A 742,811-nucleotide genomic window follows, 5' to 3' on the forward strand; every position below is an offset into this window, starting at 1 on the left:
CTTCTGATCTCCCGCACCGGAAATCGCATGCGATTCTCGGTGCGGGAGATCAGAAGTGGTGCGGGAGCGACTCAGCCGGCGGACTCGCCGCGCATGAGTGCGCCGAGGGATTCGCGGTCGGTGACGTCCATTTTGATGCAGGCACGGTAGAGGTGGCCTTCCACGGTGCGTACGGAGACGGTGAGGCGGTCCGCGATCTGCCGGTTGGACAGCCCGGCCGCCACAAGGTTGGCGATCTCCCGCTCGCGGGCGGTCAGCGGCAACGGCTGGGCGGCCTGCCGCAGCGCGGGGGTGCTGGCGCCGCCGCAGGCCGCGGCCAGACGATTGGCCGAGGCGGCGGACTCCAGCAGACGGCGCCGGTCGCCCGCGCGCTCGTGCGCGGACGCCGCCTGCGCGGCCGCGTCGGCCGCGGACAACAATGCCCCGATCCGTTCGAATTCGGCTGCGGCAGCATCGAGTCCGGGCCCGTCGTGCGCAGCCAGCGCGACCGCGTGCTTGGCCTGCGCCTGCACCAGCCTGCCGTCCACCCTGGCCGCGAGATCGGCGAGCCTGCCCGCCACGGACTGCTCACCGAAGCGGGCGGCGGCGTGCAGCGCCATGGCCTCGATCGCGTGCTGGTTCGACCGGGCGGCCGCGTCGGCCGCGCTCATCGCCAGCCGGATGGCCGGGGTGACGGTGCCCTCCGCGGCGGCATGCCAGGCCCGCGCGATCTCGAGCTGTGGCTCGTAGACCGCGCTGTGCCTGCCGCCGCGTGCCGTCGCCTCCGCGATGGCCTCGGCCGCCTCGGTGGATCGGCCGAGCGCCGAATACGCCTCGGCCAAACGGATTCTCGCGGGAAACATCCATGCGGCCGCCCCTTCGGCGGCGAGCGCGGCCAACGCCTGTTCCAGGTTCTCGATGGCGTCCGGGAAATGCCCCTGCGCCACGTCGACGGTGCCCTGCAGGATCTTCGACATGCCCCAGGCCAGATACTGGCCGGGCGCCGAGTAGCCGAAATACGCTGTGGCACAATGCCGGGCGGCCTCGAGGTCGCCGGTGAGCAACAGCGCGAGCACCTCGGCGTGCGTCGACATGAACCGGTTGAGCCCGTCGATCTCGCTCTCCACCGCGTGGCCACGGGCCGCGTACTCCAGCGCGGCCGCGCCCTTGCCCATCAGGGTCAGCGCGAGCCCACCGCCGAACGACGCCCACCAGATCGCCCAGGCCGGTGCGCCGTTGAGCGCCATGACCTTCTCCGCCTCGGTGATCGCGATGTCGATCTGGTTCTCGTTGACCGCGCAGGCGGAGGCCAGCCCGTCGAGAATGGCCGCGATCTTCGGGTGCTCGACCTTGCCGCGCACCAGCTTCAGCACCTGGTCGGCCTGATCGGCATCGCCCATGGCCCACAGCAGATTCGCCACCCTGGTGCTACCCCAGCGGGCCAGCTGCACCTCGGTGAGCTGATCCGGGTCGAAGCTGGCCAGTGTGCGTTCGGCCTCGATGCGATGGCCCTGCCACAGCAGCGCCCTGGCGAGCAGGTCGGCCGATTCCACCCCGCCGCGACGTTCCACCGCCGCCCGCGCGAAACGTTCGCCGAGCGGCAGGTTCGCCAGGCCGATGGCGTCTGCGGCGGCCGCCTCGAACAGCTCGAGATCGGCGGATTTGTCGCTGTCCAAAGCCAATTCGGCCAGCCGGATCCGGTCGGCGGCGGAGTTGATCGGCCGCTCCTTGAGCGAGGAATACAGCCGGCCACGCAACCGGCGGGCCGACGCGATCCCCAGCCTGCGCCGGATCACCTCGCCGAACAGCGGATGGTTGTAGCGCACGGACAGCTGGTGCCCGTTCTCGACAACCCGGATGACGCCACGGGTTTCGGCGGATTCCACCGCCTCCTCGCCGGACAGCTCGGACAGCACGTCGAGGTCGATCGGCTCGCAGAAGGTGAGCAGCTCCAGCACATGCAGCACGTCGTCGGGTAGCTGCTCGACCCGATCCTCCAGCAGCGCAGCCAGTTCCGAGGTCACCGCCGCGCGCCCGCGCAGCTGCCAGACACCGTTCACCTGGCGCAGCGAGCCCGCCTCCAGCGCGCCCTCCACCAAATGCCTGAGGAACAACGCGTTTCCGCCGGACGACTCCCACATCAGGTTGGCGGTGAACCCCTCCAGCTGCCCGCCGAGCATCGACTCGACCAGGTCGACGCTCTGCCGCTGGGTGAACGGATTCAGATCGATGCGCAGCAGGTGGCCGTCTTTCCACAGCGAGGTCACCGCGTCGGGCACCGGCACCCCGCTGCGCACGGTGGCCACGATGTGCGCCGCCTTGTCGATGGCCAGCTGCAAGAGCAGCGTCGCGGACAGCTGATCGAGCAGATGCGCGTCGTCGACCCCGATGATGGTGTGCCCGTCCGCGAGCAGCGCCTCCCTGGCCGCGGACATGAACGTCACCGGATCATGCGCCGTATAGACGCCGACCATGTGGGCGAACACCCCGAGCGGAATACTGCGCGCCGATTCGGTGCCCGCCACCCAGCGGATATTGCCGCCGACCGCAGCGGTCGCCTGCCTGGCCAGCGTTGTCTTACCGACACCGGCATCACCGGTGAGCACCGTGCCGACGTGTTCCGTGCCGGTGAGGGCCGCGCGGATCGCCTCGAACTCGGTCACGCGCTCGACCATCGGCCAGTTCCGAGCCATAGCTCTTACTCTAGATGTAACCGATCATGTAACCCACCCATCGAACGACGAACGGCCACAATCATTCAGCGGGGCTATAACTTTCCGGTCTCAGCCGAGCACGTCGTGCCGCACGATGGTCTGATCGCGACCCGGCCCGACGCCGATGCAGGAGATCCGCGCACCGGACAGCTCCTCCAGCCGCAGCACATACGCCTGCGCGTTGGCGGGCAGCTCCTCGAAGGTGCGGGCGCCCGAGATGTCCTCCCACCAGCCCGGCATCTCCTCGTAGATCGGCTTGGCGTGATGGAACCCGGTCTGCGTGGTCGGCATCTGCTCGACCCGCTCGCCGTCTACGTCGTAGGCGACGCAGATCGGCACCGTCTCCAGGCTGGAGAGCACGTCCAGCTTGGTGAGGAAGTAGTCGGTGATTCCGTTGACCCTGGTCGCGTAGCGGGCGATGACCGCGTCGAACCAGCCACAGCGCCGGGCCCGGCCGGTGGTGACGCCGACCTCGCCGCCGGTCTTGGCCAGGTAGGTGCCGAACTCGTCGAACAGCTCGGTCGGGAACGGACCCGAGCCGACCCTGGTGGTGTAGCACTTGAGGATGCCGAGCACCGCGTTGATCTTGTTCGGCCCCACGCCCGCGCCGACCGCCGCGCCGCCCGAGGTCGGGTTGGACGAGGTGACGTACGGGTAGGTGCCGTGGTCGACGTCCAGCAGGGTGCCCTGCGAACCCTCCAGCAGCACGGTCTCGCCGTTCTCCAGGGCGACGTTCAGCTTCAGCCTGGTGTCGGCGATGCGATGCTTGAAGCCCTCGGCCTTGGCCAGCACCTCGTCGACCACCTGCTGCGGGTCGAGCGCGCGCCGGTTGTAGATCTTCACCAGCACCTGGTTCTTGAACTCCAGGGCGGCCTCGACCTTCTGGGTGAGGATCTTCTCGTCCAGCACATCGGCCACCCGGACGCCGACCCGGGCGACCTTGTCCTGGTAGCAGGGGCCGATGCCGCGACCGGTGGTGCCGATCTTGTTATTGCCGAGGAAGCGTTCGGTGACCTTATCGATGGCCACGTGGTACGGCATGATCAGGTGCGCGTCCGCGGACAGCAGCAGACCCGAGGTGTCGACGCCGCGATCCTCCAGCCCGGCCAGCTCCTCGAGCAGCACACCGGGATCGATCACGACGCCGTTGCCGATGACGTTCGTCACGCCGGGGGTGAGGATGCCGGACGGGATGAGATGCAGGGCGAAGTTGTCGCCGTTGGGCAGCACCACGGTGTGGCCCGCGTTGTTGCCACCCTGGTATCGGACCACCCATTGCACCCGGCCACCGAGCAGATCGGTAGCTTTGCCCTTACCCTCGTCGCCCCACTGGGCGCCGATCAGGACGATTGCCGGCATGGTTGTATCTCCTACGGTTCGACGTGCAACGCCCTGAGCGATGGCAGCCGGAAACAGACCGGCGGGGCGCGATGAGCGCCCGCGTTGCAGCTACTGCCGTGTCGAGGCGGTGGCCGGGAGCACAGTCTAGTAGACGCGTCGGCGGCGGCATGGGACCGCATCTCTGCGTAGGCTGATTAGCGGCTCGACACCCTGTGGCCGGGGCCGTGCGGGGCTATGGTTGCAGCCGTCGGGACCGGGCAGGGTTCGGCGGAACTGGCGAAGGGCCCGACGGAGTGTCGGCTCGAACCGAGGAGGGTGTACGGCAGTTTGAGTACCCACGTTCTCCGTTGCGACGGCGCACCGGTACCTATCGCCCTCGCGGCGCTGCCGACCAGTTCGACGGCTGCCGTCCCCGATACCACCGAGATCGACGAATTGCTGCCCGTGCTGGCCGCCGACAGCCTTCCCCGGCTCATCGTGCTCGGCGACGACGCGGCGCTGGCCACCGTGCTCACCCACCTGATGCGCACCGAACGGCTGCACGTGGAGATCGGCTACGTGCCGGTCGAGAAGACCTATGGCTCCCGCGCCTACCAGACGGGCACCGGCAATGCCGCGGCCAAGCGAGCCATCGACGGCAAGGCCACCCCGGTGCCGCTGATCCGCGACGACACCGGCCAGGTGCTGGTCGGCCGGGCCAGGATCACCGGCGTGGCCGACGAGAAGCTGGAGGGCGAGGCCTACGTGGACGACGTGCAACTGTTCTCCGGCAAGGTCACCGCGATGCTGGTCTCGCCGACGCTGCACCAGCCCGGCGTGCGCGCCGCCGCGCCCAAGGGCATGCGCAAGCGCCGCTGGGTCGAGGGCCGGGCCGCCCAGCTCGGCACGCCGGGCGCGGTGGTGACCAGGGACGGCATCCGCACCGAGCGGACGGTGCCCCGGTCGAGCTTCTACCGGCATCACGAGCCCTGGTTGCTGGTCCGATGACCGACCGCTTCTCCGCCGAACGCCGCGCCCGCGCGATCCGGCCGAGCCCGATCTTTCTGCTGGTGGTCGTCCTCACCGCGCTCGGCGGCGGACTGGCCTGGGACGCCGAGGTGGACTCCACCCGGGCCAAGGTCGGCGTGTTCGTGCTCGTGGTGTTCGGCTGGATCATCACGCTGTGCCTGCACGAATTCGCGCACGCGTTCATGGCCTGGCGGGCCGGCGATCGCGAGGTCGAACTGCGCGGGTACCTCACGCTGAATCCGCTGAAGTACAGCCATCCGTTGCTGTCCATCGTGCTGCCGATGGTGTTCATCGCGCTGGGCGGCATCGGGTTGCCCGGCGGCGCGGTTTACGTGCACACGCACAACTTTTCGCCGCGCACGCAGCGGATCATCAGCGGTGCGGGCCCGGCGGTGAACGCGCTGTGCGCGGTGCTGCTGCTGGTGATCGTGCGGGTATTCGGCACCGCGAGTTCGCATCCCGCGCTCTGGTTCGGGCTGAGCTTCCTGGCCTTCTTGCAGATCACGGCGACATTACTGAACCTGATCCCCTTGCCGGGACTGGACGGTTACGGAATTCTCGAACCCTCGCTCAGCTATCAGACGCGACGCGCGCTCGATCAGTTCAAGCCGTTCGGCATGTTGATCCTGTTCGCGCTGCTGTTCACCCCTGCGATCAACCAAGTCTTCTTCGACGCGGTGTACGCATTGTTCGAAGTATCTGGGGTGCCGTCCAATTGGTCACGTTACGGCAGTTTCCTGACCCGTTTCTGGACCTGACCCGGCGCACCGTCGACCGCCCGCGGGACTCGATGATCAATTCGGGCGGAATGGGGTATTCAGCCGTACGAGATCGGTAGTGACCACGATCGTCGTATAGCAGACGTTGGAGCAGGATTTCCATGACCAACACCGCCCCGGCGACGGTTCTGTCCGTCGTGATTCCCGCATTGAACGAAGCGAAAGGCATTGTGCGCACCCTGGACCGCCTCGTCGTCCAGGACGCGATCGACGAGATCATCGTCGTGGACAACGGCAGCGAGGACGGCACCCGGCAGATCGTCCGTGACTACGCGCTCGAACACCCGGCGGTCACCCTCATCGAGGAACCCGAACCCGGCATCCCCGCGGCCCGCAACGCCGGATTCGACCGCGCGCGAGGCGATTTCCTCGCCCGCACGGACGCGGACACCCTGGTCGGGCCGGACTGGGGCGAGATCATCCGGCACACCCTGACCGAGCAGCCGGACACCGCCGCCGTCACCGGCATCACCACCTATCACGACTCGCCGATCGGCTTCTTTCTGAAATTCGGCCTCTACCTACAGGATCGGCGCGGCAAGCTGGGCGGGCCGGTCGGCAACATGCACGGACCCAACATGGCCATCCGCCGCTCCGCGTGGCACGCGGTGCGGGCGGAGACCACCACGCGCTCGGATGTCGCCGAGGATCTGGATCTGGCGTTGTGCCTGACCAAGCGCGGGTTGCGGATCGACCAGCTGAAGAACATGCGCGCGGAGACCTCGGCCCGGCGTCGCCGGACCGGCCCGCGCGATTGGTGGCGCTTCCAGTTGACCGGCCTGCGCACCATCACCGATCAGGGTTACCAGGTGCGGCCGTTCCATCGCGCGGTCATCGTCGGCGCCTGGCTGACCCACACCGTGCAGTGGCCGATCTATCGATTCTGGGACTTCGACCGCCGCCGCTTCACGCTGCGCCCCGCACCCGCCCGGGTCTCCGCGGTCGGCGAGGTCGACGCCACCTGACAGTTGGTGCCCCCAAGCATTGGGGATTCTGTCTGAGTACCAAGACAACTAGGGTCGAGACAGTGATCGGCGCGGGCCGGGCCCGTTCGTGCCGCGCGCCGTTTCCGGACTCAGGGCTGAGTCCGACCCACTCCTCTCGCAAGCCGCGCGTCTGTTCTGGGCAGATAACAGACCCTCCCGGCGGTACTCAGTCATGCCCGAACCCAGATTTGGAGCAGCACCCCGCATGAACACCCCCGATGGGGCGACGGTGTTATCGATCGTCATCCCCGTGTTGAACGAGGCTGCCTGCATCACGCAGACCCTCGACCGCCTCGTCGCGCAGGACTCGATCGACGAGGTCATCGTGGTCGACAACGGCAGCGACGACGGAACCCGCGAACTGGTCAGCGATTACGCCCTCGACCACCCGAAGGTCGAGCTCGTCGACGAACCGCAGCGCGGCGTCGCCCGGGCCCGCAACACCGGATTCGACAAGGCGCGTGGCGATTTCATCGGCCGCACCGACGCCGACTGCCTGGTCGCGGCCGACTGGGGCGCGACCATCCGCGAGCACCTGACCGAGCATCCCGAGGTCGCCGCGGTCACCGGCATCACCACCTACTACGACTCACCGGTCGGCTTCCTGCTGAAATTCGGCTACTACCTGCAGGATCGGCGCGGCAAGCTCGGCGGCCGCGTCGGCAACATGCACGGACCAAACATGGCCATCCGCCGCACCGCCTGGCTGGACGTGCGCGACGACACGGTCACCCGGCCGGACGTGATCGACGACCTCGACCTGGCGCTGTGCCTGACCAAGCGCGGCTTGCCGATCGATCAGCTCATCGATATGCGGGTGCAGACCTCGGCGCGGCGCCGCCGGACCAGTCCGCGGCGCTGGTGGCAGTTCCAGCTGAGCGGCCTGCGCACCATCACCAACCAGGGCTATCTGGTGCTGCCGTTCCACCGGGTCGTCATCGTCGGCGCCTGGCTGGCACACACGGTGCAGTGGCCGATCTATCGATTCTGGGACTTCGACCGGCGGCGCTTCACCCTCCGCCCGGGCCGGGCCAGGATGTTCCCGCTGAGCGAGGCAGCATCCGGGGACTGACGAACGTAGAGCCGCCCGACCGGACCCCGGATCAGGCGGCTCCACTCCTCGCAGCGGGCGAACTGCCCTTAACCCGCCGGCCACCACACCTATGGCCGTTCAGGCAGTTCGCTTGTGTGCGAAGTGGTCGACCGCGACACCCCTCGTTCGATCGCGGTCACCTCTTCAAGGTATGGGCGCGCGCCCCCCGGAACACGAGTAGCGGACTACCCAAAGTTCTCCACGACCGACCCCGCGCCGACGCGAGTAGTCGGTCCGCGGCAGCACTCAGACGAGCCGATCGACCTCGAGCACCGTCTCGTCCCATCGCTGTCCGTAGGACCCGCGCTCGGTGTCCCACAAGGCCTTGAACCAGAGGCCGGTGAATCCGGAATCCTCGAACTCGCGCACGATCTCGTCGGTATAGAAGATATCGCCGTTGTACACCGCCTGCGGGATCTTGAACACGGCCCGAGCCGGAATGCGGTCCGGGCGGAACACGTGAGACTCGACCATCATGATCTCGCCGGACTCGAACCGGGCGATCTCGGACGCCTCCTCGTCCAGTGCGTCCAGGACGTTCACGACGTTCAACACCGCGAGCCGCGAGCCGGAGAATCGTGCGGGCAGCAGCTCACCGAACTCGCCGAGTCCAGGACCGAGGACATCGATCGCCCGGTCCTTCAACAGCAGGGTCGAGGAAAGGCTCCAGGGAAAATCCGACGGTGCCTCGCTGCCCTCCTCCCGTACCGACTCCATCTCCATCGGCTGCCAGGAATCCAGCTTCGGAACGCCGTCGAAACTCAGCCGTTCGTTGTCGTCGTTGTCGACCGGTACCGCCCATTCGAAGCCTGCGCGGGGGGCTCCGACGTAAATCTTCATGCACTCTCCTCAGCCGAGATCAGTCGCCGACACATCCGCTGTGCGGGTCTGGCGATCAGTCTCTACCTAGTGACCGACATGTTCGGCCGGGCGCCGACGCGAGTAGTCAGTCCTCGGGTGTGACGAACGGCTTGGGCACGGTCGGCGGCAGCAGTGCGATCGCGGAGATCCGCTTCACCCCGCAGACCTGCATCAGGTCGACCACGATCGAGCGGGTCTGGGCGAAGACGACGTGGGCCGAAAGTCCGGCGCCCTCAACCAGTTCCGGCCGCGCCTCCTTGGCGACGGTGCGCAGCACGCGGGCGGCCTCGGCCTGGTCGGGCTGCTCGCCGGGATCGGCGAGCATCATCCGGCGCACCACCTCGGTGGCCTGACCGAGCCGTTCGACCTCATCGATCAGGCGCGGGTCGAGTATCTCGTCGTCCTGCACCAGGGTGAGCGAGCGGCGCAGCAGCACCCTGGTGTTGCGCACCGCGTTGTCCAGCGGGTCCGCGGTGGCCTTGATCCGCTCGAGGCGGGCGCGAGAGTTCCAGTACAGCGGGGAGATTCGGCTGATCTCCTTGCCGCCCTCCAGGGTGGCGCGCAGCGAATCCAGTTGCGGTTGCGTCGCACGGACCGCCGCGAGCGCGGCGCGCAGCTTGTCCGGGTCCTGCGCGAGCAGGCCGTCGCCGCACTCGGTGAGCGACTTGCTCATCACCGCAAGGATTTCCGCCGCCTGCTCGCGCGCCCGCCGCACCGGGTGCAGCGGAATCGACGCCACCACAACGACTCCCACCAGACCGCCGACCAGCGCGTCGATCATCCGGGAGAAGCCGCCGCCCGCCGAGGGCGGCAGCAGCGTCGCGACCAGCACCGCCGAGCCGGCGGCCTGCATGGTGATGATCGATCCGCCGTCCAGGAACACCGCCGCCGCCATGGCGACCGCGACCACCAGCGCGATCTGCCACACGCCGGTGCCGGCGCGGGTGATGAACAGGTCGCCGATGCCGATGCCGACGGCCACGCCGACCACCAGCTCCACCGACCGCCGCAGCCGCGCGCCGAACGAGATGCCGATCGACACCACGGCCGCGGTGGGCGCGAAGAACGGCTGCGGGTGGCCGACCAGTTCGCGCGCGATGAACCAGGCCAGGGCCGCGCCCACCGCGCATTGCAGGATCGGCAACGCGGACAGCCGCAGGCGCGCCCAAGAGGCGCGCAGCCGATCCATGCTGCTCGCCCGGGCGACTCCTACCCGCGGCCGGATATTGAGGTCGAGCCCACCCGTCACCCGACTACCACCCCCCACGGAATCACTTCGCGATACTGCTTCACCACGTCTCAGTCGAGGCCGAGCTCAGCAGCGGCCCGCGGGTCGCAGTCTTCGAGCAGATCGAGGCAACGCGCGTACTCCTCGGTCTCACCGATCGCCTTGGCCGCCCGAGCCAGCGCGCCGACGCTGCGCAGGAAGCCCTGATTGGGTTCATGGCTCCACGGCACCGGGCCGAAGCCCTTCCACCCGTTGCGCCGCAGCAGGTCGAGGCCGCGGTGGTAGCCGGTGCGGGCGAACGCGTACGCGGCGACGATGTCGTGATTCACCGGTTCGTCCTGGGCTTCGCCCCTGGTCAGCGCCGCCTCGGCCAGGTAGGCCCAGGCGATCGACGCCGACGGATGGTCGGCCGCGACGCGCACCGGATCGGCCTTGTCGAGCAACGCTTCTTCCGCGTCGGGGATTTCGGGGAGGAGTACCGGTTGCGGGCCGAGCAGATCACCGAACGAGGTCATGGGCTTCATTGTGCACCGATGTCCGATTACCTCCGCATTCACTCCGGACAACGGCGGAACAGTCGCCGCGGCCATGCGCGCTCTGAAGTCGGGCTTCGTCCGGGTGTGCCCGTTAAGCTGGCCGTCGAGTTCAACTGTTCCGCCTGAGCGAGGGGTAGTGCGTGTCCGACCCGAACGACGACAAGAACCCGGCGCGGGAGAGCGCCGGCCCGGCAACCCCGGCCGGTGCCGACGCACGCCCCGACGCCACCACGGAACGTAACCCGGTCGCCGGTTCCGGTCCGGACACCGCCGCGCCCACGCGTCCCGTTCCGGCCGGCCGCGGTTCGTCGGGGAGCGCGGCCGCCAAGGATTCGGCGGACCAAGGCTCGGCGAAGTCCGCCGCGGCGGAGCCCGCGAAGCCGGAGAACGCCGGCGCGGCCGCGTCGAAGAACCCGAACTCGGGCCAGGCTGCCGGGAACCCCGCGGCGGCGGGTGGCGGTGCCGCGGCGCAGCGCCCGAATGCCGGTGCGGCGTCCGCGAATACCCCCGCCGCGACCTCGCCCGCGCCCGGCACCACCGAGCCGGCCGGATCGCCTTCCGGGCAGGCCGCGGGTTCCGGGCAGGCGGTGGAACAACAGCCCGGTTCGGCAGACCCCAATGCCATTCCCAAGGTCAGCGCGCCGGCCCAGCCCGCGAGCCCGTCCGGCGCCCGGCCCGGGTCGGCGGACGCGACGGTGAAGCAGGCGTCACCCGCCGCGAGCGCGAAGCCGGGGACAGACCAGAAGAACGGGCCTGCGGCCGACGCCGAGACCGAGGTGATCAAGCGCGGCAAGCAGCGCGAGTCCGCCGCGGCGGCTCCGGCCGAGTCCGCCCCCTCCGAGCCGAAAGCCGCTGCGGCGCAACCAGGTAAGCCCGTCGACGTGGTGGCCGACATCGCAAAGGGTGGCGCGGCGACCGCGGAGACCGTGGCGATCGCACGCGACACCAAGGACCAGCCCGGCGCGGCGGGCACGAAGCCGCCGACCCCGAGCGCGCCCGACCGGTCCACGCAGCAGTCGAAAACCGCTCCGGCACAACCGAAGACCCCTGCACCGGGCAACGCCGCGAAGACCGAGCCCGACCTCGCTCGCCCCGGCACGCCCGCCGCACCGGCCGCCGGTGCCGCCCAGAGCGGAACTCCCAGTGGCCCGGCCGCAGCCGATGCCAGGACCGAGGCGATCAAGCGCGGCCTGCGCGATCATCAGGCGGCCAAGGCATCCGGCAAGGCCGCACCGGTGAAGTCCACGCCGACCGCGAAGGCGACCACGGAACCGGCCGCGCCCCAGCAGGACAGCACCGCCGAGGAAAGCGCCGCCGCGGCGCCGGGCACCGCGGCGGCGAAATCCGCCTGGTTCGGCGGAGCGAAACCCGGTGCGGCCCAAGACGACGCGTCCGGGCAGCCCGACGCCACCGACACACCGGCGCAGTCGGCGTCGAAGGAGGACGTCCCCGACGGTGATGCGCCGACCACGGTGATGCGGGTGCAGCAGCGCCCCACCCCGGCGGCGGCCGAGGACGCGGCCCCCGAGGCCGACACCGTCAAGATGCAGACCCCGGCCCAGAGCACACCGGCTCCGCCCGGGTCCGAAGACGTGACCATGGCCATGCCGGTGATCAAGCCGGACGACGCGCAGACCGTCGCGCTGCCGGTCCAGCGCCCCGCCGACGCGCCGAAGCCGGCCGGCACCGACCGGGTCACGCCGGGCGCGGGCCGGGTGCCGATCACCAAGCCGCCGACCACGCCGCGCCCCGCCGCCGGTCCGAAACAGCCGGGCCTGCAAGGACCTTCGTCGCCGCCGCAGAGCGGACCGGCCGAGGACGCCCGTCCGGCCCCGCCGCAGCCCGGCCTGCCCCGGCCGGGAACCGCGCCCTCGCCCGCGGACACTCAGCTGACCATGCCCGCGCAGCAACTCGGCGGACCGCGCCCGCCGCAGCCGCGCCCGATCGCCCCGCCGCAGCGGATCACCCCCGCCGCGCAGGCGCCGGTCGACGCGGTCGAACCGGCGGCCGCGCCGGGCCGCTCCAAGCGGTGGCTGCTCGCGCTGGCGGGTGCCGCAGTGGTCGTGGTCGTTCTGATCGGCGTCGCCGTGGCGGTCATGGTCAACTCGACGGACAATTCGCCGGAGACCAAGGTGCGCGCCGCCATCACCGATTACACACAGGCCTTGAAGACCGGTGACCTGAACACCCTGCGCAGCACCACCTGCGGTCCGCTGCACGACTTCTATCAGGGCATCGCGGCGGACCAGTTCGCCGGCGTGCACCAGCTGTCGATGGACCGGCGCACCATCCCGGTGGTGGACGAGGTCGATGCCGTCCGGATCACCGACAAGACCGCGATCGCGCAGGCCACCGTCTACACCGAGGCGGATCCGAACAAGCGCTCGGCGCGCACCTTCGACCTCCAGCAGACCGACAACGGCTGGAAGGTGTGCGACCCGCCGACCAGCGGCCAGTAATACACCGTCGAACGTGAAATAGGCTGCCCGCGCACCGGGCAGCCTATTTCTGTTTCATAGCCATTGCGCATCACCGATACTCGGCGGTAAAAGTGCATTTCGGGCCCGCACATGAAGACCAGGCAAACTCGATAGCAATTCCATATCGATCGACGGTAGCGGTGGTCACACTCAGCTGGTCAACGGTCCGGTTCATTAGTAGCGTGGCCGCATCATGGGCAGGGAACAGACGATGGCGCTCGATATTGATGACGTGCAACAAACGGCGACGCTGGCCGGGCAGCGGTTTCGCGTCCGGGACCACTACGAGGTCGGCCGGGAAAAGATCCGGGAATTCGCGCGGGCGGTGCAGAATCACCACGGCGCGCATCATCAGGAATCCGATGCGCATCGGCTCGGCCACGCCGGGGTGCTCGCGCCGCCGACCTTCGCCTCGGTCATCGGCTCGTCCGGCACCCGCTCGCTGCTCGAATCGGTGCTCACCGAATACGACCTCTCCCAGATCCTGCAGACCGATCAGGTCTTCCAGGCCTACCGGCCGATCCTCGCCGGTGATCGGCTGACCAGCGAGATCCTGATCGAGTCGATCCGCCAGTTCGGCGACAACGATTTCGTCGTGGTCCGCTCCGCCCTGGTCAACCAGCACGGCGAGCTCGCGCTGATCGGCTCCACCACCATCGTGGCGCGCCGCGGCGCCGAGGTGGACCCGGGCCTCACCGACGTGGTGGACAACATCATGATGCACGGCCAGGTGGTCGAATTCCCCACGGCCGACCAAGGATTGGACGACAGCTCGGCGCTGATCCCGCTCGGCCTCGGCGACCTGCCCGCCCCGGCCGCGGATCGCGCGATCGCGCCGGTGCACACGCTGCCCGACTTCGATCAGCTCTCGGTCGGCGATCAGCTGCCCGCCGGTTCGTTCCGGCTGGCCCGCGGCGACCTGGCCAATTACGCCGGAGTCTCCGGCGACGCCAACCCCATTCACTTCAGCGACCACGCCGCCCAGCTGGTCGGCCTGCCGACCGTGGTCGCACACGGCATGCTCACCATGGGCCTGGCCGGCGGCTACCTGACCGACTGGCTCGGCGATCCGACCGCGATCGAGAAGTTCAGCGTGCGGTTCTCCGGCTTCGTCCCGGTGGCGGCGAACGCGGCCAGCACGGTCGACTTCACCGGCCGGATCAAGTCGCTGGATCAGGGCACCCGCACCGCGACCGTGGTGCTCGGCGGCACCTCGGAGGGCCGAAAGTTGTTCGGCCGGGCCATCGCCGAGGTCCGGCTGACCTGAGTTCGCGGTTTCACAGGTAATCCACACCCCACGGCGCCGCGATTTCGGCGCAGGATGGATACCGTGAGCAACTCAGTACTGCGCCGCGTGACCCCGGCGATCGGCGCCGCCTGTCTCGTGGCCGGCGCCCTCGCCCTGGTGCCGCCGGCCGCCACCGCCGCCCCCGCCACCGTCATCAGCAGCCCCAACGATTCGTGGCCGACACCGGACCGCGACGGCAAGGGCGACGACGATCGGAAGAAGCGCTCGGCAAGGATCTACACCGACTGCGATCAGGTGCGCGCCGAGGGCGCCGGGACGATCTACCGCGGCGACCCGCGCTTCAATTCGTTCCTCGACCAGGACGGCGACGGCATCGCCTGCAACGGCTGACCGAAGCCGGGCGCTACTGCACGGCCAGGAAGATCAACATCGTTGCCCCGATCCGGATCTGGTCGCCGTCGGCGAGCAGCGCGCCGTTCTCGATCGGGTCGTCGTTGACGTAGACGCCGTTGGCCGAGTGCAGGTCCTTGATCAGCAGCCCGGCCCGGCTCGGCATGATGTGCGCGTGGTACCGGCTGGCCTTCGGGTCGTCGAGCACCAGATCGTTGTCGGTCATCCGGCCGATCCGCAAGCCGCCCTGGGCGATCGGGACCACCCGGCCGTCCGGCATGCGCAACTTGCCGCTGCGCACCGTGCTCGGCGCCTCGGTGACCGTCTCGGTCATCGCCGCGGCCATCCGTTCCACCTGCCGGTGTTCGGCCGCGCCGAGCGGTTCCTGGCGCAGCACCCGATGTTCGAGCTCGATCAGCGCCGGGCCCGGATCGATGCCGAGCTCGTCGGCGAGCACGGCCCGCACCCGGCGGCACGCGTCCAGCGCGTCGGCCTGCCGGCCGGAAAGGTAGAGCGCGGTGATCAATTGGCCCCACAGCGGCTCGCGCAGCGGATGCTCGCCGGTCATCGCGACCAGCTCGCCGATCACCGAGGCGGCGCGGCCCAGCGCGATTTCGGCATCGATCCGGGCGGAGGCGACGGCGAGCCGTTCCTCGTCCATCGCGGTGGCGAAGCCGTCGGCGAACTGCAGGCCGCTCAGATCGGCCAGCGCGCGGCCGCTCCATTCGCGCAGCGCGGCACCGAAAAGCTGTGCGGCACCGGCGTGGTCGCCGAGCGCGGCGGCCCGGCTACCGGCCTCCCTGGTCGCCTCGAAGCGGCCGAGATCGCAGGCGGTCTCGGCCACCTCGAGGCGATAGCCGGAGGATTCGGTGCGCAGCACCGTCGCCGGATCCACGCCCGAATTACGCAGCGCCTTGCGGATATTCGAGACGAACACCTGCAGGCTGGCGGCGTAGGAGTCGGGCGGATCCTCGTTCCACACCATGTCGGCCAGCGCGGCCGACGACACGGCGCGCCGCCGATTCACGGTGAGCGCGGCCAACAGAGCCCGCGGCTTGGGCCCGCCGACCGCCACCGGCTCACCGCCGACGAGCAACCGGACGGGCCCGAGCACGCGCACATCCAGACACATGAGCTGTCGAGCCCCCGGTGGGTTGATGAGTGGGTCAGGCGCTGATCGACCTTCCCGCGGACTTCAGATCATTGCATGCCTCGGTGACACGTGCCGCCATCGAGGTTTCGGCCTTCTTCAGGTAGCTGCGCGGGTCGTAGACCTTCTTGTTGCCGACCTCGCCGTCGATCTTCAGCACGCCGTCGTAGTTGGTGAACATGTGCCCGCTGATCGGCCGGGTGAACGCGTACTGGGTGTCGGTGTCGACGTTCATCTTCACCACGCCGTAGCGCAGCGAATCCTCGATCTCCGACTTCAGCGAGCCGGAACCACCGTGGAAGACGAAGTCGAACGGCTGCGCGTCCTGGCTCAGGCCGAGCTTGGCCGCGGCCACCCGCTGCCCCTCGGCCAGCACCTCGGGCTTGAGCTTCACGTTGCCCGGCTTGTAGACGCCGTGCACGTTGCCGAAGGTCGCGGCGAGCAGGTACTTGCCGTTCTCGCCCGCGCCGAGCGCGTCGATGGTCTTCTCGAAGTCCTCGGGCGAGGTGTAGAGCTTGTCGTTGATCTCGGCCTCGACGCCGTCCTCTTCGCCGCCGACGACACCGATCTCGACCTCGAGGATGATGTTCGCCTGGGCGCACGCCTTCAGCAGTTCCTTGGCGATTTCCAGGTTCTCGTCGATCGGGATCGCGGAACCGTCCCACATGTGCGACTGGAACAGCGGCGCCTGACCCTTGGTCACCCGCTCCTGCGAAATGGCGATCAGCGGCCGGACGAATCCGTCCAGCTTGTCCTTCGGGCAGTGGTCGGTGTGCAGCGCGATGGTGATGTCGTACTTCGCGGCGACCACGTGCGCGAACTCGGCCAGCGCGACCGAACCGGTCACCATGTCCTTCACGCCCAGGCCGGAGCCGAATTCCGCACCGCCGGTGGAGAACTGGATGATGCCGTCGCTGCCCGCGTCGGCAAAGCCCTTGATGGCCGCGTTGATCGTCTCCGAGGACGTGCAGTTGATCGCGGGAAAGGCGAAGGAGTGCGCTTTGGCCCGACCGAGCATCTCGGCGTAGACCTCCGGAGTCGCGATGGGCACAGTAAGACCTCCGTGATTGTTGCGGCAAAGACCTATTTTGTCAGCCACCACACTAGGACAGCGGTGTTTCGCCTGGTATCCAGGGAGGGCGGTGCCGGGACGCGCGGAGTGACCAGCCGGTTGTCCGCGCGGAACCAGCAGGTGACCGCTGGGTAGTTTCGCGCACAGCACGGGGTTTCTCAGCTGAACCCGGTACTGTGGGGCCGGTAATTACGCTGGCAGCTTCCCGATGCGACGGCAAGCGATCAGGCCGGCCGTATCCAGAACAGGAGACCGCGTGATTCTGCTGGCAGCGACAGAATCGGTGACGAGCAATCTCGCTCTCAAAGAGTTGCTCGACCCGATGCACCTGCTCACGGAGACGTGGCTCAAGAACGCGGTGCTCCCGGCCATCCTGGTGATCGTCTTCATCGAGACCGGCCTGCTGTTCCCGATCCTGCCCGGCGATTCGCTGCTGTTCACCGGTGGCCTGCTCGCCGCGCAGACGAATCCGCCGGTGTCGATCTGGCTGCTGCTGCCCGCCGTGATCGCGATCGCCTTCGCCGGCGACCAGAGCGGCTATTGGATCGGCAGGGCGATCGGGCCCGCGCTGTTCCACAAGGAGGACACCCGGTTCTTCAAGAAGCACTACGTGACCGAGACGCACGAGTTCTTCGAGAAGCACGGGCCCAAGACCATCATCCTGGCCCGGTTCGTGCCGATCGTGCGCACCTTCATGCCGGTGCTCGCCGGGGTGTCCAAGATGGACTACCGCAAGTTCGTCGCGTTCGACATCGTCGGCGCCATCCTGTGGGGCGGCGGCGTGACGGTGCTCGGCTACTTCCTCGGCAATGTCGCCTTCATCCGCGACCACGTCGAGGCGATCTTCCTGCTCATCGTGCTGATCTCGATCCTGCCCGGCATCTTCGCGGTGGCGAAGAAGCTGCTCAATCGTGGCGCGGAGCCGGCGGCCCGGCAAGCAGCCGAGCTGACCGTCTCGACGAACGAGCCGACCCGCTGAGCTCGTGATCGCGGCGTCCTCGCCCCTAGCAGTGGGCAATTTCGATCCGTTGATGTCAGCGGGGCCCGCGCTCGTCTGGACAGTGGTACTTGCCTTTGTCTTCATCGAGTGCGCGGTCATTCTCGGGCTCTTCCTACCCGGCGACTCCATGTTGATCACCGCGGGCATCGTGATGGCGTCCAACGCCTCCGGCGAGGCGCAGGTGTGGGCGTTGTCGGTGGGCACGATGCTCGCCGCCATCGCGGGTAACCAGGTGGGTTACGTGATCGGGGCGCGGACCGGGCATCGCCTGGTGGCGCGCAAGAACGGCCGCTATATCAACACGAAGAACCTGCAACGGGTCACCGAACTGCTGGAGCGACACGGGTTCGTCGCCGTGCTGGTCGCCCGCTGGATTCCCTGGGTGCGCACGCTGTGCCCGACGGTCGCGGGCGCGGCGGGCATGGACCATCGCAAATTCACCATCGCCAGCACGATCGGCGCCATCATCTGGGCGCCGGTGCTGTTGCTCATCGGGTATTACGCGGGCGGCTTCCTCGATCGGGTGCCGTGGTTGATGCCCATCGTGATCGGCACGCTGGTGCTCGGGCTGATCATCGGGACGGTGCTCGGCATCCGGCACTACCGGCAGGAGATGGCCAAGCCCGCCGAGGAGTTCGAGCTGGAGACCTCGCCGAGCGGGATCGGCGAGCCGGAGAACTGAACCCGGGGGCGGCCGGCTCTTGCGCTTACAGGCCCGCCGCGCTGACCAGGTAGGCGGCCTCCATCAGCAGCCAGCCCGACAGCTGTACGGACAGGTCGCGTTCGGGCACCCGGGACGAGGTCACCGAGCCGCCCGGGGTGAACCGGCCCGCCCCGGCGGTGCCGCCGGGCAGCGTCGCAGGCTTGCTCCAGTCGTGCCCGAACAGCGGCTCGCCCTCGACCTCGAGCCGGTTGGCCCAGGCGGCCGTCGCGGAGGCGCGGACGATGTCGGCCGCGAGGCGTCGGTCGTTCTCCTGTTCCTTGTCCTCGCCGGGCAGCATCAGCGCGACCACCGCGAGGTAGCGGGCCAGGATGCCGTTGAACAGCCCGCCGTCGCCACCGCCGCCCCCGCTGACGATGCCCTTGGTGGTCAGGTGTGCTTCGACGGCCGCGAGTAATCGGTGCACCCGCTCGCCGTGCCGCGGCTCACCGGTGTGCACGGCCAATTCGGTTTCCACGCCCAGCACCACGCCCTGGCAGTAACTGAACACCGGGCGCTCGATCTCACCGGCGGGCAGGTGGATTCCGTCCAGGATCAGCCCGGTCTCCGGATCGCGCAGCGTCCGGTCCAGCCAGTCGGCGATCTCCTGGGCGCGCCCGGTCCGGCCGAGCCGCAGCAGCGCGATGGCGGCCGGGCCGTTCGCGGGTGCGTTGTAATAGTCCGAGCCGATGCGCCAGGGCAGGGCGCCGATCGCCGGATCGAAGCCCTCGTAGAGCGGCTTCTCCAACGCGATCAGTCCGCTGCGCGCCTCGGTGACACCCGCGGTCCGCTCGGCCCGTTCCAGCGCGATGGCCAGCCAGGCCATGTCGTCGTAGTACCGGTTGGTCCAGCCGGTGAGGTTGCGTATCCGATGCGAGCGGGCGATCGCGGCGATCCGCTTGCGCCGCACCGGAGTCGGCATCCGGTTGGCCGCGTCGACCGCGCAGTCGATCAGGTGCGCCTGCCACCAGTAGTGCCAGGACCCGAAGGCCCGCTCCCGCTTGGTGGCCGGCCAGCCGACCACGCCCAGCTGGGTCCTCGGCAGCGCCCACAGTGCCCGCAGGTGCCGGGACACGATCGCCGATTCGGCCATGTCCGCCCGCTCGGACCACAGTGCGGGCGTCGCGACGGCGCTCTCCGAGCGCTCACCCAGCGACCGCGGCGTCGAGCGCCGCGGGTCCTGTGCCCTCCGCGTGGTCATGCGTCAATGGTGCCAGCCGAGCCCGGATTCCCGCGCCCGATTTGTTACACAAGCGATGTGTATTTGTACTCGCACCAGGTCGACAGGGTGCGAAGTGGCGTGTCCGTTACCAAGCGGCGTCGAGGTCCGCGTGCTGGCGAACCCAGGCGTGCATGGCGATTCCAGCCGCGACGCCCGCGTTGATGCTGCGGGTCGAGCCGAATTGAGCGATCGAAACCGTCATCGCCGCAGCGTCTTTCGCGTGCTCGGTGACGCCGGGACCCTCTTGACCGAAGAGCAGTAGGCAGTTTCGCGGGAGGTCGGCGGTCTCCAGCGGGACCGAGCCGGGCACGTTGTCCACGGCGACCACGGTGAGCTCCGCGCGTGCGGCGAATTCCAGCAGCTCGGCGACGCTCGCGTGGTGCTCGATGTGCTGGTAGCGGTCGGTGACCATGGCGCCGCGGCGGTTCCACCGCTTCCGGCCGACGATGTGCACGGCCGCGGCGGCGAAGGCATTGGCGGTACGGACCACCGTGCCGATATTGGCGTCGTGGCCGAAATTCTCGATGGCGACATGGAACGGATGCCTGCGCCGGTCGATGTCGGCGACGATCGATTCACGCGTCCAGTACCGGTAGGCGTCGACCACGTTGCGGCGGTCGCCCGCGTCGAGCAGTTCGGGGTCGAGCCGGGGATCGTCCGGCGGCGGCTCGGCGTGCTCGGTGGCCCACGGGCCGACGCCGTGCGGGTGCTCGCCCCACTCGGTGGGCCCGGCCGGGTCCTGCTCCGCCGCGTCCGGCACTGGGTGATTCACTCCGACGATGCTAATTCCGCCCGCGGTCGCGCGATCACGCGGCCGGACCGGCGGCGGTCAGTAGCTGCTGGTACTGCTCCAGACGCCGACCAGGCCGAGCAGGACGAACAGCACGATGAGGACGATGCTGAGAATCGCCAGCGCCGAGGCGATGATCCCGCAGACATAGCCGACCATGACGTTCGAGCGGCCGCCCAGCGCGCCGCCGGAGGCGTCGATCTCGTTGAGCGCCCGCTTGCCCATCACCCAGGCCACCGGACCGATGACCTGGCAGAACACCAGGCTGAGGATGCCGAGGATCAGGATCATCGTGGCCTGCGGGTGTTCCTGCGGTGGTCCGTAGGCCCCGTAGGCTGGGTAGCCGTACGGCGGCTGCTGCGGCGGATAGCTCATCAGCAGGATGGTAGTTGGTGTAGCTGGCTACACCACACATTCGGCGGACAGCTCCATCGAACACCGCCGCCACGCCGACAACCATGGAAGCCATGACCGAGACACACGTCGAACCCACCCTGGTGCTCGACCCGGCGCCCGCACCCGCCGGGAGTTCCGCCGGGCTTTCCGCCGGGCGGGTGGCCCGCGCCGTGCTACGCGCCCCGTTCCAGGCCAGGACCTGGAAAGAACTCGTCTACGTGTTCACCGTGTTCGTCCTCGGCTGCATCGCCCTCGCGTACATGTACGTCGGCTGGGGCGGCGGCCTGGTGATCTCCCTCACCATCGTCGGGCTGCCGATCCTGGCGGTGATCCTGCTCGGCGGCCGGACCTGGGCCCGGATCTACCGGGCGCTGGCCAAGGACCTGCTCGACGCGCCGCTGACCCCGCCGCCGCCGTTCCGGCCGGAGCCGGGCCTGATCGGCTTCGTCAAGGGCGCGTTCACCGACCGGGCCAGCTGGCGGGCCGCGCTGTACCTGCTCGCGCAGGCCGTGCTCGGCGTCGCGGTCGGCTGGTTCGTGCTGCTCGGCATCGCGATGACGGGGTTCGTCGCGCTGTCCCCGCTGGCGTGGTGGCTGTTCGATCCGATCAACGTCGATGCCCAAGGCGTGGAACATCATTCGATGGCCCAGTTCGGCGACTTCTACATCGACAGCTGGCCGCGGGTGCTCGGCTTCGCCGCGCTGGGCGTGCTCGGCTGCTTCCTGCTGCCCTGGGTGCTGCGCGCGGTCTGCTGGATCCACCGGCTGCTCGCGCTCGCCTTGCTGACCGCGACCGCGGGCGATCGGCGGATCATCGAATTGCAGCAGGGCAGGCAGGCCGCGGTCGACGACTCGACGGCCACCCTGCGCCGGCTGGAACGCGATCTGCACGACGGCACCCAGGCCAGGCTGGTCACCATCGCGATGGCGCTGGGCCGGGCCGAGGACCGGTTGTCCGCGGGCGGCGACCCGCGCGACCTGATCGCGGACGCGCACGCCAGCTCCAAAGAGGCACTGACCGAACTGCGCGAGCTGGTCCGCGGAATCCACCCGCCCGCACTGGAACTCGGGCTCGGCCCGGCGCTGGAAACGCTGTCCGCGCGCTGTTCGGTTCCGGTGGAATTGCGCGTGCACCTGCCCGAACGGCCGAGTCCGGCGGTCGAGGCGATCGCCTACTTCTCGGTCGCCGAGCTGCTCACCAACGTGGTGAAGCACGCCGAGGCCACCAGGGCGTGGATCTCGGTGGTGCCGACGGACTCGCGGACCATCGCGGTCACCGTGCGGGACAACGGAATCGGCGGCGTACTCCAACCCGCCCCCGGCGAACTCGCCGCGGGCAGCGGACTGTCCGGCCTGGCCGCCCGCGCGTGCACCGTCGACGGCAGCCTCACCGTGCAGAGCCCGACCGGCGGACCCACCGTGGTGACCATCCTGCTGCCGAAGGACGGCTCGCGGTGACCGAGTCACTACGCATCGTGATCGCCGAGGACAGCGCGATCCTGCGGGACGGGCTCGCCGGTCTGCTGACCGAACGCGGCCACGAGGTGGTCGCCATGATCGGCGACGCGAGCACGCTGAGCGACGTGGTGGGCCTGCACAATCCCGACGTCGCCGTGGTGGACGTGCGGATGCCGCCGAGCTTCACCGACGAGGGCCTGCTGGCCGCCATCGAACTGCGCCGCAAATACCCGATGACCGGCGTGCTCGTCTTCTCCCAGTGGGTCGAAACCCGGTATGCCACCGAGCTTCTGGCCGGCGGCGCGAGCGGCGTCGGTTACCTGCTCAAGGACCGGGTGGCCGACGTCCGCGATTTCGTCGACGCACTCCATCGGGTCGCCACCGGCGGCACCGCCCTGGATCCGGAAGTGGTGAGCCAATTGATGGGCGCGTCCCGCCAGCAGGATTCCCTGACCCGCCTCACCCCGCGCGAACGCGAGGTGCTCGAGCTGATGGCGCAGGGCCTGTCCAACAACGCCATCGCCACCTCGCTCACGGTCACCGAACGCGCGGTGGAAAAGCACATCGGCAACATCTTCACCAAGCTCGACCTGCCCCCGTCGGACACCCACCACCGCCGCGTCCTCGCGGTGCTGCGGCTCAAGGGCTGAGACCGAACGCCCGTTTCGATCAGCTGGCTGCGAGCCGATTTGCGCACGTCAGGGTCGGCGCGCGCCTATCCTGGAGATCCGACAGTCGGGGTGGAGGCTGGGATGGATCACGGGCGTATCTTGCGTACGGTGCTCGGGGTGACCGCCGGGTACCTGGTTGTGCTCGGGGTGTGGCTCGGGTGGGTGGTGCAGCACACGCCGCCGGGGACGTTGCCGTATCAGATCGTGGCGTTGGTCGGGGTGTTCGGCACGTGCGTGGGAATCGGGATGATGCTGGCGGGGCGACCGTCCAAGGCGGACCGGCGGTTGTGGCGCGACGGGCTGGAGGGGTGGGCGACGGTGCACGGGGTGCATCCGTTACGGCGGACGGACCACCACACCGAGTTGACCGAGCTGGATCTGGAGTTGACCATCCCGGGGGCGGAAAGTTACCGGGGGACAATCGTTTTCGACGTGACGCCGGCGGACAAGCCGCGGCTCGCGGTCGGCGAGACGATCTCGATCCGGGTCGATCCGGCGAATCGCGATCGGATCATCGTGGTGCTGTAGCCCCGCACCACTTCTGCTGTCCCGCACCGAGAATCGCAGGCGAATTTCGGTGCGGGGAATCAAGAGTGGTGCGGCTGAGCGGCTTTCGCGTGGGCGGCGGGGTCGGCGAGCAGGAACTGGGCGGCGGCGTAGGTGGCGAGGATGATGCCCTCGGTTATCCGGCGGCTGCGGTCGGTGCGCGCGAACAGGCGGCGGAGCACGATCAGGCCGTCGGAGGCGGTGAACAGTAGTGCGCCGAGGCCCCATCGGCTGCGTGGATCGGCGTTGGGGAGGTTAACGCCCGCAACGGATTTCGCCCCTGGCGCCAGCGCCGGATCCGAGGCCAGCACACCCGCGGTGCCCAGCGTCGCGCCGTACGCGGTCAACGGCATCGCCACGCCCGGCGCCTTCGCGCGCAGCAGCACCGCCGCGCCGAGCCAGGCGACCAGCCGCGGCACCGCCACCTCGGCGTGCGGCCGCGCGCCCTTGCGCAACCACAGCGCCGAGTACCCGGCCTGCATCACCGCGAACGACGACGCCCCGGCGATCAACCGGCGATCGTCGTCCGGATCGATGAGCAGGATGTCACCGAGCGTCGCGGCGCCGAGCGAACCGAGCAGCACCGCACGATCCGTGCGCTCGATATCGGTCCCCTCGGTCACCACATCGGCCGCCAGCAGCGGCATCATCAGGGGTTTCGCGACCCACTGCACCCTCTCCCTGCCGGTGACGCCGGCATAGACGGTGGCAGCGGCCGCGGCGAGAAACCCGGCCCGGAACAGGCGCATTACTTCAGAAGCTCGGCTCGACCGGCTTGGGTGGCAGCGTGACGACCTGGCCCGCGTAGCTGAGCCCGGCGCCGAACCCGAGCAGCAGCGCCAGCTGACCGCCCTTGGCCTTGCCGGTGACCAGCATCTCCTCCATCGCCAGCGGAATCGACGCGGCGGAGGTGTTGCCGGTCTGCACGATGTCGTTGGCCATCGGGATGTCGTCGGCCAGGCCGAGGTTCTTCTTCATCAACTCGTTGATCCTGGCGTTGGCCTGGTGCGGGATGAAGACCTCGATGTCTTCCTTGGCCACCCCCGACACCTCCAGCGCGGTGGACAGCGCGCGCGGCAAAGTGACCGCGGCCCAACGGAAGACGCGCGGGCCCTCCATCCGCAGCGACATCCGGCCGATCGGCTCGACCGCCGGGTCGGTGCCCTGCATGGCCTGCGCCTTCTCCATGTAGTCGAGGAAGTTCACGTCCTGGGCGATCGCGGAGGCGTTCTCGCCGTCGCTGCCCCAGACCGTCGGCGAGATCCCGTTCTCCTCGGCCGGGCCGATCACCACCGCGCCCGCGCCGTCCCCGAAGATCATCGCGGTGCCGCGGTCGGTCGGGTCCAGGCCGACGGTCATCGTCTCCGCGCCGATCAGCAGCACGTACTCCGCCGAACCGGCCCGGATCAGGTCCGCCGCCACGCCGAGGCCGTAGCCGAAGCCGCCGCAGCCGGAGGTCAGGTCGAACGCCGGGATCCCGTTGATGCCGAGGTCGTGCGCGACCGACGGGGCGCCGTGCGGGGTCAGCATCAGCCAGCTCGACGTGGCCAGGATCAGCGCGCCGATCTTCGACCGATCGATGCCGCTGTTGACGATCGCCCGCTCACCGGCCGCGGCCGCGATCGACTGCAGGGTCTCGTCGCCGCTGATCCAGCGCCGGGTCTGGATGCCGGTGCGCTCGAAGATCCACTGCGGGGTGGAGTCGAGGACTTCGCACACTTCTTCGTTGCTGACGATTCGCTGCGGTCGATAGGCACCGATACCGAGCATCGCAACGTTGTCGCGATTTTTGTTGATTGCAATGCTCACCACTGGAGATGACCCTTCACCTTTGAAGAACTTGACCGCTGTCCAGGCTAGCTGAGGGCCAAATCCTTCAGCCCGAGGATGGATCGATACTCCAGGCCCTCGGCCGCGATCACCTGATCGGCCCCGGTTTCCCGGTCTACCACGGTGGCCACGCCGACCACGGTCGCGCCCGCGTCGCGCAGCGCGCGCACGGCCGTGAGCGGGGAGTTTCCGGTGGTCGTGGTGTCCTCGACGACCAGCACCCGCTTGCCGACGATGTCCGGCCCCTCGATCTGGCGCTGCATGCCGTGCGCCTTCGCCGCCTTGCGCACCACGAAGGCGTCGATCGGCCTGCCCGCCGCGTGCATGACCGCGAACGCGACCGGGTCGGCGCCCATGGTGAGCCCGCCGACCGCGTCGAAGTCCCAGTCCGCGACCAGCTCGCGCAGCAGCTTGCCGATCAGCGGTCCCGCGCCGTGGTGCAGCGTCGCGCGCCGCAGGTCGACGTAGTAGTCGGCCTCTTTGCCCGAGGACAGGGTGACCCTGCCGTGCACGACGGCCAGCTCGCGCACGAGCGCCGCCAATCTGTCTCGGTCCGAACCGGCCGCGGTACCCAGCGCCGACTCCTTGGTGGTTGCCTCGTCGATCATTCCTAAGTCCTTCCGCGTGTGTCGAACAAGCCGCGATTCAGTCGGGCCGCCAGGGTTCGCGGGATCATCCCGGCGACGGTTCTCAGCGTTGCGTACTGCAGGCTTCGGCAGCGACGACGTGTCGATACCGGCTCGCTCATTGGGATTCGGTGCGCGAATCCCGGGCACCGGGCCTGGACCTGTTCGGCCAGTCCACCTGCCAACCCTTCCGTGAAGGATACGACCTGGGTCGCGGCCGCCGGACCCGTCGAACCGCGCCCGGAACGCACCCCGGCCACGCTGTCGGGGGTTGACCGACCGATCCGTCGGCCGCGGCGATCATAGACGGACGCGGGGGACGCCGGTTACTGCGGCACAGGTCCCTGGTACGGACGGAAGCCGGGATGGAACGGGCCGCCGGGCGGTTGGGCCGCCGCGTCGTCCGCGCGGGCGGCCGGGCGACGGTCGGGCTCCTCGGCCCAGTCGTCGTCGGCGGGGCGCTCGTCGCGCTGCGCGGGCATCCACTTGTCGCGCGGTTCCGGAGCCTGTTCGCGTGGTTCCGGCGACCATTCCTCGCGTCGTTCCGGCGTCCACTCGTCGTCGGTCTTGCGCTCCTCGCGGACCCGGGCCCGTGCGTCCGGCACCACGGCCAGCGACGGGCGGCGCGGCGGTTCCGGTTCGTCCGGCGCGGACAGCGGGGCGCGGTCCGCGCCGTAGTCCTGCTCGGCGAACGGGGGTTCGTCGAAGTCCTCGTCCTTGCGCAGCCGCGGCGGCTGCACCCTGCCGCCGCCGAGCGGTTCGTCCAGCTCGTCGCCCTCGGACTCGTCCGGGCGCTGCCTGCCGCGCGGCCGCGGGCGGCCGGGGTCGTGCCCGCCGTTGTCGAAGCGCGGCTCACTCACCGGGGGCAGCACGTGCAGCAGGCCGGACAGGCGCAGCACCGCGTCGATCGAGGTCTCCCACTCGCGCGAGGAGGTGCCGACCGACAGCATGCCCAGCGTCCAGTTGCCCTCGCTCCAGAGCATCTGCACGGTGTCGGGCAGCGTCTCGATGAACGCCACCATCCGCTGATCGACGGCGTGCCTGGCGATTTCCGGATTGGTCGCGAAGACCACCCGGTCGCCGATCGCGCCGAGCAGTTCCAGGTCGGCATCCTTCGGCGGCGACGCGGTCTTGAGCCGCATGTCGACATCGATGTCCGAGCCGATCTGCCTGCGCACCGCGATCAGCGTCGCGGAGTCCTCCAGATCGAAGAGCACGAACTTCTCGCCCTTGCGGATACCGGACACCACATCGACCGCGGAGAGGTAGCCGAGCTTGGCCAGCGCACCGCGACGCCAGGTCGATGGCAGCGCGGGCTCCACCGACACATACGTGTAGCCCTGGGATTTCGCCCAGACCTGCCGCGCGTGACCGGTCCGCTGTCGCTGGATCCGATCGAAATACAGCAATACGATCGCACCCACGAGTGCGATCGCCGCCAAGCCGAACCACATTGCCGTCATCGGTGTCTAGCCTATCCAGCTCGGGGGGCGAATGCCCGTCGCCACCCGGCGTCGGTGCTGCGGGTCGTTCATCGTCCGCCGCCGGGCAGTGCGGTACTGATGATCACCTTGGCCTGAATCGATCCGTCCGCACCCTTGTCACCCTGGATCAACACGATGTCGCCCGCGGGCAGATCGGACACCTTGGTGCCGGACATCGAGATCACCTGGGTGTTCGCGTCGGTGCGCACGGTGACCGTGGCGCCGAGCAGGGTGCTGATGGTGAGCGTGCCGCCGTCGTTGGTGTTGATGGTGCCCATGGTCGCACCGAGGTTCTCGATGCCACCGCCGAGACCGGGCACGCTCGGAATCCCGCTCGGCGTGGGCCGCGGTGAACCGGGCAGCGGCCGCGCGGTCGGAACCGCCGAGGTGCTCGCGGCACTGGTGGACGACGAATCGTTGTTGGCCAGCAGCACTCCCCCGATGACGCCGACGACGGCGATCAGCGCGACGCCGCCGAGGCCCAGCGCGATCCACAGACCCGTGTTGCGCCGCCGCGGGGGTTCCGGCGGCGGCATGCCCGGCCCGGGCGGGACGCCGTCGACCGGCGGCGCGCCCTGCCACTGATTGCCGTAGGCGCTTTCGTACGCACCCCACTGGTTGTCGTGCGGCGGGAACTCACGGGTGGCGTTCGGCGGGGGCGCTGACCACGGCTCGAACTGCTCGGTCGCCGGATACGCCGAGGGCGCGCCGGACCCGTACGCCTCGGAGTACTCCGTGGTGTGCAGCGGCTGCTCGAACCCGGACTTGCCCGCCAGGTGCTCGGTCGGAGCATCCTCCGGCCGCTGCCCCCACGGATCGTTCGGGTTGGTCATGGCTTCCAGGTTAAGCGTTCCGGGGAGTCGGCGGTCGATACCCGAGGCATCGACCGCCGACTCGCCAGTACCTAACTGCCGACGATCAGCCCGTCACCGTCCGGCGAGACCGTCACCTTCACCGTGTCGCCGTCGGTAATCTCGCCGCCCAGTAGCTCTTTGGCGAGGGTGTCCCCGATCGACTGCTGGACCAGCCTGCGCAGCGGTCGCGCACCGTAGACCGGGTCGTAACCGCGCACCGCCAGCCAGAACCGGGCCGAGTCGCTCACGTCCAGCTTCAGCCTGCGCTGGGCCAGCCGCTTCTGCAGCTGGTCGAGCTGGATGTCCACGATGTGCTCGAGCTGCTCCTCGTTCAACGCGTGGAACATCACCACGTCGTCGAGGCGGTTCAGGAACTCCGGCTTGAACGCCGAACGCACCGCGTTCATCACGAACTCGCGATCGCCACCCGCACCGAGATTGGAGGTCAGGATGAGGATGGTGTTGCGGAAGTCCACCGTGCGACCCTGGCCGTCGGTGAGCCGTCCCTCGTCGAGCACGGCGAGCAGGATGTCGAACACATCCGGGTGCGCCTTCTCGATCTCGTCGAACAGCACCACCGTGTACGGCCTGCGCCGCACCGCCTCGGTGAGCTGACCGCCCTGGTCGTAACCGACGTATCCGGGCGGGGCGCCGACCAGGCGGGCCACCGAGTGCTTCTCGCTGTACTCGCTCATGTCGATCCGGACCATGGCGCGTTCGTCGTCGAACAGGAAGTCCGCCAACGCCTTCGCCAGCTCCGTCTTACCGACGCCGGTCGGGCCGACGAACATGAACGAGCCGGTCGGCCGGTTCGGGTCGGCGACCCCGGCGCGCGCCCGGCGCACCGCGTCCGACACCGCCTGTACCGCCTCGGTCTGGCCGACCACGCGGCGGCCCAGCTCCTGCTCCATCCGCAGCAGCTTCTGGCTTTCGCCCTCGAGCAGCCTGCCCACCTGGATGCCGGTCCACGCCGAGACCACCTCGGCGATGTCGTCGGGCCCGACCTCCTCCTTGAGCATGACCTCGCCGTCGGCGGCGGTGCCGGAGGCCTTTTCGGCCTCGACGAGTTGCTTCTCCAGCGCCGGGATCTTGCCGTAGCGCAGCTCGGCGGCCTTGCCCAGATCGCCGTCGCGCTCGGCCCGTTCGGACTCCCCGCGCAGCGACTCCAGCTCCTCCTTGAGCACGCGGACCTGATCGATGGCGCTCTTCTCGTTCTGCCAGCGGGTCATCAGCTGGTTCAGCTTCTCCCGGTCGTCCGCGAGTTCCGAACGCAACTTCTCCAGCCGCTGCTTGGAGGCCTCGTCGGTCTCCTTGCTCAGCGCGACCTCTTCGATCTCCAGGCGCCGCACCGCGCGCTCGACCTCGTCGATTTCCACCGGGCGCGAGTCGATTTCCATCCGCAGCCGCGAGGCCGACTCGTCGACCAGGTCGATCGCCTTGTCCGGCAGGAACCGGGAGGTGATGTAGCGGTCGCTGAGCGTGGCGGCGGCGACCAGCGCGGAGTCGGTGATGCGCACGCCGTGGTGCACCTCGTAGCGCTCCTTGATGCCGCGCAGGATGCCGACGGTGTCCTCCACCGACGGCTCGCCGACCAGCACCTGCTGGAACCGGCGCTCCAGGGCGGCGTCCTTCTCGATGTGCTTGCGGTACTCCTCCAGCGTGGTCGCGCCGACCAGGCGCAGCTCACCGCGGGCCAGCATGGGCTTGATCATGTTGCCCGCGTCCATCGCGGACTCGCCGGTCGCGCCGGCGCCGACGATGGTGTGCAGCTCATCGATGAACGTGATGATCTGTCCCGCACTGTTTTTGATGTCTTCCAGCACGGCCTTGAGCCGTTCCTCGAACTCGCCGCGGTACTTCGCGCCCGCGACCATCGCGCCGAGGTCGAGCGAGACCACGGACTTGCCGCGCAACGACTCCGGCACGTCACCGGCCACGATGCGCTGGGCCAGGCCCTCGACGATGGCGGTCTTGCCGACGCCGGGCTCGCCGATCAGCACCGGGTTGTTCTTGGTGCGCCGGCTCAGCACCTGGACCACGCGCCGGATCTCGGTGTCGCGCCCGATCACCGGATCGAGCTTGCCCGCGCGGGCGGCCTCGGTGAGGTTGGTGGAGTACTTCTCCAGCGCCTGGTAGCTGCCCTCGGGGTCGGGGCTGGTCACCCTGGCGCTGCCGCGCACGGCGGTGAACGCCTCGCGCAGCGCGTCGGCGCTCGCGCCGTACTTCTTCAGCAGCATGGTCACATCCGAGTCGCCGGCGGCCAGGCCGACCATGACGTGCTCGGTGGAGACATACTCGTCGCCCAGTTCGGTGGCCAGGCGCTGGGCCGCGGTGATCGCGGCCAGCGCCTCGCGGCCGAGTTGCGGGGTGGTGGTGGCGCCGGTCGCGCTGGGCAGCCGGTCCACGATGTCCTGGGCCTCGCGCCGGACCGTCGCCGGATCGACGCCGACCGCCTTGAGCAGCGGGGCGGCGATGCCGTCGGTTTGATCCAGCAACGCCACCAGCAAGTGGGCCGGACGAATCTCCGGGTTGCCCGCAGCTGAGGCCGCCTGCAGTGCGGCGGTCAAGGCCGCCTGAGTCTTGGTGGTGGGATTGAACGAGTCCACAGTTACCTTCCTACTAGTCGATTCCCGCGGCATCGAGAGCATTCGGTCAGTGCAGTGACGACCTTGGTCGACTCGTCCGCCCGACGCGTTCGCACGCGCCTCGTTGCCGTTCTGTACCGTCCAACGCACGAAAGGTTGAGTCTGTTCCGCTCAAGTTTGGTTTTCTCGCCGATCCCGAACCGCCCGCTCCCGCGCGGCGCGTGCGCAGGTAGAACGCTACGCCCGACACCGCGCCAATGCGATGAATCACAGCGTCGATGGGGTATGGATGCATACGATGACGTTTGCCGTTAGTTGATGCATCAAAGAGCGCTTGCCGGCACGCAGGTGCGAGGCCGCACTCTTCAGCCCGATTCAAGGAGCGAATGGATGCGCGCGATTGTCGTACGGAAGTTCGGAGCCCCGCCGGAGTTGACCGACATGCCGGTCCCCGAACCCGGGCCGGGGGCGGTGCGGGTGCAGCTGGAGGCCGCAGGCGTCAACCCGTTCGACGCGAAGATGGCCGACGGATTCCTGGACGGCAAACTGCCACACGACTTTCCGATGATCCTCGGGGTGGACGGCGCGGGCGTGATCGCCTCGGTCGGGCCCGGCGTCACCCGGTTCGCCGTCGGCGACCGAGTGGTCGGCAAGTTCCTCACCCCACCGGCCGGCCACGGCAGCTTCGCCGAATACGCGGTCCTCCCGGAGGCGGCCACCCTGGTGCGGATCCCCGAGGGCGTGCCGACCGCGGCCGCCGCGGCCCTGCCCACCGCGGGCGTCACCGCGCAGGACATGGTGGACGCCACCAAGATCGAGCCCGGCCAGACCGTGCTGATCGTCGGCGCCACCGGCGGCGTCGGCTCGTTCCTCGTGCAACTGGCCAATATGGCCGGCGCGAACGTCATCGCCACCGCCCGCGCGGCGGTCGCCGACCAGATGACCAGGCTCGGCGCGGCCGAGACCGTCGACTACACCGCGGGCTCGATCCGCGACCAGGTCGGCGCCGCCCACCCCGACGGCATCGACATCCTCTACGACCTGGTCGGCCCGCCCGCGGCGGTCGCCGAACTGACCACCCTGGTGCGCGACGGCGGCACCGTCTACTCCACCGTCTTCGCCGCCGACGAGGACGCCCTGCGCGCCCGCGGCATCCGCGGCGGCAACCTCGAATCCAGCGGCCGCGCACCGGAATTGGCCCGACTACTGGACCGGGTAGCGGAGGGCGACGTGGTCGTCCCGATCGACGCCACCCTGCCGCTGGCCGACGGCGTCACCGCCCTCGGCGCCACCGGCGCCCGCGGCAAAACGGTGCTCACCATCTGAGCAACCTCCCGCGTCGTGCATAAAACGCCTTCAGCAAACATTTGCCCAAGCCACGAGCTACCATCTGGCCAGGCAACCTGTCCGGGATGATCCGACCTCCCGCGCGAGCGCCGGCGAGTATGCCCCACGGACACCGGGCGCTCGGGTTCCAGCCGAGCGCAAGCTCGGCGTCGACCCGGGCGAGCTGAGTTTCGGGGATACTTATCAGCGGAGGACCGCCGGTTACGGATATGTCCCCGGGCAGAACTGAGGGAAAGGAAGCTTCGCGTCGTGGATGCGCGTTCGGCTGCGCTGGTCCGCGCCAACTTCCGTGCGGTGATCGAGTCCCCGCACGGCCCCGAGCGGTTGGTCAGTGCGTTCTACGGTCACTTGTTCGCCGAGAACCCGCAACTGCGTGACCTCTTCCCGCCTGCGATGGAGATGCAGGCCAAGCGGATCGTCACCGCCATCCAGTACGTGCTCGATCACCTGGAGGACTGGGGCCGGGCGCAGAAGTTCCTGGAGCAATTGGCCCGCGATCATCGCAAATACGGAGTCGACGCGGCGCACTACGACGCCGCGGGACGGGCCCTGCTCTCGGCGTTCCGCGCGTACAACGGCATCGGCACCTGGCATCGCGGGCTGGAGGAGGGCTGGCGCGACATCACCATCCTGATCTCCGCGTCCATGGCCATCGGCGCGAACTCGGACAAATCCCAGCCGTACTGGGAGGCGACCGTGGTCGGCCACCGCCGGGTGCTCGAGGACCTGGCCATCGTGCGGCTGCAATCGGAGAGCCCGATTCCCTATCAGGCCGGGCAGTACGTGCCGCTCACCGTGCCGCAGCGGCCGAAGATGTGGCGCTACTTCTCCCCCGCCATCCCGGCGAACCCGTACGGCGAGATCGAATTCCACATCCGCAAGATCCGCGGCGGCTGGGTCAGCCCGGCCATCGTGAACGAGACCAGGGTCGGCGACCGCTGGCAGATCGCCGGACCGCTCGGCGGCCTGCACGTCGACCGGGACAGCGGCCGCGACGTGCTGCTGATCGGCGCGGGCACCGGGATCGCGCCGCTGCGCGCGCAGTTGATCGAGATGGGCCAGCGCGGCATCAACCCGCGGGTGCACTTCTTCATCGGCGGCCGCTACCCCTGCGATCTCTACGACGTGGAGAACATGTGGCAGCTCTCGCAGAGCAACCCGTGGCTCACCATCGTCCCGGTCTGCGAACAGAAGACCAATCCGTGGTGGTACCCGCATCCACCGCAGGAAGAGCCATACGGCATGCACCGGCGGCTGATCGGTAATCTGGGCGCGGTGGTCGCGAGCTTCGGCGCGTGGGCGGACCGGCAGATCCAGATCGCCGGGTCGGCGAAGATGATCGCGGATACCCGGCGCGCGTTGATCGCGGTCGGCACTCCGGAGCACATCATCAGCTCCGATCCGGTTTGACGAAGGAGGGCCCCATGGGGGATGGCAGCGGACGGAGTCCGCGGGGTGGGTAGAACGCCGGAAGACTCCGGTGCGCTGGGGAATGGCGCACAATTTCCGACCGAGTGGACATCCACCGTGGTCGGGCACCATCGAATCCGCCACGATCTGGCGGTGATTCGGCTGATCGGCGAGTTCGTCCCGTTCCTCGCGGGGCAGTCCGTCGAGGTCACCGTGCCGCAGCAGCCGAGCATGCGACGCAGGCTCTCCCCGGCGCTGCCGCCGTCGCTGGACGGCAAGCTCGAGTTCCACGTGCGCACGGTGCCCGGCGGCTGGTGCAGCGGCTCCATCGTGGCCGACACCAGGCCCGGCGACGAATGGCAGATCCGGGCCCCGTTCGGCAGTTTCGCGGTCGACCCCGCGGGTGCGGAGATCGTGATGATCGCGGGCGGCACCGGCCTGGCCCCGCTGCGCGCGCAGATCCTGGACCTGGCCCGCGAGCCGGAACCGCCGCCCACCTATCTCTTCTTCGGCGGCCACACCCCGCGCGACCTGTACGCCTCGGACATGCTGTTCCTGCTGGCCGGTGAATTGCCTTGGCTCACCGTGATTCCCGTGGTCGAAAGCCCGGACGATCCCAGCTGGGTCGACGAGTGGTACGAGCGCAGCCGGGTGAACATCGGCTTCCCGCCGGACGAGATGCTGTTCGGCACGCTCGCCGAGGTGGTCGGTTCGCACGGCGCGTTCGACCACCATCAGGTGCTGGTGTGCGGCTCCCCCGCCATGGTCAATGCGACCGTGGATCGGTTGCTCGCCACCGGGACTCCACCGGAGAGCATCCAGTTCGAAGGTCTGTGAGCGGAGCGCGGCGAGCGAGCCATAGGCACCTCGCCGGAATCCGGCCGCGGTACTGGGCGCGACCGGATTCCGACTGAGCCCGGGATTACGGGAGGGGTCGAAATCCCGGACGGCCGGTCAGAACAGGGGGTCGTGGCGGATGTTCTTGGCGAGCGTCCCCGCGGCCATCATGCGGAACTTGGTGGTCTGCACCATCGATGGCGAGCCGACGATCTGCACGTCCCGGTCGGCCCAGGCGCCGAAGCTGGCGACCACCTTGCCGATCTGGCCGGTCAGCCGCGGCTCCAGGCCCGCGTACGCGGGCCTGAGCTCGCCGGGATCGGTGTACCACCAAGGGTTTTCGACGTGTTCGGTGACCGGGGTGACGGTCAGCCAGCGGTTGGCCACGGCCAGGCTGTTCAGCGTGTCCAGGTCGTAGAGGTCACACGGGTGGTGCCCGCCGACGAACAGATGCACCTTCGGGTTGGTCCGTCGCTGCGCCATCGCCATCAGCTGGGCGCGCAGCGGCGCGATGCCGGTGCCGCAGCCGACCATCAGCATCTTGCGCTTGGTGTTGCGCGGGATGCCGAGGCCACCGAGCGGTGAGCCGAGCAGCCATTGGTCACCGATCGCGGTCTGCCCGACGATGGACGAGCTGACCCAGCCGCCGAGCACGCCGCGGACGTGGAACTCGATCTCCCCGTTGGCATTCGCGGGCACGGCGGGCGACATGTAGCGCCACATCCGGGGCCGGGACGGCACCTGCACGCTGAGGTATTGGCCCGCGGCGTATTGCATCGGCTGGTCCAGCTGCAACCGCAGCACGGTCAGGTTGCGCAGCACGTTGCGGCGTTCGACCACGGTGCCGGTCCAGACCGGCGGCGTGGTTTCCTTCTCCGCGGCACCGATCATGGTGTCGCCGATGATCTTCAGGCCTTCGTCCCAGGCCTGGTCGACCTCGTCGGTCCACATCTCGGTGCCCGCGTACACCCGCATCGCGGTCTTCAGCGAGACAGCGACCGCGGTGTAATGCGCCGGCTGCGCACCGTATTTGCGATGATCGCGCCCGAGCTGAGCGAGGAACGGCAGGAGCTTGTTCGGCTCCTCCAACCGGTCCAGGACATAGGCGATGGCCTTGACGAGGCGATCACGCTGTACGTCCATGGCTGCTGGAAAGAAATCGCGGACTTGGGGGTAGTCGGTGAATAGGATCGCGTAGAACGATCTCGCTAATTTCTCCGGCCCCCCTTCCTCCGCAGCAACCGCCTTGAACGTCGTTCTGATCAAAGCGACAGTCCGCGAATCCATTTGTGTCACAACCCCATTTCGCACTCGAACACAAACTGTGCCGGCGAGTGAGGTGCTGCGGGACACTCGTCAGCAGCCGTTGCCAAGGAGTGTAGGCGAGGTTTGCCAGCAGCGGAATCCTCCGTTTAAACAACAAGCATGTAATTCCTCGGAAACGAGGAGGCACAGCGCAAAACACTCGCGAAACCGACTGGCAGACCGTAAAAACCGAGGGAAATCAGTCACGGATACACTGAATTTGCATGACTCGTTCTGCAATCCTCGTACCGACAGTGATCTCAGAGCGACCGCGCGGCAACATCACTGGGCGATCGACCGACTGAGTCGGTCCACGCCGCACGCCACGCCACCGGGGCCTGCGATGAAACTGACCAGTCGGCTATAGACCGAAAGCGGCAGCCTCGATGCCCAGTCCCGCACCGCGTCTCGGCTTACGGTTGGCTATCCTGCGAAATCCCCAGTTGAACCAGACTTCGGGCCGCCGGCCTCGGAGCACGATCAATTCTCCGAGGCCGGCGGCCCGATAGTTAGCCAGCCGTATTCAGTATTGTTGCGGGACTGCTATTCGCTCAAATACCACGGCGATTTCGCGGTTGCCAGACCACGAGCGCGGTACTGCGTTGCGGCGGCGAAAGATCCGGCCGATAGCCGGACCGCAGCCGATCCAGCTCGGCCGCCAGTTCGGCGACCCGCTGCTGCAACTCCTCCACCTGGTTGGTCAGTTCGATGATGCGTTTGATGCCCGCCAGGTTGACGCCCTCGTCCTGGGACAGCCGCTGCACCTCGCGCAACAGCTCGACGTCCCTGGCCGAGTAGCGTCGCCCGCCGCCCGAAGTGCGTTGTGGCGTAACCAGTCCCAGACGGTCATAGGTGCGCAGGGTCTGCGCGTGCATGCCCGCCAGCTGGGCCGCCACCGAGATCATGAAGAACTCGGCTCGCGACCCGCCGGACGCCTGCTTCGGATCATGGGACATCAAGCACCTGCCCATCCAGCCCGTGGATCGAATCCGCTTGCCTTCTCCGCCTCCGCATAGCGCCGGAGCGCTTCGGCGGCGTTGTCGTCCAACTTCTGTGGCACCGCGACCTTGACGGTGACCAGCAGGTCACCAGCGCCGCCGCCGCGCTTGGGCACGCCGCGGCCGCGCACCCGCAGGATGCGGCCGTCCGCGGTGCCGGGCGGCACCTTGACGCCCACGCGCCCTTCCAGCGTCGGCACCGAAACCGTGGTCCCGAGCACCAATTCGCTGTAGCTGACCGGCAACACCAGGGTCAGATCGTCGCCGTTGCGGCCGAAGACCTTGTCCTGGCTGACGTGCACGCTGACGAACAGATCGCCCGACGGCGCGCCGCGCAGGCCCGCCTCGCCCTGTCCGGCCAGCCGAATCCGTTGTCCGTCACTGACTCCCGGGGGAATCCGCACCGTGATGGTGCGCGTGCGGTTCTGAATGCCGCTGCCGTGGCAGTCGACGCACGGGTCGTCGATGATCGAGCCGGTGCCCCGGCAGTCGTCGCACGGCTCGCTGAAGCCGAACGCGCCCTGGTTGCGGCTGATGACGCCGGTCCCGTTGCAGTGCGGGCAGACTCGCGGGCTGGTGCCCGGCTTGGCGCCGCTGCCGTGACAGGTGGTACACGGCGACGGACTGGTCATCCGCAGCGGAACCGTGACGCCCTGGGCGGCCTCGCGGAACCCGAGGGTGGTCTCGGTCTCCACGTCCGCGCCGCGGCGCGGCCGGCTCGTGGTGCGGGTGCCGCCCCGGTTGAACAGGCCGCCAAGCAGGTCACCGAGGCCACCGTCGCCCGCGTTCGCGGTGCCGAAGATGTCGCCGATGTTGAAGTCCTGCGAAAAGCCGCCGCCCGCACCGGGAGTGAACCCGCCGCGTGGATAACCGCCGCCCGCGAACAACTTGCGGGTCTCGTCGTACTCCTTGCGCTTGGCCGGATCCGACAGCACCGCGTGCGCTTCGCTGACGGTCTTGAACCGCTCCTCGGCCTTGGTGTCACCGGGATTGGCGTCCGGATGCAGGTCCCGCGCGAGCTTGCGGTACGCCTTCTTGATCTCGTCCTGCGTGGCGCCGGAGGAGACACCCAGTTCCTTATAGAAGTCCTTTTCGATCCACTCCCGTTGACTCACCGGATATCTCCTCCTCTCGCAGTATTCGTTGGGCGGCACTCGCGGGGCCCTGCGTGTGCGCCCCTACTATGCGAGGAATACACTCGCGGCCCTCCTCAGGTGCCTCCGGGCCCGACGCGCGCGCCGCGGAATTACTGTTTGTTCGCGCCGGCATCAGCGTCCGATGCCTCGGTCGACTCTGCCGTGGCCGCACCGGCCACCCCATCGGTTACCCCGACCAGCGCGTGCCGAAGCACTCGTTCGCCGAACCGATAGCCCTTGCGCATGACCAGCCCGATCACCGGGTCGTGCCCGGAACCCTCGTGCTGCACGGCCTCGTGCAGGGTCGGGTCGAAAGGCTCGCCCTCCGAACCGAATTCCTCCAGGCCCTGCTTGTGCAGCGCGGTGGACAGCTTGTCCGCCACCGACTTGAGCGGTCCGTTGTCCAGGTCGCCGTGCGCCCGTGCCCGATCGAGATCGTCGAGCACGCCGAGCAATTCGGTGACCACGGCGGCCTTGGCGGTGTCGATCGCGGTCTTGCGATCGCGTTCGACGCGGCGCCGGTAGTTGGCGTACTCCGCGGTCAGCCGCTGCAGGTCGGCGGTGCGCTCGGCGAGCTCCTTGCTGATGGCGTCGGCCAGCAGCTCGGCGCCCTGCGCGGTGCCGATGATCGACTCGGTGCCGTTCCCGGCGTCCGGGCCGGGCCCGGCGGCGGATTCCGCCGCCGGCTCCCGTACGTCACCGGTCTCCGGGTCGATCTTGCGGTTGTCGACGAAGGTGACCGGCTCTTGCTCGGAGTTGCGCTGCTCCGAATCGTTGCCGTTGGTCACTTCTTCTCCGTGTCCACCGGCTCGTCCACGACCTCGGCGTCGACGACCTCGTTATCGGCGTCGGTGGCCGAGGATCCGTTGCTGGACGCGGCCGACTCGTTGGCCGAGGACTCGTAGATCGCCTGGCCGAGCGCCTGCGACTCGGTCGCCAGCTTCTCCACGGCCGCCTTGACCGCGGCGATGTCGGTGCCCTTGAGCGCCTCGTTCGCCTCGGCGATGGCCGCCTCCACCTTGGACTTGATGTCCGCGGGGACCTTCTCCTCGTTCTCCTTGATGAACTTCTCGGTCTGGTGCACCAGGGACTCGGCCTGGTTGCGGGTCTCGGCCTCCTCGCGGCGGGCCTTGTCCTCGGACGCGTGCTGCTCGGCGTCCTTCACCATCCGGTCGATCTCCTCCTTGGACAGGCCGGAGCCGTCCTGGATCTTGATCGTGTTCTCCTTGCCGGTGCCCTTGTCCTTCGCGGTCACGTGCACGATGCCGTTGGCGTCGATGTCGAAGGTGACCTCGATCTGCGGCACGCCGCGCGGGGCCGGCGGGATGCCGGTCAGCTCGAACGAGCCGAGCAGCTTGTTGTGCGAGGCGATCTCGCGCTCACCCTGGAACACCTGGATCTGCACCGAGGGCTGGTTGTCGTCGGCCGTGGTGAAGGTCTCCGAGCGCTTGGTCGGAATGGTGGTGTTGCGCTCGATGAGCTTGGTCATCACGCCGCCCTTGGTCTCGATGCCCAGCGACAGCGGGGTCACATCGAGCAGCAGGACGTCCTTGACCTCGCCCTTGAGCACACCGGCCTGCAGCGCGGCGCCGACGGCGACGACCTCGTCCGGGTTCACGCCCTTGTTCGGCTCACGGCCGCCGGTCAGTTCCTTGACCAGCTCGGAGACGGCGGGCATGCGCGTGGAGCCACCGACGAGCACGACGTGGTCGATGTCGGCGACGTTGATGCCCGCGTCCTTGATCACGGACTGGAACGGCGCGCGGGTGCGGTCGAGCAGGTCCGAGGTGATCTTCTGGAACTCGGCGCGGGTCAGCTGCTCGTCGAGGAACAGCGGGTTCTTGTCCGCGTCGACCGTGATGTACGGCAGGTTGATCGAGGTGCTCTGCGAGGAGCTGAGCTCGATCTTCGCCTTCTCGGCCGCCTCACGCAGCCGCTGCAGCGCCATCTTGTCCTTGGTCAGGTCGATGCCCGCGCTGGCCTTGAACTTGTCCACCAGCCAGGTGACCACGCGCTCGTCCCAGTCGTCACCACCGAGGTGGTTGTCGCCGGAGGTGGCGCGGACCTCGACGACGCCCTCGCCGATTTCCAGCAGCGAGACGTCGAAGGTGCCGCCACCGAGGTCGAAGACCAGGATGGTCTGTTCCTTGTCGCCCTTGTCCAGGCCGTACGCCAGCGCGGCCGCGGTGGGCTCGTTGACGATGCGCAGCACGTTCAGGCCGGCGATCTGGCCGGCTTCCTTCGTGGCCTGGCGCTGAGCGTCCTCGAAGTACGCGGGCACGGTGATGACCGCGTCGGTGATCTCCTCACCGAGGTAGGCCTCCGCGTCGCGCTTCAGCTTCATGAGCGTGCGCGCGCTGATTTCCTGCGGGGTGTACTTCTTGCCATCGATCTCGACGGTCCAGTCGGTGCCGATGTGGCGCTTGACCGAGCGAATGGTGCGGTCGACGTTGGTGACGGCCTGGTTCTTGGCCGGCTGGCCGACCAGCACCTCGCCGTTCTTCGCGAAGGCGACGATCGACGGGGTGGTACGCGATCCTTCCGAGTTGGCCACGACGACCGGTTCTCCGCCTTCGAGTACGGCGACGACCGAGTTCGTGGTCCCGAGGTCGATTCCGACCGCACGAGCCATTGTTGTTCCTCCTATTTGACGTACTTACTGGTGTCGGGTGCTGGGCGGATGTCGCCCTGCGGCCAGGTCACCCTGTGCCGCGAGACCTCGCCCCAAACACCTGGCGGAGCACGGTCCCAGCAACGCTGAGCGTGGTCGGCTCAATCCTGCACCCAATTATCATCGGGAGTCAACTCAAACTTGAGCCCGACACACTCAACGTTGTCGAATAGCTCAACGGACGACCGCCGAGGATCATTCCCGAACCCCGGCATCGATTTCGGCCGTTCGCGATTCTCGTCCCGCGAACCCGGCGTGGCTACCCGTGGTGCAATAGCCTGCGCGGCGGGCGCGAGCCCGGCGGAAAGGAGTCACGGTGCCGGCGAAGACGCGGTCATGGTGGGGTTGGGGCAACGTCGAGGACGCGGTCGGCGGCACGGAGCGGGCGGCGCTGACCGAGCGGGTCGCGGCCATCCTGCCGGGCGCCGACCTGACCGTGCACGAGCCGCCCGCCATCGAGTCACTCGCCCTGCCCGAGCCGCGGATCGCCGCGCCGGACGCGCTCGCCGAGCTGGTTTCCGTCGATCCCGCCGATCGCGCGGCGCACGCGCACGGGCAGGCGTTCCGCGACGTGGTGCGAAATCTGCTCGGCGAGCTGGGAACTCCGCCCGACCTGGTGATCCGCCCGCGCACCGAGGCGGACATCGTCGACGTGCTGGACTGGGCGAGCCGGGCGAATATCGCCGTAATCCCGTTCGGCGGCGGCACTTCCGTGGTCGGCGGCGTGGAGCCGCGGCTGGACGGAGACTTCGCCGGTGCGGTGAGCCTGGACCTCGGGGCGCTCGACCGGGTGCTCGAGCTCGATCCCACCAGCCGGGCCGCGCGGATTCAGGCCGGCGTGTTCGGGCCCGCGCTGGAAGACCAACTGCGCGAAGCGAATCTCACCCTGCGGCATTTCCCGCAGTCGTTCGAGTTCTCCACGCTCGGCGGGTGGCTGGCCACCCGGGCGGGCGGGCATTTCGCGACGCTGTACACCCACATCGATGACCTGGTGGAGTCGATGCGGGTGGTGACGCCCGCGGGCGTCAGCGAATCCCGCAGGCTGCCCGGTTCCGGCGCGGGGCCCGCGCCCGATCGGATGTTCCTCGGCTCCGAGGGCGCGCTCGGCGTGATCACCGAGGCCTGGATGCGGCTACAGGACCGGCCGCGGTGGCGGGCAACGGCTTCCGTGCACTTCGAGGACTACGGCCGGGCGGTCGCCGCCACCCGCGCCATCGCCCAGTCCGGCCTGTACCCGACCAACTGCCGGCTGCTCGATCCCGCCGAGGCCTTCCTCAATGCCGGTGCGGCGACCGCGGGCGGGGTGCTGGTGCTCGGCTTCGAATCCGCGGACCACCCGACCGGGCCGTGGCTGGAACGCGCCGTCGAGCTCGCCAGGGACCACGGCGGCACGCTGCCCGAACCGGTGCGCTACTCGGACTCGGACTCGGACACGGCCACCCACGGCGGCGCCGCCGATACCTGGCGCTCGTCGTTTCTGCGCATGCCCTATCAGCGCGACGCGCTCGCGGCCCAGTCGATGATCACCGAGACCTTCGAAACCGCCTGCACCTGGGACAGATTCGACGCGTTGCGGGCCGCCGTGACCACCGCGGCCAACGACGCGATCCGGGCGGTGGGCGCGACCGGCGTGCTCACCTGCCGATTCACCCACGTCTATCCGGACGGGCCCGCACCGTACTTCGGCGTCTACGCCGCGGGTCGCTGGGGCAGCACGGTCGCGCAGTGGGACGAGATCAAAGCCGCTGTCTCCGAGGCGCTCTCGGCCGCGGGCGGCACGATCACCCATCACCACGCGGTCGGCCGGGACCACCGGCCCTGGTACGACCGGCAACGCCCGGAACCGTTCGCGCTCGCGTTGCGCGCGGCCAAGTCCGCCCTGGATCCGGCGGGCATCCTGAATCCCGGTGTGCTCCTGTGAATTACGTCAGCAGGGGCGCGTTCGCTCATGCGTGAGTCCGGGATGGATCCCCGGCCGTAACCCGTTGCTCGCGGCCGTGCGCTGCAACAACCGCAGCAGTGTCGCCCGTTCCTCGGGGTCGAGCCCGGCGAACAGCTCGCCGTCGAGGGCGGTCACCGCCGACTGCGCACGACGCAGTACGTCGTCGGCGGCAGGCAGCAGATACACGGCGTGGGCCCGCCGGTCCGTCGGATGCCTGCGCCGTTCGACGAGCTCTCGCTTCGACAATTCGTCGACGAGCCCGACCATCACATTGCGATGGATGCCGAGCGTCTCGCACAACTGCTGCTGCGTTTGCCCGTCGTGCTCCCGCAGCACCCGCAGCATGCCGAAATGCCGGGGACCGATGCCGAGCGGAGCGAGCAGGTCGCCGAATCGGCCACCGGTGTAGGCCCCCAGCTGACCGAGCAGGAAGGCCGGCTGGTCGGCGAGTGGCACGAACGTCGAATCAGCTTCGGTCACCCGCCCAGCATATCGTTAACGCACATGAAATGATTGCCATATTGTGTGATCATCACTTCAGGTGCATAGTTTGAGGGTCGCCACGCCCATCGAGTCGAAGAGAGCCGCCGTGGACCACGACCCCCACCCCACCGACACCACACCCCCACCGAATCTCGACCCGCGCCGCTGGATCGCCTTCGCGGTCGTGCTCGCCGCGGGCTTCATGGACCTGCTCGACGTCACGATCGTCAATGTCGCCGTCCCGAGCATCCAGTCCGACCTCAAAGCCCAGTACGCCCAGATCGAATGGATCGTCGCGGCCTACGTGCTGGCGTTCGCCGCGGTGCTGATCACCGGCGGCCGGCTGGGCGACCTCTACGGGCGCAAACGCGTATTCCTCGTCGGCATGGCCGGATTCACCCTCGCGTCCGCCGCCTGCGGGCTCAGCACGGACCCGGCGATGCTCATCGCGTCGCGCTTCGCGCAGGGCGCGATGGCGGGCCTGATGGTGCCGCAGATTCTGGCCATCATCCGGGTCACCTTCCCGGAACACGAACGGGCCAAGGCGATCGCGCTCTACAGCGGCGTCGGCGGATCCGCGTCCGCGGTCGGGCTCTCGCTCGGCGGGCTGCTCGTGCAGTGGGATCTGTTCGGCCTCGCCTGGCGGCCGATCTTCCTGGTCAACCTCCCGGTGGGCATCGCCGCGCTGTTCGCCGCGGCGGTCGTGATGCGGGATTCGCGCTCGCCGGCGCCGCCGCGGCTGGATGTGACCGGCATGCTGCTGGCCGTCGGCGCGGTGCTGCTGCTCGTCTATCCGATCACCGAGGGGCGTCGACTGGGCTGGCCCGCTTGGACTTTCGGGTCGATCGTCGCCGCCTTGCTGACCTTCGGCGCGTTCGTCGGCTACGAACGGCGGCGGATGCGCACCGTCGGCTCGCCGCTGATCGACCTCGGCCTGTTCCGCTCCCGGCCGTTCGCGATCGGGCTCGGCAGCTGGCTGTTGTTCTGGATCGGGCTCGGCGGGTTCTTCCTGGTGTGGACGCTGTTCATGCAGTCGGGGCTCGGCTGGTCGCCGATGCGGGCCGGGCTCACGGCGGTGTTCTTCGCCGTGGGAGCCGGGGTGGGGGCGGGCATTTCGGTCGGGGTGCTGGCCGCGCGGTTCGGCAGGCGGGTGCTGATCGCCGGCGGGGTCGTGAACGCGCTCGGGTTCGGTTCCTACGGTTGGCTCGCCGCGCACTACGGGGCCGAGATCACCTCGTGGCAAATGGTTTTCCCGCTGCTGGTCACCGGCATCGGATTCGGCATGGTGGTCGCGCCGACCATCGACCTGCTGCTCGGTCAGGTGCCGGCGAGCGCGGCGGGCGCCGCCTCCGGACTGCTCAATACCGGGCAGCAACTCGGCACCGCGCTCGGGGTGGCGCTGGTCGGCGTCGTGTTCTTCACTCAGCTGGACCATGATTCGGACCGCGGGGTGGATGCGATGACCCCGCGGATCCGGTCCGAACTCGCCGAGGCCGGATTGCCGGTGCCTGCCCAAGACGAGATCCTCGCCAATTTCCGCGCCTGCGTGCGGGATCGATCCGCGCAGATCGACCCGACCGTGGTGCCGGACAGTTGTGCCGCGCCGACCGGCGGCGCGGAGGTCGGCGAGGTACTGACCGCGGCCGGTGCGGACGCCAACGCGGTGAACTTCGCCACCACCTTCGACCACACGCTCTGGTACGGCATCGGCATGCTGGTGCTGATGGGCCTCGGATTCCTCGCACTGCCGCGAGACGCCAGGCTGCAGCCACCCGAAAGCACCCGCGCCACTGCGGATCCGACACCGGTAGGAGTATGAGGACAATGGACATCCTGGGTCATCGGCCGCGGCCGGAACGTCGTGGACTCGGCGATTCCGCAGATCCAGGCGCAGGGGTTCACCGCGCACGGGACGTGATCTCGACACCTACCTCGAGCAGGAGGTATTCCCCGCGCTGCGCGCCCGGCGGGTGAGATCCGAACGGGCCGGAGTGGTTTCACCACTCCGGCCCGCTGGCCAGGTTCAGGCACGCGCCGGCTCCGGCACTTCGACGGCCTCGGCGATCGCGCCCCGCCGCAACCCGGTCGCCGCGATCACGCCCGCCAGCACCGCGGCCACCACCGGAACCACCAGCGCGGTCCGCAGTCCGTCCATCCCACCCGTGCCCGCGTCGACCGCCGCGACGTTCACCGCGGTGACCACCGAGATCCCCAGCGCCGCACCGAATTGGATTCCGGTGTAGAGCAATCCGCCGGCCAGGCCGTGCTCTTCGGCCGCGATGCCGTCGGTGCCCGCGATGGTCAGCGGTCCGTACACGAGCGCGAAGGCGACGGCGAGCAGCACCATCGTCGGCAGCAGTGCGAGGTAGGCCCGGTCCAGATCGGCAGGCAGGAACAGCGCGTAGGCCAGCGCCGCGAGCACCACGCCACCGAAAACCACCCGGACATTGCCGAATCGACGCACCAGCCACGGCGTCAGCAGCGGCGCGAGCAGCGCATCCAGACCCATCACCGCCATCGCCAGGCCGGTCTGCACCGTGCTCCAGCCACGCAGCTCCTGGAAATACAGCGTCGCGAGGAACTGGAAGCCCATGAACGAGCCGATGAACAACACCGCGACCAGGTTGGTGCGGACCAGCGGGGCCGAGCGCAGGATGCCGAGCCGGACCAGCGGGGTGGCGGTGCGGCGTTCGTTCACGACGAACAACCCGAGCAGTGCCGCCCCCGCGACGAAGGTCACAACGGTCAGCGCCGGTCCGTCGCCCGGATGCTCCAGCCGGACCACGCCGTAGACGAGCAGCAGCATCGCACCGGTCACGGTCAGCGCGCCGAGCAGATCGAAGCCGCCCCGAACCCGTTCCGGCACACCGGAATCCCGGACCAGCACGAACGCGGCCAGCAGCAGCCCGGCCGAGACGAGCACCGGCACGAAGAACACCCAGCGCCAGCCGAACGCGGTCAGCAACCCGCCGACCACCATGCCGAGCGAGAACCCGCCCGCCGCGACGCCCGCGTAAAACAGCAGCGCCTTGTCGCGCACCCGCCCCTCGGCGAAGTTCGTGGTGATCAGCGACAGCCCGGCCGGGGCGAGGAACGCCGCGGCCACCCCGGTCACGAAGCGCGCGGTCAGCAGCATCCAGCCGGTCGTGGCGAAACCGCCCAGGCCGGAGAAGACCAGGAAAACGGTGAGCCAGCACAGGAACATCCGCCTGCGGCCGAGCAGGTCGGCGGCCCGGCCGCCGAGCAGCACGAACCCGCCGTAGCCGAGCACATACGCGGACACCACGCCGCTGAGCATCCCGGTGGACAGGCCGAGCTCGGCCCGGATCGAGGGCAGCGCCACATTGAGCATCGCGACGTCGATGCCCTCCAGGAAGATCGCGCCGCACAGCACCGCGAGCACGCCCAAGGCGCGGCCGGACATCTCCGTGAAGACCTCGACCGCTCTGACTTTCACCATCACGACTCCCCAAACAGACTCGGTTCCCGACGGTGGGGTCGGTTACCTCTTGATACCGAGGGAAAGTCTCGGGCAGAATCGGCAACCATGGAAGACGGCACATCAAGGTCACCGGGGCACTGCGGGGATACCGCCGCCGACTACGACGTTCTCCAGTGGGACACCCGCGTCGACTGCGAGGTACGCCAGATTCTCGACCGGGTCGCGGACAAATGGTCGCTGCTGGCGATCGCGCTGCTCGATCAGCGGAGCCTGCGATTCACCGAGTTGAAGCGCAAGATCGACGGCGTGAGCCAGCGGATGCTCACCCGCACACTGCGCCAGCTCGAACGCGACGGACTGGTCTCGCGCACCGTCTACCCGACCGTTCCGCCGCGGGTCGACTACGCGCTCACCCCGCTCGGCGCGAGCCTGCACACCACCATCAAAGCCCTCGTCACCTGGACCGAAGGACACCAGAACGAGATCGCCGCGGCCCGCGACGACTACGACCGCCGCACCGCCGCGGAAGCACTCGTCACCGCCGGATCGCCGTAGCCGGGCGGCCGGACGCAGTAGCGTGGACGGACTGCCGATTCGAGGAGTTCACTATGCGGGCCGCCGTCGTCACCCACTCGAAGTTCGAGGTCGTCGACCTGCCGACCCCGGTACCCGGGCGCGGGCAACTGCTGATCGAGGTGATCCGCTGCGGCATCTGCGGTTCCGACCTGCATGCGCGCAGCCACGCCGACGAGATGGCGGATCTGGCCGTGGCCACCGGCTACGACGCGTTCATGCGATCGGACCAGCGGGTGGTGCTCGGCCACGAATTCAGCGGCGCGGTGGTCGATTACGGGCCGGGGTGTCGCAAGCGGTGGGCGGCGGGCACGCCGGTGGTGGCGCTGCCGATCGTGCGGCACGGCTCGAAGCCGCAGCTCACCGGGCTGTCGGTCGAGGCGCCCGGCGCGTACGCCGAGCAGGTGGTGGTCCAGGAATCGATGACCATGCCGGTGCCCAACGGATTGTCCGCCGAACACGCGGCACTCACCGAACCGATGGCGGTGGCCTGGCACGCGGTGCGCAAAGGGCGAGTCGGCAAGGGGCAGAACGCCTTCGTGATCGGTTGCGGCCCGATCGGCCTCGCGGTGATCAGCATGCTGAAGGCCGCGGGTGTGCGCACCGTGGTGGCCAGCGACTTCTCCCCGCGCCGTAGGGAACTCGCGACCGCCTGCGGTGCCGACATCGTGGTGGACCCGGCCACCGACTCCCCCTGGACGGCCGCTCCCAAGCGCGGCCGGATCAACGGCGTCACCGACATTCTCAGCCTCGGCTTCGACACCATGGACCGCCTGCGCCGCGTCCCGAAATTGCCCTGGTGGTATGTCTTCCGCCTCGCGCACACCCTGAACGCCGGCCCGTCCGGCCCGGTCATCTTCGAATGCGTCGGCGTCCCTGGCATTCTCGACCAGATAATCGCCGCCGCGCCCCCGCTGTCCCGCGTGGTCGTCGTCGGCGTCTGCATGGAATCCGACCGCATCCAACCCGCCATGGCCATCAACAAGGAACTCGAACTCCACTTCGCCTTCGGCTACGACCCCGGCGAATTCCGCGACACCCTCCACCTACTCGCCGAAGGCAAAGTAGACCCCACCCCGTTGATCACCGGCACCGTAGGCCTCGCCGGCATCGATTCCGCCTTCACCACCCTCGCCAACCCCGACCACCACGCCAAAATCCTCATCGACCCGACGAGTTCCGCCACGACGCCTCAGGACGTGCGGGCAGAAGTCTCGTAGGGGCGGTAGTCCTTGATCCGGATTGTGCGGGCGACCTTTTGGGGGGCGCCGCCGATGAGGCCGCGCCAAGGGAGGTAGGGCAGGAGGCGGACGTTGAGGTTGCGCAGGCGGATCATCCACTTGGTAGGGGGCGCATACCATTTGCCGACGCCCTCGGCGAAGGTCTGGCAGGCCTTGACCAGGGGCAGCAGCTCTGTGCGGTAGCGGGGGAAGGCGACGGTGTGGTCGCCGTGGGCGGCGGCCAGTTCGCCGGCCAGGACGTAGGCGCCGACCAGGGAGAGGTTGGTGCCCTGGCCGGATAGCGGGGCGGCGCAGTAGCCCGCGTCGCCGACCAGCGCGACGCGGCCCTTCGACCAATCGTCCATGTGGATCTGCGCCATGGCGTCGAAGTAGAAATCGTCGGCGGCGGTGAGGTGTTCGAGCAGGCGCGGCACCTGCCAGCCCGCGTCGGCGAAGGTGTCGGCGACGATTCGCTTCTGCTGCTCGATGTTTCGGTAGTCGTAGTCGATCGGCTCCGACTCGAACGCGAAAACGGCTTTGGCTCGGTTGTTCTCGCGGGCGCTGTAGCTACCCGCGATCTTGCCGGGGACGTTGTAGTCCTGCTCCCAGTGATCCAGCGCGAGCAGGTTGGGGGTGGTGTAGATGCTGATGTAGTAGCCCATGTGCCGGAGGAAGTCGCTCTCCGGGCCGAAAACCAGCCTGCGCGTGTGGGAGTGCACGCCGTCGGCGCCGATGACCAGGTCGAAGCTGCGCGGTTCGGCGTGCGAAAACGTGACGTGCACGCCCTTTTCGTCCTCGGTGAGGGCGGTGATGCTGTCGCCGAAGAGGTATCCGCCATCGTCGCGGGTCGCCTCGTACAGCACCCTGGCCAGGTCGCCGCGCTGGATCTCGCAGTCCCCGCCCGCGCCGACGCCGTTGAACACCTCGCTGCTCATGCTCGCCCGCGCCCTGCCGGTGGCATCGACGTAGGAGGTGCCGCGCTTGCCGGTGCTGAACTCGTGCACCTGACCGAGCAGGCCCATCTTGCGAATCACCTCGGTCCCCGCGCCGAGCACGTCGACCGCCTGACCGCCGACGCGCAGCGCGGGGGCGCGCTCGACGATGGTCACCGCGAAGCCGTAGCGGTTCAGCCAGAAGGCCAGCGTGGGTCCGGCGATGCTGGCGCCGGAGATGAGGACGGTCATCGGTCGGTTGCTCATGCGGAAACTGTACATTTGTCTTAGGCGAGCGCGCAAGACAAATGACTGAGGCGATCGCGCTACCATGGTGACCATGGGAAACCGAGAAGATCTGCTCGCGGGCGCACGGCAGTGCCTCTTCGAGAAGGGCTACGCCCGCACCACCGTGCGCGATATCGCCACCGCCGCCGGCGGGGTCAGCATGGCCGCGATCGGCTACCACTTCGGGTCCAAGGAGGCGCTGCTGAGCGAGGCGCTCGCCGAGGCGAATCGGGAATGGGGTGTGGAACTCGAGCGCGCGCTGAGCGATGCGGCGCAACCGGATTCGACGCCGCTGGAACGTTTCGCGGCGCAGTGGACGGCGGTGATCGAGTCGCTACGCCGTCATCGCGGGCTGTGGGCGGCCACCTTCGACACCATCGCGCAGGGCGGCCATGATGCCGCGACCAGGGAGGGGCTCGCGGCCGGCCTGGCCGAGGCGCGCGCCGGACTGGCCCGGCTCTTCGAGAACATCGGCGCGGACGACCCGGAGCAGGGCCGGCTGTTCGGCACCTTCTACCAGGCCCTGCTGACCGGCCTGGCCGCGCAGTATCTGGTCGACCCCGAGCACGCGCCGTCCGGCGCGGAGCTGGCCGAGGCGATGCGCCGGATCACCGCGTAGCCCAGCCTACTCCGGGAGCAGGCCGAGGGTGCCTTCCGCGCTGCGGGCCGCCGTGAGGCAGGCGGTGGTGGTGAACTGGTCGGCGAGTGGATGGCGGGCGCGGGATCGCCATTTGCGCACCGCGGCCACCGCCTGGTCGCGCTGGACCGCGGGCGCGGCATCGACCGGGAGGCCGAGGCGCAGGTGCGCAGCGATGCCGGCACCACCGATCAGCCGGTGCAGCTCGGCGAGATCGTTTGGCGGCAAGGTCAATTCGTCGGTGCGGAGGCGACCGAGCAGGCGCAGTTCGGCGAAGCCGTGCACATCGGCGAGCAGGGTACGCACCCGGGGCAGCAGGGCGTCGGCCTCGCTGCCCGGGTAGGCGGTGAGCACGCGGGCGAGGGCGGTGAGCGCGGAGTGCGCCTTGAGTTGGTCGGCCCGCTGGCCGAATTGGACGTCGAGCACCGAGCGCAGCTCATCCACACCGCTGCGCTCGGTCAGTTCCGCTGCCAGCGTGGCGGAATCGCGCACACCCAGCCGGATCAGGGTGACGGCCATCCGAATGCCGAACAGGCCGAACCGTTCCGCGAGCTGCGCCCGCAGCTCCGGAGCCACCGGCAACGCCACATCGGGCCGCGCGAAGCGGTCCGCGGACAGCAGTGCCGTGCTCAGTTCGTCGACCGGCACCCCGGCCAGCGCTTCGAATGCCGCGTACTCCTGTTGCCGCAACGTGGCCGCGGCGAAGGCGAGCAGTCCGGCGACCGGAATCACGGCCTGGCACAGGCCCGTTCGCTCCAACTCCCCGGCGAACCGGGTCGCGACATCCCGCGCGGAATGCAGGGCGTCGATTCGGCCCGCCCCGATCTCGTCGGCCCTGGACACCACCCCGACGACCCCGAGCGGACCGGAGACGCCGTGTGCCGCACCGGTTCCGGCACCGACCCGCTCGAGGAACCGGACGTCGGCGGCGTCGAGCCTGCGCAGCAGGTACACCACCGCGTCGGCACCCGGAACCGCGATGTTCTGCTCGGCCTGCTCCGCGCCCGGCGTCAGCAGCCTGGCCGTGCGCAGCGACACCTCGCGCGACAGTGACGAGGTGCCCGGCGTATCGATGATCGTGGTGTGGGCCAGCGCGGCGGCGGGCCATTCGACCTCGAGGTGGTCGACCTCGCGCGGCGCGGGGGCGTTCCAGTTCAGTCGTTCCAGATCGAAGGTCAGCCCGTGCGTTCCGCCGCCGCGGCGCACCACCACGTTCGCGCGAGCGCCGTCGCCCGCGTGCGCGGTCACGCTCGGCGTGGATCCGTAGCGATACCAGGTGACCACCCGGGTACACTCGGTCGCGTCGGTCGGTGCGATGTCCTGTCCGACAAGGGAATTCAACAGCGTCGACTTACCGGCCTTCAACGATCCGGCGAGCGCGATGCGCAACGGCTGATCCAATCGACCCGCGCAGTCGGCCAGCAGTGCCCGCGGCCGCGGCTCGCTCGCCAGCGCCGCCCGCGCCGCGCCGACCAGCCGATGTGCCTCGGCCACAATCCCCGGCGCCGCGCCGACCTCTCGATTCACGGGGCAACCGTACCGGCGGGCGCGCTCGGCAGCGCGGCCTGCATGGCTTCGGCGTATCGTCCCAGCTCGGCGACCACGTGCAGCTGCCGCTCCAGCACCGCGCCGCGCTCGGCCCGGCGCGCGTTGGCCATGGTCGCGGCCTCCTGCGCGGCCCGCAGCGAGTCGTCGATCGAGCGCAGGCTCCGCTCCGCCACCCCGGCGTAGTGATCGCGCAGCGCCCGATGGATGCGATGCAGCCGATCCTTGGATTCCTTGCCGGTCTGGAACGCCACATCGTCGACGAACCGGCGGACGGCGACCTTCGCCTCGCTGCGCCGCCGCGCCAGCCTGGCCTGCTTGTCGTCCCGGAAAGCCTTGCCGCCCACCACCAGTCCGGCGCCGATCGAGATCGGATTGAGCAGCGCGAGCCCGGCGAAGGTGCTGGCCAGGCCGACCATCAGCACGCCACCGTAGGAGCCGCGCATGCCGACCAGCAGCTTGCTGCCGAAACCGATGTCGGGCTCCAGGTCGGCCAGGGTGCCCGCGCCGACGTGGCTGCCCGCGACGGCGGCGTCGGACCGCACGTCCGGCAGATCGGCGGTGCCGACCTCGGTGAAGTGTTCCGCGACCCGCTTCGCGAGCTGCAGCGCGCGCGAATGGGTCCACAGCAGGTTGTCCCCGATCGCGGTATCGATGGTGCCGGTGAGGTATTCGGCGATGCTGTCCCAGTGCCGGCCCGGATCGTGCTCGTCGATCCACTCCTCGGTGGTTCTGGCGATGCCGCGCAACCGATCTCGCAGATCGTGGTCGACGTCCCCGGCCAGGTCGGTGATGCCGTCGGCGAGGGTCTGCTGCCAAGCGGCGGTGCGGCGATGCAGTTCTTCGGCCGAGGTCCGCGCGGACTGGAGTTCGCGCACCGCGGCCGCGCCACGGGCCGGATCGCGCACCGCGACCAGTTCGCTGCCCAGCGCGAGCGCGAGATGTTCGGCGACGGAACGGATGTCACGGGCCACCGCGCTGCGCGTGGCCAGCTGATCACGGGCGACCACCTGGTCGCGCAGGAACTGGTAGAGCAAGCCGAAGCCCGACTCCAGGCCGAGCTGCTGGTCTTGCAGGCGCAGAGCGTGGCTGCGCAGCAACGCGGAGACCGCGATCATCGGCACGTCCATGCCCGCCGTGGTCAGGTGGCGCTGATCGGCCTCGAATACCTGACGCCAATGTGGGTACAGGTCGGTCTTGGTGATGAGCAGCGCTACGGTGGGGCACAATTCGCGCACCTGGCGCAGGAACGCGAGCTCCGGCTCGGTGAGCTCGGTGGACGCGTCGGAGAGCACCAGTACCGCGTCGGCGGCGGGCACCATGGTCAGCACGCTTGCCGCGTACGAACTTCCGTGCCCGCCGACGCCGGGGGTGTCGACCAGCACGATGCCATCGGCCAGCAAGGCGTTGGGCACCTGGATCTCCAGCCGCAGAATCCGCCGCCCCTGCGCCAGCGGGGAATGCGCGGTGATCGAGCCGATCGCCTCGATCGGCACCGGTACCCGGGCCTCCGGGCCACCCTGATCACCGCCGGGCGCGGTCAGCACCAGTTCCGCCTTGGGTTCGGGACCGTAGGCGAGCAGCGTGGTGACCGTGGTGGTCACATCGTCGCCCACCGGGCAGAGCTCGAGGTTCAGCAGCGCGTTGACGAACCGGCTCTTGCCCTGATCCAGTTGCCCCGCAATGACAATGCGCCGCCGCGGATCCCGCACCCGGTCGGCGGCTACCTCGAGCCGGCCGACCAGATCGTTGCGGCCGGCGGCGCGCGCCGCCGCGATGGTTTCGCCGAGTACCGACAGCAGCGGTACCGCCGGTGGCGTGGCGTTCGGTGCGGGCGTCCCCATCGCGGTGTCGACCTCTTCCAGTGGAGCGGGCATTGTCAGTGCGGCGGCGGCGCGATCAGTGCAGCATCGCGTCGCCGGTGAGATCCGCGCCGGCGCTGCCGGCCAGATCCGTGCCCGCGTGCGCATCGCCGAACAGGCCCGAGTCGCCGTGCACCCCGGCGGTGCTGTCCAGCCCCGACCCGAACGCGTTCGAAACATCCAGCGACGACCAGGCATTCGCGGTCGAACCGACCTCGCCGCTCAGCCCGGCACCGGTATCCACCGCGCCGTGCGTGGTGCCACCCACCGAACCACCGAGACCCGCAGCGGCATCGACCGCACCATGCGTCGTCCCACCGAGCGAACCACCAAGTCCCGCAGCGGTATCGACCGCGCCGTGCGTGGTGCCACCGAGCGAACCACCGAGACCCGCAGCGGTATCGACCGCGCCGTGCGTCGTCCCACCGAGCGAACCACCGAGACCCGCGCCGGTGTCGACCGCGCCGTGGGTAACGCCGCCGAGCGAACCACCAAGTCCCGCACCGGCATCCACGGCACCACCGACTCCGGTGGACAGATCACCACCGAGACCCGTAGCCGCATCGATCCCGGTCGACAACCCGGTCTCCAGGCCGGTGGCCGCGTGACCACCCGCGTCGAGGCCACCACCGAGACCGGTCCCGACCTGCGCCCCGATCCCGGCCGCACCGTCGAGCCCGGCGGAAAGTCCACCACCGAGACCGGCGCCGGCGTCCGCCGCCGCCCCGATCCCCGTGGACAGGCCCGTCTCCAGCCCGGTCACCGCGTGCGAACCCGCATCGAGGGCACCACCGAGACCCGTGGACAACCCGGTCTCCAGGCCCGAACCCACCTGCGCCCCAGCGTTGATCGAACCATCCACGGTCGAACTGAGCCCGGTGCCCAGATCGGCACCCACCTGCGCACCCGCGCCGAGGGCAGCACCCGCGGTACCCGACAGCCCGGTCTCCAGACCCGACCCGACCTGCACGCCCGTATTCACCGCGCCATCCAGCGCCGAGGACAATCCGCCGCCGACGCCGGTGCCCGCGCCGATCGCCGCACCGAGTCCGGTTTCCAGACCCGCCGTGGCCTGCGCCGCCGAATTACCTACGGCGCCAACGCTGGTGGACAGTCCGCCGCCGAGCCCCGCGGAGAGGTCGGCGTTCAGATCGGCCGCACCCTGAGCGAGACCGTTCAGCCCGGAGGTCAAGCCACCGGCCAGCTGCGCCCCGGTGGCGTTCAGACCGGCGGTCACACCGGCACCGAGATCGGCACCCGCGCCGACTGCCGCGTCGAGGCCGGTGGTCGCACCCGTCACCGCATGCAACGCACCCTGCAGCCCGGTGGAGACGTCGGCGCCCACCTGCGTGCCCGCGCCGAGCGCGGCATCGAGCCCGGTGGAGATCCCGGCTGTGGCCTGCCCGACCGTCCCGAGGGCGCCGCCGATACTCGTTTCGAGCCCCGTCCCGGCATGTGCTCCGGCATCCACGGCACCCTGCACAGCGGCACCGATGCCGGTTACCGCCTGCCCCGCCACACCGAGCGCGCCGCCGACCGCCGCCGACAGATTCGCGCCGATGTCGGCCACCGTGCCGAGCCCGGCGGAAAGCCCGGCCCCGATATCCGCGCCGACCTGAAGCCCGGTGTCGATCGCGGTGTTCAACCCCGCGTTGACGTCGAGACCCGTCCCGACCTGGGCGCCGAGGTCAACCCCCAGATCAGCACCGATATTCAGCCCGGCATCGGCCGCCGCGGCGGCACCGACGGTCCCCGCCGCACCGATCACCGCGGCAGCGCCGGTCTGGGCGCCGGCGGCGACGATCGCCGACAGCTGCGAACCGCCCGCGACCAGCGCGGACTCGGCGACCATCGGGGCGACGGCCGCGATGTCCTCCGGCGTGACCGCAGGCAAACCCGCCGCCACCAGCGCCTGCGTCGGATTCGCGCAATAGCCGACCGCCGCTTCGTGATCGCGCAGCAGGTTGAGGATGAACTCGAGAATCGCGTTGGGTGTCATCAGAAAATCTCCTGAGAGCCGGCGGACCTTCGCGATCCGCATCGTTGGAATGCATTTCACGCTAGGGGCGCCGCTCGTTACGCGTAACGGGGCCGACCCCCACAACTCACCCGATCCCGCCCTTAGGGGCATCCCGCGCATTAGGGGAATTTCCCCGGAAGTTCCCCGGCGGCGGTAACGGCGGACGGCCAGCAACCGAAACAACGAGTGCGTCGGCGTGCTCCTCCCGCCTTCCGCACTCGGACTACACAGCAGCGACATCGGACCACAGAGTTTTCGAACGGGGTTCTCGAATGACAGAGCGTCTGGCGCTCGGCATCACTGTCGGGTCGTCGAATTCGGTCGCCGTGGCGGCAGCGGGGAACGGCGGCGACGACGTCGTCACCCAGCCCAGCGTGCTACGCCTCGCGGCCGACGCGCCGCCCGCCCTCGGCGCCTCCGCCAGGGCCGGCGGACGGCATTCCAGCGACGTGCTGCTGGAGGGATTTCTGGCCAGGGTCGGCGATCCGGTGGACATGCTCGCCGAGGACGGCAGCGCACATTCCGCCGCCGACCTCGTTTCCGCGGCCATCGGCTGCCTGATCGACGAGATCGGCACGCGGGCCGGGGAACCCGGTTCGACGGTCGCCTGCCATCCGGCGTGGTGGCCCCGGCACACCGTCGACATCCAGCGCGCGGCGCTCGATCGCGCGGGCCTGCGCGAGGTGACCCTGGTGCCCGAGCCGACCGCCGCGGTCCGCTGGCTCGAATCCGCGCACGGCCCGCTCGGCGACGGCGCGGTGATCGTCTACGACCTCGGCGCCACCGGCCTCACGGTCTCGGTGGTGCGCACCGGCGATCACGCGGGCGTGCTCGGCACACCGCTGCGGACCACGGACATCGCCGGTGCCGAATTCGATCTGCTGACCATGCGCTACGTCCTGGCAAACGCCGTACTGGCAAATGATTTCGACCCGTTCGACCCGGTTGTCGAGCAGAAATTGGCGGCATTGCGCGAGCAGTGCCGAACGGCCAAAGAAGAGCTGTCGATAAATACGGCCACCGTCGTCCCGGTGCGGTTGAATCCGGCGGACACGCACAGCGGCAACGTCCGGCTGGTCCGCGGCGAACTGGAAGACCTGCTGCGCGGCCCGCTGCTGACCTCGATCGAACTGATCCGCGACGCCGTGCACCGGGCCGGGCTCGACATCGGCGATATCGGCCGGGTACTGCTCACCGGTGGCGGCGGCGCGATTCCACTGGTCGCCGAGCTGATCTCGACCGAGTTCGGCCTGCCGGTGGTGGCGGCTCCCGACCCGGCCGAAACCAGCGCCCGCGGCGCCGCCGTGCTGGCCGCGGACCTGGCCTCGGTGCGGACGCCGATCGCGCCTCCCGCGTCGCTCGAGCCGGCGACCAAAGAACTTCCCTCGGTGGCGATCTCGGCGCTGCCGAGCGGCGACCCCGCGCGCAAGCCGCGGTTCAGCGGCAGGCAGCGCGCCGCCATCGTCGCGGGCGCCGCGGTCGTCATCGGCTTGCTGGCCACCGGCACCGTGGCGATCGGCACGGGCGCCCAGCCCGGCCCGAACCCGGCCTCGACCGAACACTCGTCCCCGGCCCGCGCGGCGGAGATCGCCGCGACCACCGGCGAGCAGACCGGTGACCCCAATCTGCCTGCCGCCGCCACAGATCCGGCCACCTCGGCCGCCGGACGCCCGAAAATCGAAGCGGGCCAACCCGGTTCCCCCGCCGCGACGACGGTGGCCGTGGTGAACAGCCAGCCCGCGGGCCAGCCCGCCGCGCCGCCCGCGGAACCCGGTGCGCCGCAACCGGCCCCGCAGCCCGCGCCGGCGCCCGGGCCCACCCCCGCGCCGGCCCCGGCACCGGGCAACTACCCCGCGCCGCCGACGCCGCCGCAGGCCCCGAGCCTGCCGACCGGCACTTTGAAGGACCCGATCGATACCGTCGGCAACACCGTCGGCACCGTGCTGCGCGCGCCCGGCCAGATCCTCGGAGGAAACGGTGGCTGACATCGCGTTCGACACCCTGCCGTCGGCCCGCGAAATCCTCCGGGAACTGGACTCCGCCGACCAGGAACCGATCGTCTATCTGATTCGCGGCCGCTCCCAGACCGGTAAATCCACCCTGCTCAACGAGATCCGCAATCGCCTGCGCACCCGTGGCATCCCGATGCAGGACACCCTGACCGTGGCGACCGCGCACACCGGCAACGGCGCCACCAACGGGTTCGGCACCCGCGTCGCGCCACCCACCGAACTGCCGGCGCTGATCGTGGACAACGCCCACACGTTGAATCAGGCCGAGCTCGAATACCTTTGCGCGACCGTCGAATCCGGGCAGCGCACGGTCGTGGTCGCGACCCAGCCGCGCCCGCACGACCACCGGCTGCGCGCGCTGGCCGACACGGTCGCCCGGCGCGGCCGGGTGGTCGAGTTGCGCGCGCTCGGCGTGGCCGACATCGCCCCGTTCGCCAGGGAACTCGGCATGATGGTGCCGCGCCAGGTGTCCCAGCACATCCACCGGCAGACCGACGGCATCCGCGGCGGCGTGGTCGCCGCGCTGACCGCCGCCTGCTCGGCCCGGCTCGACGCAGGAATCGGCGCGGTTGACGCGGCCGTCGCCGCCTGGGCCCGTTCGCTGCTGGACAACCTCGCACCGGACCTGCTGGAAACCCTGGTCGTCGCCACCACCGGCGCCGGCCTGGACGCCAGCGAGCTCACCGAGGTGCTCGGCGTGGAACCCGTTGCCGCACAGCACCTCATCGATCGGGCCAGGGCCAGCGCCCTGGTCACCGACGCCGATCTGCTGCTCACCCCGGCCGTCGGACCGCTGCGCACGCTGCTCGGCGACCGCCGGTTCGTCGCGGTCCAGCGCAAGTTGCTCGGCGCGCGCCTGGACGCGGGCCTGCTGCGCGATCACACCGCGCTGCTGCTCGCCGAATCCGGCGTCCGCGACCCGCGGCTGGCCGAATTCCTCTCCGCCGCCGCGGAAAAGGCGGGCCGCGAGGCGGTGCGCTACTACGCGGCCGCCGCGGCTACCGGCGCCGACCCCGATCTCATCGCGCTGCGCTGGGCCGAGGCGGCCGGGCGCAACGGCGACGGCGAAACCGCCATGCGGCTGGCCGAGCCGGTACTGGCCCGTTCGGGTGTCTCCAGCGCCGAACTCGCCGACGCGGTGCGGATCTGCGCCGCGGCACTGACCCGGCGCGGGCTGGTTGCCCGTGCGGCCCAACTGTATTCGTGGCTGGGCGCGCAACGCGTCGGCGCGGACTGGGCCATCGGCGCGACGGTCCTCGCGCTGGCCGGCGACCTGCCCGGGGCCGCGGAGATATCCGAATCGGCAACGCAGTGGCCGCCGACCGAGGCCAACGCGCACGCCCGGCTGATCGCCACCGCGCTGACCGGTTCGCTCAACGGTCGCGAGGCCGCACACGGAAACCCCACCACGCCAACACGGTCCACGAACGGCACCGCCTCGTCGGTCTCCGCGCTCGTGCAGGCCGCGCACGCCGACTCCGGTGTCGACCGCTTCCTGCCCTGCACCGCGGTATCCATCGCGACCCTGCTCTGCCTCGGCACCGGCGAGCCCCGCCGGGCCGGCGACGCGCTGCGCCGGGCCACCGCCAGCGGCCTGCGCTGCCATCAACTCCAGGTGCTGGCGGCCTGGGCGGCCATGCTCGGCGGCGATGAACGCACCGCCGCCGCGACGGTCGCCGCGCTCGACCACGACTCGCTCGACGTCCGCGACCGCCTGCTCGCCCACGGCGTCGCGGTCGGCCTGGCCAGGCGCACCGGCGACCACGCCGCGTTGTCCCGGGCCTGGCAGGCGGCCCACCTGATGTTCGACGACGTCGAGGCCGACCTGCTCGCGCTGCTCCCGATCGGCGAATTGTGGCTGGCCGGAATCCGATTGCGGGACGAGGGCCGGATCGCGCCGCTGGTCGAGGCGGCACAGGCGCTGCTGCGCCGGCTGGACGACCCGCCCGCCTGGGCGAACGCCTTCCACTGGTACGGCGTGCAGGCCGCGATCCTGCACGAGAGCCCGCAGGAACTGCTCCCGCACGCCCGCCCGCTCAAGGCCGCGGCCGAGGCGGGCGATCGGCACGCGGCCGTGCTCGCCGACGCGGGCCGCACCTGGGTACTGGTGCTGCGCGGCGAGGTGTCGGCCGCGCCCGTCGAGGCGGCCGTGGCCGGCCTGAGCGAGATCGGCATGACCTGGGACGCCGCCCGGCTGGCCAGCGAGGCCGCCCTCGCCGCGGCCGACTCGGCGACCGCGACCGCGCTGCTCAAGCTGGCCCGCACGGTCCGCGCGGACGCCAAACCGCAGGATCCGATCCTGCCGCCGGCCACGCCATCGCCGCAGCCGGGCGCCCGGCCCACCCCCGATCCGGCGGTCGGCGAGCAGGCGGCGATCCTCAGCGAACGCGAACGCGAGGTCGCCGAACTGGTGCTACTCGGGCTGACCTACCGGGAGATCGGCGCTCGCCTGTACATTTCCGCCAAGACGGTGGAGCATCATGTCGCCCGGATCAGGCGGCGGATCGGTGCACGGTCCCGATCGGAGTTATTGTCGATGCTCCGCGCCATGGGACACGGCTCTCTGCTGGTGTGACAGAGTACGGATTCGTACGCCGGGAAGCCGAAGCGAGGTACTGAGGATGGCCACAGGGGTGGGCCTACGCATCGCCGAGGACGAGTGCACGGCGGCGGTCGTCACCGACGGCGACGAGGAACCGTTGTTCATCGTCCGCGAGTCGCTGCTCTACATGTCCGACGACGGTGATGCCACGCTCGGCGGACCGCCGCCGGACGAGAACGCGCACGCCATCACCGGCTTCGCGCTGGCGGTCGGCGATCCGGCGGGCATCTCGGTCGACGACGGCGAGGCCTACCGGGCCGAAGACCTGGTCGCGACCGCACTGTTCTGCCTGATCAACCTGACCGCGGACCACCTCAACGGCCCGGCCGAGTTCTACGCGACCCACCCCGGTGATTGGCCGCGTGAATACATCCAGGCGCTGCGCGACGCGCTGGACTACCTGGGGCTGCGGTCGGTGCTGCTGGTCAGCGAGGCCGACTTGCCGAGCGCCGAGACCGGCGAACCGGGCAGCACGTTCGCCTATGACGCCGCCCGCGCGGCCCTGGCGGCGGTGCTCTCCACACCGGCGGGCAGCACCCCGCCGGACCCGACGCACGCCGAGAACTCGACCGTGGACACCGTCGTCATCCCGGCCGTGCCCGCGTCCGAGCCGACACCGCAGGCGTATTCGGCGGCCATCCCGATGGCCGAGCCGGTACCCACGGAAGCGACCGCGGTTCCGGACGCACCTGCGCGCACGGCCGAACCGGCCAAGGACCGCAAACAGCTCCCGCTGCTGATCGGCGCCGCCGCCCTGATCGGACTCGTGCTCGGCGGCTTCGCGGTGGCCGTGCTGTTCCGCGACGACGGCCAGACGCCGGTGCCGCCGATGCGCGACGCCAAATCCGATCAGGTCACGGTGAGCCCGACCCCGCCGGCCCCGCCGATCAACTTCCCGACGGTCCCGTCCACGCCGCCGACCACCGAGGCGCCGGAGACCACGACAACGCCGCCACCGCCGCCACCGACCACCGAGCCGCCGCCCCCTCCGCCGACCACGGAGCCGCCGACGACGCCGCCGAGCACCACGCGCCCGCGGCCTACCACCACGACGCCGTACAACCCCCTTCCGCAGATTCCGACGATCCCTGGCCTGCAGATACCGGGCAGTCGGTGATTAGTAGAGACCTTCCCCGGTTTGTGCCTTAAAGTGATGCGCTGACCGGTGTTGTCGGATGAATTGCAGGCGCCCGGTTTGTTGCTGGAGGACGACTGTGAGCCAACGGATTCCAGGCCCGTTGCCGCGGATTGAGCTGGCACGTGCGTGCCAACGAAGGGATTTCATGCGCAAGTTGGTGGCGCGCAGCGCCACGGTCAAAGCTGTCGCCCTCGCTTCGACCGTTTTCCTCGCACCCTTGCTCTGCACGACCACCGCCGCGGCGGCACCGGCGACACCTATCCAGTTGAACGCCGACGCCCTGCCGCAGGAACTGGTGCAGGCGATCGCGCGTGATCTGAAGATGACCCCGACGGAGTACCTGGACCGTGCGGCTCGCGCCCAGCAACTGCGCGACTACGCCCGCGACTTCCGCTCGGAACGCCCGGAGGCCTTCGCCGGCGCGTGGATCGGCACCGACGGCAAGCCCGTCGTCGCGGTCACCTCGCTCGACGCGGCCAAGATCGCCGCGTCCGACGGCTACCAGACCCGGCTCGCCCCGGTGTCCGCGGACGGCCTGGAGGGCTCGCTGATGCAGCTGAATCAGTGGATCACCAGCCTGCCCAAGGAGATCTCCACCGCGATCAACTCGGTCGCCATCGACTTCCTCAACAGCCAGCTGGTGCTCAGCGTCGCCAACACCCCCGCGGGGCACCTGCTGAACCTGCCGACCCTGATCGCCAACATCAAGGTCATCCTCTCCCCCGGCAGCGGCGGCGCGATCGAGCGCAGGCCGATGGGCGGCGACACCTACATCAGTGCCCCGATCCCGCTGCACGACGCCGCGCTCAAGGGCGTCGACGTCTGCTCGTTCGGCTTCAACAGCGTCGACGCGGCGGGCAACGCGCTGAATATCAGTGCGGGCCACTGCGATCCGAACATCGACAAGGGCAACCAGGACGCCACCGTCTACTTCCCCAACGTCAAGGACATCCCGAACAGCCCGGAGCTCGGCTCGTTCGTCCAGGCCAAGCTCGGCGGCCAGAGCGCGCTGGACTACTCGGTGATCAAGCTGAACGAGCGTGCGGTGCGCGCGGGCATGGATCAGCCGACGGTGCGCGGGGCCAACGGCACCACGATCGCCATCACCGGTACCGCCGACCCGATCACCGGTGCGCCGGTGTGCAAGTCGGGGCAGTCGTCCACCTTCACCTGTGGCTTCGTGGTCGCCGATCGGGTCGAGACCCAGCTCTACACCGCGGAGGGCGTCAGCAAGACCGTGCGCGGCTTCGCCAGCTCGGCCTGCACCCTCGGCGGCGACAGCGGCGGCGCGATCGTGTCCGGCACCCTCGCGCTCGGCATCACCAGCGGTTCCAACGCGGCCGAGGCGCCGGATTGCAACGAGGCGAACATCGCGTTGGCGCAGTACGGCGGCACGGCCAGCCTGGGCATTCCGATCCGGCCGATCCTCGCCGATATCGACGCGTCCGCCGGTGGCGGAGTCGGCAGCGGCATCGCGGTACGCACCCGGCCCAACGCCGGGTGAGGCGCGTTGAACAGTGCCGTCAAATCAGTGCTCGTTATAAGTAGGCATCCCGGGCTCCAGCCCATATAGTCTGGGCATGCTCCTGCCACGTATAGGTCCTCTCCGATCAGCTGCGCGACAGACCCTGGTCCGAAAATCAGCGATCGCCGCTTCGGCGGCGATACTGCTGTTCGGACCCACAGCGGCAGTAGCGACGGCGCAACCCGATCCGGCCCCGAGCCTGCCCGCCGAACTGGTGACCGCGCTCGCCCGCGATCTGAAGATCTCGCCGGAGGAGTACCTGCATCGCGCCGACGTGGCCCAGCAGGTCGCCGCGTTCGCCACCACCGCGCAGCGGCAGTTCCCGGCGGTGTTCGGCGGCTCGTGGCTCGACGACAACGGCAAGGCGGTCGTCGCGCTGGCTCAGGGCCCGGGCGCCGACGAGGCCCGAAAGGCCGCGGAGTCAGCCGGTTTCGAGGTCCGCAACGTGGCCAAGAGCGAGTCGGCGCTGCGCGGGGAGAAGACCGCGTTCCAGCGCTGGCTCGACGGGCAGCCCGAGGCGGTGTCGGCCCTGGTGCGTGGCGTCGTGATCGATACGGTCAACAACAGCATCGCGGTCCGGGTGGACAAGCCCGGCTTGCCGATGCCGAACTTCGTCGACCCGGCCAGGGTCATCGTGATGGCCCCGCCGGTGGCCGGTGAGCAGGGCACGTTGCAGGCCACCGAGATCGCCGGCGCCGCCAACGGCGTGCTCGCCGGCGGCGACGGTTACGCCTCGGTCGCGGGCCGCATGTCGCTGCGCTGCTCGCTCGGCTTCAACGGCACCGACCGCAACGGCAACATCGTCAATGTCACTGCGGGCCACTGCAACCCGGACATCCCGTCCGCGGGCAACGACAACGCCGCGCGGATCCACGAGCTCAACGGCGACCGCCTCGGCAACGAGCTCGGCCGATTCGAGAAGTCGGTGCTCGGCGCACAGGACTACTCGATCGTCCGGATCGCCGACCAGGCGCGGGATCGGTTCAGCAACAACGAGGTCCGGGTGCCCGGCGCCGCGTCGGTGCGCATCGAGGGCGTCGCGACTCCGGTCGTCGGCGCACCGGTGTGCAAGTCGGGTTCGCGGACCGGCTTCAGCTGCGGCGTGGTGAACGCGGTCGACCAGACCGTGCAGGTCGGCGAGCGTGAGCTCACCCAGGCCTTCTCGGCCAACATCTGCGCGCTGCCCGGCGACAGCGGCGGCCCGATCGTCACCGGCCGGCTCGCCCTCGGCATCTCCAGCGCGTCGTCGGTGGCCGACTACCCGATCTGCGAGATCCCCAACCTGATCGGTGCCCTGACCGGCAACGCGCCGCAGCTGTTCGCACAGCCGGTGAGCGTGGTGCTCTCGGACAACCCGGGGCTGAAGATTCGCACCAACTAGTTCCACCAGTCGAGCAGGCCGGCCGCATTGCGGCCGGCCTTTTCGCTGTCTCGGGGCGGTTTCCACTGGCCTTGCGCGGCCCATCCCCCGACCGATGCGGTGCGGCGGCGGGCCAGGTTCGGGCATCCTGAACCGATGTGTTTGGTGTTGATCGGCTGGCGGGCGCATCCGGAGTATCGGTTGATCCTCGCGGCCAACCGCGACGAGTTCTACGCCCGGCCGACCGAATCGCTGCGCTGGTGGCCGGAGGTGCCCGGCCTGCTCGCCGGGCGCGATCTGGGGGCGAAGCACACGGCCGCGGGCGACCCGCCGGGCACCTGGCTCGGGCTGCGCCGAGAAGACAAGGGCCGCAATCGTTTCGCGGCGGTGACCAACGTGCGGGCGCCGAAGGACGAACGCGGTGACGCCCGTTCCCGGGGCGCGCTGCTGATGGACTTCCTGCGCGGCGCCTCGGATCGGCAGCCGGGCGCGGATTTCCCCGGCCCGGAGAAGTACGTGCTCGATGTCGCGGGCGCACCGGACGACTACAACGGCTACAACCTGGTGGTGTCCGACCTGGAATCGCTGTGGTGGCATTCCAATCGCAGCGCCACGCCGCCGCACGAACTGGCTCCGGGCTTCCACGGCCTCTCCAACGGCACGTTCGTCAGTTCGGCAGGGGTGAACCCGGATAACCCGGATTTAACCGCCCCACAGCCCATCTGGCCCAAAGTACGGACCGGTCTGACCGAGCTGCGGGCGGTGGCCGAGTCGGATCCGGGTGCGGTGGAGCGCTATTTCGCGGTGCTGGCCGACCGCACCAAGGCCCCGGACGCGGAATTGCCGAGCACCGGGGTGCCGAAGCTGATGGAACGCAGGCTGTCGTCCCGGTTCATCGCGGACGCCGCGCACGGCACCAGGGTGAGCACGGTGCTGCTGGTGCGCGAGGACGGCACGTTCCAGATGACGGAGCGGTCGTTCGGGCGATTCGGACGGCGCAAGAACACCGTCGCGTTCGACGGAGCCATGGATTTGCCCGCCTGAAACGCACACTGGCCCGCTCTCCGAGGAGAGCGGGCCAGTGGTCGGTACCAGGTGCTTACTTGGCCGGGAGCGGCTTGTCTGCCCACTTGGTGGTGCCGTCCGCTGCCTGGAAGGTGTTCATCAGCTCGATGCCCGCGGCGATCAGGGCCGGGCCACCGACGGCGATGGTGCCGAGGATGCCACCGATGCCTGCGCCGGCCACCAGGCCGGGGAGGCAGAACGCGGGGATCGTGATGATGCAACCGATGGTCGCGCCGATCGCGGTGCCGACGAAGCCACCGATCGCGGTCGCGATGCCGAAGTTGCTCGCGAACTCGTTCTGCGCGCGCTGGTTCTCCATCGGGGACGCGATGTCCTGCGCGACGGACGGCTTGGCGACGACCGGCTTGTCCGTGACGACCAGATCCGCGGGCTTCTGCGGGGTGACCTCGAGGACGGTTCCGTCCTTCTTCACCTCGGTCTTGACTGGCACCAGGCGACCGTCGACATCGACGTCGAGCGGGAAGGAGACGAGGGTGTTGCCCTGGCCGTCCTTCACGTTGGCGACGGAGAGCTTCGGATCGGCGGCGGTGGCGCCGTCCTTCTCGGTGACCGAGAAGGTTCCCCCCTTGAGCGACGCGACGACCGTCTTGTCGACCAGCTTGACGGAGTAGTTGAGATCAGCCGGAGCCGCGACAGGCTCGGCATGCGCGGTCCCGAGGCCGATGGTCATCGCGCCGATGACCAACGCGGCACCCGCGGTGGTTCTGCGGAGGTTCATTCAGTTTCCAATCCATCATCAGGTTGCCTGCCCGCCGATCCCCGCACGCGAGAGCGCTCTTCATCAAATCCGGGCGGTCGCCCCGGATCCTCCCCGAGCAGTGTGAAGACAGGCACAGCAGACAGAACGTCGTGAGCGTAATCCACCGGCGAGCCATAAGCGAGAAGCATTACGCCCCTTGAGGACTAAGCCTGTCCTTACCGATTAGGCCGGATGCCTCGGCGTTTACGGTGTATTGACCTGAACACGCGCTTGGATGGACAAACCGGGTGTGAGGTTCATCACAGGTGAATTTTGCGTCAAGCCCCAGCAAGAGGGGGCATAGCTCAGCTGCAAATGGTACGACGGATAGCATATGTTACCGGTGGGTAACTTACTGCCGGTTAGGATACGAGCCAATCGGGGCGGCCCGACCGCCCCCGCTCGTGTTGCCTCTAGAGAAAGGTCGCGACATGAATGCCCTGACAGTGACGCTGGGCACGATTGGGGCGACGCTCAGCCTCCTGTGTTGGGCGTCGTTCTTCGGCGGCGTCCGCAGCATCGTCCGCGCCATCATGGTCGGACAGCCCGCACCGGATCGCTGGCGACCGTTCTTCCCGCGTTTCAAGCAGATGGTCATCGAGTTCCTCGCGCACACCAGGATGGCCAAGTTCCGCACCGTCGGCTGGGCGCACTGGCTGGTGATGATCGGCTTCATGGGTGGCGCCATCCTGTGGTTCGAGGCCTACGGTCAGACCTTCGACCCGTCGTTCCACTGGCCGATCATCGGCAACTGGCCGATCTACCACCTGTGGGACGAGATCCTCGGCATCGGCACCGTGGTCGGCATCGGCACGCTGATCATCATCCGCCAGCTGAACCACCCGCGCCTGCCCGAGCGGCTCTCCCGGTTCAGCGGTTCGAAGTTCGGACCCGCGTACGTGATCGAGCTCATCGTGCTGATCGAGGGTCTCGGCATGATCTTCGTGAAGGCGGGCAAGATCGCCGCCTACGGGCATTCCGACCCGTACACCGACTTCTTCACCATGCAGGTGGCCAAGCTGCTGCCCGCGAGCACCACCATGGTCGCGCTGTTCGCGTTCGTGAAGCTGATGTCCGGCATGGCCTTCCTCTACCTGGTCGGCCGCAACATCACCTGGGGCGTGGCCTGGCACCGGTTCTCCGCGTTCTTCAACATCTACTTCAAGCGGGAGGACGACGGCGGTGTCGCGCTGGGCGCGGCCAAGCCGATGATGTCCAAGGGGCAGCCGGTCGACATGGAGACCGCCGACCCGGACACCGACACCTTCGGCGCCGGGCGGATCGAGGACTTCTCCTGGAAGGGCTGGCTCGACTTCACCACCTGCACCGAGTGCGGCCGGTGCCAGTCCCAGTGCCCGGCCTGGAACACCGGAAAGCCGTTGTCGCCCAAGCTGCTGATCATGTCGCTGCGCGACCACGGCAACGCGAAGGCGCCCTACCTGCTGGCCGGCGGCCGCAAGGACATGGGCGGCGACGAGATCGGCCTGGTCGACGCCGAGGGCAAGCCGAACGAGGCGGCGCTGGCGAAGATCTCCGACGCGGCCAAGGCCGAGGCCGAGCGTCCGCTGGTCGGCGGCGCCGAGGTCAACGGCATCATCGACCCCGAGGTGCTGTGGTCGTGCACGACCTGTGGCGCCTGCGTGGAGCAGTGCCCGGTCGACATCGAGCACGTCGACCACATCATCGACATGCGCCGCTACCAGGTGCTCATCGAATCGGAGTTCCCGTCCGAGCTCGCGGGTCTGTTCAAGAACCTGGAGAACAAGGGCAACCCGTGGGGGCAGAACGCCAAGGACCGGCTGAATTGGATCAATGAGGTCGAGTTCACCGTTCCGGTCTTCGGGCAGGATGCCGACAGCTTCGACGGCTACGACTACCTGTTCTGGGTGGGCTGCGCCGGCGCCTACGAGGACCGGGCGAAGAAGACCACCAAGGCGGTGGCCGAGCTGCTCGCCACCGCGGGCGTGAAGTTCATGGTGCTCGGCCAGGACGAGACCTGCACCGGCGACTCGGCCCGGCGCGCGGGCAACGAGTTCCTGTTCCAGCAGCTCGCCGCGCAGAACATCGAGACGCTGAACTCGGTGTTCGAGGGCGTCGAGGAGAAGAAAAAGAAGATCGTCGTCACCTGTGCGCACTGCTTCAACGCGCTCAACAACGAGTACCCGCAGGTCGGTGGCAGCTACGAGGTGGTGCATCACACCCAGCTGCTCAACCGCCTGGTGCGGCAGAAGCAGTTGATCCCGGTCGCCTCGGTGTCGCAGAACGTCACCTATCACGATCCCTGCTACCTGGGCAGGCACAACAAGGTCTACAACGCGCCGCGCGAGTTGATGGAGGCCTCCGGGTCCACGTTGATCGAAATGCCGCGCCACGGTGAGCGGTCCATGTGCTGTGGCGCCGGCGGTGCGCGCATGTGGATGGAAGAGCAGCTCGGTAAGCGGATCAACGTCGACCGGGTCGACGAGGGATTGAACACGCTCGCGGCGAACCCGGGCGCCACGCCCGGCAAGATCGCGACCGGCTGCCCGTTCTGCCGGGTCATGCTCAACGACGGTGTCACCGCTCGCCAGGAAAAGGGCGAGGGCGAGGGAGTCGAGGTCGTCGACGTCGCGCAGCTGATGCTCGATGCCATCGATCGGGTGGACGCGGCGAAGCTCACCGAGAACCTCACCGTGGTCCAGCAGCCGAAAGCTCCTGCGGTCGAAGAGGTTTCCGAGCCGGAACCGGAGCCGGAGACCGCCGCGCCCGCGGCCAAGGCGGCGCCGACCGGTGGCGGACTCGCGATGAAGGGTCCGGGCAAGAAGCCGGGCGGCGGACTGGGCATGAAGGGCGCCGCCAAAGCACCCGGAGCCAAGGCGGAAACGCCTGCGGCCGAAGCCGAATCGGCGACCGAGGCACCTGCGGCGCCGGTCAAGGGTCTGGCCATGAAGGGACCGGGCAAGAAGCCGGGCGGCGGACTCGGCATGAAGGGCGCCGCCAAAGCACCCGGAGCCAAGGCCGAAACGCCTGCGGCCGAAACAGAATCGGCTCCGGAGGCGCCTGCCGCGCCGGTCAAGGGTCTCGCGATGAAGGGTCCGGGCAAGAAGCCGGGCGGGCTCGGCATGAAGGGCGCCGCCAAGGCACCCGGAGCCAAGGCGACTCCTGCTCCGGAGGCCGATGCCGCGCCTGCGGCCGAAGCCGCGGCGGAGGCGCCGGCGCCCAAGCCCGTCAAGGGTTTGGGGATGAAGGGCGCGGCCAAGGCGCCCGGTGCCAAAGCGCCGGGTGCGAAGGCACCGGCCGCGAAGGCCCCTGCTGCACCGGCGGCTCCCGCGGCGAGTGATTCCGACGCGGAAACCGCGACCGCCGAACCGGTTTCGGAGACCACCGAGACCAAGCCGACGGTTCCGGCCAAGGGATTGGCGATGAAGTCCGGGTTCAAGCGTCCCGGTGCTAAGGCGCCGGGCGGCTCCGCGCCCGCGACTCCGGCCGAACCCGCCGCGGATTCCGCTCCGGCGGAGTCCACGCCGACGGAATCCAGCGCCGACTCGGCTGCCGCAGAGCCGGATTCGGATCAGCCGGCGAACGGCAACGGTGCCGCCGAGGTGACTCCCCCGGCAGCCAAGCCGGGCGGTCTCGGATTCAAGTCCGGGGCGAAGGCTCCCGGCCGCAAGAACTGATCGGCACAACTCCATAGTTATCCAGTTCGACCCGGATCCGCCCGATGGATCCGGGTCGAACTGTTTCCGTCGATCAACTGGGCGTGCGGTTTCCGCGGGTCTGGGGATACCCGCAAACCGGCGTTCTGATCAGCGAATCCGAGCACCCCCGCACCGCTGTATTCAGCGAAACACGTGTGGGGAGGCACTGGGGAATGCTTTGCATATAGCGCAATAGTCACCAGTTCCCTTACGCCACTGTCGATCCCGGCACACGAATAGCTGGAAACTGCGACACGCCCGCAGTGCCGGCGCCTCGGCGCCTTGCCCCCATTCCGGTCCGCGCCCTATCGTTTTTGGCACATTAGAGCTCGAAATGTTCTCTCTGCCAAAAAGTTTGATACTGATCAGTTAGCCGGCCACTGCTGCTCAGGCTATTAGGAGCGCAATGATCAACAAACGAAAGCTGACAGTTCTCGGGGCCGCAATAGGAATCGCACCCATCCTCGCGGTTCTGGTCCCGGCAGGCACCGCTAGCGCGCACGGATACATCTCGTCACCGGCGAGCAGGCAGGCCCAATGCGCGGCAGGCACCGTGTCCTGCGGACCGATCAAGTACGAGCCGCAGAGCGTCGAAGGACCGAAAGGTTTGCGCAACTGCCACGGCAACCTTTCCCAATTCGCCGAACTCAGCGACGACAGCAAGCCGTGGAAAGTGCACACCGTCGGCAATTCCGCGTCCTTCACGTGGACCAACACCGCTCGGCACAGCACTTCCAACTGGGAGTACTACATCGGTAACACCCGGGTCGGCGTCGTTCCGGGCAATAACCAGCAGCCCGGCCAAACCGTCACGCACACCGTGAATTTCGGCAGCTTCACCGGACGCCAGAAACTATTGGCCATCTGGAACATCGCCGACACGGCCAACGCCTTCTACGCGTGCGTAGACCTGAACATCGGCGGCACACCGCCCACCTCCACCCCGACCCCCACCACCACGGTGCCGCCCACCACGACGGTCCCCCCGACCACCACCAACCCGCCCACCACCACCCCACCCACCTCACGCCCCTGGGCCGCGGGCACCGCCTACACCGCCGGCAACGAGGTCTCCTACGACGGCCTGCGCTACCTCTGCCGACAAGCACACACCGCCGCCACCGGCTGGGAACCCCCGAACACCCCCGCCCTGTGGCAAAAGCTCTAACCCCCACCCGTCCCGGACCCCGACCAACCGTCGAGGCCCGGGACGCTTGCGTGCGATGCCCTCGGGCCAACCCGCCAACAAGTGCTGGCACCTGACATCAGTTTTGATACAGTGCGGGAGACACGACTTGGCTCTGTCTCGCTTCGGCCGCCCGCCGGACGCGATGCACAGGCACGCACCCTCCGGGAGGGCAGATGGATTACGACTGGTCAGCGCTGGATCTAGCGTTCCGGGATGAGGTGCGGGAGTTTCTCGACGCGAAGCTCACGCCGGAGCTGCGGCGGGCGGGGCGACTGGCGACGAGCGTGTACCCGGACCACGAGGCGAGCATGGCGTGGCAGGGGATTCTGCATGAGCGGGGCTGGGCGGCGCCGGCCTGGCCGGTGGAGTTCGGCGGGTGCGATTGGAGTTTGACCCAGCACTACATCTTCAATCGGGAGTCGACGCTGGCGGGCGCGCCCGCGCTGTCGCCGATGGGGATCAAGATGGTGGCGCACGCCATCATCGCGTATGGGACGGCGGAGCAGCAGGCGTTCTATCTGCCGCGGATCCTGACCGGGGAAGTCTTTTTCTGCCAGGGGTATTCGGAGCCGGAGGCGGGGTCGGATCTGGCGTCGCTGACGATGGCCGCCGTCGAGGACGGCGACGACCTCGTGTGCACCGGCAGCAAGATCTGGACAACCCATGCCACGGAGGCGAATTGGATCTTCTGCCTGGTGCGCACGTCGCGGACCGGGAAGAAGCAGCAGGGCATCACGTTCCTGCTGATCGATATGAACACGCCGGGCATCGAGATCAGGCCGCTGGTGATGACCTCGGGCGAGCAGGTACAGAACCAGGTCTTCTTCGACAACGTGCGGGTGCCGAAGAGCAACGTGCTCGGGCAGATCGACGAGGGGTGGACTGTCGCGAAGTACCTGCTCGTGCACGAGCGCGGCGGCGCGATGGCACCGTTCCTCCAGGCGATGGCGCAGGAGATCGCCGTCGAGGCGGCGAAACAGCCTGGTCCGGATGGGAATTCGCTGATCGACGACCCGGCGTTCGCGGCGCGGCTGGCGGAGGCGCGGATTCGCACCGAGGTGCTGGAAATCCTGGAGTACCGCACGATTTCGGCGATGTCGCGGGGGCACAACCCGGGTCCGGCCTCGTCGATGTTGAAGATTCTGGCGACCGAGCTGAGCCAGAAGCTGACCGAGCTCGCCTTGGCCACGGCCGGTCCGCGCGGACGCGTGTATCAGCCGCATGCCACGAAACCGGGCGGGCCGATCGCGGAGTTCACCCCGCCTGCCGACGACTACCGCAGCGGTGCGCCGTGGCAGGCCGTCGCGCCGCTGCGCTACTTCAACGACCGAGCGGGCTCGATCTACGCGGGCAGCAACGAGATTCAGCGAAACATCCTCGCCAAAGCAGCATTGGGGCTCTGATGGACTTCACCCTTACCGACGAGCAGGAACTGCTCCGCACCGCGATCGCCGGATTCCTCGGCGCCCGTTACGAATTGGCGAAGAGCCGGACCGCGGCGAAGGTCGGCGCGGGTTGGCAGCCCGCGGTGTGGCGCGGATTCGCCGACGAGCTCGGCATTCTCGGCGCGACGCTGCCCGAGCGGGTGGACGGGATGGGCGGCGGGCCGGTCGAATTGATGGTGATCGCCGAGGAACTCGGGCGGGCGCTCGTGGTCGAGCCGTTCGTGGACACGGTCGTGGTCGGTGCCGGATTGCTCAACCGGTCCGGTGGTGAGCGCGCCGACGCGCTGCTGCGCCGGATCGTGTCCGGCGACGTGCGCACAGCTTTCGCCGCGCTGGAACCGACTTCGGGCCAGACACTGCACGACGTGTCGACCTCGGCACGGCGCGACGGCGATTCGTGGATCATCGACGGCGCCAAGACCGTCGTGACCAGCGCGCCGCTGGCAACCCACCTGCTGATCACCGCCCGCACCTCCGGCGGTCGCCGCGAGGAGCACGGTATCTCGTTGTTCTGCACCGACTTCGACGCGGACAACCCACCCGCCGGCGTCGAAGTGCACTCGTACCGGACCATCGATGACCGCGTCGCCGCCGACCTGGTCTTCACCGGCTTCCGTCTGCCCGCCGACACCTTGCTCGGTGTCGAAGGCGCCGCGTGGGTCGCCATCGAGCCGACCATCGACGACGCCATCGCGGCCATCGCCGCCGAGGCGGTCGGCTGCATGCGCAAGGTCCTCGCCGACACCCTCGAATACGTCAAGCAGCGCAAGCAATTCGGCCAGCCCATCGGCAGCTTCCAAGTCCTGCAACACCGCTTGGTCGACATGTATATGGAACTGGAGCAGGCCATCGCCGCCGTCTACCTGGCGATCCACTCCCTCGGGGCGGACTCGCCGACCAGAGCCCGCGCCGTCTCCGCCGCAAAGGTCACCGTCACCCGAGCCGCTCGATTCCTCGGTCAGAACGCCGTTCAGCTACACGGCGCGATGGGCATGACCGAGGAACTGGCCATCGGCCACTACTTCAAGCGCCTCACCGCCATCGAATACGAATTCGGCTCCGACGACCACCACCTCACCCGCTACGCGGCCATGACCAGGCCGTAACTACTGCCCCTGACCTGAGGAAAGGAGCAGGTGACTCGACATCAGAACTAGTTCTGACATACTGACCTCATGAGCGCAACAGCCACCTGGTCGGAGTTCCTACGCGATCCGAACCGGGTCATCGAGGCGATGGAGGAGAACGGCGACGTTATCCTCGTTCGCCGCGCCGCGCCGCCCGTACGACTCTCCGACGCGGCCGAGTCGGCGGCCACCGAGGAGACCCTCGGTGCGCTGACCCAACTGCTGGCGATCGCGCTCGACGACGAAATCCTCGAACGACTGGTGGGTCGGCTCACCATCACTTTCCCCTGGATCGAACTGCTGCCCGAGTCGGAACGAACCGAGTTCGTCGCGGACTTCCTCAACCACGCGCGGGGCGGGCTGGCCGTCGGCCGCCTCGCCGGCCTGACCGCCACCTTGGCCGCTTGGCGGGATACCGCTGCGGCACATGCCGATCCGCGGATCCGGATCGACGGCACCGACCTCAACTTCCTCGACAAGCCGGTGGTGGTGCGCGACCCAAGGGGCGGTGAGTGAGCAAGCGGCAAGATGTGCCCCGACCACTCAAACGATCCGAATACGAGCTCGCCTTCATCACCAGCGAGGCCCAGAAGGGCTGGATAGATTGTCTCGCTGCCGCCCGCAACGCGATGGTCGACGCCTGGGACACCCTCACTCGCGCACCAGAGGTCCAGTCCCCACGTCTCTATTCACTCAAGGGCGAATTGCGATACGGCACCTATCAGGGCCGAACCTACGAGCGCTACCAGTACAAATTCACCGACGGCGGCCGACTCTGGTACTTCGTGGAACACGCGCCGAAGGGAAGCAAGACCGCAGGCCGAGTGCTGCTCGAACGATGCCTGCCGGGGCATCCGAAGGAAACCGAGTAGCCAGCAGACCCGGTATGGCGCGGCCGACAACCTAGCAGGGGTTACGCTCGCCGATCTTGACTACGGATAGGACCGCGTCGCCCTCACCGATCAGGACACCCGGTGCGGGGGATTGTGCGACGACGATCCAATTCGCGTCAAGCACCTGCCTGCGCCCTTTTCCAGTGGCATCGGTCGACCTCGAGTACCAGACGCCACTTTCTTGGATCTTGTTCTGTGCCGCCTGCAGGTTCATGCAAACTACGCTCGGCATCGGCGCCCGCACCGCAGGTGCGGGTGGAGGCGCGGATTGCACAGGGGCGGGAGACGGCGGAACCGGCCGTTGGACAGATGTTTTGGGGAGCTCGATAGTTGGCGTGGCAAGGACGGAACTCACCGGCGCCGCAACCGACGTGCTCGCGGCGGCAACCACGGCTTTACCTTTTTCACTGTCCGCCGCGCACCCGGCCGCGGCTACCAAGACCAGCCCGCACATACCCACGACCACCAGCCCGCTTACCGGCGCCCACTTGTTCCGTACGACCAGGCACTCGCGCTGCGCCCCATAGATATTCGAATGCGCCGGTCCATACGAACTCATGTTGTGCCTGCTCCCCGGTAGTGAATGAGAAGGCAAACCTACGCCGAACCACCCACCAGCGGTGTCCATCGATTACTCGACATAGCCCGATAACCACAAAACGCACCCCGTCTAGCTGCGGCGATTTACACATATGGTCGCATAAGAGACCTATTCTGCACGCCACCCCAGATCTGTTATGACGCGTCGATGGACTGTCGAAATTCGGTGTGGCGGCGCAGGTTCGGGGGTCTGGATTGGGTCGGTTCTGGACTGAGAGGGAATCGACGGGGTCGTGATGAGTGTGGTGGGGTTTGTGCTCGAGGGGGTGGATGAGCCTGCGGTCACCGATGTTCCGGCGATGGATGCGGAGGCGGTGATGCGGGCTTAGGGGCAGGTGTTCCGGCGGCGGGTGCCTGCGGAGCACGTGCTGGCGATCCATGCGGAGTGGGAGCTGATCCCGAACCAGCTGTACCTACTGGCGGCCAGGGTCGCGCCGACCCCGCGCGGGACCTTGGGCATGAGCTGGGTGATGCGCAATCAGGTCGACACCTTCATGCCTGCCGCCGCGATCGCCGCACCGGACTTCCACGACCGGCTGGTCGAACTGCTCGGCGGCGATCGCTTCGTGGCCGGTATCTCCTGCCATGACAAGTTGCACGTGGTGCGCGCGGACTCGGGCTGGCTCGGCGACTTGGAGCAGATGGTGTTCGCGGCCGATCACCTCGAGGAGGACCTGGTCCCGACGCTGCTGGCGATCGAGCCCGGGGGTATCCGCATCATCAAACAGAACGGCACACCCCTGATGTGATCCGCTAGCACCCCTCGACGGCGGCCTTGAGATAGCCGGCGGATTGATAGAAGTAGTCGTAGGCCCAGCGCGCGAGGGACAGGCGCGGCTCCGGATCGACGAAGAGAAGCTCTCCGCCCCAGCACTTTCCGAGAATGTAGCGGGCCCGGGAAATGTGCGGGGTGAAGGTGACCACGATGACCCGGCGCCAGCCACCGGCCCGCGCCATGCGGGCGAGTTCACGTCCCTCACCCCGGGTGGTGCGCGGCGACGGATCGAAACACACCACCTCGAAGCTGTAGCCGCCGTGGCAGATTCGATTGATCATCGCGCTGTGCTCGTACGGATTGGAGACCAGGACGCGCGGGGCCAGACCGTCGTGGGCCAGCCGAAGGGCCAGCCGCTCGCGCCCGTCATGCGCCCCACCGAGCACGAGAATGGCGTCGGCGGCGACCGGGGTATCGGTGCGCGGACGGACGTAGACGGGCCACAGCGCGGTCACCGCGACGGCCACCACGAGGACGAGCACGAAGCAGGCCCAACCCCATCGGCGACGTCGCATCCGATCGATGCTAGCGGGATCGGCGCAGGTCAGAACGTCCAGCCCGGTGAATGTCGCCACATGTACACCTACCGTTGCCGTGACCCTTGCCTCGGTGACGCGGGGTGGCCACCGGCGGGGCTTATCAATCGATCATGCGATGCACAGTCTTCGGAACCGGGTACCTCGGGGCCACGCACGCGGCGTGCATGGCCGAGCTCGGGCACGACGTCATCGGGGTGGACGTCGACCCGGGCAAGGTCGCGAAGCTGTCCGATGGCGTGGTGCCGTTCTACGAACCCGGACTCGAGGATGTGCTGCGGCGCAATCTCGACACCGGCAGGCTGCGCTTCACCACCTCCTATGCCGAGGCGGCGGACCATGCCGACGTGCACTTCCTCGGCGTGGGCACGCCGCAGAAGAAGGGCGAGTACGCCGCCGACCTGAAATACGTGCACGCCGTGGTGGACACGCTCGCGCCGATGCTGGAGCGGCCGTCGGTGATCATCGGCAAGTCGACGGTGCCGGTGGGCACGGCCGCCGCGCTCGGCGTCCGGGCCCGGCAGCTGACGCCGGCGGAGGTCGAGGTGGCCTGGAACCCGGAGTTCCTGCGCGAGGGCTTCGCGGTGAAGGACACGCTGCGTCCGGATCGTCTTGTGCTGGGCGTGGATCGGGAGCGCGCGGCATCGGGCTGGGTCGAGGACATGGTGCGCGAGGTCTACGCGGACCTGATCGCCGACGAGGTGCCGTTTCTCCTGACCGATTTGGCCACCGCCGAATTGGTGAAGGTGTCGGCGAATGCCTTTCTGGCAACGAAGATTTCCTTCATCAACGCGGTATCGGAAGTCTGCGAGGCGACCGGCGCCGATGTGACGATGCTGGCCGACGCGCTCGGCTACGACGCGCGCATCGGCCGCCGATTCCTCAATGCCGGACTGGGTTTCGGCGGCGGTTGCCTGCCCAAGGATATTCGGGCGTTCATGGCGCGCTCCGGTGAACTCGGCGCCGACCACGCGGTGGCATTCCTGCGCGAGGTCGACAACATCAACATGCGCCGCCGCACCAAGGTGGTGGACATGGCCGCGCGCGCCTGTGGCGGTTCACTGCTCGGCGCGAATGTCGCGGTGCTCGGCGCGGCGTTCAAACCGGAATCCGACGATGTTCGCGATTCGCCCGCGCTGAATGTGGCGGGCATGATCCAGTTGCACGGCGCAGTAGTGACGGTGTATGACCCTAAGGCGCTGGAGAATTCACGCCGGGTGTTCCCGACGCTGAACTACGCGACCTCGGTCGCGGAGGCGTGTGAGCGAGCCGACGTTGTGCTTGTGCTCACCGAATGGGACGAGTTCACCGCACTGCGGCCGGAGGATTTGAATCGGGTAGTTCGGACAAAGTCGATCATCGACGGGCGGAATTGTCTCAATCGTGCCAACTGGCGAGCGGCCGGATGGGTGTACGCGGGACTCGGTACGCCGTAGAGTTGCGTCGCGAAGGCGGGCCTACGTCGGGATGAATAGTCCTGCCGTATGCACAGACGCTCGTCGACGGTATGGTCCGGGGAGCGGGCCTTCGCGCTGGCTCGCATGTCGTGATGTGTGAACGAGATGGGCAGCTGATGAGTTCGGTATTGGGAGTTTCGGTGGGGGCCGGCGCTGTCCGTATGGCGCGACCACACACCGCGAACCCCCACGGGCACGTCGAGGCGCATTCGTTCGACTTACAGACCATTCCGGTGGGCGAACAGTCCGTCGAGGAACTGGCCGCCGAGGCCATCGGCGTCACGCTGGAGACCACGCCCGGCATCGCCGCGACCGCCATCGCCTACCGCAGCGAGCAGCACGCGCGCGCGGTCCGTGCGGCCATGGCGCGCCAGCAGCTGACCAACTACGAACTGGTCCCCGAGGTCGTCGCCGCGCTCGAATTCGCCCAGTCCACCGGCGATATCCGCGGCATCTCCTCGCTGGTCGTGTACGACCTCGGCAGCTCCGGGCTCACCGTGAGCGTGGTCGACACCCAGTCCCGCGAGGTGCGCCACAGCGAACGCACCAGCGACATCAGCGGCGACTATCTCGATTCGCTGATCCGCGAGCAGCAGATCGCCTCCGGCCGGATCGCGCATCCGCCGGACGCGGCGGGATTGGCCGTGCTGGACGGACTGTGCCGCGAGGCCAAGGAACAGCTGTCCTCGAACACCGCGGTCGCGCTGCCCAGCGAGCAGGGCCTGGTCTTGCTGGCGCAGGAGAACTTCGAGTCGCTGATCATGCTGGCGATCGAGTCCTCGGCGCGGATGGCGCGCGACGTGATCACCCGTTCCGACCGCCCGGTGCACGGCGTGCTCGCGATCGGCGGCTGCGCCCGGATTCCGCTGGTGGCCAGGGTTCTCGAACGGTGGATGGGTGTTCCGGTGATCGTGCCGGAGAGTCCGGAGACGGTCGTCGCCCGCGGCGCCGCGCTGCTGGCCCGGCCGGTGCTGCCGGAACCCGTGGCCGCGCCCACCACGCTGGACCCCGAACTGTCGCCCGCGTGGCTGTCCGCCCCACCGAAGCGCCGCAAGCGCGAGATCAGCGGCGCGGTGCTCACCGTCAGCGCCCTCGCGGTGGTCGCCGCGATCGGACTCGGTCTCGGCTACGGCCCGCAGGTCCTGCAGCGGGATTCCCACAGCGAAGGCTCACCCTCGGCGCCGACCACCACCGCGCCCCGCACCACCAGCCTCGCCCCGCAGATCGCCGTCGCACCCGCGACCCCGACCGAGTCCGCCGCCGAATCGGTCGCCGCACCTCCGCCCCGCCGGCAGACCACCACCGAGCCGCCGCCGCCAGCGCCCGGCCCGAACACCATTGTCGTGCCCGGCCTTCCACCGATCGTGGTGCCGACCATCCCACCCGAGGTGTTCCCCTTCCCACCCCCACGCTGAACACCAGTTGAACAGTCGCCAACCCCGCTGTGCCCTCCACCACAATGAGTACGTCGCACTAAGCTGCGCGTTCCCGCACGCTTTCTGATTTCCCGCACCGAGAATCGCGTGCGAATTCAGGTGCGGGAAATCAGAAAGCGTGCGGCGCGGGGTAGGACCCGAATCAGTTGCGCGCGTGCCGGGCCCGGCGCGGCGCCTCGACGTGGTCACGCTTGCCGAACGGTTTGGCCAGGACGACCGCGATGGCCGTGGTCAGCGGAACCGACAGGGCTAGGGCGATACCGCCGACCGACGAACGGGCGATCTCGATGGCCACCGCGTCCCCGGTCAGCACATCGCGGATAGACCGCCCGGCGACGCTGAACAGCATCAGCAGCGGCAACGCGCCGCCGGCGTAGGCGAGCACCAGGGTGTACACGGTGCTCGCGATGTGGTCCCGCCCGACACGCATGGCCGCGGTGAAAACCTCACGCCGAGTAGCCGACTCGTCGATCGCCGCCAGCTCGAACGCGGCCGACGCCTGCGTGATGGTGACGTCGTTGAGCACACCGAGCGAGCCGATGATGAACCCGGCCAGCAGCAGCCCGGTGATGCTGACGTGCTCGATATAGGTGGCGACGTTGGTGTTCTGCTCCTCGGACAGCCCGGTCAGATGGGTCATCTTGATGGCCACCCAGGACAGCACGGCCGCGACGATCATCGAGGTCAACGTCCCGAGCAACGCCGAACTCGTCCGCAGATTCACCCCGTGCGCGAGGTACAGCACGGCATAGAGAATCAGCGCACCCGAGACCAGCGCGACCGGAATCGCCGGTTTGCCGTCCAGCAGCGCGGGCAGCAGGAACATCACCAGCACCGCGAAGGCGAACACCAGCCCGAGCAGCGCACGCAGGCCGCGCCAGCGCGCCACCACCACGATCACCACGACGAAGACCGCCACGATCAGCAGCAACGGCAGGCCGCGCGAATAGTCCTCGAACGAATACATCGGGGTGCCGCTCGGATCGGCCTGCCGCACCAGCCGGAGCTTGTCACCGGCGTGCAGGTCGGGTTGTCCTGGACCGGGCGGGATTTCGAGCAGCGTCCGGTTGCCCTGGTGCGGCCCGGACTCGATGTCGATCACGCTGCGCTGGCAGGTGTAGGCGTTGACCGGCGGCGCGGTCGGCTTGTCCGCGAACACCTTGCCGATCGAGGGGCTGCCGCACGGTCCGATGTCTTGCAGGACCACCGTGCCCGCCTCGGTCTGCACCGCGCCGCCGCCGGCGTTCTGCATCGGCAGCGGGATGTCGATGTGCTGTTTGCTCGGCCACAGCAGGACCGCGCCGATTAACACGATGACGCCGATGACGGTGAGCAACCCGACGACGACGCGGGCGGCGTTGTCACCGATCGCGATCGGACCGGAGTGATCGTGGTGATGGTGATGCTCGGTCATGGCTGCGCGGGGCTCCTACCCTGTCCGTCGAAAATCGCTGGGTGGTTCCCAGCGGGCAGGAACGGCGGCTGTTCAGCCCGAGTCGGCTGCCCGCAGCAGAGCTTAAAGGATTTCATTTTCAAAAGCGGGGTGGCGACCGGAAAGACGGGCCGGAGTCGGCAAGGAGGCCGGAAAAGGGCTCGGAGGGGGCGGCGGAGAGCAGGGGGATGTCTCCGCCGCCCACAGGCCGGCGGCCCAGGGGGGTAGGCGGCCGAACCCGAGACCGGGTTAACCCAGGGGGGTAGGCAACCCGGCCGGGCACTCGAAAGTGCCGAGTCCTACTGTACACAAAAGTACTTCTAATGCGCTAGCTAGTCTCCAAACTTCGCGTATATCCATACATTCGGTCGGTTTAAGAGCTATAAGCGGGGCGACTCAGACGGTAGGACCGTTCTACAGACTATTGCCGATAGCTCGACAGGAAGTTGCCGAACCGTTCGATGGCCACCGCGAGGTCCCTGGCCCACGGCAGCGTGACGATCCGCAGATGATCATGGTCGGGCCAGTTGAACCCGGTCCCCTGCACCATCAGGATCTTCTCCTGCAACAGCAGATCGAGGATCAGCTTCGAATCGTCATGGATCTCATGAACATTCGGGTCCAGCCTGGGGAACGCGTAGAGCGCGCCCTTCGGCTTCACGCACGACACACCGGGAATCATGTTCAGCCGCTCCCACGCGACGTCGCGCTGCTCCAGCAGTCGCCCGCCGGGCAGGATCAGATCCTCGATGCTCTGGTGCCCGCCGAGCGCGACCTGAATCGCATGCTGCGCAGGCACATTCGGGCACAGCCTGGACGAGGCGAGCAGATCGATGCCCTCCAGCAGACCGGACGCGTGATCCTTCGGGCCGGTGATGGCCAGCCACCCCGCGCGATACCCCGCCACCCGGTAGGCCTTGGACAGCCCGTTGAACGTGAGGCACAACAGATCTGGCGCCACCGAGGCCAGCGAAATGTGCTTGGCGTCGTCGTAGAGGATCTTGTCGTAGATCTCGTCGGCGAGCAGCAGCAGCTGATGCTTGCGCGCGATATCGACGAGTTGCTGGAGAATTTCCGCAGAATATACGGCGCCGGTCGGATTATTCGGATTGATCACCAATAGCGCCTTGGTTTTGTCGGTGATCTTCGATTCGATATCGGCGATGTCGGGCTGCCAGTTGCTGGACTCGTCGCACAGATAGTGCACCGGCGTGCCGCCGGCCAAACTCGTCATCGCGGTCCACAGCGGATAGTCGGGCGCCGGGATCAGCACCTCGTCGCCATTGTCGAGCAGGGCCTGCATGGTGATGGTGATCAGCTCGGAGACGCCGTTGCCGAGGTACACGCTGTCCACGTCGAGTTCCGGGAAGCCAGGCACCAGTTCGTAGCGGGTGACGATGGCCCGCCGGGCGGACAGGATGCCCTTGGATTCGGAGTAGCCCTGCGCATACGGAAGCGCGGCGATGATGTCGCGCATGATCACGTCGGGGGCCTCGAACCCGAACGGGGCCGGGTTGCCGATGTTGAGCTTGAGGATCCGGTGGCCCTCTGCCTCCAGCCGTGCCGCCTGCGCGTGTACCGGTCCACGAATCTCGTAGACGACATTCTGCAGCTTCGTGGACTGCTCCAGAACGCGCGGCGGGCGATGCGGTAGATGACTTGGGCTCACCCGTCCTATGGTGCCACCCGTCGCAACCGGATATAGCCCCGCTCGGTACCAATTGCCCGCATTTCACCGGCACAACGCACGCGTGTCGGGCGTCTTGCCTGCCATTGTGATGAGGACCTCAGGAAGCGGGGTTGCCGGGTGGTATCCCTTTCGCGGCCGTCGCGCCGCAGAATTCCTCGATTCGCTCGTCCAGGGAGCGCGCCTCGATCACGTCCCGGAAGTCCGGGCCGGCGATTCGGCGGCGCACCCCGGTCAATCGCTCCTCCAGCGGGGCGATGCGTTTGTCCTCGGCGAGGCCGAGCACGGGGCTCAGCGCTTCGGCCGCGCCCTCCAGGCTGCCGTTGATCAGGTGCGCGGCCGCGCAATCCACGCGCGCCAGCGACTCGGCGCCGTACGACCGCTGCTCGGACGGGCCGCTCGAGTACAGCTCGATGGCCCGCTGCGTGGCCGCGAGCGCGGGTGCCGCGAGCCCGAGGTGAATGTAGGTCGCGCCGGCGTAGTACTGGGCCTTCGCCGCGTTGAAGCCGAACACGCCGCCCACCTCGTCGTGCAGGGTGTCGGTCCCGGCCACCTCGCGGGCGTCGTCGGCGGCGCGGATGCAGCGGTCGGCCTCGGCCGAACTGCCGAGCTTCGACCAGATCCGGGCCTCGATATTGAGCAACCGCACCTTTGCCGTCGCCGATTCCGCGAACTCCTGGCCGCTCTGCGCCAGCAGCACCCCGCGCCGCGGTCGTTCCGACCAGTATTCGATGAGCGCGTGCATGCCCCGGGTCCACGCCCGTAACCCGTTGTGCTCGCACAATTCCGAGTAGGCCCAGGCCGCTCTGATCTGTTCGCCCGCCGCGTCGTAGTAACCGAGGTCGGTACTGGCATTGGCGAGCAGACCCGACAGGGTGCCTGCCACCAGGTACAGGTGGCTGGTATCCGCCGGGCGCTGGTGGCCCTCCAGCAGCCGGTAGACCCGGCGCCGCACCCGCAACATCTCGACCATCATGGGCACCGGGGGGACATGCACATAGTCGTTCGCGATGCGGGTCACATCGGCGTCGAGCTGTTCCAAGGTGGTCGCACCCACATTCGTGCTCTCCGCCTGGCCGGCGTGCTCGCTGGCCTCATGGGCAGCCGCCATGATCAGATCCCTCTCCGAAATCTCTGCTAACGCATCACCTCTCATCGCACCGGCGTCTATGAGAGCCAAAAGGTCCGCGTCGCTCGAATATTGGGCGCGCGCCGAGGAATCGGCGGGCGCGTCGAACTCCGGTGCGGTCGGTCGATCGGCCACCGGCTGATCGACCATTGCCGCAAACCGTGCTCGCACAACATCGTCCGACCTGGCCAGGGAAGTATCGAGAGCGGCTTGGTTGATCGGACGTGGATGGACCCGGACGCCGCCGGCCTCCCACTTCGACACCAGGCGTTCGTGCACCCCGAGATGGGCCGCGAACTGCCGGATGCTCATGCGTTTGGCATCGCGAAGGGCACGGGCCTCTTTACCTGACCATTGCCGGACCACGATGTCATCCCTTCCGAACGAACTCTTTCCCAGGGTACGAGGGGTTTGTGAGCACGGCCACATACGAAATAGAGCTGGTATCAGAGACATCCGAAACGACACCGCTTCCCAGAGGCAGCGGAAGGGCAGCAGAAGGCGGGCGTGCGGGCAATACCGCATCGGGCCTGTGCCCTGGACCCTGGAGAGCGGGAGGCAAGGAGTTCGCCGTGAATGTGGAGAAACTCAGGACTGTCGACGATTGGGTGGCGTTCTACCGGCATGAGTTCGGGCTACCGGTAGCGGAGCGTGGCGGGTTCGTCATGCTGCCGATCACCAGCCGCGTCTGCGTCGTCCACTTGCCGACCGCCCGTGCCGAAAAAGTGCGGGACGCACTGGATCAGCAAGGGACCAGGGGGCCCATGCTGGCCAGGCAGATCCGGTGGAGCTTTCTCGCCGAACCGGACAGCCGGCCGGGATCGCAGGTATTAGAGGTGCTCAATCGTCTCGATATCGGCATTCCCGCCATCGGCAGTGCCGTGATGTTGCCGACCGGCCTCGGACGGTGGACCCGGGAAGGGTGCTTCTGGGTATCCCCGCCGAGACGCGGCGACACGCTGCCACCGCTATCCGTCATCATCACGACGGCGCTGGCGGTGGGAGCGGGTGGCGGGGACTGATCACGCGCCGCGATCGGTTCCCGTTGCCGCCCGGTGCCGGACCGGGCCGAGTCCGCCCCTTTTTTCGGCAGTCGACGGGGCGGACTCGGACCGGTGTCACTCGGCCGGTCCGATCCCCTTCCGCACGCTGGAGCGAGCCACGGCGAGGAAGTCGCTTTAGTGTGGAGCGATGGGGAGCGATCGGTTGAGCGACCTGCGTGGGACGTACCAGGTGCGTGCGCACCAGGTCGTCCCCGCGCCGGCCGCCGCCTTCGCCGGCCTGGCTGTGGTGCGCTGCTTCGGGTTCGACGTGCTGGAGCCGGAACCGGTGCGGCGCAGGAAGATTCCGGGCGGGACGGTGAAGATCGTGTTCGCGCTGGAGGGCACCTTCGAGGGGCGCAGCCTGGATCCCACCGCGCTGGTCGTCGGGTTACACGACCGGGCGGGGACGGCCGGGCATGCCGGGCGGATGCGCAGCGTGCAGGTGCAACTCGACCCGCTGGCCGCGCGGCGGTTGCTCGGGGTGCCGATGGACGAATTGCGCAACGGGGCGGTGGAACTCACGCAGCTGCACGGGCCGGCGGTGCGGCGGCTGACCGAACGGCTCGCCGAGACACCCACCTGGGGTGAACGATTCACGCTGGTGGCCGACTATTTCCGGGCACGATCCGGCGACGACAGTGCGGACCGGGCGATCACGCACGCGGTCCAGGAATTGCGGCGGTCTCGCGGGATGCTGCCGATCGCCGCGCTCGCCGCCGAAACCGGTTGGAGCGCAAGGCATTTCCGGCGGCGATTTGCCGACCAGGTCGGACTGCCGCCGAAGGACTACGGTTCACTGCTGCGCTTCTCGGCGGCGCTCACCGCGTTGACGAACGATCCCCGGCGCGACATATGCCGTCTCGCCGGCGATTTCGGCTACTACGACCAATCGCATCTGATCCGGGATTTCCGCCGCTTCGCCGGGGCGCCACCGGGCAGGCTGCTCGGCTGAGCATGTCCTATTCGTCCAATACCGCGGCGATCGGCGCGCCGTAGCGTTCCTCGCACCCCGACCGCGAAGGAACACCCACGATGTCCGCTGCACCGATCACCGTGCGGGTGGCCGCCCTCGGCATTGCCATCCACGCGATCAACCATGTTCTCGTCCTGGCGTTCTCGCCGTTCAGCTGGAACGTCGGCACCGTCTTCCATCTCATCCACGCGCCGCTCTACGCCGCGCTGGTGTGGCCGGTCCTGCTCGGCAAGAACTGGGCGCGGATCCTCATCACGTTTTTCCTCGGCGGACAGTTCGTCGGCCGGTTCGTGGTGTGGGTCATATTTCCCAGCGCCGGCGCACATCTGGCGTTGATCGGCGGATGGGCGCTCTCGATCGTCGTGCTCACCATGCTGTGGGCGCCGAGTTCGAGCCGGCGGCACTTTCGGCGGGTACCCACCCGGGCGGATACGCCGGCGGCCGCGGAAGTGACCGAGTAACAGCCACTCTCGCCGAACCGGCTACCGCGATTCCGCGGCGTCCACCACCTCGGCGGGCAACGGGAAGTTCAGGTACGACTTCGACGGCGTCGGACCGCGTTGCCCCTGGTACTTCGAGCCCGCGATGGCGCTGCCGTACGGGTGCTCGGCCGGGCTGGTCAGCCGGAGCAGGCACAGCTGGCCGATCTTCATGCCGGGCCACAGAGTGATCGGCAGGTTCGCCACGTTCGACAGCTCGAGCGTGATGTGGCCGCTGAAGCCGGGATCGATGAAACCGGCGGTCGAGTGGGTCAGCAGGCCGAGCCGGCCCAGACTCGACTTGCCTTCGAGGCGGCCGGCCAGATCGTCCGGCAGCGAGCACACCTCGAGCGTGGAGCCGAGCACGAACTCGCCGGGGTGCAGCACGAACGGCTCGCCGGGCGCGGGCTCGACCAGGCTGGTCAGCTCGTCCTGGCGTTGCGCGGGATCGATATGGGTGTAGCGGGAGTTGTCGAACACCCGGAACATCCCGTCCAACCGCACGTCGATGCTCGACGGCTGGATCAGGCTCTCCAGGAGCGGCTCGACGCCGAGACGCCCAGCGGCGATCTCCGCACGGATGTCACGATCGGAAAGCAGCACGCCGAGCAGCGTAGCGCCTGCTCGTGCGCGCTCGGCAGGCGCTACGCGGGTGCCCGCCGTTTCGGCGCGCGACGAGTCAGCGAGGCCGATACTCTCGCATTCGTTCGGGCGCTGGGGCCCGCGACCGAAGGGATCAGCACATGACCGAGGCAGCACTGTTCGATCTGACCGGCCACGTGTCCGTCGTCACCGGCGGCAATTCCGGCATCGGCCTCGGCTTCGCCCGCGGACTCGCGCGAGCCGGCGCCGACGTCTGCATCGTCGGCCGCAACTCCGAACGCAATGCCGATGCCGCCGAGATCCTGCGGGCCCACGGTGGCCGGGTGCTCGCGCTGTCCTGCGATGTCGGCGACGAGCAACAGGTGATCGACACCATCGCCCGCGCCGCCGACGAGCTCGGCCGCATCGATTCGTGCTTCGTCAATGCCGGCGTGCCCCAGGGTGTCACGCCGTTCCTGGAGATGGAGCTCGCCGAATTCCGCAGGATCACCTCGATCAACCTCGACGCCGCGTTCGTCACGCTGCGCGAGGCCGCGAAGGTGATGGTGGCGCAGGGCGACGGCGGCAGCCTCGTCGGCACCGCCAGTCTCGCTGCCCGGCAGGGCGTTCCGCGCGGGCAGGGGTACGCGGCGAGCAAGGCCGGGCTGATCGCCGTCATGAACTCCATCGCCGTCGAACTCGGCAAGCACGGCATCCGAGCCAACTCGGTGCTGCCCGGATGGGTCGAAACCCCCATGACCGACGGCATTTTCGGGTGGGACCGGTTCCGCGATCGGGTGCAGCCGCGCATCCCCGCGAAGCGCTGGGGACGGCCGACCGACTTCGAATCGGTCGCGGTGTACCTGGCGAGCCCGGCCAGCTCGTACCACACCGGCGACACCCTGCTGATCGACGGCGGTTACAGCATGTTCTGACGCGCGGGTCGCGGTCCTCAGCCAATCCTCAGCGTCGGGATGGGATCGTGGGATGGGTGACCACGAATCCCCCACCGGGCCGGAGCTGGAACCTGGTCCACGTCCTCGCCGTGCCGGCCGCGTCGCTGGCCGTTTTCGCCGTCGGAGTGACCGCTAACGTCATCGGGAAGGACGGACTCACCGCGATCGACACCCCGGTCGCGAACTGGGCCGTCGCGCATCGCAACGGCACGCTGACACCGCTGGCGAAAATGGTCAGCAACCTCGGCGGCACCGTCGCGATGACCATCCTGGCGACGGTCGCCGTCATCGCCTTCGCCCTGCGCGGATACCGCCGGGAGGCAGCGGTGGTCACCGTCGCCGGCCTCGGCGCCTGGGTGCTGGTGGACGGCGGCAAGAACTTGATCGCCCGGCCGCGGCCGCCGATCGTCGATCACGTCGTGGTCAAGACCAATTTCGCCTACCCGTCCGGGCACAGCCTCGGTTCGATCGTGGTGATCGGCATCCTCGCCGTCCTGCTGATCCCGCGGCTACGGCGCCCGGCCGCCCGCTGGATCGCGGCCGGCGCCGCCGCCGTATTCGTTGCCGCGGTGGGGCTTTCCCGGATCTACCTCGGGGTTCACTGGTCCACCGATGTGCTCGGCGGCTGGTCGCTCGGCGCGCTCTGGGTCATCCTCTGCTTCGGCGCCTACCGATACCTCGCGCAACGGCGGGAATTGGTCGCTGTTGGTCGCTAGCCGTGCGAGATTCCAGCCGGTGCGCCGGGTGCCGAACACGGCGCCCGCACCGTTAGCCTTCACGCTCGTGCCTGCACCCATCCCACGCCCTGATCACCTCTGCGCGGTCGTCTTCGACTGGCGGGGCACCCTCGTTTCGGAACTGACCCCGCAAGGCTGGGCCCGCGAGGCGCTACGCCGGATCGACCGCGACGACAGCGACGAGGCGGTCAGCGCGCTCCTGCGCGATATCCGGACGGCGGCGGGCGAACCGAACCGGCTTCAGTCCCCGCACGGCAACACCAGCTACGAACGGCACAAAGCGACCTTCGACGCGGTGTTCGCCGACGCCGGGCTCGACCCGCGCCTCGCCGAGGAACTGTTCGCGGTGGATTCCGATCCGGCCTACAACACGTTCGCCGTTGACGCGGCCGACACCATCGCCGCGCTGCGCGACCACGGTTGCAAGATCGGCATTCTGAGCAACATTCACTTCGATATCCGCCCCGAGTTCGCCGAAGCGGGATTGCTTACATCGATCGACGCCTTCGTGCTGTCGGGCGAGCGTGGAATCCAGAAGCCCGATCCCGCGATCTTCGAACTGATGCTGAAGGAGCTCGGCACCCCCGCGGAGCACACCCTCATGGTCGGCGACCGTTTCACCCGCGATGGGGCGGCGGCCGTCATCGGAATGCCGACGCTGCTCGTTCCCGCACTGACCGACCATGAAAAGCGTCAGCTCCATCTGGTGACGAACACCGTCGGGCTCCCGCAGGGCCGGTCTGTCCAGGCCGTCGGCTGATTCATCGAATAATGTCTTGGCGTAGCGTGGGTTTCACGGTGCCCCGCCGGAGTTCGTCGAGGAGGGCATGGTCGTGGTGGACGGGTTGGTCGAGCACGGGTTCGAGGGGGTTCGTGCGGCGTTCGCGCAGGCGCAGAGCGGTGACGAGGGTGCGGCGCAGCTGTGTGTCTATCGGCACGGGCGGGTTGTCGCCGACCTGTGGACCGGGCAGGACCCGGAGTCCGGGATGACGTGGGACGGGGACTCGCTGTCGGTGCTGATGTCGGTGTCGAAGGGGGTGACGGCGACCTGTGTGCACATGTTGATCGAGCGGGGGCAACTCGAGCTGTCGGCGCCGGTGCGCGAGTACTGGCCGGAGTTCGCGGCGGGCGGTAAAGCCGACGTCACCGTCGCCGATCTGCTGGCGCACCGGGCGGGCCTGCCCGGCTTCGACCCGGCGGCCGGCATCGGGGCCCAGGAGCTGACGGACTGGGCGCTGTGCGCGGACACGCTCGCCGCGATGACTCCGCTGTGGCAGCCCGGCACCGCGTTCTACTACCACTCCATCACCTGGGGTTATCTGGCCGGCGAGCTGATCCGGCGGGTCAGCGGCAAGGGCGTCGGCGACTTTCTCGCCGCTGAAATCGCCGGTCCGCTCGGACTGAGCCTGTGGATCGGGCTGCCGGAAGCCGAGGAGCATCGCGTCGTTCCGCAGTTCAGCCGCAAGGTGCAGCCGACCGCTGAGCAAGTGGCATCGGTACTGGCCAACATCGGGATCGACGTCGAAGCACCCTTGATTCGCACCCTCCTCGCGACCGTGGAGACCCGGGAAGCCGGTGTCGCGCTGCTCAATACCCGCGAGGGGCACGCGGCCGAGGTCCCGGCGGGCAACGCGATCGCCAACGCTCGCTCTCTGGCCCGCCTGTATGCCGCGACAATCGGCGAGGTCGACGGCGTCCGCCTGCTCGCCCCCGACTCCGTCGACCGAGCCCGCCAACCACAGACCGACGGCCTTCGCGGCCCCGCACCCCTGGACATCCTGCCGATAACCCACCGCTTCGCCAACGGCTACGAAATCACCGGCCCCGCCCACGCCATGCTCGGCGACGGCTCCTTCGGCCACGTCGGCACCGGCGGCCGCCTCAGCTTCGCCCACCCCGAATCCGGCACCGCCGTCGCCTACACCTGCACCAACATGATCTGGGAAGACGTCCCCGGCCCCGACCCCCGCTGGTTGCCCTGGATCGCGGCGCTACAGGAGGCAATCGCCTGATCAGGAAAGTTTCACTCGGTCGAGGATGGACTCGAGCAGTGGCTGCTGGGCATCGCAACTGGCGGTCGAGGTGTCATCCAGGTCGACTGCCCGCTTGGACGTGGCCGGAGCAACCGTCACGCTCAAGCGGGCATCGGTGTAGAAAACGGAGGCGTTGCAGACGCCGCCCTTTTCCTCGGTGACCAGCACCGACCTTCCACCGACAGCCATCGCGCGCACGGTCGGCAGCATGTTCGGCTCCATCCGCGCCACCGGCGAGCCCGCGCCATAGTTCCGATCGATCAGGCTCACCGTCACGTAATCGCCCCAGCGACAACCAATGCTGTCCACATCCGCGGCCGCGGTCTTGGTCCGATCCACGCGTTGCGGCGCCGTCACCTCACCACTCGACGTGAAAGACAATGCGGCCACCTGCGCGGTCGCGACCAGTGAACACGGATCTATCGCACGCCAATCATGCTCCGCTGCAACATCTTTGCCGCAGCCCGGCAGCATCGAACACATCGTCAAGAGACCCACGCCCCAGGCAATCCGCTGCATCGATCAACCCCCACGTCGTCGTAGTACAAGTCCGGGCGTGCGGCGATGCGACTGCCCCCTCCGGCCGGAGCCTACGGTCGGCCGCACTTGGGCCGCAAGGGCGGCTGGGTGGCACGCTTGTTCGCGGCCCCCTCGCGCTATGCGCCGTATCCGCCGTCGATTCGCAGCACTGCGCCGGTGACATAGGACGCCTGCGGGCTGGCGAGGAAGACAACGCCTGCGGCGATCTCCTCCGGCCTGCCGTATCGCCCCAGCGCCGTCGTCGGCAGGAACGCGGCCGCGGCCGGGCCGTCGGCGGGGTTCATCTCGGTGTCGACGAATCCGGACTGGATGACGTTGACGGTGATGCCGCGGTGGGCCAGATCGCGGGCCGCGCCCCGGCTGTAGCCCTCGAGCGCCGACTTGGTGCCCGCGTAGTCGGTCATCCCGGGGAAGCCCACCCGTGTCCCCACACCCGAACTGATACTGACGATCCGCCCGCCATCGGGCAGCAGCGGAAACGCCGCCCGGATCGCGGCCACCACACTGGTGTAGTTGATGGCGAGCTGACGGTCGAAGGCGGACTCGTCGGCGTCCTCGCCGTCGATCGGGGCGGCGACGGTGACGCCCGCGTTGTTGACCAGTATGTCCAGCTTTCCGAACCGCTGGACCACGCTGTGGATCAGGCCCGCCGCCTGCGCCGCGTCCGACTGGTCGGCCCGGAACGCCGCCGCGCGCACCCCCTTTGCCTCCAGCTCGGCGACCACCTTGTCGGCCTGATCCGCCGAGGCCGAGTAGCTGATCGCGACGTCGGCTCCCTCATCGGCCAGCGCCAGCGCCGACGCCGCCCCGATCCCCCGCGACCCACCGGTCACGATCGCCACCTTGTTGTCCAACTTGCCCATGCGCTTCCTGCTTTCCTAGGTGCCACGTGCCGCGGAGTTTTTGACCGCACGGTCCACCATAGGCAGTAATGGACTGTGCGGTCAAGAACCTCTATCCTGGATCTCATGGCACGTCCACGAGCATTCGACGAGAAGCAGGTCCTGAACGCCGTCCGGGAGCAGTTCTGGGACGCCGGTTACGCCGCGACCTCGCTGGAAGACCTGATGCGGGTCAGCGGGTTGGGCAAAGGCAGCCTCTACGCGGCGTTCGGCGACAAACGCCAACTCTTCCTCCGGGCACTGCACAGCTACACCGACGACAGCCATGACCACCTCCGGCAGGCCCTCGCCGAGGCTCCGCGGGCCGTGGACGCCTTACGCATGCTCCTCGAAGCACCGATCGACGCCGATACGCGGCGCGGCTGCCTGATGGCCAACAGCACCTGCGAACTCGGCAATGCCGATCCGGAGGTGCTCGCCCACGCCCACCGCACCTACGAGACGTCCACCGCGCTGATCGGCGACTGTGTTGCCCGCGCCCAACGCGAGGGCGACCTGCCTGCCGCAGCGGATCCGACAGCACTGGCGCGGGCACTCCTGGCCGCGCAACAAGGGATCGTTTTCATGGGCCGGACCGGGTTGGACACAGCCACACTCACAGCCACCGCACGATCGCTCGCGGCGCAACTCCTGCCGAACCCCTCCGGCGACCGAACCGACAGTCGCTGACGGACTTTTCGCATTTCGAGACCTGCCCACCCGGTGTCCGACATCTGGATCCAATGGGTCGGGACCGGCACGGCCCCAGGGTTGGACCAGGCTCGATCCGGACCGACCGAGAGGGAAGTTGACCGACGCAGTGGCGGGTCTGATAGGCTCGCGGACGCGCTGACGCGCAGGCCGATGTAGTTCAATGGTAGAACTTCTGCTTCCCAAGCAGACAGCGCGGGTTCGATTCCCGTCATCGGCTCTTGGTAGCGAAAGCCCTGGCCAGGGTTCCTGGTGCGGGGCTTTTTCTTTGCCTTGGGCCGGGTGCGCAGTACCGGAGGGGGAGGTGGGGTGGCTCGGTGGGGGGATGTGGGCGCGGGTGAGGTGGGCCGACGATCTGGGGCATGTTTCGTCGCACTGTAGTGGTTGTGGGGTTGGCCGCCGGGCTCGGTTCGGGAGTGTTGGCCGGATGTACGTCGGAAGGTACGCCGGGTGCTTCGCTGAGTTGGCAACCGTGCCTGGAGAACGCTGAATTCGATTGCGGGACAGTCACTGTGCCGATCGATTGGGGGCGGCCGGAGGGGGAGACGATCGAGGTCGCGGTGGTGCGGGATCGGGCTGACGATCCGGCGAAGAAGGTGGGGACGTTGATTTCGTTGCCGGGTGGGCCGGGATCGTCGGGGGTGGACGAGATCCTCAGAGGGGGAAAGTTTTCCGCGGAGCTGCGGGGGCGGTTCGATGTCGTCAGTATCGATCCGCGCGGGGTGAAGCGGAGTCATCCGGTGCAGTGTGACGCGGGGCTGGTCAAGTATCGGCCCAACCTGATTCCGGAGCTGGGCGGGCGGATCGATGAAGTGCATTCGTATGCAAGGGATCTCGCGGCGAGCTGCCGGCAGTACACGGGTCCGCTGCTGGATCACCTCGATGCGGTGAGCATCGCGCGCGATGTCGAGGCGGTGCGATCGGCGCTCGGGGTGGACCAGATCAGCACGTACAGCCGGTCTTACGGGACGATGCCCGCGCAGGCGTACGCCGAACTGTTCCCGAAACACCTGCGCGCCATGCTGTTGGACAGCGTGGACGATCACAGCCTGGACGGACGCGCCTTCCTGGCCAGCGAAGCACGCGCGGGCAAGGACACTTTCGGCGAGTTCGCGGCGTGGTGCGCGCGGGATACGCAGTGCGCGCTGCACGGGATGGCCGCCGATCAGGTCTTCGGCGATGTGTACGCCAAGGCCGCGCGCGGCGAGTTGCGCGATCCGAGCGATGCGAGCAAGCCGCTCGGCGTGTTCGACCTGAACGCACAGATCATCCAGCGCCTCTACCGTCCCGAATGGTCCCGCCTCGCAACGGATCTGCGCGCGCTGACCGACCAACCCGCAGGCAGCCCACTGCCGCCCGCAACGGCACAACCGCAAGGCAAACCCGCGCCGATGCCGGAGATCACCGCCTGCTCGGACTGGCGCTTCGACATCGCGGACCAGGACCAGTGGACCCGGCTGTGGCGCGAACAGAACGCCAACTCCGCGCCGCTACGCGCCCATTTCGCTTGGGGCGCAGGCTCGTTGTGCTCCGGCTGGCCGATCCCGCCGGCCAACCCGGCGCATCGCCCGCGGATCGTGGACGGGCCGCCGGTGCTCATCATCAACTCGCTGCACGACCCGGCGACCCCGCACGAATGGGCGGAGGGCGTCGCGAAGAACACGCCCAACGCGACCCTCCTGACCTACGAAGGTTGGGGGCACGGCGTCTACGACCGCTCGCCGTGCACGACCACCGCCGCCGATCAGTACCTCATCGATCTCACGATCCCGCAAACCCGCTGCCCCGCAGCCTGATCGAGGTTCGCGCTACAGCGAGACCACCAGCCGCCAGAGCGAGGTGACTTCGGCGCCTCGCGCGGCATGCAGCGGGTCGGCGGCATCGCGCGCCCGCGGATGCCGCGGCGTCGTATCGATCCTGTCGATGACGTGCAATCCGGCCGAGTCGATCATGGCGAGCAGGTCGTCCCGGGTCCGCAAGCCGAGGTGTTCGGCCAGATCGGACAGGATCAACCAGCCTTCACCGGCCGGCTCGAGCCGGTCGGCCAGACCAGCAAGGAAATCGCGCAGCATGGCACTGTCCCGGTCGTACACCCCGTGCTCGAGCGCGGACGTCGGCCGGGCGGGCAACCACGGCGGGTTACAGACGATGAGGTCGGCGCGGCCTTCCGGAAAGAGGGTGGGGCCGACGATGTCGACGGTTCCGGCCAGGCCCAGCCGATCGACGTTCTCGCGCGCACAGGCCAGCGCACGCGGACTGTCGTCGGTCCCGACAACGCGCCCGACACCGCGACGAGCCAGCACCGCCGCCAGCACCCCGGTGCCGGTACCGAGGTCGAACGCGGTGCGGTGGGTCGCCGGAAGCGTCGTGCGCGCGACCAGGTCGACGTATTCGCCGCGAATCGGCGAGAACACGCCATAGTGCGGGTGGATATGCGCGTCCAGGAACGGGATCCGCACGCCCTTTTCCCGCCACTGGGCCGCGCCGAGCACACCGAGCAACTCGGTGAACGCGATGAGCATGGGCTCGCCGGACGCGCCGTACACGTCGTCACACGCTTTACGCACATCGGGCGCGCGACGCAGCGCGAGCGCGTGATCACCCTCGAGCTGAACCAGCAGCTTCCCGAGTACCCGTGCACGATGATTGCGCGCCCTGCGCTGCGACCGGAACGATTCGGCCGGACTATCGCCCGGTCCGGGCGCTTTCCGGTCGACGCGGCGGCTCATCGCCTGCAGCAGTTGTCGTCCGTTGTGATAGTCACCGCGCCACAGCAGCGCCGTGCCCTCACAGGCCAGGCGGTACGCCGTCTCGGCGGTCATCCGGTCGTCGGCGACCGTGATCCGGGCCGGCATCGGCACGGCGCTTTCGGAATGCCAGGGGGCGGTTCGGACAGTATCGGCTTCGGTCCAGGTCAACATGGACATCGGCGACTCCTCGTGATCGAGCAGGCAGGGGCACGGAGTGCACCGCGACGAGGAGTTGTGCAGGTCGAGAGTTCCTACCGCGTCGCAGTGCGCGAGGAAACGTCACCGAGAACCATGCCCAATGTCATGACCGACCCTTCCGAATAGATGCATTTCAGTTTCGCACAGCCGTCGAGAACCGCCACGACCAGGGCCGATCAAACCCAGGATTCAGCCGGCGAGCTCCCTTGCCTCCGCGTCCAGCCGACGGAATCGACTGCCGTGGAACACGAGTGGATCGACATCGGTGCGAGTGGCGATGCGATGGATGCGCAGGATGACGACCGCGTGGTCGCCCGCGGGCACCTGCGCCTCCGGCACGCCCTCGATCCACGCGGACGCACCGTCGATGAAGACCGCCTCACCGGTCCCCCGGTGCAGCGTGGTACCGCGGAACCGGTCGCCGTCGCGCGCACCGAGCGTCCGCGCGGCCTCCTGTTGGTCGGTGCCGAGCAGGCTCAGGCCGAGGTGACCGGCGGCGGCCAGCTTGGGCCAGGTGGCAGACGAATTCTGCACGCAGAACGACACCAGCGGCGGATCCAGCGACACCGGCACGAACGTGCTCACCGCGAGACCGTGTGGCGTGCCGTCGATTTCGGCGCATACCGCGACCACGCCGCTGGGAAAGTTGGCGAAGGCGCTGCGTAGTCCGCTGCCGTCCGCGGGAAACTCGAAGAGCTCATGCATGATTCGGCACCCCCGCGGTGACGGCGAGCGCCTGCGCGACGGAGCGCCAGCGGTCGCTGTAGCGATCGATCGCGCCGTCTTCCTGGAAGGTGCGATCCGACAGGTACAGACCGGGCAGCGCCGCGGTGGCGCCCAACTCGACCAGGACCGGCTTGAGCAGCAGGTCCGGCGCAAGCGCGTGCACCGGTCCCGCGCCGAGCATCACCGGAACCCCGAGCACGCCGGCCAGTCCGGTACCGCCGTCGAACTGCTCGAGGAACAGTTTCAACAACCCGGTGTAGGTCGCCTTGAAGGTGGGGCTCGCGAAAACGACCAGCTCCGAATCGGATACGGTGCGCACCGCCGCCGCGACCGCCGGATCACCCCAGCCGAGCAGGGCGGCGCCGAAGTCGACCAGGTCGATCACGGTGGGCTCGACCTCGGGGCGCAACCCCTTCGCGACCAGTGTGGCCGCCGTCAGGGTGCGCGAGGCGGGCTTCGGGTTGCCTACTACGACCGTCACTGTCACTGTTCGTATCCTTTTCGATCACTTGCTGTTTCGACCGGCATCCCGGTCAGATCACGCCGTGCAACGGTGGCGCGGTACCGTGCAACAGCGCACGGCCGAGATGCTGGTACTTCCATCGGATCGGATCGTGCAGGGTATGTGTCCTCGCGTTGCGCCAGAAGTGATGCAGGTTGAGCTCCGCTGCGGCACTCCGTGTTCCGCCCACCTCGAACAGCGCACTTGACACCTCGATGGCCGCTCGGTCGGCAAGCACCTTCGCCGCGGCAACCGCCAGCGATGCCCGACCGGCGGCATTCTCCTGTTCGCTGTCTTCCACTGTGCCACGCGATTCGAATCCGGCAAGCCCCTGTTCGGGGGGTTGCGCAACGCCCACGGTGGCCGCGTCGACGGCGATACCGGCGGCGGTGAGGGTCGCCTCGGCGGCGGTCACCGCGACGGACAGCTCGCCGAACCGCTGGATCACCAGGGGGTCGTCGACGGCGTTCGTCACCTTCGCCTCGAACCACGGGCGGCTCGACGTGCGCACGAACTCCGTTGCCGCGCTGAGCGCGCCCCTGGCGATCCCGGCATCGATGGCGGTGTGCAGCAATTGCGCGAACGCGCCGTAACCGGTGGGCGCCTGCACCGCGGCCGAACGGCGGATCAACTGATCCCGCTCGACCAGCACCTCCTCGAACACGACGGTGCCGCTGCCGGTGGTGCGCTGGCCGACGCCGTTCCAGTCATCGATGATCCGCACACCCGCGGAATCGGCAGGCAGATAGGCGATGTACTCCCCCGGCTCCAGTCCGCTGCTCCCGTCGGGATCATCCAACCTGGTCAGCACGGCGAGCAGATTCGCGAACAGCGAACCGGTGCAATAGAACTTGCGTCCGTCGACGCGGAACCGATTCCCGGCGGGGCGGACCGTGGTGGCGATGTCGGCGATCGTCGCGCCGCCGCGCTCGGACTGCGCGTTGGCGATCCGCCCGCCGTCGAGCACCTGCGCGAAGTACCGCTTGCGCTGTTCGGCGGTGCCGGCCAGGCGCACCAGATTCACGTAAACGAAGTGACTGTGCGGAATCTGGGCGATATTCGGATCGGCGGCCGCGAGGATGCGCACCACCTCCGCCACCGCGCTCGGCGGCAGGTCCGCGCCGCCGTACTCGGCGGGCACGGTGATGGCGAGCAGCCCGCTGGCCGCGAGCCGCCGCACCTGCTCGTTCGGCAGTATCCGGTCACGGTCGCGGGCGGCCGCACCCGATGCGAACTCGGCCGCCAGCTGCTCCGCTACCGAAAACGCTTGCGTCGCCGAGGTAATCCGATCGGCGGCGAACGCGACGACCCCGGAGGGTGACCACGCTGAAGCCCGGGAGCGCCGCCCATCGGCGACGGTCATCAGCCGACCGCCGCGACCGGCCGTCGCGCGGCCTCCAACTCCCGAACCAGCGGAAGCACTTTCGCACCGAAGTACTCGACCTCCTCCTGAAAGTGCAGGAAGCCGCCGAGAATCAGGTCGACGCCGAGCTCCCGGTAGGCGACGATGCGCTCGGCGACCTGTTCCGGCGTGCCGATCAGCTTGGTGCGGAACCCGTCGTTGTATTGCACGAGATCCTCGAACGACGAGTCGGCCCACATGCCCTTGCGATCCTTGGTGGACGCGCCGGCCTGCTGCACCGCGTCCCGGAACCCTTCCACCGCCGGCTTGTTCGCCTTCTCGACGATCTCGCGCAGGGTGTCCTGCGCCTCCTTCTCGGTGTCGCGGGCGATGATGAAACCGTTCAGGCCGAACTTCACCTCGCGCTTGTTCGCCCTGGCGACCTCGCGCAGGTCGTCGAGCTGCTCGGTGACGCCGTCGAAGTCCTTGCCGTTGGAGAAGTACCAGTCGGCGTAGCGGCCGCCGTTGCGCCGGGCGGCGGTCGAGTTACCGCCTTGGAACAGTTCGGGATTCGGGCGCTCGGGGGTGTTGAGCGGCTTCGGCTTCAGCGTGAAGTCACGGATCCGGTAGAAGTCGCCGCCGTAGTTGACGTCGTCCTCGGTCCAGATCTTGCGGATCACCTCGAGGAATTCGGCGCTGCGCCGGTACCGTTCGTCGTGCTCCAGCCACGGCTCGCCGAGCGCGGTGAATTCGCCCGCGAACCAACCGGATACGACATTGATGGCGAAGCGGCCGTTGGACAGGTGGTCGGCGGTGGCGCCGAACTTCGCCAGTACCGCCGGGTGCCAGAGGCCGGGGTGGATGGCCGCGATCACCTTCAGCCGCTCGGTCGCGCCGAGCAGCGCGAGGCTGAACGAGGTCGATTCGTGCTGGAACTCGGCGCCGTAGGAAGCGGTGTAACGCACCTGGGACAACGCGTAGTCGAAGCCGTTGTTCTCCGCGGTCTGCGCCAGTTTCTTGTTGTACTCGAAATCCCAGCCGGTGCGCTGTTCGATATCGCTGGTAACCAGACCCCCGCTGACATTGGGCACCCAGTAGGCGAATTTGATCTCTTCGGCAATCTGCTCCGTGGTCATTGTGTGCTCCATGGGGTCGGGGGTAGCCGTCGATCTCCTCCCACTCCAGCACCGCGATGAGACCGGCACGAGGGTTTGAATCTGTGCGATCGGATCGCGGTGCTGGGAATGTTCGGGTCTCAGGCGTTGGCGAGGGTGTTGGCGTAGGTGGATCGATCGAACTTTCCGGCGGGCGCGAAGCGGCCGAGCAGCGCCTCCGCGTCTTCACCGGTGACGCTGGTGATGAAGGCGTTGGCCGCGGCCACCGAGTCGACCGCGAGGAACGGCTGCGGGTGATGCAGCAGGCCGACCAGGGCGGCGGCGAACTTCGGCTCGACGGCGGCGGCCGCGAACAATGTGTTGCCGATGTCGGCCAGCTCGGGGTCGCCGAGGAACAACCGGGTCACCTTGTTGGCGGCGTCGCCGCGCACCGCGAGGAAGCCCGCGTACTGCTCGCTGAGCCACGCCTCGTCGAACGGGCCGTCGTGCACGGCGGCCGCCGCGACGAGCCGCTGCGCCTGGATCAAACCGCTCTGCGCGCCCTGGCCCGCGATCGGGTCGTAGGCGGCCGAGGTGTCGCCGAGCGAGGCCACCACGTGACCGCCCGCGGTCCGGCCGACACCGGCCCGGACCACCGGCCGCACCGCGCCCTTCAACCAGGAGTGCGGATCGTCGGCGATCACCCGGGTGGCCAGCACCTCGGGCAGGTCCCAATCGATGAAGTCGCGGTACAGGTCCTGCACGATCCGGTGCGCGGATTCGGCGGAATCCGCTGCGGCGAAACGGGTTTCCCATTCGCTGCCGGGCCGGGCCCAGCCGAGGAACGCCCAGCTCGGTCCCGCGTCCTTGTGCAGGTACGGACCCCACCACGCCTCGCCCTGCTCGGCGAGGATGGAGAAGCCGCTGTGCCCGCCGCCCGCCGGGCTGCGATGCGCGAAAACGTCCTTGTCGTAACCGATTCCGGTCACCGTGACGGTGAGCAACGACCGTTGCGGCGCGTCGTACGGGGTGCGCGTCTCGTCGATCGGAAACAGGTCGGACAGTCCGCCGCGACCGGTGGCGACCAGGGTGAGGTCGTTGGCGGCGGCGATCGTGTCGAGCGATTCCGGGGTCACCGGCTCGACGACGAACCGGCCGCCGCGCTCCAGGAAGGCGGTGAGTCGTTCGTCGGCCTTCAGCCGGGTGTCGACGGCGATACCGACATAGCCGTCGAAATTGCCGTCGAATTGGATCAATTCGGCGCGATCCGGTCCGGCAATGCGGACGCTGAGTCCGGAGTGCCGCGGCGCCCGCGCGGTGTAGGTGTCCAGCCCGAGCGCGGATTCGGCCTGCTGGGTGATGCCGAATTCGAGGGCGGTGCCGGTGGCAGGTACATCGTCGCGCAGTGCGCGTTGATCGCGGTCGCTGTAGAGGGTGACGTCGAATCCGGCGTCGAGCAAACCCAATGCCGCAGTGACGCCGGTTTGGCCGGCACCGATTACCGCGGCCGAACGGGTGGAACGGGGAACGGAATTCTGCGTTGTCATGTTCGGATCATCCGGGCTGTGACGTGGCCCTCGTGAGTGTTGCGATCAGCGAGAATCAATGAGCAGACAGGAATTCTCCCTGGCGTACCATTCGGGCCATGTCGTTCACCGTTGCCGATCTGACCGGAGACCGGACCGAGCAGTACCAGCAGCTCGTCGCGCAGGCGGAAGCGCTGGTCGGGGGCGAGCACGACCGCGTCGCCAACGCCGCCAACCTGTCGTCGCTGGTATTCCACGCGCTGCCCGAACTGAATTGGGTCGGGTTCTATTTCTCGGACGGAAAAGAGCTCGTCGTCGGGCCGTTCCAGGGCCGGCCCGCGTGCGTTCGCATCGCCATCGGTAAAGGCGTGTGCGGGACCGCGGCCCAGACCAGGGAAACCCAATTGGTCCCCGATGTGCACGCGTTTCCCGGGCATATCGCGTGCGACGCGGCGACGCGTTCGGAGATCGTCATTCCGCTGGTGCACAATGGCGAACTCGTCGGCGTCTTCGATCTCGACAGTCCGCAGCCGGATCGGTTCGATGAAATCGACCGGGCGGGACTGGAATCCGTCGCGCGGGCTTTCCTCTCGGCGCTCCCTTCCTGATGTTCCGGCGAGCACCTGAGTGCTCGCCGGAAGCGACTAGGCACTCGGCGTAGCTACCTGCGCACCCGGGCGCGAGACCTCATCCGGCAACGCGGTGGATCCGGGCGCACCGAGGCGGTAGCGGGCACCGCGATGCTCGTCGGGTAGCCGGTCGCCCGCTTCGAACAGCGCGTTGCGGAGCGTGCCGGGAACGTAGCCGGTGGCGTAGGCGCCCCGCTCGGTCAGCACCGGAACAACATGCCGCACAACATCTTCGAACGAACCCGGAGTGATCGCGTAGGCCAGGTTGAAGCCGTCCAGGTCGGTGTCCTCGACCCATTCCTGGAGCCGGTCCGCGACGGTGACCCCCGATCCGACGAACACCGGGCCCATCCCGCCGATGCCCGCCCACCGGCCGATATCGCGCACCGTCCACTCGCGGCCGTCGTCGTCGAACTCCTGGAACGCGGCGACGGCGGACTGGATGGCGTTGCTCTCCACCTGCCCGATCGGATCGTCGAGGTCGTAACCGGACAGGTCGATTCCCATCCAGCCGGACATGAAGACCAGGCCGCCCTCGATGCTGGCGTAGGACAGGTATTCCGTGTGCTTGCGCCGCGCCGCCTCATCGGTGGCGTCGGTGATGACGGTGGCCAGCGCGTAGATCCGCGCGGAGTACGGATCGCGGCCTGCCTCCCGCAGCGCACCGCGGATCCGGGAAACAGTCTGAGCGAGAAGGCGTTTGGACGGCGCGGCGATGAAGATGGCCTCGGCGTTCTCCGCGGCGAACCGCACGCCGCGGGTCGAGGCGCCCGCCTGATAGATCACCGGCGTGCGCTGCGGCGACGGCTCTGCGAGGTGGATGCCGGGCACGGTGAAGTGCTTACCCCGATGCCCGATGTGGTGCACCTTCGCCGGATCGACATAGACACCCGCGGCGGCGTCGCGGACCACCGCGTCGTCCTCCCACGAGCCCTCCCACAGCTTGTACAGGACCTCCAGATACTCGTCGGCCTGGTTGTAGCGCTCGTCGTGGTCGAGTTGATCGTCCGCGCCGAAATTCCGTGCCGCCGAGGGCAAGTAACCGGTCACCACATTCCAGCCGATACGGCCGTTGGTCAGGTGGTCGAGGGTGGAGAGGCGGCGGGCGAACGGGAACGGATGCTCGAAACCGGTGCCGGTGGTGATGCCGAACCCGAGGTGCTCGGTGACCGCGGCCATGGCCGAGACGAGCAGCAGCGGATCGGCCACCGGGATCTGCGCACCCTGCCGCAGTGCGGCGATATCGGTACCGCCGTAGACGTCGTAGGTGCCGAGCACGTCGGCGATGAAGATGCCGTCGAATCGCCCCTGCTCCAGCAGCTTCGCCAGTTCGGTCCAGTAGCTCAGTTCCTTGTACCGGTGCGACTGATCGTCCGGATGCCGCCACAGGCCGGGCGATTGGTGGGCGACGCAGTTCATGTCGAAGGCGTTGAACCGGATTCGGCGGGTCACTGCTGAGCCTCCGCCGCCGGCTTGCGTTCGCCCGCGCTCCAGGCGAACGGCAGATCGGCGCCGTTCAGCAGATGATCACCGATCGCCCTGGCCTTTTGGATGGCCGGGTTGTGCACCGAGATGGTCCTGGCGTTGCGCCAGTGCCGGTCCAGCCGCTGGCGCTCGGAAACGACCGACGCGCCGCCGACCTCGAAGAGCAGCGTGGTGGCGGGCAGCACCAGGTCGATCACCGCCAGCTGGGCCTGCGCGGCGGCGAGTTCGGCGGCCACCAAGGACTTTTCGTCCTTCGCACCACCGGAGAGGACCTGGTCGAGGAGGTCGGCGACGGCCAGCACGCTCGACCTGGCGGCGAAGGCGGCGGCGGAGAGCCGTCCGATCACCTGCTGCACCAACGGATCCTGGCGCGGCACACCCGCGGCGGAGTGCGAGTAGCTGCGCGTGCGGCCCGCCACCCACTGCCTGGCGTCCAGTTCCGCGCGCTGCGCGATGCCGGCCAGCACGGCGAGCTGGACCAGTTGGAGATACGACGTCGCGTAGGTCGGGCCGGGCGCACCGTAGCCAGGGCCGAGGATGCGTTCTTCGGTGACCACGACATCGGTGAATTCCGTTGTGCCGCTGGCGGTCAGGCGCTGACCGAAGCCGTCCCAATCGTCGTGCTGGCGCACGCCCTCGGCGTTCGCGTCGACCAGCACGCCCACCCGCTCACCGTCGCGGTCCGCCGCGGCCAGGATGTAGTCGGCGTACAGCGAGCCGGTGCTGTAGTACTTCACCCCGTTGAGCAGCCAGCGGTCACCGTCCTTGGTCAACCGGGTGCGGTAGCGGTCCACCGCGCCCACCCCCGGCTCGGTGATCGCGTTGCCGACCAGCGTGCTCGTCACCGTCCGCAGCCACTGCTCGCGGCTCGGCCCCGGCTCGGCCAGCAACTGATCCTCGACGAAGGAGAAGTGCACGCGCAGCGCCTGCGGCAGATTCGATTCGGCGGCCGCCAGCTCGATCAGCAGCCGGAACAGCTGGCGCACGGTGACCCCGTACCCGCCGAACTCGACCGGCACCCGCAGCGCGCCGAACTTCGCCTCGCGCAGCCAGCCCACCTCCTCGAACGGCAGGCGGCGGTCGACCTCGCGGGCCACCGCCCCCTGCGCGATGCGGTCGAAGATCGGTCCGAAGACCGCATCCAGTTCGGCGTCGGTGGCGGATTTGGCTTCGAGGGATGTCATCATCCCACGATCGCGCAGCGCCGTGCTCGGCTCACGGGTTGCGCGCACCGCGATCGAAATAATGGTTCGCCGGAGTTGTCGGTGGGTCCCGCTACAGTCGCGACGTGGCTGGATCGCAGTACTCGTTCACGGCGGAGGTGTGGGAACACTCCGGTATGGGGTCGTGGCATTTCGTCTCCTTGCCCGAGGAAATCGCCGACGAGATCGAGGAGCGGTATGCGCAGCTCGCGGGCGGGTTCGGCGCCGTACGGGTGCACGTCACGATCGGGACGAGCCGCTGGTCGACCTCGCTGTTCCCGGACAAGTCCCGGGCTACCTACGTGCTGCCGGTGAAGAAGGCGGTCCGCGCCGCCGAGGAACTCGGCGCCGGGTCGCGGGCGCGGATCGAGTTGGTTGTCGCGATCTGACGGTCAGTACTCGCGCGGACCGTACGGCACCGGGCCGGGCGGATAACCGCCGCCCGCCTGCGCCGCTCTGCGCTTACTGCCGCTGCGCTTGACCGCGACGACAATGATCACCACGAGGCCGAGGATCAGTCCGCCGCCGCCGATACCGAACGCCGCGAACAACTGGAAGACGAACGAATCACCGAGTCCGCGGCCGACGGCGACGGCACCGCCCGAATCGCCCTTCGTCGTCAGGTGATAGGTGCCCGGCTGCTTCGCTTCGAACGAAAAGGCCGCTTCGCCACTGTGTTTGCCGAACGAGTAGTTGACCGCCGCGTCGTACTTGGTCAGCGGCACGGCCGACCCGCCGGGATCGGTGATCACGATATTCACCCGGCCCGACAGACCTTCGAAATAGACGGTGTAGCCGCCGGTTTCGGTCAACCGCACATCGCCGGAACCGGGCACCGCGACCCGCTGGAAGTCATCGATCTTGCCCGCGGTCTGGGTGATGCCGAAGATGCCGAGCCCGAGGCCGCCGAACACGCCGATCGCGATGAGTAAGCCACCGAACGCGAACCACCACACCGACGGCGTGATCCGTTGCGGCACGGGCGGATACGGCGAATTCTGCTCGTACGGTCGCATGCCGGCCTCAGCTCCCCCGCCGACCCACATCGACGCGACCTCAGCATAGAACGAATGCCGCGGTCGCGCCGATCAAAATCGCGACGTGGATCAGCGCGGGGCGGTCATGCATTCGGTGGCGATGCGGGTGCTCGCGGTGCGCGCCTTTTCCGCGTCTGCCTTGCTCATGCCGAGGGTCTCCTGGTCGGCGGCCTTGGTGTCGTATTCGTCGCTGACCATGACCCGCAGGCCGTCCTGCGAGATGCCCTGGTCGATGAAGAGCTTCGCGGCGCAGTCGGCGAGCTGCTGACTCTTGAGCCCCTTGTCCTGCAGGGACTTGGCGAGGTCCGCCTGCGTCACCGTGGGCGCTGCCGCCGCTTTGTCGTTGCCGCATGCCGCGAGCACCGGCAGCGCGATGAGCGCCGCGGCGATCAGGGAAATCCGCACCTGAATCCCTATCTGTCGAAGTGGACACTGTCGTCGAATGGACGCTGTGGGACGTCGGCCACGATGGTACCGATCAGCCTGGAAACGTTCGTACGAAGCGAATTTTCACAAATCCATGGCGGCGCGCAGCGCGGTATCCAGGCGTTCCAACGACTCCGTTTCCATTTCGTCGACGCGTTCGGCGAGCCAACCGCGGAAGATGCGGCCGATATTGCCCGCGTGCACCCAGCCGTGCCGCTCCACCGGCACCGCGAGGATGTCCTTGGGATCGTCCTCGACCACCTCGGCGGCGATCAGCCAGGGCCTCGGCGACTCGTTGATGCCGTCACTGCTGATGAGCACGACCGTGCGGCGTCGCGGCGAACCATGCGGGTTGTAGATCCACAGTTCACCCCGCCGCACGCATCGCCTCCTCGGCGGCGGCCATCTCGGCCGCGTCCGCGGCGGCCTGAGCCGTCACATCGGGTGCCGGACCGCAGCCGGTGCGCACGGCTTCGCGCCGCGCGGCTTTCGATATCCAGGCCGACGGCGACATGCCCGCGCGGGCCGCGGCCTGCTCGGCGAAGGACCAGGCGGCCTCGTCCAGCGAAAGGGTGACCTTACGCGTTGCCATACCATTTATCGTACCGACTTTTCCGGCCGCTGCCAGCGGAAATTGTCCGGTTCCGCCCGGAAGATCGGCAACTGAGGGCTGGTGACTGCTGTTACTGTGGGCGCACGGCCGGACGAGAGTGGGGATGACCATGTTGAACCATCACCGGGTCGGCAAGGGCGAACCGCTGGTGCTGGTGCACGGCATCGGCAGCCGGTGGCAGGTGTGGGAGCCGATCATCGACACGCTCGCCGAGTCCTACGACGTGATCGCCGTCGATCTTCCCGGCTTCGCCGGATCCGCTCCCCTCGCCACCACGACCGTCGACACGCTCACCGACGCGCTCGCCGATTTCCTTGCCGCACAGGGGATCGAGCGGCCACACCTGGCGGGGAACTCGATGGGCGGGCTGATCACCTTGAACCTCGGCGCCCGCGGCCTGGCCCGCTCGGTCACCGCGTTCTCACCGATCGCGTTCTGGGACACCGCCGGTCGCGTCTGGTGCCAGCAGTCGCTCGGCAAGTCACGGATGCTCGTCGGGCCGATGAAACGTGCGCTGCCTGCCATTCTCGGCACCGCGGCCGGCCGAACGGTGTTCCTCGGCTTGGTCTTCGGCAAACCGTGGGCCGTGAGCACCCGGATCGCGGTGGATACCGCGAACGGTGCGGCCGACGCCCCCGGGTTCGAGCCGGCCCTCGCCTCGTTCGACACGGCGAAGCTGCACGAGATCGGCGCTCTGGCAGACATTCCCGTCACCATCGCCTGGGGCAATCGCGACATCCTGCTCACCTACCGCACGCAGAGCCGCCGCGCCCGCGCCGAACTGCCGAACGCCGAACACCGCACCCTGCGCGGCAGCGGCCACACGCCGTTCTACGACGACCCCGCCGCGTGCGCGCGGGCGGTGCTGGACACCGCAGGCCGCTAGCTAGCGCGGCGACCGCGGCTCGGTCAGCGTGTCCGGGTGCGCCGTCCCCAGCAGTATGCGCACCGCATTGCGCCAGCGGTGCTGGACGATTCGGTTCCGGTCCACCTCACCGGTCAACAGCACCCGCAGGGCCAGACCGGTCATGATCTCGATGGTGAACTCGGTGATCGTCGGCACCCGCGGGTCATCCGGGAACTCCGCACGGAAGACGTCGCGAATGCTGTTGTGCATCAACTCGAACAGCCGGTGCTCCAGCGGCAGGAACGCGGCGAGCAGCTCCGGATCGGTGCGCGCGCCGACCCACATCTCCAGCGCGGCCCAGAACGACGGCCCGCTGAGCATCCGCATGGTCAGCTCGACGGCGGTCTCCAACCGGTCCGCTGCCTCGGGCAACTCGGCGAATTCCCTGGTCAGCTGGTCGAATCGGCGTGCCGCAAGATGTTCGACCGCCCCGGCGAGCAGGTCGGCCTTGGTCGGGAAGTGATGCTGGAGCGTGCCGCGCGGCACCCCGGCCCGCTTCTGCACCGCGAGCGTGGTGGTGCCCGCGTAACCGGCCTCGATCAGGCTCTCCACCGCCGCGTCGAGCAGCCGGGCGCGCATCCGCGCCCGGCGCTGTGCCTGGGTCTCCCTGGCGCGTTCGCCCGCGGCGGTCAGCGGCCCTGCCACCGGGGTTCGCGCTTCTGCGCGAAGGCGAGCGCGCCCTCCGCGGCATCCTTGGAAAACAGTGCGGGCAAGGCGATTTCACCCTGCTTGGCGAACGCCTCGGTCACCGGCCAGTCCGGCGACTCGTCGATGATCCGCTTGCTCGCGGCGACGGCCAGCGGTGCGGCGGTGGCGATTTCGGCGGCCAGCTCCAGCGCGGCGGCCAGTGCGGCGCCGGGCTCGGTGACCCGATTGACCAGGCCGAGCTGGTAGAGCCGGTCGGCACCGATGCGCCCGCCGGTGAGCGCGAGCTCGGCGGCGATGCTGCGGGGCAGACGCTGGGTCAGGCGTAGCACGCCGCCGCCGGCCGCGACCAAGCCGCGCCGCACCTCCGGGATGCCGAACTGCGCGTCGGCGGCGGCGACGATGAGGTCACCGGAGAGCGCCAACTCGAAGCCGCCGGCCAGCGCGAACCCCTCGACCGCCGAGATCATCGGCTTCACCGGGGGTTTCGCGGCGATCCCGAGCGGCCCGCGACGCTGCGTCATCGGCATCTCGCCCTTCGACGCGGCGACGAGATCCATTCCGGCGCTGAAGGTTCCACCCGCGCCGGTCAGCACGAGCACCCGCGCGGTGGCGTCGGCCTCGAACTCGTCGACCGCGGTCTCGATGGCCTGCGCGGTCGCGAGGTTGATGGCGTTGCGCGCCTCGGGGCGGTTGACGGTCAGCACGGTGATGGCATCGCGCCGTTCGACCAAGATCAGTTCGGTCATTTGCCGGTCCTTTCGAGCAGGGTGAGCTTGTCGGCGGCGACGATGTCGGCGGTGGCGCCGAGCGGATCACCGTCATCGAACGCGGCGACCGTCTCGGCGTCGGACGCCCGGACAAGTATGCGGGCACCGGCCGGAGTCAGGGCGCTCACCACGACGGCCTCGGGTTCATCGGCGTGGTCGGGCGCGGGTCCCTTGCGATAGGCGACGGTGTACGCCTCGACGGTGGCCGGTCCGGTGTAGCCGGGGGCGGCGTCGCGCCGGGCGGTGGGCACCTCGGCTTCGATCGAATGGAACAGGCGCGCAGGCGGTTTCGCGGAGTACACGCCCACGCCGTGCTTGGTGATGTACCAGCCGAGCGCGGTCGTCAGGCCGTAGGCGGCCGAATCCTCGCGCAACAGACCGACCAGCGTCGCGATCGAATGCGTCGTGTAGTTGTTCCCGGGGCCGCCGCCGAAGGTGAGCCCGCCGGTGACCGACAGCGGCCGCGCCGGATCATCGATCGGCAGGCCGAGTGCCTCGGCCGCGACCTGCACCGCGACCGGAAAGCAGGAGTACAGGTCGAGGTGCGCCACCTCGTCGATGCCGATACCGGCCGCGCCGAGTGCGGCCCGGCCTGCCGCCGCGATGGCCGGCGACGCGGCCAGATCCGCGCGTTCGGAGACGAACCACTCATCGGTCGCGGTGGCGCCGCCGTGCGGGAACACCCAGCGGTCCCGCGGCACCCCGGCCGCGGCGGCCGCCGCCGCGCTGCACAGGATCAGCCCGGCGCCCTGATTCACCGATAGGTTCGCCACGAGCAGCTTGGGATACGGCGTAGACACCAGCCGATTCGCGGGCGTCGGCGTGACCAGATCGGCGGCCGACCGCGGCGTGGGCTGCCACGCATAGGGATTGTTCGCCGCCACCTCGGACAGTCGCGACCACAGCCCGCCGATGCGCGCCCGATGCTGGTCCTCGGTCAGTCCGAGCCGGCCGCGCAGCGCGGTTTCCATCAGCGCGTAGAAGTAGACCGGGCCCCACAGTCCGGCCGCGGTTTCCATGTCCGAGTTGGGTGCGCGGTCCGAGCCGACGAGCTCGGTCGGCCGCAGGTCCTCCGGCTGTTCCGGCCAGTCCAGCGCGGCACCGGTGCGGGTGGCGGCGTTCCACGCGGCGACCGCCTCGGCGCCGGTGATCAGCGCGATGTCGGAGCGGCCGTCGGCGATCTCCTGCGCGACCGTATTGAGCAGGCGCTGCGGTGCGTCACCACCGAATCGCACGGACTGGAACGTGCGCTTCGGCGTCGCGCCCAGCTCGCCGGCCACCAGCGCGCCGAGGTCCGCGTACGGCTTGCTGACCGGTGCCGCGGCGGCGATCAGATCGGCGGAGCGCAGCAGTCGGTCGCCGGTATCGCTGTCGGCGCCCGCGCGGCGCAGGGCCTCGGCGGCCAGTTCGACCGGACCGGGCAGACCCGGCTCGCCGCTGCGGTGCACGGTCTGTCCGGCACCGACCAGCACGGGCGTTCGGGGATCCATTCCCGCTGGCAGCATTGTTCCTCCGAATGATCTCGCGGGCCGTCGACGCGGTTTTCACACGGCCGCCGACGCAGTTACCGTCAGCATTGACGGTAACCCGAGTTCGATTAGAACAGAGTCCCCACGGCCGGGCAATGGTCCCCTGCCCAACAACTGACTCGCGGGTAAGATCCGAGCATGGGCTCCCACATCGCGCTGCGCTTCGACGGCGACCGCGCCTACGTCACCCTCGACCGGCCGGACAAGCACAACGGCCTCACCATCGACATGCTCGGCGACCTGATCGACACCGCGCGCACCATCGCGGGCCGCGACGAGGTGCGCGCGGTGATCCTGTCCGGCAACGGCCCGAGTTTCAGCAGCGGACTGGACATCGCGAAGGCCACCGGCGACCCGCTGTCCATCGTGCGCAGTTTCGTTCCGCTGCCGTGGCGCGGCACCAACACCTTTCAGGAGGCCTGCTGGGCCTGGCGCAGGCTGCGGGTACCGGTGATCGCCGCGGTGCACGGCCGCTGCTTCGGCGGCGGGCTGCAACTCGCGCTGGCCGCCGACTTCCGCTTCGCCACGCCGGATTCGGAGTTCTCGGTGATGGAGGCCAAGCACGGCCTGGTGCCCGACATGACCGGCGCGGCCACGCTGTCCCGGCTGATCGGCGTGGACAAGGCGCTGCTGCTGGCGATGACCGCGGACACCGTCGACGCCGCGTACGCCGAACGGATCGGCCTGGTCACCGAGGTCACCGCGGATCCGCTGGCCGCGGCGGAGAAGCTCGCCGACCGCATCGCGACCCGCTCGCCACACGCCGTCGCGGGGGTCAAGCGACTGTTCGACAAGGCCTGGGAGGCTTCGACACGCCGCACGTTCGCAGTGGAACGCGCGACGCAGCTGCCGCTGATCATTCGGCTGGCCACGACGCGAGGCAAGCCCACCGAGAGTTAGCGGTCAGCGGCCCCTTTTGTCCCACGCACCACATTTTCGACGAGTTCGCTGCTAGCATTTCCCACAGATTTGCCAGCCAGTCGAATGTGGTGCGTTGCACACCGCGAATGGTCTGTGTATCGCGGGAATTCTGTGTTTCGTATCGCTCTCGGCGCGGACACGGAGGGCTCACAGACTTTGACCAAGACGGCATCCATCTTGCTTTCGGCGTTGGCGGGTGCTTCAGCCTTGCTTATCAGTGCATCCACCCCCGCCTGCGCAAACCCGAACACCATCAATCCCATTCCGGTGCTCAACGGAAGCAACGGCCTGCCCAATCTGGTCGGGCGCACCAAGGCTGTGTTCCAGATGACCGGCATGGCCAGCCCGAACAACACCCAGGCCTACAACGTGCTCGGCACCGATCTCGGCATCATGTGGGACAACGGCAACGGCGAGTTGCTGACCGCGTTCGGCGATACCGCGGGCATCGGTTTTCCGAACCTGCTGGCCGGAAGTATGTGGTCTTGGCGGTCGAATATCCTGACCCGCAGTCATACCCAGAACCCGTCCGGCGGCATCTATTTCGACAGCGTTGTCCGGGATGTCTTCGGCCAGGCACGGGACCTTATCCCCAGCCCAAAGATCCCTTTTCTGGAGATTAGCCGCATTCCTACCGCGGGCATATCGGTGGGCGGCGTCCAATTCATGAGCCTCATGTCCGTGCGCAGCTGGGACGAGGTCGGGCAGTGGACCACGAACTACTCCGGGCTCGCCGCCTCCGGCGACAACGGCGAGACCTGGGGCGAACTGCCCGCCACCCGGCGCCCGGATGAGGGCGGCAACAGCAACTTCCAGATGAACGCCTTCCTCAAGGACGGCGGATTCGTCTACGAATACGGCACACCCTCCGGGCGCAACCAGTCCGCGTACGTCGCTCGGGTACCGGAAGCCCAGATCGCCGATCTCGGCGCGTACGAGTACTGGGACGGCGGGGCGTGGAAGCGCGGCGACGTCAATGCCGCGGCGCCGATCATGTGGGGCGTCGGTGAACTGTCGGTGATGTACAACGCCTATCTGGGCCAATACATCTCGCTCACCACCGACCCGTTCAACTCGGTGGTCATGCGGCGCGCCTCGGCGCCGACCGGTCCATGGAGCGACCCCGAGGTGCTGATCGACACCAGGGAGCTGCCGAGCGCGTACGCGCCGTCGATCTTCCCGTACCAGACCGGGCGTGATCTGTACTACCTCACGACCGTGCACAGTCAGTACAACGTGCTGCTCATGCGCACGCCGCTGTAGCGGGATCCCAGCTCCGAGTTCCGCGCGATCCAGCACGGCCTTGACCTCAACAACGCTTGATGTATGAGGCTCGGCGGTGTTGGATCGTCGTCGTTCAGGAGGAACCATGGGAACCGTCGCACCCGAGATCGCCACCGTGCGTGCGTGGCTCAGCGCCAACGCCCGTCCGATCATCGATACCGATCCCGGCCACACCGGACCCGATCTCGACCCGCTGATCGATCGACTCGCGACCGCGACGGTGGTCGGGCTCGGCGAGTCGACGCGGTTCTCCCGGCAGATCTACGGGGTGCAGGAACGCGTCTTCCGCGCGCTGGTCGAGCGGCATGGGTTCCGCGGGTTGGCGATTCAGGACAGCGCCGGCTCCGGCGAACGGTGGGATCGGTACGTGCGCACCGGCGCGGGCGATCCCGAGTCGGTGCTCGCCGGATCATGGCGACCGTGGCGGACGGCGGAAACCATTGCGGCACTGGAGTGGATCCGCGCGTTCAATCAGACGCATCCCGACGATCAGGTCGAGGTGTTCGGGGTGCAGCCGCCCAGCGCGGAGCCCGCGGACTACGACCTGGTGCTCGACCATGTGCGGCGAATCGCGCCGGATCGGTTGGCCGCCATGGAAACTCACCTGACGCCGATCCGCACCGCGCATCAGCTGGACGAGCATGTCCAGCGTCATCAGGGAATTCACCCGGGGCGCCCGTTCGCCGAAGACGCACGCGACGCCTTCACCTTGCTCGAAAGCCTGCCGACCACAACGGAATACGCTCAGGTCCGCACCCATATGCAGCGCATCCTCGACTTCCACGAGAACAGCGTCGCCGGACAGGGCGGATTCGCCCGCGACGAGCGGCTCTCCGGCCTGCGGGTCATCGACCGGCAACGCGAGACCGGCGCGAAGATCGTCTACTGGGACGGCATCGCGCACACCACGAACCTCCGATCGGGCATGGGCACGGCGGAATTCCGCGGCGTCGGCGCCTATCTGCACGAGGAGTACGGCGCCGGCTACGTCTCCGTCGCCCTCGGCTTCCACCACGGCGACCTCGGCCGGACCACCGCGCCCGATCCGCTGCCCGATCTGCTGGACGCGCTGCTCGGCTCGGTCGACCTGCCCGCCTACTACGTAGACCTGCGCGCCGAGGCGCCCGAAGCGGTGCGGGTATGGCGCAGCGGCCCGGCCAAGGCGCGCGTCATCAGCGGCATCTACGATCCCGCCGAGGACGCCGAGGCCAATATCGCCGTCGCGTCGCTGACCGGCGCCTTCGACGTGCTGGTGCACATCCGGGAAACCTCGCCGGTCCATTGGCTACCCGTCGGCGATCAATAGACTCACGAGCATGGATGCGACCGAGTGGGACGAGCGCTACGCGCAAACGGAATTGGTCTGGGGCGCACCGCCGAACAACACCATGGTGGAACACGTCTTCGGGCTGGACCGGAGCACGCCGCTGCGGCCGGACACACCCGGCGGCGAACCGCCCGAACTCCCGCGCGCCCTGGACCTGGCCTGCGGCGAAGGCCGCAACGCGCTCTGGCTGGCCACGCACGGCTGGCAGGTGCACGCCGTCGACTACTCACAGGTCGGCGTCGACAAGGGCCGCACCGTCGCCACTCGCCTGTCCCGTTCGGTGCGCAGCCGCATCACCTGGCAGTGCGCCGACGTCACCGATTTCGACGCCGCCGCGATCACCGGCCCGTACGAGCTGGTCCTGATGGTCTTCCTGCATCTACCCGCCGACCAGCGCACCGAGGTGGTCCGCCGCGCCGCCGACCTGCTCGTTCCCGACGGAACCCTGCTCGTCCTCGGCCACGACACCACCAACCTCACCGACGGTTACGGCGGCCCCAAGGACCCCTCGGTCCTCTTCACGCCCGACGACATCGTCGCCGACCTGCAAGAGGCCGTCGCGGACAACCGCATCCGCATCCGCCTGGCCGAACGCGTCCACCGCCCCACCGAGGGCCGCGACGCCATCGACGCCCTGGTCATCGCCACCCGGCCGGAGCCGGGGCCGGACGAGATCGAACCGGCGTCGTGAGCTCACGGCAGGAGTAACTGCCAGTACAGCGCCCAGGGAACGAACCCGACTCCCGCGAGGATCAGCAGCGCGAGCCTGACCCGGATCGCCCCGTGCACCTGGTCTCGCGCCCGCCACCAGTTCACGGCGGTCGCCGCGGTGGCGAGAAGCACTGCGGCAGTGCAGATTTGCAGCAATAGCCAGGGCAGGGTGCGGCCGGCGGCGAAGGCCGCGGCGCCGCGGCCACCGGAGGCGAAGATCCACAGCAGGTAGGTCATGGTTCCGGCGACCGCGACGAGTCCGCTCGCGGACAACAATCGAGCCGGCCAGCGCGCCGGCCTTCGACCGTCCGCGCCGCGGCGCCCGGTCCAGGCGGTGAGCGGGTAGCCGGCGAACCCGATCAGCAACAACGCCAAGGCGCCGTTGCGCACCGCGGCCGCCTCGTACCAGGCTCCGCGCGACGGGGACCGACTCGTATCCACCTGCGCGGGAACAGGTTCGGCACTGGACAACGGTGCGCGACCGGCGGCGACCGACTGCACCCAGGACGTCATCACGTCGGCATAGGCAGGCCCCAGCGCACCCAGCGCCTTGCCGCCCACGACCGGACCACCGACCTTGTCGAAGCCATCGGTGCTCGCGTGCCCGGTATGACCCGCGCCCGGCACGAATCGAACGGTCGCGTGCCGATTACCGGCCCGGTCCAGCGCTGCCTCGAACACCGCGGCGCTCTCCGCGGGCGGGCACAGGGTGTCGTGCTCACCCCATAGCGCCAGCACCGGCAGCCGAAGCCGTTCGAGCACCGGCACCGGGTCGTAACCGGCCGCCGGGAACAACCCGGTTTCGGCGATCAGCAGGGCCCCCGGACCCGCGACCGCACGCCGGAACGCTGCCGAAACCCCGCGGTGGCGCAGCTGATTTCCCAGATTCCAGGTCTGCGTGCGCAGGGGATCGAAGCCGGACGCGCCGATCGTGATCAGAAAGGCCACGTCCGGCGACTTCGCGGCGGCCAGCGGCGCCACCCAGCCGCCCTCGCTCAACCCCCACAGTCCCACCTTCGCGGGGTCCACGTCCGATCGGGCCCGCAGGGCGGCCAGACCGGCGAGCGCGTCGTCGGCGAGCAGGTCGAAGTCCCGTTCCATCAGGGAGTAGCCGTCCGCGCGCTTGTCGAACGCCAGGGCGACGATGCCTGCCCGCGCAAAGGTTTCGGCCTCGGGGACGTAATCGGCCCGCGGGCCCGGCCCGGAACCGTGCACCAGGACAATGCCGGGACGTTGTCCGCCGACCGCGGCTCGCGGGATGAACACGGTGCCGTGCAGGGTCAGCCCGTGGCTCTGGAAGGAGATCGCCTCCTGGATCGGCGCGTCGTCGCCGGGAACGGCACCCGCCGGGCCTGCACTCGCGCCGAAGCAGGCGAACATGGCGATCGCGACGGACAACGGACCGCGGCGAAACGTCCGACGGGCCACCCGCCGGGCGATCAGGGGAATTCGCATGTCGCGGACGCTAACCGCGAAAACGTCGTCCTACATCCGGCTGCGGTTCTAGAACCACAGTCCTACAAGCACTTTCGACCTACCTCCACCGGGGGATGCCGCGCCAGGAGACCACCGCCGAAACTGCGGTCAAGGACATTGGGGGCGTGTCCATCACCGCCGGCTTGACTAGCGTTGCGGGCGATCCATCCGCGATAGAGGAGCTGCCCGATGAGCCGTACCGTGCTGAAAATCGTTGCCGCCGTGGCGATCACCCTGACCGCCGGAGCCGGCGCGGCGAACGCGACGCCGGGCGGACTTCCGCTGGAGCCGAGCAGCCAGGCGGATCCGGTCGGCGCGGAGGCGAGCCCCATCGGCGTATCACCCGGGTCCAGCAGCGCCGCCGCCCTGGCCTGCCTCGTGCAGTCGATCTCCTCCGGCGCCAAGTACTGCCTGTAGCCCCGCTAGCTACTCCACCGCGCCAACCAGGGCGTCACCGTCTCGGCGATGACGTCGAATCCGGTGCGGAACGAGTGCGGCTGACCCGGGATCACCCGCACCTCCGCCGCGTCGGCGGCATCCGGGATGCCGAACGGGTCGCTGCCGCCGTTGATCACGACAACCTCGATGTCCCCCGGCTCGAGCAACTCCTCGCGCCGCGTCTTCTCCGGCTTTCCCGGCGGATGCAGCGGGAACGACAGCGCGATCACCCCGCGCGCCTGCACCGCGATCGCCGTGCGGCAGGCCACCCGCGCCCCGTTGCTGCGCCCACCCTGGATCAGCGGCACCCGCTTGATCCGCGTGCGCAGGTCGGCCACGATCTCCAGCCACGCCTCGTCCTGCTTCACCGCCGACCCCGGCGCGCGGCGCCCGGCGACCCGATAGGGCTGGGTCACCCTGGCCACCGCGCCGCCCAGGTCCAGCGCCGCGTCCCGCACGGCCAGGATGTCTTTCGCGTCGACGCCGCCGCCCGAGCCGTGGGTCAGTACCAGCAGAAACGCGGGTTTGCGTGGCCGGTCGAGCTCGATGTCGGCCGGTCCGGCGCTCGTCTCGATTCGCACGCCTCACGGTAACCCGGGTCGGCGGGTCGACCGGCGATCCCGCGCTCGGCGCTGTTTTTCGCGTCACATTCCCGCTCGAGCCTTTGCCAGTCCATTACCGACCGGTAATATAGGTCGTAAGTTACCCGCGAGTAGCATGCGGAAAACCGGCTAACCGGTAGACGAGAAACGGGCGGGAACGGTCAACCAACCGACCGCACCAACTCAACGGAGAGTGAGTACTGACATGGGTCACTACAAGAGCAACGTCCGCGACCTGGAGTTCAACCTCTTCGAGGTCCTCGGTCTCGGGTCCATCATCGACGGCGACGCCTACGGCGACCTCGACACGGACACCGTGAAGGAGATGCTCGCCGAGGTACGCCGCCTCGCCGAGGGCCCCCTCGCCGAGTCGTTCGCCGACGCCGACCGCAACCCGCCGGTCTTCGATCCGGAGACGCACACCGTCTCGATCCCCGAATCGTTCAAGAAGTCCTTCCGCGCGCTGCAAGAAGGCGGCTGGGAGAAGCTGGGCATCCCCGAGGAGCTCGGCGGACTCGGCGTCCCGCGCACCGTGCACTGGGCGATCAGCGAGCTGATCCTCGGCGCCCAGCCGGCCGCGTACATGTACGCCGCGGGCCCCGGCTTCAACACCATCTTCCACAACAACGGCACCGACGAGCAGAAGAAGTGGGCCCAGATCGCGATCGACCGCGACTGGGGCGCCACCATGGTACTCACCGAGCCCGACGCGGGCTCCGATGTCGGCGCCGGCCGCACCAAGGCGATCAAGCAGGAAGACGGCACCTGGCACATCGAGGGCGTGAAGCGCTTCATCACCTCCGCCGATGCCGACGACATGTTCGAGAACACCATCCACCTGGTGCTGGCCCGCCCCGAGGGCGCAGGCCCCGGCACCAAGGGTCTGTCGCTGTTCTTCGTGCCCAAGTTCCACTTCGACCACGAGACCGGTGAACTCGGCGACCGCAACGGCGTCTTCGTCACCGGCGTCGAGCACAAGATGGGCCTGAAGGTTTCGGCCACCTGTGAGGTCACCTTCGGCGGCAACGGCATTCCGGCCAAGGGCTGGCTCGTCGGCGAGGTGCACAACGGCATCGCGCAGATGTTCGACGTCATCGAGAACGCGCGCATGATGGTCGGCACCAAGGCCATCGCCACCCTGTCGACCGGTTACCTGAACGCACTGGAGTACGCCAAGGAGCGCGTGCAGGGTGCGGACCTGACCAAGATGACCGACAAGGCGGCGCCCCGCGTCACCATCACCCATCACCCCGATGTGCGTCGCTCGCTGGCCAGCCAGAAGGCCTACGCCGAGGGCCTGCGCGCGATCTACCTCTACACCGCCGCGCACCAGGATCCCGATGTCGCCCTGCAGGTTTCGGGCGCCGACGCCGATCTCGCGGACCGGGTCAACGACCTGCTGCTGCCGATCGTCAAGGGCGTCGGTTCCGAGCGGGCCTACCAGTACCTGACCGAATCGCTGCAGACCCTGGGCGGCTCCGGCTTCCTCCAGGACTACCCGATCGAGCAGTACATCCGCGACGCGAAGATCGACTCGCTGTACGAGGGCACCACCGCGATCCAGGCGCAGGACTTCTTCTTCCGCAAGATCGCCCGTGACCGCGGCGTCGCGCTGGCCCACGTGGCCGGCCAGGTGCAGAAGTTCATCGACACCGAGGCGGGCAACGGCCGGCTCAAGGGTGAGCGCAAGCTGCTCGCCACCGCGCTCGAGGACGTCCAGGGCATGGCCGCCACCCTCACCGGGCACCTGATGGGCGCCCAGGAGAACCCGACCGAGCTGTACAAGGTCGGCCTCGGTTCGGTGCGCTTCCTGCTCGCCGTCGGCGACCTGCTCATCGGCTGGCAGCTGCTGCGCCAGGCCGAGATCGCCATCAAGGCGCTCGACAACGGCGCGACCGGTGCCGACGAGTCGTTCTACCAGGGCAAGGTCGCGGTCGCGCAGTTCTTCGCCCGCAACATGCTGCCGGAGCTGACCGCGGTCCGCACCATCCTGTCCAACCTGGACAACGACATCATGGAGCTGGACGAAGCGGCGTTCTGATCCCCTGAATACGACGAAAACGGCCCGGATCGCTCCGGGCCGTTTTCGCGTTTCTAGGTCAGCGTGGACGCGACCGGTTCGTCCACGACCACCATGTTCCCGCCGCGTTGTTTGGCCTCGTACATCGCCTCATCGGCCCGCCCGAGCATCGAGTAGGGCATCGGCAGCTCGCACGGTCCGTCGAACAGCACCACCCCGATACTCGCGGTCACCGAGATCGTCTCCGCAGGCTCGTTCGCGTCCCGCCGCACCACCTGCGGTTCGGACACCGCCAGCCGCACCCGCTCGGCCACCGCCTGCGCTGTGCGATCGCCGACCGGCCCGAGCAGCACGAATTCCTCACCGCCCGTGCGCGCGACCACCATTCGCGAGCCGCGCACCGCGAGCAGGCGCTGCGCCGTGCGCAACAGCACCTCGTCACCCACCCCGTGGCCGAAGCGATCGTTGATCGCCTTGAACCGATCGAGGTCGACCGCGATCGCGCACATCGTCCCGCGACAGCCCGAGCCCGCCATCGTGGCCAGGTGCAGTTCCATCCCGCGCCGATTCAGCAACGTGGTCAACGGATCTCGGACCGCGTCCTGCCGCAGCACCCAGAAGCAGAACTGCATCGCCGGCATCATCACCACGCCGCAGGCCGCCGTCATCAACACGATCACCGCGCCGATCATCGGATCGCCACCGCCGGCCACCATCCGCCCGGTCAGCAGCACCACCGAGAACACCGACCACGCCGCATGCACGGCAAGCACTTTCGCGTTGTGCATCACCGCCAGGTAGCCCCCGGTGATCACCAGCAGGGTCAGCCCGAGCGCGCCGTACAGCCGATTCGATTCCTGCAGATTCGCCACCGTGATCGCCACATCCGCGGCCCCGAACAGCACCAGCGATTCGACCCTGGACGGCCACGGCAGCAACCACCAGCGCAACGCCCAGTACACCGCGAACCCCGCGATGGCCCAGTCGATCGCCAGGCCGAACCCACGCGGCGGACCACCGTCCGAGGACGAGGCCAGCACCGCGATGCCCGCCAAGAAGACACCGCCCATCCCGACGACCACCTTCAGCCAGCGCACCGCCGTATAGGAGTCGAGCGCGCGGGCAAGCCACGCGTAATCAGCCGGATCCCGCCACCAAGCCCTGAACATCGCGCCGCCTTTGGCCACGGTCACCACCTAGTGCAGAGGAATCCTCACCCTTGCTGACGACAGGCGCGGGATTGCGTCATCGAAATCCCACCAGCTACTTGGTCGAGTGTATGACTGGGATCGCGCGGATGCACGTATCCGAGCGGCAGGACAGGTGCGGCCCGCCGAGCGGTTTGTCAGAAGACATACCTGATCAGAGCATGTTTTGTGCATATGACCAAGGCGGTAGCCGGAGGCATCCACCAGACGCCGCCCACTTGGCCATCACTTCGCACATTCCACGCATAACCGTCACCGTGAACCTTCAGCAAACATCGCGAGACGGCTTTCGCCGCGAGATGTGACCCAGCCGCGGAAACGACAAAAGCGGCCCGGATGCCTCCGGGCCGCTTCGCCGAATTCAGGACGCCCCGCCGTCCATCCCCAGCAGTAGCGTGGGGCGATCGCACTGGGCGAGTTACTTGGCGCCCGCCGAGCCGGTCGTCAGCGACTTGATGATGTCGACCAGCGCCGAGCTCGACCCGGTCCCGCTCGGATCCGGCTCACCGACGCCGATCACCGGCTGCACCGAAATCCCCGGCTGCACAGTCACACTCGGAGCCGCACCGGCCGTAGCCAGGCCCGACCCGGCGATCGCCACACCGGCCGCCGCCGCCAGCACAACCCCGAACACACGCATTTTGCTCATTCAGCTGTTTCCTTTACCGAATCTTCTGATCGAAAACCCCGTTGGTATCGACCGAGGCAGTTCTATCACGCAGATTCAGCATCCAGCGACCGTTCAGCCATCGCATATCATCACCCTTGGTTGCCCATCGATTGCATGGCAGCTGCGGTGCAACTTTCAAACTGTAAGCTGGCCTTTAACCAGGCCGCGCCCCGATTTCCACCGGCAAGACTTTTGGCGGCACGCATCACAACCAGCGGCGACAGCCCGACATCCGGGCCGATAGGAATCCGGCATGACAGGATCGGAGACGAATCAAAATACGCATGGCAAATTCCGGGCATACGAATCTGGGCGCGTCAATTCGCCAACCGCATCACTTACATACAACCAGCAATCAAAGGGCTAAGCTGTGATTCATCGCATACGGCGTAAATGTAACATCGGTGATCGATTCGCCGAATGCCCCGCTACGCCGATCGACTCCAGCAGACCGGGTAGCCGCGGTTTCTTTTCACAGCGCCAGCTTCTGCACACCGTATTCATCGGCCACCAGGACGGCATTATCGATCACCGCAATGCCGCGCGGGTTGTGCAGCGCGCCGGGACCGGACGGGACCACCGATTGGACCCCGTCGGGCGTCATCTTCTACACGCGGGGTCGAGCTCCGACACCCGGCCTGCACGACATAGATGTTTCCAGCCGAATCGATGTCCAGGCCCATCAACCGATCGAGACCGGTGAAGGGCAGCGTGGTCTGATTGCCCGCAGCGTCGAGCCGCACGATGCCGATCCGGTCCTCACTGTTCGAGACGGTGATCGCCCCCGCGGCATCGACGAAGATGCCGAACGGGAAGGCCAGATTCCCGGGCGGGATCGTTTCCTGGGTGCCATTCGGCCGGACTCGAACAATGCGATCGTTCCAACTGTCGACCACATGCAGGTTGCCGGCAGTGTCGACATGAACGTCCGCGGGGTTCCGCAGCTCAGGAATCGCGATAGTAGTTTCTACGCCCTCCCGATAAACAAACCCGTGCCGATATTTACTGTCATACGGCGAAGCACCTGGGCCGAATTCCCAGAATCGCGGCATTGCCGCCGCCGGCATCAACTCAATTGCCGTCGTCGGTGAACAACCGGAGGTACACAATTTCGCCTTCAGGCCCGTTGGTCCAGAAGTAGAGCGTCTTCGCTTACTTCAACGGGATGTTCGACTTCTCACCAGCCTCGATCGGAAACCCGGCGACAGTACCGATCGGCGATAGCGATACGTAAGCGATGCGACCGGAATTATCCGCGTACCGAAGCAGAATCCCGGGAGCATGTGTCACAAAAGTATTCGGCGTGCCAGCCGTCGCCCAGACAGCATTATATTGCAGTGCCGAGGCATCGAACGCGATACGCAACGATGCGCCGCAGCGGATTCATAAGGCGATCGACTGGGTATTCGCTCGGAACTATCAACTGCGGTCGTCCACCAGAGCCGGAAGCCTGAAATCGGATTGCCGACGAAGCAGCACCTTTGCACCACTGACACCGGATATCGTGCTAACGCAGTAATGAGATAATCGGAACGCTGTCACTCAGGCAGCCTGCGCAGGCCGAGCATCTCCCGTGCGGCAAGGTGGGCGCGATATTCAGATACACTAGGCTTGGTTCCGTCGAACCAGGCCGACACGCTGCTCCAGCCTTGGTAGACCTCGTCCGGTTCTTCCACCTCCCAAACCGGGGGGTCTTCCAATGCCAGGTCAGCTCCATCTATTACGTGATACGAATAGCCTTGATGCGCTGCCAGCACCAGCATTCCCGCTGGGTCACGAAGTTCATGATCCACATCAGACAAAAGCGCCACTACCTGACGCTTCGTCCCGGCACCTACGGAATCCACACCAAACGCTGTACCTGCGAACCAAATTCCTGGCCGACGACCGACGAGCCGAAGCACCTCCCGAACCGCTTCTGGCACACAGACGACACCCTGCGCAGCAGCGAAACGGTCAATATCTGAATCCGCCGCACCTGTTACAGAGCCGGGATCGAGGCCCTCTCGAACCACCTGCTCGAAAACCGACTTTATCGGACCACTTGTTTCGTCATGAAGTTGGTTCAATGCCATATATCCTTTCCCCCGGCAAGTTAAGCACCTCCATACGCATGCGCGGAAATGCGGTTTCGAAGGCAAGCATAACATTCTGACACGAGGTGCACACCTGATAGTAGGGCGGAGCACCCGAAGTCCTCGCCGATGGTAGATGTACAACCAATCGAAGGTCGCCAGAGAGATCCGCAGCCTTGAAGGGCTTGTAGGCCGACCCGTACAACTGAGTTCCGCGCTCATTCAATCGATCGATCGCTATATGCAACCGCTCACGCGTCCGGATCGCCATGGCCGCAATCTCTTCGGGGCTGTGCACCCTCTTCTCTCGATACTCTTTCATCAGTTCGTGATCGCGGGTAAAAACCTGCCTATACGCCTCTCGGATCGCCGCATCCACTTCGACGGCAGATAAACCACTGCGCTTGCCGAGTTGAAAACGAGCTATCTCCTCGAACAACTTAGGCTCCGAGTCATGCGCTCGATAACCTCCCTGGCTATCACGAAATCGGCCGGTCTCCGGATTATACGTTGAAGCACGCGAGGTCTCGTAGAGTCTTTCCTCTTCGACTGGACGTCTGGGGACTTCGGACGCAGGAGTCCAGTCATGTGCCACACCACTGAAGTTGAAAGAGTCGTACGCTGTCCCGTAGTCATTGTCAAGCCGAAGGCGACTCGTAGTCAGCGTCCGGTCCAGAGGGTGGCGTTGATCTTTGGCGCTCGGATTTTCTGCCGCTTTCTCAGTTGCGGAACGATAACCGTCGGCTCGCTTCTGAATATTATCTCGTGCCAGCTCAGCAAAATCTACATCCCGAACAGTTGGATGCCGGAAGCCTTGACTCAATTCGGTCAGATCCAGCATTTTACCGAATTGCGGAAAGCTTGAAGGGCGGAAAGGATCGATCAATGGAGCGAAAGCACCGTACTGATGCCACCCGTCGAATTTAGACAAATCCGGAAGCCTGAGACCCTCACCTCTCGGATTCGGAATATCGCCCCATTCGATTTCGACCGCTCGCTCGACTACGACAGCTTCCCTTACGTTGGCCGAACGAGGGCCGCGGCCGATACGCAATCCGGCCGCGTTGACCGCCACATTGAAGCCGAGTAGACCGGACGATTCCCATGGATTCTCTCTCATTTCTTTTGGCGTGACCCCGATAAGATCGCCCATGAGTGCGTTCTCGCGATCCGGCCTCTGATAGGCGGAGCCAATACCATTAGTTCCGACTCGAATCGAACTTGTCGTCGCCATGAAGTCGGCTAGATTCCCGGCTAAGTATTCGACGCTGCCCACCACGGGGCGTACAAAAGCCCCTCCGATCTCCGCCAGTCGCTCCTCCCGATCAGGCGGCTGATATGTCGTCATAATGCCGTTCTGGGTTGCTTGAACCGATGACAGGCCTGCCATACCGTCGGCGACTTTCCGGAACGGGTAGGCTACAATATCGAATATTGCGCCACCGAATGCTGTGGCACCCTTGATAACACCACCACCGAGTTTTTCCCACGCCATTCGATCGTCGGGCGCCGCATTATGACTGATCCGCTTACCGGTGGCGTCGAAAATCGACTCAGATTTATCCGCATAACGCCGCGTCCGCGTGCCGTCGGCGTTATAGGTATCTTCATACCAATCGTTGCCCTTGCCGCGGTATTCGTCGACTACGAGACCGGCCTTGTTCGTGTGCAACCAGTGTAGACCGTCTTTTGCCTGCTCCATACGACTGAGATAAGTGTTGCCTTGACCGTCGTCCGATACAGACCAACGCTTTCCTGCCTTGTCTAGGTGCCATCGACTTCCGTCACTATCAATGCCACCGACAAGCGTGCTTTCGACCCCGCCTTTGCCGTTGGGCACCGCCGCCGTGATAAGTACATTTCCGTAATTGTCATGGTGATAGTTGTTATATAGACCTTGCTCATTCAATACGCCGACATCGGTACCTACCCTTTTGCCGTTCGGGTCGTACGACGGTGTCTCCACACGTTTACCGTCCGCGCTGATATCGGCCTCCATGGGGGCGGGGGCGGACGGATCCGCACCTGCCGGCACGGTATAGATCTTTGCCTGTCCATTTTCGGCCCCATTAGTTCCGTCCGGGTAACGGACCGAATACGAACCGTCGGCATTTGCTGTCCAGGTAGTCACACCTCCCCTGCCATTGGAGACGGACCGCATCTGCGTGATGGTGCCGTCAGCGTTACGGATCGTGGTGTCGATCGTTTGCCCGCCGGTGCCGGCAACGATCACGCTCGTTGCCACAGCGCCGTTATTTGCCCTCGTCTCCCAAGGCACGCCCTCAGCAGGCAACGCCGGAGCCGGTTGCTGCCCGGCACCATCGACCGGCTTGTCAGTACCCGGCACCGCATCGCCCGGTACCTGCTGCGGATTCTGCACCGGCTGCGTCTGTGCCGGCTTCTGCTGTTGCGCCGGATTAGGTTGCGGCACCGAGTTATTCGCTGGCTGGCCAGAGGTCCCCTGCACCGGTAGGTTGGCTCCGGGGACTGGCGGACGCTGCGTCTCTTCCTCTCGCCTGGCCCGGTTGGCAGCCTCCTGTTCCTCCCTGGTCATCGGCTTGTCGCCCAGACCTGTCTGGTAACCGACCGGCTTGATCACCGGCGGCGACAGGAATGGCGCACCCACAGTTGAGGTCGGCCCCGAATCCGGCATTGCAGGACGCGAATCGCTGACCGGCCGAACCGACTCCATTAACTCTCTACCCGCGAATATGCGAGCGAGCTTCTGACCAGAGGACGTGGCAGTCATCCCATGAAAGTCATAGGTGCGACCGACACCACTGCCAGCTCCCGACGAATCATCGAGCGGCACAACATCGGTCGACAACGATGCCAAATGCGCGATACGCGCCGACGCCCACGGCGCTACCTCGCTTTGCGGCGGCCACGCGGAATCATTCACCACAACAGACCTCGATCAGAATCAGATTTCAAGAAGCGGAACCGGGTGCATAGACGAAAAAGCGGCCCGGAACTCTCCAGGCCGCTTGCCATTTTTGGTTGGTCTAGCTGATGATCAGAGTCCCTGTGTCGGAACTTCGAGCTGAATGACATTCATCGGAACCCGGGGATGCATCTGTTCATGCGGACTAATTGCTGCCAGATCCGGCGAGGCGATATGGATCCGCGCTCGTACCAGAATGGCATGAACTAAGTACCATAATATCTGAATATCCGTGCAAGTGTGCTCGGCGGCGGACCGCAGGCAAGAAACTCGACTCACCTCCGCGGATGCCCAATGCTTTTCGCATGCGCGTGCGGATTCCTTCAAGCAATGAGTACCGAATAAAGTCACTCGTCGGACCTCAAGTCGAGAACAGCGGGGAGGACATCCTGGAGATCGACCACTTCATCCGCATTGCTCCTTGCCGTCACTCCTTTATCTGAACGCCGTAACCAGCGACCCGGCGCATCCCGCTCAACCATTCTGCCGCCCGACACCGGGTGACTCATTCCCAAATTACCTCGAAATCAGGAATTGAAGCCGTAGCCAATATATCGCTGACCGGAGTCGAGATGGGCATAACTTCGAATTCGCTCGGCACGTTCATTCGAGATAGCGAGATACCGAACAGGCACGTGTCACACCACAGCAGACCGCTTCCGGCACTCATTCCGGGAGGGCCGATGAAGGCGACCCGGACCGGCACAGCCGCACAGTTCGGGCAAGGCGTCTGCGGCAGACTCTCCGGATTATTGATAATTCCGGCAAAGACCTCCAACCACGTAGCCCGATCAGCACGATTCCGTCGGCCGCCAGCGGGAGTATTCTCGATCATCATTTTCCTGTCGCATCATGTATGTACTTGCCCACAGACTCCCACCATTCGTTCTCGGCGGCCCAAGCCCTGATCTCGAACTGAAGCACCTCCTCCGCGTTTCGGGGAGGCCTTTTCATACCCAGCTGCTTGAGCTCGTCAGCGTGGAACTTCTCATGATACAAGGTACGCGCCAATCTGGCCTCGCCGGTAAGATATATGGTTTCCGGAATCACATCCATGTGACCGTTGGCAATAACCTTGATGAACTCTGCACCCTTCCTGAATGCTTCGGGATACAGCGTCACGTCATGCGGTGAGGTGGTCTCACCATAACCCAGTCCGCGTATGTTCCCGCGATAGTGCACGAATCGAATATCGCTAATATCAATGCCATACTTCTGCGCAATCGCGATAGTCGTTTCCTCACTGAACATCAGATCCCCCTTCAGCGGAGGCAGTTTCGGAAACTTCTGCGGCTTCCCACCCTTCCGCATCAATCTCGTCGGTCCCGCGGCTACAGGTTCAGCCGCAACGTGACCTGCGCGCGCCAGTTCGGCACCGCGGCCGACGGTGGAGGTCGGTCCTGCCGGCGGACGAGAGCGACTGGTGCTCGCGCCGAGTTCGGTCTCGACCTCGAGTTCAGCGATCCGCGGGGCCGGCACCCCGGCTCGTGGCGCAGTCGAACCTGCGCGCGACGGCAGGTCCGACCAGGGCTCAGCGCCCTGCCTCGGGACAGACGCTCCATGATCGGGGAATGTCGTGTGTGGGTTGGCCGCCGGGGCTTCGATCCGGGGCGGCGGTCCGACTCGAGCCGTGCCCGGGGCGGGTGCCTGGCTGACCTTCGGCACTGACGGCGAGGCGGCTGAACCACCCCAGGAAGCAGGCGGCTGTTCGGTGGGGAAGGCGGCTCTCGGCGACGCGGGTGAGGCTGCTGAGCCACGCCATGAGACCGGCGGTTGCTCGGTGGGCAGACCGGCCCGCGGGACGGGATTCGCGGCTGACGAACCTCCCCAGGAGAATGGGGCGGTGGAATCTGGGATTCCGGCGCGGCCGGTGTTCGCCGCGATACCCGGTGCGGCCTTCTGTGCGGCGGCAGCGGCTGCGGCTTCACGAGCCAGAGCTGCGGCCTCGCGCGCTTTGAAGGCAGCGACAACTTTGGCACCGGCGCGGAAGGCGATGCGACCCGCGCCATCGAGAACAGCCAACGTCGCCAATTCGAATGCCAGATCTTCGAATTGTTCTGCGACACTCGGCCCGTGCCCAGGGTCTGTTGCCCAATGGAAACCACTGCCGTCTTTGAACAATACACCGCCGCCCGCAACTTTATACATCTTGTCGGCTGAAACACCTGGCGGCATGAGAACTTCGGTGATTTCGGCATTTACCCCCGTATCAGGGCGCTGCACAAATCGACGATTGCTTGTATTTTCGAATGCCTTCGGCTCTACCTCGAATTCATACTTGCCGCCGACCGCAATACTGTATTTGACGATGGAAGGTTTCCGGGCTTCACTGCTGTTCGGAATTACCGGCTTGCCATCTGGACCATAGCGAATGATCGAGTCACCGACTTGCACCAGATGATTTCCGTTGGCGTCGATCATCGACCCGTCAGGATAGCGGTCGAATTGCAAGAACCTGTTCGGGTCCGACGCTTTGCCCGGTTTTTCACCAATCGAAACGACGTGGTCTACACCATTTTTACCAGCAATACTGACCTGAACTAGTAGGCCGTCTTTCCAGACAGTCTTGATCAACGCATCGCGGTCGCCGTGTAATTGGCCGAGCATGTCGGACAACTGCCTCGCGGAAATGTAATCCTTGCTCGAAGTGTCGACAGTCTTGCGATCGCGGCTGAGCGCTATCGCCGCCATGACCGCACGATTCATCTGATCATCGGCCTGCTTTCGCACATCGATAGCCCGGCCGGTGATTATCTGCACGCCATCTTTGAGTGTCGAGCCGGAAATCAATGATCCAGTCGGGTCGTATAGCTGGCTACTGACCAGGTGTCCGTACTTGTCGAAGATCTTCTCTCGGAAGTTGTCGCCTTCCTTCTCTTGTACATGCAACTCGAGAGCTTTGTGATCGAAGCCTTCCCTGGAGGTCGGCGTCACATCCCAACGAATTCCGTTGTCGTCGGTGTCGTAGCCATAACCATTGGCATCGATATCGCTGATAAGCGTGGTGTTTATGGCACCGTTTGCGCCGGGTGTGGCGACCGTGCTACTCGTCGAGCCGTTCGGATTGACGTGATCGGTCCGGATCGTGCCGTCGTCACGCACCTTGGAATCGGCCTGCGAGACTGTTCCGTCAGGGTTCACCGATTCGGTATGCGTGTTCTTTCCATCGGCACTGATATCGGTCGAGATCGGGGCCGGGCCGGATGGGTCCTGGCCGGCCGGGACCGTGTAGATCTTCGCCTGGTTAGGTGGTGCTCCGTTGGTTCCGTCGGGGTACCGCACTGACAACGAACCGTCGGCGTTGGCCGTCCAGGTCGTCACTCCGCCGTTTCCGTCGGAGACCGAACGCACCTGGGTGATCGTGCCGTCGGCATTGCGGATCGTGGTGTCGATCGTTTGCCCGCCGGTACCGGGAACGATCACACTCGTCGCGACAGCTCCGTTGTCCGACCTGGTCTCCCATGGCACGCCCTCGGCCGGCAGCGTGGGGGCAGGCGCCGTCGAATCGGCAGGGTTGGGCTGCGCCGGTGCCGGGGCGTCGACCGGTTTAGCGGCACCAGGGGTGGTGGTTGCGGGAACCTGTTGCGGCTGCTGGTTCTGGACCGGCTGTGGATTCTGATTCGGTTGGGCAGGCTGGGTATTCGCACCCGGCGACGGCCGATTACCACCGGGCACCGGCGAAAACTGCTGCTGCTCATCCCGTCTCGCTTGATTTGCCGCCGCCTGTTCTTCCGGCGTCATCGACCGATCACCAGGACCGGTCTGGAAACTCACCGGCTTGATCACTGACGGCGACACCACGGGCACGTCCCCGGCCGGAGCCGAATCCGCCGCTACCGACTGCGAATTCGCGGTCGGCCACGCCGCCTCGACCAGATCCTTGCCCGCGAAGATCCGGGCGAGCTTCTGCCCAGAAGAGGTCGCGGTCATTCCATGGAAGTCATAGACACGGCCGTCGCCAGACCCTGCTCGGGTCGAATCATCCGACGCCCCACCGGCCGACAATGAGGCCAGGTGGGCGGTACGCGCCGACGCCCATGGCGCCACCTCGTTTTGTGCCGGCCAAGCCGAATCACTCGCCATAACAGACCTCAATCGCAATCAGAATCCGAGAAATCGAGAAGGAGCCGCGGTTTCAACTCGAAGGAGCAGACGGCTATACGACAAAGCGGCCCGAAGGATCCGGACCGCTTGTCATTTCAATTGGCAGATATGTTTGATTTATGCCTGAATCCGACTCATACGTTGCGAGTCGATATGGCATCTCTCGTGGAGAGAAGTTTGATCAGGCCAGCCATTAGAGAGAGGGCCTGCTGATCGGGCAACATTTACGGATCCTCGATATCCGCTGCCCAACTCGGAACAGGCCTACCGATTTCCCGCTTACGGAATAACGCCTGATACACGTCCATAAGCTGCTCGCAAGACCTACAGCTGTCCGGACGAAACCGCGGTCTTGCCACACCGGACCGCGGGAACGACAAAGCGACCCGGATAACTCCGGGCCGCTTGTCGTTTCGGGATGTTCAGATGTGTTCGCCGACAGCTTGTTCGGCTTCGCACGGGCTATGTGACCGGCGCGTCGACCGCAATCCAGGCACCGTTGCGGAAAACGTGGTGCTCGTAGTACATGATCTGCCTGCCGTCGCGCATCTTCTGGACGCCCAGCTCCCAGTAGCCGTTGAACTGTTCCCCACCCGCGCCGATCCGCAGCCGGTGGACCTCGACGCTGTCCATTTCATAGCGAATGATCAGCCGGGCCGTGTTGGAACGTTCATCGCATTCGACCGCCTGGATTCGCTTGAACCCGGGGATGTGGATGGTGTCGCCGTTCAGCGTCGGCTGTACCTCGACGACCATAAAACTCTCATACATAGCTACTTCGCTTTCTGTGCTGCCCGCGGTGAACGGGTTGCCCTGCTTCAGATTTCCTCTTGCAGAGAGGACGGGATCTTGTAACGGGCCTTGGGGGGCTCTTGACCGGGAACATGCAAGCGCAGGAACCCACGCAGCTCGTCGATGTGCTGCTGGAGCGCGCGGATCAGGCGGATCGCCTCGCGGAACCGCTTCTTGTCGTCTGCCGCTTGGGTTTCCAACACATCGACGCGAGTGCGGAGTTTGCCTACCTCACGCGCCTGCCAGGCGGTGATCGCCCCGATGACGGTGGCGACCGCGATCCCGAAGGCTTGCACCAGTTCGGGATTCATCCAGTGTTGAGTCATTCATAGCCTGCCTTCCTGCCGGTCGACCGGGGTCACCGCCGGTCGAATGAGCAGGCCGGCGAGCACGGGGGTAAGCAGGCCGTATACGGCGAGTACCGCCTCGATCCACGCGGTATCGATCTGATGCCCCGCGATGAAGGCGATGACTCCGGTAACGGCGACGAGCACCGAACGAATCAAGGCGGGCTCGGGAATCCGGTGTAGTGGCATCAGATTCGCCTTTCCGCGGCGGCAAGCAGTCGGTCGAGCTTGAGTTCGAGTGCTTTGAGCCGCTGCTCGGTGCGGTAGTCGGCGGCGTCGGAGTTGAGCACATAGCCCGCCACCGTGTCTCGGTACTCCGAGTCCGCGACCCGGGACTGGAAGCCATAGGTGAGCTCGAAGTGCACCCGGCGCAGCTTGTCGAGCAGCTCGCGCTGCTCGGAATCCGAAAGTGCCATCAGTGCACTGCCTTTCAATCGCTCCGCGATGTCAGCGCGGAATTGGTCCATGTCCATGCAGCCGGGATCCCACTTGCCCTGCTTGGGCCCGGCCCATTCCTTATGACCGATCACCCGATCGGCCCCGTGGCCGAGCTTGCGCAAGATCGCCGCGCAACAGCCGACGTAGGCGTCGTATTGCGCGTCCGACCACCCCTCGGTGCCGTTGTTGGCGGCCTCGATACCGATGGTGTGGAAGTTGGCGTTGTCCTCGGGCAGTCCTGGCCACGAACCGGCGCCTGCGTGCCAGGCCACACCGGCCGCGACCACGGTGACCGTGCCGTCCTGAGCGAGATGGATCTGCGACAGCGGACCGTCCAATGTCGGTATGCCGTAGGCGATTTCGGATGGCGGCGCCTGCGAGCTACCGGTGTGATGGGCCACGATGCCCCAGATCTCACCGAAATCCCCGTGGCCACGCTCACGCCACCCCGGGAATTCGACGACCCGCAGTCCCTCGTCGCGAAGCACGTCCGCGAGCCATACCGGATCACCGGTCCACGACATAGTTGTCCTACTTTCCGAATGAGATTCGGCCGCGGCGGCGTCCGTGTGCGTCAGGTGATCCGCACGTAGCCGCCGGCCGAGATGGTTCCTTCCAAACCGCCCGGCGACACGGAGGCGAGCGCCTCTACGGTGACTACGTCACCAGCAGCGATATCGACGGTCGCGCTGACCGACAATGTTCCGGACGGGCCCTCGACGGGCGGGTCGATGGTCGCGACGATCTTCGAGTTGACCCGCAGCCGGGCCTGCAACTGGGTGGCGCCCCCGAAGCCAGTGGTCGCGTCGGTGAACGGAATGGCCGCGAGCACCTTGGCAGATGTATTGTCGGCCAACGCCTTCAGGCCGTTCTTGGTGGTGCCGACGACTACGGAGCCCGGATATCCGGCGGTGTCGGCGACCCAGCCGGTGATTTGCCCCCAGTCACCCGTCGGCATCGACTGGGTACCGCTCTTTTTCATGCCGGATGGCAGAAATACCACCGCGACGCCGGCAACGATGACGAACGACATCAGATCCTCCGAACGAGATGAGAGATTCGCTAGTTGAGGTCGAAGTAGAGGTAACTGTTCACACCGGCCGCGACCGTGGTGGCGAACGAGCCGAACGACGAACCGGTCATGCGCACCCACAGCCGGTCGCCGCGCGCCAGGGTCACCACCTTGGCCGGAATGTTCACCGACCCGGCCGTACTGGCAAAGGTCTGGATCGGGCTGTCGTTGAGCATCACGTCGAAACTGCGTTGCTCAGTGGCGGTCAGGTTGCCGGATACCTCCAGCCGGCACCGCACCGTCGCCGTCGCCGCACCGCTGGAGATCAGTTCGTGGTTCGCACTGATTACGGTGTCCGCGTAACCATTGCGGATGGTCCACCCGGTCAGTTTGACGTTCGAGGTGCCACCGGGGACGGATTGCACGCCGTTCTTGTTCATACCCATCGGTGCCGCGGCCGCGGTCGTCCCGGCCGCAACAATGAATGCCATTACAGCGCCCCCACCGAAGCCGAAGTGTCCGTGCCACTTCCGGGCTCGGCCGGCGCCGGGTCCGGCATAGGCGGGTCCGGCGGCTTGGGCACCGTGCCGGATCCGGTGCCGACCGGCAACTCATTGACTTCCTGCTTTGTGGCGGAGAGCGGCCAACCGAGATACATCAGACCGTCACCCCCTTGATGCTGGCCTGCAGTCCCTTGCCGGCACCGGCATCCAGCGTGGTGATCGAGACGGTCAACCGGTCACCCGGATTGAAGGTGTATGTCAGCGGAATAGTCGTGTCACCAGCCTGATTCGCGGGCGTGATGGTCGCCGACGAGCCGGTGACAGTCGCGGCGCCGTTGACCTTCAGTTCGACGACCAGGTTGCCAGTGCCTGCGGTCTCGCCCCGATAGGTCACCGAACTGATGGTGACCTTGCGCTCGATCCGCAGCCCCTCGGGCATCACATTGCCGACACCGGCGGCCCGGGTTCCGCTGTGCGACTTGAACGCGATGTCGTAGATCTGGCCGGTAAGGGTGGGCGTGCGAGCGTCCGACAACCGCGCATCCGTGCTGACGATCGTGTCGATAGCGGCCCGCACATCCGCCGCGCCGGCCGCGTTGAGCAAGGTCCGGCCGAGTGCGGTCGAATCGGTGATCTGGTTCGCCGGATGGGTGTGCGCGATCGGCGCGCGCGCATTGGTCAAGCGCGGATCGTCGCCGGCGACCGCGGTGGTCGCGGTGCTGCCGATCGCCGGCGGGAAAGTCGCCGGCTTCCCGGTGATACCCGCCCAATCGGTGGTGCCTGCTTGACCGCGAATAACCACACCCTGACCGTTCGGCAACCAGCCACCCGTCGCCGCGTGATAGACGTACAGCAGTCCATCCGCCTTGACCACATACTGGGCGCCTTCGGGCGGCGTCGCGGGCAGCTGTGTGTAGGTACCGACCTGCCCATCGATCCGAATGCCTTCACCACGCGGTCCCATGACGACCGCGTTGCCCGTGGAGGCAGGGACCGGCGAGACCAGCGTCAGGTCGATCAGGCCGGTCGAACCGACATCCGGAGTCTGCGGATCCGCACCCGGAACATACTCGGGCACAGCGAAACTGAACGATTCCATCGGAACACGTTCACCGTCATAGGACAGGTCGAACGACACCCGCCAGGTCCACTGGGACGGATTCGTGGCGGCGCTCGGCGCGACGAGCCGCACACCGCGCCGGCCTCGCCAGGTGATGAAACCCCACTCGTCCAACTGGCATTCGTAATGACTCGGCAGCTGGACGTATGTCGCCGGCCCCAACTGCGCACCTGGGACAAGCACCTTCGGCGCGTCTGCGGCGAAAGTGATCGAGCCGGTCAGCGGCGGGAACTCAGGGGTGTCCCCGACGTCGCCGTCGTCGATGACGTTCGCGAGGAAGCGCCCGACGACTTTGCCGTACTTCAACGGGGGCAGATCGGCCATGGATCAATGCCTTTCGGACAGCAGGCAGCCGGAGACGGCATACCGTTTTGCGGAAAATGAGAGCGGCCGTTCGATCAGCCGTAAGAGTTGCGGTCCCGGCTACACAGGAAGCGCGCGAACGTTGACATGCGAATAGCTGGAGTAGATGTTGTAGCTTCCGGTGCCCTCGACTCGATGCGCGAGGACATAGAGGGTGACCGTCTGATTGGCGGGTACCACACCGAATGTCGCGTCGGGCTTCATCGGATACTGGAAGCCCGGCGAGATGAGCACATAAGCGATGCGCGAAACTCGATGGCTCCAGCCGAGTCCGACGAGATCACCCTTGGGGCTGCCGATGCGAACCTCGATATTGCAGCGGGTCGGCTGTTCCGTCTGCACCTGGACACCACCCTCGACGATCGGCCGCCATGCCGTGGGCTGCGCCGGAATCGTAATAGCGGCAAATGTTTTCGTCTCTTCGGTGACGTTCTGTGCGGCCGAGATCTGCTTCTCCCCGATCACCCACGGCCCGTTCGGCCGCGGGCTGGGGGCCGGACGGAACTTCTGCGCGGTGGCATCCCAGGTGAGCACATGATCCTGACCGAGCGGGCGCTCCTCATTGATCAGGACATCGGAGGCATCCTGGATCCGGCCGCTCGCCCCCGGATCGCCGGCGTCGCCGGTCACGCCCCGGGGAAAGGTGATCTCCAACCGCTGGGCCGGCGCGGTCCCGGTGATCCGGGCCGCCGCGGCCGAGCCGGTGGCGCCTGCGACGGCCGCACCGGTCAGCCGGTTCGGCGCGCCGCGACGACCGCGCGCGCGGAAGGCATCGCTGAACGCGACAAACCCCATCCCGGTCCAGTAGTAGATGCTGTTGTCCGCAACAACCCGCCATGCTTTGCGTGCGTCGGCGGTGGTGAGCGGGAGCCGGCCCAGCGCGGCCGCATCGGCGATGTCGCCCTGCCACGACCACGGCCATGCCGCGTCGCCTTCCGGACCGACCGCACCCTGGCTACCTTCCCGGAGCTCGATCAGCGCTTCCCGATCGACCACCTCGAACGGGTTCACCGTGTAGGGCAGTCCGATCGAGTCGGCAACGCCACGCATGGTGATCATGATGTCGTCGTCGTAGACGACGGCCGGTTCGCTGGTCACAGCGTTATCGTCGGTCACAGCGCCCCCACGGGTCGGGCCATGCACACGATCTGCGCGTCGGCCATGGAGTATTCGTAGCTGGCGGTGCCGATCGCGCGGCGTAGCAGCACATACAGCGTCACCGGCTGTCCGGCAGGTACCACACCAACGGTGCTGGCCGGGGTCATCCCCCGCACGCCGTAGAAGGGTTGGAATCGGGCCCGGGTACTGACACCGGTCACCAGGCCGGTGCCCAGGGCGACGATCTGGCCGGTCGCCGAGCCGATGCGTACTTCCGCCTCGATGCGGGTGGTGAATTGGTTCCAATTCTCGTCGGGACGCACGACGACGCCACCGGTGATCATCGGACGCCAATCGGTGTCCTGCGCCGGGATATTCAGCTGGGCAATGTTTTTGGTGACGGCGGTGATGCCGGCCTCCGAGCCGGCGAAGCCCGGACCGCCGTCCCAGGAACGGCCCTCGAGGATGGTCCACGGGCCACGCAGGCCCGGATACGGCCGCGGCTTCCATTTCCCGGTGGCTGGATCCCACGCCGGTACGGCTCGATCGATATGCGGACCGTCGGCGTAATCGGACGCGTTGCGGATCGGCCCAGGGCCACCGGCCTCGCCCTTGCGCCCCTTTTTGCCGCGCGGCACCGTCAGGTTCAGCACGAGGTTCGGCGCGGTGCCGGTCACCGTCGCCTGGAGCTCGGACCCGACGGGGCCGGTGTCCACCGTACCGATGGTGAGGGTGCACGACTGCCCATCAGGGCCCGCAGCACCGAATGCGGCAGTGAACTCGTCGAATCCAGTGCCGTTCCAGTAGACGAGCGTGCCGGTCGACATGATTCGCCATGCCTTGCCCGCATGGGCCAGCGTCAACTTGGGGGTCAGCGCCGCGAGCGCGGCCTGGTCGGCAATGTCGCCTTCCCAGCGGAACGGACGAGCGGGCTCACCGGGCAATCCGCGCACTCCCGGCGTACCGGTCATCAGCTCGAGCGAACCGTTCCGGGGCGTACCGTGCATAGACTGCACCACACCGGGCACACCGATCCCCTCGTCGATGCCGCGGATCTGTGTGGATTCGAAATACTCTCTTACAGTAGACATCTCACCTCACTCGACAGGTTCTGCGAAGACGACGATCGACGCGCGATCGGGCGAGAGCCCGATCTTGCCGCCGGCGGAACCGACCTTCTCGGCCGCGACCACCAGATTCGCGGGCTGTCCGGCGGGAACCGTGGCGAAGTCCGAAGTCGGCGACAGCACCTTCGACGTGGTGCCGTCGCGATAACACGGTGTGACCGGCAGGTACATCCAATCGCCGCTGGCGGCGATCGACGTCGCGACGATCTCGCCTTGCGAATGATGCAGTCGCACAGTCGCCTCCGCGGAGGTGCCGGCGTCCGCGCGGGTATAGATGTGCCCATAGACGATGGGCCGCCAGCGGAAGGGCAGCGGCGGGATGGCGAACGTGGCGCCCTCGATCCGGCCGGTGTCCTCCTGCCGTTCGGCCGCGAAGTCTTCTTGGAACCACGACCATGGGCCGACTCCGAGGGGCGTGGCAGCCGAGCGAAACTTCCGGGTGGACCGGTCGTAGGCCAGGATGCTGCCTGCGCCGGGGGCCCGTACCTTGTCATAGTCCGGCGACTCGGTGATCTGTCCGGAGGCGCCAGGCGGCCCCTTCGGACCACGCAGCCCCGAGGGGACGGTGACCTTCAGATTCTGGTTCGCCCCCGCGCCGGAGAACTCGACGGAGGGCTCGGTCAGGTTCTCCAGGCTCACCGTGTCCGTGACGGTGATCGTGGTCGGTTCCGCGGCAGCCCCCCGCGGTCCGACCGCATCCGGTGAATGCCGCCACTCGGTGCCGGTCCAGACGTCCATGCCGTTGTCATCGATCCGATGCCACCAGCTGCCGCGATCGTCCGGCCCGAGCCCGGTCGGCCGCGCCGCCGCGTCGGCGATCTCGCCCATCTTCCGGAACGTGGTGCGGGGCCGACCCCGGCCGCCGGGCGCGCCGCGCGGGCCGGGCGGCAGGTCCAGCATGGCGAAGCCGTCGGAGACGGTCGCCTGCGCGGTCAGGATGGGTAACCCGTCCACGTCGGGCGCCCGCGTGATGGTGATGTGAGCGGGAAAAGATATGTCCGCCATGGTTTCTCCTCTTCGAAAGGCTCAGAAGATGAGCAGGTCGAGATCGGCGCCGACGTCGGTAGCGAGATCCTTGATCGCGGCGGCCACGCGGCCGAGCCGCTGCCATGCCTTGACGATCGAGTCCTCTTCATCGGATCCGTCGCCGACCACGATGTGCCACTTCGCGGCGGTCTCGCGGTCATCGGTGAAGGTCAGCTCGGTCACGTAGTCGGTGAAGATCTGACCGTCCAGGGCGAAGCCGATCTGATCGCCGAGCCCGTAGTCCTTGCCCAGAATGTAAGGGGCGTTGTCCTCGACGGTCACCCGCTTGCTGGTGTAACCGCGGGTCAGATGCATGCCCTGGCGCGCGGCAACCAGGCCGTCCAGGTTGAATGCCTTGTCGCTACCCGAGATATACAGCTCGCGGAAGGCGTAGGGGCCGGCCCGGTGCACCCGGTCCATGTTGCGGTAGACGTTCCAGGCGAGGAATACGTCGTTGAGCTGACCGCGATACAACCAGCCGAGCCCGATCAGCGACAGCAAACCCTTGATCACGAACTCGATGCCCGCGTTCACCCAGCCGGGCGACCGGCCGCCGACGATTATGTCGGTGGCGGTGGGCTTGTGCAGGGCGATCTCGGACTTTCCGATCCCGGAGTACTCGCCTTCGAAGTACCACACCCAGGGGAAGTTCCGGAATGTGCCCGCGCTGAGCCGCTCGCCGTACACCGCCTCGTATTCGGTGGTGGAGTCCAGGTTCGGGTAGCGCATGGGCGTGGTGCCGTCGCCGTTGAATTCCTCTATCCAGGAACGGATTCCGTCGAGCAGCGTGCCGGTAGCGCCGGTCACGCCGGACTTGTCCACCGTCTCCAAGACGACCGTCGGCCGATCCAGGTAGAACCATTCCGGCGCGGGCTGTTCGTCCTCGCCAGGCAGATAGAATCGAGCGGTCAGCATCACGCCGGAGTCTTCGAGCATGGGGGCGAACAGCTTGTCGGCCATGTCGAACCGCGCCGATGCCGCACTCCATTTGCTGGTGTCGTGCAACGGATCCACTGGGACGACGGCGATCGGGAAGAGCATGTTGCCGGTGCCGCCCCACTCGGGCTTCTCCGCATCCTGCGGTGGCACCCAGCCCGGGGCCTGCAAGCGCATCAGGTTCGCCGTCAGGTAGTTGGTGATGATGGTGCGAACCGGGCCGAACTGGATCATATGCCGCGGGAACTGCGCGAGAATCGGCGCGAACGGGCTTGCCCAGCAACAGATCGTCGCGATGTGGTTCCAGCAGTGGATAGCCTCGATGTCGACGGTTTCGACACCGAACTCGTCTCGGACGATCGACGCCTTGGTGATATAGCCGTCCCAGCGGAACCCCTTGGTGTTCACCGTAATCGGGATGGTGGCGTCTTCGTGATCGTCATTGTTGAAGAGATGGTCGAAATGGACCATGTCGCGCGGGCAGATCATCTTGAGGCCACCCGGCGCGTTGCGCGGATAGGTGAACTCCAGCGAGAGGTAGTTGTGCTCTTCGCCGACCTCCTGCATCCACTTGTCCCAATAGCGCACCAGGACTTCGGGATCGCGTAGCTGGTCCTGTTCGTCCTTGTACGCCTTGTCCATGCGCAGGGCTTCGCTCTGCGGGTCCCAGGCAGGCATGCTCATCAGAACGGCCTCGACGATCGCGGCGTGACCGAGACGACCAGGCTCGATTGCAGGTTGCCGCCGTCGACCTGCACGACGATGTCGGTGGCACTCCATGGCGGCAGCGCGGCGAGCCAACGCCGACCGGCCAACTGTCCCCAGACATTCTGGGCGATCGCGGAGTTCCCCGAGTACAGGCGGGCGGTCCGGTGCCGCGGATGCGTATCTATCCGTAGCGTCTGCCCCGCGGTGAGCCTGGGCGTCTGCACCATCCGGGGGATCTCGCTACCGGTCGGGTCCAGGATCGCCCAGCGTCCGGGACCATTCATCGTGTACCGCGGCCAGGCCGGCTGGTCGGCGGCGTTGCGTGCCCGCACCTTGCCCTCGTTGAGCGCCGAGGTGTTCGTCCACACAGCGGTTTCGTCGAAGTGTCGCTCCAGCGGATCCATCGCCGTCGCCGACATCTTGTACAGCGCTAGCGCATTTCGTGCCGGATCGATCTCGCCGACGGCTTCCGGGGCGGCATCCAGCTGCACCTGCTGAAATCGCCAGCCCTGATGCCGAGTGAAAAACCCGATAGTAGAAGGCTTGTCGGTGGACCAACCGCGGAACCAGGCGTCGTGCACCGCGTAGAACTCGCGGATCGGGTCCGTACCAGATCGTTTCGCGGACTGGGAGATCACGGCGATGAAGTCCCATTCCTTCTTCGCCCGGATCGAACGCTGGAAGGTCGCACCGTCCTGGCGAGCACCCTCGTTGACGAGCAGTTGCACCGGCGCGAACATGTAGCCGGTCTGGTTGGACAACCGGACGCCTTCCCGACCGGCATTCGAGCCGGACAGGTGCCACACCCGGCCGTTGACGTCCCACAGGACGACCTTCGTATTCTGGCTGTCCAATAGCTGGTGGGTCATCGACCGAGCCCTCCTCCGCGTTGTTGCGCCACCGTGCGGCGCCGGCGAACCCGCTCCACCGCGATGGCGGCGCTCTTGGGGTCCATGCCGTTGAAGTTGTAGATGTCTCCCCGGGCGGTGCGCCCGCCCGGACCTTTGGCGAGGTTGGTCAGGCCGAAACCGGATCCGAGCTCCTCTTTCACCCCACTGGCCACGAGCTCGATCGGTTTGGTGACGAACTCGGCGGCGGTGCCGGCGACCATCGAACCGATCATCGATCCGACCGCAGGCGCCAGCGCGCCCAGCGGGCCCAGGAACGGAGCGACCAATGTCCCGGCTGCGGTACCGAGCGTGCTACCGATCGTCGACGCCGCGCCTTTGATCGCGCCGGTGACCCCGCCGACCAAGCCGTGCTGTTGCAGGCCGCTCAGGCCACCTTGCAAGGCGGCGAGTCCGGCCTGCTGATCACGGGTCATCTGCGGAGTCGGGCTCTGGGTGCCCGTCGGGCTCCAGTCGATACCGGTGTACTCCTTGACGACGGCGGCAATGCTCGACGACCACTTGCCTTCGGGGTCGACGCTCTTGTAGAGATCACCTAGCGTGTCACCTTGCGCGGCACCGAATTGGGCTCCGGCCTCGATGATTTGATTCCCGTTGGCACCGAGCAGCGGTGCGATCGCGGAGGCCGCGTCCCCGCCGAGCTTGCCACCCGCGACATTGAGGAAGTCCTTGAAGCTAGCGGTTTTCGGGTCATAGATCTCGTCGTAGAGCGCGAGCGACTGTGCGCCGAATCCCGCCGCACCGACCGATGGCGTTCCATCGACGGGCGAATCACCCTGTGGAGCGACGTCATTCGCTCCTGGCGCGACGGAGGCGGCACCTGGAGTCACGGCCCCGTCGCCTTGCGACTCGCTTTTCCTCGGGCGGTTGCGAACCAGGTACGAACCTGCCTGCGATGGCTGCGCCGCCGACGGACTGACGCCGTAGGTGTAGCCCGATCCTGCACCGCCCGAATACGAGGCGCCCGAGCCGGTCGCATCAACTCCCGAAGCAGTTTGCGGCGCAGCCGAACTCTCGCCCTCAGCCCCACCGCCAGGGTCCCCGGCACCGAGGCTGGTCGGCCCGCTGGCGCCGAGGCCGGACTCGCCGGTCAAGGTCATCGACGCCGACAGGCTGCCACCGAACTTCGAGCCGATCAGACTGCCGAGCTGCGCACCGATCACCGGAGCCAGCGATCCGTCGGGACCGAGGGCCGGCGCGAGCACCGTGCCCAACGCGGCACCGACCCGGCTGCCCGCCTCGGTTGCCGCACCGACTATTCCGTGCGCCAAGGCGGTGGACAACGAACCCATCGGGTTGATGCCCGCGGCGCGCACCGTCTCCGACTCGACGGCCGCGCCACCGGTCGGCACCGTTCCGATCGGCGCCTGATACGCGCGACCGAAGCCGAGTCCGCCTGGCGTGCCTTCGGTCCGCACCCGCAGGGCGGCACCCAGCGGATCGGGTTCGCCCAGGTCGGACGCGTCCGCACCGGTCGTCGAGGCCGAGGACGGGGCACCTGCCGTACCACCGGAACCGATCGCCGAGCTCAGCGCGCCGCCCGGCCCGAAGGCAGGGGCGACTATCGAACCCAGTGCCGCGCCGGCGGCACCGCCCGCGTTGATGGCGGCATTCCCGATGCCGCCCAATACATCTGCCACCAATCCGAACAGGCCGAAGTCCTGCGGCCGGAAGGGAGCGCCCGCGTCCACCGGAGCGATAGGGCTGCGCAGCAGGTCCCGCCAGGACTGTGCCGCCGAGCCCGCACCACCGACCAGGCCGCCGTCGGCGAAGCCCTGCACCATGGCGCCCAGATAGGACGGGGACGGCACCCAGCCGCCGTTGATCGCGGCCAGCAGCGGCAATGCCTTCGCCGTGGCCGCGGCGTTGACCACGAACTCACCATGCGACAACCGAGCCGGGATGAGGTCTTGGCGCGATCCACCGGGCCCCTGCACCATCCCGCCGGCCGCGAAACGCTGCGGCGTCCGACTCTCGATCCCGGCGCCGGGCACACCCGGCTCCTCGACCACCTCGTCGCCGGAGTCGTTGCCACCCTCGTGTGCTGCCCGAGCGGACAGGGTCGTTTTCGAGCTGACCCGGACGATCCGGGTCCGAGTCCTGACCCCGTTCGCATCCGGGTCGTAGCGGTTGAGTGCGCCGGTCGTGATCCAGTTGGCGAAGAATCTCGGCACCGCACCGAGGATCTCTTGGAAAGCCCTTGCCAGCGAACCCATTTGGACACCGTCACCGGTGATACCGTTCGCCGACACCGATGAATCGCCGGCGACCAGGACCGGATCATCACCGGGCAACGTAATGATCGAGGTCCCGGTGACCTTTCCGCCCTCCCAGACCGCTCCGCTCGGCAGCGAGACCTTCTGGCCGGGAGCGGGCTGACCGCTGCTGGCCATGGCCAGGATATCCGGCATCGCCATGACCGGTGGGCGAGTGGCCGAAGAATGCTTCGAGTCCTGCGGCGCCCGCACATCGGAGCTCATTTGTTCCTCCACATTCGCATCTACTTTCTGGCCACTGGCGCGGGTCAACACCCGCGAGCTGTTACTCGTCCCAGTCGAGGAACTTGTTCATCTCGCCGATTCCGGTGGCGGTGCCGATTCGTTCGCGACCGGACTGCACGCCGGGTCGCGGGACCAGTTCCGGACGGTTTCGCCCGTTCCTGGCGTCATCGGTCTTGGCCCACACGAGCCAGCGCAGTGAATCGGTGATATCGGCGAGCAAGAACTGGTCGAGTTGCCAGCGGTGGCTTTCGGGGTTCATCGCGCGAAAAAGCGCGGATTCGGTGGGCAGCCATCTGATGATCGCCTTCAGCTCGCGCCAGCCGAGCACCTCGGTGCCGAGCTGATGTACCCGCAAGCCGAGCGTTATCAGGTCGTATTCGATTGCCTCGCAATGCTCTTCGAGAAGGGCATCGAGGCTCAGGATTCCCCCAGGTTGACTCCCGAATGGGTGCGCCACGCGTCGAGCAGTTCGTGGTAGGCATCCGGGTCCATCTCGTCCAGCACCGCGAGCGACTCAGCGGACAAAGTCAGCTCCAGCAGTGTGTACATCGCGTCGACATCACCGAGGCGGCGAATACGGCGGATCAGACCCGGCTTCAGATAAGACAGGGATGGCAGGTGCAACTCGACACCATCCACCTGATACACGAATTCATCCTTCACCTGGATCGGGCGATGGAGGGTGATCGGAGCTTTCGGGGAAGTCATTGGTTCGCAGACCCTTTCATAACTTTTTCTCGGTGCGCAGGTAGTAACGGAAGTTCGACAGATTGGGCCCAGCGGCGGCGGGCGGGCCTGCGCATAGGTGTTTGACCCGCCGCCACTGGGGGCTTAATCAGGCGGCGGTCTTGATGCCGTCGTCGAGGTAGCGGAAAGCCTTGACGCCGTCGTCGTTCTTGAACGCTTCGACGGTGATGTTGAAGCCGGCCAGCTCCTTGGACACGAACTTGCGCTCCTGGACCTGCGAGATCGAGGCGTTCGGCAGCACGATGCGCATCTTCTTGTCCTGGCTCAGCATGTCGAACACCCAGGCACGACGCGGCAGCACCGAGCCGGTCTCTTTGATCGTGTACAGCTTGCCGGAGGTAGCCGTCGCGGGGGTGGGGACAACATTGCCCTCACCGAACACCTGGGTGAGGACGTCCTCGTCCCACACCGCGTACAGGGTGAGGCCGAAGCGGACCGAGTGCTCGGTCTGCAGGTTGGCGATGATGTCGGCGTTCCAGTCCTTGATCTGTTCGATCTTGCGCTCGCCCTTGGACTCGATACCGTCCTCGGACACGTAGCCGAGCGGCTTGAACGCGTCGACCGGCTTGACGCTCGCGCCGACCGGCAGCAGGGTGTTGGTCGGGGCGACCAGCACACCGCCGGAGACGGAGACCGGAGTGCCGGCACCGATGTACTTGCTAGAGGGTGCAGCCATTGTGATTCTCCCTTGGGATTGTTGCGCAGGCCCATGGGATTTCGGTATTCAGTTGTGGCTCCCATGCGGGGGAGTCAGGCGAGGACCATGCCTCGCACGCCTTATTCGAGGTCAGGAATGGGCCGGCCGGTCATCGGGGACCGCGAAACCGCCCCAATCGACGATCTCGTAGCCGCCCCCGTAGACCGCCTCGGCGAGCTCCGCGACCAATAGCTGCTTCACCGTCCGGTCACCCCACCAGGAAGAGCCCACCGAGCGGTACAACTGCCGGTCGGTGCCGTTCACCAGATTCGTTTCGTAGTAGTCCCGTTGAAACGAGACCTCGACCTGCGGGTACTGCACGCGGTTGTAGTCGAGGGCCGGATGGAGGTCGAAGACATAGACGCGAGGGAAGCGATCGGAGACCGCGCGGACCAGCCGCGCGTAGCGGAACGGCTCCGCCATCCAGGTCACCAGCAGGGATTCGTCCTTCTTCAAGCTGATCTCACGCTGCACCATTGCGGTTCACTCCTTGTCAAACGATGAGTTATGTTGCTCGGCAATATGTTTCAGACGACCGAGCCGCGCACGATCAGGTCGGCGATCATCACCTGTCGCGGCGCGGCCGTAGCCGGGTCGGTGTCGTTCTGGAGGCCGACGTCTTCGAAGTACTCACACCACACGGAGCCGAGGTAGCCCGGTGCGGCGGCCGAGAGGATGGCGCGGACGCCACCGGCCAAACCCGCTGCACCACCGGCATCGTCGGTGAATTCGAGGACCACGCGGGGGCGATCGAGGATCAGGCTCGGGCCACGGCGGCCTTCTCGGTCTTCGATGTCCTGCCGCAGGATTCGGTCGTTACGTTTGACCCGCACCATGCGTGGCGGCCGCGGGTCCGGAATCCGGGTGACCACCTTCGCGGTGTCGGACGCGGCGGCGAGTTGCGCGGTCAGGTATTCGACCAGAGTCTTTTCGATGTCGGGGTACACGATCCGTTCGGTCATCGCGCTACCACCCTTTCGTGGCTATGGCTCTTGCCGGGCTTGCTCGATCCGCTGGCGCAGTTGATCGACGACTCCCGCATAGGCCTCGGTCTTGGTCGCGGCCTCGAAAGACAGGCCGCGGGGATGGACGGCGTACCAGTGGCCGTCGTCGGTCTGGCTGACCTGGATGTCGTCGAGGTCGTAGAAGGACTCGGGATCCGGTACGGGCCACTGCCCGTTCTCGTCCTTGGTGACGTGGAGGCCGGTATCGAATGCGCCGGGCGCGCCGCCTGGCGTTGCGGCCCAACGGATCTCCTCCAATTCGGGATGCACTCGCACCCCGCGTTTCACCAGATACTCGGCGACCCTGGTCGCCTGTTTGATCCCGGTAACGGTCGGTTCCGCCACCTTCGGTGACTGCTTGCTCTGCCACTGCGGCAGATGGATCACCGACAACTCCTCAGCGAGCGCCTTCACCTGCGGATCCAGCTCCGCGGTCTCCGCGGATTCGGCGAGCTTCCCGCTCAGGGCCTGCTGGATGAATGCGAGAAACTCCGGCGTGACCAGTTGTCCGGCATCGGTCTTCAGGTACTCCGGCGGAGGCTGATGATTGGCGAATTGGATGGATTCAACGACTTCTTTGTCAGACACGGTGTTCTCTCGCGATCATGGATTGCCTTCGAGTGTGGGTAGGAAACGCTCACTTCTGCAGGAGGATCGGGTTCAACTGACGCCCGTGAATCAATTCGCGGTGTACTCCAGGCGCTGCACCGAACCCTGCCAATCGGCGACGGTGACGCTGCCCGAGGCTTCGACTACGACACCGACCGGGCGCAGGATGCTCAGGAACCGGAACGGCAAGACGGATTGCCCGCCGGCCGGGGTCAGCTTCAAAACGCGAGCGCCGTTGGAGGTTTGGCCCGAGTTGGCCACATAGGTGTTGCCCGCCGAGTCGACATCGACACCGGCGGGGGCGTCGAGGCCGGTGAAGGGCAGTTTGGTCTGCACGCCCTGTGGGCTCAGCCGGACGATGCCGCGCCATTCGGTCTGATTAGACACGGTGACGTTGCCGGTACCGTCCACCGCGATACCGAAGGGCCGATCCAAATCCTGGAAAGGCAACGTGGTTTCGGTGCCGTCGGGGCCGAGGCGGAGCACCCTGCTGTTGCCGCCGTCGACGACGTAAATGTTCCCGGCTGCATCGACGTCGACGCCGGTGGGGAAGCGCAGCCCGGTGAACGGCACCGTGGTCTGCACCCCGTCGTTACCGAGTCTGACGACGCGGTGGTTCCCGTAGTCGACAGCGAGCACATTGCCCGCGGCATCGACCTTCACCGCGTACACCGCGCCTAGCCCGTCGAACGGCAGGGTGGTTTGGACACCTGTCGCGCTCAACCTGAGGATGCGGTTGTGGTCTGCGACGTAGGTGTTCCTGGCGGTATCGACGTCGACACCACGCGTGCCATCGAGGCCGGTAAATGGCACTTTCACCTGTGTGTAGGTCACGAGTTAGCGCTCCGATCAGGATTCGATATCGACGAGGGACACACCGACGCGCGGTCGGCAATCGACCGGGATCACAGGCCGAGGAGCGGCAGAATCACCGGGAGAACAAGGGGGGCCAGGTGGCAGGCCAGTTCGAGGAGGTCGAGGGCGATGGTGAGCATGGATTCACCTCCTCTCGGTCTGGTCAGTAGCGCCGGGATGAGTCCGGCACGATGCGGCCCGCGGCGATCAAGGTGTTGAAGGCCAAGGCTTTTCGGCGGCAGTGGTCGGTGGAGCAGGCGCGGTGGACGCGCATCGACTCGTGGGCCTTGGCGATGGTGAGCGGGGCTGCGGGGGTGGCGTGGTCGGCCAGCTCGAGCAGTTCCAGGACGGTGTTGTCCATGTCAGACCTCGGTCGTCGAAAAATGTTTAGCGCCAACGTGTTTGCGGTGCTGCGGGGGAAGTTGAGCCCCACCCCCGATCAGGGGGTGGATCGGGGGTGGGGCGAAACGCCCCGGTCGCTTCTTCCGGCTACGACCGCGAGCGAGAGGGTCGGCGGGAGACGGGAGCGGAAACCGGGGCGGGTATGTGGCAGGCTCGTGCCCGCTTGTCGTCGATCTCGAAGAGGTTTCGGGGGCATGCCACACGTGCGGGGCGGAGCGGATGTGCTCTGCGGCTTCGATGTCGGCGGCCCCGCCCACTGAAGTGGACGGGGCCGCGACGAAGTCGAGTATGAAAGTTATTGGTAGTGAAGAAGTTTCCCGGCGAGTCCCGGAAGAGGGCGCAGCTCTGGCGCTGCACAAAGCTTCACCTAAAGCGCGCCGGATGTCAACCCCCGGATACGGATTCGCGTCGAAATCGCAGGCAGATAGCTACTTTTGGGCGGACGCGGTGGGGCCGGAAACGACGATTGCCCCACCTCCGGACGAGGTGGGGCAATCATGTCTTGTCCTCCGAGCGGATATGTCACCTGATGCGGGTCAGGACATATCGATGCTTGGGATTACTCGGCCGAGCCCGTGGCCAGCAGCTTGAGCAGGTCGACGAGCAGCGTGGCCGAACCGCTGTCCGCATCGCCGGAGGTGCCGGTCTTGGCGGAGCCGGTGCCCGAACCCTCGCCCGCGGTGGCGCTGGGCTTGGCCGAGCCGGTGCCCGAGCCGTCGCCCGCGCCGGCCGAGGCCAGGCCCGAACCGGCCAGAACGATGCCGGCGGTAGCCGCGAACACAACGCCGAACACGCGAATCTTGCTCATTATAGGAATCTTCCCCTTGAAAGAATTGGTCCCTCCATCGGCGACCTGCTGGTCGTCGAGCAGGATTTTTCTATCACAGGGATTCGCCGGCCAGCGACCTTTTAGCCACACTCGCCGAATGGGTGTATTGCTCATCGATAACGGGTCATGCACGGCGAGGGTTTCGTAACAATGTCCACAGATCCGCTGTCTTGCCGAGACTTCTACGGTCAGGCACCCGGAGTGGCCGCGATGTCGACATACGAGCACGTTGGCAGGCCGTCCGTAATGATGGGCCGACCAAGCGATTCCGACCTGCGACCCTCGCTCCAGCAACTTCGGAGCATGAATCCTCGGACAGCCGCCGGCAATCGTGCGCATCCAGCAATTCAGAGGTTATGATGTGATTCATTTCATATGAAACATCTGTAACTTTCGGACGCCGTCTCCGATTGTTCTCCGGAATTTGTTTCGAGACACGTCAATTCGAGTCTGTCACGTCGGCCCGCGCGCGCCGCCGGGTCGGATAGGCCAGATGTTCGTCCAATACCGCGCCCACCGTGTACAACTCCGGCCAACCCGGCGCCCACGGCCCGGGCTGCGGCGCGATTTTCCCCGCGTTCCTGAGTGTTTGGATCCGCCGCACGGTCAGCCCCCGATACTGATCGCCGAGTTCCTTTGCCAGGGAGGCGATCCCGGACGCGTTGAGCCGATGCCGGCGCGCCTGCTCCAGCATGCCCTGGTCCAGCACCACCGGCGCGGCGGGCGGACAGACGATCCACAGCGCGGCCTGCACCACGGTGCGGATGTCCTCGGGCGCGCCGTCCGCGCCCTCGGTCATGGCCAGCGCGATCAGGTTTCGGTCGAGCCACCGGGCCAGGCCTGGAGTGGACGAGGACCCGGTGTAGTCGAGGCCGCGCTGCTCGCAGACCAGCCGCACCCAGGACCCGAGCACCGCGTGCAACTCGTCGGCGGCGCGGGAGGCGGCGGGGTTGTAGGGCAGTGGCTGTTCACTCGGACGGCGGTTCATCCGGTAGTCGCCCCGGGTGCTGAGCCGGGACTGCCGGGTCAGCGAAATGGCGAGATCCTCGGCGAGGTCGGGGATCTCGCGCAGCAACTCGGCCAGCGCCCGGAGTTCTGCGCGATCGAGGTAGAGGTGGTTCGGATGCTCGGTGGTCATGGGGTCGCTTCCGCTTCGGTGGAGTGCCAGTGGTCGAGCGAGGTCACCGTGTGGTGGTCGCAGCGGAGCACGGGCGGATCGGGATTGACGGCGAGCAGCTCGGCGGGCGGATGCCGCCAGCCCGCGTCGTCGCACATCACGCAGTGCCGGGCGGCCGCGCGGCGCTGCGCCGCATCGGCGCGCAGGTCGTCGCCGTGCGCGGCGTCCCAGCGCTGCCTTGCGCGCCGGGCGTCGCCGCAGGCCCCGCAGGGCGGCGGTGCCGGATGCGTGCGATGAACGGCGCATTGCCGATCCGGCGGGACGGATCGTGCTCCCCTGGAAGCATTTCCAAGGTCATGGGCAGGGACAGGGGTTCGGGTTCGCTCGGGCAGTTGTTCGACGGCGAGCCGGGCAGCCGCTGAAGCCGCAGGGGCAGTAGATGTTCGGGCAGGTGGTGCAGCATTTGCTTGCGCGCGTAGCTGCCGGGCCTGGCCGGAAACCTGCCCACCTTTGCGGCCGGCGTCGGCCCGTTTGCGGCGGCGGTCCTCGATCTCGGCCTTGGACATCTGCCGTTCGCCCCAGTCATGGAACCGGTAGCCGCCCTCGGCGACGGTCCAAAGCCCCGCTTCCACAAGCTTTTTCGCCTGTGCCGCGGAGCCGAGACCGCGCACGATCGCGGCGGGGACGAAACCCTCGGTGAGCTGCTGCATCGACCACGAGCCCGCCCGCACCCACAGCCCCATCGCGGCGTTGCCCGCGGCGACTGCCTTGGGGTGGAATCCGAGCTGGTCGTCGACCTGAAACCAGGGCATCGCAGCGGGCTCAGCTCGGGTGCTGGCCGCGCGCGGCCGCCCGCACGACCACCTCACGGTTGATCGTCTCGGCGAGCAGCCGGGCGTGGCCGTGCCGGATGTAGTCCTCGGTGTGCCGCCCGTCGAACAGGTAGCCGCGGGCGTAGGCGACGGCGCCGCCCCAGGACCGCCAGTGCTCCGGCGACCACCAGCGTTGCAGCTGACGGCCGGTCGCTCGGTCGATGATGCTCTGCCCCCAGCGCACCATGGCTTCTGGACTGGACAGGCAGAAATAGGCGCTCAGGTCGGCGATCAGCCGCAGGGGATTGCCTGCGGGCAGGGAGGTGATCGGATCACCTTCCGCGGCAACCCAATACGTCGGAATCCTGGTGATATCCCGCTGCCCGACAACGCCGTAACCGCCGGGATCCTGGCCGAGGCACCGACCGGCCGGACGCAACGGATCCGCGATCAACGCGCAGGCAACCACCTCCACGTGCGGGAACAGGCCCCGTCCGATGTCGGCGGCGAGATCACCCGCAATGCCCGCTCCCTGCGAATAGCCCGCCAGCAGAACACGATTGGGAGTTGCCTCGATCGCCTCGAGCAGCGCTCGCCGACCGGCGGCCACACTGTCGGCAAACGCGACGTGCCGACCGTAATCCGCCGGATAGGGCACCATGCGCAGGACAAACCGCCGCGGATCGAGCGCTTCGGCGAACGCGGCGGTGACCCGATCACCGCTCGGGTTCCAGGTGCCCCCGACCATCAGCACATCGATGACCTCGCCCGGAGCTGGCAACTTGCCGAATAAACGGCGGCCGAAAATGGCCACGGGGCCGTTTCCTTTCGTCGACGACGAGACCGGATGAGCCCATGCCGGAGCCACACCCGATCGGGTCGGAAAATGGGAATCGCGAAGCGCGGGTTCAGCGCGGCGCGAGAAATACCGGACCGGGGCGGTCTGCCGCGGTGCCACAGTGATCGCAGGACGCTGCCGCTGCGACAGTGGTTTCCAGTCGAAGATTCGCCGGGTGGGTGGCGATGGCATTGCCTAGTTCGGCATTGATCGGATTGGGGTAGCCGTAATCGACGTACACCATCCGGTGGTCGACGTCGACGATGACGCCGTGTTCGACGCCGCCACGTTCGGCGGTTGTCCCGGTGCAGGTGACGCGCGCACCGATATTGCGCCGGAAGGGTTCGAGGGCGGGGTCCGCGCGACGGATTCGCGCCGGCTTTGTCACCGGGGCCGCAATTCGTCGTCGGCGGCGGGCTGCGGAGCCGCGATGAGCGTCGCACTGCGCACCCGGGCATCGCGCGGATCGTGGATGAGAATCACTGCGACGGCATGCGGTTCGTCGCCACCGAGGTACGGAATGCCGGAGATGCCTGGGCTCCAGGCACCGAATCCGGTCAGCCGCGGCACATTGCGCGCAACCTGATCGAGTGCCATCGCCGCGGTAGCTGATCGATCGCTCAACGCGGCTCTACCGCCTTGCGGCACAATGTGATTCACGTCACTAAATGTTTGATACGACACGCCGGAATCCGGAAGACGAGGCGCGCCGGGCGACCGGGGTCCGCCACTGACGGTCATCGCGACTCCACATCGGGCAGTAGGTCGACAACGCGGCAATCCACTGCCGCTGCGATCCGAACGAGCTCGTTCACGGTGAACGACCCGTGCGCGGCGAGCAGGCTGCGCAGATCGGAGGCAGGCAACCCGGAACATGCGGCCAAGTCCGCGAGACAGAGTCCCGCGTCGGACATGGCGCGCCGCACTTTCCCGGCAACCATACGGTCTAAATGTTCCATACGGAGCACATTAAGGTCCGTTCGGACCTGTTGCAACTCGCGACAGACCTTTATGGGCGAAATGCCCGGTAGCTGCGGTGATCCTCGGCGGTTTTCCGGCATGTCGTTTGCCAGGTAGCCATTCGGACCTCAGAATGGTCCGTATGGGTGTGGAAAAGGTACCTTCGGACATCAATCGTGCGGTCGGGGCAGAGCTCAGGGCGGCCCGGGCCAGGCGGGCGCTGACGCGCCCGCAACTCGCCGCGCTGACCGGACTCGGGGTCAGCACGATCCAGCGCTTCGAGAACGGCGATCGTTCGCCGGACATGCAGCAGCTGCACGCGCTGTGCACCGCGCTCGACATCCCGATGCGCGAATTCGTCGCCGCCGCACTGCGGGACGTCGAACGCCCGGAGGAGTAGCGCGGCTACAGAGCACCTCGCCAGAACACCGCCGGAGTCGTGGCGGTGCGAAAGCTGGTGCGCGGGACAGTGAGTCGATGCGACTACCGGCGAGCTGTTGCGGCGCAGTACTTCACGCCCGAAATCGGCGCTACGCGCCGTGAAAAGAGCCGTGCGGATGCGCGAGGCCGCTCGAGCCGCTCGCGAGTCGCGAATGCGCGAGGCCGCACGGTGAAACGCCTACGCGCAGCGCGGATCCGCGCCGTCCACCACCACCATGTCGTCGACGATCACCCCGGTGGCCGCCTCGGCGTACTGCAGCACCGCCTCGACCGGATCGACACCCATCGCCCACGCGGTGACCACGACGTCGCACAACGTGCCGTTGCCCTGCACCACGCGCAGGGCGACTTCGTCTCCGATAGCCGTACCCAGCGTGACTGCGGCGTTGTTTCCCCGCCCCGCCGCATACGGTCTTACTGAGTCGATCTGGTCCACGACGGTATCCCCTTCACACTTCGCTCTACCTCGAGCCCCACTCCGAGACGGAACCGGACTGGCGTCCCGGAATCTGGCGTAGTTATATCCCATTCGCCGGGGGGTCGCCCACCAAAGTCACCGTGCCGCAGAATGATTCGTCGCTCGCCGGGCCAACCAGCGCGGCGCTACGGGTTAGCCAGGAGTTGGCTCTGATCTCCGGAGTCGTTGCGCTCACTCACATTTCACGACGGGGATCGGGTCGTACTTGACCGTGCGGGTGTGCCGGGAGATCTCGCGGCCCGAGCGCTTGTCGGTGATGATGCGGGTGTCGGAGGTGGTGAAGCCGGGCGCGCCCTCGGAGGCGATGCAGTCCTTGCCCTTCGGCAGCTTGATCGTGGTCGGCTCGGTCGGCTTGCTCCGGTCCCCGGTCACCGATTCCACCTCGACCGTCTTGGTGCCCCAAAGCCGAACGGTCACTTCGGAATCCGTGGTGACGGCCTCGATGTAGACACCGGTGGGCGCATTGTTGCGGAAGCGCAGATCGATCGCGCCGTCGAAGACCGTCGCCTCCCGCGCGGCCGGGTAGCGGGAGATGTAGTAGCTGTGCTCGGTGTGGCCCTCGTCCTCCATGCCGGCGAAGTATGCGGCGTTGTAGAGGGTGGTGGCGAACTGGCTGATGCCGCCGCCGACGGCGGTGCCGGGCCTGCCGTGGTCGATGATGCCGGACTCGACATAGCCCTCGGCGGCACCGCGCGGACCGGTGAAGTCGTTGAGCGAGAAGGTATCTCCCGGCTTCACCACCGCGCCGTTCACCTTCCTGGCGACCACCTTGATGTTCACCCCGGACGGACCGCTGAAGCCGTTGGTGGTGAACGAGCCCATGGTCTCCACGATGCCGAGGCCCTGCGCCGCCTCGGTGGTCAGCTTCGGCTCCACCTTCTCGTAGATCGCCTGGCCGGTGCGCTCCTGCGGCGCGGCGAGCAACGCGGTGAGCTGCTCGAAGGTCTTCGGCCAGTTGATCTTGTCGCCGACCACCGCGGGCACCACCGTCGGCTTACCGCCGCTCACCGCGAACGTCGCGTCCTTCGGTTCGATCTCGGTGGCCACCAGTTGCGGCCCCAGCAAACCGACCGCGACGTTCTGATCGATGGACGGAGCGAGGCCGCCCTGGCCGTCGGGCACGAACGACAGCACGCCGGCGATCTGCTCGGGGTCCAGCTTGGCGGACGCGCCCTTGCCCGCGAAGACGATCGGCGCGCGCACCGCGGGCTCGGCCACCGTGCGCAGGGCCTGGTCGACCGCCTCCGGGCGGACGGTGAGCGGCGCGGGGTGCACCGGGAGGTCGAGCGTGATGCCGGTGATCCAGTCGTCGATCAGCTCGGCCCGCGCGGCGGAGATGTCGAGCACCCGGCCCGGGACCGGGGCGACGGCGACCGGTCTGGCCTTGTCGAAGGCGATGGTGCCCTCGACCGACGGGCGGTCGTGCACGCGCAGCGCGGTCAGCTGGCGCTCGAGCGCGACGTCGTCGACGAGGCTGGCCACCTTGACGTCGCGGGCGCTGAAGAACGAGGTGAACCGGGTGAGCGGATTGAGCGGCTGGGTGCCGATGCGGTCCCAGGTGCCGTCCCAGTCCACGGACAGCCCCGCGGTCGCCGGAACGACCCTGGTCTGCACGTCACCGATGCGCAGCGGTAGTTCGCGGTCGGCGCGCGGCGCGAGTTCCGCGCGCAATCGCGCGTCCGCGGTGGCCCTGTCCAGGCCGCCGACCTCGATGCCGGAGACGACCGTGCCGCGCGGGACCTCCCCCGCGGATAACACCCAGTCGACCGCGTAGCCGAGGCCGGCCACCGCGAGCACCGCACCGACGGTGATGCCCGCCCGCTTCAGCACGGTGCGATTCAGCCGCTGCGGCGGCGGGCCGGAGATCGGCCGCCGCACGGGACGCTCGCCGGGCTTGGCCCGGTGGGTCGCCCGCGCGGCCGGCGTGACCTTGATCGGAACGGTGGGCGCCGAGTCGTCGCCCCACTCCGGCGCCGGCGGCGGTCCCGGCGCCGGGGGCGGGTTCGTCCCTTGGGCCTGGGCCGATTCGAGCAGCTGGCGTAAACCGACCTCGCCTGCCGGTTGGTGGCCACGACGTCCGGTGCTCGGCTGGCTCGTCACGAACCGTCCTCCCCGTTCGGTTGAGTTGGGGCTCACACGACGCGAGCCTCCGCCAACGATAGTGCGCGACGCCGACAACCTCCGGCGAGCACCGATGTACAGCAAATCCCGTGCAAAGGACCCGGTCGTACACGCAAAGGGCCCCGCGCAGTTGCCGGGTCGGGGGTCTGGCAACTACGCGGAGCCGATCTGATTATCGGTGCGGCGCACCGTGCGTTACACAGCCGAACAGACCAGTATCGGACCGAAGCGGGACAATCGTGGACGAACGAGTGTCCGGCCACCGCACACACGAGGGAGATGGATGGCATGCAGCTGGGAATGATCGGCCTCGGGCGGATGGGCGCCAACATCGTGCGCCGCATCGTCAAGGACGGGCACACCGCCGTCGGCTACGAACGGCGCCCGCACCAGATCGACATCCTGCGCGACGAGTTGGGCGACGACTTCCAGGGCAGCACCGACCTCGCAGAATTCGTGCAGGCGCTCGCGACTCCACGGGTGGTCTGGGTGATGATCCCGGCGGGCGCCACCGGCGCCGTGATCGACCAGGTGGCCGAGCTGCTCGAACCCGGCGACATCATCATCGACGGCGGCAACAGTCGCTACCACGAGGACATCAAACGCGCCGAACAGCTGCGGCCCAAGGGCATTCACTACGTCGACATCGGCACCTCGGGCGGCGTCTTCGGGCTCGATCGCGGCTTCTGCCTGATGATCGGCGGCGAGACCGAGCAGGTGAAATACCTGGATCCGCTGCTGAAGTCCATCGCACCGGGCGTCGAGGCGGCCGAGCGGACACCGGGACGCACCGGCGAGCCGTCACCGGCCGAGCAGGGCTACCTGCACTGCGGGCCGGCCGGCGCGGGGCACTTCGTCAAGATGGTGCACAACGGTATCGAGTACGGCGCGATGGCCGCCTACGCCGAGGGCCTGAACATCCTGCACAAGGCCAACTACGGCGCCGAACACGACGGCGAGTTCTCCGCCGAGGAGACGCCGCTCGAGCATCCCGAGTACTACCAGTACGAGATCGACGTGCCCGAGGTCACCGAGGTGTGGCGCCGCGGCTCGGTGGTCGCCTCCTGGTTGCTGGACCTCACCGCGAGCGCGCTCTACGCCGATCCGAACCTGGATTCCTACAGTGGCCGGGTCTCCGATTCCGGCGAGGGCCGGTGGACGCTGGACGCCGCGATCGACACCGGGGTGCCCGCACCGGTGCTGGCTTCCGCGCTGTTCCAACGGTTCTCCTCGCGCGGTGAGTCGCTCTACGCGGACAAGATGCTGTCGGCGATGCGCAAGGCGTTCGGCGGGCACAACGAGCTTCCCGGTTCGTAACCGAAAAGACCGCGGCTCCCGCGCGATGCGGGCGCCGCGGTCCTCAGCGACCGGTCAGAAGCCGGCCGCCTGGGCCATCAACTTCGCGACCGCCAGCGGGCCGTACCAGAACAGATAATTGATGCCGTAGAGAAATGCCATGGCGGGTAATCCTTTTCACTCGAAATTGCGGTCGATCCAGTCGATCGTCTGCATGCCGAACAGGTCGGTGCCCCAGCCGTAGATGTCGGTGAGCATGCGCACCATGCCGCAGTCGGTGGGCTGGTAGGTCACGTCGGCGCCGCCGGCCCGATAGGTGTCGGCGAGGTCCCGTGCGTCCTTGGCGGGCACCAGCGACATCGGCGAGTCGTCGGCGACGCAGGAGGTGATGGCCACCTTCGCCTTCGGGGTGCCGGAGCGGCCGAGGATGTTCTCCTCGAACGCGCGCTGGAACGCGGGCTCGTCGGCCGGGCTCAGGCCCGAGTTGAACAGGGTGTTGAGCGGCAGGAAGGGCAGCCCGAAGTAGGCAGGCGTCTGGCACTGGGTGCGGAAGGCGTTGGCCAATCCGACGCCCGCCGGGTTCAGCTTGGCGTTCACCGCCATCTCCGGGTAGGCGGGCTCCAGGCCGAGCAGCGTGGCCAGGGCGAAACCGGAGCCGACCGAGCCGTCGGCGACCCGCATGAAGTTGCGCGGGTTGACCACCATCCCCTCCAGCACAGCGGATTTCACGTCGAGCTCCGGCGCGTAGGTGGGCTGGAGCTCGGCGGAGAAGGCCGCGCCGACCCCGCCGCCGGCGATGCCGAACAGGCCGATCTGTGCCTTCGGGTCGAGTCCGGCCGCGCGATGCGCCAACGCGGCGCGGACGCCGTCGAGCTGGGCGTGCGCGGCGAACTTGCCCGCGAATACGCCGTGCGGCCTGCGATCTCCGTCGTTGCCGACGTCGGAGATCATCACGGCGTAGCCCTTGTCGAACATCAGCGCCAACGGGCCGAGCGCCGACCACGACGAACCGTCAAGCGGATCGCCGCCGGTCCACTGGGTGCTCGGGTGGCAGGACCAGCCGACGCTGTCGTTGGCCTCCTGATAGGAGATGACCTTCTTCTCCCCCACGGGCGCACCGTGATTCGGAATCATCAGGATGCCGGTGCTGATCACCGGGGTGACGCCGTCGATGCCCGTGGTGACGTACATCAGCTTGTAGGCCTCGACGTCCGGCGGGGTGATGCCGAGGAACATCACGTCGACCTTTTTGGCCTTCAACAGCGTTCCCGGCGATTCGGCACCGGTCAGCGCCGGCTCCTGATAGAACGGGTCATCGGCGAGCAACGCCTGGAACGCCTGATCCGGCGGAACCGGTTGCGCGCCTTGGATTTGGCCGACGACGAAGCCGTTGAACACCCAGTCCAGTCCGGGTGTCGGCATCTCCCCCTGCGCTGCTGCGGTGCCCGCGGACAGCAGCATCGCGGTGGCCGTCGCGACGGCCGCGGTGAGCAGTTTCATCTAACGCACCGCCATCGTGTCGATCGGAGTTACCTGGATCTGCCGGGCGGCCGAATCCAGCAGCTGCGGGATGTTGAACAGCGGGCGGTGCGATTCCATCTGGACCTCGTACGGGGTGCGCATCACGGCTTCCAGTGCGGGCCAGTTGTTTTCGACCTGGAACTTGTATTTCGGCAGCAGCTCGGTGGTGATGTAATCCCAGCGCGAGTCGAATTCCGACCAATTCCATTCCGGGAGTGGCAAAGTCACCAGCGCGGGACGTCCGTCGGCCATGGTGACCTGCATCCGCACCGGATCGAATTCCCGGGGCGGCGCGACACCGGCCACCGACGGCGAGCCGGCGGCGCCGCTGACGTAGGTGATCGCCTCGCCGACGCTGCCCCGGTAACCGCGCACCGAATCCCACTGGTCGCGAATCACCCACTCTTGTTCCCGGCGCAGCAGAGTGCCGTTGCCCGAGGCGATCCGGTCGTGATCACCGGAGGCGACCCCACGCCAGGCGTCCATGATGTCCGCGCCGAACAACCCGGCCGACTGGAACTCCTCCAGTGCCGGAAGGCCTTCGGTGACGTAGGCGTCGTGCATCGGCATCAGATCGGAGAAGATGTTCTTCTGCATCACCAGGATCATCCCGATGATGTAGCGCAGGTCCTCCGGTGAGATCCGCGAACCCGCCTCGGCCAGCGCCATCAGCCCGCGCGGCAGCTGGGCCACCGCCTGCGGTCCGGCGGCCTGCTCGACCGCGGCGATGACGCCGCGCGCGGACTCGGACAGCCCGGGCAGTCCGTAGATGTTGCCCATCAGCTCGAAATCGATGAGCCCACCGCCGAAGTCGGCGCCGACCTGACCGCCCATGCCCGCCCATTGCAGTTCACGATGGTTCAGTTGCAGGTCTTCGTAGTAGCGGTAGGACCTGGTGAGATTCGTGCGGTTGGCCTCGACGCCCGCGCGCGGATCCCACGAGCGCAGGTCGATGCCGGCCTTGTTCGTCGCGTCGACCAACCAGTACTGGTAGAGCAGGGCGGCGTAGCGAGTCGGCGCGACACCCTGGGCGCGCGCCTCGTCGAGCAGCCCGCGCAGCTCGGCCGCGTCGTAGGGCAGTTCCGGGTTGACGCCGCCGGGACCGCTCGCGGCGTCCCGGTTGACCAGCGGCAGATCCAGGTAGCGGTCCACCTCACCGGCCGCTCCGGCGGGGGCCGCCGCCGCGAGTCCGAGGCCGACCGCGGCCGCGAGGGCGAGGGCGGTGGCCCGCAGCGCTGTACCTATTCGCATCAGCTGTTCAGCCTTCCTCTCTGCTAGCTCGATTCGAGTAATTCGTTAAGCCGAAGAGATGTCCTGCCGGTAGCTGCAAGTCGATTAGACAGCGCTATAAAGCCGTGTCGATTGCCGAGTACCGGTAGCACAGTAGGTGACGTGCAGGTAAACACACAGATCAGCCCCGCTGCAAGAAACGATGTGACGAGCGTCGAGCAACCGGAGAAAACCTGTAACACATAAGTTGCCTGCTAGTAGCTGCTAAATAGCCTCGATGACATCGCACAATGCTTCCCAGATGTGAGTCGATATTCATGAGAAAGCTCACAGCGATTTCGGGCGGGTCATCACCGGGCGGGGACTACCCGAATCCAACCGTCTCAGACAGAATGGGCACCAGCTACGTCCACGGACCGCGACCGCCGCGGCCCGGATAGTGGGGTGAATCCATGGCCGAGAAGCATGTGGTCCGCAACGGCGAGGTCGAGCTCGCCGTCTATGAGCAAGGCAACCCGGAGGGGCCGACGATCCTGCTGCTGCACGGCTGGCCGGACTCACATCACCTGTGGGACAACGTCGTGCCGGAGCTGACCGAGCGATTCCGGGTGTTGAGCGTGGACAACCGCGGGCACGGTGAGTCGTCCAATCCGCCTGGCACCGCGGCCATCTCGACCACGACGCTGGCCGCGGACTACGTCGCCGTGATCGAGGCGCTCGGCGGGGGCGCACCCGTGCACGTGCTCGCCCACGATTGGGGCAGCGTCGCCACCTGGGAGGTCGTCTGCAGGCCCGACGCGGCCCGGCTGATCGCGTCGTTCACCTCGGTCTCCGGGCCGAGCATCGCGCATGTGGGCGCATGGGCGCGCGCACGCCTGTCCCGGCCGACGCCGCGCAACATCGCGCTGCCACTGGCCCAGTTGGGCTCGTTCGCCTACTCGGCCTTCCTCGCGCTGCCCGGCCTACCGAAGGCCGCGATCAAAGCGGGTATGAGCGAACAGCGCTGGCGCTCCGCACTGTCCGCGGCCGAGGGCGCGGCGCCGGAGAACATCCATCTGGCGCCGACGTTCAAGCAGGACATGGCGAACGGCCTGCGCATCTACCGTTCCACCTGGGCCGCGAATCCGCTCCGGTCCAGAGACGAATTCACCACGGTGCCAACCCAGATCATCATCGGCACCCGCGATCCCGCGGTGCGGCAATCGAGTTACGCCGACGAGGACCGATGGGCCGACCAGGTCTGGTTGCGCGTGGTGCAGGGCGGGCACTGGCTGCCGTTCTCGCATCCGCGGCTGCTCGCCGCGGCCACCGTCGAATTGATCGACTCGGTGTCCGGTACACCGCAGGCCCGGGCCTTGCGCCGTGCTCGAATGGGTGTGGCGCGCAGTCCGTTCGAGGATCAGCTCGTCGTGATCACCGGCGGCGGCAGCGGTATCGGGCGGGCCACCGCGCTGGCGTTCGCCCGGGAAGGGGCGGAGGTGGTGGTGTCCGACGTCAACGGCATCGCGGCCGAGGCCACCGTGGCGTTGATCGGCCAAGCCGGTGGCACCGCGCACGCCTACCAGCTGGACGTGTCCGACGAGTCCGCGGTGGGTAAGCACGCCGACGGGGTGATCCGCGAACACGGCGTGCCCGACGTGCTGATCAACAACGCGGGCATCGGCCAGGCCGGGCGATTCCTGGACACCTCGGCCGAGGATTTCGACCGGGTGCTCGCGGTGAACCTGCACGGCGTGATCAACGGCTGCCGCGCGTTCGCCGGCGCCATGGCCGATCGCGGGCTCGGTGGGCATATCGTCAACCTGTCCAGCATGGCGGCCTACACGCCGCAGCAGGCGTTCAGCGCGTACTCGACCAGCAAGGCCGCGGTGTTCATGTTCTCCGACTGCTTGCGGGCCGAATTGGCCGGCCGCGGAATAGGTGTCAGCACCATCTGCCCCGGCATCGTGCACACCGATATCGTCGTGCATACACGGATGTCCGGCGTCTCCGCCGAGGAGGAGCGGCGCCGGCAGCAGCTCTACGACCGGCTCTACCGGCTGCGCGGCTACGGCCCGGAGAAGGTCGCGAAGCAGATCGTGCGCGCGGTGCGGCAGAACAGGGACGTCGTACCCGTGACGCCGGAAGCCAGGTTGCAGTATGTCTTCGGCCGATTCGCGCCGAGCGTGGTCCGGTTCGCCGCCGCCCGCGGCAGTGTGCTGCGCTGACGGCGAAAGGTGGCATCAGGCCGTGGTTTACGACCGGATGCCACCTTTCGGTCAGTACTTAACGCTCGACGATCGCGACGACGCCCTGGCCGCCCGCGGCACAGATGGAGATCAGCGCGCGGCCGGATCCCTTCTCCGCCAGCAGCTTCGCGGTGGAGGCGACGATGCGGCCGCCGGTCGCGGCGAACGGGTGACCGGCCGCCAGCGACGAGCCGTTGACGTTGAGCTTGCTGCGATCGATCGAGCCGAGCGCGCCGTCCAGGCCGAGCCGCTCCTTGCAGTACGCGTCGGACTCCCACGCGGACAGCGTGGCGAGCACCACCGAGGCGAACGCCTCGTGGATCTCGTAGTAGTCGAAGTCCTGCAGGGTCAGGCCGTTTCGGGCGAGCAGGCGCGGCACCGCGTAGGTCGGCGCCATCAGCAGGCCGTCCGGGCCGTGGATGTAATCGACCGCCGCGACCTCGCTGTCGACCAGGTGGGCCAGCACCGGCAGGTTGCGCTCGGCGGCCCATTCCTCGCTGGAGAGCAGCACCGCGGAGGCGCCATCGGTCAGCGGGGTGGAGTTGCCCGCGGTCATGGTGGCGTCGCCCGCCTTGACGCCGAACACCGGCTTGAGCGTGGCCAGCTTCTCGATGGTGGAACCGGGACGCAGGTTGTCGTCGCGGGTCAGCCCGAGGAACGGGGTGATCAGGTCGTCGAAGAAGCCGCGGTCGTAGGCGGCGGCCATGTTCTTGTGCGACAGGTAGGCCAGTTCGTCCTGCGCCTCGCGCGGCACGCCGAATTCCTTGGCGGTGATCGCGGCGTGCTCACCCATGGACAGCCCGGTGCGCGGCTCCGCGTTGCGCGGGATCTCGATGCCGAGCATGCTCGGGCGCAGCTGGCCGACCAGCTTGAGCCGGTCCTTGTTGGACTTGGCCCGGTTCGCGTCCAGCATCCACTCGCGCATGCCCTCGCTGACGCCGATCGGGGCGTCGGAGGTGGTGTCGGTGCCGCCGCCGATGCCGGCCTCGAAGCGGCCCTGGGCAATTCCGTCGCCGACGGTGACGATGGCCTGGAGGCCGGTGCCGCAGGCCAGCTGCAGATCGTGGGCCGGGGTGTACGGGCTGAGCTTGCTGCCGAGCACGCTCTCGCGGATCATGCCGTGCTCGCCGACCCGCTTGAGCACGGCGCCGCCGACCACCATGCCGAGCCGCTCGCCCTGCAGGCCGAAGCGGCTGACCAGGCCGTCCAGCGCGGCGGTGAACATGTCCTGGTTCGAGGCGTGCGCGTACGCCTTGTCGGAGCGAGCGAACGGAATCCGGTTGCCGCCCACGATCGCGACCGGGCGGGTGGTCTTACCGGTCTTGGCGGTGCTCTTCGCCGAACGGGATTTGGTTGTCACTCGAGTCTCCAGGTCTCGTTGGGGATGTCCGGCGCTCCGGAGTCCGCGTGGAAGTCTCCACTGATCGGCGCCCCGTCGCGGTTGGTTTACATTAAACTTACTCTGGAGTAAGTTTGTTGTCGACACCGTACCCCCGCAAATGTGCGTGAGCAGACCAAACGCGGGGGTGAGCGGCAAACCCGAGAACAGAATCGCGGCGTGAGCGACAGTCCCGGCGGCGGTAGCTTGGCAGGGACCGTGCACGCCGCCGACCACACAGAAAAGGCAGGGACCGTGGCAGCCAGCAAGAGCAAGGGTGCGCCCAACCTCTACGGATCGTTCGTACACTCCTCCCCGGGTCAGTTCCTGGCGAGCAAGCTCGGGCTGCCGCAGCCGGAGAATCTGCGTCGCTACAAGGCGGGCGAAGCGCCGCTGCCCGGGCCGGTGCTGCTCGGCGGTAAGGGCCGGGTCGCCGAGCCGCTGCGCACGCTGCTGACCGACTACACGTTCGCCGATTCGGCCAGTGCCGGAACCAAGTTCGGCGCGCTGGTGTTCGACGCGACCGGCATCGGTTCGATCGAGGATCTGGCGCAGCTCTACGAGTTCTTCCAGCCCGTCATGCGCAGCATCGCGGCGTCCGGCCGCATCGTGGTCATCGGCACGACGCCCGAGCTCGCCTCGTCGGTGGACGAGCAGATCGCCCAGCGCGCGCTCGAGGGCTTCACCCGCTCGGTGGCCAAGGAGCTGCTGCGCGGCGCCACCGCACAGCTGGTCTACCTGCACCCGGCGGCCTCGACCGGCGCGACCGGCCTGGAGTCGACGCTGCGCTTCCTGCTCTCGGCCAAGTCCGCGTTCGTCGACGGCCAGGTCATCCGGGTCGGCAAGGACGACGCCACCGCGCCGGCCAGCTGGGACCGCCCGCTGGACGGCAAGGTCGCCGTGGTCACCGGCGCCGCGCGCGGCATCGGCGCGACCATCGCCGAGGTGTTCGCCCGCGACGGCGCGACCGTGATCGTCGCCGACATCCCGGCCGCCGGTGAGGCGCTCTCGCAGACCGCGAACAAGGTCGGCGGCACCGCGCTCGCGCTGGACGTCACCGCGCCCGACGCCGCGGAGAAGCTGGCCGAGTTCGCCACCGAGCGCTTCGGCGGCATCGACATCGTGGTGCACAACGCGGGCATCACCAGGGACAAGCTGCTCGCCAACATGGACGAGGGCCGCTGGAACTCGGTGCTCAACGTGAATCTCGCCGCGCCGCACCGGATCACCGAGGGCCTGGTGGCCAGGGGCGCGCTCAAGGACGGCGGCCGGGTCATCGACGTCTCCTCCATCGCGGGCATCGCGGGCAACCGCGGCCAGACCAACTACGGCGCGTCCAAGGCCGGGGTCATCGGCATGGTCAACGCCGAGGCGCCGAAGCTGGCGGAGAAGGGCATCACCATCAACGCGGTGGCGCCCGGCTTCATCGAGACCGCGATGACCGCCGCCATCCCGCTGACCACCCGCGAGGCGGGCCGGCTGATGAGCTCGCTGCTGCAGGGCGGGCAGACCGTCGACGTGGCCGAGACCATCGCCTACTTCGCCAGCCCGGCGTCGAACGCGGTGACCGGCAACATCGTTCGCGTCTGCGGGCAGAGCCTGATCGGAGCATGATGTCGCAAGTGATCTCCTTGAAAGAGACACCGAAGAACGGCCCGCTGTACCTGAAGGCCGCGCTGGGCGCGATCCCGCTGCCGCTGGTCTCGGGGCGCAAGTCGACGCTGCCGGATCGGTCGAGCCGGCTCGACGGCCTGCGCGTGGATCCGGATCATCTGGCCGCCTACTGCCGGGCGACCGGGCTCCGGTTCGGCGATGCGCTGCCGTTGACCTACCCCTTCATCCTCACCTTCCCGATCGTCATGCAACTCGTTGTGCAGCGCGACTTTCCGTTCGTCGCGGTGGGCGCGGTGCACGCGGAGAACGTGATCGAGCGGACCCGCGAGATCTCGGTGAGCGAGCCGCTGGACATCAAGTCGCACATCGAGAATCTGCGCGAGCACCCGAAGGGGCTGCTGGTCGACGCGATCAGCGAGATCAGCGTCGGCCGGGAGCTGGTCTGGCGGCAGGTCACCACCTTCCTGCACCAGCAGCGCACCTCGCTGTCCGGCGGGCCGAAGCCGGAGCCGAAGCCGGAGGAGGCCGCGCCGCCGCCGCTGCGCACCTGGCGGATCGATCAGAAGACGATCAACCAGTACGCCGCCGCGTCGGGCGACCACAACCCGATCCACATCTCCTCGCTGGGCGCCAAGGCCTTGGGTTTCCCCAAGCCCATCGCACACGGCATGTGGTCGGCCGCGCACATCCTCGGCACGATCGAGGGCCGGGTGCCGGCCAAGACCACCTACTCGGTGAAGTTCGGCAAGCCGATCTTCCTGCCGTCGACGGTGAACGTGTACGCGGATCAGGTGGCGGGCGGCTGGGATCTGGCCGTGCTGAACCCGAAGAAGGGGTTCCCGCACCTCACCGCGTCGCTGCGCTGACGCATTGCCGATCAGGAGCCGCACCCGAATCGGGTGCGGCTCCTGTCGTTTCCGAGAATCGCTGCGCGGCAAGCAGTTTCAGCAGCTGCAATCGCAGCAGCCACAGCAGTCGCCGCAGCCGCAGTCACAGTCGCCGCAACCGCAATCGCAGCCGCCGCAATCGCAGTTGTTGATCCACGGCTGCTTGCGTTCGCCGGTGCACGGCTGGGTGTGTTCGGCGCAGCAGGCATAGCCGGTGCAGTACGAGCCGAGGATCAGCGTGAGGGATTCGCCGAGGCCGGGGCGCTGACCCGTGCGCCGTGAGTCCATGCGCACATCGCCGTGGTCGTGCGCCATGCCGCAGGCGTGACCGGCCACGGTGCCGATGCCCCGGCCCAGCTTGCGGAGCACGGACGTCAGCGGGTCGAGCAGCATCCAGCGGACGGTGGGAACCGCGTCCAGCTCGGCCTGCGCGACCGCGTCGCGCAGGCGCGAATCCGATTCCCGCAGTAGGTCATACGCCTGCGGCATGGTGGTCCCGGTGGCGGCGAGCGGATTGAACCGGCCGCGGGTGAGGTCCTGGTCGTAGTCCTGCACCGCGTCAGCCAGGTGCGCGATTCGGCCGAATTGCCAACCCGCCGTGCGCATCGCGTCGACGTTGTCCGGGCGTTCGGCCAAAATCGCGGTCTGCGCGAAGAACTCGGCGGCGCAGAGCTGGGTCGGCGCGGTCAGCCGCGCGAGCGCGTCGGTCCCCTTGCCCGCGGAGTGCTCCAACCGCGTCTGCGAGTTCAGCGCGGCGACAAGCGGTTCCACATCCAGACCGATCCGCTGGGCACTCGTTCGCGCCTGGCCGGCCCATCGGCTCGCGGCCTTCGCCAGCGGCGTACGGGCCAGGGCGGAAGCGTCGCCGTCGTCCACATGGTCCCGAACCTTGGCCGAGGCCAGCAACAGTGACGCCGTCGCGGCCAGCCGCACCCCTGGCGAGTTCGCCGAGGCCACCGACGTGCGCTGCATCCCCCGCAGCGCACACCGTCCCGCCTGCGTGCGCTCGACCGCGCTCGCGGCCTGCGCCTCGGTCAGCACGCTCAACACGATCGCGTCGACATTCGTTGTCGCCCTGGCCAATTGACCGTGCCCGTCGCGTAACCCCAGACACAGCCCGCACATGTGCGTGCGCCACTCGGCCGCATCGATCCCGTACTTCGCCGCGCCGTGCGAACACGGCCTGAGCAACCCGAACAATTCCGCCCCGTTCTCCCCGGCTCGCCCTGTTCGGAGCCGGTCTGTGCTTGGTGATCTCCGCACTCTGGCAGGCCGTTAACCGCGCGGCAACCGCTACCCGCGGGTCACCCCGCCCGGGGTGCCGAACCCTGACCCCGCGGCTACTCCGCCTTCTTGCGCCCCGCCAGACCGCGCCACGCCAGATCGTCGAGCAGGTCGACCGCCTCGGCCACCTCGATGCGGCCGCTGGCCACCCGGTCCGCGATGGCCTCGCCCGCGCCGATCACGGCGGCCGCGACGATGTCGAAGTTGGTGCCGGGCTCGGGGTGCTTGGCGCTGGATTCCAGCAGCTTGGCGGTCAGTTCGATGACCCGCTCGCGGGCGTTCTCGATCTCCGAGGCGAACGCCTGCTGGCCGATGGCCTGGCGATAGAGCACCTGCCAGGAGCGGCGGTTGCGGTCGACGAAGCCGAGGAAGCCCTCCAGCGCGACCCGTACCTGTTCGTGCGGGGACAGCTGCGGGTTGCCCGCGGGCACCACCGATTCGATGAAGCGCAGGCCCTCGCGCTGGATGCAGGCGCGGAACAGTTCGTCCTTGGAGCCGTAATACAGATACAGCATCGGCTTGGAAATCTTCGCCTCGGCGGCAATGGCATCCATCGATGTATCGTGGAAGCCCTTGCGCGAGAACACCTCGACCGCGGCATCGAGCATCTGCTGCTCACGAACCGCCCGAGGAAGTCGCTTCGTTCCGCCCGCCATCCACTCTCCTACCGCATGGTGAAGTTCATATATTACTCCAAGGTAAGTTCCGTGGGTCGCATTTGCTCCCCAGTCGCGGAAACAATGCCTCAGCAGCGCGGAAGCGCGCCCTTGAAGGTCGCCATGCGCAGCACGGACGCGTCCACCCTGGCGGCGGGCAGGCGGCCGGCCGCCACCGCCTGCTCCAACTGGTCGAGCACGCTGGACACGGCGTTGGTGCTGATCCACAGCGCGTTGTCGGCACCGGCGACCAGCGCGGCCTCCACCGCGTCCGCGATGGACAACCGGCTGGTGATCGCGGCCATGCCGCTGAGATCGTCGGTGAAGATCGGGCCCTCGAACGGCGCGGCGCCGTACCCGCTGCCCTCGCGCAGCAGGGCCATGACCTGCGGGCTGATGCTGGCCGGCACGTCCGGGGTGGTGAGGCCGGGGACGTCGAGGTGGCCGACCATCACGCCCGCGCCGGAGGTGATCAGGTTGCGGAACGGGACCAGGTCGACGTTCTGCAGATCCGCCAGCGGCGGCGTGCGGACCGCGCCGCGATGCGAATCCCCCGAGCCGGAGCCGTGGCCGGGGAAGTGCTTGAGCACGGTGCCGACGCCGACCTCGCGCATGGCCCGGATGTAGGCGTCGGCGTACTTGGTGACCACCGCCGGGTCGTCGGAGAACGAGCGGTCGCCGATGACGGAATCGTCGGGCTGGCCGCTCACGTCGCTGTCCGGCGCGAAGTCCACCGTGACCCCGAGGTCCTTCAGTGCGCGCCCCCTGGTCAGCGTGGCGTCGTGGAACTGTTCGGGGGTCATGGTCTCGGCCGTCACCCGGGCCGACGGCGCCTTGCCGATCAGGTTGCCCACCCGGGAGACGCGGCCGCCCTCCTCGTCGATGGTCACCATGAGCGGCACCTTGGCCGATTGCTTGACCTGGTCGAGCTGGCCCGAGGTGAGCAGCGTGAGATCGGTCCAGCTGCCGACGAAGATGCCGCCGACCTGTTCGGTGCTCACCACGTTCGCCGCGTCGGCGTCGCCGGTGATGCCGACGGTCAGCAGCTGGGCCAGCTTCTGCCGCGGGGTGAACTGCGCGAGATAGTCGGCCCGGCAATCCGGTTTCGCGGATGTCGTTGCCCGCGTGGACGATCCGGTCGTCGACGCGGGACCCGCCGCCGGCGACGGCGCGGAGTCGCCGCCACCGCCGCTCGAGCAGGCGGTGGCGACGGCGGCCAGCACGGCGAGCATGAGCAGGGGCGTCTTCCGCATGGACGTCAACCGTACAGAGCGCTTGCGACGCGCCAAGGCGCGAGGCCGCACCGAGCGCTAACGATTCCGCGCGGCAGCAAGTGTGCCCAGCCATACCAAGGTAGCCTTAATCAACAGCCGTGAGTCTCCCACCAGGAGGTCATCGTGCCCTGCGATCTGATGCTCATTGCCTACGACGGGTCCGAGAACGCCAAGCGGGCCATCGAATACGCCGGCCGGTTCCTCAGCGCCGACAGGGCGATCGTGCTGACCGCGTGGGAGCCGATGGTGCGCCAGGCCGCCCGGCTGTCCGGGTTGTCCGGGGTGATGCAGCCGGAGTGGGTCCCCGACGAGGAGATCGAGGACGTCGCCTACGTCGACGCGCGCACGATCAACACCGAGGGCGTCCGGCTGGCCAAACTCGCCGGGCTCAATGCCGAGGCGCGCACCGCGGAGTGCACCACGACCATCTGGAACGCCATCGTCGAATGCGCCGACGACCTGGACGTCGACATCATCGTCGCGGGCACCCGCGGCGCCACCGGCATCCGCGCGCTCATGCACAGCAGCGTCGCCGACGCGGTGCTCAAGCACTGCCACCGCCCGGTCCTGATGGTCCCGCCCGGCAAGGAACCCGCGGCCAGAACCGGCTAGCCGGAAGCGCGGTCGTGAGGGCGCTCACGGGTGGGTCCCGCGGGGCGGGCGCGGGGTTAGGGTCGAAGGACTATGGACGGATTCCTGCTTGCTCAGCCGGATGGGGTGGTCCGGGCGTTCGGCAGCCGGGCCGCCTTCGCCGAGGCCAATCGGGCGGTGGCCGCGCTGCGGGACGGAGCGGCGGAGATGATCGTCGGTGCGCTGCCGTTCGATCCGCGCGAACCCGCCGCGTTGAGCGTGCCCGAGCGGGTCGAGCACACCGCGGGACCGTGGCGGCCCGCCGCACTGCCCGATCTGCCCGCCGTGCGGTTCGTCACCGAGATCCCCAGTGCCGCCGAACATATCGCGCGGGTGACGAAACTCGTCGAACAGCTGAACGACCCGGCTCAGCCACTGCGCAAGGTGGTCGCGGCCCGGTCGGTGGTGGCCGAGGCGGCCGACGCGCTGGAGCCCGAACTCGTCGCGGCCCATCTGCTCACCCGGCATCCCCAGGCCAATGTGTTCGCGGTCGATCTGACCCCGGCCGGGCGCACCGGCGCGACGCTGGTCGGCGCCACCCCCGAGGTGCTCATCGCCCGGCACGGCGACACCGTCACGCTGCGTCCGCTGGCCGGCACCGCGGCGCGCCGCGCCGATCCGGAGGCCGATGCGGCGCAGGCCCGAGAGCTGTTGGCCAGCACCAAGAATCGCGACGAGCACGCGTTCGTCATCGAATGGATCCGGGACCGGCTCGGCCCGGTCTGCGCCGAACTGTCCATCCCCGACGGTCCGGAACTGATCAACACGCACGAGGTCTGGCATCTCGCCACGCCGATCACCGGACGACTGCGCGACACGTCGATCACCGCCCTCGACCTGGCGTTACTGCTGCACCCCACGCCTGCCGTCTGCGGCACTCCGACCGCGCTGGCGCTGGACACCATCGCCGACCTGGAAGAGGACCGCGGCTTCTACGGCGGCGCGGTGGGCTGGTGCGACGGCGACGGCGACGGCGCGTGGGTGGTCGCGATCCGCTGCGCGGAGTTGTCCGCCGACCGGCGCACCGTGCACGCCTACGCGGGCGGCGGCATCGTCGCGGCGTCCGATCCCAAGGCCGAACTCGACGAGACCACCGCCAAGCTCCGCACCCTGCTCGGCAGCCTGCACTGCGCCGTCCCGGCGCACTGACGGCCCTGCCGTCCGCGCGCACGACCGATAGCGCCGCCGAACCGCTGTGTGCACCGCCTCATCCGCATAACCCGCCGGGAATCGGCGGGCTGAACGCACCGGATACGGGAGCGGGCTGCTAGGTTGACCGGGAATGTGCCTGCATCGATGTATTGGAGTGCCGCAATGAAGTTTGCTGTTCCTGGTGTTGCGAGTGCTGTCGGCGGCGCCGTGCTCGGCGTGATCGCGGTGCTCCTCGTCACGGTGGCGGTGCAGCAGAACTCGCGGCCGGACATCGACCGCAGCGGCGACAAGGACTCCTCGTTGCTGAACAACGTCGAGTACGGCAGTCGCTGAGCTGACCCCCGCTTCACCTGCCGACTCGCTCGAACCGGCGGCGCGGCGGCACTCGACTGCGCCGCTGGGTAGACGCTGGTTCGCCGGGACGGTGCTCGCGGCGTTCCTGCTGACCTTCCTGCAGACGCCGGGGCGCACGGTCGCCGATACCAAATACGACCTGGCCCAGAATCCGCTGGGTTTCCTCGCGCGGGCCGGCCACCTGTGGAGCAGCCAGGCCCCGATGGGCCAGGTGCAGAACCAGGCCTACGGCTACTTCTTCCCGCACGGCGCGTTCTTCTCCCTCGGCCACCTGCTCGGCCTGCCCGCCTGGGCCACCCAGCGCATCTGGTGGGCGTTGCTGCTGCTCGCCGGATTCTGGGGCATCATCCGGCTCTGCGAGACCCTCGGCATAGGCACCCGCGGCTCGCGCATCATCGCCGCGGTGACGTTCGCGCTGTCGCCCAGGGTGCTCACCACGCTCGGCTCGATCTCCTCGGAGACGCTGCCGATGATGCTGGCACCGTGGGTGTTGCTGGCGCCTGCGGCGCTGGGCGTTCGTTACCGACGGCATCGCCGACCGGATCGACCGGAAGCAGACACCGACCGACCCGCGGGACGCGAACGGCGCGGTGGCGCCGAGTCCGCGGCGGGCAGCGCGCTGGCACTCGCGCTCATGGGGTCGGTCAACGCGGTGGCGACGGTCGCCGCGTTCCTGCCCGCGCTGCTGTGGTGGGCCGCGTATCGGCCGAATCGGCAGTGGTGGCGGTTCACCAGGGCCTGGGTGCCGTTGCTGGTGCTGGCCACCTTCTGGTGGGCGGTGCCGCTGCTGCTGCTCGGCAAGGTGAGCCCGCCGTTCCTGGATTACATCGAATCGTCCGGGGTGACCACGCAATGGGCCTCGCTCGCCGAGGTGCTGCGCGGCACGGACAGCTGGACGCCGTTCGTCTCGCCGGAGCGGATCGCGGGCGCGGTGCTGGTCACCCAGCCAGCGGCGGTGCTCGCCACCGGGTTGCTGGCCGCGGCGGGCATGGCCGGATTGGCGATGCGGTCCATGCCGTATCGCGGGCGGCTGACGGTGATCCTGTGCGTCGGGCTGGTCGGCATCTGCGCCGGATACGTCGGCGAACTGGGCGGACCGTTCGCCGAGTCGGTGCGGGTGTTCCTGGATTCCGGCGGCGCGCCGCTGCGCAATGTGCACAAGCTGGAGCCGCTGATCCGAATCCCGTTGGTGCTCGGCCTGGCTCAGCTGCTGGCCAGGGTGCCGCTGCCCGCCTCGGTGCCGATGCCGGTGTGGCGCAGCGCGTTCGCGCACCCGGAGCGGGACCGTCGCGTCGCGGTGGCCGCGCTGATTCTCACCGCGCTCGCCCTGTCCACCTCGCTGGCCTGGACCGGCAAGCTGGCTCCGCGCGGCGCCTACGACGCGGTACCCGCGTACTGGCAGCAGACCGCGGACTGGTTGCGGCACAACGCCGCCGAGACCCGTGCGCTGGTCGTGCCCGGCGCGCCGTTCGGCAGCCAGGTGTGGGGGCTGACCCGCGACGAGCCGTTGCAGGCGTTGGCCGGTACGCCCTGGGCGATCCGCGACTCGGTGCCGCTGAACCCGCCGGGCACCATCCGCGCGATGGACTCGGTACAGCGGCTGATCGCCGACGGCAGGCCGTCGGCCGGGCTGGCGGCGACCCTGGCCGGGCAGGGCATCGGAATTCTGGTGCTGCGCAACGATCTCGACCCGGAGACGTCGCGGTCGACCCGGCCGATGCTGGCGCACAGCGCGATCGACGGTTCGCCCGGCCTGGCGAAGGTGGCGGAGTTCGGCGATCCGATCGAAGCCAAGGTCATCGCCGAGGATCTGGTCGCGGACGGCGATCTGCGGCCCGCGTACCCCGCGGTCGAGATCTACCGGGTGCAGACGCCGACGCCGGGAACCCGGGCCGAGGTGCGCAGCGGAACCGGTGCGCCGCCATCGTTCCCCGGCGCCTACACGGTGCCGCTCGACTCGGTGCCCGTGGTGCAGGGCGGTCCCGAGGTGCTCGAACGTCTGCATCGCGATCCGGGAACCAGCGATACCCCCACCCTGCTCGCCGCCGACGCGGCCCGGGCCGGCTTGCCGCGCGAACCGTTGACCGTCACCGATACCCCGATGGATCGGGAGGCCGACTTCGGCCGGGTGGACAACCACAATTCCGCCCTTCGCGCGCCCGACGACGCGCGCCGCACGCACAACCTGGTGCCCGACTACCCGGTGGACGGCGCCGACCTGGTGCGCGGGGAGTGGTCCGGCGCGACCATCACCGCGTCCAGCTCGGCCGCCGACGCCACCCAGCTGGGGGGCGCCGCGCCGGGCAGCTCGACCGCGGCGGTGGTCGACGGTGATCCGGCGACCTCCTGGATCAGCAACGGCTCCGAATACGCCCTCGGCCAATGGCTTCGGCTCGACCTGGACCAGCCGATCCGGGTCGGGCAACTGACCTTCAGCACCAGCGCGGCCGCCATCGGCGATCCGGTGAAGTGGGTGGAGGTCCGCACCGCCAACGGCACCGTGACGACACGCATCCCCGAACCCGGTAAACCCGTGTCGGTTTCGCTGCCCGCCGGTTCGACGCAGTGGGTGACCATCACCGCGATACGCACCGAAACCGGCAAGCGCGGTGGGCAATTCGGCATCAGCGAGCTCAGCCTGGACGACTACTCGGTCCGCGATCAGCCGGTCCACGTCGACATCCGGCACCGGACAGTGCTGCCGCCGACCCCCCTCGGCGCACGGATCAGGGGCTGGGACCTCGGACAGGAATTCCCCGGGCGCAGCGCGTGTTTCGAGTCGCCGGATCGGGTGCGGTGCAGCAAGGGGCTCGGTCTCGCGCCCGAGGAGCCCGGCACCTTCCAGCGCACGCTGACGGTGCCCGAACCCATGTCGGTGACGCCCCGGCTGACCGTTCGGACCAGGCAGGGCCCGGCACTGGAGGCCCTGCTCACCGATCGCGACCAGCCGATCGCCAGGGGGAAGGCCGACGTCGGTGACGTACGCGGCGCCGCGTTCGCCGCGACCGACGGCGACCCGCGCACCAGCTGGACCGCGCCGGAGGACTCGGTCCGATCCCTGACCGGCGCCAAGCCGACCCTCACGATCGAACTGCCCGAGCCCGCGCTGGTGAGTGGCCTGGAACTGACCCCCTCGCTCGGTGGGCTGCCCGCTGCGCCCACCTCGGTCGTGGTCAATCTCGGGGACGGTCCACAGGTGCGCGAACTGGACCCGGGTGAGCACGGCACGCCGGCCCGGATTTCCCTGCACCCCACCGTGACCGATCGCGTCGAACTCAGCATCCGGACCTGGAAGCCGGTCCTGGACATGACGGCGCTCGGCTTCGTCCAGTCGCAGCCGCCGGGCCTGGCCGAGGTGCGGGTGCTCGGCCCGGACTACCCCGCGCCCGCGGCGCTGGATCGGGAGATAACGGTCCCGTGCGAGATCGGACCCACGATCAATGTCGACGGACAGCTGCGGCGCACGTCGGTCACCGCCACCGCCGACCAACTGCGTTCCGGCGCACCGGTTCCGGCACAGCTCTGCGCGGATGACGCGCTCCAGCCCGATGCCGGCGACCTCGCCCTTACCCAGGGCAGCGCCGATGTCACCGTCGGCCCGACCGATCTGTTCTTCGTCGACCGGCTCCGCCTCGACCGCACCGGATTCGCGGCGCCACCGCCGTCGACGTCCGGCGCCCGCCTGCTGGTGCTGCCGCTGAGCACGAATGTCGGCTGGCGCGCAACGACTTCCGCCGGGCACCCACTGGATCCCGTGGTGGTCGACGGCTGGCAACAGGGCTGGCTGCTCCCGCCCGGCGCCGACGGACCCGTCACCGTCTCCTTCCCCGCCGACCGCTGGTATCGCCTCGGCATCTTCGGCGGCCTCCTGTTGCTCCTGCCCTTGATCGCGCTGGCCATCCCGCGACCCGCACGCGCCGCGAAACCGGTTGACGCCGAGGCGAATACCGCGCATGACCAGGAGGAAAGCACGGCCGTCGAGCCGAATGGGATTGCCGCCGTGCCGGATTCCGCACCGGCGACCTGGGGACCCCGCTGGCTCGGCGCGATCGGCCTCGCCGCCGCCGCGACCATCATCGCCGGCCCGGTCGGAACCCTCGCCGCCGCAGCCACACTCGCCGCCGTCCGATTCATCCCCAGGTTTCCCCCACGCGCGCTGGTCATCGTCGCCGGACTCGGCACCGCCCTCTCGGCGGCAGTCCTGTCGACCGGCCCGTGGCGCGCCGCCGGTGGCTACCTGGGCGGGTCACTGTGGGCCCAACTGCCCGCCGTGCTCGCGGTGATCGCGGTCGGCGTCGCCGCGCTGCCCGCCCATCGGCCATTCGGGCTGCGGCGCAACGGACCTCGTTGATAGTGTGATGTCGCGTGAGCGAGCGCCTGCGAGAGAACCGAAATTACAGCGTGCCGGTGCGCGCGACGGAACCGAGCGCCAGCGAGGTGGAGTCGTGAGTACCTGTGCGGAATGCGGTTTCGTCTACGACCTGACCCGCGCGACCGAGGTCGCGTCGCTGGCCAAAGAGCACGCGGTGGAATACGCGGATCTGCTCCTCACCGACTCACCGAAACTACGGCAGCGACCCGGCCCCGACACCTGGTCCCCACTCGAATACGCCTGCCACATGCGCGATGTGCTGCTCATGCAGCGCGAGCGGGTGCTCGCCGCCCGCCGCACGGATACCCCCGAGACCACCCCGATGGGCCGCGACGAGCGGGTCGAGCACGACGGGTACGCGGACCAGAAGCCCTCCGATGTCGGGCGCCAACTCCGGGACGCCGCACTGCTGTTCGCCAATGTGCTCGACCGGCTGGACGCGGACGACTGGGAACGGACACTGATCTTCAGTTATCCGGAGCCGGAGAAGCGTTCACTGCGCTGGCTCGCGCTGCACACCCTGCACGAACTCCGCCATCACCTGCTCGACATGCACCGGCAGCTGGATACCTGACCCGTCAGGGCGCCGCGAGCCGGTCCGCGTCCTCGACCTCCGCTTTCGGCTTCGCCCGGTCCCGGCCGCGGGCCCACCGCCGCATCGGTTCCTCGATCAGCGCGTAGCTCGCGGCCGCGACGGGCAGGGTCAGCGCGACCGTGAGCACCAGGACGTAGCCGAAGTCTCCGCTGAACGGCACGATCCCGAACACCGGAAACACCACCCACAGCACCGCGAGGTGCCAGAGGAAGATGCCGTAGGACCAGCGTCCGATGGTCGCGGCGACCCGCGACCGCAGCCAGCGATGCGGCCGGCCGGGATCGCCGAGCACCAGCGGCGCGAGCAACGCGAAACCGATGATCGCGCCGAGTGCCATCTTCGCCGCGTACTGCCACGGCTCGGCGTGCGTCAGTCCGCCGGGGCCGCCGATATCGGTGGCCGAGATCAGGAATGCGGCCAGTGCGACGGTCCACATCACCCATTGATTCCCGGCCTGCCGACGCCACCACGATAGCCGTTCGCTATCGAAAGACAGTTCGGCGAGCACCATTCCCATCGCGAACCACGGCAGATATCCGGGCAGCCAATTGTCGGAATGGATCGCGTCGGGCGTCGGCACCGGAATGAAGTTCCAACTCAGCGACACCGCGGCCACGCCGAGGAGCACCGGCACCCGCCACCGAGCGGCATTGCCGCGCAACCACATCGCCGCGAACGCCAGCAGCGGCAGCACCAGATAGAAGGCCACCTCGACCGAAAGACTCCACATCTGGGTCAGTCCGTCGGTCAGGGTCAGTGGCACGAACACTTGCAGCAGTGCCAGATTCGACACCCACACGCGCAACCCGGCGGTGCCCGCCGCACTCGGCAGCAAGACCAGAACCGCGCACACCACAGCCCAATACGCGGGCAGGATGCGGGCCGCGCGATGGCGCAGGTAGTACCCGAGCGACGGCGCACGACCGAGGCCGCGGGCCGCGGCGGCATGCGGGCGCCAGAGCAGGAACCCGGAGAGCGCGAAGAACACCGCGACCGCCATGTCGAATCGGCCGAGCACCCGCCCGATCACCGGCGTGCCCGCGGCTCCGGTTTGAAATGCGACGTGGGTCAACAACACTCCGAGCGCGGCCATTCCGCGCATTCCCTCCAGTGCGGGCAGGAAGGCGCGGGTCCGCACCGATGGGGATACCGGGGCGACCGGAGTGGTGGAGGTCGCGGTCATCGGGCTCCAGTCTGCCTTGCCAATTCTCAGGTGATAACTCGGCGTTTCACATTCCACGCTAAACTCGGGCGATTTCTCGGCCGTTTCCGGCCTCGGCACCGCATGGTACGACACCGGACTGTTAGTGTCGGGGCTCACGAGTGCCGCGGGAGGCCCGCCGTACTCGCCGGAACGACCCTGTTCTACGACGAGGAGAGTTTGCATGGCACTGAGTGCCGGAACCAGAAGGACGGTGGCCTGCCTGCTCGTGGGTCTCGGCGCGTTGCTGATTGTCGCCGCGCTGCTGATCCCGACCTACACCGTCGGCAAACTGGCGAAGACTCCCCTCGATCTCGAGATCACCACCATCGCGACCAACGCGCCGGGCGAGGACAGCCTGGTGCTGGACTCCAAGTCGCTCAGCGCGCCGGAGGGTGCCGCGAAGATCGACTCGAACGTGCCCCTGGTCTCCCAGCGCTTCGTCACCGTCGAGGAGCCCTCCGACGCCGACGAGATGACGGTGCAGGCGGGCCAGACGTTGCGGCGCATCGACAAGCAGGGCGACACCGGCCTGCTCACCGCGACCATCGACCGGGTCACCATCGACCGCAAGACCGGTGAGCCGGTCGCGAAGGAGCCCAACGGCTCCATCGCGGTCACCGTGGACAAGGAAATGAAGTCGGTCGCGGAACCGGTGCAGCACACCGGGTTGCAGTACCGCTTCCCGATCGGGACCGAGAAGAAGGACTACCCGTACTTCGATCTCAACGCGCGTAAGACCGTCGACGCCAAGTTCGTCGAGGAGTCCGAGATCAACAACATGAAGGTCTACCACTTCCAGCAGTCGATCCCGGCGACCAACCTGTACGACGTGGTGAAGGCCCCGACCAACAAGCTGACCTTCCCCGCCGCGAAGTGGGGCGTGCCCGGCGACGGCGACGTCACCATGGCGCGCTGGTACACCAACACCCGTGACCTGTGGGTCGAGCCGAAGACCGGCACCGTGATCAAGGGTGGCGAGCAGATCCACCTGTACTACGGCCGCGATGCCAAGCCGGAGGTCACCGCGCTGAAGTCGCACATCGTGTTCGACGAGAACACCATCGAGTCGCAGATCTCGGTGGCCAAGGAGAACATCGACAAGCTGTCGCTGTACGGGCGGATCATGCCCATCATCCTCGGCGTGGTCGGTGTGATCGCGCTGATCGTCGGTGTGGTGCTCGGCATCCGCGGTGGCGGTTCCGGGCCCGCTCCGGCGGGTGGCGGCGGGCCGCTGAGCCAGGGCCGGGGCGCGCGCCGGGCGGACACCGATCCGCCGACCGAGCAGATCAAGATCACCAAGCAACCCTGAGTCAGCTGACGATTCGGCCCCCGGTCCATGGACCGGGGGCCGAATTCGTTGTCGGCCCTCAGGTTCCGAGCGGATGGGCGAGCGGGTGCCTGGGCTGATAGAGCAGCATCGTGCCCGCCCCCGGAATGCCCAGGTCGATGCACCGGCCGAACGCGCGATCGACGATCTCGCCGGCGAATCGCGCTCCCCGCTCCCGCAGTTCGGCGATCGTCCGCTCGAGGTCGTCGCACATCAGCGAGATCTCGTGGCGCGGTGCGCCGTCGGCGGGATGCACGCCGAGTTCGCTCGGACCCGTGCCGAAGATGAGCCAGCCCTCGTGCGCGTCGACATTCGGCCAGCGCAGGACGTCACGGAAGAATGCCCTGGCGGCGTCCGGGTCCGCTGCGTAGACCAGCGTGTGTACCGCAGTGATCATGCGTCCGAGCGTAGGCTTTTCGCCTGCGGTCAGGGGCAATAGCCGACTCGCGCGCACCGATTGGGCCGCTGCGCGGGATTCTCCGGCGATATCGTGGCGTCGGGCAATTCGGTACGCGCCCGGGTGTCGCCGGGACTGGGCACCCGCTGACCGGGTGGCCGCGGATCGACGAGGGTTACTACGGCAGCCGCTCGGGTTGGCGACCGCGCACACTGCTGTCCCGATCGGCGGTGCGCAGGACGATCACCGCCACCACGACTGTGGTGACGGCCGCTACCGAGGCGACGGTGCTGATCAGGGCCGGGATCGATCGGGCGAACGAAACCATCAGTGTCACTTCGACGGCCAGGCCGAGCCAGGTCAGTGCGGCGAGGGCGGTGCGGTCGACCGCGATCGCGGACAGCATCGCGCCCTGCAGCACCGCGAGGATCGCGCCGTGCAGGGCGAACAGCCACAGCAAGCCTTGAATGGGTGCGTAATCCTGGCCGGCCAGCAGCGGAGCCAGCGGCGCGGCGAGCGCGGCGCAGGCAACCGCCACGATGCCGATGCCCGACAACACCGCGAGCGCGGACCTGATCGCGCGCGCGGAATGCGCGGGCTGGGCCATCCGCGGGTAGAGCACCACGCCGACCGCCTGCGGCAGCCAGAACGCGATCTTCGCGGCGATGGTGCCGAGCGCGTAGCGGCTGGCGTCCGCGTCGTCGAGGACCATGCGGACCACGATCAGATCGGTGGACGACAACGCCATCAGCGCCGCCTGCACCTGCGCGGCGCGCAGCACCGGCAGCACCCCGATGGCGTGGACCAGCTCGTCCTCATCGGTTCCGGTGCGGGTCCGCGCGGGCGGCGTGCCGGCGACGAAACGCGCGAAGACCGCGGCGACCACGATGCCCAGCGCGGCCGCGCACAGGGCGAGCGCCGCGCCGCCGCCGACGGCGAGCAGCACCAGGGCCGGGGCCACTCGAAGGATTCCGGCGGCGCCGAGCACGACGCCCAGTGCCCGGAAACGCCTGCCGCCCTGCAGAACTCCCTGCTCCCCGGAGAGCAGCACCAACGCCGGGGCCGCGCCGAGCGCCGCCGCGCACGCGGCGACTCCGACGTTCAGCGCGCTGGTCACCACAGGCACCAGCACCGCGACGACGACCGCGACGATCACCGCGCAGCGCCACTGCAACCCGCGCAGCACCGCGACGCTCGCGCCCCGGACCAGCTCGCGGGCCACCACGTTCTGCAACGCCAACGCGGGTACCGCGCACAGCAATTGCACCGCCAGCAGGCTCGCGAACTCGCTGTACCCGGAGACCCCCAGCCACCGTCCGGCCAGCAATTGCAGCAGGTACCCCGCCACATTGGCGGTCATCGCGCCCGCCGTGACCAACGTCAGATCCGCCACCACAGGAAACCGACGGACAGCAGACACGCCCGCCATCGTCCCACCTGCGCGTCGGCCGCTACGGCCCGCCCCGCCGCGACCGGCTGCCGCAGAGGTCTCAGTCCGTACCCGCGGGAGAAATCAGCCGGCCAGCCGTCGACCGAGCTGCCAGCGGACGTGCTCGCCGAGCGGGAGGTCCGGTCGTTTCGCGAACGCCTTGGGACGGCGTCCGCGCAGCCGGACCTCGGCCGCGTCGGAAGCCTCGACATCGACCGGTCCGGTCGCGCTGTGCAGATCCGTGTGCGCTTGGTGCCGGTTGGCGCGGTGCACCCGCGCGCGTTTACGCGGCAGGTTCTTGCGCGACGCCTTGTCGTTCTCGCCGTAGCAGTTGCGGCAATCCTTGGCGTAGCTGAGCTGCTTCTTCTCCTGCGGGGATCTCCGGGCCACGGGATCAGGGTATTGCCGCGCGGCATCGGTGCCGAGTTATTTTCCGGCCGTCGCGCCACGGTGGGGGTGGGTGACGCGGGCGGCCGGACCGTAGGGTGCACAAGCGTGACGGAGAACGGGCGGCGACGGGACCGGTGGGTGCGGCTTGTCCCGGCCGGGTACAGCGCGGTGCTCGCGCTGCTCATCCTGGGTCCGCTGCTCGGGTCCGGGTATCTGCTGCTGCGCGATGCGGTGAGTACGCCGCGGTCCTATCCGACCGATTCGGCGCTCGGGCTCGGTGCTGCCGCGCCGCGGGCGGTGCCGCAGGACGCGGTGCTGGCGGCGCTGTCCCCGGTCATCGATGGCGGCCTGATCGTCAAGGCGATTCTGCTCGTCGCGCTGTGGGCGGCCGGCTACGGGGCGGCGGTGCTGGCGCGCGAACTCCTCGGCGCGTCGATCGGAGCGCAGCTCGTCGCCGCGACGGTGGCGCTGTGGAATCCGTATGTCGCCGAACGTCTTTTGCAGGGGCACTGGAGCCTGCTCGCCGGGTACGCCGCGCTGCCGTGGGTCGCGTTGGCCGCGTATCGGATTCGGGCCGGCGGTACCGCGGGCACGTGGGCCGGCCTGGCGGGCTGCCTTGCCGCGGCGGGGCTCACACCGACCGGCGCCCTGCTCGCCGGCGCCACCGCGTTGTCGCTGGCCGGACGGCGGTATTTCGCCGGTGTGCTGGCCTTGCTGGTCGCCGCGTCCGTGCCCTGGTTGACCGCCACCGCGTTGTCCGGGGCGGCCGGCGAACCGTCCGATCCGGCGGGCATCGCCGCGTTCGCGGCGCGCGGCGAGCCCGGTCTCGGCACGCTGGGCAGTCTGGCGGGACTCGGCGGCATCTGGAACGGCGACGCGGTACCCGGTTCGCGCACAACGCTTCTCGCGTTGATCGGCACCGTTTTGCTGCTCGCCATCGTGGCGACGGGCGTGCGTTCGGTGATCTCCGACGGCGACGAACGATACGTTCGCCGGGCACTCGTCGTCCTCGCGGTGCTTGCTGTTCTGCTCCCCGCGCTCGGTGCGACGCCGTGGGGCATGCACGTGCTGGAGTGGCTCGTCGCGCACGTGCCCGGCGCGGGCTTGCTGCGGGATACGCAGAAGTATGTGGCGCTGGCGATGCCCGCCTATGCGTTGTGCGCGGCCGCGGGTTGCGGGGTTCTCGCCGAACGATTCTCGATGGCCGCGGCAGCTGACCATGCACAGCGCACCGTCGATACCCAGCCCGCGCGATCCTTGGCGCAACGAGAGACTGGTTCCTCGACGACCGACATCGCCGGCGACACCTCCTTGCCGAGCGCGAGTTTCGACCGGGTGCCGAAGTTATCCACAACTGTGACGGGCACGGTCGCGACGATTCTCATCGCCCTGCTGGTGCTGCCGTTACTCGATCTCGCCTGGGGGGTCGGTGGTGCGCTGCGGCCGGTGCACTACCCCGCCGGATGGCAGCAGGTCGCGGACCGGATGGACGATTCCGGCGAGGTCGCGGTACTGCCCGGCGGGATGTTCCGGAAGTTCCGGTACAGCGGGACGGCGCCGGTCCTCGACCCGGCGCCCAGGCTGCTGCCGCGCGACGTCCTGCAAACCGGCGAACTCCCGGTACGCGGCCGCACCGTATCCGGCGAGGGCACCCGCGCCCGCGCGGTGGAAACCCTACTGCTGCACGGGGGTTCCGCCCGGGAACTGGCCGACCACGGTGTCGGCTGGGTGCTGCTGGAACGGGGCACGCCCGGGCCCCTCGGCGAATCGAAAACCACCCTCGCGCAACTCGATCCGGTATTCAGCGACGCCGATCTCGCGCTGTATCGGGTCCCCGGCACGATCCGGCAGTCCGCCGGATCGGCAATGGATCGCGGCATTGCCATTGCGGCGCACGCGATCTGGACAGCGCTTCTGGTCGGCGGACTACTCCTCGCGGCAGGCGCCCGCCGCACGCGCTGACCAGCGACGAGTCGAGCAGGATCAACGCGCTCAGCGGGACACGACCGAGACATTTTCCGAGCGGCGGCCCGATGGTGTCCCGTTGGCACGGATGGCCACGGTTGCCGACGGGGCGGGCTCAGTGACCGGAGCGGGGGGCGATGAGTCCGGCGGAGTGTTCGCCGCGGGCAACCGCGGCCAGCACTTCGTACACACCGTTTCCCGTTTGCTCCCAGGAGAATTCACGCGCCCGCGAGCGCGCCTTCTCGCCCATGACCGTGCGCGCGGCGCGGTCGTCGAGCAATTCGCCTACCGCGTCGGACAATTGGGCGACATCATCGACCAGCAGGCCGGTGACCCCGTCGACGATGGAGTCGGTGAGCCCGCGCGAACTGCGGTAACCGATCGTCGGCACGCCGTGCTGGGCGGCCTCGATGACCGCCAGACCCCAGCCCTCCTTGCGCGAGGGCAGCACGTGCACCCAAGCGCGGGAGAGCAATTCGTGCTTACGCCGTTCGTCGACGTGCCCGTGGAAGGTGACGGCGTCGGCGATGCCGAGGCTGTGCGCGTCGGCCTTCAGGTTCGCGGCCCACCATCCGTCGCCGATCACGTCGAGATGCAGCCCGGGCACGCGGGTCCGTAGTCGCGCGACCACGGCGAGCGCGTCCTCGATCTGCTTGTGCGGCACCAGCCGCGACAGCACCACGATGCGCGGGTTCTCGGTGCGCGTTTCGGTGGCCCCGGTCGGCGCGTCGGCGGGCACCGGCTCGGCGCCGTTGCGGACCACCGCGATCCGGGACCGGTCGACGCCGAGCGTGGCCAGTTCCTCGGCCGAGGGCAGCGAGACGGTCAGGTACTGGTTGCGCCGATGCACCCGCGGCGACAGTCGCGACTCGATCCACCAGCCGATCCGGCCGACCAGCCGGCCTGCCACCGGCCACTGTTCCCGGTGCCCGTGGTGCACCAGCACCACGGCGGGCGCCTTGGTGGCGGCCGTGGCGAAGAACGGGATGCCGTTCTGGGTGTCGATCACCGCGTCGGGGCGCAGGCCGCGCAACGGACCGAGGCCGAGCCGGCCGAGGGCCATCGCGCCCAGCGCCCGCGGGTAGACGGAGAAGCGCCCGCCCGCCCGGCTGATGTCGATGCCGTCGAGGCGTTCGCGCTTCGGCGCCCCCGGGTAGCGGGCGGTGCGCAGGGTGACCTTGACCCCCCGTGCGGCGAGCTGCGCGCCGACCTGTTCGAGGTATCGTTCGCTGCCGCCGCCCTGCGGGTGCCCGGTGTCTCGCCAGCACAGCAGGAGGACTTCGCGCACGGTCGAGCTTCTCTCGGTCAGGTGGTCCCGGACGGGATCGTCGGATATCGCGCTACACCCTAACCCGAGCACCGCCGCGCGAGCCGATCACCGACCGGTGCGCATCGCGGTCCGCCGCCGTTATGCGAGACTCGGCGCCGTGTTGAAAGCCGAAGAAACGCCCGCCGACGGTTCGCGCGCGCCGCGGTTCGCGCGCCGGGCGACGCTGCGCCGGTCGCTGCGGTTGCTCGGAAGTTTTCGGTTCGAACAGACCGATCCGGCGGTGTTCTACGGCGGCCTGGCCGAGGACAGCGCGGCAATGATCGGCGATTTCTACACCGATGTCACGGGCGCGGACCTGGCGGGGGCGACGATCCTGGATGTGGGTGGCGGTCCGGGGTATTTCGCGGACGAGTTCGCGCGCACCGGTGCGCGATACATTCCGGTCGAGCCCGACCCGTCGGAGATGCACGCGGCGGGGTTGTCGGTGGCGGGCGCGGTGCGCGGGTCGGGGATGGCGTTGCCGTTCCGCGACGACGCGGTGGACATCTGCTTCTCGTCGAATGTGGCCGAGCATGTGGCCGAGCCCTGGCGGATGGCGGACGAGATGGTGCGGGTGACCAGGCCGGGCGGGCTGATCGTGCTGTCCTACACGGTGTGGCACGGGCCGTTCGGCGGGCACGAGACCGGACCGTGGCACTACCTCGGTGGCGAGTACGCCGCGCGCCGGTACCGGCGCAAGCTGGGGAAGGAGCCGAAGAATCGGTTCGGCACGTCATTGTTCGCGGTGCGCGCGTCGGACGGGTTGCGCTGGGCGGCGGGCACTTCCGCCGACGTGCGGACCGTCTTCCCGCGGTATCACCCGCGCTGGGCCTGGTGGCTGGTCCGTATTCCGCTCGTGCGAGAGCTACTGGTGAGCAATCTGGTCGTGGTGGCTACCAAGAAGTAGCTCTACCGCTCCAGCCAGCCTCGGCGCCAGGTGCGCCTGCCGCACGGCTCGCGCAGCGGCCGGGACCATGGCGATTCCTGAATGGCCAGGCCGACGGTTTCCAGCGTGGTCAATCCGACTTGATCGGCCAGCGCCCCGACGGCGGCGACGGCCTCGGCTGCCTGCATGGCCGCGGTGGCTTGCTCGATGGTCAGCGTGCGACCGGGTAGGAAGGAGACCACCCATCCGCCCGCACCAACGCTCTTCGCTTGATGCTCGGTTTGATCGCTGGTCATCAACGATCGGTCGACCACTTGCACCGCCATGACTCGGGCTCCCCAATGGTGGTATCGGTTCAGGAATCGAGCGAGCTGATCAGTAGCTACAGCATCCTCTTTCCAGCAACAGAACGCAATAGTGCGTTCTGCGAAAAGCGAACCGACAGGTTGGAATTCGTCCTGCTCAGCGAGACGGCTCGAGGGCAAAACTGAAACATGTTACAGACAACCCGGTGGCAAAACTGTAACGTGTTCTCATGCATTACGACAGCTTGTTCATCGGCGGCCGCTGGACCGCGCCAGCCACCGCCGAGCGCGTTCAGGTCATCTCGCCGGCCACGGTCGAGCCGGTGGGCAGCGTCCCCGCGGTCACTCGCGCCGACGTCGACGCCGCGGTCGCCGCGGCCCGCCACGCCTTCGACCACGGCCCTTGGCCGTCCACCCCGCCCGAGGAGCGAGCCCAGGTGCTGACCAGGGCCGCCCGGTTGATCGAGGAACGCTCGGCCGACCTGGTCGCCGTGCTCACCGCGGAAATGGGCGCTCCGCAGATGATCGCGATGACGCTCAACCAGATACCCGCCGTGGCCGCGCTCGACGCCTGCGCCGGCCTGGCCAAGTCGTTTCCCTGGCACGAAACCCGGACCGGGCTGTTCGGCACCTCGCGGGTCACCCGGGAACCGCGCGGCGTCGTCGCGGCGGTCACCGCCTGGAACGTGCCGCTGTTCCTCGCGGCGAACAAGCTCGCCCCCTCGTTGCTGGCCGGCTGCACCGTGGTGCTCAAACCGGCTCCGCTGACCCCGATTACGGCCAACCTGCTCGCCGATATCTTCACCGAGGCCGGCCTGCCCGAGGGCGTGCTCTCAGTGCTGCCCGCCGAGGCCGAGGCCGCCGAATACCTGGTCTCGCATCCCGGCGTGGACAAGGTCACCTTCACCGGCAGCACCGCCGTCGGCAAGAAGATCGGCGCGATCGCCACCGGCCAGCTCAAGAGCGTCTCGCTGGAGCTCGGCGGCAAGTCCGCGGCAATCCTGTTGCCGGACATGGACATCGCGGGCATCCCGGTGCTCGCGTTCTCCGGTTTGATGAACAGTGGGCAGGGCTGCGTCGCGCAGACCAGGATCCTCGCGCCGCGCAGCCGGTACGACGAGATCCTGGACGCGCTGGTCGAGCACGTGCAGACGATGAAGGTCGGCGATCCCAACGATCCGACCGTGCAACTGGGCCCGCTGATTTCGGAGCGCCAGCGCGACCGGGTCGAGGGGTACATCGCGAAGGGCAAGGCGGAGGGCGCGCGGGTCGCGCTGGGCGGCGGCCGTCCCGAAGGGCTGGATCGCGGCTGGTACGTCGAGCCGACGATCTTCGCCGACGTGGACAACAAGTCGACCATCGCGCAGGAGGAGATCTTCGGTCCGGTGCTGTCGGTGATCCCGTACGAGACCGAGGACGAGGCCGTGGCCATCGCCAACGATTCGGTCTACGGTCTGGCCGGCTCGGTGTGGACCGCGGACATCGAGCACGGCGCGGAGATCGCCGCGCGCGTGCGGACCGGGACCTACGCGATCAACTGGTACGCGTTCGATCCCAGCTCGCCGTTCGGCGGCTACAAGAATTCCGGCCTCGGCCGCGAAAACGGCCCGGAGGGCCTCGACTCCTTCTGCGAGCAGAAGTCACTGCTCATGCCCATGGGCTGGGCAGGCTGATCAGTCGGTCGGCATGACCACCCGCAGGACGGGCTCGCTGTCGCGGCCCGTGAGGCTCGGCGCGTCGACGATCTCGACGCGCCAGCCCGGGGGCAGGACGGCCTGCAAACGCCCGGCAGCGCGGCGTAGCGGGGTGCTAGCGGTTGCCAGTTCGAAGCCGGCAACCAGGGGCGTGATGGACGCCCCGGTCTCCAGATCGGTCATGCTCCAACCACCTCTCGCGCGTCGATCTCATCGTTCGCCGCGAGCCTCGCGGAAACCCGATGTCGATAGGGAAGTAGTTCAGTCGATCAGTTAACAGTTAGCAATCGGACTGGTAGGTCATGAGACCAAGAACACGGCAAGCATAAGCCACTTGTGCGCAAATCTCGCACACCGGGCAACTACCCCATATCGAGCTTCGGCAAACCTATGGTGCTCGCGACCTGTGCACACCGACCATTACCAATAGCACCACAACAATGGGTGCGCGCGGCGGGAAACACGCCATAACGGCGAATGATGATCCGTCATGAAAGGTAAGGCGGGTCAGCGGCGTGGTCGCGACTGGTTGGTATACACCGGAATTGGCGACCATCGTGGTGAAAGTTTGTGCGCCGCTACATTCTCCTGCCCTGAATGCCGCGCACCGAACGGTCAGTGGCGCAATGCTCGGCGATAGTCCGCCGGGGTCGAACCGGTCGCCGCCCGGAGATGCGTGCGCAACGCGGTCACGCTGCCGAAGCCCGACCGGGTCGCGATTACTTCGATTGGCAGGTCGGTGGTTTCGAGCAGCTCGCGGGCGCGCTCCGTGTGCTGCGCGTCCAGCCAGCGGCGCGGGGTGGTGCCGACCTCCGCCTTGAATCGGCGGATGAACGTGCGCTCGCTCATCAGCGCGTGCGCGGCCAATGCCGAAACGTCCGGCGCCGCAGCGGGGTTCTCCACCGCCCAGGCCATGGTCGCGGCCAGTGCGCCGTGGAAGCCGCTGCCCGCCAACGCATCCGGAATGTATTGCGCCTGGCCACCGGATCGGTGCGGCGGGGTCACGTTCCATCGCGCCAATTCCGCCGCCGGGCCGGCACCTAGTTCCCGGCGGGCGATGTGCAGGCACAGATCCAGTCCCGCCGACAGACCCGCGGAGGTGAGGACGTCACCGTCGTCCACATAAAGAGCGGTCGGATCCAGCTTGACGGCGGGGAACAGATCGGCGAATTCGGCGCAGTAGGCCCAGTGTGTCGTGGCGGGCCGATCGTCCAACAACCCCGCCCGCGCCAGAATGAACGCGCCGACGCAAATGCTCACCATGGTCGCGCCCCGAGCCGCCGCGGCACGCAGTGCCGCGAGCGCCTCCTCCGGCGGCGGCAACGTCGGCACCGCGATGCCCGGCACCACCACGATGTCGGCGGACGCCAACGCGTCCAGACCGTGTTCCACCTCGAGCCCGAACCCATTCGGCGTCCACACCGGCCCCGGCCGCAACCCACAGGTCTCCATCCGGAACCCCACCGGCTCGCCGAACTTCCCAGGTCCATGCCGGAACACCTGGACGGCGCAGGCGAGGTCGTAGGTCATGACGCCGTCCAAGGCGAGGGCGACAACCTGCTTCACTCCACCAGTTTGGCATGAATCCGAGGGTTACTGGCATGCCTGCCACTTACGGTCCAGTGGCCGCCCGCGATTCACTGGAACTCGAGTTACGAGCGAGCGAGAGGGACACCGATGAGCGCCGGTATCGATGGGGACTGGGCTACCAGGACACGTGGCGCGCTTTCGCGCGAACAGCGCCGTCAACTCATGGTCACGGTCACCCGCTCGCTGCCCGCCCTGCTCGCCGACCGGGCTCGCCTCGCCGTCGGCCGCCGCGGCGCGGGCCGCCTCGACTTCGCCGGCCTCCGCCTGCCCGACTCCGCCCTCGCCCGCGCCGCGGAAACCGAAGCGCGCGAATCGCTCTCGATCCACGTCCGCGCCCACTCCTACCGCACCTACTTCTTCGGCCGCGTCCTCGCCGACCTCGACGGCGCGCGCTACGACGACGAACTCGTCTATGTCGCCTGTCTCCTGCACGACCTTCACCTCGAACACCCCACGCCCGGAAGCTGTTTCGCCGTCACCGGCGCCGAACGAGCAGCCCGCTTCGTCGCGGCCGCCGGCGCCACTCCCGCCCGAACCCAGGCCATCGCCACCGCCATCACCACCCACATAACCCCCGGCAACGGCAACGACGACCTGAGCATCCCCGGCCGCTTCATCTACGCGGGCGCCTCGGCCGACGTGATCGGCGCCCGCATCAGCGAACTCGACCCGACCTGGGTAACCGAACTCTGCCGACTCCACCCCCGCCACAACTTCAGCACCCACATGATCAACGCCCTCACCAACGAAGCCAAAGCAATGCCGCAAGGCCGAACCCATTGGCTGAACACCCGGACCGCCCTACGCCAACTGATCCGCTTCGCCCCATTCCCCGAATAGACCACTCGCCCAGGTGCTGAGGAATGTCTTCCACCAACCGGTCAACGCAGCGCAGACCTGCCGCTCCCGGTTCTGGAGATGCGGTACGCGCGCGGTCGACCCGTCGTCGGCGTACCGGCCACGCACCGTTTTCTGCGATCACCTCCGCGGTGGAGGGGTACTAACTCGGCAACGTACGTCGCAGACGTTCTGCATCAACTACCGCGATTCATCCGGTAGCGCAGCACACTGTTGCGGAACACCCCTTTCGGCAAGTGAGCTTAATCGGTTGCTGCACAAACGAATCCGTCGACAATAAGTCGCAAGGTAAGCAACGAGTGGCACATGGGTGCAACAAGAAGTCACAGGAGCCCCACTCCGCCATGTGCCACTCGCCGGTGCCCAAAGTTGGCCGTAGGCACACGATCCGGATATCCGATGGCTCGCGATCCAAACGGCGTAGGTGGGTAATCAGTGGAAATTGTTGGGATATAACCAAACCGCCCGCAGCGTCGGGGGACGGTGCGGGCGGTCGGAGGGGTCGGGCGATCAGCCGAGGCGTTCTTTCAGGGCCTCGAACTCGTCGCGGACGCCGGAGGGGAGCTTGTCGCCGACGAACTCGAACCACTCCTCGATGAGCGGGATCTCCTTGCGCCATTCGTCGGCGTCGACCTTGAGCGCCTCGTCGACGTCGTCGGGGTCGACCTTCAGACCGTCGAGGTCGAGGTTGGCGGCGACGGGGACGTTGCCGACCGCGGTGGCGGTGGCCTCGGCCGAACCCTCGACGCGGCCGACGATCCACTCCAGCACGCGGGAGTTCTCGCCGAATCCGGGCCACAGGAAGCGACCGTCGGCGCCGCGCCGGAACCAGTTGACGTAGAAGATCTTCGGCAGCTTGTTCGCGTCGGCGTTCTTGCCGAGGGTGATCCAGTGGTTCAGGTAGTCACCGACGTGGTAGCCCATGAACGGAATCATGGCCATCGGGTCGCGGCGCACGGTGCCGACCTTGCCCTCGGCCGCTGCGGTCTGCTCGGAGGAGAGGGTGGCGCCCATGAACACGCCGTGCTGCCAGTCGAAGGACTCGGTGACCAACGGGATGGTGGTCTTGCGACGACCGCCGAACAGGATGGCCGAGATCGGCACGCCCTGCGGGTCGTCCCACTCCGGTGCCAGCGTCGGGCACTGCGACATCGGCGTGCAGTAACGCGAGTTCGGGTGGGCGGCAAGGGTTTCGGTCTCCCGCAGGAACCAGTCGTTGCCCTTCCAGTCGATCAGGTGATCGGGCTCGCCCTCCAGGCCCTCCCACCACACGTCGTTGTTGTCGGTCTGCGCGACGTTGGTGTAGACGGTGTTGCCCGCCTCCATGGTGGCCATGGCATTCGGGTTGGAGCTGTGGTTGGTGCCGGGCGCGACGCCGAAGAAGCCGTACTCCGGGTTCACCGCGTAGAGCCGGCCGTCCTTGCCGAACCGCATCCAGGCGATGTCGTCACCGAGGGTCTCGGCGCGCCAGCCGGGAACGGTCGGCTGGATCATCGCGAGGTTGGTCTTGCCGCAGGCGCTGGGGAACGCGGCGGCGATGTAGTAGGCCTTGTTCTCCGGGGAGATGAGCTTGAGGATCAGCATGTGCTCGGCCAGCCAGCCCTCGTCGTGCGCCATGGCCGAGGCGATGCGCAGCGAGTAGCACTTCTTGCCGAGCAGCGCGTTGCCGCCGTAGCCGGAGCCGTAGCTCCAGATCTCCCGGTCCTCGGGGAAGTGGGTGATGTACTTGGTGTCGTTGCACGGCCACGGCACATCCGCTTCGCCCTCGGCCAGCGGTGCGCCGACCGAGTGCAGGGCCTTCACGAACGGGCGATCGGTGCCGAGCTTCTCCAGCGCGGCCTTGCCCATCCTGGTCATCACGCGCATCGAGACGACGACGTATTCGGAGTCGGTGATCTCCACGCCGAGCTTGGGGTCCTCGGCGCCGAGCGGGCCCATGCAGAACGGCACCACGTACAGGGTGCGGCCCTTCATCGAGCCGCGGTAGAGCTCGGTCATGGTGGCGCGCATCTCGGCGGGGTCGACCCAGTTGTTGGTCGGGCCCGCGTCGGCCTCGCTCTTGGAACAGATGTAGGTGCGCGACTCGACCCGGGCCACATCGGACGGATCGGAGAGCGCTAGGAAGGAATTGGGCTTCTTCTTCGGATCGAGCTGCTTGAAGGTGCCCGCCTCGACCAGCTGCGCGGTCAGGCGATCCCATTCTTCGTCGGACCCGTCGGCCCAGACCACTCGCTCCGGCTGAGTGAGTTCGGCGACTTCCTGTACCCAGGCGAGTAGTTCGCTGTGTTCGGTCGGCTGTTTACCGTCGGATCCACGAAGACCAGGAATGGTCGCTGAAGTCATGAAAACTCTCCTGAGATGGGCGGTCCCTACGATGCGTCGCCGCCTGGCCCCAAGGCCCGTTGACCAGCGCGAACACACCGAGCGCCACCATTGGCGGGAAGGCACCCGCTACGACCAGTCGAAAGCGCGCCCCGGCTGGACGGCGGACGAGGACTTAGCGGACGCCCAAGTTCCTGATTAGAGGTTAACGCGATGTGACGACCGGTACTGAATCGGGTTCGTCACTATGTACCCATTCTTATGAGTTAATCAACCCGTGATCCAACCATCGAGGATCGCGATATCCCGTTCGCATGCCGCCAGCTGCCCGGGTTGTTCGGCGACCATCCGCCGTAACCGGGCTTCGAGTTCGGCCACCCGGCGATCGGTTTCCACCATGCGGGTGGTGCTCACCTGCACCACCCGATCGGCCAGCACCGTCTCAGTTTCCACCAGTGCGGTCGCCACTCGCTGCTCGAGCTGGGCTTTTACATTGATCAGCGCGTCGGACACCCACTGGCGCACGTGCGCGCGATCGGCCAGTTGCCCGCGCGCCCGTACCACCCAGCCCGCCGCGCCCGCGCCGAGCAGCAGGGTCACCGGCACGCTCGCGAAATCCAGCGCGGGCACCAGGGAAAGTGGCGAAACCAACAGCCTGCCGAGGCCGACACCCGCCGACGCGCCGAGCGCGATCATGAGGTGATCTTCGACACCCCGGTGCCGCGGGTCGGGGTCGGGTCCGACCCGGGGTGCGGGGTCGCGGCGGCGCAGCGGCTGGCTGCTTCCCGGTTCGAGGACGCCGTCGATGTGCGCGGTGAGTTCGGCCAGGCGCTGGTCGATGGCGAGGTCGACGGCGCCGGTCAGTTCGGTGGCGGCGTGCTGCAACCGCTCGGGGTAGGTGCCGAGCTCGCCGCGGCGCAGGCGGTCGAGGTCGGCGCGGGTTGCGGTGTGCAGCGCCCGAATTCGGGCGCCGACCTCGGTCATCAGGTCGACCCGGGCCAGGTGCAGCTGGCCGCGCAGGGTGGACATGGCGGTGGCCCGGCCGCCGTCGCGGCCGGCCAGCAGCACGGCGCGCTCCTCGCGCAGCCTGGCCGTCTCGGCGCCGGAGTGCAGCGCGATCACCTGTTCGGTCACCCGCTGCCTGGTGTCGGCGAGCACCCGCGCGGTGACCGCCGCGAGCCGGCCGCCGCCCTCGGCCTCCGCGCCGGCGGCGGCCGCGGTCAAGGCCGCGTGCAGCGCGCCGAGCCCGGAGCGGTCCAGCAGGCCCGCGTCGCCCGCGGTGCGGGCCGCCGCCGCGAGCCGTGCGGACACCGGCAGGATGTCCAGTTCGACCGCGCCCTGCGCGGCGAGCAGTTCCAGGTTGCGCGCCCGCACCGAGCGCCAATCCTGATAGGCGTGAATGCCGTTCATGGCGAGCAGGATCCGGGTCCCGTCCGAGCGCAGGCGGTGCACGATGCGCAGGGTGTCGGCGCCGATGGTGGTGCCCGCGTCCAGCAGGATCAGCGCGACCGGCGACGGCGCGGTGCCCGACGGTGCGGTGGTCTCCACCGCGGCGTTCGCGTCGGCCACCGGATCCGCGAGACGGATGCGCGGCTCGAACCGCGCCAGCTCGGTGCGCAGCAGCGTGGTGTTGGCATCGGCGGGTCCGATCAACATCACCGCACCGGCCGCGCCCGCCCCTTCGACCGCGCGCAGCAGCGCGATACCTTGCGGATTCCACCGTGCCACAATGGCTTCCACCTCGGGCGGCGGACTGACCAAGCGGTCGGCGGGCTCGGGCGGGACCGAGTCGGCAGGCAGCTCGAGCGGTCGGTCCGCCCCGACCGGCGGGCCGGGCGGGGAGTCAGAGCCCGGCACTGCTCATCCGTTCCCATAGTCGGATGTAGCCGTTGTGCACGCGCAGCGCGGCCCGCCGGGCGGTCGGCGGCATGTCGCTGGAGACGACGGCACGCCAGCGGGCGGCGCGGGCCAGCGCGTCGTCGGCGTCGGCGGGCGCGGGAGCCGGGTAGCCTGCCGCGAGATGTGCGACGGCGGGATGCGCCAGGCCCGCACACAGGCCGAGCCAGCGCGCGTCGTCGCCGAATAGATAGGCCTCCAAGATGTCTCGGGCGGTGCTGCCCTGCTCCGGAACCGCGCGGGCCGCGAGCCGGGTGAGTTCGTCGAGGAGTTCGCCGCCGCGCAGCGCGGAGACCTGCTCGTAGCGGCGATGCAGCAGCTGATGCAACGCGTCGATTCCGCTGGCGGCGTGCAGGATTTGCAGCAGTGTCTGCGGGGCGAGGTCCGGATCGCCGGCCAGCGCGGCCAGCGCACAGCTCACCCCGTACAGGTCCCAGCGCTGCAACAGTTGTTCACGACCGGCCAGGTCCGGACCCGGTCCGACGAACAGATCCGGCGAAAGCATCAGCGCGGCATCGGTATTCGCGGCCAGTCGGCGCAGCGAGGCCAGATCCGCGTCGGTCATCGCGCCCGCACGGGTGCGCAGGGCGAGCGAGGCCACCACCGGAAGCACCGGGGTGCCGACCTCGCGGCCGTACTGGTCGGCGGCGGCGACCGCGTCGGCCCAGCGCGCGCCGATCGCGTCGGCCTTGTTCAGCACCACGATGGTGCGCTCCGGCGGCAGCGTGGCGAGCACCCGGCGATCCGCGGGCGAGGGCGCGGCGGACAGCACGTAGATGACGATGTCCGCGTCGAATTCCGGGTCGGGCATGCCCGGTTCGTCGACCGGACCGGTCTCCACCGCCGACATCAGCGCGAGCGCCTGCGACACCGTCGTGCGGCCCGCGCGCGCCCGGCCCATCACCTGGATCCGCGGCGGTGTGCGCCAAGCGCTGACGGCGTTACCCGCGGCGTAGCCGATCTGCTTGTCCCGCCCCGTCCCGAACCGCAGGTCGGCGAGCAGCCGGTCGAGCTGGTCGTGTTCGCGCGCGGGCACCCCGCGTTCGCGCAGCGGCCCGTCGGACTCCGTCGCTGTCGGCATGTTGCACCCCCTTTACGGTGCGCAATTCTTGCAGAAGACGCGCCGCCGGAGGTGGCGACCGGTCAGGTACCGCTGAAGTATTTGTTGACGGTGCGCACGGCCCAGTTCGGCGCGTACTTCGCGGCGGCCGCCAGGACCTTGGCCTGGGCGCCGATCTCGTAGTGCACCCGCGGCAGCCGGCCGCGCCTGCGCGTCGCGTCCCAGATGCCCGCGGCGACGTCCTCGGCGGTGAGCCGCACGCCGAGCGACTTGGTCGTCCCGGTCTGCACGCCGTCGACCATCGCGGTGTCGACGAACAGCGGCCAGATGGCGATCACCCGGATGTCGTGCCGTTCCCATTCGAGATCCAGTGCCTCCGTGAGGCTTTTGACCGCGGCCTTGCTCGCGCCGTAGCTGGCGAGCTCGGGCTGGCCGTAGATCGCCGACGCCGAGCACAGGTTCACCACCTGGGCACCGGGGGTGTCGCGCAGATAGCCGAACGCGGCATGCGTGCCGGTGAGCACACCGCCCAGGTTGACGTCGATGATCGCCCGGTGGGCGGGCAGCGCGATGGCGTCGAACGGACCCGCGCGCAGGATGCCCGCGTTGTTGATCAAGATGTCCAGCCGCCCGGCGGCGGCGTGGAATTCGGCGAGCCGCTCGGCCCACTGGGTGGCGTTCGTCACATCGAGGACAGCGGTGTGCACGCTGCCGCCCGAGCCGGTGATCTCGGCCGCGAGCCTGGTCAACCCGACCTCGTCGATGTCGAAGGCGCCGACGTGATAGCCCTGCGCAGCGAAAAGCAGCGCCGTCGCCTGGCCGATTCCGGCCGCGGCACCGGTGATGAACACTGACGGTCTGCCCATACCGCGCAGTCTAGTGCGACCGGCCCCGAACGAGCGGGCTTCCCAGACCCGCTACCGGTCATTTACCCTGCATTCAAGTGGTCGGCGCCATAGTTGGTGCGCAACATTGCTTTTCGAATACGGCAACCGACCTCACTGCTGAGGAGGTCGCGATGACTGCCGATGTCATCGGCACTGCCGATACGGAGCCCGCCCTAGCGGACGGGAAACCGCTGCTGCCGAGTAACGACCCGTTCCACCGCCCGCCCAAGGGTTTCGCGGCCAAGCCGCCCGGCACCGTCCTGCGCAGCCGCAAGATCGAGCTCGCACTGTTCGGCGTTGTGCCCCAGCAGGTCTCGGCCTGGCAGCTGCTCTACCGCAGCTGCGATATGCACGGGACGCCGGAGGCGGCGATCACCACGGTGCTGCTGCCGCTGGACGCCGACCCGCGAGAAGACCGGCCGCTGTTGGCCTTTCAAACCGCGATGGACGCGGTCACCGAGAAATGCGCTCCTTCTTATGCTTTGCGCTACGGCGCCCGCGCGCTCGGCTCGGTCACCCAGTTCGAGTGGCTGCTCGTCGCGAACGCGCTGCGCCGCGGCTGGGCGGTCAGCATCGCCGATCACGAGGGCCCGCGCGGAAACTTCGGTGCGCCACGCGAACCCGGCTATCGCGCGCTCGACGGCGTGCGGGCGGCGCAGCGGTTCGCCCCGCTCGGCCTCGGCCCGCGCACTCAGGTCGCGGTGTGGGGGTACTCCGGCGGCGGCATGGCCAGCGCCTGGATGGTGGAGATGGCACCGGCCTACGCACCGGAACTCGACATCGTCGGCGCGGTGCTCGGCGCCCCGGTCGGCGATCCCGGCCAGGTTTTCGCCCGGTTGAACGGCAGCAGCTACGCGGGCCTGCCCGCCATCGTGATCGCGGCGCTGCGCAGGCTCTACCCGGTGCTCGGCGCGATGCTGCAGAACGAACTCACCATGGACGGCCGCCGGTTCGTCGCGCGGGCCGAGACCGCGACGCCGTTCGGCGCCATCTTCGGCCTGGCCGGTCAGCGGATGGACGACTTCCTGAGCCGCCCGCTGGACGAGTTGATCGCGACGCCGGAATTCCAGGCCATGTTCGACGATCTGCGCCTCGGCAATTCGACGCCGACCTGCCCGCTGCTGGTGGTGCAGCCGGTTCACGACCAGGTCATCCACATGGACGGCATCGACGGTCAGGTCGAGCGCTACCGCCGCGGCGGCGCGCACGTGACCTATGTCCGCGACCGGCTGAGCGAGCATTTCTCGCTGTTGCCGCTGGCCACCCCGATCAGCCTGGAGTGGCTGGCCGACCGGTTGGCCGGGCAACCGGTGAGCGACGCGGGCGACCGCACCGTGTGGTCGGTCGCCGCGTCCCTGACCGGCGCTCGCGGGCTCTACGAGATGCTGGTGACCGCGACCAAGGTCGCCCTCGGCCGCCCGCTCCGGCAGGAGAGCGCGCCGGTGGCCAGGATCGACCGCGCGCGCGCCGCCTGACCTCCCGTTGGACGGCAAGCAACAGTCGATTGCCGCACCACTGCGCCGATGCTGGACAATGGACGCCGTGAACGACGCCGCGAACAATACTGCCGAGTCAGTTCCGGGCCCGCCGTCCACAGGTTCGGCCCGGACCGAGCGTGAGCCCCGGAGCAAAACCGGCTCTCGCCTCTACCCCCGCGTAACCAGCTTCCGGTCGCGCCGGGGTGCGCTGACCGCGACCCAGCAGCAATCGTGGGCCCGCATGTGGCCTGCGATCGGCCGCGAGGTCGCCGACGAACCGCTGGACGCCGCCGCCTGGTTCGGCCGGGAAGCACCCCTGGTCGTCGAAATCGGCTGTGGCACCGGCACGGCCACCGCCGCGATGGCACAGGCCGAACCGCACCTGAACCTGATCGGCATCGAGGTGTACCGGCCCGGCCTCGCCCAGCTGGTGCAGCGCATCGAGCGCGAGCGGATCGACAACATCCGGCTGCTGCGCGGCGACGCCGTCGACGTGCTGGAAAACATGGTTGCTGCCGAATCGCTGACCGGGGTCCGAGTCTTCTTTCCCGATCCGTGGCCGAAGGCGCGCCATCACAAACGACGCCTGTTGCAGCCCGCGACTTTTGCGTTGATCGCCAATCGACTAAAACCGGGCGGTGTGTTGCATGTCGCGACGGACCACGCGGACTACGCGGAACACATTGCCGCGGTAGGCGCGGAAGAACCGCTGCTCAAAGGCCTGAATGAGGCCACGGGCGGGGTCAGTGCGGACCATCGGGACAACGCCCCGATCGGTTTCGAAAGGCCCGTCACGAAATTCGAAGGTAAGGCACATCGTGCCGGTAGCGCCATTACTGAGCTCATATGGGGGAAGATCGAATTATGAGTGTCAGTGAGATGGCCCACGAGGTGGTCGATGTTGCCGGGGAGGTGCAGGGCACCGGAGCCGAGGGTCTGGGTGGCGCTACGCCGGACGTGCGCAGGGTCCTGCTGGTGTGGGACGCCCCGAACCTCGACATGGGCCTCGGGGCCATTCTCGGCGGCAGGCCGACGGCGGCCTACCGCCCCCGGTTCGACGCACTGGGGCGCTGGCTGCTGGCCCGCACAGCCGAACTGTCGGTCGGCAGCGTGCACCGGGTCGAGCCGGAAGCGACCGTGTTCACCAACATCGCGCCCGGTACGGCCGATGTGGTGCGTCCGTGGGTCGAGGCGCTGCGCAACGTCGGCTACGCCGTCTTCGCGAAGCCGAAGATCGACGAGGACTCCGATGTCGACGCGGACATGCTCGCGCACATCGAACTGCGCAGTCGCGGCGCCGGACTGGCGGGCATCATGGTCGCCTCGGCCGACGGCCAGGCCTTCCGCGAGCCGTTGGAGGAACTCGCCGCGAGCGGAATCCCCTGTCAGGTACTCGGCTTCCGCGAGCATGCCAGTTGGGCCGTCACATCCGATACCCTCGAGTTCATCGATCTCGAGGACATCCCGGGCGTGTTCCGTGAACCGCTGCCCAGGGTCAGCCTCGACTCGCTGCCCGACGAGGGCGCCTGGCTGCAGCCGTTCCGGCCGCTCACGGCGCTGCTCACCTCTCGCCCAGCGCAAGGAGTCGCTTAAGTGTTCACACGCTGGGGCGATCTGGTCTACAAGCTGCGCTTCGGCGTCATCGGCATCGTCGCGGCCGCGCTCTTAGCGCTGGGCGGGTACGGCCTCGGTTTGGGCGACCACCTCAGCTCCAGCGGGTGGGACGATCCGACGTCGGAATCGTCGCAGGGTGCGCGGATCGCGGACGGCGCCTTCGGGCGCGACCACAACAGCGATGTCATCGTGCTGTACACCGCACCGGACGGTAAGACGATCGATGATCCGGATTTCCGGGACAAGGTCGTCGGCAGCCTGAATCGACTGCCGCGCGACTACCCGGAGATCACCCAGGTCAACGGCGCCTACTGGAAGACCGACACCGGCCAGGCCGTGCCGCAGACGTTCGGTTCCAAGGACAAGAAGTACACGTTCGCCTCGATTGCCATCAAGGGCAACAACGACACCGAGATGCTGAACAACTTCCGGAAGGTGAAGGACGTCTTCACCATTCCGGGGGTGGACGTGCAGGTCGCCGGCCTGCAAGCGGTGGCGGGCACGCTGAACGACACCATGGCCGAGGACCAGCACCGGATGGAGATCCTGGCCATCCCCGCCGTCGCGGTGTTGCTGTTCTTCATCTTCGGCGGCCTGGTCGCGGCCGGACTGCCGCTGATCGTCGGCGGTCTCACGGTGATCGGCGCCCAGGGCATCGTGCTGTTCATCACCAGATTCACCGAGGTGAACTCGTTCGTCGCGCCGGTGGTCTCGATGATCGGTCTCGGCCTGGCGATCGACTACGGCCTGTTCATCGTGAGCAGATTCCGTGAGGAACTGGCCGAGGGTTACAGCACCCCGGCCGCGGTGCGCCGATCGGTGATGACCGCGGGCCGCACGGTCGTGTTCTCCGCGACCATGATCATCGCCAGCCTCGGCGGCATGCTGCTGTTCCCGCAGGGCTTCCTGAAATCGATCGCCTACGGCTCCATCGCCACGGTCTCCCTCGCGGCGCTCACCTCGATCACCATCCTGCCCGCGATGCTCGGCGTGCTCGGCCCGCGCGTGGACATGTTCGGATTCAAGCGGTTCCGCAAGACCAAGACCGCCGACGAGGTGGAGAACGGGTTCTGGGGCAAGTCCACCCGCTGGGTGATGCAGCATCCGCTCAAGATCGCGATCCCGATCTGCATCCTGTTGCTGCTGTTGATCATTCCGGTCAAGAACCTGGCGTTCGGCGGCATCAACGAGCGCTACCTGCCGCCGGACAACTCGACCCGGCTCGCGCAGGCGAAGTTCGACTCGATCTTCCCGCTGCGCAAATCCGATCCGATCCAGCTGGTGTTCGTCTCGGACAGCAGCACCGACGTCGGCAAGGCGTGGGCCGAGGCCAAGCAGGCGCCCGGGCTCAACGGCACCTTCGACGTACCGTCGCGCTCCAACACAAACAATCAGGTGTATCGCACCAGCGCGACCCTCGCCGACTCCGAGGACGCCGATCCGACCATCGACTATCTGCGCTCGATCGACGTGCCCGACGGCGTGACCATGTACGTCGGCGGGCAGCCGGTGATCCAGAAGGACAGCATCGACGCGCTGTTGCAGCGGATGCCGTTGATGATCGGGCTGGTCCTGCTGGTCACCACGCTGCTGATGTTCCTGACCTTCGGGTCGCTGGTGCTGCCGATCAAGGCCGCGCTGATGAGCGCGCTCGGATTGGGTTCCACGCTCGGCATTTTGACCTGGATCTTCGTCGACGGGCACGGCGCCGGGCTGCTGAACTTCACCCCGCAGCCGATCATGTCGCCGGTGCTGGTGCTGATCATCGCGGTGATCTACGGCCTGTCCACCGACTACGAGGTCTTCCTGCTGTCCCGGATGGTGGAGGCGCGCACGCAAGGCGCGTCGACCACCGAGGCGGTCCGCATCGGCACCGCGCAGACCGGCCGGATCATCACCGCGGCCGCGCTCATCCTGCTCGTGGTCACCGGCGCGTTCGCGTTCTCGGATCTGGTGATGATGCAGTACCTGGCGTACGGCATGATCGCCGCGCTGTTCATCGACGCCACCATCCTGCGCATGCTGCTGGTGCCGGCGACGATGAAGCTGCTCGGCGACGACTGCTGGTGGGCACCCGCCTGGATGAAGAAGATCCAGCAGAAGATCGGGCTCGGCGAACCGATCCTGGACGACGAACGCCCCGGCGGCGGTGAGGTGGTCGACCTGGTCAAGACCACGCCGATCACCGACCCGGTGACCATGCAGATCCCCGCCATCGACAACGGCAATCGGCCGCGCAAGCCGCGACGCCCGCGCACGGTGGAGGAGATCGAGGCCGAGGCGCCCACCAAACATCTCAACAAGGTGCCGCCCACCGCGCCCAAGCCGCCTGGGACGCCCGCGCCGGCGCCGCTCGATCCGACGCGGCAGCGGCCGACGCCGCCGTCGGGTTTCGGGTTGGACCCGAACCTGCCGCGGCCGGCCGGGCCCGTGGGCACCGGAATCCCGAACGCGCAACCGCCCGTGGTCTTCCCGGCGACCCCGCACGATCCCACCGGCCCTCGGCCGACCCCGCCCTCGCTGCCGTTCGACATCGGTACCGCGCGGCCCGACTCGGGGTCGTCGTTCTCGGCGTTCGAGTCCCCCGTGGCAAGGCCGTTCGAGCGGCAGGCACCGCCCGCCTTCGAACCGCCCGCGGCCCCGGCGCCTCGATCGGTTCCGTCCGACGGCGCCCGGCGGCCCGAGGCCAAGTTCGAGCCGACTCAGCCGACACCGGCACTGGCCCCGTTGGATCCGCCCGCATACACCGAATTCATCGCGCCGCGGCAAGACGCCGCGCAGTCGGCCGAACGACCCACCCACCACGCCGCACCGGAACCGGCTCCCGCGGAACCGGCCGACGCCGATCCCGGCGACCCGAACCGCAACAGCATCGAAGACTGGATGGCCGGACTCCGCTCGTCCCGTCGCCCCGGCAAGCCGGACGAGGGCAGGCACTCCAGCGCGGACGGCCGCACCGTCAGCGTCAACGAACTGCTCCGCAGGCGCGACCGGGAGTAGTCCGGCGCGAGTCTCGCACCAACCTGCGGATTCGCATGGGCAACAACAGATCTTGTTGCCTGTTGAGTGCGCTGATCGCCGGCGGAGTCGGTGCGGGCGGAGCCGCGGCCGGCCCGGCGAACGACCTTCCGAGTCGGCTTGGTCAGGAAGTCGGTGCTCGGCCTGATTCCTTGGCGTTCGCACCTGCCTCAGCGAACGCTCGGGCGTATCGGGTGCCGACGACGAGCAGCAGGACGCCGACGGCGAGGAAGGCGGCGACGCGGACCAGGCCGTCGAGGGTAGCGAGGTCGAACAGGAACAGTTTGGCCAACGCGGCTGTGGTGACCAGCAATCCGGAGCCGAGGGCGAGTTTGGCGACCGCGGTGGCCTTGCCGATATTGCGGAGCCCGTAGAACAGGGCGGCGGTGGCGCCGGCCATCCACAGGATGGTCGCGGCGCTGTGGCCGATGACGAATCCGTCGGGCGCGCCGGTGGCGACGCCGATCGAGACGGTCGCGGCGGTCACCGCGTACAGTCCGGCGATGCTGGCCACGATCCACTGCAACTCGGCAGTGCCCTGCCAGCCCGGCAGCCTGCGCGCGCTCCACACCGCCACCGCGACGACGGCGAGCGCGAGGACCGCGCCGAGCATCGTCGAGACGCTCAGGTTATCCACCGAACGGCGTTGCGAAGCAAGGACATCCGGACCGGCGACGGCCAGGAAGGCGAAGGCGCCGAGGGTCGCGAAGGCGGCACCGATACCGGCCGCGACGCCGGAGCGTCGTTGCCCGGCGACGCCGAGATAACCCGCGGCCACCAGGAACCACGCGATCGGCAGGCTGCGCGGATTCGTCACCGTGACACAGACTTCGAGCAATGCGATCGAGCCGGCGACGGCGGCGACCACCGCGGTGTGCGCCGGAAGTCGCACCAGCGCGGCCACTTTCGGAATCAACGCGGTGGCGGCGAGCGCGAGCAGCACGAGCGCGAAGAGCCCGGCGATCGTCGACGCGACCGGCCGATCCAGCTTGTACATCCCCGGCGCGACCAGCAGCGGCACCGTCGCCAGGGCGAACATCAGCGAGGCGGTGAGGTCGGCGTGCCTGCGGCGAACCACCGGCACGGTCCCGGCCAGTCCCACCACCGCGACCGCCACGGCGGCGAGCAGCAGCAGCGGCCGATCCGAACCACCGCCGACGATCGCACCCGCGACGAGCAGGAACGTGGCCAGCACCGCGGGCAACGTCCGCGCCACATGCAGATACGGCCAGTCCTTCAGCAATTGCACTGGCACACAGGCCAACTGCAACACGATCAGGAAGGCAGGCAGCGCAGGCCCGGTGGTCAGCACCGGCGACAACACCGCCGCACCGATCACCACCAGCACCGCCAACGGCTGCGACTGCCACCGCATGGCCAACGCGACGCCGATGGCCGCGACGCCGAACGCCACCGCGAACCCGATCACCGGATGCAACCAGTGGTAAATCGAGGTGACGGCGACGACGTCCAGGTACGCGCCCGCGATGCCGGTGGCCGCCAGCGCGATTCCGCCGACCCGGCCGCCGGCCCGATCGAACACCCGCATCCCGGCCGCCACCAGGGCCGCCGAGAAGGCCGCGCCCGCAACCACCCTCGGCACCGGGCCGAAGAACCCCGCCTGCGCGGCGAGCACCAGCAGCATCACCACACCGATCAGGGTGACCGCGACCCCGGCCACCGCGAGCATCCGGCTGATCACTCCGTCCCGCTGCCACCACGGCGTATGCGGCACCGGCGGCGTCCGCCGCGGCGGCACCGGCGGCCGCATCCCCGGCTGCGGCATCGGGATCCCCATGGGCGGCATCCCCGCGGGCGGCATCGGTCCACGCGGCGGCACCGGTCCGGCCTGCGCCGCGAGCGGAGGCGGCATCAGCGCGCCCTGCGGCGCACCCCACCCGGATATCGGTGGAGCCGGCGCGAACCGCGGCACATACGCCGGAGCCTGCGGCACCGGCGCTACCGGACCGGCCGGCGCCGAGGCCCCTTCGGCCGAAACCGTCTGCGCCCCAGCAGACTCCCCCAGCACCTGATTCCGCAGCAACGCCAAATCCTGCCCGAGCAACCCCATCTGCGCCCCCAGCGCAGAGAATTCCCCCGAGATGCGCGAAATCAGCGCCGGATCGATAGATGTGGTCATAACTCAATGCTGTCCACCCCACCCATCCACGGCATGAGTAATTCCCCCCGATAGACCCGCAATATCTACCCGACTTCTCCCGCCGACCGACCCCCACCCCGGCGCGGCGGGTGGGGGCCGGTCCGGGCGGGTGGTCAGGTGGTGCTGGTCTGAAGGGTGGTTACTTTGTGCACCGCGTTGATCACGGCTTGGCGCGGTGGCATGGCCAGGACGCCGGGGGCCGGTTCGCCGGCCCAGTGCCAGCCTAGGGTGGAATCGGTGGTGGGCAGCAGGATGTGGTGGCCGCCGGGAACGACGGTCACCTGGTGCGCGGCGAGGCTGCGCCGGACGGGGACCTCGACGGGACGGGCCGGGGTCGGCGGGGTGACGAGGAAGGTCCAGTTGCGGTCGCCCGGATCGGCGATCACCGGGGCGGTGTGCGTGCGGTCCAGCGTAGCCAGGACCTTGCGGCCCAGATCAGGCGGCATGACGATGGCGCCGAGGATGGAGCCGGTGGTGACCATCGGGCGGCCGGCCAGCAGTTGGACCGGCAGGCCGTAGAGGTCGCGAAGCAGATGCGCGATATCGAGGGGAGAGTGACAGCGCTCGAACATGGTTTTACCCTTCGGCGAGAACAGCGGATCGGATCGCGGAGGTTCTCGTTCGGCGGAGCGGGCCGTGCTGGTCGTGTACGCGCTGCAGGTGGCGTGTGGTGACGCCGCGGTAGATGTTCGGCATGGTGTTCATTTGCCGCCGCCCTTTGCTATGAAAGTTGCAGAAAGGCAACGGTATTCCATCCAGCGGTAAACGAGTCGTACGTAATGTCCCACTTCGGCCGAGTGCGGTGACTTAGCGTCGTACCCTGAAACCCAGATGTAACAAAAGGAATTGGGTACATGGACGATTCGTCGATCGGCGTTCGGATCCGTATGTTCCGCGGCAAGGCGCTCACCCAGCGTCAGCTCGCGGATCAGGCCGGGGTCAGCGTCGACCTGGTGCGCAAGCTCGAGCAGGGCGGCCGGCAGACCGCCTCGATCGCCAGCCTGCAGAAACTGGCCCGCGCCCTGGATGTGGACATCGCCGACCTCATCGGCAAACGCGCGGGCGTGCCGTCCACCGACCCGGAATCCGGCATCGTCGCCATCCGCCGCGCGCTGACCCCGGTCGACGATCTGCTCGGCGAGACGAACGAAGAGGCGGCGATCAGCCTCGACGAAGGCAGGCGCGCGGTCGACTACGCGTGGGGCGCGTACTGGGTCGGCCGCTACGAACTGCTCACCGCGATCCTGCCGTCGGGGCTCACGCAGCTGCGGTCCACCGTGCATGCCGCGCGCAACGGCTCGGTCGCGGTGGCGAACGAGCTGCTGGCGCGGATGTACTGGGTGACCGGCTGCACGCTGGTACACCTCGGCCAGACCGATCCGGCGTTCCTGGCCATCCGGCAGGCGCTGGCCGCGGCGGAGGACGGCAACGACCCGCTGCTGCTCGGCACCATTCGCGGGTCGGTCGCCTGGCAGCTGCTCGTGCAGGGTCGCTACGACGAATCGCGGCGGGTGGCGCTGCGGGCGGCGGCGAGCCTGGAGCCGGCCGGCGAGGTCACCCCGGCACACCTGTCCTCGTACGGCTCACTGATGCTGCTCGGCGCGACGGCGGCGGGCCGGGCGCAGAACGTGCCGGAGGCGTTGGCGCTGGTCGAAGCCGCGGGCGAGGTCGCGTTGCGGATCGGCGGCGACCGTCGCGACTACGAAACCTATTTCGGCCCTTCCCAAGTCGTCATGCAGACGGTGGACGTCAACGTGTCCTCCGAGCGGTACCCCGAGGCGTTGGCGGCGGCCAAGGCCATGCCGGTCAACGGCGGTCTCCCGCAATCCTCGCGGGCCCGCCACCTCACCGACACCGCCGTCGCGCTGACCCGCACCGGCCAGCACCAGCGCGCGCTCGACACCCTGCTCACCGCCGAACGCGTCGGCGGCCAGGACTGGCTCAAGTACCAGTCCCTGCCCCGCCACATCGTCTCCGAGCTGCTCGATCACGACCGGCGAGTCCCGTTGCGCGCCTTCGCCCGGCGGATCGGCGTCAATACCTGACCGGTCCGCCGGGACCTATCCGGTCGCCGGGAACGGCGCCGCGGCGCGGTCGATCACCTCGTCGAGGACCTGACGCGAGCGGATGAGGTCGTCGATGGTGCGGTCGATCCGCCGGCGTTCGATCGTCAACTGGGCCACCAACTCCGGCGTCGCCGACTCGTTCGGCCCACCGTCCACGTCCCGCATGCACGGCAGGATCTGACCGATGGTCTTGCTGTTCAGCCCTGCGGCGAACAGTTCCTGGATGTGGATCACCCGATCCACGGCCCGCTCCGAGTAGTCGCGATGCCCGCCCGGCGTCCGCTCCGACACCAGCAGCAGCTGCTCCTCGTAGTACCGCAGCGACCGCTCACTCACCCCGGTGCGCTTGGCCAGCTCCCCGATGCGCATCCGCCACCCCGTATCTCACCACTCGAGTTGAACCTCACATGGACGTGAGGTTTTACCGTACTCACCTGCCGAACACGACAGCAACCGCCGACCTCTTCGCCCCTACCGAACTCAGGCCCCGCTCGCGCTACCCAACCGCCGGTAATCGCGCCGATGACGCGCAACCGAGCGCACGCCGACAACGGCACGGACGCGGCCGGAAATTGCCCGACCTGACGCGGATCAGTGGCCCATCATCCGGCGCCAGTGCGCCATGAAGGTGTGCTTGGCGGTGATGGAACCGAAGCGGACGCGGCCGCGCACCACCAGGTGCAGCGGGCCGATCGGCGGTCCGGTGCGGACCTTGTTGTTGACGCTGGAGCCGATCAGCTCGACGTCGTTGAGGTCGACGGTCGCCTCGGCGGGGACGATCAGGGTGAGCGAGCTGCAGTAGTCGTCCACGGTCAGCTCGACCACCTGGGTCGACATGATCGCCTCGGTGAAATCCAGGGTCACCCCGGAGAGCATGCTGTTGAGCCGCAACGACGGCGCGACATGCCAGGGCCCGCGCCGGTTCACCCCGGACAGGCGGGAGCGGATCACGCCGCCGGGCGCCGGCTGCCCGCCGAGCGGCGACGGGGCCGGGCGGTGCTGCTTCACGAACGAGGGCGCGGTGTTCACGAAGGTCGACGGCGGCGCGGCGGGCTGCCCCACCAGACGCACACCGGGCAGATCGATGAGCACGGCGTTCAGCTCGCCGCGGGTCTTCGCGGCCAGCGCCGTATCCATCCGCTCGGTGAACTCGCCGAGCGAGAGCATGCCGAGTCCGACGGCGCGCTGCAGCAGCTGGCCGACGTGCTCGCGCTCGACGTCGGATACGCGTAGATCCCGGTCGCCCACCGCGTCCCCGGAGCCGACGCCACTGGATTCCGATTCGGGTCCGCCCATGTTTCGAGATTACCGATCCGCGGGCCGACGCGGATCAGGGCGATCCCGGATAGTGGTGTGCGACTTTCCGGTGGCGATCATTCGTCGAGGCCCTGCTCGATCGCGTAGCGGGTGAGTTCGACCCGGTTGGCCAGCTGGAGTTTGCGCAGCGTCGCCTGGACGTGGTTCTCCACGGTCCGGTGACTCAGTCCGAGACGTGCCGCGATCTGCTTGGCGGACAGGCCTTTCGCCACCATCCGCAGCACCTCGGTCTCCCGATCGGTCAGTGCCGGGCGATGCGGTTCGTCAGGTTCGGCCGGCGTCGTGGCCATCCGCCGGTATTCGCCGAGGACCAGTCCGGCCAGGCCGGGGGTGAACACCGGCTGGCCGGCCGCGGTGGCGTGCACCGCCTCGATCAGTTCCGCGACCGACGCGCTTTTCACCAGGTAACCCGAGGCACCGGCCTTGATCGCGTCGAGCACATCGTCGCGTTCCGCGGACGCCGAGAGCACCAGCACCCGGCTCTCCGGCGAGACGCGCAGCACCTCCGCGGTCGCCTGCGCGCCGTTCCCGTCGGGCAGTTGCATATCCATCAACACCACCGCGGGCCGCACCGCGGCCGCCCGCCTGGTGGCGGCGCCCACCCCGTCGGCGGTGGCGGCGACGTGGAAACCCGCCTCGGTGAGGTCGCGCGAGACGCCGTCCCGCCACATCGGATGGTCGTCCACCACCATTACCGAAACGCCTTCGTTCGCAGCATTATCGGTCACCACGCGCCTCCTCGGTCCTGGCTCGGTCTCATGTTCTCGGCACCCGGAATTCCCACTCGGTGCCGAAGCCGACGCCGCCGTCGGCCTCGGCGAGCACCGTGGCGGTCCCGCCGAGGGCCTCGATCCGGCCGATGATGGAGCGGGAAACCCCCAGCCGCCCTTCGGCTTCCGCCTCGGCCAGCCGCCCCGGCGGGATGCCGACCCCGTCGTCGCGCACGCTGATCACCAGTTCCGCACCGGTGTCCTCCAGCAGCACATAGGCTTTCGCGTCGGGTCCGGCGTGCAGCTCGACATTGGACAACGCCGTCGCCACGGCCGCGGCGATCTCGGTACCCGCCCACCGGCCGATCGATATCGGATTGCCCGGCGTGGACACGAATACCGACGGTGTCGCGTGCACGGTGAGCAGCGGACGCAGATCGACCTCGGCCCCGCCGGAGTCTCCGCGATCGGCGGTCTCGGTGATCAGTACCCGCAGCGCCACTTCCTGTTCCCCGGCTCGCCGCGCCAATTCCTCGGTGGGCCCGCCGATCTCGGTGCCGCGTCGCTTGATGTAGCTGAGCACTTGCAGCACCCCGTCGTGCACCTCGCGCGAAAGCCGTTCCCGCTCTTCGGTCGCCGCGGTCAGCCGCACCGCGCGCTCGAGCTGGTCTTGGGCCCGGCGCGCGGTATTCGCGGCCAGCCCCAGGGCCAGGCCGACCGAAACCAGCACCGGCACGGTGGCATCGGTCCACACGTCCTGCCCCCACTGATCGCGCACGGTCAACGCGACCGACGCGATCAGCACACCGGAGAGCACCCCGGCGATCGGCCCGCGCAGCACCCCGGCCCCGATCACCGCGTTGGCGGCCCACAGCGTCGTCGGCAAGGTCTGATGCCCGTGATACCAGTCGTAATCGGCGACCAGCCGGGTCGCCGCCATCAACGCGATCACCACGACGTGGTCACCGAGCACCACCCAGACGCGCACCCGCCGCACATCGGGAAACCGCCACTGCGACAACATGATCGCCGACGCGCCGGACCAGACCGCCATCAACGCGATGAGCACCCAGCTCAACCGCTGATTCTGGTAATAGGGCGCGGACGCGAACTGTTGCAGCACCGCGTACAGCAGCGTGACCAACCGCAGCGCCTGCGCGGCTCGCCACAGCGGCGTGGTGGCCACATCGGCGGAATTCGGCTCAGCCCCGCGCGCCATCGAGCCCCCTCCCCCGCGGCTCAGCCCTTCGGCGCGCCGTCATCGGATTCCGGTTCGGCGATCCGGGTTTCGCTCGTCTCGTGCTTGGCCAGGGTCGCCGCCACATCGAACCGGCCGGGTTCCGGATCGTCCGGTTCGACCTCGCCGGTCTGTAACTCCTCGAATATCTCTTCCGGGCCGTCCGCGAGCAACGATCGAATGGCGGTGTTCATCACGGCGACGAACGGCACCGCGAGCAGACCGCCGGCGATCCCGCCGAGCACCACGCCCGCGGTGATCGCCAGCACCACCGCCAGCGGATGGATGCTCACCGCGCGCCCAAGCAGCAGTGGTTGCAGCACATGCCCTTCCAGCTGCATCACCGCGATGATGATGCCGAGCACGATCAGCGAGGTGATCAGCCCCTTGGTCACCAGCGCGATGAACACCGCCACGAACCCGGCGACGAACGCGCCGATGATCGGGATGAACGCGCCGATGAACACCAGCGAGGCCAGTGGCAGCGCCAGCGGTACACCGAGAATGCCGAGCCCGGTGCCGATGCCGATGGCGTCCACCGCCGCGACGACCACGGTGGCGCGGACGAACCCGACCAGGGTGCCGAACCCGAGCTGTCCCGCGGTGCGCACCTTCTCGCGCTGCTCGGTCGGGATGATCCGGGTGACGAAGCGCCAGATCTGATCGCCGCCGTAGAGGAAGAAGATGAGGATGAACAGGGTCAGGAAGGTGCCGGTGAGCAGCTCGGCGATGACCGTCGCGGTGGTCAGCGCCCCGCTGGTCAGCCGGTCCTGATTGGACTGGATGGTCTTGATGATCTGGTCACCGACATTGCGGATCTGATCGTTGCTCAGATGCGGCGGGCCGGTGATCAGCCAATCCTGAATCTTGTGAATGCTGTTGGTGAATTCGTCGGACAGCTGCGGCACGCCGGCGATGAACTGCTCGACGACGAACGTCATCACCCCCGCGACCAGCCCGAGCGAACCGACCAGCGCGACGAACACGCCGACCGAGCGCGGCACGCCCAGGCGTTGCAGCCAGTCGACCAGCGGTGCCAGCAGCGCCGCCGCGAGCAGCGCGATGGCCAGCGGAATGACCACCGTTGCGAGCTTCTGCACGATCGCGGCCAGCGCGATCGTCACAGCGAACAGGATCAGCAGGCGCCAGCCCCACTCGGCCGACACCCGGACGATCGGATGTACCGAGTCAGCGGCTGGCCGGGATAGCGAGGCATTCCGCTTCGAGCTTGGCTTGGGGTCCGTCACCTGGCCGAGCATAACGAGCGTACGGCTCTGTTGTCCGGCTCCGGCCTGCGCCGGGCGTGGGCGAGTGTCAGGGGGCTGAACAGCGCCGCGGGGAGGCGCACATGATCGAAACGCTAGATTGTTGGTTGTGTCAGCGCCCTTGGAAGCGGTCAAACAGACCATGCGAACGCGCTGGCCGCTGTACCTGACCTCGATGCTGCTGGCCAACGCCTTCGGAGCGGTGCTGGTGTGGGCCTTCATCCAGTACGGCCTGCCGGTGCCCGAGGGCGCGCACGACGGCGCCCGGAGCACCGGTCTACTCATCCCGGCCCTGGTCTTCCTGACCGGCGGCCTGCTCAGCATGGCCGCGTCCGCGCTGATGCTGCGCCCGGTGATGCGCTGGCAGATGCGCGGCGGGCCGCCGAGCCGTCAGGAGCAGATGGCCGCGCTGCATGCTCCGCTGCGGCAGGCCATCCTGCATCTGGCGCTGTGGCTGATCGGCGGCGCCATTCTCGCGTTGCTGATCATCACCGACGAACCCAAGCTGGCCGGCGCGGTCATCGTCACCCTGTGCATGGCCGCCACCATCGTGTTCGGCTTCACCTACATGCTCGGCGAGCGCATCCTGCGCCCGGTCGCCGCGGCCGCGTTGACCGCGGGCACCTTCGATCACACCCTGACCCCCGGCGTCGGCACCCGGATGGCAATGACCTGGGGCATGGGCACTTTCGCCCCCACCATCGCCATCGTGCTGCTGTGTATCACGCAGATCTCCTCGGACGTGAAGTTCTCCGCCCAGTCGCTGGCCATCTCCATCCTGCTGCTGTGCGGCGTGGTGATCCTGCAGGCGCTGGCGCTGTCCATGCTCACCGGCTCCAGCATCTCCGACCCGGTGCGCCAGCTCAGCCAGGCCATCGACCGGGTGCAGGAGGGTGCGCGCGACGTTCAGGTCGAGGTGTTCGACGGCAGCGAGATCGGGCTGCTGCAGGTCGGTTTCAACCGGATGATGGAGGAGGCGGCCAAGCGCCGCCAGCTGCAGGAGCTGTTCGGCCAGCACGTCGGCGAGGAGGTCGCGCAGCGCGCACTCGACTACGGCACCGAGCTCGGCGGCGAAACCCGGTTCGTCGCGGTGCTGTTCGTGGACATGGTCGGTTCCACCGCGACCGCCGCCGAGCGCCCGCCGACCGAGGTGGTCAGCCTGCTCAACGAGTTCTTCCGGATCGTGGTCGACGTGATCGACCGGCACAACGGCTTCGTCAACAAGTTCGTCGGCGACGCGGCGCTGGCCATCTTCGGCGCGCCGCTGGACCGGCCGGACGCGCCGACCGCGGCGCTGGCCGCGGCCCGCGAACTGCGCGAGGTGCTGCGCGAAGTACCCGGACTGGATATCGGTATCGGCGTCTCGGCGGGGCTTGCGGTCGCCGGAAATATCGGAGCGGCAAATCGTTTCGAATATACGGTGATCGGCGATCCGGTCAATGAGGCCTCCCGGCTGACCGAGCTGGCCAAAGACCAACCCCGGCGCACCCTGGCTTCGGGCAGCGCGCTGTATTTCGCCGATGAAAGCGAGCAGGACAAGTGGGAGACCGGCGACGAGGTACAGCTGCGCGGACGGCGCCGAAAAACGCTGCTCGCCTATCCGAAAGACAGCGTCGACCTGCCGGATGCTACAGACAGCGAAACGGTGCGTTCGTTAGGCTGACCTGGTGACGGCCGACGGGGAACGGGCAGGAGGACCTGCGTCGCCACCCACCAGCCGAAGCAAATTCTGGTGGGTCAAATGGCTGCTCGGCATCGCTCTGCTGGCATTACTGATCGCCGAAGGTATCTATCTGTGGCCGCGACTGCACGAATCGTGGCGAAAACTCAGCGACATTCACTGGGGGTGGGTCGCCGCCTGTATTTGGCTACAGGCATTGTCGATGAGCGGATTCGGGCGGGTGCAGAAACAACTGCTCAACGCCGGGGGTGTCGAGGTAAGTCAGCGGAAATCCGTCGCGGTGGTCTACGGGGCGACCGCCATGTCCGTCACCTTGCCTGCGGGGCAGGTGTTTTCCACGGCATTCACCTATCGGCAGACCCGGCGCTTCGGCGCGAGCCCGATCGTCGCGTCCTGGCAGCTGGTGTTCTCCGGCGTGGTCGCCGCCGCGGGGCTGGCGCTGCTCGGGGTGGGCGGCACGCTGCTGTCCGGCGGCACCATCGGCCCGTTCAAGTTGATCCTGTCGCTGACCGCGGTGGTCGCGGTGGTGTGGGGCGGCAACTACGTCTCGCGCAATCCGGGATCGCTGGAAGCGCTGCTGCGCAAGGCACTCGCCGCGGTCAACCGGCTGCGCAAGCGGCATGCCGACCAGGGCGCGGGCAAGATCGCCGACGTGCTCGGGCAATTGGAGTCGGTCGATCTCGGCAAGCGCGACGGCGCCCTGGTCGCGCTGTGGGCGCTGGTGCACCGGTTCGCCGACGTGGCCTGCCTCGGCGCCGCCTGCTACGCGGTCGGCGCGGACCCGCGGCTGGCCGGGCTGCTGCTGGCGTTCGCCATCGGCAAGGCGGTCGGCTCGATTCCGTTCGCGCCCGGCGGGATCGTCTACGTCGACGCCACGCTCATCTACGGTCTCACCGCGGCCGCCGGGCTGCCCGCGGCGCAGGCGGTCGCCGCCGCGTTCGTCTACCGGCTGGTGAGCTTCATCCTGGTCGCGATCGTCGGCTGGATCGTGTTCCTGTTCCTGTTCCGCACCCCGCAGGACGACGACGCCGAGTTCGAGAAGGAATTCTCCCAGCGCCGGTTCTGAATTCGGCCGCGAACGCCGCTCGCCGGACGAGCGGGTGGTGGCAACGGATGGCCGAACACGCAGCGCGGGCGCTTCACATCTGGTTCGGCCCACCCCACTACGCTGGCGCCCGTGAAGAAACTGGTGCCGTTGGTGGTAGATGCGCTGCTGGTGATTCTGTTCTGCGCGATCGGCAGGCGCAGCCACGACGAAGCGGTGCTCACCGGACTACTTCGCACACTGTGGCCGTTCGCGATCGGGCTGGCGATCGGCTGGACCGTCGCGGTGGCCGCGGCGAGCCGGATGTTCGGCGACGCGGGCCGCGACGCCCGGTTCGACGGAACCGCCCTGTGGCCCACCGGGATTCTGGTCTGGCTCGGCACCCTGTGCGGCGGCATGCTGCTGCGCGTGGTCAGCGGTCAGGGCACCGCGTTCAGCTTCATCGTGGTCGCGACCGTGGTGCTCGCGCTGTTCCTGCTCGGCTGGCGCGCGGCCATCAAGGCGTTGAATTGAGCAGGCAGGCTTAAGTCTCCGGCGCGGCCAGCGATTGCAGCATCCGCACGGCCATCCGCGCGGTGGCGTCGCCGCTGTCCACGTCGTTGATGTGAATGGCGAAGGCCAGATCGCCCATGATCGCGATCAGCCAGCCGTCGCGTCCCGCGGTCGCGCTGAAGCCGTTGACGTCGCGGTAGCCGCGCAGGCTGGCCAGCTCCGGCGCGTTGGTGGAATCGCGCAGCATGCCGTGCAGCCGATCGGCGATCTCGGGGGACAGCGAGGCGAGCTGGGCGTCGGTGGTGCTCGGGCGCGCGACCTCGATCATCGGCGGCGGCACCTCGCCGCGCGCGATCGCGGCGGCCGCGATCGCCATGCCGAACGGGCTGGCCAGCACGGCATCCGAGCCGCCGCCCTGCTTGACCTGCTCGGCGCTGCGGCCGGCCACGGCCAGCCGCCCGGTCACCTCGTCCAGCCCCGGCACCTTGAAATCGACGCCGACGCCGAGCGTGGTCGCGGCCTCGGCCGCCTCCTGGGCCGAGATCTCGTGCGGGGCCTTGCCTTTGCTGACCGCCGCGATATTGCGGAACAGCTCGATATTGCCGCCGACCGGGTAGAGGCCGGTGAAGGCGACCGGTCCGTGCTCGCTGGCCTGGGTGTTCTGCGCGACCGCGACGACCGCGCCACTGGAGGGCTGGATGGCCACGATCGAGGCCGGGGTGGCCGCGCTGACCACCGCGTCCTCGGCCGCGCGCTGCAGCCGCTGGTCCATGGTGCCCGCGATGTCCGGTCCGGGCGGGCCCTGCATGCCGGCCAGCTGGCCGACGAAGCGGCCGTCCTGCTCGAAAATCTGCACGCCCCAGCCGGAGTGCTGCTGCTGACTTTCCTGCTGCACCTTGCGCAGCGCGTCGAGCATGGGCGACCAGACCCGGCGGTCGGCGGAGATCAGCCGGGGCTGCTTCTCCATGACCACGCCGGGGATCGGCGCCATGTCCTTCTCCAGGATGGCGAAGTCGGGCTCGCGCAGGTTCACCGCGACCACCGGCTTGCCCTGCGAGGTGGCCACCTGCTGCATCAGCGACGGCCCGGTGATCAGCGGGGCGACCGGTTCGATCGCCTTGGCCAGCGCGTCGGTCGAGCCGACCGGGTCGGGCATCTTCGCCGGGTCGAGCTTGATCACGTTGATGGTCTGCTCGGTCATCAGGGGTTGGCCGGCGATGTCGTTCACCCGCGGGGCGGGCGCAGGCTCGGTACGCACCAGGCGCACGGTGCGGTTGTGGTCGAGCTGCGGCATGACGATGGCGGGGTCCCAGGAGATGCGCCAGCCGATGGCGAGCTTGCGCACGTTGCCCTGCACGCTGTAGGTCCAGTTTTTGCCGTCGCCGAAGTTCCAGTCGGCGTCCATGCTGAAGATCGCCGCCTCCGAGTCGAGGCCGATGTATTGCGTCTTCTTGTAGTCCGCCTTGCCGGGCTGCAGGCCGGCAAACATTTGCTTCAGCGTTGCCGAAGCCGCCGAAGGGTAGGACGTGAGCTCCGAAGCATGGACGTAGTCCTGCTTGTCCAACAGCTCGGTGAAGCGCTCGACTACGGCTTCGGCCTCATTCTTTCCCTCGTGTACGCCGCACGATCCCATCGCGATCGCGAGCGCCGCCACCCCCGCGAGTGCCATAGCGCCCCGGACGCGAAAGCGGCGGGATCCCCAGACATCCATGTCGCCCACTCTTCACTCTTGTCACTCCAGTAACAAGACCACCGTACCTGAAAAAGACCTGTCTGCGGTGCCTACGCCGCAAGGACGTTACCCATGCTCAGCATCTCAATTGTGCCCGAAATCTCCCGTCTCGGGGGACCCGTCACGATCGTTGTCCAGTGCTACGGCGACAACCGGCGCCGCTACCGTACCGGGGCCTTGCGCAAAGTTGTGCACTTACTGCCCGACTCGGCGTTTCGGATCAATGAGTACCCAGAGTGAGCGTCTACGAACCGCGAATCACCCCCGTTAACCAGTGGCGAACTCCGTTCGCACAGAGCGGAACCATTGGCATCAACTACGTCGTAATCTTGTAATCAATGTAAGCAACACTGAAAAGTAAGTAGGTGATCCCCTCATGAGACACGAACACCGGGGACGGGGTTTCGGACGACCGGGCGGCTGGCAGCAGGCCGACCTGCCGGATCCCGCGGACGCGCCGGACTGGTTCGCGGGCAGGTTGCCCGCGGACTGGTTCGCCGGTCCACCTGTCATCGAGATCGACCGGGACGAGATCGTGGTCATCGGCGAACTGCCGATCAACCGGCCGGAGAAGACTCCGGCCGACGCCCCTGCGGAAGGCGACACGGACGCGCCGACCGAGGAAGTTCCGCAGGCGACGAAGGAAGGCGCCATCTCGCGCTTCCGCGAATCGACCCGCTCGGCCCGCATGCAGATCGCGGACGAGGCGCAGCGCCGGTACGGACGCAGCGTCGCGTGGGGCGTGTCGGTGGGCGAGGAGCGGGTGCTGTTCACCCACTTGGCCGTTCCGGTCATGACCAGGCTGCGGCAGCCCGAACGAAAGGTTCTGGATACGCTCGTCGACTCGGGCGTGGCGCGCTCGCGGGCGGACGCGCTGGCCTGGACGGTGAAACTGGCGGGTAAGCACGCGGAATCCTGGCTGGAGGAACTGCGCGGCGCCATGCGCAAAGTCGACGACCTGCGCGCCGAAGGGCCGCAGGGACTCTAGCGGTATGCGTGACCGGGCGCCGGGCATGCCGCACAGCCGGCACTGACTAGAGTTGCCGACATGTCCGCACCCGGTCCGATCCTGGTTCTCAACGGCCCGAACCTGAACATGCTCGGCACTCGTCAGCCGGAGGTCTACGGGTCTGCGACGCTCGACGACGTGGTCGAGCTGTGCAGGCAGACCGCGCACCGCTACGGCCGCGAGGTCGCCGCCTTCCAGTCCAATTCCGAAGGCGCGCTGATCGACCGGATCCACGCGGCGCGCGGCGTGGAATCGGGCATCGTGATCAATCCCGGCGGGCTCACCCATACCTCGGTGGCCCTGCGGGACGCGCTGGTGATCCCGGAACTCCCCATCGTGGAGGTGCACATCAGCAATGTGCACGCGCGGGAGGAGTTCCGGCAGCACTCCTACATCTCGCCGATCGCGACCGCGGTGGTCGCCGGGATGGGGATTCAGGGGTACGCGGCGGCCATCGAATTCCTGGTGCGCTCGGCCTGATCGCCCCCGGCCCGTTGCTCAGTCGATCTGAAAGACCGGGAATCCCGGTGCGATGGCGGCCAATTCCGCGTCGGTCGCGTTCTTGGTGACGCCCTCGAAGAACTTGCCCACCTCCCAGCCCCACTTCTGCAGGTAGAGCCGCAGCAGCGGGACCTTGTCCGCGTCGGCGATCTCGGTGGCGCGGAACTCCTCGACCTTGCGGCCGAGGCGCAGTTCGCCGCCGCCGGCGACGCGCAGGTTGCGCACCCACTGCGTGTGTCCGCGCGGGGCGACCAGGAAACGCGCGCCGTCCTCGCGGACCATCAGGTTCACCATCGTGGTCCGCCACTCCCCGCTCTTGCGGCCGCGGACCGCGAGCAGCCGCGAACCCATGACGCCGATTCCGAGCCGGGGCAGCCAGTTGACGATCCGGTTCATGATCGGGTCCAGGCCGGCCGGGCCGATGTAGCGGGTGCTGTGTTCCATCGTCTAACTCCTCTTAGTGAGCACTGCTCTCTGTTGCGATAAGTGTTCCACTTTTGCGAGGGCAAAGTCAAGAGCACTGCTCTCTTTTCCGTTCGCGCAGTTCGGCCCGGCCGACGCGCGGTAGACCGCGACGCCCCCGACAATGTGGGGATGACGCGCGAGGGTGTTCGCCGGGTTGTGCTTGCCCCGGACAAGTTCAAGGGGTCGCTGACCGCACCGCAGGTGGCCGCGGCCCTCGCCGACGGCATCGCGGGGGTCGTGCCTGCGGTGCGGATCCGGCAAGTTCCGGTGGCCGACGGCGGCGACGGGACCGTCGACGCGTTCGTGGCGGCCGGGTGGACCCGGGTCGAACTGACCGCGCCCGGCCCCACGGGGGTGCTCGGCCACACCTCGTATGCCAGGCAGGAAGCGACCGCCGTGCTCGAGCTGGCCACGGTCGTCGGCCTGGCGAAACTGCCCGGCGGCCGACCGGATCCGCTCGGCGCGAGCACCTTCGGCCTGGGCGTGGTCATCGCGCACGCCCTCGACCACGGCGCCACCGACATCGTCATCGGGCTCGGCGGCAGCGCCTCCACCGACGGTGGCGCGGGCCTGGCACAGGCCCTGGGCGCCCGCGTTCGCGACCGGGATGGCCGCGAATTACCGCACGGCGGTGCGGTGTTGGCACACGCCCATCGATTGGACCTGGCCGGCCTGCACCCCGGAATCGCCTCCGCTGCTTTCACCTTGGCCTGCGACGTGGACAACCCGCTGCTCGGTCCATCCGGTGCCGTCGCGGTCTACGCACCCCAGAAAGGCGCGGGCACAGCCGATCTCGAAACCCTGGAGTCCGCACTCACCACCTGGGCACGCCTGGCCGGACCCGACTTCGCGAACCAGCCGGGCGCCGGCGCCGCGGGCGGCACCGGTTTCGGCGCGCTCGCCCTGCTCGGCGCGCGGGTCCGCAGCGGCATCGAGGTGATCCTCGAACTCCTCGATTTCCCCGTCCTGCTCGACGGCGCCGACCTCGTCGTCACCGGCGAAGGTTCGCTCGATATCCAGAGCCTGCACGGCAAGGCGCCCATCGGCGTCTGCGAGACCGCACGCAAGGCCGGCATCCCGGTGATCGCCGTCGTCGGTCGCACACTCCTTGCCGCCGAAGAGATTCGGGCCGCGGGCTTCGCCGCCTGCTATGCCCTCACCGACCTGGAGCCGGATCCCGCCCGTTCGATCGCCGACGCGAGCCTACTGCTGCGGCGCGTCGGCGCACAGCTAGCAGAGCAGTACCTGACCAGATAAAGTCACTGTGACGCAACCGATTACGGCGCTAGCTCGCTGACGCGAGCAGATTGCCGAGCAGTTCGGCGCGATGCTTGTCGCCCCACTGCTCGAGTGGGCGCAACGCGACGGCCAGCTCCTCGCCGAGCGGCGTGAGCGAGTACTCGACGCGGGGCGGAACCTCCGGATAGATCTCCCGGTGCACCACGCCGCTCGCCTCGAGCTGGCGCAGATTCTCCGCGAGCACCTTCTCGCTGACCCCGGTCAGCAGCCGCCGGAGCTCGCCGAACCGGATCGGATCGGCGCTGAGCGCCCACATCAGGTGCAGCTTCCATTTGCCGCCGACGACATCGATCGCCACGGACATGCCGCACACGTCGTGATCCGCGTCACCACTCATGCCCACCGCACTCCTTCTGACCTCATTTCGAACCTCCAGGTAAGCAACCACACCTGAACGTTCGGTCTTCCCGACTCTACCTGCGGCAACGCACCATGAATCCGGCGCCGACACCACCACATCGAGAACCGAAGGGACACACCATGTCCGATCAGACCACCCCCCGCTCCGTCTCCGTCGTCGGCCTCGGGCCGATGGGCCAGTCGATGGTCCGCGCCTTCCTCGACGCAGGCGTCGAGGTGACTGTGTGGAACCGCAGCACCGACAAGGTCGACGCGATGGTCGAGCTCGGCGCCAAGCGGGCCGCGACGGTCGCGGAGGCGCTGGCCGCGAACGAGGTGACCGTACTGAGCCTCACCCATTACGCCGCCATGTACGACGTGCTCGGCCAGGCAACCGATCAGCTGGCCGGCAAGGTGATCGCCAACCTGTCCTCCGATTCGCCGGACAAGGCCCGCAAGGGTGCGGAGTGGGTTCGTTCCCGTGGCGCGCAGTTCATTTCGGGCGGCGTCATGTCGGCGGGTGACAATATCGCCCATCCCGCGTCGTACATCTTCTACAGCGGACCGCGCGAGGTCTTCGACGCGCACGCCGAACTGCTGCGCCCGCTGAGCCCGCAGGAGTACCTCGGCCCGGACGACGGTCTCGCCCAGGTCTACTACCAGGCGCTGCTGACCATCTTCCATCCGTGGCTGCTCGCGTTCGACCAGGCGACGGCCATGATCGACCGTTCCGGGCACAGCATCGCCCAGTTCATTCCGTTCGCCGTGCGCTCGGCCGCCGCGTTCCCCTACTTCATGGAGGAGTTCTCGGTGGCCAACCAGAACGGCGGCTGGGCCACGCTGGCCGGCCTGAAGATGATGGACGCGGGCGCGCAGCACATCATCGACGCCAGCGAGGAGGTCGGCGTGGACGCGACGTTCTCCCACACCGCACAGTCGTTGTGGCGCAAGGCGATTGCCGCCAGCGAGGAGAAGGGCGCGGTGGTCTCGACCTACGCGCTGCTGCACGGCGGGCAGGCGTAGTCAGCCGGTTTCGGTGGCGGAGCCGAGCCGTGGGAAGGGCTCGGTGGCGAAGACGACCTCCACCGCTACTTCGAAGTAGGCCGAGATCCGCAGTGCGAGATGCAAACTCGGACTGTACTCGCCGCGCTCGAGATAGCCGACCGTCTGATAGTGCACGCCGAGCGCCTCCGCCAACTCACGCCGGGAGATGCCGCGCTCGGCGCGCAGCATCGCGATGCGATTGTAGATGACCTCAGTAGGCACGCTGCATCGCTTTCTCCCGGCGCTGGGCGACGCTGGAACCGGACTCCCGCCGCGCCATCCGGCGCAGCATCACCGGCGCGGCGAGCAGTCCCACCACCGCCCAGACGCCCAGCACCCCAACGGTTTCCAGCGTCCGCCAGGATTGCCCCAGTTCGGCGACCACCGCCTCGTCCGGCAGCATCGCCGAGCGCATGCCGAGCCCGAGCCAGTACACCGGAAACACCTGGGCGGCGCCCTGCACCCAGCCGGGCATCGAGGTGATCGGATAGAAGATGCCGGACACGGCGATCAGTCCCATGATCGGGAAGGTCATCATCGCGAAGTTGCGCGGGTTGGCGAACATCGACCCGAACACGGCCCCGGCCGGCAAGGTGGCCAGCAGTCCGAGCACCATCACCCAGATCAAGGTCAGCCACGCCTCCGCGTCGTCGAGCGCGAGCCCGTCGACGATGAACGAGCCGACCACCAGGATGACGGCTCCGGGAATGAGCACGGTGCCGGACACCTGGATGATCTTGCCGACCAGATAACCGATCATGCCGTTCGGGGTCGCCTTGGCCCGCAACAACGTTCCGTCCTCGCGGTCGATGGTGAGCTGCTGGCCCATGCCGACCATCCCGTTGAGCGCGACGAGCATACCGATCACGCTGGGCAGGGCGAGCGAGCCGAGCAGCAATCCGCTCGACTGGAACGACGTGTGCCGCATGAAGAACAGCACGATCAGCACGAGCACCGGCCAGAACAGCAGCCCGAAGAGGTCGGGGCCGTGGGTGATCATCTGCCGCAGCTCGATCCTGCCGCGGATCCCACCCTGCCGGACCGCCACCGCGATCGGATTCATCGCACTACCTCCTCGATCGTGTGCACCTCGGCATCGACCTGACCGGATTCGAACCGGCGCACCAGCGTCATGTACGTGTCCTCGAGCGAGGCGCGGCGGACCTCCAGGTCGCCGATCGCGTCGCCGTATTGCTTGAACAGGTCGTAGACGAACGCGGTCGATTCGGTGGTCGAGTGCACGAACCGTCGCCCGTCGTTGGTCCAGCTCACCTCGGCCGCACCGGCGATCCGGCGGGAGAGCTCGTCGGCCGAGCCGTCGGCGATGATCCGCCCGCCGGCCAGGACCAGGATCCGGTCGGCGAGCTTCTCCGCCTCGTCGAGATCATGCGTGGTGAGCAGGATGGTGGTCTGCTGGTCGTCAGCGAGCCGATGCACCAGGTCGTGGAATTCGCGCCTGGCTTCCGGGTCGAAACCCGCGGTCGGCTCGTCCAGGAACAGCACCTCCGGGCGGCCGACGATGCCGATGGCGACGTCGATGCGGCGACGCTGTCCGCCGGACAGATCGTTGATCTTGCTGGACGACTGCTCGGTGAGACCCACCGCCTTGATGAGTTCGTCGGTGTCCCAAGGTCGGTGGATCCGATCGGAGCCATAGGGCGCGTAGAAGGCGCCGAGATAATCGAGTAGCTCCCGGACCCGCCACTTCCCGTGATCACGCCACGATTGCAGGACGACGCCGACGCGCGCCCGCCACGCCTCGCCGCCGTGCGCCGGATCGACGCCGAGCACCTCGACGCGGCCCGCCGACCGTGCGCGGAAGCCCTCCAGAATCTCGATGGTGGTGGTCTTGCCCGCGCCGTTCGGTCCGAGCAGCACCAGCACTTCGCCGTGTCGCGCCTGGAACGTCACCTCGTGCAAGACGTCGGTGGTTCCGTAGCGCATTCGCAATTTCTCGACGTCGAGCGCGACGTCCTGCCCCACTGTCATGCGGCCCTCCCCGTTGCGGGTTTCCATCTTTTCGTAGCATACCTACTACATTTCGCCGCGACAATGCTTTTGCCTGGCTCGGTCTTTCTTGACATGCAGCCATCCGGCTGCCTATTCTCGCAACATGCAGCCGTACGGCTGCATAAATCGAGAAGGTGACATGGACGAGGTATTCAAAGCACTGGCCGATCCGCATCGGCGGCGGCTGCTGGACAGTCTCAATGCCCGCAACGGGCAGACCTTGCGCGAGCTGTGCGCGGGGCTGGAGCTGGCGCGGCAGTCGGTCAGCAAGCACCTCGCCGTGCTGGAGGCCGCCAACCTGATCACCACTCGCCGCAGCGGCCGGGAAAAACTGCACTACCTCAACGCAGACCCGATCAACGCCATCACCGAACGCTGGATCAACCACTACGACCGGGCACGTGTGCACGCGCTCGCCGACCTCAAGAAAGTTCTGGAGGCAGAACCCATGAGCGACAACACATTCGTCTACACCACCTACATCAAGACCACCAGGGAGAAGCTGTGGCAGGCCCTCACCGACTCGGCCTTCACCAAGCGCTACTGGGGCGCCTGCTTCGATACCGACTGGCAGCCGGGCTCCGAAATGGTCTGGCACCAACAGGATTGGAGCAGTAAGGACCCGGAGCAGGTGGTGCTGGAGGCGGACCCGTACAACAGGTTGTCCTACACCTGGCACACCTTCGATCCCGCGTTCGCCGCGGCGTTCGAGATGAACCCGGACGACGTCGCCGCCTGGCGCCGCGAGCCGCGCTCCCAGGTGTCCTTCGAACTCGAGCAGGTCGGCGACAGCGTGGTCAAACTGACCGTCGTGCACGATGGTTTTCCGCCGAACAGCGCTGTCCGGGAAGGGATCAGCGGCGGCTGGCCGAGCATCCTGTCCAACCTCAAGTCCCTGCTGGAGACCGGCGCGGTACTGCCCGAGCTGAGCATGTAGGTTCCCCGGTAAGCTGCACGGGTCCGAGTCCAGCTCGGTTGGAGCACGCGCCCGTCGGGGGCGACTGCGGGACTGAGCCTGTCGCACGAAGTGGGGAATTCATGGTCAAGGTCCTGCTCCGAACCTCCATGGGTGACATCGAGCTCGAACTCGACGAGACGAAGGCGCCCAAGACCGTGCGAAACTTCCTGACCTACGTCAACAGTGGTCACTACGACGGCACCATCTTCCACCGCGTGATCGACGGCTTCATGATCCAGGGCGGCGGACTGGACCGGACGATGCGGGAGAAGCCCGCGCCCCACCGGGTCGAGAACGAGGCCAAGAACGGGCTGCGGAACCTCACCTACAGCGTGGCCATGGCCCGCACCTCCGACCCGCACTCCGCCTCGGCGCAGTTCTTCATCAATACCAGCGACAACGCCTTCCTCGACTACCCCGGTCAAGACGGTTGGGGCTACGCGGTATTCGGCAGGGTCTCGCGCGGCAACGATGTCGTCGACCAGATCGGCAAGGTCAAGACCGGTGACCAGGACGTGCCGATCCAGCCCGTCGTGCTCACCTCGGCCACCGTGACCCGCTGACCAGGCCCGTTGCCGATCCACCGGCCCGGGTATATTGCGGAGTCCGACTTTTGAGGGGTCCGCGGTGGCAGTGCAGAGTGACGAGTTCGTTCGGGTGGTGCACCAACTCGCCGACGTGCAGAGCACCAAGGGCGAGCGGTACACGTCCTACAAGGTGCGCGGCAAACTGTTCGGCTACTACTGGCCGCGCACCCAGACCGTCGGCCTGAAACAGACACTCTCCGAACAAAAAGCCCTGGTCTCCGAACGCCCCGAAGTCTTCGAAGAACAGTTCACCGCAGGCGGTTTCGGCTGGGTGGTCGTCCACCTGGCCGGCCTCGATCTGGACGAACTGGCCGAACTGGTCTTCGAGGCCTGGCGCCTGTCCGCCCCCGCGGATCTCGCCGAAATGCACTCACCCCCATCGTGATCGGGGGCGGAGACCGAATCGAGGATGCGCCGTCCCGGCCGGCGCCTTCGGTATATGCACCGCAGGCACCGGGCATTTCGGGACAGCGCCGCATCCTGTCGAAATTGCCGAAATTCGGCTGCGCGCCGGTCACGCTATTCGAGCAATTTCCATAATTGAATCAGGCGGACGGCCTTGAATTCTGTCCGGTTTCAGCCGCGGTAGATCTCTACGTAGGCGTTGGTGGCGAGGGCGACCACGCCGGGGCCCACACCGGTGCAGGCGGTGGAAACGCGCTGGCCGTCCGGGGTGAAGGGGTAGCTGAGCACCTTGTAGGGGCCGACGCCGTAGAGCGGGAACGGACCGCTGGCATAGAGGCCGAAGCAGTCGACGTGCAGGACGTAATTGCTGCCGCCGTCGGGCTGGCAGACGGCGGACGCACCGAAAAGGTCGCGCTGAACGGCGCAGTCCTGCGGCGCTGCCTGGGCGCTACCGGAACCGATAATCGCGACGAAGGCGAGGCCCGAAACTCCGGCGGCCGCGACCCGGGCGGCGGCGGTAATTGTCTTCTTCATATGAACTCCTCCTATTCCAGTGTGCTGTCGGTACGGCGCGCTGGAATGTTACGGGAGCCCACTGAATTCGCTGCCCCCAAATCAGGGGGCATCCGCTGCGGCGCGCTCAAATTCGGACGAGGACCTGGTCCATTGTCTTGCGCACCAGATCGGGGACCATGGAATCGTCGGCGGGATAACCGATGGGAACCACGGCGAACGCCTTCTCGTTGCGCGGGCGATTCAGCACCTCGGCGAGGAACTTCATCGGGCTCGGAGTGTGGGTCAGGGCGGCCAGGCCGGACATGTGCAGGGCGGTGAGCAGCATGCCCACCGCGATCCCCACGGATTCGTCACCGTAGTAATGCTTGTAGGTGGTGCCGTCGGGGCGCAGGCCGAAGCGCTGCTGGAAGACGACCAGCAGATATGGCGCATCGGTGAGATGCGGCTTGTGCTCGTCGGTGCCGAGCGGCCGCAACGCGGACAACCACTCCTCGCCGAGCCGCCCGTTATAGGAGATCCGCTCCTCCGCCTCGGCTGCCGCGCGGATCCGGGCGCGCACGTCTGGGTCCTCGACGAGCACGAAGGTCCACGGCTGTTGATGAGCGCCGGACGGCGCGGTGTTCGCCACCGCGATCGCGTCGAGCACCAACTGCTCCGGCACCGGGTCGGTGGAGAACATCCGCACGGTACGGCGCTCGTCCATCCTGGCCCGGAATGCGGCCGACGTGGCCAGCGCCTCCGTGACCGGAATCCGGTTCGGGTGGTAGGGAATTGGCGTATACGGGCGGCCGTGCAGCGGCATCCAGGTGGTCATGGTTTGCAGTGTGATCCGCGCCGACTGGGCAGGCAATACCGAGACGGACTTACCGTCCACCCAGCCAGACAAAGCACGATCCACACCCATCCCCGCCGCGGCCGACCACGAATACAGAGGTGTTCGCGCCGGTGGTCCGGCGGGTAACGCGATGCGGGGCAAGCGCACTCGGTGTGCGCGTTCGTTGTGGGTTCCTGGTGTGGGCGAGCGCAGGTACCCGGCTGGTGTACGAGGGTGATTCGACCGAGAAATAGGGGTTCTTTGGCATGGGTGTTTCACGATCTACCGCCGTCCGGTGGTCCGGTGTCGCCGCGATCGTGTTGGCGGCGTTCGTTGTTCCGGCGGAGGCCGCGGCATTGCCCGCGGTGTGCGTCACCGATCCCTGCGCGGACGTTCCGCAGGGCGACCCGACCGCGCGGATCGACGACGGCGCGGCCTCCGACGATTCGGGCACGACCGCGACGGACGAGGCCATCGACGAGGGAGCGCTCGACGGCGACATCCAATCCGATGACGTGCCCAACGAATTCGTCACCGAGGCGGAGATAAACGCCGGCGATCCGGCCGACGGGGACAGCGATCCGCTGATAGATGATTCGACCCGGAAATAGCGGCCACGGGTATGCGCGTATCGACAAACATGGTGTGGCGCTGGTCGTGCGCACCCGCGCTGACCGTACTGGCGCTGGCCCTCTGGCCGGTTCCGGCGCAGGCCGCGGCGCCCTTGCCCAAGGGGTGCACCGCCGACGGAAACACCATCACCTGCGGCAATTTGACCAGCGGCGACATCGTCGAGGGCACGGACGGCGACGACACGATTCTGATCAAGGGTGACGTACCGGAGGGGGCGGCGGTCCGCGCGGGCGCGGGCAACGACACCATCACCGTCTACGACGTCGGCAAGTTCATCTGCACCGGCAGAGTCGGCGCGGCGGCCGAGAAGGGCGGAGTGGTGGAAGGCGGCCCGGGCAACGACACCATCACCATCGGTGGCGGCGTGCGGGATTCGGCCTGCCAGAACAAGGTGGGCGGCGATGTTCCGCTGGGCAATGTGAGCGAGCGCGGCAAGGTCAGCGGCGGCCCGGGCAACGACCGGATCACCGTCGGCACCCTCGGCTTCGTCCGGAACAACCAGGATCACCCGGAGCAGAGCGTCGAGGTCATCGCCGGTCGAGTCGCGGGCGACGACGGCGACGACAGCATGGACGCCGGCTGGGTGGCGACGGGCGCGCACTTCGACGACCCGGAGACCGCCGACGGCATGTACGGCGGCGCGGGCGCGGACACCATGCACGCGGGCAACGTCAACGGCCTCGGCCTGATGGCCGGTGGACCCGGTCCGGACACCCTGACCGTCGACGGTATGAACACGGGATACGTCGAGGGCAACGAGGGCGACGACAAGATCTTCGCCACCAAGGGACCGATCACGGGTCTCGGGAAACTCAGGGGCAATCAGGGAAACGACGAACTGACGGTCACCGCCCTGGAGGGCGCGACGGCGGCCATGGGCGACGAGGGTGCCGACATCATCAAGGTCACCAGCATCAACGGCCCCGGCGAGAAGAATCCGTTGCGCGGCCTATCCGCCAGTTCCGCCGACGGCGGGTCCGGCAACGACACCATCACCGTGGACATGGTCGGCAATTCCGGTGGCGTACTGGGCGATGACGGTGACGACATCATCAACGTCAAGAGCGTCAACGGCCCGGAGGACGTCGTCCGCGGCGACGGCGACGAGCTGAAGTGGCACAACAGCATCATCAACGGCTGGGGTGGCAACGACAAGATCACCGTCGGGTTCGTCGGCAAGATGGGCCAGGTGTGGGGCGACGGGTATCCGGACGCACCGGTCCAGGGCAAGGACATCATCAAGGTCACCGACCTCGACGGCCAGGCCAAGGTGCGCGGCGGCCCGTTGGCCGATCGGATCACCGTCAACAACCTGAAATCCAAGCAGAACTCGGTCAACGGGGAAGGCGGCAACGACGTCATCACCGTCACCGGCACGAACAACGGCACGGTCATCGGCGGCGCGGGCACCGGCGACAAGTGCACGGCCAAGGGCTCGAAGAAGTCGTGCGAGCTGCCGAAGCCGAAACAGAAAAAGAAGAACAAGAAGTGAAGCGGACTCCGCACGTCACCGAGTAACCGCGAAACCCCCTGTCACTACCAGCAAAGGGAGAAAAGACGATGGGCTCGATGAATTTCGATTGGATCCTGGCCGGTCAGCGTAACGGAGATCCGTTGGCGACCGCGCTGTACGGTCCATTGTTCTTGGTACTCAACGCACTTCAGGTCTTTCAGGGTGGCGGCACGTACTGACCTGCGGCGCTGCGTGCTTCGCGGAAGCCGAAGCACGCAGCGCGAGTGGAGTTTCAGCGCGCCGGCAGCGGCGCCTCCGCGGCCTCGGTGATCGTGACCTGACCGGTGTCGAGGTAGGTCAGCACCGCGTCGTCGACCACCCGGTTGCCGCGGCCGAAGTTCCCGTGATCCCCACCCTCGACGGTGATCAGCGAACCGTTCAGCGCACGGGACATCGCCGGTCCTCCTTCGTATTTGGTGAGCGCGTCGTGGCGACTCTGGAGCACGAGCGGTCGCGTCGTCAGCCCGGCCCCGCTGATCGGAACCGGCGCGGTGACGGGTTTCCAAGCCCCGCAGGCCATTCCGGACCGGACCAGATCGGCGCGCGCGTCCATGGCGTCACCACCGGAGGCGATGGTCGCGATTGCCGAGCCGATCACCTCGAGTCGCCCGGGAATCGCGTTCTCGTTGCAGGTGATCGCCGCGAATACGAACTGCCCGGTGGAGTCGGTCGAGGTGACGCCCTCGATGGTGCGCAACCGTTGCACGTTCGACGGATCGGCCATCGCTTCGGCCATCGCCCGCGCGAAAGCGGGCCAATAGGTGCGGGTATAGCTGGCGACCGAGGTCGCGCCGAGTAACGGACCCTGCGTGGTGGCGCCGCGAGAGATCAACGTGCGCAACAGATTCTGCAGTTTGCCGGCCTGCTCGAGGCTGCCGGTGTACCCGTCGCGGGCGATCTCGGCCAGCGGCTCGGGCAACGAGCCGGGCAGGTCGGCGAGACTGGCCGGCGGCGGCGTCAGGTTGGCGTACCAGCCCCCGCCCTGGTCGACCGCCATCCGCACCCAGTTCTGGTAGACCTGCAACGCCGTGTCGCCGAGGTGGTATTCGCCGCTGTGCGCGGCGATCCAGGCGAACAGATCGTCGAGCCGCTGCTTGCCCGCGATCTGCTGCTGGGCGAATTCCTCGGTCCAGACCCAGTCGGGATTGACATTGGAGTCCAACACCATTCGCTCGACCCGATCCGGAAACAGCGAGGCGTACACCGCACCCAGGTAGGTTCCGTACGAGGTGCCGAGATAGCTGATCCGGTCCAGCCCGAGCGCGGCGCGCACCGCATCCATGTCCCTGGCGGTGTTCTCGGTGGTGATGGTGTCCAGATAACCGGGATGCGCGGTATCGCAGGCTTTTTTGATGGCATTGCGATCGCCGCCGCCGAGCGAGACCCGCCCGCCGTTCTCGGTCGCGCACTCCAGCGGAGTGGCCCAGCGCAATCCGCGCGGCTGCACCGCGAGCCGGTCGTAATGCGCGTTCAGCTCGGCAGGCAGCACATCGGTCCGCTGACCCCAGAAGTCCAGCCCATCCGCGCCGGGCCCACCGGGATTGGCGAAGATCGCGCCGCGCCGCTCGCCCGTCGCGGCGATCCGGCTGACGGTCAGCTGAATCCTCGCCCCGTCCGGATCGGCGTAATTCATCGGCACGTCGACGACAGCGCACTGCACACCGTGCCCCGCCACCACCGAACCCGCCGGACAGGCCCCGAAGGCCGGCGCGGCATCGGCCGGGCCGGACACGATCGATCCGCCGAGCAGGCACCCGGCCATGGCGGCCGCCGCCCGCGAAAACAGCCGTACCTTCATCATGTTTCGTACCTCCACGGGCCGCCGCCACGCGTGCGTGCGCGACCCCGATCAAGAGCATTCTGCGCAGGGCGCGAGCGACAAACAAGTCGATCGCCCGATTCCGCCGGTCAGGCCCGCCCCGGCGGGCCCTTCCCCGGCCACGGCCGGGCGCGGCGATATGTGTCGTGGAATGCGCGGATGCCGTCGCACGGGAGTAGCGTCGAGCCATGTCGACGGAGGTCCGTATCAACACCGCGCTGGAACGCTTCGAGCTCTATGTCGACGGTGACGACGCCGGGTACGTCGAATACCAGGACACCCAGTCCGAACGCGCGTTCGTGCACACCGAGATCTACCCCCGCTACGAGGGCCAGGGCTATGGCCGCGTGCTGGTCGAGGCGGCGTTGAACAGCACCGCCCAGGACAAACTCGGCGCGCTGCCGATGTGCCGGATGGTGCACCACTTCATCGAGACCCGCCCCGAATATCTGGTGATGGTCCCGCACTGGGCGCGCGACAGCCTGAACCTGCCTCAGTAGGCGGCGACCGCCCCGTCCAGGGCCCGTTGCAGATCGGTGCGCACCAGCCGCGCGATATCGCCCGGTTTGGCCGGCAGTTCGGTGATCGGCACGCCGAAATAGAAGCTGGCCGACTTGGCCTCCTCCTTGTCCGGCTGCACCGCCGGGTCGGCCCGCGGCCCGTAGCTCAGGCCCATCGAGACCAGCACCGGCTCGACGCCGAGCTTCATCGCGCGAAACGCGATGTGCCCGATGCCGCTACCGACCGGCTGCACCTGGGTCGGGTCGACCTCGTTGCAGGTCCCCTCCGGGAACACCGCGACCCCGTCGCCGCGCGCGATCCGCTGCGCGCAGATGTCCATCATCCGTTGACCAGCCGCATTGACGGCCCGAATCCCGTGGTCCTTGCCGCGGAACACCGGGATCCCGCCCATCATGTCGATCTTGCGCCGCTGCTCGGGTTCCTCGAACAGCTCGTCCTTGGCCAGCACCCGCACCCGGCCGATCACCGGACGCAGCGCGCTGCGCCACGCCGCCGCCGCGACCGTGTACGGATCGTTCTCGGAAAGATGATTGATCGAGATCAACAGCGGCCTGCCCTGCCGGATCGCCGCCCGCAGACCGGCCCGCGCACCCTCGGCGTAGGCGACGCGGGGATAGTAGCGGCGCCCCAGAATGGCGTACGCACCCCAGGCTTTCAGCCGATTCTGCCGATGCTCGAGATAGAAGTCGTACACGGTGTCGCTGTTCTCGAGGCGCACCTCGGGCGGTTCCATGACACGGACTCTACGACGCGCACAAGCACCCAGCATCGGCCCCTGAGCCAAATTCAGCACACCGAACTGGTCAGCAGAAGCGCATATCGCCCGAACAACTGCGATGATGTCCGAGTGGCACGCGCAGACGACCCGGATGATCGGAAAACTCGCGGCGGGCACGGCGACCGCAAGCGGCGCGATTTCCGGCACGGCGAGCAGGTGGTGCGCGCCGGCACCCTGCTGGTGTCGGCGACCGAACTGGCCGAACCCACCTTCCGGCGCACCGTGGTCTACATCATCGAGCACAACGAGGCGGGCAGCCTCGGCGTGGTGCTGAACCGGCCGAGCGATACGGCCGTGCACGACGTGCTCCCCCGCTGGACCGAGGTGGCGGCCGCGCCGCGCACCCTGTTCATCGGCGGTCCGGTCAAGCGGGACGCGGCGCTGTGCCTCGGCACCGTGCGGGTCGGCGCGAGCATCGACGGCATCTCCGGCCTGCGTCGCATCGACGGCCGCGTGGTGCTGGTCGACCTGGACGCCGACCCCGAGGAGATCGGGCAGCTGGTCGAGGGCATCCGCATTTTCGCCGGTTACGCGGGCTGGACCTTCGGGCAGCTGGAGGGCGAGCTGGAGAACGACGACTGGATCGTGCTGTCCGCATTGCCCTCCGACCCGATCAGCACCGGCCGCGCCGACCTCTGGGCGCACGTGCTGCGCCGCCAGCCGCTGCCGCTGTCGCTGCTGGCCACCCACCCGATCGAACTCGAACGAAATTGAGATGTGCGCTCTCATTGAACCGTTTGCCCCCGCTGATTCGTGGGATGAGCGGGAGGTGAGCAATGCCCGACAACCGAACCGAGTTGTTGCGGGTCCTGTACGACGAACACGCGGCCGCGCTCTGGCGGTACACGCTCGGCTTGGTGCGCGACCCCGGACGGGCCGAGGACATCGTGCAGGAAACGTTGCTACGGGCCTGGCAGCGCCCGAACGTCTTGGATCAGTCCGATACTTCGGCGCGCGCGTGGCTGTTCACGGTGGCGCGCAATCTCGCCGTGGATGAGCATCGCAGCGCCCGCAACCGGCGTGAGTTCCGCACCGATGCCCCGCCGGAGCAGGCAACGCCGGACCAGGCCGACCGGGCCCTGGACGGCTGGGTGGTAGCGGACGCGTTGGGCAGGCTCAGTCCCGATCACCGCGAGGTGATCGTGCGGGCCTACTATCGGGGCCTTTCCACGCATCAGATCGCGGCGGAACTCGATATTCCGCCGGGCACGGTGAAATCCCGGATGCACTACGGCATGCGGGCCCTACGGCTGGCACTACAGGAGATGGGGGTGACGAACCAATGACCGATATCGCTGACGACTACACCACGTGGGATGCGCCCTACGTGCTCGGCTCCCTGACGCGAACCGAGCGCCGGGAATACGAGGAGCATTTGTCCGGCTGCCCCGCCTGCCAGGCCGCGGTGGCCGAACTGGCCGGGATGCCGGGCATGCTCGCGATGGTCGAACCCGCGACCGCGCTCGCGATGATCGACCTGCCGGAATCCGTTGCGCCGCAACCGGGTTCGGCGGCAACCACGGCCGGGCCGCCGGTGCCGCAGCTGCTGCCCAGGCTAGCCGACGCGGCCGAGAAGCGCAGGCGCCGGAGCCGGTGGGTGGCCGTCGGCGCCGCGGTCGCGGCGGCCGCCGCCGCGGTGGCCATCGCGATCCCGGTGGTCGCGACCGTCACCTCGTCGGGCAATACCGGCACCGAGCAGGTGGTCGCGGAACGCAGTATGCAACCGCTCAGGCCGAATCCGGTGACGGCGAGCTTCAAGGTCGTGCAGGACAACGGCAAGACGCGGATCGTGATGAGTTGCCGCTACGGGGCGAGCAACCAGCAGTACAACTGGAATCTGAAGCTGTTCGTGCTCGGCACGGACGGCAGCCAGACCGAGCTCGATCAGTGGCCGGCCGGGCCGGGCACCGAGCTGACCATCGACCGGACCATCGACAAGGCGCCGGACCAGATCCGGGCCGTGGAGATCCGGCTCGCGTCGACCGGCGAGACGCTGCTGTCCGGCACCGTCTGACGACACAGCGATCCCCCGCCGAGGGTTCGGCGGGGGATCGCTACCCCTCATCGCGTGGTCGAACTAGCTGGTCTGGCGACGGAAAATCGTGTTGGCCCAGAGGAATCCGGCGATCGTGAGGCCGGCGCACCAGGCCAGCGCGAGAATGCCGTCGGTGCCGATCTCGGTGCCCATCAGCAGCCCGCGCACGGTCTCGGTGATCGGCGTGAACGGCTGGTACTCGGCGAACTGACGCAGCCCGGCGGGCATGGTGTCGGTACTCACCAGCCCGCTGCCCAGGAACGGCAGCATGATGATCGGGAAGACGATATTGCTCGCGCCCTCCGGACTCGACGACAGCAGGCCCAACGCGACCGCGAGCCAGTTCAAGCCGAAGATGGTGAAGGCGAGCAGGCCGAACGCGGCGAGCCATTCGACGACGTTGGCGTCCGGGCGCCAGCCGATGAGCAGCGAGACCACGGCCATCAGCACGATGCCACCCAGCGCTTGCAGCAGCGCACCGACCACGTGCCCGGTCAGCATCGATGACTGAGTGATCCCCATGGTGCGGAACCGATTCACGATGCCCTTGGACGCGTCGGTCGCGATGGACACCGCCACCGACGCGGTGATGTAGGCGGGCACCATCAGCAGCATGCCGGGCGCGAGATAGTCGATGTAGTTTCCGCCGGACGACTTCTCCAGCGCGCCGCCGAAGACGAACTTGAAGATCAGCAGCAGCACGGTCGGCATCACGATGATGCCGACGCTCATGCTCGGATAGCGCTTGGCGTGGGTCAGGTTGCGCCGCAACATCGTTGCCGAGTCGGCCAGGGCGTAGGACATGGTGCTCATCAGACGGTTTCCGTTTCGCGGGTGGGCTGGCCGGTGAGGGTGAGGAAGACATCGTCGAGGTTGGGCGTGTGCACGGCGAGCCCGTCGACCTCGATCTGCTCGTAGTCGAGCCGATCCAGCAGGGCCCGCAGCGATTTCACGCTGCCGTCACTCGGCACCGCGAGGGTCAGGTCCGCGTCGTCGTCGGCCTCCTCGGCCATCCGCGCGGCGACGCCGAGCGCGGCGGACGCGGCGAACAGGGCGGTGCGGTCGGCGAACTGCAACCGGATGTGCCCGCCGGGCACCAGCCGCTTCAGTTCCGCCGCGGTGCCTTCCGCCACGATCCGGCCCTGATCGAGCACCGCGATATGGTCGGCCAGGTTATCGGCCTCCTCCAGGTACTGGGTGGTGAGGAAGACGGTGACGTTGTAGTCGTCGACCAGGCCGCGGATGAGCTCCCAGATGACCCGCCGGCTGCGCGGGTCGAGGCCGGTGGTCGGCTCGTCCAGGAAGATGATCCGCGGATCGCCGACCAGGGTCATCGCCAGGTCCAGGCGCCGGGTCATGCCGCCGGAGTAGGTGGAGGCCGGCTTGTCGGCGGCCTCGGCCAGATCGAAGCGGGCGAGCAGATCCGCGGCCAGTCGCTTGCTGTCGCGCCGGGGCAGATGGTGCAGATCGCCCATCAGGATCAGGTTCTCCCGGCCGGTGAGCAGCTCGTCGACGGCGGAGAACTGACCGGTGACCCCGATCGCGTCGCGCACCTCGTCGCGTTCGGCCTCGACATCGTGGCCGCCGACCCGGTTCTCGCCGCCGTCGGCGTGGATCAGCGTGCTCAGGATCTGCACCGTGGTGGTCTTGCCCGCGCCGTTCGGGCCGAGCAGCGAGTAGATGGTGCCCTCGGGGACGACGATGTCGATGCCGTCGAGCACCACCTTGTCGCCGAACGATTTGCGCAGGCCCACTGCCGAAATGGCGGGTGCGCGATGGCCGTTGACCATGACGGTCCTTTCGCTGGATTTCATAGTTGAATGCGCATGTGCGCATGTTTATGCGACACCACCCCCAGGGGGAGTGGGTTCTCGGTCGAGCAGTGGCTGTTCAGTTGTGCGGGAACGATCTTCGGCTAGATGTCGAGGTCTTCGATCTGCGGCCGCTTGGCGATGTCGACCACCCGCTCGTACACCTTGTCCGGCAGTTTGTCTTTCAATTCCTCGATCGAGTCGACGATCTCCAGGATGAAATCGCCCCAGTCCTGCTCGCCGACGCCGAGCATGCGCCGCCAGTTCTTCAAATCCTTGATCCAGTTGGCGGATTGGGGATAGTCGTCCCAGCTGGCGTAGTGCGCGTGCAGCACGAACTTGCCTTTCCGGCTGCGGAACACCCGGACGTGTTCCATCCGGTGGTCGTTGACCTCGTTCGTCTCGAACAGCAGGGCGCCGGAGAATCGGACCTGCCGGACACCGTTGTGCCCGACCCGGACGATGACCTCGTCGTACCCTTCTTGCCGACCCTCTTCCAATTCGATGAACCGGCGCAGCGCCGTGGTCACCGCCCCGGACAGATTGCCGCCAACCAGTTCCTGGGCCCGCTGGAACAGCGGCAGATCGTCATCGGCAACATAGATCGTCTTGTTGGGCATGACCCAACTATACGTAGATGTATACGTACACGCAAGCCCGATGGACAACACCCGCCGAAATGCGGCAATTCGGGATCGACCCGAACCGAGCGGCCGCCGGCCCATTCCCCGTTGAACCACCCTCCCCGCTGACCCGTATCACTTCTGTACGCAGGAAGTGATCTCGCGTGTGCCCAGCGCACAGGTGGACACCCGCGGGAAGGAGCGCCGGATGCAAAGCCGGGTCGTGGACTATGTGGTGCAGGCGGTTTCGGCCCTGGGGGTCCGGCACATCTTCGGCGTCGACGGAGCGAACATCGAGGACCTGTACGACGCCGTCTTCGACGCCCCGTCCGATGTCACCGGGGTGATCGCCAAGCACGAGTTCGCCGCCGCGACCATGGCCGACGGCTACGCCCGATCGACCGGCGGGCTCGGCGTCGTCGCCGCGACGTCCGGCGGCGGCGCGATGAATCTCGTTGCCGGACTTGCCGAATCGTATGCGTCGCGGGTGCCGGTGCTGGCGCTCGTCGGTCAACCGCCGACCGCGCAGGAGGGCAAGGGCGCCTTCCAGGACACCAGCGGGCACGCGGGCACCATCGACGCGGTCCGCATGTTCGACGAGATCACCCGCTATTGCGCGCGGGTCGAGCACGCGGCCGATCTGCCCGAGCACCTGGCCAGGGCGGTGGGCGCCGCCCGGCGCGGCGGACCCGCGGTGCTGCTGCTGCCCAAGAATGTCCAGCAGTCGAGCATCGCGGCGCGGCCGATCCGGTTGCCCACCAAGGTGTATCGGCGCGACGAGGCGGGCCTGGCCCGCCTGCGCGCCGCGCTGACCGCGGCTCGGCGCACCGGGAAGATCGTGATCATCGCCGGGGACCAGGTCGCTCGCGATGACGCGCGGGACCAGCTGGCCCGGCTGGCCGCCGTCCTGGACGCCGCGGTGGGCGTCGCTCCGGACGCCAAGGACACCTACGACAACACCGATCCGGGCTTCTGCGGGGTCGCGGGCACCATGGGCCATCGCGAACTCGGCGCGGCCCTCCGATCGGCGGCGCTGTGCCTGCTCATCGGCACGCCGATGCCGGTGACCACGCGCACCGGACTGGACGAACCGCTGGCCGGAAGCACGGTGGCGAGCATCGGGGTGACGCCACCGTATCTGCCTGCCATCCATGCCACCAGCACCGACCTCGCCCGCACCCTGGGCGAGCTGGCCGACGAATTCGCCGGTGCCACGGCGACATCCGAGCGGCGCGCGGTCGCTCCGCTCACCCCGCTGCGGGTTCCGCCGTCGTCGGGTCCGGGCCTGCGCTATCGGCAGCTGGTGGAGACCATCGACGCGGCGCTGCCCGGCGGCACCGATGTCTTCGCGGACGCGGGCAATACCGGTGCGGCCGTGGTGCATCACCTGCGGGTGCCGCGTGGCGGCCGGTTCGTCGTCGCGCTGGGGATGGGCGGCATGGGCTACGCGTTCGGCGCGGGCATCGGCTCGGCGTTCGCCCGCAGGCACGGCCCGGACGGGGTGCGGCGCACCGTGGTGGTGGCCGGCGACGGCGCGTTCTTCATGCACGGCATGGAGATTCACACCGCGATCGAACACGCGCTGCCGATCACCTTCCTCGTGCTCAACAACAACGCGCACGCGATGTGCGTGACCAGAGAACAGCTCTACTACCGGGATCGCTACAGCTTCAACAGATTCCGGCCTTCACACCTGGGCGACGGCGTCGGCGCCATGTTCCCCGAGCTGCCCGCGTTCTCCGTGCGCGCACCGGCCGAGCTGGCCGCAACCCTGCGGCACTGCCTGGGAACCGAAGGGCCCTCGTTCATTTCGGTCGACGTGGACCCGGACGAGGTGCCGCCGTTTCTGCCGTTCCTGACGACCATCGAACAATCCGGGAGTACGAAATGACCTTATCGCGTAGCGATTCCATCACGGGTGGTGGCCGGACGGCGGGCGAGCCGACCAGCGCTCTGCCCGCACTCAGCGATATCCCGGCGGATGCCCTTCCGCCCGGCGTGCTGCGGATCGAGAATTCCGACAAGGACGCGACCACGCCGATCATCATGGACATGCTGCGGTCGGTCTACCCGCACGACCAGGTGTTCGGCGAATACTGCCCGGTGCAGGCGTATATCGCCGCGCCGCCGCAGCAGGTCTACGAGTATCTCGCCGACACCCGGTCACTGGAGGAGTGGACCTACAGCCTGCGCGGATTCGTGCCGACCGAGGAGCCGGGCCTGTGGCTGGCCTACGACCGGCTCGGCGACGAGACGCGGATCTTCACCCGCACCGTCGCGCATCCGGAGGGGATGACCGTCGACTATCACTGCGCCTGGGATCAGTCGCGGCACCTGTGGATGATCTACCTGCTACGCGTCGTCGACGCGCAGGTGGTGTTCGACAAGCCGGGATCGGTTGTGCTCTGGGTCAATTGCAAGCACCCGTTCTACGACGAGAACCCCTACCCCGAGACCGCGCCGGCCGGGCGCCCGGTGTGGGTCGGGGACTTCTGGGACATGTTCTCCGCGGGGCATCAGCTGGAGATGGACAACCTCAAGGCGATCTGCGAGTACCGGGCGGCCAACGGCCTGCCCATCAAGCCCGACTGGATGAAGTGAGACCCGGATGAACCCCACCAATCCCGACGCCGCCGCCCTCCCCTCGGTCAGCCTGGTCGACGTGGCAAGCTACCTGCCGGGAGAGCCGGTCGGCACCGAGTATTTCACCCAGTTCTCCCGTTCGGACCGGATGGCCAAGAACGTGATGTTCCGCTCGCCCAGGGGCCGCCACCACGTGGACCGGGACGAGACGGCGGTGGACATGGTCGAGCGCGCCGTCGCACCGTTGATCGAACGCCATGGCGCGCGGTTCATTTCGGATATCGACGTGCTGATCACGCACACGCAGCTGCCGGACAATCCGGTCATGGGCGCCGGACCGGAGGTGGCCAAGCGGCTCGGCGCGCGCCCGGCCTTCGTCTACGACGTGCACAACGGCGGGTGCGCGGCGTTCGTGCACATGCTGTCGATCGCCCGAATGGTGTTGCAGACCACCGCCGCCCGCACCGCGCTGATCGCGGCGACGCAGAACTGCGCGGGCCCGGTGTTCACCCAGCCCGACATCCGCAAGCTGGCGCAGGCGCCGGTGCCCGGTGACGGATGCGGGGTGGGGCTGCTGGTCAAGGACGACAGCGCGCCGATCCTGGACATCGAATGCCGCACCTATCCCGAATTCGCCGGGGACATGGAGTTCTCCACCAATGGCGAGCGCAAGTACTGGGAGCCGGGCGAAGGCCAGGGCTGCGTCAGCTTCACCGAATCGAAGATCACCAAGGTGTTCGCCCGCGGCAACCGGCTGGTGCCGGAGGTGGCGCTGGCCGTGTGCGACCGGATCGGGGTGAAGGGGCGCGACATCGACACGTTCGTCACCAATCAACCGAACCGATTGTTCCTGCGCAACTGGCACGACGCACTCGAACTGCCCGCCGAACGGCACCCGGACACCTTCGACACGTGCGGAAACCTCTTCGCCGCAGGCATTCCGGTGACCCTGGACGCGGAGAACCGGGCGGGCAGGCTGCGCAACGGCTCGGTGGTGCTGCTGTCGGCGTTCGCGCACGCGGGTGACTTCGCCGGCGCCGCGGCCATCCGGTGGGGCGCGGCGCGATGAGCCTGCGCGTCATCGACGAGACCACGCCGTCGCGGCGGCGGGGCAGTTCGTCGACCCCGCCCCGGTTCGACCTGACGCTCAGTGAAAACCCGTTCCCGCCTTTGCCTTCGGTGCTGCGTGCGGTGAACAGCGTGCTGGCCCAGGCGAATCGCTACCCGGAGTTCCTGCCGCGGCGGCTGCCCAGCCTGATCGCGCGGCACCTGGGCGTGCAGCCGGATCAGGTGGTGGTCGGGTCGGGCGCGACCGGAGTGGCGATGCAGATCATCCAGTCGCTGACCACACCCGGCGCCGGAATGGTGTTCGGGACGCCGACTTTCGACGGGTACCCGATCATGGCCGAGATGGCCGGGGTCGAGGTGGTTCCGGTGCCGTTGGACGCCGACGGCAACCAGGACCTCGGCGCGATGGTCAAGGCCGTGGACAAGTGGACCGGGCTGGTGGTGGTGTGCCGCCCGCACAACCCGACCGGCACGGTGGCCTCGGCCGGCGCGTTGAGAGCGTTCCTGAGCAGCGTGCCCACGCGGGTGCCGGTGATCCTGGACGAGGCCTACGTCGAGTTCCTCGGCGCCGCGGACTATGTCGACCCGCTCGCGCTGCTGAACCGGCATCCGAATCTGCTTGTGCTGCGCACCTTCTCGAAGGCCTACGGGCTGGCCGGACTGCGCATCGGCTACGCGTTCGGCCGGCGCGAGCTGACGGCCAAGGTGCGCAGGCTGCAATTGCCGTTCGGGGTGAGTTCGGCGGCGGTGGCCGCGGTGTCCGCGTCCTACGCCGCCGAACCCGAACTGGCCGTGCGGACCATGCGGATCACCACCGAGCGGGAGGCGCTGCGGGACGCGCTGCGGCGGCGCGGAATCGCGGTGCCGCGCAGTCACGCGAACTTCCTGTACCTGCCGGGGCCCGGCGTGTCGACCGCGCTACGCCGGGCGGGCATCGCCGCCAAGGCGTATCCCGATGGAAGCGCGCGCGTTTCGGTCGGCGATCCCGAGGCCGATCACGCCGTCCTGACGGCCCTGGCGACGCTGCGGTAGCCGCTCGCCGCGCTAGGCGGCGGGCCGCAGCTCGCCGGCCTCGCCGGACTCATCGGCCTGCTTCGCCCAGCGCTGGGCCAGCGCGGCGCAGGTGATCAGCTGGATCTGATGGAACATCATCAGCGGCAACACGATCAACCCGACCGGCTGGCTGGCGAACAGCACGGTCGCCATGGGCAGCCCGGTGGCCAGGCTCTTCTTCGATCCGCAGAATACGATCACGACCCGGTCCGGCATGCTGAACCCGAAGATCCGGCCCATCAGCAAGGTCGCGGCGATGACCAGCGCGAGCAGCACACCGCACACCGCGGCCAGCGCGAGAATCCGCCACGGCGAGAGCATGTGCCAGATGCCCTCGACCATGCCCGCGCTGAACGCGCTGTAGACGACCAGCAGGATCGAGCCGCGGTCCACCAGCTTCGTCGGCTCGGCGTAGCGGCTGAGCCAGCTGTGCACCTTCGGCCGGATCAACTGGCCGATGGCGAACGGCACCAGCAGCTGCAGCACGATGTCGCCGATCGAGGAGAAGTCGACGCTGGCCTGCCCGGTGGTGTTCATCAACAGGATGACCAGCAGCGGCGTCACGAAGACGCCGATCAGGTTCGACGCCGTCGCGCTCACGATCGCACCGGGCACATTGCCCTTCGCGATCGAGGTGAACGCGATCGAGGACTGCACGGTGGACGGCACCAGGCACAGGAACAGCAAACCGGTGTACAGGTCGTCGGTCAGCACGCTCGGCACCAGCAGGTGCGCCGCCAGCCCGAGCAGCGGGAACAGCACGAATGTGGTCGCCAGCACGACGGTGTGCAACCGCCAGTGGGTGAGCCCGGCCAGGGCCTCCTTCGGCGCAAGCCGGGTGCCGTACAGCAGGAATAGCAATGCGATGGCAATCTTCGTCAGCACGCCGACTACATCGGCCGCGGTACCCCGGGCGGGAAACACGCTGGCCAGGGCAACCGTGGCGAGGATCGACAGGATGAAACCGTCGATATAGAACTTGCTGAGGAATCGCACACCACACGCTAACGCCGAGCGTGTTCCCAGATGGAACCAGAACCTACGTAATTCGTCACACCATGGGACCTCTGCGCATACTAGAGAAATACGAACGATCGTCCGTACACTTCGATGAGGTAGTGCGATGAAGGGATGACCATGAAGATCCGCAGACTCGGCTGGGCCGGCGTAGAGCTCGAATTCGACGGCGCCACACTGGTGATCGACGCCGTGCAGGACAGCGAGCCGCTGCGCAGTTCGCTACCGGGGGACGCGCTGACCGCCCCGCGGCAGCCGAATGCCGCGGCGGCCCTGGTCACGCACCTGCATTCGGATCACGCCGACCCGTCCGCGTTGCGCCGCGTGCTGGCGCCGGACGGGATCGTCCTGCGTCCCGCGCCGATAATCGGCACCGGCGCCGACCTCGCGTGGACCGCGGACACCGAAAAGGGTTTCACCGCAAGCGGTCTGACCACTCGAGTGATGTCGGAATGGGAGACCACGGTGATCGGCCCGTTCGAGATCACCGCCGTTCCCGCCGTGGACGGGCTCGGCGATCCCCAGCTGAACTGGGTGGTCGGCGCGGGCGGCCGGCGGATCTTCCACGGCGGTGACACCACCTTCCACGGACTGTGGTGGCTCATCGCACGCCGCTGCGGCCCGTTCGACGCGGCCTTTCTGCCGATAAACGGTGCGGTGGTGCGGCTTCCGCACCTGCGACCGGCCAGCCCGCTGCCCGCGGTGCTCACGCCGGAACAGGCGGCGACGGCGGGGCACATCCTGGGCGCGCGCACGGTCGTGCCGATTCACTTCGGGCTCGACCGGCCGCCGTACTACGTGGAGGTCGACGAGTCGCTGGCCGAATTCCAGGCTGCCGCCGGCGAACTCGGCGTGGACGTCACCGTCTTGGCGCCGGGCGAATCGCGGGAGCTCGCGGTGTTGGCGGGCGGATAGTTCCGCTAGCGCCGCCGGCGCGGAAATGATCGGCGGCCGCGCGCCGACGCGCCGCGCACGGGCGGCGCGAGGCCCGCATGCTCGGCGAAAGCTGTTGCGTCCGCGGCGGTGGTCGTCTTCGGCCGGTCGGCGGCCCAGGCGACGAAACGCGCGGTGAAGTCGTCGCCGCAGGCGTGCGCGAGCAGCGGGAAGCGGTGCGCGACCTCGCCGGCGCGCTTGTGCAGCAACGCGCGGGCGGCCGCGGCGACGGCGGCGGTGTCGAAACCGTCCGGCACCGGGCTTCCGGCGACCAGGGCGCGAACCAGTGCCGCTTGCCGCGCGGCGAGCGCGTCGAATTCCGGCCGGGTCATGCGCGTGCCGGTCGGGCGCGACCGGTGACGCTCGGGCGGTGCGCGGCGGCGGCGATGGCGTCGAGTTCGTCGAGGAGCTCGGCGGCGGGCGGGTAATTGCCGTCGCGTTCCAGCATCAGCGGCACCGGCCGGCGTTCGGTGAATTCGCTGACGAGGGTGAGGACTTCGGCCGGAATGGGATCGGTGTGCGTGTCGTGATAGCGGCCGCCGGCTTCGTGGCCGCCCGCGACGTGGCAATAGGCGACGCGTTCGGCGGGCAGGCGCCGGAGTTCGGCGAGCGGGTCACGAGAACGGTTGCGGGCGTTCGCGTACACATTGGCCAGGTCGAGCAGCAGGTATACGCCGGTGCGGTCGACGAGTTCGGCGAGGAATTCCGACTCGGTGTATTCCTCCTCGGGCCAGTCGAACAGCGCCGCGATGTTCTCCACGGCCAGCGGCACGTCGAGTTCGGCTTGGGTGCGGGATATGTTGCGCGCCAAGACATCCAGGGAGGTCTTGGCACGCGGCACCGGTAGCAGATGTCCGGCTTCGACGCCACCGGCGCGGACGAAGGCCACGTGCTCGCTCACCAGCGGTGCGCGCGCCGCCGCGGCGCACGCGGCCAGCTGGTCGATCCGGCGTTGGTCCACCGGTTCGGCGCCCCCGAGCGACAACGAAATACCATGCGGCACAACGGCGACTCCGCGTTCGATCAACGCGGACAGCTCGGCGGGAAGCACCACCTCCGGCTTGCCGAGCAGCCGCGCCCGCACCGGCAGCGACTCCGCGATCACCTCGCAGAACCCGAGCCCGGTCAGCTCCGCGATCACCCCGCAGATCTCCGGCCGCCAGCCGATGCCGAGCGCTCCGTCGGCCAACGGCCCGCGCGCAGGCAACGCCGGTTCAGCCACCACAGCCACCACCGCAGCCGCCGCCACCGCCACATCCGCCGCCCCCGCTGTCGCCGCCGCTGCCGCCGTCGCCGCCCGAAGCGCTCGGTGGTTCAACGGCACTGGCGAGACCGGGGTCGAGCGTCATCAGCGCGGCGCCGCCGAAGATCGCGGCCGCTAGCGCGGCGCTCTCGACGCCGTAGGTGGCGTAGGCAGGCGAGTTGGACGGCCGCAGATGCGCATTGCCGCTCAGCGCGTTCTTGCGGGCCAGCCGGCCCAGCGGCGTCAGCCGGGGCTTGGCCACCACCAGCCAGTAGCAGAACCCCTGCACCACAAGGGCGATGACCAGGAACGCGACCGGCCTGCTGTTCAGCGTTCCGGCGACGAACCGCACCACGCCGACCAATCCGACGATCAACAGCGGCATTCCGGCGTCCCACAGCCTGCGCCGGAACGTCGCGTCGGGAAAGTAGCCGCGCTTGATCATCGAGTCCCGCAGGGGTCCGAGGGCGGCGGCCGAATCGGTGGTCAGCGCCGCGACCGTCGGCTTCGCGCCGCCCGCGATCCGGTCGTAGACGGACCTGGTGAACGGGTCGAGCCGGTGCCTGTCCGCGTCGGTCAGCGGGCGGGCCGGCGCGGCCGCCGAGTCGATCAGGTCGTGGCTGCGCAGCCGGGCCAGCGCGGTCAGCACCGCCCGGCGGTCGTCGAACAGCATGGCGATCTCCGGCAGCGACAGATCCAGGCCAGGACGCTCGATGCCGCGGGTATCGGCGCCGCCGCGGGTGACCCGCAACCGCATGATCACACCGATCACCAGCGCGAGACCGACGAACGGCCAATACCAGGCCATGAAGTCGGGACCGGAGATCCCCCACGTGTCACCGGCGGCGACAAGGTCGAACGTTTTCATTTCCACCCCGGAAATCAAGCTGGTACCGCAACGCCCCAAGTATGGACCGCCGTCAGCGCCGCTGACAGGGTTCGACCCGAAACGTAACTCGCCCGATTCAACCCGGCCGGACACCGTCGATGGTTACGCGGGCCGCACCGAAATGGTTCGATGAAACTCGTGACGCGACGCGAATATCAGGTGAATGCGGCGCCCGCACACGGCACGGCGAGCCGCGTGCTGTTCCGGTTCGTGCTCGGCCGCCGCGAATTCGTGCTGCGCCAAACAATCATCGAGCCCGGCGGCAGCAGCGGCTGGCACTATCACGACGGGACGCTGCTGGTCGTCGTCACGCGCGGCACCCTCGATCACCCCGGCGCGGACTGTGCACCGGTGACCTACCGTCGCGGGCGCGTGTTCCGGGAACCGAGCGGCCCGGGTTATCCCCATGTCGCACGGAATACCGGTGCTGTGCCGGTCCGGCTCTGCGTGCTGTATCTGAATCCGGCCGGAAGTCCGCTGTCGCGCGGCGTGCCGGCGCCGGACTGCGCCGAATAGCGGATCAGGTCGCGGGCTGGCAGGCGTCGCGCAGCGAGCACGCGCCGCACGCACTGCCGCAGCCGCCGACCTCGGCGGGCGGGGCGATGGCGGCCGCGGTCGAGGCCGCCGCGTTGGCGCCGGCGCCGAGGGTGAAGAGGGCGACGACAGCCGCGCCCGCGCCGACGATCAGGGCGACGATGCCGCTCGCGGCGAGGGCGACGAGACCACCGGCGAACAACAGCGCACCGGCCGCCAGCGAGGTGGGGGCGGCCACGCGATTCGCGATGCGGAAGGTCTCGTCATCGGACAGAGCGGCCTCGGTGTGCACCCCGACGAAGCGGTTGCGCGGCAGCTTGCCGATCAGTCCGAGAGCGCCGGTCGCGATGGCGACCAGGGCCAGCGCGAACAGGACGAGAGCGACGACGAGCACCAATGCAGGTTATCGCATCGGTGCCGGCCGCCCGGCGGGAGCTACCCGCAACTGTTCAGCACCCCACTCCCCACCACCCCGGACAGGCGTGTTCCACACCGTGTGGCACCAGCCGGCAGGCGTAGCAACCAAACGCACTGTTGGGACCGCTCGGATGGGAACGACAAACCGGGAGTAACGCGAAGCCGGTGCGGCGCAGGCGCGTTCCGACGGGCGGGTAACTTCGTCCCAGACGCGGACGCGGACGCGTCGAGCAGATGAGCACAGCCCGATTTTCGGTACTGCGGTCCGCACGTTCTACCCTGATAGACGAAGTTTGTCGGGGATCGGCGATCACAAGAAGGCAGGACCGTGCAGGACACTCGTGCAACCGATAGCGATGTACCCGAGCACCGGTACACCGCGGAGCTCGCGGGCCGCGTCGAACGTCGGTGGCAGCGGACGTGGAGCGAGCGCGGGACCTTCCATGCGCCGAATCCGGTCGGTCCGCTGGCCGGCCCCACCCCCGCGGACAAGCTGTTCGTGCAGGACATGTTCCCGTACCCGTCCGGCGCCGGTCTGCACGTCGGGCATCCGCTCGGCTACATCGCCACCGACGTGTTCGCCCGCTACCACCGGATGCACGGCCGCAACGTGCTGCACGCGCTGGGCTACGACGCGTTCGGCCTGCCCGCCGAGCAGTACGCGGTGCAGACCGGCGCGCACCCGCGCGACACCACCGAGTCGAACATGGCCACCATGCAGCGCCAGCTCGATCGGCTCGGGCTCGGGCACGACCGGCGGCGTTCGTTCGCGACCACCGACCCCGAGTACTACCGCTGGACCCAGTGGATCTTCCTGCGTATCTACAACGCCTGGTACGACCAGGAGCTGAACCGGGCCCGCCCGATCGCCGAACTGGAAGACCAGTTCGCCTCCGGCGCCCGGCCCGCGCCCGACGGCAAGGACTGGGCGGCGCTGACCGCCGCCGAGCGCGCGACCGTGCTCGACTCGTATCGCCTGGTGTATCAGACCGATTCGGTGGTCAACTGGTGCCCCGGCCTCGGCACGGTGCTGTCCAACGAGGAGGTCACCGCCGAGGGCCGCAGCGAGCGCGGCAACTTCCCGGTGTTCCGTAAGCGGTTGTGGCAGTGGATGATGCGCATCACCGCCTACTCCGACCGGCTGGTCGACGATCTCGATCGGCTGGATTGGCCGGAGAACGTGAAGGCCATGCAGCGCAACTGGATCGGGCGCTCACGTGGCGCGCAGGTCGAGTTCGACGCGAACGGCGAACGGATCGAGGTCTTCACCACCCGTCCGGACACGCTGTTCGGCGCGACGTATGTCGTGCTCGCGCCGGAGCACGAGCTGGTCGACCGGCTGACCGCGGCGGCCTGGCCCGAGGGCACGGACGCCCGCTGGACCAACGAGGGCAGCGCGAACCCCGCGGATGCCGTTGCCGCCTATCGCAAGTCGATCGCGGCCAAGTCCGATCTGGAGCGCCAGGAGAACAAGGAGAAGTCCGGCGTCTTCCTCGGCAGCTACGCCACCAACCCGGCCAACGGCGAACCGATGCCGATCTTCATCGCCGACTACGTGCTGAGCGGCTACGGCACCGGCGCGATCATGGCGGTGCCCGGCCACGACCAGCGCGACTGGGACTTCGCCACGGCACTCGGCCTGCCGATCAAGGAGGTCGTGGCGGGCGGCGACCTGACCGCCGCGGCCTACACCGGCGACGGCCCGATCGTGAATTCCGGTTACCTGGACGGGCTTTCGATCGAGGAGGCGAAGGCGACGATCGTCGCCCGGCTGGAGGCCGACGGCCACGGCAAGGGCACCATCCAGTACAAGCTGCGCGACTGGTTGTTCGCCAGGCAGCGCTACTGGGGCGAGCCGTTCCCGATCGTCTACGACGAGGACGGCGCGCCGCACGCGCTGCCGGAATCCATGCTGCCGGTACGGCTTCCGGACATGGACGACTTCGCCCCGGTGACCTTCGATCCGAACGACGCGAACTCCGAGCCGTCGCCGCCGCTGGCGAAGGCGACCGACTGGGTGAACGTCGAACTGGATCTCGGCGACGGGCCGAAGCGCTACCGGCGCGACACCAACGTCATGCCCAACTGGGCGGGCAGCTCCTGGTATCAGCTGCGCTACGCCGACCCGACCAACTCGGAAGCGTTCTGCGCCAAGGAGAACGAGCAGTACTGGCTCGGTCCGCGTCCGGCCGAGCACGGCGCGAACGATCCCGGCGGCGTGGACCTGTACGTCGGCGGGGTCGAGCACGCGGTGCTGCACCTGCTGTACGCGCGGTTCTGGCAGAAGGTGCTGTTCGACCTGGGCGACGTGTCCGGGTACGAGCCCTACCGGCGGCTGTTCAACCAGGGCTACATCCAGGCCTACGCCTACACCGACGAGCGCGGCGCCTACATCCCCGCGGCCGAGGTGGTCGAGCGCGACGGCAAGTTCTTCTGGACCGACCCCACCGGCACCGAGATCCCGGTGAACCAGGAGTACGGCAAGATCGGCAAGTCGCTGAAGAACGCCATCTCGCCGGACGAGATGTGCGATCTCTACGGCGCGGACACCTTCCGCTTCTACGAGATGTCGATGGGTCCGTTGGACACCTCGCGGCCGTGGGCGACCAAGGACGTCGTCGGCGCACACCGCTTCCTGCAACGGGTCTGGCGGCTGGTGGTGGACGAGGAGACCGGCGCGGTGCGGGTCACCGACGCCGCGCCCGCCGACGAGACGCTGCGCCTGCTGCACAAGACGATCGCGGGTGTGGACGAGGATCTGGCCGCGCTGCGCGACAACACGGCAGGCGCGAAGCTCATCGAGCTGACCAACCACCTCACCAAGACCTACCCCGACGGCGCACCGCGCACGGTGGTGGAGCCGCTGGTGCTGATGCTGGCGCCGCTGTCCCCGCACATCGCCGAGGAACTGTGGGAACGGCTGGGGCACACCGCATCGCTGGCCCACGGCCCGTTCCCGGTGGCCGATCCGGCGCTGCTGGTCGACGAGTCGGTCGAGTACCCGATTCAGGTGAACGGCAAGGTGCGCAGTCGAATCCAGGTTCCCGCCGACGCCGACACCGCGGCGATCGAGGCGGCCGCCCTGTCCGACGACAAGATCGCCGCCCTCCTGAACGGCGCCGCCCCCCGCAAACTGATCGTCGTCCCCGGCCGCCTGATCAACATCGTCGCCTGACCCAGCCGATCTCCCCAAGATACGCACTCCCCCTTGGGATTCGCACCGAGAATAGGGCCTGAAGCCAGTGCGTCTCCCGAGCGGGAGTGCGTATCCCAGGGGTCAGTGCGGGGGGAGGAGGACGTCGTTGAGGGTGACCGTGGCTAGGTTGCGTTCGCGGATGATGTCCACCAGCTGGCCGTAGCAGTGGGTGACGGCGGGGGCGTTGGCGTGGCCGATGATGATGGTTTGCGGGTGGAAGTACTTGCGGGCGCACTCGATCAGGTAGTCCTCGGTGATCACGCCGGAGTCCGAGAGGGAGCCGTACCACATGGTCGGCACGGTGTAGCCGAGGTCCGCGGCCACCTTGTCGACGGTGGCGTTGTGCCGGCCGAACGGCGGGCGGTAGTACGGCGTGCCGTCGACGCCGAAGTTGTTGTGCAGGTAGGCCTTCGCGCGTTGCAGTTGATCGGCGACCGCGCCGGCCGACAACTTGGTCAGGTCGGGGTGGTCCCAGGTGTGGTTGGCGAGCTGGATCTGTCCCGCATCGACCAGGGGACGCAACGCGTCCCGGTGCACGACCCACGAGTCGTAGTAGGCGGTCACGAAGAAGGTGAACCGGGCCCCGGTGTCCTTGGCGAATTTGATGTACGCGCCGACCACCTCGGGACTGGCCCCGTCGTCCACGGTCAGCGCCATGCTGGTGCCGGGCCCGGGCAGCGCGGTGATGGTCGCGGCCGGAATCGGCGTCTTCGGCCCGCCGGGCGGCGGCGGTAACAGGGGCGGGCGCGGCGGGGCGAGCGGTCCGCTACCGGCCGACCCACTGGTGATCGGATCTCCCTCCGCGACCGCGCATCCGGTCAGCGCGACCGCGGTACCCGCGGCAAGCATCAACATCCGGCGTCTATCCACTGCTTTGAACCCTTAGCTCTGGTCGAACGAACCGTCCCCCGCACGCGGCGGGACGGAGCACAAACAGCGCCAGGCTACCGATCGAATCTGTCCACAACCTGAACCGTCGCACACACAGCGACGACGACCTAGCGCGGCGTCGGCCGCAGCACGATCTCGGTCGGATGCCCGTCCCTCGGCGTCTCGATCGCGGTGCGCACCGCGCCGGCCACCGTCTCCGCACGCAGGAACTGTTCCGGCCGGTACTCCCGGCCCTCCTGCGCGATGATCTCGCGCTGCATGTCGGTGTCGATGCGGCCGGGATGGATCGAGGTCACCCGCAGCGCAGGCTCCTCCAGCCGCAGCGCGTCGGCGAACGCGCGCAGCCCGAACTTGCTGGCCGCGTAGGAGGCCCAGCCCGCGTTCGCGCGCAGCCCCGCGCCCGAATTGATCAGCACCACATGCCCACCGGCCGCGCGCAGCGCGGGCAGCAGCAGCCTGGTCAACTCGACCACCGCGATCAGGTTGGCCTCCAACGTGTTTCGCCACTGATCGACGGTCGACTCGGCGATCGAGGCGAGGTCCTGGATGCCCGCGTTGTGCACTAGCACGTCCAACTGCCGGATCGGCTCGACCGCCGCGGCCACGGCGGCATAGTCGGTCAGCTCGACCGGCCAGCCGGTCGCCGCGGGCAGCTCGGCGCCGATGTCGCGCAGCGCGTCGGCGGAACGGGCGCCTAGCAGCAGGTCGTGGGTCGGCGCGAGCTCACGGGCGATGGCGGCACCGAGGCCGCGGCTGGCTCCGGTGATCAGCGCGGTCGGCTTCGGAGAGCTGGTCACGGCATTGGTCATGCGCCCCACCGTAATAGCCCGCGAAAGTCGAGCGATGCACGCATACATTGAACGAACAATCTCGAGCAGCGAATCATGGACGGGGCATTCCAGCGTGAGAACCGCCGAGCACGAGCCACCCACCGGCAGCTGGGACCAGGCCGAGTCGGACACCGCTGAGCGGGCGTACTTGCCGGTGACATCGCAGAATAGGGGGATGGCACACCCGGGTTTCACTCCGACACAGCTCGCGGCCCGCGCCGCCTACCTGCTGCGTGGCAACGACCTGGGCACGATGACCAGTGCCGCGCCGCGCCTGTATCCGCACATGTGGAGCTGGGACGCCGCGTTCGTCGCGGTCGGGCTGGCCCCGCTGAGCGTGGAACGGGCCGTGATCGAGCTGGACACGCTGCTGTCCGCGCAGTGGAAGAACGGGATGATCCCGCACATCGTCTTCGCCAACGGGGTGGACGGTTATTTCCCCGGCCCGGCCCGCTGGGAGTGCCGCAAGCTGGCCGCCAACGCCCCCGACGGCCCGGACACCTCGGGCATCACCCAGCCGCCCGTGCACGCCATCGCGGTGCAGCGCATTCTCGATCACTCCCGGCGGCACGGCCGCAGCACCCGCGCGGTCGCCGAGGAATTCCTGAACCGGCGCTGGCCGGACCTGGTGCGCTGGCACCGCTGGCTGGCGCACGCCCGCGATCCCAAGGAGACCGGGCGGATCACGCTGTATCACGGCTGGGAATCCGGCATGGACAACTCGCCGCGCTGGGACCGCGCCTACGAGAACGTGATCCCCGGCGACCTGCCGCCGTACCACCGCGAGGACGTGCGAGTGGTCGCCGATCCGACGCAGCGGCCGAGCGACCGCGAGTACGACCGCTACCTGTGGCTGGTCGAGCAGATGCGCCGGGCGGGTTACGACGACTATCAGCTGGCCTCGACCATGAGTTTCGCGGTCGAGGACGTGTTCGTCACCGGGATCTTCGCCCTGGCCTGCGAGGTGCTCGCGAACATCGGCGAGGAGCACAAGCAGCCGCACGCCGACGTCCGCGACCTGTACGCGTGGGCCGACCGGTTCCGGGCCGGCGTGGTGGCGACGGCCGATGCCAGGACCGGCGCGGCCAGGGATTTCGACGTGCGGTTGCAGCGCTGGATCAGCACCGAGACGCTGTCCATGTTCGCGCCGCTGCTGTGCGGTGGGCTGCCCCGCGACACCGAGCGCAGCCTGCTGCGCACGTTCGAGGGACCGCGCTTCTGCGGGCATCCGGACCTGCGCTACGCGCTGCCGCCGTCCACCTCGCCGGTGTCGCGCGACTTCCGCTCCCGCGAGTACTGGCGCGGGCCGGTGTGGCCGGTGATGAGCTGGTTGTTCTCCTGGGTGTTCGCCCGGCGCGGATGGGCGGAGCGATCGTTCATGCTGCGTGCCGAGGGACTGCGCCAGGCCAGCGACGGCAGCTTCGCCGAGTACTACGAGCCGTTCACGGGGGAACCGCTCGGGAGCATGCAGCAGTCGTGGACGGCGGCCTCGGTGCTCGATTGGCTCGGCTGAGCGCGGTCAGTCGGGGGTTCGGGTAAACATTGCGCAACCGTATCTTGTGCAACATTGGTCACAGGAAGATCAAATAGCTATCGTCGAACACCATGGACACCTCTCGATGGAGCTCGACCATCCGTCGCCGCGGCACGGCGCTGTCGCTGATCGCGCTTTCGGGCATCCTCACGGCTAACCTAGCCGCGCGGGCGGAGGCCACCCCGACGGGCCCGGACGTCTCGTCCTGGCAGCACATCGACGGGCGGCTGATCGACTGGTTCGCGGTCAAGCGGTCCGGTCACGCCTTCGCCATGGTCAAGGCCACCGAGGGCGTGAGCTACATCAATCCGTACTTCGTGGCGGACAGCCTGCTGATGCGCGCGGCCGGCGTCGCCCGCGGGACCTACCACTACGCCAGGCCGAATCTGCCGCCGGAACCGCAGGCCGCCATGTACGCCGCGGTGGTGCTCGGCCAGAACGGCGCGCTGGACCTGCCGCCGGTGCTCGACCTGGAGACCACCGGCGGACTGCCGCCCGCCGCGCTGATCGACTGGACGCACCGGTACCTGAACGCGGTGCAGGCGCTGACCGGACGGACCCCCATCGTCTACACCTACCCGAACTTCTGGAAGACGGCCATGGCCGACACCACCGAGTTCACCCGCTACCCGCTGTGGATCGCCGACTACCGCGGCAACGACGCACCCGAGGTCCCCGGCGGATGGCCGACCTGGACGTTCTGGCAGACCACCGACAGCGGCGGCATCGACGGCATCGCGGGCAACACCGATTTGAACGTATACAGCGGCGCCCAAGGCGATTTCGCCCGCTTCGCGAACATGTGACCCGCCGGGATCACGATGGCGTCCTCCCGCTCGGCGAGACCGCAGAATGCCGCGCTGTTCGAGAAGCTCGAAGCAGCGCGGCATTCGGTGCGGGCTAGGCATTCACCGCAAGGGCGATGACGACCTCGTGCTCGTTCTCCGGCAGGTAGTGCACCCGCAGGATGCGACCGACCTGCACCTGTCCGACACTGCTTGGGGCGAGGAACTTTTCGACGCGGGTGCCGAAGGTCGACCCGTCCGGGCGGGTGACGACCAGGCCGAGCTCGATCTTGGAATGCCCGTCGCGGATCTCGCCGGGCACCGAAAGCGATTGCACCACAGCCTGCGCCGCGACCCCGCGCTCGGCGATGTCCAGCTTGTGCCGGGTGGTGATGCCCTTGCGGATCATCGACTCGTTCAGCGCCCGCTGCGCGGTGGCCGGATCGCCGGACCTGTCGACCTCGACCTTGTCGGTCCGGCCGGGCAGGTAGCGCACCGGCAGCACCACGCCCGGTTGCAGCAGCGCCAGTTCGGTAAGCGGCACAATCATTTTCGCGGCGGCGGTGAAGATCTTCCCGTCCACCCCCTCGACGCTGAACTCGATGCGGACCTGCGGTTGATCGTTGACGGTCAGGCCGGTCTGCGCGAACGACCGGATGGTGCCGAGACCGACCGGGCCGTCCCGGAATTCGGCGCTGTTGCGGCCGGTGAAGGCGGCGACGATGCCCTCGCCGGTGAACGCGAAGACGATGGGGACCAGGGTGAGAGCGGTGATCGGCAGCGCCATCTGCCAACCGACCCAGGCCATCGCGGCCGGCTCGTATTCATTGGTGCTGACGTAGGTGAGGCCGTGGAAGAGGTAGTAGCCGATGGCCAGTGCGGCGAGCGCGGCGGTGATCCAGCGGACGGATTTCATGATGTTCCTCGATGTTTCGAAAGGTGGTGCCTGCGTTGTCGGCCCGCTCGAGCGAACTCGAGCGGGCCGCGGACGGTTCAGCCGCCGACGACGGTCGAGCAGGCGAAGGTGACGTCGAACTTGGACGACTTCGGGCCGGCCAGCGGGTTGGTCAGATCCGCGCTGACGCCCTCGCCGGTGACCTTGTAGGTGTTGCCGTCCTTGGTCACCGTGGCCGAGCCGCCGGGCATCCCGTTGCCGAAGCCGATCGCGTACGGCTGGCCCGCGTCGCCGCCCTTGGTGCCCGCGATGCCGACCGCCTGCACGGTGTCGGTGCCGGTGATGGTGGCGCTCACCGAGAGGTTGCCGTACGCGGCGTTGGCCGCGTCGGTCAGCGCGAGCGCCAGCGTGCCGCCCTGCTTGGCGCAGGTGGTGGTGAACTTGGCGTCGAACGCCTTGCCGTCGACCGACGCGGTCGACGAACCCGCGGGCGCCGAGCCGGTCTGCGGGGCGGCGGTGGCGGCCGAGGTCTTGGGCGGGGTGCTGCTCGCATTGTCGCTGCAACCGGTGAGGAAGCAGGCGGCCGCGGCGGCGGAGGCGACCAGGGCGGCGGTGACGGACTTGGTGTTCATGGTTTCTCCTGTGTTCGCTGGCCCCGGGTGTCTGGGCCGATACGAGAAACCTAGGAACGGTTCGCGGCCTACCGATCCCAGGTTTTGCCAGGGTCGAATCGGATAAAAGTCCGTTAACCTGGTCGAATGCGACGACCGCGCGCCATGGTGCTCGACGAGGTGTGGCGCAAGCTCGACGGCGTGGAACCGCTCAGCGGTCCGCACGGCGGGCCGTTGCGCCGCACGGTGAAGCTGATCCTCGATCCGCTGGTGATCCGGCCGGTCCAGCACCCGGCGTGCGCGGGGCCGATCGTGACCGCCGACGGCGCGGTGCTGCTGGCCGCGCGGGTGCACGCCGCGGCGGACCTGCTGCGCGCGACGGCGGCCTGGTTCACCGTGCTCAAGCAGGTGCGGCGGGCGCTGCGCATCACCGAGGGGCATCCGCAGGATCTGTATTTCCAGCGCTGTTTCGAGCTGGCGACGACGTCGGGCATGCCGGATCCGTTGCGGGACCGGGCCGTAGCCGAGGCGACGCTGCGCGACCTGCACGAGTACGCGGCGGGTCGCACCACGCAGGCGTTGAAGGAGTATGTCGCGCAACGGACTCCGGAGCTGGCCGCGCTGGTCGACGTCGCGTGGCGGCGACGGCCGTTGACCGGTCCGGCGGGCGGTGATCCCACCGGGACGCTCGCCGAGCTGCTCGACGCCTGTGCCGCCGCCCGATTGGCGCAGAGCCGCGACAACGGGCAGGCGGCATGGGACGAACTGGTCGGCGCGCACGCGGGGACGCACGCGGGCATTCGACTGTGGCGGGACGAAACCGGTTACTCGGCAGCCGAACTGGGGCTCACGGCGCATCCGGTGCCGCGACCGCCCTCGGTCGGTGCGTCGGCCTCGAAAGCCACGCTGGGGCTGCCGTTCGATCGAACCGTGTACGAGCGGGTGTTCACGGCACTGCAGGCCTCCACCGAACGCGCTGAGCTGCCGCCGATTCCGGAGCTGGTGGCCGCCGAGATCGCCCGGAGTTGCTCGCCGTGGGCGCTTTTGGACGAGACGCTGCGGGTCGCGGCGACGGCGGGCGTCGCGCTCGCCGGCGGACTCGCACCGATCGGCACGGCGGTTCACCGTCCGCGTTCGGACCTCGGTGTGGCAGTTTTACCGGGTACACCGGCGACCACCGCGCACCGCGTCATCAACGGCCGCTGGCAGCGGGAGGCGTATGTGTTGCAAGCCCGGCGGCTGGCGGTGCAGGCCGGCACCGAGTCACCGCCGGCCGGGCCGCTGGGCGCGATCGCCGCCGAGTTGTGCACGCCGTGGCGGCCGTACCTGCGGCGGCTGTGGGTCCGGCTGCACGGGCGCGATGTCCGGGAGTTCGCGGTGGACGACCCGGACGAACTGTGGGATCTGCTCGACGGTGTAGCGCGCTCGGTCATCCTCGATCACCGGACGCGGGTCAAACAGGCGCTGAGTGCGAGTGCGGCCGAATCGGATTCGACGGAATCGAGGGCGAGCTGATGAGCGGGACGGTGCGGATCCGGCAGGCCGCCGACGGGCTGTGGGTCATCGCGCCCGACGGTGCGCCGACCGTTCTCGATGGCGCGCCCGAGCTCGATGTGCTGGTGCTCGAGGCGGCGGGCGGGCATCTGACCTGGAGTCTGCTGGACGAACAGTCGATTCCGGCCGCGGTGATCGATGACGTGAAACTCGCGCAGGAGTGGTTGTGGGCGGTCTACGGCGAGGAAATCGCGCTGGCGCTCGACGGCGGCGAAACCGGCGAACTCGTCGTCGCGCCCGGGCTGCCGGAGCTGGTCGCGAGCGCGTGGCGGCTCGGTTACGCGCACTGGGCGGCGCGGTGGTGGCCCGCATCGGCCATCGATGACATTGCGCCGCTGGATGATCGGCTGCTGCTGGACGAGATCGCCACGCTGGCCGAGACCTGCGAGATGATCGTCGACGGCGCGGGCGAGGCCCTCGACGTGGCCGCGCCGTACACCGTCGGCCTGCCGGACGGGCGCGGCCGCGCGGAGGACTACGCGCTCGCGGCCGGCCCGGCGACCTCCGTACCGCCGGGCGCGATGGTGCTGGCCAGGGGTAGCGGCGGCTGGGATTGGCGACGCTGCCCGCCCGGGCTGCTCGACGCATCGGAGCACGCGGTGTCCTGGGAAGTGCTGCGCCAGGCGGGAATCACGACCGTCGTGGTGCGGGTGGTCGCCCTGCCGCGGCGCGACGTGCCGGCCCACCTCCATCCCCAGGCCATGGTGCGCACGGCGGCGGGCTCCGCCAAGGCGACGCTGACCCTGGACGGTGACACGTGGATCGCCGAGGCGCCCGCACCGGAGGGGGCGGAATCCGCTGTGTCCGTGGAGATATACGTCCCCGGCGTCGGCGATGCCGAGCGCAGCGACCCGGGGGTTCGCCAACAGCTGCGCGACTTCGCCGCCGCCCGCCTCCGCCGCGCCGCCGACCCGGCCGACGACGCCCCCCTGCTCGCCGAAATCGCGGCCGCCGCCGGGGATTCGGATTTCTGACATGACCGACGGAACACCCGATGAAGGCCGCGCCCTGCTCGCCGCGGGCGCCGACGCGTACGGCCGGGGCGACACCGCGGGCGCCCTGCGCATCTTCGAGAACGCCGCCCGGACCACCACCGGCGACGTTCGCATCGGGGCCATCGTCAACGCGGCCAGCATGGCGGACGAACTCGGCGATCACGCCAGATCGCTGAGCCTGTACCGCGAAGCGCTCGCCGCCATGCCCGAGGACGCGCCGAAGCTGCGGCCGAACGCGCTGGTCAACATGTCCCAAGCCTTGCAGCATCTCGGCGAACTGGACGAGGCCCAAGCCGCGCTGGAGCAGGCGCGGGAGTTGCTCGCCGACGCCACCGACCAGGGTGTACTGCGGGTGGCCTGCCTGCTGTCCTTGACCGCCGTCGCCCTGCACCGCCAGAACTGGGCGTACGCCGCCGAACTCGCCACCGAATCCCTGGATGCGGCATGGCGTTTCGCCCCGCAGCTGGCCGGGCACCCGCTGCTGAACCTGGCCGCGACGTATTTCGAGACCGGACGCCACGATCTGGCCGTGGACTTCACCCAGCAGGCCCTGGCCGCGTTCGAGTCGGCGGGCGACCGCAACGCCGTCGCCGAGACCCAGCAGAACCTCGCCACCATGCTGGTCCGCACCGAGCGCCTCGACGAGGCCGAGGCGCCGCTGCACGCCAGCCAGCGGTACTTCGAACAGGCCGGTCTCGGCTATCGCGCCGGAATCGGGCTCAAGACCATGGCTTTCCTCGCCGAGGGCCGCGCGGACCTCGCGCAGGCGCAGGATCTCTACGCGCGCAGCCTGGCCTACTTCGTCGACTCCGGTGCCGTGCTCGACGCCGCCGACCTGCGCATGCGCCTGGCCACCGTGGCGTTCAAGAGCGGCCGGTTCGAGGAGTGCGAGGCGTTGCTGGCCGAGGCGTTCGGTGCGTACGCCGAGCGCGGCCTCGGCTTGCACTGCGCCCAACTCGATTACTGGCATGCGTCGCTGCTCGAAGCCGTCGTCGCCGACTCCCCCGAGCTGCTCCCCCGTGCGGTCGGCATCGCCGTGCCTGCCGCGCTCGCCATCGACGCCGTGCGCTACACCCTCCCCAACGGCAGCCAGCGCGATCAGTGGAACCGTCAGATCGCCGACCCCGCCATGCGATTGGCCTTCCGCTTCGCCTACCTGTCCGGGGACGGGCTGCTGCTCGCCGACCTGATCGAAACCCAGTGCGCGGGTACCACACTGGACATCGACCGATCCGACGACGGCCGCCCCGCCCGGCTGCCGCTCGAACTCCTCGATCCGCAGGCCGATCTCGCCGAGCACCCCGGTGCCGCCGCGCTCCAGCTCGGCGCGGCGCTGGCCGAGGTCGCCGCAGGCGCTGGGCTCCAGGTTTCCCCGCCGCCCCGCCTCGAGCTCGCCGCCGAGGGGCGAATCGCCTTGGCCCCCTACATCACTGCCGCCGAGCAACGCTACGGCCGGGTGATCCGCGACGATCGGGTGCTGACGGTATGACACAGGAACAACCGACCGTCGTGGTCCGCATGGCGGACGCGGGGGATGTGTACATGTCCTGGCGCTGGGTCGGGGAGAGCGCGCCGCGCGGCGCCGCCATGGTGCCGGGCGCGCCGGTGCTGGATGCGGTGCGGCGGCTGTCGGACGCGCTGCCGCATCCGGCCGAGCCGGGCGGGCTCGAACGCGCCATGACCACGGGGGCCTTCGCCGACTCGCACGCCGAATACCTGGTCGCCCAGGCGCTTTCCCGCGCGCTGCTGCCGCAGGGACTGGCGGCTCAGCTCTATGAGCTGTATCGACGCGGCGTCCGCCCGCACATCCGGCTCCAGCCGTCGCCGCGCGTCGCCCAGGTCCCGTGGGAGATCCTCGCCCCCGGGCCGGAGGTCCGGCTGATCGACATCGCCGACGTCAGCCTGCTCGCACCGGCCGGCCTCGTGCACGCGCCGGACCGCGTCGCCCGCACCTGGACCGAGTCACACGACAGACCCGTTGTCGCCGTGCTGGATCCGCGCGTCCCCGGCTTCCGCGCGGACTCCCTGCTCGGCTCGGTGCTCGGCCGCATGCCCGCGGACGCCCCGCTCGCCCGGCGGATGGCCGGCTACGCGGCACGGAATCGGCTGCGCCCCGCGATATCCGACCCGGCGCAAGCCTTCCGCCGGACCGACATCGACCGCACCTGGCTGAGCACAGCGTTACGCGACGGCGCGAGCCGCCTGATCTACGTCGGCCACGTCACCGCCGCGCCGCCCGAATCCGGCCGGAGCGAGTCCGCCGAGCTCCATCTCGCCTGCACCGCCGGCACGCTCGGCTTCGCCGCCGCGCACCGCACCCATCGTCCGTTGTCCGCCAAGGACTTCCTGCTCGGCACGCACACCCTCGTACCGGAACCCGTTGACGGCAAGGACCTTTGGCCCATCCCCAGCCGGGTCGCCCTGATCGCCTGCGAGAGCGGCGGCGACATGCGCTTCACCGAGGCGCTCGGACTGACCGCGGCGATGATCAACGGCGGCGCCGAGCTGGTGACCGCCAGCCGCTGGCCGCTGCCCACCGACCTCGCCTTCCACCGCATCGCGGGCGCACCGGCCACGGCACACCCGCTACAGCAGGCCATCTGTGCCATCGACGCGGCACACGAGCAACCGGACCCGGTCGCGGCGCTCGCCGCATGGCAGCGCGAGCGGCTGCACGCCTGGCGGACCGAACGCACCATCGAGCACTCCCCGCTGCTGTGGTCGGCGTTCGCCACCCTGCGCACCTGAGTCAGCCGCGTAACCCGCGGTCCACCGTCGGGTGCACGCCGAGGACGTCGAGCATCTCCGAGATGGACATGGCGCGGAACTCGGTCGCGCCCGCGTAGCCGGGGCGGGCGGCGTCGGCCAGTTCGGCGTACAGGTGCAGGCGGTCGTAGTCGGCCATCGACATGATGACCGCCACCTCGGTGCCGCCGTCGGTGATGACCGCGTCTTCGCCGGTCGCGATGACGTCGCGAACGACGGCGGTGATGTCCGCGGACAGCTCGTGCAGATTGCGCGTATTCGTGTTGGGCATGCTCCGCATTCGGAGCCGAGTGCCTATTCGGATCGGGTTGTCACCGTCTTGTTAGCGAGACGATCGGAATTACCCGGTCGGTTTTGGTTTCGTGGTCGGCGAAAAACGGATATGCCAGCTTCAACATGGTCCACATATGGTCGCGTTCGACGCCCGTGATCGGGGTGGCGAGCGCCGCGAAGGTCTCGTCGCCGACCTCGACGACGACCGCGGGATCGCGGACCAGGTTCCGATACCAGTCCGGGTGCCTGGGTGCGCCGATGTTCGACGCGATGACCAGCAGACGGTCGCCGTCGAGGTGGAACATCATCGGCGTCGTATGCGGGGTGCCGCTGGTCCGCCCGGTGGTGGTGAGCAGCAGCAACTTCTCCCGGTGCAGGCCATCGATCGGACCGCCGGCGCGGAATTGGTCGATGGTTTTGCGGTTGATTTCCTTGACGTCCATGAACTCGCCTCCGGTGCGTAGACCTTGTGGTCCACAATTCACCCCGGCGGGCGCCGTGTCCGGGGAACGGCGACGTTATGTGCGGTGCGCGAGCAGGTGCTGCATGATCAGCCGGGTCAATTCCTCGGGCGCCTGCTCGGGGATCCAATGCGATACCTCCTCGAGCATTTCGAAACGATAGGGTCCGGTCACGTGCTGCGCGGTGGCCATGGCCGCGGTGGAGCCGATGGTGCTGTCGTCGGTGCTCCACACGTACAGCGTCGGCACCGACACGGGGCCGGTCGGGCCGGACAGGTGCATCGCCCGGTACCAGTTCAGCGCCGCGGTCAGCGCCCCCGGCTGAACGAACCGGTGCACATAGTCGTCGATGCGCTCCTCCGGGATCTTCCAGTCGAAGATCTTCCGCAGCCCGGCCCCGTTGTCCGCGAGCAGCGCGCGCTCGGCCACGCGCGGCTGGCGCAGCAGCGAAAAGTATTGCGACCGTTGGGCCTGATCCTCGTCCTCGGTCATCGAGCGCAGGAAGGCGGCGGGGTGCGGCAGCGACACCGCGGTCAAACTGCGGATCCGTTCGGGCATCTCCGCCGCTGCCGCCCACCCGACATACGCCCCCCAATCGTGCCCGACCAGATCGAAGCGCTGCCAACCCAATTCGTCGGCCAGCGCGGCCACATCGCCGACCAGGTCGGCGAGCCGATAGTCGGCGACCTGAGCCGGTCGCACACCCGGCGAGTAACCCCGCTGATCGGGCGCCACCGCGTGGCACCCACCGCCACCGAGCGCGTGCAGCTGGAACTCCCACTCGATGGCCGCCTCCGGAAAGCCGTGCAGCAGCATGACTTCCCGTCCCCCGGCGTCCCCGCTGGACAGGGCGTCGAACGTGCCGGCAGCGGTAGGAATCTCGATGGGCTCGATCACGGGGTCGACTCTAGAACCTCACCCCGACCTCAGTGCTCGTCGTAGTGCCCGTCGTGCGCGGCGTGGCGGTGGCCGTCGTGCACGTAGTCGACGTGATCGCCGTGCTGGACGGTGTCGTGGCCGCAGCCGGGACCGTGTTCGTGCGCGTGGTCGGTGTGCTCGGCGTGGCCGGTCGGCTCGCACTCGTCGTAGTGGCCGTCGTGCTCGCGGTGCAGGTGGCCGTCGTGTGCGTAGTCGACGTGGTCGCCGTGCTCGATCACCGCGTGCCCGCAGCCGGGGCCGTGCGCGTGGTCGTGCTCGGTGTGCTGCATATGTGCCGTTGTCATCAGATCTCCCTCTTTCCAAGCGTGGACAGATGGATATGTGAGCGCAGACACATTAGCAGATGCGCATCAATGCAGTTAGCCAGGGGTGCGCTAGAGCACCTGGGAAAGGAAGCGCTGCAGGCGCGGGGTCTCGGCGTTGTCGAACAGCGCGTCGGGCGTGCCGGTCTCCACGACCTGGCCCTCGTCCATGAAGACCACGCTGTCGGAGACCGTGCGGGCGAAGCCCATCTCGTGGGTCACCACGATCATCGACATGCCGCCGGCGGCCAGGTCGGCCATCAGCGCGAGCACGCCCTTGACCAGCTCCGGATCCAGCGCCGAGGTGGCCTCGTCGAAGAACATGACCTCCGGCTTCATGGCCAGGGCGCGGGCGATCGCGACCCGCTGCTGCTGGCCGCCGGACAGGTTGGCCGGGCGGGCATCGAGCTTGTCGGACAGCCCGACGATCTCCAACTGCTCCGCCGCCACGGCGCGCGCCTCGTCCTTGGACAGCCCGCGCAGCTTGCGCGGGCCGAGCGCGACGTTGTCCGCGACCGTCTTGTGCGGGAACAGGTTGAAGTGCTGGAACACCATGCCGATGCGCTGGCGCAGCTTGTCCGGGTCCTCGGTGAGCACCGATGTGCCGTCGAGCAGCACATCGCCCTGGTCCGGCTCGTGCAGCCGGTTCAGCACGCGCAGCAGCGTCGACTTGCCCGAGCCGGACGGGCCGATCACCGTGGTGGTCTTGCCCGCGTCGACGTGGATGTCGATGCCGCGCAGCACGTGGTTGTGCCCGAGCCTGAGGTGCAGTCCGGTACCGGTGAGGGAGGCACTCATTTATCCGCGCCCTTCCGTGATCGTGGCGGCCTCGACCGGATCGATCGGGCGGTCCGGTCGCCCGGTGCGCATGCGTCGGTCGATGTAGTTCACCAGGTGGGTGAGCGGGATGGTCAGCAGCAGGTAGACCAGGCCGGCCGCCACCAGCGGGGAGAGGTTGCCGGTCTGCGCGTTGAGGTCGCGGCCGACCGCGAACAGCTCACGCTGGGTGGCGAGCAGGCCGAGGAAGTAGATCAGCGACGAGTCCTTGATCAACGCGATGAACTGGTTCATCAGCGCGGGCAGTACCCGCCGGACGCCCTGCGGGATCACCACCAGCGTCATTGCCTGCCGGTAGCCGAAGCCGATGGCGCGGGCCGCCTCCAGCTGACCGGCCTCCACGGACTGGATGCCGGAACGGAAGATCTCGCCGATGTAGGCCGACGCCAGCAATGCCAGCGCTACCGCGCCGAGCCAGTACGGGTTGCTGCCGGTCACGTTGCGCACCACCGGACCGATGCCGAGCCCGATCAGCAGGATGATCACCACGGCGGGCAGGCCGCGGAAGATGTCGGTGTAGACCCGGGCCGGCCAGCGCAACCAGCGGGTCCTGGCGATGCCCGCCACCGCGAGCAGCATGCCGAGGATGGTGCCGAGCACGCCCGAAACCACCGCCAGGATCAGGGTATTCGGCAGGCCGGTCTTGAACAGGTCGGGAAAGGCCTTGCGGTACAACGACCAGTCGAAGAACGTGTCCTTCAGCTGTTGCACCGTGGATTTCGGCGCGACCACCGTGGCGTCGGCCGGTGCGCGCTGCGCGGCGAGGGCGGCGAAGTCCGGCAGCTCGGGCAGCGGCGCCGCCTTGGAGCCCGGCTTCCAGCCCGGCGGCAGCTGCCTGGGCACCCAGTCGCTGTAGAGCTTGGCGTAGGTACCGTCCGCGATCACCGCGTCCAGCCCGCTGTTGAGCGCGTCGGTCAGCGGCTGGTTGTTCTTGGCGACCGCCCAGCCGACGAAGTTGTCCAGGCTGAAGGTGTTCTGCACCACCGCGGTTCCGTCGCCCGGCTTGATCGCGCCCTCGGCCTGCGCCGACGGGGCGACCCAGGCGTCGACCTGGCCGGACTTCAGGTTGGCGTAGGCGGTGTTGTAGTCGGGGAACTTCACCGGGTCCAGGTGCAGCGTGTTGACCACGTACTCGTCCTGCACCGTGCCCTGCACGACCGCGATCCGGGTGCCCTTGTTCAGGTCCGAGAAGCCCTTGATGCCGCCGGAATTCGGGGCGACGAGGGAGAAGTAGCCGAAGTCGTAGCCGTTGGTGAAGCCGACCAGTTGCCTGCGCGCGTCGGTGGTGGTGATGCTGGACGAGCCGACGTCGAACCGGTTACCCGCGACCTGGGCGAGCAGGCCGGCGAACTCGGTGCCCGAGAACTCCACCTGCAGACCGAGTTTCGCGGCGACGGCCGTCAACAGCTCGTTGTCGAAGCCGGTGAAGCGGCCCGCGCCGTTCACGCAGATGCTCGGCGGGGCGTCGGACAGGGTGCCGACGCTGAGCTTGCCCGGTGTGATCAGCCCGAGCTTCGAGGTGTCGATCGAGGACACCGGCGCGGTGCTCGCCGTCGTGTACTTGTCCGTGCCCGCGGACTGCGCGGACGCCAGGTTGGTCGGCGCGGCCGAGGCCGCGCTCACCCCGGGCGGGGAACACAGGTTGCGTTCCGAGGACGCATCATCGGAGCCGGAACCGCACGCCGTGGCCGCGAGGCCGACGGCGAGCAGTATCACGGCGATCAACGCACGAGACCGCACAGCGGGCAGACCAGCCATGATGAAGAACCCTAGCCGCGGCGCAAGTGTTAACCCGCAGCTACCCCGCCCGGCGGCACGCCGCCACCTGGCCCGTGCCGATACGGACCAGGACCGACAGAGTTCGGATCAGCGTGATCCGAATTCGGCCCGCGCCGCCGCGACCGGCGCCGCAATCCGGGCGCGGACCGGCGGGCCGTGGTTCAGGCGAGCCCGCTGACCGGCTCCGGGTTCACCTCGTCGCGCCAGCGGATGGCCCGCTCCACCTCGCCGAGGTCGTAGTCGGGGCCGCTGACGCCGACGGTGAACAGCGATACGCCGGCGTCGACGAAGGCCGGGGCCTGGTCCAGGCCGGGCCAGGGCACCGAGCGTTCGATGCGGGACTGGTCGCTGCCGACCGCGGCGCAGTGCTCGGCGAGCACCTTGTTCTTGTGCGCGAGCACGTCCAGGTCGGCGAAGGTGTGCCACAGATCCGCGTACTCGGCGGCCAGGCGCAGCGTCTTCTTCTCGCCACCACCGCCGATCAGGATCGGGATCTCCCTGGTCGGCTGGGGGTTCAGCTTCTTCAGCCGCGCGGTGAGCCTGGCCATGTTGTCCTTCAACAGGGCGAGCCGGGAGCCCGCGGTGCCGAACTCGTAGCCGTACTCGACGTAGTCCTTCTCGAACCAGCCCGCGCCGATGCCGAGGATGAGCCTGCCGTCGCTGATGTGGTCCACGGTGCGGGCCATGTCGGCGAGCAGGTCCGGATTGCGGTAGCCGCCGCCGGTGACCAGCGCGCCGATCTCCACCCGTTCGGTCTGCTCGGCGAACGCGCCGAGCATGGTCCAGCATTCGAAGTGGGCGCCGTCGGGGTCGCCGGTGAGCGGGAAGAAGTGGTCCCAGTTGAAGACGACGTCGACACCGGCGTCTTCGGCGCGCAATACCGCGTCCCGGATGAGCCGGTACTCGGGCGCGTGCTGCGGTTGGATCTGAACTCCGATACGAACTGCTCGGGTCATGAAATGCTCCTCGTCGTCCGGATTGCCCCCGATCGAGGCTACCGGCGCGGCGGAGGCCGAGCCCGGCGATCCGGCACAGACGTGACCGCCGCACGGCCGCGCCCCGAACGCACGCTCCGGCGGCCGAGGGAATGAATTGGGGTATTGGCAATCCCCGGCTCGGCTCGCATACTGACCGGCGTGCGCGGCCTCGGGCCACGATCGGCAGGTGCCCGGGGAGGTTCGGCATGGCGTTACGGGTGGGCGAGGTGTTCGCCGGTTACCGCGTGCTTCGCCAGCTCGGCGCGGGCGGCATGGGGGCGGTGTATCTGGCCCAGCATCCGCGGCTGCCGCGCCGGGACGCGGTGAAGGTGCTCGCTGAAGGGCCGAGTGCCGACGGCGAATTCCGGGCCCGGTTCCTGCGCGAGGCCGAATTGGCCTCCCGGCTGGCACATCCCAACGTGGTCGCGATCTATGACCGGGGCATGTTCGAGGACAGCCTCTGGATCGCGATGCAGTACGTGGAGGGTTGCGACGCCGCGGAATTGGCGCAGCAGGGGCCGCAGGCGCTGCCGGTCGAGCGGGCGCTGCACATCGTCGGCGCGGCCGCGAGCGGGTTGGACGCGGCACATGCCGCCGGGCTGCTGCACCGGGACGTGAAGCCCGCGAACATCCTGGTCTCGCCGAAACCCGGTGCGCCCGACCGGGTGCTGGTGACCGACTTCGGCATCGCCCGCGCGGCAGGCGAATCGGCGACGATCACCGCCGCGGGCGAGGTGCTGGCCACCCTGGCCTACGCGCCGCCCGAGCAACTCAACGGCGCCGCACTGGATCACCGCTGCGACGTGTACGCGCTGGGCGGCACCCTGTACTTCCTGCTCACCGGATCGGTGCCGTTCCCACGGGCCACCCAGGCCGCGGTGATGTACGCGCACCTCGTGGAGCCGCCACCGCGCCCGAGCGCAACCAACCCCGCACTGCCGCCGCAACTCGACGCGGTGATCGCCAGGGCCATGGCGAAGGATCCGGGCGACCGCTACCCGAGCTGTGGCGCGCTGGCCGCGGACGCGTTCGCCGCGCTGCGCGGCGAATCGCGCACCGACGCGGTGCCGCAGCGCGGTAATCGGCGCGTGATCGCCGTCGCCGCAATCGTTTTCGTGCTCGCGCTCGCGGTCGGTGTGGCGACCTGGACCGCCTACTCGACGAACAACAGCACGATCGCGACCCCCGTCGCGCCGACCACCTCGGTGACCCGCACCCCCGTCGCGGACAACGCGGGACCGTGGGGTGAGTTCGGCTACATCATCGCGGCCTTTCCGGACCTGCTGCCGAACGCCCCGTTCACCAGCGGATATCGGGGCCTTCGCTGCATCAGGAGCCAGGTGAACGCGACGAACCTGCCTGCGACGGTGGCACCGGACTTCGACGCGCTGAGCTGCACCGGCGACGGCAACCCGCTCGCGGCGCTGACCCTGACCTGCAACGCCAGTCACCTGCCGTTCCCGGTGGTCCCACTCGCCGGCGTCACGAAAGCCGGTGCGCAGCAGTGGCATCGGAGCTCGGGCAGCGGCAGCGTGAGCTGGGGCGACGGCCGCGACGCGGACGGCCGCACGCAGGGCGTGCTGCAGCTCGTCTTCGACAGCCCGGCCAGGACCTTCTGCAACCTGGTGGCCTACAGCTACACCGGGTCGGGACAGACGCTCTACGAGAGGTGGTGGCCGGATGCGCCGGTCTAAGCGAATAACGGTCGGCGCGGCGGTATTCGCCAGTGCCGCACTACTTGCCGGCGTGCTGTCCGGCTGCGAATCGGTGTCCGGGACCGCGGAGTCCACGGCCCCCGATCTGTCCGGGCTCGACGTCGGCGCGTTCGGTGGTGACCCGGTCGCGGAGCCGCACGACGGCACCGAATCCTACGGCCGGATCATCGAATCGGTGCGGATGGCCGAGGGGGTGCTCAATCCGTACGACATCGATCCGGCGTTCGCGTTCGGGCATCCGTCGCTGCTGCCCACGCCCGGCGACACCACCGGGATCCTCGCCGAGGTCGCGCGCCCGGTATTGACCGCGCGCGGCATGATCAGCGGCTACACCGTGGGCGGCGCGGACCGCGTCGACCCGGCCTTCCAGCCGATCATCGGCCAGTCCAGGTCGCTGCGGATCACGGTGGTCCGGCTGCCCGACGAGGCCGCGGCCCGCACGGCGGCCACGGAGATCGAGGCCGCCGACTTCGCCGTCAGTCTGGACAACATCGGCGTGCCGATCCCCAAATACGGGAAGGCGCTGAGCCATTGGCGGCCACAGCTGCCCACGCTCGGGGTCACCATCGCGCACGGGGCGTATGTGGTCACCCTCTTCATCACGCATCCGACCACCGACCTGCCCGCCATGACGGCCATCGCCGCCGCCACCCTGGACGCCGAACTGCCGCGCCTGGACCGATTCGTGCCCACGCCGGCGGACAAGCTGGCGGCGCTGCCGTTCGACACCGACGGCATGCTGCGGCGGGCCCTGCCGAGCCGGCCGGGGCACTGGCCGTATCCGTCCATCACCGCGCTGGACCGGGGCACGATCGCGGGCTACGGCGGCGTGCACGGCGCCAGCGGAGTGGTGTATGGGGCCAGCGGGGCCGATCAGTGGACGCGGGACGTCTCGGGCAAAGGCGCCGAGCCGGACCATCCGGTGGTCGACCGGATGGCCGTGGTCGACGACCGATGGCTGCTGCGCCTGCAAGACCCGGTTCGGGCCCGGCGGTATTTCGACACGCGCGCAGCGGAATTCGCGCAGACCGACGAGGCTTTGCCCGCGGTGCAGGCGATTCCGGACGCGACGTGCTTCCGCAGTCGGGACCCTCGCCTGCAGTACTACTACTGCCAGGTGCTGGACGGCCGGTACCTGGCCAACGTCTACGCGCCGGACGACAAGACCGTCCGGCAGCTGGCCGCCGCCCAGTACGCGCTGCTGGTGAAGACCCGATAAGCGCTGGGTAATGCGAACTTTGGCGCCCGGGACGGTCGTCGCGGGCTATCGGATCGAGCGCAAGCTCGGCACCGGCGGGATGGGCAGCGTCTATCTGGCGCGGCACCCCCGGCTGCCACGGCGGGACGCGGTGAAGATCCTGTCCGAAACACACGGCGCGAACGAGGCGTTCCGGGCGCGATTCCGGCGCGAGGCCGAGATCGCCGCGCGGCTCGATCATCCGAACATCGTCGCGGTCTACGACTGCGGCGCCGACGACGACCGGCTGTGGATCGCCATGCAATTCGTCGCGGGCTACGACGCGGCAGAGTTGATCGCGCGGGGCCGGGAGGCGGTGCCGCCGCAACGCGCGATCGACATCGTCGCCGGGGCGGCGAGCGGGCTGGACGAGGCGCACCGGGCCGGACTGCTACATCGGGATGTCAAGCCCGCCAACATCCTGATCGAGCCGGGCGGCGAAGGACCGGACCGGATCCTGGTCACCGACTTCGGGATCGCCCGTGCGGCAGACGATTCCGCGAGCCTGACCACGGCCGGCTCGGTGCTGGCCACGCTGGCCTACGCGGCGCCCGAGCAGATCCGCGGCGACGCACTGGATCATCGCGTCGACGTCTACGCGCTGGGCTGCACGCTGTACCAATTGCTCACCGGCACAGTGCCGTTCCCCCGCGAGTCACCCGCGGCGGTGATGCAGGCGCAGCTGAGCGCGACGCCGCCACGACCCAGCGCCGCCGGGCCCGCGGTGCCGCGCGCGTTGGACGCCGTCGTCGCGCGGGCGCTGGCCAAGGATCCGGACGAGCGATACCAGAGCTGTGGCGAGCTGGCGCAGGCCGCCGCCGCGGCGCTACTGGCGAAGCCTCGGTGGCGCGGCCGGACCAAGGTCGCGATGGCCACCGGGGCAACCGTGGTGGCGCTCGCCGGGTTTCTGCTCACCAGGCTCGGCGGTGCACCCGGGGATCCGGTCACCACGACCGCGCCGCCGCCGTCGAGCACTCCGGCGCCCGTTGCGCCCTGGGGCACTTTCGGTTTCATCGTCGACGCGTTCCCCGGCCTGCTGCCCGCCACCCCTTCGGCCAGTGGCGACCGCGGGCTGCGCTGTAGTCCGACGGACAGCGGAACGGCGGTCCCGACCGACACGGTGGCTCTGGTGCCCGAACTGCTGTGCATGGGCGACAACAATCCGGTCACCACGCTGGTGGTGCACTGCAACGCCGACCGGTCACCGTTCGCCCGATCGGCCCGCCGCGGCGGTGACGACGATGACGAGACCTGGACCCGCCCATCCGGGACCGGGCAGACGACCTGGGGATCCACCACCAAGCAGAGCGGGACCACGGCAGGCCGGCTGGAGGTCCGGTTCGACGACCCCGCCCGAAACTTCTGCACCCTGCGCCTGCTCGGCGCGTCGAGCGGCCGGGAGTTGCACGATCTGTGGTGGCCGACCGCCCCGATCTAACCGGTCTCGCGCGCGAACTCGAGCATTTCGAGCGCGAATCGAGCAGACATAGTAATGTCGCCGGTCAACCCTTACTCGGATCGTCCGGCACGTTCCTGCCGGTGATGGGATGTGATTTTGTCATGGCCACGGTGACCTTCGACCGCGCTACCCGGCTCTACCCCGGATCTACCAAACCTGCCGTCGACCAGTTGAATCTGGAGATCGAAGACGGCGAATTCCTCGTTCTGGTCGGCCCCTCCGGCTGCGGCAAATCGACCTCGCTGCGCATGCTGGCCGGCCTGGAGGACGTCAGCGACGGGCGCATCCTGATCGGCTCGAACGACGTGACGCACGCCGAGCCCAAGGAACGCGATATCGCGATGGTGTTCCAGAACTACGCGCTCTACCCGCACATGACCGTCGCCGAGAACATGGGCTTCGCGCTGAAGCTGGCCAAGGTGGCCAAGTCGGAGACGCAGAAGCGGGTGCTCGAGGCGGCGAAGCTGCTGGACCTGGAGCCGTACCTGGATCGCAAGCCGAAGGCGCTGTCCGGCGGCCAGCGCCAGCGCGTCGCGATGGGCCGGGCGATCGTGCGCCAGCCGCAGGTGTTCCTCATGGACGAGCCGCTGTCCAACCTGGACGCCAAACTGCGCGTGCAGACCCGCACCCAGATCGCGCAGTTGCAGCGCAGGCTCGGCACCACCACCGTGTACGTGACCCACGACCAGGTCGAGGCGATGACCATGGGCGATCGCGTCGCGGTGCTCAAAGACGGTCTGCTGCAACAGTGTGCGACGCCGCGCGACCTGTACCAGGACCCGGTCAACGTGTTCGTGGCCGGCTTCATGGGCTCGCCCGCGATGAACCTGTTCACCCTGCCGGTGGCCGACGGCGCCGTCTCGCTCGGCGGGCACGTGCTGCCGCTGCCGCGCTCGGTCGTCGACTCGGCCGAGGGTTCGGTGTCGGTCGGCATCCGGCCCGAGCACTTCGAGCTCGGCAACGGAACCGGTGCGGGCATCGAGATGGAGGTCGACGTCGTCGAGGAGCTCGGTTCCGACGCCTACATCTACGGTCGCACCACCTCCGAGGGGCAAACCATTGTGGCCAGGGCGGATTGGCGTAACCCGCCGGCCAAGGGCACTCGGGTCCGCCTGTCCACCGATCCGCAGCACACCTACTTCTTCTCCGCCACGGATGGGCGTCGCCTGCACTGAGGCACTCCGATACCGACGAGCCCGGTCCGGCACGGACCGGGCTCGGTCTTTTTCCTCGCGGCGGCCAACCGTTGTCAGCGGGACAGCCAGTCGGCGAAGCGACGGGTGAGGAACGGCATGATCACCCACACCATGGCGGCCACCGCAACGGGCAGGATGCCGGCCAGGCGCACCGGGGCCGGCAGTGATCCCAGCAGCGGGCCGGTCACCGTCACCAGCGCGGTCAGCAGCGGGTAGAGGCCGGCCATGGTCAGCAGCCAGATCTTCCACTTCGCCGGACGCGGTGCGGCGGTTGTCGCCGCGGCGTGATTCGCGGGCCCACTGAGCCCGGTTGCCGCCTCGCCACCTGCGATTTCTTTGGAAATAGACACTTTTCGCTCCCAACTTCCGCGCCGCGGTGATCCGCTCGCACAGAGCAGACGACGCGACCGCCGCGATTGTGACATCGGTTCCGCGAAGCGCGGGTCGGGGGTTTCGGTCAGGTGCACAATCCGCCAGGTGTTCAGCGGTCGTTCCGCGGTGCCCGCGGCGCCGTGCTCGACGTGGAAGATCGGCTGTTCCATACCGGCGTGCAGGAGTTCGCCTGTGGGGCCGGGCAATTCGGCCGCGCCGATGAACGTGACAACCCGGTTCGCGTGATCGAGGTGGGTCCGTTCGAGGACCGGGCCGCCCGCCTCCGCGAACTGGAACGCCGAGGGCTGCACGAATGACTGATCAGTCCTTGGACTTTCGGGCGCGGCGAGCGTTGAGGTAGTCGTCGTTGACGCGGATGGCCAGTTGTTCGAGGGGGATTTCGTGGCCGGAGTCGCTGCGGACTTGGACCCGGACGGGGGAGCCGGTGGATTGTTCCACCAGGAGCAGCGGGGGTGGGCCGGGCTGGAGGTAAGCGTCGCCCCATTGCATGAGGGCCAGGACTACGGGGAGCAGGTCGCGGCCCATGGGGGTGAGGATGTACTCGTTGCGGGTGCGTTTGCCCTGCTCCTGGTACGGCTGCTTGGTGAGCAGGCCGGCCTCGGTGAGTTTGCGGAGTTGGGTGGCGGCGGCGGCGTCGGTGATGCCGACGCGCTGGGCGAAACCGTCGAATCGGGTGGTGCCGTAGTAGGCCTCGCGCAGGATGAGCACGGCGGAGCGGGTGCCGACGAGTTCGATCGCCTTGGCGATCGAGCAATCCGTGGGCTGCCACGAGCTCAGATCGGCCAACGGTCCTTCCATCACTGCTGCCATGACCAACATCATAGCCATGCTGGCTTGCCTCGACTATTGCCAGGTGTAACCTGACTATGTGTTGATAGAGCCAGGCAAGGCCGCCCGGTTCTCGGTCCGAGAGGAAGCACGATGAGAGACGCGGTAATTGTCGAAGCGGTACGCACTCCGATCGGCAGAGGCAAGCCGAACGGCGCATTGCACGACGTGAACGCGGTAGACCTGCTCGCGCACAGCCTGCGCGAAGTGATCGAGCGCAGCGGCATCGATTCGGTGCTCGTCGACGATGTGATCGCGGGCATCGTCACCCAGGTGGGCGAGCAGGGCGCCAACATGGCCCGGCGCGCGGCCCTGGCCGCCGGCTATCCCGAATCCGTGCCCGCGACCACCGTGGACCGGCAGTGCGGCAGCAGCCAGCAGGCGATCCACTTCGCCGCCCAGGGCGTGATCTCCGGAGCCTACGACGTCGTCGTGGCCGCCGGTGTCGAATCGATGGGCCGGATTCCCATGGGCGCCAACCTGATCGGTTCCGACGATGTCTCGGGCGTCGGTTTCGCCGCACGCTATCCGGAAGGCCTGGTGCCGCAGGGGATCAGCGCCGAACTGATCGCCGCCAAGTGGGGCCTGACCCGCACGCAGCTCGACGAGTTCGCGCTCGGCAGCCACGAAAAGGCCGCGCTGGCAACGAAGAACGGCCTGTTCGCCGGCGAACTGGCGCCGATCAACGGCCTGAGCACCGACGAGGGCATCCGCGTCGGCAGCACCCTCGACACCCTGGCCAAGCTGCGCCCCGCCTACTACGACGAGGCGATGGCCGCCCGGTTCCCGCAGATCGGCTGGGAGATCACCGCGGCGAGCGCGAGCCAGGTGAGCGACGGCAGCGCGGCGGTGCTGATCATGACCGGTGAGCGCGCGAAGGAGCTCGGCCTGAAGCCGCTGGCTCGGCTGCACAGCTTCGCGGTGGTCGGCGACGACCCGCTGCTGATGCTCACCGCCGTCATCCCGGCGACCCGGAAGGTGTTGCAGCGCGCGGGACTCCAGATTTCCGACATCGATCTGTTCGAGGTGAACGAGGCCTTCTCCCCGGTCGTGCTCGCCTGGGCGCAGGAGACCGGCGCCGATCTCGGCAAGGTGAACGTCAACGGCGGCGCGATCGCCATCGGTCATCCGCTCGGCGCCTCCGGCTCCCGCCTCGCCACCACGCTGGTGCACGCCATGCAGGATCGCGGCGCCCGCTACGGACTGCAAACCATGTGCGAGGCGGGCGGTTTGTCGAACGCGATGATCCTCGAACGCCTCTGATGCCGGCCGACGCGGTGCCCAGCTCCGGGTGGGCACCGCGTCAGATCGCGGCGAGCACCACCGCGACCAGGAATCCGGCCACCCATGATTCGATGATCAACGGCACCGCGATCAGCGGCGTCCAGGCGATCGGCCTGCGCGCCCGCGCCTTGCGCAGCATGACCGTGACCGCCCAGATCACCGAGGCCGCGATGCCGCCCCAGCCGACGAACTGCGCGATCGACAGGTAGCGCCACGCTCCACCGTCCGCGTCCGCGTGCGCGACCACCTCGTACAGCGGCACGAAGGACGCGATGAACCAGGCGAACGCGACCGTGATCAGCGAGCCGCACACCGCGCGAACGAGGTTCGAGCCTCGGTCCGGTCGCTCCCACGCCATACCTCAGGATTACCCGCCGGGAAACGTGGCGCACGCCGCAGGCCTCAGGCAGCGGTGTAGACGTGGGAGGCGAGGGCGACGCCGGCGGCGAACGAGGCGACGATGAGGAGCGCGCCCAAGATCGGCCAGTACCACATGTACCAGCGCTTCAGGCCGGCCACGACGATCATCACCAGCGAGCCGATCAAGGCCAGGGCGGTGCCGCCCCAGGAGACGATGAAGGCGGCGCCGAGGTAGCCGTCGTTGCAGTTGTTCGTCCCGCAGGCGTCGGCGGCGAAGGCGAAGAAGATCGTGGCGTAGGCGGCGAGCATGCCGAGGACCGCCGCGCACGAGTACAGCACGATGGTGAGGACCAAGTCCCAGGTCCGCTGCTGTGGCCGCGGCGCGGGCTGCTGCCACTGCTGCTGCGCTGCCGGGTAGTAGGTCATGCACTCAGCATCGCGGCGCGGCGGCCCGCGCGGGACCGCAAAACTACTCAGTCCACCCGGGGAGAATTCGGCAAATGGCTGGTCAGGCGGTACCGGGTAGCGCCGGTTAAGCTGGCGGCGATGACCGATCACGTTGTTGAGAGCATCGTCTACGCGATCCCGATGCGCACCCGATTCCGTGGCATCACCGTGCGCGAGGGGATGCTGATCCGGGGTCCGCTGGGCTGGGGGGACTTCTGTCCGTTCACCGAGTACGACGACCGGGAGGCGGCCGGCTGGCTGGCCACCGCGCTGGAGCAGGTGACGGTGGGCTGGCCGGAGCCGGTGCGGGAACGGATTCCGATCAACTGCACGGTGCCCGCGGTCGATCCGGAGCGGGCGCACGCGATCGTCGCCGGGTCGGGTTGCGGGACCGCGAAGGTGAAGATCGCCGATCATCCCGACTCGCTCGCGGAGGATCTCGCCAGGGTCGAGGCGGTGCGGGACGCGCTCGGACCGGGCGGGGCCGTGCGGGTGGACGCCAACGCGGTGTGGGACGTGGCGACCGCCGTCGCGCACATCAACCGAATCGATAAGGCCGCAGGCGGTTTGGAGTACGTCGAACAGCCGTGCCGGACGATCGAGGAGCTGGCCGCGGTGCGCAGGCGCGTCGATGTGCGCATCGCCGCGGACGAGTCCATCCGGCGGGCCGAGGACCCGATGCGGGTCGCGGTCGCCGGGGCCGCGGACATCGCGGTGCTGAAATGCACTCCGCTGGGCGGAGTCCGCCGCGCTCTGCAGGTGGCCGAGGCCGCCGGGCTCCCCTGCGTGGTCTCCTCGGCGCTGGAAACCAGCGTCGGCCTGGCCGCGCAACTCGCGCTCGCCGGCGCGCTTCCCGAACTCGACTTCGCCTGCGGGCTGGGCACATTGTCGCTGCTCACCGGCGATGTAGTGGTCGATTCGCTGCGTCCGGTCGACGGATTCCTCCCGGTGCCGGGGGCGGCACCGCTGCCCGATCCGGCCCTCGCCGAGGAGTACCGGCAGCGGGATGTCGATCGGACCGCGTGGTGGGAGGAGCGGCTGGCGCGGGTCCTGCGGCTGGTCGAGTCACCGCGGAAGCCGGTCTGAACGGACAATGTCCGCGGCGATCCCGCCGGAATAGCCGCTACGGCCGCGATTTTGTCCGCGTAGACCGGTACGTCACCCCAGCCGCACCCCGCAACCCAGCATCGTCGCGCGCAACACCAGCGCCGCCTCCGGCCCGATGACGCCGTCGACCAATTCCAGGTAGCGGCTGCAGAATTCGGGTCCGTGCGGGGCGACCGCGCCCGCGTTCGCCTCCAGATGATGCGCCAGCTCGTGCAGGATCACGAGTTCGCGCAGCGCCCACGCCCGGCTGCCGGTATGCAGCGGTACGGCGAGGACCGCGTCCTCGGCCTCATAGTGCGCGGCGGTCGTGCCCGCGCGCGACCGCACCCGCACCGCGGTTCCGGCGCGATCCCATTGCCCCCGAACCCAATTGAGCGCGAGCACCTTGTCCGCATAACTCTGCACCGACTCGACCGAGGCGAACCGCCGCTCGATCGGCAACGTGAGGTGCGAACCGTACAGCTCGACCGTCCGGCTCCCGTGCTCATCGGCCCGATCGAACATCCCCCGCACCAGCTGCTCGGCGTCATACACCTTGGCGCGCTGCGTATCCCGGACGTTCACGCGGAACCGTTGCCCGCCCCCCGCGACTTCCGCGAGGTCAATTGCCCACGGGGCGCGCCGAGTTCCGGCGAATTACCCAGCCGGGCCGCCTTGCCCGCCCGGTCCCCCGCCCGCCGCGCCGCCGCCGAGTGCCCGGCCGAGGCCTGCGGCCCACGCCAGGTCCCGCGCGCCTCGGAGGTGCTGGCGTAGAAGTCGGTCAGCTCGATCTCCTTGTTGCGCAACGCGAGCGCGGTGCCGGTGGCCGAGTCGTCGCCGGGCACCACCTCGGCCTCGACCTCCGCCTTCACCGCGGCCAGCCGCTGCCCGATCCGCGCCGCGAAGGCCATCTGGAAGTTCAGCCGCGCCGTCACGCCGGCCACCGGCGCCTGCACCCTGCGTTGTACCCTGCGCCCCCAGCGCTTTTCGGTGACCACCTTCTCCACCGTCGCGGTGCGGTACTGCCCGGACTTGATGTAGTGATCCGACGCCCGCACCATCTGCACGAGCAGACTCGCGTACAACGCCTCGCACGTGTCGATATCGGAATCGAAACCGTAGGCGTACACCTGGGTGGAGGTGCGAGCGACATCGCAGCGCACATCGTTGGCATGCGCGATCGCGACGAACAACTGCACGTAGGTGCGCAGCCCGCGCTTGCCCGGCTCGCCGATCGGAATGATCCGCTGGATCGGCGTCGGCCTGCGTTCACGGCCCGCGACGTGCGCACGGGCCACCGTCAGGTCGATCGACGAGCGGGTCGCCAGCCGCTGGGCGGCGGCGAGGAACGCCTCGGCCTCGTGCTCGTTGTCGGTGGATTCGGCCTGGCGCAGCAGCCCGCCGATGCGGGTCAGCATCCGCTCGGGAACCGGGTTCGGCGATGTCATCACACGCCAGAGTAGCGAGGACTTCCCGCCACAATCCCCCGAGTCACTCCCCCACCATGTATCTTGCGTTGTGCAACCGGCAGGGTGTGCTAATGCTCACGATCGACTTGGAGTGTCCGCGATGGCTGTGAAAAAGGTGTCGTCCCTACGTACGTCGCTGGTACCGAAGGCAGCGTTCGCGGCCGTCTCGGTCGCGCTGCTGACGGCGACGTTCACCAGCTCCTGCTCCAGCGACAGCGGCGGGAGTCCGGCGAGCCAGAACCTCAGCGGGCGCGGGCCGATCACCTACGTCGAGGGCAAGGACACCACCGAGACCGGTGCGGTCAAGCAGCTCATCGAGCGCTGGAACGCGTCGCACCCGGACGAGCAGGTGACGTTCAAGGAACAGTCGAACGACGCGTCGCAGCAGTACGACGACCTGGTCGAGCACATGCGCTCCAAGCAGTCCAACTACGACGTGGTCGCCCTGGACGTGCCGTGGACCGCCGAGTTCGCCGCGAAGGGCTGGATCCAGCCGCTGAAGGATTCCTTCGCCATCGACACCTCCGCGCTGCTCTCCCCGCCGGTCGCCAGCGCCACCTACAACAACACGCTGTACGCGGCGCCCCGCAACACCAACGGCGGCTTGCTGTTCTACCGCAAGGACCTGGTGCCCAACCCGCCCAAGACCTGGAGCGAACTGATCTCGCAGTGCCCGGTCGCCAAGGCGCAGAACATCGGTTGCTACGCCGGGCAGTTCGCGCCGTACGAGGGCCTGACGGTGAACGCGGCCGAGGTGATCAACGCCTACGGCGGCAGCTTCGTCGGCGCCGACGGCAAGACCCCCACGGTGAACAGCCCGCAGGCGCGCGCCGGACTCAAGGTCCTGGTCGATGCCTACAAGGACGGCAACATCCCGCAGGAAGCGATCACCTTCAAGGAGCCGGAGAGCAGCAACGCGTTCGCGCAGGGCAAGCTCATGTTCCTGCGTTCGTGGCCGTCCACCTACGGTGACGTCGGCGGCGACGCCTCCTCGGTGAAGGACAAGTTCGGTGTCGCCCCGCTGCCCGGCGAGAACGGCGTCGGCGCGTCCACGCTCGGCGGCTACAACGCGGCGATCAGCGCCTACTCCAAGAACAAGGCGACCGCGCTGGACTTCCTGCGGTTCCTGATCAGCGAGGACGCCCAGCACATCGTGGCCTCGGGGGCGCTGCCCTCGGTGCGCGCCTCGATGTACGACGACCCGGCGCTGATCGCGAAGATGCCGTACCTGCCCGCGCTCAAGGATTCCATCGCCAGCGCGGTGCCGCGGCCGGTCACGCCGTTCTACCCCGCGGTGTCGAAAGCCATCCAGGACAACGCTTATGCTGCGCTCAAGCAGAACAAGTCCGTCGACGACGCGATCATCGGGATGCAGAAGGGCATCGAGACCGCGGGATCGTAGGCGAATAGCGCAACGGACCCGACGAGACCCGTAGGAGAGAGAGAAACGGTGTCGGATCCTTCGGGAGCGGCCAGCACTGTGCCGAGTGACGAGTTCCTGCCACGCAAGCGTGGCCTCGGCGAGACCCTGGCTGTGGAAATGCGGCGCTCGGGCAAGGCCTGGCTGTTCGTCACGCCGGTGCTGCTGGCGCTGGCGGTGGTCATCGGCTATCCGGTGATCCGGGCGCTGTGGATGTCGTTCCAGAAGGATTCGGGTCTGGACCCGGCGACGGGCATGTTCGTCGAGGGCGGCAGCGCCGGCTTCTCGAACTACACGCACTGGCTGCTGCAGCAGTGCCAGGCGGGCGGCGAGACGGTCAGCTGCCCGACCGGCAATCTCGGTTCGCAGTTCTGGGTGGCGATCGGCATCACGCTGTTCTTCACCGTGATCACGGTGACGCTGGAGGCCACGCTCGGCCTCGGCTTCGCCATGGTGATGGGCAAGTCGTTCAAGGGCCGCGCGCTGCTGCGGGCCGCCGTGCTGATCCCGTGGGCGATCCCGACCGCGGTCACCGCGCGGTTGTGGGAGTTCATGTTCCAGTACGACGGGGTGGTGAACCGGGTCCTCGGCACGCACATCCTGTGGACGTCGGACGCGTGGCCCGCGCGGTTCGCGGTGATCGCCGCCGACGTGTGGAAGACGACGCCGTTCATGGCGCTGCTGCTGCTGGCCGGCCTGCAGGTGATCCCGGCCGACGTGTACGAGGCGGCCAGGGTGGACGGCGCGTCGGCCTGGCAGCGGTTCACCCAGATCACGCTGCCGCTGCTGAAGCCCGCGCTGCTGGTCGCGGTGCTGTTCCGCACCATGGACGCGCTGCGCATGTACGACCTGCCCGCGATCATGACGCTGAGCAACCCGTCCACCCGGGTGGTGTCGATCCTGGTGGTCGACCAGGTCCGGCAGGGTCCCAACAGCGCCGCCGCACTGTCGACGATCACCTTCCTGATGATCTTCGCGGTGGCCTTCGTACTGGTGAAGGTGTTGGGCGCCAACGCAGTCCGCACGCAGGAAGAACAGCGGGAGGCGCACTGATGTCGATTCGGACTGCGGAAAAGCCTGCCGCGCAGAAGGTTGCGTGGCTGCAACGATTCCGGTCGGTGCGGCTCTACGCCGGTGTGGCGATCGTGCTGGTCTGGGGACTCGGGCCGTTCTACTGGATGACCGTGACCGCGTTCCGCGACCCCGACTACACCTTCGACAGCACGCCCTGGCCCACGCACCTCACCTTCGAGAACTTCCGCAACGCCTTCGACACCAGCCGCGGCAACAACTTCGGCAAGGCGCTGGCCAACAGCGTCATCATCGGATCGGTGACCACGGTGATCGCGCTGGTGCTCGGCGTGCTCGCCGCGTACGCGCTGGCCCGGCTCACCTTCCGGGGCAAGTACATCGTGTCCGGGCTGATCCTGAGCGCGTCGATGTTCCCGGTGGTCGTGCTGGTCACCCCGCTGTTCCAGCTGTTCACCAATATCGGCTGGATCGGCAAGTACCAGGCGATGATCATCCCGAACATCTCGTTCGTGCTGCCGATGACCGTCTACATCCTCGCGTCGTTCTTCGCCGAACTCCCCTGGGAGCTGGAAGAAGCCGCGCGGATCGACGGCGCCACCAAGGCGCAGGCGTTCCGGCTGGTGATGCTGCCGCTGGCGGCGCCCGCGGTGTTCACCACGGCGATCCTCGCGTTCATCGCGGCGGTGAACGAATACCTGCTGGCCCGACTGCTTTCCAGCGGCGGCACCGAACCGGTGACCGTCGCGGTGGCCCGCTTCTCCGGCAACAATCCGCTGGTCGAGCCGTACGCGGCGATCATGGCCGCGGGTGTCATGGTGTCGATTCCGCTGGTCATCATGGTGCTGCTGTTCCAGCGCCGGATCATCTCCGGTCTGACGGCGGGTGGCGTCAAGAGCTAGAAACACCGCTCATCGCGGCTCACCCACGGCGCGAGTAAAGTCGGGCGCGTGGGGTAGGTCCTTTTCCGATCGTTGTTCGTGCGGGTGAGTTTCGGCCGACGCTCCGGGAGGAGATGATCGTGAACGAGCGCCACCGGGGACGCGTTGCGCTTGGCCGCGCGCGGGTGCCGAGCGTCAGGGAGACGCGGTCGTGAGCTCGTTCGGGCGGCGGCGCGGCCGCTCGCGGAAGCAGCCGGAGACCCCGCCGTACGCCTCGATCGCGGGCTTCAACGAGCTGGAGACCGTCCCCGCCCGCGGCAAGCGGCGTGCGCGCGCCGCGCGGGAGCCGAAGCCGCCGCGCCCGGTGCCCGACCCGAATCGCCCGCCGCGCACCCGCGGCGAGCGCTTCCGCCGCCTGGTGCTCGCCCTGTTCATCATCTTCGGCGCGGTCCCGGCGCTGCTGTTCGTGCTCGTCTACTGGAGCGCGGAGATCCCCGGCCCGGATTCGGTGCAGACCAATCAGATCGCCACCGTGCTGGCCGCGGACGGCAGCACGGTGATCGCGAAAGTGGTGCCGCCCAACGGCAATCGCACGCCGATCCCGCTGGCCGAAGTGCCGCAGTCGACCCGCGACGCGATGCTCTCCGCCGAGGACCGCAACTTCTACACCAACCCCGGCTACTCCACCTCCGGCTTCCTGCGCGCCGCCAGGGACAACCTGCTCGGCCGGGACAACGCGGGCGGCGGCTCCACCATCACCCAGCAGTACGTGAAGAACGCCTTCCTCGGCTCCGAGCGCACGCTCACCCGGAAGATGCGCGAGCTGATCATCTCGGCCAAGATGGCCCGGCAGTGGAGCAAGGACGACATCCTCGCCGCCTACCTCAACACCATCTACTACGGGCGCGGCTCCTACGGCATCGCCGCGGCGGCCAAGGCCTACTTCAACAAACCGGTGAACCAGCTGACCCTCGCCGAGGGCGCGGTGCTGGCCGCGCTGGTGCGCACGCCGTCGATCCTGGACCCGGAAACGCATCTGCCCGATCTGACCGCGCGCTGGAAGTACGTGCTCGACGGCATGGTCGAGATGGGCGTGCTCTCGCCGGGCAACCGGGACGCCACGGTCTTCCCGCCGATCATCCCGCTCAACGAGATCCCGGACGACAACGTGGCCCGCGGCCCCGAGGGCCTGATCCGCGCCCAGGTGGTGCGCGAGCTGCGCTCCGCAGGCATCAGCGACCACGAACTCGATACCGGCGCACTGCAGATCACCACCACGATCGACGCGAAGGCGCAGCAGGCGGTGCTGGACGCGGTGCGCGAGCGGCTCGGCGGGCAGCCGCCCGAGCTGCGCGCCGCGATCGTGTCGATCGACCCGCGCTCCGGCGCGGTGCGTGCCTACTTCGGCGGCAACGACGGCATCGGCTACGACTACGCGCAGGCGCCGTTGCAGACCGGGTCGGCGTTCAAGCCGTTCGCGGTGATCGCCGCGCAGCAGCAGAGCGTTCCGCTGAATCGGATGCTGGACAGTTCCCCGGTCACCGATCGCGGCACCAAGATCACCAACGTGGACGGCGAGACCTGCGGCCGGTGCAGCATGGCCGAGGCGCTCAAGCGGTCGCTCAACACCAGCTTCTACCGGTTGACCATGTCGATGTTCGACGGGCCCAAGGCCATTGCGGACGCGGCGCACGCGGCGGGCATTCCGGAAGAGATCCCGGGCGTCGCGGGCAAGACCCTCACCGAGGACGGCGGGCGACCGCTGAACGGAATCGTGCTGGGGCAGTACCTCGTTCGCCCGATCGACATGGCCTCGGCGTACGCGACGATCGGCGCGTCCGGCGTGTATCACCCGCCCTATTTCGTGCAGCGCGTGGTGACCGGCGACGGACGCGTACTGCTCGACCGCGGCGCGCCCGAGCAGCGGACCGGCAAGCAGCTTCCGGAGGGGCAGCAACGCATCCCGCGCGCCATCGCCGACAACACCACCCAGGCGATGGTCCCGATCGCCGCGTACTCCAACGGCCACGGCCTGGCCGGCGGCCGCCCGTCCGCGGCCAAGACCGGCACCACCCAGCTCGGCGAGTCCAAGCTGAACAAGGACGCCTGGATGATCGGCTACACACCGTCGCTGTCCACCGCGGTCTGGATCGGCACCGAACAGTCGCAGCCGATCCACACCGCCCGCGGCACCGACATCTACGGGTCCGGCCTGCCCGCCGACATCTGGAAGCAGGTGATGGACGGCGCCCTGGCGGGCACGCCGAACGAGCAGTTCCCCGGCGCCCCCGCGGCGGCGGACGTCGCGGCCACGCCGCCGTCGGCGAACAAGCCGTCCGGCGGTCCCTACGACATCTTGAATCCACCGCCGGGGCCGCAGCGCGAACCGATCGTCATCATCCCGCCGGCGCCGCCGACGCCTAAGGAAGTGGAAATTTTTCCCGGACTGACCATCCCGGTGCCTGGATAGCGATGATGCTGTGACCTTCCTGCACCCAGGGGAACGGATGACATGGCAGCATCGTTTGCCAGAGTGAGAGCGAACAGCGAGTGTGTCGGACAAGGCCGACGCCGACGCCGCGGGATCGATGCGGAAGGATATGCGCTCGAGCGACGACGCCGCCAATTGGAGACAGACGAGACATAGGGGCTACGCCGGTGGATTTCAATGTCGTTGACCAACCCGAGACGCTGGTGGCGGGAACAGTACTTCGCAGCCCGGCGCTCGCGGTCGAAGGACCGCGCCGCGCGAAAGTCGAGGAGGCGTGGAAGCGCAATCTGGCCCGCCAGCTGCCCGGGCCGCCGACGACCGCGTACGTCGACCACGCGCCGGAAATCAATTCGTATTTAACCCATATCGTCGGCTACCGCTGCCGCAGCGTGGACGACTTATTACCCGGCGACGTGCTCGCTCGGGTGCCCGCTGGCCGGTTCGCCCGGTTCATCGCCAGCGGTGACAACCTGGGCGACACCATCGTGCACATCTGGCGCTCGGTATGGGACGCCGAGGCCGCGGGCCGGTTCGTGCGCGCCTACACCGGCGATTGGGAGCACTATCCCGATGCGCGCACGGCCGAAGTCTTCGTAGCGCTGGCAGACGATCAAGTCGACGGGTAGGAACAACACTGTGGACTTCGAGATTGTCACGTTGGACGAAAGCCTGGTCGCCGGACTGACCGTCCCGCTCGCCGGACGCGAGGTGACCGCGCGCGACCTCGACCTGGTGAACTTCACCTGGGACCGCTACCTGGCGCGAGAGAAGAGCGTGCCCAGGGTGGCCGCCTACATCGGCCAGAACGATCACGCCGTCGCCGTGCTCGGCTACGAGGTGGCGTCGATGGACGAGATGGACGCCGGCGACGTGCTCACCCGCGTGCCGCACGGCCGCTATGCCAAGTTCGTCGTCTCCGACAAGCCCTACGACCTGCTGCGCACCGCGTGGGCACAGGTGCGCAAGGCGGAGAGCGCGGGCACCATCACCCGCTCACACACCGCGGAGATCGAGCGCTACACGGGGCCGACCTCGGTCGAGGTCTACGTCTCGCTGGACTGAACCCCGGCACCCCGCGAACGAGCCGGGCCCCACGAAAGTTCGTGGGGCCCGGCTCATCTCGTTGGCAGAACTACTCGGTGCTACTCGGCATCGATGATGAAGGCTTCCAGCTGCGCGCGGGCGACGTCGTCGGCCAGCTGCTGCGGCGGGGACTTCATCAGGTACGCCGAGGCCGGGATGACCGGTCCGCCGATGCCGCGGTCCTTGGCGATCTTCGCCGCGCGCACCGCGTCGATGATGATGCCCGCCGAGTTCGGCGAGTCCCACACCTCGAGCTTGTACTCCAGGTTCAGCGGCACGTCGCCGAAGGCGCGGCCCTCGAGCCGGACGTAGGCCCACTTGCGGTCGTCGAGCCAGCCGACGTGGTCGGACGGGCCGATGTGCACGTCCTTGGCGCCCATCTCCTTCTTCAGGTTGCTGGTGACAGCCTGGGTCTTGGAGATCTTCTTGGACTCCAGCCGCTCGCGCTCGAGCATGTTCTTGAAGTCCATGTTGCCGCCGACGTTGAGCTGCATGGTGCGGTCGAGCTGCACGCCGCGGTCCTCGAACAGCTTGGCCATCACCCGGTGGGTGATGGTCGCGCCGACCTGGCTCTTGATGTCGTCACCGACGATGGGCACGCCAGCCTTGGTGAACTTCTCGGCCCACACCGGGTCGGAGGCGATAAACACCGGCAGCGCGTTGACGAAGGCGACGTCGGCGTCGATGGCGCACTGGGCGTAGAACTTGTCCGCCTCCTCCGAGCCCACCGGCAGGTAGGAGACGAGGACATCGACGTTGTTGTCCTTCAGGACCTTGACCACGTCCACCGGCTCGGCCTCGGACAGGTCGATCGTCTCGGCGTAGTACTTGCCGATGCCGTCGAGCGTCGGACCGCGCTGCACGACCACGTCGCTGGGCGGCACGTCGGAGATCTTGATGGTGTTGTTCTCGCTGGCGAAGATGGCCTCGGCGAGGTCGAAACCGACCTTCTTCGCGTCGACGTCGAACGCGGCGACGAACTTCACGTCCCGGACGTGGTACTTGCCGAACTTGACGTGCATGAGCCCGGGCACGGTCGCGGTCTCGTCCGCGTCCTTGTAGTACTGCACACCCTGGACCAGCGAGGAAGCGCAGTTACCCACGCCTACGATGGCGACGCGAACTTCTGTGGCGTTGTCAGCCTTCTTGTCATCACTCATGGCCGATATTTCCCTCTTTCTGTGGTGCCGCCTTCGTCGATTGCTCCGCCGCAATCAACTCGTTGAGCCAGCGCACTTCGCGCTCGCTTGATTCGAGTCCGAGCTGGTGGAGCTGCCGGGTGTAGCGATCGAGCGACCCGCTGGCCTTCTTGATCGCCTCCCGGAGTCCTTCTCGGCGCTCCTCGACCTGGCGCCGCCTGCCTTCCAGAATCCGCATCCGCGCGGCGGCGGGGGTGCGGCTGAAGAAGGCGAGGTGAACGCCGAAGCCGTCGTCGGTGTAGTTCTGCGGTCCGGTGTCGGCGAGCAGTTCGCTGAACCGCTCGCGTCCCGCCGGAGTCAGTTGGTAGACGCGGCGGGCTCGGCGCGTGACCACGCCCGCCGGGATCTCCTCGGCGATCAGCCCGTCCGACTGCATGCGACGCAGCGTCGGATAGAGCGATCCGTAGGAGAAGGCCCGAAACGCGCCGAGCAGGCCGGTGAGCCGCTTGCGCAGCTCGTAGCCGTGCATGGGCGATTCGAGGAGCAGCCCGAGGATTGCCAGCTCGAGCACCGGGCTTCACCTCCCTGACGATGGACAGACCTTACCGATGGATGCGACTCCAAACTATATCGGAGCGATATAACCGTGCACAGTCCTGGGCGATATAAAGACCGATCTACCCGGCGTCTCATACCCCTGAGCCGGGGCGGCTCCTCGGCAACACCGCTACTCTGGTTCTCGTGCGAATCCAGCGGCAAGTGGTCGACTACGCCCTTCGGCGTCGGTCGTTGCTGGCTGACGTGTATGCGGGCCGCGTCGATGTCGCCTCGGTATGTGATGCGAATCCCTACCTGCTGCGTGCGGCGAAGTTCCACGGTCGGGGGAGCGAGGTCACATGCCCGATCTGCCGGAAAGAACAGCTCACGCTTGTATCTTGGGTCTACGGCGACGGTCTCGGGCCGGTGGCGGGTTCGGCCCGCACCCCGGAGGAGCTGACCCGCCTCGCCGAGACTCGTGAGGAGTTCTCGGTCCATGTCGTCGAGGTATGCCGCAGCTGCAGCTGGAATCATCTGGTGCAGTCCTACGTCCTCGGTACCACGCCGGCGCCAACGCGGCGCCGCACCGGGACCCGGCGCACCGCAGCCGAATGAAGTGCCTGGTCATCTGCCCGTCGGATGACTCGCGGAGCCAACACGTGTCCGCTGCGGTCGAGCTGACCGCCCCGAGCCATCCGCAACGTTACGAGTTATGGAGATCTTGTCAGTGAATTCGCCCTACGAGACTTCCCCCTACGGCGATGAACCGCATGGCGGCCGTCCTCCACGGAGTTCACATCCTGGTCCCAACCCGTATCAGAGTCCCCGCCCCGGGCCGCCGCCGCCACCGCCGGGTGCCCGGCCCGGCCCGCCGCCGGCCCAGCGCCCCGCCCCCTACCCGGGAGAGCTGCGCGGCCCGCAGCCCCAGCGTCGTCCGGGACCGCCCCCGCCGCCGCACCAGCGGCCGCCGCAGGGTAGGCCCAACCCCGCCCCGCCGCCCGGCGCGCAGGCGACCCAGAAGATCGAGCGCAACTCGCTGAGCGACGTGGTCGCCGACCGCGGCAGGCGCGGCGGTCCGCCCACCGGACCGCGACCGAGCGCCGAACGCGCGCGCCGCGTCGGCGATCCCGGCACCGGCACCGGCGAACGCAGGCAGACCGCGGGCGGCCCGCCGTCCGGCCCGCCCCCGCGCCGCAACGGCGGCAGCGGTGGCGACGGTTCCGGCCCGGGCAAGCGCAAGCCGGGCGCGAAGAAGAAGTCGCCGTGGCGGATCGTGCGCCGGGTCATCTACGTGATGATGGCCATGGCCATCCTGATTCCCAGCGGCGTCTTCCTGATCGCGTACACGACTGTTTCGGTACCCCAGCCCGGTGACCTCAAAACCAATCAGGTGGCGACCATCCTGGCCGCCGACGGCGAGACCGTGGTCAGCAAAGTCGTTCCGCCGGAAGGCAACCGGACCGACGTCACGATCGAGCAGATCCCGGCGCACGTGCGCAACGCGGTGATCGCGGCCGAGGACCGGGACTTCTACTCCAACCCCGGCTTCTCCATCTCCGGCTTCGCCCGCGCCGCGCGGGACAACGTGCTCGGCAAGGAAAGCGCGGGCGGTGGTTCCACGATCACCCAGCAGTACGTGAAGAACGCGCTGGTCGGTGACGAACGCTCGCTCACCCGGAAGATGCGCGAGCTGGTCATCTCGGCCAAGATGGCGCGCCAGTGGAGCAAGGACGAGATCCTCACCGCGTACCTGAACACCATCTACTTCGGTCGCGGCGCCTACGGCATCGACGCCGCCGCCAAGGCCTACTTCGGCAAGCCGGTGACCGAACTGACCCCCGCCGAGGGCGCGGTGCTCGCCGCGACCATCCAGCAGCCGTCCGGCCTGGACCCGGAGAAGAACCCCGAGGGCGCGAAGACCCGCTGGAACTATGTGCTCGACGGCATGGTGTCCGGCGGCAATCTGCCCGCGGCCGAGCGGCAGGGCATGCAGTACCCACAGGTGGTGCCGGTGCAGGCGGCCGCCAAGGACAAGACCCTGGACAGCGGCCCGGAGGGCCTGATCAAGACCCAGGTGCTCAAAGAGCTGTCCGCCGAGGGCATCAGCGAGCAGCAGATGAACACCGCGGGCCTGTCGATCACCACGACCATCGATCCGAAGGCGCAGAAGGCCGCCGTGGACGCCGCGCAGAAGAAGATGCAGGGCGAGCCGGAGAAGCTGCGCGCCGCGGTCGTCTCGGTCAATCCGAAGACCGGTGGCGTCGTCGCCTACTACGGCGGCGACGACGGCCAGGGCTGGGACTACGCCAACGCCGGCCTGCAGCCGGGCTCGTCGTTCAAGGTGTTCGGCCTCGCGGCGAATCTCGAACAGGGCGTTCCGCTTTCGCAGCTGTACGACAGCTCGCCGATCACGGTCAACGGCATCAAGATCACCAATGTCGAGGGCGAGGGCTGCGGCATGTGCACCATCGCCGAGGCGCTGAAGCGGTCGCTGAACACCAGCTTCTACCGGATGCAGATCGATATGGGCAACGGCCCCAAGAAGATCGCCGACATGGCGCACAAGCTCGGCATCCCGGAGAACATCCCCGGCGTCGGCCCGTCGCTCACCGAACCGGACGGCAGTGGCCCGAACAACGGCATCGTGCTCGGCCAGTACGACTCCCGCCCGCTCGACATGGCCTCCGCCTACGCCACCCTGGCCGCCTCCGGCGTCTACCACAAGCCGCACTTCGTGCAGAAGGTCGTCGCGGCCGACGGCTCGGTGCTGCTGGATCGTGGAGAGGTCGCGGGCGAGTCCCGGGTCTCGGCCGCGGTGGCGGACAACGTCACCGACGCGATGAAGCCGATCGCGGCCTGGTCGCGCAATCACAACCTGGCCGGCGGGCGCGAGTCGGCCACCAAGACCGGCACCGCCCAGCTCGGCGATTCCGGGGAGAACAAGGACGCCTGGATGGTCGGCTACACCCCGTCGCTGTCCACCGCGGTATGGGTGGGCGCGGTGGACAGCACCGCGCTGCGCAACTACCAGGGCGGCATGATCTACGGTTCCGGCCTGCCGTCGGATATCTGGAAGGCCACCATGGACGGTGCGCTGGAGGGCACGAAGAACGAGACGTTCCCCAAGCCCGCGCCGATCAAGGGCCAGGCGGGCGTGCCCGCGTGGTCGGCGCCGTTCACCCCGCCGTCCACCACCGACGCACCGCCGCCGCTGATCCCGCCGATCATGCTCCCGCCGCAGATCGACACCCCGTTCGGCCCGATCCAGATCCCGGGCGGGCAGCCGCGGCCGCAGGCCCAGCAGCAACCGCAGCAGCAACAGCAGCCGCGCGAGGACGGCCCGACGCCGCTGCCGGGACAGCCGATGGCGACCGAGGCGCCGACGTCCGGCTCGCCACGGCCCGGTCAGGCGGAGAGCAACGGCGCCCCGCCCACCACTCGCAGCAGGTAGACCGATGGCGTCGTCCCCACCCAGCCGAGTGGGGACGACGCGATCCGAACCCATGGCCGAACTCAAGGTAGCGTCGGGTGCCGTGACCGATCAGGAACTGGTGGACCAGCGAACGAACGGGAGCGTGCCGCAAGCGGGTGGGGCGTCTTCCGGTGGCGCGTACTACGTCGCCCCCGGCCCGCTCGCGCCGGATCTGCGGTCGGCCGACGCGCGAGATCGGCCCAGCCGCAATGATTCCCTGACCGCGCAGCTGTCCACGGTGATCGGCGGTCCGGTCGGTGAGCACGCGCTGATCGGGCGGGTGCGGTTCTGGACGCCGATGCGGGTGCTGCTCGCGTTCACCGTGGTGTTCCTCGCGTTCGGCTGGTTCGGCAAGGCGGGCTGTATTCAGCAGACCACCACCGCGGACGGCTCGCTCACGCTGGACTGGAACAACGGCCGCCAGTACGTGGCGATGTGTTACTCGGATACGGTCCCGCTCTACGGCGCGGAGCGGTTGAACGAGGGCGCGTTCCCGTACAAGAAGGACTGGACCGAGCAGACCGCGGACGGCGGCCGGGAAACTCGCTACATGGAATACCCGGTGTTATCCGGTCTGTACCAATACCTTTCGATGCGCATCGCCAAGGCCTGGGATGCCTCGCCGCTGCCCGGCGCGCTCCAGGTGGTGATCTATTTCAACGTCGTCGCGTTCGGTCTCGCGCTGGCCTGGCTGGTCACCGTGTGGGCGAGCGCGCAGCTGGCCGGGCGCCGGGTGTGGGACGCGGCACTGGTCGCCTGCTCGCCGCTGGTGATCGTGCACATCTTCACCAATTTCGACGCCCTGGCAACGGCTTTGGCCGCGACCGGCCTGCTCGCCTGGGCGCGCAGGCGCCCCGCGCTCGCGGGTCTGCTGCTCGGCCTCGGCGGCGCCGCCAAGCTGTATCCGCTGCTGCTGCTCGGCCCGATCGTGGTGCTGTGCCTGCGCGCCGATCCGATGCAACGGATGCCGAGCACCCAGCTCGGGCTGCGGCTGCGCGATATCAACAGCTGGTCCACCGCGCTGGACTGGATTCGCGAAACCCCGTACCGGGTGCACTTGCTCAGCACCCGCCCGCTCGGCGCCGCGGCCGTCACCGTCTCGGCCGCGCTCGGCACCTGGGTCGCGGTGAACCTGCCGATCGCCGCGCTGTACCCGAACGGGTGGCGGGAGTTCTTCCGGCTCAACACCTCCCGGCACGCCGACCCGGACTCGCTGTACAACGTGATCACCTCGTTCACCGGCTGGCCCGGCTTCGACGGGGTGCTCACCCACGACCAGCAACCGGTCATCCTGAACGCGGTGTCGCTGCTGGCGTTCGTGCTCGCGTGCGCGGTGATCGGCTACATCGCGCTCACCGCACCGCAACGGCCGCGGCTCGCGCAGCTGTGCTTCCTGGTGATCGCCGCGTTCCTGCTGACCAACAAGGTGTGGAGCCCGCAGTATTCGCTGTGGCTGGTGCCGATCGCGGTGCTCGCGCTGCCGCACCGGCGAATCCTGTTGGCCTGGATGACGATCGACGCGCTGGTCTGGGCGCCACGCATGTTCTACTACCTCGGCCTGGACAAGAAGGGCCTGCCCGAGCAGTGGTTCACCGGCGCCGTGGTGCTGCGCGACCTCGCGGTGGTCGCGCTGTGCGCCCTGATCGTCCGGCAGATCTATCGCCCCGGCGAGGACCTGGTGCGGCGCGACTATGTCGACGATCCGATCGGCGGCATCGTCGATCGGGCGCCGGATCCGTTGCTGGCCTGGCTGCCCGAGTTCCTCCGGCCCCGGGTGGCGCCGGCCCGCGAGTGGAACGCGCAGGCCGGCGATGCCGCCCGCGGCGCGGGTAATCACGCGGAGGCGGCGAACCCGGGTCAGTGGGTGCGCAGATAACGCGCGAGCAGCGCGGGTTCCTGGGGTAGCAGGTCCAGGTCCAGCTGCCACGGGCTGCCGGTCCACGGATCGAACAGCGGCGTCCCGTCCACCGTCGGCAGGTGCCTGCACGACTGGGACAGCATGGCCACGGTCGTGTCGGTCGAGTCGGATTCGTCGCTGCCGATGATCACCGTCGACAGCCCGATCAGATCGCCCCGCATGATCAGCGAGCCGATCCGCTGCGCGTCCGAACTCTGGTAGCCGTGCGGGAAATCCGCGGCGACCAGGATCCGATGCTCCGTGGGCGGGCTGCCCATGCCGCTGGTGAAGGCCAGCTCGGCCAGCTCGGCGGCCTGGACCAGCGCCTGCAACCGCTCGGAGATCTCGCCGTGGTCGGTGATCGGCGGTCCGTTCAACACCGGCGCGAGCAGCCCGGTGAAGCCGCTGAACGCCCCGGTCAGATCGATGATGTCGACCAGCGTGCGCCGGCCCGGCGTCGAGGTGAGCAGCCGGGCGAGCAGCGCACCCACCACCGGCGCGACCGCGCGCGTGGATTCGGTATCTATCCACAGCGGCCGATTCAACGGCACCGGAACGCAATACGGCACGCGCAGCGTCCCGCGTTCGCGGGCATACAGTTCGCCGAGGCGGATGCCGTCGCTCGGGGTGATCGGCTTGTCCCAGACCGGCGAGTCCCAGGACGCCAGCGCGGGCGGCAGCATCAGGTCGGCGTCGGCGAGCTCGCGCACGAGCTGCGCGCTGTCGCGCTCGTGGTTGCGTTCCGCGGTGGCGATCAGCTCGTCGTTGCGTTGCTGCGCGGCCCGGCGTGCGGCGTCGGCGGCCGGGGTGTTGCGGGTCGCGGGATCGGACACCGCGGCGGACAATTCATGATCGAGTCGCTTGGCCGCGTAGTCCCTGGCGGAGACCAGCGCGGCGGCCGAGCGAGCGGCATCCTCGAAAATCATCCACAGGCGTTCCAGCCCGTGCCCGACCTCGATCGGCGCCGCGCCTGCCGAGCGGGCCTCGCCGGCCAGCGGTCCGGACATGGTGTGCACGCCGGGGCCCGGCGGGTGCACACCGCTCGGCTGGGCCACGTCGCCGGTCTGCGCCGCCGAACCAGTCTGCGCCGCGGGGTCCGCCGGATCGTCCTCGACGTCGACGCCGTGCGCGGTCAGCAGCACGCCGAGCCCGCCGGAGTAGCCCTGTCCGACGGCGCGCAGCCGCCAGTCGGCGCCGCGCCGGTACACCTCCAGGCAGATCAGCGCCGCCTCGCCGGAGGACGGCGTGACCACGAATTCCGCTGTCGCCTCGTCGTTTTCGGACAGGGTCGCGGTCACCGTGCCGAGGCCACCCGGCCGGCCCGGCACCGCCGGATCGGCGCTGACCACCAGCAGCACCGATTTCGCGTCACCGCGCACCTCGGCCAGGGTGACGGTCACCCGGTCCGCGTCCAGCCGGACGCCCCGCGTGCTCGGCTGGTTGTAGAAGACGAAGTCGTCCGGACTGAACACCCTGAGGTTCTCCGCCACGACCAGCGCCGAGACATCCAGCGCCGCCTCGGCTTTCGCGCCGAACCGGACGACGCCACCGGCCAGGGGCATATTCTGGCCGGGCTTCAGTTGAATCACGTTGTCTGCCTTGCTGTTCGCGCCACCTCGATCAGTGCTGCAAGAACCGGCCGAGGTGGGGCACCGCCTCGCCGGGGTGCTTGGCCGCGAAGCCCTCGCCGATCGCCTGCAGCTTCCAGTCGCCGCCGACCCGGAAGACCTTGGCCATCGCCATCGCGGTGAACGGCATGCCGCCGGCCAGGGTGTAGCGGGCCAGCTCGGCGTTGGTGGTGCCGTCGACCAAGCGGCAGAACGCATTCTGGATCTGCTCGAAGGTGTGCCCCTTGTACGAGGTCACGATGAACACCAGCGTGCTCACGTGCGCCGGGATGCGGGTGAGGTCGACCAGGATCACCTCGTCGTCGCCCTCCCCCTCGCCGGTGAGGTTGTCGCCCTGGTGCCGGATCGAGCCGTCCTTGGAGGTCAGCTGGCCGTAGTAGGCGACGTCGACCGGGTTGTTGTCGGCGAACATGACCACCGACGCGTCGAGATCCACGTCGACGGTGCGGTTGCCGAACATGCCGCGGTTCTTCACCGGGTCCCAGCCGAGGCCCATCTTGACGAAGGTCAGCGCGGCGCCGCCGTCCTTGCGCAGGGTGACCCGCTGGCCCTTGACCAGGCTGACCGGGCGGTCCTTGCTGAGGCTGACCTCGGCGGGCGGCTGCTGCGGCGGGGGCGGCTGGCCGGCCGGCGGGTAACCGCCCTGCGGGGGCGGCGGGTAACCGCCGGGTCCGGGCGGCGGCGGGTAACCCGGGCCGGGCGGCGGGTAGCCGGGTCCCGGCGGCGGGTAGCCACCGGTGGGCGCGGCCTGCGGATTCTGCTGCGCCGGGTACGCGGGCGTGGTCGGCGGCGGGTAGTTCGGCGCGGGCTGCGTCGGGTAGGCCGGGGCCTGCTGGGGCGGTGGCGGGGGCGCGGCCTGCGGTGCGGGTGCGGCCTGCGGGGCGGGCGAGTCGTCGACGGTCACGCCGTGGTCGGTGACCAGCGCGGCGAAACCGCCCGCGTAGCCCTGCCCGACGGCGCGCACCTTCCAGCTGCCCTGGCGGCGGTACAGCTCCAGCGCGATGACGATCGACTCGGTGCTCAAGCCCTCGATCTGGTACTCGTACAACCGGTTACCGGTCGCGTCGGACACGATCGCGGTGGGCGCGGGGAACCGGCCGAAGTTGCTGGTCGCGTCGTCCAGGGTGATCACCGCGCGAATCTGCGCGATGTCGGCGGGCACCGCGTTCAACGACACCGCAAGCGAGGCGGGTTGCCCGGCGGGTGCGGGCTGTAGGTTGACCCCTGGTCCGCTCGGCTGGTTGAAGAAGACGAAGTCCGCGTCGGTACGGACCTTGCCCTGCTCGGTGACCAATAGTGCGGACAGATCCGCGGGCGCCGTGAGCTGGATGGAGACCACCACGTCGTTCGTGGCCAGCGGACCGTTTTGGCCCTTGGCGAGTGTTGCGGACAAGTTAGACCCTTCGCTTGTCGGTGCGTTCGATGCCACTCTACGAGAAACGCTCGGGCCACGGTTCCGGTAAACGAGCCGATGATCGCGGCGGGCGCGGGAGTGATCGGTTAATGTGTCGGCACGCAGTTGGAATGTGGCGGTTTTCCATGTTCCCGATCGAGACAGCAGGCAGAACACCCTCATGGCGCAACTGTTCGAACAATCCAAGAAGGTGATCGAGGCGCATCTCGCCGGGACCAGCCTGCGCGCGATTTCCGGCTCGATGATCGCCTACGAAGGCAACGTCCAGTTCAAGGCGGCCGGTTTCGGCGGCGGGGACGGCGTGCTCGCCGGGCTCAAGCGCCGCGCCACCGGCGAGAAACTTGCGCTGATGGAATGCTCCGGCAACGGCCGGGTCTTCTTCGCGGTGAACGGGCAGCACGTCACCGTGGTCGACCTGAACAACGAGACGTTGCAGGTCGAATCGCAGCAACTGCTCGCGTTCGCCGGGAACTTGCGCACCGATGTGCGCTTCGCCGGCCTGCGCGGCGCGTCGACCGGAGCCGGGCTGTTCACCACGACGGTGACCGGGCAGGGCCAGGTCGCGCTGCTGTCGGCGGGCGGGCCGCTGATCCACCTCGAGGTGGCGCCGCAGTATCCGCTGGTGGTCGACCCGGACGCGTTCGTCGCGGCGCGCGGCAACCTCAACCAGTCCTTCGTCACCGACGTGTCCCGGCGCACGTTCGTCGGCCAGGACGCCGGCGAGGCGTTCTCGCTGCGCTGGGACGGCCAGGGCGTGGTACTGATCCAGCCGGCGGAACGGTAAGGGCGAGCGGATGTTCGAGAAAGTCAACGGCAAGGTCGTCAAGGTCAATGTCGGACTCGCGGGTGGGGTGGCCGCCCGCACCGGCGCGATGCTGTTCTATACCGGCGACGTTTCCTTTGCGCCGCACCAGATTCCGGGCGGCCAGGGCATGGGCGCAGGCGGTGGCGGGCTGATGCGGATGGCGGGCCGGATGATGGCGGGTGAGCACGAGCGCACCATGCTCGCGCAGGGCACCGGCGAGGTGCACTACGGATTCGCGGGACTGGAGGTCCACGTGGTGCACCTGCAGCCCGGCGCGGTGCTGCGGGTCGAGGCGTCGCGGCTGCTGGCCAATACCGCCGGGTTGCAGAGTTCCATTGTCTCGGTGATGAGTTCGGGCGGCGGGGGTGGCGGCGGTGGCGGCATCATGGGCGCGTTGCGCGGGGCCGCGACCGGCGCGCTGACCGGACAGGGCATGTTCACCACGCAGCTGTCCGGACACGGCGCTGCGGTGCTGCTCGCGCACGGCGGATTCCTGGAATTGCCGGTCGGCGGGCCGAATCCGATCGTCGTCGACCCGCAGGCGTTCGTCGCCGCGTACGGCAATGTGCAGACCGAACTCAAGACCGCGCTCAGTTGGCGCGACGCGGTGGGGCGCGGCTCCGGCGAGGCCATGCAATTGCATTGTGTCGGACAGGGAGTCGTGTACGTGCAGGCCTCGGAAGAGAAGTTGTGACCATGCCGGAAATCCTGAATCCGATGAATCTCGGGGAGAGCGACAATCTTCCGGGAAACAGCTACGCCTACTGCATCGACCTGAACAAGCCGTGGTTCATGCGCAAGGGCGCGATGATCGCCTACTACGGCGACATGCGATTCCAGATGCTCACCCACGGACTGCAGGGCGGGCTGTTGCACATGGTGTCGCAACAGTTCTCGGCCCCGCTGTTCACCGGCGACTACGTGGTGGCCGAGGGGCACGGCAAGCTGATCATCGGCGACCGCGGCTACGACATCAATTCCTACGACCTAGAGGACAACGGCAACCTCACCATCCGCGCCGCCAACCTGCTGGCGTTCGAGCCCGGCCTGTCGCTGAACCAGTCGATCGTGCCCGGCTTCCTCACCCTGATCGGCACCGGGAAGTTCCTCGCCTCCTCCAACGGCCCGGTCATGTTCGCCGAGCCGCCGCTGCGGGTGGACCCGGAGGCCCTGGTCGGCTGGGCCGACTGCCCATCCCCCAGCCACCACTACGACCAGCGCTGGATCTCCGGCTTCCTGGCCGCCGGCGCGGCCCGGTTCGGCGTGAACTCCGGCGAGGAACGTCAATTCGACTTCACCGGCGCGGGCACCGTGCTGATCCAGTCCAGCGAGAAGGTGCTCAGCGACGCCATGCTGGTGCGCACCATCGAGGGCCAGATCCAGAGCGGCATCACGCCGGGCGGGCTGCAACGCCTGCAGGCCGTCATCACCCAGCAGCTGGGTGGGCAGCAGGGGTACTGAGGACCCCGGAATCATCCGTCCGGTCCTACGTTCGACGGACTCAGGGGCGGTGGCGGCGGCGTTAGTTTTCCCGGCAGGACTTCTTGCTGGGAGGCATCATGAGCGTCGGGTTGGTGTTCGCGATCATCGTCGGGGCGATCGTGTTGATCGTGAAGCGGTTCCTGGGCGAGCCGGTCGATGCGCGGGATACGTTCCTGACGCCGCTGATTCTGGTCGGGATCGGTGTCTACAGCGTGACCAAAGTCGACGATCTCGGTTGGATCGATATCGTCTGGCTGGTCATCGGCGGTGTGGTCGGCCTCGCGTTCGGCGCGGTGCGCGGGACGACCACGGTGCTGTTCGATCGCGACGGGCAGCTGTGGCAGCGCTACACCGGCAAAACCCTTGTCGTCTGGGGAACGTCGATCGTGGTCGGCTTCGGGATCAGTCTGCTCGGCGCCGCCACGGGGATGCATCACGATGCCAAGCCGATCACACTGTCGATCGGCATCAGCATGCTCGGGGAGATGCTCACCCTGGGGTTACGGGCGATCTCGACCGGGGTGCCGTTCGCGCCGGACAAGAAGGCGGCCGCGGCCCGGGCCAAGGCGTATGGCGTTCGCGGCGAGGATAATTCGTATCTCGATCGTTTCCTGCACAACCTCGGGCATCCGGGAACGGCGCAGCCGCGGGACGCGCACGACAGCGGCTACGGGCACCCCGACGCGGCGCCTCGCGACCTGCCCGATCGAGACCGGTATCTGCGCGAGCCCGCCGCCCCGGCAGAGGACCGGCCGCGGCGAGAGCAGCCGGGAATCGATCGCTCGCCGAGCCTGCGCGACGGCATCGACTGGCTCAATCAATTCCGCGATCGCAGGCCGTGACCGGGCCGGTCAGGCAATCGGCCGCGCCGCCCATCCACTGCGGAGAATCGTCGCTATATCCGAACTTCGCGCGGCCCAATGCAATTCACGGCGCGCCAGACCGCTGTCGCTGACCAGGCGCGGCGGCTCCGCCACCGCGGGCAGATGCTCGACGGCGATCGGCCGGCCGGTCATTCGAGCCGCCTCGGCAACGAGTTCGTTGACGCTGGTGCCGTTTCCGCTACCGATGTTGTACCGCGCGCACTCTCCCGGACCCGGCAGGTGTGTGAGTGCGGCGACGAAAGCCGTTGCGGCATCGTCGAGATGCACATAGTCCCGAACCGCGCTGCCGTCCCCATTGATCGCCAGCCGTGCATTGTTCCCAGCCGCCACCGCGAGGATCCGCGGCACGATCCTGGTCGGATCCGGATCCGCGCCACCCGCGACGTTGAACAGCCGCAAGACAACCGCGGCCAACTGCCCGGTCGCCGCCTGCGCGGCGATCACCGATTCGGCGGCCTGCTTGCTCGCCGCGTACGGATGCGGCGGACGATCCGGCAGCTCCTCCGACATCGGCTGCCGCTCCGGCGTGCCATAGATCGACGCGGTCGACGCGAACACCAGCCTGCCCACCTTCGCCGCGGCCATCGCCCGCAGCAACGAAACCGTCCCGCCCGCATTGACTTCGAAGAACCGCAACGGATCGCCGAACGATTCGCGGACCCGAGTGCACGCCGCCACATGACACACCGCGTCGACACCGTCGAGCGCCGCGCTCAGCGCCCCGGTATCGAGCAGATCGGCGACCCGGACCGGCACCCCGTGCGGCACCCGCGTCCGCGCACGACGCACCGAACCGACCACGTCGTGGCCGTCGCCGCGCAGTGCCTCGATGACGGCGCCGCCGAGATACCCGTTCGCCCCGGTCACCAGTACCCGCATCCGAGCATTGTCGGTCACCGGAACTACTCGGCGTGCTGCGGTGCGCCCTTGATGAACCAGTTGATGATTTCCTCGCCGGCCAGGATGCCGGTGGCGCGGGTGACGGTGAGGTTGGGGTGGGTCCAGTTGAGGTGTTCGAGTTCGCCGTGGCGGGGCCGGATGGCATAGTCGGCGCTGCGCAGCATCTCGGCGTCGAGCGCGCCGTCGCCGGCCGCGAAAGTGTGTGCCTCGGTGGCGAGTTCGCCGGAGTCGAGCAGCCGGCGGCGGACCTCGGCGACCGCGTGGCTCTTGCAGACGACGTCGGGCATCGAGTAGATCTTGCGTCCCTGCTGGGAGGCGGACCAGCCGCGGGCCCGGCACCAGGCATCCCATTCGGCGAGGAAGCCGGCCGGCACCTCTTTGGGGCGGACGACGAGATAGCAGAACAGGTCGTCGGCCTCGCGGAACTTGGTGACCCACGAATCATCGATCCGGGTGCGCAGTTCGGCGGTGACCGCGGACAGGGTCGCCCCGCCCGCGCGGACCTTGGCGTCGATGTCGATGCGCCAGCGCAGGTCCGGCACGCCGTCCACGAGGATGTTGCCGCCGTTGCTGGTGATGGCGTAACGCCATGGAGCGCCGGGCAATTGGATGCGATTGAACTGTTTGATGGTCCGCGTGGTGGTCGGGATGACCGCGGCGGGCTGGGTGAGGGTCTGCATGCGCAGCGCCGCGGCCGTGGTCATGAATGACAGCGGCGCACCCTCGAGGTGCTCCACGCAGACCGTCGGCACATCGGTGTTCGCGCTGAACGCGTTGCGCGAGTAGATCATTGTTCGATCCAGGTCGGTGGCGACCAGCGTGTGTCTTCGTAGCCTGCGTAGGTCCATCATGTCTGCTGCACGTCCTTGATCAGTCCCATACACGAGTAGGCCAGGTCGGGCACGACCTCGACCGGCACGCCGCGGGCCGCGGCGAGCAGGCGGATATGCGCGTGTTCGGGCGCCTCGGCCGCCCGGACCAGCACCAGCCACGGCATCCGCCGCAGCAGCACCCGGGTGGTCTCGCCGACCCCCGGCTTCACGAAATTCACGCTGGCGATGCCGTATTCGGCGCGCACCTGCTCGACCGACGCCCAACCGGACCAGGTCGGCGTGCGGTCGCTGTCCTGGACGGCGGCCACTTCCGCGGGCACCCGGGCACGCACCGCCGCGAAGGCGGCACTCACGGTGTCGAGCAGGCGGAGCGAGACATCGTCCTCGGCGAGTTCGCGATAGAACTTGGCCCCGTGGAACTCTCCCGGCCCGATCAATGTGTCGTTCAGCACGGTGCGCGAAACCAGGCCGGACACGGTGGAGTTCAGGCAGGCCGAGGCGATGAGGAAGTCGTCGCGCGTGCCGTAGGTGCGCACGCAGTGGCCGGGATCGGCGAGCACCGCGAGTTCCGGGTTGAACCGGGCGCCCCCGGCCGCGTGATAGGCGTCGAGCGCCGCGGTGAGCTCATGCGTGATGGCACCCTTGCCGGTCCAGCCGTCCACGAACACGATCGTGCTCGGATCATGATGCCGGGCAAGGTAATCGAGCGCGACGGCGTCGATGCCGCGGTCCCGCACGATCGACACCGCGTAGTGCGGCACGTCGAGGCTCGGCCGTCCGGCACCGCGCCCGGACTGCAGCCATCGCCGCATGAGCACGCCGATCGGCGTGCCCGCCCGCGCCAGCGACACCAGCACGACGTCGTCCCCGCGTTCGGCGACCACGAGTTCCGCGACGGTCGCCACCGCCAGCGCCAACCGCTCGGCGCTGTCGGCGAGCACCTCGTCGAACAGCGAACGGTAGGCGGCGTCGGGCTGATACTCGATCGGCAGCGACTCCGCGTAATGCGCGACACCGGCCTGGATTCGCCGTTCCCGGACGGCCACGTCGGCCTCCAGGTCGACGTCGGACAGATCCTTGAGCAGCCAGGAAACCTCGTCGGCCGCATACGATCCGAACGCGGGTCCGTGCAGCGGCTCGGGCAGCGGGGTCGCGCTGCGCTCGGCGTGCAGCGTGCGCGGGTCGGCGCCGGGGAGCACCGCGAGCAGTACATCCGCCCCGGAGGCGGTCAGCACGTCGACCAGTCCGCCGCCCGCGACGAGTTCCTCGGTGTCGGCCGGCGGATCGATGACCACAACCAGCACCGGATCGACCGCGGCGGGCCGCACCGCCTCGCCCTGCTGTCCGGCGAATTCCGCCGACCAGTGCGCGTTGTACAGATAGCGCGGCTGTTCCTGCCCGGATTCCGGTGCGGTGAACCGGAATCCACGACGCAGCGGATAACCCGGCTCATCCAGCACATAGGCCGGCGACCGCGTGGTGGTCTGATAGCGGGTAGGCGTACCGGAATCGGCCAGCTCCGCCGCCAACCGCAGCGGCAGATACATCAGTTCCTCGTGCGCGAGCACGATCACGGGCCGGCCCGCGAAGTCCGCGTCCAGCCGGGCCCGCAGCGCGTCGTTCGCCGCGCCGACGGCCGCGTCGAACGCGGCGAAATCCGAACGCAGCACGCCGTGCCTGCCGCCCTCCGGCACCCAGGCCGGCCACGGCAGATCGATTCGGGTGAACGAACCACGCTGTGCGGCAACCGGGTTCAACGCGGGTTCGGGCAGTTCGGCAACCGCGTCCACCAGTCCATCCGGCAGCACGGTGTGCCCCGAGGCCAGGCAGACGGTATCGATGCTCGCGCCAAGCTCCGCCGCCGCCTGCTCGAAGGCGGTGCGATCCGCCGCCAGCCGCATGTCCACCAGCGAGGCCAGCACGTAATGCGAGCGCGGCGAGAACGCGTGCAACGCCCGGATCGCGTCGAGCGCGGTCGCGCCGGTGGAGATCTCGTCGTCGACCAGCACCAGCGGCAGATCGTTGACGAAGATATCGGCGGGCATGGGTTGCAGCTGATGCGAGGTGGCGTGCGAGTGCCCCTCCTCGAACCCGGTCAGCGTTTCCGCCGCGTCGACGTCGCGCCGCGTCGAATGCAGATAGCCGACCGCGTCGATCCGCGCCGCGACGCAATGCCCCAGCCCTGTGGCGGTTTCGGCGAACCCGAGCACGAGCGCCTCGCGGCCGCCGAGCACCTCGCGCACCAGGTCGCCGAGTCGGTTCCCGCCGTCGAGCACCACCCGGGGGTCGGTCGGCAGGTGTTTGCCGAGCACGGTGGACACCAGTAGATGCACCCGCTTCGGATTACGCCGCAGCCCAGGCTGAATCAGCTCCGCGATGGCCAGTTCCGCGGGCAGCACACTGCCCGGCTGCGCCACGCCATAGGATTCCTCGTGCTGCAGTCGGAGACCCAGATTCTTTGTCGCCCAAGGAATTCCGATCACATCGAGCGCGGCGCCGCTCATACCGTCACCAACGCCGTCAGCAGATCCACGAACGAAACTCCCTTGTTGGCCACCCCGAACACCCGCGCCCGCAGCAGCGTCTGCCGCGCCCAGCTGCGGTGTGGGCGCATCTCATTCATCTTGTTCCGATATTCCGAGGCCGCGACCCCGCCGACATCCACCTGCAGGATGTCCAGCGCGTCCGAGTACTCCTCGTGCGTCACCACCGACAGCGCGTGCACCGCCGCGACGTGCGACGGATGGATCACCGTCTTGCCCTGGATCCCGTTGGCCCGGTCGAGGGTGATCTCGCGCAGCAGGCCGTCCAGATCCCGGCTCACCAGGTACTGCCGGAACGGCACCGCGTCGGACTCCTCGAACGGCGCGGTGCGCAGCAGCGGCCGGAACATCCGCTCGTGATCGGCGAAGTACTCCCAGACCGGCCCGGTGATCACGAAACCGGTCCCGTCCGCGCGCCCGAGGTAGTTCACGATGTCGGCGATCACGTCGGCGACCACCCGCACGTCGTAGATGGTCAGGTCGCGGTCGCGCCGGATGCCGAAGGTCGAGCACATATCGGTCGCGCCCACCCGCACCGCGAGCACCCGCTCCCGATGCTCGGCCAGCAGCTCCGCGATCCGGGTCAGCTCCTGATCCCTGGTCTGCCGGTGCACCAGCCCCGCCGATTCGAGCACCGGCATCCCGTAGATCGGCCGTCCCAGCCGCCGCACCGCCGCGTCCAGCGCGTTCAGGTACTGCGGACCGGTCCTGCTGTCGAACTTGGGGAAGACGAACCCGGTCAGCACCGAGGCGCCCGCACCCAACTGGTCCACGATCTCGGTGATCGTGGCCGCGTCGCGCACCCGGACGAACAGCAACGGGTTCGAATCACCGTTGGCGGCAAGCAGATCCAGTGTTTCCACGGTCTGTCGCTTGGCGAATTCGACCTCGTGATCGGCGACCGCGTCCTCCAGGTCGATCACCATCGAGCACACCCCGCGCTCGGCGCGTTTGCTGATGGTCAGCGCCAGGTCCGGCCGGGTGGCCGGCGCGTACAGCGTCGCGCCGAGCCCGACGGCCAGCAGTTCTCGATCGGTGTAGTCGTCGCCGAACGGCTCCGGCGCCCGGTGAAACAGATTCCGTGCCTCGGGGCCGTGCAGCTGCCGGAAGTGGCGCAGCGGCATGCGCTTCCGCAGGGAAACTTCCCGCTGGACGGCGATGCCTGCGGTCATCGTTATCCCACCCTCATTCTCGTCGTGGTCCTGCTTGTTTTCTCATGCGATCCACCACCCCGGCGATGAAGTCGGTGATGGTATCCAGCTCGGCCACATAGGCCCAGTAGTCGGGGTGCCGCCCCGTCAGCGTTTCGCTGATTCGATCGATCCGTGCGGCCTGCGCGTCCAGCACAGAGCCCCATTCGGTGACGAGCCCGCGACTCACCGCGAGCATTTGGGCGTCCCGCAGCCGAAATCGTACGGCCTTGGCTTTCTCTTGCGGGTCGGACCTGACCTCGCGCAACGTGGCCAGCCGTTTGGTGACGGCGTCGACCTGGTGCTCGGCCTCCGTGAGATACCCGCGAGCGGATGTGGTCAGATCAAGTGCAATCTCCGGGTTGTTCTCCGCCGCTGCCGCACGCGCGCGGCCAAGAGCCGCATCCGCGGCGTCGATGGCTCGCTGACTTTCCCGCTCATTGTCAGCTAAATCCGCGGAACTCGCAGCGTTGAATTCGCGCAGCAACGCCGAGTAGGCCGGGGCGAGCCCCTCGGCCCTGGTGCGCGCCGCGGCCAGCCGGGTGCTCACCGAGGAGATCGCGGTCTTGGCGGCCGCGGCCCGAGATGGGGCCTGCGCCAACGCATCCGCCAGTCGCTTGGTCGCCGCCTCCAGCCGGTTCGCGCCCGCCCTGACCACCGCCGCCGACGCGCCCGGACCCGCGGCCTCCAGTGTGATGAGAGCCTCATCCACGGCCGCGGCGTGTTCGCGCACCGAGGGGTAGTCCGCGTACTCGGATTCGGCCGCCTGGCCGCGCACCGCCGCGGCCGCGACCTTTACCTGCTGGGCCAGTTGCGGCACGGTGCCGAGCACCGCGACCGCGTTCTCCAGTTGCCCCTGGTTGCCGCGATAGAACGCGTCCACCGCGCGGGCCGCGTCGGTCAACTGTCTGGTCACCGATTCGGCCTGCTGCGGTCCCTGCGGCATCGGGGTTCCGTCGCGTTCGGCCTGCTCGAGCTGCTCGGTGAGCGCCACGTACGCCCCAGCAGCGTCGTAGCAACGGCTGCGCACCGGCTCCCAGGCCGCCGCCATCCGGCGGTCCGGGAACACCTCCTCGGCCGCGTGCACCGCCGCCTCGGCCGCACTCTGGCGCTGGTCCATATCGAGGAATGCCGAGGCCAGCGACTGTCGCGCCGCGCCGATCCATTCGTTGTTCCCGGCGGACCGGAACCATCCACGCCTGCGACCTACCACGCCCCGATCTTAGAGATCTCCCGTGTTCACCGGGGGTTCTGCCGGTTCCTACGCAAGTTCGCGGAAACCTACTACTGTCGTAAGGCGTACCCGGCGATTCGGACATGCTGGGAACCAATGACGGACTATTGAAAGGGAATCCCGCATGGGTGTCAGTTTGTCCAAGGGCGGCAATGTCTCGCTGACCAAGGCGGCGCCTAACCTCACCAACGTCGCAGTCGGCCTAGGGTGGGATGTGCGGACCACCACCGGTACCGACTTCGACCTCGACGCCAGCGCGATCGCGACCGGCGCGGACAAGAAGGTGCTGTCGGACCAGCACTTCGTGTTCTTCAACAACCTGAAGTCGCCGGACGGCGCCATCGAACACGCGGGTGACAACACCACCGGCGAGGGCGAGGGCGACGACGAGGTCATCAACGTCGACCTGGCCAACACCCCGCCGACCATCGAGAGCATCTTCTTCCCGGTCTCGATCTACGACGCCGAGACCCGGCAGCAGTCGTTCGGTCAGGTGCGCAACGCCTACATCCGCGTGGTCGACCGCAGCAACAACAACGAGCTCGCCCGCTACGACCTCACCGAGGACGCCTCGACCGAAACCGCCATGGTGTTCGGCGAGCTGTACCGCAACGGGGCCGAGTGGAAGTTCCGCGCGATCGGCCAGGGCTACGCCTCCGGACTCGCCGGCATCGCCCGTGACTACGGCGTGAACGTCTAAGGAACCCTTCGAGGTTCGCCAGGGGGCCCGGCAACGGGCCCCCTCCGCATGCGCCCGGGCCGCCCCGGGAAGACTTCAACCCGCCCGCCGCGGCGGCGCGACACCGTTGGACATCCGACGGTGCAGCGGCCACGCTGGTAACAGCGGCGTCAGAACGGTTTCATCGAACTAGCGCTCGGACGGATCCACGTCCGGCCGACGCAAACGAAAGGTCCCCGCGTGGTCCTGCGCATTTTCGGCATGTCAATAGTCGTGACGGTGCTGTCGCTCGCCGCCGCGCTGCTCTACGGAGGACCGACCGCGCTGGCGCTGGCCGCGATCCTCGGCATCCTCGAAGTGTCGTTGTCCTTCGACAATGCCGTCATCAACGCGACCGTGCTGGAGCGGATGAGCGCGTTCTGGCAACGGATCTTCCTCACCGTCGGCGTGCTCATCGCCGTGTTCGGCATGCGGCTGGTCTTCCCGCTGGCGATCGTCTGGGTCACCGCCGGGCTGAACCCGGTGAAGGCCTTCGATCTGGCGCTCAACCCGCCCGCCGACGGCGCCGCGTACTTCGCCAACGGCGACCCGAGCTACGAGACGCTGCTCACCGACGCGCATCCGCAGATCGCCGCGTTCGGCGGCATGTTCCTGCTCCTGCTGTTCCTGAACTTCATCTTCGAGGAGCGCGACATCACCTGGCTGTCCTGGCTGGAGCGCCCGCTGGGCAAGCTGGGCAAGCTGGACATGCTCTCGGTGGTGGTCGCGGCGGTCGGACTGGTGCTCACCGCGGAACTGATCGCGGCCGACGACGAGCGGGCCACCGTCCTGGTGGCCGGCCTGCTCGGCATGGTCACCTACATCGTGGTGGACGGTCTCGGCTCGATGTTCCACACCGAGGAACACTCCGGCGACGGCCCCTCTGAGCTGGTCAAGGCGACGGGCAAGGCCGGGTTCTTCCTGTTCCTCTACCTCGAGGTGCTCGACGCGTCGTTCTCCTTCGACGGCGTGATCGGCGCGTTCGCCGTGACCTCCGACCCGATCATCATCGCCCTCGGCCTCGGCCTGATCGGCGCCATGTTCGTCCGCTCGATCACCGTGTACCTGGTGCGCAAGGGCACGCTGTCGGAGTACGTCTACCTCGAGCACGGCGCGCACTGGGCGATCGGCGCGCTGGCGGTCATCCTGTTCGTCTCGATCGGCGTGCACATCAGCGAGCTCATCACCGGCCTGGTCGGTGTCGCGTTCATCGGTGCCGCGTTCATCACCAGCGTGCTGCGCAACCGGCGCGAAGACGACGAAAAAGTGGACAGCGAACGAGAGCCGACCCCGGTAGGCTGATTTTCGGCAAGCAAGCCGAAGACTCGTGCGGCAGCGGCCACTCCCTCGCGGAGCCCGCTGCCGTTTCCATATCTGTGTCATGCACACTGCCCGAGGGGGACCATGCCGATGGCGAACGACAGCAACGCCGGTGGGGTCAACCTGGCCAAGGTGACCCTGTCCAAGGCGACCCCCAGCATCAACCTCACCAAACCGGGTGAGCAGCAGGGGACCATGCGGGTCAACCTGAACTGGTCCACCGGTTCGAAGGGTTTCTTCCGCCGGTCCAAGCCGGTCGATCTCGACCTCGGCTGCCTCTACGAACTGGCCGACGGCAGCAAGGGCGTGGTGCAGGCGGTGGGCAACAACTTCGGCGCACTCGACGCCCCGCCGTACATCCAGCTCGACGGCGACGACCGCAGCGGCACCTCGGCCGGCGGCGAGAACATGCACATCAATCTCGCTCGGCCCGAACTGTTCCGGCGCGTGCTGATCTTCGCCTTCATCTACGAGGGCGTGCCGAACTGGGCCGCCGCCGACGGTGTGGTCACCCTGTTCCCGACCTCGGGTCCGCAGATCGAGGTCCGCCTCGACTCCCCCGTGGACGGCGCCCGGTCCTGCGCGATCGCGTTGTTGCAGAACCAGGGCGCGGGCATCACCGTGCACCGGGAAGTGCACTACATCAACGGGGCGCAGAAGGAGATCGACGAGGCCTACCGCTGGGGCATGAACTGGCACAGCGCCCGCAAGTAGCTCAGTCGGCACCGCGCCCGCAAGTAGCTCAGTCGGCACCGCGCCCGCAGGTAGCTCAGCGCACCGCGACCGCCGGACGCGGCACGACCGCGGGCACCGGCGACGGTTTGCGGGAGGCGAAGACCAGGCCGATCAGGCCGACCGCGAGTCCGGCAATGGTCAACGGCCGCAACGGCTGATCGATCAGCACCCAGGCGAGCAGCGCGGTCACCGCGGGCGTGGCGAAGAACAGGCGGCCGACCCTGGTGGCGTCCCAGCGGCGCAGCATCGAGTTCAGCAGCAGGAACGCGACCATCGAGTTCACCAGCACCATCCAGGTGAGCGAGCCGGCGAACCTGGCCACATCCGTCACGTGGATCTGGCCGGTCAGCCAGGCGAGCAGGCCGGCCACCGGCGCGCTCACCACCACGTGCACCGCGGTGGACGCCCGGGAATCGACGTCGGGCACGAAGCGCTTCTGATACACCGTGCCGATGCTCAGGCCGAGCAGCCCGATCACGCACAGCAGCAGGCCGATTCGGGAAAAGTTCGACTGATCCATGACCGCCATCGCGACGCCGACCCCGCCGATGCCGAAGCCGAACCACTGCCGCGCCGTGACGGTCTCGCCGAGCACCCCGGCGAACAACGCGATGACCACCGGGTTCAGGCCCTGCACCAGCGCGATCACCGCGCCGGACACGTGCTCGCCCATCGCCGTGTAGAACGCGCCGAACTGCACCGCCTGCATCAGCAATCCGGCGACCGCGACGTGCCGCCACTGCCGCCCACGCGGCCAGGTCGCGCGGACCGCGAAGGCATAGCCGACCAGCAGCACCCCGGCGATGGCGTAGCGCGCGAACAACACCATCATCGGCGGCGCCGCGCCGACCCCGATGATCCCGGCGATGAACGCGCTGCTCCACAGCACGACGAACAGCGGCTGCGCGGCCACCGACATGAACTGAGTCTTCACGGACCCTCCTGAAAATAACCGCCTTGGGTGGTTATTACCGTCTCAGTTGACCGCATAACCTGTCAAGGTGGTTACTATGAGAAGGTGTTCACCTTCGTCAGCGGCAACCTAGCCTTGGATTTCGCGGGTACGGTCAAGGCCCGTACCGAGACGTTCGACGACGCGCTCGACGGGCCGGTCGCGCTCGCGGACTGGCTGGTCGCCGCCGAATTGCTCGACCGCGCACCCGATTGCGACGCGTCGACCTTCGATCGGGCGGTGCGCCTGCGGGAGGCCGCGTACCGGATGGCCGTGGCCGTGTCGCAGGGCAAACCGGTCGCCGAGGCCGACCGCAGGCTGATCAACGACTGCGCGAAGGGCGAACTACCGGCAATCAGCTTGCGGCTCAACGGCACCATCGCCCGCTCGGGCACCCCCGACGCCGCGCTCACCGCGATCGCCCGTTCCGCCATCGAACTGCTCGGCAGCGCCGCCACGATCAAGGAATGCGGCCGGCCCGAATGCACCCGCCTCTACGTCGACGCCTCCCGCGGCGGCACCCGCCGCTGGTGCGACATGACCATCTGCGGCAATCGGGTCAAGAGCGCCGCGTTCCGCGCGCGGCACGCCGACTAGGTCGCTGAACCGCGCGTTCACCGAGCCGCCGAGCTCAGCGCGCGGACCGCTCGGCACTGGACCGCGCCGTCAGCCGTTCGACCCGCCTTCGGAGCGCACACCGAGCAGACCATCGATTATCTCGAGATACCTTGTGGCGCCGATCGTTTCGGCGTGGGAGCGGGCTTCCCGGCGCAGTTCGCCTGCCCGCTCGGTCTCGCCGTTGTCCAGGCCGGCCGCGGCCAGTTCCAGCAGGGACGGGATCAGCTCGACCGGTGAGCCGTACCGGCGCAGCAGGCCGACGGCCTGGTCGAGCAGGTCCGCGTCGATCCCGCCCGGTGCCGCCAAAGCCGTTGCGCGCAAAGCCCTTCCGATGGTGCCCGGGGTATCCCACTGCCGGGCCAGGTCGAGTTCCGCCGCGGCGAGTTCATGGGCTTGCTCGCGCTCGCCGAGGCGCACGAGTTCGATAGCCGCGGAGCTGCGCCACGGGATGTGGGCCGGGTTGCGGATACCCACCGCGGCGACGCGCCGGCCGCAGTCCATGAAGTGCGCCACCGCCTGACGGGAGTCGCCACGGGCGGCGCGGACCAGCCCTTTGACGTGGATGACCACGGTCCATTCCCAGGTTTCGGGGTTGGCGTGGTCGGTCACACTGTCGAGCCACCGCTCGGCCTCGGTCAGCCGGCCGAGGCCGAGCAGGGCGTGCGCGTACTGGGCGACCAGCGCCAGCGGCGGGCGGATGGACTCGTCACCCAGCGTGCCGACCATCGGCGCGACCTCGCGCAGCGCCTGCCGGTAGTCGCCGCAGCGCAGCAGCACCTCCGAGCGCAGGATGAGGCGGTAGACGTCGATGGTGCCGAAGTGGTGATCGTTGCGCTGTTCGCTGAGCTGCCTGGCGAGCGCGAGATCGCCCGCCCACATGGACAGGTGCGCGAGCAGTCCGATCAACGGCCGCGGCAACACATCCCAGCCGCGGGCCGGATCCGGTTCGGCGGGGAAGCGAGCGATCGTCGCGCGCGCGGAGCGGCGCACGCCGAAGGCGTCGTCCCAGGTGAGCACCGCCGTGGTGATCTGATCGGTCGACCCCGTCGCGCGCAGTCCGGCGACGAAGTCGCGCCAGGTCGCCGAGGTGAGCCCGGCGACCGCCCAGGACGCGGATCGAATGTTCTTGGCCGCCAGCGGGTCCCGGGCTTCCGTCTCGGCCAGCACCGCGCCGAGCATGGCCATCGCCGCGCCGGCCTGCCAGCGCGTCGACATCGTCCAGGCCAGCGGGATGAGGGCGGTCGGGGCGACCCGGCGGTCACGCTGGCTGTGCAGCGCTTCCTCGAGGTGAGCGCGGGCCGCGGCCGGGTTGGTCCACAGTTCGAGCTGGCCGAGCCGGACGAGGATGTCGTCGCGGCCTTGCGGTGCGGTGATCCGCAGTGCCGCCGCCAATTGCCGTACCGCCTCGGCGATCAGGCCCTGACGCAGGCATTCCTCGGCCGCGTCCAGCAGCACGACCGTCCAGCGGGAGTACTGCACGCCGACCAGGTCACCCAGGTAGGCCGCGACCTGCCTGGCCGAGTATCCGGCGCTGCGTGCCTGTTCGGCGGCGGCCAGCCGGAAGCGATCGGTCTCGGCGCGCCCGCCGAGCCGGCGAATCGTGTTGCCGATCAACGGATGACGGAGCACCGGCGGTGTCGCCGTGGCCAGAATGCCGCTGGCGGCGAGCAATTCACAACGATCGCGCACCACGCCCACCGGCTCGCCGCAGGCGGCGGCCAGCACCTCGATGGTCGGGGCGAGACCGTGCAGCACGGCGAGGGCGCGCAGCATGGCGGCACCGCTCGGCGAGTACCGGTCGAGCAGAAGGCGGACCGAACGCGAATAGCAGCCGTCGGGCAGGTATTCCGGAATGTGGCCGTGGTCGCGGAGGGCGGCGAGGTCGGTGATCAACGCACCGGCCAGCAGCGGGATATCGGCGGTGGCCTGCTGGATGTCGACCGCCAGTCCCGGCGGGCACATCGTGCCGGTGCGTCGTTCGTACAGGGCTTCGATGGCGGCGCTGCTGAGCCCGCCGGGGCGCAGTATCGCGACAGCCAGCGGTTCGATTCGGGTGTGCAGATCGAGAATGGCCGGTTCCCAAGAGCTTTCGTCCAAGGCCAAGACGAAAAGCACGGGCATCCGGCGTAGTCGTGGGGCCACGGCGGTCAGGATCCGGACGGACCGCTCGTCCAGCTGTTCCGCGTCGTCCACCAGCACGATCAGCGGGTCCCGCCGCGAATCTTCGATCAGCTTGGCGCACAAGGCTTCTACTACCTGGGCATCGGTGTCTCGGGCCGCGAGCGCGGAGCCCATCAGCTCGCCGAGCAGGTCGACCCGCGGGGCGCCCGCGCAGGGCGGCAGCAGGTCGATCCGCCGCGCACCCGGCACCCGCCGAGCCACCTCGTCGAGCAGTTGAGACTTGCCGTAACCGGGGCGCGCCGAGATCACCACCAGCCCACCGTTGCCCGCGGCCGCGGCCGCGACCCACGCCGCGATTCCGGTCAACTCGTGATCGCGCTCGAAGACCAGCGGCGCGGTCGAATCCGGCGCCGGCGCGGCCACCATGCCGAGGCGGGCATCATCTGACCGCTCCGCTGAGGTCAGAAGTCCAGGTACGGCAGTATCTTCCGACGACAGCACGGCTTCTGCCGAAGCGGGCCGGGCCGGGCTGTTCGTCGCAGCACCGACCGGGTCGGATGCCGTCCCGCCGGCCATCGCCGCCTCGGTCGAGCCGGGCACTTCGCCGACGACCGTGGGCAAGGTCATCGAAGCCGGCCCGCGTTCTGGCCTTCTCCCCGAAATGCCCTGGCGCTCTTCGGCTCCGCCGCGGATCGGCGCCGGCTGAACCAAGCCGTCCAGGATCTGTTTGTGCAGCGCGCGCAACTGTTCACCCGGCTCCACCCCCAGCTGCTCGACCAGCTGATCCCGAGTTTCGCGGTACACATCGAGCGCCTCGGACTGGCGGCCGCGGGAGTACAGCGCGCGCATCAGCACCGCGCGGGGGCGTTCGCGCAGGGGATGTTCCGCGGTGAGCACGCGCAGGCGATCGATCACCTCGTCCGAACGGCCCAGTGCGACAGCGACCTCGAGGCTGTCCTCGACCACGGCCAGGCGCCGCTCGGCCAGTGCGGACCGTTGGCGTTGTGCGAAGGGACCCGGCAGTCCGGCCAGCGGTTCACCCGAAGACAGGGCGAGCGCCTGCGCGTAAGGGGCCTCGGCCGACGCCCAGTCACCCGCTTCGCGCGCACGGCCGGCCTCCCCGACCAGCCGATCGAAGACGCCGAGGTCGGTCTGCTCGTCATCGATCCGCAGCTGATATCCGCCGTGCCCGGACAGCAGCACGGCCGGCGGCGTACGCGGCTTGCGGTCCGGCTCCAGCACCCGGCGCAGGGCGGACACATAGGTCTGGATCACGCCGACGCCGCTGGCCGGCGGCACACCCTCGTACAACGCGGCGAGCAGGCTCGACGCCGACACCCACTGCCGCCGCCGGAACGCCAGCACGCACAGCACCGCACGCCGCTGCGGCGGGCCGAGCGGCAGGACCTCGTCGCCCAGGTGCGCTTCGACCCCGTTGAGCAGCGTCAATCGCAGCGCGGCGGGCGAGGGGGTGCCCGCGTCCGCCTGGTCCATCCGTTCTCCACTCGCCTCGTCGCGTCGCCTAGCCCGACCAGGGTAAACGGACCCGCGTCCGGTGCGGACGGACGGAGACTCCGCGCTGTCGCGCCGTCACCGCCGAGCACAGCGGCCGAACCGGCGTCCGAGCTGGGGCGATGGATACCACCGAGCAGTTGGCCGATGGCTGCCGTCCGGCTGCACGCCCAGTCGGGTAGTGACGCACCTCGCAGGGTAGAACTCGGACGAAGTCAGCGGGAAGATCGTGGTCCACGTCGCGATCCACGGCCGCGCGCCGCTCCGCGAGCGCGGCGTGGGTCAGCTCAAGCCGAGCCGGTGGGCCTGGGCGATCGCTTGCGGGCGATCGCGGACATGGAGTTTGGCGAACAGCGAGTTGATGTGGCTCTTGACCGTGCTGACGCCGATGAACAGTTCCTCGGCGATCTCGGAATTGTTGCGTCCCTTGGCCATCAAGGTGAGCACGTCGAGTTCCCTTGCGCTGAGCCCTGATTCGGCGATCGAGGCAGAATTCCTCGATTCGACCGCTGGTGTCCGCAGCGAAGCGACCAGCCGCTGACCGACCTCGGCGGCGAACGTCGCCTGCCCGCCCGCGACCGCGCGAATGGCCGTGGCGATCTCCCGGCGCCCCGCGTCCTTCGTCAAATACCCACGCGCACCGGCCCGCAACGCGCCCGCGATCGATTCGTCGTCGGCATAGGTGGTCAGCACCAGGACCGCCGTCCCGGAATGCTCGGCGACGATCGCGGTCGTGGCGGCCACACCGTCGAGCACCGGCATCCGCAGATCCATCAGCACGACATCGGGCGCGAGCCGCTGCACCAACTCGAGCGCCTCGGCGCCGTCGCGCGCCTCGCCGACCACCTCGATGTCCGGCAGCAGCGACAGCACGGTGGTCAGCCCCTCCCGCACGATGGTCTGGTCATCGGCCACCACCACCGTGATCACCGCCGCGGCACCGTCATTCGCACCGTCCACCGGTCACCCGCCTTTCCCGCCTCGACCGTGCCGCCCAGCGCGCCGATCCGCTCCCGCATCCCGAGCAGCCCGGCACCCATCCCGGAGGCCGACAGTAGCCCGAGCCGGTCGGACAGTGGATTCGAGGCGACCAGCTGCACCTGTTCCGCACCGATCGACAACCGCAGCTCGACCAGCGTGCCCGGTGCGTGCTTGCGGGCGTTGGTCAGCGACTCCTGCGCGCCGCGCAACAGCGCGACGCGCACCTGCTCGCCGAGCTGCTCGGCCTCGCCCGTTACCTGTAGGTCCACGCGGCCGCCGGCCTGGCGATGCTCGGTGGCCATCCGTTCGAATTCGGCAGGCAGGTCTATCCTTTCGGCCCGCAGTGCGCCGACGACCTGCCGCGCGTCGCCGAGCCCGGACGCGGCCAGTTCCCGCGCGGCCCTGACCTTGGCCGCGGCCCGATCCGGCTCGCCCGCCTCCAGCAGCGCGTCCGCGGCGTCGAGCTGCAGCACCAACCCGCCGAGGGTGTGCGCGAGCACATCGTGCACCTCGCGGGCGATCCGTCCGCGTTCGGCCAGCGTGGCGGCGCGATCACGCTCCGCCCGGATCTCCCGGCTCTGCTCCACCAGCAATCGGTTCTGCTCGGCCGTCACGCGAAACTGCCTGCGGCTCAACCCCATCAGCGCCACCAGCACCACTCCGGCAAGCAGTCCCAGATAGGCGCTCGGCGGATGGTGCGCCGCCACCGACGACACCCCCACGGCGATCGCCTCGACGCCGATGATCAACGCCCCGAACGTCATCGAGTGCTGTACGACAGCGACACCGGCGAACGCGGCGGCGAGCAACGGGACCAGCGACCCGCCCACCTGGGCGACGGTCAACCCGCCGAAGACCGCCATGATCCCGAGCACGGTGTGGCTCACCCACGGCCGGCCCATCGGGCCCACCGCCCACACCAGCAGCGCGAACCCGGCGATACCGACCATGACCAGGACCGGCGTCCCCTGCCGAGCGAGCTGATCGTCACGCAGCAGCACGACCATGGCGACGACCCCGGCCAGGCGCAACAGCCTGTTCGGGGTCGTCGGTGCGAGGTACGCGCCGGGCGGCATCAGCTCAGTGTGCCCGAACCATGGGCCGCGAACCGGTCAGCCGTTCGGCCCGCGCCGCGATGACCAGCATCCGGCCGAGCCGGTTGACCGCGAGCAGCACGATGATTGCGCCGGCCGAGACCGCGGCCTGCGCACCGATGCCGACCGCGACCACGTCCACACCGACGCGCACCGCGATCAGCACCACCCACAGCGCCGAGGCCAACGCGCCGGTGCGCACCATCAGCTGCCCGTCCTGCCGGGCGAACTTCGACAGCTTGCCCATCAGCGCGCCGACCGCCAGCCCGAGCACACCCTCGAAGACCAGCAGCGCGATATCCACGGTGTGCACCGCGGGGGCTTTGTCCGCGGACCCGAGGAGCAGCACGCCGACGACGCCGAGCATCAGCGGTCCCCGCCACATCCGGGCGGGATCGAAGGGCCGCCACTGATTCTGCCGATAGACGATCCAGCCGAGTATCGCCAGTGCCAGCACGGCGGTGAGCACATCGTTCGAGGTCATGCCCATAACCCTCGGGGAAGCGCCGATTCGGCGGCACCACCCCGGGGTGGAACCGCAGGTGGAATCCGCGGACTAACCGACCGGAATCAACTCACCCGGCGCAAACCGCGGCACCGCGGGCGGCACGGGCCGAAACCCACGCGGCACGGCCCGCAGGAACAGGAAGAACAGCGCGACCAACAGCACCGCCCGGCCCCACACCCCGAACTGGACAAGCTTCTCCATCTGCTCGGCGGGCCTGCCGGTGCCCAGCGCGTAGAAGTACCGGAACACGCCGATCCCGAGCGCCGCGTCGGCGACGAGGTACGCCCCGATCGCTGCCCACGGCACCTCGAGCAGCACCAGGAACGGCACCAGCCACAGCGTGTACTGCGGCGAATGCACCTTGTGGAACAACAGGAATCCACACAGCATGGCGGCGCTGACCCCGACCCACGGGAACACGCCCGAGGCGAGGTACCGCTTCCAGCCCAGCCACATGGCCAGCGCGAACGCGGCCAGGATCAACGTCGGCGACGCGATCGACACCACCTGCTGGAACAGCGCCTCGCTCTGCGTGTCCGTCCCGAACAGCTGCCGAAGTCCCCAGTACCAAATGGAATTCGTGGTGATGTCGGCTTGGCGCAACTGCTGGAAGGTGATCGACGCGCGCCAGCCCTGGTAACCCGCCAGCGCGAACGGCAGGTTCACCGCGACCACGGTGGCGACGGCCGCGCCCGCCGTCATCAGCGCGCCGCGGACATCCAGACCCGGTTCGTCGCGCTCGGGTTCGGCGCCGCCGGTGAGCACGTACGCCAGCAGCGGCAGCACGAAGATCCCCGGATAAAGCTTGAGGCAGAAACCGAGGCCGAGCAGGATCGCGGCCAGAATTCCCCTGGTACGCAACGAATACCGGGTCAGCGTCGCGACCACGTACACCGCGGCCACCGCCGTGCAGACCACCGGGAGTTCCCAGTTGTGGAAGGCATAGAGCACCAGCGGCGGACCCACCGCCCAGAGCAACGCCGCGCGACCCGCGAGCCGGGCCAGCATCCAGGCGGTCAGCAAGGCGAACGGCGCGAGCAGCAGCGCGGAGTGCCGCAGGAAGTCGGCGTCGTTGTGCGCACCGAGCGCGCCGAGCCACATCAAAGTGCCGCTGAGCACCGGGTATTCGACCGCGCCGCCGACCAGCGCGCCGTCCTCGGTGATGCCGCCCCGCACATAGGGGAAGACGTGCTCGTTGATATCGCGGCCGAGCCAGAGGAACTGGATATCGGAGTAACAGACATCCGAATCCTTGCTGGTGTCGAATACCGTACTGCGGCCGTCGGCGGTGAACGGCCCGCCCGCACAACGCGCTTTGTTCGCGTACCCGAGCGCGAGCGTCAGCCCGCACAGCACCAGCACGACCGTCGCCAGCGCCGCGCGACGAGTCACGCGGCGCGCGATCAGGTCGCTGGTGGCGCGTCCGGTCGGCATGTGGACCACCCTAAGCGGCGGGCTACGCCGACGCCCGCGTTCCCTCGCCGATGGGATCGATTTCAGTGGTCAGGGGCGGTTCATGTAGCCTTGTCGGGTTGCTGACGCAACGACCCTCCTGCCACGGAGAGCCCGTGGCCGTTTCCTAGTCCACAGGAGGTGATTGGTCCGTGCGTCATTACGAAGTGATGGTTATCCTCGATCCCAGTCTGGACGAGCGCACCGTAGCCCCGTCTCTCGAGACGATGCTCACCGTGGTTCGTACCGAAGGCGGCAAGGTCGACAAGGTCGATATCTGGGGCCGCCGCCGGCTCGCCTACGAGATCGCCAAGCAGGCCGAGGGCATCTACGCGGTGGTCGATCTGACCGCGGAGCCCGCGACCGTGAGCGAACTCGACCGCCAGCTCGGCCTGAACGAGTCGGTGTTGCGCACCAAGGTTCTGCGCCACGACAAGTAGTCCCGCGACCCTCGATTGCGTCGGTGTCTATCTCTAGGCTCTAGCGCAAACAAGCGAGATGCGGACTGCACCCCGAGCAGGAGGAACCACATGGCAGGCGACACGGTCATCACCGTCATCGGAAACTTGACGGCCGACCCCGAGCTTCGATTCACGCCCGCGGGAGCGGCGGTGGCCAATTTCACCGTCGCGTCGACACCCCGTGTGTTCGATCGTAATTCGAACGAATGGAAAGACGGCGAAGCGCTGTTCCTGCGCTGCAATATCTGGCGCGAAGCTGCGGAAAATGTCGCCGAAAGCCTGACCAGGGGCTCCCGGGTCATCGTGAGCGGACGGCTCAAGCAGCGCTCCTACGAAACCCGCGAGGGTGAGAAGCGCCAGGTCGTCGAGCTCGAGGTCGACGAGGTCGGGCCCTCGCTGCGCTACGCCACCGCGAAGGTCAACAAGACCAGTCGTGGCGGCGGTGGCGGCGGCTTCGGGTCCGGCGGCAGCGGTGGCTCCGGCGGCGGCAGCAGCGCCCCGGCCGGCTCCGGTGGCCGTTCCGGCGGCGCCGAGGACGATCCCTGGGGCAGTGCGCCCGCGGCAGGCTCCTTCGGGGGCGGCGGCCGCGTAGATGACGAACCGCCGTTCTGATAACGGCAACTCATAGGTCTGCCTTTGCGTGGACCATCACTGATTACGGAGTAAAAGACCATGCCTAAAGCGCCAGCGCGCGAAAAGGTGCTCAAGAAGAAGGCCTGCGCATTCTGCAAGGAAGCCAAGTCCGGAATCGTCAACATCGATTACAAGGACACGGCCCTGCTGCGTAAGTACGTCAGCGATCGCGGCAAGATCCGCGCCCGCCGCGTCACCGGCAACTGCGTGCAGCACCAGCGTGACATCGCGGTTGCCGTCAAGAACTCGCGTGAGGTGGCCCTGCTTCCTTACGTGTCGACGGCTCGCTGAGTAAGGGAGACACGCAAATGAAGTTGATTCTGACTGCTGACGTGGACAACCTCGGTGCGCCCGGCGACACCGTCGAGGTCAAGGACGGCTACGGCCGCAATTTCCTGCTGCCGCGCGGACTGGCGATCGTGGCCAGCCGTGGCGCCGAGAAGCAGGTCGCGGGCATCCGCCGGGCGCAGGACGCCCGCAAGGTGCGCGACCTGGATCACGCCAACGAACTGAAGCAGGCCATCGAGAACCTCGATGCGGTCTCGCTGTCGGTGAAGACGGCGGGCACCGGCAAGCTGTTCGGCTCGGTGACCCAGGCGGATGTCGCCGCGGCCATCAAGACGGCGGGCGGGCCCGTGGTCGACAAGCGCAGCATCGAGCTGCCGAAGTCGCACATCAAGACGACCGGCAAGCACGGCGTCGTGGTGCACCTGCACCCGGACGTGGTGGCCAAGTTCGACCTGACGGTCGCTGCCAGCTGATATAGCACCACTTCGAAGGCCACTCCCGTGTTCGGCACGGGGGTGGTCTTCGGCTGTGCAATACAGCCCACTTATCTGGATAACTCATAGTTTGCCAGCTGGGCGGTCCTGCCATTCGGAACATTCTCGGCAAATCCGTGCTGGTCATCGGGTTTTCGGTGACCGGCCTGTGGATTATCCAGAAAACCGACCGGTGGCAATGTGATTCAGCTCATAGCCGTCGCGCATGCTGTTAACCCAACACGCCCGGCTGTTCAACTTGGTCGACACGCCGCGACTTTATTCATCCACACGTGGATAGCCGCGGAAATCGATATCTATCAGCGGGTTTTGGCTGGATGACCTGGGTTTTCCCCACGTTGTCCACAGGGGGTGCACACGGTTAGGTGAACACTCCCCAACTTATCCACAGCTGTGTGCACAGTACGGTTTGTTGACCGCCCTCGGGTCGCCTAGGTTCGTCCCTACGTCGTGGTAGACGCGGCCCGAACGTCCGGAATTCATGGATCTCGCAACGGTAGCTGAAACTCGCAGGTGGCCTCGGCCGGCCTGCGAGCGGCGGGCGCTGCCGCTGCGCCGTACGTGTCGGAGCCGGAGAGTAGGACCAATCATCAATAGGGTGAGCCCGGTAGGTGGAGAGAGGACGGTCGAGTCTCATGGCAGTCGTCGATGACCGCGGGCATGCGAACTACCCGCCGGAGCCGCCCGGCGAGGACTTCGGGCGTCAGCCACCGCACGACATGGCGGCCGAGCAGTCCGTGCTCGGCGGCATGCTGCTGAGCAAGGACGCGATCGCCGACGTCATCGAGGTGATGCGGCCCGGCGACTTCTACCGCCCCGCCCACCAGCTCATCTACGACACCATCCTCGACCTCTACGGTCGCGGCGAACCCGCCGACCCGGTGACCGTCTCGGCCGGCCTGGACCGCCGCGGCGAACTCAAGCGCATCGGCGGACCCCCCTACCTCGTCACCCTCACCCAGACCGTCCCCACCGCGGCCAACGCCAGCTTCTACGCCGAGATCGTCGCCGAGAAGGCCATCCTGCGCCGCCTCGTCGAGGCGGGCACCCGGATCGTCCAGTACGGCTACGCCGGCGCCGACGGCCAGGACGTCGCCGAGGTCGTCGACCGCGCCCAAGCCGAGATCTACGAGGTCACCGACAAACGCACCACCGAAGACTTCCTCCCGCTCGAGGAACTCCTCCAGCCCACGATGGACGAGATCGACTCCATCGCCAGCCGCGGCGGCATCTCCCTCGGTGTCCCCACCGGCTTCACCGAACTGGACGAACTCACCAACGGCCTGCACCCCGGCCAGATGATCATCGTCGCCGCCCGCCCCGGCGTCGGGAAATCGACCCTGGGAATGGACTTCATGCGCAGTTGCTCGATCAAGCATGGGTTGCCCAGCGTTATCTTTTCGCTGGAGATGAGTCGTACGGAAATTGTCATGCGTCTGTTGTCGGCCGAGGCAAAGATCAAGCTCGGGGATATGCGGTCGGGGCGGATGAGCGATGACGACTGGACCAAGTTGGCGCGGCGGATGAGCGAGATCAGTGAGGCGCCGCTGTTCGTCGACGACTCACCGAACTTGACCATGATGGAGATTCGGGCGAAGGCGCGCAGGCTCAAACAGCGCCACGATCTGAAACTTGTTGTGGTGGACTACCTTCAGCTGATGAGCTCGGGTAAGAAGGTCGAATCCCGGCAGCAGGAAGTCTCGGACTTCTCCCGAAGCCTGAAGCTGCTCGCCAAGGAACTCGAGGTTCCGGTGATCGCGATCAGTCAGCTGAACCGCGGTCCCGAACAGCGAACCGACAAACGCCCCATGGTGTCCGACCTTCGTGAATCCGGCTCCCTCGAGCAGGACGCCGACATGGTCATCCTGCTGCACCGCCCCGACGCCATCGAACGCGACGACCCCCGCGGCGGCGAAGCCGACCTGATCGTCGGCAAGCACCGTAACGGCCCCACCGCCACCATCACCGTCGCCCACCAACTCCACCTGAGCCGGTTCGTGGACATGGCCCGCGGCTAGCGAGCACAGGTAGGGTCCCACTTGGTGCCCGGTTCGGGGTCGTCACCGCCGTCGTCCACTACATAAGGGCACATAGCTGCCGCAACTCCCAATCCTTGGGTCATGGATTTGGTGTCCAATTCTGGCAAGGTTGCCGGCATGCGAACAGTATGGAGATCATTTGCAGCCTGTGCCGCCGCACTGGTTGTGGTCGGGGCGGTCGCGGGCAACGCAAGTGCCGAGGGCATGTTTATCGGCGAGTACGAGACTCAGTCGGCGTGCGTGCAGGCGGGGGAAAAGTGGCAGGCGTGGTACGGCAGCTCCGACACCCGGCCCGACTGCGTCTATGGTCAGCAAGGTAGCGGCTGGCAACTGTGGATCCGCTCGATCTGAGCGGTAGAACTCGCCTGCGAACTCCCGAGTAGGTCAGCGACGCGTCGCTGCATACAAGCCTCACGCCGACATAACCACGATTTCTGGGACCCTACAGCTCAGTCGAGGATGGCGTAGGCCTCGACCTCGACCAGGACGTCGGGCTCGAAGAGGTAGTCGACGCCGATCGCCGAGACGGGGGGTAATGGCTGGGGTATTCCCAGCTCGGCTGTGACGCGCTCGATGCCCTCGACGAAGGCGGGGTACTTGTCGGGGGTCCAGTGGGTGACGAAGAAGCGGAGGCGGACTACGTCGGCGAAGGTTGCGCCGGCTCCGGCGAGGCCGCGCGCGGTGCTGCGTAGTGCGTGCGCGACCTGGCCGGCGAGATCGCCGGTCGCGACCGGGTGGCCGGTGGCGTCGCGGGCGATCTGGCCGGCCACGTGCACGTGGCGAGTGCCGGTGCCGATCGAAACATGGTGGTAGGGAACAGGACTGAACATGCCCCCGGGGGTCAGCAACTGTACGGCCATGGGTGCCTCTTTTACTGTCGGAGTTGGTATCCGATGTCTACCTGGTAACCCGAGGGCACTTCAACGAGACTAGGTGTCGTGCAGGAAACCGCTCCCCTACCTCCGGACAGCCCGCAGCTCACCGAACAGCATCGTGAGCTGCTCGACCACGTGCTCGACAAGTGGTCGCTCCAGATCCTCGACGCGCTGTGCGAACGAGGTTCGCTGCGCTTCAACGAACTCCGCCGGACCATCCCCGCCGTGACACAGAAGTCGCTCACGGCCGCCCTTCGGCGCCTCGAGCGCAACGGCATGATCGAGCGCGTCGTCACGAGCACCCGTCCCGTCGCGGTCGAGTACCGCCTCACCGATCTCGGCCGCTCACTGCAAGACCTCATCGACGCACTCCTGCGCTGGACCACAACCACCCTGCCCGATGTCGAACGCGCCCGCAGGCGGTTCGACGCCCAGGACCCCGCCGAGGAAGCGGTCGCTCGGCACTGAGCACGCTCAGGACTGCGGCGATACTCGGTAGACGATCTCCACCGCGCCCCCGGCCAGCGGTCGCGAACTCTCGAATTCCAGACCGGTTCGCGCATTGAGCGATTCGGTCAGGCGCAGGCCGCCGCCGACGAAGAAGGGCAGGATCACGAGCTCGAGTTTGTCGAGAACGCCGAGGGCTCGATAGGTCTCGATCGTGCCGGGTCCGCCGATGAGGTGGACGTCACCGCCCCGATTCGACGCGCGGATCTTCTCCAGGAGCCGCACGGGATCGTCGTCGACGGTGACGTCGTCCGGGGTGCCCTCCGGCCGGGTCGAACCCAGCACGAAAACCTTCAGATCCGGCCATGGCCAGCGATCCGCGGTGAGCGCGGGTTCAAAGGTGGTGCGGCCCATCAGAGCGGCTTCGCAGGTGCGCAGGAATTCAGCGATGCCGTGACTGCCAGGCCCGTGTGTCGGATCGATGACCTGCGGCGGCCAGCCATCCGGAGTCGTCACATAGCCGTCGGCGGACATGCATAGGCGCGCCAGTATCTGCACGAGTTCATCCCTTCTGTCGAGTCACTGACGAGACGCCGTTGACCAGCGAAATTCATCGGTGTTCTGCCGATTCAGGTTCGCGCCGCCGGCGCCTGTCGGGCGAGGTCGCGGGCGACTTCGACGGCGATCTGGATGGTGCGGGCAAGCAGGGGGGACTGGGCGCTGCGGCCGGGCGGGGAGTGCAGGTAGATGGTGCGGGTGGGGGTCGGTTCGAGGTGGTGGACCTGGAGGTCGGGCCATCCTTCCGGCCCGTGGATCGCGCCGCAGGAGCGGCAGATCACATGGTGGATCGTCAGCCAGGGGAGGACGGCGAGGCCCATGCCGGCGCGGACCATGGAGAGGATCGTTTCGTTGCCGGCGGAGCGAAACACTATGTGCGGCTGGGCGCCTGCGTTCGCGAGGGATTGTTCCAGCCTGGGCTGGTCGCAGGTCGCGGGCCAGGCCACCATCGCTTTCCGGTCCAGCATTCGCGCGGGAACCGGGCCGGCCGGCAGGTCACCCGGAAGGGCCACGGCCAGATAGGGATCCGCCATGAGTAGAACGGATTCCGTTGCGTCGCTGAGCAATCCGTCGTAGAACAACAGATCGAGTTCGCCGATCTGCGCCGCGTCCGGTTCCGCCTCGGTCAGCCGGATATCGCAGCGCGGCTGTTCGTCTCGGAGTCGGCGCAGCACGGTGGGCAGGATCGCGTGCGAGACGCTCTGCAGGGTGCCGATGTCGATGCGGCCGTCGCCTGCCTTGAATCGATCGACCGCGTGCCCCAGCGCCTCGGCTTTCGACAGCAGCGCGCGGCCTTGCTCGAGCACCACGGCGCCGAGCGGGGTTATCCGCACCGGTCTCGGTCCGCCCGGCCGATCGAAGACAGCGCCACCGACCGCCTTCTCCAGGGCGGCGATGTGCTGACTCACGCTGGACTGGGTGTAGCCCAGGCGATTCGCCGCCCGGGAGAAGGTCCCCTCTTCGGCGATGGCGATCATCGTCGTCAATTGCCGTAAGTCGAACTCGGCCATGCTCTATATATAACAGATTACGATGAATACCATCGTAAATGATCGCTTTTCTTGATGCCTCGCAGCTCATAGCGTCGAAGTCATGACAACAATCGCCGACACCGGCACGAAGAACTACACCCGGCAGGCGCTCGGATTGCCGACCCTGGCGTGGACCTTGGGGGCATGCCACCTCATCGCGCGGGCCGGCGGCTTCGTGCAACCGATGTTGGTGCTGTATCTGACCCAGGAACAGCGAATGACCCCGATGGCCGCGGGGGCCGTGGTAGCGGCCGTTGGCATCGGCGATTTCGGATCACAGCTGCTCGGCGGCTGGCTCGGGGACCGGTTCGGGCGCAGGCAGACGATGCTGCTGGGATTCCTCGGCACGGCAATCGCACTGGCCGCCTTGGGATCTGCCGAGACGGCGCCGGTCATCTGGGCCACGGCAGTCGGCTACGGCCTCACCGCCGGGCTGTTCCGCCCGGCCGGCTCGGCGGCCGTGGCGGACCTCCCGCCCGAACAGCGGGTGCGGGCCTACAGCCTGCTCTACTGGGCGGCGAACCTCGGATATGCCGTCGCCGCAACGGGTTCCGGCGTGCTGGCCAGCCACGGCTACAACCTGCTGTTCTGGTTGAACGCACTCGCCATGCTGGCCGCGGCCTCGATCGTGGTGACCGCGGTGCCGGAGACGCACTCGACGACGAGCCGCTCCCGTCGCGCGCTGCTGCCGACGTTGCTCGGTGACCGCCTGATGATCACCATGGCACTGCTCCACGTCGTCTACTTCACCCTGAACATGCAGGCGTTCGCCACGTTGCCGCTGCTGATGACCGCACAGGGGTACGGCCCCGGCACGTATGGCGCCGTGATCGCCGTCGACGGACTCGCCATCGTCATCCTGCAACCGCTGGCCGTCGCCGTGCTGGCGCACCGCGACCGCGGAACCGTCCTGGCCGGCTCGATGCTGTTGGCCGGCCTCGGTGGGGTTCTGGCGACCGTCGCACAGGGCCCCGCCGGCTATGCCGCCGCGGTCCTGGTTCTCGGCCTCGGGCAGATCGGAATGGCGGTCCAGTTCAGCGCCACATTCGCCGACCTGGCGCCCACCGAACTGCGCAGTGGATACCTGGGCGTCGCGTCCAGTACCTGGAGCCTCGGCACCATCCTCGGCCCGCTGGTCGGCACGACGCTGCTGCAGCACACCGACCGAATCTGGCTGGGGGCAGGCGCACTCGTCACCGGGCTCCTGCTCTTCACCGCACTGAAAGCCGTCGCCGGAGCCCTGCGCGAACGACAGGCAGACCCGGCTCATGGAAAGAACGGAACACAGCGATGACCGCCCCGGATCTGACCTGAAACACCAACAGCGGCACCCGAACCCGGGTGCCGCTGTCAGGCATCGATGCGGCGTCTCCGCAGATCAGACGCGCGCTAGCAGATCCCCGGCACCTCGCCGTGGATGAGAACCTGGATCAGGCACTGCAGGTTCGCGCTGCCCGAACTCGGAGCGGGCGCCGGATCCGCGCTCGCCACCGGAGCGGCCACCAGCGCCGTAAGGACAAAAGCGGCAGCCGAGATCGCCACAGCCACACTGTTTCTGATACTCACACCAATCTCCTTGTCTAGGAACCGGACCACGGTACCGACGCCCACCCGATCCCTACAGCCCCCACTTCTCGCTGCACTCGGCACGGCGCGTCGCACAATCGACGCCCTTCGGGTCAACTTCGACTTCCCTGGTCGGCGGCACTCCCTGGATCGCGCGTCGAGAATTGCTTGCCGAGGTGCCGTTAGAGTCATAGCCCGGAGTCGGTTTGCTGGAGGGGTGGGTATGGGGCGGTCTCGGGAGTTGATCGGGCCGATGTCGCTGGTGTGGGCGGTGGGGGTCGCGGTGGCGGCGGTGGTGTTCATGGGGGGTGTGCTGAACCTGGTTATGGTGCTGGCGCGGTGGAGTGGGTCGCAGGTCGCCATGGCGCTGTTTCTGCCGATAGGGCTGCTGGCGGGCATGGGTGGGTGGATGCTGGTGCTTGCCGCGGCGTGGCGGGTGCGTCGGAATTATCTGCGGCGCAGGGGGATTGCCATGGACGCGGTGGTGGTCGAGTCGGATCTGGGGATCAAGCATCGGTCGGGCACGCTCAGCTTCGACCTGTGGCGAGTGCGGGTCGAAGCACGATTCCCGCATCCGGATTCCGGCACGGAAACTCGTGTGCGGAAACAGTTCCTCTACCCGAAGTACCGCGCGGGGAAGGCGCGGGCGTTGGCCGAGCGACTGAGTGCCGGCTCTTCGGTTCCTATTGTGGTGCGCAAGAATTCGGCGTTATTCGACATTCCCGAACGGCCCGTCTGGATCGATATCTGGTGATCGCTCCGGCCCGGCGTCGATACCAACTCTTCGCCGATGGCGGTGACGCTGAGAGTGCCTTTATGCGGTCTACTCGCAGCGCCACCGCGACGGGTCAAGCGCCCGGCGGCCGCCAGGTCTGGGTGGAACTGCACTCGGCGGGGACGGTGACTTCTGCTGCCCAACTGGCCTTCTCGTCCTCCAGCAGAGTCCCTTTCTGCACGAGGTACTGCGCGAGTTGCGGGAGCAGGTCGCCATCCGGCTGCGCTTTGTATTCCTGCTTCGTTATGGCCTCTTGGCAGTTCAGCTTCGTCGCGAAGAAGTAGCCCAAACCCTTCTCGGTCGTGTAGGCGTCGAGCAGGGTGCCTTTGAATTCGTTGGCGTGGAGTTTGAGCCAGTCGGCGTACTTCTTTGTTTCTCCGCAGTATCGCTGGCGTGTGTCGGGATTCCAGGCACCGTCGTCGAATACCGCTTTCCGCGCGGCCTGGGCGGCGTATTTGGAATTCTCGGTATCCCAGATGGTGTGCTCTTCGATCGTCCGCCACTTGGAGTACCAGTCGTCGCTGAACGGTGCCAACCCGCCATCCGGCTCCCAGCACACCATGTAGTACACACGCAACGCCTGCCGCGAGTGCTTCGCCTCTTCCACTTCGGGATTCGGCTCGTTGGTTTTCGTCTGCACAGGCGCGATGGTGTCCAGCTCCGGACCCTTGAACGCGGTGACGACCGCGTCGGCCGCCTCGTTCTCCGCATCCGCTGCCGCGTTCAACGCGGTGAGATCCGTTGGCGCCTCGGCGGCGGCTTTAGCCTTGGCGGCGGCGTCTTCCGCGGCTGCGCTGACGGTCTCGATACCGTTGCGGGCGTTTCGTACTTTTGCGCTGTCGTTATCCGGATCGTTCGCGAAGTCGCGTGCCTTGGCGGCCATCTTCGCGGCGTCGGCGGCCGCCGCTTCGGCGGCTGCGGCGGCCTCCGAAGCGTTGCCGGCCTTGTCCGCCTTGCCGGTATTCACGACCTCGAGGGAGTACGCGGCAAAGTCCTTTGGCACAGCGGAGACTTCGCCGTCCAGGTATTCGACGATGTACTTGCCGGTGACGGCGCTGCGTGCGGCGGCACTATAGGTGCGTTGGCAGCTCTGGACAACGCTATCTCGTTCTGCTCTTCCGACGGAGTCGGGCAGCTGGTTGCCGGTGCAATGCTCGCCCCAGGCTGGGGTTTGGGCTGCCCCGCGCGCGGTGGCGGCGAGCGGTGTGCCGAAACCGGTCGCGATGCATACCGCGGCGAGCCCGACCACGATCGGACCTGCCCCTTTCGCGTGTCTCCTGCGCATATCTCGAGCCTCTCCCTTCGTCCCAGGATTCCGGCCAGTCATTCGGCACCGCAGGGGTCGAGGATGGGTTGACGCGAAACCAGCTGCGTCCCTGACGGATTTGCCGCCACGCGCGGGACACGCGGTAGAGCGGTCGGCTATCGACGATCCGCCCACCCGCCGCGCGCATCCAGTTACCCTGAGGTGATGCGATTCCGGTTTCGTCGTTATACCTCGACCGTTCTCGCCGCCGCCGCGTCGACGATGCTGCTGTGCACGCAGTCGTCCGCGGCCCCGATGATCCGGCCGGTCGCCGCCGCGGCGCCGCTGGATTCGGGATTCCTGTGGGGTGTCGCGGCTTCCGGATTCCAGTCCGAAGGGCACGCGCCCGACAGCAATTGGACGAGATATATCGCCGCGCGGCCCGACTACGACGGGTTACAGGATTCGGTCGACTTCTATAACCGCTACGCGTCCGACATCGATCTGGCCGCTTCGCTCGGCGTGCGGGTGTTCCGGATCGGGATCGAATGGGCCCGGCTGCAACCCGCGCCGGGCGTGTGGGACGAGGGCGCGTTCCGTTTCTACGACAGTGTCATCGGGCAGATCGAGCGGGCCGGGATGCGGCCGATGATCACCCTGGACCACTGGGTGTACCCGGGATGGGCCGTCGATCGCGGCGGCTGGCGCAATCCGGGGATGGTCGGCGACTGGCTGGCAAACATGCGGGCGGTGGTGGATCGGTACGCGTCCCGTAATCCGCTGTGGGTCACGGTGAACGAGCCGGTCGCGTATATCTCCCAGGAGGTGGGCCGGGGTGGCGCCGACCCGGGCCAGATGCTGGATCGAGTCGCGCAGGCGCACAACGAGATCCACGACTACATTCACCAGGTCCAGCCCGGCGCCATGGTTACCGGCAATGTCGGCTACGTCGCGGGCGTCGAGGGCGAGGTCAACGGCGGATTCATCGACCGGGTCGCGGCCCGGCTCGACTACGTCGGCATCGACTACTACTTCGGCTACGACCCCGCCCAGTCGCTGCTCAGCGCCGTCACCAGGGCCATCGGCTCCGCGGTGCCGAACCTGCCCGGCATGAACATCTGGGATCTGCCCCTGCGCACCGAGGGCATCTACTATGCGCTGCAATTCTATTCGCGTCGCCTGCCGGGCAAGCCGCTCTACATCGTGGAGAACGGCATGCCCACCGACAACGGCCGTCCCCGTGCGGACGGGTACTCCCGCAGTGATCACCTGCGCGACACCGTCTACTGGATCCAGCGGGCGAAGGCCGACGGCATGAACGTCATCGGCTACAACTACTGGAGCCTCACCGATAACTACGAGTGGGGAAGCTACACACCACGATTCGGTCTCTACACGGTCGACGTGCGCACCGATCCCGGACTCACCCGCCGTCCCACCGACGCGGTCGCCACCTACACCCAGATCGTCAACGCGGGCGGCGTCCCGGACGACTACCGGCCGACCCGCGCCCCCTCCTTCTGCGTCCTGGTCGACCCGCCCGCCAGCTGCCTGAACCCGGTCGGCGTCCCCTAGGCGCGCCGGGCCGGGGCAGGTGGATGCGCCACGCGCACATGGTCCAACATGGGGTGATGTCGCTCAGCACGCAAGAAGCCGATCTATTCGAGAGCTATCGGGGTCGCCTGGAGGCGATCGCCTACCGGCTGCTCGGGTCGGCGGGCGATGCCGAGGACGCCGTGCAGGAGACGTTCCTGCGCTGGCACGCGGCGGACCGGACGCTGATCGAAACGCCGGTGGCCTGGCTGACCAAGGTGCTCACCAACCTCTGCCTCAATCAGCTCACGTCGGCCCGGGCCCGGCGGGAGACCTATGTCGGGCAGTGGCTGCCGGAACCGGTGCTGGCCGGCGACCCCATGCTCGGCCCGGCCGACACCGCCGAGCAGCGCGAATCGGTCTCCTTCGCGATGCTCACGCTGATGGAGCGATTGTCGCCGAACGAGCGCGCGGTGTATGTGCTGCGCGAGGCGTTCGGGTACGCGCACCGCGAGATCGCGGAGATCCTCGACCTCACCGAGGCCAACTGCCAGCAGATCTACCGGCGGGCCAAGCAGCACGTCAGCACCGGCGAGGCGCGCACCGAGGTCGACGCGGCGACCGCGCGCGAGATCGTCGAGCGGTTCCTCGCGGCGGCGCTCAGCGGGGAGACCGAACCGCTGATCCAGCTGCTCACCGACAGCGCGGTCAGCGTCGCCGACGGCGGCGGGCGGATTCCGGCCCGCAAGATCCCGGTCGTCGGCGCGTTCGATATCGCGCGGTACGTGCGGAATCTGTTCCGGCCGACCGATGCCCGGCGCGCGTTCGTCGGGGACGACGTGGTCTTCTACGCCGACGTCGTCAACGGTGCGCCCGCCGTGCTGGTCGTGGCCGGCGAGCGGGTCTACGCCATCTTCGCCCTCGATCCGGCCCCCGGTGGCGTCGCGACGATTCACATCCAGGTCAACCCGGAGAAGCTGGAACGGATCACGCGTCAGTGGACGGCCGCCGGTCCGCATCGCCCGCTCGACCTGGCGTGGTGACCCACATCACCTAGCCGCGGTGTCAGGGATCGGGCGGCTGCCCGGTTCAGGAGGTGAGTGCAAGCAGATAGGAGCTCACCATGAAACATCGCATCGTCGTCCTCGGAGGAGGATATGCCGGCGGTATCGCCGCCGGGCGCCTGGCCAAGCGGCTGCACCGCGACGACGTCGAGATCACCCTGGTCAACACCGATTCCGAGTTCGTCGAACGGGTCCGCATGCACCAGCTCGCCAGCGGGCAGGAGCTGCCGCGGCGCGCGCTGCGCGACGTCTACGCGGGCAACGGCGTCCAGGTCCGGGTGGCCAGGGTCGTCGCCGTCGACGTCGACCGCAAGCTCGTCGATCTACTCGGTGAGCACGACGCCGAAACCCTGGGCTACGACACCCTGGTGTACGCCCTGGGCAGCACGGTCGCCGACTACGGCGTTCCCGGCGTCGCCGAGTACGCCTATAACGTCGCAGGAAAACAGGCCGCACTGCGGTTGCGAACGCGGTTGGACGAGCTGGCCTCCGGAGCGTCCGTGCTGGTCGTCGGTGGCGGCCTGACCGGTATCGAAGCGGCCGCCGAAATCGCCGAGGCCCGCCCGGACCTGGCGGTCACGATCGCCGCCCGCGGTGGCGTCGGCGACTGGCTCAACGAGAAGGCCCAGCGCCATCTGCGCACCGCCTTCGACCGGCTCGGCATCACGGTTCACGAAGGCGCCGAGATCACTCGCGTCGAACCGCATGGCGTGGTCACCCCGGCAGGCGATATCCCGGCCCACCTGACCGTCTGGACAGCGGGTTTCATGGTCGACCCGATCGCAGCGGCCAGCACCCTGGAGGTCTCCGGCACCGGCCGCATCGTCGTCGACGGCACCCTGCGCTCGGTCTCGCATCCCGACGTCTACGCCATCGGCGACGCCGCGTTCGCCGCGGGCATCGGCGGTAAGGAACTCCGAATGGGTTGCGCGACCGCGATTCCGATGGCCTGGCACGGCGCCGACGCGCTCGCCGCCCGCCTGACCGGCCGCGAGGTCCCCGAATCCCCGATCGGCTACGCCACCCAGTGCATCAGCCTCGGCCGCCGCGACGCCATCGTCCAAAGGGTCACCCCCGCAGACCAACCCACCCCCACCGTCCTCACCGGCCGAACCGCCGCCCTGGTCAAGAACTTCATCTGCGCCTCCGCCGCCTGGAGCGTCACCCACCCCACCACGCTCATCCCCAGCCGTCGCCGCCACCTCACCCCCACCACCCCGACACCAGCCATGACGTAAGCACACCGCGCACAACCGGCCGGCTCGTTCGGCCGGTATCGGGTGCGGCTCTAGTGGGGTGGGGGTAGGTGGGCCACTTGGATTAGTTGGGGGGGCTGGGTGCGGGTCAGGAGGGTGCCTCGGCCTGGGGGGAGGGGGGTGGCGCGGAGGGTGGGAGTGAAGGGTTTTCCGGCTTCGGTGGGGGCGCTCATGAGGAGGGTGGTGGCGGAGATTTCGTGGAGGCGGCCGAGGAGGGTGCCGGTGAGGGCTCGGGCCAGGTTGGTGGCTCGGCGGGCGATGACCAGGTGCAGGCCGATGTCGTGGGCGGTGGGGAGGAATTCGAGGAGGGGTTCGAGGGGGTCGTCGCCGTCGGTGACGATGAGATCGTGATCGTCTACCACGACGTAGAGTTCGGGGCCGGTCCACCAGGTGCGCTCGCGCAGTTGGGCCGGGCCGATGTCAGGGCCCGGGATGCGGGTGGCGAGGGTGCGGCACAGGTGCTCGACGGCGTCGGGCACGGATGCCGCGGCCGCGCAGTAGGCGGTCAGGTAGGCCGGGTCGACGGCGTGCCGCAGGGTGCGGCGGTAGTCGACGAGCAGGATCGCGGCCTGGTCGGGAGTGGCGTTCTCGGTGATGCCGAGCAGGATGTTGTGCAGCAGTGTGGTTTTGCCGCACCCCTGATCGGCGAAGGCCATCAGATGCGGCTGGGCGTCGAAATCCAGTATCAGTGGCGACAATTCGTTCTCGCCGAGGCCGACGGCCAGGTGCGTCGCATCCTGGGTGAGGCCCGCGTGCAGGGCCGCGCGCAGGACGTGCGCGCGCGGAATCTCGGTGGGCAGCAGGCGAATCTCGGGCGCCTGCCGGGAGCCGTAGATCGTGCGCAACTGCTTGGCGGCCGCCGCCATACCGCTCGGCAACTGCTTCGGATCGGTGTCGGAGTCCAACCGCGGTAGTGCGATGAGCAGGTGGAGTTTGTCGGGGGACAGACCGCGGCCGGGACGATCGGGCGGCACGGTCCCGGCCGCCGCGCGGTCGAGCTGGGAGTCCGCGGGGTCGCCGAGGCGCAGCTCGATGAGGGTGCCGATCATGTCGGGCGACGCGAGCCGAGTCCTGGTCCACGGCGGCAGCGTGACCACGACGTGGATCCCGTACCGAGGTCCCTGCGTCGCGACGGTGAGGATCGTCGCTTCCAGCGCCGGGTAGTCCTGCTGCACCACATCGAGCCCGTCGACGATCAGGAAGACGTCGCCGTAGCGATCCGCCGAGATCGGATCGGCCGCTTGCTTTTCCGTCGACAGCCGATCCACCCGCGCTTTGCGGGAACGGAATTCGTGCATCGAGGCCAGGCCGAGTTCGCGAAACCGCTGTTCCCTGCGGCCGACCAGGGTCGCCAGCTCGGCGACGGTGCGCCGCACCCGATCCGAATCGCGCCGCCCGGCAACCGATCCCACATGCGGGAACTCGGCCAGGCCGGCCAGCGCGCCACCGAGATCCAGGCAGTAGAACTGCACCTGTTCGGGTGTGTGCGTGGCCGCGGCGGACACGATCAACGTGCGCAGCGCCGTCGACTTCCCCGACCGCGGGCCGCCGACGATCGCCATATGCCCGGAACTGTCCGACAGATCGGCGCACAGCACCTCGCGGTAATGCTTCCGCGGCACATCGACGACACCGATCGGCAGCCGCAGCAGTCCGGGCCCCTCTGCCGAGGGTGAGGAATTCCACTGCCGCAGCAGCATTCCCACCGTCGGCGAGGTGCGCAGGGGCTCGGTCCACACCTGATGCGCGGCGGACCCGTGTCTCCCGAGGGCGACGGCCAGCGACTCCGACACCGGACGATCGACGGGCCCGGCACCGCCGCCGCCGGGGACGGACGGCCCCGGACCCGACGCGTACGCCGCCCGGAAGCGCGTCGCGGTACCGGTACCGATCCGCAGATACCCATAACCGGGTATGCGCGGCAGATGATAGGCATCGGTCGTGCCCAGCACCAGCCGCGACTCGGCCGCCGAAAACGTCCGCAGCGCAATGCGATACGAGAGGTAGCTGTCCAACGCGCGCAACCGCCATTCGTCCGGCCGCTGCGTACCGAGTAGCAGATGCATGCCGAGCGAACGACCGAGCCGCCCGATCCGGACCAGCACATCGACGAATGTCGAAGTGCCGGAGAGCAATTCCACGAATTCCTCGATCACGATCACCAGCGCGGGCAGCGGCGGCAGCACCGCCCCGGCCGCGCGGGCCTGCTCGTATTCCCCGATGGTGGTGTACGGCCCGCTCTCCTCGAGCAGCCTGCGCCGCCGGTCGATCTCGCCGTCGAGCACCTCTTGCAGCCGTTCGCGCAGGTAGAGATCCTGTTCCACGTCGCGGACGTGACCGGCCAGGTGCCGCAGGCTGGTCAGCGGCTGGAACGTCGCGCCGTTCTTGAAGTCGACGAGCAGGAAGTTCACCTGGTCCGGGCCGTGATGCAGGGCCAGCCCGAGCACGATGGTCCGCAGCAGCTCCGACTTTCCGGCACCGATCGCACCGACCACCAGGCCGTGCGGACCCATGCCACCCTCGGCACCCTGCTTGAGGTCGAGCAGCACCGGATCGCCGGGACGCGTCGCGCCGATCGGGATGCGCAGCAGTTCCCGCACGGGCCGCTCCCGCCACCAGTGCTCGATATCGAACTCCGAGACATCGTCGAGGCCGTGCAGCGCGGCGAAGTCGGCCTCGACATCGGGCCCCGCCGATCCGGCACCGGTCCCGGCCGCCGCGTGCCGCGCACGCATCCGAGCGACCAGATCCGCTGCGCCGTCGGTCATATCGTCCATCATCGCGGGATCCGCGGGTGGCTCCCGAATGTCGGGCACGGCGATCCGGAACGGCTGCAGCTGATGCAGCCCCCACCCCGGCCCCTCCGGGAGACGTATCGCGAGCTCCGGATCGATGCGCGAATCGCGCGGCTGATGCATGCGCAGCTCGATCTGGACGGCCAACAGCCTGCTCATCCAGTCCGGCACGTCGTTCCAGTCCCGCACCGTGGCCACCACGTGCACCGCGTACTCCGGCCCGGCATCGGCGATGCGGCGCACCGTATCGCCCACCTTGGGCAGCAGGTCGGCGAAATCGTCCCAGCGGTCCAGGACCAGGAACAGATCCGGCACCGGCCGCTCGGGGAGCGCGTCGCGAGCCGCGCGCAAACTGGCCGGTGAGTCGATATTGTGCTTGCGATACAGCCGCTTTCGATTGCTGATCTCGTCCAGCAGACCCTGCAGCAGGGCGGCGACCCGCTCGGGCTCGTCGTCGCAGACCACGTCGCCGACGTGCGGCAGCTCGCGCATCGAGCCGAGGCGATTGCTGGACTCCAGCACGTGCACGCGCGCCTCATCCGCGGAATGGGTCAGCGCCAGTGCCGCCACCAGCGTGCGCAGCAGGGTGCTCTTGCCGGAACCGGCGCGCCCGACGACGAGCAGACCGTTGTCCGGCCCGGCGAACTCGAGCTGCACGATATCGCCGACGGTGCCGTCCGGTCGCCGCTGCCTGCCGATCGGCACGGCCAATCTGCCGGTGCCGCACCAGCTTTCCGCGCGCAGGCCGGCGTCCTCCACCTGCTCCAAACGACCGAGCAGGCTGCCGAGCAGCACCCGATCCCCGCCGTCACTGGCGCCCGCGGGGCGTCGCCGCGTGCGCGCGATGAACACCTCGTCGTTCAAGAAGCCGTAGTGACTGGGTGTTTGGCGGTCGGTGCGCCGCCGTACCTCGTCGCTCACATACGTCCACAGATCGTGGGTGCTGATCTCCCCGGTCCCGTTGCCCGCCAGCCCGGTGGTGGTGATGCCGTTGACGATCGCCGAGGTGAACATCGACAGCGGCACGGAGTCGTCCGCGGCGGAACGAATCCCGTCCTCGGCGATCTGCACCCCGGTGCACGCCGTCATCACGCAGATCCCGTCCCCGGTGACCAGATGCTCGCCGACGCCGTCATCGATGCCGCCGACCGCCTTGATCACGTCGTTGCCGAGAAACGCTCCGCTGTAACAACAATCGAGCAGAATGATCTTCGCCGCGGCACTGGACTCGCGGATCAGTTCCTTGATGAACGCGGACGACACCGCGGAACTGCTCGGCAGATTCGGATCGGTATTGCAGGCGGCCAGATACAGATTCCGGCTGGTCCGGAATCCGTGGCCGGAGTAGTAGAACAGCACCAGGTCCTCCGGACCCGCGTTGCGGAACAGCCGCTCGATGCTGCGCTCGATCTCGGTCTTCGACTCGTTGACCAGTATCTCGGCGGGCTGGAACGCACCGATGCTGGGGTCGTGCAACAGGTTTCGCAGCTCTCTGGCATCCGAGACCGGGGCGTAGAGCTGCGAGATCGACGTCGAGTAGAAGGTGTCATTGGCGACGAACAGCGCGATCCGGCGTCCCCGGGGGCTAGTCATCGGCGAATAGGCTCCGCAACTGATCGACGACGCCGTCGACCTGTCCATCGGTCGGCCGGACGATGGTGATGTCGCGATCGCCGTGGCGCACCGTGACGGATTCCGCCCGGCCGCGGGCCAGGAATCGGAGGACGATATCGCGAATCGCCCAGGCCGCGGTGCTGAGCGCACCCCCGGACACCAGCAGCTGCCCGATCTCCACCGCGGTACCGGATTTGGTGCCCGGCGTGGCTGCCGTGGTCGCCGCCCCGACGGTCACCCCGGAGATTTCCCGTAGCTCGTCGGCCAGTTCCTCGGTCAGGCGATCGAGCCGCTGTGTGTCCTGCGCACCGGCCGTGACGATGAACAACACGTCGGCCATGGCTTGCCTCCCCGTCGCACCCCGCCGCATGATGCGGCACAACCACATTCTAACTAGGCGCCCATCGCTGAACACGGCAAACGATGTGCGGTCTTGCACCTCGAAAAGAACGTCGGCTCAATTGTCGTATCGCGTTATCGTGACGGTGCGCCGAGAAAACGACGTCGATGGTGGGGCTGCGGTGGATGAGCAACAACAGGATTCGCATTTCGCCCGCTCCATGTTCACCCGGGTTGACCGCCACGCCAAGGCCTATACCGACGTGGACCTGTTTCCCTTCTTGGCGAAGAACTGGGCCGAACGCAGGCGCGAGGGGGAACAGGATCTGCTGGACTCGTTCAACCGGCACGTCGAGGCGGTCATCGCCGGATATGACCCGCCCGGCATTCGACGACGCAGCGACAGTCTGCTGTTCGCCCGCGGCTACGCGGATCTGGGCAAGGCGTCCGACGCGGACGCGCAGGTAGCACCGGAAGTCCTGGTCGCGTTGTTCGCCGCCGAGGTCGAATACCGTGGCCCGCTGAAGTTGAGCCGCACGCAGAGCCGGCGGCTGGCCGAGGTGTACGAACAGATCGGCGGGCGGCTGGCGCTGGTGCTGCCCGGGCACGCGGCGCTGTCGTTCCGGCGGGCGTGGAGCCTGTACCGCCAGGACGGGGACACCGATGCGGAGGACCGCTGCGGCCTGAGTCTGGCGCGGGCCCGGCGCTGTGGGCAGCCGATCCGCTGGCGGCGCTGCGTCGGCTATTTCTCGGATCTGGTGTGCGGCTACGGATATCGGCCGTATCGGATGCTGCTGTGGATCTTTCTCCAGGTCGCGTTGTCGATCGCGGTGGTGCGTTCGCTGTCCACCGCGTCGACCCTGTCGATCGTCTACGACTGCGCCATGAACTACCTGAACCCCCTCGGCCCGGCGGATACCGCGGGGCTCGAGGGCACCGATCAGCTGGTGTTCGTGGTGGAGGCGTACGCGGGGGTGCTGTCGACGTCGGTGTTCTTCGCACTGCTGGTACGCCGCTGGTTTCGGCTCTGAGCGGTCACCAGTCGTGGCTGATGATCTTCGAATGACGCAACGCCTTGAGCGTCGCGGTGGTCATCCGGTCGCGCAATTGCCCGACCCGCGCGGTCCACTGCCGGGTGAAGCCAGGGTCCGATTCCAGATCCGTCCACAGCCTGCGCAACTCCGGCGCGGTGTGCGCACCCGGCATCCACAGCGGCACAAGCTGATCCAGCAGCGGCACGAGCTGATCCAGCAGCGTGTCGGTGTCGTGATCGTTTCGCCCGGCCCGCTCGGCCACCTGGCTGATGGTGGTGAGCAGCCAATCGTGGATCGCGAGATCCTCGCAGAACCGTTGCGCCGCAGCGACATCCTCGGTTCCCAGGGTGAGCCGCACCGTGCGCAGCGTGTTACCGGCGAGATGAAAGGCGAAGCGGGGCAACTGGGTCGGCTCCGCACCGACCTCGACCGCCCAGCGCAGCCGGGTGGTGCCCGCGCGGAACGGCATTTTCTGATCCAGCCGGGGATCCACCCTGGCGAACGTCGACATCCGCTGGCTGATCGAGGTCAGGTCGAGCTTGTCGTCGCCGTGTGCGCGCAGATGCCCGTCCACCAGCCGCCCGGCCGGCTCGTTGCCGAGCCTGCTCACCGCGTCCACGGTGCCCGGCCTGCTCAGGTAGTACGACCAGGCCTGCCGTTCCGGCGAAGGCAGCACCCTGGTCTGCGACGATCCCTGCAACACCCGGCCGCCGATCACCACGGTGCGCGACGCGACGGTGCCGATCACGTGAATGTGCTTGCCCGACAACGGGATAAGGTCACAGTCGACGCCCTCGTACCGGTTCGGCGAAATCACCAGCGGCATCGGCCGCTCGCGGGAGGTCACCGTGAGGCCGCGCTGCACCGCGCTCAGCAGCTCGATACTCGCCGCGGTGTCGAGCACGTGCTGCGACGGCAGCAGACAGGTGTGTATCTCGCCGAGCACGACCAGCGGCGGGTCATCCGAATTCGCAGCGGTGTCGGCCATGTCATGCCCGCTCGGCGCGCGGACGCTTGACGACCTCGTCCACGAACATGTGCGACAGCCGGCCGGTGACCTCGCGCGGAATCGAAATGCCCTCGCCCTCGGCACGTGTGATCGCCTTCGCCAGGACTTCCTGATCGATCACGATGTGGTCGAGGATGGTCTGCACCGCGTGCTCGATCTTCAGGTATTCGCGCGGCAGAATGGACAGCGCGCGATACGCCTCGAACGGCGCGGCCTGCGGGTTCAACTTGATCACCGACGGCATCTCCCACCAGCTGGCCGGCCAGCGCTCGCCGGGAGGCTGCGGCTCGACCACCGCCCTGCCCTCGTAACGCACCATGCCCAGCCGCAGCAGCTGCCAGATCGACGCCAGGAACGGGCAGGACCAACGGGTGTGCTCCTCGCCGTCCTTGTTGACCAGCGTGTTCCACAGCTCGATGTCGAGGAAGATCGTGTGTTCCCTGCGCGCGAACTCCTCTGGCCGGCGATAGGCCTCCGGCACCTGCATCGCCTGCTCCGAGTCATGTTCGGACGAGCGCCGCCCGTTGCACAGCCAGCCGGACTCGACATCGGGCGGACGCCGCCCGGTGGTCTGCTTCAACGGCTCGGCCACGACCCAGGACGCGACCATTTCGGCCAGCGGGATCTGCTGCCCGGTCAGGCGGCCGTCGACGTACAGCGGCGTCTCCCAGCAGCCGGCCTCCCGCGCGAGATAGTCGATGCGCAGCCCGCATCGGTCCGCGATGCCGAGCACCTTGTCCAGCACCTCGGTGGGGTTGGTGTCCGACCCGAAGTAGTCATCGATCAGGAAGCAGGTACTCACCCGGGCGGAGGAACCGTACTCGGCCTTGGCCTCCGCGGTGTGCAGGTCGACCAGCCTGGCCACCCGCTCGAAATGCGCGCGGATCTTGTCCTCCCCGTCGAGCAGGCTCTTCATGTAGAAGTGCCCGGTCTCGATGGACAGGTGCGCGAAACTCACCCCGGCGACCTGGACCTGCTCGGCCGCCTCGCTGTACACAGTGGCACCGTTCATCGTCAGAAGAGCCTCTCCCACGTCGCGTCGTCCATGAGTTCAACTGCCAACTCCTTGAAGGCGGTGACCGTCTCCTCGTTGGCGATCTTCGCGTCGACGTCGGCGTCGAGGATCAACTGTTCGCGCCACTGGAGCACCGGCTCCATCGGCGTCGTACCGAGCTTGACACTGGAACCCAATTGATTGGCCAGGGCGAGCTGTTCCAGTGCCTCGTTCTGTTTGCGCAGCCAAGCCCATTGCGGCCCACGGTCTTTGTCGCCGGATCCCTCGTTCGTCGACGGCACCGCGGTGCGAATGTAGCGCACCGACTCGAGCAGATCGCCGACGTCGTGGCCGCATTTCTGCCCGGCCTCCAGCAGACCGTTCGGACCGTGCACCAGGCCGTTCGCCGCGAGAATATGCTGGCGGGTCCACCGATGGAAAACCAGCCATCTGGCCGGCACCTCGCGCAATGATTCGGCGGCGGTGGCGCGCAGCACTATCTCCAGCGCCGCCGAGCGGCCCGCGCTGAGATCGACGAACGTGACATCGAATTCCTGCTGGCAGATCATCAGCAGCTCGACACACTGCTTCACCACCTGCGCGGTCGCCGGGAACTCCCCGCCGCCGCGATCCCCGGGGAAAAGCGTGAGCTGATAGGGATGCCGGAGCGCGTGCAGGTCTTTGCGATTGGTCTCCGACCGGATGTCACACCTGGCCGGAATGGTGATCCGGTTGTTCAGGTATTCGTGCAGCCCCTGCTTGCCGGAGACACCGCGATCCATCTTCTCGATCTCGAACAACGCGCCGGAGGTCGGCGAACCGAAATCGAAATCGAGATAGGCGACGCTCTTGCCGTCCACGCTCAGCCGGTAGGCGATATTGCAACTGGTCACCGAACGCCCGGTGCCACCCTTGTCCGAGGTGGAGAAAACCAGTATCCGCTCGGTCAACCTACTCACCTCTCATAGCGTCGAGGCCGGCGACTTCGAGCCCGTCCAATTCGCGCAGCGCGTCGACGCAGAGACTGAATGCCGTGCCCGGGCGCTCATCGATCAATTTGGTGGCGCGCACGAGATTCTTTTCAATGTTCTCCAGCGCCCGGCGATTCGGCGTGTTGTCCCGCTCGCTGAGTTCCAGGAATTTCTGATTGAGCAGGTGGTCCGCCTCGTCCAGCAGTTCCAGCGCGCGGGTCAGCGACGTCGGCGACCGGAACGGTGGATTCTGGTAGCTCGATTCCGCGACGACCAGACATTCGATGATGCGCTCGGTGAAATACCAGGAGGGTTCCTGCGGTTCGTCCGTCGGCTCCGGCTCCGGCCGGGCGGTCACGGACGGCTCCACGAAAACCCGTGCCGCGTCGTCCCACAGGCCCCTGGCCGGTGCGTGCTGGAAGGCGCGCTGTTCCAGATGATCCATGGTCGCCTGCGCCAGTTCCAGCAGCTGCCTGCGGGTGGACAGCGTGCGCGACAACTGCGCCGCCTGCAGTATCCGCTTCAGCAGCATCGGCGCGTAGTCCGACACCGCCCAGTACAACAGGGGGCCGCCGTCGATGCCCTCGGTCCCGTTCAACCGCAGCAGCACGCCCGGAATGTGCAGCGCGCGTGCGGGATCGTGCTCGGTCAGCCTGCGGGTGATCCGGCCCCGGCGGGCCAGCTCGTCGAAAATGCGGGTGGCCCTGGTGAGGTCGTCGTCATCGGCTTCCCTGGCGATCAGGTCCTGGATCAGCAGGCCGGACACGCAGAGGCTGAAGTAGTCGGATTCCTCGCCGTCGGAGGTGCGCCAGGGGATGTCCTCCAGCGGCCAATCGCCCTCACCGAAACGGGCCATCGCCGACCAATAGCGTTGGGCCAGATCCCAGCGCAGCTGCAGCGCGTCGGCCAGCCTGCGCTGGTCCGCGTCGAGCAGGTCGAGCTCGCGGGTGCGGGGCTGGGTCAGGTCGTTGATGCCGTCGAGCGCGGTGATGGTGAAGTACAGGTACGGCCGGCCGGCCGCGAAACCCTCCGACTTGGCGATCGGCACATCGAGGAAGTCGATGACCTCGGCCCCCTCGACCACGCCCCAGCTCCAGCCACATTCGAACATCAGCGCCGGGCTCGCGAGGTCGGCCTGCGGCGTCTTGTTCAGCGTGACGTCTCGGAGCAGCCGGCTGCGGACGCGTTCGAGCCGCTTGGCCACGCCGCCGACGATCGCCTCGTTTTCCGCTCCGGTCTGATTGAACATGCTGAGCATGTGCAAGCCCGTGTCGGTTTCGGGATCCACCGACTGCACGACGAAGCTGCGCACCAGTCCGACCATGGCCGCGGTGAGCCGCCGGTTGAGCCGCAACTCCACCGGTTTGATCAACCGTTCCAGCCGTTGCTGGTCGCCGGCGCCGGTCGAATCCTGGAGTGCGCGAAGGTATTGCAGCCCAGCCAGGCAGACCGTCAGCGACATCGAGTACGAATCCACCACATCGACCGCGCGCTGCCGCTCGGTCGCCTCGGCGCCCTCGGTGGCTCGCAGGTAGCTGCCGCCGGAGAAGACCGGTTGATCGTCGCGTTCGTAGCGCCGCAGGTACTCGTCCATCACCTCGACGATCTTCAGGCCGATGCGGCGTTCGCGGCCAAGCGGTTTCAGTGTGGTCCGGACGTCGTCGGCGATCCGGTCCGGGTTGTGCAGCGCGAAGCTGCCGATCTGGGTGGCCGGGTAGAGCAGGCACAACAGTTGTTCGGCGTCGCTGATGGAGTTCGACCCGTCCCGCCCACCCCAGTTCCAGGTGTCGTCTTGATAGCAGGCCGCCAGCAATGAACTCCAGACATTCAAAATCTGGCGCCGTGGCTGGATTCTCATCGATCGCAGCCTTTCTGTCGTCGATGGCGATAACTCGCATGAGAACAGAGCGCCCGGCAATAAAGCCGACCGCCCAGTTCGCTTATCTGGTTAGCCTGTACGCGGACAACATCGTTCGCGGCCACGAGATGACCAGTGCAACACCTATTGCCTGCAACAGAAGCGTATCGCGCTACCGCGGGACACGTACGATTAACCCGGGGTTCGGGCAAACGGCACCGGGGGCGCGGAACCGGCCGGAAACTTTGCTAAAGATTTGCGATCGACAATGGTAAACACGCGATTTTCATCAATGGTGGGTCGTTGCCGAAAGCGTTGCCTGACAATCCATCCGGCTAGCCGGCCGACGTGGCCAATTCGATGACCGCGGCCGAGTCGACCAGCAACACGTCGGGCGCCTGCCGGCCGGTGCGCGCGAGATACGCGTCGACGAGCCGGTTTCCGACGGCATAGCCCGCTCCGGTCGGCAATCCCACGGGGGTGCCGCCGAATCGGGCCGCGATCGCGTCGCCGTGCACGTAGGCGGCGAAGTTTTGCATGCCGCGCACGCCGAGGCCCGCGACCACCTTGTCGTACACCGCGTCGTCGTGCAGCGACGCGACGCCGATGCGGGTGTAGCCGAGATCGCCGTACAGGTGCCTGGCGAACGCGTCGGCGAGGCCCTCGCTGATCACGTGCTCGCCGACGGTCACGGTCTCCGGATCCCAGCGCACCGTGCTGTAGCGCAGGTTGTGGTTCAGCTCGTGCACCGCCGTCGACTCCAGCCGGGCCAGGTTCTCCGCGCTCGGCCAGATGGTGAGCGAGACGTACCCGGAGATGCCGCCGCTACCGGTCACGCCGAGGGCGACGTCCATGAAGTGCGGGTCGGAGTGGTCGCCGAGCACCAGCATCACCTGGATGTCGGGGACCTCGATGTCCGGCGTGGCGTTCAGCTGGACTGCCAGCGCCGCGTTCATGGCGGCTTCGATCCGATCCCAGGCGCCGGCGTCGTGCAGCGCCTCGAGTCCGGCCAGCGCGCCGTCGACCTCGCGATCCACCCGGAACGCGCCGCCCATGTGGTGCAACTCCACCAGGTCCGGGGTGCCGGGGAAGTAGCGGTACATGCCCGCCGTCGGCTCGAGCATCCGGCGCAGCAACCCGGGTCGTTCGGCGAGCGGCGCGGTCAGTGTGGCGCGCATCTCGGTATAGCTGTCCAGCACGGTGATCGTCACGAGCGACCACGATAGTGATTGCCCCAGCGGCAAGGTCAACGGATTTTCGCGAGATAACAAAGCACCATTGCCTTTACGGCGTAATTCACCAGGTGAAGCCGACCTCAAACGGATGTAGATCGGGAATGGTCAATGCCCCTGTTACTGGGGGCAATTGCCGTTCCCGCGGCGCGACCGGTCCACGCCGGGCGGCGTATTCGGACTCGGCAGCGTAACGCGCGCCTCCCCTTTTCCGACGTCTCTGGTGACGCATGGCCTCGGGGGGCCAGGCCCGTCCAACATGCCGGTAATTGGAATGGGGATCAGGACATGGATTTTCGCGGGTTCTTTGCCCGACATCGTATTGCCTCCGCTGTCGCCGCGCCCGCGGCGCTCGGCGTCGCGGCGATCGTCGCCACCACGTTCGCGCTGACCTCGTCGCCGCAGACCAGGGATACGCAGCTCACCTCCTCGGTGACCGAGTGCCACGACATGGTCAGCATCTCGGTGGCCGGGCGCAACGACACACCCCGGCAGGGCACGACAAAGCTGCTGGTAGACGCCAACGGCAACGAACTGCCCGCCGCGCTCTCCGGCGATCACAGCAGCGAATGGGTCGACCCGGTGGTCAATCCGGCCGCAGGCGCCGTCGAACCCGGTTCGTACGCCGCCGTCTACATCGCCTACCCGGCGAACATGGCCACCTACGAGGACGCGGTCAACGCCGGTGCGGCCAACACCGAGAAGGTCATGCGGGAAATCGCGCAGGCCTGCCCGGACACCAAGTTCTCCATCGTCGGCTACAGCGAGGGCGCCGACGTGGTGCGCCGCGTCGCGATGAAGGTCGGACATCAGGAAGCCGGTGCGGACGGCCAGTACGGGATCGTCGACCCGGACAAGGTCGTCGGCGTGGTCATCCTCGCCGACGCCGGTCGCTCCGCGGGCGACGGGCCGTTCCCCGGCGCGAAGGACCCGAACCATCCCGACGGTTTCGATCAGAACTACCAGAACGGCAAGAACCCGACGCCGGGCCAGGGCGCATTGCCCGGCACCAGCGGCGATTTCGGCAGGCTGAACGGCAAGATCGCCTCGTTCTGCTCCGACGGTGACCTGACTTGCTCTGCCCCGCAGAACATTTCGCTGCTGCAACTGGTGGTGAACGTGGGCAGGCAGATCAATGTCGACGCGCTCGAGCGCGACGGGCTCACCCCGGCGACCGGACAGGACGTCGCCGTCGTGCTCGGTCGTATCGCCCTCGCCGCGTTCGCGGACATCTCGTCGAACCCGAACTGGCTCAAGAGCGACGAGACCTTCCTCCAGGTGCTGCTGAAGGTTTCCGACCCGGCCTACAAGCCGGGCCAGGCGCCGAAGCAGCCGGTGGCCAAGGCCGACGCGATCGCGGCCGACACCATGTCGCCGCTGGCCTACCTGCCGCAGAAGATCCTCAACGAGATCATCGGCCTCATCGTGACCAACCAGAACACCATCCCGGTGATCATGAGCGACCCGTACAAGCTCACCCTCGGCCCCGACCACACCGGTCACCACTTCGACTACTGGCACGACGCCGACCCGGCCAACGGCAAGCCGATGACCTCCGCCGAATACGCCGCCGCGTGGATCACCCACCTGGCCCAGCAGGCGCAGCAGGGCAAGAAGGTCGACACGACCGCCAAGCCCACCGAGGCCGACCTCGCCGCCGCCTACAAGGCCGCCGCACCCACCACCACATCCACGAAGACCACCACCCCGACCACCACCAGTGCCGCCCCCACCACGAGCAGCACCACCACCCCATCGCCGACCACCACAACGTCGCCGACCACCACCAGCACCACGACGACAACCACCCCGGCTCCGACCACGGTCGCACCGACCGAGACCACCAAGCCGGCCACCACCACCACCGCCACAGTCGGCTGACCGAACCCGAAAAGCCCTGCCCGGCACATCCCGTGCCCGGCAGGGCTTTTCGCTGTTCAGGTCAGCGCCAGGCGCATCGGATACGACCCTGCGAGGCGCCGAATCGGGGCGCGAGCGCCCGCCGAATAATCGAGTGCTCCCGATCGACCGCCGAATTAGTCTCAGGTGCATGCGTTTTCTCGTGCCCTACCATCTCGACGAGCTCCGGCCCGGGCTGGACGCGCCGCTCACCCCGGACGAGGTGATCACCGCCGAACTCCCGGCCGTCGATGATCCCTGGGCACGCATGGCGGTCCTGTACGACGCGGTGGCCGAGCGGGTGGCGGCGTCCATCCGCCGCGCCGACCACCCGGCGGTGGTCGCGTCCGGCGACTGCACCACCTCGCTCGGCGTGATCGCCGGACTGCAACGCGCGGGGCTCGACCCGTCGATCGTCTGGTTCGACGCGCACGGCGACGTCCAGACCCTGGAGACGTCTACCTCCGGTTACCTCGGCGGAATGCCGCTGCGGATGCTCACCGGTTACGGCAGGCACCTGATCGCCGACCGCATCGGCTTGCGCGACATCCCCGAGGAACGCGCCATCCTGGTCGACGGCCGCGACCTCGATCCACCGGAAGTGGAATTCCTGCGCACGGCCCGCATCCGGCAGCGCACGGTCGGCGACCTCGGCGACCTCCCCGAGGGCCCGCTCTACCTGCACCTCGACTGCGATGTGGTCGACCCAGGCGACGTGCCCGGCCTGCTCTTCCCCGCGCCCGGCGGTCCGAGCCTGCGCTCGGTCACGGCCGCGATCCGCGGCATCGTCGACACCGGGCGGGTCGCGGCGTTCGGTCTGGCCTGCACCTGGCGCGACGATCGAGGCGCCGCCGACCGCATGCGCTCACTGGTCGACTCGGTCTGAGGCCGAAAATCGCCGACGCCCGGCGCGGGGCGGGCAAAGTGGCCTGGTCCAAGCCCCGAAAAGTGGATCTGTCGGATGATCAGACCTTCGGTCTAAGCTCCCGTTTGATCGAAAGCGAGTGGAGCATGCCAGTTAGTCACACCTCCCCCATTGTTCTGTGCCGACGGGCGGTCGTGCGATGACGCGGCGCGGCTGGTTGCTCTTCCTCGCGATGGGCGTGATCTGGGGCGTGCCGTACGCGATGATCCGGATCGCGGTGGAGGACTTCGACCCGGTGGTGGTCGCGTTCGGCCGGACGCTGCTCGGCGCGCTGGTGCTGATGCCGATCGCGCTGTACACCAAGGCATTGGGGCCGGTGTTCCGCCGGTGGCGGCCGCTGCTGTTGTACACGGCGGTGGAGATCGTCGGGCCGTGGTTGTTCATCGGATTCGCCGAGACCACGCTGAACAGTTCGACCGTCGGGTTGCTGATCGCGGCCGTGCCGTTGATCGCGGTGGTGATCGTGACCAAGCTCGGCCAGGACCGTTTCGACCGTCGGCGCGTCACCGGGCTGCTGGTCGGCTTCGCCGGTGTGGCCGCGCTGGTCGGCCTCGACATCGATCTGTCCAATCCCGCGGCGCTCGGCGCGATCGCGCTGACCACCATCGGTTACGCGGTCGGCCCGATCGTGATCAACCGGGCGCTGGCCGATCTGCCGCCGCTCGGCGTGGTGACCGCGTCGCTGATCATCGCCGCGGCGGTCTACGCGCCGTTCGCGGCCCTGCGCAGGCCGGACAGCTACCCCGCCGACGCCACGCTGTCGGTGCTCGGCCTCGCGCTGATCTGCACGGCCGCCGCGTTCCTGCTGTTCTTCGCGCTCATCTCCGAGGTCGGCCCGGCCCGCGCGACCGTCATCACCTACATCAACCCGGCGGTCGCCATCGTGCTCGGCGTCGCGGCCCTCGGCGAACCGCTCACCGCGGGCATGGCGATCGGCTTCCCGCTCGTCATCCTCGGCTCGATCCTCGGCACCGCCCGCGGCCGCGAGACGCCGGCGGAGGACCTGTGCACCACGCCGGCGGCGCCCGAGGCGGCCACCATCACCCGCGAGGTGATCGATCGCGGCCAGAAGGACGATCGCGCCGCGCCCGCCGGGTTGGATCTGGTCGATGACGTCCGCGACCACACGTGACCCGGTGACCGAATCGTCGCGGTGCGCCGAGGCCGATCCCCGACCCACCCTGGTGCTGTGGATGATGTTGGGGTGGTTGGAAATCGGAACGCCCCTGCCGACGTGGACATCACCCGCACCGCCTACGACGACATCGCCGACGTCTACGCGGAATTCGCCAAGGATCATCTGGCCAGGCAGCCGCAGGACCGCGCCATGCTGTCCCTGTTCGCCGAACTCCTGCCGACCGGCGGCTCCGGCGGAGTGGCCGACATCGGTTGTGGCGAAGGAAGACTCACCGCACACCTGAACGCGCTCGGCCTGCCCGCCTTCGGTATCGATCTGTCCCCCGCGATGATCGCCATCGCCCGGCGGCAGTATCCGGAGCTGTCCTTCGAGGTGGGTTCGATGGAGCGGCTGGCGCTCGCGGACGCCGGCCTGCGCGGGCTGATCGCGTGGTATTCGTTCATCCATCTGCCGCCCGAACGCATGCCGGAGGTGTTGACCGAGTTCTATCGGGTACTCGAGGTGAAAGGGCACGCGCTACTGGCCTTCTTCGCGACCGACGCACCCGACACGGTAGAAGCGTTCGACCACAAGGTGACTCGCGCCTACCGCTGGTCGCCCGAGCGGCTTGCCGCACTGTTGCGGGACGCCGGGTTCACGGTGCACACGCGGATGATCCGGGAGCCGGATCCGGGCGAACGATTCCAGCAGGCCTACTTACTGGCATCAAAGCTTCGCTAAAGACCACGCGGTGGCCGTCCGGACCAGGTAACTTAGTGGTGTCGCGCAGGATTCATGGCTGCGCGCGGGCCCGCCCGACAACGTGGTCGATTCGCTTACACACCACCACCTGTCGTCAGGGGGCGACCACACCATGGATCTCATAGCACCCATCGATGCTGTCTTCCTGCTCGCCGAATCCCGCGAACACCCCATGCACGTCGGCTCGCTGCAGCTGTTCGAAGCACCCGAGGACGCCGGACCCGACTTCGCCGGGCAGACCTTCGAAAAGTTGTTGTCCTGCAATGACATCGACTCGACCTTCCGGAAACGCCCGGCCACCCTGTTCGGCGCGCCGCAGATGGCGTGGACCAGGGCGGACGACGTCGAACTCGACTACCACGTCCGCCGCCTGGCACTGCCGCGTCCTGGCCGGATGGATCAGCTGGTCGAACTCGCGTCCCGACTGCACAGCAACCTGCTCGACCGGCACCGCCCGCTGTGGGAGGTCTACCTCATCGAGGGGCTCGCCGACGGCCGGTTCGCCGTGTATTCGAAGATGCACCACGCCCTGATCGACGGCGTCTCCGCACAGCGGGTCATTCAGCGGACGCTGACCAGTGAACCGGACGCAGTCGAGGCGAAGGTCCCGTGGAACCTGCCGCGCCCGCCCCGCAAACCCGCGCCCGAGTCCCCATCCGGACTGCGCGGCGCGGCACGAAACCTGTTGTCCGCGGCCGCTTCCGGGCCGACCCTGCTGCGCACCGCCCGCCAGGTGCTGCTCCAGCAGCAGCTGACCATGCCGTTCGAGGCGCCGCGCACCATGTTCAACGTGCCGATCGGCGGCGCTCGCCGCGCCGTGGTCCGGTCCTGGCCGCTGGAACGGATCAAGCAGGTGAAGAAGGCGACCGGCTCGACCGTCAACGACGTGGTGCTCACCATGTCCGCCGGCGCGCTGCGCTCCTACCTCGCGGAGCGAGACGCGTTGCCGGACAAGCCGTTGATCGCCATGGTGCCGATGTCGCTGCGCGCGGCCGACGACGTGGAGACCAACGGCGTGAAGGTCGGCGCGGTGCTGTGCAACCTCGGCACCGACATCGCCGATCCGCTGGATCGACTACGCGTGGTCAGCGAGTCGATGCGCAAGAGCAAGGACGTCTACAGCTCGCTGTCCAGCCTCCAGACGATGGCGTTGTCCGCGCTGATGCTCAGCCCGATCGCGCTGAGCCTGCTGCCCGGCCTGATCCCGCTGACCAATCCGGCGTTCAACATCGTCATCTCGAACGTGCCCGGCCCGCGCGAGCCCATGTACTGGAACGGCGCCCGCCTCGACGCCAGCTACCCGATGTCCATCCCGTTCGACGGCCAGGCGGTGAACATCACGCTGACCACCAACGCGGGCAATCTCGACTTCGGCGTGGTCGGCTGCCGGCGCAGCGTTCCGGAACTTCCCCGCCTGCTCGACCACCTGGAAACCGCCCTCGGCGAGCTGGAGGAAGCCGCCGTCTGAAAGACCCCTGCCGGTCAAAACTAGAACGTGTTACTGTCGGATAATGGTGCACCGACCAGTCGAGTCCGCCGCGGCCGTGTCCTGGCGATCTCTGCGGCTCGCGGCGAATTCGACGGGTCGGGGGCCGAGCATGCTCCGGCGCGCACCGCGGACATCTATGTAACTCGTTCTAGGACAAGCTGCCGATCGTCGTTCGCGGCGGCGCGGCGGCGAGGGAGACCAGCACGCCATGCGTACCGAAATCTGCGAACGGCTCGGGATCGAATTCCCCATCTTCGCGTTCACCCACTGCCGCGACGTGGCGGCCGCGGTCAGCAATGCCGGCGGTCTCGGCGTGCTCGGTGCGGTCGGCTTCACCGCCGAGGAGCTGGAGGTCGAGCTCGCCTGGCTCGACGAACACGTACACGGCGTGTACGGCGTCGACCTGGTGATCCCCAGCAAGTACGAGGGCAAGGGCATCGACGGCCTCACCCCGGACGAGCTGGAAAGCAAGCTGGCGGAACTGGTTCCGCACGGCCACCGGGATTTCGCGGAGAAGATCCTGGCCGACCACGGCGTGCCCGCGCTGCCCGACGGCGAGCGGCACAACCAGCTGCTCGGCTGGACCGCGACCACCGCGGCCCCGCAGGTCGAGGTGATCCTGCGGCACCCGAAGGCCAAGCTGGTCGCCAACGCCCTCGGCACCCCGCCGGACGACGTGATCAAGCAGGTGCAGGACTCCGGCCGGCTGATCGGCGCGCTGTGCGGCTCGGTGAAGCACGCGCTCAATCACAAGAACGCCGGCCTGGACTTCGTCGTCTGTCAGGGCACCGAGGGCGGCGGGCACTGCGGCGAGATCTCGTCGCTGGTGCTGTGGCCGCAGGTGATCGACGCGGTCGGCGACCTGCCGGTGCTCGCGGCCGGCGGGGTCGGCAACGGCCGCCAGGTCGCGGCGGCGATGGCGATGGGCGCGGCGGGTGCGTGGACCGGCTCGCTGTGGCTGACCGTCGAGGAGGCCAATGTGCCGCCCGCACAGATGCAGACCTACATCGAGGCGTCCAGCCACGACACGGTGCGCTCGCGCTCGTGGACCGGCAAGCCGTGCCGGATGCTGCGCAACGACTGGACCGATGCCTGGGAGCAGGCCGACACCCCGGACCCGCTGCCCATGCCGTTGCAGATGATGGTCGCGCTGGACGGCGTCAAACGCGGTCACCGCTACCCGGAGGCGGCCAAGGACGTGAACTTCAATCCGGTCGGCCAGGTGGTCGGCATGATGACCAAGGTCGAGCGGTCCGCCGACGTGGTGAACCGGCTGATCCAGGAGTACGTCGAGGCCTGCGATCGGCTCAACAAGCTCAACGGCGGGCTGTAGCTCAGCCCGGCCAGGGCGCGGCGCCGCGCTTCAGCACCGGGTCGGTGATGCCGCCCCAGCAGGCGAGCTGGTCGGTGTCCCATCCGGCCAGCTCGGCGCCGTTCGCGTAGACGGACTGGAAGAACTCGAGGGCGGCGCCCACCGGATCGGCGGTCCGGCGGGCGGCGTCATACGCGTAGTACGCCGAGTGACCCGCTCCGGACGCGACCCAGTGCGCCTCCGCCGGGGTCAGCGCGCGTTCGGCCAGGCCGGCCGGTTCGGGTGCGGTGTAGGAGTAGAAGGTCGGCTCGGGCACCTTGTCGTCGCCGAACCAGAATCCGGAGCTGATCACCTCGCGGGAGTAGGCCTCGCGGGTCACCGAATCCACCGTGCCGGGCATTTCGATGTGCCGCGGCGAGAATCGCTGTACCGCGATATCGAAGGTGTGCCAGAACAATTGGACCGGGCTGATCTTGCCGGAGTAGGTCGCGCTGAACTCCTCGAGTATCCGTCCGACCTGGCTCTGCACTCGAAAGGCGTGGCGCGCCTTATCCGGGTCGTAGTCCCGGTGTTCGTCGTCGTCCTCGAACGGGCGCTGCGCGTCGGGGAGGTCGAACGGGTGCGGATGGGCGAGCACGACCTCGATGTCGAGGTCGCGCAGGCCGTTCATCACGTCGCCGTAGAAGGTCGCCACCGATTGATCGATGAGGTCGATCTCGACCTGCGTGCCCAGATCCGTCGCGATCCGCAGCACGTGATCGAAGAAGTCGAACGCGCAGGTGAACACCGGTCCGTTCCGGGCGGAACCGAGCGGGACCGTGGTCCAGCCGCGCGCGGTGAGCCGGTAGGTCATGTGCCACCAGTGGTTGCGCCGCACGCCCTTGGTCAGCGCCACCTTGCCCACGATCTGGGCGAAACGGTGCAGTGTCTCCTTGGTCGGTCGCCAGGATTCCAGCGGGATCGCGGGCAGCGGCTCGAATGAGACGGTCATGGACGAAACGGTACGCCGCCTGGTCCGTGATATCTCGGATCGGCCGTCCGATCCAACTGTCTGAGACAGTGTATGCTGTGCCGGTCACGCTCGATCGGGTGCGGGACGGGCAACAGACGGAAGTGACTGGATGACAACCTTTCTCACCATCATCGGGATAGTGATCGCGGTCGGCGGGATCGCCGGCCTGGTGACGCTGATCGTCTCGCGGCGCTGGGCCAAGGCCCTGCTCGCGGGCGGCGGCCATCCACTGAAGCCGATCGAGGCGGGCACGTTGCGTGCGTTCGTCGACGACCGGGCCGCGTTCGTGGTCACCGCCGAGCAGACGTTCGACGCCGAACCCGCTGAGGTCTGGGCCGCGCTCGACACGAACGGACTGTTCTCCTGGCTGCCGCTGATCAACGGCATGCGCTACCGCGACGGTGCGCGCGACGTCGGGTCGACGCGGGTCTTCGACGGCCTGCTCGTCGCGGGCGAGGAGCAGGTGATCACCAGGGACGCGGGGCACCGGCTCGCGCTGACCGCGACCAAATCGTCGGTGCCGTTCGTGATGAAGTCGATCGCCGAGGAATACGTCCTCAGCACAACGGATTCCGGCGCGACCACGCTCACCTGGACACTCGCCGTGCAGCCGCGTTTCGGCCGACTGCTGCCGGTACAGATGTTCGCCCCACTGGCGCGGCCGGTGGCACGATGGAGTCTGCGCGGGCTCAGCACTCGCATCTGATTCATCCGGAGGTGGCATGTACCCGTGCGCGAATCGTCGCTGTGTGGACTCGGCACACGAGTCCCCCGAGTGCCCGAACCTGGTGCGCTCGGACGCGCCCGCGCGCCGGGATCTGGTGATCCTCGCGGCGCTGGCCGTGCTGATCGTGGCCGGGCTGGTCATCGCCGCTTCCGCTGCCGTCCATCACTGACCCCGGTCCGCCGATCCGATTGCGGCGGAACCGATCTCACCCCACCGGGATGGTCAGGCGGCAGCGCCGTCTTCGCCGAAACCCGGCAGCCAGCGGGCGACCAGCTCGACGAACGGACCCTCGGCGTCGAGCTGGGCGCACACCCCGACGACGCCGGCGAAGACCCGGCCGAGCATGGCGAGCTCCGGAATCTCGGCCGGCGCCCGCACCGCCCTGGTGTTGGTCAGCGACACGTTCTTCGGATCGAGCGCGCGAGCGGTGTGCCCCTGCAACAGTTCTCGGCTGATGCGCACGCTGTCGCCATTGAGCTGCGCCACGATCGGCGCGACCAGTCGCTCGATGGGAGCGAGCTCGAGCGCGTGGCCCGGCTGGACGAAACCATTGTCCCGCAGCAGGATTGCCAGCCGCTCGTAGTCTTCCCGCATCGCGCAGCGGGCCAGCTCGCCGATCACCACCGGAATCCCCGCGGGCAACGCGATGGACGCGCCGAAGTCGATGATCCCGAGGCGCCCGTCCGCGAGCAGCTGGAAGTTTCCCGGATGCGGGTCGCAGTGCAGGTAGCCGGCCCGGACCGGCGAGGACAGGGCGAATTCGACGAGCAGCCGGCCCGCCCGGTCGCGCTGCGCCCTGGTGCCGTCGACGATGATCCCGGCCAGCGGGGTGGCCTGCATCCATTCGGAGACCAGCACTTTCGGCGCACTCGCGATCACCCTCGGCACCTGGAAGTCCGGGTCGCCGGCGAACGCCTGCGCGAAACGCCGCTGGTGATCCGCCTCGATCCGATAGTCGAGTTCGTCGGCGGTACGGTCGATGAACTCGGCGATCAAGGCCTTGGCGTCCGCGCCGGGCAGCACGAGACCGAAAGCGCCGGAAAACATCTGGAGCATCTTCAGGTCCGACATGAGCGCCGTGTCGGCGCCGGGATACTGCACCTTCACCGCGACGGTCCGGCCGTCCCGCCACACCGCGCGGTGCACCTGCCCGATGCTCGCCGCGGCGACCGGCTGGTCGTCGAACTCGGTGAAGCGCTCGCGCCACCGGCTGCCGAGCTGTTCGGCCAGCATGCGCCGCACCGAACTCGCCGGCATCGGCGGCGCCTGGGACTGCAACCGGGTCAGCGCGTCGCGATAGCGGTCCGCGAACCGCGGCGGAATGCCGGCCTCGGCCACGCTCAGCGCCTGGCCGAGCTTCATCGCCCCGCCCTTGAGCTCGCCCAGCACCGCGAACATCTGATCCGCGGCCTTGTCGATGAGCTCGTCATCGAGTTCGCCGCGCGGGGTCCCGGTCATGATCGCGCGACCGGTGGCGGTGACCCGGCGGGCCATGATGCCCATCGGCAGTCCGGCCAGTTTCGCCGACCGCGCCAATCCCTTACGCCTGCTGCCTGCCATGGCTACCTCGCTTCGCTGCGTAGCGCCCAGCCTATTCCGTCTGAGACAGTGAGGCAATGGGGCGCTACGCCACCTCGAGCCGAATTCGGTGCGCGCGACAGCGCCGAATGCCGAACCGGGAAGCGTGCGGCGGAGTGTCAGGCGGTGGCGGCGTGCTCGGCGTCGGCTTGCTCGGGGGATGCCCCGACCAGCTCGTCGAAGCGAAGCACGACCCGCTCGTGGTACATCCCGAACAGATCCTCGAACAGCGCCACCTGGGCGTCGGACGGCCCGGAACCGGAGTCCCACACCGCCGCCAGCGCCCGCCAGACCAGCACGTGCAGGTCCGGTGCGCCGGCGAAGAAGGCCTCGACCGCCTCCGGCACCTCGAGCACCATCTCGCCGATCGAGTTCATGATCGCCCGCTGCATGGTGAGCCCGAGCGCGGTCAGCAGGGTACGAACCAGGCCGACCTCGATCGCCAGGATCTGGCGCAGGTCCGGATCGTCTTGGCGGGCAATGGCTTCGAGCTTGTCGATCTCGGCCTTGAGCACCGCCTGATCGATCGCCTGATCGCTGCCCGTGTAGGCGAGCAGCGTCTCCATCACGATGCCGCGCTCGACATCGACGATGTCGCGGAACATCTCGATCGCGATGTCCGGCATCGGAATCGAGAAGCGGAACAGCTGCCGATACACGTCGACGCCACCGGCCTCGCGGACGTCGCGGATGGTGAAGCCCTTACCGCGGCGCGCCTCGACGAATCCGTTCGTTTCCAGCCTGCCCAGCGTCAGCTGCGCGGTCGCCCGGTTCATATCGAACTCTTCGGCCACCTGGCGCACGGACGGCATGAGATCCCCCGGCTGATACTCCCCCGCGGCAACCCGGCGTGCCAACTCATCGGCAACGTCGGCGACTACCGTCTGGGATCCCATCGAAGTCACCTTTCGACTACGTTAGTTTACGTCCCAGACAGTCTAAGCCCTACTGTGCCAGACTGCACGTGTGCAACACTGGTCCGCGCACAGTGTGAGGTGAGTCATGGCTATCCGGCGCAGCGGCGACAGTTCTGGCGAGGGTTCAACGGGCAGGCGATCCCGCCTGTTCGCGTCGAGGTCCGACGGCAAACCCCCAGTTCGCGCCTCTGTTCGCAATGCCAAGCTGGCCGCGCTGCCGCTGGCCTTCGCCGGACGGCAGGCCGCGGGCGTCGGCAAACGGGCGCTCGGCAGATCGTCCGAAGAAGTCAATCGGGACATCCAGTTGCGCACCGCGCAGCACATGTTCGAGGTGCTCGGCGAGTTGAAGGGCTGCGCCGCGAAACTCGGTCAGCTGCTTGCCATTTACGAGTTGGCGCTGCCGCCGGAGATCGCCGAGCCCTACCGGATCGCCCTGAGCCGGCTACAGGACGCGGCGCCGATCATGCTGCCCGGCACCGTGCACGAGGCGATCGCGGCCAGCATGGGCGAGGACTGGCGCGCGCAGTTCCAGGAATTCGACGATCGCCGGGCCGCGGCCGCCTCGCTCGGCCAGGTGCACCGCGCGGTGTGGCACGACGGCAGGCAGGTCGCGGTCAAGGTGATGTATCCCGGTGGCCGTCAGGCCGTCGAGGCCGACCTGGAGCAGCTGCGCCGGATCTCGCTGCTGGCCACGGTCTTCCTGCCCGGCGCCGACGTCAAGGCGGTCACCGAGGCGATCTGCGACAGCGTCCGCGAGGAACTCGACTACGCCGCCGAGGCCGAATACCAGCGCACCTTCGCCGCCGCCTACGCCGGCGACCCGGACTTCTATATTCCCCAGGTGATCGCCCAGCGCGGCGACGTGTTGATCACCGAGTGGGTCGAGGGCACCCCGGTCACCCGCATCGTGGCCGCCGGCGCGCAGGCCGAGCGGGACCGGGTCGGCATGCTCATGCTCCGGTTCATCACCTCGGGCTGGGGCCTGCACGGGCTGCTCTACGCCGACCCGCATCCCGGCAACTTCCGCGTGCTGCCGGACGGGCGGCTCGGCGTGGTCGACTTCGGCGCCTGCTGCCCGTGGCCGCCGGAGGGCTTCGACGAACTGGCGCTGGACTATTGCAAAGTCTTCTTCAGCGCGGGCGGCCCGTCCGAGCTGGCGGCCGCGACCAGGCGGCACGGCTTCGTGGCATCCGGGCGCACCTTCGATACCGAAGCGCTGTACGCGGCGGTCGAGCCGTGCAGTGAACCGTTCAAGCATTCGACCTATCGCATGACGACGCCGTGGCTGCGCAGGCAGGTGCTGCGCACCACGAATCCGCGGCTGTCGAACGTCATCCGCGAGATGACCATGCCCGCCTACTTCACCCCGTTCGCCAGGGCCGTGCTCACCCTGGTCGGCGTGCTGAGCCAGCTGGAGACCGAGGGGCCCTACCGGGACGAGATCCTGCGCTGGCTACCGGTGCTCGCCGAGGCGCTCGGCGCCATCGAGGATCCGGACCCGGATCGTCCGGTGGACCTGGCCGCGGTGCGCAAACGGCGGGCCGACGAGCAGGACCGCCAGATGTCGGTCGGCTGACCCACCGACCCCCACGAACCCGCAACCACCTGCGGTTTCTCCGGGTGCGGCAACCCTGGCCAATCTGTCCCAGACAGTGCTATCGTCGCCTGTAGCCCTACCAACGGAGGTACACCGTGTCGATAGCACCTGCGCAGGCGGCGCATTCGCGTTCGATCGAGCAGCCCGATTTCGAGGTCGTCGTCATCGGCGCCGGCTTCGGCGGCATCGGGATGGGCGTCGAACTCCGCCGGGCCGGAATTCACAACTTCCTGATCGTCGACAAGAACAGCGACATCGGCGGCACCTGGCAGGCGAACACCTATCCCGGTGTGGCGGTGGACATTCCGTCGGTGTACTACAGCTTCTCCTACGAGCCGCCGCAGGTGTGGTCGCGGATGTTCGCGCCGGGCGCCGAGGTGAAGGCGTATGCCGATCAGGTGGTCGACAGGTACGGGTTGCGGCCGCGAATCCTGCTGAACACCAAGGTGGTCGGCGGTGAGTGGGACGAACGACACCACCTCTGGCGCGGCAAGCTCGACACCGGCCAGGAAGTCACCTCGCGGTTCGTCGTCGGCGCCGTCGGCGGCCTGGAGGTGCCGAAGATGCCCGATATCGCGGGCATCGACACGTTCGGCGGCAAGATCGTGCACACCGCGAAGTGGGATCACGACTTCGACTACGCGGGCAAGCGAATCGCGGTCATCGGCACCGGAGCGACTGCGCTGCAACTGATTCCGGAGATGGCCGATATCGCGGCGAAGCTCACGGTGTTCCAGCGCCGACCGATCTGGGTCGCGCCGAAGCCGGACTTCCCGATTCCGGCGTTCGCGAAGCACATCATGGTCAATGTGGGTCCGCTGCGCCGGGTGCTGCGCGCCGCGGTGACGCTCGGCATCGATTTCGGCATCTCCGGTGTCGGGGTGTTCCACCGCCGGATACCAGGCGCGGTCAAGCTCGCCCAGCGCGGCGGCGGGGCGCTGTATCGGGCCCAGCTGCCGGGGAATGCCGAACTGGCCCAACGGTTGACGCCGGACTACGCGCCGGGCTGCAAGCGGCCCTCGGTGTCGAACCGGTACCTGCGCACCTTCACCAGGGAGCACGTCGAACTGGTCACCGACCCGATCAGGGAGGTCACCGAGACGGGTGTGGTCACCGCGGACGGCGTGCGGCGCACGGCCGATGTGCTGGTGTGCGCCACCGGATTCCGGGTGATGGACAAGGGCTACACGCCGCCGTACCCGCTGTACGGCCGGGACGGCCTGGAACTCGGCGAGTTCTGGGATCGCCACCGCTACCAGGCCTATCAGGGCGTGACGGTGCCGAAGTTCCCGAATCTGTTCCTGATCACCGGCCCGTACGGTTTCGCGGCCGGCTCCTATCTCGCGATGATCGAGTGCACCACCCGGCACGCGGCGCGGGCGATCAAGGAGGCGCGCAGGCGCGGCGCCACCGCGGTGGAGATCAAGCAGGAGCCGCACGAGGCCTACCACCGGCAGTGCGTGCGGCGCGGTTCGCAGACGATGTGGCTGTCGGACGCGTGCGCCGGTTCCAACACCTACTACGTCAACTATCAGGGCGACCCGGCGGCCATCCGGCCGAGTACGCACCACGAAATGTGGTGGGGCAACAAGCACTTCCCGTTCGACCACTACACATTCAGCAGAACGGCGGGCGATACCTCGGCCACGTACACCGGCGGCAGCGAGTCCGGCCGCCCGGACGCGATCACCGCTGACGACCTGGCCGAGTTCTTCCGCAGCCGCAGGCTGAGCGTCCGCACCTAGCGCCCCACCGAGGAGAGACATCATGGGCAGCAGAATCATCGGCCGTCGCAGGCGGCGCAGGGCCGCTCGGGCGCTCGCGGCGGGCAAACCGCCGCAACACCCCGTGGTGCGCACCGCGCGGACTCCGGACAGCGCGCGGGCGCGGGCCTTCGGGCTCGGGCTGGCCGGGACCGGGGCGGCGCATTTCACCGCGCCGCGGGCCTTCGATCCGCTCACCGCGCGCGCCTTTCCGCACGCCACCCGGCGCTGGACCTACCGCAACGGATTCACCGAGATGGTGCTGGGCCTGGCGATCACCTTCCGGCGCAGCCGCCCGATCGGATCGGTCGGCTTCATCGCCTACCTCGCGTTCCTCGCCGCGCGCCTGTCCGGTGCGCGGCCGGCCGGCGAATCCGGGGCGGGCGGCTGGTAGTCGCGCCGGACCCGCCCGTTCGCACCTCTGCCCCGACGCCCGCGCACAAAACGAACACCACCTGCGCGCAACGATGACCGGGCAATATGATCGCCAGAGGTGCGACGGGAGGGAGTGGTGTGACCATCGAGTCGATGCCGCAGACGCAGGCGCGGCCGGAGCGATTCGCGGATCTGTTCGCGCACCGGCGGTGGATCCGCCGCAGTCAGCCGTTCCCGCACGTGTACGCCCGGGATGTGTTCGTGCCCGAGTACTACCAGCGGATGACCGACGACCTGGCCCGGGTGCGGCGCGACCGGCCGGAATTGTTCGGGCAGGTGGCGACGAACTACAGCGCGGTCGGCATCCGGCTCGCCGATCTGGCCGACACCTCGCTCTCGGTCTTCACCTCCCGCGACTGGCACGACCTGATCACCGGGATCGCGGGCGTCACCGGGACCGGCGACGTCGAGGGCTCGGTGCACCATCACGCGCCGGGCGCGCCGTACGGATGGCCGCACAACGATCTCAATCCCGCGTGGTTCCCCGGTGAGCCACCGGGACCCGGCGAAGTCCGGCTGCCGGACGGCACGGTGGACACCAAGACCGGCGCACGCGCCGACGGCGTGGTCGCCCGCGAAACGATCCGCGCGGTGGCGGTGCTGTTCTATTTCGGCAACCCCGGCTGGCAGCCGGGTGACGGCGGCGAGACGGCGCTCTACGACAACGTCGCCGACGGCGAGAAGCTGCCGGAGCTCACCCTGGTTCCACCGCTGGACAATTCGCTGATCCTGTTCGAGGTGACGCCGCGCACCTGGCACACCTTCGCCGGCGGCAACACCAAGGACCGCAACAGCGTGGTCATGTGGGCACACCGGACCAAGGACGAGGCGCTGGAGCGCTGGGGAGGGGATCGCATTGTCTACTGGTGAACGCCGGGTCTGCCTGATCACGGGCGCGGGCGGGACGCTCGGCAACGTGTTCTGCCGCTCCTATTACACCGACTACGACATCGTCGCGGTCTGCCGCACCCGCACGCCTGCGGTGCCGTCGCAGCTGGAGTGGTTCGTCGATCCGCTCGACCCGAAAGGGCCGGTGCCGGAGAACAATTCGCGGGTCTTCGTGATCCGCGCCGACCTCACCGCGCCGGGCGAGGTGGAGCGGGTGGTCGACCTCGCGCTGGCCAAGTTCGGCAAGGTCGACCTGCTGGTCAACAATGCCGCGCACGTTCAACTGCAACCGCGCGGCATCGTCGACGGCGACGCCGCGCTGGAGCAGTTCGATCCGCATTTCACCCTGAATGTCGGCGTGCCGCTGCGGCTTTCGGCGCGGCTGGCGCAGCGGTTCTGGCTGCACAACGGTGCGGAGAATCGCGCGGCGAACCGCAACATCGTCAACGTCTCCAGCATCTCCGGCTCGGAGGTGTACCCGGGACAGACGCTGTACTCGGCGTCGAAGGCCGCGCTCAACCAGCTGACCCGCAACACCGCCGACGAGTTCGCCGAGTTCGGGGTGCGCGCGAATGCCATCGCGCCGACCAGCTTTCCCGCGCTGGTGTCCACCGAGCAGGTGGCGCAGGCGATCGTCGAACTCGACGGGAACGACTTCAACGGCGGTGTGTTCGGCGTCGGGCCGGAACCGAGCGCGGCGGACAACGCCCACCACGATCGGCTCGCCGAGGCCGACCGGTAGCTACCCGGTGATCCGCTCGGACAGCTCCCACAGCTGTTGGGCGAGCGCGGGGTCCACCGCCTGCCGGTTGCTCGGCGGCTCCAGCTTGAAGCGGTGGAAGTACAACCCGTTGATCTCCGCCGACGTGGTCGCCAGGTGCACCAACGGTTCCGAGCCCCGATCCGGCCGGATGAAGAACGGCCTGGCCAGCGGCGAGCGGATGAGCCGGCCGAGGCCGAGCGGCGCGTGGTCGTACACGTGAGTGGCGACCGCACCCGGATGGAAGGCCGCGGTGGTCAACCCGGTGCCCTCGGTGCGGCGCGCTAGTTCCCTGGTGAACAGGATGTTCGCTAGCTTCGACGCGGCGTAGGCGCCCATCTGGTTGAACGAACCGGTGGTCGCGTTGACGGTGTCCAGGTTCAGCCTGGCCATCCGGTAGGTCATGCTCGCCGTGTTGATCACCCTGGCCTGCGACTGCACCAGCCGGTCGAGCAGCAGGGTGGTCAGCAGGAACGGGGACAGGTGGTTGACCTGGAAAGTCAGCTCGTTGCCGTCGGCGGTGGCGGTGCGCTTGGGCCAGGAGCCGCCCGCGTTGTTGGCGAGCACGTCGATGCGCGGGTAGCGGTCGAGCAGTTGGCCCGCGAGCTTGCGCACCTCGTCGAAGCGGGCGAAGTCGGCGAGGAACGGCTCGGCCCCCGCCTTGGCCGCCACCTCCGCCGTTCGTTCCGGCGACCGGCCGACCACCGCGACGGTGGCGCCCCGCGCCACCAGCGTCGCGGCCGCCTCGGCGCCGATGCCGGAGCTCGCGCCGGTCACCACCATGGTCTTCCCGGTCAGATCCTGGGCCTGCACAGCCATTCCTGTCTCCTGTTCCCAGCCTGCGCGTCGCGGGTGCGCGAGGCCGCAGGTCGATTCAGCTGACCTGATCGTCTTCGGCTCGGGCGGATTCGGCAACAGCTGCGCCTGCCTCGAAGTGCGCGGCAATCTCGTCGGTGGTGGTCAGCCACACGCCGGGATGGTTCACCACATACTCCAGTGCCTGGTCCAGATACTTCGCCCGGAACGGCTGCCCGATGACGAACGGATGCAGCGCGAGCGCCAGCACCCGGCCGCTGCCCGCCGACTCCGAATACAGCTGATCGAGCTGATCCCTGACGATCCGGACGAAATCGGGACCGCTGGTGCCCTTGCCGAGGAACAGCGTGTTGTCGTTCAACTCGACCGTGTACGGAACGCTCAGCATCCCCGGCACATTCAGCCGATACGGCTGATCGTCGTTGGTCCAGTCGAGCACGTAGTTCAGGCCGAGTTCGGCCAGCAGCGCCGGGGTGTCGAAGGTTTCGGTGAGCGCAGGACCCATCCAGCCGCGCGGCCTGCGTCCGGTGGCGCGCTCGATGGTCTCGACCACCTCGGTGAGGTACGCGCGCTCCTGCTCGATCGACATGTCGGCCTGGAAGATCGAGTTGTTCTTGCCGTGCGCCAGCCAGGCCCAGTCCCGGGCCAGGCCCGCCGCGATGATCTGCGGATTGTGCTGGACCACATCGGAATTGAGCAGCGCGCTGGCGCGAATGCCGTGCCGGTCCAGGATTTCGGTCACCCGCCAGATGCCGACCCGCGGGCCGTAATCGCGCCAGCCGTAATTCAGCGGATCCGGGGCGAGACCGGCCGTGCCGGGAAAGATACTGGTCGAGGGCCGATCCACCTGATAGTGCTCGACGTTGAGGCCGACGTAGAAGGCGACCCGCGCGCCGCCGGGCCACTGAATCGGCGCACGCTCGGTGATCGGGCTGTAGTCGTAGAGCTCGTTGTCCATGCCGTGATTCTCGAACTTGACACCAATGTCAGATTCAACCTCCGCACGCGTGACATACCGCACAGACGAATGTGGCCGCCGACATTCGGTCACGGCGGTCGCGGCGGGTGGGTGTGTATTCTCCCCCGCGGACAGATCAACTGATTTCGAACGCACAGGGGTAACTCGCCGGGTACGCCCAGAACTCAGCCTGCCCTGAACCGCCGGCCCGCGACGGTACGTTTAACGCACCCGACGACCGGCAAGAGGCGCGGAGAGGCGGAGGAGCACATGCGAGTCGACGGGCGGGAAATCCCGGTAACGGGGAACCTGCTACAGCCGCTGTTCCGGCGGACGAGTGACATCATCCGCGTCGTGCTGGCCGCGGTGTGGGTGGCGATTGTCGTCGCGGCCTCGGTGATCACCCGGCCGGAATGGCTTGCGCTGGAACGCTCGGTGTCCAACATCGTCGGGTTCCTGAATCCCGACCAGTCGAATCTGGTCTACCTCGTCTACGGCATGGCGATCCTGGCCTTGCCGTTCGCCATCCTGCTCGAGCTGATCATCGGCAGGCAGTGGAAACTGCTCGCCGGGTACGCGGCGGCGGGGCTGACCGCGGGACTGCTGCTCTCCATCACCGGCACCGGCCTCTCGGCCCCGAAATGGCATCTGCAGGTGCCGGATCGACTCGACACGTTCCTGTCCCAATTCCTGGACGACCCGCGCTGGATCGCCATGCTGGCGGCCGTGCTGACGGTGTCCAGCCCGTGGCTGCCCAACCGGCCGCGGCGGTATCTGTGGTTCCTGCTGCTCGCCTTCGCGCCGATCCACCTGGTGGTCAGCACGGTGGTGCCGGCGCGGGCAATGTTCGGGCTGGCCGTCGGCTGGCTGGTCGGCGCGATCATCGTGCTCGTCGTCGGCACGCCCGCGCTGGAGGTGCCGCTCGACGCCGCGGTGCGGGTGCTGGCCGAACGCGGGCACACGGTCACCAGATTCACCGTGGTGCATCCGGCCGGGCGCGGGCCGCTGGTGCTGGCCGCCGCCATCGACGGCCCCGAACGCGGGCTGGTCATCGAGATGTACGGCAAGAATCAGCGCAGCTTCGGCGCGCTGCGCCAGCTGTGGCGCTGGCTCACCTTCCGCGCCAGCGAGACCGCGGCCATCCACGGATCCATGCACCGCGCGGTCGAACATCGTGCGCTGATGGCCCTCGCGATCGGCGACCTCGGCCTGGCCAGCAGCACGCCGGTGGCGGTCGCCGCGCTGGACCGCGGCTGGATGCTGCACGCGCACACCATGCCCAAGGGCACCCGGCTCAGCGAGGCGCCGGTCGAGCAGCTGGCCGGGGTGTGGAAGTCGCTCGACGAGCTGCACCGGGGCCAGATCTCGCACGGCGACCTGCGCCCGACCGAGATCCGGATCGACAACGGCACCACCCGGTTCGGTGGCTTCGCCAGCGCCGAATACGGCGCCTCGCGCAAGCAGCAGCAGTCCGACATCGCGCAGCTGCTGGTGTCGACGACCGCGATCTTCGGCAAGGAGCCCGCGGTCAGCGCGGCCATCAAGACGCTCGGCGAGCAACCGGTCCTCGCCGCCGCGAGCCGGTTGACCAAGTCCGCCATGCCCGCCGGACTGCGGAAAACGGTGCCGGACTGGAAGGACGCGCTGTCCGCCGCGCGCGACGAGGTGCGCAAGCAGACCGGGCAGGACCGGATCCAGGCCGAGCAGATCACCCGGTTCACCCGCAACCAGATCATCCAGCTGGTGCTGCTGATCGCGCTGGTCTACGTCGCGTACCCGTTCATCAGCGCGGTGCCGACCTTCTTCACCCAGCTCAAGACGGCCAACTGGTGGTGGGCGCTGCTCGGGCTCGCGGTCTCCTTCCTGACCTATGTCGGTGCGGCGGCGGCACTGTGGGCCTGCGCGTCCGGCGCGGTGAGCTTCAAGAATCTGGTGATCATGCAGATCGCCAACACCTTCGCCGCGACCACCACGCCGGCCAGGGTCGGCGGGCTCGCGCTCAGCGTGCGCTTCCTGCAGAAGGGCGGCGTCGGCACGGTGCGCGCCACCGCCGCGGTGGCGCTGCAGCAGGCGGTGCAGGTGATCACGCACCTGTGCCTGCTCGTCGTGTTCAGCGTCGCGGCGGGCACGTCGGCGGACCTTTCGCACTTCGTCCCCGACGCCACGGTGCTGTATCTGATCGCCGGGGTCGGCGTCGGCATCATCGGCACCTTCATGTTCGTGCCGAAATTGCGGCACTGGCTGAACAATTCGGTGCGCCCGCAATTGCAGGAGGTGCTCGGCGAGCTGGCCGATCTGGCCCGCGATCCGAAGCGGTTCTCGGTGATCATTCTCGGCTGCGCCGCGATCACCCTCGGCATGGCCGGGGCACTGTGGGCCAGCGTGGAGGCCTTCGGCGGCGGCACCACCTTCGTCACCGTCACCATCGTCACCATGATCGGCGGCACGCTGGCCTCCGCGGCGCCCACCCCCGGCGGCGTCGGCGCCGTCGAGGCCGCGCTGATCGGTGGCCTCGGCGCGTTCAACGTGCCGTTGGATATCGCGGTCCCGTCGGTGCTGCTCTACCGGGTACTCACCTGCTGGCTGCCGGTGCTGTGCGGCTGGTTCACCATGCGCTGGATGGCCGCGAAGGACATGATCTAGCCGCGGATTTCCTTGGTGGCGAGCAGAACTCCGGTCGCGGGCCGCACCGCGCTGAATGTCACGTTGCCGAATCCGGCCGCCTGCACCAGGTCCCGATACCGGCGAATGTCGACCGCTGCCACCGGGTCCGCCGCACGGCCCGGCCCCGTCTCCCCCGGTGTCCGGCGGGCGGCGGCGCGGGCCATGATCCGAACCACGGCGGGCAATATCCGGCCCGTCGGATGCGTATCGGCCAGTAGCAACGTGCCACCGGGGCGCAGTATCCGGAACATCTGCGCGATGGCGGCGCCGCGTTGTGCCTCCGGGATATGGTGCATGGCAAAGGTGGAGGTCACCACATCGAAGGTGGCATCGGGCAGCGTCAGTGCCTGAGCGGCGCCCAGTTCGAATCGGCAATTCGTCACAGTATTGGAATGTTGGGTCGCGTAGTCGATCATTTCCACGGCCGGATCGATGCCGATTACCCTGCCGCCGGGGCCTACTCCGGACGCCAGCTCCACAGCGAGATCACCTGGGCCACAACCGATATCGACGACGTTATGGCCGGGTGCCGCGCCGCTGAGCGCGACCAGCCGAGCGTTGAGCCGTGCCCCGCGGCCGAGCAGAAATAGGGCCTTGAAAGCGCGGTAACTCCGCGGCTTGGTAAGCAGAACACCCGTTTCGGTGTCATGGTGGCCCTGTCGAATGGAAGACTGGGGTGCGTTTTTGGTCATGTGTTCATGGTCGGGAGGGGCCGCCACTTCGACCAGAGGCAAAACCACGGAAACCGTTCCATTCGGGACGGATTCGCGACATTTGTACGGGAGGCACATTGTCGTCGGAAGTGAAAAGACTGACGGGCAGCACGGATCGCCGGGTACGGCGGACGAAAAGCCTGCTGCATCGGGCGTTGATCGAACTCATGCTGGAGCGCGGCTACGACCGAATCTCGGTGCGGGACATACTGCATCGCGCCGACGTCGGACGGTCCACGTTCTACGCGCATTTCCGCGACAAGGACGACCTGCTGCTGGTGAGCAGCACCGACTATCTACGGGCCGCGGTGACCGCGCCGGACAGCGAGACCGGAGCCGACGCCGCGACGCCACTCGCCCCGGTGCACACGCTGTTCCAGCTGGCCGCCGCGAATCCCGAGGTGTACCAGGCGTTGCTCGGCCGCAAGAGCGGTGCGCTGCTGCTGCGGACCACGCGGGAGATGGTCGCCGAGATCCTCGCCGAGCGGCTGACCGAACTGCTCGACATGGACGAGGCCGAATTCGATTCGACGGTCACGTTCCTGTCCTGGGGGGTGGTCGGCGTGCTCGGTGCGATCGCCGACGCGGACCCGCCGCTGCCGCCCACCGAGGCGTACCGGCGACTGGAACAACTGATCGGACCCGGTCTGTCCGGCCGGGTCCGCGCGAGCTGAGTCAGTTTCCGTATTGCGCGGTCTCCGGACGCTCGATCAACAGGGTGTGCGCGGGCCGCTCGGCGACCGGACGGTGCCGAACCCCCTTGGGCACCACGAAGAGTTCGCCCGGGCGGAGGGTGACCGGATCCTGCCCCGCCAGCTCGATCCGGAACTCGCCGTCCCAGCACAGGAACAGTTCGTCCTCGTCGTGGTGGTGCCACGGGAATTCGCCGGCCAGCTGGGCGACGCGCACGACGGTGTCGTTGACCACGGCCAGTTCGCGCTGCTGAAAGGGGCCGGGCAACTCGGCGACCACGTCCTGAATCGACACCGGAGCGGTGATTCTTGCTGCTGTCATGGCGATCATCGTCGAACGGACCGGGTCGCCAGGCCATGGCCAATCGGGCAGAATTGGTTTGGCCATGGAACCAATCGATGTCGCCGAACGTCTCGGACGCTGGTCCGCGGGCCGGGGCACGCTGTACACGCTGCTCGCCGCGCGGCTGCGCCGCCTGATCGATGACGGCGAATTGCCCGCGGGCACACCGCTGCCGCCGGACCGGGTGCTGGCGACCACGCTCGCGGTCGGGCGCAGCACCGTGGTCGCCGCGTACGACCTGTTGCAGTCGGAGGGCCGGATCGTCCGGCGGCAGGGCAGCGGCACCCGGGTGGCCGGGAATCCGCTCGCCCGGCCCGCCGACACCACCAGCGCGCCGGTCTTTCTCGACCTGCTCGAGCCGCGTCCCGATGTGATTCCGCTGGCCTGTGCCGCGCCGGATACCCCGCCGGCGGAGCTGACCGAGTGCTACGCCCGCATCCTGCCCGAGCTGGCGGCGACCACCGGCGATATCGGGTACTACCCGACCGGACATCCCCGGCTACGGCATGCGCTCGCCGAGTACTACCGGAATCGCGGGGTGCCGACCACTGCCGAGCAGATTCTGGTCACCACCGGTGGGCAACAGGCGCTTTCACTGCTGGCGCGATGCTTTCTCCAGCCCGGCGACCGGGTCCTGATGGAATCGCCGAGCTCGCCGCCCGCGCTGGAGACGTTCCGCGCGGAAGCCGCCGTGGTCGAGGGCATTTCGCCCGGACTGGCCGGATTCACCGCGGCCGCGCGGGCACATCGTCCTGCGCTCGCCTATGTGATTCCCACCTTTCAGAATCCCACCGGGTCGGTGCTGTCCGCGCTGGCCCGCAGGCGATTGGCCGAAACGGCGGCGGCGCAGGATGTTCCACTCATCGAGGACGAGGTACTCGCCGAGCTCGGCTTTCCCGGATTCAGCACCCCGCCGCCGCTGGCGGCGCACTCGGACACCGTGCTCACCGTCGGCTCACTGAGCAAGACGGTGTGGGGCGGGCTGCGCATCGGCTGGGTGCGGGGCGCGGGGCCGACCATCGCCCGGCTGGCCAGGATCCGCGCGGTGCACGATCTCGGCGGCGACGTGCCCGCGCAGCTGGCGGCGGCCGAGCTGGTGCCGCGCGTGGCCGACGTCTGCGCGCGGCTCGCGCCGGAACGCGCGGCCAGGCACGACCACCTGCGCGCGGAACTGGCCCGGCTGCTGCCCGATTGGGCGGTGCCGGAGGTCGCGGGCGGCCAAACCCTGTGGGTACGTTTGCCTTACGGCGACGGCACCTCGTTCGCCCAGGCGGCGCTGCGCCACGGTGTCGCGATTCTGCCCGGCAGCGGGCTGGATTCGACCGGCGGCAGCGCGGACCACATCCGCGTGCACTTCCTGCATCCGCTCGAGACGCTCACCGAGGCGGCCCGCCGCCTCGCCGACGCGTGGCGCACCTACCGGCCGCCGGCCAGGGTGGTTCCGTCGCCGCCCGCGCTCGCGATCTAGGCAGCGTTAAGCCACAACGACTTCCGCGAGTCGCGCGGTGATGAGCGCTTCGGCCTCATCGACCATGCGGGTGATGAGCTCCGCGCAGGTCGGGATGTCGTGGATGAGGCCCTGGACCTGACCCGCGCTCCAGATGCCCGCGTCCAGATCGCCCTCCTCGAAGACGCGACGGCCGCGCGCACCGGCGACCAGGTCGCGCACGTCCTCGAAAGTGCCGCCCGCCTTTTCGATTTCGACGACCTTGCGGCTGATCTCGTTGTCCGCGACGCGGGCGGTGTTGTGCATGGTGCGGAAGATCAGCTGGGTGTCCCGCTCGGTGTGCGCGACGATCTGCTCCTTGACCTTCTGATGCACCGCGGACTCCTGCGTGCACAGGAAGCGGGTGCCCATATTGACCCCGTCCGCACCGAGGGCCAGCGCGGCGACCAGGCCGCTGGCGTCGGCGAATCCGCCCGACGCGATCATCGGAATGTCCAGCACCCTGGCGGCCGCGGGGATCAGGATCAGGCCGGGCACGTCGTCCTCGCCGGGGTGGCCCGCGCATTCGAAGCCGTCGATGCTGACGCCGTCGACGCCGATCCGCTGCGCCTTCAGCGCGTGCCGCACGCTGGTGCACTTGTGCAGCACCTTGATGCCCGCGTCCCGGTAGTACGGCAGGAACGGCTCCGGATTGCTGCCCGCCGTCTCGACGATGGTGACGCCGCTGTCGATGATCGCCTGCACATACTCGGCGTACGGCGGCGGGTTGATCGACGGCAGGATGGTGACGTTCACGCCGAACGGCTGGTCGGTCAGCTCCCTGGTGCGGGCGATCTCGCGGCGCAGGTCGTCCGGCGTCGGCTGGGTGAGTGCGGTGATGAAGCCGAGCCCGCCCGCGTTGGCGACGGCCGCGACGAGCTCGGCCCGGCCGACCCACATCATGCCGCCCTGCACGATCGGGTGTCGCACACCGAAGGTCTCGGTGAACCTGGTCCGCAGCATTGCGCTCTCCTCTGCCTCGCGCGGGCGTGCCAGTCGCCCGAAGACCTGAATAGTGACACGAGGATCCATCGGTATTCAACCCATAAGTAAGCCGAAATTCGCATCCTATCGACGCGCTGCCCTGCTCCTTACTGCGCTCGAGCAACCGAAAGTGTGCCTAAAACACAAGCTGGGAGTGGGTCTATCCGCCTCGACGCCGATCGGCTCTGATTAACGACGATTCATCCGGCAGACCCTTGCCGTCCAAATAAGTTAGTTGATATTCTGCGCTCAGTTCAGCCCGTCACAGCGGTCGGCCAGCCCGGCGGACGCACGTGCCGGCCCGAGAGGAGTTCGTGGCATGACCACCCGGGTACATGGGGGACGGCAGCAGGCGGAGTCGGCGCGAGCCTCGCTCGACGAGCCGCTCAGGTCGCGGCGTAATCACTGGAACAACCAGATCGCCGTGCACGCGCAGATGCGCCCGGACGCGGTCGCGCTGCGGTTCCGGGGCGCGGACACCACCTGGCGGCAACTGCACGAGCGCTCGCTGAAGTTCGCCGACGCGCTCGCCCGCCGCGGCGTCGGCTTCGGCGACCGGGTGCTGATCCTGGCGCTGAACTACCCCGAGTACGTCGAGGCGGTGTTCGGCATCAACGCACTCGGCGCGATCGCGGTCCCGGTCAACTTCCGCCTCACCCCGCCCGAGGTCGCCTACATCGTCGGCGACAGTGGCGCGAAGGCGATCGTCACCGACACCGTGCTGCTGCCGCTGGCCACCGCGGTGCAGGCGCAATCCAGCACGCTGGAAACCTGTTTCGTGATCGGCGGGCCGAGCGCGGACGGCGCGTTCGGCTTCGACGACGTGCTCGCCGAGGGCGGCGAACCGCACACCCCGCTCGACATTCCCGAAGACACCCCCGCGCTGATCATGTACACCTCGGGCACCACGGGCAGCCCGAAGGGCGCGATCCTGTCCTACGCGAACATGAATTCCCAAGCGCTGACCGTGATCCGGGCGCTGGCGACCGAACAGAGCTCGATCGGGTTCTGCACCTCGCCGCTGTTCCACATCGCTGGACTCGGCAGTCTCGCACCGTGTTTTCTGCTCGGCGCGAAGACGGTGCTGCATCCGCTCGGCGCCTTCGATCCCACCGAATTCCTCGACGCGGTCGAGCGGGAGCAGGCCACGAGCGCGTTCTGCGTGCCCGCGCAGTGGCAGGCCATCTGCGCCGAACCGCGGGTGAAGGAGCGGAAACTGGCGCTCACCGCGCTCAGCTGGGGCGCCGCGCCCGCCTCCGACACGGTGCTGAAGGCGATGGCCGACTGCTTCCCGAACGCGTTCAATGTCGCGGTGTTCGGGCAGACCGAGATGTCGCCGATCACCTGCGTACTGGAGGGCAAGGACGCGCTGCGCAAGCTCGGCTCGGTCGGCAAGCCCATCCCGACCATCCAGACCAGGATCGTCGACGACGAGATGAACGATGTCGCGCCCGGCGAGGTCGGCGAAATCGTCTACCGCGGACCGACCCTCATGCAGGGGTACTGGAACAAGCCGGAGGCGACGGCGGAGGCCTTCGCCGGCGGCTGGTTCCACTCCGGCGACCTGGTCAGCCAGGACGAGGAGGGCTTCATCTGGGTGGTGGACCGGAAGAAGGACATGATCATCTCCGGCGGCGAGAACATCTACTGCGCCGAGGTGGAGAACGTGCTGTTCGCCCATCCGAAGATCCGCGAGGCCGCGGTGATCGGGCGCGCGCACGAGAAGTGGGGCGAGGTGCCGGTGGCCGTCGTCGCGCTCAATACCGCCGAGGACGAGCTGACGCTGGACGAGCTCACCGCGTTCCTCGACGCGAACCTGGCGCGCTACAAGCACCCGAAGGATCTGGTGCTGGTCGCCGAGCTGCCGCGCAATGCCAGCGGCAAGGTGGTCAAAGTTCAACTGCGCAAAGAATATTCATCCTGACCACGCTGGGCTGACGTAGGGTCGGGGGATGGCGATCCCCCGTCTCCGCGCGGCCGTACTCGCACTGCACTGGCAGGTGAACGTGATCGAGCCCGAGGGCTTCTTCGGGCCGATGCTCGCCGCGCCGGTCGCGGCGAGCGGAGTCGTCGCCCGGGCGGTGGAGTTCCACAAAGCGGCTGCCGCGCAGGGTTTTCCGGTGATTTTCACCCGCTTCACCATCCCGGTCGGCGAGGGCGAACTGGTGCGCAATACCGGTTTCATGCGGTCGGTGGGCGCGGCGCAGACCGAGTTCCGGCCGGATTCGCCGGGCAGCCAGCTTATTCCGGAGATGGCCGGACAGGCGAGCGAGGTGTTCGACAACCAGAAGCTGTCCGGGCTGGCCGGTAATGAACTGGCGCGGTGGTTCACCGAGCGGAACATCGACACGTTGTTCGTCACCGGGGTCGCGACCAACCTGACCGTCGAGCAGACCGCGAGGCACGCGACCGATCTGGGTTTCACCGTGCATCCGGTGGCCGACTGCGTCGCCGCGGCGAGCACGCAAGCACACGAGGCGGCGCTGGCGAACCTCGAACTCGTCACCGCCGGATCGCTGACCGCCGCGCAGGCGATGGAGCTGCTGGTCCGCCGCTGATCTCGGTCCTGGGCCGCTGCCGCGTGCTTGAATGGATGTCGGCAACATGACAGCTACGGCCGAATCACGCTGCACCTGCGCCGATTCGGCCGCTTCGCCTAGAGATCAGGAGCCAACTCGGTGAAAATCCTCCACCTGACGGCAGTCGCCGCCACCGCGTTCGCGGTAGTGGCAGGCACGGCAGGCTGCGGCGGCAACGACGAGGCGGACCACTCGGCCCACGCCATGTCGACCGCTCTGCAAGCCCCCTCCGCCGCCGTCAACCCGACCTCGGCGATCGCCACGTCCCCGGCGATCGCCACCTCCCCCGCCGCGGTGGCGGACGTCAGCTGCGGACCGGTCACCGACGCGGGCGGCGGCACCCGCACCGTCATCGCCGTCGGCACCGCGGCGGGCCGGGTCGGCTGCACGGAAGCGATCAACGTCGCGACGAAATACGCGACCACGGTGAGCAATACCGACGCTCAGACCGTCGACGGCTGGCAGTGCAACGCCCAGCCGGACCCCGCCACCCCGTCCAGGTGCACCAAGGACGGCCTGATCATCGGCCTGCGCGCCACCTGATTCACCGATCGAACGCCGGCCCCGCGCTGCCGCCGGGTCCGGCGTTCGCCGCCTGCCGATCGCGTCAACTCGCCCGGACCGCGCGGGCCAGCACCGCGTCGTAGTCGTGACTGGCGATGACCTCGATATCGTCCGGAAGGGCGTGCAGCCGCTGGATGGTCCGGAACGCGGCGTCGCGGTCGGCGTCGAACAGGTTGCCGGGCATCGGCGCCTTCTCCCGGATCAGCTTGACCTGCAGGGTGTTCCACACCGCGTCACCGGCCAGCAGTACCCGGGTGCCGTCGTCCACCGCGAGGAGCACGCCGACGCTGCCGGGGGTGTGCCCCGCCAGATCGACCACGACGACGGAACCGTCGCCGAATACGTCGTGGCTGCGCGGAAAGGTGAGCACCGGCGGGCCGTCGAGCTCGACCGGCGCGATGGACTGGCCGCGCAACGGTTCCCGGATCACGCCGATCGGTGCGGTTTCGCCGCGCATGGCCCACGCGTATTCGACCGCGGGGACGCGCAGTTCGATCGAGTCCGGCAGCTCGAGCAGGCCCGCGACATGGTCCCAGTGCAGGTGGGTGGCGAGGGTGAAGTCGATGTCGGAAGCGGCGAGGTCGCGGGCGGCGAGCGCGTCGCTCAACCCGAGCACCGGCTTGTCCGGCGTGACCAGTTTGCCGATCGGGAACGGATGTCCGGGCAGGACTCTGGTGTGCACGTCGGCGCAGATGGCGGGATCGACGAGGAACCTCGCCCGCGGATGCTCGACCAGGAACGCGCCCATCGACATCGGCAATTCCCGCAGGCTGCGCACGCCCTCGGCGACGATGGTGGCCGGCGCGGCCATGGTGGCCTGCGGCAGCGCGATCAGCCGGACCGTCGCGGTCGCCGTCGGCGCGGGCGCGGCGGCCAGACCCGCGAGAAAGGCCTGATCGGGTCGGCGCGGGCGGAGTAGCCGGCCCGGTGTGGCGGCCAGTGCGGCGCAACACCGCACCAAGGTGCCGAGGGTTCCGGGGCGGCCATCGGCGAGCCGTGCGGGGTTTTCGCTCACCTCGCCACGGTAGGCGATCGGCCGTGTCGGCGCAGGCCACGCAAAAGGCTCTTCTCCATAGTGCGATATCTCGGCATAATCGCGGGTGGTACCTGGGCGGTAGAGACGAGCCGCCGATTTCGGGGGTAGGCACGTCTCGGGATGGATCGGAGCTCGATGGTACGCAGTCGTGCGGCGCTCACGACCACGGCGGTGACGGCCGTGGCCGAGCTGCTCGGCGTCGACGTGACCGCCGTCTGCACCGACGCGCCGTTCGCCGACCTGGGCCTGAGCTCTACTCAGCTGGCCCGGCTGACCGCGCGACTCGAGGATGCCATGGGGTTCGAGGTCTCGCTGACCGCGATGTACGACTACCCCGACATAGACCAATTGGTCGAGTATCTCGCGATGCGATGACCGGGGTATCCATCGTCGGGATCGGCTGCCGGGTGCCGGGAGCCGACGGCGGCGACGAATTCTGGCGAATGCTGCTCGCCGGGTGCGACGCCACGGCGCCGCCGGCCGGGCGACCCGGCGGATATCCGACGACCACCGACGCGTTCGACCACGAGTGGTTCGCCCTCACCGAGCGGGAGAACGCGCTGCTGGATCCGCGGCAGCGACTGGCGATGGAGGTCGCGGTCGAGGCGATCGATGATGCGGGGATCGGTTACCGCACAAAGGGTTCGGGCGCGGCGGTGGTGTTCGGCGCGTGCGGCTACGAGCTCGGCGCCACGGTACTCGGCCGGTCTGGATTCGACGCGCCCTACGCCGTACCCGGCGCATCGCTCGGCGGCGTCGCCAATCGCCTGTCTTACCTGCTGGATCTGCGTGGGCCGAGTCTTGCGCTGGACAGCGCGGCCGCGTCCTCGCTGGCCGCCGTCGACCTGGCGGTCCGGCTGGTCGCCGACGGCACCGCGCCGTTCGCGATCGCCGGCGGGGTCGATCTCCTGCCGCTGCCGTCGAACTGCCTGACGGACGGCGGTTTCCCCGCGTCCGACGGACGAGCGAAACCGTTCGACGCGGCCGCCGGCAGATACCCGCGCGCGGACGGCTGTGCGGTGGTGGTCCTGCAACGCACCGAAGACGCGGTGCGCGAGGGTAATCGGGTGTACGCGGAGATCGCCGGGACCGCGGTCGGCTCGGCCGGACGCGCCGGCGGGCTGCGGACGCCGAACCGCCGGACACAGCAGGAAACGGTGCGCGCCGCCTGGTCCCGCGCCGGGCTCGATCCGCGTGGCGCCGGGTACTTCGAATGTCATCGCAGCCGAACGACATCGGCCGACGCCGTAGCGGTCGGCGCGCCGGCCGCCGGTGTCGCACGGGGCACTTCGGCACCCGGGGACCCGAGCGCGAGCGGCTCGGCGGAGGCCCCCACCGGGCAGCTGGAAGCGGCCTCGGGCGTGGTCGGTGTGCTCGAGGCGGCGTTGTCCATCCACCACGGTGTCATCGCGCCGATGGCCCGCGTCCGGACCGAGAGTCCGCTGCTGCCGCCGGCCGAGCGCGGTCCGCGGGTGCCGACCGCGGCCGTCGACTGGAGCGCCGTCCCGATCGGCGAACGTCACGCGGGGGTCGGCGCTTTCGGCGTCGGCGGCGCCAGCGCGCACGCGGTACTGCGCGGAGTCGACCAGCCGCGCGCGGTCCGCGGGGACGAACCGCCGGTGCTGATCTCGGTGACCGGGCGCGATACCGCGGAGCTGACGGCGGCGGCGGGCCGGTATGCCGGGCGGCTCGAGGCCGGCGGCGAATCGTTGCGCGAGTTCGCCTCCGCGACCGCCAGATTGCTGCCGCAGCGGGCGCGGGCCTGCGTGCTGGCGCACGATCGTGCCGACGCGCTGAAGCAGCTCCACGCTGTCGCGCAGGGTGATTCGAGCGCGGCGGTGATCGGCCCGTCGGCGACCCGGCGCCGCGGTGGTGTGCTGTTCCTGTTCCCCGGGCAAGGTGGGCAGCACCTCGCGATGGGACGCGCGCTCGCGGCGCGGCACGGCGCGTTCGCCGCCGCGTTGGCCAAGGTCGCCGACGCGATCGTCGCGGCGGACGGACCGCGGGTCTGGACACCGCGACACGGCTTCGCGCTGACCGGCTCGGGCAACGGAACCGGTTCCCGCGCTATGGCACTGGTCGCGCCGGCCATCTTCGCCTTCCAGGTGGCGATGGCGGAATTGCTGGCGGCGTGGGGCATCCGGCCGGACGCGGTGGCGGGGCACGGGCTCGGTGAGGTCGCGGCGGCCGCGGTCGGCGGCGCGTTGTCGTTGGCCGACGCGGCGCTGATCGTGGTGCGGCGCAGCCGGATCGGAGCGGAGCCGGCCGACCGAACGGCCGTGGCGCTGCTGACCGCGGCACCGTTCGAGGCGGCGAAGCTGGTGGAGCCGATGCGGGCGCAGGTCGGCATCGCGGCGGTGAATGGTCCGCGTTCGGTGGTCGTTTCGGGTATCCCGCGCTACATCGATACGCTCGTCCGGCGGGCCAGGCGCCGCGATCTGCCCGCGCTGCGGATCGCGGACGATGCCACCGCCTACCGCCCGCTCGCCGCCCCGGTGCCGCCCGAATTCGTCGAGGCGCTGGCGGATCTGCGGCCGACGCCACCGCGCACCCCGCTGTACTCCACCACACGCCGCGCGGAAGTGATCGCCACGGCGACGATGGACGGCGCGTATTGGGCAGAGAATGCCTCGGGCACAATCGAACTCGCCGCAGCGCTGGAACGCGCCGCCGCCGACGGGCTTTCGACGGTGCTGGAGATTTCGCCGCAGCCCGTGCTGGCCCCGGCGGTGCGTGAGTATCCCGAGTTCCGCGACGCGACGCATCCGGTGGCGGCGCGCGACGACGAGGCGGGTGCGTTTCTCACCTGCGTCGCCCGGTTGCACCTCGAGGGGCGGCCGATCGACTGGTCCGCACAGGGGCCGTTCAGCACTCCGCCACGCCGCACGTGGCGAAGGCGCACCTTCCCGCCGATCACGTCGAGGACTGAGCCGGACAGTCTCGAAACCGCCTTTGCCGCTGACGATCTCACCGATTACGTGATCCACGGCGAACCGGTCGTGCCGACCGCGTTCTGGTTGCGCAGGCTGTTGCATTCGGCACGCGCCACGGTGCTCACCGATTTCGTGGTGCACGAACGGACCGCGCTCTCGGCGCTGCCGGAGGTCGGCTATCGCCGTGACGGCGATGCAAGTGTACGGGCGGAGGTCACGGAGGCCGCAGCGCTGGCATCGGCTCGGCCCGCCGGTGACCCCACACCCGCGGATATCGTCGCATGGATGCGGGTGGTGGATGCCAACCGGGCTGGGCGACACCGGATGCGACTCATCGCGCCGGCCGCGTTCTATGCCGATCTGCACCGGTTGCGGCTGGAGTACGGGCCGCGGTTCCGGGTGCTGCGCGGCATCGCGACCGGGCCGGACAGCGCGATCGGCCTGTTCGACGTCGCCGAATTGCACAGCACCGCAACGCTGAGCGGCTGCCTGCAAGCGTTGACGGCGACCGTCTACGCCGAGGTGCCCGCCGACGTGCTCCCGCTGCCGGTCGGTATCGCCTCCGCGTGGTTGTCCGCCGAACCGAATCGGACGGTCCTCGAGGTACACGCGTTCGCCCGCGAGCGCACGGCGACGGGGCTGGTCGGCGACGTCATCGCGACCGACCAGCACGGTGTGCCGTGCCTCGCGTTGTCCGGCGTGCGCATCCGGTTCGTCGGCTCGGACGCTCCGGCGCGGTCTGCCGCGGTGCCGCGAAAGACCGATCGCCCCATGCTCTTTCGCGAGCCGACCTGGCATACTGTCGATCCCGAGTTCGTCGCCGGACCGCACGATGGGATGGCCGGGCGCGCCTTGGTAATCGGCGATTCGGACCTTGCCCACCGGGTAGCCGACGCGCTGGCGGACCGCATCCCCACCGACCGGGTGCCCCGCGATCCGGATGCGCCGCGGCCGCTCATCACCGATCTGCCGCTGGACGGCTCCGCGCGCACCGCGGTGGTCCTCGTCTGGCCTGCCGAAACAACCTCGGCGGCAACCCACTCCGACCCCATCGGCCCCGGCCGGAGCGCCGCCGCGACGACCGGCCGGGTCCTCGATCTGCTCCAGCGGATACACGCCGACGCCGGTACCGCCTCCCTGACGGTCATCCTGCCGGAGCCCACGGCCGTCGACCCGCATCGCGTCGACCCCGATGTCCTGGCCGCGCCGCGGGCGATCGCCGGCCTGGTCCGCTCCCTGCAACTCGAATCCGGCCGCCCGGTGCGCCTGATCTGGACCGATGCGGACCCGCGAAGCGTGGCACTGCTCCGCCGCTGCGTGACGGAGCTGCCCCGCACCGCCTGCACCGACGAATTGCGCTGCTCGGCAGGCACTCTCGCCGTCCGACGGTTCGCTCCCGCACGACTGCGTTCGGCCGGCACCGCCATCGATGCGGCCGGAACCTACGTGGTCACCGGCGGATTGGGCACCGTCGGCGCCGTCGCGGTGCGCTGGCTGCTCGATTCCGGGGCCCGCGACGTGGTGATCCTCACCCGCGCACCGCGCCCGGTGCCGCCGCTGCTCGACGGGCTGGAGGACCGGATCGTGGTGGTCCGCTGCGATACCGCCGACCGGCGCGATCTGGCCAACGCGCTCAACGACATCCGCGAATGCGGCTCGACCATTCGCGGCCTGGTGCACGCGGCGGGCTCGACCACCGAGGTTACCTTCGATGCCACCACACCCGACCAGCTGACCACGGCGTTCGCCGCCAGGCTGACCGCGGCGGACAACCTGATCGACCTCACCGCGGCCGACCCGACCGACTTCATCCTGCTGTTCTCCCGCGCCACCGGCGCATTCGGCGCACCCGGCCGGGCCGCCGACGCCGCCGCCGACGCGGCGATGGATTCGCTGGCCCTGACCTACCCGGGACGGGGTGTGCTCAGCGTCGGCTGGGGTCGATGGGCGACCGGCTCGTCCGGGCCGGTCCGGCGGGCGGGTATCGCGGCATTCGATCCACGACACGATGCCGCGCTGCTGTCCGACCTGTTGCGGTATACCGGGACCTACCTCTCGGCAGTGGACTACGCACCGACCGCCGACACTTCCCGCTTGGCGGTGCGCCTCTCGAATCTCCTCGGCGCCGGCCCGGTCGATCGGCTCGCCGCACACCCCAGCGAGGTCTCGTGACAGCCTGCAACAGCCTCGCCGCGCGCATCGCCGAGCTGGCCGCCACCCGGCCGGACGAGATCGCCTTTACCGAGCTGCGCTATCGCATGCACGAACGGCTGCCCGTCTCGATGACCTACGCAGGCTTGCACTCCGCCGCAGGCGGACTCGCCGAGCGGCTGCGGGACGGGAGTGCGCCGGGCGACCGGATCGCCATCCTCTGCGCGCACGGACTCGACTACGCCGTCGCCTTTCTCGCCTGCCTGTACAGCAATCGCATTGCGGTGCCGCTGTTTCCGGCGAGCGGCGCGCGCAACAAGGAGCGGCTGCTCGCGGTGCTGGCCGACGCGCGACCGACGCTCGCCCTGCTGTCCCACGGCGACTCGGCCCGCGCGTCGCTACTCGGTCCGGTACTCGGCGCGGCGATCGAACTCGACGCGGATGTCACTGTGCCCATGAGGGATACGCCCGCGCCGGTCATCGATCCGATCCGGGCCGAACTCGCCTATCTCCAGTACACCTCGGGCTCGACCCAGTCCCCCGCCGGCGTCCGGGTCACCCACGCGAACCTGACCACGGCGCTGGAACAACTGTGCCAGGCCCTGCGGCCGACGCCCGGCAAACCCATCCTGACCTGGCTGCCGTTCTTCCACGACATGGGTCTCATCCTCGGCCTGTCGCTGCCGCTGTATTGCGGCGTACCCGGCTTCACCATGTCCCCCGCGGAGTTCGCGAAGCGGCCGATCCGGTGGCTGCGCGCCGTGAGCGACTATCGCGCGGGCATCACCGGCGGACCCAATTTCGGCCTGGGCCTGATGGTTTCCGCGACCACGCCGGAGGAGCGCGCCGGGCTCGACCTGTCCGGCCTGGACATGCTGCTCAACGGCTCCGAGCCGGTCCGGGCCGACGCGCTCGCCGAATTCACCGCGACCTTCGCCGAATACGGCTTCCGCCACCAGGCGCACACCCCGGGCTTCGGCCTGGCCGAGGCCACCCTGACCGTGACCGTCGGCGACTGGCGGACCGACCCGGTGGCACAGTATTTCGACCGGAGCGCGCTCGCCGAAGGCCGGGCGGTGCGGCTCGCGCAGTCGCTCGGCGGCACACCGCTGGTCGGCTGCGGCGCGCCGGTCGGACAGGACGTGCGCATCGTGCACCCGGTGTCCTGCGCCGAGCTGCCCACCGGCCGGGTCGGCGAGATCTGGGTGGCAGGCGCGAATGTCTGCGACGGCTACTACGGCAGGCCCGATGCCACCGCCGAGACCTTTCACGCCACCCTGCGCGGCAGCGACGCCGACTGGCTGCGCACCGGCGACCTCGGCTTCTGGTTCGACGGTCAGCTCTACATCGCGGGCAGGCGCAAGGACGTGATCGTCGTCGACGGCCGCAATCACTTCCCGGCCGACATCGAGGCGACGGTCGAGGCCTGTGCGGTGCAGATCCGGCCGGGACACGTGACGGCGTTCGGGTACGACGACGGGCGCCGCGAGGATCTGGTGATCGTGGCCGAGCTGCGCGTCGCCGAGGCCACCGAGCCCGCCGAGCTGTCGGTGCTCGCCCGCCGGATTCGCGCCGAGGTCGCGGCCGCGCACGAGGTGATACCGGGTTCGGTGATGCTGGTCGAGCCGGGCCGAATCCCCAAGACCACCAGCGGCAAGCTGCGCCGCGGGGAGTGCCGGGCCCGGTACATCGCCGGCCAGCTCGCCCCGGTGGCGATGATCTGAACCGTTCCGAAACACCGTCGAAGTCCCGCCGATCCGGGCTACGGGCCGCGATGATGAGGTGCATGGCGACCGACAACATCTCCGTGCGGTGGAAAGCCGAGCCGGAGGAGCACGACTACCCGGCAGCCGCCGACTATCTGGAGTTGCTGGCCGGACCGAAGGTGGTCAGTGCCGTGCTGGACGACCTGCGCGCCGGTCCCATCGTGCACAAGAAGGCCAAGGACATTCTGCGCGCGGCCGGGCTCGCGCTGTTGCCGCCGGAGAACCCGCACGTCCGGCGGGACCTGATCAAGATCAACAACGGCAGCTCGCTGTCCCCGATTCTGCTGGTGCGCGGTGATTTTCGCACCGGGACACCGCTGGTGATCGCCGATGGCTACCACCGGGTCTGCGCGATCCACTGGGCCGACGAGAACATCGCCATTCCGGCGAAGATCGCCGCCATGCCGTGACCTTCTCCACCCTCGCACTCGTCCTCGCACTCGGCCTGTTCGGGCCGCTGCTCGCGCTGCGCGCCGCGTGGCACGTGCCGGTCATCCTCGGCGAGGTGCTCGCCGGAATCGTGTTCGGCGCCACCGGATTCGGCGTACTGCACAGCGCCGACCCGGTCTTCGCCTTCCTCGCGGACATGGGCTTCGCGGTAGTCATGTTCGTCGCGGGAACCCATGTGCCGGCGCGGGATCCGGCGGTGCGGTCCGCCCTCGGGGTCGGCGCTGTGCGCGCGGTGATCGTCGGATTGCTCGCTGTTGCAGCAGGATTCGGTATCGCGCACTGGTTCGATACCGGACATGGCGCCATGTACGCGGTGCTGCTCGCCTCTTCGTCGGCGGCGCTGGTGCTGCCGATCATCGACTCGCTCGGGCTGGCGGGTAAACCGGTGCTCGCGTTGACCGCGCAGGTGGCGATCGCCGATACCGCCTGCGTGGTGGCGCTGCCGCTGGCGATCGATCCGGAGCACGCGGGGCGGGCGGCGCTCGGCGCGCTGGCGGTCGCCGCCTGTGGAGTCGTGCTCTTCGTGGTGCTGCGCCGGCTGGAGCAGTCGGGCGTGCGACGCCGCGCCCATCGGTTGTCCGAGGATCGCAAGCTCGCCCTCGAACTGCGGGTGAGCCTCGCGGTCCTGTTCGCGCTGTGCGCGGTGGCCACCCAGACCCGGGTGTCGATCATGTTGGCCGGCTTCGCCACCGGGCTCGCGGTGGCCGCGATCGGCGAGCCGCGGCGGGTGGCCCGGCAGCTGTTCGCGATCAACGACGGCTTTCTCGGGCCGCTGTTCTTCGTCTGGCTCGGTGCCCGGCTCAATCTGCGTGACTTCGGCGACCATCCGCGCCTCATCGCCCTCGGTCTCGCGCTCGGTGTCGGCGCGGTGCTGGTTCACCTGATTCCGCGGCTGGTCGGTCAGCCCGTCGGCTACGGGGCACTCGCGGCGGCGCAGATCGGCGTTCCGGTCGCCGCGGTCACGGTCGGCACCGGACTGCACGTGCTGGTGCCGGGGGAGGCGGCGGCGTTGATGCTCGGCGCGCTGTGCACCATCGCCGCGGCGGCGGTGGCGGCGAATAGATTGGCCGCCAGGGCATCGGCGACAACGACCTCGGCGTAGCTCAGCCTTCGGTGCGGCCGAGGAGTCGATCCGTTTCGCGCCGTTCGCGTTTGGTGGGCCGGCCGGATCCGCGGTCGCGGCGCGGCTGAGCGGCGAGGATCTCGCGCGAGGGTGGCGGTGGGCTGCGATCGATCAAGCATTGCGCGGCGACCGGTGCGCTGACTCGCTTGGTGATGATCTGCTCGACGATGACGATGCGTTCGACGCCGCTCAGGCGGATGCGCACCTCGTCGCCGGGTTTGACCGGCTGGGCGGGCTTGGCCGCGACGCCGTTGACGCGGACGTGTCCGCCCCGGCAGGCCTCGGCGGCAGCGGATCTGGTTTTGAACAGGCGCACGGCCCAAGTCCATGAATCGACTCGGGCCTGCGTCGCGGTGCTCTTTCCGTTCGCACGGATGCCGTTTTCGGCGGGGGTCACTCGTTAGACGATACGGCGTGCGGTGACCACATCGCCGGCGCGGAGCGGAGTGTAGGAGACGGGCGAGCCGGACTGAACGGCGTTGAGCAGCTTGCCGTCACCCGCGTAGATGCCGACGTGGCCGCCGCCGTTGGTCACGACGATGTCGCCGGGCTGCAGGTTCTGGAAGGCCACCGGAGCGCCGACGTGCGACTGCTCGAAGCTGGTGCGGGGGAGTTCGACGCCGGCCTGCCGGTAGGCCCACTGGACCAGACCCGAGCAGTCGAAGTTGGAGGGCCCTGCGGCACCCCAGGAGTACATCGCGCCGACCTTGGTCTTGGCCGCGTCGAGCGCGATATCGCTGGCACTGGGAGCGGGGTTGAACAGGCCGGGCATGTTCGGCGCGAAGTTCGGAACGCCTGGCGCCGCCTGCTGCTGCGGTGCGCCGGGAACCTGCGCGTTCGGCATGGCCGACACGGCCTGCTGGATCTGCTGGTTGAGTTGCTGGACCGGCGCCTCGTATTCCTGGGGCACAGGAACATCGAAGTTACCCAGTCCGGGGAGGTTGATGGTTGCCGCCATCGCCGGGATCGCGGGCATCGCGCCGGTTGTCGCGGCCACCGCGCCCATGACGAGGGCACCCTTGACGGAATTCGGCAAGCGCGAATCCCGCTGCATGCTGTGTTTACCCACCGAGCTACGTCTCCGATCTTCGTACTCTCCCGCCGACCGGTGAGCGACCGTCAAATGGCCGCAAGGAATCACCCAGTCGAACACTGTGGGTGTTCCCGGCACGGCAGGCGGGAAGATGGCCCCGACGGCCGCTAAGGCGGTAACTGCGTGGCGCCGCTTCTCTTTCGAAACGACAGGACTCCACTAAGTCACGAAGAGATTACGATGCCGACGCGGTGTTGTCCAGCGCACAGACCTGGTAGTTTTCCGGTCCCGCCAAACTCCCTGGACGATCGCCCGGAATCGCGACACGCCCACTGGGTCACGACACGATATCGACGAATAAGTGTCTGTTACCGATCGGCGGCAAATGTCCGAATCGTCCTTTGGGAATTCAGGATTCGCGGCCGTTGGCCGCCTCGCCGTCGCGTTCGCCGAGCGCCTGCTCGAGTTCGGCGATCCGGCGCCGGGCATCGGCCAGCCCGACCTCCAACTGCCCGAGCGCCATCACCAGCGGCCCGACCGCGAGGTCCGCGACGAGCTGCGGATCGTCATAGCCCTGCCCTATCGCCGTCAAGATGTTGGCCCGGATGCGGTGCGCCACCGTCGCTCCCGTCGGCACGTTCCAGGATTGGACCACCTCGGCGGTGGTCGGGGTGGGTTCGTCGGACATGACCCTCCGATACTCGCTGGAAACGCCAGCAGCGTAATGACTTCCGTGCCCATCTCAATCGGGCGAGAGCCATCGTGCAATACCGGCCGCTAGCAATATCTAGGACACGCCGTAGATACCGGCAGATTTCGCGGACATAACGGGCTACGGTGTTAGGGCATGGACCCCGTGCGGAATCCGTATGCTCCCGGAGCCGGACAGCGCCCACCCGAATTGGCCGGGCGCGACAAGCAACTCACCGCTTTCGACATCGTGCTGGAACGCATCGCGCGCGGCAGGCCGGAACGCAGCGTCATGCTCACCGGCCTGCGCGGCGTCGGAAAAACGGTGCTGCTCAATCAACTTCGCTCGGCCGCCATCTCGCGCGGCTGGGGCACCGGCAAGATCGAGGCGCGGCCGGATCAGGAACTGCGTCGTCCGCTGTCCTCCGCGCTGCACATGGCGGTCCGCGCGATCGCCATGGCGCACCGGAACCCGGAACGGGTCGACGACTTCCTCGGCATCCTCAAGGCCTTCGCGCTGCGCGCCACCGCGGACAAGGGAATGCGCGAACGCTGGCAGCCGGGCATCGACGTGCCCGCGGTCACCGGCCGGGCGGATTCCGGCGACATCGAGATCGACCTGGTCGAGCTCTTGGTCGAGGCGGCGGCGCTGGCCAGCGAAATCGGGGTCGGCATCGCGATTTTCATCGACGAGATGCAGGATCTGAGTCCGGCCGACATCTCCGCGATCTGCGGGGCCTGCCACGAATTGAGCCAGGACACCGCGCCGTTGATCGTGGTCGGCGCCGGCCTGCCGCACCTGCCCGCGGTGCTGTCCGCGTCGAAGAGTTACTCCGAGCGCCTGTTCAGTTACCACCGCATCGATCGGCTCGACCGCGAAGCCGCCGACCTCGCGCTGATCGCGCCCGCCGAGCGCGAGGAAGTGAAGTTCACCGACGAGGCGCTGGACGCGCTCTACCACAAGGCCGATGGTTATCCGTACTTTGTGCAGGCCTACGGCAAGGCGGCCTGGGATCAGGCGCCGGAGAGTCCGATCTCCGCGGAGGATGTCGAGGTGGCCGCGCCGACCGCGGAGGAGGAGCTGGCGGTCGGCTTCTTCGGCTCCCGCTACGAACGGGCAACGCCCGCCGAGCGCGAGTACATGCGGGCCATGGCCGATCTGGCCGGCGACGACGGTCCGGTGGCGACCTCGGCGGTGGCCAGCGAACTCGGGCGCAAACCCGCCTCGCTGTCGCCGGCCAGGGACGGGCTGATCAAGAAGGGCCTGATCTATTCGGCCGAGCGCGGCACGATCGGATTCACCGTGCCGCATTTCGGTCGTTACCTACGCAGTGTGTGAGGACGGAACCGGGCAATCCGAACATCGGTTATTAGCTCCGTATTAGCTTGTCTACCAAGATCATTAGAGATCGATAGAAATCAATCGACCTGCGGCCCTACCGGCGGGTAACTAAAGTTCCTACACTCGAATGTGATCCTGATCACGTCCGAGGAGGACATCATGGCGACAGCCGCGAAAGTCGACGCCACCGAAGAACAGGCCCGAGCACTGGTCGAGGAATCTCGCGAAACCACCTGGGCCAAACCATCCTTCGCGAAGGAGATGTTTCTCGGCAGGTTCCGGCTCGATCTGATCCACCCGTACCCCCAGCCGGGGCCCGAGGACGCCGCCCGCACCGAGGCCTACCTGGCCAGGCTGCGACCGTTCTGCGAATCCATCGACGGCCGGGTGATCGAGGCGGAGGTCCGGATCCCGGACGAGTACGTCAAGGGGCTGGCCGAGCTCGGCTGCTTCGGGCTGAAGATTCCGGAATCCTATGGCGGGCAGGGTCTTTCCCAGTTCGGCTACAACCGTGCGCTGATGCTGGTCGGCTCGGCGCACCCGAGCCTCGGCGTGTTGCTGTCGGCGCATCAATCCATCGGCGTGCCCGAGCCGCTGAAGCTGGCCGGCACCGACGAGCAGAAGGCGGAGTTCCTGCCGCGCTGTGCCGCGGGCGCGGTCAGCGCGTTCCTGCTAACCGAGCCCGACGTCGGCTCCGATCCGGCCCGGATGGCCAGCACCGCGACCCCGATCGAGGACGGAACGGCCTACGAGCTCAACGGCGTCAAGCTGTGGACCACCAACGGGGTGGTCGCCGAGCTGCTGGTGGTGATGGCCAGGGTGCCGAAGAGCGAGGGGCATCGCGGCGGCATCTCCGCGTTCGTGGTCGAGGCCGATTCGCCGGGCATCACGGTGGAGCGGCGCAACGCGTTCATGGGTCTGCGCGGCATCGAGAACGGCGTCACCAGGATGCACAACGTGCGGGTGCCGCGGGCGAATCTGATCGGCCGCGAAGGCGACGGCCTGAAGATCGCGCTCACCACGCTCAACGCGGGCAGGCTCGCCATCCCGGCACTGTGCACGGCATCGGCGAAGTGGTCGCTCAAGATCGCCAGGGAGTGGAGTACCGAGCGGGTGCAGTGGGGCAAGCCGGTCGGCGAGCACGAGGCGGTCGGCCAGAAGATCTCCTTCATCGCCGCAACCACTTACGCGCTCGAGGCCGCGCTCGATCTGTCCGCCGCCATGTGCGACGAGGCGCGCAACGACATCCGCATCGAGGCGGCGCTGGCCAAGCTGTGGGCCAGCGAGATGAGCTGCACCATCGCCGACGAGCTGGTGCAGATCCGCGGCGGTCGCGGCTACGAGACGGCCGCCTCGCTCGCGGCGCGCGGCGAGCGCGCGGTCGGCGCCGAACAGCTGGTCCGCGATCTGCGGATCAACCGGATCTTCGAGGGTTCCAGCGAGATCATGCGGCTGCTGATCGCCAGGGAGATGGCCGACGCGCACATGGCCGCGGCGGGCGCGCTGGTCGACCGCAATGCCGAGTTCAAGGACAAGGCGAAGGCCGCGGTCGGCGCGACCGGCTTCTATGCCAAGTGGTTCCCGCAGCTCGCGGTCGGCTCGGGCACCGTGCCCGCGGCCTATACCGAATTCGGCACGCTGGCAAAGCATCTGCGGTTCGTCGAGCGCAGCTCGCGCAAGCAGGCCAGGTCGCTGATGTACGCGATGGGCCGCTGGCAGGCGGGCCTGGAATACAAGCAGAACTTCCTCGGCCGGATCGTCGACATCGGCGCCGAACTGTTCGCCATGTCCGCGTCCTGCATGCGCGCCCAGGCGCTGCGCACCGCCGGCGCACCGGAGGCCACCGCCGCGACGGAACTCGCGGACGCCTTCTGCAAGCAATCCCGGGTCCGCGTCCGCCGGCTGTTCGACGCACTCTGGGACAACACCGACGACGACGACCGCACCCTCACCCGCGGCGTGCTCACCGGCCGCTACACCTGGCTGGAGGAGGGCGTCTTCGACCCGAGCGAAGGCACTGGCCCGTGGATCGCCGAATGGCAACCCGGCCCCTCCACCGAACAAAACCTCCTCCGCCCCTTCCTCCCCTCCACCCGCACCCCCGCCACCCCCTGACCCAAGACAGTCGGCCGCCCACCGAACGCCACGCCCCTCCACGACGTGCCGTCCGGTGGGTGCCTCGTCCGCCAAATATCCCCCCAATATTGGCAATCACTAGATAGTCATAGATTTTCCTCGCGAGTGGCGACACCCCTCCCCCGCGCCGAACGCTTGCGCGCCAACAGGTTTGACAATTCCGGCCGACGCCGGAGAAGGTGGGCACGACCGCTTGGCGTGCGGTAAACGCGAATGGGGGATTCACATGGACTCACGGTCCTCGAGCTTCAGCGATCCGTCGACGGGCAGGGGATTGGAGTCCGGCCGGAAGATGCCCCAATGAGCGCGGAGCGCACTCCGGAGGCGGCTGCGTGGGAGCCGCGGGTTCGATTGTTCGGGCTTGCCGCTCTAGCGGTTGTGCCGGTCTTGATCGGGTGCGGGCTACTGTTCACGTTCGTCGGGGAGTATGCGGGAGTCGGTGTGGCGCAGCGCATTGCGATCGGCGCGGCGTTGGCGGTGGCACTGTCGGCGATCGTGGTCTGCCGACGGCGGCCGCCCGAGGGGCATCTTCTCACTGCGGTTCGCATCGCGTTTTTCGCGACATATGCGGCGGTGGCGCTAGCCGCGGCTCTCACCGCGCGCAATGAGAATTGGGAGATCTTGTCGATCCCGATCTACTTGATGCTGATTTTCTCTCTCCATGCCTTGTACGAACGATGCACCCGGCGATTCGAGACGTTCGGCGGCAGACCGAGCGCAGAGGGTTGACAGAAAAATCTTCGCGGCTATACCGAAGATGCTAGATAGAGATAGATATCTGCATCGCGCGACCATCCTCGCACAACGGAGGGGGCCCCTAGGACCCCGATCGACCGTTCATCAGGAGTCTCTACCGGAATCTAGCACTTTGCCTAGCAAACCGTAGATTCCTCGATGGAGGGGCGGACATACATCCCATGCATCGGTTGGGCAACTTGTGCGTAACGCCGGGTATGGGCTGGTAACGCGGGGGAAATGTATATCGACAACCGGGCAAGAACGCTCCGCAAGGATGCACCCTCCTAGGAGGACGTCATGTCCACGACGATCGCCCGCTGCGCCGCCGATTACGACGGTCACCGTGTCACGGTGTCGGCCGAGGACGGGATCCCCATCTCGGTTCGCACGTTCGGGACCGAGGCCGCGTCTCTGACCGTGGTTTTCGTGCACGGCCACTGCCTGCGCACCGAATCCTGGTCATTTCTGCGTGATCAACTGCTGCGGCAGTGGGGCGCCGAGACGCGGATGGTCTTCTACGACCATCGTGGGCACGGCGAATCCGGGCAGGCCGATCCGTCGACGTACACCATCGACCAGCTCGGTCGCGATCTCGACACCGTGCTGCGCACGGTCGCGCCGACCGGGCCGGTGATCCTGGTCGGGCATTCGATGGGCGCGATGGTGGTGCTCGCCTACGCCCGGCTGTTCCCGGAGACGATCGGCACCCGGATCGTCGGCGTCGGCCTGATCGCGGGCGCCGCGAACGGGCTCACCGAGGTGGGGCTCGGCCGGTTCCTCAAGCGGCGGGCAGTGAACTCGCTGCAGGTGGCCGTGGTCCGCGCGCCGCGGGTCATGCAGGGCTCGAAGCGGATGTCCCGCCGGATATTCGAGCCGATCATGCGCGCGGCGAATTCCGGTACCCGGCGGGTGAATCCGCGGATGGTCGCGGTCGCCACCGCCATGCTGAACGACACCCCGCTGCTGACCATGTCGAGCTTCCTCGCCTCGCTGATCACCTTCGACGAGACCGCCACGCTGCACCGGCTCGGCGCCATCCCGGCGCTGGTGCTGGCCGGCACCGCGGACATCGTGGTGCCGTTCACCCACTCGGTGGTGCTCGCCTCGCAGCTGGCCGGATCGCGGCTGGTGCCGCTCGAGGGGGCGGGGCACAGCGTGATCTTCGAGCGGGCCGAGGAGGTCGCGCTGTCCATCGTCGGCTGGGTCGATCAGGTCGTCGGCGGGCTGCGCGGGCAGGGGCCGGAGTACGCCGTCGCCGGATGAATGCTGGGCGGCGCGCGATCACCGAAGTTGACCGATCGGTGGTTCACACCAAGCGCGCCGGCCGGCTTCGGGCAACACTTGGGCGAACTGCCGAAGATTCGCAGCTGGCGAGCCAGATCCGAATTCTTTCTGTACTGTGTTAAAGATCACGTTGTGTGGTGAGTCACACGGCTTGGTGCAGCGCGCTTCCAGGCAGACCATGGAAGTACCCGTTACCCACCGAGTTCGCATGTCTGCCAGGAACACAGGAGGTATCGATGACACGCAGCGAAATCGCGGAACTCCGCTACACGGTCGGCCAGCTCCGGCAATCCATCGGCGCATTGCGCAGCCACTACGGCGACGCCAATATGGTGCGGCGGCTGGAGAACGATCTCGAGCGGCTCGTCATCGACGCCGACGAGCTCGAGCAGTCGCCGCCGCCGGAGATCCGGCGCCGCCCGCAGGACACCATCTACGTCCCGGACAGCAAGTCCGACGAGGCGGCCTGGATGGGTGCGCAGGACGAGGGCCTGGGCTTCCACTCGCGCCCACGGACCGAATAACCCCGAACCGACTTCGCGGGCCCACGCCGTGCCGGTGGGTCCGCGAAGTTCTGTCTGTGGTCAGGCGCGATGCTTGCCGAACCGGCGATTCGGCCGAGCACCGTGGAACCGGGCGCCGCGCGGGGTCTCCACGATCGGCGCGGACCCGGCCGACTCGAACAACGCCGCGATGCCGTGATCATGGCCGAGGGCGATCGCTTCCAGCCCGTAGTTGCCGCCGGTGCGCGCGAGCTCGTGCAGCATCGTGGTCATGATCCGCAGGCCGGTGGCGCCGACCGGGTGACCGAGGGCGATGGCCGAGCCGTTCACGTTCAGCCGCTCGCTCGGATCGAAATCCCATTCCTTGGCCAGCGCAAGCACTTCCACCGCGAAACCCTCGTTGATCTCGACCAGATCGATGTCGTCCAGGTCGATGCCGGTACGGCCGAGCAACTTCGCCACCGCGGGCGCCGCGCCCAGCGCGGCGGTCGGCGAATCGCAGCCGGCCGCGGCCCAGCCGACCAGATACGCCATCGGGGTCAGCCCGAGATCGACGAGTCGATCCTCCGCGACCACCAGGCAGGCCGACGCGCCGTGCCGGTGCGCACTCATGTTGCCCGCGGTGACCACACCGTTGACCAGCAGCGGGCGCAGCGCCGCCAAGGTATAGGTGGACACGTCGTCGCGCAGGCCCTCGTCGCGCAGGATCCGGTGTCCCCCGGTGCTTTCGAGGCCCGGTTCGGCCCACCCCGGTTCGTCCACCACGCCGACCGGAATCACCTCGGCGGCAAAGGTGCCCTGCCGCCAGGCGCGCGCCGCCTTGCGGTGACTGGCCACCGCGAACTCGTCGGCCTCGGTCCGGCTGATGCCGTAGTAGCGAGCCACGTCCTCGGCGTTCAGCAGATCGGACCGGCTGACCGATTCCCCATGGCAGGCAGCGGCATCCGCGGCACACTCCACGCCGCCGGCCACCACCACATCGGCCGCGCCGGTCTGCACCATCATGGCCGCGGTGATCACCGCCTGGAGCCCGCTGCCACAGCGGCGATCGGTCAGAAAACCGGGCACCGCGAACGGCAGACCCGCGCCGCGCGCGGCCAGCCTGCTCAGCTCCGGGCCGGTAGCCAGACCGCCGTCGATACACGCCATCGCGACATCCTCGATGCGCATCGGGTCGATTCCGGAGCGTTCGATCACCGCGGACAGCACCGTCGAAGCCATCCACTCCGGCGGCATCCCGGACAGCGCACCCCCCTCGATCCCACTCGGCGTACGCACCGGCGCAACGATCGCGGCTCTTCTCATCTTGGTGCTCCTTCCCCCGGCCGGGCGCTGCGTCCGATCAGCGACGCTCGCGGGTCCCTCCGTGGTTACGCAGGCTGCCGCCTCCGGGACTGACGCTCACGCCGCCGACGGACGTGGGTATCAGTGCACGTCAGCGGGTACATCTCGGGAGAAGATCACCACAAATATGTTGCCTCCGTGTGACAACCGGCGCGTCGCTATTTCGACTTCAGGTTTCGTTCAGCCGGACGGTCCTCGAATGCTGTTCTGTTTTAGTCGAGTTCGAAGAGTTTGCGGTCCGTTCACCGCTCGACGGCGACAGTTGAAACTTCGGCCAATGTGGCGCAAATCACGGGCATTCACCCCGACCCGGTATGCCGGGACCCCGCTCGAGCGATAGCGGGCGTGTCGTATGGTGCTGGGCATCACATTCGAATTGCGGAGGTATCGATGACCAACCGCACAGCAGATCAGCGAGGCATCCACCTGTGAGTGCCGCACCGACCACCAGCCCCGAAACGGGGACCGGTGTCTTCAGCAAGACCAGGGCCCGAATCTCCGAACGCACGCTGCGCACCGACCGATGGTGGGTTCCACCGCTGGTCACGGTGCTGGGGCTGGGCGCGTTCGTCATCTACGCGACGGTCAGATCCTTTGTGCGCACGGCATATTGGGTCCCCGACTACCACTATCTGACGCCGTTCTACTCGCCGTGCCTGAGCACCTCGTGCGTCGAAGGCTCCAGCCACTTCGGCACGCCGTTCGGCGATCTGCCCACGATCATCCCGCTCGGCTTCGTGGTGCTGCCGTTCCTGCTCGGCTTCCGGCTGACCTGCTACTACTACCGCAAGGCCTACTACCGGGCCGTGTGGTTCTCCCCGCCGGCCTGCGCGGTCGCCGAGCCGCACGCCAAGTACACCGGCGAGACCAGGCTGCCGCTGATCATCCAGAACGCGCACCGCTACTTCTTCTATGTGGCCGTGGTGGTTTCGGTGATCAACACCTACGACGCGGCCGTCGCGTTCCACGGCAAGGACGGCGGCTTCGGGCTCGGCCTCGGCAACTTCGTGCTGTGGCTCAACGTGATCCTGCTGTGGGCGTACACGTTGTCCTGCCATTCCTGCCGGCACATCGCGGGCGGACGGCTCAAGCACTTCTCCGCCCACCCGGTGCGCTACTGGTTCTGGACCCAGGTCTCCAAACTGAACACCCGGCACATGGCCCTGGCCTGGACCACCCTCGGCACGCTCGTGCTGACCGACTTCTACGTCATGTTGGTTGCCAGCAAGACGATTTCGGACTTGCGGTTCATCAACTGATCCGCCCCAACCCCAGGAGTATTCGCGGCCATGCCAGAAGTGGAACGGCACAAGTACGACGTCGTCGTCATCGGGGCCGGTGGCGCAGGATTGCGCGCGGTGATCGAGGCCAGAGAACACGGCCACTCCGTCGCGGTGGTGTGCAAATCCTTGTTCGGCAAGGCGCACACCGTGATGGCCGAGGGCGGCTGCGCCGCGTCGATGGGCAATGCCAACGAAAAGGACAACTGGCAAACGCATTTCAAGGACACGATGCGTGGCGGCAAGTTCCTGAACAACTGGCGGATGGCCGAACTGCACGCGCAGGAGGCGCCCGATCGGGTGTGGGAGCTGGAAACCTATGGGGCGCTGTTCGATCGGACCGCCGACGGCCGGATCAGCCAGCGCAACTTCGGCGGCCACACCTACCCGCGGCTGGCGCACGTCGGTGACCGCACCGGCCTGGAGATCATCCGCACCATGCAGCAGAAGATCGTCTCGCTGCAGCAGGAGGATTTCGCCGCGACCGGCGACTACGAGGCCCGGATCAAGGTCTTCTCCGAATGCACCATCACCGAACTGCTCAAGGACGGCGACCGGATCTCCGGCGCGTTCGGCTACTGGCGGGAATCCGGCCGCTTCATCCTGTTCGAAACGCCCGCAGTGGTTTTGGCCACCGGCGGCATCGGCAAGTCGTACAAGGTGACCTCGAATTCCTGGGAGTACACCGGTGACGGCCACGCGCTCGCGCTGCGCGCGGGGGCCACGCTGATCAACATGGAATTCCTGCAGTTCCACCCCACCGGCATGGTCTGGCCGCCCAGCGTCAAGGGCATCCTGGTCACCGAGGGGGTGCGCGGCGACGGCGGCGTGCTCAAGAACACCGACGGCAAGCGGTTCATGTTCGACTACATCCCGCCGGTGTTCAAGGGGCAGTACGCCGAGACCGAGGAGGAGGCCGATCAGTGGTTGCGCGACAACGACTCCGCGCGCCGAACCCCTGACCTGCTGCCCCGCGACGAGGTCGCGCGCGCGATCAACGAGGAGGTCAAGGCCGGTCGCGGTACCCCGCACGGCGGCGTGTTCCTCGATATCGCCTCGCGCATGCCCGCCGAGGAGATCAAGCGCCGCCTGCCGTCCATGCACCACCAGTTCAAAGAGCTCGCGGACGTGGACATCACGGCGGAGCCGATGGAGGTCGGCCCGACCTGTCACTACGTGATGGGCGGGGTCGAGGTCGATCCCGACACCGGCGCGGCGACGGTGCCCGGCTTGTTCGCCGCGGGCGAGTGTTCCGGCGGCATGCACGGTTCCAACCGGCTCGGCGGCAACTCGCTGTCGGACCTGCTGGTGTTCGGCCGCCGGGCCGGCCTGGGCGCCGCGGCGTACGTCGAGCAGCTCGCGGAGCGCCCGACGGTCACCGACGCCGACATCACCGCGGCCGCGAAGATCGCGCTCGCGCCGTTCGATCCACCCGCCGAGGGTGCGGGCGAGAACCCCTACACCCTGCACACCGACCTGCAGCAGACGATGAACGACCTGGTCGGCATCATCCGCAAGGAGCACGAGGTGCAGGAGGCCCTGACCAAGCTGGCCGAGCTGCGCGAGCGGTTCAAGCAGGTCACCGTCGAGGGGCATCGCCAGTTCAACCCGGGCTGGCACCTGGCGCTGGACCTGGAGAACATGCTGCTGGTCAGCGAGTGCGTGGCGAAGGCGGCGTTGCTGCGCACCGAGAGTCGCGGCGGGCACACCCGCGACGATCATCCGTCGATGGATCCGGACTGGCGGCACAGGCTGCTGGTCTGCGCGGTGGATCCGAGCACGGCGGGGGAGACCATCCCGGCGGTCACGGTGACGCCCAAGGATCAGACCCCGATGCGGCCGGAACTGCTCGCCCTCTTCGACCTCGGCGAGCTGGAGAAGTACTACACCCCGGCCGAAATCGCCGGGCATCCGGCGCAGGCCGGGAAATCGACTGAGCGAGAGGCGTAGCGATGGGTTACGACGCCAAATTCCGCGTGTGGCGCGGCGACCTCGACGGCGGTGAACTGCACGACTTCACCGTCGCGGTGAACGAGGGTGAAGTCGTGCTCGACATCATCCACCGGTTGCAGGCCACCCAGGCGCCCGATCTGGCGGTGCGCTGGAACTGCAAGGCGGGTAAGTGCGGCTCCTGCTCGGCCGAGGTGAACGGGCGCCCGCGCCTGCTGTGCATGACCAGGATGTCCACCTTCACCGAGGCCGACGTCATCACGGTGACCCCGATGCGCACCTTCCCGGTGATCAAGGATCTGGTCACCGACGTGTCCTTCAATTATCAGAAGGCGCGCGAAATTCCGTCGTTCACCCCGCCCGCCGATCTCAAGCCGGGCGACTACCGGATGCAGCAGATCGATGTGGAGCGCTCGCAGGAATTCCGCAAGTGCATCGAATGCTTCCTCTGTCAGGACACCTGTCACGTGGTGCGTGACCACGAGGAGAACAAGACCTCGTTCGCCGGGCCGCGGTTCCTGATGCGGATCGCGGAGCTGGAAATGCATCCCCTGGACGTCGCCGATCGGCGGGACCTGGCGCAGGACGAACACGGGCTCGGCCTCTGCAACATCACCAAATGCTGCACCGAGGTCTGCCCCGAGCACATCAAGATCACCGACAATGCGCTCATTCCGATGAAGGAGCGCGTCGCGGATCATAAATACGATCCGCTGGTGTGGTTGGGTAACAAGCTGTTTCGGCGCTGACCGGTCGGCTCGGCACCGATGATCTGCCCTCCGGCAAGGCCGGAGGGCAGATCCGTTTACAACATGGCCACCACCGCGACGGCGACAACGCCGACCAGCAGGCCGATGACCAGCGACGACATCAGCGATCCGGTGAGAATGAACAAGCCGATCGCCGTCACGGCAAACAGCAACGCGACGATCAGCCATTCGACCCAATCCCCGGGTCGCAATTTCTTGTACCTGGAGTGGGAACCTTTGAGCCCACGGTCCACAAAGAGTGGGCTACCCCATTGTTATAGAAGCGAAACTATTCGGGGCGGTCGAACTCGCCGTCGTGCACGCCCGCGGTGAACGCGGCCCATTCCGACGGCGTGAACACCAGCGCCGGACCGTCGGGATTCTTGCCGTCACGCAGGCCGACGTGGCCGTCTGCCAGCAGGGCTACCTCGACACTGTCCTTGCCCTCGCCATTGCCGGCCTTGCGCCAGGTCGCCCCGGAAAGATCGACATTCGCGCCATTGTCGATGCTCACGACTCCGCCTCGCCAACGCTCGGCTCCGTCGTGCGCGCGCTGGGCCGGTGATTCACTCGCGGCCGCTCGATCATGAACAACTCCTTTGCTGGAGCCAGGAGTCGGCAAACGGGTGCCATAACCCCGGGCGGTGAACGAAAACTATTGCACCTCAATAAGTTGACTACTCATGCCGCGAACTCTTTGGCCACCTGCCTGAGCAGCTGCCGACTGTTCTGGATATCCAGCGCGGCCCGCTGCAGGCTCTCGTGTGCCCGATGGTACCGCCGCACGTCCACCGGGCGTTCGAGATACAGATCGCCGGTGAAGCCCTCCACGTACACCACCGGCGGCTCCACCGGCTGCCCCTTGCTGTCGGTGCCGAACTCCAGCACGGTGAACGGCCCGGTGGAATCGCCCAGCGGTATGCCCGCCGCGAACGGCAGGATGCGCACCGAGACGTTGTCGCTGGTGCTCAGGTCCGCGAGGTGACGTAGCTGTGCCGCCATCACCTTCGCGCCACCGACCACCCGGCGCAGCACCGACTCGTGCAACACCACGGCAACCGTCGCGGGGGAGCACTTGCGGGTGATCAACGCCTGTCGCTGCAACCGCAGCTGCACGCGGCGCTCCAATTCCGCCGCCGAATCGTCGGGGTAGCCGAGACGATGCAGAGCCCTCGCGTAGTCCGCGGTCTGCAGCAGACCGAGCACCAGTTCCGGGTGGTAGGAACTCAGTTGCTGGGCCGATGCCTCCAAACCCACATAGACGTCGAAGTTTTCGGGAATCAGATCGCCGTAGGCGTGCCACCAGCTCTTCACCGCGGCCTGCTGGGCCAGGCCCTTGAGCCCGTCGGCGAGCTGCTCGTGGATGCCGTAGATGCGGCACAGTTCCTGGATGTCGATGGTGCGGATGCGGTCGGCCTGCCCCTTCTCCAGCCGCTGCAAAGTGCTTGCGCCCCATTCCATCAGCCGCGAGGCCTCTGCGATGGTGAGCCCCGCCTGGGTCCGCCAATCGCGCAGATATCTGCCCAGTTGCCTGCGCGGTAGCGTAGAGGAGGCACTGTCGGTACCGGTCGGTTTGTCGAACCCCCCTGGCGCTCGCTCCGCACTAGCTGACGTTCTCGCCGAACTCGCTGACACAGCACGCTCCGTTCTGTGTTCTGCTGCTCACCTGCGATTTTGCGGGGGCAACCAGCAAGCTCGGTTCCCCGTCACTTCGCTTGGGCAGCGGGCTCTTTCGTCCACTATGGAGAATCCTCCCCTCCCGGCTGGTTTTCGTGCTGGGAATTCGCGCGAAATCTTTGGATATCCATCGCGGGCGTTGTTCCGGGCCCCCGGCAATGGTGTGCTGGAAGTATGCCCGGACGGATCGAACGCCCTCCCCGGCGTCCGCTCCGCGAAACTTCCGGGCACTCGGCAAGAGTCGTCCGCAGGAACGAGGAGTCATGGCTGTACATGTCATTGCGTCGTCCTTGATGACCAGCGATCGCACCGCGCAGTGCTCACCCACCCCGCCGGCCGCCGTCCACGGGTGCGCGCGCAGCGTCGGGGACGAGGGCTGGTCGGTTTCCTACCTCCCCGGCCGCACCCTGACCCGCGCGCAAGCCGTTGCCGCACAGCGGGTTGCCGAGGTGGTGCCGTCGCTGCTCGGGCTGATCGGCGAGCTGGTCGACGAGGTCGGGCTCACCGCGCTGGAGGCGGTCGGGATGGCGGTGCGGCAGTCCACCCCGCCGGCGGGGGTCGCCTGATGCAACTCACGAACCTGAACATGCACGTGGCCGCGATGCTCGCCTGTGGCGCCGATCCCGGCGTGCTGAATGTCGAACAGGCCCATGCGGCAATGCAATTGCACCTCGACTGCACCGTGGACCGGTGCCGGGTGCGGCGGCGGGCGCGGGCGACGCTGGTAGAGGCGGGCAAGTGCGTGCTGGACGAGCGCGCGCTGCCGTCCTGAGGAATCGGTACGCCTGACCGAAGCCGAGCCGATCCGCTACCGTTCTCTCGCGACGAGGTACGGGAGAGGCGAGTCTGTGTGGGTGCGGGTGTTCCGACGGTCGGTGACGGTAATCGCGATGTCGGTGCTCGCCGCCGTACCGATCTCCGGCAATGCCGTGCCGGGCGACGACGCGCGACCCGCCGGCCTCGACCGGTTCTACGGCCAGCAGCTGCACTGGCAGCCCTGCGAGATCGAGAACCTGGACAAGGCCGGCGGCGCGTGCGCGGATGTGCTGGTGCCGCTGGACTACGGACACCCGGACGGGCGGACGATGACCGTGCGGATCTCGCGGGTCGCGGCCGCCGATCCGGCTCGGCGCCAGGGGGTTCTGCTGGCCAACCCGGGCGGACCCGGCGGCGAGGGACTGGACAGTATCGATCTGCTCGGTGATGTGCTGGCGCCCGACGTACTGGCGACGCACGACCTGATCGGAATGGATCCGCGCGGGGTCGGGGAGTCGGGGCGCAGTCCGCGCTGCGGGTGGCCGGTCGGCGAGATGATCCGTTCGGCGGGGCTGGATCCGCTCGGCTTCGTGCACGACACGGTGCAGTCGGCGGGCATGGCCGCGGGCTGCCTGGTGCACGACCCGGAGATGATGCGGCAGTTCACCACTCGCAATACCGCGCGGGACATGGATGTGGTGCGCGGGGTGCTCGGCGAGCAGACGATCGACTATTACGGCGTGTCCTACGGCACCTACCTCGGCGCGGTGTTCACCCAGATGTTCCCGCAGCGCAGCGGGCGGATCGTGCTGGACAGCGCGATCGACCCGGGCCGGTATTGGGAAGGGCTGGTTCAGGATTGGGGTCCGGCGGACGAGCGGGCGCTGGACGACTGGGCGAGCTGGGCGGCGACGAAGGACGACACCTACCGCTTCGGCGCGACGCCGCAACAGGTGCGGGCCACGGTGGAGGGTTTGGTGCGGACGGCGGCGCGGCAGCCGATCGTCATCGACGGCTTCGCGATCGACGATCACTGGCTGCCGTTCGTGCTGCACGGGATGCTGATGAACTTCCGGCTGAACGAGGCCCTGGCCAATACCGTGCGCGAGATCGCCGATGCCGCCGGTGGTCCGCCGGCCACGGCGCGCTCACCTCGGCTCACGGCCATTCTCACGGCATTGCGCGATGGCGAGAATTCGACCCTGGCGCAGATCGCCTGCGGCGACGCCGGCGTCCCCCGGGATCCCGGCTGGTACTGGCGCAACATCGAGGAAAACCGTTCCAGCCAGCCGGTATTCGGGGCGATGGCGAGCAACATTCAGCCGTGCGCGTTCTGGGCGGGGCCGGTCGAGCCGGCCACCGTGGTGCGTAACGCGGTGCCCGCGCTGATCCTCAATTCGAGCGGCGATCCGCGCACGCCGTACGCCCATGCGGTTCGGCTGCACGCGGACCTGTCCGGGTCGCGACTGGTCACGTTGCAGGATGTGCGTATTCACCTGACCTTTCGGCCCGGGCTCAGTGCGTGTGTGAACGACGCGATCAACGCCTACCTCGGTTCGGGCGCGTTGCCCGCGGCGGACACGACCTGTTACGCGGACCCGCCGAGTCGGTAGGTCAGCGCGAAACACTCACCTCGGCGGCGGTATAGGGATTGTCGTCGATCCAGGGGCGTCCCTCGGCGAACCTGGTCGATCGAAATGGCGTGAGATCCACCAGTTTCGGTGCGCCCTCGGTGATCCACTCGGCCAGGCAGATGCCGATCGCGGGGGCGGTTTTGAAGGACGTGCCGCTGTCGCCGGTCATCAGCCAGAGACCGGGGACGGCGGGTATCTGATCGATGATCGGGTGGCCGTCCGCGCTGCGCATATACGTGCCCGCCCAGCCGCCGCGCATCGTCGCGGCGGCGAAGCCGGGGAAGCGGTGGGCCATGACCGTTCTGGCGCGGGCGATCGCGGCGGCGTCGATGGTCTCCTCGGCCCGGTCCGGGTCGGTCGGCCGAGCCGCCGTGCCGAGGCCGACCAGGGTTGCGGCGTTGGCCTCGGGCCGGAACCAGGAACCTCGCGTGGAATCGACGACGACTCGGTGCTTGCGGCCGAGATCGACGGCGGCGGGCCAGCGGAAGATCACCACCTGGGTGCGCACCGGGACCAGGCCGAAGCCGAGTCCGAGCGGGCGCAGGAGTTGATCGGACCAAGCGCCTGCGGCGAGGACAACGGTCCTGGTCGAGATCGGTCCCGCCGATGTGACGACGCCGGCGACCCGGTCGCCGCTGGTCACGATCCGCGCCGCCGGGGTCTCAGTCAGAATCTGCACGCCGAGTTCGGCTGCCGCCCCGGCGAGTCCGTAGAGGGCACCGTTGGGATCGGCGACGCCCGAGCCGGGTTCGAACGCCGCGACGGTCAGGTCGTCGGTGCGGATCAGCGGTTCGATGGCGCGCAGTTCGTCGGCGGTGACGACGGCCGTATCGATACCGATCGCCTGCTGCGCCGCGACATTCGCGCGCAGCCGCGCTTCGTCGCCCGGTACCACGAGGCGGAGGAAGCCGACCGGATCGAAACCGGGTGACCCCGTGCCGATCTCGTCGTCCCACTCGCGGAAGATGCGCAGGCTCGCGTGGGCGAGACGGGCCTCGGGCACGTTCGCGTAGTGGCAGCGAATGAGGGCGCCCGATTTCCCGGTCGCCCCCGCGCCGAGCTGGCGTCGCTCGACCACGACGACATCGCGAATGCCTCGTTTCGCCAATTGCAGAGCGGTGGAGATCCCGACGATGCCGCCGCCGATAATCACGACCTCGGCCGTTTTCGGCTGCTTTATCGTCATTGCCGCCCTTTCGCTCATCGTCCGTAATCGTCGATCGCAAAAGAACTTACGCGTGGCCGATCAGCCTATGCAGCACCCCAATGTTTCATGCTATTCGGTGTGTCGTGAAACTAGACGTCGCACCGCCAGTTGTAGGCGGTCGACCCACCGCGCGCATGCAGGCCGTACGCGTACTGGCACCAGGATTCGATATTCACTCCCGGCCGGCCTCGCTCCGGATGGCTCGGCAGCCAGCACCGCCAGCCGAATCCCCCCTGGTTCGGGTAGTCGAGACTGGCGCGCCAACCGATATTGCCCTGGTTGTATTGGCAGGCAAGGCTGAGTTGCCCCTGATCCATGGTCACCGCCGCATCAGCAGTCGGGGCTATCGCGATGCTGACGCCGATCGATGCGGCGCACCCCAGCAGTGCGACCGCAATCCTTTGACGCATTTTGTTTCCTAACTCAAATCAACTGCGGCAGAATTACTTTGCCTTTTGAGAATAGGTAGCGCGAAGCGGGCACGGGATCCCTCGAACGACGGACAAAATCGGGGCGGCGCAGATGTTTCGGTCAGGCGGCGGCCGTGACCGACTCGTCGGCGAACTGGGTGCGGTACAGCTCGGCGTAGCGGCCTGCTTCGGCCAGCAGTTGCGTGTGCGTGCCGCGCTCGATGATCCGGCCCTGCTCCATGACCAGGATCTGGTCGGCCGCGCGGATGGTGGACAGGCGGTGCGCGATCACCAGGGCGGTCCGGCCCGCGAGGGCCTCCGACAGGGCCTCCTGGACAGCGGCTTCCGAGGTCGAGTCGAGCGAGGCGGTGGCCTCGTCGAGGATGACCACGCGCGGCTGCTTGAGCAGCAGGCGGGCGATGGTGAGGCGCTGGCGTTCACCGCCGGAGAGGCGGTAGCCGCGTTCGCCGACCACGGTGTCCAGACCGTCGGACAGCGACTCGACCAGGTCGCGTAACCGGGCCCGCTGCAACGCGTCCCACAGCTCGGCCTCCTGCGCCTCCGGGCGGGCGAGCAGCAGATTCGCCCGGATCGTGTCGTGGAACAGGTGCCCATCCTGGGTGACCAGGCCGACGGTGTCCCGGATCGACTGGCTGGTCAGGTCGCGCACATCGGTGCCGTTCAGCCGCACCGCACCGCCGTCCACGTCGTACAGGCGGGAAACCAGCTGGGCGACCGTGGATTTGCCGGCGCCCGACGAACCGACGAGCGCGATGAGCTGGCCCGGCTCGGCGCGCAGCGACACGTCGTGCAGCACGTCGACGCCGCCGCGGGTATCCAGGGTCGCGACATCCTCCAGCGAGGCCAGCGACACCTTGTCCGCGGACGGGTAGCCGAAGGTCACGCCGTCCAGCTCGACCGCGACCGGTCCGTCCGGCACCGCGACCGCGTCGGGCGCGTCCTCGATCAGCGGCTTGACGTCGAGCACCTCGAAGACCCGCTCGAAGCTCACCAGCGCGGCCATGATCTCCATCCGGGCGCTGGCCAGCGCGGTCAGCGGCGTGTAGAGCCTGGTCAGCAGCAAGGACAGGGCTACGACGGCGCCCGCGTCCAGCTGTCCGCGTAGCGCGTACCAGCCGCCGAGCCCGTAGACCAGGGCGACCGCCAGCGCGGAGACCAGGGTGAGCGAGGTGACGAAGATGGTTTGCAGCATCGAGGTGCGCACGCCGATATCGCGCACGCGGCGGGCGCGCAGTTCGAATTCGCTGGATTCCTGCTGCGGCCTGCCGAACAGTTTGACCAGCGTCGCGCCGGGCGCGGAGAACCGCTCGGTCATCTGGGTGCTCATGGCGGCGTTCAGCTTGGCCGCCTCGCGCTGCATGTCGGCCAGCCGGTTGCCCATCCGCCGGGCGGGCAGCACGAACACCGGCAGCAGAACCAGCGCGAGCAGGGTGATCTGCCAGGAGATGCTGAGCATCACGCCGAGCGTGAGCGCGAGGGTGACCAGGTTGGCGACCACGCCGGAGAGCGTGTCGCTGAACGCGCGCTGCGCGCCGATCACGTCGTTGTTCAACCGGCTGACCAGCGCGCCGGTCCGGGTGCGGGTGAAGAAGGCGATCGGCATCTTCTGCACGTGATCGAACACCGCGGTGCGGAGATCGAGGATCAGGCCCTCACCGATGCGGGCCGACAACCAGCGGATGACCAGCCCGAACGCGGCATCGAAGATCGCGAGGGCCGCGATGAGCAGGGCCAGCTCGACCACGATCCGCGGCGCGGCCCCGCCGACGATGTTGTTGACCACCCGGCCGGCCAGCACCGGCGTGGCCACGGCCAGCAGCGCCGACAAGACGCTGAACAGGAGGAACACACCGATCCGGCGCCGGTGCGGCGCGGCGAATCGGAGAATGCGCCGCGCGGTGGCCAGGCTGAACTGCCGCCGCTCCTGGGGCGCGTTGGCCCGCCGGTACATCTGGCTCCAGGCCACCGATTCGATACTCACGTTGTTTCTCCCTCTCGCTCCCCACCCATCAAAGCCCTCGGCACCGACACTAAGACCTCAACAATGGTTGAGAGCAAGTCCATCCGCCGCATCGCGATTCCGCGCACAGCGAAATTTCGGTGCCCACGCCTAGGCTGGCCGGGTGACCAAAGACCGGGTGGTGCAGGCGCTGAGCGGCAGGCTCGACGGTGTGGTCGACGCGTCCGAGCGGCGGCGGGCGGAGTATTCGTCGGACGCCTCGAATTATCGCGTGCTGCCGCGGGCGGTGGTATTTCCCCGGTCCGACGAGGACGTGGCGGTCACGCTGGAGATCGCCGGGGACCACGGCCTCCCGGTGACCGCCCGCGGCGGCGGAACCTCGGTGGCGGGCAACGCGATCGGGCCGGGGCTGGTCCTGGATTTCAGCAGGCACCTGAATCGGATCCTGGAGCTGGACCCCGAGGCGCGGGTGGCCAGGGTGCAGCCCGGCGTCGTGCTGTCGGAATTGCAGCGCGCGGCGCGGCCGCACGGGCTGCGGTTCGGGCCGGATCCGTCCACCCAGAACCGGTGCACGCTGGGCGGGATGATCGGCAACAACGCCTGCGGGCCGCGCGCGGTGGCCTGGGGGCGGACCTCGGATACGGTGCGGCAACTGCGGATTCTCGACGGGACGGGGGTCGAGCGGACGCTGGCGAACGATCTGGCGGTAGTGCCGGGGCTGGCCGAGTTCACCGCGGCCAATCTTGCGGTGCTGCGCACGGATCTGGGGCGCTTCGAGCGCCAGGCCTCGGGTTACGGACTCGAACACCTGCTGCCCGAACGTGGTTCGGCGGTGGCCAAGGCGTTCGTCGGATCGGAGGGGACCTGCGGGTTGCTGCTGGACGCGACGGTCGAGCTGGTCGAGCTGCCGAAGGCCGCGGTGTTGACGGTGCTCGGCTACCCCGATATCGCCACCGCCGCGGACGATGTCGCGGCGGTGCTGGCGTGCCGGCCGACCGCGGTCGAGGGCATCGATGCGCGGCTGGTCGACGCGGTCCGGACCCATCGCGGCACCGTGCCGGAGCTGCCGCGCGGAGGCGGGTGGTTGTTCGTGGAAACGTCGGGTGATACGCCCGCGGCCGCGTTGGCCGTCGCCGAGCGACTGCGCCGGTCCGTCGACGCACTCGACTCCCGCATCGTCACCGATCCCGCCGCGGCGGCGGCACTCTGGCACATTCGCGCGGACGGCGCAGGCCTGGCCGGCCGCACGCCGGACGGGCAGCCGGCCTGGCCCGGCTGGGAGGACGCAGCGGTGCCGCCGGAACGGCTCGGCGCCTACCTGCGCGATTTCGCCGAGCTGACCGCTGAGCACGGTGTGGACGGACTGCTGTACGGCCATATCGGCGACGGTTGCATACACGTGCGGCTGGATCTCCCGATCGCCGACGCACCGCGACGGTTCCGGCGCTTCCTGTTCGACGCCGCCGAACTGGTTGTCCGGCACGGTGGTTCACTGTCCGGCGAGCACGGGGACGGGCGGGCGCGCTCGGAGTTGCTCTCGCTCATGTACTCCCGCCCGGTGCTCGACGTATTCGCCGGGTACAAGGCCCTTTTCGATCCCGCCGACCTACTCAACCCGGGAGTACTCGTCGCGCCACGACCGATCGACGCCGATCTGCGACTGGCCGGGCTGCCGCTGCTGCCCGCCGCGGGCGGCTTCGCCTTCCCGCACGACCACGGCGACCTGAGCACCGCGGTGCACCGCTGCGTCGGCGTCGGCAAGTGCCGGGCCGATACCCGCGCGGCCGGCGGCTTCATGTGCCCGTCCTACCTGGCCACCAGGGACGAGAAGGACAGCACCCGCGGCCGGGCCAGGGTGTTGCAGGAGGTGGTGCGCGGCGCGCTGCCGTGGTCGTCCGACGCGGTCGCCGAGTCGCTGGATCTGTGCCTGTCCTGCAAGGCCTGTCGCTCGGACTGCCCGGCGGGTGTCGACGTGGCGGCCTACAAGGCCGAGGCGCTGTATCGCCGGTACCGGCGCCGACCGCGACCGATCGACCACTACTCGCTCGGCTGGCTACCACGCTGGCTGGCGCTGGCGACCCGACTGCCGCACGCCGCCAACCGGCTGGCGGGCAACCCGGTACTGCGCCGAATCGGGTTGCGGGCGGCGGGCATTGATCCCCGTCGCGAAGTACCCCGGCTGGCGGAACGCAGCTTCCGCCGGATGTGGCGTGACCTCGACGGAGTGGTCCCGCCCGCGGTGTCGAGCCGCGATGCGCGTGCAAACCCGGCCACCGCAGCGGAAGTCGATGCGGAACGCCCCGAAGTGATGCTGTGGGTCGACACCTTCACCGACGCCTTCGACCCTGAGATCGCCCTGGCGGCGGCGCGATTGGTGCAGTCGCTGGGCTACCGGGTGCGCATTCCCGCTGAGCGCGTGTGCTGCGGGCTCACCTGGATCAGCACCGGCCAGCTGGACGGCGCCCGCGCGCGCCTGCGCGCCACGGTGGACGCGCTCGAGGAACACGTTCGCGGTGGCGGCATCGTGCTCGGGCTGGAACCGTCCTGCACCGCGGTGTTGCGTTCGGACCTGCCCGAGCTGCTGCCGGACGACCCGCGCGCGGCCGCGACCGCCGGGGCCGTGCGCACGCTCGCCGAGTTCCTGACCGCACAACCGGGCTGGCGGCCGCCACAATCGCAGGGCCGGACAGTCGTGGTTCAACCACATTGTCACCAGCACGCGATTATGGGATTCGACACCGATCGCCAGTTATTAGCCACAATGGGAATCAATGTGACTGAAATCACCGGATGCTGCGGTCTGGCCGGAAACTTCGGAATGCAGCGCGACCATTACGACATTTCGGTCGCGGTGGCCGAGAACGGCCTGCTACCCGCGCTGCGCACCGCGGGCGAAGAATCGATCCTGCTCGCCGACGGCTTCTCCTGCCGCACCCAGGCGGCGCAACTGATCGGGCGCCGGGGCCGCCATCTGGCCCAATTCCTGTTGGAGCAGTGAGACTTTCGCGCGCTCGCCGGACCACGGTCGCGGCGAGTGCGCGATACCGGTCAGCTGCCGAACGGCAGGGTGCCGGGCGGAATCTGATAACCCGAACTGCCTGCGGAAACACCGCCCCAGGCGTTGAGCAACCAGTTGAGCAAGTTGGTGATCATTCGATACCTCCATGTGGCGACTGCCAGCTGTTTGCCGATCGGAACGAATATCGCCACATCCATTCTTCGCGTTACAAAATACCGAAGACCTGCGATCATGCATATCCGGTATCGAATAGCGCCGAATTGCGTTGGGCGCGAGCAGTTTCTCGCGCGAGCGTGGCCTGACCCACATTCCGGGACACGGCATCGGGCAGAATGGACCGATGCGTAACGCGATGGCCGAACCGGTAGGCGACCCCACCGGTCTGGCCAGGACCGTGACGTCCGACCGCCCGATCGACCTGGCCGCCACCATCGCCCCGCTGCGCCGCGGCGCCGGCGATCCGTGCCATCACACCACCCGCGACGGCGCGCACTGGCACGCCTCCCGCATGTCCTCGGGTCCGGTCACCTACCGGCTCACCCAGGCCGGACCGGCCGCGGTGCAGGCCAAGGCCTGGGGCCAGGGCGCCGAGGAATTCCTCGACGGGCTCGACCACATGCTGTGCCTGGACGAGGACGTGCACGGCTTCGTCCCGGATCACCCGAAGCTCATCGAGGCGCATCGCCGCTTCCCCGGATTGCGCATGCTGCGCACCGGCCTGGTCTTCGAGGCGCTGGTCCCGGCGATCATGGAGCAGAAGGTGCACAACATCTCGGCCCGCGATTCCTGGCGAAAGCTGGTGCGGCAGTTCGGCGATCCCGCGCCGGGACCGGCCCCGGCGAGCCTGCGGCTGCCACCGGAGGCCGACACCTGGCGGCGGGTGCCGTCCTGGGCCTTCCATCGGGCCAATGTGACCCCGCAGCGGGCGCAGACGATCGTGCGGGCGGCCAGGGTGGCGAGCTCACTGGAACGCGCGGCGGGCGTCGACCCCGCCGAGGCCGCGCGCAGGCTCCGGTCGATCCCGGGGATCAGCGTGTGGACCGCCGCCGAGACGGCGCAGCGCGCGTTCGGCGACGCGGACGCGCTGTCGGTCGGCGACTACAACCTCGCGCCGATGATCGGCTGGACCCTGCTCGGCCACCCGATCGACGACGACACGATGGTCGAATACCTGGAACCGCTTCGGCCGCACCGCTATCGGGCGGTGCGGCTGCTCGAGGTCAGCGGGCAGGCGTTCAAGCCGAAGTTCGGCCCGCGCACCCCGATCACCGACCACACCTGGCACTGACGCCTCAGCCCAGGCGAGCGCCGAGCCCGTCCAGCACGCGGTCCAGGCCGTAGCGGAACTTCCGGTCGCGCCGCTCGACCGGGTCGGAATCCCAGTCCGCGTCCTGCTGGAATCGGGGGTAATCCTTCGCGGCCTCCTCGGCGGCGGGCCGCAGCTGCGCGACGAACTCCTGCTCGGTCTGCCCGGAGCGGGCGAGGATCGCCAGCCAGGCGGCTTCGGCGATACCCATCCCGACCACGTAGCTCATGACGGCGCTGATCGCGTCGCCCGTCTCCGCCGCCGGAAAGCCGCCGGCCTCGAACAGTCCCACCAGGCCGTCGTTGAGGCGCATGACGTTCGGGCCCAGGTAGGACAAACCGACCTGGCCGAGGGTCGAGGCCATCCACGGGTGCCGCAGGATCATCGCGCGCAGGCTGTCCGCGCAGTCCGCGGTGGCCGAGCGCCAGGCCGCCGGGTCGGTGATCGCCGGCACCCGGATCTCGCCGTAGACCTCGTCGACGACCAGCTCGATGAGCTCGTCGCGGTTGGCCACGTGCCGGTAGAGGGAGGTGGCGCCGGCATTGAGCCGGGCACCGAGCTGGCGCATGGTGAGCGCCTCCATGCCCTCCGCGTCCAGCAGGGCGACCGCCTCGGCGACGATCTGCTCCCTGGTCAGCGCGGGCTGCTCCCTGCCTTTGCGCGGACGCGTCCATACCGATCCGACCTGCTGCTTTTCGACGGCCACGTCGACTCCCTTCGATTGCCACCACAGTAGCGCACGATGTTCGCACTTGCGAACGTCCGATATCAGTGCGTACATTGTTCGCAACCACAGAACGTTGTACGCACGCCGTGAGAAGAGAGTTACCGATGGACGCGATGGACACCCGCAACCCGAAACGCTGGTGGATTCTGATCGTGCTGTGCCTCAGCACGCTGGTCCTGGTCATCGACAATTTCGTGCTGGCCGTCGCGGTGCCTGCGCTGGCCGCGGATCTGCACGCGAGCGCCCAGGACATCCAGTGGATCCTGGACTCCTACATCTTGGTCTTCGCGGGCCTGCTGCTCACCTCGGGCAGCCTGGCCGACCGGTTCGGCAGGCGCCGGGTGATGCTCGTCGGCCTCGCCCTGTTCGGGGTCGCCTCACTCGGGGCCACCCTGGCGTCGAGTCCGGTCGAGCTGATCGTGGCCCGCACCGTGATGGGCATCGGCGGCGCGCTGGTGCTGCCGAGCACGCTGTCGATCCTGATCACCGTGTTCGACGCCGAGGAGCGGCGCAAGGCGATGAGCTTCTGGAGCGCCGCCTCGGTGCTCGGCCTGGTCGGCGGGCCGGTGCTCGGTGGCGTGCTGATCGCGCACTTCTGGTGGGGCGCCGCGTTTTTGATCAACATCCCGGTCGCCGCGGTCGCGATCATCGCGGCGCTGGTGCTGATGCCGGAATCCAAAGGGCCGTGGACCGAGCCGGATGTGCCCGGCGCGGTGCTCTCCATGGTCGGGATGACCGCGCTGGTGTGGACCATCATCGAATTCCCCAAGGGCGGTTTCGATCACGCGTCGACGGTGGGCACGCTCGTCGTCGCCCTCATCAGTCTGGTGGCATTCCTCGGGTGGGAGAAGCGGGTCGAGCATCCGATGGTGCCGCTGGAGTTGTTCCGCAACCGCGACTTCGCCGGCGGCAGCCTCTCGCTGACGCTGGTTCAGGTGGCCAATGGCGGTCTGCTGCTGGTGCTCACCCAGTATCTGCAATTCGTGCTCGGCTACTCACCGACCGAGGCGGGGCTGGCGTTCATTCCGATGATGGCCGCGTCCATCGTGTTCAACGGGCTCGGAGCCGGTCTGGGCGGCAGGGTCGGCAACCGCACGCTGGCCGTGACCGGCATGCTCGTCTCCACGGTCGGGCTCGGGCTGCTGGCCGGGCTGTCCGCGGACAGCGGGTTCGGGGTGCTGGCCGGCGCCCTGGTCGTGCTCGGCGCCGGGGCCGGGCTCGCGCAGCCTGCCGCCATCGCCGCGCTGATGGGGGCGGTGCCGCCGGAGCAGGCCGGCGTCGGGTCCGCACTGAACGACACCATCCAGCAGGCCGGTGCCGCCCTCGGCATCGCGGTGCTCGGCAGCATCCTGTCCAGCGCCTTCACCAGCGGCATGCCGGACTCGGCCCCGGCGGCGGCCCGGCATTCGATCGGCGACGCGCTGGCCGCGGCGGCGCAGACCGGCGACAACGCCCTGCTCGGCACCGCGCGGGACGCGTTCACCCACGCCATGTCGGTCAGCTTCGTCGCCGGCGGCGCGGGCATCCTGGCCGGGGCGATCGTCGCCCTGTTCGTCATGCGCAACGCCAAGACCGCAACGGCCGCCGCGGTCGAGCCCGCACTCGCCGAGTAGCACCACGAACACCGCGAGACCGGCCCCATCGTGCGCTTCGGGCCGGTCTTCCGGTATGTGGAACTAGTTCTGCCCGTTCAGAATTCGCCCAGGACGGTGAAGACGGTGCGCCCGGTGTGGGTGCCGCCCTGGATGGAATGCAGCACCTTCTCCGCATCGGTGATCGGCGCGAACTGGGTGAGCGCCGAAAGGTGTTGCGGCCGCAGCTCGTTGGCCAGCCGGGTCCACAGCTCGCGGCGCTTCTCGATCGGCACGAACACCGAATCGATGCCGAGCAGGTCCACCCCGCGCAGGATGAACGGCAACACGGTGGTCGGCAGGCCGGAACCGCCGGTCAGGCCGCTGACCGCGACCGCGCCGCCGTAGCCGATGGCGCTGAGGATATAGGCGAGCGACTTGCCGCCGACACTGTCGACCGCGGCCGCCCAGCGAGCCTTGTTCAACGGCCGCGGCTTGGCGTCGGGGTCCTCGGGCAGCCGGCCGATGACCTCGTTGGCGCCGATTTCACCGAGCAGATCGCTCGCGTCGGTCTTGCCGGTGGAGGCGACGATCTCGAACCCGAGGCCGGACAGGATGTCGATGCTCACGCTGCCCACGCCGCCGGTCGCGCCGGTGACCAGCACCGCGCCCGTCTCCGGGGTGATGCCGCGATCGAGCAGCGACTGCACGCTCAGGGCGGCGGTGAAGCCCGCGGTGCCGAGCGCGGCGGCGTCCCTGGGGCTCAGGCCGTCCAGCTTCACCACCCAGTCGGCGGGCACCCTGGCGTACTCGGCGAACCCGCCGTTGTGCGAGACGCCGATGTCGTAGCCGTGCGCGACCACCAGGTCACCGGGGGTGAAGTCGTCGTCCTCGGAGGCGACCACCTCGCCGGTGAGGTCGATGCCCGGCACGATCGGGTACTTGCGCACCACCCCGCCGCCGGGGGTGATGGCCAGCCCGTCCTTGTAGTTCGCGCTGGAGAAGTGCACCTTGATGGTCACCTCGCCAGGCCCGAGGAAATCGTCCCCGACCTCCTGCTTGGTCAGAACGATCCCGCTGTCCGATTCATGCGCCACCATCGCCCAGAACTCCATGCGACGAGCATACGAGCGTCTGTCCCAGACCGCGCAGCTCTCGGGAGCTCTACTCCGGGACCAGTTCGAGGCGGACGCCGAGCAGGCGGATGGGACGGTCGAGGGTGAACCGGTCGATGATGCGCAGCGCGGCCTCGGTGATCTCGGCCGGGTCGATGGTCGGCGCGGGCAGTTTCTCCTGTTTGCTGCGGGTGTAGAAGGTGTTGGTCCGGACGGTGACCGACACCCTGGTGCCGACCCGGCCCGCCTCGGCCATTTCCTCGGCCACCTCGGTGGCCAGGCGGGCCACCTGGGCACGGATCTCGGCGGGGTCGGTGAGGTCGTGCGGGAAGGTCTCGGATTTGCTGCGGCCCAGCGGGACTCGCGGCTCGGTGGTGACATCGGTGTCGCCCTTGCCGTGGCCGAGGACCCAGAGGTAGGGGCCGGTGTTCGGGCCGAATTCGGCGGCGAGGCGCTGCCGGTCCGCGGCCATCAGGTCGGCGACGGTGCTGATGCCGAGGTCGGCGAGCCGGGTGGCGATCCGGCTGCCGATGCCCCACAGGGCATTGGTCGGCCGGTGGGCCATCACCTCGGTCCAGTTCGCGGCGGTGAGGCGGAAGACGCCGGCGGCCGCGCCCACGTCGTCCGCAGGTCCGGCGTCGGACTTGCCGGTCGATTTGGCGAGGCCGGTGGCGAGTTTGGCGGTGAGCTTGTTGTCGCCGATGCCGATCGAGCAGGACAGTTCCAATCGCGCTATCGCGGAGCGGATTTCGGCGGCGAGGGCTTCCGGGTCGTCGGTGTCGGCGGCGAGGAAGGCCTCGTCCCAGCCCCACACCTCCACCCGGCCGGGGAAGGTGCGCAGCAGCGACATGACCTCGTCCGAGGCCTCCTCGTAACTGACCATGTCCAGGGGCAGGAACACACCTTCCGGGCATTTGCGCTGCGCGCTGCGCAGTGCCATCCCGGCCCGGACGCCGAACGCGCGGGCCGGATAGGACGCGCAGGTGACGACCTTGCGCGGCTCGGCCGGGTCGCCGTTGCCGCCGACGATGACCGGCAGGCCGCGCAGCTCCGGATGGCGGCGGAACTCCACCGCCGCCTGGAACTGATCGAGATCGACATGCAACAGCCACCTGGCCATATCACCGTCTTACCGCACCGGTGTGACAGGAGGCGGGAAGTCGGCCCTGATCGGCCGACGACGAGCGCCTGCGGCCGGCACTTGGTTGGTGCGCCGCGGTCTGGCCGGATCGAGTCGTGCGAGGCTATTGCCCCGTCCCCGATACAGAACTAAATTCTGGTTGTGAAGATTCGAGATCGGTTGCTGCTGGCGGCCGAGCGGCAGTTCGCGGAACGGGGCGCGCTGGACGCGACGCTGGCCCAGATCCGCGAGGCGGCCGGGGCCAGCGTCGGCGCGCTCTATCACCACTTTCCGGACAAGGCCGATCTGTATCGGCAGGTATGGGCGAACGCGCTGGTCGACTACCAGCGGCACTTCTGGTCCGCGGTCGGCGACAGTGCCGACGCGCGAGCGGGGGTCACGGCCGGGGTGCGCGAACACCTGCGCTGGGTCGCCGAGAATCAGTACCGGGCAAAGGTTTTGCTGTCCACGCGGCCGCCGGGGGTGCGGGAGAGCGACAGCAACCGCGAGTTCCTGCGCAACGTCACCCGCTGGTGGCGCACGCACGCCGGATACGGTGCGGTGCGCGATCTTTCGCTCGACCTCGTCTACGCGCTGTGGCTCGGACCGGCGCAGGAATACGCACGACAGTGGTTGGACGGCGACCTGGTCGCCGCGCCGACCGACATCGCGGACGAACTCGCCGACGCGGCGTGGCTGACCCTGAGGACAAGCTGATGACCATCGATATCGACCTCGCCAAGCAGGTCCTCGCCGCCCAGCCCTTCGCCAGGTTGGTCGGCACCGAGATAGCCGAATTCGGCGACGGCACAGTCACCCTGGTGATTCCCATTCGGCCCGAACTGGGCCAGCAATTCGGCTTTGTGCACGGCGGCGTGCTGTCCTACGCCGCCGACAACGCGCTCACCTTCGCCGCCGGCACCGCACTCGGCGCGAACGTGCTGACCGGCGGCTTCACCATCACCTATCTGCGCCCCGCCAAGGGGATTCGGCTGCGGGCCGTGGCCACCGTCACCGGCGCCACCCGGCGACAGGCCGTGGTGCGCTGCGAGATCTATACCGAGGATGCCGGCGGCGAGACCGCACTGTGCGCGGTGGCGCAGGGGACGGCGCGCAGCGTCGAGCGGGAGCTGGCCGGGCACGCGTGATCGGTTGTCCGCCTCGCGGTCCCGGAGCCGGCGAGTTCGTCCGGCCCGGTTTCGCCTACCACGCGGCGGCCGTCGGCTCTTCGAGCATGTCTGCGCCGCAAGCGGACTCACCCACAAGGTGGCGCAATGCCGCGGTGAGCGTATGCGCAGCGAGGTCCACGTCGGAGCGGCCCGCGACGATCCCGTCCGGGCGGACCAGCAGTGCGCCGCCCTCGGGCAGGCCGGTGCGCGTCGCCCATTCGGCCATCGGCAAGGCGTGCACGATGATGTCGATCCCGGTCTCCCACTGCGCTTCGGCGACCGCGTCGCGCCACGCGGCCGACGTGCCCGTGACCAGCAAGGCGAAGCCGGGGCCGTTGAGGTCGAGGGTCGAGATCTGCTGTGACCGATCGATCCACACGTGCGGAACCCTGGTGCCGACCTGGCCGGTCAGCTCGTCGACATGCGGTGTGCCGGTGCTGCTGCCGCCGAGCAGTGCGGTGGAGGTGTACCGGTAGCGGGTCATGACCGTGTCATTGGCCAGTTGCCGGGCGAGATCCGCTGCGTTGTCCGGTGTTTCGACGCCGTAGCGGGTGGCGAAATCGGTCCCGAGCCGAGCCTGTTCGGCGGCGACGATCGCGCGCGGCTTGCGCTCGGGCTGGTAGCTGTCGAGCAGCGCCGGACCGGCCGTGCCGGACAGCACCGAGGCCAGTTTCCAGATCAGGTTGTGCGCGTCCGCGATTCCGGTGTTGGCGCCGTAACCACCCCACGGCGCGTGCCGGTGCGCGGCGTCGCCGACCAGGAAGATGCGGCCGCGGCGGTATTCGTCGGCGACGAAAACGCCGGTGTCCCAGGTGGACTTCGCCAGCACCTCGACCTCGAGATCGGGCACGCCGATCGCGGCGCGGGTCAGGTCTACACAGCGTTCGACGGGGTAGTCGGCGAGACCTTCGCGCGCGGCATCGTATTCGAAGTGCAACGACCACTCGTCGGTGTTGTTCTTGGTCAGCACCAGGCCGCGCACCTGGTCGTTGACGATCTCGCACTGACTGAAGGTGCGGCCGTCGAGCACCTCGGTGAGGTCGGTCCGCACGAAGACATTGATGTAGTGGTGGGTCGGCGGCAGCGCCCAGCCGGTGATCCCGAGCTCGCGCCGGATCGGGCTGCCCGCGCCGTCGGCCGCGATCAGGTAATCCGCCCGAATGATCGAGACGTCACCCGCCGGATCCCGCACCGTCGCGGTGACGCCGTTCCGGTCCGGGGCGAACTCGGTCAGCTCCACCCCGAATCGCAGGTCACCGCCGCGCTCGCGGGCCAGGTCGGCCAGCAGCGGCTCGAGTTGCACCTGCGGCAGGAAGCAGAAGCCGGACGGGCTCGGCTCGCGATTCGCCAGGCTCTGCATCAAGTTGCCGAGATCGAGCTGCTCGGAGGTGGTCAGCGTGGCACCGCGGCGCGCGCCGCCGAACTGGCCCGCCTTCAATGCGGTCGCCGCCGCCTGCTGCACCCGCTTGTCGATGCCGATCTGCCGGAACAGTTCGACCGTCCGGCTGTGCACACCACGTGAGCGCGGCAGCACCGACGTACCCGTCCGCTTCTCCACGAGCACGAACGGCACCCCGTGATACTCGAGGAAGAGCGCCGCGGACAGACCGACCAGGCCGCCGCCGACAATGAGCACGGGCACTCGTTGCGTCGAAGTCATGCACCGATGGTGTGCCCGGCCGCTTGCACCGCCCTTGCGTGCCGATTACACGACAACGGGCCGGGCACCCTGCGGTGCCCGGCCCGTTCGCCCGGGTCAGGCGGTGGCCGCGAAGGTCCGTCCGTCCAGGGCCGGTTCCGCGACCGGCTCGATGGCGTAGGCCAGAATGTCGGCCACGTCACCGACGGGGCGGACATCCAGTGCGGCAAGCACTTCGGCGGGGACGTCGTCCAGGTCCGGCTCGTTGCGGGCCGGGATGAACACCGTCTTCAGGCCGGCCCGCTGGGCGGCGAGCAGCTTCTGCTTGACGCCGCCGATCGGCAGCACCCGTCCGTTCAGCGTGACCTCGCCGGTCATGCCCACGTCCGCGCGCACCTGCCTGCCCAGGGCCAGCGACACCAGCGCGGTGACCATGGTGACGCCCGCCGACGGTCCGTCCTTCGGGACCGCGCCCGCCGGGAAGTGCACGTGGATGTTGCGATCCAGCACCGACGGTTCGATGCCGATCTCCTCCAGGTGCGAGCGCACGTAGGTCAGCGCGATCTGCGCGGACTCCTTCATCACGTCGCCGAGCTGACCGGTCAGGGTCAGCGAGCGCTCGCCCTCCGCGACGTTCGCCTCGATGTAGAGGACGTCGCCGCCGAGGCCGGTGACCGCCAGTCCGGTCGCCACACCGGGGACCGCGGTGCGTTCCACCGAGTCGGGGGTGAAGCGGGGACGCCCCAGGTAGTCCTTCAGCTCACCGAGGTCGATGATCAGCGACTGCTGTTCACCGGCTTCGGATTTCGCCAGCGCGTCGTAACCCAGCTCGGCGTCGTAGCCGAGATCGGTTGCCGCCGAGCCGGTTCCGGTCTCGGATAGGCGAGTCGCGGCCTTGCGTAACGCCTTCGCGATCAGGCGCTCCATCTGCCGCACGCCGGCTTCCCTGGTGTAGTTGGCGGCGATCTCGCGCAGGGCCGCGTCGGTGATGGTCACCTCGTCGGCGGTCAGCGCGTTGCGCTCCAGCTGCCGGGGCACCAGGAAGTCGCGGGCGATGCCGACCTTGTCGTCCTCGGTGTAGCCGTCGACGGTGATCAGCTCCATCCGGTCCAGCAGCGGGCCGGGGATGGTGTCCATGACATTGGCGGTCGCGATGAACAGCACGTCGGACAGGTCGAGGTCCAGATCCAGGTAATGATCGCGGAACGTGTGGTTCTGCGCCGGATCCAGCACCTCGAGCAGCGCGGCCGCAGGGTCACCGCGGAAGTCCGAGCCGACCTTGTCGATCTCGTCCAGCAGGACAACGGGATTCAGCGAACCCGCCTCCTTGATCGCGCGGACGATGCGGCCGGGCAGCGCACCCACGTAGGTGCGCCGATGCCCGCGGATCTCCGCCTCGTCGCGCACGCCGCCGAGGGCGACCCGGACGAACTTGCGGCCCATGGCACGGGCCACGGATTCACCCAGCGAGGTCTTGCCGACACCGGGCGGACCGACCAGCGCGAGCACCGCGCCGGAACCGCGGCCGCCGACGACCTCGAGCCCACGCGAGGCCCGCCGGGAACGCACCGCCAGATACTCGACCATCCGGTCCTTGACCTCGTCCAGGCCGTGGTGGTCGGCGTCCAGCACCGCGCGGGCGGCCGAGACGTCGGTGCTGTCCTCGGTTTTCACCGTCCAGGGCAGCTCGAGCACGGTGTCCAGCCAGGTGCGGATCCACCCGGTTTCCGGGCTCTGATCGCTGGCCCGCTCCAGCCTGCCGACCTCGCGCAGCGCCTCGGCGCGCACGTTGTCGGGCAGGTCGGCCTGTTCGACCCGGGTGCGGTAGTCGTCCGCGCCGTCCGGCTCGTCCTCGCCGAGCTCCTTGCGGATGGCGTTGAGCTGCTGGCGCAGCAGGAACTCGCGCTGGCTCTTCTCCAGGCCCTCGCGGACGTCGTCACTGATCTTCTCGGTGACCTCGGCCTCGGCGATGTGGTCCTTGGTCCACTCGATCAGCCGGTTCAGCCGCTGGACGACGTCGGGGGTCTCCAGCAGTTCGCGCTTCTGCTCGTCGGTCAGGTAGGGCGCGTAGCCCGCGGTGTCGGCGATGGCCGACGGGTCGGTCAGCTGATTGACCGCGTCGATGATCTGCCAGGCCTCGCGGCGCTGCAACGCCGACACGACCAGCTTCTTGTATTCGGCGGCCAGTTCCTTCGTCCGGCCGTCCGGCGTCGGGATCTCGACCGGCTCGGCCTCGACCCACAGCGCGGCTCCCGGCCCGGTCACCCCGTGCCCGATCTTGGCGCGCCGCTCGGCCTTCAGCACCGCCGCCGGGGCGCCGCCGCGCATCCGGCCGACCTGTTCGATGGTGGCGACCACGCCGTAGGAGGCGTAGCCCTCGGTCAGCCGCGGCGCCAGCAGCACCGCGTCGGTCTTGGCCGCGCGCGCGGCGTCGATGGCAGCCTGCGCCGATTCGTCCAGTTCGATGGGCACGACCATGCCCGGCAGCACGATCGGATCGGTCAGGAACAGCACCGGCAGGTTCTGTGGTGTAGTCACGTGTTCGACCCTTCCAAAAGTTGAGCGATACCAACTCAACCCCACCCCATCTCTGTTTGTTCCGGCTACCGCCCCACGTTCGCTGTGGGCGAAGAATTGCGACCCGGCTTCGGCATGGTGGCCGCGGCTGGAGGTAGGTAGCGGGCGGGCTACCGGGACGGGCGATGGGCGTGTTCCGAGGTAAACGAGGATGGTCGGCATATCGTTGGGGTGGCTGCGCCGCTGGTCGGTGGTGGTTTCTCGGTAGTTCGCAGGTAGATCGCCGAGGGGAGAATCGGTATGAGTCGGCCGTCCCGCACCGGGCACGACTGGAAAGCGGCCGGGCTGGTGCTCGGGGTGATCGCGGCGTTGGTCGTGGTCCCGGCGGTGCTGGTCGCGCTGGTGCCGACCCGGGAGGTGGCGGTAGCGCCGGGCACGCGGGTCGAGGTGACCGCGCCGGGGGAGGAGCCCGACACGGTGAGTTTCGGTGGGGTCGATGGCTGGCAGCGCAGGCCTACGGGGGATCAGACGACGGCGGTGCTGGTCGCGCCGGATGGGTCGCGGCTTGCGGTCAGTGTGATCGGCGGGGTCACCGACTTCGACGATGCGGCAGCGTGGCGGCTGAAGGTGCTCGGTGCGCAGGGGTTCGACGCGGAGTTCGACGGGGAGATCCGGACGCCGAACGGGTTCAGCGGGCGGACCTGCCGTGGCACGGATCGCGCGGGGGTGTGCGCGATCGTGGGCAACGAGAAACTGGCGGTCACGCTGGCGCTGATCGGTGACGACGCCACGTTCCCCGAGCTGACGCCGGTGCTGGAGACGCTGGCGGTGCGCCGATGAGATGGTTTCAGCCGAGGTCGGCGCTGTTCTGGACCTACTGCCTGATCGCGGTTCTCGGGCTGGCCGGACTGATCCTCCAGCTGGCCCCGGTCGCCGCGCTGACCTGGCGCGACATTCTGGTCGGACTACCGTTCACCCTCGCGACGCTGCTCGTATTCGGTTGGCTGGTACTGCATTTGGATCGGCTGCGCGCGCGTCGGCGGATCCGGACGCCGCTGGTGATGGGTTTTCTCTGGGGTGCGCTGGCCGGGCCGGGGATCGCGATGTTCGCCAACGACCACAACATGCGCATCATCCAGAATCTGGCCGGTGACGCGTTCGCGATCGATTGGCAGGCACCGATTTCCGCGGCGATCGTCGAGGAGGCGGTCAAGGGGGTCGGCGTGTTCGCGGTCGCGTGGCTCGCGCGTCCGATGCTGAACCGGCCGGTCCACGGGCTGCTGCTCGGCGGTTGCACCGGGCTCGGCTTCCAGGTCGTCGAGAACATCACCTACTCGGCGAACGCCGGATTGCTGTCCGCACAGGACGATCCGGCGACCGCGATCGTCGTCGGCCTCGTGCGGCTGCTCACCGGCCTCACCTCGCACTGGATGCTCACCGCCCTCGCCGGCATCGGCATCGTGCTGGCGGTGGCGCGCACGGATTGGCCGGCCGGGCGGCGCGCGCAGGTCTTCGTGATGTTCTATTTACTCGGCGCCGCACTGCATTTCGGCTGGGATGCGCCGAGCCCGGCGGACATCCCGGTCGGGTCGATCATCGCCAGGACGGTGCTGTACGTCCTGATCTTCGCCGTCGTCTACACCTGGGTGGTGCGGACCGAACGGCAATGGTTCCGCGCGGTCGTCGACTGGGCGGTCGCGCGTGGGATCGCGCCGGCCGGCGAGCTGAGCACGCTGATCTCGCGGCGCAGCCGGCGCCGGGCCCGGCAGGCCGACCGGATGAGCGGTCGGCAGCACCGCCGCGGGCAGATCCGGCGGCAACGCGTTCTGCTCGACTGGGTTCAGGCAACCGGAGCGGGATCGGGCATTCGTATTCCGGCGTGAGGGCCTGCCTGCGGCGACGCCGGCGGTCCGGTACCGCGCCGCGTTGACACTCGCTCCGGCGCAATGACAATGTGGGGGCCTTGATACCTCATACCGGCGGTTCCGCCGGTTCAGCCTAGGGAGATCCATCGATGAGTTCGCTCGCCGGCGGCGTGTTCATCGATTGGGAAGGTCTCACCGGTCAGTCCAAATTCGTGGTGGATCTGGTGACGTTTCCGATCTTCAGCGCGCTGGCGGGCTGGCTGACCAACTGGACCGGCGTGCTGATGTTGTTCTGGCCGGAGCGATTTCGCGGATTCCGGATCCCGGGGCTGTATCTGCTGTACCCGTACTTCCCGCGCCGGGTGCAGGTGCTGCCGACGTTTTCCGGGGACGGACAGCAGCTGGGGTTCCAGGGGTTCATTCCGGCGCGGGCGGAGAAGATGGCCAGCATCTGCGTAGACAAGGCGCTGATGCGGATCGGCAGTCCACGCGACTTCATCCACGAGCTCGACCTGGACGGGATCGCGGACTACGTCGCGGTGCTGGCGCGCAAACAGGTGCAGCCGCTGGTGGACGAGCTGATGAACCGGGAGAACCCGGACCTGTGGCGCACGGTGCCGAGGGCGGCCAAGCAGATCATCTACCAGCGGGTGGACCGGGAGCTGCCGGCCCTGTCCCGGCGGGCGTTCGAGTCGCTCGGCGACAATGTCGATCAGCTCATCGATATCAAGAGCTTCGTCATCCGGTACCTGCAGGACAATCCGGGGATTCTCAAGGATCTGACCACCACCATCGCCGCACCGGAGCTGCGCTTCATGGTCCGGATCGGCCTGCTCGGCGCGCCGTTCGGGCTGCTGCTCGCGCTGTATATGCATGTGCACCAGCACATTCCGGTGTTCGGCTGGGTGCCGGGCTGGGTGATCGTGCTGCTCGCCTCGGCGGCGATCGGCGTGATCGTGAATGTGATCGCGGTGAAGATGGTGTTCGAGCCCGGCGACCCGCAGCCGAGGTACAAGTACCTGTGGAAGCAGGCGCTGCTGGCCAAACGGCAGCCGCAGGCGGCCACCGATCTCGCGAACATCCTGGCCTACCAGGTGCTCACGCTGCCGAACCTGTCCAGGGAACTGCTGGACGGGCCCAACGGGGACAAGACCCGGCAGCTGCTGGAACGGCTGGTTTCCGACGAGATCCACCGCCAGCTCGGCCCGACCACCTCGTTCGTGCGCGCGGCGCTGGGCCGTCGCCAGTTCGACAACCTCAAGGCCGGCGCGGCCGGGGCCGCTGTTGGTCTCGCGCCGAGTCTGGCCGAGGACGAGGAATTCATCCTGGAGCAGGCCAAGACGATCGATGTGTTCGCGGCGCGCAAGCTGCGGCAGCTGACGCCGGGGGAGTTCATGGAGATGTTCTATGCCTCGGTCGAGCAGGACGCGTGGCTGCTCTACCTGCACGGCGCGGTGCTCGGGCTGGCGGTCGGCGCCTCGCACCTGGTTATTTTCGGCTGGTGAACGCCCCGCCGAACGGGTGGGCGCAAATACAAGCACGCGTGCTTGCATTTTTCTCCGGCCGCTGCGATGCTGAACCGCGACGGCACACGCGGTGGTGTGCGTTCGACTGATCGGCAGGGGACCCATGGCTGACCTCGAAGCGCTGCTCGACGACTTCGCCGAGGAGTGCGCGGATCTGGAACGCATCGTCACCCCGCTCGCCGCCGCGGACTGGTCGCTGCCGACCCCCGCGGCCGGCTGGACCATCGCCCATCAGATCGGCCACCTGGCCTGGACCGACGAGATCGCGACGGTGGCGGCCACCGATGCCGCGGGCTTCCAGCAGCTGGTCACCGACGCCGGACCCAGGGCCTTCACCTTCGTCGACGACGCCGCCGAGGAGGCCGCGACCGCGCCGCCCGCCGAGCTGCTCGACCGGTGGCACCGGGGTCGCAAGTCCCTCGCCGACGCGCTGCGCGCGGTGCCCGCGGGCGCCAAGCTGCCCTGGTTCGGGCCGCCGATGAGCGCGGCCTCGATGATCACTGCCCGGATCATGGAGACCTGGGCGCACGGCCAGGACGTGGCCGACACGCTCGGCGTCACCCGCACCCCCACCGCCCGGCTGCGCACCGTGGCCCACATCGGCGTCCGCACCAGGAACTTCGCCTACACCGTGCACGAATTGCCCCCGCCGGCCGAAGAATTCCGGGTAGAACTCACCGCACCCGACGGCACGATCTGGTCCTGGGGTCCCGCGGACGCCGCACAGCGGGTGACCGGACCCGCCGTCGATTTCTGCCTGCTGGTGACCCAGCGCCGCCACCCGGACGACCTCGCGATCGAGGCGACCGGCCCGGACGCGGCGCAATGGCTCACCCTGGCACAGGCTTTCGCGGGACCGACGGGATCCGGGCGCACAGCGGGTCAGTTCGCCTGAAAAAGCAGCGACGGCCGGATGCGTACATCCGGCCGTCGCCCACCCGACCCGATCCAAAGATTCGGGAGCGGGCGAGCGCCACACTTGGGTGCGCCGTTCGTGTCGGCCGGACGCCGTTGGCCGGGTGTCTCGATGTGGCAGTCGAGGATGACGCTCGCCAGCTAGAGGAATGTTTACCCGCCCATGAGGTGCTGGAAACATAAACGACCCCACGGATTCGGCAGGCGTTCGTCGGCCGGACCCGCGCGGGACTGTGATTCTGATCTCCCCGACGCAATGCCCACTTGGACCACGCCGTAACCTGGACAACTGTACGGCTTTCGACGATGCGGGCCGCGCTGCCAGGGGAGCAGGGGCACAGGAAGGAACGCATCGTGAGCAGAAGCAAGCACGTCCAGATCGCCAAGCATGCCGCGATCGTCCTCGCGGCTGCCACCAGCCTCAGCCTCACCGTGGTCGCGGGCGCCTACGTCGTGCGTCAGATGGCCGAACTCAACCGGCCGGCCGAGGCCGCGGCGCCGCCCGCGCGGTCGGTGCCGGAATCGACGAGCGAGCGCGGCTGGACGGACACGCGACTGACCGGCGGCAGCTTCGAACTGCCCGTGGTGTTCGCCCGGACTCCGTGGGAGCCGGTTGCTCCGGTCCCGAAAGCGGTTGTTCCGCACGCTGATTCGACCGTGGTGTCGCACCAGGGCAGCGTCGGCGGGAAGCTGCGTCTCGGTGACGCCTACCTCGACGCGCAGGTGGGCACCGTGCGCACCGACACGATCGCGCTCACCGTCGGCACCAACGCCTTGACCGTGCTGACCGGTCATCAGCCGTCCGGCGCGCCGGACGAGCGCGCCGACCTCACCCAGTTGCGCACCGAATTCGACACGCGCACCGGGGAAGTGGTGCTGATGCTGACCGATCCGTCGCTCGGCGAGCACGCCCTGCGACTCGACCGGCACCCGGCGCCGAACCCGAAACCCGCGCCGGACACAAGCGTGTCGGCCACCGCGCCCGCGCCGACCGTGACCGACCCGGCGGCCCCGCACCGCGGCCCGGAACCCGCCGTGGCGGTGTAGATCTCGGCCTACTGTGCTCCTATGCCGAACAGTACGTACGACTTCTGCGTGATCGGCGGTGGCATCGTCGGCGTGGCGACGGCCCATCGGATCCTGCACCGCCACCCCGGCGCGACCCTCGTGCTGCTGGAAAAGGCGAACGCGCTGGCCACCCATCAGACCGGGCACAACAGCGGCGTCATCCACTCGGGCATCTACTATCCGCCGGACAGCCTGAAGGCGCGGCTGTGCCGCCGCGGCGCGAGCTGGACCAAGGAATTCGCTGCGGCGCACGGGATTCCCTATGCGGTGTGCGGCAAGCTGCTGGTCGCCACCGATGCGGCCGAGCGAAGCAGGATGCTGGCGTTGCACGAGCGTTCGGTGCGCAACGGCGTCGCGGTCGAGTTGCTCGACGCCGCCGAACTGCGCCGGCGCGAACCGCGGGTCACCGGCGTCGGCGCGTTGTTCGTGCCGGACACCGGCATCGTCGACTACCCCGCGATCACCGCCGCGCTGGCCGACGAGGTGCGTTCGGCGGGTGGGGACCTGGTCTTCGGCGCGGAGATCACCGCACTCGCCGAGACCGACGCCACGGTCACCGCGACCGGACCGGCCGGCTCGTGGACGGCCCGCACACTGGTGGTGTGCGCGGGCCTGCAGGCCGATCGGCTGGCCCGAATGGCCGGGCTGCGCAACGACTTCCAAATCGTCCCGTTCCGCGGCGAGTATTACCAGCTGCCGCCGGAACGAGCCGGGCTGGTGCGCACGCTGATCTACCCGATCCCCGATCCCACGCTGCCGTTCCTCGGCGTGCACCTGAGCCCGACCATCGACGGCACGCTCACCGTCGGGCCGAACGCGGTGCTCGGACTGGCCAGGGAGGGTTATCCCAAGGGCAGTTTCGACGCGAAGGACGCGCGGGCGATCCTCGGTTTCCCCGGCGTGCACCGGGTGGCCGCGGCCAACGTGCGGACCGGGCTGCGGGAACTGCGCAATTCGTGGTTCAAGCGCGGATACCTGGCCGAGTGCCGGCGGTACTGTCCCGAGCTGACCCTGGCCGACCTCCGGCCACGGGAGGCGGGCATCCGCGCGCAGGCGGTGCTGCGCGACGGCACCCTGGTGCACGATTTCCTGATCGAACGCACGCCGCGCTCGGTGCACGTGCTCAACGCCCCGTCGCCGGCGGCCACCTCCGCCATGCCGATCGCGGAGCACATCGTCGATCAACTCTGAGCCGTTGAACCAGACCGATTGGTCTTAATAGGTCGCTGACCGGCCCTGAGCAACCAAGCAACCGCCCGGTAGCGATGTGGAAAACCCGCACACCAAATACCGCGCAACCCCTCCAATAAAGAGGAGAGCTGTAGTACTTTTAACGCCAGTCGTGGAACAGGGAGGGCCTGATGGGCCACATCAAGTACGCGAGTGACGTCGGGGCACCGGTCGAGGTGGCCTTCACCTACACGGACAACCATCTGTTCGTGCCGGACTGGATGTTCGCGGTCGCCGACTTCGAGCCGACCGGCGAACTGGACTCCGGCCTCGGCGCGACCTTCACGACCACCGCCCGGCTGGTGGTCTGGCGGCCGACGATGACATGCGAGGTCACCGAATATCGGCGCAACGTGGTGATCGGGTATACGCTGCGTGGGCGTTTGTCCGGGACCCTGACGCTGCGCTTCGATCCGCTCGGATACGGGCGGTCGGTGCTGACGTCCGAGGCGGAGTACAGCCCCCCGCGCGGCTTGGCCGGGCGGCTCTGCGTCGGTTTGGTGGATTCCGCCGTGAAATCGGCGCTCCGCCGCACCGAGTCCCAATTGCGAAGGGAGATAGAAGAATTCCACGGTACCGATCTTGTCGGTCGGATTGCGTAGGGTGCCAGCCATGATCATCGTGAGCACCGACGGATCCTGCCTCCGCAACCCCGGCGGCGCCATCGGCTGGGCTTGGGTCAATCATCAGGGCTCCTCGCTGAGCGGCGGAGCGGCGTCCGGCACCAATCAGGTGGCGGAGCTACGTGCGGTACTGGAGGCGATTCTCGGTCATCCCGGCTCGGAACCCCTGCTGATCGAAAGCGATTCGCTCTACGCGATCAAGTGCGCGTCGGAGTGGATCTCCAGCTGGCGGCTCAACGGCTGGCGCACCTCGACCGGGGGCGCCGTGAAGAACGTCGAACTCATCCGGCAGATCGACAAGTCGATCGCCAGCAGGCCCGGCCCCGTCCGGTTCCGTTGGGTCCGTGGACATGTCGGCAACTACTTCAACGAGCAGGCCGATGCGCTTGCCGGTGAGGCGGCTCGGAAGGCTGCCGCGACAGCGGCCGTCGCCGAGGCGAACACCGCGGAGATTCCCGCGGTGACTGTGGAGGAAACGCCGGCGGCGCCGGAAGCGCCGATCGACCAGGCCGCGGGGAAGGCGGCCGCGCCGTCGGCGCCGCAGGCATTAACGCTGTTCTGATCCATCCGGAGCAAGACCGACTGCCTGAATGACCTCCGGCGGTGGTGGCTCGGCCCACCGCCGGAGGCACTTCGTTCGGCTAGTTACCCGGCTGCGGGGCAGGCGCGGGCGTCGCCGGAGCGGGCCCGCCCGGCGTGGGGGCACCGGGACCGGGAGCGCCCGGCGCACCGGGCAATCCGGTGCCCGCACCCTTGAGCATCGGCGAATCGAGCTTCTCGACCAGCCACTTGTCGCCGGACTTGGTCAGCTGCGCGATCACCACGACGAACTGCCGCTCGGGCGTCGTCTGGGTGAAGTTGGTCCGGTACTGGGTGAGCGTGACCAGCACCTTGGCTTCGGTCTTGTCCCCGGACTGGTAACCACACTGCACGTCGTCGACCCAGGACTTCACCTGCGCCTGCACCATGGCGTCCTTGAGCGCCTTGGTCGCGTCGTCGAACTCCTTGAGGAATTCGCCGCTCGCACCGGACTTCACCTTGGTGAAGTAGTCGTCGAGGTTCTTGGTGTAGTCGTAGATCGAGACGTCCTTGCCGAAACTGCAGCCGGCCGCCGTCGAATCCCGGATCGCGTCGAGCTTTTCGCCGCGGTCCTTACCTTGCAGGAAGAACACCACCACGGCGGTGATCGCGGCCACCGCGAGCACCCCGGCCACGAACGCGGCGATGATCGGCACCGAGGTGGACCGCCCCGAGGCGGCGGCGGAACTGCCCGCGGCCTTGGCCGGATCGGTCTTCGGCGCCGGCTTGCCGACCTTCTCGGTCGCTACCTTGTCGGCCGTGGACGGCTCGGAATCTGCCTTCGGCAGTTCTGTTTTCGCCGTCGCGGCGTCCTCCGCCGTGCCGCCCTCTGGCACCGTGGTGTCCTCAGCGGTCTCGGCGTCTTTGCTGGTCTCGGCGTCGTCGGTGGACATCGATACAAACCTGCACTTTCCCGGCGCGCGGGCGCACCGATCGACTGACGGGCCCGCATCTCGGGCGAACCGTACGCGTTCTCTCGGCGAGTATGCCCGGAGCCACGGTTTCGCCGCGGGACCGGGTACAACTCACCGCACCGGGGGCAGGGTCCGCTCGTTCGGATCCACACCCGGCGGCATGTGCGCGCCGTTGTTCGGCACATCGGGTCGCGGCGCGTTGGCCGCACCCCGGATTTCCGAGCCAGGCGGCGGATTCTCGCAGTAGTTCCACTTGCGAATCGTGCCGTCCTGGACGACTTCGTTGCGTAGCTGCGTCACGTTGTACGTGCAGTACGGCCGGGGCCAGATGTCGATGATCGCGTGGAACTCACCATCGTGCGCGGGCACACCCAGCGCGTCCGCGCCGAGCGCGAGCGAGGGGAACAGCGCGCGCAACGCGGGCAGGCGCAGCTGTGCGGCCTTGGTCATCGCCGCGAAGTTGGTGGCCAGGCTGGTGATCGGATCGCTGGTCTTGTCCAGCACCGCGCCGAGGCTGCTCAGCTGCCCCGGCGCCTTTTCCAGGATGCCCTGCAGCTCGGCGTTGGCGTTGTTGAACTGGGTGAACAACGCGCCGGAGTTGCGGGTCAGGGTGCCGAGATCGGGCTGGGCGTTGGACGTGGTGTTGGCGATGGTGCGCAGGTTGGCGATCAGGTTCGTGGTCTGCGGCAGCAGATTGTCGAAGCCGGCCATGGCCAGGCTGATGCCGTTCACCAGGCCGCGCAACTGATCCGGGCCGCCGCTGAGCGCGGTGTCCAGTTCGCGCAGGATGACGCCGAACTTGTCCGGATCGACCTGCGCGATGAGCGCGCTGGAGTTGTCCAGCACCGACCAGATCGGGGTCGGGGTCTTGATCCTCGCCGCGTCGTACTTGATCACCGCGCCGTCACCGAGGAACGGGGCCTGCTCGCTGGCCGGGCGGAAGTCGATGTACTGCTCGCCCGCGCCGGAGAGCGCCTGCACCGAGATCGCGGTGTCGACCGGGATCTTGTACTTGCTCTCGATCTCCGCCGCCGCGGCGATCGCCTGGCCGCGGTCGGTCAGCTTGATCGAGGTCACCTTGCCGACCCGGTAGCCGCGCAGCGTCACGTCGTTGCCCGGCTGCAGGCCGCCCGAGCGGTCCAGGTTCACCGTGACGGTGTAACTGGACTTCAGCGGATTGACCCGCATGATGCTGATCATCAGGTAGGTCGCACCGATCAGGAACACCAGCACCAGGCCGATACTCGACAGCACCAGCTTGTGCTGCCTCAGTTTCGCCATCATCGGTGACCCCCCTGCACTCGACCCTGCACGATCTGCAGGACCTGGATCAGGCTGCCCGCGAGGTCCTGGATGTCGCGCAGGTCCTGCAACCCGCCGTGTTGCGGATCGGTCAGCGCGCTGAGGTCGAGGTTGGTCGCGGTGGCGTAGACCGCGAAGCTCTTGCCGCGGAAGGTGGCATCGACCTTGGGCCGGATCACCTTCAGCCGGTCGAGCAGGATGCCGAGGTTGTCGCCGGTGTTGGCCAGCGCGTCCATCAGCTGGTGGGTGTTGTCGAGCAGGCTGCCCAGCTGCTGGCCGGAGGTGTCGGCGTAGTCGCCGAGCGCGGCGCTGGTGGTGGACACCTTGGTCAGCAGATCGCCGATGGCCCGGTTGTTCTCGGCGATCGCGCCGATCATCTGCGGCAGCGTGTCGGCCACCTGGCCGAGCTCGCCGCGGCGGGCCTCGATGGTGTTGGCCAGCGTGCTGAACTCGTTCAGCACGCCGTCGACCTTCGCGCTGTTGTCGTTCAAACTGCCGACCACGCCGGTCATCTCGGTGATCAGGTGGGACAGCTGGCCGCCGCGGCCGCCGACGATGGAGTCCAGCTCCGAGGTCAGCTTGCTGAGCGCGGCGACGCCACCGCCGTTGAACAGCATGGAGATCGAGATCAGCAGCTGCTCGACGGTCGCGCCGGCCGAGGTCTTGTCCAGGCCGAGGGTGTCGCCGTTGTGCAGCATGGCCGCGCCCGGCTCGGTCTTCGGCTTGGACACGGCGACGAACACGTCACCGAGCGGGGTGGCCTGGCGCAGCTCGGCGGTGCTTGCCGCGGGCAGCTCGATGTCCTTGCTGATGGTCAGGTCGACGACCGCCTGGAAGTTCTTGGTCTTGATGTTGGAGACCACCCCGACATCCGAGCCGCCGATCTTCACCTTGGCCTGATCCGGCAGGTTCAGCGCGTTCTCGAAAACCGCGTGGATCGTGTAGGTTTCGCCGGAAACGCCGGGCTTGGGCAGCGGCAGCTTCTCCACCGTGAGTCCGCAGCCCGAGGTGATGCCGACACCGGCCACCGCCGCGACGGCGATCAGCGCGCGGCGTGCCTTGATCGTCATTCGGTACGTCATTTCGTCAGTCCGAGCAGCGCCGCGGTCAGACCGTAGTCGGGCCCGAAGTCCTGCATTTTTCCGGTTCGGCAGCCGTCTGCCTTCATCTGGATCCGCTCGCAGAACAGGCTCACCAGCTCACCGCTGAGCGCGGTGCCGATGAGCGCGCTCAGCCGGACGTAGCCGTGCTCGCGGTTCATGATCCGGTCGACGTTCTGGAAGACCATCGGTGCGACGTCGACGATTTCGGTGATGCCGTACGCGTTGTCGCGCAACTGCTGGGTGACGTTGGTCAACCCGGCCAGGCTGCTCGCCAGCTGATCCTGATGCTGGGCGAGGGTGGTGCTGGTGTTGTTCAGGAAGTCGTTGATCTGGTTCAGCGTCGCCTCCAGGCCGGGCGCCTGATCGGCGAGCAAGCCGGTCATCTGGGTCATCCGGTTGCTGAAGTCACGCACCGACTGGTCGTTGTCGGCCAGCATCGTGGTCAGCTCGTTGAGCTTGACGATGATGTTGGAGACCGCGTCCTTGTTGTCCACGCCGACCTTCAGCGCGCCGGAGAGCGCGTTGAGCGTGTCGCGCATCTTCTCGCCGTTGCCGTTCACCATCGGGTACAGCACCCGGCCGGACAGCGGGCCGATGCCCTCGCTGCCCGGTTCCGGCTTGAGCGCGGCGGCGAACTGGTCGATGGTCTTGATCATCGTGTCGAGTTCGACCGGCGTCTTGGTCTTGGCCAGCGGCAGGTGCGCGCCGTCGGCCATGGTGTCGCCCCTGGTGTAGACGGGGGTGAGTTCGACGTGCCGGTCGGTCACGATGGACGGCGAGATGATCGCGGCCATCGCGTCTTTGGGGATCTTCACGTCGTTGTTGATCGACATGTGCACCTCGATGTAGGTGCTCTTCGGCACGATCTTGTCGACCTTGCCCACGTCGAGCCCGAGCACCGTGATCGGGTTGCCCTCGTAGATGCCGGCGATGTTCTCGAAGTCGGCGGTGATCTGCATCGTCTGGCCGAGCGCGTTGTTCACCGAACTCGGCACCAGCGAGCAGCTGCCGACGGCCAGTGCCGCGGCGCTGACCACGATCATCTTGGCGATGGCCCGTACCTTGACGGCCTTCGGGAAGGTCATCCCTGGCACCCCTCTATGACTTGGGCGAAGCACAGCCAGTTGTCCGGGAAGATCCACGGCAGTCCGACGCTGCCGTACGGTCCGTTGCCACCCCAGGAGTTGGCCAGGTAGCGCACGGTCGGCGGCATCAGCGACAGCAACCGATCGAGGTTGTCCTTGTTCTTCTGCAAGCCCTCGGACATGGTGTTGAGCTGCTCGATGGTCGGGCCGAGCTGGTTGTCGTTCTGCGCGCCGATCTCTTGGAGCTGCCTGGTCAGCGACGCGACGTTGTCGAGCAGCTGGCGCAGCAGGCCCTGGCGTTCCATCACCCGGTTGGCGATGGCCTCGCCCTGGGTGATCACCAGCAGCACGCTGTTGCGGTTGTCGCCGAGGATCTGGGTGACCCGGTTCAGATCCTTGAGCAGGCTGTCCACCTCGGCCTTGCGGGTGTCCATCACCTTGGCCAGCGCGCCGACGCTGTCCAGCGCCTGCGCCATCAGCTGCGGGGAGTCGCCCATCTGCTGGTTGATCAGGTTCAGCGACTCGGACAGCTTCTTGGTGTCGAGCGCCTCGAACTTCGGCGTGCCCTCCTGCACCACGTCGGCCAGGTTGTACGGAACCGCGGTGTTGGACACCGGGATCCGGCCGCCCTTCAGGCCGGAGCCGTCGCCGGGGTCCAGGTCGACGTAGCGGGCGCCGAGCAGCGTGGCCATCTTGATCGAGGCGCGCGCGTCCGGGCCGAGCTTGACGCCCTTGTCGATGCTCAGCGTCAGCAGCACGTGGTCGCCCTCGAGCTTGGCGCCGTCCACCCGGCCGCTGGTCACGCCGGCCACGTTGACCCGGTCGCCGACCTTGATCCCGGCGGCCTGCACGAACTCGGCCTTGACGCTCTGCTCACCGACGCCGATCAGCTTGACCAGGCCGGACGCGAGCAGCAGCACCACGATGAGCGCACCGCCGAGGATGCCGAGCCAGAAGTAGCGGTTGGCGGCGAATCTCGCCTTCAGTTTCGTCATCACGGGCGGCACACCGCCGAGTGCGAAGTGCCACCGATCTGGGAGAACAGGCCGCGGGGGAACAGCACGCCGTAGAGCGAGACGTCCAAACCGCAGAGGTAGGCGTTGGCGTAACCGCCCTCCTCGGTGTGCCTGCCCGCCGCCGAGATGATGTTCGGCAGGTCGATCGCGGCCTGATCCAGCTTGGCGCCGTTGGCGAGCAGCAGGGTCAGCGCGGCACTGGTGGAGTTCTGGGCGGCCTGCAACTTCGGCTGGATCTGACCGACCATGTCCACCAGCGAGCTGGTGGCGTTGGCGATCTGCACCGTCGAGGTCTGCAGCGACTGCCCCTGTTCGTACAACCCGCCGATCAAGGCCCGGGTCTGGGTCACCAGGGTCTCCAATTCATCACCTCGTCTGGCCAACCCCGCCATCACACCGGAGAGGTTGGAGATCACATCGGACAGGATCGCATCCCGGCGCTGGAAGTCGGTCGCCAATTGCGCGGCCTGAACGATGAACGCGCTCAACGAGACTCCGTCACCCTGCAATGCCTGGATGAACGTCTCGGACAGGCGGTTCACCTGTTCGGGCTGCAGCGCCTGGAACAACGGCTGAAAACCGTTGAGCAGGCCCGAGACGTCGAACGACGGCTCGGTCCGGTCCAGCGGGATCGACGCGTTGTTCTTCAGCTGCGCCGGGCTGGAGGACTTGCCCGGCGCCAGCGCGACATAGCGCTGGCCGATCAGGTTCTGGTAGCGGACAAGGGCTTTGGTGTCGTCGAACAGGGTCTGGTCCCGCTGCACGACGAAGGTCACCTTGGCCACTTGCTTTTTCGACTTGGCGTCGCGGTCCAGCTCGATCTTCTCGATCTTGCCGACCCGCACGCCCGCCATCCGCACGTCGTCGCCCTCGTGCAGGCCGAGCACGTCGGAGAAGGTCGCCGAGTAGGTGTTGGTATCGCCGTTCACGATGCGCGCCAAGGTGTTCCACACGACGACGGTCACCAGGATCGAAACGATCGCGAAGATACCGAACCCGATCAGCGGTTTACGAATACTCATCGGCTGACCCGGTTTTCGGCCACGTGCATGGTCCCGCCCTTCAAAATCGAGCTCAGCAGCAGATATTCGGCTGTGGTCGGCTGGCGGCCGAGCAGCTTCGCGATCGCCGCGTCACCCCGGTAGGAGATCTCGCCCGCGGCGGGGGTGCCCGCCGGTGCGGCGGCAGGCGCCGCCGGAGCCGGAGCGGGCGCCGGGGCCTGCGGTTGTCCGAGGCCGGGCAGCATCGGGAACAGCCCCTCGAGCGGAGTGCCCGCGAACGGGCGGGGCGCGCTGGGCACGAGGGCCTCGGCGGGCCGCGAGTCCGGCGTGGTGACGCCGGGGATCAGCGGCAGGCCGGGCATCGGCACCACCGGCGGCAGGCCGGCCGCCGACTCGAGCGCGCGCGGCTTCAGGTTGTCCGGCAGCGGCGGCAGCTCGTTCACCGCGGGAGCGGTGGCACAGCTGGGTCCGGCCAGGTCGTCGTAGCGCGGGCAGTCGGCCACCGTGTACGGCTTGTACGGGGTGAGCGTGATGCCCGCGTCCCAGCGCTGCTGTTGCTGCGGGCCCCAGGTGAAGGTGGAGTCCATCTTCCTGGTCATCTCGCTGAGGTTGAGGATCGTCCGGGTGATCGCGCTCGGGTCCGCGGCGACCGCGCCGAACATGTCGCTGGTGCCCGCGGTCACCTGCTTGCCCACGTCGCCGTTGCGGGCGAACAGATCGTTCACCGTGTCGACCGTGCTGCCCGTCCCGGTGATCAGCGCGACCAGCTCGCTGCGCCGGTCGGCGATGGTGCGCGCGGTCTGCACCGAGGTGCCGAGCACATCGAGCAGTTCCGGCGAGGACTCGTTCAGCGCGTGGAACGAGGCGGAGAAATCACCGAGCATCACACCGAGATTCGGGATCGCGTCGTCGACCGACTGCAACCAGCGGTCGAGCCGCTCGACGGTCGAGCCGGGCATCCGGCCGCTGCCGTCGAGCGCCTGGGACAACGTGCCGAGCACCCGGCCGAACTGCATCGGATCGATCCGGTCGAGGATGTTGCGCACCGTGGTGAGCGTGTCCTGCAGCGCGAGCGTGCCCTTGCTGCGGTCTTCCTCGATGATCGAGCCCTCGTGCAGGTATTGGTCCGCGGGGCCGTTGAAGACCAGCTCGACCGAGGTGACGGCGAACAGGTTGCTCGGCACCACCCTGGCGGTGACGTTGGCCGGCACGCCCTTGGCGAACTCCGGCTTCACCTCGATCTGCACCTTCTGCAGCTCGCCCTTGGCCGCGACCTCGACCTCCTTGACCGCGCCGACCAGCACGCCGCGGAACTTGACGTCGGCCTGCGCGGGGAGTCCGTCACCGGTGGTGGTCAGGTTGGCGGTGACGTTCACCTTGTCGACGAAGTAGCCCTTGTACCGCAGGGTCAGGAAGCCGAGCACGAGCGCGAGCACGATCAGGCCGGCCAGACCGGCCACGATCAACTGACGCATCGTGGGCCCGCGCCCACTGGGATCGATGATCATCTGGTGCTACCCCGAGATCCTGATGCCGGGGTTGATGCCCCAGATCGCCAATGTCATGAACAGGTTCGCGAAAACGACCGCGATGATGCACACCTTGATCGCGCGGCCGGCCGCGACGCCGACGCCTTCCGGACCGCCGGAGGCGAAGAAGCCGTAGTAGCACTGGATGAACGTGGTGATCGCGACGAACAGGATCGCCTTGAGCAGCGAGTAGATCACATCCGTCGGGACCAGGAATTGGTAGAAGTAGTGCTGGTAGGTGCCGCTCGCGGTGCCGCCGATCAGCTGCACGGTCAGCGAGCAGGAGATGTAGGCCATGGCCAGGCCCAGGCAGTACAGCGGGATGATGGCGACCATGGCCGCGAACATCCGGGTGCTGATCAGGTAGGGCAGCGGCCGGATCGCGATGGACTCCAGCGCGTCGATCTCCTCGGAGATGCGCATGGCGCCCAGTTGGGCGGTGAACCGGCAGCCGGCCTGCGCGGCGAACGCGATCGTGGCGAGCAGCGGGCCGAGTTCACGCGTGGTGGCGAAGGCGGAGATGGCGCCGGTGATCGGGCTGAGCCCGAGCAGGTTCAGCGAGTTGTAGCCCTGGATGCCGACGGTCATGCCGCCGAACGCGCTGAGGATGACCACGACGCCGATGGTGCCGCCGCCGACCACCAGGTTCCCGTTGCCCCAACTCACGTCGGAGAGCAGCCGCCACACTTCCTTGGGATAGTGCTTGAGCGCCAACGGAATCGAGCCGATCGAGCGCAGCAGGAAGAAGACCTGGTGGCCGAGCCGGGCGAGCAGATCGATCGGCGCGTTCGCGGTTTTGCGAAGCTGCTGGAACGGCCGCAGCAGCGGGGGAACATAAGTCGACGACACTCAGACCACCTGTGACGGGAACAGTGCGTTGTACACCTGGGTGATGACGAGATTCACGCCGAACAACATGATGGCGGAACTCACCACCGCGGAATTCACCGCGTTGGCCACGCCGCCCGGACCACCGCGCGCGTTCAATCCGTTGTCGCAGGCGATGATTGCGGCGAGCAACCCGAAAATCAGCGATTTGACCAGTGCGACAAAGAGATCGGTAGTTACCGCGAACGACGAGAACGTGCCGATGTAGGAACCCGGCGTACCGTTCTGCGCGAAAATGTTGAAGATGTAACCGGTCAGGAATCCGACGAAAACGACGAAGCCGCACAGCAGCACACTGACCAGCATCGCCGCGCCGAGCCGGGGGGCGACCAGCCTGCGCATCGGGTCGACGCCCATCACCTTCATGGCGTCGATCTCTTCCCGGATGGTGCGCGAGCCGAGGTCGGCGCACACCGCGGAGCCGACCGCGCCGGCGATCATCAGCGAGGTGACGAGGGGAGCGCCCTGCTGGATGATGCCGAGGCCGTTGGCCGCGCCGATGAACGAGGTGGCGCCGACCTGACCCGCGATCGAGCCGACCTGGATGGAGACGATGACGCCGATCGGGACGGCGACCAGCAGCGTGGGCGCGGCGGAGACGCTGGCCATGAACGCGCACTGGCGGATGAACTCGTTGAACGGGAAGCGGCGCCGGAAGATCGCGATGAACAACTCGGCGACCGCGGCGATCCCCATGGTGATCTGGCGACCGAAGGTCTCCAGCGAAGCCTTCGGATGGTCGGCCCAGTAACCCTTGGTCCAATCGACCGCATCACTCATCCGTGATCCTGTTGGAGGACTCTTGGTCGACTGCACTGGCTAACCCCTCTCGACGCCGGTTGGCTGCCCCGACGACTTGTTTGCTTGACGCACCTTACTACGTAGTAAGCCAGAACACACCACCCTCCTGTGATTGCAGTCATAGACGACGGTCACTGTGTCCTAAACGCTATGGCGGCGGCCACCACCATTGGGTCGGCGCCCAAAACGGAGGGTGGATTCTCTGGAACAAGTTACAGGTCAGCACGATGAATCGGCCGCCCAGACGCGATCATCACACTAATTTATTCGGATAGAGTTCATTCAAAATCGCATTTGTTTCCGGAACCGAACAGAACGGGCTGTACTACTGTTCGAGTACAAACTCGAAACGGGCAACGGCTATTTTGATAGCCTGTCGCTATTACGACAAATAAGAGACGAATTCGTCCTTATGTCTGAAACGGGGTCGAGGCTCGCCCGTTGTGGACACCCCGCAAGAGATGACGCGCCCGGGCCCGAATACTGACACGATGGGTGCGACAGATTGATATCGTGCGGGCTTCCGACGTCTGGAGGGACATGTTCAGCAAACTCGCCAAGGTGGCCACCGCCGCCTTCGCCGTAGCCCTCGGTGCGGCGCTACTCGGGACGGGCGCGGGGGCCGCTCAGGCCGACCCCGGCCCGCCGGTTCTGGGCGGCGGTTCCGGCATCATCATCGACAACCAATTCGAATGCACGGTCACCACGGTCGGCCACGACAACGCGGGCAGGCTCGTCGGCCTCACCGCCGGCCACTGCGGCGATCCCGGTGCCGAGGTTTTCGCTGAGGCCAACCGCGGTGCCGGCGTGATCGGCCGGTTCGTCTACTCCAACCACGATCTCGACTACGCCGTCATTCAGTTCGAGCCGGGCAAGATCATCCCGGTGAACCGGATCGGCAATGTCACGATCACCGGGCTCGGCGCTCCGGCGGCGTTCCCGAACATCGTCTGCAAGGAGGGCCGGACCACCGGCAACACCTGCGGCATCAGCTGGGGCGACGTCTTCGGGTCGAACATGGAGACCTGGAGCCAGATGTGCGTCGTGGAGGGCGATTCCGGTGCGCCGGTCGTCATCGGCACCACCCTGGTCGGCATGGTGAACGCCTACCTCGCCATGGCCTGCTTCGGCCCCGAGGTCGGCACCAACATGAGCACGATCATGGACGACATCAACGCGCGCGGCGGCGTGGGCGCAGGTTATCTGCCTATTTAGCCGTCTCACCAGACACGCGAAGTGAGCGGGCGCCCGGTCGATCGAACCGGTTGCGCCCGCTCATTTCTCGTTATGGCGTCAGTTTCTCGTGCGTTGGCGGCGTGAGCGCCGGACCGGCGACGCCGCACTGCGGCAGGCAGTCGACGCTGTCCGGACTGGCCGGGCGGCGCGGTGCGCGCAGCAGGGCGGCCGCGAGCAGCGAACCGGTGATCAGCAGGCCGACGCAGATCCACACGGCCTTGCCGAACCCGCTGTTGAACGCGACGGGATCGCCGAGGGCACCGGAGATTCCGGCCAGGCCGGGCAGCGCCGCGACGGCGAGCAGTTGCGCGGTCCGCGCCACGGCGTTGTTCACCCCGGACGCGATGCCCGCCTCGCTGGACGGCACCGCGCCGAGCACCGCGCCGGTCAGCGGGGCGACCAGTGCCGCGAGGCCGAAACCGAAGACGAGCACGCCGGGCAGTACGTCGGTGAAATAGACGGTGTCCGGCCCGATGCGCAACAGCAGAACCAATCCGCCGGCGGCGAGCAGCGGACCGATCGTCATCGGAATGCGCGGTCCGTGCATTTGCGCCCAGCGCCCGGCCGGCGCGGAGAGCACCAGCATGATCAGGGTGATCGGCACCGTCGCCACTCCCGACATCAGCGGTGAATAGCCCGCCACCAACTGCAATTCCAGCACGAGCAGGAAGAAGACGCCGCCGAGCGCCGCGTAGACCGCCAGGGTGACCAGGTTGGCCGCGGTGAACACGCGGGAGGCGAACAGCACCGGCGGCACCAGCGGATGGTCGCTGCGCAGCTCGATCACCACGAACGCGGTGAGCAGCAGCACGCCCGCGACCAGCAGCAACGGCATGGTCTCGATCAGGCCGAAGGTCAGCGCGCCGAGCGCAAGCGCGACCACCACCGCACCCGGCACGTCCAGCCGCGCCTTGGCATCCGGATCATGGCTCTCCGGCACGTGTTTCAGCGCAACGAGCACCACGACCAGGGTGAGCGGCACATTGATGAAGAAGATGGAGCGCCAGCCGGCCAGCTCGATCAGCCAGCCGCCGAGGAACGGCCCGAACGCGCCGGCCACCCCGCCGAAGCCGGACCACAGGCCGATCGCCGCGCCCTGATCGCGGCGATCGATGGAGGAGGAGATCAGCGCGAGACTGCCCGGCGTCAGCATGGCGCCGGCGACGCCCTGCAGGATGCGGGCGAAGATCAGCATCTCGATGTTCATCGCGGCACCGCACAGCACCGAGGCCAGGGCGAAACCGATGGTGCCCCAGACGAACACCTTGCGCCGGCCGAGGCGGTCGCCGAGCGAGCCGCCGAGCAGGATGAACGAGGCCAGGGTCAGCGTGTACCCGTTCAACGTCCACTGCAGCCCGGCGACGTCGGTGTCCAGGGACTCGCCGATCCGCGGCAGCGCGATGTTCACCACGGTCGCGTCGAGCGAGGCCACCGACGAACCGAGGATGGTGGCCAGCAGAATCCAGCGGCCGGTGGCCGATTTCAGCCGGGGGAGATCAGTGGTGCTCACCGGCTCAACTTAGCCGTCCGCTGTCCGGTTGCCCGGCAGTTCATCGCTGGGCGGAAAGTGTCAGCTCAGGACGGTCGGAACGGGGTGGTCAGAGCTCCTGGACGCAGACGACGAAATGGCGCTGCTCGTAGACGTATCCGGTGCCGCTGCCGCAGACGTTCACGTCATCGGCACCGTCCACCCGCTTGACCACCTTGACGCCCTTGACCGGCGAGGACCCGGTGCAGTCGATCCGCTTGGGATCGTCCCCGCCGACGTCCATGCAGCCGCCGACGACCCAGTCGATGTCCAGGCAGTACGCGCCCTGCTCGATGCCGTTGAGCGTCTCGGCGTAGTAGTTGTCGGCGTCGCCGACGCACTGGGTGCTCTTCGGCGCCTTGCCGATCACCTTGTAGTTGGCCGCGCGGCTGCCGCAGGACGCCTTGGTGATGGTGGCGTTGGAGGTGGTGCCGCCGAGCGTGACGCAATCGCCCTCGTTGGCCTGGAAGTCGGTGTTGCCGCCCTTGCTGGTCGGCGTCGGCTTGGTGGTGGTCGGCCGGCCCGACGACGGCTTCGGCGTGCTGGTGATCGAGACGGCGTTGATCGTGCCGTTGTCCACCGCGGGTTGCGCGTGACCGCTCACCGTCGAACTACAGCCGACCAGCGCGAGCGCGGGCGCCGCGACGAATGACGCAAACGCGACACGACCCCAGGTCAGTTGACCAGACACGAAACAGTCCTCCCGAGCTGTCACGCTCCGAACTCACGCCCCCGTAAGAATCCGAAGTAAACAAGATATAGCTGCGCTTGCAAATACACGCCATGCATACACCATCGAACGCGCACACGTCGACTCGACCGCGGAATCGAGGTTCCAGCAACCGATCTGAGTACAGTGGGGTTTCAGAGTTGGAGAGGAGTTGCCCGTGAAGCTGATCAGCGTGATCGTCTGCTCGGCCGCCGCGGTGCTTGCCTCTCTCGCACTGCCCGGCGTCGCCTCAGCTACCGATGTGCACTGCACCTCGGAAAACGGCACCGACATCACCATCATCGACGGCCGCACCGCCTGCCGGGCCGCGACCGACCTGCTCGGCCAGGCGAAATCGTTCGGCATCGACGGCGTCGGCTACGCGAACGCCACGGCGGGAGCCACCGCGATCGGCATCGGCGTGCGCGGCGGAGTCGGCGCCAGCGACGGCGCGGGCGGGATACCGATCGCGCTCGGCGTGGGGCAGGACGCGATCGCTCTGAGTTCCATTGACAACGAAGAGGTTTCACAGAGCCCGGGGGTGCCGATCGTCGCGATCTCGGTCGCGCTCGACGGCTCGCGCGCGAGCGCGCAGACCGCCGAACAGTCCGTGGTCTGCCTGGGCGGCGGCGCGTTCGCCTGGAACTCACGCACCGGTGACACCTGCCTGAGCACGCCTTTCGGCCGCTGGCAGACCCCGGTCCACCAGCTACCCTGAGGAACGCACCGCGATCGGTGGGCAGGAGGTGACCCCATGGTTTCGGCAATGGCGACGGGCGGCTTCGATGCCGCCGACCCGGCCGGCGGCAAGTTCGCCGCGCCCAAGGAGATGCTGGTCGACCCGCGGTTCATCCGCCTGGCCGATCAATTCTTCGGCATGTTCACCCAGCCGAATCGCGGCGGCGGCGCCCTGGCCGTCTACCTCGACGGCAAGCCCGTGGTGGACATCTGGGGCGGCTGGGCGGGCAAGGACCGGCGCTGGAACGGCGACACCGTCGCGCTGACCTTCTCCACCGGCAAGGGCGTCGCCTCGACCGTGGTGCACCGGCTCGCCGAGCGCGGCCTGATCGACTACGACGCACCGGTCGCCCGGTACTGGCCCGAATTCGCCGCGCACGGCAAGGACGAGATCACCGTGCGCGACGTGCTCGCCCATCGCGCCGGCCTGCACCGGGTGCGCGGCCTGGTCCCCGGCCGCGAGGGCATCCTCGACTACGACGCGGTGATCGAGGCGCTGGCCGACAGCCCGCCGGACCCGCGCCGCATCCGCACCTCGGGGTATCACGCGATCACCTTCGGCTGGCTGGTCGCCGAGATCGTGCAGCGGGTCACCGGCGATCCGTTCGCGGATGTGGTGCGCCGGGAGATCGCCGAACCGCTCGGCCTGGACGAGTTCTGGTTCCGGGTGCCGGAATCGGAGCGCTATCGGATCGCCAAGATCTTCCCGCACCTGAGCCCGCCGGGCATCCGCTGGAACACCGCCTCGTCGGTGCTGTCCTGGGTGCGCCCGATGCGCGGGCTGGCCGAGGCGGGCATGCCGGAGAGCTTCGACGAGCTGGTCCGCGACCCGCGGGTGCACGACGCGGTGATGCCCGGCTGGAACGGCGTCTTCTCGGCGCGCGCGCTGGCCAGGATGTATGGCGCGCTGGCCAACGGCGGACTGGTTGTCGTGCCGCGCCCCGGCGGCGCCGAGACCGTGCGGTTCCTGCGGCCGGAGACGATCGAGACGATCAACCAGGTGCAGCCCGCCGAGAGCCGCGACTACGTGCTCGGGCTGCCGCTGCGGTTCACCCTCGGATATCACCGCCCGGTGCTGATGTCCAAGCAGCAGCCGCGCAAGGCATTCGGCCACTACGGCGTCGGCGGGTCGGGCGCCTACGCCGATCCGGAACTCGGCATGTCGATCGCCTTCGTCACCAATCGGCTCGGCAACGCGGTGACCGCGCTCGGCGACGCCAGGCTGGCCCGGCTGGCGGCGACCGCGCGGAATACCGTGCGCCGGGCCAAGCCCGCGGTGGTCGTCGACGAGACGGATTCCTAGCGCATCGAACCTACTGGCCGGTGAGTTCGTATCCATAGATATGGACGTGGGCGCAGCCGAGCCGCGCGTGGGCACGGCACCGCGCGCACCGCGGCCGATCGTGCTGCACGCGCTGGCCGCGGGCATCGATTTCGACCGCTACTTCCGCTGGCGCCGGGCGCGCGAGGGCGACCCGTTCTTCGTCCGCTTCCCCGGCTTCGGCTCGGCGCTGTTCACCGGCACGGCCGTGGGGGCGCGGGAGGTGTTCCGCGCGCCGATCGACGCGCTCGAACCGCCGCGGCCCAATCCGATCGAGCCGCTGGTCGGCCCGGCCTCGCTGATCCTGGCCGCGGGCGAGCGGCATCGCCGCGATCGCGCGCTGCTCGCCCCGGCCTTCCACGGCGCGCGGATCCGGATGTACGGGGACATCATCCGGGACTCGGTGGCGCAGGAGCTGGCCGGCGCGAACGGTCAGGCGTGGCGGCCGGGCGCCCGGATAGATTCGCGCGCGGCGGCCAGGGCGATCACGCTGCGGGTGATCCTGGAGGCGGTGTTCGGCGTGGACAGCCACGAGCGACGGGCCGAATACACCGCGGCGGTCGCCGAATTCCTGACCGCGTTCTCCGGGCCGCTGATGTTGGTGCCGCTGCTGCGGCACGGACTGTGCGGGCAGGCGCCGTGGGATCGGTTCGTCGCGGCCCGCGCGCGGCTGGACCGGCTGATCCTCGACGACATCGGGTACCGGCGCACCGGTACCGGAGAGCTGGCCACCGACATCCTCGGCATGTTGCTGAGCACGAACTACGACGACGGCACCGCGATCACCGACGCCGAGCTGTGCGAGCAGCTGCGCACCCTGCTGGTGGCCGGGCACGAGACCACCGCGACCACCCTGGTCTGGGCGCTGTTCCACCTGCACCGGGAACCGTCCACGCTGGACCGGCTGCGCGCGGAGTTGCGCGCGGCCGGACCCGAGGTCAGCCCGGTCGAGCTGGCCCGGCTGCCCTACCTGGACGCGGTGTGCCAGGAGACGCTGCGCCTGCATCCCGCGGTGCCCATCGTGGTGCGCAGGCTGACCGCGCCGTACCCGCTGCGCGGCGTACCGCTCGCCGCGGGGGACACGATGGGGGTCGCGGTGCCGTTGCTGCACTCGGATCCACAGGTGTGGCCCGACCCGCGGCGGTTCCGGCCGGAGCGGTTCCTCGAGCGCAAGTACGGCCCGTTCGAGTTCGCGCCGTTCGGCGGCGGGCACCGGCGCTGCGTGGGCGCCGCGCTGGCCGACTACGAACTTCGAATCGCGTTGGCTACCATCGTGCGCCGGGTGCGGTTGCGGCTGCCCGCGCGGTACGCGCACGGCCGTGCGCCAATCTCGGTGCCGCACAACATAGCAACCGGTCCGCATCGCTCGATTCCGTTCGTCGTCGAGGGTGATTTACATCACGAAGGCGTTTGACCACGCCCGCGCACCGGCCCACCAGCGACATCGATCGACGCACCGGACTCGCCGACGTGACCGGTACCTTTCCGGAAGACGGACAACCGCCGACCGGTTATGTGACGGCTACCACACCGCACGGTCTGAACGAATCACTATGAAACGCAACTGGCTTCGGGCCGCACCGGGACGGTAGGAAGGATGAGGGTCGGGCCGTCAATACCCGTGGGGTGAGCTCTGCCTGCTCCACGCCGATGAGAGATCTCGGGTCACGCGTGCGTCCGCACGGGTGTGCTGAGAGATGGAATGGACGAGAAACCTATGCATGTCGCTTCGCACACCGGGTCGCTACCTGCCCATCGCAGGGGAGCTCAGCTAACCCGCAGGCTGCGGGCTGGCGCCCTGTTGTCCGCGACGATCGCGGCGGGCGTCCTGCTGGTCGCCCCCGCCGACGCCGAGCCGTTCCCGTTCGGCTCCGGATCGGCCGGTTCCGCACAGGACCCGGCGCCGCAGCAGCCGAATTTCGCGCCGCCGTCGATCAACATCGCCGACGGCGAGGAGGTCGGCGTCGCCCAGCCGATCATCATCAACTTCAAGGACCCGGTGCCCGATCACGGCGCCGCGGAGAAGTTCATCAAGGTCACCTCGTCGAAGGCCGCGCCGGGTCACTTCTACTGGCGCGGAGACAAGCAGGTGCGCTGGCGGCCGAACGAGTTCTGGCCGGCCAACACCGACGTGACGGTCGAGGCGGGCGGCACCCGCAGCGCCTTCCGGATCGGCGACGCGTTCGTCAGCACCGCCGACGACAACACGCACACGATCACCATCACCCGCAACGGTGAAGAGGTGAAGACGATGCCGACCTCGATGGGCAAGACCAAGCACGAGACGCCGAACGGCACCTACGTGGTCGGCGAGCAGCTGCGCAAGATGATCATGGATTCGTCCACCTACGGGGTGCCGACCACCGACCCCGAGGGCTACAAGCTCGAGGTCGAGTACGCGACCCGGATCTCCAACAGCGGCATCTTCGTGCACGCCGCGCCGTGGTCGGTCGGCCAGCAGGGCGTCTCCAACTCCAGCCACGGCTGCCTCAACGTGAGCACCGAGAACGCCAAGTGGTTCATGGAGAACTCGCGCAAGGGCGACCCGGTGGTCATCGTGAACACCAAGGGCGGCTCGATCGGCACCAGCGACGGCCTGGCCGGAGACTGGAACGACTAGCTGGTCCGCACAACTCGAGACACGTCATCTAGCCGAACATTACGATCAATTAGCTGAATTGCTGATCGTGATGTTCGGCTTCTTGATTCACTGGGCGCGTGCTCGAGAAGTTCAGCGTTCGTCCGGACAGCGTTAACCGACTGTTTGCTCCTGTCCGTAGAGTGCGCGACGTGCGAGCGAAGCCGGAACGAGTACTACCCCAACCGCGCGGACGCGGTTTGCGGAACCGGCCCTGGCAGGACTACGTCCTGTTCTTGATCCTGGTGGTACCCAATCTCGCGCTGCTGACCGTGTTCGTCTACCGGCCGTTGATCGACAACATCCGGCTGTCGTTCTTCGACTGGAACATCTCCGATCCGGTGGCCACCTTCATCGGGGTGGACAACTACACCGAGTGGTGGGGCCGGTCGGACTCCTGGGACATCGTCACCAACACCGTCGTCTTCACCCTGGCCGCGGTGGTCGGCAGCATGGTGCTCGGCCTGGCGCTGGCCCTGCTGCTGGACCGGAAGTTGTTCGGCCGCAATGTGGTCCGCTCGGCGATCTTCGCGCCGTTCGTGATCTCCGGCGCGGCCATCGGCGTGGCCTTCCAGTTCATCTTCGATCCGAGCTTCGGCCTGGTCCAGGACGTGCTGGGACGGCTGGGCGTGGACAACGTGCCGGACTTCTACCAGAACCCGCACTGGGCGCTGTTCATGGTGACGGTGACCTACATCTGGAAGAACCTCGGCTACAGCTTCGTCATCTATCTGGCCGCGCTGCAAGGGGTTCGGGCCGAGCTTATGGAGGCGGCCGAGATGGACGGCGCGAGCCGCTGGACCACCTTCACCAAGGTGCTGCTGCCGCAACTGCGGCCGACCACGTTCTTCCTGTCCATCACGGTGCTGCTGAATTCGTTGCAGGTCTTCGACATCATCAATGTGATGACCCGCGGCGGGCCGCTAGGCACCGGCACCACCACGATGGTCTACCAGGTGTACGAGGAGACCTTCCGTAACTTCCGCGCCGGGTACGGCGCGACCGTGGCCACCATCATGTTCGTGGTGCTGTTGGTGGTCACGCTGGTGCAGGTTCGCGTCATGGATCGGAATGAGCAGTGAAAAGCGCAGGCGCTGAAACGAATTCCTACCAGCGGCGCCAGCTCGGGGTGAAGCTGCTCGGCTACGCCGCGATGGTGTGCGTGCTGATCATCGTCGGCGTTCCGCTGTTCTGGATCATCATCACCTCGGTCAAGGACCGGCCGGACATCTACGTGCAGCCCGCGGTGTACTGGCCGCACAGCTTCCACCCGGAGAACTATCAGGACGCCACCACCAAGCTGCCGTTCTGGACCTTCTTCCGCAATTCGGTGATCGTCACGGCGGCCATCTCCGCGGTGAAGTTCGTGCTCGGTGTGCTCAGCGCGTACGGCCTGGTGTTCCTCCGGTTCCCCGGCAAGTCGGTGGTGTTCCTGGTGATCATCGCGGCGCTGATGGTGCCCAACCAGATCACCGTGATCTCCAACTACGCGCTGGTCGCCCAGCTCGGCTGGCGAAACACGCTGGTGGGCATCATCGTTCCGCTCTGCGGCGTGGCGTTCGGCACCTTCCTGATGCGCAACCACTTCCTGTCGCTGCCGTCGGAGGTGATCGAGGCGGCCAGGATGGACGGCGCGAACTGGTGGCGGCTGCTGGTCAAGGTGGTGCTGCCGATGTCGGGGCCGACCATGGTCGCCTTCGCGGTGGTGACGCTGGTCAACGAATGGAACGAGTACCTCTGGCCGTTCCTGATGGCCGACGGCCCCGAGGTGGCCACGCTGCCGGTGGGCCTGACCCTCCTGCAGAACACCGAGAATCCGAGCGTCACCAACTGGGGGCCGGTGATGGCGGGCACGCTGCTGACCATGCTGCCGATTCTCGTGGTGTTCCTGCTGCTGCAACGCCACATGATCAAAGGCCTCACCTCTGGTGCGGTCAAGGGTTAGATACAGGAGAAACCACGTGTCCACTAATCGATTCCCGGCGCTGTCCCGGCGCGGATTCATCGGGCTGGCCGGCGCCGTCGCCGCGGGCGCGGCGCTGACCGCGTGCGCGGGCAGCGGCGGTGGCGCCAAGCAGACCGGCGACGCCAACACCATCAACTTCTGGTCCAACCACCCCGGTAGCTCGAAGGATCAGGAAACCGAGCTGATCAAGCGCTTCCAGGAGAAGTTCCCCGAGCTCAAGGTCAACCTGATCGATGCGGGCCGCAACTACGAAGAGGTGGCGCAGAAGTTCAACGCGGCCCTCACCGGCGGCGAGCTGCCGGATGTGGTTGTGCTGTCGGATGTCTGGTGGTTCAACTACGCGCTCAACGGCACCATCGAGCCGCTGGACGGGCACTTCGGCGACGCGGGCGTGCAGCTGAACGACTATGTCGACTCGCTGGCCGCCGACTACCTGTTCAACGGCAAGCACTACGCGCTGCCGTACTCCCGCTCGACGCCGCTGTTCTACTACAACAAGGACGTCTGGGCGAAGGCAGGCCTGCCGGACCGCGGCCCGAACAGCTGGCCCGAGTTCGACGAGTGGGGCCCGAAGATCCAGGCGGTGGTCGGCGACGGCAAGCTCGCGCACGGCTGGGGCGACGCGAAGAACTACCTGGCCTGGACCTTCCAGGGGCCGAACTGGACCTTCGGCGGCGCGTACTCCGACCAGTGGAAGCTGAAGTTCACCGAGCCGGGCTCGATCGCGGCGGCGCAGTTCTTCCGGGACATGATCCACACCAAGAAGTACGCGGGCATCAAGCCGCAGATCGCCGTCGATTTCGGCACCGGCGTGATCGCCTCGACCATCGCCTCCACCGGTGACCTCAAGGGCATCAAGCAGAACGCGGAAGGCAAGTTGCAGTTCGGCACCGCGAACCTGCCGCACCCGAACGGCCCCGGCGTCACCACCGGCGGCGCCGGTCTGGCGATCCCGGCGCGGATCTCCGATCAGCGAAAGGTGAACGCGCTCAAGTTCATCGAGTTCATCACCAACGCCGCCAACACGGCGTACTTCTCCCAGGCCACCGGGTACATGCCGGTGCGCAAGTCGGCGGTCGCCGATCCGAGCGAGCAGGACTTCCTGGCGAAGAACCCGAACGCGAAGGTCGCCATCGACCAGCTGCCGCTGACCAAGTCGCAGGACTACGCCCGGGTGTTCGTGCCCGGCGGCGACCAGATCATCGGCACCGGGCTGGAGCAGATCGGGCTGCAGAACGCCGACCCGGCAACGGTGTACGCCAATGTCACCAGTCAGCTGCAGGCGATCATCGACCGGCAGATCACCCCGAAGCTGCCCAAGTAATACCCGCATCGGTGGCGGCCGCCGCGGGCGCCCGCCACCGTGAGTTCCACACGAGGAGATCGACACCCATGGCCACAGTGCAGTTCGACGGTGTGACGCACCTGTACCCCGGTGCGCCGGCACCCGCCGTCGACAGCCTGGACATCGACATCGCCGACGGGGAGTTCATCGTGCTCGTCGGCCCGTCCGGCTGCGGCAAGTCGACCAGCCTGCGCATGCTGGCCGGGCTGGAATCGGTGGAACAGGGCCGAATCCTGATCGGCGGCAAGGACGTCACCGCGCTGCCGCCGCGGGCCCGCGATGTGGCGATGGTGTTCCAGAGCTACGCGCTGTATCCGAACATGACCGTCGCGGAGAACATGGGCTTCGCGCTGCGCAATGCCGGAATGAGCAAGGCCGACACCCTGGTCCGGGTGCAGGAGGCGGCGAAGATGCTGGAGCTGGAGCAGCTGCTCGACCGCAAACCGGCGAAACTGTCCGGCGGACAACGGCAACGGGTCGCGATGGGCCGGGCGATCGTGCGCAGGCCGCAGGTGTTCTGCATGGACGAGCCGCTGTCCAACCTGGACGCGAAGCTGCGGGTGAGCACCAGGTCGCAGATCGCGGCGCTGCAGAAGCGGCTCGGCACCACCACGGTGTACGTCACCCACGACCAGGTGGAGGCGATGACCATGGGCGACCGGGTCGCCGTGCTGCTCGACGGCAAGTTGCAGCAGATCGCCGCGCCCCGTGAGCTTTACGACAATCCGGTGAACACCTTCGTCGCCGCGTTCATCGGCTCGCCGGGGATGAACCTGCTGGAGGCGCCGGTGCGCGACGGGGCGGCGGTGCTCGACGATCTGCGTATCCCGTTGCCGCGCACGGCGGATGCCGGCGATCGGGTGATCGTCGGCATCCGGCCGGAATCGTGGGAGGTGACCACCGAGGACGGTGCGCTCACCGTCGCCGCGGAACTGCTCGAGGAGCTGGGCTCGGAGTCGTTCGTCTACAGCCATGGCGTCGCAGCGGACTGGAACAGTCGCTCCGGCAAGGTAGTCGCCCGGGTGGACCGACGGTTCCAGATCGCTCTGGGTGATCAGCTACGCCTGCGGCCCAAGCTCGACGACGTGTTCTTCTTCGACGCGGCGACCGAGGAACGCCTGCGCTGAGCCGTCCCTCGGTCCGCGCGTCTACCAGATCTTGACCCGCTCGGCCGGGTCCAGATACAGCGCGTCGCCCGGCTTCACCTCGAAGGCCTCGTGGAAGCTGTCGATGTTGCGCACCACCGCGTTGCACCGGAATTCGGGCGGCGAGTGCGGGTCGACGGTGAGCCGGCGGATGGCCTCCTCGGTGCGCGCCTTGGTCCGCCAGACCTGGGCCCAGCCGTAGAAGACACGTTGCAGGCCGGTGAGTCCGTCGATCACCGCGGGCTCCCGGCCGGCCAAGGAGATTTTGTAGGCCTGCAGTGCGATGGACAGCCCGCCCAGGTCGCCGATGTTCTCGCCGATGGTGAACTCGCCGTTGACCGTATGCTCGTCGGGCAGTGCCTTCGGCGAGAGCACGTTGTACTGGTCGATCAATGCCTTTGTGCGCTTACCGAATTCGGTGCGGTCGTCGTCGGTCCACCAGTCGACCATGTTGCCGTCGCCGTCGTACTTGGCGCCCTGGTCGTCGAAGCCGTGGCCGATCTCGTGGCCGATCACCGCGCCGATGCCGCCGTAGTTGGCGGCGTCGTCGGCGTTCATGTCGAAGAACGGCGGCTGCAGAATCGCGGCGGGGAAGACGATTTCGTTCATGCCGGGGTTGTAGTAGGCGTTCACCGTCTGCGGCGTCATGAACCATTCGTCCCGGTCCACCGGGCCGCCGAGCTTGTTCAGGTCGCGGTCGTGGTCGGCGGCGTAGCCGTTGCGGTAGTTGCCGACCAGGTCGGCCGGGTCGATCCGGACGTCGGAGTAGTCGCGCCACTTGTCCGGGTAGCCGATCTTCGGGGTGAACTTCTCCAGTTTGGCCAGCGCGGCCGCCCTGGTGTCCGGGCCCATCCAATCCAGCTCGGCGATGTTGCGCCGGTAGGCCTCCTGGAGGTTCTCCACCAGCTCCACCATCCTGGCCTTGGCATCCGGCGGAAAGTGTTCGGCCACATACAGTTTGCCGACGGCCTCGCCGAGCAGATCCTGCACCAGCGAGACGCCGCGCTTCCAGCGCTCGCGGATCTCCTCGGCGCCGGTGAGCGTGTGCCCGTAGAAGGCGAAGTTCTCCGCGATCAGGTCGTCGGTGAGATACGGTGCGCGCGCACGCAATACCCGCCAGGCCGCCCAGGCCTGCCAGTCGGCCAGGGATTCCTCGGTCCACACCCGGGCGAAGGTGTCCAGGTAATCCGGCTGCCGGACAACGACTTCGGCGAGCACCTCGGGACCGGACGCGGAGACGTTCTCGGCCAGGGCGGAAGCCCAGGCCGCCCAGTCGAACTCGGGATGCGCGGCGACCAGCTCGGCGAACGTGGTCAGGTTGTAGCTCAGTTCGGCGTCGCGGCGGCGCACCACGTCCCAGTGGCCTGCGGCCAGCTTGCGCTCCAGCTCGAACACCCGCTGCCCGACGGTGTCCAGGTCCTGCGGCAGCAGGTCGGCGATCCGCGGGTCGGCCGCGGCGAGGGCGAACATGCGGCCGATGTGCGCGATGTATTCGGCCCGGATCTCGGCGGATTCGTCCTGCCGGTAGTACGACTCGTCGGGCAGGCCGAGGCCGGACTGGGTGGCGTGCACCAGGTAGCGGGTGGAGTCCTTGTCGTCGGTGTCCACGTAGAAGTTGACCGCGCCGCCGACGCCGGTGCGCTGCAGCCTGCCCAGCAGGGCGGCGAACGCGCTGCGGTCGGCGATCCGGTGGATCGCGGCGAGCTCCGCCGAGATCGGGGCCAGGCCGGCCGCCGCGACGGTCTCGGTGTCCATGAAGTTGGTGAACAGGTCGCCGATCTTGCGGGCGTCGCTGCCCGGCTCGGCGGCCTGGGCGGAGGCCCGTTCGATGATCACCTGGACGTCGCGTTCGGCCTGGTCGTAGAGCGTGCGGAAGGCGCCGTCCACCGCGCGGTCGGCCGGTATCTCGTAGTCGTCCAGCCATTTGCCGTTGACATGCGCGAACAGGTCGTCCTGCACCCGTACGGCCTGGTCAAGGTAGGACAGATCAATACCGGAGGGACTGTTCAGCTCGGAAGTCACGTTGTCCAGTATGCCGACGCGCGCAGAATTCGGCCCCCGGCCGCGGGCAGCCGGGGGCAACGGTCATGGATTTGGCAGTGTGCCGGTCAGACGGTGAGCGCGACGCGATCGAACTCGCCGTCGCGGGCGCCGGACAGGAAGGCGTCCCACTCCTGCGGGGTATAGCCGAGAACGGTGCTGCCGTGGCGCAGCGTGGTGTGCCCGTCGGCGGTGGTGTGCGCGATCAGCGCGCCGGGCGTCTGCCCGGACGCGCACACGCTGTCGAGGAACGTGGTCCACTCGCCCGCCGTGACGGTGATGATGGGTTCATCGGTGGGGTGATTGGCTGGATTGCGGCGGTACTTGCTGTCGCGTATGAGCACCGCGTCACCATCGAAGCGAACCTCGACACATTGATTGCCGTTGTTCGATCGAGTCGACCGGAACCAGTCGGTGCGAACCGACGGGGAAGTAGCGGTGGTGGCCATGGGCCGGATTTTACACTCGCGCATACGTTCTGATCAGGGTCGATGATGCGACACGGTCCAGTGACTGCTCCTGCGCGCGCACGTAGGCGAAGCTCAGATCGCGGACCAGTTCCGGGTCGTCGACCGCCCCGCCGAACACCGCGCTCTCCGCCCAGCCGAAGGTCGGGAGCTGCTGGCCGGCGAAATCGATCAGGTGAAAACTGGACCCGCCGAGCACCGCGCCCGCGGTCGCGGTGAACGGGATGACCCGCACCGCGACGGTGTCCAGCTCCTCGATCAGCTCGGCCAAATGGGTCAACTGCGCGCGCAGCACCTCCGGGCCGCCGGTCTGCTGCAACAGCGTGCCTTCGCCGATCACGGCGGTCAGCTCGACCGGTTCCGGACCGCGCAACCGTTCCTGCCTGCGCATGCGGATCGCGACCAGCTGGTCGACCTGCACCGGGCGGATCATCACGTCGGAACTGATCAGCGCGCGGGCGTAGTCCTCGGTCTGCAGCAGGCCGGGCACCACGAGGCTGTCGTAGCTGCGGATGCTCTGCGCGCCGTACTCCATGCCGTAGAGACGCTGCAATTCCGGGCCGATCAGCGCGGACGACTTGGTCCACCAGCCGCGCTGCTTGCTGGCCTCGAGCAGGGCGAGCAGCTCCGCGCGTTCCTCGGCCTCCACCTCGAGCAGCGCGAGCACCGGGCCGATGGTGTTGCCGGTGAGCACCCGCCGGCCCTTCTCCACGTGCGACCAGTTGGCCGGGGTGAAGCCGACCCGCTCGGCGAAACCCGCCGAGTCGAAGCCGCGCTGTTCGCGCAGCTCACGCAGCCGCAACACCAGTTCCCAGCGGGCAACGGTAGGCGAGACGGGTGCCATGACTGGCGATCGTACGCGCGGGATCGACTCACCGGCGTGTGACTATTGTCAACCCAGATGCGCGGCATTAGGGTCGGGGCTCAGCGGTCGATTCTCTCCCCCTTCACGCGATCCACCCGCATCGAGGCGAGGAACGTCATGAGTTTGTCCCGCACTGAATCCGGCAGTTATCCCGCGGCTTCCGATTACACGACGATGCAGGACGCCATCGCCCGCTGCCGCAGATATCGCAAGGACCACGGGCTCTACGGCGTCGTGGACCCGGCGCTCGGCCGGATCATGCTGGAGGTGGGCGCGGTCGGGGCGGTGGTGATGCCCGCCGCGCTCGGCCGCCGGGTGCGCGCCCGGCTGACCGCGGCGGCACCCGACGACCGGGCGGGCCCGATCATCGCGCATCCGCGTTCGGACCGGTGGACGTTCCTCACCGGTCCGACCGACAACTCGTACCTGGACACCGAACTGTTCGCCGACCTGTTCCGGGTCTGTGCCTCGGTCGCGCTGCCCGGCAGCCACATCGTGCTGCCCTCGCCGACCGACGAGGGCAGCGGCTACCGCAGGTGGATCGCCGCGCCCGAGCGCGACTTCCGCCCGGACATGGTCGACGTGCTGGCCGCTACCCGGGCCTGCGCGGTCAGCGGGGAGTAGGCGTCGGCGGCGGCGTGAGGGTCACGCTGAACTTGTCCTCGAGCCGCTGATTCCAATCGCGCTCGCACTGATCGATCTTGGACTGATCGCCGCCCGCCTTGTTCACGCAGTCGACGAAGTCCTTGCCGCCGCTGTTGACGAAGAAGCTGTAGCCCACGACGGTGACCACGATGGCGCCGATCAGGCCCAGCGCGCCGAGGATCAGGCCGGTGATCGCCATACCCGCGCCGCCCGCCCGGCCGGACCGGGTCTTCACCAGCGCGACGATGCCGAAGATGAGGGCGAACGCTCCGAACAGGTAGCCGCCGACCAGCGTCCAGAAGCTCAGCAGCGCGAGGATGCCCAGCACCAGCGCGGTGATCGCCAGGCCCTTGCCCTTCGGTGACTCCTGCCAATACGCGGGCTGACCGGGCTGACCGCCGGGTGGCTGGCCGTATCCGGGAGGCGGCGGATATTGGCCGGGAGGCGGGTATTGCGACATGGACTTCCTCTCCGTCGGTGCCTCGCGCCGCTCGATCCGGACCAGGTGGGCCGGCGGGTACGCGGGGATCGCCTACTGATCGCATGCGCTACGGGCGGATGTTAATGCGAGGTATGCCCATTTTGTCGCAACCCAGCGGCTCGCGGTGCCTGGACGCGCGCGGTGCGCTCGAATCAGGCCGATCGGCTACTGCGCGCCGAGCCGCGCGTGCATCTCCCAGACCAGGATTTCCGCGGGGCCGCGCGCGATCACCCGCTGGCCGCCGGTCCGGGTCAGCCGGACCGCGTCGCCCTCGTCCAGGGTGCCGACGCCTTCCATCTCCACCTCGCCGCTGGCGACGAAAACGTGCAGGTAGGGAGCGTCGGGCAGGTCGATGACGCGCTCCGGGTCGCCGCTCATCCTGGCCACGTGGAACGCCGCGTGGCTGCTGTTGATGGCGATGGCGGTGCGATCGCGGTAGCGCGGCAGGCCCGCGGCCACGGTCACCAAACCGCCGGCGGCCAGCTCGTCGTCGATCTCGAGCTGTTGATAGCCGGGTGTGAGGCCCGGCTCATCGGGGACCACCCACATCTGCACGAAATGCACCGGCTCGTCGTGCTGGGCGCCGTCGATGCGCCACGCGTCGTTCTTCTCCGAATGCAGGATGCCGGTGCCCGCGCTCATCCGCTGGGCCAGACCCGGATAGATGATGCCGCTGTGGCCGAGCGAGTCCTGATGGACCAGGCTGCCGCCGAGCACCCAGGTGACGATCTCCATGTCCCGGTGCGGATGCGTGTCGAAGCCCTGGCCGGGGGCGACCACATCGTCGTTGTTGACCAGCAGCAGGCCGTGATGGGTGTTGTCCGGATCGTAGTGCTCCCCGAACGAGAACGAGTGCTTCGAATCCAGCCAGGAGACCCGGGTCTTCATGCGGTCGCCTGCTCGATGGACGTCGATGTGTGGTGTCGTGAGTGTGGACATCAGGTCCTCCTCTCGGGACCGTGCACCGATCACCTTTCAGGGTAGGAGCACAGACGTCGCGGTACTCCACATTCCTAGTAAATTGTCCTGCACTCGGCATTTTACGCGAGCGACCAGCGGGTGAACGTCAGGCGAGCAGAACCGGCCGGTCCGGCGACCAGGTGGGGGATCGCCGCCCGCGCCCCGGCCGGATTCGTAAAATGATGCGCCGCAATGCAACCGGAGGTGACGACCAGATGCGACCGGAGGCTCTCGCGCGCGTCGAGCGACAACTCCGCAGCGAGGCGCGCCGCGACGGCATCAGTCACTTCGTGGTCGGCGTCGCGGTGTTCCGCGACGGCAAACTCCTGGTGGTGCGCCGGGTGCCGGACGACTTCCACGGCGGCATGTACGAACTACCCGGCGGCGGAGTCGAATCCGGCGAAACCTTCGCCGAATGCGTCGAACGCGAGCTGTTCGAGGAAACCGGCCTGCACGTGCGCCGGATCACCGACTTTCTCGGCAGCATCGACTACGCCACCAGAACCAAGGCCCGAGTGCGTAAATACAGCTTCCTGGTCGACGTCGAACCGGGCGAGGTGGCCCTGGAACCCGGCGAGCACGACGCGTTCGCCTGGATCGATGCCGGCGCCCTCGATCACCTGCCGATGGCGCCGGACACGCGCGCCGCGGTCAGCGCGCTGGTCGCCGACGCGCACTGATTCGGCGCGATACGGCCGCAGCCAGTAACCTCGCGGCGTGTCCACTGGTCGCTCGGAGAGCTCCATTCCCTCGGACGAGCGGCCCGAGCCGCTGTGGACGGCGTTGCGCGAGAGCCCGGGCGTGCTGCGACTGGCGCTGGTGCGGTTCACCGGTCAGTTCGGCGACGGGATGTTCCAGGCGGCGCTGTCCGGGGCGATTCTGTTCAACCCAGAGCGGCAGACCGATCCGCTGGCGATCGCCGCCGGATTCGCGGTGCTGCTGCTGCCGTATTCGCTGATCGGGCCGTACGCGGGGGCGCTGCTGGACCGCTGGGATCGGCGCACGGTGCTGCTGGTGGCGAATCTGGCGCGGGCGGTGCTGATCGCGCTGGTCTGCGCGGGTCTGCTGGCCGGGGTCGGGGAGACCCCGCTGCTCTTGCTCGCGCTGGCTGTGGTCGGGATCAGCCGGTTCGTGTTGTCGGGCGTGTCGGCGGCCCTGCCGAAGGTGCTGGCCAAGCACTGGCTGGTGCCGATGAACTCGGTGCTGGCCACGGTCGCCTCGGGCTGCGCTGGGCTCGGTGCGGCCGCCTCGGTGGCGGTGATCGGGGCGATCGGCGCGGGCGATTTCGCCTCGGCGGTGGCGGTGGCGATCAGCGGCTTCGGACCGGTGATCAGCGCACTGCTCGCGGCGGGGTTCGCGCCGCGGGTGCTCGGTCCGGACGCGGGGGCGACGGCGGGCGAGAGCACGGTGCGCGCGATCGCCACCGGGCTGCGCACGGGCGCGACGGCGGTGTGGGAATCGGTGCAGGTGACCACCGCGATGCTCGGCATCGGTACGCACCGAATCGTGTTCGGGATCAATACCTTGATCATGGTGCTGGTGCTGCGGCAGGGGCCGGCCCATGGTTCCGCGTTGAGCAGCGGGCTGCTCGGCTTCGGCGTCGCCATTGCCGCGATCGCCGCGGGCATGCTGGTGGCGGCCGTGGTCGCGCCACTGCTGATTCCGCGACTCGGCCGATCGAAGACGGTGGTGGCAGGCCTGTTGACCGCGACGGTGGTCCAGTTGACGCTGGTCACCCCGATCGCCATCGTGGACGGGGGCGCGGCGGTACCGCACGCGCACAAGCTCTTGCTGGTGGGCGCGTTCCTGCTCGGGCTGGCCGGGCAGACGATCAAGCTGACCGGTGACGCGACCATGCAAATGGATATCGATGACGCGCGGCGCGGGCAGGTATTCGCGTTGCAGGACACGGTGTTCAATATCGCGTTCATCCTGGCGATCGCCGCGGCGGCCCTGGTTATCCCGGACGACGGACGGTCATTGCCGGTGATCGTGGTGGGTGCCGGAATCTATTGCGCGGGAATTGCCGCCATCGCGATCAATATGCGGCGGCGGAAGATCGGCTGAGGATATTCGGCGCGGCGAATTCAGGTGATGACCGGATCGTCGTCGAGGTGACGTCCCGTCGGGTTCATCCGCTGCGCCAGATAGTCGGGTAGGTCGTCCGGCGGCCGGTGCGACGGTGGCGGGTCTTTGAGCACTGGATGATGCGGCGACGGATCATCGGCATTCGACAGCCCGGGGCTCGAATCCTGCGGTGCGACATCGGCGGCGGTGTGCTGGTGGGCCTCCAGGTGATCGGTGCGCACGATCCAGTCCAGCGGTTCGCTGAGGGCGTCGGACGCCGCGCCGGTGATGTGGTGATTCCAGGTGCCGAGCCCGGTCGGGTCGGTATAGAAGTGGTCCAGGACGCCGTCGTTGTCCACGTCCAGTGCGGCCACGTCGGCGATGCCGGAACCGCAGGTGTCCCACATCGCGTCGTCGGCCAGACCGTCGCCGTCGAAGTCGAGCTGGACCGCGTCGGCCGTGGCCGAGGCCGGGCCCGCCAATTCCAGATCGGCTTGGCTGTGCCAGACGTGCACCGTGCCGTCGCCCGTGCCGAACACGTACTCGATCTCGTTCATATGTGTTTGGACGCGCGCGACCGACATTCGGTTCCCTATTTCCCCCAGGCCATTCCGGTAGGTTGCTTTTCACTTCGGCCCCGATTCGATAGGAGTCAGCGACACATGGGTTTTCCGGCGCGGAACCGTGATACCTGATGCGCCGCTTCGGAAGCCGATCCGCCGGATTACCGGCATTGCTCGCCGCGGTGCTCGGCGGGCTGTGCGGCCTGCCCGGCCCGGCCGCGCAGGCGGCGCCGTTTCCGTGGGCGCCCGCGCCGGTGAACAGTTGCGGCGAGACCGGTTTCGATCCGCGCAATCGCGAGCGCGATCCCGCGCTGCCGCCGCTGCCACCGCTGGTGCTACCGGAGCGGATCGAGATCCCGGTGCCGATCCCGCAGCTCACGCCGATCACGGTGCCCGGCCCGGAGCCGGACAGAACCAGGATCGACCCCGGTCCGCCCGCCGCCGATCCGTGCCACACGCCCTGCCCCGAAATCCGCGATATCGCGAAACCGCCCGCGCCGAACCCCGATCCGAGCCCGTTCCCGGATACCGGGACACCGCCGGGCCCGGGCTCGGCGGAACCGATCAGGGTGCCGCGCATCGAATTCAAGCCCGAGATCGAACCGATCCCGGTGCCGGTGCCCGGCGGACCCGGCCTCGCGCCACAGCCCGCGCCGCCCGTGGTGATACACCCCGCGGAACCCGGACCGCTCGCCGCGCCGGTGGCCGAACCCCGCGTCCGGTCGGTCGACCTGGCGGGCCAGATCACCGGGCACGGCTCGCAGAATCGCACCGACCTGCGCTGGCAGGTGGACGGCACCGACCTCGGCGTCATGTGGGAGACCAGGCCGGGCGAGGTCGCCGTGGTGTTCGGCGACACCTTCGGCAAGGGCTGGCAGGCCGGCGGCGCCGGGCGCGACGACCAGGACTGGCGCAGCAACGTGCTGGGCTACAGCACCGATCACGAACTGTCCGACGGCATGTCGCTGGACGCCATGGTGCAGGACAGCCGCTGCCACGCCGCCGAGATCCTGGACAGCCGCAAGCTCAAGAACTGGGAGACGACCACCATTCCGACCTCCGGCTTCGCGCTGGGCGATCGGCAGTATCTGAGCTACATGTCGGTGAATCGGTGGAGCCGGATCCCGGGCCTGTGGTCGAACAACTACGGCGGGCTCGCCTACTCCGACGACAACGGGCGCACCTGGACCAAGGATCAGCATGCCAAGTGGGACAACCTGTTCGGCGTCGGCCGGTTCCAGGTCGCGGCGATGGTGCCGCAGGGCGACTACGTCTACATGTTCGGCACGCCCAACGGACGCGTCGGCGTGATCGGTCTCGCCCGGGTGCCGAAGGACGAGGTGCTGAACACCTCGGCCTACCAGTACTGGGTGAACGGAACCTGGGCCCCTGCCGCCGAGAATCAGGCCACCCCACTGGTTCCCGGCCTGGCCAGCGAGGTGTCCGTGCGCTACGACCGGGACAACGCGCGGTGGCAGATGGTGTACCTGGACTCCGGGCGCGGCGCGATCGTGGTGCGCAATGCCGCGGAACCGCAGGGTAGTTGGACCGAGGCGGCACCGCTGCTGTCCACCGCCGACTATCCGAAGTCCTATGGCGGCTTCATTCATCCGTGGTCGACCGGCAGCGATCTGTACTTCACCATCTCGTCCTGGGACAGCTACAACGTGTATCTCATGCACGCTCAACTGGATTCGGCGAACTGACTCAGCCCTCGACGAATCGCACGAAACCGCCCGCGCGGATCAAGGCGGGCGGATCGCGGTGCACGTCCCACATCCGCAGGTCGGTGGCGCCGATGAGGTGCCAGCCGCCGGGCGTGCTGCGCGGATAGACGGCCGAGTAGCCGCCGGCCAGCGCGACCGAGCCCGCCGGGATGGTGGTCCGGGACTGCGGGCGGCGCGGGACGGTCAGCCGGGCGTCGGGAGACTCCAGATAGCCGAAGCCGGGGGCGAATCCGACGAACGCGCAGCGCCAGATCGTTCCGGTGTGTTCGGCGATCACCTCGGCCTCGGTCAGTCCGAGCAGCCGGGCGACCTCGGCGAGATCGGCGCCGTCGTAGCGCACCGGGACGACCAGCGGATCGTCCGGAGAGTCGTTGTCCGCCAGTGTTCCACGGGAAACAATGCCCGAATCCTGTGCTGCCGTTGACTGTTGCAGCTCGCGCAGCAGGACGGCCAGGTGACGCCGGACGGATTCCGCGTGCTCCGGCGAAAGCAGCGTGACGAGAACGGTTTCCGCGGCGGGCAGAATGTCTTGCGCACCATCCGGCGGGCGATGGCGGAGCGCCGCAACCAGTTTCGCGACGTCGTCGCGGTGCGGCGGCAGCACCAGCAGCGCGCGGTCACCGGCCGCCCGGATCCGCCGATCCGGATCAGCCGCGGCCGGTTCGCTGTCGGTCATGCTCAGCCGAACGATTCGACCGGCACCCCGACCTCGTCCAGGGCGGTGCGGATGAGCCGCGCCATCTCGACCGCGGCGGGGGTGTCACCATGGACGCAGATGCTGGCCGCGCGCACCGCGACCTCGCCGGACCCGTCCACCGTGCGCGCCGTGCCGGACATGGCGATCGAAACCGCCTGCTTGACCGCCTCATTGGTGCCGAGAACGGCGCCGGGCAGTCCGCGCGCGGCGAGCGTGCCGGCCGGCGTGTACGCGCGATCGGCGAATCCCTCGCCGACGAAACGCACCTTCGCCGCCTCCGCCGCGTGCTCCAGCTGCGAGCCGGCCGGACCGAGCAGGGCCAGCTCGGGGTCGTAATCGACCAGCGCGCCCAGCACCGCGTCCGCGAGCTGCCGGTCTCGCGAGGCCGAATGGTAGAGCGCACCATGCGGTTTCACATAGCGCACCCGATCACCGGCCGCCTTGGCGAACGCGTCGAGACTGCCGATCTGATACAGCACCTCGTCGCGCAGCTCCGCCGGAACCATGGCGACCTCGCGCCGGCCGAACCCGGCCAGGTCGCGGTAGCCGACGTGCGCGCCGATCCGGACGCCCTTCTCCACGGCGAGCCCGCACGCTCGGCGCATGATCGAGGGGTCGCCCGCGTGGAACCCGCAGGCAATGTTGGCGCTGGTCACGATGTCGAGCATGGCCGCGTCGTCGCCCATCGTCCACGGCCCGAAGCCCTCGCCGAGATCACTGTTCAGATCCAGCGGCATATGCACCCTTTCCGTGGCGGTGTCGGAGACAGCACCCGATTGTGGTTGTGACGGGGTCTACAAGCAAGAATGCCCGGTCAGCGCGGGACCCTCACCGGCGAACGCGACCTGGGTCACAGGACGATGGTCCAGTTCAGCACCGGCAAGTACGCTCGGATCAATCATGGCCACGTATTTCGATCCGAAGTCCTGGTCGCCGCTACGGGCCGTCGATCTCGGCAAGCGCCTGTTCGAGCAGTCCTGGCTGGAACAGTGGATCACCGTCACCACCTCCTGGGTGGACGCGGGCGCCGACCTCGGTGCGGGCACCGTCACGGCGCTGATGCCGGACGCCCTGATGACCGTGCTCAGCGAAGGCATCCTCAGCCGCTTCGGCGGGCAGGAGGTCAGCGCCACGCTGCTCGGTCACGACCTGCACGCCACCCTGCAGGTGCTGAAGGTCCGCCGCAGGGGCGCGCATTTCCAGACCAAGACGGTGTTGTCCCGGCTGCGCTGGGACGACCACCCGATCGAGGCCGTGACGGTGATCGCGCACGGCGTCCGCCTGATTCCGGGCGTGCCGACGAAGGTGCGGACGTCGCAGCTCGATCTCGAGGGCACCGTCACCACTGCGGCGCTGGTCGGCTGGATCAACAGCCAGCCGCTGGACTGGGTGCTGGACATCGCGGACAGCGGGCTGATCCGGGCCAGGCACCGGCACAGACGACTGACCGCGCTGGTGGACGCCTCCGTCACGGACAACCGGGTGACCGTCGACCTGCGCCGCGCCTCCTGGCTGGGCCTGCGGATACCGCGCCGGATGATCGGCACCCCCGCGCTGCTGCTGGAGCAGTTGCCGAACCGGGCGCGCATCGTGCACGCCACCCGCGACGGCGACCTGGTCCGCTTCCGGATCGAGCTGCCGGAGATCACCGGATCGTTCGATCTGGCCCAGATCCGCTCCGCCATCGTCACCGGGACGACGCTCATCGTCTTCTAGGCCTGGGCTTTCCACCACTCCTGCAGGGCCGCCTCGGCCTCGTCGCGGGTCATCGGGCCGCGATCCAGGCGCAGCTCCTTGAGGAACCGCCACGCCTTGCCGACCTCGGGACCCGGCGGCAGGCCGAGCAATTCCATGATCGCGTTGCCGTCCAGGTCCGGGCGGACCTTGGCCAGATCCTCCTGCTCCTGGAGTTTCGCGATACGCGTCTCCAGGTCGTCGTAGGTGGCACGCAACGCGGCGGCTCGCCGCTTGTTACGGGTGGTGCAGTCGGCACGGACCAGTTTGTGCAGGCGGGGGAGCAGTTCGTCGGCGTCGGTGACGTAGCGGCGCACCGCGGAATCCGTCCACTGGCCCTTGCCGTAACCGTGAAACCGCAAGTGCAGGAACACCAGCCGGGCCACGTCCTCGGTGAACTGCTTCGGGTACTTCAGCGCCCGCATCCGCTTGCGCACCATCTTCGCGCCGACCACCTCGTGGTGGTGGAAGCTGACGCCGCCGCCCGGCTCGTTGCGCTTGGTGTCCGGCTTGCCGATGTCGTGCAGCAGTGCGGCCCAGCGCAGCACCAGGTCCGGGTCACCCTCCTCCAGGTCGATGGCCTGCTGGAGCACGGTGAGCGAGTGCCAGTACACGTCCTTGTGCTGGTGGTGCTCGTCGATCTCCAGCTTCATCGCGGGTACCTCGGGCAGCACCCGCTGGGCCAGCCCGGTCTCGCACATGATGTTGATGCCGTCGATCGGGTGCGCGCCGCCGATCAGCTTGTCCAGCTCCACCCGGACCCGCTCGGCGGTGATCCGCTCGATCTGCCCGGCCATCGCGGTGATCGCCGCGTGCACCCGCGGATGCAGCTCGAAACCGAGCTGGGCGACGAACCGAGCCGCGCGCAGCATGCGCAACGGGTCGTCGTTGAACGAATCCTCCGGCGCCGCAGGCGTATCCAGCACACCGGCCAGCAGCGCGTCCATCCCGCCGAGCGGGTCGATGAACTCCAGCGCGCCGTCCGCGCCGATCCGCACCGCCATCGCGTTGACCGTGAAGTCGCGGCGGACCAGGTCGTCGTCGAGGTTGTCGCCGAAGGTGACCTCGGGATTGCGCGAGACCCGGTCGTAGTTGTCGCTGCGGAAGGTGGTGATCTCCAGCTGCTGGCCGCTCTTGGACCCGCTGACCGTGCCGAACGCCAAACCGCCGGTGTCCCAGAGGTGATCGGCCCAGCCGCGCAGCAGTTGCTGCACCTGCTCCGGGCGCGCGTCGGTGGTGAAGTCCAGATCGGTGCCGAGCCGGCCGAGCACCGCGTCGCGCACGCTGCCGCCGACCAGATACAGCTCGTGACCGCTCGCCGCGAACATCTCGCCGAGCGGTTCCAGTACCTCCGACAGCCTGCCCAGCGTCACCGCCGCGGCAGCCAGCAATCGGGTACGTCTATCCAGCTCTGCGTCCTCGGACTCGGTCGAAACCACGAAATAGCAGCTTACCGAGCCCTACCGAGCGGGATTCCGGCGCAGTGCCGGTTGCGCGGGGCGTGCGTCAGCGCAAATCCAACACAGTAGGATTGCTTGGTGTCTCCGGCCGATCGTGCGAACAGTCGACGCCGCCAGCCTCGGCGCCGCGGTTCGGCCGCCAATGCGGCGAAACCGCGCATGCGCACGGTCCGCGAAACCTCGGCCGGTGGCCTGGTCGTGGACGGTTTGGACGGCCCGCGAGACAAGCGCAGCGCGGCCCTGATCGGGCGCACCGACCGGCGCGGCCGGCTGCTGTGGTCGCTGCCGAAAGGGCACATCGAGGAGGGGGAGACCTCCGAGCAGACCGCGATCCGTGAGGTGGCCGAGGAGACCGGGATCAACGGGGTGGTGGTCGCCGAACTCGGCAGCATCGATTACTGGTTCGTCACCGATGGCCGGCGGGTACACAAGACCGTGCATCATTATCTCCTGCGTTCCACCGGCGGCGAACTGTCCGATGCCGACGTGGAGGTCACTCAAGTGGCGTGGGTGCCGTTGAGCGAGTTGAATTCCCGACTGGCGTACGCGGACGAGCGACGCCTGGCCGAAGTGGCGAACAAGCTGATCGACCGGATGGAGACCGGCAAGCGATGAGGCGAGCGATGGCCCCGTTCCGGATCATCGTGGCGGTCCTGATCATCCTGGGTTCGGCGACGACCCTGCCGATGCTGGTTTCCTCCGCGCACGCGCAGCCCACCGGCACCGGGTCGGAGTCGGGGCCGAAATTCCTGAAGCTGTCCCTGGATTCGGTGACGCCGACCGCGGTGACCACGACCAGCGATTCGACGCTGACGGTGTCCGGCTCGATCATGAACATCGGGGACCGCAAGGTCAAAGACCTCACCATCCGGGTGCAGCGGGCGGCCGCGGTCGCGGTGCCGCGCGATCTGCGCGCGACGTTGCAGCAGGACCAGGTCAACTACGAGGTCAACGGTGATTTCGAAGACGTGGTGGCGCAGCTCGACAAGGGCGAGCGCACCAAGTTCACCGTCACCATTCCGCTGCGTCCGGGCGGCAGCACCGGCAAGAGCACGCTGAATATCACCGAACCCGGCGTGTATCCGCTGCTGTTGAACGTGAACGGCAAACCGGACTACGGCAGCCAGGCCAGGCTCGACGACGCCAGGTTCCTGCTGCCGGTCCTCGGCGTGCCGCCGCCGACGGCGAAGAGTACCGACGCGCCGGACGCGAGCCAGGCGGTCACCGCGCCGACCGACGCTCCGGTGGCCACCACCCTGCTGTGGCCGCTGGCTGACCGTCCGCGCCTGGTCGCGGGCCGGCCGGGAACGGTGGACGAGCCGGTCGAACTCACCGACGACGAGCTGGCCGCCTCGCTCGCCAAGGGTGGGCGGCTCGATCAGCTGCTCGGCGCGCTGGAGACGGTGTTCGACACCACGCCGACCCGCGATCGCGCCCTGGCCGCCTCGGTGTGCCTGGCGATCGATCCGGACCTGCTGGTCACGGTGCAGCAGATGACCAGGGGCTATCGGGTGCTGGCCAGTCCGTCCGATCCGGACGGCGCGACCCGCGCGGGAACCGGTGCGGCCCAGGCCCAGACCTGGCTGGACCGGCTGCGCGCGCTCGCCCAGACGATGTGCTCGGTGGCGTTACCGTTCGCGCAGACGGACCTGGACGCGCTGGCCGCGGTGAACGATCCCGACCTCTCCGCCAGGGCGATGAACGCGCCCGCCGAACTGGTCGACTCGATCCTGGCCACCAAGTCGGTGCGCGGGGTGAGCCTGCCGGACTCCGGCAGCATCGACAACGGCGCGGGAATCCTGTTGCGCAGCCATGGTTTCGGCACCGCCGTGCTCGCCGACTCGGCCATCGCGCCGGAAGGCACGGCGGGCGCATCCGAGGCGACGCAGACATCCACCGGACGCGGGGACAGCAAGAAACTGCCGGCGCAGACCGCGGTGACCACAGAGGACCCGCACCCGGGTGTCGTCCGGTTGCCCTCGGTCACCGCGCCGGTGCCGCCACCTGCCGCGCCCGCGCCGCCGGCCGCCAATCCGGCCGTGCCGAACGGGAATTCGACGGGCACCCCGGTCACCGATCCGTCGCTGCATGTCGCGACCTTCGACATCTGGTCCGCCACGGCGCTCGCCGCGCTCGGCTCCAACCCGCCGACCCCCTCGTTCACCCCCACCAAGGTCCGCTACGAGGTCAGCAACGACTCCAGGGTCGCCCGGTTGCAGGACGCGCTCGGCGCGATCTCCTGGTCGGCGCTGAACCCGCAGCCGAATCAGCCGCGCTCCTTATTACTCGTCCCGCCGCAGCAGTGGAGCGCGAGCAAGGACGAGGGCACCGCCCTGCTGCGGCAGATCGAACTGCTGGTGCGCAGCAATCTCGCGACGCCCCGGCCGTTCCAGGAGCTGGTCGCCCTGCCGCCGGACCCGCAGCCCTACGAGCTGGACTATCTGACCCAGGCCGCCGCGGACGCGGTGCCGGACCGGTTCGTCACGCCGGTGCGTGAGCAGGGCCGCCGGATCAGCGAGCTGATGCGCGCGCTGGTCGAGGTGCCGGAGGCGGAGCCGACTCCCCGCGAGTTCCTCGACCCGTTGCGCGACGATCTGCTCCGGGTGCTCAGCCTGTCCGATCGCCGAACCGGCGACGCCGCCCAGGCCGACACCTTCGCCCAGCGCCGGATCGACCAGAACACCCGGGCGCTGGACACCATCTATCACTCGGTGACCGTCCTTCCGCCGGGCGGCGTGTACACCCTGGCGTCCGAGCAGAGCCCGTTGCTGCTGGTCGCGCGGAACAACCTGCCGGTGTCCATCCGGATCAAGTTCCGCATCGAGGCGCCACACGAGGCGAAGATCACCGACCTGGGCGAACAGCAACTGCCGCCGAACGGGACACGCTCGTTCCAAATCCCGACCGAGGTGAGCGACAGCCGTAACCTGGTGATTCCGATCTCCCTTACCACACCGGACGGGATTCCGCTGGGGAATGCCACCTCGGTCTCGGTGCGCTCCAACGCCTATGGTCAAACCCTGGCCATAATTACCGCATGTGCCGGAGTACTGCTGTTTCTGTTGGCCGGGCGCCGCTTGTGGCGCCGGTTCCGCGGCCAGCCGGACCCGGCCGACGAAGGTTTCGATCCGAGCACCAGGCGCCGGGTGAATCGATACCGGCGGGCCAAGAACCGCGCCATACAGCAGGAGCATCAGGAGGCACAGTGAGGGACGGTGAGCTAGCGCCCTCTGTTGTGTCACCGGCCGCGTCTACCGGATTTGGACGTCCGACAAACCACAGTGGCAGAGTGGAGGACAATCGCGGAAGGCTCGCATCGGCGCAGGGGCGGTGTGAGTAATGGGCAGTACCAGGAGGAACGGTGAGCGATTCAGCGTGGACGCCGCTCGCCGAGCCGACCGGGTTACACCGCCCAGCCGGGCGCAGGAGGCATGATGAGCGACGATGACTCATCGGCGCATCGGCCTCGATCCGATCGGCGAGACGGGCCACCGGCCCGTCGGGCGCCGGTTGCGCCGTGGGAACGGTTACCGCCGCAGGCGGAGGCCGACCCGGACATGAATCCCGGCCCGCACGAACCGCCCTCGCCCCGAGTGCCGCAGGTCAGCCGCCCCTCGGCGCCGCCGCAGCCGTGGCCTGGGCAGCGCATGCCGCCCGGACCGCCCCAGCGACCGCCGGGTCCGCCGCAACGGCCCGCACCCGCACCGCACCCGGGGCAGCGGCAGTATCCGGCGCCGCCGCCCGCGCAGCCGCGTCCGATTCCACCGGGCCAGCGGCCCGGACCGCCGCCGGGTCAATCCGGCGCTATCCCGGCCGGCCCGCCGCGCCCCGCGCCCGGTCAATCCGGCGCGATTCCCGTCAGCCCGCCGCGTCCGGCACCTGGACAGCCAGGCCAGCTGCCACCCGGTGGCCCGCGTCCGGCACCCGGGCGACCCGCGCCGGGTCAGTCCGGGCCGATCCCGACCAGCGCACCGCGGCCAGGGCCCGGTCAATCCGGCGCGATTCCCGCGACGCCGCCGTCCAACCGGATGCCACCGCCGCGCTACGCCCCGCCGCAGGCCCGGCCGGAACCGGCGCCGCCGCCGCACCGCCGCGCTCCCGTCGCGGTCGCCGAGGCGGGTAACCGGCCGCGCACCCAGGAGTGGCCCGCCGACAAACCGGCCGAGCCGAAGCCGAATTCGAGCTCCAGGCTGCTCAGCGACTCCGGCTCGATCGCGTTCGCGACGCTGATCAGCCGGGTGACCGGGTTCGGCAAGCAGCTGCTGCTGCTGACCGTGCTCGGCCCGGCCATCGCCAGCGCGTTCACCGTGGCCAGCCAGATCCCGAACATGATCGCCGAGCTGGTGCTCGGCGCCGTACTCACCGCGATCGTGGTGCCGACGCTGGTCCGCGCGGAGCAGGAGGACCCCGATCACGGGGAGGCCTTCGTCCGCCGGCTGGTCACCGCGGCGTTCGTCGTGCTGGCCACCGCGGCACTACTGGCCACCGCCGCCGCACCGCTGCTGACCACCTATGTCTTCCTGTCCGACGACGGCAAGGTCAACACCGGGCTGACCACGGCCTTGGCGTTCCTGCTGTTGCCCGCCATCCTCTTCTACGGCATGTCGGCGTTGCTGACCGCCATCCTGAACACCCGCCAGCAGTTCAAGCCTGGCGCCTGGGCGCCGGTGTTGAACAACCTCGTCGTGCTGACCGTGCTCGGGCTCTACGTGCTGATGCCCGGCGAGATCAGCCTGAACCCGGTGCGGATGGGCGAGCCGAAACTGCTGGTCCTCGGTGTCGGCGTGACGCTGGGCGTCGTGGTGCAGGCGCTGAGCCTGGTGCCCGCGATTCGCCGCGAGCACATCGACCTGCGCCCGCTCTGGGGCGTCGACGCGCGGCTCAAGCAGTTCGGTGGGATGGGCGCGGCCATCATCCTGTACGTCCTGATCAGTCAGGCCGGGTTCGTCTTCGCGACGCGTATCTCCTCGCATGCCGATGCCGCGGGCCCGGCGATCTACAACAACGCGTGGCTGCTGTTGCAGCTGCCGTACGGCGTCCTCGGCGTCACCGTGCTCACCGCGATCATGCCGCGGCTGAGCCGCAACGCCGCCGCCGACGACACCCCCGCGGTGGTCGACGACCTGTCCGCCGCGACCCGGTTGACCATGATCGCCCTGCTGCCCGTGGTCACCTTCCTGACCCTGGCCGGACCGCAGGTCGGGCAGGCGCTCTACGGCTACGGCAACTTCGGCAGCGACGACGCCGCGCGGCTCGGGCTCGCGGTCAGCTGGTCGGCCTTCTCACTGATTCCCTACGCGCTGGTGCTGATTCACCTGCGCGTGTTCTACGCCAGGGAACAGGCCTGGATCCCGACCTGGATCATCCTCGGGATCACCGCCGCCAAGATCGTCTTCTCGGCCATCGCGCCGATGATCACCGATGCCGAGCACGTGGTGATCGCGCTGGGTGTCGCCAACGGACTCGGCTTCGCGGTCGGCGCGGTGGTCGGCGGCTTCCTGCTGCATCGCAGCCTCGGCGATCTGCGCATGTCCAACGTCAGCCGGACCATCACCCGGGTGCTGTTCGCGTCGGTGGCCGGTGGCGCGGTCATGTGGATCGTGGACCGCGTGCTCGGACTAGAGCGCCTGACCTCCGCGTTCGGCGGTCCCGGCTCGCTCATCCGGGTGGCGATCACGGCGATCGTCATGTTCGCGGTCGCCTTCGGCCTGATGCGCCTGGCCGGGATACCGGAGGTCGTCGCGATCACCGTGGCCATCTCCCGGCGGCTCGGCTGGACGCCGCCCGCGCCCGACCTCGATCTCGACGGTCCGGTCGACGACCAGTACGCCACTCGAGTACTGCGCAGGCCGGATCCGTATCTGGCATACGCTGGGTACGACCCGCACATGGATGCTCAGACCATGGTCTTGCCCGTGATCCGAGCCGATGCCGTTGACATCACCGGCATGGGCGAGTTCCCGTACCCTGTTCGGCAGAGAAGCACAAGTGGCGAAATCGCCGGAACCTCGAATTACCAGGGCGAAGGAGGACCGAGGGTGAGCGACGACGCGGTGGGCGGCGTCCCAGCCGCTGATTCTTCTGCGACCGCGGCAGGCGGGTTGTCCACGGACGCCCCGCCCCCTGCTGGAGAGCCGTCGGATCCCGCGTACGCGAACCGCGAGACCGGCACCGGTCCGCCGGATCACGACGCGGATGCGCCGGATCACGAACAGGCCCAGCCGGGTCCGCACGAGCGCCAGAGTCCGGTACCGGCACGCGATCCGATGTACGACACCGGGATGATCCCGATCGGATCGCCGGAGATGCCGCCGCTCGGTGGCGAGAACCTGGGTTCGCGGCGCACGCCGCGCGGCCCGAAGCTGATTCCCGGCGCGTCCGTGGCCGGTGGCCGTTACCGGCTGCTCGCCGGGCACGGCGGTGCGCGTGGCCTCAAGTTCTGGCAGGCGCTCGACATCAAGCTCGACCGCGAGGTCGCGCTGACCTTCGTCGACGCCGATCAGACCGCCGGCGATAACTCCGGGCACGACGGTCCGCAGGCCATTCTGTCCCGCACGCTGCGGCTCGGCCGGATCAACTCACCCGGCCTGGCCCGGGTGCTCGACGTGGTCCGCGGCAGCTCCGGCGGCATCGTGGTCGCCGAGTGGACCCCCGGTCGCTCGCTGCGCGAAATGGCCGAGACCGTGCCCTCGCCGATCGGTGCCGCGCGGGCCATCCGCGCCTTGGCCTCGGCCGCCGAGCTGGCCCATCGCGGCGGCGGCTCGCTGTCCATCGATCACCCGGACCGGGTGCGGATCAGCGCCACCGGTGACGCGGTGCTGGCCTTCCCCGGCACCCTGGGCGATTCGGACGCGCAGTCCGACGTCCGCGGCCTCGGCGCCATGCTCTACGCGTTGATCACCGCCCGCTGGCCGATCCGTTCCGGCGGCGTCACCGGCACCGCCGCGACCGTCGGAGGGTTGCGGCTCGCCGATTTCGGCCCGGACGGCACCCCGGTGGAACCGCGCACCATAAGACCCGAGGTGCCCTTCGAGATCTCGGCGGTCGCGGTGCGCTCGCTGGAGTCGAACAAGGGCGTACGTACCGCCGCGACCGTGCAGCACGTGCTCGAGCAGGCGTCGGTGGTGGATCAGAAGACCGATTTCATCCCGGTGCTGCGGCTCGGGCAGCGTCCGCCGGCGGCGCCCGACGAGTCGCTGGCCGACCCGGAACTGCTTGCCGCGGAACGGGAGAGATCCCAGCGGATGATGTGGATCATGGTCGGCCTCGGCATCCTGGCCGCCCTGGTGGTCGGCATCGTGATCTGGTGGATGGTCAGCGTGTTCGCCCCCGGCGCCTCGGACGCGCCGCTCAACGAACAACGCAATATCGGCCTCACCACGAACAACAGCGCACCGGCCACCCCGGCCGCCGCCGGGCCGGTCGCCCCGTCGGGTGGCGTGCCGGTCCCGGTGACCGGTGTGACGGTGTTCTCCCCGGAGGGCACCCCGGACGGGGTCGGCAACGTGAACGCGGTGCTCGATCAGAATCCGGCCACGCTCTGGCGGACGGATCAGTACTACCAGCAGTTCCCCGCGCTCAAGAAGGGCGTCGGACTGCTGGCCACGCTACCCAGCCCGGCGAAGTTGACGAATATCTCGATCAACTCGCCGAGCCCGGGCACCGCGGTGGAGATCCGCACCTCGCCGACCACATCACCGACCCTGGATCAGACCCAGCTGATCGGCTCGGCAAAGCTCAACGACGGGGTCACCGACATCCAGGTTCGCACCGATCAGGCCGCCCGCTACGTGCTCGTCTGGATCACCGGACTCGGCAACTCGGGTGGTCAGTTCCAAACCTCGATCGCGGATATCCGCTTCGACGCCGCTCCCTAGCCCCACCGCTCGACTGCCCGCCGCACGTGAAGTGAACCGTGCAGGCCATTCTCCGACGCCCTTCGGCCGCGTCACCTCGTGAATCCCGATCGCCCCGGTTTGGTTGCTGTGCAATCGCGAGTAACGATATGATCTCCTCGCGCTCTCAGCACAGGGGAGCTTCCCGGGTTCTGGTTTTTCGATCCTGGATGCTGCGAAATTTCGGTGATGGTCGACCGTGTCCGTCACCACCGTGAGCGCTGTCCAAGGGGTTGGCATTGTCGTCGGAACTGAACGAGGATTTCCGCGGGGGGACATCGCGGTCCGCCGCGTACCGCGAACGCTCGTTCGTGGGCGCTGACTACACCGATGTCGAGCTGTTGCAGGCGCACGTGCGCGGCCAGCGGCACGCCTTCGCCGAGCTGCTACGCCGGCACAACGATCATCTGTGGCAGACCGCGCTGCGCACCTCCTACACCCGCGAGGACGCCGCGGATTCCCTGCAGGACGCGCTGCTGTCCGCGCACCGCACGGCCCATTCGTTCCGGGCCGAGGCCGAGGTGCGCAGCTGGCTGCACGCCATCGTGGTGAACGCCTGCCTGGATCGGATCCGGCGCAACAAGATCCGCAAGGCGGTCTCGCTCACGCCGGAGAGCATGCCGGAACCCCGCGACGACCGGGACGCGGTCGCCGAATTCGAGATGTCGCTGGTCGTGGATCAGGCGCTGTTCTCGCTGCCGCCGGATCAGCGCACCGCCCTCGTTGCCATCGATCTCGAGGGGTATAGCGTGGCCGAAGCCGCCGCTATGCTCGGTGTTCCGGAGGGAACGATCAAGAGCCGCTGTGCCCGCGGGAGGCAGCGTCTGCAAGAACGATTGGAATTTCTGCGCGATCCGGGGAACCGGAGGTAGTCGAGATGCGTCATTAACAGTGACGAACCCGTAGACGATGTCCATGTAGCTCCCCGGCCCGAGGGGACCCCCGCGATGTCAGACGAGAACACTGGAGGTGCGATGGCAACCAGGTCCATGCCGCAACCTCCGTTCTCGGCGGAGTTGCTCGCCGACCTGCACGCTGACAACGTGGCGCCCGAACTGCGCGAGCACCTGTGGCCCGTGGTCCGGCAGGACGGGGCGGCACTGCGCTTCGTGCACGCGCTGGACGACGTCAGCGCCGAATTGCGCGCGCTCGGCCGCAGCGATCGCATCATCCACTCGATGCCCGACGACGTCGCCGCCCGGCTGGCCGAGTTCGTCGACGGATTCGACCTGGACGAGGCGCCCACCGAGACGGGCGCGACCATCTACCGGCTTCCGGTCGCGTCGACGCCCGAGACCGACGACGAAACAGTGCGTGCCGTAACTCCTCTTGCCGCACGATCTGTTAGCGACGAGGAGACCGTTCGGGCTCCGGTCGCGGCGGAGTCTGTTGCCGATGACGCGACGGTTCGGGTTACCGGAAGTCCGGTCGCAGCGGAGTCCGTTGCCGATGACACGACAGTGCGGGTTACCGGAAGTCCCGGCGCGGCGGAGTCCGCCACCGACGATCAGACTGTGCGGGTCATCGGAACTCCGGTCGCGGCAGCGCCTGCGCCCGATGACGAGACGGTCCGCGTCGTCCGCACTGCCGCCGCCGAATCCGACGACGAGACCGTGCGGGTACTCCGTACGCCGCACGCCGAGGACCCGGAAGCCGACGTGGACACGGTGCGCGGCACCCGGCCCGCCGCACCGATCTCGCTCGACGACCACCGGCGCAGCCGGCTGCGCTGGATCACCGCCGCAGCCGCCGCCGTAGCGGTCGTCGCCTGCGCCTCCATCGCGCTGACCGTGGTGCGCGGCAACGACGCCACCCCGACGGCCCAACCGACCTCGGATGTCGCCCAGCTCGGCGAAGATCTCAGCGCACCCATGATGCTCAGCGCACTCGGCCGCAACGATGCCACCGGCCTGCTCGGCAACCCGGCCGCCCGGGAACGCTGCATGCGCGCCAACGGACTCGAACGCACCATCCTCGGCTCCAACAACGTCCGCCTACAGGGCAGGGACGCGGTCCTGATCCTGCTCACCGGGCCGCGCACGCCGAAGATCACCGCGTTGGTCGTCGGAACCGGTTGCACCACAGACGATCCCCAGCTCATCACCGTGCAAGACATCGGTTGAGTGACGCACGCGACAATCGCCCGCGCGGATACCCGAACACCACCCCCGCGGCACTGAGCCGAACCTCACGGAGGACCCGGCCTGCCCAGGAACAATAGCCATTACCCTGTTGTTGACCGAGACGTCCAATCGTTTTCTCCCCCCGGAAGGGCCTCATGAGTGCGCCAGTTCGCGACCTGATCATCGTCGGCTCCGGACCTGCCGGCTACACGGCCGCCGTGTACGCGGCCAGGGCCGAGCTCCAGCCGCTGGTGTTCGAAGGCACCCAGTTCGGCGGCGCCCTGATGACCACCACCGAGGTGGAGAACTTCCCCGGCTTCCGCGACGGCATCATGGGCCCGGACCTGATGGAGGAGATGCGCGAGCAGGCCAAGCGTTTCGGCGCCGACATCCGCACCGAAGACGTGGACGCCCTCGACCTCAGCGGCCCGATCAAGACCGTCACCGTCGGCGACGAGACCTACCAGGCCTACGCGGTGATCCTGGCCATGGGTTCGGCCGCCCGCTACCTCAACGTGCCCGGTGAGCAGGAGCTGCTCGGGCGCGGCGTGAGCGCCTGTGCCACCTGCGACGGCTTCTTCTTCAAGAACCAGGACATCGTCGTGGTCGGCGGCGGCGACTCCGCGATGGAGGAGGCCACCTTCCTGACCAAGTTCGCGGCCAGCGTCACCATCGTGCACCGGCGCGAGGAGTTTCGCGCCTCGCGCATCATGCTGGAGCGGGCCAAGGCCAACGAGAAGATCAAGTTCCGGCTCAACGCCGAGGTCATCGAGGTGAAGGGCGACAGCAGCGTGACCAGCCTGGTCCTGCGCGACACCCGCACCGGGGAGACCTCGGAGCTGGCCGCGACCGGGCTGTTCGTCGCGATCGGCCACGATCCGCGCAGCGAGCTGGTCCGGGACCAGGTCGAACTCGACGACGAGGGTTACGTGCAGGTGGTGCACCCGTCCACCGCGACCAAGGTGCCCGGCGTGTTCGCTGCGGGCGACCTGGTCGACCACACCTACCGCCAGGCGATCACCGCCGCGGGCACCGGCTGCCGCGCGGCCATCGACGCCGAGCGCTGGCTTTCCGAGCAGGGCGATATCAGCTCGAACACCCTGGATCACGCGGGCCACACGGTCGCCGTGCCCGCCAACTGACGTCGTCTCCACCCCGCCGCCCGCACCGCGAGCGGCGGGACCGGAGCGATTGGTAATTCAGCAAGGAGAACCCATGTCCGACAGTGCCACCAAGAACACGATCACCGTCACCGACGCGACCTTCGCCGACGATGTGCTGCTCAGCGAGAAGCCCGTCCTGGTCGACTTCTGGGCCACCTGGTGCGGCCCGTGCAAGATGGTCGCCCCGGTGCTGGAGGAGATCGCAGGCACCCACGCGGACAAGCTGACCGTCGCGAAAGTCGACGTCGACGCCAATCCCGGCACCGCCCGCGATTACAAGATCCTCTCGCTGCCCACTATGATGCTGTTCCGCGGCGGTAAGCCGGTGAAGCAGATCGTCGGTGCGAAGGGCAAAGCCGCCCTCCTGCGCGAACTCGACGGCGAAATCTGACACCTGTCGCGCAAATGCCGTAGGCGCCAAAGGCCGTCGAGATCCATCGACGCGCCGTAGGATGCCTGGACCCGGGAATGCCGAATTCCCGTCCGGGTCTGAGACAATCGACCGACGCCGGTCGTGCGCAGGGTGTATCCCATCGCATGAGTGGGTACCCGGATTGACGGAAGGAAAGGGCTCTCACGCATGCACCGACTTCGTCACGGCGATAGCGGTCCAGCCGTAGCAGAGGTTCGGAGCACCCTGGCAAGTCTCGGGTTCTTACACGCGCACGTCGACACCGATCACGCCGACGCCCGCGAGTACTGGAAAGACACCGAGGCCTCCTTCGACCACCGCCTCGATTCAGCCGTCCGCGCCTTCCAACAGCATCGCGGGCTGCTCGTCGACGGTGTGGTCGGCCCGGCCACCTACCGGGCGCTGAAAGAGGCGTCCTACCGCCTCGGTGCCCGCACACTGATCTATCAGCTCTCCGCGCCGCTGTACGGCGACGACGTCGCCACCCTGCAACGCAAGCTGCAGGACCTCGGCTTCTACGTGCACCGGGTGGACGGCTACTTCGGCCCGCACACGCACGAGGGACTCACCTCCTTCCAGCGCGAGATCGGCCTGGCCGCCGACGGCATCTGCGGGCCGGACACGCTGCGCTCGCTCGACCTGCTCGGCGCCCGCGTCACCGGCGGCAATCCGCACCGGATCGCCGAGGAAGAGGTGGTGCACCGGGCCGGGCCGCAGCTGACCGGCAAGCGGATCGTCATCGACCCGGGCCTCGGCGGACCCGACAAGGGCCACCCCGTGCCGACCGAATACGGCGACGTGTACGAGTCGGAAATCCTGTGGGACTTGGCCAGTCGGCTCGAAGGCCGGATGGCCGCGACCGGCATGGAGACGTTCCTGTCCCGGCCGTGGGGCGCCAACCCGACCGATGCCGAGCGCGCCGACACCTCGAACGCCTTCGACGCCGATCTGATGATCTCGCTGCGCTGCGCGACCAATCCGAGCCCGCTGGCCAACGGTGTGGCCGGCTTCTACTTCGGCAACTCGCACGGCTCCGCGTCGATGATCGGTCAGGTACTGGCCGGATTCATCCAGCGTGAGGTCGTCGCGCGCACGTCCCTACAGGATTGCCGCACCCATGCCAGAACCTGGGATCTGTTGCGGCTCACCAAGATGCCGACGGTACAGATCGATATCGGTTATCTGACAAACGATTACGATGCCGCGGTGCTCACCAATCCGCGCATGCGGGATGTGATCGCCGAGGCGATCCTGATCTCGGTGAAGCGGCTCTACCTGCTCGGGCAGGACGATCAGCCAACGGGCACATACACTTTCGCGGAACTGCTGGCGGAGGAACTGGCCGCCGCGGACCGCATGTAACCGAAACGCCCCTGCCGTTCTCGTCGGCGGGGGCGTTTCGCTGTCTCGGGTTCAGCGAACTCCGACGCGCGCCGGGGGAGTCATCGCCGCGGCGGCGAGCAGCTGATCGAGCGCGCGCTCCACGTCTTCCTTCCACCCGTGGTCGGAATCGAGCTCCAGGCGCAGCCGCGGAAAACGGTGATGCGGCGCGATCACCTTGAACCCGACCTCCTCCAGGAAGTCGGCCTCGATCATGCAGGTCTCCGGCGAACACTCGGCCATCGAACCGGGGGAGTTCGAGCCGGGACTCTTGATCGGCGAGATGATCCGCTCCATCAGCGTCATCGAGCCGAACCGCTCGGACAGCGCCTGCGACGGCGGATCGGATCGGATGCCGAACGACTCCAGCGCACGCACGCCGCGACGCACCAGATCGGCCACCACGGCCTGCATCAGCTGGTGGGCAACCTCGTTGTCCTGGTACGGGAATTCGGCCTGCAGCGTGGTCAGCAGGACCGCGTCCGGGCTCACCGGTGAGGTGGGGAACAGCGACGCCCGCGGCACCGCGCTAGGCGGCGAATACAGGGCGCAGCCCGCGACATTGCCGTCCACGTTCGCCACCTGCCCGCAGGAACCCCACTCGAGCAGCACCGTGGACAGCCAGGCCTCCTTTTCGAAGACCGGATCGCTGAAGCCGCGGGAGTCCTCGGCGACGGCCGGATCCATCTCCCAGAACACGCAGCGCCGGGAGTGCGCGGGGAGCTTGTCGAGCCCGCCGAGGGTAAGTGCTGTGACGCTGGTCGACACTGCTCTGCTCAGCCTCCAGCTGTCCGATTCGTCCACACTCATGTCCGCGCCTCGCCTGTGCTCGACGCCGGCCCGCGTGCGGCACCCTGGCCCATGGTTCGCGTTTCAGTCACACCGCATCACTATGTTCTTGCCAGCAAGAATAAGCGATCAACAGAACCCGCCTCATTCCACGTCGCTGTGCTGTTGGTTGAGAACTTGTGCCGGTTCGCCCGGGGGCCGACGCGCTCCGCTAATTCGCGGAAAACGCGCGTCCGTCACAGTGACGTTTCGGACCCAAGGGCTTACCTGTCGCATTCACAAGTCTATTTCTGTCACTTCTGTCACATGTCGCGCTTGCTCTGCTCCATGAGGCTGACGATCCGCTCGAGGTCGTCGACCGAGCCGAACTCGACGACAATCCGGCCTTTGCGCTTGCCCATGCTCACGATCACCCGGGTGTCGAACGACCCGGACAACCGATCCGCCACGTCCTGCAAACCGGGCATGTGAATCGGCTTGCGCTGCGGGGTAGGCGGGGCGGCCGGATCCGGCGCCGGTGCGGTCTCCTGATTGGCCAGGATCACCGCTTCCTCGGTGCTGCGCACGGACAGCCCCTCGGCGACTACGCGCTTGGCTAGCTCCTCCTGCGCGTCCGCGCCCGCGGTCAGTCCGAGCAGTGCTCGCGCGTGGCCGGCCGACAGCACGCCCGCCGCCACCCGGCGCTGCACCGAGATCGGCAACTTCAGCAGGCGGATCATATTGGTCACGGCGGAGCGGGACCGGCCGATGCGATCGGCGAGCACCTCGTGGGTGACGCCGAACTCTTCGAGCAGCTGCTGATAGGCGGCCGCCTCTTCCAGCGGATTGAGCTGCACGCGGTGGATGTTCTCCAGCAGCGCGTCCCGCAGCATCGACTCGTCGGCGGTCTCCCGGACGATCGCGGGGATCGCGGACAGGCCGGCGACCTGCGAAGCGCGCCACCGGCGTTCACCCATGACGAGCTGAAACTTGTCCACCCCCGGCTCGACCCGACGCACCACGATCGGCTGCATCAGACCGAATTCCTTGATCGAGTGCACCAGCTCGTCCAGCGCCTCGGCCTCGAACACCTGCCGCGGCTGCTTCGGGTTCGGCTCGATCTGCTCCGGCGGGATCTCGCGGTAGACCGCGCCGCCGGGGGAGAGGTCGTCCTCGGCCGGGTCCGGGACCCGGTGCAGGTAGGCCGACGCGGGCTGCGGCCCGATCGGATCCAGACCGATGACGCTGGCCGCTTGACTGCTGAGCCCCGGCGTCGCCGCCGGTCCCGTCGGGATCAACGCGGCGAGACCGCGCCCTAGCCCACCCTTCTTCGCCTGACTCATCGGTCTAAGACCCCTTCCTCGTTCCGCCACCACACCGGGTCTCACCGACCCGATCGTCATCCAGCCAGATCACTCCGCGGCTTCGGCCGCGGCATGTGCCAGCGCCGTTGCCTTGGCCGCCATTTCACGTCCGGCATCGAGGTAGCTCATCGCGCCTCGGGAGCCTGGATCATAATCGAGTACCGTCATTCCGTAGCCCGGCGCCTCGGACACCTTCACACTGCGCGGGATCACCGAGCGCAGCACCGCGTCACCGAAGTGGCCGCGGACCTCCTCGGCGACCTGGTCGGCCAGCTTGGTCCGGCCGTCGTACATGGTGAGGATCACCGTCGACACGTGCAGGTCCGGATTCAGATGCGCCTGCACCAGACCGATATTGCGGAGCAGCTGCCCGACACCCTCCAGCGCGTAGTACTCGCACTGGATCGGGATCAGCACCTCCTTGGCCGCGACCATCGCGTTGACGGTCAGCAGGCCGAGCGACGGCGGGCAGTCGATCATCACGTAATCGATGTCATAGCCCGCGATGTTGGCCTCCTGAATGGCGGCCTTGAGCCGGCCCTCCCGTGCCACCATCGACACCAGCTCGATCTCCGCACCGGCCAGATCGATCGTCGCCGGGATGCACAGCAGGCGCTCGTTGTGCGGGCTCTGCTGGATCGCGTCCCGGACCGACACCTCGCCGATGAGCAGCTCGTAACTGGACGGGACACCCGAGTGGTGCTCGATCCCGAGGGCCGTGCTCGCATTGCCCTGCGGGTCCAGATCGATCACGAGGACCGTCATCCCCTGATGCGCCAGGGCGGCCGCGAGATTGACCGCGGTGGTCGTCTTCCCGACGCCGCCCTTCTGATTGGCGATGGTGATGATGCGCTGCTCGTGCGGTTTCTGCACTGTCACCTTTCCTGGATGGAGGATCTGACTGGCGCGTTGTGCTTCGGCCGCGATCGGGGTCTCGCTGGGGGAGATGTTCCCAAACGGTGTGCTTCCGAATGTCTCCGTGTCGAAATTGCTGGAGTCCAGCATTCCCGGCACGCGCGACGTAGTTTCCCGTGAAACATTCGCCGGACCGTTCGACATAGACAGCTCCTAACCCGAGAACTTCAGATCACGTGCTTCCGACGAGCGTCGGCGCCGTGTCATCAAACAGCTGGTGTCGGTACGAACATGATGCGCAACCGGGTTTCGCGGCGCCCGATCGACCGAGCGGAGCTCTCGTCGCGACACAATTCCTCCGTGGCACCTACGCTCACGCCCGACGCTCACTAGCTTGCCAGCCCCGGGCGCGATAAGAAAGCTGAATCGCGGCAATGTGCAGAGGACACGCGAAGTTGTCCTTCTTCAACCATCGATCCTGCTTGTTTCACATGAAACACGGGGTCCGCCAAGGGGGTTACGGGGTGGATGGCCGTGCCAGGAGACACGTCGCGAGTCGCGATGTTTCATGTGAAACCGCGCGACTGCCGTCGATGCGATGCCTAGCGCCCTGCGGATTCCAGGCTCCTCCTGCGAGGGATCTACTCGGCCTCAACCTGCCTTGCTCCGGGGCTGGAGTCGTAGCACCGTTTCCCGTGAAACATCTGCAGTGAGTCGCTCCCGACAGACGCTTGATGAACGAGTCAGTGGCCCGAGTGCGCACGACGGTGCCGCTGCGTTCGACCAAGCCCTTCGGGTCGAGCGGGCAACTGGCTTCGTCGGGTGAGCTCCAGTCAACGCCTGCGGCGAACACACACCCCACGACCACGTCGTCGAACTGTTCGGGACCGACGCCGCCGGTTCCAACCCAACCCCTGATGCCCAAGCCTATCGAGACTGATATCGCCGAAGTCCGCGAGACACCGAGCAAGTCAACCCACCGGAGTACGCGCACCGCAGACAATCACGGAGATGCCACCCTCTCCTCGCGAGTCCCATTTCCCAAGCCCCCAGCGTCCATTGCCACTCTGGCGTTCGGCCCGCCCGTCAGCCCTACCGACCCAAACCGCGGTAGTGGTCTTTCGGGTCAACGGCTCGCCACTCGCCAACGCGCCAAGTCGCAGGAGTCGGGGAGTCATCGATTCGCCAGGCTGCCGAACCACCGACTGCCGGGCAACAGTCCGCGGGCAATCGAGTCGCGAGGTTGCCGAAGGCCGAGCCACGGAGCGACGAGAGCGCCGGTCGCGTAGTCACGAGTAATAGAGGGGTGCCGAGTCTCCAGCCCGCCATGTCATCACGTCATCACCCGCCACCCCACCACCTCGCCCACGTCACCGCCTCGCCACGTCACCGCCTCACCGCCTCGCCACGTCACCGCCTCGCCACCCCGCCCACGTCACCGCCGCGCCGCCTCGCCACCCCGCCCACGTCACCGCCTCGCCGCCTCGCCGCCTCGCCACGTCGCCACGTCGCCACGTCGCCACGTCGCCACGTCGGCACGTCGGCACGTCGGCACGTCGGCACATTGGCGCGGCATGACGTCGCCGGGTCAGCGGGTCTCACGCGGCATCGCTAGTCGCTTTGATCGCGGTCGCGTCAGCAACCCGGTTCGCCGATCGCCGGGTTCACCGATTCCCGGGGTTCACCGATTCCCGGGTTCGCCGGGGCAAGGTTCGCCGGGCCGGATCGCCGGGGCACACAGCGCGAGGTGAACGGCTCGCGGATTGGTGGCGTTCATGAGGGTCGACGAGACCGCCTAGTCACAGGACTCAGGGAGAGGCACCGAGTCACGGCTTGCCGAGTCACGAGGTTGCCGGGTCAGCGGGTCACGCGCGGCATGCCTTGCGAGCCGTCGCTCGTCGGCCGACTCGCGTCGTCAACCCGGGCCGCCGGGTCACGAGGCACGAGGCGAACGAGTCGCGGGTCAAGGGTCGGCGGCGTCCGCAGGGTCGTGGAGCCATCGAGTCGCCGAGCTGCCGACTCACGAGGTTGCCGAGTCGCTGACTGCCGAGATCGGGTCGCGAGGTCGCCCGGTGGCCGAGTCGCGGGGCGGTGCCGATCGCTCGGTCACCTGGGTTAGCGCGGCATGGCGTGGCCGGGTCAGTGGGTCTCGCAGGCCGTCCCTCAGCCTCCGGTCGCGGTCGAGTGGTCAACCCGTATCTGCCACATCGGCCGTATCGACGGGCCGCCACCAGGTCGCCTGATCGCTGACCGCATGCACGTGAGGCTGGCAGATCGGAGGTTGGCGAAGCCGCCAAGCCACCAACTCGACGGACCACCAACTCGACGAGCCACCAACTCGACGAGCCACCAACTCGACGAGCCACCAACTCGACGAGCTACCAAGTGGACGGGCTAACAAATGGACGGGCTGCCGAGTCGACGGGCTGCCGGGTTCCGCGGATTCGCTAGGGACAGGTCGCGAGTTGGCCTGGTGGGCGGTCTCGCGTGCTGTCTCTCGTTATCGTTCGCGGTCGTGTCATCACCTCGTCAGGCGGGTCGGCCGGGCCACCATTGTTCATCGGATCGCCGGGCACGAGGGACGGAGGGGAGGGGAGCGAGACCGACAGGTTGCAAGTTGGCGAGGTGTCGGGTCGGCAAGTCGTCGGGGGTTGCTGAGTTCACGGGCTGCTGGGCCATCGAGTCGGCGGGCTGCGAGGTCACGGACTCGCCATGAGGGACGGGTCGTGAGGTGACCGGGCCGGCGGTCTCGCGCACCCGTCACTCGGATGCTGTCCCTCCGAAGCGGGGTTGCTCGCGGTCGTCGACCCTCATTGCCCGACCGCATATCGCGCATTGCTCATCGCACCGCGGACGCTGTCGACCAGTCGCACCGCCATACCGCCGCGTGCCTCGTACCGCGGACAGCTAGTCGAAGGCAGGGGGAGCCGAGGCACCAAATGTGGTTCACAGAGCAGTGGATCAGATCAGAGAGGGGAGCATGCGCGTCCCATCCGGCGGCTGGCACGGTGTGCGCATCCGCGCTGATTTCATCGAGAGGGTCGAGAACTGACAGCCGAGACCATTCGGCCATTCCGGCGGTTTCACATGAAACATCGCCCCGTTAGCTACTCCCCGAATTGGGGGGTACCGAGGGGCAGAGTGGCTCGCAGTTGGACGATCTGCGAATAGGTGCCCGCACAGCCACAGCCATGGATGAGAGTCAGAGGCGACTTCGGTTGCGCATAAATGAGTTCAGCCGATCGCGCGGGTTTGCTGGATCTCCCGGCGCTTCCTCGGACTGTGGGTTCAGCACGCACGGTCGATCCGATGAACGGGCAAGCAGCCCCGCAGTGTGTGACGAACTGCGTGAGGACAACCTTTTGCAACTACGCCCTTCGCGGGCGGAGAGACGCGGGTTCACCGGGACGCAGTTCAACGCGGTGGGGCAAAGCAATCGCAACGGCGCTGCCGCGCTCCATCCACCGCACGGCGCACCGCTCTTAGGGCAACCAGTAGCGGGCGCTCGATCGGACGATGTTTCATGTGAAACCGGCTGGGCAACTCAGTCCACTCAGTCAAACGCGATTCCCGTTGATCCAGTCTGAGCTTGTTGCGCTGCGACCGGCACCCGCAGATTTCGCCGTGCAGCGGACGCCGAAGTGATCTCGACTGGACATGAGGGAAGCACCGAGTCACGCGAGCTGGATGCGACACAACGTGTCGCCTCACGCGGGGATCGGGCGAGTGTGGTCAATCGACACCCCACCGTCACGGAACTGAACCGCGCGCCGACGCCACATCATCAACCAAGTCAAACGAGCCAGTTCACATCCATGGCAACTCCCACTGGGCGGAGCGAAGGAGTCGCCCGGCGGTTTCACATGAAACATCGAACTCCCGCCGCCTCGCGGAGCCGACCACCGCCCCCTCCATCTCAAGAGTCACGTGACGCTTGAGTTGACAGCAGAGCAGCACACGTTGACGACGTGTTGCCAAATACCGAAAGAGATCCTCTGCGCCAACGGCGGCCCGCGTTCCCGCCAACAACAGCCGATCAGCCCATCGCCAGAGGATGGGGCGCCGCGGTCACAGAAACGTGAGACGGTCACCTCCGTGCGCCGCCGGCCGCTAGTTTGCTCGCCCCGGATCGTTGGATGACCATCTCTAGAGGCGACCGGGTCGCCGCACTCGAAGTTGCGAGGTAACCGGTCGCACGGCCACCCGGCGACGGGCGACGGGCAACGGGCAACGGGCAACGGGCAACGGGCAACGGGCAACGGGCAACGGGCAATACTAGGCTGCTTTGATCTCCCCATCTCCACTTCGCCGAGTCACAGACGGTGCATCGCAGATCGCCGGATCGCAAGTGGCCGAGCATCAGATGTGCTTGCTCTCGCCCGCAGTATGCCGAGTCGCCGGGGCACAGCGTCCGTTGAGTCGCCTTCTCGTGGGGCGGCACCACCGGCAGGCCATCCCGGACGGTGGAGTAGTCGGGCGTCTGGATCGTCGCGTGCCACACGGACCATTGGCACCGCTGCACAGCGCTGGATCCCTAGATCCCAGGACGGCGAGGGCACGGGCTCGAGCCAGCGCTCCGTCGAGTCACCTTGTCGAGGGGCCGGTTTGGACCGCCGAGCCATGGGTCCACCCGATGCCCTACTTGGGACGAGTGGAGCAACACCGGCCGCAGCGGCGCTGGGGTACGTGGCGCTCGTGGGTCGCCGTGTCGCTGGCTCACCAAGTCGTGGATCGAGAGCGCCAGACGACAGGTCGTCATGTAACCGACACTAGAACTGCGGTCACTGGGTCATAAGTCGCTGAGCATCGGATTGTCGAAGCACCGGGTTGCGAGGCACCGAGTCCCCTTGTCGCTGAGGGGGTTTGGGCGTCCGAGCCAGCCAGACCTCAGGCCTCTGAGTCGCGAAGTCGTCGGGCGATCAGGTTTACCGGTTGGCAGGGCCAGCCATGCTACCGAGGTAGCAGACCGCATTGATCCCTAGATCGCCAAATCCCCAAGTGGGCTGGCTGAGTGACGAAATCGCTGAGCCAGTCGTCCGCCTGACGAATGGCGGGGCGGCGAGAAAGGCAGGTCAGTAGGTCCGAGGGGTGCCGGATCGCGGGCCAATGTATGCCGGATCGCAGCGGCACGGACTCGGCGGCCAATCACCGAGACCTGAGTCCCGGGTCCAACGGGAACCTTCGGGCGGCGTTGTGCCACTTGGACGTTGACCGATGGTCGCGCATCGGCGGGCAGCGCCGCCGGATAGCCGATCGCGAGTCGCGTCGAGAGTCGCGGGTCGCCGATCGCGGGTCGCCGATCGCGGGACACCGATCGCGAGTCGCCGGTCGCGGGACACCGATCGCGAGTCGCCGGTCGCGGGTCGCGGGTCGCGGGTCGTTGGTCGTTGGTCGTTGGTCGTGAGCCGATGGTCGCGAGCCGTTGATCCGCAGGTGGCGGGTCGGAGGGGCGGAGGTACCAGGCCGGTAGATCGCGGGTAACCGTGTGCTGGAGCGAGGCGGGACGGACTCGGCGGCCAGGGTCACCGAGACGTGGTGCCCGGTCCGATGGGAGTCTCGAGGTCGCGTTGTGGCCCTTGGACGTTAGGTCGTTGGTCGCGGATCGCCGGGCGCTGGTGCGCCGATCTAGGGTCGGGGGTCGTCGGAGGGGGGCCGTCTGCTGACGTCGGGCACCAGGTGCTAGACCGCGGTCGCGAGTCGCACGGATTTCAGACCGTGAGCACAGGGTCGCCGTGCACCTTGTCGCTGGCCCGGTTTAGTTGACGAGCCGTCCAGGTGCTTGGACGCCGAGGGGAAGTTGCGGAATCACGAAGTCGCCGATGACCCGCATACCGAGTCGCCAGGATACCGAACCAGCGGCTCGTAAGGCCCAGTCGTCGCGATGCCGGATCATTGGGATCACCCAGGCGTCGGGCACGAGGCACCGGGACGAAACCCGTGTGCTACTTCGCCTTTCGCGTCCGGCCAACCCCGGCCTCACCGGCCCGCTTCGCCGCCTTCGCCTCTCGACGCGCGGTCGCGTTCTCGCTACGGCGTCGGGGCGCGCGCTCGGCGCGGGGGAGGCGTTCGGCGCTGATGATGAGGGTGGGGGTGGAGACCAGGCCGGCTCCGCATTCGACGACCATGGGGTTGCCTGCGCCGGCTCGCTCGAGTGCCTCGCCGTCGCGGGCGAGTTCCTCGGCCGCGCTTACGCCCTTGAGGGCGAGCATTCGGCCGTGGTCGCGCAACAGGGGGAGGGACCACTGGGCGAGCTTGCCCAGGGGCGCTACCGCGCGGGAGGTGACTACGTCGGCGCCGCCGGCCTCCTTCAGCACACCGGACTGCTCGGCCCGGCCGCGCACGACGGTGACATCCAGACCGGCCGCCTCGATGAACTCGCTCAGGAAGATGGTGCGGCGCAGCAGCGGCTCGACCAGGGTGATGCGCAGGTCCGGTCGGGCGATGGCGAGCGGAATGCCGGGGAGTCCGGCGCCGCTGCCGATGTCGACGACCGAGGAGCCCTCGACGATCAGTTCGCCGATCACCGCGCAGTTGAGGATGTGGCGATCCCAGAGCCTGGGGACCTCCCGCGGACCGATCAGCCCGCGCTCGACGCCGGCGGTGGCGAGCGCCGCGCAGTACCGGCGGGCGAGATCGAGTCGGTCGCCGAACACCGCCGCGGCCGAGGCTGGCGGTTCCAGCTCGGCGGGCAGTGCGGTGGCATCACCGAGATCTCGTTCCACGTGAAACATCCTTCCGAACTCGAGTCGATCAGGGGACCGGCGACGCGCGGACAATCAGGTGCCGGGACATGAACAAGGCCCCCGATCCGAAGACCAGAGGCCCTATCCAACCATTACCCGTCAGGGTGACGAAATACGCCGGGCCCTAACGTGTCCCGCTATCGGTCAGGACGGAACAACTACCACATGCCGGTTCGGCTCGACGCCTTCGCTCTCGCTGGCGACACCGTCGATGACCGACACCGCGTCGTGCACGATCTTGCGTTCGAACGGCGTCATGGGGGAGAGCGCCTCCGGCGCACCGGATTCCAGCACCCGCTGCGCGGCGGCGGTGCCGAGCGCGCTCAGGTCCTCCCGGCGCTTGGCCCGCCAGCCGGCCACGTCCAGCATCAGCCGGCTGCGCACGCCGGTCGCCTGCTGCACGGCCAGCCGGGTCAGCTCCTGTAGCGCGTCGAGCGTTTCGCCGTTGCGGCCCACCAGCTTTGACAGATCCCGGCCACCGTCGATGCTGACGATGGCGCGGTCACCCTCGACGTCCAGGTCGATGTCACCGTCGAAGTCGAGCACGTCGAGCAACTGCTCCAGGTAGTCGCCCGCGATTTCGCCCTCTTCGATCAGGGCTTCCTCGGCATCGTTCACGACATCGTCGGCGTCCGTTCCGGCGTTCACCATCGTCGTCGCCACTGTGGCGTCCCCTCCGTCGGTCTCAACTGTCATTTGATTTCCTTCATCTGCTCATCGCGCTCGCCGGGCGCTCGCCGCCGGACGGTGCGCGATCAAGGGGTTGCTCAGCGTGGTGGCCGGCCGACCACCGAATTGCGATCAGCGACGACGCTTCTGGTTCGCCCGGCCACGGTTGCCGCCCGGTCGCTTCTGGCCGCTCGGCCTGCGCTGCTGCCCCGCGGCCTTGCTGGTGGTCTTGGCGGTGCCGTTGGTCGAGGCGGGAGCGTCCACCGCGTCCACCGCATCGACGGCGTCCACCGCGTCGGCCGGCGACTTCTTCCGCGTATTGACCGGCTTGGCCCCGGGTTTCGGCGCGTTCTGCGCGCGCTGTTCCAGCTTGGCCTGTTTCTTCTCTTCCGCTTCGCGCTCCATACGACCGAAGACGAGATGCTGCTGCCCGTAGGTCCAGATGTTATTGGAGACCCAGTACAGGAGGATGGCGATCGGCAGGAACGGACCACCGACGAGCACGCCGAGCGGGAAGACCCACAGCGCGAGCTTGTTCATCATCGCGGCCTGCGGGTTGGCGGCCGCCTCCGGCGTCTGCCTGGCCACCGAGGCGCGGGCATTGAAGTGGGTCGCCAGGCCGGCGATGATCATCAACGGGATCGCGACGACGGCGATGCTGACCTTGTTCGGCAGCCCGAGGCCGTCGATGGCGAAGGCGCGCAGCTCGGTGTCGGGGATGGTGATGAAGGACGAGATCGGCGCGCCGAAGAGCCGGGCGCTCAGGAAGGACTGCACGTCGGCCGCGTTGAACACGTAGTTCGGCGTGTTCGCGTTCTGCTCGATGGACATGCCGAGCTGGCCGAAGCCGTGGCCGGTCCGGTTGAACGAGCGCAGCACATGGAACAGGCCGAGGAACACCGGAACCTGCGCGAGGATCGGCAGGCAGCCCATCAACGGGTTGAAGCCGTGATCCTTCTGCAGCTTCTGCATCTCGGTCGCCATCTTCTGGCGGTCGTTCTTGTACTTCTTCTGCAGCTCCTTGATCTGGGGCTGCAGTTCCTGCATCTGCTTGGTGGTGCGCACCTGCTTCACGAACGGCTTGTAGAGCAGCACACGCAACGTGAAGACCAGGAAGACGACGGCGAGTGCCCAGGCGATGCCGCTGTCTTTACCGAGACCGGGCACCAACGAGAACGCCCGGTGCCAGAACCACAAGATCCAGGACACCGGATAATAAATGAAGTCGAGCACGGCTCTATGCACTCCCGTCGTTCGTATCGCCGATCACCGCGCGCGGTGATCCTTTCCAAGCGTTCGGCTCCGACACCGGGTCGGCCTGCAGGTTGGCTTCCTGCGGCGCCGGATCGGTGGCTGCCACGGTCCCGGGCGCGGTGCGAACGGTGCTTCGCTTCCGCTCCGGAACGGGGTCCCACCCACCAGGGTGCCAGGGCGCACATTTGGCCAGTCGCACGGCTGCCAATCCGAGGCCGACGAACAGCCCGCGCGTTCGCAATGCGGTGACCGCGTACTCGCTGCAGGTCGGGGTGAATCGGCACACCGGCATGCGGGTGGGGGAGACGTAGGTCCGATACAACTCGATCAGAAAGATCAGTGCGTTCGCCGGTAGCCGGCCGATCTTCGCGATGCGGCTCATGCCGGACCGGCCGATCCGACGGCTGCCGCGCCGGTCGTTCCGGCACCGAGTTTGCGGACCGCGCCGCGCAATTGACGCAGCAGCTCCTCCGAGGAGGCGGTCGCCGCGCCCGGCAGGGCGCGGATCACGATGTCGGCGTCGGCGGGTAGCTCCGGAACTATCTGGAGGCACATATGACGCAGGCGGCGGGCCACACGGTGTCGAATCACCGCGTTGCCCACCGCCTTGCTGACGATCAGTCCGAAGCGTGGCCCGCCTACGCGGACCAGCGCTGCGGCTGAATCACCAGGTCGTCCATTCACGTCCACGACTCCGTCATACCCGTGCGCGAGCACGTGTACGACCAGATCTCGCCTCCCGACTCGCTGGCCGCGGCGCACCGTCCGGGAGAAGTCGGCACGATGATGCAACCGATACGGCTCAGGCAACACCCGAGCGTCCGCGGAGGATCAGGCAGTGAGTTCGGCGCGGCCCTTGCGACGGCGCGCCGACACGATGGCGCGACCCGCACGGGTGCGCATCCGGAGACGGAAGCCGTGGACGCGAGCCCGACGACGGTTGTTCGGCTGGAACGTCCGCTTGCCCTTGGCCACGGTCAACACTCCTCGAGTCAGTGGGCACCAGTCGGTGCCCGAAGCTATTTCGGTGAAACAGGTATTCGCGATGAATCGCAGGTCCGGTCATCATCGGCGCGTCGGTCTTGGCGCACAGTCGGTCGATCTCGACCTACACGCGGTCAGCACAAGACCGCCACCGCACCAAAGGGTGACTGTACGAGGGTACTGATCGCCTCGGAGCGGGTCAAACTCGCCCCACCGGAGCGCCCCCGAACACCCGACCAGCACGAACTCCGCCGATCGATCCCCAGAGCTGTGCATATCACGGTCAGACCCTGTGAGTATCACCGTGAGTTCGTCCACACCCCTAGCCACGCCCGAACGCGTCGCCAACCTGCTTAGCCAGGGGGTTGCTACAGACCCGCAGGTCAGGGGCCTATCGCCGGGCCGAAAAGCGGTATTTCACAACTCCCCAGGGTTCTCCACATCTGTGGATAATTGTGTGGAAAGACCCGTGGAGTGGCATATTCGTAGGGCCGACGGTGCCCCGTCGCCGCTCGGAATGGGGATCCGGGCAGCGCTCGAACCGGTTACGGACGTACGCAGGATCACGGTACCGACCCGAGCATGGTCGTCACCACTGCCTCCCCGCGTGCCCCGGCCGTCTGCTCCTATCGACCTACTTCCGGGGAGGAAACTGCATGGACGACGAGCAGAACGTGTTGGCCACGGTGTGGCCCGAGGTAGTTGCCGAGCTGACCACCGGCTCGACCGACGGTGCCATTCCGCCGGTGACCAGAGCACAGCAGGCCTGGCTGAAACTGGTCAAGCCGCTGACGGTGGCGCAGGGATTCGCCCTGCTCTCGGTGCCTTCCTCGCTGGCTCAGGAGGCCATTGAACGCGATCTGCGCGAGCCGATCCTGCGATCGCTGGCCCGGCGGCTCGGTCCACAGGTGGAGGGACTCGGCGTGCGGATCGCCGCGCCTGCCGCCCCGGCCGGCGACCGGAACAGCAACAACCCCCGGCACGCCCGGATGACGAGCATGCCGTCGCGCCCCAGGGACAACGGTCCCCGGGACAGCGGACCGCGTGACGCGGACCCCCGGGACAACGGACCTCGCGATAACGGCCTCCGAGACAACGGTCACCGCGACAACGGTCCCGGAGACAATGGTCACCGCGACAACGGACACGCCCCGGCCGGCTATCCCGGCGGCGATTACCAGGGTCGCGACGATTACCAGGGTCGCGACGATTTCCAGGGTCGCGACGACTACCAGCAGCCGCGCTACGCCCAGTCCAGCGAATACGCTCCCGCCCCCAGCTACAACGGCGGCTCCGACTACGCCGGCAGCGAGTACGCCCCCGAATACCCCGCCACCGGCGAATACGACCGGCAGGACTACGCCCGCGACGAGTACCAGGAGCGGGGCGACTACCAGCCCCCGGCCGAGATGCAGTCCGCACCGCGGCACGACCAGGCACCCGCGCAACGCCGCGACCAGGGCCTGCCGCCGCGGCGCGAGTCCATCCCGCCCGGCCAGGAGTCCCTGTTCACCCCCGACCCCGGCCCGGCCACCATGCGCGGTCCGGTCCGCACTCCCGTGCGCGAGGCCACGGAGTCCGACGATCAGGGCATGGCGGCCGCGCACGAGTCGGTCCGCGAATCGGAGAGCCCGCGCGCCGACCGGGACGACGAGCCGGTGGTCAACGCCCGTAATTCCTGGCCGACCTACTTCACCAAGTCACAGGAGAGCTCCGCGCCGTCGAGCTCCTCGGCCAGCCTGAACGCGAAGTACACCTTCGAGACCTTCGTCATCGGGGCCTCGAACCGCTTCGCGCACGCCGCGGCGGTCGCCATCGCGGAGGCCCCGGCTCGGGCTTACAACCCCCTATTCGTTTGGGGCGCTTCGGGTTTGGGCAAGACGCACCTACTACACGCGGCCGGCCACTACGCCCAGCGGCTGTTCCCCGGCATGCGGGTGAAGTACGTCTCGACCGAAGAGTTCACCAACGACTTCATCAACAGCCTGCGCGACGACCGGAAGGTGGCGTTCAAGCGCCGCTACCGGGAGACCGACATCCTGCTGGTCGACGACATCCAGTTCATCGAGGGTAAGGAAGGCATCCAGGAGGAGTTCTTCCACACCTTCAACACCCTGCACAACGCGAACAAGCAGATCGTCGTGTCCTCCGACCGCCCGCCCAAACAGCTGGCCACGCTGGAGGAACGGCTGCGCACCCGGTTCGAGTGGGGCCTGATCACCGATGTGCAGCCGCCCGAGCTGGAGACCCGCATCGCCATCCTGCGCAAGAAGGCGCGGATGGACCGGCTCGACGTGCCGCACGACGTGATGGAACTGATCGCCACCAGGGTGGAACGCAATATCCGCGAGCTGGAAGGCGCGCTGATCCGGGTGACCGCGTTCGCGTCGCTGAACGGTCAGCCGCTGGACCTGCCACTGGCCGAGGTGGTGCTGCGCGACCTGATGCCGGATACCGCGGCGCTGGAGATCAACGCGGCGACGATCATGGCCGTGACCGCGGAGTACTTCAACACCACGCTCGAGGAGCTGACCGGGCCGGGCAAGGCGCGGCCGCTGGCGCAGGCGCGGCAGATCGCCATGTACCTGTGCCGTGAGCTGACCGATCTGTCGCTGCCGAAGATCGGCCAGGCGTTCGGCCGGGACCACACCACGGTGATGTACGCGGAGAAGAAGATCCGCAAGGAGATGACCGAGCGGCGCCGGGTCTATGACCAGGTGCAAGAACTAACAGCCCGGATCAAGCAACGCTCGCGCTGAGTTTCACTAACACCCCCGCACCGCCCCTGACCTGGGGCGGTGCTTTTTTGTGGCCTGTGGATTCCTCGAGGAATCCTTGTGGAGTCCTCGAGGAAACTCCTGGTTGTGCACCGGTTGGCTAACAGGTGTGGGGATGGACTCCCGGCCGTTCGCTAACAGGGACTTATCCCCAGCTTTCCCCATCGATCTTGCGCACAGGCGGTGACCAGCACGGCAGTCGGTCACGGGGTTGGGGAATCCTCGAGGAGTCCATGTGGAGTCCTCGAGGATTCCTCGAGTTGTCCACGCATCGGTACACACGTGTGAACAACCGGGTGAATTCGGTGGAACAACTCGAGGAGCACTCGAGGATGAATGTGGGACAACTTCGGAACTCCACAGACGCCCCTCGTTCATCCTCGAGACACCCCGAGGTCATCCCCACGGCACCACGCCCGCTGACCTGCGAATTCGGCGTCAGTGCACAGATTCCACAGTGCCTACTACTACTTCAGTTCTTCTTCTAGAAGAACCTTCTTTGAAAACAGGTGTGTGGAAAGTCGGTCGGAGAGGGTCACGACTCGAACCGCTCCCGTCCCCAGGCAAGGAGAAGAAGCGAGACCCACACCCGGCACGCACACGTGGGGTGACCGAACATCGGACCGACAAGAACCGCCGGAGGGTCGGGCTAGGCCACAGCCTCGGTCGCGGGTACGGTTTGGTGTCGGTCGCCTGTGCCACACTTTTCCTGGCGGCCGATACACATCCTGCGCGAATCAACGTTGAACGAGCCGACAGGCTTGGAGGACGAATGTCCGGCCACCGCATAACAGCTCACGGAACTGGGAGAGGACAGATCGGGCGATGGAGCTTGCAAGCATGAAGTTTCGGGTCGCCCGAGAGGACTTCGCCGAATCGGTTGCCTGGGTGGCACGTAGCCTCCCGTCCCGGCCTCCCGTTCCGGTACTCGGTGGCGTGTTGCTCGTCGCCGACGAGGGCGGGCTCACCGTCTCCGGCTTCGACTACGAGGTCTCCGCGCAGATGCGCGTCGCCGCCGAGGTCGCCGGCCCCGGCGAGGTACTCGTCTCCGGCCGACTGCTCGCCGACATCACCAAGTCGCTGTCGAACAAGCCGGTCGACGTGTCGGTGGACGGCACCCGCGTGCTGATCGCCTGCGGCAGTGCGAAGTTCTCCCTGCCGACCATGCCGGTCGAGGACTATCCCCAGCTGCCCGAGGTGCCGCAGCAGACCGGTGAGCTGAGCGTCGACGTGTTCGCCAACGCGGTCGGCCAGGTCGCCGTCGCGGCGGGCCGCGACGACACGCTCCCGATGCTCACCGGCATCCGCGTCGAGATCGAGGGCTCGAAGGTGGTGCTCGCGGCCACCGACCGGTTCCGCCTCGCGGTTCGCCACATCGAGTGGTCGCCCGCCGATGCCGCGATCGAGACCGCGGTGCTCATCCCGGCCAGGACGCTGTCCGAAGCCGCCAAGACGCTCGGCGCTTCCGATGCGCCCGTGCAGCTTTCGCTCGGCACCGGCGCCGGTTCGGACGGCCTGCTCGGCATCGTGAACGCGGGCCGCCGGACCACCACCCGGCTGCTCGACGCCGAGTTCCCCAAGTTCCGTCAGCTGCTGCCGAAGGAACACACCTCGATCGCCACCCTCCAGGTGTCCGTGCTGACCGAGGCGATCAAGCGCGTCGCCCTGGTCGCCGAGCGCGGCGCCCAGGTGCGACTGGAATTCTCCACCGAGGGCCTGCAACTGTCCGCCGGTGGCGACGACGCCGGTCGCGCCGAGGAATGGCTGGAGGCCGACTTCCGCGGCGAATCGCTGACCATCGCGTTCAACCCGGGCTACCTGATCGACGGCCTGTCCGCGCTGCACGCCGAGCGGGTCACCTTCGGATTCACCACGCCGAGCCGGCCCGCGGTGCTGCTGCCCGCCGTCGAGGACGAGCCGAAGGTGCTCGAGTCGGGCGCGTTCGCCGCCCTGGACAGCCCGTACACCTACCTGCTGATGCCGGTCCGGCTGCCGGGCTGAGCGCCTGTGCACGACCGCGATCCGAGTTCGGTCTTCACCTCGGTCGCCGCGAAACCGACAGCCGCGCTGCGGGATTCGGTGATCAGGCGGCCGAGGTGGGCGAGATTCATGCACAGGTCACCCACAGACTGTGCATGGGCGGCAACGGTTTCGGCGCCCGCGCGACTGCGGTGTGCACAACTTCAAGTGACGGAACTCGCGCAGGTAGGGGCCAGGTAGCGGATGTTCATCAGAACACTGTCGCTGCGTGACTTCCGCTCCTGGGACCACGCGGAACTCGAATTATCCCCAGGCCGAACGGTTTTCCTCGGCTCGAACGGCAACGGCAAGACGAACCTGCTGGAGGCGATCGGCTACCTGGCCACCCTCGGCTCGCATCGGGTCGCGGCCGATGCTCCGCTGATCCGGCTTGGCGCGGACAAGGCCAGGATCGGCGCGTCCGTGGTCAACAGCGGCCGCGAACTGCGCATCGACGTGGAGCTGAACCAGGGCAGTGCCAATCGCGCGCAGATCAATCGCTCGCCCGCGCGGCGGCCGCGGGAGATCCTCGGCATCCTGCAGACGGTGCTGTTCGCGCCCGAGGATCTCGCGCTGGTGCGCGGCGATCCGGGCGAGCGCCGCCGGTTCATGGACGAGTTGTGCACAGCTCGGCTGCCCAGGCTCGCCGCGGTCCGCAGCGACTACGACCGGGTGCTGCGCCAGCGCTCGGCCCTGTTGAAATCCGCTGGGCGGCAAGCCCGGTCGAAGTCGGATCTGAGCACCCTCGACGTGTGGGACGGTCACCTGGCCACGCACGCCTCGGTGCTGCTGGCCTACCGGCTGCGCCTGGTGCACGACCTGTACCCGTATCTGGCCCAGGCCTACGCGTCGATCGCGCCCGAATCCAGGGCCGCCGCAATCGCTTACCGCAGCGCCACGCTGCCGCCCGAATTCCTGGACCCGGCCAGGGAACCCGCGCCGGACGACACCGAGGTGCTCGAAGCGATCATGCTGCGCGAGCTGGCCGCGGCCAGGACGAAGGAACTCGAACGCGGTGTCTGCCTCGTCGGACCGCACCGTGACGAATTGGAGCTGAACCTCGGGGAGGCCCCGGCCAAGGGTTTCGCCAGCCACGGCGAATCCTGGTCTTTCGCCCTCGCCCTGCGGCTCGCCGCGTTCGAGCTGTTGCGCGCCAACGGATCCGAGCCGGTGCTGCTGCTCGACGACGTGTTCGCCGAACTCGACCGCAGGCGTCGCACCGCCCTGGCCGCCGTGGCCGCAGGCGCGGAACAGGTGCTCATCACCGCCGCGGTCCCGGAAGATGTCCCGGCCGAGCTCTCCGCCCACCCGCTGCGGGTGGAAACCAGCGGTGGCGGCGACGGTCGCACCTCCCGGATCGCCGAGCCCGTCACCCCGGCATCGTGACGAACGCACTGTGACGTATGCACAGAAAAGCATGGTTATCAACAGGTCCTGTGGAGAACCGGTGCGTCCGTCGCGGCGTCCGAGGCGACCGTTCTGTCGGTGCGCTGTCGTAGAGTGACCCTCTGGCCGCGCAACCCGAGAGGAGCCTGGTGACCGATCAAAATGGCGCCGAACCGGCAGGTAAGGAGCCGGAATTGCGCGGTGTGGATCTGGCCAGGCGGGCACTCGAGGAGGCGCGCGCGGCGGCCAAGGCGAGTGGAAAGTCCGTCGGACAGGGGCGATCCTCGCCGCAGCGCAAGCTGCGGACCGGGGCGCGCCGGCGCAGCGGTTGGTCGGGCGCGGGTCCGGATCCGCGTGATCCCCAACTGTTCGGCGCGTTGACCGGGTCGCTGGCCAAGACCCGCGGCTGGTCCGCCAAGGTCGCCGAGGGCACGGTGTTCGGCCGCTGGGCCGGCGTCGTCGGCGAGGACATCGCCGCCCACGCCACCCCGTTGAGCCTGAAGGACAACGTGCTGAGCATCGCGGCCGAATCCACCGCCTGGGCAACCCAATTGCGCATGCTGCAGAGCCAGATCCTGGCCAAGATCAACGCCGCCGTCGGTCCGGGCGTGGTCACCTCACTCAAGATCACCGGGCCCGCGGCGCCCAGCTGGCGCAAGGGCGAACGGCACATACGCGGCCGCGGACCCCGCGATACCTATGGATAAAACGCCCGCGTTCCACGTGAAACCGGGTGCCGGTATCGCTCGACGCGCCAACGCCCGGCAAACGTCCGCGCGGCCCGGAATCCGGGCATCCGGCCCGGTGGCCGGGCGCCGTCCGGACCGTCCGCTGATCCGCACCGCCCGAATCCTCTCAGAGGCGAGCTAAAGCCCCGAAGGGCGGAACAGACTCGCGACAATCCGATTTCTCGCATTCACGGAGCCGTCAGGGGTGTCGTAGGTGCACTGTAGGTTGGGTGTACCAGTAGGATGGTGACGTAACTAGCGGCGATCACCTTCGGTGCGTCCCGTACAGCCCGCGTGGCCCTGTATTTCTCGAGCAGTCATGGCCAGGGATCAACGCGTGCTGTGCAGTGCCTCGCCAGGAGGATCAGCAAGTAAGGAGAGCTACCGACCAGTGGCTGCCAACGACTCCAACGCATCGGGCTCGACCAACGCTTCCTCGGGCAAGGCGGATTACGGCGCCTCGTCCATCACGGTCCTCGAAGGACTCGAGGCGGTCCGCAAGCGTCCAGGCATGTACATCGGTTCCACCGGTGAGCGTGGTCTGCACCACCTGATCTGGGAGGTCGTCGACAACTCCGTCGACGAGGCGATGGCCGGGTACGCGTCCAAGGTCGAGGTCACCCTGCTCGCCGACGGCGGCGTCGAGGTGGTCGACGACGGCCGCGGCATCCCGGTGGCGATGCACGCGCAGGGCGTCCCGACCATCGAGGTGGTCATGACCCAGCTGCACGCCGGCGGCAAGTTCGACTCCGATTCCTACGCGGTCTCCGGTGGTCTGCACGGCGTCGGCATCTCCGTGGTGAACGCGCTGTCCTCCCAGCTGGAAGCGGAGATCGACCGCGACGGCTACCACTGGACCCAGACCTACAAGGACTCGGTGCCCGGCAAGCTGCTGCAGGGCGATCCGTCCAAGAAGACCGGTACCACGATCCGGTTCTGGGCCGATCCGAACATCTTCGAGACCACCACCTACAACTTCGAGACGGTCGCGCGCCGGCTGCAGGAGATGGCGTTCCTGAACAAGGGACTCACCATCACCCTGACCGACGAGCGGGTCACCGAAGCCGAGATCACCGACGACGTGGTCAGCGAGACCGCCGACGCGCCGAAGCACGCGGACGCCGAGGACGACGCCGCGCCGGTCGAGCACAAGGTGAAGAAGCGCACCTACCACTACCCGGGTGGCCTGGAGGACTTCGTCCGCCACATCAACCGGACCAAGCAGCCGATCCACAACTCGGTCGTCGGGTTCACCGGCAAGGGCACCGGCCACGAGCTCGAGGTCGCCATGCAGTGGAACTCGGGCTACTCCGAGAGCGTGCACACCTTCGCCAACACCATCAACACGCACGAGGGCGGCACCCACGAGGAGGGCTTCCGCGCGGCGCTGACCACCGTGGTGAACAAGTACGCCAAGGACAAGAAGCTGCTCAAGGAGAAAGACGGCAACCTCACCGGTGACGACATCCGCGAGGGCTTGGCCGCGATCGTCAGCGTGAAGGTGTCCGAGCCGCAGTTCGAGGGTCAGACCAAGACCAAGCTCGGCAACACCGAGGTGAAGTCGTTCGTGCAGAAGGCGTGCAACGAGCACCTCTCGCACTGGTTCGAGGCCAACCCGGCCGACGCGAAGACCATTGTGAACAAGGCGGTCTCCTCGGCGCAGGCGCGCGTGGCGGCCCGTAAGGCCCGCGAGCTGGTGCGCCGCAAGAGCGCGACCGACCTCGGCGGCCTGCCGGGCAAGCTGGCCGACTGCCGGTCCAAGGACCCGAGCAAGTCCGAGATCTACATCGTGGAGGGCGACTCCGCCGGTGGCTCGGCGAAGTCCGGGCGCGACTCGATGTACCAGGCGATCCTGCCGCTGCGCGGAAAGATCATCAACGTCGAGAAGGCCCGCATCGACCGGGTGCTGAAGAACAACGAAGTCCAGTCGATCATCACCGCGTTCGGCACCGGCATCCACGACGAGTTCGATATCGCCAAGCTGCGCTATCACAAGATCGTGCTGATGGCCGACGCCGACGTGGACGGCCAGCACATCGCGACCCTGCTGCTCACGCTGCTGTTCCGGTTCATGCGCCCGCTGGTCGAACAGGGCCACGTGTATCTCGCGCAGCCGCCGCTGTACAAGCTCAAGTGGCAGCGCAGCGATCCGGAGTTCGCCTACTCCGACCGCGAGCGCGACGGCCTGCTCGAGGCGGGTCTCGCGGCGGGCAAGAAGATCAACAAGGAAGACGGCGTCCAGCGCTACAAGGGTCTCGGCGAGATGAACGCCAAGGAACTGTGGGAGACCACGATGGATCCCTCGGTGCGCGTGCTCAAGCTGGTCACCCTGGACGACGCGGCCGCGGCCGACGAGCTGTTCAGCGTGCTGATGGGCGAGGACGTGGAGGCCCGCCGCAGCTTTATCACCCGTAATGCCAAGGACGTTCGCTTCCTCGACGTATAAGCCGGTGCGCGTGCCCCCTCACCGCAACCGCACCGCCCGCTAAGGAGACTTCATGACCGACACGACGCTGCCTCCGTACGGAGGCACCGGCGGCGACCGGATCGACCCGGTCGACATCCAGCAGGAAATGCAGAACAGCTACATCGACTACGCGATGAGCGTGATCGTCGGCCGCGCCCTGCCGGAGGTGCGCGACGGCCTCAAGCCGGTGCACCGGCGCGTGCTGTATGCCATGTACGACAACGGGTATCGGCCCGACCGCGGCTATGTGAAGTCCGCGCGCCCGGTCGCCGAGACCATGGGTAACTACCACCCGCACGGCGACGCGTCGATCTACGACACCCTGGTGCGCATGGCGCAGCCGTGGTCGCTGCGCTACCCGCTGGTCGACGGCCAGGGCAACTTCGGTTCACGCGGCAACGACGGCGCGGCCGCCATGCGCTACACCGAGTGCAGGCTGACCCCGCTCGCGATGGAGATGCTGCGCGAGATCGACCACGAGACGGTCGATTTCATCCCGAACTACGACGGTCGTTCGCAGGAACCGACCGTGCTGCCCAGCCGGGTGCCCGCGCTGCTGATGAACGGCAGCAACGGCATCGCGGTCGGCATGGCGACCAACATCCCGCCGCACAATCTGCGCGAGCTGGCCGAGGCGATCTACTGGGCGCTGGACAACTTCGACGCCGACGAAGAGTCCACGCTGGCCGCCTGTATGGAACGGGTCAAGGGCCCGGACTTCCCGACCTACGGCCTGATCGTCGGCAGCCAGGGCATTCACGACGCCTACTCCACCGGCCGCGGCTCGGTCCGCATGCGCGGCGTGGTGGAGATCGAGGAGGACAACAAGGGCCGCACGACCCTGGTCATCACCGAGCTGCCGTACCAGGTCAACACCGACAACTTCATCAACGCGATCGCCGAGCAGGTGCGCGACGGCAAGATCGCCGGCATCTCCGACATCCACGACGAGTCCTCCGACCGCGCGGGCATGCGGATCGTGGTCACGGTCAAGCGCGACGCGGTGGCCAAGGTCGTGCTGAACAACCTGTACAAGCACACCCAGTTGCAGACCAGCTTCGGCTGCAACATGCTCTCGATCGTCGACGGGGTGCCGCGCACGCTGCGCCTCGACCAGATGATCCGCTACTACGTCAAGCACCAGTTGGACGTCATCGTCCGGCGCACCAAGTACTTGCTGCGCAAGGCCGAGGAGCGGGCCCACATCCTGCGCGGCCTGGTCAAGGCGCTGGACGCGCTCGACGAGGTCATCGCCCTGATCCGCCGGTCGGCCAACACCGACACCGCGCGCACCGGCCTGATGCAGATGCTCGACATCGACGAGATCCAGGCCACCGCCATCCTCGACATGCAGCTGCGCCGCCTCTCGGCGTTGGAGCGGCAGAAGATCATCGATGAGTTGGCCAAGATCGAGCTCGAAATCGCCGACTTGAAGGACATTCTGGAAAAGCCGGAGCGGCAGCGCGCCATCGTCCGCGACGAGCTGGCCGAGATCGTCGAGAAGTACGGCGACGACCGGCGCACCCGGATCATCGCGGCCGACGGCGACGTCGCCGACGAGGACCTGATCGCCCGCGAGGACGTGGTCGTCACGATCACCGAGACCGGCTACGCCAAGCGCACCAAGACCGACCTCTACCGCAGCCAGAAGCGCGGCGGCAAGGGCGTGCAGGGCGCCGGGCTCAAGCAGGACGACCTGGTCAAGCACTTCTTCATCTCGTCGACGCACGACTGGCTGCTGTTCTTCACGAACAAGGGCCGGGTGTACCGGGCCAAGGCTTACGAGCTGCCCGAGGCCAGCCGGACCGCGCGCGGTCAGCACGTGGCCAACCTGCTCGCCTTCCAGCCGGACGAGAAGATCGCCCAGATCATCCAGCTGAAATCCTACGAAGACTCCCCATACCTGGTGCTCGCCACCAAGAATGGCCTGGTGAAGAAGTCGAAGCTGACCGATTTCGACTCCAACCGCACCGGCGGCATCGTCGCGGTGAACCTGCGCGACGAGGACGAGCTGGTCGGCGCCGTGCTGTGCTCGGCCGACGACGACCTGCTGCTGGTCTCGGCGCTGGGGCAGTCGATCCGGTTCTCCGCGACCGACGAGGCGCTGCGTCCGATGGGCCGGGCCACCTCCGGCGTGCAGGGCATGCGGTTCAACGCCTCGGATGAACTCTTGTCGCTCAATGTTGTGCGCCCGGATACATATCTGCTGGTGGCGACGGCCGGCGGTTACGCTAAGCGGACCGCGATCGAGGAGTACACGCCGCAGGGCCGGGGCGGTAAAGGCGTATTGACCGTCCAATACGACCCCAAGCGTGGCACCCTTGTCGGTGCGCTCATCGTCGAGGACGAGGATGAGTTGTACGCGATCACGTCCGGTGGTGGTGTCATCCGGACCGTGGCCAAGCAGGTGCGTAAGGCTGGACGACAGACCAAGGGCGTGCGATTGATGAACCTCGGCGAGGGCGATACGTTGCTTGCTATCGCGCGCAACGCCGACGAGCCCGATCCCGACCTGCTCGCCGGCGACGACAGCGACACCGGTTCCTCCGAGTAAACCCTCCAGCGGCGGCAACGAACGGATCTAAGGATTCCCATTGACCACTCCGAATCAGCCGAATGACGAGCGGCACCAGACGAACGGTGTGACCGAGCGGATCGCACCGTCCCCGATTCCGCCGCGGCCGATCCCCCGGCCGAACTCGTCGGCCGATAACGGCCAGCCGGGCGGCGGGCAGCCAGGTGGCGGCCAGCCGAACGGTGGTGGTGGGCAATCCGCCGCAGGCCAGCCGGGCGGGCAGCAGCACGGTAATCAACCGGGTGGCGGCCCGTCCGGGCAGCAAGGCGGACAGCAGCGCGAAATGCAGGACCAGCAAGGCGATTTCGCGGGCAAGCCGAAGGGGCCGGAGCAGGCTCCCGGTCAAAGCGGTCAAGATCCGTTCGATCAGACTGTCCGCATGAACAACTCAGAGCCCGGCGCACCCGAGTCGGGGGATCAGTCCGGCGGCAACGGTGGTGGCCAATCGCCGTTCCAGGACGGCTGGGCACAACTGCCGCAGCGGGAACCCCAGTCCAACCTGTACCGGCCCGGCCAGGCGCCGGTCACCGGACGCCCGAGCGGCTCCGGTGGCCAGGGCGGCGGGCAGGGCGGTGGTGGCCTCGGTGGCGGCGTGACCAACGCACGCACCACCGCCGACCTCGCGGCCAAGGCGGCGCGCAAGGAAGCCGCCATGGTGAAGTCCGTCGGCATCGACGGACCGACCCGCAGCATCGCCCGGCCCGAACTGATCAAGGACATGCCGGACCTCTCCGAGATCCGGCACCCGCTGCCGCCCTCGGCCGAGCACACCGGCCCGCAGACACCCATCTCGCCCGCCGTACCGGTCGCGGTCGCCGCGGCCGTCGCCACCGGCGAGCCACTGCGGGCCACCGTGCAGATCCGCCGGATCGACCCCTGGTCGACCCTGAAGATCTCGCTGGTGATCAGCGTCGCCATGTTCTTCGTCTGGATGCTCGCCGTCGGCCTGCTCTACATCGTGCTCGAGGGCATGGGCGTGTGGGAACGGTTGAACAACACGTTCACCGACATGGTCTCGCAGGACAGCGGATCGGTCGGGCTCATCGACGCGGGCACGGTCTTCGGCTACGCGGGCGTCATCGGGCTGATCAACGTGGTGCTGTTCACCGCGCTCGGCACCGTCGGCACGTTCATCTACAACCAGTGCTGCGATCTGGTCGGCGGCATCCAGGTGACCCTGGCCGACCCCGACTAGACAACCCGAAAACCACCGGCCGGTGCCGTCCCCATCCAGGGGTCGACACCGGCCGTTTTCGATCGATCGCGCCCCCTCTACCAGCCGTTTTGGTCGTTCATGTGCAAGTCGGGTAATCTCTAGCCTCGGCTCAGGTGGAACAAACACAAGAGCCATACGGGCCTATAGCTCAGGCGGTTAGAGCGCTTCGCTGATAACGAAGAGGTCGGAGGTTCAAGTCCTCCTAGGCCCACTCCCGAACATCACAGTAGGGTGGGAACCATGAAGTTTCTCGTCACGGTCGGTGCCGTGGTAGCGGTTCTCATCGGCATCTCCAAGCTGCGCCAGCGCAATGACGCGGACATGTGGCACGAGGTCACCACCCGCTGACTCGGGGCCTTAGCTCAATTGGCAGAGCACTGCCTTTGCAAGGCAGGGGTTAGGGGTTCGATTCCCCTAGGCTCCACTCGTAGGTTGCTCATGCTCATGGAGAGCATGAGCATGGCTCGTTTCGCGTGTTTTGTGGGGGCGGAGCCCCCACACCCCGCCCCGGAGGGGCTTCGCCCCCCGGACCCCCCTTTCCGGTGAGGTGTCCGACGTTGGGTGCTGGCTAGGTGACTGCCGGGTGGCTTCGTTTCGCGGCCACTTCCGGTCCTGTTGGCTCGCAACGTGCCCCAGGTCTGTTGTGGGTATGTCTATCTCGTGTTGTGGGGCTTTTGCCGGACATAGCCAGTGTGTTTGTGGGCTCGTGGCTGTTGAGCGGGCGTTTGGAAACTGGCGTGGCTCAAGGTGTTCCACGTGGAACGGGGTGGGGGATGTGGAAGTTTTTGCACCCCAGCACTTCTCGGCTACGAGGGGGCTGGGGTGCTTCTTTGTTTCAGCGGGGGATTGCGGCTGCTTCCAGGCGGGTGAGGGTTTCGGGGGTGGGCCAGTGGCGGATTTCGTAGCGGCGGGGGGACATGTTGGGGATGGGGGACAGGGCGGCTATTTCGGCTGCGGCGGGGAAGGGGACTTCGAAGAGGGTGTGCATTTCACCGTTTTCTTCGGTGCAGAAGATGATTCGGTCGGCTTCGGGGAGTAGGTATTCGACGCCTTTGCCCCAGATGGTGGCGGTGTAGGGGCCGGTGTCGTCGGCTACGTACATGACCGAGCCGGCGAAGGCGGGGGCCAGGTCTTCGTGGTCGGGGTAGGCGAGGTGGTCTTCGACGGCTTGCTCCAGGGCGGCGGCCTGGGCGCCGTATTCGGTTACGGCCAAACCGCATCGGGCGCGCAGGGCCAGGGCGCGGTGGCGGTGATCGGGGGATTGGTCGAGGGGGATGACGGTGCCGGTGTCGTCGACCGTGTAGGCCTGGGGGGAGATGGGACGGACGGCTTCGCGGTAGCGCTGTTCTACGTGTTCGAAGAGGGGAGCCAGATCGTCGGCGTCGGGGGTGATGATGAGGGTGTCCACGTCGGGGAGGAAGGCGATCGGGCGGTGGGTACCGTCGCCGGAGCCGGCCAGCCAGCCTGGGACCAGCGGCCAGGAGGTGCAGTAGCCGTCGCCGTTGTCGGCGAAGTGCAGCAGGCCGTCACCCCGGAAGCCGCCGGAACCGACCAGGGCGGTGAGGTTTTCGCGGGCGGCGGCAAAGACTTCGTCGGCGCCGACGTTCAAGTCGCGCAGGGTCGCCGGGGAAACGATGGAGCGGGAGTGGGGGCGATCGATCGCGACCAACTCGTCGACGAAGGGGAAGGCGGGGCGGGAGATGGGTCGCATGCCGTCGGCAGGCGAGCTGATCCCGAACGTGCTGGGGCGCAGGATCGGTCGCAGCAGCGGGCGGACCTCGGGCCAGGTGTCCGGTGTGTCGTCGTCGGTCAGGCCGGCGACGAAATTCGCGATTCTGCGGTCCCGGTCTTCCTCGGTGAGACCGGCGGTCTCGCGATGAATATTGCCGAGATACAGCCGGAGACTGCCGACGGCGATGGTGAAATCGCCGGGGTCGTACTCCGCGTCGTGCTGGCCTGCGGCGGTCAGTTGGTGCAGGACGAGCGCCGCGAACTGGTCGGCGTCGGTCCCGATGTTCTCCTCCACGCGGCCACCGTAACCGGCAGGACCGACGAGTGCACAGGGGTCACTCCTCGGAGAGCGGTCCGTGCCGATCCAGGTGCAGGTAGGTGTAGCCGGTGACGATGAGGCAGACGACGGTGGCGGTGATGAGCATGGCCCAGCCGGCGACGAGCAGGCTCAGCAGACCACCGAGCAGGGCGCCGAGCGCGAAGCTCAGGTAGAGCAGGAAGTAGCCGAGCCAGTCGGCGTAATCGCCGCCGCTCATGTGGCGTTCGATGCCCTGGGCCAGCTTGACCAGGGTGCCGGTGACGTAGCTCAGGGGCACGGACACCTCGCCGTCTTTGACGAACGAGGTGTTCAGCGCGCCGACGCCGAAGGCGACGAACAGGATCGGCACGAAGTCGATGGAGGCGGTGTCCGGGTCCTGGAAACGCACGATGTCGATGATCGAGGCGGTGGCGAGGCTGAAGGTGGTCAGCAGCGTGGGCCCGTGCGGATGCCCGGACCAGTAGCGCCTGCGGCACCAGGAGGCGACCACGACACCGGCGACGAACGAGCCGAGCAAGCCCGCTGCCGCCGCCGCGGTGTCGTTCTGCTGATGGAAGTGGCCGAGGATGGCGCGCTCGGTGTTGCCGGTCATGAAGGTGACGAAGTAGCCGGCGGTGTGCATGAAGGCCGCGGCACCGATCAGTCCGGCCAATGCGGCGAGTACCCAGGACAACCTGGCCTCGTTGTCGAAAAGTGCCCGTTTGCGTGCTTCGTCCGGTTTCGGCACAGGTCAGGCTCCTTTCGAAGGCGAATGTGACTCTTCAGTGTTACCGCTCGCCGGCGGAACGCGCATGCGCAGCGCCGTGGTTTGCCGGACGGTCACCAATGCGACATCGACCGACCGTTCGGCGGGCGGCGCGATCCGTCCGTCGGTATCCCGGCGGTAACCGAGTGACGCCGAAGTGCCGTCTTCCGTGGTCAGCATCGGTGACGCATGATGCTGTCGGTAACCATTAGTAACCGACCGAAGCGGTGGCCGACCGGCGCTCGGGATCGTGTGCGCGCCGACCGGCACGCTGTCCGTTGTGACCGGTCGCACGGAAGGAGCAGGACATGACGAGCAAGGTCGCGTCGTTCGCGGACCTCGCGCCGGAGTTCGACCGATACGTCGGGCAGATCGGCTACGCCACCATGGTGACCGTGGATCGGCAGCACCGGCCGCGAACCCGGGTGCTGATCCCCGTCTGGGAGAACGTCGACGGCAGCCCGCTCGGCTGGCTGGCCACCTACCGGACGCCGGTCAAGGCGGCGCACATCGCCGCCAATCCCGCGGTGAACTTCTCCTACTGGGCGCCGGGCAACAATTCGGTGGCGGTGGACGCGACCGCGGAATGGGTCGACTCGCCCGAGGTCCGACAGCGGGTGTGGCGGCTCTACGGGCAGACCAGCCCGCCCGGTGCGGGCTATGACCTCGGCCGATTCTGGCGCTCGCCGCAGGACCCGAAACTGCAGATCCTGCGGCTGGAGCCGTGGCGGATCCAGGTGATTCGCGGGCTGGATCTGCGCAGCCGGATCTGGCGGGCGCCGGTGGACGCCGGACGCGTCGCGGTCTGACGGTGGGCCGGGGCGGGTCGCCGCCGGTTACCGTGCACGAGTGGACTCCGTGCTCGATTTCCTGCTGACCGAACCGCTCGCCGCGGCGCCTCTCGATGATGTCGCCGCGGCCTGGACCCGACATCGGGTGGCCGCGAACCGATTCGGCAAACCGGTCGATGTCGCCCTGGCCGGCGGCTTCGGCGCGGACCGGCTCGGTTACGCGTTCCTGTCCGGATATCAGGAGGCGTTGCGCACGCTGATTCCGGATCTGCCCGCGGCGGAACTGGTCGCGTTGTGCGCGACCGAGGCGGGCGGCGGGCATCCGTCGGCGATCCGTACGACATTGACCGAAGAGCACGGCGCCGTCCGGCTCAATGGGACGAAAACCTTTGCCACGCTTGGCCTGATGGCGCATCGGCTGGTGGTGATCGCGAGTGTCGGCGCGGCCGAGTCGGGCCGGAATCGGTTGCGCGCCACCATGGTCGACGCGCGGGCAGCCGGGGTGCAGGTGACGAATCTGCCCGCGACCGCGTTCGCGCCGGAGATCTCGCATGCGATGGTCACGCTGACTGATGTTGCGGCAGTGGTGTTGCCGGGCGACGGCTACCTGGATTACCTCAAGCCGTTCCGCACGATCGAGGACGTGCACGTGCTCGCGGCGGCGCTGGGCTGGCTGGTCCGGGTGGCGCGGGCGGCGGACTGGCCGCGCTCCGTGCTGCAACGACTGCTCACCGCGGTGTCGGCGGTGCGCGGGCTGGACATCGATGCGCCGAGTTCGCCGGGCGTGCACGTCGCGCTCGGTGGCGCGTTCGAGTACGTCGGCGCGGTGCTGGCGGAGCTGGATTCCCTGTGGCCGTCGGTGGATTCGGCGACGCGGCAACGGTGGGAACGGGATCGTCCGCTGCTCACGATCGCCGGGCGGGTGCGCGATCAGCGGCTGGCAACGGCCTGGCGATCAGTGCGACCCGACTCGGATCAGGTCGTCTGACCTGGTCCGGAAATGGGGAGCGGGCCTCGGCGAAGGGGGGGAGTTAGCCGAGGCCCGCGTAAGGTCGGCCCGGGGGGGAGGGGCCGACCTGAATGATCCTACGCGATGATCCGCGATTGTGTGCGCGTGGGGAGGGCCACTTTTCCAAGATTTTTTGGGTGGGCTTACTTTCTGCTTGTTCGTGCCAGATTCGGGTACTCCGGGCACCCCGCCGGCACACGGTTCGGGGGTGGCCTGGTGTTTGCCAAAACCACTGCTGCGCAGGTCGATACCTAGTTTGTGCCGGATCGGAGCCCGAGCGATGACGGCGACGAAAAACATGCCGACCGGTCGCTGTGTGGTGCGAATCGCTGTCGGATATGGGTGTTTCGCGTTCGCTGCCGCGTGTCCTTTCCTGGCCGGGGATTCACGGCGCCGAATCTGTCGTACCCCGGTGCGAACATGTGTTCGTGTTCACCGGGGTCGTGATCGGATGCCTCGGCCGAGCGGCCAAGGCGCTCGGCCGCTTTCGCGTCGGCCGGACCCGGCATGAGTATCGCGCTGCGGCGAATCGAGTAGTCGGCTACCCGCGACCGGATCCGCCGCGGCGCGGGAGTATCGAACCGGTCGCACTTCGATCCGGCACCCCCGAGCACCGCCTGGATCGAGGTGCGACCTTTGCCTGTCCGCGCGGAGGTCTCGCGGCGGATTTTGGGGGTGGGCAGCGACTCGCTAACTCTGTACATTGTAGAGAGATCACCTCGCCGCAGGCCGGGCGGCTCGGTGCGGGGTGGTTTCTTTTTCATGATCGAAAACCGAACAAATCGGATGAAATTGTCGGTGGGTGGCGCAATACTGTCTCGAGTATCGGAAATCGGTCCCGATCCAGCGAATTCGGCGGGCGTCAGAGTGCTGGCGTCGAGCAAATACATCCTACGAAACTCACGAACTCAGGAGAATCATGCCCGACGCAATAGTCGCCGAGGGTCTGGTCAAACGATACGGCGATCTGGTCGCCCTCGACGGCCTCGACCTCACGGTCCCGGAGGGGACCGTCACCGCGCTGCTCGGACCCAACGGCGCAGGTAAGACCACGACGGTCCGGGTGCTCAGCACGCTGCTGGTGCCGGACGAAGGCCGGGCGACGGTCGCGGGCATCGACGTGCTGCGTGACCCGCGGACGCTGCGCTCGCGTATCGGCGCGTCCGGCCAGTACGCCGCGGTGGACGAATATCTGACCGGTTTCGAGAATTTGGAAATGGTCGGGCGGCTCTATCACATGGGTGTGCAGCGCAGTAAAGCGCGCGCCCGCGAACTACTCGATCGGTTCCGGCTCAGCGACGCCGCCGACCGTCCGGTGAAAACGTATTCCGGCGGTATGCGCAGACGACTCGACCTGGCCGGCGCGCTGGTGGCCAACCCGCCGGTGCTGTTCCTGGACGAGCCGACCACCGGCCTGGACCCCCGGGCCAGGCTCGACCTGTGGGACGTCATCGAGGAGCTGGTCGCGGGCGGCACCACCCTGTTGCTCACCACGCAGTACATGGACGAGGCCGACCGGCTGGCCGACGCGATCGCGGTGATCGACCACGGCAAGGTCATCGCGCGCGGCACCGCCGACGAGCTCAAGACCCTGGTCGGCGGCGATCGGATCGAGCTGACCGTGGACCACGCCGACAACCTCGGCACGGCGATGCAGGCGCTGAAAGGCCTGGCGGACGGCGAGATTCACGTCGAGCCGGGGCTGCGCCGCATCACCGTCCCGGTTTCCGACGGGTCGCAGGCGCTGGTCGCGGCGATCGGCAAGCTGGCCGAGCACGACGTCAAGATCCACGACGTCGGCCTGCGCAGGCCCTCGCTCGACGATGTCTTCCTCACCCTCACCGGGCACGAGGCGGAGGAACTGGTCAACGACAACGGCCGCGGTGCGGCCGGAAAGCTCGAAGCACTGGAAGGAAAGACCCGATGACCACCGTGGCTTCGATGCATGACCGGCCCGCACTCGTCGACCGGCTCTCGATGGTGGTCAGCGACAGCCTGACCATCGCGAAGCGGGGCGTGATCAAGATCCGGCGGGTGCCGGACGTACTGATCTTCTCGACGCTCTCGCCGATCATGTTCGTGCTGCTGTTCGCCTACATCTTCGGCGCGGCGATCGACGTGCCCGGCGTCTCCGGCGGGTACCGCGAGTTCCTGATCGCCGGCATCTTCGCCCAGACCGTGGTGTTCGGCGCCTCGTTCACCGGTGCGGCGCTGGCCGAGGACATGCAGAAGGGCATCATCGACCGGTTCCGTTCGCTGCCGATGGCCCCGTCGGCCGTGCTGATCGGCCGCACGCTCAGCGACGTGGTGATCAACGTGGTCAGCCTGACCGTGATGTCGCTGACCGGCCTGGTGGTGGGCTGGCGGATCCGCGGCTCGTTCCTGGACGCGGTGCTGGCCTACGTGCTCCTGTTGCTGTTCGCCTACGCGGTGTCCTGGGTGATGGCCTATGTCGGCCTGCTGGTCCGCGCGCCGGAGGTATTCAACAACGCCAGCTTCATCGTGGTCTTCCCGCTGACGTTCATCGGCAACACCTTCGTGCCGAGCGAGAAGCTGCCGACCGCGCTGCGGGTGATCGCCGAATGGAACCCGGTCTCCGCGCTCACCCAGGCGACCCGCGACCTGTTCGGCAACACCAGTCCGTTGTCCCCCGAACCCACGGCGTGGTCATTGCGCCATCCCGAAGTGACCACGCTGATCTGGGTCGCGGTGATCATGGTGGTGTTCGTGCCGCTGGCCGTGCGTCAGTACAAGAACACCGTCAGTCGCTGAGGCTCAGCGCCCGTTCTCCAGGCCGGCCCCGGCGACCGGGGCCGGTGCGGAGCCGTTGCGCGAGTAGCCGATCCGCGGCGGCGCCGGGGCGGGCGCGGGCGGCTGCGGGCGCTTACTCCGGATCAGCAGGGCCACGGCACCCGCGAGCGCGACGACGGTCGCGACGATGAGCCGGTTACGAGTACGTGCGGATACGTGTAGGGGCCCCAAGGTCATTGGCCCATGCTGGCACAACCGGGCCGTTCATGCAGTAGCGCCAGCTCAGCGGCGCGGAATCGGTTGCCGAACCCGAGCCGACACGGGCGGCACCGGCCGGTGCCGCCGGGGTTCCCGGGCGGCGGGACCGTAGCATTGCGGCGTGACCTCACCGAATCAGACCGCTGTGGCGACGCTGCACACGAATCGCGGCGACATCAAGATCTCGCTCTTCGGTAACCACGCGCCCAAGACGGTCCGCAACTTCATCGGCCTGGCCGACGGTTCCGCGCCGTACACCACCGAGAATGCGAGCGGCGGCAGCACCGGCCCGTTCTACGACGGCGCGGTGTTCCACCGGGTGATGGCCGGGTTCATGATTCAGGGCGGGGATCCCACCGGCACCGGGCGCGGCGGGCCGGGCTACGAGTTCGGCGACGAATTCCACCCGGAACTGCGCTTCGACCGCGGCTACCTGCTGGCCATGGCCAACGCGGGACCCGCGACCAACGGGTCGCAGTTCTTCATCACCGTCGGCCCCCAGCCGCATCTCAACCGCAAGCACAGCATCTTCGGCGAGGTCGTCGATCCCGAGTCGCGCAAGGTGGTTGACGCGATCGCCACCACGGCCACCGACCGCAACGACCGTCCCCTGGAACCCGTCGAAATCACCAAGATCACGATCGAATGAGCTTATGACCGCCCAGCCGCCTGCGCCGACGTGCGTTCGCCATCCCCAACGTCCGACCGGCCTGGCGTGCACGCGCTGTGGACGGCCCGCCTGCCCCGAATGCCTGCGTCCCGCGGCGGTCGGCCAGCACTGCGTCGATTGCCTGCGACAGGAGCAGCGTGACGTGCCGCCGGTCCGCACCGTCGCCGGTGCGCCGGTGGCCAGGGCGTCGCTGCCCTACGTGACCTACGCGCTGATCGCGATCAACGTCGCGGTGTTCGCCATCACCGCCGCTCAGGCGAAGAGCCTGGTGAACAACCGGGCCTCGGCGCTGTTCGCGGACTGGGTGCTGTTCCCGCCGTGGGTCGCCGACGGCCAATGGTTCCGCGTGATCGGTTCCGGCTTCCTGCACTACGGTCCGATCCACCTGCTGCTCAACATGTTCGCGCTGTATGTGATCGGCCGCGACGGGGAGCTGGTGCTCGGCCGGCTGCGCTATCTGGCGGTCTACCTGGTGTCGTTGCTCGGCGGCTCGGCCGCGGTCATGGCGTTTTCCCAGGACAGCGCGACCGCGGGCGCCTCGGGCGCGGTGTACGGCCTGTTCGGTGCGATCACCGTCATCCTGATCCGCCTGCGACAGAACCCGAATCAGATGCTGATCCTGATCGGCATCAATGTGTTCATCAGTTTCTCGCTGCCCGGCATCTCGCTGTGGGGCCACCTCGGTGGTCTGGCCGCGGGCACGCTCGCGACGCTGGGCATCCTGTTCCTGCCCACCTGGCTGCGCGCGAAATCGCAGGATACGGCTCGGCTGATCGGCTGGGTCGCGGTCGCGGCCGTCGCACTGGTGGCGGTCGGCGTGATCGGCGCGACCGCGATGTCGCTGACCTGATTCGTGCCGAAGTTGTCACCAGCCCTGTGGATAACTTCGGCCGAAGTGGCTCAGCGCGGGCCCTCACCGGACAGTCGGAGGGTGTGGACCAGGGTGTCGTAGACGTCGTCGGGCCGGGTGCCGAGGTCCCAGCGGCCGAAGATCAGCAGCCGTTCGGTGCCGTCGTGGTCGACGTCGATCTCCAGCATCGGCATCTTGCGGCCGAGGCGGCGATAGTCCACCACCCGCGCCCGGATGATCTGGTCGCGGGCGTATTCGTCGGTGCCGAACGCCTTGCGCACAACCATGCGCGGGTCGGCCCCGGGAATCACGGAAAGCCGAGGTCGCTGCCGGAAACCCAGGCCGGCCAGCACCAGCAGTCCGGCCGCGGCCAACCCGACGAGCAGCCGGCTGGCGGCCTCGTCGGCCAGGATCGCGGCGACCGCCAGGACGACACCGCCACCGGTCACCGCGACGAGTGCGGGGGTCGGCGTGGTCCAGGCGAGTCGCGGCGTGGCGTCGCGCGGCGCGGAATCTGCCGACTGGGGATCAGGAGAATCCGGTGTCACGCGTCACTTTCCCCAATCGGTCCTCGAGTTGTCCACAGGTTCATCCACAGGTGTGTATGAATGACACGTCTGTAACCCAGATGTGGTGTCCGGTTCACCGGAAACAACCCAGATGTGGTGTCAGCGCCACCGCATCGTCATGATCAGGCCGACCACCATGAGGCCGAATCCGATCAGGAAGTTCCACGCGTTCAGATCGTTCATCCAGCCGATGTGGTCGGCGGCGAGGTAGTACACGAGCAGCCAGGCGAGGCCGGCGAGCATGAACCCGAGCATGATGGTGACGTACCAGACCGGCGACGGCCCTGCCTTCACCTTCACCGGGGTCCGGCTGGCGGGGTTGATCGTGTAGTCGGTCTTCTTCCGGACCTTCGACTTGGGCATGACGTCCTCGTATTTCGGCGTGCAGGTCGGTACCGGCGGGGCAGGCGCGGGTGGATCGTGCGGAGCTCGCTCGCCGCAGTGGACGAGGCTCCGGCACCCTCCGGTGTGTGTCTAGGCTATCCCAACTGGTAATGGATGCGACGCGGCGGCGTGCGGGGACGTAATCTCGGACCATGCGTGTTCTGGTCGTCGACAATTACGACAGCTTCGTGTTCAACCTGGTCCAGTACCTCGGGCAGTTGGGTGTCGAGGCCGTGGTCTGGCGCAACGACGACCCGAATCTGGCCGACGTGGACTCCGTCGTCACCGAATTCGACGGCATCCTGATCAGCCCAGGACCCGGCACCCCCGATCGTGCGGGCGCCAGCATCGACCTGGTCCGCGCCTGCGCCGCGCGCACCGTCCCGCTGCTCGGCGTATGCCTGGGCCATCAGGCGATCGGCGAGGCGTTCGGCGCCACGGTGACCCGCGCGCCCGAGCTGCTGCACGGGAAGACCAGCTCGGTGTTCCACCTCGGCGCGGGCGTGCTGGCCGGCCTGCCCGACCCGTTCACCGCGACCCGCTACCACTCGCTCACCGTGCTCGAGGACACCCTCCCCGCGGAGATCGAGGTGCTCGGCCGCACCGAGTCCGGCATCGTGATGGCCATGCGGCACCGCACCCTGCCGATCCACGGCGTGCAGTTCCATCCCGAATCGGTGCTGACCCAGGGCGGGCACCGGATGCTGGCCAACTGGCTCGGCGTCTGCGGCGAGCGCCCGGCGGAGAGCCTGGTGGAGATGCTGGAGGCGGAGGTCGCCGCGCTGGTGCTGCAATGAGTGCCGGTGCCGAGGCCGGGCCGGTGGGCGGTGAGAAACCGCGGCCGTGCCTGCGGGCGCAGTCGCCGGATTCGCGCGGCGTGGCCCGATGGTGACTCGTCCGCATGTGCTGCTGTCGGTCGCGATGAGTGTCGATGGGTACATCGATGACGCGAGCGCCGAGCGGCTGCGGTTGTCGAGCGCGGTCGATTTCGATCGGGTCGATCAGGTGCGGGCGGACTCCGACGCGATCCTGATCGGCGCGGAGACCTTGCGGCGTGACAATCCCCGGTTGCTGGTGAACAGCGCCGATCGGCGGGCGACGCGGATCGCCGCGGGCAAGCCGGAGTTCCCGCTGAAGATCACCGTCACGGCGAGTGGGGACCTGGATCGGGAGCTCGAGTTCTGGCAGCACGGCGGCGACAAGCTCGTGTACACCACCGACGCGGGTGCGGCGCGGCTCACCGACCGATTGTCCGGGCTCGCCGAGATCGTTTCCCTCGGCGCTGAACTCGATTTCGGCGCCCTGCTGGACGACCTCGGCCGCCGCGGCATCGCCCGGCTCATGGTCGAGGGCGGTACCCGCATCCACACCACTTTTCTTGCCGCCGACCTCGCCGACGAGCTGCACCTGGCCGTCGCGCCGCTGCTGGTCGGAGACCCAGAGGCGCCCCGATTCCTCGACGCCGCACGCTATCCCGGCGCCCCGCACCGCCGCATGCGGCTGGCCGGCGTCACCCAGGTCGGTGACGTCGCAGTCCTGAGCTACCTGCCTAAGCCGGAAACCCAGGCAGACCACGACATTCGCTATATGCGACGGGCGATCGAACTCGCGCGCCAGTGCCCGCCGAGCGACACGGCGTTCTCCGTCGGCGCGGTGATCGTGGCCGACGGCGTCGAGATCGCCACCGGCTATTCACGCGAGACCGACGCGAAAGTGCACGCCGAGGAGTCCGCGCTGGACAAGCTCGGCGCGGACGATCCCCGGCTGGCCCGCGCGACGATCTACACCACCCTGGAGCCGTGTTCGCAGCGCAGCACCGCGACCCGGCTGCCGTGCACCGACCGGATCCTGCGCGCTGGGATCCCCAGGGTGGTCCTGGCCTGGCGCGAACCCGCGACCTTCGTGGCCGACTGCGTCGGGGTGGAGAAGCTGGGTCAGCACGGCGTCGAGGTGGTCGAACTCCCGGAACTGGCCGATGCGGCGATGTCGATGAACCGCCACCTCGACCTGTCCTAAGGCCTGCCGTAGATCGCCGTCACGAACTCGCCGAGCTGATTGTCGTCCAGGTGCCTGGCCAGGTCGGCCTCGCTGATCATGCCGACGAGCCGCTTGTGGTCGATCACCGGCATGCGCTTGACCCGGTGACTCTCCATCTCGTCCAGCACGGCCTCGACGTCGGCATCGGCGTCCACCCAGCGCGGCGTCGACGCGCAGAGGTCCGCGGCGCGCGTGGTGGCCGGGGACCGGCCCTGCGCAATGCATTTCACCACGATGTCGCGATCGGTGATGATCCCGCACATCCGGTCGTTGTCGTCGGCGATGACGAGCGATCCCACGCCGAGCTCGGCCATCACCCTGGCGGCCTTCCCGACGGTCTCGTCCTTCGAGATCCACTGGGCACCGGGTTTCATGATGTCCCTGGCCGTGGTCATAGGGCGTCCTCCTCGTTGGTCAGCGCTGCTGATTCGGATGGAGCACGACCGATTCTGCCGCTTATCACACCGACCGGTCGGTGCTTTGCCCTAACTGATCCGCTGAAACGCCAAGTGCCACGACATTCACTGTCGTGGCACCGAGGGCTGGACGCGGCGGGGAGCTGTCAGGGCGGTCCCAGAACACCCACGCCGACGACCACGGTCCCGTTCTTCGGGATCGACCCGCTCGCGGACGGCTGCTGACTGAGGATCCGGCCGACGCTGCTCGTGTCGAAGGTCCCCTGCGGCGACTGGCTGATCTGGCTCTGCGTGCCGGTCCACCCTTCGGCCCGCAGCTTGTCCACCGCCTGCGCGACGGTCAGCCCCACCAGCGACGGCATCTTGATCTGATCGCTGGACACCTGCACGGTGACCGTCGATCCCTTCTCCGCGCTCGCGCCGCCCGCGGGGCTGGTCGAGAGGACCTCGCCCTTGGGCCGGGAGGACGGCACCTCCTGGATGGTGATCTTGAATCCGGCGCTGTCCACCAGGTTCGGCTTGGCGACGTCGATGTCCTGGCCGACCACGTTCGGCACCCGGACCGACTCCGGGCCGCTGCCGATGGTGATGACGATGGCCTTGTCCACGTCGACCCGCGAGCCCGCGGACGGATCCTGTCCGATGACCTTGTCCACGTCCTGCGCGCTGGACGGCTTCTTCTGCACCTGCGGGTCCATCTTCAGGTTGCCGTTGCGCAGCGCCACCTCGGCCTCGGCCTGGCTCATCCCGTCGAGCTTGGGCACCTGAACCTGGGCCGGGCCGGTGGAGACCTGCACGGTGACGGTGCTGCCCTTGTCCTGTCTGGACCCGCCGAGCGGCGCGGTGGCGATGACATTGCCGGTCGCGACCTTGCTGTCCGGCTTCTGCTGGATGGCCACCTTGAAGCCCGCCTGCTGCAGCACATCGGTCGCCTGCTGCGAGGTCTTGCCCGAAAGATCCGGCACCGCAACCTGATCCGGCTTGCTCCCGGGGCCGATCAGCACCCAGAACAGCGCGAGCAGCACCGCGACACCGGCGGCCGCGGCGATCCCGATGTAAAGCGTGCGGCGCGGGCCACCCTGCTCCGGCGGTCCCTGCTCGGAGGTGTCGTCGTTGCGGTCGACCGTGCGGTAGCTGCGCGGCGCCGGCTCGTCCGAGCCGAAGACGGTGGTGCGGTCCTCGTCGGTCATCACCATCGGGGCGATCGGCTTCTGCCCGCCGAGCACCCGGATCAGGTCGGCGCGCATCTCGGCCGCGCTCTGATAGCGGTTGGCCGGGTTCTTACTCATCGCCTTGAGGATCACCGAGTCGAGCTCGCGCGGCACGCCGGGATGCACGTGCGACGGCAGCCGCGGGTCCTCCCGGACGTGCTGGTAGGCCACCGCGACCGGCGAGTCACCGGTGAACGGCGGCTCCCCGGTGAGGATTTCGAACAGCACACAGCCGACGGAGTACACGTCGGAGCGGGCGTCGACGGTCTCGCCGCGCGCCTGTTCGGGCGAAAGGTATTGCGCGGTACCGATCACCGCGGCGGTCTGGGTCATCGGGTTGGCGCTGTCGGCGATCGCGCGCGCGATGCCGAAGTCCATCACCTTCACCGCGCCGGCCCGGTTGATCATGATGTTGGCCGGCTTCATGTCGCGGTGCACGATCCCGGCCTTGTGGCTGAAATCCAGTGCGGCACAGACGTCCGCGACAACCTCCATGGCCCGGCGCGGCGGCAGCGGACCCTGGCCGCGCACGATATCGCGCAGCGTGTCGCCCTCGACGTACTCCATCACGATGTAGGGCAGCGGGCCGTCGTCGACCTTGGCCTCGCCGGTGTCGTACACCGCGACGATGGCCGGGTGATTCAGCGCGGCGGCGTTCTGCGCCTCGCGCTTGAACCGCAGGTAGAAGGTGGGGTCGCGGGCTAGATCGGCCCGCAGCACCTTGATCGCCACGTCCCGGCTGAGCCGCAGGTCGCGGGCCTTGTGCACCTCGGACATGCCGCCGAACCCGATGATCTCGCCCAGCTCATAGCGGGAGGAGAGATTCTTCGGGGTCGTCATTGTTGTCCTTGCGAAGAGTTATTGGGCGCGCTCGGTGTGGCCGCAGGGCTGCGGCCGTTGTTGTTCCCCGGAAATGGTATGTCGATGGTGGGAATCCGGGGCAGAGTCGTGGCCGGAGTCGTCGTCGACGGCTTCGTGGTCTTCGGCGGCGTGGTCGTGCTCGGCGGCGGGGTGGTCGTCGTCGGCTCGGGCGTCGTCGTGGTCGGCTCGGGCGTGGTGGTCGGCGGTTCCGTGGTCGTGACCACCGGCGGCGGAACGGGTTTCGGCGTCGTCGTGCTGGTCACCGGCGGCGGAGGCGGTTTGGGCGCCGTGGTCGAGGTGGTGACCGGCGGCACCTTCGAATCGGGGTTCGTGTCGCCGCCGAACATCAGGTACAGCACGACCGCGAGCAACAGCACCGCGCCGCCGCCGAGCGCGGCCATCCACTTCTGCGTGGGGGTGAATCGCTTGCCGTCACCCTGCGCGACCTGGTTGCCGCCGGTGCCCGGGTTGAGCATCGTCGCGGGCGCCCCGGCGCCGTTGGCGTAGCCCGCGTTGCTGAGGGCCGCACCGGCCGGCGTGGAGTAGTGCACCGTCGCGCCGTCGAAATCGGTTGGCGTGGACGGTATCGCGACGGTCGGTCCGGGCGGGAGCACCCGGGTGGCGCCGGTCATCGACATCGACGGGCTGGCCCCGGCCGGGGTCGGCGGCCTGCGGCCCGCGCGGACCGCGGCCACCGCGTCGGCGAATTCGCCGCCGCGCGAGTAGCGGCTCTTCGGGTCCTTGCTCATGGTGATCTCGATCAGCTCGCGCACGTTGGCGGGCAGATCGCCCGGCATCGGCGGCGGCGTCTCGCGCACATGCTTCATCGCGACGGTGATCGCCCCGTCGCCGCTGAACGGACGGGTGCCGGCCAGCGCCTCGTAGCCGACCACGCCGAGCGAGTACACGTCGCTGGCCGCGGTGGCGTCCTCACCGACCGCCTGCTCCGGCGCGATGTACTGCGCGGTGCCCATCACCATGCCGGTCTTGGTCACCGGCGAGGCGTCGACGGCCTTGGCGATGCCGAAGTCGGTGATCTTCACCTGACCGGTCGGCGTCACCAGGATGTTGCCCGGCTTCACGTCGCGGTGCACCACGCCCGCGCGGTGCGCCACGTCGAGCGCCCGGCCGGTCTGCTCCAGCATGTCCAGGCCCTGGCCGACGGAGAGCCGGCCGAGCCGGTTCAGCACCGTATTCAGCGGCTCGCCCTGCACCAGTTCCATGACCAGGTAGGCGGTTTCGCTGCCCTGCGGGTCGGTGGTCTCGCCGTAGTCGTAGATCCCGGCGATCCCAGGGTGGTTCAGCTGGGCGGTGGTCCTGGCCTCGGTGCGGAACCGGTGCCGGAACGTCGGGTCCGCGGAGAACTCGGATTTGAGCACCTTGACGGCCACCCGGCGGTCCAGCCGGGTGTCCAGCGCCTCCCAGACCTGGCCCATGCCGCCGGTCGCGATCAGGCGTTGCAGGCGATAGCGGTCGGCGATCATCGCACCGTTGTTCAGCATCCCCGTACCTTCACTCGCACATCCATATCGTTCAGCTCCCCCGCAGACCGGCGTCCAAGACCGCACGCGCGATCGGCGCGGCCACCTTGCCGCCGGTCGCGCCGAGCGCCCGGTCCCCGCCGTTCTCCACGATGACCGCGATGGCGATCTTCGGGTTCTGCGCGGGTGCGAAGGCGATGTACCAGGCGTGCGGTGGGGTGTTGCGGGGATCGCTGCCATGTTCGGCGGTGCCGGTCTTGGACGCGATCTGATAGCGGGCGGAGGACTGGCCACCGGTGGTGTTGGTCTCCGACGCGATCATCAGATTCGTCAGCTGTGACGCTACCTGGGCGTTGAACGCTTGGCCGAGTGAGACCGGCTTGGTCTTGGATAATTCACTGAGGTCGGGCCCCTGCAGCTGGTCGACCAGGTGCGGCTCCATCCGGACGCCGCCGTTGGCCACGGTCGCCGCGATCATCGCGTTGTCCAGCGGGGTCAGCGCCACGTCGCGCTGTCCGATGCTGCTCTGGGCCAGCGCGGCGTTGTCGGCGATGGTGCCGACCGTGCTCTCCGCCACCGGGATCGGGATGCCCCGGTTCTCGCCGATGCCGAAGGCCGCGGCCTGGTCCTTGAGCTTGGCCGCACCGACCTTCACCCCGAGTTCGGCGAACGCGGTGTTGCAGGAGAGCCGGAACGCGTCGTACAGCGAGGCGCTCTGGCCCGAGCCACAGTTGGAGCCGCCGTAGTTCTCCAGCGTGGTGCTGGTGCCCGGCAGGGTGATATTCGGCGCGGCGGTGAATTGATCCTCCGGGGTGGCGATGTTGTTGGCCAGCGCGGCCGCGGTGGTCACCACCTTGAACGTGGAACCGGGCGGATAGGTCTGCGAGACAGCCCGATTCAGCATCGGCTGCCGCTCGTCCGCGCTGAGCTGCTCCCAGGCCTGGGTGCCGCGCGCGCCGTCGTGACTGGACAGCAGGTTCGGGTCGTAGCTCGGCGTGGACACCATGGTCAGGATCCGGCCGGTGCTCGGCTCGATCGCCACCACCGATCCGGTGAAGCCCTTGCTGGTCAGCTGGTCGTAGGCGACCTGCTGCATGGCCGGGTCGAGGGTGGTGATCACGTTGCCGCCGCGCGGATCCCGGCCGGAGACCATGTCGACCAGCCGCTGCCCGAACAGGTGGCTGTCGGAGCCGTTGAGCACCGAATCCTCGGCCCGCTCCAGCCCGGTGGTGCGGTACTGCATCGAGTAGAAGCCGGTGACCGGCGCGTACGCCTCGGGGGAACTCGGGTAGGTGCGCAGGTACTTGTAGCGGTCCTCGGTGGCGACCGAGTTGGCCAGCACGGTGCCGCCCGCGGAGATCTGTCCGCGCTGGCGCGAGTACTCGTCGAGCAGCACCCGGGAGTTGCGCGGATCGGCGCGATAGTCGTCGGCCTTGATCACTTGCACGTAGGTGGCGTTGAGCAGCAGGGCGACGATCATCAGCATCACCGCGATGGCGACCCGGCGCAGGGGAGTGTTCATGTGGCCGGCCCCGCTTCCGGTCGGCCCGCGTCGGGCTTGCGCAGCAGTTCGGTGGTCATCTCCGCGATCGGGGCCGCGGGCACGGCCTTGCGCGCGGGCGCGGGCGCGCGGGCCGCGTCCGAGACCTTGATGAGCAACGCCAGCAGGGCGTAGTTGGCCAGCAGCGACGAGCCGCCGTAGGACATGAACGGTGTGGTCAGACCAGTCAGCGGAATCAATTTGGTGACACCGCCGACCACGACGAACAGCTGGATCGCGACGGTGAACGCCAGGCCCGCCGCGAGCAGCTTGCCGAAACTGTCCCGCACCGCGAGCGCGGTGCGCAGGCCGCGCACGATGAGCACCAGGAACAGCACCAGCACCGCGGTGAGCCCGATCAGGCCGAGCTCCTCACCGATGGTGGTGATGATGAAGTCGGTCTTGGCGAAGGGCACCTGATTGGGGCGTCCGCTGCCCAGGCCGGTGCCGGCCAGGCCGCCGGTGGCCAGCCCGAACAGCGACTGGGAGATCTGGTAGCCGGTGTTGTTGTAGTCGTCGAACGGGTGCAGCCAGGTCTGCGTGCGCACCTTGACGTGGCTGAACGTCTGGTAGGCGAAGAAGAAGCCGAGGGTGAGCAGCGCGCCGCCGATGATCAGCCAGCCGACCCGCTCGGTGGCGATGTAGAGCATCACCAGCACCGTGCTGAAGATCAACAGCGAAGTGCCAAGGTCCTTTTCGAAGACGAGCACGCCGACGCAGACGATCCAGACCACCACGATCGGGCCGAGGTCGCGTCCGCGCGGGAACTCCATACCGAGCAGGTGCCGCCCGGCCGCGGTGAACAGATCGCGCTTGGCCACCAGCACCGAGGCGAAGAAGATGATCAGCAGGATCTTCGCGAACTCGGCGGGCTGGATGCTGAATCCGGTGATCTTGATCCAGTTCTTCGAGCCGTTGATCTCGGAGAACCGCGCGGGCAGCACCGCGGGCAGGGCCAGCGCGATCAGGCCGACCAGGCCGAGGGTATAGCCGTAGCGGGCCAGCGTGCGGTAGTCGCGCAACACGATCAGCAGCACGACGAACACCACCATGCCGAGCGCGGTCCAGAGGATCTGCTGATTGGCGTCGGGGGAGGGCATCGACCACGAGTTGTAGGCGGCTTCCTGCTGGTCGGCCAGGTCGAGCCGGTGGATCAGCACCAGTCCGAGTCCGTTGAGCAGCGCGACGATCGGCAGCAGCAGCGGGTCGGCGAACGGCGCGAACCGGCGCACCGCGAGATGGGCGACGCCGAACAGGCCGAGATAGGCCAGGCCGTACTTGGCGATGTCCCAGGTGACCGATTGCTCCTGACTGGCCTCGACCAGGAACAGCGAGACCGTCGTGATCACCGTCGCACCCGCGAGCAGCAACAGTTCGATATTGCGTCTCGTGCTCGGCGGCGGCGCGGGAGCGAAGCCGCCGGGAGGACTGGGAAAAGCCCCAGCGGACGGCGGTGCCGGCGCGGACATCAGTCCGTCACCCGGCAGTTCTCCCCCGCGATCTGGGGGTTCGGCGACGCGGACGCCGACGGAACCGGAGTCGGCGTCTTGATCTCGGGGCCCTTGGCCTCACCGTTGCCGGGCGGCGCTGGCTCGGTGGTGGGCGCGGCGGCGGTGCTCGGCGCACCGGGCGTCGGCGGCGGGGCGGGCGGCGGCGAGGATTCCGGCGTCGGCAGCACGCCGGGCTGGGGCACCGAGGTCTTCGCCGGGCAGGCAGGCAGCAGCTCGCCCTGCGAGATGGACCGCATCTGCTCCTTGGCCCGATCCAGCGAACCGGGCGGCAGGCCCTTGCCGACCTGTTCGCGACCGGTCTGCTTCAGGTCGGTGACCTTCAGCTGCTTGCACGAGGAGGGCAGGTCGGCGCCGGGATCGACCAGGGACAGCTCCCCGGTCTTGGTGACGCAGCCGACGAGATTCACGTCATGGATCGAATAGCCGAGCACCGAACCGGGTAGGCCGCGCAGGATCACCACCGAGCCGTTGTCGGCCCCGACGTAGTAGTTGCTGCGAATCATCTTGTAGCCGACCAGCAATCCGACACCGACCGCGACCACCAGGGCCAACGCCAGCACGATCCAGCGCAGCTTGCGCGCCTTGCCCTTCGGCTCCGGCTCGGGGGTCGCGGCGGCCCGGCGCGGCGCGGCCCGCGGCGGTCGCATGGCTGCCGCGCGTCCGGCCGCGGTGTTCGGCGGCGGCGTGTCCTCGTCCACCCCGGACGCGGCGCCGGCCACGATCGGATGGCTCTGGCCGTAATCGAGATCGATCACATCCGCGACCACGACCGTGACGTTGTCCGGTCCGCCGCTGCGCAGCGCGAGCTCGATCAGCCGGTCCGCGCATTCGTCGGTGCTGCCCTCGCGCATGGTGTTCGCGATGGTCTCATCGCTCACCACATCCGAGAGGCCGTCCGAGCACAGCAGATAGCGGTCCCCGGCGCGCGCCTCGCGCATGATCAGCGTCGGCTCGATCTCGTTGCCGGTGAGCGCGCGCATGATCAGCGAGCGCTGCGGGTGCGTGTGCGCCTGCTCCGGGGTGATCCGGCCCTCGTCCACCAGCGACTGGACGAACGTGTCGTCCCTGGTGATCTGGGCCAGCTCGCCGCCGCGCAGCATGTACGCGCGGGAATCGCCGATATGCACCAGGCCGAGCTTCTTGCCGGCGAACAGGATCGCGGTGAGCGTGGTGCCCATCCCGTCGAGTTCGGGCTCCTCCTCGACCTGATCGGCGATGGCGGCGTTGCCCTCCCTGGTCGCCGCGTCGAGCTTGCCGAGCAGATCGTCGCCCGGTTCGTCGTCGTCCAGATGGGCCAGGGCGGCGATCATCAACTGCGACGCCACCTCGCCAGCGGCATGGCCACCCATGCCGTCGGCGAGCGCGAGCAATCGCGCACCCGCGTACACGGAATCTTCGTTGTTGCCCCGGACAAGTCCGCGGTCGCTACGCGCTGCGTAGCGGAGAACGAGTGTCACGATCGCAGCTCGATCACTGTTTTGCCGACACGGACAGGAGTGCCGAGCGGAACCCGCACGGCAGTGGTGACTTTCGCGCGATCGAGGTAGGTGCCGTTCGTCGAGCCGAGGTCTTCGACGTACCAATCATCGCCACGCGGGGACAGTCGCGCATGTCTGGTCGAGGCGTAATCATCGGTGAGCACCAGCGTGGAGTCGTCCGCACGCCCGATCAGCACCGGTTGGGTGCCTAGCGAGATGCGGGTGCCGGCGAGTGAACCTTGAGTCACCACAAGAAATTTGGCGCCCTTCTGGCCCCGGCTGAAGGAGGGCAGCACCGCGGAACCGCGTGCGGCCCTGGGCTGAATCCGTATGCCGGATGCCGCGTAGATGTCGCTGCGCAAGGTGCGCAGCACCGCCCACACGAACAACCACAACAGCAGCAGGAACCCCGCGCGGGTCAGTTGCAGGATCAGTCCCTGCACGGCGTTCCACCTCCTGTTCGACCGTGTATGTCGGTGCCGTAGGTGCGGTTCGACCACCCCCACCAGCATGCTGGTCTTGCCGACCCCGGTACCGGAGACGTGCGTGTGTTGGCAGCATCATAGGGCCGTAGGTCGAATTCGATCACGATACGACCGACGAATCCTGGATGGCCAAGTCGTGACCTGCATCGCGAGCTTACGGGATCAGACGATACGGATCAGGATCTCGGAGTGCCCGGCGCGGATCACATCCCCGTCGGCGAGCTGCCAGTCTTGCACGGGAGAACCGTTGACCAGCGTGCCGTTGGTGGAACCCAGATCCGAGAGCATCGCGGTCTGCCCGTCCCAGCGGACCTCGATGTGCCTGCGCGAGACGCCGGTATCGGGCAGCCGGAAGTGCGCGTCCTGGCCGCGGCCGATGATGTTGCTGCCCTCCCGCAACTGGTACGTGCGGCCGCTGCCGTCGTCGAGCTGAAGGGTCGCCGAGTAGCCCGATCCCGCCTGCGGGGCAGCCGGATACGCGGGCGCGGCGCCATAGCCGGGCTGCGCGCCGTAACCGGGCTGCTGCGAGTAGGCCTGGCCGTAACCGCCCTGGTCGTCCTGGCCGTAGGCGCCCGGCTCGGAGTAGGTCTGATCGCCGTAACCGGGCTCCTGGTAGCCCTGCTGGCCGTAGCCCGGCTGGGCATAGCCCTGGCCTTGCTGGCCGTAGCCCGGATCCGCGTAAGCCTGATCGCCGTAGCCTTGCTGGCCGTAGCCCGGCTGCTGGCCGTACCCCGGCTCCTGGTACCCCGGCTGACCGTAAGCGGGTTCCTGGTAACCCGCCTGGCCGTAGGCCGCGGGCTCCTGATAGCCCGGCTGACCATAACCGCGATCGGCATAGCCCTGCTGCGCGCCGTACCCCGGCTCCTGGTAGCCCGGCTGACCGTAGGCCTGGCCACCCTGCTGGTAGTCGTAGCCGTTCTGGTAGTCGCCGTACCCCTGCTGCGGCGCGTCCGGCGCCGGGTAGTCCGCGCCGTAGGGCGCCGCGCCACGACCGTAGTCCTCGCGGTACGCGCCGTTCTGCGCACCACCGCGACCGGCAGGCGGTGGGGCGTACCCGCGGTTGCGTGGATCGGACTCCGCGGGCTCACGGCTCGGGTCATAGCCTGAGTTCTGCGTCATGGGGCCAGCTCCTGGTTGCGGGTTTGCAGGTCGTTGTGGCGTGGGTTCAGGGCCCCGAGCTGCTGTAGCTCCGCGACCGACGTCCGGGTCGACCCGGCCGCTAGCCCTGAACTGTCCGGTGTGCAGCGTAGGGGATGCCTCGAACGCCACGTGTACTTCGCCGTAGGTCTGCCAGCCTTGCTCGCGGATGTAATCCTGCAGGTGTTTGGCGAACGCGCGGGTGGTGAGGTCGTGATCGGCGTCCAACTGCTGGTGATCGGAAGAATTGATAGTGATCACATAACTGTTGGGCGCCAACAGATGTCCGCCGTCGAGCTCTTGGACATGATCGGCAGCCTCGCGCTGCAGCGCCGCCTCCACCTCCTGGGGCACGACGTTGCCGCCGAACACCCTGGCGAACACATCACCGACGGCGCCCTGTAGACGACGCTCGAACCGTGAAACGATGCCCATCTCGGCCTCCCTTCGGTGAGCGTCTCTTCTGCTGATTCGTAACAACGACACACGTGTATGGCGTGTCGCGTATCGAGCACGTTCATTGCATGATATCCACGATCGTCCACACCTGTAACTCTTGGAAAGATCAGCAGGTTCCCGCGCTTGTCCAGCCCCCGCGTCACGGCCCCCCACACACGATTTCGTACTCACGCAGGGTGCGTGATACTGTCTCCGAGTCGCTCGGGCGAGTGGCGGAATGGCAGACGCGCTGGCTTCAGGTGCCAGTGTCCTTCGGGACGTGGGGGTTCAAGTCCCCCTTCGCCCACTTCACTCGGGGAAGCTCGTGCTCGCAAAGAGCGCGAGCTTTTCTCGTTTCGTTCAGTGTTTTGTGGGGGCGGGGCCCCCACACCCCGCCTCGGAGGGGCTTTGCCCCCCGAACCCCCCATTCCTGAGTCGCATACATTTCGATGGCTCTCCTGCGTCGGGGCGTGAGTGCAGGGGGTGTGGTGTCGTGGATTCCTTGGGTACGCGGGATGTTTGGGTGGCTGGTGGGGGATTTGCTTCGGGGGCTGATCTTTCTGTTCTGAAGTAGACGTTGTTATTTCGACGGTGCTGAAGGGGTTATCCGGAGGGGCGGGTGTGTGTCGGAGCACACGGGGGTGGTCAGGCGTGTCGGGTGGGGCGGGGCTACCCATCCGATTGGGGGTTGGTGACGAACGTGCAGTGAGTCTTTGTCCGCTGTCGTTGGTTGTGGACTGTGCCGCTGTCCAGGTGTATGGCATCGGGAGTGGGTGTCGGTGCTGGTCCGGGCCGATGTATCGATCTGGGGGTCGAAAGTATGGCGCTGGGTGGTGGGCGGGGTGTTTTGGGGCGGGTGGCCGTGGTCATGGCGCGGCAGCGGCGGTGGGTGTTCGCGGGGTGGGTGGTGGCGGTGGCGGTGGGGGTGATCGGGCTTCCGCATCTGCTCGGGTCGTTGCTGGCGCCGCCTACCGAGGTCGCGGGGTCGGAATCGCAACGGGCGAGCCGGATTCTGGCGGATGCGCTGCCGACGCTGGGGGACGAGTCGGTGGTCGCGTTGCTGCATTCGGAGCGGCTGCGGGCCGCGGATCCGCCGTTTCGGCAGGCGATCACGGCGGGCATGCGATCGCTCGCGCACGAGGCGGATGTGTCGGGCGTGCTGCTGCTGCCGGTCGCGGGAGACCCGGGGCGGGAGATCGCGCTTCCGGAGACGTTCGAGCCGTGGCGGGCGAGTTTTCACGACGAGCACACGGCCTACATCTATGTGGGCCTGGCCGGCGACGACCGGCATCGACAGCGGCGCGCGCCCGAGTTGCAGGATGTGCTGGTGGACGCCGTGCGGGGTGCGGCGAACGATGAGGTGCAGGGATATGTGCTCAGCGTCTCCGGTTTCGGGCAGATCATCCAGGGTGTCGAGATCACCGACATGATGCACATCGAATTGGTGGCGCTCCCGCTGGCGATCGTGGTGCTGTGGTGGGGGCTGCGCAGACCGGTGGCCGCGCTGGTGCCGATCGTCGTCGCCGGTGCGTCGGTGGTCACCACCCTCGGCATCTTCGCCCTACTGACCGAGGTCTTCACCGTCGACGGCATGCTGCTGGTCGGGGTGAGCGCCCTCGGGCTCGGCATCGGTATCGATTACGCGTTGTTCGTCCAGAATCGATACCGGGAAGAGCTGGCCGACGGCGTGCAGCCGGCGCGGGCGATCGCGACGGCGGTCGCGACCACGGGGCGCACCGTCTTGTATTCGGCGCTGATCCTGTCCTCGGCGTGTATGGCGTTGTTCCTGGTGCGCTGGCATGTCTTCTTACAGATGGCGGTCGGGATGATCGCGGTGGTGGTCGTCGTGTCGATCGCGGTCGTCACGTTGCTGCCCGCGGTGCTGGTCACGGTCACGCCGGTGCTCGACCGGCAGTGGCCGCGCCGGGCCGAAACCGGCGCGGGCGAGCGGCTTTCGCGCTGGGCGGAGCATTTGATGCGGCATCCGTGGCCGTATGCGCTGGCCGTGATCGCGATGCTGATCTGTGCCGCGATACCGGCGGGCACGATGCGGACCGGAATCGACCTCGAGCGGGGTGCGCTGGCCGGCACCGCCTACCTCACCGGCTTCCAGCTCAGCGAGCGGGACGTGCCGAGCGCGACCGGGGTGCTCGCGCTCGCGCTGCGCCGGTCCGCGACGACTCCGCTGCCCGACGTGCAGGCCTTTGTCGCCGCGCTGCGCGCGGATCCTGGTGTCGACGCGATCGCCACGATCGATGACGGAGACGGCGTCACGGCCCTGCTGATCTTGACGAAGTTCCCCATCGACTCGCCGGGACTTCCGGATCTGGTGGGGCGCATCCGAACCCAGATCGTTCCGGCCGCGGCACCGCCCGGTGTCTCGGTGCTGGTCGGCGGGCCGGGCGGACATGTCGCGGACATCGTCGCCGAGACCTCGGCCAAGTTGTGGTGGGTGATCGGGTGCGTGCTGACGCTGTTGTTCGTGCTACTGGTCGCGGTGCTCCGCAGTCTGGTGCTGCCGGTGAAGGCGATCGCGATGGCGCTGCTGGCGGCGGGCGCCGCGTACGGGCTCACGGTTCTGGTTTTCCAGCGCGACGGACACCCGATCTGGGCGCAGGTGCCGTTGGTCGCTTTCGCGCTGCTGTTCGGTCTCTCCACGGACTACGAGTTGTTTCTGGTGCGGCGGATTCAGGAGGAGTATCAGCGCACCGGGGACAACCGCCGATCGGTGGTCGTCGGGTTGCAGAGCACGGCGCGGCCGATCTCGCTGGCCGCGGTCATTCTCGCGGTGGGCTACGGCAGCCTGCTGGTGTCGAGCCTGAACGGCTTGCGGCAGCTGGGTTTTGCCGTGGCAGTGGGCCTGCTGATCGACGCGACGCTGATCCGCCTCGTGCTGGTGCCCGCGCTGATGCAGATCCTGGGCCGGTGGAACTGGTGGTTTCCCGGCCGCCGGGATATCCCCATGCTGTGCATAACCGACGATATCCCCAAGGTGTGCACAACCGTGAAATCCGCCCAATAGGCGTTATTTTCGGTTGATCCGCATCGGTGAACGCCGGTGTTCTCAATTGATGAAACAAGGCCGCGGAGGGAACTGCCATGCGTTTTCACATCGGACATTTCGGATAGCGGTACGAGTCGGAAAGGTCTCGGGCGGAAGTTAATTGGAAACGGTTCTGATGAGCGTTGTTGGTGGTCACCGGATTTAAATGGGATCTTCCTCGCGTTTCGCGTTGGATTATCGAAATGTTCATCTACGATTGCGGCGGCTCACACCGGAGTGGTCACTTCGCTACTGCCTGCATTCGTCGGGATTTGGTGCCGCTGCTCCCGGTTACGGCTTGTCATGCACCTCTCCCTCAGCTGAAGGATCAGGTATGAACATGTTCAAAACACGGCACCGCCGATATGGGCGGGCAACGATGTTGGCCGCGGGTGCCGCGGCCGTGATTCAAGTGGCGGCCGTCGGTTTCGCCGCGGCCTGCCCGTGCGCCTCCGATGACTATGTCCCGATTCAGCCCGCGCTGACTCCGCCGGCCATGCCCGCCGACGATCAGGTGTTTCTCAATCCGCCGCGCGAAGTGGTCGCGGCGAAGCAGCCGGGCGAGATCATCGCCGCGCGCGAAGTGCGTCCCGCGTTCCAGTCGATCGTGCAGCCCGACGTCGACGCCTGGCAGCTGTCCTACCGCTCGAACAACAGCCGGGACGAGCCGATCGCCGCGGTGACCACGGTGATGAAGCCGCGGGGCAAGGCCCCGACGAACCTGGTGTCGGTGCAGATCCCGGAGGACGCGGTCGCGGCGCACTGCGCGCCGTCGTACACCAGCCAGGTGCTGGCGCTGCCGCCGAACTACGCGGGCACGATGGGCCCCAATTTCATGCTCCCCATGGCGCTTTACGCGGTCACCAAGGGCTGGGCCGTGTCCATCCCGGACCACGAAGGCCTGCTCTCCGCCTTCGCCGCCGGCCCGCTGGCCGGCCGGATCACCCTGGACGGCATCCGCGCGGCGGAGAACTTCAAGCCGATGGAACTGCGCCAGGGCCGCGACACGAAGGTCGGCCTGTGGGGCGACTCGGGCGGCTCGATTCCGACCATGCACGCCGCCGAACAGCGCGCCACCTACGCGCCGGACGTGAACCTGGTCGGCACGGTCTCCGGCTCCACCGCCTCGGACCTGCGCGACCTGGTCGATTACCAGAACAACGGGCCGGCCGCCGGCACCGTGTTCGCCGGCATCATCGGGCTGACCCGGGAATACCCGGAATTGCAGCAGTATGTCGATCAGCACATCAACCCGCTCGGTCAGGGATTGCGTTCGGTGCACAGCAATGTGTGTCAGGGCTGGTCGGTAATGAGCTTCCCGAACCTGAACATCAAAGGCCTGTTCGATACGCCGGACATGACCCGCGAGCAGGTGCCGAGTAAGTATTTGGACATGGTCAAGATGGGAAATACGACGCCCGACCGGCCGACGTATATCTTCCAGTCGATGGGTGACTGGGTAATGCCCGCGTACGCGACCGACCGACTGGTGGACACCTACTGCCAGAACGGTGGCGATATCACGTACCGGCGCATCCAGATCGGCGAATCCTATTCGCAGGCGTTCCTGTCGGTGCCGGGTACCTATCAGTGGCTGCAAGAGCGGTTCGACGGTGTTCCGGCGGGCGGCGGCTGCAATAGGCAGGACCTCATGGCGATTTCGAAGGACGATTCGCCCGAGATGAACGAGTGGGTGTCGATCGTCGGTCCGGAGCTGACCGCGGCCGCGGCCAAGCCCGCCTAGTAATCGGACAGGTCAGACAGGCGCAATCACCGAAAGAAGGCCCGGTCCACCAGGACCGGGCCTTCGCGCTATGCGGGGGCGGTCACTACGCATCGCGTGCCCCGGTAAATCGTCGGCATGCAGCGATTGCAGTGCGTACACAGCGACTCGCTCGCCGCGTCGACGCGCATCCGGTTGACCAGATCCGGGTCGTGCAGCAGCGCGCGGGCCATCGCGACGAACTCGAACCCGTGCGCCATCGCCGTGTCGACGGCCGCGCGCGAGGCGATGCCGCCGAGCAGCACCAGCGGGAGCGCGAGTTCGGCGCGAAAGCGCAACGCCTGGTCGAGCAGGTAGGTCTCGTGGTACGGGTAGCTGCGCAGGAATCGCCTGCCCGCCAGGCGAATACCCGCGCGCTGCGGCTGCGGGAACGAATCGGCGAACTCGCGCAGCGGCACGTCGCCGCGGAACAGATACATCGGATTGCGCAGCGAGCTGCCGACGGTGAGTTCCAGCGCGTCGAGGGTGCCGTCCTGCGCCAGCCACCGTGCGACGGTGAGGCTTTCGGCGCCGCCGAACCCGCCGCGCACGCCGTCGTCCATGTTGAACTTCGCCAGCACGGCGATCTCGCCGCCGACCTCCTGGCGCACCGCGTCCGCGGTCCGGCGGGCCAGTTCGGCGCGCTGCCGCAGGGTGCCGCCGTACTCGTCCGAGCGTTTGTTCAACGCGGGGCTGAGGAACGAGCTGATCAGATAGTTGTGCCCGAAATGCAGTTCGACGGCGTCGAATCCGGCCTCGACCGCCAGCCGGGCGGCGCGGGCGTGCGCCGTGATGATCCGCTGGATGTCATCGATCGTCGCCGCCTGGGTGAGCCGCAGGCTGATCGGGCTGAACTGCCTGCTCGGCGCGAGCGCGGGCGCCCGATTGGAGGCCGCGTTCGCCACCGGGCCGGCATGACCCAGCTGCGCCGACACCGCGCCGCCTTCGGCGTGCACCGCGTCGGTGAGCCTGCGCAGTCCGGGCACCGCCTCGGGGCGCATCCAGATCTGGTGCCGGTCGGTCCGGCCCTCGGGCGCGACCGCGCAGTACGCGACCGTGGTCAGCCCGGCCCCGCCCGCGGCGACCGCCCGATGGAACTCGATCAGCTCGTCGGTGACCAGGGCGTCCGGCGTGCGGCCCTCGAACGTCGCGGCCTTGATGATCCGGTTGCGCAGCTGAACCGGTCCGAGCCGGGCCGGTTGGAACGCGTCGTTGGGCATCTGCTCAGACTAGAACGTGTTCCAGTTCGACGTTCCGGAATCGAGATGCCGGAAGTGTCTTGACTCACAATGAGAACCTGTTCTAATTCATGGCATGCGCAGATATGACGGCCGCCGGGTGGTGGTGACGGGAGCAGGCTCCGGCATCGGGCAGGGCATCGCCCTTCGCCTGCTGGACGAGGGGGCCCAGCTGGTCGCCGCCGACATCGACGAGCCGGGGCTGGCGGCCACGGCGGAAAAGGCGGGCGAGGCCGCCGATCGATTGCGGACGGTCGCGGTGAACGTCGCGGACCCGGAGTCGGTGCGCGCGGCGACCGAGACCGCGCTCGATTTCCTCGGCGGGCTCGACGTGCTGGTGAACGGCGCGGGCATCCTGCGCCCGGCCCGCACGCACGAGATGCCGCTGGACGCCTGGAATCAGGTGATCGGGGTGAACCTGACCGGCACCTTCCTGGTGACCCAGGCCGCGCTGCCCGCGCTGGTGGAATCGGGCCACGGCGTCGTGGTGAACATCTCCTCGACCGCGGCGTTCAGCGCCGCGCCCTACCTCGCGGCGTACGCGGCGTCGAAGGGCGGGGTCAACGCGTTCACCCACGCGATCGCGCTGGAATACGCCAAGCAGGGGCTGCGCGCGGTGAACATCGTGCCCGCGGGCATCACCAGCGGGATCACCACGAAATCGATCCGGGACCAGCCGGAGGGCTTCGATCCCAAGCTGTTCGCCCGGATGACCGGCTGGCTCAACGGGGGCGCGCTCGGCAGCCCGGAGGACATCGCGGGTGTGGTCGCGATGGTCGCCTCGGACGACGGTCGCTATATGACCGGCACCGAGATCAGGATCGACGGCGGCGCGTTGATGTAAGTCGCTACGCGCGGGTGGCGATCAGCAGATGATGCGGGATCGGCGGATTCGGCAGCTGCTCCGGTGTCACGGTGCAGCCCGACTTCGCCAGCGCCGCAACGACGTCGGCGACCGGGCGCAGCGTGAAGCCATACGGCGTGAACGGCAGCTTCGCCATGGTGTCCGGGTCGCCGATGCCGATCACCGCCCGCCCGCCGGGGCGGATCACCCGGGCGAGCTCGGCGCAGACCGCGTCCAGATCCGGCACGAAGTAGAGGGTGTTGACCGTGACCGCGGCGTCGAGGCTGGCGTCGGCCAGCGGCAGCGCGGCGAGCGAACCCGCCGCGAGTCGCAGTCGGCCCGAGGCGGTTTCGCGCCGGTGCGCGGAGCGAGCGCGCGCGAGCATGTCGGCGGAGAGCTCGATGCCGTGCACGACGCCGTCCGCGCCGACCCGGTCCAGCAGCAGGGAAAGTCCTGCGCCACCGCCGAATCCGAGGTCGGCCGCGGTCTGGCCGGCATCCACCCCGGCGGCCGTCACCGCGGCCTCGATGGCGCGCCGGTTACTGCGGTTGAGCATGAACGCCACGCCCTTGCCGAGCACGCCGTGCGGATTGCCGAGCTGGCCGGCCAGGGTGGCCAGCACGCGGGCGCGCACACCGTTCATGACGCCAGCGTAGGCGAATGATTTGGATCATTGCCGTTTCGAATACTGTCCCGATGGCGTTCGGTTCGGTTCGATCGAATGCTGTGCCGCCGACCCGAAAGAGCGTTATGCGCGTTCCGCTGATCCTGCTCGCCGCCTGTTCGACCGCGTTGCTGACCGCGGGCCCCGCCTCGGCGACCGGATCGTGGGGTCCGCTGGCACCGCCGAATCCGGATCTCGGGCCGCCGGGCACCTCGACGATGCACGGGGACGCGGGCTCGTCGGACGCGACTCCGCTGGCCGGGCCCCGCGCGGGCGCGCCGGTCTCGGCATATCCACTGGCCGCGGCCTGCCCGACGTTGCTGGCGGGGTCGGACCATCTGGTGGTCGCGTTGTGCACGGCGATCGTCGGGCAGGCGCCGGTCGTGCAGCTGATCGATCCCGCGTCGCCGGGGCCGGTCGGATCGTCGCTGGCCGCGCTGCCGCTGGCCAAGGGCAGCCTGCTCGGTGGCGTGTACGCGTACCTGGACAACAACGACAGGCTCGTCGTCGTGGACGGCGGCAATCGATTGCTGCGCGTCGGGCATGCCAGGGATGCGACGGGGAAGTGGCGGCTGACGAGCGAGCAGGTGACGGACCTGTCGGCGGTGATTCCGGTGGGGGACAACGTGACCGGGCTGGTGCCGGACTGGGCGGGCAATATCTGGTTCGCCACCGGAAAGGGCGTCGTCGGTCTGGTCGCGCCGTCGGGCGCGGCGGTCACCGTGACGTTGCCCGCCGATGAGCAAGTGGCGAACAGCATTTCGGCGGCGCCGAGCGGACGGATCGCGGTCGCGACCACGCATGCGCTGTATGAACTGCGGGCCGATTCCGCGGGCAGGCCGGCGGTGCTCTGGCGCGCGCCGTACGCACGTGGCTCGGCGCGTAAACCCGGACAGCTCAGCTGGGGTACCGGATCGACGCCCACCTACTTCGGCCCGACGACCGGCGCGGACTACCTGACCATCGTCGACAACGCCGACGGACAGGTCAACGCGCTGGTATTCCGTTCCGGAACCGGACAATTGGTGTGCTCGCAGCCGGTGCTGACGAAGGGCGGTGCGGGGAGCGAGAACTCACCGATCGGCATCGGGCGTTCGCTGTTCGTCGCGAGTACCTACGGCTATCCGTATCCCGCGGTGCCTGCGGACGCCGGGCCCGCGGTGCCGCCGACCGCGTCGTTCACCGGCGGCATGACCCGGGTCGACGTGGACGATAACGGATGTCACACGGTGTGGGAGAACACGGTGCGCAGTGCCGCCGTTCCGCATCTGTCCACCGCCGACGGGGCGGTGTACACCGTGACCCGGATCGGCGCGGAGGTGACCACGCCGTTGGACGGCTACGCGTTCACCACGGTCGACCCGGACACCGGCGCGGTCACGGCGAGCAGTCCGTTGCCCGGCACCATCGTCGACGATCCGTTGCAGACCTCGCCGTTGATCACGCAGGGGCGTCAGGTGTTGCAGGGCACGATCACCGGGATTCTGCGCGTCGGTTGAGCGTGCGCACCCGCGCCGGCGCCGCCTGTGGATACCCGTGTTGCACAGGGGAGTTCGCGGTTTGTGCACATCCCCGCAGTAGGTGAGCGCACCTGTGGATAAAGCTGTGTGCTGCTCGAGCGGCATCGATCGGCACCACCTGCGTTTCCCCGCCTCCTGGGCGCGATATTACGCCGCAGGGGGTTTGGCGTCGACGGCGCGCGGCTGTGGATGATGCTGTGGGTTGTTTCGGGATGGCCGAATGCCGTTCACCTTCGCGTTGCCTGCCTGAGCTCGAGCGTTGCGCCGCAATCGACTCCGAACCGCCTGGCTGATGCCTGTGCATGACCGTCCCCATGGGTGGGGACAACGGTGCGGGAAAGCGGTTGGGGGAGTGCTGCGCTTGGGGATGGGGCGGCGATACCCAGGTGTGGACATCGATCGGGTCGGTCGTCGGCGGTGCGGAGGGGTGTGGACGGTGTGCGTCCTGTCCACAGTGGTGCATCGTTGCCTGCCCCCAGCCTGTGGACGGGCGTGATCCAGGGGGCGTGACCCCGTCGAGCCCCAGTTGTGCGCCTTTCGGCGTGTTGTACCGGTGTGTCTTGTTTGGGGAAAGCTTGCCGCAGTGCCGATTTCGCCGCATTCGCCGGTTCCGCGGGGGCGGTGAGGCGAAGATCACACCTCCGCTCGAGGTTGCGGCCGTGGTGCTGAACCGGCGCCGCCGAGGCGCTCGATCAGCCGCCTTTTCGCGTCTGGTTATTCCTGATCTTGACAAGACGCATGCATGTCCACGGCCGGTTCAACCGGGTATGTGTCGTGTTAATTACGCTGTAAACAAACCTATGGTCGCTTTCTGTTCATCCGGTGTCCAGCTAACTCGGTTTTCTCGGACGAATCAGCAGGTCGCTGCCCCTGCGTGCCTGCCATGGAGGTGTCTATGTCGAGGGCGCAGCTAATCGTTCGAACAAAGTTTGTACCGCTACTAAGCGGATACAGACAGACCTGCGGATTCGTACGATCGAGTACTTGTCGGCTGTTCGAATGACGCGAAAACCGACAGCTGCGAGTTAGCTGGAAGTCTGAAAAACCATGCTCTCACAAGGGTTTGCTGGCGAGCTGCTTTATACGCTTGACACCAGCGGGGAGGGTTGCGTAGGGATAACGATTGTGTAGAGTCGACGGTAACGCTGGCCGCAGCTGAGCACGACTCGCTGCGGCCAGCGGAACTCAAATGGGGGACATCGCAACCGATCCGTGACACGGCGTTGCTGTCCAGTACCCGAACCCACTTCGCTCAGTGTGTGCTCGACGTTGTCTGCCGACCGTCGTCCGGTCCGTCCAGCGCGTCCGCGGCCTTCGCCAGCACCACCCGGCGACCCACGCCGAACACGTACAGCAGGAACAACGCCTCGGCGGTGAACCCGATCGCGATGCGCACCGGGGCGGGCAGACCGCTCGGCGTCACGAAACCCTCGATGCAGCCACACACCAGCAGCACCCCGACCAACCCGAGCGCGATGGTCGCGGTCGCCCGCCCGTGCCGCGCCACCGCTTCCAGGCGACTCAGCCGGCCGGGATCGATGAGCGTCCAGCCGAGTTTCAGCCCGGCCCCGCCCGCGACGAAGATGGCGGTCAGCTCCAGCGTTCCGTGCGGCAGGATGAAACCGAAGAACGAGTCCAGCCGCCCCGCGTCGGCCATCAGCCCGGCCGAGACGCCGAGATTGAGCGCGTTCATGAACAGCAGATACACCGCAGGCAGGATCAGCACCCCGGTGAACAGCGCGATCGCCGTGACCCAGGCATTGTTGGTCCACACCTGCGCGGCGAACGCGCCTTGCGGATGCTCGGAGTAGTAGGACTCGAACGCCCCGCCCCGCTCGGTCAGGCCGCCGGTGTCTGCCGGAATGCCCAGAACCGTACGCGCGGAATCGAATCGGGCCACCCAGACGGCCAGCCCGGCGGATACCAGCAGGAACGCCGCGGCCACCCCCGCCCACCAGGGCCAGCTCCGGTACAGCGCGGCCGGGAAGCGGTGGGTGAAGAACCGGCCGATCTCCGACCAGGTGTCGCCCCGGCCGCCGAGCACCCGCCCGCGCGCCCTGGCCAGCAGCGCGCTCAATCCGGCGATCAGCTCCGGGTCCGGGCTGTGCGACTGCAACCGGGCCAGCTGCTGGGACGTGCGCCGGTACAGCGTGACGAGTTCGTCCGCCTCGGCACCGGTGAGCCTGCTCCGTTTGGCCAGATAGTCCAGCCGCTCCCAGGCCCTCCGGTGTGCGTAGCTGTACGCGTCGACATCCACAGGCTTGCCTCCCACTACCGCCGGTCGGAAGAATGCTATCGACATGGCTGAATTCACCACCGGCGAAGCGGTCGCGCTAGAGCTGCCGATCGCCAGGATCCCCACCCGGGCCACCGCGTTCCTCGTCGACGTGGTGGTGCAGACCATGCTGGCCACGGCGCTGTTCGTGCTGACCGTCAGCGTGCTGCTGCCCAGCCGGGCGGACACCGCCTGGCTGGACGTGGCCGTGCTGGTCACCATCGTGGGGGTGCTGGTCGGCTACCCGGTGATCTGCGAAACCGTATGGCGCGGACGCACGTTGGGCAAGTTGCTGCTCGGGCTGCGGGTGGTGCGCGCGGACGGCGGCCCGATCGACTTCCGGCACGCGCTCACCCGCGGGCTGGCCGGAGCGATCGTCGACTTCTGGATGCTCGGCGCGTTCGGCGCGGTCGCGGTGCTGACCTCGATGTGCTCGCCGAACGCGCGCCGGGTCGGCGACGTGCTGGCCGGCACGGTGGTGGTGCACGCGCAGCGGTCGCTGCCGCTGCCGTTGCTCGCGGTCGCGCCGCCGTGGCTGGCGGGCTGGGCCGCGCCGCTGCCGCTGGCCATGTTGCCGGACGACCTGGCGCTCGCGGTCCGGCAGTACCTGAGCCGGTTCCGGACCCTCACGCCGGTGGTGCAGCACGAGCTGGGCAGCGCGCTGGTCGGCGCGGTGTGCGCGCGCCTGCAGGTGCCGGTGCCCGGCGGGTATCCGCCGTTGCAGGTGCTCGGCGCGGTGATCGCCGAGCGGCAGCGCCGGGCGCTGCCGCCGCCGATGTTCCCGGTGTTCGGTCCGATGCCGCTGCCGGTCGGCCGATAGTTACCGGTTGGCCGCGACGTAGTCGTCGATCTCGCGCAGGAACGCGTCCAGCCGGGCCGGGGTGATCCACGCGGCGCGGAACGAGTTCTTCGCCAGGGTCACCAGCTGATCGATGTCGAGGCCCGCGTGTTCGGCGAGCGCGACGTAGTTGTCCGCTGCGTACGCGCCGAAGTAGGCGGGGTCGTCGCTGTTGATCGTCACGGCGAGCCCGCGGTTCAGCAGCGCGACGATCTCGTCGGACTTCATCAGGGTGGTGACGAACGAATTCGACACCGGACAGCAGGTCAGTCCGATGCCCCTGCCCTTGGCCAGCTCGACCAGGCGGTCGTCCTCGACGATGTTGGTGCCGTGGTCGAGCCGGTCGACGCCGATATCCTCCAGGGCCTGCCGGATGTGCTCGATCGAGTCCGGCTGGTCGATGTCGCAGTGCATGGTGAGCAGGAAACCCTCGCGGCGGGCACGAGCGAACACCGCGGCGAACTTGCTCGGCGGGTTGCCGCGCTCGTCCGAGTCGAGCCCGACACCGACGATCCAGTCGCGGTAGGGCAGCGCCTCCAGCAGGGTCGCCATCGCGTACTCCGCGGAGTAGTCGCGCAGGAAGCAGAGGATCAGCTCGGCGGAGATGCCGAACTCACGCCGCGCCCGCACGATCGCCGAGCGGTACCCGTCGATCACGGTGGCGAACGGGACGCCGCGGCCGGTGTGCGCCTGCGGGTCGAAGAACATCTCGACGTGCCGGACGCCCTGAGCGTGCGCCCTGGTCAGGTAGTCGAAGGCGAGATCGTGGAAGTCCGCGGGTTCCAGCAGCACCCGCATGGCGGGGTAGTAGACCTGGAGGAACGAGGTCAGGTCATGGAATTGATAGGTCTGCTTGACCTCGTCGACCGTCCGCTCCGGCAGTTCGATGCCGTTGCGCTTGGCCAGCGCGAACTTCAGCTCCGGTTCCAGCGTCCCCTCCAGGTGCAGGTGCAGCTCGGCCTTGGGCAGCCCACGGACAAACGCGGCGAGATCAGACATGGTCTCCATGATGCTCCGGGCGGGCCGGATCGCTACATCGTGCCGGACTGCTTGCGTTCCAGGTATTCGTCGGCGAGCGCTTCGGCGAGGTGCTCGGGGGAGGCGGCGACCACCGCGATTCCCCTGCGGCGCAACGACTCCTGCACCAGGGCGCGTTCGGCGAGGATGGACTCGGCGGCGGCCGCGGGGTAGAGGTCGGCGCGGGTGTCGCGCTTGGTGGCGGCCGCGGCGACGTCGGGGTCGGTGACCGAGACGATCAGCACGCGATGGCGCTGGGCGAGGGTCGGCAGCACCGGGAGCAGGTTCTCCTGCACCGCGGCGCCGTCGAGACTGGTGAACCAGACGACCAGGCTGCGCCTGCGGGTGCGTTGGACGGCGGCGCGCACCAGGCCCGCGCTGTCGGTGTCGACCAGGGCCGGGGTGATGCCGGCCAGCGCGTGCATCAGCTGGAGCTGCAAGCCTTTTCCGCTGATCCCGCGCACCTCGGCGCGCGGCTCCCGGTCGTAGGCGAGCAGGTCGACCGAGTCGCCCGCGGCGGCGGCGAGCCCGCCGAGCAGCAGCGCGGCCTCGATGCTCGCGTCCAGGCGGGTGCCGTCGCCGACCCGGCCCGCGCTGATCCGGCCGGTGTCGAGCAGCATCAGCAGGTGCCGGTGCCGTTCCGGGCGCCAGGTGCGCACCAGCACATCGGTGGCGCGGGCGGTGGCGCGCCAGTCGATGCCGCGCACGTCGTCGCCCGCGACGTACTCGCGGTAGGAGTCGAATTCGTCGCCCTGCCCGCGCAGGTTGGCCACGTTGCGGCCCTCGAGTTGTTGCAGCCGTTTGACTTTCGAGCGCAGCAGGCGCTCGCTGCGGAACGCGGGCAGCGCGCGCACCCGGGCCGGGACGTCGCGGCGGGTCTGCCTGCCCGCCAGGCCGAGCGGCCCGATCAGGCGGATGGTCACCTGACCTGCCACCCGGTCGCCGCGCTGGGCCGGGGTCAGCGTGGTGCGCAAGCGCACCAGCGTGGCGGGGTCCAGATCCAGTGTGTGCGTGCGGTTCCCGGTGCGGGCGCTGTCCGGCCAGTCGTCCCACACGGTGCCGCGCAGCGTGCGCGGGCCGTTGTTCACCGCGACCAGTTCCACCTCGGTGGTCCGGCCCAGCCGGACCGTGGTCAGCGGCGCCCTGGACAGCGCGAGGTCGCGGGCCCGCCCGGCCGCGACGAGGTCGGCGAGCAGCGCGGCGGCCAGCACGCCGGTCGCGAGCAGCACGCCCGGCAGCGACGGAACGACGAAGGTGACGAGCAGCGCGAGCACGCCCGCCGCGGCGGCCAGCCGACCGGTGACGACCACGGACTACACCGGAACCGGGACCGAGAGCAGCAGCGACGACATGACACCCTCGGTGGTCACGCCATCCAGCTCCGCCTCCGGCCGCAGCTGCAGCCGATGCCGGAGCACCGTGACGGCAAGGGCTTTGACGTCGTCCGGGGTGACGAACGCGCGCCCGTTCAGCCAGGCGAACGCGCGCGCGGCGGCCATCAGGGCGGTGGCGCCGCGGGTGGACGCGCCGTGCTGCACGGCGGGGGACATGCGGGTCGCGCGGCACACGTCGACCATGTAGGCGAGCACCTCCGGCGCGATCGTCACCTTGGCGATCGCGGCCCGGCCGGCCAGGATGTGCGCGGGCCCGGCGACCGGGCGCAGGCCGGCCGCGGCCAGGTCGCGCGGATCGAAGCCGGCGGCGTGCCGTTGCAGGATGCGGAATTCGTCGTCGCGGCCGGGCAATTGGACGTCGACCTTGAACAGGAATCGGTCCAGCTGCGCCTCCGGCAGCGGATAGGTGCCCTCCTGCTCGATCGGGTTCTGGGTGGCGATCACCACGAACGGATCGGGCAGCGGCCGCGGCTGCCCGTCCACCGAAACCTGGCGCTCCTCCATGGATTCCAGCAGCGCGGACTGGGTTTTCGGGGGCGTGCGGTTGATTTCGTCGGCCAGCAGCAGGTTGGTGAACACCGGGCCGTGCCGGAAGGTGAACTCGGCCGAATGCGGGTCGTAGATCTGCGAGCCGGTGACGTCGCCGGGCATCAGGTCCGGGGTGAACTGCACCCGGGCGTGGTCCAGGTCGAGTGCCGTCGCCAAGGCCCGCACGAGCAGCGTCTTCGCCACGCCCGGAACGCCTTCCAGCAGCACATGACCGCGGCACAGCAGCGCCAGCACCAGGTACATGATCGCGGCGTCGTTGCCCACCACCGCCTTGCCGATCTCGGTGCGCAGCGCCGCGAACGCCGCCGCCGCCTCCTCGGCGCCGGGGGTGTGGTTGGTGTCGTCCTTGGTGGGGATGGTCATCCGACCTCCAGTGTCATGCGGGGGTTCCCGCGCGCCGTCGAGGGAAAGCGTGCTGCGCGTTGGTGTCTCATCCGAGCTCCGCCTCGATCCAGTCGAGCTGGGTGGCCACGAGCTCCAGCGTCTCGGCGTCCGGCACCGGCCCGAACAGGGCGCGGCCGATCTGGTCCGGATCCTGGCGGGTGCGCGCCGCCACGGTGGCGATCAGCCGGTCCGGCGGGGTGTCCGCGGTCATGCCGAGCGGCGGGCGGATCCGGCGCAGGGTGGCGGCGCGCAGCTTGTTCGCGACGTGCTCGTGGTCCTTCGAGCGCCGGTACAGCGCCGCCTGCCCGGCGAGCAACTCGTTCGCCGCGACCTCGACCGGCCGCGGTTCGCGCACCAGCGCGCCGCGCCGGCGCGCCCGCCACCACACCACCAGGGCGGCGGCGATCAGGAATTGCAGGCCGCCGTAGAACACCGGGGCGGGCAGCCGATCCCAGATGGCGTCGTCGCCGGTGCCGAAGCCGGAACCGCCGGAATCGCGGGGTGGTCTGGTGCGCGGGAGGTCCGGCGGTTGCTGCGGGGTCGGCGCGTTCGGCGCGCCGCAGGACTGGAGGGAGGCGTAGAGCAGGAGCAGCAGTACGGCCAGACCGGCCACGGCGGCCCAGAACTTGGGGTTGCGCAACAGATCCGGCAGCGGCGGCAGTTTCCGGCGGACGCGCGGTGGTTTCTCGGTGGCGGTGACCTCGGTCGGTTCGAGGGCGGGCGGCGGCGCCGCGGCGGAGAACCGGTCGGCGTATTCGAGCCTGCGGTATTCGTCCTCGGTGGCGCGGCGGCCGCCGTAGACGACCTCGTCGAAACTGTGTGCCGCGGGCTGGAATTCGGCGACGGTCTCCAGCGGGAGGGCGGTCGTCACGTCGTCGGCGGTCTCGCGCGCGGTGCGCGACCGGCGCACCTCGAGCACGCCACGCTGCTCGAGTCCGCGTAGCACGGCGCGGAAGCGTTCGCGCAGCGCGCGGTCGAAATCGCGGTGCCGGGCGGCGTTTTCGGCGGCCGCGCGGTGGTCGGCGGCGGCGCCGAGCCGCGGCGGGGCCGGAATGTCGCTCGGCGCTTCGTCGTACTCGCTCATCGCATCGCCTGCCCCGGGACGTGAATGTCCAATCCCTCACGGCGGCAGCGGCGATCGACGTAGGACACCACCCTGGTCGAGGCCTCGACGACCTCGCCGAACCCGACCACCAGCAGCACCCCGCCGGTCAGCAGCACGATCACCGGCCACCGATGGGTGCCGGAGAAATCCGAGAGATACCAGGGAATCCCGAGCAGCGGCACGGCCAGCAGCGCCAGCAGGCAGCGCTGCACGAACCACAGCCCGGCGGTCTGCCATTCCGCGCCGACGGCGAGCAGTTTCGATCGAGCGACGGCCGCCCGATGCGGGGCCCGTTCGACGAGCATGACCGGGACCGCGACGAATCGCTTGGCCCGCAGCCAGCCGAGCCAGGCCACGCCGAACGGGACGGTGATGATCAGCGGAGCGGACAGCGCGAGCACGCTCAATCCGACCAGGGTGTAGAGGAATTGGAAGAGCAGCAGCGGTCCGGCGGCGGCGCGGGCCCGGCGCACGGCCGTGCGCGCGTCGATCGGCGCGCCCGACACGCTCGCCAGCCCGATCGCGACGGTCGTTCCGCGCAACGCGAACCGCAACAGCCATCCGCAGGCCAGTGTCGACAGGACCGCCGCCCACCCGGTGGCGGCATCGGAACCGCCGGTCAGCTCGGAGATTCCGGCGGTGACCGCGACGACCGCCAGTTCGGCGGCGACCAGCGCGGACCCGCTCGTCCAGGCCAGCGCGCGCAGGTTCGCCTGGATCAGCGCGAACGGCACGTCCAGCAGTTCGCGGAAGGTCATCGGACGGATCGGCACCGTCGTTCCAGGGGACCCTGGTACCGGATCGCTCCCCGCCCCGACGGCACCGGCCGGGTCGGCGGCTGGTAGCACGGGCCGAGTCTAGTCCAGCAGTCGTGCCACGACCTGACGGTAGCGCGCCGGGTCGATCTGCGGCAGGCCGAGCAGGGCGCGCAGGTACACGCCGTCGCCGACCAGCCGGATGAGGTCGGCCCGCACGGGATCGTCGACCTCCTTGTCCAGCCCGTCCGACCAGGAGTCCATCATCTCCATCAGCGCCTGCTGCACCTCGTCGACCTCGGTGTCGGCCGCGGCGTCGATGGTGCGCATGGTCGCCAGCATCGAGCGGTAGAGCTCGAGTTCCACCGCCTCGACGGCGTTGTCCGGGTTCGGCGTCTGCAGGTACCAGCTCGCCACCGACTGGCCGCGTTCCAGGTGCTCGTCCAGCTGCTGGCCCGCGCGGTCGGTGAGCCTGCGGACCAGCCCGGCGAGCAGCGCGTCCTTGCTCTTGAAGTGATAGAGCAGTCCGCCCTTGGAGACGCCTGCCTGCGCCGCGACGCTCTCCAGCGTCACGTGCGACATGCCTTTTTCCAGGAGCAGGGATTCGAGGGCGTCCAGGATTCGGTCGCGGGTGTTGGCCGTCACCAGCGGAACTATACCGGCTGGACGGTAATGTCTGATACTGTACCGTCCGGACGGTAAGAAGAGATGTGCGACGAAAGTCGAGAAAGCCAATGACCACACACACCGCGAAGAACCCCCGGCTTACCGGGCCGAACGTCGAGACCCCGCCCCGCGCCACTGCGCGCGACTGGGCGGGTCTGGCCGTGCTCGCGCTCGCGCTGTTGCTGCTGGCCGTCGACGCGACGGTGCTCGACCTGGCCGTGCCCGCGATCAGCGCGGATCTGGCGCCGACCACGCCGCAACTGCTGTGGATCATCGACGTCTACTCGTTCGTGCTGGCCGGCCTGCTGGTGATGATGGGCAACCTCGGCGACCGGATCGGGCGGCGCAGGCTGCTGCTGATCGGCGCGGCCGGGTTCGGCATCGCGTCGGTGCTCGCGGCCTGGGCCGTCTCGCCGGAAATGCTGATCGGCGCGCGCGTGCTGCAAGGCGTCGCCGGTGCGACGCTGATGCCCGCGACGCTCGGCCTGATCCGCTCGATGTTCCTCGATCCGCGCCAGCGCACCGTCGCCATCGCGGTGTGGAGCGCGATGGCGGGCGGCGGCGCCGCGGCCGGACCGCTGCTCGGCGGCTGGCTGCTCGAGCACTACTGGTGGGGCTCGGTGTTCCTGGTGAACCTGCCGGTCATGCTCGTGCTGATCGCCCTCGGCCCGTTCCTCGTGCCGGAATCGCGAGATCCGAACCCGGGTCGTTTCGACCTGCCGAGCGCCGGGCTGTCCATGCTCGCGCTGGTGCCGATCGTGTACGCGATCAAGGAGTCGGCGGCGCACGGGCTCAGCCTGACCTCGGGCGTGATCGGCGTGGTCGGTGTGCTGGCCGGCGTGGTGTTCGTGCGCAGGCAGCGCACCCTGGACAACCCGATGCTGGACCTGAAGTTGTTCGCGCTGCCCAGGTTCCGCACCGCGGTGATCACCAACCTGCTCGCCGTGTTCGCGCTGGCCGGTGTGCTGTTCTTCGGCTCGCAGTATCTCCAGCTGGTGCTCGGCCACTCGCCGATGGAAGCCGGACTGCTCCTGCTGCCCGGCCTGGCCGCCAGCGTGCTCGCCTCGCTCGCCGCGGCATGGCTGGTGCAGCGGGTCCGGCCCGGTGCGGTGCTCGGCAGCGCGCTGACCGTCGCCGCGTTCGGTTCCGCGCTGTTCCTCTGGCTCGGACCGGATGCCGCGGGCAGCACCACGCCGTTCATCCTCGGGTTCCTCTTCATCGGCGCGGGCGTCGGTGTGGCGCTGACGGTTTCGTCGGACCTGGTGGTCAGCTCGGCGCCGGTCGAGCGGGCCGGCGCGGCCGCGGCGGTGTCGGAGACCGCCTACGAGACCGGCATCGCGCTGGGCGTGGCCATCCTCGGCAGCGTGGTCATGGCCATCTTCCGCAACGGGCTCGACCTGACCCACGTGCCCGGCGACCAGGTGGGCGTCGCGTCGGAATCCCTCGGCGCGGCAACCGGGTTCGCGCGCCGGCTGCCGGAGGCGGTATCGGGTGAATTCCTCACCTCGGTGCACACGGCGTTCGTTTCCGGCATCCACTTCGCCGCGATCGGCACGGCCTCGATCCTGCTGATCGCCGCGGTGGTGGCGTTCCGGTTGCGCGCGGCGCGCCCGTAGCAGCGGTCGACTCGTGCCCCGCTCCGTCTCGCCGGAGCGGGGCACCGCTCCTTTTACGTGGAAAGTCCGTCGCTGTGCCTGCCGCCAGATCGGTGGTCGCGATCGGCCCGCGATCCGGCGCTGCGCGGCCGCGCGAGCTGGGTGGGGGTGAGGCGGCCCCGGAGGGTGACGGACTCGCCGAGCAGCCAGTGCTCGGTCTCGGCCGGGTCCGCGGCGGCGATGGTGTTGGCGGAGGCGAGGAGCAGGTCGTCCTGTTTGGCGAGTTCGCACAGGCGGGCGGCCTCGTTGACCGCGTCGCCGATGACGGTGAACTCGTAGCGCTGCCTGGCGCCGACATTGCCCGCGACCACCCGGCCCGCGGCGACGCCGATGGCGGCGATGAAGTCGTTGGCGGTCGTGTCGAGCCGCCGCCGGATCGCCCTGGCACAGGCCAGGGCCGCGCCGGAGGCATCGGAAAGGGCGGCGGGCGTGCCGAATACGGCCAGCGCGGCATCGCCCTCGAACTTGTTGAGCAGCCCGCCGTGCGCCTCGACCTCGTCGACCACGATGTCGAAGAACCGGTTCAGGATGGCCACCATCTCGGCGGCGGGCACGGTCGCGGCCATGGTGGTCGAGCCGACGATGTCCACGAACAGCGCCGCCGCCTCGGTCTCCACGCCGCCGAGCGACGGGTTGCCCGCCAGCGCCGCGTCGGCGACCTCGCGGCCGACGTGCTTGCCGAACAGGTCCCGGATCTGTTCGCGCTCGCGCAGCCCCTCCACCATGTGGTTGAACCCGCTTTGCAGCTCACCCAGCTCGGTGCCGTCGTACACGGTGATGTTCACCCGCAGATCGCCGTCCTCCACCTGCCGCAGCGCGCGGCGCACACCGCGGATGGGCGCGATGGTCGCGGCGACCGTCTGCATCATCAGCAGCAGGCCGAACATCAGGGTGGCGCCGCCCAGCGACAGCACGCACACCGCGAGCCGGGCCGTGCTCACCGACGAATCGACCAGTGCCCACACCGCGACGATCATGGACAACGCCACCGGCACGCCCGTGCCCAGCGTCCAGGCGATCAGCGAACGGGCGAACACGCCCATCCCGCGCCTGCGCCGCGACGGCGCGGCATCGAGCACCCGCGCGGTCACCGCCCGCAGCGCGAATTCGGCGATCAGGTAGCTGTTGGCGCACACCACGATGGCGCTGAACCCGATGCCGAGCAGGATCTTCGGAATCAGCGCGGGCTCGACCACGCCGTAGAGCGGCGTCAGCACGGCCGCGCCGGCGAACCACAGCACCGCCTGCCGCATCACCAGCCTGCGCGGCACCGCGGTGGCGGCGATCTGCTCGGCCTCGTTCGGCACCTGGTCCGGATCGGTCGCCCAGCGCAACGCGCGCAGCCCGCTGACCGTGCCCCACCACATGCCGATCAGCAAGGCCAGCGCCGAGTAGGCCGGCGTCGCGATGACATCGAGCAGCAGCAGCTCCCTGGTGAACACCGTCGGACCGGGCAGCACGAAGCCGATCAGTGCGAAGGTGACCGCCATCCCGGCCAGGTTCGCGGCCACCAGCGGCACGGTGAGCAGCAGCTGCACCCGCAGCCTGCGCATCCCCGACGATTCGTCCGCCGGCCCGAGCAGCCGCGACCCGAAGGCGGCTGTCGAAACGTCACTGTGGGCCATGGGAGGAAAGCCTAGGCCGGACCATCCGCGAAGAGCCGGACCCGACGTCCAGGATCGGCCGAGCGCCGCCACGATCGGGCGGGTCCGCAGTTCGGCGCGGGCGCAGAGACGGTCCACCGGGCCGTTCGGTCGTGCGCGCCCGGCGGGCGGGCGGCGCTGGGCGAGTTCGTGGCGGATCGGGCAGCGCGGTAGGGCGACGCCACCCCCGTGCGTCGCCGACATCGTGCGGGCCCGGTTCGCTCGAACGCGTCGCATGGCCCCCACGGTAGGCAATCAGCGCCCGCGCGGCAGTTCCCGCTGTTCGCGGCCGGGCAGCCCGGACTGCCGGCGGCCGCCGAGTTCGTCCTGCCGTGCGCTGGGCAGGCCGTACGCCTGGTCGCCGGAACCGTCCGGCAGCGCCGGATAGCGCGGGTCCGGCTGCCCGTAGTCCGCGTCGACCACGGTGGCCGCGAGGTGCTGGGCGCGCAGCGCCTCCGGTGACCCCGGTGCCAGCTGATACCCGGCAGGCGCGGACGAGTCCTGGGTGTCGATGGTGACCTTGCGGGTGCGCTTGAGCGTGAAGGTGATCTCCTCGACCTCTTCGAACGCCTGCCTCGCCGTGCGCAGCGGGTGCGTGGCGTTGTCGATCGCGTTGGCCACGAACGACGGGACCAGCGGGCGGATCAACCTGGCCGCGGTGTCGGTGAACGGCACCGTGCCGATCAGCGGGAGTTCCAGCCCGCCACCGGTCTTGGGCAACCGGGCGGGCCCGCCGGTGTTCGGTGCGAGCGCCCGCGCGGTGACGGGCGCCGGTAGGTTCGGGAATCCTTCGGCAGACACGGAGTTGTCCTTTCGATCGTCAGCCGGTGCGGCTGGTAGTTCGGGGCGGCGCGGCGGTTCGCTGATGCCGATCTCCAGCCCGCCGATGGCCGCGACGATGCGGGTGCGCTGCCGCTCCCGGTCGATGGCGGCGTCCGCCTCGGCCGCGAGGCGGGCGGCGGTGAGTTCCTGGTCGGCGCGCAGGGCCGCGGCCGCGGCGCGGGTCTCGGCCCGTTTGATCGCGATCGCCGCGTCGGCCTCGTGCTCGGCCCGATCCTGGACATCCAGGAACGCGGTGCGCCGGTCGAACGAGGTCTGGCCGCGCCACCAGCGCAGCAGCAGGGGCAACAGGGCGAGGGCGATCAGCGCGACGATGGTCAGGATGCGCAGCGGCATGGCGCCGCTGTGCCGGGTGGTGTAGTCGTTCATCGCCTGCCAGCGCGCGCCGAGGCCGCGGTCGGCGGCGCCGAAGGCGGCCGATTCGGCTGCGGTGACGGCCCTTTCGTCGTCGGCGATGCGCTGCTCCAGCGGCTCGACCCGGCCCTGCGCCGTGGCCAGCTGCTTGCGCGCGTCGTCGAGCATGTCGTTGGCGACCTGCGCTTCCGGTCCGCGCCCTGGCACCCTGGTGATCGGCAGCTGCGCGCATTCCGGGCTCGGGCTGAGTTCGCAGCGGGCGATCGCCAGCGCGCGGTCGACCTCGGCCTGCGCCGTGGCGATCGCCCGGTCCAGCCCGGTCCGGTCGGCGCGCGCCTGGTCCAGCGCGGCGCGCGCGGTGACCACCTGGGGTGCGGAAGCGACTGAGCGCTGGGCTCTTTCGTCCAGGGTCCGGTCGACGCTGCCGCCGAAGACGACGATCCCGGCCAGCTCGGCGACCAGCCCGCCGGCCAGCACCGCCAGCGCGATCCGGCCGAGCAGGCCGAGCCGGTCGGGCCCGCCGCCGGGGCGCACGGTGGCCAGCGCCCGCGCGATCGCACCCGCGAGCACCGCGACGAGCAGGGCCACCAGGATGATCGCGAGCACCGCCCAGCTGCCGGTCGCGGCCAGCGCGAGCACGGTGATCAGGCCGGACACGATCGCGAACAGCAGCACCGCCGCGCCGGTGAGGGCGTAGCTGGTGTGTTCGTGGCGGTAGGCGACTTCGCTGTGCTGACCCCCGCCGAGCCAGGTGAACAATCCGGAGAGGGTCATGGGAACTCACATCCTCTTGGTCCCAGGGGATTTCGCGGGCTCAACCGTCACGGTTTCGTGGTCACAGCGTGACAGGACTGTCCCCGACACACCGAGTGGCAGCGGACGTATGTGGCCAGGCTCACAAAACCGCCGCTGTGGTGCGGGTACGTGGCCGCGGAAGCGGTCTGGCGCAGGCCGTTTCCCGGCGCTCGACGGCGGAACCGGGCGGCGTGGTTCGCCTACTCTGACTCGATGATCCGTTTCCGCGCGAACGATTCCTGGAGGTCAGCTCATGCGGTTCGTCACGCTGATGATCATGTCGGCGGCCCTGATCGTGTCGCCGGTTAGCGCGACCGCGGATCCGGGCAGCGACCGCGGATCGCTGGACCGCCTGGTCGCACTGGTACTCGAGCGCCTGGACACCGGCGACGCGGTGGCCGCGGCGAAGTGGGTGAGCGCCGCGCAGACCGGCACCGAGCCCACCATCGACGATCCGGCCAGGGAGGCCGTGGTCTACGACTCGATGGCTCGGCTCGGCGCGCAGCTCGGCCTGCCGGAGGGCTGGGTGCGGCAGGTGTTCGCCGGGCAGATCGAGTCCAACAAGATCGTGCAGCGCGGCCTGATCACCCGCTGGCGGTTCGATCCGGCGGCCGCGCCCGGTTCGGCCCCGGATCTGGCCTCGGTGCGTCCGGTGATCGACCGGGTGAACGCGGGGATCGTCGACCAGCTCGCCGCCCGGCGCGCCGAACTGACCGCACCGGATTGCGCGGAAAGATTGGCTTACAGCGTCTTCGAGGTATTCGGCGCGGGTAATACCGACGCGCTGCATCAGGCCGCGCTGGTGCGTGCCGCAGCGGCACTGTGTGCGCCGCGTTGAACGCTGCGCGGCGCGGGCGGAACATTTCTTAGGACGCCCTGAACCCCTTTTTAAGCACCGTCTTCAGCGCTCGAGTTCGCCCGGTCGGCGAATATTCGGTGAAAAGGCCGTCAGTCCGCAATAAGTCGCGCCTATTACCGCCTGACGGCGTATAGGTTTCGGCTGCCAAAATGTGTCGAATACCACTCTGCCGGGTTAGCTGCATGTGTGCTGAAGGCCACACCGGGCAAAAGAATCCGGACGGTCGGATCCCGTCGCGGGCTCGTCAGGACCCTGTCGGAAATCTCTCATCCATCCCGGTTTGGAGTTAGCCGCCGCGGAGTGGTTTGCCGGGCGTCGAGCCAGGGAAATCATCTTCGATGCAGGTGAGAGCGGGTTCCTGACCTATTTGCGAGGTTTGGGGCCGCTCTCGCGCGCCGGCGGCAGGCGGCTGGCCACGGGTGCCGCGGGATCGATCATGGGCTACTCGCTGCTTTACACTGGACGACGCGCACACGTGGAGGACCGAATGAAGAAGCCCAGCTAGACCCGGTTATTAGCGCAACCTAAGTTGGTTGGGCCCCGGACCTGACTTATCGTTTGCTCTTACGCCGGACACAGAATGCTCGGCACCCTCGCCCGCTCGGGCAGCTCCTAACCGGTGCTCAGCGTAGCGGGCCGGAACCCGCACGGAGGTAAGGATCTCGTTAGGGATCTGTTACCGACGAGCACCCACTACGTCACTGAAGCGGGTGAACAACTGGAGACGTGACTGCACACAGTGGTGCGAACGTCAGCTCGGAGGCGGAAGCTTGCGTAACCACGCAGAGCCCGAGAGCACCACTAATCGAACACTGAGACCATCAGCGCGGCTGGTTTCGGAACGTACGGGCGCAGTCTTGTACGGAGGCATTCAGACGAAATTGCCTATTTCTTTTTCGTCGGACGCCCTTCTTGAAGGCAGAGGCATGATGCAACTTCCTGGCCACAGGTCACCTGGACCCGTCGGGCTCTACGACCCGGCGAACGAACACGACTCCTGCGGTGTCGCGTTCGTCGTCGACATGCACGGCCGCCGCAGCCGCGACATCGTCGACAAGGCTATTACGGCTCTGTTGAACCTGGAGCACCGTGGTGCCGCGGGCGCCGAACCCAACAGTGGTGACGGCGCCGGCATCCTGATCCAGATTCCGGACCGGTTCTTCCGCGCCATCGTGGACTTCGAGTTGCCGCCGGAGGGCTCCTACGCCACCGGCATCGCCTTCCTGCCGCAGGCCCGTCGCGAGGCCGCCCGTGCCGCCTACGGCGTGGAGCGGATCGTGCAGGAAGAGGGCCTTGCCGTGCTCGGCTGGCGCGAGGTGCCGATCGACGAGTCGTCGCTCGGCGCGCTGGCCCGCGACGCGATGCCGACGTTCCGGCAGGTCTTCCTCGGCTCCCCGCGGGGTGCGGCCGAGCAGCTGTCCGGCATGGCCCTGGAGCGCCGCGCGTACGTGATCCGCAAGCGGGTCGAGCACGAGCTCGGCAAGGCGGGTCCGGGCGAGGGCACGGTGGGCAAGGAGTCGGTGTACTTCCCGAGCCTGTCCGGCCAGACCTTCGTCTACAAGGGCATGTTCACCACGCCGCAGCTGCGCGCCTTCTACCTCGATCTGCAGGACAGCCGGGTGGAGTCCGCCCTCGGCATCGTGCACTCGCGCTTCTCCACCAACACCTTCCCGTCCTGGCCGCTGGCGCACCCGTTCCGCCGGGTCGCGCACAACGGCGAGATCAACACCGTCACCGGCAACGAGAACTGGATGCGCGCGCGCGAGGCGCTGCTGCGTTCGGACATCTTCGGCATCGACTCGGCAGGCAACAACCGGCTGGAGAAGATCTTCCCGGTCTGTACCCCGGGGGCGAGCGATACCGCGCGCTTCGACGAGGTGCTGGAACTGCTGCACCTCGGCGGCCGCAGCTTGCCCCACGCGGTGCTGATGATGATCCCCGAGGCGTGGGAACGCAACGAGACCATGGATCAGCAGCGGCGCGCGTTCTACGAGTACCACTCGATGCTGATGGAGCCGTGGGACGGCCCGGCGTCGGTGTGCTTCTCCGACGGCACCGTGGTCGGCGCCGTGCTCGACCGCAACGGCCTGCGCCCCAGCCGGATCTGGATCACCGACGACGGCCTCGTCGTGATGGCCTCCGAGGTCGGCGTGCTCGACATCGACCCGTCCAAGGTGGTCCGCAAGGTCCGACTACAACCGGGCCGCATGTTCCTGGTCGACACCTCGCTGGGCCGCATCGTCGGCGACGAGGAACTGAAGACCGATCTTGCGGCCGAGCACCCGTACCAGGAATGGCTGGACGCGGGTGTGACCAAGCTCGAGGACCTGCCCGACCGCCCGCACGTGCACATGTCGCACGACCGGGTGCTGATCCGGCAGCAGATCTTCGGATACACCAACGAAGAACTGAACCTGCTGATCTCGCCGATGGCCAAGACCGGCGGCGAGGCGCTCGGCTCGATGGGCACCGACACCCCGATCGCGGTGCTGTCGTCGCGGCCCCGGCTGCTGTTCGACTACTTCTCCCAGCTGTTCGCGCAGGTCACCAACCCGCCGCTGGACGCGATCCGGGAAGAGGTCGTCACCAGCCTGCGCCGGGCGCTCGGCCCGGAGGCCGATCTCATGCACCCCGGCCCGGAGTCGTGCAAGCAGATCGCCATCGAACAGCCGATCCTGGACAACGATCAGCTGGCCAAGCTGGTGCACATCAACGACGACGGCTCGCAGCCCGAGCTGCGTTCGGTGATCGTGCGCGGCCTGTACCCGGTGGCCAAGGGCGGCAAGGGACTGCGCAAGGCGCTCAAGGCGATCAACACCCAGGTGTCGGCCGCCATCGACGGCGGCGCGCGGATCATCGTGCTGTCCGACCGCGAGTCCAACGAGAAGCTGGCGCCGATCCCGTCGCTGCTGCTCACCTCGTCGGTGCACCACCACCTGGTGCGCGAGCGCACCCGCACCATGGTCGGGCTGGTCGTGGAGGCCGGTGACGCCCGCGAGGTGCACCACATGGCCATGCTGGTCGGCTTCGGCGCGGCCGCGATCAACCCGTACATGGCCTTCGAGACCATCGAGGACATGCTCGAGCGCGGCGCGCTCGAAATGCCGGGCAGCACCGGCGATCACGTCGCGGACTTCCGCACGGCCGTCTACAACTACAACAAGGCCGCGAGCAAGGGCGTGCTCAAGGTGATGTCCAAGATGGGCATCTCCACGCTGGCGTCCTACACCGGCGCCCAGCTGTTCCAGGTGATCGGCCTGTCCCAGGACCTGGCCGACGAATACTTCACCGGCATGCGGTCGCACCTGGACGGCATCGGCCTCGAGGACATCGCCGCCGACGTCGCCGAGCGGCACCGGCTCGCGTTCCTGGAGAACCGCAACGAGCGCGCGCACCGCGAGCTCGAGGTGGGCGGCGAGTACCAGTGGCGGCGCGAGGGCGAGTACCACCTGTTCAACCCGGACACCGTGTTCAAGTTGCAGCACGCGACCCGCACGGGTCAGTACTCGATCTTCAAGGAGTACACCAAGCTGGTCGACGACCAGAACGAGCGGCTGGCCTCGCTGCGCGGCCTGTTCAAGTTCAAGAAGGAGCGCGCGTCGATCCCGATCGACGAGGTCGAGCCCGCCGCGGAGATCGTGAAGCGGTTCTCCACCGGCGCGATGAGCTACGGCTCCATCTCGGCGGAGGCGCACGAGACCCTCGCGATCGCGATGAACCGCCTCGGCGGCCGGTCGAACTCGGGTGAGGGCGGCGAGTCGCCGGCCCGGTTCGAGCCGGAGGAGAACGGCGACTGGCGGCGCAGCGCGATCAAGCAGGTTGCCTCCGGCCGCTTCGGCGTGACCGCGCACTACCTGACCAACTGCACCGACATCCAGATCAAGATGGCGCAGGGCGCCAAGCCCGGCGAGGGCGGGCAGCTGCCCGCGCACAAGGTGTACCCGTGGGTCGCCGAGGTGCGGCACTCGACGCCGGGTGTCGGCCTGATCTCGCCGCCGCCGCACCACGACATCTACTCGATCGAGGACCTGGCGCAGCTGATCCACGACCTGAAGAACGCGAACCCGCAGGCGCGGATTCACGTGAAACTTGTTGCGGAGCCCGGCGTCGGCACGGTCGCGGCCGGTGTGTCCAAGGCGCACGCGGACGTGGTGCTGATCTCCGGCCACGACGGCGGCACCGGCGCCTCGCCGCTCACCTCGCTCAAGCACGCGGGCGGCCCGTGGGAGCTCGGCCTGGCCGAGACCCAGCAGACGTTGCTGCTCAACGGACTTCGCGATCGGATCGTCGTGCAGGTGGACGGTCAGATGAAGACCGGCCGCGACGTGATGGTCGCCGCGCTGCTCGGCGCCGAGGAATTCGGTTTCGCCACCGCGCCGCTGGTGGTCTCGGGCTGCATCATGATGCGGGTCTGCCACCTCGACACCTGCCCCGTCGGTGTCGCGACGCAGAACCCGGTGCTGCGCGAACGCTTCACCGGCAAGCCGGAATTCGTCGAGAACTTCATGCTGTTCATCGCCGAGGAGGTCCGGGAACACCTGGCGCTCTTGGGCTTCCGCACGCTGGACGAGGCCATCGGCCGGGTCGACCTGCTCGACACCGCCAAGGCCAAGCAGCACTGGAAGGCCAGCAAGCTGGACCTCTCGCCGATCCTGGACAACGTCGAGACCGCGTTCATGTACCAGGACCGCCGCTGCACCAAGACGCAGGACCACGGCCTGGACAAGGCGCTGGATCAGCAGCTGATCTCGCAGAGCCGGGACGCGCTCGAGCGCGGCCGGGCGGTGAAGTTCGAAACCAAGATCACCAACGTGAACCGCACCGTGGGCACCATGCTCGGCCACGAGGTGACCAAGCTCTACGGTGGCGCCGGCCTGCCCGACGACACCATCGACATCACCTTCACCGGCTCGGCGGGCAACAGCTTCGGCGCCTTCGTGCCGGCCGGCATCACGCTGCGTGTGCAGGGTGACGCGAACGACTATGTCGGCAAGGGACTTTCGGGTGGCCACCTGGTGGTGCGCCCGTCGCTGAACGCGCCGGCCGAGTTCGTGGCCGAGGAGAACATCATCGCGGGCAACGTGATCCTGTTCGGCGCCACCAACGGCAAGGCGTTCATCCGCGGCGTGGTCGGCGAGCGGTTCGCCGTGCGTAACTCGGGCGCCCTCGCGGTGGTCGAGGGCGTGGGCGACCACGGTCTGGAGTACATGACCGGTGGCCGGGTGGTGATCCTCGGCGAGACCGGGCGCAACTTCGGCGCGGGCATGTCCGGCGGTGTCGCGTTCGTCTACAACCCGAACGGCACCTTCGAGTCCCGGCTCAACCCCGAGCAGGCCGACGCGGTCGAGCAGCTCTCCGGTGACGACTTCACCTGGCTGCGCGACATCATCACCCAGCACCGCGACCAGACGGGTTCGGCGGTCGCCGAGCGCATCCTGGGCGACTGGTCGCAGCAGGTGAACCACTTCGTCAAGCTCATGCCGCGCGAATACAAGAAGGTCCTGCTCGCCATCTCCGAGGCGGAGAAGGCAGGCAAGGACGTCGACGAGGCGATCATGGAAGCGGCCCGTGGCTGACACACGACGCATCCGAGAGCTGAGTCCGATGTCCACAGGCAAGATTACGGAGGCCGAACGTGGCTGACGCACAAGGATTTTTGAAGCACACCTCGCGGGAGCTACCGGCCCGTCGTCCGGTCGAACTGCGGTTGATGGACTGGAAAGAGGTCTACGAGCAGGGATACCCCAAGGCGACCCTGCAACGGCAGGCCAGCCGCTGCATGGACTGCGGTATCCCGTTCTGCCACAACGGCTGCCCGCTCGGGAACCTGATTCCCGAGTGGAACGACCTGGTCTACAAGGGCCAGTGGCGCGAGGGCATCGACCGGCTGCACGCCACCAACAACTTCCCGGAGTTCACCGGGCGGTTGTGCCCGGCGCCGTGCGAGGCGTCCTGCGTGCTCGGCATCAACCAGGACCCGGTGACGATCAAGCAGGTCGAGATCGACCTGATCGAGAACGCCTTCGACGAGGGCTGGGTGACCCCGGTCTACCCGACCCGGTTGACCGGCAAGAAGGTCGCCGTCGTCGGCTCCGGCCCGGCCGGTCTCGCGGCCGCGCAACAGCTCACCCGCGCCGGTCACACCGTGACCGTGTTCGAGCGGGCCGACCGCATCGGCGGGCTGCTGCGCTACGGCATCCCGGAATTCAAGATGGAGAAGCGCTTCATCGACCGCCGGATGGCGCAGATGGAGGCCGAGGGCACCATCTTCAAGACCGGGGTGAATGTCGGCGTGGACATCACCGCCGAGCAGCTGCGCGAGCAGTACGACTCGATCGTGCTGTCCGGCGGCGCCACCATCGCGCGTGACCTGCCGATCCCCGGACGCGAGCTGGACGGCATCCATCAGGCCATGGAGTTCCTGCCGTGGGCCAACAAGGTGCAGCTCGGCGACGACGTCACCGATGCCGACGGCCTGCCGCCCATCCACGCGAAGGGCAAGAAGGTCATCATCATCGGCGGCGGCGACACCGGCGCGGACTGCCTGGGCACCTCGCACCGGCAGGGCGCGGAGAGCATCCACCAGTTCGAGATCATGCCGCGTCCGCCGCAGGAGCGCGCGGCGTCCACGCCGTGGCCGACCTACCCGCTCATGTTCCGGGTGTCCTCGGCGCACGAAGAGGGCGGCGAGCGCGTGTTCTCGGTCAACACCGAGCGCTTCCTCGGCGCGGACGGCAAGGTCACCGGCCTGCAGGCGCACGAGGTCACGATGGTCAACGGCCGCTTCGAGAAGGTGGACGGCACCGACTTCACCCTCGAGGCCGACCTGGTCCTGCTCGCCATGGGCTTCACCGGTCCGGAGAAGCGGGGCCTGCTCGAGGATCTCGGCGTCGGCTACGACCAGCGCGGCAATGTCCAGCGGGACAAGAACTGGGCGACCAACATCCCCGGCGTCTTCGTGGCCGGGGACATGGGCCGCGGCCAATCCCTCATCGTCTGGGCCATCGCCGAGGGCCGCGCCGCGGCCGCCGCGGTGGACCGCTTCCTGGAGGGTGAGACCGCGCTGCCCGCTCCCATCACCCCCACCATGGTCGCGCAGCGATGAACTGAACCCCTCTCTTACCGGAGCGGAAAGGGCGTCCGTGGACAACGTTGTCCACGGGCGCCCTTGTACGTTTTCTCCGTATTCGCCGCAGCCGCGTGGCGCGCGACACTCCCGGCGAAGTTTCTGGTAGCCAAGGGATTCCAGCGGAAGGTTCAGCGTGGTGGGCGCCGATAATGGCGCAGTGCTCTCGATGTTTGCCGATCTTCGAGAAACCGGCTCGAATCTCGCTGAATTGAAGCTGTTTTAGCTGGTCTTATCGAGTTGATCGCACCGAGGATTCATGATTGCTGCTTAATTGCTCGTCGGCTGGCGGCGGGTCGGCCTCGGTTCAGGTGCGGTTGGGTGCCGGGTTGTGGTGGGGACGTGGGGGTTTGGGCATTCGACGGAAAACGGACGTGGACCGGGGTTTCGGATGGCGTCGGCGGGCTCGGACCTTTATTGTGATCCCGTCGCGCTGCTGATCTTGGGATGTGGGTTGAGGATCGTAGCCGTCATATCGGTGGGTGGCTGGAGTTAACCCAGCGTGCACTGGACAGTCACTCGTCGGGTTCAGAGTTGGTGCGCAACTTGTCGGGGATATGTCCACGAGGGGCATTGGTTTGGACTGGAGCGGTATGCAGTTGAAGAAGGTTGTCGCGGCTCTTGGTGCATCCGCGACGGTGTTGTCCGGCATGGTGTTCGGCGTCGGCTCCGCGACCGCGGACCCGGGCTGCCCCAGCCTCTATGTGGTGGCGATCCCGGGTACCTGGGAGACCGGCAAGGACAAGAAGCCGCAGCCGGGCATGCTGGCCGGCGTCACCAACAATCTGCCTCGCTCGACCGAGGTCGACTACGTGACCTACGCCGCGACCGCCTTCCCGTGGGAGGGCGAGGTCTACGGCAACTCGAAGAAGGAAGCCGTCGACCGGGCGCGCGGCCTGATCTCGGACATGGCGCACTCGTGCGGCGCGACGAAGATCGCGCTCGTCGGGTACAGCCAGGGCGCCGACGCCGCGGGTGATCTCGCGGCCGAGATCGGCACCGGGCTCAGTGTGGTTGCGCCGGAGCGGATCTCCGGCGTCGGCCTGATCTCCGACCCGCGCCGCTCGCCGACCGACGTTCAGGTCGGCGCACCGGCCCCCGGCGCGGGCGCGGGCGGCCCCAGGGTGGGTGGCTTCGGCTGGGTCAGTGACCGCACCCGCAGCATCTGCGCGGTCGACGACCTGTACTGCGCGACCGCGCCGGACGACTTCGTCACCCGGTTCGCCGGTTTCATGGCGCAGGCCTCGGACGCGAACCCGGCCAACCTGTGGCGCTACCAGATCGAAGCCGGAAACATCATGAACGACCTGTTCGCCCACGGCGGGGTCCCGACGCTGCAGGCGCAGCTCACCGACTCGGCCAACGAGCAGCGGGCCAAGGACCTGGAGCGGTTCTACAAGTCGCAGGCGCACACCCTGTACGGCAGCTACCCGGTCGGCGGCGGTCAGACCGCCGTCTCCTGGATGCACAACTGGATCGCCGGCATGGCCTGATCCACCTCGGCACACAGCGAAGGCCCACCTCCGACCACAGGCGGTGGGCCTTCGTCGTGTTCGAGCCGGGACTATCCGGAGCCGGTCGGCGGGAGCAGCTGCTGGAACTGCTGGAGCGGTTGCGGCGTGGCACCCGGGTCCGGGCGGTGGTGCCGCCGCGGGCCGTGGGGGCGGTGCTTGTGCTGCGGCCGGTTGATGTCGGCACCCTGCTGGTCGACGTCGCCGGCGGCCTGGACCTGGCTGGCGGCGTCCGGCGCCGGGGCCTCGGCCGAGGCGGTGGCCGCGAGCGCGCCGACCGGGACGGCGATGAGCGCGCCGGCCGCGGCGAGGCCGACCAGCCGACGCAGGGACGTCGATGTTCTGGAGAGCAACACGGAATTCCTTTCTCTCGAACTGTGGGCCACTTCGGGGGTGGTGGCTCACCGGGTCCATAGAAGGTTCCGCGCCTGGGACGACGGTGCGACGTCCCTGCCAATCGTCTGTGAATGGATGCTCAGGATGCGATGTTGCGCGGCAACAGGTCCCAGACGTGCCCGTTCTCGTTGATCGTCGCCGCGGTCCTGCGGCCGGTGCGGGAGAACAGGATTCGGGTGATCGAGCAGTAGTCGATCGGGAAGGTCAGCGGCCGTTCCAGCCCGAGGATCTCCTGCAGCAGCACGTTGATCACGCCGCCGTGGGTGAACGCGATCACCGTGCCGGCCGGCTCGGTGCCCGCGGCGATCTCGGTGACGGCGTCGAGCACCCGGGACTTGAACGCCTTGCCGTCGATCTGATCCGGGATGTAGCCCGCCTTGATCCGCTCGTAGACCTCGCGGAACTCCACCTTGGCGTCCTCGATGGGAATGTAGGCGGGCAGGTCGCGATCGTATTCGGCGAGATCGTCGATGATGTCGACGCCGAGCCCGAGCTTCGCGGCGGTCGGCGCCGCGGTCTCGCGCGCCCGGCGCTGCGGGCTGCTCACGATCCGGGCGATCCGATGCTGGCTCAGCGCGGCAGGCACCCGTTCGGCCTGCTCGACGCCGACGGGCGCGAGTTCGGGATCGGCGGGCCCGGCCGAGTTCACGATCCGGAGCGGTTGGGCATGGCGAACGAGGATCAACTGCACCCGCCCCACTCTGCCGCATCGACGCCGAACCCTCGATCCGGGCGTGGCGGCCGCCGTGCGTTACTGCTTGCGGCGCCGCATCAGCAGATAGACGCCGCCGACGATGGCGGCGACCACGAGCAGGCAGCAGAGCCCGCCGATGATCAGACCGCCGCTGCCGCGCCGCTTCTTCTTGGCCGCCAGCTCCATCGCCGAGTTCCAGGTGTCCGGGCTCGCCCAGGCGCTGTGGTCCACCAGGCTCAAATTGGTCAGCAGGTCAAGGTACATATCGAACCCCATCTCGGTGATCGGTCTCCTCCCGGGGCCGAAGATTTCTCGGCCGCCCCGGCCCGATTCCCCAGGGTAGCTGTCCGATTCGTCGCCTGTGCACCCTTCGCCGGCAATGGATTGTTCAGCGCGGCTTCACCAACGGGAACGGCAATGTCTCGCGGATGCTGCGCCCGGTGATCAGCATGACCACCCGGTCCACGCCCATGCCGAGCCCGCCGGTGGGCGGCATCGCGTGCTCGAGCGCCTGCAGGAAGTCCTCGTCGAGTTCCATCGCCTCCGGGTCGCCGTTGGCCGCGAGCAGCGACTGCTCGGTGAGCCTGCGGCGCTGCTCGACCGGATCGGTGAGTTCGCTGTAGGCGGTGCCGAGTTCGACGCCCCAGGCGACCAGGTCCCAGCGCTCGGTGACGCCATCGATGCTGCGATGGGCGCGGGTCAGCGGGGACACCGAGGTGGGGAAGTCGATGTAGAAAGTCGGTTCCTCCGTGTGGGATTCGACCAGGTGCTCATACATCTCCAGCACCACCTGGCCGGCGTCCCAGCCGTGCTGATAGGGCACCTCGGCCTTGTCGCACAGTTCGCGCAGCTGCTCCAGGCCGGTCTGCGGGGTGACCTCCGCGCCGATCGCCTCGGACACCGCGCCGTGCACGGTCTTCACCGCCCACTCGCCGGAGATGTCCACCGGCTCGAAGGTCCCGTCGCTCTGCGGCCGCAACGCCACCATCGCGCCGTTGGCGGCGAGCGCGGCGTCCTGGATCAGCTGCCGGCAGACGTGCATCATCCGCTCGTAGTCGCTGTGCGCCTCGTACGCCTCGAGAATGGTGAACTCCGGGTTGTGGCTGAAATCGACGCCCTCGTTGCGGAAGGTCCGGCCGATCTCGAACACCTTCTCCATGCCGCCGACGCAGAGCCGCTTCAGGTACAGCTCGGGCGCGATCCGCAGATACAGATCCAGGTCGTAGGCATTGATGTGGGTGAGGAACGGGGTGGCGTTGGCGCCGCCGTGTACCTGCTGCAGGATCGGCGTCTCCACCTCCAGATAACCCCACGCGTTCAACGAGTCCCGCAGCGAGCGCACCACCGCGCTGCGCTTGGCGAGCACCTCCCTGGTCTCCGGGTTGATCGCCATGTCGACGTAGCGCTGGCGCACCTTCGCCTCGGGGTCGGACAGCCCTTTCCACTTGTCCGGTAACGGGTGCAGGCACTTGCCCAGCATCCGCCAGTCCGCCGCGAGCAGCGAGAGCTCGCCGCGGCGGCTGCTGCCGATCTGACCGCTGACCTCGATCAGGTCGCCCAGGTCGAAGAACTCGGTGAACTCGGCGCTGCGCTCGGCGCCGACCCGATCGCGGTCGATCACGAGCTGGATGTCGTCGGTCCAGTCCCGCACCACCGCGAAGATCACCCCGCCGTAGTCACGGATGCGCAACAGCCTGCCGCAGACCCGGACCGTGGTGCCGCGCGGCGACCGCCTGGCCCCGGCGACGGTGTGCGTCGGCGGGTAGGCGACCGGATACGCCTCGACGCCGGACGCGGCGAGCCGGTCCAGCTTGTCCATCCGCACCCGCACCTGCTCGGGGCGGCGCGGCAGCAGCTCCTTGCCCTCGACCGGGCCCGGCTCCGGCGGGCTGCCGTCGGCGTGCAGGCCGGTCATGGTCGCGGGCACCGCGCTGTGCATGCCGGTGTGGGTGATGGTGTCGGGCTCCTTGCCGAAGCGCGGCAGGAAGCCCTCGGCGAGCGCGCTGGCCACCGCGACCCGGGGTAGCTGCCTGCGCTCCTCGAACAGGAAAAACCTTGGCACCCAATGCGGCTGGTACTTCACGTTGGAGCGGTACAGCGCCTCCAGCTGCCACCAGCGGGAGAAGAACAGCAGCACCCCGCGCCACAGCCGTAGCACCGGGCCCGCGCCGATCCGCCCGCCCTCCTCGAACACCGAGCGGAACACCGCGAAGTTCAGCGAGACCTTGGTGATGCCCTGCTGCTCGGAGTTGAGCGCGAGCTGCGAGATCATCAGCTCCATCACGCCGTTCGGGCCGTGCGGGTCGCGGCGCATCAGCTCCAGCGAGACGCCGGTGCGGCCCCACGGAACCAGCGACAGCATGCCGAGCACCCGGTCCTGCCCGTTCACCGCCTCGACCAGCAGGCAGTCCGCGTCCAGCGGATCGCCGAGCCGGCCGAGCGCCATGGAGAAGCCGCGTTCGGTCTCGGTGTCGCGCCAGGCGTCCGCGCGGGCGATGACCTGTTTGAACTCGTCGGCGGGAATGTCGCGGTGCCTGCGGATCCGGACGGTGATGCCGTGCTTGCGCAACCGGTTCGCGGCCTGGCGCACCGGCTTCATCTCGGGGCCGGCCAGGGAGAACGTCCTGGTGTCCAGGATCGCCTCGTCGCCGAGCCGGATCGCGGACAGACCCGCCCGCCGGTAGGACGTCGCGCCGAGCTCGCTGGCGCCCATGACGGCCGGGGCCCAGCCGAACTGGTCGGCCAGCCGTAACCACGCGTCGATCGCCTGCGGCCACGCCTCGCGAATGCCGATCGGGTCACCGCTGGCCAGGCAGACGCCGAGTTCCACCCGATAGGTGACCGCCGCCTTACCGCTCGGCGCGAACACCACCGCCTTGTCCCGGCGGGTGGCGAAGTAGCCGAGCGAGTCCTCCACGTCGGAGCGCTCCAGCAGGCCGCGGATCGCGGATTCGTCGGTGCCGGTCATCGCGTTCGCCGCGCGCTGCGAGCGCAGCAGGATGATCACCGCGGCGAGCAGCGCGATGGCGCCGAACAGGCCGAGCAGGAAGTTGACGAACGGGCGCGGGTGACCGTCGAAGTGCTCGTTGTCCACCAGCACCGCCGCGGTCACCCGATAGATGGCCCAGCCGGGCCGCTGCGCGCCGCGCGGCAGCGATCCTGGGAACAACTCGACCAGGCCCCAGCCGAGCATGCAGCCGACCGTCAGGCCGCCGATCAGCACGCCGAGCGCCTTCCAGCCCGCCCCGCGGCGCACCTTCGTGTAGAACTCCCGCCAGGCCGCGATCAGCACGCCCATCACCGCGAGGTGCACGATCATCGCCACCAGCGCGTCGATATTGCCGGTGTCGGCGAAGTCCAGGCCGTCGGCCAGCGCGTACAGCGACACGTAACCGAGCAGCAGCCACCAGGCGATGCGCTTGCGGCTGGCCAGCGCACCCGCGAGCAGGCCGACGATCAGCGCCCACATCAGGTTGGTGTCGGGCGCGTCGAAGTAATAGTTGTCGATGTAGCGACGCGGTACCTGGGTCAGGAAACGTAAGCCGGGCGAGAGGCTCCAGAGAAAACACGCCACCGCGAAGACCCCGAGCACCAGGCCCGCGATATGCGGGACCTCTGCCAGCCGTCCATGCCCCCGATGGGGGACCGGTGGGGTCGGTCTGTCCGCGGGCGGTTCGATCAGGTGTTGCCGGGCTTGCGTGGTGGTCACTGAACCAGTGTGTACGGTGCCGCCGTCGCGGTGCTCGAAGACCTCCCGGGCATGTCGGTTCTCGGCGCGTCGCACACGCGTGTCAGTGCTTCATCGGCGACCCGCGCAGGGGCTGACGTTTACCGATTCCGGCGGCAAGGTAAGGATGTAGCTCATGGCAGAACCAGTCGACGTACCGATAGACGATGAAGGCATTCGGCTCGGTCAGTTCCTGAAGTTGGCCAACCTGATCGAATCCGGCTCGGAGGCGAAGACGGTGATCGCCTCCGGTCTGGTGCGGGTGAACGACGAGGTGGAACTGCGGCGCGGACGGCAGTTGCAGATCGGCGACGTGGTCACCCTCGCCGGCCATCAGGCGCGGGTGTCGGTCTGACTCAGTCCTCGGCGCGGACCACGACGCCGTCGTGGTCGCTGTAGAGCATGTCGCCGGGCACGAAGGTGACGCCGCCGAATTCGACCGGGACGTCGCGGTCGCCGCTGCCGGTCTGGGTGCTCTTGCGCGGGTTGGTGCCCAGTGCCTTGATGCCGATATCGAGGGTGCGCAGGATCGCCGAGTCGCGCACCGCGCCGTTGATGATCACGCCCGCCCAGCCGTTGTCCACGCCGCGCCCGGCGATGATGTCGCCGACCAGCGCGGTGTGCACGCTCGCGTCGCCGTCCACCACCAGCACCTTGCCCAGGCCCGGTTCGCCGAGCGTCTGCTTGACCAGCAGGTTGTCCTGGAAGCAGCGGATGGTGGTGATCCGGCCGGAAAAGGCCGCGCGGCCACCGAACTGGATGAACTGCGTGTCGCAGCTGCGGATCTCGGGCCCGATCTCGTCGGCCAGGTCGGCAGTAGCCACAACGTCATTCTGCGATTCGGTCACCAGCTCAGTTTAGGGGTGGGCGAACCCGGCTTTCGGAAGGGCCGCGCCCGCTGTGAGATCGATCGCTATGGGTGTGCCGGGCGGCCGCTATCGGTGCCCGTAGTGCAGTTCGTACATCTCCCGATCGTGTTCGGAGAACTTGGCGCGGTCGACCAGATCGGGGTTCAGCCCGTGCTGGACGAGACGGTAGCGGCGCCAGACGTAGCTGAGCGCCACGGTGAAGATGACCATCGGGACGATCATCATCACGATCAAGCCGAGCTTCAGCGGCATCGGCCCCGGGAAGAGCAGTACCAGCGCGAAGAACGGAATGACCGGCCCGAGGAACCGGACGAGATACCGTTCCATGGCCCCGTGTCCGACGAGGTCGCGGCTGACCCACTCGTGTAGCTCCGCGGGGAGCTCGCGGCCCAGATCGTAGGCGATCCGCTGCCTGATTGTGGGGGTGTTCATACCTGAAGGCTATGCCTGTGGCATCGGTCACCGCTAGGTTGCTGGGCGGGTCAACCTCGGCCGTGCCTGCGCTCGTAGGCCAGGCGTTCCGGCTCGGCCCGGCGGCGGGCGTCCGCGTCGGCCAGCGCGGGATCGAGACCGTGTTTGATCAGCCGGTGCCGCCGGTAGACGTACATCAGCGCCACGGTGAAGTAGATCAGCGGCAGATACAGCAGCGCCATCATCGCCAGGCCCATCCACAGCGGGCCGGGCAGCAGGAGGAACAGCATGAGCACCGGTATCAGCGGCACCAGGATGCGCAGCAGATAGCGCCGGGTGGCGCCGGGGCCGACCAGATCGTCGCGGACCCAGTCGGTCATCGACGCGGGCAGGGTGCGGCCGGCCACGTATCCGACGCGCTGGACGAAAGACGGTATCGCACTCATCGGTCAAGCATCCCGCATCGGGCGATCAGTGCACGGACTCGTCCGGCTCGGTCGCCCGGCTCCGGTGGAACGCGGTGATCTGCGTGATCAGGTTGTGCGTGGTGTGCTGCACCGCGATCTTCACGAACGGCTCGATGGTCTTGCCGAGCGCGCGCCCGGCCAGGCCGCCGCCGACCCGGAAGTCGACGATCGCGTCCACGGTGCACTGCCCGGCGCCCCTGGGATGGAACAGGAAGGTCGACTCGACCTCGAAGCCCTTGATCGATTTCACCGCGATGAGGGCGTTCTCCTCCCAGCGCACGACCTCCACGCGGGACTTCAGCGAGGCCGGTCCCAGCTTGATGTGCCCGTCGAACGCGGCGCCGACGCCGACCGTCTGCGCGCCGACCGGGGTGAAGGACTGGATGCCGTAGAGGAAGCGCGGCAGGTTCTGGTAGTCGTTCACGTAGGCGAACGCGGACTCCGCCGACGCGGCGCAGTCCTCGACGATCTTCACTTCGGTCATGGGAAAACAGTAACCGGTTTCGATCTCGGTCGCCGGGGCCCGGTCGCTGGCTCAGGCGGTGACCGCGAGGGTGGCGGCCAGGCCGAAGGCCAGCGCCATCACCAGCACCTCGATGGTCGCACGGCGCAGCGAGGCCGCCGCCGTCATCCGGTGATCGGCCGCCCGGCGCACCCAGCTGCGCCGCCACCACCAGCCCAGCGCCAGCAGGCCGATCAGCACAACGGTTTTCGCGAGCAGGATGCGTCCGTAACCGGTCGTGACGAACGGCGTCATCCCGCCGACCCGCACCAGCCCGTTCAGCAGTCCGGTCACCGCCACCGCCGCGACCAGCGGCAACGCCATCGCCGAATAGCGCGGCAGCACCACCGCCCACTCGCCGCGGGTCCGCACCACCAGCGCGAGCGCGACCAGCAGGCCGAACCAGGCGGCCGCCGCCAGCGCGTGCACCGCGGCGAGCACCGACCCGAACGTCTGCTGGGACATGTGCCCGGTGATCGGCCGCAGCGCCAGCGCGACCGCCGCGAACACCAGCACCAGGTCGGCGGAGGCGATGTCCGCCCGCCGGAACGCCACCGCCGAGTAGACCGCGACCGCGCCGACGCCCACCAGAACGGCGATGCCGATCTGCCCGCCGCTGAGGTGAACCAGAAAGGTGCCGAACTCCCCGGCCGCGAGTCGGCCGACCGGCACGCCGACCACGTCGGCGGCCTCGAACACCAGCACCGCGAATTCGGTGCCGCACCAGAAGCCGGCCAGCACCGCGAGCAATCGCCACGGCGGGGTCAGGCGCGCGTGCAGCCGGGGCAGCGCGGCCAGCCCGAGCACCGTCGCGCCGGCACCGTCGGCGAGCACCCGGACGGTCGCCGCGGCGGCGAAACCCGCGGGAAGCGCCAGCCCCCAGGCGATCACGACGCCGAGCAACCCGGCCGGGACGATCAGCAGCATCGGCCACGGCGCGCGTGCGGCATCCCGTCGCGCACCGCCCCGGCCGCCGATCGTCCTACCCGTCACCGCTGCTTCGGTTTCCGGCTCCTGCCGCCGAACAGCGCGAACGCCAGTCCGCCGCCGAACAGCACCACGGCGCCGACGATGAAGACCCACAGCGGAATTCCGTCGGAGCCGTCGTTGTCCGAGCCGCCGCCGTTGGCGTTGGGCTTCTCGCCGGGCACACCGTTGCCCGCCTTGCTGAGCGTGAAATGCCGCTTGCCGCTGACCGGATGGCCGTCGGCCGAGGTCACCCGGTAGGCCACCGTGTACTCGCCGACCGGGCCGAGCTCACCCACCTCGACGCTGACCGTGTTGCCGTCCACCGTCGGCGCGCCCTTCGACCACAGGTTGCCGTCCGGGCCGACCACGGTGAGCGCCGGGAAACTGGGCTGCAACGCCTCGTTGAAGGTGATGCTGGCCCGGGCCGGACCCGCCTCGATCGTCGCCCCGTCGTCCGGCACGCTGGCCGTCGGCGCCGAATGCGCGGCGGCGGTTCCCGTTGCGGCAACCCCGAATCCGACCAGGAACACCCCCGCGACCAGCGCGGTGAGTAGTCGCCGGATCACGACTGCCGCGCCCGGATCACGTTGCCGAGGCCGAGCGCGACGCCGAGCAGGCCGAGGGCCAGGCCGATGCCGCCGAGCCAGCGCGCGGTGTTGTCGGTGTCGTCGGCGGACGAGCTCGCGGCCGATGCGGCGGCCCCGTGGTCGTCGCCGGCCTTGCCCTTGGCCAGGGTCAGCGAGGGAGCCGGGTGCTCCGGCTCGGCGCCGTCCTTGCCCGCGGGCTGGTTCCAGTCGACCACCTTGCCGTCGCTGTAGGTCTGCTTGGCCGGGAAGCTGACCGTCTCCTGGCTGGGTAGCGGGCCGAGCGCGATGGCGAAGCGCTGGAACTGGCCGGGGCCGACGCCGGCGTTGCCAGGCTCGGCGGTCCAGGTGATCGCGGTGATCTCCGCCTTGTCGTTCTTCTCGATCTTGGCCGACCAGCCCGGGATCGGTTCGGTGCGCGCGCTTTTCAGGTTGGGCAGGGCGACGGTGAGCGCGGTGGTGCTCGCCGTGTCGGATTCGGTGGGCACCCGCAGGGTGATCACCCCGTACTTGCCCTGCTGGGCGCCCGGCGCGTCCACGGTGACGTGCGCGGCGGCGGTGCCCGCGGCGAGCAGCGCGAAGGTGGCGGCGGCCACGGCCGTGCCGGTGGCGCGCGAAATGGAACGGTGCATGAGGGAAAGGCTTTCTGTCCGAAGGGGAGTGGTGCGGCGGGTCAGGCCGGCACCGGCGGCGCGCGCGGGCCGATCGCACCCTTCGGTGGGCAGCGGTAAAGCGGGAGACCGGGATTGGACCAGTGCGCCGGTCCGGCGATCGGTGGGCGATGCGGCTCGGCCAGCACCGCGCGGACCGCGCCGGAGGCCAGGGCGTAGAGCCGCTCGATGATCGAGATGATCGCGGCGCAGCCGAGTGCGGCTACCGCATGCGCGATCAGCATCCACCCGGTGGGTAGCGGATTCGTCGCGGCAGCGGGATGTTCGTGGCCGGCCAGGCCGGAGAGCGCCGCGTGGCTCGCCAGCTGTCCGAGCAGCAGCAGCCCCAGCACCGAAGCACGGCCGCCGGCAAGCACATTCGCCGCGCCTCCGGCCAGCGCGGCGACCAGCAGCACCAGCGTCAGTTCCGCCGAACCGGGGAAGCCACCGCCCGCGGCTCCGTGCGCGGCGACGGCGAGCGACCCCACCAGCACGCCGACCAGACCACCACGCAGGTAGCCGGTATGCGGTGACGGGGGCATCGCGCGAGCGGTCAGCGCACGCCGAGCTGGGCGAGCACGTCGGCTTCGACTCCGGACAGTTCCTCGGCGATCGAGGCGTGCACGGCCCGGCGGCGCGGCGCGGGCATCTGCTCCGCGGTCTGCACCGCGGCGGCCAGGCTGTCCAGCCGGGCCTGGGTGGCCGCGATGAACTTCTGCGTGTCGCCCCGGTCCTTGCCGCCCTGCGCGCCGACCTTGTTCAGCGCCGCTTCGGTATTCACGATCCGTGCCTGCAGCTTCGCGCCGTGGCCGCCGAAGTCGCCGAGCTGCTCGATGCCGATGCCGAGCTGCTGGGCCTTGCGGGTGTCCAGCTGCGCGCGCAGGAATGTCGCGGCGCGATAGGCCAGCGGCGCGAGCACCGGAATCAGCACCCTGGCCACGCCGAGGTACTTCTTCACCTGACTCGCGCTGAACAGCTCACGCTCGGCCTTGGCGGCCAGCTTGAGCGAGGCCTTCTCCTCCGCCTGCAGCGCCGCGATCTGCGCCTTGGCCACCTTGCGCTGGGTGCGGGCCTCCGCGCGGCGGGCCTTGCGGTCGTTCTTCGCGACCAGCTTGGCTTCCAGACCGGCCTTGTGCTTGAGAGCTTTCGCCTCGGCCCTGCGGCTCGGGCGCCGCTTGCGCTTCGTGAACAACCCCATCGAAGGCCCTCCGTCATGCTGGTTTGCCATGGCAGTACGACGCCGGGGAAAGCCCGTCCGCCCATGTCACACGGTTTGCCCTTACCCTAACGGGTCGGTGTCGCCGGTCGCGTGGCTGCTCGCCGAAGTCGTACCGGAGTAGTCACGAAGCCGGGCGTTGTCCGGTTCGAACCACGGCTGTGCCCACGGGGTTCGTGGGTTTGTCGGGGGTAGGGACCATACTGCATAGCGTGGAATCGGGCATCGGTGACCGAGAAGGTCGCAAGCACAACGGCACGGCCGTCGAACGGCCGGCCGACGGTGCGGGCGCGCCGACCCCGTTCATCGATGCCAGGGCGCTGATCGGCTGCCGGCATCGGCTGCATCTGGACGCGGTACATCCCGGTGCGCTGCAAGGGGTTACCGAGGATCCGGGGGTGCGGCAGCGCCGGGAGGCCGCGACGGCCCATCGGCTGCGGGTGCGCGACGCCCTGATCGAGGCGGACCCGGCGGGCTGGGTGGTGATCGATCCGACCCTGCGCGCGTCCGAGCGGGCCGCGGCCACGATGGCGGCGTGCGCGGAAGGCGTGCACCACATCTGGGGCGGGCTGCTGCCGCAGGAGCCGGAGACCGGCAGGCGCGGCGGCTCGGAGATCCTGCTGCGCGATCTCGATCGCGGCGGATACATCCCGGTGATCGTGGTGAACCACAAGGTGACCGACCCGCGCCAGCCCGAGCCTGCCGACTTCCACCCGACCACCACCGACCCGTATCACTGGAACCCGCGCCCGGACCGGCATCGCAAGCTGCGTCAGCAGCCGCGCGACCAGCAGCGGCTCGCGCACCTGTACCGAATGTTGCAGCGCCACGGCATGGCCAGCCCGGCCCTGGTCGGCGGCGTGATCGGCTACCACTTCGACTGCATCCTGGTGCACGACCTCGGCCCGGTGCTCGCCGACTACGACCAGCGCTATGCCGACCGGGTCGCGGTGGTGCGCGGCGAACTGCCGACCGTGCCGTCGAAGGTGCCCGAATGCCGGCAGTGCCCGTGGTGGACCCGCGGCATCGAGGGACCGAGCTGCGAGGGCTGGCTGGTCGCGCACCGCGACGTCAGCCTGGTCGCGCCCGGTTCGCGCGCCGAGGTGCTGCGCAGGCACGGCGTGCAGACCATCGACGACCTGGCCGGGTGGGCGGGCGACGACCCCGACGACTGGCAGCACGGCCCGTTCGACGAGGCCGTGGTCACCGCGCGGGCCTGGATCGCGGGCGCGCCGCTGGTCCGCCGGGTCGAGCCGGTCCGGGTGCAGCGGGCCGACGTCGAGGTGGATGTCGACCTGGAGAGCTTCCAGGAGTACGGCGCCTACCTGTGGGGCACCCTGCTCGACGGCGTCTACCGCCCGTTCGTCACCTGGGATCCGCTGCCCACCGAGGACGAGGGCCGCTCGTTCGGCGAGTTCTGGACCTGGCTGATGACCATCCGCGCGGACGCCGCGGTGAACGGCAAAACCTTTGCCGCCTATTGCTATTCGCGCACGGCCGAGGACAAGTGGCTCTACGAGTCGGCCCGCCGCTTCGCCGGGCGGCCCGGGGTGCCGACGGTCGAGCAGGTGCGCGCGTTCGTCGACGGGCCGGAGTGGGTGGACATGTTCCAGGCCGTCTCCGACCAGTTCATCTGCCCGAACGGCAAGGGCCTCAAGAAGATCGCCCCGGTCGCCGGCTTCGCCTGGCGCGACGCCGAGGCGGGCGGCGAGGCCTCGATGAGCTGGTACCGGCTGGCCGTCGGCTACGAGGGCGAGCCGGACCTGTCCCAGCGCACCCGGTTGCTGGAATACAACGAGGACGACGTGCGGGCCACCCAGGTGCTGCGCGACTGGATGTCGAACCGGGCCGACCTCGAGGTTCCCGGCCTGGCCGATTTCGCTCCGCTGCCATCTCCGGCACCGTCGCTCGGGCGCGGCGGTACCATCGCGACGTGACTGAGCACGTCGAACAACTCGAGTTCCAGGCAGAGACCCATCAGCTGCTCGAGCTGATGATCCATTCGGTCTACTCCAACAAGGACACCTTCCTGCGGGAGTTGATCTCGAATTCCTCGGACGCACTGGACAAACTGCGACTGGAGTCCTATCAGGACAAGGATCTGCAGGTCGACACCGACGACCTGCACATCGAGCTGGTGGTCGACCGGGACAACCGGACCCTGACCGTGCGGGACAACGGCATCGGCATGTCCAGGTCCGAGGTGGTGGACCTGATCGGCACGCTGGCCAAGTCCGGCACCGCCGAACTGCGCAAGAAGCTCAACGAGGCCAAGAGCGCCGCCGCGGGCAACGTCGACACCGCCGAACTGATCGGCCAGTTCGGCATCGGCTTCTACTCGACCTTCATGGTCGCCGACAAGGTCACGCTGACCACTCGGCGCGCAGGGGAGACCGAAGGCACCCGCTGGGAGTCGGCCGCGGGCAGCTCGACCTACACCATCGAAACCCTGGCCGAGGCGCCGCAGGGCACCTCGGTCGCCTTGCAGCTCAAGCCTGCCGACGAGGACGACCACCTCTTCGACTACACCCAGGAGTGGAAGCTCCGGGAGATCGTCAAGAAGTACTCCGACTTCATCGCCTGGCCGATCCGCATGCAGGTCGAGCGGACCGTCACCGAGGGTGAGGGGGAGGAGAAGACCGAGAAGACGGTCGTCGAGGACCAGACGCTCAACTCCATGAAGGCGCTGTGGACCCGGCCGAAGAGCGAGGTCAGCGACGAGGAGTACAAGGAGTTCTACAAGCACGTCAGCCACGCCTGGGACGACCCGCTGGAGATCATCCCGCTGAAGGCCGAGGGCACCTTCGAATACCAGGCGCTGCTGTTCCTGCCCTCGCAGGCGCCGTTCGACCTGTTCACCCGCGAGCACAAGCGCGGCGTGCAGCTCTACGTCAAGCGGGTGTTCATCATGGACAACTGCGAAGAGCTGATGCCGGAGTACCTGCGCTTCGTCAAGGGTGTGGTGGACGCGCAGGACCTCTCGCTCAACGTGTCCCGGGAGATCCTGCAGCAGGACCGCCAGATCCGGATGATCCGCAAGCGGCTGGTCAAGAAGGTGCTGTCCACGGTCAAGGACCTGCAGGGCGCCGAGGACCAGACCAAGTACCAGACGTTCTGGAAGGAATTCGGCCGCGTCCTCAAGGAGGGCCTGCTCGGCGACACCGACAACCGCGAGACCATCCTCCAGGTGTCCTCGTTCGCGTCGACGAACTCCGAGTCCGAGCTGACCACGCTCGCCCAGTACGTCGAGCGGATGGCCGAGGGCCAGGAGTCGATCTACTACATGACCGGCGAGTCCCGGCAGCAGATCGAGAGCTCGCCGCACATGGAGGCGTTCAAGGCCAAGGGACGCGAGGTGCTGATCCTGACCGACCCGGTCGACGAGATGTGGGTCGGCTCGGTGCCGGAGTTCGACGGCAAGGCGTTCGTCTCGATCGCCAAGGGCGAGGTCGACCTGGAGTCCGAGGAGGAGAAGAAGGCCTCCGAGGCGCTGCGCGAACAGCAGGACAAGGACTTCGCCGAGGTGCTCGGCTGGCTCGGCAAGACCCTGGACGAGAGCGTCAAGGAGGTGCGCCTGACCAGCCGGCTCACCACCTCGCCCGCCTGCCTCGTCGGTGACGTCTTCGACTTCACCCCGATGCTGGAGCGGATGTATCGCGCGTCCGGTCAGCTGATGCCGGAGACCAAGCGGATCCTCGAGCTCAACCCGACCCACCCGCTGGTCACCGGCCTGCGCGACGCCTACGACACGCGCAAGGACGACGCCGACGCGGGCAAGGTCCCCGAGCTCACCGAGACCGCCGAGTTGCTCTACGGCACAGCGGTATTGGCCGAGGGCGGCGAACTCAAGGACCCGGCGCGGTTCGCCCACATCCTCACCGACCGACTCACCCGCACGCTCTGATCCGGACACCGGCGAGGACCACCCCGCGGTGGTCCTCGCCGGATGCTCGGCAGAATGAGGCTGTGTCGAATTCGACTGAGCCGGTGATCCGGGCGGCGCGGGCCGCGGACTACGACGCCATCGCGGGCGTGGTCGACCAGTGGTGGGGGCGGCCTATCCTGCCGGTGCTGCCGCGGCTGTTTCTCGATCACTTCCATCGGACGAGCCTGGTCGCGGAGACCGGCGAGCGGCTGTCGGGGTTTCTGATCGGGTTTCCCTCGCCGTCGGAAGCCGATGCGGCGTATATCCATTTCGTCGGGGTGCATCCGGATGCGCGTAGGAGTGGGCTGGCGCGGGAACTCTACGAGCGGTTCTTCGCGACCGCGCGGGCGCACGACCGCCGCGTCGTCACCGCCGTGACCGCGCCGGCCAACGAGACGTCCATCGCGTTCCACTCCCGGATGGGGTTCACCGTCGGCGGCCCGGTGCCGGACTACAACGGGCCGGGACGTGATCTGATGACGTTCCGCCGCGCGCTCTGAGTCCGATTTGCCCTATTGAGCTGCTCTTAGAGTGAAACGGTATGCTTCGCTACCTTCTGGCACTCGATCCGAAATCCTTCGTGCACAGCGATATTCGCCGGGTTTTGTGGTCCCTCACGGGACGGAGCGGTTAAATTTGGGCGATCGAAAGGATCGTCAGCACATGTCCGGAAACCCTCTCGCCTTCGCCGAGCCGTGGGATCTCGTCGCCGACGGCTACGCCGAATTCGCCCCCGCGATCATGCAGCCCTTCTCCGACCGCGCGCTCGAATTCGCCTCGCTGACAGCGTCTTCCCAGGTCATCGATGTCGCCGCGGGGACTGGGCTATTGAGTCTGCTGGCCGCGCCGCAGGTCGCGCAGGTGCAGGCCATCGACTTCTCCGGTCCGATGATCGAGCGACTGATCGCCGCGGCGCGGGCGGCCGGGTTGACCAATATCGAGGCGCGCGTGGGTGACGGGCAGTCGCTGCCGTTCGGCGACGACCGGTTCGACGCCGGGTTCTCCATGTTCGGGCTGATGTTCTTTCCCGAGCGCAGCAGGGGTTTCGCCGAACTGTTCCGCGTGCTGCGGCCCGGCGGCACGGCCGTGGTGTCCAGCTGGGCGCCGGTCGTCGAATCTCCGCTGATGCGGCTGATGTTCGGCGCCTTCCACGCGGCCGATCCGAGTATCCAGGAGCCCCAGCCCAATTACCTCAGCCTGGAGAACCCCGAGGTCTTCCAGACCGAGATGCGCCGGGCCGGCTTCGAAGCCGTGTCCATCCAACGGCATACGATCGCGCTCGCCTTCGACAGCGCCGAGCAGATGTGGGACACCATGGTGTGCAGCAGCGCGCCGCTGAGCCTGCTGCGCCGCACGGTCGGCGAACAGGTCTGGGCCGAACGGGTCGCGGTGATGAAGTCCTATCTGGCCGAGCACTATCGGCCGCAGCAGCCGCTGTCCATCACCGCGTTCCTCGGCATCGGGCACAAATAAAGCCGCCGCCGACCGAGGTCGGCAGCGGCTTCGAGTTGTACTCGGGGCTAGCGCGGGGCCATGCGCAGCGCGCCGTCCATGCGGATGGTCTCGCCGTTGAGGTAGTCGTGCTCGACGATGTACTGCGACAGCTGCGCGTACTCGTCCGGGCGGCCGAGGCGCGACGGGAACGGGACGCCGGCCTCGAGGCCCTTGCGGTACTCCTCGGTGACGCCGGCCAGCATCGGGGTGTCGATGATGCCGGGGGCGATGGTGTTCACCCGGATGCCGAACTGGGCCAGGTCGCGCGCGGCAGGCACGGTCATGCCGTGCACGCCACCCTTGGACGCGGAGTACGCGATCTGGCCGATCTGGCCCTCGAACGCGGCGACCGAGGCGGTGTTGATGATGACGCCGCGCTGGCCGTACTCGTCCACCGTGTCGGTCTTGCTGATCGCGTCGGCGGCCAGCCGCATGACGTTGAAGGTGCCGAGCAGGTTCACCGTGATGACGGTGCGGAACAGCTCCAGATCGTGCGGGCCGTTCTTGGACAGGATGCGCCCGGCCCAGCCGACACCGGCGCAGTTGACCACGATGCGCAGCGGCGCGCCCGACTCGACGACCTTCGCGACCGCGGCGGCTACCTCGTCATTGCTGGTGACATCGGCCGGAATGAGGGTGACCCCGGCAGGCACGTTGTCCCCGGCCCGCTCGATCGACTGCGGCACATCCAGGCCGAAGACAGTGGCCCCCAGCTCGGCGAAACGCTTGGCAGTGGCGGCGCCGAGGCCGGATGCGCCTCCGGTGACAATGGCGGCGGAACCCGAAATCTCCACGATGGTCCTCTCGTTCGTGACAGCCAGTTGGCCCTTCGTCAATTGCACCCTAACGGTTGCCCCGCCCAACCCCCATGAGGACTCCCTCTCACCCCGGAAAGGACCATCGCCGAGACCAGGGCGGGGCTACCGGAGAGTCACCTTGGCCCCGCCGGAGAACATCGAATCGTGCAGCATGATGTGGCTCGGCACCGCGTCGGCCGGTAGGTCGAACACCACCTGAGCGGTCACCGTGTTGCCCGGGTTCACGCTGGCGTACATGCTCGTGTCGGCCTGCAGGTTGATCGCGGCCATGCTGTCGTTCTCGAACTTGCGGTTCTGCGTGTCGAATAGGTATTGATCGCTCGGGCTGAAGCCCTGCGGCTTGTTCGAGATGTTCTTCACGGTCATCGAGACGATCGTGTACGCGCCCTGGGCCGTTCGCCGCAGGTACGGATTGTCGCCCACCTCGGCGAGGCCGACCTGGACGCCGGTGACGACGAACTCGAATTTGCCGTCCCGCACCGGGGTATCGAGACCGGGCCCGGATGGCTTGTCGGCCGACGGCTTCGCGGCCGGCGGAGCTGAGGATTCGCCCGCCGCACCGACGATCGGCGCGGCCGCCGGACTGCTGGCGGTGGTGTCGGTCTTCTTGTCATCTCCGCCATTGACCGCGGCGATCACCGCGCCGAATCCGCACAACCCGACGATCAGCGCGACCACGATGAGCACGATCTTGCCGCGACCGGACTTCTTCGGCGGTTGACCGTATCCGGGCGGTGCGAACTGCCCGGCTTGTGGCGACTGCTGCCCGGCCGGAGGCTGGTTGCCCCAGTGGGGATTCGGCGGTTGCTGGGCTGGGTATTCGTTATGCGGTGTCGTCATCGGTCTTGCCTTCTGCGAGAAGTGATGGAACTGATGACGCGTCTATCGACCGATTGTGACCTGCGTTACGTTTCATGTGCTAATGGCATAACTGGAATACGTGCAGGCAGTGGGCATTTCGGCCGGTCGGTGCGGCATTCGGGTGCGCCCCTAATTTATTTGCGAACAAACGTGTTCATTGGTGGTACCGTCGCTGCATGAAGCTGTTTGCGGGGGCGTCTGTTGCTGGGCGCAAGGTTTTGATCACGGGGGCGGCGCGGGGGATCGGGGCCGCGTTGGCTCGGCAGCTACACGCCGGTGGGGCGCGGGTGGCGTTGCTGGGGTTGGAGGGGGAGTTGCTGGGGGAGGTGGCTCGGGAGTGCGGGGACGCGCCGTGGCGGTATTGCGATGTGGGGGATCGTGAGCAGGTGGATCGGGTGGTGGCGACCCTGGTCGACGAGCTCGGCGGGCTCGATGTGGTGGTGGCGAACGCGGGGGTGGCGCGGCAGCTGCCGTTGATCGGGGGCGATCCGGCGGTGATGGAGCAGACGCTGGCGGTCAATGTGCTCGGCGTCTACTACACGTTGCGGGCGGCCGGGCCGCACATCAGTCATCCGAACGGGTACGCGCTGGTGGTCTCCTCGCTCGCGGCGGCGGTGAATCTGCCGCTGGTCGGGGCGTACAGCGCGTCGAAAGCCGCGGTGGAGGCGCTCGGCAATACGCTGCGCATCGAACTCAAACACACCGGGGCGAAGGTCGGCGTCGCGTACTTCGCCGAACTCGACACCGATATGACCTCGCGCGGATTCGGCACCGCCGCGGCGCGCGCGATCATCGGCCGGTCGACCGTGTCCGGCGTCGCGCCGCTCGGGCCGGCCATCGATTCGGTGGAGAAGGCCATCGCGCGGCGACGCAAGCAGGTGGTCTCGCCCTGGTGGGTGGCGGTCGTGCTGCCGTTCCGGCCGATCGCGCAGCGGGTCATCGCGATCGCGCTGCGCCACGGGGTGCGGCGGGCATTGGAGATCGCGCGGAACGAAGAGACACCCTTCACAACGGACCAACCGGACAGACCCCGCAAAATGGAGCGGAAAGCCTAGCCGAACCGACCCCGGAGCCATCGAATGACCGAATCGGCAACCAGCGCACGCCAACTCCCGCGCGGCAGGCACGGCCTGCCGCGCGAGCAGGTGGTGGCCTCGCAACGCGAGCGCATCCTGATCGCGATGGCCGAGGCGATGGTGGAGAACGGTTATGTCGGCACGTCGGTCGCGGCGATCCTGAAACGCGCCGGAGTGTCCAGAGAGACGTTCTACGAGCAGTTCCGCTCCAAGGAGGCCTGTTTCGAGGCCGCCTACGAGCGGGCCGTGCAGAACCTGCTCGGCCGCATCGCGGATGCCTCCGAGGATGCCGAGGACCCGGCGACGGGCGCGGAGCCCGAGCCGGACCGCATGGCCAGGATGGACCGGATCTTCGCGGCCTACCTGCAGCACCTGGTCGATGACCCGGCCAGTGCGCGGCTGTTCCTGGTGGAGGTTTACGCGGTCGGCACGGCGGCCCTCGCGCGCCGGGCACAGCTACAGGAGCTGTTCGTCGGCCTGATCGCCGACGTGCTCGGCGCCAGGACCGAGGAGCAGCGCTTCGCCTGCCAGACCCTGGCCGCCGCGATCAGCGCGATGGTCACCGGCCGGATCGCGGCCGACGATTCGGCCGGCCTGCTCGCGCTGCGGGTTCCGCTGCTGAACCTGGTGCGCCGGGGCGGGGAGCTGTTCGGGAACACGCTGGCCGAGGCGCGGCCTGGATCATCCAGGTGAACTCGCTCGCCGGGTAGCCGCCGCACCGAGTTCGGCGGCCCGGCTACCGATGCAGTTCGGGATCCGCGGCCGGAGCCGAGGCGGGCAGGTCGGGCGCGACCGGCGCGGGCCGCAGCGCGCGGACGATCAGCATGACCGCGGCGCCCGCCGCCGGCGCGATCGCGGCCAGCGCGGCGACGATCACTCCGCTGAGCGACGGCGCGACCGTCGAGATCAACGTTGCCGCACCGAAGTACAGGAACAGCAGACCCGACCCGATCCCGATGGCCCGTTCCGGCAGATGCTTGCCGACCAGGATGCCGATGCCGATGGCCAGCGCGTCGGCGGCGACCATGCCGATCGTCGAGCCGATCCACACGCCGACCCAGTCGTAATCGGTGGCCAGCGCGGCGGTCGCGAACATGGTCCGGTCGCCGAGCTCGGCGAGCAGGAACGCGGACAGCACCACGAAGAACGGCGCGGTGCTCGCGCGCAGGGACTTGGGTGCGGGGTCTTCGTCGTCCGCGCGGAAGTGTTCCCGCAACGTCCAGAGGCCGACGGCGAGGAAGGTGAGCGCGGCGACCAGCGAGATGGCCCGGGTGGGCAGCGCGGAGCCGAGGAAATAGCCGACGCCGACGGAGATCAGATGCACCGCGGCCGACGCGGTGGCGATGCCGCCGAGCACCACCCACCAGCGATAGCGCAGGGCGAACGTCAACGCCATCAGCTGGGATTTGTCGCCCAGCTCGGCGAGAAAGACGATGCCGATACTCAGCAAAACAGTGGCGATCATGATTGTGTGGCTCCCGGGTCTCCGGCCTGCCGGCCGGAGTCTGGGTACGCCTCCGGCCGACAACGATTAGTTGTCTCGGCCGAAGGTCTCGCCCACCGGATTGTTCCGGTTCACACAGCCGGACCCGAACCCTCGTGGGGTGGCGGGTCAGTATGTCGACTGTGCAATTGGGGGCTACTCCCCTTCGCTGTACCCGACTCTACCCGCACGGGTCCGCGTGTGCCAACCTGGTGTTGCCCAAATCGCAATGCGCACAATAAGTTTGGTGATCCACGCAGAGAACTTCGGGTACCCTTACGCAGCCAGCAGCATGGCCAGAACCGCGGTGTCGGGGTCGCTGATCGGGTCCAGTCCGACGCGGCTGACCAGGGAGGTCACCGTGCCGTCCAATTCCGCCTCGGCCCAGGCCGCCCGATGCTCCAGCCCGAGATGCGGCACGCCGGGCAGCAGCACACAACCCGACGCGGCCCCCGCGCACTCCGGCAGCGACGGCCGGGTTTCCGAGGGCGGATGCAGCATCAGCAGGGCGGCCGGCATATGACCGGCAAACCGCCCGGGCGCCAAGGCCTCCGCGCCGAGCACCGTTCCCTCGGCCATCACCAGGCCGACGGTGCCGGGCGCCGGGTCGTCGGGCAGGTCCTCGCGCACGCCGAACACCGTCGACGTGGCCAGCAGGCCGGGCATCGAGGCCACCCGGACCGCGAGCACCAGCACCTGCGCCCACTCCTTGGTGGTGTCGGGCCAGCGGCCGGAAATGACGAACCCCCGCAGCGTGCCGCGGGCTTGGAATGGTGTGATGCCGATCGGTTCGTTCGTATGCATCGTGCCTCCCGTCATCGAACCGGGGGCGGCCTTGCCCGTCCTCCAACTGTGGATTCCGAGGATGACCTACGAAACACCTGGCACACAAGTACCAAAGAGTGCCAGTACCGCACCGGAACCGGCTTGACCAGCGGTTGTCTGCGCCCACATGCCATGGCCCGGCGTATTGTTCGCCGACTGAGACCCCGTTGCGTCCCGGGCGTGTCCCGCGACTGCCCCGAAACGAGCGAACCCGCGAACAGGTTGTCCTGTTCGCGGGTTCGCTGACGGCTGTCGCAACCGCACGGCGGCACACGGGCCGCGAGCGAAGCGAGTGCGAGCAAACACGCCGCGCGGAGGCGCGGCACGTCAACTCAGCCGAAGATGAGGCCCTTGCCCTGGCCGACGGCGCGCGCGAAGCGATCCTGCACGTCTTCCCAGTTGACCACGTTCCAGAACGCGGTCACGTAGTCCGCCTTGACGTTCTTGTACTGCAGGTAGAAGGCGTGCTCCCACATGTCGACCTGCAGCAGCGGGATGATGCCCAGCGGAACGTTGGCCTGCTGGTCGTAGAGCTGGAAGGTCAGCAGCTTCTGGCCGAGGGTGTCGTAGCCGAGCACCGCCCAGCCGGAACCCTGCAGGCCGTTGGCCGCGGCGGTGAACTGACCGCGGAACTTGTCGAACGAGCCGAACTGGTCGTCGATCGCCGCGGCGAGCTCGCCGGTCGGCTTGTCGCCGCCGTTGGGCGACAGGTTCTTCCACCAGATGGAGTGGTTGACGTGCCCGCCCAGGTGGAAGGCCAGGTTCTTCTCGTACAGGAAAATGGCGCCGTGATCGCCGCTGTCGCGGGCGGCCTCGAGCTTCTCGAGTGCGGTGTTCGCGCCGGCGACGTACGCGGCGTGGTGCTTGGAATGATGCAGCTCGTTGATCTGCCCGGAGATGTGGGGCTCCAGGGCGCTGTAGTCGTAATCCAGATCTGGCAGCGTGTACTCAGCCACGATGTCCCTTCCTATGTCGGGCTGCGTGCGCCCATCTCGAGCACACCCAACCATCATTCGTACACCCGCTCGGTTCCAACCGGGCCTGATGCCCCCGCATTCCGTAGTGGGCATGGGCTGTGCACCCGTGGACGTCACCGCGGCACCGGGTCGAACCTCACGCGTAGCATCGAACCACGTCGTAGTACGACGAACTAGTGCGGCGACTCTGCCGCACCTGGTCCGTCAGCATTGCGCCGGATCGGGCAAACCGCCCAGCCGGGCAGTACCGATCCTGGTGCCGGATACCCACTACGTCAACGGTCACCCAGGCCGTCGCCCCGCCCGCCCGCAGACGAAAACCGCACACCCGGGGGCCCCGGATGCGCGGTGTCGGATAGTCGAATCAGAGCGGCGGCGCGATGCCGGGACGGGTTGCCCGCGGGTCGCCCGCGTCGTGCGCCTCCCACCAGCGGGTCGCACCCGCGATGAACTCGGCCAGCGGGATCTCCCGGCCGGCGGGGTCGGCGATGAGCACGTTGTCGAACCACACGCGCACGTCCAGTTCGCGCGGGTCGATGCCTTCTTCCTGGGAGAACTCCAGCACGTGCGCGGAGACGTGCCCGTCGATCTCGGTGTCGAAGCTGAGCAGCTCGCTCCACAGGGCCCAGCCGCTGTCGTCGAGGTCGATGAACTCCCAGCCGTGCAGCCTGCCGCCGCCGAAGCTGCGGATAGCCGCGTCGAGTCCGTCCAGTTGCAGGGGCAGGACCTGCGGTTCCAAGTCATCCCAGTTCTGCATGCGCAGCGAGGCCGCGACGCGGCCGACCCCGGTGAAGGTCACCTGAACGCGGTAATCCTCGGTGGGCGTTCCGTTTTCCGGAAGCGTCAGCACCTCTAAGTCGAGTCGTAGTTGCTTGGCCGCCGCGTCGACCTCCAGGCCGAGGCAAGTCGCCTCGGCCAGTGCGACGTTGAGCCCAGCCGTGTCCATTCCGTCGAGTAGCCCCCTGCTCACGTTCATGGCCACAGGCTACCGACAGCTACCGGTGGAGCCCAGTATTTCAGTTTTTCGCTAGTGTTCTCGTTTTTTATGGAACCGAATCGGACCCGCCGCCGTCCAAGTAGTTATCGGAACCCGCCGCGCCCGCGAGTTTCGAGGTCGGCGGCGAATGACCGCTCCGGGATTGGATGCTGGAGGGGAGTCCCGGATCGGTCGTTCGCGCCGCACGAACACGCCACGAATCTGCTGCGGGCCCACGAAAGGTCCCGGATCGGGGTGTGGGGGGCCGGGAGAGAGTTAGCCGGTAGGTAGCTTTGATAGCCAAACCCTGAAACTGGTGCGCTGTCTGATAGCTGCAGCCTGTGGATGAAGTTGTGGATTATGTGGATAACTCTGTCGGAGGTATGCACATGCGGCCGCTGAGCGGGGCATCGATCAGGGTTCCGGGACGGAAAACATACCTGAAGTACCGGCTCGATGTCGAGTCGCCGACCGCCCGGGCGCGGGCCGGAACCGCACGGCACCCGTCCACCCATGGCAGGATCGAAACCGTGACGAGTCCCCATGTTCCTTCGGTCCCGGTGGACGCGGTGCCGAGCGAATTCGACAGCGGCGCGCCGAGTCCGGCCGACGGCCCGCGCGCGATCCTGCTCGATGTGCGCGAAGACGACGAGTGGCAGCTCGGACACGCGCCGGGCGCCGTGCACATCCCGATGGTCGACGTGCCCGCCCGGGTGGACGAGCTGGACTACGACGTCGATCTCTATGTCATCTGCAGGCAAGGCGGCCGTTCCCTGCAGGTGGTCGAATACCTCACGCACATCGGCTTCGACGCGATCCAGGTCAACGGCGGGATGGTGGCCTGGCAGCAGGCCGGACGCCCGCTGGTGGCCGACGGTGACCGGCAGGCGAAGATCTACTAGCGAACGCCGCGAGACACAGGAGGCACGGTGAGCACGGTCGTACAACCTTGTGCGCGGTGTGGCGCGCGCTGGGCCGTGCAGTCGACCCCGATGCACTGGTGCCCGCGTTGCCGCGGCGTGTTGCTCTCGCCCGCGCCCATCGACGCGCCCGCCGAGCGGCGCAACTATCGCTGGGTGGCGCGCAAGCCCGACCAGCGCACCCGCCGCGCCCCGGCCGCGGGCCGCCCCGCACGCCGCGAAACCCCGCGCTACGAACGGATTCCGCGCTGGGGGCTGCTCGATCCGCCGCCCCGGCCCGCCGCCGCGGCGCCGCGCCCGCTGACCAGGTTGACCGCGCGGGCATCCACGCTGCTGATCGCCACCGCGTCGATGTTCGCCGTCGCGGCCGTCGCCGAACTGCTGCGTTATCTTCTGCTGCTGCGCAATCGGACGCGGCTGATCGATCCCGTGCTGCTGGCCTGCTCCGACGTGTTCGTCGTCGCGGCCGCGCTGCTCGCCCTGCTGCTCGCGCTGCTGGCCGCGGTGGCCGTGGTCGGCTGGTTGGTGGACGCGCGCAGGCTCGCCTTCCAGGCGGACGGCCGCACCGACCCGCGTTCGGTCCGGACGCTGGTGCTCGGCTGCGTGATTCCGGTGGTCAATCTGTTGTGGCCCGGTGTGTTCCTGACCGAGATCGTCGCGCGCCGGTCCGATCCGCGCGCGCTGCGGGCGATCCGGATCTGGTGGGCCGCCTGGATTTTCGGCGGCCTGGTCACTGCGGTCGCGCTGGCCTGGCGGACCGCGGACTCGTTGCAGGTCAAGGCGGACGGGGTGCTGTTCACCGCGATCACCGACCTGGTCGCCGCCGGGGTCGCGCTGCTCACCCTGGCCATGATGCGGGCGGTCGAGGACCGAGACCCGCTGGGCCGCAGCCGGACCGCGCGACGCTGGTTGATCGCCGTCGACCCGGCCGTGCCGGTGATCGAGCCGGTGCAGCCCGGCGGCGCGGCGGCGCGCGCGGCCGAGCCGCCGAAGGACGCAGTGGATCGTGAGCACGAGGAGGTTTTGGCCAAGTGAGCCAGGTCAGTCGCGCGCCGTTCGTGGTGGCGCACCGCGGTGCCTCGGCGGCGCGCCCCGAACACACGCTCGCCGCCTACGAGCTGGCGCTGGAGGAAGGCGCGGACGGGGTCGAGTGCGACGTCCGGCTGACCAGGGACGGGCATCTGGTGTGCGTGCACGACCGCACCGTCGACCGGACCTCCTCCGGCACCGGCCTGGTCAGCGAGATGACCCTGGACGAGCTGAAGGAACTCGACTTCGGCGCGGACGGCGCGGCGGCCGAGGTGCTCACGCTCAGCGAGCTGATCACGCTGGTGCTGGACTGGCGCAGCCGGCCGACCAAGCTGTTCATCGAGACCAAGCACCCGGTGCGCTACGGCGCGCTGGTGGAGAACAAGCTGCTCGCCGAGCTGCAGCGGTTCGGCATCGCCACGCCCGCCTCCGCGGATCACTCACGCGCGGTGGTCATGTCGTTCGCGGCCACCGCGGTCTGGCGGATCCGGCGGGCCGCGCCCCTGCTGCCGACCGTGCTGCTCGGCGAGTCGTCGCGCTACCTCGGCGGCGGCGCCGCGACCACGGTCGGTGCGACCGCCGTCGGCCCGTCGGTGAAGACGCTGCGCGATCATCCCGAATTGGTGGACAAGGCCGCCGCCGCGGGCCGCGCCACCTACTGCTGGACCGTGGACGACCCCGACGACGTACGCCTGTGCGCCGACCTCGGCGTCAGCTGGGTCGCCACCAACCACCCCGGCCGCACCAAGGCCGTGCTCGACGCCGCCTGAGTCCGCGCCGATCGAAAGGTGCCTTGACAGAGTCGGTCCGGTGACCAGCTCGCCGCGGATCGCGGCGAGCGTGAACCAGGTTGTGCGCCTGCGCCGTTCGGCGATCGACCATCGATGGTCCGGCCACCCGCGGGCTCGGGCCGCGTCCGGCGCCGTGGCGCGCGGGGTGGCGCCGCGCACACCCTGTAGGTTGACCCCCCGTGGGTAAGAGCAAGCGGAATAGTCCTAAGCCCGGAGGGAACCGGGCACAGCGTCTCGCCGAGCGGAAGGTGGCGCTGGAACAGGCCGCGCAGACCGTCTCGCGTCCCTTCGAGGGACTGGCCGCGGAGTGCGATCTGGTCGCGCTCTGCGAGTTCGTGCCGTCGGCGACCGCCGAGCTGAAGCTGGCCGCCGGCGTCGCGGCCGAGCGTTCGGTCGTGCTCGCGACCGTGCTGCCCGGCGCGGTGGCCGCGCTGGTGCGGGCCGGCGATCAGCCGAGCGGTTACGTCGGTGCGCAGGTGCAGTTCCAGGGCGCCGACCTGGGCGCCGATCTGGCCGCCGCGATCCTGTGGACGCAGTCCGCCGAGCCCGGCGACTCGCTGGCGTCGGTGGAGAGCGTGGCCGGCGGTCCGCGCCTGGCCGATGTGATCGATGCAGGTGCGGAGCTCGACCTCACGGTGCACCAGGACTTCGACTGGTGGGTGCCCGAGGGTGTGCAGCCCGACCCGCAGGTGGCCGCGACCATCGAGCAGGCCAAGCTGGCGATCAAGCCGTCGGCGCGGATCGCGCTCGGCCCGGACGCGACCGGCGCCGCGTGGTGGGTGGACGCCGGCGACAAGGCGCACATCCGCTGGGTCCGGCCGGAGTCCGAGGACGACCTGATGCTGGCGCTGGCGCGCCTGCACGCCGCGGGCGGCCTGAACCTGGGCGAGGGTTCCCGGTTCGCCGGTTCGTTCCGCACGCACGGTGTGCTCGTCCCGGTCTTCGACCTGGATCCGGAGCAGCACCCGGACGAATGGGCAAAGCCCGCACAGGAATTCGACGCGCGACTGGCGGAGGCGCTCGCCTCGGACGAGCCGTTGACCGCCGCTGAACGGCGCTCGCGGGACGGCCTGCGATCACGTCAGGTCACCTTGCGCTGACCCAATGAATCAACCGGGAATTTTGTGAAGAATCGTCCTTTCTAAGCTACTCGGGAGTCAGTTTCTCGGCTAGTATCGGACGCTGGTAGAGGGTGGCCTCACCGACCTGATGAAGAAAGAGGAAACAAGTTTCATGACTGAACTTATCGCGGCACTCAAGGCAATCCTCAGCACCATGAGCGCTCAGTAAGACGCCTGCCAAAACGGCAACAGGCCCAGCTCGCGAAGAGCTGGGCCTGTTTGCGTCGAACGATCAGATGGATCCGCCCGCCGCCGACGGTGCGCCGGAGGCATCGCTCGGACCACTCATTTCCCTGGCGATGAACTCTTCCAGATCGAACAGGTTGGACCCGGCCCGCTCGGCGATGGTGAGCAGGGTGGTCATGTTCGCGACCTCCTCCACCTGCTCCTTCAGGAACCACTGCATGAACTGCTCGCCCAGGTAATCGCCCTCTTCGCGGGCGGTGCTGGCCAGCTGGATGATCTGGTCGGTGACCGTCTTCTCCTGGGCCAGGGCCAGCGCGATCGGCTCGTGCACATTCTCGAACTTGGACTTGGCCGCATCGATACCGGACAGGTCGACGCTGATATCCCGATCGAGGAAGTACTGCACGATCATCATCGCGTGGTTGCGCTCTTCTACCGCCTGGGCATAGAAACGCTTGGCCAGCTGCGGCAGGTCAGCATTGTCGAACCATACCGCGATTGCGATGTATTGATGCTCGGCGTTGAATTCGTGCCTGATCTGATCATGGAGCAGGCCGTGGAATTTGCTGCGTGGGGACTCCGGATGGCTGGACATAGTAGGGGACATTAGCGCTGGTCAAGGCGCCTGTCATCCAAGTGCAACCTTATTGAGGCTAGTATTGCCTAATTAATTCTTCGCTGCCCCAGCCATTCTCGGGGTGGCGTTGTCTACGCGTTGTGCGGCGCGGAGTTCGCGTGCGATGAAGTTCTCCGCGTCGAATAGATCGCCCGTCGAACGGTCGATCACGGTCAGTAGCGTGTTCATCTTGGCGACATCCTCGACCTGTTCCTTCAGGAACCACTGGATGAAACGTTCGCCCAGGTAGTCGCCCGATTCGCGGGCCGCACGGGCCAGCCCGGTGATCTGCCCGCTCCGAGCACGTTCCGTCTCCAGCAGGAAAGCCATTGCGGCACGGGGAGATTCGAAGCTGGACCGGATCTCGTTCAATCCGCCGACGCGGACCTCCACATTACGGTCGAGCAGATATTGGACCATCCGTAACGCGTGCGCGCGCTGCTCCTCGGACTTGCCATAACAGTGTCTTGCCAACTGCGGCAACCGATTCGAGTCCAGGTACACGGCCGCCGCGAGGTACTGCTGGGCGGCCGTGAAGCCGTGCTGGATCTGTGCGCTGAGCAGAGCGGTGAACGGCTGATCGAGCTCGGTGTCCGTCATGTGATCGACGCTACCTGGTCAGCAGGTCCTCCGGAATCGGTCGGTCCGAAGCGATCGCGTCGAAGAACTGCCCGGCTTTGTTCTTATCCCAGAGCAGCACATTGCCGCTGTCGGTGTCCTCGAATCCGCCGACCGGCACGGTGGTCGGAATCGTGTCCCCGCGCATTGCCCAGCCGAGCTGCGCCAGATTCCAGATGTGGTCGCCGTCGTCGACCTTCAGCGATTTCGCCATGTCGGTCGCCAGCGGCCACAGCTTGAACGGATTCGCCAGCGTCGCGCCGCTGGTCGCCTTCTTCACCAGTGCCGCCATGAAGACGCGCTGATTATTGATCCGGTCCAGGTCGGCGAGCGCGGTCGCGCGGCTGCGCACGAAACCGAGGGCCTGCGGCCCGTTCAGCTTCTGGCAGCCCGCGGGCAGGTTGATCCCGGCCAGCGGGTCGTCGATCGCCTTCGGCACGCAGACATCGATGCCGCCGAGCGTGTCCACCACACCGGCGAAACCGCTGAAGCCGATCTGCGCGTAGTGGTCGATGTGCACGCCGGTCGCGATCTCGACGGTCTGCACCAGCAGCAGCGGTCCGCCGATCGCGAAGGACGCGTTCAGCTTGTCCTTGCCGTTGCCCGGAATGCTGACGTACGAGTCGCGCGGCAGGCTGACCAGAGTGGTCTTGCCCGACTTCGGGATGTGCACCAGCATGATCGTGTCGGTGCGCTCCGGGCCGACCTCGCCGCCGGTGGCCAGCTCCTGTTCCTGCTCCGGGGTCAGGCCCGCGCGGCCGTCCGAGCCGACGAGCAGCCAGTTGGTGCCCGGTGTATCGCCGATGCGGTCGGCGTAGTTGGCCAGCGCCGGGATTCGGGTCAATGAGCCGTCGAGTTTCACCACGGCGCCGACCGCCGCGATGACCAGCACCAGCAGCAGCACCAGGAACCAGCGGAAGTAATGGCGCTTGCGCCGCGGACGGGGCGCGCGGGGCTGGCGTTCGCCGCGCGGGGGACCGGACGGCGGTGGCGGCGGCGGGCTCGGCCGATGCGGGCGCTGCGGCGGTCCCTCGCGATAGGGCACCGGCTGCTGCGTCGGCGCGTGGGTCTGCCGTGGCGGCTTGTTCGGCGGCGGCGGTGGCCTGCGCGTCCCGACGTTTTCCGGCGGAACCTGCGAATACGCGAGCGGCGGCTGCGGGCCGCCGCGGTGCAGCACCTGGGTCGGCTCGACGTACGGCGACTGCGGGTCACCCGGCGGGCCTGCGCGGTGCGGCCCGGGACGCCGCGGCGGCGGCGGGCCGGGCGGCGGCACCCGGCGCATCGGCGCGCGGTACCTGGGGTCGTCGCCATTCATCACTGAGACTCTACTTATCCGTCGTCGTTCGGGGAGGTCGTGCGACGGATGATCTCCGTCCGATTCCGGCGCTGACCTCGTCTGTGCCCTGCGTGGTCCGCGCCGGTCCCGGTGCCCGTCGGTTCGCGCACTCTCTATGAATTCGCCTGCGGTGCTTCGGTGTTATCGAGATGCGGGGAACAGTTGGGTCACGGGCGGCGGGCGGTCGTCAGGTGGGGGTATCGATGCAGGTCACCAGGCGTGGCCGCGGATCGATGTGTTTGTCGACACCGGAGGAGGTGGGTTCGCTGAGCGGACCGGAGGAATCTCGCTCATCGTGGACTGCCGGATACGACGGATCAGGGCCGCCGCTCGGCCGCGTGCCGGCCGCGACAGCACCCATCCTGTGGTCCGCGGGGAGAATCAGGTGTTCGTGGCGGCGGAGCTTGCGATTGTTCGGTGCGCTCGCACGTGCGGTGGAGCGGTGCACCCGATCGAACCCGCGCGGAGCGGACCGCTCGCGACATCGCGAGGCGGCCCGTGGACGCGACTCGAGGCGCGGCGCGTGGAGCGCGCGCGGGGCCGGGCAATAGATTCGAGTTCATGCGTAGTGAGTCCGGGGCCGGCGAGTCCGAGGTGACGGAGCGGGAGCGGCTCGGAATCAAGCTCGAGCTCGCGGTCGTGCTGGTGGTCACGTTCGGGTTGAGCGGGCTCAACGCGGCGTTGTCGCTGGTGGAGAGCGCGCTCGCGCCGGGCGGGGTGGGCGGGCGGACGGTCGCGCTGAATCCGTCGCGGTCCACCCAGTCGACCATCGATCTGCTGTTCCAGCTGCTGAGCGTCGCGCGGTTGGCCGGATGGGCGGCGCTCGGGCTGTATCTGTTGTGGCGCAGCGGAATCGGGCCGCGGCTGATCGGACTGGCGGCGCGGTTGCGCTGGCGGGCGGACGTCGTGCCCGGACTGGTGCTCGCGGCGATCATCGGAGTGCCCGGCCTCGGCCTGTATCTGACCGCGCACGCACTGGGCGTGAGCGTGACGATCGTGCCTGCCTCGCTCGGCGACCACTGGTGGCGGCTGCCCGCGCTGATCCTGTCCGCCTGCGCGAACGCGCTGGCCGAGGAGATCATCGTGGTCGCCTACCTGATCACCCGGCTGCGCAAGCTCGGCTGGTCGGAGAACTCGTCGCTGCTCGCCTCGGCCCTGCTGCGCGGCAGCTACCACCTCTACCAGGGCCTCGGCGGCGGCCTCGGAAACCTGGTGATGGGCTTGATCTTCGGCCGCTACTGGCAGCGCACGAACAAGCTGTGGCCGCTGATCGTCGCCCACGCCACCATCGACACAGTCGCCTACGTCGGCTATACCGCGCTCCGCGGCCACGTGTCCTGGCTGCCGTAGGCCGGACCCGCGGCGGCCCCGGGCGGGGTTGCCCGGACCGCGAACCGCGGTCGGCAACCGTGGTCAGATGCGGCGCAGTCCGTTCAGAAACGGGCAGCCGGCCAGCACGCGGACCGCGCGGCTGAGCGATTCGATGTCGTCGGCGGGGGCGCTGAACGGGAGACGGAAGTCGTGGTCGCCGTCGCGCCCTTCGATGCGCAGGGTGAGGCCGTAGCGGTCGATGGCCAGGGGGTGCACGATGCCGTGCTGCAGCCGGGGCGGCAGGTGGCGCGCGAGTTGCGCGACGACGTCCGCGTGGTCGGCGTCCATGTGCTGCAACCACGCGGATTCCAAGGTGCAGAACGGATCCGGCTGCGCGCGGCGGAGCTCGTCGATGCTCACCGATTCGGCGCCGGTCGAGTCGGCGACCACCGCGGAGTTGATCACCAACCGCAGCAGCGTCGCGCTGTGCCCGACGTCGAGCAGGCCCGGATCCGGGTTCTCCTTGGCCACCTCGCCGGCCAGTGCGCGCTGCGCCTGCGCGGGCACGGCCCGCACCCAGCCGCGCAGCCACACCAGCGCGCGCACGGGTTCGCGCAGCGGCAGCGGCGCGTGATCGGTGAGTTCCAGGACCGCGGGGGCGCCGGCGTCCGGCGAGTTCCCGGCCACGATCGCCGCCACCGAGGTGGTGGGCACCGCGACCACCGCGTCGCCGCACTCGCGCACGTGATGCACGGACACCGGCGTCGGGTCGATGCCGGGCATGGCCAGCACCGCCTGCTCCGCATGCGCACACGCGCTGCGCACCCGCTCGGCGGTGGACGGTGTGACAGTCGGTGTCGGACGCGGCATGCAAACCTCCGTGGTCGGGCGTTGTTCGCCTCGCTCGGGCGCTCAATTAGGTTACCCTAAGCTAAGTGACGGGCGGAACATCCGCAAGCGTTAGCCGCAGCTTGATCCGGAGAGTTCGCCGCCGGTTGCCTCACCGAACCCCGCATCGCCTCCGGTTGTTACGGTGCACCGGTGGCGCACGGAGCGGAATCGACCGGAGAACCGGTACTCATTGCACTGACCACCCCGGCTCGGCGCAGCCTCGTCGAGGGCCTGGTCCGCGCCCCCCGCCCAGGCGACTCCGCGCCCGCCCTCGACGCCGACGACGCCGACGCGGTGGTCGCCGACTTCTTGGCCGCCATCGTGCACACCGACACCGGCTTCATCGCCCGCACGTCCTCCGGCGAACGCGCCGTGGCGATCGTCGCCGCCACCGTCGCCGCCCTCTGCGGCGAGGACATCCGCACCGCTCTCGTCACCCCGGACACGAACTTCCTCACCGCGCTGAAACCGCCTGCGGTAGAGGCGTTTCGAACCGTTCTCCACGCCATCGAGACCGAAGCCGTGGACGAAGTAACCCACGCTCTGCAACCCCTCGCCCCGAACTGACCCGCGAGCGGCGCCCGCCGGGTGAGCGCGGCGAGGTAGCTCGCGAGGCCGGCGGCGGACTCGCCGAGCGCGGGCGCGCCCGCGCGGTAACCGGGGAAACGCGTGGTGAGACGGGGTGCGGGCGCAATCGCGGGAGCGCCGGTCGCGGACGCAAGTAAGGTCGTAACCGTGCCGCGCATCGCGTACTTCGGGCCCTCCGGAACTTTCACCGAGATGGCCCTCGCCGACCTCGAATCCTCGGGGGCCTTCGAAGGGGCCGTCGAGCGGATCGCCGCGCCCAGCCAGGGCGCCGCGCTGGACCTGATCCGCTCCGGTGACGTAACCGGCGCGGTGGTGCCGATCGAGAGTTCGGTGGAGGGTTCGATCTCCGCGACGCTCGATTCGCTGGCCATCGGTCCGCGGCTGCAAATCGTGGCCGAGACCGAGTTGGAGGTGACCTTCACGATCCTCGGGCATCCGGGCACCAGCCTGTCCGAGGTGCGCACGCTGGCCGCGTATCCGGTGGCCGCCGCGCAGGTGCGCGAGTGGGTGGCGCGGGAGTTGCCGCAGGCGCGGCCGTACGTGTCGGCGTCGAACGCCGCGGCGGCCGACGACGTGGTGGCGGGCCATGCCGACGCCGCCGTGTCCACCGCACTGGCCGGCGCGCGCCGCGGGCTGGCCGTGCTGGCATCCGGCGTGGCCGACCACGAGCAGGCGATCACCCGGTTCGTGCTGGTCACCCGTCCGTGCGTGGCCCCGCCGGCCACCGGCGCGGATCGGACCTCGATCGTGCTGGAACTGACCAACGAGCCGGGTTCGCTGATGCGCGCGTTCGCCGAATTCGCCACCCGCGGCATCGATTTGACCAGGATCGAGTCCCGGCCGACCCGTACCGGCATGGGCACCTATCGCTTTTATCTGGACTGTGTCGGGCACATCGATGACACGGCGGTGGCCGAGGCGCTCAAGGCCTTGCATCGCACGGCGCGGATCCGGTTCCTCGGTTCCTGGCCTGCGACGTCAGCGACCGGTACGCCGCCGCCCTCGGACGAGGCGGCCGCGGAATGGCTGACCCAGTTGAGAAAGGGGGTGGCGGATCTATGACCGAGAAGATCGCCGCGGGCAAGTTGGTTCTGGTGCGGCACGGCGAGACCGAGGGCAACGTCGCGAAACTCCTCGACACGAAGGTGCCCGGCCTGCCGCTCACCGAACGCGGTGCGGCACAGGCGAAGCTGTTCGGGGAGAACCTGGTGAACCCGCCGCGCGTGCTGTTCTGCAGCGCCGCGCTGCGCGCCCGCCAGACCGCGGGGTACATCGAGGCCGCGACCGGCGTGCCCGCCACCGTCCTGGACAACGTGCAGGAGGTGCAGGCCGGCGACCTGGAGGGCAAGCACAGCGAGGAGGCCCACCTCTACTTCCAGCGGGTCTACCGCGCCTGGCACAACGGCGATCTGGACGAGCGGATCCCCGGCGGTGAGTCCGGCCGTGACGTCCTGGCCCGCTTCCTGCCGGTCATCGAGGAACTCCGCGAGACCTATCTGACCTCGGACTCGAACACCGGCGACGTCATCCTGGTAAACCACGGCGCGTCAATGCGTTTGGTCTCCCGCTACCTGGCCGACGTGCTGCCGCCGTTCACCACGAACAACCACCTGGACAACACCGAGACCATCGAACTGGTCCCGCTCCCCGACGGCACCTGGGACTGCACCCGCTGGGGCCGCTTCACCCCGCCGTTCGGGTACGACGTCGCGCCCACCTCCGACGACCCGATGGGCTGACCGCTCAGCCGGGCAGTGCGCTGCCGATGCGTTCGGCGACCCGCCGCCGCAGCAGCGCGTACTCGTCGTTCCGGCGGCGCAGCGGACCCGAGGGCCGATGCACGATCCGGCGATTGGTGACGGTTTCCCCGAGCCGGAACTGCTCGCGGGTCAGGTCGATCTCCGTGCCGTCGGGGAATTGATTCCACCAGTGATATCCGCGCCGCTCGCCGTCCAGATACACCTCGCCGAGCACCAGTTCCCCGCCGAACACGTCGTGCAGGATCAGCGCGGTGATATCGCAATGCCCCCAGGCCGGATTGCCGAAATCCCATGCCGCCCTGGCCACATCGTCCGGCGAACACGTATCGGCGGCCCAGCTGTCCCGCAGAGCCTGCTCGATCGCGGCGAACGTCAACGAAACCACGTAACCAGCGTGCCATCTCCGTGCAGTGCATTTCGACGTTTTGATGCAAGCTGATCGCGAGACTTGCGGGTACGAATGGGCTTGCCGCGCATGATTTCACCGGTAATTCGCCGCGCAGCGAGCGGGCATGCGCGGCGAATCCTTGTTGCCTGTTTCCGCGGAGCGAGTTAGACCTGCTCGGGCTTGCGGGGAAACTCTTCCCGTTCCGGCAGCCCATTGATCAAGTCCTGCAACGCCGTTCGCAACCGGGCCGGCGTGCCCGAGCTGAGTGACGTCCACTTGACCCCGTCGTCGGACTTGCTCGCGGTCGCGATGAACCGTCCGCCGCGGGTGTTGAACACCGCGATGTGGTTGTCGGTGACGTCGCGGGTGCCGTCGCCGTACACCACGCCGACGATCTCGGCGTGCGAGTGGATCTGCACCATCGCCGAGGCGAGGGCTTGCGCGTCGGCGGCGGGGGTGCCGACCTTGGCGAGCCGGTTGGCGGTCGCGCCCGCGTCGCCGGTGTCGTCGAAGATCGGGACCAGCTGCTCGGTTGGGGCCCGCATGCCGGTCAGGTCGAGCGGGTCGGCGGGGCCGAGCGCCGCGATCACCGGGCCGGGGAGGTCGTCCTGGGCCTCGTCGATCACGTAGGACTGCGGCCCGCGCAGGGCGACGGTGACAATATCGTCGCCCTTCGCGAGACACATGCGACTCGCTTGACCCTCGACGAACAGCCGGAGCGCGACCACCCAGTGCGGCCGGTACAGCGCGCGCAGCCGGTCTTCGAGTTCCTGATGGATCACGTCACCGATCAGCAGTTCGCGATCGGTGAGCGACTGGGCGGCTGCGGCCATCGCAGCGTCGTGATCGGTGACGTTGTCGTATTGCCCGCGTGCGTCCAGCACGACGGGCACCTCGTCGATCTCCAGCTTCTCCAGGAGAAACTGCATCTCGTCGAGCGACAACACCACCGAGGCGAGCATCGACGGGCCGCGGCCCGCGCCGAGCACCGTCACTTAGCGGCCGGCTCGGCGCCGATCACTCCGTCGGCGGCGTAGCGGCCGTCGGTGAAGTGTTCCGCGCGCAGGTCGATCTGGTTCTTGTGCTCGGACTCGTCGTCCTCGTCGCGCACCTGGTTGCCGAGCAGCGGGCTGCCGGGCGTGGCGTTGCGCTGCACCGGCGCCGCGGTGGGCTGGCTGACCGACACATTCTCGGCGACCGGAGCCGCGGTGGGTGCGCCACCGATCGAGCTCGAGCCCCAGCCTTCGGGCAGCTTGAGCGAACCGTTGCCGACCGACACCGAGGCGCCCGAGCCGAACGACGCGGACCGCGTGCCCGCGGATACCGCCGAGGCGAGGCCCGCGCCACCGACCATGGCCGCCGGCGCCGCGCTGGTGACACTGGGCACCGAGGCCGCGGAGGTGACGGCCGCGATCGCGTGCGAGCCGATGGTGCCGACGCCGGACACACCGGTGGTCGCCACTGTGCCCGCGACGTTCGCCGCCTGCGTCGCCGCGCCGATCACGGCGGGGTTGTTCACGAACGCGGCCGCCGTGGAGATCGCGGTCTGCACCGGATCGACGTTGGTGGCCTGGAACGCTTGGTCGGCCTGACCGGCCTGGTCCGCGGTGCCGGCGCCGTGCGCGATGGCCGGCGGGTTGACGAACTCACCCGGCGTCAGGACCATCGCGGTGGTCGCCGCCTCGTAGGTCTCCATGGTCAGCGCCGCGCGCAGGTCGAGCGCGGCCTTGGCCGCCTCTGCCGCCTCGGAGGTGCCGTTCAGCACACCGCCGGTCGAGTGCGCGGCGACCCGCGCCGCGTCGACCGCCGCGATCTCCGGGAGGCTCGGCATGGCGATCGAGGCCACGGTGTAGGCGATCGCGTTGCCCGCCGCCTTCGAGCCCATGGTGGCCGCCATGACGCCCTGCTGCTCGGCCCAGCCGATGAATCCGGTGAGCTTGGACAGCGCCGAGATGCCGTTGATGCCCTGCATGCCGACCCCGAGCTCGGCCATCACCCGGGCGACGGTCGCGGTGGCGTCGACCCAGGCGGCGGTCAGCCCGCCCCACGCGGTCGCCGCGGCCGAGATCGGCACGGCGTGTGCGCCCGCGTTGAGCGCGATCGAGTTTGCTTCTGCCATGCGGGGCAGCCAGAACACCCCGGTGATTCCTGCGGTCATGCTTTCTCCCCTTGCTTGTGCTTGTTGCTGTGCCCGCAGGCGTTAAGCGATTGTTCCGCCGATGACGTTGACGACGCCCGCCCGGGCGACGTCCTCGCCGATGTGCGTGACGAGCTGGCTGCGCAGCGTCGCGGCGGCGTGGTGCAGTTCCAGGATCCCCTGCGCGACTGCCTGGTCGTGCGTCATCGCGCCCCGGTTGAGATGGTTCGCGGCGTGCAGCGACACCTCGTCGATCCCCGAGGGGACGACATGCGTCGCGGGAGCGGTCAACGCGGCGGCGGCAGCCAGCCGCTCGGCGAGAAGATCCAGCTCGGCGGCGGCAGCGAGGACGACTTCGGGTTGTACTAGTACGTGGCCAACCATGACTCGACTCCTTCTAGTGGCGGCGATGGGGCGGAACCACGAGAATTCCCCCTTCGAGTGATAGGACGCGACAGCAAAGCGATCGGTTCCATCGAATCCCCTAAAGTTTCTTCCTGTCTCACCCCAACTGCAACCGCACTCATACAGCTGGGGTAAAGACTAGCCCCATCCCAGCTGATGCAGGCGCTCTTCGTCAATGCCGAAATAGTGTGCGATCTCATGGATCACGGTGATTGCCACCTCTTCCACCACTTCGGCCTCGTCCGCGCAGATGGCCAGGATGGATTCGCGATAGATCGTCACCGTGTCCGGCAATGCGCCGCCGTAGTGGCTGTCTCGTTCGGTCAGCGCGATGCCGTGATACAGCCCGAGTAAATGTGGATCCTCCGGATTGCGAGGTTCGATCAGCACGACCACGTTATCGATGGCCCGGGCCAACTCCGCCGGAATACGATCGAGCGCGTCGCCGACCAGTTCCTCGAACCGGTCCTCGGACATGGAGACCGACATCGTCGCGAGCTACCTCGGCTGCGGCGGCAGCGGCGCGGCGCCGGGCAGCGGCGTCGGGGTGGAGCGCCCGGTGTTCGGCGGCGGCTGCGGGGCCTGGCCGTTGATCAGGATGTCGCCCTTCGCCGAACCGGTGATCGGCGCGAACCCCTCCCGGTCCGCCCCCTTGCCGACCATGCAGTCCAGCTTGCGGCTGCCCGCCAGCCAGCTGCGCGCGTCCAGGTAGTCGAAGAACAGGGTCAGCGTCTTGTTCTTGATCACGTCCGGCCCGCCGAGATAGTCCGACGAGGTCCGCGCGCATTCGTCCTCGACGAACTTGTCCTGCTCCTCCTTGGCGGGCGGCCCGCCCTGGAACCGCTGCCCGAGGTCGATGGTGGAGACGACCTCCACCGAGTGCACCTGTCCGCAATCGACCGGATCGGTGGGCAGGTTCTGATTGATGCCCAGGCACACGCCAGGCCCGTACACCTTGGACTGATCGTGTTCGGCGGCGCTGCCCACCGAGGCAGGGGTGCCCGAGCTGGCCGCGTATTGCAGCCCGCAGCGCAACGTGCGATCACCGTGCTGCCAGCCGTCCGGGCTCGGATACATCAGCCCGACGATGTAGCGCCCGCGCGGATCGAACTTCCCGCCCAGGTACTGCTGCACCGCGGGAACGCAGTGCTCTTCCTTCAGTTCGGTCAGCCGCAGCGAGTCCGGGAACCGCGACCCCGGCCCGAACTCCTTGCCCGGGTACTTGCTCATGTCGACGTCGGCCGCGACCTCGAACATGTGCTTGCTGTCGCAGCGCACCTTGGCCAGATCGGAGTGGTCCGGCTTGGCCCAGCTCAGGCAGTCGCCCCGGACCGCGGTGCCGAATTCCTTGTCCACGATCGGCTCACCCGGCGAGCCCGGGGTGTGCGCGGCGACCTTGTTGTTGTCGAACCCGGTCACGAACAACGTCACCAGCGCCGCGATCACGGCGCCCGCCGCCACCAGCAGCAGTCCCCAGCGCAGGGTCGGCGCGGGCAGCGCGACGTCGCCGCTGAACCAGCCGCGAACCGTGTCGAGTGGCCGCCGCACCGCGCCGGTGCGCGTCGGCAGGCCGCGCTCGGTCGGCCGGCGCGCGGGCTCTGGCTTGGGTGCATGATCGGAGGAGGACATCGCGATCCATCATGGCAGCCTCCGCGCCGCGGTGCCACGACCTGCTCTGATCAGCTCTTTCGCCGGGCTACCCGCGGAACGCGGAGACGAAGATGCCGGGTATCCGGGCCGGGTTGCCGCTGGCGTAGAACTCGGTCAGCTTGCGCCCGGTCACCGCCGCCGCGGCATTGCCGACGAACCACGGCGGTTTCGGCGACAACGCGAGCTCGCCGCGCAGCACCGAGCGCGGCGCGGGCCGGAACGGACCGCGCACCACCGTGCGTTCCACGTCGTCGAGCAGAAAAGCGTTGTGCACCACGCCGATTCCGCTCTGTACATCATCGAGCTGGTGGCCGGGGAAAGCGCCCCAGGACGCGCGCGGAGCCAGGAAAGCGAGCCCGGTCCACGCGTTCACCGCGATCGCGCCATAGCGCAACCGCTCGACAGCCCGGTCGAACCCGATTCCGAGCCGGCGAATGGTGGCCGGATGGGCGAGCACGTTGGCCCCGAGCGTCCCGGTCAGTTCGTTGTTTGCGAAATCGACCGCCTGTTGCAGGAATTCGCCGCCCGCGTAAGGCAGTTCGACCACGCCGAGCACGGGCGAGAAATACTCGGTGCGCAACAGCGGCGTATCGGTGCGCGGCAAGCGCTCGATCAGCACCCGGCCCGAGCCGACCTGATCGGCATCGGGATAGGCGGCCACCGCGTCGGCGACCCGCGCGTCGCTGCCCGGGTAATAGGCGGGTCGCTCCGGCGCCTGCGCGAGCGCGGTACGCAGTTCGGCCAGGAACTTGTCCTTGAGTTCCCAGTCCGCGCTGAGCACGACCGCCTGCGCGGCGATGCAGTTGTAGCCGCCGTTGTGCAGCCGCTGGGTGGCCACGTGCTCGGCCTGATATCGCAGATCGGCGTCGGACCAGTCGCCCGGCACCACGATGGTCGGCGACACGCCGCCGAGCTCGCTGGTGATCGGCTTGTCCAGCAGCGGGCGCCGGTCCCGCTTGCGCTCCAGCCCCTCCGGGCCCGGTCCCCACACGATCGCGTCGTGCGTCTGCGCGCTGCCGGTCATGTGCACGTGCGCGACGTCGGGATGGTGCACCAGATAGCCGCCGGTCTCCGCGCCGCCGGTCACCATCCGCAGCACCCCCAGCTCGCACAGCGGCGCGAACACCATCTCGAACACCGTGTACAGCGGATCGGTGATCGGGTTCAGCTTGAGCAGCACCACCCGGTTGTGCGCGTACAGCTCGTACAACGCGTCCAGCGGCGGAATGGAGGTGATGTTGCCCGCCCCGAGCACCACCCCGATGCCGCCGGTCGCGGTCGGGTCGAGCTGGGCGAGCCCGGCCCGCCTGCGCGCGGTCGCGGCGTCGACGCCGGGCCGCAGCCACACCTCGCCGTGGAAACCGTTGAGCAATAGCCGGTCATAGGTGCTCAGCGGCAGGATCGGCACCGCGACCCGATTGCCGGGCGCGTCGTTGATCGGCACCCCGTCGAGCGGGCTGCGTCCGTGCTCGAGCGCGGCCAGCGTCGCCGACAGCGCGGCGGTGGCCTGCAGCATGGTCAGCGGCCCGGACATCCATTCCTCGCCGACCAGCGGTGAGTCCGCGTCCAGCCGCTTGATCGTCCGGGCGGCCCGCACCCAGTCGTCGGCGAAGCGGCCGGTCCGGGCGTGCAGGTCGTCGAGGAGTTCCCGGCGACGGCGCAGCGGGGTCTGGGCCCACACCTTCTCGCCCGCGGTCAGCTCGGCCAGTGCTTCATCGATCGCTGATTCATCGAAAGTTGTGCCCACAAGCCAACTATGCGCGTGCCATCGGCCGAGTGCCTCGCATCCGGGGATATCGGGGTGAAACGGTAATAGCCTCCCCACTAGGCTGAGGTCCCATGATCGACCTCCGATTCCTGCGGGACAACCCCGACGCGGTCCGCGCCTCGCAGCGCGCCCGCGGCGAAGACCCCGCCCTCGTCGATGCCCTGCTCGAGGCGGACACGGCCCGCCGCGCGGCCGTCGCCACCGCCGACAACCTGCGCGCCGAGCACAAGGCGATGGGCAAGCTGGTCGGCAAGGCGAGCAAGGACGAGCGATCCGCGCTGCTCGCGCAGGCGCAGGAGATGTCGGTCAAGGTCAAGGAGGCCGAGGTCGCGCAGCACGCCGCCGACGCCGACCTGGACGCCGCGCACCGGGCCATCTCGAACGTGGTGCAGGACGGCGCGCCCGCCGGCGGCGAGGCGGACTTCGTCGTGCTCGAAACCGTCGGGAAGCCACCGGAATTCGACTTCGAACCGAAGGACCACCTGGAACTCGGCGAGTCGCTCGGCCTGATCGATATGGAACGCGGCGCGAAGGTCTCCGGCGCCCGCTTCTATTTCATGACCGGCTACGGCGCCCTGCTGCAACTCGGATTGCTGCAGCTCGCGGCGCAGAAGGCGGTGGCGAACGGCTTCACCATGATGATCCCGCCGGTGCTGGTGCGCCCGGAGATCATGGCGGGCACCGGCTTCCTCGGCCAGCACGCCTCGGAGGTCTACCGGCTCGCCGAGGAGGACCTCTACCTGGTCGGCACCTCGGAGGTGCCGCTGGCCGGCTACCACTCCGACGAGATCCTCGACCTGAGCAACGGCCCCAAGCGCTACGCGGGCTGGTCGTCGTGCTTCCGCCGCGAGGCCGGTAGCTACGGCAAGGACACCAGGGGCATCATCCGGGTGCACCAGTTCGACAAGGTGGAGATGTTCGTCTTCACCACGCCGGAGCAGGCCGACGCCGAACACCAGCGGCTGCTCGGCTGGGAGCGGGACATGCTCGCGGCCGTCGAGGTCCCTTACCGGGTCATCGACGTTGCCGCAGGCGATCTCGGCAGCTCGGCCGCGCGCAAATTCGACTGCGAGGCCTGGGTGCCGACCCAGCAGACCTATCGGGAACTCACCTCGACCTCGAACTGCACCACCTTCCAGGCCCGGCGCCTTTCCGTGCGATACCGCGACGAGAACGGAAAGCCGCAGATCGCAGCGACTTTGAACGGCACGCTCGCGACCACCCGCTGGATCGTGGCCATCCTGGAGAACAACCAGCAGGCCGACGGTTCGGTCCGGGTGCCCGCGGCACTGGTTCCGTTCGTCGGTACCGAGGTGCTGACGCCGCCGAAGTAGGCGGATTCCCGTGCGCGGGTGAGCAGGCGAACCGCGGACATTCGTTCGTCCGAACTGTCCCGGGTTCGCCTCTGGCCCCGCCGTGCCACGGTCGGCGAATGTCGAGTGTGGGCCGCCGTGGCCAAGTCGTGTTGGCTACCCGAATGTTTCGCGAAGATGAATAGCTACCGGTTCGCCATGCCGGATTCACGGGATGTGGCAACCGCCGGGATTCGTTGTGTCTAGGCTATTGCCGTGCGAGGAATCGGGGCGCGCGGCGATACCCGAACCCGGGTGCGGGCGGCATCGGCGCTGGCGACAGCTATGGTCATGGCTCGGACCACCGGGGCGTTCTACGTCATGGGTGGTGTGCTGGGTCTGCTGATTACTGCGATCGCCCCGGGCGACGAGGGTAGTCGGCCGCTGGTCGGTGCGGCCGCGGCGATCGCGCTGACGCTCGGGCTCACCCTGCTGGCCTGGGGTCCGCGGCTGCCGCACTCGGTGCATCACGTCTACGTCGCCATCGCGACGGTGCTGGTCACGGTCGCGGTCTACGCCTTCCCGAACACCGTCGGCGCGATCAGCCTGGCCGCCTTCTATGTCTTCGTCGCCTGTGACGCCGCGCTGTTCTTCGCGTGGTCGCAGGCCGCCGCGCACATCGCCTTCGCCATGGCGCTGTGCCTATGGGTGTTGCCCGCGCGGCCGGTGGTTCCCGGGTTGCCGTGGTGGTCCGGGCTGATCCCGGCCGGGGTGACCTTCGGCGTCGGCGTGGTGGTCGGCATCCTGACCCGGATGGCGTCGGAAGCCGACATCGACGTGCTGACCGGCCTGTTGAACCGGCGCGGGTTCGACCGCGCGCTCAACTCCGCGATCGAGCAGGCCACCCGCACCGGCCAGGGACTCGCGCTGGTGCTGGTCGACCTCGACCGCTTCCAGAAGATCAACGACCATCTCGGCCACCGGGCCGGCGACGCCGTGCTGCAACGTGTCGCCGACACCTGGTCGAAACTCCTTGCGCCGGATCAGCGTCTGGCCCGCTACGGCGGCGACGCGTTCGCGCTGTTGTTGCCGAACACCACCGAGCAGGCCGCCATTCTGCTCACCGAGCAGTTGCGCGCGGCGGTCACCACCGGCTGCTCCGCCGGCGTGACCTCCTGGCAGCCGGGCGAATCCGGGTCGCTGCTGGTGAGCCGCGCGGACGTCGGCCTGTACCGGGCCAAGCAGGCGGGCCGCAACCGGACGGTGCTCGAGTCCTCGCGGCAGCTGCCGCTCGCGGTGGAGTTGCGCGAGGCCATCGACCGCGGCCTGCTCGACGTGCACTATCAGCCGATCGTCAGCCTCACCGAGGGCGGCGGCAAGGCGGTCGGGGTCGAGGCGCTGCTGCGCTGGTCGTCGAGCGCGCAGCCGGACGTCACCACCGAGGGACTGATCCGGGTCGCCGAGGAATACGACCTCATCTCCGACCTGGACGAGCTGGTATTGCGAAGGGCCTGCGCCGACGCGGCGCGCCTGCAGGACACCTTCGCACAGCTCGATCTGACCCTGAACGTGAACGTCAGCGGGCTGGAACTGGCCGAGGCGGGCTACGCCGACCGGGTCGCGGGCATCCTCGCCAACACCGGCTGGCCCGCCGAGCAACTGGTGCTCGAGGTGACCGAGAGCGAGCTGGCCGCCGAATCCCACACCGCCATCGCGAATCTGCACACCCTGCGCGAGCGCGGCGTGCGGATCGCCATCGACGACTTCGGCACCGGGTACTCCTCGCTCAGCCGGCTGGCCACGCTGCCGAGCGACATCCTCAAGGTCGACCAGTCCTTCGTCGCCGCGATCCGCTCCGACTCCCCGGCGCCGCCGCTGCTCGGCGTGATCGCCGCGTTGAGCAGCGCGCTCGATCTCCAGGTGATCGCCGAGGGCGTGGAGACCGAATACCAGGCCGCGGTGCTCACCGAACTCGGTTTCGCCCTCGCCCAGGGCTATCACTACAGCGACTCGCACCCGGTCGCGGATCTGATCAGCGACCTCAACGAGAACCACGGGCGGGTCGGTCCGGGAATGACCGGCCGCGAGCTGGACGACGGCGATTCGATGCACGCCGCCAACGGCTGGCTGCCGCTCGGATAACCGCTTGACGCCGCCTGTCCCGGCTCGCATGCTCACAGCATGCGTTTGCTCGTCTACGGCTGTTGATCTGTCCGCTGGCTGCTCGCCCGGCTGACGGGTAGCGCCGACCCGCACAGTCCGCTTGCACGTTCGTCCCCGCCCGGGGAACGGACGGTTTCGTCGCTGCGCTCGCTGACGACGCGCGCGGTGCTGTTCAAGGGCATCGGCGACCTGATCCCGCTGTACGCGCTGTACTCCCTGCTGTTCGCCGACCACGGGCTGAGCACCGGGCAGATCTCCTCGCTGTTCGCGATCTGGTCGACCACCGCGTTCCTGCTCGAGGTGCCGTCCGGCGCGTGGGCGGACACGGTGTCGCGCCGCGCGCTCCTGGTGCTCAGCGGTGTTCTGCTGACCGCCGGATTCGCGCTGTGGACCCTCGTCCCGACCTATCCGGGCTTCGCCCTCGGATTCGTACTGTGGGGCGCCGCAGGCGCTGTGGTGTCCGGCACGTTCGAAGCGCTCCTGTACGACGACCTGGCCGCACGCGGCGAGCCGTCCGCCTACGCCCGCATCCTGGGCTACACCCGCGCGGCCGCGGAAACCGCCATCGTGGTCGGCATCGTCGCCGCCACCCCGCTGTACCTCTGGGGTGGATACGCGCTGATCGGTTGGTCCAGCGTCGGATTCGCCGCGTTGCACACGCTGATCGCGCTGTCGTTCCCCGGTGCGCCGAAGGCGGTATCCGCCGCCGAACTCGATGAACTGGAAGACGATACGCCGACACCGGGCAGACCATCGGCGGACAACGGCATTCCGGCCTCGGATGATCGTGCGGCCGATCCGAATTCGGATGTCATCACTGACGGTCGCGTATCGGCGGTGGGTGATCGAGTGGTAGCGAACGACGCCCACGCGAAGCATCGGAGCGCGACGGGACCGTTCGCGCGCTACCTCGCCATGCTGAAGGCCGGTGTCGGAGAATCGATTCGAGTACGCGCGGTGCGCAACGGCGTGCTGCTCGGCGCGTTGTTGTTCGGCATCACCGCGTTCGACGAGTACTTCGCCCTGCTCGCCGAGTCGGTCGGTGTGCCGACCGCGGTGGTGCCGCTGCTCGTGGGACTCACCGTCCTCGGTTCGCTGGGCGGCTCGGTTCTGGCCGGACGCACCGAGGGCATGTCCGGACGCACCATGGCGCTCGCCGTCGGCCTCGGCGGCGTCCTGTTTCTCGGTGGTGCGCTGATTGCCGGGCTCGCCGGACACCGCCCGAGTGCCGTGTATGTCCTAACCGGCCTCGGTTTCACCGCGATCGGCCTCTCCTACGGGATCGTCTACAACGCCGGTGTCGTCGCGGGCGCCCGGCTGCAAGACGCGATCGAAGGCCCGGCCCGCGCCACCGTCACCTCGGTATCCGGCCTGCTCGGCGAGGTCGTCGCACTGGCCGTGTTCGCCTTCGCCGCCCTCGCCACCACCTGGTGGTCCATGTCCGCCACCCTCGCCGTACTTGGCGCGACGATGCTGCCCATCGCCTTACTGACCCCGGCCTGGCTACCGTCGAGACCCGGCGACTCGAGGACAGCGGAATGAACACCCCAGCCGTTGCCCGGCGGATTGAATGCGCTTGCGTCGAGCGGGACGTGACGGTGCGGCGACTCGGCCGATGTCGCGGTGCGGTCCCGTTCGACGACTAGTCGAGCGGGGTGCCGATGAGATGGCTTGCGGTGAGCAGGAATTGGTCGGTGGAACGATCGATCAGCGTCGCGCGGGTGACCGGGAGCGTGCCGGCCAGCCAGCTGTTGGTGGTCTCCCAGAGCCCGCCGAGCAGATGGGTGGCGGCGAATTCGGCTTGGTCACCGGCCTTTTCGACCACCTCCGCCCCGACCTCGGCCGCGCACACCGCCATCATGATGCCCGCGAACGACCGCATCACCTCGGCCCTGCGCATCAGCAGTGCCGGATTCAGCTGCGCCTCGACGGTCACGATGCGCGCCTTGCGCGGATCGTCGGCGATCAGATCGATGGCCGCGGCGATGGCGGCCCTGGTCTTGGCCCGGATATCGGCCGGCGTCGTGACGAACGCGGTGACCACCGCCTGCCCGATCTCGTCCACGATCCGGTCGAACAACTCGCTGAACACCGCGTCGAGATCGCCGAAGCTCTCGTAGTAATACCGCTCCGACAGCCGCGCCCGCGCGCACAGCCCGGACACGGTCAGCTTGGCGAAACCCGAGGTCCCGATGATGTCCTGGGCGGCGTCGAGCAGCGCGGCACGCCGCCGCGCTTGGCGCTGTTCGATCGGCACGCCGCCGTAGGACCGCGAGGTGGTAGCCATCGGAGTCATTCTGGCATACATCCTTGCCAGATATCCGATTGTGTGGGACGGTCTTGTCAGAATGCTCGACCGCGAACCTCGATCCGACGGGTGAAGTGCAATGGCGCATGACAACCAGAAACTGCCCACTCCGCAGCTGTTCACGGAGTTCCCGTTCAAGTACGCCGTGCCGGTGATGGCGCCGGGCGACCTGAGCTGCACCGCCGCCCAGCGTGATTCGTTCCGCCGATTCACCTCGGTCGGCGATCCGCTCGCCGATGCGATGGTCGCGATGTTCAAGCGGCTGCCGGTCGGCGAGGGACGCCGGATGTTCGAGCTCGCCGTCGAGCGCGGCCTGGACGCCGTGCCGGACGCGCCGCCGGAGCTGACCGCGTTCTTCGCGCAGGTCGAGGCCGATCCATACTGGCTGGACCGGGAGAAGATCGATCGCGGCGCCCGCGTCGTCGGGCGCACCAGCGTGTGGGGCGGCATCGCCATGGGCATGTTCGCCCTGATGGGTGGCTACCTGGCCTCGCGCGCGGACAAGACCCTGGTCGGCACCGGCGACCTCGACGCGATGGCGCCGCGCCGGCTCGCCGAGACCACCCAGTGGTGGCTCGACGTGACGACTCCCGGCGCGCTGCACCGCAATGCGGTCGGTTACCAGAGCGTGCTGCGGGTGCGGTTGATGCACGCGCTGGTGCGCGCGGGGATGAACCGGCGACCCGACTGGGATTACGCGGCCTGGGATCACCCGGTCAACCAGGTGCTCACCGTCGGCACCCTCGGCCTGTTCTCCATGGCGAATCTCGTCGGCGCCCAAGCCCTCGGCCTGCAATTCTCGGCCAAGGAGAAGGACGCGGTCTTCCAGCTGTGGCGCTATGTCGGCTTCCTGCTCGGTGTCGACGCGGAGATCCTGCCGACCTGCGAGAACGACACCTGGCGCGCCTTCTGGATCCTCGCCGACACCGAATTCATCCCCGACGCGGACTCGCAGCGCCTGGCCCAGGCCTTGATCCCCGCCGCGGGCGGCCTGTTCATCGGCGACGACACGGTGGCCCAGCGTGCCGTGCGCCGAGTTATCACCAGCTACCTGGTCGCCTACAGCCGAATCATCCTCGGCCCCAGCAACGCCGACTTCCTCGGCCTCCCCGACAGCCGCTTCTACCAGAGCGCCGTCCTGGCCACCGCGGTACTGAACGGCGCCCTCGAGGTCCCCCGCCGAATCCTCCCCGGCGCCACCCGCTTCCACGAAAACCTGGGCGCCCGCATCCGCACCCGCCTCGTCCGCGGCTCCATCGCCCGCAACGGCGGCGACCGCACCTACGCCCGCCACGACACCTACGCCACCCGCCCCCTCCGCGCCGGCTGACCCGGAGCAAGCCTCCGTGCGCTCGGTGCCGGCACGCAGCCATCGCCACCCACCCAGCCCCGAAGCGGACCCCGCCGCACCACTATTGATTTCCCGCACCGAAAATCGCATGCAATTCTCGGTGCGAGAAATCAACAATGGTGCGGACGTGGCCCACCACCCACTCGGGCCGGGTTTCGGCATCGCGGATCGGAAGTAGTTCTGCCGATTCGTATTTCGGCGGTTTGCCGGTGTGGGAACCTGCGCTTATGCCTATCGAATACGGGGTGTGGATTTCGCGGCTGGTGGTTGGTGTGCTGTTCGGGTTGTCGGCGGCGGGGAAGCTGGCGGATCTGGTCGGGACGCGGAAAGCGGTGGGGGAGTTCGGAGTTCCGATTCGGTGGGTGCCCGCGGTGGGGTGGGCGCTACCGGTTTCGGAGGGGTTGGTCGCGGTCGCGGTGCTGGTGCCGTGGACGGTGGTGCCGGGGGCGGTGCTAGCCGTGCTGTTGCTGGCGCTGTTCACGCTGGCGGTGGCGCGGCTGTTGCGGCGTGGGGAGCGCCCGGCCTGTTCGTGTTTCGGAGCGGTGAGTGCGGAGCCCATCGGGGCGCGGACCCTGGTGCGCAACGGGATTCTGCTGGCACTCGTCCTGCTGGTCGCCTGGGGCGCGATCGCTCATCCCCAGGTGCCGCGCGCGCTGCCCACCGCCGACGCGGTCTGGCTTGCGGTGGCCGCGGTGCTGGTCGCGGCGCTGAGCCGGTTGTGGAGTGAGGTGCGCACGCTGCGCAAGCGGGTCGACCAGCAGGCGTTGTCGACCCTCGGCGCGGAGGGCCTGCCGGTCGGCGCGGTCGCGCCGGAATTCGAGCTGCTCGATGTCGCCGGTGGCCGAACGAGTTTGGCGTCGCTGCTGGCGCGAGGCCGTCAGGTCCTGCTGGTCTTCGTCCATCCCGGATGCGAATTGTGCGCGGCCCTCGCCCGCGAACTGCCGCGCTGGCAGGAACGCACCGCGCCCGCGCTGACCATCGTGGTGGTCGGCAACGGCGACGCCGCCGAACACGCGGAATGGGGTCGCGCGCAGGGCCTCGCCGAGATCCCGGTGCTGGTGCAACAGGGCAACGAGGCGGCCCTGCGCTACCGCGTCCGCGGCACCCCCTCGGCCGTGCTCATCGACGCCGACGGCCGGGTCGCCGCACCCGTCGCCAGGGGTGCGATCGCCGCGAGAGAACTGATCGTGCGGGCGAAAACGGCTGTCCGGCGCTGACCATCCACTGAATCGGGATTCTGGTACGCAACGCCGCGACCGTTACAGCAAAATCGGCCGTTTCCCGGTCGCATACGGAACGGTTCTTTAATTATGTTGCCGCACAATCGATTTCGCCGGAAACTGAACATAGCCGCTGGCTATCATCGAATGGCAAGGCTCCATCGGTCGACCCTTCGAGGTGAAATATCATGGCAGACTTCGCATTCACCGATTACTCCGGCAAAGAATTCGTGGTCAGATTGACCAACGATGCGCGCATCGCGGAAGCGCGCCGCATTCTCTCCGGCGAGGAACAGATGTCGATCCACGTGATGGGTCGCATTCGCAAGCAGTCGGTCGACTACAACCCCGGGTGGAGTTTCCACCTCGACCCGGACACCGTCACCTTCTTCACCATGGCGATCGAGGTCTGCGACGCCAGCATCACCTACGTCGAGGACCACCTCGACGAGGCCTGTGGGGCCTTCCTGCCGGGCTGTTTCTGGTGTCCATGGTCCTCGCGGCTCACCAGGGAGGTCAACGCCTGATCACTGCGGAACGAGCGAATTCCGGGTCGGTGCCGAACGGGACCGACCCGGTCCGATGCGCTCAGAGTTTCCGCGACCGCAATTCATGCCCCTTGGACGTCTTGCACCGTCCCGATTCCAGATCCCATTGCCAGCCGTGCAGATTGCAGGTCAGCGTATTTCCCTCGACCACACCGAATTTCGACAGATCCGCCTTCAGGTGCGGGCAGCGACGCTGAACTTCCCACCCGGCCAATTCGGTCGAGGCGGAATCGTCGTGCGCCTCGGAGAACCAGCCGTCGGCATAGGCGATCCGCTCGTCGGTGAGGCATTTGAAGAAGGTGTAGAGGAATTCGTTGTACCCGCCGATCCGCCACGCCTGGAAGCGGGTGGACAGGAAGATGGTGTTCACCCAGTCGGGTTCGTTGTCCCGCAGCACGGTGCGCACCAGCTCGGGCGGGATGCGGAAACCGTAGCGGTATTTGCCCTCGCCCTCGATGGCGCCGCGGACCACGCGCTTGGGGAAGTCCAGCACCACGGTCTCGTCGCCGATCACCAGCCCGACGGGATAGCCGATGCCGTCGCAGATCAGGTCGCTCTGCGCCATGATCGGCTCGAACAGGGCCTTCAGCGGCTCCAGCAATGGCTCGTCACCGGTTGCCCAGGAAGCCTTTTCGGCAGCCAGCACCGGCGCGAGTCGTTGCGCCATCAACTCGATGTACTCGGCCTTGTTGTCATAGATCAGGCCGGGCTCGAACGGATGGGTCAATTCCAGCTCGGCGCCGCGCACCTCGGCGACGGAACCGGGGATCATCAGGATCCCGCCCTCGTTGCCGTGGATCCGCATCTGGTCCAGGAACACCATCTGATCCGGGAAGATGTTGCCCTCGTCGCCGCGATCGTCGTTCAGATAGCGCAGTTCGTCGTCCAGGAACACCGGCGGCCCGGCCGACGGCACCACCCAGGTGGCCCCGACCTGCTCGATGTAGCTGCGGCAGCGGTCCATGCCGCGCTGGCGCTTCTGCTTGCCGAAGTTCGATTTGGTCCGGCTCGGGATGTCGTAGACCATCGGGTACCAGATCGCGCCCGAGTACTGCAGCAGGTGGATGTCGATGTGGCCGAACGAGTCGTGCAGCACATCCATGTCGACCGGGCGGGCGTCGTTCATGTTGAAGCACGTGGTCTCGCCGTCGGAGACGACCAGCCCGGAGTCGCCGATCGGCCCGTCGGCCGGCGCGCGCAACGCGATGATCATGATGTCCAGCTCGGCGCCGTTATTGCTGATCGTGTGCTTGACCGAGTCCTCGGTCTCGAAGAACCGGTGGAAGCCGAGCCGCTCGAGCTCGCGCTTCAGATCCGGCACCGGGTAGTCCGGCAGCAGCACGGTCGCGTCCTTGTTGACGTGCTTGGCCAGGTTCTCCGCGTCGAAGTGGTCGCGGTGCAGGTGCGAGACGTAGAGGAAGTCGCAATTCCCCAGCTCGTCCCAGTCCAGCTGGGTGTTGTCCGGAAACGGGAACCACGACGCGAAGTACGCGGGGTTGACCCAGGGGTCGCAAAGGATCGACCCCGCCGCGGTGCGGATGTGGAATCCGGCGTGTCCGACGCTGGTGATCTGCACGAGCTGCTCCTCCTACCGTTACCAGCCACCCAGGGTAATGGCTCGGGTCGAACCGGCGCCGCTCGCGGTGCTTACGGAGAAACGTCGCCGATGCAGTAGCCCTGCGGGCCGTCGGTCAGGGTGAAGGTGCGGGTCTTGGTGACACCGGCGGAATTGGTCACCGGAACCTCGACGGCCAGGTAGTCCCCGCGCAGCGGCTCGGAGCTGATCTCCTGGTCGGCGAACTTGGTGGCGCCGGTCAGCTTGCCCGGGTTGCCGGCCAGCGGCGCGGCGATCGCCTTGCCGGTGCCGGTCGGATCCCAGGTCGCCGGGGACGCCTTGCAGACCAGCGGGTAGGCGCCCTCCTTGTCGGCGGCGTCGAGCGGTGTGCCGACGAAGCGGGCCAGGTAGCGCCGCACCGTGTGCCTGGCGTCGGCCTCGTTGTACTCGATGTCCGCGCCCGCCGTGGCGACCCGGGGGCAGGCGTAGCCGGTGTCGAGCGCGGCCCGGTCGACCGCGACGGTGGTGCTGCGGGTCTTCCAGGTGATGGCGTCCTTGGTGGCGGTGCCGGGCTGGGCGAGCGCGGCCAGGATGGGCTGGTCGTCGGCGTACATCTCGGCCACGTTCCGCGGCGCGATGGTCCAGCACTTGGCCTGCAACTGCGCGACGGTGCCGGTCTTCAGGTCCGTGACCCAACGCTGCACGGCGGCAGGCACTTCGGTGACCGTGCCGGTGGTGGGCGCGGCGGCGACCGTGGCGGACGTCGGCGGAACCAGCTGAGCAGACGGCACCGCGGCGGGCGGAGTCTTGCTCGTGGCCACGACCGCGGCAGGCTCATCCTCCGGGATGCCGACCACGGAATCGCAGCCGGTCAGTACGAACGCCCCGGCGATCGCGAAGCCGCCGATCACCACTCGTCGAATGTGCGACGCGGACCGGTCGCGTCCAGATGAATTCGGACGGGCGCATTCCACTTCGACGATCCTCTTCTCTACTGCGTGCGACGGGCCGTCCCGGACCCGGTGCGACCCGCAAAGCAGTGGCCCACTGCCGGATGGGACAGTCAGCGACTACGCTAGCGGAATTGTGGAACCCGTCTACCGGACGATCATCGGCCTTGCCCGTACCGTCTTCTTCGTCGAAGGCCTGAAGTTCACCGTCAAGGGCGCTGAACACATCCCCGCGCGGGGTGGTGCCGTGCTCGCGGTCAACCACACCGGGTACATGGACTTCACCTACGCGGGGCTGCCGGTGCGCACCCCCAAGCGCTACATCCGGTTCATGGCCAAGAAAGAGGTCTTCGACGACAAGATCTCCGGCCCGATCATGCGCGTGCTCAAGCACATTCCGGTCGACCGGGGCGCGGGTGCGGACTCCTACAAGGCCGCCGTCGAATACCTGCAACGCGGCGAGCTGGTCGGCGTGTACCCCGAGGCGACGATCAGCCGCAGCTTCGAGATCAAGGACTTCAAGTCCGGCGCCGCGCGGATGGCCATCGAGTCCGGCGTGCCGATCATCCCGATCGTCATCTGGGGCGCGCAGCGGGTGTGGACCAAGGGCTTCCCGAAGCGTCTGGGCCGCACCAACACCCCGATCTCCATCGCCGTCGGCGCGCCGATCGCCCCGTTCGAGCCCGCGTCCGAGTTGACCGCGAAACTCCGCACGACCATGCAGGAGATGCTGCTCGACCTGCAGCAGGACTACACCCACGAGCCCGGCGCGTACTGGGTACCGGCTCGGCTCGGCGGCAGCGCTCCTACCCTGGAGGAGGCCGACGCGCTCGACGCCGCCGAGGCCGCGGAAAAGGCCGCGCGAAAGAAGACGGCCTCGTAACAGCGGAGATTCGGATGGCTCGGGAACCGGTTTACGACCTCCTCACCGGCTTGGTGCGCACCATCTTCACGGTGCAGGGACTGCGGATCGACATCGCCGGTCAGCACCGGATCCCGAGTTCGGGCGGCGCGGTGCTGGCCGTGAATCACACCGCGTACCTGGACTTCATGGAGGTCGGCCTGGTCGGGCGCAAGTCCGGCCGCAATGTCAGGTACATGATGAAGGCCGAGCTCGAGCACGGCATCGTCGGCTTCCTGATGAAGCACTGCAAGGCGATCGGCGTCGACCGCACCGCGGGCGCCGAATCCTATGGCCGCGCCGTGCACGCCCTGCGCGACGGCGAACTCGTCGTGGTCTATCCCGAGGCGACCATCAGCCGCAGCTTCGAGCTGAAGGACTTCAAATCCGGCGCCGCGCGCATGGCCATCGAAGCAGGCGTCCCGATCATCCCCCTGGCCATCTGGGGCGCGCACCGCGTCTGGACCAAGGACATCCCGAAACAGCTCGGCAGGCACAACTTCCCGATCAACATCCGCATCGGCGAACCCATCCCGCCCGCCGAATCCCCGGACGCCCTCACCGCCACCCTCCGCACCGCCATGAGCGACCTCCTCACCCAGGCCCAGCAGGACTACCCCATGGAACCTGGCGCCCGCTGGGTCCCCGCCCGCCTTGGCGGCACCGCCCCCACCCTCGCCGAAGCCGCCATCCTCGAACAGGAAGAACTGGCCCGCCGCCGAGCCAAGTCCCAACCCCCGAACCCCTGATCGCTGAGCGGGACATAGCTGCGCGAAACATCGAGTGGACGCTCCATGAGGTCCCGCTCGATCACCGGACGGGACGGTGTAGTGGCCGTTGGGTTGCTGGCGCAGTTAGATGCGGTCCAGTGGGCGGCAGGGAGACGGGGTGGGGACCGCGCCGCGGAGGAACGAGCGTGGCGGGACGCCCATGAGGGTGCGGAAGTCGGCGGTCAGGTGGGATTGGTCGAAGTAGCCGTTGTCCGCGGCGAGCTGCGCGAGGGATGTCTTGGGCTCGTCATCGCTTGTGCTGAAGGGTGATTGCGCCAGCGGTGTGCTTCGCACCTGGGTCAAGACGCGGCGTACCCGATCGATGCGCGCGAAATGCTTGGGGGAGACGCCGATTCCGGCGGTGAACAGGTTGCGGAGCTGGCGTTCGCTGACCGCGACGTCGGCCGCCAGCGCACGCATGGAGCGTCCGTTCGGATCCGCCGACAGCGCGGCGACCGCCGAGCGGAGTACCTCGCGTTGCGCGCGACGGGTGGCATCCTCGGAAACGCGTTGCGGCAGTGTGTCTTCGAGGAACTCGAAGATGTCTTCGGCGCTCAGCTCGACCAGCGCGGCGGCGAGATCGGCGGCGACGCCGGGCAGGTCGGCGAGCCGGACGACCCGATCGGTGAGCGCCGCCGCGGGGACGCCAAGCAGCGGCCGGGCCGCACCGTGCGCCAACCGCAGCCGCAGGCAGGACGCGGGTTTGCTCGGATGCGAGTAGAGCGCCTTGGTCTGCGGTCCGATGACCAGGGCCACGCGCGGCGCGCCCGGCTGCGCGCGCAGCACGATCGTGGTCGCGGCCTGCGGGACGTGTGCGAACGATTCGGCCAGGTCCCGGACGGTCGGGATGCGGCCCAGCTCGGTGAACCACGGCCGCAGCGATTCGGGTACGGGGACCGTCGCCTCGACGAGGTCGGCGGTGACGACGGGCACCGGGCGCGGCATGGCGGTCACCGAATCCACTGTAAGCATTCTGCGGCGCCGCGGTTGTGCCGAAATCTCCTAGAGAACGCGATGGTCCGCGCGGCAGCGTGGCTTGCATGATTCTGATCACCGGTGCCACGGGCACCATCGGCAGCGAAATCGTCCGGCAGTTGGCGGCGCGCGGCGAACAGGTCCGGGCGCTCACCCGCGACCCGGCCCGGGCGCAACTGCCCGCGGGTGTCGAGGTGGTGCGCGGCGACTACCACGATCCGGCCTCGATCACGGCGGCGGCGACCGGCGTGGACGCCGCGTTCATCGTCGGCGTGCTCGGCCCGGAATACGTCGATGCCGACCGCACGCTGATCATCACCGCGCGCGACGCCGGCGTCCGCCGCATCGTGAAGCTCTCCGCCATCGGCACCGGCGAAGACCGGGTCGGCCGGGTCGGCGCCTGGCATCTGCCCGGCGAGCGGGCGGTGCGGGCCAGCGGCGTCGAATGGACCATCCTGCGCCCGAGCTCCTTCGCCTCGAACACCCTGAGCTGGGCCGACGCGATCCGCAACGGCCAGCCCGTGCCCAGCATGACCGGCACCGGCCAGCAGGGCGTCATCGATCCGCGCGACGTCTCCGCGGTCGCGGTGGCGGCCTTGCTCTCGTCCGGCCATGCGGGCCGCATCTACACCCTGACCGGCCCCGAACTGCTGACCAGCGCGGATCAGGCGGCCGTGCTCGCCGAGGTGCTCGGCCAACCGCTGGAGGTCGTCGATGTGCCGAACGAGGCGGCCCGCGACCACATGCGCGCCGCCGGGCGGTCGGAGGAGTTCATCGACGGCGCCCTCGCCGGGCAGGAATACATCCGTTCCGGTGGCAACGCGGTCGTCACCGACGATCTCCGCCGAGCCCTCGGCCGCGCACCCCGGACCTACGCCGAGTGGGCCGCCGATCACGCCGCGCTGTTCCGCCCGGCGCCGGCCGGTGCGGCTCGCGGCCGGGGAACCATCGCGTAGTCACCGGCTGTGAATCGGCTGGCAATTGCGCGGGAGGTTGCCGAGAGTCCGGCCCGGGCCATTGTGGAGTGCTGTTGGGCGGCAGTAACTTTCGCTTGCTGATCACTGGCTCGATGGAAGGTCGAATTCATGCTCGCTCTGCTTGCCCTCTTGGGTGTGACCGGTAGCGCCGCCGCGGCGTGGGGCACGGGAAGTGCCGCCATGGCACTGGGGAACAGCGGCATCTTGCGCTAGCAACGCCGAACGGGACGGCACCGGTGGGTGCCGTCCCGTCGGGTTTCCGGGCTACTGCGCGGTGGAGCGGAAGGTGCGCAGGCGCAGGCTGTTGCTGACCACGAAGACCGAGGAGAACGCCATGGCGGCGCCCGCGAGCATCGGATTCAGCAGGCCGGCCATGGCCAGCGGGATCGCGGCGACGTTGTAGGCGAAGGCCCAGAACAGGTTGCCCTTGATCGTGCCGAGGGTCCGGCGGGCCAGCCGGATCGCATCGACCGCGGCCCGCAGATCGCCGCGCACCAGGGTGAGATCGCTGGCCTCGATGGCCACGTCGGTGCCGGTGCCCATGGCCAAGCCGAGGTCGGCCTGGGCCAGCGCCGCGGCGTCGTTGACGCCGTCGCCGATCATCGCCACGACCTTGCCCTCGGCCTGCAGCCGTTTGATCGTGTCCACCTTGTCCTGCGGCAGCACCTCCGCGATCACCTCGTCGATGCCGACCTGCGTGGCGATCGCCGCGGCCGCCGCCGCGTTGTCGCCGGTCAGCATGATCGGGGTCAGGCCGAGCGCCCGCAGCTGCGAGATCGCCTGTGCCGAAGTCGGTTTCACCGCATCGGCGACCACGAGCACGCCGCGCGCCCTGCCGTCCCAACCCACCGCCACCGCGGTCTTGCCGTCGGCCTCGGCAGTTCGCATGGCGCGCTCCAGCTCGGCGTCCAACCGCTGTGCCCAGTCGGCGAGCAGCCGGGCCCGGCCGACGACCACCGCGTGCCCGTCCACCACGCCCTGCACCCCGAGGCCCTCGATATTCGCGAAGCCCTCGACCGGGTGCAGCGCACCGACCCTTTCGCGGGCACCCTTGGCGATCGCCTGCGCGATCGGGTGCTCGGACGAATCCTCCAGCGCCCCAGCGAGAGCGAGCACCTGGTCGGCGTTTTCGCCTTCGGCCGCGACGACATCCAGCAGCGTCATCCGGCCGGTGGTGACGGTGCCGGTCTTGTCCAGCACCACGGTGTCCACCCGCCTGGTCGATTCCAGCACCTCCGGCCCCTTGATCAGGATGCCGAGCTGCGCGCCGCGACCGGTGCCGACCATCAGCGCGGTCGGTGTGGCCAGCCCGAGGGCGCACGGGCAGGCGATGATCAGCACCGCGACCGCGGCGGTGAACGCCGCCGCGACCGAACCGCCGGTGCCGAGCCAGAAGCCGAGCGTCGCTATCGACAGCGCGATCACGATCGGCACGAAATAGCCGGAGATCTGATCGGCCAGCCGCTGGGCCTGCGCCTTTCCGGTCTGCGCGTCCTCGACCAGCTTCGCCATCTGCGCGAGCTGAGTGTCCGAGCCGATCCGGGTGGCGCGCACCACGATCCGGCCGCCGACGTTCACCGTGGCGCCGACCACCGCGTCCTCGGTCCCGACCTCCACCGGCACGGACTCACCGGTCAGCATCGACGCGTCGACCGCCGACGAACCCTCCACCACCACGCCGTCGGTGGCGATCTTCTCCCCGGGACGAACCACGAACCGATCGCCGACGGCCAACTGCTCCACCGGGATCCGCCGTTCGGTCCCGTCGCGCAGCACCGAGACCTCCTTCGCGCCGAGCTCGAGCAGCGCCCGCAGGGCCGCACCGGCCCGCCGCTTGGACCGCGCCTCGAAGTAGCGCCCGGCCAGGATGAACGTCGTAACGCCCGCCGCGGCCTCCAGGTAGATGCTGCCGGTGCCGTCCATCCGGGAGATGGTGAACTCGAACGGGTGCTTCATCCCCGGCATGCCCGCGGTGCCCCAGAACAGGGCGTACAGCGACCAGCCGAGCGCCGCGAGGGTACCCATCGACACCAGCGTGTCCATGGTGGCGGTGCCGTGGCGCAGGTTGGTCAGCGCGGCCCGGTGGAACGGCAGCGCGCCCCACACCACGACCGGCGCGGCCAGCGTGAGCGAGAGCCACTGCCAGTTGGTGAACTGCACCGCGGGAATCATCGCCATCGCGATCACCGGCAGGGTCAGCACCAGCGAGACCAGCAGCCGGGTGCGCAGCGCGGCGGTCGGATCGACCTCGGCCGCAACGGTTTCCGCGGTCTTCGGGGTGGGCAGCGTCGCGCTGTAGCCGGCCTGCTCGACCGTGGCGATCAGATCCGCGGGCGAGACATCGCCGGTGACGTCGACCCTGGCCTTCTCCGTGGCATAGTTCACCGTCGCGGTGACACCGTCGAGCTTGTTCAGCTTCTTCTCGATGCGATTGGCGCAGGACGCGCAGGTCATGCCGCCGATCACCAGTTCGACCTGCCCGATGCCGGGTGGTTGTGCCGTGGTGGTCATCGTGTGCTCCGTTCTGTGCGGCACGGTAGTGGAGATTCAGCCGGCGTGGGGGCGACCGGCGCGCTTCAGTGGGTGTGCGCCGGTGCCGGTGCGCCGTGGCCGGCGTGGGCCGGCTCGGGGGCGGGGGTACCGCCGTGGTCGCCGTGGTTCACCGGGTCGGCCGCCGCGGTGCCCTGGCCGACGGTCAGGGTGAACTCGGCGGTGCGGACCACGCCCCCGTGCTGGAAGTCGAGGAACAACCGGTAGTCGCCCGCGCTGGGCGCGGTGACGTAGAAGGTGATGCCGGGACCGGCCGGGGTGACGCCGTCACCGGGGTGGCCGTCCGGGTGTACGTGCAGGTAGGCGAGGTCGGCGGTGCGCAGCGCGACCAGGTGACCGTACGCCGCCAGGTAGGGCTCCAGGTCGGTGACCGGCTTGCCGTCGCGGCTCACCGACAGCGTGACCTTCGAGGCCTGCCCGGCGGCGACGGCGCCGTCCAGGGTGACGGTGTAGCCGCCGACCGTGGCGGTGGTCGACGCGCGCGGCAGCGGCTGCGGGTCGTAGTTGCCCGCGACCCGCAGATCCGCGCCGAGGGTCAGATTCGCGCCGCCCTCCGGGATGAAATCGGCGAACACCCGGTAGTCCCCGGCGCGGGTGAGATCCAGTGGGACGCTCCAGGTTCCGTCGGCGGCGCGGACCGGATGCACGTGCTGGAACGCGACCATGTCGCGCCGGACCACGATCAGGTGCAGGTCCTTGTCGTGGTTGCGCTGGTATCGGGTGACCGGTGTGCCGTCCTGATCCAGGATGCGGAACCGCAGCGGAACATTCGGCGCCGCCGTGGTGAGCGCGGTGTCGAGGCGCAGGGTGTAGCCGTTCTCGGTGGCCATCATTCCTCCAGGTGCGTGGTCGGACGGGGCAGCGGGCCCATCCGTGTGAGCGGGTGATTCGGGGGCGGCGGGATCGGGGCCGATCACCGCGCCGGTAGCGAGGGCAATGCCGAAGACGGCGGCCAGGCCGAGGGTGAAACCGGCGAACTTGGTGGTTGCGTTCATCGGATGCTCCGTTTCTTTCCTGTAGCTACCATACCCCCCTAGGGTACTCAGTCAAGAACTTGTTCGGCGGTGATCGGAGTGCGCCTGGTCACAGCCGTGCCGCGGCACGAAAAAGGCCACCGCCCTTGGGCGATGGCCTTTCGATGCCGCGCGGAGATCAGCCCGCGTGCAGGTGACGGGCGGTGGGGGAGGATTCGGTGGCGGACGGGTCCGGATGGGTACCGAAGAGGCGGTCCGCGGTGCCGGATGTGGTGACGGTGAACCAGTAGTGCTCGTTCTTGTAGTGGTGGTGGCGATGGTTGCGCCAGACCGCGCGGTAGAGCGAGTGCTTCGGCTTGTAGTCGGTGTGGATGAGGTAGTGGGTCCACTCGTAGCCGAGGCCGAGGATCGTGATGGTGAGCAGGAAGGTCAGGCCGAGGCCGAGCCGGGGGAACGCGAACACGCCCAGCGCGATCAGGACGACCACCAGCACCGACAGGGTCTTGGTCGGGATGAAGATCAGCGGGATGTCGCGCGGATCGACATGGTGCTCACGGTGTTTGCGGGCCAGCTCGCTGTCGATCGCGATCGGCCCGAGTTGCCTGGGCCGCCAATGCAACACGGTGACGTGCACGATCCATTCGAAGACCGGGAACACCGCGAGCATCGCCGCGGGCACCAGCGCGTCGGTCAATTGCCAGTCGCCCACCAGGATCCGGCCGGCCAGCGCCGCGATCAACGTGAGGCCGATCAACCACGGCGAGGGATGGCGGAGGAATTCGCGCAGGGCCGCGCCGAGGGTGAGGCCGCGGCGCAGTGCTCGTTCGTCGTTGCGCACCCGGGAACGGGTGTTGCGCTCGACCGAGTCCTGCTCGGCGGAATGGGGTTTCGTCATCGTGATTCCTAGGTGAAACGTGATCAGCGTCCGCCGAGGATGCCGATCAGTGCGGTGGTCGCCGGCTCGAGCAACGCCCTGGCGATGTCGGCGGCGTCTTGAGGCCGGCCCGCCATGATGGCGGCGGCCAGTGCGCGGTAGGCCTCGACATTGCCCACCTCGGCGGACATGACCGGGGCCAGCGCCACGAGGGCCGGTTCGTAGGCGGCGCGCAGCATGTTGAACATCAGCCGGAACACGATCGAGTCGGCCGCGTCGACCACGTGATCCCAGAACTCCAGCGCGTGCCGCTGCCGCACCACCGGATCCTGTTCCGCGGCAAGCGCGTCCACGCTGCCGGTCAGCGCCGCGCCGACCGCGGCGGACTCCGTCGCGCCCAACCGGACGGCGGCCAGTTCGGCCACCTTCGGCGCGTTGTGCAGGCGGGTCTCCAAGATGCTGCGCGCCACCGCCGGATCCAGTTCGCCGGCCTGCACCAGCAGTCGCGGCAAAACCTCCAGCCCGGCCCCGCGCCGGTAGTCCAGCACGGTCGTCGCGTCCCCCTGCCGCACCGCGACCAGCCCGGCCGCCGCCAGCCGCTGCAACGCCTCGCGCACCGCGGGGCGCGACACCCCCAGCGCCTCGGCCAGTTGCCGCTCGCTGGGCAACGTCGTTCCCGGGGCCAGCTCCCCGCTCAACACATCCGCCGCGATCTGTTCGAAAACGTCTCCCGACACCGACCGCTTGATCACTGGTTGCAAGGCCATGCTCCCACTCTGCGCTCGAATAGGTCAGGAGGTCAAGTGGTCAGACCAATTCGTGATCGGGTGACCTAGATCTCGGAAATTGACATAGGCGCGGGACCCACGGCGATCCGTACGGTCGATTCCGGACTCGATCACCAAGGGGAGGCACGGATGGCAAGCATTTCGATACCGCAGCTCTGGGGCGGCGACCTGCCGGCGACATTGGATTTCTACCGCACACTCGGCTACACGGTCACCCGGGAGATGACCCGCCCCTACACCTACGGCGAGGTGCGGCGCGACGGCTTCGAACTGCATTTCGGGCCGACGCCGAAAGACCTCAGCGCCGAGCAGGCGTACATCAGCTGCCTGGTCAAGGTGGACGAAGTGGCCGCCTGGCACGCGGAATTCAGCGCCGCCCTCCGCGCCCGCTACGGCCGGGTGCCCGCCCGCGGCCTACCCCGGATCACCCGATTCCGCCCTGGCCAAACCCGATTCACCGTCGTGGACCCGGTCGGCAACTCGGTCATCTACCTGCAGCACAACATCCCGAAACTGAAATACGGCGGCGCCCAGGAACTCTCCGGCCTCCCCCGAGCCCTCGACAACGCCCGCAACTACCGCGAATTCAAGAACGACGACCCCACCGCCACCCGCATCCTCGAAACCGCCCTACGCCGCCACGCCCCCACCGCCACCCCCACCGACCAGGCCCGCGCCCTAGCCATGCTCGCCGAAATAGCCGCCGCCGCAGAAGATTCCGCCAAAGTAGCCACCCTGATAACCGAAATCGACGCCCTGAACCTAACCCCATCCGACCGAGCCACAGTCGCCGCAGAACTACAAACAGTCACCGACCTACAACACTGGCTACAGCCCTGAACCCGACCCGGGCCGAACGGCCGAGCTCGTGGGATCAAAGGTCAGCTCGGGTCGGAGCCGCGGATGGCGGAGAGCCAGAGGGCGGTGGCGGCGGCTACGGAGGTGGCGGCGAGGAAGGTGGTGAAGGTGCCGGTGTCCACGTATATCCACAGGAGGGCGGCGAAGGGGGCGGCGACGGTGGATTGGGCGTCGAGGAGGAGGCGGCGGCGTAGCCGGGTCGCGGTGGTGGTGAGGGTGGGGGCGTGCGGGTCGGGGAGGGAGGGGTTGTCGATGAGGCGGCCGGGTGGTTCGGTGGTGCGGATGCGGCCTGCGGGGTAGAGGCGGTGGCCGGCGACGTGGATGGTTCGGTCGGTCAGGTCGGCCCTGGATTCGGTCAAAGTCATCAGAGCCGGGTCGAAATAGACCGGGAGCCAACGGGGGCGGCCGGTTTCGCGGATTTCGAGCCAGGAGCGGCTGACCAGCCGATGCTGCTGGCGGACTCGGGAAACGCCAACGGTGCGGGTGGTTCCCGAGGGCCAGTAGGCGAGAAGTCCGCGCGCGACCGCGATTCGATAGCCCGCGTATCCGATGATCCCCAGCGCCACCGTGGCCAACGCCGCCACCTGGTCCAGATCGCCGAACGGCGCCCAGGCGAGGCATACCGCCAGGGCGCCGATCGTCACGCTGATCGGATAGGCCAGGGGGTGGCCCGATCCGAAACTCACTTCAGGAAGCCGACTTTCGTGTAGTCGGCCGACGCGAGGCCGAACGCGCCGTAGTTCGCGAGGTTGTCGCGGACGGCATAGGTGCCCGAAGCCTGGTGCAACGGCACGGAATACCCCTCGGCCCAGATCATCTGGTCGCACTTGTTGGCGAGTTCGATGGCCTTCTGCGGATCCAGTTCCGCGACGGTCTGCTCGATCAGCGCGTTCAACTCCGGGGAGCCGATCCGAGCCTTGTTGCTCTGCAGGTTGTTCGGGTCGTAGGCATAGATCTGCGGCAGCGCGCCGAGCGGGAGAACGCTACCGACCCAGCTGAACTGGGCGATGTCGAAGTTGCCCGGATCGATGACGTTCTTGAACAGGCCGGCGCCGGGCACCGTCTGGATGGTCAGCTTCACGCCGACCTTCGCCAGATTCTGCTGCACGATCTGCGCGGTCTGCACCCACAGGTCCTGCTGGTACATGACATCCCGCAGTTCGAGCTTGCGCCCATCCTTTTCGCGCACATCGCCGTTGAGCTTCCAACCGAGCTCGTCCAGCATCCGGGCGGCCGCGTCCGGGTCGTAGGCGATCGGCGCGGCGTTGTCCTGGTAACCCTTCTGGCCCGCCATGAAAATGTGATTGTTGAGCGGCTTCGGGTTGTCGACCACACCGTTCTGCGCGGCCGTGACCAGCCCCTGCCGGTCGATCGCCTTCGAAATGGCGATGCGCAGCTTGGGGTCCTCGAGCAGCGCGCCGGGCGCGCCGTTGAAGGTCAGGTGTGACCAGCTGGGCTCTGGTGTGCGGCGAATGACGACATTCTTGGCATTGCGTGCGGCAGTGACATTTTCGATGCCGGACATGTACGCGTAGTCGAGCTCGTTGTTCTGCACCGCGGGCAGCGTCGCCGTGCTGTCCAGCACGCTGAAGGTGATCCGGTCCAGCTTCGGCGTCGGACCCCACCACTTCGGATTGCGCCCGAGGGTGATCCGGTTCTGGGCGCGGTCGATCTCGGTGACCACGAACGGGCCCGCACTGACCGCCGGTGCGTTCCGGTCGCGATCGTTGAAAGCCTCCGGGGTGCCGGTGGTTTCCTTCGGATAGAGGTAGCCGAACTGCCCCTTCCATTCCGCGTAGGGCTTGTTGAACGTGACGATCGCCTGCCGGTCGTCGACCCCGCGTTCGACCTTCTCCACCCGCTCGAACCCGCTGGTGCCCGCAATGAGGAACCGGCTGTCCCGGCCGCTCAGCGCCTCCGCCTGCGAGCGCAGATCCGCCCAGGTGATCGGCGAACCATCGGACCACACGGCCTTCGGATTGATCGTGTAGGTGACCTGCTGCGGGCTGGTGCCGGTCAGCTGCACATCGGTGAAGAAGTTGTGATCCACGGTCAGATCACCCGCGGCGTCACTGACGAACGGCGTCGGCATCGTCGGCGCCGCGATCGCCGATCCGTCATCGGTGTTCCCGTCGACGTGCAGGGTGTTGAACGTCTCCGGGAACGCGGACAGCGACAGCCGCAGATTGCCCCCGTCCCGCAGCTCGCTCGGATCCTTCGGATTGATGTCGTTCGTAGTACCGATAGTGCTCGTGCCCGGCGTCACGCCGCCGTTGTCACCACAACCGGACACGATGAGCCCGATGGCGACGCACGGAATCGCGACCCGCGCACTGAGGGAACGAATCCTCATTCGGGGACCTTCCTGTTCATGGAGCGATCGGAACCGTCTACTTCACGAAACCGATTTTGGTGTAGTCGTAGGTCGCCAGGCCCGCCGCACCGAAGTTCGCCAGGTTGGCGCGGACCGCGATATTGCCGGGAGACTGCGTGAGCGGCAGCGAGTGACCTTCCTCGAAGACCTTGCGGTCGACCTGATTGGCCAGCTCGATGGCCTTCTTCGGGTCCAGCTCCGACACCGCCTGCTCGATCAGGCCGTTGAGTTCGGGCGATCCGATCCGGCCGTAGTTGCCCTGCACGTCATCGGGGTTGTAGCCCCAGATCTGGGGGAGGCTGCTGAGCGGGAACGGGTCGCCCACCCAACTCCACTGCCCGACATCGAAGTTGCCCGGAATGATTCCATCGCTGAAGAAGCCGGCGCCCGGTTTGGTCTCGATGTTCAGCTTCACGCCGACCTGCGCGAGGTTCTGCTGGATGATCTGGGCGATCTGGACCCAGACGTCCTGGTTGTACATGACGTCGCGGATCTCCAGCTTGCGGCCGTCCTTTTCCCGGACGTCCCCGTTGAGCTTCCACCCGAGATCATCCAATTCCTTGGCGGCCGCGGTCGGATCGAAGGGCAGGTTGTTCTCCTGGTAGCCCTCCTGGCCGCGTATGTAGATGTGATTGTTCAGCGGCTTCGGGTTCTCCACCAGGCCGTTCTGCGTAGCGGTCGCGATGGCCTGCCGGTCGATGGCCTTCGAAATCGCCACCCGCAGTTTGGCATCAGCGAGAATGGAGCCCGGTGCGCCGTTGAAGGTCAGGTGCGACCATTGATTGCCCGGGGCCCGGCGCAGCACGATGCCCGCGGTGTTCTGCGCGGTCTTCAGCTCATCCCGGCTGGCGATGCCGACGGCGTCGATCTCGTTGTTTTGCAGCGCAGGCAGCTGAGCGGAGTTGTCGAGGGCGCTGAAGGTGATCGTGTCGAGCTTCGGCTTGTCGCCCCACCACTTCGGGTTATGGCCGAGTACCACACGGCCCTGTGCCCGGTCGATGGACTGGACCATGAACGGTCCCGCACTCGGCCCGGGATCCTGAAGCAGGCTCTTGTTGAACGCCTCCGGTGTCGAGGTCACCGATTTGGGGAAGAAGAACGTCGTGCCCGCGAATTGTCCGCGCCAGTCGGCGTAATGCTTCGCGAAGGTGATCACCGCTTGTTTGTCGTCGACACCGCGTTCGACCTTCTCCACCCGGTCGAAGCCCGCGGTGGCGGCGATCAGGAACGACTTGTCCACACCGCTCATCGCGTGTGCTTGTGACTGGATATCCTCCCAGGTGATCGGCGTGCCGTCGGACCAGACCGCCTTGGGGTTGATGGTGTAGGTGACCACCTGTTTCGGTTCGGTACTGGTCAGCTGAATATCGGTGAAGTAATCGGTGTTGACCGAAAGATTAGCCGCCGCATCGGTTTTGAACGCGCGCGGCATGGTCGGGCGCAACAGCGCAGCCGTATCGGCGTCGTTTCCGTCGTTGGTGAGTCCGTTCCAGTTCTGCGGGAGCGCGCCGAGCGCCAGCCGCAGGTTGCCCCCGTCGCGGAGTTCGCTGACATCCTTCGGATTGATGTCGTTGGTGGTTCCGAGCGCGTCGGTGGAACCCGCGGGCGCACTGGTGTCGTCGGAACTGCATCCTGCGGCGACCAACCCGAGGGCGACCAGCGGAATCGCCAATCTAGTTGTCCATGAACGAACACGCATGTTTCGCTCCTTCCCGCAGGAATGCTGCGTAGTTACTTGACGAACCCGATTTTGGTGTAGTCGTAGGAGGCGAGGCCGGCGGCCCCATAATTTGCCAGCTCGGCGCGCACGCCGACGTTGCCCGGCGTTTGGTACAGCGGCAGCGAATGCCCCTCCTCAAAGATCTTTCGATCCACCTCGTTGGCCAGTTCGATCACCTTCTGCGGATCGAGTTCGGAGACGGTCCGTTCGATCAGCGCGTTCAGTTCCGGCGAACCGATCCGGCCGTAGTTGCCCTGCAGGTCGTCGGGGTTGTACGCGAACAGTTGGGCGAGATCGCCGATCGGGAACGCGTCGCCGACGAGGGAGAATTGGGCTACGTCGAAGTTGCCCGGTCGGATGACGTCGGTGAACAGGCCCTGCGCGGGCCTGGTGTCGATGATCAGTTTGACCCCGACCTGGGCCAGGTTCTGCTGCATGATCTGCGCCATCTGGATCCAGCCCTGGCTGTTGAGCATGACGTCGCGGATCTCGAGCTTGCGGCCGTCCTTCTCCCGGAACTCGCCGTTGAGTTTCCAGCCGAGGTCGTCGAGCATCCGCGCGGCCGCGGCAGGGTCGTACGCGATGGGCGCCGAATTATCCTGGTAGCCGACCTGACCCGCCAGGAAGACGTGGCTGTTCAGCGGTTTCGGGTTCTCGATCATGCCGTTGTGGATGGCGGTGACGATGCCCTGCCGGTCGATCGCCTTCGAAACGGCAATGCGCAGTTGGGGATCGGCGAGGATGGAGCCGGGCGCACCGTTGAAGCGTAGATGGCCCCAGAAGTTGCTGGTCGCTCGCCGGATCGCGATGCCTGGGGTGTTCCGCGCCGTCTTCACGTCGTCGAGGGTGCCGAGCCCGACCGCGTCTATCTCGTTGTTCTGCAATGCGGGAATCATCGCGGCAGGATCGAGCACGCTGAAGGTGATGGTGTCGAGTTTCGGGGTGTTACCCCACCATTTCGGGTTGTGGCCGAGGACGACGCGTCGTTGGGTGCGGTCGACGTTCTGCACCAGGAATGGACCAGCAGTGAGGGTGACCCCATCGATCAGGCCCTTGTTGAACGCCTCCGGATCAGCGGTCACCGACTTGGGGAACAGCGATCCCTCCCCGGCGAACTGCCCCTGCCACTCCGCGTACGGCTGCTTGAACGTGATGACCGCCTGCCGGTCGTCGACGCCGCGTTCGATCTTCTCCACGCGGTCGAAGCCGAACGACTGCGCGATCTGGAACCGCTTGTCGGCTCCGCTCAGCGCCAGGCCCTGGGAACGCATGTCCTCCCAGGTGATCGGCGATCCATCGGACCACACCGCCTTCGGGTTGATCGTGTAGGTGACGACCTGTGGCGTGGTGCTGGTCAGCTGGATATCGGTGAAGTAGTCGGTGTCGAGGGCCAGCTTGCCCGCGGCATCGGTCCGATAGGCGCGCGGCATCGCGGGCCGCAGGATGCTGTTGATCGAGGCGTCGTTTCCGTCGATGGACAGCGTGTTCCAGTTCTCCGGGATCGCCGAGGTGGCCAGCCGCAGGTTGCCGCCGTCGCGCAGTTGGTCGCGGTCTTTCGGATTGATGTCGTTGGTCGTGCTCAGCGCGCCGGTCTCACCTCGGGCATGACTGTCGTCGTCGGAACTCGAGCAGCCGCTCACGAGCAAGCCGAGCGTGAGCACGGGAACAGCGAACCTCGTTGTCGCCGAGCATCTCCGGAGAGACTTTCCGCGACCTTGTACAGCTTGGCTCACTTCACAAATCCGATCTTGGTGTAGTCGTACGAGGCCAGCCCCGGTGACCCGAAGTTGGCGATGTCGGAGCGTACGCCCCAGTTTCCTTCGGACTGGGTCAATGGCAGGGAGTGCCCTTCCTCGAACACCTTTCGGTCCACCTGGTTGGCCAGGTCGATCGCCTTCTTCGGATCCAGTTCCGACAGGGTCTGATCGATGAGGGTGTTGAGTTGGGGGGAGCCGATGTGGCCGAAGTTGTTCTGCCAGTCGCCGGGGTGGTAGCCGTAGGTCTGGGGGATGCTGCTGAGCGGGAAAGCGTCGCCGACGTAGACGAATTGGGCGGCGTCGAAGTCGCCGGGGTTGATCACGTCGGTGAAGAAGTTCGCGCCTGGCTTGGTGTCGACGATCAGTTTGACGCCGATCTGGGCGAGGTTCTGCTGGATGATCTGGGCGATCTGCACCCAGGTGTCGTCCTTGTACATCACGTCGCGGATGACCAGTTTGCGGCCGTCCTTCTCCCTGGTGTCGCCGTTGAGTCTCCAGCCGAGGGCGTCGAGTTCCTTCGCGGCGGCGTCGGGGTCGTAGCCGAGGCTGTTGTTCTGGTAGCCGGCCTGCCCTTCCAGGAAGACGTGACTGTTCAGCGGTTTCGGGTTCTCCACGAGGCCGTTCTGCACCGCGGTGGCGATGCCCTGACGGTCGATCGCCTTCGAGATCGCCACGCGCACACCGGCATCCTCGAGGATGGAGCCGGGCGCGCCGTTGAAGGTGATGTGCCGCCAGCGATTACCGGGCGCCCGCCGCACGACCACGCCGGAAGACTTCCGCACCGTGGTCGCGTCGTCGAGGTTGGTGAGCAGCACGGCGTCGAGTTCGTTGTTCTGCAGGCCGCCGACCCAGGAGTTGCGGTCTAGCACGGTCCAGGTGATGGTGTCGAGCTTCGGCTTGTCGCCCCACCAGTTCGGGTTGCGGCCCAGCACGATTCGACCCTTGCCGCGGTCGGCGGACTGGATGAGGAACGGGCCCGCGGTCGGGCTCATCTCGTCGACCAGGCTCTTGTTGAACGCCTCGGGGTCGCTGGTCACCGACTTGGGGAACAGCGACAGATTGCCGGCGAACTGCCCGCGCCATTCGGCGAACGGCTGCTTGAACGTGATGACGGCCTGGTGGTCGTCGATGCCGCGCTCGACCTTCGCCACCCGGTCGAAGCCGACGGTGATGGCGATCAGGAAGCGCTTGTCGGTGCCGTCCAGCGCCTTGGCCTGGGATTGGATGTCCTCCCAGGTGATCGGCTTGCCGTCGGACCACACCGCCTTCGGGTTGATCGTGTAGGTGACCTGCTGCGGATTGGTCCCGGTCAGCGCGACATCGGTGAAATAGTCGTGGTTGACCGTGAGCTCGCCGGCCGCGTCGGTGTTGAACGCGCGCGGCATCAGCGGGCGTTCGATGTCGGCGATCTCGGCGTCGTTGCCGTCGATCGACAGCGTGTTCCAGTTCGACGGGTACGCGGTGGTGGCCAGCCGTAGGTTGCCGCCCTCGCGCAGCTCGCCGACGTCCTTGGGGTTGATGTCGCTGCTGCTGCCGATCGCGCTGGACACGCCTGCGGCGGAGCCGTTGTCGCCGGACCCGCAACCGGTCACGACCAGGCCCAGCGCGACCATCGGTATCGCCAGGCGCAGGGCCGGGATTCGGCTTGCTCGGATCGGCATCGCAGTCTCCTTACTATCGGCTGACGGCGGGCACCGGCACCGCGTCGATCAGATCGCGCGTGTACTCGTGCCGCGGATCGGCGAAAATCTGTTCCGCCGGACCGGATTCGACGATCTTGCCGCGCAACATGACCGCGATGTCGTGCGCCAGATTGCGCACCACGGACAGGTCGTGCGAGACGAACAGATAGGACAGCCCGCGCTCGATCTGCAAGTCGCGCAACAGGTTCAGCACGCCGGCCTGGATGGACACGTCCAGCGAGGACACCGGCTCGTCGAGCACCAGGATCTCCGGGTCGAGGGCCAGCGCGCGGGCGATGCTGATGCGCTGCTTCTGCCCGCCGGAGAAGTCGGCCGGATAGCGCTCGGCGTGGTCGCGGCGCAGGCCGACCTGCTCGAGCAGCTCCGGCACCCGGCGCCCGATCTCCTCGCGCGAGCGGCCGTCGATGCGCATCGGCTCGGCCAGCGCGTCGAAGATCGGCAGACGCGGATCGAGCGAGGCGGTCGGATCCTGGAAGACGATCTGCATCTTCCGGCGGATCTCCCGCTTCTGTGCCTTGGTCAGGGTCGCGACATCGCTGCCCATGATCTCGATGGTGCCCGATTCCGGCCGGGCCAGATCGAGGATCTGGCTGAGTGTGGTCGATTTCCCGGAACCGGACTCGCCGACCAGGGCCAGCGTGCGGCCCGCGCGCATCTCGAAGCTGATGCCGTCGACCGCGCGGATCTCGCCCTTGCGGCGCTTGAACAGGATGCCCGAGGTGATCGGGAAGGTCTTCACCAGTCCCGAAACCCGCAGCACCACTTGGTCGCTGACCTCGGCCTCGACCCTGGGCTCGGTGATCTCCTGCCGATAGGCCTCGAACAGGTCGTCGATGCCGACCTCCGCGGTGCGGATGCAGGCGGCCGAGTGACCGGGGTTGGTCTTCTCCAACGGCGGTTCGGCGACTCGGCATTCATCGATCGCGATCGGGCAGCGCGGCGCGAACGAGCAGCCCGGCGGCAGCGCGTGCATGGCGGGCGGTGCGCCGACGATCGGGATCAGCGGCTGGCGCGCCGGGCGGTCCATCCGCGGGATGGAGCCGAGCAGGCCCACCGTGTACGGCATCCGCGGCGCGGCGAAAAGCTCAGTGGTGGTAGCCGTTTCGACGATCTTGCCGGCGTACATCACCGCGACCCGGTCGGCCAGCGTGGCCGCGATGCCCATGTCGTGGGTGATCATGATGACACCCGCACCGGTGATATCGCGCGCCTTGCGCAGCAGATTCAGGATCTGCTTCTGCACGGTGACGTCGAGCGCGGTGGTCGGCTCGTCGCAGATGATCAGCGCCGGATCGTTGGCGATGGCCATGGCGATGACCACCCGCTGGCGCATGCCGCCGGAGAACTCGTGCGGAAACGCCTTGGCGCGCACCGCCGGTTCCGGGATGCCGACCAGGTCGAGCAGCTCGATCGCGCGCGCCGCCGCCTCGGACTTGCTCAGCTTGCCGTGCGCGAGCAGGGCTTCGGCGATCTGCTCGCCGACCCGGTACACCGGGGTCAGCGCCGAGAGCGGGTCCTGGAACACCATGCTGATGGAACTGCCACGCAGCCTGGACAATTCGCGATCGCCGAGGCCGAGCAGCTCACGCCCGCGCAACCGGATCGAGCCGCCGATGCGGGCCTGCTCGGGCAGCAGGCCGATCACCGCGAGCGAGGACACCGACTTGCCGGAGCCGGATTCGCCGACGATGGCCAGCACCTCGCCGTCGGAGACGGTGTAGTTGACCCCGCGCACCGCCTCGATGCGCCCCTCCTCGCTGGGAAAGGACACGCGAAGGTCGGTGACCTCCAGCAGCGGTGCGGTGAAGTTCTTCTCGACCACGACCTTCTCGGTGGGGTCAGCGCCCGTCATACCTTTGCCTTCTTCTTCGAGCGCGCCCGCTTGGCGCCGGGGTCGAACGCGTCACGCAGTCCGTCACCGACCAGGTTGGCGCACAACACGATGGTGATCAGCAGGCCACCGGCGAACAGGAACAGCCACGGATAGGTCAGCGCCGACTTGGTGCCGGACGCGATCAGCGAGCCGAGCGAGACGTCCGGCGGCTGCACACCGAAACCCAGGAAGCTGAGCCCGGTTTCGGCCATGATCGCCGCGCCGACCGCCAGCGTGGTGTCGATGATCAGGATCGACGCGATGTTCGGCAGGATGTGGCTGACGATCACCGTGCGCGTCGGCGCGCCCATATACCGTGCGGCCCGGACGAATTCGCGATCACGCAGGCTGAGCGTGAGGCCGCGCACGATGCGCGCGCTGATCATCCAGCCGAACAGGCTGAGCAGCAGGATGAGCAGCAGAATCGACCCGCTGCCCTTGGTCCGCGGCGCGAACAGCGCGACGATGATGAAGCTCGGCACCACCAGCAGCAGGTCGACCAGCCACATGATCGCCCGGTCGGTCCAGCCGCCGAGCAGCCCGGCGGTCGCGCCCGCCGTCGCGGCGATGGTGGTGGAGATGAGCGCGACGCACAGGCCGATCAGCAGCGACTTCTGCATGCCGCGCAGGGTTTGCGCCAGCACGTCCTGCCCGATCTGCGTGGTGCCGAACGGGTGCTTGCCGCTGGGCGGCTTCAGCAGGGAGGTGTAGTCGAGTTGCTGGTAGTCGTACTTCAGCAGCGGCGGCAGCGCGAAGCTGAGGACGAACAGCAGGATCAGGATGACCGCCCCGATCACCGCGGGCTTGTTGCGCAGGAAGCGGCGCAGGACCAGCTTGCTGCGCCCGGCCGCGGCGGGCTCGGGGGCGCCCTGGACGATGATTTCCGCTTCGGTCACGACTGCACCTCGCTGGCGCTCGGCTCCGTCGTAACCGACGGTGCTGTGCTTATGGTTCGCTCGCTGCGCTCCCTCACCGGACACGCACCCGAGGATCGAGAATCGCCAGCACCACGTCGGAGAGCAGGCCGGACACCAGCACCACCAGTCCGGCGAACGCGGTCACCGTGACCACCACGTACAGGTCCTGGGCGTTGATCGAATCGACCAGCCACTCACCGACGCCGTGCCAGCCGAAGATCTTCTCGGTGAACGTCGCGCCGGTGATCAGCCCGAGCAGGCTGTAGGCGAACAGGGTGGCCATCGGGATCAGCGCGGTGCGCAGGCCGTGCTTGTACAACGCCTTGCTGCGGGTCAGGCCCTTGGCGCGGGCGGTGCGAATGAAATCGCTCTGCAGCACGTCGAGCATGGCGTTGCGCTGGTAGCGGCTGTAGCTCGCCATGCCGCCGAGGGCGAGACCGGCCGTCGGCAGCACCAGGTGCTGGAGCCGATCGAGCAGCTGGGGGAAGAACCCGTCGATCCGGTTCGCCGAAGTCTCCCCGGTGTAGAGGAATATCTGCGAGCCCGTGAGCGAATTGATTTCCAGCGCACCGTATTTCAAGAGTGTCGCAAGAAGGAACACTGGCGTGCTCAGCACGAGCAGCGAGATGACGGTGGTGAAGTAGTCGCTGAATTTGTACTGCCGGATCGCTCCGGCGGCACCGATCAGGACGCCCAACACAGTGCCGACCAATGATCCGATGATCAGCAGGCGCAAACTCACCGCCACCCGGCGCGGCAGTTCCTGGCTCACCGGCTGACCGGCCAGGGTTTTACCGAAATCGCCTTGCGGTATCCCCTTCAGCCAGGTGAGATAGCGCTGCGGGATCGGGTCGTTGAGGTGTAATTCCTCGGCCTTGGCATCGATCACCGCCTGCGGTGGGCGCGGATTGCGCTGTTCCAGGCTGTCCAGCGGGCGGAACGTCAGTGACGCCAAGCTGAAGGTCAGGAACGACGCGAGCAGCAACAGCACGACATAGTGAAGCGCGCGTCGTAGCAGGAAGCCGGTCATCAGTCCTCGTGGTCTTTCGGCTGGACGGACCAGCGTCGAGTATTAGCCCCTGATCATAAGGACGATGACCCGGACGCGCGTGGCACGCGGGGCCGGGCACGTCCATTATTCTTGCGGCACACGCGCACGCGGTCGGTTCGGCGCGACCAAGGGGGAGTCATGAACTATCCGCAATATCCCGGTGGATACAACCCGTATCCGGGATATTCGACCGGAATGCCCGCGCCGAGCGGGGCCACCGCGATCACCGCGGGCGTGCTCGCGTGTGTCGGCGCGGTCGGCCAATTGCTCGGCGGTGGAATCAGCCTCGCGTTCGGGCTGATCGGCTGGCAGCTCGACGAATACGACACGACCGGGCTGTTCGCCGAGGACTGGTTCCAGACCTGGGCGATCGCGTCGGGGGCCATCTCGCTGGTGGTCGCGATCGTGCTCGGGGTCGGCGCGATCGGGATGTTCAGCCGGAAGTCGTTCGGGCGGTTGCTCGTTGTGGTGGGGTGCGTGGGGGTGATCGTCGCGGAGATCGTGGGCTTCGCGATCGTGCGGTCGTTCGACGGCACGGACAGCTTCAGCGGCACGCTCAGCGGCGGCGCCAGCGGGCTGTTCGGGCTGATCTTCCCGATCGCCACCGCGGTGCTCGCGCTGCTGCCCATGACGAGCCGCTGGCTGGCGCACACGCCGGTCGCGACCATGCCGCAGCAGTACGGATATCCCTACCCGGGACCGCAGGTGTGGCCGCAACCGCCGGTCGATCAGGTCAACGGACAGCAGCCGCAAGGTCCCTGGGGACAACCTGCGCCGGGTGTGCCGCAGGCCGGGCAAACGCCCTGGCAGCAGTCGCCGCCGCAGGCCGCGTGGGGGCAGCCCGCGCCGGGCGGGTCGCAGTTGGATCAGGCCGGGTCCGCCGGTCAAGCGTTCTCGCCGGAGACTCCCGGGGCAGCGCAGTCGTCCTGGGGCGCGCCCGCCGGTGGGCAGTCGTCCGTACCGCAAGCAGTGTGGGGGCAGCCGGCGGCGGGCGGGTCGCAGGCGGCCTGGGGCTCGCCTCCGCAGGCGGGATCTTCGGCACCGGTCGAGGGACAGCCCCCGTCGGCCGCGGGTGACCGCGCGCAGGCAGCTGACGTGGGCGCGAAAGAGCAGGCCGCGTGGCCGGGGGCCGAATCAGCGGCGGCCGACGCGCCCGCTTCCATCGGGCGCAACGATGAAACGGTGCTGCGCCCACCGCATTCGGTGCCGCCGGAACCCGCGGACGACACCGTGTGGCGTCCGCCGTCCGCGTAGCCCGCCCAGTCGGGTATCGACCGATCACCACCTTCCTGGTGGTACCCCCGCCACTGCGAGACGGTTGTCCGGCAGGATGGAATAGGTGACCCTCCTGCACCTGCCCAAGCCGAAGATGGTGGCGACCGACGTCGACGGCACCCTCATCGATCACGACGAGCGGGTCACCGCGCGCACCAAGGCCGCGGTGGACGCGCTGATCGGCGACGGCGTGCCGTTCGTGCTGGCCACCGGGCGCCCGCCGCGCTGGATCGACCCCGTGGTCGACGGGCTCGGCTACGCGCCGCTGTGCGTATGCGGCAACGGTGCGGTCATCTACGACAGCGCCACCGACCGGGTGCTGGCCAGCATGACCCTGGACGTGGCCACCCTGTCCTGGATCGCGGACCAGGCCGAGGCGGCGCTGCCCGGGTGCGGGCTCGCCGCCGAGCGGGTCGGCGAGAGCGCGCACGACGCGGTCACCCCGCAGTTCGTCAGCTCGCCGCTCTACGAGCACGCCTGGCTGAACCCGGACGACACCACGGTCGCCCGGCACGAGGTGATCGACGCCCCGGCGATCAAGATGCTGATCCGACTACCCGGCGCCCGCAGCTCCGACATGCGCGGCGTGCTCGCCCCGCTGATCGGCGAGCGCGCCGACATCACCTACTCCACCGAGCACGGCCTGATCGAGCTGTCCGCGCCCGGCGTCACCAAGGCCTCCGGCCTGGCGATCGTCGCCCAGCGCCTCGGCGTCGAATCCGCGAACATGGTCGCGTTCGGCGACATGCCCAACGACGTCCCCATGCTCACCATGGCCGGCCACGGCGTCGCCATGGCCAACGCCCACCCCGAAGCCAAAGCCGCCGCCGACGAGGTAGCCGAGTCCAACTCCGACGACGGCGTCGCCCGCATCCTCGAGCGCTGGTGGATCTGATCTCGTGCGCTAATCCAATGTGTTGCGCACGAATTTGCCTGCACCGCAATGAATTTGCCTTGTGCGCGGTGGGCGAGGAAATGTGGTTGGTGGGAATGTGATCGGAGCTCGCGGCCGTGGGGGGATCACGGCGGCGAGCTCCGGGTGGGTGGTTTTGGTTCAGCTTGCTGGTTCGGGGGCTGGGGGTGGGAGGAAGTCCTCGGGGGTGGGGAATTGGAGGGCGTCGGGTTGCGGTGCGGGGGCCGGGGGTTCGGCGGGGGGTGGGAAATCGGCGGGCGCGGGGGTGCCGGCCGGAGCAGGGGCCGGTGCGGGGGCGGGGCGGCTTGCGTTCTGCTGGTAGGTGTCGTTGTAGGTCTTCCATACCGTGGTGACGATGCCGGTTACCTGGTTGAGGATCAGGGAGCCGTACTGGAAGTCCGCGCGTTGGCCGTTCGGCACGTTGTAGGCGTCGCCGGTCGGGAGGCCGAGCACGCCGGCGTCGCCGCCGAGTTGCAGGAAGCGGTCGAGGATCTTGCCGAGCACCTCGACGACCTTGCCGTCGGGCGCGGTGTAGACGTAGCCGTTGGCGAACTTGGCGTACTGCTGGCCCTGGGCCGCGGGCAGCGGCTCGGTCTGCGCGGCACCGAGCGGTCCACGGGGACCGCCGCTGTCCGCCCAGTGCTTGGCGATCGGGTTCTCGTTCACCATGCCGAGAAGCTTCTTGGTGAGCGCGGCGAGCGCGGAGAGGTCGGGCTTGTTCCGCGGCGCGGCCTGCGGGGCCGGGCTGTTCGCGGTGCCGTCGGTGCCGGTCCCGTTGTTCGCGTAGCTGTCGGTGCTGTCGCCGGTTCCGCTGTTCGTGACCCCGGCGCCGCCCGCGACACTCGCGGCGATTTCCCGAATTCGATCCATTTGCTCATAGGCGGCGTCGCCGGGGCAGGTGGTGTTGCCGACGTCGCGGTGGGCGAACACGATCGGCAGGCTCACCGCCTGACCCATGGCGTAGGAGGTGTACTCCGTGCCCTCGGAGTACATGACGGTCTTGCCCTGCGGGTTGAGATGGGCGATCTTGGCGCGCCAGCCGATGAAGTTGCCGATCGCCTCGATCGACTCCTCGGTCGGCGGGTCGGAGGTGTAGTTGCCCATCAGCGCGACGCCCGCGGTGTTCTCGTTGAACCCGCCGGCGTGCGCGCCCTGCACCGCGCGATCGAGTCCGCCCGCGCGGCCCTCGAAGATCTGGCCGTACTTGTCGACCAGGGCGTTGTAGCCGATGTCGCACCAGCCCAGCGTCTTCGCGTGATAGGTGTAGATGGCGCGGACGATGCCCGCGGACTCTTCCTCGGTGTAGTCGTTGCGGCCCGCGGTGTGGTGCACGGTGATGCCGCCGAGGCCGTCCTTGCCCGGTCCGTCGTCGTAGGTGGGTTCCTCGCAGCGAATGCTCTCGTCGGCGCCCCACCCCTCGCGCGAGATCACCTTGGGCCCGCCGCCGGGCACGGGCGCGGCGACCTTGTGCAGCGCGCCGTCGATGGCGCCGCGGCCCGGATCGATCAGGACGGCGGTGAGGTCGACGCCGGACAGCTGGGCCGGATCGTCCGAACGCGGTGCGGGCTGGGCCGCCGGGTCCGGCGCGACGGCGTCGTCGGCTGCGCTCGCCGCGGCGTTCTTGCGGGTGACCAGCATCTGTACCGCGTTGGTGGTGCCGACGTAGAGCGGCTCGGTGCCGGTCTTGCCGCCGGCCGCGGCGCGATCGGTGCGGCGGGTGTCCACCGGTTCGGCGTTGAACCAGGGACCCCAGCTGCCGTCGGGTTGCCGGGCGCGCAGCATCGCCTTGGTGTTCGTCAGGTCGGCCGCGGTGAGGGCGACGACGCTGAACGGGGTTTCCCGGGACAGTTCCTTGACCTGCGCGCCGACCTGATCGGTCAGTTCGGGCGGGACCGCGCCGGGCGCCAGCGCGGGGGTATCGGGCGTGGTGCCCGGTTCGAGGTGGCTCGGATCCGCGATGAAACGCGCACCGCCCGGGGCGGATTGAGCGGGGGCCGGTGCGGTCTGCGCGGAACCGGGGATCTGGCCGGGTGCGGCGACCTGCCCCGGGACGGGGTTCTGCGCCGGCGCGGAGGCTTGGCCAGGGACGGGGTTCTGCACCGGCGCGGAGGCTTGGCCCGGGATGGAGTTCTGCACCGGCCCGGCGGCTTGGCCCGGGTTGGTGTTCTGGCCTGGCGCGATGGCCTGCCCGGGAATGGCGTTCTGGGTCGGGGCGGCGGCTTGGCCAGGCGAATTGTTCGGGGCGGCGCGGCCTGAAATGTTGTTTTGATTCGGCGTAATCGCCTGCCCGGGAAAACTGTTCTGAGTTGGCGCGGTGGCCTGCCCGGGGAATGGTGTTTGCCCTGGTGCGAGGCCCTGCCCGGGAGTGGCGTTCGATCCAGGCGCGGTGTTCGGCCCTGGTGCGCTCTGCTGGCCGGGGGTGGCCGGATGGGGACCATTCAGCTTCGGTAGCGGAATTTCTTTCGGTAGTTGCACACCTGGTGGCAGCGGTAGTCCGTCCGGAATGGGAATCGACGCGGGTAGCGGCAGCATGCGCAGGTCCGACAGGTGCAGATCCGGCAGATCCAACCCGGTGAGTTCGCGCAGCGGAAGCACGATGTCGGGAGCGGAGTTGAGCACGACCTCGGCCAGCTGCGCCGGTACCGCGGCCAATTCGGTGCCGGTGGTCGCGCGATAGTCGGGCGAGTCGCTCATTGTGAGCGCCGCGAGCGGGGCCGCTACCGCAAGCGTGGTGACAACCGGGAGGACGTAGGAACGTTTCGGTTTGCGGTAGGGCACGAGCGTCTCCATTCAGGTCGAACCAGTGATCGTGTGCAAAACCAGGGTTGCTTCCTGATGTATCAACGATCACAATAGTCACAACTGTCACATATCTAAACCTCTGGTTGAGGATTATGTGATTGCTCGAATGTAGCTCTCGGAATGCGGCCGGATGGAACGACATGCCGACAGGTATCCAATCCACCCGGCCCCGGAATACCGTGGGAGTGAACGGATGCGACGCACCACAGCACCGGAACGAAAGAGCACGGGGGGAGCACGAATGCGGGTGAAATCCGCGCGCAGAGCGAAACGAGCGGCACGCCGGGGGCAGCGCTCGCGCGGGCCGGGACAACCTGCCCTATCCATGCGATCGGTGCTGGTCACCGGCGGTGTGACGCTGACGGTCGGCGCGGTGGTTGTGCTGTGGGCATGGCCGGGGGATACGCCGTATCGGACCGTCGCCGGGCCCGGCCACGGGCGCGGCATGAGCCAGCTCGGGGCGTTCGCCAACGCCCAGGAGGGCTGGACCGCCGAAAGAATCCTCGGACACTACTACCCCGGCGCCACGCTCGGCACCGTCGCGGCAAACACCGTCGGGATCCGGCTGACCGCCCAGGACGACTCGACCCTCGACACCTACGCGGGCGCCGGCCTGTGGGTCGCCGGGCAGTTCGTCGAGGCCGGCCAGGCCGCGCATCTGACGCCGCTGCCCACCGGCGGCGCGAACGTGGTGGTGACCGTCGGGTGCGACGGGGAGGTGCTGTGGCAGGCGGCGACCGACGATCCGTTCGTCTATCCGGTCAACCGCGAACCGAATCGTCCCGCCGCGGAGCACCTGACGCTGTGCGGGGGTTCGGGCTATCGCGGCGCACTCGGGGTGGCGACGGAGAACGGGGCGGCGCGCACCGTCAATCGGGTCGACGTGGAGGACTACCTGCTCGGCGTCATCCCGGCCGAGGTGCAGGCGAACTGGGCGGACCAGGGCGGGGGCGAGGCGTTGCGCGCGCAGGCGATCGCCGCGCGCTCGTATGTCCTTGCCGAGCACCGTTTTCCGTACGCGCAGAGTTGTGACACCACCGACTGCCAGGTGTATCCCGGTACCGCGAAGGAGGATCCGCGCGCGGCCGCCGCCGTGGTGGCCACCGCGGGAACGGTGCTGTTGCGGGACGGGCGAATCCTGCGGTCGGAGTATTCCTCCGCGCCTGGTGGCGGCGAACCGGCCGACATCTACACCTTCGAGGTCGGGCCGGCGCTGAGCGAGATCGCGCCCAATGCGCCCGCCGCTCCGGTGGATCCGCGGACGAAGGTCGCGGTCGGCGAATCGCCGATCGAGGTGGAGTATCGGCGAATCGGTGGGGCGGCAAGCAAAGTCGGGCAGCCGCTCGGGCCGGAGATGGCGTTGCCGGAACATGCCGGAACGTATCGCATGTTCACCAACGGCGTCATCATCTACACCGAGACCCTCGGTGCGCAGGTCGTCGACTTCACGACGTTGTTGCAGTTGGTCCCGGATCCGCAGGCGCCGAAGCGTGCGAGTGTGCCGCCGGCGCCGGGTGCTGTTGCGCCCGTACCGGTTCCGTCGGCGGGCAACGTTCCGACCGTGTCCGCGCCTGCGTTGCCCGGCGCGAGCGCGCCGCCGCTGCCCGAGTCGGTTCCTTCTGCTGCGGGTGCGCCGCCGGTACCTGAATCGGGATCGCCTGGTGTCAACGCGATGCCAGTGCCCGAGCCACCGGCCGCGGAAATCCCCGCGGCGCCCGAACCCGCGCGCGTGCCATCCGATGTCACCGGAGCGCCTGTCGCCGAGCGGGTTCCGGCCAGCGTGAGCATCTCATCGCCGGTCGAGTCTTTCCCGGCTAGTACTGGCGCTGCGCCGGTACCAGCCGATGCGAGTGGGCCCGCGAATCTCGACGTCGCGCCGTCTAGCGTGGCGGAGCTCGCGCCGTCGAGTAGTGGAGTGCCTGTGCCCGAGTCGGTTCCGTCCGGGGCGAGTACGCCGTCGCTGGCCCGGTCGGTTCCCGGCGCTACGCCGGTGCCATCCGAGGGGGGTGCGGTCGTGAATTTCGACGCTGCGGCCGATGCCGGCACACTGCCTGTGCCCGAGTCGATTTCATCCGATCCGAATGCGCCGTCGGAGGCCGAGTCCGCTCCGGCAGGTGTGCGCGTAGTGACTGTGTTCGAACCGGGCCCATCCGAGCCGGACGAGCCTACGAACGTCGAGTCCATGCCGTCTGATGGTGGTGTGCCCTCGGTGCCGGAGCCCGCGCCGACCGGTGTCAGCCCGGTGCCTGTGCCCGAGTCGATTCCGTCCGGGGTGAGTGTGCCGACCGTGTTCGAGTCCGCGCCGCCGGTCGGCTTCGTGCCGCCCGCGACGTCGGTGTCGCCGGGGAGCACGGTCGCGCCGACCACCGCGGCCACGCCGACACCGCGTCCGACGCCGGGGATTCCGATCCCGTCGGGGCGTGCGACGAGCAGTCCGTTGCCGGCGCGCCGGTGACGTACGGCGGCGACCCGGCCTAGACGGACATTTCTCGTTGAGCCGCACCGATATAGCCCTGTCGAGCGCCGGAAATGTCCGCCCAGACCGGGCTGCTGAGATCAGTCCGGCGCACCATCCCCGAGCGATTCCGCGAGTGTTCGCAGCAATCCGGCAAGCTGCTCCCGCGACTCCAGGTTCAGCGCCGCGAGCAGCCGCTGCTCGTTCTCCATGTGCTTGGGTAGCACGTCATCGATCATCTGGCGACCCGCCGGGGTGAGCCGCACCCGGATCACCCGGCGGTCGGTCGCGCACGGCATGCGCTCGACCCAGTCCTTCGCGACCAGCCGATCGATCCGGTTGGTGATCGCGCCCGAGGTCACCATGGCCACCTTGATCAGCGCGCCGGCGGTGAGTCCCTCGTCGCCGCCGGATCGGCGCAGCGTGGCGAGCACGTCGAACTCCCAGAACTCCATGCCGAACTGGCCGAAGAACTGCTTGAGCTCATGCTCGAACAGGCGAGCCAGGCGCTGGATACGGCCGATCACGGCCATCGGCGAGACATCGACCTCCGGCCGTTCCCGGTTCCAGTGCTGGGTGAACAGGTCCACCGCGTCCGCCATGACCGCTCCTCTCTATGCTAAGAATCTTAATGTTGATCTACTTGACACTAAGGTATCCACCGGAGTAGATATTTCAACGTTGAGATTATCAATGAGGAGCGAACGACATGACCACAAGCACCACCCCGCGCAGCGGAAATTCCTACGCGGGCACCCTGGCGCTCACCGCCCTCACCCCGATCGTCTGGGGCTCCACCTACGCCGTCACCACCGAGTTCCTGCCGCCGGACCGCCCGCTGTTCACCGCGCTGATGCGCGCGCTGCCCGCCGGTCTCGCGCTGCTCGCCATCACCAGGGTGCTGCCGCGCGGCATCTGGATCGGGCGCGCCGCCGCGCTCGGCGTCCTGAATATCGGCGCGTTCTTCCCGCTGCTGTTCCTCGCCGCGTACCGGCTGCCCGGCGGGGTGGCCGGCGTGCTCGGCGCGGTCGCGCCGATGTTCGCGCTCGGCTTCGCGACCGTGGTACTCGCCGAGAAGCCCAACGGACGCAAGGTGCTGGCCGGCCTGATCGGGGTCTTCGGTGTGGCGCTCGTCGTGTTGAAGGCCAACGCGCAGCTGGACACCCTCGGCGTCATCGCCGGACTGGCCGGTGCCGCGTTCATGGCCGCGGGCACCGTGCTCACCCAGCGCTGGGGACGGCCCGAGGGGGTCGGCCCGCTGGCGCTGACCGGGTGGCAGCTCACCGCAGGCGGACTGTTCATTCTCCCGCTGGCCGTGCTCGTCGAGGGTGCGCCCCCGGCGCTGGACGGCCGCGCGATCGGTGGCTACCTCTACCTCGCCGTGATCGGCACCGCCGTCGCGTACTGGCTCTGGGTCCGCGGAATCTCCAAGGTGCCCGCGACCTCGGTGGCGTTCCTCGGGCTGCTGAGCCCGGTGTCCGCCGCGGTGATCGGCTGGATCGCGCTGGGTCAGGCCCTCGGACCGCTGCAAATGGCCGGCCTGGTGATCGCGCTCGGCGGCACCCTGTACGGCCAGCTGGCCGGACGGCCGAAGCCCGCGCCCGTGGTCGGCGCGCCCGCCGAGCCGGTTCTGGTGCCGGCCCGCTGAACTGCAGATATTCGGGGTTGACCTTGACGTAGCGTCAACTTGCATGCTGGTTACACCGACGAGATGAGAAGGGAGAACAGGTCGTGAGCACCGAATGGTCCATCCAGGATCTGGCCAAGGCGGCCGGTACCACCAGCCGCACGCTGCGCCACTACGGCCAGCTCGGGCTGTTGCCGCCGAGCCGGATCGGCACCAACGGATATCGCTACTACGACCAGGACTCCCTGCTGCGGTTGCAACGCATCCTGCTGCTCCGAGAGCTCGGCCTCGGCCTTCCGGTCATCGCCGAAGTGCTTGCCGGAGAACAGGACACCGGTACCGCACTGCGCACGCACCTGGAACTGCTGCGGCGGGAACAGGATCGGATCCGGCGCCAGATCTCGTCGGTACAGACCACGCTGCAGAAGACGGAAAGAGGTGAACAACTCATGGCTGCAGAGGTTTTCGACGGCTTCGACCACACCCAGTACAAGGATGAGGTGATCGAACGCTGGGGCAAGGACGCCTACGAGAGCGGCGACAAGTGGTGGCGCTCGATGAGCGCGGCCCAGCAGCAGGCGCATTTCCAGACCCATCTGGACATCGCCGCCGACTACGGCCGGGCGCACGCCGCCGGGCTGGCGCCCGACAACGCCGAGGTCCAGGCCATCGTCGCCCGGCACCGCGCCTGGATCGGCGACGGCTGGCAGGGCCGGACCGTGGTGAAGGAGGCCTTCATCGGCCTCGGCGAGATGTACGTCGCGGACCCGCGGTTCGGTGCGAACTACGACGTGCACGGCGCGGGCACCGCGGAGTTCGTCCGGGACGCGATGAAGGTCTACGCCGAGACACAGCTCTAGATCACGCCCAACCGACGGCCGGTACGCATACTGAATGCGTGCCGGCCGTCGGCGGAGAGAGGGCATCCGAGCAATGACATACGCCAGGGAGAGGTCGCGGGTCGCCGGGCCGAGCGGAGTGGTCGCGACCACCGCGGGGGTGCTGGCGCTGGCCGCCGGGCTGTTCAACCTGTGGGGCGAGCGAACTGTGCTGAGCGCCTTGCGCGACGGCCCGCACGTCGACAAATCCTTCGCCATCTTCTCGATGCTCGGCGGGTTGCTCGCGGCCATCGCCCTGATCTACGGGGCCATCCAGCTGCTGCGCCGCGACGAGACCGGCCGCTACATCCTCATCCTCACCTCGGGCCTGCTGACCGTCGCCGCGCTGGTCGCCCTCTATTGCGCGCTGGTCGACTACCAGCCCGATTACGGCATCGATTGGCTGCCCGAGCAGCGGCGGTCGCTCGAGATCGTCAACGCCAACTTCGACGGACTGATCGGCACGCTGACCGCCCTGCTGCATCGCGAGTGGATCGCCTCGCTGGTGTCCGCGGTGCTGCCGCTGGTGATCTTCCTCCTGGCGTCGTCCGAGCGCACCACCCGCTGGGTGACCTACTCGCCGCCTCGACGCACCGAAATCCAGGACGACCAGGCAACTTTCGGCTCCGTCGACGCCTAGCCCGGCCGCGCTGCCGCATCCGGCACCCGCATCGACTCGAACGACCGCCGCCCGCACGGTAAGGTTCGCCCGATACCTAGAGGGGGGTTCGATGACCAATCCATATGGCGGCCCACGCACTCCGGCGGCCGCGCACAGCGGCCTGATCGCCGTGATCACGATCGGGTCGGCGTGGCTCGGTGCGGCCCTGGCCTGCTCCGGCTCGTTCCTCGCCGCCCAGCACTACCGGATAGCGGACCGGAACAATAAGCCGAAGGTCACCGACGACGCCTACGACGCCTGGAAGACCGCGTCGGATTTCCACGCGGTGCTGGAGGTCCTGCTGATCGTCTCGGCACTGATGGCCGTGGTGCTTGCCGTCGGCAGCCTGTTGTCCATGATCGGCAAGCCGATCGGCAGGCCGCTGGAAATCATCGGCGGCGCTTGGGTTTTCCTCGGCGGCCTGGTGGGCGTGACCTACGGCGGCGACCATGGTCTGGCCGTCGGGGCCTCCTTCCCCGCCTACCTGATCATCGGCGGCGCCGCCCTGGGGTTGGTCGCGCTGGTATTCGCGTTGACCCGGCCCGGCGTTTCGCCGCCCCCGCCGGCGTACATCCAGCAGCCGCCCGCCCCGATGCACTACCCACCCCGGCGCCCCTGACCGGTGGTCGGTTCGGGTCGCTGACTTCGGCGGCTACGCCTCGCCTTCGGGTTGACCCCGAAGCGATTGCATCAGTTGGCTTTCGGTGATCGGCGGCACCGGCAGCGGGTGGGCCGCGGTGGCGCGCAAGCCGTCGAGGGTCAATGCCAGATGGCGGCGCCAGGCCGTCGGCGCGATGGCGGCGGTGGCCTCCAGGATCCTGGTGTGCGACCAGGTGATGAAGGCGATGTCCTCGAGCACCCAGTCCGCGCGCAGCGCGCCGGACCGCTGGGCGCGGGTGATGATCCGGCGCATGATGCCGTGACCGTGTTCCTGCGCGTTCGCGATCGCGGTGCTCGGGGCCGCGCGGACGGCCAGGTCGCTGAGCAGTCGATCGGAAGCTTGGAGTTCGCAGACCTTTTCGACGAGGTAGACGAACGAGTCCCACGGGTCGTCGATCGCGAGCGCTTCCTCGGCGATGCGCCCGCCCGCCTCGATGCGGTCCTCCACGGCGGCGGCGATGAGGTCGTCGCGGGTGGGGAAGCGGTTGTAGAGGGTGCCGATGGCCACGCCGGCCCGAGCGGCGATCTCCTTCAGCGGCGCGTCGAGGCCGCGTTCTTCGAAGACCTCGCGGGCGGCGGTCACCAGCGCGTCGCGGTTGCGGCGGGCATCGCTGCGTAACGGCTTGTCCACGGGCATTCGCCGATCCTACAAATCCGGCCCCGGAATTATGTTGAGCATAGGTTCAAGTTAATGCTACCGTCGGACATCTAACTTGAACCACTGCTCAACTTAGTGAGGTAGGCATGTCGAAGACCATCGCGATATTCGGGTTCGGCCCCGGACTCGGTATGGGTACCGCGCGGCGCTTCGGGCGCGCGGGGTTCCGGGTGGCGGTGATCGGGCGAAACCCGGACAAGGCGCAGCGGCATGCGGACGAACTCGCGGCCGAGGGCATCGAGGCTGCCGCCTTTCCGGCCGATGTCACCGACGCGGCCCAGATCGACGCCGCGATCGAGCGGATCGGCGCGACCCTCGGCCGGATAGACGTGGCCATGCACGGCGCGGCGGGCGACCCGGTGGACCGTATCCCCGCCACGCTCGAGGTGGATGTGCCCGCATTGCGCGTCCCGCTCGCGCTCAAGCTCTACTCGCCGATCCTGATGACCCGCGCGCTGGCGCCCGCGATGATCGAACGCGGCGAGGGCACCCTGCTGTTCTCCTCGGGCGCCTCCGACCGCCACCCGATGCCGTTCCTGTCCAATTTCGGCGTCGCCCTCGCCGCCCAGCGCGGCTACATCCACCAGCTCGCGATCGAGCTGCAGGGCACCGGTGTCTACGCCGGCCTGCTGAACATCGGCGTGCTCATCGGCAACAGCAGGGCCGAACAGCTGGTCGACGAACATCCGGAGCTGTTCCCCGCCGACCTCGAGATCACCCGCATGGACAATGCCGAACTCGGTGAACACTATTGGCGGATGTACACCGCTCGCGACCAGGTCGAGGTCGAGGTCGGTTTCCCGGACTGATCCGGCAACCACCCGCACGCCGAACCCGGCGTGCGGGAATTCGGCGCGATGTTCGGCCTCGGCGCCGGAACACATTCGCCCGTCCATCCGAAATCGCCGGATTACCGAGAACCGTCCATTCAATAGCGCCCGCATTTCCGTCAAGTCCACTATTCGGCAAACTTCCGGCGAAATCCGGACGGCTCGGGCGGGAAAACGTGCGCGAACCCGGCCGCGCGCTGTGCCCCGCGCGACTCCACCCAGACCCCGCGCGGACTTCCGATACTCTGGGCTCCCGTGACCGTCGCATCGTCCCCGGGTAACTCCGCCAACTCCTCCTCTCAGTTCGATCTGATCGTCGTCGGCTCCGGTTTCTTCGGGCTGACCGTCGCCGAACGCGCCGCTACCGAGCTCGGTAAACGCGTGCTGGTGATCGATCGTCGATACCACCTCGGCGGCAACGCCTACTCGGAGCCGGATCCGGATACCGGGATCGAGATCCACAAGTACGGCGCGCACCTGTTCCACACCTCGAACAAGCGGGTCTGGGATTACGTCACCAAGTTCACCGAGTTCACCGGGTACCAGCACCGGGTCTTCGCCAAGCACAAGGGGCAGGCCTACCAGTTCCCGATGGGCCTCGGCCTGATCTCCCAGTTCTTCGGCCGCTATTTCACCCCGGACGAGGCGCGCGCGCTCATTGCGGAGCAGTCCGCGGAGATCGACACCAAGGACGCGCAGAACCTCGAGGAGAAGGCGATCTCGCTGATCGGCCGCCCGCTGTACGAGGCGTTCATCCGCGACTACACCGCCAAGCAGTGGCAGACCGACCCGAAGGAACTGCCCGCGGGCAACATCACCCGCCTGCCGGTGCGCTACACCTTCGACAACCGCTACTTCAACGACACCTACGAGGGCCTTCCGAAGGAGGGCTACACGAAGTGGCTGGAGAACATGGCCGCCTCGGAGCTCATCGAGGTCCGGGTGAACACCGACTGGTTCGACGTGCGCGACGAACTGCGCGCCGCGAATCCGGACGCACCGGTCGTCTACACCGGCCCGCTGGACCGCTACTTCGACTACCAAGAGGGTGAGCTCGGCTGGCGCACCATCGATTTCGAGACCGAGGTGCTCGAAACCGGTGACTACCAGGGCACCTCGGTGATGAACTACAACGACGCGGACGTGCCGTTCACCCGCATCATCGAGCCGCGCCATTTCCATCCGGAGCGCGACTACCCGAAGGACAAGACGGTCATCATGCGCGAGTTCTCCCGCTTCGCGCAGACCGGCGACGAGCCCTACTACCCGATCAACACGCCGGAGGATCGCGCCAAGCTGGCCGCGTACCGCGCGCTCGCGAAGAAGGAAACCGCAACGGACAAGGTCCTTTTCGGTGGCCGCCTCGGCACCTACCAGTACCTGGATATGCACATGGCCATCGGCAGTGCGCTCAGCATGTTCGACAATGTGCTGCGCCCGCACTTGGAGTCCGGTGCGCCGCTCGCTGACGAAAGTGCAGAATGACCTCCCAATCCCTGTTGGAAGACATGACCACCGAGACCCGCGCGACCTCGCTGCTGCAACGGATCATCCTGCCCCGGCCGGGTGAGCCGCTCGACGTGCGCACGCTCTACGTCGAGGAATCCAAGACCAACGCCAAGCGCGCGCACGCCGCCACCCGCACCTCGCTGTCCATCGGCGCGGAGTCCGAGGTGTCGTTCTGCACCTACTTCAACGCACTGCCCGCCAGCTACTGGCGGCGCTGGAGCATCCTGCCTTCGGTGGTGCTGCGCCTGGAGCTGGCCGGACACGGCCGGGTGGACGTGTACCGCTCGAAGGCGGACGGTTCGCGAATCCACGTGCAGGGCAAGGAGTTCGCGGTCGCGCCCGGTACGGAGTCGGTGTACGTCGAGTTCGAGACCGACCTCGGCCCGTTCGAGGACGGCGGCTGGATCTGGTTCGACATCACCACCGACACGGCGGTCACGCTGCTGTCCGGTGGCTGGTACGCGCCGATCGAGGCGCCCGACGCGGGCACCATCGCGGTCGGCATGCCGACCTTCAACCGGCCGACCGACCTGGTGAAGACCCTGGCCGCACTCGGCTCGGACCCGCTGGTGCTCGACAAGATCGCCGCGGTCATCGTGGCCGACCAGGGCAACCGCAAGGTGGTCGACGAGCCCGGTTTCGCCGAGGCCGCCGCGCCGCTCGGCGACCGCCTGGCCATCCACAACCAGCCCAACCTCGGCGGCTCCGGCGGCTACAGCCGGGTGATGTACGAGGCGCTCAAGACCACCGACGCCCAGTACATCGTCTACATGGACGACGACATCGAGATCGAGCCGGACTCGATCCTGCGCGCGCTGGCCTTCGCCCGGTTCGCCAAGTCGCCCATGCTGGTCGGCGGGCAGATGCTGAACCTGCAGGAGCGCTCGCACCTGCACAGCATGGGCGAGGTCGTCGACCGCGGCATCTTCATGTGGACCTCCGCGCCGAACGTCGAGTACGACCACGACTTCTCCAAGTACCCGCTCAAGGACCGGGACAACTCCAAGCTGCTGCACCGGCGCATCGACGTCGACTTCAACGGCTGGTGGACCTGCGTGATCCCGCGCCGGGTGGCCGAGGAGATCGGTCAGCCGCTGCCGCTGTTCCTGAAGTGGGACGACGTCGAATACGGCTTGCGCGCCCGCGATCACGGCTACTCCACGGTCACCCTGCCGGGCGCCGCGGTGTGGCACATGGCGTGGAGCGACAAGGACGACGCCATCGACTGGCAGGCGTACTTCCACCTGCGCAACCGCTTGGTCGTCGCCTCCCTGCACATGCCGGGCAACGGGCGCGGCATGGTGGTCAACACGGTCAAGGCGACCCTGAAACACCTGCTCTGCCTGGAGTATTCGACGGTCGCCATCCAGAACCTGGCCATCCGCGACTTCCTGGCCGGCCCGGAACGCCTGTTCCAGCTGCTGCCCAGCGCGCTCGGCGCGGTGCATGCGCTGCGCAAGCAGTACCCGGACGCGGTCATCCTGCCGTCGTCCACCGAACTGCCGCTGGCCAGCCACCTCGAGGTCGGCGCGGTCGGCGAGCCGGCCAACCCGATCGCCAAGGTGGTCCGGCTGGCCAAGGGCGTCGTGCACAACTTCCGCCCGGCGCACACCCGGCACCATGAGGTCCCGCAGCTCAACGTGCCCACGCTGGACGCGCGCTGGTTCCTGCTCTCGCAGGTCGACGGGGTCACCGTCACCACCGCCGACGGCCGGGGCGTGGTCTACCGCAAGCGCGACCCGCGCCAGGCCCTCGGCCTGTTCAAGGAGGCCCTGCGCCTGCGCAAGGAACTGGCCGCGCGCTTCCCCGAGATGCAGCAGCGCTACCGCGCCGCCCACCCGCAGCTGACCAGCACCGCGGCCTGGGAAAACGCCTTCGGCATCGGCGCCGAGACGAAGGATGGGGACAAGTGAGCCTCGCGGACAACACCGCGGTGAACAAGCCGCTGCAAAGCACGAACGGCCACGGCGGACCGGTGTCCGCGGTGCCGTCGACCGAGCCCGCGCCGGCCGAGGTGAAGATCATCAACGCGGTGCAGACCCGGATCGCCACCCCGGAGGTGATCAAGGCGGCGCGCGGCATGTCGCATTTCGGCGAGCACGCGCTCGGCTGGGTCGGCATCGCCGCGGCGGGCTGGCTGGTGGACAAGCCGCGGCGCAGGCAGTGGGCCGGTGTGGCGGTCGGCGCGGTCGGCGCGCACGCGGCATCCATCGTGATCAAGCGGATCGTCCGGCGGCCCCGCCCCAACGATCCGTCGGTGCAGGTCAACGTGTCGACGCCGAGCAAGCTGAGCTTCCCGTCCTCGCACGCGACGTCGACCACCGCGGCGGCGGTGTTGCTCGGCAGATTGACCGGGCTACCCTTGCCTGCGGTGCTCGTCCCACCGATGCTGCTTTCCCGGGTCGTACTCGGGGTGCACTATCCCTCCGATGTGCTCGCTGGTTCGGCGCTCGGTGCCGCGTCCGCCGCCGTTGTGCTTGCCACCGAAAAGAGACTCGATGACCGCCACAGAAAGAGCCTTGGTTGACATGAGCGAAGAGCCGACTGGTGCCGACCTAGCTGAGGCGGTTGTCAAAGGGCCGCCGAAGACGTTGGTCGGCGGGCTGATCAAGGCCGTCCGGCCGCGGCAGTGGGTCAAGAACGTCCTGGTGCTCGCCGCTCCGCTGGCCGCAGGCACGGCCAACGAGCTCGACGTGCTCGGTCATGTCGGGATCGCCTTCGTGGTGTTCTGTTTGGCGGCCTCCGGCATCTACCTGGTCAACGACGCCCTCGACGTGGAGGCGGACCGGGCGCACCCGACCAAGCGATTCCGGCCGATCGCGGCCGGCGTCGTCCCGGTCAACCTGGCCTACACGTTGTCGATCGCGCTGCTCGTCGCGTCGGTCGCCGGGTCGTTCCTGGCGTCCTGGCACCTGGCCGTGGTGATGGCGATCTACATCGGCATCCAGCTGGCCTACTGCTTCGGGCTCAAGCACCAGGCGGTGCTCGACATCTGCATCGTGTCCTCCGGCTTCCTGCTGCGCGCGGTGGCCGGTGGCGCGGCCGCGAACATCGTTCTGTCGCAGTGGTTCCTGCTGATCATGGCGTTCGGCTCGCTGTTCATGGCCGCGGGCAAGCGCTACGCCGAATTGCAGATCGCGGTGAGCACGGGCGCCAAGATCCGCAAGTCGCTCGAGTACTACACGCCGACCTACCTGCGGTTCATCTGGACCCTCGCGGCCACCGCCGTCGTGGTGTTCTACGGTCTGTGGGCGTTCCAGCAGGACAACCTGAAAGACACCAACTGGTTCGCAATCTCGATGATTCCGTTTACCATCGCAATCCTGCGTTACGCGGTCGACGTCGATGGCGGCGAGGCCGGTGAACCCGAAGAGATCGCACTGGGGGACCGAGTCCTTCAGTTCCTCGCAATCGCCTGGATCGGAGCGGTAGGTGTCGCTGTCTATCTCACCTGACGAGATGTTGGTAGCGGGAGTGGATCAAGCGGAGTACGCGAACGAGGGGCCGGCCGTGCAGCCGGCCCGCTCGGTGTCGCGGTACGCCCTGCTATCCCGCGCCACGTTCGTCGGTGGGATCGCGCTCACCGTGGTCCTTTTCGCCGTCGGCGGCTGGCAGCGCCGCTGGATCGCCGACGACGGACTGATCGTGCTGCGCACCGTGCGCAACCTGCTGGCAGGGAACGGGCCCGTGTTCAACGAGGGCGAGCGGGTCGAGACCAACACCAGCACCGCGTGGACCTACATCGTCTGGTTCTTCAGCTGGCTGACCCAGGCGCGACTGGAGTACGTGGTGCTCGGCATCGCGTTCACGCTGTCGCTGGCCGCGGTCGTGTTCGCCATGCTCGGCGCGAGCCGGCTGTGGGGCGGCCCGAAGTCGGCGCTGCTGCTGCCCGCCGGAATGCTGGTCTATATCGCCATTCCGCCGGCCCGCGACTATGTCACCTCGGGGCTGGAGAGCTGCCTGGTGATCTGCTGGCTGGGCCTGCTGTGGTGGCAGCTGATCCGCTGGAGCCAGGCCGAGCGGGTCCGGTTACCCGGGCTGTTCGGCCTGGTGTTCCTGGCCGGACTGGCCCCGCTGATCCGGCCGGAGATGACGCTGGTCGGCGGCCTCGCGCTGCTGATGATCGTGATCGCGCCGATGCCGGAATCGAAGCTGCGCCCGATCGGGTTGCGCGCCTTGATCATCGCGGCCGCCGGTCTGGTGCCGATGGGTTACCAGATCTGGCGGATGGGCTACTACGGCCTGCCCTACCCGAACACCGCGGTCGCCAAGGACGCGGGCGGGGCCAAGTGGCATCAGGGCTTCATCTATCTCTGGGATCTGGTCGGGCCGTACTACCTGTGGGTGCCGCTGCTCGTGCTGCTCGTCGCCGGGGTCGTCGCGGCGCGCGGTAAGCCTGCGGCGGACGCGGATCCGGCCGGGCGGCACGCCGCCGCGGAAGAACAGTCCCGCTGGAACGCGCGCCGGATCCGCGAGTGGCTGCGCTCGCCCGCCGCGGTGGTCACGCTGGTGCTGCTGAGCGGATTCATCCTCACCGTCTACGCGCTGCGCGTCGGCGGCGACTTCATGCACGGCCGAATGCTGCTGGCGCAGTTGTTCCTCCTGCTGCTGCCCGTCGCCGTGGTGCCGATCCGGCTGCCCGCCGGCGGGTTCCGCTCCGCGACCGCCGCCGACTGGTCGTTCGCCGTGGTGCTGTTCGCGCTGCTCGGCACCGCGGGCTGGGCGCTGTTCGCCGCGAACACCACCGCGATCAAGTCCGGCACCAAGATCACCTCGACCGGCATCGTCGACGAGCGGGTCTACTACGTGCTCAACACCGGCCACGATCATCCGATCCTGGCCGAGGACTACCTCGACTACCCGCGCATCCGGCCGATGGTGGACAACATCGCCGAGACGCCGAACGGCGGCCTGCTGCTGAACTCGCCGTCGTTCATGTTCTGGTACATCGCGCCGCCGCCGCAACCGATTCCGGCGGGCGGCGCCGGGCACACGGTCTACTTCCTCAACCTCGGCATGACCAGCATGAACGTTCCGCTGAACGTGCGCGTCATCGACCAGATGGGCCTGGCCTATCCGCTCGCCGCGCACACCGAGCGGCTCACCGACGGCCGGATCGGGCACGACAAGGCGCTCTACCCGGACTGGGTCATCGTGGACACCGGCATGGTGGACAAGAAGCCGTGGATGCCCTGGTACCTGGACGAGAAGTGGGTGACCCAGGCGCGCACCGCGATGTCCTGCCCGGCCACCGAGGCGCTGCAGATCTCCTACCGCGACCCGCTCACCTTCGAGCGTTTCCGGCACAACCTGAAGCACGCGCTGACCTTCGCCAAGTACCGGATCGACCGGGTGCCCAAGTACGAGATCGAACGCTGCGGCCTGGTGGATCCGTTCCCCAAGCCCGCACCGGCGCCGCGCTAGCGCGGCAAAGATCAACAGCCACACCGGGTCCCCCTTCACAGGGGGACCCGGTGGTGCATTGGGCAGGTTTCACAAAATTGGCGTACACCCCTCTGTCTCGGTTCGATAACGCCACTGTCACGATGACGCGCTAGGCTGCGAAAGAACGCCCGTCATGACGTCAACTAGGTAGGCATCGGCGGGTCATCGTTAGACAACGGTCGATGCCGTTGCATGAACGAGAGGTCGAAACTGATGCGAGGCGTGTTCGGGCGTCTGAATACTCGAAGAGCCGGATCGTGGCTGAAGCGTTCGGCGCTGGTATCGATGGCGATTCTGCTGCCGCTCGGGGTGTCGGTGGCAGGCCCGGCCGGACCGGCGTCGGCGGCATTCAATCCCGACGGCTTCGATTTCTGGGTCGACTCGGAGATGGGGCCGATCAAGAACCGGGTGTTCCGCGCTGCCGACGGAAACACCGGTCGCGTGGTCTACGCGCTGGACGGCATGCGGGCCCGGCCGGATCTGAACGGCTGGGAGATCGACACCGAGGTCGTGCGCGAGCTGACCAAGTGGAACATGAACGTGGTCATGCCGGTCGGCGGTCCGTCGAGCTTCTACGCCGACTGGACCGGGCCGAGCAACTTCTTCGGGCTCGGCAGCGCGGGTTCGTCGTCCACCGGCTCCGCCAACTCCGGCTCCGGCCTGCTGTCCGGCTCCGCGGGCATGGGCAAGTCCAATACCTACAAGTGGGAAACCTTCCTCACCCAGAACCTGCGCTACGCGCTGCGGGATCGCCTCGGCTTCAATCCGAACGGCAATGCCGTGTTCGGCCTGTCCATGGGCGGTAGCGCCGCGCTCACCCTGGCCGCCTACCATCCGGACCAGTTCCGTTACGCCGGTTCGTATTCCGGCTACCTGAACATCTCGGCGCCGGGCATGCGCGAGGCGCTGCGGGTGGCCATGCTGGACGCGGGCGGCTTCAATATCGACGCGATGGCCCCGCCGTGGGGGCCGCAGTGGCTGCGGATGGATCCGTTCGTCTTCGCGCCGCGGTTGAAGGCCAACAACACCCGGCTGTGGGTCTCGGCGGGCAGCGGCCTGCCCAGCGGCGCGGACGGCCTGAGCTTCAACACCGTCAACGCGATGGGGCTGGAGGCGCTGGCGCTGGCCAACACCCGCGCGTTCCAGGTCCGGATGGCCACGCTGGGCGCCGGGAACGCCACCTACGACTTCCCGGCCGTCGGTGTGCACAACTGGACCTACTGGGCCGACGAGGTCTATCGAATGATCCCGGACATGTCCGCCAATATCGGGTGATGCACGGGTAAACGGTTCGACGGACCGCCCGGCGCCGAGTGCGCCGGGCGGTCTTTTCGTCTGTCAGGCGTCCAAACGGTGTTCGGTAACGAATGAGAAGGGGTAGCGGCGGGCGAGTTGTGGCATGAGTCACTTTCCAGCAACATATAAGCTTCCGATGCCGATTGATACACGAAGAACATGCACAGAGGTCGATTCGTCCGGTTTCGGTGGACGGCGGCACTCGGTGTCCGCAGAGGGGGCCGGTAGAGATCGCTAGCTGTTTGCCCCCCGGCCGCCCGAACGAAAGGTCGAGTTAGATGCGAATTGCCCGCTGGAAAGGTAGATCCGGTACGTCCGGAGCGACTGGTTCGTGGGTGAAGCGGTCCGCACTCGGGGTCGCTGTGGCTCTATTGCTGCCCTTCGGTGTCGCGGCAGCAGGCAGTGGTGCCATCGCATCGGCGGGCATGGACCCCGGCGCGTTCGACTTCTGGGTCGATTCCGGCATGGGCCCGATCAAGACCCGCGTGCTGCGCGCCAGGGACGGCAACACCAACCGGGTCGCCTACGTGCTCGACGGCATGCGCGCGCCGGAGACGCTGAACGGCTGGGAGATCGAGACCAACGTTCCCGCGGTCCTGGCCGACGCCAACATCAACGTGGTCATGCCGGTCGGCGGCATGTCCAGCTTCTACGCCGACTGGAACGCGCCGAGCGAGCTGGCCGGCATCCCGGCGGGCACCGGCTCGTCCTCCGGTTCCGGCGCGCTGAACATCCTGGCCGCGGGCCCGGGCAAGAGCTACCGCTACCAGTGGGAGACCTTCCTGACCCGCGACCTGCGCAACGCGCTGCAGGAGCGGCTCGGCTTCAACCCGAACCGCAACGGCGTGTTCGGCCTGTCCATGGGTGGCAGCGCGGCGCTCACCCTGGCCGCCTACCACCCGGACCAGTTCAGCTTCGCCGGCTCGTACTCCGGCTACCTGAACATCTCCGCGCCGGGCATGCGCGAGGCGATCCGCATCGCCATGCTGGACGCCGGCGGCTACAACGTCGACTCGATGGCGCCGCCGTGGGGCCCGCAGTGGCTGCGCATGGATCCGTTCGTCTTCGCGCCGAACCTGGTGCGCAACGGCACCCGCCTGTGGATCGCCGCGGCCAGCGGCCTGCCGACGGCCAACGACGGCCCCAGCTTCAACACGTTGAACGGCATGGGCCTGGAGGCGCTGGCGCTGGCCAACACCCGCGCGTTCAACGTGCGGATGTCGACGCTGGGCGGCGGCAATGCCGTCTACTCCTACCCGGCCTACGGTATTCACGCGTGGAACAACTGGACCGACGAGGCCTACCGGATGATTCCGGACATGTCCGCCAATATCGGCTGACGAATTCGTCGTACACCGACCGCCCGGCGCTTCCATGCGCCGGGCGGTTTGTTGTTTTCACCCGGTCCGCGGATATCCGCGCGATGATTGTCTGGTTGATCGCTGGCGAACGAATCGCGATCTTGTCGCGGTGTTGTCGTTCGACTGGAACTCGGCTGCGGTAAATCGCTGGTTGTTCGTCACGATCCGGCATCGCGCCGCGTTTTCCGACGGCTATTGCTCGAATAAGTGCTTATAGAAGAGCGATAGGCCCGACGACTTCGCCCAGGAAGCGTTCGATGCCCGAGTGTCGATCTACCTGCTCCACGGTGGCGATCAACGGCGATCGCCCGGGCGAAAGGTCGAAGCGATGCGATCAGACGGAGTAAGCGGAACGGTTGCCGGTGGTCCGGAAGCGAGGCAGCGCCGCTGGCTGCGGCGCTCGGTCGCGGGGTTGGCGCTCGCGCTCGTGCTGCCGCTCGGCGCCCTCGCCGCACCGGCGCGGGCCGGCTTCGACCCGAGCGGGCACGATTTCTGGGTCGACTCCAGCATGGGCCCGATCAAGACCAGGATCTTCCGTGCCCTGGACGGCAACACCCGGCGCGTGGTCTACGCGCTGGACGGGCTGCGCGCCCGCAACGATCTGAGCGGCTGGGAGGTCGACACCGACATCTCCAGGGTGCTCCCGCGCTGGAACATCAATGTGGTGATGCCGGTCGGCGGGCAGTCCAGCTTCTATTCGGACTGGGTCGCGCCGAGCAATACCAACGGCCAGCAGCAGCCTTATGCCTGGGAGAGCTTTCTCACCGAGAACCTGCGCTGGGCGTTGCGCGACCGGCTCGGTTTCAATCCGCGCGGCAACGGCGTGTTCGGCCTGTCCATGGGCGGCAGCGCGGCGCTCGCCTTGGCCGCCTACCATCCGGACCAGTTCCGTTACGCGGGTTCGTATTCCGGCTACCTGAACATCTCCGCGCCCGCCATGAAGGAGGGGCTGCGGCTGGCCATGCTGGACGCGGGCGGATTCAACATCGACGCGATGTGGGGTCCGCCATGGGACCCGCGCTGGTTGCGCAACGATCCGTTCATGTTCGCGCCGCTGTTGCGCGACAATGGAACTCGGCTGTGGATCGCCTCCGGCAACGGGCTGAACGGGCCGCGTGACGTGATCAACAGTCCGATCGACGTGTACCACCTCGGCAACGCGATGGCGCTGGAAACGATCGCGCTCGCCAACACCCGCAGCTTTGAAGCTCGGATTAACAGTCTGGGACCGAGCAACTCGGTGTTCGTCTACACTCCGGTCGGCGTGCACAGCTGGAACTACTGGCAGGACCAGGTGTTCCAGATGCTGCCCGACCTCAGCGCCCATTTAGGTTGAGCTGACACTTCCCGCCATCAGGTGAAAATTTGGTGCTCCGGCACGACAATCACCGGGGGAACGCGATAGGGTCACCGCACCATCACAGATTGCGTACGGGCGGATTTCGGCCACCAGGTTGCCTCGGTCTTGCTAAGGCCACGGGTGTCGAATATCGTCCAGCGAGCGCAAGTGTGACCAGATCGTTGTTTCGCAGTCGTCTGCGCCGGAATGTCGGGGTCCGGTGCGCGGCGGTGTGCGACTCGTTGGCAGCACTGGTGTGGTTGCGCCCCTCGCGGGTCGCCGACCGCACCACAACAGGCAGAAAAGCAGAAAGAGAGCAGGATTCATGCGTTTCGGCAGGGCGGCCGCGCCGATGAGAACGAAATCGGGACGGCGAGGCGCACCTCGTGGTTGGCGTAATCGAATTCTGGCTGTCGGAGCCGCTGCGTTGGCGCTACCGATCGCCGCCGGTGTGGCTGCCCCGATCGCCACCGCGGCGCCGGTGCACGCTCCGGTATTGCGTGCCCCCGCAGGTGGATTCGAAGATCTGATGGTCCCGTCCAGCATGGGGCCGATCAAGGTTCAGGTGCAGTGGGCATCGCGCGGCGGCAACGCGGCGCTCTACCTGCTCGACGGACTCAGGGCGCGCGACGATCGCAACGCCTGGTCGTTCGAGACGAACGCGCTGCAGCAGTTCGGCGGCGACAACATCACCCTGGTCATGCCGGTCGGTGGTCAGTCCAGCTTCTACACGGACTGGTACCAGCCGAGCAACCTGAACGGCCAGAAGGTCACCTACAAGTGGGAAACCTTCCTGACCAAGGAACTTCCGGCCTTCCTCGAGGGCTACGGCGTCTCGCGCACCAACAACGCGGTGGCCGGTCTCTCGATGGGTGGCAGTGGCGCGCTGGCGCTGGCCGCCTACCACCGCGATCAGTTCAAGTACGCCGCCTCCTACTCGGGCTACCTGAACATCTCCGCGCCGGGCATGCGTGAGGCGATCCGCGTCGCGATGCTGGACGCCGGACGCTACAACGTCGACTCGATGGCCGCCCCGTGGAGCCCCGCGTGGCTGCGCATGGACCCGTTCGTGTTCGCGCCGCAGCTCAAGGGTCTGCCGATGTACATCTCGGCGGCCAGCGGCCTGCCGGGTCAGTACGACAACCCGAACTCGGCCGTCGGCGTGTTCAACACCGGCAACGCGATGGCGCTCGAGGCGCTCTCGCTGGTGAACACCCGCGCGTTCCAGGCTCGCCTGGCCTCGCTCGGCATCCCGGCCACGTTCGACTTCCCGGCCCAGGGCACGCACTCCTGGAAGTACTGGGAGGGCGAGCTGTTCAAGTCCCGCAACGGCATCCTGGACGCCACCGGCGCCTGGTGATCGCTGCTTGACCCAACACTCAGGCCGTACCCCGCGGGGTACGGCCTGAGTTGCGTTTCGGGGCAGGCGGTTTCGCCGGACACCGGGGGCGCGGCCACCACCGGATGCGTTGTGCGAGCTCGCAAAACGAACATGGCGATTTTCTAATCGTGCGTGTCCTCCCCGGAACACGGCGCGCACGGGAGTAGAAAGCTCTTGTGGCAGGGATTCGGCGCGGCAGATGGGGGAGACGCGAGCGTCGGTGCGCTCGTCCGACTCGCGGGCGGTTGATGCTGCTCGCCACCGCCATGGTGATCCCGTTGGCCGCGGGCATCGCGCCGGCGTCCGCGCAGCCTGCCCCGCCCGTGGCGCCGGAGGCCGCCGTCGCCCCGGCGACCATCCAGCGGGTGATCTGGCTGACCGACCGCCGGGTTGCCCTGTGGATCAATTCGCCGTCCATGGCCACCCCGATCCAGGTGCAGCTGCTGCTCGCCCGGGACTGGGCCACCCGTCCCGACGCGCGCTTCCCGGTGCTGTACATGCTCGACGGCCTGCGCGCCCAAGACGACGAGAGCGGCTGGACCAAGGACGCAGGCGCGGTCGACTTCTTCGCCGACAAGAATGTCACCGTGGTGCTGCCGATCGGCGGCCAGTCCAGCTTCTACTCCGACTGGATCCAGCCGGATAACGGCAAGACCTACAAGTGGGAAACCTTCCTGACCAAGGAACTGCCGCCGCTGCTAGAGAGCGACTGGCGGGCCACGGATGTGCGTGCCCTGGAGGGCCTTTCGATGGGCGGCACGGCGGCCATGTTCCTGGCCGCGCGCAACCCCGGCTTCGCCAAGTTCGCCGCGTCCTACTCCGGCTTCCTCACCACCACCACGATCGGCATGCCGCAGGCCATCCAGTTCGCCATGCGCGACGCGGGCGGCTTCGACACCGGCGCCATGTGGGGCCCGCCGACCAGCCCGGAATGGGCCGCGCACGACCCGTACACGCTGGCGGAGAAGTTGAAGGGGGTCACCCTCTACGTCTCCAGTGGCAGCGGCGCCACCGGTCCGTTCGACCAGGCGTCCGGCATCCCCGGGGTCAGCACCAACTACGCGGGCATGGGGCTGGAGATCCTGTCCCGGCTCACCTCGCAGAACTTCGTCACCAAGCTCGGCAGGCTGGCCATCCCCGCGCAGGTGAACTACCGCCCGTCCGGGACGCACTCGTGGCCCTACTGGGACTTCGAGATGCGCCAGTCCTGGACCCAGGCCGCGGCCGCGCTCGGGGTCGACGCGGGCAAGGCGGCCTGCACCGTCGGCGGTCAGATCGCCACCGTGGCCGCCGCGAACAACTGGCTCGGCGACTGTCTGTCCGGGGAATACCCGGTGGCCGGCGGTGTGGCGCAAGACTTCCGGGCCGGCCGGGTCTACTTCACCCCCGCCGGTGGCGCGCATCCCGTCGGCGGCATGATCGGCGGCGGATACCAGGCCGCGCAGGGCGCCGCGGGACCGCTCGGCCTGCCGACCGGTGACGAACGCGGGCTGCCCGACGGCAAGGGCCGCATGCAGACCTTCCAGAACGGCTCGCTCTACTGGACCCCGCAGACCGGCGCCCAGGTCGTGCGCGGCGCCATCCTCGACGAGTGGGGCAGGCAGGGCTACGAGGGCGGTCCCGCGGGCTACCCGGTAGCACCCGAGGTCAAGACCCCCAACCGGGACGGCGCGGTCCAGTCCTTCGAGAACGGCCCGTTCTACTACAGCGCCAAGACCGGCGTGCACCGAGTCCAGGGCATGATCCTGGGCAAGTACGCCCAAATGGGTTACGAGAACAGCTTCCTCGGCTTCCCCGCCGTCGAGGAGCAGCCGGCCAAGGACCTCGGCCGCTACAGCCGCTTCGAGGGCGGCAACATCTACTGGAGCCCGCTGTCCGGCACCTGGTCGGTGAAGAACGGCCCCATCATGGACGCCTGGCAGGTCCTCGGCTACGAGAACGGCAAGCTCGGCTACCCGATCAGCGACGAGTTCCCGGTCCCGGGCGGCGTACAGCAGAACTTCCAAACCGGCTTCATCGTCATCAAGGACGGCAAACCAGAAGTCCACGGCCTGTAATAGTTTGATCACTCTCACCACGGGCTAACACCAAGCCGAGACTGACCACCCAGCCCAACCCCAACGGAGCGAGTCTTACGAGCGACCCGTTCGCGGCCCGTCTCGCGTCCGAGCGGTCGAAGCGCATGTGCCGCAGGCACGAGTCTCGACCGCTCGGACGCGAGACACCCGGGGGCCGCGAACCCGCCGCGCCCGCGCGGCAAATAACACAGCTATGTTGGGGGGCGACCTCCCCCGTTTGCGAACAGATCGAGGACAGAATTCATGCAGAGGACCCGTGGCAAGGTATTCGGCGTTGTTGTGGCGATCGCCGCGACCGGCCTGCTCGCCGCCTGTGGCGGCAACGACTCGACCGCGTCGAGCACGCCGACGCTGACCCGCACCACGGCGGCGACGCAGCCGCCCGCGGCGTCCAGCACCAGCGCCGATCCGGGCCAGCAGGCCCCGGCGCCCGCGCCGGCCCCGGCCCCCGAGCAGCCGTCGGCCGAGACGGTGGCGCCCGAGCGGCCGCAGCCGATCGACACCCCGCCGCCCGCGGACACCTCGAAGCTCACCGACAAGGACAAGAAGTACCTCGATTCGCTCAAGCAGCAGGGCGTCACCCCGTCGACCCCGGATATCGCGCTGAGCGTGGCGAACTATGTCTGCCAGGGCACCGCGTCCGGTGCCTCCGATCAGGATCTGATGACCTTCGTGACCGCGATGGCCGGTTCCGATCCGTCCTTCGACCCGGCCAAGATGCCGGTGGAGAAGGCCGGGCAGGTGTACATCAGCGCCGCTAAGCAGAACTACTGCAAGTGAACGCCAGGGGCGGTTCGGGAACTCGCCGGTCGAGGCCGGCGGGTTGTCTCCTGCTGATCGGGATCCCGGTGCTGATCATCATCGTGGCGTTGCTGCTGTGGTATCTGCTTGCGGGTCTGCTGAAGCAGCCGAAGCCGGGTCCGAAGCCGCCGAAGGAGCCGACCTCGCAGTCGGCGGATTGCCCGGACGTGCAGATGATCTCGGTGCCGGGCACCTGGGAGTCCAACAGCAATGACGACCCGCACAATCCGACGGCGAACCCGGCGTCGTTGATGCTCAACGTCTCCAACCCGGTCGGGCAGCAGTTCCCGAAGGAACGGCTGGACGTCTACACCGTCCCGTACGTCGCGCAGTTCTCCAATCCGGTCGCGCTCCCGCCGGACGGTCAGGCGTCGTACAACGCCAGCCGTTCGGAGGGCACCCAGCGGATGGTCGACGCGCTGGCCGCGCGCCACCGCGACTGTCCGCTGACCACCTACGTGATCGCCGGGTTCTCGCAGGGCGCGGTGATCGCGGGCGACGTGGCCTCCGATATCGGCCAGGGCAAGGGGCCGGTGCCGGCGGACAAGGTGCTCGGCGTGACGCTGATTTCCGACGGCAGGCGCACCGGCGACACCGGTCCCGGCGAGGCCGTCCAGGTCGGCGCGGTGCCGCCGGGCGTCGGCGCCGAGGTCGCGCTCAAGGGCCTCAACGTTCCCGGCATCACGATGACCGGTCCGCGGCCCGGCGGCTTCGGCGAGCTGGCCCCGCGCACCTTCTCCATCTGTGCCAAGGGCGATCTGATCTGCGACGCGCCGCGGCAGGCCTTGAGCCCGTTCAACATCATGGGCAGCGTCGGTGCCCTGGTGCGCGCGGCGGGCAACCCGGTGCACGCGCTGTACAACGGTTTCGTCGTCGAGGACAGCGGCGCGACCTCCACCCAGTGGACCGTCAACTGGGCGAACGGGCTGATCGAATCGGCGCCGCATCCGGCACATTCGTGAGCGAGCGCCAGCGAGCGGACCATTGACACAGCGCGTCTTCGCACGACGGAGCCGAGCGCTAGCGAGGCGGAGTCGTGAGAAGTCACAGACAATATCGGGGTCGGCACGCAGTACACCTAGTACTGCTCCGACAAGCGCGACTCCCATTGGGCAGGACGCTGTAAAGTGCCGCTGGTGATCGCGACGCAGGTAACACTCACTCCGCGTTCGGGGTAGGACCGCCCTGCACCGTCGCGCCCGAATTTCCTTACAGCCAGGAGCATGAGTTCATGACAGAAGCCGCCGCACCAGCCGGTGAGTTGACCGCGCTCGGTACGCCGCCGCGCAGCTTCCGCTTCGGGGCAGCGGGCGAGGGAAACAAGCAAGAGGGTGGCGCCCGCAAGTTCATCCAGACGGCGCAGCAGGCCGAGGAATACGGCTTCGACACCTTCTTCGTGCCGGATCACCTCGGTGATCAGATCGGCCCGATCGCGGCCCTCGGCGCGCTGACCCAGGCCACGGAGCAGATCCGGCTCGGAACGTCGGTGCTGGCCAACGGTTTCCGGCACCCCGTGGTGCTGGCCAAGGACCTGGCCACCATCGACGTGCTGTCCAAGGGCAGGCTCGAGGTCGGCGTCGGCGCGGGCTGGAAGCAGGACGAGTTCCTCGCGGCCGGCCTGCCCTACGAGACCCCGGGCATCCGGCTGGAGAAGCTGGACGAGACGCTGACCATCCTGGACGTGCTGCTGCGCGGCCAGGAGTGCACCTTCGAGGGCAAGTACTACCAGGTGCGCGGGATCAAGGGCACGCCGCGGCCGCGGCAGGGTCCGCGCCCGCCGCTCTGCACCGGTGGCGGCGGACCGAAGATGCTGCGGCTGGCCGCCAAGCATGCCGACATCATCTCGATCGTGCCGGTGACCACGAAGAACGGTAAAGGCCTCTTGTCGGGGATCACCCTGGAGAAGACGATCGAGAAGGTGAACCTGATCCGCGAGGCCGCGGGCGACCGGTTCGCCGACATCGAGCTCAACTGGGCGATCACCGCCATCGTCATCACCGACGATCGCGAGAAGACCGCGGAGATGGCGCTTTCCGCGATCGAACGAGGTCTGCACCCGGATCTCGAAGTCGACGTGAAGCTTTCGGTCGAGGACATCCTGAACTCGCCCTACGTGGCCATCGGCAGCTTCGAGGAAATCGCCGAGCAGATCCGCCGTGTGCGCCAACTCACCTCGATGTCGTATGTCGGGGTGTTTCCCACCCAGATGGACGCATTCGCCCCCGTTATTCCCCTGCTGCGAGACGAGTGAGCCGGGCTTCTCTGTAACATGACTCTGGTTTGAGTACATCTAGCCGATAGCGGTCACCGCGCAGACCGCCCAATAACTGCAGGCTGACTCGGGCACTTGGAGCCACCCGCGGGCGAAAGCGAGTCGGGGCCTCACAGGTAACTACGGCGTTGTCGCCGTCTTGCTGCGTGTGCCTCGGAGGAGAAGAAGGAATGGAAGAGACTTTCGACGACTACCTGGACGAGACCGGGAACATCCGAATTCCCGAGGATCACACCCTGGTCGATCACGTCGAGAAGCACACCCGGAACGACGCGAACACCCTGGCGTACCGCTACATCGATTACTCGCGTGAGCGTGATGGCGAGGCGCAGGAACTGACGTGGCGTGAGTTCGGCATTCGGCTGCGCGCGGTGGCCGCTCGACTGCAGCAGGTGACCAACCCGGGTGACCGGGTCGCGATCCTCGCGCCGCAGGGCCTGGATTATGTGATCTCCTTCTTCGCCGCGATCTACGCCGGCACCATCTCGGTGCCGCTGTTCGACCCGGACGAGCCAGGTCACACCGACCGCCTGCACGCCGTGCTCGCCGACTGCGAGCCCGCCGCCATCCTGACCGCCAGTTCGTCGGCGGCCGGTGTGCGGCAGTTCTTCCGGTCGCTGCCCGCGGCGCAGCGTCCGCGCATCATCGCGGTGGACGCCATCCCGGACAGCGTCGGCGAGGGCTGGGTGCGCCCGGACATCGCCATCGACGACATCGCCTACCTGCAGTACACCTCGGGCTCGACCCGGACCCCGGCCGGCGTGGAGATCACCCACCGCGCGGTCGGCACCAACCTGCTGCAGATGGTCGACGCGATCAACCTGGACTGGAACTCGCGCGGCGTCACCTGGCTGCCGCTGTTCCACGACATGGGCCTGCTGACGGTGATCCTGCCCGCGGTCGGCGGCAAGTACATCACCATCATGTCGCCGAGCGCGTTCGTGCGCCGCCCGTACCGCTGGATCAAGGAACTCGCCGCGCAGTCCGACGGCGCCGGAACCTTCGCCGCCGCACCGAATTTCGCGTTCGAGCACGCCGCGGCGCGCGGCCTGCCGAAGAATGGCGAGTCGCTCGATCTATCCAACGTGATCGGCCTGATCAACGGCAGCGAGCCGGTGACGACCACCTCGATGAAGAAGTTCAACGAGGCGTTCGCGCCGTACGGCCTGCCCAAGACCGCGATCAAGCCGTGCTACGGCATGGCCGAGGCGACGCTGTTCGTCTCGGCGACCAAGGCCGAGGACGAGGCCAAGGTCGTCTACGTCGATCGCAACGAGCTCAACGCAGGCCGGATGGTCAAGGTCGAGCAGGGTTCGGAGAACGCCATCGCGCAGGTCTCCTGCGGTTACGTCGCGCTGTCCCAGTGGGCCGTGATCGTCGATCCGGAGACCGTCGAGGACGACGGCGGGCACGAGCAGCCCGACGGCCGGGTCGGCGAGATCTGGTTGCACGGCAACAACATGGGCATCGGTTACTGGGGTCGCCCGGACGAGACGTCGGCGACCTTCCGCAACAAGGTGCCGCACCGGTTGGCCGAGGGCAGCCACGCCGAGGGCACCGACCGCGACGCCAACTGGATGCGCACCGGCGACTACGGCGTGTACCTGGACGGCGAGCTGTACATCACCGGGCGGGTGAAGGACCTGGTGATCGTCGACGGCCGCAACCACTACCCGCAGGATCTCGAGTTCTCCGCGCAGGAATCCTCGAAGGCGCTGCGTCCCGGCTTCATCGCCGCGTTCTCGGTGCCCGCGAACCAGCTGCCCGCGCTCGTCTTCGACCAGGGCAGCCATTCCGGCCTGAAGTTCGACGCCGACGACGCCTCCGAGCAGCTGGTGATCGTGGCCGAGCGTGGTCCGGGCGCGGGCAAGGCGGATCCGCTGCCGATCGCCGACGAGGTGCGGGCCGCGGTGGCCTCGCGGCACGGTGTGACCGTTCGAGACGTACTGCTGGTCCCCGCGGGTTCCATCCCGCGTACCTCCAGCGGCAAGATCGCCCGGCGGGCCTGCAAGGCCGCCTACCTCGAGGGCACGCTGCGGGGTGGTTACACCCAGCAGGCGTTCCCCGATGCACCGGAAGAGTAATTGCCCAGGGGTGGCCTCGGACGCCGACACCCGGTACGCAGACAGGTAGCTTGAGGAATTGATGGCTGACAACGAGGGCACGTCCACCACGACGACCGAATCCCTGCCCGCCGACGCGGACGCCGACCAGGCTTCCGCGCAGGTGGTCGCCGCCTCCACCCCCGGCGGCGCCCAGACCGACATGACGGTCGCCGAGCTGCGGGACTGGCTGCGCAACTGGGTCGCCGAGGCGATCAATCAGCCGGTCGAGCAGATCACCGTCGACCGGCCGATGGAGGAGTTCGGACTCGCCTCGCGCGACGCCATCGCGCTGGTCGGCGACATCGAGGAGCTGACCGGCGTCGTGCTCACCGCGACCGCCTACTTCCAGCACCCGACGATCGCCTCGCTGGCGGAGATGGTCATCAATGGTGAGCCGGAGCCCGTCGAGGACGCGTCCGGCGACGCCTTCTATACCGAGGGCTACCAGCCGGGCGAGGCACGCGACATCGCCATCGTCGGCCTGTCCACCCGGCTGCCCGGCGCGGGCGATACCCCGGAGTCGACCTGGGAATTCCTCATCGGCCGCGGCGACGCGATCCGGGAGCTGCCCGAGGGGCGCTGGGAGGAGTTCGCCAGCAACCCGGCGGCGGCCAAGGCCATCGCCGAGGGCAACACGCTCGGCGGCTACCTGGACCAGGACGTGGTCAAGGGCTTCGACGCGGAGTTCTTCGCGATGTCCCCGCTCGAGGTCGAGCGGGTCGATCCGCAGCAGCGCCTGATGATGGAGCTGACCTGGGAAGCGTTGGAGCACGCCCGGATTCCGGCGAGCGAACTCAAGGGGCAGCCGGTCGGCATGTTCGTCGGCTCGTCCACCAGCGATTTCATGTTGATCTCCGCGCTGGGGCTCGGCGCTGAGCAGGGCCCGAACGTCCCCGCCTCCGCGCAGGCGTACGGCATCATGGGCAGCTCGAACGGCATCATCGCGAACCGGATCTCCTACTTCTTCGACTTCCGCGGCCCGTCGGTCACGGTCGACACCGCGTGCTCGTCCACCATCGTCGCGGTGCACCAGGCGGTGCGCGCGCTGCGTGAGGGCGATGCCGATGTGGCACTGGCCGGCGGCGTGAACATGATCCTGGCGCCGATGGCCACCCTCGGCTTCGACATGGGCGGCGGCGTCGCCAAGAACGGCCGGATCAAGGCGTTCTCCGCCGACGCCGACGGCATGGTCCGCTCCGAGGGCGCGGGCGTGTTCGTGCTCAAGCGCCTCGCCGACGCCGAGCGTGACGGCGATCGAATCATGGCCGTGATCAAGGGTTCCGCGGTCAACAACGACGGCCGCTCCAACGGTCTGCTCGCGCCGAACCCCGAAGCCCAGGCCGACGTGCTGCGCCGGGCGTACCGGGACGCTGGCATCGTGCCGTCCACCGTCGACTACATCGAGGCGCACGGCACCGGCACTCCGCTCGGCGATCCGATCGAGGCCGACGCACTGGCCAAGGTGGTCGGTCGCGGTCGCGACGAGGACAAGCCCGCGCTGCTCGGTTCGGCCAAGACCAACTTCGGCCACCTGGAGTCCGGTGCGGGCGTGGCGAGCCTGGCCAAGGTGCTGATGGGCTTGCAGCACAACGTCATTCCGCCGAACATCAACTACGCGGGCCCGAACCCGTACATCCCGTGGGATCAGTCGCGCCTGAAGGTCGTCGTCGAGCCCACCGAGTTCCCGCGCTACAGCGGCACCGCCACCGTCGGCATCTCCGGCTTCGGCTTCGGCGGTACCAACGCGCATGTCGTTGTGCAGGAATACGTTCCGGCGTCGGCGCAGGCCGCGCCGACCGCCGAACCCGTGGCCGAGGCGGCGGCGATCGATGCCGCCGCCGAGCTCGACGACGAGACCACCGACGTGATCGCGACGGCGGACGCGGTCGTCGAAGCCGCCGAACCGGCCGGTGAAATCGCCGCGCCCGCCGTGGAAATGGCGGCTCCGGTCGCGGAAGTCGTTGCGCCCGTGGCGGAATGGACCGAAGAGCGGACCGAGCCGCTGCCGGTGATCCTGCCGGTCTCCGGTTACCTGCCCTCGCGCCGCCGCCGGGCCGCCGCCGAACTGGCCGACTGGCTGGAATCCGAAGCGGGCCGCGACGTTTCGCTCGAGGATGTGGCCCGGTCGCTGGCCAAGCGCAGCCACTGGCGTTCGCGCGGCGTGGTGCTCGCCGCGACCCACGAGGAGGCCGTCACCGGCCTGCGCGCCATCGCGGCGGGCAAGCCGGGCGCCGGGGTGTTCACCGCCGACGCGCCGGCCGTCATGGGGCCGGTCTGGGTGCTCTCCGGCTTCGGCGCGCAGCATCGCAAGATGGCCAAGCGGCTCTACCTGGAGAATTCGATCTTCGCCAAGGCCGTCGACGAGGTCGACGTGCTGGTGGAGGACGAGGCAGGTTACTCGGTCCGCGAGCTGTTCCTCGACGACAGCCAGGACTACAACGTCGGCACCTCGCAGGTCGGCATCTTCACCATCCAGATCGGCCTGGCCGCGGTGCTGCGGGCGCACGGCGCGCGGCCGGACGCGGTGGTCGGCCACTCGATGGGTGAGGTCGCCGAGGCCTACATCGCCGGCGGCCTGCCGCTCGAGGACGCGGTGCGGGTGATCTGCGCGCGCTCGCGCCTGATGTACGAGGGCGAGCAGATGATCACCGACGACGACGTGCGCAACATGGCACTCGTCGAGAAGAGCGCCGAGGACATCGAAGCGCTGCTCGCCGACTACCCGGACGTCGAGGTCGGCGTGTACGCGGCGCCGACCAACACGGTGATCGGCGGCCCGCAGGCGCAGGTCGAGGCGATCGTGGCGCGGGTCGAGGCGGAGGGCAAGTTCGCTCGGATCCTGCAGACCCGCGGCGCTGGCCACACCTCGCAGATGGACCCGCTGCTCGGTGAGCTGGCCGCGGAGCTGGCCGGCATCGAGCCGACCAAGCTGAAGACCGGCCTCTACTCGACGGTGCACAAGGGCGAGTTCTACCGTCCGGGCAGCGATCCGGTGCACAACGAGGACTACTGGGTCAAGAACATGCGCGGCAGCGTCTACTTCACCAATGCGGTGAAGATGGCGGTCGACGCCGGGCACACCACCTTCCTGGAACTCGCGCCGAATTCCGTTGCGCTGATGCAGGTGCTGGGCACCACGTTCGCCGCGGGCCTGCACGACGCGCAGCTCATCCCCACGCTCAAGCGCAAGGAAGACGAGGCGGCCGGCGTGATCGGCGCGCTGGCTCAGCTGTACGTGCACGGCCATCCGGTCGACCTGTCCTCGCTGCTGACGCCGGGCGACTACGCCGACATTCCGCGAACCACGTTCGTGCGCAAGGAGTTCTGGCCGAAGGTCTCGCTGGCCGCCACCGGGAACACCGGCGCGCCCGGCGCGCACGTGGCGCTGCCGGACGGCAGGCACGCGTGGCAGGTGCAGGCCGAGGCGGCGGGCGAGCTCGCCGCGCTGGTGAATGCCGCTGCGGCACAGGTGCTCAGCGATGTCTCGCTGGGTGCCTCGATCACCCACGCGGCCGTTCCGTCGTCGGGCACCCTGACCACCACGCTCACCCCGCACCCCGGCGGTGCGTCGGTGCAGGTGCACGCCAAGGAGGGCGCGACCTTCCGGTTGCTGTTCGACGCGGTGGTCACCTCCGGTGCGCCGCTGCCCGAATCGGTTGCGGTCGAGGCCGTTCCGGCCGCCGCGGCGAACGAGCCCGCGGCGGGCGCGGACCTCGAGGTGGTGGAGACCTTCGGCGACCGGTGGGATCCCGACGGCAACCAGTCGCTCGACGACCGGCTCGCGCTGATCGTCGCCGAGTCCATGGGCTACGCGGTGGAGGATCTCCCGATGGAGATCCCGCTGATGGAGCTGGGTCTGGACTCGCTGATGGCCATGCGGATCAAGAACCGGGTGGAGTACGAGTTCGACATCCCGCAGTTGCAGATCCAGGCCGTGCGCGACGCCAACCTCAACGAGGTCGGCAAGGTGCTGCGCTACGCCGTCGAGCACCGCGACGAGATGCAGGCGGTCGCCGCGCGACAGGCCGCGGGCGAAGAGATCGTGGTCGACGGCGGATTCATCGCCGCCGCCAGGGCCGCGGTCGAGGCCGGTGCCGATCCCGCCGAGGTGGTCGCGAAAGCGGCAGGCACCGAGGGCGTTTCGCTGGACATCGAGACCACGTCGGTGCAGGCGGAGGCCGCGGAGATCGTGGCCGAGGCCGAGGCGGCCGCCGGCATCACCGGTGCCGCGCCCGCGACGGCACCCGCCGCCGCGGTGTCGGCCGAGCAGGCCGCCGCGGCCGAGGCGAAGGAAACGGCCATCGAGCAGGCGCTCGACAAGGTGGACACCACCGTGGTCGGCGCGGCCGAGGAGCTCACGGCGCAGGCGGCTCCCGCACCGGCGCAGCCGGTGTTCGGCGCGCCGTCCGCCGCCGACGATGACGGCGACGTACCGCCCCGGGACGCCGCCGAGCGCCTGACCTTCGCCACCTGGGCGATCGTCACCGGCAAGTCGGCGGGCGGCATCTTCAACACCCTGCCGATCCTCGAGGAAGCGGTCGCCGAGAAGCTGGCGGAGCGGCTCACCGAGCGGGTCAAGGCCGAGGTCACCGTCGACGACGTGCTCGACTGCGAGACCATCGAGCAGCTCGCCGATGTGGTGCGCAACCTGCAGGACAGCGGCGCCGATGTGGACGGGTTCATCCGTCCGCTGCGGGCGCGCGAAGCAGGCTCGAATGCCGTGCCGGTCTTCGTGTTCCACCCGTCCGGCGGCAACACCCTGGTCTACGAGCCGCTGCTGAAGCGACTTCCGGCGGGCACTCCGATGTACGGCTTCGAGCGCGTCGAGGGCGACATCCTGGAGCGGTCGAAGCAGTATGTGACCGAGCTGCGCAAGATCCAGGGCGACGGCCCGTACGTCCTGTACGGCTGGTCGCTCGGCGCGGTGTTCGCGCTACAGGTCGCCCAGCTGTTGCGGGCCGACGGTGCGGATGTACGCAATGTCGGCCTGATCGACCTGGCGCTGCCGGTCGAGGATGAGGACAACAGTCCCGAGGAGCGGGTGCGCCGGATCGAGCGCTACCAGGTCTTCGCCAAGAAGACCTACGGCGTCGAGGGCGAGCTCGATCGCGAACAGCTGGAGACGCTGGCCGCGGCCTCCGACGAAGAGCAGTTCAAGATGATCAGCGACCTGGTCAAGATGAGCGGTACCAAGATTCCCGGCGGCGTGCTCGAGCATCAGCGCACCTCGTGGATCGAGAGCAGGCACCTGGCCAAGACCACGCCGACCCGTTACGACGGTGACGTCGTGCTCTACCTCGCGGATCGTTATCAGGACGGCATGATCGAGCTGGAGCCTCGTTTCGCCGATCGGCGCCCGAATGGTGGTTGGGACGAATACATTCCAAAGCTCGAGGTCATCCACATCGCGGGCGACCATCTGCAGATCGTCGACGAACCGCGGATCGGAAAGATCGGAGCCGACCTCACCGCGAAGCTTGCGGTGATAACCCCACAGGGGTGACTGACGAAAGGGGCCACGTGAGCGAGCGCCGCGAGCGAACCATGGGCACAGCGCCGGTGGGCACAGCGGGACCGAGCGCCGGCGAGGTGCAGCGGTGAGCACTACTGCTGAGAAACTCGCCGACCTGCGCAAAAGACTCGATCTCGCGCAGGAACCGGCGGGCGAGGCGGGCGTCGCGAAGCGGGCGAAGAAGGGCATCCCCAGTGCCCGCGACCGGATCAACATGCTGCTCGATCCGGGCACCTTCGTGGAAATCGGTGCGCTGGTGCGCAAGCCGGGTGACCCGACCGCGCTCTACGGCGACGGCGTGGTCACCGGGCACGGCCTGGTCGAGGGCCGGCCGGTGGCGGTGTTCTCGCACGACCAGACCGTGTACGGCGGTTCGGTCGGCGAGATGTTCGGCCGCAAGGTCGCCGGGATCATGGAGTACGCGGCCAAGGTCGGCTGTCCGGTGGTCGGCATCAACGATTCCGGCGGCGCGCGGGTGCAGGAGGCGGTGACCTCGCTGGCCTGGTACGCCGAGCTGGGCCGGCGGCAGGAGCCGTTGTCCGGTCTGGTGCCGCAGATTTCGATGATCCTGGGCAAGTGCGCGGGCGGCGCGGTGTATGCCCCGATCAACACCGACGTGGTGGTGGCGACCGAAGAGGCGTACATGTTCGTCACCGGCCCCAAGGTGATCCGCGAGGTCACCGGCGAGGACGTGAGCCTCGAGGAGCTCGGTGGCGCGCAGAGCCAGGCGGAGTACGGCAACATCCATCATGTCGCGCCGGACGAGAAGTCGGCGTTCCAATGGGTGCGCGACTACCTGAGCTTCCTGCCGACCAGCTGTCAGGAACTGCCGCCGATCGTGAATCCTGGCCTGGAGCCGGAGCTCACCGAGAGCGACCGTGAGCTGAATTCCCTGGTGCCGGACTCGGACAACGCCGCCTACGACATGCACGACATCCTGCTGCGGATCTTCGATGACGGCGGTTTCCACGAGGTCGGCGCGACCGCGGGACGCAACGTCATCACCGGTTTCGCCCGGGTCGACGGTCGCCCGGTTGGCGTGGTGGCGAACCAGCCGATGGTCTACGCGGGCGCGCTGGACGCGCGGGCCTCGGACAAGGCGGCGCACTTCGTGCGGCTGTGCGACGCGTTCGAGATTCCGCTGGTCTTCGTCGTCGACACCCCCGGCTTCCTGCCCGGCGTGGAGCAGGAGAAGATCGGCGTGATCAAGCGTGGGGGGCGGTTCCTGTTCTCCTACGTGGAGGCGACCGTACCGAAAGTGACTGTCGTGATTCGCAAGTCGTACGGCGGCGGCTACGCGGTGATGGGCTCCAAGCAGCTCGGCGCCGACGTCAACCTGGCCTGGCCGACCGCGCGCATCGCGGTGATGGGCGCGGAGAGCGCGGTGAGCCTGATCGGCGGCAAGCAGATCGCGGCCGCGCCGGAGGAACAGCGGGCGGCCATGCGCCAGCAGATGATCGACTTCTACAACGCCACCATGGCGACGCCGTGGGTGGCCGCCGAGCGCGGTTACATCGATGCGGTCATCGAGCCCGCCGATACCCGGCTGGAGCTGCGTAAGGCGTTGCAGCTGTTGCGGGACAAGTCGCTGGCGCGCAATCCGCGCAAGCATCACCTGCTGCCGCTGTGATACCGGAATCGGGCCGCATCCCGTTGGGGCGCGGCCCGATTCACCCGAGCCGGGCCTGTCTCAGGCGAGGCTGGCGGATTCGATGACGACGTCGTCGGTCGGCACATCCTGGTGTCCGCCCGCGCTGCCGGTGGACACGGCGGCGATCTTGTCGACCACCTCGGTGCCCTCGACGACCTTGCCGAACACCGCGTAGCCCCAGCCGGACGGGGTCGGCGCGGAGTGGTTCAGGAAGGCGTTGTCGGAGACGTTGACGAAGAACTGCGCGGTCGCCGAGTGCGGGTCGTTGGTGCGCGCCATCGCCACGGTGTACTTGTCGTTCTTCAGGCCGTTGTTGGCCTCGTTCTGGATCGGCGCCTGCACGCCCTTCTGCCGCAGCCCGCGCTCGAAGCCGCCGCCCTGAATCATGAAGCCGGGAATGACGCGGTGGAAGATGGTGCCGTTGTAGTGGCCCGCGTTCACATAATCCACGAAGTTCTGCACCGTGTTCGGCGCCTTCTGGTCGTCAAGTTCCAGGACGATCGGTCCGTAATTCGTCGTGAGATTCACCTTGGTCATACCCACACCTTGCCAGCCCGCTACCGCACGCCTTTTGCCGGTCTCGAGATACCGCCGGACTATCGCGCGCGACACGCGCCCGCATCCGGTGTCCATGCTGGGCGTGTCCGGTGAGCCTCCGGCCTGGACGCTCGCCCGCCCCGTGATGTTTGTCCAGGTCGGAACGCGCAAAGTTCATTTCGTATTTTCAATTGATCTAGAAACGGCGGCTGATCTCCGGAGAACCCGCCGGGACGCAGGCAACGCGATTCGGAACTTATCCGCGGGCGGCCGCGAAACTTACCGGGCACCTAAGTCCGGGCTAAAGACACGCGGCGGCGGCAAGCCTGGTCTAAAGACTCGTAGACGCGGACTAGCCTGGCCTCGAGACGCGGAGAGGCGCTACAGCTAGCATTGCCAATCGTGCCCGACGCCGCTACTGCTGTCCTGACGAAACCGCCCGCCGTGCCAGCGGCCTCTTCGGCCGATTTCCGCACCGCGCGAATAATCGCGCTGGTCGCCGGATTGCTCGGCGCGCTGTTCGCCTTGGCCACCCCGTTCCTGCCGGTGACTCAGACCACCGCGCAACTGAACTGGCCGCAGGACGGCAAGCTCGGCAATGTGCAGGCCCCCTTGATGTCTCAGGTCCCGATCGACCTGAGCGCCAGCATTCCGTGCAGCGCGGTGGCGCAACTGCCCGAGCGCGGCGGCATGCTGCTGGCCACCGCGCCGCCGCAGGGCGACCGGGCCGCGTTGGAGGCGCTGTTCATTCGGGTGTCGGACACCTCGGTGGACGTGGTCGACCGCAACGCGGTGGTGGTGTCGGCGCCGCGGTCGGACATGGACCGTTGCTCGGCGCTGGTGCTGACCTCGGACAACCAGCGCACGCACGCGGAGTTCACCGGCCTCACCCGGATGATCGACGACCCGAAGGCGCCGGCCGGCAGCGGGCAGCAGATCGAGGTCCCGGTCGAGGGCACCATGAACAGCGACCTGCGCCCGCAGGTGGTCGGGGTGTTCTCCGAGCTCAAGGGCGCGGTGCCGGACGGGCTGTCGTTCAAGATGACCGTCGACACCCGCTTCTCCAGCAGCCCGACCGCGATCAAGCTGATCGCGATGATCGCGGCGGTGCTGTGCACCCTGGTCGCGCTCGCGGCGCTGGCCCGGCTCGACGGCAGTGACGGGCGCGGGCACCGCCGCTTCCTGCCGTCCAACTGGCTGAAGCCGACCTGGGCCGACGGCGCGATCATCGGCACGCTGCTGGTGTGGCATTTCGTCGGCGCCAACACCTCCGACGACGGCTACATCCTGAGCATGGTGCGGGTCGCGCCGCACGCGGGCTACATGGCCAACTACTTCCGCTGGTACGGCGTGCCGGAGGCGCCGTTCGGCTGGTACTACTACGTGATTCAGCTGTTCGCGGAGTTCTCCACCGCGAGCGCGTGGGTCCGGGTGCCCGCCCTGCTCTGCGCCATCCTCTGCTGGATGGTGATCAGCCGCGAGGTGGTGCCCCGGCTCGGCCGCGGGGTGCGCAACAGCAAGGTCGCGCTGTGGACCGGCGGCCTGGTGTTCCTGGCGTTCTGGCTGCCGTTCGACAACGGCCTGCGCTCGGAGCCGATCGTCGCGCTCGGCGCGCTGCTCACCTGGGTGTCGATCGAGCGGGCCATCGCGACCGGACGACTGCTGCCCGCGGGCGTCGCGGTGCTGGTCGCGGCCTTCACCCTGGCCGCCGCGCCGACCGGCCTGATGTGTGTGGCGGCGTTGCTCGCCGGTATCCGTCCGCTGGTGCGGATCGTGGTGCGCAAACGACGGCAGTTCGGCTCCGACGGGGCGAAGTGGTGGTCCACGCTGCCGCTGCTCGCACCGATCGCCGCGGCCGGGCTGCTGGTGCTGATCGTGGTGTACACCGATCAGACCTTCGCCGGCATCCAGGAGGCCAACCGGGTGCGGCAGGTGACCGGGCCGAACCTGGCCTGGTACGAGGATTACCTGCGCTACTACTACCTGTTCGTGGAGACCGTCGACGGCTCGCTGGCCCGCCGGTTCGCCTTCCTGGTGATGCTGCTGTGCCTGTTCACCACCATGCTGGTGTTGTTGCGGCGCAGGCAGGTTCCCGGCATCGCGAGCGGTCCGACCTGGCGGTTGATGGGCGTCGTCTTCGGGACGATCTTCTTCATGATGTTCAACCCGACCAAGTGGACGCACCACTTCGGCGCGTACGCCGGCATCGCCGGTTCGCTGGCCGCGGTGACCGCGGTCGCGGTGTCGGCGTCGGCGTTGCGCGCGCGGAAGAATCGCGCGATCTTCCTGGCCGGCCTGTTGTTCGTGCTCGCGCTGTCGTTCTCCGGCATCAACGGCTACTGGTACGTGTCCAGCTTCGGCGTGCCGTGGTTCGACAAGCGGATCTCGCTGCACGGCTACCAGTCCAACACCCTGATGCTCGGGTTGTTCGGTCTCGCACTGGCCTTGGTGGCCTGGCACTCGTTGCGGGAGGGCTATGCCAAACCGGAGGCCTCGCCGAAGTCGGCGCGGGGCAGGCGGATTCGCAAGTTCGCCGCGATCCCGCTGACCGTCGTCGCCGCGCTGATGGTGCTGCTGGAGGTGCTCTCGCTGGTCAAGGGCGCGGTCGCGCAGTACCCGGCCTACTCGATCGCCCGGTCGAATCTGGACGCCATCGGCGGCAGCAGCTGCGGTCTGGCCAATGACGTTCTGGTGGAGCCGAATCCGAACGGCGGCGCGTTGCAGCCGATCGCCGATCCGGCCCATCCGCTGACCGATCCGAACGACCCGCTGGCCGGCGTCGACCCGGTCGGCTTCGACCCGAACGGCGTGCCGAACGACCTGTCCGCCGACAGCGTCGAGGTGAAGCCAGGCACCGGCAACACCTCCACCCAGTCGGTCGGCGCCGCGTTCGCCGAGGGGCAGAGCGCGGGCACCGGCGGCGGCCAGGGCGCGCGCGGCGTCAACGGCAGCACCGTGGCCCTGCCGTTCGGCCTGGACCCGGCCACCACGCCGATCCTGGGCAGCTACCAGAGCGGGGTGCAGCAGCCCGCGCACCTGACGTCCAGCTGGTACGGGCTCGCGCCGCGGTCGGAGGACAAGCCGCTCGTGGTGATCTCCGCGGCCGGCCGCATCCTGTCCGTCGACGACACCGGCGACACCAAGTACGGCCAGTCGCTCACCGTCGACTACGGCAAGCGCCTGCCCGACGGCAGCGTCGAGAAGCTCGGCACCTACCTGCCGCGCGATATCGGCCCGTTCCCGTCCTGGCGCAACCTGCGCGTCCCGCTCGCCGAGATCGCGCCGGACGCCGACGCGGTGCGCATCGTCGCCAACGACCCGATCCTGATCGGCGACCAGTGGCTGGCGTTCACCCCGCCGCGGATGCCGAAGTTGCAGTCGCTCAACACCTTCATCGGTTCCGAGCAGCCGGTCCTGGAGGACTGGGCGGTCGGCCTGCAATTCCCCTGCCAGCGCCCGCTCAATCACAAGAACGGCGTCGCCGAGGTTCCGGGCTACCGCATCCTCCCTGACCGCCCGCTCGCCATCAGCTCCACCAACACCTGGCAGGCCGAGGAATTCGGCGGCCTCCTCGGCTTCGCCCAGATGCTCGCGAAGTCGGTAACCGTGCCCACCTACCTCAAGGACAACTGGGCCCGCGACTGGGGCTCCCTGGAGCGCTACGACCAGTACGACCGCTCCGCCACCCCCGCAAAGCTGGAAACCAGCACCACCACCCGCTCCGGCTTCTGGTCCCCGGGCCAACTCCGGGTGTTCTAGCCCCCACCGAACAATCGCAGGCCCGTTGCAGGCACTCCAGCCCGCAACGGGCCTGCGGCCGTTCGTGCCATGTTCTCGAGGCTGGGACCCAGGTCTGTCAGGCGAGCATGCGCAGTGCACGAACTGCAAGCGGACCAACGGGTCGGGTCAGCCGATCACCAGGGCGCCGACGTGCACAGCATCAATCCGCCCCCCGAACTCCCGTTCGGTCGTAGCGGGCTTGGGCTTGGTGCACGTCGGGTATGTGTTGTTCGGCCCAGGATTTGATGGCCTGCATGACCGGTTCGAGACTTCGGCCCAGTTCGGTCAGTTCGTAGTCGACGCGGACCGGGACGGCAGGGGTCACCCGGCGGTCGACGAGGCCATCGCGTTCGAGGGCACGCAGGGTTTGGGTGAGCATCTTGGGGCTTACGCCGGCGATTTTGCGGTTGATCTCGGCGTAGCGGAGTGGGCCGTCGGCGAGTGCGGCGAGGATCAGGCTGACCCATTTGTCGCTGATGCGGTCCAGCAGGAGCCGGGCGGGGCAGTCCGCGACGTAGGCGTCGTATTGCTCTTTCGCCTGTTCGCGGCGTTGGGCCGCGGTCGTTGTCGGCATCCGGTCACCTCGCTGTCCGCTACGCACTCCTAGGTAACTACTACCCGTTGGATAGTAGCCGAGCTTAGGTTTGTCGCAGTCGAGCAGTGAGGAAGAACATGCGTGCAGTGGTCGTCCGTCAGGCGGGCGTCGTCGAGCTGGCCGAGGTGCCGACGCCGGAACCCGGGCGCGGTGCGGTGCGGATCAAAGTCGCTGCGGCGGCGGTCAATCCGGTGGATCTGATGGTGCGGGATGGGGTGGGCGGCACGCCGTTCGCCGCCGAACGGGAGCAGTGGGGTGTCGGCTGGGATGTCGCGGGCACCGTCGACGCGGTCGGCGCCGACGTGCCGGAGTTCGTGCCGGGGCAGGCGGTGATCGGGATCAGTGACCGGCTCGATGTGTCGTCGGCCGCGCAGGCGGACTACGTGGTGCTCGATGCTGGAAATGTCGCTCCCGCACCGGCTTCGGTGTCCGCCGCCGCGGCCGCGACCATCCCGCTCAACGGGCTGACGGCGGTGCAGGCGCTCGCCGCGCTGGACCTGCGGCACGGGGAGTCGCTACTGGTGACCGGCGCGGCCGGCGCGGTCGGTGGATTCGCGGTCGAACTGGCTGCGGCGCAGGGGGTTCGGGTGATCGCGTCGGCGGCGGCCGCCGATGAGCCTGCGGTGCGCGTTCTCGGCGCCACGGATTTCGTGCCGCGTGCGCGGAGTTTGCCGGACGCGGTTCGCGAGGTGGTGCCCGGCGGGGTGGACGCGGCGCTGGATGCCGCGGCGCTCGGTCCTGCGGCATTGGCGGCGGTGCGGGGCGGGGGGAGGTTCGTCTCGGTGAGCGTGCCCGCGACGCCGATTCCGTTGCGCGGCACCACGGTTACCACCGTGCTGGTGCGGGCGGATCGTGGTCAGCTCGATGAACTCGTCGCCCTGGTCGATGCGGGCGGGCTGACGTTGCGGGTCGCGGAGACGTTGCCGTTGGGCGCCGTGGGGACGGCGCAGCGGCGGTTGGCGACGGGTGGGGTGCGGGGACGGTTGGTTCTGGTGCCGTGAGCCGCCGGGCGGGCTCCGTCCGGCGTTGGCGTGGGTGCCGTGGACCACCGGCGGGGCCTGGAACGGGCGCGGCCGGTAGTCGCTGAAGGATTGCTCAGACCTTTGTCATACGCAGACCGAGTTCGCGGCGCAGGACCTCCTGGGAGGGGAGGCGGTCGAGGACGCGCAGCACCGCGGGGCGCAGTTCGCGTTGCTCATCTGCGGTGAGCAGACCGACGAGGTCACGCAGATCCATGTGGTCGAAAGCCGTCGTCATAGTGCACAGGTTACGGATTTCTGTGGGTTTCGTCCTGCGATCCTGCGGTGTTTTTGCCGTCCAACCGGTCTGTTTACAACATCTTTGCGGCCCCGCAACACCGAACCGGCTGGTCCGGTGTTGCGGAACGGCAACGGCGGCTAGCGAACCCGGATCGGATCGTCCTGGGCCAGCCCCGACCGCGTTTGCACCGTGACGCCGATCTCAGCCGGTTTCGCGTTCTTGTCGTAGGGGGTGAACTTCTCCAGCGATCCCCAGTCCCGCGACCAGTCGTGGTCGAGGTAGCTGGGGATGGTTTCGGACTTCAGCAGCAGCCCGGTCCAGCCGAGCGGCCCGCCGCCGATGTCGTCCTGCCAGGCGTTGGACGCGTCGGAACCGACCCGGTCGGGCAGGATGCGCCAGTTCGGTACCTCGGCGACGCCGTCGTGGTGGTCGAACGGGCGCTGGCACGGGAAGGCCAGCCCGACGTGCCAGTCGAGCAGCACCGGATTCCGCGATCCGACAACGGAATTCAGCGTGGCCAGCTTGGGCAGCCGGGGCGGCGTGACCGCGAGCCACTGCTTCTGCGTGATGTCGTTGTCCACCGCCACCAGCCGCACGGCGTTCGCCTCGACCGGCAGCCGATCCAGCGGCACCCGCAGGTTGCGCCAGGACGGCGCGGGCCCGATGTCGATCGGGTCCACCGAGCCGAGCTTGCGCACCGAACCGTCCGCCGCGTGCACGCCGTATTCCAGGTGCAGTTCCTGGCCGTAGGTGACCACGCCGTCGGCGTCCACGTGCCGGATCCGGCCCGCCGCGGTGAGCGCGAGCACCTGGTAGGCGGGGTCGTGGCGCATGCTGTCGGTCAGGTCGAGGCGATACCACTGGGAGGTCAGCGAGGCCTGGGTCTGCTCGTCCTCCTGGTAGCTGCCCATGACCGGCGTGGTCGCCGGGTCCAGGCCGAACGGCAGCGCGACGGTACTGCCGTTGATGCCGGTCTGCGCGGTGGTGCCGCCGCCGGTGCCCGCGCCGGTGGTCTTGGTGGTCTTGTTCTTCGAGCCGGAGTTCACCGAGTTGGCCCCGCCGGACACGGTTTCGTCCGCGTCGGCGGTGAGGTCGCTCGCGACCCCGTTGGGGGTGAATCCCTTCGACTCGGCGGCCAATCCGTCGGCGGGCGAGCCCGAGTAGGGGAGCAGCACCGAGTTCGCGGTGTCGGTCTCCACCAGCACCTCGTTCGCCAGCGCGCACGAATCGCCCTTCAGCGACTGAAGATTCGACTTGGCCACCGAGTACGCCGGGTACTGCGCCACCGCCGCCTTGGCCAGCGACGCCACCTCGAACAGCACGAGCAGCGCCGCGGCGATGGTCAGCGGTGCGCTCGCGAACCGATCGAACCGGCGCGGCGTCGCGCGCGGGCGGCGATACGGCTCCCGATAGTGCAGCCACACCGCCACGATCAGCGCGACCCCGCTGAGCCCGAGGAACAGCGTGGAGAAGCCCTTGCCCGCGAACAGCGGCGCCTTGTCCCACCACGGCACGCCGTAGCTGGACACGTACCACCAGCCGTTCGAGCCGGTGAACGTCACCGCGAGCAGGAACAGCACCGCCGCCGCGAACAGCGCCCGGTTGCGCGGCGAGCGAATTCCCTCGCTGCCCACCGCGACCGCCGCCAGCGCGGCCAGCGACCCGGCCAGGCCCGCGTACACGCCGAAGTGGTGCGTCCACTTGGTCGGCGTGAACATCATCAGCACCAGCGAGGCGAACACGATGCCGAGGATCCGCACCGACGGCCCGCGCGAGGTGCCGGGGATGCGTCCCTTGCGCAGCACCTGCAACACACAGACCAGCAGGCAGAGCAGCATGACCAGCACCCCGAACCGCCGCGCGAGCGAACCGTCCGGCGAGAGCATCAGCAGCGAATCCCACCGCGTGCGTTCGTCGAACCAGGCCACGTTCGGCCCGACGATGGTGCGCACCCGGGTGGCCTCCAGCACGGTGGACAGCGTCTGATCGGCGAAAACCACCACCAGCACCAGGGTTCCGGCGGACAGGCCGGGCGCGAGCAGCGCCAGATAGCGGAACAGCGTGGTCGCCCAGGACGGCCGGGCGCCGGCTTCGGGCTTCGCCGCCGGAGCGCTCGTCGCCGCCGCCGGCTCATCGAGTCCCATGGCACCCGAAGGACTTTCGGCCACCCCGCCACCGACCGCGGGCACCACACCGCGCGCCCGTTTGATGATGATCTGGAGCACCGGCCGCGATCCCGCGATCAACGCCGCGATGCAGATGAGCCCGGTCGGCCCGGCGGCCAGCGAGAATCCGGCGATCAGCACCGCGATCGCCGCGGGCAGCAGGCGCCCGGTGGCGATGGCGCGCTCGATCGAGCACCAGGTGAGCAGCGCGCCCGCCGCGATCAACGGCTCGGGTCGCAGACCGTTGTCGTAGGGCAGCCAGAAGGCGAGGAACACCAGCCCGGCCGTCCACAACGCGACCTTGTTCCGCCGTACCCGGGCGCCCAAGCGCGGCAACACTTCCCGGCTGATCACCAGCCAGCAGGTCACCCCGGCGAGCAGCGCGGGCAGGCGCATCCACGGGCTGGCATCGGAGAGCCTGGTCATCCAGGCGAGCACCTCGTAGGACCAGCCGAACGGCGCCTCCGGCACGCCGAACCAGCGGTAGTAGTTCGCCATGTATCCCGCGTGCCCGGAGGCGCGCGCCATGTTCAGGATGTAGCCGTCGTCCGAGGTGTTGGCGCCGATGAAGTGCCACAGCCCCAGCGTGCCGAGCACGACCGCGTCGGTCACGGTGAACCGCCACCAGTGCGCGGGCAGGAACCGGCGCGCCCGGCGCCGATCGCTGGTGTCGAGCAGGTGCATGGCCAGCAGCGCGATCAGGGTGAACACCACCGCCGCGACGATCGCGATCAGCTTCGGCACCGACGGCGAGGAGGAGAAGCGCGAGTCGATGTCGGCGTGCACCCGCGCGCCGTCCAGCCGGCCTGCGTCGAGATCGGTGAACACGCCGACCATTTGCGGCCGGATGTCCCGGGTCACGGTGTTGCGGAACGGCGTCCCGTCCTGCCGTGCGGCGCCGGTGATCTCGGTGGTCGTCGCGGCCGCCGTCGAATCCACGGTGAGCGCGGTGCAACCGGCCGCGGTGATCTCGGCGACCGGCGCGGACAGCAGCGGCACATCGCGCAGCACCACCGACAGCGTGCCGTCGGCCACCGATACCACCAGCCCGGTGGCGGTGGCCTGGCCGGACGCGACCGGCACGGTGGACATCACCGTGCCCGATCCCACGGCCTGGATCAGCGAGCACGGCAGCGTCGCGCTCAGCCGCAACGGCTGATACGACACCAGCGGCGCCTCGACGCTGCTGAGCCCGGCCTGCGGCCAGTCCAGCGTGGCCCGGTCCTGCCGCACCGGCAACAGCGGTGTCAGCAGCGCCAGCACGAATCCGAGGAGCCCGGAGACGAGGGCGATCAGGCGGTAACGGGTGAACGCTCGAGTTGATCGGTCCGGTCGCACGGGGGTTGATGCTAGCTACCGCACCGCGCGAACATCCCAGACCCACACGCCATCGACCCGTGTCGGCTCGAAGCCGAGCAGCTGGGTCACCGTGCCGCGCAGCGTGTCGGCGTTCCTGGTCGGCGGCAGCACCAGCACGTCGGCCCGCCAGAAGTCCAGGTCGTCCCGGAACTCGACGCGGGCCTCGTCGGTGATCGGCGGCACCGTGCCGGTGTCCTGTGCCTGCACGAGCAGCGCGGTGGTCGGCCGGAATTCGGGGCCGTAGATGCCCTTCTTCTGCGTGCTCGTCGGACCGACGAAATAGCCGCCCGCGAGCGGGAAGTCGAAGCCGGCGTCGGCCTGCCAGCGCAGCGCGCCCGCGTCCATCGGTCGCGACGGCGGCACCATCACCACCGATCCGCCGCTGACGTAGCGACCGACCGTCCCGTCGGCGAAGAACGCCGGCGTCGGCGGGCGCTGGACCACCGGCAGCGCCGTCGGAATCAACGGAACCAGGGCGAACAGCAGCGCGCCGAACCAGGCCAGCGGCCGCCAGTCGACCGGCGACGCCCGCCACCAGCCGATCGCCCGCTGACTGGCCAGCGCCAGCACCGCCGCGATGGCCGGGATCGCCGCCATGGTGAGCCGGGTCTCCAGCACCGTGCTCAGCAGCGGGACGTGTTCGGCCCAGCGCCACGGCAATTCCACGCCGGTGTCGCGCTTGCCGAACATGGCGACCGCGCCCAGCGAGAGCACGCCGAACACCGCGATCACCAGCACCGCGGCCCGCACCACCCGTTCCCGCCAGAGCAGCGCCGCGGTGACGGCCAGCACCAGCAGCAGCGGCCAGCCGAAGTAGGCGTTCTGCTCGGTCTCGTTGATCGCCACGTACTGCCCGGGCAGGAACATGCCGCCGAGCGACTCGGACGGGAACTGCGTGATCGCCTTGAGGTCGTTGCCCATCGGGCCGTGATCGATCGAGCGGTAACTCTGCGGTCCGAAGAACTGCCACCACAGCGGAATCACGGTGAGCACCAGGGCAATCGATCCGGCGAGGACGATCGCGGGGGTGATCCCGCGCAGCACCCGCAGGCCGTGGCGGGGTGTGTGCACGTAGTACACAAGGGTGAACAGGCCGAAGGACAGCGCGAAGATCAGCAGCGGTTCCTCGCCCAGCGCGATCTGCAGCGCCACCAGGAATCCCAGCAGCACCGCGTCCCGGACCCGCCAGCGCGGCGCACCGGCGACGGCACGTCTGGCCATCCGGATCAGCAGCCCGGTCATGATCGGAAGCAGAAGCAGCACAACGAAATTCGGGTGCGCGTTGGCATGCGAGATCATCGCGGGCGCGAAACCGCAGAACAGCCCGCCGATCGCGGCCGCGATCCTCGACTCGACCAGCTCGCGGGCGAACAGCCAGTACCAGGCCAGCGCGGTGGTGGCCAGACCGAGCGTCAGCACCAGCACGAACGTGACGGTCGGCCCGAACAGCAGGGTGATCGGCGTGAGCGGCACCCCGACCCCGAACATGGCCGTGTTGGCCATCATGTTCACCCCGGCCGGGAAGTTCTGCAGCGTGGTGCCGAGCGGGTTCTCCAGGTGCGCCACCGAATGCGCGGTGACCGCGAAGAACCACTCCCACATGGTCTGGTCCTGACCGCTCTTGATCAGGTACCCGCTCTGGGTATTGCGCCACTGGCCGGACAGGACCACGATCGCCAGCGCGAGGTAGCCCACCGCCGCGACGAAGTCGGACCGGGTGATCCGGAGGCGGGGGAGTCTGCGCCGGCGAACCGGCGTCTCGATGGTGGGCACTGTGGTCGCGACCGCGGCGCTGTCCGCGATTCCTACCGCCGACCCGTCCTGCGTGCCCAGATCGACCTGTCGTGCCCGTACCACCTGCAAACAGCTCCTGTAACTAGCTTCAACTCAGCCGCCCACGCTACCCAAACAGGCTGTGTCCCGCCTGGCAACGGAAGTCGACGGCAACCGGAAAACAGGGCAGCGGCGCAGGTCGAGCCGCGCTTCTGCCCGGTTTATCCGGTCCGGCTAGCGGCGGACGGTCACCACGGTGAACGGGCCGATATCGGTGGTGGTGAAGCGCGGATCGGCGAACAGATCCTTGGGAAAGGCGACGGTGTAGCGCTGCACGTTGGGATCGTTCGGGTAGACGTCCCTGGCCAGGCGCAGCGTGTACGTGTCGCCGCTGTTGCGGAACAGGAAGGCGTCCGGTGCGCGCCACGGGCAGGTCGCCAGCGCGTCCAGCAGCGCGCCCGACGACTTCAGCTTGCTCCAGCCCTCGATGGTCGCGGCCCGGCCGGCGAAGTCGGCGAGCGGGTTCGCGTAGTGCGAGGTGAGCGCTTGGAAGCCGTAGTAGGGATAGAACGACAGGAAGCTGGTGTCGGCGGTCAGCACCACGGTGTCCGAGCGCGGCCGCCCGGTCTGCGCCGTGATGGCCCGGTCCACCTCGCCGTAGCGCGCCACGGCGGACGGCGGGCGCTGGTCCGCCCGGACGCCGTCGCCGTCGGTGTCGGTGTAGGCGGTGGTGATCTCCGGCGCCAGGATGTGCGGGATGTTCTGGGTGAACGCCAGCGCACCGACGACGGCGACGGCCACCGCCGCGACGCGGAAGTTGGCCGGCTCGCCCAGGGCCTGGTAGACGGCCCTGGCACCCTCGACGAACCCGAACGCGCCCGCCGCCGCCAGCAGCACCAGCAGGACCGGTTCCAGCCGGAACGACAGCAGCGTGGTCCCGGCGGCGGTCGCCAGCATCGACAACAGCGTCCACAGATAGATGGCCACCACGCCGATGCCCAGCGCCTGCGCCCGGCGCGACGAGGCCGCGCGCACGACCAGCCAGACGACGCCGACCAGGCACAGCGCGCCGCGCAGCGAGAACTCCGCCATCGGCAGCGGCAACTCGGAGCCGGACTCCGGCAGGTAGTGGAACGCCGAACCGGACCGCGACGGAATGCCGTGCAGCGCCTTCAGCAGGATCGGCAGCCACACGATCAGCGCGACCAGCGCGGCGATCGCGGCGATCACCACCAGCCGCAGCAGGGGGGCGAGGGCCGCCCGCCACGCCGGACCGGCCGGGCCGTCGGCCGCGCGCGCCCGCCGCGGATGACCGGCCGCGGACCGCTCCCGCACCGCGAGGCCGGCCGCCACCAGCCCGAGCAGCGCGACCGCGAAGGCCGCGAAGCCGGCGTACAGCGTGTAGAACGTCGCGGCCAGTCCGAGGAACAGCCCGGTGCCGATCACCGCGCCCCAGCCACCGGCGGTGGCCGCGGACGCCTCCGGCCGGTGCAGCGCGCCCCACGCGAGCACCAGCACCGGCGGCAGCAGGATCACGATCACCGAGCTGTACGCCTCCGGCGCGGCGTACGCGACCGTGAGCGCGGTGGTCGAGGCGGCGACCGCGATCGCCCAGTCCGCGCGAATCAGCTTGGACCACAGCACAAGCGCGACGACCGCCGCCACCGCGATCGATCCGATCGCGTACGGCTTGAACGCTGCCCACCCGTCCATCCCGAGCACGTTGGCGACCCGCCCGCCGATCCAGAACCACCCGGCCGGATAGAACGGCGGCAGGTCCGCGTAGGTCATGTCGTGCAGCGCCGCGGAATCGGTGAGCCGGGTCAGGTATTCGGTGCGGAACTCCTGATCCACCGAAACACCGAACAGATACAGCTTGGTCGCCGCCAGCGGCATGCCGAGGGTGAACGTGACGAACGCCGAAATACCCACCCAGGACAGCAGTTTCGCCAACCACGGCCGAGCGAACCGGGTACCCGGCCGCATCCGGGTCAGCGCGATCGCCGCGACGACGAAGACCGCGGCGACCACCTGTCCGACCGTGGTCAGCGCGCGAGTCACGTTGGACGAGTTGAACGCGGGCCAGTGCACCATCGAGAACGCGACGAGTCCGACGGCGGTCACCACGACGGCGACCAGCGCCGCCAGCACGGCCTCGCCGGCACCGGCCCCGATGTGCCCGGCCAGCAGCGCCCCGCGCCCGCGCACCGGCGCGGGTGTTTCGGCTCGCTGCTCGGCCACGGCCGTCACCGACCGGCTCCGGCGACGTGCGAGGGGCACGCCGTGCTGCGGCATTCTCGGCTTACTCGCATGGCATCTCCGGGTTCACTCGGGCTGGGCATTCGCACGGACGATCGGCGCTCATGCTGCCAGGTCCGGCGGCGGATGTGGCAACGCATGTCGTCGTGGCGGAACGAAAAAGCCGCACCTCCCGGCCCGCGCGACAGCTGCGGGACCGGCTCGAGGTGCGGCTCAGGGGAGAAACTCAGATGGGCAGCTTGCGGAAGATCGGGCGCGGGATGTGGCGCAGGATCATCATCACGTAGCGGAAGGTGCCCGGCGCCCAGACGAGCTCCTTGCCCTTCTGCGCGGCCGAAACCGCCAGCACCGCGATGTCTTCCTTGTCGACCGTGAGCGGCGCCTCTTTGACGTGCGCGGAGAACTTGGTGCGCACCATGCCCGGCCGGATGACCAGCACGCGCGGGCCGTGCGGGCGCAGCGCCTCGCCGAGCCCGAGGAAGAAACCGTCCAGGCCTGCCTTGGTGGAGCCGTAGACGAAGTTGGCGCGGCGGACCCGCTCACCGGCGACCGAGGACATGGCGATGATCCGCCCGAAGCCCTGCGCCTTCATCTTCTCCCCGACCAGCACGCCGACGGAAACCGATGCGGTGTAGTTGATTCCGGCGACCTGCACGGCCTTGCGCTGGTTCTGCCACAGCTCTTCCGGATCGCCGTCGAGCGCGAACGCGACGATGGCGATATCGATGTCGCCGCCGTCCCAGGCCGCGTCGATCACCTTCGGGTGACCGTCGGTGTCGAGCGCGTCGAAGTCGACGAGGTCGACCTGGCTGGCGCCGGCCGCCTTCATCTGGGCGACGGCGGCTTCGCGCAGCGGGTCGTTCGGCAGTGCGGCGAGGACGATGCGCGCGGGGCCCTTCTTCAGGTATTCCGCGCAGATCGCCAGGCCGATCTCGGAGGTCCCGCCGAGCAGCAGGATGGCCTGCGGGTTACCTACGGCATTGATCACTGCAGCTCCAGCCTTCTCGCCATATCGGACATGAAAACGCCTGTGGGATCGACACTTCGGCGGATCTTGATCCACTCGTCGATCCGCGGGTACATCTTGTGGAAGGTCTCCGCGGTGGTCCGCGAGTCCTTCGCGGTGTAGAGCCGCCCGCCGAACTCCAGCACCCGCCGGTCCAGCTCGCTGACCAGCTCGTTGAGCCCCGGCTTGATCGGGAAGTCGACGCAGATGTTCCAGCCCGGCATCGGGAAGCTCAGCGGCGCCGGATTGCTCGCGCCGAACAGCTTGAACACGTTGAGCGCCGAGTAGTGCCCCGAGCCCTGGATGTCGATGATGATCCGCTTGAACTCCTCGACCGCCTCGGTCGGCACCACGAACTGGTACTGCAGGAAGCCGTTGGAACCGTAGCCCCGGTTCCACTCCGCGATCATGTCGAGCGGGTGATAGAACTGGGTCAGGTTCTGCACCTTGCCGGTGTAGTTGCCGCCCATGGCGTAGTACGCCTCGCCGATGGACCGCAGCGTGAGCTTGTTCATGGTCCAGTTCGGGAAGATGTCCGGCACCGTCATCAGTTGCGGCGCATCGAATTTCAGCGGCTTGCTGCGCAGGCGCTTGGGCAGCTCGTCGACCTTGGCCAGCCGGCCGCGGGTGATGGTCGCCCGGCCGAGCTTCGGCAGCGGGCTGATCACGTCGAACCACGCGCTGGAGTAGGTGTAGTTCGCCTCGCTGCCGTCGCTGTGCGCCGCGATCGTCTCGTCCAGCGTGGTGGTCTTCACACCGTCGTTGAGGAAGTAGGCCGACTCGGTCGGCGTCATCTCGATGGTCGCGCGCAGGATGATGCCGGTGAGCCCGTTGCCGCCCACGGTCGCCCAGAACAGCTTGGCGTTGCGCTTCGGCGTGAGGTGCTGCACCTGCCCATCGGCGGTCAGCAGATCGATCGAGCGCACGTGGTTGCCGAAGCTGCCCTCGCTGTGATGGTTCTTACCGTGGATATCGGAGGCGATGGCGCCGCCGATCGTCACCTGCCGGGTACCGGGCAGCACCGGGACCCACAGCCCGAACGGCAGCGCCGCCTTCATGAGCTGGTCCAGGCTGACGCCGCCGTCCACGTCCACGATCCGCGTATCGCGGTCGATCCGGTGGATGTTGTTCAGCGCCGTCATGTCGATGACCAGGCCGCCGGCGTTCTGCGCGTGGTCGCCGTAGGAGCGGCCGAGGCCGCGCGCGATCACGCCACGGCGCAGGTGCGGGGGCTTGGCGTCGTTGTCCTCGGCGACCATGGCCACAGCCTTGGCGATCAGTTCGGGATCACCGGTCGAGAGCACTTCGGATGAGGTTGGTGCGGTGCGACCCCACCCGGTCAACGTGCGGGTCTGCGTCGGCAATGCGGACGCGTTCCCGGCGTCGGCCCCAGCGTTTGTGACGGTGGTGCCGTTCTCGTTACCGGTCGTCGTGGTGGCGGTCGGAGCTTTCGTGGACATCGGCATAGAGGCTACAGGTATGACCGGACATCCGGTCGATGTCGCTTACTCCGGAGTAGTGATCTACCTATCGGTTTAGCGCCCGCTACGCTCGTCGCGTGCATGCCGAACCTCACCTTCCGCTCCCGGCCGAGCTGCCGCTGGTCGACGAGCCGGGCGGTACCGACGTCGACCTGAAGACCCAGATCGTCCGGTTCACCCTGACCGGCGGCCTGTCGGCCATCGTCGACTTCGGGCTGTACAGCCTGCTGTTCAACCTGCTCGGGCTGCCCCGCGAGGTGGCCAAGTCGCTCAGCTTCATCGTCGGCACGACCACCGCCTACCTGATCAACCGGCGCTGGACCTTCCAGGCCCCACCGAGCCGGGCCCGGTTCATCGCCGTGGTGATCCTCTACGCGGTCACCTTCGCCGTCCAGGTGGGTATCAACGCGGTGCTCTACGAAGCGCTCCCCGACGCCGTCTGGCGTCAGCTGCTGGCCTTCGTGATCGCGCAGGGCACGGCCACGGTGATCAACTTCGTCGTCCAGCGCCTGGTGATCTTCAAGATCCACTAGCCGGCGCGGCCGGGGTCAGTGCGGGACCAGGGCTCCGGCCCGATCGGCGCTGCCCGCCTTGGCGCCGAAGTAGTCGCCGCCCTTGGCGCGGACGTTGTCGGTGCCCCAGTCGCGGCGCTCCCGCTCGGCCGGCACCAGGTGCGGAATGTGCTTGCGGCAGTGGATGTAGGCCTCTTCGATGTCGACCACCACCCAGCGCTCGGCGGTGCGGCCCTTGACGTTCTCCGGCAGGCCCGGGGTGGCGTTGCGCAGGGTCGCGTCCGGAATGATCCGGGCCGAGCCGTTGATGTGCAGGCCGATCAGATCGCGGGTGAAATCGATGAGCAGGATCCCGACGTGCGGGTTCTCCAGGATGTTGCCCAGGCTGGCCAGCACGCCGTTGCCGCGGTATTCGGGGTACGCGATCGTGCGTTCATCGATGACGTGCAGAAATCCGGGCTCGCCCGCGCGGAAGCTGGAATCGCATTCCCCGTGCTTGTCCGAGGTGGCGATGAAGGCCATCTCCATCCGGCCGATGAACTCGATCATCATGGGATTGAGCTGCTCCAGCACCTGGTCCTGGTAGAAGCGAGCAGCTCTTTCCTGCGTGCCGTACCGCTGCTGTAGCTCGTGCTCGCCGTCGCTGCCGCACTGTGTACCGGGCATCTTCGCCACCCTCTGGTTGCCGGAATCCGGATCCGCGCGGGTCGACGCTGAGCTCGCGACTAAACCGAAATCCTGTCCATTTTAGTCCGTTCGGCCTGGCAAAAACTGTGAAACCAACGTTGAGAATGCACTGAATGCGTAGTTAGCGCAAGGGATTCCGGGATTCGACAACAAGCCGACCGGCCGGGATGGTTATCCCGGGCGGCCGGTGCGGGCGGTGGGCGCTCGGCGGGTGCGTCACGCCGGATTCAGCGTCACCGGAACGCCGTTGAAGATGGCGTTGCCGGAGGGCACGTCGACCACCGAATCATCGGTCAGCACATTGGCATTGACGCCGGCGTGCTGGCGGGCGACAGTCTGCGTGCTGTCCGCGTGACCCCAGCCGTGCGGCAGGCTGACCACCCCGGGCATGATCGTGTCGGTCGGCTCCAGCGGCACGGTCAGCGTGCCCGCGGCGGACTTCACCACCGCCTGCTCGCCGAGGCCGAGCCGGGCCACATCGGCCGGATTGATGTGCAGCGTGCAGCGATTCGAGCCGCTCACCAGCTGGCCGATGTTGTGCATCCAGCTGTTGTTGGACCGCAGCTGGCGCCTGCCGATCAGCACCACGTCCGGCGCGAGGTCGGCCAACCGGGCGCGCATCCTGGCCACGTCGTCGAGCAGCGGCTGCGGGGCGAGATCCACCCGCTTCGACGCGGTCCGCAGCGCGCCCGGTAGCCGGGGCTGCAACGGGCCAAGATCGATGCCGTGCGGATTATCCAGCAGCGCTTGTAGATTCAGCGTCCCGCCGTTCCACTCGCCATAGGGTCCGAGGCGCAACATCAGGTCGATGCGTTGTTCGGTGGTGTCCAGTCCCACCAATTCGCCGCGCCGCTCGGCCATTCCGGCCTTCTGCAGCGTGCCCGCGATGATCAGCTCGTCCACGCCGGTGAGCGGGTCCACCCCGTCCGCGCTCTCGTGCGGCATGCCGGAGACCGCCGCGGCGAGCCGGGCCAGCACCCCCGATTCCGAGGGCCGATCGCCCAGCGGGACCAGCGGGCGGGAGTAGCGCGCGTAGTTGCGCACCGCGAACTGCAACAGGGCGAAGTCGTAGTGCGGCGACTGCACCGGCCGCGGCGGCGGCAGGATCACGTCGGCGTGCCTGGTGGTCTCGTTGAGGTAGCGGTCGACGCTCACCATGAAGTCGAGCTGGGCGAACGCCGCGTCCAGGCGGGCGCCGCTCGGCGCGGACAGCACCGGATTCCCGGCGACCGTCACCAGCGCGCGGATCTGCCCCGCCCCCGGGGTGAGGATCTCGTCGGCCAGGGTCGCGACCGGCAGTTCGCCCATCGCCTCGGGCAGTTCGCGGACCCGGCTGGTCCAGCGGCCGAGCCGGAACGGGCGGCTGCGGACGATCCCGCCCGCCGCCGCGGTGGCGAACATCGCGCCGCCGGGCCGGTCCAGGTTGCCGGTCAAGGCGTTGATCGCGTCCACCAGCCACTGGGTGATGGTGCCGAATTCCGCTGTGCAGGTGCCGATTCTGGCGTACACCGCCGCGGTCGGCGCGGCGGCCAGCTCGCGGGCCAGCCGAATCACCGTCGCCGCGGGTATCCCGGTGCGCAGCGCCACCGAGTCCGGACTGAATGCCGCTGCGGCCGTGCGCAGTTCGTCGAGCCCGTCGACCTCGACCCGGACCTCGGTCAGCTGCTCGGCGAACAGCGTGTGCACGATCCCGAACAGCAGGTACGCGTCGCTGCCCGGCCGGATGAACAGGTGCTCGTCGGCCAGCTTCGCGGTCCGGGTGACCCGAGGGTCGACCACCACGAACCGGCCGCCCCGCCGCTGCAACGCCTTCAACCGTCCTGGGAAATCCGGTGCGGTGCACAGCGATCCGTTCGATTCGAGCGGATTCGCGCCGAGCATCAGCAGATAGTCGGTGCGGTCCAGGTCCGGCACCGGCACGGTCAGCGGGTCGCCGAACATCAGCCCGCTGGCCACCTGCTTCGGCATCTGGTCGGCGGTGCTGGCGGAGAAGAGGTTCTTGGTGCTCAATGCGCGCAGCAATACGGGCACGTACAGCGCGCCCGCCACGGTGTGTGCGTTCGGATTGCCCAAATAGGCTGCCGCGGCCTGTTTTCCATGCTCGGCGACAATCGCGGGAAAACGTTCCGCGATGAGATCGAAGGCGTCGTTCCAGGACGCGGTCCGCCAGGTATCGGTCGCGCGATCCCGAATCATCGGTTCGGTCACCCGGTCCGGATCTTCGTCGAGGGTGCCGAAACTCGCGCCCTTGGGGCAGAGAAAGCCTTTGCTGAACGGATCCGCTTTGTCGCCGCGGACCGAGGTCACGTGGTCTTCGGCATCGAGGGTGATTTCGAGTCCGCACACGGCCTCGCACAGCGGGCAGGTGCGCAACAGATTGCGAGATTCCGTGATGGGAGCCATGCCCCATCCTCCCGCGCCGGCACCGGTCTGAAAAGAGAACGGGCGATTGCGGCCGATAATCGCCCGTTCAGTGACTACAACGACAAGACGGCTGGTTTCGAGAGGACACGGGTAACTACCCCGGGGACGAACCAACTTTGCCGCCAGATAACCGTCGGCGCCGACGTTACCTTCGTGGCACCTGAGTCTGGCCTGAATACGCGGAACGGCGGGCTGGCCGGGCGTAGCGCCCGGCCGTCGTCAACTACTTCAGCAGGCGACGCTGGTCAGCTGCGAGCCCTTGCGGGCGGTGGCGGCGCGGACGGCGGCGCTGATCGCGACGACCGGAGGGACCCAGCGGGCCTCGGCGGGGGCGACGCTCCAGCAGGCGGAACCGGCCGAGAGCTGGGTGGGCGGCAACGGAACGCCCGCGCCGTCGGTGTAGACAACGGCACCTGCGGCGGTGAGCGCCTCGAGTGCCATGGCGGCCTTGCGGACGCCGGTGACCAAGTGGATCTCGCGACGCTCGGCGCCGGGCAGCTCGATGACCGGGCCGGACAGGTTGTTCGCCCGCAGGAAGCGGCGAACTTCGCCGGCCAGCTCGCCGCTGACCTCGATGGCGGAAAGGTCGTCATCGGTGATCAGGCAGAGACCGTTGGCCGTTTCTGCGACCGTCCATCCGCGCTGGGTGTAGTCCTGCGCAGCGGCGGTCATTGCGGCCGCCGAGACGGAAGTCGGAAACGTGGTGCGCACTGTTCTCTCCATTCCCCGGTAGATCTGGGTCCTGCATCTTCATGGGGCGTATCGGTGCGGGCTGTCCGCAGTGTTACGCGATCTTCAAAACTTCTTCAGGACTGTTGGCTACGTCTCTTTCAGCCCGGCTTGAAAGCCAATTGCTATGACGTTGCCAAAACTGTCCAGGACTTGTTGTCCCGCCGCTACTTTCGGCCGCTGACCTGTTCTTTCGCTGTGCCGTTCCTGCGAGACGGCTGTGGATGGTGTGACGCATGGGGTCTGCCCGAGTTTCTCGGCTGGCTCGGATGTGCGATTGCGGGGAGGATTTCGACCATGAGTGATGAGTCCACCGGCGCCGGCAGGGGAAGCGAACTGCCGAACCCGGAGGAGTACGAAGCCGAATCGCGGTGGATCACTTGGAAGGAATCGGCCGCGCGCCGATTCTCCCGTACCGCCGCCGGGGCCGAGGAGCGGCCCCCGGAACCGTTCGAGAGCCCGCGCGCTTTCGGTGAGTGGAGCGTCGCGGCGGCGCGCGGTCTGCTCGATGTGCAGTTCCGCCGCACGGCCACCCGCACACTGCTGCCGCTGGTCTACATCCTCGGGCTGGTATTCGCCTTCGCGGTGCCGATCACGCTGACCGTGTCCATGTGGCGGGTCTCGGCGGTGCTCGGGGTGCTCGCGGCGCTGATCGGGGTGCCGCTCGGGCTGACCATCGCGGCCGCGGTGCGGCTGATCCTGGAATTCCTGGCCAACGCCGCGCGCCTGGCCACCCGGATGGAGCACATCAGCGAGCTGGCCGACGATCTGTTCCAGGCGCTCTCGGATGTCGCGGAGCCGGTCAACCAGCTCTCCGAAGACGTTCGCGCGGTGCAGTTCTGGCGCTTCCGCAAGGGCGGCTCGCGCAGGTAGCGAACCGAAACGCCGCCCGCCAAACTCTTTTGACGTTGCGAGGCCAACGGCCTAGCTGCGCCACCGATCGTGACCTTTGTCCGATTCGCTGTGAAACAATGCTGTTCGGATGCCGGGGTATCGACGAGCGGCATCTGATCGGGATGGTCGCCATGCCGGACTCGTGAGGGGTTCGACGCGACCGGCGCACGGCAACGAGGGGGGAACAACCATGGCTTTACCGGCGGGGACCACGGGGTCGACGATGCCGAGACGCCAGCTGGGGCGGCACCTGCGCGATCTGCGCAACCGCGCGCGCATGACCACCAGGACGGCCGCGCAGCAGCTGGAGTGGTCCGAGGCCAAGATCTGGCGGATCGAGACCGGCCAGACCTCGCTGCGCAGTCTCGACGTCGAGGCGATGTGCAAGGTCTACGGCGCGCCGACCGACCTGATCGCGCCGCTCACCGCCCTGGCCAGGGAGACCAAGGCGCGCGGATGGTGGACCGCCTACGGCGACGTGATCGCCGAGGGCTACGAGGTCTACATCGGCCTGGAGGAGGCGGCCTCGCGGCTGTCCACCTACGAGAACGAACTGGTGCCCGGCCTGTTGCAGACCGAGGCGTACACCCGCGCGCTGCTGCGCGCCGCGCGACCGGAGATGCCCGCCACCGAGATCGACCGCCGGGTGCAGCTGCGGATGGCCCGCCAGACCCTGGTCACCCGCCCCGATTCGCCGATCCACCTGGACGCGGTGATCAGCGAATCGGTGCTGTGGCGCCGGATCGGCGACGCCGAGGTGTCCGCCGGGCAGCTGGCGCACCTGCGCCGCATGTGTGACCTGCCGAACGTCCGGATCCGCTTGGTGCCACCGGATTCCGGCTACCACGAGGGCATGGACTCGGGCCGGTTCGTCATGCTCGAGTTCCCCGAGCTGCGGGTCGGCGAGCAGCCCGAACCGCCGGTGGTCTACGTCGAGGCCTTCACCGGGCCGGTCTACCTGGACAAGGAAAACGAAATCGACCGGTACCGAAAGGCTTTCGCGAGCTTGGGTGCGGTCGCGGTGGACGCGCGCGAGGGCATCGAAACGGCCCGCGGCAGGTGCGGCGTCTGATCGCAATGCCCGGCGGCGTTGCGCGTCAGCACTTTTGGCCGGGTGAGCCCCAGGTGTCGGCCAGCACCGCGCGGTGGGTGGGCAGCGCGCGGTCATAGACCTCGCGGCCCTTCTCGGTGAGGCAGACGAACACGGCGCGGCGATCGTCGGTGCACATCGTGCGCGACACCAGGCCGTCGCGTTCCAGGCGGGCCACCGCCCGCGAGAGCGCGCTCTGACTCAGGTAGATGTCGTTGGCCAGATCGCTCATTCGATAGTCGCCACAGTTGGCGTCGATCAGCCGGTCCAGGGTCTCGAACTCGCTGAGTCCGATCTGATGCTGTCCCTGTAGCGCTTTTTCCAGTGCGCAACTCACCGTCGCGTGCCGGTCGAGCAGCTCGCGCCACTCGCCAATCAGCCCGGTCTGCGCGACGGTGCGGCGGGCTGTCTCGATTGTCGACGGGTTCGACATGGCCCCATCCTAGTGATCCACCGACGTCTATGCAACTGCATTAAATGTGTTGGCATTTAATGCGCACGCATGTAACGTACCCCGCATGACTTCACCAGCAACCCTGGCGGCCGCTTCCGCGACCGATCCGACCAGATGGACTACCCGCCTTTGGGGCATGCTGATCACGCTGTGCATCGTGCTGTTCCTCGACGGCCTCGACGTTTCGATGATCGGGGTGGCGCTGCCGTCCATCGGCAACGAACTCGATCTCTCGACCTCAACCCTGCAGTGGCTGGTGAGCGGCTACATCCTCGGCTACGGCGGCCTGCTGCTGCTCGGTGGCCGCACGGCCGACCTGTTCGGGCGCCGCAAGGTCTTCCTCATCGCGCTGGCGGTCTTCGCCGTCGCCTCGCTCGCCGGTGGTCTGGTCAGCTCCGGACCGCTGCTGATCCTGACTCGATTCGTCAAGGGCCTGGCCGCCGCGTTCACCGCGCCGACCGGTCTGTCGATCATCACCACCAACTTCGCCGAGGGCCCCGCCCGCAACAAGGCGCTGTCCATCTACACCGTGTTCGGTGCCGGTGGTTACTCGTCCGGCCTGCTGTTCGGCGGCCTGATGACCGGCGTCGGCTGGCGCTGGACCTTCCTGCTGCCGGTCCCGATCGCGCTGGCCGCGCTGGCCGCCGCGTGGGTGCTGGTGCCCAAGGACAAGCCGGCCGAGGGTGGCGGTCACGACCTGTTCGGCGCGCTGCTGTCCACCTCCGCGATGCTGCTGCTGGTCTACACCGTGGTCACCGCGCCGGAGGCGGGTTGGGCCTCGGCCCGCACGCTGGGTTCGTTCGCCGGGGTGCTGGTGCTGTTCGCCGGGTTCATCGCGGTGGAGAAGCGGGTCAAGCACCCGCTGGTGCGGCTCGGCATCCTGCGCAAGGTGTCGCTGGTGCGGGCCAGCCTGGCGATCGTCGCGGTGGCCGGTTCCTACTTCAGCTGGCAGTTCATCGTGACCCTGTACATGCAGGACACCCTGGGCTGGTCGCCGCTGAAGCTGTCGATGGCGCTGCTGCCGGTCGGCCTGATGGTCGCGTTGTCGGCGGTGTTCTCGGACAAGCTGGTCGACCGGTTCGGCACCGGCCCGATCATCGGCGTCACCATGGCCGTGATGGCCGTCGGTTACCTGCTGTTCCTGCGGCTGGACACCGACCCGTCGTACTGGACCATGCTGCTGCCCGCGATCATGCTGATCGGCATCGGCTGGGTCGGCTTCCCCGCCATCAACATTCAGGCGACCAACGGGATCGACGACGACGAGCAGGGTCTCGCGGCCGGCGTGCTGCAGACCTCCATGCAGGTCGGTGCGGCCATCGTGCTCGCGGTGACCACCGCGATCATCGCGTCGGGCACGCACGGTGACACCTCGCCCAGCGCGATGCTCGACACCTACCGGCCGGGCCTGATGTTCGCCGCCGCGGTCTCGATCGTCGGTGCGCTGGTTGCGCTTTCGGCCTTCCTGGTGAAGCGCGGCAAGCAGGCCGAGGTGGCCGCGAAGCCGGAGCCCGAGCTCGAACTCGTCGGCTGACCCGCACGACCGACGCGAAAGGCGTTGGGCGCCACCGCCCGGTGGTGCCCAACGCCTTTGTCGTGGTCAGGAAAAAGGCGGCGCCGCAGTGTCTTTGGCCGAGCGGATGAAGGTCAGCGGGCTGCCGTCCCGCCCGACCGTCGGCCAGTCGATGCCCAGCCGCGGATCGAAAGCGTCGATGTCCCGGTCGAATTCGGGCGTGTACTCGAGCGAGCACAGGTAGGTGACGGTGGAGTTGTCCTCCAGCGAGAGGATCGCGTGCCCCAGTCCCTCGGACAGGAACATCGAGCGCCGATCCACATCGTCGAGCAGCACGCTGTCCCAGCGGCCGTAGGTCGGCGAGCCCGGCCGCAGATCGACGACCACGTCGAGAAACGCTCCGCGCACGCAGGTCACGTACTTCGCCTGCCCCGGCGGATCCTCGGTGTAGTGGATGCCGCGCAGCACGCCCGCCGCCGAGACCGAGCAGTTCACCTGCCGCAGGTCGAACGCGCGCCCGGTCGCCTTCTCGAACTCCGAGGCCTTGAACCCCTCCAGAAACATGCCGCGCCCGTCGCCGAGCTGGCGCGGGGTGATCACCCAGGCGCCGGGCACCGCGAGTTCCCTGAACTCCATGCTCACCAGTCCCGGCCGCGCTCGAGGATGTCGAGCAGGTAGCTGCCGTAGCCGGAGCGGGCCAGCGGTTCGGCTAGTTTGCACAGCTGTTCGTCGTCGATGAAGCCCATCCGCCAGGCCACCTCTTCGGGCACGCCGATCTTGAGTCCCTGCCGTTCCTCGATGGTGCGCACGTAGTTGGCGGCGTCCAGCAGCGAGTCGAAGGTGCCGGTGTCGAGCCAGGCGGTGCCGCGGGCCAGCACGTCGACGCGCAGCCGATCCTGTTCCAGATACGCCCGGTTGATGTCGGTGATCTCGTACTCGCCGCGCGCGGAAGGCCGCAGCGTGCGAGCGATCTCCAGCACGTCGTTGTCGTAGAAGTACAGCCCGGGGATGGCGTAGTTCGAGCGCGGGGTCTTCGGCTTCTCCTCGATGGACACCGCGCGGCCGTCGGCGAACTCGACCACGCCGTACGCGGTCGGATCCGACACCCGGTAGGCGAACACCGCGCCGCCGTCGATCCCGGCGAACCGGTTCAGGCTGGTGCCGAGGCCGGGACCGTGAAAGATGTTGTCGCCGAGCACCAGTGCCGCGTCGTCGGTACCGATGTGATCGGCGCCGAGCACGAAGGCGCGGGCCAGCCCGTCCGGCTCGGGTTGCACCACGTAGCTGATCGCGAGGCCGAACTGCGCGCCGTCGCCGAGCAGCCTGCCGAACGCGTCCGCGTCCTCGGGCGTGGTGATCACCAGGATGTCGCGGATGCCGGCCAGCATCAGGGTGGACAGCGGGTAATAGACCATGGGCTTGTCGTAAACCGGGACCAGCTGTTTGCTGACCCCGCGTGTAATCGGGTGCAACCGGGATCCGGTGCCACCCGCCAGGATGATTCCCCGCATGACCAGGAGTCTGCCATTCGGGGCGGTGCTCGGCGTCGGCGAGGTTCCGAGTGCTCGTCGAATTGATTACGGAATCGGCGTTCTCGGTTTCGGGAGCCGCCGATTCGGTGATTCTGTTGCTTAGGTCACACAACGCATGGTGTTCTGAAACAACACTGTGTGAGATGTCAGCGCCGACAGCTCGCCTGGGACCCTCGGTCGTGGCTCGGCGCGCCAGTTGGTGAGGTAGGTGCGCGATGGCAGCGACCAGCGTCGGCGAGCCCGGCAATGTGATGAATCCGGAAAATCTGAGTGCCCCGGCGCGCCTGGTGCTGGCCGCCTGTCTCGGCGTCGTCCGGCCTGCCTTGCGCGCGGCGCCGATCACCCGCGCGACCATCCCGATCGGCGCGCTCGCCATCGACACCTTGGCCAGGCTGCGGCCCGAGCCGTCGGGCATCGATCGGGAGCAGGTGTCGCTCAACGGTTTCCGGATGGAGATCCTGCGACCCGCGGGCGCGGCCAGGGCACTGCGGCACGGGGCCCTGCTGTACATGCACGGCGGCGGATTCGCGGTCTGCGGGCTCCGCACCCATCGGCCGGTCGCGGCGAGCCTGGCGCGGCGTACCGGGCTGCCGGTGGTGAATGTCGACTATCGCCAGCTGCCGAGCAAGCGGATCACCAATTCGGTGGACGACTGCCTCACCGCCTATCGCTGGTTGCTGCGGCACGGCGCGGACCCGAGCCGGATCGTCTTCGCCGGCGACTCGGCCGGCGGTTACCTGGCCTTCGCCACCGCGTTGCGCGCGATCGAGGTGGGTCTGCCCGCCCCGGCCGGGCTGGTCGGGTTGAGCCCGCTGCTCGATCTGGACTACGCGGCCAAGCGAACTCACGTCAACGTCCGGCGCGATCCATACATCCCGCTGCTCGCGCTGGAGGCGGTGGTGCGCATCGGCGCGGAGATCGACGGCAAGCTCGACCCGCTGCTGTCGCCGGTCAACGGGATCCTGGCCGGCCTGCCGCCGGTGCTGCTGATCGCCGCCGAGGACGAGGTGCTGCGCTACGACTGCGAGCTGATGGCGCAGCGGCTCACCGCGGCGGGCGTGCCGAACGCGGTGGAGCTGTGGCGCGGTCAGGTGCACGCGTTCATGAGCATCGCGCCGAACCTGCCGGAGAGCCGGGCGGCGCTGGCCCGGGTGTCGCGTTTCGTCCGGGCGCGGATCGAAGAGGGCCAACAGGCGCGGACCGCGTAAGCGGGCCGGCCTGTCCAGGCGAGCCCCGTTCCGCTAGTGGCCGGGACGGGGCTCGCGCATGCCCTGAGCACGACGAACCCCGCCCGGCCGGGGCCGAGCGGGGTTTCGCGGTGCTATTCGGTTGTGCCGGTGCCGGTTTCGGCTACTTGGCCGGCGCGGGCGGGGCGACGAACGGCTGGTTGATCGTGGTGAAGTACTGGATCGCCGCACCGATCGCGACCGGGGCGGTCACGAAGATCTGACCCGCGATGACGCCGAGCGCGCCCATCGCGGCCGCACCGGCGAGGCAGCCGGCGATGATGCCGCCGACGAACGGACCGAACAGGCCGACGATGGTGCCGCCGACGATGGTGCCGCCGAGCGCGCCGCCGAGGACGCAGCCGACGGCCGCGCCGCCGAGGCCGCCGACCAGGGTGCCGATGGTGGCGCCCATGGAGATGGTGGAGGTCATGCGCGACCAGGCGGCCTGCTCACGGTCGTACTCGTTCTTCCACGGCGCCTTGTCCTCGAACGGCAGGGCGACCGGCTTGTAGGTGGCCTTGCTCATGTCGAGCTGCGGGGTCAGGGTCGCGGTGCGGCCGGAGATGTCGGCGGCCAGCGGGAACTCGAACTCGTCGAGGCGGAACTTCAGCGGCGTGCCCGCGACGGTGGTGCCGTTGGCGGCCTTGATCTTCAGCGCGTCGTCCTCGACCACGATCGAACCGGAGTCGATCGAGATGATGGACTGGGTGTCGGTGGCCTGGGAGGTGAAGTTGATGGGCGCTTCGGCGGACTCGGCGGGGGCCGCGTTGACGGTGCCCGCGGTGACGCCGAGCGCCGCGATTAGCAGCGCCGAGGTGGCGGCAAACTTCTTGATAAGCATGTGTTTTAGTCCTCTGTCAGTTGCGTTCAGCAGGCGGGGGACGGGGGCGGCCGAGCCAGCTAGTTCTTGGTAACTCGATCGACTGGGAAGGAGCCCCGCCAAGCAGTCGCCGGCGGGGCTCCTGGCTCGCTCGTGGGTGTGCGAGTTCAGTTGTGCGGCAGCGTGGTTCGCCGGAATTACTTGGGGGCGACGAACGGCTGGTTGATGGTGGTGAAGTACTGGATCGCCGCACCGATCGCGACCGGGGCGGTCACGAAGATCTGGCCCGCGATGGTGCCCAGCGCGCCGACAGCGGCCGCACCGGCGAGGCAGCCGGCGATGATGCCGCCGACGAACGGACCGAACAGGCCGACGATGGTGCCGCCGACGATCACGCCGCCGAGCGCGCCACCCAGGACGCAACCCACGGCCGCGCCGCCGAGGCCACCGGTGAGGGTGCCGATGGTGGCGCCCATCGCGATGGTGTCCTTCATGCGGTTGAACGCCGCCTGCTCACGGTCGTACTCGGTCTTCCACGGCGCCTTGTCCTCGAACGGCAGGGCGACCGGCTTGTAGGTGGCCTTGTCCATCTCGAGCTGGGGGGTCAGGGTCGCGGTGCGCCCGGAGATGTCCGCGGCGAGCGGGAACTCGAAGTCGTCTAGACGGAACTTCAGCGGCGTGCCCGCGACGGTGGTGCCGTTGGCGGCCTTGATCTTCAGCGCCTCGTCCTCGACCACCAAGGATCCGGAGTCGATGGAGATGATGGACTGGGTATCGGTGGCTTGGGAAGTGAAGTTGATCGGCGCGTCCTCGACGGCCGGCGCCGCGTTGACGGTGCCTGCCGTGACGCCGAGCGCGGCGATCAGCAGGGCCGACGTAGCGGCGAATTTCCTCATCAGCATTTTGTTGAGAACCTCGATGTGAAGCGTTCGGAGGGGACTAGACGATCGAAATCTAGACCAGCTAACGAGTGGTGAACCGGTTGTGACCTTTTATTCAAATTTTGTTCACCAAAGAGACCCATGGCATGGTGGGGTCGCGGAAACATGCACTCTAGGTGCGGATTTCGCCGCTGAATCGGACTGGGCGTCCTAGTTCTACTGCACAGTAAGAGACCAACATCACAGAGCGCAACTGTGGCGGAACCGCCGAGTTCGGCTGACCTGGACTGGATCCTGCCACGCCGCGCCCGTGGACGTAAGGTTCATAGGGTGCGATTGCTTGTCACCGGCGGAGCCGGATTCATCGGAGCCAACTTCGTCAAGCAGACCATTGCCGACCGTCCCGACACCACCGTAACGGTTCTGGACGCGTTGACCTATGCCGGAAATCGAGCCTCCCTGGATCCGGTGGCCGATCGCATCGATTTCGTTCACGGTGACATCGCCGACCTCGATCTGGTCGACGAACTAGTCAGTGGTGTGGACGCGGTCGTGCACTTCGCCGCCGAATCACACAACGATAACTCTCTGGCCGAGCCGTGGCCGTTCGTGCAGACCAATATTGTCGGCACCTATTCGCTGCTGCAGGCCGTGCGCCGTTATGACGTGCGCTATCACCACGTCTCCACCGACGAGGTCTACGGCGATCTCACCCCGGACGCGCCCGCCTTCACCGAGCAGACTCCGTACAACCCGTCGAGCCCGTACTCGGCCACCAAGGCGTCGAGTGATCTGCTGGTGCGCGCCTGGACCCGTTCGTTCGGCGTCCGCGCCACGCTGTCCAACTGCAGTAACAACTACGGGCCGTGTCAGCACGTGGAGAAGTTCATCCCGCGCCAGATCACCAACCTGATCGACGGCGTGCGGCCGCGGCTCTACGGCGCGGGCCACCAGGTGCGCGACTGGATCCACGTCGACGACCACAACCGCGCGGTCTGGGACATCCTGGAGCGCGGGCGGATCGGGCAGACCTACCTGATCGGCGCGCAGGGCGAACTGGACAACAAGTCCGTGGTGCGGATGATCCTGGAGGCGTTCGACCGCGACCCGGACGACTTCGACCACGTCACCGACCGGCCCGGCCACGATCAGCGCTACGCGATCGACGCGACGCTGCTGCGCACCGAACTCGGCTGGGCGCCGCGCTACGCCGACTTCCGGGCCGGCCTGGCCGCCACCGTCCAGTGGTACCGGGACAACGAATCCTGGTGGCGCCCCTACAAAGCCGTCACCGAGCGGGCCTACGTGGCCGCGGGCGAGCAGACCCTCTAGCTCAGCCCCAGACGATGTCGTAGTACTTCCAGACCGCGCCGATCAGCGCGACCACGGTGGCCACGATGACCGTCACGGCGGGGCCGAGCGTCGGGGTCCGGCCGGTGACGTCGGTGAGCCGCAACGGCATCCAGCGCAGCAGCACCGCGAACGCGACGATCGCCAGCGGCACGAAGTACCGGCCCTGCACGCCATCGATGATGTAGTAGCCGACCGGCGTGAACGACATGTACAGCGTCACGTAGATCATCGCCACGCTGGCCGCGACGGTCAGCGCGACCAGCAGCGTGCGCCGGAACGTGGCCGCGGTCATCCGATCCGCCACGCCGATGCTCACCGCGAAGGCGAACAGGCAGGCCAGCATGGTCAGCGCGGGCACATCGATATAGGCGAAGCCGAGCTCGCCGAAGAACTGGCTGAACCACCGCTCGTCCCGCAGCGCGATGCTCTCGCCGAACACGTTGATGAAATGCCCAGGGTCGGTGAGGATTCCGCGCAACTGCTCGCCCGGCTTCACCGAGTGCCACTGATGCTCCGGTCGCATCAGGCCCATACCGTCGCCGGTCGGCGCCGCGATCTTCATCCACACCGCGAAGACCAGACCGCCGAGGGCCGCGAAGGCCCAGGGGATCGCGCGCTTCCAGCCGGCGAAGCCGAGCCGGTCCGCGGGCACCAGCACGACGAGCATCGCCAGCAGCACGTAGGTCGGCTTGCTGATCGGCAGCAGGATGGTCGCGGCCAGCAGCGCGCCGGTTTCCACCCGGCCGAGCCGCTCGCCCAGGAACAGCGACTTCACCAGCAGCGCCGACACCATGATGGCCAGCGCGTTGGTCATGGTGTCCGCGGTGACCGTGCCCGCCTGGAACACCGCGATCGGCAGCACCGCCACGGTGAACGCCAGCCACTGCACCCGGTGCTTGCGCAGCGCGTACAGGCCGAAGCCGACCACGGAAACGTAGGCGAGCAGGCCGGCGAGCCTGGTCAGCGCGATCATCCCGCCGACGTCCAGGCCGAACAGCTCGGCGAGCCGAATGCCGATGGCCGCGGGGATATACGGCACCGGCGAGTAGGCCGCGGTGTTGGTGAACCAGACCGGTTCGACGCGGTCGGACACCGCGGCGCCGCCGAGCCGGTCGTAGGCGCTCGGATCCTCCACCATCGAGCCCGGCTCTTCGGGATTGGTCGTGTAGTCCCGCAGCGCGTAGCCCATCAGCGCGGTGATGCTGGTCGGGACATCGCCGCCGTAGGCGACGCCGCGATCGTCGTGGATCTGCTGCGGCAGCAGTCCGCCGTGCGCGACCTGGTAGGCGCGGCCGAACTGGGTGATCTCGTCATGCCCCCAGAACGGCGGCGTGAGCACCGTGAACAGTCCGCCGAAGATGGCGACGAGCACGGTGAAAGCGATCGTCGCGCCACCGAGGCGGGTCACCAGCCTGCTCCCGAGATCGCGGGCCGAGCCGGACCCGGAAGTCTTGACCGACACGGCTTTCGGGGTGCCGTTGGCCGCCGGGGGCGCCGTGTCCGCGGGCGCCGGGGTGGATTCGCTGGCTTCGGCCGTGGCGCGTTCCGCCGAGGTGGTCACCGCCGGTCTCCGCCGGTGCCGGCGTCACCGCCGTTGCCGTTCGGATGGAAGTCGTCCGCGCTCACCGCGGAGTAGCGCAGGTACACCAGCCGCGCGGCCTCGTGCCGCGAGCGCCGGATGCCGTCCAGGATCAGGCCCGCGGTCCAGGCCAGGCTGCCGAGCAGCAGCAGGGTGAAGGCGAGGAACAGCGTGGGGAACCGGGGCACCGTGCCGGTGTTGTAGAACTCGACCACGATCGGGATGCTGAGCACGACCGAGACCAGCCAGCTCAGCGTGCCGAACAGGCCGTAGAACATGACCGGCCGCTCGTGCCTGGCCAGGCCGATGATCAGCGCCAGGATCTTGAGCCCGTCGTGATAGGTGCGCAGCTTGCTCTCGCTGCCCGCCGGGCGGTCGCGGAAATCGACCGGCACCGCGGTCCGCGGCACCCGCAGGTGCAGCGAGTGCACGGTCAGCTCGGTCTCGATCTCGAATTCGCGGGAGACCGCAGGGAAGCTCTTCACGAACCGGCGGGAGAACACCCGGAAACCGCTCAGCATGTCTTCGACGTTCTCGCCGAACACCTTGCCGACCACGCCGTTGAGCACCTTGTTGCCGGTCTCGTGGCCCGCCCGGTACGCCGAGCCGCTCTCGTCCTGCCTGCGCACGCCGAGCACGTGGTCGTACGGGCCGTCGAGCAGGGTCTTGATCATCAGCGGCGCGGCCGACGCCTCGTAGGTGTCGTCACCGTCGATCATCAGATAGACATCGGCCTCGATGTCGGCGAAGGCGCGGCGGACCACATTGCCCTTGCCCTTGGTGTACTCGTGACGCACGATCGCCCCGGCGGCGCGGGCGCGCTCGGCGGTCTGGTCGGTGCTCAGGTTGTCGTAGACGTACACGACGATCCCCGGCACGGCGGCCTGCAGGTCGGCGACGACCTTGGCGACGGACGCTTCTTCGTTGTGGCACGGCACCACGGCGGCAATACGAAGCTCGGTGGAGTCCACCCGGGTCAATCCTCGCGATCGGTGGTGAATGTGGGAACACCGGGAGGGTACAGGGAACTATCCGCCGACGCGTGGCCGACCTCACCGCGTCGGGGGCGGAATTTTCGGTCGGGGCACGCCGCGCGCGGGCTGCGGTACCGTCGGGCCGTGCCAACCAGTGAGTCGACCGCGCAGGCGGGCGAGACCGTGCCGCCCGTCGAGGGATCGATCGTCCGGAAGGTGCTCACCGCGCTGCGGCAGGGCAGCGCGTTCCTGGTGGTCGGGGCGATCGGCTTCCTGGTCGACGCGGGCACCTACAACCTGCTGGTGTTCTGGGGTGGCGAGGGGGTGCTCTATCACGCCCCGCTGCCTGCCAAGATCATCGCGATCGCGGTGGCCACGGTGGTCACCTATTTCGGCAACAAGTGGTGGACCTTCGCGCACAAGAAGACCGACAACCCCGGGCGCGAATACCTGCTCTACGCCGTCTTCAATGTCGTCGCGATCGGCCTGCAACTGGGTTGCCTCGGCTTCTCCCGGTACGTGCTCGACCTGTCCTCACCCCTGTCGGACAACATCTCCGGCACCCTCATCGGCCAGATCGTGGCGGTGATCTTCCGCTACTGGGCCTACGACAAGTTCGTCTTCACCGGCGCGCGCGAACCGGCCGACGCCGCCGGGAACGATACTTCAGCGAATGTTCAGCAACCGTAATAGACACGTCGGCACCCCTACTGAGCAGGCAGCTAGCTACGCTGGTTGATATCCTCACCCCCGCCGCGAACGGCATCCAGGGGCAGTCTGTCCCGTCCGGCACGATAACGATTTCGAGGACTTCATGGATCAGTCGGCTACCCAGGCCGTGACCGAAACGAACGATCGAGCCGCGGCCGCTGACGCCCCGGCCGCGCTGCGCTCCGACCACCGAGCGCCGGATCGGCTGGTGTTGCAGCGCGGCATCTTCACCGGTCCGTCGGCCAAGGTGAGCGACGAGCTGTATGCCGTCGTCAAGGGTCGCGCGCATCGGGAACGCCAGGTGCTGCGGCTGGAAAAGGGAACCGCCGCACACACCAACACCTACTTCGGCCGCTTCGCCGCGAGCTACTGGCAGCGCTGGACCACCGTCACCGAGGTGCGGGCGACCATGGTGCTCGACGTGACCAAGAAGGCCAGGATCCGCCTGGTCGCCTCCGATATCGCGGGGCATCGCCGGATCATCGACACCGCGCAGGTCACCGAGAGCGGCCCGCTGACGCTCAGCGCGCCGCTGGACCAGTATGTCGACGGCGGCGCGATCTGGCTCGAATTCGACGCTGTCGGCGGCGATCTCGGCATCACCGAGGTCAGCTGGACCACGGCCGCGCCGGACCACATCCGTCCGGTCGCCATCGCCATCTGCACGTTCAACCGGGCCGAGGACTGCGCGCACACGGTTGCCGCGCTGGCCTCCGACGAGGTCGTGCTCGACGCGATCGACGCGGTGTACGTGGTGGACCAGGGCACCGACCTGGTGCAGAACCGGCCGCGCTACCAGGAGGTGGTGCCGGCCTTCGGCGACAAGCTGCGCTACATCCGCCAGCCCAATCTCGGTGGCGCGGGCGGCTTCACCCGCGGCCTCTACGAGGTGTCCGCGGCCAACGAGCGCGCCGACGTCATCCTGATGGACGACGACATCCTGTGCGAGCCGGAAACGGTGTTGCGGCTCAACGCCTTCGCCAACATGACGGTCGAGCCGACCCTGGTCGGCGCGCAGATGCTGTTCCTGCTCAACCCCGATTACCTGAACGTCGGCGCCGAAGAGGTGCACCTGCAGCAGCTGCGGCACGGCCAGAAGGTGCCGAAGGCGTTGCGCAACACCAGCATGCTCAAGAAGAACCAGGAGCGCCGGGTCGACGCGGGCTACAACGCCTGGTGGACCTGCCTGATCCCGGCCGAGGTGGTGGCCAAGATCGGGCTGCCGGTGCCGATCTTCTTCCAGTGGGACGACGTCGAATACGGCATCCGGGCCAGGGAGAACGGCTTCGTCACGGTCACCCTGCCGAACGCGGCGGTGTGGCACGCGGACTTCTACTGGAAGGACTACGACGACTGGGCGCGCTACTTCAGCACGCGCAACTCGTTGATCGTCGGCTCGCTGCACACCGATCTGGACGCCAAGGCGATCACCCGCAAGCTGTTCCGTGAGTTGTCCGAGCAGCTGGTCGCGATGCAGTACGGACTGGTGCACACCACCCTGCAGGGCATCGAGGACTTCCTGAAGGGCCCGAAGGTGTTGCAGGATGGCGGCATCGCCGCGCTGGCCGCCGCGCGCGGCACCCGCGCCGACTACGCCGAGACGATCAAGCACCCGGCCTCGACGCCGCCGGTGCGTTCCGGGGACATCCAATTGCGCCGCGCCACCGGCGAACCCAGCCGTCCGGTGCTGGTGCTGATCAAGCGGGCGATCAACCAGTGGTTCGGCCGCACCCAGCACGGCGTCATCGGCGTCACCCGCGAAGACGCGTACTGGTGGCATGTCTCGCTGTTCGACCACGTGGTGGTCACCGACGCCTCGCAGTCCGGCGTCCGGGTCCGGCAGCGGGACAAGGCGCGGGCCCGGCAGCTGCTGCGCCGCACCATCCGGGTGCTGCGCGAGCTGCGCCGCGAACTGCCCGCGCTGCAACAGCAGTACCGCGCGGCGGTGCCGGAGCTGACCAGCCGGGCCAACTGGGAGCGGCTCTACGGCATCGAGCAGGCCAAGCGCGACAACTGATCTCGCACACAGCAGCGGGGACGGGCGAACCACTGCCCGTCCCCGCTGCTGTCGGTGCTACCGGCCGAGCGGCGAGTCGTCCAGGAACAGGTCGGTGGTGAGCGGGCCGTCGCCGGGCACGACGCGGTACTTCTCCAGATCCGTGATGCCGTGCGCGGCAAGCACATCGTCGTCGATGAAGAAGTTGCCGGAGGTCGACTTGGCCGGCGAGGTGAGCACCAGGTAGGCGGCGTCGGCGTAGATGTCCGGGGTGCGCGAGGTGGCGATCATCTCCTCACCGCCGAGCAGGTTCTTCACCGCGGCGGTGGCGATGGTGGTGCGCGGCCACAGCGAGTTCACGCCGATGCCGTCGCCCTTCAGCTCCTCCGCCAAACCCAGTGTGGTGAGCGACATTCCGTACTTGGCGATGGTGTAACCCAGGGCCATGCCTGCCCACCTCGGGTTGAGGTTGAGCGGCGGGGACAGGGTGAGGATGTGCGGATTACGGTCGGCCGCGGCCGATTCGCGCAGCGCCGGGATGCTCAGCTTGGACAGCAGGAAGCTGCCGCGGGTGTTGATGTCCTGCATCAGGTCGTACTTCTTCATCGCCAGCGCGTCGGTCGGGGACAGATCGATCGCCGAGGCGTTGTTCACCACGATGTCGATGCCGCCGAACCGCTCCACTGTCTGGCGCACGGCCTCGGCCACCGAGTCGTCGATGCGCACATCGCCGACGAACGGCAGCACCTGCGCGCCCGCCGCCTCCAGCTCGGCCGCGGCCGTGTGGATGGTGCCCGGAAGCTTGGGATGCGGCAGGTCGGTCTTGGCGATCAGCGTGATGTTCGCGCCGTCCGCCGCGGCCCGCTTGGCGATCTCCAGCCCGATGCCGCGGCTGCCGCCGGACATGATGAGCGTTCTACCCGCGAGCGGCTTGGATCCCGTTTCCGTCATTGACCTGCTCCTGTCGTCAGCGCCGCAGGCAAGACCCCGCAGCCGTCCACCGATTGCACAATAAGCGTAAACCCTCGTCATATGCAACGGGTTGCATAGGGAGCCTGAGTGGGGCGAACGGTAGCCGTCCGCCCCACGTCAGCGGCCGATCAGCGACGCGAGCCGCGCTCCTGGTAACCCTGCCGCTGCTGTTTGGCGAGGACGCGCCAATCGCGCTTGCGCTCCGCCTCCAGGCGCTTGTCCGTGCGGGCGGCCATCCAGGCGTTCTCCTTGGCCAGCTTGCGGTAGCTGTCGAGGCGGCGCTGCGGGAGTTCGCCGTTGTCGATGGCGGTCAGCACGGCGCAGCCGGGTTCGCCGTTGTGCGCGCAGTCGCCGAATCGGCAACGCGCGGCGAGGGATTCGATGTCGCTGAAGGTCTTCTCGATCCCTTCGGCGGCGTCCCACAGCCCGATCCCGCGCAGGCCCGGTGTGTCGATGAGCGTGCCGCCGTAGGGCAGCGGCCGCAGCTCGCGATGCACCGTGGTGTGCCGGCCCTTCTTGTCCGTCGCGCGAACGGCGTTGGTGGCGAACACTTCCTGCCCGAGCAGCGCATTGGCCAGGGTGGACTTTCCGGCGCCGGACGGGCCGATCAGCGCGACCGTGCCGTCGAGCATGGCGGCGAGCACATCCAGCCCGGCGCCGCTGTTCGCGCTCACCGTGAGCACGCTCGCGCCGGGCGCGACCGCACGCACGTCCTCGATCGGAATATGCACTGCCGCATCGGCTTTGGTCAGCACGACGATCGGTTGCGCGTTACTTTCCCAGGCCAGTGCGAGCATTCGCTCGATCCGGCCGAGGTCGACATCCGCGTCGGCCGCCGTGCAGAGCAGTACCGTGTCGACGTTCGCGGCGAGCACCTGGCCCTGCGACCGCCCGGAGACCGACGACCGCATGATCGCCGACCGGCGCGGAAGCAGTTGCCGCACCGCCGATTCGGCATCGATCGTCACCCAGTCACCGGTGCACAGCCCGCTGACCTCGGCATCGGCCCTGGGGCACCGGGCACGGGCGGGCCCGGTCGGGGTGGCGACATCACATTCGCTGCGATCCATCCGGATGACCCGGGCGGGCACACAGCCGTCCTCGATCATCGAGGCGTACTCGTCGGCTACGGCTTCGGTCCAGCCGTAAGGAACAAGAAGGTCGTTCTCGACCATGATGGAAGAAGTCTTTCGTTGGGCGCCGAGCCCAACCCGGACTCAGCGACTGAAGAATGAGGTGGCGTTCCGTGTGGCGGCGTGCACAGGCACAGCTCGTCCGAACACGACAATCCGCAGGTTCCTAGCCACGGTCCACACCTCCTCGCCTCTCTCGCAGTCGCCCCACTGTGACATGCCCGATTTTCCCGCGCAACCGATTTATCGCACCGGCGCGCGACGGCTACGGGCGCTGGTCGGGTTTGCCGAATTGCTCGTGCCGGCCCAGGGAGCGCAGGTGGAACCATTCGCGCAGGCCGGCCGGGTCGCGGCGGGTCACCAGGAAGAACCAGGAGAAGCGAACCCATTCCTGGGGGAGCAGCTTTCGCATGCCGGGCTGGGACATGAGGTAGCCGCGGTTGCGGTAGGTGAAGTACCGCTTGATCGGGTCGTCCGGGTACTGGGTGTGCATGCGGCCGCCGAGGATCGGCTTGAACTCGTCGGCGCCGTTGGGATGCAGGTACGCGGTCTGCAGACAGGTGCCGAACGGCAGCCCGGAGCGGACCAGCCTGCGGTGCACCTCCACCTCGTCGCCGCGCACGAACAGGCGCAGGTCGGGCACGCCGATCACGTCGACGACCTTGGCCGAGATCAAGGCGCCGTTGAACAGCGAGGCGATGCCGGGCAGGAAGTCCTCGTCGCCGAGTTCGGAGCGCAGCCGCCGCCAGACCACGCCGCGGCGCAGCGGGAAGGCCAGCCGGTCGGGTTCGTCGATGTCGCAGACCACCGGCGACACCTCGACCAGTCCGTGCCGCCGCGCGCAATCCAGCAGGGTGGCAAGGACTTCGGGCCCCTCCGGCCTGCCGTCGTCGTCGGCCAGCCAGACCCAGTCCGCGCCGAGGCTGAGCGCGTGCAGCATGCCGAGCGCGAAACCGCCGGCGCCGCCGAGGTTGTGCGCCGAGCCGAGGTAGGTCGCCTCGATCGGCTGATCGCGGACCAGGTCGGCCACCTCGGACTCGTTCGCGTTGTCAACCACGATCAGGTGATCCACCGGGCGAGCCTGGGAGGCAATGACTTTCAGCGATTCGGCGAGCAGCTCGCGGCGCTTGTGCGTGACCACGACGGCCACGACGCGCGCCGCAGGCCCGGTGCCCGCCGGAACGTAAGCCTCGGCGTCGACCACTGCGTCCGCCCCGGTCTCGATCGGGGTGTCCGGCCCGGTCGGCTCGCTCATGCTGTGCCCAATCGGCATGCGTTGGGGGCCCTCCGTGGGTTACGCGGGCTGCCTCCTTCGGGCCCTGACCAACTCATGCCTTGTTCCGCTCCAGTTCTCGTTCGGTTCCCGTGGACTTTCCGGCTTCCAATTCGCGCTCGGCTTCCAGCTCACGCAGGACGGTCGCGACATGGTTGCCCGCGTCCGGTCCCTCATACGCGCGCACCACTTCTTCGATGCCGCCGCGCTGCCGGATCCGGCCGTGATCGATCCACAGCGCGGTATCGCAGAGTTGCGCGAGAAATTCGTTGGAATGACTGGCGAATACCAGGATGCCCGATCGGGCCACCAATTTCTGCAGACGCAGCCGGGCCTTCTTCATGAATTCGGCGTCGATCGCGCCGATGCCCTCGTCGAGCAGCAGGATCTCGGGGTCGATCGAGGTCACCACGCCCATGGCGAGCCGGACCCGCATGCCGGAGGAATAGGTGCGCAGCGGCATGTACAGGTAGTCGCCGAGGTCGGTGAAATCGGCGATCTCGTCGACCTTGGCCAGCATGGACTTTCGCGTCTGCCCGAGGAAAAGGCCGCGGATGATGATGTTCTCGTAACCGGAGATCTCCGGGTCCATGCCGACCCCGAGATCGAATACCGGCGCGACCCGGCCGCGGATGCGGGCACCGCCGCGGGAGGGTTCGTAGATGCCGGCCAGCAGCCGGAGCAGGGTCGATTTGCCCGCGCCGTTGTGCCCGACCAGGCCGACCCGGTCGCCTTCCTTCAGCGACAGCGTGATGTCGTTCAGCGCCTCGACGACAACGACATCGGACTGGTTGCGCCCGATCGCGCCGCCTGCCTTGCCGAGGAACGCCTTCTTCAGCGAACGCGACTTGGCGTCGAAGATCGGGAATTCGACCCAGGCATTGCGGGTTTCGATACTCACATGGTCGGTCATCGATACCCTCCTAAACCCAGTACGGCACGCGCGAGCGGAACTGCTTCATCGCGAATATCGCGACCAGCCAGCCGACCACGGTGATCGCGCCGACGATCACCCAGTGATACAGATGCTGGTCCTCGCCGAGCAGCGGCGCGCGAACGATCTCCAGATAGTGGAACGTCGGGACGATCTCGGCCAGCCTTGCCCGGTCACCGACCGCTCCACCCTGTGAGGTCAGGCTCTTCGTGCTCCACATCACCGGGGTCAGTACGAACAGCATCAGCGTCAGACTGCCGAGAATCGGCGCGATATCGCGGTAGCGCGTGCTGAAGATGCCGAACACGATCGACACCCACATCGCGTTGAGGAACAGCAGGCCGAGCGCGGGAATGGCGAAAATCGCGGTCCAGTGCAGTTTTTCCCAGACGCCGAACGCGACCAGCACAATGAAATAGATCACCAGGTTATGCGCGAAGAACAGCAGCTGCCGCCAAACCAGCCGATAGACGTGCACGCTCAGTGCCGAGGGCAACTGTTTGATGAGCCCCTCATTGGCGATGAACACGTCGGCGCCCTCGAGAATGCTCGCGTTGATCACATTCCAGACGATGATGCCGATCGCCACATAGGGCAGGTAGTCCTTGATCGGCTGGTCGAGCAGCGCGGAGTACAGCAGTCCGATCGCCGCCGCCTGCACGCCGGTCGCGATGGTGATCCAGAACGGCCCGAGCACCGAGCGCCGGTACCGCTGTTTGATGTCCTGCCAGCCGAGCGACAGCCACAGTTCCCGCTGCCCGAACCCGACGCGGAAGTCCTTGAACGCGCGCCGATAGGTCTGCGAATCGGACGGGAACGGTTCGGTGTCCACGGGTTCGGCGACCGCGGTCGCCGTCGAGGTCTCGCTGGGGGTCACCTGATCCTCTTCCGCCGCGCCGTCGTCGGAGCGCACCGCACTGTCGTCGGAGGGGTCGTCCTCCGAGCGCACGGATTCATCTGAGCTGTCATCTGAACGCACTGAGCTCTCTTCAGGACGCCCCGAACCCATGTCCGAGTCGGGGCGGGCGGCAGCGGCGGGCACGGTGCACGACACTACCCTTGGACATTCCTGCCGACCCGCGTGGACGCGGGTCGGGCACCTCACAAATACTGCCCGGACCCGCCGGTCACGTGGTTGGCCGGGCCGCCGCGGGGGTCGGCCGCGTGGATGCCGGGCGGTAGCGCGCCCTGACGCATCTGCTCGAGTTGCGCCCGCGCGGCCATCTGCTGCGCGAACAGCGCGGTCTGGATGCCGTGGAACAGGCCCTCCAGCCAGCCGACCAGCTGCGCCTGCGCGATCCGCAGCTCGGCGTCGGACGGAATGGCGTCGTCGGTGAACGGCAGCGTGAGCCGCTCCAGTTCGGCGCGCAGTTCCGGGGCCAGGCCCTGTTCCAGTTCACGCACCGACGACTTGTGGATCTCCTTGAGCCGGCTGCGGCTCGCGTCGTCCAGCGGAGCCGCGCGCACCTCTTCGAGCAGCTGCTTGATCATGGTGCCGATGCGCATGACCTTCGCCGGCTGCTCGACCATGTCGGCGAGCGATTCGCCGGTATCGTCCCGATCGTCCGACTCGTCCTTCTTGTCCTCATCGGTCACCACCTGCGCGGTGAAGGGCGCGTCCGCCGCGGCCTCCGCTGGGATGACCAACGGGCGGCCGTCCGGTCCGACTACGACGATGTGGTCCGGTGCCTCATCCGATTGCGTCATGGTCCCTATCATGTCGCGTCGTTCCCGAACGCGCTAAGTCGGTGTTCAGCGGGCCGGGGATAACCGGGTGCGGCCGGGTTGCCCCGGTCGCCGCGGGGCGCCCGCGAGCGCGAATGCGTGAGGCCGCGCGTGGCGACCCGGTGGCGTTCTATTCTGTTCGGGTCGTGTGGTTCGGATTTGCTGAAAGTCGGTTGCCATGCTGAGTCCCAGGTCGCTGTGCCCCCGCCAGGAAGCGGAGGGGAACGCGGTTACACAGGCTCGCCCGCTGCCCTTAGAGTGGCCAACATGACTTACGACGTCGCGAGGGTTCGGGGCCTGATACCGTCCCTGGGCGACGGCTGGATTCATCTCGACCCGCAAGCGGGCATGCTGGTGCCCGACGCGGTATCACGCGCCGTCTCAACAGGATTCCGAACTTCCTCTTTTTCGCATATCGGTCGTCATGGCGCGGCGGTGCGCAGCGCCGCCATCCTGGACGCGGCCCGCGAGGCGGTGGCGGATCTGGTCGGCGGCGATCCGGCGGGCGTTGTGCTCGGCCCGGATCGGGCCGTGCTGCTGGCCTGGCTGGCCGAATCCTTGAGCTCGCGGCTCGGGCTCGGCACCGGCATCGTGTTGTCCCGGCTGGACGACGAGGCGAATGTCGCGCCGTGGTTGCGCATCGCCAATCGGTACGGCGCGCACGTGCGCTGGGCCGAGGTGGAGATCGAGACCTGCGAGATGCCGTCCTGGCAGTTCGAGGAGCTGATCGGGCCGACAGCGCGCCTGGTCGCGCTCACCGCCGCCTCGCCGATCGTCGGCTCCGCGCCCGCGGTCCGGGTCGCCGCGGACCGGGTGCACGAGGTCGGCGGGCTGCTGGTCGCGGACGCGTTCGGCGCGGCGCCCTACGCGCTCATCGACATCGACGAACTCAACGCCGACGTGGTCGCGCTCAGCGCCCCCGCCTGGGGCGGTCCGCAGATCGGCGCGCTGGTGTTCCGCGATCCGGCCTTCCTCGATCGAATTCCCTCGATGTCGTTGAACCCCTACGCCAAGGGCGCCGAGCGGCTCGAGGTCGGCGGGCATCAGTACGCCCTGCTCGCCGGGCTGACCACCTCGATCGACTTCCTCGCCGGGCTGGACGAACGCGCCCGCGGCAGCCGCCGCCAGCGCCTGGAAATGTCGATCACCTCGTTGCAGGACTACCACGATCAGCTGTTCGAGCACCTGATGGACGTGCTGGACAAGATCCCGAACCTGACCGTGATCGGGCGCGCCTCCACCCGAATCCCCACCGTCAGTTTCACTCTCGCGGGCATGCAGGCGGAGAAGGTCGCGGCCAAGCTCGCCGACAATCGGATCGGCACGCTCAGCGGGGTGCACGGCGGCAGCCGGTTGCTGGACGCGCTCGGGGTCAACGACGAGGGTGGTGCGGTGACCATCGGTCTCGCGCCGTACACCACCAGGTTCGAGATCGACCAGCTCGGCCGCGCCCTCGCCGCTCTGGAGTAGCGCCCAATTCCGCTGCCGCGCTGGACGCCGCGGGCGCGCACCATTCGGGCACGTCGCGCCTGTGGTCAGAGGTCCTGTACGCGCAGCACGACTTTGCCGAAGGCTTCGCCGGATTCCAGCAGGCGATGGGCCTCGCCGGCCTCCGTGATCGGCAGCTCGGCATGAATGACCGGCGCGACAGTGCCGTCCGCGACCAGCGGCCACAGCTGCCGTCTCACCTCGGCGATGATCTCGGCCTTGCTACCGCGCCCGGTGGCCGGCCGGTTGCGCACATTGGTCGCGTGCACCGTGCCCCACTTCCGCAGCAGCGCACCGACATTCAGCTCGCCGCTGACGCCGCCCTGCATGCCGATGATCACCAGGTGGCCGAAGTTCGCCAGCGCATCGACGTTGCGGGACAGGTAGACCGCGCCCATGTTGTCGAAAATGACGTCGGCCCCGGAGTTTTCGGCGCGCACCGCCTCGACGAAGTCGTCCTCCCGGTAGTTGATCAGCACGCTCGCGCCGAGTTCCTTGCAGCGCTGCAACTTCTCCGCCGAACCGGCGGTGACCGCGACCCGCGCGCCGAGGCTGCGCGCCACCTGAATCGCATGCGTGCCGATCCCGCTGCCGCCGCCGTGGATCAGCAGCAACTGCCCCGACCGGAGCCCCGCGGTCATCACCAGGTTCGACCACACCGTCGCCGCCACCTCGGGCAGCGCAGCGGCCGCACCGAGATCGAGGCCCTCCGGGACGGGCAGCAACTGCGTGGCCGGCGCGACCACCCGCTCCGCGTAGCCGCCGCCGGACAGCAGCGCGCACACCCGATCGCCGACCTGCCAGTCGTGCACGCCGTCGCCGAGCGCGGCGATGACGCCGGAGCACTCGAGGCCGATCACCTCGCTGGCGCCCGGCGGCGGCGGATAAAACCCCTGCCGCTGCATCAGGTCGGCCCGGTTCACCCCCGCGGCCGCCACCTCGATCAGTACCTCGCCGGGTCCGGGCACCGGGTCCGGCGCGTCCGCCCACACCATCACCTCGGGCCCGCCGGAACCGTTCAGCTCGATCGCATGCACGGGCTCCATAGTGCTCCCGCCCGCCGCGCCGTGAAACCCGGCCCCCCGCCGATCACCTGGGCGCGATCCGGGGCCGGGACCGCCCGCTGACCGATACGCTTTCCCCACAGCAACTTTCCGCAGTTGGGGCCGACATAGAATGAGCAGCGTGCAATCCGAACCGAGCAGTTCCGTGGCGGCCGAGCCGAGGTGGCTCACTCCGGCTCAGCAACGGGCCTGGCGGGCCTATATGGACGGGCACCAGCGGCTGATGGCCACGTTGAACCGGCAACTACAGCGCGACAGCGACCTCAGCGTCGCCGAATACCGCATCCTGGTCCTGCTATCCGAGGCCCCCGGCCGCGCCCTGCGCATGAGCGAACTCGCCGACGGCGTGCTGTCCTCCCGCAGCCGCCTCACCCACCAGATCCGCCGGCTCGAGGGCGAGCGCATGGTCCGCCGCAACACCTGCCTCGAAGACGGCCGCGGTGTCCTCGCCGAGCTCACCGACGAAGGCATGCGCCGCCTCGAGGCCGCCGCCCCCGGCCACGTAGAAGCAGTCCGCCGCGACTTCGTCGACCTGCTCACCCCCCACCAGCTAGAGGTCATCGCCGAAGTCTTCGCCCGCATCGATAAGGAAATCGGAGCGCGCCCCCTCTAACCCGTCCGCTACCATCGTGTTCCTGGAGACGTGGCAGAGCGGCCGAATGCACTCGCCTTGAAAGCGAGCGTCGAGAGATCGACCGGGGGTTCAAATCCCTCCGTCTCCGCTTCGGAAGGTGGCAGGTCGGGGCTGTTTTCGCGGATTCGCCTCGGTCGTGTGACCCGTGATCTGGCGCGGAAGCCGTTGTGTTCGAACCTGTTACCGGGCAGGATCCGGTCATGTGATGAACAAACGAATTACTGGAGCCATCCTGCTTGCCGCGTCTGCCGCGGCCGTGACGTTCGCCCCGCTTTCTGCCGCGCCCGCCGTTGCGGCGGCCCCGTTCAAGGCCCCTGTGGTCACCTTCGAAGGCACCGGGCCGGGGACGGTGACGGCCACCCTGACCAACCCGAACGAGCGGGGGCAGTGCTGGGCGGAGGCCGGTGTCGGGCCGGAGAACAACCATGTCTTCTTCGGCGAGGGCAAGCTGGAATCGCTCGCTCAGCCCGGCCAGACCATCAAGACCGCGCTGACCGGTCTCGAGCCGGGCACGAAGATCACCGCGCGCGGCGGCTGCGCGGACACCAGCCCCGCCGGCGGATACGAGCTGAGCGAGACGGTCACCGTCGCCGTGCCTGCCAACAAGCCTGCCACTGGCAGCTTCGGCAGCTAGTCGGCACCGACGAGGGCGCAGGTCGCGCGGTTTCACAGCCACACCTGCGTCCCTCGTAGGCACGCAGCTAACTGCCGAAAGTGGCAGTCCCGCTGGCAATTCCGATTTCCCCACGGATACGTTGTGGCAAGCGCTGGATGCGCGTCGACGCAACTCGTTCGAATTGGGGAGAATTCATGAACATTCGTAAGAAGATGCCGCTCGCTATCGCCGCTCTCGCGGCCCTCGCAGGCTCGCTGGCGCTCGCGGCGCCGAGCGCCAGCGCATACCCGAGCCAGCCGTGCACTGAAGCGACCGAGGCCTGGCACGCTTGGGACGGCCCAGGATACGCGGGCCAGGAATACTACTGCGGTTACAGCGAAGCGCAGGGCTGGCACTGGCAGCCCATCTAGCCTCGGTGACGGGCAGGGGTGCTGACGCGTCGTTCGCTCAGCGCCCCGTCCCCGTGTTTGCCTCCCCCGACCCCGGGTAACCGGCCGTCGACTGGGAGGTGCCACATGACGGAAGTGCGAAACGGCCCACCGGCGGAGCAACGGTCGGTCGGCGAATTGGTCAACGACGCTACCGAGCAGATAAGCAGGCTGATCCGCGATGAACTCCAGCTGGCCAGGCTCAAGGTACAGCACAAGGGCAAGCTGATCGGTCGCGGGGCCGGTCTGGCCGGTGCCGGGGCGCTGCTCGCGATCTACGGCGGCGCGGCGTTGATCGCCGCGGCGATATTCGCGTTGGCGATCCCGCTGCCCGCATGGGCCGCCGCCCTGATCGTCGGCGGGGTGCTGCTCGCCGTCGGCGCCGTGCTCGCGGTGCTGGGCAAGAACGACGTCCAGGAAGCCGTTCCGCCGGTGCCGCAGCAGGCAGCCGCCGAGGTCAAACGCGATATCGAAACCATCAAGGACGGGAAACGCCGATGAGCGACCAAGGGCGCCACGCCGCCGACAAAGCAGCCGAGGCCGACCAGCCGATCGTGAGCGGTCCGATCGACGAGGAAGCTCTGCGCACGGATCGTGACGAGACCAGAGAGCAACTCGGGCAAACGGTTTCGGAGTTGACCGACAAACTGGACGTCAAGGGCAGGGCCGAGGACAAACTGCACGACACCGCCGACGCCGCCCGGGAAAAGGCCACGGAGACAGTCGAAGCCGCCGCCGAACGGACGGCACAGGCCAAGGCGGCCGCGGCCAGGAAGACCGCGGAGACCAAGGCCGCCGCGAGCAAGAAGGCAGCCGCGACCAAGCAGGCGGCCGGCCAAAAGGTCGCGCAGGCAAAGGAATCCGTGACGCACGTGGCTGCCGAAGCGGCGGATGCCGCGGCCTCCGCGGCGGCCGAGACCAAGCAGGTGGCCGGGCAGGCGACTCAGCAGGTCAAGGCGCAGGCGCGCGAACTGGCCGACAAGGCGGAGGCCGCGACGCCCGAGCCGGTCGCCGAACGCGGCAGGCAGGCCGCCACGGTGGCCCGCAGCCAACCGGCCGCGGTGGCCGGCGCCGCGGTGCTCGCCGCCGTAGGGGTTTGGTGGATCCTGCGCAGGCGGCGCTCATGAAGACCCTGTACAAACCGCTCGGGCTCGTGGTGAGTGTGATCGGGGGCCTGGCGGCCAACGCCGCGTTCACCCGCGTGTGGCGGGCGCTCAGCGGCGAAGACCAAGCCCCCACCGCGACCGCCAAGAACTACGCCTGGAGCGAGGTCTTGCTCGCCGCGGCCCTGCAAGGCGCCATATTCGGCCTGGTCAAGGCCGCGATCGATCGGGCGGGCGCGACCGGCTACAAGTCGTTGACCGGCACCTGGCCGGAGTAGCGCGGATCAGTCCTGCGGGTCGGTGCTGAAATCCCGGCGAACGAAATTCGGCCGGATGTCCAGATCGGGCGGGTCGTAGTACCGATGGAACGTCGGCGTCAGACCCGAGGAGATCGGCGGATTGATCCAGCTCCAGTCGGTCGGGCATTTCCGCCCGGCCGTCTCCTCTCGTTGGACGTGATCGCAGAACTGCTTGGCCGCCGTGTGGTGATCGACGATGTACACCCCGGCCTTCCGGAAGCTGTGCAGCACCGCGCGATTGAGCTCGACCAGCGCCAGGTCCCGCCACAGGTTGCGCTCCGATCTGGTGTCCAGGCACATCATTTCGGCGATCAGCGGCAGCATGTTGTAGCGATTGGTGTCGCTGAGATTGCGCGCGCCGATCTCCGCGCCCATGTACCAGCCGTTGAACGGCGCGAACGGGTAGGTGACGCCGCCGACCTCGAGGTTCATGTTGGACACCGCGGGCAGCGCGTGCCAGCGCAGGCCGAGCGCGGCGAACCACTCGAACTCCGGATGCTCGAGCTCCACCTCGCGGGCCAGCTCCGGTGGGATGTCGAACCAGCGGATCGGCTCGTCCGGTGTGCTGATCAGTAGCGGCAGAATGTCGAAAGGCGTTCTGGCGCCGCGCCATCCGAGCTTCATCGCGAATTCGGTGAGCGCCACGTTCGCGGCGTCGCCGGTGACCGAGCCGTCCCCGTTGCGATAACCCGCGTACCGGATGAGCTGCGGACTGACGATCCGGAATTCCCGCCCGTCGGGCTGGCGCGGCGGCCCGACGGTGATCATCGATTGAATGGCGCCGCCATTGGTGGCCATCTGCAAATGCTGCCAGCAGACCTCGGCCAGATCGCGCGCGGACCGCACGCGCCGGGCGTCGAGCAATTTCAATGAGCGCCAATGTTTCCGGCCGACGCAGCGGGCGTGGTTGCGCCACGCGAGCTTGGCGCCGATCAGGATTTCCTCGGCGGTCTGCAGGTAGCCGCCGGTTTGTTCGAGCTGCTCCAGCGCGGTGCGGCGGCGCTGTGCCGACAGGTGCGCCAATTCCGGCAGGCGGAAGAATTCATCGCACTCACGCAGCCTGCGCTTCAGATCGGTGCTGAAAGGCTTTGTGTCGGGGGAGTTTTCGAGCGGCGGGACGGGTAACACAGGATTCACGGTTTTCTCCGGTCGGGCATAGGTACTGCGGTGAAACAGACGAGTTCGAGCGGGAGAATTCGCGCGGGCGCGCAGCCGACAGCGTCTCGCGTCGGTGGCCCGCGAGAATGCGTCGGCACCGGGATGCCGCGAAATAGCTTCGGCCCGAAGGGGAGCGCGATCCTGCCCGGTCTGTCCCGACTGCGTACCGAGCGGCCGGTCCGCTTGCTGCGCGTAAACGCAGCGAGTTGACCTCGATGCCGATGGTGCGGATCCACGATCATGCTCGTCCTTGTTCATGCCCGGAAGAGGCCCGGAGAGTAGCGTACGGCGGGTGTGCTGGCGGTGTGCCCGGATTTGCTGGATTTGCTGGGTTGGCCCAAGTCGCGCCGAAAATCGGGCCGGTGTCGAGTCCCGTTGACTGCCTCCGGAGTTCGGGTCTAGACGGTTTGCTGCACGCGGTTCACGGCCGTGGATCGGCGGAATCGGGTGATCTAGGCGACAGCTATGCGCGGCGCTCAGCGCGCTCGCCAACCGTCCTCGTCCCGCGCCCGGGGTGGAACGTCGCAGGCAGAGCCGAATTGCGTCGCAAACGTGGCCCTGGTCACATCTCATCGCGACCCGCTATGGCCGTCCGATTGATCTGCGCATTTCTGGCAGGATGGGGCACATGCTGTCTCGGCGTGGGGTGCGGCGCTGGGTATCCGGCGTCTTGGTCAGCGCGGCACTGGTTTCCGGTGCTGTGGCGTTCGGCGCCCCCCAGCTGTCGGCAGCCCCTACAGACCCGCAAAAACCGAACTCCGGCTCCTCGGACGGCCCCGCCCCGGCCGAGCCGACCACGGACCGTCCGGCGAGGCCGGCGATCGACCGCATCGAACCGATCAACGATCGGTGGCTGCGGGTCTTCGTCGAGTCGCCGGCCATGAGCCGCCCGGTCGAGGTGCAGGTGCTGCTGCCGCGCGACACCTCGAAGCCGCGGCCGACCGTCTACATGCTCGACGGCCGCAGCGCGAACCCGACCAGCAACAACTGGACCGACATGGGCCACGCGGACCGCTTCTTCGAGGACAAAGACGTCAACGTCGTGCTCACCGTCGGCGGTCCGGCCAGCTTCTACACCGATTGGCAGAAGCCGGATCCGGTGCTCGGCACGAACATGTGGGAGACGTTCCTGACCCGTGAGCTGCCGCCGCTGATCGACGCGCGGTTCGACGGCAACGGACGCAACGCCGTCATGGGTGTCTCCATGGGCGCCGAGGCCGCGATGATGCTGTCCGTGCGGCACCCGCAGCTCTATACCGCGATCGCCGCACACAGCGGCTGCTTCTCCATGGGCACCGACCTCGGCCAGGCGCAAGCCAGGGCGGTGATCGCCACCTATCAGGGCGAGCCGGACAACATGTTCGGCGCGCAGGACGATCCCGCCTGGCTCGACCACGACGTCACGCTGCACGCGGAAGCGTTGCGCGGCAAGACGATCTACATGTCGGTCGGCAGCGGGGTGCCCGGCATCCACGACGTGCCGGGCGAACCGGACGTCGACGTGGCCACCGCGATCAGCTTCGGCGGCCCGCTGGAGGCCGCCACCAACGCCTGCACCCGCCGCCTCACCGATCGGCTGCGCGTCCTCGGCATCCCGGTGACCGCGCACTTCCGCGCGACCGGAACCCACTCGTGGCCGTACTGGGCCGACGAGCTGGTCCGGTCGTGGCCGGTGATCGCCGGCGCGCTCGGCGCCTGACGGCTAGATCGAAAAGCGTTCCAGCACCGCGGGATCGGTGGCGAAGCTCAGGAACAGATCGTTCTCGTGCGGATCGCCGGTGGTGATCCGCACCCCGTCGGTGCCGTACGGCCGCACCAGCACGCCCGCCTCGGCGCTCGCCTCCCCGAATTCGGCGCTGCGCTCGCCCAGCGGCAGCCAGACGAAGTTCGTCTCGCTCTGCGGCACCTCGTAGCCCGCGGCGCGCAGCGCGTCCCGCACCCGGTCGCGTTCGAGCACCAGAGTGTGTGTGCGGTCCAGCAATTCGTGCCGCGACTCCAGCGACGCGATCGCCGCGGCCTGCGCCACCCGGTTGACGCTGAACGGGATGTGCACCTTCATCAGCGCCGTGATCACCGCCGGATCGCCCACCGCGTAGCCGACGCGCAGCCCGGCCAGCCCGTAGGCCTTCGAGAAGGTGCGCAGCACAACGACATTGGGACGCGTGCGACCCAGTTCGATGCCGTCCGGGTAGTCCTCCCCGGCCAGCCGCATGTACTCGAAGTACGCCTCGTCCAGCACGATCAGCACCCGTTCGGGCACCGCGTCCAGGAAACGGATCAGCTCCGCCTTGCCGACCGCGGTGCCGCTCGGGTTGTTCGGATTGCAGACGAAGATCAGCTTGGTGCGGTCGGTGACCGCCGCGGCCATCGCGTCTAGATCGTGCACGTGCGCCGCGGTGAGCGGGACCTGCACGGCGGTCGCGTTGCCGACCTTGGTGACGATCGGATAGGCCTCGAACGAGCGCCAGGCGAACAGCACCTCGTCGGTCGACGCGTCACAGGTGATCTGCACCAACTCCTGGCACAGCGCGACACTGCCGCAGCCGATCGCGACGTTGTCCTGCGTGACCCCGAGAAACTCGGCCAGCGCCGCCCGCAATTCGAGCGCCTGGTTGTCCGGATACCGGTTGGCCTGCTCGGCCGCCTCGGCGATCGCCTTGGCCGCCGTCGGCAGCGGACCGAAGGTGGTCTCGTTGCTGGCGAGCTTCACCGCGCCGGGGTGGTTACGGCCGGGGACATACGCCGGAATCGAGTCGAGGTCCGGCCGGGTTGACGCTGTCACACACCAACCATAGGTGGCCGCGCGCAAAGCATTGCTCGCGTACCGGAAATTCTGTGGCCGATGGTCGCTCAACAGCAATTTCTACCGAAGATCACGAAGTCGCCCTACGCTGGTTTCATGTCGGGCACCTACAACGACCTAGCCCCCCTGCGCCGCGACGAACTGTCGCCCGAACTCGCGACCGACTCGAAACCCCGGGCCGGCGACACCCAGGTGCCCATCATCGTGGTCGAACCCGAGGGCAATGCCCGCGGCGGCATCGTGATGCTGCACGAATCCCGCGAATTCACCGGCGCGCTGCTGGCCCTGATGAGCGCGCTGGCCTCGGAGGGCTGGACGGTGGTCGCGCCCAACCTGTTCCATCGGACCAGTCGCGAGTCCATCGTCGAGGTGTTCGGCGACGAGCTCTTCGACGACTTCGACGCCTGCTTCGACTGGTTGACCCGGCACGGTGTGTTCCCCGACACCATCGGGGTGCTCGGCTTCGACTCGGCGGGCACCGCCGCGTTCCTGGTCGCCACCAATCGCCCGGTCGGCGCGGCGGTCAGCGTCGCGGCGCCAGGCATCGTCGAGCCGCTCACCGACCAGGCCGACGCCTTGGTTCGGGTGGCCCCGCACCTGCAGGCGCCGTGGCTCGGACTGTTCGGCACCGACGACCCCGCCACCCCGCCCGTCGAGGTCGAGCGACTCCGCGACGCCACCGGCCGCGCCGCCGTCGCCAGCCTGGTCGTCAGCTACCCCGGCCTCCGCCACCGAGCCGACCATCCGGCCACCGAGGACGACTACGGCCTGGTCGACTCGCAAACCCGTATTTTCGACTGGTTCGACAGCAACTTACGCTGATAACCAGCCGTTTTGCGATCTGGACAACAGCTACTGTAATCTTCATGCTCGGCGGTTCGAAAGGACCGGTGCCCTCGAAGAGAAGGCTCCAGGAGGCGTGCCAGAGCGGCCGAATGGGACTCACTGCTAATGAGTTGTCCCTTCACGGGGACCGGAGGTTCAAATCCTCTCGCCTCCGCCACAACCCGGGCAACCGGTACCACAACTGAATAACCACGCGGCTGTAGCTCAACGGATAGAGCATCTGACTACGGATCAGAAGGTTAGGGGTTCGAATCCCTTCAGCCGCACAGTGAAAGAAGACCTCCTCTCGTAAATTCGAGTGGGGGTCTTCTGCTGTGTATGGCGAAATCCTGGTTGCGCTAAGGGGTTCCGTGCGGCCAGGTCAGGGGTGGTTGGTTCTGAAGGCTCTGCGGTAGGCGCCCGGGGTGGTGCCTAGGGTGCGGAGGAAGCGGCGGCGGAGGTTGGTGGGGGAGGAGAGGCCTACTCGGCGGGCTATGGCGTCCAGGGGGAGGTCGGTGGTTTCGAGGAGTTCTCGGGCGGTGGTGATGCGCTGGGACAGGAGCCATTGGCCGGGGGCGGTGCCGAGTTGGTCGGTGAAGCGGCGGGCGAGGGTGCGTGGGGAGACGGCGGCCTGGGTGGCCATGGCGTCGACGGTGAGTGGTTCGTCCAGGCGGGCGGTTGCCCATTCGAGCAGTGGTGCCAGGGAGCCGTCGAACTGGGTGGGGTGTGGGGGTGCGGCGTATTGCAACTGGCCGCCCTCGCGGTGCGGTGGCATGACCATGCTGCGGGCGAGTTGGGCGGCGTAGCGGGCGCCCTGGTCCGTGCGGACCAGGTGCAGGCACAGGTCGATGCCGGCGCCGGCGCCCGCGCTGGTGGCGATGTCGCCGTGGTCGACGTAGAGGACGTCGCGGTCGATGCGGATGGCGGGGAAGCGGGTGGCCAGTTCGTCCGTTCGGGCCCAGTGGGTGGTCGCCCGTCGTCCGTCGAGCAGGCCGGTGTGGGCCAGCGCGAAGGCGCCGGAGCAGATGCTGACCAGCCGCGCGCCGCGTGCATGGGCCCGCTGCAAGGACTCGATCATCCCTGGTGAGGGCGTTTCCTCGATGGGCAACCAGCCGGGGATGAGCACCGTGTCCGCCCGGTCGAGCGCGTCCAGGCCGTCCGTCACCAGCATGGAGTACCCGGCGTACGTCGCGACCGGCCCCGGCCGCTCAGCGCACACGCTGAACTCGTAGCGCGTCGGCACGCCACCGCGCTCGAGCCCGAACACCTCTGCCGCGCAACTGAGTTCGAAGGTCGACTGTGGTGCGTGGACCAAGGCGACGACTCTGTGCATGGCAGGAAAGTACCTCGAGATGTCATTTCTGACACTCGGCAGCCGGCCGCAGGGCGGCGAGGCTGGCAGCATGACAACCGAGCTGAACATGTCCGGCTACGAATGGTCCACCGCGCGGGACGCCGAGGCGCGCGAGCTGTTCCCCGGCATCCGCGCCCGCGCGCTGTGGGCCGGGGACAACGGCGCGAAGGCCTATTTCCTCGAGCTGGACCCGAATTCCTGCTGGTCGGGAATCGATGTGCACGAACCGGGACCCGAGGAGGTGTTCGTGGTCTCCGGGGTATTCAACGACGGGGTCCGGGACTATCCCGCGGGCTCCTTCATCCATGCGCCGGCGGGCTCCTCGCACATTCCGCAGACGATGACCGGGTGCACGTTATTCGTCTTCTATCCGGCGGGCTGAGCGCTTGCCAATGGAATTGGGGTCAGCGGAACCTGTCACTTCCGAGTGGAAAAGGCCGATACATTGCGGTGATGGTCCAACGAACGGAGATCGGAATGACAGCAAGCTGGCGCCGCATCATCAGTAGTTCGGCTCTGCTAGGAGTCGCGGCGGCCGCGGTCGTCGCCACCGCCGGTTCGGCCGCGGCCGAACCCAGGGACTGCGTCCTCGACCGCTCACTGACCGGCGCGACCGGGTTCTGCCCCGGCGGCGACGGGTACTTCACGGTGGAAGCCGACTGCATCGGCGTTTACGTGACCCGCGGTGGCTTGGGCTTCGGCCCCTACCGGCAATCGAGTCAGCGCAACGCCTACGCGGGCCCGCATCCGGAGATGGACGCGACCCAGACCCACCCGCGGGCCGAGTGCAACGAATTCATCACCGGCCACTTCGGCATCGCCACCGACGCCCGGCTGTACGAAACCTTCCGCTGACGCTCGGCGCACACCTACGGAGAGACCATGCGACACCGCAATTGGCTCGTTCGGATCCCGATCATGGGGGTGCTGCTCGCCGGCGCGCTGCTCACCACCAACGCGACCGCCGCGGCCGACGACGCGCTCGGCACTCAGCTGGGCTACACCAACACCCTCTGCTACGACCCGCTCACCTTCGCGACGATCACCGGCAACGCCGGAAACCGTCCCGATGTCGGCGGGCCGGGCGCCGCCACCGTCTGGTACGGCATCCAGCACTACCTGTTCGTCTACCCGCCGTGCTCGGTGACCGTCTTCGCGAACTGGCGCAATCTCAGCACTGGTGATTCCGGCTCGGTGCCCGTCTTCGTCAGTGGCGGTTGGGGATTCGCGCTGCCGATGAACCCGGGCGCGGTCGGGCGCGCCGAGTTGCCCACCGGCCGTGGCCGAATCAGCATCACGACCACGACGGACCGCCCGCATCAGGCCCTCCCGGCGTTCGAGTTCACTGTGCGCTGACCGAGCGCTCGACCGAACAGCCTCGCCGAAACCCGGCGGGGCTGTTCGCCTTTCAGCTGTCCTGTGCCGGACGGACTATGACCGCGAGTTCGTCCAGCGACTCCCGGATGATCTGCGCGAAGCTCTCCGGGTCGGCCGCGTCGATCCAGCGCTCGAAGGCGACCTTGAAGGCGGCGATGCCGACCTCGGCGGTCAGGCTTGCGGTGGTGTCGCCGACACCGCGCTCGCGCAATGCGTCCGCCATCGCCGCGGCGAGCGAGGCCATCTTGATCAGCTCGCGTTCTTGAAGTCCCGTGTTGGCGATGATCACTGCCCGGCGCTGGCGCGCGAATTCGCGGCGCTCCTCGAACAACACGGCGATGGCCGCGAGCGCCGCGGCCACCGCGTCGATCGGCGCGGTGGCCGCCGGAGTTGCGGCGATCGCGGTCGCGAGGTGTTCCCGCAGCGGAGCGGAGAACAGCACCTCGCGCTTGTCGGTGAAGTGCCGGAAGAACGTTCGCTCGGTGAGTCCGGCGCGCCTCGCGATCTCGGCGACGGTGGTCTGCTCGAACCCGCGCTCGAGATAGAGCTCCAGCGCCGATTGCTCGAGCCGGCCGCGCGCGTTCGGCTCCCATCGACCCATGCCCCAGATCCTAACTGATGACAGTGGCTGACATCAGGAGTACGGTCGTTGATGACAGTGACTGACATCAATCTGGCCGGCCGTTCGGTCGTGCCAGCCGACCGCAGGAGGTTCTCGCATGCGCATCTTCGTCACCGGCGCGTCCGGCTTCATCGGCTCCGCCGTCGTCCCGGAGCTCATCGGCGCAGGCCATGAGGTGGTCGGGCTGGCGCGCTCGGACGGCTCGGCCGCCGCGCTCACCGCCGCCGGAGCCGCGGTGCATCGCGGTGAGCTGGACGACCCGGACAGCCTCCGCGCCGGAGCGACCGCCGCCGACGGGGTCATCCACCTGGCCTTCATTCACGACTTCACCGATTTCGCCGGATCCGTGCGGGCCGACGTGCGTGCCATCGAGGCGCTCGGCTCGGCACTCGCGGGATCGGGCCGGCCGCTGGTGATCGCCAGCGGGATGCTCGGCCTGCCCGCGGCCCACGTGGCGACCGAGGCGGATACTCCGCCGCCGGATTCACCCGCCGCACCGCGCTATGCCGGAACGCGGGCCGCGCTCGACCTCGCCGCGTCCGGCGTGCGCTCGGCCGCCCTGCGACTGCCGCCCTCGGTGCACGGCGACGGCGACCGCGGTTTCGTCCCGACCCTCATCGAAATCGCCCGCGCCAAGGGTGTTTCCGGCTACGTGGGCGACGGAACCGACCACTGGCCCGCGGTGCACCGGCTCGACGCCGCGCAGCTGTTCCGGCTGGCGGTCGAGCGGGCGCCGGCCGGTTCGGTGCTGCACGGCGCCGCCGAGGAAGGCGTGCCCACCCGCGTTGTCGCCGAAGTGATCGGCAGGCGCCTGGGCCTGCCGGTGGCATCGATCCCGCGCGCGGATGCGGCCGAACACTTCGGCTGGCTGGGCCCCTTTTTCGGACTCGATTGCCGGGTCTCGAGCGCGCACACCCGGCAACTGCTCGGCTGGCAGCCGACCGGGGTCGGGCTGATCGATGATCTCGAACACGGCCGCTATTTCGACCGTGCGTATGCCTAGTCCGGAATCATCCGGAATCGTCTCGAAAGCAACATGTTTCGATCGGGCCACTCGTGGAGCGGCCCGATCGTGGCGGACTATTTCCAGGCGGGGAGGGCAGGAAGGTCACCGGTGAGGTCGGCGCCGGTAGAGCGGCCGAGCAGCCAGGCGGCGAGCGCGGCGGACGTGCCGGTGACGGTGGTCGCGGGCGAGTCGGTGCCGACCAGGCCGACGAAACCGGTATCGGTGGAGCGCAATTCGAAGGCCGGCCCGGGTTCGGTCGCGGCGGCCGTGATCCGGTTCATATCGACGGTCGCCTGCTGGAGGATGCGCGCGGTGAACGCAGCGGGCCAATCGGCGGGCGTGTACCCGATATTCAGGTCGACGTGGTGAATCTCCACCTCCTGCAACCGCATCCAGCGCACCTCGCTGGCCGGGATAGGACGTCCCTGCCGGGTGCGAACTTCCGCGTGCCAGGTGTCCTCGGTCAGCGAATTCGCCAGCGCGAGCCACCGTTTCGCGGCGGCCTCGTTGTCCGCGAGCTGTTCGGCGACGGGCCGCGGGGCGCCGGCCTCGATGTCGAAGTCGCGCAGATACATGCTCGCGTATTGCAGGATCTCCACCCCGGTGTGCGCCCACAGCAACAGATTGAGCAGGCTGTCCGCGTTGCGGGCGAGGTGCGCGAGCACGTGCCCGCGGCTCCAGCCCGGCAGCAGCGAGGCCTCGGCCACCTCGTCGGTGCTGAGCTTGCGCATGGTGTCGAGGAGACGGTCGGTCGCCTCGGCGAGGGTGTCGAGTGAGACGGGATCTTCCGGCAGGGCACTGGTCACACTGCGACCCTAGCGACCCGGATCGGAGCTCGTCGCACTTCGCCGGGTAGCTACCCGGCGGCGATCGGCACCGAATTGTCACCTGCGCGTCGGCCAGAAGTCGGATAGACGCGGTAGGCAGTCCCAGTGAAAGCTCATTCTCGTCCTCGTATCACCGCCGTCGCCGTCCTCTGCGCCGGCGTGCTGGCCGCAGGCTGTTCGTCCGCGGACCCGGCCGACTTCACCGCCACCAAGGATCAGCCGCTGGTGATCTCCCTGGACGACCTGCTCGCCAAGACGGGCGGCAGCGCCGCCGTCCGCATCGCGGATCCGGAGCACGGCACGCTCGATCGCCGGGTGGACGGCGCGGTCGTCTACACCCCGAAGGCCGGATACACCGGACCCGACCGCATCAAGGTGACCACCACCGACGCGGTTCGCCTGTACACCACCGCCATTGCGCCGCTCGGCGAATTCGGCGGAACGACGGTGCAGGGCAGCGGTTTCGGCTCGGCCTGGACCCCGGTGCCCGGCAGCAAGGACGAGTTCTACGGCCTGACCGACCGCGGCCCGAACGTGGACGGCCCGGGCAAGAACGAGAAGCTTTCGCCCACCCCGGGTTTCGTGCCCAAGATCGGCCGGTTCAAGCTGGTCGGCACCCGCGCGGTGCTGCAATCGAGCCTGGACCTGCACACCAAGGCGGGCGTCCCGTTCAACGGGCAGGTCGACGTCGCGGCGAACACCGGCGAGACCATCAAGGATTTGGCCGGAAACGTCTTGCCGCCCACCGACCACGGACTCGATCCGGAGGGCCTGGTCGCACTGCCCGACGGCACCTTCTGGGTCTCCGACGAATACGGCCCGTTCCTGGTGCATTTCGACGCCAAGGGCGGCGAATTGGAGCGCCTCGCGCCGGGATCCGGCCTACCAAGGGAACTCTCGCTGCGCACCCCGAACCAGGGCATGGAGGGCCTGACCATCACCCCCGACGGCAGCACCCTCGTCGGCCTGGTGCAGAGCGCGCTGAACACCCCCGGCCTCAGCGGATCCGCGAAAGAGGTGCCGCTGACCCGCATCGTCACCGTCGATCTGAAGACGAAGGCGCAGAAGGAATTCGTGGTCCCGCTGGAGAACCCGAAGAACACCAAGGTCGCCGATTCGGAGATCACCGCGTTGAGCGCGACCACCTTCCTGGTCGACGAGCGCGACGGCAACCAGGCGCCCAAGGCGGACAAGAAGCTGTGGACCGTCGACATCGCCAACGCCACCGACGTCGGCCCCGACTCGAAAGTGCCAGGCGCGCAGTACGATCCGGAACGCGGCGGCCTGCTGATCGCGGGCAAGCCGCTGGAGACCCTGGTCGGCCAGGTCTCGACCGCCGAGGGCGTCGCCGCGTTGACCAAGGTGGGCGTCACCCCCGCGGCCAAGCCGAAGAATCTCGACCTGAACGGCTTGGTCAAGGATCTCGACGCGGACGGAAAGTTCTTCGGCCACGACAAGATCGAGGGCGTGGCCACCCTGGACGGCGGCAAGACGCTCTACATCGCCAACGACAGCGACTTCGGCCTGGCCGGCAGCAAGGGCGATCAGCCGCCGTTCGGCCTGAAGCCCAAGACGCTGCCCAATGGTGTGCAGGACAGCGGGGAGATCCTCTTCGTCGACACCACCAAGCTGCCCGCGAAGACCGCCGAGCACACCGTCGAGCTGACCGTGAAATAGCTCAGTCGTTCGGGTCGATCCACTCCCGGCCCTCCAGGATGACCGCCGCGGCGAGCGTGATCAGCCACAGCGACATCGACCCGACCTGGATCCGCTGGGCGATGCCGAGCGCGTAATCGCCGGGCAGGTTGTCGGCGACCAGCATCCACACGGTCGCCGCCGACCCGACCACCAGCACGACCAGCCCGGCCTCGCGCAGGATCCGCCAGCGGTGATAGCGGAACGCGGCCAGGCTGAACGCGAAGGTGGCGACGGCGATCGAGGTGACCGCGATGGTGCTCGACAGCGCGTGCGGCTGGTGCAACTGCGGGAAAAGCTCGCTGCCGCCACCGCACGCGTTGTCGCTCGCGGTGCAGTCCTTCAGCGGCAGCAACACGTCGGCGATCGTGGCGGCGCCGAAGCAGAACAGTGCGACCCAGCCGATCGTGGTGAACCGGCGGCGCGGAAAGATCAGCAGTCCGCCGATCGCGGCGGGGATCAGCACGGCGCCGACGATCTTGTCGGCGGTCGCGAACACCGCACGATAGGGCTTTCCCTCGGCGTCCAGCTCGCTGAGGAAGGAGTTGACCGGATCGACGTCGATCTTCAGCACGAACTCGAGCACCCAGGACGAGTAGCAGACTCCCGCGATCAGGATTGCCACCGCGATCACCAAGGACGCCACCCGCACGCGCCGTTCGGCGATCTTTTGGCTATCTGTCACGGACCCATTCTCCTACCTGCCACTGGACCGATGATCAAACCGTAGGTCAGCGCGGCGGCCGAGTCATGGGATCACCACCGCGATGGGATCAAACACACGCCTTTGCCACCGACTACACAGGCTCCTGTCAGGTTCGGCGGACAGGCTGTCAGGGAAGCGTTCCCAAGGAGGTTCCCCATGATCGGCTACGCAACCGCTGCCGCCGGAGTCATCGTGATGGCCGGGATGGTGGCGTCGAGCTACCTCGCCGCCCATGCGCCGCGCACATTGGTCCGGGTCAGGTCCCGCTAGCCCGGCCCAGCGCGGCCTGTACCCGATCGGCCGCGGCGACGGCGTCCTCGTGTTCCCACACCCGGATCACCCGCCAGCCCGCCTCGATCAGCGCCGCGTCGGTCGCCCGGTCCCGCGCCACGTTCCCGGCCAGCTTGGCGGCCCACCATTCCGCGTTGTTGCGCGGGTCGGTGGCGTGTTGCGGGCAGCGATGCCAGAAACAACCGTCGACGTAGACCGCGACCCGGAGTCGCGGAAACACCAGATCGGCGCGCCGCCGCTGCCCGCGAAGCGGCGCCCGATCGACGAAATAGCGCAGCCCGCGCCGGTGCAGCTCCCGGCGCAAGGCCAGCTCGGGCTTGGTTCCGGTGCGCCGCTGCTTGGCCATGCGCGCGCTGGTCGCCGCGTCGGTGGCCGGGCGCGAACTCACGCCGCCCAGCCACCCATCCGATCGAGATGGCTCTCCACATCGTCGAGGAAGCCCGGCGGAAACCGCAGGCTGCCCATGCTGGTCCGGCGCAGGAACCCGGCGGTCGCCCGGGCCGAGAGCAGCCGCGAATCGGTGAGGAAGTTGCGCAGGTCCTCGTACGGCTCGTGCACCGGCCAGGTCGAGACCGGCACCCGATAGGCCGTCCCGTTGCGTCCCCAGGCCGCCACCGGCCAGGGCGTGCCCGGCGGTAGCGGCTGGTCGCCGGGTATCGGGTCCAGCGGTGCGGCCAGCCGGGAGCCGACCCAGTCGGCCATCCGCACGCTCACCGCGTTGCCGACCAGCTTCCACCGGTGTCCCTGCCGGACACCGGCCACCTCGCCGGCGGGCGCGGTCCAGTCCGCCTCGAAGCCTTGCAACCGTTCCACATCCACCAGTCCGGGCGTGACGATCTCCCCGGACGGCAGCCGCACCGCGGGCGGGCTGGCGATGCCGAGCGCGGAGCCGCCCTTCACCGTCGGCACCGCGTTCACCGCCCAGCCGAGCCCGCGCACCCCCTCGGTCCAGTAGAACCCGCACGGATCGCGATCCGGGTCGCCGACAATCCGCGGCCCCGCGTCGTCGCCGAACAGCACGCCGCGCGGGTCCTCGGTCCTGGAGGCCAGCATCAAGACCCGCTGACGGCGCTGTGGCAGGCCGAACGCGCGCGCGTCCACCACCCGATAGGCCCAGGTGTAGCCGAGCTCCTCCAGGGCCGTGGTGATGTGCCGCATCGCCGCGCCGCGGCCGAGTTGCAGCATGAACGGGACGTTCTCGATCAGCAGCCAGCGCGGCCCGCGCTTGCGTCGCACCAGCCGGAACACCTCGTCGACCAGGCCGGACCGCTTGCCGGTGATGCCGGCCGTGCGCCCGGCCTGGGACAGGTCCTGGCAGGGGAAACCGGCCGCGACCAGTTCGGTGCCCGTGGGTAGCGCGCGCAGGCCGGTGATGTCGGAATGCAGTGGCACATCGGGGAACCGGGCGGCCAGCACCCCCTGTGCGCCCGCGTCGATCTCGCACAGCAGCTCGGTCTGCCAGCCGTTGTGGCCGAGGCCGAGCTCGAGTCCGCCGATCCCGGCGAACAGCCCGACCATCCGCGCGCCCGTCACCGACCGTCCCTTCCTCGCGTCTTCGGTCGAGACGCCGCCGACGTCGCCCCGTGCCCGGGGAGAGGTTACTCGAGTTGCCGGGCGGCGTCCGCGAACAGCGCCATGACGGCGTGACCGAGCGTCGGCGAAGGTCGCCTGGTACCGTCCGCGTGTCAGCAACTCGATCGGTCTGCTGCTGCTCGATAATGCTTATCGGCCGATCGGAACGCGGCCCTGATGACAGGCTCGGCAGGCTGATCTGCCTGCGCTCCAGCGCGGTACGCGCGGATGCCGCCCCACGTGCTAGGCGGCGCGTCCGCATGCGAAACGCAACTGCTCGACAAGGTTTTGAGCTCGACAAATTTCTTAGTCGTCACGCTAGGGAAAGTGAGCGAACATGCAGATACCTTCGAAAAACAGGAGCTTTCCCAACGTCGTCGTGACCAGCCTGGCCGCGACGACCTCGATCGCGGGCGACGTCGACTCGACCTGGAAAGGCCTGCTCAACGGTGAGAGCGGCATCGACGTCCTGGAGGACAGCTTCATCGAGCAGTTCGAGTTGCCGGTCCGCATCGGCGGTCATCTGAAGGTCCCGCCGGCCGACAGCCTGACCAGGACCGAGGCGCGCACCCTGTCCTACGTGGAGCAGATGGCCACCGTGCTGAGCCGGGAGGTGTGGCGCAACGCGGGCAGCCCGGAGGTGGACAAGACCCGGCTCGGCGTCGCCATCGGCACCGGACTCGGCGGCGGCGAGTACATCGTCGACGCCCGTGACCGCATCAAAAACGGCGGCTACCGCAAGATTTCACCGCTGACCGTGCAGCGGATCATGCCCAACGGCTCGGCCGCGTGCGTCGGCATCGAGCTCGGCGCGGGGGCGGGCGTGGTGACGCCGGTGTCGGCCTGCTCGTCCGGCTCGGAGGCGATCGCCAACGCGTGGCAGATGATCGTGATGGGCGACGCCGACATGGTGGTCACCGGCGGCGTCGAGGGTTCCATTCAGGCGGTGCCGATCGCGGCGTTCACCATGATGCGCGCGATGAGCACCCGCAACCACGATCCGAAGAGCGCCTCGCGCCCGTTCGACACCGACCGCGACGGCTTCGTGTTCGGCGAGGCGGGCGCGATGATGATCCTCGAGACCGAGGAGCACGCGAAGGCGCGCGGCGCGACCATCCACGCGCGAATCATGGGTGCGGGCATCACCTCTGACGCCTTTCACCTGGTCGCGCCCGACCTGGAGGGCAAGGGCGCGGCGCGCGCGATGACCAGGGCGATCGAGAAGGCCGGACTGACCAAGAAAGACGTCACCCACGTGAACGCGCACGCCACCGCCACGCCGATCGGGGATACCGCTGAGGCGCAGGCGATTTCGTCGGCAGTCGGCAACCACGCGTCGGTCTACGCGCCGAAATCCGCACTGGGACACTCGATCGGCGCGGTCGGCGCGCTCGAGTCCGTGATCACCGTGCTGTCCATTCGCGACGGCATCGTGCCGCCCACCCTGAATTTGGACAATCAGGACCCGCAAATCGACCTCGACGTGGTCAAGGGGCAGAGCAGGCCAGGTCGGATCGATTACGCCGTGAACAACTCGTTCGGTTTCGGCGGACACAACGTAGCGATCGCCTTCGGGCGGTACTGAGCGTCGGAAGGCGGCGCACCTGCTAGCCTTCCCGACGCTTCGTTATCGACCTGTGTTCGGTGTAACTGCACGGCCTGTGTGCGTGCTTTGGCAAAAGGATAAGGCGATGATCGACGAGACCTTCGACGACTATTTGGACGACCAGGGCAATATCAAAATCCGCGGTGACAAGACCCTGATCGACTTCGTCGACAAGCACAGCGCGGAGAACGGCGACGACCTCGCCTACCGCTATATCGACTATTCGCGGGAACGCGATGGCGAGTACCACGAGCTGACCTGGCGGCAGTTCGGTGTCCGGCTACGAGCCGTGGCGGCTCGGCTGCAACAGGTGACCAAGCCCGGTGACCGGGTGGCGATTCTGGCGCCGCAGGGGCTCGACTACGTCGTCTCCATCTTCGCGGCCGTCTACGCGGGCAATATCGCGGTGCCGCTGTTCGACCCGGAGGAGCAGGGGCACACCGACCGGCTCACCGCGGTGCTCAGCGACTGCACGCCGGCGGCGATCCTCACGGTCGGCTCCGCGGCGGGCGGTGTGCGGAACTTCTTCCGGCATCTGCCCGCGGCGCAACGGCCGCGGATCATTGCGGTGGAAGCGATTCCGGACAGCGTCGGCGCGATGTGGGTGCGGCCGGATATCAATATCGACAGCGTGGCCTACCTGCAATACACCTCCGGTTCCACCAGAACGCCCGCGGGCGTGGAGATCACGCACCGGGCGGTCGGCACCAATCTGTTGCAGATGATCGATGCCATTGGCGTGAAAGAGAATTCGCGCGGCGTCACCTGGCTGCCGCTGTTCCACGACATGGGCCTGCTGTGCGTGATTCTGCCGACCGTCGGCGGCGGATTCATCACCATTATGTCGCCGAGCGCGTTCGTCCGCCGCCCCTATCGCTGGATCAAGGAACTGGCCGCGGCCTCCGACGGCGCCGGAACATTCGCCGCGGCACCGAATTTCGCCTTCGAGCACGCGGCGGCGCGGGGTAAGCCGAAGCCGGGCGAAGAACTCGACCTGTCGAATGTGATCGGTTTGATCAACGGCAGCGAGCCGGTGTCGGTGTCGTCGATGAACAAGTTCAACGAGGCGTTCGCGCCGTACGGGCTGCCGAAAACGACGATCAAACCCTGCTACGGCATGGCCGAGGCGACGCTGTTCGTGTCGGCGACCAAGGCCGAGGACGCGGCCAGGGTGGTGTATGTCGATCGCGCCCAGCTGAATTCGGGCCGGATGGTCGAGGTCGAGCAGGGCGCCGACAATTCGATCGCCCAGGTGTCCTGTGGATATGTGGCGTTGTCGCAGTGGGCCACCATCGTCGATCCGGACACCGGGGTCGAGCGCGCCGACGGCGAGGTCGGCGAGATCTGGCTGCACGGCGAGAACATGGGCATCGGCTACTGGGGCAAGCCGGAGGAAACCGCGGCCACCTTCCGGGCCAAGCTGACCGCTCGCCAGCCGGAAGGCAGTCACGCGGAGGGCACAGCCGAGGACGCGCACTGGATGCGGACCGGCGATTACGGCGCCTATCTCGACGGGGAGCTCTACATCACCGGCCGGGTGAAGGACCTGGTGATCGTGGACGGTCGCAATCACTACCCGCAGGACCTGGAGTTCTCCGCGCAGGAATCCAGTACCGCGCTGCGGCCCGGTTTCGTCGCGGCGTTCTCGGTGCCGGCCAACGAGCTGCCTGCGCTGGTGTTCGAGAAGGGCAGCCACTCCGGCCTGAGGTTCGACGCCGACGACAACTCCGAGCAGTTGGTCATCGTCGCCGAGCGCAACACCGGCGCGGGCAAGCTCGAAACCGAGCCGGTCGCGGACACGGTTCGCGCCGCCGTCTCGCAGCGCCACGGCGTCACCGTTCGCGATGTGCTGCTGGTGCCCGCTGGTTCGATTCCGCGCACCTCCAGCGGCAAGATCGCCCGCCGGGCCTGCCGTGCCGCGTATCTGGACGGCACGCTGCGCGGTGGCTACCAGCAGCAGGCCTTCCCGGACGCACCGGCCGAGCGGGAAAGCGCGGGCGTCGGCTAGCGCCGGACCGCGTTCGGATATTCGAATTCACCGACCTCGGCGCCCAGGATCTGGGCGCCGAGGTCGTTCGCTGTGCCGTCCCCGTGGAGCGCGTCCACCGCCGCGCGCGTCATCCAGCGCTCGTGCACATCGACCCGCTCCGGGGCGACCGAATGCCTTGACCTCGACATTACTCGAGGTTGTTTGCTGGGTACATGACGGACGGCGCGACCTGCGGACCAGCGGTGATATCCAGCACGAACGCGGGCGCGGGGGAATCGCCGGGCCCGGAAAATCGGTTGGCTGATCGGGGTGATGCTGCCACCCTGAAATGTCGGACCTCGGTGCGAACATCACCGAGTGCGCCGATTCCCGCCGCCACCATCCACAGACCTCTAGGGGGCACTATGTCAGTCGCACTGGACGTCGCAACCGTCGATCCGGAGGCCGACAGACCTGAGCGGCCCGCCGCGTCCGCGCCGGGCCGCCTGCAATCGCTGCGCCGTTTCTGGCCGTACGTGCGCCCGTACCGGCGCGCGCTGCTCGGCGCGACCACGCTCGCGGTCCTCTCGTCGCTGACCGCGGTCGTCATCCCGTTGATCATCGCCAAGATCATCGACGGACCCATCGCGCGCCGTGATTTCGCGGGCGTGTTCGCGCCGGTCGCGCTGGTGCTCGCGCTCGGCCTGCTGGAAGCCTTCGGCGTCTGGGGCCGCCGCTGGCTGGTGTCCAAGCCGGCCACGATGGTCGAGATCACCATGCGCGCCAAGATCTTCCGCAAGTTGCAGTCGCTGGCGATCGGGCGGCACGACGCCTGGGAGTCGGGCCAGCTGCTCTCGCGCGCGGTGGACGACATGGCCACCCTGCGCCGCTTCGTCGCGTTCGCCGGGCCGTTCCTGATCATCCACTTCGTGCTGATCCCGGTCGGCCTGCTGGTCTTGCTGTTCCTGAACTGGCAGATCGGGCTGATCTTCGTGATCATCGCGATCCCGTTGACCTACATCTGCATTCGCTTCGAGCGCGAGTACTCGATCGCGTCGCGCCGGTCCCAGGACCAGTCCGGCGACCTGGCCACCACCGCCGAGGAATCGGCGCAGGGCGTGCGCGTGCTGAAGGCGTTCGGGCGCGGGGTGTTCTTCGGCGGCCGGTTCCTCGCGCAGTCGCGCGAGTTGCAGAAGACCGAGATGTACAAGGTGCGCCTGGACGCGCGGCTGTGGTCGGCCATGACCGGTCTGCCGCAGCTGGCCATCGCGTTCGCGCTCGGTTACGGCGGCTACGCCGTGGTGCAGGGCACGATGACGCTCGGCACCCTGGTCGCGGCGATCACGCTGGCGAACTTCCTGCAGTGGCCGATCATCTGGACCGGCTTCCTGCTCGCCGAGCTGAACGACGCGCGCACCGCGGGCGACCGGTACTGGGAGATCATCGACACCCCGGTCGACATCGCCGATCCGGCCGACCCGGTGGAGCTGCCGGAGACGGTGGTCGGCGAATTGCGTTTGGACGGGGTGAAGTTCGCCTTCCCGGACGCGAAAGAGGAGGTGCTGCACGATGTCTCGCTCAAGATTCGCCCCGGTGAGACGGTCGCGCTGGTCGGCGCGACCGGTAGCGGAAAGACCGCGCTGCTCAACCTGATTCCGCGGCTCTACGACGTGTCCGGCGGCGTGATCACCATCGACGGCATCGACATCGCGACCATGCGGCTGGCCGACCTGCGCTCGCTGGTGTCGGTCGCGTTCGAGGAGCCGGTGCTGTTCTCGGCGAGCGTGCGGGAGAACGTCGCGCTCGGCGATCCGTCCGCCACCGACGCCGACGTGCGGCGCGCGCTGGACGTCGCGCAGGCCACCGAGTTCGTGGACAACCTGCCGTGGGGGCTGGACACCAGGATCGGCGAGCAGGGACTCAGCCTGTCCGGCGGCCAGCGCCAGCGGCTCGCGCTGGCCCGCGCCGTGCTGAGCGGGGCGGGCGAGAGCCGGGGGACGGCAGCAGGCGGCGCCGACGGGGCGGGCGAACTCCGGCGCAACCGGATCATGGTGCTCGACGACCCGCTGTCCGCGCTCGACGTGGAAACCGAGGAGCGGGTGCAGGAACAGCTGCGCACCGTGCTGGCCGGCGCGACGACATTGCTCGTCGCGCACCGCCCGTCGACGGCCGCGCTGGCCGATCGGGTCGCGGTGCTGGCCGACGGCCGGATCGTCGCCGAGGGCACCCACGATCAATTGCTGCGCAGCAGCAGCCGATATCGAGAACTGATGGGCGGTGAGCAGCAGTGAGCACGGAGACTATCGCGTCGAAAGACGCGGTGACGGAAAAAGATTCGGCCGTCCAGCGGGACGAGGCCGCCGATTGGCGCGGCATCGCCAGCGAGGACAAGGAGGTCACCCAGGCCGGAAACCTGGTGCTGGCCGGGCGATCCCGGCGCCTGCTGCTCGACCTGGTCCGCCCGTATCGCAAGCTGGCGGCGCTCGCGCTGGTGCTCATCGTGGTGGACAACGCCGCGATGGTGTCCGCGCCGCTGTTCATCGCGCACGGGCTCGACAACGGCATCGGCGAAGGGCGCAAAGGGAATTGGACCCCGCTGATCTGGGCGGTCGGCGGGTACTTCACCGCCGTGCTGATCGGCGGACTGACCACCTTCCTGTTCCTGCGGGTGTCCGGCAGGCTCAGCCAGAGTGTGTTGTTCGACCTGCGGGTGCGCTCGTTCACGCACATGCAGCGGCTCAGCGTCGCCTTCCACGAGAAGTACACCTCGGGCAAGGTCGTCGCGCGGCTGACCGGCGACATCGAGACCCTCCAGGAGCTGCTGGAGGGCGCGCTGAATCAGGCGCTGAGCGCGATCCTCTCGGTGCTGACCATCGCGGTGCTGCTGATCTACCTGGATCTGACGCTGGCCGCGATCGTGCTGGCCGGCTTCGTGCCGCTGGTGTTCGTCACCCGGTGGGCGCAGCGCAGGCAGCGGGCGAGCTACCGGCACACCCGCGGCGCCATCGCGAAGGTGGTCGTGCAGTTCGTCGAGTCGATGGGCGGCATGCGTGCGGTGCAGACATTCCGCCGCGAGCAGCGCAACGAGTCGGTGCTCGCCTACGAGGACGGCGACTACCAGCAGGCCACCACCAAGGCCATGCGCGGCATGGGCGACTACGCCGGACTGAGCAGGCTGCTCGGCAACCTGACCACGGTGATCATCATCGTGGTCGGCGCGTGGCAGGTGATCGAGGGCCACATCGCGGTCGGCGTGCTCGCGGCATACCTGCTGTACCTCAACGAGTTCTACGGTCCGCTCGACGAGCTCGCGCAGGTGTTCAACTCGTATCAGTCCGCGGCCGCGGCGCTGGAGAAGATCTCCGGCGTGCTCGAGGAGGAGCCCTCGGTGGCCGAGCCGACCGACCCGACGCCGGTGGCGAAGGCCGACGGCGCGGTGCTGATGGATCGGGTGTCGTTCGGTTACGGCGACGAGCGGCAGGTGCTGCCGGAGTTCTCCCTGGACATCCCGGCGGGACAGGTGGTCGCGCTGGTCGGCGCCACCGGTGCGGGCAAGTCGACGCTGGCCAAGCTGCTGACCCGGTTCTACGACCCGTCCGCGGGCACGGTCACCCTGGACGGGGTCGATCTGCGCCGGATCTCCGACGCCGACCTGCGCCGCAATGTCGTGATGGTCACCCAGGAGTCCTACCTGTTCTCCGGCTCGGTGGCCGACAACATCCGGCTCGGCCGGCCGGACGCCACCGACGCGGAGGTGTTCGCGGCGGCCCGCGCGGTCGGGCTGTACGACTTCGTGCAGGCGCTGCCCGAGGGCTTCGACACCGACGTGCGCAAGCGCGGCGGGCGGCTGTCCGCCGGGCAGCGGCAGCTGGTCGCGTTCGCCCGGGTGTTCTTGGCCGACCCGGCGGTGATCGTGCTGGACGAAGCCACCTCCAGCCTGGACATCCCGGGTGAGCGGTTGGTGCAGCAGGCACTGGAGACGGTGCTGCGCGGTCGGACCGCGGTGATCATCGCCCACCGGTTGTCCACCGTGGCCATCGCTGACCGGGTGCTGGTGCTGGAATCCGGGCGGATCGTGGAGGACGGCACCCCGGCCGAGCTGATCGCGGGCACCGGCCGGTTCGCCAGCTTGCACGCGGCGTGGCGGGAATCGCTGGTGTGATGCGAGCTGATGTGGTGCGGCCTACGGCTCGGTGTCGCTTACGGTAGATACGTGACGATCCCAGCCTCCGAGAGCCAAGCCTCTGGCCCCGATACGCCACCGGCCTCCCGTTGGCCGGCGATTCTCACCTGGCGCGCGCACAACGCGTCCCGGATGGAGTCGGTCCGCGTGACGTTGAACGGCAATCGCATCCGCGCCGCCGGTCGCATGATCGGCGGCGCGTGCGACGACCATCCGGCGTTCAGCGCGTCCTACGACCTGGTCACCGACGAGAGCGGCGCGACCAAGCGCCTGTCGTTGCGCACCACGACCGCGGCCGGTGAGCGGCACGCGTCGATCGCCAGGGACGAGGAGAACTACTGGCTGGTGGACGCGGGCGGCAGCCACGTGCGCTCGACCTTCGCCGGCGCGCTCGACGTCGACGTGGTGCTCAGCCCGTTCTTCAACACGCTGCCGATCCGCCGCTTCGACCTGCAGCACGCGGTGCACGACGTCCAGGTTCCGGTCGTCTACGTGCGCCTGCCCGACCTGTTGGTCCAGGAAGCCAGCCTGACCTACAGCGCGGCCGCCGACGGCATCAGCGTGCTGTCCCCGGTCTCCAGCGCGACGGTCACCGTCGATGCCGACGGCTTCCTGCTCGACTACCCGGGGCTCGCCGAGCGCATCTGACAATTCCCGGGCGTCAGTTCAACCGGGTGATAACCCCGCCGCGCTGTCCGGCGTCGCGTAAGTTCGCCAGCCAATTGTGGTCGCCGGGGTGGATATCGGTGATTTCCCATCGTTGCGCGGTTTCGTAGCGTTCCCGCGCGTCGTGACCGGCTTCGACGAGATCGGCCAGCGAATTGTCCGCGCGCAGGCTGTCCCGGGCGGCGCCGAGCACCGTGAGCGTTTCCTCCAGCACCGCCAGCAGGGCCGCGGAATTCGGTTCGCAAATGGCGCGCACGAGATCGGGGGCGGTGGCCGCGACCCGGGTTCCGTCCCGGAACGAGCCGGCCGCCAGCCCGAGCGCGAGCGCGCCGCCCGCCGCCCCGACCGAGGCCAGCGCCTCGGCCAGCACGTGCGGCAGATGCGAGATCCGGGCGACCGCGCGGTCGTGCTCGTCCGCGACCACCGGAACGACCACCGAGCCACAGTCCAGCGCCAGCCGGGCCACCCTGGTCCACGCCTGGGCATGGGTGCCCTCGTCCACGCCGACCGCCCACACGGCGTCGCGGAACAGGCCGGAATCGGTGGCGGCCCATCCGGATTCGGCGGTTCCGGTCATCGGATGCCCGCCGACGTAGCGGGCCGACAGCCCCTCCCTGCGCACCGCCTCGGCCACCGGAGCCTTCACGCTGACCACATCGGTCAGCACGCAGCGCGGCGCGTAGGTGGCGATGGCGGAGAGCATTCGTCCGACCGCGGGCATCGGCACCGCGATGACGATCAGCGCGTCCTCGTCGGCGGCCCGGGTCAGCGCCGCGGGCAGGTCTTCGATCACATCGAAGCCGTCCCCCCGGGCGGCCGCAGCGCCTGCCGCGGACCGGTTGAACCCCCAAGCCGCATACCCGGCGCCGACGGCGGCACGCAGCAGGGAACCGCCGATCAAGCCGGTTCCGAGGACACACACGGACGCTTTCTCAGCAGAAGTCACCTGAACAGATTCGCATACGACTTCAACATTTCGGCTCGGGCAGACTACCGTTGCGGCCATGGCAGCACAGCGCTCGGGCACGAATAGGGCGGCGTCGGATGATTACGACGACGTAGAAGGGTTCGCAGTGGCGGTTGTCCGCGAAGAAGGCAAATGGCGGTGCAGCCCGCTGAGCCACGATGCGCTTACGGATTTGTCCGCAGCGGAAAACGAACTGAAGGCCTTGCGCAGCTCGGGTGCCGTTTTCGGCCTGCTCGACATCGACGACGAGTTCTTCATCGTGGTCCGGCCCGCGCCCAGCGGCACCCGGATGCTGGTTTCGGACGCGACCGCCGCCATTGATTACGACATCGCCGCGGACGTCCTCGACGCCCTGAATGTGGAAATCCCGGACATCGACCCGGACGAGCTCGACGACATCGAGCCGTGGGAAGAGGGCGACCTCGGCGTGCTCGCCGATCTGGGCCTGCCCGAACCGGTGCTCAGCGTCATCCTCGCCGACACCGACCTCTACCCGGACGAGCAGCTCGGCATGATCGCCCAACGCCTCGGCTTCGCCGACGAACTCTCGGCGGTGCTGGACAAGCTGCCTCGCTGACGTGGCCGGGCCTTCGGACACCGACATGGTGCGTGCCGCGATCGCCGCGGCCGCCGATGCCGACCCTCGCGACGTTCCCGTCGGCGCAGTCGTATTCGACTCCGCCGGTAGGGAACTCGCGCGCGCGGCGAACGCCCGCGAAGCCCTCGGCGACCCCACCGCGCACGCCGAGGTGTTGGCGTTGCGTCGGGCCGCCGAGGTACACGGCGACGGCTGGCGCCTCGAGGGCGCCACCCTCGCCGTCACCCTGGAACCCTGCACCATGTGCGCCGGCGCCCTGGTGCTCGCCCGCGTCTCTCGCCTCGTCTTCGGCGCGTGGGAACCCAAGACCGGCGCCGTCGGCTCGCTCTGGGACGTCGTCCGCGACCGCCGCCTCAACCACCGCCCCCAGGTCCGCGGCGGCATCCTCGAACCCGACTGCGCCGCCCTCCTCGACACCTTCTTCCGCCCCCAGCGCTGACCCGCCCGTGCCCCACATCACACCAGTCCACGAGTTGCCCAGGCGATTTAGCGATCAGCCCCCGGTCCGGTATGGTTATCGGCGGTGGCGTGTCCGAGCGGCCTAAGGAGCACGCCTCGAAAGCGTGTGAGGGGTAACCCCCCTCCGAGGGTTCAAATCCCTCCGCCACCGCTCTAGCCTCTCACCTGTTCCGGCAGGTGGGAGGCTTTTTCTTCCCCACAGAACGCGCGCTTCTCCGCCGTGCCCACTTTTTGCCCACACACGGTCGGCGCGTACGCCTTGTCCATGGTGTTAGCGAGCTTGTCAGGATCGTCGTCGAACAGGTCGAGAAACTGGTCAAGCTGCTCACCGAATGCGCCGCCTTGCGCAGCCGATGCACCGCTGCCGAGACCCGCCGGAACGAACTGTTCGAGGAGCCTTGCGACACCGAAGCCCAGCAGGCCGACGATGCTGCTGCCGCCCTCGCTGCCCGCGCCGGTAAACCCATACCCAAACCAAAAGCTGTACCGGCCCTTGCTGAGGCCCGCGCGAACGCTGGGCGGCGCCTTGGCCGCCCAAGCGCACCGCCGTAACACAGGTCACCCAAGAATGCCTCGAGGAGCAATGGCGGGTTCGTCACGACTCTGTCGATCCGCGACCCGATCTCCTCGCCGAACTCATCCCGGCGGCCGAGCGCCTTTGCCGCCGACTGCGAGTCAGGGACCTGGGTGCGGATTTCTTGCGGGAGTGCCGGTTCCTGGTGCGATGCTGTGCGGGTGACTCCGTGGCTCCCGCTGATCAGCTCGCTCATCATCGCCTCGGTGACGCTCTTCGGTGTCCGAATCAACAACCGTACAAACCGAACTGCGATCTTTGTGGCTGAGGAGCGCGAGTACCGCAAGTGGCAACGAGAGACCGTGCTCCGTCAATGCACTGACGCGGTCGAGACTGCGCTGACCGCCGAGGATGCGTATCGACATTGGCTCAAGGACTCGGCGAGAGATCTCGATGAGCTGAGAGCGATGACGTTCGAATACTCGCGCAAGCTCTGCACGAACGCCTCCGTGCTTGAGATGCTCAATGCGCACAAGGTCGCCGGGATGTGCACGAGCTTGCAGCAGCTAGTTTGGTCTCTGTGGGAATCGGGCGAGGATCTTGTGGATAAACACTTCCCGTACGACACTGCGGGCTTCTTCGATGAATTGGTGAATATCGATGAAATCCGGTGCGCCCTCGTGCAGTTCGCGAATGCTGAGGTGCACGGGACCGGCCGCGACAGCGGGGATGAGATCAGCCCCATGCGAGCACGTTTCCTGCGCGCCCACCGGCCATCCGAGTGAGCGCCGGGCGTCGCTGCGCTGCTTGGTGCACACCTCGTGAGCGGTCTAACTCGGACTGCAACGCCACGGGTGGTCGAGCAAGGATTGCCATGCTGACGCCCAGGGGAAGCGGCTCCTGTGATCATCACCGGACTTGGGTTCATGAGGTGGATCCTCAGCCAACACGGTTACGCCCCATTCCGACAGCTTGCGTACTGCCTCTCCGATCGGTGGAAAGCTGATCAGCGCCCGATTTGCGAACGGCACTGCAACCACGGGTATCCGAAGACCGATGCCCTCCATCAATAGACCGAGCGGCAAGGTGTCCGAGATTCCCGCAGCCCACTTCGCAAGCGAGTTCGAAGTGATCGGCGCGACGATGATTCCATCGGCGGGTGGAAGGGCATCCGGCGCGTTCGGGTCCTTGTACTGGCTGCGCACTGCGTGGCCTGTTTTTGCCGTTAGGTCATCGGCGTCGATGAACCGCAGGCCGTTCGGCGATGCGATCACGCAGACGTCCCAGCCGTCCGCGTGTGCCAGATCGATCAGTTTGTCGACATCTCGGGCGACTCGTGCACCGGTAACGATGGCGTACAGGACGGGCGCTCCGTTCTCGTTCACGAGCTCATCGTCTCAGCACCAACAGCTACAAGTCACACACTCGGCGGGGTGAGCCGTAGGTCAGAGGGTCACGCCGACCCATCGCGCGAATGCTCCCAGGCTGTCGCTGCGTCGGCGCTCGGCCGCAGCGATCCCGTACACAGTCTCGCGGACTCCAGGGTGGAGTTTGGTCTGCTGGGGCGCGATGCTGCGTGCGGCGTTGAGCGCTTTGAGTGCGTTGTCTGTTCGGCCAGCGAGTAGCCAGGCGCGGGCCGTGTCTTGCCAATGATGGCCCGCTCGCGGCGGTGCGATATCGTTCGGCAGTTGCAACGCCGATCCGTCACGCGCGGCTCTGCCGGGGTCGCCTGCCTCTAATTCGACTGCGCAGGAGTGGATTTCGGTGTTCGCCTTGCTGAACACGGTGCCGTAGGAGTCGCGTTCGCCCTCGATGTAGCGGGCTAGCTTTCTCGCCTCGCTGATGTGGTCACGAGCGGTACCGAGTCGGCGATCACGAGCGGAAATGATCGCCCCGGACAGATGGGTGAACCCGAGAACTTCGACTGAGGCGGGATCGTTGTCGCTGATCTGGCCAAGGGCCTGTTCGACCAGTTGGAGACCGACATCGCTGGACCCGTAGTACATCAACACTTTTGCCCGCCGGGGCTTGGCCTGCACGGCGTACAGCGGATCGTCGGCTTGCGCGGCGGCCCATTCCAAACGATCCAGCGACGGCAACGTGAGTGTCATGAAACCAAAACGATGTGTCAGCCGCTCCGACTGGATATACGCATGGGCCAAGAGCGAGAAGATTCGACCGCGTTCGGCATCGTTCGATGCTTCGTGCAACGCGCCATACAACTGACGAATCAGCACGGGGAGTCGGGTTAATGCAGTACGGCCCTTGTCATTTCGGTACGCGCGGTTGATCTCGGCCAAGGATTTGGTGAGTTGCGTGAGTGGCGGCGGTTCGAGCGGTCGGACGTATGTGCCTTCAGCCAAGATGGCGCGCAGTTCGGTAAGACCGTCGAGTGGCCCGTCCTCTTCGAGAGTGTCGTAGTACGGCGTCCCTGTCAGTTGCTCCGGCTCGATACCAAGCGCTCTCGCGGCAGCGGCAACGAATCCCGGTGACGCCGGTTCGCGCCCCTGCTCGACTGCCTTGACCATGCTGAGGCTGTAGGCGGCGCGAGTAGCCAATTGTCGTTGGCTGAGTCCGGCTACCTTGCGTTCGGCGGCAATGCGCCGCCCTGCATGGCCCATGTTTCGAGCGTAGATCGATCAACGCGCTCTGTCCCTCTACTGACCCTTGACGGCCTCGCCAGCTACGAAGCTGATTTCAGCCTCGCCGCCGGGTCGAACGGTTCGCTAGCTCCCCGGCGGTGGGTGCCACCCAACGACATCGAACACGGCAGGGGTGAAGCGGTGGGGTTCAACTGGTGGCGGGAGACCGAGTCGGACGGCACGTCCGTCCAAGAGATCGTGGATCGCGTCCAAGCTGAGTGGCGGGCCGAGCAACGCCGGATGCAAGTCAAGAAGAGCTACCCCGTCGACGCCGGACTATGGCCGCAGGGATGGCCGCACGAGGCACCCGACCGCCCACTGAGCGTGCCGAAGCGCACGTCACCATGCAGCGTCACCGGGAATGCCGCGTCGACGGCTGCCCGCGTAAGGCAGCGGCACGGCAAACGCTGATTGCTGCCGGGCGCATGAAGCCGGACTCATCACGAGAGCGCTGAACGACACGGTCTGTTCGGGAGCCGAAACAGCGCGGCCAGCCTCGGTTTTGGAGCCTGGCCGCGCTGTATTTCTGCCCACATTCTGCCCGCAATCGCCCACAGACTGCCGTGATTGAGGGTGAATCACTGTGATGTGTTTCAGCTGGTAGACCCGTTTCCGGCGCTCTCACCAGCAGCACTAGAAGGGTTCAAATCCCTCCGCCACCGCCAAAAAGCCCCGCGTCCGTGTGAACGGATGCGGGGCTTTTTCTTGCCTATGGCGACTATCCGATTTTGATGCAGGAGCTGCCGGTGTCGAGGCCGGTGCCGGCGACGGTGACCGTGGTGAATTTTGTCGAGGTGTATTTGCCCGGTTCGCTTTGGATGGCGGTGATGTTCTGGGGGCCGGGGCGGGTGGGGGTCCAGGTGGTGGTGACGGTGTTGTTCGCGGGGTGGTGGACGGGGTCGCCGGGGAGGCGTTCGCCGTTGCCGGGGATGACGCCGCCGGAGAGCCAGAAGAAGACCGAGGCGGGGTTGTCGGATAGGTCGGTGACCGTGGCGGTGATGGTGTAGCGGCAGCCGGTGACGATGCCCTCGGAACCCGCGGTGACGCTCACGCCGGTCACCTCGGCGTTGGCCGGTGCACCGGTCAGTGCGGCGGTGACGGAGACGGCTGCTAGGGCCGCCGCGCTCACCGCGGCTCGAGTATGGGACCTGCTCATCGTGCTGACCTCCCTGACTGGAATTTCACGATTGCCTCACCGTTGATGCTGACCCAGTCCAGCAGACCGTGCAATCGATCCGCCACTTCCATGCCCATCGGGGTCAGTGAGTAGGTGACCTGCGGGGGAGTGGTCGGTTCCACGGTGCGGTCGGTGAGGCCGTAATCGGTGAAGGTGCGCAGGTTCTGCGACAGCATCTTCTCGCTGATGCCGCCGATGTGGTCGCGCAGGGCGTGGAAGCGCATCGGGCCGTCGCGCAGGGCGGTCAGGACCAGCACACCCCAACGACTGGTGAGCTTGTCCAGGACGGTGCGGCCGGGACAGTCGCTATCGAATATCGAGTGCCGCGTGGTACCGGGCGAGCCGACGGCCAGGGAACCTACCTTCATGACTAGAGCTTACTTTCAGGTACGCCCTTACAAAAGGTTAGCCGCCTTCGTATGGTGAGCTCATGGCACAGACGAAGAAGGTTTTGGTGATCGGGTCGACCGGTCACGTTGGCGGACAAGTTGTTTCGCAGCTCGCACAGGCCGGGGTGGATATTCGCGCGTTGGCGCGTACGCCCGCGGCGGCGTCGTTTCCGGCGAGTGTCGAGGTCGTTCCCGGCGATCTGACCGCGCCGGAAACCTTGGTTCCCGCGCTGGACGGGGTGGACGCGGTGTACCTGACTTGGCCGAACCTGCCCGGCGAGGCCGCCGAGTCGGTGATCGAGGTGATCGCCGGGCACGCGAAGCGTATCGTCCTGCTCTCCTCCGCCGCGGTCCGCGACGACGTGGCCGAGCAGGACAACCCGATCGGCCGGGTGCACGCGCTCGTCGAACAACCGATCCGGGATTCCGGTCTCGAGTGGACTTTCCTGCGCCCCTACGGGTTTGCGACCAACACGCTGGAATGGGCGACACAGATCCGCGCCGGCGACGTGGTCCGCGGCGCGTACGGCGCCGCGGCGAGCACCCTGCTGCACGAGGCGGACATCGCCGCGGTCGCGGTGCTCGCGCTGACCACCGACGAGCACATCGGGGCCCGCTACGAACTCAGCGGTCCGACCTCGCTGAGCCGGGCCGAGCAGGTCGCCACCATCGGCGCGGCGATCGGCCGTCCGCTCACCTGGGAGGAGATCTCCCCGGCGCGGGCAAAAGCGCAGATGGATTGGCTACCAGCGGAATTCGCCGATTTCGTGCTCAACGGACTGGCCGAGATGGTCGACTCACCGGGCCGGCCGACATCCACGATCCAGGAGGTCACCGGCGCACCCGCCCGCAGTTACGCGCAGTGGGCCGCCGACCACGCCGCCGACTTCTCTTGACCCCCACCGCGATGTAGGTCAGGTGCCGCGGGAGAAGATCCGGATCGGCAGCGGCACCTGATACCCGGCCGCCTTGATGAATTTGGCTCCGCCCCTGGCTTCCTCGGGCGCCAGCGCTTGCGCACCGAACGCGTTCAGCATCCGATTGATGACCCCGAACGTGGTACCCACCCACACCGCCTCGTCGAAGGCCGCGGCGGAGACGCCCGCCTGCCGGACCTGGTCCGCGTCCTCCGGGGTGAGTCCATCCGGGTCGCGGGCCAGCTTCCGGAGGAACCCGAGCATGGCCCGCGCCTCGGGCCTTAGCGGCGAGTCCGCTCCGTCCCGCAGGGCCAGGTCCACGACCTGGATGTCCACGTAGGCACCGGCGATCGCGTGATGTGCCGAGGTGCAGAACGGGCACTCGTTCGCCTGCGAAGTCCCGGTCGCGAAGATCTCGCGTTCGGCCACCGTCCAGAACGAGGGCCCGCGCATGGCCTGCTGGATGAGGTCCGACAGTGGCGTCCCGAAGAAATGATTCCGATAGAACGTCACCTTCAACACCGCGGGCAGGTCTATCTTGCTGAACCGCCGCATCATGCCGAACATCAATCGGGTCGGCCGGTCATGTCCGGATTCGACTGCCTCGAGCCACATTTCAACGCCCTCCCCACGCACGCCGGGCGGCCCGCAGCCGCCGATCGGCGGCACCGTAGGCCGCGACGGCCGCCGCCTCGAAGATCTCGTCGTCGCTGTGCCCGGCCGCCGTCAGCCCGGTGACGGTCGCCTCGGTGACCCGGTACGAACGCTCCGCGACCAGGTCGGCGAACGCGGCCAGCTCGGCAGGAATGCCGTCGCCACCCGCCGAATCGGTGGTCCGCCTGCGGATCTCCCGACGAACCTCGGCCGGTAGTCGTCCGCGCTCGGACTCGAGTTGCTCACCGAACCGCTGCCACCTGTCCGCCATCGACCGCGCCATCGGCCCATTGTCCCCCCGATTGCCTTGCTGCCCGGGCTTATTCGGCTTTCGGGTGCTCCGGCCGCAGCACCACGGTGTGTCGATCGAGGTCGACACCGAACGGTGGCGCGCCGTCGGCCTGCTCGTCGCGCAGCATCGACACGGACTCGCGGTGGTCGAGTTCCATCCGCTTGGTTGCGTAGAACAGCGCCGTGAATTCGTCGGTGAAGGTGCCGGAGATCGGGGTCCGGCGGCGCTTGCGCCGCCTGCCTAAGGTCAGCTCGTAGAGCGCGACGAGCATCAGCAAGATGATCCACCCCGGGATCCACCATTGCAGTACCGATGCCATATGTGCTCAACGAACCGGCAGGAAGAGGTGTTCCCGGTCACTGCGTTCGAGCCGGCGAGCAATAGTTTCGGCGGAACGGATATTTCGGGCGATCGGGGGTATACGCCGGATAGCTAAACGCGGGAAGGACGTGGTGGCCCATGCGCCGTCGTGCAGTCCGCTCGAGACCGATGAGCGAGAGAAACATGAGAATCGGAAGCATTATCGTCCTGGTCTGGTTGCTGATCGGCGTCGTCGCCGCAGCTCAGCGGGACTACTTCGACAGCGGGCCGGTGAATTGCGCCGGATTCGGCACCATCGCCGTCACCGTGATCGCGGGACCGCTCAACTACATGGGCGTGAACCCCAAGGTCGACGATTGCAATGTGCCGCAACCGAGTCCGTAATCCGCGAAACCGGTGAGCGCGTATCGCCCACCGGCTCAACCTGTTCGGCGACCTCGCGCCCCGTGCTGC

The 742,811-nt window shown here is 68.3% G+C and carries 662 protein-coding genes, 9 tRNA genes and 1 pseudogene; 326 read left to right on the forward strand and 346 right to left on the reverse strand.

Annotated features, from left to right (window positions below; translation table 11 throughout):
- Nucleotides 1-71: 71 nt before the first annotated feature.
- Both ACFQ9K_RS11365 and ACFQ9K_RS11370 read right to left on the reverse strand, forming a co-directional pair.
- Nucleotides 72-2,672 (reverse strand): LuxR C-terminal-related transcriptional regulator, encoded by a 2,601-nt coding sequence (locus ACFQ9K_RS11365; RefSeq protein WP_378724754.1) that lies wholly within the window; start codon nucleotides 2,670-2,672, stop codon nucleotides 72-74.
- Nucleotides 2,673-2,762: 90 nt separating this feature from the next.
- A complete protein-coding gene (locus tag ACFQ9K_RS11370; protein ID WP_378724756.1) occupies nucleotides 2,763-4,052 on the reverse strand; it encodes an adenylosuccinate synthase in 1,290 nt (429 codons plus the stop codon).
- Nucleotides 4,053-4,361: 309 nt separating this feature from the next.
- Here ACFQ9K_RS11370 and ACFQ9K_RS11375 point away from each other — a divergent pair, with 309 nt between their 5' ends.
- The 4 genes from ACFQ9K_RS11375 (at nucleotide 4,362) to ACFQ9K_RS11390 (ending at nucleotide 7,879) form a co-directional block, all read left to right on the forward strand.
- Nucleotides 4,362-5,021, forward strand: coding sequence for a hypothetical protein (locus ACFQ9K_RS11375; protein WP_378724759.1), 660 nt, complete (start codon nucleotides 4,362-4,364; stop codon nucleotides 5,019-5,021).
- A complete protein-coding gene (locus ACFQ9K_RS11380) occupies nucleotides 5,018-5,800 on the forward strand; it encodes a site-2 protease family protein (RefSeq protein ID WP_378724761.1) in 783 nt (260 codons plus the stop codon). The genes ACFQ9K_RS11375 and ACFQ9K_RS11380 overlap by 4 nt, the downstream gene beginning before the upstream one ends.
- Nucleotides 5,801-5,922: 122 nt before the next feature.
- The gene (locus ACFQ9K_RS11385) at nucleotides 5,923-6,786 is read left to right on the forward strand and encodes a glycosyltransferase (protein WP_378724763.1); all 864 of its coding nucleotides are present in this window, start codon (nucleotides 5,923-5,925) and stop codon (nucleotides 6,784-6,786) included.
- Nucleotides 6,787-7,012: 226 nt separating this feature from the next.
- Nucleotides 7,013-7,879 (forward strand): glycosyltransferase family 2 protein, encoded by an 867-nt coding sequence (locus ACFQ9K_RS11390; RefSeq protein ID WP_378724765.1) that lies wholly within the window; start codon nucleotides 7,013-7,015, stop codon nucleotides 7,877-7,879.
- Nucleotides 7,880-8,146: 267 nt separating this feature from the next.
- On the opposite strand, the gene ACFQ9K_RS11395 is transcribed toward ACFQ9K_RS11390, so the two are convergent.
- From ACFQ9K_RS11395 to ACFQ9K_RS11405, 3 genes are all read right to left on the reverse strand, one after another.
- Nucleotides 8,147-8,740 carry an imm11 family protein gene (locus ACFQ9K_RS11395; RefSeq protein ID WP_378724767.1) on the reverse strand — a complete coding sequence of 198 codons (594 nt, stop codon included), beginning with the start codon at nucleotides 8,738-8,740 and terminating at the stop codon, nucleotides 8,147-8,149.
- Nucleotides 8,741-8,846: 106 nt separating this feature from the next.
- The gene (locus ACFQ9K_RS11400) at nucleotides 8,847-9,950 is read right to left on the reverse strand and encodes an aromatic acid exporter family protein (protein WP_378724771.1); all 1,104 of its coding nucleotides are present in this window, start codon (nucleotides 9,948-9,950) and stop codon (nucleotides 8,847-8,849) included.
- Between the two features lie 110 nt (nucleotides 9,951-10,060).
- Complete coding sequence (locus ACFQ9K_RS11405) at nucleotides 10,061-10,504, reverse strand: DUF3151 domain-containing protein (RefSeq protein WP_378724769.1); 444 nt, start codon at nucleotides 10,502-10,504, stop codon at nucleotides 10,061-10,063.
- A 161-nt stretch (nucleotides 10,505-10,665) separates the two neighbouring features.
- On the opposite strand from ACFQ9K_RS11405, the gene ACFQ9K_RS11410 reads away from it, so the two are divergent.
- The 3 genes from ACFQ9K_RS11410 to ACFQ9K_RS11420 all read left to right on the forward strand — a co-directional run bounded on the left by ACFQ9K_RS11410 (nucleotide 10,666) and on the right by ACFQ9K_RS11420 (nucleotide 14,644).
- Nucleotides 10,666-12,984, forward strand: a complete 2,319-nt coding sequence (locus ACFQ9K_RS11410; protein WP_378983135.1) for a hypothetical protein — start codon at nucleotides 10,666-10,668, stop codon at nucleotides 12,982-12,984.
- Nucleotides 12,985-13,198: 214 nt separating this feature from the next.
- The gene (locus ACFQ9K_RS11415) at nucleotides 13,199-14,272 is read left to right on the forward strand and encodes a fused (3R)-hydroxyacyl-ACP dehydratase subunits HadA/HadB (protein ID WP_378723973.1); all 1,074 of its coding nucleotides are present in this window, start codon (nucleotides 13,199-13,201) and stop codon (nucleotides 14,270-14,272) included.
- A 63-nt stretch (nucleotides 14,273-14,335) separates the two neighbouring features.
- The gene (locus ACFQ9K_RS11420; protein ID WP_378723970.1) at nucleotides 14,336-14,644 is read left to right on the forward strand and encodes an excalibur calcium-binding domain-containing protein; all 309 of its coding nucleotides are present in this window, start codon (nucleotides 14,336-14,338) and stop codon (nucleotides 14,642-14,644) included.
- Between the two features lie 13 nt (nucleotides 14,645-14,657).
- Here the strand turns inward: ACFQ9K_RS11420 and ACFQ9K_RS11425 are convergent, their stop codons facing one another.
- Complete coding sequence (locus ACFQ9K_RS11425) at nucleotides 14,658-15,776, reverse strand: BTAD domain-containing putative transcriptional regulator (RefSeq protein ID WP_378723967.1); 1,119 nt, start codon at nucleotides 15,774-15,776, stop codon at nucleotides 14,658-14,660.
- A gap of 34 nt (nucleotides 15,777-15,810) precedes the next feature.
- Nucleotides 15,811-16,845, reverse strand: coding sequence for a class II fructose-bisphosphate aldolase (gene fbaA / locus ACFQ9K_RS11430; RefSeq protein WP_378723964.1), 1,035 nt, complete (start codon nucleotides 16,843-16,845; stop codon nucleotides 15,811-15,813).
- Between the two features lie 343 nt (nucleotides 16,846-17,188).
- Here fbaA and ACFQ9K_RS11435 point away from each other — a divergent pair, with 343 nt between their 5' ends.
- Together ACFQ9K_RS11435 and ACFQ9K_RS11440 are read left to right on the forward strand one after the other, a co-directional pair.
- A complete protein-coding gene (locus tag ACFQ9K_RS11435) occupies nucleotides 17,189-17,845 on the forward strand; it encodes a DedA family protein (RefSeq protein WP_378723981.1) in 657 nt (218 codons plus the stop codon).
- 52 nt (nucleotides 17,846-17,897) lie between these two features.
- Complete coding sequence (locus tag ACFQ9K_RS11440; RefSeq protein ID WP_378723962.1) at nucleotides 17,898-18,548, forward strand: DedA family protein; 651 nt, start codon at nucleotides 17,898-17,900, stop codon at nucleotides 18,546-18,548.
- 25 nt (nucleotides 18,549-18,573) lie between these two features.
- Here ACFQ9K_RS11440 and ACFQ9K_RS11445 read toward each other — a convergent pair whose 3' ends face one another.
- The 3 genes from ACFQ9K_RS11445 to ACFQ9K_RS11455 form a co-directional block, all read right to left on the reverse strand.
- Complete coding sequence (locus ACFQ9K_RS11445) at nucleotides 18,574-19,659, reverse strand: glycoside hydrolase family 76 protein (protein WP_378723978.1); 1,086 nt, start codon at nucleotides 19,657-19,659, stop codon at nucleotides 18,574-18,576.
- Nucleotides 19,660-19,873: 214 nt separating this feature from the next.
- On the reverse strand, nucleotides 19,874-20,560 hold the full coding sequence (locus tag ACFQ9K_RS11450) for a TrmH family RNA methyltransferase (protein ID WP_378723959.1): 687 nt from the start codon (nucleotides 20,558-20,560) through the stop codon (nucleotides 19,874-19,876).
- A gap of 57 nt (nucleotides 20,561-20,617) precedes the next feature.
- Nucleotides 20,618-20,953 (reverse strand): DUF4190 domain-containing protein, encoded by a 336-nt coding sequence (locus tag ACFQ9K_RS11455; RefSeq protein ID WP_378723956.1) that lies wholly within the window; start codon nucleotides 20,951-20,953, stop codon nucleotides 20,618-20,620.
- Nucleotides 20,954-21,045: 92 nt separating this feature from the next.
- Between ACFQ9K_RS11455 and ACFQ9K_RS11460 the strand changes: the two genes are divergently transcribed.
- The 3 genes from ACFQ9K_RS11460 to ACFQ9K_RS11470 all read left to right on the forward strand — a co-directional run bounded on the left by ACFQ9K_RS11460 (nucleotide 21,046) and on the right by ACFQ9K_RS11470 (nucleotide 23,630).
- The gene (locus ACFQ9K_RS11460; RefSeq protein ID WP_378723953.1) at nucleotides 21,046-22,431 is read left to right on the forward strand and encodes a sensor histidine kinase; all 1,386 of its coding nucleotides are present in this window, start codon (nucleotides 21,046-21,048) and stop codon (nucleotides 22,429-22,431) included.
- Nucleotides 22,428-23,081 carry a LuxR C-terminal-related transcriptional regulator gene (locus ACFQ9K_RS11465; protein WP_378723951.1) on the forward strand — a complete coding sequence of 218 codons (654 nt, stop codon included), beginning with the start codon at nucleotides 22,428-22,430 and terminating at the stop codon, nucleotides 23,079-23,081. The genes ACFQ9K_RS11460 and ACFQ9K_RS11465 overlap by 4 nt, the downstream gene beginning before the upstream one ends.
- A gap of 102 nt (nucleotides 23,082-23,183) precedes the next feature.
- Nucleotides 23,184-23,630: a hypothetical protein gene (locus ACFQ9K_RS11470; protein WP_378723948.1), complete on the forward strand. Its 447-nt coding sequence runs from the start codon at nucleotides 23,184-23,186 to the stop codon at nucleotides 23,628-23,630.
- Between the two features lie 59 nt (nucleotides 23,631-23,689).
- Here ACFQ9K_RS11470 and ACFQ9K_RS11475 read toward each other — a convergent pair whose 3' ends face one another.
- From ACFQ9K_RS11475 to clpB, 6 genes are all read right to left on the reverse strand, one after another.
- Nucleotides 23,690-24,397 (reverse strand): lysoplasmalogenase, encoded by a 708-nt coding sequence (locus tag ACFQ9K_RS11475; protein ID WP_378723945.1) that lies wholly within the window; start codon nucleotides 24,395-24,397, stop codon nucleotides 23,690-23,692.
- Between the two features lie 4 nt (nucleotides 24,398-24,401).
- Nucleotides 24,402-25,460, reverse strand: coding sequence for a beta-ketoacyl-ACP synthase 3 (locus ACFQ9K_RS11480; protein ID WP_378723943.1), 1,059 nt, complete (start codon nucleotides 25,458-25,460; stop codon nucleotides 24,402-24,404).
- 44 nt (nucleotides 25,461-25,504) lie between these two features.
- A complete protein-coding gene (gene pyrE, locus ACFQ9K_RS11485) occupies nucleotides 25,505-26,086 on the reverse strand; it encodes an orotate phosphoribosyltransferase (protein ID WP_378723940.1) in 582 nt (193 codons plus the stop codon).
- Nucleotides 26,087-26,430: 344 nt separating this feature from the next.
- A complete protein-coding gene (locus ACFQ9K_RS11490) occupies nucleotides 26,431-27,567 on the reverse strand; it encodes a hypothetical protein (RefSeq protein ID WP_378723937.1) in 1,137 nt (378 codons plus the stop codon).
- A gap of 68 nt (nucleotides 27,568-27,635) precedes the next feature.
- A complete protein-coding gene (locus ACFQ9K_RS11495) occupies nucleotides 27,636-28,421 on the reverse strand; it encodes a DUF5666 domain-containing protein (RefSeq protein WP_378723934.1) in 786 nt (261 codons plus the stop codon).
- Between the two features lie 71 nt (nucleotides 28,422-28,492).
- On the reverse strand, nucleotides 28,493-31,048 hold the full coding sequence (clpB, locus tag ACFQ9K_RS11500) for an ATP-dependent chaperone ClpB (RefSeq protein ID WP_378726340.1): 2,556 nt from the start codon (nucleotides 31,046-31,048) through the stop codon (nucleotides 28,493-28,495).
- A gap of 369 nt (nucleotides 31,049-31,417) precedes the next feature.
- Between clpB and ACFQ9K_RS11505 the strand changes: the two genes are divergently transcribed.
- The 3 genes from ACFQ9K_RS11505 (at nucleotide 31,418) to ACFQ9K_RS11515 (ending at nucleotide 34,621) form a co-directional block, all read left to right on the forward strand.
- On the forward strand, nucleotides 31,418-32,353 hold the full coding sequence (locus tag ACFQ9K_RS11505; RefSeq protein ID WP_378726338.1) for an NADP-dependent oxidoreductase: 936 nt from the start codon (nucleotides 31,418-31,420) through the stop codon (nucleotides 32,351-32,353).
- 270 nt (nucleotides 32,354-32,623) lie between these two features.
- A complete protein-coding gene (locus tag ACFQ9K_RS11510) occupies nucleotides 32,624-33,784 on the forward strand; it encodes an FAD-binding oxidoreductase (RefSeq protein WP_378726336.1) in 1,161 nt (386 codons plus the stop codon).
- A gap of 45 nt (nucleotides 33,785-33,829) precedes the next feature.
- A complete protein-coding gene (locus ACFQ9K_RS11515; RefSeq protein WP_378726334.1) occupies nucleotides 33,830-34,621 on the forward strand; it encodes an FAD-binding oxidoreductase in 792 nt (263 codons plus the stop codon).
- Between the two features lie 117 nt (nucleotides 34,622-34,738).
- Here the strand turns inward: ACFQ9K_RS11515 and ACFQ9K_RS11520 are convergent, their stop codons facing one another.
- From ACFQ9K_RS11520 to dnaK, 5 genes are all read right to left on the reverse strand, one after another.
- A complete protein-coding gene (locus ACFQ9K_RS11520) occupies nucleotides 34,739-35,908 on the reverse strand; it encodes an FAD-binding oxidoreductase (protein ID WP_378726332.1) in 1,170 nt (389 codons plus the stop codon).
- A 569-nt stretch (nucleotides 35,909-36,477) separates the two neighbouring features.
- Complete coding sequence (locus tag ACFQ9K_RS11525) at nucleotides 36,478-36,882, reverse strand: heat shock protein transcriptional repressor HspR (protein WP_378721860.1); 405 nt, start codon at nucleotides 36,880-36,882, stop codon at nucleotides 36,478-36,480.
- Complete coding sequence (gene dnaJ, locus ACFQ9K_RS11530; RefSeq protein ID WP_378721859.1) at nucleotides 36,882-38,039, reverse strand: molecular chaperone DnaJ; 1,158 nt, start codon at nucleotides 38,037-38,039, stop codon at nucleotides 36,882-36,884. Before dnaJ ends, ACFQ9K_RS11525 begins: the two co-directional genes overlap by 1 nt.
- 131 nt (nucleotides 38,040-38,170) lie before the next feature.
- Nucleotides 38,171-38,848 carry a nucleotide exchange factor GrpE gene (gene grpE, locus ACFQ9K_RS11535; protein WP_378721858.1) on the reverse strand — a complete coding sequence of 226 codons (678 nt, stop codon included), beginning with the start codon at nucleotides 38,846-38,848 and terminating at the stop codon, nucleotides 38,171-38,173.
- Nucleotides 38,845-40,692, reverse strand: a complete 1,848-nt coding sequence (gene dnaK, locus ACFQ9K_RS11540; protein ID WP_378721857.1) for a molecular chaperone DnaK — start codon at nucleotides 40,690-40,692, stop codon at nucleotides 38,845-38,847. The genes grpE and dnaK overlap by 4 nt, the downstream gene beginning before the upstream one ends.
- 355 nt (nucleotides 40,693-41,047) lie before the next feature.
- Between dnaK and ACFQ9K_RS11545 the strand changes: the two genes are divergently transcribed.
- Nucleotides 41,048-42,652: an FAD-binding oxidoreductase gene (locus ACFQ9K_RS11545; protein WP_378721854.1), complete on the forward strand. Its 1,605-nt coding sequence runs from the start codon at nucleotides 41,048-41,050 to the stop codon at nucleotides 42,650-42,652.
- A gap of 6 nt (nucleotides 42,653-42,658) precedes the next feature.
- Here ACFQ9K_RS11545 and ACFQ9K_RS11550 read toward each other — a convergent pair whose 3' ends face one another.
- On the reverse strand, nucleotides 42,659-43,153 hold the full coding sequence (locus tag ACFQ9K_RS11550) for a MarR family winged helix-turn-helix transcriptional regulator (protein WP_378721852.1): 495 nt from the start codon (nucleotides 43,151-43,153) through the stop codon (nucleotides 42,659-42,661).
- 109 nt (nucleotides 43,154-43,262) lie between these two features.
- On the opposite strand from ACFQ9K_RS11550, the gene ACFQ9K_RS11555 reads away from it, so the two are divergent.
- Nucleotides 43,263-44,975 (forward strand): MFS transporter, encoded by a 1,713-nt coding sequence (locus tag ACFQ9K_RS11555; protein WP_378721850.1) that lies wholly within the window; start codon nucleotides 43,263-43,265, stop codon nucleotides 44,973-44,975.
- A gap of 204 nt (nucleotides 44,976-45,179) precedes the next feature.
- Here the strand turns inward: ACFQ9K_RS11555 and ACFQ9K_RS11560 are convergent, their stop codons facing one another.
- Nucleotides 45,180-46,616: an MFS transporter gene (locus ACFQ9K_RS11560; RefSeq protein ID WP_378721849.1), complete on the reverse strand. Its 1,437-nt coding sequence runs from the start codon at nucleotides 46,614-46,616 to the stop codon at nucleotides 45,180-45,182.
- A gap of 87 nt (nucleotides 46,617-46,703) precedes the next feature.
- Here ACFQ9K_RS11560 and ACFQ9K_RS11565 point away from each other — a divergent pair, with 87 nt between their 5' ends.
- Nucleotides 46,704-47,153 (forward strand): winged helix-turn-helix transcriptional regulator, encoded by a 450-nt coding sequence (locus ACFQ9K_RS11565; RefSeq protein ID WP_378721847.1) that lies wholly within the window; start codon nucleotides 46,704-46,706, stop codon nucleotides 47,151-47,153.
- Nucleotides 47,154-47,206: 53 nt separating this feature from the next.
- Nucleotides 47,207-48,391, forward strand: coding sequence for a zinc-binding dehydrogenase (locus tag ACFQ9K_RS11570; protein WP_378721846.1), 1,185 nt, complete (start codon nucleotides 47,207-47,209; stop codon nucleotides 48,389-48,391).
- Here the strand turns inward: ACFQ9K_RS11570 and ACFQ9K_RS11575 are convergent.
- The gene (locus tag ACFQ9K_RS11575) at nucleotides 48,364-49,590 is read right to left on the reverse strand and encodes an FAD-dependent monooxygenase (RefSeq protein ID WP_378721845.1); all 1,227 of its coding nucleotides are present in this window, start codon (nucleotides 49,588-49,590) and stop codon (nucleotides 48,364-48,366) included. The genes ACFQ9K_RS11570 and ACFQ9K_RS11575 overlap by 28 nt on opposite strands.
- Nucleotides 49,591-49,663: 73 nt before the next feature.
- Between ACFQ9K_RS11575 and ACFQ9K_RS11580 the strand changes: the two genes are divergently transcribed.
- Entirely contained in the window at nucleotides 49,664-50,230 is a 567-nt protein-coding gene (locus ACFQ9K_RS11580; protein ID WP_378721844.1) for a TetR/AcrR family transcriptional regulator, read from the forward strand.
- A 6-nt stretch (nucleotides 50,231-50,236) separates the two neighbouring features.
- Here ACFQ9K_RS11580 and ACFQ9K_RS11585 read toward each other — a convergent pair whose 3' ends face one another.
- From ACFQ9K_RS11585 to ACFQ9K_RS11595, 3 genes are read right to left on the reverse strand one after another with little or no spacing between them, the layout of a single operon-like run.
- Entirely contained in the window at nucleotides 50,237-51,775 is a 1,539-nt protein-coding gene (locus ACFQ9K_RS11585; protein WP_378721843.1) for a dynamin family protein, read from the reverse strand.
- Nucleotides 51,772-53,637: a dynamin family protein gene (locus ACFQ9K_RS11590; protein WP_378721861.1), complete on the reverse strand. Its 1,866-nt coding sequence runs from the start codon at nucleotides 53,635-53,637 to the stop codon at nucleotides 51,772-51,774. The genes ACFQ9K_RS11585 and ACFQ9K_RS11590 overlap by 4 nt, the downstream gene beginning before the upstream one ends.
- 55 nt (nucleotides 53,638-53,692) lie before the next feature.
- Nucleotides 53,693-55,654, reverse strand: coding sequence for an IniB N-terminal domain-containing protein (locus ACFQ9K_RS11595; protein ID WP_378721842.1), 1,962 nt, complete (start codon nucleotides 55,652-55,654; stop codon nucleotides 53,693-53,695).
- Between the two features lie 293 nt (nucleotides 55,655-55,947).
- Here ACFQ9K_RS11595 and ACFQ9K_RS11600 point away from each other — a divergent pair, with 293 nt between their 5' ends.
- From ACFQ9K_RS11600 to ACFQ9K_RS11625, 6 genes are all read left to right on the forward strand, one after another.
- Entirely contained in the window at nucleotides 55,948-57,660 is a 1,713-nt protein-coding gene (locus tag ACFQ9K_RS11600; protein ID WP_378721840.1) for an Hsp70 family protein, read from the forward strand.
- Complete coding sequence (locus ACFQ9K_RS11605) at nucleotides 57,653-60,262, forward strand: LuxR C-terminal-related transcriptional regulator (protein WP_378721839.1); 2,610 nt, start codon at nucleotides 57,653-57,655, stop codon at nucleotides 60,260-60,262. Before ACFQ9K_RS11600 ends, ACFQ9K_RS11605 begins: the two co-directional genes overlap by 8 nt.
- Nucleotides 60,263-60,308: 46 nt before the next feature.
- Entirely contained in the window at nucleotides 60,309-61,406 is a 1,098-nt protein-coding gene (locus ACFQ9K_RS11610) for a hypothetical protein (RefSeq protein WP_378721838.1), read from the forward strand.
- A gap of 166 nt (nucleotides 61,407-61,572) precedes the next feature.
- Nucleotides 61,573-62,931, forward strand: a complete 1,359-nt coding sequence (locus ACFQ9K_RS11615) for a S1 family peptidase (RefSeq protein WP_378721837.1) — start codon at nucleotides 61,573-61,575, stop codon at nucleotides 62,929-62,931.
- A 76-nt stretch (nucleotides 62,932-63,007) separates the two neighbouring features.
- Complete coding sequence (locus ACFQ9K_RS11620) at nucleotides 63,008-64,333, forward strand: S1 family peptidase (RefSeq protein ID WP_378721836.1); 1,326 nt, start codon at nucleotides 63,008-63,010, stop codon at nucleotides 64,331-64,333.
- A 135-nt stretch (nucleotides 64,334-64,468) separates the two neighbouring features.
- A complete protein-coding gene (locus ACFQ9K_RS11625) occupies nucleotides 64,469-65,356 on the forward strand; it encodes an NRDE family protein (protein WP_378727282.1) in 888 nt (295 codons plus the stop codon).
- Between the two features lie 55 nt (nucleotides 65,357-65,411).
- Here the strand turns inward: ACFQ9K_RS11625 and ACFQ9K_RS11630 are convergent, their stop codons facing one another.
- The gene (locus ACFQ9K_RS11630) at nucleotides 65,412-66,116 is read right to left on the reverse strand and encodes a hypothetical protein (RefSeq protein WP_378727024.1); all 705 of its coding nucleotides are present in this window, start codon (nucleotides 66,114-66,116) and stop codon (nucleotides 65,412-65,414) included.
- Nucleotides 66,117-66,568: 452 nt separating this feature from the next.
- On the opposite strand from ACFQ9K_RS11630, the gene ACFQ9K_RS11635 reads away from it, so the two are divergent.
- From ACFQ9K_RS11635 to ACFQ9K_RS11660, 6 genes are all read left to right on the forward strand, one after another.
- The gene (locus tag ACFQ9K_RS11635; protein WP_378983139.1) at nucleotides 66,569-69,793 is read left to right on the forward strand and encodes a (Fe-S)-binding protein; all 3,225 of its coding nucleotides are present in this window, start codon (nucleotides 66,569-66,571) and stop codon (nucleotides 69,791-69,793) included.
- 427 nt (nucleotides 69,794-70,220) lie between these two features.
- The gene (locus ACFQ9K_RS11640) at nucleotides 70,221-70,982 is read left to right on the forward strand and encodes a lytic polysaccharide monooxygenase (RefSeq protein WP_378725936.1); all 762 of its coding nucleotides are present in this window, start codon (nucleotides 70,221-70,223) and stop codon (nucleotides 70,980-70,982) included.
- A 194-nt stretch (nucleotides 70,983-71,176) separates the two neighbouring features.
- Nucleotides 71,177-72,406, forward strand: a complete 1,230-nt coding sequence (locus ACFQ9K_RS11645) for an acyl-CoA dehydrogenase family protein (RefSeq protein ID WP_378725934.1) — start codon at nucleotides 71,177-71,179, stop codon at nucleotides 72,404-72,406.
- A complete protein-coding gene (locus ACFQ9K_RS11650; RefSeq protein ID WP_378725932.1) occupies nucleotides 72,406-73,554 on the forward strand; it encodes an acyl-CoA dehydrogenase family protein in 1,149 nt (382 codons plus the stop codon). The genes ACFQ9K_RS11645 and ACFQ9K_RS11650 overlap by 1 nt, the downstream gene beginning before the upstream one ends.
- A gap of 69 nt (nucleotides 73,555-73,623) precedes the next feature.
- Nucleotides 73,624-74,091, forward strand: coding sequence for a hypothetical protein (locus ACFQ9K_RS11655; protein WP_375921237.1), 468 nt, complete (start codon nucleotides 73,624-73,626; stop codon nucleotides 74,089-74,091).
- Nucleotides 74,088-74,447 (forward strand): hypothetical protein, encoded by a 360-nt coding sequence (locus tag ACFQ9K_RS11660; RefSeq protein ID WP_378725930.1) that lies wholly within the window; start codon nucleotides 74,088-74,090, stop codon nucleotides 74,445-74,447. The genes ACFQ9K_RS11655 and ACFQ9K_RS11660 overlap by 4 nt, the downstream gene beginning before the upstream one ends.
- A gap of 31 nt (nucleotides 74,448-74,478) precedes the next feature.
- Here ACFQ9K_RS11660 and ACFQ9K_RS11665 read toward each other — a convergent pair whose 3' ends face one another.
- Nucleotides 74,479-74,682: a calcium-binding protein gene (locus ACFQ9K_RS11665; RefSeq protein WP_378725928.1), complete on the reverse strand. Its 204-nt coding sequence runs from the start codon at nucleotides 74,680-74,682 to the stop codon at nucleotides 74,479-74,481.
- A 736-nt stretch (nucleotides 74,683-75,418) separates the two neighbouring features.
- Between ACFQ9K_RS11665 and ACFQ9K_RS11670 the strand changes: the two genes are divergently transcribed.
- Entirely contained in the window at nucleotides 75,419-75,817 is a 399-nt protein-coding gene (locus tag ACFQ9K_RS11670) for a hypothetical protein (RefSeq protein WP_378725926.1), read from the forward strand.
- 4 nt (nucleotides 75,818-75,821) lie between these two features.
- On the opposite strand, the gene ACFQ9K_RS11675 is transcribed toward ACFQ9K_RS11670, so the two are convergent.
- Complete coding sequence (locus ACFQ9K_RS11675; RefSeq protein ID WP_378725924.1) at nucleotides 75,822-76,358, reverse strand: YdcF family protein; 537 nt, start codon at nucleotides 76,356-76,358, stop codon at nucleotides 75,822-75,824.
- A 134-nt stretch (nucleotides 76,359-76,492) separates the two neighbouring features.
- On the opposite strand from ACFQ9K_RS11675, the gene ACFQ9K_RS11680 reads away from it, so the two are divergent.
- Nucleotides 76,493-77,815: a UDP-glucose dehydrogenase family protein gene (locus tag ACFQ9K_RS11680; RefSeq protein WP_378725922.1), complete on the forward strand. Its 1,323-nt coding sequence runs from the start codon at nucleotides 76,493-76,495 to the stop codon at nucleotides 77,813-77,815.
- A gap of 182 nt (nucleotides 77,816-77,997) precedes the next feature.
- Nucleotides 77,998-79,251, forward strand: a complete 1,254-nt coding sequence (locus tag ACFQ9K_RS11685; RefSeq protein WP_378725919.1) for an Hsp70 family protein — start codon at nucleotides 77,998-78,000, stop codon at nucleotides 79,249-79,251.
- Between the two features lie 163 nt (nucleotides 79,252-79,414).
- Here the strand turns inward: ACFQ9K_RS11685 and ACFQ9K_RS11690 are convergent, their stop codons facing one another.
- The 3 genes from ACFQ9K_RS11690 to ACFQ9K_RS11700 all read right to left on the reverse strand — a co-directional run bounded on the left by ACFQ9K_RS11690 (nucleotide 79,415) and on the right by ACFQ9K_RS11700 (nucleotide 83,502).
- A complete protein-coding gene (locus ACFQ9K_RS11690; RefSeq protein WP_378722885.1) occupies nucleotides 79,415-80,686 on the reverse strand; it encodes a YibE/F family protein in 1,272 nt (423 codons plus the stop codon).
- Nucleotides 80,687-81,125: 439 nt separating this feature from the next.
- A complete protein-coding gene (locus ACFQ9K_RS11695; protein ID WP_378722910.1) occupies nucleotides 81,126-82,382 on the reverse strand; it encodes a pyridoxal phosphate-dependent aminotransferase in 1,257 nt (418 codons plus the stop codon).
- 109 nt (nucleotides 82,383-82,491) lie between these two features.
- Nucleotides 82,492-83,502: an XRE family transcriptional regulator gene (locus ACFQ9K_RS11700; protein ID WP_378722887.1), complete on the reverse strand. Its 1,011-nt coding sequence runs from the start codon at nucleotides 83,500-83,502 to the stop codon at nucleotides 82,492-82,494.
- A 590-nt stretch (nucleotides 83,503-84,092) separates the two neighbouring features.
- Between ACFQ9K_RS11700 and ACFQ9K_RS11705 the strand changes: the two genes are divergently transcribed.
- From ACFQ9K_RS11705 to ACFQ9K_RS11715, 3 genes are all read left to right on the forward strand, one after another.
- Nucleotides 84,093-84,542, forward strand: a complete 450-nt coding sequence (locus ACFQ9K_RS11705) for a hypothetical protein (protein ID WP_378722888.1) — start codon at nucleotides 84,093-84,095, stop codon at nucleotides 84,540-84,542.
- 169 nt (nucleotides 84,543-84,711) lie between these two features.
- Nucleotides 84,712-85,515: a helix-turn-helix domain-containing protein gene (locus ACFQ9K_RS11710; RefSeq protein ID WP_378722889.1), complete on the forward strand. Its 804-nt coding sequence runs from the start codon at nucleotides 84,712-84,714 to the stop codon at nucleotides 85,513-85,515.
- Nucleotides 85,516-85,595: 80 nt separating this feature from the next.
- Nucleotides 85,596-85,997, forward strand: coding sequence for a hypothetical protein (locus ACFQ9K_RS11715; protein ID WP_378722890.1), 402 nt, complete (start codon nucleotides 85,596-85,598; stop codon nucleotides 85,995-85,997).
- 21 nt (nucleotides 85,998-86,018) lie between these two features.
- On the opposite strand, the gene dcd is transcribed toward ACFQ9K_RS11715, so the two are convergent.
- Nucleotides 86,019-86,618 carry a dCTP deaminase gene (dcd, locus tag ACFQ9K_RS11720; protein WP_150400135.1) on the reverse strand — a complete coding sequence of 200 codons (600 nt, stop codon included), beginning with the start codon at nucleotides 86,616-86,618 and terminating at the stop codon, nucleotides 86,019-86,021.
- A gap of 140 nt (nucleotides 86,619-86,758) precedes the next feature.
- Between dcd and ACFQ9K_RS11725 the strand changes: the two genes are divergently transcribed.
- The 4 genes from ACFQ9K_RS11725 to ACFQ9K_RS11740 all read left to right on the forward strand — a co-directional run bounded on the left by ACFQ9K_RS11725 (nucleotide 86,759) and on the right by ACFQ9K_RS11740 (nucleotide 90,302).
- A complete protein-coding gene (locus ACFQ9K_RS11725; RefSeq protein ID WP_378722892.1) occupies nucleotides 86,759-87,532 on the forward strand; it encodes an SDR family NAD(P)-dependent oxidoreductase in 774 nt (257 codons plus the stop codon).
- A 56-nt stretch (nucleotides 87,533-87,588) separates the two neighbouring features.
- Nucleotides 87,589-88,269, forward strand: coding sequence for a phosphatase PAP2 family protein (locus tag ACFQ9K_RS11730; protein ID WP_378722893.1), 681 nt, complete (start codon nucleotides 87,589-87,591; stop codon nucleotides 88,267-88,269).
- A 67-nt stretch (nucleotides 88,270-88,336) separates the two neighbouring features.
- A complete protein-coding gene (locus ACFQ9K_RS11735) occupies nucleotides 88,337-89,050 on the forward strand; it encodes an HAD family hydrolase (protein WP_378722895.1) in 714 nt (237 codons plus the stop codon).
- Between the two features lie 67 nt (nucleotides 89,051-89,117).
- Nucleotides 89,118-90,302 carry a serine hydrolase domain-containing protein gene (locus ACFQ9K_RS11740; protein WP_378722896.1) on the forward strand — a complete coding sequence of 395 codons (1,185 nt, stop codon included), beginning with the start codon at nucleotides 89,118-89,120 and terminating at the stop codon, nucleotides 90,300-90,302.
- Here ACFQ9K_RS11740 and ACFQ9K_RS11745 read toward each other — a convergent pair whose 3' ends face one another.
- Both ACFQ9K_RS11745 and ACFQ9K_RS11750 read right to left on the reverse strand, forming a co-directional pair.
- Nucleotides 90,303-90,842 carry a hypothetical protein gene (locus ACFQ9K_RS11745; protein WP_378722897.1) on the reverse strand — a complete coding sequence of 180 codons (540 nt, stop codon included), beginning with the start codon at nucleotides 90,840-90,842 and terminating at the stop codon, nucleotides 90,303-90,305.
- Between the two features lie 137 nt (nucleotides 90,843-90,979).
- Nucleotides 90,980-91,726 (reverse strand): SDR family NAD(P)-dependent oxidoreductase, encoded by a 747-nt coding sequence (locus ACFQ9K_RS11750; RefSeq protein WP_378722898.1) that lies wholly within the window; start codon nucleotides 91,724-91,726, stop codon nucleotides 90,980-90,982.
- A 105-nt stretch (nucleotides 91,727-91,831) separates the two neighbouring features.
- Between ACFQ9K_RS11750 and ACFQ9K_RS11755 the strand changes: the two genes are divergently transcribed.
- The 3 genes from ACFQ9K_RS11755 (at nucleotide 91,832) to ACFQ9K_RS11765 (ending at nucleotide 94,251) form a co-directional block, all read left to right on the forward strand.
- On the forward strand, nucleotides 91,832-92,434 hold the full coding sequence (locus ACFQ9K_RS11755; protein WP_378722899.1) for a TetR/AcrR family transcriptional regulator: 603 nt from the start codon (nucleotides 91,832-91,834) through the stop codon (nucleotides 92,432-92,434).
- A 170-nt stretch (nucleotides 92,435-92,604) separates the two neighbouring features.
- Nucleotides 92,605-92,675: transfer RNA gene (locus ACFQ9K_RS11760), tRNA-Gly, on the forward strand.
- A gap of 292 nt (nucleotides 92,676-92,967) precedes the next feature.
- Nucleotides 92,968-94,251, forward strand: a complete 1,284-nt coding sequence (locus ACFQ9K_RS11765) for an alpha/beta hydrolase (protein WP_378722900.1) — start codon at nucleotides 92,968-92,970, stop codon at nucleotides 94,249-94,251.
- 12 nt (nucleotides 94,252-94,263) lie between these two features.
- Here the strand turns inward: ACFQ9K_RS11765 and ACFQ9K_RS11770 are convergent, their stop codons facing one another.
- The 6 genes from ACFQ9K_RS11770 to ACFQ9K_RS11795 all read right to left on the reverse strand — a co-directional run bounded on the left by ACFQ9K_RS11770 (nucleotide 94,264) and on the right by ACFQ9K_RS11795 (nucleotide 100,614).
- Nucleotides 94,264-95,382, reverse strand: coding sequence for a methyltransferase (locus tag ACFQ9K_RS11770; RefSeq protein ID WP_378722901.1), 1,119 nt, complete (start codon nucleotides 95,380-95,382; stop codon nucleotides 94,264-94,266).
- Nucleotides 95,383-95,592: 210 nt separating this feature from the next.
- Nucleotides 95,593-96,108 carry a flavin reductase family protein gene (locus ACFQ9K_RS11775; RefSeq protein ID WP_378722903.1) on the reverse strand — a complete coding sequence of 172 codons (516 nt, stop codon included), beginning with the start codon at nucleotides 96,106-96,108 and terminating at the stop codon, nucleotides 95,593-95,595.
- Complete coding sequence (locus ACFQ9K_RS11780; protein ID WP_378722904.1) at nucleotides 96,101-96,616, reverse strand: NADPH-dependent FMN reductase; 516 nt, start codon at nucleotides 96,614-96,616, stop codon at nucleotides 96,101-96,103. Before ACFQ9K_RS11780 ends, ACFQ9K_RS11775 begins: the two co-directional genes overlap by 8 nt.
- Nucleotides 96,617-96,662: 46 nt before the next feature.
- Complete coding sequence (locus ACFQ9K_RS11785; RefSeq protein WP_378722905.1) at nucleotides 96,663-97,994, reverse strand: SfnB family sulfur acquisition oxidoreductase; 1,332 nt, start codon at nucleotides 97,992-97,994, stop codon at nucleotides 96,663-96,665.
- On the reverse strand, nucleotides 97,994-99,109 hold the full coding sequence (gene sfnG / locus ACFQ9K_RS11790; RefSeq protein ID WP_378722907.1) for a dimethylsulfone monooxygenase SfnG: 1,116 nt from the start codon (nucleotides 99,107-99,109) through the stop codon (nucleotides 97,994-97,996). The genes ACFQ9K_RS11785 and sfnG overlap by 1 nt, the downstream gene beginning before the upstream one ends.
- Nucleotides 99,110-99,228: 119 nt before the next feature.
- Complete coding sequence (locus ACFQ9K_RS11795; protein ID WP_378722908.1) at nucleotides 99,229-100,614, reverse strand: styrene monooxygenase/indole monooxygenase family protein; 1,386 nt, start codon at nucleotides 100,612-100,614, stop codon at nucleotides 99,229-99,231.
- A gap of 98 nt (nucleotides 100,615-100,712) precedes the next feature.
- On the opposite strand from ACFQ9K_RS11795, the gene ACFQ9K_RS11800 reads away from it, so the two are divergent.
- Nucleotides 100,713-101,201 (forward strand): GAF domain-containing protein, encoded by a 489-nt coding sequence (locus ACFQ9K_RS11800; RefSeq protein WP_378722909.1) that lies wholly within the window; start codon nucleotides 100,713-100,715, stop codon nucleotides 101,199-101,201.
- Between the two features lie 36 nt (nucleotides 101,202-101,237).
- Here the strand turns inward: ACFQ9K_RS11800 and ACFQ9K_RS11805 are convergent, their stop codons facing one another.
- Nucleotides 101,238-102,674 carry an LLM class flavin-dependent oxidoreductase gene (locus tag ACFQ9K_RS11805; RefSeq protein WP_378718820.1) on the reverse strand — a complete coding sequence of 479 codons (1,437 nt, stop codon included), beginning with the start codon at nucleotides 102,672-102,674 and terminating at the stop codon, nucleotides 101,238-101,240.
- Nucleotides 102,671-103,891, reverse strand: a complete 1,221-nt coding sequence (locus ACFQ9K_RS11810; RefSeq protein ID WP_378718819.1) for an acyl-CoA dehydrogenase family protein — start codon at nucleotides 103,889-103,891, stop codon at nucleotides 102,671-102,673. Before ACFQ9K_RS11810 ends, ACFQ9K_RS11805 begins: the two co-directional genes overlap by 4 nt.
- 104 nt (nucleotides 103,892-103,995) lie before the next feature.
- On the opposite strand from ACFQ9K_RS11810, the gene ACFQ9K_RS11815 reads away from it, so the two are divergent.
- Entirely contained in the window at nucleotides 103,996-104,298 is a 303-nt protein-coding gene (locus tag ACFQ9K_RS11815; RefSeq protein ID WP_378718818.1) for a DUF1905 domain-containing protein, read from the forward strand.
- A gap of 3 nt (nucleotides 104,299-104,301) precedes the next feature.
- Here the strand turns inward: ACFQ9K_RS11815 and ACFQ9K_RS11820 are convergent, their stop codons facing one another.
- The 4 genes from ACFQ9K_RS11820 to ACFQ9K_RS11835 all read right to left on the reverse strand — a co-directional run bounded on the left by ACFQ9K_RS11820 (nucleotide 104,302) and on the right by ACFQ9K_RS11835 (nucleotide 105,964).
- On the reverse strand, nucleotides 104,302-104,925 hold the full coding sequence (locus tag ACFQ9K_RS11820) for a hypothetical protein (protein WP_378718817.1): 624 nt from the start codon (nucleotides 104,923-104,925) through the stop codon (nucleotides 104,302-104,304).
- Between the two features lie 90 nt (nucleotides 104,926-105,015).
- Nucleotides 105,016-105,351, reverse strand: a complete 336-nt coding sequence (locus ACFQ9K_RS11825; RefSeq protein ID WP_378718815.1) for a hypothetical protein — start codon at nucleotides 105,349-105,351, stop codon at nucleotides 105,016-105,018.
- Nucleotides 105,352-105,456: 105 nt separating this feature from the next.
- A complete protein-coding gene (locus ACFQ9K_RS11830; protein ID WP_378718813.1) occupies nucleotides 105,457-105,753 on the reverse strand; it encodes a hypothetical protein in 297 nt (98 codons plus the stop codon).
- Complete coding sequence (locus tag ACFQ9K_RS11835) at nucleotides 105,740-105,964, reverse strand: hypothetical protein (RefSeq protein ID WP_135233911.1); 225 nt, start codon at nucleotides 105,962-105,964, stop codon at nucleotides 105,740-105,742. Before ACFQ9K_RS11835 ends, ACFQ9K_RS11830 begins: the two co-directional genes overlap by 14 nt.
- 124 nt (nucleotides 105,965-106,088) lie before the next feature.
- On the opposite strand from ACFQ9K_RS11835, the gene ACFQ9K_RS11840 reads away from it, so the two are divergent.
- Nucleotides 106,089-106,871 carry an alpha/beta fold hydrolase gene (locus ACFQ9K_RS11840; protein WP_378718811.1) on the forward strand — a complete coding sequence of 261 codons (783 nt, stop codon included), beginning with the start codon at nucleotides 106,089-106,091 and terminating at the stop codon, nucleotides 106,869-106,871.
- Here the strand turns inward: ACFQ9K_RS11840 and ACFQ9K_RS11845 are convergent, their stop codons facing one another.
- The 3 genes from ACFQ9K_RS11845 to ACFQ9K_RS11855 are packed head-to-tail and all read right to left on the reverse strand — an operon-like array spanning nucleotide 106,872 to nucleotide 109,797.
- Nucleotides 106,872-107,537 carry a TetR/AcrR family transcriptional regulator gene (locus ACFQ9K_RS11845; RefSeq protein WP_378718809.1) on the reverse strand — a complete coding sequence of 222 codons (666 nt, stop codon included), beginning with the start codon at nucleotides 107,535-107,537 and terminating at the stop codon, nucleotides 106,872-106,874.
- The gene (locus ACFQ9K_RS11850) at nucleotides 107,522-108,286 is read right to left on the reverse strand and encodes a crotonase/enoyl-CoA hydratase family protein (RefSeq protein ID WP_378718807.1); all 765 of its coding nucleotides are present in this window, start codon (nucleotides 108,284-108,286) and stop codon (nucleotides 107,522-107,524) included. Before ACFQ9K_RS11850 ends, ACFQ9K_RS11845 begins: the two co-directional genes overlap by 16 nt.
- On the reverse strand, nucleotides 108,283-109,797 hold the full coding sequence (locus tag ACFQ9K_RS11855; protein WP_378718806.1) for an acetyl-CoA acetyltransferase: 1,515 nt from the start codon (nucleotides 109,795-109,797) through the stop codon (nucleotides 108,283-108,285). Before ACFQ9K_RS11855 ends, ACFQ9K_RS11850 begins: the two co-directional genes overlap by 4 nt.
- Nucleotides 109,798-109,974: 177 nt before the next feature.
- Between ACFQ9K_RS11855 and ACFQ9K_RS11860 the strand changes: the two genes are divergently transcribed.
- From ACFQ9K_RS11860 to ACFQ9K_RS11875, 4 genes are all read left to right on the forward strand, one after another.
- On the forward strand, nucleotides 109,975-110,736 hold the full coding sequence (locus tag ACFQ9K_RS11860; protein WP_378718805.1) for a crotonase/enoyl-CoA hydratase family protein: 762 nt from the start codon (nucleotides 109,975-109,977) through the stop codon (nucleotides 110,734-110,736).
- A 177-nt stretch (nucleotides 110,737-110,913) separates the two neighbouring features.
- Nucleotides 110,914-112,020, forward strand: coding sequence for a DUF4185 domain-containing protein (locus ACFQ9K_RS11865; RefSeq protein WP_378718803.1), 1,107 nt, complete (start codon nucleotides 110,914-110,916; stop codon nucleotides 112,018-112,020).
- A gap of 106 nt (nucleotides 112,021-112,126) precedes the next feature.
- A complete protein-coding gene (locus ACFQ9K_RS11870) occupies nucleotides 112,127-113,347 on the forward strand; it encodes an erythromycin esterase family protein (protein WP_378718802.1) in 1,221 nt (406 codons plus the stop codon).
- Nucleotides 113,348-113,357: 10 nt separating this feature from the next.
- Entirely contained in the window at nucleotides 113,358-114,059 is a 702-nt protein-coding gene (locus ACFQ9K_RS11875) for a class I SAM-dependent methyltransferase (RefSeq protein ID WP_378718801.1), read from the forward strand.
- 2 nt (nucleotides 114,060-114,061) lie between these two features.
- Here the strand turns inward: ACFQ9K_RS11875 and ACFQ9K_RS11880 are convergent, their stop codons facing one another.
- Nucleotides 114,062-115,534 (reverse strand): alpha/beta hydrolase family protein, encoded by a 1,473-nt coding sequence (locus tag ACFQ9K_RS11880; protein WP_378718799.1) that lies wholly within the window; start codon nucleotides 115,532-115,534, stop codon nucleotides 114,062-114,064.
- A gap of 210 nt (nucleotides 115,535-115,744) precedes the next feature.
- Between ACFQ9K_RS11880 and ACFQ9K_RS11885 the strand changes: the two genes are divergently transcribed.
- Nucleotides 115,745-115,972 (forward strand): hypothetical protein, encoded by a 228-nt coding sequence (locus ACFQ9K_RS11885; RefSeq protein ID WP_378718797.1) that lies wholly within the window; start codon nucleotides 115,745-115,747, stop codon nucleotides 115,970-115,972.
- Between the two features lie 5 nt (nucleotides 115,973-115,977).
- Here ACFQ9K_RS11885 and ACFQ9K_RS11890 read toward each other — a convergent pair whose 3' ends face one another.
- Nucleotides 115,978-116,574 carry an alpha/beta family hydrolase gene (locus tag ACFQ9K_RS11890; protein ID WP_378718795.1) on the reverse strand — a complete coding sequence of 199 codons (597 nt, stop codon included), beginning with the start codon at nucleotides 116,572-116,574 and terminating at the stop codon, nucleotides 115,978-115,980.
- A 226-nt stretch (nucleotides 116,575-116,800) separates the two neighbouring features.
- On the opposite strand from ACFQ9K_RS11890, the gene ACFQ9K_RS11895 reads away from it, so the two are divergent.
- Nucleotides 116,801-118,636: an acyl-CoA dehydrogenase gene (locus tag ACFQ9K_RS11895; protein WP_378718822.1), complete on the forward strand. Its 1,836-nt coding sequence runs from the start codon at nucleotides 116,801-116,803 to the stop codon at nucleotides 118,634-118,636.
- Nucleotides 118,637-118,689: 53 nt separating this feature from the next.
- Here ACFQ9K_RS11895 and ACFQ9K_RS11900 read toward each other — a convergent pair whose 3' ends face one another.
- The 34 genes from ACFQ9K_RS11900 to ACFQ9K_RS12065 form a co-directional block, all read right to left on the reverse strand.
- Nucleotides 118,690-119,784: a diguanylate cyclase gene (locus ACFQ9K_RS11900; protein ID WP_378718794.1), complete on the reverse strand. Its 1,095-nt coding sequence runs from the start codon at nucleotides 119,782-119,784 to the stop codon at nucleotides 118,690-118,692.
- 457 nt (nucleotides 119,785-120,241) lie between these two features.
- The gene (locus ACFQ9K_RS11905) at nucleotides 120,242-120,472 is read right to left on the reverse strand and encodes a hypothetical protein (protein ID WP_378718793.1); all 231 of its coding nucleotides are present in this window, start codon (nucleotides 120,470-120,472) and stop codon (nucleotides 120,242-120,244) included.
- Between the two features lie 542 nt (nucleotides 120,473-121,014).
- Nucleotides 121,015-121,560: a hypothetical protein gene (locus ACFQ9K_RS11910; protein WP_378718791.1), complete on the reverse strand. Its 546-nt coding sequence runs from the start codon at nucleotides 121,558-121,560 to the stop codon at nucleotides 121,015-121,017.
- Between the two features lie 471 nt (nucleotides 121,561-122,031).
- The gene (locus ACFQ9K_RS11915; protein WP_378718790.1) at nucleotides 122,032-122,568 is read right to left on the reverse strand and encodes an SMI1/KNR4 family protein; all 537 of its coding nucleotides are present in this window, start codon (nucleotides 122,566-122,568) and stop codon (nucleotides 122,032-122,034) included.
- The gene (locus ACFQ9K_RS11920; RefSeq protein WP_378718788.1) at nucleotides 122,546-125,317 is read right to left on the reverse strand and encodes a hypothetical protein; all 2,772 of its coding nucleotides are present in this window, start codon (nucleotides 125,315-125,317) and stop codon (nucleotides 122,546-122,548) included. The genes ACFQ9K_RS11915 and ACFQ9K_RS11920 overlap by 23 nt, the downstream gene beginning before the upstream one ends.
- A 1,029-nt stretch (nucleotides 125,318-126,346) precedes the next feature.
- Nucleotides 126,347-129,442, reverse strand: a complete 3,096-nt coding sequence (locus ACFQ9K_RS11925; protein WP_378718786.1) for a hypothetical protein — start codon at nucleotides 129,440-129,442, stop codon at nucleotides 126,347-126,349.
- Nucleotides 129,443-130,078: 636 nt separating this feature from the next.
- Nucleotides 130,079-130,372 carry a hypothetical protein gene (locus tag ACFQ9K_RS11930; protein ID WP_375921379.1) on the reverse strand — a complete coding sequence of 98 codons (294 nt, stop codon included), beginning with the start codon at nucleotides 130,370-130,372 and terminating at the stop codon, nucleotides 130,079-130,081.
- Between the two features lie 62 nt (nucleotides 130,373-130,434).
- A complete protein-coding gene (locus tag ACFQ9K_RS11935; protein ID WP_378718785.1) occupies nucleotides 130,435-130,719 on the reverse strand; it encodes a hypothetical protein in 285 nt (94 codons plus the stop codon).
- A gap of 15 nt (nucleotides 130,720-130,734) precedes the next feature.
- A complete protein-coding gene (locus ACFQ9K_RS11940) occupies nucleotides 130,735-130,944 on the reverse strand; it encodes a hypothetical protein (RefSeq protein WP_378718783.1) in 210 nt (69 codons plus the stop codon).
- Complete coding sequence (locus tag ACFQ9K_RS11945) at nucleotides 130,944-131,717, reverse strand: N-acetylmuramoyl-L-alanine amidase (protein ID WP_378718781.1); 774 nt, start codon at nucleotides 131,715-131,717, stop codon at nucleotides 130,944-130,946. The genes ACFQ9K_RS11940 and ACFQ9K_RS11945 overlap by 1 nt, the downstream gene beginning before the upstream one ends.
- Before the next feature lie 50 nt (nucleotides 131,718-131,767).
- The gene (locus ACFQ9K_RS11950) at nucleotides 131,768-132,226 is read right to left on the reverse strand and encodes a hypothetical protein (RefSeq protein WP_378718779.1); all 459 of its coding nucleotides are present in this window, start codon (nucleotides 132,224-132,226) and stop codon (nucleotides 131,768-131,770) included.
- 29 nt (nucleotides 132,227-132,255) lie between these two features.
- Entirely contained in the window at nucleotides 132,256-132,696 is a 441-nt protein-coding gene (locus ACFQ9K_RS11955; protein WP_378718777.1) for a hypothetical protein, read from the reverse strand.
- A 166-nt stretch (nucleotides 132,697-132,862) separates the two neighbouring features.
- Nucleotides 132,863-134,152, reverse strand: a complete 1,290-nt coding sequence (locus tag ACFQ9K_RS11960; protein ID WP_378718776.1) for a hypothetical protein — start codon at nucleotides 134,150-134,152, stop codon at nucleotides 132,863-132,865.
- A 99-nt stretch (nucleotides 134,153-134,251) separates the two neighbouring features.
- Nucleotides 134,252-135,289, reverse strand: a complete 1,038-nt coding sequence (locus ACFQ9K_RS11965) for a hypothetical protein (protein WP_378718774.1) — start codon at nucleotides 135,287-135,289, stop codon at nucleotides 134,252-134,254.
- A 14-nt stretch (nucleotides 135,290-135,303) separates the two neighbouring features.
- Nucleotides 135,304-136,380 carry a hypothetical protein gene (locus ACFQ9K_RS11970; RefSeq protein ID WP_378718772.1) on the reverse strand — a complete coding sequence of 359 codons (1,077 nt, stop codon included), beginning with the start codon at nucleotides 136,378-136,380 and terminating at the stop codon, nucleotides 135,304-135,306.
- Between the two features lie 6 nt (nucleotides 136,381-136,386).
- Entirely contained in the window at nucleotides 136,387-137,421 is a 1,035-nt protein-coding gene (locus tag ACFQ9K_RS11975; protein ID WP_378718771.1) for a hypothetical protein, read from the reverse strand.
- A 21-nt stretch (nucleotides 137,422-137,442) separates the two neighbouring features.
- A complete protein-coding gene (locus tag ACFQ9K_RS11980; protein ID WP_378718769.1) occupies nucleotides 137,443-139,062 on the reverse strand; it encodes a phage tail protein in 1,620 nt (539 codons plus the stop codon).
- On the reverse strand, nucleotides 139,062-139,955 hold the full coding sequence (locus ACFQ9K_RS11985) for a phage tail protein (protein WP_378718767.1): 894 nt from the start codon (nucleotides 139,953-139,955) through the stop codon (nucleotides 139,062-139,064). Before ACFQ9K_RS11985 ends, ACFQ9K_RS11980 begins: the two co-directional genes overlap by 1 nt.
- Nucleotides 139,952-142,474: a hypothetical protein gene (locus tag ACFQ9K_RS11990; protein WP_378718766.1), complete on the reverse strand. Its 2,523-nt coding sequence runs from the start codon at nucleotides 142,472-142,474 to the stop codon at nucleotides 139,952-139,954. The genes ACFQ9K_RS11985 and ACFQ9K_RS11990 overlap by 4 nt, the downstream gene beginning before the upstream one ends.
- Before the next feature lie 61 nt (nucleotides 142,475-142,535).
- Nucleotides 142,536-142,850 (reverse strand): DUF5361 domain-containing protein, encoded by a 315-nt coding sequence (locus tag ACFQ9K_RS11995; protein WP_378718764.1) that lies wholly within the window; start codon nucleotides 142,848-142,850, stop codon nucleotides 142,536-142,538.
- Nucleotides 142,851-142,912: 62 nt separating this feature from the next.
- Nucleotides 142,913-143,203, reverse strand: a complete 291-nt coding sequence (locus ACFQ9K_RS12000) for a hypothetical protein (RefSeq protein ID WP_378983143.1) — start codon at nucleotides 143,201-143,203, stop codon at nucleotides 142,913-142,915.
- A gap of 127 nt (nucleotides 143,204-143,330) precedes the next feature.
- A complete protein-coding gene (locus ACFQ9K_RS12005) occupies nucleotides 143,331-143,918 on the reverse strand; it encodes a hypothetical protein (RefSeq protein WP_378718762.1) in 588 nt (195 codons plus the stop codon).
- Between the two features lie 111 nt (nucleotides 143,919-144,029).
- Complete coding sequence (locus ACFQ9K_RS12010) at nucleotides 144,030-144,416, reverse strand: hypothetical protein (protein WP_378718761.1); 387 nt, start codon at nucleotides 144,414-144,416, stop codon at nucleotides 144,030-144,032.
- Nucleotides 144,417-144,466: 50 nt separating this feature from the next.
- Complete coding sequence (locus ACFQ9K_RS12015) at nucleotides 144,467-144,901, reverse strand: hypothetical protein (RefSeq protein ID WP_378718760.1); 435 nt, start codon at nucleotides 144,899-144,901, stop codon at nucleotides 144,467-144,469.
- A 21-nt stretch (nucleotides 144,902-144,922) separates the two neighbouring features.
- Nucleotides 144,923-145,531 carry a hypothetical protein gene (locus ACFQ9K_RS12020; RefSeq protein ID WP_378718759.1) on the reverse strand — a complete coding sequence of 203 codons (609 nt, stop codon included), beginning with the start codon at nucleotides 145,529-145,531 and terminating at the stop codon, nucleotides 144,923-144,925.
- Between the two features lie 90 nt (nucleotides 145,532-145,621).
- Nucleotides 145,622-146,386, reverse strand: a complete 765-nt coding sequence (locus tag ACFQ9K_RS12025) for a hypothetical protein (protein ID WP_378718757.1) — start codon at nucleotides 146,384-146,386, stop codon at nucleotides 145,622-145,624.
- Nucleotides 146,387-146,570: 184 nt separating this feature from the next.
- Complete coding sequence (locus ACFQ9K_RS12030) at nucleotides 146,571-146,768, reverse strand: hypothetical protein (protein WP_378718756.1); 198 nt, start codon at nucleotides 146,766-146,768, stop codon at nucleotides 146,571-146,573.
- A 600-nt stretch (nucleotides 146,769-147,368) separates the two neighbouring features.
- The gene (locus ACFQ9K_RS12035; protein WP_378726216.1) at nucleotides 147,369-147,617 is read right to left on the reverse strand and encodes a hypothetical protein; all 249 of its coding nucleotides are present in this window, start codon (nucleotides 147,615-147,617) and stop codon (nucleotides 147,369-147,371) included.
- Nucleotides 147,618-148,077: 460 nt separating this feature from the next.
- Entirely contained in the window at nucleotides 148,078-148,776 is a 699-nt protein-coding gene (locus ACFQ9K_RS12040) for a hypothetical protein (RefSeq protein WP_378726218.1), read from the reverse strand.
- Nucleotides 148,773-149,567: a hypothetical protein gene (locus ACFQ9K_RS12045; protein ID WP_378726220.1), complete on the reverse strand. Its 795-nt coding sequence runs from the start codon at nucleotides 149,565-149,567 to the stop codon at nucleotides 148,773-148,775. Before ACFQ9K_RS12045 ends, ACFQ9K_RS12040 begins: the two co-directional genes overlap by 4 nt.
- A gap of 10 nt (nucleotides 149,568-149,577) precedes the next feature.
- A complete protein-coding gene (locus tag ACFQ9K_RS12050; RefSeq protein WP_378726222.1) occupies nucleotides 149,578-150,381 on the reverse strand; it encodes a PE-PPE domain-containing protein in 804 nt (267 codons plus the stop codon).
- A gap of 94 nt (nucleotides 150,382-150,475) precedes the next feature.
- Nucleotides 150,476-150,793, reverse strand: coding sequence for a hypothetical protein (locus ACFQ9K_RS12055; RefSeq protein ID WP_378726224.1), 318 nt, complete (start codon nucleotides 150,791-150,793; stop codon nucleotides 150,476-150,478).
- On the reverse strand, nucleotides 150,790-151,146 hold the full coding sequence (locus ACFQ9K_RS12060) for a hypothetical protein (RefSeq protein ID WP_378726226.1): 357 nt from the start codon (nucleotides 151,144-151,146) through the stop codon (nucleotides 150,790-150,792). Before ACFQ9K_RS12060 ends, ACFQ9K_RS12055 begins: the two co-directional genes overlap by 4 nt.
- The gene (locus ACFQ9K_RS12065) at nucleotides 151,143-151,346 is read right to left on the reverse strand and encodes a helix-turn-helix domain-containing protein (protein ID WP_378726228.1); all 204 of its coding nucleotides are present in this window, start codon (nucleotides 151,344-151,346) and stop codon (nucleotides 151,143-151,145) included. Before ACFQ9K_RS12065 ends, ACFQ9K_RS12060 begins: the two co-directional genes overlap by 4 nt.
- Nucleotides 151,347-151,507: 161 nt before the next feature.
- Here ACFQ9K_RS12065 and ACFQ9K_RS12070 point away from each other — a divergent pair, with 161 nt between their 5' ends.
- A complete protein-coding gene (locus ACFQ9K_RS12070; protein ID WP_191093744.1) occupies nucleotides 151,508-151,765 on the forward strand; it encodes a helix-turn-helix domain-containing protein in 258 nt (85 codons plus the stop codon).
- 219 nt (nucleotides 151,766-151,984) lie between these two features.
- Here the strand turns inward: ACFQ9K_RS12070 and ACFQ9K_RS12075 are convergent, their stop codons facing one another.
- Together ACFQ9K_RS12075 and ACFQ9K_RS12080 are read right to left on the reverse strand one after the other, a co-directional pair.
- Nucleotides 151,985-152,242 carry a hypothetical protein gene (locus ACFQ9K_RS12075; RefSeq protein WP_378726230.1) on the reverse strand — a complete coding sequence of 86 codons (258 nt, stop codon included), beginning with the start codon at nucleotides 152,240-152,242 and terminating at the stop codon, nucleotides 151,985-151,987.
- Between the two features lie 213 nt (nucleotides 152,243-152,455).
- A complete protein-coding gene (locus ACFQ9K_RS12080; RefSeq protein WP_378983146.1) occupies nucleotides 152,456-154,384 on the reverse strand; it encodes a VanW family protein in 1,929 nt (642 codons plus the stop codon).
- Nucleotides 154,385-154,693: 309 nt separating this feature from the next.
- Here ACFQ9K_RS12080 and gnd point away from each other — a divergent pair, with 309 nt between their 5' ends.
- Nucleotides 154,694-155,722, forward strand: a complete 1,029-nt coding sequence (gene gnd / locus ACFQ9K_RS12085; RefSeq protein WP_378983148.1) for a phosphogluconate dehydrogenase (NAD(+)-dependent, decarboxylating) — start codon at nucleotides 154,694-154,696, stop codon at nucleotides 155,720-155,722.
- A 156-nt stretch (nucleotides 155,723-155,878) separates the two neighbouring features.
- On the opposite strand, the gene ACFQ9K_RS12090 is transcribed toward gnd, so the two are convergent.
- Both ACFQ9K_RS12090 and ACFQ9K_RS12095 read right to left on the reverse strand, forming a co-directional pair.
- Nucleotides 155,879-157,201 (reverse strand): lipase family protein, encoded by a 1,323-nt coding sequence (locus ACFQ9K_RS12090; RefSeq protein WP_378722925.1) that lies wholly within the window; start codon nucleotides 157,199-157,201, stop codon nucleotides 155,879-155,881.
- A complete protein-coding gene (locus tag ACFQ9K_RS12095) occupies nucleotides 157,202-158,473 on the reverse strand; it encodes a hypothetical protein (protein WP_378722923.1) in 1,272 nt (423 codons plus the stop codon).
- Between the two features lie 431 nt (nucleotides 158,474-158,904).
- Here ACFQ9K_RS12095 and ACFQ9K_RS12100 point away from each other — a divergent pair, with 431 nt between their 5' ends.
- Nucleotides 158,905-160,659 carry an SDR family oxidoreductase gene (locus tag ACFQ9K_RS12100; RefSeq protein ID WP_378722922.1) on the forward strand — a complete coding sequence of 585 codons (1,755 nt, stop codon included), beginning with the start codon at nucleotides 158,905-158,907 and terminating at the stop codon, nucleotides 160,657-160,659.
- A 58-nt stretch (nucleotides 160,660-160,717) separates the two neighbouring features.
- Here the strand turns inward: ACFQ9K_RS12100 and ACFQ9K_RS12105 are convergent, their stop codons facing one another.
- Entirely contained in the window at nucleotides 160,718-162,040 is a 1,323-nt protein-coding gene (locus ACFQ9K_RS12105) for an acetyl-CoA C-acetyltransferase (RefSeq protein ID WP_378722921.1), read from the reverse strand.
- A gap of 273 nt (nucleotides 162,041-162,313) precedes the next feature.
- Between ACFQ9K_RS12105 and ACFQ9K_RS12110 the strand changes: the two genes are divergently transcribed.
- Nucleotides 162,314-163,672 carry a 3-oxoacyl-ACP reductase gene (locus tag ACFQ9K_RS12110; protein ID WP_378722927.1) on the forward strand — a complete coding sequence of 453 codons (1,359 nt, stop codon included), beginning with the start codon at nucleotides 162,314-162,316 and terminating at the stop codon, nucleotides 163,670-163,672.
- Nucleotides 163,669-164,538, forward strand: coding sequence for a MaoC family dehydratase (locus ACFQ9K_RS12115; RefSeq protein WP_378722919.1), 870 nt, complete (start codon nucleotides 163,669-163,671; stop codon nucleotides 164,536-164,538). The genes ACFQ9K_RS12110 and ACFQ9K_RS12115 overlap by 4 nt, the downstream gene beginning before the upstream one ends.
- A gap of 78 nt (nucleotides 164,539-164,616) precedes the next feature.
- Here the strand turns inward: ACFQ9K_RS12115 and ACFQ9K_RS12120 are convergent, their stop codons facing one another.
- From ACFQ9K_RS12120 to ACFQ9K_RS12130, 3 genes are all read right to left on the reverse strand, one after another.
- Nucleotides 164,617-165,759 carry a DUF5685 family protein gene (locus tag ACFQ9K_RS12120; RefSeq protein WP_378722918.1) on the reverse strand — a complete coding sequence of 381 codons (1,143 nt, stop codon included), beginning with the start codon at nucleotides 165,757-165,759 and terminating at the stop codon, nucleotides 164,617-164,619.
- A gap of 140 nt (nucleotides 165,760-165,899) precedes the next feature.
- Nucleotides 165,900-166,499, reverse strand: a complete 600-nt coding sequence (locus ACFQ9K_RS12125; RefSeq protein ID WP_150400211.1) for a TetR/AcrR family transcriptional regulator — start codon at nucleotides 166,497-166,499, stop codon at nucleotides 165,900-165,902.
- An 89-nt stretch (nucleotides 166,500-166,588) separates the two neighbouring features.
- Complete coding sequence (locus ACFQ9K_RS12130; RefSeq protein WP_378722915.1) at nucleotides 166,589-167,752, reverse strand: glycoside hydrolase family 3 N-terminal domain-containing protein; 1,164 nt, start codon at nucleotides 167,750-167,752, stop codon at nucleotides 166,589-166,591.
- Between the two features lie 144 nt (nucleotides 167,753-167,896).
- Here ACFQ9K_RS12130 and ACFQ9K_RS12135 point away from each other — a divergent pair, with 144 nt between their 5' ends.
- The 5 genes from ACFQ9K_RS12135 to ACFQ9K_RS12155 all read left to right on the forward strand — a co-directional run bounded on the left by ACFQ9K_RS12135 (nucleotide 167,897) and on the right by ACFQ9K_RS12155 (nucleotide 174,855).
- A complete protein-coding gene (locus tag ACFQ9K_RS12135; protein WP_150400213.1) occupies nucleotides 167,897-168,385 on the forward strand; it encodes a universal stress protein in 489 nt (162 codons plus the stop codon).
- 72 nt (nucleotides 168,386-168,457) lie between these two features.
- The gene (locus ACFQ9K_RS12140; RefSeq protein ID WP_378722914.1) at nucleotides 168,458-169,552 is read left to right on the forward strand and encodes an isochorismate synthase MenF; all 1,095 of its coding nucleotides are present in this window, start codon (nucleotides 168,458-168,460) and stop codon (nucleotides 169,550-169,552) included.
- Nucleotides 169,553-169,717: 165 nt separating this feature from the next.
- Nucleotides 169,718-169,888: a DUF2613 domain-containing protein gene (locus ACFQ9K_RS12145; protein WP_083894819.1), complete on the forward strand. Its 171-nt coding sequence runs from the start codon at nucleotides 169,718-169,720 to the stop codon at nucleotides 169,886-169,888.
- A gap of 91 nt (nucleotides 169,889-169,979) precedes the next feature.
- A complete protein-coding gene (locus ACFQ9K_RS12150) occupies nucleotides 169,980-174,260 on the forward strand; it encodes an alpha-(1->3)-arabinofuranosyltransferase family protein (RefSeq protein ID WP_378722913.1) in 4,281 nt (1,426 codons plus the stop codon).
- A 130-nt stretch (nucleotides 174,261-174,390) separates the two neighbouring features.
- Nucleotides 174,391-174,855 carry a DinB family protein gene (locus ACFQ9K_RS12155; RefSeq protein WP_378722926.1) on the forward strand — a complete coding sequence of 155 codons (465 nt, stop codon included), beginning with the start codon at nucleotides 174,391-174,393 and terminating at the stop codon, nucleotides 174,853-174,855.
- A gap of 4 nt (nucleotides 174,856-174,859) precedes the next feature.
- Here ACFQ9K_RS12155 and ACFQ9K_RS12160 read toward each other — a convergent pair whose 3' ends face one another.
- The gene (locus ACFQ9K_RS12160) at nucleotides 174,860-176,059 is read right to left on the reverse strand and encodes an acyltransferase family protein (protein WP_378722912.1); all 1,200 of its coding nucleotides are present in this window, start codon (nucleotides 176,057-176,059) and stop codon (nucleotides 174,860-174,862) included.
- A 202-nt stretch (nucleotides 176,060-176,261) separates the two neighbouring features.
- Between ACFQ9K_RS12160 and ACFQ9K_RS12165 the strand changes: the two genes are divergently transcribed.
- The gene (locus tag ACFQ9K_RS12165) at nucleotides 176,262-177,389 is read left to right on the forward strand and encodes a DUF3068 domain-containing protein (protein ID WP_378983151.1); all 1,128 of its coding nucleotides are present in this window, start codon (nucleotides 176,262-176,264) and stop codon (nucleotides 177,387-177,389) included.
- Nucleotides 177,390-177,447: 58 nt separating this feature from the next.
- Here the strand turns inward: ACFQ9K_RS12165 and ACFQ9K_RS12170 are convergent, their stop codons facing one another.
- From ACFQ9K_RS12170 to ACFQ9K_RS12180, 3 genes are all read right to left on the reverse strand, one after another.
- The gene (locus ACFQ9K_RS12170) at nucleotides 177,448-177,804 is read right to left on the reverse strand and encodes a VOC family protein (protein ID WP_378715483.1); all 357 of its coding nucleotides are present in this window, start codon (nucleotides 177,802-177,804) and stop codon (nucleotides 177,448-177,450) included.
- Between the two features lie 178 nt (nucleotides 177,805-177,982).
- The gene (locus ACFQ9K_RS12175; protein WP_378715480.1) at nucleotides 177,983-179,233 is read right to left on the reverse strand and encodes a polysaccharide biosynthesis protein; all 1,251 of its coding nucleotides are present in this window, start codon (nucleotides 179,231-179,233) and stop codon (nucleotides 177,983-177,985) included.
- An 84-nt stretch (nucleotides 179,234-179,317) separates the two neighbouring features.
- Nucleotides 179,318-179,623 carry a hypothetical protein gene (locus ACFQ9K_RS12180; protein ID WP_378715478.1) on the reverse strand — a complete coding sequence of 102 codons (306 nt, stop codon included), beginning with the start codon at nucleotides 179,621-179,623 and terminating at the stop codon, nucleotides 179,318-179,320.
- A 105-nt stretch (nucleotides 179,624-179,728) separates the two neighbouring features.
- Between ACFQ9K_RS12180 and ACFQ9K_RS12185 the strand changes: the two genes are divergently transcribed.
- Nucleotides 179,729-181,585 (forward strand): hypothetical protein, encoded by a 1,857-nt coding sequence (locus ACFQ9K_RS12185; protein WP_378715475.1) that lies wholly within the window; start codon nucleotides 179,729-179,731, stop codon nucleotides 181,583-181,585.
- Between the two features lie 118 nt (nucleotides 181,586-181,703).
- Here the strand turns inward: ACFQ9K_RS12185 and ACFQ9K_RS12190 are convergent, their stop codons facing one another.
- On the reverse strand, nucleotides 181,704-182,876 hold the full coding sequence (locus ACFQ9K_RS12190) for a glycosyltransferase family 4 protein (protein ID WP_378715472.1): 1,173 nt from the start codon (nucleotides 182,874-182,876) through the stop codon (nucleotides 181,704-181,706).
- Between the two features lie 139 nt (nucleotides 182,877-183,015).
- Here ACFQ9K_RS12190 and ACFQ9K_RS12195 point away from each other — a divergent pair, with 139 nt between their 5' ends.
- Entirely contained in the window at nucleotides 183,016-183,804 is a 789-nt protein-coding gene (locus ACFQ9K_RS12195) for a class I SAM-dependent methyltransferase (RefSeq protein WP_378715469.1), read from the forward strand.
- A gap of 2 nt (nucleotides 183,805-183,806) precedes the next feature.
- Here the strand turns inward: ACFQ9K_RS12195 and ACFQ9K_RS12200 are convergent, their stop codons facing one another.
- On the reverse strand, nucleotides 183,807-184,109 hold the full coding sequence (locus ACFQ9K_RS12200; RefSeq protein WP_378715466.1) for a hypothetical protein: 303 nt from the start codon (nucleotides 184,107-184,109) through the stop codon (nucleotides 183,807-183,809).
- A gap of 209 nt (nucleotides 184,110-184,318) precedes the next feature.
- On the opposite strand from ACFQ9K_RS12200, the gene ACFQ9K_RS12205 reads away from it, so the two are divergent.
- Complete coding sequence (locus ACFQ9K_RS12205) at nucleotides 184,319-185,761, forward strand: aldehyde dehydrogenase (protein ID WP_378715463.1); 1,443 nt, start codon at nucleotides 184,319-184,321, stop codon at nucleotides 185,759-185,761.
- Here the strand turns inward: ACFQ9K_RS12205 and ACFQ9K_RS12210 are convergent, their stop codons facing one another.
- Nucleotides 185,762-185,965 carry a hypothetical protein gene (locus ACFQ9K_RS12210; RefSeq protein ID WP_150400225.1) on the reverse strand — a complete coding sequence of 68 codons (204 nt, stop codon included), beginning with the start codon at nucleotides 185,963-185,965 and terminating at the stop codon, nucleotides 185,762-185,764.
- A 432-nt stretch (nucleotides 185,966-186,397) separates the two neighbouring features.
- Nucleotides 186,398-187,348: a GlxA family transcriptional regulator gene (locus ACFQ9K_RS12215; protein WP_378715460.1), complete on the reverse strand. Its 951-nt coding sequence runs from the start codon at nucleotides 187,346-187,348 to the stop codon at nucleotides 186,398-186,400.
- Nucleotides 187,349-187,459: 111 nt separating this feature from the next.
- On the opposite strand from ACFQ9K_RS12215, the gene ACFQ9K_RS12220 reads away from it, so the two are divergent.
- Nucleotides 187,460-188,212: an HD domain-containing protein gene (locus tag ACFQ9K_RS12220; protein WP_378715458.1), complete on the forward strand. Its 753-nt coding sequence runs from the start codon at nucleotides 187,460-187,462 to the stop codon at nucleotides 188,210-188,212.
- 528 nt (nucleotides 188,213-188,740) lie between these two features.
- Here the strand turns inward: ACFQ9K_RS12220 and ACFQ9K_RS12225 are convergent.
- From ACFQ9K_RS12225 to ACFQ9K_RS12240, 4 genes are all read right to left on the reverse strand, one after another.
- On the reverse strand, nucleotides 188,741-190,573 hold the full coding sequence (locus ACFQ9K_RS12225) for a phosphoenolpyruvate carboxykinase (GTP) (RefSeq protein WP_378715456.1): 1,833 nt from the start codon (nucleotides 190,571-190,573) through the stop codon (nucleotides 188,741-188,743).
- 249 nt (nucleotides 190,574-190,822) lie between these two features.
- A complete protein-coding gene (locus ACFQ9K_RS12230; RefSeq protein WP_378715453.1) occupies nucleotides 190,823-192,409 on the reverse strand; it encodes a hypothetical protein in 1,587 nt (528 codons plus the stop codon).
- Nucleotides 192,396-193,529: a hypothetical protein gene (locus ACFQ9K_RS12235; protein ID WP_378715451.1), complete on the reverse strand. Its 1,134-nt coding sequence runs from the start codon at nucleotides 193,527-193,529 to the stop codon at nucleotides 192,396-192,398. The genes ACFQ9K_RS12230 and ACFQ9K_RS12235 overlap by 14 nt, the downstream gene beginning before the upstream one ends.
- 62 nt (nucleotides 193,530-193,591) lie before the next feature.
- Nucleotides 193,592-194,374 (reverse strand): SDR family oxidoreductase, encoded by a 783-nt coding sequence (locus ACFQ9K_RS12240; RefSeq protein WP_378715448.1) that lies wholly within the window; start codon nucleotides 194,372-194,374, stop codon nucleotides 193,592-193,594.
- 152 nt (nucleotides 194,375-194,526) lie between these two features.
- Between ACFQ9K_RS12240 and ACFQ9K_RS12245 the strand changes: the two genes are divergently transcribed.
- The 4 genes from ACFQ9K_RS12245 to ACFQ9K_RS12260 are packed head-to-tail and all read left to right on the forward strand — an operon-like array spanning nucleotide 194,527 to nucleotide 200,487.
- Nucleotides 194,527-195,870: a lipase family protein gene (locus ACFQ9K_RS12245; protein ID WP_378715446.1), complete on the forward strand. Its 1,344-nt coding sequence runs from the start codon at nucleotides 194,527-194,529 to the stop codon at nucleotides 195,868-195,870.
- A gap of 58 nt (nucleotides 195,871-195,928) precedes the next feature.
- Nucleotides 195,929-196,741 carry a tRNA (guanosine(46)-N7)-methyltransferase TrmB gene (gene trmB, locus ACFQ9K_RS12250; RefSeq protein WP_378715443.1) on the forward strand — a complete coding sequence of 271 codons (813 nt, stop codon included), beginning with the start codon at nucleotides 195,929-195,931 and terminating at the stop codon, nucleotides 196,739-196,741.
- Nucleotides 196,738-197,466 (forward strand): NYN domain-containing protein, encoded by a 729-nt coding sequence (locus tag ACFQ9K_RS12255; protein WP_191093746.1) that lies wholly within the window; start codon nucleotides 196,738-196,740, stop codon nucleotides 197,464-197,466. The genes trmB and ACFQ9K_RS12255 overlap by 4 nt, the downstream gene beginning before the upstream one ends.
- A complete protein-coding gene (locus ACFQ9K_RS12260; RefSeq protein ID WP_378715440.1) occupies nucleotides 197,467-200,487 on the forward strand; it encodes an MMPL family transporter in 3,021 nt (1,006 codons plus the stop codon).
- Between the two features lie 142 nt (nucleotides 200,488-200,629).
- Here the strand turns inward: ACFQ9K_RS12260 and ACFQ9K_RS12265 are convergent, their stop codons facing one another.
- Both ACFQ9K_RS12265 and ACFQ9K_RS12270 read right to left on the reverse strand, forming a co-directional pair.
- On the reverse strand, nucleotides 200,630-202,645 hold the full coding sequence (locus tag ACFQ9K_RS12265) for a DUF2339 domain-containing protein (RefSeq protein ID WP_378715438.1): 2,016 nt from the start codon (nucleotides 202,643-202,645) through the stop codon (nucleotides 200,630-200,632).
- A gap of 134 nt (nucleotides 202,646-202,779) precedes the next feature.
- Complete coding sequence (locus tag ACFQ9K_RS12270) at nucleotides 202,780-203,238, reverse strand: hypothetical protein (protein WP_378715436.1); 459 nt, start codon at nucleotides 203,236-203,238, stop codon at nucleotides 202,780-202,782.
- Between the two features lie 282 nt (nucleotides 203,239-203,520).
- On the opposite strand from ACFQ9K_RS12270, the gene ACFQ9K_RS12275 reads away from it, so the two are divergent.
- A complete protein-coding gene (locus ACFQ9K_RS12275) occupies nucleotides 203,521-204,711 on the forward strand; it encodes a helix-turn-helix domain-containing protein (RefSeq protein ID WP_378715433.1) in 1,191 nt (396 codons plus the stop codon).
- A 15-nt stretch (nucleotides 204,712-204,726) separates the two neighbouring features.
- Here ACFQ9K_RS12275 and ACFQ9K_RS12280 read toward each other — a convergent pair whose 3' ends face one another.
- From ACFQ9K_RS12280 to ACFQ9K_RS12300, 5 genes are all read right to left on the reverse strand, one after another.
- Complete coding sequence (locus ACFQ9K_RS12280) at nucleotides 204,727-205,101, reverse strand: MerR family transcriptional regulator (RefSeq protein ID WP_378715430.1); 375 nt, start codon at nucleotides 205,099-205,101, stop codon at nucleotides 204,727-204,729.
- Nucleotides 205,102-205,323: 222 nt separating this feature from the next.
- Nucleotides 205,324-205,980 carry a DUF1707 domain-containing protein gene (locus tag ACFQ9K_RS12285; protein ID WP_378715500.1) on the reverse strand — a complete coding sequence of 219 codons (657 nt, stop codon included), beginning with the start codon at nucleotides 205,978-205,980 and terminating at the stop codon, nucleotides 205,324-205,326.
- A 125-nt stretch (nucleotides 205,981-206,105) separates the two neighbouring features.
- The gene (locus tag ACFQ9K_RS12290) at nucleotides 206,106-206,741 is read right to left on the reverse strand and encodes a response regulator (protein WP_378715497.1); all 636 of its coding nucleotides are present in this window, start codon (nucleotides 206,739-206,741) and stop codon (nucleotides 206,106-206,108) included.
- Nucleotides 206,742-206,805: 64 nt separating this feature from the next.
- Nucleotides 206,806-207,978, reverse strand: coding sequence for a MacS family sensor histidine kinase (gene macS / locus ACFQ9K_RS12295; RefSeq protein WP_378715428.1), 1,173 nt, complete (start codon nucleotides 207,976-207,978; stop codon nucleotides 206,806-206,808).
- 20 nt (nucleotides 207,979-207,998) lie between these two features.
- Nucleotides 207,999-209,255: an AI-2E family transporter gene (locus tag ACFQ9K_RS12300; RefSeq protein WP_378715426.1), complete on the reverse strand. Its 1,257-nt coding sequence runs from the start codon at nucleotides 209,253-209,255 to the stop codon at nucleotides 207,999-208,001.
- A 148-nt stretch (nucleotides 209,256-209,403) separates the two neighbouring features.
- On the opposite strand from ACFQ9K_RS12300, the gene ACFQ9K_RS12305 reads away from it, so the two are divergent.
- The 3 genes from ACFQ9K_RS12305 to ACFQ9K_RS12315 all read left to right on the forward strand — a co-directional run bounded on the left by ACFQ9K_RS12305 (nucleotide 209,404) and on the right by ACFQ9K_RS12315 (nucleotide 212,500).
- Nucleotides 209,404-210,924, forward strand: a complete 1,521-nt coding sequence (locus ACFQ9K_RS12305; RefSeq protein ID WP_378715494.1) for an adenylate/guanylate cyclase domain-containing protein — start codon at nucleotides 209,404-209,406, stop codon at nucleotides 210,922-210,924.
- A 4-nt stretch (nucleotides 210,925-210,928) separates the two neighbouring features.
- The gene (locus tag ACFQ9K_RS12310; RefSeq protein ID WP_378715423.1) at nucleotides 210,929-212,008 is read left to right on the forward strand and encodes a YbhN family protein; all 1,080 of its coding nucleotides are present in this window, start codon (nucleotides 210,929-210,931) and stop codon (nucleotides 212,006-212,008) included.
- A 111-nt stretch (nucleotides 212,009-212,119) separates the two neighbouring features.
- On the forward strand, nucleotides 212,120-212,500 hold the full coding sequence (locus ACFQ9K_RS12315; protein ID WP_378715421.1) for a DUF3054 domain-containing protein: 381 nt from the start codon (nucleotides 212,120-212,122) through the stop codon (nucleotides 212,498-212,500).
- 10 nt (nucleotides 212,501-212,510) lie between these two features.
- Here ACFQ9K_RS12315 and ACFQ9K_RS12320 read toward each other — a convergent pair whose 3' ends face one another.
- The gene (locus tag ACFQ9K_RS12320) at nucleotides 212,511-214,190 is read right to left on the reverse strand and encodes an NTF2-like N-terminal transpeptidase domain-containing protein (RefSeq protein WP_378715419.1); all 1,680 of its coding nucleotides are present in this window, start codon (nucleotides 214,188-214,190) and stop codon (nucleotides 212,511-212,513) included.
- Between the two features lie 397 nt (nucleotides 214,191-214,587).
- On the opposite strand from ACFQ9K_RS12320, the gene ACFQ9K_RS12325 reads away from it, so the two are divergent.
- Together ACFQ9K_RS12325 and aroQ are read left to right on the forward strand one after the other, a co-directional pair.
- Nucleotides 214,588-215,199, forward strand: coding sequence for a hypothetical protein (locus ACFQ9K_RS12325; RefSeq protein ID WP_378715417.1), 612 nt, complete (start codon nucleotides 214,588-214,590; stop codon nucleotides 215,197-215,199).
- Between the two features lie 60 nt (nucleotides 215,200-215,259).
- A complete protein-coding gene (aroQ, locus tag ACFQ9K_RS12330) occupies nucleotides 215,260-215,700 on the forward strand; it encodes a type II 3-dehydroquinate dehydratase (protein WP_378715415.1) in 441 nt (146 codons plus the stop codon).
- Between the two features lie 18 nt (nucleotides 215,701-215,718).
- Here aroQ and ACFQ9K_RS12335 read toward each other — a convergent pair whose 3' ends face one another.
- Nucleotides 215,719-216,165 carry a nitroreductase/quinone reductase family protein gene (locus ACFQ9K_RS12335; RefSeq protein ID WP_378715413.1) on the reverse strand — a complete coding sequence of 149 codons (447 nt, stop codon included), beginning with the start codon at nucleotides 216,163-216,165 and terminating at the stop codon, nucleotides 215,719-215,721.
- A 150-nt stretch (nucleotides 216,166-216,315) separates the two neighbouring features.
- Here ACFQ9K_RS12335 and ACFQ9K_RS12340 point away from each other — a divergent pair, with 150 nt between their 5' ends.
- On the forward strand, nucleotides 216,316-217,443 hold the full coding sequence (locus tag ACFQ9K_RS12340; protein WP_378715411.1) for a glycerate kinase: 1,128 nt from the start codon (nucleotides 216,316-216,318) through the stop codon (nucleotides 217,441-217,443).
- A gap of 28 nt (nucleotides 217,444-217,471) precedes the next feature.
- Here the strand turns inward: ACFQ9K_RS12340 and ACFQ9K_RS12345 are convergent, their stop codons facing one another.
- Nucleotides 217,472-217,822 carry a winged helix-turn-helix transcriptional regulator gene (locus ACFQ9K_RS12345; RefSeq protein ID WP_378715408.1) on the reverse strand — a complete coding sequence of 117 codons (351 nt, stop codon included), beginning with the start codon at nucleotides 217,820-217,822 and terminating at the stop codon, nucleotides 217,472-217,474.
- Between the two features lie 143 nt (nucleotides 217,823-217,965).
- Here ACFQ9K_RS12345 and ACFQ9K_RS12350 point away from each other — a divergent pair, with 143 nt between their 5' ends.
- The gene (locus tag ACFQ9K_RS12350; protein WP_378715406.1) at nucleotides 217,966-218,847 is read left to right on the forward strand and encodes an NAD(P)-dependent oxidoreductase; all 882 of its coding nucleotides are present in this window, start codon (nucleotides 217,966-217,968) and stop codon (nucleotides 218,845-218,847) included.
- Here the strand turns inward: ACFQ9K_RS12350 and ACFQ9K_RS12355 are convergent, their stop codons facing one another.
- From ACFQ9K_RS12355 to ACFQ9K_RS12370, 4 genes and pseudogenes are all read right to left on the reverse strand, one after another.
- Entirely contained in the window at nucleotides 218,848-219,090 is a 243-nt protein-coding gene (locus ACFQ9K_RS12355) for a helix-turn-helix transcriptional regulator (protein ID WP_378715404.1), read from the reverse strand.
- The gene (locus tag ACFQ9K_RS12360) at nucleotides 219,080-219,931 is read right to left on the reverse strand and encodes an ABC transporter permease (RefSeq protein ID WP_378715401.1); all 852 of its coding nucleotides are present in this window, start codon (nucleotides 219,929-219,931) and stop codon (nucleotides 219,080-219,082) included. The genes ACFQ9K_RS12355 and ACFQ9K_RS12360 overlap by 11 nt, the downstream gene beginning before the upstream one ends.
- Nucleotides 219,932-219,964: 33 nt before the next feature.
- A tRNA-OTHER gene (locus ACFQ9K_RS12365) sits at nucleotides 219,965-220,042 on the reverse strand.
- Nucleotides 220,043-220,404: 362 nt separating this feature from the next.
- Nucleotides 220,405-220,884: pseudogene (locus ACFQ9K_RS12370) on the reverse strand (ATP-binding cassette domain-containing protein); the annotation flags it as partial.
- Nucleotides 220,885-221,017: 133 nt separating this feature from the next.
- Between ACFQ9K_RS12370 and ACFQ9K_RS12375 the strand changes: the two are divergent.
- From ACFQ9K_RS12375 to ACFQ9K_RS12385, 3 genes are all read left to right on the forward strand, one after another.
- A complete protein-coding gene (locus tag ACFQ9K_RS12375; RefSeq protein ID WP_378715398.1) occupies nucleotides 221,018-221,815 on the forward strand; it encodes an ArsR/SmtB family transcription factor in 798 nt (265 codons plus the stop codon).
- A 101-nt stretch (nucleotides 221,816-221,916) separates the two neighbouring features.
- Nucleotides 221,917-222,399, forward strand: a complete 483-nt coding sequence (locus tag ACFQ9K_RS12380) for a peptidylprolyl isomerase (RefSeq protein WP_378715395.1) — start codon at nucleotides 221,917-221,919, stop codon at nucleotides 222,397-222,399.
- Nucleotides 222,400-222,463: 64 nt separating this feature from the next.
- Complete coding sequence (locus tag ACFQ9K_RS12385; RefSeq protein WP_378715393.1) at nucleotides 222,464-222,808, forward strand: MmcQ/YjbR family DNA-binding protein; 345 nt, start codon at nucleotides 222,464-222,466, stop codon at nucleotides 222,806-222,808.
- Nucleotides 222,809-222,999: 191 nt separating this feature from the next.
- On the opposite strand, the gene ACFQ9K_RS12390 is transcribed toward ACFQ9K_RS12385, so the two are convergent.
- Nucleotides 223,000-223,362, reverse strand: a complete 363-nt coding sequence (locus ACFQ9K_RS12390; RefSeq protein WP_378715391.1) for a hypothetical protein — start codon at nucleotides 223,360-223,362, stop codon at nucleotides 223,000-223,002.
- 106 nt (nucleotides 223,363-223,468) lie between these two features.
- Complete coding sequence (locus ACFQ9K_RS12395) at nucleotides 223,469-224,158, reverse strand: nitroreductase family protein (RefSeq protein ID WP_378715388.1); 690 nt, start codon at nucleotides 224,156-224,158, stop codon at nucleotides 223,469-223,471.
- A 266-nt stretch (nucleotides 224,159-224,424) separates the two neighbouring features.
- On the opposite strand from ACFQ9K_RS12395, the gene ACFQ9K_RS12400 reads away from it, so the two are divergent.
- From ACFQ9K_RS12400 to ACFQ9K_RS12410, 3 genes are all read left to right on the forward strand, one after another.
- A complete protein-coding gene (locus tag ACFQ9K_RS12400) occupies nucleotides 224,425-224,769 on the forward strand; it encodes a hypothetical protein (protein ID WP_378715386.1) in 345 nt (114 codons plus the stop codon).
- 11 nt (nucleotides 224,770-224,780) lie between these two features.
- Nucleotides 224,781-226,283 (forward strand): hypothetical protein, encoded by a 1,503-nt coding sequence (locus ACFQ9K_RS12405; RefSeq protein WP_378715383.1) that lies wholly within the window; start codon nucleotides 224,781-224,783, stop codon nucleotides 226,281-226,283.
- Between the two features lie 77 nt (nucleotides 226,284-226,360).
- Nucleotides 226,361-226,483, forward strand: coding sequence for a hypothetical protein (locus ACFQ9K_RS12410; RefSeq protein WP_378715380.1), 123 nt, complete (start codon nucleotides 226,361-226,363; stop codon nucleotides 226,481-226,483).
- A 53-nt stretch (nucleotides 226,484-226,536) separates the two neighbouring features.
- Here ACFQ9K_RS12410 and ACFQ9K_RS12415 read toward each other — a convergent pair whose 3' ends face one another.
- Nucleotides 226,537-228,105, reverse strand: coding sequence for an alpha/beta hydrolase (locus ACFQ9K_RS12415; RefSeq protein ID WP_378715378.1), 1,569 nt, complete (start codon nucleotides 228,103-228,105; stop codon nucleotides 226,537-226,539).
- A 206-nt stretch (nucleotides 228,106-228,311) separates the two neighbouring features.
- Here ACFQ9K_RS12415 and ACFQ9K_RS12420 point away from each other — a divergent pair, with 206 nt between their 5' ends.
- Nucleotides 228,312-228,623 (forward strand): GNAT family N-acetyltransferase, encoded by a 312-nt coding sequence (locus ACFQ9K_RS12420; RefSeq protein WP_378715376.1) that lies wholly within the window; start codon nucleotides 228,312-228,314, stop codon nucleotides 228,621-228,623.
- Here the strand turns inward: ACFQ9K_RS12420 and ACFQ9K_RS12425 are convergent.
- Complete coding sequence (locus tag ACFQ9K_RS12425; protein WP_378715374.1) at nucleotides 228,617-229,378, reverse strand: lysophospholipid acyltransferase family protein; 762 nt, start codon at nucleotides 229,376-229,378, stop codon at nucleotides 228,617-228,619. The two genes, ACFQ9K_RS12420 and ACFQ9K_RS12425, sit on opposite strands and share 7 nt — an antisense overlap.
- A 114-nt stretch (nucleotides 229,379-229,492) precedes the next feature.
- Here ACFQ9K_RS12425 and ACFQ9K_RS12430 point away from each other — a divergent pair, with 114 nt between their 5' ends.
- The 3 genes from ACFQ9K_RS12430 to ACFQ9K_RS12440 all read left to right on the forward strand — a co-directional run bounded on the left by ACFQ9K_RS12430 (nucleotide 229,493) and on the right by ACFQ9K_RS12440 (nucleotide 231,437).
- On the forward strand, nucleotides 229,493-230,137 hold the full coding sequence (locus ACFQ9K_RS12430) for a YqgE/AlgH family protein (RefSeq protein WP_378715371.1): 645 nt from the start codon (nucleotides 229,493-229,495) through the stop codon (nucleotides 230,135-230,137).
- A gap of 62 nt (nucleotides 230,138-230,199) precedes the next feature.
- Nucleotides 230,200-230,709 carry a sigma-70 family RNA polymerase sigma factor gene (locus ACFQ9K_RS12435; protein WP_107653329.1) on the forward strand — a complete coding sequence of 170 codons (510 nt, stop codon included), beginning with the start codon at nucleotides 230,200-230,202 and terminating at the stop codon, nucleotides 230,707-230,709.
- Nucleotides 230,706-231,437, forward strand: coding sequence for an anti-sigma factor family protein (locus ACFQ9K_RS12440; protein ID WP_378715368.1), 732 nt, complete (start codon nucleotides 230,706-230,708; stop codon nucleotides 231,435-231,437). The genes ACFQ9K_RS12435 and ACFQ9K_RS12440 overlap by 4 nt, the downstream gene beginning before the upstream one ends.
- Nucleotides 231,438-231,500: 63 nt before the next feature.
- On the opposite strand, the gene ACFQ9K_RS12445 is transcribed toward ACFQ9K_RS12440, so the two are convergent.
- From ACFQ9K_RS12445 to ACFQ9K_RS12455, 3 genes are all read right to left on the reverse strand, one after another.
- Nucleotides 231,501-232,271, reverse strand: a complete 771-nt coding sequence (locus ACFQ9K_RS12445) for an ABC transporter permease (protein ID WP_378715366.1) — start codon at nucleotides 232,269-232,271, stop codon at nucleotides 231,501-231,503.
- Nucleotides 232,271-233,248, reverse strand: coding sequence for an ATP-binding cassette domain-containing protein (locus ACFQ9K_RS12450; RefSeq protein ID WP_378715492.1), 978 nt, complete (start codon nucleotides 233,246-233,248; stop codon nucleotides 232,271-232,273). The genes ACFQ9K_RS12445 and ACFQ9K_RS12450 overlap by 1 nt, the downstream gene beginning before the upstream one ends.
- 125 nt (nucleotides 233,249-233,373) lie before the next feature.
- Entirely contained in the window at nucleotides 233,374-233,889 is a 516-nt protein-coding gene (locus ACFQ9K_RS12455; RefSeq protein WP_378715363.1) for an EXLDI protein, read from the reverse strand.
- A gap of 211 nt (nucleotides 233,890-234,100) precedes the next feature.
- On the opposite strand from ACFQ9K_RS12455, the gene ACFQ9K_RS12460 reads away from it, so the two are divergent.
- The 4 genes from ACFQ9K_RS12460 to ACFQ9K_RS12475 are packed head-to-tail and all read left to right on the forward strand — an operon-like array spanning nucleotide 234,101 to nucleotide 238,575.
- Nucleotides 234,101-235,783 carry a thiamine pyrophosphate-binding protein gene (locus tag ACFQ9K_RS12460; protein WP_378715360.1) on the forward strand — a complete coding sequence of 561 codons (1,683 nt, stop codon included), beginning with the start codon at nucleotides 234,101-234,103 and terminating at the stop codon, nucleotides 235,781-235,783.
- A complete protein-coding gene (locus ACFQ9K_RS12465) occupies nucleotides 235,780-236,493 on the forward strand; it encodes an SRPBCC family protein (RefSeq protein WP_378715358.1) in 714 nt (237 codons plus the stop codon). The genes ACFQ9K_RS12460 and ACFQ9K_RS12465 overlap by 4 nt, the downstream gene beginning before the upstream one ends.
- Before the next feature lie 7 nt (nucleotides 236,494-236,500).
- A complete protein-coding gene (locus ACFQ9K_RS12470) occupies nucleotides 236,501-237,544 on the forward strand; it encodes a 3-oxoacyl-ACP synthase III family protein (protein ID WP_378715356.1) in 1,044 nt (347 codons plus the stop codon).
- Complete coding sequence (locus ACFQ9K_RS12475; protein ID WP_378715354.1) at nucleotides 237,541-238,575, forward strand: aminotransferase class I/II-fold pyridoxal phosphate-dependent enzyme; 1,035 nt, start codon at nucleotides 237,541-237,543, stop codon at nucleotides 238,573-238,575. Before ACFQ9K_RS12470 ends, ACFQ9K_RS12475 begins: the two co-directional genes overlap by 4 nt.
- Before the next feature lie 12 nt (nucleotides 238,576-238,587).
- Here the strand turns inward: ACFQ9K_RS12475 and ACFQ9K_RS12480 are convergent, their stop codons facing one another.
- Nucleotides 238,588-239,592, reverse strand: coding sequence for a bile acid:sodium symporter family protein (locus ACFQ9K_RS12480; protein WP_378715352.1), 1,005 nt, complete (start codon nucleotides 239,590-239,592; stop codon nucleotides 238,588-238,590).
- 141 nt (nucleotides 239,593-239,733) lie between these two features.
- Between ACFQ9K_RS12480 and ACFQ9K_RS12485 the strand changes: the two genes are divergently transcribed.
- Nucleotides 239,734-240,528: an MBL fold metallo-hydrolase gene (locus ACFQ9K_RS12485; protein WP_378715351.1), complete on the forward strand. Its 795-nt coding sequence runs from the start codon at nucleotides 239,734-239,736 to the stop codon at nucleotides 240,526-240,528.
- A gap of 5 nt (nucleotides 240,529-240,533) precedes the next feature.
- Here the strand turns inward: ACFQ9K_RS12485 and ACFQ9K_RS12490 are convergent, their stop codons facing one another.
- The 3 genes from ACFQ9K_RS12490 to ACFQ9K_RS12500 are packed head-to-tail and all read right to left on the reverse strand — an operon-like array spanning nucleotide 240,534 to nucleotide 242,657.
- Nucleotides 240,534-240,878 carry a hypothetical protein gene (locus ACFQ9K_RS12490; RefSeq protein ID WP_378715349.1) on the reverse strand — a complete coding sequence of 115 codons (345 nt, stop codon included), beginning with the start codon at nucleotides 240,876-240,878 and terminating at the stop codon, nucleotides 240,534-240,536.
- The gene (locus tag ACFQ9K_RS12495) at nucleotides 240,875-241,768 is read right to left on the reverse strand and encodes a DUF692 domain-containing protein (RefSeq protein WP_378715347.1); all 894 of its coding nucleotides are present in this window, start codon (nucleotides 241,766-241,768) and stop codon (nucleotides 240,875-240,877) included. Before ACFQ9K_RS12495 ends, ACFQ9K_RS12490 begins: the two co-directional genes overlap by 4 nt.
- A complete protein-coding gene (locus ACFQ9K_RS12500) occupies nucleotides 241,761-242,657 on the reverse strand; it encodes a TIGR04222 domain-containing membrane protein (protein WP_378715346.1) in 897 nt (298 codons plus the stop codon). Before ACFQ9K_RS12500 ends, ACFQ9K_RS12495 begins: the two co-directional genes overlap by 8 nt.
- 159 nt (nucleotides 242,658-242,816) lie before the next feature.
- Here ACFQ9K_RS12500 and ACFQ9K_RS12505 point away from each other — a divergent pair, with 159 nt between their 5' ends.
- Complete coding sequence (locus ACFQ9K_RS12505) at nucleotides 242,817-243,194, forward strand: cupin domain-containing protein (protein ID WP_378715344.1); 378 nt, start codon at nucleotides 242,817-242,819, stop codon at nucleotides 243,192-243,194.
- A gap of 4 nt (nucleotides 243,195-243,198) precedes the next feature.
- Here ACFQ9K_RS12505 and ACFQ9K_RS12510 read toward each other — a convergent pair whose 3' ends face one another.
- Nucleotides 243,199-243,606, reverse strand: coding sequence for an SdpI family protein (locus ACFQ9K_RS12510; RefSeq protein WP_378715342.1), 408 nt, complete (start codon nucleotides 243,604-243,606; stop codon nucleotides 243,199-243,201).
- 351 nt (nucleotides 243,607-243,957) lie between these two features.
- On the opposite strand from ACFQ9K_RS12510, the gene leuS reads away from it, so the two are divergent.
- Entirely contained in the window at nucleotides 243,958-246,804 is a 2,847-nt protein-coding gene (leuS, locus tag ACFQ9K_RS12515) for a leucine--tRNA ligase (protein ID WP_378715340.1), read from the forward strand.
- A 102-nt stretch (nucleotides 246,805-246,906) separates the two neighbouring features.
- Here the strand turns inward: leuS and ACFQ9K_RS12520 are convergent, their stop codons facing one another.
- Nucleotides 246,907-247,680: a polysaccharide deacetylase family protein gene (locus ACFQ9K_RS12520; protein ID WP_378715338.1), complete on the reverse strand. Its 774-nt coding sequence runs from the start codon at nucleotides 247,678-247,680 to the stop codon at nucleotides 246,907-246,909.
- A 143-nt stretch (nucleotides 247,681-247,823) separates the two neighbouring features.
- The gene (locus ACFQ9K_RS12525) at nucleotides 247,824-248,525 is read right to left on the reverse strand and encodes an SDR family oxidoreductase (protein ID WP_378715336.1); all 702 of its coding nucleotides are present in this window, start codon (nucleotides 248,523-248,525) and stop codon (nucleotides 247,824-247,826) included.
- A gap of 196 nt (nucleotides 248,526-248,721) precedes the next feature.
- Between ACFQ9K_RS12525 and ACFQ9K_RS12530 the strand changes: the two genes are divergently transcribed.
- Nucleotides 248,722-250,059, forward strand: coding sequence for a glycogen debranching protein (locus tag ACFQ9K_RS12530; protein ID WP_378715334.1), 1,338 nt, complete (start codon nucleotides 248,722-248,724; stop codon nucleotides 250,057-250,059).
- Nucleotides 250,060-250,151: 92 nt separating this feature from the next.
- Entirely contained in the window at nucleotides 250,152-250,886 is a 735-nt protein-coding gene (locus tag ACFQ9K_RS12535; RefSeq protein WP_378715332.1) for a glycoside hydrolase family 25 protein, read from the forward strand.
- Between the two features lie 94 nt (nucleotides 250,887-250,980).
- Here ACFQ9K_RS12535 and ACFQ9K_RS12540 read toward each other — a convergent pair whose 3' ends face one another.
- Nucleotides 250,981-251,784 carry a hypothetical protein gene (locus ACFQ9K_RS12540; protein WP_378715490.1) on the reverse strand — a complete coding sequence of 268 codons (804 nt, stop codon included), beginning with the start codon at nucleotides 251,782-251,784 and terminating at the stop codon, nucleotides 250,981-250,983.
- Nucleotides 251,785-251,858: 74 nt separating this feature from the next.
- Complete coding sequence (locus tag ACFQ9K_RS12545; RefSeq protein WP_378715331.1) at nucleotides 251,859-252,392, reverse strand: lipoprotein LpqH; 534 nt, start codon at nucleotides 252,390-252,392, stop codon at nucleotides 251,859-251,861.
- A gap of 144 nt (nucleotides 252,393-252,536) precedes the next feature.
- On the opposite strand from ACFQ9K_RS12545, the gene ACFQ9K_RS12550 reads away from it, so the two are divergent.
- Genes ACFQ9K_RS12550 through ACFQ9K_RS12565 form a run of 4 tightly spaced genes read left to right on the forward strand, consistent with a single transcriptional unit; the run spans nucleotide 252,537 to nucleotide 257,668 of the window.
- The gene (locus ACFQ9K_RS12550; protein ID WP_378715487.1) at nucleotides 252,537-253,886 is read left to right on the forward strand and encodes a hypothetical protein; all 1,350 of its coding nucleotides are present in this window, start codon (nucleotides 252,537-252,539) and stop codon (nucleotides 253,884-253,886) included.
- On the forward strand, nucleotides 253,886-254,899 hold the full coding sequence (locus ACFQ9K_RS12555) for a hypothetical protein (RefSeq protein ID WP_378715330.1): 1,014 nt from the start codon (nucleotides 253,886-253,888) through the stop codon (nucleotides 254,897-254,899). Before ACFQ9K_RS12550 ends, ACFQ9K_RS12555 begins: the two co-directional genes overlap by 1 nt.
- 1 nt (nucleotide 254,900) lies before the next feature.
- On the forward strand, nucleotides 254,901-256,409 hold the full coding sequence (locus ACFQ9K_RS12560) for a tetratricopeptide repeat protein (protein WP_378715328.1): 1,509 nt from the start codon (nucleotides 254,901-254,903) through the stop codon (nucleotides 256,407-256,409).
- Nucleotides 256,406-257,668: a CHAT domain-containing protein gene (locus ACFQ9K_RS12565; protein WP_378715327.1), complete on the forward strand. Its 1,263-nt coding sequence runs from the start codon at nucleotides 256,406-256,408 to the stop codon at nucleotides 257,666-257,668. The genes ACFQ9K_RS12560 and ACFQ9K_RS12565 overlap by 4 nt, the downstream gene beginning before the upstream one ends.
- Before the next feature lies 1 nt (nucleotide 257,669).
- Here ACFQ9K_RS12565 and ACFQ9K_RS12570 read toward each other — a convergent pair whose 3' ends face one another.
- The 7 genes from ACFQ9K_RS12570 to ACFQ9K_RS12600 all read right to left on the reverse strand — a co-directional run bounded on the left by ACFQ9K_RS12570 (nucleotide 257,670) and on the right by ACFQ9K_RS12600 (nucleotide 263,233).
- Entirely contained in the window at nucleotides 257,670-257,957 is a 288-nt protein-coding gene (locus ACFQ9K_RS12570) for a type II toxin-antitoxin system Phd/YefM family antitoxin (RefSeq protein WP_378715326.1), read from the reverse strand.
- 40 nt (nucleotides 257,958-257,997) lie between these two features.
- Nucleotides 257,998-258,402 (reverse strand): nitroreductase/quinone reductase family protein, encoded by a 405-nt coding sequence (locus ACFQ9K_RS12575; RefSeq protein WP_378715324.1) that lies wholly within the window; start codon nucleotides 258,400-258,402, stop codon nucleotides 257,998-258,000.
- Between the two features lie 75 nt (nucleotides 258,403-258,477).
- The gene (locus tag ACFQ9K_RS12580; RefSeq protein ID WP_378715322.1) at nucleotides 258,478-259,317 is read right to left on the reverse strand and encodes an alpha/beta fold hydrolase; all 840 of its coding nucleotides are present in this window, start codon (nucleotides 259,315-259,317) and stop codon (nucleotides 258,478-258,480) included.
- 29 nt (nucleotides 259,318-259,346) lie between these two features.
- A complete protein-coding gene (locus tag ACFQ9K_RS12585; RefSeq protein ID WP_378715320.1) occupies nucleotides 259,347-259,643 on the reverse strand; it encodes a hypothetical protein in 297 nt (98 codons plus the stop codon).
- Nucleotides 259,644-259,733: 90 nt separating this feature from the next.
- Entirely contained in the window at nucleotides 259,734-260,459 is a 726-nt protein-coding gene (locus ACFQ9K_RS12590; protein WP_378715318.1) for an amino acid ABC transporter ATP-binding protein, read from the reverse strand.
- Nucleotides 260,460-262,256 carry an ABC transporter substrate-binding protein/permease gene (locus ACFQ9K_RS12595; protein WP_378715317.1) on the reverse strand — a complete coding sequence of 599 codons (1,797 nt, stop codon included), beginning with the start codon at nucleotides 262,254-262,256 and terminating at the stop codon, nucleotides 260,460-260,462. It abuts the gene before it with no gap.
- Nucleotides 262,257-262,438: 182 nt separating this feature from the next.
- On the reverse strand, nucleotides 262,439-263,233 hold the full coding sequence (locus tag ACFQ9K_RS12600) for an LLM class F420-dependent oxidoreductase (RefSeq protein WP_378715316.1): 795 nt from the start codon (nucleotides 263,231-263,233) through the stop codon (nucleotides 262,439-262,441).
- Between the two features lie 227 nt (nucleotides 263,234-263,460).
- Between ACFQ9K_RS12600 and ACFQ9K_RS12605 the strand changes: the two genes are divergently transcribed.
- The 4 genes from ACFQ9K_RS12605 (at nucleotide 263,461) to ACFQ9K_RS12620 (ending at nucleotide 268,840) form a co-directional block, all read left to right on the forward strand.
- Nucleotides 263,461-264,948: a serine/threonine-protein kinase gene (locus tag ACFQ9K_RS12605; RefSeq protein ID WP_378715315.1), complete on the forward strand. Its 1,488-nt coding sequence runs from the start codon at nucleotides 263,461-263,463 to the stop codon at nucleotides 264,946-264,948.
- Nucleotides 264,935-266,188, forward strand: a complete 1,254-nt coding sequence (locus tag ACFQ9K_RS12610) for a hypothetical protein (RefSeq protein WP_378715314.1) — start codon at nucleotides 264,935-264,937, stop codon at nucleotides 266,186-266,188. The genes ACFQ9K_RS12605 and ACFQ9K_RS12610 overlap by 14 nt, the downstream gene beginning before the upstream one ends.
- 10 nt (nucleotides 266,189-266,198) lie before the next feature.
- Nucleotides 266,199-267,644, forward strand: a complete 1,446-nt coding sequence (locus ACFQ9K_RS12615) for a serine/threonine-protein kinase (protein ID WP_378715312.1) — start codon at nucleotides 266,199-266,201, stop codon at nucleotides 267,642-267,644.
- A 122-nt stretch (nucleotides 267,645-267,766) separates the two neighbouring features.
- Nucleotides 267,767-268,840, forward strand: coding sequence for an ABC transporter ATP-binding protein (locus tag ACFQ9K_RS12620; RefSeq protein WP_378715310.1), 1,074 nt, complete (start codon nucleotides 267,767-267,769; stop codon nucleotides 268,838-268,840).
- Nucleotides 268,841-268,914: 74 nt separating this feature from the next.
- On the opposite strand, the gene ACFQ9K_RS12625 is transcribed toward ACFQ9K_RS12620, so the two are convergent.
- Nucleotides 268,915-269,544: a hypothetical protein gene (locus ACFQ9K_RS12625; protein ID WP_378715308.1), complete on the reverse strand. Its 630-nt coding sequence runs from the start codon at nucleotides 269,542-269,544 to the stop codon at nucleotides 268,915-268,917.
- A 10-nt stretch (nucleotides 269,545-269,554) separates the two neighbouring features.
- Nucleotides 269,555-270,076, reverse strand: a complete 522-nt coding sequence (locus tag ACFQ9K_RS12630; RefSeq protein ID WP_378715485.1) for a winged helix-turn-helix transcriptional regulator — start codon at nucleotides 270,074-270,076, stop codon at nucleotides 269,555-269,557.
- A 99-nt stretch (nucleotides 270,077-270,175) separates the two neighbouring features.
- Here ACFQ9K_RS12630 and ACFQ9K_RS12635 point away from each other — a divergent pair, with 99 nt between their 5' ends.
- Nucleotides 270,176-271,345: a thiolase family protein gene (locus ACFQ9K_RS12635; protein WP_378715307.1), complete on the forward strand. Its 1,170-nt coding sequence runs from the start codon at nucleotides 270,176-270,178 to the stop codon at nucleotides 271,343-271,345.
- Between the two features lie 40 nt (nucleotides 271,346-271,385).
- Here ACFQ9K_RS12635 and ACFQ9K_RS12640 read toward each other — a convergent pair whose 3' ends face one another.
- Nucleotides 271,386-271,724, reverse strand: a complete 339-nt coding sequence (locus tag ACFQ9K_RS12640; protein WP_378715305.1) for a hypothetical protein — start codon at nucleotides 271,722-271,724, stop codon at nucleotides 271,386-271,388.
- Between the two features lie 44 nt (nucleotides 271,725-271,768).
- Nucleotides 271,769-272,152 carry a hypothetical protein gene (locus ACFQ9K_RS12645; protein ID WP_378715303.1) on the reverse strand — a complete coding sequence of 128 codons (384 nt, stop codon included), beginning with the start codon at nucleotides 272,150-272,152 and terminating at the stop codon, nucleotides 271,769-271,771.
- 120 nt (nucleotides 272,153-272,272) lie between these two features.
- On the opposite strand from ACFQ9K_RS12645, the gene ACFQ9K_RS12650 reads away from it, so the two are divergent.
- Nucleotides 272,273-273,259 carry an o-succinylbenzoate synthase gene (locus ACFQ9K_RS12650; RefSeq protein WP_378715302.1) on the forward strand — a complete coding sequence of 329 codons (987 nt, stop codon included), beginning with the start codon at nucleotides 272,273-272,275 and terminating at the stop codon, nucleotides 273,257-273,259.
- Nucleotides 273,260-273,331: 72 nt separating this feature from the next.
- On the opposite strand, the gene ACFQ9K_RS12655 is transcribed toward ACFQ9K_RS12650, so the two are convergent.
- Nucleotides 273,332-273,844, reverse strand: coding sequence for a TIGR04338 family metallohydrolase (locus ACFQ9K_RS12655; protein WP_378715300.1), 513 nt, complete (start codon nucleotides 273,842-273,844; stop codon nucleotides 273,332-273,334).
- Complete coding sequence (locus ACFQ9K_RS12660; RefSeq protein ID WP_378715298.1) at nucleotides 273,841-274,707, reverse strand: DUF2786 domain-containing protein; 867 nt, start codon at nucleotides 274,705-274,707, stop codon at nucleotides 273,841-273,843. Before ACFQ9K_RS12660 ends, ACFQ9K_RS12655 begins: the two co-directional genes overlap by 4 nt.
- A gap of 121 nt (nucleotides 274,708-274,828) precedes the next feature.
- Here ACFQ9K_RS12660 and ACFQ9K_RS12665 point away from each other — a divergent pair, with 121 nt between their 5' ends.
- The 6 genes from ACFQ9K_RS12665 to ACFQ9K_RS12690 all read left to right on the forward strand — a co-directional run bounded on the left by ACFQ9K_RS12665 (nucleotide 274,829) and on the right by ACFQ9K_RS12690 (nucleotide 281,611).
- On the forward strand, nucleotides 274,829-276,130 hold the full coding sequence (locus tag ACFQ9K_RS12665) for an ABC transporter substrate-binding protein (RefSeq protein WP_378715296.1): 1,302 nt from the start codon (nucleotides 274,829-274,831) through the stop codon (nucleotides 276,128-276,130).
- 48 nt (nucleotides 276,131-276,178) lie between these two features.
- Complete coding sequence (locus ACFQ9K_RS12670) at nucleotides 276,179-277,201, forward strand: carbohydrate ABC transporter permease (protein WP_378715295.1); 1,023 nt, start codon at nucleotides 276,179-276,181, stop codon at nucleotides 277,199-277,201.
- A complete protein-coding gene (locus ACFQ9K_RS12675; protein WP_378715293.1) occupies nucleotides 277,201-278,079 on the forward strand; it encodes a carbohydrate ABC transporter permease in 879 nt (292 codons plus the stop codon). Before ACFQ9K_RS12670 ends, ACFQ9K_RS12675 begins: the two co-directional genes overlap by 1 nt.
- A gap of 190 nt (nucleotides 278,080-278,269) precedes the next feature.
- Nucleotides 278,270-280,528 carry a transglycosylase domain-containing protein gene (locus ACFQ9K_RS12680; RefSeq protein ID WP_378715291.1) on the forward strand — a complete coding sequence of 753 codons (2,259 nt, stop codon included), beginning with the start codon at nucleotides 278,270-278,272 and terminating at the stop codon, nucleotides 280,526-280,528.
- A 188-nt stretch (nucleotides 280,529-280,716) separates the two neighbouring features.
- Complete coding sequence (locus ACFQ9K_RS12685) at nucleotides 280,717-281,175, forward strand: GyrI-like domain-containing protein (protein WP_378715289.1); 459 nt, start codon at nucleotides 280,717-280,719, stop codon at nucleotides 281,173-281,175.
- A gap of 10 nt (nucleotides 281,176-281,185) precedes the next feature.
- Nucleotides 281,186-281,611 (forward strand): GyrI-like domain-containing protein, encoded by a 426-nt coding sequence (locus ACFQ9K_RS12690; RefSeq protein WP_135234039.1) that lies wholly within the window; start codon nucleotides 281,186-281,188, stop codon nucleotides 281,609-281,611.
- An 80-nt stretch (nucleotides 281,612-281,691) separates the two neighbouring features.
- Here ACFQ9K_RS12690 and ACFQ9K_RS12695 read toward each other — a convergent pair whose 3' ends face one another.
- Together ACFQ9K_RS12695 and ACFQ9K_RS12700 are read right to left on the reverse strand one after the other, a co-directional pair.
- Nucleotides 281,692-282,792: an inositol-3-phosphate synthase gene (locus ACFQ9K_RS12695; protein WP_378714219.1), complete on the reverse strand. Its 1,101-nt coding sequence runs from the start codon at nucleotides 282,790-282,792 to the stop codon at nucleotides 281,692-281,694.
- A complete protein-coding gene (locus ACFQ9K_RS12700) occupies nucleotides 282,785-283,342 on the reverse strand; it encodes a PadR family transcriptional regulator (RefSeq protein ID WP_150400309.1) in 558 nt (185 codons plus the stop codon). Before ACFQ9K_RS12700 ends, ACFQ9K_RS12695 begins: the two co-directional genes overlap by 8 nt.
- Nucleotides 283,343-283,512: 170 nt before the next feature.
- On the opposite strand from ACFQ9K_RS12700, the gene ACFQ9K_RS12705 reads away from it, so the two are divergent.
- The 3 genes from ACFQ9K_RS12705 (at nucleotide 283,513) to ACFQ9K_RS12715 (ending at nucleotide 288,656) form a co-directional block, all read left to right on the forward strand.
- On the forward strand, nucleotides 283,513-283,923 hold the full coding sequence (locus ACFQ9K_RS12705) for a DUF5318 domain-containing protein (protein ID WP_191093751.1): 411 nt from the start codon (nucleotides 283,513-283,515) through the stop codon (nucleotides 283,921-283,923).
- 97 nt (nucleotides 283,924-284,020) lie between these two features.
- A complete protein-coding gene (locus ACFQ9K_RS12710) occupies nucleotides 284,021-286,759 on the forward strand; it encodes a transglycosylase domain-containing protein (protein WP_378714221.1) in 2,739 nt (912 codons plus the stop codon).
- Between the two features lie 82 nt (nucleotides 286,760-286,841).
- The gene (locus tag ACFQ9K_RS12715; RefSeq protein ID WP_378714223.1) at nucleotides 286,842-288,656 is read left to right on the forward strand and encodes a glycosyltransferase family 87 protein; all 1,815 of its coding nucleotides are present in this window, start codon (nucleotides 286,842-286,844) and stop codon (nucleotides 288,654-288,656) included.
- On the opposite strand, the gene ACFQ9K_RS12720 is transcribed toward ACFQ9K_RS12715, so the two are convergent.
- Together ACFQ9K_RS12720 and ACFQ9K_RS12725 are read right to left on the reverse strand one after the other, a co-directional pair.
- Nucleotides 288,638-290,266, reverse strand: a complete 1,629-nt coding sequence (locus ACFQ9K_RS12720; RefSeq protein ID WP_378714224.1) for a TerD family protein — start codon at nucleotides 290,264-290,266, stop codon at nucleotides 288,638-288,640. The genes ACFQ9K_RS12715 and ACFQ9K_RS12720 overlap by 19 nt on opposite strands.
- A 31-nt stretch (nucleotides 290,267-290,297) precedes the next feature.
- A complete protein-coding gene (locus ACFQ9K_RS12725; protein WP_378714225.1) occupies nucleotides 290,298-291,698 on the reverse strand; it encodes a TerD family protein in 1,401 nt (466 codons plus the stop codon).
- A gap of 181 nt (nucleotides 291,699-291,879) precedes the next feature.
- Between ACFQ9K_RS12725 and ACFQ9K_RS12730 the strand changes: the two genes are divergently transcribed.
- From ACFQ9K_RS12730 to ACFQ9K_RS12745, 4 genes are all read left to right on the forward strand, one after another.
- Nucleotides 291,880-292,503 (forward strand): AIM24 family protein, encoded by a 624-nt coding sequence (locus ACFQ9K_RS12730; RefSeq protein ID WP_378714227.1) that lies wholly within the window; start codon nucleotides 291,880-291,882, stop codon nucleotides 292,501-292,503.
- Nucleotides 292,504-292,513: 10 nt separating this feature from the next.
- Nucleotides 292,514-293,218 carry an AIM24 family protein gene (locus ACFQ9K_RS12735; RefSeq protein WP_378714230.1) on the forward strand — a complete coding sequence of 235 codons (705 nt, stop codon included), beginning with the start codon at nucleotides 292,514-292,516 and terminating at the stop codon, nucleotides 293,216-293,218.
- Between the two features lie 2 nt (nucleotides 293,219-293,220).
- Nucleotides 293,221-293,985: an AIM24 family protein gene (locus ACFQ9K_RS12740; RefSeq protein ID WP_378714414.1), complete on the forward strand. Its 765-nt coding sequence runs from the start codon at nucleotides 293,221-293,223 to the stop codon at nucleotides 293,983-293,985.
- Between the two features lie 98 nt (nucleotides 293,986-294,083).
- Nucleotides 294,084-294,848, forward strand: a complete 765-nt coding sequence (locus ACFQ9K_RS12745; protein ID WP_378714232.1) for a hypothetical protein — start codon at nucleotides 294,084-294,086, stop codon at nucleotides 294,846-294,848.
- Between the two features lie 9 nt (nucleotides 294,849-294,857).
- On the opposite strand, the gene ACFQ9K_RS12750 is transcribed toward ACFQ9K_RS12745, so the two are convergent.
- From ACFQ9K_RS12750 to ACFQ9K_RS12770, 5 genes are read right to left on the reverse strand one after another with little or no spacing between them, the layout of a single operon-like run.
- Nucleotides 294,858-295,787: an NAD-dependent epimerase/dehydratase family protein gene (locus ACFQ9K_RS12750; protein ID WP_378714234.1), complete on the reverse strand. Its 930-nt coding sequence runs from the start codon at nucleotides 295,785-295,787 to the stop codon at nucleotides 294,858-294,860.
- A gap of 5 nt (nucleotides 295,788-295,792) precedes the next feature.
- Nucleotides 295,793-296,641, reverse strand: a complete 849-nt coding sequence (locus ACFQ9K_RS12755) for an HAD family hydrolase (RefSeq protein WP_378714235.1) — start codon at nucleotides 296,639-296,641, stop codon at nucleotides 295,793-295,795.
- Nucleotides 296,638-299,127 (reverse strand): phosphoribosyltransferase, encoded by a 2,490-nt coding sequence (locus ACFQ9K_RS12760; RefSeq protein WP_378714237.1) that lies wholly within the window; start codon nucleotides 299,125-299,127, stop codon nucleotides 296,638-296,640. The genes ACFQ9K_RS12755 and ACFQ9K_RS12760 overlap by 4 nt, the downstream gene beginning before the upstream one ends.
- Nucleotides 299,124-300,338 (reverse strand): HpcH/HpaI aldolase/citrate lyase family protein, encoded by a 1,215-nt coding sequence (locus tag ACFQ9K_RS12765; protein ID WP_378714239.1) that lies wholly within the window; start codon nucleotides 300,336-300,338, stop codon nucleotides 299,124-299,126. Before ACFQ9K_RS12765 ends, ACFQ9K_RS12760 begins: the two co-directional genes overlap by 4 nt.
- Before the next feature lie 13 nt (nucleotides 300,339-300,351).
- The gene (locus ACFQ9K_RS12770) at nucleotides 300,352-301,569 is read right to left on the reverse strand and encodes a hypothetical protein (protein WP_378714241.1); all 1,218 of its coding nucleotides are present in this window, start codon (nucleotides 301,567-301,569) and stop codon (nucleotides 300,352-300,354) included.
- Nucleotides 301,570-301,714: 145 nt separating this feature from the next.
- On the opposite strand from ACFQ9K_RS12770, the gene ACFQ9K_RS12775 reads away from it, so the two are divergent.
- From ACFQ9K_RS12775 to ACFQ9K_RS12785, 3 genes are all read left to right on the forward strand, one after another.
- Nucleotides 301,715-302,290: a TerD family protein gene (locus ACFQ9K_RS12775; protein ID WP_040740034.1), complete on the forward strand. Its 576-nt coding sequence runs from the start codon at nucleotides 301,715-301,717 to the stop codon at nucleotides 302,288-302,290.
- A gap of 219 nt (nucleotides 302,291-302,509) precedes the next feature.
- Nucleotides 302,510-303,610 (forward strand): DUF475 domain-containing protein, encoded by a 1,101-nt coding sequence (locus ACFQ9K_RS12780; RefSeq protein WP_378714242.1) that lies wholly within the window; start codon nucleotides 302,510-302,512, stop codon nucleotides 303,608-303,610.
- 108 nt (nucleotides 303,611-303,718) lie between these two features.
- Nucleotides 303,719-304,342 carry a Tellurium resistance gene (locus ACFQ9K_RS12785; protein ID WP_378714244.1) on the forward strand — a complete coding sequence of 208 codons (624 nt, stop codon included), beginning with the start codon at nucleotides 303,719-303,721 and terminating at the stop codon, nucleotides 304,340-304,342.
- 55 nt (nucleotides 304,343-304,397) lie between these two features.
- On the opposite strand, the gene ACFQ9K_RS12790 is transcribed toward ACFQ9K_RS12785, so the two are convergent.
- Nucleotides 304,398-305,297 (reverse strand): DMT family transporter, encoded by a 900-nt coding sequence (locus ACFQ9K_RS12790; RefSeq protein ID WP_378714246.1) that lies wholly within the window; start codon nucleotides 305,295-305,297, stop codon nucleotides 304,398-304,400.
- Between the two features lie 84 nt (nucleotides 305,298-305,381).
- Between ACFQ9K_RS12790 and ACFQ9K_RS12795 the strand changes: the two genes are divergently transcribed.
- A complete protein-coding gene (locus tag ACFQ9K_RS12795) occupies nucleotides 305,382-305,912 on the forward strand; it encodes a CGNR zinc finger domain-containing protein (RefSeq protein WP_378714247.1) in 531 nt (176 codons plus the stop codon).
- A 69-nt stretch (nucleotides 305,913-305,981) separates the two neighbouring features.
- On the opposite strand, the gene ACFQ9K_RS12800 is transcribed toward ACFQ9K_RS12795, so the two are convergent.
- From ACFQ9K_RS12800 to ACFQ9K_RS12820, 5 genes are all read right to left on the reverse strand, one after another.
- Nucleotides 305,982-309,548, reverse strand: a complete 3,567-nt coding sequence (locus ACFQ9K_RS12800) for a BTAD domain-containing putative transcriptional regulator (RefSeq protein ID WP_378714249.1) — start codon at nucleotides 309,546-309,548, stop codon at nucleotides 305,982-305,984.
- A 300-nt stretch (nucleotides 309,549-309,848) separates the two neighbouring features.
- The gene (locus tag ACFQ9K_RS12805; RefSeq protein WP_378714251.1) at nucleotides 309,849-310,526 is read right to left on the reverse strand and encodes a response regulator; all 678 of its coding nucleotides are present in this window, start codon (nucleotides 310,524-310,526) and stop codon (nucleotides 309,849-309,851) included.
- Entirely contained in the window at nucleotides 310,493-311,623 is a 1,131-nt protein-coding gene (locus tag ACFQ9K_RS12810; RefSeq protein WP_378714252.1) for a sensor histidine kinase, read from the reverse strand. Before ACFQ9K_RS12810 ends, ACFQ9K_RS12805 begins: the two co-directional genes overlap by 34 nt.
- Nucleotides 311,624-311,627: 4 nt before the next feature.
- Nucleotides 311,628-312,125 (reverse strand): hypothetical protein, encoded by a 498-nt coding sequence (locus ACFQ9K_RS12815; RefSeq protein ID WP_378714254.1) that lies wholly within the window; start codon nucleotides 312,123-312,125, stop codon nucleotides 311,628-311,630.
- A gap of 72 nt (nucleotides 312,126-312,197) precedes the next feature.
- Nucleotides 312,198-313,583, reverse strand: a complete 1,386-nt coding sequence (locus tag ACFQ9K_RS12820) for a hypothetical protein (protein WP_378714256.1) — start codon at nucleotides 313,581-313,583, stop codon at nucleotides 312,198-312,200.
- Nucleotides 313,584-313,753: 170 nt separating this feature from the next.
- On the opposite strand from ACFQ9K_RS12820, the gene rpsF reads away from it, so the two are divergent.
- The 6 genes from rpsF (at nucleotide 313,754) to ACFQ9K_RS12850 (ending at nucleotide 317,867) form a co-directional block, all read left to right on the forward strand.
- Nucleotides 313,754-314,041: a 30S ribosomal protein S6 gene (rpsF, locus tag ACFQ9K_RS12825; RefSeq protein WP_150400327.1), complete on the forward strand. Its 288-nt coding sequence runs from the start codon at nucleotides 313,754-313,756 to the stop codon at nucleotides 314,039-314,041.
- 90 nt (nucleotides 314,042-314,131) lie between these two features.
- Nucleotides 314,132-314,674: a single-stranded DNA-binding protein gene (locus ACFQ9K_RS12830; RefSeq protein WP_378714258.1), complete on the forward strand. Its 543-nt coding sequence runs from the start codon at nucleotides 314,132-314,134 to the stop codon at nucleotides 314,672-314,674.
- Between the two features lie 60 nt (nucleotides 314,675-314,734).
- A complete protein-coding gene (gene rpsR / locus ACFQ9K_RS12835) occupies nucleotides 314,735-314,986 on the forward strand; it encodes a 30S ribosomal protein S18 (RefSeq protein WP_014989074.1) in 252 nt (83 codons plus the stop codon).
- 17 nt (nucleotides 314,987-315,003) lie between these two features.
- Nucleotides 315,004-315,456, forward strand: a complete 453-nt coding sequence (rplI, locus tag ACFQ9K_RS12840) for a 50S ribosomal protein L9 (protein ID WP_378714261.1) — start codon at nucleotides 315,004-315,006, stop codon at nucleotides 315,454-315,456.
- A 656-nt stretch (nucleotides 315,457-316,112) separates the two neighbouring features.
- The gene (dnaB, locus tag ACFQ9K_RS12845; protein WP_378714263.1) at nucleotides 316,113-317,495 is read left to right on the forward strand and encodes a replicative DNA helicase; all 1,383 of its coding nucleotides are present in this window, start codon (nucleotides 316,113-316,115) and stop codon (nucleotides 317,493-317,495) included.
- Between the two features lie 102 nt (nucleotides 317,496-317,597).
- Nucleotides 317,598-317,867, forward strand: a complete 270-nt coding sequence (locus ACFQ9K_RS12850; protein WP_378714265.1) for a hypothetical protein — start codon at nucleotides 317,598-317,600, stop codon at nucleotides 317,865-317,867.
- 98 nt (nucleotides 317,868-317,965) lie between these two features.
- Here ACFQ9K_RS12850 and ACFQ9K_RS12855 read toward each other — a convergent pair whose 3' ends face one another.
- Nucleotides 317,966-318,376 (reverse strand): RidA family protein, encoded by a 411-nt coding sequence (locus ACFQ9K_RS12855; protein WP_378714267.1) that lies wholly within the window; start codon nucleotides 318,374-318,376, stop codon nucleotides 317,966-317,968.
- Nucleotides 318,377-318,454: 78 nt separating this feature from the next.
- Between ACFQ9K_RS12855 and ACFQ9K_RS12860 the strand changes: the two genes are divergently transcribed.
- Nucleotides 318,455-318,859, forward strand: a complete 405-nt coding sequence (locus ACFQ9K_RS12860) for a winged helix-turn-helix transcriptional regulator (RefSeq protein WP_378714268.1) — start codon at nucleotides 318,455-318,457, stop codon at nucleotides 318,857-318,859.
- Nucleotides 318,860-318,865: 6 nt separating this feature from the next.
- Here the strand turns inward: ACFQ9K_RS12860 and ACFQ9K_RS12865 are convergent, their stop codons facing one another.
- Nucleotides 318,866-319,396 carry a dihydrofolate reductase family protein gene (locus ACFQ9K_RS12865; protein WP_378714270.1) on the reverse strand — a complete coding sequence of 177 codons (531 nt, stop codon included), beginning with the start codon at nucleotides 319,394-319,396 and terminating at the stop codon, nucleotides 318,866-318,868.
- 71 nt (nucleotides 319,397-319,467) lie between these two features.
- The gene (locus tag ACFQ9K_RS12870) at nucleotides 319,468-320,406 is read right to left on the reverse strand and encodes a LysR family transcriptional regulator (RefSeq protein ID WP_378714272.1); all 939 of its coding nucleotides are present in this window, start codon (nucleotides 320,404-320,406) and stop codon (nucleotides 319,468-319,470) included.
- An 82-nt stretch (nucleotides 320,407-320,488) separates the two neighbouring features.
- On the opposite strand from ACFQ9K_RS12870, the gene ACFQ9K_RS12875 reads away from it, so the two are divergent.
- Nucleotides 320,489-321,721: an MFS transporter gene (locus tag ACFQ9K_RS12875; RefSeq protein WP_378714274.1), complete on the forward strand. Its 1,233-nt coding sequence runs from the start codon at nucleotides 320,489-320,491 to the stop codon at nucleotides 321,719-321,721.
- Nucleotides 321,722-321,816: 95 nt separating this feature from the next.
- Here ACFQ9K_RS12875 and ACFQ9K_RS12880 read toward each other — a convergent pair whose 3' ends face one another.
- Nucleotides 321,817-321,993 carry a hypothetical protein gene (locus ACFQ9K_RS12880; protein WP_378714275.1) on the reverse strand — a complete coding sequence of 59 codons (177 nt, stop codon included), beginning with the start codon at nucleotides 321,991-321,993 and terminating at the stop codon, nucleotides 321,817-321,819.
- 223 nt (nucleotides 321,994-322,216) lie between these two features.
- Between ACFQ9K_RS12880 and ACFQ9K_RS12885 the strand changes: the two genes are divergently transcribed.
- Entirely contained in the window at nucleotides 322,217-322,747 is a 531-nt protein-coding gene (locus ACFQ9K_RS12885) for a hypothetical protein (protein ID WP_378714278.1), read from the forward strand.
- A gap of 94 nt (nucleotides 322,748-322,841) precedes the next feature.
- Here the strand turns inward: ACFQ9K_RS12885 and ACFQ9K_RS12890 are convergent, their stop codons facing one another.
- Entirely contained in the window at nucleotides 322,842-324,017 is a 1,176-nt protein-coding gene (locus tag ACFQ9K_RS12890; RefSeq protein ID WP_378714280.1) for a hypothetical protein, read from the reverse strand.
- Nucleotides 324,018-324,239: 222 nt separating this feature from the next.
- On the opposite strand from ACFQ9K_RS12890, the gene ACFQ9K_RS12895 reads away from it, so the two are divergent.
- From ACFQ9K_RS12895 to ACFQ9K_RS12905, 3 genes are all read left to right on the forward strand, one after another.
- The gene (locus ACFQ9K_RS12895; protein ID WP_378714281.1) at nucleotides 324,240-325,589 is read left to right on the forward strand and encodes a family 1 glycosylhydrolase; all 1,350 of its coding nucleotides are present in this window, start codon (nucleotides 324,240-324,242) and stop codon (nucleotides 325,587-325,589) included.
- Nucleotides 325,590-325,645: 56 nt separating this feature from the next.
- Nucleotides 325,646-326,590 carry an RNA polymerase sigma factor SigJ gene (gene sigJ, locus ACFQ9K_RS12900; RefSeq protein WP_378714283.1) on the forward strand — a complete coding sequence of 315 codons (945 nt, stop codon included), beginning with the start codon at nucleotides 325,646-325,648 and terminating at the stop codon, nucleotides 326,588-326,590.
- 80 nt (nucleotides 326,591-326,670) lie between these two features.
- The gene (locus ACFQ9K_RS12905) at nucleotides 326,671-327,849 is read left to right on the forward strand and encodes an NAD(P)/FAD-dependent oxidoreductase (RefSeq protein ID WP_378714285.1); all 1,179 of its coding nucleotides are present in this window, start codon (nucleotides 326,671-326,673) and stop codon (nucleotides 327,847-327,849) included.
- Between the two features lie 50 nt (nucleotides 327,850-327,899).
- Here ACFQ9K_RS12905 and eccCb read toward each other — a convergent pair whose 3' ends face one another.
- The gene (gene eccCb / locus ACFQ9K_RS12910) at nucleotides 327,900-332,255 is read right to left on the reverse strand and encodes a type VII secretion protein EccCb (RefSeq protein ID WP_378714287.1); all 4,356 of its coding nucleotides are present in this window, start codon (nucleotides 332,253-332,255) and stop codon (nucleotides 327,900-327,902) included.
- Entirely contained in the window at nucleotides 332,248-332,616 is a 369-nt protein-coding gene (locus tag ACFQ9K_RS12915) for a hypothetical protein (protein ID WP_378714289.1), read from the reverse strand. The genes eccCb and ACFQ9K_RS12915 overlap by 8 nt, the downstream gene beginning before the upstream one ends.
- A gap of 181 nt (nucleotides 332,617-332,797) precedes the next feature.
- Between ACFQ9K_RS12915 and ACFQ9K_RS12920 the strand changes: the two genes are divergently transcribed.
- A complete protein-coding gene (locus ACFQ9K_RS12920) occupies nucleotides 332,798-333,646 on the forward strand; it encodes a hypothetical protein (protein WP_378714291.1) in 849 nt (282 codons plus the stop codon).
- A 4-nt stretch (nucleotides 333,647-333,650) separates the two neighbouring features.
- Here ACFQ9K_RS12920 and ACFQ9K_RS12925 read toward each other — a convergent pair whose 3' ends face one another.
- The 5 genes from ACFQ9K_RS12925 to ACFQ9K_RS12945 all read right to left on the reverse strand — a co-directional run bounded on the left by ACFQ9K_RS12925 (nucleotide 333,651) and on the right by ACFQ9K_RS12945 (nucleotide 339,692).
- A complete protein-coding gene (locus ACFQ9K_RS12925) occupies nucleotides 333,651-334,637 on the reverse strand; it encodes an SCO2521 family protein (protein WP_378714294.1) in 987 nt (328 codons plus the stop codon).
- Between the two features lies 1 nt (nucleotide 334,638).
- Nucleotides 334,639-335,670 (reverse strand): SCO2522 family protein, encoded by a 1,032-nt coding sequence (locus ACFQ9K_RS12930; protein WP_378714296.1) that lies wholly within the window; start codon nucleotides 335,668-335,670, stop codon nucleotides 334,639-334,641.
- 2 nt (nucleotides 335,671-335,672) lie between these two features.
- Complete coding sequence (locus tag ACFQ9K_RS12935) at nucleotides 335,673-336,611, reverse strand: SCO2523 family variant P-loop protein (protein ID WP_378714297.1); 939 nt, start codon at nucleotides 336,609-336,611, stop codon at nucleotides 335,673-335,675.
- Complete coding sequence (locus tag ACFQ9K_RS12940; RefSeq protein ID WP_378714298.1) at nucleotides 336,604-338,481, reverse strand: SCO2524 family protein; 1,878 nt, start codon at nucleotides 338,479-338,481, stop codon at nucleotides 336,604-336,606. Before ACFQ9K_RS12940 ends, ACFQ9K_RS12935 begins: the two co-directional genes overlap by 8 nt.
- Nucleotides 338,482-338,816: 335 nt before the next feature.
- Nucleotides 338,817-339,692 carry a DUF2268 domain-containing protein gene (locus tag ACFQ9K_RS12945; RefSeq protein ID WP_378714299.1) on the reverse strand — a complete coding sequence of 292 codons (876 nt, stop codon included), beginning with the start codon at nucleotides 339,690-339,692 and terminating at the stop codon, nucleotides 338,817-338,819.
- Between the two features lie 309 nt (nucleotides 339,693-340,001).
- Here ACFQ9K_RS12945 and ACFQ9K_RS12950 point away from each other — a divergent pair, with 309 nt between their 5' ends.
- From ACFQ9K_RS12950 to ACFQ9K_RS12975, 6 genes are all read left to right on the forward strand, one after another.
- Nucleotides 340,002-341,594 carry a cutinase family protein gene (locus ACFQ9K_RS12950; RefSeq protein WP_378714300.1) on the forward strand — a complete coding sequence of 531 codons (1,593 nt, stop codon included), beginning with the start codon at nucleotides 340,002-340,004 and terminating at the stop codon, nucleotides 341,592-341,594.
- Nucleotides 341,595-341,763: 169 nt separating this feature from the next.
- Nucleotides 341,764-342,498, forward strand: coding sequence for an arginase family protein (locus ACFQ9K_RS12955; RefSeq protein ID WP_378714301.1), 735 nt, complete (start codon nucleotides 341,764-341,766; stop codon nucleotides 342,496-342,498).
- 178 nt (nucleotides 342,499-342,676) lie between these two features.
- Nucleotides 342,677-343,669, forward strand: coding sequence for a DMT family transporter (locus ACFQ9K_RS12960; RefSeq protein WP_378714302.1), 993 nt, complete (start codon nucleotides 342,677-342,679; stop codon nucleotides 343,667-343,669).
- Between the two features lie 72 nt (nucleotides 343,670-343,741).
- Complete coding sequence (locus ACFQ9K_RS12965; protein WP_378714303.1) at nucleotides 343,742-344,395, forward strand: class I SAM-dependent DNA methyltransferase; 654 nt, start codon at nucleotides 343,742-343,744, stop codon at nucleotides 344,393-344,395.
- 133 nt (nucleotides 344,396-344,528) lie between these two features.
- Nucleotides 344,529-345,884: a wax ester/triacylglycerol synthase family O-acyltransferase gene (locus ACFQ9K_RS12970; protein WP_378714305.1), complete on the forward strand. Its 1,356-nt coding sequence runs from the start codon at nucleotides 344,529-344,531 to the stop codon at nucleotides 345,882-345,884.
- A gap of 229 nt (nucleotides 345,885-346,113) precedes the next feature.
- Complete coding sequence (locus tag ACFQ9K_RS12975; protein ID WP_378714307.1) at nucleotides 346,114-347,238, forward strand: NAD(P)H-dependent flavin oxidoreductase; 1,125 nt, start codon at nucleotides 346,114-346,116, stop codon at nucleotides 347,236-347,238.
- A 1-nt stretch (nucleotide 347,239) separates the two neighbouring features.
- On the opposite strand, the gene ACFQ9K_RS12980 is transcribed toward ACFQ9K_RS12975, so the two are convergent.
- On the reverse strand, nucleotides 347,240-348,208 hold the full coding sequence (locus tag ACFQ9K_RS12980) for a DUF5996 family protein (protein ID WP_378714309.1): 969 nt from the start codon (nucleotides 348,206-348,208) through the stop codon (nucleotides 347,240-347,242).
- A 130-nt stretch (nucleotides 348,209-348,338) separates the two neighbouring features.
- Here ACFQ9K_RS12980 and ACFQ9K_RS12985 point away from each other — a divergent pair, with 130 nt between their 5' ends.
- Nucleotides 348,339-348,935, forward strand: a complete 597-nt coding sequence (locus ACFQ9K_RS12985) for an SRPBCC family protein (RefSeq protein ID WP_378714311.1) — start codon at nucleotides 348,339-348,341, stop codon at nucleotides 348,933-348,935.
- A 43-nt stretch (nucleotides 348,936-348,978) separates the two neighbouring features.
- Entirely contained in the window at nucleotides 348,979-349,125 is a 147-nt protein-coding gene (locus ACFQ9K_RS12990) for a hypothetical protein (RefSeq protein ID WP_378714314.1), read from the forward strand.
- A gap of 53 nt (nucleotides 349,126-349,178) precedes the next feature.
- Here ACFQ9K_RS12990 and ACFQ9K_RS12995 read toward each other — a convergent pair whose 3' ends face one another.
- Nucleotides 349,179-350,516 carry an ABC1 kinase family protein gene (locus ACFQ9K_RS12995; RefSeq protein ID WP_378714315.1) on the reverse strand — a complete coding sequence of 446 codons (1,338 nt, stop codon included), beginning with the start codon at nucleotides 350,514-350,516 and terminating at the stop codon, nucleotides 349,179-349,181.
- Between the two features lie 137 nt (nucleotides 350,517-350,653).
- Nucleotides 350,654-351,430, reverse strand: a complete 777-nt coding sequence (locus ACFQ9K_RS13000) for a GntR family transcriptional regulator (protein ID WP_378714317.1) — start codon at nucleotides 351,428-351,430, stop codon at nucleotides 350,654-350,656.
- 106 nt (nucleotides 351,431-351,536) lie between these two features.
- Between ACFQ9K_RS13000 and ACFQ9K_RS13005 the strand changes: the two genes are divergently transcribed.
- From ACFQ9K_RS13005 to ACFQ9K_RS13025, 5 genes are all read left to right on the forward strand, one after another.
- On the forward strand, nucleotides 351,537-353,027 hold the full coding sequence (locus ACFQ9K_RS13005) for an ABC1 kinase family protein (RefSeq protein ID WP_378714318.1): 1,491 nt from the start codon (nucleotides 351,537-351,539) through the stop codon (nucleotides 353,025-353,027).
- 116 nt (nucleotides 353,028-353,143) lie between these two features.
- Nucleotides 353,144-354,793 (forward strand): flavin-containing monooxygenase, encoded by a 1,650-nt coding sequence (locus ACFQ9K_RS13010; RefSeq protein ID WP_378714320.1) that lies wholly within the window; start codon nucleotides 353,144-353,146, stop codon nucleotides 354,791-354,793.
- A gap of 22 nt (nucleotides 354,794-354,815) precedes the next feature.
- A complete protein-coding gene (locus tag ACFQ9K_RS13015; RefSeq protein ID WP_378714322.1) occupies nucleotides 354,816-355,205 on the forward strand; it encodes a hypothetical protein in 390 nt (129 codons plus the stop codon).
- A 119-nt stretch (nucleotides 355,206-355,324) separates the two neighbouring features.
- Nucleotides 355,325-356,116: a 2OG-Fe(II) oxygenase family protein gene (locus tag ACFQ9K_RS13020; protein ID WP_378714324.1), complete on the forward strand. Its 792-nt coding sequence runs from the start codon at nucleotides 355,325-355,327 to the stop codon at nucleotides 356,114-356,116.
- Nucleotides 356,103-356,876 carry an SDR family NAD(P)-dependent oxidoreductase gene (locus tag ACFQ9K_RS13025; protein WP_378714326.1) on the forward strand — a complete coding sequence of 258 codons (774 nt, stop codon included), beginning with the start codon at nucleotides 356,103-356,105 and terminating at the stop codon, nucleotides 356,874-356,876. The genes ACFQ9K_RS13020 and ACFQ9K_RS13025 overlap by 14 nt, the downstream gene beginning before the upstream one ends.
- On the opposite strand, the gene ACFQ9K_RS13030 is transcribed toward ACFQ9K_RS13025, so the two are convergent.
- Both ACFQ9K_RS13030 and ACFQ9K_RS13035 read right to left on the reverse strand, forming a co-directional pair.
- Entirely contained in the window at nucleotides 356,877-357,713 is an 837-nt protein-coding gene (locus tag ACFQ9K_RS13030; protein ID WP_378714328.1) for an SDR family NAD(P)-dependent oxidoreductase, read from the reverse strand.
- A gap of 55 nt (nucleotides 357,714-357,768) precedes the next feature.
- The gene (locus tag ACFQ9K_RS13035; RefSeq protein ID WP_378714330.1) at nucleotides 357,769-358,668 is read right to left on the reverse strand and encodes a polysaccharide deacetylase family protein; all 900 of its coding nucleotides are present in this window, start codon (nucleotides 358,666-358,668) and stop codon (nucleotides 357,769-357,771) included.
- Nucleotides 358,669-358,938: 270 nt separating this feature from the next.
- On the opposite strand from ACFQ9K_RS13035, the gene ACFQ9K_RS13040 reads away from it, so the two are divergent.
- Entirely contained in the window at nucleotides 358,939-361,311 is a 2,373-nt protein-coding gene (locus tag ACFQ9K_RS13040; protein ID WP_378714331.1) for a flippase-like domain-containing protein, read from the forward strand.
- On the opposite strand, the gene ACFQ9K_RS13045 is transcribed toward ACFQ9K_RS13040, so the two are convergent.
- On the reverse strand, nucleotides 361,308-362,072 hold the full coding sequence (locus tag ACFQ9K_RS13045) for a class I SAM-dependent methyltransferase (RefSeq protein ID WP_378714334.1): 765 nt from the start codon (nucleotides 362,070-362,072) through the stop codon (nucleotides 361,308-361,310). The genes ACFQ9K_RS13040 and ACFQ9K_RS13045 overlap by 4 nt on opposite strands.
- Nucleotides 362,073-362,134: 62 nt before the next feature.
- On the opposite strand from ACFQ9K_RS13045, the gene ACFQ9K_RS13050 reads away from it, so the two are divergent.
- A complete protein-coding gene (locus ACFQ9K_RS13050) occupies nucleotides 362,135-362,719 on the forward strand; it encodes a TetR/AcrR family transcriptional regulator (protein WP_378714336.1) in 585 nt (194 codons plus the stop codon).
- Between the two features lies 1 nt (nucleotide 362,720).
- On the opposite strand, the gene ACFQ9K_RS13055 is transcribed toward ACFQ9K_RS13050, so the two are convergent.
- Nucleotides 362,721-363,059, reverse strand: a complete 339-nt coding sequence (locus ACFQ9K_RS13055) for a cupin domain-containing protein (protein ID WP_378714337.1) — start codon at nucleotides 363,057-363,059, stop codon at nucleotides 362,721-362,723.
- Nucleotides 363,060-363,123: 64 nt separating this feature from the next.
- Between ACFQ9K_RS13055 and ACFQ9K_RS13060 the strand changes: the two genes are divergently transcribed.
- Nucleotides 363,124-364,548, forward strand: a complete 1,425-nt coding sequence (locus ACFQ9K_RS13060; RefSeq protein ID WP_378714339.1) for a PLP-dependent aminotransferase family protein — start codon at nucleotides 363,124-363,126, stop codon at nucleotides 364,546-364,548.
- Nucleotides 364,549-364,554: 6 nt separating this feature from the next.
- Here ACFQ9K_RS13060 and ACFQ9K_RS13065 read toward each other — a convergent pair whose 3' ends face one another.
- Entirely contained in the window at nucleotides 364,555-365,529 is a 975-nt protein-coding gene (locus tag ACFQ9K_RS13065; protein WP_378714341.1) for an NAD(P)H-dependent flavin oxidoreductase, read from the reverse strand.
- 340 nt (nucleotides 365,530-365,869) lie between these two features.
- Between ACFQ9K_RS13065 and fadD5 the strand changes: the two genes are divergently transcribed.
- The 3 genes from fadD5 to ACFQ9K_RS13080 all read left to right on the forward strand — a co-directional run bounded on the left by fadD5 (nucleotide 365,870) and on the right by ACFQ9K_RS13080 (nucleotide 368,672).
- Nucleotides 365,870-367,474, forward strand: coding sequence for a fatty-acid--CoA ligase FadD5 (gene fadD5, locus ACFQ9K_RS13070; RefSeq protein ID WP_378714343.1), 1,605 nt, complete (start codon nucleotides 365,870-365,872; stop codon nucleotides 367,472-367,474).
- Between the two features lie 28 nt (nucleotides 367,475-367,502).
- Entirely contained in the window at nucleotides 367,503-368,108 is a 606-nt protein-coding gene (locus ACFQ9K_RS13075) for a cysteine hydrolase (protein ID WP_378714345.1), read from the forward strand.
- 120 nt (nucleotides 368,109-368,228) lie between these two features.
- Nucleotides 368,229-368,672 carry a hypothetical protein gene (locus ACFQ9K_RS13080; RefSeq protein ID WP_378714348.1) on the forward strand — a complete coding sequence of 148 codons (444 nt, stop codon included), beginning with the start codon at nucleotides 368,229-368,231 and terminating at the stop codon, nucleotides 368,670-368,672.
- A gap of 64 nt (nucleotides 368,673-368,736) precedes the next feature.
- Here ACFQ9K_RS13080 and ACFQ9K_RS13085 read toward each other — a convergent pair whose 3' ends face one another.
- The gene (locus tag ACFQ9K_RS13085; RefSeq protein WP_378714350.1) at nucleotides 368,737-369,708 is read right to left on the reverse strand and encodes an MBL fold metallo-hydrolase; all 972 of its coding nucleotides are present in this window, start codon (nucleotides 369,706-369,708) and stop codon (nucleotides 368,737-368,739) included.
- A gap of 156 nt (nucleotides 369,709-369,864) precedes the next feature.
- On the opposite strand from ACFQ9K_RS13085, the gene ACFQ9K_RS13090 reads away from it, so the two are divergent.
- The 5 genes from ACFQ9K_RS13090 (at nucleotide 369,865) to ACFQ9K_RS13110 (ending at nucleotide 378,131) form a co-directional block, all read left to right on the forward strand.
- Nucleotides 369,865-370,104, forward strand: coding sequence for an acyl carrier protein (locus ACFQ9K_RS13090; protein WP_378714352.1), 240 nt, complete (start codon nucleotides 369,865-369,867; stop codon nucleotides 370,102-370,104).
- Complete coding sequence (locus ACFQ9K_RS13095; RefSeq protein ID WP_378714353.1) at nucleotides 370,101-374,834, forward strand: SDR family NAD(P)-dependent oxidoreductase; 4,734 nt, start codon at nucleotides 370,101-370,103, stop codon at nucleotides 374,832-374,834. Before ACFQ9K_RS13090 ends, ACFQ9K_RS13095 begins: the two co-directional genes overlap by 4 nt.
- Nucleotides 374,831-376,537, forward strand: a complete 1,707-nt coding sequence (locus ACFQ9K_RS13100; RefSeq protein WP_378714355.1) for a fatty acyl-AMP ligase — start codon at nucleotides 374,831-374,833, stop codon at nucleotides 376,535-376,537. The genes ACFQ9K_RS13095 and ACFQ9K_RS13100 overlap by 4 nt, the downstream gene beginning before the upstream one ends.
- Nucleotides 376,538-376,599: 62 nt before the next feature.
- Nucleotides 376,600-376,989, forward strand: a complete 390-nt coding sequence (locus ACFQ9K_RS13105) for a hypothetical protein (RefSeq protein WP_378714356.1) — start codon at nucleotides 376,600-376,602, stop codon at nucleotides 376,987-376,989.
- Nucleotides 376,986-378,131, forward strand: coding sequence for a cation:proton antiporter (locus tag ACFQ9K_RS13110; protein ID WP_378714359.1), 1,146 nt, complete (start codon nucleotides 376,986-376,988; stop codon nucleotides 378,129-378,131). Before ACFQ9K_RS13105 ends, ACFQ9K_RS13110 begins: the two co-directional genes overlap by 4 nt.
- A 1-nt stretch (nucleotide 378,132) precedes the next feature.
- Here the strand turns inward: ACFQ9K_RS13110 and ACFQ9K_RS13115 are convergent, their stop codons facing one another.
- The 3 genes from ACFQ9K_RS13115 to ACFQ9K_RS13125 form a co-directional block, all read right to left on the reverse strand.
- Entirely contained in the window at nucleotides 378,133-378,549 is a 417-nt protein-coding gene (locus ACFQ9K_RS13115; protein ID WP_378714361.1) for an RNA-binding S4 domain-containing protein, read from the reverse strand.
- A 3-nt stretch (nucleotides 378,550-378,552) separates the two neighbouring features.
- A complete protein-coding gene (locus ACFQ9K_RS13120) occupies nucleotides 378,553-379,158 on the reverse strand; it encodes a C40 family peptidase (protein WP_378714363.1) in 606 nt (201 codons plus the stop codon).
- A gap of 436 nt (nucleotides 379,159-379,594) precedes the next feature.
- Nucleotides 379,595-379,873 carry a hypothetical protein gene (locus ACFQ9K_RS13125; protein ID WP_378714366.1) on the reverse strand — a complete coding sequence of 93 codons (279 nt, stop codon included), beginning with the start codon at nucleotides 379,871-379,873 and terminating at the stop codon, nucleotides 379,595-379,597.
- 159 nt (nucleotides 379,874-380,032) lie between these two features.
- Between ACFQ9K_RS13125 and ACFQ9K_RS13130 the strand changes: the two genes are divergently transcribed.
- The 5 genes from ACFQ9K_RS13130 to ACFQ9K_RS13150 all read left to right on the forward strand — a co-directional run bounded on the left by ACFQ9K_RS13130 (nucleotide 380,033) and on the right by ACFQ9K_RS13150 (nucleotide 385,899).
- Nucleotides 380,033-381,214: an AAA family ATPase gene (locus ACFQ9K_RS13130; protein ID WP_378714369.1), complete on the forward strand. Its 1,182-nt coding sequence runs from the start codon at nucleotides 380,033-380,035 to the stop codon at nucleotides 381,212-381,214.
- A 162-nt stretch (nucleotides 381,215-381,376) separates the two neighbouring features.
- Nucleotides 381,377-383,332 (forward strand): acyl-CoA dehydrogenase family protein, encoded by a 1,956-nt coding sequence (locus ACFQ9K_RS13135; protein ID WP_378714370.1) that lies wholly within the window; start codon nucleotides 381,377-381,379, stop codon nucleotides 383,330-383,332.
- A gap of 321 nt (nucleotides 383,333-383,653) precedes the next feature.
- Nucleotides 383,654-384,082, forward strand: a complete 429-nt coding sequence (locus ACFQ9K_RS13140) for a hypothetical protein (protein ID WP_378983159.1) — start codon at nucleotides 383,654-383,656, stop codon at nucleotides 384,080-384,082.
- A 306-nt stretch (nucleotides 384,083-384,388) separates the two neighbouring features.
- Nucleotides 384,389-385,354, forward strand: coding sequence for an alpha/beta fold hydrolase (locus tag ACFQ9K_RS13145; RefSeq protein ID WP_378714373.1), 966 nt, complete (start codon nucleotides 384,389-384,391; stop codon nucleotides 385,352-385,354).
- Between the two features lie 257 nt (nucleotides 385,355-385,611).
- Nucleotides 385,612-385,899, forward strand: a complete 288-nt coding sequence (locus ACFQ9K_RS13150; RefSeq protein ID WP_150400394.1) for a hypothetical protein — start codon at nucleotides 385,612-385,614, stop codon at nucleotides 385,897-385,899.
- A gap of 60 nt (nucleotides 385,900-385,959) precedes the next feature.
- On the opposite strand, the gene ACFQ9K_RS13155 is transcribed toward ACFQ9K_RS13150, so the two are convergent.
- Nucleotides 385,960-387,183: an acetyl-CoA C-acyltransferase gene (locus tag ACFQ9K_RS13155; protein WP_378714376.1), complete on the reverse strand. Its 1,224-nt coding sequence runs from the start codon at nucleotides 387,181-387,183 to the stop codon at nucleotides 385,960-385,962.
- Nucleotides 387,184-387,650: 467 nt separating this feature from the next.
- Between ACFQ9K_RS13155 and ACFQ9K_RS13160 the strand changes: the two genes are divergently transcribed.
- The 3 genes from ACFQ9K_RS13160 to ACFQ9K_RS13170 are packed head-to-tail and all read left to right on the forward strand — an operon-like array spanning nucleotide 387,651 to nucleotide 391,201.
- Nucleotides 387,651-388,481, forward strand: coding sequence for a hypothetical protein (locus ACFQ9K_RS13160; RefSeq protein WP_378714379.1), 831 nt, complete (start codon nucleotides 387,651-387,653; stop codon nucleotides 388,479-388,481).
- Nucleotides 388,482-388,511: 30 nt separating this feature from the next.
- Nucleotides 388,512-390,452 carry a fumarate reductase/succinate dehydrogenase flavoprotein subunit gene (locus ACFQ9K_RS13165; protein WP_378714381.1) on the forward strand — a complete coding sequence of 647 codons (1,941 nt, stop codon included), beginning with the start codon at nucleotides 388,512-388,514 and terminating at the stop codon, nucleotides 390,450-390,452.
- A 2-nt stretch (nucleotides 390,453-390,454) separates the two neighbouring features.
- Nucleotides 390,455-391,201, forward strand: a complete 747-nt coding sequence (locus ACFQ9K_RS13170; protein WP_378714384.1) for a succinate dehydrogenase/fumarate reductase iron-sulfur subunit — start codon at nucleotides 390,455-390,457, stop codon at nucleotides 391,199-391,201.
- 56 nt (nucleotides 391,202-391,257) lie between these two features.
- Here the strand turns inward: ACFQ9K_RS13170 and ACFQ9K_RS13175 are convergent, their stop codons facing one another.
- From ACFQ9K_RS13175 to ACFQ9K_RS13185, 3 genes are all read right to left on the reverse strand, one after another.
- Nucleotides 391,258-391,413 carry a hypothetical protein gene (locus ACFQ9K_RS13175; protein ID WP_364725454.1) on the reverse strand — a complete coding sequence of 52 codons (156 nt, stop codon included), beginning with the start codon at nucleotides 391,411-391,413 and terminating at the stop codon, nucleotides 391,258-391,260.
- Between the two features lie 77 nt (nucleotides 391,414-391,490).
- Complete coding sequence (locus ACFQ9K_RS13180) at nucleotides 391,491-391,715, reverse strand: DUF397 domain-containing protein (RefSeq protein WP_378714387.1); 225 nt, start codon at nucleotides 391,713-391,715, stop codon at nucleotides 391,491-391,493.
- A gap of 167 nt (nucleotides 391,716-391,882) precedes the next feature.
- On the reverse strand, nucleotides 391,883-392,728 hold the full coding sequence (locus ACFQ9K_RS13185) for a helix-turn-helix domain-containing protein (RefSeq protein WP_378714415.1): 846 nt from the start codon (nucleotides 392,726-392,728) through the stop codon (nucleotides 391,883-391,885).
- A gap of 413 nt (nucleotides 392,729-393,141) precedes the next feature.
- Here ACFQ9K_RS13185 and ACFQ9K_RS13190 point away from each other — a divergent pair, with 413 nt between their 5' ends.
- The 3 genes from ACFQ9K_RS13190 to ACFQ9K_RS13200 all read left to right on the forward strand — a co-directional run bounded on the left by ACFQ9K_RS13190 (nucleotide 393,142) and on the right by ACFQ9K_RS13200 (nucleotide 395,247).
- The gene (locus tag ACFQ9K_RS13190) at nucleotides 393,142-393,444 is read left to right on the forward strand and encodes a hypothetical protein (RefSeq protein WP_378714390.1); all 303 of its coding nucleotides are present in this window, start codon (nucleotides 393,142-393,144) and stop codon (nucleotides 393,442-393,444) included.
- On the forward strand, nucleotides 393,444-393,650 hold the full coding sequence (locus tag ACFQ9K_RS13195) for a hypothetical protein (RefSeq protein ID WP_364725462.1): 207 nt from the start codon (nucleotides 393,444-393,446) through the stop codon (nucleotides 393,648-393,650). Before ACFQ9K_RS13190 ends, ACFQ9K_RS13195 begins: the two co-directional genes overlap by 1 nt.
- Nucleotides 393,651-393,768: 118 nt before the next feature.
- Nucleotides 393,769-395,247, forward strand: coding sequence for an alpha/beta fold hydrolase (locus tag ACFQ9K_RS13200; RefSeq protein ID WP_378983162.1), 1,479 nt, complete (start codon nucleotides 393,769-393,771; stop codon nucleotides 395,245-395,247).
- 1 nt (nucleotide 395,248) lies between these two features.
- On the opposite strand, the gene ACFQ9K_RS13205 is transcribed toward ACFQ9K_RS13200, so the two are convergent.
- The 3 genes from ACFQ9K_RS13205 to ACFQ9K_RS13215 all read right to left on the reverse strand — a co-directional run bounded on the left by ACFQ9K_RS13205 (nucleotide 395,249) and on the right by ACFQ9K_RS13215 (nucleotide 398,887).
- Nucleotides 395,249-396,454 (reverse strand): NAD(P)/FAD-dependent oxidoreductase, encoded by a 1,206-nt coding sequence (locus tag ACFQ9K_RS13205; protein WP_378714394.1) that lies wholly within the window; start codon nucleotides 396,452-396,454, stop codon nucleotides 395,249-395,251.
- A 110-nt stretch (nucleotides 396,455-396,564) separates the two neighbouring features.
- Nucleotides 396,565-396,885 (reverse strand): hypothetical protein, encoded by a 321-nt coding sequence (locus tag ACFQ9K_RS13210; RefSeq protein ID WP_378714396.1) that lies wholly within the window; start codon nucleotides 396,883-396,885, stop codon nucleotides 396,565-396,567.
- Between the two features lie 121 nt (nucleotides 396,886-397,006).
- Complete coding sequence (locus ACFQ9K_RS13215) at nucleotides 397,007-398,887, reverse strand: ABC transporter ATP-binding protein (RefSeq protein ID WP_378714397.1); 1,881 nt, start codon at nucleotides 398,885-398,887, stop codon at nucleotides 397,007-397,009.
- A gap of 142 nt (nucleotides 398,888-399,029) precedes the next feature.
- On the opposite strand from ACFQ9K_RS13215, the gene ACFQ9K_RS13220 reads away from it, so the two are divergent.
- Nucleotides 399,030-401,864, forward strand: coding sequence for an FAD-binding and (Fe-S)-binding domain-containing protein (locus tag ACFQ9K_RS13220; RefSeq protein ID WP_378714398.1), 2,835 nt, complete (start codon nucleotides 399,030-399,032; stop codon nucleotides 401,862-401,864).
- A 361-nt stretch (nucleotides 401,865-402,225) separates the two neighbouring features.
- A complete protein-coding gene (locus ACFQ9K_RS13225; RefSeq protein WP_378714400.1) occupies nucleotides 402,226-403,173 on the forward strand; it encodes a DNA-3-methyladenine glycosylase family protein in 948 nt (315 codons plus the stop codon).
- 4 nt (nucleotides 403,174-403,177) lie between these two features.
- On the opposite strand, the gene ACFQ9K_RS13230 is transcribed toward ACFQ9K_RS13225, so the two are convergent.
- The gene (locus ACFQ9K_RS13230) at nucleotides 403,178-403,897 is read right to left on the reverse strand and encodes a TetR/AcrR family transcriptional regulator C-terminal domain-containing protein (RefSeq protein WP_378714402.1); all 720 of its coding nucleotides are present in this window, start codon (nucleotides 403,895-403,897) and stop codon (nucleotides 403,178-403,180) included.
- 125 nt (nucleotides 403,898-404,022) lie between these two features.
- Here ACFQ9K_RS13230 and ACFQ9K_RS13235 point away from each other — a divergent pair, with 125 nt between their 5' ends.
- Complete coding sequence (locus ACFQ9K_RS13235; protein ID WP_378714404.1) at nucleotides 404,023-405,531, forward strand: MFS transporter; 1,509 nt, start codon at nucleotides 404,023-404,025, stop codon at nucleotides 405,529-405,531.
- A 77-nt stretch (nucleotides 405,532-405,608) separates the two neighbouring features.
- Here the strand turns inward: ACFQ9K_RS13235 and ACFQ9K_RS13240 are convergent, their stop codons facing one another.
- Both ACFQ9K_RS13240 and ACFQ9K_RS13245 read right to left on the reverse strand, forming a co-directional pair.
- Complete coding sequence (locus tag ACFQ9K_RS13240; protein WP_378714405.1) at nucleotides 405,609-406,604, reverse strand: oxidoreductase; 996 nt, start codon at nucleotides 406,602-406,604, stop codon at nucleotides 405,609-405,611.
- Nucleotides 406,605-406,653: 49 nt separating this feature from the next.
- Entirely contained in the window at nucleotides 406,654-407,724 is a 1,071-nt protein-coding gene (locus tag ACFQ9K_RS13245) for a DNA polymerase IV (protein ID WP_378714406.1), read from the reverse strand.
- Between the two features lie 162 nt (nucleotides 407,725-407,886).
- Here ACFQ9K_RS13245 and ACFQ9K_RS13250 point away from each other — a divergent pair, with 162 nt between their 5' ends.
- The gene (locus tag ACFQ9K_RS13250) at nucleotides 407,887-408,441 is read left to right on the forward strand and encodes a TetR/AcrR family transcriptional regulator (RefSeq protein ID WP_378714408.1); all 555 of its coding nucleotides are present in this window, start codon (nucleotides 407,887-407,889) and stop codon (nucleotides 408,439-408,441) included.
- The gene (locus tag ACFQ9K_RS13255) at nucleotides 408,441-408,872 is read left to right on the forward strand and encodes a PaaI family thioesterase (RefSeq protein WP_378714410.1); all 432 of its coding nucleotides are present in this window, start codon (nucleotides 408,441-408,443) and stop codon (nucleotides 408,870-408,872) included. The genes ACFQ9K_RS13250 and ACFQ9K_RS13255 overlap by 1 nt, the downstream gene beginning before the upstream one ends.
- Before the next feature lie 55 nt (nucleotides 408,873-408,927).
- On the opposite strand, the gene ACFQ9K_RS13260 is transcribed toward ACFQ9K_RS13255, so the two are convergent.
- On the reverse strand, nucleotides 408,928-410,553 hold the full coding sequence (locus tag ACFQ9K_RS13260) for an FAD-dependent monooxygenase (RefSeq protein ID WP_378714412.1): 1,626 nt from the start codon (nucleotides 410,551-410,553) through the stop codon (nucleotides 408,928-408,930).
- A gap of 96 nt (nucleotides 410,554-410,649) precedes the next feature.
- On the reverse strand, nucleotides 410,650-413,046 hold the full coding sequence (gene lon / locus ACFQ9K_RS13265) for an endopeptidase La (protein ID WP_378726567.1): 2,397 nt from the start codon (nucleotides 413,044-413,046) through the stop codon (nucleotides 410,650-410,652).
- Nucleotides 413,047-413,349: 303 nt separating this feature from the next.
- Here lon and ACFQ9K_RS13270 point away from each other — a divergent pair, with 303 nt between their 5' ends.
- The 8 genes from ACFQ9K_RS13270 to ACFQ9K_RS13305 all read left to right on the forward strand — a co-directional run bounded on the left by ACFQ9K_RS13270 (nucleotide 413,350) and on the right by ACFQ9K_RS13305 (nucleotide 420,838).
- The gene (locus ACFQ9K_RS13270) at nucleotides 413,350-413,889 is read left to right on the forward strand and encodes a hypothetical protein (RefSeq protein ID WP_378726565.1); all 540 of its coding nucleotides are present in this window, start codon (nucleotides 413,350-413,352) and stop codon (nucleotides 413,887-413,889) included.
- Nucleotides 413,886-414,932: a PrsW family intramembrane metalloprotease gene (locus ACFQ9K_RS13275; RefSeq protein ID WP_378726563.1), complete on the forward strand. Its 1,047-nt coding sequence runs from the start codon at nucleotides 413,886-413,888 to the stop codon at nucleotides 414,930-414,932. The genes ACFQ9K_RS13270 and ACFQ9K_RS13275 overlap by 4 nt, the downstream gene beginning before the upstream one ends.
- A 131-nt stretch (nucleotides 414,933-415,063) precedes the next feature.
- Nucleotides 415,064-416,419, forward strand: coding sequence for a hypothetical protein (locus tag ACFQ9K_RS13280; RefSeq protein ID WP_378726561.1), 1,356 nt, complete (start codon nucleotides 415,064-415,066; stop codon nucleotides 416,417-416,419).
- A gap of 124 nt (nucleotides 416,420-416,543) precedes the next feature.
- Entirely contained in the window at nucleotides 416,544-417,335 is a 792-nt protein-coding gene (locus tag ACFQ9K_RS13285; RefSeq protein WP_378726559.1) for a TIGR03084 family metal-binding protein, read from the forward strand.
- Nucleotides 417,336-417,709: 374 nt separating this feature from the next.
- Nucleotides 417,710-418,402 carry a hypothetical protein gene (locus ACFQ9K_RS13290; RefSeq protein ID WP_378722336.1) on the forward strand — a complete coding sequence of 231 codons (693 nt, stop codon included), beginning with the start codon at nucleotides 417,710-417,712 and terminating at the stop codon, nucleotides 418,400-418,402.
- Nucleotides 418,403-418,423: 21 nt separating this feature from the next.
- On the forward strand, nucleotides 418,424-419,614 hold the full coding sequence (lhgO, locus tag ACFQ9K_RS13295; protein WP_378722337.1) for an L-2-hydroxyglutarate oxidase: 1,191 nt from the start codon (nucleotides 418,424-418,426) through the stop codon (nucleotides 419,612-419,614).
- A gap of 170 nt (nucleotides 419,615-419,784) precedes the next feature.
- The gene (locus tag ACFQ9K_RS13300) at nucleotides 419,785-420,255 is read left to right on the forward strand and encodes an SRPBCC family protein (protein WP_378722338.1); all 471 of its coding nucleotides are present in this window, start codon (nucleotides 419,785-419,787) and stop codon (nucleotides 420,253-420,255) included.
- Nucleotides 420,256-420,265: 10 nt separating this feature from the next.
- Nucleotides 420,266-420,838, forward strand: a complete 573-nt coding sequence (locus ACFQ9K_RS13305) for a ribonuclease H (RefSeq protein WP_378722339.1) — start codon at nucleotides 420,266-420,268, stop codon at nucleotides 420,836-420,838.
- A gap of 79 nt (nucleotides 420,839-420,917) precedes the next feature.
- Here ACFQ9K_RS13305 and ACFQ9K_RS13310 read toward each other — a convergent pair whose 3' ends face one another.
- The 9 genes from ACFQ9K_RS13310 to ACFQ9K_RS13350 all read right to left on the reverse strand — a co-directional run bounded on the left by ACFQ9K_RS13310 (nucleotide 420,918) and on the right by ACFQ9K_RS13350 (nucleotide 430,473).
- On the reverse strand, nucleotides 420,918-421,748 hold the full coding sequence (locus tag ACFQ9K_RS13310) for a hypothetical protein (protein ID WP_378722340.1): 831 nt from the start codon (nucleotides 421,746-421,748) through the stop codon (nucleotides 420,918-420,920).
- A 132-nt stretch (nucleotides 421,749-421,880) separates the two neighbouring features.
- A complete protein-coding gene (locus ACFQ9K_RS13315; protein ID WP_378722341.1) occupies nucleotides 421,881-423,053 on the reverse strand; it encodes an MlaD family protein in 1,173 nt (390 codons plus the stop codon).
- On the reverse strand, nucleotides 423,050-424,141 hold the full coding sequence (locus ACFQ9K_RS13320; RefSeq protein WP_378722342.1) for an MCE family protein: 1,092 nt from the start codon (nucleotides 424,139-424,141) through the stop codon (nucleotides 423,050-423,052). The genes ACFQ9K_RS13315 and ACFQ9K_RS13320 overlap by 4 nt, the downstream gene beginning before the upstream one ends.
- Before the next feature lie 8 nt (nucleotides 424,142-424,149).
- Complete coding sequence (locus tag ACFQ9K_RS13325; protein WP_378722344.1) at nucleotides 424,150-425,259, reverse strand: MCE family protein; 1,110 nt, start codon at nucleotides 425,257-425,259, stop codon at nucleotides 424,150-424,152.
- A complete protein-coding gene (locus ACFQ9K_RS13330) occupies nucleotides 425,256-426,254 on the reverse strand; it encodes an MCE family protein (protein WP_378722345.1) in 999 nt (332 codons plus the stop codon). The genes ACFQ9K_RS13325 and ACFQ9K_RS13330 overlap by 4 nt, the downstream gene beginning before the upstream one ends.
- Nucleotides 426,254-427,297 carry an MCE family protein gene (locus tag ACFQ9K_RS13335; RefSeq protein ID WP_378722347.1) on the reverse strand — a complete coding sequence of 348 codons (1,044 nt, stop codon included), beginning with the start codon at nucleotides 427,295-427,297 and terminating at the stop codon, nucleotides 426,254-426,256. Before ACFQ9K_RS13335 ends, ACFQ9K_RS13330 begins: the two co-directional genes overlap by 1 nt.
- Nucleotides 427,294-428,784 carry an MlaD family protein gene (locus ACFQ9K_RS13340; RefSeq protein WP_378722348.1) on the reverse strand — a complete coding sequence of 497 codons (1,491 nt, stop codon included), beginning with the start codon at nucleotides 428,782-428,784 and terminating at the stop codon, nucleotides 427,294-427,296. The genes ACFQ9K_RS13335 and ACFQ9K_RS13340 overlap by 4 nt, the downstream gene beginning before the upstream one ends.
- A gap of 6 nt (nucleotides 428,785-428,790) precedes the next feature.
- Nucleotides 428,791-429,654, reverse strand: coding sequence for an ABC transporter permease (locus ACFQ9K_RS13345; RefSeq protein WP_150400427.1), 864 nt, complete (start codon nucleotides 429,652-429,654; stop codon nucleotides 428,791-428,793).
- The gene (locus ACFQ9K_RS13350; protein ID WP_378722349.1) at nucleotides 429,655-430,473 is read right to left on the reverse strand and encodes an MlaE family ABC transporter permease; all 819 of its coding nucleotides are present in this window, start codon (nucleotides 430,471-430,473) and stop codon (nucleotides 429,655-429,657) included.
- Between the two features lie 561 nt (nucleotides 430,474-431,034).
- Between ACFQ9K_RS13350 and ACFQ9K_RS13355 the strand changes: the two genes are divergently transcribed.
- A complete protein-coding gene (locus ACFQ9K_RS13355; RefSeq protein ID WP_378722350.1) occupies nucleotides 431,035-431,709 on the forward strand; it encodes a S1 family peptidase in 675 nt (224 codons plus the stop codon).
- Between the two features lie 70 nt (nucleotides 431,710-431,779).
- Here ACFQ9K_RS13355 and ACFQ9K_RS13360 read toward each other — a convergent pair whose 3' ends face one another.
- A complete protein-coding gene (locus ACFQ9K_RS13360; RefSeq protein WP_378722351.1) occupies nucleotides 431,780-433,240 on the reverse strand; it encodes an MFS transporter in 1,461 nt (486 codons plus the stop codon).
- An 88-nt stretch (nucleotides 433,241-433,328) separates the two neighbouring features.
- Nucleotides 433,329-433,949 (reverse strand): hypothetical protein, encoded by a 621-nt coding sequence (locus ACFQ9K_RS13365; protein WP_378722352.1) that lies wholly within the window; start codon nucleotides 433,947-433,949, stop codon nucleotides 433,329-433,331.
- Between the two features lie 196 nt (nucleotides 433,950-434,145).
- Here ACFQ9K_RS13365 and ACFQ9K_RS13370 point away from each other — a divergent pair, with 196 nt between their 5' ends.
- From ACFQ9K_RS13370 to ACFQ9K_RS13405, 8 genes are all read left to right on the forward strand, one after another.
- A complete protein-coding gene (locus ACFQ9K_RS13370; RefSeq protein WP_378722353.1) occupies nucleotides 434,146-434,685 on the forward strand; it encodes a DUF6764 family protein in 540 nt (179 codons plus the stop codon).
- A gap of 48 nt (nucleotides 434,686-434,733) precedes the next feature.
- Entirely contained in the window at nucleotides 434,734-436,008 is a 1,275-nt protein-coding gene (locus tag ACFQ9K_RS13375; RefSeq protein ID WP_378722359.1) for a serine hydrolase domain-containing protein, read from the forward strand.
- A 40-nt stretch (nucleotides 436,009-436,048) separates the two neighbouring features.
- A complete protein-coding gene (locus tag ACFQ9K_RS13380) occupies nucleotides 436,049-437,440 on the forward strand; it encodes a cytochrome P450 (RefSeq protein WP_378722354.1) in 1,392 nt (463 codons plus the stop codon).
- Between the two features lie 303 nt (nucleotides 437,441-437,743).
- Nucleotides 437,744-438,646 carry a L,D-transpeptidase gene (locus ACFQ9K_RS13385; RefSeq protein WP_378722355.1) on the forward strand — a complete coding sequence of 301 codons (903 nt, stop codon included), beginning with the start codon at nucleotides 437,744-437,746 and terminating at the stop codon, nucleotides 438,644-438,646.
- A 170-nt stretch (nucleotides 438,647-438,816) separates the two neighbouring features.
- The gene (locus ACFQ9K_RS13390; RefSeq protein ID WP_378722356.1) at nucleotides 438,817-439,746 is read left to right on the forward strand and encodes a carbohydrate ABC transporter permease; all 930 of its coding nucleotides are present in this window, start codon (nucleotides 438,817-438,819) and stop codon (nucleotides 439,744-439,746) included.
- A gap of 71 nt (nucleotides 439,747-439,817) precedes the next feature.
- The gene (locus tag ACFQ9K_RS13395; RefSeq protein ID WP_378722360.1) at nucleotides 439,818-440,609 is read left to right on the forward strand and encodes a carbohydrate ABC transporter permease; all 792 of its coding nucleotides are present in this window, start codon (nucleotides 439,818-439,820) and stop codon (nucleotides 440,607-440,609) included.
- A 16-nt stretch (nucleotides 440,610-440,625) separates the two neighbouring features.
- Nucleotides 440,626-441,954, forward strand: coding sequence for an ABC transporter substrate-binding protein (locus tag ACFQ9K_RS13400; RefSeq protein ID WP_378722358.1), 1,329 nt, complete (start codon nucleotides 440,626-440,628; stop codon nucleotides 441,952-441,954).
- A gap of 68 nt (nucleotides 441,955-442,022) precedes the next feature.
- Complete coding sequence (locus ACFQ9K_RS13405; RefSeq protein WP_378716977.1) at nucleotides 442,023-443,102, forward strand: ABC transporter ATP-binding protein; 1,080 nt, start codon at nucleotides 442,023-442,025, stop codon at nucleotides 443,100-443,102.
- 21 nt (nucleotides 443,103-443,123) lie between these two features.
- On the opposite strand, the gene ACFQ9K_RS13410 is transcribed toward ACFQ9K_RS13405, so the two are convergent.
- The 3 genes from ACFQ9K_RS13410 to ACFQ9K_RS13420 form a co-directional block, all read right to left on the reverse strand.
- Nucleotides 443,124-445,142, reverse strand: a complete 2,019-nt coding sequence (locus ACFQ9K_RS13410; RefSeq protein WP_378716970.1) for a M13 family metallopeptidase — start codon at nucleotides 445,140-445,142, stop codon at nucleotides 443,124-443,126.
- An 86-nt stretch (nucleotides 445,143-445,228) separates the two neighbouring features.
- Nucleotides 445,229-445,609, reverse strand: a complete 381-nt coding sequence (locus ACFQ9K_RS13415) for a DUF397 domain-containing protein (protein ID WP_378716969.1) — start codon at nucleotides 445,607-445,609, stop codon at nucleotides 445,229-445,231.
- 10 nt (nucleotides 445,610-445,619) lie between these two features.
- Nucleotides 445,620-446,471: a helix-turn-helix domain-containing protein gene (locus ACFQ9K_RS13420; protein ID WP_378716967.1), complete on the reverse strand. Its 852-nt coding sequence runs from the start codon at nucleotides 446,469-446,471 to the stop codon at nucleotides 445,620-445,622.
- A gap of 138 nt (nucleotides 446,472-446,609) precedes the next feature.
- Here ACFQ9K_RS13420 and ACFQ9K_RS13425 point away from each other — a divergent pair, with 138 nt between their 5' ends.
- Complete coding sequence (locus tag ACFQ9K_RS13425; RefSeq protein WP_378716966.1) at nucleotides 446,610-447,116, forward strand: hypothetical protein; 507 nt, start codon at nucleotides 446,610-446,612, stop codon at nucleotides 447,114-447,116.
- On the opposite strand, the gene ACFQ9K_RS13430 is transcribed toward ACFQ9K_RS13425, so the two are convergent.
- Nucleotides 447,103-447,597: a DUF4190 domain-containing protein gene (locus ACFQ9K_RS13430; protein WP_378716964.1), complete on the reverse strand. Its 495-nt coding sequence runs from the start codon at nucleotides 447,595-447,597 to the stop codon at nucleotides 447,103-447,105. The two genes, ACFQ9K_RS13425 and ACFQ9K_RS13430, sit on opposite strands and share 14 nt — an antisense overlap.
- Before the next feature lie 186 nt (nucleotides 447,598-447,783).
- The gene (locus tag ACFQ9K_RS13435) at nucleotides 447,784-448,557 is read right to left on the reverse strand and encodes a pirin family protein (RefSeq protein ID WP_378716963.1); all 774 of its coding nucleotides are present in this window, start codon (nucleotides 448,555-448,557) and stop codon (nucleotides 447,784-447,786) included.
- Between the two features lie 236 nt (nucleotides 448,558-448,793).
- On the opposite strand from ACFQ9K_RS13435, the gene ACFQ9K_RS13440 reads away from it, so the two are divergent.
- Together ACFQ9K_RS13440 and ACFQ9K_RS13445 are read left to right on the forward strand one after the other, a co-directional pair.
- Nucleotides 448,794-449,258, forward strand: a complete 465-nt coding sequence (locus ACFQ9K_RS13440) for an NUDIX domain-containing protein (protein ID WP_378716961.1) — start codon at nucleotides 448,794-448,796, stop codon at nucleotides 449,256-449,258.
- Between the two features lie 37 nt (nucleotides 449,259-449,295).
- The gene (locus ACFQ9K_RS13445) at nucleotides 449,296-450,645 is read left to right on the forward strand and encodes an MFS transporter (RefSeq protein ID WP_378716960.1); all 1,350 of its coding nucleotides are present in this window, start codon (nucleotides 449,296-449,298) and stop codon (nucleotides 450,643-450,645) included.
- A gap of 20 nt (nucleotides 450,646-450,665) precedes the next feature.
- Here ACFQ9K_RS13445 and ACFQ9K_RS13450 read toward each other — a convergent pair whose 3' ends face one another.
- Nucleotides 450,666-451,202 carry a hypothetical protein gene (locus ACFQ9K_RS13450; RefSeq protein WP_378716959.1) on the reverse strand — a complete coding sequence of 179 codons (537 nt, stop codon included), beginning with the start codon at nucleotides 451,200-451,202 and terminating at the stop codon, nucleotides 450,666-450,668.
- Nucleotides 451,203-451,339: 137 nt separating this feature from the next.
- Here ACFQ9K_RS13450 and ACFQ9K_RS13455 point away from each other — a divergent pair, with 137 nt between their 5' ends.
- A complete protein-coding gene (locus tag ACFQ9K_RS13455) occupies nucleotides 451,340-452,914 on the forward strand; it encodes a DUF4185 domain-containing protein (RefSeq protein ID WP_378716958.1) in 1,575 nt (524 codons plus the stop codon).
- Nucleotide 452,915: 1 nt separating this feature from the next.
- Here ACFQ9K_RS13455 and ACFQ9K_RS13460 read toward each other — a convergent pair whose 3' ends face one another.
- Both ACFQ9K_RS13460 and ACFQ9K_RS13465 read right to left on the reverse strand, forming a co-directional pair.
- Complete coding sequence (locus tag ACFQ9K_RS13460) at nucleotides 452,916-453,611, reverse strand: allophanate hydrolase subunit 1 (protein WP_378716957.1); 696 nt, start codon at nucleotides 453,609-453,611, stop codon at nucleotides 452,916-452,918.
- 2 nt (nucleotides 453,612-453,613) lie between these two features.
- On the reverse strand, nucleotides 453,614-454,369 hold the full coding sequence (locus ACFQ9K_RS13465; protein ID WP_378716955.1) for a LamB/YcsF family protein: 756 nt from the start codon (nucleotides 454,367-454,369) through the stop codon (nucleotides 453,614-453,616).
- A gap of 163 nt (nucleotides 454,370-454,532) precedes the next feature.
- Here ACFQ9K_RS13465 and ACFQ9K_RS13470 point away from each other — a divergent pair, with 163 nt between their 5' ends.
- Nucleotides 454,533-455,348, forward strand: coding sequence for a hypothetical protein (locus ACFQ9K_RS13470; RefSeq protein WP_378716954.1), 816 nt, complete (start codon nucleotides 454,533-454,535; stop codon nucleotides 455,346-455,348).
- On the opposite strand, the gene ACFQ9K_RS13475 is transcribed toward ACFQ9K_RS13470, so the two are convergent.
- Entirely contained in the window at nucleotides 455,345-456,805 is a 1,461-nt protein-coding gene (locus ACFQ9K_RS13475; RefSeq protein ID WP_378716952.1) for a CCA tRNA nucleotidyltransferase, read from the reverse strand. The two genes, ACFQ9K_RS13470 and ACFQ9K_RS13475, sit on opposite strands and share 4 nt — an antisense overlap.
- 99 nt (nucleotides 456,806-456,904) lie before the next feature.
- Between ACFQ9K_RS13475 and ACFQ9K_RS13480 the strand changes: the two genes are divergently transcribed.
- The 8 genes from ACFQ9K_RS13480 (at nucleotide 456,905) to ACFQ9K_RS13515 (ending at nucleotide 469,781) form a co-directional block, all read left to right on the forward strand.
- Entirely contained in the window at nucleotides 456,905-457,441 is a 537-nt protein-coding gene (locus ACFQ9K_RS13480; RefSeq protein WP_150400452.1) for an NUDIX hydrolase, read from the forward strand.
- Nucleotides 457,438-460,035 carry a DUF6049 family protein gene (locus tag ACFQ9K_RS13485; protein WP_378716951.1) on the forward strand — a complete coding sequence of 866 codons (2,598 nt, stop codon included), beginning with the start codon at nucleotides 457,438-457,440 and terminating at the stop codon, nucleotides 460,033-460,035. Before ACFQ9K_RS13480 ends, ACFQ9K_RS13485 begins: the two co-directional genes overlap by 4 nt.
- A gap of 819 nt (nucleotides 460,036-460,854) precedes the next feature.
- The gene (locus tag ACFQ9K_RS13490) at nucleotides 460,855-464,703 is read left to right on the forward strand and encodes a lipid II flippase MurJ (protein ID WP_378716950.1); all 3,849 of its coding nucleotides are present in this window, start codon (nucleotides 460,855-460,857) and stop codon (nucleotides 464,701-464,703) included.
- A 329-nt stretch (nucleotides 464,704-465,032) separates the two neighbouring features.
- A complete protein-coding gene (gene sigM / locus ACFQ9K_RS13495) occupies nucleotides 465,033-465,593 on the forward strand; it encodes an RNA polymerase sigma factor SigM (protein WP_378716975.1) in 561 nt (186 codons plus the stop codon).
- Between the two features lie 102 nt (nucleotides 465,594-465,695).
- Nucleotides 465,696-466,844 carry a hypothetical protein gene (locus tag ACFQ9K_RS13500; RefSeq protein WP_378716949.1) on the forward strand — a complete coding sequence of 383 codons (1,149 nt, stop codon included), beginning with the start codon at nucleotides 465,696-465,698 and terminating at the stop codon, nucleotides 466,842-466,844.
- A gap of 155 nt (nucleotides 466,845-466,999) precedes the next feature.
- Nucleotides 467,000-467,986, forward strand: a complete 987-nt coding sequence (gene trxB / locus ACFQ9K_RS13505; protein WP_378716947.1) for a thioredoxin-disulfide reductase — start codon at nucleotides 467,000-467,002, stop codon at nucleotides 467,984-467,986.
- 73 nt (nucleotides 467,987-468,059) lie between these two features.
- Nucleotides 468,060-468,398, forward strand: a complete 339-nt coding sequence (gene trxA, locus ACFQ9K_RS13510) for a thioredoxin (protein ID WP_364725637.1) — start codon at nucleotides 468,060-468,062, stop codon at nucleotides 468,396-468,398.
- A 189-nt stretch (nucleotides 468,399-468,587) separates the two neighbouring features.
- Nucleotides 468,588-469,781: an N-acetylmuramoyl-L-alanine amidase gene (locus tag ACFQ9K_RS13515; RefSeq protein ID WP_378716945.1), complete on the forward strand. Its 1,194-nt coding sequence runs from the start codon at nucleotides 468,588-468,590 to the stop codon at nucleotides 469,779-469,781.
- A gap of 51 nt (nucleotides 469,782-469,832) precedes the next feature.
- On the opposite strand, the gene ACFQ9K_RS13520 is transcribed toward ACFQ9K_RS13515, so the two are convergent.
- The 9 genes from ACFQ9K_RS13520 to rpmH all read right to left on the reverse strand — a co-directional run bounded on the left by ACFQ9K_RS13520 (nucleotide 469,833) and on the right by rpmH (nucleotide 482,427).
- Nucleotides 469,833-470,567, reverse strand: a complete 735-nt coding sequence (locus tag ACFQ9K_RS13520) for a GNAT family N-acetyltransferase (RefSeq protein ID WP_378716974.1) — start codon at nucleotides 470,565-470,567, stop codon at nucleotides 469,833-469,835.
- Between the two features lie 323 nt (nucleotides 470,568-470,890).
- Nucleotides 470,891-471,910: a ParB/RepB/Spo0J family partition protein gene (locus tag ACFQ9K_RS13525; RefSeq protein WP_378716944.1), complete on the reverse strand. Its 1,020-nt coding sequence runs from the start codon at nucleotides 471,908-471,910 to the stop codon at nucleotides 470,891-470,893.
- A 69-nt stretch (nucleotides 471,911-471,979) separates the two neighbouring features.
- Complete coding sequence (locus tag ACFQ9K_RS13530; RefSeq protein WP_378716972.1) at nucleotides 471,980-472,936, reverse strand: ParA family protein; 957 nt, start codon at nucleotides 472,934-472,936, stop codon at nucleotides 471,980-471,982.
- A gap of 5,792 nt (nucleotides 472,937-478,728) precedes the next feature.
- Nucleotides 478,729-479,517: a 16S rRNA (guanine(527)-N(7))-methyltransferase RsmG gene (rsmG, locus tag ACFQ9K_RS13535; RefSeq protein ID WP_378716942.1), complete on the reverse strand. Its 789-nt coding sequence runs from the start codon at nucleotides 479,515-479,517 to the stop codon at nucleotides 478,729-478,731.
- Between the two features lie 156 nt (nucleotides 479,518-479,673).
- On the reverse strand, nucleotides 479,674-480,225 hold the full coding sequence (locus ACFQ9K_RS13540) for a protein jag (RefSeq protein ID WP_378716940.1): 552 nt from the start codon (nucleotides 480,223-480,225) through the stop codon (nucleotides 479,674-479,676).
- Nucleotides 480,226-480,330: 105 nt separating this feature from the next.
- Nucleotides 480,331-481,431 (reverse strand): membrane protein insertase YidC, encoded by a 1,101-nt coding sequence (gene yidC, locus ACFQ9K_RS13545; protein WP_378716939.1) that lies wholly within the window; start codon nucleotides 481,429-481,431, stop codon nucleotides 480,331-480,333.
- Between the two features lie 4 nt (nucleotides 481,432-481,435).
- Nucleotides 481,436-481,834, reverse strand: coding sequence for a membrane protein insertion efficiency factor YidD (yidD, locus tag ACFQ9K_RS13550; RefSeq protein WP_378716938.1), 399 nt, complete (start codon nucleotides 481,832-481,834; stop codon nucleotides 481,436-481,438).
- Nucleotides 481,831-482,265: a ribonuclease P protein component gene (gene rnpA / locus ACFQ9K_RS13555; RefSeq protein WP_378716937.1), complete on the reverse strand. Its 435-nt coding sequence runs from the start codon at nucleotides 482,263-482,265 to the stop codon at nucleotides 481,831-481,833. Before rnpA ends, yidD begins: the two co-directional genes overlap by 4 nt.
- A gap of 18 nt (nucleotides 482,266-482,283) precedes the next feature.
- Entirely contained in the window at nucleotides 482,284-482,427 is a 144-nt protein-coding gene (gene rpmH, locus ACFQ9K_RS13560) for a 50S ribosomal protein L34 (RefSeq protein WP_005516618.1), read from the reverse strand.
- A 665-nt stretch (nucleotides 482,428-483,092) separates the two neighbouring features.
- Here rpmH and dnaA point away from each other — a divergent pair.
- The 10 genes from dnaA (at nucleotide 483,093) to ACFQ9K_RS13610 (ending at nucleotide 496,028) form a co-directional block, all read left to right on the forward strand.
- A complete protein-coding gene (gene dnaA / locus ACFQ9K_RS13565; protein ID WP_378716936.1) occupies nucleotides 483,093-485,195 on the forward strand; it encodes a chromosomal replication initiator protein DnaA in 2,103 nt (700 codons plus the stop codon).
- Nucleotides 485,196-486,038: 843 nt separating this feature from the next.
- Nucleotides 486,039-487,214: a DNA polymerase III subunit beta gene (dnaN, locus tag ACFQ9K_RS13570; RefSeq protein WP_378716935.1), complete on the forward strand. Its 1,176-nt coding sequence runs from the start codon at nucleotides 486,039-486,041 to the stop codon at nucleotides 487,212-487,214.
- Between the two features lie 222 nt (nucleotides 487,215-487,436).
- Nucleotides 487,437-488,618, forward strand: a complete 1,182-nt coding sequence (recF, locus tag ACFQ9K_RS13575; RefSeq protein WP_378716933.1) for a DNA replication/repair protein RecF — start codon at nucleotides 487,437-487,439, stop codon at nucleotides 488,616-488,618.
- A gap of 146 nt (nucleotides 488,619-488,764) precedes the next feature.
- Entirely contained in the window at nucleotides 488,765-489,325 is a 561-nt protein-coding gene (locus ACFQ9K_RS13580; RefSeq protein WP_378716971.1) for a DUF721 family protein, read from the forward strand.
- A 412-nt stretch (nucleotides 489,326-489,737) separates the two neighbouring features.
- The gene (gyrB, locus tag ACFQ9K_RS13585) at nucleotides 489,738-491,792 is read left to right on the forward strand and encodes a DNA topoisomerase (ATP-hydrolyzing) subunit B (protein ID WP_378716932.1); all 2,055 of its coding nucleotides are present in this window, start codon (nucleotides 489,738-489,740) and stop codon (nucleotides 491,790-491,792) included.
- A gap of 52 nt (nucleotides 491,793-491,844) precedes the next feature.
- Nucleotides 491,845-494,367 carry a DNA gyrase subunit A gene (gene gyrA / locus ACFQ9K_RS13590; protein WP_378716931.1) on the forward strand — a complete coding sequence of 841 codons (2,523 nt, stop codon included), beginning with the start codon at nucleotides 491,845-491,847 and terminating at the stop codon, nucleotides 494,365-494,367.
- A 40-nt stretch (nucleotides 494,368-494,407) separates the two neighbouring features.
- Nucleotides 494,408-495,583, forward strand: a complete 1,176-nt coding sequence (locus ACFQ9K_RS13595) for a DUF3566 domain-containing protein (protein ID WP_378716929.1) — start codon at nucleotides 494,408-494,410, stop codon at nucleotides 495,581-495,583.
- A 158-nt stretch (nucleotides 495,584-495,741) separates the two neighbouring features.
- Nucleotides 495,742-495,815: transfer RNA gene (locus ACFQ9K_RS13600), tRNA-Ile, on the forward strand.
- A 29-nt stretch (nucleotides 495,816-495,844) separates the two neighbouring features.
- Nucleotides 495,845-495,952 (forward strand): DLW-39 family protein, encoded by a 108-nt coding sequence (locus ACFQ9K_RS13605; protein WP_223884814.1) that lies wholly within the window; start codon nucleotides 495,845-495,847, stop codon nucleotides 495,950-495,952.
- Between the two features lie 3 nt (nucleotides 495,953-495,955).
- A tRNA-Ala gene (locus tag ACFQ9K_RS13610) sits at nucleotides 495,956-496,028 on the forward strand.
- 411 nt (nucleotides 496,029-496,439) lie between these two features.
- Here ACFQ9K_RS13610 and ACFQ9K_RS13615 read toward each other — a convergent pair.
- Together ACFQ9K_RS13615 and ACFQ9K_RS13620 are read right to left on the reverse strand one after the other, a co-directional pair.
- On the reverse strand, nucleotides 496,440-497,630 hold the full coding sequence (locus tag ACFQ9K_RS13615) for a hypothetical protein (protein WP_378716928.1): 1,191 nt from the start codon (nucleotides 497,628-497,630) through the stop codon (nucleotides 496,440-496,442).
- Nucleotides 497,631-497,670: 40 nt separating this feature from the next.
- Complete coding sequence (locus ACFQ9K_RS13620) at nucleotides 497,671-498,381, reverse strand: YoaK family protein (RefSeq protein ID WP_378716927.1); 711 nt, start codon at nucleotides 498,379-498,381, stop codon at nucleotides 497,671-497,673.
- 326 nt (nucleotides 498,382-498,707) lie between these two features.
- Here ACFQ9K_RS13620 and ACFQ9K_RS13625 point away from each other — a divergent pair, with 326 nt between their 5' ends.
- The 4 genes from ACFQ9K_RS13625 to ACFQ9K_RS13640 all read left to right on the forward strand — a co-directional run bounded on the left by ACFQ9K_RS13625 (nucleotide 498,708) and on the right by ACFQ9K_RS13640 (nucleotide 502,971).
- A complete protein-coding gene (locus ACFQ9K_RS13625; RefSeq protein ID WP_378716925.1) occupies nucleotides 498,708-499,208 on the forward strand; it encodes a pyridoxamine 5'-phosphate oxidase family protein in 501 nt (166 codons plus the stop codon).
- A 40-nt stretch (nucleotides 499,209-499,248) separates the two neighbouring features.
- Nucleotides 499,249-500,178: an acyl-CoA dehydrogenase family protein gene (locus ACFQ9K_RS13630; protein WP_378716924.1), complete on the forward strand. Its 930-nt coding sequence runs from the start codon at nucleotides 499,249-499,251 to the stop codon at nucleotides 500,176-500,178.
- A 940-nt stretch (nucleotides 500,179-501,118) separates the two neighbouring features.
- Nucleotides 501,119-502,126 carry an ATP-binding cassette domain-containing protein gene (locus ACFQ9K_RS13635; RefSeq protein WP_378716922.1) on the forward strand — a complete coding sequence of 336 codons (1,008 nt, stop codon included), beginning with the start codon at nucleotides 501,119-501,121 and terminating at the stop codon, nucleotides 502,124-502,126.
- Nucleotides 502,123-502,971 carry an ABC transporter permease gene (locus ACFQ9K_RS13640; RefSeq protein WP_378716921.1) on the forward strand — a complete coding sequence of 283 codons (849 nt, stop codon included), beginning with the start codon at nucleotides 502,123-502,125 and terminating at the stop codon, nucleotides 502,969-502,971. The genes ACFQ9K_RS13635 and ACFQ9K_RS13640 overlap by 4 nt, the downstream gene beginning before the upstream one ends.
- 3 nt (nucleotides 502,972-502,974) lie before the next feature.
- Here the strand turns inward: ACFQ9K_RS13640 and ACFQ9K_RS13645 are convergent, their stop codons facing one another.
- Entirely contained in the window at nucleotides 502,975-503,187 is a 213-nt protein-coding gene (locus tag ACFQ9K_RS13645) for a hypothetical protein (RefSeq protein WP_378716919.1), read from the reverse strand.
- Between the two features lie 142 nt (nucleotides 503,188-503,329).
- Here ACFQ9K_RS13645 and ACFQ9K_RS13650 point away from each other — a divergent pair, with 142 nt between their 5' ends.
- Both ACFQ9K_RS13650 and ACFQ9K_RS13655 read left to right on the forward strand, forming a co-directional pair.
- Nucleotides 503,330-503,857 carry a peptidylprolyl isomerase gene (locus ACFQ9K_RS13650; RefSeq protein ID WP_378716918.1) on the forward strand — a complete coding sequence of 176 codons (528 nt, stop codon included), beginning with the start codon at nucleotides 503,330-503,332 and terminating at the stop codon, nucleotides 503,855-503,857.
- Between the two features lie 4 nt (nucleotides 503,858-503,861).
- Nucleotides 503,862-504,728 (forward strand): rhomboid family intramembrane serine protease, encoded by an 867-nt coding sequence (locus tag ACFQ9K_RS13655; RefSeq protein WP_378716916.1) that lies wholly within the window; start codon nucleotides 503,862-503,864, stop codon nucleotides 504,726-504,728.
- Between the two features lie 50 nt (nucleotides 504,729-504,778).
- Here ACFQ9K_RS13655 and ACFQ9K_RS13660 read toward each other — a convergent pair whose 3' ends face one another.
- Together ACFQ9K_RS13660 and crgA are read right to left on the reverse strand one after the other, a co-directional pair.
- Entirely contained in the window at nucleotides 504,779-505,276 is a 498-nt protein-coding gene (locus ACFQ9K_RS13660) for a PH domain-containing protein (protein ID WP_378716915.1), read from the reverse strand.
- A gap of 120 nt (nucleotides 505,277-505,396) precedes the next feature.
- Nucleotides 505,397-505,660, reverse strand: coding sequence for a cell division protein CrgA (crgA, locus tag ACFQ9K_RS13665; RefSeq protein ID WP_378716913.1), 264 nt, complete (start codon nucleotides 505,658-505,660; stop codon nucleotides 505,397-505,399).
- Nucleotides 505,661-505,833: 173 nt separating this feature from the next.
- Here crgA and ACFQ9K_RS13670 point away from each other — a divergent pair, with 173 nt between their 5' ends.
- Nucleotides 505,834-506,478 carry an aminodeoxychorismate/anthranilate synthase component II gene (locus tag ACFQ9K_RS13670; RefSeq protein ID WP_378716911.1) on the forward strand — a complete coding sequence of 215 codons (645 nt, stop codon included), beginning with the start codon at nucleotides 505,834-505,836 and terminating at the stop codon, nucleotides 506,476-506,478.
- Nucleotides 506,479-506,566: 88 nt separating this feature from the next.
- Nucleotides 506,567-507,697, forward strand: a complete 1,131-nt coding sequence (locus ACFQ9K_RS13675; protein WP_378716909.1) for a dihydrofolate reductase family protein — start codon at nucleotides 506,567-506,569, stop codon at nucleotides 507,695-507,697.
- Here ACFQ9K_RS13675 and ACFQ9K_RS13680 read toward each other — a convergent pair.
- The 8 genes from ACFQ9K_RS13680 to ACFQ9K_RS13715 form a co-directional block, all read right to left on the reverse strand.
- Nucleotides 507,694-508,113: a CBS domain-containing protein gene (locus tag ACFQ9K_RS13680; RefSeq protein ID WP_378716908.1), complete on the reverse strand. Its 420-nt coding sequence runs from the start codon at nucleotides 508,111-508,113 to the stop codon at nucleotides 507,694-507,696. The two genes, ACFQ9K_RS13675 and ACFQ9K_RS13680, sit on opposite strands and share 4 nt — an antisense overlap.
- A 167-nt stretch (nucleotides 508,114-508,280) precedes the next feature.
- The gene (gene pknB, locus ACFQ9K_RS13685) at nucleotides 508,281-510,185 is read right to left on the reverse strand and encodes a Stk1 family PASTA domain-containing Ser/Thr kinase (RefSeq protein ID WP_378716906.1); all 1,905 of its coding nucleotides are present in this window, start codon (nucleotides 510,183-510,185) and stop codon (nucleotides 508,281-508,283) included.
- A complete protein-coding gene (locus tag ACFQ9K_RS13690) occupies nucleotides 510,182-511,708 on the reverse strand; it encodes a serine/threonine-protein kinase (RefSeq protein ID WP_378716905.1) in 1,527 nt (508 codons plus the stop codon). The genes pknB and ACFQ9K_RS13690 overlap by 4 nt, the downstream gene beginning before the upstream one ends.
- Before the next feature lie 31 nt (nucleotides 511,709-511,739).
- Nucleotides 511,740-513,209 carry a peptidoglycan D,D-transpeptidase FtsI family protein gene (locus tag ACFQ9K_RS13695; RefSeq protein WP_378716904.1) on the reverse strand — a complete coding sequence of 490 codons (1,470 nt, stop codon included), beginning with the start codon at nucleotides 513,207-513,209 and terminating at the stop codon, nucleotides 511,740-511,742.
- Entirely contained in the window at nucleotides 513,206-514,696 is a 1,491-nt protein-coding gene (locus ACFQ9K_RS13700) for an FtsW/RodA/SpoVE family cell cycle protein (protein ID WP_378716903.1), read from the reverse strand. Before ACFQ9K_RS13700 ends, ACFQ9K_RS13695 begins: the two co-directional genes overlap by 4 nt.
- Entirely contained in the window at nucleotides 514,696-516,195 is a 1,500-nt protein-coding gene (locus ACFQ9K_RS13705) for a PP2C family protein-serine/threonine phosphatase (RefSeq protein ID WP_378983169.1), read from the reverse strand. The genes ACFQ9K_RS13700 and ACFQ9K_RS13705 overlap by 1 nt, the downstream gene beginning before the upstream one ends.
- Nucleotides 516,192-516,659 (reverse strand): FHA domain-containing protein, encoded by a 468-nt coding sequence (locus ACFQ9K_RS13710; protein ID WP_014980860.1) that lies wholly within the window; start codon nucleotides 516,657-516,659, stop codon nucleotides 516,192-516,194. The genes ACFQ9K_RS13705 and ACFQ9K_RS13710 overlap by 4 nt, the downstream gene beginning before the upstream one ends.
- Before the next feature lie 204 nt (nucleotides 516,660-516,863).
- Nucleotides 516,864-518,273 (reverse strand): FhaA domain-containing protein, encoded by a 1,410-nt coding sequence (locus ACFQ9K_RS13715; RefSeq protein ID WP_378724962.1) that lies wholly within the window; start codon nucleotides 518,271-518,273, stop codon nucleotides 516,864-516,866.
- Between the two features lie 227 nt (nucleotides 518,274-518,500).
- Here ACFQ9K_RS13715 and ACFQ9K_RS13720 point away from each other — a divergent pair.
- The 3 genes from ACFQ9K_RS13720 (at nucleotide 518,501) to ACFQ9K_RS13730 (ending at nucleotide 523,063) form a co-directional block, all read left to right on the forward strand.
- Nucleotides 518,501-518,583, forward strand: a tRNA-Leu gene (locus ACFQ9K_RS13720).
- A gap of 513 nt (nucleotides 518,584-519,096) precedes the next feature.
- Nucleotides 519,097-521,298, forward strand: coding sequence for an MMPL family transporter (locus tag ACFQ9K_RS13725; protein ID WP_378724967.1), 2,202 nt, complete (start codon nucleotides 519,097-519,099; stop codon nucleotides 521,296-521,298).
- Nucleotides 521,299-521,653: 355 nt separating this feature from the next.
- Entirely contained in the window at nucleotides 521,654-523,063 is a 1,410-nt protein-coding gene (locus ACFQ9K_RS13730) for a lipase family protein (RefSeq protein WP_378724969.1), read from the forward strand.
- Nucleotides 523,064-523,131: 68 nt separating this feature from the next.
- On the opposite strand, the gene ACFQ9K_RS13735 is transcribed toward ACFQ9K_RS13730, so the two are convergent.
- Nucleotides 523,132-524,301, reverse strand: a complete 1,170-nt coding sequence (locus ACFQ9K_RS13735) for an NADH:flavin oxidoreductase (protein WP_378724971.1) — start codon at nucleotides 524,299-524,301, stop codon at nucleotides 523,132-523,134.
- Nucleotides 524,302-524,395: 94 nt separating this feature from the next.
- Here ACFQ9K_RS13735 and ACFQ9K_RS13740 point away from each other — a divergent pair, with 94 nt between their 5' ends.
- Nucleotides 524,396-525,163 (forward strand): SDR family NAD(P)-dependent oxidoreductase, encoded by a 768-nt coding sequence (locus ACFQ9K_RS13740; protein ID WP_378724973.1) that lies wholly within the window; start codon nucleotides 524,396-524,398, stop codon nucleotides 525,161-525,163.
- Between the two features lie 4 nt (nucleotides 525,164-525,167).
- On the opposite strand, the gene ACFQ9K_RS13745 is transcribed toward ACFQ9K_RS13740, so the two are convergent.
- Nucleotides 525,168-525,806, reverse strand: a complete 639-nt coding sequence (locus ACFQ9K_RS13745; protein ID WP_378724975.1) for a class I SAM-dependent methyltransferase — start codon at nucleotides 525,804-525,806, stop codon at nucleotides 525,168-525,170.
- A 107-nt stretch (nucleotides 525,807-525,913) separates the two neighbouring features.
- On the opposite strand from ACFQ9K_RS13745, the gene ACFQ9K_RS13750 reads away from it, so the two are divergent.
- Nucleotides 525,914-527,326, forward strand: coding sequence for a hypothetical protein (locus ACFQ9K_RS13750; protein WP_378724977.1), 1,413 nt, complete (start codon nucleotides 525,914-525,916; stop codon nucleotides 527,324-527,326).
- A 1,273-nt stretch (nucleotides 527,327-528,599) separates the two neighbouring features.
- On the opposite strand, the gene ACFQ9K_RS13755 is transcribed toward ACFQ9K_RS13750, so the two are convergent.
- The gene (locus tag ACFQ9K_RS13755) at nucleotides 528,600-529,604 is read right to left on the reverse strand and encodes a stage II sporulation protein M (RefSeq protein ID WP_378719254.1); all 1,005 of its coding nucleotides are present in this window, start codon (nucleotides 529,602-529,604) and stop codon (nucleotides 528,600-528,602) included.
- Nucleotides 529,605-529,647: 43 nt separating this feature from the next.
- On the opposite strand from ACFQ9K_RS13755, the gene ACFQ9K_RS13760 reads away from it, so the two are divergent.
- Nucleotides 529,648-530,442, forward strand: coding sequence for an RDD family protein (locus ACFQ9K_RS13760; protein ID WP_378719256.1), 795 nt, complete (start codon nucleotides 529,648-529,650; stop codon nucleotides 530,440-530,442).
- Here ACFQ9K_RS13760 and add read toward each other — a convergent pair whose 3' ends face one another.
- The 6 genes from add to ACFQ9K_RS13790 form a co-directional block, all read right to left on the reverse strand.
- Nucleotides 530,443-531,459, reverse strand: a complete 1,017-nt coding sequence (gene add / locus ACFQ9K_RS13765) for an adenosine deaminase (RefSeq protein ID WP_378719258.1) — start codon at nucleotides 531,457-531,459, stop codon at nucleotides 530,443-530,445.
- 32 nt (nucleotides 531,460-531,491) lie between these two features.
- Nucleotides 531,492-532,787: a DUF58 domain-containing protein gene (locus ACFQ9K_RS13770; protein ID WP_378719260.1), complete on the reverse strand. Its 1,296-nt coding sequence runs from the start codon at nucleotides 532,785-532,787 to the stop codon at nucleotides 531,492-531,494.
- Nucleotides 532,788-532,790: 3 nt separating this feature from the next.
- Complete coding sequence (locus tag ACFQ9K_RS13775; RefSeq protein ID WP_378719262.1) at nucleotides 532,791-533,783, reverse strand: AAA family ATPase; 993 nt, start codon at nucleotides 533,781-533,783, stop codon at nucleotides 532,791-532,793.
- A 67-nt stretch (nucleotides 533,784-533,850) separates the two neighbouring features.
- Entirely contained in the window at nucleotides 533,851-534,888 is a 1,038-nt protein-coding gene (locus ACFQ9K_RS13780) for a DUF4129 domain-containing protein (RefSeq protein WP_378719264.1), read from the reverse strand.
- On the reverse strand, nucleotides 534,885-535,682 hold the full coding sequence (locus tag ACFQ9K_RS13785) for a hypothetical protein (protein WP_378719266.1): 798 nt from the start codon (nucleotides 535,680-535,682) through the stop codon (nucleotides 534,885-534,887). Before ACFQ9K_RS13785 ends, ACFQ9K_RS13780 begins: the two co-directional genes overlap by 4 nt.
- Nucleotides 535,683-535,766: 84 nt before the next feature.
- Complete coding sequence (locus ACFQ9K_RS13790; protein WP_378719269.1) at nucleotides 535,767-536,309, reverse strand: TetR/AcrR family transcriptional regulator; 543 nt, start codon at nucleotides 536,307-536,309, stop codon at nucleotides 535,767-535,769.
- An 89-nt stretch (nucleotides 536,310-536,398) separates the two neighbouring features.
- Between ACFQ9K_RS13790 and ACFQ9K_RS13795 the strand changes: the two genes are divergently transcribed.
- Complete coding sequence (locus ACFQ9K_RS13795; RefSeq protein WP_378719271.1) at nucleotides 536,399-537,946, forward strand: MFS transporter; 1,548 nt, start codon at nucleotides 536,399-536,401, stop codon at nucleotides 537,944-537,946.
- 53 nt (nucleotides 537,947-537,999) lie between these two features.
- On the opposite strand, the gene ACFQ9K_RS13800 is transcribed toward ACFQ9K_RS13795, so the two are convergent.
- Together ACFQ9K_RS13800 and ACFQ9K_RS13805 are read right to left on the reverse strand one after the other, a co-directional pair.
- Complete coding sequence (locus ACFQ9K_RS13800) at nucleotides 538,000-539,610, reverse strand: adenylate/guanylate cyclase domain-containing protein (protein ID WP_378719274.1); 1,611 nt, start codon at nucleotides 539,608-539,610, stop codon at nucleotides 538,000-538,002.
- 273 nt (nucleotides 539,611-539,883) lie between these two features.
- A complete protein-coding gene (locus tag ACFQ9K_RS13805; protein ID WP_378719276.1) occupies nucleotides 539,884-541,596 on the reverse strand; it encodes a DUF4407 domain-containing protein in 1,713 nt (570 codons plus the stop codon).
- 274 nt (nucleotides 541,597-541,870) lie between these two features.
- Between ACFQ9K_RS13805 and ACFQ9K_RS13810 the strand changes: the two genes are divergently transcribed.
- From ACFQ9K_RS13810 to ACFQ9K_RS13825, 4 genes are all read left to right on the forward strand, one after another.
- On the forward strand, nucleotides 541,871-542,455 hold the full coding sequence (locus ACFQ9K_RS13810; RefSeq protein WP_378719278.1) for a chorismate mutase: 585 nt from the start codon (nucleotides 541,871-541,873) through the stop codon (nucleotides 542,453-542,455).
- A gap of 947 nt (nucleotides 542,456-543,402) precedes the next feature.
- On the forward strand, nucleotides 543,403-548,052 hold the full coding sequence (gene gltB, locus ACFQ9K_RS13815; protein ID WP_378719281.1) for a glutamate synthase large subunit: 4,650 nt from the start codon (nucleotides 543,403-543,405) through the stop codon (nucleotides 548,050-548,052).
- 59 nt (nucleotides 548,053-548,111) lie between these two features.
- The gene (locus ACFQ9K_RS13820; RefSeq protein WP_378719283.1) at nucleotides 548,112-549,581 is read left to right on the forward strand and encodes a glutamate synthase subunit beta; all 1,470 of its coding nucleotides are present in this window, start codon (nucleotides 548,112-548,114) and stop codon (nucleotides 549,579-549,581) included.
- A 614-nt stretch (nucleotides 549,582-550,195) separates the two neighbouring features.
- Nucleotides 550,196-551,095, forward strand: a complete 900-nt coding sequence (locus tag ACFQ9K_RS13825) for a cutinase family protein (RefSeq protein WP_378719285.1) — start codon at nucleotides 550,196-550,198, stop codon at nucleotides 551,093-551,095.
- 71 nt (nucleotides 551,096-551,166) lie between these two features.
- Here ACFQ9K_RS13825 and ACFQ9K_RS13830 read toward each other — a convergent pair whose 3' ends face one another.
- From ACFQ9K_RS13830 to lysX, 4 genes are all read right to left on the reverse strand, one after another.
- Nucleotides 551,167-551,469, reverse strand: a complete 303-nt coding sequence (locus ACFQ9K_RS13830) for a hypothetical protein (RefSeq protein WP_378719287.1) — start codon at nucleotides 551,467-551,469, stop codon at nucleotides 551,167-551,169.
- A 119-nt stretch (nucleotides 551,470-551,588) separates the two neighbouring features.
- The gene (locus ACFQ9K_RS13835) at nucleotides 551,589-552,200 is read right to left on the reverse strand and encodes a histidine phosphatase family protein (RefSeq protein WP_378719289.1); all 612 of its coding nucleotides are present in this window, start codon (nucleotides 552,198-552,200) and stop codon (nucleotides 551,589-551,591) included.
- A 60-nt stretch (nucleotides 552,201-552,260) separates the two neighbouring features.
- Entirely contained in the window at nucleotides 552,261-552,479 is a 219-nt protein-coding gene (locus ACFQ9K_RS13840; RefSeq protein WP_378719291.1) for a hypothetical protein, read from the reverse strand.
- Nucleotides 552,480-552,591: 112 nt separating this feature from the next.
- Nucleotides 552,592-555,912 carry a bifunctional lysylphosphatidylglycerol synthetase/lysine--tRNA ligase LysX gene (lysX, locus tag ACFQ9K_RS13845; protein WP_378719293.1) on the reverse strand — a complete coding sequence of 1,107 codons (3,321 nt, stop codon included), beginning with the start codon at nucleotides 555,910-555,912 and terminating at the stop codon, nucleotides 552,592-552,594.
- Between the two features lie 154 nt (nucleotides 555,913-556,066).
- Between lysX and ACFQ9K_RS13850 the strand changes: the two genes are divergently transcribed.
- Nucleotides 556,067-556,285 (forward strand): RNA-binding S4 domain-containing protein, encoded by a 219-nt coding sequence (locus tag ACFQ9K_RS13850; protein ID WP_040729260.1) that lies wholly within the window; start codon nucleotides 556,067-556,069, stop codon nucleotides 556,283-556,285.
- Between the two features lies 1 nt (nucleotide 556,286).
- On the opposite strand, the gene rraA is transcribed toward ACFQ9K_RS13850, so the two are convergent.
- The 9 genes from rraA to ACFQ9K_RS13895 form a co-directional block, all read right to left on the reverse strand.
- Nucleotides 556,287-556,778 (reverse strand): ribonuclease E activity regulator RraA, encoded by a 492-nt coding sequence (gene rraA, locus ACFQ9K_RS13855; protein ID WP_378719295.1) that lies wholly within the window; start codon nucleotides 556,776-556,778, stop codon nucleotides 556,287-556,289.
- Between the two features lie 87 nt (nucleotides 556,779-556,865).
- Complete coding sequence (locus tag ACFQ9K_RS13860) at nucleotides 556,866-557,231, reverse strand: DUF5313 family protein (protein ID WP_378719298.1); 366 nt, start codon at nucleotides 557,229-557,231, stop codon at nucleotides 556,866-556,868.
- A 50-nt stretch (nucleotides 557,232-557,281) separates the two neighbouring features.
- Nucleotides 557,282-557,656: a DUF5313 family protein gene (locus ACFQ9K_RS13865; RefSeq protein ID WP_378719299.1), complete on the reverse strand. Its 375-nt coding sequence runs from the start codon at nucleotides 557,654-557,656 to the stop codon at nucleotides 557,282-557,284.
- Nucleotides 557,657-557,681: 25 nt separating this feature from the next.
- Complete coding sequence (locus ACFQ9K_RS13870) at nucleotides 557,682-558,161, reverse strand: SRPBCC family protein (protein ID WP_378719301.1); 480 nt, start codon at nucleotides 558,159-558,161, stop codon at nucleotides 557,682-557,684.
- 51 nt (nucleotides 558,162-558,212) lie between these two features.
- On the reverse strand, nucleotides 558,213-559,172 hold the full coding sequence (locus tag ACFQ9K_RS13875) for a CopD family protein (protein ID WP_378719304.1): 960 nt from the start codon (nucleotides 559,170-559,172) through the stop codon (nucleotides 558,213-558,215).
- The gene (locus ACFQ9K_RS13880; protein ID WP_378719305.1) at nucleotides 559,169-559,714 is read right to left on the reverse strand and encodes a copper resistance protein CopC; all 546 of its coding nucleotides are present in this window, start codon (nucleotides 559,712-559,714) and stop codon (nucleotides 559,169-559,171) included. The genes ACFQ9K_RS13875 and ACFQ9K_RS13880 overlap by 4 nt, the downstream gene beginning before the upstream one ends.
- Nucleotides 559,711-560,364 carry a YcnI family protein gene (locus ACFQ9K_RS13885; RefSeq protein WP_378719308.1) on the reverse strand — a complete coding sequence of 218 codons (654 nt, stop codon included), beginning with the start codon at nucleotides 560,362-560,364 and terminating at the stop codon, nucleotides 559,711-559,713. Before ACFQ9K_RS13885 ends, ACFQ9K_RS13880 begins: the two co-directional genes overlap by 4 nt.
- A gap of 41 nt (nucleotides 560,365-560,405) precedes the next feature.
- On the reverse strand, nucleotides 560,406-560,924 hold the full coding sequence (locus tag ACFQ9K_RS13890; RefSeq protein WP_378719309.1) for a hypothetical protein: 519 nt from the start codon (nucleotides 560,922-560,924) through the stop codon (nucleotides 560,406-560,408).
- 11 nt (nucleotides 560,925-560,935) lie between these two features.
- Nucleotides 560,936-561,580, reverse strand: coding sequence for a DUF6474 family protein (locus tag ACFQ9K_RS13895; protein ID WP_378719311.1), 645 nt, complete (start codon nucleotides 561,578-561,580; stop codon nucleotides 560,936-560,938).
- A 323-nt stretch (nucleotides 561,581-561,903) separates the two neighbouring features.
- Between ACFQ9K_RS13895 and ACFQ9K_RS13900 the strand changes: the two genes are divergently transcribed.
- From ACFQ9K_RS13900 to ACFQ9K_RS13915, 4 genes are all read left to right on the forward strand, one after another.
- A complete protein-coding gene (locus ACFQ9K_RS13900) occupies nucleotides 561,904-563,535 on the forward strand; it encodes a TM0106 family RecB-like putative nuclease (protein WP_378719326.1) in 1,632 nt (543 codons plus the stop codon).
- On the forward strand, nucleotides 563,532-565,502 hold the full coding sequence (gene htpG, locus ACFQ9K_RS13905) for a molecular chaperone HtpG (protein WP_378719313.1): 1,971 nt from the start codon (nucleotides 563,532-563,534) through the stop codon (nucleotides 565,500-565,502). Before ACFQ9K_RS13900 ends, htpG begins: the two co-directional genes overlap by 4 nt.
- Nucleotides 565,503-565,564: 62 nt before the next feature.
- Entirely contained in the window at nucleotides 565,565-566,023 is a 459-nt protein-coding gene (locus tag ACFQ9K_RS13910; protein WP_378719315.1) for a GNAT family N-acetyltransferase, read from the forward strand.
- 163 nt (nucleotides 566,024-566,186) lie between these two features.
- Nucleotides 566,187-566,996 carry a class I SAM-dependent methyltransferase gene (locus tag ACFQ9K_RS13915; protein ID WP_378719317.1) on the forward strand — a complete coding sequence of 270 codons (810 nt, stop codon included), beginning with the start codon at nucleotides 566,187-566,189 and terminating at the stop codon, nucleotides 566,994-566,996.
- A gap of 47 nt (nucleotides 566,997-567,043) precedes the next feature.
- Here ACFQ9K_RS13915 and ACFQ9K_RS13920 read toward each other — a convergent pair whose 3' ends face one another.
- A complete protein-coding gene (locus ACFQ9K_RS13920) occupies nucleotides 567,044-567,811 on the reverse strand; it encodes an SDR family NAD(P)-dependent oxidoreductase (protein ID WP_150400533.1) in 768 nt (255 codons plus the stop codon).
- A 126-nt stretch (nucleotides 567,812-567,937) separates the two neighbouring features.
- On the reverse strand, nucleotides 567,938-568,675 hold the full coding sequence (locus ACFQ9K_RS13925; protein WP_378719319.1) for a DUF4352 domain-containing protein: 738 nt from the start codon (nucleotides 568,673-568,675) through the stop codon (nucleotides 567,938-567,940).
- 197 nt (nucleotides 568,676-568,872) lie between these two features.
- Here ACFQ9K_RS13925 and ACFQ9K_RS13930 point away from each other — a divergent pair, with 197 nt between their 5' ends.
- Nucleotides 568,873-569,751: an SDR family NAD(P)-dependent oxidoreductase gene (locus tag ACFQ9K_RS13930; protein WP_378719321.1), complete on the forward strand. Its 879-nt coding sequence runs from the start codon at nucleotides 568,873-568,875 to the stop codon at nucleotides 569,749-569,751.
- 24 nt (nucleotides 569,752-569,775) lie between these two features.
- A complete protein-coding gene (locus tag ACFQ9K_RS13935) occupies nucleotides 569,776-570,465 on the forward strand; it encodes a TetR/AcrR family transcriptional regulator (protein WP_378983173.1) in 690 nt (229 codons plus the stop codon).
- Nucleotides 570,466-570,508: 43 nt separating this feature from the next.
- Here the strand turns inward: ACFQ9K_RS13935 and ACFQ9K_RS13940 are convergent, their stop codons facing one another.
- The 4 genes from ACFQ9K_RS13940 to ACFQ9K_RS13955 form a co-directional block, all read right to left on the reverse strand.
- Nucleotides 570,509-571,237 (reverse strand): TMEM165/GDT1 family protein, encoded by a 729-nt coding sequence (locus tag ACFQ9K_RS13940; protein ID WP_378719323.1) that lies wholly within the window; start codon nucleotides 571,235-571,237, stop codon nucleotides 570,509-570,511.
- A 294-nt stretch (nucleotides 571,238-571,531) separates the two neighbouring features.
- Nucleotides 571,532-572,059, reverse strand: coding sequence for a peptidase (locus ACFQ9K_RS13945; protein ID WP_378719324.1), 528 nt, complete (start codon nucleotides 572,057-572,059; stop codon nucleotides 571,532-571,534).
- Between the two features lie 353 nt (nucleotides 572,060-572,412).
- Entirely contained in the window at nucleotides 572,413-573,036 is a 624-nt protein-coding gene (locus ACFQ9K_RS13950) for a superoxide dismutase (RefSeq protein ID WP_150400539.1), read from the reverse strand.
- A 385-nt stretch (nucleotides 573,037-573,421) separates the two neighbouring features.
- A complete protein-coding gene (locus ACFQ9K_RS13955) occupies nucleotides 573,422-574,033 on the reverse strand; it encodes a hypothetical protein (protein ID WP_378716979.1) in 612 nt (203 codons plus the stop codon).
- 530 nt (nucleotides 574,034-574,563) lie between these two features.
- Between ACFQ9K_RS13955 and ACFQ9K_RS13960 the strand changes: the two genes are divergently transcribed.
- From ACFQ9K_RS13960 to ACFQ9K_RS13975, 4 genes are all read left to right on the forward strand, one after another.
- The gene (locus ACFQ9K_RS13960; RefSeq protein WP_191093768.1) at nucleotides 574,564-574,935 is read left to right on the forward strand and encodes a rhodanese-like domain-containing protein; all 372 of its coding nucleotides are present in this window, start codon (nucleotides 574,564-574,566) and stop codon (nucleotides 574,933-574,935) included.
- 27 nt (nucleotides 574,936-574,962) lie between these two features.
- Entirely contained in the window at nucleotides 574,963-575,988 is a 1,026-nt protein-coding gene (locus ACFQ9K_RS13965; RefSeq protein WP_378716980.1) for a DUF4328 domain-containing protein, read from the forward strand.
- Nucleotides 575,985-576,752: a glycerophosphodiester phosphodiesterase gene (locus ACFQ9K_RS13970; RefSeq protein ID WP_378716981.1), complete on the forward strand. Its 768-nt coding sequence runs from the start codon at nucleotides 575,985-575,987 to the stop codon at nucleotides 576,750-576,752. The genes ACFQ9K_RS13965 and ACFQ9K_RS13970 overlap by 4 nt, the downstream gene beginning before the upstream one ends.
- Nucleotides 576,753-576,952: 200 nt before the next feature.
- A complete protein-coding gene (locus tag ACFQ9K_RS13975; RefSeq protein ID WP_378716982.1) occupies nucleotides 576,953-577,873 on the forward strand; it encodes a DUF5926 family protein in 921 nt (306 codons plus the stop codon).
- A gap of 253 nt (nucleotides 577,874-578,126) precedes the next feature.
- On the opposite strand, the gene ACFQ9K_RS13980 is transcribed toward ACFQ9K_RS13975, so the two are convergent.
- The 3 genes from ACFQ9K_RS13980 to ACFQ9K_RS13990 form a co-directional block, all read right to left on the reverse strand.
- Entirely contained in the window at nucleotides 578,127-578,675 is a 549-nt protein-coding gene (locus ACFQ9K_RS13980) for a ferritin (RefSeq protein ID WP_378716983.1), read from the reverse strand.
- Between the two features lie 72 nt (nucleotides 578,676-578,747).
- Nucleotides 578,748-579,296: a ferritin gene (locus tag ACFQ9K_RS13985; RefSeq protein ID WP_378716985.1), complete on the reverse strand. Its 549-nt coding sequence runs from the start codon at nucleotides 579,294-579,296 to the stop codon at nucleotides 578,748-578,750.
- A 10-nt stretch (nucleotides 579,297-579,306) separates the two neighbouring features.
- On the reverse strand, nucleotides 579,307-580,629 hold the full coding sequence (locus ACFQ9K_RS13990; RefSeq protein WP_378716986.1) for an LCP family protein: 1,323 nt from the start codon (nucleotides 580,627-580,629) through the stop codon (nucleotides 579,307-579,309).
- Nucleotides 580,630-581,211: 582 nt separating this feature from the next.
- Between ACFQ9K_RS13990 and ACFQ9K_RS13995 the strand changes: the two genes are divergently transcribed.
- On the forward strand, nucleotides 581,212-582,000 hold the full coding sequence (locus ACFQ9K_RS13995) for a CPBP family intramembrane glutamic endopeptidase (protein WP_378716987.1): 789 nt from the start codon (nucleotides 581,212-581,214) through the stop codon (nucleotides 581,998-582,000).
- 63 nt (nucleotides 582,001-582,063) lie between these two features.
- On the opposite strand, the gene ACFQ9K_RS14000 is transcribed toward ACFQ9K_RS13995, so the two are convergent.
- The gene (locus ACFQ9K_RS14000) at nucleotides 582,064-582,831 is read right to left on the reverse strand and encodes a DUF2470 domain-containing protein (protein WP_378716989.1); all 768 of its coding nucleotides are present in this window, start codon (nucleotides 582,829-582,831) and stop codon (nucleotides 582,064-582,066) included.
- A 171-nt stretch (nucleotides 582,832-583,002) separates the two neighbouring features.
- Here ACFQ9K_RS14000 and ACFQ9K_RS14005 point away from each other — a divergent pair, with 171 nt between their 5' ends.
- From ACFQ9K_RS14005 to ACFQ9K_RS14015, 3 genes are all read left to right on the forward strand, one after another.
- Nucleotides 583,003-583,419, forward strand: a complete 417-nt coding sequence (locus ACFQ9K_RS14005; protein WP_378716991.1) for a hypothetical protein — start codon at nucleotides 583,003-583,005, stop codon at nucleotides 583,417-583,419.
- Nucleotides 583,420-583,587: 168 nt separating this feature from the next.
- Nucleotides 583,588-584,502 (forward strand): prephenate dehydratase, encoded by a 915-nt coding sequence (pheA, locus tag ACFQ9K_RS14010; RefSeq protein ID WP_378716992.1) that lies wholly within the window; start codon nucleotides 583,588-583,590, stop codon nucleotides 584,500-584,502.
- Nucleotides 584,499-585,179 (forward strand): histidine phosphatase family protein, encoded by a 681-nt coding sequence (locus tag ACFQ9K_RS14015; protein WP_378716994.1) that lies wholly within the window; start codon nucleotides 584,499-584,501, stop codon nucleotides 585,177-585,179. The genes pheA and ACFQ9K_RS14015 overlap by 4 nt, the downstream gene beginning before the upstream one ends.
- Before the next feature lie 4 nt (nucleotides 585,180-585,183).
- Here the strand turns inward: ACFQ9K_RS14015 and ACFQ9K_RS14020 are convergent, their stop codons facing one another.
- From ACFQ9K_RS14020 to ACFQ9K_RS14050, 7 genes are all read right to left on the reverse strand, one after another.
- Nucleotides 585,184-585,585 (reverse strand): hypothetical protein, encoded by a 402-nt coding sequence (locus tag ACFQ9K_RS14020; RefSeq protein ID WP_378716995.1) that lies wholly within the window; start codon nucleotides 585,583-585,585, stop codon nucleotides 585,184-585,186.
- A 167-nt stretch (nucleotides 585,586-585,752) separates the two neighbouring features.
- Nucleotides 585,753-586,583 (reverse strand): ESX secretion-associated protein EspG, encoded by an 831-nt coding sequence (locus ACFQ9K_RS14025; RefSeq protein ID WP_378716996.1) that lies wholly within the window; start codon nucleotides 586,581-586,583, stop codon nucleotides 585,753-585,755.
- Entirely contained in the window at nucleotides 586,580-587,746 is a 1,167-nt protein-coding gene (locus tag ACFQ9K_RS14030) for a PPE domain-containing protein (RefSeq protein WP_378716998.1), read from the reverse strand. Before ACFQ9K_RS14030 ends, ACFQ9K_RS14025 begins: the two co-directional genes overlap by 4 nt.
- Before the next feature lie 42 nt (nucleotides 587,747-587,788).
- A complete protein-coding gene (locus ACFQ9K_RS14035) occupies nucleotides 587,789-588,109 on the reverse strand; it encodes a PE domain-containing protein (RefSeq protein WP_378716999.1) in 321 nt (106 codons plus the stop codon).
- Between the two features lie 159 nt (nucleotides 588,110-588,268).
- Entirely contained in the window at nucleotides 588,269-588,619 is a 351-nt protein-coding gene (locus ACFQ9K_RS14040) for a metallopeptidase family protein (RefSeq protein ID WP_378717001.1), read from the reverse strand.
- 9 nt (nucleotides 588,620-588,628) lie between these two features.
- Nucleotides 588,629-589,759, reverse strand: a complete 1,131-nt coding sequence (locus ACFQ9K_RS14045; protein WP_378717002.1) for a septum formation family protein — start codon at nucleotides 589,757-589,759, stop codon at nucleotides 588,629-588,631.
- A gap of 67 nt (nucleotides 589,760-589,826) precedes the next feature.
- Nucleotides 589,827-591,527, reverse strand: coding sequence for an aldehyde dehydrogenase family protein (locus ACFQ9K_RS14050; RefSeq protein WP_378717003.1), 1,701 nt, complete (start codon nucleotides 591,525-591,527; stop codon nucleotides 589,827-589,829).
- A 92-nt stretch (nucleotides 591,528-591,619) separates the two neighbouring features.
- Between ACFQ9K_RS14050 and serS the strand changes: the two genes are divergently transcribed.
- The 3 genes from serS to ACFQ9K_RS14065 all read left to right on the forward strand — a co-directional run bounded on the left by serS (nucleotide 591,620) and on the right by ACFQ9K_RS14065 (nucleotide 596,545).
- Nucleotides 591,620-592,882, forward strand: coding sequence for a serine--tRNA ligase (serS, locus tag ACFQ9K_RS14055; protein ID WP_378717005.1), 1,263 nt, complete (start codon nucleotides 591,620-591,622; stop codon nucleotides 592,880-592,882).
- A 234-nt stretch (nucleotides 592,883-593,116) separates the two neighbouring features.
- Nucleotides 593,117-594,982, forward strand: a complete 1,866-nt coding sequence (locus ACFQ9K_RS14060) for a putative bifunctional diguanylate cyclase/phosphodiesterase (RefSeq protein ID WP_378983178.1) — start codon at nucleotides 593,117-593,119, stop codon at nucleotides 594,980-594,982.
- 186 nt (nucleotides 594,983-595,168) lie between these two features.
- A complete protein-coding gene (locus ACFQ9K_RS14065; protein WP_378717008.1) occupies nucleotides 595,169-596,545 on the forward strand; it encodes an MFS transporter in 1,377 nt (458 codons plus the stop codon).
- A 100-nt stretch (nucleotides 596,546-596,645) separates the two neighbouring features.
- Here ACFQ9K_RS14065 and ACFQ9K_RS14070 read toward each other — a convergent pair whose 3' ends face one another.
- Nucleotides 596,646-597,290: a TetR/AcrR family transcriptional regulator gene (locus ACFQ9K_RS14070; RefSeq protein ID WP_378717009.1), complete on the reverse strand. Its 645-nt coding sequence runs from the start codon at nucleotides 597,288-597,290 to the stop codon at nucleotides 596,646-596,648.
- A gap of 100 nt (nucleotides 597,291-597,390) precedes the next feature.
- On the opposite strand from ACFQ9K_RS14070, the gene ACFQ9K_RS14075 reads away from it, so the two are divergent.
- The 3 genes from ACFQ9K_RS14075 (at nucleotide 597,391) to ACFQ9K_RS14085 (ending at nucleotide 600,409) form a co-directional block, all read left to right on the forward strand.
- Complete coding sequence (locus tag ACFQ9K_RS14075) at nucleotides 597,391-598,641, forward strand: oxygenase MpaB family protein (protein WP_378717010.1); 1,251 nt, start codon at nucleotides 597,391-597,393, stop codon at nucleotides 598,639-598,641.
- Nucleotides 598,642-598,889: 248 nt separating this feature from the next.
- Nucleotides 598,890-599,879 (forward strand): peroxiredoxin family protein, encoded by a 990-nt coding sequence (locus tag ACFQ9K_RS14080; RefSeq protein ID WP_378717012.1) that lies wholly within the window; start codon nucleotides 598,890-598,892, stop codon nucleotides 599,877-599,879.
- 191 nt (nucleotides 599,880-600,070) lie between these two features.
- Nucleotides 600,071-600,409, forward strand: a complete 339-nt coding sequence (locus tag ACFQ9K_RS14085; protein WP_378717013.1) for a calmodulin — start codon at nucleotides 600,071-600,073, stop codon at nucleotides 600,407-600,409.
- A gap of 61 nt (nucleotides 600,410-600,470) precedes the next feature.
- Here the strand turns inward: ACFQ9K_RS14085 and ACFQ9K_RS14090 are convergent, their stop codons facing one another.
- Together ACFQ9K_RS14090 and ACFQ9K_RS14095 are read right to left on the reverse strand one after the other, a co-directional pair.
- The gene (locus ACFQ9K_RS14090; protein ID WP_378717014.1) at nucleotides 600,471-602,006 is read right to left on the reverse strand and encodes a Rieske 2Fe-2S domain-containing protein; all 1,536 of its coding nucleotides are present in this window, start codon (nucleotides 602,004-602,006) and stop codon (nucleotides 600,471-600,473) included.
- Between the two features lie 71 nt (nucleotides 602,007-602,077).
- Entirely contained in the window at nucleotides 602,078-602,899 is an 822-nt protein-coding gene (locus ACFQ9K_RS14095; RefSeq protein WP_378717016.1) for a hypothetical protein, read from the reverse strand.
- A 172-nt stretch (nucleotides 602,900-603,071) separates the two neighbouring features.
- Between ACFQ9K_RS14095 and ACFQ9K_RS14100 the strand changes: the two genes are divergently transcribed.
- Together ACFQ9K_RS14100 and ACFQ9K_RS14105 are read left to right on the forward strand one after the other, a co-directional pair.
- Nucleotides 603,072-603,818, forward strand: a complete 747-nt coding sequence (locus ACFQ9K_RS14100; RefSeq protein WP_378717017.1) for a lysophospholipid acyltransferase family protein — start codon at nucleotides 603,072-603,074, stop codon at nucleotides 603,816-603,818.
- 14 nt (nucleotides 603,819-603,832) lie between these two features.
- Nucleotides 603,833-604,585, forward strand: a complete 753-nt coding sequence (locus tag ACFQ9K_RS14105; protein WP_378717018.1) for a lysophospholipid acyltransferase family protein — start codon at nucleotides 603,833-603,835, stop codon at nucleotides 604,583-604,585.
- Between the two features lie 105 nt (nucleotides 604,586-604,690).
- On the opposite strand, the gene ACFQ9K_RS14110 is transcribed toward ACFQ9K_RS14105, so the two are convergent.
- Nucleotides 604,691-605,569 (reverse strand): helix-turn-helix domain-containing protein, encoded by an 879-nt coding sequence (locus tag ACFQ9K_RS14110; protein ID WP_378983181.1) that lies wholly within the window; start codon nucleotides 605,567-605,569, stop codon nucleotides 604,691-604,693.
- Nucleotides 605,570-605,646: 77 nt separating this feature from the next.
- Between ACFQ9K_RS14110 and ACFQ9K_RS14115 the strand changes: the two genes are divergently transcribed.
- Nucleotides 605,647-606,537: an SDR family oxidoreductase gene (locus tag ACFQ9K_RS14115; protein WP_378717021.1), complete on the forward strand. Its 891-nt coding sequence runs from the start codon at nucleotides 605,647-605,649 to the stop codon at nucleotides 606,535-606,537.
- Between the two features lie 285 nt (nucleotides 606,538-606,822).
- On the opposite strand, the gene ACFQ9K_RS14120 is transcribed toward ACFQ9K_RS14115, so the two are convergent.
- From ACFQ9K_RS14120 to ACFQ9K_RS14135, 4 genes are all read right to left on the reverse strand, one after another.
- Nucleotides 606,823-609,069 carry a heavy metal translocating P-type ATPase gene (locus ACFQ9K_RS14120; protein ID WP_378717023.1) on the reverse strand — a complete coding sequence of 749 codons (2,247 nt, stop codon included), beginning with the start codon at nucleotides 609,067-609,069 and terminating at the stop codon, nucleotides 606,823-606,825.
- 65 nt (nucleotides 609,070-609,134) lie between these two features.
- Nucleotides 609,135-610,103, reverse strand: coding sequence for a hypothetical protein (locus ACFQ9K_RS14125; RefSeq protein ID WP_378717025.1), 969 nt, complete (start codon nucleotides 610,101-610,103; stop codon nucleotides 609,135-609,137).
- A 157-nt stretch (nucleotides 610,104-610,260) separates the two neighbouring features.
- On the reverse strand, nucleotides 610,261-610,977 hold the full coding sequence (locus ACFQ9K_RS14130) for a sterol desaturase family protein (RefSeq protein WP_378717026.1): 717 nt from the start codon (nucleotides 610,975-610,977) through the stop codon (nucleotides 610,261-610,263).
- Nucleotides 610,978-611,000: 23 nt separating this feature from the next.
- Nucleotides 611,001-611,723, reverse strand: a complete 723-nt coding sequence (locus tag ACFQ9K_RS14135; protein ID WP_378717028.1) for a FadR/GntR family transcriptional regulator — start codon at nucleotides 611,721-611,723, stop codon at nucleotides 611,001-611,003.
- A 150-nt stretch (nucleotides 611,724-611,873) separates the two neighbouring features.
- Here ACFQ9K_RS14135 and ACFQ9K_RS14140 point away from each other — a divergent pair, with 150 nt between their 5' ends.
- Nucleotides 611,874-612,584, forward strand: coding sequence for a glyoxalase (locus ACFQ9K_RS14140; protein ID WP_378717029.1), 711 nt, complete (start codon nucleotides 611,874-611,876; stop codon nucleotides 612,582-612,584).
- Nucleotides 612,585-612,625: 41 nt separating this feature from the next.
- On the opposite strand, the gene ACFQ9K_RS14145 is transcribed toward ACFQ9K_RS14140, so the two are convergent.
- The 8 genes from ACFQ9K_RS14145 to ACFQ9K_RS14180 all read right to left on the reverse strand — a co-directional run bounded on the left by ACFQ9K_RS14145 (nucleotide 612,626) and on the right by ACFQ9K_RS14180 (nucleotide 623,976).
- Complete coding sequence (locus ACFQ9K_RS14145; protein ID WP_378717030.1) at nucleotides 612,626-613,288, reverse strand: hypothetical protein; 663 nt, start codon at nucleotides 613,286-613,288, stop codon at nucleotides 612,626-612,628.
- Nucleotides 613,285-614,955, reverse strand: a complete 1,671-nt coding sequence (locus ACFQ9K_RS14150) for an ABC transporter family substrate-binding protein (protein ID WP_378717032.1) — start codon at nucleotides 614,953-614,955, stop codon at nucleotides 613,285-613,287. The genes ACFQ9K_RS14145 and ACFQ9K_RS14150 overlap by 4 nt, the downstream gene beginning before the upstream one ends.
- A gap of 37 nt (nucleotides 614,956-614,992) precedes the next feature.
- Nucleotides 614,993-616,675, reverse strand: a complete 1,683-nt coding sequence (locus ACFQ9K_RS14155; RefSeq protein ID WP_378717033.1) for an ABC transporter family substrate-binding protein — start codon at nucleotides 616,673-616,675, stop codon at nucleotides 614,993-614,995.
- Nucleotides 616,676-616,707: 32 nt separating this feature from the next.
- Complete coding sequence (locus ACFQ9K_RS14160) at nucleotides 616,708-618,357, reverse strand: ABC transporter family substrate-binding protein (RefSeq protein WP_378717034.1); 1,650 nt, start codon at nucleotides 618,355-618,357, stop codon at nucleotides 616,708-616,710.
- Between the two features lie 68 nt (nucleotides 618,358-618,425).
- Entirely contained in the window at nucleotides 618,426-620,114 is a 1,689-nt protein-coding gene (locus tag ACFQ9K_RS14165; RefSeq protein ID WP_378717035.1) for an ABC transporter family substrate-binding protein, read from the reverse strand.
- Between the two features lie 13 nt (nucleotides 620,115-620,127).
- Nucleotides 620,128-622,008: an ABC transporter ATP-binding protein gene (locus tag ACFQ9K_RS14170; RefSeq protein ID WP_378717036.1), complete on the reverse strand. Its 1,881-nt coding sequence runs from the start codon at nucleotides 622,006-622,008 to the stop codon at nucleotides 620,128-620,130.
- Nucleotides 622,005-622,925: an ABC transporter permease gene (locus ACFQ9K_RS14175; protein WP_378717037.1), complete on the reverse strand. Its 921-nt coding sequence runs from the start codon at nucleotides 622,923-622,925 to the stop codon at nucleotides 622,005-622,007. The genes ACFQ9K_RS14170 and ACFQ9K_RS14175 overlap by 4 nt, the downstream gene beginning before the upstream one ends.
- A gap of 73 nt (nucleotides 622,926-622,998) precedes the next feature.
- Nucleotides 622,999-623,976, reverse strand: coding sequence for an ABC transporter permease (locus ACFQ9K_RS14180; RefSeq protein ID WP_378717038.1), 978 nt, complete (start codon nucleotides 623,974-623,976; stop codon nucleotides 622,999-623,001).
- A 159-nt stretch (nucleotides 623,977-624,135) separates the two neighbouring features.
- Here ACFQ9K_RS14180 and ACFQ9K_RS14185 point away from each other — a divergent pair, with 159 nt between their 5' ends.
- Both ACFQ9K_RS14185 and ACFQ9K_RS14190 read left to right on the forward strand, forming a co-directional pair.
- Nucleotides 624,136-625,251 carry a hypothetical protein gene (locus ACFQ9K_RS14185; protein WP_378717039.1) on the forward strand — a complete coding sequence of 372 codons (1,116 nt, stop codon included), beginning with the start codon at nucleotides 624,136-624,138 and terminating at the stop codon, nucleotides 625,249-625,251.
- Nucleotides 625,252-625,366: 115 nt separating this feature from the next.
- Entirely contained in the window at nucleotides 625,367-626,167 is an 801-nt protein-coding gene (locus ACFQ9K_RS14190; RefSeq protein ID WP_378717060.1) for an HAD family hydrolase, read from the forward strand.
- A 159-nt stretch (nucleotides 626,168-626,326) separates the two neighbouring features.
- On the opposite strand, the gene ACFQ9K_RS14195 is transcribed toward ACFQ9K_RS14190, so the two are convergent.
- The gene (locus tag ACFQ9K_RS14195; RefSeq protein WP_378717041.1) at nucleotides 626,327-628,963 is read right to left on the reverse strand and encodes an N-acetylmuramoyl-L-alanine amidase; all 2,637 of its coding nucleotides are present in this window, start codon (nucleotides 628,961-628,963) and stop codon (nucleotides 626,327-626,329) included.
- A 349-nt stretch (nucleotides 628,964-629,312) separates the two neighbouring features.
- Between ACFQ9K_RS14195 and ACFQ9K_RS14200 the strand changes: the two genes are divergently transcribed.
- On the forward strand, nucleotides 629,313-631,442 hold the full coding sequence (locus tag ACFQ9K_RS14200; RefSeq protein ID WP_378717042.1) for a SpoIID/LytB domain-containing protein: 2,130 nt from the start codon (nucleotides 629,313-629,315) through the stop codon (nucleotides 631,440-631,442).
- A gap of 101 nt (nucleotides 631,443-631,543) precedes the next feature.
- On the opposite strand, the gene ACFQ9K_RS14205 is transcribed toward ACFQ9K_RS14200, so the two are convergent.
- The gene (locus ACFQ9K_RS14205; protein WP_378717044.1) at nucleotides 631,544-632,044 is read right to left on the reverse strand and encodes a MarR family winged helix-turn-helix transcriptional regulator; all 501 of its coding nucleotides are present in this window, start codon (nucleotides 632,042-632,044) and stop codon (nucleotides 631,544-631,546) included.
- A 107-nt stretch (nucleotides 632,045-632,151) separates the two neighbouring features.
- On the opposite strand from ACFQ9K_RS14205, the gene ACFQ9K_RS14210 reads away from it, so the two are divergent.
- From ACFQ9K_RS14210 to ACFQ9K_RS14225, 4 genes are all read left to right on the forward strand, one after another.
- Nucleotides 632,152-633,090, forward strand: a complete 939-nt coding sequence (locus tag ACFQ9K_RS14210; RefSeq protein WP_378717045.1) for a DMT family transporter — start codon at nucleotides 632,152-632,154, stop codon at nucleotides 633,088-633,090.
- Between the two features lie 83 nt (nucleotides 633,091-633,173).
- Nucleotides 633,174-633,929 (forward strand): TipAS antibiotic-recognition domain-containing protein, encoded by a 756-nt coding sequence (locus tag ACFQ9K_RS14215; protein ID WP_378717047.1) that lies wholly within the window; start codon nucleotides 633,174-633,176, stop codon nucleotides 633,927-633,929.
- Between the two features lie 73 nt (nucleotides 633,930-634,002).
- Nucleotides 634,003-634,587 (forward strand): hypothetical protein, encoded by a 585-nt coding sequence (locus ACFQ9K_RS14220; protein WP_378717048.1) that lies wholly within the window; start codon nucleotides 634,003-634,005, stop codon nucleotides 634,585-634,587.
- A 91-nt stretch (nucleotides 634,588-634,678) separates the two neighbouring features.
- Nucleotides 634,679-635,227 carry a hypothetical protein gene (locus ACFQ9K_RS14225; protein WP_378717050.1) on the forward strand — a complete coding sequence of 183 codons (549 nt, stop codon included), beginning with the start codon at nucleotides 634,679-634,681 and terminating at the stop codon, nucleotides 635,225-635,227.
- Nucleotides 635,228-635,260: 33 nt separating this feature from the next.
- On the opposite strand, the gene ACFQ9K_RS14230 is transcribed toward ACFQ9K_RS14225, so the two are convergent.
- A complete protein-coding gene (locus ACFQ9K_RS14230) occupies nucleotides 635,261-635,905 on the reverse strand; it encodes a TetR/AcrR family transcriptional regulator (RefSeq protein ID WP_378717051.1) in 645 nt (214 codons plus the stop codon).
- Between the two features lie 107 nt (nucleotides 635,906-636,012).
- Between ACFQ9K_RS14230 and ACFQ9K_RS14235 the strand changes: the two genes are divergently transcribed.
- The 17 genes from ACFQ9K_RS14235 to ACFQ9K_RS14315 all read left to right on the forward strand — a co-directional run bounded on the left by ACFQ9K_RS14235 (nucleotide 636,013) and on the right by ACFQ9K_RS14315 (nucleotide 663,485).
- Complete coding sequence (locus ACFQ9K_RS14235; protein WP_378717053.1) at nucleotides 636,013-636,735, forward strand: SDR family NAD(P)-dependent oxidoreductase; 723 nt, start codon at nucleotides 636,013-636,015, stop codon at nucleotides 636,733-636,735.
- A gap of 276 nt (nucleotides 636,736-637,011) precedes the next feature.
- Entirely contained in the window at nucleotides 637,012-638,241 is a 1,230-nt protein-coding gene (glf, locus tag ACFQ9K_RS14240) for a UDP-galactopyranose mutase (RefSeq protein WP_378717054.1), read from the forward strand.
- On the forward strand, nucleotides 638,238-640,178 hold the full coding sequence (locus ACFQ9K_RS14245; protein ID WP_378717055.1) for a glycosyltransferase: 1,941 nt from the start codon (nucleotides 638,238-638,240) through the stop codon (nucleotides 640,176-640,178). Before glf ends, ACFQ9K_RS14245 begins: the two co-directional genes overlap by 4 nt.
- A 62-nt stretch (nucleotides 640,179-640,240) precedes the next feature.
- Entirely contained in the window at nucleotides 640,241-640,792 is a 552-nt protein-coding gene (locus tag ACFQ9K_RS14250) for a phosphatase PAP2 family protein (protein ID WP_378717061.1), read from the forward strand.
- Between the two features lies 1 nt (nucleotide 640,793).
- The gene (locus ACFQ9K_RS14255) at nucleotides 640,794-641,720 is read left to right on the forward strand and encodes a decaprenyl-phosphate phosphoribosyltransferase (RefSeq protein WP_378717057.1); all 927 of its coding nucleotides are present in this window, start codon (nucleotides 640,794-640,796) and stop codon (nucleotides 641,718-641,720) included.
- Between the two features lie 4 nt (nucleotides 641,721-641,724).
- Complete coding sequence (zomB, locus tag ACFQ9K_RS14260; protein ID WP_378717058.1) at nucleotides 641,725-643,689, forward strand: flagellar motor control protein ZomB; 1,965 nt, start codon at nucleotides 641,725-641,727, stop codon at nucleotides 643,687-643,689.
- Nucleotides 643,690-643,902: 213 nt separating this feature from the next.
- On the forward strand, nucleotides 643,903-644,985 hold the full coding sequence (locus ACFQ9K_RS14265) for an alpha/beta hydrolase (protein ID WP_378717059.1): 1,083 nt from the start codon (nucleotides 643,903-643,905) through the stop codon (nucleotides 644,983-644,985).
- Between the two features lie 299 nt (nucleotides 644,986-645,284).
- The gene (locus ACFQ9K_RS14270; protein ID WP_378726606.1) at nucleotides 645,285-646,346 is read left to right on the forward strand and encodes an alpha/beta hydrolase; all 1,062 of its coding nucleotides are present in this window, start codon (nucleotides 645,285-645,287) and stop codon (nucleotides 646,344-646,346) included.
- Nucleotides 646,347-646,695: 349 nt separating this feature from the next.
- Entirely contained in the window at nucleotides 646,696-647,703 is a 1,008-nt protein-coding gene (locus ACFQ9K_RS14275) for an alpha/beta hydrolase (protein WP_378726608.1), read from the forward strand.
- Nucleotides 647,704-648,031: 328 nt separating this feature from the next.
- Nucleotides 648,032-649,066, forward strand: coding sequence for an alpha/beta hydrolase (locus ACFQ9K_RS14280; RefSeq protein ID WP_378726610.1), 1,035 nt, complete (start codon nucleotides 648,032-648,034; stop codon nucleotides 649,064-649,066).
- Between the two features lie 269 nt (nucleotides 649,067-649,335).
- Complete coding sequence (locus ACFQ9K_RS14285; protein ID WP_378726612.1) at nucleotides 649,336-651,144, forward strand: alpha/beta hydrolase-fold protein; 1,809 nt, start codon at nucleotides 649,336-649,338, stop codon at nucleotides 651,142-651,144.
- 264 nt (nucleotides 651,145-651,408) lie between these two features.
- Nucleotides 651,409-651,945 carry a DUF732 domain-containing protein gene (locus tag ACFQ9K_RS14290; RefSeq protein WP_378723986.1) on the forward strand — a complete coding sequence of 179 codons (537 nt, stop codon included), beginning with the start codon at nucleotides 651,409-651,411 and terminating at the stop codon, nucleotides 651,943-651,945.
- Nucleotides 651,942-652,928 carry a cutinase family protein gene (locus ACFQ9K_RS14295; protein ID WP_378723988.1) on the forward strand — a complete coding sequence of 329 codons (987 nt, stop codon included), beginning with the start codon at nucleotides 651,942-651,944 and terminating at the stop codon, nucleotides 652,926-652,928. Before ACFQ9K_RS14290 ends, ACFQ9K_RS14295 begins: the two co-directional genes overlap by 4 nt.
- Nucleotides 652,929-653,197: 269 nt before the next feature.
- A complete protein-coding gene (locus tag ACFQ9K_RS14300; protein ID WP_378723991.1) occupies nucleotides 653,198-654,217 on the forward strand; it encodes an LLM class F420-dependent oxidoreductase in 1,020 nt (339 codons plus the stop codon).
- A gap of 191 nt (nucleotides 654,218-654,408) precedes the next feature.
- The gene (gene fadD32, locus ACFQ9K_RS14305) at nucleotides 654,409-656,322 is read left to right on the forward strand and encodes a long-chain-fatty-acid--AMP ligase FadD32 (RefSeq protein WP_378723992.1); all 1,914 of its coding nucleotides are present in this window, start codon (nucleotides 654,409-654,411) and stop codon (nucleotides 656,320-656,322) included.
- 61 nt (nucleotides 656,323-656,383) lie between these two features.
- A complete protein-coding gene (gene pks13 / locus ACFQ9K_RS14310) occupies nucleotides 656,384-661,846 on the forward strand; it encodes a polyketide synthase Pks13 (protein WP_378723994.1) in 5,463 nt (1,820 codons plus the stop codon).
- A 94-nt stretch (nucleotides 661,847-661,940) separates the two neighbouring features.
- Entirely contained in the window at nucleotides 661,941-663,485 is a 1,545-nt protein-coding gene (locus ACFQ9K_RS14315; protein ID WP_378723997.1) for an acyl-CoA carboxylase subunit beta, read from the forward strand.
- Between the two features lie 60 nt (nucleotides 663,486-663,545).
- Here ACFQ9K_RS14315 and ACFQ9K_RS14320 read toward each other — a convergent pair whose 3' ends face one another.
- Complete coding sequence (locus ACFQ9K_RS14320) at nucleotides 663,546-664,043, reverse strand: peptidylprolyl isomerase (protein ID WP_378724000.1); 498 nt, start codon at nucleotides 664,041-664,043, stop codon at nucleotides 663,546-663,548.
- 402 nt (nucleotides 664,044-664,445) lie between these two features.
- On the opposite strand from ACFQ9K_RS14320, the gene ACFQ9K_RS14325 reads away from it, so the two are divergent.
- Nucleotides 664,446-667,802 (forward strand): arabinosyltransferase domain-containing protein, encoded by a 3,357-nt coding sequence (locus ACFQ9K_RS14325; protein WP_378724002.1) that lies wholly within the window; start codon nucleotides 664,446-664,448, stop codon nucleotides 667,800-667,802.
- A 181-nt stretch (nucleotides 667,803-667,983) separates the two neighbouring features.
- On the opposite strand, the gene ACFQ9K_RS14330 is transcribed toward ACFQ9K_RS14325, so the two are convergent.
- Entirely contained in the window at nucleotides 667,984-668,397 is a 414-nt protein-coding gene (locus ACFQ9K_RS14330) for a winged helix-turn-helix transcriptional regulator (RefSeq protein ID WP_378718091.1), read from the reverse strand.
- A 98-nt stretch (nucleotides 668,398-668,495) separates the two neighbouring features.
- Between ACFQ9K_RS14330 and ACFQ9K_RS14335 the strand changes: the two genes are divergently transcribed.
- Nucleotides 668,496-669,419: a zinc-binding dehydrogenase gene (locus ACFQ9K_RS14335; protein ID WP_378718090.1), complete on the forward strand. Its 924-nt coding sequence runs from the start codon at nucleotides 668,496-668,498 to the stop codon at nucleotides 669,417-669,419.
- A gap of 94 nt (nucleotides 669,420-669,513) precedes the next feature.
- On the opposite strand, the gene ACFQ9K_RS14340 is transcribed toward ACFQ9K_RS14335, so the two are convergent.
- From ACFQ9K_RS14340 to ACFQ9K_RS14365, 6 genes are all read right to left on the reverse strand, one after another.
- Nucleotides 669,514-669,675, reverse strand: coding sequence for a hypothetical protein (locus ACFQ9K_RS14340; protein WP_378718088.1), 162 nt, complete (start codon nucleotides 669,673-669,675; stop codon nucleotides 669,514-669,516).
- A gap of 140 nt (nucleotides 669,676-669,815) precedes the next feature.
- Nucleotides 669,816-673,181 (reverse strand): arabinosyltransferase domain-containing protein, encoded by a 3,366-nt coding sequence (locus tag ACFQ9K_RS14345; RefSeq protein WP_378718086.1) that lies wholly within the window; start codon nucleotides 673,179-673,181, stop codon nucleotides 669,816-669,818.
- Between the two features lie 15 nt (nucleotides 673,182-673,196).
- Nucleotides 673,197-675,005, reverse strand: a complete 1,809-nt coding sequence (locus ACFQ9K_RS14350; protein WP_378718095.1) for a glycosyl transferase — start codon at nucleotides 675,003-675,005, stop codon at nucleotides 673,197-673,199.
- Nucleotides 675,006-675,209: 204 nt separating this feature from the next.
- Nucleotides 675,210-677,270: an arabinofuranosyltransferase gene (locus ACFQ9K_RS14355; protein ID WP_378718084.1), complete on the reverse strand. Its 2,061-nt coding sequence runs from the start codon at nucleotides 677,268-677,270 to the stop codon at nucleotides 675,210-675,212.
- 190 nt (nucleotides 677,271-677,460) lie between these two features.
- Complete coding sequence (locus ACFQ9K_RS14360; protein ID WP_378718082.1) at nucleotides 677,461-678,222, reverse strand: decaprenylphospho-beta-D-erythro-pentofuranosid-2-ulose 2-reductase; 762 nt, start codon at nucleotides 678,220-678,222, stop codon at nucleotides 677,461-677,463.
- Nucleotides 678,219-679,706 carry an FAD-binding protein gene (locus ACFQ9K_RS14365; RefSeq protein ID WP_378718080.1) on the reverse strand — a complete coding sequence of 496 codons (1,488 nt, stop codon included), beginning with the start codon at nucleotides 679,704-679,706 and terminating at the stop codon, nucleotides 678,219-678,221. Before ACFQ9K_RS14365 ends, ACFQ9K_RS14360 begins: the two co-directional genes overlap by 4 nt.
- Before the next feature lie 92 nt (nucleotides 679,707-679,798).
- Between ACFQ9K_RS14365 and ACFQ9K_RS14370 the strand changes: the two genes are divergently transcribed.
- Nucleotides 679,799-680,254 (forward strand): GtrA family protein, encoded by a 456-nt coding sequence (locus ACFQ9K_RS14370; protein WP_150400609.1) that lies wholly within the window; start codon nucleotides 679,799-679,801, stop codon nucleotides 680,252-680,254.
- 15 nt (nucleotides 680,255-680,269) lie between these two features.
- Here the strand turns inward: ACFQ9K_RS14370 and ACFQ9K_RS14375 are convergent, their stop codons facing one another.
- The 3 genes from ACFQ9K_RS14375 to ACFQ9K_RS14385 all read right to left on the reverse strand — a co-directional run bounded on the left by ACFQ9K_RS14375 (nucleotide 680,270) and on the right by ACFQ9K_RS14385 (nucleotide 684,055).
- On the reverse strand, nucleotides 680,270-680,899 hold the full coding sequence (locus ACFQ9K_RS14375) for a pyridoxamine 5'-phosphate oxidase family protein (protein ID WP_378718077.1): 630 nt from the start codon (nucleotides 680,897-680,899) through the stop codon (nucleotides 680,270-680,272).
- Between the two features lie 237 nt (nucleotides 680,900-681,136).
- Nucleotides 681,137-683,323, reverse strand: coding sequence for a molybdopterin-dependent oxidoreductase (locus tag ACFQ9K_RS14380; RefSeq protein ID WP_378718076.1), 2,187 nt, complete (start codon nucleotides 683,321-683,323; stop codon nucleotides 681,137-681,139).
- A 249-nt stretch (nucleotides 683,324-683,572) separates the two neighbouring features.
- Nucleotides 683,573-684,055, reverse strand: coding sequence for a hypothetical protein (locus ACFQ9K_RS14385; RefSeq protein WP_150400612.1), 483 nt, complete (start codon nucleotides 684,053-684,055; stop codon nucleotides 683,573-683,575).
- Nucleotides 684,056-684,370: 315 nt separating this feature from the next.
- On the opposite strand from ACFQ9K_RS14385, the gene ACFQ9K_RS14390 reads away from it, so the two are divergent.
- Both ACFQ9K_RS14390 and ACFQ9K_RS14395 read left to right on the forward strand, forming a co-directional pair.
- The gene (locus ACFQ9K_RS14390) at nucleotides 684,371-684,946 is read left to right on the forward strand and encodes a DUF4282 domain-containing protein (protein ID WP_378718075.1); all 576 of its coding nucleotides are present in this window, start codon (nucleotides 684,371-684,373) and stop codon (nucleotides 684,944-684,946) included.
- A gap of 244 nt (nucleotides 684,947-685,190) precedes the next feature.
- Nucleotides 685,191-686,039, forward strand: a complete 849-nt coding sequence (locus ACFQ9K_RS14395; RefSeq protein ID WP_378718073.1) for a helix-turn-helix domain-containing protein — start codon at nucleotides 685,191-685,193, stop codon at nucleotides 686,037-686,039.
- Between the two features lie 25 nt (nucleotides 686,040-686,064).
- Here ACFQ9K_RS14395 and ACFQ9K_RS14400 read toward each other — a convergent pair whose 3' ends face one another.
- A complete protein-coding gene (locus ACFQ9K_RS14400) occupies nucleotides 686,065-686,490 on the reverse strand; it encodes a MarR family winged helix-turn-helix transcriptional regulator (RefSeq protein ID WP_378718072.1) in 426 nt (141 codons plus the stop codon).
- 85 nt (nucleotides 686,491-686,575) lie between these two features.
- On the opposite strand from ACFQ9K_RS14400, the gene ACFQ9K_RS14405 reads away from it, so the two are divergent.
- Nucleotides 686,576-688,045 (forward strand): MFS transporter, encoded by a 1,470-nt coding sequence (locus ACFQ9K_RS14405; RefSeq protein WP_378718071.1) that lies wholly within the window; start codon nucleotides 686,576-686,578, stop codon nucleotides 688,043-688,045.
- A 66-nt stretch (nucleotides 688,046-688,111) separates the two neighbouring features.
- Here the strand turns inward: ACFQ9K_RS14405 and ACFQ9K_RS14410 are convergent, their stop codons facing one another.
- Together ACFQ9K_RS14410 and rfbA are read right to left on the reverse strand one after the other, a co-directional pair.
- Nucleotides 688,112-688,660 (reverse strand): dTDP-4-dehydrorhamnose 3,5-epimerase family protein, encoded by a 549-nt coding sequence (locus tag ACFQ9K_RS14410; RefSeq protein WP_378718070.1) that lies wholly within the window; start codon nucleotides 688,658-688,660, stop codon nucleotides 688,112-688,114.
- 2 nt (nucleotides 688,661-688,662) lie between these two features.
- Nucleotides 688,663-689,535 carry a glucose-1-phosphate thymidylyltransferase RfbA gene (gene rfbA, locus ACFQ9K_RS14415; RefSeq protein WP_364726127.1) on the reverse strand — a complete coding sequence of 291 codons (873 nt, stop codon included), beginning with the start codon at nucleotides 689,533-689,535 and terminating at the stop codon, nucleotides 688,663-688,665.
- 236 nt (nucleotides 689,536-689,771) lie between these two features.
- On the opposite strand from rfbA, the gene ACFQ9K_RS14420 reads away from it, so the two are divergent.
- Nucleotides 689,772-690,764: an alpha/beta hydrolase gene (locus ACFQ9K_RS14420; RefSeq protein WP_378718068.1), complete on the forward strand. Its 993-nt coding sequence runs from the start codon at nucleotides 689,772-689,774 to the stop codon at nucleotides 690,762-690,764.
- 142 nt (nucleotides 690,765-690,906) lie between these two features.
- Here ACFQ9K_RS14420 and ACFQ9K_RS14425 read toward each other — a convergent pair whose 3' ends face one another.
- Complete coding sequence (locus tag ACFQ9K_RS14425) at nucleotides 690,907-691,626, reverse strand: hypothetical protein (protein WP_378718066.1); 720 nt, start codon at nucleotides 691,624-691,626, stop codon at nucleotides 690,907-690,909.
- 176 nt (nucleotides 691,627-691,802) lie between these two features.
- Nucleotides 691,803-692,507 carry a hypothetical protein gene (locus tag ACFQ9K_RS14430; RefSeq protein ID WP_378718064.1) on the reverse strand — a complete coding sequence of 235 codons (705 nt, stop codon included), beginning with the start codon at nucleotides 692,505-692,507 and terminating at the stop codon, nucleotides 691,803-691,805.
- 309 nt (nucleotides 692,508-692,816) lie between these two features.
- Here ACFQ9K_RS14430 and rfbB point away from each other — a divergent pair, with 309 nt between their 5' ends.
- The gene (rfbB, locus tag ACFQ9K_RS14435) at nucleotides 692,817-693,818 is read left to right on the forward strand and encodes a dTDP-glucose 4,6-dehydratase (protein WP_378718062.1); all 1,002 of its coding nucleotides are present in this window, start codon (nucleotides 692,817-692,819) and stop codon (nucleotides 693,816-693,818) included.
- 1 nt (nucleotide 693,819) lies between these two features.
- Here the strand turns inward: rfbB and ACFQ9K_RS14440 are convergent, their stop codons facing one another.
- On the reverse strand, nucleotides 693,820-695,400 hold the full coding sequence (locus ACFQ9K_RS14440) for a DUF2142 domain-containing protein (RefSeq protein ID WP_378718060.1): 1,581 nt from the start codon (nucleotides 695,398-695,400) through the stop codon (nucleotides 693,820-693,822).
- Nucleotides 695,397-696,389 carry a glycosyltransferase gene (locus tag ACFQ9K_RS14445; protein ID WP_364726145.1) on the reverse strand — a complete coding sequence of 331 codons (993 nt, stop codon included), beginning with the start codon at nucleotides 696,387-696,389 and terminating at the stop codon, nucleotides 695,397-695,399. The genes ACFQ9K_RS14440 and ACFQ9K_RS14445 overlap by 4 nt, the downstream gene beginning before the upstream one ends.
- Nucleotides 696,390-696,536: 147 nt before the next feature.
- Here ACFQ9K_RS14445 and ACFQ9K_RS14450 point away from each other — a divergent pair, with 147 nt between their 5' ends.
- Both ACFQ9K_RS14450 and ACFQ9K_RS14455 read left to right on the forward strand, forming a co-directional pair.
- Nucleotides 696,537-697,082 (forward strand): GtrA family protein, encoded by a 546-nt coding sequence (locus tag ACFQ9K_RS14450; RefSeq protein WP_378718057.1) that lies wholly within the window; start codon nucleotides 696,537-696,539, stop codon nucleotides 697,080-697,082.
- 124 nt (nucleotides 697,083-697,206) lie between these two features.
- Nucleotides 697,207-699,120: a glycosyltransferase gene (locus tag ACFQ9K_RS14455; RefSeq protein WP_378718055.1), complete on the forward strand. Its 1,914-nt coding sequence runs from the start codon at nucleotides 697,207-697,209 to the stop codon at nucleotides 699,118-699,120.
- Nucleotides 699,121-699,177: 57 nt separating this feature from the next.
- Here the strand turns inward: ACFQ9K_RS14455 and ACFQ9K_RS14460 are convergent, their stop codons facing one another.
- From ACFQ9K_RS14460 to ACFQ9K_RS14485, 6 genes are all read right to left on the reverse strand, one after another.
- Nucleotides 699,178-700,050, reverse strand: coding sequence for an SDR family oxidoreductase (locus ACFQ9K_RS14460; RefSeq protein WP_378718053.1), 873 nt, complete (start codon nucleotides 700,048-700,050; stop codon nucleotides 699,178-699,180).
- A gap of 149 nt (nucleotides 700,051-700,199) precedes the next feature.
- The gene (rsgA, locus tag ACFQ9K_RS14465) at nucleotides 700,200-701,246 is read right to left on the reverse strand and encodes a ribosome small subunit-dependent GTPase A (protein WP_378718052.1); all 1,047 of its coding nucleotides are present in this window, start codon (nucleotides 701,244-701,246) and stop codon (nucleotides 700,200-700,202) included.
- 223 nt (nucleotides 701,247-701,469) lie between these two features.
- On the reverse strand, nucleotides 701,470-702,459 hold the full coding sequence (locus ACFQ9K_RS14470) for a glycosyltransferase (protein WP_378718050.1): 990 nt from the start codon (nucleotides 702,457-702,459) through the stop codon (nucleotides 701,470-701,472).
- Between the two features lie 73 nt (nucleotides 702,460-702,532).
- Nucleotides 702,533-703,390 carry an ABC transporter ATP-binding protein gene (locus ACFQ9K_RS14475; protein ID WP_378718048.1) on the reverse strand — a complete coding sequence of 286 codons (858 nt, stop codon included), beginning with the start codon at nucleotides 703,388-703,390 and terminating at the stop codon, nucleotides 702,533-702,535.
- Nucleotides 703,391-703,400: 10 nt separating this feature from the next.
- Nucleotides 703,401-704,360, reverse strand: coding sequence for an ABC transporter permease (locus ACFQ9K_RS14480; RefSeq protein WP_378718046.1), 960 nt, complete (start codon nucleotides 704,358-704,360; stop codon nucleotides 703,401-703,403).
- 152 nt (nucleotides 704,361-704,512) lie between these two features.
- Complete coding sequence (locus ACFQ9K_RS14485) at nucleotides 704,513-705,118, reverse strand: bacterial proteasome activator family protein (RefSeq protein WP_378718045.1); 606 nt, start codon at nucleotides 705,116-705,118, stop codon at nucleotides 704,513-704,515.
- A gap of 285 nt (nucleotides 705,119-705,403) precedes the next feature.
- Here ACFQ9K_RS14485 and ACFQ9K_RS14490 point away from each other — a divergent pair, with 285 nt between their 5' ends.
- Nucleotides 705,404-706,606: a cysteine desulfurase-like protein gene (locus tag ACFQ9K_RS14490; protein WP_378718043.1), complete on the forward strand. Its 1,203-nt coding sequence runs from the start codon at nucleotides 705,404-705,406 to the stop codon at nucleotides 706,604-706,606.
- Between the two features lie 65 nt (nucleotides 706,607-706,671).
- On the opposite strand, the gene ACFQ9K_RS14495 is transcribed toward ACFQ9K_RS14490, so the two are convergent.
- Nucleotides 706,672-707,661, reverse strand: coding sequence for an NAD(P)H-quinone oxidoreductase (locus ACFQ9K_RS14495; protein ID WP_378718094.1), 990 nt, complete (start codon nucleotides 707,659-707,661; stop codon nucleotides 706,672-706,674).
- Between the two features lie 139 nt (nucleotides 707,662-707,800).
- On the opposite strand from ACFQ9K_RS14495, the gene ACFQ9K_RS14500 reads away from it, so the two are divergent.
- The 7 genes from ACFQ9K_RS14500 (at nucleotide 707,801) to ACFQ9K_RS14530 (ending at nucleotide 710,747) form a co-directional block, all read left to right on the forward strand.
- Nucleotides 707,801-708,301 carry a MarR family winged helix-turn-helix transcriptional regulator gene (locus tag ACFQ9K_RS14500; protein WP_378718041.1) on the forward strand — a complete coding sequence of 167 codons (501 nt, stop codon included), beginning with the start codon at nucleotides 707,801-707,803 and terminating at the stop codon, nucleotides 708,299-708,301.
- Between the two features lie 24 nt (nucleotides 708,302-708,325).
- Nucleotides 708,326-708,410: transfer RNA gene (locus ACFQ9K_RS14505), tRNA-Ser, on the forward strand.
- A 117-nt stretch (nucleotides 708,411-708,527) separates the two neighbouring features.
- The gene (locus ACFQ9K_RS14510; RefSeq protein ID WP_378718039.1) at nucleotides 708,528-708,956 is read left to right on the forward strand and encodes a hypothetical protein; all 429 of its coding nucleotides are present in this window, start codon (nucleotides 708,528-708,530) and stop codon (nucleotides 708,954-708,956) included.
- 176 nt (nucleotides 708,957-709,132) lie between these two features.
- Nucleotides 709,133-709,348: a hypothetical protein gene (locus ACFQ9K_RS14515; RefSeq protein ID WP_378718037.1), complete on the forward strand. Its 216-nt coding sequence runs from the start codon at nucleotides 709,133-709,135 to the stop codon at nucleotides 709,346-709,348.
- 105 nt (nucleotides 709,349-709,453) lie between these two features.
- A complete protein-coding gene (locus ACFQ9K_RS14520) occupies nucleotides 709,454-709,867 on the forward strand; it encodes a phage holin family protein (RefSeq protein ID WP_378718036.1) in 414 nt (137 codons plus the stop codon).
- Complete coding sequence (locus ACFQ9K_RS14525) at nucleotides 709,864-710,493, forward strand: DUF3618 domain-containing protein (RefSeq protein WP_378718034.1); 630 nt, start codon at nucleotides 709,864-709,866, stop codon at nucleotides 710,491-710,493. The genes ACFQ9K_RS14520 and ACFQ9K_RS14525 overlap by 4 nt, the downstream gene beginning before the upstream one ends.
- Entirely contained in the window at nucleotides 710,490-710,747 is a 258-nt protein-coding gene (locus ACFQ9K_RS14530) for a DUF4235 domain-containing protein (RefSeq protein WP_378718033.1), read from the forward strand. Before ACFQ9K_RS14525 ends, ACFQ9K_RS14530 begins: the two co-directional genes overlap by 4 nt.
- 6 nt (nucleotides 710,748-710,753) lie before the next feature.
- Here ACFQ9K_RS14530 and ACFQ9K_RS14535 read toward each other — a convergent pair whose 3' ends face one another.
- Nucleotides 710,754-711,839: a nitric oxide synthase oxygenase gene (locus tag ACFQ9K_RS14535; RefSeq protein ID WP_378718093.1), complete on the reverse strand. Its 1,086-nt coding sequence runs from the start codon at nucleotides 711,837-711,839 to the stop codon at nucleotides 710,754-710,756.
- 715 nt (nucleotides 711,840-712,554) lie between these two features.
- Between ACFQ9K_RS14535 and ACFQ9K_RS14540 the strand changes: the two genes are divergently transcribed.
- Nucleotides 712,555-713,625 carry an alpha/beta hydrolase gene (locus tag ACFQ9K_RS14540; RefSeq protein WP_378718031.1) on the forward strand — a complete coding sequence of 357 codons (1,071 nt, stop codon included), beginning with the start codon at nucleotides 712,555-712,557 and terminating at the stop codon, nucleotides 713,623-713,625.
- 3 nt (nucleotides 713,626-713,628) lie between these two features.
- Here the strand turns inward: ACFQ9K_RS14540 and hisC are convergent, their stop codons facing one another.
- Nucleotides 713,629-714,708: a histidinol-phosphate transaminase gene (gene hisC / locus ACFQ9K_RS14545; protein ID WP_378718029.1), complete on the reverse strand. Its 1,080-nt coding sequence runs from the start codon at nucleotides 714,706-714,708 to the stop codon at nucleotides 713,629-713,631.
- A gap of 117 nt (nucleotides 714,709-714,825) precedes the next feature.
- On the opposite strand from hisC, the gene ACFQ9K_RS14550 reads away from it, so the two are divergent.
- From ACFQ9K_RS14550 to ACFQ9K_RS14560, 3 genes are all read left to right on the forward strand, one after another.
- Nucleotides 714,826-715,551 carry a dienelactone hydrolase family protein gene (locus ACFQ9K_RS14550; protein WP_378718027.1) on the forward strand — a complete coding sequence of 242 codons (726 nt, stop codon included), beginning with the start codon at nucleotides 714,826-714,828 and terminating at the stop codon, nucleotides 715,549-715,551.
- Between the two features lie 91 nt (nucleotides 715,552-715,642).
- Nucleotides 715,643-715,732 (forward strand) — tRNA-Ser (locus ACFQ9K_RS14555).
- Nucleotides 715,733-715,768: 36 nt separating this feature from the next.
- Nucleotides 715,769-715,841: transfer RNA gene (locus tag ACFQ9K_RS14560), tRNA-Arg, on the forward strand.
- Between the two features lie 95 nt (nucleotides 715,842-715,936).
- On the opposite strand, the gene ACFQ9K_RS14565 is transcribed toward ACFQ9K_RS14560, so the two are convergent.
- Nucleotides 715,937-716,887, reverse strand: coding sequence for a helix-turn-helix domain-containing protein (locus tag ACFQ9K_RS14565; protein WP_378718025.1), 951 nt, complete (start codon nucleotides 716,885-716,887; stop codon nucleotides 715,937-715,939).
- Nucleotides 716,888-716,957: 70 nt separating this feature from the next.
- Between ACFQ9K_RS14565 and ACFQ9K_RS14570 the strand changes: the two genes are divergently transcribed.
- The 3 genes from ACFQ9K_RS14570 (at nucleotide 716,958) to ACFQ9K_RS14580 (ending at nucleotide 718,264) form a co-directional block, all read left to right on the forward strand.
- The gene (locus ACFQ9K_RS14570; RefSeq protein WP_378718023.1) at nucleotides 716,958-717,290 is read left to right on the forward strand and encodes a cupin domain-containing protein; all 333 of its coding nucleotides are present in this window, start codon (nucleotides 716,958-716,960) and stop codon (nucleotides 717,288-717,290) included.
- Between the two features lie 95 nt (nucleotides 717,291-717,385).
- Nucleotides 717,386-717,763 (forward strand): hypothetical protein, encoded by a 378-nt coding sequence (locus tag ACFQ9K_RS14575; protein WP_378718021.1) that lies wholly within the window; start codon nucleotides 717,386-717,388, stop codon nucleotides 717,761-717,763.
- 27 nt (nucleotides 717,764-717,790) lie between these two features.
- Entirely contained in the window at nucleotides 717,791-718,264 is a 474-nt protein-coding gene (locus ACFQ9K_RS14580) for a hypothetical protein (protein WP_378718019.1), read from the forward strand.
- 52 nt (nucleotides 718,265-718,316) lie between these two features.
- On the opposite strand, the gene ACFQ9K_RS14585 is transcribed toward ACFQ9K_RS14580, so the two are convergent.
- Entirely contained in the window at nucleotides 718,317-718,886 is a 570-nt protein-coding gene (locus tag ACFQ9K_RS14585; RefSeq protein ID WP_378983186.1) for a TetR family transcriptional regulator, read from the reverse strand.
- A gap of 118 nt (nucleotides 718,887-719,004) precedes the next feature.
- Here ACFQ9K_RS14585 and ACFQ9K_RS14590 point away from each other — a divergent pair, with 118 nt between their 5' ends.
- A complete protein-coding gene (locus tag ACFQ9K_RS14590; protein WP_378725694.1) occupies nucleotides 719,005-719,910 on the forward strand; it encodes an SDR family oxidoreductase in 906 nt (301 codons plus the stop codon).
- A 77-nt stretch (nucleotides 719,911-719,987) separates the two neighbouring features.
- Here ACFQ9K_RS14590 and ACFQ9K_RS14595 read toward each other — a convergent pair whose 3' ends face one another.
- Nucleotides 719,988-720,719: a maleylpyruvate isomerase family mycothiol-dependent enzyme gene (locus tag ACFQ9K_RS14595; RefSeq protein WP_378725696.1), complete on the reverse strand. Its 732-nt coding sequence runs from the start codon at nucleotides 720,717-720,719 to the stop codon at nucleotides 719,988-719,990.
- Nucleotides 720,720-720,845: 126 nt separating this feature from the next.
- On the opposite strand from ACFQ9K_RS14595, the gene ACFQ9K_RS14600 reads away from it, so the two are divergent.
- Nucleotides 720,846-722,417, forward strand: coding sequence for an esterase-like activity of phytase family protein (locus tag ACFQ9K_RS14600; protein WP_378725698.1), 1,572 nt, complete (start codon nucleotides 720,846-720,848; stop codon nucleotides 722,415-722,417).
- Between the two features lies 1 nt (nucleotide 722,418).
- On the opposite strand, the gene ACFQ9K_RS14605 is transcribed toward ACFQ9K_RS14600, so the two are convergent.
- From ACFQ9K_RS14605 to ACFQ9K_RS14615, 3 genes are all read right to left on the reverse strand, one after another.
- Nucleotides 722,419-723,120 carry a DUF998 domain-containing protein gene (locus ACFQ9K_RS14605; RefSeq protein ID WP_378725700.1) on the reverse strand — a complete coding sequence of 234 codons (702 nt, stop codon included), beginning with the start codon at nucleotides 723,118-723,120 and terminating at the stop codon, nucleotides 722,419-722,421.
- Between the two features lie 277 nt (nucleotides 723,121-723,397).
- Nucleotides 723,398-723,820: a very short patch repair endonuclease gene (locus ACFQ9K_RS14610; RefSeq protein ID WP_378725702.1), complete on the reverse strand. Its 423-nt coding sequence runs from the start codon at nucleotides 723,818-723,820 to the stop codon at nucleotides 723,398-723,400.
- Nucleotides 723,817-724,950 (reverse strand): DNA cytosine methyltransferase, encoded by a 1,134-nt coding sequence (locus tag ACFQ9K_RS14615; protein ID WP_378725708.1) that lies wholly within the window; start codon nucleotides 724,948-724,950, stop codon nucleotides 723,817-723,819. Before ACFQ9K_RS14615 ends, ACFQ9K_RS14610 begins: the two co-directional genes overlap by 4 nt.
- Before the next feature lie 391 nt (nucleotides 724,951-725,341).
- Here ACFQ9K_RS14615 and ACFQ9K_RS14620 point away from each other — a divergent pair, with 391 nt between their 5' ends.
- Both ACFQ9K_RS14620 and fadD32 (ACFQ9K_RS14625) read left to right on the forward strand, forming a co-directional pair.
- The gene (locus ACFQ9K_RS14620) at nucleotides 725,342-726,589 is read left to right on the forward strand and encodes a KasA/KasB family beta-ketoacyl-ACP synthase (protein ID WP_378725704.1); all 1,248 of its coding nucleotides are present in this window, start codon (nucleotides 725,342-725,344) and stop codon (nucleotides 726,587-726,589) included.
- Nucleotides 726,590-726,695: 106 nt separating this feature from the next.
- Nucleotides 726,696-728,618 carry a long-chain-fatty-acid--AMP ligase FadD32 gene (fadD32, locus tag ACFQ9K_RS14625; RefSeq protein WP_378725706.1) on the forward strand — a complete coding sequence of 641 codons (1,923 nt, stop codon included), beginning with the start codon at nucleotides 726,696-726,698 and terminating at the stop codon, nucleotides 728,616-728,618.
- On the opposite strand, the gene ACFQ9K_RS14630 is transcribed toward fadD32 (ACFQ9K_RS14625), so the two are convergent.
- On the reverse strand, nucleotides 728,615-728,788 hold the full coding sequence (locus tag ACFQ9K_RS14630) for a hypothetical protein (RefSeq protein WP_378983189.1): 174 nt from the start codon (nucleotides 728,786-728,788) through the stop codon (nucleotides 728,615-728,617). The two genes, fadD32 (ACFQ9K_RS14625) and ACFQ9K_RS14630, sit on opposite strands and share 4 nt — an antisense overlap.
- A 216-nt stretch (nucleotides 728,789-729,004) precedes the next feature.
- Between ACFQ9K_RS14630 and ACFQ9K_RS14635 the strand changes: the two genes are divergently transcribed.
- The 3 genes from ACFQ9K_RS14635 to ACFQ9K_RS14645 are packed head-to-tail and all read left to right on the forward strand — an operon-like array spanning nucleotide 729,005 to nucleotide 733,410.
- Nucleotides 729,005-730,870: an ABC transporter ATP-binding protein gene (locus ACFQ9K_RS14635; protein ID WP_378725604.1), complete on the forward strand. Its 1,866-nt coding sequence runs from the start codon at nucleotides 729,005-729,007 to the stop codon at nucleotides 730,868-730,870.
- 29 nt (nucleotides 730,871-730,899) lie between these two features.
- Nucleotides 730,900-732,741, forward strand: coding sequence for an ABC transporter ATP-binding protein (locus tag ACFQ9K_RS14640; protein WP_378725606.1), 1,842 nt, complete (start codon nucleotides 730,900-730,902; stop codon nucleotides 732,739-732,741).
- 51 nt (nucleotides 732,742-732,792) lie between these two features.
- Nucleotides 732,793-733,410: a putative glycolipid-binding domain-containing protein gene (locus tag ACFQ9K_RS14645; RefSeq protein WP_150400648.1), complete on the forward strand. Its 618-nt coding sequence runs from the start codon at nucleotides 732,793-732,795 to the stop codon at nucleotides 733,408-733,410.
- A gap of 13 nt (nucleotides 733,411-733,423) precedes the next feature.
- Here ACFQ9K_RS14645 and ACFQ9K_RS14650 read toward each other — a convergent pair whose 3' ends face one another.
- Nucleotides 733,424-734,374: a prephenate dehydrogenase gene (locus tag ACFQ9K_RS14650; RefSeq protein WP_378725603.1), complete on the reverse strand. Its 951-nt coding sequence runs from the start codon at nucleotides 734,372-734,374 to the stop codon at nucleotides 733,424-733,426.
- 58 nt (nucleotides 734,375-734,432) lie between these two features.
- Between ACFQ9K_RS14650 and ACFQ9K_RS14655 the strand changes: the two genes are divergently transcribed.
- The 3 genes from ACFQ9K_RS14655 to ACFQ9K_RS14665 all read left to right on the forward strand — a co-directional run bounded on the left by ACFQ9K_RS14655 (nucleotide 734,433) and on the right by ACFQ9K_RS14665 (nucleotide 735,603).
- Nucleotides 734,433-734,972, forward strand: a complete 540-nt coding sequence (locus ACFQ9K_RS14655) for a tRNA adenosine deaminase-associated protein (protein ID WP_150400650.1) — start codon at nucleotides 734,433-734,435, stop codon at nucleotides 734,970-734,972.
- Nucleotides 734,973-734,997: 25 nt separating this feature from the next.
- Entirely contained in the window at nucleotides 734,998-735,432 is a 435-nt protein-coding gene (locus ACFQ9K_RS14660; protein ID WP_378725605.1) for a nucleoside deaminase, read from the forward strand.
- 83 nt (nucleotides 735,433-735,515) lie between these two features.
- Nucleotides 735,516-735,603 (forward strand) — tRNA-Ser (locus ACFQ9K_RS14665).
- Between the two features lie 2 nt (nucleotides 735,604-735,605).
- On the opposite strand, the gene ACFQ9K_RS14670 is transcribed toward ACFQ9K_RS14665, so the two are convergent.
- On the reverse strand, nucleotides 735,606-736,007 hold the full coding sequence (locus ACFQ9K_RS14670; protein ID WP_378725602.1) for a hypothetical protein: 402 nt from the start codon (nucleotides 736,005-736,007) through the stop codon (nucleotides 735,606-735,608).
- Nucleotides 736,008-736,187: 180 nt separating this feature from the next.
- Between ACFQ9K_RS14670 and ACFQ9K_RS14675 the strand changes: the two genes are divergently transcribed.
- Nucleotides 736,188-736,751: a hypothetical protein gene (locus ACFQ9K_RS14675; protein ID WP_378725600.1), complete on the forward strand. Its 564-nt coding sequence runs from the start codon at nucleotides 736,188-736,190 to the stop codon at nucleotides 736,749-736,751.
- Between the two features lie 45 nt (nucleotides 736,752-736,796).
- Here ACFQ9K_RS14675 and ACFQ9K_RS14680 read toward each other — a convergent pair whose 3' ends face one another.
- The 4 genes from ACFQ9K_RS14680 to ACFQ9K_RS14695 form a co-directional block, all read right to left on the reverse strand.
- On the reverse strand, nucleotides 736,797-737,351 hold the full coding sequence (locus ACFQ9K_RS14680) for a flavoprotein (protein ID WP_378725598.1): 555 nt from the start codon (nucleotides 737,349-737,351) through the stop codon (nucleotides 736,797-736,799).
- Between the two features lie 60 nt (nucleotides 737,352-737,411).
- Nucleotides 737,412-738,587: a helix-turn-helix domain-containing protein gene (locus ACFQ9K_RS14685; protein ID WP_378725596.1), complete on the reverse strand. Its 1,176-nt coding sequence runs from the start codon at nucleotides 738,585-738,587 to the stop codon at nucleotides 737,412-737,414.
- A gap of 739 nt (nucleotides 738,588-739,326) precedes the next feature.
- Complete coding sequence (locus ACFQ9K_RS14690) at nucleotides 739,327-739,764, reverse strand: hypothetical protein (RefSeq protein WP_378727070.1); 438 nt, start codon at nucleotides 739,762-739,764, stop codon at nucleotides 739,327-739,329.
- Nucleotides 739,761-740,153: a winged helix-turn-helix transcriptional regulator gene (locus ACFQ9K_RS14695; RefSeq protein WP_378727068.1), complete on the reverse strand. Its 393-nt coding sequence runs from the start codon at nucleotides 740,151-740,153 to the stop codon at nucleotides 739,761-739,763. The genes ACFQ9K_RS14690 and ACFQ9K_RS14695 overlap by 4 nt, the downstream gene beginning before the upstream one ends.
- A 62-nt stretch (nucleotides 740,154-740,215) precedes the next feature.
- Between ACFQ9K_RS14695 and ACFQ9K_RS14700 the strand changes: the two genes are divergently transcribed.
- The gene (locus tag ACFQ9K_RS14700; protein WP_378727066.1) at nucleotides 740,216-741,070 is read left to right on the forward strand and encodes an SDR family oxidoreductase; all 855 of its coding nucleotides are present in this window, start codon (nucleotides 740,216-740,218) and stop codon (nucleotides 741,068-741,070) included.
- An 18-nt stretch (nucleotides 741,071-741,088) separates the two neighbouring features.
- Here ACFQ9K_RS14700 and ACFQ9K_RS14705 read toward each other — a convergent pair whose 3' ends face one another.
- The 3 genes from ACFQ9K_RS14705 to ACFQ9K_RS14715 are packed head-to-tail and all read right to left on the reverse strand — an operon-like array spanning nucleotide 741,089 to nucleotide 742,356.
- A complete protein-coding gene (locus tag ACFQ9K_RS14705; protein WP_378727064.1) occupies nucleotides 741,089-741,706 on the reverse strand; it encodes a carboxymuconolactone decarboxylase family protein in 618 nt (205 codons plus the stop codon).
- A 1-nt stretch (nucleotide 741,707) separates the two neighbouring features.
- The gene (locus ACFQ9K_RS14710; protein WP_378727062.1) at nucleotides 741,708-742,028 is read right to left on the reverse strand and encodes a hypothetical protein; all 321 of its coding nucleotides are present in this window, start codon (nucleotides 742,026-742,028) and stop codon (nucleotides 741,708-741,710) included.
- A 37-nt stretch (nucleotides 742,029-742,065) separates the two neighbouring features.
- The gene (locus ACFQ9K_RS14715; protein WP_378727060.1) at nucleotides 742,066-742,356 is read right to left on the reverse strand and encodes a DUF6191 domain-containing protein; all 291 of its coding nucleotides are present in this window, start codon (nucleotides 742,354-742,356) and stop codon (nucleotides 742,066-742,068) included.
- 185 nt (nucleotides 742,357-742,541) lie between these two features.
- Here ACFQ9K_RS14715 and ACFQ9K_RS14720 point away from each other — a divergent pair, with 185 nt between their 5' ends.
- A complete protein-coding gene (locus ACFQ9K_RS14720) occupies nucleotides 742,542-742,742 on the forward strand; it encodes a hypothetical protein (RefSeq protein ID WP_167460303.1) in 201 nt (66 codons plus the stop codon).
- Nucleotides 742,743-742,811: the final 69 nt, after the last annotated feature.

The organism is Nocardia sp. NPDC056564, from assembly GCF_042793755.1.
Classification (GTDB): domain Bacteria; phylum Actinomycetota; class Actinomycetes; order Mycobacteriales; family Mycobacteriaceae; genus Nocardia.

Bases quoted from the DNA above. Each gene is read 5' to 3' on its own strand.
- ACFQ9K_RS12660 (WP_378715298.1), bottom strand. From the start codon at position 274,707: ATGACATCGCCGAACCCGGTTCCCGAGCGGATGCTGACCCGCATCGGC.
- ACFQ9K_RS13690 (WP_378716905.1), bottom strand. From the start codon at position 511,708: ATGCTGAACAACGGTGCGATGATCGCCGACCGCTATCGCCTGCAACGC.
- ACFQ9K_RS14330 (WP_378718091.1), bottom strand. From the start codon at position 668,397: ATGCCGACAACGACCGCGGCCCAACGCCGCGAACAGGCGAAAGAGCAA.
- eccCb (WP_378714287.1), bottom strand. From the start codon at position 332,255: ATGACTAGCCCCCGGGGACGCCGGATCGCGCTGTTCGTCGCCAATGAC.
- ACFQ9K_RS14070 (WP_378717009.1), bottom strand. From the start codon at position 597,290: ATGGCTACCACCTCGCGGTCCTACGGCGGCGTGCCGATCGAACAGCGC.
- ACFQ9K_RS11700 (WP_378722887.1), bottom strand. From the start codon at position 83,502: ATGGCGGCTGCCCATGAGGCCAGCGAGCACGCCGGCCAGGCGGAGAGC.
- ACFQ9K_RS13465 (WP_378716955.1), bottom strand. From the start codon at position 454,369: ATGCCGCTGGATCTGAACAGTGATCTCGGCGAGGGCTTCGGGCCGTGG.
- ACFQ9K_RS13895 (WP_378719311.1), bottom strand. From the start codon at position 561,580: ATGGGGTTGTTCACGAAGCGCAAGCGGCGCCCGAGCCGCAGGGCCGAG.
- ACFQ9K_RS13500 (WP_378716949.1), top strand. From the start codon at position 465,696: ATGGCAACCAGGTCCATGCCGCAACCTCCGTTCTCGGCGGAGTTGCTC.
- ACFQ9K_RS12245 (WP_378715446.1), top strand. From the start codon at position 194,527: ATGACTGCCGATGTCATCGGCACTGCCGATACGGAGCCCGCCCTAGCG.
- fadD32 (WP_378725706.1), top strand. From the start codon at position 726,696: ATGATCGACGAGACCTTCGACGACTATTTGGACGACCAGGGCAATATC.
- ACFQ9K_RS12350 (WP_378715406.1), top strand. From the start codon at position 217,966: ATGTCCGATCAGACCACCCCCCGCTCCGTCTCCGTCGTCGGCCTCGGG.
- ACFQ9K_RS12130 (WP_378722915.1), bottom strand. From the start codon at position 167,752: ATGCGGAAGACGCCCCTGCTCATGCTCGCCGTGCTGGCCGCCGTCGCC.
- ACFQ9K_RS12995 (WP_378714315.1), bottom strand. From the start codon at position 350,516: ATGGCAGGCAGCAGGCGTAAGGGATTGGCGCGGTCGGCGAAACTGGCC.
- ACFQ9K_RS12975 (WP_378714307.1), top strand. From the start codon at position 346,114: ATGCGTACCGAAATCTGCGAACGGCTCGGGATCGAATTCCCCATCTTC.
- ACFQ9K_RS13680 (WP_378716908.1), bottom strand. From the start codon at position 508,113: ATGACCACGGCCAGGGACATCATGAAACCCGGTGCCCAGTGGATCTCG.
- ACFQ9K_RS13055 (WP_378714337.1), bottom strand. From the start codon at position 363,059: ATGACAGCAGCAAGAATCACCGCTCCGGTGTCGATTCAGGACGTGGTC.
- ACFQ9K_RS11615 (WP_378721837.1), top strand. From the start codon at position 61,573: ATGCGCAAGTTGGTGGCGCGCAGCGCCACGGTCAAAGCTGTCGCCCTC.
- ACFQ9K_RS11885 (WP_378718797.1), top strand. From the start codon at position 115,745: ATGAGCCGTACCGTGCTGAAAATCGTTGCCGCCGTGGCGATCACCCTG.
- ACFQ9K_RS12395 (WP_378715388.1), bottom strand. From the start codon at position 224,158: ATGACCACCTGGATGCCGCTGCACGGCCGCCCGTATACGCCAATTCCC.
- ACFQ9K_RS12960 (WP_378714302.1), top strand. From the start codon at position 342,677: ATGACGCGGCGCGGCTGGTTGCTCTTCCTCGCGATGGGCGTGATCTGG.
- ACFQ9K_RS13155 (WP_378714376.1), bottom strand. From the start codon at position 387,183: ATGAGAAGAGCCGCGATCGTTGCGCCGGTGCGTACGCCGAGTGGGATC.
- ACFQ9K_RS12115 (WP_378722919.1), top strand. From the start codon at position 163,669: ATGATGTCGCAAGTGATCTCCTTGAAAGAGACACCGAAGAACGGCCCG.
- ACFQ9K_RS13335 (WP_378722347.1), bottom strand. From the start codon at position 427,297: ATGAGTATTCGTAAACCGCTGATCGGGTTCGGTATCTTCGCGATCGTT.
- ACFQ9K_RS13040 (WP_378714331.1), top strand. From the start codon at position 358,939: ATGCGAGTCGACGGGCGGGAAATCCCGGTAACGGGGAACCTGCTACAG.
- ACFQ9K_RS11590 (WP_378721861.1), bottom strand. From the start codon at position 53,637: ATGGGGACGCCCGCACCGAACGCCACGCCACCGGCGGTACCGCTGCTG.
- rplI (WP_378714261.1), top strand. From the start codon at position 315,004: ATGAAGTTGATTCTGACTGCTGACGTGGACAACCTCGGTGCGCCCGGC.
- ACFQ9K_RS12040 (WP_378726218.1), bottom strand. From the start codon at position 148,776: ATGACCACCGAGCATCCGAACCACCTCTACCTCGATCGCGCAGAACTC.
- add (WP_378719258.1), bottom strand. From the start codon at position 531,459: ATGTCTGATCTCGCCGCGTTTGTCCGTGGGCTGCCCAAGGCCGAGCTG.
- ACFQ9K_RS13140 (WP_378983159.1), top strand. From the start codon at position 383,654: ATGAGCGCGGAGCGCACTCCGGAGGCGGCTGCGTGGGAGCCGCGGGTT.
- ACFQ9K_RS11740 (WP_378722896.1), top strand. From the start codon at position 89,118: ATGGTCGTGGTGGACGGGTTGGTCGAGCACGGGTTCGAGGGGGTTCGT.
- ACFQ9K_RS11425 (WP_378723967.1), bottom strand. From the start codon at position 15,776: ATGTGTCTGGATGTGCGCGTGCTCGGGCCCGTCCGGTTGCTCGTCGGC.
- ACFQ9K_RS11980 (WP_378718769.1), bottom strand. From the start codon at position 139,062: ATGAGCATGCCTGCCTGGGACCCGCAGAGCGAAGCCCTGCGCATGGAC.
- ACFQ9K_RS11755 (WP_378722899.1), top strand. From the start codon at position 91,832: ATGGCACGTCCACGAGCATTCGACGAGAAGCAGGTCCTGAACGCCGTC.
- ACFQ9K_RS13890 (WP_378719309.1), bottom strand. From the start codon at position 560,924: ATGCCCCCGTCACCGCATACCGGCTACCTGCGTGGTGGTCTGGTCGGC.
- ACFQ9K_RS12745 (WP_378714232.1), top strand. From the start codon at position 294,084: ATGAGCGTCGGGTTGGTGTTCGCGATCATCGTCGGGGCGATCGTGTTG.
- ACFQ9K_RS12325 (WP_378715417.1), top strand. From the start codon at position 214,588: ATGAGACACGAACACCGGGGACGGGGTTTCGGACGACCGGGCGGCTGG.
- macS (WP_378715428.1), bottom strand. From the start codon at position 207,978: ATGGCGCGCGGGGCTGAGCCGAATTCCGCCGATGTGGCCACCACGCCG.
- ACFQ9K_RS13030 (WP_378714328.1), bottom strand. From the start codon at position 357,713: ATGGCTGTGCAGGCCCAGGATCTGACCGGGAAGACCATGGTGGTGACC.
- ACFQ9K_RS14510 (WP_378718039.1), top strand. From the start codon at position 708,528: ATGAACAAACGAATTACTGGAGCCATCCTGCTTGCCGCGTCTGCCGCG.
- ACFQ9K_RS14375 (WP_378718077.1), bottom strand. From the start codon at position 680,899: ATGCCCGGTACACAGTGCGGCAGCGACGGCGAGCACGAGCTACAGCAG.
- ACFQ9K_RS14470 (WP_378718050.1), bottom strand. From the start codon at position 702,459: ATGAGCGAGCCGACCGGGCCGGACACCCCGATCGAGACCGGGGCGGAC.
- ACFQ9K_RS13605 (WP_223884814.1), top strand. From the start codon at position 495,845: ATGAAGTTTCTCGTCACGGTCGGTGCCGTGGTAGCGGTTCTCATCGGC.
- ACFQ9K_RS12305 (WP_378715494.1), top strand. From the start codon at position 209,404: ATGCGAACGCGCTGGCCGCTGTACCTGACCTCGATGCTGCTGGCCAAC.
- ACFQ9K_RS13760 (WP_378719256.1), top strand. From the start codon at position 529,648: ATGGCTGAATTCACCACCGGCGAAGCGGTCGCGCTAGAGCTGCCGATC.
- ACFQ9K_RS11600 (WP_378721840.1), top strand. From the start codon at position 55,948: ATGACAGAGCGTCTGGCGCTCGGCATCACTGTCGGGTCGTCGAATTCG.
- ACFQ9K_RS11920 (WP_378718788.1), bottom strand. From the start codon at position 125,317: ATGACTGCCACGTCCTCTGGTCAGAAGCTCGCTCGCATATTCGCGGGT.
- ACFQ9K_RS12915 (WP_378714289.1), bottom strand. From the start codon at position 332,616: ATGGCCGACGTGTTGTTCATCGTCACGGCCGGTGCGCAGGACACACAG.
- ACFQ9K_RS14390 (WP_378718075.1), top strand. From the start codon at position 684,371: ATGAGTGATGAGTCCACCGGCGCCGGCAGGGGAAGCGAACTGCCGAAC.
- ACFQ9K_RS11935 (WP_378718785.1), bottom strand. From the start codon at position 130,719: ATGAATCCCGAACTGGTGCAAGCCTTCGGGATCGCGGTCGCCACCGTC.
- ACFQ9K_RS14265 (WP_378717059.1), top strand. From the start codon at position 643,903: ATGAACGAGAGGTCGAAACTGATGCGAGGCGTGTTCGGGCGTCTGAAT.
- ACFQ9K_RS11580 (WP_378721844.1), top strand. From the start codon at position 49,664: ATGGGAAACCGAGAAGATCTGCTCGCGGGCGCACGGCAGTGCCTCTTC.
- ACFQ9K_RS13015 (WP_378714322.1), top strand. From the start codon at position 354,816: ATGGGCAGCAGAATCATCGGCCGTCGCAGGCGGCGCAGGGCCGCTCGG.
- gnd (WP_378983148.1), top strand. From the start codon at position 154,694: ATGCAGCTGGGAATGATCGGCCTCGGGCGGATGGGCGCCAACATCGTG.
- ACFQ9K_RS14525 (WP_378718034.1), top strand. From the start codon at position 709,864: ATGAGCGACCAAGGGCGCCACGCCGCCGACAAAGCAGCCGAGGCCGAC.
- ACFQ9K_RS12955 (WP_378714301.1), top strand. From the start codon at position 341,764: ATGCGTTTTCTCGTGCCCTACCATCTCGACGAGCTCCGGCCCGGGCTG.
- ACFQ9K_RS11895 (WP_378718822.1), top strand. From the start codon at position 116,801: ATGGGTCACTACAAGAGCAACGTCCGCGACCTGGAGTTCAACCTCTTC.
- ACFQ9K_RS13655 (WP_378716916.1), top strand. From the start codon at position 503,862: ATGACCGCCCAGCCGCCTGCGCCGACGTGCGTTCGCCATCCCCAACGT.
- ACFQ9K_RS14575 (WP_378718021.1), top strand. From the start codon at position 717,386: ATGACAGCAAGCTGGCGCCGCATCATCAGTAGTTCGGCTCTGCTAGGA.
- ACFQ9K_RS13455 (WP_378716958.1), top strand. From the start codon at position 451,340: ATGCGCCGCTTCGGAAGCCGATCCGCCGGATTACCGGCATTGCTCGCC.
- ACFQ9K_RS14420 (WP_378718068.1), top strand. From the start codon at position 689,772: ATGGCAGCGACCAGCGTCGGCGAGCCCGGCAATGTGATGAATCCGGAA.
- ACFQ9K_RS12470 (WP_378715356.1), top strand. From the start codon at position 236,501: ATGAACCCCACCAATCCCGACGCCGCCGCCCTCCCCTCGGTCAGCCTG.
- ACFQ9K_RS14285 (WP_378726612.1), top strand. From the start codon at position 649,336: ATGCTGCTCGCCACCGCCATGGTGATCCCGTTGGCCGCGGGCATCGCG.
- ACFQ9K_RS11835 (WP_135233911.1), bottom strand. From the start codon at position 105,964: ATGGCAACGCGTAAGGTCACCCTTTCGCTGGACGAGGCCGCCTGGTCC.
- ACFQ9K_RS12045 (WP_378726220.1), bottom strand. From the start codon at position 149,567: ATGCCCTGGTTTCAGGTCGACGACCAGCTCGGATTCCACCCCAAGGCA.
- dnaN (WP_378716935.1), top strand. From the start codon at position 486,039: ATGGAGCTTGCAAGCATGAAGTTTCGGGTCGCCCGAGAGGACTTCGCC.
- rfbA (WP_364726127.1), bottom strand. From the start codon at position 689,535: ATGCGGGGAATCATCCTGGCGGGTGGCACCGGATCCCGGTTGCACCCG.
- ACFQ9K_RS13990 (WP_378716986.1), bottom strand. From the start codon at position 580,629: ATGAATGGCGACGACCCCAGGTACCGCGCGCCGATGCGCCGGGTGCCG.
- ACFQ9K_RS13260 (WP_378714412.1), bottom strand. From the start codon at position 410,553: ATGACTTCGACGCAACGAGTGCCCGTGCTCATTGTCGGCGGCGGCCTG.
- dnaA (WP_378716936.1), top strand. From the start codon at position 483,093: ATGGACGACGAGCAGAACGTGTTGGCCACGGTGTGGCCCGAGGTAGTT.
- ACFQ9K_RS12435 (WP_107653329.1), top strand. From the start codon at position 230,200: ATGCCCGACAACCGAACCGAGTTGTTGCGGGTCCTGTACGACGAACAC.
- ACFQ9K_RS12950 (WP_378714300.1), top strand. From the start codon at position 340,002: ATGGATTTTCGCGGGTTCTTTGCCCGACATCGTATTGCCTCCGCTGTC.
- ACFQ9K_RS13485 (WP_378716951.1), top strand. From the start codon at position 457,438: ATGAGGCGAGCGATGGCCCCGTTCCGGATCATCGTGGCGGTCCTGATC.
- ACFQ9K_RS13060 (WP_378714339.1), top strand. From the start codon at position 363,124: ATGGAACCAATCGATGTCGCCGAACGTCTCGGACGCTGGTCCGCGGGC.
- ACFQ9K_RS14570 (WP_378718023.1), top strand. From the start codon at position 716,958: ATGACAACCGAGCTGAACATGTCCGGCTACGAATGGTCCACCGCGCGG.
- ACFQ9K_RS14140 (WP_378717029.1), top strand. From the start codon at position 611,874: ATGGCAAGCATTTCGATACCGCAGCTCTGGGGCGGCGACCTGCCGGCG.
- ACFQ9K_RS12405 (WP_378715383.1), top strand. From the start codon at position 224,781: ATGCGCGTATCGACAAACATGGTGTGGCGCTGGTCGTGCGCACCCGCG.
- ACFQ9K_RS12415 (WP_378715378.1), bottom strand. From the start codon at position 228,105: ATGATGAAGGTACGGCTGTTTTCGCGGGCGGCGGCCGCCATGGCCGGG.
- ACFQ9K_RS11945 (WP_378718781.1), bottom strand. From the start codon at position 131,717: ATGTCGTGGACCGGTGATCCGGTATGGCTCGCGGACGTGCTTCGCGAC.
- ACFQ9K_RS12345 (WP_378715408.1), bottom strand. From the start codon at position 217,822: ATGAGTGGTGACGCGGATCACGACGTGTGCGGCATGTCCGTGGCGATC.
- ACFQ9K_RS12015 (WP_378718760.1), bottom strand. From the start codon at position 144,901: ATGACCGAACGGATCGTGTACCCCGACATCGAAAAGACTCTGGTCGAA.
- ACFQ9K_RS14220 (WP_378717048.1), top strand. From the start codon at position 634,003: ATGACATACGCCAGGGAGAGGTCGCGGGTCGCCGGGCCGAGCGGAGTG.
- ACFQ9K_RS14190 (WP_378717060.1), top strand. From the start codon at position 625,367: ATGGTGGCGACCGACGTCGACGGCACCCTCATCGATCACGACGAGCGG.
- ACFQ9K_RS13305 (WP_378722339.1), top strand. From the start codon at position 420,266: ATGATCATCGTGAGCACCGACGGATCCTGCCTCCGCAACCCCGGCGGC.
- ACFQ9K_RS12810 (WP_378714252.1), bottom strand. From the start codon at position 311,623: ATGCCGCCCGGCGCGTACCTCGCACCGACGACCCCGAACAGGCTGTTG.
- ACFQ9K_RS12785 (WP_378714244.1), top strand. From the start codon at position 303,719: ATGGCGAACGACAGCAACGCCGGTGGGGTCAACCTGGCCAAGGTGACC.
- ACFQ9K_RS14660 (WP_378725605.1), top strand. From the start codon at position 734,998: ATGGTGCGTGCCGCGATCGCCGCGGCCGCCGATGCCGACCCTCGCGAC.
- ACFQ9K_RS14150 (WP_378717032.1), bottom strand. From the start codon at position 614,955: ATGAGGATTCGTTCCCTCAGTGCGCGGGTCGCGATTCCGTGCGTCGCC.
- ACFQ9K_RS12445 (WP_378715366.1), bottom strand. From the start codon at position 232,271: ATGAGCACCATGTCCTACGCCCTGGCCGACTCGGCAACGATGTTGCGG.
- ACFQ9K_RS13405 (WP_378716977.1), top strand. From the start codon at position 442,023: ATGGCCACAGTGCAGTTCGACGGTGTGACGCACCTGTACCCCGGTGCG.
- ACFQ9K_RS13885 (WP_378719308.1), bottom strand. From the start codon at position 560,364: ATGCACCGTTCCATTTCGCGCGCCACCGGCACGGCCGTGGCCGCCGCC.
- ACFQ9K_RS11795 (WP_378722908.1), bottom strand. From the start codon at position 100,614: ATGACAACGCAGAATTCCGTTCCCCGTTCCACCCGTTCGGCCGCGGTA.
- ACFQ9K_RS11645 (WP_378725934.1), top strand. From the start codon at position 71,177: ATGGATTACGACTGGTCAGCGCTGGATCTAGCGTTCCGGGATGAGGTG.
- ACFQ9K_RS13300 (WP_378722338.1), top strand. From the start codon at position 419,785: ATGGGCCACATCAAGTACGCGAGTGACGTCGGGGCACCGGTCGAGGTG.
- ACFQ9K_RS14475 (WP_378718048.1), bottom strand. From the start codon at position 703,390: ATGACCGACCATGTGAGTATCGAAACCCGCAATGCCTGGGTCGAATTC.
- ACFQ9K_RS13735 (WP_378724971.1), bottom strand. From the start codon at position 524,301: ATGCCCAACGACGCGTTCCAACCGGCCCGGCTCGGACCGGTTCAGCTG.
- ACFQ9K_RS13980 (WP_378716983.1), bottom strand. From the start codon at position 578,675: ATGTCCAGCCATCCGGAGTCCCCACGCAGCAAATTCCACGGCCTGCTC.
- ACFQ9K_RS12005 (WP_378718762.1), bottom strand. From the start codon at position 143,918: ATGGCTGCACCCTCTAGCAAGTACATCGGTGCCGGCACTCCGGTCTCC.
- ACFQ9K_RS13800 (WP_378719274.1), bottom strand. From the start codon at position 539,610: ATGGCCCACAGTGACGTTTCGACAGCCGCCTTCGGGTCGCGGCTGCTC.
- ACFQ9K_RS14225 (WP_378717050.1), top strand. From the start codon at position 634,679: ATGACCAATCCATATGGCGGCCCACGCACTCCGGCGGCCGCGCACAGC.
- ACFQ9K_RS12610 (WP_378715314.1), top strand. From the start codon at position 264,935: ATGCGCCGGTCTAAGCGAATAACGGTCGGCGCGGCGGTATTCGCCAGT.
- ACFQ9K_RS12275 (WP_378715433.1), top strand. From the start codon at position 203,521: ATGGACGATTCGTCGATCGGCGTTCGGATCCGTATGTTCCGCGGCAAG.
- recF (WP_378716933.1), top strand. From the start codon at position 487,437: ATGTTCATCAGAACACTGTCGCTGCGTGACTTCCGCTCCTGGGACCAC.
- ACFQ9K_RS12550 (WP_378715487.1), top strand. From the start codon at position 252,537: ATGGTGCTCGACGAGGTGTGGCGCAAGCTCGACGGCGTGGAACCGCTC.
- ACFQ9K_RS14695 (WP_378727068.1), bottom strand. From the start codon at position 740,153: ATGAAGGTAGGTTCCCTGGCCGTCGGCTCGCCCGGTACCACGCGGCAC.
- ACFQ9K_RS13780 (WP_378719264.1), bottom strand. From the start codon at position 534,888: ATGAGCGAGTACGACGAAGCGCCGAGCGACATTCCGGCCCCGCCGCGG.
- ACFQ9K_RS14490 (WP_378718043.1), top strand. From the start codon at position 705,404: ATGACTTACGACGTCGCGAGGGTTCGGGGCCTGATACCGTCCCTGGGC.
- ACFQ9K_RS13130 (WP_378714369.1), top strand. From the start codon at position 380,033: ATGGACCCCGTGCGGAATCCGTATGCTCCCGGAGCCGGACAGCGCCCA.
- ACFQ9K_RS13995 (WP_378716987.1), top strand. From the start codon at position 581,212: ATGCGTAGTGAGTCCGGGGCCGGCGAGTCCGAGGTGACGGAGCGGGAG.
- ACFQ9K_RS12290 (WP_378715497.1), bottom strand. From the start codon at position 206,741: ATGGTGGTGGACGACCATCCGATGTGGCGGGACGGCGTCTCGCGCGAC.
- ACFQ9K_RS13870 (WP_378719301.1), bottom strand. From the start codon at position 558,161: ATGACCGAAGTGAAGATCGTCGAGGACTGCGCCGCGTCGGCGGAGTCC.
- ACFQ9K_RS14165 (WP_378717035.1), bottom strand. From the start codon at position 620,114: ATGCCGATCCGAGCAAGCCGAATCCCGGCCCTGCGCCTGGCGATACCG.
- ACFQ9K_RS11715 (WP_378722890.1), top strand. From the start codon at position 85,596: ATGTCCGCTGCACCGATCACCGTGCGGGTGGCCGCCCTCGGCATTGCC.
- ACFQ9K_RS14655 (WP_150400650.1), top strand. From the start codon at position 734,433: ATGGCAGCACAGCGCTCGGGCACGAATAGGGCGGCGTCGGATGATTAC.
- ACFQ9K_RS13105 (WP_378714356.1), top strand. From the start codon at position 376,600: ATGGCGACCGACAACATCTCCGTGCGGTGGAAAGCCGAGCCGGAGGAG.
- ACFQ9K_RS12575 (WP_378715324.1), bottom strand. From the start codon at position 258,402: ATGGACGTCAAGGAAATCAACCGCAAAACCATCGACCAATTCCGCGCC.
- ACFQ9K_RS12060 (WP_378726226.1), bottom strand. From the start codon at position 151,146: ATGACCGTCAGTGGCGGACCCCGGTCGCCCGGCGCGCCTCGTCTTCCG.
- ACFQ9K_RS13810 (WP_378719278.1), top strand. From the start codon at position 541,871: ATGCGGTTCGTCACGCTGATGATCATGTCGGCGGCCCTGATCGTGTCG.
- ACFQ9K_RS11900 (WP_378718794.1), bottom strand. From the start codon at position 119,784: ATGTTCAGGGCTTGGTGGCGGGATCCGGCTGATTACGCGTGGCTTGCC.
- ACFQ9K_RS13795 (WP_378719271.1), top strand. From the start codon at position 536,399: ATGACCACACACACCGCGAAGAACCCCCGGCTTACCGGGCCGAACGTC.
- ACFQ9K_RS11370 (WP_378724756.1), bottom strand. From the start codon at position 4,052: ATGCCGGCAATCGTCCTGATCGGCGCCCAGTGGGGCGACGAGGGTAAG.
- ACFQ9K_RS12240 (WP_378715448.1), bottom strand. From the start codon at position 194,374: ATGGGCAGACCGTCAGTGTTCATCACCGGTGCCGCGGCCGGAATCGGC.
- zomB (WP_378717058.1), top strand. From the start codon at position 641,725: ATGTTGGTAGCGGGAGTGGATCAAGCGGAGTACGCGAACGAGGGGCCG.
- ACFQ9K_RS14320 (WP_378724000.1), bottom strand. From the start codon at position 664,043: ATGACCAAGGTGAATCTCACGACGAATTACGGACCGATCGTCCTGGAA.
- ACFQ9K_RS12605 (WP_378715315.1), top strand. From the start codon at position 263,461: ATGGCGTTACGGGTGGGCGAGGTGTTCGCCGGTTACCGCGTGCTTCGC.
- ACFQ9K_RS12095 (WP_378722923.1), bottom strand. From the start codon at position 158,473: ATGCGAATAGGTACAGCGCTGCGGGCCACCGCCCTCGCCCTCGCGGCC.
- ACFQ9K_RS13740 (WP_378724973.1), top strand. From the start codon at position 524,396: ATGCGCAGATATGACGGCCGCCGGGTGGTGGTGACGGGAGCAGGCTCC.
- ACFQ9K_RS12300 (WP_378715426.1), bottom strand. From the start codon at position 209,255: ATGCTCGGCCAGGTGACGGACCCCAAGCCAAGCTCGAAGCGGAATGCC.
- ACFQ9K_RS11475 (WP_378723945.1), bottom strand. From the start codon at position 24,397: ATGCGCCTGTTCCGGGCCGGGTTTCTCGCCGCGGCCGCTGCCACCGTC.
- ACFQ9K_RS13075 (WP_378714345.1), top strand. From the start codon at position 367,503: ATGGCGATCCCCCGTCTCCGCGCGGCCGTACTCGCACTGCACTGGCAG.
- ACFQ9K_RS12490 (WP_378715349.1), bottom strand. From the start codon at position 240,878: ATGACCCGGCCGGAATTCGACGCGCTCGCCGCGCGGCAAGCGGCACTG.
- ACFQ9K_RS14425 (WP_378718066.1), bottom strand. From the start codon at position 691,626: ATGCTTATCAAGAAGTTTGCCGCCACCTCGGCGCTGCTAATCGCGGCG.
- ACFQ9K_RS11955 (WP_378718777.1), bottom strand. From the start codon at position 132,696: ATGGCATTCATTGTTGCGGCCGGGACGACCGCGGCCGCGGCACCGATG.
- ACFQ9K_RS14630 (WP_378983189.1), bottom strand. From the start codon at position 728,788: ATGTCGAGGTCAAGGCATTCGGTCGCCCCGGAGCGGGTCGATGTGCAC.
- ACFQ9K_RS11435 (WP_378723981.1), top strand. From the start codon at position 17,189: ATGCACCTGCTCACGGAGACGTGGCTCAAGAACGCGGTGCTCCCGGCC.
- aroQ (WP_378715415.1), top strand. From the start codon at position 215,260: ATGTCCGCACCCGGTCCGATCCTGGTTCTCAACGGCCCGAACCTGAAC.
- ACFQ9K_RS13695 (WP_378716904.1), bottom strand. From the start codon at position 513,209: ATGAACACTCCCCTGCGCCGGGTCGCCATCGCGGTGATGCTGATGATC.
- ACFQ9K_RS11810 (WP_378718819.1), bottom strand. From the start codon at position 103,891: ATGACATCCCTCGAAGCCAAATCCGCCACCGACGCCGAACTGGATGCG.
- ACFQ9K_RS12475 (WP_378715354.1), top strand. From the start codon at position 237,541: ATGAGCCTGCGCGTCATCGACGAGACCACGCCGTCGCGGCGGCGGGGC.
- ACFQ9K_RS14180 (WP_378717038.1), bottom strand. From the start codon at position 623,976: ATGACCGGCTTCCTGCTACGACGCGCGCTTCACTATGTCGTGCTGTTG.
- ACFQ9K_RS12980 (WP_378714309.1), bottom strand. From the start codon at position 348,208: ATGACCGTCTCATTCGAGCCGCTGCCCGCGATCCCGCTGGAATCCTGG.
- ACFQ9K_RS12740 (WP_378714414.1), top strand. From the start codon at position 293,221: ATGCCGGAAATCCTGAATCCGATGAATCTCGGGGAGAGCGACAATCTT.
- ACFQ9K_RS11405 (WP_378724769.1), bottom strand. From the start codon at position 10,504: ATGACCTCGTTCGGTGATCTGCTCGGCCCGCAACCGGTACTCCTCCCC.
- ACFQ9K_RS11855 (WP_378718806.1), bottom strand. From the start codon at position 109,797: ATGGATCCCCGAACGCCCGTGCTGGTCGGTGCCGGACAGACCGTGCAC.
- ACFQ9K_RS13395 (WP_378722360.1), top strand. From the start codon at position 439,818: ATGGTGTGCGTGCTGATCATCGTCGGCGTTCCGCTGTTCTGGATCATC.
- ACFQ9K_RS12165 (WP_378983151.1), top strand. From the start codon at position 176,262: ATGGCACTGAGTGCCGGAACCAGAAGGACGGTGGCCTGCCTGCTCGTG.
- ACFQ9K_RS11460 (WP_378723953.1), top strand. From the start codon at position 21,046: ATGACCGAGACACACGTCGAACCCACCCTGGTGCTCGACCCGGCGCCC.
- ACFQ9K_RS14710 (WP_378727062.1), bottom strand. From the start codon at position 742,028: ATGGCGCGGTCGATGGCGGACAGGTGGCAGCGGTTCGGTGAGCAACTC.
- ACFQ9K_RS14115 (WP_378717021.1), top strand. From the start codon at position 605,647: ATGATTCTGATCACCGGTGCCACGGGCACCATCGGCAGCGAAATCGTC.
- dnaK (WP_378721857.1), bottom strand. From the start codon at position 40,692: ATGGCTCGTGCGGTCGGAATCGACCTCGGGACCACGAACTCGGTCGTC.
- ACFQ9K_RS14620 (WP_378725704.1), top strand. From the start codon at position 725,342: ATGCAGATACCTTCGAAAAACAGGAGCTTTCCCAACGTCGTCGTGACC.
- ACFQ9K_RS11975 (WP_378718771.1), bottom strand. From the start codon at position 137,421: ATGGCGGACATATCTTTTCCCGCTCACATCACCATCACGCGGGCGCCC.
- ACFQ9K_RS14690 (WP_378727070.1), bottom strand. From the start codon at position 739,764: ATGAGCAGGTCCCATACTCGAGCCGCGGTGAGCGCGGCGGCCCTAGCA.
- ACFQ9K_RS13120 (WP_378714363.1), bottom strand. From the start codon at position 379,158: ATGGGCGCGGTGGCCGCGACAACCGGCGCGATGCCCGCGATCCCGGCG.
- ACFQ9K_RS14075 (WP_378717010.1), top strand. From the start codon at position 597,391: ATGGCGCATGACAACCAGAAACTGCCCACTCCGCAGCTGTTCACGGAG.
- ACFQ9K_RS11910 (WP_378718791.1), bottom strand. From the start codon at position 121,560: ATGCCGGCGGCGGCAATGCCGCGATTCTGGGAATTCGGCCCAGGTGCT.
- ACFQ9K_RS12760 (WP_378714237.1), bottom strand. From the start codon at position 299,127: ATGAGCGGCGCCGCGCTCGATGTGATCGGAATTCCTTGGGCGACAAAG.
- ACFQ9K_RS11875 (WP_378718801.1), top strand. From the start codon at position 113,358: ATGGATGCGACCGAGTGGGACGAGCGCTACGCGCAAACGGAATTGGTC.
- ACFQ9K_RS11905 (WP_378718793.1), bottom strand. From the start codon at position 120,472: ATGAGCAAAATGCGTGTGTTCGGGGTTGTGCTGGCGGCGGCGGCCGGT.
- ACFQ9K_RS12970 (WP_378714305.1), top strand. From the start codon at position 344,529: ATGGATCTCATAGCACCCATCGATGCTGTCTTCCTGCTCGCCGAATCC.
- ACFQ9K_RS11560 (WP_378721849.1), bottom strand. From the start codon at position 46,616: ATGGTGAAAGTCAGAGCGGTCGAGGTCTTCACGGAGATGTCCGGCCGC.
- ACFQ9K_RS14040 (WP_378717001.1), bottom strand. From the start codon at position 588,619: ATGTCGGTCTCCATGTCCGAGGACCGGTTCGAGGAACTGGTCGGCGAC.
- ACFQ9K_RS13525 (WP_378716944.1), bottom strand. From the start codon at position 471,910: ATGAGTCAGGCGAAGAAGGGTGGGCTAGGGCGCGGTCTCGCCGCGTTG.
- ACFQ9K_RS14230 (WP_378717051.1), bottom strand. From the start codon at position 635,905: ATGCCCGTGGACAAGCCGTTACGCAGCGATGCCCGCCGCAACCGCGAC.
- ACFQ9K_RS14015 (WP_378716994.1), top strand. From the start codon at position 584,499: ATGACCGAGAAGATCGCCGCGGGCAAGTTGGTTCTGGTGCGGCACGGC.
- ACFQ9K_RS14205 (WP_378717044.1), bottom strand. From the start codon at position 632,044: ATGGCGGACGCGGTGGACCTGTTCACCCAGCACTGGAACCGGGAACGG.
- ACFQ9K_RS12560 (WP_378715328.1), top strand. From the start codon at position 254,901: ATGACCGACGGAACACCCGATGAAGGCCGCGCCCTGCTCGCCGCGGGC.
- ACFQ9K_RS12340 (WP_378715411.1), top strand. From the start codon at position 216,316: ATGACGCGCGAGGGTGTTCGCCGGGTTGTGCTTGCCCCGGACAAGTTC.
- ACFQ9K_RS14515 (WP_378718037.1), top strand. From the start codon at position 709,133: ATGAACATTCGTAAGAAGATGCCGCTCGCTATCGCCGCTCTCGCGGCC.
- ACFQ9K_RS14580 (WP_378718019.1), top strand. From the start codon at position 717,791: ATGCGACACCGCAATTGGCTCGTTCGGATCCCGATCATGGGGGTGCTG.
- ACFQ9K_RS11930 (WP_375921379.1), bottom strand. From the start codon at position 130,372: ATGGTCGTCGAGGTACAGCCGACGCTGAACGGCGACACCATCCACATC.
- ACFQ9K_RS11440 (WP_378723962.1), top strand. From the start codon at position 17,898: ATGTCAGCGGGGCCCGCGCTCGTCTGGACAGTGGTACTTGCCTTTGTC.
- ACFQ9K_RS14300 (WP_378723991.1), top strand. From the start codon at position 653,198: ATGACAGAAGCCGCCGCACCAGCCGGTGAGTTGACCGCGCTCGGTACG.
- ACFQ9K_RS11610 (WP_378721838.1), top strand. From the start codon at position 60,309: ATGGCCACAGGGGTGGGCCTACGCATCGCCGAGGACGAGTGCACGGCG.
- rsmG (WP_378716942.1), bottom strand. From the start codon at position 479,517: ATGTTTCACGTGGAACGAGATCTCGGTGATGCCACCGCACTGCCCGCC.
- ACFQ9K_RS11620 (WP_378721836.1), top strand. From the start codon at position 63,008: ATGCTCCTGCCACGTATAGGTCCTCTCCGATCAGCTGCGCGACAGACC.
- ACFQ9K_RS11960 (WP_378718776.1), bottom strand. From the start codon at position 134,152: ATGGCCGATCTGCCCCCGTTGAAGTACGGCAAAGTCGTCGGGCGCTTC.
- ACFQ9K_RS12735 (WP_378714230.1), top strand. From the start codon at position 292,514: ATGTTCGAGAAAGTCAACGGCAAGGTCGTCAAGGTCAATGTCGGACTC.
- ACFQ9K_RS11870 (WP_378718802.1), top strand. From the start codon at position 112,127: ATGGGAACCGTCGCACCCGAGATCGCCACCGTGCGTGCGTGGCTCAGC.
- ACFQ9K_RS11625 (WP_378727282.1), top strand. From the start codon at position 64,469: ATGTGTTTGGTGTTGATCGGCTGGCGGGCGCATCCGGAGTATCGGTTG.
- ACFQ9K_RS14135 (WP_378717028.1), bottom strand. From the start codon at position 611,723: ATGGCCTTGCAACCAGTGATCAAGCGGTCGGTGTCGGGAGACGTTTTC.
- ACFQ9K_RS11685 (WP_378725919.1), top strand. From the start codon at position 77,998: ATGGCGCGACCACACACCGCGAACCCCCACGGGCACGTCGAGGCGCAT.
- ACFQ9K_RS13000 (WP_378714317.1), bottom strand. From the start codon at position 351,430: ATGGGATCCCAGACGGTAGTCGCCGACGTTGCCGATGAGTTGGCACGC.
- ACFQ9K_RS14200 (WP_378717042.1), top strand. From the start codon at position 629,313: ATGCGATCGGTGCTGGTCACCGGCGGTGTGACGCTGACGGTCGGCGCG.
- ACFQ9K_RS12885 (WP_378714278.1), top strand. From the start codon at position 322,217: ATGGGGCGGTCTCGGGAGTTGATCGGGCCGATGTCGCTGGTGTGGGCG.
- ACFQ9K_RS13945 (WP_378719324.1), bottom strand. From the start codon at position 572,059: ATGCATACGAACGAACCGATCGGCATCACACCATTCCAAGCCCGCGGC.
- ACFQ9K_RS12200 (WP_378715466.1), bottom strand. From the start codon at position 184,109: ATGGCGGTGCAAGTGGTCGACCGATCGTTGATGACCAGCGATCAAACC.
- ACFQ9K_RS12600 (WP_378715316.1), bottom strand. From the start codon at position 263,233: ATGACCCGAGCAGTTCGTATCGGAGTTCAGATCCAACCGCAGCACGCG.
- ACFQ9K_RS13450 (WP_378716959.1), bottom strand. From the start codon at position 451,202: ATGAACGAGATCGAGTACGTGTTCGGCACGGGCGACGGCACGGTGCAC.
- ACFQ9K_RS14185 (WP_378717039.1), top strand. From the start codon at position 624,136: ATGAACTATCCGCAATATCCCGGTGGATACAACCCGTATCCGGGATAT.
- ACFQ9K_RS12855 (WP_378714267.1), bottom strand. From the start codon at position 318,376: ATGGCCGTACAGTTGCTGACCCCCGGGGGCATGTTCAGTCCTGTTCCC.
- ACFQ9K_RS11525 (WP_378721860.1), bottom strand. From the start codon at position 36,882: ATGTCCCATGATCCGAAGCAGGCGTCCGGCGGGTCGCGAGCCGAGTTC.
- sfnG (WP_378722907.1), bottom strand. From the start codon at position 99,109: ATGACCACGGAGCAGATTGCCGAAGAGATCAAATTCGCCTACTGGGTG.
- ACFQ9K_RS12175 (WP_378715480.1), bottom strand. From the start codon at position 179,233: ATGGCGGGCGTGTCTGCTGTCCGTCGGTTTCCTGTGGTGGCGGATCTG.
- ACFQ9K_RS11490 (WP_378723937.1), bottom strand. From the start codon at position 27,567: ATGACGGCAATGTGGTTCGGCTTGGCGGCGATCGCACTCGTGGGTGCG.
- ACFQ9K_RS13700 (WP_378716903.1), bottom strand. From the start codon at position 514,696: ATGTCCGCGCCGGCACCGCCGTCCGCTGGGGCTTTTCCCAGTCCTCCC.
- ACFQ9K_RS12035 (WP_378726216.1), bottom strand. From the start codon at position 147,617: ATGAGCAAGATTCGCGTGTTCGGCGTTGTGTTCGCGGCTACCGCCGGC.
- ACFQ9K_RS14235 (WP_378717053.1), top strand. From the start codon at position 636,013: ATGTCGAAGACCATCGCGATATTCGGGTTCGGCCCCGGACTCGGTATG.
- ACFQ9K_RS14355 (WP_378718084.1), bottom strand. From the start codon at position 677,270: ATGCCGCAGCACGGCGTGCCCCTCGCACGTCGCCGGAGCCGGTCGGTG.
- ACFQ9K_RS13635 (WP_378716922.1), top strand. From the start codon at position 501,119: ATGCCCGACGCAATAGTCGCCGAGGGTCTGGTCAAACGATACGGCGAT.
- ACFQ9K_RS12530 (WP_378715334.1), top strand. From the start codon at position 248,722: ATGGCACACCCGGGTTTCACTCCGACACAGCTCGCGGCCCGCGCCGCC.
- ACFQ9K_RS14700 (WP_378727066.1), top strand. From the start codon at position 740,216: ATGGCACAGACGAAGAAGGTTTTGGTGATCGGGTCGACCGGTCACGTT.
- ACFQ9K_RS12400 (WP_378715386.1), top strand. From the start codon at position 224,425: ATGGGTGTTTCACGATCTACCGCCGTCCGGTGGTCCGGTGTCGCCGCG.
- ACFQ9K_RS13270 (WP_378726565.1), top strand. From the start codon at position 413,350: ATGAGTCGGCCGTCCCGCACCGGGCACGACTGGAAAGCGGCCGGGCTG.
- ACFQ9K_RS14170 (WP_378717036.1), bottom strand. From the start codon at position 622,008: ATGACGGGCGCTGACCCCACCGAGAAGGTCGTGGTCGAGAAGAACTTC.
- ACFQ9K_RS14365 (WP_378718080.1), bottom strand. From the start codon at position 679,706: ATGCCGATGTCCACGAAAGCTCCGACCGCCACCACGACGACCGGTAAC.
- ACFQ9K_RS14120 (WP_378717023.1), bottom strand. From the start codon at position 609,069: ATGACCACCACGGCACAACCACCCGGCATCGGGCAGGTCGAACTGGTG.
- ACFQ9K_RS12830 (WP_378714258.1), top strand. From the start codon at position 314,132: ATGGCAGGCGACACGGTCATCACCGTCATCGGAAACTTGACGGCCGAC.
- ACFQ9K_RS14540 (WP_378718031.1), top strand. From the start codon at position 712,555: ATGCTGTCTCGGCGTGGGGTGCGGCGCTGGGTATCCGGCGTCTTGGTC.
- ACFQ9K_RS13135 (WP_378714370.1), top strand. From the start codon at position 381,377: ATGGCGACAGCCGCGAAAGTCGACGCCACCGAAGAACAGGCCCGAGCA.
- ACFQ9K_RS14035 (WP_378716999.1), bottom strand. From the start codon at position 588,109: ATGGTTGGCCACGTACTAGTACAACCCGAAGTCGTCCTCGCTGCCGCC.
- ACFQ9K_RS13860 (WP_378719298.1), bottom strand. From the start codon at position 557,231: ATGAACACCCCCACAATCAGGCAGCGGATCGCCTACGATCTGGGCCGC.
- ACFQ9K_RS13225 (WP_378714400.1), top strand. From the start codon at position 402,226: ATGCGTAACGCGATGGCCGAACCGGTAGGCGACCCCACCGGTCTGGCC.
- ACFQ9K_RS13715 (WP_378724962.1), bottom strand. From the start codon at position 518,273: ATGGGCATCGTTTCACGGTTCGAGCGTCGTCTACAGGGCGCCGTCGGT.
- ACFQ9K_RS13515 (WP_378716945.1), top strand. From the start codon at position 468,588: ATGCACCGACTTCGTCACGGCGATAGCGGTCCAGCCGTAGCAGAGGTT.
- ACFQ9K_RS12565 (WP_378715327.1), top strand. From the start codon at position 256,406: ATGACACAGGAACAACCGACCGTCGTGGTCCGCATGGCGGACGCGGGG.
- ACFQ9K_RS13280 (WP_378726561.1), top strand. From the start codon at position 415,064: ATGAGTTCGCTCGCCGGCGGCGTGTTCATCGATTGGGAAGGTCTCACC.
- ACFQ9K_RS11455 (WP_378723956.1), bottom strand. From the start codon at position 20,953: ATGAGCTATCCGCCGCAGCAGCCGCCGTACGGCTACCCAGCCTACGGG.
- ACFQ9K_RS12425 (WP_378715374.1), bottom strand. From the start codon at position 229,378: ATGGAACCGCCCGAGGTGCGCCTCGAGAACAGCGACACCGTGTACGAC.
- yidD (WP_378716938.1), bottom strand. From the start codon at position 481,834: ATGAGCCGCATCGCGAAGATCGGCCGGCTACCGGCGAACGCACTGATC.
- ACFQ9K_RS11880 (WP_378718799.1), bottom strand. From the start codon at position 115,534: ATGCGAATTCCCCTGATCGCCCGGCGGGTGGCCCGTCGGACGTTTCGC.
- ACFQ9K_RS13530 (WP_378716972.1), bottom strand. From the start codon at position 472,936: ATGCTGGACTCCAGCAATTTCGACACGGAGACATTCGGAAGCACACCG.
- ACFQ9K_RS12390 (WP_378715391.1), bottom strand. From the start codon at position 223,362: ATGAAGAAGACAATTACCGCCGCCGCCCGGGTCGCGGCCGCCGGAGTT.
- ACFQ9K_RS12375 (WP_378715398.1), top strand. From the start codon at position 221,018: ATGGACGAGGTATTCAAAGCACTGGCCGATCCGCATCGGCGGCGGCTG.
- ACFQ9K_RS13490 (WP_378716950.1), top strand. From the start codon at position 460,855: ATGCCACCGCCGCGCTACGCCCCGCCGCAGGCCCGGCCGGAACCGGCG.
- ACFQ9K_RS11850 (WP_378718807.1), bottom strand. From the start codon at position 108,286: ATGACCGAACTGATCTTGGTCGAACGGCGCGATGCCATCACCGTGCTG.
- ACFQ9K_RS11840 (WP_378718811.1), top strand. From the start codon at position 106,089: ATGACCATGTTGAACCATCACCGGGTCGGCAAGGGCGAACCGCTGGTG.
- ACFQ9K_RS12280 (WP_378715430.1), bottom strand. From the start codon at position 205,101: ATGCGCATCGGGGAGCTGGCCAAGCGCACCGGGGTGAGTGAGCGGTCG.
- ACFQ9K_RS13540 (WP_378716940.1), bottom strand. From the start codon at position 480,225: ATGACAGTTGAGACCGACGGAGGGGACGCCACAGTGGCGACGACGATG.
- ACFQ9K_RS12925 (WP_378714294.1), bottom strand. From the start codon at position 334,637: ATGGCCGACACCGCTGCGAATTCGGATGACCCGCCGCTGGTCGTGCTC.
- ACFQ9K_RS12545 (WP_378715331.1), bottom strand. From the start codon at position 252,392: ATGAACACCAAGTCCGTCACCGCCGCCCTGGTCGCCTCCGCCGCCGCG.
- ACFQ9K_RS14245 (WP_378717055.1), top strand. From the start codon at position 638,238: ATGACCTCCCAATCCCTGTTGGAAGACATGACCACCGAGACCCGCGCG.
- rsgA (WP_378718052.1), bottom strand. From the start codon at position 701,246: ATGGTCGAGAACGACCTTCTTGTTCCTTACGGCTGGACCGAAGCCGTA.
- ACFQ9K_RS14520 (WP_378718036.1), top strand. From the start codon at position 709,454: ATGACGGAAGTGCGAAACGGCCCACCGGCGGAGCAACGGTCGGTCGGC.
- ACFQ9K_RS13425 (WP_378716966.1), top strand. From the start codon at position 446,610: ATGAGTTTGTCCCGCACTGAATCCGGCAGTTATCCCGCGGCTTCCGAT.
- ACFQ9K_RS12410 (WP_378715380.1), top strand. From the start codon at position 226,361: ATGAATTTCGATTGGATCCTGGCCGGTCAGCGTAACGGAGATCCGTTG.
- ACFQ9K_RS12450 (WP_378715492.1), bottom strand. From the start codon at position 233,248: ATGGTCAACGGCCATCGCGCACCCGCCATTTCGGCAGTGGGCCTGCGC.
- ACFQ9K_RS14635 (WP_378725604.1), top strand. From the start codon at position 729,005: ATGTCAGTCGCACTGGACGTCGCAACCGTCGATCCGGAGGCCGACAGA.
- ACFQ9K_RS12210 (WP_150400225.1), bottom strand. From the start codon at position 185,965: ATGACCGATCTGGAGACCGGGGCGTCCATCACGCCCCTGGTTGCCGGC.
- ACFQ9K_RS14720 (WP_167460303.1), top strand. From the start codon at position 742,542: ATGAGAATCGGAAGCATTATCGTCCTGGTCTGGTTGCTGATCGGCGTC.
- ACFQ9K_RS13460 (WP_378716957.1), bottom strand. From the start codon at position 453,611: ATGACCGACAGCGAACCGGCCGCGGCTGATCCGGATCGGCGGATCCGG.
- ACFQ9K_RS11680 (WP_378725922.1), top strand. From the start codon at position 76,493: ATGCGATGCACAGTCTTCGGAACCGGGTACCTCGGGGCCACGCACGCG.
- ACFQ9K_RS13640 (WP_378716921.1), top strand. From the start codon at position 502,123: ATGACCACCGTGGCTTCGATGCATGACCGGCCCGCACTCGTCGACCGG.
- ACFQ9K_RS12205 (WP_378715463.1), top strand. From the start codon at position 184,319: ATGCATTACGACAGCTTGTTCATCGGCGGCCGCTGGACCGCGCCAGCC.
- ACFQ9K_RS12615 (WP_378715312.1), top strand. From the start codon at position 266,199: ATGCGAACTTTGGCGCCCGGGACGGTCGTCGCGGGCTATCGGATCGAG.
- ACFQ9K_RS12985 (WP_378714311.1), top strand. From the start codon at position 348,339: ATGACAACCTTTCTCACCATCATCGGGATAGTGATCGCGGTCGGCGGG.
- pyrE (WP_378723940.1), bottom strand. From the start codon at position 26,086: ATGATCGACGAGGCAACCACCAAGGAGTCGGCGCTGGGTACCGCGGCC.
- ACFQ9K_RS11635 (WP_378983139.1), top strand. From the start codon at position 66,569: ATGAATGCCCTGACAGTGACGCTGGGCACGATTGGGGCGACGCTCAGC.
- ACFQ9K_RS14210 (WP_378717045.1), top strand. From the start codon at position 632,152: ATGACCACAAGCACCACCCCGCGCAGCGGAAATTCCTACGCGGGCACC.
- ACFQ9K_RS14530 (WP_378718033.1), top strand. From the start codon at position 710,490: ATGAAGACCCTGTACAAACCGCTCGGGCTCGTGGTGAGTGTGATCGGG.
- ACFQ9K_RS14045 (WP_378717002.1), bottom strand. From the start codon at position 589,759: ATGTCCTCCTCCGATCATGCACCCAAGCCAGAGCCCGCGCGCCGGCCG.
- lhgO (WP_378722337.1), top strand. From the start codon at position 418,424: ATGCCGAACAGTACGTACGACTTCTGCGTGATCGGCGGTGGCATCGTC.
- ACFQ9K_RS11725 (WP_378722892.1), top strand. From the start codon at position 86,759: ATGACCGAGGCAGCACTGTTCGATCTGACCGGCCACGTGTCCGTCGTC.
- ACFQ9K_RS13320 (WP_378722342.1), bottom strand. From the start codon at position 424,141: ATGACGATCAAGGCACGCCGCGCGCTGATCGCCGTCGCGGCGGTGGCC.
- gltB (WP_378719281.1), top strand. From the start codon at position 543,403: ATGATGCAACTTCCTGGCCACAGGTCACCTGGACCCGTCGGGCTCTAC.
- ACFQ9K_RS13315 (WP_378722341.1), bottom strand. From the start codon at position 423,053: ATGATGGCGAAACTGAGGCAGCACAAGCTGGTGCTGTCGAGTATCGGC.
- ACFQ9K_RS12675 (WP_378715293.1), top strand. From the start codon at position 277,201: ATGTCGATTCGGACTGCGGAAAAGCCTGCCGCGCAGAAGGTTGCGTGG.
- ACFQ9K_RS13415 (WP_378716969.1), bottom strand. From the start codon at position 445,609: ATGGCCACCACCGCTACTTCCCCGTCGGTTCGCACCGACTGGTTCCGG.
- ACFQ9K_RS11445 (WP_378723978.1), bottom strand. From the start codon at position 19,659: ATGGCCGAATCGGCGATCGTGTCCCGGCACCTGCGGGCACTGTGGGCG.
- ACFQ9K_RS11565 (WP_378721847.1), top strand. From the start codon at position 46,704: ATGGAAGACGGCACATCAAGGTCACCGGGGCACTGCGGGGATACCGCC.
- ACFQ9K_RS11665 (WP_378725928.1), bottom strand. From the start codon at position 74,682: ATGAACCTGCAGGCGGCACAGAACAAGATCCAAGAAAGTGGCGTCTGG.
- ACFQ9K_RS12465 (WP_378715358.1), top strand. From the start codon at position 235,780: ATGACCTTATCGCGTAGCGATTCCATCACGGGTGGTGGCCGGACGGCG.
- ACFQ9K_RS14455 (WP_378718055.1), top strand. From the start codon at position 697,207: ATGGATCAGTCGGCTACCCAGGCCGTGACCGAAACGAACGATCGAGCC.
- ACFQ9K_RS14615 (WP_378725708.1), bottom strand. From the start codon at position 724,950: ATGGTCGGGCTGTTCGCCGGGATCGGCGGACTCGAGCTCGGCCTCGGC.
- ACFQ9K_RS11690 (WP_378722885.1), bottom strand. From the start codon at position 80,686: ATGACCGAGCATCACCATCACCACGATCACTCCGGTCCGATCGCGATC.
- ACFQ9K_RS12710 (WP_378714221.1), top strand. From the start codon at position 284,021: ATGGAGATCTTGTCAGTGAATTCGCCCTACGAGACTTCCCCCTACGGC.
- ACFQ9K_RS13065 (WP_378714341.1), bottom strand. From the start codon at position 365,529: ATGCTGCGGACCAGGTTCACCGAGACCTTCGGTGTGCGACACCCGATC.
- ACFQ9K_RS13150 (WP_150400394.1), top strand. From the start codon at position 385,612: ATGACACGCAGCGAAATCGCGGAACTCCGCTACACGGTCGGCCAGCTC.
- ACFQ9K_RS13725 (WP_378724967.1), top strand. From the start codon at position 519,097: ATGGCGCTGGGTGGTGGGCGGGGTGTTTTGGGGCGGGTGGCCGTGGTC.
- trxA (WP_364725637.1), top strand. From the start codon at position 468,060: ATGTCCGACAGTGCCACCAAGAACACGATCACCGTCACCGACGCGACC.
- ACFQ9K_RS13205 (WP_378714394.1), bottom strand. From the start codon at position 396,454: ATGACGATAAAGCAGCCGAAAACGGCCGAGGTCGTGATTATCGGCGGC.
- ACFQ9K_RS12320 (WP_378715419.1), bottom strand. From the start codon at position 214,190: ATGGATGTCTGGGGATCCCGCCGCTTTCGCGTCCGGGGCGCTATGGCA.
- ACFQ9K_RS12595 (WP_378715317.1), bottom strand. From the start codon at position 262,256: ATGGCTGGTCTGCCCGCTGTGCGGTCTCGTGCGTTGATCGCCGTGATA.
- ACFQ9K_RS11495 (WP_378723934.1), bottom strand. From the start codon at position 28,421: ATGACCAACCCGAACGATCCGTGGGGGCAGCGGCCGGAGGATGCTCCG.
- ACFQ9K_RS11775 (WP_378722903.1), bottom strand. From the start codon at position 96,108: ATGCATGAGCTCTTCGAGTTTCCCGCGGACGGCAGCGGACTACGCAGC.
- ACFQ9K_RS11940 (WP_378718783.1), bottom strand. From the start codon at position 130,944: ATGCCACTACACCGGATTCCCGAGCCCGCCTTGATTCGTTCGGTGCTC.
- ACFQ9K_RS13925 (WP_378719319.1), bottom strand. From the start codon at position 568,675: ATGACGACACCGCATAACGAATACCCAGCCCAGCAACCGCCGAATCCC.
- ACFQ9K_RS13430 (WP_378716964.1), bottom strand. From the start codon at position 447,597: ATGTCGCAATACCCGCCTCCCGGCCAATATCCGCCGCCTCCCGGATAC.
- ACFQ9K_RS11595 (WP_378721842.1), bottom strand. From the start codon at position 55,654: ATGACACCCAACGCGATTCTCGAGTTCATCCTCAACCTGCTGCGCGAT.
- ACFQ9K_RS13355 (WP_378722350.1), top strand. From the start codon at position 431,035: ATGTTCAGCAAACTCGCCAAGGTGGCCACCGCCGCCTTCGCCGTAGCC.
- ACFQ9K_RS13145 (WP_378714373.1), top strand. From the start codon at position 384,389: ATGTCCACGACGATCGCCCGCTGCGCCGCCGATTACGACGGTCACCGT.
- ACFQ9K_RS12870 (WP_378714272.1), bottom strand. From the start codon at position 320,406: ATGGCCGAGTTCGACTTACGGCAATTGACGACGATGATCGCCATCGCC.
- ACFQ9K_RS14565 (WP_378718025.1), bottom strand. From the start codon at position 716,887: ATGCACAGAGTCGTCGCCTTGGTCCACGCACCACAGTCGACCTTCGAA.
- ACFQ9K_RS11395 (WP_378724767.1), bottom strand. From the start codon at position 8,740: ATGAAGATTTACGTCGGAGCCCCCCGCGCAGGCTTCGAATGGGCGGTA.
- ACFQ9K_RS11710 (WP_378722889.1), top strand. From the start codon at position 84,712: ATGGGGAGCGATCGGTTGAGCGACCTGCGTGGGACGTACCAGGTGCGT.
- ACFQ9K_RS12765 (WP_378714239.1), bottom strand. From the start codon at position 300,338: ATGACCGCAGGCATCGCCGTCCAGCGGGAAGTTTCCCTGCGGAAGCGC.
- ACFQ9K_RS11655 (WP_375921237.1), top strand. From the start codon at position 73,624: ATGAGCGCAACAGCCACCTGGTCGGAGTTCCTACGCGATCCGAACCGG.
- ACFQ9K_RS13090 (WP_378714352.1), top strand. From the start codon at position 369,865: ATGGTACGCAGTCGTGCGGCGCTCACGACCACGGCGGTGACGGCCGTG.
- ACFQ9K_RS11390 (WP_378724765.1), top strand. From the start codon at position 7,013: ATGAACACCCCCGATGGGGCGACGGTGTTATCGATCGTCATCCCCGTG.
- ACFQ9K_RS13670 (WP_378716911.1), top strand. From the start codon at position 505,834: ATGCGTGTTCTGGTCGTCGACAATTACGACAGCTTCGTGTTCAACCTG.
- ACFQ9K_RS13775 (WP_378719262.1), bottom strand. From the start codon at position 533,783: ATGACCATCCCCACCAAGGACGACACCAACCACACCCCCGGCGCCGAG.
- ACFQ9K_RS11985 (WP_378718767.1), bottom strand. From the start codon at position 139,955: ATGACCCACCAGCTATTGGACAGCCAGAATACGAAGGTCGTCCTGTGG.
- ACFQ9K_RS13825 (WP_378719285.1), top strand. From the start codon at position 550,196: ATGCAGTTGAAGAAGGTTGTCGCGGCTCTTGGTGCATCCGCGACGGTG.
- ACFQ9K_RS11385 (WP_378724763.1), top strand. From the start codon at position 5,923: ATGACCAACACCGCCCCGGCGACGGTTCTGTCCGTCGTGATTCCCGCA.
- ACFQ9K_RS11415 (WP_378723973.1), top strand. From the start codon at position 13,199: ATGGGCAGGGAACAGACGATGGCGCTCGATATTGATGACGTGCAACAA.
- ACFQ9K_RS13245 (WP_378714406.1), bottom strand. From the start codon at position 407,724: ATGGCCAGGTGGCTGTTGCATGTCGATCTCGATCAGTTCCAGGCGGCG.
- ACFQ9K_RS13325 (WP_378722344.1), bottom strand. From the start codon at position 425,259: ATGACCTTCCCGAAGGCCGTCAAGGTACGGGCCATCGCCAAGATGATC.
- ACFQ9K_RS11770 (WP_378722901.1), bottom strand. From the start codon at position 95,382: ATGTCCATGTTGACCTGGACCGAAGCCGATACTGTCCGAACCGCCCCC.
- fadD32 (WP_378723992.1), top strand. From the start codon at position 654,409: ATGGAAGAGACTTTCGACGACTACCTGGACGAGACCGGGAACATCCGA.
- trmB (WP_378715443.1), top strand. From the start codon at position 195,929: ATGGACGCCGTGAACGACGCCGCGAACAATACTGCCGAGTCAGTTCCG.
- ACFQ9K_RS11800 (WP_378722909.1), top strand. From the start codon at position 100,713: ATGTCGTTCACCGTTGCCGATCTGACCGGAGACCGGACCGAGCAGTAC.
- ACFQ9K_RS12645 (WP_378715303.1), bottom strand. From the start codon at position 272,152: ATGACCTACTACCCGGCAGCGCAGCAGCAGTGGCAGCAGCCCGCGCCG.
- dnaB (WP_378714263.1), top strand. From the start codon at position 316,113: ATGGCAGTCGTCGATGACCGCGGGCATGCGAACTACCCGCCGGAGCCG.
- ACFQ9K_RS12000 (WP_378983143.1), bottom strand. From the start codon at position 143,203: ATGACTTCCCCGAAAGCTCCGATCACCCTCCATCGCCCGATCCAGGTG.
- ACFQ9K_RS12695 (WP_378714219.1), bottom strand. From the start codon at position 282,792: ATGAGTGATGACAAGAAGGCTGACAACGCCACAGAAGTTCGCGTCGCC.
- ACFQ9K_RS12800 (WP_378714249.1), bottom strand. From the start codon at position 309,548: ATGGACCAGGCGGACGCGGGCACCCCCTCGCCCGCCGCGCTGCGATTG.
- ACFQ9K_RS12010 (WP_378718761.1), bottom strand. From the start codon at position 144,416: ATGGTGCAGCGTGAGATCAGCTTGAAGAAGGACGAATCCCTGCTGGTG.
- ACFQ9K_RS13035 (WP_378714330.1), bottom strand. From the start codon at position 358,668: ATGGACAACGAGCTCTACGACTACAGCCCGATCACCGAGCGTGCGCCG.
- ACFQ9K_RS14085 (WP_378717013.1), top strand. From the start codon at position 600,071: ATGGCAGACTTCGCATTCACCGATTACTCCGGCAAAGAATTCGTGGTC.
- ACFQ9K_RS12500 (WP_378715346.1), bottom strand. From the start codon at position 242,657: ATGAAAACGTTCGACCTTGTCGCCGCCGGTGACACGTGGGGGATCTCC.
- ACFQ9K_RS13235 (WP_378714404.1), top strand. From the start codon at position 404,023: ATGGACGCGATGGACACCCGCAACCCGAAACGCTGGTGGATTCTGATC.
- ACFQ9K_RS11365 (WP_378724754.1), bottom strand. From the start codon at position 2,672: ATGGCTCGGAACTGGCCGATGGTCGAGCGCGTGACCGAGTTCGAGGCG.
- ACFQ9K_RS12070 (WP_191093744.1), top strand. From the start codon at position 151,508: ATGGGTGTGGAAAAGGTACCTTCGGACATCAATCGTGCGGTCGGGGCA.
- ACFQ9K_RS13195 (WP_364725462.1), top strand. From the start codon at position 393,444: ATGCAACTCACGAACCTGAACATGCACGTGGCCGCGATGCTCGCCTGT.
- ACFQ9K_RS12850 (WP_378714265.1), top strand. From the start codon at position 317,598: ATGGATTTGGTGTCCAATTCTGGCAAGGTTGCCGGCATGCGAACAGTA.
- ACFQ9K_RS11380 (WP_378724761.1), top strand. From the start codon at position 5,018: ATGACCGACCGCTTCTCCGCCGAACGCCGCGCCCGCGCGATCCGGCCG.
- ACFQ9K_RS12030 (WP_378718756.1), bottom strand. From the start codon at position 146,768: ATGGACAACACCGTCCTGGAACTGCTCGAGCTGGCCGACCACGCCACC.
- ACFQ9K_RS14405 (WP_378718071.1), top strand. From the start codon at position 686,576: ATGACTTCACCAGCAACCCTGGCGGCCGCTTCCGCGACCGATCCGACC.
- serS (WP_378717005.1), top strand. From the start codon at position 591,620: ATGATCGACCTCCGATTCCTGCGGGACAACCCCGACGCGGTCCGCGCC.
- ACFQ9K_RS13470 (WP_378716954.1), top strand. From the start codon at position 454,533: ATGGCCACGTATTTCGATCCGAAGTCCTGGTCGCCGCTACGGGCCGTC.
- ACFQ9K_RS14410 (WP_378718070.1), bottom strand. From the start codon at position 688,660: ATGGAGTTCAGGGAACTCGCGGTGCCCGGCGCCTGGGTGATCACCCCG.
- ACFQ9K_RS12755 (WP_378714235.1), bottom strand. From the start codon at position 296,641: ATGATGGACCTACGCAGGCTACGAAGACACACGCTGGTCGCCACCGAC.
- ACFQ9K_RS13955 (WP_378716979.1), bottom strand. From the start codon at position 574,033: ATGAACGTGAGCAGGGGGCTACTCGACGGAATGGACACGGCTGGGCTC.
- ACFQ9K_RS13440 (WP_378716961.1), top strand. From the start codon at position 448,794: ATGCGACCGGAGGCTCTCGCGCGCGTCGAGCGACAACTCCGCAGCGAG.
- ACFQ9K_RS11575 (WP_378721845.1), bottom strand. From the start codon at position 49,590: ATGAGCAACCGACCGATGACCGTCCTCATCTCCGGCGCCAGCATCGCC.
- ACFQ9K_RS12525 (WP_378715336.1), bottom strand. From the start codon at position 248,525: ATGACCAATGCCGTGACCAGCTCTCCGAAGCCGACCGCGCTGATCACC.
- ACFQ9K_RS12420 (WP_378715376.1), top strand. From the start codon at position 228,312: ATGTCGACGGAGGTCCGTATCAACACCGCGCTGGAACGCTTCGAGCTC.
- ACFQ9K_RS14000 (WP_378716989.1), bottom strand. From the start codon at position 582,831: ATGCCGCGTCCGACACCGACTGTCACACCGTCCACCGCCGAGCGGGTG.
- ACFQ9K_RS14590 (WP_378725694.1), top strand. From the start codon at position 719,005: ATGCGCATCTTCGTCACCGGCGCGTCCGGCTTCATCGGCTCCGCCGTC.
- ACFQ9K_RS14280 (WP_378726610.1), top strand. From the start codon at position 648,032: ATGCGTTTCGGCAGGGCGGCCGCGCCGATGAGAACGAAATCGGGACGG.
- ACFQ9K_RS12640 (WP_378715305.1), bottom strand. From the start codon at position 271,724: ATGGCGTGGGAGCGACCGGACCGAGGCTCGAACCTCGTTCGCGCGGTG.
- ACFQ9K_RS12100 (WP_378722922.1), top strand. From the start codon at position 158,905: ATGGCCGAGAAGCATGTGGTCCGCAACGGCGAGGTCGAGCTCGCCGTC.
- ACFQ9K_RS12775 (WP_040740034.1), top strand. From the start codon at position 301,715: ATGGGTGTCAGTTTGTCCAAGGGCGGCAATGTCTCGCTGACCAAGGCG.
- fadD5 (WP_378714343.1), top strand. From the start codon at position 365,870: ATGACCACCCGGGTACATGGGGGACGGCAGCAGGCGGAGTCGGCGCGA.
- ACFQ9K_RS13240 (WP_378714405.1), bottom strand. From the start codon at position 406,604: ATGGAGTTCTGGGCGATGGTGGCGCATGAATCGGACAGCGGGATCGTT.
- ACFQ9K_RS13435 (WP_378716963.1), bottom strand. From the start codon at position 448,557: ATGTCCACACTCACGACACCACACATCGACGTCCATCGAGCAGGCGAC.
- ACFQ9K_RS11785 (WP_378722905.1), bottom strand. From the start codon at position 97,994: ATGACCGTCGCCGATGGGCGGCGCTCCCGGGCTTCAGCGTGGTCACCC.
- ACFQ9K_RS13940 (WP_378719323.1), bottom strand. From the start codon at position 571,237: ATGATCGCCACTGTTTTGCTGAGTATCGGCATCGTCTTTCTCGCCGAG.
- ACFQ9K_RS13935 (WP_378983173.1), top strand. From the start codon at position 569,776: ATGACCGAATCGGCAACCAGCGCACGCCAACTCCCGCGCGGCAGGCAC.
- ACFQ9K_RS11970 (WP_378718772.1), bottom strand. From the start codon at position 136,380: ATGTCTACTGTAAGAGAGTATTTCGAATCCACACAGATCCGCGGCATC.
- ACFQ9K_RS12225 (WP_378715456.1), bottom strand. From the start codon at position 190,573: ATGACTTCAGCGACCATTCCTGGTCTTCGTGGATCCGACGGTAAACAG.
- ACFQ9K_RS14500 (WP_378718041.1), top strand. From the start codon at position 707,801: ATGAGCAGCGTGCAATCCGAACCGAGCAGTTCCGTGGCGGCCGAGCCG.
- ACFQ9K_RS12160 (WP_378722912.1), bottom strand. From the start codon at position 176,059: ATGACCGCGACCTCCACCACTCCGGTCGCCCCGGTATCCCCATCGGTG.
- ACFQ9K_RS14270 (WP_378726606.1), top strand. From the start codon at position 645,285: ATGCGAATTGCCCGCTGGAAAGGTAGATCCGGTACGTCCGGAGCGACT.
- ACFQ9K_RS14105 (WP_378717018.1), top strand. From the start codon at position 603,833: ATGGCTCGGGAACCGGTTTACGACCTCCTCACCGGCTTGGTGCGCACC.
- trxB (WP_378716947.1), top strand. From the start codon at position 467,000: ATGAGTGCGCCAGTTCGCGACCTGATCATCGTCGGCTCCGGACCTGCC.
- ACFQ9K_RS12590 (WP_378715318.1), bottom strand. From the start codon at position 260,459: ATGAGTGCCTCCCTCACCGGTACCGGACTGCACCTCAGGCTCGGGCAC.
- ACFQ9K_RS12895 (WP_378714281.1), top strand. From the start codon at position 324,240: ATGCGATTCCGGTTTCGTCGTTATACCTCGACCGTTCTCGCCGCCGCC.
- ACFQ9K_RS12220 (WP_378715458.1), top strand. From the start codon at position 187,460: ATGAGCGCCGGTATCGATGGGGACTGGGCTACCAGGACACGTGGCGCG.
- ACFQ9K_RS12125 (WP_150400211.1), bottom strand. From the start codon at position 166,499: ATGGCGGGCGGAACGAAGCGACTTCCTCGGGCGGTTCGTGAGCAGCAG.
- ACFQ9K_RS11950 (WP_378718779.1), bottom strand. From the start codon at position 132,226: ATGTCGTTCGTCATCGTTGCCGGCGTCGCGGTGGTATTTCTGCCATCC.
- ACFQ9K_RS12360 (WP_378715401.1), bottom strand. From the start codon at position 219,931: ATGAATCCGATCGCGGTGGCGGTCCGGCAGGGTGGGATCCGCGGCAGG.
- ACFQ9K_RS13330 (WP_378722345.1), bottom strand. From the start codon at position 426,254: ATGACGAAACTGAAGGCGAGATTCGCCGCCAACCGCTACTTCTGGCTC.
- ACFQ9K_RS13930 (WP_378719321.1), top strand. From the start codon at position 568,873: ATGAAGCTGTTTGCGGGGGCGTCTGTTGCTGGGCGCAAGGTTTTGATC.
- ACFQ9K_RS12815 (WP_378714254.1), bottom strand. From the start codon at position 312,125: ATGACCTCGAACGATGTGCTCACCGCCGTGCTGGCACTGGCGATACTC.
- ACFQ9K_RS11400 (WP_378724771.1), bottom strand. From the start codon at position 9,950: ATGGATCGGCTGCGCGCCTCTTGGGCGCGCCTGCGGCTGTCCGCGTTG.
- ACFQ9K_RS12535 (WP_378715332.1), top strand. From the start codon at position 250,152: ATGGACACCTCTCGATGGAGCTCGACCATCCGTCGCCGCGGCACGGCG.
- ACFQ9K_RS11630 (WP_378727024.1), bottom strand. From the start codon at position 66,116: ATGAACCTCCGCAGAACCACCGCGGGTGCCGCGTTGGTCATCGGCGCG.
- ACFQ9K_RS11990 (WP_378718766.1), bottom strand. From the start codon at position 142,474: ATGAGCTCCGATGTGCGGGCGCCGCAGGACTCGAAGCATTCTTCGGCC.
- ACFQ9K_RS14485 (WP_378718045.1), bottom strand. From the start codon at position 705,118: ATGACGCAATCGGATGAGGCACCGGACCACATCGTCGTAGTCGGACCG.
- ACFQ9K_RS12940 (WP_378714298.1), bottom strand. From the start codon at position 338,481: ATGAGAATCCAGCCACGGCGCCAGATTTTGAATGTCTGGAGTTCATTG.
- ACFQ9K_RS12930 (WP_378714296.1), bottom strand. From the start codon at position 335,670: ATGAACGGTGCCACTGTGTACAGCGAGGCGGCCGAGCAGGTCCAGGTC.
- pks13 (WP_378723994.1), top strand. From the start codon at position 656,384: ATGGCTGACAACGAGGGCACGTCCACCACGACGACCGAATCCCTGCCC.
- ACFQ9K_RS12065 (WP_378726228.1), bottom strand. From the start codon at position 151,346: ATGGTTGCCGGGAAAGTGCGGCGCGCCATGTCCGACGCGGGACTCTGT.
- ACFQ9K_RS12730 (WP_378714227.1), top strand. From the start codon at position 291,880: ATGGCGCAACTGTTCGAACAATCCAAGAAGGTGATCGAGGCGCATCTC.
- crgA (WP_378716913.1), bottom strand. From the start codon at position 505,660: ATGCCCAAGTCGAAGGTCCGGAAGAAGACCGACTACACGATCAACCCC.
- ACFQ9K_RS11820 (WP_378718817.1), bottom strand. From the start codon at position 104,925: ATGCGACCGTACGAGCAGAATTCGCCGTATCCGCCCGTGCCGCAACGG.
- ACFQ9K_RS13340 (WP_378722348.1), bottom strand. From the start codon at position 428,784: ATGATCATCGATCCCAGTGGGCGCGGGCCCACGATGCGTCAGTTGATC.
- ACFQ9K_RS11750 (WP_378722898.1), bottom strand. From the start codon at position 91,726: ATGGGCAAGTTGGACAACAAGGTGGCGATCGTGACCGGTGGGTCGCGG.
- ACFQ9K_RS14255 (WP_378717057.1), top strand. From the start codon at position 640,794: ATGAGCGAAGAGCCGACTGGTGCCGACCTAGCTGAGGCGGTTGTCAAA.
- ACFQ9K_RS13285 (WP_378726559.1), top strand. From the start codon at position 416,544: ATGGCTGACCTCGAAGCGCTGCTCGACGACTTCGCCGAGGAGTGCGCG.
- ACFQ9K_RS13375 (WP_378722359.1), top strand. From the start codon at position 434,734: ATGGCGACGGGCGGCTTCGATGCCGCCGACCCGGCCGGCGGCAAGTTC.
- ACFQ9K_RS11925 (WP_378718786.1), bottom strand. From the start codon at position 129,442: ATGACCGCGACCTCTTCTGGGCAGAAGCTCGCCCGGATCTTCGCGGGC.
- ACFQ9K_RS13350 (WP_378722349.1), bottom strand. From the start codon at position 430,473: ATGAGTGATGCGGTCGATTGGACCAAGGGTTACTGGGCCGACCATCCG.
- ACFQ9K_RS13645 (WP_378716919.1), bottom strand. From the start codon at position 503,187: ATGACCTTGGGGCCCCTACACGTATCCGCACGTACTCGTAACCGGCTC.
- ACFQ9K_RS11640 (WP_378725936.1), top strand. From the start codon at position 70,221: ATGATCAACAAACGAAAGCTGACAGTTCTCGGGGCCGCAATAGGAATC.
- ACFQ9K_RS13095 (WP_378714353.1), top strand. From the start codon at position 370,101: ATGACCGGGGTATCCATCGTCGGGATCGGCTGCCGGGTGCCGGGAGCC.
- ACFQ9K_RS12090 (WP_378722925.1), bottom strand. From the start codon at position 157,201: ATGAAACTGCTCACCGCGGCCGTCGCGACGGCCACCGCGATGCTGCTG.
- ACFQ9K_RS14335 (WP_378718090.1), top strand. From the start codon at position 668,496: ATGCGTGCAGTGGTCGTCCGTCAGGCGGGCGTCGTCGAGCTGGCCGAG.
- ACFQ9K_RS14125 (WP_378717025.1), bottom strand. From the start codon at position 610,103: ATGAACGCAACCACCAAGTTCGCCGGTTTCACCCTCGGCCTGGCCGCC.
- ACFQ9K_RS13255 (WP_378714410.1), top strand. From the start codon at position 408,441: ATGACCATCGATATCGACCTCGCCAAGCAGGTCCTCGCCGCCCAGCCC.
- ACFQ9K_RS12570 (WP_378715326.1), bottom strand. From the start codon at position 257,957: ATGCCCAACACGAATACGCGCAATCTGCACGAGCTGTCCGCGGACATC.
- ACFQ9K_RS13850 (WP_040729260.1), top strand. From the start codon at position 556,067: ATGGCAGAACCAGTCGACGTACCGATAGACGATGAAGGCATTCGGCTC.
- ACFQ9K_RS12620 (WP_378715310.1), top strand. From the start codon at position 267,767: ATGGCCACGGTGACCTTCGACCGCGCTACCCGGCTCTACCCCGGATCT.
- ACFQ9K_RS12650 (WP_378715302.1), top strand. From the start codon at position 272,273: ATGACCGATCACGTTGTTGAGAGCATCGTCTACGCGATCCCGATGCGC.
- ACFQ9K_RS14585 (WP_378983186.1), bottom strand. From the start codon at position 718,886: ATGGGTCGATGGGAGCCGAACGCGCGCGGCCGGCTCGAGCAATCGGCG.
- ACFQ9K_RS14430 (WP_378718064.1), bottom strand. From the start codon at position 692,507: ATGCTGATGAGGAAATTCGCCGCTACGTCGGCCCTGCTGATCGCCGCG.
- ACFQ9K_RS13985 (WP_378716985.1), bottom strand. From the start codon at position 579,296: ATGACGGACACCGAGCTCGATCAGCCGTTCACCGCTCTGCTCAGCGCA.
- ACFQ9K_RS12630 (WP_378715485.1), bottom strand. From the start codon at position 270,076: ATGATGTTGGTCATGGCAGCAGTGATGGAAGGACCGTTGGCCGATCTG.
- ACFQ9K_RS13750 (WP_378724977.1), top strand. From the start codon at position 525,914: ATGCGCGTTCCGCTGATCCTGCTCGCCGCCTGTTCGACCGCGTTGCTG.
- ACFQ9K_RS12460 (WP_378715360.1), top strand. From the start codon at position 234,101: ATGCAAAGCCGGGTCGTGGACTATGTGGTGCAGGCGGTTTCGGCCCTG.
- ACFQ9K_RS12555 (WP_378715330.1), top strand. From the start codon at position 253,886: ATGAGCGGGACGGTGCGGATCCGGCAGGCCGCCGACGGGCTGTGGGTC.
- ACFQ9K_RS12235 (WP_378715451.1), bottom strand. From the start codon at position 193,529: ATGCCGACAGCGACGGAGTCCGACGGGCCGCTGCGCGAACGCGGGGTG.
- ACFQ9K_RS12380 (WP_378715395.1), top strand. From the start codon at position 221,917: ATGGTCAAGGTCCTGCTCCGAACCTCCATGGGTGACATCGAGCTCGAA.
- ACFQ9K_RS12270 (WP_378715436.1), bottom strand. From the start codon at position 203,238: ATGTTCGAGCGCTGTCACTCTCCCCTCGATATCGCGCATCTGCTTCGC.
- ACFQ9K_RS11915 (WP_378718790.1), bottom strand. From the start codon at position 122,568: ATGGCATTGAACCAACTTCATGACGAAACAAGTGGTCCGATAAAGTCG.
- ACFQ9K_RS11745 (WP_378722897.1), bottom strand. From the start codon at position 90,842: ATGCAGCGGATTGCCTGGGGCGTGGGTCTCTTGACGATGTGTTCGATG.
- ACFQ9K_RS14550 (WP_378718027.1), top strand. From the start codon at position 714,826: ATGTCGGGCACCTACAACGACCTAGCCCCCCTGCGCCGCGACGAACTG.
- pknB (WP_378716906.1), bottom strand. From the start codon at position 510,185: ATGACGACCCCGAAGAATCTCTCCTCCCGCTATGAGCTGGGCGAGATC.
- ACFQ9K_RS12905 (WP_378714285.1), top strand. From the start codon at position 326,671: ATGAAACATCGCATCGTCGTCCTCGGAGGAGGATATGCCGGCGGTATC.
- ACFQ9K_RS13200 (WP_378983162.1), top strand. From the start codon at position 393,769: ATGTCGGTGCTCGCCGCCGTACCGATCTCCGGCAATGCCGTGCCGGGC.
- ACFQ9K_RS11570 (WP_378721846.1), top strand. From the start codon at position 47,207: ATGCGGGCCGCCGTCGTCACCCACTCGAAGTTCGAGGTCGTCGACCTG.
- ACFQ9K_RS14685 (WP_378725596.1), bottom strand. From the start codon at position 738,587: ATGGGCCATGCAGGGCGGCGCATTGCCGCCGAACGCAAGGTAGCCGGA.
- ACFQ9K_RS14395 (WP_378718073.1), top strand. From the start codon at position 685,191: ATGCCGAGACGCCAGCTGGGGCGGCACCTGCGCGATCTGCGCAACCGC.
- ACFQ9K_RS14080 (WP_378717012.1), top strand. From the start codon at position 598,890: ATGCCTATCGAATACGGGGTGTGGATTTCGCGGCTGGTGGTTGGTGTG.
- ACFQ9K_RS12875 (WP_378714274.1), top strand. From the start codon at position 320,489: ATGACAACAATCGCCGACACCGGCACGAAGAACTACACCCGGCAGGCG.
- ACFQ9K_RS14400 (WP_378718072.1), bottom strand. From the start codon at position 686,490: ATGTCGAACCCGTCGACAATCGAGACAGCCCGCCGCACCGTCGCGCAG.
- ACFQ9K_RS13675 (WP_378716909.1), top strand. From the start codon at position 506,567: ATGGTGACTCGTCCGCATGTGCTGCTGTCGGTCGCGATGAGTGTCGAT.
- ACFQ9K_RS13420 (WP_378716967.1), bottom strand. From the start codon at position 446,471: ATGGCACCCGTCTCGCCTACCGTTGCCCGCTGGGAACTGGTGTTGCGG.
- ACFQ9K_RS14155 (WP_378717033.1), bottom strand. From the start codon at position 616,675: ATGCGTGTTCGTTCATGGACAACTAGATTGGCGATTCCGCTGGTCGCC.
- ACFQ9K_RS13805 (WP_378719276.1), bottom strand. From the start codon at position 541,596: ATGACCCTCTCCGGATTGTTCACCTGGCTCGGCGGGGGTCAGCACAGC.
- ACFQ9K_RS12265 (WP_378715438.1), bottom strand. From the start codon at position 202,645: ATGACCACATCTATCGATCCGGCGCTGATTTCGCGCATCTCGGGGGAA.
- ACFQ9K_RS13865 (WP_378719299.1), bottom strand. From the start codon at position 557,656: ATGAGTGCGATACCGTCTTTCGTCCAGCGCGTCGGATACGTGGCCGGC.
- ACFQ9K_RS12635 (WP_378715307.1), top strand. From the start codon at position 270,176: ATGAGAGACGCGGTAATTGTCGAAGCGGTACGCACTCCGATCGGCAGA.
- ACFQ9K_RS11520 (WP_378726332.1), bottom strand. From the start codon at position 35,908: ATGGATTCGCGGACTGTCGCTTTGATCAGAACGACGTTCAAGGCGGTT.
- ACFQ9K_RS13385 (WP_378722355.1), top strand. From the start codon at position 437,744: ATGCATGTCGCTTCGCACACCGGGTCGCTACCTGCCCATCGCAGGGGA.
- ACFQ9K_RS12455 (WP_378715363.1), bottom strand. From the start codon at position 233,889: ATGCCCAACAAGACGATCTATGTTGCCGATGACGATCTGCCGCTGTTC.
- ACFQ9K_RS13840 (WP_378719291.1), bottom strand. From the start codon at position 552,479: ATGGGGTTCGATATGTACCTTGACCTGCTGACCAATTTGAGCCTGGTG.
- ACFQ9K_RS13210 (WP_378714396.1), bottom strand. From the start codon at position 396,885: ATGCGTCAAAGGATTGCGGTCGCACTGCTGGGGTGCGCCGCATCGATC.
- ACFQ9K_RS14705 (WP_378727064.1), bottom strand. From the start codon at position 741,706: ATGTGGCTCGAGGCAGTCGAATCCGGACATGACCGGCCGACCCGATTG.
- ACFQ9K_RS12145 (WP_083894819.1), top strand. From the start codon at position 169,718: ATGAAGTTTGCTGTTCCTGGTGTTGCGAGTGCTGTCGGCGGCGCCGTG.
- ACFQ9K_RS14275 (WP_378726608.1), top strand. From the start codon at position 646,696: ATGCGATCAGACGGAGTAAGCGGAACGGTTGCCGGTGGTCCGGAAGCG.
- ACFQ9K_RS12440 (WP_378715368.1), top strand. From the start codon at position 230,706: ATGACCGATATCGCTGACGACTACACCACGTGGGATGCGCCCTACGTG.
- ACFQ9K_RS13170 (WP_378714384.1), top strand. From the start codon at position 390,455: ATGGGTTACGACGCCAAATTCCGCGTGTGGCGCGGCGACCTCGACGGC.
- ACFQ9K_RS13005 (WP_378714318.1), top strand. From the start codon at position 351,537: ATGGCTATCCGGCGCAGCGGCGACAGTTCTGGCGAGGGTTCAACGGGC.
- ACFQ9K_RS13275 (WP_378726563.1), top strand. From the start codon at position 413,886: ATGAGATGGTTTCAGCCGAGGTCGGCGCTGTTCTGGACCTACTGCCTG.
- ACFQ9K_RS12255 (WP_191093746.1), top strand. From the start codon at position 196,738: ATGAGTGTCAGTGAGATGGCCCACGAGGTGGTCGATGTTGCCGGGGAG.
- rpsR (WP_014989074.1), top strand. From the start codon at position 314,735: ATGCCTAAAGCGCCAGCGCGCGAAAAGGTGCTCAAGAAGAAGGCCTGC.
- ACFQ9K_RS11505 (WP_378726338.1), top strand. From the start codon at position 31,418: ATGCGCGCGATTGTCGTACGGAAGTTCGGAGCCCCGCCGGAGTTGACC.
- ACFQ9K_RS12170 (WP_378715483.1), bottom strand. From the start codon at position 177,804: ATGATCACTGCGGTACACACGCTGGTCTACGCAGCGGACCCGGACGCC.
- ACFQ9K_RS12485 (WP_378715351.1), top strand. From the start codon at position 239,734: ATGAAGATCCGCAGACTCGGCTGGGCCGGCGTAGAGCTCGAATTCGAC.
- ACFQ9K_RS13310 (WP_378722340.1), bottom strand. From the start codon at position 421,748: ATGTCCACCGACGACGCCGAGACCAGCAAAGACGCCGAGACCGCTGAG.
- ACFQ9K_RS12820 (WP_378714256.1), bottom strand. From the start codon at position 313,583: ATGCCGACCGGACGCGCCACCAGCGACCTGATCGCGCGCCGCGTGACT.
- ACFQ9K_RS14715 (WP_378727060.1), bottom strand. From the start codon at position 742,356: ATGGCATCGGTACTGCAATGGTGGATCCCGGGGTGGATCATCTTGCTG.
- ACFQ9K_RS13165 (WP_378714381.1), top strand. From the start codon at position 388,512: ATGCCAGAAGTGGAACGGCACAAGTACGACGTCGTCGTCATCGGGGCC.
- ACFQ9K_RS12140 (WP_378722914.1), top strand. From the start codon at position 168,458: ATGGACGGATTCCTGCTTGCTCAGCCGGATGGGGTGGTCCGGGCGTTC.
- ACFQ9K_RS11470 (WP_378723948.1), top strand. From the start codon at position 23,184: ATGGATCACGGGCGTATCTTGCGTACGGTGCTCGGGGTGACCGCCGGG.
- ACFQ9K_RS13625 (WP_378716925.1), top strand. From the start codon at position 498,708: ATGACGAGCAAGGTCGCGTCGTTCGCGGACCTCGCGCCGGAGTTCGAC.
- ACFQ9K_RS12520 (WP_378715338.1), bottom strand. From the start codon at position 247,680: ATGTTGATGCTTGCCGCGGGTACCGCGGTCGCGCTGACCGGATGCGCG.
- sigJ (WP_378714283.1), top strand. From the start codon at position 325,646: ATGTCGCTCAGCACGCAAGAAGCCGATCTATTCGAGAGCTATCGGGGT.
- ACFQ9K_RS13915 (WP_378719317.1), top strand. From the start codon at position 566,187: ATGTCCGGAAACCCTCTCGCCTTCGCCGAGCCGTGGGATCTCGTCGCC.
- ACFQ9K_RS13190 (WP_378714390.1), top strand. From the start codon at position 393,142: ATGGCTGTACATGTCATTGCGTCGTCCTTGATGACCAGCGATCGCACC.
- ACFQ9K_RS13125 (WP_378714366.1), bottom strand. From the start codon at position 379,873: ATGTCCGACGAACCCACCCCGACCACCGCCGAGGTGGTCCAATCCTGG.
- ACFQ9K_RS14130 (WP_378717026.1), bottom strand. From the start codon at position 610,977: ATGACGAAACCCCATTCCGCCGAGCAGGACTCGGTCGAGCGCAACACC.
- ACFQ9K_RS14030 (WP_378716998.1), bottom strand. From the start codon at position 587,746: ATGACCGCAGGAATCACCGGGGTGTTCTGGCTGCCCCGCATGGCAGAA.
- ACFQ9K_RS12585 (WP_378715320.1), bottom strand. From the start codon at position 259,643: ATGACAACGGCACATATGCAGCACACCGAGCACGACCACGCGCACGGC.
- ACFQ9K_RS13730 (WP_378724969.1), top strand. From the start codon at position 521,654: ATGAACATGTTCAAAACACGGCACCGCCGATATGGGCGGGCAACGATG.
- ACFQ9K_RS14380 (WP_378718076.1), bottom strand. From the start codon at position 683,323: ATGGCTCCCATCACGGAATCTCGCAATCTGTTGCGCACCTGCCCGCTG.
- gyrA (WP_378716931.1), top strand. From the start codon at position 491,845: ATGACCGACACGACGCTGCCTCCGTACGGAGGCACCGGCGGCGACCGG.
- ACFQ9K_RS14460 (WP_378718053.1), bottom strand. From the start codon at position 700,050: ATGACGGAAACGGGATCCAAGCCGCTCGCGGGTAGAACGCTCATCATG.
- ACFQ9K_RS11675 (WP_378725924.1), bottom strand. From the start codon at position 76,358: ATGCGACGTCGCCGATGGGGTTGGGCCTGCTTCGTGCTCGTCCTCGTG.
- ACFQ9K_RS11860 (WP_378718805.1), top strand. From the start codon at position 109,975: ATGGGCTCCCACATCGCGCTGCGCTTCGACGGCGACCGCGCCTACGTC.
- ACFQ9K_RS12665 (WP_378715296.1), top strand. From the start codon at position 274,829: ATGGCTGTGAAAAAGGTGTCGTCCCTACGTACGTCGCTGGTACCGAAG.
- ACFQ9K_RS11650 (WP_378725932.1), top strand. From the start codon at position 72,406: ATGGACTTCACCCTTACCGACGAGCAGGAACTGCTCCGCACCGCGATC.
- ACFQ9K_RS14340 (WP_378718088.1), bottom strand. From the start codon at position 669,675: ATGACGACGGCTTTCGACCACATGGATCTGCGTGACCTCGTCGGTCTG.
- ACFQ9K_RS13380 (WP_378722354.1), top strand. From the start codon at position 436,049: ATGGACGTGGGCGCAGCCGAGCCGCGCGTGGGCACGGCACCGCGCGCA.
- ACFQ9K_RS14290 (WP_378723986.1), top strand. From the start codon at position 651,409: ATGCAGAGGACCCGTGGCAAGGTATTCGGCGTTGTTGTGGCGATCGCC.
- ACFQ9K_RS12335 (WP_378715413.1), bottom strand. From the start codon at position 216,165: ATGGAACACAGCACCCGCTACATCGGCCCGGCCGGCCTGGACCCGATC.
- ACFQ9K_RS13745 (WP_378724975.1), bottom strand. From the start codon at position 525,806: ATGAACGGTGTGCGCGCCCGCGTGCTGGCCACCCTGGCCGGCCAGCTC.